The sequence below is a fragment of the Synechococcus sp. TAK9802 genome (assembly GCF_014279535.1).
Taxonomy (GTDB): domain Bacteria; phylum Cyanobacteriota; class Cyanobacteriia; order PCC-6307; family Cyanobiaceae; genus Parasynechococcus.
Window position 1 is genome coordinate 1,391,815 of record NZ_CP047937.1, and the last position, 798,580, is coordinate 2,190,394.

Below are 798,580 nucleotides of genomic sequence, written 5' to 3' on the forward strand. Positions count from 1 at the left end.
CACCTGAACGAGGGCCTCAGCGACGCCTGGAGCCTCAGGTGCAAGCAACCACTGCACCGACCCGTTGGCCGAAATCAGTGCCGTGGGGCCCGTGTTGCCGACGCTGAGCAGATCCCGTCCTGTCTCGATCGCCCGTAACTGCGCCAGGGCCAGGAACTGCTTCTGCAGCTGCAGCGGATAGGGGTCGAGATTGGCGATGGCCAGAAGCCAGGTGGCGCCATCGGCAGCAGCGCGCGCCAAAGCCAAACCATCGGCGATCTCGTAGCAGATCGCAACGGCCGCAGGGGGTTCAACGACCTCCATCGTTCTCGGGGCCGGACCGGGGGTCAACCCACCCACCGCAGACAGTCCTGCCGTCAGCCCGGCGGGCAGGGGCGGGATCCATTCCCCGATCGGCACCAGACGGTGCTTGTCAGCCAAAGGAACGGGAAACCAGTCGGGCGGCTCGTACAGCAACAGAGAACTGCGTTGCTGACCCCGCACCCAACGAAATCCGCCACTGATCAGAGGAATGGCTGGAGCCTCGACCGGCAGCTGAAAACGCGCCGGCAGCGCTCCTTCCGGAGCCACCACAGCAGCCGGACTGGTGGGCTCCAGCTGACGCATCGCCTCCACCAGAGCTTGGGGAAGCGCCCGTTGACGCTCCAGATCGAACTTTTCTCGCGTGGGAACAGCGGGTTGCCAAACCCCCAGAGCAACGGAGCCGCCCGGCGGCGGCGGCGCCAACAACAACCAGCTGCCCAAGGCATGGGCCAGCAGCACACTGGCCAATCCGAGCAGACCCCAGCGACTCCAGGCTGCGGGTTGCTCGAACAACGCCAGCAGGCAGCAGCCCCAACACAACTGCAGCCACGTCAGCCCTCCGGAACCGAACCAGCGGGCCAATCCCGCCAGGGGGCGGTCCCAGGGAAGGGTGGTGCCGCCGACGCCGATCCAAAACAACGGCGACCCCGACAGCACCAGTTCAGCCAGGGCCCAGAGCCCGGCCAGCAGCATCAGCCGCACTGGACGCGGCCAACTGCGAGGCAGCCGCCGCGACAGAACAGACCATCCGGCCAGGAGCAGAGCGGCAAGGCTCCCGCAGGCCAACCAGAGGGCCAGCGCCACAGGCAGGCTGAGCCAGGCGGGAACGCCCATCCAGGTGAGTGGATGCAGGGCCAGCAACCAACGGTGGCTGAACAAAACGGCCAACAGTCCCCAGGCCGCCGACCAGCGGGGACGCTCAACCACGGACCAGAGCAGGGCCAGGGCGGGAACCATCAGCAGGGGGCCGCCGAGGGATGGAGCCACGCCAGCCAGGACGCCGCCCAAAAGGGCCCGCGATCCGGCCTGCAGTTGGTGATTGCCCATGGTCAGCAGTCCCGGCCAAAGGCATCCTGGATCGGACCCGCCCACCTGTCGCCATGGATGCCGCGAATCCTCTTCAGCAACTGCTGCTCCGCGGCCTGGGCACCACCACCCTCGTTGCTGAGCGTCTGCGCGGCGTCACCCAGAACTGGGTGAGCAGTGGCCGGCTGGATCCGAACGAAGCGTCCGCATTGGTGGACGACGTGCTCAAGGCCCTGCGCGGGGAAACCCCCGAACTGGAACAGCAGATGGGGCGCAACCTGGAACGCAACCGCGACAACCTTCTCCAGGACTTCGGCGTTCCAAGCCAGAAGGAAGTGGATGAGCTGCGCGGCCGCATTGATCGCCTCGAGCAACAGCTGCGGCAGATGAACCGGCCTGAATGAACGCCGACGCCGCGGACCGGAGGTCAGAATCAACGCAATAGAAGCCTTTCCGTGCGCGACATCATTATCAGCACAACGGTCTGTGTGGCCTGCCTGCTCCTGGCCCTGGTCAGCCAGATCGTGGCCCCCTCCACCGTTTCCGCGGCCCCGGCGCAGCCTGCTGCCGTTCGCAGCGAGGCTTCGAAACCACAGAAGGCGTTGAGCTTCGAACTCGACCCTGACGACCCCAACCCGACTCTTTTCGCCATGGCCAACGATTCCGCTCCCGCCGACGCCTCAGCCCTCGGCGGCCCCCTTGATGCACCAGACACCACCATCACCGCCAGTGGTCTGAAGATCATCGAGCTGGAGGTGGGCAGCGGCGACGAGGCCACCCCCGGCCAAACGGTGGTGGTGCACTACCGCGGCACCCTGGAAGATGGACTGCAGTTCGATGCCAGCTACGACCGGGGCACCCCTTTCAGCTTCCCCCTCGGGGCTGGCCGGGTGATCAAGGGTTGGGATGAAGGCGTCGCCGGCATGAAAGTGGGCGGCAAGCGCAAGCTGGTGATCCCTTCCGACCTCGCCTACGGAAGCCGTGGCGCCGGTGGTGTGATTCCCCCCAACGCAACCTTGATCTTCGAGGTGGAACTGCTCGACGTGAAGAAGTAAGCGGAATCTAGGCTCATCTCAAGCCAATTCCGCTCTGAACCGATGCTGCGCTCGGCCCTTTCTGCCCTTGCATGTGCCCTCCCTGCCCCTGTGGCAGAAGCCCACTGCGACGGTCCTTGTGGCGTGTACGACCCGGCTTCCGCTCGCGTGGCAGCCGAAGCCGTGCTGTCGATGACCAAAAAACTGAAGGCGATGGAAGCTCCCGCAGCTGGTGACGCCGCTGCCCTGGCCGCTTACAACAACACCTTCGGCCGCTACGTGGCCATCAAGGAAGAGGAAGCACAGAAGACCAAGAAAGAGCTGTTGATCCTCTGGACCGACTACTTCAAGCCCGATCACCTGGCCACCTTCCCCGACCTGCACGACACCTTCTGGAAAGCAGCCAAGCTCTGCAGCGCCTGCAAGGTGAACATCGATCAGGCCAAGGCTGAGGAACTGATGGCAGCCGTTGAAAAAATCCACGGCATGTTCTGGCAGTCCAAGGGCCGTTCCGACGCCTGGGTCACCGCATCCTGAGCTCAAACAGAACCAATCCCTCCCTCGCAGCAGCAGGTCTTCGCGACCTGTTGCTGCTTTTTTGTGGTCGACGTCTGCTGCTGCGCATCGAAGGACGATCGATGCAACCCAGCCTTGAACCGGGAGACCGGGTTCTGGTCAGACGGCTGGGACTGACGACCGCACCCAGCCTGGGATCCGTGGTCGTGGCCTGGCATCCCCAGCGAAGCGGGCTGCGCCTGATCAAGCGCCTCAGCCGAGTGGACAGCACAGGGCTTTGGTTGTTGGGAGACAACCCCGCTGAAAGCACCGACAGCCGCCAACTCGGAGCGGTGCCAGCCAACCTGTTGATTGGTGAGGTGGTGGGCAGGCTCCCGCTCGGGGAATCAGAACAGAGCCGGTGAAGTCTTCTGCAACCAGATGGCCCCGGTGATGATTGAGAGAGCACCCGTACCGCCCACGAGGAAGGGCATCAGCCGGGCACCGCTGCGGAGGGTGAGAAACGAGACAACCGACACAACGGCCACCATGGCGCCGATGGATCCAAGCAAGTAAGCCACGAGGTAGCCCACAGCGGCATGGGGCGGCAGGGCCAAAGCAGGGATCACGGCCAACAGGTGACTGGCCCCCGCCAGTCCATGCAGCAAGCCCAGGCCCGAGGAGGCATGGACGTGGCGACGGTGGTTGCTGGCGCCGCGCACATGCAGATGGAGATGACGATGCTCGGCGGCACCATCGTGGCGGTGCTCATGGGTGTGCAGTTCCAGCCCGAACGCCGTGCGCACGGCCAGAGCACCCACCACAAGCAGGGCCACACCCACGAGGAATTCCGCCCAAGACGACATGGCCTCCACATGGGCCAGGTCTTTCAGACCAATGGCGATCAACGCCAGAACCACAACTCCGGTGGAATGCCCAGCACCCCAAGCCAGGGCATGACGAAAGGCGGCCCATGGCTTGCTCAGGGAGAAGGGCGCCATTGCCACAAGGTGATCAGCACCACCCACCACATGAACGGCCCCGGCTGCAACACCGGTCAAAACGCTAATCAGCACAAAGAACCGCCTGAATGTCGCAATTCTGCATCAGCAGTGAAAGAGGAACGGCCTTAACCGGGCTGGATCAACTGCACCAGACCAGCTTCAACATCCGGCTGGCGCATCAGGGCTTCCCCCACCAGCACAGCCCCGGCACCGGCGGCCTGCACACGGTCGAGATCGGCCCGACTGAACAGACCCGATTCACTCACCAGCAGCACCCCCTGTTGCTTCAACCGGTCGTTGAAGTCGACCAGCAGCCGCTCGGTCGTGGCCAGATCCGTCTCGAAGCTGGTGAGATCACGGTTGTTGATTCCGATCAGAGGGAAGCCACCAATATTCAGCACACGGTCCATTTCGGTGGCGTCGTGAACCTCCACCAACACGGTGAGGCCCAGAGCCGGGGCAGCCTTGTTGAGATAACGAAGATCCTGATCCGAAAGGATGGCAGCAATCAGCAGCACCGCGTCAGCCCCGGCCGCCCTGGCCTGGAACAGCTGATAAGGGCTCAGCACAAACTCCTTGCAGAGCAGAGGCAGGTCAACGGCCTGACGCACCTGCACCAGGACATCAAAGCCACCCTGAAAGAAGGTTTTGTCGGTGAGCACCGAGAGGCAGCTTGCACCGCCAGCGGCATAGGCCTTGGCGATCGCCACCGGGTCGAAATCCTCACGGATCACCCCTTTGCTGGGGCTCGCTTTTTTCACCTCAGCAATCACCGCAGGTTTCGTGGCGGCCGCTTGAAGCGCCCCCAGGAAATCCTTGGTGGGGGGAAGTTTGGCAATCTGCTGCTTCAGGTTGTCGAGGGGAACCTTGTCGCGGGCGGCATCGATCTCACGATCTTTTTCCCAGACAATCTTCTCGAGGATGTGACGCGGTTCCTCTTCGTCGTGGGGCACCGCATATTCGAGATGGGCCACCCGCACCTTGGGGTTGGGGGGACGACGGCGGATCTCCATGGAAGAGGGAAAGACTGGAACGAAAAAAGTGGGACGGGATCAGGCGGCCAGCTGGGCGGCAGCTTGCTTGTAAGCGACCTCCACCACCTCGCTGAGGGTCGGGTGGGTGTGCACTTCGGTGGCGAGCTGACGCACGCTCTGGCGCCGGGCAACGGCATTGGCCACCTCCTGGATCAGGTCGGCGGCGTGAAGTCCGTAGATGTGGGCTCCAAGCACTTCACCACTGGTTTTGTTGAACAGCAGCTTCATCAGGCCATCGCTGTCCAGCTCAGCCAGAGCTTTGGAATTGGCCTTGAAGTAGCTGCGAACGGAACCAAGCTGGAAGCCATCCTTCTCCGCCAAAGCTTTGGCATCCGCCTCAGTCAGGCCAACAGAGCTGATCTCGGGATGGGTGAAGGTGGCTGCCGGAATGCTGCGGTAATCAATCTCGCGCGCATGGCCAAGGATGTTGTCCACCGCAACGGTGCCTTGGGCAGCAGCCGTGTGGGCCAGCATCAGCTTGCCGGTCACGTCGCCGACGGCCCAGAGATGGGGAACAGGTTGGCCGTTCACCAGAACGCGCATGGCGTCGTCGATCGGAACGAAGCCACGATTCGTCTCCACATTGAGCGACTCCAGATTGAGGCCCTTGCTGCTGGGGACACGCCCTGTGGCCACCAGAACGGCATCCACCTCCAGGGTCTCCACCAGTTCACGGCTGTTGAAATCAGCCAGTTCGATCTGCACGGGACAGCCCGGGGTGACCTTGCGGGCCAGCAGACCGGAACGCGCATCGACATCGCGACCATCAATCAGATGACGCCCAGCGATCTTGGCGATGTCGGGATCAAAGGTGGGCATCACCTTGTCCATGGCCTCGATCATCGTCACCTCGCAACCGAGGGCGGTGTACACATCAGCGAATTCAAGGCCGATGTAACCGCTGCCGATGATGGCGATCCAACGGGGCAGCCATTCCAGGTTGATGGCTTCGTCGCTGGTGAACACCGTGCGGCCATCGGTTTCGATGCCTGGCGGCACGAAGGGGTCAGACCCCGTGGCGATGATCACGTCCTTGGCGGTCAGCACCCTGTCCACCCCGCTGGGCTCCCGCAGCCCCACCTTCTGGCTGCCCTCCAGACGGCCGTGGCCTCGGAGGATCGTCACCCCTGCCCGCTCAAGGGTTTTGGTGAGGTTGGTGCGAATGGTCTGAACCAGCTGATTGGCGTGATCAGCGATCTTCTGCCGCTCGAACCGCACAGGAGCAGCATGAATTCCGAAGCTCGCGAGGTGCTTGTCGTCCGCCAGTTCCCGCACTTTTCCACTGGCAGCCAGCAGCGCCTTGGAAGGAACACAGCCCCTGTTCACACAGGTGCCACCCATATCGCGGGATTCAACGATCGCCGTCTTCAGGCCGTGTTCGGCGGCATGTTTGGCAGCGTCGAAGCCGCCGTAGCCGGCTCCAATAACAATGACGTCGAAGTCGAAGCTGGCGTCGCTCACCCGAACTGCTGCGATGTGGCGGTCATTGTCGCTCTTCGCCGCTCCAGAAGGAGAGGAACAGCGGCAGACGCCACATTCAGGGATTCCACCCGTGCGCTGTGGGGGAGCGTGACGGCATGGGTGCAGTAGACCTGCAGGTCCGGATGCAGACCTGCACCCTCGGTTCCCAGCACCAGCGCCGTCGGCAGCGTCCAGTCGAGATCCCAGTAGGGAACAGGTGGGTCAGCCTTGGTCGCATCGGGCACAAGTGTGGCCACCACCTGCACACCCAAGGCCACCAGCTGCTTCAGTTCCTGCTGAAGCTGTGAAATCGCCATCGCTTCGCTCGGGCCAAAGCGTTGATGCGGCAGCTGAAGCAGAGCACCGGCAGAGGCCCGCAACACCTTCGTGCCGAGGGGATCAACACCAGCTCCCATCCAGACCGCATTGACGTCAGCCGCCAGGGCTGTGCGCAGCAATGTGCCCAGATTTCCAGGATCCTGAATCCGATCCAGGACAAGGAGAAAATCCAGCTCTGGAGGGACAGTGGGCAGTCGATCCAGGGGGCTCAGGCAGGCAACACCATCGGGTGTGACCGTTGTGAGCGCAGCCCGCAACACCTCATCGGTGACGATCCGCCACCGCGTCTGGGAACAACGTGCAGCCAGGGCCGAATGACCTTGCAACCAGGCTTCGGTCGCGATGATTTCCGCGGGCGCGTTGCCCCCCCTGAGAACTTCCTGCAAGAGATGGGTGCCCTCAAGAAGCAACAGCCCCTCGGCCTCTCGCCCCGCACGGGTGGCCAGGGTTCGCAGCCGTTTGACCAGGGGATTGCGTCGGCTGCTGATCAGGGGAGAGGGGGAATCCAGAGAACGACTCAGAACGCTGCGTGTTTGCGCACGTTCAGGCCTTTGTGAACGCTCAGATTTTCGCCATCCAACTCAAGGCCGTTGATGGCTGCGATCTCCCCCTTGATTCCCTCCGCCGCAAGGTTTTCGATCATCTTTTTGATCACTTGATCCTCAACGGTGGTGTGATCGATGGAATCAGGAGTGAGCAGCTCAAGGAACTTGCCAACCTTGGAAGCAACAACTTCCGAAGCGTTGGAGATCTTGAGAACGATCATGGTTGTCGAGAACTGCTACCCGACAAAGTTAGTGCGGATGGGGAGACTTGAACTCCCACGATGTTGCCACCACTAGTACCTGAAACTAGCGCGTCTACCAATTCCGCCACATCCGCTGGCGTGTCGTGTTCGACGGGATGAACATAGGGCATCGCCGATCCGTGGCTGCCCCGGCCCCGTAACAAACTGTCCAGTTTGGACGCCGGCCGTCTAGACGGTCTCAAAGACTATTGCCAAAATCCGGACATAGGGGATCAGCTCATCGATGATGGCCGTTGCAGAAGCGTCTCAGGAGAGTCTCAAGCAACGCCTCAACGTCAGCGGCGGACACGCCTTGAAGGGAACGCTTCGTGTCAGCGGTGCGAAGAACTCCGCCCTGGTGCTAATGACAGCCAGCCTCCTGAGTGAGGAGACCATTGAGCTGACCAACATTCCCTCTCTCACAGACATCGATGGCATGAGCGCCATCCTTGAAGCTTTGGGGGTTCAGGTCGACAGGCAGTCGGACTGCATTCGCCTCACCGCCGCCGAGCTCAATGGCTCGGCACCTCCCTACGAGCTGGTCAACAGCCTTCGCGCCAGTTTTTTCAGTATTGGCCCCCTGCTTGGACGCCTTGGACACGCGCGGGTCCCCCTTCCAGGGGGATGCCGCATCGGGGCTCGTCCCGTTGTCGAACACATCCGCGGCCTGAAAGCCCTCGGCGCCGTCGTCAACGTGGAGCACGGAATTGTTACGGCCTCAGTGCCCGGCAGCAAAAAACGCCTGACAGGCGCTCAGATCGTGCTCGACTGCCCCAGCGTTGGCGCCACCGAAACCATTCTGATGGCAGCGGTGCTGGCCGATGGAGTCTCCACCATCGAAAACGCTGCTCAGGAACCTGAAGTGCAGGACCTGGCCAACCTGCTCAACAGCATGGGCGCCCAGGTGAGCGGCGCTGGCGGCCCGGTGATCACCGTTCAAGGGGTGGAGCGGCTCCGTGGGTACACCAACTATCCGGTGATCCCGGATCGCATCGAAGCCGGAACGTTCCTGATGGCAGCCGCCATCACCCGCTCACCACTGCTGGTGGAGCCCGTGATTCCCGAGCATCTCAGCGCTGTGATCCAAAAGCTTCGCGATTGCGGCTGCTCCATCGAGATCAAGGGGAGAGCCGTGACGATCATCCCCGGCGAGATCACGGCCGTGGACATCACCACCCAACCGTTTCCCGGGTTTCCAACCGATCTTCAGGCACCGTTCATGGCCCTGATGTGCACCGCGAAGGGCACCAGCGTGATCAGCGAGAAGATCTACGAAAACCGGCTGCAACATGTGGCCGAGCTGCAGCGCATGGGGGCATCGATTCGGCTCAAGGGCAGCACAGCCATCGTTGAAGGCGTGGCTCAGCTGAGCGCGGCGCCCGTCACAGGCACCGACCTCCGTGCAGCCGCTGCCATGGTGCTGGCTGGCCTCTCCGCCAAAGGAATCACCGAAGTGGCTGGTCTGAAGCACCTTGATCGGGGCTACGACGACCTCGAAGCCAAGCTCAGCGCTGCCGGCGCTGAGGTGAAGCGCAACATCCTCTGAATAGGGGCCCTTCAATCAATACAATCCCTGTGCGGGAGCCTGGCGGAATTGGTAGACGCAGCTGACTCAAAATCAGCCGGCCACTGGTCTTGGGGGTTCAAGTCCCCCGGCTCCCATACCTCCGCCGTCATGAACACCTACGGCCGTTTCCCTTTGGCTCTGGCCAAGGGAAACGGCTGCTGGGTCAAGGACACCCAAGGGCGGCGCTACCTGGATGCTGTTGCTGGCATTGCCACCTGCACCCTGGGCCACAGCGATAGGGCCATGCAGCGGGCTCTGCGCAAGCAGCTGGGACGGCTCCAGCATGTGTCCAACCTCTATCGGATTCCGGAACAGGAAGAGCTGGCCAGCTGGCTGGTGCGCAACAGCTGTGCCGACAGCGTCTTCTTCTGCAATTCCGGCGCCGAAGCCAATGAGGCCGCGATCAAGCTGGCGCGCAAACACGGCCATCAACGGCGCGGCATCGAACAGCCGGTGATCCTCACGGCAGCAGCCAGCTTCCATGGCCGCACGCTCGCGGCGGTCACCGCCACCGGTCAACCCAAGTACCACAAGGGTTTTGAGCCCATGGTGACCGGGTTTGATTATTTCCTCTACAACGATCTGAAGGCCCTCGAAGCCCTGATCAACCGCTATGAACAGTCCGGTCCCTCGATCGCGGCCGTTCTGGTTGAACCCCTGCAAGGAGAGGGTGGCGTCAACCCTGGAGACCGCACTTTCTTCTCACGCCTGCGCGAGATCTGCACGGAGCGAAACATCCTGCTGATCCTTGATGAGGTGCAGGTGGGCATGGGGCGGAGTGGCCGCCTCTGGGGTTATGAGCAACTGGGCATCACCCCTGACGCCTTCACCCTGGCCAAGGGCCTAGGCGGTGGTCATGCCATTGGTGCCCTGCTGGTGAACGCGTCAGCTGATGTTTTTGAACCCGGCGACCATGCCAGCACCTTCGGCGGCAATCCCTTTGCCTGCCGGGCGGGGTTGACGGTGGCTACCGAAATCGAACGACGAGATCTGCTGACCAACGTCACAGCCCGAGGCAAACAACTGCGCGACGGGCTCCAGGAGCTTGTGAACTGTTTCCCCGAGCACCTGCAAGGCGTGCGGGGCTGGGGCCTGCTGCAGGGCATCGTGATCCGGGAGGGCAGCAGTTGGACGGCCCCCGCGCTGGCGAAAGCCGCCATCGACCACGGTCTGCTGCTGGTAGCGGCCGGACCCTCGGTGCTGCGCATGGTGCCCCCACTGACCATCAACAAGCGCGAGGTGCGCGAGCTGCTGCGCCGTCTTGCGGCGACCCTCTCCAGCCTCAGCTGAGTGGACGATCTGTCTGATCTGATCCCACGCTTCGACCTGCGTGGCATGGATCTGCAGTTGGATCGCATGGATGCGGCCCTGCACGAGCTCAACCATCCCTGTCGGACGATTCCCGCGATTCAGGTGCTGGGCACCAACGGGAAGGGATCCATCGTCAGCTTTCTGGAATCAGCCCTCTGTGCCGCCGGCCTCCGCTGCGGGGTCACCACCTCCCCTCACCTGGTGAGCTGGTGTGAACGCATCCGGATCCAGGGGAGCCCCATTGCGATTAAAACCCTGCGCAGCCGGTTGCAGGCGCTCCAGCCCCTGAACGAACGGCATCGGCTCACCCCGTTTGAACTGCTGGTGACCGCCGCCCTGCTGGAGTTCCACCGGCACGCCTGCGACCTGCTGGTGCTGGAAGTGGGGCTGGGGGGACGGCTTGATGCCACCACGGCCCATCCCTGCCGTCCTGTGGTGGCCGTCGCGAGCATTGGGATGGACCACTGCGAGCACCTGGGCCACAGCCTCACCGCCATCGCAACCGAAAAAGCGGCAGCGATCCCGCCTCAGGCCACCGTGATCAGTGGCGCCCAAGCCCCTGAAGTGCAGGAGGTCCTGGAAACAACCTGCCGCACTCAGCAGGCCACGCTCCACTGGGTGAAGCAGCTGAATTCAAGCTGGCAACTGGGCTTGCCCGGCGCCATTCAGCGCAGCAACGCCGCTGTGGCCCTCGGTGCCTTGCAAGCCCTCTCGGGCCTGGGCTGGTCGTTGCCTGAGGCGGTGATTCAGGAGGGCTTCGCCAAAGCCCACTGGCCCGGTCGCCTGCAAACCGTGCATTGGGGCGTCCACACGCTTCGCCTCGATGGAGCCCACAATCCACCAGCCGCAGTGCAGCTGGCCGAAGAACGCAGCCAGTGGAGTGGTGCCTGCAACGGTGTTGTTTGGATCCTGGCGATTCAAGCCCATAAGGACGCTGTCGCCATGCTCCAGACGCTGCTGCAGCCCCAGGACCAGGCCTGGATCATTCCGGTGCCGAGCCACAGGAGCTGGAGCCGGTCGGCCCTCCTACAGGCACTGCCCCAGTTCGAGCACCAGCTGCAGGAGGCCGACGGCCTCGAAAGCGTGCTGCACCAGCTCAGCAGCAATGGATGGCCGACACCGATGCCGATTGTTGCCGGATCGCTGTATCTGATCGGTGACCTGTTCGCTCGCGGCGTTGTAACGGCAGAGTGAGCACAGCTTGGGCGTGAACTGTGCTGCGAATCTCCCGGTTGCTGGGCCTTCTCCTGCCCCTCCTGCTCATGGCAACGCCGGCCCCGGCCCTAGACACCTCAGCTGGGGTGGGACTGCAGGACCGGGCCCTGTTCCAGGAAAAGGTGGACTACACGCTCACCAACCAGAGCAACGGCGACTTCGAGGGGCAGAACCTGGCCAACACATCCTTCGCCGGAGCCGTGGGCCGCGGAGCGAACTTCCGAGGAGCCAACCTGCATGGCGCGATCCTCACCCAAGGGGCCTTCGCCGAAGCTGATTTCCAGGGAGCTGACCTCTCCGACGCCCTGATGGATCGCGCCGACTTCGTCGCCACCGATCTACGCAATGCCGTGCTGACGGGGATCATTGCGTCGGGCAGCAGCTTCAGCAACGCTCAGATCGAGGGGGCCGATTTCACGGATGCCCTGCTCGATCGTGATGATCAACGCCGGCTGTGCAGCGAGGCCGATGGCATCAACCCCAGCACCGGAGTTTCCACCTTCGACAGCTTGGGCTGCTGATCCTCAGGAGCGCTCCTCCCAACCTCGAAGCTTGCCGGGATTCAGCAGGCCCTCGGGATCAAAGCGCTGCTTGGCCGCCACCTGATCGGCATCGATGACGCCAAGACCGCCGTCTTCCACCGTGATCACGTGGGGATTGAACAACACGGCACCCGCGGCCCTGCAGTCGTCCATCAACCGATTCAGCTGATCTGCCCCCTGCCAACGCACCAGCGGCAGAGCCGCTAGCCGAGGACAGCCCTGCTGACGCACAAGCTCGAGATGCCAGAGCAGGGCATCACCCCAGCGCTGCTTCAAGGCCGCCATCACTGGGGCCTCCGGTTGCGGCAACAGCATCTGCAGGTAGGTCCATCCCGGCTCTGAAGCCCGAACATGCAGGGTGGTGTGGTTCCAGCTCAGCTCGCGGAACCCATTGCCCCCGGAGAGATTCTCAGGGCCGAGATCCCGCAGGTTGGCGCCGGCTGACTGCGCCATCCGTTGCAGGCTGTTGAGCCCATCGGGGGCAACGAGCAACAGCAGCCGGTGCGCCGAGACGGCAGGACCACCCCAGCTGGGCATCCGGGGCAACAGCGGCTGTTCAAGCAGGCTCGCCAAATGGAGATCCAAGGCCGAGGCAGCGATCCGTTGCATCAGCTCAATCGCCTGCTCCCAGTGCTCGCAGTCCACGCTCACCTGGTGCCAGTTGACCGCTGGAGCTGTGGCCAGGCTGAGGGCCGTGATGATGCCGTTGGTGCCGTAGGCGTGATTCAAAGCCTCCGCATCCATCTCGCCGAGTTGATGGCGCCGGGCATCGGGGCGTAGCGGCACGATCTCTAACCCGAGCAGATGACCTGGATCCCGCAGGAAGCCCCAGCGCAGGGAACCGATGCCCCCAGAGCCCCCTGCCACAAAGCCGCCAATGGTGGCGCTGCGCCAGGTGCTGGGCATCAAGCGCAGCTGGCGTCCATGGCGGCGCAACTCCTGATCCAGATCGCGCATCACACAGCCCGGTTCCACGGTCACCACCCCGGTGATCGGATCAATCGAGCGGATCTGCCGCAGGGCCGTGGTGAGCATCACCACGCCGCCCTGCAGAGGCACACACTGGCCGTAGTTCCCTGTCCCAGAGCCGCGCAGGGTTAAGGGAACCTGGTGCTCGGCGCAGGCCGAAGCCAGCCGTTCAACGGCATCCACCGTGCGGGGACGCACCACCAACTCAGCACGGCAGGCCTCCAGCCGCGGCGTCAGCACGGGGGAGTACTCAAAGGCGTCCCGGGAATGGCGCTGCAGCTCCCCCGGTTCCTCCAACAATTCCAGTTCCGGATCAACGCTGAGGGCTTGCCGCAGGGCAATCAAGGCTTCGGCGCGACCCATGGCGTGGCGGAACACTGGTCAGGGTCTAGCGCCTGGCGACGACTGCCAGTGGCCGTCCACGAGAACCTGACGCTGCGGAGCAGAACGGATCAGGTCCGACCATCCCTGGCCCTCCATGCTGATCAGATCGGCAGGAGCGCCGGCCCGCAGCACCCCATCCCATTCCAGTTGAAGAATGGCCGGCGGTGCTGTGGTGAAAGGGGCCAGGCCCAGACGCTGCCAGGGCAACAACTGAGTCAACGGAATCGATGCAGCCAGCAGGGCCAAGGGGTCGAAGTCGCCTCCCGGGAACCAGGGGTCGGCCACGTTGTCACCCGCCACCGCCACCGGAACACCGGAACGTTGCAACTGACGGATCGGGGCCTGCGGACGCTGAAGGGGGGTGGCATCGTCCGCCCGTGCGAGCAACCAGGCATTGGTCAGGGGCAGGGCAATCACACTGAGCTGCGCTGCTGCCATGCGCTCTGCCAACCGCGCCAGAGATGACGCCGACAGAAGGGAAAGACTGCTGGCATGGCTGCAGGTGACGGGAACCTGCACCGGCACGCGCTGCAGGGCCTTCAACAGCTGAAGCATGCCCTGCGCCGCACCGTGATCCGCCTCATCGATGTGGAGATCGACGCCGCAGTTGTGGCGATCAGCCAGGCGCAACAACACCTCCAACTGCTCCGTGACCACGGCCGATCCACAAGGAGGTGTCAGAACACCACCAAGGCAGCCGCCACTGGCGGCCACACGACGCGCCAGAGCATCCGCTTCAGCTGAACACCAGAATTCCAAGGGCACCAGCGCCACCAGCTGCAAGTCGATGCGGCGGCGCCAGCGCTGCTGCAGGGTGAGCAAGCCATCCCAGCTGGGCTCAGCGCCAGGGCCACCACTGTCCACATGGCTGCGCATGGCCCGCAGCCCATGGGCGAATGCTCTCTCCATGGCGCGTTCTCCGCGTTGAAGCACGCAGGCCACGGTTCGGGAGCTGTGCTCCCGCAGGTTGGCCTCCAGGGCACCCCCGTAGCTGCCGCTGAGGTTGGGATGCTCCCGCCAGGTGTAGGCCTTGTCCAGATGGACATGGCAGTCGACCAAGCGCGGCAACACCATTCGAGACGGTGGCACGCGTTCGGCAGACAGGGGCTGGGGCTCCCGCAGACGCCCCTGCTCCCAGGCCAGGCGCACGGGCGTCAGCCCTTGCTTCTCAACCTCCGGCAAGGGCGTTGAAGGGGCGAAATCCAGCAGTCCCAGGGGCGCCCAGGCCTCAAGGACGCCACTCCCCGGCTTGGACTCAAGCGACGGGACGTCCATCACCGCTCAGCACCGTTGCTGGCATCGGTGCTGAGGACCACGAAACGACCGGCCACACCAAGGCTGAGCACTTCAAAACCAGGCAGGCGCAGACCGGGCAGCATCTCCTTCCTTTCCATCCGGGTGGAATACAGACTGGCCACCAATAAGTTTCGACGGGTGGTGAACTGACCTGCTAATGCCCCCAGTGCATCCCGCTGGGAGGCAATCAGCTCAGGGCAATTGCGAATCCAGAGACGGAGCACCATCGGCAGGGTCGGCTCGTCGCACAGTTCCTTAGTGCCCAACCGGACCAGCTGATCACCGGCGTGAGTTTGATAGTCCTCCAATGACGGGTTGGACACCACCAGCGAGAGCACCCCGACCGCTGCAATCCCCCCCGCCAACATCGCCAGAGCAGACCGACCTTGCGGACGCGATGAAGGAGACACCAGGCAGGCTGCAGCTCGTGTTGGTAGATTCTCACGGACGCGGCGGGCGTCGCCAAGTGGTTAAGGCAGCGGCTTGTGGCGCCGCTATTCGGGGGTTCGAATCCCCTCGCTCGCCCTCTCAACAACTCAACAAAGCCCTGAGAAGCGGTTCTGCTCCCCAGCGGATCGGATCCGTGCAGGGCAGACCCAGCGTCTGGAGGATGCGCTCCACCTCGTCTCGAGCCTGAGCCTCATCAAGGCGGGCGGTGTTGAGGGCGACAGCGGCCACCTTGGCTGGCTCAGCAGCCCCATCAGGCCGCGCCCAGCTCGCCAAGGATTCTGTGGTGGCCACCAAGGCCTCAAGGCTTGGAAGCGGGATCTGAGGCAGTCGATCGATGGTCTGCTGTGCTGCCCGATGCACGAGCAACAGGGCAGTCGGCTGCGTGCCCCGCAACAGGGGCAACGTAGCCGTGGAGGCCGGATGGCAGAGCGATCCCTGACCCTCCACCAGCACAAGACCCTGCTCCGGCAGAGCCGCCGCCGCGCGAAGCACCGCCGCCTCCACCGCACCGGCGGCGTAATCGACGCGCACAGCATCCAGGGCGACCCCTTCTCCGCTGATCAGAATTCCGGCCTGCCCTGTGCCCACAAAGCACGCGGGGATCCCGGAGCGCTGGGCTGCCTCCAGGAGAGACAGGCATGCGCTCATCTTGCCGACAGCCATATCGGTGCCAATCGCCAGAAGGCGCCGGCAGGGAAGCTCTGCGGCGCGTGCCTGGCCAACGTTGAGGCCTTCCGGCTCCCGGCGCAGATCCCAGATCCAACGGTCGCGCCAGCAGGCGTCTGCCAGTTCGGGATCATCGGCCAGGCGGGTGTGGAGCCCGCTGGCGAGATGAAGGCCTGCGCGCAACGCCGCCAAGGCGTCGTGGCGAACAGGATCAGGCAGCCGCCCCCCCGAAGGAGCCAGGCCCACCACAGCAACCTCAGGCTCGTAGGGCAGAGCAGCAGACAAGTCCGCCACCACCGGCACATCACGCTCGATGCCGGTGACGCGTTGCAGAGACTGGCCCGCATGGTCGGGATCGATCACCGCGACGATCGGTCCAGCACGGTGTCGGAGCATGGCCAGACCGGTCTTGCCGGTGAGGCTGGCCAAACCACCGTGCTGGAGCAGCACCAACCGCATCTCCCGAAATCCCGACGGCGCTTGAGTCCCGCTCATCACGCTGCAGTGCCTCCTGCCTGGCGGATCCCCAATCCAGCCATCGCCGAAGGCCGCAGACGATCGTCCTGCAACGCAAGGCCAACAAAGGGGTCATCCACCAAGTTGAGATGGCTGTCAAGATCCGGCCAACGAATCAGAGGCAAGATCTGGGCCGCTGCACCGTTCAACAACGAACTGTCGGAGTAGCAACCCACCATCAGGTCCAGCCCCTTCTTCTGCGCCACTTGGGCCATTAACAAGGCCTGACTGAGCCCCCCGGTCTTGAGCAGCTTGAGATTCACGCCATCCACCACTGGGGCCAGGCGCAGCAGATCCTCCAGATTCCAGCAACTTTCATCAGCCACCAAGGCCATTGGACAGTGCGGGTGCAGCGCCGCGAATCCCGCTGTGTCCTGCGTGGGATCCAGGTCTGGAGCCAGAGGCTGCTCCAGCAGCACCACCTGGTGTGCGGCCAGGGGCTCCAGCATTTGCCTGGCCTGATTCACGGTCCATCCGCCATTGGCATCCACCTGCAGTTCGATGGCCACACCCTGCCGCTGGGATCGATCCGTGATGGCCTGAGCCACCGCCCCCAACAGGCTGAGGTCGTGGTCCAAGCCATCGGGGCTGCCCAGCTTGAGCTTCACCCGCGTCGCCGGCAGCTGCGTCCACCAGCGTTCGAGACGATCCAACACGGCATCCACTGAAGCCAGTCCCAGGGTGACGCTGGTGGCCACACCCTCGGCTGGGTCCAATCCCCAGAGCCGCCACAGCGGATGGCCGAGCCGTTGCCCATGCCAGTCCCACAAGGCCAGGTCGATGGCACAACGGGCCGGGGGACTCAGGGATGCAAGCAGGGGCTCAAACCGTTGCGGACGGTGGGGATCCAGAGCTTCCAGTTGCGGCAAAAGCCCCAGCAGTTCCTGTTCCACAGCCTCAAGGGCAAAGGCTCGGTGGCCGGTCTCAAATCCCCCGGTCTCGCCGCGGCCCACCAGCCCATCACGTTCCAACCTGAGCTCCAACCGCATCACGGCAGCTGTGGTGCCCCTGCTGATCGTGAGGGGCACGGCCTTGGTGAGCGAAAACCGTGTGAGGGCCCAGCCCATCGATATCCGGCTGTCAATCTCCAAACTGACACAACACCGCTGTGACTCACACTGAGAAGGCTTGAGCCAGAGATTTGGTCGCCTCCGCCCCCCTCGCCACTGACGCCACCGCCAACCCCCAGCGCGGCAGCTACTGGATCACCACGTTCGGCTGCCAGATGAACAAGGCGGACTCCGAACGGATGGCGGGAATCCTGGAGGCCATGGGCTATCGGGAGGCGTCAGCCGAACTGGATGCCGATCTGGTGCTCTACAACACCTGCACCATCCGGGACAACGCCGAGCAGAAGGTTTACAGCTACCTCGGCAGACAGGCCCAGAGGAAACGCAGCAACCCCAACCTCACCCTGGTGGTGGCGGGCTGCGTTGCTCAGCAGGAGGGCGAATCCCTGCTCCGGCGGGTGCCGGAACTTGATCTGGTGATGGGACCGCAACACGCCAATCGGCTTGAAACCCTTCTGCTGCAGGTGGACAGCGGTCAGCAGGTGGTCGCCACCGAAGACCACCGCATCCTTGAAGACATCACCACGGCCCGCCGGGACAGCAGCATCTGTGGCTGGGTGAACGTGATCTACGGCTGCAACGAACGTTGCACTTACTGCGTGGTTCCCTCCGTGCGCGGCAAGGAACAATCACGGCTGCCCCAGGCGATCAAGCTGGAAATGGAGGGTCTTGCCGCCCAGGGCTACAAGGAAATCACCCTGCTCGGCCAGAACATTGATGCCTACGGCCGCGATCTGCCGGGCATCACGCCGGAGGGTCGCCGCCAACACACCCTCACGGATCTGCTCCATCACGTCCACGACGTGGAGGGCATTGAACGGATCCGTTTTGCCACCAGCCATCCGCGCTACTTCACCGAGCGGCTGATCGATGCCTGTGCCGACCTGCCCAAGCTCTGCGAACACTTCCACATTCCGTTTCAGAGCGGGGACAACGACGTGTTGCAGGCCATGGCCCGGGGCTACACCGTTGAGCGCTACCGGCGGATCATCGACCGCATCCGTGAGCGCATGCCCGATGCCTCCCTCAGTGCCGATGTGATCGTTGCCTTCCCTGGCGAAACCGATGCGCAGTACCGCCGCACCCTCGATCTGATCGAAGAGATCGGTTTCGATCAGGTGAACACAGCGGCCTATTCACCCCGGCCCAATACCCCTGCAGCCCATTGGGACAACCAGCTGCCGGAGGAGGTGAAGGTGGAACGCCTGCGCGAAATCAATGCCCTCGTGGAACGCTGCGCCCGCAAGGCCAATGCTCGCTACGAGGGGCGCACGGAAGAAGTGCTGGCGGAGGGCATCAACCCCAAGGATCCATCGCAGCTGATGGGGCGAACCCGCACCAATCGCCTGACCTTCTTCAGCTCCACCGGAGCGGATGGTCGTGCCTACAAAGCGGGCGATCTCATGCCGGTGCGCATCGATGCGGTGCGCTCCTTTTCACTCAGCGGCAGCCCCCTGCCCCACTGAGCACAACGCTGATACCTTTGGCGCTCCCACCGCTCAGGGGTCGCCGCATTCATGCCGTCCAGTCCCATCACGGTCGGGCTCGTCTTTGGAGGCCGCTCTGGAGAGCACGACGTGTCGATCCGATCTGCGGCGACCGTCGTCCGAGGCCTGCGCAGCGGGCAGAACCGAGAGCGATACACGGTGCAGCCGATCTACATCGACCGTGATGGTCGCTGGTGGGGAACAGATCTGTCCGAGGCAACCCTGGCCTCCGAAACCGCACCGGAGCTCAACCCACCTCTGCCCCCATCAGGATTCCAGGGGTTCCCGGAGGGATGTGATGCGGTCGACCTCTGGTACCCGGTGCTGCATGGTCCCAATGGAGAAGACGGCACCATTCAGGGGTTGTTCCAGCTGACCGGCAAACCGTTCGTTGGTGCCGGCGTGCTCGGCTCAGCCGTCAGCATGGACAAGCAGGCGATGAAATCTGCTTTCGCCAGCGCCGGACTGTCCCAGGTGCCCTATGTGGCCCTGCACGCATACGAACTCGAGAACGCGATCAGCCGATCGGCCCTCATAGATCGGATTGAACGCGAACTGAACTACCCCTGCTTTGTGAAGCCCGCCAATCTCGGCTCCTCGGTGGGCATCAGCAAGGTGCGTTCCCGCCAAGAACTGGAAGCAGGCCTCAATCAGGCTGCAGAGCTCGATCCAATGCTGGTAGTAGAGCAGGGCGTCAACGCCCGAGAGGTGGAATGCGCCGTCCTGGGGGGACGCAAGCTCGAAGCGTCGGTGATCGGCGAGGTTCGTTTTGATGCCGACTGGTACGACTACGAGACGAAATACACCGCAGGGCGCAGCACCACGTTGATTCCCGCTCCATTACCCGATGAAGTGGCTGACCGCATCCGCGCCCAGGCCCTGCAGGCTTGCGCTGCCGTGGGCGTCAACGGCATGGGTCGGGTGGATTTCTTCTACGACGACGCCAACGATCAGCTCTGGATCAACGAAATCAACACCCTGCCTGGTTTCACGGCCCAGAGCATGTTCCCGATGCTCTGGGCGGCCAGCGGCGTAACACTCGAACAGTTGGTGCACAAACTGATCCAAACCGCAGGAGAATGAACGCAGCGTCCTTCGCCTAACCCATGAGCCACGGACTGCTCTGGTTTCCTCTGCTGCTGGCCTTTGTGCTGCTGGCTTCGCTCGGATGGCTGGAACGGCGGCGCCAAAACCTGTTTCGCACCTGGGCCGAAGGCTCCGAACTCGCCAAGCTCGATGGTTGTGGTGGTGCCCGTCTGAAAGACGGTGAACTGCACTGGAGCAGCTTCGAGGCAGGAAGTTTTCAGGATCAGGGCTCGTTTGACGTCTGCAAACTCGAGCTTGTGGAACTGATGTCGCTGGCGTCCGGTGATGCGCCCCTCACCGACGAATCCCAGGGGCGTTGTCGGCTGCGCCTGATCGGGAAAGATCTGCAGATGGATGTGCCCTTCTCTGATGCCGACCGCGCGCGCAGCTGGGGTGAGCAGCTGGTGGCACGGGCCCGATGCGACCTGTGATCCGGGTCTCGACCAACAACAAATCCTCCCAACGACCGGTTTCCGCACAGGTCGCCCGGCGGCGGGACTTACGCCGGCGGCGCCGCCAGACCCTTTTGCTTCAGCTCTGGCGCTTTGTGGCCTTGCTGCTGCTCAGTGGCGGATTCAGCTGGATCCTGCTGCGCCATGGCTGGACGCTGCGGAGCCCTGAGGCAGTCATCCTGACCGGCGGTGCTGCCCTTGAGACCAATCAGGTGATCGAGGCGGCCAAGCTGCGCTTTCCCTCACCTCTGCTGGAGGTCAGTCCGAGGGAGCTGGAACAACAGCTGGTCGGGGCATTACCGGTTCACAGCGCTCACGTGCAGCGCCGGATGTTCCCCGCTCGCCTCGTCATCAGCCTGAAGCCGGAGATTCCCATCGCACGGGCTGAGCGTCGGGGACCCGCTGGACGGGAACGGGGTCTGCTCAACGCCGCAGGTGAATGGATTCCCCTAAGCAACGCCGTAGCAGATCCGCTCACGGAGATCATGGTGCGCGGCTGGAATGGCCCGCAACGCGGTCAGGTAGCTGCGCTGCTGCAACAACGGAATCGCTTCGCCGGGATGCTGAAAGCCATCGTGCTTGATCCCGACGGCAACATCAGTCTGATCACCACCGAGCTGGGCCGGATTGATCTCGGTGGCGAACCGGCCCTCTTAAACACCCAGATCGAAACGATCCTCCATCTGAACCGGACGTTGCCAAAGCACCTGCGCGGGGCCCATCACAGCAGCCTTGATCTCAGCAACCCGGACCGCCCGGAACTGCAACTGCCGGCGCCACCCGCCCCCAAGCAGCCCAAAACTGAACCCTGAAACCTTCGGGTGGAAAATCTGGAGACCACAACCTCAGCCCCTGGTTTGTGATCTGTTGAAGCCGAGACAAGGCTTCAGGGACATAATGCATCGCAACCACACGGTTCTGCCTCGACGATGGAGATGGTGAGCGGCTCAGGGTCTTTCACGGCAGCTGGTATCCAGCCCAGCCAGTCCGCCCGCATCGAGGTCATCGGCGTTGGGGGTGGCGGCAGCAATGCCGTCAACCGCATGATCCTCAGCGACCTTGAGGGGGTTGGATACCGCGTTCTCAACACCGATGCCCAGGCCCTGATCCAGTCGCAGGCCCAGCAACGGCTGCAGTTGGGGCAGACCCTGACCCGCGGACTGGGTGCCGGCGGCAACCCCACCATCGGCCAGAAGGCAGCTGAGGAATCCCGCACGGATCTGCACGATGCACTGCAGGGCTCAGATCTGGTGTTCATTGCCGCTGGCATGGGCGGTGGAACGGGGACTGGTGCAGCACCAGTGGTGGCCGAAGTCGCCCGTGAAGTCGGTGCTCTCACCGTGGGCATCGTGACCAAGCCGTTCAGCTTCGAGGGCCGTCGTCGCATGCGTCAGGCCGACGAAGGCATCGCTCGGTTGGCAGAACACGTTGACACCCTGATCGTGATCCCCAACGACCGCCTGCGTGATGCCATCGGCGGAGCTCCCCTTCAGGAAGCCTTCCGGAGTGCGGACGACGTCCTGCGCATGGGCGTCAAAGGCATCAGCGACATCATCACCTGCCCGGGCCTGGTGAACGTTGACTTTGCTGACGTTCGCTCCGTGATGACCGAAGCAGGCACAGCACTGCTGGGCATTGGCATCGGTTCCGGTCGCTCAAGAGCCGTGGAAGCAGCCCAAGCCGCGATTGCAAGCCCGCTGCTGGAAACCGAGCGCATCGATGGCGCCAAGGGCTGTGTGATCAACATCAGCGGTGGTAAGGACATGACCCTGGAGGACATGACCACTGCTTCCGAGGTGATTTACGACGTTGTTGATCCCGAAGCCAACATCATCGTGGGCGCTGTGGTGGATGAGGCCCTCGAAGGGGAGATCCACGTGACGGTGATCGCTACAGGCTTCGAGAACAAGCAGCCGTACCGCAGCGAGCGCAGCCGCTCGGTGCCCGGAATGCTGAATCGTGGGGAGCCCGAAGAGAACGGCGCCCGCATTCCTGAATTCCTGCGTCGCCGTCAGCAACAGGACAACGGCAGCTTGTGAGACCGCTGTCAGACCCCACGGTCTGACAGCTCATCTGAATGTGGTGACCCGGAACCCACGCCTGCCCTGAGCATCCCGTGTGGCTGCTCCCTTCCGGTCCTGACCAGATTTGGGCGTCAGAGCCGCATGGGCCCGAATCGGCCGAATGCTAGCAATGAGCCCCCGAGGGGTTCTGAAGCTGCATGCGTCCTTCTGATCTGACCCGCTTCAAGCAGAAGGGCCAACCCATCGCCGTGCTCACCGCTTGGGACAGCCTCTCTGCAGCTCTGGCCGAGGCCGCCGGTGCAGACGTGCTGCTGATCGGTGATTCACTGGCGATGGTGGCGCTGGGCCATGCCACAACACTCCCGGTGAGCCTGGACCAGATGCTTCATCACACCCAGGCGGTGGCCCGGGGATTGACGGCCATGCCGGCCGACCAGCCCCTGCTGGTCTGTGATCTGCCCTTTCTCAGCTACCAGTGCGGAGAAGACCGCGCCGTAGCGGCTGCAGGGCGTTTGTTGAAGGAGTCCAGCGCAGCGGCGGTGAAATTGGAGGGGGCGGAACCCGAGGTTGTCGCCGTAATCGACCGTCTGGTGCGCATGGGCATTCCCGTGATGGGGCATCTGGGCCTCACCCCCCAGGCCGTGCATCGCCTGGGGTACAGGCGCCAGGCCACGGACGCCATCAGCCAGGAACGCCTGGTTGATCAGGCGCGCACCCTCGAGCAGAAGGGCTGCTTCTCCCTGGTGTTGGAACATGTTCCTGCCGAGCTGGCGTGCCGGGTGCAGCAGGCCCTGACCATCCCGGTGATCGGCATCGGGGCAGGTGACGGCTGCGACGGCCAGGTGCGCGTCACCGCAGACCTGCTGGGACTCACCGCCAAACAACCTCCCTTCAGCCCAGCGCTGGTGGATGGCCGCCGCCTGTTCATCGACGCGTTGAAGGGTTGGGTCCAGCAGACCCGGAACAACACTCTTCCCACCACAGAATCACCTCAATCAGCACCTGATTGCTGAGGGCCATGCCCTCGGGGTCGGTGAGGCACCAACGGCCTGCCCGCTGCTGCAGCCATCCACGCTCAACGAACGGTTGCCAGCGGTGCTCAAGGGCGTCTGCATCAAGACCTTGAAGGGTCACCCCTTCCCGGCGCCGCAGACCCACCAGCAATTGATCATCCAGAGGGAGCCCAGCCTCGGCGACTGATTCCTCAGGAGGATGATCCAGCCATTCCGCGTAGGCGGCGCGGGTGCGGGGTCGCGCCAAACGCACCCCCCAGGGTGCTGATGTCGCTCCCATGCCAAAACCCCACCAGCCGGCACCGCTCCAGTACACCCGGTTGTGACGGGAGGCATGGCCCGGACGGGCATGGTTGGAAATCTCGTAGCGGCTGAGTCCAGCAGCCGACAGCCGTTGTGTGGTCCGCTCCATCAAGGCAACGGCCAGGTCGTCCTCCGGCAGCTGCAACAGGCCAAGCGTTCGTTGGCGATCAAACACCGTGCCCGGCTCCACCGAGAGGTCGTAAATCGAGAGATGGGGAGCCTGACTGGCAATGGCCTGATCCAACTGCGCATCCCACCCGGCCAGGGTCTGGCCCGGGAGGTTCTGGATGAGATCGAGACTCCAGGACCGAAGCGCGCCATCGCGCCAGGCCAGAACCAGCCAGTCGATCGCCGCATGGAGGTCGCTCTGGCGATGCCGACGCCCCAGCTGTTCGAGCACAGCATCATCAAAGCTCTGCCCCCCCAGGCTGATGCGGTTCACGCCATGGGCCAGAACGGAGGCCAACTGCGCGGCATCAAAGGTGGCCGGATCCATCTCCAGGGTGATTTCCGCACCCGGTTGAAGACCGAATTTGTTGGCCAAGGCATCGATCAGTGCTCCGATCTGATCGGGGCACAACAGCGATGGCGTTCCCCCGCCGATATACACGGTGGATAAGGGAGGACCCCCTGGGGCAGAGGCGATTTCCCGATGCAGCAGGCTCAGGTACTCACGGATCGAGCGACTGCCAGGCCCATCGTCGGCGCGGGCCTGGTCCCCCAAGGGAACCACTGCGAAATCGCAGTAGTAACAGCGCCGGTGGCAGAAGGGAATGTGGAGGTAGGCGCTGCGGGGCGGGATGGGATAAGGCATGCTTCTGGCATCCGGATCGAGCTGCCACGACCTGAACCCATGGTGGATCCGCTCATCCTGCTTCTGTTTGTGGTTTCCGGTGCAGCTGCCGGGTGGATGGGGATTCACTTGCTGCCCGACGGCCTGGTGAGTGCAACCACCAATGCTGAACAGTTGCGTCTCCAGCTCTGCGGAGCTGGCGGTGGCATTGGCTTGATCGCCGGCCTGGTGTTCAAAAAGCTGCGGGTGCGCCTGATGCAACAGGTGCGCACCATGCCCACCGATCTGCTGGTGAGCCGGGCTGTCGGCCTGATCCTGGGGTTGCTGGTGGCCAACCTGCTGCTGCTGCCTGTTCTGCTGCTTCCGTTCTCCGGAGGAATTGTTCTGCTCAAACCCCTTCTGGCGGTGGTGAGCAATGTCTTTTTTGGAATTCTCGGAAGCAACCTGGCGGAAGTTCACGGCCGCACGCTGCTGCGCCTGTTCAATCCCGCGAGCACGGAGGCGCTGCTGGTGGCTGATGGGGTGCTGACCCCCGCCACGGCCAAGATCCTGGACACCAGCGTGATCATCGATGGCCGGATCCGCGGCATGCTCGCCTGCGGATTGCTGGAAGGGCAGGTGATCGTTGCCGAATCGGTGATCGATGAGATGCAGCAGCTGTCGGATTCCACCAACATCGAAAAGCGGGCCAAGGGCCGACGTGGCCTGAAGCTTCTGAAGGATCTGCGGGAAACCTACGGGCGGCGGTTGGTGATCAACAGCACCCGTTACGACGGCAAGGGAACGGACGACCGATTGCTGCAGTTGGCATCCGACACCGGCGGCACGCTGGTGACCGCAGACTTCAACCTGGCGCAGGTGGCCCAGGTCAAAGACCTGAAGGTGATGAATCTGAGTGAGCTGGTGATCGCGTTGCGGCCTGAAGTGCAACCAGGCGATGAGCTCAAACTCAAGATCGTGCGAGAGGGCAAGGAGGACAGCCAGGGTGTCGGCTACCTCGATGACGGAACGATGGTGGTGGTCAACGAGGCGAAATCGCTGATCGGCCAACGCAAACCGGTGGTGGTGACCGGTGCCCTGCAAACGCCAACCGGGCGCATGGTGTTTGCACGGTTGGACGAGAACGATGCATCAACGGACACCAAGCCCTCATCCAAATCGAAAAGTCAGGGAAAACCGGCCAAAACCAGCAACCGCAAGCCCGCTGACCCCGGCTAGGCTCGCCCCACCGCGATGGTGGAGATGACAACTTCGGCCCCGTACTACGGCGACAGCGCCGTGATGCGCACACCACCTCCTGACCTTCCTTCACTCCTGCTCAAGGAGCGAATCGTCTACCTGGGCTTGCCCCTTTTCTCTGACGACGACGCCAAGCGTCAGATGGGCATCGATGTGACTGAGCTGATCATTGCTCAGCTGCTTTATCTGGAGTTCGACAACCCAGAGAAGCCGATCTACTTCTATATCAACTCCACAGGCACCAGCTGGTACTCGGGTGATGCCATCGGATTCGAAACCGAAGCCTTCGCCATCTGCGACACCCTTCGCTACGTGAAGCCTCCGGTGCACACCATCTGCATCGGCCAGGCCATGGGCACCGCGGCAGTGATTCTTTCGGCAGGGACCAAAGGTCAACGGGCCGCGTTGCCTCACTCCTCCATAGTTCTGCACCAGCCCCGCAGCGGCGCCCGCGGCCAGGCGACGGACATCCAGATCCGGGCCAAAGAAGTGCTGCACAACAAGCAGGCGATGCTCGAGATCCTCTCCACCAACACAGGTCGTTCTGTGGAGGAGCTGAGCAAGGACTCCGACCGGATGAGCTACCTCACCCCTCAACAAGCCGTTGAGTACGGACTGATCGACCGCGTGCTCAGCAGCCGCAAGGACCTGCCTGGCAATCCCCCCGTCTGACCGACGGCATCAGACCCAACCCTCCTGCCCTTCCTTCATCAACGTTCTGAACCATGCCGATCGGTACCCCCAGCGTTCCCTACCGCCTGCCCGGCAGCCAGATGGAGCGCTGGGTCGACATCTACACCCGTCTCGGGGTGGAGAGGATCCTCTTCCTTGGCTCTGAGGTCAATGACGGCATAGCCAACAGCCTGGTTGCCCAGATGCTCTATCTGGACTCGGAAGACAGCAGCAAGCCGATCTACCTGTACATCAACTCCCCCGGCGGCTCCGTCACGGCTGGACTGGCGATCTACGACACGATCCAGTACGTCAAGAGCGAGGTGGTGACCATCTGCGTTGGCCTTGCTGCCTCCATGGGCGCCTTCCTCCTCGCCGCTGGCACCAAGGGCAAGCGGGTCGCCCTACCCCACAGCCGGATCATGATTCACCAGCCCCTGGGCGGCACCAGCCGTCGCCAGGCCAGTGACATCGAAATCGAAGCACGGGAGATCCTGCGGATGAAGGAGATGCTCAACCGCTCCCTGGCCGACATGAGTGGCCAGAGCTTCGAGAAGATCGAGAAGGACACCGACCGGGACTACTTCCTCAGCGCCGAAGAAGCCAAGGAATACGGCCTGATCGACCGTGTCATCTCCCATCCGAACGAGGCCTGAACCGAACGGGGCAGGCCGCTGCGTAAGCTCGTCCACTGCAGTGTTCCGCAAGCCCGCCCCGGATGGCCCAGCTCTTTTACGACTCCGACGCCGATCTCGGTCTGCTGAACGGCAAGACCGTGGCCATCATTGGTTATGGCTCCCAGGGTCATGCCCACGCTCTGAACCTGAAGGATTCAGGCGTGAACGTGGTGGTGGGCCTCTATGACGGCAGCCGCTCCGCCGAGAAAGCCAAGGCGGACGGCCTTGAGGTGCTGAGCGTGGCCGATGCCTCAGCCAAGGCCGACTGGATCATGGTCTTGCTGCCCGACGAATTCCAGAAGGACGTCTACGAGAAGGAAATCGCACCCCATCTGAGTGCAGGCAAGGTGCTCAGCTTCGCCCACGGCTTCAACATCCGTTTCGAGCTGATCAAGCCCCCCGCCGATGTGGATGTGGTGATGATCGCCCCGAAGGGCCCTGGCCACACCGTGCGTTGGGAGTACCAGAACGGCCAGGGCGTGCCCGCCTTGTTCGCCATCGAACAGGACGCCTCCGGCAACGCCCGCGGCATGGCAATGGCCTATGCCAAGGGAATCGGTGGCACCCGTGCCGGCATTCTGGAGACCAACTTCAAGGAAGAGACCGAAACCGACCTGTTCGGTGAGCAGGCTGTGCTGTGTGGCGGTCTGTCTGAACTCGTGAAGGCCGGTTTCGAGACCCTGGTGGAAGCGGGCTACCAGCCCGAATTGGCTTACTTCGAGTGCCTGCACGAAGTGAAGCTGATTGTGGATCTGATGGTGAAGGGAGGACTGACCTCCATGCGCGATTCGATCTCCAACACCGCGGAGTACGGCGACTACGTCAGCGGCCCCCGTCTGATCACCGCCGACACCAAGGCCGAGATGAAGCGCGTTCTGGCCGACATCCAGGACGGCACCTTCGCCAGGAACTTCGTGGCCGAATGCGAAGCCGGCAAGCCAGAGATGAAAAAGGTGCGCGACCGTGATTCCCAGCATCCGATCGAGAAAGTGGGCAAAGGCCTGCGCTCGATGTTCAGCTGGCTGAAGGACGCCTGATCCAGCGCAAGTGCCGAACAGCCGGTGGCATCAGACACCATCACTCAGCTCACCCCCCGCTCTGTTGCCCTAACGGTGCAGAGCGGGGATTTTTGTTGGTTTCTGGCCACGCCCCTCCCATGACTTCAGAAGCGCTAGGAGGCCTGCTGGTGATCGGGGCAGCCGTGCTTGATCGACTGATCGGTGATCCGCGCCGGTGGCTCCACCCCGTGGTGGTGATGGGATGGAGCATTCAGCAGTTGCGCCATTGGGTCGAGCGATGGGCGGGGGACCATCCGGTCAAGCTTCGCATCGGGGGAGGATTGATCAGCCTGATCCTTGTGCTTGGCAGCGTTCTGACGGGCTGGTGTCTGGAGCGGCTGCTGTGGCTTCCATCCCCATGGGGATGGCTCAGCATTCCGGTACTGACCCTGAGCCTCGCCAGCGCCCTGGCGGCTCGCAGCCTCAAGGACAGTGTGCTCGCCGTGGTGGATGCACTGCCCTCAGCAGAGGAGGGGGATCTCGAGCCAGCCCGCCGGAACTTGAGCTGGATCGTTGGACGCGACGTTCAGAGTCTGGATCGCACAGGACTGCTCAGAGCCGCAGCTGAAACAGCCTCAGAGAATGCCGTGGATGGCTTGTTCGCACCGCTGTTCTGGATGGGGATCGGTGCCCTGCTGTGGATGGTCCTGCCCTCTGGCCCTGGTCCGCTGGCGCTGGCCTGGGGCTTCAAGGCCAGCAGCACGCTGGATTCCATGCTGGGGTACCGCAGCGGCCGGCTGCGCTGGTTGGGGACAGCCGGCGCTCGCCTCGATGATCTGCTCACCTGGCTGCCCTGCCGTCTGGTCATGCTGACGCTGCCCCTGGTTTGCCCACCCTGGACGCATTGGGTGCAAAGGGTGCAGGCAGCAGAGCGGGATGGCTCTGCGGATCCATCCCCCAATGCAGGTCGTTCAGAAGCGATCTACGCCCACTGCATTGGGATCCAACTTGGCGGCGAGAACAGGTATGGAAAGCGCTTGGTGCAGAAACCTGTGCTTGGGGCCGGCCGACCAACGGCGAACGGGCCTCTGGTTAGAGCGATTCTGAAGGCATCAAGCCGACTGGAGATCGTCTGGATCAGTGGTCTTGGGATCATCCAGTGGGCAATGAACCACTGAACACAAGTCAGTAAGCACCGCGATCCATCGGCAGGAGCAACACACCAAATGTGCGCAGGATGATGGCAAAGTCCAGGCCGAACGAACGTCCACGGGCATAGGCCAGATCAAGCTTGACCCGTTTCTTGTAACTCAAGTTGTTTCGGCCACTCACTTGCCAAAGGCCGGTCAACCCAGGGCGGACTGAGGCAACTTCATCCATGTAGGGGCCATAACGAACCAGTTCTTTCTCAACGATTGGGCGTGGACCGACCACGCTCATCTCCCCACGAAGAACATTCAAGAACTGTGGAAGCTCATCAAGACTCGAGCGGCGCAGGAAACGGCCCAGGGGAGTGATCCGCGGATCACGTTTCAATTTGAAGTCACGCTCGAACTCAGCACGGAGCGAGGAATCTGCCTCCAAAACACGCGTAAGAACGGCATCCGCATCGGCCCGCATGGTGCGGAACTTGATGCAGCCAAAACGCTGGTAACTACGGCCCACCCGACGCTGCACGTAAAACACAGGCCCCGGTGAACTGAGCTTCACCAACCCCGCCAGAAGTAGCAACACCGGTGAACCGATGCTGAGTACGGCGAGAGAAAAAACAATGTCTCCGGTGCGCTTGAAGACTCGGCCCCAACGGTTCTGATGGCGAATCAGCGTGCCTGTCGACAGATCCGATGGCGGAGCTGAGATAAGCGCAAGGGGCGGCTTGTACTTGCCACGGCGAGCTGCACGCCCTGCGGACTGAATCAAGGATGGCCGGGAGGCCGAGGTCAAAGGCTCAATCTGGGACTCACCACACTCAACGTCACAGGTGCAGCCCTGACATCTCCGCAGGGTCACTCGCTGCAACGGCACAGCCCCGCTGATGGTCGCTCCAGGCTGTGCGCAGAGCCGATTCAAAGCGCGCCGCAAAGGCTTCCGGCCTGAAGCGCTCGGCCCACGCACGAATAGCCTCTGCATCCAAAGAACGCCAAATGCGTTCTTGTTCAAACCACTCCACGGCCTGCACCAACGACTCGACGCTTTGTTCCGGGAACAGCACCCCAGTGGGATCAGGAATCCCGGCAGCCGCACAACGCACCGTGTCCAACAAACCACCCCGCCCCAACCCAATCACCGGAGCTCCGGACGCCATTGCTTCCACCGGAGCAATGCCGAAGTCCTCCAGGCCGGCGTACACAAATGCCCGACAACGGGCCATGAGCTCTTCCACCTGCTGCTGGGATTGACGGCCAAGCAAGGTGACCGTGGGACCAGCCAGAGCCTCCAATCGCGCCTTCTCCGGACCATCCCCCACAACAAGCAGTGGTAGACCCAAACGATTGAAGACTTCCACCACAAGATCCACCCGCTTGTACGGGACCAAACGACACAGACAGAGGTAGACGTCGTCTCGATCGGCATTCCAGCGAAAGCGCTGCACCTCCACGGGGGGATGGATCACGCTGGCCTCCCGCCCCCAGTACTTGCGGATTCGACGCGCCGTGAAACGGGAGTTGGCAATGAGGTGGTCCACCCGCTGGGCACTGAGTTGGTCCCATTGCCGCAGAGCATGCAACTGCCAGCGAATCAAAGGGCCCAGACCACGCCGAGCAAGCGCCGAACGCTGCAGATAAGCGTGCATCTGGTCCCAGGCGTAACGCACGGGTGTGTGCACATAACTGATGTGCAGCTGGTCTGGAGACGTCAACACACCCTTGGCGACCAGGTGGCTGCTGCTGATCACCAGCTCAGCAGCAGCAAGATCAATCTGTTCGATGGCAAAAGGCAGCAGCGGCAGGTACTGCTGCACATGGCTGCGCCCCCACGGCAGGCACTGAATCGGGCTGGTGAGGACAGATCGTCCGTGCAACCAACTGCCCGGCCGTCGTGATTCGGCGTCGATCAGGGCCGCCATCTGCGGCTTGCAACCGAGGCTGCGCAGAAGGGAATCAACCTCTTGAACAACCTGTTCTGCACCGCCGACAGAACGAGGCGAGAACCACTCATGAACCAGAGCGATGCGCTGCGGGAGATGATCCAACGCCGAGGCCATCGCTATGGAGTGAAGCGAACGCTACGAAGTCTCTCAGCTCATTGCAGGACCAGGGCAAGATCACGATGCTGGTGCACATGTCCAGCACGAACCTCACCATCAACATTCTCCTGGAGGAGGCGTTGAACGAACCGGACATCGGCACAACGAGCCGGTTCCGTTGGCATGCCACAGCGGTGGGCATCGCGGCACTTTGGATTGACAGCGCTCCGCCATCAACACCCCCCTTTGAGGACGCACTCAAAGAAGGGCTCAATGTGGGGCTCGACCTCAGCCGAGAGGAACGAGAATTTCATCAAGTGGAGCAGGGGCTGGTTCTGTTATTTCATTCATAAAAAACAGCACCGACACACCCTCTAACAACCCCAATCAATAAGTTCAAAAGTTCGAAATTCAAGCATTTGCAATAAGCATCTAGAGGCCTTGATTCATGAACTCTGAAACAAGCAATCTCTCTATTCGACGATCAACTAAAACGGAGAGGGTGTTTGTTGATTGAAGGTCTCAAACCTTCTCCATAACTGATTTTGGGACCTCAAAGCAGACTCATCAGACCATTCCTCACAACACCCCTCACAACACAAGTTCGGGACTGCCTGGAACCTTGTGGGACGACCAGACCTAGGAGGTCACCAGGTCGATGAGGTTGCCGTTGCCATCAACGATGCGAAACCTCTTGCCCGTTGCCTTCGCTCTCGCCTTGGCAGTCCTGTAGGCATCGCCCTCGTTGTGCTTCTCACCCCAGCGTTGCCAACGGTTGTGCTGGTCTTGGTATTGCAGGACGAACTTCATCTGAGCGAGTGCTGGAGCGGTAAGGGAAAGAAGCAATAGGGGTAGGAGCAGGAACCTCATTTTTCGTCCATAACGGTCTCCACCACAGCATCTTTCACTCGGTCCTGCAGTGTTTTGCCCTGCTCTGCAGGAGCAAGCGCATCACCAGCGGCACGAAGCAGGTCTGCGGTTACCTGCCTTGCTTCTTGATTGGTGAAAAGCACGAACCCGATGGCGATGCCGAATAGGACTTTCAGCATTTGACCGCCTCCTGTTCCGAAATGATGCGGCGAATGGTTGAGAGCGCCAGTCCCGTCTGCTCTCGGATGGAGCGATAGGAGCAACCTTCTTCCCTCAACCGCAGCACCAGGCGCTCCTTTGCTTGGTTCGTCTTCGGGCGACCACCAACACTCCCGCCAGTCGCTTTGCGGTGCTGGATGCTCTCCAGAACACGGTCTCTCGTCATTTCACGCTCCACCTCGTTCAATCCAGTCAGGAGACCGATAAGGACTGGCGCCATCCTCCCCATCGCCTTGGTGTTGACCAGTCCATCCAGGGTGCGGACGTGGATCCCTTTCTCCTGAAGGTCATGGAGACGGTTGATCACCTCACGCTGGGTTCTGCCAAGGCGTGACAGTGCGGTGATGACGAGTTCATCGCCTTCCACCAACGCATTGAGTGCCGCCTGAAGTTGGTGGCGGTCTTTCTCTGCGGTGCGAGTGCTGACGATCTCCTGGAACACCACAGCGCACCCTGCATCCTTCAGCGCCTTGACCTGAACCTCCAGACCCGCCGCTTGCTTCGTATCGCCACCGCCGCTGGTTCTTGCGTAACCAATGCTTCGGGAGGTCACTGTTCCAAAAAGGGTTGTTACAGAAACGGTAGCAACAAAACACCGTTATTGGAACACCTGGATCCCAGTTGCAGCGATTTGGGTTTGGTGTTCTCGTTTCCGATCGGTTGTTGGAACATCTGCAAGTCCATGCGTCTTTGGCAATGACTGCCGAAGTCCCTCAACTGAGGGAGGCGTAATCGCCCTGATGGATCCAAAATCGAGGTAGGTAGAAGACCTGCGTGACGGACTCGGCAAGTAACCCTCTCTCCCAAGCAGCAGACCAGGCACCTGCTGGTCTGGATGACTTGCTGGCATCTGTCCGTTCAGGAGATGAGGACAAACCCAAGAAGCGAGGACGGAAGAAGAAGGAAGCACCCGCCAAGGACTTCAAGGCAGTGCTCTGGGCATCAGCGGACAAACTCCGTGCCCAGATGGATGCCGCCGAATACAAGCATCTGGTTCTGGGACTGATCTTTCTCAAATACATCTCCGACACCTTCGAGGAGCGAAAGCAGAAGGTGCTGGAGACGGTGAGCAACCCAGAGTCCGACTACTACTTGGGAGATGACCCAGTAATTCACCAGGAAGCACTGGAAAATCGGGACTTTTACACCCAGGAGAACGTGTTCTGGGTGCCTGCTGATGCCCGCTGGGAATCGCTGAGGAACCAGGCAAAGCAACCCGACATCGGGCAACTGATCGACCGAGCACTGGTTGCTATCGAGAACGAGAACCCGACGCTTCAGGGGAAGTTGGACAAGCGGTTCGGTGCTGCCCAACTGGAACCAGGGCGGATGGGTGAACTGGTGGACCTCATCTCTCAAATCGGTTTCAAGTCAGAACACAAGGCAAATGATGTCCTTGGCGAGGTCTATGAATACTTTCTTGGCAAGTTCGCTGCCGCCGAGGGGAAGAACGCTGGTTCCTTTTACACGCCTTCTCATGTCGTTAAAACCCTGGTTGCTGTTCTGGCACCCAAAAAGGGACGTGTTTATGACCCCTGCTGTGGATCAGGGGGAATGTTTGTCCAGAGTGAAGACTTCATCGAAAGTCACGGTGGACGTCGAGACGACGTTTCTATTTACGGTCAGGAAAGCAATCCGACCACATGGCGCTTGGCAGCAATGAACCTGGCGATTCGGGGAATCGCCGCTGATCTTGGACAACAACCAAGGGACACCTTCGCTGAAGATCAGCACCCCGACCAGAAGTTCGACTACATCCTTGCCAACCCACCGTTCAACATCTCGGACTGGGGCGGTGAGAAATACGACAGCGACCCCCGCTGGACCTTTGGGCGTCCTCCTGTTGGGAATGCCAACTACGCCTGGTTACAGCACATGCTCTGGAAACTTCGCCCTGGTGGTGAAGCAGGTGTGGTGCTTGCCAATGGATCGATGAGTTCTAACCAAAGCGGTGAAGGACAGATCCGTGAGGCGATGGTTCGTGGAGATGTGGTGGAGGTGATGGTGGCGCTGCCTGGTCAGTTGTTCCTCAACACCCAGATCCCTGTCTGCCTTTGGTTCCTGACCAACGACAAGACCCAGCGTGGTCGGGACAGGCGTGGAGAGACCTTATTCATCGATGCTCGTCAAATGGGTTCGATGGTCAGTCGTGTGGAGCGAGTGCTGACCGATGAGGACATCGCCAAGGTTGCTGGCAAGGTTCATGCCTGGCGTGGTGATGGAGAGGTCGAGATTCCTTATGAAGATGTTTCTGGGTTCTGCTACTCCGCCAAATTCGACGAGATCGAGAAAAACGGTTTTGTTCTGACACCTGGGCGCTATGTGGGAGCAGCAGATCAGGAAGAGGACGACGAACCCTTTGATCAGAAAATCAAGCGCCTCACTGCCCTGCTCAAGCAGCAACAGGAAGAAGGGGCGAAATTAGATCATCAAATTGGCGAGAATTTAAGGAGGGTTGGATATGACATTTGAGAATACAGTTACCTTTGAAGAACTATTTGAAATTCCCCTAAGAAATGGACTGACAAAACCAAAAGCAGTTCGTGGGAGCGGCATAAGGATGGTGAACATGGGCGAACTGTTCGCCAATGGTCGACTAATCAACACCCCAATGGAGAGAGTTCCGACAACCAGTGCTGAATTCGAGAAAAGCAAGTTAATGCCTGGTGACTTGCTTTTCGCCAGGCAGTCACTTGTCTTGTCGGGAGCAGGAAAATGCTCAATTTTCCTGAAGGACGAGGAGGATGTCGTTTTTGAATCACACCTAATAAGATGCCGACTAAATAAGCAAAAGGCAGATCCCTATTTCTACTATTCTTATTTTTCCTCCTGGCAGGGCAGGTCGGTCATTGAATCAATAACCGAGCAAGTCGCTGTCGCCGGAATTAGAGGCAGTGACTTGGCGAAGGTCGAAGTTGCCTGCCCCCCTATCAAGGATCAAAAAGCAATCGCCCATATTCTCGGCACTCTTGACGACAAAATTGAACTCAACAGAAAAACCAACGAAACCCTTGAAGGCATAGCGAAGGCACTGTTCAAATCCTGGTTTGTGGACTTTGATCCTGTAAGAGCAAAGGCAGAAGGACGACCGACTGGACTTCCTGATGACATCAGTGAGTTGTTCCCAGATTCATTTGATGAGTCGGAACTGGGTGAGATTCCACGTGGGTGGAAGTTTGAAACACTTGGAGCATTGACCAGTTGGTCCTCAGGGTCCACTCCATCCAAGAAGAATCCTGATTATTGGGGAGGATCTGTTCCCTGGATTAGTGCCAATTCCATGAAAGATATTTTCGCCATGAATTCAGAACTGAAACTTACGGTCGAAGGAGTGAAAAGTGGAGCGAAATTGGCACGATCAGGATCAATCTTGCTTCTTGTGAGAGGGAGCGGTCTTCATTCAAGGATTTCTATGTGCTTGGCGGCATCAGAAGTATCTTTCAACCAAGACGTCAAGGCGATAGAAGCAAGCAATGAATTTGGCATCTCTGCTTTCCAGATATTTGCCTACTTAAGCGCCATTTCGGATCAACTCTTGGGAATGGTTGAGTTCACGGGCATTGGTGCCGGAAAATTAGATACGGACACCTTGCTTGCTCTTCCGTTTGCTATTCCAGGAGAGTGCTTGAGAGGAATAATTGAGGAAGTGCTTTCTCCTATCTACGAAAAAATTAAGGCGAATTTGTGGATGGAAAATTCTTTAGAGCACTTGAGAGATGCCCTCCTTCCACGCCTCATCTCAGGCGAAATACGAGTGCCTGATGCCGAGAAGATGCTTGAGGAGATCGGCATCTGATGGCACCCTTCATGACCGAAGACGATCTGGAGCAGATGTCCCTGGAATGGTTCCAGGAGATCGGATACACCTTCATCCACGGACCACTCCTTGCTCCTGATGGGGAGACGCCTGAGCGGGATGACTTCCGCCAAGTTGTCCTTACGGGTCGTCTCCGTTCGGCACTGACGAAACTCAACCCAGAGGTTCCAGCGGCAACGATTGAGTCAGCAGTGCTTCAACTGGCGAACCCCAATACCCCTGGTCTGCTGCCATCCAATCGTCAGTTCCACCGCTGGATGACGACGGGTCTACCCATCACCTACATGGATGGGAACCAAGAGAAGGGCGTCCGCCTCAAGGTGATCGGGTTTGACGACCCCAAATCCAACGACTGGTTGGTGGTGAATCAGTTGGCGATTCAGGGTCCAAAGCACAACCGCCGCCCTGATGTCGTCGTCTACCTGAATGGTCTGCCGATAGCAGTCCTGGAACTCAAGAACCCTGCTGATGAGAAGGCAGATATCTGGGCAGCGTTCAACCAACTCCAGACCTACAAGGACAACATCCCCGACCTGTTCACCTCCAACGTGCTGATGGTGATCAGTGATGGCACCTATGCCCGTGTGGGGTCGCTATCCGCCTCTAAGGAACGCTTCCAGCAGTGGCGAGTGATCGACGCCGAGCAGGACCTGGATCCTCTGGGCAAGTTCCGTGAACTGGAGACGTTGATCCGTGGTCTCTTCGATCAGAAGCGACTACTCGATTTCATTCGCTACTTCTGCCTGTTTGAGGATGACGGCAAGATCATCAAGAAGATTGCTGCTTATCACCAGTTCCATGCCGTAAGGGCAGCAGTCGAGCGGGTGGCAGAAGCAAGCAAACCAGGCGGTGATCGAAAGGGGGGAGTGGTCTGGCACACCCAAGGCGCTGGCAAGAGCATCGAAATGGCATGCCTGGCGGGCAAGTTGCTCACCGACCAGCGTCTCCAGAACCCAACACTGGTCATGGTCACCGACCGCCAGGACCTCGATGGGCAGTTATTTGGGGTCTTCGCTGGAGCGGGGGATCTCTTAGGTGAGAACCCTCAACAAGCAGACAGCAGACAAGAACTAAGGGATCTGCTCGCCAACCGACCCAGCGGCGGAATCATCTTCACCACGATCCAGAAGTTCGGCACCGAAGAGGGTGAGGACAAGTTCCCAACCCTGAGCGACCGCCACAACGTCGTGGTGATCTGTGATGAGGCACACAGGACCCAATACGGATTTAAAGGTCGCCTCGACACCAAAACAGGCGAGATCAAATACGGACTGGCGAAGGCACTACGAGATGCTCTGCCCGAGGCAACCTTCCTTGCCTTCACGGGGACACCCATCTCCCAAGACGACCGTGACACCCAAGCGGTCTTTGGTCATTACGTCTCCGTCTACGACATCCAGCAGGCAGTGGAAGACGGTGCCACGGTGCCGATCTACTACGAATCCCGATTGGCGAAGTTGGGGTTGAGGAAGAGCGTCCTCGCTGGCGTCGACGATCAAGTGGATGAACTCTTCAGCGATGAGGACGACATCCCTGCTGCTGAGCGAGCAAAGAGTCGTTGGGCAGCACTGGAGGCACTGGTGGGTGCTGAACCACGCCTAAAGCAGGTGGCAGCGGATCTGGTCTCTCATTACGAGCAGAGATCCAAGACCCAACCAGGTAAGGCAATGGTTGTGGCGATGAGTAGGGATATTTGCGCCCGCCTTTATGACGTCATCACGGCACTCCGTCCTGATTGGCACGACCCCGACATCAGCAAAGGTGCCATCAAGGTCGTGATGACGGCATCGGCATCAGACGAACCCCATCTCCAACCTCACCACACCAGTAAGCAGCAAAAGAAGGACCTGGAAAAGCGGTTCAAGGACCCTGCCGATCCCTTGAAGATCGTGATCGTCAGGGACATGTGGTTAACAGGATTCGATGCCCCGTGTATGGCGACCATGTATGTCGATAAACCGATGAAGGGGGCGAACCTTGCTCAAGCAATCGCCCGTGTGAACAGGGTCTTCAAGGACAAACCTGGTGGTTTGATCGTCGATTACATCGGCATCGCTCCTCAACTGAAGGAAGCACTAGCGGACTACACCCAAGCAAAGGGCAAGGGCAAACCAACACTCGACACCAGTGAGGCGGTTCGGATCCTCAAGGAGCAACTCCAGATCGCCAAGGACATCCTTCACCCCGTGGACTGGAGCGGATTCACGGATAAGAACAATGCTCTGGAAATCATCTCTAACTGTCTGGATCACATCCTTGGCATTGCTGATGGCAAGCAGCGGTTTTGCGACACCGTTCTGAAGGTGACCAAGGCATTTGCCCTATGCGGAACCACAGATGAAGCAATGGCATTCAGGGATGAAGTGGCGTTCTTTCATGCGGTGCGAGCACCCCTGATCAAGGGTGATGGAAGCGGGTCGGGTGACCCCATCGATGTGAACTACAAACTCCAGCAACTGCTGTCTGAGTCGCTTGTGGCAGAGGGCGTCATGGATGTCTTCAAGGTTGCTGGTCTGAAGAACCCCGACATCAGCATCATGTCGGACCAGTTCTTGGCAGAGGTCGCCAAGATCCCCCAGAAGAACCTGGCAGTGGAACTGCTCCAGCGTCTGATCAAGGACGAACTGAAGACCAAGTTCAAGACCAACCTTGTCCAGCAGAGGCGGTTCAGTGAACTGCTGACGGCATCGCTGAACAAATACTCCAACCGTGCTGTCGAGGCGGCACAGGTGATCGCTGAACTGATCGAGATGGCGAAGAAGTTCCGTGAGGAACTGGAGCGTGGCGTTGCTCTCGGTCTGACTGATGCTGAAGTTGCCTTCTATGACGCCCTTGCGAAAAACCCATCAGCGCAGGAACTGATGAAAGATGAGGTCTTGGCAGAAATGTCCAAGAAATTGGCAGAACTAATTCGGAGGGACGCCACCATCGACTGGCAGTTCAAGGAGAACGTCAGAGCATCTCTCCGAAATAAAATCAGGTCGCTTCTCATGCGATACAAATACCCGCCTGATCAGCAGGTCACTGCCATTGATCTGGTGCTCCAGCAGGCAGAGACCTTGGGCGAGGACCTTGTGGAGGCGGCATGAGGAACTACTACCGAGTGATGCTGGGCAGAGGGAGCATGTATGCGGATGTCTGTCGACAGCAGGGGTTTATCGGCGCTGGGTTCGACATCACGCAGGACCTGAAGGACTCCCTCCCAGAAAATTGGCGTGAGTTCAACCAGGAATTCATTCCGATCTTTCTGGAGGTGAATCCCAGTAAGAGCAAGATCGCTGCGGGTCTGAGTTGTGGTGCTCTCTGGACGATCTCAAAGGGGATACAGATAGGCGACATCGTGTTGTCTCCAAACGGTCAGGGGCGTTATTTCGTTGGCGAAGTAATGGGTGAATACCGCTTTGTCGCTGGTAGCGACCAACCGCATCAACGGTCTGTGTCCTGGCATGAGGAACTCGTTGATCGATCCGACATGAGCGAATCGCTGAGGAACTCGGCAGGGTCGATCGGAACCGTCAGCAACATCACCAAATACCGAGAGGAGTTAGAGCAACTGATCAAGGGTGAAGCGAAGACCCAGGCACTCGTTAGTCAGGACCCAACGGTTGAGGACGCCACCGTCTTTGCCCTGGAGAAGCACCTTGAGGACTTTCTGGTCGCCAACTGGTCCAGCACTCCTCTTGGAAGAACGCATGACCTCTATGAAACGGAGGAATCGAGCGGGCAGCAGTTCCCTACGGATACAGGTCCGATCGATCTACTCGCCATCAGCAAGGACAAGCAGGAGTTGCTTGTCGTCGAACTGAAGAGGGGACGTGCCAGCGATGCGGTGGTCGGACAGATCCAGCGATATATGGGTTACGTCAAAGAAGACGTTGCCGAAGACCACCAGAGGGTTCGGGGCGTGATCATTGCTTTAGACGATGACAAGCGGATCAGAAGAGCACTTCAGATCGCCCAGGGCATTGACTTCTACCGATATGAGGTCAAGTTTTCGCTAATTCCAGCGTCATGACGGACAACTAAGCACTGATCAAGAGGTGACTGCTTTGCGCTTCCTTGGTTTGCTCTTCGTTAGTGGCACTCCAGCGAGCGTGAGCAGTTCGTTCTCCTGGTCCTCACGCCACCAAGAGAGTTGGTCGTCCCATTCCTGAGGGTCAGAGAGATACACCTGCTTATCAAGGAAGTCGGTGCGTTCAATCACCTGCTCTTCTCTCCAGAACTTCAGGCACAAAGCGTCTCCCATCACATATGCCTTGAAGTCAGGAGGAATCAAATCGTTCTGACTATTCCCGAGAATCGCCATCTCCTGGAACTGTTCATAGAAGTGCTTCAGCGCCGTTGCTGGAACTTCCTGATGGTCGTGCTTGAAGATGAGTTCCCTCATATGGGACAGCGTTTTGCCATTCCTGTCGCTGTCATCCAGGACCATTTCAAAGGTTGCTTTGTATTTACCGATTTGAGAATGAACTTTATATCGTCTAATCATTTTAAAATCATCTAAATCTACGTTTCTTTTCTTGTTGATAGAACAGTTCAACTGCTTCATTCACAAGTGACTCCATAGTTCCATATCTGGAGTTCTTCTGAATCATCTCTCTGATATATCTCTGATTGAGCGAGTTTATTTTGATATTCATCATCGTTGTCCAATAGTTTCGTCGTAAATGATGTAGAGACGCTGGGCAACCTCAAGTGGTGTCATCTCTGTATTAGTGCTGAGCAAGTCCCGTAAGCGGTTTAGGAACTGCTCTGTATAAGTCTCCCTTGCTTTCCAGTTCAGGTCTGCTGGATTGCTGTGTTCCTTTTGTTCAAGACCAGACCAGAGTTCATCAGACCCGCCAGTTCTGCTCTGGAGTTTGCTGATTTTCTTCCTTCGCTTTTCTTGCTTAGTCTTGGACGCCTTTGCTTCTGCTGCAAAGGTTGAAAACGAAATCGGGTGTCTCTTCATCGGTCACCTCATAGGTTGTATTGATATCAGGATTGACTTGAGATGCATCTCTACTTATCGGTTCAAGCAAGAACAGAGCATCAAGTGACCTCAAGGTCTCTTTCTCATCCTGCGAAAACAAAATCATATTGATTTCATTAATACGCTGATGGATATATCTTCTAACAGTTGAGTGACCAGAAGAACCTTTTAATAGTTCCAACTGGTCTTCATACCATTTACGAATAGCGAATAATGCATCTTGGTCCATATCACATCTGATGAGTAAAATGCTTGCCGTGATACTCCCTTAATGCCTGCTTATAGACAGCGGATTTAGTCATCCTTGTCTTACGCACCAGGTCTTGCTCTAAAGCACGAAAATAAGGGACCTCTCTAGAGTTAAAAGAAACGTTTGAAGAAGGAGTCTTTGTTTGGTTCATAATCCTATCTAGTGGAAACACATATAAGAAAAAGGGGGTTCTGGAAAAATCAATCAAGTGACAAGTTGCACGCTAAGGAGGTTACGCAAATAGTTTTATCTCGACAATAAAATCCATTTGATGAACTTCTATTCAGAAAGAGATTAAAAAGGGAACAGAAGGTATCCAGAAAACTTCTTATGCGGAAAGAGCACGGAAGTCAAACCCCTTGAAACTATTTAGTCTTTAAGTTTTCAGGTCCTCTTCAAGAATGAACTTGAAGATGAATCATCATGGTCTTCACCTCTATGTATAAGAGTTATCTGCCAGAAAACACTATTGATAAACGATTGTTATCAAACAAAGACAAATGATTCAAGCAAGGATAATAAAAAAGACAGAGACTCTTCAGTCCCTGTCTTCGTTGTTGCTCTTAATGGTTCTCGGATTGCCCCTGTAAAGGTGCCTGGGCATATGCCTGGACCACCAGAGGTTGTCCGAGACGCTGTGTTCCCTTGGCAACTTGGTCACCTTCTGACCGCTACTGCTGCTCTCAGAGGGTTCAGAGACCTGCTCTGAGGGTGCTGCAGGTGGCAGAAGCAAGTCAGGTGCTTGCTCCTTCACGAAGTCCAGTAGTGACTTGTGTTCGCCACAGTTGTGGCACTTGAAGCGAAACCTTCCTGGTCGTCCCTGGTCTGGATGTATGTATCCCTTGTGCTCATAAGCAGGCGTATCGGTGCTGTGCTGGCAGTAGGGACACCTGAACCGATAGGCAGTATCTGCCTGGGTCTTTCTCCATCCCAGATGCTGCAAGCGCCACGAGAGACGCTGCAGCAGTTGTTCTGGTGACTGCATCAGTCGTTATCGCCCTCTTGCCGCTTGGGAAGCAGTTCCCCGTGCTCATCGACATTCACAGGTTCTGTGCCCATCTCCTCAGCAGAACCTGTATTTACTTCTGCTTCTCTGAATGCATTCAAAGTATCTTGATGAAGTCGTGAAGCAAACTGAATCTCCTCTACTGCTGCCTCTGCTTCCTCAACCTTATGAATATCAAAGGTAAGAGAAGTAGAGTCGTCATAGAAGTAACCATCATCTTTAACCATCCATTCTTCTCCTGGTGACTTGTAGGTTATGACAACAGTCGCAGTTGTATGCAGGTTTAGTCTTCGTCGTATTTCGTGTTCAGTCATAGCATCTAAATAGTTGTGGTAGTTAAATCACTAATAGAGGCACTCTTAGAGTCAGGAGTGCCTCTTTTTTTATTAGGAGTTCAGGTCAATCCTGCTTATCAATGGTGATTTGCTCTTCCCACCCTTGAATCATTTCCTTGCGAATGGTCTCCTTTTGATAAGGTAACTTTGTAAGAGTGGGACCGCCAAGGGACTTACCCTCATAGTCCTCAATCTCATTCATATCGCACCAACACTCCCAGAAGGAGATAAGCGAACCAACCACTTCATTTTCATTAAGCATTTCCCTGAACTCATACGACTCGTCAGTCATATCAATCAGTTCTTCATTTGTTGCTTCACAGACCACTTCGCTCTCCAACCAATCAGGGTTCGAGAAAGTGATTGTCCATTTTTGATAGTCCATAGTTAAAAGTTGAATGTAGGTTTGTTTTCAATAGGTAGAGAGCGGATGAAGCGATTTAACGAAGCACGAATATGCCTCTGATAGTTCTTTCCAGGAGAAGCGGAGAGGGTAAAAGACCTCTCCACACCTCCATAAGAAGCAATACAGATGGGGTGACCTGTGTTCTTCCTCATTCGGAAAGTTCCTTCATCCGCAAGTGACCGCAGGAACTTACATATCCTGCGGTTTGCGTTGGAGGGAGTCATTGGTCATTTCTGACCGTATTAAGACTCTTTCAGGCGAAGGTGTGAGACATTCACACGGACTTCGGCATAGTCCCGATAGTTGCGTGTAGGAGTGTTTGCCTGAAAGTGGTCATACCACTCACTATCGCTTTCATCAAACTCTGGAGCATCTTCCATACTCTTTGCTTTCGCTTCATCCTTGGATGAAACTTTTTCATCCTTGTAAGGGTCGCATACATTCACACCATAGTTAAAGCGGACATACCATTTTTCATCCCACTCACAGTCTTCTTTGAAGTCTTCAAGCGTGAGGTGGTCATACTCCGACCAAACAGATGCAGTCGGTTGCATGAATCGCCAGGGCGAATCAGGAGCAAGAAGTTGCTCCAAAACGAGATTTAGCACTCCTGGTTTGTCTCCATTCATAAGTTCTTTAATCGTTTTTGTTGCTGTTTTTTCAGTCATTTGTTTATGAGTGTAGTGTTTATAAGATGTTTTTTCTCGCAGTTTCTCTGCGATAGGGTTTAAAGTCAGTTTATTGACTATCTAGTGCTCAACTAATGAGCGCAGCAGCAACCTTTTGGTTGCACCATGCTTCGACCTCGTGACGCCGCCATACGACAGAACGAGCACCGATAGCAATCTGCTGAGGGAAGTCTCCATCGCTCATCAAGCGATAGATGCTGGACTTCGACAACGTTGTGAGTTCTTTCACCTGAGGAAGGCGAATGAACTGAGAGTTGATGTTAATCATCGAATCAAAAAGCGGAGGAACGAAAATGTTTCTTGCTTTTTGACTTGTTAGTCAGTAAAACCAGGGTGGGAATGTCTGGTTAAGTAGAAAAGAACCCGTATCGGGTAAGTGTTATTTGATTTGTATCGCAGCGGAAGGTGTGTCCCCTTCGTTTCGATGAACTTAGTATAGCATCAGAATAGGCGACCCGAGCGTTCTATGGGGACACTCTGACAATCAACTTCCCAGTGATGCCAGTTAGTCCCAGGAAGTCCTATGAACAAGAATCGGGAACAGATTTCAAATCTTGAGACCCGCTTCGACCAAGGCATCACACCAGGCAGTCATGAACTTAGTGCGCTCAATCATGAACTCGCTTCGGTCGTATGCCTGCTGAACTTTGTCCCCAACGACATGTGCCATCTGCCTACGCACGACCTCAGTTGGAAATCCGAGAATCTCAATCCCTGCTGTTAAAGCAGTTGCTCGGAATCCATGCGCTGTTGTGACGCCCTTGTATCCGATATGGATGAGGTGCTGGTTCAGTGACTGCGGGTTCAGGTGTGGCGTCTTCCTGCCTCTCGGGGAGAAGAAAACGAACTCCTGATGACCGTTGAACTTCCTGAGTTCCTCAAAGGCATCAATGAGTTGGCAGGTCAGAGGCACCTTGTGCTCCTTCCCGCTCTTCATTCGCTCAGCAGGGATGGTCCAAACCTTGCTCTCGTAGTTCAACTCTTCCCAGCGAGCAGGAACCAAGGACCCGACCCGCAAGAAGGTCATGGCGAGAACCTTCAGCGCCAGTTGCAGGACCAACTCACCGCTCTTGCAGTCGAGGTCCTCAAAGAACTGAGGCAACTGCTCCCATTTGAGTGCGGGGTTCTTCTCGCTCTTGTGCCCCGAATCAATCGTGGCGGTCTTGAGAGCAGGGTTCGGCGTCTCCATCCATGCTCTGTCGATGGCATAGGAGAACACACCCCTAAGCACCATCAGGACCTTCTCTGACTGGTAAGCAGCACCCCGATTGGCGATGCCCTCTTTGAGAGCAACAACTGCTTGCCTTCCACCTGTGCTCCAGTTCAAGTCCTTCAGCGGAGTGCTGGGACCTAGTGCAGGAAGGACCTGATTCCAAAGCATGTTCTTGTAGTCCTTGATGGTTCCTGCCTTTCGTCCCTGCTGTTTCAGGAACTGGAGGTAACCCTCCGCTGCGTCCTCAAGGGTGTGCTGACCATCAGGGTTCAGCAGTTGCAGACGCTTCTTCTTCTCTCGGTCGTTGGGGTCCTCGCCTGGGTGCTCCAGCATCCAGACACGCTCTTTTTCCCAGCGGTCCTTTGCTTGTTTGAGAGTGAGGTTCCGAGCACCTTTGCCATAGGTGCCAAGCGCAAGTTCTCGCTGTTTTCCTTCCCTGCCTGGTGGGAAGCGATAACGACCAACGAATCGCTTGCTTCCTCCATTTTTGACGCTCTCAACGACTAAAAGCAGAGAGTTCCCAAGCGAATGATTAACCCTGCGGGGACCAGGGGTGAGTGCTCTAACTTCGCTGTCTGTCAGGGACTTTTTGCCGCTCCTCACAACACGCAGTTTTCCTCACAACACGACCTTTTTAACTCACAACACTCCTCACAACACAAAATCAGCATTTAGTGAGATTTTCTGGGACGACTGAAGACTCCAAAAACGCTGAAAGCGCCACTGCCGCAGGGGAAGTGACGCTTTTGAAGACCTTTCAGGACTTACTCAGAACGGAGAGGGTGGGATTCGAACCCACGAGGGTGTTACCCCTACACGATTTCGAGTCGTGCGCGATCAACCGGACTCTGCCACCTCTCCACACGCCCTCAGGCGTCCCCGCAGTTTAAAGGCCGACGAACCGAGCACCTGCTCCATGCTTCAGAAGCCAACGGCGCTGGGGTGCGGAAGGCTTAAACCCCAGCCAGGTTTCGGTGATCAGCGGCCGGGGTTCTGATCGCTGCCGCTGCTGCAGTGCCCACAAGGCCTGAGGGCTCGGGACCAGCTGCCAGCGCTGATGCCCCACCCGCATCACCAGTGCTCCGGAGCGAGACTGCAGGCGCTGCACCGATAGGCCGTCGCTCCGAAGCACCTGGCCGATGGCGATGGGAGCTTGGCCTTGCTGGGGAGCCTCAACGCGGTGGGCCAGCGCTTGCCAGCAGGCCAGCACGTCTGTGGCCACAGGATCCAAAAGCAGCACCCAGTCCAGACGGCCGTGGCCATGCACAGCGGCGAGCTTCTTGGCCATCCGGCAACTGCGCGCATCGCCATGGGTGCTAACCAGAGCGGCACGCCCACGATGGCGACTAAGCAACCAGTGACGATCAAACCGCTCCACCGTCACCAAACCATCGCTCAACTGCACGAGGCCTTGGACGAGCAGGGCGGTTGCCAGGGAGATCAACGACCAGCAGCGGCGACAGGGCCCTGCCCCCAGCAACCAAAGCAGCAAGCCCAGTACCAGCAGGGCAACCACCCACATCTGGGGACGTCCGGTGAGCAGTTGAGCCCCAGGCCAGTGGCTGATCCAGCTGGCCATGGTGATCACCAGGCCCGCCAACTGATGAACAGGCCACAACATCAGGGGCAGCACAGCGGTAGGCCCCACGAGAACCAACAGTGCCGAGAGCATGGCCAGCAGCGGGGCAACAAGCAGATTCGCAACCAGCGCGTACAACGGCATGGCACCGAAATGGAGTAACTGCAGCGGCAGCGTCCAGAGCAAGGCCGCCACAGGGATGGACAACGCTGCTGCCAGGCCCTGGCAGCGATCCGGCAACCACGCCTGAACAGCCTTCTCGAGACGAGGAGCCGTCAGGATCAGCCCAGCGGTGGCCGCCGCACTGAGTTGAAAACCAATCGATAGGGCCCAGGCCGGGCGCAACAGCAACATGCCGCTGAGAGTCAACAACAACACACCGACTGGACGGCTGTGATGACCTGCCTCACGAATCAGCAAGGCCATCGCAGCCATCAGCACCGCCCGCACCACCGATGGCTCGGCTCCGGCAAGGCAGAGAAACAGCAGCAGCGCCGTGGCCGCCAGGGGAAGCCGCAGGCCAGGAGGCCAGCGGCGGGCCAGCATCAGCACACTGCCGAGCAGTACGGAGAGGTGAAAACCCGATGCCGCCAAGGCATGGGACAAGCCGGCCAAGCGGAACGCCGCTCGGTTGTCTTCCGGGAGCTGCACCTGGGCGCTGCCCAGCACCAGAGCGGCCAGGAAACCGCCCCGCCGCGGCCCCACGGCCTGTTGCAGCCGTTGAGCAACATCGCGCCGCAGATCAGCCAACGGCGTCCATGGACGCTGCAGCACTTCGATGCTCTCAGCCCGCAGCTGACTCCAACTGCCTTGGCGGGCCAGGCGTTCTGCCGATCCCGGCAACAGCGGGTGTACCGCTGGCAGTGGACGCCTCAACACCCCCGTGGCCTGGACACGCCAGCCCTGCAGCAGGGGTGCAGGGCACTCAGGAAACTGCAGCTCGGTTCGCCCGTCGACCCGACGAGCATCGATCCGATCCAGCTCCAATAGACCGGAACACCCCGAGGGAAAACGGCGCACATCGGCAAGCAAGCGCCCGCTGATCGCCACGGCCGCCGGTGGCGTCTGGATCAGGCGAGATGAATCGGAGCGGCTCGGCGTCGGCGCCCCCCACAGCACCCCTCGAAGCACAAGGAGCGCCAGGAGACAGAGGGCAATGGCATCAGCAGAACGACGTCGACGCAGAAACCATCAGGCCGCTGTCTCGAGAGTTCCCCCTTTCAAGAGCGGGAAACCAAGGGCCTCCCGTTCCGCCAGCCAGGCCTCGGCCACCTTGCGGGCCAGGTTGCGGATCCGACCGATGGTGGCGGTGCGCTCCGTCACGGAAATCACACCACGGGCCTCCAAGAGGTTGAAGGTGTGGCTGCACTTCAGAACGAAATCCAAGGCCGGTGCCGGCAGCTGCTTCTCGATCAGATCGGCAGCTTCCGCTTCATAGATGGCGAACAACTGCTTGAGCCGCTCGGGATTGGAGGCCTCAAAGTTGAAGTGGCACTGCCCCTTTTCAAACGGCAGCCAGATCTCTCCATAACTGCGCTCACTGTTCCAGCTGAGGTCCCAGATGCTTTCCACGTCTTGGAGATACATCGCCAGCCGCTCGAGCCCGTAGGTGATCTCAATCGAAACGGGCTTGCAATCGATGCCGCCGCATTGCTGGAAATAGGTGAACTGGGTCACCTCCATGCCGTCGAGCCACACTTCCCAGCCCACGCCCCAGGCGCCGAGGGTTGGGGACTCCCAGTTGTCTTCGACGAAACGGATGTCGTGGTCAGCGGCCTTGATGCCCAACGCCTCCAATGACGCCAGGTAGGTCTCCTGGATGCCGTCAGGGGATGGCTTGATCAGCACCTGATACTGGAAATAGTGCTGGGCCCGGTTGGGGTTGTCGCCATAACGGCCGTCGGTGGGGCGACGGCAGGGTTCGGGATAGGCCACGGCCCAGGGCTCCGGGCCAATCGCACGGAGCACCGTGTGGGGGCTCATGGTGCCGGCACCCTTTTCGGTGTCGTAGGGCTGCAGCAACAGACATCCCTGGTCTGCCCAGAACCGGTTGAGCGTGCTGATGATGTCCTGAAAATGCACTGGGCCGGGGCGTCCTGGGTTCCGATTCTGCCCAGTTGCCGTTCAGCCCTCCAAAGCCAGGCAACGGTGCAAGTGCGCGATGGCGTGCTGGCGATGCGGATTATTGCCGCTGGGACCAATCATTCCGAGCCAGAAACTGCCATCCCCCTGAAAGACCAGGACGGGCTTTGCACCGCCCTTGCCATGGCAATCCAGCAAGGACATGCACAGCTTTTCAGCGACCTCAGGGCCCTTGGGGCGCTGGCGCAGGCGACGCAGCAAAGGATCCACCTGCGAGAAGGAGACGAAACAGGCGCGGTCGGAGTCGGTGATCAGGATCAGGCCATCCAGCCACTGCACTTCCTGAAGCAGCTCTTCGATGCGGGGCAGCAGCTTCGGCAGCGGAAACGCCAAACCGGAACCTCCCCTTAACGTTCTCTTCAGCTTTCCTACGTCAGCAGCGGGGTGTGTCGCAAGCGACGCAGGCGAAGATTCATGTCCTAAGGATCAAAACGCCCATCTGCCCGGCCACGAGCGAGCGGTGGTTCGCTTCGGCAAATCCCGCCTGCCTTGCCAGCCGCTCCTGTTCAGGCCCCGCAGGAAAGCGCTCCAGGCTTTTCTCCAGGTAGGCGTATTCCTCCCGTAAGCCCACAGAGGCGGCAGCGGGCACCACGAGGCGACGCAGATAGAAGCGCTGAAAGGCAGCCGCCGCGCCGCTTTGGGGCAGACGGTTGAAGTCCAGAACCCCAGCACGCCGGCCGGGCTTCAACAGCCGGCGCAGTTCTTTCAGCCCCTGCAGGGGGTCAGCAAGATTGCGCAATCCGTAGGCCATCACCGCACCATCCACGCAGGCACTGGGCAGTCCGGTGTCGAGGGCATCCCCTTGCTGGAAGGTCACCGGTAACCAGGGCTGCTGGCGCTGGCGCTGGCGGGCGCGCTCAAGCGGAGCAGCGGCGGCATCGAGACCAGTGACAGCACCAGCGGGGCGAACACATCGCCCAAGTTCCAAGGCCAGGTCCCCCGTTCCGCAGCACAGATCCAGCCAATACTCTCCAGCCACCGGCTTGAGGGCGCGCACCAACTGACGTTTCCACTGGCGATGCAACCCGAAACTGAGCACATCGTTGAGGCGGTCGTAGCGGGGAGCGACAGCGTCAAACAGCTGTTCCACCGCCGCGGGATCACCAGGCTTCATGGACGGATCGTCAGGCCACGGGAAAGCAGATCTTGCTTGATCTGTTCCACGGTGAGAACACCGTCGTGCAGCAACGAGGCCAGCAAGGCTGCGGAAGCATGGCCTCCCTCGGGGCCCACGTCCAACGCCTCAGCGATGTGATCCAGGCAACCCGCACCACCGGAGGCGATTACCGGGATGGGGACCGCATCGGCCACAGCCCGGGTTAGGGCGAGGTCGTAACCAGCCTGGGTGCCATCACCATCCATGGAGGTGAGCAGGATCTCTCCAGCCCCGAGGCCAGCCACCCGTTGGGCCCACTCCACAACATCGAAGCCAGTGTTCTCGCGGCCTCCCTTCACGTACACATCCCAGCCGCCAGCATCGCGACGACGTGCATCAATGGCCACGACGATGCACTGGCAGCCGAACTGATCGGCCCCCTCTCGCACCAGCTCAGGCCGCCGCACCGCCGAGGAGTTGAGGCTCACCTTGTCGGCACCGGCCCGCAACAACTCGGTGATTCCCTCAACGGTGCTGATGCCGCCGCCAACCGTGAAAGGAATCGTGACCGATTCAGCTGTGCGACGCACCATGTCGATCAGGGTGCCGCGCCCCTCATGGCTGGCTGCGATGTCGAGGAAAACAAGTTCATCCGCCCCTGCCCGGCTGTAACGGCAAGCCAGCTCCACTGGATCGCCGGCATCGCGCAGGCCAACAAAATTGACACCTTTCACCACCCGTCCCCGAGCGACATCCAGGCAAGGAATCAGACGCAGAGCAACCATCGATTCGGCGCAAAAGCGACTGTTAGGGTTGCGCCACTCTCCAAGCCTCGCAGGCCATGTCCCAGGCTGACGCCATTTCGATCGGCTCCAAGGTTCGCGTGACCCGAGTGCGTGATCGCATTCCCCAGGCCATGGTTGACCTTCTCAAGAAGGACGCCAACGGCACGGTGAAGGATTTCCGCACCGTCGACGGCAAAGGAATCGGTGTGGTTGTTGAGCTCAGCGATGGCTCCACCAGCTGGTTCTTCGAAGACGAAATCGCCGCCGCCTGAGGACTGTCTCTGTGAGCGACGCGCGTCAGCTGCTTGGGATGAAGGGTGCCTCAGGCACCACCAACATCTGGAAGCTGCGGCTGCAGCTGATGAAACCGGTCACCTGGATCCCCTTGATCTGGGGGGTCGTTTGTGGTGCTGCAGCCAGCGGCAACTACGCGTGGCGTGTGGATCACGTGCTCGCAGCCTTCGCCTGCATGTTGATGAGCGGCCCCTTGTTGGCGGGCTTCACCCAGACCATCAACGACTACTACGACCGCGAGATCGACGCGATTAACGAGCCATATCGGCCAATCCCGTCGGGAGCGATTCCCCTGGGCCAGGTGAAGCTGCAGATCTGGGTGCTGCTGCTCGCCGGTTTGGGCGTGTCCTACGGACTCGACCGATGGGCCGGCCACACCACGCCTGTGGTGTTTCTGCTCGCGTTGGGTGGCTCGTTTGTGAGCTACATCTATTCAGCACCTCCGCTGAAGCTGAAGCAGAACGGTTGGCTGGGGAACTACGCCCTAGGCGCCAGCTACATCGCCCTGCCCTGGTGGGCCGGCCAGGCCCTGTTTGGGCAGCTGACCTGGGGCACTGCACTGCTCACCCTGGCCTACAGCCTTGCGGGCCTTGGCATCGCTGTCGTTAACGACTTCAAAAGCGTTGAGGGCGACCGTGAACTCGGGCTTCAGTCGTTGCCGGTGGTGTTCGGCATCAAACGCGCCAGTTGGATCAGCGCCGCGATGATCGATGTTTTTCAGCTGGCGATGGTTGCCGTCTTGATCGGGATCGGCCAGCATTTTGCAGCGGTTCTACTGGTTCTCTTGATCGTTCCCCAGATCACCTTCCAGGACATCTGGCTGCTGAGAGACCCCGTGGCCTTTGACGTGAAATATCAGGCCAGTGCCCAGCCCTTCCTGGTGCTCGGCATGTTGGTGACCGCTCTGGCCGTGGGCCATAGCCCCTTGACCCAGCTGATGTGAACCGTTCCCGCCTGCACTGGGCACTGATCGCTGGAACAGCAGCTGCAGTGGGCGTGGGCGCTGCTCTAAGCATGCGCGCCCTGACGGAACTGGTGGATGCCACGCTGCCGGATGCCCGAGGGATTGCCAGTTTCAATCGGCCGGGAACGATCACCCTGCTCTCCACCAACGGCAAGGTGATCCAGAAGCTGGGGCCAGCCACGCGGGAGAAGGTGAAGCCCGGTGCGATGCCGCCAACGGTGGCTGAGGCTTTCATCGCCGCCGAAGACCGTCGCTTCTACCAGCACGACGGTGTGGATGGCTGGGGCATCGCCAGGGCCATCGTCACCAATGTCCGCCAAGGCGCGGTTCGGGAAGGAGCAAGCACCATCACCCAGCAGCTGGCTCGAACCGTCTTTTTGAGCCAAGACCGCACCATCACCCGCAAACTCAAGGAAGCGGCTCTGGCCATGAAGCTGGAGCGCCAGCTGAGCAAGCAGCAGATCCTCGAGCAGTACCTCAACTACGTTTACCTGGGGTCTGGCGCCTATGGCGTTGCCGATGCGGCATGGATCTACTTCTCCAAAACCCCGGAGCAGCTCACGGTTCCTGAGGCAGCCATGATCGCTGGGCTGCCGCCAGCTCCATCGATTTATTCACCCCTGGTGAACCCGGATCTGGCCAAGGAACAGCGCTCGATCGTTCTGGACCGCATGGCCCAGGCCGGATTCATCTCCGCCAGCGAGGCAGAGCGCGGTCGCAACAGCCCCCTCGGCCTGAAGCCCGCAACACCCAAGTACTTCAACAGTTCAGCGCCTTACTTCACCACCTGGATTGCCCAGGAGCTGCCCAAATTCTTAACGCCCGAACAACTGGAGGTGGGTGGGGTCAAGGTGCGCACCAGCCTGAATCTCGACTGGCAGAAGAAAGCTCAGCAAGTGATTCGAGCCAATGCCCCCTTCGACACGGAAGGTGCGATGGTTTCGATCGATCCCGGCAACGGACTGGTGCGGGTGATGGTGGGCGGCAAGGATTTCTCCAAGAGCCAGTTCAACCGCACCATCCTGGCGCTGCGCTCTCCGGGCTCAACCTTCAAGCTGTTTCCCTACGCCGCAGCCATTGATCGGGGCATGAAGCCCGAAACCAAAGTGTTTGATGCCAAGCGGTGCTGGAACGGCTACTGCCCCAAAAACTTTGGCAACAAGTACTACGGCAACATCTCCCTGGCCGATGCCCTCAAGAACTCACTCAACACGGTGGCGGTTCAACTGCAGGACATCGTTGGATTTGATGCCGTCATTGAAGTTGCCAACAACTTCAACATCGGCACCGATCGGCCTCTCGGCAAGTACTACCCCATGGCCATCGGGGCCTACGAGCAAACCATCCTCGACATGACCGCCGCCTATGCCGGCATGGCCAACCGCGGCGTGTTCTTCTCACCCAGCCCCTTTGAGGAAATCCGAGGACCGAAGAATGAGCTGCTTTGGAGCCGGCGCCTGAGCGACAACCGAGGCAAGCGAGCGATTGATCGTGATGTGGCGGACACCGTGAACTGGATGCTGCAGCGGGTGGTGACCGGCGGCACCGGCATTGCCGCCAAACTCGATGATCGCCAGGTGGCAGGCAAAACGGGAACGTCAGAGAACACCCGTGATCTCTGGTTCATCGGCTCGATTCCTCAGCTCACAACAGGCGTCTGGTTCGGATACGACGACGACCGCGCCACCAAGAGCACCAGCGGCGAGGCGGCATGGGCTTGGAAGCAGTTCATGCTCCAGATCAAGGACGAGATCCCCGTCCGCAAATTCCCCGACAAACCCAAGCTGAAACGCAAAGTGCGTTTGGCTGTTGACCCGAAAACGATCGCCAAGCCACCGAAGACCAAACCAAAGCAGAAGAAGGGGAACGGCAGCGGCGAGCCTGATGGAGCTCAACCGACGGTTCAGACCGACCTGCCCGATCTCACGCCCTTGGCGCCTCCGCCTCGCCAGACCCCCTATCTCTGGAGAGATAGGGGGTCTGGCAGGAACGTTGATCGCCAGGGACGTCGCTGGACCCGGGATTGATCCAAGGCCTTAAGCCCGCTTCAGCACAGCCGAATAGAAGCCATCTCCTCCGCTGGCTTGATCCGGCCAGAGCTGGCTTTCCTGCTCCAGGCAGAGCGATGGATGCCGCTTCAACAACGCCTGGATCTGCTTCTGATTTTCATCGAGATGAATGGTGCAGGTGGCGTACACCAACACGCCTTGGGGAGCCAACAACGGCAAAAGCCCATCCAGGAGAGCTTGTTGTTGGGGCAAAAGACCACGAATGGATTGGGGCGTCACCCGCCAGCGGGCATCGGGGTGACGGGCCAGGGTCCCCAGCCCCGAGCAGGGGGCATCGATCAGGATCCGCTGGAAGGATTCTCGCCATTGGGGGCGCTGCTCCAAAAGATTGGCAGCATCCGCAGCCAGGGCATTGATGGAGGCGAGGCCAAGCCGGGCGGCATTGGCGGCAACGCGCTTCAGCCGTCCGGCTGAACGGTCCACAGCCCAGATCTCCGCCTGATCTCCCACCAACTCCGCCAGATGGGTGGATTTGCCCCCCGGAGCCGCGCAGGCATCCAGGATGCGATCTCCCGGCTGGGGATCGAGCAGAGGTGCAATCGATTGCGCCGAACAATCCTGCACACACCAATGGCCCTCGGCATAACCAGGCCAGTGGCGCAGATCGCCGCTGTGGCCTGAGATGCGCAGGCCATCGGGACAACCAACGATGGGCTCGCTGTTGATGCCAGCCGCGGCGAGATCCTTCTGCACCTGCGCAGGGCTCGATCGCAACCGGTTCACCCGCAAATCCAGATCCGGTACGCGGTTGCAGGCGCTGGCCACCGCCGCGCCCCCCTCCGCCCCGCGCCACTCGACCAACAACTGGGTGAACCAATCCGGCAGGGAATGGGCCTGGGCGAGCTGAGCCGGCAAATCGTTGGGCAATAGCAGGGTTTCGCCGGCCTCACGCGTCCGCAGCGCCGCCCGCAGAACCCCGTTCACCACAGGGGCCAGCCGAGCCAATCCCTTACTGGTTTTGGCCAATTCCACGGCGGTGTTCACCGCTGCTGAATCTGGAATCCGCTCCATCAACAGCAGTTGATAGAGCCCCACATGCAACAGCCAGCGCAGCTTGGGCGGTTGCTTCTCGGCCGGCACCTTGCCCAACCGATCCAGCCAGGCATCGAGAGTGCGGCGTTGGCGGATCGCGCCATAGGCCAGCTCGGTCACCAATCCCCGATCCGAAGGCTTGAGGTCCCGCTCCCGCAACACCCGCTCCAGCGCCACATCGGCATAGGCCCCAGCCGCAACCGCCTGCAACACATCCCAGGCGAGACGGCGCGGCAGCAGTCCAATCGGAGCCGAATCAGACAAGAGCGACACGCATCAGTCCCCAGCATGGGCGTCCGGGTGCCAAAGGAACTGACGCAGCGGCAAGCGTCCTTCCTCATCCACCGGAATGCCCTCAGCCAGCAGAAGATCCCGCTGGATCCAGTCACTGCCCTCACGGCTGAGGCTCATCGAAATCCGACCCTGAGCGTTCACCACGCGGTGCCAGGGAACGCTGGACGGGAACTTGAGACGCCGCAAGGCCCATCCCACCTGACGCGCACAACCAAAGGCACCGATCAAATCAGCAATCTGGCCGTAGGTCGCCAAGCGACCGTGGGGGATGCGGGCCACCTGGCTCCAGACACGCTGATCAAACGTGCCGCCGGAGACGTACGGTTCAACGGAGGGATCCTTGGGAGGGATCTGAATGGCGACGGAAGCGCTGACTTCTCAATTGTCGTTCCAGACCCCAAAGCATTGAAAGCCCCCAACCTGTTGCTCACCCGACTGACCGCCCATGCCCCTGCTGCCGCGACGGTTTGAGCGGCTGAAATCCGTGCTCAACCACCGCATGGCGGATCTCACGGTGCTGCTCGAACACGTGGAGAAACCGCACAACCTCTCCGCCATCCTGCGCAGCTGTGATGCCGTTGGAGCCCTGGAGGCCCACGCGGTGAGTTTTGACGGGCGACCACGCACGTTCAACAGCACGGCCCAAGGCAGCCAGAAATGGGTGCCTCTGCACGACCATCCCGACACCGAAACAGCCATCCGCCATCTGAAAGAGAAAGGGTTCCGGCTCTACGGAACCCATCTCGGGGTGAATGCCAAGGACTACCGGGAGTGCGACTTCACCGGGCCCACCGCCTTCGTGCTCGGGGCGGAGAAATGGGGGCTGACCGATCAGGCCCGGGACCTGATGGATGAAGCCCTGTTCATCCCGATGCGCGGCATGGTGCAGTCCCTGAACGTTTCGGTCGCCACCGCCACCCTGCTGTTTGAAGCGCTGCGCCAACGCCAGGTGGCCGGACTGGCTCCTACCCAGGGAGAAGGGCTGAAGCCAGAGCAGTACCAGCAGTTGCTGTTTGAGTGGTCCTACCCCGAGGTGGCCCGCTGGTGCCGGAAACAGGAACGGCCTTACCCCGCCTTGAGTGAGGAGGGAGAGCTTATGGAGGAGTTGCCGCGAACTGTGAAGCTGCGCTGCTGATCCAACGGAAGACTTGTATCTCCGTGAACCCTGGGCCATAACCAAAGCAGCGGATTGTCAGCAATGGACAACAAACAGCTGCACCAGTACGCAGTCACTTACCACTGCGGCAACGAATGGGGCGAAGAAATGCTCCAGTCCGACGATCTCAGCCATGCCGTGGAAGCGGCCCACGCCATCTTCCCCAGCTCCTGCCGGATTTCGATCCGTGAGGTGAAGGCACCGAAACCAGCCTGAAATCAGCGCTGTCGCCGCGGCACTCCAGGCAACTGAACCGCGGCGATCAACACCGCCGTTTCCAGCAGCAGATTTCGGCTGACCAGCACCACCACCAACATCAAGGTGGTGGCCAGGATCCGCTCGAGCAAGGCGATCACGTCATCGGTGCTGTCGCAGCTCTTTTTACAGAGCAACGCGGCCATACTCAGCAACAGCAAGCTGATCCACCAGGCCATCACACCAGTACCGATGAGGTCAGTCTGACGCGGGCCGGGCTTCTGCGCCGCTCACCCAGGCCTCAATGCCTTCACCAAGGAAGGACAGCCCCAGCACCAGCACAAACATCGCAAGGCCGGGGAACAGTGCGGTCCACCAAACCCCTGTGGGCACTGCTGCAAGGGCCAGGTTGAGATCACCACCCCATTCAGGCACGGTCTCCGGCAGACCCAGGCCGAGAAATCCCAATCCGCCCAGCACCAGCACTGCATCAGCGGCATTGAGGGTGAGCAACACCGGCACGGAGGTGATCACGCTGCGGAACAGGTAGCGCCGCAGGATCCAGAGCGGCCCCGCCCCGAGGCTCTGGGCTGCCTCCACAAACAGCTCGCTCTTCACCTGGGCGGTTTGATTGCGCACCACGCGGAAATACTGCGGCACGTACACCACACAGAGGGCGGCGGCGGCATTGGGGACGCCCTTGCCCAGCAGAAAGGCCAACACCACCGAAAGCAACAACACCGGCAGCGTGTAGAGCGTGTCCATCAGCAGCACCATCAGGCGATCGACAGCGCCGCCGAAATAGCCACTCACCATGCCCAAAGGCACACCCACCAGCAGAGCCACACCCACCGCCAGGAACACCACCTGAAGCGCCACTCCACTGCCTGCCATGGTGCGCACACACACATCCCGGCCAAGCCGGTCGGTGCCGCACCAATGGGTCCAGCTGGGAGCGGAGTAGATCGGGTTCTCCAGGCCGGCATTGGCGTCCGGAAGGACGCCAGCACTCACCAACAACGGCGTGATCAAGGCCACCAGCAGGTAGATCCCCACAATCACCAGGCCCCAACGGGCCATGCGGGTGGAGAGGCTGCGGATCACGGGCAGGTTGGCCTCAGGCAGATGCATTGTCTCCCGAACCGCGGAAGAATGAGGCCATAGCGTCCAGCTACCGCTAAAGATCTATCTTCTTGGTCTTGCTATTAGGGCTGGTATTAACGCTGCCAAATTCCCCAAAATTGAGCTGTGGCGGAGACGAATTAGACGAGCGGGTACAGGCTCTCGACGAATCAGCAGCAACTGACCTTGTTCACTTGGGTGATGCAGTTGGCGAATAAAGACCCCATAGCTAGGAAATGAATACTCATTGGCTCGCCCCCTGGACCAAGCCAACGTTCCTCAAAAAGGCTTCAGCAGTCAACAGCTTGAGAGCTGGGGGATGCTGCACCAAGCCCGGCGTGAGGCCGTCATTGATAAATGCATACAAAGCCTTCCACCACCGACAACCAATCAACTCAAGGGCATGCTGGAGGAGTGGTGCCAGCAACAACGGCTCGACTCTCCGCAAAAGCTAGAACGCTGGCAACAACAACAAGGATTGAGTTCAGAACAATGGGAGCAGTTTGCCACCCGCCGCGGCCGCTGGCTGCTGTGGTGCCAACGAAACCTTGAAGACAAACTGAATAGCCACTATCTCAAACGCAAGAATCAACTGGATCAAGTGAGTTATTCGCTCTTGCGTGTCAAAGAAAAACACCTGGCCAATGAATTGCACCTGCGCATCAAAGAAGGCGAGGCCAGCTTTGAAGAGGTTGCCGAGGAATACTCCGAGGGGCGTGAGCGACTACAAAGAGGCCGGCTCGGACCAGTGCCGTTAAGCCAACCTCATCCAATGCTCGCAAAGTTGTTGCGTGTCAGCACGCCCAAGCAACTGTGGCCGCCTAAACAACTCGAAAACTGGTGGGTTGTGGTGCGGCTTGAGGAATTGCATTGCGCAGAGCTCACCGATTCACTCAAGCAGCGACTGCTCTTCGAGCTCGGCGATCAGCACTTGGAAGAACAACTTTTAGCTGCCGAAACCAAGAGCGGGGCCTAGTTTTTTATGCCTAGCCAGCAGCCTGAGCCCAACCTTAATCCTTGGCAGACACTCCTCGGCGTCAGCCAGCAGATGTTGCAGCCACTGAGCCTTAATACTGGCCAAAGGCTGCACGATCTCGACAAATTACCGCCCGGAGTGTTGTTGATCGAACAAGGCGATATGCGCCTTCTGGGCTTAGATCAACGCAAGGAAGCATTCACGCTGCAACGCTTCAGAAGCGGCGAAATCGTTGGTGGAGAGTTGCTCTTAAGGGGCATCAGTGGCTTGACCCTGGCAGCCGCCACCCCCTTGGAGGGCTCATTGCTTCCCGCTGAACAATTTTTTGAACTCCTCGAACGAAATCCAGAGCATCTCAATCACTTCTGCACTCTGCGCCCTTGGGAGCTATGGGCAGCTGCAGCTAGCCGTCAGGATCCTCACTACCCCACTGCTAAAGAACTGCTGCGATGGGCCCAAGATGCTTGCGAGTTGTGTGATCAACCCGTTCGGCTACTGGCTCCAGGCACCCATGAACTCGAACTGAGCGAAGGCTCCTGGTTGGTCAGCAGCGACAACATCGAAGGAGAAAGCATCGGCACGGTGCTGCAAAGCCCGTGCCAGCTCAAAGTCCTCGGACGTCTCCCAGCGCGACTGCTCTCACTGCCAAGCCACTGGCCACCACAACGTGAACTCCAACCGCTCGATAAACAACTAAAAAAGCCTCCTGAGAAGAGCATCACCACCACCGAAGAGCTACCCACTCCACAGGTTCAGCGTGAAGCTCTCGCGGATTGGTACGGACGACTTCACAACGACGGCAGTTATCCACAGCACAACGGGGAAGGGCCTGTTGAAGAGCCCTTGGCCTGCCTACGAATGCTTGCCCGCCACTTCGATCTGCCGTTTCGGCGCGATGTGCTCAGCCGCATCCTCAATGACCAGCTCGAACGCAGTGGCCGTAGTGCGTTGCCCCTGCAAGCGATTGCCGCTATTTGCGATCTCCTGGGTCTACGTACAACAGGCCTGCAACCCAACAGTGCTGATCTACTTACGCGATTGCCATTCCCAGCATTCACGTTGATCAACGGACATCCCGCGGTGTTGTGGCAAGCACGCGAGCAGCAGTTGTTGATTGGCGACCCATTGACTGGTCAGTACTGGGTGGATGCCACTGAGCTGCTCGATCAAAGCTCAAGCGAACAACTACCGGTGTTATGCCTTGAGCGCAGTGCGACAACCCCAAAAGCACGTTTTGGCCTGAGCTGGTTCCTACCAGCGATCAAAAAGCACCGCAATGCGCTTTTGCAGGTATTGATCACCAGCTTTTTTGTGCAGCTGCTGGGGTTATTCAACCCACTTCTGATTCAACAGATCATCGATGCAGTGATCAGCCAGGGCAATTTTTCCAGCCTCAACGTGCTCGGGACATTGCTGGTAGTGATGGCCTTCGCCCAGGCGCTTCTGGGAGCACTGCGTACTTACCTCTTTTCCGACACCACAAACCGAATTGATATCTCCCTAGGGGCCTCAATCATTCACCACCTTCTCCGCTTACCACTCAGCTATTTCGCCAAACGACCAGTCGGGGAAGTGAGCAGCCGTATCAGCGAACTAGAGAAAATCCGCAGCTTCCTCACGGGCACCGCCCTCACCGTGCTGCTTGATGCGGTGTTTTCGGTGGTCTATATCGCTGTGATGCTGATCTATTCAGTACCACTCACATTTGCAGCTCTCGGCGTCTTGCCGTTGTTTGTAGGGCTAACCATTGGAGTGGCACCCATCATCCGCCGGCAGTTACGCCAGCAAGCCGAAGCCAGTGCAAAGGTCCAGAGCCATCTAGTGGAAACCCTTTCAGGCATGGAGACAGTGAAAGGCCAAGGGATGGAACTTCCAAGTGAATGGCGATGGGAGAAGCTCTACGGCGGCAAGATTGAAGCAGGTTTCCGTAACACGATCACGAGCACAGCAGCCGGATCTGCCAACCAATTCATGGGACAAGTCTCGGGACTTCTCGTCATTTGGCTTGGAGCAATGCTGGTGCTCGAGGGCGAGATGACTCTGGGCCAACTAATCGCATTCCGCATCCTTTCTGGCTACGTCACCAGCCCCCTGCTGCGCCTAGCCAGTCTCTGGCAAAACTTCCAAGAAACAGCGCTTTCGCTCGAACGACTCTCCGACATCGTCGATCACCGCAAAGAAATCGAAATTGCTGGAGAAAACCTGCCGCCGGTCCCTCCCCTGCAAGGTGCCGTTAGTTATGAGGGTGTGAATTTCCGCTTTTCCAGCAGCGGACCCTTGCAACTTCTAAATGTCAACTTTGAGATTCCAGCTGGCAGTTTCGTCGGGATTGTGGGGAGCAGCGGTTCAGGCAAAAGCACGATGCTGAAGATGCTGACTCGCCTCTTTGATCCACTAGAAGGCACCATCCGCATCGACGGCTACGACATCTCAAAAGTGGATCTTTATTCCCTGCGCAACCAGGTTGGAGTAGTGCCTCAGGACAGCCTTTTGTTTGATGGCACGGTGCAGGCAAACATCGCCCTGAGCAGGCCGGATGCCAGCTTCGAAGAGATCACCGGTGCAGCACAAGTGGCATGCGCCCACGATTTCATCCAGGGTTTACCCGAAGGCTATGCAAGCTCGGTTGGTGAACGTGGTTCGGCCCTTTCCGGAGGCCAGAGACAACGCATGGCGATCGCACGAATGGTGTTGAAGCGGCCCAGACTGCTCGTGCTTGATGAAGCCACAAGTGCTCTTGATGTAGACACCGAACAACAAGTAACCCGCAATCTCGCTGAGGTTTATCGCGGTAGCACGGTGCTGTTCATAACCCATCGTCTCAGCAGCTTGCGCAATGCAGATCACATCTTGGTCATGCATGAAGGCAGCTTGGTGGAACAGGGGACTCACAATGAATTACTTGAGTTGCGCGGTCGGTACGCCACCTTGTATCGGCAACAAGAAGCGGGGCAAACATGAACAGCTCCAACCTCGAACAGAACAATGGCGACAAAGATTCATTGGAGTCTTCGGCACAGTATGAAGTGCGCTACCGCCAAGCTCCCACCTGGACCAGAGCTTTGCAATGGGCGATTGTCGGCTGCATTGGCTTCGGATTCATTTACGCCGCCGTCGCTCGGATTGATGAGGTCGTCATCGCCCGAGGCGAATTGAAAGGAATGGGCTCTGAGCGCCCGATCAAAGCGCATCTCTCTGGGGTTGTTAGCGACATTCCAGTCAGCGAGGGAGAACTCGTCAGCTCAGGTCAGGTGCTGATTCAATTCGACTCAGAAGTGAGCAATGAGCGTTTGCTCTCCTTAGAGCGACAGAAAAAATTGGAGAGCAGTCGCCTCGCAAAAGAAATCGAAGCTTTTCAAGCACGCGTTGACAGCCTCGAGGCTCAGCTCGAAAGCTTGCGGCTGAGCTTGAGAGTCGAGGCCTCAATCGTCGATCGCATGACTAGCCTTGTGAGCCAAGGCGCAATTGCTGAGGTGCAATATTTACAGCAAAGGAATCGACTCCAGGAGCTGCAATCAGAGATTGCACAAACCGAAGCCACCCTGCGGGAAGTACAGGCCGAATCGATCAAAAGCGAGCAGCAGATACAACGCGAACTAGCTGATCTCGAGCGTCAGCTGGTAGAAACCAAAAAATCACTGGAGTACGAATCCCTGCGAGCTCCGGTGAGGGGCTATGTCTTTGATCTGGTCGTTGCCAGCCCAGGATATGCCGCCAACAAAGGAGAAACCCTGCTCAAGATTGTCCCTGAAGGGACACTGGAAGCCAGCGTGTTTGTCACAAACGCCGATGTGGGGTTCTTAAAGGCCGGGATGGAAGCCCAAGTACGCGTTGATGCCTACCCCTTCACCCAATACGGAGAGATTCCCGGCGAACTGAAACGAGTTGGCAAGCAATCTCTCGAGCCCACTCAACAAAATCCAGAACCTGTGTTCCCCGCTCAAGTGGTACTGAAACGTCAATACCTGGAAAAGCGCAGCAAACGACTCCCGGTTGCCGCGGGGCAAAGCGTGTCGGTGAATTTCGTCGTACGCAACAAACCGATAATCAGCTTGCTCACTGATTCAGTCGAGAAAGCCTTTGATTCCCTGCGAGGAATTAAGACGGATCCACCTTAAGCCTTTCACCTGTGGTAGCCCAGACACCGGACGGAATTAACCCACCCAGCCCCAAAGGAACCCGTCGGAGGCCGCAGACCATTCATAACGAGACGAGGCACAAGATATGAAAAGACGCAGCAGCCTTCAGGAATACATGTTGCGGCAGCCCTAATGGGCCCGATTCAACCAGCTGAACCGTACAGCGGGGGGACGCGTCGCTGAAGAGCCAAAACCAAGCCAAACCGGATAGACTTGACTTAAGTCTCACGTGTCTTATCCTTGAAGGATAGTCGGTTTTTCAAAGACCATGACGAACCCAGCCAGCCAGCAGCAAGCCCTGCGGTTGATCAAGCGGCTGAAGAACGGGAAGGCCGCACCCCCCAATGCATTCACCTTAGTGGAGTTAATGGTGGTAGTAGCCATCGTGGGCATCCTGTCTGCGATAGCTCTACCGAACTTCCTAACCGCAACAGGCAAAGCGAAAGCAACGGAAGCCAAAAGCAATATCGCAGCAACCCTTAAGCAAGCCCACGCCCTATTTCTAGAAAACGGAGAGGACCCACAAAATACCAACACAACAATGAATGCAACATACGGGACACCAATAAACGGAGACACAAATTTTGATTATACCGAAGATAATTTTGACAGCACAAACAATATCTGGACTATCACCGCGACAGGCAATTCAAATGATTCAGGACTAACAGGCGATACCCTCGATGGTTGTGTCAACTTCGACACAGGAGTTGTCGATATACAAACTCAACTGAACTCCACCACAGCAGTGAGCTGCTAATTAGCTCAAGACGTGGGCAGAAATGAAATACATTTTCTGCAAACCTAATTTTTTAAAACCAAAGAATAAAAGATTTGGCAATGCCAATGAACATGGATTAGCACTGGCAATTGTTTTAATGGTTTCAGCAATTGCTGCCACAACAATCACTGCAGTACTAATCCGTTCTTATAATAGCTACGTAAATGGTACCAGGCAAAGCCTGGCAGACCGAGCAAAAGAAGCTGCAGAATCAGGCCTCAACATTCTGATTGAAAGCCTTAATGAAGATCACCCGGAATGGTTAATCGAGTCATACGATGGCGATGGGAATTGGTCAATTAGCAGAGCAGCCACTGGAGGATGTCGTAAAAATGCAGGAAGTAATCCAATAGTTCAAGGAATAAGTAACACCTATAGCGATGGTACTGAAGGGATATACAGACTCACCAGTTACACGTTTAATGGGAACAACTTCTACGGAGGGATTGGCAGCTTTGAAATGGAAGGCGAGATTAGATCAAGTAACAACAGGCTACTGGCTTCTGCCAAGATCTACCAAGATATGAGTATCATCGCGAAAGGATGCGACGCGCTACCTGGTGATAATAATAATCAAGACACAATTTGGCCTGGCATCTTTGTACAGAGTCAAATTAAAAATTACCGTAACTCAGTGGCAATCATGAATAACACTGATCCTCGAGAAGCTGCTGAGATTATTTGTGCCAATGCCGACTGCCAATCAGGAATATGGGATAGCGACTACCCGGAAGAGCCAACCATAGGCGATATTGAAATGCCAACAACGCAAGAACCACCAGAGCAAGTCAGAGGTATAAGTGCAAAAGACTTCGAAGATGTAGTCAATAATGTAACCACTAACGGTAATTCATGCGAGAACTTTATGATCCCGGAGGATCTGCCTGACAATGCAAAGTGGCAGGATAGTGATGGCACATGGCATGTCTACATCAGCGGAAACGGCAGTGCATCTATCAGAGGAACCAGTAGGTGCAGGGACCCCAAAAACTCAGTCGTAATTTCGGATTCAGATCCAGTGCGCCTTTACCTTGATGGCAGCCTAAAATTTGGAGCTGACATCTGGATTGACACAACCGGTGTCAATCACGCCGCAGATTTTATGATATTAGGAACACCAACATCAACAACCAGAAGTAGACAAAATACATTACAGATTAGAGGAGAATCACCAAATGGAGAAGCGCTCAAGGCTTTTATATGGCTTCCAAATGGAAGAGTTAGATTCGAAATTACAAGACACAAAGACCACTTAGTTGAGGGTGCCATTTGGTCCAAATCATTTTGGATAGATGGAAACTCCAGACTAGGCGAGTTTGAGCTAAGGCTTCCGGAGAATATGCCCCAAATGATATACCAACGCCTGGGCAAAGAATTTGGGATTGGACAACGCGACTATGTCGCGCAAGGGGTCACCAGCTGGTACAGCTATGGAAGACGGTCTGACTAAATAGCCTCAAAATAGCTTTCGGCAGAAATTTAAGGTAGTCCTATATGCATTTGCATTTTTCTATTACCAGAGATATTAAGATCTAACTTTAGACAGCACAAAATGGGTACTAAAAAGAGCAGCGACCAATGAGTATTTTCACTCAAGAGAGATGAAAAAAGGCCTAATTATGGACATAACTCCCCCTCACGTGGTAAGCTTTCTCTCTAATCTCACTTAGGACCCATGCCGATCTAGTCGGAACTTGCTTCCTAAAGCAAATGCTTCGACTCAACAGCAAGAACATTTAGAGGCGGGTATCGAGCCTTACTCATAGACACCTAGAGCTCATTTCGTAGCTTGGAATGAGTCTGGTTTTCATGGAAAGGCTTATGTCTAATTTCAGCAAATGTTTCCATGTCGACAACCACATTCAACTCAAGTGATCCTATTTGGTGGGGGAAGTATTACTCTTCCGATGTGAAGGCTGTTGACAATAAAAGCCTATCTATTACCAGTGACAGGCTCAATATCTTCTCAAACTCATGGAGCCGGAATGACTCAAGCTCGGCGACTGCACTCAATAATTCATCGGTAACCTTCGCTGGGCAATACGCAAATATCCAAAGCCACGCAAGGGGCCCCCGGGCATCTAGCACAGCCCTAAGGGATACATCCTTTATTGCAACCAGTGATTTTGGAACACGCATCGACATCTCTGCATCCACAAGCAGTACCGATTGGGGATCGAACAACAACAACACCACCGGCATCAGCAATACCAATATCCAAACGGGAGCTGGAAACGATGTAATAACCATCAATTCCAATGCCACCAGCAATGGCTGGTGGTGGGGTGGCGGCAATGCTGATTCCGTTGGTATCGACAACAACTCCTCCATCAACACTGGCGCCGGCAATGACTCCGTTGTCGTCAACTCCTTTGCTTCAGGAGCTGCCACTAATGCCTGGGCTATTCGCGATAGCTCCATTGATGTGGGCTCTGGCGATGACTACGTCAGCCTCAATGCCACCACCTTCCAAACCCAACGGCGCTACGACCCTGCCTATGGCTCAGAAAACAGCTCCATTGATTTAGGCAGCGGTAACGACCACCTCTTCATCAACGCCAGCGCTTCTGGACAAGGTGAGATGCGTGCATTTGGTGCCCTCGACTCCACCATTGATGCTGGCTCCGGCGACGATGTCATCAACATCAATGCTTCCGCCAACAGCAACAACGGCTGGTGGTGGTGGGGTGGCGGTAATGACCCTGCAACAGCAAAAGGTATCGACAACTCAGATGTTGATCTCGGTTCTGGCAACGACTTCCTCTCCGTTAGCGCATCTACCAACGGCGGCATCTCAAATGCAACAGCGGTAGAAGACTCCAACATTGATGCAGGCTCCGGCGACGATGTCATCAACATCAATGCCAACGCTCGTGCTAATGGCGGCGGCTGGTGGTGGTGGAACCGCGGAGGAAATCCAGCTACTGCAAAAGGTCTCGATAACTCAAACCTCGATACAGGCTCTGGAGACGATTCCATCTCCATTAACACCAATGCCTCCAGCAATGGTGGTTGGTGGTGGTGGGGTGGTGGTGGTAATGCCGATTCCGTTGGTATTGACAACAACTCCTCCATCAACACTGGGGCTGGTAATGACTCCGTTGTCGTCAACTCCTTTGCTTCTGGAGCTGCCACTAATGCCTGGGCTATTCGTGATAGCTCCATTGATGTGGGCTCTGGCGATGACTACGTCAGCCTCAATGCCACCACCTTCCAAACCCAACGGCGCTACGACCCTGCCTATGGCTCAGAAAACAGCTCCATTGATTTAGGCAGCGGTAACGACCGCCTCTTCATCAACGCCAGCGCTTCTGGACAAGGCGATATCCGCGCTTTCGGTGCCCTCGATTCCACCATTGATGCTGGCTCCGGCGACGATGTCGTCTCCATCAATGCTTCCGCCAACAACAACAACTGGGGATGGGGTAACGCCGCAACGGCAACTGGTATTGGCACCACAGAAATCAGCACTGGGAGTGGTGATGACAGCCTAAGTATCAATGTCACAGCTCATGGCAGACACAATGAATGGACAAGCCAATCAGCCTGGGGATACAACTACAGCTATAGCGGCTCAAATCAATGGAGTGGTGAATACAACCACTCAAGCAGCTGGGGCTACAGAGGCTGGTACGGGAGCTATAGCTCAAGCTATGGATACAGATCGAAAAATGATTACAACTTTGAGTACTCAAATCAAGGGCAGAACAAGGGGAGTCACAACAGCCGCAGCGTTGACATCTCAGGCGGCGAATCCTATGGAGCCATCAATTCCAGTATTGACCTTGGGAGTGGCGACAACACTGCAACCATCAATGTATTAGCGGGAAACCAAGCGGTTGGCTTCAGAGCTACAAGCCTCAACAGCGGCAATGGCGATGATCGCTTCAGCCTAAGCGTTAATGCTAATGGCGAGCGGGGCTATAGCTACACAAGTGATTACGACTACGCATCGTCTGGCTACAACATTAGTCATTCGAGTGGCGAATCGAGCTCATGGCACTCCTATCAGAACAACTATCGCTACTGGTGGTGGGGCAACCATCAAAGCCAGGGTGAGTATGAAAGCCAATGGGATAACTCCTGGAATCGCGTCCACGACTACAGCCACAAGAACACAAGTAGTTACTCCAATACTCAGCGATTTGGCAGTGCTGTAGGTACTGAAAACAGCAGTATTGACCTGGGCAACGGCGATAACACCGCAGAAATCTCTGTCAAAGGAGGGGAACGCGCACTCGGCCTGGTGAGCAGTGACTTGCTGATGGGTTCTGGCTCAGACACGATCTCCATCAGCACCAATGCCGATGGAGTGATCGGATACAGCAATACCAACGCAGGAAGCCACCTCAACAGCTACAGCGATATCTATCGCTACAGCCACAGTAATTACCACAATAATCAGTATTCATCACGCAACTGGTATGGATATAGCCAATCAAGCAGCGAAGGCAACTATGACTACAAGTCTGAAGGCGAATACACAAATCAAGGCCAATCAAATTGGGACAATGAATACTCAAGGACCTATCGCTTTGGCGTATCGATTGGTGCTGACAATAGCTCCATTGATGCTGGCAATGGAGACAACAACATTAACCTCCTGGCAGTTGGTGGAGAGCTAGCGATTGCCCTAGCTGGCTCATCCATTAGCACTGGTCGCGGCGATGATTCACTAAGCATCATTGGCCTTGCAGAGGGAGAAGAAAGCTATATCAATCGCAATAAGAGCGACTCGACGTGGAGTCATGATTCTTGGTATTCCAATAGAAGATCAGAAGAGTACAGCCGCAGTTACACCAGCGCATACTACTGGTACAACAGAATTGAGGAATACTCAAGAAATCACGAAAGCGAGAGCGATGGTTTCTCATCGTCCTGGAGCACTTACAACCGGGACTATGAATACTCACGAATTAATCGCTTTGGCACAGCCTACGGAGCCAAGAACAGCACAATCAACCTAGGCAATGGCGACAACGAAGCGTCCATTAGTGCCAATGGCGGCGAGAGAGCCGAAGCGCTGAGCAATAGCAGCCTCGAAACTGGCAAAGGCGATGATGTGATCTCGCTCAGCGCCACTGCGCTTGGCCAAAAGAGCTTGATTGATCAAAACAAATACCTCAGTGAATACAGCTCTGAATACAGCCATAAAAGTGACTATTTATCCCAAGGCGAAGGCAACTACCAAACACGCTATGGCTGGGGCTGGTGGAGCCCAATCAGGGAACACACTTATTCTTATAACTACTCAGGTTCCAACCAAAGCGAAGGCAAGCACCAAAGCCTATGGGTTCAGGACTACGAAAATTCCTTTATCCAAAAGCTCGGATCAGCCATTGGCGCCAATGGCTCAACCATTATCACTGGCAGCGGAGACGATCTTCTAACCGTTGACTCCCAGGGTTACACCGAATCAGTCGGCATCAAAGACAGCTCGATTGATCTTGGCAAAGGTGATGATGTCTTCACCATCAACAGCAGCGCTTTCGGTTACACCAGCTACCTGCGTCGCAACCTCGGGAGTTACGACTACAGCTACAATCACCAATCGGCTGGAAACCAATACGGCAAGTATTCCAATTCCTATCGCTACAGCTACCCCTGGTGGTCCTACGGGTGGGAGTACAGCGGGAGCTACGACTATGAGTGGAATTACGGGTATCAGCATTCAGGATCAGGCTCTTGGACTTACAACGAATACTCCTGGCTTCTCAACACCGGAGTGGCCAAGGGAGCCGTTAATTCAACGATCGAGACTGGCAACGGTGATGACTCGGTTTCCATAACGGCGACAGCATCATCGAGCGCCACTGCTCTTGAAAGCTCTGAGCTCTCAACCGGCGATGGCGACGACTCGGTTGAAGTCACTGCTGAAGCGGAAGAAGACGCCACTGCCATCGAAGACTCCGAGGTTTCCACCGGCGATGGCGACGACTCGGTTGAAGTCACCGCTGAAGCGGAAGAAGACGCCACTGCTATCGAAGACTCCGAGGTTTCCACCGGCGATGGAGATGACCTGATTGAGGTTGAAAGCACATCTGAAAGTAGTGATGAGACAAGCGATGAAGGAGTCGCCAAGGGGCTGGTCGATACAACGGTTGATGCGGGCGCTGATGACGATGCCCTTTTCATAGAGGTAGCCGGTGAAACACTCGCTGTTGGCATAGAGAACTCAACACTCAATGTGGGCGATTCTGATGACATCATCGATGTGATTGTGGAAGCCACCAGTGAGGACAATGGAGAAGCCATTGGACTCAACAACAGCACTATCTCCAGTGGTGGTGGAGACGACTCAATTTATATAGAGGTTTGGGGAGAAAGCTCATCCAAAGCCATGGTGGACAGCTTGATTGAAGCTGGTGAAGGGGATGACTACATCACAGTTGATGGCGAGATTGAGAACAGCACGATTGATGCTGGGGATGGACACGACGTAGTTGATCTCTTTGGAACAGGCAACGTAACCATCAAAGGTGGGGCTGGCGAAGATGAGCTCAACGGTGATGAAGGTGATGACACTCTGCTAGGCGGTGACGACGACGACATCCTCACTGGGTACATCGGCAACGACACTCTGAAAGGAGGAAACGGAAACGATATTCTTGATGCAGGTATTGGCCTAGACAAACTTTATGGAGGAGAAGGAGAAGACACCTTCATCCTGAGCCTGGGAGATGGCTACGCCACAATATTTGACTTTGCTGTTGGAGAAGACATACTGGAATTTGCCAACATTGGCGAGGTCACTATGGAATACAAAAATGAGAATAGCTTCTTCTACAGCGGCACGGATTATCTAGGTGTTGCAAACGGAGTTCAGCTTACAAGGCAAGAAGACGACACCTTCGCATGAGAAAAATGACACTAAAATCAACCACCAAGCAAACAAGACTAATAAGGGGAAAAATCTGGCAAGAGTCGGGGCAAACTCTCCATGAAGTGCTAATTGCCTCATCGATTCTTGCGATCAGCATTAGCGGATTCGCAAGCGGTATCATCCGGTCTAACCGGATCACAGATCAAGCCAGCTTACGCAAAGTGGCTGAAAGCGTGATGGCCAATGACTTGGAATTAATCGTGAAACGGCGCTTTTATACCTTTCGCTGCAGGCAAGGACCATGCCGTGATGCAACAACAGAAAACGACGAGAGTCTGATGTATTACGACAAGGATGATTCCGATGACAAACAAGACTTTATTGGCCTCTGCAATTCAAGGAGTCTTGCCAGCGAGCTCTTATCGGATAATGAAGACGATGTCACCACTGGCGAGCACATCATCAATGACAGCTCATTAACCAATCAAGACATCACCATCACCAGAACTATCTCTTTAGACGAGTCCAATAATAACCAGGCAGTTATTGAATACGAAGCAGAAAAAAATAACGAGGTTATTGCTACTATCAAAACGACTGTTGTTCCAAATGCTGTTCATTGGTGTAGCTAGTCGCCAAGCCAAACCAAACCCAAGCGGCTTCACCATCTTTGAACTGATGGTTGTATTGGTGATCTTGGCGATCCTCAGTACCGTAGCTCTCCCTAACCTGCTCTCAGGTATGCGGCGTGAGCAACTGACAGCCACAAGCCTAGAAATTGTCAACTGGCTTGAACGCGCCCGGAATCAAGCGGTCAAAGACATGGAGACATGCAAGCTCAGCATTACAGCTGATGATGCCAGCGATGCATCAATTGCCATCACACCTGACAGCCCTGGATGCAGTAATCTGACAAGATTTAGTATCTCCGAATACATCAACATATCATCTGATGTCACTCTGGTGTTATCGGATGATTCAGACATTGAGTTCAGCTTCTCACCCCGAGGCAGCGTGAACCGCAATCAGGAAATGGAACTCACAATTGAGGAGAGTCCAACCACACGTTGCATCAAGGTAGTTGCTCCGGTTGGTCTTATACGCAGCGGCATAAAGCGCAATGGGGAATGCAGCTATGAGAAGGAGTTGAGGAGTTAGTTCTCGTGAACATACTGCTTCGGCGACTCAAAAATCAGAGAGCCCATCGACATGACGGCTTAACCCTGGTCGAGCTGCTCATAGCCATGTGTGTGAGCACTGTGGTCGTGATGACGGCAGCAAATTTGGTGATCCAGTCGATGCAGTCAAGAGCCAAAGCAGAAGAGCTTCGCCGCAAGCGGACTGAATGGAACCTTGCTCGCCGCTTTGTGGAAGCAGAGGTCACCTCGGCAACAAGAGTCATCACAGATGTTTCAGCTATAGAGATTCCTGAGGAATGCGGAATTGAAGCCGACGAATTCACCCACGCGATTGTGTTTCCGCTGGAGCGACCGATGTCGGTGCGGGCTGATGCAACCCTCAGGGAAAACTTCCAGGTTTTACCAATTGCGATCTATGGAGTGCAGCCCATTGACGACGGCAGCGTGATCAACGGGAATGCCCTAGTTCGGTGCGGCCCTCGCATCAACCACGACAACGACTATGGAGGCTTTTATGAGGCGGAATTGTGCACGGATGGCCAAGACAGCAACTGCCAAGAAGTAATCCTCGATAATCTGGGCAGTAACGATGATTGCGAAGATGGCTTTTGCGTCAATGCCATAGGTTGCGAAAGCAATGGACTCGACCGGCAGGGTCTGCGGTTTTACTTACTAGCTAATGGACTGAGCAACAACTCCACGAACCCCTATGGGCAATGCCTAGGCACCAAGTCCCGCGTGGCACCGGTCTATTACTTCCCAGATACCCGAAATGTATGCGCAGGGGAAGGCAACTTCAACAAACGCGACTTGCTTTACGTCTCCGTTGACCGCTCCCTGGATCCCGTCAGCTATGGCAGCGCCGGCAACCGAACTTTGCAACTGCCGCAAGGCGCTATAGGAAGCGATCAGCAGGTAGTGATGTGCGGGGCCAACTTCTTTGATGTAATCGAAGGCTCTGATCAGAATGACATAATTGAAGCCAGTGATGTAACGATTGCAGAAAACGATAGGGCCGTTGAGCTGTATGGAGGCGATGGTGATGACCGATTGCTTGGCGGCGATGGCAACGACACCATCGAAGGTGGTGCCGGCGATGATGTACTAATTGGTGGTGCTGGAGACGACACCCTCATAGGAGGAAGTGGCAAGAACACTTACCTCATCCAAGGCGATGACACGGTTGAGGGTGGCGATGGTGTCGACATCATCTACATCAAGAGGCCGATAGCCAACGTGAATCTGGGCAGCTGCAGTCAAGCAAATTGTGCTGTCTCAGACGACAACAGCTACGACGGAGATGATCCCTTCGATGCCAACATAACTGATGGGGATATGTTGGTTTTTTTAGACGGAAGCAAGAGACTACAATAATTCATCCATAGGGCAAGATTGCCCTCCCTCGCTAACGCCTATCGGGCAAAATAGGAGAAATCGAAACTGCTTAACTTCCACGCATTCCCCGATATTGTAGGAGCAGACCCCAATAGTCTTGAAAGCCCATCAAATAGCTATTCTTTGCACAAGCCAAACACTCCCACAGATAATCAGGCAAATACCTTGCACCCAAGAAAAGCGCTCAGACACTTCAATTCGATCACCCTAAACACCAGCCCACAGACAGAACTCCCATGAAGAACAGCCTCGCTCCGCCTACCAAACAAGGCACACATAAAACACGAGATCCAGCATTAAATACTAAAGGCAATGCCCTAAGATATTCCAAACCCAAAACCATAAAAACAAAAGAATGAATATCAACTCAACTTAATCCACTAGACCCAAAATACCTACATATTGCAACTAAAGCCACTAAACGGCCGACAGAGAAGGCCAGCTTTGACCACAAAATATAAAATTAATTGGGAGAAAAATTAAGAAACTAAATTCAAAAAGACGTCAGTATTCAACGATCAATGCGGCAGGAAGCTCAGACGTTAGTCCACTTCAATCATTAAGCTTGAGCACCGCCATAAAGGCTTCTTGCGGCACATCCACCTTGCCCATAGCCTTCATCCGCTTCTTGCCCTTGGCCTGCTTCTTCAGGAGTTTCTTCTTCCTGGAAATATCACCGCCGTAGCACTTAGCCAAAACGTCCTTGCGGATAGCGCTGATGCTGGTGGAGGCAATAATCCGGCTGCCGATCGACGCCTGAATCGGAATCTTGAACTGCTGGCGTGGAATGAGTTCCTTGAGTTTCTCCACCAACGCCTTGCCCACGTTGTAGGCCTTGTCTTGATGGACGATCGTGGTGAGGGCATCAGCCCGCTCACCGTTGATCAATACATCAAGCCGCACCAGTTGGTTCTTGCGGTAGCCGATCAGGCTGTATTCCATCGATGCGTAGCCCTGGGTGCGCGTCTTCATCTGATCGAAGAAGTCGGTCACCACCTCCGCCAGCGGTAATTCATAGATCAACGTCACCCGGTCGGTGGTGATGTATTTCATGTCGATGTAATCGCCGCGCCGTTCCTGGCACAGGCCCATCAAGGCGCCGTTGTAATCGTTCGGCGCGTAGATCTCCATGCGCACGTAGGGCTCTTCGATCGATTCGCGCTTCTGCGGATCAGGAAGTGTGGCGGGGTTATCCACCATCACTTCTGAGCCATCGATCATGTTCACCTTGTAGATCACCGATGGCGCGGTGACGATCAGATCAAGGTCGTACTCACGCTCGAGCCGCTCCTGCACGATCTCCATGTGCAGCAGGCCAAGGAAGCCGCAGCGGAAGCCAAAGCCCATGGCGCTGCTGGTTTCCGGCTCGTACTTCAGCGCCGCATCCGAGAGCTGCAGCTTGTCGAGGGCATCGCGCAGATCCGGATACTGGTCAGCCTCGGTGGGGAACAGGCCGCAGAACACCATCGGCTTGGCCTCGGTGTAACCGGGCAAGGGCTCATCTGCCGGTGCATTCACCAGGGTGATCGTGTCGCCCACACGGGCATCAGCCACAGCCTTGATCGACGCCGCCAGGTAGCCCACCTCACCGGCATGGAGCTCATCCACTTTCTTCTGATCCGGCGCCATGATCCCGATCTCATCGAGCTCATAGGTCTTCTTGCTGGCCATCAACAGCACCTTGTCTTTGCAGTTGATCCGGCCACTCATCACCCGGAAGTAGACGATCACGCCCCGGTAGGGGTCGTAATAGGAGTCGAAAATCAGGGCCTTGGTGGGTTCCTCCACCGCATCCTTCGGCGGGGGCACCCGGTCCACCACCGCCTGCAGGATCTCGGGCACACCCATGCCGGTCTTAGCCGAGCAGGGGATGGCGTTGCTGCAATCGAGGCCGATGATCGCCTCGACTTCCTCCTTGATCCGATCGGGATCCGCACCGGGCAGGTCGATCTTGTTGAGCACCGGGATGATCTCGAGATCGTTGTCCAGCGCCAGGTACACGTTGGCGAGGGTCTGAGCTTCCACGCCCTGGCTGGCATCCACCACCAACAAGGCCCCTTCACAGGCCTGAAGGCTGCGGCTCACCTCATAGGAGAAGTCGACGTGCCCAGGGGTGTCGATCAGGTTGAGGACGTACTCCTCCCCATCGGCCGCCGTGTAGTTCATCCGGGCGGCCTGGAGCTTGATCGTGATCCCCCGCTCCCGTTCCAGATCCATGTTGTCCAGGAACTGATCCTGCATGTCCCGGTTGGCCACGGTGCCCGTGTCCTGCAGCAAGCGGTCGGCCAGGGTCGACTTGCCGTGGTCGATGTGGGCAATGATGCAGAAGTTGCGGATCCGTGAGACGGGGGCGTCGGTCATGCAGCGGCGGAATCCCGTCTCGGGTCCAGAAAGCGTCATTGCCACAATCCTAAGGAGCGGCACCAGTGCTCATGAGCAATCCCTGGACCCTGCTGCTGCTGGCGATCAGCGCTGAGGTGATCGGCACCTCCTGCCTGCGCTTGTCGGAAGGCATGACCCGACCACTGCCCACGCTGCTGGTGTTCAGCGCCTATGCCCTTGCGATGGCCCTGCTCTCCAAGGTGGTGCTGAGCATCCCTCTGGGGATTACGTATGCCCTCTGGAGCGGCATCGGCACCGTGGTGATCGTGCTGGTGGGCCGGTTTGCCTACAACCAGATGCTGCAGCCAGCCCAGTTGATCGGCATCGGCCTGATCACCGCCGGAGTGGTGTTGGTGAACCTGGGGGAATGACGCTCAGGCACTGAGTCCCAGCAGGGCATCACTGCGTTCCCGCATCCGGTTAAGCACCTGCGGATCCTGCTGCGGGTCTTCATGGATGCTGGGCAACAGCGCTTGCAGCCGTTGCTGCCAGGCGGCGCTGTCGAGCCGTTGCTTGAAGCAGCGCTGCAGCACCTCCAACATGATCGTCACCGCTGTGCTCGCACCCGGAGAGGCCCCCAGCAGCGCCGCCAGGGAGCCATCGCCGGAGGCCACCACCTCGGTTCCCAACTGCAGCCGTCCGCCCTGCTTGCTGCGTTTGATGATCTGCACCCGCTGGCCCGCCACCGAGAGGGTCCAGTCATCAGCACGGGCGGTGGGCATGAACTGCTGCAGCGCCTCATGCCGCTCTGCTGGGCTCTGGCGCAGCTGATTGATCAGGTACTGCACCAATTCGAAATTGGTTGCCCCCACCTGCAGCATCGGCAGCAAATTGGTGGCCCGCACGGACGCGGGGAGATCCAACAGGGAACCCTGCTTGAGGAACTTGCTGCTGAAGCCGGCAAAGGGGCCGAACAGCAGCGACCGCTTGCCATCGATCCAACGGGTGTCGAGGTGGGGCACCGACATCGGCGGAGCTCCCACCGCCGCCTTGCCGTAGACCTTGGCCCGCTGACGGTCGGCCAGCTGAGCATCACCGCAAACCAACCAGAGGCCGCTCACCGGGAAGCCCGCGAAATCAGCCGCCTCCGGAATCCCGGAGCGTTGCAGCAGCGGCAGAGCACCACCCCCGGCACCGAGGAAAACGAAAGGAGCACGCACTTCTTTTTTGCCCGAGGGGCCTTTAAGCACAACGCGCCAGTCGGCCTCGGTCATGTCGCTGCGACGCAGGCGTTTGAGGTCGTGCACCTGGGTGCCGTACTCCACGCTGAGCGCTCCGCTCTCCTGCAACGGCATCAGATAGGCCCGGGTGAGGGTGCCGAAATCCACGTCGGTTCCCCGGTCAATCCGGGTGGCCGCCACCGGCTGCTTGAGATCGCGGCCTGCCATCACCAGGGGCATCCATTCGGTGAGCTCGCTCTGGTCTTCGCTCCAGCGCATCCGCGCAAAGGCCGGCAGGTCTTTCAGTTGGCTGAAGCGTTGACGCAAAAAGGCGATGTTCTCCGGCGTCCACACGGCGCTGATGTGGGCCGCCTGGTGGAGGAAGCTGCTGGTGTCGAGATCGCCCCGCTCCTGGAGTGAGCTCCAGAACTCCAGGCTGCGTTCAAACGAGGCATTGATGGCCACCGCTTTGGCCGTCGCGACGGTGCCATCCGCCTGCATCGGGGTGTAGTTCAGCTCACAGTTGGCGGCATGACCGGTGCCGGCATTGTTCACCGCTGCGCTGCTCTCCAGGGCAGGCGCTTCCAGGCGCTCCACCAGAAGAATCCGCAGCTGCGGGTCCAGTTCATGCAGCAGCGCCGCCAGAGTGGCACTCATGATTCCGGCGCCCACCAGCACGGCGTCGTAGCGGGCCTCGGGGTTGAACGAACCGTCGTGCTGCACCGGAGCTGGAGGGTTAACCGCTCTCGTCACCCTATGGGGCCGCTCCGTAACCTTGAAACCTTGATGTCTGGTTCATCCCGATGAGCACTGAAACCATGGCCCTCACGCTGGAGAACGTGGAGAAGGTGCTGGATGAACTGCGCCCCTTCCTGATGGCCGACGGCGGCAACGTTGAAGTGGTGGAACTGGACGGTCCGATCGTGAAGGTGCGCCTGCAGGGAGCCTGCGGCAGCTGCCCCAGCAGCACGATGACCTTGAAGATGGGCATCGAACGCAAGATGCGCGAGTCGATCCCCGAAGTGAGTGAAGTGGTGCAGGTGCTCTGAAGCGCCTTTTCGTCTACGGATCACTCAAAAGCAATGGCAGCGCCCATCACTTGCTGAAGGGCGCCAAACGAGACAGCGACGGCATCGTTGACGGGTTCATCAAGATCCAGCACCGGGGTTACCCGATGCTGCAGCGAGGCAATGGGGCCATTTCAGGAGAGGTGTACTGGGTGCCCGAGCCTTGTTGGCGCGCCTTGGATGATTGGGAGGAGGTGCCTGAGGTGTATCAGCGCAGCAGCGTGACCCTCAGGGATGGCCGCAGCGTGTGGCTCTATGAAGCAGCCCCAAAAATTAATTAATCGAAGAAAGTAAAATCCACAAAGCTAAATTTTTCGCACCGCACATTTACAGAAAATAAAAAATTCCTGCTCTAGACCAATGGCATGCCTAGCGAGGCAAGCCCATGCAGGCAGCACCCAAGCCGATCAACGAAGCAGCCAGGCTGAGATCCCTCAGCGAATACCGGATTCTGGGAACAAAGCCCGAACAGGCCTTTGACAACATCACCAAGATGGCCTCAGAGATCTGCCAATCTCCGATTGCCCTGATCTCCTTGGTGGATGAGAAGCGTCAGTGGTTCAAATCGAAGGTGGGCCTTGAAGCCAGCGAAACCGACCGGGATATCTCCTTCTGCGCCCATACGATCCTCGATTCAAAACCTCTGGTGGTGGAGGACGCGCTGTTTGATGAGAAATTCCGCGACAACCCCCTCGTTCAGGAAGAACCACACATTCGGCTGTACGCAGGCTTCCCACTGAAAACAGACATCAACCACCGCATTGGAACGCTTTGCGTGATTGATCGCATTCCCAAATCGCTCACCAATTCGCAATACAAGGTGATGGAAGGCCTGGCGGAACAGGCCACCACTCTGTTGGAACTCAGACGCCGGTCCCTGGCCCTGATGGATGAGTTCTGTCAGATGCACCACGCTCAAGGCTTAATCACCACCTGTAGCTACTGCAAATCGATCCGCGACAGCGAAGGATTCTGGCAGCCAATCGAACGATTCCTGATGCAGCACAGCACGCTGAATTTCAGCCATGGCATCTGCCCAGACTGCATGAACGAGCACTTTCCCGACGTGCAAATCAGTCGAGCAGAGTCGTCGAACAATCAGCGGTAAGGAAATTGGAACCGGGCGCTTGGATCAGCGCCATCACAGACTTGACATCGCCGGAAAATAAAAGGTAGTTCCAGTAATGCGTCATGCGAATTGCAGATTTTCTGTATCGCAAGCTCGGGCTGAATATCTTCAAGGCAGCACCACACCTGAGGACACAAACACCTGAGGTTCCAGCCCCCGCCGAGGATGAGCCGGAACTTATGGAGCCACCAACCCCGATCAATACATCAAGCACCGATGTCATTCACATCGGGCCACGGGGTGGTCGCTACAAGGTGGATGCCAAAGGCCGCAAGGTCTACCTCAAGGCCAGCTGATGTCGTCCAAACCGACAGATTGGACAACAAGCTGAGTTGAAATACTGATCAATTTGGTTCGGCAGCAAACACAACCACCATCCATTCAGCCTGCACGACAGAGTTGAATCAGATCAGGAGCTCAAGTTGAACGCTGGTCCTGCTTGCCCCATCCGCTTTGGCACAGCGAACAATCAAAACGAATCGCTTGCAGATCAATGTCTGACGGCCGCACAAATCGAATGGCGACGTTGGTCGGGCTGGCAGATGGAACGAACCGCTGAAAAACAGTTCAGAAAAAGGTGGGTATGAGTCTTTGAGCAAGAAGCGAAGACCCTGAAGAGCGACGACGCCACTGCCAACGTGGTGACACCGATCCTTTGGCTCACGCCATTGCCGTGACCATGCGCGACCTCTGTCCTGCCCTGCAGAACAAGACCTACTTCAATTACGGCGGCCAAGGGCCTTTGCCCAATCCATCCCTGGAGGCGATCACCGCAAGCTGGGCGCGCATTCAGAAGTTGGGGCCGTTCACTGCAGATGTTTGGCCCTACATCGCCAAGGAGGTGAACAGCACCCGCCGCCTTCTGGCCCAGTGCTGCGGTGTTCCGCCCCACCGGCTTGCCCTCACCGAAAACGTCACCAGCGGCTGCGTGCTGCCGCTCTGGGGGTTGCCCTTTGCCGAAGGGGACCGGCTGCTGATCAGCGACTGCGAGCACCCCGGTGTTGTGAGTGCCTGCGTGGAACTGGCCCGGCGCCAGAACCTCGCCATCGATGTGCTGCCGGTGAAGCACTTGCGGGGTGATCAAACCCAATGCGATGCCGCCGTGGTCGAGGCGATTGAGCGAACCCTCACCCCCCGCACCCGTCTGGTGGTGCTGAGCCATCTGCTCTGGAACACCGGCCAGGTGATGCCGATAGCCGCCGTCGCCAAGCAACTCCATCAGCACCCCCAACAACCTTTTCTGTTGGTGGATGCAGCCCAAAGCTTCGGACAGAGCCCCGTCGAAGATGCCGCTGCAGCAGCGGACATCTATGCCTTTACCGGGCACAAGTGGGCCTGCGGGCCCGAAGGCCTAGGGGGCGTGGCGCTTTCAGAGCGTGTGGTGGCCGAAGCGTCTCCGACCGTGATCGGTTGGCGCAGCCTGCGTGATGAAAGCAAGGCTGATTTGAGCAGCACTGATCTGTTTCATCACGACAGCCGCCGCTTCGAAGTGGCCACCAGCTGTGTTCCCCTGATGGCCGGCCTGCGCTGTTCACTGCAACTGCTGGAGAACGCGGGATCAGCACAACAACGCTGGGACCACATCCGAAGCCTCAGCGGCAAGTTCTGGCGGGCACTCCAGGGGCTGGAGGCCGTCAAGCCCCTGCTGGAAGTGCCGCCCGCCAGCGGACTGGTGAGCTTTCAGATCATTGGCGACGTGCCCCCCACAGAGCATGTGAAGCAGCTGGGGGCCCAAGGGCTGTGGATTCGCGACCTGGCAGACCCCAGTTGCTTGCGGGCTTGCACCCACATCACCACCACAGACGACGACATCAACGCTTTGGTGGCCGCTATCAGCGCCCTTTGATCGGCTCAGATCAACCGCATCAGAGCACCTTGCTTCAAGACAACCGCAAACGCAGGGCGCGTTCCGCCTCCTCGCGATCGTCGAAGTGCACCTTTTCAGTTCCCAGAATCTGGTAGTCCTCGTGCCCCTTACCGGCCACCAACACAAGATCGTTCGGCTCTGCTTCGGCAATGGCTGAGGCAATCGCCTTGGCTCGATCAGCCTCCACAAGCAAATCGCTATCGGCCGGGATCCCCGCCACCACGTCATCCAGGATCTCCTGAGGATCCTCGGTTCGGGGGTTGTCTGAGGTGACCACCACGCGGTCAGCCAGGCGTGCCGCAATCGCCGCCATCTGCGGACGCTTCCCCCGATCCCGATCACCACCGCAACCGAACACGCAGATCAGCCGCCCGGTGCAGAACGGACGCGCTGCAGAAAGCGCATTGTCCAGACCATCGGGAGTGTGGGCGTAATCCACCAGCACCGGCGGCAAATTCGCTGCATCCACCCCGTTCAGGATCACCCGCTCCATGCGGCCGGGCACGCCACCGAAACGGCCGATGGCCTCCAGCAGCACCGGCAAAGGCAGCTGCTGCTGAAGCAGCACCCCCACCGCCTGCAGCAGGTTCATCAAGTTGAAGCGACCCAACAGGGGCGAACGGAAACGACCCTCGCCCACAGGGCTGATCAAGCGACCCTCCACCCCAGCAGCCGTCATCTGCAGGTCGCCCATGTGCAACTCGGCAGAGGGATCCTCAAGAGAGCTGCGCCAACAGGCAGCCCCAAGCCGCTCGGCCAGGCGCGCCCCCCAGGGGTCATCGCTGTTGACCACCGATCGCACGCCGTCGGCAAGCAACAAAGGATCTGAAAACAGCGACGCCTTGGCCTCGAAGTAGTCCTCCATCGAGGCGTGGTAGTCGAGGTGGTCCTGGGTCAGGTTGGTGAACACGGCGCCCGCGAAGCGGCAGCCCGCCACCCGCTGTTGCGCCAGGGCATGGGAACTCACCTCCATCGCCGCCAGGCCGCAACCGGCGGAGGCAGCCTCGGCGAGTTGCCCCTGCAGAAGATCGGCAAAGGCCGTGGTGTGGGTGGCCGTGATGCTGTGGCCCGGCCAGCGGTTCACCAACGTGCCGAACAAACCCACCGATTGACCGGCCGAAGCAGCCAGGTGCTCGATCAAATGGGTGGTGGTGGTTTTGCCATTGGTGCCGGTCACACCAATCAGGGCCATGCGCCTGCAGGGGTGATCCCAGTACGCCGCAGCGATCTCACCGATTCGACGCGCCACCGGCTCTTGAATCACCACCACGGGGGCATCTGCAGCTGGCGGGTGCGCAGCAGCGGCTTCAGCTCCAATCACGGCAGCAGCAGCCCCGGCCTCAAGGGCTTGGGCCCAGAAACTGCCTCCATCCACCCGTTCGCCCGGGAGACCGAGAAACAAAGTTCCAGGGCCGACGCGACGGGAATCGGTGGTGATCGCCTCCAACCCAGGGTTCACCAGCCCCGGCGGCACTGCGATGCCTGCATCACTCAACAGGGCATGCAACACCTGCGTCATCCCATCTCCCCTGTGCTTGGTGGAGTTCTAAGCCGTTCAGAGCGCCGCGGACAGACAGCGTTGCAACCAATTCAACAGTCCTTCACCCGTGAGCCGCGGGGAAACCCGGGGAAGCTCAGACCCATCGAGCGCGAGCACAGGCACCTCAAGGTCGTAGCGGGCCTTGAGCTCCTGGGGGGTGCCGGGCGCATCGATATCGATCACGGTCAGCTCGATCGAGAGCCCCAGGAGATCGAGGTCGCGCAAGCGGGATTCAAGGCCTTCGCAGAGACAGCAACCGGTGCGGCTGTAGAGGGTGAGCTGCTTCATCAATCGGGCACCGGGTCACAGCCGCAGGGGGTGAAGGGATGGCAGCGCAGCAGCCGTTTCACGGTGAGCCAGCCCCCCTTCCACGGTCCATGCTTCTGGATGGCCTCCAGGCCATAGGCGCTGCAGGTGGGCGTGAAGCGGCAGCGAGGCCCGATCATCGGGGAGATGAAGCGCCGATAAAACCCAATCCCTGCCAGGAGAACAGCCGCCAGAGCTTGGTTCAACGCCTGTCGCAGCTTGGCCATCGGGCCGCCAGATACAGTGGCAGATTCGTGCATCGCGGCAGATGCCTGGAGCTGTTTCGGTTCCAGCATGCCCAACAACCGCACGAACTCAACACACACCTTCCCACCTATGTCTCGTTACCGCGGCCCTCGCCTGAGGATCACGCGGCGCTTGGGAGACCTCCCCGGTCTCACCCGGAAGGCCGCCAAACGGTCCTATCCCCCCGGTCAGCACGGCCAAGCCCGTCGCAAGCGCTCTGAATACGCGATCCGTCTCGAAGAGAAGCAGAAGCTTCGCTTCAACTACGGCGTCTCCGAGCGTCAGCTCGTGCGCTACGTGAAGAAAGCGCGCGCCCAGGAAGGTTCCACCGGAACCAACCTGCTCAAGCTGCTCGAGAACCGTCTCGACAATGTTTGTTTCCGCCTCGGCTTCGGTCCCACCGTGCCCGGCGCCCGTCAACTGGTGAACCACGGCCACGTGACCGTGAACGGTCGTGTGACCGACATCGCCAGCTACCAGTGCAAGCCCGGCGATGTGATCGCCATCCGCGAGCGCAAGTGCAGCAAGAAGCTGGCTGAAGCCAACCTCGAGTTCCCCGGTCTGGCCAACGTGCCCAGCCACCTCGAGCTGGACAAGTCCAAGCTGAGCGCCAAGGTCACCGCCCGTTGCGAACGCGAGTGGGTTGCCCTGGAGATCAACGAACTGCTGGTGGTGGAGTACTACTCCCGCAAGGTCTGATCCAGATCCGCAATTCACAACCCCACGATGCGCAACCCTGGGTTCAGGGTTGCATTTTTTTTGGCTGATCCCCAGGCACTGCAGTCACTCACCGGCCACGACTGGCTGGGATTGATCCACCCCGTGCTGATGATCCTGTTCGTCTACCCGGTGGTGGGCGCCACGATCCGGCTGGGAATCCTGGCGCGGGAAAAGCGGCTCAAGATCAACCCAATCGCCGACACGGTGCCGGTGGAGCATGCGCAGCATGGGGCCTGGGTGACCGGCGGAGTGCTGGTGGCGGTGCTGATCGGCCTGGGCCACAGCCTCTGGAGCAGCCACCCCCTGGGTCTGATCGTCACCGGCAGCGCCGTGTTGTTCAGCTTTGGGCGCCTGCTAACGACCCGGCTGGTCTGGCAGCGCTTTCTCTGGGCTATCGCCAGTGCCTGCGGCCTGCTTCTGCTGGGGCTGCATCCGGCCGTGGAGCGGTTCAGCGATGTTCCCTGGAGCCCCCTGTTCTGGCAGTCCCATTTCTGGATGGGAATGTTGCTCACCGTCCTGTTGGTGAGCTCAACGGCGCTGCAGCCCTTGATTGGTCATTCCGTGCAGGCCAGGCGCATTCACATCAGCAGCAATCTGCTGGTGGCTTTGCTGCTGGCCATGCAAGCGATCTCGGGAACGCGAAATCTGCTGCTGCACTAAGCCAACGCTGAAAGCTGCTGACGCAACCAGGGAAGGCTCAGGCCGATCACGTTGGAATAACAGCCATCCAAGCCATCGATGCAAAGGCCGCCGCGGCCCTCGAGGGCAAAACCACCAGCGCATTGCAACGGCTCACCACTGGCCACATAGGCCTCGATCTCGGCCTGGCTGAGCGCGGCAAAGCGCACCACCGTTTCCACGCAAGCCAACAGCTCAGGTTGTCCGCGACGGATCAGGCAATGGCCCGTCAGCAGAGATCCGCAGCCGCCAGCCATCCGCTGCCAACGCTCGATCGCTTCGGCTGGCCCTGAGGGCTTGCCGAACACCTGCCCTTCAAAACTGAGCACCGAATCACAGCCCAGCACAGCCGTGATCTCGGCATCGCCCACCGGGTCAAGCGTCTGGGCAACAGCTGTGGCCTTGGCCTGAGCCAGCAGTTTCACCAGCTCTGCGGGCTCCGCATGCTGGGTCTGGTCTTCATCCACACCGCTGACGCGCACCTGATGCGGGATTCCCGCTTGCTCCAGCAAACGGCGACGCGCCGGCGAGGCGGAAGCAAGCATGAGCACGGGAACACACCGCAGAACAACGCTCCGTAGGCTGCCAGGGACGGAAGGCTTCGCCATCGCTCACCCCACCGACCTGCTGGATCGACGCAGCCGTGACCGGGCCTGCCGGGCCATGGGATGCCTGCCCTTCTCTGAAGCCCTCTACCGGGATCTTCAGCAGCAAGGCTTGGATGCCGGCGACCTCTGGAGCGAACCCAGCCGCTACGGCCGCAAAACACGCTGGTTCCGTAACAGCGAAGCCCTCGAAGACGACCTGCGTTGGCTGATCAGCGTGGGCGTGCTGCGCCGGGAAGTGGATGGGCAAGGGCTGACCAGCCGCTTCAGGCTCACGCCCCTGGGTCGCCAACTCCTCGATGACGACCCTGCACTCCTGCAGCGTTCGATTCCGGTGTTGGAGCGTCTGCGTCACAGCCTGCGTCGGCACTGGCCGCTGTGACCGGCACCACGCCGCGCCCCCTGATGGTACTGGGCACCTCCAGCGGTGCCGGCAAATCGCTGATGACGGCGGCGCTGTGCCGGGTGCTCCAACGCCGTGGGGAACAGGCGCTGCCCTTCAAGGGGCAGAACATGAGCAACAACGCCTGGGTGGATGCTGATGGCGGGGAAATGGCCTACTCCCAGGCCGTGCAGGCCTGGGCGGCGGGCCTTGAGCCCTGCTGCGCCATGAATCCCGTGCTGCTGAAACCCCGGGGAGACAGCACCAGTGAGGTGATCCATGGGGGCCAGAGCGTGGGGATCGCCCGCGCCGAGCACTACTACCGCGACTGGTTCCGCCCCGGTTGGCAGGCGATCCGCAGCGGGCTGATGCAGCTCCAACAGAAATGGCCTCAAGGCCGGCTGGTGCTGGAGGGGGCGGGAAGCCCGGTGGAAGTGAACCTGCAGCGCCGCGACCTCACCAACCTGCGCCTGGCCCAGTACCTGCGGGCCAACTGCCTGCTGGTGGCCGACATTGAGCGCGGCGGTGTCTTCGCCCAGATCGTTGGGACGCTCGCTTTGCTGCGCCCGGTGGAGCGCCCGCTGATCAAAGGCATCCTGATCAACCGCTTCCGCGGCCGTCGGGAGCTGTTTGATGAGGGTCGCCAATGGCTGGAAGCCAACACCGGGGTACCGGTGCTGGGGGTGATGCCCTGGCTCAACGAGCTGTTTCCACCCGAAGATTCCCTCGATCTGCTGGAACGCAAACCCACCCGCGGGGCCACCGATCTGGAGATCGCTGTGCTGCGGTTGCCCTCTCTGAGCAACTTCTCCGATCTCGATCCACTCGAGGCCGAATCCAGCCTGAAGCTGCGCTGGATTCAACCCGGGGAACCCCTGGGGCAGCCGGATGCCGTGATTCTTCCGGGAAGCAAGCAAACGCTGCGGGATCTCGAAGCGTTGAACAGCTCTGGACTGGCCGAGCAACTCCGGGGCTACGCCCAGGCTGGGGGGTCCGTCCTGGGCATCTGCGGCGGCATGCAGATGCTGGGCAAAACGTTGAACGATCCAGAGGGACTGGAGGGCACGGATCAGAGGGGACCCCAGAGCGGCTTGGGCCTCCTTCCCCTAGACACCACCTTCAGAGGCACGAAACGGCTGAGCCAGCGCAGCATCGATGGCCTCTGGCCCATGGAAACACCGCTGAGCGGATTTGAACTGCACTACGGAACCACCACCCCGGATCCCGGTCTTCAGCCGCTAAGCAGCGACCCTGGTTTGGGGTGGTGGGCTACCGGCCCGAAGGGTTCCAGCGTGGTGGGCACTTACCTGCACGGCTTGCTCGACAACGGCCCCTGGCGACGGGCCTGGCTCAACCGGCTTCGCGAGCAGCGGGGATTGCAACCGCTGGCCAACGATCCCAAGAACCACAGCGCCCACCGTGATCTATTGCTCGATCGCCTCGCCGATGCCTTCGAGCAACATGTGAACCTTGCTCCATTGCTCCAGCCATGACGTCGATTCCTGTGCGCTGGCCTGATGGGCGCATCACCCACGAAACCATCGGCGAGGACTGGTTGGTGGCCGCCAGTGGGGCGGGCATCAGCATTCCCACCGGTTGCCTGGGGGGCAGCTGCGGGGCCTGCGAGATCGACGTCAATGGCAAGACGGTGCGCGCCTGCATCAGCACCGTTCCGGCGTCGAAATCAGCGAAACTCAGCGTTGAATTCGCCACCGATCCGCACTGGTGACTCGCCTTCGCCTCAGCCTGATGGCCCTGCTCACCGGCACCCTCAGCGGCGCCGGTGTGGCGGTTGTGATGGGCTGGATCGGCGGCTTAAGCCAGCGACTCTGGGGCGATCCGGTGCTCGAGGGCTTGGATCGCAGCCTTCCCCTGGGCTGGTCGCTGCTGATCTGCGGCGGCAGCGGCTTGATCCTCTCGCTGCTGCATCGCCCCGGCCCCACCACATTGCTACCGGAGCTGCGGGACACCCTGAGTGATCTGCGTGATCCCGACCAGGCGCCGAAACGCGATGAAGCTCGCGGCCTTCTCGGAGCGGCGCTGGCCCAGGTTGGGGGAGGTTGCATCGGACCTGAGGCCCTGATGAGCCGCATGGCCGCCCTGGTCAGTCAACGGATCTGGCGTGGTCGTGACCAGAAACTTCAGGAAGCAACAGTGGCAGGCAGCCTCGCCTTTTTCGGAGCTCCACTGCTGGGGGGTGCTGTGGTGGGCGAGGTCACTCACCCCAAAAACCGCAAGCAGGCCTTCCTCGACCGCTGGTTGCCGGGCAGCCTCGGCGGTGTTGCCGGTTTTGCCGCCTTCAATGGCATAGGAACCGCCAGCGGTGGATCGCTGCAACGGCTTCCCTACATCTGGCCCAGCAACCTGGGGGAAGATCTCGGCAGCCTCAGCGCAGGCCTGTTGGGGGGACTCATCGGTTGCGGCCTGGGTTTGTTGTTTCTGCAGTGGCGAGGCTGGCTGGAGCAGCGCCAACTCCTGGCCCAATGGCCCTGGTGGCCGCTGCTGACCGGCCTGCTGTTGGGGGCCTGCATGCACTGGTTGCCCTTGGTTCCCTTCGCCGGGGAAGAGCAGCTGCGGCCCCTGCTGGAAGGCCAGAACTCAAGTGAGGCCTGGGTTCTGCTCCTCTCCTCGATCGTGAAACTGCTGATGCTCGGCCTTTGCCTGGAAACAGGCTGGCGCGGAGGGGTGTTCTTCCCCTTGTTCCTGGTGGCCTGCGCACTGGGGATGGGACTACACCTGCTGCTGCCCGATCTGGGCAGCCTGGGCAGCTGGTGCGGCGCCCTCACAGGTGCGTTGTACCGCTGCCTGCTTCCTGCACCCTTGGCGGTTCTGGTGCTCGGGGTTGCCCTCCTGCAGGGTCACGGCACAGCCGGCCTGCTGGTGGGCCTCGGCATGGCGCAGCTGATCAGGCGCCGTGCTGAGCGGGATGGTGGCCCTCCACTTCGCCCTTGAACACACGGCTGGCCCGGATGTCGGCCTCCTCAATCGTGGTGAGATCCTGCTTGGTGAGGGCTTCTCCCATCCGCGAAAACAACCGGTTGGCCTGGCGCAGACGGGCCCGGTCCAACGCATTGCGAACCGAGCGCGCGTTGGCGAAGAAAGGCAGCTGACGCCGGCGCGAGACGTAGTCGGAAAATGCCGTCTCGGCCTCGGCACTGAACTGGTAGTGCTGGGCCTCGAGGAGCAGGCCTGCGATCGCCATCAGCTCATCGTCGCTGTAGTCGGGGAAATCGAGATGGTGCGCCACCCTTGAGGACAGACCTGGATTGGAGCTGTAGAAGGTCTCCATCCGATCTCTGTAACCCGCAAAGATCACCACAACGTCGCTGCGCCGGCTCTCCATCTCCTGCAGAAGAATCTCAATCGCTTCGGCGCCGTAATCGCGTTCGTTGTCTGGCTTGTAGAGGTAATAGGCCTCATCGATGAACAGCACGCCACCCTGGGCACGCTTGAGCATCTCCTTGGTTTTCGGGGCGGTGTGACCCACGTACTGACCCACGAGATCGTCGCGGGTGGCCGTCACCACATGGCCTTTGCGGAGGTAACCCAGGCGATGCAGGATTTGCGACATCCGCTGCGCCACGGTGGTCTTGCCCGTGCCGGGATGGCCGGTGAACGACATGTGCAAACTGGGCGCCGTGCTGGGCAGCTCCAGTTGCTGCCGCGCCTGATCCACCAGCAACAGTGCAGCAATCTCTCGGATCCGCGTCTTCACCGGCGCTAGGCCGATCAGTTCACGGTCCAGTTGGTCCAACACCTCAGCCACACCGGAATAGGCGTAGGCCGAAGCCAGATCAACTGAGGAGGGCATCGATCTCTGCGGCAAAGGCACGATCGGCGTCGCTCAGCTGGGCCTCGGGGCCGTCATCCTCCGGCCGGATCGTGATGTTCACGTAGGTGCGCCCAAAGCTGATGTCGGGAAAGCGCTGGGTGGCCTCGCTGTGGTCGCCGAGCTTGTCGAGAAAATCCCTGGTGGCGTCGTAGCTCTCAAACTCAAAACGACACTCGAGGCATACGGGTCGTTTCCGCTCCTGCCACTGATTCATCAGAGTCCCCGTTCAGCCTGAACCTGCTGGAAACCTAGAGGAGCGCCACCCGCTGGCAGCCCATCAAGCGCCCAGACCAGGCCTCGGCGTAGGCCCGATTGGCGGCCTGCTGCTCGGGGTCATCGGTGTCCAGCGGATGCGGCATCGTGCCGGCGATGGCGGCATTGGTGACGCAGAACATCGACTTCTGGAAGCTGACGCAGATCTGCACATGCACGTCCGTTTGGCCTCGACCGTTGTCGTCGTACCAGAGACTCAGTTCCTCGGGCAGGTGGCGATACATGTCCTGCATGCAGAGGCTGGGGGGAATGCCCGCACCCATGCTCGGAATCGGGTCGGCGTAAAGGGCGCCGTACTTGAAATCACTGATGTCCGGTGAAATCTGCCGGGCCTGGGCGTTGTAAGACACCGTTCCAAGGAAGGGCATGCCGCGGAAGAAAACGGCCTCCACGTAGGGCACCGCAACATCCACCAGAAAGGTGAGACCCGCCTCAGGGGGAAGCACCCAGATCTCCTCACCACCGATCGTCACCTTGTATTCAATCGGGCTTCCTGCCGCCGCCACCAGGCCATCGCGGATGTGATGCACCACATCGTTGACGCAGGTGACTTCCTTGATCGCGTAGCGACGGGCCAGGTCGACAAAGATGTCGCTCATCACCCGCCAGAACAGACCGAGGCAATAAATCGTGGTGAGCGAACGGATAGCCTCGGGGGCGAAATCGGGATAGAGGCGGTTGTTGAGGGCCAGCAGAGGGTCCCGCGCCGACTTGCGCTTGATGATCCGCTGGCAGGCCTCGGCGAACTCAGGCGTGTCGAGGTAGGCATCCAACCCGCCGGTGCCATGCCAGAACATCGCCTTCTGGCAGTACTCGGCGTACTCAAAGTTGATGCGATCCCCCATCAGATGGGTCCAGAGGCGCTTGAGGTTGAACCCCTCATGGAAGAAGCGGAACACCGGGAAGGGATTGAGCATCTGCTGCTCGCCCTGATCCACCAGGTTCTTGCTGTAGGCATCGAGAACAAGCCCATAGCTCTCGAGCACATTCACCACCTGCAGCAGATGGTCGGGGGTGTCCTTGAGCAGCGGCGTGTCGCTGAGCAAACGAAGGATCAACTCCTCCTGATCAGGAAGCACCGGAGGTTGAACAGGGGATGCGGATGTCGGGGTCATGACAGATCTCCAGTGATCAGGCTGAGGCCCGTGGTGGCCGCCTCACTGAGGTTCGACAGCAACTCCGGAGCAAGGCCAAGCACCAGCACACCGAGGCTGAGGGCGATGGCCGGGGCCTGCTCCCGCAGCGCCACGCGGTTGAGGATACGGGGATTCACCACCTCGCCGGGGGCGATCGCCAGGCGACCGAAGAAGGCGCGATTCACCAACAGCAGGAAATACACCGCCGTCAGTCCCGATCCCACCATGGAAAGCAGCGTGGCCAGGGGGAAGGGCTGAAGGCTGCCGCGGAAGATCAGGAATTCAGAAATGAAGCCGGCCATGCCGGGGATTCCGGCACTGGCCATCACCCCGACGATCATCAGAGATCCAGTGAGCGGCAGTCCGCGCTGGGGGTTGAGCAGGCCACGCAAGACGTTGAGGTCGCGGGTGCCGGTCTGGGCGTAAACGACACCCACCACCAGGAACAGCACGCCAGAGATCAGGCCGTGGCTCACCATCTGGAACAGGGCCCCCATCAACCCGAGCGGCGTGGCGGCAGCGGCGGCCAGCAGCACGTAGCCCATGTGGCCCACCGAGCTGTAGGCCACCATGCGCTTCATGTCGGTCTGGGCAATCGCCGCAAGGGATCCGTAGAGCACTGAGATCGCAGCCCAGCCGGCCAGCCAGGGAGCAGCCACCTGCCAGGCGTCGGGGAACAAACCAAGGCAGAAACGCAGCAGGCCGTAGGTGCCCAGCTTGAGCAGCACACCTGCCAGAAGAACCGACACCGGTGTGGAGGCCTCGGTGTGGGCATCCGGCAGCCAGGTGTGGAAGGGGAAGAGGGGGATCTTGATGCCGAAGCCGATCAACAGAGCACCCATCAGCAGCAGCTGGGCCGTCATGCCCAGTTCACCGGAAAGGATCGGCCTCAGGCTGAAGTCCATGGTTCCGGTGACCAGAGCAATGCCGAGGAAGGCACCCAGGATCAGCACGCCTGAGACGGCGGTGACGATCAGAAACTTCGTGGCGGCGTAGGCCCGGTTGGCACCACCCCATACAGCGATCAGCATCCAGAGAGGGATGAGCTCCAGTTCGTAGAACAGGAAGAAGAGCAGCAGGTTCTGGGCCAGAAAGGCACCATTCACCGCTCCAGAAATCACCAGCAACAGGGCGAAGTAGACCCGGGGGCGGTTTTCGATCGTGCGCGACGCGATGGCCGCCACCAGGCAGAGCACCCCATTCATCAACAGCAGCGGCAACGACAAACCGTCCAGCGCCAAGGCGTAATCCAAGCCGATGGCATGCACCCAGCGGGCCTGTTCCACCAACTGCAAACCTGCGTCGGCGGCATCGAAGGGCAGCAGCAGGGCGAAGCTCGCCAAGCACTGCACCACTAGAAGCACGATGGACACATCGCGCAGGCGTGCACTGGCCGGGGATCCCGGCCAGAGGATCAGAGCCAAAGCCCCGAGGAAGGGAATCAGAAGCAGGAGGGAAAGAAGCATCTCGGGGCGATCAGGTGAGGAACCAGCTCACCGCGGTGAGGAAAAGAACGATGGCCAGGAGCACCGTCAGCACGTATGACTGGCTCTGGCCGCTGACGCTGAGCTTGAGGCTGTCGGCACTGGCGAGGGAGAAGCGCGCCACTCCATTGAGAAGACCATCCACCACATTTCGGTCGAACCAGGAGGCCAGGCGAGAGAAGCCAGCCACCACGTTGACGATGGTGAGGCGATAGAAGCGCTCGGTGTAGAAGTCGTAGGCCAGCAGGTCCTGCCACCAGCGCAGAACAGGATTCAGAGAGCGGGACCAGGCCTTGCTCAGGGGGAGAACGGCACCAACCAGCAGGCCCAGCAGTCCGCTTCCAACCACCAGAGCTGCTGCCCAGAGGGGAAAGGCCAACAAACCATCGAGCGATTCAAGCCGCACCAGCAACAGCGGGGTGATCAGCACGATCACGGTGAGCGCCACCATTGGGAACGCCATCTGCCAGTTCACCTCGGCAGCCCGGCGGGACTTGATCAGGGAATCCCCCATGAACACATGGCGGAACACCCGCACCAGACCCATGGCGGTGAGTGCGTTGGTGAGCAGGAACACCGCCATGAACGGCACCGAGCGCACGCTCAGCAGCTCAATCGACTGGGCCAGGGCCAGGAAGCCACCCAGGGGCAGGAATCCCACGAGACCAGCACCACCCACCAGAAACGCCGTGGTAGTAGCCGGCATGCGGCTGCCCAATCCCCCCAGCTCGGTGATGTCCTGACAGTTGGTGGAGGCAATCACGCCGCCAATGCTCATCGACAGCAGCGCCTTGGACACGGCATGGGTGAAAAGCAGCAACAAGGCCAGAACAGGGATCTGCAGCGCAATGGCGATGAAGACAAGGCCCATGTGGGCCGTTGTGGAATACGACAGCGTGCGTTTGATGTCCACCTGAGCCAGGGCCACCAAAGAGCCACCGATCGCACTGATGCTGCCGATAACGAGCATCACGCCGATGGCGATGGGCGAGAGCTGAAGGATCGGCATCACCTTCAGCAGCACGATGGCGCCGCAGGTCACCACCACCGAGTTCCGCAGAATCGAAGCGGGGTTCGGGCCCTCCATGGCTTCGTCCAGCCAGAGGTGCATGGGGAACTGGGCGCATTTGCCCGTTGGGCCAGCAACCAGGCCCAAACCCAACAGCGTTGCCGCCAATGGGGAGAGGGTATCTTGAGCGGCCCAGGCGTAAAGGTCGTTGAACCCCATCACGCCGGAATAGCTGCAGAGCGCCACCACACCCATCAGCAGCAGCACATCACCAACGCGCTTGGTGAGGAAGGCATCCCGGGCTGCTGTGACCACCAGGGGTTGGGCGTACCAGAAACCCACCAATAAATAAGTGGAGAGCGTCAGCATCTCCAGCAGGAAATAGCTCTGGAACAGGGAGTCGCTGAGCACGACACCACTCATCGCACCCTCGAAAAAACCAAGCAGGGCAAAGAAGCGGGCCAACGCCCATTCCTTGTCCATGTAGCCCAAGGAATACACCTGCGACAGCAAGCTGAGGCCCGTGATCAGTTCCAGGGCCACCAGGTTGGTGAGCGACAGGCTGAAGCTGATGTTCAGCTCCAGGTCAGCCACGCTGAGCCAGGGGAAGGCCAGATCCACCGGCCCTGATTGGTACACCTCCTGCAGGATCAGGCTTCCGTGGGCGAAGGCCAGCAGGGTGAGAAGAATGTTGAGGTAGGCCGCCGGTCGATGGGCATCTCGGCGGAACAAGCCACAGGCCCAAGGGAGGGAAACCAGCATCCCGATGAACCCATAGAGCGGGATCAACCAGGCGGTCTGGATGGGAAGCGAAAGCTCCGGGGTCAAAACGGCGAGCGGGATGGTGATCGAGCTGGTCGCTGGTTGGCCGGCGAATCTAGGAGCCGGTCAGGGGCTAAAGGGCTCTTTGTGAACGGCTGTGAGGAGGCTTTTATGCCTTCAGCTGCGGCGAGCGGCACCACTACCGGCCAACACCGGCTCCACCTCTTTATGGGGACGGGCAATGATGTGAGCAGCGACGAGGCCGTCGCCCACGCGCTCGCAGGCATCGGCACCGGCACGAACAGCGGCATTCACTGCACCAGTTTCGCCACGCACCATCACCGTGACGTAGCCACCACCCACGTACTCACGGCAGATCAGGCTCACCTCAGCAGCCTTGGTCATCGCATCGGCTGCCTCAATGGCAGGAACCATGCCGCGGGTTTCGATCATGCCCAGCGCCACACCGGGAACGATGGGGGAAGGGGTGGCAGCGGGCTTGGTCACGGCCGAGCCACCGCCGGATCCGGTGTTGGAAGCGCTGCTGCGACGGGTTGTGGTGGACGCACGACGGGTGGTTGAAGCAGGAGCTGCCTTGGCGGGAGTCGACGCGGGAGCAGGAGTGCTAGCCACAGGCTTCACGTCCACAGTCTTGTTCGCCGCGGCGGTGCTGCGGGTGGTGCGACGACGGGGGGTGGGGGAAGGAGTGGCCATGGATTGGTAGGTGTGGAAGCGGAACGGAAACGGCGGAGGGAAATGAAGGATCCCTATCCGTCCGGATTCCAGAAATCGATGATGCCACCGATGGTGAGATCGGTGAGAACGGTGTTGTCAGGGCAGGCATGCCGGGCAGCCGAACCGCTGGCGGTGAACACCCAGTTGCCCTCACGGGCACCCACGGGGTCAACAGCCACCAGCTTCTTGCCCTTGTTGTTCTTGAGAATGCGCAGGTGCATGTGATCCAGACCGGCAACCCGGTAGGAGCAGACCAGCGTTCCCATCACCTGCATGATCTCCATCAGCTGGCCTTGCCTCCCGCGGGTTTGCTGGGGCTGGGAGATGGAGAGGGAGCGGAGGTCTTCGGGGGGTCGGGTTCCCAGTGGTCAATGATCCCCACGATCGTGAGGTCACTGGGATACGACTTGCTGCCGGCAGCTTCACGGGCGGCCGAGCTGCTGACGCAGATCACCCAGTCCCCAGGTTTCGCACCCACCGCATCGACGGCCACCTTTTTGGTGCTGCCATCCAGAACCACCTGGAGGTGTTTGTGCTCGAAATCGGGAATCCGGTTGGTGGAAACGAGCGGCTTGACGACCTTGACGATGAGCATGATCAGTGAGCCTCCGGAAGTTGCGGGTCGAGCGTGGAACCGACGACCTCGGCCGGAGCCGTCTGGTTGCGGTCGCGAATGGTGAGACAAGTGTGGAGCAGACCCTCATCAACGAGAGCTGCGTAGCGATCGGCGATGGCCTGGTTCACCCGTTGGCAATCAGCGATGGCCCGTTCCCGAGCACCCGGCACACTGCCGGAATAGTCGAAACGCACCACAACCGGAATCGGCAGATCCCGGGACACATTCAGACCCTTGAAAATTTTCACGCCCACATCGAGATCAGGGGCGCCCTCTTCGACGGTGTCGAGGTGAGCGAAATACGTGAGGTTGCGCAGATGCACCTCTTTGAAACCGATGCCAACGCCAATGAAACGCTCTGCGTGCCCGGCATCCGGGTACGTGCCCCCGTGAAGATCCTGCACGTAGTCGATCTGGGAGAAGTTATTGGCGAGCAAACGGGTCAGGAACGACACCATCCCGGCATCCATCGGTCCAGGAGCAGAGCTCTCAACGGCTTCAGCAATCTGTGCCATCGCTTGATCGGCACTCATCGATGCCGTGGCGGCATGCAGTTCCCTGGCGCAGAGCCAACGATCGAGCACCATTTCGCTGTCACGGCTTGGGGGATGCACCCGGATCGCATCGGTGTCGGTGTCGAGGCCGATCAGCAGAAGATCAACGGAGGCACCGCAACAGAAGCTGTTTTCAACCGACTCACGGAAATCGAGCAGGCGTTGATGACCCGCCACTACCGCCAGTTCGTCATTGCTGCCATGGGCAGCGCAGCCCTGATGGGAGGGATCGAGAGAACTGAAGTGGTAAGTCACCACCTTCAGGTAACGGGTTGGTTCCGTGGAGGGATTGGGTGAACCTTCGCGGTAGCGACGGTGCTCGGTTTTGACCCAGCGGTTCACCGTGTTCTCCACGTCGAACATGGCGCCAGCGTGGGAACGGCGACGCACAGCGCTGAAAGGAATGCGTAGGGCGTAGGCCACGGTGTGAGCCAACCGACCATCAGCACAGGGCGTAAGGTCGAGCAGATGGATCCCACAGTCGAGCAGGAACTGTTCGAACTTCTGGGAGGCAGCACTGCCAGTACCAGCATCCAGGGGGTCGTCCTGGAAGAAGCGGTCACTGAACAGCCGGTGGCTTTCGAACACGCACCAGGCGAACAGGGCGCGCATGTCGAGGGGGCGAACCCAGGCCCGCTGCAGGATGTGATCCGGCAGATCAAAGCCGAGTTCGGCCCGGCACAACCGCTGGGCCTGGGGAATGAAATCGGTTTCGTGCTGAAGCGCTGAAACCTGCTGCAGCAGGGGAACGATCCGATCAAAGCGGCCCTTGATCTCCTGCTCGTAGGCCTGGAGACGGGAATTGGCCGCTGCATCCGTCAACGGATGACGCCGATGGGTGATCGGCAGAGAGCTGCGGCTCAGATTGAAAGGAACCGCCCGGGTGGCAGCCTTCTCACGGCGGACCCAGCCTGGCTGAGAGGGTGCGGGACGCTGAACGTCCTTGCTGGAGCGAATCCGACCACCACTGACCGGGGCGCCGCCCAGTTGAGCAGCCTTGCCCGCGGTGGTGAGGGCACGGCGCCGATCCAGAGCGGCCTTGCGGGTGGAGGACTCCACGTCAGACGAGGTCTGAACGGAATCAGAGGTTGTTGCCAGCTGTTGAAGCTGACGTCGGGTGGGTGCCGAGGGGGCCTGAGGTCGCCCGCCACGGAGAGGCTTGGAGCGAACCATCAATGAATCAGCCCCGTGCGCCGCCGGAGACGGTGATCAGGGAACCCTTTTCGGTGTTGCCGCTGGAGCCGGTCACGCGGCTCACAGGCCATTCGTTCTCCTCGTTGCGCTTGCGCTCGAAGGGGGACATGGCACTCATCGGGCCGGGACGGCTGGGGTTACGACGGCGGGCCGAGGCACCCTCAGTACCGGTCACGTGCTCACCACGATCCCAGTCATCACCAGTGATCTTGGTGGAGGAACCCTCGCCGGTCACCCGGGATGCAGGCTTCTCGGAAGGCTCGCTGACCACAGCCACGGTGGGCTGGAACTGGCGCTGCTGACGGTTCTGAAACTCGCGGTTGTCGAAGCGGAACTGCTCGGTACCGGTCACCTTGCCGCCAGCCATGTCAAAAGGGCCGGTGATGCGATTCCCCTGCTCATAGGAGGTACCCGTCACACCGGACGCAGCCTCACGTTGCTGCTGGGCAGCACGGGCGGGAGACACCACGCTGAAGCGGGTCCAGGCAGCACCCTCAGGAGCTTGGCCGTGGGTGTTGGTGCCAGCGGGAGCGTCAGCGCCGCAGGCAGCGGCCAGCTGATCAGCACCCACGTAAGGGGTGCCGGTGACTGCTTCGCATGCACCACGCTTGTCGCCGGTCATCACACCACCCACACCGGGTTGGATGCCGGTCATGGCAGCGGAAGGGGTGCCGACACGCACAGGCGTGCGCTCACGGATGGCCTGAACTGCAGGGGTGCCGCAGTGCTGGCCGGCCTGCTCAAGACCCGCATAGGGGGTTCCGGTGACAGCCTGGCAGCTGCCGGGCTCGTCGCCAGTGACGTTCTCCGAACGGCCGGTACGGGTGCCGCTAACCACCTGGTTGCGGTTGGTGATGCTGAAGCCAACCTTGGCGGCCTCGGGCTCGGGCTTGCCGCCACAGAACGCATTCACCTGCTCAGCACTCACGTACTGATCACCCGTCACGCGGTGGCAGGAGCCGAACTCATCGCCGGTCACCTGAGCGGAACGGCCCACCATGGTGCCGGTCACGCCAGTGCCGGAGAGGGTTCCGGAGAGACCCACCTTGGCGGCAGGGCGACCTTCGGGAAGAGGATCTGAACCGAGGTACTGATCGCCGGTGAGGCTGCGGTTGGCACCTGCTTCATCACCGGTGACGCTGGCGGAGCGACCCACCATCACGCCACTCACGGGGCGCCCCTGTTCGGTGAGGCTGTGGCCCACCTTGCGCGGTGAGGTCACTCCACCACCGCAGTAGGCAGCGGACTGATTCGCGGAGATGTACTCGGTACCGGTCACGCTCTTGCAGGTGCCGGGCTCATCGCCGGTGACCTTTTCGGAACGGCCGACCTCATTGCCGGTGACGCGGTTGCCGTGGCTGGTGGCCGTGACGCGCACCTTGGCCGGGGTGGTGGCAGCGGGAGCGGTCTGACAGAAGGTCTGGAAGACCTCGGCGCCCAGGTACTCGGTACCGGTGATCGAACGGCAGGTGCTGGCCTCGTTACCGGTGGTTTTCACCGAGCGGTTGGCCTGGGTGCCGGTCACGGTTTGACCACCGGTGGTGGTGCTTTCACCAACCTTCCAGTGGGCATCAGCGGCAGCGGCTTGCTTGGCGCCGTGGCGGTTGGGACCGGTGGGACGGGTCACACCAGCGCTTTGCTTGTTGCGGGCACCGGCCTTGGTGCGCAGCTCACGCACCTGTTGTGCGAGCTCACGGCTGGTGAGGTCAGGGTTGGCCTGACGGGCAACAGCTGCTGCACTGGTGGGTTGCTTGCCAGCGGTTTTGCCGTGCTTCGACATGGCTTCACGACGGGCCAGCACCAGCGCGCGGCTGGGGTTCTCGATAGCACGACGCTTGGGAGTGGCCGAACGGCGCTCTGTGCGGGCAGAAAACTTGGGAGCCGGTGCACTGAGGGAAGCCTTTTCAGCGGCACGCTTGCCACCGCAACCACAGCTCTTGGTGGTTTCAGCAGGTGCAGCAGCAGGAGCGGCTGCCTTGGTTTGACGGGCAACATCAGCGCGGTTGCGATCGCGGCTGGTGTCGGCGGTCTTACCGCGGCGGGACAGGGCATCACGACGGGCGAGCACCAGCTCGCGGCTGGGATCGCGATGGGGCTTGACCTGGGAGCTGCGGTTTGCGGGAGCAGCTGTGAAGGAGGTGGTCCGCTGCGGAGCTGCAGCAGCGGGGGTGGCAGGTGCAGAGGCAGGCTCTGCAGCTGCGGCCGCGTTGGTGCGGGTGGGACGGGCATCAACAACGGTGCGAACACGGTTGGCGCCATCACCAGCCGCTACCGAGGACTTCTTACCGGAAGTGGTCAGCGCCTTGCGGCGTTCAAGTGCGAGTTCGCGACTGGAGAGTCTTGCCATGTCCGCCCGAGGATGTCGTCGTGAAGTGGAAGGGCACTTGCCCCTCCGGAAAAAGCTGGAGCCCTGATCAGGTCAGGGCTCGGAACCAAGGGTTTGAAGGATCAGCGTCCTTCGAAGACCACGAAGCAGGCACCCTGGCTCTGGGTGTAGGCGTCGTAACCGACGATGCGCACGTGGTGGTCGGGGTATGCGCGGTGGCAAGCCTCGAGCTCACTGACAACGACGTTCAGATCCTTCTCACCGAAGAAGGGGAGCTTCCAATACGACCAGTAGGTGGCCATGGAGTTGCTGGGGTGGACGTGCTCGACGAGCGGGCTCCAACCCTGGGCAATGATGTAGGCGATCTGGTCGTAGATCTCGTCCTGGGTCATCGGCGGGAGGAAGCCGAAGGTCTCCAGGGTGGCGACTGTTTGATAGTCACCCACGGTGCTCTGGAAAGGCATGGGGATCCTGGGTGTAAGAAAAAGGGGTGGCCGATTGAATCAACCGGCCGTTGAGACGATCAGTTCTGGACGTCGAGCTTGTCGACGGTGTCGAACTCGAACTTGATCTCCTTCCAGGTCTCGAGGGCGATGGCCAGCTCGGGGCTGTGCTTCGCGGCTTCCGTGAGGATGTCGCGGCTCTCTTTCTCGAGATGACGGCCGGCGTTGCGTGCCTTGACGCAGGCCTCGAGGGCCACACGGTTGGCAGCAGCACCTGCAGCGGAGCCCCAGGGGTGACCGTGGGTACCACCACCGAACTGAAGAACGGAGTCGTCGCCGAAGATGGTGACCAGGGCGGGCATGTGCCACACGTGGATACCGCCGGAAGCAACGGCGAACACGCCAGGCATGGAACCCCAGTCCTGATCGAAGAAGTTGCCGCGGCTGCGGTCTTCGGGCACGAAAGATTCGCGCAGCTGGTCGATGTAGCCGAGGGTGGTCTGACGATCACCTTCCAGCTTGCCGACCACGGTGCCGGTGTGGAGCTGGTCACCACCGGACAGACGCAGACACTTGGCGAGAACGCGGAAGTGGATGCCGTGCTTGGGGTGACGGTCAATCACCGCGTGCATGGCGCGGTGGATGTGCAGCAACATGCCGTTCTTGCGGCACCACTTCGACAGACCGGTGTTGGCCGTGAAGCCACCAGTGATGAAGTCGTGCATGATGATCGGCATGCCGAGTTCCTTGGCGAACTCAGCGCGCTCGTACATCTCCTCGGGAGTGTTGGCGGTCACGTTGAGGTAGTGACCCTTGCGCTCGCCGGTCTCCTGCTCGGACAGCTTGATGGCTTCCGCAACGAATTCGAAGCGGTTCTGCCAACGCTGGAAGGGCTGGGAGTTGATGTTCTCGTCGTCCTTGGTGAAGTCCAGACCGCCACGCAGGCACTCATAGACAACACGGCCGTAGTTCTTACCGCTCAGGCCGAGCTTCGGCTTGATGGTGCAACCCAGCAGAGGACGGCCGTACTTGTTCATCCGGTCGCGCTCGACCTGGATGCCGTTCGGCGGGCCGTAGCAGCTCTTGATGAACGCCATCGGGAAGCGGATGTCTTCCAGACGGAGGTGGCGCAGAGCCTTGAAACCAAAGACGTTGCCGACCAGAGAGGTCAGAACGTTGGTGATCGAACCCTCTTCGAACAGGTCGAGGGGGTAGGCGATGAAGGCATAGAAAGACTCCTTGTCACCAGGGACGTCTTCGATGCGGTAGCAACGGCCCTTGTAGAAGTCGAGATCGGTGAGGAGCTCGGACCACACAGTGGACCAGGTGCCGGTGGAGGATTCAGCAGCCACAGCAGCGGCAACTTCTTCCTTGGGCACACCTTCTTGGCCGGTGCACTTGAAGCAGGCCAGCAGGTCGGTGTCGAGGGGGACGTAATCCGGAGTCCAGTAGGTATCCCTGTACTCCTTGACCCCAGCGTCGTACTTCTTGCTCATGGGAAAACTCCGTTAGGTCGGTGAAGAGGTTGAGACGTTCGCGTGCCTCGTCAGAGGCTCAGCGGAAGATCTCAGTCCTTCTGACCAAGGAAGTTGCCGTTGCCCAGAGCAGGCTCCACTTCGCGGTGGGGGCGGGCAATGATGTGAGCGGCGACCAGGCCGTCACCGACGCGCTCGCAAGCGTCAGCGCCAGCGCGCACAGCAGCGTTGACAGCGCCAGTTTCGCCGCGAACCAGAACGGTGACGTAGCCGCCGCCGACGAACTCACGACCGATCAGGCGCACTTCGGCAGCCTTGGTCATGGCATCAGCCGCCTCGATGGCGGGGACCAGACCGCGGGTCTCGATCATGCCGAGGGCGATGCCCATGGTTTCGTTAGCCATTGCCTACCGGGAGAAGGGGTGGAATGTTCGCTGGGGACATTGCTTCGCCAGAACCCTTCCCGTCAAGCGATTTGGACGACTTTCCCGATCACTGTCCATAGTGAACCAAATAAGCCGGGCTTATCACCCTGTGCCTCACTGTTCCGGTCTGCTGTGGTGGTTCATGTGATCACATCCCCACAAGTTGTTGTCGGCGGTGGTGAAGCTCCATAGGTTCACGTTGCGTCACCTTCCCAAAGCCTTGCTGCGGGGTGGAATGTTCAACCCAAATGGGTGTCGCTGGGTCGAATCCAGAGATTGTTAGTACCTAGCCCCAACCAGCCCGCACAATGGAGGCCCTCTTTTGATGGCCCTCCTTGGCGCTTCAGCTCACCATCGCCACGGGCAACCCGATCAAGGTTGCCGAAATCGAGGCCATGCTGGGACCTCTTCCTCTGGACGTGCAGCTTCAACCTGCCGATCTGGACGTTGAAGAGACGGGGAGCACCTACCGCGAAAACGCTGAGCTAAAAGCCAGCGCTGCCGCCCTTCGCACCGGCTGCTGGGCCCTGGCTGACGATTCAGGGCTTGAGGTGGATGCGCTTCAAGGGGCACCGGGTCTGTATTCCGCCCGCTACGCCGAGGGGAACGACGCCAAGGTGCAGCGGATCCTGGAGGAACTGATGGGATCGCCTTATCGGAGTGCCTGTTTTCGCAGCACGATGGTGTTGTGTGATCCCTCCGGCAACTGTCGTGCCGCGGCGGAGGGAATCTGCTGGGGCGAACTCCTGAGTGCCCCGGCCTACGCCGGCGGCGGATTCGAATCCTTGCTTTGGGTGCGGGAAGCTCGTTGCAGCTACGGCGAACTGAATGCAGCTCAGCTCAGCCGCCTGGGCAGCCGCGGCAAGGCCGCGCGCGCTCTTGCTCCACAGCTGCGTGAGCTGCTGGACCTGAGCTGATCCGAGCTGGTCTGAGCGCTCAGCGCAGCCTTGCGTTGCTGTTGATGTGGTCGATGGCGCGCATCGCCGCCGCGGCCGCTTCCTCCACATCACCTTCCCGTCCCGCCAGGGTGAGACGTCCGAAGGCACCCACCGCTTTCACGTCCACCAAGGTGATGTTGGAGGCTTTTTCCGCTTCGTTGGCAGCGATCAACACGTATCCAGCCGGCTCCGTCTCCAGGATGAACATGCTCATCCCGGCTTCGATCATTGAGCCGCGTCGGTTCTGCCGGTTGATCAGCACGGCATGGTCGGGGGTGATCGCCCGGATCACTTCCGTCCAGCTCACATCGGCTGGAGAACGCTGATCGATGGTGCTCCCGATCGCTTCCAGCACCACATCTCCGGAATGGAGCACCGTGCTCTGGTCGCGGTGATAAAGGGCCATCGAGCCGAACGCCCGCTCCACCACCATCTGGCCGAGACGGACGTTGCTGGCCTTCAGGGCGATGTCCGTCACCCGGTGCACCGCCATGCCCGGTGACACCTCCATCCAGAGGCAGGCATCTCCGGGGATGGGCAGAAATCCCTGGCTCACAGAACCCATGTAGGCCGCCAGTTGCGGCTGGAGCGAGTCGATGAAGACGTGGGTGCGCAGTTCGATCGACTGCACATGGCTGTTCTGCCGCAACAGCCGAGGCGACTCCGAATCCGTTGTCACAACACAGCTCGCCCCCCCCTGCTGGGGGGTCACCTCAGTGCCGGTGACGAGAGCACTACCGCCGCGTCGCCGCTCCCGAGCATCGAAGCCGGCAAAACGGGTCATGGCGGGGAGTGTACCGGACGAATTCAGCTCAAACGGGCCAATAAAGAGTTAGAGCCTGCGGTCTTGCGCCTTGAAAAACAGCCGATACCGTCCGGAGAACCCCTTTAGAGATCTTGCAATGACTGAGCAATCTTCTTTGAAGCCAGTGGATCTCAACGCTGATCAAGCCCTTGGGATGGTGAGCTTCGGCCTGATGCAACGGCTTGCGCAAGACGGCCAGGTGGATCTGCCCTGGCTGGAGGCATCAGGAAATGCAGACAGTGAGCGTCTGCGCCAGCTGCGTCAACGGCTGGAACTGACGTCGTTGGCCATCGAAACCGGTGCTCCACTCACCACCGCGGAGGTGAGCATGCTGATGGGGGCCCGCCCCGGAACGGAACGGGTGGAACGCGGTGGCCTCGTTGCCCGCCGGGTCAGCCGCAACGTCTGGCGCTTGAGCAAAGCAGAGGAGAGCGATCGCTCCGATCGTTACGACGGATTCCGTCGCCGCCTTTGAGCTGCGGCAGGGCCTGCCTGGCTTGGGCGATCCCAAAGAGTTTGAGCGACCTTTCCACTCCTCAGCGGATTTATTCGCAACTTGGAAGGGTTGATCATCAAGGGGGGGGGCGATGGCCGGGCCAACGCTGTTGAAGGAGTCGGGGCCGCGCGAAGTGTTCTGCGGCCTCACCTCGATTGTGTGGCTGCATCGGCGCATGCCCGATGCCTTTTTTCTTGTGGTGGGATCACGCACCTGCGCCCATCTGATCCAGAGCGCCGCAGGGGTGATGATTTTTGCCGAACCCCGTTTCGGCACAGCCATTCTCAGCGAGCGGGATCTGGCTGGCCTCGCCGATGCCCACGACGAACTCGACCGGGTCTGCAAGGAACTGCTGCAACGCCGCCCCGAAATCCGCACGCTGTTTCTGGTGGGGTCCTGCCCCAGCGAAGTGATCAAGCTGGATTTGGCCCGGGCCGCCGAACGGCTCAACGAAGAACTGACAGGCCGGGTGCGGGTAGTGAACTACTCCGGCAGCGGCATTGAAACCACGTTCACCCAGGGAGAAGACGGGGCGCTGGCGGCCTTGGTGCCCCTGCTGCCCGCCAGCGATGAACGGCAGTTGCTGCTGGTGGGAACCCTCGCTGATGCCGTGGAAGACCGGCAGATGCACCTGTTCCAGCGGATGGGCATCGAGACGATTCGCAGCCTGCCGCCCCGGCAATCGACTGAGCTTCCGACCGTGGGAGCTGGAACCACGGTGCTGCTAACCCAACCCTTTCTCACGGAAACTGCGCGCCTGCTCAGCGACCGCGGCGCCACAGTGCTCACGGCCCCCTTCCCGTTGGGGGCCGAGGGGAGTCGCCGCTGGATGGAGGCTGCTGCTGCTGCCTTTCATCTGCCTGATGAACGGGTTGCTGCTGTGCTGGACCCGTTGATGGAGCGCGCCCAGAGCGCCTTGGCCCGCCATCGCGCCGTGCTGGAGGGCAAGCGGATCTTCCTGCTTCCCGAATCCCAGCTGGAACTGCCCCTGGCCCGGTTTCTTAAATGGGAATGCGGCATGGAACTGGTGGAGGTGGGCACGCCTTATCTGAACCGCGAACAGATGGCTGCCGAGCTGGCCTTGCTCCCCGATGACGTCCCTGTGATGGAGGGGCAACACGTGGAGCAGCAGCTGGACCGGGTTCGCGCCAGCCAGCCCGACCTGGTGGTGTGCGGGATGGGCCTGGCCAATCCGCTGGAGGCCGAAGGCATCGCCGCCAAATGGTCGATCGAACTGGTGTTCAGCCCGATCCACGGCATCGACCAGGCCGGCGACCTAGCGGAACTGTTTTCGCGGCCGTTGCGTCGCCGGCAACTGATTCGACCTGGCCTCCACCCCAGCAGCCCCGACCCAACCGTGCACGCCTGATCCCATGCAACTCACGCTCTGGACCTACGAAGGGCCACCCCATGTTGGGGCCATGCGCATTGCCGCCTCCATGCGCGGCGTTCATTACGTGCTCCATGCCCCCCAGGGGGACACCTATGCCGATCTGCTGTTCACGATGATTGAGCGGCGCGGACAGCGTCCGCCCGTCACCTACACCACCTTTCAGGCCCGGGATCTCGGCGGGGACACCGCCGAACTGGTGAAACGGCATGTGCGTGAAGCGGTGGATCGCTTCCAACCCGATGCCCTGCTGGTGGGGGAAAGCTGCACCGCGGAGTTGATCCAGGATCAGCCCGGTGCCCTGGCCCAGGGCATGGAGCTCACCATGCCGGTGGTGAGTCTGGAGCTGCCGGCCTACAGCAAAAAAGAGAACTGGGGAGCCGCGGAAACCTTCTACCAACTGGTGCGCAACCTTCTGAAGGAGCAGGCGCCAGCCAACAACCAGCACGACCCCAGGGCATGGCAACACCAGGGCCGCCGGCCCCGGGTGAACCTGTTGGGCCCATCCCTGCTGGGCTTCCGCTGCCGCGACGACGTACTGGAGGTGCAGAAACTGCTCACCCTGCACGGCATCGATGTAGGTGTGGTGGCGCCCCTCGGGGCAGGCGTGGAGGATCTGCAGCGGATCCCCGATGCCGATCTCAACGTCTGCCTTTATCCAGAGGTGGCGGAATCCAGCTGCAGCTGGCTGGAGCGCAATTTCGGCATGCCCTTCAGCCGAACGGTGCCGATTGGCGTGGGCGCCACCCACGATTTCCTCGTCGAAGTACACGAAATGCTGGGGATGGAGCCCCCCGCCCCCGACGAGGGCTACCGGCGCTCACGCCTGCCCTGGTATTCGGAATCCGTGGACTCCACGTACCTCACGGGCAAGCGGGTGTTCATCTTTGGCGACGGCAGTCACGCCCTCGCCGCAGCCCGGATCTGCAGCGAGGAACTGGGTTTCACGGTGGTGGGGCTGGGCACCTACAGCCGGGAGATGGCCCGGCCCTTGCGGGCCGCCGCCAAAGCCCTGGGCCTGGAGGCCCTGATCAGTGACGACTACCTGGCGGTGGAAGCGGCCATGGCCGAAGCGGCACCGGAACTGGTGCTGGGAACCCAGATGGAGCGCCACAGCGCCAAGCGACTGGGGATTCCCTGCGCGGTGATCAGCACACCCATGCATGTGCAGGACGTTCCCGCCCGAATGAGCCCCCAGATGGGCTGGGAAGGAGCAAACGTGATCTTCGACGACTGGGTGCACCCGCTGATGATGGGCCTGGAGGAACACCTGATCGGCATGTTCCGCCACGACTTCGAATTCGTGGATGGCCACCAGAGCCACCTGGGCCATGCCGGTGGTGCCGGCGCCGCCGACAGTTCCGGCTTGAGTGAAATCCCAGGGGAGGGCGATGGCGCTCTGCAGTGGACGGCCGATGGGGAAGCCGAGCTGAAGAAGATCCCCTTCTTCGTACGGGGAAAGGTGCGACGCAACACGGAGGCTTACGCGCGCGACGTGGGCTGCAGAGAGATCAGCAGCGAAACGCTGTATGACGCAAAAGCCCACTTCAAGGCATGAGCATTTGCACTCATTTCTTTTTATTTAATTGAAAGAAATTCTGCTCTTGCAACTCAACCAAGAACCAGATCTTTCATTTCTTGGTGAAAACCAACCACTGCACATCTGCTGCTGTTGAATGAAATCGACTTCTCTTGCACAGGTCGCTGCATGACCACAACCCTGACGCGACCGGCAGACGGTGAAGGCAGCGTGCAGGTCCACCAGGACCCGGCACTGAACATCCAGGAAGAAACCCTGGTGATCGCGGTTTATGGCAAAGGCGGGATCGGCAAATCCACCACCTCCTCGAACCTGTCAGCCGCCTTCTCGAAGCTGGGCAAGCGGGTGCTTCAGATCGGCTGCGACCCCAAGCACGACAGCACCTTCACCCTTACCCACAAGATGGTGCCGACGGTGATCGACATCCTTGAAGAGGTGGACTTCCACAGCGAAGAGCTGAGGCCTGAGGATTTCGTCTTCACCGGCTTCAACGGGGTGCAGTGCGTCGAGAGCGGCGGCCCACCGGCGGGCACGGGCTGCGGCGGATACGTGACCGGGCAGACCGTGAAGCTGCTCAAGGAGCACCATCTACTGGAAGACACCGATGTGGTGATCTTCGATGTGCTCGGCGATGTGGTGTGTGGTGGTTTCGCCGCCCCGCTGCAGCACGCCAACTATTGCCTGATTGTGACCGCCAACGATTTCGATTCGATCTTCGCGATGAATCGCATCGTTCAGGCGATTCAAGCCAAAGCCAAGAACTACAAGGTGCGGCTTGGCGGCGTTGTTGCGAACCGCTCGGCAGACACCGATCAGATCGACAAATTCAACGATCGCACCGGCCTGCGCACCATGGCCCACTTCAGGGATGTGGATGCCATCCGGCGATCCCGACTCAAGAAATGCACCATCTTTGAAATGGATGATGCCGATGAGGCTGTGCAAGCGGTGCAGAACGAATATCTGCGGCTGGCCCAGAACATGCTCGACAAGGTGGAGCCGCTCGAGGCCACATCCCTCAAAGACCGCGAAATCTTCGACCTGCTGGGATTCGATTGATCCTCACTTGATCAACAAAGCCATCAACAAAGTCCTGGCCGCTGCAACCGGGGCCTTGTTGTGATGAGTTCAGCTCAAAGGCCAACGAGTTTCATCGACAGCTCCCACACCCGGCGGGCTGTTTCTGGATCAGTGGCCTTGTCGGAGAGTTCCTGGCTGAACTGCTGTCCATCCTTCTTCTGTCGGTTGCCCCAGCTCCAGTGCACCCCGGATTCGGCGAAGTCGGGATTGGCCACCACATCAGCCACCCGTTCCCCCGCCAGGGCCTGGGAGACGTAGCCGCCGGTGATGTTTTTCTGAAACCAGGGGAAGATCGTCTGGAAGGCCTTGGGGGTGTTGCGGAACAACGGTGTGTCCGCCACACAGCCCGGGTAGAGCGACGTGAAGGTGATCCCCGTGTCCCCGTGAAGACGGCGATGCAGCTCCTGGGTGGTGATCATGTTGCAGAGCTTGCTGTCTTTGTAGGCCTTGCCGGGCTTGAAAGCCTTACCGCTGGCCATGGCAACGGGGTCTTTGAACCCGGCTTCAAAACCAGAGAGGTCCCCCAGATCAGCCGGCGCAGGGATCGGAATCTTGCCCCCCAGCTCCTTGGAGTTCGCCGTCACGGTGCCCAGGATCACCACCCGCTTGGAGGGATGAGTGGAGGCCTTGAGCCGACCCAAGAGCAGCTGCACCAGCAGAAAATGGCCGAAATGGTTGGTGGCCATCGAGATTTCATAGCCCTGGGGCGAAAGCTCCGGCTGCTTCAGCTTCGGCTTGTACACGGCTGCATTGCAGACCACGGCATCCAATCGCTCGGGCAAGGCATCCACCGCCCGACGCACACTGTCGAGATCACCCAGATCCATCAGCACGTGCTTGAGCCGGTCTTTCGGGAGATCCAGCTCATCCGCCGCCGCCGCAGCACGCTGCGGGCTGCGGTTCGCCGTGATCACCGTCCAACCCCGCTTCACCAAGGCGCAGGTGGCATTCAGGCCCACACCGGAGGTGGTGCCGGTGATCAGAACGGTGCCGGGCGTGGACATCAAGACAGGGCCAGGAAGGCTGCCAGTCTGCCGGTCAGCACTCAATCCCAACGCCGCTGGTCACGAATCTCAGCGCCAGATCACGCGCAGACGGTTGGGGGCGATCCACTGATCCTGCTCGCTGATCAGACGCTTCTCTCCACCGATGCTGAACAGACGATCAAAACGATGTTGCAGTGTTTCCAATTTGGCCGACTCAATCGACACGACCGCCGCGATTTCACTGTGGCGATCCATGCGTTCCTGATAGGCCACGGACAGACGGATCAAGCTCACAGCGGCCAACAGAACAAGCCCAGCCTTGGCCGCCAAGGCGAGAAGGCTGCACTGCAGTTCCTGTTGGTCGGTCTGCCGCTGTATCGCCGCAGCCATGCTGGCTGCATCCGTGCGGGGAGCTGATCTTTGAACCTGACTGGCGGTCACCGCATCAGCACGAACATCCGCTTGTAACGCAATCCGTTCGCAGTGCCAAGACCAGCTCTACGCCCGTTGATCTGGGCTGCCTTTGAAATCAGGCCTCGTAAAGGCTGATGGAGAGACGCAGGGCCAGAACAGCGGCATGGGCAGCCACCACGAGGGCAATGAACACCTCAGGTGCAGACAGAACGGTTTCCATGGGAGCCATGCATCAAACGGACCCATTCTTCTCTGAGGGAAGGGCTGCAGGCCATCATTCGCAAAGGCCTGTCACACCAGCCCATGGATCCGGTTCTGATCGATGCCCCTGCTATCCGCGCCTTGGATCTACGGCCGCTGGAGATCTGGAGCACTCAGCCGCTGGATGCACTGCTGAGTCAGGGACCAGTGCTCGAGCTTCGTTTCGATTGGCCCCGGGCGCAGGATGACCCACGCGAACTGCCGGAATGCCCCGAGCCTCGGCTCTGGGCCCTGCGGGCCGATGCGCGCTACCCCTGGCTGCCGCTCTTGCTTGAACGCGACCAGGGCAGCCTGATTCGCCATGTGGCCCTGGTGGTGCCCCACCGTTTCAGCCGCAGCGAAGGGCTGCGTTTTGACCCGGAAGCCTTGGAGCTCTGGGTGACGCATCGATTGATGCTGTTGGACGACCTCTGCCAGCGAGAGCTAGGACGCCCGATGCGGGGCAACCTCTCCCAGATGGCCGCAGCCCTGGGCTACGAGCTGGATGCTGGATTTTGGAACCTGTTGGGCTGACCAGTCAGCTCAGCCAAAGCTGCAGGGCCCGCCTGGAGCTGTCGATCGCCAGGATGATGGCGAGCCCCCGCAGACAGCGCACCAGTAGGGCCGCATCAAACTGATCGAGCCGGCTGGCCGTCCACTGCGCAGCGATCGCCGCCACCGCCCCCAGCAGCAGGCCCATCAGAGGAACGCCGCGTCCTTCATGCAGGAACTGGAGGGATGCTGCGCTGGCCGAGCAGAGCACCGCCACCGTGCTCAGCCGCACGGCCTGATGAATCGGCACAGACATCGGACCGCTCATCAGGGGCACCATCACAAGCCCCCCGCCCAGGCCCAACATCCCAGCGGTCCAGCCGGCGATGCAGCCCACACCTGCCAACTGCGGTCCGCTGCTGTCATCAACGTCATCATTGGAATCCGCCTCGGGCCGTTCGCGAACGCAGAACGCCAGCACGATGTACATCAGCGTCTGCATCGCCAGCAGAATCCAGCCCGCTGCCAAACCGGCCAAACCACCGAACAGCAGTGCCGAGCCAAAGGCTGCCAAGCCGATGGCGAGTCCAGGCCGGGTCGGCAGCCGGCCCTGGCGCAGATGGGTGATGGTGCCCGCCAAAGCCGTGGGCACAATGGCGAAACTGCTGGTGGCCAGGGCCTGATGGGGTGGGAGATCAAGCCAGAGCAGGAGCGGGGCAAAGATCAAGCCACCGCCGATCCCCAACAGCCCGGCCAAGCCCCCGGCCAGCAGGCCCAGGGCGATCAGGATCGGCACATCCCACCAGGGCACCATGGCGTGCGATCGATGCTTTCCTCCAGCATGCCCGCAACCGGGCGTTTGCTCCCCACCCAGCAAGCGGATGGACACACCCAGATGGCTTTGGATGCCTGGCTTCTGAAGCGCAGCAACGGCCCGGTTCTGCGTTTTTACCGCTGGGATGGGCCCTGGCTCTCGCTGGGACGCCATCAACGCCACTGGCCTGAACACTGGAATGAGCTGGTCCGCCGCGGCCGCATCAGCCTGGTGCGACGCCCGAGCGGAGGTCGGGCCGTGCTTCATGCCGGCGGTCTCACCTATGCCTTGATCTGGCCGGATGCACCCCGGCGACGCCAGGAGGCTTACCGCCAGGCCTGCCAGTGGTTGATCGATGGCTTCCGGGATCTCGGGCTACCGCTGCACTTCGGCTCGGACCCTGCTGGTGGCGAGGCCAACAACTGTTTCGCCTCGGCAACGGTGGCCGACCTGGTGGATCCGTGCGGCGTCAAACGGGTCGGTAGCGCCCAGCGCTGGCAGAACGGTCGCCTGCTTCAACACGGTGAAATCCTGCTGGATCCCCCTGCTGCGCTCTGGGAAGAGGTGTTTGAGGAAGCGGCTCCAGCGGCAGCTCCAGCCCGGATCAACCGGCTGGAGCTGGATCAGCGACTGCGCCAGAGCCTGGTTCAATCCTGGAGCCATTGCCCGTGGCAGATGCAGCCTCTGAAGGCTGACGAAGTTCAGGAGTTGGAGGTTGAGCTGGCGTCCGGCTCTGCGCTCTGAGCCTGCATCGACTGCACCATCTGGGGAAGCATCGCCAAACCCAGGGGGTATCCATTGCGCTTGCGCGCCTCGTCGAGGATTGCGGGGGGCAGGGTCACCCCGAGCCTCTTCAACACCGCATCGCCCACATCCATGCGATCAAGGGTGCCGGAGGGAAGGCCCGCAGCACTCACCACCAACAGGCGCCCCTGGGAGGCCGCCTCCAGGGCAGGCACCGCATCCACCAGTGAGGCCGAACTGGCGATGGACGGCAGTTCGGTGAGGGGCAGTAGATGATCCTCGAGACGCTGTTGGTCCCATTGCTGCACCGGCAGGAGTTTCAGGGGCTGATCGTCAATCCAACCCACCCAACGGCCGCTCTTGCAAACGAGCACCCAATCAGCAGGCTCCTCCGCCTCGCTGGCCGTCAGCCGCAGCTTGCTGAGGCGCCGCAAGGTCTGATCCGCCTCCAGCACGCGGAAACGTTTGCCGGCCGCAGCCTCCACCTTCAACTCCCGCAGCACCGTCTGCAACTGCAGCATCTGGGTCTGACTGCGGTTGGCACTCAAGCCGAACCAACCGATCAACATCAGCAGGAGGCCGTTGAGCCCCCAGCCCTGCCAGAGCAGGACACCGCCCAACAGGATCATCAGCATCGACAAAGCCCGCCCGGACGCCGATGCCACCTGAACGCCTTTCTGCTGACTGCCACTCAGCTGCCAGACCAAGGCCTTGAGGATCAGCCCGCCATCGAGGGGCAGTCCTGGCAAGAGATTGAACAAGCCGAGCATCAAGTTCAGCAAACCCACCTGGCTCAACAACTGTGTGGCCAAGGGCTGGGTGTCCGACAGCGCTGCAGCCCCCGCCAACATCCCGAAGGCGAGCACCAAACTCACGATCGGGCCAGCCGCCGCAATGCGCAGATTGCCCATGGCGGTGGGGCATTCCTTCTCCACCCGCGCGATGCCGCCCAGATGAAACAGGGTGATGCTCAACACTTTTACCCCTTCCCGTAGGGCCATCAGGGCATGGCCCAATTCATGCAGCAGCACGGAGCTGAACAGCAACAAGGTGGTCAGCAATCCCAGCCCCCAACTCACCGTTACCGGGGCCGTGGTCGCGTAGCGGGATTGAAACAACGTGGTGAAGATCGCCACGGCAAACAACCAGCTGGGCTGAAGCCGCAGGGGGATTCCGCCAATCTTGAGCACCTGCCAGCCCTCTCCCACCGCCAATCCCGTCGTGTGCCGCTGCTGCGGACTGTCATCCACGATCCTAGGGAGAGCAATCCATGCAGCCCTTGCGTGATCCCCGCCCCACTCCAGACCTCAAGATCTGTGGGATCACCGACCCCGAGCAGGCTCAAGCCATCGCGCAGATGGGGGTGCAGGCGATTGGCGTGATCGGCGTACCCGCCACCCCACGCTTTGTTGAACCAGCCCAGCGCCGGGCCTTGTTCCAGATGCTGGAAGAGCAGCACCCCCTACTGCATCGCGTTTGGGTGGTGGCCAATCCGGACGATGCCGCCCTCGAGGAGGCACTGAACGGAGCAGGGCAGCCCTCCGTGGTGCAGCTGCACGGCGGCGAGTCCGTCGAATGCTGCCAACACTTAAAACAGCGCTACCCCCGGCAGCAGTGGTGGAAAGCGTTGCGTGTGCGTGAACCCGACGATCTCAAGCAGCTCGAGCACTACGCGCCCCATGTGGATGCTTTGCTGATCGATGCTTGGAGCGCCGATCAACTGGGCGGCACCGGGCACCGGATCCCCCTTGATTGGCTGGCCGAAACCGAGCTTTCGGTGCCGTGGTGGCTGGCAGGAGGAGTAAGTGCGGAGTGGGTTCCGGAACTGCTCAGTCGCGTCAATCCTCAAGGGCTCGATGCCTCAAGTCGGCTGGAGGTACGGCCCGGATGGAAAAACCTCGACAAGGTTCAAGCCCTTGTCCAGGCTGTGAGGTCTCGAGTGTGAAGTCGAGAATTTGAAAGAGCGTTGAATCGCGGCTGATCAGGTGCTGAGCAACGCTTCCTGCTGACGCACCAGCTCAAAGAACTCCTGCTTGAGGCTGGGATCGTGGCGGAAATCGCCGCGCACCACGGAGTTCACCATGCTGGTTTGGGGCTCCTTCACCCCACGCCACTTCATGCAGTAGTGCTGCGCCTTGATGATGATGCCGAGACCCTGGGGCTCACAGAGCTTCTCGATTTCATCGGCAAGGATCATCACGGCCTCTTCCTGAATGTGAGGGCGGGAGAAGACCCAGTCAGCCACACGGGTGAATTTGGAGAGACCGATCACCCGGGCACCAGGTTTGATCCCGATCCAGCAGTTGCCCATGATCGGCACCAGGTGGTGTGAACAGGCGGAACGAACCGTGATCGGGCCAACGGTGTAGATCTCATCCAGCTGTTTCACATTGGGGAAGCTGGCCACCTTGGGCTGCTGGTGGTAGCGCCCTTTGAACACCTCCTGGAGGTACATCTTGGCGACGCGCTCCGCCGTCTCATGGGTGTTGTGGTCGTTATCGATATCGATTACCAGGCTGCGCAGCAGGTCGCGAACCTTGTCTGCAACTTCAACCTGAAGCTGATCCAGCTCACCCGGCTGGAGGTGATCAGCGATGTTGTCGTTCGCCAGGAAGGAAGCACCCGCTTCCCTCAGGCGCTCACGGATGCGCGCAGAAATCTGGGGATTCAAGCTGCCATTGCCGTTGCCGTTGGCGACGCCGTTGGAAACGAAAGGGACTGTGGAGGTCATGGTGTTCGTTCAGAAGGCGCCGGCGGCCGGCATAAGGGTGAGGTCTTCGATCAACTGGTTGCTGGGTTGCAACGCCAGATTCGCCAGTGTTTCTGCCGCCTGATCGACAGAGAGCATGGCACGACGATCGAAATCGCTTTGTACGGTTTCCGCGTCCCACAGTGGTGTGTTCACGGCCCCAAGAGTGAGGGTGCAGGCACGAATGCCATTGCTCCGTTCCTCTTCCGCCAGGCAGCGGGTGAAGCTGGCCAAGGCAGCTTTACTGACGCAATACGCCCCCCATTGAGGGAAGGCATTGCGGGAGGCGTGGCTGCTGATGTTGATCACCAGTCCGCCGTTCTCACGCATGGCGGGAACAACAGCAGAACAAACCTGCATCACGCTGGTGACATTCAGCTGTAGCAGCCATTGCCAACGCTCAATCGGCATGGCCAATAGATCGCCGGTGTAGGCCGCACCCGCGTTGTTGATCAACACGGAAGGGGTCTCACCCTGCTGCAACAAGCCAGCCATCGCAGCTGCGATGCCATCGGGTTGCGTCAGGTCGATGGCGGCAGAGGCCACAGAAACACCTTTGGTGCTGAGCTGAGCACTCAGCTGCTCCAGTTGATCAGCGCTGCGGGCGGTGAGCAGCAAATCCCATCCTTGATGAGCCAGAAGCTCAGCAGTTCGGCGACCTATGCCTCGGCTCGCACCTGTGATTAGAGCCGTTGGCAAAAACCGTTAGCAAACCGCGACACTTTAAGCGGCTTTGTCGACATCCTGTGACGTTTTTTCGAGGAACCGTCCCATGGCTCTGAATTTGGAGTAACGGGCCTCGCGCAGTTGCTGTTCCGAAAGGCTCAGCAGTTGGTCGAGGTGACGCTCGATTGCAGCCCGCAGGTTTTCTCCGGCCTCCAATGGTGCCCAGTTGTTGCCGCCGGAGGGCTCCTCAAGCACCTCATCCACCACCCCAAGCTCCAGCAAGTCGCGGCCGGTGATCCTCAAGGCTGCCGCCGCATCAGGCGCTTTAGCCGCATCACGCCAGAGAATGGAGGCGCAGGCCTCAGGGCTGGCCACCGTGTAGACGCTGTGCTCGAACATCAGCAAGCGATCGGCCACCCCGATGCCCAAGGCACCGCCGGATCCACCTTCACCGATCACGGTGGCGATCACCGGAACACGCAAGCGGAACATCTCACGCAGGTTGACGGCGATCGCTTCACCCTGGCCCTGCTCTTCAGCCTCGAGGCCGGCATAGGCCCCGGGGGTATCGATGAACGTGAGAATCGGCAGGCGGAAGCGATCGGCATGATCCATCAACCGCATGGCTTTGCGGTATCCACCCGGAGCGGCCATCCCGAAATTGCGGGCGACGTTCTCTTTGGTGTCGCGGCCTTTTTGATGGCCGATCAACATCACGGGTCGATCGCCCACCCGGCCGACACCGCCGATCAAGGCCTGATCGTCATTACCGCGACGATCGCCGTGCAGTTCAACCCAGTCGTCGCAGAACATCTGGATGAAATCCAGCGTGCTTGGACGCTGCGGATGACGGGCGACCTGAATTTTCTGAGCGGGAGTCAGCCCCTGAAAGATCTCCTGACGCCGACGGGCCGCGAGGCTTTCCAGTTGCTGCAGTTGCTGCGAGACGTCGACTTCCGAATCTCTGGCCAGCTGACGGATCTGCTCAATCTGCTGCTCCAGCTCGACGAGCGGTTTTTCGAACTCAAGCAGGGGGCGACGGGGCATGGCTCTGGCTCTTCGAAGGTCAGGCAGCAGTGGCCTGCAGGTTGGGTTGAAGGTTCAAGGTGCTGAACCCATGGCGCACCGATGCCGCGCCGATGAAATCCATCTTCTCGAGGGTGATGTTGTTGCGCCCCCAGCTGAAGTTGGTGTGGCAGCGCTCAAACTCGAGCAGCATGGCTTCGGCAAAGCAGGCAAACATCTGGCGCTGCGGCCGCTCCATCTCGGCGATGGCCATCATCGACCAGCCGATGTCACGGCAGAACTCCACGATTCCACCCTTGAGAACGTGGATGCCACCACCGGCAACCTTCGTATCAAGGTTCTTGGGGTAGCCCCCATCAATCATCAGACAGGGCTTCTTGAGACTGTCTTGATCGATCTCAAGGGTGCGGGGCATGCTCGCCACCCAGACGACCACATCGGCTTCAGGCAGGGCCTCATCGAGCGACAAAATCCGGCCACCGCCCAGTTCCTGCTGAAGATCGAGCAGCGGTTGCTGCTGACGTGCCACCAGCAGCAGTTCACCAACTCCGGTGCGTGCCTGCAGCCAACGGCAGACGGCGGAGCCGATATCACCAGTGGCACCAACGACGGCCACCTTGGCTTTGCTGAGATCGATCCCGAGACTTGGAGCGTTGTTCTCCACCTGGCGGCAGATCACCCAGGCCGTGTGGGTATTACCGGTGGTGAACCGCTGCCAATCCAGGGTGGTGCTCCGCACCGTCTGGTTCTGGAGCAGGTTGAAATTCTCGAAAATGATCGAGGTGAAGCCACCCAGGGCAGTGATGTTGATGCCCTTCTTCTGGGCGAGTTCCATGGCATTGAGCACCTTGCGCCGGGCCGTCTTGAAGCGGCTCAGCATCTCGGGAACGAAGCAGGAGTCGATGTAGGCACCCTCGATGGTCGTGCCCACGGGACTGGTGACTTCCACGTGCTCAACGAGCTGCGGAGGTGCACTGCACCAAACATCCAGATCACCTTCGGCGATGTGATCGAACCCGAGTTCCATCGCCTTGCGGCGAGCAGCCTCAAAACTCGTTGAATGTCCGATCAGACCAAACATGTCTTACCGCTGACGTCTCAAAGAACACCTCGAACAACCATGCTCCCATGGCAACCGGTATCGACGGCAACGTGCCTGTCGATAAACCGGCGTTGGATCAAGACCTGAAACGGGTCAAACAGCAAGCGCTGCTGCGGCCATGCGGGCGATATCGCGGGAGGTGAAGCCGATCTCTCCCAGAGCTTCCTGGTAAGCGATCAGGAAGTCCTCGATCAGGTCTTCCTTCTCCATATGGAGGACGGCCGCATCAGCAGCCACGTCTTCCAGCATCGAGCGGATGAGGGGAAGGTTGGCTTTGTTGGCCTCGAACAGCTCATCCTTGCTGGCCTCGAAGTTGGCCTTCAGCCACTCCTGGCCGTAGTTGAGGTGGGTGTATTCGTCCTTCACCACACCCTCAGTGATTTTGCGGGCGAAGGGATCGGCCACAGGGATATAGATGTGATAAGCCGAAATGGCGAATGCCTCGATCAGCAGAGCCTGAATCAGCAGGCAAGTGACCACCTTGCCCTCCTTGAGAGCAGCCTGAAAATTGCCGTGAAGGGGTTCGAAGAACTTCTTGGCGAAGGGAAGATCGGCTTCAACCCCGAGGTTGCGACCGCAGGAGGTGAAGCCCTTCATGTGCTTCATCTCCATCCGTGCCAGCCGCTTGAGCTCATCGGCCTGCTCGGGGATCAGAGTTCCAAGGGAGATGTAGTTGTCGTGGGCTTCCTGCTCGCCCTCGATCACGATGGCGTTGATCCGGCTGTAGGCGTCTTTGTAGGCCTCGGTTGTGAAATCGGGCAGTGCGTCCTGGCCCTCCAGCACGGATGCTTCAGGTGCATTGAGGGTCGTCATAGGACGCTGTCCACCACGTTGATTGGGACCGACAATAACCAGTGCCCCAAAAGTTGGTGACACATGCGTCCAAGGTTCAGGACTTGGGCGTGATGTTGGACGGTTGGGAGAGAAGACTTTGCGTGGGTGGCCAGTCACTGGCCAGAAGGGCTTGAAAGCGCTCCTGCCAGTGGTTGATCAAGCGATCTTGCAGGCAACGTCCCAGATCAGCGGAGGCCTGGCGCGCATCACCGATCACTCCCGTCGCGCTGAGGTCGTCGGTGAGCCAAGCGCAGGGCGCCGCCCCTTCAAGACTCCAGCCCGCTGGAGGATCCTGCGCGGATCCCGGTGATGGACGTCCATCCACCGGGCGGGCAGATCCAACCAGCTCTGGGGCCATTTCAAGCATCAAGCTGGTTTCGGCCTGACCGGCATGAAGTCCATGGGCCAACTCCTGCTCGGGCAACAGATCCGCCAGCCCCTCCACGCCACTCCAGAGGAAGCAGGGCAGAACAGCCAACGATGGGCAGCGAGCACGCAGCTGTCGGGCTGCCACCTGCAGCAAACCGATCTGGCCGCCATGGGCGTTGAACAGAACCAGGCGCTGCACCCCCATCGCCGCCAGCTGCGTGCCAACCTGGTCGACCAGATCCAGAAGCAGGGGAGCTGAAAGGCTGAGGGTGCCGGGAAAGTTCTGGTGCTCAGGCGAAAAGCCGATGGCCTGACACGGCAGTCGCCAAATCGGCAGAGATGGCTCAAGCCCGCGCAACACGGAATCGAGGATGCCCTCAGCAAAAACAGCGTCCGTCGAAAGCGGCAGTTGGGGGCCGTGTTGCTCACAGGCTCCAAACGGCCAGATCACCGTGGCACCCGGCTGGCTGGCAGCACAGCTGGCCTCGGGCCAGGTCAGCTGATCAAATCGCTTGCGGAGCTGGTCCATGGCGTTGCACAGGCACGGGGGTGCTGATCCCAACCCAGCCTGTCAAAATGAGCGATCGACAAGCCCAATGGTCCATGCCCGCAGCCGGCAGTCCGCAGCCCAACCGCCCCAAGGCACCCAAGCCGGCAGCGACGAAACCGCTGCAGGTGATGCAGATCAACCGCCGCGAAGAGCAGGAAAAGCTGGCTCGTGAAGCGGCTGAAGCACGGGCAGCAGCAGAAGCTGCGGCGGAAAAGGCACGCATCCTCGAGGAACGGGCGGGTCTCGCCACCCCGCCGCGACCGGTCCAGCAGGCCCCCACCTCGTCTCAAGGCACGGATGACGACGCTCTGTTCGACATGGGCGGCATGGAAGGCATGACCATGGCCGACCTGATGGGCGCGCCGGATCAACAACCCAAGAAGGAGCAGCGCAATCAGCCGCGCAGCGTGGACGACTTCGATTTCGATGAAGAAGCCTTCCTCGCCGCCCTGGACGAGAACGCTCCGGTGGGCACCACCGGTGAGGTAATCAAGGGCACGGTGATCGGCATCGAAAGCGATGGCGTGTACGTGGATATCGGCGGCAAAGCCCCCGGCTACATGCCCAAGAGCGAGGCGGGCCTTGGCGTGGTGACCAACTTCCGGGAGCGCTTCCCCAAGGGCCTGGAGGTTGAAGTTCTGGTGACCCGTGAGCAGAACGCTGACGGGATGGTCACGATCAGCTGTCGCGCCCTGGAGCTGCGCAAGAGCTGGGACCGGGTGAAGGAACTGGAGAAACAGGGAAAAGTGGTTCAAGTCATCGTCAATGGCTTCAACCGCGGCGGTGTCACCTGCGATCTCGAAGGGCTGCGCGGCTTCATTCCCCGCTCCCAACTCCAAAACGGTGAAAACCACCAGGAGCTCGTGGGCAAGACCCTGGGGGTGGCCTTCATCGAGGTGAATTCGGAGACGCGCAAGCTGGTGCTGTCCGAAAAACGAGCCGCCGTGGCCGAACGCTTCCAAGATCTGGAAGTCGGCCAATTGGTGGAAGGTCAGGTTACTGCGGTGAAGCCCTACGGCCTGTTCATCGACCTTGGTGGCATCAGCGGACTGCTGCACCAATCAGCCATCACCAATGGCAGCCTGCGCTCGATCCGTGAGGTGTTCGACCAGGGCGACCGCGTTTCGGCCCTGATCACGGAACTGGATCCGGGCCGCGGACGGATCGGCCTGAACACAGCCCTGCTGGAGGGGCCTCCTGGAGAGCTGCTGATCGAAAAAGACAAAGTGATGGCTGAAGCCGCCGATCGCGCCAGCCGCGCCCAGAACACCCTGAAACAGCAGGAGCAATCGGCCGGATGAGCACTGCTGCCCTGACAGCCGCCGAAGACTGGGAACTCGACTTCTACTCCCGACCCATCCTTGAGGCCGATGGCCGCAAGCGTTGGGAACTGCTGATCACCTCCACCCCCGCCGCAACCGGCGATGCAGAGCCATTTCGCTTCGCCAAGGTGTGCCCCTCGGGTGAGGTGAACTCGCTCTGGTTGAGCCAAGCCCTTGCTGAAGCCAAGCAGGCATCCGCAAGCGGGGGCTGGGGTTCACCCGTGCGCCTGCGCTGCTGGCGCAGTTCGATGCGCACCATGGTGCAGCGCGCCGCAGCCGAACAAGACCTCGAGGTGATTCCAAGTCGCCGCACCTTCGCCCTGCTCGACTGGCTTCAACAGCGCGAAAGGGAGGTATATCCCGAGGAGGAGGGCTTCATGGCCGGCCCACTGGCACCACCGCCGGCGCCTGTTCCCACCCCTCCAGTGCCCCTGCCGGAGGAAGTTCAAGGAGACGCCTGGAGCTGGGCCGCCCTGCCGGCGAGCCTGCTGCTGGAGGCATCGGAATGGCCGATGAGTTTCAGCGGGCTGCTGCCGGTGCCCGATGGCATCGACCCCGAGGCCTCTGTGCCGGGTCTGCGCCTGTTCAGCCAGAGCCGCTCCCTCGCCATGGCGGGCTGGTTGGGGGGACTCGAACCCGTGCGGATGATCGTTGAAGACCGCCAGCTGGTGCTGGAGGCTGGTCAGGATGACCGCTGGTTGGTGAGCGACCTGGAGCCAGGCGTCGCCGCTGAAATCTCCGAGGCCCTGGCCACTTCGCAGCAGCAGGTGCGCGGCCTCCAGTTCATCGCCATCCAGTCCAGCCCCGAAGAACAAACCTTCGGCGGCTTCTGGATGCTGCGGGACATCCCCATGGCCTGATTGCAGGGCTGATGAAAGACGGGCCGTTTGATCGACCAGACAGCCGCTTCAACACGTTGAAGGGCTGGACCTGGATCGGTTGTTACGGGGGCTATTACCTCCAGAGCGATCTTCTGCATGGGCAGGGGTTCGAACACGGCTTCTTCACCCGGCTCTGGCACGGCCGTGGTCCTGACGAACTGGCCGGGTATGTCAGCGCCGGCATCAGCGTCCACCGGCCCCAGCAGATCCACAGTGGGATCGTGCTGAACGCCAGCGACGCCCGTCAGGATCCCTGGCCTGAAGCCGATGGCCTGGTGAGTGATCGCGGGGGCCAGAGCCTCTGGGTGTGCGGTGCCGACTGCACACCGGTTCTGATCGCGGATCCCGGCACCGGGCATGCCGCGGCCTGTCATGCAGGTTGGCGGGGGGTGGCGGCTGGAATCCTGATCACGGCCCTGGATCGGTTGGTGGAGCGGGGGGCCCGGCGGGAGGATCTGGTGGTTGCCCTGGGCCCGGCCGTCAGCGGGCCGCGCTACCAGGTGGGCGAGGAGGTGGTGAAGGCCATCGCCGCGGCAATCCCAGGCGATGCTTCGTTATCCGAGGCCGGGGCCCTGCTGACGGATGAGCAACCGGAGCGGCATCGCCTGGACATTCGAACCGCCGCCAGAGTGCAGCTCCAGGGCGCAGGAATCCCCAGCGAACGGATCGCCCACTGCCCGCTGTGCACCGTCAGTGAACCCGAGCTGTTCCATTCCTGGCGACGGGATCAGGTGAAAGCCGTTCAGTGGAGCGGAATCGTGGCGCAAGCCCCCGTCTGCAGCTGAAACTTAAACAGGCTTGCTCCCAAGGATCTGAATGGCCAAGGCTTCAGCAGCTCGAATGCCATCGATTCCGGCCGAAAGGATGCCGCCGGCATAGCCCGCCCCTTCACCCGCGGGCACCAGCCCCTTCACATTTAGCGATTCCAACGCTTCATCCCTGGGAATCCGCACGGGCGATGACGTGCGGGTTTCCACGCCGGTGAGCACTGCATCGGGGTGGTCATACCCCTTCAGCTTGCGGGCAAAGGCCGGCAACGCCTCCCGCAAGGCCTTAACGATGGCAGCAGGGAGCAGGTCATCCAGATCGGCGGGATGCACACCCGGCTGGTACGACGCGGCGATGCCACCCAGACGGGTGGAGGGACGGCCCGCCAGGAAATCCTCCAACCGCTGCGCCGGTGCGGCGTAACTGCTCCCTCCAAGCCTGAAGGCGCGCTCCTCCAGCTCCCGTTGCAGAGCAATCCCCGCCAGCGGATCCCCGGGGAAGCGTTCAAACGGTGCCAGGTCATCGGCGTCCAGAGCCACAACCAAACCGCTGTTGGCGTTGCGCTCGTTGCGGGAGTGCTGGCTCATGCCATTGGTCACCACCCGGCCTTCCTCCGAGGTGGCACCCACCACAAATCCTCCGGGACACATGCAGAAGCTGTAGACGCAGCGGCCGTTTTCAGCATGGTGAACCAGCTTGTACTCGGCGGCCCCGAGACGCGGATGGCCCGCCGCCTCTCCCCAGCGGGCTGCGTCAATCAGATGCTGCGGATGCTCAATACGCACGCCCACGGAAAACGGTTTGCGCTGCAGCTGCACACCGATCTGCTCCAGCATTTCGAAGCAGTCGCGCGCGGAATGACCGGGAGCCAGCACCAGATGGCGGCAGGGAATCTCCGTTCCATCGGCCAGCACCAAGCCATCGAGTTGATGCGGCTTCCCAGCGCTGCTGTCGCTGAGCTGAAGGCGTGTCACGCGACTGTTGAAACGCACCTCACCGCCCAGAGCTTCAATCCGTGCCCGCAGGCCACGCACCACGGTGGCGAGCTTGAAGGTGCCGATGTGGGGGCGGTGCAACGTGAGGATCTCCTCGCTGGCACCACAGGCCACCAGCTCCTCCAGCACCTTGCGGCCGTAGTGCTCGGGATCGCTCACCTGGCTGTAGAGCTTGCCGTCGGAGAAGGTGCCGGCTCCGCCCTCACCGAATTGGGCATTGGATTCCGGATTGAAGGGGCTGGTGCCCCGCCAGAAGCCAAATGTGTCAGCGGTGCGTTGCTTCACGGCCTGACCCCGTTCCAGCAACAGCGGTCGGAACCCCATCTGTGCCAACAGCAGAGCAGCGAAATAACCGCAGGGACCTGCCCCCACCACCACAGGCCGATCGGCCGCATCCAAGGGGAAGCCATCGGGGGCATGACCCACAGACCGGTAGCGGGTGTCTGGAGCCAGACGCACCCGGCTTTTGTTGCCGATGCGCCGTAACAGGGCGGCTTCACCCTTCACCTGCACATCCACGCTGTAAATCAGCTGAATCCGGTCGCGACGCCGCGCATCAACACTGCGCTTCACCAGGGTCTGACCCAGAAGACGATCCGGCGGAATCCTCAAACGCTTGAGCACCGCCTCCTGCAACGCTTCCTCCCCATGGTCGAGGGGCAGCTTCAGTTCACTCAGGCGCAGCATCTCGAGGTCGTGTCCCCAGACCTCATTCGATCAGACCGGCCATGGCCTGGCCCGATGAGGCCAGGCCAGCACGAAAGCGGGAATCACTGGCCACCGCCTTCAGACGCAGACGCTCCCCGCGGCGACGCTGATCAATGGCCTGGCAAATCGGAACGACCTCCTTCTGATCGGGGTCCAACCAACCCATCGCATCGATGCCCCCGTCAGCGGACAACGGCAAGGGTTCTGCATCGGCAAAGGCCAACGTCGCCACTCAGGCTTCGACATGGGATCGGAGGGAAGCAACCCGATCCCCGCAAATTAGGGAGAGGGGTCGGACTCGTCTGGTGTTGTCACAGAGGTCTCGGGCTCACCCTCTGAGCCGCCACCCAACTGGGAGAGCAAACCCGCCAAAAGCAAGCCAACACCGATGCCGATGGCCAGGGTGCGGTTCTCAGCTGCGGCGCCCTGCCCCCAGGCCGCTGTGGCCAGAAAGGCACCCCCCAGCAGCAGACAGGGCACCAAGACAATGCCCCGGGCAATGCGGTTATCAGCCATCGACCCCACAGCTGTTGCTGGCCAAACCCGCTGCAATCAAGCCGGTGCTGAGGTCACGCTCAGCACCGATCGGGGTCACCCTGGCCATCAGCTGCCCCACGCTGGAGCCGACCGGCCGCAGATTGACCTTGCGACGACGCGGCAGCTCCTGACGCAGCCATGCGGTGGCCTCGGCTTCCTGGTTCGGATCAACGGAAGCACAGGCCAGGGCAACGGTGTAGGTGCGGTTGCGATCTCCCACCTGCAGCAGTGAGCTGCTGCGCACCTGAAGCACCTCAGCGGCCTGTACCGGCACGGCCCAAAGCAGCAGCAGAACGCCGATTAAGACGAGACGAATCAAGAGGTCGGAGCGTTGAGAACCGGTATGGGAGCCGGGAGGCCCACCATTTCAGCATTGCTTTTGCCCGGGGGAACCATCGGATAGCAGTTCTCACCACGGCGCACGTGGATGTCGATCAACATCGGACCGGGGGCCTTGAGCGCTGCCTCGAGATCACGCTTCAACGACTCCCGCTCGCGGATGTGCACGCCGTCGACCCCGAAGGAGCGGGCGAGAGCCACGAAGTCCGGCATGCCATTGAGCATATCGGAGGCCGAATAGCGCTCCTCGTAGAAGCTCTCCTGCCACTGGCGCACCATGCCTTGCCAGTGGTTGTTGACGATCACCACCTTCACCGGGAGGCCATAGGCCGCCAGGGTTCCCAGCTCCTGAATGTTCATCAGAATGCTGGCGTCACCTGCGATGCAAACCACCTGACGATCGGGGCACGCCACCTGGGCTCCCATTGCGGCCGGCATGCCGAAGCCCATGGTGCCGAGACCGGCACTGCTGATCCAGCCCCGGGGCCCGTTGCGCAGGTACTGGGCCGCCCACATCTGGTGCTGGCCCACATCCGTGGTGACGATGGCATTCGGTGCCAGCTCGCGAACGGCCAGCAGCACCTCCTGAGGGAAGAGGGGGCCTTCGGTGGGAGGCACCGTGAGGGGATAGGTCTGTTTCCACTCAGCGATGCGTGCCAACCAAGGGGACGTACGGGGTTGCACCTGCTGCTGCAGGCTCAGCTCCACCAACCGCGCCACGCTCAGGCCCAGATCACCGAGCACCGCCACATCGGGGCGGCGGGTCTTGCCGATTTCGGCCGGGTCAATCTCAAAGTGGATCACCTGCGCCCGGGGAGCAAAGGTGTCCAGCTTTCCGGTCACGCGGTCGTCAAAACGGGCGCCAACAGCAATCAACAGATCGCATTCGGTGACGGCGAAATTGGCATAGGCCGTGCCATGCATGCCGAGCATGCCCACCGAGAGAGGATCGTTTTCATCGAAGGCACCCTTCCCCATCAAGGTGGTGGTGACGGGGATCTGATAGCGCTCAGCAATCGCCCGCAGGCTGTCGTGAGCACCTGCTGAGATCGCACCACCGCCCAGATAAAGCAGGGGACGCTCCGCCTCGGCGATCAGCTCAAGCGCCGACAGGATCGGTTCATCCCGGGGGGGCTGAGGCTTGCGGAAGCCTTTGGGAACAATCGATCCGGGCTCAACAGGCACGTAGTCGAACATCTCCTGGCCGACATCCTTCGGAATGTCAATCAGCACGGGGCCTGGACGACCACTGGCTGCAATCAGAAAGGCCTGGGCAACGATGGAGGCGAGATCGGCCGGATCGCGCACCACCCAGGAATGTTTCACGATCGGCAGGGTGATGCCGAAGATGTCGGTCTCCTGAAAGGCATCGGTGCCAATCGCCGGACGCGGCACCTGACCGGTGATCACCACCATGGGCACCGAATCCATCTGGGCGGTGGCGATGCCGGTCACCAGGTTGGTGGCACCAGGCCCCGACGTGCCGAAGCAAACGCCCACCTTGCCGGTGGCGCGCGCATAGGCATCGGCAGCGTGGGTGCCGGCCTGCTCATGCCGCACCAGGATGTGCTTGACCCAGCCCTCGCTCTCGGCGATGTGAAGTGCGTCGTAAATCGGGAGAATCGCGCCGCCGGGGTAGCCGAAAATCGTGTCGACGTCATGGCGCCGCAACGCATCCATCAGGGCTGTCGCCCCAGACATTCTCTGACCACCGTGACCGGCCTGCTGCCCAGTGACGGCCGAAGACGCTGAGGTGAGAGTCACAGAGGCGACGGGTCAATGACCCTCAAGGTTAAGGGCCCGCAGCTCCCCTGGCTTGGTCAGAGCAGGCCGAGGGCGTGCAGCGGCCCTTGACCACTAATCAACTCGAGCAAAAAGGCTGAAAAACCAACCATGGCCAGACGGCCGTTCCAAACCTCTGAACTGTTGTTCCAACCCCATTCCCACTTCTCCTGGGGATAGAGCTTCACCTTGTTGGGCAGCTCCGCCGCCGCATCCAGACTGACCTCTGGGCCCTGCAGGCTGGTGGCCACGAGATCCGCCAATCCCTCGATGAAGGGGGCATAGGTGTCGAGAGCGCGCACCCGACGGAAATTCACCACACCGGCTTCGGTGGCCAACTCCCGGTATTCGATGTCGATTTCCTCAAGCGTTTCGATGTGTTCGCTGACGAAGCTGATCGGCACCACCACCAGATCGTTGGTCTTGGCTTGCCCCAATTCCTCAAGGGCCTCCTCGGTGTAGGGCTTAAGCCACTCCACCGGACCCACACGGCTTTGGTAGGCCAGGGTGAAGGGGTTCTCATGGCCCATCTGAACGGCCAACTCCTTCATGATCAAACCGGAGCAGGTTTCGATCTCCTTTTGATAGGGGTCACCCGCCTCTTCGACGTAGCTCTTCGGCACACCGTGGGCACTGAAGAAGACGTGGGCCTTCGTGGGGTCGTCGCTGTTGCGGACCTCGGCCGCGATCAGCTCGGCCATGGCCTTCACATAGCCCGGGTGGTCAAACCAGCTGCGGATGCAGCGAATCGGCAACTTCTCAAACGCCGGATCCGCCTGACGCAGGCGCTGCAGCTCACGGAAACTGGATCCACTGGTGCTAATCGAGAAATGGGGGTAGAGGGGGAGCACCACCACCTCATCCATGCCATCGGCCTTGATGTCCGCCACAGCGGATTCGGTGAACGGATGCCAGTAGCGCATGGCCACATAGCTGGTGGCATCAATGCCGCGCTGACGCAGCAAGCTCTGAAGTTCACGGGCCTGCTGCTCGGTGATGCGCCGCAGCGGTGATCCGCCACCGATGGAGCGATAAGCCTCCTGTGACTTGCCACTGCGCAGGGTGCTGATCAACCAAGCCAGCGGCTTCTGCAGCGCCGGACTGGGAAGCCGAATGATCTCCGGATCGGCGAACAGGTTGTAAAGAAACGGGCCAACGTCCTGGATACGCTCCGGGCCACCCAGGTTCAGCAGGACGACACCGACGCGAGACATACCGATCAGAACGGTTTTCGGGGGTTGAGCGTAGCCGCCACGGACGCGATCCTTGGTTCCAACGACACATTTATGGAGCTCAAAAGTGCGCTGGAGACCGCCAATGCGCAGCTGGCGGCACAGGGATCACGCCTGCGCATAGAGCAGCGGGGTCGGCGGCTGAACCTGCGCGGGTCTCTCCCGTTGCGTGGGGATCCGAGCCGGAACGGCCTGCAACGGATCAGCCTGGGGCTAATGGCCGATGCAGCCGGACTGAATCAGGCCCTCAGCACCGCTGCCCTGGTGCAATTGCAACTGGAGCAGCGCAGTTTTGATTGGACGCCCTGGTCGGCCTCCACCTCTGCAGCAACGGCCAGAGGACGTTCGATCGGGATCCAGGCCGCCATCAAAAGCTTTGAAGCAGCCTTTTTTGCCGACCCGCGCCGACGCCGTTCCCCGGCCAGCAGTCGCACCACCTGGACCAGTGCCTACTTGCCCTACCTCCGGCGACTAGCGCGTCAGTGCGGTGATCAGCCGCTGGAGCCAGCGCTGCTGATGCAGACGCTGACCAGTTACGAGGACGGCAGCCGCAGCCGGCAGCAATGCGCCACAGCCCTGGCCGCTCTGGCCAGGCACCTGGAGCTGCCCTTACCCGAGGACTGGCGCCAGGAAGCCGGCGGCTATGGCCTGCACCGGGCCCGGTTCCGCCAGCTGCCCACCGATCCACAGATCCTCGAGGCCGCAGGCCGCATCCCCAATTCACAGTGGCGCCTGGCCTTTGCCCTGATGGCCACCTACGGCCTGCGCAACCACGAGGTGTTCTTCTGCGATTGCTCCTCCCTGGCACCGGGCGGAGATCAGGTGCTGCGGGTGCTGCCCACCACCAAAACCGGTGAGCACCAGAGCTGGCCGTTCCACCCCGACTGGGTCGAGCACTTCGGGTTGCAGGAGCTGGCGGAGAACCCGGCCGCGCTGCCAGCCATTCAGACCGATCTGCGGCGCACCACCCTGCAGCAGGTGGGACGACGGGTGAGTGAGCAGTTCCGCCGCTACGACCTGCCGATCACCCCCTACGACCTGCGCCACGCCTGGGCGGTGCGCACCATCCATGTCGGCCTGCCGGACACCGTCGCCGCCAGGATGATGGGCCACTCGGTGACGATCCACACCCGCACTTATCACCACTGGATCACCCGGCGTGATCAGCAGCAGGCGGTGGATGCAGCCCTGGCCCGGCAACCGGCCTGACAACACCCTGTCTGCTTTTTTCACTTCAACGATGACCTCATTTCTGAGGCCGCTGGCCTACCGCTACCGCTGGATTTACGACACGGTCACGGCGGTGTCGTCGCTGAGTGTTGGCGGGGTGGAGCGCCTGCGGGGCCTCGGGCTCGAGGCGGTGCAGCACCATCTCAAGCCCGGCGCGGCGGTGCTGGATCTCTGCTGCGGCAGTGGCGAAGCAGCGGCCCCCTGGTTGGCGGCGGGCTATGCCGTGACGGGGCTCGATATCTCCCCCCGGGCCCTGGATTTGGCCGCCCAACGTCACCCCAACCTGAAACGGGTGGAAGGGCTGGCCGAAGATCCGCCCCTGGCCGATGCCAGCTTCAGCGCCATCCAGCTGAGCGTCGCCCTGCACGAATTCCCCCGCAGCGATCGGGAACGGGTGCTGCGCAGTGCCCTGCGGCTGCTGGAACCGGGCGGCTGGTTGGTGCTTGTGGATCTGCATCCGGCCGGACCTTGGCTGAAGCTTCCCCAGCAACTGTTTTGTGCTCTGTTTGAAACCGACACCGCCACCGCCATGCTGGAGGACAACCTCCCCACCGAGCTGGAGCAACTCGGGTTCAGCAGCGTGAGCCAGGAGCTGCTGGCGGGTCGGGCCCTGCAACGCATCACCGCCACTCGGCCTCGATAGAACCAACACCCCCTCTCCCCATGAGCACGAACGACCTCGATCAATCCGCCGCGGAACTGGGCATGGGGGGCAAGCTCGCCCCAGAAACCGACGATGCCGGTTACCGCAAACGGATGGAGCGGCGCCAGCAGGTGCAGAAGCAAAGGGTGGAGGAACGCAACAAGGAAAAGGGCCTGGTGCTGGTGTTCACCGGCCAGGGCAAGGGGAAAACCACCGCCGGGCTTGGGCTGGTGCTGCGCACGCTTGGCCATGGCGAGCGGGTGGCGATTGTTCAATTCATCAAGGGGGGCTGGGAGCCCGGCGAAGCACGGGCACTGCAGGCCTTCGGTGAGCAGGTGAGCTGGCATGCCCTGGGAGAAGGCTTCACCTGGGAAACCCAGAACCGAGAGCGGGATCAGCAACTGGTGGAGGCGGCCTGGCAGAAGGCCCTGGGCTATCTGCGCGATGCCAGCGTGAAATTGGTGCTGCTCGACGAGCTGAACGTGGCCTTGAAGCTGGGCTACATCGAGGCCGGTGCAGTGATCGCCGGATTGAACGAGCGACCGGAGCTCACCCACGTGGCGGTGACCGGCAGGGGTGCACCAGCCGAGCTTGTGGAGCGGGCCGATCTAGTAACGGAGATGACCCTGGTGCACCACCCTTTCCGCGAACAGGGGGTGAAGGCCCAGCCAGGCATCGAGTTTTAAGGGTTGAACCAGCCGGCCTCAGGCCGCTTCAGCCGCCTCGAGATCATCCTGAAGATGACGGGTGGCCGCGGTAAGCACCGAAAGCCCACTCACCAACAGAGCGCGATGCACCACCGGTTCACGCCAGCAGTCGGGATCCTGACTAGCCCGTTCCAGGGCTGAAAGCGTGAGACGGGCCATCACACCGCTTTGGGTGGCATCGGTCTCTGGCATCAAACAGCCGCGGTTTCCCCATCCAAGCGGCGATCAGAGGCTTGTGCCAGTGCTTGCTACTGTCGAAAGGATATGGACCGTAGATGACCTACACACGCGTCCTGCTGAAACTCAGCGGCGAAGCTCTGATGGGATCTCAGGGCTATGGCATCGATCCCGCCATTGTTCAGTCGATTGCCTCCGATGTGGCCAAGGTGGTGGCCAATGGCACCCAGCTGGCGATCGTCGTGGGCGGCGGCAACATCTTCCGCGGGCTGAAGGGGTCTGCAGCGGGCATGGAGAGAGCCACAGCTGACTACGTCGGCATGTTGGCCACGGTGATGAACGCCATCACCCTCCAGGACGGGCTCGAGAGAGCTGGTGTTCCCACCCGGGTGCAGACCGCCATCGCCATGCAGGAAGTGGCGGAGCCGTATATCCGTCGCAAGGCGATCCGGCATCTGGAGAAAAACCGGGTGGTGGTGTTCGGCGCCGGTTGCGGCAACCCGTTCTTCACCACCGACACCACCGCTGCCCTGCGGGCCGCCGAAATCAATGCCGATGTGGTGTTCAAAGCCACCAAGGTGGATGGGGTCTACGACAAAGACCCGGCCAAGCACGCCGACGCGGTGAAGCAAGCGCAGCTCAGCTATCAAGACGTGCTCAGCGGCGAGCTGGGCGTGATGGACAGCACCGCCATCGCCCTTTGCAAAGACAACAACATCCCGATTGTTGTCTTCAACCTGTTTGAACCTGGCAACATCGGCAGAGCCGTGGCCGGGGAACCGATCGGGTCCCGCATCGGCGACCCCTCCTAAACAACGCCAACCCAGTTCGCACGCCTCTTCCCTCAGCAACCATGTCGACCCAGGACCTCGAAGCCAGCATGCGCAAGTCGGTGGAGGCCACCCAGCGCAACTTCAACACGATCCGTACCGGCCGGGCCAATTCCTCCCTGCTGGATCGCATCAGCGTGGAGTACTACGGCGCTGACACACCGCTGAAGTCGCTGGCCACCCTTTCGACCCCGGACTCCCAGACCATCCAGATCCAACCGTTCGACATCAGCGCCCTGGCCTCGATCGAGAAGGCCATCGCGATGAGTGAGCTGGGCTTCACACCCAACAACGACGGCAAGATCATCCGCATCAACGTGCCGCCCCTCACCGAGGAGCGCCGCAAGGAGTTCTGCAAGCTGGCTTCGAAGTACGCCGAAGAAGGCAAGGTGGCCCTGCGCAACCTGCGCCGCGATGCGATCGACAAGATCAAGAAGCAGGAAAAAGAAGGGGAGTTCTCCGAAGACCAGAGCCGCGACGAACAAGACAGCATTCAGAAAACGCTCGACAAATTCATCGCCGAACTGGAACAACACCTGGCCACCAAGGAAGCCGACATCCTCAAGGTGTGAGCAACGAATCAGATCGGACCCACGACGTTCTGATCATCGGGTCCGGGGCCGCTGGCGGTGCAGCGGCCGTGCATCTTGCATCGGCGGGCCACGACGTTCTGATGCTTGAGCGCGACGCCGAGCCGCGAATCAAGCCCTGCGGTGGTGGCATGGCTGCCTCAGTTCAGCAGTGGTTCCCCTTTTCTTTGGAGCCCGCTGTGGAACAGGTGATCCGCCGCGTGGATTTCAGTTGGTGCCTGGAGGATCCGGTGGTGGCCGAATTGCCAGGGGATGCACCGTTCTGGATCGTGCGCCGCGAAACGCTCGATCAACTGCTCTCAGATCAGGCCATTCAGGCGGGGGCTGAACGCCTTACAGGCGTTGAAGCCAATGACATCCGGCGCCATAGAGACGTATGGCACGTCACGGCAACCGATGGACGCCATTGGCAGGGGCGGGCCGTGGTGATCGCCGACGGTTCGGGGTCCCCTTGGCCCCAACTGCTCGGCCTGGGAGCCAAACAGCCCCAGATGGCCACCACCATGTCGGTGCGACTCGAGGGTCAAGGCAAGCTCAGCGATGGCACCACCCGTTTTGAATTCGGCCTGGTGAAACAGGGCTTCGCCTGGGCCTTTCCACTCGCCGGTGGTGTGAACATCGGTGTGGGCAGCTTCATCGGCAAGCAGGACGCCGACCCGGAGCAGGTGCTGGCCCAGCTGTTGCCGGATCTGGGTTTCGCCGCCGATGCAGGCATCCGTCAGCGCGGCCAACTGCGGGTTTGGAACGGCCATCACCGTCTTGATGGCGACGGCATTGTGGTGGTGGGCGATGCGGCATCGCTGTGCGACCCCTTTCTGGCGGAAGGGCTGCGCCCCGCCCTGATGAGTGGCTGCGAAGCGGCCCGACATCTAAGCCCATGGCTCAAGGGCGACAGCAAGGATCTACGGGGCTACAGCCGCAGCATGCGGGAGCGCTGGGGTGAGTCGATGGCCTGGGGCCGGCGCATTGCCCAGGTGTTTTACCGCTTCCCCGGTGTGGGGTATCAGCTGGGGATCAAGCGGCCCACCGCACCACGGCGAATTGCTCAGATTCTCTCCGGGGAGATGGGCTATGGCGACATCGCCCAACGGGTGATCAAGCGGCTGCTGCTGCAGCGCAACTAAAGACCGAGGCTGAGCTGCTGGCTGCCGTTGTCGGGCTGCTGTGGTTTGCGCCGGCGGCGGCGAGCCGTTGTTGGCTTCAACCCCGCCTTGCGGGAGCCATGCTTGCGCTGAATCGCATCGGCATGGCGATCAAAACCGGCCGATCGGCGAATCTCCCAGATGCGATCTTTGGCATCCTGCATCGATACGGTGACATCAACGATCGGTGCTGGCATGCCACCACCCAGCATCCAGGGCGCATGGATGTGAATGGTGGGTACATCCTTGAGTTCAGGGCACCACTGACGGATGAACAGCCCCTGGGGGTCGTGGTCCATGCCCTGCTTGATCGGGTTGTAAATCCGAATCGTGTTGATCGAGGTGCTGCCCGATTGCATCTGGCACTGGCTCCAGTGAATCCCCGGTTCGTAATCCACAAACTGACGGGCCAGATGCAGGCCACTGTCTCTCCAGGGAAGCCAGAGGTTGTAGCTGGCGAAGGACATCAACATCGCCCGCATGCGGAAGTTGATCCAGCCATGGGCCCGCAAGGCGCGCATGCAGGCATCCACAAAGGGGACGCCAGTGCGACCTTCGCTCCAGGCCGTCAAGCGCTCGACGTCGGCTGCGCGAATGCCGCGCATGAACGGGTGGAAATCGCTGAATTCAATCGCCGGCTGATCCTCCAGCTTCTGAATGAAATGGCAGTGCCAGTGCAGCCGTGATTCAAAGCTGCTGACGCCGCGGCCGCTGTGGGTGCGGCTGGTCTGCAGCACTTCTCGCATCGAGAGACAACCCCAGGTGAGATAAGCCGAAAGGCGCGAACAACCGGTGAACGCCGTGTTGGGGCTCGACATCGACCGTTGATAGCGCGGGGCGCGGTGCTGCAAAAAGTCGTTCAGCTCCTGCACGCCGATCGAACGCCCTCCGATCTGACGCTGCGGACATGCATCCGAGAGAAGGTCTGAACAGGGGCGCTCCGGGATCACGCCGGGATCAATGCCCTCCAGCGATTGCAGTGCGGCCGGCTCGGGTGTGATGGGCTCCGTCATCTGAACCTCCCAGCGTTTGGCCCAGCCATTGCGGCTGCGCATCCGGCGCATTACCCCGAACTGCGGGAATTCCGTCCAGGCGATGCCGTGCTGACGAGCCCAGGCCCCAACGCGTTTATCGCGCTGGTACGTCCAGCCATTGCCGGTTTCCTCATGGCTCCACAGCCCATCGATGCCGAACTGACGCCGGGCCCGTTCCAGCACCTGCACCACATCCCCAGCGCGCACGACCAAAGGTTGGCCCCGATCCGCTAAGGCCTGGCGCAACTCCAACAGCGACTCCCGGCAAAACATCCACTGCCGCTGGGAGGCATCGGGCTGCCGCCACAACTCCGGCTCCACCACGTAGAGCGGCAGCACCAAACCCCGCTCCACAGCAGCCGCCAAGGGCCGGTGATCAACGATGCGCAGATCACGCTTGAACCAGACGATCTGCAGCGCTGCCATTCACTGCAATGGAAGGAACTCGGTTCTAGTGGATCCGGAGCTCCAGCCAAGCTTCAATCCACTGCCATTTCCACGACATCGGCAAAGCGAGTTTTCACCGTGTTGCGGAAACCCACCACATCCAAACGGCGCGTCATCAATGCGGCCCCCAGGAAACAAACCATCTGCAGGCCGAACACGCCGCCATAGGCAGCAAACAAATCACCACCGTTCCCGGCTTTGAGCAAGGTGAGCAGCCCGCCTCCACTGATGGTGGCCAGGCCGCAGGAATAGGCATAGCCCGCCCCCCCAAACACCAAGCAGAAAGCCGGTGCGTCCGGGCTGCACAAAGCTGAACATCAAGGTGAGGCAGGCATTCATGCACACCCCCAGTGAAAGGCCAAACAAACCAACGGCTGTCCGCAACAGGGGGATGGACTGGCCAGAACCGGCCCAAAGCATCAACAGCAAAGCCAAAGCAGCCAGCACCGCCGGGACCTGAATGTCTTGAATCAACAGACGATTCAGCAGTCCCAGGATCAGGACTCCGAGAATCCCCAGGCTGAGCTGGAACAGCCCCAAACGCAGACCAAGAGTCAGCGTGCCCAAGGCAGAATTTCAAATATCCGAGTCAATTATCACTGGATATCAAAAAAATCGATCGTGATTTGTTCGCGCAGGTTGCCGCTGAGGCCCGGCAGCATCCCCGCCTGCGCCTGAACCACAATTTCCATAGGGAGCAGGATTCGGTTCAGCGCTTCCTCAACGTGCTGCAGCCCGGCACCTATGTGCGACCCCACCGCCACCGGCGCAACGGTTCCGGCGCAGGTTTCGAATGTTTCCTGGTGCTGCAAGGCGCCATCGCTCTGCTGCTGTTCAACAGTGAAGGTGAGATGCAGCAGCAGCTCCATCTCAGCGCCAAGGTGCCCACTCACGGCATTGAGGTTGCAGAAGATCAGTTCCACACCATGGTGGCCCTGGAGGCCGACAGCATGATTTTCGAACTGAAACAGGGGCCCTACCAACCCTCTCAAGACAAGGACTTCCTCAACGGCTTCCCTCAGGAGGGCACAACGGAGGCGGCTAGGCAGGAGTCGCAGTGGCGCAACCTTCTTTGAGGATCAGGCCTGACGTGAGGCTTCACGGGAGCGCTGCTTCTCATCCAGCAGTTCCCCTTCCAGTTGCTCGATCAAACGACTCACCAACGCCTGAAATTCCGGCTGGCAACCACGAAACGCCGCTTTGTGACGGATTGGCTCGTTGCGCATGCGCAGATCCGTGAGCATCAGCTGCAGCGAATCGATCCGGGCGTTGGAAGTCATGAACTGCGTCGGCGTTCCAAAAGGAGGTTATGACGCAGCTGCTTCAAAGCTCCAACTCCCGCAGCAGACTGTTTTGCGTCTCCCGGCCGAGGACGCCATGGGCCGCCATGGCACCACTCGCCGCAACGGGTGGAATGCCGATCCCGGGAAAGGTGCTGGCACCACAAAGCCAGAAATTGGCCAGGGGCGTCGTCACGCCCGGGAAGAGACCTTCCGCTGCTGAAAGGGCAGGGCCATAGCTGCCCTGATGAACATTGAGGAAATGGCTGTGGGTCAGCGGCGTTCCCTCCATGATCAGCTCACAGCGGTCGCGGATGTCGGGAATACGGTGTTCCAGCACCCGCCAGAACACAGCACATCGCTCCTGTTTCCTCTGCTGATAGGCCGCACTATCGCGCTCCAGATCAGCCCAGAGCTCCCAGGGTTCGCTGGCCGGTGTGTAGGCATGCAGCACATGGCGACCGGCCGGCGCCATCGAGGAATCCAACACCGACGGAATCGACAACACCACGGCATTGCGCTCGGCGTCGATCCCACGCTCCCAGTCATCCACCCAGACGGTGTGGATCGGCAGATTCTCCAGCCCCGTGGCATCAAAGCCCAGATGCAGATGCAGGAAGCCGTTGCAAGCCGGCGTGGCCTGGCGCTGACGCTGCCACTTCGGCGCCACGGACTCCGGCAGCAGAGCAAGGGTGGACCAGATGTCGGCATTGCAGATCACTTGCCGTGCCGCAATCTGCGTTCCATCGGCCAACGTCACACCCACCACACGATCCCCCTCCACCCGCAGCTGCTGCACCGCCTTGCCGGTGTGCAGGCTGCCGCCGTGAGCTTTCAAGCCACGCACCAGGGCCTCAACCACCGCTGCACTGCCGCCAACGGGATAGTCGAGATGGGCATCCGGCTCAAACCACTCGCCGAACAGCGTGGCCATGGCTGCGGCGTTGGTGTCTCCCATCGGCATGCCGCTGATCAGGAAGGAGAGCAGATCCACCCAATGGCGCAGGAAAGGATCGCTGAGGTGACGATCCACCAGGGGCCCAAAAGAACCGGAGAGGTGACGCATCGCCGCAAGATGCGGCAACAGACGTCCACCGCGCTTCAGCAGTTGCGCCATGCCATCCACCCCAGGCCGCAGGGCCAGCAAGGGCAAAGCATCAGCAGCGGCGGCAATCGGCTGAAGCGCCTCCACAAAACGCCGCCATTCGGCGGCCACTTCGGGGCCGCGCAGGCTGCGCACCACAGCCTCAAAGTCGTCGTGCCCAACGGCGATGCGCAGATCCCCTTCCGGCAACAGGACATCCCAGCTGCGATATGGAATCACCTCCACGGTCTGGCCCAGCGCGCGCAACACCTGGGCCAGGGGATTGCTGCTGGGCCAACGCCCAAGACCACTCCAGAGGGATGGACCGGATTCGAAGTGATACCCCTGGCGTTGAAAGCCATGGGCGGCTCCACCGGGTTGGTGGTGGGCTTCCAGCACCAACACCTCCCGGCCGGCGCGGGCACACAAACCTGCGGAACAGAGCCCACCGATGCCGCTGCCGATCACCAGAACGTCGACGTCGCTTCTGATCATCCGCTCAGCATCCGCGTCATCATTGTGGTCATTGGCGCAAGACGATGCGCACTCGACTGCTGCTTCCCCTGCTGCTCCTGGCCTTGGCCTGGGGGCAGGAGCTGATCGACCAACTGCTGTTTGCGGGGCAGTGGAACCTGCCGATGGGGCCGGATCAACCGTGGTGGGGGGTGATCACAGCGCCATTCAGCCATGCCGGCGTCGGCCACCTGATCTCCAACAGCCTGGCGTTTCTGCCCCTGAGCTGGCTGGTGCTCAGCCGGGGGATGCGCGATTACCTGAGCGTCTGGCTGTCGGTGCTGCTGATCAACATTCCGGTGGCCCTGTTCTGGCCCGCCCGCAGCCATGGACTCTCGGGCGTGGTGTATGGGCTGCTGGGCTATCTGCTGCTGATCGGCTGGCTGGAACGCCGCATCCTCTCCATCGCTCTGGGCCTGGTGGCGTTCTGGCTCTACGGATCAGCCCTGATCGCCTTGATCCCTGGTGTCTCACCCGCCGGCGTCAGCTGGATCGGCCACAGCGCAGGGTTCATTGGCGGCTTGGTGGCGGCTCTTGCGGTGTATCGCGAGCCCACCGCCAATTGAAGACAGCCAGTTGAAGACAGCTGATTGAACACCTCCAGCTGAGCTCAGCCCTGGGCCAAAACCTCATCGAGAAACGCCAAGGGGCGCTCCATGGTTGCGGAGTAACCGAGCAGGCTTTGATCGCGGTGGCAATAGATCACGCTGTCATCGGCGTCGAGCAGCACGGTGGCGCCGCGCTGGGTGATGTAGTCGTCACAGGGCACGTAGGTGCGCCAGTTGCGGAGCACTTCATTCATGTTGCGCAAACGCTTGGTGGCGAGCTCAAACGGTCGCTGGAACCCAGCACCACCGGCCTGGCGGAACAGAGCCCCCCGGAAGCGCGGCAGAGGAAAGGCTTCAACCCACTCTTCATCGTCGAAGATCTGGGCCGCCGAGCGATCTCCGGTGTAACCGCGCAGCACCTCGCGCAGGGTGCCCGGCGAGCCCACGCCGGCGCACATCAGCAGAAAACCAGGCCAGGGCCCACCGGGGAGCTTGAGGCCGGCCTCCAACCCCAGGGCCTGATGCAACTGGGGTGATGGATCAGCGATCAGCTGCTGGAGGGGAAAGCCGGTGAAGGCCGCGAAGCGTTCGGCACTGGCGGCGTTGCCGATGCCGAACAGCTGAACCTTGACCCCAAGCGCCGCCAACTGGGGAAGCCTTGGCACCAGCGCCTGGGCGTATTCGATCGAATCGAAATCCCCCAGCTGGCCCTGCACAACAACGAGACGCTTGCAGCCGCTCTCCATGCCGGCAACTCCGGCCAGCCGTTGCAGCAGTGGGTCGAGTGGGATCATCCCGACAGGCTGACATTTCGCCTCCAAGAACGTGGATGGTGCTTTTGCGCACCGCCTGAGAGACTCAAATCAAAGGTAGGAAGCAGGTGGGCAAGAAATCTGGCTTCACAAGTGCTGAGATCGAAGAGATCAAGCGTCTGTATCTGCAGGAAGGGCGATCGATCCTCCAGATCCCCAAGATCCTGGGCAAAGGCAGCGAAAACTCCGTGCGCAATGCCCTGCACAAGGCACGGGTCAAGCATGCGCCGGAGGAACGCACCAAGCTGGAGCGATTCAAACCCGATCAAGTTTTTGGCAACGTCACCCTTTTAAAGCGACTCAAAAAAGCGAAAAAACTGAAGTTCCATGCCCGCTGCTCCTGTGGCTACGAATTTGACGTGGACCCATTCCGGCTAACGCTGCCGGAACACCACAAAGACAGAATTGCTGCATGCCAACGCTGCAGCAAAGCGCAAACAGAGGAGCGCTCCAAGCCTGAAGCCTGAGAGATTCAATCAAAACAAGTTCAACAGCGCACACAAAACCAACAAATATTTCAACGGCTTCACATTAATAAACACAAAATCCCACAAGTCGAATCAACCCTTTCTCCTGCCAGGACAGGGGTTAAGAGCAGAACTTGTATCAAGCTGACGCAGCCTTAACAATGGCTAAAGAGCAAGGTATCAAGCGGAACCTTGCTGCATTCGGGCAAGAACGTAGAACTCAAAAAGTTTTTACTCATCCCTATTCACGCCATGGAACTCACTTTCTTGGGCAACAAATATGCAAAGACAGAAGCAGTATCCACGAGGCCAACAATCCAACTGAAATACATGGGCAAAAGCTATCGGGCTGAGCAAATCAAATCCGTTCGCAATTGCGTTGCTCTGACCTACCGCGGCGTCTCCTACTCCAAAGTCTGAAGAGGCCTTGGGGCAGGGCACTAAGAACGCAGCCGACGTGACGGCATAACGCTGCGGGATCGGCACAATGGCGCGATGAGACTTCTGATCACAGTCCTGATCGCGTCCAGTGCTTTGGCCTGGCCGGCAAAGAGTGCGGAACCGATCCCCCTCGTGGTGGTTCCCTTCGATGCCGCATGGGGGTCGCGACGTCTTCCCGTTCAGCCCGCAGGGTTGTTGCCGCCACCTCCAATCCCTGGTCCGACTCCAGCCAGCGAAGCCAACGCTGCACCAAGGCCGCAACGCCAACGCTGGTGCCGGGGTGGCTGTTGAACGGGACTAGCTGCTGAGCGCGGCGGCTGTTGAACACAGGACGGCTTTCACCTGGAAGCGTTCTGTGTAAACCGAAAGGAGAACCCCCTTCGGGCCCTAACGATGCGAAACGCGGCGCTGTTGATGGCCAGCCTCCTTCTGGGATCCATGGCTCTTGCCGGTGGCAAGCGGGCCACAGCCCAAGGGCCGTCCGAGCAGTTCGCCACCGCTGAGGCGATGCGGGTGATCCCGAAGGGGGCAACGATCACCAACACCACTTGCAAGAGCATTGATGTGGGAGCCAGCAGCCGCTATCAGTGCAGCATCACCTACAGCCCCTGAGCTGATCGATGAAAGGCTGGCGTGCTGCGTGTTGGAGCCTGATCCTGTTGGGTATCCCGGCTGCGGGGCGCGCCGAATTTGATCAGTGTCGCTTGATCGATCAGGTGCTGAATCGCCTGGGCAACGCCATGGCCATCAACCGTTTGATCATTGCGGAAGGCAAGGACAGCACGGCTGTCGCTGCGGCGAGTGATGCTCTTGCCGAACAGAACGAGAGCTACCGGCGCACCAAACGCCAACGCGCCAAAGCCGGCTGCGATGGCTGGCAACGGGACTGACTGGCTGACGGGCTGTTGTCTGACTGACTCACTGACTCACTGACTCACTGACTCACGCCAGGCAAGCTGGTGAAGCGCTGATCGAGAGACCTTGGCCGTCACCGTCTGCCAGAACTGCGGAAGCCGCCGGTTTCGTGCCGACCGATCCATGGCCGGGCGGCTGGTCTGTCAGAACTGCGGCCTTGCGGCCGGCAGCCGAGCTGCGCGGTCCACACCGCACAGCAGGCGGCGCAGCAACGCAAAACGCTGGCTGGTGGTCCTGCTGATCGCGGTGATCGTGCTGGTGGTGGTCACGTCGTGAGCAACTGCACCACCTCAGCGGTGTTCGCCGACAAAGGCTTGGCGGCCAGCTGGTCGATGGCCTGACGCATGACTGTTTGACGCTCGGGGCCGTAACTGCCGCAGCGACTGAACACCTTGGCCATCCGTGATGCGGTGATCGGATTGCGGGAGTCGACCGCTGCGATCTGCTCCGCCATGAACCGGTAGCCACTGCCATCGATGGCATGAAACGCCTGAACATTGGCGGTGAATCCACCGAGAACAGCGCGAAGGGAATTGGGCGCCAGGGGATCGAAGCGCGGGTGCTCCAGCAGCTGCTGAACCCGCTCCAACGCGTTGGTCCTGGGGGCCGATGCCTCCATCGCGAACCAGGCATCCAGGATCACGGGCTTGTCTTGCCAACGCTCGTAGAACAGCGCCATCGCCTGCTCACGCGCAGCGCTGTCCTGCGGCAGCAAGGCCCGCAGGGCTCCCCGCGCCAGGGTCATCGAGGGGCCGGAAACAGCAGCCAATGCCTCCGCTTGAACCGTGGCATCACCAGCCGCGGCAAGCCAGCGCCAGGCCAAGGCGGTCAGGGCCCGGCCGCCCTGGCCCGCCGGCCAAGCCAGGCTCCAGTCAGCCCGGGCCAGCTCCAGAAGGCGACGCAGGGACGACTGCAATTGAACGCCCATCTCCTGGGTCCACGCCCGGAAGGCTTGATCCAGCGCCAGCGGATCCACCGGGGATTGCAACGCCTCCAATTCCGCCATGCCCGGCAGCGCCAGCAGCGCCGCCAGATCCATGCCATCACCACCGTCGTAGGCACAGATCCGCTGATCGAGGGCCTGAATCAGCGCCGCTTCCACGGCAGGCTTCGGCTGGTTTTCAGCCCGCGCCAACAGCACCTGGCGTGCCAGGCGCTGGGCCGCATCCCAGCGGCAGAACGGGTCATCATCGGAAGCCAACAGCTGCAAGCACTCCTCCAGCGGCTGCTCCAAACGCACCTGCACCGGGGCCGAGAAGCGGCGCAGCACCGAAAGGGCAGGGGGGGTGTCGCCAGGCTGGCCCTGCAGGGTGATGCTGGCGCGCTCAGCCTCCATCACCAGGAGCTGCTCCTCACCAACACGGCCTTGCTCCCCCACCAGGGCCATGGCAACCGGCAGCACCAGGGGCTGTTTGTCCGGCTGCCCCGGCGTCGGAGTCGTCGCCTGGTGCAAGTCCACCGTGAGCTCACCCGATTCGGGATTCCACTGCCGATCAATGCTGAGTTCCGGAGTTCCTGCCTGGTGGTACCAGCGCTTGAAGCGTTCCAAATCAAAGCCCAGCGGCTCGCCCTGGCTGGTGGCGCCATCGGCGATCGCCTGAACGAAGTCTTCCGTCGTGGCGGCTGTGCCGTCGAAGCGTTGCACGTACACCTCCATACCCCTCATGAACCGCTCGGATCCCAGCAGGGTGCGCAGCATGCGGATCAATTCCGCACCTTTTTCGTAGATGGTTGTTGTGTAGAAGTTATCGATCGCCTGGTATTCCGCTGGCTTCACTGGGTGGGCCGTTGGACCAGCATCCTCACGGAATTGGGTGTTGCGCAACATCGCCACATCCTCAATGCGCTTCACCGCCTCTGAGTGCAGATCCGCGGTGAAGCACTGATCACGGAACACCGTCAGGCCTTCTTTGAGCGACAGCTGGAACCAATCCCGGCAGGTGATTCGATTTCCACTCCAGTTGTGAAAGTATTCATGGGCAATCACACTTTCGATGCGCTCAAGTTCTGCATCGGTGGCCGTTTCCGCATCAGCCAGAACAAGCTTTGAGTTGAAAATATTCAGACTCTTGTTTTCCATCGCGCCCATGTTGAAGTGACGGACGGCAACGATGTTGTATTCATCCAGGTCGTATTCAAGGTTGTAAACCGATTCATCCCATTGCATGGATCGTTTCAACGAAGCCATGGCATGGGCCGTGAAGGGTTCATCCCCCTCCTCCACATGCAAGCGCAGGGTGACCTGCCGGCCCGACGCCGTTGTGTAGTGATCACGAATCTCCCTGAGGTCTCCGGCCACCAGGGCGAACAGATAGGAGGGCTTGGGGAAGGGGTCATCCCACGTAACCGCATGACGATCAGCGCCGACGGATTCCTCCTGAACCGCATTGCCATTGCTCAACAGCACAGGGCAGCTGCTGCGGCTGGCCTCAATCCGCACCTGCCAGCGGCTCAGCACATCCGGACGATCGGGGTGCAGGCTGATGCGCCGGAATCCCTCGGCCTCGCACTGGGTGCTCAGCAGACCACCACTGGCGTACAGGCCTTCGAGCGAACTGTTGGAGTAGGGATCCAGACGGCAACGGGTTTCCAGCACAAACGGCTGGCCCGGGACGTTGGGGATGGTGAGTCGTCCGTCGGCAAAGCTGTATTCCTCTGGCGACAACGGCGCCTGGTCGATCACCAGGGATTCGATCGCCAGATCAACGCCGCGCAGCACCAAGGGCTCTCCAGGCCGACGCGGTTCAAGGCTGAGCCTGGAGGCAACGACGACATAATCGTCCTGGATGTTCACGTCCAGGGCGATGGAAGGGAGTTCAAAGGCCCACGGCGTGTAGTCCGCCAGACGAATCGAAGCAGCTGCAGTCATGGCCGAACCACGCGAGGACCGAACGATCCTGACGGACGACGCTCAAAACCGGGACGTTTCAGCCAAGCTTCCGACCATCAAGCAAGCAACGGCCTCAGAGCAGAGGAACAGACACAAAAAAAACGCCTGACCTCAGCAGGCCAGACGTTTTCAATCGTTAGAGCCTGGGAAGATCTTATTTTTTCGAAGGCTTCAACGAAGCAGCAGCTTTTTCAAAGCGTGCTTTTTCTGCAGCGGGAACTGATTTAGGGCAGAACTTCAGCGCACCACCAACGATCATGAATCCTGCATTGTTGAGAAATTGCTTCTCAGGCAAGGGATCTTTGGTGCCGGGAAGCAAACCACCGTGCTTGCCATAAATGACATGCAACTGACCAGCGAGGGCCACGGCCAGAGACTTGTTGAAATCGATCTTCTGCGCCCTCGCCTCGCAGAAGGTGGCAATCGACATCACGCCGTAGGTGTTGACCTCCATGGCCGTGGCAGGAGTGGGCTTGTCCTTGGAGGCCTGAGCCAGAGCCGTTGCCGGTGACAGCAAAGGGGCAGCCAGCACGAGAGCTGCGGCAGCAAATGAACGACGAATCACCTTGGGTCCCGGCAGCGTCAAATTTTTCGCAACTTACCGCCCATGCCAAAGCTGGCCGGAGCTCAGGCGCGGTTGTTGAACTGGGCCATCAGCACAACGGCGCCGTTGAGTCGTCCTGGATCAATCGTTTTCGATCAGTCGTCCTCGATCAGTGGCAGGGGATCGGACATTCGAATCTCATGGTGGTGCTCAACGATCGAGAGATCACCGTTCTCCCAGCTGTAGATAGCGCGGTAGCGGTAGCGGTCCTGATCGACAAGGCGAATGTGCTCGAGGATGTCCCACTGCTGGTAGTGAGATTCGAGGATGGTTTCGTGCTCATCCACCTGACGCAGCCGAGTGCGCACCGGGTCTCCCGTCAAATAACCGCGACTTCTCTGGAGTTGATGGCCCCACAACGTGGCTTCCATCACGCCACTGCGTTCAAACCAGGGTTTGCGGGCAAAGAATTCGTCGGAATGCTGGCCCTCCTGGTCAGACCACCAGCTGAAGCGGTAGCGGCTCTCACCCACCTGGGGGTGCGCAAACGCCTCCATTTTCAGGTTCATGTCCAAGTGGAGAACCTGGTCGTCACTGAAGGTGTATTGCCGCCGGGAACGCCACAACCCCAGATTGCGGCTGAACCAGCGGCGCAGGTTGCTATCCACCTGAATCGAAGGCTGGGCAGCCACTCCGCCGGGAACGGTCAGAGGAACACGGTTTTGCGCAGAAAAAAGCGACATGGACCGCGTCAATGACGCAACGGAGTGTTCCTGTTCGTCTTAGCGCTGCTGGCGGTGCAGTCAAAAACCCATAAGGTGAGCATCGGTTTTGCTGTCTTGCAGTCCGCGTGGTCAAGGACGCTCCCAAGACACGTCAAACCCTGAAGCTGTTGCTGGTGGCAGCTCGCCATCACCTGTCGGGTCAGGACCTCCGTTCCCTTGTGCAGTTCCTGGAACGGGAGGACCTGGGCTTCGAAGTCACCCTGCAAGTAGCCGATCCCGCCCAGCAACCCGAACTGCTTGAGCTGCATCGCCTCGTGGTGACGCCAGCGCTGATCAAATTGGCGCCCAACCCCAAGCAGGTGTTCGCGGGAAGCAACATCCTTCAGCAACTCAAAGGATGGGTGCCCCGCTGGAAACAGGATGGGGTGGTGAGCGGCCTTGGCCTCAGCCTCAGGCCCACCGAACTCGACGGCAGTCGCACCCAGAAGGAACTCCAGCTGGAGGATCAGCTGCTGGTGCTGCGCCAGGAGAACGAGACGCTGATCGATCGCGTCAGCGCCCAGGAACGCCTTTTGCGCATGGTGGCCCACGAACTGCGTACCCCACTTACGGCAGCGGCCTTGGCCCTGCAAAGCCAGAAGCTGGGCCAGATCGACATGGATCGCTTTCAGGATGTGATCACCCGCCGCCTGCAGGAGATGGAGGCGCTATCGAAGGATTTGCTGGAGGTGGGCACCACCCGGTGGGAAACCCTGTTCAACCCACAACGGCTTGACCTTGCCAGCGTTTCAGCCGAAGTGATCCTCGAGCTCGAAAAATTGTGGCTGGGGCGCAACGTCGAAATCAAAACCGACATTCCCTCTGACCTGCCCAAGGTTTTCGCCGATCAGCGCCGCATGCGCCAGGTGCTGCTGAATCTGCTCGAAAACGCCCTGAAATACACCGACGACGGCGGGCACATTTCGCTCACGATGTTTCACCGCACCAGCCAGCGGGTGGAGGTGAGCGTTTGTGACAGCGGTCCGGGAATTCCGGAAACAGAACAGCAGCGAATTTTTCTGGACCGGGTGCGGCTGCCGCAAACCTCCGACCAAACCACCGGTTATGGCGTGGGGCTGGCGGTCTGCCGCCGCATCGTTGAAGTGCACGGCGGCAAGATCTGGGTTGTGTCGGACCCTGGCGAAGGTGCCTGCTTCACCTTCACCGTGCCGATCTGGCAAGGACAAGGTGTCGAATGGGGTCAAGCTGTCTTGACGGAGGGTCCGACCAAGCCCTAGTGTTCACAAGTGATCAGGAGCACAGACCGCTCGTTGATTACGGCCTCGCCCCCATCGTCTAGAGGCCTAGGACACCTCCCTTTCACGGAGGCGACAGGGGTTCGAATCCCCTTGGGGGTATGACGTCATCATCAGACCCGTTCTGATGATGAGTTGAGTACCAATTCAAGTGTTTTGGCGTTTTTAAAGCTTCAAAACACCCAACCATTTGGTTTGCACTGAATCTGCTGCGCCCTCGCGGCTCTTTCAGCTGTTTCTGCGGTGTGCTTCCTGCACTACGGCGTTGAGATTGCTGGAGAGATCGTCACGCAGCCGCTCCTCGATCAAACCGATCGGCATGCCAAGGCAGCCTTGAACCGTCAGCTCATAGAGCAGTGAGCTGCCATCGGGACGCTGACGGATCTGCCAGGACCCTTCAAAACGTCGGAAATCCCCTTTCACCATGCGGAACTGCAGCAATCCGTCCTGGCGGTATTCCGTCAGCTCCAACTGAACCTGAGCCGAGAAACGCAGCCCCAGCAGCTGCTGACTGCCCACCTGTTGGAGGCGCACCGTCTGACCCTGGCGCTGAATCAGCTCACTGGTGCTGAGGTTGGGAATGAAACGAGACAGGTTCTCGTAGTCCGTCAGCACATCCCAGAGCAGCTGAACAGGCAGTGGAGATTTGAGTTCAGCGGCCAGACGCCGGGTCCCCTGAGGCAGCCGCTCCATGGTCTGCTCGATCGCAGTCCCCGAATCTGTGGAGGTTTGAAGCCCTCGTCCAAACATTGTCTGGGGGAAAACCAAAAGAGTGGCCGAGATGAGGAGCCGAATCCGAAGATCTTAATGAGGTCGCCTGGATCACATCAGATTCTGTTCCGAACAGCAACCTTTTTGTGTGAAATCAAAGGCCACGCCTATAGTCGCGCCACCAAAGGCAGGTGATTTCTATGCGGGTGTCCAATGCAGCGACAGAGCACTGCAATGAAGCTCTGTTCACTGTTGTGGCTCGTGGTCCCCAGGTCGGCGCCAAACCGTCCGTGGTTCAGACCTACACCGTTGCAATGAACCAGTTTTCCGCACTTTTCAAACGATTGGGGGCCACGGGCGCCAAGATCGTCTCTGTGAATGGTGCGGGCGAAGAGCGTTCCGCCGCTCCCGCTGTCGCCACCCCGGCACCTGCCAAACAACCCGCCAAAAAAACCGCCAAGAAAGCTGTGACGTCAAGCGCCCCGAAGAAGAAGCCCCACGCCGACGTTCCGGTCAACACCTACAAGCCCAAAACACCGTTTATGGGGACGGTGACGGAGAACTACTCCCTGCTGAAGGACGGCGCGATCGGCCGTGTGCAGCACATCACCTTTGATCTGGCTGGCGGCGACCCGCAGCTGAAGTACATCGAAGGACAGAGCATCGGCATCATTCCCGAAGGGGAAGACGCCAACGGCAAGCCCCACAAGCTGCGCCTGTACTCCATCGCCAGCACCCGCCATGGCGACAACTTGGAGGGCAACACCGTCTCCCTCTGCGTTCGCCAGCTCGAGTACAAGAACGACGCAGGTGAGCAGATCTATGGCGTCTGCTCCACCTACCTGTGCGACATCGAACCCGGTACCAAGGTGAAGATCACCGGTCCTGTCGGCAAGGAGATGCTCCTGCCTGACGACGAGGACGCCAACATCATCATGCTGGCGACGGGCACTGGCATCGCTCCGATGCGCACCTACCTGCGTCGCATGTTCGAGCCCCGTGAAAAGGAGGCCAACGGCTGGAAATTCCGCGGCAAAGCCTGGCTGTTCATGGGCGCACCCAAAACCGCCAACCTGCTCTATGACGAGGACTTCCTCCACTACGAGAAGGAGTATCCCGACAACTTCCGCTACACCAAGGCGATCAGCCGGGAACAGCAGAACGCCAAGGGCGGCCGGATGTACATCCAGGACCGCGTTCTGGAGCACGCTGAAGAGATCTTCGCGATGATCGAAGACCCCAAGACCCACGTGTACATGTGTGGTCTGCGCGGTATGGAGCCGGGCATCGACGAAGCCATGACCGCCGCCGCGGCCGCCAAGGGTCTCGACTGGGCCGAACTGCGTCCCCAGCTCAAGAAGGCCGACCGCTGGCACGTTGAAACATATTGATCGATCAAGCGCTGATCCATCAGCCAACGATCGTTTTCAGTCCACCCCTCGGGGTGGACTTCTTTTTGGGTTGGCAACAAAGGCTGACGCCAACACGGAAACAAAGCGGCGAGTCCATGTCTGTTGCCAGTTCCGTGCCTAAACCATCGTCAGAAGCCTGGACACTCCATGGTTGCCACGATGACGAACCCACTCAGGGTTGGACTGCGTCAGGAGCGCGTGATCGCGCCGCAGTGTCTGGTGATCTTCGGCGCCAGTGGTGATCTGACCCACCGCAAGCTGGTGCCAGCCCTGTTTGAACTGTTCAAGCAACGGCGTCTGCCCAGTGAGTTCGCCCTGCTGGGCTGTGCGCGACGGCCGTGGAGTGACGAGGAGTTCCGCGGAAAGATGGCGGAGGCACTGGCCAGCACGATCGAGGACGATCCCCAGGCCTGGGAGCAGTTCGTGGGCAAGTTGTTCTACGAGCCCGTCGACCTCCAACAACCAGACGATGTAGTGCGGCTGGGCGGTCGGCTGGAGCAGATCGATCAACAGTGCGCCACCCGCGGCAACCGCACCTTTTATCTTTCCGTCTCCCCCAAGTTCTATGGCAGTGGCTGCCGTTCACTGGCCGACGCTGGCCTGTTGAAGGACCCCAAACGCAGCCGGGTGGTGATCGAAAAGCCCTTCGGACGCGACTACGGCAGTGCCCAGGCCCTCAATCGCGTGGTGCAGGCCTGCGGTCAGGAGAACCAGATCTTTCGCATCGACCATTACCTGGGCAAGGAAACCGTCCAGAACATCATGGTTCTGCGGTTTGCCAACACGATCTTCGAGCCGATCTGGAACCGCAATTACATCTCCAGTGTTCAGATCACCGCCGCTGAAACGGTTGGAGTGGAGGAACGGGCCGGGTACTACGAATCGGCCGGTGCCCTTCGGGACATGGTGCAGAACCACCTGACCCAGATGCTGGCGATCACCGCCATGGAACCTCCCGGGCGCTTTGACCCGGAGGCCATCCGCAATGAAAAGGCCAAGGTGCTCCAGGCTGCCCGCCTGGCCGATGAGCTCGAACCCTGGAACTGTTGCATCCGTGGCCAGTACGGACCCGGTGGTTCGGCGGAATCGCCCCTGGCCGGATACCGCCATGAACCCGGCGTGGATCCCAACAGCACCACCGAGACCTACGTGGCGATGAAGCTGTTCATCGACAACTGGCGCTGGCAGGGGGTTCCGTTCTATGTGCGCACCGGCAAACGGCTGGCCAAGCGCACCAGTGAGGTGGTGCTCACTTTCCGTGAAGCACCGGTGCATCTGTTTGATGCAGCCACCGGAGGCCCCACGGCCAATCAGCTGATCCTGCGCATCCAACCGGATGAAGGGGCCGAATTCCGCTTCGAGGTGAAGTCACCCGGATCTGGCATGCGCAGCCGCCCGATCGACATGGAGTTCTCCTACGACGAATCCTTCGGGGAACCCTCCGATGAGGGCTATGTGCGGCTCCTGGCTGACGCCATGCTCAGCGACCCCACCCTGTTCACCCGCAGTGATGAGGTGGAAGCGGCATGGCGGCTCTACACCCCGCTGTTGGAACTGATTGAAGACAGTCCCTGGCAGCTGCCGGTTCATCCCTACGAATCCCGCACCTGGGGACCGGCCGCCGCGGATGCCCTGCTGGCGAAGGACGGACTGCTCTGGCGACGCCCCTGACCGCGCACGTTCACAGCCCTGTTGTTCAGCTCTCCACGTCTCGTTCATCCGTCACCATGTCCCCTCAGCTCACCCTGCAAACCCCGCTCGAACTGGCACCGGCGGAGGTGCCCCACTACCTCGAACAGCTCTGGTCCCCCGAGCAGCAGGGCAGCACGGGCACCGGGGCCAATACTTTCTGCCTGCTGATCTGGCAACCCGCCTGGGCCGAGCAGCAATTGATCCGCAGTGGTCGTTTATCAGGCCCCATCACGGGCCAGCAGTCCGCCCCCTTGATCGCTGCGGGACGTCAGGCGGTGCTGGATGCAGACCTCCCACTAAGCACGCCGCCCCTGGATGGGGCTGTGGTGAAGGCAGTGGCTGATTTGGAAGGGCAAGCCAACGCCGAAGACCTGCGTGGGCAGTACATCGACCCAGCCCTGAGTGCACTGATGCCCCGGCGCCTGATCACCCTGGCACCCACCATCGATGCGGCCCAGCCCCTGGCAACACTCGTAGCCGCCTACTGCCCGCTGCCTGAAGAAGGCGGTGGTACCGCCGCCTGCGGCGATGTGGTGGTGCTGCGGGGCGGCCATGGCGCCCTGCATGAGGGCCTTTCGATTCTCGACCCCCTGCTGCCGGAATCGATGCCGGCCTGGGTCTGGTGGAACGGCTGCATCGATGAACCACCGGAGCTGATGCAACGGCTCACCAGCGCACCACGGCGCCTGATCATCGACACCGCTTTAGGGGATCCGCGTCAGTGCCTTGAGCTTCTGCGTCACCGCGTGGAGAGCGGCCAGGCGGTGAACGATCTTAACTGGCTGCGCCTGCGCAGTTGGCGCGAGACCCTGGCCATAGTGTTCGATCCGCCGCAACGGCGTGATGCCCTGAGCCACATCACCCGTCTCGACATCGACGTTGAGGGCCATCACCCTGCCCAAGGGCTGCTGCTGGCCGCCTGGATCACCGATCGACTGGGCTGGACGCTGCTCTCGACCGCTGCGGTCGAAAACGGCACCACCGCCCAGTTCAAGCGCTCCGATGGCACCGAGGTGCGCTTCCAACTGATGGCCGTGCCAACAGCTCAGCCCAACGTGCACGCCGGCCAGATGGTGGGGCTGCGGCTGATCGCTGAACCGGAGAACGGCCAGGGCGTGTGCGTGATTCTCTGCGCTGAATCCGGGGGCTGCATGCGTTTGGAGGGGGGAGGCATGGCCAACCTCGAGCTGCATGAGGAAGTGGTTCCCGTGCAGCACGACACCCCTGAAATGGATGTGGCCCGCCTGCTGGGCGGCGGTCACGACAGCACCAATCCCCTGCTGGCCGCTGCGGCTCCGCTGGCTGCCAGGCTGCTGGGCTGATCCGCATCTGAGCCATGGCCGCTGTCATCGCTGCACCAGCCAGTGGCAGCGGCAAAACCCTGTTGAGCCTGGCGCTGCTGAGCTGGGCCCAGCAGAACGGACGCCGGATCCAGGCCTTCAAGGTGGGACCGGACTATCTCGATGCCCAGCTGCTCAGCCAGGCCTCGGGGCAGGCCTGTCGCAACCTCGATCTCAATCTCTGCGGAGAAGCCTGGTTGCGCCAGGCCTTTCACGGTTACGGCGGTGCCTCTGAGCTGACCCTCGTGGAAGGGGTGATGGGGCTCTTCGATGGCATCGGCAGCAGTACAACCGGAAGCACGGCCGACGTGGCCCGCCTGCTGGACCTGCCGGTGGTGCTGGTGCTGGATGCCGGTGGTCAGGCCGCCTCCCTCGGCGCCATCGTGCGCGGATTCCGCGATCACGATCCCCAGCTGCGCATCGCCGGTGTGGTGCTCAACAAAGTCAGCAGCCCCAGGCACCGGGAGCTGCTGGCCGAAGTGCTGGAGCGCATGGAGGTGCCATTGCTGGGCTGCTTGCCGCGCAGCGAAGCCCTGGCCCTGCCGGGCCGGCATCTCGGCTTGGCCCCGGCCCATGAATTGGAGGCCCCCGAGCAGCGACGCCAGGCCTGGGCCGCTCTGGCCAGCCAGCACCTGAACCTGGAACGCCTGGTCCCCCTGCTCCAGGCGCCCCGCCCCGGGCCGCATCCCCTGGCCAACATCCCCGTGGAGCAGGGCCAGCCCCTGCCGGTGGCTTTGGCCAGTGATGCCGCCTTTCACTTCCGCTACCAGGAAACCAGTGAACTGCTGGAGCACATGGGCATGCCCGTGCTCCGCTGGAGCCCCCTGGCCGATGAGGCCATCCCTGCAGACGCCAAGGGGCTGATCCTGCCGGGCGGTTTTCCCGAACAGCACGCTGCCCAGCTCAGCGGCTGCACGCGAAGCCTGAGCTCGCTGCGGGCGTTCGTGCAGCAGCGACCGCTCTACGCCGAATGCGGCGGGATGCTTGTTCTCGGAGAGCAGCTGACCGACCTCGATGGCACCAGCCACCCCATGGCGAGCCTGCTTCCCTTCACAGCCCAGCGCGGCCCGCTGCAGGTGGGCTATCGCCGCCTGCAGGCGCGGCGGGACAGCCCTGTGGTGGAAAGCGGTCAGCAGCTGGTGGGCCATGAATTTCACCGCTGGGAACTGCACACCAACCGGCCGTCCTCCGACAGGTCAGTGCTGTGGGACATTGAGGGATGGAAAGTCCATCGACATTCGGAAGGATGGGTCGATCAGACGGTTCACGCGAGCTGGGTTCACCTGCACTGGGCAAGCTCTACGACGATCTGCTCCCGATGGCGCGCCGCGCTCGAAGCCGGGGAGAAAAGATCGCCAAGCGCTTCGTCAACCGTCAGCCGCCCCAACGGATCCAAGCCTTCGTCGAACGCTGGCGCTGGGTGATCGAAGGCCGGGTTCAGCGGGTGGGATTCCGCGCCAGCTGCAATCGGCGCGCCCTGGATCTCGGCATCAGCGGCTGGGTGCGCAACCTGAGTGATGGCCGTGTGGAAGTGCAGGCCGAAGGGCCACCGCTGGCCTTGTCTGAGCTGCGGGCCTGGTGTGAGGTCGGGCCGCCGGGCGCCCGGGTGGTTCGGGTGACCCCCAGCCAGCTCCCGGTCACGGGCGACGACTGGTTCGAAGTGCGCTACTGAGACGAAGTGCGCTGAGACATCGAGGCGAAAAAATTGGGAAGGTGCTCTCCACGCTCCGCCCATCTCGCTACGGCTGAAGCAGGACCTTCGCGCCTGCCGCATGCTCCGCTTCGGATTTGTCCTGTTGATCACTGCGCTGCCCCTGCTCGGCATGGAGGCCATGAGCACGCGACGGGAAACCTCCAAGCAGGTGTTCGATTCAGCGGCAGAAGCCCTTAACGCCTGTCAGAGCTGGCGGCTCAGGGGAGGACAGTTTTCGGCCCTGATTCCCGCCGCTGCACCGGTATCAACGCAGGCGCGGCCTGTGCAAACCGACATCCGCAGCTGCGAGGCCGATCTGGACCATGCACTGGTGCTGGGGCGCCGCTACAGCGTTGTGCCCGGCGTGCACCACAACAAAACGCTGCGGTCGCTGCACCGCCCGATCCATCGCACCTTTCCTTACCTGCTGCCAGATGGCACAACTGGCGAATAAAGCCCCTGGCATGTCTTGAGCAACTTCCTCGACACCAAAGACAAAGCCTTCTGGAGAGCCCTGCTCGGCGTTGTGAGTTTGGGGGTGAGCATCAGCCTGGCGGCCCTGATCCTGCGACTCTGAGCGCTGATCCTCGGATTCACTCGGAATCCCGCGTGGTGTCGAATTGGCGCTGCCAGGTGGCACGCAGATCAGGCGACGTCTCGCCGCCGAGCAACCAAACCCCCGTGCGGGCACGGGACACGGCCACATAACAGAGCTGCTGGCGGATGACTGGATCGGCCCGGAACACATCCGGCGCCACGAAGACATCCCCGAAACTGCTGCCCTGACTGCGATGCACCGTGAGCACCGCCGCCGGCCCCAGCGAGGCGAAGGCATCGCGAATCAGGAAGTACTGCCGCCAGATCGCGCGACCATTTTTCTTGCCGGCATCACGGGCCTGCTTGCGCAGCCGCTGCATCACCGCATCGAGCTCCTGACGACCTGGGCTGCCAATCGGCGGCTGCAGGCGCAGGGTGAGCTCCAGATCCCCCGCATTCACCGATGCGGAGAGGGTCTCGATCACCGGCACGGGCCCATCGGCTGAGGAGAGGCCGAAATCCGCCAGGTCACAGGCCTCCGGCTTCACGTCCCGCACCGTGACTTCGCGGTTGGAGCCGAGCACCATGTCGGGTTCTTCACCCGCCTCGTCTCCGTCCCTTGAGGCCGGGGCCATCACGGCGGTGCGACTGATCAACACCTCACCGGGCAGCACCGGCATCTGATCGGCCATCTCCCCATGGATGGCCCGGCGCGCATGAGGCACCAGACGATCCAGGGTGCGGTTCGTGTAGCAGAGGATGCGTGCTGCATCGGGGTTGTCTTGCACCGAGGCGTCGCGCAATGCACGCCGGGCCTGATCCAGCCACTCCCGTTGCACCAGGCTGCGCACCTGCCCCTGCGGGGAACGAATCGGCGGCAGCAGCGGCGGCATCTGGCAGGGCAGGCGCCCCTCCCGCAGCCCCGCCGCCAACTGCAGCACCGGACCTTGATGCCGCACCACTTGGGTCAAGCTGGCGGAACAGGAGCGTTGCATCGCAAACACGGGGCTGTTCGGCTCACCCACCGGAGGCAACTGGGCGGGGTCGCCGACGAACACCAGACGGGTCTTGAACGGATGGGCGCACTGGAGGGCAATGCCCAACAGGGTGCTGTCGACCATCGAGGCTTCATCAATCAGCACCAGACCCAGGTTCTCCAGGGCCATGGCCGTCTGCTCGGTGGGTTCACAGAGTTCAGCGTCGGCGGAGCGCTTGAGCTTCAGCCGCAGCAAACGATGAATGGTGGAGGGGTACCAGGTGGGTTGGAGACCCTCCAACTCCAACGCCTGGCGCAGAACGCCCACCGCTTTATGGGTCGGTGCCACGACGGTCCAGCACAAACCGCTGGCCTCCACCTGGCGCAGCAGGCGCATGGAGAGGAAGGTTTTGCCGCTGCCGGCAAAACCACTGAGCACGAAAGGCGTGCCATCAACGGGCTGCTTGAGCCAGGCCGCAAAGGCATCCGCCGCTTCCTGCTGATCAGCGGTGAGGTCCGCGGCAGCGGTCACCCCAGCCCAGCTCCAAGACCCGACAGCAGATGCAGCGGTGATCCCACAAATTCCAAACCGGGCAGAGCAATGGCGGGACCCATCAGGCTGCCCACCAGCACCTGCAGCCGGCTGTGGCCCAGGCTTTCCTTGAGAGGTTTCTCCGGAGCGTCTGGCCAGAGCGAATCAGGCAGACCATTGACCCGTTCTGCCGTCAGCCCGGCGGCGCGACGAATGCCACTGGCGTCGTACATGACGACGAATGCCACCATCGCCGCAAGGGCGAAGAGGGGGTGATCAAAGCCCAGGGTCCAGCCCACACAGGCCGCCGTGCCGGTGACCAGGGCGGAGTGGCTTGACGGCATGCCGCCGGTTTCGATCAGCACCGCCGGACGCCAACGGCGATGCAGAAGCAACTCAAGGAACAATTTCGAGAGCTGGGCGACGCCACAGGCCATCAGGCCCCAGGTGAGCGAACTGTTGTCGAAGAACTCCCGCAGCACCGCATGGGAGGGCGTGGCGTCGATCATCGGTCGCGGCTGGTGATGAAGTCAGCCAAGGCCAGCAGGGGAATCGCCTTCTCAGCCCAGGGTTGAAGCGCCTCTTTCGCTTCATTGACCAACGCATCGGCCCGACGGCGGGACTCGTCGAGCCCGAGAAGCTTGGGATAGGTGGTCTTGTCGGCGATGAGGTCCTTGCCGGCGGTTTTGCCGAGCACCTCGCTGCTGGCGGTGATATCGAGGATGTCGTCGATGATCTGGAAGGCGAGGCCGATCCCCCTGGCGTAGGTGCGCAGGGACTTGATCAGCGCCTCATCGGCGCCGCCGATCATCGCTCCGGTGATCACACAGGCACTCAACAGGGCTCCGGTTTTGTGGAGGTGGATGTATTCGAGGGTTTCAAGATCCACCTCCTTGCCTTCGCTTTCCAGATCCACCACCTGGCCGCCCACTAGGCCAGGGGCGCCGGCCACCAACGACAGTTCTCCCACCACCTTGAGCAGACGCTCAGCCGGCACATCCGGACTGCGCAGCGCCACCATTTCGAAGGCGCGGGTCAGCAGGGCATCACCGGCAAGGATGGCCACGGCTTCGCCGTACACCTTGTGGTTGGTGGGTCGACCACGGCGCAGGTCGTCGTCATCCATGGCCGGCAGGTCGTCATGGATCAACGACATGGTGTGGATCATTTCCAGCGCCACCGCCGTGGGCAGGGCCTGCGTCGCTTCCCCGCCTGCCAGCTCGCAGGCGGCAAGGCAGAGAATCGGGCGCAGGCGCTTGCCACCGGCAAGCAGCGAATAGCGCATCGCTTCCCGGAGGGACTCCGGCCGCTCCGGACCGAGCGATCCATCGAGGGCCGATTCCACCCGCTCTTTGGCCTTGCCGAGATAGGCCTTGAAATCGAACTCGGCGCTCATGGGTGGACCCTGGCTGGCGGGATTCTCTCAGGCCGAGCCCTTAGCTGCCGAGGGGAACCCAATCCATCGGATGGGGTGTTCGCATCTCGCGTCCCTTGCCCGGCGCCGTGGTGATGGCCAGGTCGTAGGACACCGAATAGCGGGGGCTGCTTCCCTCATAGGGGAGCACCCGATGGCGCAGGTCCGAAGGGAACAGCAGAAGACGGTGGGATAACGGCGCAAACACCCCACCGGAAACCGCCGCATCGCGGTAGGGAATCGCCATCACATGGCTGAAGTAATCGTCGGGCGCCTCAAATTCCAGCTCCCCGCTCTCGTTCGCAGGATCCGTCAACACGTAGAACACCTCGCTCAACTGGGCGTTGCGGTGTCTGTGCAGATCCACCGTTCCGCCATTCCTCGCACACACCACAGGCCAGACCTTCTGGATGTGGGCCACAAGACCGTGCTACGGGCCCAACAGCGCACGGAGATAGGCCGAAACGTGCTCAGCCAACTGCCCGTTCAGCCACTGGAACGCATCCATGCGATGCAACTGATCCAGGCCGGCATGGCCCAGCAGATCTCCGGTGAGGTTATTGCGATCGCTGAACTCAGGGTGCTGATACACCTGGGCATCGAACTGCTCCAGCTGCTGCTGCATGGCTGCGGCTGTGGCGTTATCCGGCTCAAGGTCCACCTGCAGAACGGGGGTGGGGAACAGCCAGTGCAGCGCCATGGAACCGATCAGTGCACGAGATCGTCCAAATCATGGTCAAGGTTGTGGCGTCTGCTCCAAGCCACAACGGTGTTCACCAGAAGCATCGTCACCGTCATCGGTCCCACACCTCCGGGCACGGGCGAGAGCGCAGCAGCGATCGACTCGACTTCAGCCGCACGAACATCCCCGCACAGTCCGCCTTCCGGCTTGCGGTGGATGCCCACATCCACCACCGCAGCTCCCGGCCGCACGTGCTCGGCCCCGATGAACTCAGGACGGCCTGCTGCCACCACGAGGATGTCGGCTTCGCGGGTGTGAGCCGCCAGATCGGCCGTGCGGGAGTGGGCGATGGTGACGGTGGCGTTGGCGGCCTGAAGCATCAAGGCCATCGGCTGCCCCACGAGAATGCTGCGGCCGATCACCACGGCGCGCTTGCCCGCAGGATCGATGCCATTGCTGCGCAGCATCGCCATCACCCCGGCGGGGGTGCAGCTGCGCGGGCCCGGCTTCCCTTTGAGCAGCCGTCCGAGATTGAGGGTGTGCAGACCATCGGCATCCTTTTCAGGATCAATGGCCATCAGCAGCGGCCCCTCATCGAGGCCAGCAGGAAGAGGCAGCTGCAGGAGGATCCCGTCCACTGCAGGGTTGGCATTCAGCCGTTCAATCGTCTGAAGCACCTGCGCTGGAGGCGTGTCGCCGGGGAGGTGATCACCAAAGCTGGCCACCCCGATCCGAGCACAGGCTTTTTCCTTGTTGGCGACGTAGACGGCGCTGGCGGGATCATCACCAACCCGCAGCACCGCCAAGCCCGGCGGTCGCCCCGCCTCGGCCAGACGCCGTTCGATCAGGGTTTGAAGACGATGCTCCACATCCCTTGCCAGCACCTTGCCGTCCAAACGCAGGGCCATGGCATTCCCATGCACTCCCTCCAGCATGCCCTCTGAGGAGAGCTAGCGTTAAGCCGCTACAGGGTCCTTTTTGGTTCGTGTTCCACGGCTGAGCAGCCTTTGGCGGAACTGGGTGCGGCTCGAAGGCCCAGGGCGACGCCTGCTGCGCTGGACGCGACTGCAAACCTTTGTTGTGCTGCTGCTGTGCCTTTCCGTGGCCGCAGCCTCAAGCCTGCCCTGGCTGATCAAGCCAAAACTTCAACCCGGATCAGTGGCCCCGTTTGAAGCCATCGCTCCAAAGGATGCACTGGTGCAGGACAGCACCGCCCTCGAGCAGCAGCGGGCCTCGCTGGTGGCGCGATCGGTGGTGCAGGTGATCGATCAGGAGCAGACCCAAGCACTCAAACAACGGCTCGAGCAACAACTGCTGCAACTGCAGGAGGTCACCAACACCGGATCTGGAGACCGGATCGGGCCGGTGAACCTGTCTGATCAAGAGAAAAGGTGGCTGGAACGACGCAGCGAATGGGAGCATCTGGCCTGGGATAAAGCGGTGCGCAGCACCGCTGATCGCATGCTCAGCCAAGGGCTTGTGAGCAACCTGGCCATTGAGCAATTGCGCAAGGCCGCCGACCAGCAACTCAAGGCGGTTGCCCTGCAGCCAGAGGCGGCGCGCACCCTGGCCGGCAAGGTGCTCACCAGCGCCATGCGCGGCAGCACCAACCTGCGCACGGACCCGAACCTGAGCAAGCAGCTGATCGAGGAACAGCTGACCAAACAGGCCATTCCCACGATCGAGGTGCGCAAGGGGGATCTGATCACCCGCAAGGGCGAGCTGATCAGTCCCCAGGCCTACGACGTGCTGGATTATTTCGGCCGCGTGCGCCGCGAACCCCAACCGTTGATCTGGTTCCAAAGGTTTGTTGAAGCCGCTGCAGCCTGCGCCGTGATGCTTCTGGTGATGCGGCGTGAACGGCCTGGCCTGGAGGTGCGCCATGCGCTGCTGGCGGTGGGCCTGCTGCTTTTGGTGCAGGGAGCCAAGCTCTGGTTCAAAAGCTCCGTGAGCCCTCTGGCTGTGCTGGTGGCGCCCACCCTGGTGCTGGCGGAAGGCCTCGGCACCGGCTGCGGCTTGGTCTGGATGGGGGTGGCCGCTCTGCTCTGGCCAGAACCCGTCCAGGGGTTGGGGGACGGTCGCCTGATTGTGGCGGCAACGGTGGCCGCCGCTGGGGCCTTGATCGCAGGTCGTCAGCGCAGCCGCGGCCAGTTGCTTCAACTCACGGTGCTGCTGCCGATCGGCGCCTTTATGGGGCAGTGGCTGCTGCTGCAGATGCAACCGATCACCGGCCTGCGGCTCTGGGGAAATCTGAATCCAAGCCTGGATGAACTGGCCACCGATTCCTTTGTGCTCGGCGTTCTACAGATGTTCAGCCTGCTGCTGATCCCGATGCTCGAGGGCTCCTTTGGCCTGCTCACCCGGGCGCGGCTGCTGGAACTGGCCGACCAGGAGCGCCCTCTACTGCGCCGCCTCTCCTGCGAAGCCCCGGGAACTTTCGAACACACCCTGATGATCTGCGGCCTGGCGGAGGAAGGGGCGCGGGCGATAGGTGCGGATGTGGATCTGATCCGGACCGGTTCGCTGTACCACGACGTGGGCAAACTGCATGCGCCGGACTGGTTCATCGAGAACCAGAAGGATGGCCCCAATCCCCACGACGCGCTGGATGACCCCCAGGCGAGTGCGGCGGTGCTTCAAGCCCATGTGGATGAGGGGCTGAAGCTGGCGCGGCGCCACCGCCTGCCCCGGCCCATCGCCGATTTCATCCCTGAGCACCAGGGCACCTTGAAAATGGGCTACTTCCTGCACAAGGCCCAGGAGCGCGGCGGAGCCGTTGAGGAGCGCCGCTTCCGTTACCGGGGCCCGGTACCCCGCTCCAAAGAAACGGCGATCCTGATGCTGGCCGACGGCTGTGAAGCGGCGCTTCGATCACTCCCCCCCGACACCTCCGATGCCCAGGCGGTGGACACGGTGCGGCGGATTGTGGAAGCGCGGCAGCGGGATGGACAACTGCGCAAAAGCAGCCTCAACCGCAGCGAAGTGGAACTGGTGATTCGTGCCTTCGTGCAGGTGTGGCGGCGGATGCGCCACCGCCGCATCCCCTATCCAATCCCCGCCCGACGCTGACTGCAGCGTCTGCGTTCAGCACTCACGAGTTCAGCACTCAGTGGCAAAGGGAGCCTCCTGCGCGATCAAACGGACGCGTTGCTGGGTGAAGGGATGGCGAAAGCTCAGAGCCTGGGCATGCAGATGCAAGCGGCAGGAACGGCCGGCATCCCCATAGATGGGATCGCCCACGATGGGATGGCCCCGTTCGGCCAGATGGGCCCGCAGCTGATGGGAGCGCCCCGTGAGGGGACGCAGCCAGAGCCGCGTGCTGTGAGCACCAGCGGCGCGGGCTCTCCAGATCGTCAGCGCCAGACGTCCCTCGGGGTGGCTGCCGTAGCGCGGCGGTTGGCGCGACAGGCGCGCCAAAGGGCTGGCGATGCAACCGCGGCCATGGAGTTCCCCCTCCACATCCGCCTGATACAGCTTGTTGATCCGCCGTTCAGCAAACAGGGCACTCAAGCGGCGCAGGGCGTCAGCGCTTCGGGCCAAGAGCAGCACCCCCGAGGTGTCGCGGTCCAGGCGGTGAACCAGGCGCAGGCTTTGGTCCTGCTGCTGCAGGCGGGTGATCACGGAATCGCTTTGCTCGGGCCCCAGGCCCGGTTGGCTCAGCAGGCCGGCGGGCTTGTCGACCGCCATCAGCCACGGGTCCTGGATCAGCAGCTTCAAGGGGAGAGCCGCTGGGCGCAGTGTTTTTCAAACAAGGCCACCACCTGCTCCGCGGGCAGGGCCTGAATCAGCCGGGCTTCCGCCTCAACGTGATGCTGGCTGGAGTGATACAACTGCAACTCGTGAAAAGGATTGGGCTCCTGCTGGCGGGCCAGCTCCACCTCACGGCTGAGCAAGGCCGCCGGCATCAGGTTGCCGCCATGGCACGACTGCATCACATGGGCTGATTCATGGGCCAGCACCACCCAAACCACGGCGGGATCGTCAGGCAGGTTGTTGCCGCACATCAACAGGGCCTGCTTACCCTCATGGAAGGCCCCAAGCAAGCCCAAAGGGCAGTCGGGCGCTACCAGGGCCTTCACGCCCGCCCGCTGCAGCAGCCGCAGGTAACTGGCGATGCGATCCCAGGTTGAGGCTTGAACAGCACTGCCCGTGAGCTGCAACACCAGCAGAACCAACAGCGCAGCCCTGAAACGGCGACCCATCAAGCCAGGGACCACAGAACAATCTCATTGGTCTCAAGATCGGCTCAAGCTGGCTTGATTCCCACCGAAGTTCTACAGATTTTCAGTCGTCAAGCAGCTGCTCCACGGACGTGACCTTCTCAGCAAACGACTGCTGCCGATCGGTGCGGGTGTTGAGCTTGAGCGTTGTGTAAAGACGCAGGGCTCCCATGCCGTGCAACTCGGCATGACACGCGCGCACACAGTCCATCACCTCGTCCCACGGGCCTTCGATCGCTGTGCCATTGGGACCCAGCTGGTGGGTTAGGCCCGTGGCGGCGATCACCCGCTCACAGGCGGCGATGGAGGGCGAAAGACTGACGCCCACACCGATCGGCACCACGCAGAGGTCAACGCTGACCCACATCAGCCCGCCATCGAACTGGATCGGCTCAAGCAACTGACGGGGTAGTCGATGGTGCGCCAACTGCCGCTGTCGGTTCGCACTTCAACCGCAATGCCCTGCTGACCCATGGAACAGCGGGACCCTTGTCCCGTGCACCAATCGCTGGCATCAGCTATGGCCAGTTCCAACGTGTCGTAAGGGGCGTCGAGCACCGGATGCGGCTGACCGTCGAGGCCAACCAACCGGTAGCGGGAGCGATGCTTGGCCATCGCAGTCCAATCCCGGAAGTGTCACCATCTTCCCATGGTCCCGACCCAGCGGCATTCCCACACTGGAGCCAGCAACGGGACGCAAAGGGCATGAGTGAACAGCTGCAGCAGGCCTACAACGCCTTGATGGTGAAGGCTCCGGGGGCAGCGTTTCAAAAAGCACGGGCCCTGTATCTCAACAAATATCCACTTCCCCAGGCCGATGGCAGTGCTCCGCTGCGGCTCTACGTCTGCGATGAGCGGCTGGAGGAATCGATTCAGCCCGCCAACGATGGTGATCCGAATCACCGCCTGGCGATTCTCCGCTCACGGCCTGGGCAGTTGGCCGTGGTGCACTGGCAACTGCCCGGGCCGCCCGAGCCGGAGCAGCTGCGCCGCTACCTGCAGGACACCTGGTCGCTCAACCCGGACGAACTGGAGATCGAGGCCCTCAGCACCCCCTGGTTCCGGGAGGGCGGGCATCAAAGCCGCTTTGCCGCACCGATGGGGTTGGGCTGGCAACAACAAACCCTCTTAACCCTCAAGGAAGAAAACTAAAAGCAATTCCGCAGAACGACCAAAGCCGCGCAACCGCATCGCTAGCGAGAAGAAATAGCCCGCTCAGCCGATGCTCAGCAAGTACGCCGAACGCTATGTGCTGCGGTCCTGCTCGGAGGGCGGCTACCTCGGCATCAATGCCGTGGACCAACGCATCGAGAGCCAAGCCGACCTCGACAGGGCATGGATTTTTCACAGCCACGATGGCGCTGTGAAACACGCCCTTTGGATCCGCGAGGTGTTCGGAGAAGCACCAGACGTGGTGAAGCTGGATCAGTGACTGGATCTGTGGACTGATCTGTGAACTGAAACGTGGTGGTGATCAGCCGTGGATGAAATTGCGCAGGCGGCGTGATTCGGCAGCTTGATCCTTCTGAAGCTCAGCTGCCGTTCGCGCGTGGTGTTCACGCTGCTGGGCAGCGAAGACATCCGCCTCACTCAGGGCAGAGCCGTGCTCGGCAGCGAGCCCGAGAAACCGCTCAAGATCCATGGGCTGCGCGAGGGCCTTGGCCAGATCAGGGTCGCTGTCGCGAAGCGTGAGAAACCGATCCAGATCCTCGAGAGACATCCCTGCACCACTTGTTGCGTGCTCCCATTCAAGTCAGCATCGACCCAAGTAGGGAGGTTGCATGCTGTTGAAACTGATCAGCTGCGGCAGCCTGGCGCTGGTGAGTGTTCTGGTGGTGGCCCTGCTGCAGGGTTTGCGGCAGCACAACCAACGCATCCATGCGCTGCAGGAGCGGATCGATCAGCTGGAGGAGCGCACACCGAACCGCGCCCACAGTGAGCTGCTCAGCCAACAGATGGGTGTGATGCAGGAACGCATGGACGCCTTCTCGGCCATGCGCACCTCGGCCGCTTCACCCCTTCACCGCATCCCCGCTGGCATTGGGCAGGATGAAGCGCTGCAAGAGCACGAACAAGACCAACACCGGCAGGATTGAGACCACCGAGCCGGCGGCAACGATCCGCCAATCCAGCGAAAAGCTGCTGGAGAGCTGCTGCAACCCCAGAGGCAAGGTGTAGAGGGACGGGTCGTCGAGGATCACCAGCGGCCAGAGGAAATCACTCCAGGTGCCGATGAACACGAACATCGCCAGGGTGATGAGATCGGCTTTTGCGGCGGGAATCATCACGTTCCACCATTCCCCCAGGCGGCTGCAGCCATCGATGCGTGCCGCCTCCTCCAGCTCCTTGGGGACACCCAGGAAGCTCTGGCGCAGCAGATAAAGGCCAAAGGCTGTGGCCGCCTGGGGAATCACCAGGGCCAGCAGGGTGTTGCGCAGCCCCAGCTGCACCATCAGCAGATACAGCGGAATCATCACCACCTGAAACGGGATCAGGATCGTGGCCACCACCAACCCCAGCACCAGGCCCCGGCCGGCGAAGCGCAGCCGGGCCAGGGGGTAGGCGGCCAGGGAGCAGAACAGCAGGTTGGCCAGCACCGCCAGGCCACTCACCACGGTGCTGTTGAACAGATAGTTGGTGAGGGGATTGTCCTGAAACAGCCTCACGTAGGCATCGAGGCTCGGCTGGGCGGGCAGCAACGCCGGTGGACTGCTGAAGATGTCTTCCGCCGGGCCCTTGAGCGAGGTGCTCACCAACCAGAGCAAGGGCGTGAGCACCAGCAGCGCCAGAAGAATCAGCAGCACCAGCTGAACGGCCTTGGCGGTGGAGGTGCGCATGGCGTCGGCTCTAGAGCGTCGGTCGGGTCTCCAGAACAACAGGATCCTTCTGCGGATGCAATGACTGGCGCTCCTCTCCGGCCACCAGGCGATTGAGGGCGTTCACGAAGGCCATGGCCGCCGCCACCACCACATCGGTGTCGGCAGCGTGACCGGAATAGAGCGCACCGTTGCGGCGCAGGCGAATGGTCACATCGCCCATGGCATCGATGCCCTCGGTGACCGACTTCACCGAAAACTCGATCAATTCATTGGGCACACCCGCCAGATCATTCAGGGCACGGCAGACGGCATCCACCGGACCGGTGCCCACTGCCGAGCCCGTGGTTTCACTGCCCTCTTCATCCGAAAGGGTGACGGTGGCGGTGGGGCGCAGGCTGCTGCCGCAGCTGACCTGCACCAACTTGAGCTGGAAGCGGGCTTCCGGCTGCTGCACCTGTTCGCTGACGATCGCCTCCAGATCACGGTCGGTGATCTCGCGCTTGCGATCCGCGAGTTCCTTGAAGCGGGCAAAGGCCTCATCGAGATCCTCACGGGTGAGGTCGTAGCCCAGCTCCTCCAGTCGAGCGCGAACGGCACTGCGGCCGCTCAGCTTGCCGAGGGAGATGCGGTTGTCGGACAAGCCCACCGTCTGGGCGTCGATGATTTCGTAGGTGAGCCGATTCTTGAGAACGCCGTCCTGGTGGATGCCGGATTCATGGGCGAAGGCATTGGCACCAACGATGGCCTTGTTCGGCTGCACCACCATGCCGGTGAGATTGGAGACCAGCCGTGAGGTCTTGGTGATCTCTTCGGTGCGCACGGCCGTTAGTGGCGTGGGGCTGTCCTCCTCCCGGCCAAAGAAGGGGTTGTAGTAACGACGCCTCACGTGCAGCGCCATCACCAACTCCTCGAGGGAGGCATTGCCGGCCCGTTCGCCGATGCCGTTGATCGTGCATTCGAGCTGACGGGCGCCGTTCTTGACGGCCTCAAGGAAATTGGCCACGGCCAGACCGAGATCGTTGTGGCCGTGCACCGAGATCACGGCATCGCCGATGTTGGGAACATGCTGATTGATGCCAGCGATCAGCGCACCGAACTCCGAGGGGGTGGTGTAGCCGACGGTGTCGGGAATGTTGATCGTGGTGGCACCCGCAGCAATCGCCGCCTCAATCACCTCGTAAAGGAACTCCGGATCGCTGCGGCCGGCGTCTTCACAGGAGAACTCAACATCCTCCACAAGAGAGCGGGCGTAGCTCACCATCTCGGGGACGATGCCGAGCACATCGGCACGGCTCTTGCGCAGCTTGTGCTCGAGGTGGATGTCGCTGGTGGCGATGAAGGTGTGAATGCGGCGACGCGGGGCTGGCGCCACGGCATCGGCGCAGGCCTTGATGTCGGCCCTTGAGGCACGGGCCAGACCACAGATGATCGGGCCGTTGTCGCCACCCACCTGCTGGGCGATCCGCTGCACGGCAGCGAAATCCCCGGGGCTGGCGAAGGGGAACCCCGCCTCGATCACATCCACACCGAGCCGCGCCAGCTGCTGGGCAATGGCCAGCTTTTCCTCCAGGTTGAGGCTCGCCCCGGGCGACTGCTCACCATCCCGAAGGGTGGTGTCAAAAATCAGGACGCGACCGGGGTCCTTGGCCATGGAAGGGGCTCCAGCGGAGGTCTTAGTCGGAATGACTATGAGTTAACCCATCTTAGTTCAGCCCCCGAGGGAGAATCGGATTAAATTCAGCCACCGTTTGGGCTTGTTCGTGACCAAAGGCGCTGTCGCCCTGGTGTTGCATGCCCATCTGCCCTACGTGCGATCGGCACAACCTGGCTCCTTGGAGGAGGACTGGTTTTTCCAGGCCCTGATCGAGTGTTATCTGCCGCTGCTGGAAACGCTGGAGCTGGCCAGCGCCGACCCCCACCAGCAGCCCAAGCTCACCATCGGCCTATCGCCGACGCTGCTGTCACTGCTCAGCGATCAAGACCTCAAGCAGCGCTTTCCCCAGTGGCTGAACGAACGGCTGGATCTGCTGCCGAAGGCCGACCCATCCCTGCGCGCAGGCGCCGAGCACCTGGCGGCCACGATCGAGCGGCACCGGCGGGCCTGGCAGAGCTGCGACGGCGACCTGATCCAGCGCTTCGCTGCTCTGCAGAGATTGGGGGTGGTGGACCTGCTCACTTGCGGCGCTACCCACGGCTATTTGCCCCTGCTGCGCCATCACCCGGAAGCGGTGCGCGGGCAACTGCGCACGGCGGTACGGGAACACCAACGCCTCGTGGGCGAACGCCCCTTGGGGATCTGGTTGCCAGAATGCGCCTATTACGAGGGCCTGGATCGCTGGATGCGCGATGCGGGGCTGCGCTACGCCGTGCTGGATGGGCATGGGTTGCTGCACGGCCGGCCCAGGCCCCGCTATGGGGTGTACGCCCCGATCTGCAGCCGCAATGGGGTGGCCTTCTTCGGACGCGACAGTGACGGCACGCTGCCGGTGTGGTCGGCCAAGGACGGCTACCCCGGCGATCCCCACTACCGCGAGTTCCACCGGGATCTGGGCTGGGACCTGCCGATCGAGGAGCTCAAACCCCTGGGGCTCGACCAGCCGCGACCGCTCGGCCTGAAGCTGCATCGGGTGACCGACCACAGCGCGCCGTTGGACCGCAAACGCCCCTACGAACCAGGGGTGGCAGCTGAACGGGTGAAAGAGCATGCAGCCGATTACCTGCAGGGCCGCCGGCGGCAACTGGATCAGCTCGGCGCTGCCATGGACGTTTCCCCCCTGCTGGTGGCCCCCTTCGATGCCGAACTGTTTGGCCACTGGTGGTTTGAAGGCCCGGCTTTTCTGAGCCAGCTGTTTCAGCAGGCACCTCAGGAAGGGGTGAGCTTCACCCGGCTGCGCGATGTGCTGAACAACGTTGGCCAGCTTCAGCTCTGCGATCCCTGCCCCTCGAGCTGGGGGCAAGGGGGCTATCACGACTACTGGCTGAACGACAGCAACGCCTGGATCATTCCTGAGTGGGAAAAAGCCAGCGCCGCGATGGTGCAGCGCTGCAGCCGCGGCGTGGGCAGCGAGCAGGCGATGCAGTGGCTGCAGCAGGCGGCGCGGGAACTATTGCTGGCGCAGTCGTCGGATTGGAGCTTCATCCTGCGGGCCGGCACCACAACCGAACTGGCCAAAGAACGGGTGCAACGCCACCTGGGCCGCTTCTGGCAGTTGATGCAGGCGATCGACGGAACCAGCGAACTACCGGAGGGCTGGCTTGAGGAGGTGCAGGCGGACGACCGCCTGTTCCCGCTGATTCAGCCGTTGGACTGGGCTCCGCTGGAGCCCGCTGCTCAGCCTTCTGCGCCGCGCGCATAGACAAACGCCTCCCTCAGTTGAGGGAGGCGTGGATGTTCATCGCTCCCTCAACTGAGGGATCGGGTCTTTCCCGAAACGATCTCAAAAACGCGGCGCCTGATCCTTCGCCGCCCCCAGCACCAATCCCCGCCGCAATTCCCAGGGGGATAAGGCAAACAAACGCAGCATCACCCCCATCAAGCGCGGCAACGGCAGGGTGTTGGTGAGGAAGCCAAACCACTCCTCTTGGGGCAATGAAAAGAAGGTGGCGAAGTGGGTGCGCAGCAACGCTTCGTTGAAGCCCATCAAACGGCCCAAACCGAACTGATAAAGCTGATGGCGCAGCAGCAATTCGATCGGCCAAAGCGCTTGCCAGCCCCGTTGCGCCAAAGCCGCTGAACCAAGGCTTGGATTAGCGAGAGCTTCGGCTAAAGCCTGGGCTAGATCAGGCCCCCGCCGAAGCAGCGATCCCACCATGTAGCCCGAGGCCGGATGCACCATGCTCGCCGCACCACCAAAGGCCAGCACCGGCTGGCTGCGATCCGGCAGCGGCAGGTTCATCGGGAAGAGGCAGAACTCTTCGTGGATCACCTCGGTGATCTCCACGCCGCGAAGATCCAGGCGCTGCTGCAGCCGTTGTTCGAGCACGTCGTAGGGAACACCTGGTGCCAAGGCGAGTGAGGTTTCCTCTACGAAGAACACCCCATCGCCCAGATCCATCGCATACAAAAACGTAGGCGGTTCGCTGCGCTGCTCCTCGCTGAGGTGATCGCAGCGGTAGTCCATCAACACAAACCGACCTTTCTCGATTGGTGGTTTGGAGAAACGCCCCACCACGCCATAGGCCGCCTGGCCTGCCACCGGTCCCTGATCGGGGCGGCGAATGTGGGGCGTGCGCGAACCGGAAGCATCAATCACCAACCGCGCCTGCAGGGTGGTTTCTGATGCGCAACACACGTTGGTGGTTGCACCATTCACCTCCACCCGCTCAACGGTGTCTTGATGAAAGACCACACCCTCAGCCCGCTCCAGCCAATAGCGCTGCAGAGCCGCCCGATCGAACAGGCCGTAGTCGATCCCGTGGGCATGGCTCTGATCCTGAGCCGTTGATCCACCTTCACCGAAATAACTGACGGTGTCGCTCCAGCGGTGCTCCAGCAGCTGCTCAAGCCCCACCACTTTGAGCTCATCGGCCCAGATGCCGTAGGTGTTCGGCCAGGGATCGTCGACCGGATCCGGGGCGATGCCAGCAACAGCCACACCCCGTTTGTTCAGTTCCGAAGCGATGCAGAGGGCAGCAGGACCGCCCCCCAGCACCAGCACATCAACCGGCTCAGGCAAGGTCAGCTGTCCTGAGCGTTGTTTTCAGTGTTAGCCGCTTCGGTGTCACTCGAGTCGCTGTCGTTCGACGTGTCGTCAGCGGAATCGTCCTCGGCTTCCGGCGGCACCAGCACCACCTTCAGAAGCCGGTCGCCCTTGTCGAGCTTCTGCAGACGCACCCCCGTAGCAGCACGGGACTGCTGTGGAATGGCATCGGCGCTGGTGCGCACGATCACCCCTTTCTCACTCACCAGCAGCAGCTCTTCGCCGGCACCGAGCACGCTCAGCCCCACCAGCTCGTCAGAGTCGGTGCGGAACTTCATTGCGCGAAGACCCATGCCGGCCCGCTTTTGCAAACGGAATTGCGTCACCGGAACTCGCTTGCCCAGACCGGAGGCCGACGCCACGAGCACCCAGGGGCCCTCGCTGGCGGCATCCTCTTCATCGTCGGCACTGGCGGCCACCTGATCGGCAAGTTCCACCGGAAGCACATCCATGCTCACGAGGGCATCGCCCTCGCGCAGGTTCATCGACCGCACGCCGCGGGCCGTGCGCCCCAGTGGCCGCAATTCCTCATCGCTGAGGCGGAAGTGGATGGTCATCCCGGCTTTGGAGCCGATCAAAACGCTGTCACCGGGGACGGCCAGGCGCACCCAAGTGAGGGCGTCGCCTTCCTCCAGGTTGATGGCGATCAGGCCATTGGAGCGGATGTTGCTGAAAGCCGAAAGGCGGGTGCGCTTGATGAAGCCACCTCGGGTGAGCATCACCAGGTCGGTGTCGTCGCTGAATTCCGACACGGGAATCAACGTGGTGATCGCTTCTTCCCGGGGGATCGGCAGCAGCTGCACCACCGGCATTCCCTTGGCCGCACGGCTGCACTGGGGCACGCGGTAGGCGGGCAGGGCGTACGACACACCACGGTCGCTGAACAGCACCAGGGTGTCGTGGTCGTTGCAGCTGATGAACAGCTTCACCGCATCTTCACCCTGGCTGCGGGTGCCCGCCTTGCCACGGGTGCCGCGGCTGGTGGCTTCAAATTCACTCACCGGCATCCGCTTGAGGTAGCCGGTCTCGGTGAGCAGCACCACCGACCGCTCGTTGGCGATCAGGTCAATGTCAGACAGGCCACCGCCGAGATCGAGGATTTCGGTGCGGCGCGGCGTCGGGTAGCGCTCCCGCAGCTGGCCGAGCTCGTCCTGGATGATCCCGAACACCCGCTCACGCCGGCCAAGGATGTCCTTGTAGTCGGCGATCTTGGTGACCAAATCCTCGTGCTCGAGCCGGATCTTGTCGGCCTCAAGAGCGGTGAGACGACGCAGCTGCATCTGCAGGATGGCGTCGGCCTGGATGTCGGACAGGCCATGGCGATCCTGCAGCTGTTGCCGGGCCGTGGCCGTGTCGGGTGCAGCCCGGATCAGGGCAATGATCGGATCGAGCTGATCGAGGGCCAGCAGCAGGCCCAGCAGGATGTGGTCGCGCTCTTCGGCCTTGCGCAGCAGATAGCGGGTGCGGCGCTCGATCGTCTCGACGCGGAAGTCGAGGAACACCTCGAGCATCTTGCGCAGAGTGAGCAGGATCGGCTCACCGTTCACCAGCGCCAGCATGTAGGCACTGAAGTTGCTCTGCAGCGGAGTGAGCTTGAACAGGTTGTTCAGCACCACCTGCGGGTAGGCGTCGCGGCGCAGCTCCACAACGATCCGCATGCCGTCGCGGTCGCTCTCGTCGCGGATGTCGGAGATGCCCTCGAGCTTCTTGTCGTTGACCAGCTCTGCGATGCGCTCGATCAGCGCCGCTTTGTTGGTCTGGTACGGCAACTCGGTGATGATCACCGCATCGCGATCGGGACGCCCCGGGGCCTCGATCGTTTCGATGTTGGCCACGCCGCGCATCGTCACCGAGCCGCGGCCACCCAGGTAAGTCTCACGGATGCCTTCACGGCCCAGGATCTGACCGCCGGTGGGGAAGTCCGGTCCAGGGATCAGCTGGATCAGCTCCTGATCGCTGATCTCCGGGTTCGCGATCAACGCGAGCAAGCCATCAATCAGTTCGTTGAGGTTGTGGGGCGGGATGTTGGTCGCCATCCCCACGGCGATGCCCGCCGAACCATTCAGCAGCAGCTGCGGAATCCGCGCCGGCAGCACCGTGGGCTCCTGCTGGGAGCCATCGAAGTTGTCGGCGAAATCAACGGTCTCGGCCTCAATGTCCTCCAGGAGGCTGTCGGTGGTGAGCGCCTGCAACCGCGATTCGGTGTATCGCATGGCCGCCGGCGGGTCGTTGTCCACCGAACCGAAGTTGCCGTGCCCATCGATCAGGGGCATCGACATGGAGAAGTCCTGGGCCATGCGCACCAGGGCGTCGTACACAGCGGTGTCGCCGTGGGGGTGATATTTACCGAGCACTTCGCCCACCACACGGGCGCACTTGCGGTAGGGCCTGTCGCTGGTGAGGCCCAGCTCGTACATCGCGTACAGGATCCGGCGATGCACCGGCTTGAGGCCATCGCGGGCATCGGGCAGGGCCCGACCAACGATCACGCTCATCGCGTACTCCAAGTAGGAGCGCGACATCTCGTTGCGCAGGTCCGTCTGAATGATCCGATCGTCGGAATCGCCGGGACCGCCGCCGCCAGGCCCCACAGAATCCGTCATACGTGCATCAGACGTCCTTTGTCAGTCTATCTCGGACGGTGGTGAGAGCAGAAAAATCCGGATAAACTGTCGAACGCTTTCAACTGACGTGATGGGTCCTGTCGACGAGCCGCGCCCTGAAGCCGAAACCCCAGGCAGCGACCCCACCCCCACACCGGAGCCCACGCCCGCCGCAACGCCGGAACCTGAGCCAACTCCGGCACCCACGCCAGCACCAACACCGGCTCCGACTCCGGCACCAACCCCCGCTCCAACAGCAGACCCGGTAATCGCCTCCACCGTGTCGATCCCTGCTCAGGAGAGCGCCGATGAAGACGGCGGCGAATGGGAGCTGCTGGTGGGCAAGGTGAAGGACTGGCTCGAGCAGAACGATCTGGCGGAGCTCTGGACCAAAGCCCAGCTGCCGCTGCGGGTGATAGGCGGCCTGATCGTCTTCAGCCTGGTGGCGACGGTTTACTCCGGCGTGCTCAGCACCATCAACAGCATCCCTCTGGTGCCAGGCCTGCTTGAGCTGGCCGGCGTGATCTGGCTGGTGAACTTCGCCCTGCGCAACCTGATCCGCAACAGCGATCGGGACAACTTCATCAAGGGTGCCCGCTCCACCTGGACCCGCGTGACGGGCCGATCGAGCTGACCCGATCAAGCTGAGCCGATCATCCCGATTGGTAGCTTGATCTGACTTTATTGAAGTCGCGCGGTGGACATTCAGCTCGGACGCTCCAAGACCGTTCGCCGGGCCTACGGAATCGATGAAATCGCCCTGGTGCCTGGGGGTCGCACGGTGGACCCCGAGGTCACCGATACCCGTTGGACCCTGGGCGGCATCGAGCGCGAGATCCCGATCATCGCCAGCGCCATGGACGGCGTGGTGGACGTGGGCATGGCCGTTCGCCTGTCCCAACTGGGCGCCCTCGGCGTGTTGAACCTTGAGGGTGTTCAGACCCGCTACGAAGACCCCAACCAGGTGTTGGATCGCATCGCCGCCGTCGGCAAGGACGAGTTCGTCCCGCTGATGCAGGAGATCTACAGCCAGCCGGTTCAGGAGGCGCTGATCCGCAAACGCATCCAGGACATCAAGGCCCAGGGAGGCATCGCCGCCGTTAGCGGCACTCCGGTGGCCGCCATGCGTTTCGGCAAGGCCATCGCCGAAGCCGGAGCCGACCTGTTCTTCGTGCAGGCCACTGTGGTCTCCACGGATCACACCGGCCCTGCAGGCCAGGAGACCCTGGATCTGGAAGCCCTGTGCCGCGACATGGGCGTTCCCGTGGTGATCGGCAACTGCGTCACCTACGACGTGGCCCTGCAGCTGATGCGGGCTGGTGCAGCGGGCGTAATGGTGGGCATCGGCCCCGGTGCCGCCTGCACCTCCCGTGGCGTTCTCGGTGTGGGCATTCCCCAAGCCACCGCAGTGGCCGACTGCGCTGCCGCCCGGGCCGACTACGAAAAGGAAAGCGGTCGCTACGTGCCGATCGTTGCCGACGGTGGCATCGTCACCGGTGGTGACATCTGCAAGTGCATCGCCTGCGGCGCCGACGCCGTGATGATCGGCTCCCCCATTGCCCGTGCCGAGGAAGCTCCCGGTCGGGGCTTCCACTGGGGCATGGCCACCCCAAGCCCGGTGCTGCCCCGAGGCACCCGCATCAATGTGGGCAACACCGGCAGCATCGAACGCATCCTGCGCGGCCCGGCCAAGTTGGACGACGGCACCCACAACCTGCTGGGCTGCCTGAAGACATCCATGGGCACCCTGGGCGCCCAAACCATCAAAGAGATGCAGCAAGTGGAGGTGGTCGTGGCACCCTCCCTGCTGACGGAAGGCAAGGTCTACCAAAAGGCCCAGCACCTCGGAATGGGCAAGTAAGGCAGGGCTAAATTGGAGCTGTGCGGGCTTCGGCCCACACACTCCTCACACCTCCCGGCCCGGCGCGATCGGGCTTTCACTCTTTGTGGAGAGCGACTGTCACAGTTCCCTTCTCAGCAGGGAAGAGCTGTGTTTTCGCTCGAAACCGTTGCTAAATTCTCCCTAAATTCCCCTGCTCATATGTCCAGCGCTGCTGCTGTCACCGACGCATCCTTCGAGCAGGACGTGCTCCAGAGCGAAGTGCCGGTTCTCGTGGACTTCTGGGCACCCTGGTGCGGACCCTGCCGCATGGTGGCTCCTATCGTCGAAGAGATCGCCAAGGAATTCGACGGCCAGATCAAGGTGTTCAAGCTCAACACCGACGAGAATCCCAACGTCGCCAGCCAGTACGGCATCCGCAGCATCCCGACACTGATGGTGTTCAAGGGCGGCCAGAAGGTTGACACCGTCGTGGGGGCAGTTCCCAAGGCAACCCTGTCAGGAACCATTTCCAAGTACCTCTGAATCCGTCTCCAGAACAGATCAACCGGTTGAGTCTGAACCTCGGGTTAATCGATTACGGCATGGGCAATCTCCACTCGGTGGAGAAATGCCTCGAGCGGCTTGATCAGGGCTGCTCGCTTATCCATAACGCCGATGATCTGGAGGGCGTCGATGCGCTGATCCTGCCCGGGGTCGGCTCCTTCGATCCGGCCATGGCCAACCTCAGAGCCACAGGACTGGTGCCCCACCTGCTGCGCTGGGGCCAGGAGGATCGCCCCTTGCTCGGCATCTGCCTCGGCCTGCAATTGCTGTTCGAGCAAAGCGATGAAGGCAGCGATCCAGGCCTCGGGCTCCTGGGCGGACGGGTGAACCGCCTGCCCAGCAACAGCGGCGAACGCATCCCCCATATGGGCTGGGCTCCGTTGAAGCATCACGGCAGCTGCCCGCTGCTCAGCAGCGTTGCCCCGTCGGAGTGGGTCTATTTCGTGCACAGCTACGCCGCTGTTCCCACCGATCGGAATGACCTCAAGGCCTCGGCCCCCTTCGGCGATCAGGAGGTGACCGCTGTGGTCTGGCGGGGCCGCGTCGGCGCTTGCCAGTTCCATCCGGAGAAGTCGTCCGATGCTGGAGAACAGATGCTAAAGCGCTGGTTGACCTGGCTGCGCAACGGGGCTGCACCCTGCCCATGAGCGGTGGCGGGCAACTGCGCCTCAGCGGGGGGCGACGGCTGCTGAGCCCCGGGGGTCGCACGGCTCGGCCCACCACCTCCAGGGTGCGCGAAGCGGTGATGAACATCCTTGCCCCGCACCTGCAGGACTGTCGCTGGCTCGACCTCTGCAGCGGCAGCGGCGTGATGGGGTGTGAGGCCCTGCAGCGGGGGGCGCGCTGTGTGGTGGCCGTTGATCAAGACCCGCAGTGCATCCGCGTCAGCCGCAGCAACCTCAGTGTCGTGGCGGCAAGCCGTTCACCGGCTCCGGAGATCCGCACCGAACGACGGGAACTGATCTCGTGGCTGCGCAAGGGCTGGAGCCAGGAGCCCTTCGACATCGTCTATTTCGACCCTCCCTACGACCAGGGCCTCTACGAACCCTGCCTGATCGCCCTTGCCGAGGGGAATTGGCTTCACCAGGATTCTCTGGTGGTGTGTGAACACCGCTCAAACCTGAACCCAGAACCGGGCTCAGATTGGACAGTGGTGGATAAACGCCGCTACGGCATCAGCAGCGTGATGCTGCTCAGCCCCCCAGAGCGCTACCACCACGGCGGTACTGGTTCCATGCCGCCACGAATAGACCCATCAGCGTGACGGGGATCAGACCCAGAACGATGCCGCAGAGCAAAGGTTCGATCATCGCGTCGCGTCAGCAATCAGAATTAGGGAGAATTCTCTCATTGGAACTCCGGGTCTGTGGTCCAGCCGTCACGAATTGCGGCCGAATCGGCATCAGCTGATGCAAATGATTCGAGCGATCGGGGTCGCGGCCTGATCGCCGCGCTCGTGGTGTCGGCTGCCACGGCCTGCGTGGTGCTGGTGCTCTGGGTACTGGGCAGCGCCCAACAGGACCCCTACATCAAGGCCAGCCTTGAGCTGCAGGGAGCCGTTGACCACGGCGGCCAGCTGTTCCGAATCAATTGCGCCGGCTGCCATGGCCTGGCCGGCCAGGGGTTGGTGGGCCCTCAACTTCAGGGCGTCAGCAACCAACTCAAAGACCCCGTTCTGGTGCACCAGATCATCAGTGGTGAAACTCCCCCCATGCCGAGCTTTGAGATGGAACCGCAATCGATGGCCGACCTGCTGGCCTACCTGCACACCCTCAGCTGAGCCGCTGCCTTGAATGCCGTTGTCGTGCTGGTGGAGCCGGCCGGCCCCCTGAACATCGGAAGCGTGGCAAGGCTCTGCGCCAATTTCGGGGTGAGCGAGCTGCGGCTGGTGGCCCCCCGCTGTGACCACCTCAGCGAGGAGGCCATGCTGATGGCCGTGCACGGCCAGGCGCTGCTTCAGGGCGCCGTGGTGGTTCCCGACCTGCTGACGGCCATCCATGACTGCCGCCGCACCGTGGGCAGTTGCGGACGCCTGGACCATGGCGAGATCCCCCTTCAAACACCCGAGCAGGCCCTGGGTTGGTTGCTGGCCAGCGATGGCAGCAGCTCCAACTCAGACGCCCCCGTGGCCTTGGTGTTTGGACGGGAAGACCGCGGCCTCAGCAACAGTGAGCTGCGGCTCTGCCAGAGGGTTCTCTGCCTGCAGAGCGGGGAGGCCTATCCCTCGCTGAATCTCTCCCACGCCGTGGCGGTGGTTCTGCATGAGTTGGCCCGCCTCAACAGCGGGACCACGGAAACCCGCTGCATCGAGCCGCCATCGCCGGACCCGGCAGCCGCCAAGGCGCTTTCAGCCTGTCTTGACGACGCCACTGACCTGCTGCTGGAGGCCGGTTTCCTGCTGGAGCACACCGCCGCCGCCCGCATGGCCAAGGTGCGGGATCTGCTGCAACGCGCCACGGTGCGCGCTGAGGAGGTGGCTCTGCTGCGGGGAATGGTGCGCCAACTGCGCTGGGCCATCCGCGCCAAGCGCCCCTAATCTCTGCCGAACAGTCACGGCTGAAAGGTTGAGCAGCAGTCGTTCGTCACGTCGCTCCGCCGGCTGGAAAGGTCCGGCCCAGCTCATTCTGCGGCTGGTGTTGATGGGGGTGGGTCTTGGACTGCTCACCGGAAGCGGCCTGCGGCTGCTGGCGCCCCGCGTTCAGCAACAGGAGATCGCCCTGCCCAGCTGGCTGGCCGATCAAGCGTTGATCACCACACTGCTCGGTGACGCCGTGGAGCCGCCCAGCACTGAAAACGCCGCAGGAAAGAAACCTGCTTCTGTCGTGGCGAAGGGCCTGAAGCAGGCACGCTTCGCTCCCAGGCAGGAAATCAGAGCGCTGAGTGAGCGCTGGCTGGAGCTGGCCGCACAACAGAGCGATCTGCAGGCCAGCGCCTACATGCTGATCCTCGACGACGGACGCTTTGCGGCAATGCAGGCCGAACGGCCGATGGCTGCCGCCAGCTCGATCAAGACGCCGATCCTGCTCGCAGTGCTGGAACTGCTGGATCAGGGAACACTGCAGTGGAACGAACCACTCACGCTTACCGAGGAGCTGGTGGGAGGCGGCGCCGGTTGGATGGCCTCCCGGCCCCTGGGCAGTCGCTTCCCCACCCATGAGGTGGCCACGGAAATGATCCGGGTGAGCGACAACTCCGCCACCAACCTGATGATTGCCCGGGCGGGGGGAATGGATGCGATCAACGCCCGCTTTCAGGAGCTGGACCTGCCCTCCACCGTGGTGAACAACTGGCTGCCGGATCTCGACGGAACCAACACCACCAGTGCCAGAGATCTCAGCCGGGCCATCGCCTTGGTTGACAGCGGTGAGCTGCTGGCTCCCCGCAGCCGGGATCTGTTTCGCGAGGTGATGGGCACGTCGATCACCAATACGCTGCTGCCCAGGGGCTTGATGCGCGGCCTCGGTGGCGCCCAGGGCGAACCGGACGCAAGCCTGGCCCGCAAGGGATACCGCGTTTACAACAAAACAGGTGACATCGGCATCGCCTACGCCGATGCCGGGCTGATCGAACTCCCCGACGGACGACGCGCTGTGGCGGGATTTCTGGTGGAGGGCCCCTTCAATGACCCCCGATCCACCGAACTGATCCGTCAGCTCGCCGCTGCCATGGCAAAGCACCTCAAATCCATCCCTGTTCCGCCCAAGCCATGAAGCTCGCTCCGCTGTTGTCTGCTGCCTGGCTGGCTGTTTCAACCATGCCCGGCGCTGCGGAGGTGATTGAGCGTCAGCAGAGCGTTCGCCCCCTGCCGGGAGGCCTCGACAGCGTGTTGATGGTGAACGACAACAACCCCGAACTGATCGATGACGACGGCATCCTGATCTCAACCTTCCCCGATGGGAAGGCGGCGTCGGTTCCGGTGGTGCTGAACGGTCGCTTCGACCTGTTCAGCCACCACGTGTATGCCGGTGATGCGGAGGGCAGCCCCAGCTCAACCCTGTGGCTGGCGGTGCTTGCAGCTCCGCTGGGGAATGCTCCCGTGACCCTGCAGCTGCTCTCGGGCAGCACTTCGCTCTCGCAGGCCACAGGGCCCGGCCAGACCCAGGCCCCCTTTCTTCCTTTGCCGAGCCTGATGCCGGAAACCACCGACGTGGTGGCGTCTGGCCCCGGCAGCCGTGTGGCCGGAGATCTGTTGGCCGGCCGCCGCGCAGCGGAACTCACCAACCGCCGCTGGACCCTGGCTCCCGGGGCAGCCACACAGCTGTTGCTGCTGCCCATTCCCGTGGCCGGTCTCGATCCCCTGCTCAACGGCCGCAACCTGCAACTGCGCTTCCACAGCTCCGGCCCTGTGGCCATGGCCACCCTGGCCGCCCATGGCAAGGACGGGAAGGCTCCAAGGGAACAGCACTGGCTGCAGCTGCTCAAGGACCAGCGCATGAGCCGCAAGGAGCATCAACCCACCCCACGGGGCAGCAAGGGCAAGATCATTTACTCCCGGGTGAGCGGTGTTCAGATCGGCAGCAGCTGGCGGGCCCGCATCACCGACCCGGGCAGTCCGGTGCTGGCCGCACCCAAGGCCCCCATCTCCTGGCCGATCAGCAGCCTGGAGCGCGGCACCCTCGCCACCAACCAGGTGCAAACCGCGGAACTCAAACGCTTTTATCCCGGCACCGCCTGGGCGGCCCATGGCAACTACGGGGTGGAATACGACCTCACCCTGCCGCTGAAAAACACCGGTTCATCTGCGGTCACGCTTCAGCTGTCGCTGGATTCGCCCCTCAAAGGCAACAGCACCACCTCTCTGCTGCGCTTCCGCGATGACCTCAACGGTCCAGTGATGTTCCGCGGGCCTGTGCAGACCACGGGTCTGGAGGATCCCGAGGGTGGTTCCAAGGGGCGCCAGACCCAGCACCTGGTGCTGCGCCAGGGGCAGCAGGGGCCGTCCTTGGGACAGCTGATGCTCAAGCCAGGGGAGGCCAAGCAGGTGCGCGTTCGCCTGATCTATCCCGCTGATGCCACGCCACCGCAGGTCATCACCGTGCAGCCTGTGAAACAATCCTGAGCACGCCTAGAGAATTGCTCGTGACTGCACCCCGGAAGCGCAGGGTCTTCCCCTTCACTGCGGTGATCGGTCAAGAGGAGATGAAGCTGGCCCTGCTTCTCAACGTGATCGATCCGCGCATCGGCGGCGTGATGATCATGGGAGACCGTGGCACCGGCAAATCCACCACGATCCGTGCCCTGGCTGATCTGCTGCCGGACATCGACGTTGTCGCTGGAGATCCATACAACAGCTCGGCCAGCGATCCCGACCTGCAGAGCAGTGAGGTGCGCGAGCGGATGCAGCAGGGGGAAACCCTGAGTACCGAACAGCGGCAGGTGCCGATGGTGGACCTGCCCCTCGGTGCAACGGAAGACCGCCTCTGCGGCACCATCGACATCGAGAAAGCCCTGAGCGAAGGCGTGCGCGCCTTTGAGCCCGGCCTGCTGGCGAAGGCCAACCGCGGCCTGCTCTACGTGGATGAGGTGAACCTGCTCGACGACCACCTCGTCGACGTGCTGCTCGACTCCGCCGCCTCCGGCTGGAACACCGTGGAACGAGAAGGCGTCTCCGTGCGTCACCCCGCGCGTTTCGTGTTGATCGGCTCCGGCAACCCCGAGGAAGGCGAACTCCGCCCCCAGCTGCTCGACCGTTTCGGCATGAGCGTGGAAGTGCGCACCGTGCGTGATCCGGAACTGCGGGTGCAGGTGGTGGACCAGCGCACCTCCTTCGACAGCGACCCCGATGGCTTCAGCACCGCCGTGGAGGGCAACCAAAACGCCCTGCAACAGCGGGTGGTGGAGGCACAGCAACGCCTCGGTCAGGTGACCATCGATGAGGACCTGCGCCTGCGCATCTCCGCCGTCTGCGGCGAGCTGGATGTGGATGGTCTGCGGGGTGACATCGTCACCAACCGTGCCGCGCGGGCCCTGGCCGCCTTCGAGGGACGCACGGAAGTGAGCGAGGAAGACGTGGCCCGCGTGGCCTCCTGCTGCCTGCGTCACCGGCTGCGTAAGGACCCCCTGGAGCAGGTGGATTCGGGCGACCGCGTGGTGAAAGTGTTCTGCAAGGTGTTTGAGCGCAGCGAGAGCAGCGACCGCGCTGATTTCGAACTGGCCCTCGCCGCCTGATCCCCCCACAATCAGCCCATGCGGATCCTCGGCATCGACCCGGGCCTCGCCCGGGTGGGCTATGGGGTGATCGACATTCAGGACGGATGCCAGCGCATGCTCGATTGCGGCATCATCCAGACCGATTCCGGTCGCTCTGACGGTGATCGCATGGTGGAGATTGCTGGCGACCTGCGCCAGCTGATCCGGATCTGGCGCCCGGAACTGGCGGCCGTGGAGAAGTTTTTCTTCTACCGATCCAGCAACACCATCAACGTGGTGCAGGCGCGTGGCGTGGTGGTGATGACCCTGGCCCGCTTCAAGATACCGATGGTGGAGTTCCCACCCATGCAGATCAAACTCGCCGTGGCGGGGTTCGGCCATGCCGAGAAGGATGAAGTGCTGGAGGCGGTGATGCGGGAGTTGAACCTGGAGGAACCGCCCCGCCCGGACGATGCGGCCGATGCCCTGGCGGTAGCACTGACGGCCTGGTTGCAGCGATGAGCAACAAGCCAACCCTGCGCCGTCACTTCAAAGCCCAGCGTCATCTGGGGGAAGCCGCCACGCGATCCATCCAGAACGCCGTGGCGGCGCTGATCGACCAGTCCAACTGCAGTAACCGCCATGTGGGGGTCTACTGGCCCCTTCCGGGGGAAGCGGATTTACGGCAGCTGCGGGAGGGTCCCCATCCGCCCTTGGCCTTGCCGGTGGCCGATGGCAACGGCAGGCTCATCTACCGAAGCTGGTGTGAGGAACCGCTTCGGCCCGATGGCTGCGGCATTCCCGCTCCTGCCACAGGAGATGCTCTGAAACCCGATCAACTGGCGCTGCTGCTGGTGCCGGCGCTTGCGGTGGACGGCGCGGGAATCCGCCTGGGCTACGGCGGTGGGTATTACGACCGGCTCAGGGCTGATCCCGCCTGGGCTGCCGTGCCGGCCTGGGTGGTTCTCCCCTCAGCCTGCCTTGCGGCCGAGGCGTTGCCCCGCGAGCCCTGGGATGTTCCGTTCACCGGCTGGATCACGGAACAGGGTGCTGGTCGGCCCGCCTGAGGGGCCGCATCATGGGAACCATTGATCGCCCTTCCATGCTGCGTCTGCTGGCTCCACTGCTTCTGCTCGGCTCAGTGCTGCAGGGCGCGCTGCTGGCCCCTGCCAAAGCCCATCAGATCGAAAGTGCTCTGCAGTATCTCGATGGCGATCTGCAATTGAGCAGCAGCTTTTCCAACGGTGAGCCCACCCAGGGGGCCGTTGTTCGCCTGCTCAATGCCGATGGCACGCCAGGGCAGGAACTGGGCCGCACCGATGCCGAGGGACGCCTGAGCCTCGATCTCAGCAGCGTGGGCAACGGCACCGTTGATCTCCAGGTGGACGGTGGTCCAGGCCACCGCGACTACCTCGAACTTCCCGTTCAAGACGGCGAAGTGGATCTGAACGAGGTGGTCATGTTCCCCTTCAGCCTGGTGATGGTGGGGCTGCTGGTTAGCGTGCGACGTCGAAACGACTGAGCCCCGCATGGCCACCAGCACCGGCAGTGATGCCCTCGACCGGATGGTGGAGCGCCTGGGCGGCACCGCCGATCCAAAGCGCCGCTATGAGTACGTGCTCTGGTTGGCCAAGAAGCTCGCACCCATGCCGGCCGAGGAGCAGACCGACGACATCAAGGTGAAGGGATGTGTGTCGCAGGTGTTTGTGCGGGGTGCCCTCGATGAAGGAGTGATGCGCTGGCAGGGGGACTCCGATGCGCTGATCACCAAGGGACTGCTGGCGTTGTTGATCCAAGGGCTGGATGGATTGACGCCGGCCCAGGTACAGGCGGTGGACCCGGCCTTCATTGCGGCAACAGGCCTGCAGGCCAGCCTGACGCCCTCACGCGCCAATGGCTTCCTCAACATCCTCCTGGCCATGCAGGAGCAAGCCCGTCAACTGGACAGCTGACCCAAGCGCTGATCAGGACAGGGACAGGAACAGAAGCCGAATCACGTCAATACATAGAGTCACTCGCAAACGTTCCAACACAGATCACAGGGGATGGCAGCAAAGGTCGGCGTGGGTCTGCTGGGACTGGGCACGGTTGGCGGTGGAGTGGCATCGATCCTCCAGAACCCCAGCGAACGTCACCCGCTGGTGGGTGAACTGGAGCTGATCCGCGTTGCCGTCCGCGATCTGAACCGCCCCCGGCCCGTGGCCCTGGACGAAAGCCTGCTGACCACCGACCCATCGGCGGTGATTCAGGACCCAGCCGTGGACGTGGTGGTGGAGGTGATCGGTGGTCTGGAGCCGGCCCGCAGCCTGATTCTCCAGGCGATTGCAGCCGGCAAATCCGTGGTGACCGCCAACAAGGCCGTGATCGCACGCCACGGTCAGGAAATCGCTGAAGCCGCGGCCGCCGCCGGGGTGTACGTGCTGATCGAGGCCGCCGTTGGTGGCGGCATTCCCATCATTGAGCCACTGAAGCAGTCCCTGGGGGGCAACCGCATCAACCGCGTCAGCGGCATCATCAACGGCACCACCAACTACATCCTCACCCGCATGGCTGAGGAGGGGGCCGCCTATGACGCGGTGCTCAAGGATGCCCAGGAGCTGGGCTACGCCGAAGCCGATCCGGCAGCGGATGTGGACGGTCTTGATGCGGCCGACAAGATCGCGATCCTTGCGACTCTGGCCTTCGGCGGCAACGTGGATCGCGCTGCCGTTCCCACCGACGGCATCAGTGGCCTGCAGGGCGTGGATGTGGATTACGCCAATCAATTGGGCTACGGCGTGAAGCTGCTGGCGGTGGCCGAGCGCATGGCGGAAAGCGGCGATCCCCTGCCCCTCTCCCTGCGGGTGCAGCCCACGCTGGTTCCCAAGGACCACCCCCTGGCCGGCGTGAACGGCGTCAACAACGCCATCCTTGTGGAAGGTGACCCCATCGGCCGGGTGATGTTCTACGGCCCCGGTGCGGGAGCCGGCCCGACCGCCTCTGCGGTGGTGGCCGACATCCTCAACATCGCTGGCATCCGCCAGGCCAGTGAAGGTCCCGGGAACGTGGATCCCCTGCTGGCCGCCAGCAGCTGGCGCCCATGCGCTCTGGTCGACTCAGGCGACATTCGCCAACGCCACTATGTGCGTTTCAAGACAAAAGACGCCCCCGGCGTGATCGGCAAGGTGGGTGGCTGCTTCGGTGAACGCAACGTGTCGATCCAGTCGATCGTGCAGTTCAATGCCAGCGACGCCGGCGCCGAGATCGTTGTCATCACCCATGAAGTGAGCCAACGCCAGATGAATGAAGCCCTGGACGCCATCCAGGCTTTGCCGGAGGTGTCTGGCCTCGCTGCTCACCTCGGCTGCCTCTAAGGAGAGCTTCCGCCCTGGCGAATGCCCCCTGGCGTGCGTCAGAGTGTCAAGAACTTTCACGGCACAGACCTGAATCCTCAGATCTGTGCTCGAAACGGTTCATGCAGAACCTCGCTTGTTCAAGTCCCGCTCAAGGCTGCCCCCTAGAGGAGGGGGTCAATCCGATGACGGTGCACCAGGGAGATTGCGTCAATCTCGACAGTGACGACGACACCTATCAAGTGATCGGCGTGGATGGTGACCACGACCGCTGCTGGGTGCGCCGCTGGCCCTTACAGAGCAACGAGGGCTCACCGGTGTTCGAAATCTCGTTGGAAAGGATTCGCCAGGTCGGTTAAGTCCCTGTTGAATGGGCCGACCCGTGTTGATTGAGGCCCGTTGAAGCGCACCGATCGCCCCACGAGATGGACGTGCGGTGGCGCGCTGATGGCCCTGGCCCTCACCATCACCCAGATGGGGTGTCAGGCCCCGCCCCCCACCAGCCGCATCACGGTGGCCTCAGCGGGCCGAATCAGCTCCCTGGATCCAGCCCAGGCCAGCACCCTCGGCGCCACGCAGCTGATCAGCGCCCTGGGGGATCCGCTCTATCGCCTGAAGCGGAATGGCTCCCTGGAACCCCGCCTGGCGGCCTCGGCCCCGGTTCTGAGTGATGGCGGTCGCACCGTCACAGTTCCCCTGCGCACCGATGTGCGATTCCACGATGGAACGCCGTTCGATGCCGCAGCCATGGCCTTCAGCCTGCGGCGCTTCCTCGAAATCGGAACCCTCAGCTATGTGGTGGGCGACCGGATTGCGGCGGTGGAGGAAGCCGACAGCCACACCCTGCGGCTGCGCCTCAGTCGCCCCTCCACATCCCTGCAGGGCCTGCTGACGTCGATCAACCTCACCCCGATTTCACCAACGGCCTACAGCAACCATCAGGACCGTTTTCTGCACGACCGCTTTGTGGGGACAGGCCCCTACAAACTGACCCGCTTCAGCGAACATCAGCAACGCTTGGAGCCCTTTGCCCAGTACTGGGGTGAGGCGCCGCGCAACAACGGCGTCGATCTGATCACGCTGAGCAACTCCACGGCGCTCTACGGGGCATTGCGCAGTGGCGAGGTGGATCTGCTGCTCTCCGCCTCGATCGACGAGGACCAGCGCCACACACTGCATGAACGGGCCAGCGCGGGGGAGCTGCACGAGTCGGTGGGTCCGGCGATGGAGATCGGCTACATCACCCTGCTGAGCAACCGGGAGCCATTCCAGGACCCCAAGCTCAGGCGGGCCCTGGCCGTCAGCCTGAACCGAAGCGAGATCAGTGAACGGGTGAGCTACGGGCTGCGCCGTCCACTGCGGGCACTGGTTCCCCCCAGCCTGGCCGGCAGCGCCATGGCCCCTTGGCCCGAACACAACCCCGAGCAGGCCCGCGAGCTGCTGCAGGCAGCGGGCTACTGCAACGGCAGCACCCTGCGCTTTCCGCTCACCTTCCGCTCCAATGTGCCCGCCGACAAATTGCTGGCCCTCACCTGGCAGGCCCAGGTGCAACGGGACCTCTCGGACTGCCTGGTGTTGGATCTCGATGGCGTCGAATCCACCACCATCTACCGCCAGCTGGGGGAAGGTGCCTTCAAAGCCGTGATGCTGGATTGGCGCGGCAGCTACCCCGATCCGGAGGCCTATCTGACGCCGCTGTTGAGCTGCACCTCGGTGGGGGGCAACATCTGCATAGAAGGAGAAGCAGCCATCAGCGGCAGCTTCTGGAGTGCCCCCGGATTGCAGACCGCCCTGCTGAAATCCGACACGCTGACGGGTGATGCCCGCCGCATCGCCCTGGACCGTGTGGACCATCTCTCCGCCGACGGTGCCGCCTACATCCCCGTCTGGCTGGATTCACCTCGGGCCTGGGCCCAGCTGAACCTCAACCCTCCACGATTTGATGGCAGTGGTCAGCTGATGCTCGCTGAGCTGGAGCGCCGCCAGTACGGAGCGTCAAAGAAAGGAGCGACGAACAACTAATGGGACGCGCCCGAGACCTCGCCCGCTACAGCGCCACCCGCCTCGCCCTGGCGCCATTGATGTTGTGGCTGATCGCCAGCCTGGTGTTCCTGTTGCTGCGCGTCGCCCCAGGGGATCCCGTGGATGCGGTGCTCGGCAGCCGTGCCCCCGCCGCCGCCAAAGCCGCGATGCGGGCTCGGCTGGGCCTGGATCAATCGTTGCTGGATCAGTACCTCAGCTATCTCAATGGATTGATCCACGGCGATCTGGGGCAGGCCCTGATCAACCAGGAGCCGGTGCGAGCCATCATCGGCAAAACCCTGCCCGCCAGCCTGGAGCTGAGCGTGATCGCCTTGGTGTTGGCTGCCGTGGTGGGGCTGAGCATTGGCTTCAGTGGCATTGCCCGGCCCGAGGGGAAGATCGACTTAGGCGGACGCCTCTACGGATTGGGCACCTATGCCCTGCCGCCCTTCTGGGTGGCCATGCTGGTGCAGCTGGTGTTCGCCGTCAGCCTGGGCTGGTTGCCGGTGGGCGGGCGCTTCCCCCCCAGCCTTCTTCCCCCCGAGGGCAGCGGATTTTTCCTGCTGGACAGCGCTCTGCAGAACAACTGGAACGCGTTTCGAGGCACCGTGCGTCACCTGATCCTGCCCGCGGGGACCCTGGCCCTACTGCTCAGCGGCACCTTCACGACCGCCCTGCGACTGAACCTGCGACGCACCCTGCGCGGCGACTACGTGGAAGCGGCGCGCAGCCGCGGCCTCAGTGAGCGCCAGGTGATCCTGCGCCACGGGTTGCCCAATGCCTTGCTGCCGGTGCTCACCATTGCTGGCATCACCGTGGCCTCCTTGATTGGTGGAGCCCTGCTGATTGAAGTGACCTTCTCCTGGCCAGGCATTGCCTTGCGGCTGCAGGAAGCCATCAACCAGAGGGACTACCCCGTCGTTCAGGGGATCGTGGTGGTGATCGCCGCCCTGGTGGTGCTGGTGAGTGTTGCCGTTGACCTGCTGGTGGCCAGCCTCGATCCACGGGTGCGCTACTGATCCAGCAGCTGCTGGGCCCTGCGACGGCCCAAGCGATGCCAGCGCGTCTTGGAACTGGCATCCATCAGGTGAACCGCATCGTTGCGGGGTGACGTGGAGCTCAGGGAATCGAGGAAACGGATGACCTCATGGGCAATCACCCGTTGAACGCTGAGGGGATTGACGCCCACCAACTCTTCGCCGAGCCGGAAAAGGTCATCCCCCTCTGACGCCATTCCCTGGCCATCCACACGAATCGGCGAAAAGTGACTGGCCCCCTCAACCACCACCACCCGGCTGTCGGGATGTTCCGCCAATCCAGCCAAAAGAGCCAGCTGCTCATCCAGAGGAGGGGTGATCAGATCAAGGGTCCCACCGACCATCAACAGTGGAATCGGCAACGCCCGACTGGCGCGGTGCGGCCAGATCAACCCGCCAAAGCTGTTGAGCCCCACCACCGCCCGGGGCGGCGGGTCCATCGCTTTGCTCTCGAGCACACGGCCTGCCGCCAGTTCACACTGAAGCAATTCCGACAGGTTGGTGAGGGGCAAGCCCGCCAGGGCCGCTTCACAGCGCTGGGCTATCCCTGGCACCAGCTGCGCCCCACTGGCCAGGAGAGCCGTTAGGGCACCCAGGGAATGCCCCATCAACACCACCTCGTTTCCGGGGATGTTCAGATCGCCCCGTTGCTGCGCCTCCAGCACCGCCGCCAGGTCAGCCAAGCGATCACGAAGGGCTGCGGCACCATCGAACGACTGCCGCCCCTCGAGCAAACCCTGAACAGCGGCGGCATCGCTGCCGGGATGCTCAAGCACCAGCACGGGCCAGCCCGCCTGCATCAGCGAACGCGCCAGCCAGTGGAAGTGGTTGGGGTCCCCGCCCAGCCCCGGCATCATCAAAACCCAGGTCCGGTCCGCACGAGGCGACTGGGGAATCCAACGTTCCAGCCGCAATGGCCGCGAACGATGGCTCACCGCAAGCGTTGCGTGACGGGGCGCATCAGCCGAGGCAGAACGCTCCCTGCCCTGCAGGGGCTGCAACCGAGCCTCCTCCTGAGCCAAAGCCCGCATTAGGGACTGGTGACGCTTCAATTCCAACCGCCAGCGGTTTGCAGCAGCCATCAACGCATCCAGATCAAGACGCAACTGCGGGGTGGGCAACGCCTCCAACACATCCAGCGTTGAAACGGTTTCCTGCCGTTCGAGCAGCTGCTCCAGCGTGGAGAGCACCAGCGAACGGTTGATGCGCTGTCCGTCCTCCACGCGGATCAATTCCCCCAGGGCATCCAGTAGCGGCCCCGCTCCCCAGCTGCTGAGCAGCTGACGCCCGAGGCTGCGGCGGGAGAGCACCGGAGCCTGGAGCAGACGGATCAGCCCCTCGCGACTCTCGGGCGCGAGAAGCCCCATCCAGGTGGACAACTCCGATCGCGAGAGCTGCGCTCGATCGGCCGTCGGCGAGCGAACAAAGGCTCCGAGTTCCTCCACCGAAACCGGAAGAACCACGCCGTCGATCTTGACCTCCACACGTTCTGTGGAGCCAACAGGCCACGATCCGCACGTGCTGAGCAGCAGACTGCCCATCAAGCCCATCGAGATGCATCGTCCTGTTAAGCGTCCGCGCAGCAACGCCTGACCCTCTGCGGTGGTGGAACCAGTTTCCATCACCCCTGAGAAATGTCACCCGACTGCGGTTCCTGGCGTCCATCGGTGCCGGCGGGGTGATGTTCATGACGCCGCTGATCTTTCATGCCATCGACTTCTCAGCGCGTGAAGTGGGAAGCGGCCTGGCCGTCTCTGCCCTGATCGGCACGGTGGTGCGCCTGCTGAGCGGTGCACTGCTTGATCGAGGCATCCGCTGCTCCTGGCCGGTGAGGGGCACAACCCTGTTGGCCATTGCAGCTGATCTGATCCTGCTGCAGGCTGACAACTACAACAGCTACCTGCTCGGACAGCTGCTGCTTGGCTGTGCGGCGGGTCTGTACTGGCCTGCCATCGAATTGGCCGTTCCCCTCAGTTGCGGCAACCTTCCCTCCGGGCGGGGCTACGCCCTGGTGCGCAGTGCCGATGCCCTCGGCATCGGCATCGGGACGCTGATCGGAACCGCTGCCGCCGCCCTTGGAATCCTGCGGACGGTTTACATCGTTGAAGCGGTGTGCATGGGCGCTGTGTTGGTGCTGATCAGCCTTGTTCCGCTCCAGGACGGTCCGCCCTACCGCAACCTCAGCAGCAACAGCCCAGCGCCTGTTGGTCAACGGCCACGGCCAACAACCCGACTGCCCTGGTTGCTTCCCCTGCTGCCGGTGCTGCTGATCAGTGTGGTGGCCACCGGGATCCTGGCCCTTCAACAAAGTGCGCTTCCCCTCGATCTGGTGCGCGGCGGGCTGGTGCGACCGGCCCTGAGCGAAAGCCACAGCAGTGCCCTGATCGCCCTTCAGTTGACCTTGCTGGTGAGCCTGCAGTGGCCGGTGGGCCGATGGCTAGCGGAGCGCAGCGTTGCCTTCGGCCTCTGCTTGAGCCTGGCGGGATTCAGCCTTGGCTGCAGCCTGATTGCCCTGTCCTCCTTGTTCGAGAACGGAACGATCCTGGTGCTTGCAGCCCTGCTGCCAATGGCCTTCGCCCAGGCCGCTTTCCTGCCCACGGCCACAGAAGCCGTCATTGAAGAAACACCACCAGAACACCGTGGTTTGGCGATGGCGCTGTTTTCCCAGTGCTTCGCCATCAGCGCCATTGTGGCCCCCCTCGCTGGTGGAGCCCTGCTGGACCTTCAAAACAACGGCCTGCTGCTCTGGCTGCTGATGGGTGGGGCCTGCCTGGTCGTGCTCCTTACCCTGCGCAGCCTCAAGCCGCGCTACGGGGTGACAGAAACAGGCCAGGACATCGCCCCGCCAGAACAACAACGCTTTGATGCTCTGGCAGGCAGTTCAGGTCAAGAACATCGTTGAGAGCTGACGGCAGAGGATGAAGATCATCCGAGGACCAAGAGAAAGCCATCTCTCAGTTAGATGCTGACGATAAATACTGAAGAAGACCTGACTCCTCTTTTTGCTCCACCAATTGATCTCAACCAGAGAACAGATGTTCATGCTCTATGGACGTACAAAGAATTGATCAGCAGTCAAACCGTGTTGACCACAACACCGCAAAAGCAAGATCAGATCGCTCAATGAAATGGTTCACTGCAATACTGCTCACCGTCATATTTTCTCCGCCTGCCAGTGCCACTTAGCACGATGGACGGGCACTGGTGGCTCACAGAGAGCGCAAGAAAGCGGCTTACCTGGTTCTAAGCACAATCACCCAGGAGATCGAACTCATTCCAGTTGAATCCCTGAATCAATGCGAGAAAATTGGAAGTGAGATCATGAAGGGTGGAAAGTTGAGCAAGTTCCTCAAGGAATACAAGTGCATTACGGGATTGCTCTAGGCGAACCAACTAGAGATCACAAATATTTCCCCAATCAAGCACTCTTGAAAAGTCAAAGAGCGCTAGAGGGAATATCTAGGTAATCAAATGCTTTGACTAAACGTTGAACAGAAATTCCATCACATCGCCTTCATCCACCACATAATCCTTTCCTTCACTGCGCAGCCAGCCTTTATTGCGGGCTTCTGCCAGTGAGCCGGCCTCCAGCAGCTTCTCCCAACCGATGGTCTGAGCGCGGATGAAGCCCCGCTCGAAATCGGTGTGAATCACACCTGCAGCCTGCGGAGCTGTCATCCCGGCTTTGAACGTCCAGGCCCTTGTTTCCTTTTCACCGGTGGTGAAGTAGGTGCGCAGCCCGAGCAATCGATAGGTGGCCCGAATCAGGCTTTGCAGTCCACCTTCCGTTACCCCGAGACCTTCCAGATAGTCCGCGGTTTCCTCATCTCCCAGTTCCACCAGCTCCGCTTCCACCTGGGCAGAGATCCGCACCGTTTCGGCACCTTCCTTGGCGGCCAGTTCAACCACCTCGCTGCAGAAGGCATTGCCCTCAGCCAGGTCGTCTTCACTCACATTGGTGGCGTAGATGATCGGCTTGGCGGTCAACAACCCCAAGGGCTTGATCATCGCCGCTTCTTCCTCGTTCAGCTCGACGCTGCGAGCCGCACCACCGTTCTCGAGCACCGCCTGAATCCGTTCAAGAGCAGAGTCTTCCACCTGCGCTTCTTTGCTGGTGCGCATCTGCTTCTTGAGACGCTCCCGGCGCTTCTCAATCTGAGCCAGATCCGCCAGACCCAGCTCAAGATTGATCACCTCCGCATCCCGGGAGGGACCAACTGACCCTGAAACGTGAATGACGTCATCGTCCTCGAAGCAGCGGATCACGTGAACAATCGCGTCCACCTCACGGATGTTGGCCAGAAACTTGTTGCCCAGACCTTCGCCCTGGCTGGCGCCTTTCACCAGACCAGCAATGTCGACAAACTCCATCCGGGTCGGAATGGTGTCCTGGCTTTTGCTCAGTTCTGTGAGCCGGTCCAGTCGCTCATCGGGCACCGCCACGGTGCCGACGTTGGGCTCGATCGTGCAGAACGGAAAATTGGCAGCCTGCGCCTGAGCGTTGGCGACCAACGCATTGAACAAGGTGGACTTGCCCACGTTGGGCAATCCGACAATTCCGGCTTTGAGCATCGGCGGAATCTACCGGCCAGCGGCGAGACTGTTGTGAAGTTTTGTGGGCCCATGCTGCAGTCCTTGCGCTCCCCTGCGTCCCCATCGCCTGAAACAGAGCTGGCCTCAGTGGCAAAAGCACGATCCAGACGGCGCAAAACCGCAATGGTGGGAGTGCTGCTGCTGGCCTTGGGCGGGGGTGGGCTGCTGCTGCGTTTCGTTCCTTGGAGCAACCGTCAACGGGATCTGACGCCCTTCACCACCACAGCTGAACGCGGCGTGCTCTCTGGAGTGATCAGCGCCAGCGGGGAACTGCAGGCCCAGCAGAAGGTGAACGTGAGTCCGCGCCAGCCGGGTCTGCTGGCGGAGCTGATGGTGGATGAAGGGGATGTGGTGGAGAACGAGCAGGTGCTGGCGGTGATGGATCGCGGCGATCTCGATGATCGGCTTCAGGAGAAGCAGGCTCTGCTGCGTCAGGCCGACGCCAACTATCAGAACAAGAGGGAGGACTTCGAACGTCGCAGCCAGCTGTATGCCAGCGGCGCGCTCAGCGCTAACGACTTCAGCGATGCGCGCTTCGAGATGCTGGCCAGGCAGGCGGGTCTGGTGGCAGCCAGGGAACGGGTGGAGCAGTTGGAACAGGAGAGTCGAGAAAAGACGATCCGCGCCCCCTTCTCAGGAACGATCACAGCGCGCTACGCCGAACCGGGGTCGTTTGTGACCCCCACCACAGCCGCCTCGGCCACAGCCGGTGCCACCAGCGCCTCGATCGTTGAGCTCTCGCAAGGCTTGGAGGTGAGGGCCCGGGTTCCGGAAAGCGACATCGGCCGCATCCAGCCCGGCCAAACCGCCGAGATCCGGGTGGATGCCTATCCCGATGAGCGCTTCCAGGCAACGGTGAGTGAGGTTGCCCCCCGCGCCGCGAAAGAAAACAGCGTCACCTCCTTTGAAGTGAAGCTGAACTTCGTTAACCCGCAGAAGAAACTGAAGATCGGCATGACCGCCGACATCAATTTCCAAACCGGGCGCAGTGCGCCCGAAATCCTGGTACCCACCGTGGCGATCACCCTTGAAGACGGCCAACAGGGTGTGTTGCTGGTGGATGAAAGCCAGCAACCACGTTTTCAGCCGGTGGAACTGGGCAACAGCAGCGGCGACAAGACTGCGATCCTGAACGGTCTCGAATCAGGAACCCGCGTGTTCATCGATCTGCCCCCATGGGCCGATCGCCGCGATTGATCCACACACCCTTTCAACACCGTCATGCCCGAGGCCACCGCCAAGCCCCTTCTGCTGCTTGTGGATGGCCATTCCCTGGCATTCCGCAGCTTCTACGCCTTCAGCAAGGGGGGGGAAGGCGGTCTGGCCACCAAAGACGGCCGGCCCACCAGCGTGACCTATGGCTTTCTCAAAGCCCTGCTGGACAACAGCAAAACCCTGAAGCCAGAGGGCGTTGCCATCGCCTTCGACACAGCCGAGCCCACCTTCCGCCACAAGGCGGACGCCAACTACAAGGCCCACCGGGATGTGGCCCCTGAGGTGTTCTTCCAGGACCTCGAACAGCTGCAGCAGATCCTCGAAACGCACCTGCAGCTCCCCCTCTGCATGGCACCGGGCTACGAAGCCGACGATGTGCTGGGAACCCTGGCGAACCGAGCGGCCGACTCCGGATGGGGCGTGCGGATCCTCTCGGGAGACCGCGACCTGTTCCAGCTGGTGGATGACAGCCGGGACATCGCGGTGCTCTACATGGGTGGCGGCCCCTACGCCAAAAGCAGTGGCCCAACACTGATCCGCGAAGAAGGGGTGCTCGGCAAGCTCGGCGTGATGCCCGACAAGGTGGTGGAGCTCAAGGCCCTCACCGGGGACAGCTCCGACAACATCCCCGGCGTGCGTGGTGTTGGCCCGAAAACAGCCATCAACCTGCTGAAGGACAACAGCGACCTCGATGCGGTGTACGCCACCCTCGAGCAAGTGGAAGCCGAAGGGCCGAAAGCAAGCCGGGGCGCCATCAAAGGAGCTCTGAAAGGAAAGCTGCGCGCCGACCGCGACAACGCCTACCTGTCGCGCAAGCTGGCCGAGATTCTCGTGGATGTTCCCCTGCCCAAGGAACCCAGCCTGCCGTTGTCGTCAGTGGATGCCGACGGCCTGAGCAGCTGCCTGGAAGACCTCGAGCTCCACAGCCTGCTGCGCCAGGTGGGCGGCTTCGTGGCGGCCTTCTCCGAAGGGGGCTACGGGGCCAATGCGGAGGCCGCTGCAGCCAAGACCCCCCGCCGCTCAGCCACCACAGAACCAGCAGCTGCAGAGGACGCAACCGAACCGACAACCCAAGACGACGTGGGGCTGCCGGCCCTGAAGCCGCAGCTGATCCAGACAGAAACGGCCCTGGATGCCCTGGTGCAAAGGCTGATGGCCTGCACCGACAGCAGCCTGCCTGTGGCCTTCGACACCGAGACCACCGACCTCAACCCGTTCCGCGCCGAACTCGTGGGCATCGGTATCTGCTGGGGAGAGGCCCTGGACGCACTCGCCTACATCCCGCTGGGCCACAAAGGCAGCGAAGACAGCAGCCCGGAGCAGCTGCCCTTGGAAACCGTGCTCACCGCCCTCGCCCCCTGGCTGGCCAGCAGCAACCACCCCAAGGCTCTGCAGAACGCCAAATACGACCGCTTGATCCTGTTGCGGCATGGCGTTGCCCTGGAGGGCGTCGTGATCGACACACTGCTGGCCGATTACCTGCGGGATGCCGCGGCCAAACATGGTCTGGAGCTGATGGCCGAACGGGAGTTCGGCTTCCAGCCCACCGCCTTCACCGATCTGGTGGGCAAGAAGCAAACCTTCGCCGATGTGCCGCTGGAGCCCGCCAGCCTGTACTGCGGCATGGACGTGCACGTCACCCACCGCCTCGCCCTGCTGCTACGACGTCAGCTGGAAGCCATGGGGCCGCAGTTGTTGCCATTGCTGGAGCAGGTGGAGCAACCGCTGGAACCGGTGCTGGCCCGGATGGAATCCACCGGAATCCGCATTGATGTTCCCTATCTCCAGGGCCTTTCCAAGGAGATGGGCTCCACCCTGCAGCAGCTGGAATCCGACGCCAAAGCAGCCGCTGGAGTGGACTTCAACCTGGCCTCACCCAAGCAGCTGGGGGAGCTGCTGTTCGACACCCTTGGCCTGGATCGCAAGAAATCCCGGCGTACCAAAACCGGCTTCAGCACCGACGCCACCGTGCTGGAGAAACTCGGCAACGACCACGCGGTGGTGCCTCTGGTGCTGGAGCACCGGGTGCTCAGCAAGCTCAAGAGCACATACATCGACGCCTTGCCGCAGCTGGTGGAAGCGGAAACCGGGCGGGTCCACACCGATTTCAACCAGGCGGTGACGGCAACGGGGCGGCTGAGCAGCAGCAACCCCAACCTGCAGAACATTCCGGTGCGCACCGAGTACAGCCGGCGGATCCGCAAGGCCTTCCTGCCGCAGGAGGGCTGGACCCTGCTCAGCGCTGATTACTCCCAGATCGAGCTGCGCATCCTCGCCCACCTCTCGGGAGAAGAGGTGCTGCAGGAGGCCTACCGCAGCGGCGACGACGTGCACGCGCTGACCGCCAGGCTGCTGCTGGACAAGGACGAGGTCAGCCCGGACGAGCGTCGGCTCGGCAAAACGATCAACTTCGGTGTGATCTACGGCATGGGAGCCCAGCGCTTCGCCCGGGAAACCGGCGTGAGCCAGAGCGAAGCCAAGGAGTTCCTGGCCAAGTACAAGCAGCGCTACCCGAAGGTGTTCGCCTTCCTCGAGCTGCAGGAGCGGCTCGCCCTCAGCCGCGGTTACGTGGAAACGATTCTCGGCCGCCGGCGGCCGTTCCACTTCGATCGCAACGGCCTGGGGCGGCTGCTGGGCAAGGACCCTCTGGAGATCGACCTGGATGTGGCCCGCCGCGGTGGCATGGAGGCGCAGCAACTGCGGGCGGCGGCCAACGCCCCGATTCAGGGTTCGAGTGCCGACATCATCAAAGTGGCGATGGTTCAGCTGCAAGACGCCCTGCAGCGTCAGGGCCTACCGGCCCAGCTGCTGCTGCAGGTGCACGACGAACTGGTGCTCGAGGTGGCACCGGACGCCCTGGACGCCATCCGAGAGCTGGTGGTGCGGACCATGGAACAGGCCGTTGAACTGAGTATTCCCTTGGTGGTGGAGACCGGCGTCGGCGCGAACTGGATGGAGGCGAAATAAGCGCAGCCGAACAGGCCGTAGCCTCATCCTGAGCTCCTGATCAGCTGTGTCCCTGCGCTTCACCAACAGCCTCACCAGCCGCACCGAAGCGTTCGAGCCCCTCACCGCGGGCAAAGCCAGCATTTATTGCTGCGGCGTGACGGTCTACGACCTCTGCCACCTGGGCCATGCCCGCAGCTACATCAACTGGGATGTTCTGCGCCGTTATCTGATCTGGCGCGGGTACGACGTCACCTACGTCCAGAACTACACCGACATCGACGACAAGATCCTCAACCGCGCCAATGAGGAGGGCGTCACGATGCAGGCGGTGAGCGAACGCAATATCGAAGCGTTCGAGGTCGACATGGGGCGTCTAAATATTCTGCCGGCCGACCGAATGCCTCGGGCCACCGGCTGCATCGAAGGCATCCAGACACTGATCAGCGAACTGGAATCCAAAGGAGCCGCCTACAGCTCAGACGGTGATGTCTACTTCGACATTTCGAAGGCCAAGAACTACGGCAAGCTCAGCGGCCGCGACCCCAACGACCAGCAGCAAGGAGCCAGCGGTCGAACCGCTGATGGAGAGGAAAGCCGCAAGCGTCATCCCTTTGATTTCGCCCTGTGGAAGGGGGCCAAAGCCGGAGAACCCAGCTGGGAATCCCCCTGGGGGCCAGGCCGCCCGGGCTGGCACATCGAATGCTCAGCGATGGTGCGCCAGGAACTGGGGCAAACCATTGACATTCACCTCGGTGGCGGAGATCTGGTGTTCCCGCACCACGAAAACGAGATTGCTCAATCGGAAACCGCCAACGGCACAACCCTGGCGAAGCTATGGATGCACAACGGCATGGTCAATGTCGGTGGCACCAAGATGTCCAAGTCGCTCGGCAACTTCACCACCATCCGCGCCTTGCTGGACAGTGGAATCTCGCCGATGACCCTTCGCCTGTTTGTGCTGCAGGCGCACTACCGCAAACCGCTTGATTTCACCGCCGAGTCCCTTGAGGCCGCAGCCACCGGCTGGAAGGGTCTGAATGCGGCCCTGAGCCTTGGCGATCGCCACGGCGAGAGCCTTGGCTGGAGCATCGCCGCACCGCTGACAGAGGGCGCCATGACCGCCAACGGAGGTCCAGCCGACACCGCTCTGGTGGAGTTCGAACAACGCTTCATCAAAGCCATGGACGATGACCTGAACAGCTCGGGCGGACTGGCCGTGCTGTTCGATCTGGCCAAGCCCCTGCGGGCCCTCGCCAACCGGCTGGAACGGGGGGAAGACGCCGCCCTGCCTGAGCCGGAGTTGAAGGATCTGGAGGGGCGTTGGCAGCTGCTGCGACACCTGGCGGCGGTACTGGGACTGCGCTCGGAAGCGGAAGCCGCCACCAGTCTCGACGACGGCGCCATTGATGCAGCCATTGCGGCGCGCAAGGCAGCGAAAGCAGCCAAGGATTACGCGGAGGCCGACCGGATCCGGGATGAGCTCGCTGCCCAAGGGGTGGAGCTGATCGACAAACCCGGCGGAGTGACGGAGTGGATCCGCGCCTGATCCCGGCAAACTGAACCCCGATCCTGTTGCTCCCCATGCTCTGGCTGAAGAAGCTGAACTTCATGGAAACCGCCAAGCTCGAGATGGAGCTGATGAAGGCCCTCGATGCCGGCGAGGATCTTGAGGCGAAGCTCGCGGCTCAGAAGCAATTGGCCGCGTCCACTGGCGACGCGGAGCAAGCCTGGAAAGCAGAGGTGTGGGACAAGATGCTGCAGAGGATCCGCAAGATGGAATCCATGCTCAATTCCTCGGATCAGCCGTAGGCACCCGCCAGGTGAATCCCCTCAGCTGGGGATCAGATCAACCACGCTGATCACCAGACCAACGGCGATCACCGGCGGCGAAATCCAGCGCAGCATCACCAGGAGAAAGCGCTGCAGCCAGATCGGGCTCCCCGAATGGCTTAGCTCCTCTTGAAAACGGGCGGGAAGCACCCAACCCAGCAACAGGGCCAGGAGCAAGCCCCCCAGAATCAGCAGCAGGCCTCCGAACACCGAATCCATCCAGCCGAGAACCTCCATGGAGGTGGCCGCTGGAAGACCGGCCACAAAGATCAACGCCGCGGACACCCAGACGGCCCGGGAACGGCTCCACCCCAGGCGATCGATCAAACAGGCCACCGGCACCTCCAACAGCGACACCGCTGAGGTGATCGCTGCAATCAGGGCCAGAGCAAAAAAGAGCACCGCCACCAGCTGACCTGTGGCGCCCAGCGAGCCCAGGCCCGTGGGCAGCGCGATGAAGATCGTGCCCAGGGTGGAGCCACTGATCACATCCTGGAGGCCAAAGCTCATCACCACGGGGAAGGTGACCATGCCGGCCAGCAAGCCCACAGCGGTGTCCATCCCCACCACCGCCACGGCTTCCCGCGGCAGGTGGGCGCGCCGGCTCAGATAAGCCGAGTAGGCCAGGATGCAGCCGATGCCCGTGCCAATCGAGAAGAAGGCCTGTGTGAAGGCATTGCGAATCGTGGTGGGGTCCTGCAGCTGGCTGTTGTCCCAGCGGAGCAGGAAGGTGCGATAGCCCTCCGAGGCCCCATCAAGACCAGCGGCCCATACCGCAAGGCCAATCAGCAGCACAAACAACAGCGGCAGCCCCCATCGGGACAACCGCTCAATGCCTCCGCGCACCCCGGCCGCCACCACAGCAGCAGTCGCCACCAGGCTGAGCAGCTGGCCGATCAAGGCGGAGCGGCCGCCACTGAGGCCGGCGAAAAAGGCTTCCGCTGAAGCGATATCCGCCGGGAGCCCCTGGGTGAGGGTCTGCACCAGGGTGGCCCCGGTCCAGCCCATCAACACGGCATAGAAGGCCAGGATTCCACTGGCCGCCAGCACGAACAGCCAACCCATCGGCTGCCAACGGCGACCGGCGGCCGCCACTGGCGCGAGCAGGGGGCTTTGGCCGGTGCTGCGCCCCAGCACCATTTCGGCCACCAGCACCGGCAGGCAGACCAACAGCACAATCACCACGTAGAGCAGCAGGAAGGCGCCGCCACCTCCCTGGGAGGCGCGGTAGGCAAAGCCCCAGAGATTGCCCAGACCCACGGCACTGCCCGCAGCCGCCAGGACAAACCCCAGGCCCGATCGCCACTGTTCCTTGGCCATGCGCTCTCCACAAGCTGTCCGCCAGCTTGCCAGCGTTCAACGGTCCTGGTGGGAGACTTGTTGCAACTGCCGGAACAGCATGAAAGCCATCAGCGTGCTGGGATCCACCGGTTCGATCGGCACCCAGACCCTCCAGATCGCTGAGGAGTTTCCAGAGCAGTTCCGCGTTGTGGCCCTAACGGCCGGCCGCAACCTGAAGCTTTTGGTTGACCAAGTTCAGCGGCATCGCCCTGAGGTGGTGGCCCTGGCCGATGCCGATCTCCTGCCCGAACTGCAGGAGCGTCTGCAGGACGCCGGCGTCACAGGCGCTGATGCACCCCAGCTGGTGGGAGGTGCTGATGGTCTCAACGTTGCTGCCGCGTGGGACAGCGCCGACCTGGTGGTGACGGGCATTGTTGGTTGCGCCGGTCTGTTGCCGACCCTGGCGGCGATCCGCGCCGGCAAAGACCTGGCTCTGGCGAACAAGGAAACGCTGATTGCAGCCGGCCCCGTGGTGTTGCCGGAGCTGAAGAAGAGCGGCAGCCGTCTGCTGCCGGCGGATTCGGAGCACTCAGCAATTTTCCAGTGCCTGCAGGGAACCCCCTGGGCTGAAAACGCACGCCTCTCCACCGGCGTGCCCACACCGGGGCTGCGCCGGATTCAGCTCACAGCCTCCGGCGGCGCCTTCCGCGACTGGACGGCCGCCGACCTTGAAAAGGCCACCGTGGCCGATGCCACCAGTCACCCCAACTGGAGCATGGGCCGCAAGATCACTGTGGATTCCGCCTCCTTGATGAACAAGGGGCTGGAGGTGATCGAAGCCCATTACCTGTTCGGCCTGGATTACGACCACATCGAGATCGTGATCCATCCGCAGAGCATCATCCATTCGATGATCGAACTGGCGGATTCCTCCGTGCTGGCCCAACTGGGCTGGCCCGACATGAAGCTGCCGATCCTCTACTGCCTCAGCTGGCCCTCTCGCCTGGAGACGCCATGGCGGCGACTGGATCTCACGGAAGTGGGTCAGCTCAGTTTCCGAGCCCCCGATCCCGCCAAGTACCCCTGCATGGAGCTGGCCTACGCCGCCGGACGCGCCGGCGGCACCATGCCTGCGGTGATGAATGCTGCCAACGAGGAAGCCGTGGCGCAGTTCCTCGAGGAGAAGATTCACTTCCTCGACATCCCAGCCGTGATCGAGGCCGCCTGCGAGCGTCATAAACCCGATCTGATGGCCCAGCCCCAGTTGGACGACGTGCTGCGGGTGGATCAGTGGGCGCGAACCGCCGTGCGGGAACAGGTGAATCGCGGGGTGACCCGTTTGCCCATGGGAGCGCTCGCCGCTTAGGCATGCAACGGGTCAGCCATCACCTCCTGCTCTGTGCAACCGCCACCAAAGCCAAATGCTGCGATTCAGCGCTTGGAGCACAAACCTGGAATGAACTGAAGAGCGTTGTTCGCGAACTGAATCTCGAAAACACGGAACGCCCGGAGGGAATTGTTCTGCGCAGCAAAGCCGATTGCCTCAGGGTGTGTGAACGAGGGCCGATTCTTCTGGTCTGGCCAGACGGAATTTGGTACGCCGACGTTTCGCCTGATCGCGTCAGAAGAATCATCGAACAACACATCATCGGCCAACAACCCGTTGAAGAATGGATTCTCAAAAGAACGCCATTCGAGGCCACCACTGGCGCCAATTCCGGCGAAATTTGATTCCAGATAAACTCAGCAAAGCATGAGCGAAAGGCTCAATTTGCACCCAAGAGAAGGAACTCTGAGCAAAAGGAACTTGAAATCCAGCCGGAATTCCAAACAACGAAATCCGAACAATTGCTATTGAGCTCTTGAGCACCATGCGCCCACAGGTCGCAGCCCAGGCAATTATGATGAAAACCTTAAGCGCCAACAGATGAGCGCTTGTCTTGAGGCTTCCATTTGGCATTTGCAACTGCGACCCGACCCGCAAATCCAGCCCCTGAAGACAGCGCTGAATCAATCCTCTACCCGAGCAAAGCTGAGCTACTCAGCGCCTTGCCAGCAGAGCTCTCCAAGCTGAGCCCAGCGAAGTCCTGGGCGAGCCTGGCCATGTCTGCTGGGCTTTCGCTTCTGGCCGTCGGCCTGGGAACCCTTCTCCCGCTCTCGGCAGCCGCCACCCCCCTCTGGCTCCTCTACGGCGTGATCACCGGCACCATCGCGATGGGCTGCTGGGTGATCGCCCATGAATGCGGCCATCACGCCTTCCACCCCAACCGCCGGATTGAAGCCGTTGTGGGCTTTGTTCTGCACAGCATTTTGCTGGTGCCGTATTACAGCTGGGCCCACAGCCATGCGGTGCACCACGCCCACTGCAATCACCTGGAACAGGGAGAAACCCATGTTCCGCCGCGGGCAACGTCACCGATGGGACGAACCACCGAACAGCTCAAGCAGAGGTTGAATCCCACCGTCTTCGGGATCATTTCTCTGTTCAATCACCTCGTGATTGGCTGGCAGCTTTATCTCTTCCTGGGCGCCACCGGCGGCGAGGACTACGACTCCCCCACCTCTCATTTCTGGAATCGCAAGCACAATTTCAACGGCAAACGCCGTCTTTTCCCTCAGTCCTTCGGCAAGTGGATGCTGCGATCCAACCTGGGATTGCTCGCCATGGTTGCCCTGTTGCTCATCGCCTCCGTGCAGTTTTCCCTGCTCCGTGTGCTGTGCGTCTACGGCCTGCCCTACCTGGTGATCAACATGTGGCTGACCACCTACACCTGGCTGCAGCACACCAACACCGATATCCCTCACTTCTCCATCGAAACCTGGACGTGGTCGAAGGGAGCCCTGCAAACGGTTGATCGTCCCTACGGGCCCATCCTCAACCTGCTGCACCATGGAATCGGCTCAACCCACGTGTGCCATCACGTGAATTCATCGATTCCGCACTACAACGCCTGGCGTGGAACTCAACTGCTGAGGCAGAGGTTTCCTGAGCTGGTGCGCTACGACTCAACACCAATCCACAAAGCGCTGTGGAGGATTGCCACCCGCTGTGGTGGCGCTGTGTACCAGAACCAAAGCGATCGGGCCTTCTACTACTGAAGCGATAGGGCCCCACAACATGTGGGGATCACGGCTTAACCAGCAACAACGTCCCTGAGCCAGGACGCCGCCAGCTGGTCGCCCCAACATCCGTCGCGGCCATGGAAGCCGTTGTGCCCTCCCCGTGGCGTGAACAAGGTGCGAATCGCAGCCTCCGGAGGCAGCGCCTCTGCGAGATCCATTGCAGAGGAAGCAGGAACCCAAGGATCATCCAGGGCCTGCAGCAGCAAGGTGGGCGGCATCGCTCTACAGGCGGGCACCAGATGCTGCAGGGGTGAAGCCTCGCGGTAGTAGGCCTCCACATCAGCAAACCCCCAGCGGGGAGCCGTCACGGCACTGTCGAACTCACGAATCGAACGTGGGGGCGTCGCCTGCAGCTTGGCTTCCTCGTCGGCGCTCACCCCAAAGGGATCTGCCAGGGTCTGACGCACCAACCGATTGAGCAGCCAGCGTTGGTAGACCCGATTGCGCGGTCGCTCGATCGAGGCGCTGCAGGCCGCCAGATCCAGTGGACTGCTGGCACAGAAGAGGCCATCAAGCACACCGGGGGAAGCCAGAGCGGCATTGAGCAGCATCGTGCCGCCCAGGGAGATGCCTGCCCCCAGCAGTGGGCGACCCCCCGCCAAGCTTCGGGCCCGAGCAATCACCGGCAGCAGATCGCTGTTGCAGCGTGCTGCATAGGTGCCACCCGCAAGGTGGCGGCCTGGATCAGCACCTCGCAGGTTGAGGCGCAGCACTGCAAAACCGGCGGCCTGGAGCGCCACACCCATCCGCCTCAGGCCTTCCCGGGAACTGGATCCACCCAGCCCATGGAGCAGCAAAACCAAGCCCTTGGGGTCCCCTTCCGGCAGATCGAGCAGGGCCAGCAACGACCCGGCAGCCGCCGCTCCACTGGGGAGGGCTGGCACGGGAATTTCAATCGGAACCCCTTGATCGTGGGGGAGATCCACCTCGCGCAGGGTGTCGCGCAGGGTTTGCAGGTCACCGCCAATCCAGGGCCAGCGCTGCTCAAACGACGGAACCCCCAGCCGCTCCCGCAGCTGGGGGTTGTCCACGCCGCAGGCCATCACTTCTTGCCCAGTCCCAGATCCTTGAGTTCCACCAGGAGATCGCCGAGCACCTTCTTGGCATCGCCGAACAGCATCGAGGTGTTGGCCAGCTCGAACAGATCGTTCTTGATGCCGGAGTAGCCAGCGCTCATGCCCCGTTTCACCACGAACACCGTGCGGGCGTCCTGCACATCCAGAACGGGCATGCCGTAGAGCGGCGAATTGGGGTCGTTCTTGGCCTGGGGATTGACCACATCATTGGCACCCAGCACCAACACCACGTCGGTGGCGGGGAACTCGGGATTGATCTGATCCATCTCCTGGAGCTGCTCGTAGGGCACATCGGCCTCAGCCAGGAGCACGTTCATGTGACCCGGCATACGACCGGCCACCGGGTGAATGGCATAGGCCACATCGATACCAGCGCTCTCCAGCACCCGCGTCACTTCCCTGAGCGTGTGTTGCGCCTGAGCCACGGCCAAGCCATAGCCCGGAACAATCACCACCCGTTCAGCGGCCTCAAGGGTGAGAGCGCACTCCTCAACACTGCAGCTGGTGATGTTGGTGTATTGACCACCGCCACCGCCTGCAGCGGTCGTTGCACCCAGGGCGCCACCGAACAACACAGACACCAGGGAACGGTTCATGCCGTTGCACATCACCTGGGTGAGGATCAGGCCAGCAGCACCAACCATGGCGCCGGCCACGATCAGCAACTGGCTGCCCACCACGAAACCGGCAGCAGCGGCAGCCACACCGGAATAGCTGTTCAGCAGGGAGATCACCACGGGCATGTCGGCGCCGCCGATCGGCAGCGTCACCCCGATTCCCAGCAGGCCGGAGGCCACCACCAGCAGCCAGAGGCCCGTGATCGAATCAGCGTTGCGCAGCATCTCAACGGCACCCACAAGGGATGCCACCGCCAGCGCAATGTTCACGGCGTGGCGCGCCTTGCTCTGCATCCAAGCCGGCGTGGACAGCCAACCCTGCAGCTTGGCCATGGCCACGATCGAGCCGGTGAAGGTGATCGCACCCACGAACACGGAGACAACGATCGACACCACGGCCACAGGGCCTGCCGCATCGAGGGCCGCCGGGTAAAGCGCAGCAGCCAGAGCCACCAGCAGTGACGACATGCCACCGCAGCCGTTGAAGAGGGCGACCGTCTCCGGCATCGAGGTCATCGGCACCCGCTGGGCGGTGATGGCGCCGAGCACACCACCCACCAACGTTCCGGCGATGATCCAGGTCCAAGCGGCGATGCTGATGCCGCTGGTGCCGAGGTAGTTGATCAGCAGACCCAGCACCGCAAGGCCCATGGCCACAGCGGCCAGCTGGTTGGCGCCCCTGGCGGAACGCACCTTGGAGAGACCTTTGATGCCGAGGGCCAGCAGCAGAACTGCAACTAGCTCGATCGCGTATTTGAGAAAGTCAGACATCAGCGGTTCTCCTTGCGAGCAGGCTTGCGGCTAAACATGGCCAGCATGCGATCGGTCACGAGGAAGCCCCCGATCACGTTGAACAGGGCAAAGCCCAGCGAGACGGAACCGAGCAGCAACAGCACGGTGTTGTCGCCGGCTTTGATGATGGCGGTGAGTGCTGCCAACACGGTGATGCCCGAGATGGCATTGGCACCACTCATCAAGGGAGTGTGCAGGGTGGGGGGAACCTTGCCGATCAGCTCCAGCCCAAGCAGGCTGCCAAGCAGGAGAACCCAGAGGAATAACATCAGTTGGCACCTGGGGTAAGGACATCGCCACGACGGATGGTGCCGTCCTGGGCGATCAGACAGCCGGCGATCAGTTCATCCTCGGGATCAAGGCTGAGGACGCCGTCCTTCAAGGTGGGCTCCAGCAGAGCCACGAGGTTGCGGGCGTAGAGCGCACTGGCGTGGTTGGGAACGCTGCAGGGCAGGTCGTTACCACCGATCAGCTTCACACCCTTGCGATCCACGGTCTTGCCAGGAACGGTGTCGGCACAGTTGCCGCCCTGGGCCACGGCCAGATCCACCACCACCGCTCCGGGGCGCATCCGATCGAGCATGTCTTCGCTGATCAAACGCGGAGCGCGGCGGCCGGGCACCTGGGCTGTGCAGATGGCCACGTCGGCCTCCGCCAGCTGATCCGACAGCTGCTGACGCTGGGCCGCCAGGAAGGCATCGGAGGCCTGTTTGGCATAGCCACCGGATTCCGAAGGCTTGTCCTCCATCTCGGGGGGCTCAATGAAGCGGGCGCCAAGGGATTCCACCTGCTCCTTCACCGCAGGTCTGATGTCACTGACGTACACCACAGCACCCAGACGGCGCGCCGTGGCCACGGCCTGAAGGCCGGCCACACCGGCTCCAAGAATCACCACCTTGGCCGGCTGAACGGTGCCCGCCGCCGTCATCAGCATCGGGAAATAACGGTCCAGCGCGGCGGAGGCCAGCAGCACCGACTTGTAGCCCGCGATGTTGGCCTGGGAAGACAGCGCATCGGCGGACTGCGCCCGGCTGATCCGGGGCAACAGCTCGAGCGCCATGGCTGAAAGGCCGCTGCGCTTCAGGGCGGCGGTCAGCTCTTCGTTGGCGTAGGGGGACAGCAGACCCACCACCAGCGCTCCCTGGCGCAGGCGGGCCAGGGTGGCTGCGCTCGGCGATTGAACGCAAAGAAGAACGTCGGCCTGACTCCAGGCTGATGTGTCTCCCGTCTCGATGAGATCTGCGCCCTGCTCGGCGTAGGCCTCATCGAGGTAACCGGAAGGGGTACCGGCTCCGCATTCAACTGCGACGCTGCAGCCCAATGAGATGAATTTTTTGACCGTGTCCGGCGTTGCCGCGACCCGGGTTTCTCCCGGTGTCGACTCCACCGGTATCAGAAGTCTGGGCAAGGCGAACACAACCACCGACCCAAGCGAGGTTACGAGGTCGCCCTCTCGCGATCGGGAACCATCCTGAAGAAAGGCCCTCAGTTCTGTCGCTCTTGCTACGTGAAGTGCATCCTCTGTGCTCCCCATGGGTCTCAGCGCAATCGAGTGTCCCGATGGCCTCTGCCACAGCCACCACGGTGGCCATGCCGTTGAACGGGAAACCATGCAGTCCACCCTCCAGTTGCACGGCAAAGACTGGTGTGAACGACTGGCGGAGCGGATTTATGAAATCTCCGTCGACACCTTTTCGCAAAGCGTGATGCCGAGCCTGCACACGGCCGGCTGGCAGCGACGCCATCTCGACTGGGAGTTCAAGCTCAACGACGGCGAGAGTGAACCCGATCGCACCCTGGTGGACGGGATGATCAACGCCACCGAAAGCTTCCTGCGCAGCAGCGAAGTGCACCGCCTGTTCATCCAGGAACTCGTGCAGGGCACCTTCGCGGAGGCCGAAAACGACGACCTGCGCATTCAGGCGGTGCGCACCTTGGTGGAGACCGAGATCGTGGCGATGCTTGAGGAGCACAAAGAGGAGCTGCTGGATCGGCTCGCTCAGCAGCTGCTGGACACCGCCAAGGGGGATTTCACGGCAGCTCGCTCCGCCTCGGAGGAGGCCTTGAAGGAGGTGGAGCACCTGGTGGTTAACCACGCCGAAGCGCTCTGAAGCAGGCGATCTACAGCAAGCGCTGATGATCCAAGACGTGCTGCCGGATCAGACGATCGGCAGCACTTCCTGTTCGAGGCCGGCGGCCCCGTTCACCTCTCCGCGGCGGTGCAGGACGCGGGCCCGAAGAATCAACGGATCGATGTCGCATTCGAGTTGCCAGCAGCCATCGAGCTGGTCGCGCTGCTGATCGAGGGGGCTGCTGAAGAAACGACGTTGGGCCATGGCGATGGGCGGGACCCGATCCCGATGGAGCTGATGGCCGGACGGTAGAGATGCCACGGCGCAAAGGAATGGTTAAAAAGACTCATCTTCCCGGGAGGTGATATCTCTGCCGTCAGCTTCAACCTCCCGGCCAGGCAGACCACGAACGAGGCCCAAGCCGGCCAGGGGCAACCAAGACCAGTTCGACCAAGGCACGTTCAACCAAGGCAGTGGCAGCAACAGCTGATCCAGCTGCTGCGGCGCAGGCTCGAGCTCGAGGGCAGCAGCCGCGACCTGCTGGTGTTTGCCGGCCCCGGGGCAGGCAAAACCCTCGGAGCGTTGCTGGGATTCCGCGCCATGCGCGATCAGGGCCGGCTGGACCATTTCCTGGTCTTCTGCCACCGGAGCTCAATCCTCAATCAGTGGAAGTCCGCCGCGGCGCGTCTTGGCTTGCGGCTGGAGGAGTGGCCCTGCCCGCTGGAGAAAAGCCAGGACGCTGATGGATTGTTGGTGACCTATCAGGGGGCCGGTCGCCAGCGCGAGGCTTTGGGGGCACGGCTCGAGCAATGGGGCCTGAGCTCCTGCATGGCGATCGCCGATGAGGCCCACCATCTCGGCGTTGATCCCGACGAACCGGATGCCACCGCCTGGGGGCAGACCTTTCTGGAGCTGACCGGCAGCGTGCGGCTGCGCCTGGGGCTCACGGGCACCCCCTTTCGTGCCGACAACCTGGCGTTCTGCGCCGCCCGGCGCATGCGGGTGCGGCTCGATGACGGCGGTTGGGTTGAGCAGATCCGACCGGATCTCTGCGTTGAACCCAGGGACTTGATCGCCGCAGGGGATGTGCGCCCCCTGGAGTTCCGTTTTCAGGACGGCTGGGTGGAACACAGCCGCGAAGGCCAACCCGACCGCGACGTTTCCCCCCTCTCGGCGGAGCAACGGGAAAGCTGGCGCGCGCGAAACCTGCGTCGCGCCATTCGCCTGGCCGACAGCAGCAGCATTGGCCAGCAGGTGCTGCTGCGTGCCCAGCAGAAGCTGAACCAGTTGCGTGAGCGACAACCGCAGGCTGCTGGTCTTGTCATCGCCCGCGACATCAGCCACGCCGAAGCCATCAGCCGGGTGTTGATGGACGACGGCAACCGGGTGGAGTTGATCCATTCCCAGAGCCCCCAAGCAACGGAGCGCTTGAACGCCTTCCAAAGCGGTGACGCCGATTGGCTGGTGAGCATCGACATGTGCGCGGAAGGCTTTGATGCGCCACGTCTGCGGGTGGTGGCCTACCTGACCACCGTGGTGACCCGGAGCCGTTTTGTGCAGGGCATCACCCGGGCTGTGCGGATGACGCCGGAACTGGCCGCCCGTGAAGCCATTCCCAGGGAAGCCTCCTACGTGTTTGCTCCAGCAGACCCACTGCTGATGGACTACGCCCGCTCATGGTCGGTGGCTGAGCCCTACGTGCTGCGGCCTCAGGAGCAGGTGGCCGAAGACGAGCAGCCGGGGGTTGGCGCCTGGCGCGGACCGAGCCTTCCCCTGGAAGCGGTGGAGGACGGAGCCGGCGCTGTGATCCGGCTGAAAACGCCCGAATTGCCCGCTTTTTTGCAGCGCTGAGCACAGCATTGGCCAGAGGAAAATGCGAATTTGTGCGAACGGACGGCCGAAAGGGACCTCCGATCCGCCAACCTGATCAACATCGAGGAGACAGTCATGGACGCCGCAATGGAACGCCGGATCGTCGTTGCAACGGGCTGGGCATCCACGCGCATCGCAGTCCTGGACAAGGAAGAGCGCTATGAAGACAGTTATGCGATAACTCAAGAATTCTGCGAATGGATCACATGCATCGGCGAAAACGTGGAGATGCTTGAGGCCAATGTTTTGGCGGTTCCGCGCAACCCGAGCAAACGGCGTCCGATTCACGACCCCAGCTCCAACGACTCACAAGTTGAAATCTGAAGATTTTCTTAAATTCTTCTAAGCCTCACTCATTCATTCCCAAGTCTTTACTCGCGTCGGCTTCCAACAGGGCTTTAGATTTTACTCATAGTCAGTTCGCTTAAGCGGTGGGTCAACCCGGTACGGATCACATCGAAAACCTGGTCATCGTTGGATCGGGGCCAGCCGGGTACACAGCCGCCATCTACGCAGCACGGGCCAACCTTCAACCGCTGCTGATCACTGGGTTCCAACGCGGTGGAATCCCCGGTGGCCAGCTGATGACCACCACCCATGTGGAGAATTTTCCGGGCTTCCCTGATGGTGTGCTCGGGCCCGACCTGATGGACCTTATGAAGTCCCAGGCGGTGCGTTGGGGCACCCACCTGCTGGAAGCAGATGCCGACAGCATTGATCTGAGCTCCAAGCCCTACCGCATTGAGGTCGAGGGACAGACCATCCGCACCCACGCCCTGGTGATCGCCACCGGCGCCAGTGCCAACCGCCTCCAACTTCCCTTAGAGCAAACCTTCTGGAGCAAAGGCATCAGCGCCTGTGCGATCTGTGACGGCGCCACACCGCAGTTCCGCAATGAGGAACTCGCCGTGGTGGGCGGCGGCGACTCCGCCTGCGAGGAGGCGGTGTACCTCACCAAGTACGGAAGCCATGTGCATCTGGTGGTGCGCTCCGACAAGCTCCGCGCCAGTGCCGCGATGGCTGATCGGGTGTTGGCCAACGACGCGATCACGGTGCACTGGAACAGCGAAATCGAGGACGTAAGCGGAGACGACTGGATGCAGTCGATGACCCTGCGCAATCGCATCGAGGCCAGTTCATCCACCATCGCCGTTAAGGGGCTCTTCTATGCCATCGGCCACACCCCCAACACCGATCTACTTCGGGGGCAAATCGATCTGGACGACAAGGGTTACCTGACAACGCAACCCGGACGACCGGAAACGTCCATGGAAGGCGTTTTCGCGGCCGGCGATGTGGCCGATGCCGAATGGCGACAGGGCATCACCGCAGCTGGCAGCGGCTGCAAGGCGGCCTTGGCAGCGGAGCGCTGGCTGAGTCACCACAACCTGGCCACCCGGGTGCAGCGTGAGCAGGTGGAGCCGGCGGTGGCGGAACGCCCGGTGAATGTGGATGTCACCACGGAAGCCACCTACAACCCCCAAGGGCTTTGGCAAAAAGGAAGCTTTGCCCTGCGCAAGCTCTATCACGACAGCGCCAATCCTTTGCTGGTGATCTACACCTCACCCAGCTGCGGCCCCTGCCACGTGCTCAAGCCTCAGCTCAAGCGGGTGATCGAACAACTGGATGGATCCGCCCAAGCCGTTGTGATCGACATCGAAGCCGATCAGGAGATTGCTGAACAGGCCGGAGTGAACGGCACACCCACGGTGCAGCTGTTCCACAACAAGGCCATGGTGAAGCAGTGGCGCGGCGTGAAGCAGCGCAGCGAATTCAAAGCTGCGATTGAAGCTTGCCTTCAGGCTGCTGCCTGAGGGCGACAGCCCTCAACGACGGCGCGGTCCGCCGGGGCGGTTGCCGCCGGGACGACCGCCGGGAGCACCGGCATTGCGCTCGCGGTAGGTGATGCGGCCGCGGGTGAGGTCGTAGGGGCTGATCTCCACCAGCACCTTGTCACCAGCGAGCAATTTGATCCGGAACTTGGTGAGCTTTCCAGCGGCTCTGCAGAGGCATTGGTGGCCAGCAGGCTGCTCGAGGGTGACCAGATAGAACCCGTTGCCCTGTTCCTTCTCGATCACGCCCGAGGTTTCGATCATGCGCTGGTGGCCAGTTCTGTCTTGCTGCAGCCAGTTTAGAAGGCCACTTGCACCCCGCAGAGACAACACAGCCCTTAGGCTCCAACGCTGACACACATCCCCCTGCCGTGATTCTCCCCCCGTTGAGCCTGGATCTCGGCCTGCTATTGATCTCCATTGGCGTGGTCAACCTGTGGAGGATGCGCGAAAACGCAAGCTGACTTGACGACGCTGCTGCTGAACAAGCCCTACGGGGTTTTGAGTCAATTCACGCCGGAGGAGGGAAGCCGCTGGCGTTGCCTGAGCGACTTTGTTGATGTGCCCCATGTGTATGCCGCGGGCCGACTCGATGCCGACAGCGAAGGGTTGCTGATCCTCACCAGCAACGGCCGTTTGCAACAGCACCTCACTGACCCTCGCTTTGGCCATTGGCGCAGCTACTGGGCGCAGGTGGAAGGCACTCCCAACGCCACTCAACTGCAACAGCTCTGCGATGGCGTTGTCGTTCAGGGGCGCCGCACCTTGCCGGCGAAGGCGCGCTGGCTTCAGGACCAAGACCAACCGCAGTTGGCCGAACGAACACCTCCGATTCGTTATCGCGCTGCGATTCCCACCAGTTGGTTGCTGCTGTCCCTCACCGAGGGGCGCAACCGACAGGTGCGCCGGATGACGGCGGCCGTTGGCCTGCCGACGTTGCGTCTGGTGCGCTGCTGCATCGATCTGATGGACAACGGTCCCCCGCTGGACCTCACGGACCTTCAACCCGGCAGTTGGCGAGTGGTGACTGCGGCTGAACAGGAACGGCTCAACCGGCTGATCAGCAGCAGCTCAAGGACTGGTGCTCAGCGGGGAGGACATCGGCGGGGAGGGCACCGACGAGGGTGACCGCCCGGAATTCAATGCCCTCCACCACACGCCAGGGCTGCTCACTGAGATCGGCGTAGCGAACCTGCTCAAAGCCAAGAGCTTCGAAGGCCTCCAGGAAGGCCTGCTCCTGCCAAGCACCGCTGATGCAGCCACTCCAGAGATCAGGGTCCTGCTGCAAATGCAGGGGCACCACCTGATCGCAAACAATGTCGCTGATGGCAACGCGACCACCGGGGGCCAGGACCCGGCGAATGTTGGCCAGGAGCCTGTCGCGTGCTGATGGGTTCACCAGGTTGAGCACACAGTTGCTCAGCACCACATCGATCGAACCGTCTGCGATCAGGGGTTCACCTGTGGCCGTGGGGGCATCCAGGGCTTCGATGGCCCCATCAACAAAACGGACGTTGTCGAAACCCACGGCTGAAGCAACAACCGGGATCGCTTGACGCGACAAGGCCAGCATGTCGGCGTTGCGGTCCACACCGGTCACACGGCCGGATGCACCGACAATTTGGCTGCAGATGAAGGCGTTTTTTCCGCTACCGCTGCCCAGGTCCAGCACGCGGTCCCCTTGCTTCACCCAGCGGGTGGGGTCACCACAGCCGTAATCCCGTTCAACGACTGCATCAGGAATCACCTTCAGCAGGGCAGGGTCGAAGCCGACCGGAGTGCAAAGGCAGGCTTCCTGCTCTTGGGCCGCAGCCCCGTAGCGGGCTTCCACCGCCTGAGTTTGATCCAGCGACTGGGGCACTGGGGACGAACAACACGGTTCCGCCATCAACCGATCGACTCCTGCAGCTCACGCACCACATTCCACTGGCCGTACCAGTAGTTGGCCTCAGCCCGTCGATCGGGGTCCTCCACACCATCCACCGCATCAGGGCCCACCGACTTCCACAACTCATGGCCACAGACGCGATTGAGGCCTTGTTCCGCCTCATCTGACAACAACTGCAGACGCCGCTGCAGATTTTTGAGCTGAGCGACAGCCATCAGAACAAGAGCAATTGAGGCGATAGTACAAAAGAACCAAGAGGGATCAAGGTTCAGAAAGGCAGCTTTTTCTTCGCGTCCTTGTCGAGATCGGCTTCCATCTCGCGCAGGCGCTTCAGGATCGTGTCGTAGTACTCACCGATGTAGGCCTCCATGTCCGTGGTCTCCGAGGCCTCAAGACCGAAGGCGGCGTAGCTGTTCTGCATGGGGGCATCCAGGGTCTGACCGCTGCCGGTGACCTCAGCAAAAGCCAAGCGCTCCGCCACGTTGACGGCGGGTTCAAAGAAGGAGGCCACCCCCTGCATCAGGTTCATCAGGACGGGCTGCACACGAAACACGCGGGCTGTCTTGCCACTGCAGCGCTCACAGAGCTGCACCAGTTCGCCGGTGTTCCAGGCCTTGGGGCCAACAACGGGGTAGGTGCCACGCACGGTTTCCTCCCGCTCGAGCGCCGCAACGGCGAAGCGGGCCATGTCCTGGGTGTTCATGTAGGCAATGGCCGTGGGGCTGCCACTGACCCACACCGTCTGGCTCTCCAGAACAGGAATGGCGAACTGACTGATCACCCCCTGCATGAAGGCGGCACCCTGCAGGATCGTGTAGTCGAAATCAGACGACTCCAGCAGCTTCTCCGTGCAGGCTTTGATGTCCATCAAGGGAACTTCGCGGTGCTGATGGGCGCCCAGAAGCGAGAGAAAGACAAAACGCTTCACCTCTGCCCGCTCACAGGCACGAAGCAGGTTGAGCTTTCCGTCCCAATCCGTTTCGTAGATGCTGCGGGGGTCGTTGGGGCGACTGGTGGATGCATCGATCACGGCATCCATGCCCTCGAGGGCGTAATCGAGGCTGTCGGGCTCCAACAGGTCACCCCGGGTCAGCTCACAACCCCATTCCTGCAGAAAGGCAGCCTTGCGGGGGGTCCGCACCATGCAGCGCACCTGGTGGCCGGCGTCAAGGGCACGACGGGCGATCTGTCGTCCCAGGGTGCCGGTGCCACCCACCACAAGCACTTGCATCGGCGCCTTCCTCACGAAGGGTGGAGCCTAATGGCCCCAGTTCCAAAGCGACTGCTTCAGTCGTCGCCTTGCAGTTTCAGCAGCAGAGCACCACCAGCGAGGCCGACGGGAATCAAGACCCAGAAGATCGCAGCAGTTCCAAAAATCTCAGCAGCCATGGTCTGGGCAAAACGATCACCCGCCCATTTAAATCCCTTCCCCCCGCAGGCTGGCGCAGATCTGTAACAGCTGCGGTAATTCCGCATCTGTTCGCACCTGGCCAGGCATGACGCCACTGGCACTGGCGCGATAACCCGCCGCCTGGAGCGCCTGCACCAATGGCCCCAGAGCTGGTGGTCCACCGATGCCCAGCCGCCGAGCCAGCTCATCGGTGGGCCAGACCGTGGGGCGATCGCCGGGATCCGCCTGCAGGCGCTGCATTAATCGAAGCGTGGCAGGGCTGATCTGCTGACGCCCCAGCTGTTGAGCCTCGGCAATCAGCTGCTGCAACAACTTCGGCTCCTGCAAGGGACCGATCCACAGCGGGCCGCTGATGCTCCAGCGCCCCCGCCCAGCCACGCAATCACAGGCGGGCCAGCCGCTGAGCTTGAGCAGGGGCTGCACCCGCTGGGCTCCGCAGCGTTCACAACGGGCCACCAGCCCCAGCTTCTGTTCATCGCCCGCGGGGATCTGACGCCGCAGGCGCAGGGCGAGGCGAAAGGTGCGGCCTTCACTGAAGCTGAACAGCGGCTGCAGTCCACGGCCGAGCATCCAGGCCTGCCGCGCCACCAGCCCGATCTGCTGCCGCAGGGCCATTTCCCAGCTGGAGGGATGGGCGCGAGCGGCAGCCCCGAGGCTGCGGATGGCGCCTGGCCGGTCATGGCCGGTGGGGGAGCGACCATCCGTGGAGGCCAGAAACAACAGGCCGTCGAAACGCAGAGCCTGAAGGGCCAGCTGAATCAGAGGCCCAGGAGCACCAAAGGCATCAAGGTCGATGAAATCGAACCAGTGGCGCTCAACAATCGAGCGATGCAGCAGCAGGTCTGCAGCCTCAGCCGTGAGCCGGGTTGAACACCCCAGCCCCGCCGCATTGGCCTGGATCAGCGGCAGCCGGTCGGGATCCCCATCGTTGATCCAGAGCTCCGTTTCAACGGCCGGGTTGGCCAGCGCCTCCAACCCCCAGCGCAGGGCCCTGATCCCGCAACCCGCCATTAGATCCAGCCAGCGCAGGGGACGCGTGGCGTGGAGGCTCTGGTGACGGGCCAGTAACACCGAAAGGTCCCGGGCCGGACGCGACTCAGGCCTGAAAAAGCCTGGGCCAAGGCTGAGTTCAGCCAAACCTTCGCGATAGTGATGATCGGTTGAGGTCAGAAGGGTGCCGCCTGCTGCTGTCCAGACTGCCGAGTGGGGTGTCCAGAGCACCTGGCAGTGGAGGGGCTGGCCCTGCCACTGGCGGGTCCGCGGCCCTGAAGCGGGCCCTGCCCTGCTGCTGTTGCACGGTTTCGGCGCCGCCAGCGGACACTGGCGCCACTGCGCGCCGCGCCTGGCTGACCAGGGCTGGAGGGTCTACAGCCTGGACCTGCTGGGTTTCGGTCAATCCGCCCAGCCGGCGCGGCCGATGGACAACCGGCTCTGGGCCCTGCAGGTGTGCGCCTTCCTCGATCAGGTGGTGCAAGGGCCAGCGGTGGTGATCGGCAATTCGCTGGGGGGCCTGACCGCACTCACCGCGGCGGTGCTGGCGCCGAACCGGGTGCGGGCGGTGGTCGCCGCGCCCCTGCCGGACCCTGCCCTGATTCAACCGTTGCCGAAACGGCGGGCGCCCTGGCGGCGGCGTTGGCAGCGGCGCCTGCTCGCCCTGGTCCTGCACGTGCTCCCGCTTGAACTTGTGGTGCCCTTGATCGCGCGCACGGGCCTGCTCAAAGCCGGGCTTCAGGGTGCTTACTGGCAGTCAATCCAATCCGACCCGGAGCTGCTGCAGTTGATCGCCCGTCCGGCCCGGCGCTCTACAGCAGCCCGGGCCCTGCGGGGCATGAGCCTGGGCATGGCCAACCGTCCCCGAGGCGCCACCGCCCCAGCCCTGCTCGAGCAACTGCGGGTGCCCATGCTGCTGATCTGGGGCCGTCAGGATCGGTTTGTGCCCCTGGCCATCGGGGAATCCGTGGCCGCCAGCCACCCAGAACTCGAGCTGAGGGTTCTGGATCGCTGCGGCCACTGCCCCCATGACGAAGCGCCTGATCGCTTCCTGGCTGTGTTGTTGCCCTGGCTGGACCGTAACTTGGGAGGACCAGACCGGCAGGGGACGACCAGCGGCGATGAAACACACCCTTTCGGTGGTGGTTGAAGACGAATCCGGCGCACTCAGCCGGATCGCAGGACTCTTCGCCCGACGCGGCTTCAACATCGACAGCCTGGCTGTCGGCCCAGCAGAGGCCGAAGGGCAATCGCGCCTGACCATGGTGGTGGAGGGCGATGACCAGACGCTCCAGCAGATGACCAAACAGTTGGACAAGCTGGTGAATGTTCTTCAGGTCCTCGACCTGACCCAGCGCCCAGCCGTGGAACGGGAGCTGATGCTGCTCAAAGTTTCAGCACCGGCGGCATCCCGGGGCGCCGTGATCGAACTCGTTCAGGTGTTCAGGGCCAAGGTTGTGGACGTGGCCGATGAAGCCCTGACCCTGGAAGTGGTGGGGGATCCCGGAAAGCTGGTGGCCCTTGAACGGTTGATGGCCCCCTTCGGCATTCTCGAAATCGCACGCACCGGCAAGGTGGCCCTGGAGCGGGCCTCAGGCGTGAACACCGAAATGCTCAAGGTGTCTCCCAGCCAAAGCCGGGTGCCGGCCTGAGTTACTGCGTGATCGCAGCCTTGGTGATGCGGTCTCCTTGCTGGATCGCATCCACCACCTCCATGCCGTCCACCACACTGCCGAAGACGGCATAACGTCCGTCGAGTTCCGGCAAGGGACGCAAGGCCACATAGAACTGGGCGCTGGCGGAATCAGGAGCCTGGGAGCGGGCCATGGCCACCGCTCCACGCTCATGGGTCAACTCCAGGCCATCAAGTTCTGCCGGATTGGTGCTCACCCTGCTGTAGCGGGGCTGCGGCTCGGATCGGAACTTGATCTCAAGCGGGATCATCCGCGCCTGGCCGTTGTCGGGATCCACAAAACTGCCGGTACCGAGCTGTCCCAGGGGGATCGATCGATCACTGGATTGCGGATCACCCCCTTGCACCACAAAGGGAACGGGCTCGCGAACAACGCGGTGGAACATGGTTCCGTCGTAGGTGCCGCGCCGCACCAGATCGATGAAATTGCCGGAGGTGAGGGGAGCGGCATCGCCGTTCACTTCAATCGTGAACTCGCCCTGGCTCGTCTGCATGGTGACGGTGGCCAGGCCCTGCAGGCAGGCCGCCTGAGCATCAGCACAACCAGTCACCACCGAAGCGCGCGGGGAAGGGCTGCAACTCACCAACAACGGGATGAGCAGAAACAGCGCCCAAGAACGAAGACGACGCATCGGATCAAAGACCCTCAAGGTTGACGCCAAGGAAGCGGGCCAGTTCAGCACCGTCCTTCTCCAACTGCGCCAGAGGAAGCGGTTCACCAACGCGGGTGAGCGGCATGTCACGGCGTCCCTGGATTCTCAGGGCGACGCGGCGGCGCGCATTGAAGCCATCGCGCACCTCCACCTTCACCGCCTTGACATCTTTGAGCGGAATTTCCACCAGAACGGGTTTGCGGAAACCACGGCGGCTGATGGTCACTACGCCGGCATCTTTATCGAAGCGATTGCTGCCGCCACCAACGTTCACAGCGATCACATACCAGAGGTAGGTGGCCAGCAACGCCGCAGCCAGGCTGTACAAGCCCATCACCAGTCCCTGGGGCACGAACACCAGAGCTGCAGGGTGCCCGATGGGAACCAGATCGCGACCGAGGTAGCTCGAGAGCGAAGCCAGAAGGAAGCCCACGCCCCCAATCGTGACGGCCGAAGCCACTAGAAAATTCGAGAGACGACGGGAGCCGAGCACGGGTTGCTCGAGCACTGCTGCGGACATGACCCAGCCAGAACGAAGCGCCATTGTGACCGCAGAAAGGCCCCGACGACGAAATAGGAAAAAATCCCTAAGAAACAGAGCGATACAGGGCGTTTCAGCTCACGCAAATCAGCCCCGCAGGTCGCGTGAAGATTGTTAAGGTCGCGGCGTATCCCACAGCCTGCGGCTTTCCGCACCGTTCACCTCTCATGACGATCGCTGTAGGACGCGCGCCACAGCGGGGATGGTTTGACGTCCTCGATGACTGGCTCAAGCGCGACCGCTTCGTTTTTGTCGGCTGGTCCGGCATCCTTCTTCTCCCAACGGCCTACCTGGCCATCGGTGGCTGGCTGACAGGCACCACCTTTGTCACCTCCTGGTACACCCACGGCATTGCCTCCTCGTACCTGGAAGGTTGCAACTTCCTTACCGCTGCTGTGTCCACCCCCGCTGATGCGATGGGTCACAGCCTGCTGCTGCTCTGGGGCCCTGAAGCCCAGGGCGACTTCGTTCGCTGGTGTCAGCTCGGCGGCCTTTGGGCCTTCGTGGCCCTGCACGGCGCCTTCGCACTGATCGGCTTCATGCTCCGTCAGTTCGAAATCGCTCGTCTGGTCGGCATCCGCCCCTACAACGCCATCGCCTTCTCCGGTCCGATCGCGGTGTTCGTCAGCGTCTTCCTGATGTACCCCCTCGGCCAGAGCAGCTGGTTCTTCGCGCCCTCCTTCGGGGTGGCTGCGATCTTCCGCTTCCTTCTCTTCCTCCAGGGCTTCCACAACTGGACCCTGAACCCCTTCCACATGATGGGCGTCGCCGGCATCCTCGGCGGTGCACTCCTCTGCGCCATTCACGGCGCCACCGTGGAAAACACCCTGTTTGAGGACGGTGAGCAGGCCAACACCTTCAAGGCGTTCGAGCCCACCCAGGAAGAAGAGACCTATTCCATGGTCACTGCCAACCGCTTCTGGAGTCAGATCTTCGGTATCGCCTTCTCCAACAAGCGCTGGCTGCACTTCTTCATGCTGTTCGTGCCTGTGATGGGCCTGTGGACCAGCTCCATCGGCATCATCGGCTTGGCCCTCAACCTGCGCGCCTATGACTTCGTGTCCCAGGAAATCCGTGCTGCAGAAGATCCCGAATTCGAGACCTTCTACACCAAGAACATCCTTCTGAATGAAGGTCTGCGTGCCTGGATGGCACCGGCTGACCAGCCGCACGAAAACTTCGTCTTCCCTGAAGAGGTTCTGCCCCGTGGTAACGCTCTCTAATCCCGGTCTTGGCGCCACTGGCGGCAAAGACCTTCCCTCCACCGGGTATGCCTGGTGGTCCGGCAACGCCCGCCTGATCAACCTGTCCGGCCGTCTGCTTGGTGCCCACGTGGCCCACGCTGGTCTGATGGTCTTCTGGGCCGGCGCCATGATGCTGTTCGAGGTGAGCCACTTCACCTACGACAAGCCCATGTACGAGCAGGGCTTCATCTGTATGCCCCACGTCGCCACCCTTGGCTACGGCGTGGGGCCCGGCGGTGAGGTCACTGATCTTTTCCCCTTCTTCGTGGTCGGTGTCCTGCACCTGATCAGCTCCGCCGTGCTCGGCCTCGGCGGCCTTTATCACGCCCTGCGTGGTCCTGAGATCCTGGAGAACTATTCCTCCTTCTTCTCCCAGGACTGGCGTGACAAGAACCAGATGACCAACATCATTGGTTATCACCTCATCCTTCTGGGCGTCGGCTGCCTGCTGCTGGTCTTCAAGGCCATGTTCTTCGGCGGCGTCTACGACACCTGGGCCCCCGGCGGCGGTGACGTCCGCATGATCACCAACCCGACCCTCGATCCTGGCGTGATCTTCGGTTACCTGTTCCGCGCTCCCTTCGGTGGCGAGGGCTGGATCATCGGTGTGAACTCCATGGAGGACATCATCGGTGGCCACATCTGGCTGGGTCTGACCCTGATCTTCGGTGGCATCTGGCACGCCATCACCAAGCCCTTCGGCTGGGTGCGTCGCGCCTTCATCTGGAACGGTGAGGCCTACCTGAGCTACAGCCTTGGCGCTCTGAGCTTCATGAGCTTCATCGCTTCGGCCTACATCTGGTTCAACAACACCGCTTATCCCTCCGAGTTCTGGGGCCCCACCAACGCTGAGGCATCCCAGGCTCAGAGCTTCACCTTCCTGGTGCGTGACCAGCGCCTCGGCGCCAACATCGGTTCCGCCATGGGCCCCACCGGCCTTGGTAAGTACCTGATGCGCTCACCCACCGGTGAAATCATCTTCGGCGGTGAAACCATGCGCTTCTGGGACTTCCGTGGTCCCTGGCTGGAGCCCCTGCGTGGCCCCAACGGTCTCAGCCTCGACAAGCTGCAGAACGACATTCAGCCCTGGCAAGTTCGCCGTGCGGCTGAGTACATGACCCACGCTCCCAACGCCTCGATCAACTCCGTGGGCGGCATCATCACCGAACCCAACTCGGTGAACTACGTGAACCTCCGCCAGTGGCTGGGTGCAACGCAGTTCGTGCTCGCCTTCTTCTTCCTGGTTGGTCACCTCTGGCACGCCGGCCGCGCTCGCGCTGCTGCTGCTGGATTCGAGAAAGGCATCGACCGCAAGGCTGAGCCTGTGCTCGGCATGCCCGACCTCGACTGATCTACCGGTTCAACCCAAACGATCGTCATCAACCCTCGCCACACGGTGGGGGTTTTTTATTGGGATGGGAGAGGCGATTTCTTAGCCTGTCCGAATCGATGGATCGTCCGTGAACACAGGCCTGAACACCCGGGTGATCCACCACGGCGACAGCTTTGCGGGAGACACCGGCACGGTGATGCCGCCGATCTTCCCCACCAGCACCTTTGCCCATGGCAACGCTGGCGGATTTGATTACACCCGTTCCGGCAACCCCAACTTCCGCATCCTTGATGGGGTGCTCGCTTCGGTTGAAGGCTGCGCCCACGCCACCGTCTTCGCCTCCGGCGTCAGCGCCATCACCGCCGTGGTCTCCCAGCTGAAGCAGGGCGATCTAGTGCTCTGCGAAGAGAACCTCTACGGCTGCACCGTGCGGCTGTTCGAGCAGGTGTTTGCCAAGTTCGGCCTGAAAACCGCGTGGGTGGACTTCACCCAGCCGGCCGCACTGGAGCGGATCCAAGCCCAGAAGCCGGCGATGGTGTGGCTGGAGAGCCCGACCAACCCTCTGCTCAAGGTGATCGACCTGCAGGCGGTCTGCGCCATCACCCAACCCCTCGGCATCCCCGTGGTGGTGGACAACACCTTCGCCACCGCCCTGGTGCAGCGGCCCCTGGAGCTGGGCGCCACCCTCTCGCTCACCAGCACGACCAAATACATCAACGGCCACTCCGATGCCCTCGGTGGAGCCGTATGCACCAACGATCCCGAGTGGCACCAGAAGATGGTGTTCTCCCAGAAGGCCCTCGGCCTGCAGCCCTCCCCCTTTGATTGCTGGCTGATCACGCGGGGCATCAAGACCCTGCCGCTGCGGCTCAAGCAGCAGATGGCCAATGCCGCAGCCCTGGCCGATCAGCTGGCGGGGCACGCCAAGGTGAACTGGGTGCGTTACCCCCACCGCCGTGATCACCCGCAGCATCAGGTGGCAACCCGTCAGATGCGTGCCGGTGGCGCCATCGTGACGGTGAGCTTCAACGCCAGCCAGGAGCAGACCTATGCCCTCTGCAAACAACTGCGCTGGTTCACCATGGCCGAAAGCCTGGGCGGCATCGAAAGCCTGATCTGCCACCCCGCCACCATGACCCACGCGGCGGTATCCGCCGAGGTGAAGGCCAAGCTGGGCATCGACGATGGCCTGGTGCGCTTCTCGGTGGGCTGCGAAGACCTCGCCGATCTGCAGGCCGATCTGGACCAGGCCCTGGAGCTGCTGGCGTGAGTCCTCGCAATTTGCTCAGCGATCCGGCCTGGCAGGGCTCTGATCTCGGCCATCCCCTGCCCGACTCCCCCCATGCCGTGTCTGTGGCGCTGCCGCGCTGGCGCGATGTGGTCGCCTACGAGGAGAAGGATCCGGCCTGCCGCGATGCCCTGCAGACGATCTATCCCCGCTTCGGCCTGCATCCGCTGATCCGACAACTGGTTCAGCCTTCGGAGCTTGCAGGCAACACGGTCTGGCCCTACCCCACCGAAGCGGCAGCCAAGGCAGCCCTGGCCCACTGCCAACGCAAGGTACCGAAGAGCCGCTCGGAGCTGATCGCCATTGCTGGGCTGACCTGCCTGCGCAGTGATGCAGCGGCGAGCCCCCATGCCAAAGCGTTCTGGCAGCACACCGGCCTGGGCCTCTCCTCCCGCCAGGCCGCCATCGCCCTGGAGAAAGAGACATCCCCCAGCAGGACATCCGGCGACGCGGCCCGCGAGCTGATTCGACAGCGCCTGGCATCCATCCATGGCGTCGACGCCCAGCAGATCAGCCTGCATCCAGCGGGAATGGCCGGCCTGTATGCGGCCCTCAGCGCCATCCAGACGCTGCGACCTGAGAAGCCCACGCTGCAGCTGGGCTTCCCCTATGTGGATGTGCTGAAGCAGCCGCAGGTGGTGTTTCACGGCGGTGAGCTCCTGCAACCGCAGAGCCTCGCCGAGGTGGAAGCGGCCCTGGATCAGCTCAAGCCGGCGGCCGTGATTGTGGAGCTGCCTAGCAATCCGCTGCTGCGCTGCATGGATCTGCCGGGCGTGTCGGCCCTGGCCCGCAGCCGCGGCATTCCAGTGATTGCCGATGACACGATCGGCACCGGCATCAACCTCAATGCCCTGCCCTACGCCGATCTGATCTTCACCTCACTCACCAAGAGCTTCGCCGGCCGCGGTGATGTGATGGCTGGCAGTGTGCTGGTGAGCCCGCAGTCGCCCTGGGCAGCCTCCCTGCTGGCGGCGGTTGCAGCCATCGCCCCTCTCAGCGATGCCGATGCCATCGCCCTGGAGATCGCCAGCCGGGATGTGCTCCAGCGGGTGCCGCAACTCGATGCGAACGCCCTGCTTCTGGCGGAACGGCTCGAAGCCCATCCAGCCGTGCAGCGGGTGCTGCATCCAAAGAGCTGCCCCAACTTCCGCGCCTTGATGCGCAGCGGAGCTGGCCACGGCTGCCTGCTCTCCTTTGAACTGAAGGGAGGCCAAGAGCACTCCAAGCGGGTTTACGACGCGCTTCGGATCAGCAAAGGCCCCAGCCTTGGCACCGATTTCAGCCTGGTGTGCCCCTACACCCAGCTGGCCCACTACGACGAACTGAGCTGGGCGGAGCAATGCGGTGTGCCGGCTGATCTGCTCCGGGTGTCCGTCGGTCTTGAAGAACCCGAGGCACTGTGGATGCGATTTGAGCAGGCATTTGCTGACGAAGAGTCCGGTGAGACTCTGAAAAAGCCCTTAACAACCGGGTGAGGAGAGGCTTTTGATCATTAGTTTGTTTTCTTCGGGCCCCTCTACAGCAGCTCCATGTCCCGCATTTACGACGACAACAGCCAGGCCATCGGCAACACCCCGCTGGTCAAGCTGAACAACGTCACCAAAAACTGCAAGGCCACTGTGCTGGCCAAGGTTGAGGGGCGCAACCCCGCCTACAGCGTCAAGTGCCGGATCGGCGCCAACATGATCTGGGACGCAGAAAAGAGCGGAAAGCTCACCAAGGGCAAGGTGATTGTTGAGCCCACCTCCGGCAACACCGGCATCGCTCTGGCCTTCACCGCCGCGGCCCGCGGTTACAAGCTGATCCTGACGATGCCCGAGTCGATGTCGATCGAGCGGCGTCGGGTCATGGCCGTGCTCGGGGCTGAACTGATCCTCACCGAGGCCGCCAAAGGCATGCCCGGTGCGATCGCCAAGGCCAAGGAAATCGCTGAGAGCGATCCGGCCAAGTACTTCATGCCTGGCCAGTTCGACAATCCCGCCAACCCCGAAATCCACTTCAAGACCACCGGTCCTGAAATCTGGAACGACTGCGATGGCGCCATTGACGTGCTCGTGGCCGGCGTCGGCACAGGTGGCACCATCACCGGCGTCTCCCGTTACATCAAGAATGAAGCGGGCAAGGCGATCGAATCCGTGGCCGTTGAACCGACCAACAGCCCGGTGATCACCCAGACCATGAACGGTGAAGCCGTCAAACCCGGTCCCCACAAAATCCAGGGCATCGGCGCCGGCTTCATCCCCCAGAACCTCGACCTCTCCGTGGTCGACAAGGTGGAGCAGGTGACCAACGAGGAGTCCGTTGCCATGGCCCTGCGCCTGGCCCAAGAGGAAGGCCTGCTGGTGGGCATCTCCTGCGGTGCCGCCGCTGCAGCCGCCATTCGTCTGGCCGAGAAAGATGAGTACGCCGGCAAAACCATCGTGGTGGTGCTGCCCGACCTGGCCGAGCGTTACCTCTCCTCGGTGATGTTCGCTGAAGTGCCGACCGGCATCATCGAGCAACCGGTGGCTGTCTGAGCTGGCTCCACCAGACGCCTTGGCCCCGTCGTTGACGGGGCTTTTTTTATGGCCTCACCGTGAACCGTTGATGCCTCAGCGTGCCGGTGGGCGGGCCTGGGGCTGCACCGCCGCTGCATCAATCCACATGGCATCGCCGTAGGAGAAGAAGCGATAGCTCCTTTCAATCGCTTCGGCGTAGAGCTTCAACAGGGTTTCCCGGCCGATCAGGGCACTCACCAACAGCAGCAGAGAGCTTTTGGGCAGATGGAAGTTGGTGAGCAGAGCTTGAATCACCTTGAACTGATAGCCCGGCTGAATCACCAGATCCACCGGCCCGGTGTAGGGCTTGAGAACACCACCATGGACTTGAGCGGCCCCCTCCAGGGCACGAACACTCGTGGTGCCCACCGCTATCACCCGGCCTCGACAAGCCTGCACCGCCTCCACCACAGCAGGGCTGACATCCACCCATTCACTGTGCAACTCCAAGGCGGTGAGGTCTTCCGTTTCAACGGGGCGAAATGTGCCGAGGCCCACATGCAGGGTGATCCGGGCCAGATCCACCCCTTTCTGCTGCAAACCTGCCAACAGTTCATCACTGAAGTGCAATCCCGCCGTCGGGGCGGCCACCGCACCGGGGCGATCGGCGTAACGGGTCTGATAACGCTGGCTGTCGCTGGGGTCGTGCCGTTCGATGTAGGGCGGTAGAGGCACCTCGCCCACGTCATTGAGCAAACCCTCAATGGTTTCGGCATCCCTGCAACCACTGGGGAACTGCACCACCCGTCCACCACTGGCGGGGTCTTCCGCAAGCACCGTCAGGCTGATCGAGGTGCCATCAATCGTGAGGCTGTCCCCAGGCCGCATGCGCTTGGCAGGACGGGCCAAGCAAAGCCAGCGGCCCTCCCCCTGCGGCTCCAGCACCAGCAATTCGGACAGTCCGCCCCCGGACCGCCGCACCGCCAGGCGGGCCTTCAGCACCCGAGTGTCGTTCACCACCAGCAGATCACCAGGCTGCAGCTGCTCGAGCAGATCCCACACCTGGCCGTGAGCAGCATCCGTTGATGGCTCCCCCTGGGGGGGGACCATCAACAAGCGAGCGCTGTGGCGGGGCTCAACCGGTGCCTGAGCGATGCGCTCAGGCGGCAGCGGGTAGTCGTAGCTGCTGAGTTGCAGGTCCCTGGGGTCAGGCACGCGGGCGACCGATCAGAGCGCCAGGCTTTCTGGACGGTTCTCGATCAGATCGGCGAGATCCTTGAGGAATGCGGCACCGTCGGCGCCATAAATCACGCGGTGATCCGCCGTCAGGTTGACCTGCATCTGACGCTTGACGGCGATGGAGCCGTCCTTGTTCGCGACCACCGTGGGGCGTGATGCAGCGACGGCGAGAATGGCCCCGGTGCCTGGGGGAAGGATCGCGTCGAAGCGATCAACACCGAACATGCCGAGGTTGGAGAGGGTGAAGGTGCCCGTGGAATACTCCTCCGGCTGCAGCTGCTTGCTGCGGGAGCGCTTGACCAGATCACCCCACTGACGCGACATCTCATAGAGATCGGTGCGATCGGCATTGCGCAGCACCGGCGTGATCAAGCCACCGTCTTCCATCGCCACTGCGACAGCCACGTTCACGTCGGCTGGATAGGTCATGCCGGCAGCGGTGGTAGCGGCATTCACCTGGGGGTGACGCGCCAGGGTGACGGCCACAGCCTTGGCCAGCAGCGCCGTCATCGTGACGCCCTTGGGCTTCACCTGTTTGTAGAAGGCATCCAGCTTGTCGGTGGTGATTGTGTAACCAACGCGGAAGCAGGGAACCGCCAGGCTCGCCTCCATGTTTTTGTTCACAGCACCCTGAAGGGTGTTGAAGGCCACGGTTTCGCCGGGCCGACCAAAGCTGTTGCCCGCAGGCGCTGCTGGGGCCGCTGCTGCTGCAGCGCCAGCCGAGGCAGCAGCGGGGGCCGTTCCTTCCGCCACCCGGGGCACGGAGATGGGCTGGCCGGAGGCTTGCTCCACGTCTTCGGCCTGAATCCGGCCGTGGGGGCCGCTTCCGCGCACGGTGGCCAGGTCCACACCCATCTGGGAGGCCAGCTTTTTGGCCCGGGGGCTGGCCACGATGCGGCCGTCGTTCACCACCGGTGCCGATGGTGCAGGGGCAGCAACAGGTGCCGGTGCCGGTGCCGGGGCAGGAGTCGGAGCTGGGGTCTGAACCGCAGCTGGCGTGGGCGCCGGAGCCGGTGCAGGGGCGGGCGCCGCAGCAGGAGCGCTGGGGGCCTTGGCCTGCGCGTCGGCGATCTCAGCCTCGGTTTCGACAATCAGACCGATGGTTTCGCCCACCGGTGCCGTGCTGCCAGCAGGCATCAGGACCGCTGCGAGGTAGCCGTCCTGGAACGACTCGACGTCCATGTCCGCTTTGTCGGACTCAACGACAAGAACCGACTCGCCCCGAGCCACCTTGTCTCCGGGCTGTTTCAGCCACTCCACGATCTTCCCCTCCGTCATGGTGGAGCTGAGGGCAGGCATGAAGATGTCTGTGGTCGCCAAAACCGTCTCCGGGAGGGCAGATCAGGGGAGTTTACGAGTCAGCAGAGGCAATCCGATCAGGCTTCCTCAATCGACTGCACAACGCCATCCTTCACAACGATGGCCACCTGCATCTTCTGCACCAGGTTGTCGCCGACCTTCAGCTCACAGCTGCTCTCCAGCTGACCCTGCTCAACGATCTGGTCCATCTGCAGCTCACGCACCTGGGCCTGCTGCTGAAGCAGGTTGCGCTTCTGCTCCTCCAGCTCGGCGCGCTTGGCCGCCACCTGCTGTTGAATCTGCGCCACCTGATCCTGCACGCGGGGATCAAGGGGGTTGGCGCTCTGACGACGCACCTGGTCCACCACGTCCTGACCTTCCTGTTCCAGCTGAGCCAGCTGTTGGTCAGCGGTGGCGATGCCATTGCTGAGCTCGCGCTCTGCTTCTTCTTTCCAGGTGGGCGTCACGACGGCGCGGACGATGATCGGACGCTTGATCGTCAGGGAGGTGCCGTCGGACATGGGTTCTTGGGAGACGGCCAAAGCGTGTCAGCCCTTTCACGTGGGGTCAATCACCGGACAACCGTCCACCCCCCAAGCCTCGTCAGCCGCGGTCAACGTCCGTAAAGGCCATCGATCAACTGCTGATCGCGGCTGGTGATGCGATCACGGCGCTGCTTCAGGGTCTGGGTCAGGAGTCCGTTCTCAATGCTGAAGGGATCCACAAGCACCACCCCGGCCAGCCGTTCATCACCCCGGGAACCCGACCGCTGCTTGAGCAAGCGGTTGCATTCGCGCATCAACAAACGCAGCAGAGCCGGATCACCGGGTTGGCCGCCCAGATCCTGCGCCACGCTCACGCCGGCTTCAGCCGCCCAGGCCACGATCGCCTCAGCACGGGGAACGATCAGGCCACCGAGCTGGCGTTCGTCCTGACCCACCAGCATCACCTGCTCGATCAGGGGGCTGGCCACCAGCGCCTCTTCCAGGGGGCCGGGCTCGATGTTCTCGCCACTGCTCAACACAATCGTGTCCTTGGCCCGTCCGGTAAGGGCCACCGAACCATCCGGCAGGAGCATGCCGAGATCGCCGGTGTCAAACCATCCCGCGGCATCGAGAACCTTGGCGCTGGCCTCGGGTTTGCCGAGGTAGCCCGCCATCACCTGGGGGCCCCGCACCATCACCCGCCCCCGTTGCCGGAAGCCCAGGGGCTGGCCGTTGTCGGGATCGACGATCCGGAATTCGGTCTGGGGCATCGGCAGCCCGGAGCTGCCGCGGATGTTGCGCCAGGGCCTGCGGCAACTCACCACAGGGCTGGTTTCGGTGAGGCCATAGCCCACCAGCAGCTCAATCCCCACGGCTTCAAAAAAGGCATCGATGTGGGGCGCGATGGCACCGCCACCACTGATCGGATAGGCGAGCTGACCGCCACTGAGCTGGCGACGCAGCTTCGGCCAGATCAAGGTCGAGGCCAGGGCATGCAGGGGCCAGCGCAGGGCCGCGGAGCCGCAGGCACGCAGCCGGCCGGCCGCTGATACCGGTTCCAGCAGGAGGTTGCGCGCCGTGCGCACGGCTTTGCGCTGGGCAGCGCTGTTGGCCAACGCCGCCCGCAGCAGGCGCTGCCGGGAGGGGGGGAAGGTCTTGAGCACATCCTCAAATCCAGCCTGAACCGCCTCCCACAGCCGCGGCACGGTGGCCATCGCGATCGGCCGGACCCGCGGCAGATCCTTCTTCAGTTGCTTGATGGTTGTGTAGGTCTGCGTGCAGGCGCAGGAGAGGAAGAAGTAGCTGGCACTGCGCTCGTAGGCATGCCAAATGGGCAACACACTCAGCACGGGAGCACCGGGCTCGGGATAGGCCACACAGGCCAGTGAGCTCATCTGATGCAGCAGGTTGGCGTGGGTCAACGGGACCCCTTTGGGTTGGCCGGTCGTGCCCGAGGTGTACAGAACAGTGGCCACGGCGTCTCGCCCCCCCGCCGGGCCAACTGGATCGAGGCCGGCCCCTGACGCCAGAAACGCCTCCCATCCCATGGCGCCCTCGGCAGGCTCCCCTTCCAGCTGAAGCACGAAACGCAGCTGAGCCCTTTGGTCTGGGGGAAGGGCCAGACGACGCCACACATCAGCGTTCTGCACCACCAGGGCCGTCGCCCGGCAATCCGAAAGGATGTAGCGCAGCTCCTCCACCGGGGCCGAGGCACCGCGCACGGCATCAGCGGCACCGGCACGCATCAGGCCCTGATCCGCCACCAGCCAGCGGGGGCTGTTCTCAGCAAACAGAGCCACCACATCGCCATCGTTCACGCCATGGCGCCGAAAGGCGGCGGCAGCGGTGGCGATGCGCTCCGCCAGTTCGCCGAAATTGAAGCGTTCGGGATGCGCCGCATGGGGCGCATCGACGGCGGCAATCAGCCCATGGCGGTCAGCGAGCCAGGGCCACACCGCATCGACCCTCTGCAACTTCTGAACATGGGCATGACGCCGCAAAGCGTCCGTTTCACGGGTTGTCGGGCTCCAGCTGGCCGTCATCCGAGGCAGGGGTTCAAACAGCTCAGGTTTATCTCGCTTCCTCCTCCCAGACCAGACCGAAACGATGGGCCAGGGCTTGCCGCAGCAACGGCTGCACCTCAGCCGACGTCAGCCCTGGCAACCAGTCCGCAAGCCGCCCGACGGCACGACCGGTGAGCCCACAGGGGGTGACCCGCTCAAACCCCTGCATCGAGCAATCAACGTTGAGGGCCAGGCCGTGCTGGGTGATCCAGCGGCGACAGCCCACACCGATGGCGGCGACCTTGCGGTTGTCCAACCAGAGGCCGGTCAACCCCGGCAGACGCTGACCCTCCAGGCCCAACTCCGCCAGAACATCCAGAACGACTTGTTCCAACTGGCGCAGATACCAGTGCAAATCGGGCGTGCGGCGCTGAAGGTCCAACACCGGGTAGGCCACCAGTTGGCCGGGCAGGTGATGGGTCACCTCCCCGCCCCGATCGATCCGATACAGGGGTGCCGGTGGCTCAGCGGGATCGAAATGCAGGTGCTCCTCGCTGGCACCACGGCCGAGGGTGTAACAGGTCTGGTGCTGCAGGATCCAGACCGCCTCCGGAGCCGCTGGATCAGCCAGAAGGCTGCTTTGCCAACGCTGTTGCGCCGACCAGGCGGCATCGAATCGAACCGGATCACCGGGCTCGAAAAGAAATGCACGCTGGGGGTGGGCCGAATCGTGCGCCGTATCTAATTTGCCGATAACAACCGGCACAGGAGTGAGGCATGAAGTTGCTGATCCATGGTCGCAACCTCGAGATCACGCCGGCGTTGCGGGATTACACCCAAACCAAGTTGGAGCGGGCCACATCGCACTTCGGTGATGCTGTGCGCGAGGCCGACGTCCATCTCTCCGTGGCCCGCAATCCCCGGGTGCCGCAGCAGACCGCCGAGGTGACGGTCTTTGCCAACGGCACGGTGATCCGCGCCCAGGAACGCAGTGAAAACCTGTACGCCAGCATCGATCTGGCCGCCGGAAAACTGGCCCGCCAACTGCGCCGCTGGAAGGAACGCCACAGCGATCACCATCACAGCCACGGCCACAGCGCCAGCCACACCCCCAGCACGGATGTGGTCAACGATGCATCCCCCGTTGAAGCCTCCCTTCTGCAAGGGCGTGAGGCGGAACTGCCGGATCCAGGGGTGCGGCGCAAATATTTCGCCATGCCGCCCATGGGCCTGGAGGAGGCACGCCGCCAACTGGATCTGATCGACCACGACTTTTATCTATTTCGGGAGAAGGAGAGCGATCAGCTGCAGGTGATCTACCGCCGCAACCACGGGGGGTATGGGGTGATTCAGGCTCGTGAGTGACCTCCCGGCCCGCCATGGCTGATCCAGCCCAAGAGCTGCCCGACCTTCCCCCCCGGCTTGATCAGGCGATCCTCGATCCCCTGCTGACCCGGGACCAGCTTCAAGCCCTCTGTGATTTCGGGATGCAGGAGGGCGTGCGGGCCATCTGCACCACACCCCGTCTACTGCCGCTGTTGCGGGAACGCATCGGGACCACCGACGCAGGCCCTCGCCTGGTGGCGGCCATCGGCTTTCCCTTCGGAGCCATTCCCGCTGAACTCAAGCTGGCGGAAGCGGAGTGGTGTGCCGCCCATGGCGCCCAGGAGCTCGATGTCGTGCCCGATTTCAGCGCCTTGGCGAACGGTGATTCAGGCGCGTTTGCCGAGGAACTTGCCGCCCTCTGCGAGCTGGGGCTTCCCGTGCGGGCCATCCTGGACATGGCCCGTCTGGAGAGCGAACAGCTGGAACTGGCCGTGGAGGCCGCCATTGATGCTGGCGCTGCGGGACTGCAGACCAGCAACGGCTTTGGCCCGGCCTGCCATGCCGATCAGATCCTTGCGTTGAAACAGCTGATCCGTAAACGCTGCGCCATCAAGGCAGCCGGGGGGATCCATAGCCTCAGCCACGCAGGAGACCTGCTGTTGGCGGGGGCCGATCTGTTGGGCACCAGCAGCGCCCCGGCTCTTCTGCAGGCCCAGCGTCGCCCCGCGGCCTGAATGGCAGAACGACGCCTCACCGGACTCGCCCTCAAGGTAGGCCCCCTCGGCGAACACGACCGCCTGCTGAGCCTGCTCAGTGATGCGGAGGGCGTCAGTCGCTTTGCCGTTCCCGGAGCACGCCGACCGAAGAGCAGTCTGGCCGCCGCGGCCCCCCTCACCCTGCTGGAACTGCAGGTGGGAGGACGAAGCGGCCTGGCCCGGGTTCGACAACTGCGGGTGCTGCGCAGTTTTTCCGGCCTCGGGCAACAGCTGGAAACCCTGGCTGCGGCGCAGGCACTGTGTGATCTATGCCTTCAACTGGCGGCCCAGGACCCTGTGGACGGGCTGCTGGACACGATGCAGCTGCACCTCGAACGCCTGGAGGAGCACCGAGCCGACCCGGAGCTGGTGCTGGCCGGCACGGTCCAGGCCTGCATCCATCTGCTCACCCTGGGTGGTTATGGACTGCCGTTGCAGACCTGCTGCATCACAGGCGATCCCCTGGAGCCACCGCTGGGGCAGTGGGACTGGCGCTGCAGCCTGCTGCCGCAGGATGGCTTTGCGATTGATGAGCAGCCCGGGGCGGCGATTCAGCTGAATCCCTCCGAACTGGCCCTGCTCCAGCGACTGACGCGGGCCGACTTGCCCCGTCGCCGGGACGGTGCGCTGATGGGCCCCCCAGCCGTGTGGCGCCGGCTGCTGCGGGTGGTTGAGATCTGGAGCAGGACGCATCTGAACCGACCCAGCAAAGCCCTGGCCATGCTGCGAGAGACGCTCCTGGCAGGCGCGTGAGCCATCATGGCCGCGATGCAATTGCCCCTTGAGCGGACCAAGCCTCACCACCCCTGAACCCGCTCTGCCCACCGGCAGCAATCCGGAGGGAAAGCGTGGCTTGGAAGCCGTGCTGCGCCTCAAGGACTTCCGCAAACTCTGGCTGGGCCAGATCTTCTCGCAGCTGGCGGACAAGTTCTACATCGTGCTGATGGTCTTCCTGATCGATCAGCACCTGCTGCTGAAGGGGCAGGGAAGTGGCGTACTGGCGGAGATGGCCTCGGATTACGGCCTCGACATCAGCACACGCACCCAGGTGATCACCCTGCTGGCCACAGGCATTTTTGTGGCCAACACCATCCCGGCCATGCTGCTGGGAACGGTGGCTGGCGTCTGGGCGGACCGCTGGCCCAAGCGTCGGGTGATGGTGGCCAGCAATGCCATCCGAGCCCTGTTGGTAGTGTTCGCGCCGCTCTGTCTGCTGCCGGGGCCCGTCTGGCTTGGTCTGCCCTGGGGCTACTGGGGGCTGGTGGGAATGACCTTCCTGGAGTCGATCCTTACCCAGTTTTTCGCCCCCTCGGAACAGGCCACGATTCCAGTGGTGGTGCCGGGAGATCACCTGTTGGCGGCCAACTCCCTCTACCAAGCCACCAGCATGGGGGCAACGATCCTGGGCTTCGCTCTGGGGGAACCGATTCTTCGTGCTCTGCACAGCAGCCTGGCGATCATCGGCATCGATGGCGGCGAGTTTCTGCTGCTCCCGCTCTGTTACGGCCTCGCGGCCCTCAGCTTGTCGCGCCTGAAGCTGCAGGAAGCCCCCAAACCCCCCTCCAATACATCGGTGTGGACGGAGATCGGCGAAGGATTGCAGGTGCTGCGCCGGGTGCCTTCAGTGCGTGGCGCCATGATTCATCTGGTGCTGCTATACAGCCTGTTGGCAGCGCTTTATGTGTTGGCGCTCCAGCTAGCTGCCCTGATCGAGAACCTGGGGCCCTCAGGCTTTGGTGCCCTGCTGGCCATGAGTGGACTGGGCATGGCGATCGGAGCTGTGGTGATCGCCCAGCTGGGCCATCGGTTCAGCCGCCGCCGGCTCACGGCAGCAGGCCTGGGAACCATCACCTGGACCCTGGTGCTGCTCAGCCAGCTGCGGGGATCCCTGGCTTTCACCCTGAGCCTCTGCGGAATCCTGGGCATTGGCGCAGCTCTTGTGGCGATCCCCGCGCAGACCACGATTCAGGAAGAAACCCCCGAAACCGAGCGCGGCAGGGTGTTCGGACTGCAGAACAACCTGATCAACATCGCCCTCAGCCTGCCGCTGGTGCTGGCGGGCACCTTGGTGAGCAGCATTGGTCTTCAACCGGTGCTGTGGCTGCTGGCGGGGTTGGCCCTGGTGGCGGCGTTGATCGAACGACCGTGGCAGCGCTGCTAACTTGCGTTTTCGCCTGAGGAGGCCCAACCCGCTTGGCGCAGATTGCGTGGCTCGGCAAGAAGTCTCCCTTCTGCGGGAATGTGTCCTACGGGATCAGCACCACGGAGGCCCTGCGCAAACGCGGGCACCAGGTGCACTTCATCCATTTCGATAACCCGCGCAGCCCGGAGCGCGACGACACATCGCTGCTGGCCAACGACCCGGACGTCAGCCTGCCTTATCTGGTCAAATCGCAGGTCTACACGATCCCTTCCCCCGGGGCGCAGCGGGAGCTGAGGGAATCTCTGGAGCGGCTACAGCCCGATCTCGTGCACGCCAGCCTCACCCTTTCGCCCCTGGATTTCCGCCTGCCGGAGCTGTGTCAGCAGCTGGGCGTGCCCCTGGTGGCCACCTTTCACCCCCCCTTCGATGCAGGCCTGCGCAACCTGACGGCAGGCACCCAACAGCTCACGTACCAGCTGTATGCACCGGCCCTGGCCCGCTACGACCGGGTGATCGTGTTTTCACAGCTTCAGGCGGACTTTCTCGAGCGCCTGGGCGTTCCCGCCGATCGACTGACGGTGATTCCCAATGGTGTGGACCCCGACCGCTGGTGCCCCACCAGCCCCGGCACCCTTTCGCTGATGCATCAGCAGGTGCGGCAACGGCTGGGGCGAGAACGGATTTTCCTCTACATGGGACGCCTTGCAACGGAGAAGAACGTTGAAGCCCTGCTGCGGGCCTGGCGGCTGGTTTCACCGGAGGGCTGCCGATTGGTGATCGTCGGCGACGGGCCACTGCGCAACAGCCTGATGAACCAGTTCAACGATGATCGGATCCTCTGGTGGGGCCACGAGCCGGACCTGGACACCCGGGTTGCTCTGCTCCAGTGCGCTGAGGTCTTCATCCTGCCGAGCCTTGTGGAGGGCCTGTCGCTGGCCTTGCTGGAGGCGATGGCCAGCGGAACAGCCTGCGTGGCCACCGATGCCGGTGCCGATGGCGAGGTGCTGGAGCAAGGGGCGGGAATCGTGCTGAGCACCCAGGGCGTCACCACCCAGTTGCGCACACTGCTACCGGTGCTCAGGGACCAGCCGGTGCTGACCGCGGAACTGGGCCGCAAAGCCCGCCTCCGCGCCTTGGAGCGCTACACGATTTCCAGCAACATCGACGCCCTGGAACAGCTCTATGCCGACCTGATGCAAGCCAGCACGGTCGCCGCCTGAGCCAGGCCATCATCGCCAGTCCAAGCCAGGAACCCAGCCCACAATCGCTGGGGTGACTGCGGCGTATTGGCTGTAATCCGGATGCAGCACCCGCAACCCCTGCTCCTCGAAGCGGGCTTTGCCCCGCAGCACAGCCGCCAGGCTGACCAACAGCAACAGATGCAGCGGACTGCCTGTGGCCAGCACCACTCCTGCGGAACACAGCAACACCGCCCGGTACAAGGGATGCCGGCAGATGGCGTAGGAACCTGTGGCGATCAACTGATTCGCCGGCTTGGGCGCCGGCAGCGGCGAAAGGCTGGCCCCGAGACAGCGAAACGCCTCAAGGGCCCGAAACAGGCCAAAAGCCAACAGCAGCAGGCCCAGCCCGAACAGGGGTTTGGGCCAAATCGCCACACCGAAGCTGGCGGGAGCTGGCCAGACCGGCAGCAGATGGGCCGTGATCAGCAGCAGCTGGGCCAGCAGCCACCACTCACCCCGGCGGTTGTCCAACCAGCCGCCCCAACTGAAGCCCCAATCGGAGAACATTCACTCGCTGACCACCAATGTTCGGACGTTACGGCGCTGCACCAAACCCGCCAGGGTCTGCATGTCGTCCCAGCGAATCAAGCCCACACAGCCGAGCGTGCCGCTGTTGGCGTTGCGGTTGGCACTGGGGTCGAGATGAATGCCCAGATGGCCTCGCCCCGTGGGGAACTGCGGTTCAATCCCAATCCAGATCGGCCCGAGCTCGCGTGGATCAGCGGGACCCAGGGGCTCCACCGGCCCAAGGACGTAGCGACCGGCGGGGAGCGGCGCGCGGGTGCCGGAGCGATGGCGATCGGCGTTCTGACGGTGGGCCCGACCGCTGACGGCATCGAAGTGCTGCACGGGCTGACCTGGGGTTTCCAAACGCAGACTCCAGATGGGATCGCCCGTGCGCGGGAGCGATCGCGTGGTGCGGTTCAGCACCAAGACCGACTCGTTGGCGGAGGTGGTGATGGATGGCGACGTGGTGGGGAGCCTGGAGGCAGAGGCCAGGTCCATCTCAGCGGCAGAACAGGGCACGACCAACAGCGCCAGCAGCTTCAACGCGAGACACGACCGAACGACCACAGCAGCCAGGAAAACAGGCCGGAACCCTATGGGCGGTTTTTATTCGCTGAGGAAATAAAAGCCAGCGCTCTCACTGTCCCCTTCTGAGACCCAGATCGAGAAAAGGTTCAGAGCTCGTTTTCGGCCAGCCGCAGCGCTTCAGCCTCCTTGGTTCGATCCAAGGCGCAGCTGTCATCCAGCAGGCGCTGCAGGCGTGGGCTGATGGCGACCACCAGGGGATTGGTCAGCACGCGCCGGCTGATGCCCAACTCCTCGAGCGAAATCGCCAGGGCTTGGCTGGCCTGGCGGCGCGGCAGACGCCCCTTCTCCACCTGACAGTCGCTGCTGGCCTTGGCCATGGCGGCATAGCCGCGAATGCGGCGGGCCAGCACCACCACGGCAACCCGGCGCTGAACCTCGGGTGCCAAAGGAGCATCCTCGGCAGCAACAGGGATGGGTGTTGCCATGGGCAGACCCAGCAACAGCGCAGCAAGGAAGCGTTGGAGACGCATCAAGGTGTCTGGAACGCCCCCTCAGTCAAGCCTGGGAAATCGCTGGGCGATGCTGCTGCCGGTGTACTGCGCCACCCATCCCTCGGGGTTGTTGAACCAACGCACAGCACAGAACTGAGGCTGAGAGCCCATGTCAAACCAATGACGGGTCCCGGCAGGGACCCGCATCAGGTCGCCCCGTTCGCACAGCACGCTGAGCACCTCGGAACCGATGTGCAGCACAAACAAGCCGCACCCTTCCACAAAAAAGCGCACTTCGTCTTCGGCATGGGTGTGCTCCTCAAGGAACTTGCGGCGCAAGGGCTCGCGATCGGGGTGATCCGGCGTCATCCGAATCGCGTCGACCGTGGCGTAACCGCCATCGCGTTGAACCCGGGCAATCGCATCGGCATAGGCCTGGAGGATGGTGGCCTGGTAGGCCCCCTTCGGCAGACCCTGCTCCGCCGGCCATTGCTCAAAGCCGATACCCCGGCGGCTGAGCTCCGACTGAATCACGGCCGGATCGTTGCTCTCCAGCGCAGGCATGAGCCCATTCACAGCATGGGCCGAGCTTTCGTCTGGAAAGATGCTGAGACGACTCATCGTCTGGACCCCGGGCGCATCGACTGCTGACCATCATCGATCCCGCCACGACTGGGGGTCTCACACTGGTGGGGGTCGGCCCCGGCGATCCTTCCCTGCTCACCCTGGCCGCCGTTGAAGCCATCCGCCAAGCGGATGTGGTGGCCTACCCGGTCGGACGACCGGGGGCCGACAGCATGGCCGCCAAAATCGCCGCGGCCTGGATCCGCAGCGACCATCAGCATCTGCCCTTGTTGTTCCCGATGGTGGAAGCCGCCGAACCGCGGCGCACCGCCTGGGGAGCGGCGGCGCAGGAGCTGCAGCAAGCCATCCGTTCCGGCCAGCAGGTGGCACTGCTGTGTGAGGGAGATGCATCGCTGTTTGCGAGTTGCAGCTACGTGCTGCTGGCCTTGCGTCAGGCGTGGCCCGACTGTCCCATCAGCGTGATTCCCGGCATCACCTCCAGCTCGGCCGCCGCGGCTGCGGGCCTCTGGCCCCTCGCTCTGCAGCAGGACCAACTGCTGTTGCGCCCTTGCCCCGACACACCCGAGGAGCTGGAGCGGGTGCTGGACACCGCCGCAGCAACGGGGCAAGTTCTGGCCCTGCTGAAGCTGGGTCAGCGCTGGAGTTGGGTGCAACCTCTGCTGAAGCAGCGAGGCCTGCTGCAACAAGCCTTGTTTGCCGAGCGGGTCGGCTGGCCCGACCAGCAGATCTGTTGCGCGGATGCCGTTGCGGCCGAACCTCGCCCCTACTTCTCGCTGCTGCTGATCCGGCAGGGATGGCCGGAGGTGCTGCCCTAGGCCAGCTCTCGGCTGCGTTCCGCAGCGGCAACCACCGCTTCGATCAGAGCGGAGCGCAGGCCGATGCGTTCCAGCGCGCGGACGCCGGCGATGGTGGTGCCCCCCGGGGAGGTGACCATGTCCTTGAGCTGGGCAGGGTGCAGATCGCGACGGTCCAGCAGCTCAGCCGTTCCAGCCAGGGTGCGGTGGCTCAGCCGCAGGGCCAGGTCTCTGGGAAGACCGGCTGCAACGGCCCCATCGGCCATGGCTTCCGCCACCAGGGCCACAAAGGCAGGGCCCGATGAGGTGAGGGCCAGGAACGCATCGAGCTTGGCTTCCGCCAACTCCAGAACTTCGCCCACATCGGCAAACAGCTGCCGCACCTGATCCCGTTGCCCTTGGTCGATCCCCTCCCCCCAGGCCAGAGCTGTCAAACCAGCTCCCACCAGCGCAGGGGTGTTGGGCACCGCCCGCACACAGCGATGACCGGGAAACAAATGCTGCAACCGCGCCAGAGACACCCCCGCCAACACAGAGATCAGCAGCGGTTGACCCACGACGGGTCCTGCAGCTGCCACAACGGCATCGAGTTGCTGCGGCTTTACCGCAAGCAGCTGGATCGGAGCCGTCCAGACCTGCTGAGCGGAAGGATCATCAGCCGCAACCAAACCGATGCCAGCCGGAAGGCCCCCACGTCGTTGCTCGAGGGAGCCAGATCCTCCGACCACCGCCAACAGCTGGTCGGCCGGAATCCGTCCACGCTCCAGGAGAGGAACCACAAGGGCCTGAGCCATGCGACCCAGGCCGATCACACCGAAAGCGGGCTGCACTGCGGGCTTCAGAGAGCGGCTGCTCCCCAGGCGGGTGAGGGTGCGCTGGCGGATTCGTCGACATCCGCCACATCGGCCTCACGGCTCACCACCGTTGGAGCCGAGGCTTCGTCTTGACCGGTGTTGGTCACGGTGACACAGCTGGGGGCGAACAGGAAGATGCTCTCGCCGACGCGCTCCTGGTGTCCATCGATCGCGAAGGTGCCACCAGCGACGAAATCAACGGCACGCTGGGCCTGGTCGGGCTCCATCATCGTGAGGTTGAGGATCACCGTCTTGCGCTCCCGCAGCGCCTGAATGGCCCGAGGCATTTCATCGAAGCTGCGGGGTTCCATCACATTCACCTCGGACACAGCATTGCTGATGCCGGGCATGCCGATCACGTTGGATCCAGGCAGATCACCACCCAGGTCAAACGGGTTGGAGTCTCCAATGGTGGCCAGTGCACCACCGTCAGCCTGCAGGGCGCGCTGGTCCTGGTCATCTTGCTCGTCGTCGTAGGCGAAATCATCCAATTCGCCATCGAGATAGTCATCGCCAGCGACGACGGCACGGAGACGGGAGATCAGCGACACCTTGGGATTCCTCTCGGTCTGAACGTGGTTCGAAAACCATGTCCCTGGATACCGTTTTCGCTGCGGCGGGGCAAGTCAATTCGCAGCGTCTGTTGACACCAATCTCGGACCGAACAGGGCCGAACCGATCCTCAGCCAGGTGCTGCCCGCTTCAGCAGCCTCTTTCCAGTCCGTGCTCATCCCCATCGAGCACTCCGCCAAAGCCAGCCGATCCGCCAGGGCACGGCAGTCGGCAAACAACGCCTTGCGCTGATCTGCAGCCATCTCGAGAGGCGCCATGGTCATCAGACCCGAGATCCGCAACCCCGGCAGAGCCTGCAGGTCAGACCAAATGGCACCGAGTTCATCGGCCGACAAGCCCCCTTTGCTGGGATCGGGCCGCAGTTTCACCTGCACCAGCACTTCAGGCTGACGGCCCTCCTCCAAGGCGATGCGCGACACCCGTTCGGCCAGCGCCAGAGAATCCACCGAGTGAATGACGTCGAAGGCCTTCACCACCGGCCGCACCTTGTTGCTTTGCAGGCGTCCGATGAAATGCCAGCGCAAGTTCAGATCGATCAGCTCCTCCTGCTTCGGCAGAGCCTCCTGAACGCGGCTTTCCCCAAAATCACACTGACCAAGCTCCGCCACGCAACGCACGGACGCGGCTGGATGCCCTTTGCTGACGGCCAGAAGCCTGGATGAAGAGGGGAGGTCTGTCTGGAGCGCCTGCCAACGCGCCGCGAAGGAATCGGTCAAGGGTTCAGATGAACGTTTGATCGAACAGCTGACTCCAGGACTCCAGGTCGTCCGAGCCAGCACGACGGCAACGGCCCAGATGCACCTCAGCGTGGTGACGCGCATCCCCGTAGGGAATCACTTCGAACTGCGCACCACGGGGCTGCAGGGTGACCAGGAAGAACATGCGCTGGGCGTACAACGTGGCGTAGACGTCACGGCCCTCACCTGCCGGAGCCACCCGATAGAGCATCCCGAAGGTGGGGTGATTCAGATATCGCTCGGACGCCATGCCGTTATCGGAGCTCATAGAGCACCGTACTGACCACGGAGCCCAATCACTAAGACAAGAACGACCGTCGCCAGGCCATTCAGCAGGGGAGCAGCCCGATCAGGTGGCATTCGGAAGTACGACGGACCGAGAATTCGCCCCCCACGGGCGACCAGAGCATCGGCCCCCTGCTCAGCCCTGAGAAGGATGTTTGCCAGCAGCCGCTCTCCGACCGCCAGCACCAGGCCGAAACCCGCCTTGAAGCCAAGCTGGCGCAGGTTGACGGCACGGCTAGCGAGAGAACGCAGCAGATTCTGGAGCTCCTCCTGCACCAGAGGCAGAAAGCGAAGTGCCAGCAACAGTTGAAACCCCAGTCGCTCCACTGGACACCCCAGCCACTTCAATGGCGCCAGGCACCAGCTGAGGGCCCAGACCAGATCCTCAGGCGTGGTCGTGATCAGCATCAGGTTGACGCTGTGAATCACAGTGAAGGTCAAGGTGGACGTGCGCAGCCCCAGCAGCGCCGAGGCCCGATCCACCACCAGCGGCCCCAGTTGGAGACCCCCCAACTGCAGGGGGCCGAGGCGCAAAAGATCCCAGGAGGGGCCTTCCGTCTCGAGCCCCGGAAGCTCGGCCGGATTGCGCAGCGGGAAGGCCGCAGGGGGATCCACAGCCGGCAAGAACATCGACAGGAGACCCACCACAACGGCCAAGGCCGTCAGCAGCAGGACAGACCTCAACCACAGCGAGCGAGCCAGTCCACTCCCAAGGGTGATCAGCACCAGGGCCACCACCAGGCCAACGCGCCAGAGGGGCCCCGCCAGAACAGGTGTGAGCAGGAAGACAAGAGACCAGGCCAGCTTCAGGCGAGGGTCCAAGCGCCGGAGCCAACCCGTGGACCCATCGACGTATTGACCCATCGGGACCTGGCGCAACCAGTCCATGGCTCAGCCTTTACGACTCTGCTGACGGGCCAAGTCGCGTTCGGCATCACGCTGTTGCTTGCCGCGCCAGAACAGACGCAGCGGGCTGCCATCGAAACCGAGGCCCTCACGGATCTGACGCTCCACATAGCGCCGGTAGGTCTCTCCGAACAATTTGGGGTCGTTGACGAACAGGGTGAAGCTGGGCGGCCGGCTGGCCACCTGGGTGCCGTAATACAGCTTTCCTTGACGTCCACCGCGGGTGGTGGGGGGACTGCGCCAGCTCAGCGCCTCCTTGAGCACCTCGTTCACAACGGAGGTGCTGACGCGGCGACGGTGCTGCTCAACCGCCAGGGCGGCCAAGGCAAAGATGCTCTCTACACGCTGGCCGGTGAGCGCCGAGGTGAACAGCATCGGAGCCCAGTCGAGGAAATAGAGCTTGGAGCGCAGCTCCTTTTCCATCGCCGTCATGGTGTGACTGTCTTTTTCCACCGCGTCCCACTTGTTGACGACCACCACGCAGGCACGGCCGTCCTCTTCGATGCGACCCGCCAGGCGCTGATCCTGCTCGGTCACCCCATCGAGGGCATCGATCACCAGAACACACACATCACTGCGTTCAATGGCCTTGAAACTCCTGTTGATGCCGAAGAATTCCGGGCCGTAGTTGACGCTGCGACGCCGGCGGATGCCCGCCGTGTCCACCAGGCGCCAGGGACGATTCTCACGAATGATGCTGGTGTCAATCGTGTCGCGGGTGGTGCCGCGGATCGGGCTGACAATCGCCCTCTGCTCTCCACAGATGGCATTCAGCAGACTGGATTTCCCGACATTCGGCCGGCCGATGATGGCCATCTGAATCGGCTCTTCCTCGTCACCCTCCTGATCCTTCGGAGGGAAAAAGGTGAGCACCTGATCCAGCAGTTCTCCGGTTCCGGCGCCGTGAATGGCCGAGATCGGATGGGGTTCACCCAGGCCAAGGCCCCAGAATTCGCCGGCCATCGCCAGTCCCTGTTCCGGCGACTCGCACTTGTTCACCGCCAGAAGCGTGGGACAGCGGTGACTGCGTAGAAATTCCGCGATGGACTCGTCAGCAGCCGTGAGCCCCTGCTGACCGTCCACGATCACCAGAGCCACACTGGCTTCCTCGAGAGCAAGAGCCGCCTGCTCCCGGATCTCCGGCAGGAACTCACTGTCATCGTCGAACACCAGTCCGCCGGTGTCGACGACCTTGAACTCGCGATCGCCCCAGTAGCCGTCCTGGTAGGTGCGATCACGAGTCACGCCAGGCTGATCGTGAACGATGGCTTCCCGGCTGCGGCACAGCCGATTCACCAAGGTCGACTTACCGACATTGGGGCGTCCGATAATTGCGACGACAGGACGCGCCAAGGGTCTGCTCAGGCCAATCTTTCACCCTACAGAGACGCCATAGAGCCCCTGGAGAACCGTAATTCTTTCGGAGCGAGACTAATGAGTCTCAGCTGAGGCGGCTAGGGCGAGTTCAGTTGTTCCCTCGCCATGCTCGAGCTCGTCGCCAACCTTGTGGTCGACCTCTCCGACCAACGCCTGACCGTCTACAACAGCGATCAGGAGGTGGTTCGGGTGATTCCGGTCAGCACCGGCAAAGCCTCAACGCCAACACCGATCTTCAACAGCAAGGTTTATACGAAGTACCGATCCACCACGATGTATGGACGCACATACACCGTTCCCGGGGTGCCGTTCACGATGTGTGTGAGCCCGAACGAGGCCATCTGCCTCCACGCCGCCCCCTGGCAGGAGAACGCCGGGAAACCCTTCGGCGTGCCCCGCAGCCATGGCTGTGTGCGCATGCCGCTGAACCACGCCCGTTGGCTGTTCCACAACACCCCGAAAGGCACACCCATCACGATTCAGGCCTGAGTTAGCCCACCGGATCACTTCACCGGCAGATCGCCGGGGTGCCCCTGCACCGGATCGGCAGGAGGGGGAAGCTCAGGGCCCAGGGGCCCCTGCTCCGGCAGGGGCTCGCTCCGCTGGGCCAGCCAGGCCAACAGCCAGTTCACGGCGGTGGCCCGTCGGGTGCGGCGGGGGAACAACTCACCGATGCGGTACCCCGCGAAATTGAGCTGTTGTTTGAGCAGCTGTTTGTGTTCCTTGGGAACCGAGCGGGTCAAACGAACCGACGCCGGACGCTCCGCGATCAGCTCGGGAGCCTCAGGGAAGGCGTCGGCCCATTCGGAGGGTGTGTCGGGACCGGCGCACCACTGCGGTTCAGCAGGTTGATAGCCCAGACGTTCCCAGATCCTTTCGCAGACAAAGCGATCGCTGCAGCGGTCCTCGAGGATCTGCACCAGCAACGAACGACTGAGCGGCCAGGGCATGTCGGTTGCGTTGTGCAGCATGGACCCATGATTGCTTCCTCCCCGCTGCGACTTCCCGGCAATGGAACCGCGCGTCGGCTGCGCTGCCGCGTGCTGCAATCGCCGCTGGCAGGGGTGAGCGATCGGATGTTCCGCGGCCTAGTGCGGCGCTGGGCGCCCGACGCGCTGCTGTTCACCGAAATGGTGAATGCCACCAGCCTCGAGATGGGGCATGGGCTCTGCAAGGTGGAGTCACTCGCCCAGGAATCCGGCCCCATCGGCGTGCAACTGTTCGACCATCGTCCCCAGGCCATGGCTGATGCGGCACGACGGGCTGAAGCCAGTGGGGCCTTCCTGATCGACATCAACATGGGTTGCCCTGTGCGCAAAATTGCCCGCAAAGGCGGTGGTTCCGGGTTGATCCGTGATCCAGAGCTCGCCATCAAGATCGTGGAAGCGGTGGCAGATGCCGTAGCGGTGCCCGTCACGGTGAAGACACGCCTGGGTTGGTGTGGCAGTGATGCCGATCCCGTGCACTGGTGCCAACAGCTGGAACAAGCCGGTGCACAACTGCTCACACTGCATGGACGCACCCGCGAACAGGGCTTCAAGGGCGCTGCGGACTGGAGCGCGATTACCCAGGTAAGAGAAGCCCTCACGATCCCCCTGATCGCGAACGGCGACATCAACAGCCCCGACGATGCCCTGCGCTGCCTGAAGCAAACCGGCGCTGCGGGAGTGATGGTGGGCCGAGGCACGATGGGAGCCCCATGGCTGGTGGGACAGATCGACGCCGCCCTGGCCGGTCGTGCGATCCCCGCCACACCCAACCCGTCAGCACGGCTTGCACTGGCCCGCGATCAACTGGACGGTCTGGTGAAGGATCGCGGCGACCATGGTCTGCTGATCGCTCGCAAACACATGGGCTGGACCTGCACGGGCTTCCCCGGTGCCTCGCGACTGCGCCATGCCCTCATGCGAGCCCCCACGCCCGCCCAGGCCAGGGAGCTGCTGACGCAGCAGATCGACGCCCTTACCGCGTCCGCCGCATGACACCGGCAGACAACCCCACAGAGGAGGGATCTGTTGCAACGGCTTTGCCATCGCCTCAAATAGAGTGATCGCAAGGCTTCTAGTGCTGAAGTAGCGCCGACTTCACGCCGGTTAGCCAGCCGATCAGCACCGCATCCAAGCGACGGGCATTCATTCCAGCACTTGCTCGACGACGGCCGCCGCTGGGGAATGACGATCGAGTACGCCGTGCAACCGAGCCCGGACGGTTTGGCCCAAGCATTTCTGATTGGTGCCGACTTCCTGGCGGGCCACCCCGCCGCGCTGGTGCTGGGAGACAACCTCTTCCATGGGCACGATCTGGTGCCCCAGCTGGTACGACGTGGCGGCAGCCGTTCAACCGATCACCACAGCGGACTACCCGACGCCTGCGGAACGGCCGGCCTACTCCCTTCTTGACTGCACCGCCACCCGAGCCGCCCTGGATCAGCTCCCCACGCCGACTTGATCACACCGGTGACCGACCGTCCTGGCCACGATCGCCGCTACGCGATTGACCCAGGCCGCATCAGTTCCGAGCTGGGCTGGAGGCCTCGCCACAATGTGGAAGAGGGCTTGGCGGAGACTGTGCACTGGTACCTGACTCATCAGGAATGGTGCAGCAAGGTGCGAGAGCGGGCGGGATATGACGGCAGCAGATTTGGCATTGAAACGGTGAAGCATCAAGGCACAACACTGGACCGTTGATGCGGACCGACGCCACGACCACCGGACAGTGATCACGGATGATCGATGGAACGCTCGATCGTGCCGTGGATCCGATGACGCAGCCGTTCAGGATTGAAACCGACAGCCTGGGGGGCATTGAGGTGATGTCCGAGGCGCTCTGGGGAGCACAGACCCAGCGGTCGCTTCAGAACTTCGCCATCAGCGACGAACGGATCCCGCTCGAAATCATCCAGGCCCTGGCCTGGATCAAGCGGTCCTGCGCCACGGTGAACGGCCTGCATGCGCTTCTGAGCCCACAACAGGTGGAGCTGATCTGCACGGCGGCCGATGCCATTGCCGCTGGCCAGCACAACGATCAGTTCCCACTGCGGGTCTGGCAGACCGGAAGCGGGACCCAGACCAACATGAACATCAACGAGGTGATCAGCAATCTGGCGTCTCAGGCTTCAGGCACCGCCCTCGGCAGCCACAGCCCAGTGCACCCGAATGACCACGTCAATCGGTCGCAATCCACCAATGATGTGTTTCCCGCAGCGATCCACGTCGCCGCGGCCAAGCACCTGAAGGACGGGCTGCTGCCGGCGCTCGATGCCCTAGTGCAGGCCTTGGATGCCAAAGCCCAGGCCTGGATGCCCATCGTCAAGATTGGCCGCACCCATCTGCAGGATGCGGTGCCCCTGCGGTTGGGCGATGAAGTGGGCGCCTGGCGGGATCAACTCAAACAAGCCCAGGCATGGCTGGAGGACTGTCTGGTCAGCCTTGGCGATCTTCCCCTGGGAGGCACCGCCGTGGGCACGGGGTTGAACACGCCGCCGGGCTTCCGCCATGCCGTTGCAGAAGAGCTGAGCCGGGTCGCCGGCGTCAAGGTTCGTCCCGCTGACAACCTCTTCGCGGTGATGGCCGGCCATGACGCCCTCGTTCAAGCGATGGGCCAACTTCGCCTGCTGGCGGTGGCCCTGCTCCGGATCGCCAACGACGTGCGGCTGCTGGGGTGTGGCCCCCGGGCGGGTCTGGGCGAGTTGCGGCTGCCCGCCAACGAACCCGGCAGCTCGATCATGCCGGGAAAAATCAATCCCACCCAGTGCGAAGCCATGGCCATGGTCTGCACCCAGGTGATCGGTCTCGATGGCGCCGTGGCAGCCGCTGGCGCAGGCGGCCATCTGCAGATGAATGTCTACAAGCCCTTGATCGGCTTCAACCTGCTGCAGTCGATCCGCATGCTCAAGGACGCCATGACCAGCTTCAGCCAGAACCTGGTGGAGGGTTTGGAGCCGGATCGGGAGCAGATTCAGCGGTTCGTGGATCGCTCCTTGATGCTGGTCACCGCCTTGACCCCCAGCATTGGTTACGAGAAGGCCAGTGCCATCGCTCAACATGCCCACCATCAGGGGTTGACGCTGAAGCAGGCGGCCCTGGAGCTCGGCCACATCAGCGAAGCCGATTTTGATCAGCAGGTGAATCCAGGCGCCATGGCCGCTCCGGAGGCCTGAACTCAGGCGGCCCGCTCCGTTGCCGGGTTGAGCGCAGCGGAAGCCGGCACCAGATCCTCGGCTTCAGCCACGGGGAAGCGGTTGATCGCTTTCAGAGCCTGACGGGCATGGCTGCGCAGTTGCTCGCTGATCGCTTCGCAGTAAGGGACCTGGGCCAGAAGGTCCACGGTGCGGCGCATGATGCGCACCACATCGCCCTCATCGAGCGAGGTATTGGCGATCAGATCGCTCCAGGACGTTCCCCGCGCCCAGGCATCCACAAGGCCCATGAGCTCGGGTTCCCACCAGGCCGGCACCACCACACCGGCGCGTTCCTGGGCTCGCAGCAGCTCGCGACGCAGCCCCGAAAGATCCTGAAGGGCTTCCTCAGCTGCAGCAGGTGGCGGGAAGCCACTCCACAGGTCGGGGCGGTTGACCTCGGTGCTGATCGCCTCGAACACCGCGGCCAGGTCTGGGGGGGAAAGGTCATCGAGATGGCCACTCATCAGCGCCAGCCCCAGCCAGAGTTCGTTGTCACCCCGCAAGGCAGCAACGGTGCGGCCGATCTCCGTGGGATCCAGCTCATCGAGGCATCCGAAGTGCTGCAGGATCTCCATCAAGGCCAGGAAGGTCTCCCAGTGACGGTTGGCCCGCTGATGCAGCAGCTGCTGCCGTTCAGCGATCTCCAGCTCCAGATCTTCCATGCGCCGGCGGTGCTTCTTGAGCTGTTTGCGATCTCCCCAGCGATGGGCCGGATGCTGCTCCTGCTCCTGCTCGAGATCCCGCACCAACCGGGCCTGGGTCAACACCTCCCCAGCCAGGTCGTATTGCGGGGTGGTCATGTCGTGGCGCCGGGCCATGTGGGCCACGGCTAACGCCAAACCACCACTGGCCTGATCGCCATGGCGCAACTCACCGGAGCGGGACAGCTCCGGGACATCAAGCCCATCCACCTGCAGGCAACTGAGCTCCGCATGGATGCTCACCACGGCCTGACAGGGCAGCAGGATCCAGACGTTTTCATCGGTCAGGCAGAGCAGCAGCGGGAACTGACCAGGCCCCTTCACCTTCTCAACGATCACCGCGGGCGCGACGCGCCCCCGCAGCTGCGGCGATTTGAGGCTGACCAGGGTGCCGGTGCTGGCGAACTGCAGGGCCATCGTCAGCTCATTGGCCAGCGTCTCCTCGGCCTGCTGCTGAAGGATGCGGAGCAAGCGCCGCTCTTCGCGGAGCCGCCCACGCATTTTTTCGTAGTCCTCAAAATCTTCCCAGGGGATGTCGCCGGCGACGCCCTCCAGCTGGCTGAGTTGCAACCGCAGCTGGGAGAGGTTCTCCTCGTCCTCCACGAGGTCTAGCCCCGCCAGGTAGCGGCCAAAACTACGCTCCACCAGCTCTCTGGCCTTGGCCAGATCGTGGCGCTGCAGCAGGTTGAGAACCATGCCGTAGCTGGGGGTGAACTGGCTCACCAGGGGGTCGGCAGGACTTGTCGCCAGCTGACCTGCCTCACGCACACCTTCGAACCGGCTTTGCACCGTCACGACGTAGCCCTGGGAGTCGAGGCCCCGCCGGCCGGCCCGGCCGGCCATCTGGAGGAACTCACTGCCCATCAGCGGGCGATGCCCCCGCTCGGTGCGCTTGGAGAGGGCCGCAATCACCGTGCTGCGGGCCGGCATGTTGATGCCCGCCGCCAGGGTCTCCGTGGCGAAGACCACCTTCACCAACCCCTGCTGGAAGAGCTCTTCGATCAACTCCTTCCAGGCGGGCAGAACACCGGCGTGGTGGGCAGCGATACCCCGCAGCAGCGCATCAGCGTGAATTCCATCCCGAACGGCCTCGGGGTTGTCGTGGCTGTAGGCGGTGAGGCGTTCCTTAATCCGCGCCTGCTCCTCCTGGGTCACCAGGCACTGCACCCCCAGATCACGCACCGCCTTGTCACAACCGCGCCGGCTGAAGATGAAATAGATGGCCGGGAGCATCTGCCGCTCCGCCATCTGAGCCACAACAAAGCTGATCGGTGGTGGCTCGGGTTGCGGCGGCCTCTGGGAACGCCCTTTGCGTTTGTGCCCCTTGGGCGCGCGCCAGACCTTGCAGTTGGGATGAAGACCCGTACCGGCTTCGTTGAGCAGTGGATGCAACCCCTTGGCACTGCAGAAGCTGAACTGCAGCGGCACCGGCCGGTGATCACTCATCACCAACGTGGTCGGACCATGCACCTTCTCGATCCAGTCGGTCAGCTGCCCGGCATTGGCAACGGTGGCGGAGAGCGCCACCAGCTGCACCGTGGGTGGGCAGTGAATGATCGACTCCTCCCAGACCGTGCCGCGCTGGGAGTCGTTCATGTAGTGGCACTCATCGAGCACCACCGCCTCCACATCAGCCAGGGGATCGTCGTGCTCATCCGCCTCGGCGTAGAGCATGTTGCGGAAGATCTCCGTGGTCATCACCACGATGGAGGCCTCACGATTCACGCTGAGGTCACCGGTCATCAAACCCACGTTCTCCGCACCGAACTGATCGCGGAAATCGCGCAGTTTCTGATTGGAGAGAGCCTTCAGCGGTGTGGTGTAGAAGACCTTCTGGCCGTGGGCCAGGGCGCGATGGATGGCGTATTCACCGATCAGGGTTTTGCCGGATCCTGTGGGGGCACTGACCACAACCGAATGTCCCTGATTGAGGGCATCCATGGCCTCCAGCTGGAAATCATCCAGCGGGAAGGGAAAGATTTCTGAAGGATTCAGTGGGGCACTGCGATCGACATCGGGCTCGGATCGGGGCGTGGCCGGTGTCGATTGGTTCATCAAATGATCTTAAGGAGCCTGGCTGAGCACTCTTTTCAAACAAGCGATAAGCCACGCCAATGCCATCAATCAGATGTGCCGACCTCCTTTGACGGAACCAAGCCAGATCATGAAAAATAATGAATAGAATGCTTCGAGCTCTGGTAAAACCACCAGAGCTTTTTTGTGGCTGCCTCCGCTGCACCGAAGGGTGACAGGGGCACTGCGCCAGTGCCATGACGGAGGGGATTAAGCCCCACCGCCTGTGACCAGCACTCAGCTCACCAAGCCGCGGCCGGCTGAAGACACCCTGATCGATGCCCTGAGGGGCTGCCGCGACGTGAAGGAGCTGAAGGCCCTCGAACAACGCCTGGCATCCACCACCGATGCGCCGCCGCTGTTCACCTGGATCTGCGATCTGCTCGTGGCACGACGCATCTCCCGTGGCCTCGCCGCCCGGCTGCTGTTTGAACTCCACAACGGGGACTCGACCTAGGGCAAGCGGCGCCTCCACGCGGCAGCAAGGGCGCTGCCGATCAGGCAGTGAATCACTGCAGAGATGGCACCCGGCAACGCCGTGAGGGGACTGGCGAACCCGCCACTGCGGGCGAGCACCACGGCCAGTCCCGAGTTCTGCATGCCCACCTCGATACTGATGGTGCGCTGAGCCTGCACGCTCTGCCCCGCCATCCGGGGAATCAGCCAGCCGAGCAGGAAGCCGCCGCCATGCAGCAGCAGGCAAGCCAGGATCAGCACGGGCCCCTGCTGACGCAGCACAGCCGTCTGGCTGCCCACGATGCTGGAGACGATCATCACGATGGCCATCACCGCCAGGGGAGGCATCACCGGCTCAATCCGCTGGGCCACACCGGGCAGACCACGCTTGAGCACCACCCCAACGGTGACCGGCAGCAACACCACCTGAAGCACGGCCAGGAACAGGGCCCAACCGTCCACCGGCACGTACTGGCTGGCCAACACCTGCGTGAGACGCGGGGTCAACACCACCGCCGCCAGGGTGCTGATCGTGGTCATGACCACCGACAGCGCCACATCGCCACGGCCGATCAGAGCCACCACATTGCTGGCGGTCCCCCCCGGGCAGCAGCCGACCAGAATCAAGCCCACCGCAAGCGGGGCAGGCAGATGAAGCGCCGCCGCGATCCCAGCGGCAAGGGCCGGCATCACCAGGAACTGCGCCAGCACCCCCAGCAGCATGGCGCGAGGGCGTCGACCCACCCGGACGAAATCAGCGGGTGTCAACCCGACGCCCATGCCGAGCATGATCACGCCGAGTCCAAGGGCGATCAGTGGCCCCTTAAACCAGATGAACAGCGGGGGATGCAGCAAGGCCAGCAGAGCTCCCAGCAACGTCCAAAGCGGAAAGAGCAGAGTGAAACGCTCCCAGGTCATGACGATCAGAGGACTGCAGCCATCCTTGTTCAGGGCGGATTCCAGACTGTTGTGATGCGGGACCACGCTTCTCCCATCCCCCCAGCCCGCCGCCGACGCCTGCGGAGCTTGAACTCCGGCCAGGAGCCCTGGCAGCTGCAAGATCCCGCCGGAGCCGGTCAGCTGGTTGATCTAGCGAGCAACGACTACCTCGGGCTCAGCCGTCATCCCGATGTGCTCGCAGCGGCATCGGAGGCCATGGCCTCCGATGGCGTTGGTGCCGGTGGATCTCGCCTGATCACCGGAACCCGACCACGCCATCTGGAGTTGGAAGCAGCCCTCGCCACCTGGCTGAACCGTGACCGGGTCCTGCTGTTCCCCAGCGGATTTCAAGCCAACATCGCCGCCCTAACGGCCCTGAGTGACAGGCACACCATCGTGTTGGTGGACCGGCTGATCCACCACTCGCTGCTGGCCGGCGTCCGCACCAGTGGGGCGCGGCTGCAACGCTTTGCCCACAACGATCTTGAAGATCTCGACCAGCGGCTGGAGCGGCTCAAGCCGACTACACGGCCACCACTGGTGGTGACGGAAAGCCTGTTCAGCATGGAAGGCACCAGCCCTGATCTGGAGGGCATCGCCGACCTTTGTGCCCACCACGGTGCACAGCTGCTGGTGGACGAAGCCCATGGCCTGGGGGTGCTGGGGCCGGGCGGCCGCGGGCTTTGCCATGGACTCCAACGGCCTGTGGCATTGGTGTGCGGCACCTTCGGCAAGGCCTTCGGCAGCGGAGGTGCATTTTTGGCTGGGGACCACACCACGATGGAGCTGCTGCTGCAAACCAGTGGGGCCTTCCGCTACACCACGGCCCTGGCCCCACCGCTGGTGGCGGGAGCCCAGGCTGCCCTGCGCCTGATCCAAGCCCATCCCAACTGGGGAAGCGAGCTGAGCCAGCGCTCGGAACGCTGGAGGACAGCCCTGGCGCGCCAGGGCTGGGCGAAACCAGCAGGACACGGCCCCGTTCTCCCGCTGTTGGTCGGGGACGACCAGGACGCGCTCGACCTCCAGCAACAGCTGGAGCAGGCGGGGCTGCTGTCGGTGGCGATCAGGCCGCCCACGGTGCCGGAGGGGACCGCCCGTTTGCGCCTGGTGCTGCGGCGGGACCTGCCGGAGGGCACATTGGAGCAACTGCTCGCAGCCCTCGGCTCTCGATGATGCAGGTCCTGGCGATGCATGGTTGGGCTGGCCAGGCCGGCACCTGGTCCCACTGGCGTCAACGCTTTGAAGACGGGGGAGCGAAATGGTCCAGCGCGGACCGGGGCTACAGCGGCGGTGAGACCGTTGCTCCGGCATGGCCCCCCGGCCCAGGACGCAACCTGTTGATCGCCCACTCCCTGGGGCTGCACTTGCTGCCGGCAGCTGTGCTGGCGCAGGCCAATGCGGTGGTGCTCCTGGGGAGCTTCAGCGCCTTCGTGCCCCATGGGCGCGCAGGGCGCGCGGTGGCGGCGGCTCTGAAGGGGATGCAGGCGACCCTGGGCACCGACGAGGAACTGACGATGCTGGAGCGCTTCCTCGACAAAGCCGCTTCACCCCATGCCCGCAGCGCCCTGCCCCCAGCCCCCCTGCTGCAGGGTTTGACGAGCCTGGGGCGCCAGCGGCTGCAGCAGGATCTGGAGCTTCTGGCGCGCTGCCAGAGCCTGCCAACGGGCTGGCCTGAAGCGGTGCCTGTGCTGGTGGTGCAGGGCGAACAGGACGCTGTGGTACACGCCGCATCAGCACAGCAGCTGATCGATGACCTCGGAGCGCAATCGCTGACCCTACAGCGGGATCCGAATTGGGGCCACGCACTGATCACACCAACGGTGCTCTCGGTGGTGCAGCAATGGCTGGGGGCCCTGTGATTCGCCCCGACCAGGTGCTGGAGCGCTTCAGTCGCGCAGCACCGACCTATGCAGGCGAGGCGTTGCTGCAACGGGCCATGGCCTGGCGCCTGGCCCAACTGAGCCGTCGCTGCTCCATTCGGCGCGGCCTGTGGGCTGACCTCGGCAGCGGCACCGGTCATCTGGCCGCAGCCCTGGAAGTCGCTCATCCAGGCCAGCAGGTGATCCGTCTTGACGGCAGTGCCGCCATGTTGAACAGCCACCCCCATGGAACACACACCCTGCGGCATGACCTGAGCCGCGGGTTACCGAACTGGAGTGAGCCTCCGCAACTGCTGGCCTCCAGCTTTGTTTTGCATTGGTTACCGGATCCAGCCCAGCAGCTTCGGCGTTGGGTGGATGCCCTGCCAAAGGGGGGCTGGCTTGCCCTGGCGGTGCCGGTGGCTGGAAGTTTTCCGCAATGGCAGCACGCCGCCCGGGCAGCGAATCAAACCTGCACGGCCTTGTCCATGCCGGTGCGGGAGCAACTGATGGCAGCCCTACCGGATGGGGTAGTGCAACGGGACGAGTGCCTGAGCTTCACCCAACACGCCGCCAATCCACTGCGGCTGCTGCGACCGATGAGCAACATCGGCGCCTCCGTCACCAACGGGGGCCAGCTCTCCCCAGGCCAATGGAAGGCCGTCTTCCGGGCTTGGCCCCAAGCCGATGCATCAGCCGGGTTCGCCCTGACCTGGAGGATGTGGGTCCTGATGGTGAAGCGATGAACGGCAGCGTCAGTCGCCTGGTGGTGTGCGGAACCGACACGGACGTTGGCAAAACCGTGGTGAGCGCGTGGCTCGTGCAGGGGCTTCAGGCCAGCTACTGGAAACCGGTGCAGAGCGGACTGGAGGGCGGCGGTGACCGCGAACGGGTGCGGCAGCTGTTGAACCTCCCGCTGGAACGGATGCTGCCCGAGGCCTATGCCTTCCGAGAGCCGGTCTCCCCCCACTGGGCCGCCGAACTGGACGACACGCCACTCGACCCTGCCCAACTCGCCATTCCCCAGCATCAGGGATCCCTGGTGGTGGAGACGGCTGGAGGGTTGATGGTGCCCCTCACCCGCAACTGGCTCCAGATCGATCAACTGGTGGAGTGGCAGTTGCCCATCGTTCTGGTGGCCCGCAGTGGACTGGGCACCCTCAACCACACCCTGCTCAGCTTGGAAGCGTTGAGACGGCGGAATCTCACAGTCTTGGGACTGATCCTCAATGGCCCCCTCCATGCCGACAACCCGGGGACCCTCAAGCAATTCGGTGACGTCCCCGTTCTGGCGCAGCTCCCGCCCCAGGCCTCGCTCTCAGCAACGGTTCTGGAGCGGCTTTGGCACGAGCAAAATCTCACCACTACATTCCGAGAAGTGTTGAAGCGCTCGTCCCCGTGACGTCACGTCAAACCCTCGCGACCCTGGCTGTTTCAGCACTCTGCGTTGGGATTCTGGTGCTGTTCACCGACATCGAGGTGCAGCTGGTGCGCTGGGTGAACTGCAGCGCCATCGCCACAGAGGCGGAAAAGAACAGTGACGTCTGCCGCTGACCCCTCAGCCCAGGGCCTTTGAACCGGTAGGGCAGGTGCCCAGACGCATCGCGGCATGGCGCACGGCGACCCGCAGCGGCCATCCGTGACTGAGTTCAGCCTGGATCACCTCCAGCTGGGAGGACGACCAACCCCGCAGCTCGAGATCACTGCGAATCGCTTGCCAGTCGCCCTCAGGGACAACGAGACGTCGCTTGGCCGACGGCTCAGGCCGCGTGTTGGGAACAAAACGCTTGGATTGACGACTGGTACGTGGGGCAGCCATCCGGGGCATCTCCAACAGCTCCAGATTCAATATGGCAAAAGCTGCCGCTGCTGCCATGGGGTCGATCCGCCATCCGAATCTGTGGCCCCCCTTCACCCAGATAGCCAGCGCAGCCAACTCCCAACGGGTGGTGTCTGGAGACGGTGCCCTGCTGATCCGTGAGCAAGGCGAGCCCCTGATCGATGCCATCAGCAGCTGGTGGGTCACCCTGCACGGCCATGCCCATCCGGTGTTGGCCAAGGCCATCGCCGATCAGGCCGCCCGCCTCGAGCAGGTGATTTTTGCCGACTTCACCCATAAGCCTGCTGAACAGCTGGCCGTACGTCTGAGCGGCCTCTGCGGCCTGCAACGGCTGTTCTTCTCCGACAACGGCTCCACTGCGGTGGAAGTGGCGCTCAAGATCGCCTGCCAGTGGTGGGCCAACCGGGGCCAACCGCGCTATCAGATCGTCGCCTTCGACGGGGCGTACCACGGCGACACCTTCGGAGCGATGGCCGTCGGCGAACGCAACCTGTTCAGCGCCCCCTTCGAAGACAAGCTCTTTCCCGTCGCCCGGGTTCCCTGGCCGGCCACCTGGTGGGACGACGATGCCGTGGAGGCCAAGGAATCGGCGGCACTCGAGGTGCTCGAGCGCGTGCTGGAGACACCGACAGCGGCGGTGATCCTCGAACCGCTGCTGCAGGGGGCCGGCGGCATGGCCATGGTGCGGCCCGAGTTTCTGAGGCAAGTGGAGGCACGCACCCGCCAGGCGGGAGCCCTGCTGATCGCCGATGAAGTGCTTACCGGCTTCGGACGCTGCGGCGACTGGTTCGCCAGCCGGCGAGCGGGCATCCGGCCGGATCTGATGGCACTGTCCAAAGGCTTGACGGGGGGATGTCTGCCGATGGGCGTGACCATGGCCAGCGAAGCGGTGTTCGAAGCCTTCGTCGGTGACGACCCCTGCCTGACCCTCTGGCACGGCCACAGCTTCACGGCCAATCCGCTGGGCTGCGCCGCGGCCAACGCCAGCCTCGACCTGCTGGAGCGCAACCCCGCTGCCTTTCAACAGTTCGAACAACGGCATCGTCCTCATCTGGAGCGGTTGGCGCGCCATCGGAAGGTGCAACATCCCCGGCTGACGGGGACGGTGGCCGGCTTCGACCTCGTTGTGGAGGGGAGCTCGGGCTACCTCAACCCGGCAGGGCCGAAGCTGAAACGGCTGGCGATGGAGAACGGCGTCTTCCTCCGCCCCCTGGGCCGAGTGGTCTATCTGCTGCCACCGCTCTGCATCAGCGATGCCCAGCTGGAACGCTGCTATTCGGTGCTGGAACAGGCCCTCGATCAGCTCTGAAGCTGCTGGCCTCAGGGCCCCGCCTGAATCGCCGCCTCGACATCGGCCCTGGAGAGGCCATAGGGCAGCGAACACTGCACCATGGCCTCCAGGGAACCCGGGTGCCAGATCACTTTGAGGTCCTCCCGTTCCAGCAGCAACAACGCTCGCCATTCAGAACGCTCGAGCATCCACTGGCAGGGGTTGTCGTCCATGCGGACGGCACCCAGCTGCTGGAGCCAAGCCTCAAGCGCCGGGAGAGAGTGCTGATTCAGCGGGATGCTCTCCGGGGGCAGGGCGGCCATCAGGTTGCGAACGCACGGATGTGTTCTGAGTCTGCTCATCCGCCAGCCAACTCGGCGACACCTGCCAATCGCGGCCCTGGGCAAGCGCCACCCCCAACCCCAGCACCAGGCTGAGCAACAGCGCGATGCTCAACAGCACCAGCGAGAACCATTCCCCACCGGAGAGGGGCCTGCGTTGACCAATGCCCTGCCAGGCATCCGGGCGGGATTCACGCTGCAGTGGCGGGGGCGATGACGGCGACTGGGCGCCAAGACTGAGGGTTGCCTGGCTCTGGCGCAGCAGAACGTCGTAGGACTCCTTGAGCTGCTGAAACGCAATGCTGGCCTGCTCGGGCGGCAGTTGCGTAGTGTCGGGATGCAGGGCCTTGGACTGGCGTCGAAAGGCCTGGCGCAAGGTTTCTGCGTCAACCCCGGGACGCACGCCAAGCCGTTCGTGATGGCTGGGGCGGGCTTCGGACACAGGGGACGGCCGGTCCTTCATCCTAAGAAGAGTTGTTGCTGCAGCCATGTCCGCCACCGCGCCTGAACCGGCGTTCTGGGACGCCCTGGGATGGCAGCCATCGCAGGCGCAGCGCGACCAGCTGGTGGAGCTTCAGGGCCTGCTGCAGAGCTGGAATGAACGGGTCAACCTGACGCGCCTGGTGAACGGCGACGATTTCTGGATTGGTCAGGTCTTCGATAGCCTCTGGCCGCTGATGGCAGAACTCCAGTCCGCAGACGAGCCGCAGCACTGGATTGATGTGGGAACTGGAGGAGGCTTCCCCGGCCTCGCCATCGCCATTGCCCTTCCCCAGGCACAGGTGACCCTGCTGGATTCCGTCGGACGCAAGACCGCCGCCGTGGAGGCCATGGCCGGAAGCCTGGGCCTTGCCGATCGGGTGCGGGTCCGCACCGAGCGGATCGAAACCACCGGGCGCGATCGCCACTTCCGCGGCAGCTTCGATCGCGCCGTTGCCCGGGCTGTGGCAGCAGCTCCAGTGGTGGCCGAATACCTGGTGCCCTTGCTGAAGAGTGACGGCCAGGCCCTGCTATATCGGGGCCAGTGGACGGACAGCGATGCCGTGCCGTTCAACAGGGCCCTGCGCCTGCTGAACGGCCATCTGATCGAGGTGCAGCACCAGCAACTGCCCGGTGATCGCGGCACGCGGCACCTGCTGCGCCTGCAACCGAACGGCCCCTGCCCCCGCAGCTACCCAAGGGCCGTGGGAACACCCAGCCGGGACCCGCTTGGCAACTAAGACGAACGCTCAGACGCTCGACAAACGCATCTGGGATTCGCCCTTGAGCCGCTGCTTAAGGCTGCGCAGAATCTCTGGGATGCGCTCACGCCATGGGCTCTCCTGCAGGACGCTCTGCAGTTCCTCCACGCTGACCTCATCCTCAAAGCCATCAGCATTGGCCCCGGCAAACCAGTGGCCACCGGAGCCCAGCAACCCGTAGCGGGCCTTGGCATAACTCTCGAGATCCCAGGCCTCCAGCAGGTTGTACAGCCAAAGCAACACCGGCAGGTTGATCTCACCAGGCGTCGCATGCCAAGGCGGCAGCCCGACGGACCAGGTGGCCATCCAGTCACGACCCAATGCTTCATCGGCCGCTTGCCGAAGCCGCTGATCCACCGGGGCAATCAAGGACGCTGCCTCCGGCAGCAGGCGCAACGCCTCCAGGTGAAGCTCGAGATCCTCCGGCCGGGCCGCTCCCACGCTGATGGTGTGCACCCGCGGGTCCTGGAGACAGAACAGGTCGTTGAAGACGATGGGATGCAGCGGTGCACACAGCTCCAACAGCCGTTGGGATGGCGTGTGCAGATGGCCGCCCTTGTCCGTGGGACTGATGATGAACACCCCCATGTCCTGACGGCGGGCCGCATCCAAGGCAGGGCCGTTGTCCTGGCGGATGTAATACCAGTGCAGATTCACGTAATCGAAGGCACCGGAGTCGCAGGCCTGTGCGATCAAAGCGGTGGGGCCATGGGTGGAGAAACCCACGTGACCAATACGGCCCTCCGCCTGCCAGCGGCGCACTACCTCCATGCAGCCCCCGGGTTGAAGGGTCTGCTCAAGATGCTCCGGCAGGTTGATGCCGTGGATGGCCAGTAAATCAAGGCGATCACAGCCCAACCGCTCAAAACTGAGCTCCAGTTCCACCTCGAAGGTGTCGGCATCGGGCCGGGGAGGCACCTTGCTCTGCAGCAGACGGGAGGGATCGGGTGTGCGCGGCAGGGCCCAGCCCAGCTGACGTTCGGAGCTGCCGTAGTGCCGCGCCGTTTCCACATGGTGAAAGCCCAGATCCACCGCGCGCTTCAGGGTCGCCTCGAGCTGGGTCTGCGATGCAGACGTGATCTCATCAGCAGGAAGGTCGGTCCAGCTCTGCTGAAAGCGCATTCCCCCGAGAGACAACAGGGGGATCTCAAGCTCCGTGCGGCCGAATCGGCGGGTGGGAAGCGCCATCAACCCTGGGGACGGGGTTGCAGATTCTGGCGAATCAGGTTTTGCCGCAACGTTTCCAACGATTCAAAGGGAACCCAGTGAATGCAATCCACAGGACAGGTGTCGATAGCCTCCTGAATGCATTCGGTGGAGTCACCGTCCTGTCGGATAGCCCTTGAGCGTCCCAGATGCGGCTCCACAACAAAGGTGTTCGCAGCCACGTGAGCGCAGTAGCGACAGCCGATACAGACGGCTTCATCCACCCAGACAGCCTGATCGCGCATGTCTCCCCCGAGCAGGGGTTCCCTCCCGGTTGCCTGCTCCTGCGGGCGAGCGGGGGCGGAAAAGGCGTGAGATGAAGGATCAGCCAGGATTCAGGCGTCCCAGCGGGTCACCACGAGTTCGATCGAACCATCCTCGGTTTGGGTCTGCTCGGCGACCTGAAATCCTTCCTTGGTGGTGGCAGCCAGAACCGTATTCAGGGCGTAGCGCTGGGTGAGCTTAGAGAGAAAACGTTCCACAGGAATCTGCTGCTTCCACAGATCAAGGTCGGTGACCAGCTCATAGGACTCCGATGCGCTGTTCCAGCGGAAACCGATGTCACCACCGTCCTGTACGGCGATGGCCAGATCAGCGGTGACGGTCTGGCCGCGGTAGCCGCGCACGGGACGTTCACCCTGATCAGGGGCATAGCCCATGTCTTCCAGGGCTTTCACCAGAGGCTCCAGCTGACGCAGTTCGGTTTTGACGGTGCTGAAATGCGACATCAGTTCAAATGAGCGGGAAGAGACAGGGACTGGACCTCAGGCTGCAGAAACGCTTCGGATGTGGACTCCTGACGTTCAACCGTTCCTAGAGCAGCTTCCACTTCTTCAGTGAGCTGCTGGCACGCTTCACCAGCAACACCCTCGACCCGTTCTTCCACACGGCCGTCAGGCCGAATGGTGAAACGAATGGTCTTCTGGGGCATCGAAGAAGCGTGATTTGCGCAGCAATCTAGTGGGGGTCACCCCTGAATGTTGCGTTTGCCGTTACAAGAGCGGCGCTACAGGATGAAACCGTCGTTGATCAGAGCCTGGAGGCGTTCCAGCACCAGCGGATCCTCCAGCTGTTCGAGGGCAGTTCTGGCCTCATCGCGCACGGAGATCTCCCCGTCATGGAGCAGGGCACTCACCAGAGCTTCAACGATCTCGGCTTGCCGCGGCTGCACCAGCTGATCCATCAAACGGCCCAAAGCCCAGATGCAGTTGCTGCGCACCACCGCTTCACTGTCGATGCGCAGACTCACCAGCAATTGCCCCGCTGCGGGGTCGGCCTTGACCGGAGAACGGCTGCCGGCTTCCGCCAGGGATCCCGGACACCAGAGGCGCACCGCTGCGACATCCGTCTGCAGCGCCCGGATCAACGGATTGAGCACCGGAGCATCGGGAAAATTGCCCAGGCTCCAGGCCGCAGCCTTGCGGACGTAGGCATTGGCATCGAGCTGCAGCAGCTGCAACAGCGGCTCAACAGCCGGCGGTGATGGATTGCGGCCCAAGGCGTAGACGGCACTCATCCGCTCCACCGGACAGGAGTTCTGGAGCAAGGGCAGCAGCAGGGCAATCGAACGGGGATCACGGTGTTCACAGAACACCTGCAGGCCCTGCAGCCGTTCTCCGTGGTTGCCACGCAACCAGACCAGGCCCTGGTCACAGGCCCGGGCAATCTCCAGGGAGGAATCCTGCTCGGCGTCATCGAGCTGGATCGCATCAAGCGGATCAACGTCGTCTTCCGCCGCCAGCTCACGCGCCAGCAGATCAGGATCCACAGAAAGGCTGGACAGCCCCTGGTCCTTCTGTTGGCTGCGGTCGTCAGTCATGCGGGAATGCTACGGGAGCCATTCCAGGACTCAACCCAGCGGGGCTGGAGCCAGCATGTCACCGGGAAGCCAGATGCGGGCACTCACAGCGAACAACGCCAGGGCAAACAGAAGAACAATCAGAGCCGGCAGAAGCGTGGAACGAAAAAACGACACCGGAACAGGCCAATCAAGGCGTCATTCTGCTCAAGAGGGCACGGCATCGACTCGCCGCCGCAGCTGCCAGATCGAGAGGATCAGCACCGACAGACCGATCCAGCCACTCCACTGTTGATGCAACAGGAAGCCTCCGGTGCCGAGCAGGCCGCCAAACAACACGCCACAGGCCAGCACGAAGCGCCGCAGCATGGCGGGCAACGACTCCATCGGCATGACGCCGAAGCGCAGGCGCAGGCGTGACCACCCGGGCCCCGGAGGACGCACCGTCCGCACAAACCGCTCCAAAACAGCATCCGATTCCGGCGGTGTGCTCAGCATCACCGTCAACCAAACGACAGCGGAGAGGCCGGTGATCACCGCAATACGAACCCCGTAATCCTCGATCCGAACCAGGGGCACCACCGAAGTGAACACCCCAACGAAAAAGCCGCAAAGCATCGCCGACAGCTCCGCGGCTGCATTCACGCGCCACCAGAACCAGCGCAGCACCAGAACCACACCGGGGCCGGACCCGATCGCGATCACCAGCCGAAACACCGTGCCGATGCTGTCGCTGATCAAAGCGGTGATAACCCCAAGAACGAGCAGCAGAACCGTGGTGAGTTGTCCCACCAGCAACAGCTCCCGCGAACCGGCAGAGGGGCGAATAAAGCGCTGATAGAGGTCGTGGGTGAGGTAGCTGGCTCCCCAGTTCACCGAGGTGCTCACGGTGCTCATGAACGCCGCCACCAGAGAGATCACCACCAGGCCGAGCGCCACCGGGGGCAGCAGTTGCACGGCCAGGGCGGGATAGCCGAGCTCAAGATCAGCACCAGCCGGCAACAGCACCAGGGCTGCCAGCGCGACCACGATCCAGAGCCAGCTGCGCACGAGGTAATTCACCACCAGAAACACCCAACCCGCCAGCCGCGCCTGCTGCTCATCGCGGGTGGCCAGCATGCGCTGGATGAACTCGCCACCCCCATCGCTGCGGCGGAAACTCCACCACTGCACAGCGATGTAGGCCGTGAACATCGGGATGCTGATGCCACTGCCCTGCAACCAGTGGAAGCCCGCGTCATCCCAGGTCCAGGGCACCAGAGACAGCAGCTCCGGCCGCTGCAGCGCCTGCAGTTGCTCCAACAGCGCTGTCATCCCTCCTGCGGCATGGAGGGCAGCCGCAGCCACGGCCAGGGCACCCGCCAACGCCAGCACAAGCTGGACCAGATCGGTGACCACGACGGCCCAGAGCCCTCCGGCCACGGTGTAACTCATCACAAGCAGAGCCACGACCATCAGGAGCCAGATCGTGTCCGTCAGTCCCAGTGCTGCGGGTTGACCCGACACCAGCCCCAGCGCTTCCACCACCTTGCGGAGGGCGAGAAAGGCATAGCCAATGCCGATGCAGTTCACCGGCACGGCCAGCAGGAAAGCCTTGATGCCGCGCAACCAAGCCGCCGCCGCTCCGCCATAGCGCAGCTCGGTGAAGGCGGCGTCGGTGAGCACACCGCTGCGGCGCCAAAGGGGTGCGAAGACAACAGCCATGGCCACGTGGGCCAAACCAAAGCTCCACCACTCCCAGTTGCCCGCCAGGCCGCGGGCACCCACCAACCCGGCGACGTAAAGCGGCGTATCGATGGAGAAGGTGGTGGCCGCCATCGAGGCGCCGGCCAACCAACCGTTCAGACGACGGCCAGCCACGAAATAATCCGCCTCGCCGCTGTTGCGGCGGGCCAGCCACACCCCCAACACCAGGGTGAGAACGAGGTAAGCAGCGAGAAGCAGCCAATCGATCGCTGTCATGCGCAGACCCTGTTCCTCAGCAGTCTGCTGAGGAACAGGGCATCAGCCCACCCGTCAGCTGCCGGATGAATTGGGGGCCATCTGCTGACGCCGGAGCTGACCGCAGGCCGCATTTTGATCGAGCCCCCGGCTGGCCCTGAGGCTCACGGCAACACCGCGCCGCTCCAACACACGACGAAACGCCTCGATCCGCTGCGGCGTTGGTCGTTTGAACTCCTCCTCCTCAATCGGGTTGTAAGCGATCAGGTTCACGTGGCTCTGGAAACCACCAACGCGATCCGCCAGCTCTGCGGCGTGCTCGGGCTGATCGTTGAGTTCACCGAGCAGGATGTACTCAAAACTCACCCGCCGACCGGTCACATCCAGATAGTGACGGCAATCCTCGAGCAAAGCCTCATAGGGGTAGGCATGGGCTGTGGGAATGAGCTCCTCGCGCAGCCGCTGGTTGGGGGCATGGAGGCTCACCGCCAGGGTGAACTGGGCGCGGCCCAGCCGCTGCATGGCCAGTTCCGCGAGTTGCGGCAAGGTTTTCGGAACACCCACCGTGCTGACGGTGATGCGCCGTTGGCCGATGCCGAGATCATCATTGAGGCAGCGGATCGCCTCCAGCACAGCGCTGCTGTTGAGCAGGGGCTCGCCCATGCCCATGAACACGATGTGGGAAGGACGACGGTCCATCGCCTCACGCACACTCAGCACCTGATCCACGATTTCGTGGGTCTGAAGGGAACGCTGCAGCCCCCCTTTGCCGGTGGCACAGAAGCGGCAGGCCATGGGACAACCCACCTGGCTGGACACACAGACGGTGAGACGTTGGTCGGTGGGAATCCCGACCGTTTCGATGGTTTCGCCGTCCTCGGTAGAGAGCAGCAATTTGGTGGTGGCATCCGTGGCCACCGAACGATGCACTTCCTTCAGCCGGCCCACATCAATGCCGCTCTCCAACAAGGCGGCACGCCAGGTCTTAGGGAAGACCGTGATGTCGGCCAGGGATCGAGCCCCCTTGGCATAGATCCAGTCATGCAGCTGACGGCCGCGGAACGGCTTCTGTCCCTGGGCGACGGCCCAGTCCTGCAGCTCGGCCGCGCTGCGACCCAGCAGAGCCTGGGTCACCAGATCAGCAGACCATGACCAAGCTTGATCTCCACCGCCATCAGGGCGATGAAGCCAAGCATGGCCAGACGTCCATTCAGCCGCTCGGTATGGGTGTGGAACCCATATTTGGGAAGGCGTCTCTTGGGAATCTCAGTGGGCTCAAGCATGGAAGGGGCTTCAATGGTGAACGATTGAGCGGAGCTCATTCGTCAGAGAGCAGGCCCTCTTCCTGAAGACCCTCAACGGCTTCAGCATCGACCACCTGCTCTTCCTTCAGCTCATTGTCGGCGTCCGGACGGGTGAACGCGGCGAAATTGCTCGCCGAGGGGTCGATGTTGTGGCGGGTGCGGGTGGCCTCGAGATCGGCGTCACTGGGGTCATCCAGCACCGCACTGGCGCTAGCCGCAGGGGGCATGTCGACGGTGTAGTCGGGACGAAGGTTCTGCATGCGGCGGTAGCCGGCCGGGTCCTCCGAAAGGATGTCGGGGTGAGGGCCAGCCTCCTTCTGCAGCTCTTCTTCGAAGCCGCTGAAGCCGGTACCTGCAGGAATCAGGCGACCGATGATCACGTTCTCCTTGAGACCACGCAGCCAGTCGCTCTTGCCCTCGATGGCGGCTTCTGTGAGCACCCGGGTCGTCTCCTGGAAGGAGGCGGCGGAGATGAAGCTGTCGGTGTTGAGCGACGCCTTGGTGATACCCAGCAGCACCGGGGTGAACTCGGCGGGAGCGCCACCGGTGATCGCCATGGCCTGGTTGGTGTCTTCCACCTGACGCAGTTCGATGAGCTCACCCGGCAACAGGGTGGTGTCGCCGGCATCTTCGACCCGCACCTTGCTGGTCATCTGACGGACGATCACCTCGATGTGCTTGTCGTCAATCGAGACGCCCTGGGACTTGTAGACGTTCTGAACCTCAGTCACCAGACGGTGCTGCAGGTTGGCGATCGCCTCCTGGGCGGCCTCCATCAGAGGCTTGCGGCTACGCAGATCTTCGAAGTAGCACTCGAGCAACTCGTGGGGGTTGATCGGGCCATCGGTCAGCAGTTCACCAGCGGTGACCTGTTGGCCATCGCTCACCATGATGTTGCGGCCGAGCAGGATCGGATATTCACCGATGGCGTCATCAGATTCGATCACGTTGACGGCGAGGGACTCGTCGTCTTCACCCTGCTTGATCTCAACGGTGCCAGGCTTCTTGCAGAGAATCGCGGATTCACGGGGGCGACGGGCCTCCAGCAATTCCTCGATTCGGGGCAGACCCTGAACGATGTCACCGGTCTTCTGGCGTTCGAACACCAGCAGGGCCAGGCCATCACCGCGCTGCACCAGATCTCCATCACGCACGTGCAGGACGGAGTCGGGCGACACCATGTAGGGACGTTCCAGACGCAGGGTGACGCTGTTACCGCTGACGGCCTCGATCTCACCACAGCAGGTGGCGGTTTCGCCGTCGGCAAGGGCATCGCCATCGACAATCCTCTGACCGACGCTCACCACCGGCTTGCCGGAGGTGCTCAGGGTGGTGGTGTCTTCGGGGCGTTCCACGATCATCCGACGCACCGGGTCGGCTTCCGTGGCTTCAGGCAACTGCGCCAGACCGGCCTGCTTGCAGAGGATCTGCGTGGTGGCGACGACATCGCCAGCCTTCACAGACACGCCATCTTCGACCTGCAGCTCGGTGTGGGTTGAGCCGTGGCTGGAGTCGGACATGGTGTCGCGACGCACCAGGATCGACTCGAGGATCACAAGGCGCAGACGGGAAATGGTCTTGGCCCGCTTGTCGGGAGCCTTCTCCACATCCACCGTCATCTGCGGGGTGGTGTCGAAGGTTTCGAGCAGCAGCTGGGTCTTGAGCAGCTCCACACCTTCAACGGACTTGATCAGTTCGTTGTCCTTGAACGCCAGACGCTGGGTGGCCTTGATGCCGAGGTGAGGGCCATTGGCCTGCTTCACATGGGACAGCTCAGGCAGCTGGGCCTCGTTGGGAATGGTGTACTCCTCAACCGGACGTAGCAGCAGACCCTTGCCTTCGGGGGTCTCCACCGTCTGCACATACTTCATCGTGTCAACGGACAGCCCCTTGGCGATGTCTTCGCCGGGGTTGACCATCTGGCCATCACCCTCGAAACGCTCCAGCGCCTTGGCATCGGTGCAGAGGTGGAACTCACCACTGCGGACGATGATTTCGCGCAGGATGTCGTTCTTCTGGGTGACGGTGACGATGCCCGCGGTCTGGCTGAAGATGTCTTTGACAACCTCGGTGCCGGCCTCGATCCACTGACCGTCGGTGATCATCAACAGGGAGATGTCCTTGTTGATTTCGTGGGTCTCCTGGGGGATCCACAGCAGGGTGCCGCCCTTGTTGACCTCGTAACCGTTCTTGGCGGAACGGGCCTTCTTGATCGCCAGACCAGGGGCGAACTTCACCAAACCACCGGTGCCGGTGCGGAAGCGGTCATCCGCCAATTCAGCGATGACCTCACCGGAACCGATCTTGCTGCCGGGGATGGTGTTGAGGCGGTAACGGGTGCCGTCTTTGGCCTCGAGGTTCCAAATCTCACCAGAGTGGGTGGACTCCTCCAGCAGTTTGAAGTCCTTTAGGGTCATCGCCGTGGTGACGATCTGCACCTCACGGGAATCACCGATGGAGTCGCGCAGGCGCACTTCACCGCCGTACTCACTGCGCTGGCTGGCTTCGGCCAGCACCTGACCCTCAGTGACCTGGGTCTCACTGGTGACCACGGGCTGAGCGTTGGGCGGCAGGTTGTAGACGTCGCCGGAAAGCACCCACATCCGGCCGAGACGCTGGGCCTTCAGGGTGATGTTGCCCTGGCGGTCGGTGACCTCACGGGGCTGGATCGCCTCCTCGTAACGCACCTGGCCAGCCAGGTCGCAGATCACGTCCTTGGTGGCCTTCTCCACACTCTTCTTGACCGCACCAGCGGCGATCTGCGCCACCGTGACGTCGGCATCGATGTCAGCACCGTTGTCGACGAACAGCAGGGAGCCGTTGGTGATCTCGATCTTCTGGGCCTTGCCCTTGCCGGACGGCTTGATCGTGAGGTTGAAATCAACCTCAGCCTGTTGGGCGTTCACACCGTGGGGGGTGCGGTAGGGACGCACCCGCGCCTTGCTGCCGAACTCGACGGTGCCCGCCAGCTTGGAGCGGACCACACCGGTCTCAGCGGTGGACACACCACCGGTGTGGAAGGTCCGCATGGTGAGCTGGGTTCCGGGCTCACCGATCGACTGGGCCGCGATGATGCCGACGGCTTCACCCAGGTCGACCAGTTCGTTGTGGGCCAGTGCCCAGCCGTAGCACTTACGGCAGACGGAACGGTTGGCTTCACAGGTGAGCGGCGAACGCACACTCACGGCCTTGACGCCAGCAGCCTCGAAGGACTTGGACAGAGGCGGATCAATTTCGGTGTCGCGCTCAGCCAGCACTTCGCCATCAGCATTCACCACTTGGGCGGCGGTCAGGCGACCCACAAGCCGACTGCCGAATTTGCCGTCCTCAGCGTCGACCACGATGTGGCGGGTCGTGCCGCAGTCGTCCTCACGGACGATCACATCCTGGGCAACGTCCACCAGACGACGGGTGAGGTAACCGGAGTCGGCGGTGCGCAGCGCCGTATCCACCAGACCCTTCCGGGCGCCGTAGGAGGAGATGACGTACTCGGTGACCGTCAGACCCTCACGGAAGTTGGTGCGGATCGGAAGGTCAATGATTTCACCCTGCGGGTTGGCCATCAGGCCGCGCATGCCCACCAGCTGACGCACCTGTGACATGTTTCCCCGGGCGCCGGAGTTGGCCATCATCCACACCGAGTTCAGCGGTGCGTTCTCGTCAAAGTTCTTTTTGACGGCATCAACCAGACGCTCGTTGGTCTCGGTCCAGGTGTCGATCACCTTGGTGTGACGCTCCACCTCAGTGATTTCACCCAGGCGATAGCGCTCTTCGGTGGCCGTGATCTGTTCCTCGGCCTGGCCCAGCAGATCCTTCTTCGCCTCAGGCACCTTGAGGTCATCAACGGAGATCGACACAGCCGCCTGGGTGGCGTACTTGAAGCCAAGATCCTTGAGGTTGTCGGCCATGGCCGACGTCACCGCCGTGCCGTGGTTCTTGTAGGACCAGGCGACGAGCTGCTTGAGGGCCCGCTTGTCGATGACCTGGTTGCGGAACGGAGGTGGGGTCTTCGAGAGCGGACGCGATGCGCTCACTGGAGCCTCTTTGGCGGCCTTAGAGGCCTTGCTGGATTTGGACTTGCGGGATTTCGAGGACGAGGTCATGGCTGCGCGCGGATCAGGAGTTAAGGAGGAAGGACGTCTGGCTTGATTCAGGCGGCGGCCACCGCGTCGATGATCGTGTGATTCATCACCACGCGGCCCACAGTGGTGAGGATGTAGCGGCTGATCAGGGCACCGTCTTCATCGAAACGGTCGCGGCGATAGCTCCACTCTTCGATGCGCGTGCCATCGCTGAGGGATTCGCTCTTGCTGGGGGCATCCAGCTCTTCATCGTCCTGAACTTCACCGTTGAAGCGGACCCACACCCAGTCGTGCAGACCGATCCGGTTGTCTTCAAAGGCGTGGATGACATCCTCCAGACCCGCGAACGTGCAGCTGCGATCGCCGAAGTCGGGCTTGGAGACACCGGGTTGCAGCGCCGTCAGGTAGTAGGAGCCCAGCACCATGTCCTGAGACGGGGTGATGATCGGCTCACCGGTCGCAGGCGACAGGATGTTGTTGCTGGCCAGCATCAGCATGCGGGCCTCGGTCTGCGCCTCGATGGCCAGGGGCACGTGAACGGCCATCTGGTCACCGTCAAAGTCAGCGTTGAAGGCTGGGCAGACGAGGGGGTGCAGCTGAATGGCACGGCCATCCACCAGCTTGGGTTCGAAGGCCTGAATGCCGAGACGGTGCAGGGTTGGAGCACGGTTCAGCAGGATCGGGTGACCGTCGATCACCTCTTGCAGCACCTGCATCACTTCATCGTCAGCCCGCTGAATCAGCTTCTTGGCCGCCTTGATGTTGTTGACGATGTTCTGGCGGATCAGGCGGTGAATCACGAAGGGCTGGAACAGCTCGATCGCCATCTCCTTGGGCAGACCGCACTGGTGCATCTTCAGCTTCGGACCCACCACGATCACGGAACGACCGGAGTAGTCGACCCGCTTACCCAGGAGGTTCTGACGGAAGCGGCCCTGCTTGCCTTCAATGATGTCGCTCAGTGACTTGAGCGGACGGTTGTTGGCACCCACGACGGTGCGACCGCGACGGCCGTTGTCGATCAGGGCATCGACGGCCTCCTGCAGCATCCGCTTCTCGTTGCGGACGATGATTTCAGGGGCCAGGATTTCCTGGAGCCTCGCCAGACGGTTGTTGCGGTTGATCACCCGCCTGTAGAGATCGTTGAGATCGCTGGTGGCGAAGCGACCACCATCGAGCTGCACCATCGGGCGCAGGTCGGGCGGAATCACAGGGATCACATCCAGCACCATCCACTCGGGACGAGCGTTGGTGGCGATGAAGTTGTCGATCACGCGCAGACGCTTGATCAACTTGGCGCGCTTCTGACCCTTGCTGCCGTTGATCTCCTCACGCAGCTGCTCAGCCACTTCATCGAGGGTGAGGTCTTCCAGCAATTGCTTGAGGGCCTCGGCACCGATGCCCACCACGGGCTCGTTCTCGATCTCGGAATCTTCGGCGTAGATCTCGTCTTCAATTTCCAGCCACTCGTCTTCAGTGAGCAGCTGCTTGTACTTCAGGTCCTTGTGGTCGCCGGGATCCAGCACCACATAGCAGTTGAAGTAAACGATCTGCTCCACATCCCGCAGGGGCATGTCCAGCAGGATGGCCACGTAGCTGGGGATCCCCTTCAGGTACCAGACGTGGGAGACGGGGGCCGCCAGCTTGATGAAGCCCATGCGGTGACGACGCACGCGGCTCTCGGTGACCTCCACACCGCAGCGTTCACAAACGATGCCCCGGTGACGAACCCGCTTGTACTTGCCGCAGTGGCATTCCCAGTCTTTGGACGGGCCAAAGATCTTTTCGCAGAACAGCCCGTCCATCTCGGGCTTGAGGGTGCGGTAGTTGATGGTCTCCGGCTTGGTGACCTCACCGACCACCTGGCCGTTGGGCAGGGTGCGCTGTCCCCACTCCATCACCCGATCGGGTGAGGCGAGGGTGATCTTGACGTAATCGAAGTGGTTCTCGGTGCGGAGGTTGCTGTTGGTCATTGACGGTTAAGGAAGAAGGAGCGGGGAATCGGTTCGTTCGTTGATCCGTCAGTCCTCGTCGTAATCCGCGACGCCGAGGGATTCGTAGGTGGGCCTGCTGGGGGTGCTGCGACGTGGGTTCACGTCCTGCATCAGATCCACTTCCTTGCCTTCGTCGGTGTAGACGGCGATGTCCAGACCCAGGGACTGAAGCTCGCGCATCAGCACCTTGAAGGATTCCGGTGTACCCGGGCGGGGAATCGGCTTGCCCTTGACGATGGCGTTGAGGGCCTCGTTGCGGCCCTGCATGTCGTCGGACTTGACCGTGAGCAGTTCCTGCAGGGTGTATGCGGCGCCATAGGCCTCGAGGGCCCACACCTCCATCTCACCCAGACGCTGACCACCTTGCTGCGCTTTACCGCCCAGGGGCTGCTGGGTGACCAGGGAGTAGGGGCCGGTGGAACGGGCGTGAATCTTGTCGTCCACCAGGTGAACCAGCTTGAGGAAGTGGGAGTAACCCACGGCCACGGGCTGATCGAAGGGCAGACCGGTGCGGCCATCCCTCAGCTGCAGCTTGCCGGGATCCTCAGGGTCGTACACCCAACCCTTGCCGGGCTGCTTGGCGGCTTCCTTGAGGAAGGTCTCGACGGTCTGCTGGGACTTCTCAGCACCGTGCATCTCATCGAAGGGAACGATGCGCACGCGGCAATCCAGGTTGGACGCTGCCCAACCCATCAGCAGCTCGAACACCTGACCCACATTCATCCGGCTCGGCACACCCAGAGGGTTGAGCACGATGTCGACCGGGGTGCCGTCGGGCAGATAGGGCATGTCCTCCCGAGGAAGGATGCGGCTGATGATGCCCTTGTTGCCGTGGCGGCCAGCCATCTTGTCGCCGACCTGGATCTTGCGGCGCTGGGCCACATACACCCGCACCACCATGTTGGCGCCGGGGGGCAGCTCATCACCCTGTTCACGGGTGTAGATGCGCACATCCACAACGCGGCCACGCTCGGTGCCGGGCACCCGCAGGGAGTTGTCGCGCACATCGCGGGCCTTCTCACCGAAGATCGCGCGCAGCAGCTTCTCTTCCGGCGGCTGATCGGATTCACCCTTGGGCGTCACCTTGCCCACGAGGATGTCGCCGCTTTCAACGAAAGCGCCCACGCGGATGATGCCCATCTCGTCGAGGTTGCCCAGGCTTTCCTCAGCAACGTTGGGAATTTCGCGGGTGATCTCCTCAGGTCCGAGCTTGGTCTGACGAGCTTCGATCTCGTACTTCTCGATGTGAACCGAGGTGTAGAGGTCGTCGGTGACCAGACGCTCGCTGACCAGCAGCGCGTCCTCGTAGTTGTAACCCTCCCAGGGCATGTAAGCGATCAGAACGTTCTGACCCAGGGCGATCTCACCGCCTTCACAGGCGGAACCATCCGCCATCACCTGGCCGACGATCACCGGATCGCCGCAGCGGACGATCGGGCGCTGGTTCAGGCAGGTGTCCTGGTTGGAGCGCTGATACTTCTGCAGGAAGTGGGTGTGGTCGTTGCCGTCCTCGTCCTGAACAACGATGGCGTTGGCATCCACATAGGTCACGGTGCCATTCACCCGGGAAATCGGCACCATGCCGGAGTCGCGGGCCACCTGGGTTTCCAGGCCGGTTCCCACCAGGGCACGCTCGGGACGCAGCAACGGCACAGCCTGACGCTGCATATTGGAGCCCATCAGGGCGCGGTTGGCGTCGTCGTGCTCCAGGAAGGGAATCAGGGACGTTGCCACGGAGATCACCTGCACAGGTGACAGGGCGACGTAGTCGACCTGCTCAGGGGGGACCTTCTCGAAGTCCTGGCGGTAACGCACAGGAATCAGATCCGCCGAGATCCGGCCGTCGTCCTCGGTGGCCACATCACCAGGGGCGACGCGCACTTCGTCTTCCCGGTCGGCAGACAGGTAGATCGGATCGCCATCCTTAAGAACGACACCGTTCTCCACCTTCCAGAACGGCGTTTCGATGAAGCCGTATTCGTTGACCCGGGCGTGGGTGGCCAGGGAGTTGATCAGACCGGCGTTGGGGCCTTCCGGCGTCTCAATCGGGCAGAGACGACCGTAGTGGGAGGGGTGAATGTCGCGGACGGCGAAGCCGGCACGCTCACGGGTGAGACCGCCGGGTCCAAGGGCCGAGATGCGGCGCTTGTGGGTGAGCTCAGCCAGAGGGTTGGTCTGGTCCATGAACTGGCTCAGCTGGCTGGAGCCGAAGAACTCCTTGATCGCCGCCACCAGGGGCTTGGGGTTCACCAACTGAGCCGGGGTCAGCGAATCGGTTTCGCCGACGGTCATCCGTTCCTTGATTATCCGCTCCAGACGGTTCAGACCCACCCGAACCTGGTTCTGCAGGAGTTCGCCCACGGAACGCACGCGGCGGTTACCGAGGTGATCGATGTCGTCGAGGCTGGCGCCGCCGACATCCAGTTCCAGGTTGATCAGGTAATCGAGCGTGGAGAGCACGTCCTCATGGGTGAGGGTGCGCACCGTGTCGGGGATGGTGAGGCGCAGCTTCTTGTTGATCTTGTAGCGGCCGACCCGACCGAGGTCGTAGCGCTTGGGATCGAAGAAACGGGTCTGCAGCAGCTGCTGACCGCCACTCACTGAGGGGGGTTCACCCGGACGGAGTTTCTTGTAGAGCTCAAGCAGCGCTTGGTCTTCCGAACTGATGCCCTCGTCGTTGGCTGCATCAATCGACTTCTTGTAGAACTCGGGGTGACGAAGCTTGTCGAGCACGTCGTTGTCAGACAGACCCATGGCACGCATGAGCACGTGCGCGTTGATCTTGCGGGTCTTGTCCACACGAACGTGGAGCAAGTCGTTCTTATCTGTCTCAAACTTCAGCCAGGCACCCCGGTTGGGGATGACGCTGGCGTTGTAAGTGCGCCGACCGTTCTTGTCCATTTCATCCTTGAAATAGACACCAGGGCTGCGCACGATCTGGTTCACGATCACGCGCTCAGCGCCGTTGATGATGAACGTGCCGCGCTCGGTCATCAGCGGCAGCTCGCCGATGAAGACCTCCTGCTCCTTGATCTCACCGGTCTCCTTGTTGACCAGGCGGCAGGTCACATACATCTGTGACGCGAAGGTCGCATCACGGCGCTTGGCCTCTTCCACATCGTGGCGGGGGCGCTTCAGGCGGTACTCGCTACCGATGAAGTGCAGCTCCAGCTTGCCGGTGTAATCCGTGATCGGTGAGAAGCTTTCCAGCTCCTCGATCAGACCTTGATCCAAAAACCACTTAAAGCTGGCCCGCTGCACCTCGACCAGATCAGGGAGGTAGGTGGCGGTCTTGGCGACCTGAATCGCGCTGCTGCTCATGCGGGGACCGGCAGAGAGGACGAAGGGACTGGGGAGGACTGGATTGGCGGCAGAAGCTCACCTGACAGGACGATTCGACACAACAGCAGCACCGACGGTTTCCAGGACGGAACCGACAGCGCCGCTGCTGCTGTTCAGAAATCGCGGGTCAGATCAGCTGACGACGACAAGTGCACCGGAAGGAAATGGACGCTTCAGGCACCACACACAAGACGGAATCCTGCGCATGGCCAGGCCAATACAACATCTTACATATGGACTCGACACCGTTGGAACTCCGGTTAAGGGAGTCCGAACAAACGCCGGGCGTTGGCGGTGCTGCTGCAGGCCACGCTATCGAGATCCACGCCGCGCAGCTCAGCCATCCGCGTGGCAACGGAAGCCACGAAGGCGGGCTCGTTGCGCTTGCCGCGGCGAGGCACAGGGGCCAGGAAGGGGCAATCGGTTTCCACCAGAAAACGATCCTCAGGCACCTGACGGGCACAGTCGTGGGTGGGCTCCGCCTTAGGGAAGGTGACGGTGCCGCTGAAGCTGATGTAGAAGCCGAGCTCCAGGAACTGGTGCATTTCATCGGGGGTACCGCCCCAGCAATGCATCACCCCTCCGGGGCAACGGCCCTGCGCCTTGCGGGTTCGCAGTTCCTCCAGCATTGGCTCGGCGGCATCCCGGCAGTGAATGATCACCGGCAGGTTCAACTCCACCGCCAGGTCCAATTGAGGGCGCAGCACAGCAAGCTGCTCCTCGAGATTCTTGTCTCGGAAGAGATCGAGGCCGAGTTCGCCGATGGCGACCACCCGATCGTCCTCCAGAGCTGCCCGGCGCAGCACCGCCACCGTGTCATTCCGCCAATGCTCGGTGTCCAGTGGATGGACACCGACGGAATAACGCATCTCCGGGAATCGATCCGCCAGGGCACGGATCGCCGGGATTTCGGAGGGTTCGACGCAGGCGTGCAGCAGTGCACCAACCCCAGCCTCACGCCAGCGTGAAGCGACCTCATCGAGGTCGTCGTCAAAGTTGCGGAAGACGATGTGACAGTGGCTGTCAATCAACGTCGGGGTGGGGGACACAGCTGGGCCGAATCGCGCTTTCGACCCATTCTGCCGGTTGAAACCGAATCAGCTGGCGGGCTCGAGCACCTTGCGCACGGCCGCACTGAGGCGGGACTTCTGGTTGGCACCGTTGTTGCGGTGCAGCACACCCACCTTCACGGCCTTGTCGATCTTGCTGAAGGCGGCACGCATGGAGGTCTGCACGCTGGCCTTGGCTTCATCACCAGGGGTGGCGCTGTAGGCGTCACAGGCGGCGAAGCAGCGCTTCATCAGGGTGCGCATCGACGACTTGTAGGTGCGGTTGCGCAGACGGTTGCGCTCAGCAATCTCAATCCGCTTCTTGGCTGACTTGTTATTGGCCACTGAGGCTTCAACGTTGCGAACAATCCAGCACCTTACTCCTTGACAGGCCCCCTTCCCTGGGTTGTGGAGTCCTAACTTGACCGAACTCTCCCACTGTTCCTTTGTCTGTTAGCCAGCCGGCCGTTGCTCCCCTTCGCATCGTGCGGGATCTGGACCGGGCCCAGACGGAGCTGAAACGGTTGTCGAGCCGCACCACACAAACCCAGCAGGGTGAAGCCCGTGAGCGGGTTGAAGCCATTCTCACAGCGGTGCGCGACCGCGGTGATGCCGCCATTGCCGACTTCACCGAACGGTTCGATGGCTTCCGGCCCGAACCGATGGCGGTGTCCCCCGAGGCCCTCGAACAGGCCTGGACGTCGCTGCCGACCAACCTGCGGGATGCCCTGGAGCTGGCCCATCGCCGCATCACCGACTTCCACCAACGCCAACGTCCCGCCGATCTGGCGGTGACGGGCCCCCACGGCGAACAGCTTGGGCGGCGCTGGCGGCCGGTGGAGCGGGCGGGTCTCTACGTGCCCGGAGGACGGGCGGCTTACCCGAGCACCGTGCTGATGAATGCGGTGCCAGCCAGGGTCGCCGGCGTCAAAGACGTGGTGATCTGTTCTCCCGCCGGACGTGATGGTGCGGTGAACCCCGTGGTGCTGGCAGCGGCCCACCTGGCCGGCGTGAAAACGGTGTTCCGCCTCGGAGGTGCCCAGGCTGTCGCCGCCATGGCCTACGGCAGCGAGAGCGTGCCCAAGGTGGACGTGATCAGTGGCCCCGGAAACCTCTACGTCACCCTGGCGAAACAGGCGGTGTACGGCCAGGTGGCCATCGATTCCCTAGCAGGACCAAGCGAAGTGCTGGTGATCGCAGACCACTCCGCCAATTCCGATCAGGTGGCAGCGGATCTGTTGGCGCAGGCAGAGCACGACCCCCTGGCGGCGGCGGTGCTGATCACCACCGACCCTGCACTGGCCGACGGGATCAACGCCGCAGTGGCCGAACAGCTGGCCGATCACCCCCGCCAGGAGATCTGCGAAGCCGCTCTGCGGGACTGGGGGCTGGTGGTGGTCTGCGACGACCTCGAGAGCTGTGCCCACCTCAGCGACAGCTTCGCCCCCGAACACCTGGAGCTGCTGGTGGAGCGGCCCGAACCCCTGGCGGATCGCATTCAGAACGCTGGAGCAATTTTCCTTGGCCCCTGGTCCCCAGAAGCGGTGGGGGATTACCTGGCAGGCCCGAACCACACGCTGCCCACCTGTGGAGCCGCGCGTTTCAGCGGGGCCCTCAGTGTTGAGACCTTCATGCGCCACACCTCGCTGATCGGTTTCAACCGGGCTGCCCTGGAAGCAACGGGTTCAGCTGTGCAGGAGCTGGCCACCAGTGAAGGCCTGCACAGCCACGCTGAATCGGTGCGACGGCGCCTCAGCTGAGGCGCTTCTCCAGGCTGCGGACACCCGCCACACCATCGGTGATCTCACCGACCAACACCTCATCGGTGATGTTGACGAACAGGCCGTTCTCCAGCACACCGGGAATGTTGTTGATCGTCTGCTCCAGGGCCACTGGATCGCTGATGCCGCCGTCGAGCTTGGCGTCCAGCACCAGGTTGCCCTGATCGGTAACCACAGGGCCGGCCTTGCGCTGGGCCATGCGCAGCTCAGCGCTGCCCCCGAGTGCTTCCAGCTGCTGCTTCACCTGGCGCCAGGCCCCTGGGAGCACTTCCACCGGCAGCAGAAAACCGAGGTTGAGACGGTCCACCAGTTTGGTGGAGTCCACCACCACCACAAACCGATCCGCCCGTGCCGCCACGAGTTTCTCCTGCACGTGGCATGCGCCACCACCCTTGATCAATTGGAAGCCAGGGTCGACTTCGTCGGCACCATCGATGGCCAGATCAATCCGGCTGACGGCGTTGAGACTGAGCAGGGGAATGTTGAGCTCAGCGGCCAGCACCTCTCCTTGGAAGGACGTGGTGACACCGACGATGTCTTTGAGTTCTCCGCTGGCGAGCTTGGCCCCCAGGCCCTGAATCATCAGAGCGGCGGTGGAGCCTGATCCCAGGCCCAGCACCATGCCGTCCTTGATCTGTTCCACGGCGGCATCAGCCACCGCCTGCTTCATCTGGGTCTGTAGATCAGCCATCGGGTCACGTCCTTTGGGCGCGACCGTAGCAAGGGGTTTCAGGCCATCCCAGGCAGGGGCTCCGGTTTGACGGACAGGGTGAGCTCGCGGCCGGCCCGCAGCACTTTCAGAGGCAGAGGAACATCAATGGCGGCGGCATCCACCACCTCGAGCAGCGCCTGAGGGTCAGCAATGTCGCGCTCATCCACCGTGATCAACAGATCGCCGCGGCGCAGTCCTGCTTTTTCGGCCGGGCCATCGGGCAGCACGGCTTGCACCAGGGCACCGCTGCGTTCTGGCAGCTGCACAAGGGCATTGGGGTCCTTGTTGTGCTCCCGGGCGATGCGCGGTGTGAGCGCCACCAGTTGTAGACCGATGTAGGGGTGCACCACTTCACCCTGCTGCTGGAGCTGATCAGCCACCCGGCGGGCCAGGTTGATCGGGATGGCAAAACCGAGGCCGGCCCCAGGGCCCGACCGCACCAGGGTGTTGATGCCAATCACCTTGCCATCGCCGTTCACCAACGGCCCACCGGAATTGCCCGGGTTAATGGCGGCGTCGGTCTGAATCAGTTCCAACCGTTTGTCGGCGAAGCCAAGGCTGTTGATGTTGCGGTGGAGGCTGCTGACGATGCCCAGGGTCACCGTGCGTTCCAATCCGAACGGGGTGCCGAGGGCGATCGCCCAATCTCCCACCTGCATGGCTTCCGAATCACCGAGGGGAGCCCGTGGCGGCAGTTGATCGCCCTCGAGACGCACCAGGGCCAGGTCTGTCACCGCATCGGTACCCACCACCCGTCCATCCCGCTGTTCCCCGTCGGCCAGGGTGACGCTGACGGACTCCACCCGATCCACCACATGGGCATTGGTGAGCACAAGGCCCTTGGCATCGATCACCACACCAGAGCCTTGGCCCCGCTCCCGCTCCGGACCTGCCGGAGGGTCCCCCAGCAGGTCCCGCAACAGGGGGTCAAGCAGCGTGGGGTCAAACGGCTGACGTTCCACGGTGCGCTCGGTGTCGATCCGAACCACCGCCGGCGCCACCCGCTGAACGGCATCGGCCACAAAGCTGTGCTCCAGGGCCTGCGCTGAGTCACCTTTACCGACCAGAACCGCTACTGCCATCAGAACGGCCAGGAGTTGACGCAGGGCGTACCGCAACACAAGACCTCTAATTGCCTTCTTTTTATCGGATCCAGCCGGAGAAATGGGCCCTGGTCCAAATCGATCGCAATCTCAGCACCTCCATTGCGATGCGCGGTCGAGCTTGAACATTCCAGGTAACAAATCAGCAAACGCAGTTTTCGCATGCGTGCACTTCTGGCTCCAGCGGCAGCTCTGCTTGCCCTGGCCGGCCCGGTTGCCCTCAGCCCTCAAGCCTCCGCGGAGAGCACAACGTTTAAGGCGGTGATCTTTGAGGAGGTCAAGCCGCTCTATCACAAAACAGATGCCGGCTAGGAAGGCCTCGGGGTTGACGTTCTTAAACAGATCCGGATCCAGGCCAAACGCCGCAAGGTGGGCTACCGGGTGGCCAAGTCGGTGAACGACGGCATCGGCGCCAACAAGGATCCAGAGGCCACTGGATTCAGTTACCGAATTTCCGTTCAGGGCTGCCACTGATCGCACAGCGGCTCTTGCGTCCACTGCTTAGGGTCGGGCCGTTTTGTGAGCTTCACCCTTGAGCGAATCCGCCGCTTCACAACACTGTGAGCTCTGCCAGGTCGTGATCGAAGACCGCCCTGGCCTTCCCGATGTGGTGACGTTCAGCAATGGCCCCCAGGGCAGCCGCAGCAAACTCTGGAGCCGCGTCTGCCAGTACGTGATAGATCCGGAGCGTCGACGCCTCTGCATCAATCAGGATTCCGAAGGGCGCGGCGCCGAACAGCCGGGCGACGCCTTTCCCGATGCACCGGCCATCGATCTGGGCAACAGCTGACGGCGGGCAGACGGTCCCGTAAATTAAAGGTGTGTCCGACGGGCATCTCCCTGCGGGAGATCGGTCACAACTGAAATGCACGTCGGGCCGATGTCCGCCCTCAGTTCGCGTTGCCTCATCCTCTGCTTCCGGATCTCGAAACGCTGGTCACCGATGTGGCCGCCAGCAAAGGCTTTGCCCTTTGCGGCATTCAGCTGCTCACCCACATGAGCCCGATGACCCTGGAAGTGCAGATCCGCCACAGCAGTGGAGCGGATGTGAGCCTTGATGACTGCGCCGGTTTCAGTGGCGTGCTGGGGGATGCCCTTGAGGCCTCCACCCTGCTCACTGACGCGTATGTTCTGGAGATCAGCAGTCCCGGCATCGGCGACCAGCTGTCCAGCGATCGCGACTTTGAAACCTTCCGTGGGTTCCCCGTGGAGGTTCATCACCGCGACAAGGACGACAGCGAGCAACGCCTAGAGGGCCTCTTGCTCGAACGCGACGCCGACACGCTGCAGATCAACATTCGCGGGCGAATCAAACGGATTCCCCGGGATTGCGTGATCGGTGTCCGCCTCACGAGTCCAGGCAGCTGAACCCAGCGTTCACACCCCTGCAACCGCTCCTTTCTTTTCCCCTAACCCAACGCGATGGCTCTCGTCCTGCTTCCCGGTCTCAGCAACCTGATCGACGACATCAGCGAAGAGAAGAAGCTGCCGCCCCAGGTGGTAGAGGCAGCCCTGCGGGAGGCCCTGCTGAAGGGCTATGAGCGCTACCGGCGCACCCTGTACATCGGCATCAGCGAAGACCCCTTTGATGAGGAGTACTTCAGCAACTTCGATGTTGGCCTCGACCTTGAGGAGGAGGGCTACCGAGTTCTCGCCAGCAAGATCATTGTTGATGAGGTGGAGAGCGAAGACCACCAGATCGCGATCGCCGAGGTGATGCAGGTGGCCGATGACGCCCAGGTGGGCGACACGGTGGTGCTGGATGTCACCCCAGAGAAAGAGGACTTCGGCCGGATGGCCGCCGCCACCACCAAGCAGGTGCTGGCCCAGAAGCTGCGTGATCAGCAGCGCCGCATGATCCAGGAGGAATTCGCTGATCTGGAGGATCCGGTGCTGACGGCCCGGGTGATCCGCTTCGAGCGCCAATCGGTAATCATGGCGGTCAGCTCAGGCCTGGGCCGTCCGGAAGTGGAGGCTGAACTCCCCCGGCGCGATCAACTACCCAACGACAACTACCGCGCCAACGCCACCTTCAAGGTCTTCCTGAAAGAGGTGAGCGAAGTGCCCCGCCGGGGACCGCAGCTGTTCGTCAGCCGCTCCAATGCCGGTTTGGTGGTCTACCTGTTCGAGAACGAAGTTCCCGAAATTCAGGAAGGATCCGTTCGGATCGTGGCCGTAGCCCGTGAGGCCAATCCCCCCTCCCGTTCCGTGGGCCCCCGCACCAAGGTGGCCGTCGACAGCATCGAACGCGAGGTGGATCCCGTCGGCGCCTGCATCGGCGCCCGCGGCTCCCGCATTCAGCAGGTGGTGAACGAACTGCGTGGAGAAAAAATCGACGTGATCCGCTGGTCGCAGGATCCAGGCCAGTACATCGCCAACTCCCTCAGCCCAGCTCGGGTGGAAATGGTGCGCCTGGTGGATCCCGTGGGCCAGCACGCCCATGTGCTGGTGCCCCCCGATCAGCTGAGCCTGGCCATCGGCCGCGAAGGCCAAAACGTTCGTTTGGCAGCCCGACTCACCGGCTGGAAGATCGACATCAAGAACTCCACCGAATACGACCAAGAGGCAGAGGATGCCGTTGTGGCAGAGCTGATCTCCCAGCGGGAGGAGGAGGAAGCCCTCCAGCAGCAAGCCGAAGAACGGCTGGCCGCCGAACAGGCCGCTCGGGCGGAAGAGGATGCACGCCTGCGGGAGCTGTATCCGCTGCCCGAAGACGAAGAGGAGTACGGCGAGGAGCAGGCCGAGCAGGAGTTCTCTGAGGAGGAGCCCGCTGAGGTGGAAGCCGGCAGCGAAACCGAGTTCGAGGCCGAGGCTGAAACCACGGACGCAGCGGCTGAGGCCGATGCCGAACCCGATCAGGAGCAGGTCCGGTGAGTGACCGCCCCGTCCTGCGTCGCTGCGTGGCCTGCCGCCAGCTCTTGGATCGCCGCCAACTCTGGAGGGTGATCCGCGACCATCAGGACGGAGTTCTCCTCGATAAGGGGATGGGCCGTTCGGCCTATCTCTGCCGCGAGGAGAACTGCCTTGAGGAGGCGACCCGTCGCAAGCGTCTGCAGAAAGCCCTGCGTTGTCAGGTGCCCGAAAAAGTGCTTGCGGTGTTGAAACAGCGGCTTAACCAAAGCGTTGGTGAATCCGCTGAGGCAGACTGAACATTGGCCCCACCTTGTGCGAGGCCACCGCGGCATTCCATGCCCGGACCGATCGGAGACCCGAACTGAATGACCAGCAGCGGCAAAGTCAGAATTTACGAGCTGTCCAAGGACCTCGGCCTTGAGAACAAGGACGTGCTGGATGCGGCTGAAAAGCTGTCGATCGCTGCGAAGAGCCACAGCAGCTCGATCAGTGACGCTGAAGCCGGAAAGATCCGTTCGCTCCTCGGCAAGGGCGGGAATGGTGCGAAACCCGCTGCCGCGGCGCCTGCAAAGCCCGCAGCTGGCAAGGCCATCCTCTCGGTGAAGAAAGCTGCTCCCGCCGCGCCAACCAAGCCCGCCCCAACGGCGAGCAAACCGGTCGCCAAGCCTGTGGCAGCCAAGCCCGTGGTCGCCAAACCTGTAGTCGCCAAACCCGTGGCGGCGGCCAAACCGCAGGCGGCCCCGAAGCCTCCCGCAGCGGCCACGCCCAAACCGGTGGTCAGCAAGCCAGCGGCTGCACCGGTGAAGGCCTCAGCAGCACCGGCGCGGCCCGCCGCTCCTCAGAAACCCCCCGCAGCCCCAGCGCGACCAACGGCGGCAAAACCCGTTCCACGAACTGCCGCGGCCAACCCGCAGGTTGTCAGCAAGCCGGCTGCAGGCAAACCGGAACTGGTGAGCAAGCCCAAGGCTGCTGCCAAACCCACGGCACCCACACCGCGGCCCACACCGGCTCGCCCGACGCCACGCCCCGCAGGTGCTGGAAGTCCAGCGCGGCCCACCCCTGGCCAGGGGCAGTCCAAGCCACAGATCATCCGCGCAGGCGCTCCATCTCGGCCCGGCGCGTCAACCCGTGCCGGTGCCCCAACAAAGCCTGGTGCACCTTCACGGCCCACGCCGAGGCCTGAACTGGTGGGCAAACCTGTGCCCCGCCGTCCGGCAGGCACTGGCGTGCCTCAACGCCAAGGCGGTCCAAGCCGTCCAGGGGCCCCCACCCGACAGGGTCGCCCCGGGATGCCCCCCCGCAGCGGCAACACCCTGGAACTGGTCGGCAAGCCGATTCGTCGCGACGGCAGCAGCACAGGTAGCGGCCGTCCTGGTGCACCCACCCGTCAGGGTGCGCCTGGACGTCCCGGCATGCCCGCTGGAATGCGCAAACCGGTGGCTCCCGGTGAGCTCATGCAGCTGCAGAAGCCTGTCGGCAGGCCAGCAGCACCGGCACCCCGCCGTCCCGATGCGCCCACCAAAGCCGGTGCAGGTGCTGGAACAGCCACCCCGCCCGTGGCGCGTCCGAATGCCCCCTCGGCACCCCGCCGTCCCAGCTTCCGTCCGGGTGGCCCTGGTGGCCAGCGGCGGCCAGGCCGTCCCGACTGGGATGACAGCGCACGGCTCGATGCACTGCGAAGCCGCTCGCCGCAGAAGCAGCGCCAGAAGGTGCACATCATCGGTGAAAACGATGATTCCCTGGCGGCACAGACCGGCGGCTTCGCCGGCGAACAGGAGAACATGGTTCTCTCGGCGAGCCTGGCTCGTCCCGCCAAGCCCAAGTCGCAGCAGCGCACCGCACCCAAGCCGGTGGCGGCGATGCGCAAGCGCAAGAAGGAAACCGCCCGTCAGCGTCAGCGCCGGCGTGCCATGGAGCTGCGGGCAGCTCGGGAAGCCAAGCAGGTGCGTCCTGAAATGATCGTGGTGCCGGAGGACAACCTCACGGTGCAGGAACTGGCGGACATGCTGAGCGTCGAAAGCTCAGAGATCATCAAATCCCTGTTCTTCAAAGGGATCATCGCCACGGTCACCCAGACCCTGGACATGCCCACGATCGAGGCCGTTGCCGACGAATTCGGTGTGCCGGTGCTGCAGGACGACGTGGAGGAGGCGGCCAAGAAGACCGTCGAAATGATCGAAGAGGCCGACAAGGCTCACCTGATCCGACGTCCGCCCGTGGTCACCGTCATGGGCCACGTCGACCATGGCAAAACCAGCCTGCTGGATGCCATCCGTCAGGCCCGCGTCGCTGCTGGTGAGGCCGGCGGCATCACCCAGCACATCGGTGCGTATCAGGTTGAGATCGAGCACAACAACGAGCAGCGCAAGCTCACCTTCCTGGACACTCCGGGCCACGAAGCCTTCACGGCCATGCGAGCCCGCGGCACCAAGGTGACCGACGTGGCTGTGCTGGTGGTGGCTGCTGATGACGGCGTCCGCCCCCAGACCCTGGAAGCCATCAGCCACGCCCGGGCCGCTGAAGTGCCGATCGTGGTGGCGATCAACAAGATCGACAAGGAAGGTTCATCGCCCGAGCGGGTGAAGCAGGAGCTGTCTGAGCAAAACCTGCTGGCGGAAGACTGGGGCGGCGATGTGGTGATGGTGCCGGTGAGCGCCATCAAAGGCGAAAACATCGACAAGCTGCTGGAGATGCTGCTGCTGGTCACCGAAGTGGAAGACCTTCAGGCCAACCCGGATCGTCTGGCCCGCGGCACCGTGATCGAGGCCCACCTCGACAAGGCCAAAGGTCCCGTGGCCACACTGCTGGTGCAGAACGGCACCCTCAAGACCGGCGACGTCGTCGCCGCTGGCCCGGTGCTGGGCAAGGTGCGCGCCATGGTGGACGACAACCGCCAACGCCTCAAGGAAGCGGGCCCCTCCTTTGCTGTGGAGGCCCTGGGCTTCAGCGAGGTGCCCACCGCCGGTGACGAGTTCGAGGTGTACCCCGACGAGAAATCAGCCCGGGCCGTGGTGGGCGATCGCGCCTCCGATGCCCGCGCCACCCGTCTTGCTCAGCAGATGGCGTCACGACGCGTCTCGCTTACGGCCATGTCCGGCCAGGCCAATGACGGTGAGCTGAAGGAACTCAACCTGATTCTCAAGGCCGACGTTCAGGGCTCCGTGGAAGCCATCCTCGGATCGCTCGAGCAGCTGCCCAAGGATGAGGTTCAGGTGCGGGTGCTGCTGTCGGCACCTGGCGAGATCACCGAAACCGACGTCGACCTGGCCGCCGCCTCCGGCGCGGTGATCGTGGGCTTCAACACCTCCATGGCCTCCGGCGCCAAGAAAGCGGCGGATGCCACCGGGGTGGATGTACGCGACTACGACGTGATCTACAAACTGCTGGAAGACATCCAGTTGGCGATGGAAGGTTTGCTGGAGCCGGAACTGGTGGAGGAAGCCCTGGGCGAAGCCGAGGTGCGCGCCGTCTTCACCATCGGCAAGAGCGCCGTGGCCGGCTGTTATGTCACCACCGGCAAGCTGCATCGCAACTGCCGGGTGCGGGTGCACCGCGGAAAACAGGTGGTCTACGAGGGCGACCTCGACTCCCTGCGTCGCAACAAGGACGACGTCAAGGAAGTGGCCACGGGCTTCGAATGCGGTGTCGGCACCGATCGGTTCGCCAACTGGGAAGAAGGCGATCGCATTGAAGCCTTCAAGATGGTCACCCAACGCCGCAAACTCACCACCTGACCCCGCAAGCGATCGTGCAGCCCCGCAGCGAGCCCCTGCTCTGGCTTCAGTGCCTGGCCCTTGGAGCCATTCCCCTGGAGCTGCTGCTGATCCGCCTGGTTCTGGCCGGCGCGGATCCGGGTCCTGTTCCCGGTGTAGAGCGATTTCTGATCTGGGGGGTGGGGGTTCTGGCCCCAGCCGTCGCGTTGTGGCGACGGCCCGCCGACTGGGGCTCACTTTTGTTCGTGCGTCAGCCGCTGGCCAGCCGCAACAGCGATCAACTCCGCATCAGTGCATCCCAAGGCGGCTTGAGCAGCCGCGCCGCTGTGGTGATCGCCGCAGTGGTCCTGTTGCCCGTGCTCTGGTGGATGGACGATTCAGCGGTGCTGGCGAGTGAATTTTCCCCGGTGTCGGGACAATCCCGTCTGGTCACCCTGTTGCTGGTCAGCCCATTGCTGGCCTTGATGGTGTGGCAGGTGCAGCAGCTGATTCAAGCCGCAGCACTGTTGCTTGGATCACCAGCAACCGTCGCCCCTGCCGATTCGGCTTTTCGTGCTGATGCACTGGCAACGCAACGCACCAGCCTGGGCCTCCAACTTCTCAACCTCCCTGGCCTGGAGTGGCCGGAGCCTGTGGTGGAGCCGATCAAGCAAGAGCCCGACAAGGCCATCGGGGTGGAAGACACTGCGTCGGAGACGGACGACAGCACTGGTCAAGCCACTGCTGATCAAGCCAGCACTGACAACGAAGCGCCCGACGGGGAAATTCCAGCCGACAATCCGGTAACAGCTGCAGTGTCTGACGAAGCTGATCCCGAAACCGTTCCTGAGCCCGTCGTTGCCGAAGCTCAAGCTGAAGAGGCTGCTCCAACAAGCGATCAGGACGCCGATGAGGCCATGGACGTGGAAGACACCACGCCGGAACAGGGCGGCAGCACTGAAGACGTCAGCACCGCCGACATCAGCCCTGACAACGAAGAACCAGACGTCGAAGCACCAGACAACCAAGAGCCAGACGGCGAAAGTTCAGCCATCAATACAGCGACGGCTGAAGAGTCTGATGTCGTCGAGCCCGAAGCGCTGGAACCCGTCGATTCAGAGGATCAAGACGACATGTCTAAAAACGACGACGCTAAAGACATCAATGCGGTTGACGCCGACGAATCAATCGTCGCTGCTGCTGCCCCTGTTGCGGTCGAACCAGAGCAATCCGGAGAAGAGCAGGAGAGCACCCCCCTGGATGCCGAAGTCAGCCAGATCAACGCTGTCGCCGGCGGAAGCACGGAACACCATCGTGAACAGGCCGAGTCCAGCGGAAGCAAAGAGAGCAAACCAGACGAGCCGTCTGAGCCCACGCCAGGGGGTCTGTGATTCCTTGAGCAACCGTTCCCGCAGGGCGGGATCCAGGCCAGATTTGGGGCGGGGATTATCGGGCAAACGTCCAAGTTGGATTCAGAGCAAATGTTAAATTGCTAGTGACGCCGATGTAGCTCAGCCGGTAGAGCAACGCTTTCGTAAAGCGTGGGTCGCCTGTTCAAGTCAGGTCATCGGCTTTTTAAGCAGTGGTGTGTTAAACCAGCCGGATTCTATGCGCGTCTAATTAACACATAGCTGCTTCAATCCAGAAGACGAGCAGAGATCATTCCCGCTGGTGATCCTTCCACTGAGAAGATCATTCCAGGGATTAATCCAGTGATCTGGATTCACATCAGCCAACACGTCAGCCGCCTCAGGATTCTGAAGCACAAGAATCCTTCGCGACCGAAGTTTGAGCTGACGCCTTAACCAGGGCGTCATGATCGTTTCTTCAACAAGACGCTGGTACGAGCCATCGGCGATCACCCGTTCAAACCGCTGAATGTCGCCGTCGTAGATCCCGTTGAGGATCATCAGCTGATCACTGGGATCGGCCTGCGGATCACCAGCCCAGATGGTCCAGAGCAACATCTCCACAGAGAACTGGTCCTACAGGAGATCGATATCGCTGATGTTGGTGACGTAGGCACCGATCCGAAGCGGCGGCCCTGCTGGTTCCACCCGCTCCACCGGGGCCGACCCCCAGTCGATCGGAGCGGGCCTCGGGTCGACATCGGCCTTGGCGCTCCATCCCAACTGCGCCATCGACAGGCTGAGCGCACAGGCCAGAGCAACCCAGACAAGCCGCCATGTCTAACGACGGGACCTCATCCTCACGCCAGCCAGCGTTCCCAACCTCCCCACGATGACAAGGTTGAACGACGGCGACCAGCACGGAACAAGCCTTTTCCACGATCTGAATACGATTGGACTGGGAATCAATGACGATCCTGATGTCGAAACAACGCGTCGATCGCAGGTATCGTCCCAGCCGAAATCCTGTGGCCTGGGGTTCATGCAGGATCCAACCTTGATGCGCATTGGCTCGGCCATCAGCGGGTTGCTGCTGGTGCTGTTTCTGGTGGTTCATCTGGCCGGTTTGTTGCCCGCGCTGATGGCACCGGTGCAGTTCGAGCACTACGCAACGGCCCTGCATCACCAGCCATGGCTGCCGGTGTTGGAGGTCGGCCTGGCCGCCACCGCAGTCGTGCATCTGAGCTGCACCATTGCCAAAACGCTGCGGAATCAAGGTGTTGGGAACACGGCGGCGCTGCGTAGCCGTCGAGGTCGTCCGCTGGACGCTCTGGCCAGTCGTAGAAAGATGGCGGCCGGCGTGATCACCCTTGGATTTCTGGCCCTGCATCTGCAACAACTGCGCTGGCCACGCCCGAGCGATGGGCTGGAGCGGGAGCTGCTGCAGCAGGTGCTGCATCAGCCGATCAGCTTGGTGGTTTATGCCGCCGGCAGCCTGGCCATTGGCCTGCACCTGCTCCACGGCGCGGAAGCAGCCCACCGCAACCTGGGTCTGCTCAACCCGGCCAACAGCCCCAGCATCCGCGCGGGAGGTCGCCTCTTGGCGTCGGCGATCGGGGGAGGCTTCCTGCTGATCAGCCTGGGACTGGCCCTCGGAGGGTTGGCATGACGGCTGGGCTACCTGATCCCAGAATTCCCGCCGGGCCGCTCGCCGATGCCTGGCGACGGACCCGCGAAGGACTGCCTCTGATCAGCCCTCTGCGCAAAGGGCAAATGGATGTGCTCGTGGTGGGCACCGGCTTGGCGGGAGCTTCCGCCGCTGCGACTCTGGCGCAACAGGGCTACCGGGTCACGGTGCTCAGCTTTCACGACAGCCCGCGCCGTGCCCACTCGGTAGCGGCCCAGGGGGGCATCAATGCCGCACGTTCTGTGGCGGTGGATGGCGACAGCGTCAGCCGCCTGTTCGCCGACACCCTCAAAGGAGGCGACTTCCGCGCCCGGGAAGCGGGCTGTCAGCGGCTGGCGGAAATCAGCAGCGGCATCATCGATCAATGCGTGGCCCAGGGGGTGCCGTTCGCACGCGAATACGGCGGCAGCCTGGCCACCCGCAGTTTTGGCGGGGCCCTGGTGAGCCGCACCTTTTATGCCCGGGGGCAGACAGGACAGCAATTGCTTTATGGCGCCTACCAGGCCTTGATGCGCCAGGTGGAGCTGGGCCGCGTTCAACTGCTCACCCGCTGGGACGTGCTCGAGCTGATCACCGTGGATGGGGTGGCCCGTGGTGTGGTGGCGCGCCATCTGCTGAGTGGTGAGCTGGAGGTGCACACCGCCCGCACCGTTCTGCTCTGCACCGGCGGTTACAGCAACGTCTACTTCCTCTCCACCAACGCACTGAAGTCGAACACCAGCGCGATCTGGAGGGCCCACCGCAAAGGGGCGCTGTTCGCCAATCCCTGCTTCACCCAGATCCATCCCACCTGCATTCCCAGTGGCGATGTCTTCCAGAGCAAGCTGACGCTGATGAGCGAAAGCCTGCGCAACGACGGGCGGGTCTGGCTGCCCAAGAACCCCGGCGAAACACGCCAACCCGATGCGATACCGGAAGAGGAACGCGACTACTTCCTCGAGAGGCTTTATCCCACCTACGGCAACATGACGCCGCGGGACGTCGCCTCCAGGCGGGCCAGAGAACTCTGCAACGCGGGGCGGGGCGTCGGCCCAGGGGGACGCTCGGTTTACCTCGACCTCACCAATGCCATCAGAGCTGAAGGCAAAGACGCCATTGCCGCCCGCTACGGCAACTTGATGACGATGTACGAGCGCATCAGCGGCGATGACCCCTACAAGAAGCCGATGCGGATTTATCCCGCACCGCACTACACAATGGGCGGCCTCTGGGTGGACTACCACCTGATGAGTTCCATCCCCGGCCTGTTTGTTCTGGGGGAAGCGAACTACTCCGAACATGGCGCCAACCGCCTGGGCGCCAGCGCCCTGATGCAAGGGCTCGCCGATGGCTACTTCATCGCGCCGTCCACGGTCACGGCCTGGCTGGCGGGCAACCCGGCGCAGGATTTAGCCGCCGATCACCCGGCCTGCCGCGAGGCCTTGGAGAGCACCCGCCGCCGCATCAGCCAATTGATCAACAGCGCAGGCAGCACCCCGGTGGACAGCTTCCATCGCGAGCTGGGCAGCGTGATGATCGACCGCTGCGGCATCAGCCGCCATGCCGATGGTCTGCGGGAGGGGCTGGAACAGGTGAAGGCGCTGGAGGAGCGGTTCGAAGCCGAAGTGCGGGTGCCCGGCGAAGCCAGCGGCCCCAATGCCGAGCTGGAGAAGGCGCTGCGGGTGAAGGACTTCTTCGGGCTGGCCCAGCTGATGCTGCGGGATGCCCTGGCCCGGGAGGAGTCGTGCGGGGCCCACTTCCGCGAGGAACACCAAAGTGACGATGGCGAAGCCAGACGGGATGACGTGAACTTCGCCCACATCGCCGCCTGGGAGCACAACACCAACGGTGAGCCGATCCGCCACAGCGAACCGCTGCAGTTCACCGCGCTGCAACCCAGCACCCGGAGCTACAAATGAAACTCACCCTGCGCATCTGGCGCCAGAGCAGCGCCGATCAACCCGGTGGTTACCAGAGCCATCAGCTGGAGAACGTCTCCCCCAACCTCTCCCTGTTGGAGGCCCTCGATCAGCTCAACGAACAACTGATCAGCGCCGGGGAACGGCCGGTGAGCTTCGAGCACGACTGCCGCGAAGGCATCTGCGGCAGCTGCGGCTTCCTGGTGAACGGCCAGGCCCATGGCCCTCGGGCCGCCACCTCCGTATGCCAGCTCTACCTGCGGGTGTTCAACGATGGTGCGGTGCTGACCCTGGATCCATGGCGCGCCAAGGCCTTTCCTCCGATCCAGGATCTGATGGTGGACCGCTCCGCCTTTGACCGGCTGATCGCCGCCGGCGGCTACTGCTCAACGGGCACCGGCCAGGCCCCCGATGGCAACGCCCTGCCCGTGGGCCGGGAGCAGGCCACCAGCGCCTTCAGCACGGCAACCTGCATCGGTTGTGGCGCCTGCGTCGCCAGTTGCCGCAATGCCTCGGCAAGCCTGTTCGTGGCCGCCAAGCTGGCGCACTTGGGTCAACTGCCGCAGGGGCAACCGGAACGGGCCAGCCGCGCCGACGCGATGCAACGCCAGATGGAGGCCGAGGGCTTCGGCAGCTGCAGCAGCAACCTCGAATGCGAGGCGGTCTGTCCCCAGGAGATTTCCGCCGACTGGATCAGCTGGATGCATCGGGAACGCAGAAGCTGACTGAGCCAAAACACCACAATCGCTGCTGCGCCAGCCCAGAGATCATCAGAAACTTTTTGCCAATAACCCACAACAAATCACTACTGTTTTAAGGATCGACGCAAGCCAAAAGCATGCAATCCAACCCCCAGCCGGAGCAGATCACCAAAACCGTGGTGGGCGTGACCACGGTTTTCATTGGAGGCATTGCTGTGCTCTCCAGCGTGTTTGTTGTTCCCGCTGGTGAAGTTGGCGTGGTCACCACCCTTGGCAAAGTCTCCAACACGCCAAGAGAGCCGGGGTTGAACCTCAAACTTCCGTTCATTCAGTCGACCCATAATTTCAGCGTCAGAACGCAGGTCATCCCCGAAAAATTTTCAACACTCACCAAAGACCTGCAGGTGATCGAGGCCACAGCAACGGTGAAATATGCGGTCAAGCCCGGAGAAGCCCCCAGGATCTACAGCACGATTGCCACCGATGACTCTGCGATTTACGCCAGGGTGATCCAGCCATCACTGCTGAAATCACTGAAATCGGTGTTCTCGAAGTATGAACTCGACACCATCGCCACCGACTGGAACAACATTTCCACCCTTGTGCAAGAAAGCGTCTCCAATGAGCTGAGCAAATTCGACTATGTGGCCGTTAAAGGCCTGGACATCACGGGCCTCAAGATTGCTGAGGAATACCGAGCGGCCATTGAGCAGAAGCAGATTGCGCAACAGCAGCTTCTGCGCGCCAAAACAGAGGTTCAGATCGCCGAGCAGGAGGCCCTGAAGTTTCAGACCTTGACCCGCTCGCTCAATGACAGCGTTCTCTACAAGCTGTTCCTCGACAAGTGGGACGGGAAAACAAAGGTGGTTCCGCCCATTCGTGGTGGCAGCACGCCACCGGTGATTGTTGGCCGATAACGGGATGCAGCTGACTGCATCAGAGCCCAGCGCAGCCGCAGGTCGCCGCCTGCAGATCAGCAATGGCCTCGGCGCCACGGCCCGCCCGGAGCTGCTGCATCACCAGATCCGCCTGAACCCCCAACAGCAGGGTCTGGCAGGGATAGGCACTGCGGGCTGACGCCTGTTGCTGCAGGGCCTCCGCCTCGACCAAGGCCTGTTCACAGAGCTGAGGCTGACGGCCCTCCAAGCAGCGCCTGGCTCGGGCCTGAAAGGCTGCCAAGGGCGACGCACGCACCACAGGGGCCGCCATAGCGAGGAGCAGCAGGACTGTGACGGAGCGCGCGAGCAGGGCTCAGGGGGGCGATTTGCTGAGATGATGCCTCAACTTCGACCCATCGCCCCGCCGTGTACACCGACTGGACCGCCATTGCCCTGCTGCTGTTCACCGCGGTGCCGCTGTTGATCGTTGTGGCGACGGCCACCTACTTCGTGATCCAGAACGATCAGAAGACTCCCCTGGGCTGAAGATCAAGCCAGGGGCCGGGTCGGACAGCTGAGTTTGGCCAGACCTGGGGTGTTGATGGGCTGGTGGTTCAACGGTGCCGACTGCACCGCTGAACTGATCTGACCGGTCCCCAGACAGACGATGCAGGTGCGGAAACGGTCCCCCGACACCCGCTGCATCCCACTGCCTCCACAGACGGTGCACGTGCACATGATCCCAAGGATCAGACGATGGATTCAGTGTGGGGGGAAAACCCGCCGCTGATCCCGAAGTGTTCCTTAAGAAATCACTGCATTGATCTCTTGCTGCGTCAAGTGTTCGAGCAACTCTGTTGCACTCAGGCGCGCACCAGGATCCAGCAGCTGAAGCCCTGAGGCCAAGCGACCAATCACCGCAGCCGCATCGAGCCCCGCGGCACGGAGCGGTTCCAGACCGGAACTGGCCTCACGCTTGGACAGTTTCTGGCCGCTGGCATCACAAAGCAGCGGCCCATGCCGGAACTGGGGTGGTGATTCACCCAGGGCCGCAAAAAAACTTCGCTGGGCTGGCAGGGCCTCGCGCAGATCAGCACCACGCACCACATCGGTGATGCCGAAGCTGAGTTCGTCGATCACGGTGGCGAGCTGGTAGGCGATGAAGCCATCGGCTCGCCGCAACACCACATCGCCACTGCTGTGGGGATCGTCATCAGCCACCCGCAGGCGCCAACTGGGGAGCCGCTGCTGCTGCCAGCCCCAGTGGTGCCCAGCCCTCCGGCAGACGCCGGGATAGATCGGCTGACCGGCAAGCTGCCTTCGGGAGCAGCGACAGGCGAACAACCATCCGGATCGGCGTAACCACGACAACCAGGAGTGGTAGATGCCACGCCGTTCGCTCTGGAGCAGCACCGGCCCATCCCATTCGAGGCCCAGCCAGCGCAAATCGCTTTGGATCGCCTCGATGGCACCGGCGCGGTTGCGCGGCGTATCGAGGTCATCGATGCGCAGCAACCAGGCCCCACCGGCCTGACGGGCCGCCAACCACGAGAGCAGAGCCGTTTGCAGGTTGCCGAGGTGGAGCACCCCCGTGGGAGATGGGGCGAAACGGCCGCGGTAGCCACCGGCGGCTGCCAAGGCTCGCCCCCGCTCCAGATGCTGTTGCAGATGCTCCGGAAGTTCCTTCATCTGAACAGCCATCAAAAAAGGCGACCCACTGGGCCGCCCGGAGAACGAGGTTGAGGCGCTGATCAGCCCTGAACGCGGTCCTTGAACATCTTGCCGGCGGTGAAGGCGGGAACGCGCTTGGCGGGAATCGCGATCTTCTCGCCGGTCTTGGGGTTCAGACCCTGACGGGCGGAACGCTCACGGGGCTCAAAGGAACCGAAACCGAGGATGGACACTTTTTTGCCTTCCACCACGGAGTCGATGATTGTGTCGATGGCGGCGTCGACAACCATGGAAACGTCGGTCTTGGTGAGCTCGGTGCGAGCAGCCACCAGATTCACCAGATCAGCTTTGTTCATTGGTTAGAGAGAGTCGGGGGGCGGGAGACGGCTCAGATACGGCGTCGTGGGCTCGCCGCTGCCTTCCCCAAGCGGCCCAATCGTATGGAGAGCAACCGGTTGCTGCAAGCGAGACGTGTTGTGCCGCAACGCTTTAGCTGTTGTCCGCCGCATCGCTCCAACCGCTGAAGGGCACTAGCCGCTCCCCACGCAAGGCACCAAGCGCAGCCCCAGAAAGCAGTTGGGGACTGGCATCTGAAGGAATCCAATCCCTGAGCCTGGCCAAGCTGTTCAGCTGTCTGGGCCAGTGGAATGTGCGGGCATGGCGCATCGGCGCGAGCTGACCCGGAGCCCATGGCGTCAGCAAACGCCCGCAGAACAACAGTTCATTTGGTGCCGGGGCGAACACCACACAGCTCCCCGGCGTCGGCCCCGGCGTCCACAACAGCCGCAAACCACTCACCGTGGTGTGTTCCTCGGCAAAGGTGTCCAACGGCTCCACATTGGGCAGGAGATAGGCCTCCTGTTCCTGCACCAGCACCGGCCATCCCAGGCGCTCCTGAACGCGACGCAAGCGCCCATGGCCTTCTCGGCTGGTGAGCAGGATCCTCGGGCTGCGGGTTCCCGCCAGCTGGCGCAGAGCCGTGAGGCTGGCCTCCGTCAACGGCGGGCAGTCCACCAGCACGGGCTCGGGATCCAGATCCAGCCACCAGGAACTGCCCCCCTGGCTGTCGCGGTTGGGCGGAAACAACCAGAGGTAGTCACGCAGCTGCTGCGGCGGCCGGCCGGCCTCAAGTGTGGTGGTCATCGCCATTGGTTCAAAACAACGGACCAAACCACTAGTTTGAAGTCGAGATGCCCCAACGGGCCTTGAGTGGCATTCACCCTGGTTCTCCCTGGCCCCTGGGCAGCAGCCTCACCAGTCGAGGTGTGAACTTTGTGCTGGCGGCTCCCGGGGCCGACCGCATTGAATTGCTGCTCTACAGCAACGGCAACGATCGCAGCCCGGAGCGGGTGATCGAACTGGACGGTCGACGCCACCGCTCGGGCGACTACTGGCACGTGGAAGTGGAGGGGGTCGGCGAAGGCTGCTGTTACGGCTACCGGGTCTTCGGGCCGCTGGCGCCGGGGGGCCATGGCTTCCAGCCCTCCAAGGTGCTGCTGGACCCCGCCGCCCGTGCCATCAGTGGCTGGGACGTCTACGACCGGGTGCTGGCCACCGGACCCTCACCCAACGCCCATGCCTGCCTCAAGGCGGTGGTGTGCGAACGGGATCTGTTCGATTTTCAGGCCCATCCGCGCCCGCGCCACAGCTGGCAACGCACGGTGATCTACGAGCTGCACGTGGGGGGCTTCACCCGCCGTGAGGATGCCGGGGTCGCCGTGGAACACCGCGGCACCTACCTGGGCTTGATCGAGAAGTTGCCCTACCTCAAGGAGCTGGGCATCACGGCAGTGGAGCTGCTGCCGGTGTTCTGCTTCGACCCGGCCGATGCCCCCCCGGGCCGCGACAACGTGTGGGGGTACAGCCCCCTGAGCTGGTTCACACCCCACCACGGCTACTGCAGCAGTAGCGATCCATTGCAGGCCCGCCATGAGGTGCGCCAACTGGTGGCCGCCTGCCATGACGCCGGCATCGAAGTGCTGCTGGATGTGGTCTACAACCACACCACCGAGGGCAACCGCCATGGCCCCACCCTGAGCTGGCGGGGTTGCGCCGACAACGTCTACTACCACCAAAACGAGGACGGCGACTATCAGGATGTGAGCGGCTGCGGCAACTCGATCGCCCCCAATGCGCCGATCAGCACCCAGCTGATCCTCGAGTCGATGCGCTGCTGGGCCCTGGAACTAGGGGTGGATGGCTTCCGCTTCGATCTGGGCATCGCCCTGAGCCGCGGCGACCAGCTCAAACCCCTGAATGAGCCGCCCCTGTTCGCGGCAATGGAGGCCGACCCGCAGCTGAGTGATCTCAAATTGGTGAGCGAACCGTGGGACTGCGGCGGTCTTTATCGGCTGGACGACTTCCCCGCCAAGCGGATCGGCACCTGGAACGGCCATTTCCGCGACGGGGTGCGGCGCTTCTGGAAAGGAGACGACCACAGCACCTGGAGCCTGGCCCAGCGGTTCAAGGGCAGTCCCGATCTCTATGACGGCAAGCCCGTGGCCTTGGGGCGTTCGGTGAACTTCATCACCGCCCACGACGGCTTCACCCTGGCGGATCTGGTGAGCTACAACCGCAAGCACAACCTGGCCAACGGCGAAGACAACCGCGACGGCGAGAACCACAACAACAGCTGGAACCACGGTATCGAAGGCCCCAGCAGCAACCCCCTTGTGCAAAGCCTGCGGCGGCGTCAGCAACGCAACCTGCTCAGCTCGCTGCTGCTGGCCCGTGGCGTGCCGATGCTGCTGATGGGCGATGAAGTGGGCCGCAGCCAAGGGGGTAACAACAACAGTTGGTGCCAGAACAGCCCCCTGGGCTGGATGGTCTGGAATGAAGACCAGTGCGACCTGGAGCTGAAGCAATTTCTGCAGCGGCTGCTGCGGCTGCGCCAGTCCTTGCCGCAACTGTTTAATCCCTTGGTGCCGCCGCGGGAAAGCAACCGCAAATCAGCGGAACAACCATCGGAGCAGCGCAGCGATCTCTGGCGTCAATGGCACGGGGTGAACCTGGCCAAACCCGACTGGGCCGCCTGGAGCCGCACGACGGCCACCAGCCTCCACCGCGGCAGCCGCGGGGCGCTGCTGTGGATGGGCTTCAACGCCTACAAGGAAAGCCTCAGCTTTGAGTTGCCGGTTCCGGCCTCCCCCTGGAAACGGGTGATTGACACCTCATTACCCAGCCCCAAGGATTTCCCAGCCGAGCCAGCCAGCTTCAGCGGCGTTGAGATCCCCTTGCAGAGCCGGAGCTTCGTGCTGCTGCTCGCCGAGGAGGAAACCTCAGGCCTGCGGTTGTGATCAGAGCGGGTGACGGGAATCGAACCCGTGTCATCAGCTTGGAAGGCTGAGGTCTTACCATTACACAACACCCGCATAGTACAAACGAACCACTGCCCCTGGGGCTGGTGGTGTCGTGAGCACGCATTCATTATGGCAATCCGCCTGCCCGAAGCCTCCGCGTGACACCGACCGACGCATCCCTGCAGGGATCCCGCCGCAGGCTGATGCTGGCTTATGGCCTGGGCGACGCCGGCACCGGACTTGCCGCCACTCAGCTGGGCTTCTACCTCTTTCCGTTTTTCATCTGCGCTGCTGGCCTGCCGGCCTTCATCGCTGGTTCCCTGCTCACGGTGAGCAAGGTGTGGGATGCGCTGAATGATCCGTTGATCGGCTGGCTCAGCGATCACACCCGCAGCCGCTGGGGCCCGCGCCTGCCCTGGATGCTCACCGCAGCCCTGCCGCTGGGTATCAGCCTGACGGCGATGTGGTGGGTGCCCCCGGGCGACACGCTGCAGCGCACCACGTATTACGCGGTGATGGCGGTGTTGCTGATGACCGCCTACACCAGCGTCAACTTGCCCTACGCGGCCCTCAGCACCGAACTGACGCCGGACACCGCCATTCGCACCCGCCTGAATGCGGCGCGGTTCACCGGATCAATCCTGGCGGGCCTGAGCGGACTGACCGTGGCCTCGGTGGTGCTCACCGACGGAGGTGGGGGCTACCTGGCCATGGGCCGAATCACCGGCAGCATCGCCGCCACCACCACGCTGCTCTGCTGCTGGGGCCTGGCCCCCTACGCCAAGCGGGCCCAACGGCCGGTGCCCAACAACGAGCCGCCGATGCAGCAGCTGAAGCGGGTGATGGCCAACCCCCGTTTCCGCCAGGTGCTGGGGCTGTATCTGCTGCTCTGGTTCGGCCTGCAACTGATGCAGGTGGTGGCCCTGATCTGGCTGGTGCAGGTGGTGCATGTGCCCGCCAACCTCTCCACCTGGATCCTGCTGCCCTTCCAGATCGCCGCCCTGCTGGGGCTCCAGCTCTGGAGCAACCTCAGCAACCGCATCGGCCGCGTCGCCACCCTGCGCTGGGGCGCGGGGCTGTGGATCAGCGCCTGCCTGATCTCAATGCTGTTCCCGCCCCTGGCGGCGGATCCCGGCCCGCTGCAACTGCTGCCGCTGGTGGGGCTGATCGCCCTGGTGGGGGTGGGAGCGGCGACGGCCTATCTGATCCCCTGGTCGCTGCTGCCCGATGCGATCGACGCTGATCCGAGCAAACCCGCCGGGCTTTACACCGCCTGGATGGTGTTCGGCCAGAAGCTGATCATCGGCCTGACCATGTCGGTGTTTGGCAGCCTGCTCTCGCTCACCGGCTACATCTCCGCCAAGGGGGGCAACTGCAGCGGGGCACTGAGTTTCATCGAACAACCGAATTCAGCCCTGCTGGCGATCCGCCTCTGCATGGGTCTGATTCCCGCCATCCTTGTGCTGCTTGGCCTTGTGGTGATGCGAGGCTGGCCCGACCGTGGAGCCCACCTGCAGAAGGCCGCCGGATGAACATGCCACGTTCCATCAAACGCCTGGGCACCAGCCTGCTGATCGGAGGCCAGGCCGTGGCCGCCACCCTGCGCGGTCGCATCAATCGGGGTGAGCTGTTTGAGCAAATGCTGGAGGCCGGCCCCGGCAGCCTGCTGATCGTGCTGATCATCTCGGTGGCCGCCGGCTCGGTGTTCAACATTCAGGTGGCCGCGGAACTCACCCGCCAGGGGGCGGGATCAACGGTGGGCGGCATCCTGGCGATCGGCCTGGCACGGGAGATCGCGCCCCTGCTCACCTCCTGCCTGCTGGCCGGCAAGGTGGCCACCGCCTACGCCGCCCAGCTAGGGACGATGAAGGTGACCGAACAGATCGATGCGATCACCATGCTGCGCACCGACCCGGTGGAGTACCTGGTGGTGCCCCGGATGATCGCCATGGTGGTGATGGCACCGGTGCAGTGCTTCTTCTTCTTCTTCGTGGCGGTGTGGTCAGGCCAGCTCACCAGCACGGCCCTCTACAAAATCCCTCCGGCGGTGTTCTGGACCTCGGTGCAGACCTGGATGAACCCGCTGGACCTGCCGTTCATGCTGGTGAAAGCCCTGGTGTTCGGGCTGATCATCGCCACGGTGGCCTGTGGCTGGGGCCTGACCACCCGCGGCGGTCCCAAGGAAGTGGGCACCAGCACCACCGGTGCGGTGGTGCTGATCCTGATCCTGGTGGCCCTGATGGATGTCGTTCTCACCCAGGTGCTGTTCGGAGCATGAGTTCAACCCCCGCCCCCGTCACCCTCAAGCCAGACGTGCGGCTGCCGTTGCTGGTGGTGGCCCTTGGCCTGGCACTGCTGCCGCTGCCGCTTTCGCCCTGGCCCACCTTGGTGGCGGTGCTGTTCGGCCTGTTTCTGCTGATCCAGAGCGCCAGCCTGCGACTCGAATTCAAGGAAGACGCTCTGATCGTGTGGCAAAACAGCCGCGAGCTGCGGCGTTTCGCCTACGACCAATGGCTGAGCTGGCGACTGTTCGCACCCTGGTTGCCGGGCCTATTTTATCTCCGCGAAACCCAGAGCATTCACTTCCTGCCGATCCTGTTCAGCCCCAAGGAGCTGCGGGAACAGCTGGAACTGCGGGTAGGAGCCCTGGAAGTACCGAACGACGACACGGAAGACAACACGAGCAATAGCGAGCAGTAGTACGATTTCGAGACGGTTTCGTGCCGATATCCATACAATTTTGTGCATACCTGTCGCAGTTGTGATGCCACCTGTTTTTCTGCGGCCTGGTCGGCTGGAATGGAGGGATGGAGAGCACGGCAGCTGACGCAATGCCCGACGACACCGACCTGACCCCCCAGGCGCCTGAACCGGAGCAACCCCCGGCGGAAACCAGCGGCGACACCAGCGCAGAACCCGCCAACACCACCAGCACCGAGCCCGCCGCCACAGAAGCCAATCCCGTGATGGAGCTGGCCCTCAAGGATCTGCAGGACCGCCGCGATGCCCTGGAAGCGGAGATCAACGCCCTCAGCTCCCGCAAGCAGCAACTCGAGACCGAACTGAAGGCCAACTTCGCCGGCCAATCGGACGCCATTGCCCGCCGCGTGAAGGGCTTCCAGGAGTACCTAGGCGGCGCCCTTCAGGACCTGGTGCAGAGCGTGGAAAACCTGGAGCTGGTGGTGCAGCCGATGGTGGTGCAGCCCTCGCCCCTCGATCAGGCGGCAGACAACGCAGCGGTGCCGGACAAGCCCGGTGACAGCACTCCGCCGCCCGCGGTGGCCGACACCTTCCGCCCGGATGAAGAGCTGATCCGCCAGACCCTGGAGCGCTTCCTCAAACAGCCGGACGTCTACGCCGACCCCTGGAACCTGCGGCGCAGCATCGATGCCCGCGACACGGCTCTGCTGGAGGACTGGTTCTTCAATCAAGGCGGACGGGGCGCCCAGCCCAGCCGCGGCACCCGACCGCGCAACATCCTGGTGAGCGCGGCCCTGATCGCGGTGATCGGCGAGCTGTATGGCGATCAGTTCCAGTGCCTGGTGCTGGCCGGCGGCCCCGAACGGCTCGGCGAATGGCGGCGCGGCCTCCAGGACGCCCTCGGCCTGGGCCGGGAAGACTTCGGCCCCAGCAGCGGCATCGTGCTGTTCGAACGGCCCGAAGCCCTGGTGGAGCGAGCCGACCGGCTGGAGGAGCGAGGCGAAGTGCCCTTGATCCTGATCGATGCCGCCGAGCGCAGCGTCGACATCCCTGTGCTTCAGTTCCCCCTGTGGCTGGCCTTCGCGGCCGGACCAGGTGAACGCCTCGACGACGACGATCTGCTGTGACTCAAACAGCCCTCACCGCCCTGCTGCTCCTGGCCATCGGCTACCTGCTGGGAGCCATCCCCAGCGGTTACCTCGCGGGCCGCTGGCTCAAGGGCATCGATCTGCGCGAGTGCGGCTCCGGCAGCACCGGCGCCACCAACGTGCTGCGCAACGTGGGCAAAGGGCCGGCTCTAGCGGTGTTCCTGATTGATGTGGGCAAAGGCGCCCTGGCGGTGCTGCTGGCGAAGAGCTTTGGCCTCAGCGACTGGCTACAGGTGCTGGCGGGCCTGGCGGCCTTGGCCGGTCACATCTGGCCGGTGTGGCTGGGCTGGAAGGGCGGCAAGGCAGTGGCCACCGGCCTGGGCATGTTTCTGGGGCTGGCCTGGCCGGTGGGGCTGGCCTGCTTTGGCCTGTTCATGGCCGTGATCTCGATCTTCCGGATCGTTTCGCTCTCCAGCGTGGTGGCCGCCATCGGACTGCCGCTGCTGATGCTGATCTCCGGCGGCAGCAGCGCCTACGTGGTGGTGTCGTTGGTGGCCAGCCTGATGGTGCTCTGGCGCCATCGCAGCAACATCGAGCGACTCTTGGCGGGCACCGAACCCAAGATCGGGCAGAAGTCTTGAGCACTGCCGCCGGCAGCGATCAGCCCAGGAGCTCTCCGCAACAAGCAGCAAATGCCGCACTGGGATCCTCAGCCTTGCTGATCGGCCGGCCGATCACCAGCTGGCTGGCACCTGCGGCGATTGCCTCAGCCGGCCCCATCACCCGGGCTTGATCACCAACAGCCGCACCTTTGGGGCGGATGCCTGGGGTGACCAAGGCAAACGGCTCAGGATGCTGCGCACGCAACGCCGCAGCCTCCAGGGGTGAGCACACACATCCACCGATTCCTGATGTAGCCGACAGCTGCGCCAACGCCGGTACCCGTTCGGCGATGCCCTGGGCAATGGCGAGCTCCCGTTGCAGTCGTTGCTCTTCCCAGCTGGTGAGCACCGTCACCGCCAGCAAGGTGGGGGCGGGTTGGCCAGCCCCTTGGGCCCCTTCCTCTGCCGCGGCCTGAGCTGCCTTGAGCGCTTCGCTGCCGGCGCAGGCATGCACTGTGATCAGTTCGGCCCCCAGCGCCGCCGCCCGCCGGCAGGCACCGGCCATCGTGGCCGGGATGTCGTGAAATTTGAGATCAAGAAACACCCGCAGCCCCTGCTCGCGCAGCTGGGCCACTACCTCCGGGCCGGCCTGCACAAACAGCTCCAGGCCCACCTTCACCCAGCGCAGCCCCTCCACCTGGGCGGCAAAGCGCAGCGCCTGCTCAGGCGCCATGCCATCGAGGGCAACGATGATCCGATCGGCGGGGTCAGCGGGATGCAAGGTCATCAGCGCACCAAACGACGGAAGGTTTTCTTGCCCAGCTGCAGCACCTTGCCCTCCAGCTCCGCCGCTGAAGCGAACTCCTGGTTGGGGTCGGTGATCTTCTCCCCCTCCAGCCGCGCCGCACCGCCCTTGATCTGACGGCGGGCTTCACTGCTGCTGGCGCAGATCCCCACCGCACTGAACAGATAAAAGGCCTTGGCCGGGAAGTTCACCTCCGCCAGCGACACCTCGGGCACATCAGCACCGGCATCGCCACTGCCGCCCACCAGGGTGGCGGCATCGCTCTGGGCCTTCTGGGCGGCATCGATGCCATGGCGGCTGGCAGTCACCGCCAATGCCATCGCCTTCTGCTTCTCGCGCGGGTTCTCCGGCAACGAGTCCAGATCCAGATCGGTCAGCAAGGTGACGTAGTCGTCGATCGCCGCATCGCCGACCTTCTCCAACTTGGAGTACATCGAGAGCGGATCCTCCTCCAGCCCCACCACGTTGCCGAGGCTCTTGCTCATCTTCTGCACCCCGTCCAGACCCACCAGGATCGGCAGCAAGAGCCCGAACTGGGTGCCCTTATCGAAGTGGCGCTGCAGGTCGCGGCCCATGGCCACGTTGAACTTCTGATCGGTGCCGCCCAGCTCCACATCCGCATTCACCGCCACCGAGTCGTAGCCCTGCAGCAACGGGTAGAGGAATTCATGCAGCGCGATCGGAGTGCCGCTGCCGTAGCGCTTGGAGAAGTCGTCCTTGGCCAGCATCTGGCCCACGGTGACTGTGCCGAGGAGGCCGATCACCGCCGGCAGGTCCATGCCCTCCAGCCACTCGGAGTTGTATCGCACCTCCAGGCGGCCAGGGGTCTCGAAATCGAGCAGCGCCGTTTCCTTCGGCTGGTCTTGCCCCAACTGGAGCAAATAAGTGGAGGCGTTGGCGGCCACCTGCTCCTTGGTGAGCTGCACCCGCGTGGCGCTCTTGCCGGTGGGATCACCAATCCGCGCCGTGAAATCGCCGATGATCAGTACCGCCGTGTGGCCCGCGTCCTGGAAGGCCCGCAATTTGCGGAAGAGGATGCTGTGGCCCAGATGGATGTTGCTGCCGGTGGGGTCGATGCCCAGCTTCACCCGCAGCGGCCGGCCTTCTTTTTCGGCCTGGGCCAACCGGGCCGCCAGGGCCTGATCCGCATCACTGGGATCCCCGGCCGGGAACAGGTCGGCCATGCCCCGCGACAGCCAATCCGGCAACGACGGGATGGAGTCCGGCATGGGAAGGCGCAATGAGCGAGCGCTCGCGATCGTACGAGTCTTGGCTCAGCTAGAAGGCGGCTGCTCGATCTGCGCCTTCATCCGCTCAAGGGTGGAGTTCATCTGATCGAACATCTGCTCGGGGGTGATGCCGAACTGGCTGAGCTGGGTGCGCAGCTGCTCCACCGTGAGCTTGGCCTGGAAATCCTCCGAGAGTTCAAAGCGCTTCATGAACACGCGGTAGCGGCCCATCAGCTCTTCCATCGTCTCGATGAACTTCTTCTTGCCCTCCCGGTCGAACTTGCCGTACTCACTGCCCAGCTGCATCAGCTGCTGGTAATCGCCGAACAGGCGCTTGGCTTCGTCCTGAACGATGTCGGAATCGAAGAAGGCCATCGTCGGCGTTGCGCACTGCTTCGGCAAAGTCTGCCAAGGATTCGCCAGGGGCAACGGGGGTGATCGCCGCACCTTTGATGGCCGTTCACAGAAAGGTTTTGTACGGTCTTGCTCACCCGCACCACCCTTTGGTGGCATCCGAATTCATGGTGAGTTTCGGGCCGCCTCCAGGATGTGGACTTCACCGCTCAGCTCGGCGCGATGCGTGAGCTTCCCCAGCGCCATCGGCACCTGTTGGAGGGCCGCCGCATCGTGGTGGCCTCCGCCGATCGCGTCTTAATCAGCGGCCTTGTGCACAGCCTTGATGGCATCGGCTCGCTGGTGGGGGCCGCCAGCACCGAAACAGAAGTCCTCGCCTGCCTTCGCAACACAGCCGCTGATCTGCTGATCTGCAGCGACCAACTCGAGCGCGGCACCGGCCCCTCCCTGGTGGCGGCCGCCAAGGTCCAGCAGCCCTCCCTGCGCTGCCTGATGTTGATTCAGCGCCCGTTGCTCAGCACGATTCACGCCGCGGCCAAGGCGCAATGCGAAGGGCTCTGTAGCCATGAGCGCATCGGCAACGGCGGCCTGATCAGCGTGCTGCGCGCCATGGAGAGCGATGGCAGCCACATGGATCCGGTGATTGCCGGCGTGGCCAACCACGACCGTGGCCCCAAAGGCGCCGCCCATCCCCTCAGCGACGTGCTGAGCCTGCGGGAGGAAGACGTGCTGCGCGGGCTCTGCAAGGGCCTCAGCAATCAGGAGATTGCCGATCAGCTGCACCTCTCGATCGAAACCACCAAGCACTGCGTCACCGGGCTGCTGCGCAAACTCGATGCCAAAAGCCGCACCCAGGCGGTGCTGATCGCCTTTCAGCGCAACCTGGTGGATCCACCGCTGCCGATTCCCCGCTGGACCCCCTCGACTTGAAGGAACCCGCTCGGTGCCAGAACAACCAGATGCGCCAGTTGCGCTGACGCAGCCCCTGCACCCTCGTTAAGGTCAGCCTATCTCTGCTGAGCAGCATGCCCCGCAGCCACTGGTTGGATCCCCTGGCCAGGCGGGTGCTGCAGGCCACCGGACAGCTGCCAGCACCACCCCGGCCGGCCCCAGCGCAACCTTTACCAACCGTGCCCGAGCCGTCGGCTTGGGTGATGGATGTGAACCGGGCCAGCCGCGATCAGTGGCTGCAACTGCCAGGCTGCAGCCAGGACACAGCCGATCTGCTGGTGCGGCTGCAGCGGGGTGGGGTGCAATTCGCCAGTGCCGATGATCTGTTCCGGCTGCTGGAGCTGCCGAGCGATCTGGCAAGGCTCTGGACACCCCATCTCCTCTTCCAGTGGCACGGCGATGCCCCACCGCAGCCACAAGCCGCTCCCCTCGACCTCAACAACGCCAGCGCCGATCAGCTGGCGCTGCTGGGCTGGCCGGAACAACGGATAGCCAACCTGATGCGGGAACGCCGCCGCGCCGGTTTCAAGGATCTGGCCGATCTGCAGGAGCGGCTCTGCCTTCCCGCTAGCAGCGTGGAAGTCCTGATCGGCCGGGTGAGTTTCGGCAGCCGCCGCGCCGGGCCCAGCCTGCCGCTGCCCTGATGCAGTGGGATCTGTTCTCCACCGGTGCGCTGGCCTTCAACAACGGGCCCGACCTGCCCCTGCAACGGGAGCAGCTGCTCGCCTGGCAACAGCGGCTGCATGCCCATCAAGCGCCGCTGTTCCGCGGCGAACGTGCCAGCACGGCCCAGGGAGATCTGTTCGGCGCCAGCCCTGACGACGCTGCGGCGGCCATCGATCCACTGGCCCTGACCCCCCTGGCGATGAGTTTCTGGCGCTGGCCGGAACCGTCCCACCGCGGAGCAGCGATTTATCTGGTGATGGACAGGCCAGCCCAGCTGGAGCAGCCGCTTCTGCTCTATGTGGGCGAGACCCTGGCCGCCGAGCGCCGCTGGAAAGGTGATCACGACTGCAAGGCCTACCTCGCCGCCTACGGCGAAGCCCTGCAGCGCTGTGAGCTGAGCGCCCAGCTGAGCATCCGCTTCAGCTGTGATGTGCCCCGGGCCACCCGCGCCCGGCGGGCCCTGGAACAACAGCTGATCCAACGCTGGTGGCCGCCGTTCAACAAGGAAACCCGCCAGCGCTGGGCCACCCCCTTCACCGCAGAGCTCTGAGGGCCGAGGGAGTCGCACAGGATCGCTACGCTCATCCTTTGTTGACGCGTCCACCCATGCGCTTCTCCCTGTCCTCCGCCGGTTTGCAGGAGTGGAACAGCGATGTGCTGGCGGTGGGCCTGCCCCAGGGCGATGTCGATGCCACGGCAACGGCCCTGGAACAACGCTTTGCCGGCATCACCGAGGCCCTCAAGCAGCAGGAGTTCAAAGGAAAGCCTGGAGAGCAACTGGTGATCACGCCCCTGGGCGGGGGCCCGCAGCGCCTGGTGGTGCTCGGCCTGGGCGAGAGCGATGGAATCGACGCCGACCGCTTGCGCGGCGCCGCCGCCCGGGCCGCCAAGGCCGCCATCGGTTGTGAGGGCAGCCTCGGCCTGCACCTGCCCTGGGCGGGAACCGAGGCCACAGAAGCCGCCCGCATCTGTGCAGAAGCCGTCCGGCTCTGCCTCTACAAAGACCAACGCTTCCGCAAGGAGCCGGACCCGCGCCGGATCCCCGAGGCCCTGGAGCTGATCGACCTAAGCCCCGCCGCCGAAAGCGGCTTTGCGGCAGTGAATGCCACCTGCGCCGGTGTGGAACTGGCCCGAGAGCTGGTGGCGGCCCCTCCGAACGTGGTCACCCCGGCGGCCCTCGCCGACACGGCCGCAGGCATCGCCAAGGACCATGGCCTTGAACTCAAGGTGCTCGAGCGCAGCGACTGCGAAGCCAAGGGCATGGGGGCCTTCCTGGCGGTGAGCCAGGGCTCCGACCTACCCCCCAAGTTCATTCACCTGATCTATCGCCCCGAGGGCGAGGTGAAACGCCGCGTTGCCCTAGTGGGCAAAGGCCTCACCTTCGATTCCGGCGGGTACAACCTCAAGGTGGGGGCCGCCCAGATCGACATGATGAAGTTCGACATGGGCGGCAGTGCCGCTGTGATCGGTGCCATGCGCAGCATCGCCGAACTCAAGCCGGCTGGCGTTGAGGTGCACATGGTGGTGGCCTCCTGCGAAAACATGGTGAACGGCTCCGCCGTCCACCCCGGCGACATCGTCACGGCCGCCAATGGCATGACGATTGAGATCAACAACACCGACGCCGAAGGCCGCCTCACCCTGGCCGATGCCCTGCTCTACGCCTGTGAGCAGAAGCCCGATGCCGTGGTGGATCTGGCCACCCTCACCGGAGCCTGCGTGATTGCCCTGGGGGATGAGATGGCCGGGCTCTGGTCCAACAATGACGATCTGGCGGAGGCCCTCGATGCCGCTGCTCAGACGGGCGGTGAAGGGCTCTGGCGCATGCCACTGCGGCAGTCCTACAGGGATGGATTGAAGTCGTTGCTGGCCGACATGAAGAACACCGGCCCGCGGCCCGGTGGTTCGATCACAGCAGCCCTTTTCCTCAAGGAGTTCGTGGCCAAAGACACCGCCTGGGCCCACATCGACATCGCCGGCCCGGTCTGGAGTGACAAGGGCAAAGGCGTCAATCCCGCTGGTGCCACCGGCTACGGCGTGCGCACCCTGGTGAACTGGGTGCTGGCCCAGTCATGAGCCGCTCGCCGGTGCGCTGGTACATCAAGGCCCAGCTGGGGGTGCTGCTGCTCCCGGTGGGCCTCTGCCTGTTCGGCGAGGCGGTGAGCCGCAAGGTGGTTCAGATGCTGGGCAAGGACGCAGGCCCCTGGTTCTGGTACGGAACCCTCAGCCTGATCTGCATCAACGCTGGCATCGGCCTGATGATCGACAGCGGACTGACCCGAGGCTTTCCAGGACGACGTCAGAACTGATCAGGGCGCCCAGGTTCAGGACGAAAAATCCTCAGGAAGCAACAGCCTGCAATTCGAGGGAGCGGTCTGGGGTTTCCAATGCATGAATCTGCCACCGTGCTCGCTCGGAGCAGGTTTCCAACACCCGATCAAGATCATCCGATGCGTGCTTCGGCGACGCGTATGGACCGATATGACGGGTGCCAAGACCATCCTTAATGGTCAGCAGATACATACAACCCTCCTCTCACCGCCTGATCGTAAGCATGGGCTGAAGCATCGTCGATGACCGGAAACCCGTCTGTTCACTGAGAACTTGCTGAATCAATCAAGTTGCCGCGCTTAATCTTTTCAACAGGTTGGATGTTGGTTTCTTAAGGAATTCGACCAGATTTGATCAAGTAACGGCCGGCGAAATCCCCTGGAGCGATAAGGGGTATCGCTCCATTTCATCGGGCTCAGTCGGCTTCAGTGACAGCCGCTGGAGCCGCAGACCTGCCAGACATCTCACGCAAAGAGCCAGCAGCACAGAGGGTTGAAAGCGCGATCGCAACCAGGGCGGCGCTGTTGATCAGCTTGAGCGCGACGGGCAGATGGGTGTTGACCATCTCGCGAACGTTTGCCATGAAAAAAAGTTCATAGTGAACATCTTCATAGTGCGGCCCCTGTCAACGCAGCGAGGGCGCCCGCAGAGCCCGGCCTTTTTGTCGTATGGCGACGACCAGCCACGGGAGCCCAGGCCATCCTGCGGGGGCTTCTTTCGGTGAAGGGGCAATGCGTCGAGTGGGGGTGCTTAGGGAACACCCCCTCTTTTTTTGGGCATCAGCCCACAAGAACAAGGGCGACGTTGAGAATCGCCAACCCCACCAGGAACACCGCCGCCAGCAACGCGGCTTCGGGGAAGAACTTGGCAATCACAAAACCCACCCCAAGAAACACCGAGGAGATCACGATGGCGGTGAGATCCGATCCCATCGGCGAATGCTGACTGGCTCGCCCACAGGATGTCGGGATCTCCCTTGGACCGTGGCTTGCCTCCATCCGACTGCCCAACAAAAAGCCCCTGCCCTTGAAAGGGGGCAGGGGCAGGAACCAACGGGTGCTTCGGGCTACTTGGTGTAGGTGACGCCCCGGTAGGTGAGGGTGTGGCGGCTTTCGCCAATCAGTTCCTTGCGACAGGTGTTGTAGTGCTCGCGGCGGTAGGTCAATTCAACGCAGGCCTTGGGAGTGGCTGGAGCTGCTGCGTAGGTGTGGCCTCGATAGAGAAGTGCAGTCATTGGATGTTCCTCGAAGAAATCCAAGTCCCCGTTCCATGGCTTGGAGCATCTGCGCCCCCTCAAGAGGGGGTGAACGTTTTGTAGCAACCGCTACAAACCACTTATGAGACAGCCGTCAAGCCCGCGTCGTTCGCGCGAATACACACCGCCCCTTGATCAAGGCCCCACTCGATCAACAGCCCTTCTTGATCAACGGCCCTGCTCGATCAACAGCCCGAAGAGACAGGCGCACTGGCGGGCCATCCATCCATCGACCAGATCACATCCGAGACCGCGTCGGCGTTGATCCATTTGATGACGCCCGTATCCACGTCAGCCACCTGAAACAGCGACGGAAGCCTGGGGTGGCGAGCACTTCCCTCGCAGAAGAGCACCTGCCCCATCCACCAATCCCCTTGATCGAGCTGGTCTCCAGCGACGACCACAAAGTGCCCTGGGCGGACGTGGAGAAAGGGAGCCTCCGCCTTCACCGCGAGATCACCGTGATCAACCGACATGAGCAACCCAGGAATCAGTACACCTGTACTCATAGCCATGGCGATATGGGTTTGGCAAGCCTTCAATCGCGCTGGCGTTGAAGCGCAGACGTGTTGCCAGACACTGACGTAAGCACTTTTACTCCCTGGACGTTGACCCGTGGGCGTCTAGGTTTCGACAGTCTTCAGACCCGTAGGCCCCCTTTCGATCGCACAAGGCCCTGAGCCTGCCGCTGTCGAGAACGCCAATCGATGACTGACCGCACTCTCAGCATTTCCGATGCCCTGCGCGAAGCGCAGCTGCAGCGCCTGGAAGCCTCCCTGGCCTGCAAGGCGGCATCCAAGCCTCAGGCCACGACACAGCCAGCAAAAGAGAAGGACAAGGACGCCAAGGCAAGCGACTGATCGCACCAGTCCCCACGCATTCCTTGATCAGATCAGCATTTTGAGGAGCATCCGGCGACTTCCGATGTCCTCAAGTGCTGTGCTGTGGAGTCGCTGCTCTCGATCCTGTTGGGCGTCGCCCTCGCTTGGGCGATCACGCGGGTGATCATCTGGCTGAGCGACCGTGCTCGCATCCGGGGGCGCTCTACCGAGGAATGAGGCTGCGGCAGCCCTACTTCCCCCAGGCGTTACCGGAGCGAGCGTTGTCGCCCCAGACGCTGTCGAGTCTGCGGTCACGACCGCAGCTGAACCGGTAGAAGTTGTATTTGACGGCGTTGTACTCCGCGTAGTTCTGGTGGTATCCCTCGGCGGGCCAGAAGCGAGCCGCCTGCCGGAGCTCCACCTTCAAGGCAGACCGGGATTGTCCGAGCTCACGGGCCGCCGCCACAGCACTGGCCTCAGCCGCCTGCGCCTGGGCGTCATCAGCCGTGAAGATCACCGGCCGGTAGGAATCACCGCGGTCGCAGAACTGGCCGCCGCCATCGAGGGGGTCCACATTGCGCCAGTAGCTCCGCAGCAGCTCCGCGTAGCTGATCTGATCCGAGTCAAAGCGCACCTGCACCGCTTCCTGATGCCCTGTCGTCTCACTGCTCACCTGCCGGTAGGTGGGGCGCTCCAACTGCCCGCCGCTGTAGCCGCTCACGGCATCACGCACCCCGGGCAGATGTTCCAGGTCGTGCTCCATGCACCAGAAACAGCCACCGGCAAAGACCGCCGTCTGCAGCTCAGCCATGGCGCGCTGGGGCCAGCTGAGCAGCATCAAGCAGGTGAATAGCAGAAGCAGGGTTCGTTTCATCCGATCACCTGATCAAAGATGGCCTTGGCCGCCCGCTCGGTGACCCCAGGAGCACCCAGGGTGGTCCGCAGCCGTGCATACCCCTCCAGCATGGCCTGGCGCTCTGGGGTGTCAGTCAGCAGAGGAAGCGCCCTATCCACCAAAGCTTCGGCCGTGAGTTCGTCCTGGAGCAGCTCCGGCACCAACCGCTGCTTGAGCAACAGGTTCACCGGCGAGATGTGATCCACCTGGAAGCGCAGCACGTGGCGGGCAACCCAGGCCGTCAGTCGGCTCACGCGATATCCCACCACCTGGGGAACCCCCTGCAGGGCCAGCTCCAGGTTCACCGTGCCGGATTTGCCGAGGGCAAGATCCGCCGCCGCACAGAAGGTGGTTTTCAACCCATCCGCTTCAGAAGCGGGAATCACCCGGGCGTGGCGCACACCGGCCTCCTGAAGTGCTGCAGCCAGGGGGGCTTCGAACTCCGCAAGCCCAGCGGGCAGCAGCACCTGAAGATCAGGATGACTTTGCTGCAGCAGGGCCGCCGCCTGAGCCAGCGGTGGCATCAAGTAGCGCAACTCTTGGGTCCGTGAGGCCGGCAGCAGCAACAGCACCGGCGCCTCGGGATCTAAGCCAAGTTCACGGCGGGCGCTAGCGCGTTCAGGCAAGTTCTGGAAGCTGTCCAACAACGGATGGCCCACCCAGCTCACATCCGCACCGCGAGCGGCATAGAACTCGGCCTCCGCAGGGAAGACCGCCAGTACCTTGTCGGTGAATTCGATCAATCGCGTGCTGCTGCCATCACCGAATCGCCATGCCCATTCCTGGGGAGCTATGTAATAGGTGATCGGCAGCTCGGGGCACTGCCTCCGCAACCGTGTGCCCAACCGCACATTGGCCCCGACATAATCGATCAACACCACCCCATCGAGGGGCCGGTCTTCCAACAGCGCGTCCACCCGGGCCTGTAGCCGCAGGGTGGGAAGAATCAACGGGAGAGCCTCCCACAGGCCGATAGCCCCCATCGGCGCAGTATCGGCGATCAACACCGCACCTGCCGCCTCCATTCGCGGGCCTCCCAAAGCCAGCAGCTCCAGCTCAAGCCCCCGTCGATCCGCCTCCAACCGCAAGGCGCGAATCAACAGGCTGCCCTGCAGATCACCGGAGACCTCCCCGGTGCTGATCAGCAGCCGAACCATCAGCGGCCCTGCACCGGCATCGGGCCCCGTCGGCCCTGACCCGTGGAGGCTTCAAGGAACCAGCAGAAGTGCTCAGCAGCCGGCAGCAAGGGCTGGCTGCGGGCCTGCTGAAGCGCATCGGCAATCACCAGGTCAGAGCGATACATCAGGGTCCAGATCTCCTGAAGCTGCCTGAGTTCAGCGCCGTCATGGTTGGCAGCCAGGCCACTGCGCCGCAAGCCCACGCGGTTCAAACCCCGCACCCGGCCCGGATGGCCTTCCACCAGACAATAAGGAGGAACATCCCGGTCGACGCGGGTCATGCCTCCCACCATCGCCATCTCACCGATGTGAACGAACTGGTGAATGCCGAGACAGCCACCGACCACTGCACGGTCTTCGATCACTACGTGGCCCGCCACCTGAATGGCATTGGACATCACGATGTTGTTGCCCAGGTCGCAGTTGTGACCCAGATGGCAATAGGCCATCAGCAGGTTGCCGTTACCGATGCGGGTCACCTCACCTTCTTCGGTGGCACGGTTGATCGTCACGCATTCCCGCAGCGTGTTTCCATCACCAATCAACACCTCGGTATTGGCACCGCGGTACTTGAGATCCTGGGGCGGAAGACCAAGGCAGGCGCCTGGATAAACCTTGTTGTCACGCCCCAGAGTTAGACGACCGTCCAAGACAGCATGGGGACCGATCCAGGTGTTCTCTCCAATCACCACCTCGGGACCGACAACTGCACCAGGGCCAATCACCACGCCGGCAGCGAGCTCGGCTTTCGGGTCCACCGCCGCCGTGGGGTGAATCTGCTGCGACGCCGTTTTCTGCGACATCTCGCTCAGTCCACCAAGGAAAACATCAATTCTCCGGAGCAGACCAGATCACCATCCACCGTGGCCTCCGCCTTGACCTTGCCGAAGCGTTTGCGCTTGAGGCTGACTAATTCACAGCGGATCACCAGCTGATCTCCAGGAACCACAGGGCGCCGGAAGCGTACCCCGTCAATGCCTGCGAAAACGAATAGTCCCTTCGGTAGATCAGGCATCTGGGTCACGATCAGACCTCCCACCTGCGCCATCGCCTCCACGATCAGCACCCCTGGCATCAGAGGACGCTCAGGGAAATGCCCCTGGAACTGGGGCTCGTTCACGGTCACGTTCTTGATCGCCGTGGCCGAAACCCCGGGCTCATGAGCGATGACCCGATCCACCAGCGCGAAGGGGTAACGGTGCGGGAGCAAACCGGCGATCTGCTCGCTGGTGAGCACTACGTCTGGAGTGGATTCAGTCACAAAGCGGCTGCGAGATCAGTGTGAAGACCATGGGATCCCTTGTACACAAGAACCTGTGCCTGGGGAAAACCGACGAGTGCCAGGTCGCCGATTAAGTCCAAGAGCTTATGGCGCACTGGTTCATCCTCGAACCGCAGCGGTGGATTCATCCACTGATCACCGTCACAGACCAGGGCATTGTCCAGGGCTCCGCCCTGGATCAATCCGGCAGCACGCAGCTGCTCGATCTGCTCCCGGAAACCAAAGGTGCGTGCTGGAGCTATCTCATCAACGAAGCGTTGTGGCGTGAGCTCCAAGGCGAATTGCTGTCGGCCGATGGCCGCCTGCGGGAAATCGATGATGCCTACAACGCCAAAGCGATCAGACGGGGTGGCAGTGATCACACTGTTGCCGCGGGTGCGCAGCAGGGATTGCTCCAGCCGCGGTGCAGCCAGCCGCGGGGTGGCCGCGGGCATCAACCCAGCGCTGGCGATCGCCTCCACCCACCCCAGTGCTGAACCATCCAGCAGCGGAACTTCATGGCCGTTCAGGTCAATCTCCACATGGCTGAGCCCACAACCAGCCAGGGCAGCCAGCAGATGTTCGACGGTGGCCACCTTGCTGGAACCCAAATCCAAGGTTGTGCATAGCTGGCTGTCGCGCACCTGATCCGGTCGCAGCTGGATCGGCTGCTCCATCCCCGGCAGAAGCATGTGGAAACCCGGCTGATCCGTCGGCCGAAGCTCCACCGTGGTCTCAGCCCCACTGTGGAGGCCGACACCAGATCGTGATGTCTCCGCCGCCAGTGTCCAGGATGCGGAGTAGTCCTGAGGCCAGCTAGTCACTAGAACTTCCAGCCCACACCCAGATTGAAGCGATAGTCGGATGAGAAGTCCTTGGTGGCCACCTCCAAACGGATCGGACCAACTGGTGTTGTCACAATCATGCCGGTACCAACAGAGACACCAGAACCGTCTTTATCCAGAAGCAAACCAGGTTTGCCGGGAACATCACCTTGAGTGCCGAAATCAGTACCGGCATCCATGAAAACCTCCCCTGAGAAGATGCTGATCAAGGGGAAGCGATACTCGATCGTCACCTCGCTGAAGGCCTTGGAAACGGCAAGATCGCAGTTGTACCAACCGCGAATCGAGTTGGACCCACCCATACAGAATGCTTCGTAGGGGGGCACTTCACCCATGATCGCGCCACCTTTGATCTGAACACCGATGGCCTGAGGGCAATCGGCCTGTTCACCGGGCTTTGGACGACAACCCTTGTGGAGCTTGAGCCAATCCACGGGGAAAAACTCTGTGTAGCTAGCCCGCAACCGATTAAAGGTGGGCGAATCGCTATTGATCCCTACGAATTGCTCTGTTCCCGCAGAAAAGAAATTACCGCTGGTGGGATTGCGGGGGTTGTTGAGGGTGTTGTAGGTCGTTGCGAAACGCGCCGCGATCAAAGTATTGCTATCAGCGCACTTATAGGACACGCAAATAATTTCATCTTTGCCGACCTCACCATTCCCTGCACTGCGCTTTTTAGTGGCGACGCCGTAGGGCCTTGAACTACCGGCAAAGTTGATCGGCCGCACTTCAGAAAAAGACATACCGGACACCAAAGTCCACTTGGCGTCTTTGTATGGATCCCCACCGTTCATGGGACGGGCGAAGGAAAAACTTCCGCCGGTCTTCCGCAGCACTACGGTGTCACCTTCGTAATCAAACCAACTTCGTGTTGGAAACTCTGTACTTGCAAGGTTTACGTCATCAGGTGCGTTATCAGTGCCGCCATTGCCCGTGAAGCTGTAGGCACGGCCTGTTTCAAACGCAGAACCTGAGCCGTTATTGATGTAATCCTCAACCGTTCGGATATTTCCTTTTTCTTCGCTCTGGAAAACCTGAGGAACCTCCTGGCTCAAAAACAACGATGTACGGAAACTTGTGCGGTGCTTGTCGCCGTATATCCAAGGATCAGAGAAGTTGAAATTGGCAAGTCCGCCGTATTGGCCATAGGTGATGTTGGTGCCCACAGTCCAGGCCCGGCCCATGAAATTGGTTTCCTGCAACTGCACCTGGCCAAACATGCCCTGGCTTTGGCTGAAGCCAAGACCGCCAGAAAGCTGACCTGTGGACTGCTCGACAATGCCGAGCACGATCACCACATCCCCAGGCTGCCCAGGCATAGGCAGTAGAGACACCTTTACATCACTAAAAAGCTGGGTGCCATAAAGGCGTTTGATGTCTTTTTCAAGCTGGTTGCGATTGAACGGATCACCAGGCTGGATCGAAATTTCCCTGGTGACCACCCACTCCTTGGACTTGCCTCGGATGGGATTGCCGTTCTCATCGGTGTCATCACCATCTTGGGTGAGGAATTTGACCTCGACTCCCGCCACACTCCCTTGGAGCAATTTCAGCGTGACGACACCCGCAGGGCTGACCCGTTCGGGACCGGAAACCCGAGCCAGCGAGTAGCCCTGATCGGCCACTGAGGCCTGCAGGGCCTTCATCCGCTGCTGGAGATAGTTGAGGTTCAGCGTACGGCCGTAATCGGAAGCAAACGTCTCCTCAATCACCTCATCAGCAAGGAGATTCCCATTGTCGCCGCTGATCTCCACAGCACTCAAAGGAGGGAAGGGCTCCACCTGAACAACCACTTGAACCCCAAGCGGTCCATTCTTGGGAACGATCCGCACATCTGAGAACCAGCCTGTGGCCTGGATGCCATTCAGATCGTTCTGAAGCTCCTCACGGGTCACACGCATCCCCGGACGCACCTGCATGGCGTCGTAGGTGGAAATCTGAAGACGCTCCTCCTCCGGGTGGCCCTCGAGGCCTTCAATCAGCACTTCAGAGATCAGCACCCGGGGCTGTTCCACCACAGCCGCCTCCCCCTCAATGGGTTGGCTCCCCGGCATCGCATCCTGCGCCATCACAGATGGGGCAAGCAAGGGGATCCCCAGCATCAGACCCAGAACAGTGCGACGAACGGCAACCGTGGAGCGGCGGGTCGAACAGCGGGTCATCGAGACGCAGGCTGGGCCGAAGCCACAAAAGTTGCGCTGACCTTACAGGCAGTTGTGGGGGTTGGGGCAGCTGCTTTGGACCCGTTTAAGGACCTCCCCGTAGGCCTCCATCACCCCACCGAGATCCTTGCGGAAGCGGTCCTTGTCCAAAATCCGATCCTCGGCGTTGCTTTTGCGGCGATCCCAAAGCCTGCAGGTGTCAGGACTGATCTCGTCGGCGAGCAGGAGTGTTCCATCCGATGCCAGCCCCAACTCCAGCTTGAAATCCACCAGTTGCAGATCAAGCCCCTCAAAAAATGGCAGGAGCACGGCATTAACCCGGCGGGCCAATTGTTCAATCTCTAACAGTCGCGCCGAATCTGCCACCCCCAACAGCTGCACGCGCGCCTCTGTGAGCAGCGGATCGCCCAGAGAATCATCTTTGTAATAGAGATCCAGCAGGGCGGGTTCGATGGCTGTGCCCTCCGCGATCGGCGTCTGACGGCAAAGCGATCCGGTGGCGATATTCCGCAGAACCACCTCCAGGGGAATGATCTCCACCCGACGCACCAGCATCCAGGTCTCCCCGGCCGTACCGCAGTAATGGGTCGGCACCCCCTCACGCTCCAGCAGCTCGAACAGGCGTGCTGAGATCTGGCAGTTCAGCCGACCTTTGTCGTCCAGCTGGGCTTTCTTCTGAGCATTGAAGGCGGTGGCGTCGTTCTTGAACTCCACCAGCACCCGGTCGGGATCCGTGCTGGCGAACACCCGCTTGGCCTTGCCTTCGTAAAGCAGCTCTCCGTGATTGGGCGTCATGGCGACGGTGCAACGGCTGATGGTCTTACATCAGCATGGCCTCCGGGATCCCGCGGTGAACGCAGCAGGGGATCGGGTTCAGCCTCCGGCTGCAGTTTCTGGAGCGCATAACGGTCATTGAGAACAGTGGCCAGCCGTTGGATGCGCTGCCGCGGCCGCGCGCCATCGCCCCCAGCCGCCAACTGCAGGTGCAGCTGTTGATGCAGCAGGTCCATGGCCAGTCCCCAGGCCTCCGCTGCCGCGGCTTGGTCCAAGGCGGTTTCCAGCAGCTGATCGGCCTGCTCGAACTGATCGGCATCGAGCCATTGCGCCGCCCGCGCCAGTCGTTTCGCCCCCTGAACGCCCGTCAGATCGCCCAACAGCTGCAGCTCCACAGCCACAGCGCTGTGGCCCAGAGCCGCTTCATGCAAAGCCAACTGATCGAGCCCATTGCCCTGATCCGACAACGGCTTTCCAGGGAACAGAGGCGCATCCAGGGCTTTCATATTGCCATCCACCAAACGGCGCAGCGCCAAAGCCGCCTGGCGGTGATCCAGGGCCGCTGCAGCAGCACGCCAGCGCAACAACAACCACTGACGCCGTTCATCGCCAACGCGGGGGATGTAGCGGTTGAGCACCACGGCTGCAGCTTCGGGGGCACCGCAGCTCATCAGGGCTTCGGCATTCGCCAGCACCAGCTCCAAGGAATCGATCACCGGATGCAGCTCCAGCAACCGATCACGCAAGGCCTGGCGACGGCCGTCGGAGTTGGCGATGCGGGGGTTGAGACAAGCCTGCTCCGCCGCGGCCAGATCCATCTCAGCGAGAACGCTCTGAAAGCGTTCCTCGCGCATCACCTGCGGATCCGGGGCTGCCGTGACAGCAGCCAGAAGGGTGAGGGCGAAGGGGAAAAGGGGAGTCCCCATGGCGGGCTGCGGTCTACAAAGGAAAACCTACGAGGCCCAAACCGTTCCTCCCGCAACCATGGCCATGTCGTCCACCCGTCCCACCACGCTGCCCGCCCTCCAACGTGCCCTCGTCGTCGGTGGCGGCGGCAGGGAACAGGCCCTGGCCTGGGCCCTGGGCCGTTGTCCGGGCCTGGACACGGTCTGGATCACCCCTGGCAACGGCGGCACGGAAGGCAGCGCCATGGCGGTGGGCGAAACCGACAGCGCTGGGTTGATCGCGCTGTGCCAGCAGAACGGCGTCGACCTGGTGGTGGTGGGTCCGGAAGCGCCGCTGGCCGCTGGTGTTGCCGATGCCCTGCGCGATGCGGGCTTTGCCGTGTTCGGCCCGGGAGCGGAGGGGGCCCAACTGGAGGCGAGCAAAGCCTGGGCCAAGCAGCTGATGCAGGAGGCGGGGGTCCCCACCGCTGGCCACTGGGCGGTGACCAGTGAAGCCGAGGCCCTGGCGGTGTTGCAGGAGGTGCAACGGCCTCTGGTGGTCAAAGCCGATGGCTTGGCCGCCGGCAAGGGCGTCACGGTGGCGGACAGCGTGGAGGAATCGGAAACCGCCATCCGCGAAGCCTTTGAAGGGCGTTTCGGTGCCGCCGGCTCCCAGCTGGTGCTGGAGGAGCGGATGGAGGGCCCTGAAGTGTCGGTGTTCGCCCTCTGCGATGGGGAGCGGATGGTGCTGTTGCCCCCGGCGCAGGACCACAAACGGCTCAAGGACGGTGATCGCGGACCCAACACCGGCGGCATGGGCGCCTATGCCCCCGCCCCGCTTCTGGATGCCGAGGGCCTCGAGGAGGTGCGCCGCATCGTGCTCGAGCCCACCTTGAAGGCCCTGCGCCAACGGGGCATCGATTACCGCGGCGTGATCTATGCCGGCCTGATGATCACGGCCGATGGGCCCCAGGTGATCGAGTTCAACTGTCGCTTCGGCGATCCCGAATGCCAGACATTGATGCCCCTGCTCGGCCCTGAGCTCGGCGCCGTGCTGCAGGCCTGTGCCCTGGGACGCCTCGATCTGGCCCCGCAGCTGAGCATCGCCGAACGCTGCAGTGCCTGCGTTGTGGCGGCCGCCGAGGGCTACCCGGAGGCTCCCCGCAAAGGCGATGCGATTCGCATCGACCTCGCCCCCAGCCCCAACCATCAGCTGTTCCATGCCGGCACCCGCCGCGACAGCTCGGGCGAACTGCTCACCGCAGGGGGCCGGGTGCTGGCCGTCGTCGCCCAGGGCGATGACTTCGATGCCGCCTTTGCCGGGGCCTACAACGGCCTCAATCAGCTGGATTACGCCGGAATCACCTACCGTCAAGACATCGGCCATCAGGTGCGCTCGGGCGGATGAGCAGCGGCAGCGGAGCAGCAATAGCTGATTGGGCGCTTCCCCCCAATGGCAAGCCGCCGGGGGACGACCAGAACCTCTGGGACCGCATCACCGCCTGGTGGGCGGAATTCACCCTCCAGACCAAGCTGCTGGCGATTGCCACCCTGGTGGTGAGCCTGATGATGACGGGCATCACCTTCTTCGCGCTGAACGGAATTCAGCGCGATGCCGTGATGAACGACACGCGCTATGCCCGGGATCTGGGCCTGCTGCTGGCCGGCAATGTCACTGAGCTGGTGGCGCAGGGCCAGGACCGTGAGCTGGCCAACGTGGCCGAAAAGTTCTGGCGTTCCAGCCGCAGCGTCCGCTACATCTTCTTCGCCGATCCCGAAGGCGTCGTCTACCTGGGAATCCCGATCAGCGGAACCCCCAGCAGTGGCGATGGAGAGCTTCGTCTCAACCGACGACTGGAGCTGCCCGAGGAGCTGCGTCGACGCCCCCAGAACCCCCTGGTACGACAACACCTCACGCCCCAGGGTGCCGTCACCGATGTGTTCGTCCCCCTGATCCGCGGGGGTCAGTACTACGGCGTTCTCGGCCTTGGGGTGAACCCGAATGAGACGGCCCTGGCCAGCGCAGCCCTCACCCGGGAGGTGACCGTGGCCGTGTTCATCTCGATCTTGGTGCTGGTGATCCTGGGCGCGGTGTTCAACGCCCTCACCATCACCCGCCCGGTGAAGGAACTGCTGCGGGGGGTGCGCTCGGTCGCCTCCGGTAACTTCGGTGCCCGGGTTGACCTGCCAGTGGGCGGGGAATTGGGGGAACTGCTCACCGGCTTCAACGCCATGGCCTCCCAGCTCGAGGCCTACGACGAGGCCAACATCGAGGAGCTCACCGCCGCCCAGGTGAAGCAGCAGTCGTTGATCGCCACCATGGCCGACGGCGCCATGCTGCTGGATGCCGACGGCCGCATCGTGCTGGCCAATCCCACGGCACGGCGTCTGTTCCGCTGGGAAGGGCGCAGCCTGGAAGGCCAGGAGCTGGTGGGGGAACTGCCGGAACTGCTAGCCATCGAACTACACAGTCCCCTCGATTCCCTGCTCGGTGGCGCGGCAGACAGTGAAGACCTGCGCTGCAGCGTGGGGGAACCGGCCCGCACCCTGCGGATCGTTCTGCAAGCGGTGCGTGATGCCAGCGGTGAAACCCTCAAGGGCATCGCCGTCACCATCCAAGACCTCACCCGCGAGGTGGAACTGAATGCGGCCCAGAGCCGCTTCATCAGCAACGTCTCCCATGAACTGCGCACGCCGCTGTTCAACATCAAGAGCTACGTCGAAACCCTGCACGACCTCGGCGATCAGCTCAGCCCCGATGAACAGAAGGAGTTTCTCGGGGTCGCCAACGACGAAACCGATCGACTCACCCGGCTGGTGAACGATGTGCTGGACCTCTCCCGGCTGGAGTCGGGCCGGACGCTGCAGTTCGAACCGATCAGCATGCGCCCGGCCATGGAGCAGACCCTGCGCACCTACCGGCTGAATGCCGAGGATCGCCAGGTGGAACTGGTGCTGGATGTTCCCGAAGAACTGCCCGAGGTGCTGGGCAACTGGGACCTGCTGCTCCAGGTGCTCGACAACCTGGTGGGCAATGCTCTGAAGTTCAGCCGTCCCGGCGGCCCCCTGGCGCTCCGGGCCTATCCCTGGCCCGACGCCTGTTCGGTGGAGGGAACGGCGATCACCAACAGTGATGGACCCACCTGTGCCCTCACCTCACCGCTGCCCAAGCTGAGGGTGGAGATTGCCGGCACGGGCTGCGGCATCAGCAGCGCTGATCAGGAGCGCATCTTCGATCGCTTCTTCCGGGTCGAGAACGCTGTTCACACAGAAGTGGGCACCGGACTGGGTCTTTCGATCGTGCGGGGCATCCTCGAGAAACACGGCGCCCAGGTTCAGATGGCGAGTGAGCCCGAGGTGGGCACCACCTTCTGGTTCGACCTGCTCCTTGCGGAGGCCGACAAGGATGAGCTGCAACTGCAGGCGGAACGGCGCAGCCGCAACGCCATCGCCGAGGCCGTCGAGCCTTAGATCAGTCCTCGGTGGAGACGCCGCGGGCGATTCGCGACAACTCGCTGCGCTCATCGGTGGTGACCCGATGGGGCACACCGGAAATGATCCGCTCAAAGTTGGAGAAGGAATCCTTGATCTGAGGGCCATTGCCCGTGATCACAAATTCGCGGATGCCCTTGTCGTGCCATGAACCGCGCATCTTGAACACGTTCAGGGCGCGGGCCATCTCCCCGCGGATCTCCACGTACTGCAGCAACAGGATCGTGTCGGTGATCGTGGAGATGTGGGAGTCGGTGATCGAATGGCTGCCCATGAACTCCTCGGAGGTGTTCGTGAAGAAGCCGGCGATCTCCTCCTGCTTGGCGTAGCCGGTCACCCCGATCACGAACTGACGGAAGGCGTTGTGGCTCACACCGCGCGCCAGGGCCGAGAGGGAATCGATCGCCATCCGCGACGGTTTGAACTGGCTGATCTCCGTCTTGATGATCTGCAGGTGATCCTCAAGGCCCGTTGATTCGGGATAGGCGCAAATGATCTTGAGCAGCCCGTCCTGCTCCATCTGCTCGAAGTCGATGCCCCAGCTGGTGCCGTTGCGCAGCAGCTGAGCCCTCGATTCCTCATAGGCAAACAGGATCGCGCGTTCCTTGTTGCGGCAGGCGTCTTCGATGAATTTGGAGACGAGCATCGTCTTGCCCGTTCCGGTGGCGCCGGTGGCCAGGATGATCGAGTCCTTGAAGAAACCTCCGCCGCACATGTCATCCAGGCGCGGCACGCCGGAGCTGACCCGAACGTTGGATGAGCGCTGGGTGAGGCGCATGGCCCCGAGCGGGAAGATGCTGATGCCGTGGGTTCCCATGGTGAAGGGGAACTCGCCCTTCATGTGGGTGGTGCCCCGCAGCTTGAGAATCTCCAGGGTGCGCCGACGCCGCTCTCCCTCGAGCACGTTGCGCAGAATCACCACGTTGTCGGAGACGAATTCCTCAACGCCGTAGCGGGCAATCGGGCCGTACTCGTCGATCCGTTCGGTGGTCATCACCGTGGTGACGCCGATTTCCTTGAGCCTCGCAATCAGCCTAAAGATCTCACGGCGCACCACAAACACAGCGTCGTACTGCTGGAACACCGCCGTGATTGAGTCGATGGCGACGCGCTTGGCCTTGTATTTGCGGATGGCGTAGTTGATCCGCTCGATCAAACCGGAGAGATCAAAACTGCCGGCCACGTCCTGGCCGTCCGGATCCGGTGAGGCGTCGAGGATGAAGAGCTTGTCCTGCTCGACCATCTCCTGCAGGTTCCAGCCGAAGCTGGCGGCGTTGCGCAGGATGTCGAGGGGTGATTCCTCAAAAGTGACGAAGATGCCGGGTTCGTCGAACTGCTTGATGCCGTTATGGAGGAAGTGCAGCGAAAACACCGTCTTGCCGGTGCCGGACGTGCCGCTGATCAGCGTGCTGCGGCCGATCGGCAGGCCGCCCTGGCACACATCATCAAAGCCCTCGATCCCTGTCGGGAGCTTTTGAACCTGCATCTGAGGCTGACCGCTGGTCGGAGGGAACTGCATGGCAACCACCTATGACTTGACCGTAGTGAGCAGGAGATGAACCGTGCTGGAGCGCACCATGTCGCTTAAGGATCTGAAGAAATCGTCGTGTCGGTCTCCTCATCGACCGCATCGATCAAGCTCGAACTGAGCGACGTATCAGACAGCTCGTCGTAAAGCAGATCCAGACCGATCAGCACCCGCTCGCGATCGGAGAGGTCACCGATGATGCGGCGCACCGGCGGGGGAAGAATCTTGGACAACGTCGGCGTTGCCAGGATCTTGTCTTCCTCGGCCAGTTGCGGATTTTTGAGCACATCAATCACCTTGAGGGCATACACCCCCCGGAATTCGGTCTCAAGGATGTTGCGCAGCGTTTTCAACGCCCGCATCGAATTGGGCGTGTTGCCCGCCACGTAGAGCTTGAGGATGTAGGTCTTGCGGGGACTCATGACGACTCCTCCGAGGCATCGAGCTGATCCGTCGGGCGACGTACACGGCTGGAAGCCGTGCCCGACAGAGGAAGGTCCGGCGGAATGGAGCGCCGGTACATCTCACACAGATGCGCCATCACATCAAGAAGCGCAAGGCGGTAATCCTGAAGAAAGTCATGTTTGTGGCCCTCCAAACTCAGTTGTTTCCAGAATTCATCGATGAGATCCACGTGGATCTCAACGGTGCGGGTGATCGGCAGATCACTGAAGAAAGCGGTGTTGACGAAGCTTTCCAAGGCCTGATTGGCCGCGGCCGGATCGCTGAAATAACTCGCCAGCAGGTCTCGATAGGTGCGTTGAAGCGACAGCAGCAGATCCCGGCGCTCCTCGGGGGGCAGGCTGCCCAGGAAGCGCGATGGATCTCGCTTGTAGAAGACCCCTAGGTAGCCGAGTCGCTCCTGCAGGCGATCGGAAAGGTTGCTGACGGCGCGGGAGGAGGAGCTGCTGTCGTCCGTGCGTCCGTCAGCACGACCCTGGCGCAGAAAACGCGAAATGGCCGCATCAACGATGTATCCCAGCTGGGCCAGCTGGTCGTCGGGCAGATGCAACTCCTCGGGGTGGTAATCCACCTGCCCCTTCACCTCTCCAACGATCACGGCAGGGAAGAGCAGACCCGCCGCCAGCAGTTGCTCCTTGGAAAGCATCGAGCAGGCTCTGCTCGAGCACCACAGCGTCGAAGTCGTCCTGCCGGGGTCCGAGAACAGCCGCAAGGGTCTCCCCAGGATCAACCGTCAGAACAACAGACTCGTAACGGTTGGCCGGCAGCCAGGGGCGGCAGGCTTCCACCAGGGCTGGGCTGGCCAGCACGAGAGCAACAGTGAGGGCCGGCCTGGCCATCCGGGCATCCGCAGCGTCGAGATATTTGAATCTTGACGATCGGGCGCGTCAGAGACGAAGATCTTTGTTTGTCTTTCGATTGCGGCTCAGGCCTGAATCGGTTCGCCGAGCCTGAACGCGTCTTTTCACCTTATGGCCGACACCAAACCAGCCGCGGAACAGAGCGGGACCTACGCCATCGTTGAGGCGTCTGGCACCCAGATCTGGCTGCAGCCCAACCGCTACTACGACATCGATCGGCTTCAAGCTGAGGTGGATGACACCATCAAGCTTGAGAACGTTCTCCTGGTGAAGGACGGCAAGGGCACCACCCTCGGCCAGCCCTACGTCAAGGACGCCAACGTGTCCCTGAAGGTGATGGCCCATCGCCGTGGACCCAAGGTGATCGTTTACAAGATGCGCCCCAAAAAGAAAACCCGCCGCAAGAATGGTCACCGGCAGGAACTCACCCGGGTGATGGTTGAGTCCATCTCCGTGGGCGGCAAGTCCATCAGCTGACCTCTCCCCCTCGCTCCATCAACCGCCCCACCAGCATCTCTTCTCATGGCACATAAAAAAGGCACAGGCTCAACCCGTAACGGCCGCGACTCGAACGCCAAACGCCTTGGTGTGAAGGCCTACGGCGGCGAAACCGTCACCGCCGGTTCCATCCTGATCCGCCAGCGCGGCACCTCCGTTCTGCCCGGCGTCAATGTCGGCAAAGGCAAGGACGACACCCTGTTTGCCCTTACCGACGGCATCGTGAAGTTCGAATCGATCCGCCGCGGCCTGCGCAACCGCAAGCGCATCAACATCACTGCAGCGGTCTGAGTTTCAAGGCCAACGTCAATCCAAAGCCCCGATGCCAGCTGGCACCGGGGCTTTTTTGTTGGCAACTTGTGTTGCCGCAGCCTCAGGAACGCCGGTAGAGCCGGGCCGTGATCAACAGGGGGTGAAACACCTCCAGGAACTGAGCCTGCAGAGTGCGGAAGAACCCATCCACCAGGGCCGGATCATCGAAATGGAAGGGGTACTCGCCCTGATGCCCTTTGAAGAAGTACCAGTTCAGAAGCGCGATGGCCCCGGGGGACATGCGCTGGTGAAACTCCAGCAACTGCGCCGAGGGATCCGGCAGGTGTTCCAGCACATCGAGGCAGACCACCGCATCGAAACGAACATCGCCTGTGCTGCTGAGGTCGCGATGCACCGAGAGCCTGTCAGCCAGCCCCAGGCTTTGCGCCCGTTGCTGAACAAAAGCCTGGTTGTGGGGATTGAGGTCGACAAACCAGACGTGATCGACCTCCGGCAGCGCCGCCGCTGATAGGGCGTGGGTGCCGATGCCACCGCCGAAATCCAGCACCTGGCCCTGCACCGCCATGCCCTGCAGCCGCAGCGTGTCGGCGATGTAGTCCGCACTGGAGAGGTGCCAGGCCGCCAGCTCCAGCAGGTGTCCCGTGCCCACCGTGTCCTCATAGAAGGCGGTGGCGTCCTCCGGCCGGAACGCACCGGGATGGAGATCCGCCAGGTCGTCGGTGCTGCTGGGCAGACGCTGCTCAAGCTGATCCAGCGTCAAGTCGAGGTAGCGACTGAGGTGTTGCTTGATGCCCAAACCATCCGCCAGGAAAGCGGAGACGTCCACGTCCGTGCTGCTGCGGAGCTGGGGCATGGATGGGCATCAGGAAGCGGCCAACCTACGCAGCCGGCGGAATGCAACAGTCAGGGCACCCCGCTCCAGCCCCGGTGAACGGCCCCTTCGGCTTCGTGGTGATCGACAAGCCCGCAGGCCTCACCTCCCATGCCTGCGTCAGCCGCCTGCGCCGCAGCTACGGCCTCAAGCGCGTGGGCCATGGGGGCACCCTTGATCCTGCCGTCACCGGGGTTCTCCCCATTGCCCTAGGGCCGGCGACCCGATTGCTGCCGTACCTCCCCGGAGAGAAGACCTACACCGGGGTGATTCAGCTGGGCCGGCGCACCAGCAGCGACGATCTGGAAGGAGAGCTGCTGGAGCAGCAGGCCTGGCCATCCCTTGGCGAAGCCGAGCTCAACCGCAGCCTGGAGGCGTTCCGGGGCGCGATTGAACAGCGTCCTCCGCAAGTCTCCGCCGTCCATGTGGATGGCGAACGGGCCCACGCCAGGGCACGGCGCGGTGAAGCCATGGATCTGCCGCCACGGGCCGTCACCGTGCACCGGCTGGAGCTGTTGGATTGGAATGCGGCCCTGGGGGAGCTCAGCATCGAGGTGCACTGTTCCGCCGGCACCTACATCCGCTCGATCGCCAGGGATCTGGGGGACCGCATCGGCTGCGGAGGTTGTCTGGCCTCCCTGCGCCGGACCCAAGCCCTGGGGTTCCATGCGCATCAGGCCCATCCCCTGCCGGAGCGAGACGCTGTGCCGCCCGATCCCCTCTCGCCGCTGCTGGCCCTGGGGGCCCTGCCCCGGCGTGATCTCAGCGAAGCCGAGCAGATCGACTGGCGCTGCGGCCGACGCATCGCGATGGATCCAGGGCCTGGAGAGGCGGTGGTGGTGTGCAATGCGGATGGAAGCATGGCCGGCATCGGCCACCGCGAGAGCGAAGGTCTGCTGCGACCCAAGGTGGTCTTCGATGCAGCAGGCTGAAACCAACCGGTCGCTCAGTACTCTCCGAGCGCATCCCGCCCTGCCCTGACGCGATGGCTGGCCACAGCAAATGGTCCCAGATCAAACGCACCAAGGCCGTCGTCGACGCCAAACGTGGTGCGGTGTTCACCCGGCTGGGGAGGGAAATCATGGTGGCGGCCCGTGCTGGGGCCGATCCCGCCGGGAATTTTCAGTTGCGGACGGCCATCAGCAAAGCCCGTGCCGCTGGGGTGCCCGCCTCCAACATCGAGCGGGCCATCGCCAAGGGGTCAGGTCAGGCCGGTGATGGAGCCCAACTCGAGGAGGTGCGCTACGAGGGCTACGGCCCCGGCGGCATGGCGGTGCTGGTGGAAGCGCTCACGGACAACCGCAACCGCACCGCGGCGGATCTGCGGCTGGCCTTCAGCAAGAACGGCGGAAATCTGGGGGAAAACGGCTGCGTGGCCTACCTGTTTGAACACCGCAGCGAAGTGATCCTCAACGCTGGCCCCGACGACGAGGAACGGTTACTGGAAAGCCTCCTGGAGCTGGAGGCCGATGGCTATGAGCTGTTGGATGAATCAGTGATGGTGCACGGCCCCTTTGAGGCCTTGGAGAGCCTTCAGGACGGCTTGCGACGGGCTGACTGGAATGTGCGGGAATGGGGCCATCACTGGTCCGCCCAGACCAGCGTCTCTGTGAACGATCCCGACACCGCCCGCAGCTGCCTCAAGCTGCTGGATGCCCTCGACGGGCTCGACGATGTGCGCAGCGTCAGCGCCAACCTCGATCTCGCCGACGGACTGGAGCTCGACTGACGCCTCCTTGAAGTTTGTCGTCAGCAAATCCGCACCAAAGCTTGAGGCCCTGAGCCCCGATCGACCCCAGCGCTAGGCCGAAGACATCCCTTCTGGAGGATCGCCATGTCCATGAAACAGCTGGAGACGTTCATGTCGCGGGTGCAGAGCAACGACTCGATCCGCGATGAGGTGCAGCGCTGCGGCAAGGACAACTCCTGCGTGGTCAAGGTCGGGGCCAAACACGGCCACAAGTTCTCGCCAGCACACCTGAGCCGCTGGCAAAAGGAACACTGACATCCGACCAAGCCGGCGGCTGGGGCCCCCTCAGGGGGACTCAGTCGCCTTCTCCTCCTCGCCATCGGGTTGCTGACGGATCATCCGCGCCAGCATCTCCAACTTGGCGTTTTCCAATTCCGAGGCCCGGGTGGCCATCCAGGCACTGGCCGCCTTCTGCTGGGCCAGCTGCTGCACCAACGCCAGGGCCGTCTCGCGCAACTGCTCAAGGTCCTGACAGTCCTGAATGAAGCGCGTCCAGCGTTCCGCCTCAAAGCTCTGCTCAAGGCGCCGTTCCACGGGGTCGATGCTCATCGCCGCTGCTCTCGGATGTTCAAACTAAAGCCGCTGCATCGCACCAGAGCCAGACATTGGGATGGGTCAGCAGCCAGCTGGCGGGCAGCGCAGGATCCGGCGCCGTTAAGTCCAACAACCGCTTGAGGATGCCGGCCTTGGCGGCGCCGGTCACCACCAGATGAATCTCAGCAGCCTCGAGGATCTCCCACAGGCCCAGGGTGATGGCCCGCTGCGGCACAGCCTCAACGCAACCATCGAAGAGCACCGCGTTCTGCTGCCGGGTTGCAGGGGTCAGCTCCACCTCATGGCAGTGCTGATCAGGGGGACAAGGCGGCTCGTTGAAACCCACATGACCATTGCTGCCGAGCCCCAGAAGCTGCAGGCCGATGCCCCCGCAGCCGCTGAGCTGCTCGCCATAGCGGCGCGCGGCAACCGCTCCGTCAGCGGCCGTGCTGTCGGGCAGATGCACCGCTGAGGCGGGCAAGCCCAGGGGTGCAGCGAGGTGGTGGGTCATGTAGGCCCTGTAGCCCCGGGGATCGTCCGCCGAAAGTCCGAGGTATTCGTCCAGATTGAAGCTGCACCATCGGGCCCGCAGGGCCTCCAGCTCATCGGCAGACCACGACAGCAGCCGTTCCACCAGGGTGCGATAGAGCGGCTCCATCGTGCGTCCCGTGGCGAGGCCCAAGGGCTTCAGGGGATCAGGCCCCTGCCAACTGCGCAGATGACGCTCCAGATGGGCCGCTAGCACAGCGCAGAGATCCGTGTCACTGGAATGGCGTTGCAGACGACAGGGAAACCGTGCCAAAGGGCGAAACCGGCATGTCTCTCCAGAGTGGCTTCGTTGGGGGCTTCAGCGCCAGCGATGGGTCGTGGTGCGGCTGGTAGGGAACAACCTCAGCCCCGCGGTAGTAGTGCCGAAGAATCGAGCGGAAGTGAGCCCCCTGCTCCGCCAGACCATGGGCTCCCCACTGACTCATGCCAACGCCATGGCCATAGCCCTGGCCCTTCACCAGCAGCTGGAGTCCGCCAGCGGACCAATGACGCACCGATGTCTTGCTGACCAGCACCGGCGGAGGGGCCACCAACAGGGGCAGCCGTGCTCCCCGCTGGCGGGCCACCGATGCGGTGATCCGCTCAATGCGGGAGCCCGGGCGGGAGGTTGCAGTCACCCGCCGCACCGGAAGCTCCACGGGAGAACGCTGCCCCCCCGCCACCATCTCAAAGTTCACCAGCGTGCTTTTGAGTCCCAACCGCTTGCGCAGCTCGCCGCCGCTGAGCACGAGCGATCCGCGGGGCCCGCGCAAGCGGGCCTCACGCACCCGTCCGCTGGCGGAACGACTCAGCACCTCAACGTCCTGGAGCCCACCCGTTTCGGGCAGCCGCTGACGCAGCCCAGCCGAATCAAACCATTGTTCCCAGCGGTGCACCGGGCTGTGCTGATCGTGATCGGGGACGCTGACCAGATAGGGATGCTGGCGGCGCCAGACCATTCCACTCGCCTCGGTCACCCCGCCAGAACTGCTGTGGAAGACGGCATCGATCAGGCGACCGCCGTGCACGAGCACCAGCGAACGGGTGCTCGCCACCGCCTTGCGTGTGCTCGGCGTTTCCGACTCCACACCGCGGTACACCTGACTCGCCACCGTGGCCTTCACATCCCAGGCACCACCGCGACTGCGCTGTTTCAACGCATAGGTGCGCGCGGCCACGGCCTGGGCCTGCAGGGCAGCCAGGGGCCAGCGGTGGGGCATTTCGCTGCCGACAACACTGGCGAGGTAGGTCTCAACGCCCAGGCTGTTGACCACCCGCAAGCTGCCGCCGCGGCCGCTGACGCGGAGCACACCCCGGTAGCGACGCCCTCCCAACCAGATGCCCCGTGGATCGTCGTTCTGCACCGTCACCAGGGTGCTGAGGGCCAGCCGCATCGATCGGCCATCTACAGTGGCGTTCAGGCGGGCCCCTCGAAGGCTGAGCTGCAGCCGCTGTGGCCTTCGCTCGCCGCCGGGGAGTCCCTGCACCCGCAGCGGCAGTGCACCATCGGAGCGCAGGCTGACCCGGTTGTTCTCAAGCAACAGCACGCGCATCTGCGGCTCGCGGCCGCGGGCCAGCGCCACCGGTGATGGAGCGATCACACCGACGAGCACCAGACCGACGGCAACGGAGGCGCGGCGCACGCTGGAGATCAACAGGCGCCCCAGTGTGCCGCCTGTTCCTGGGTTCAGCCAGATGGCAGCATGAGTCCTGAGGAGCATCGGCCTTGCAGGTCACATTTCTCGGTACGAGTTCTGGGGTACCCACCCGGGCCCGCAACGTTTCAGCCGTGGCTCTGCGCTTGCCGCAGCGCTCGGAGATGTGGCTGTTCGACTGCGGCGAGGGAACCCAACATCAGTTTTTACGCAGTGATCTGCGGCTCTCGCAGCTGCGCCGGGTGTTCATCACCCACATGCATGGCGACCACGTGTTCGGCCTACCTGGTCTGCTCGCCAGCCTCGGGCTCGCCGGCAGCAGCGCCGCAGGGGTGGATCTCTACGGGCCGGACCCGCTGGAGAGTTATCTCAATGGTGTGTTGCGCACCAGCTCCACCCGGATCGGCTATCCCCTCGCTGTCCACAGGGTCCGGGATGCAGCAGAGCAGGGCACGCTGCTGTTCGAGGACGACGACTTCACGGTGCGCTGCAGCCCGCTCACCCACCGAGTGCCGGCCTACGCCTATCGCATCGAACAGAAGCCCCTGGCCGGTCGCTTCGATATTGAGAAAGCACGGGAACTGAACATCCCGCCCGGCCCCGTGTACGCCCAGTTGAAGCGGGGTGAAACAGTGACCCTGAAGGACGGTCGCAGCATCGACGGCACCAGCCTCTGCGGTGAGGAACGGCCCGGAGTGAGCGTCGTTTATTGCACCGACACCGTGTTCTGCGAGGCGGCCGTCGAGCTTGCCCGCGGCGCGGATCTGCTGATCCATGAATCCACCTTTGCCCATGGCGAGGCGGAGATGGCGTTCCAGAAACAGCACTCCACCAGCACCATGGCTGCCCAGACGGCCGCCGAAGCGGGTGTGGGGCAGCTGGTGCTCACCCACCTCAGCCCGCGCTACGTGCCGGGCAACCCGGTCACGCCCCAAGACCTGTTAAACGAGGCCAAGGCGATCTTCCCCAACACGCTGCTGGCCAAGGACTTCCTCAGCATTGACGTCAAACCACGCTGCAACAGTTCGTGATCCGGCCACAGAGGGTCACTTCCCCGTGATACAAGAGCTTGGTGCGGTGAATGCGTCACACCCCCTTACCTTCATGGCCTCTGTGTTCTCTTCCTTGCGACGGTCCCTGAAAGGCCTTCTGGTCCTCATCCCGGTGCTGATCGGTTTGGCCGTTATCTCTCCGGCTCAGGCGGCCCAGTGGGACGCTGAGACCCTGACGGTTCCGGCAGATCCCTCCGGCACAGAGGTGACCTTCAGCGATCGTGAAATCGATGCTGGCCGCAAGGTGTTCAACACCAGCTGCGGCACCTGCCACGCCGGCGGTATCACCAAGACCAATCACAACGTGGGCTTGGATCCTGAGACCCTGGCCCTGGCCACCCCGGCCCGCGACAACGTTGAGGCCCTGGTCGACTACATGAAGGACCCAACCTCCTACGACGGTGAGTACAGCATTGCTGACCTGCATCCGAGCATGCGCGACGCTGAGCTCTACCCCGCTATGCGCGATCTCGATGATGAGGATCTGCGCCTGATGGCTGGCTACATCCTGGTGTCGCCTAAAGTCCAGGGCAGTGCCTGGGGTGGCGGCAAGATCTACTTCTGATCAGCTTCTGCCGATCAACTCCAATCAAAATAGTTTGTCCCCGGCGGCCTCAGGTCGTCGGGGCTTTTTGTTGGGGACTGACCTGCTCAGGGGCCATGGAGCTGGGATGGCGGCTGTACCACCACTCCTGCAGATCCCGGCTGAAACGGACGGAGAACAGGGTCAGCACGGTGGGTGTGGGTCGTCCTCCAGGCTGCAGCAGTTCCACGGCGTAGGAGGGGCAACGCCGGGCCGCCAGGTCGGGCACAAACCGCCGTCCGATCCGTCGCCAGCTCGGCTCCTTGCTGCGCCAGGCCAGACGACAGCAGGGCCAAGGCAGTTCTTCGCGATCAAACAACCGGCAACAGGGCCCGATGACGCGGAAGCTGTACTGACCGCCGGGGCTGGTGTGAACGCTGCCGGGCTCCAGAAGATCGTCGACTTCGGGGCGGCTCACGGCAGGAGAAGACAAGGGACACGCATGGAAGACGACCAGACCAAAAAAAACCACCCCCGAAGGGGTGGTTGAGGACACGTCCAGTTGAAGGACAGAGGCTCAATAGAGCTCTTCTTCGGCGTGGGTCTTGATGGTGCAGTCGCTGGTGGGGTAGGCGACGCAGGTCAGCACGAAACCAGCTTCGATCTGGTCGTCGTCCAGGAAGCTCTGGTCGGACTGGTCGACGGTGCCAGCGGTGATCTTGCCGGCGCAGGTGGAGCAAGCGCCAGCGCGACAGGAGTAGGGGAGGTCGATGCCCTGCTCTTCAGCAGCGTCGAGGATGTACTGGTCGTCGGGCACTTCGATGGTCTTGTTCAGACCTTCGCTCTCGGAGACCAGGGTGACCTTGTAGGAAGCCATGATTGATGAATGCGTACAGGGTTCCGGAAAACCCGGTCCTGCAGAACGCCACATTTTTACTTCAAATAGGTGCTCAACCTGACGATTCCGGGGCCACTGGGGAGGAGGACCAATCGGAGACCCCACTCTGATAAGCCTGGCTTATAGGGCCAGGTCTAGCGGCGGCGGATCTCCAGCAGCCCCCAGCGGCCCTGTGCCGCCTCGGCGGTGACCGACCAGCCCAAGCCCCCGAGAACCTCCTTCAGGCGCGGTGCCTGATCCACCAGGAGCCCACTGAGCAGAGCGCGCCCATCGGGCTGAAGCAGCCCCTCGAAACCCGGGGAGAGGGCTTCAATCACCGGAGCCAGGATGTTGCAGAGCAGCAGATCAGCGCGGCGGGGCGCGAGCAGATCGCTCAGGGTCTCCACAGAACCGAGAGCCACCTGAAGCTCAGCCTCCGATCGGTCGTTGAGGCAGCGGTTGTCTGTTGTGGCACGCACCGCCAGGGAATCGGTATCAGCGGCCACCACCGACTCCGCCCCCAGACCCAGCGCAGCGAGGCCCAGCACTCCGCTGCCGCAGCCCAGATCGGCCACAAGCGCCCCAAGCGGAGGCGACTGTTCCAACGCCTCCAGGCAGAGCCTGGTGGTGGGGTGACTTCCGGTGCCGAAGGCACTGCCGGGGTCCATCTTGATCACCAGCCGATCGGCATGCTCCGGCGGCACCTCCAGCCAGGCCGGCAGGATCAACAGCCCCGTACCGACAGGATCGGCCTGCCAATGCTGTTTCCAGCTGAGGCTCCAATCCTCGTCGGCCACATCGTCCCAGTGCCCATCGGGCAGGCGGAGCCCAAAGGGCTCCGCCAGCGGCTGCAGGCTGGCGACCAGCTCCCGCCGCTGAGGCTCCGGCCACTCCGGCTTCGGGAGCCAGACCAACAGCGTCTTGCGATCAGGCGTTTCCGGCGCATGCTGCACCGCATGGCGATGCAGTCCCAGATCCGTCAGTTTCCACACCAGCGATTCCTCCAGCTCTGGAGGACACGGGAGTGTGAGGCGCCACCACATCAGAGCGTGACCGGGTGTGCTTCCTGGATGCCATCGATGGCCGTGATCGTCTGCAGCAGATCTGCTGGGATCGGATCATCGATGCTGAGCACCATCACCGCATCGCCGCGAACGATTTTGCGGCCCACCTGCATGGAGGCGATGTTGACGTTGTGTTCGCCCAGCAGAGAGCCCAGGTGACCAATGATTCCGGGCATGTCCCGGTGCCGGGTGAACAGCATGTGGCTGCTGGGGGTCACATTCACCGGGAAGGCATCGATGCTGGTGATGCGCAGATCGCCATCGGCAAAGACGGCACCGGTGACGCTGCGGCTGCCCTGATCACCACGGGTGGTGATTTGCAGTGAGCCTCCGGCAAAGTCGCGGCTGCTCTCATCCTTCACCTCCAGCACCTGAATGCCGCGGGCCTTGGCCTCGAGCGAGGCATTCACGAAGTTGATGCTGTCACCCAGGCCAGCGCTGAGCAGACCCTTCAGGGCAGCAATCACCAGAGGCTGGGAGGGATGGCTGGCGAATTCACCTTGCAGGCGCAGTTCCATCTCCTTCACATGACCGCCAGCCAGCTGACTGACGAGCAGACCGACCGTCTCGGCAAGCTGGAGATGGGGCTTGAGCCGCTCCATGATCTCGGCGCTGAGGCCGGGAATATTGACCGCACTGCGGGCCGGCAGACCCAGCAGCACATCTCGGATCTGCTCCGCCACATCAATCGCTACGTTCTCCTGGGCCTCTTCCGTCGATGCACCGAGGTGGGGCGTCAGCACCAGACCACGCTCCACCGCCCGCAGGGGGGAGTCTTCCGCCAGGGGCTCACTGGCGTAAACATCCAGGCCCGCACCGGCGATCACACCGTTGTTGATGGCTTCAGCGATCGCTGCCTCATCCACCACGCCGCCGCGGGCACAGTTCACGATCCGCGCCGTGGGCTTCATCGTGCGCAGCAGCTCCGCATTCACCAGGTTCTCGGTGTCCTTGGTGCGCGGGATGTGCAGGGTGACGTAGTCGGCGGTGCGGAACAGCTCATCCAGCTCCAGCAGCTTCACCTGCATCCGTTGAGCCCGGTCAGCAGCAATGAAGGGGTCGTAGGCGATCACATCCATGCCCATGGCCTGGGCAACCCGGGCGACGTGGGATCCGATCTTGCCGAGACCGACCACCCCAAGAGTCTTCTTGTAGAGCTCGTTGCCGACGTATTTCTTGCGGTCCCACTTGCCGGCCCGCATGCCGCCATGGGCCTGAGGGATGTGCCGCGAGAGGGTCAGCATCATCGCCAGAGCGTGCTCCGCTGCAGCGATGGTGTTGCCCTCCGGCGAGTTCACCACGAGCACACCCCGCTGGGTGGCCGCAGGCACATCAACGTTGTCGACGCCGACGCCGGCACGGCCGATGATCTTGAGACGACTCGCCGCCGCGATCACCGCTGCGGTCACCTGGGTGCCGGAACGGATCATCAATCCGTCGTACTCACCGATGATCCCGATCAGCTCCTCCTCCGAGAGGCCGGTGCGCTGATCCACCTGCGCCACTTGGCCAAGGATGTCGATCCCGGCCTGGTCGATCGGATCGGAGACAAGAACTTTCGTCATCGAAAGGCGCAGAACTGCCGCGGTGAACTGTAGAGATCGACATCCTCCACCCCCTCCAGTTCGAAGCACAGGGTTCAGAATTCAGCGCATTGGATCTGAATGCCCCATGCCCGTCTGTGTGATGGTGATGGCCGATGCCCCTGCGGCAGAAGGCCTGACCCAGCGGCTCCGGGACACCGATCTGCCGCTGCTGAAGTGTCTGACCATCCCCCCTGATGGGGATGCCATCGACAAGGTTGCCCTGCTGAACCCCAACCTCACGCGCCAACAGCGGCAGCGAGGCATGGCCCGCTGGCTGATGCCCTTCGGTTTCCTGGCAGGGGTCACCTTCACCAAGATCACCACCCTCACCACCTTCGCCAGCTTTGGCCCCTGGGGCGAAACCCTGATCGGCGGCCTGCTGGGCATGGGCTCCGGCCTGATGGGGAGCTACGCCGCAGCTGCCAGCGTGGATTCAGACAACGATGCAGGCGTGCGGATCCTGCGCAACCGCCGCGACGAAGGACGCTGGCTGGTGCTGCTGGAAACACCTAATGGCATCGAAGCCCCCTGGCAGGTGATTCAAAAGTCGCGGCCGCAGCAGGTGGTTCGCCTCGACGACCTGTGATGCTGCCCCGGGAGAAGCTGCTGGCAGGGGCCCAGAACCCGGAAGGGCTGACGGTGCTGGTCGATCTCGCGGAGCAGGTGTTGCGCACCTGGCAACCGGCCTGGAGTCCCTTTCTCAGCGCACCGCTGCGGGAGGAAGCCTTGGCACACCTGGGCAGCCTCAGTGAATTGACCTGGATCAGTGATGGCGGCTATCCAGGCGCCGAACGCCAACGGCTGCTCTGCCACCGTCGCGACGACAGCCCTGATCCAGCAGCCCCGGTTCAAGGCCTGCTGATTGAAGGCAATTTCCTCTTCGACCCCCTTTCCCCCGAGGATCTGCGCGAAGCGTTGAAGGCCATGGGCGTCGACGCAGACAACATCGGCGATCTCTGGGTGCGCGGCGATCGCGGCGGGCAAGGGATCTGCACCCCCAGTGCTGCCGAAGCCCTGCATGGCCGCCTGGGAGCCGTGCGCGAGGTGGAGATTCGCTGCGAATCTCGTCCTGTGGAGCAGTTGCAGCAGCCTGTGCAACGCAGCGTCCGCACCCTGCAGACGGTGGAAGCCTCCTGTCGCCTGGATGCGATTGCATCGGCTGGATTCGGGCTGTCCCGAGCCAAGATCGTGACCCACGTCAAAGCTGGGCGCCTACGGCTCAACTGGGGCAACGTGCGTCAAGCGAGCCGTGAACTGGTGGTGGGCGACCGACTGCAGCTGCAGGATCGCGGCTCGGTGGAGGTGCTCTCGCTCACGCGCACCAAACGGGAGCGCTGGCGCGTTGAACTGCGCCGCAGTTGAGTTGAGCTGCCCACCAGCTGCTACTGTTCAGTCTCGGTCAATGAAATCACAAGATTTCAAACTGATCGATGTCGGGCGATTAGCTCAGGGGTAGAGCACTACATTGACATTGTAGGAGTCACTGGTTCAAATCCAGTATCGCCCACTCTCCCTGTAGGGACTGCGTTTTCGAACTTCAGACCTCGCGATGACACGCACGATTGTCGTTGGCTTGGGTCGCTCAGGTTTGGGAGCTGCGCGTCTGCTCAAGCAGCAGAATCGCGATGTTGTTGTGTTCGAACGGGGCGATAACGAAGTCCTCCAACACACCTCGAAAACCCTCGCCAAAGAGTGCATTGAGGTGGTGCTGGGGCAGCCCCTGACCCTGGAGAGCTTTGACGCCTGGCGCGACAACCTGGACGCAGTGGTGATCGGCCCTGGCATCCCCTGGGATCATCCAACACTGGTTGAGCTGCGATCCGAGGGCATCCAGGTGCGCGGCGAGATGGATCTGGCCTGGGATGCCCTTCAACAAATCCCCTGGATCGGCATCACAGGAACCAACGGCAAAACCACGGTCACCCATCTGCTCAACCATGTGCTGGAAGCCTCAGGCCTTACGGCACCGATGGGGGGGAACATGGGCCTCTCCGCCGCTGAACTGGCCTGCCAGATCAGCTCAGGGGCCACACCGCGGCCAGATTGGCTCGTGATGGAACTGAGCAGCTACCAGATTGAGGCGGCGCCCGCCGTGGCCCCCAAGATCGGCATCTGGACCACGCTGACCCCAGACCATCTCGAACGCCACGGCAGCCTAGAGGCCTACCGGGCCATCAAACGCGGGCTGCTTGAACGCTCGGCGTGCGCCCTGTTCAATGCCGATGATCCAGACCTGCGCCAGCAGCGCAGCAGCTGGAACCGCGGCACCTGGGTGAGCAGTGAAGGCGCGCGTCCGGACAACCAGCCCGCCGACCTCTGGATTGATAACGAGGGCATGGTGCGCAACACCACCACCCGCTTGTTTGCGGCTGATGCCCTGGCGATGCCTGGCTGCCACAACCGCCAAAACCTGTTGCTGGTGACCGCTGCCGCCCTCGAGGTCGGCCTCTCCCCCCAGCAAATCGCCGACGCCTTGCGCACATTTCCGGGCGTACCGCACCGGCTTGAGCAACTGGGCACGTTGGCAGGAGCCAGCGTGTTCAACGACAGCAAAGCCACCAATTACGACGCAGCCGAGGTTGGCTTGCGGGCCGTGCAGGGGCCCGTCGTGGTGCTGGCCGGGGGGCAGACCAAACAGGGCGACGCCAGTGGCTGGCTGAAGCAGCTGCAAAGCAAGGCCTGCAGCCTGATCCTGTTCGGTGCGGGGGCCGATGAGCTGGCCAGCCTGGCCAAAGCGGCTGGATACCCCGGCGAACTGCTGCAGTGCCCGGAGCTCGAGAGCGCTGTAAACCTGGCTGAAACGGCCGTACAGCGGCATCAAGCCTCATCGCTGCTGCTGTCACCGGCCTGCGCCAGCTTTGATCAATACAGGGATTTCGAGGCCAGAGGAGACCACTTCCGCACCCTGATCACCCCCCTGCTGGACGTCGCCTGAGACCAAACGAACGCAATGGGATGCATCTGGGCCTAACGGTCCGATGATGGTGTGAAACAAGCCTTGCGACGTGGCCTTCTGGTTGATGAAAAGCGAACCCGACGCCTACGGGATCGATGATCTGCGGCGCGAGGGCACCACGCTGTGGGACGGCATTCGCAACTACCAGGCCCGCAATTTCATGCGCAGCATGGAGGTGGGCGACCAAGCATTTTTTTATCACTCCAATTGCAAGCCCCCCGGGATCATCGGGCTGATGAAAGTGATGGAGACCGGCCTAGTAGACCCCACGCAATTTGATCCCACGGCCAAGTACTACGACCCCAAATCCAGCCCCGAGAAACCACGCTGGGACTGCGCACGGCTGCGATTCCTCGGCGAATTCGACGCTCTGCTCAGCCTCGACCAGCTACGGGAGCTCTACAGCGAAGAGCAGCTGCCCGTGATCAAACGCGGCAACAGGCTCTCAATCCTGCCGGTCCCCACCGACACCGCCAACGACCTCCTTTCACGGCTTGGCCAGCTCCACTGAAATCCCACTGGTCACGCTGCTGCCACGGGCCTGGATCGGCTTCAGCCGGGCGCCCTGGCGCTGTGTTGGCTTGGCGGCGTTGGTGTTGATCAGTGCCAGCGGCCCTGCGGTGATCGGCCATGACCTGCGCCTGGCGGGATCCCCATGGCTGAATCGGCTGGGGGACCTCTCAGTGTTGATCAGCCTGGTGCTTCCGCTGCTGCCTCTCCTGGGCCTGCTGCAACTGACGGATGGCCTGCTCCCTGACCGACGCGACGACCGCCCCCAACAGAGCTGGAGACAGCTGCTGCGCCAGGCCTTCACCCTGGTGCTGCTTGAGCTGGTGCTGGTGCTGGGGGGCGTCGGATTGATTCAGTCGTTGAGTTGGGCGCTCGGACGCTGGAGCACGGCCTTGGCAGGTCTGAGCGTGCTACTCGGGGGAATGGTGCTGTTGAGCTGGCTGTTCAGCCAAGTCCTGGCACTGCCCCTGCTCGTGCACGAGCGCTGCCGAGCGCTTCAGGCGATGGACCACAGCCGACAGCTGGTGCACCGCAATGGGCTCAAGGTGCTGGCACTGCTGGGGATGCTGCTCGGCCTCAATCTTCTAGGGCTGATCGGGGCCACCCTGGGGCTGCTGCTCAGCCTCCCCTTCAGCGCCCTGGTGCTAATGGCCTGCTGCCGGCCTCAGACCCCATTGATCAGCGATTCCCGGCGGAACATGTTTCCGACATAAACCCTGGTGATCTCCCGCGATGCCTGGCCGTTCTGAACCAAGAAGCCGGCAAGCGCCGCCTGAACCAAACGGTATTGATCCCAGTTCGGATGTCCTTCGATGAACTGGGTCATGGCCTGCTGGAGGGGCTGCGGCACTTCCGATTGGAAACTCACAACACTGGTCTCAGCCGCGGCTTGCTCAAGGCCTTCCGGCATCTTTTCTCTTCGAAACGAACACTAGTTCTCCACACCACGGCGCCGCCGTCAAGAACCCCCAACACGGGGCCATTCTCACGAATCTCCAAACGAGATTCCTGCCAGAAAGCCACTCCTGCACTGATCGAAGCGCCGGCCTAGACGGAACTGAGCAGCCCGCCGCCATCGTCAAGCAAAAAAAACGACAAACGGGGGATTTCCACAGAAACCCGCGAGGGCGGCTTTAAAGGCCCATGGCCTGTGGAAAAACTGTGCAGAGCAGCAGGAAAAGGGCGGGGGAAATCAATGACTCGAAAATGATTAGCTGGATTAATCAGTGCTGCGAGTCCCACAACGTTCTCAAGGCCGCAACGGCCGCCGCCGCCGCTGGGGCAGGCCACTCTCCCTGCGCCGCACGTCCCTCAAGCGGGGTGATCAGGATGCGCAACTCCCATTGGTTGCGATCACCGCTCAAGCATCCCCACCAGACGCCTCGATCCAGCTCCAGCTCGATCGACTCCTCTGGCATCAGTTGGTCAACCAGACCCCTGTGCTGCTGTTCAAGGGTCGCCACGAGATCCACCAGATCTCGCCACTCCGGCTCGGTCAACTCAAACGCCCAGCGTTCTCCCCCTATGAGAACGCAAAATTCGCCGCGGGAGGGGTCGTGCGACACCCGCCATCCAACCCCCTCCTGTTGAATCACAGCCGATGGATCAACCAGGCAGCAGATCGGGCTGGTCTTGCTCGTCGCTCAATTCCACAATGGCCCGTTGCACCGGCTTGACGCTGGACTCCTCCAGCAGACCGTCAAAGTCGTCGAAGCGGCGCTGCTTGGCCCGGAAGGCGATCCGCACCGTCGTCAGATAACGGTTGCTTGATTGACGAATCAAGCTTTCGCCACGCTTGGCGAGATCCTTGGAATCCACTCCGGCCGAAAGCACAGGCTTCTTTATCAAACAAGTTCACATTAATTGGTGACCGTCTCAGGCCAGCTGGTCGGTGTGAAAAGGCACGTGCATGGGGTAAGCCCGCTGACGGGAGCCTGGAACCCGCAACACGATCTGGCGCCCCATTCCCAAGGCCGCCAGGGGCAAGCGCAGATCAGCGACCAAACCACTCAATTCCTCAAGATGTGCATCGTCGATGCACTCGATGCGGATGCTGCCCCAGCTGCGACGCATGCGACAGCTCCGCAGCGGCTCCAGCCTCTCCTGCAGTTCAGGATCTTCACGGTAGAAGGAGAAAATCAGCTGTTGCAATCGATCCATCGCCGCCAGTCCCCCTAGTCTCATCCTGACTTCACCGTGCCCTGAGCACGGTCAGAGATCGCGTGGGCGAAGAAAAGCTTCAGCATTCAGACCAACGGGGCGGAACACTCGCCATCGATTTGGGCAGCACCACCACGGTGGTGGCCTATCAGGGAGCGACATCCACAACAGCCGATCTGCTGAACCTGCCGGCCATTTGCAGCCGGGCTGGTGAAGTTCCCAGCCTGGTGTGGGAGGCATCCCAACGCCCCCTGATTGGTCGGCAGGTGCTCGAGTCAGGCCTCAATGACTCCGTTGACAGCCGTCTGCATCGCGACTTCAAAGGCCGCATCGGTCAAGCGGATGCACCAGAGCAGGACGCAGCCCGCTGGGCTGGAGAACAGCTGCTTCAACAGATCTGGAGCCGGCTCCCCAGCGATCTCCCGGTGGAGCGGCTGGTGCTGACCGCCCCGGTGGAGTGCTACCGGTCGTATCGCAGCTGGTTGCTGCAGGCCTGCACCACGCTGCCGGTGGCCGAGATCGCCCTGGTGGATGAACCCACAGCAGCCGCCATGGGTGCAGGGCTTCCCGCTGGTTCCACTCTGCTGGTGGTGGACCTGGGCGGAAGCACGCTGGATCTGGCCCTGGTGGCTCTGGAAGGAGGGGAAGGCCGTGCCGCACCGATCGCCCAACTGCTGCGGCTGGGGGGGCGCAGCCTCGGTGACAACAGCCGCCAGATGCTGCGCACAGCAAAGGTTCTGGGCAAAGCGGGGCTGCGCCTCGGGGGCCGTGACATCGATCGCTGGATTGTGGACCGCTGTTGCCCGGGTCAACCCGCCAGCACCCCCCTGCTCAATGCTGCCGAACGGCTCAAATGCCGGCTGAGCGACACCGCCTTGGCCGAACGCGAGCCCCTGATGGAATTGGCGGTGGATGAGCAGGAGCATGTGCTCCGCCTGTCGCGCAGCGAACTCAACGCGCTTCTACTGGAGCGCGGCTTCGGAGACGCCCTCGAACAACTGCTGGAGACCTGTCTCGCCGGCGGTCGCCGCAACAACTGCAGCCTTGAAGATCTGGAGGGCGTGGTGGCCGTCGGCGGCGGTGCCCAGCTACCCCTCCTGCGCCAGTGGCTCTCCGAGCACACGGCGCCAGCGCCCTTGCTCACCCCGCCACCGGTGGAGGCGGTGGCCCTGGGTGCGCTTCAACTCACGCCAGGGGTTGCCATTCGGGATGTGCTGCAACACGGTGTTTCCCTGCGTTTCTGGGATCAGCGCAGCAACAGCCACCGCTGGCACCCCCTCTTCGTGGCCGGTCAACCCTGGCCGAGCCCCGCCCCCCTGGAGCTGGTGCTGGCCGCCAGCCGGACCGGTCAACGCAGCTTGGAGCTGGTGCTGGGGGAGCCCATCCCCCAGGGGAGCCACAGCGTGGTCTTCATCAATGGTTTGCCGACTCTGCAGGAGCAGACCGCCGGGGAGGTCTCCCACCAGCCTTGGCCAGGCATCGAGCTGGTGCTGCCTCTGGATCCCGCCGGAGAGCAGGGCGAAGACTGCCTGCGGCTGCGCTGGAGCATTGATCAAGAAGCGCAGCTTCAGCTGGAGATCAACGATCTGCGTTCAGGTCGGACGTGGTCCCAGCCAACGCTGGGGGCTGTCCGATAAGACGTCCGTCCACAGGCCCTTGGAACGGGAGCCGTCACTCCATAAAACAGAACCAACGTTCAGCTCCACCCTTCGTGGCGGCACCGCGTCAACTGCTGCTTCGGCTCTGGGGTATTGGAACCCTGGGATTGGTGCTGGCGATTGCGACAGGTGCCTATTGGTGGGAACAACAACTGCCGAAGCGGCTGCAGAGCGCCCTCGCTGCCAACGACTACGAGGCCTGCATCCACACCAGTGAGCAACTCGCCTCCCTGCGCTGGTTGGGGGAGGGCGCACCGCAGGAGCAGGCCCTCTGCCGCCAGAAGCACGCCGAACATCTCTGGGACCAAGGCGATTCGATCGCTGCCCTCACGCTGCAGCAGCAACTGGTCGCCTCGGGCCATGGCGACCTTGCCCTCCATCGCAAGACCCTCGAACGCTGGCGCCAGGCTCTGATGGATCAGGCGATTGCTCTGTTTCGTGAGGGAGACCTGCAGCAGGCACTCGCGTTGCTGGATCCCCTCAAAGGCAGCGCGCGCAGCTCCATCAGCCAACTCAGTGCAACGCTGATGGAGATCTGGAACCGCAACCAATTGGAACAGCGTCGGCTGGCTCAACTGGTGGAGCAAGAACGCTGGTGGGAGGCCTTGGACAGCCTCAACAAACTCGACCATCCCTGGTGGCAGCAGCAGGCAAGTGCCACCCGTCAAGAGGTGGAGAGTGCCATTCAGGCCCTCGATGAGGCCCAGCAACACCAACAGCACCCAGCACTGCGTGCCGACGTCATCAGCGGTGACCGGCTGGATGCCGCCGTCGAGGATCAGTTGCTCCAAGGTCTGGACCCCTGGACGGCCTTTTCGATGGGCTGCAGCGACCTTGGCGGTCGCGTCGAAGAGGACGGACCGGAAAGTTTCTGTCGACGCTCCTCCCCGAGCCCGTGACAAGATGAGCCAGTGGATGACTCAGGTGCAATGCAGGCGGGCGACAGGGTGACGGTGGAGGCATCCGTCGTTGTGTTCAACCATCCCGAACACCGGGGCCAGGCCTTTGACATGAAAGGGCAGACCGGAGAGGTGGCGAACGTTCTCAATGATTGGAAAGGTCGGGTGATCAGCCCAACGCTTCCTGTGATCGTTGCCTTCGGCCGCTACAAGGCCCATTTCCGCTCCGACGAACTCAAGCCTGCCGGCTGAGTCGGCTCAGGAACACCCCCTCCTCACCATCAACATCCCTGAGGCGGAGCTCGATGGTTTCGCTGCGTCGGGTCGGCACAACGCGACCACAGAAATCAGGCTGAATTGGAAGCTCCCGATGGCCTCGATCCACCATGGCCAGCAACATCACTCGCTGCGGCCGCCCCCAGCTCTGCATAGCCTCCAGAGCGGCGCGCACCGTCCGCCCCGTGAAGATCACATCGTCCACCAGAATCACCTGGCGGTCCTCAATGCTGGTGGGGAGAGTCGTGAGCTGGGGCAGACGGGTGCCGATGCGCTCCAGATCATCGCGATGGAACGTGGGATCAATGGCCCCCTGGGAGATGGCATGACCTGTCAACCGCTCCAATTCCCGCGCCAAAACCCTGGACAACTGAACGCCGCGGGTGGGGATCCCCAATAGCATCAAGCGACGGCTGTCTTCGGCGCTCTCCAACACCTGCGACGCCAAACGCGACAGCGTTAGACCAAGCTCACGCTCCGAGAGAATTTCGATCCGTTCAGGGTCGGCCATGGAGGATTGAGCGCTGCGGGGTGTGGGAATTGGCTGAAACTGCAGCTTGAGGGCTGGCGTGGCGTTAAGTTGATTCTGCAAGAGTCCTTAAGAACCGTCGGTCGCGGGTGAACGTGGGGAAAAGCACTACCAACGGTTCAGGACGCTCCGGAACAGTGGCACCGGTCGTTCTAGCCATTCTTGATGGCTGGGGTTACAGGAACGCAAGCGAGCACAACGCGATTCAGCAAGGCGGCACTCCTGTGATGGATGCCCTGTGGCATGCCTATCCACACACCTTGATTGAGGCCAGTGGCTCCCATGTGGGCCTCCCCGATCAACAGATGGGTAACTCTGAGGTGGGCCACCTCACCATCGGAGCCGGCCGCATCATTCGCCAGGAGTTGGTGCGAATCAGCGACACGGTGCGCAGCAACCAACTGGGCGACACGAAGGCACTCAAGGAATTGGCAGAGCGCACCCAAGGTCGAGGCGGCACCTTGCACCTGCTCGGCCTCTGCTCCGATGGGGGCGTCCACAGCCACGTGGACCATCTCTGTGGACTGATCCAGTGGGCAGCGGACAGCGGCATCTCTGATGTCGCCGTGCATGCCATCACCGATGGTCGCGACACACCGACCCAGAGCGCACCGGGATACATCAGCCAGGTGGAAGCGGCCCTCAGCAGAAGCGGCGTTGGCCAGCTCGCCAGCCTCTGTGGCCGGTACTGGGCCATGGACCGGGACCAGCGCTGGGAGCGGATCGAAAAGGCTTACAACCTCTACACCGATCCCAACATCGCCGTCGACAGCCGGACGGCCGAGCAGGTGCTGGCGGAGAGTTATGCCGAGGACATCACCGATGAATTCCTCGAACCGGTGCGGCTTAAGAACAGCGTCATCAAAGACGGTGACAGCGTTCTGGTGTTCAACTTCCGACCCGATCGCGCCCGCCAGATCGTGCAAGCGCTCTGCCTCTCCGATTTCGAGGGCTTCGAGCGCAGCCACACGCCCGAGTTGGATGTGGTCACCTTCACCCAGGTGGAACAAGACCTTCCCGTTCAAGTGGCCTTCCCCCCCGAGCCGCTCGACCAACTGTTGGGGCAGGTGGTGGCAGACGCTGGGCTGAAGCAGTACCGCACCGCTGAAACAGAAAAGTACCCGCACGTCACGTACTTCATGAACGGTGGCATCGAACAGCCACTGGCGGGAGAAGACCGTCACTTGGTGCCCTCGCCGAGGGTCGCCACCTACGACCTCTCACCGGCGATGTCGGCGGAGCAACTCACCGACAGCTGTATTTCAGCCATTGAGAAGGCGGACTATTCGTTGATTGTGATCAACTACGCCAACCCCGACATGGTGGGGCACACCGGTGTCATGGAGGCCGCCAAGGAAGCCATCCAAACCGTGGATGCCTGCATTGGCCGGTTGTTGGATGCGGTGGGACGCCAAGGCGGAACCATGCTGATCACGGCTGATCACGGCAATGCCGAATTGATGAAGGGTCCGGATGGCCAAGCCTGGACAGCCCACACCACCAACCCTGTGCCTGCGATCCTGATCGAAGGAGAACGGCGCAAACTGCCTGGCCATGGCAACGCCATCACGTTGCGCGATAACGGTGGGCTGGCCGATATCGCTCCGACGTTGCTGCAAATTCTTGGCCTTCCGCAACCGGCGGCCATGACTGGCCAAAGCCTGATTGCCCCCATGTCCAACATGGACCCCACCCCCAAGACCGCTCGCCTTCCTCTTTCCGTTTGATGCTCACCTCAATTTTGTCCTGGAGCTGGATCGGCACCGGCCTTCTGTTGATCGTCTTGGTGCTGCTGCATAGCCCCAAAGGTGATGGCATGGGTGGCTTGGCGGCAAGCGGCAGCTCCATGTTCAGCAGCGCCAGCAGCGCAGAAGCAACGTTGAACCGTCTGACATGGACATGCCTGGCGTTGTTTTTGTCCTTGGCCGTGATCCTGAGCGCTGGCTGGTTGAACTAAACCAACCCGCTCACAAACTCAATTTTCAGCACGCATTCTTTGAAAGCAGCTTCGACCTAATGGTTGAGTTACTATTCATCAAATTGCCGCTCTTTTCCGATCAATTTCGCGGACCAGAAGTCACTTAACAAGGTAAATAGAGCACGAATCCAGAAAACCAAGGCAAAACTGAGGCGGCATTGCAATATCAATAGAGCAAGAGCTCTTCAAGCAGCCCGAATCGCTAAGAGCCGTAGCGGCCTTGAACTTAAGCCGTCAGACTTCCGACTCCAGAAACATTACTCAGGGCTTTGCAAGCCTGATTTCAGAAAAGCAATTTCCTTGTAGACCCGATCAAGCTCGTACAACGTTTTTGCTTCCTTCTTTTCAAGGATTTCAACCCGCTTCAATAGATCCTCTAACAGCTTGTTTTGCAAAGATTCAACCTGAACTTGCCTTTTTTGCACGCCTTTTGAGGGAGCAGAAGCCGTGCTGGCCGGGGAAAGAATGCCTCCATCCGTTTCGACGTACAACAAGGCAAGACGCTCCAACACCTTGGAGTAGGCCTTGTCTTGCTGTCGGCAAAGGGCCTTGAAACGCTGCAGCGTCTCTGGAGCGAACTGGGCGGCGAAAGCTCCGGGGCGCTGGGGCATTTGTCCCGACACATCGATACACAGCAAGACACTAGCCGGCGCCTCTCCGCACCTCACATCCTTCATGGGCGGCAACCAACGCCGACCCCCAGGCACCACATGTCTTGTAAAAGCTAGTTCTTACAAGACAGCATCCGAACACAAAAAAGAGGCCCCTCAGGACCTCTTGGCATGACTTGAGTTCGGGTGATCTCCCGACCACCCGAAGGTCGATCAGTAGTCGAAGTCGCCGCCGCCCATGCCGCCGCCGGCAGGAGCTGCTTCCTTCTTCTCAGGCAGATCAGCCACGATGCACTCGGTGGTGAGCACCATGCCAGCGATGGACGCGGCATTTTGCAGACCGGAGCGGGTCACCTTGGCGGGATCGACGATGCCGGCAGCCAGCATGTCGACGTACTCACCGGAGGCAGCGTTGAAACCTTCGGCACCAGCGCGAGCCTTGACGTTCTCAGCCACAACAGCGCCGTTAGCACCTGCGTTTTCAGCGATGCGCATCAGCGGAGCAGTAAGAGCAGCAGCCACGATGTTGGCGCCGATCAGTTCCTCGCCGGACAGGCTGGAGGCTGCCCACTGCTCCAGGGCCGGAGCCAGGTGAGCCAGGGTGGTGCCGCCGCCAGGAACGATGCCTTCCTCAACAGCCGCCTTGGTGGCGTTGATGGCGTCCTCGAGACGGAGTTTCTTGTCCTTCATCTCGGTTTCGGTGGCTGCACCCACCTTCACCACAGCCACGCCACCGGCCAGCTTGGCCAGGCGCTCCTGCAGCTTCTCCTTGTCGTAGGTGGAGTCGGTCTCGTCCATCTGCTTCTTGATCTGTTCGCAGCGGGCGCCGACAGCCGCCTCGTTGCCCTCGGCAACGATGGTGGTGGTGTCCTTATTGATGGTGATGCGACGGGCGGTGCCCAGCATCTCGAGCTTGGCGTTCTCCAGCTTGAGACCGGCATCTTCGGTGATCAGCTGACCGTTGGTCAGCACAGCCATGTCTTCCAACATGGCCTTGCGGCGATCACCAAAACCAGGAGCCTTCACAGCGGCCACGTTCAGCACACCGCGCAGACGGTTCACCACCAGAGTGGCGAGGGCTTCCTTCTCGATGTCCTCAGCAATGATCAGCAGAGGCTTGCCGGTGCGGGCGATTTGCTCCAGCACGGGCACCAGATCCTGCACCAGACCGATCTTCTTGTCGGTGAGAAGGATGTAAGGCTCGTCGAGGACGGCTTCCATCCGCTCGGTGTCGGTGGCGAAATAAGGGGAGATGTAGCCCTTATCGAAGCGCATGCCCTCGGTGACCTCGAGTTCGGTCTCCATGGACTTGCCCTCTTCGAGGGAAATAACACCTTCCTTGCCAACCTTGTCCATGGCATCGGCAATCATCTTGCCGACTTCTTCGTCGTTGCCAGCGGAGATGGTGCCGACCTGAGCGATGGCATTGCTGTCAGCGATGGGCTTGGCCATTTCCTTGATCTTGCTGACCAGGAAATCGGAAGCCTTGTCGATGCCCTTCTTCAGGGTGATGGCGTTGGCACCGGCAGCCACGTTGCGCAGACCCGCCTTGACCATGGCGTGGGCCAGAACGGTGGCGGTGGTGGTGCCGTCACCGGCAGCGTCGTTGGTTTTGGAGGCGGCTTGACGGATCAGAGCAACACCGGTGTTCTCGATGTGGTCTTCGAGCTCGATCTCCTTGGCGATGGTGACGCCGTCATTGATGATCTGGGGTGCACCGAACTTCTTCTCGAGCACCACGTTGCGGCCCTTGGGACCCAGGGTCACGGCAACGGCTTCGCAAAGGATGTCGATGCCTTTTTCGAGAGCGCGACGGGCGTTCTCGTTGTAGATGATGCGCTTTGCCATGGAAGGCGATTCCTAATGAAGAGGATGGTTAAGGGAGGCTGAGTTGAGACTCAAGCCGCAATGCAGCGGGGCTGATCTCAGTTGACGACAGCCAGGATGTCCTTCTCGGACAGCAGCACGTATTCATCGCTGCCGAGCTTGATGTCGGTGCCGGCGTACTTGCTGTAGAGGACCTTGTCGCCCAGACCAACTTCGGGAGCCTGACGGCTGCCGTCGTCGTTGCGCTTGCCGGGGCCCACCTGAACCACTTCACCCACCTGGGGCTTTTCTTTAGCGGTGTCAGGCAGAAGGATGCCGCCGGCAGTCTTCTCTTCGGATTCAGAGACCTTGACGAACACGCGGTCGCCGAGGGGTTTAACGGTCGAGACGCTGAGAGAAACAGCAGCCATGGGTACTTGCAGGAGCAGGGACAGGGCGCATTGCGCCACGCATCGACGCGAGTTGGCACTCGATGCCGATGAGTGCCAACGTATGCAAGCGACCACCCCCCGGGCCATACCCCAAGCTGTGCGGGTGACCGAACCGGAGGGGGTGCAACCACAGCGGTGGTATGGTTGCGCCGCTCTGAATGGGTCCGAGCGCGCAGCGCCTGTTCCCGCAACTCTCCTTCCTATGGTCGCTTCTGCTCCTGCATCTGCTGGCACCAAGGGTGTGATCCGTCAGGTGATCGGCCCGGTTCTGGACGTGGAATTTCCCGCCGGGAAACTGCCCAAGATCTATAACGCCCTGCGCATCGAGGGGAAAAACCCCGCAGGTGACGACGTCGCCCTGACCGCTGAGGTTCAACAGCTTCTGGGTGATCACCGGGTTCGTGCCGTTGCCATGAGTGGCACCGACGGTCTGGTGCGCGGCATGGAAGCCGTTGACACCGGTGCTCCGATCTCCGTGCCCGTTGGTGAAGGCACCCTCGGCCGCATCTTCAACGTGCTGGGCGAGCCCGTCGACGAGCAGGGCCCCGTCAACACCACGGCCACCGCTCCCATCCACCGGGATGCCCCCAACATCACCGAGCTTGAGACCAAGCCCAAGGTGTTCGAGACCGGCATCAAGGTGATCGACCTCCTGGCTGCCTATCGCCAGGGCGGCAAGGTCGGCCTGTTCGGCGGCGCCGGCGTGGGCAAGACCGTGCTGATTCAGGAGCTGATCAACAACATCGCCAAGGAGCACGGCGGTGTGTCTGTGTTCGGTGGTGTGGGTGAGCGCACCCGTGAGGGCAACGACCTCTACGAGGAATTCAAGGAATCCGGCGTGATCAACGCCGACGACCTGTCCAAGTCGAAGGTGGCCCTCTGCTACGGCCAGATGAACGAGCCCCCCGGCGCCCGGATGCGCGTGGGCCTCTCCGCTCTGACCATGGCTGAGCACTTCCGCGACGTGAACAAGCAGGACGTGCTGCTGTTCGTGGACAACATCTTCCGCTTCGTGCAGGCCGGCTCCGAGGTATCCGCACTGCTGGGCCGCATGCCTTCCGCTGTGGGTTACCAGCCGACCCTGGGCACCGACGTGGGTGCCCTGCAAGAGCGTGTTGCGTCCACCGTTGAAGGTTCGATCACCTCGATCCAGGCCGTTTACGTGCCTGCTGACGACCTGACCGACCCCGCACCAGCCACCACCTTTGCTCACCTCGACGCCACCACGGTGCTGAACCGTGCCCTGGCTTCCAAGGGCATCTACCCCGCTGTGGATCCTCTGGATTCCACCAGCACCATGCTCCAGCCAGCTGTGGTGGGTGACGAGCACTACCGCACCGCCCGCGCCGTGCAGTCCACCCTGCAGCGCTACAAGGAACTGCAGGACATCATCGCGATTCTGGGTCTCGACGAACTGTCGGAAGACGACCGTCGCACCGTGGACCGTGCCCGCAAGGTGGAGAAGTTCCTCTCCCAGCCTTTCTTCGTGGCTGAAATCTTCACCGGCATGCCTGGCAAGTACGTGAAGCTGGAGGAGACCATCGCTGGTTTCAACCAGATCCTTTCCGGTGAGCTGGACAGCCTCCCCGAAGCCGCCTTCTACCTGGTGGGCAACATCGAGGAAGTGAAAGCCAAGGCCGAGAAGATCGCCGCCGAAACCAAGTGATCCCTGCGGGGGTGTGATTCACACCCCCGATCACGTGTTTCTCGACAGTCCGTTCTCTTTTCGAACCAAGGTTCATGTCCCTCACCCTCCGCGTGCTGGCAACAGACCAGAACGTCTTTGATGGCAGCGCCGACGAGGTGATCCTGCCCAGTACCACCGGTCAACTCGGCATCTTGCCCGGCCACATCTCCCTGCTCACCGCCATCGACATCGGTGTGCTGCGGGTGCGTGCCAACGGTGCCTGGAACTCCATCGCTCTGATGGGTGGTTTTGCCGAAGTGGATGCTGATGAAGTCACCGTTCTGGTGAACAAGGCCGAACTGGGCAGCTCCATCGATGCCGCTGCCGCCGAAGCCGCTTTCCAGAAGGCCTCCACCGTGGTGGCTGGCATGGAAGGCCAACCTGCTTCGCCGGAGAAACTCAAGGCGCAGCAACAGCTGAATGAAGCCCGCGCTCGCCTTCAGGCCAGCAAAACCTCCGACTGATTCATCCCCCTGTTTCAAGGATGACGTCACAAAAGGCCAGGGGTTAGCGCTCCTGGCCTTTTTTGTGGTGTGGTTTGTCCTTTCGTTTTCCCAACACCAAACAAACCAGCCAAGCCAAGGGAAGGCATAAAAAAAACCTGCCCGAAGGCAGGTTTGCATCATCAAATTGAAAAGCGGAATCAGGCGGTACCGCAGAAGGTGACGTCAGGGAACTTGGCCTTGGCCTCGTCGAGGCTCTTGCCTTTGCCCTCTTCCTGCCAGTAGTTGATCACCTCAGTGGCCTGGTTGAGCACTTCAACCCGCTCGTTGTCGGTGATCCAGCTCTTGCCTTCCAGCTCGGTCTTGAGGCTTTCCCAAGCATCCTCACGGGGCCAGAAGAAGTAGGAGGTGAGGGGGCTGGGGCCACCGCCAACGATCTGATCAACCGCAAGGGCCACGTTGTCGGGAAGCCAGAGGATTTTCAGCAGGAAGCGGCCCTCATCGGCCTTGGGGGTGTAACCAGAAGGAACACCATCAGCATCGATGGTGGCCGTGGCCAGAGCCGCGGCGGCGCCCTTCAGCACAGGACGGCCTTCAGCTTCGCTGGCTGCAGGCTTTTCAGTGGTTTCAGCTGCCTGGGTGGCGCCTTCAGCCGCGTCGGCGGACGGAGTCGCGACCTCCTGGTCGGTAGGGGCAGCGCCTTCGGTGACCGTCATGGTGTCAGCGCTCAAGACAGAAATACAAACAACTAACCTACCAGCCGCTCCACATTGGACGTTCTGGGATCCCCAACCATCCTGCTGTTCGACATCGATGGTGTGATCCGCGATGTCGCGGGCAGCTATCGACGGGCCCTTCAATGCACTGTGCAGCACTACTGCGGTTGGCAGCCCAGCGCTGATGTCATCGATGCGTTAAAGGCTGAAGGAGCCTGGAACAACGACTGGGACGCCAGCCTTGAACTGCTGCGGCGCCATGGTGCTGAGCTGCCGGATCGCGCCGCGCTGATCGATGTGTTCAGCGGCTTCTACTTCGGCGGAGATCCGGACGGAGACCCCAGCCAATGGACGGGCTTCATCGGTGATGAGCCTCTTCTGGTGGACGCCAGCTTTTTCGCAACGCTGTCGAAGCGCAAGTTGCGCTGGGGATTTGTGAGTGGAGCTGAACCACCCTCAGCCCGCTTCGTACTTCAGCAGCGCCTGGGGCTCCAGGACCCGCCCCTGATCGCGATGGGGGATGCCCCCGACAAACCGGACCCCACAGGCTTAATCCGCCTGGCCAAAGCACTGGGGGCCAGTGCCGAGGGAGTTCAGGTGGCCTATCTCGGCGACACCGTGGCCGATGTGAACACCGTGATCCAGGCCCGGGAACGCTGGCCGGAACAACCATTCGTAAGCCTGGCGGTGGCACCGCCTCACCTACAAACCCCAGAGCAGGCTGCGGCGCGCGACATCTATGAGCAACGGCTGCGGGAAGCGGGCGCCGATCAAGTGCTGACGACCACTGAAGCGCTCTTGCACTGGGAAGGAGCTGCGGGATAAGGGCAACTGCGGTCCGCGAAACTCCCCGCTGATCGAGGCGATCAGCGCTCCATCGCAGCAACGCTCTTGAGGGCGCCGGCAGTGAGCACCTCATGGCCGGTCTCGGTGACGGCAACGTCGTCTTCGATGCGGATGCCGATGCCTTTCCAGCGATCGTCAATCTCTGGCTGTCCTTCCGGCACACTGAGGCGATCGCTGACGTAAAGACCGGGCTCAACGGTGAGCACCATGCCTGGCTCCAGCGGCGCAGGTTGCTCACCGAGCCTGTAGGCCCCCACGTCATGCACATCCAGACCAAGCCAATGGCCGGTGCGGTGCATGTACAGGTGGCGGTAGTCGCCTCGCTCGATGATGCCGTCCACATCCCCGATCAGCAGGCCCAGGTCCACCAGGCCCTCCACCAGAATTCGCAGAGCGGTGTCGTGCACCGCCTCCGCCGTGCCACCTGGAGCCACAACGGCAACCGCAGCTTCCTGAGCCTCCAGCACCAGGCTGTAGAGCTCCCGCTGTTCCGCCGTGAAGCGGCCATTCACCGGGAAGGTACGGGTGATGTCGCCGTTGTAGTAATCCTCCAGCGAACAACCGGCATCGATCAGCAGCAGGTCACCGTCCTGCAGCGGGGCCGTGTTGGCGGTGTAGTGCAGCACGCAGGCGTTATCACCGCCAGCGACGATGGATCCGTAGGCCGGACCGCGGGCCCCGTTGCTGCGGAAGTGGGCCTCCATCGCCGCCTGCACCTCGGCTTCGTTCATGCCCGGGCGGGTGATCGATCGGGCCAGCTCGTGGGCTTCTGAGGAGATGCGGCAGGCCTCCCGCAAACGCTCCAACTCATGGGGCTCCTTGCGCAGCCGCAGGCGATGCAGGATCGGTGTTGGTGCCACCAGGCCCAGGGCCGCCATCCCCGTGCGGGCATAGGTGTCCAGTTGCCGCACCCAGGCCGAAAGCACCATCGATTCCACCGATGCATGGCGGCCCACCCGGAAGGCGATGGCTTCGGCACCGGCGAGGTACTCGGGCAGTTTTTCGCTCAGCTGATCCAGCGGATGGGCCAGGTCCGCCCCATAGCGCTCCACCGCGCCTTCGGTGCCCCAGCGGAAGCCGGTCCACACCTCAGCCGCCGGGTCCTTGGGCTGCACAAACAGCACGTAGCGCTCGCCCTCAGGTCGATGCGGCAGCAGCAAAGCCACCGCATCCGGTTCATCAAAACCGGTGAGATAAAAGAAATCGCTGTCCTGCCGGAAGGGCCATTCGCAGTCGGCGTGATGGGTCGCCAATGCCGCGGCCGGAATCACCGCGGCGGCAGCGCCGAGTTGCTCCATGAACAGGGCGCGACGACGCGCGTGGATGCCGGAGTCGAAACCGTTCACAGCAGCAGAGCGTTCAGGGAACAGGATGGCAGTTAGCAAGGCCGAACTGGCCAGGGCCTCTACGATGCAAGGAGTTTCAGACGGCAATGAGCTCCGATCTCCTGGTGCTGTTGCTGCTGGTTTTGGTGGTGCTGCTGGGTTCGGCCCTCTGTTCCGGAGTGGAAGCCGCCCTGTTGACCGTGAGTCCAATCCGAGTGCACGAGCTGGCGGCCCGGGAACGTCCCGTGGCCGGGGCCCGGCGGCTGGCGCAGTTACGTCAACGGCTGGGGCGCACCCTGTCGGCTCTGGTGATCGCCAACAACGGCTTCAACATTTTCGGCAGCCTGATGCTGGGCGGTTATGCCGCCTGGGTGTTCGAGCAGCGCAACATCAGCGGTGTGGCACTGCCGGTGTTCTCAGTGGGTCTGACTGTCCTGGTGATCCTGCTGGGTGAAATCCTGCCCAAAGCCCTCGGAAGCCGTCTGGCCCTGCCGGTGGCCCTGGCCAGCGCACCCCTGTTGCATTGGCTCGGCCTGGTGCTCAGGCCGCTGGTGCTGCTGCTGGAACGGATGCTGCCGGCCATCACCGCCGAAGCGGAACTCAGCACCAATGAAGAGGAGATCCGTCTGCTGGCTCGCCTGGGCTCCCAGAAGGGAGAGATCGAAGCCGATGAAGCCGCAATGATCGGCAAGGTGTTTCAGCTCAACGACCTCACCGCCCGCGATCTGATGACGCCGCGGGTAGCGGCGCCCACCCTGGATGGGAGCCTCAGCATCGAAGCCCAGCGGGCCAAGCTGATGAGCACGAACGACCCCTGGTGGGTGGTGCTGGGCGATCAAGTGGACAAGGTGCTTGGCGTGGCCAGCCGCGAGCGGGTGCTCACCGCCCTGTTGGAGAACCGCGGCCTGCTCACACCCGTTGACCTCTGCGAACCAGTGGAATACGTGCCCGAGATGATCCGGGCTGACCGGCTGCTGACGGGCTTCCGGCGCGACAGCGGTGGTGTGCGCGTGGTGGTGGATGAATTCGGTGGCTTTGTCGGCGTGATCGGTGCCGAATCGGTGCTGGCCGTGCTGGCCGGCTGGTGGCGCAAGCCGGCAGCATGAGCGGGATGCAACCCACCCCGCCCCATACCGTTGAGCGCTGCCAGCTGCTGCTGGAGCACTGGCGCAGTCAGCTTCAGCTGAGCCCACGAGACCAGGGACTGCTGGGGGGTGAATTGCGGCTGCTGGATCGTCAGCTGCAACGGCTGCAGCAACGACGCCTGCGCATTGCTCTGTTTGGTCGGGTGGGGGTCGGCAAATCCAGCCTGATCAATGCCTTGATCCGCCGGCCACTTCTGGCAACGGATGTCGCCCACGGCAGCACCCGCCATCAGCAGGCGGTGGACTGGCCCGTGGAGATTGCCGGGCTGACCAGGGTGGAACTGGTGGACACCCCCGGCATTGATGAAATCGATGCCGCCGGGCGGGCTCGCTTGGCCTCCCGCGTAGCCATGGGGGCTGATCTGGTGCTGCTGGTGGTAGACAGCGACCTGACCCGGGCCGACCTGGAGGCCTTACAAACGCTGCTGGAGAGCGGCAAGCCCGTGCAGCTGGTGCTCAACCGGAGCGACCGCTGGCCAGAGCAGGAACGTGCCGAACTGCTGCGCAGCATCCGCGCCCGGCTGCCGGTGGATCTACCGATCACCGCGGCAGCGGCAGCGCCCCGCACCCCCCAAATCCAGGCCGATGGGCGGGTGCGCAGCACGATCACGACGCCGCAGGTGCAGGATCTGCAGAAGCAGCTCTGCCGGCAGCTGGAGAACGAAGGCACCCTGCTGTTGGCGATTCAGTCGCTGCGCCAGGCCGACCGCTTCCAGAGGGCCTGCCAAGCACTGCGGCTGCAACAGCACCGCCGCACGGCCCAGAGCCTGATCGGTCGTTATGCAGCAGCTAAAGCCACCGGCGTGGCCGTCAACCCTGTAATGGCATTGGACATGGCCGGAGGCATGGCCTGCGACACCGCCCTGGTGCTGCAGCTCAGCCGTCTCTACAACCTGCCGATGACGCCAGCGGCGGCACGGCTGCTGCTCACCCGACTCTCTAGCCACAACGCCTTGTTGGGCGGGGTGCAGCTGGGGCTGGCGGCCCTCAAGCAGGCCCTGCTGCTGCTGGTGCCGGTGAGCGGCGGCGCCAGCATGGCCCCTGCAGCCCCGGTGGCCCTGGCCCAGGCCGCCCTGGCGGTGCATGCCAGCCGCCGAACGGGGCGTCTGGTGGCGCAGCAGTTGCTGCGACGGCGCGGTGGACAACCCGGTGCGCTGTTACGCCGCCTGGCCGAACGAGATCCCGTGGTGCACCACTGGCTGTTGCGCTGGCCCAAAGCCCTGGAGCAGGATCTGCAACCACTGCTGCCCTGAGATGACCGCTGCTGCCATCGCTTTGCTGGGCACCAGCGCCGATCCACCCACCCGCGGCCACCAGGTGCTGCTGGAGGGGCTGTTGAACCGCTACGGCCAGGTGGCGACTTGGGCCAGCGACAATCCCCTGAAACAGCACGATGCCCCCCTGGAGATGCGAGCGATGCTGCTCGGCCAGCTGGTGCAGCAACTGCAGGATGAACGTCTCGAGCTGGCTCAGCATCTGAGCAGCCCTTACACATTGATCACCTTGCAACGGGCCGCCCAGCATTGGCCTGATCGCAACCTTGTGTTTGTGGTGGGCAGCGATCTCGCTGGCCAGATTCCCCGCTGGAAACAGAGCGATTGCTGGCTGCCGCAGTGCCGCCTGGCCATCGCCCCCCGCAAGGGTTGGCCCCTCGAGGAGGCGACGCTGCAGGCCCTGCGCGATCTGGGCGGACAGGTGGAGCTGCTGGATCTGGAGGTTCCCGCCACCGCCAGTTCGCAACTGCGCCAGCAACCGAATCAAGCTCAGATCCCTGAAGCGGTGTGGCCGCTGTTGCTCCAGCACAATCTGTACGGCCTTTCGGGGAGCCTCTGCTGATGCGCATTGCCCTGGCGCAACTCAACCCCGTGGTCGGCGACTTCGAGGGCAACGCGAAGCGGATTCTGGAGGCCGTGCGCAGGGCGGAAGAGCAGGCTGTTGATCTGGTGCTCACCCCTGAACTCTCCCTCTGGGGGTATCCCCCTCGGGACCAGTTGCTCGAGCCCAGCCGCATCCAGAAACAGAACACGGTGCTGCAGTGGCTGGTGAACCAACTGAACAGCAGCGTCACCCTGTTGGTGGGAGCTGCGCTTCCCGCATCAGATGCCCGCAGTCCACGGCTGCACAACGGTGTGGTGCTGGTGAATCGCCTGGGCTGGCGGCCGATTGCCCAGAAACAGCTGCTGCCCAGTTACGACGTCTTTGATGAGCGGCGCTACTTCCGCCCCGGTGATGGCCCCTGCCTGCTCAGCCTGCCGAATGGGAAGCGACTGGGCCTCACCATCTGCGAAGACCTCTGGGTAGATGACGGCCTGCAGCGCGAGCGCCTGGACGGACCGGATCCCATCGATCAACTGATCCCCGAACAGCCGGATCTGGTGATCAATCTGGCGGCTTCCCCCTTCGATGCCTCCAAGCCAGCCTTGCGCCAACAGCTGGCGGCGGCGGCGGCGCAACGCCTCAATTGCCCACTGATTTACCTCAATCAAGTGGGGGGCAACGACGAGCTGGTGTTCGACGGGGCCAGTTTTGTGGTGGGAGCCGATGGCGCCGTGCAGCTGGAGCTCCCCGTCTGTGAGGCATACCTGGCGATCTGGGACAGCGGTCATCCCACCCCTGTGCAGTCCCACGGCCAGATTCAACCCATGGATCCCCTGGAGCGGCTGTTCCGCGCCCTGGTGCTTGGGGTGCGTGACTACGCCCGGAAATGCGGGTTCAACAAGGCATTGCTGGGGTTGAGCGGCGGTATCGACTCAGCGCTGGTGGCCGTGATCGCCAGCGCAGCCCTTGGGAACAAGGCGGTCTCAGCGCTGTTGATGCCCTCCCCCTGGAGCTCGGCTGGATCCATCGACGACGCCTTGGCCTTGGCCGAACGGTTGGGACTGCAGACCAACACCGTGCCGATCGCCGGCCTGATGGAGGGCTACGACCAGGCTCTCACCGCACCGCTGGGGGAAACGCCCCAGGGCGTGACGGCGGAAAATCTGCAATCACGCATTCGCGGCACCCTGCTGATGGCCGTGGCCAACCAGCAGGGCCAACTGCTGCTCACCACCGGCAACAAATCCGAGCTGGCCGTGGGGTACTGCACCCTCTACGGCGACATGAACGGCGGGCTTGCGGTGATTGGCGATCTCTACAAAACCAGCGTGTTTGCCCTGTGCGACTGGCTCGACAGCGAGGCAGCCCGGGGCTGCCGCCAGGCGCTGGGACTGCCGACCCACGGGGAGCTGGTGGGGGAGGCGATTCGACGCAAACCACCGAGCGCCGAGCTAAGGCCCAACCAGAAAGACAGCGACTCCCTGCCCGACTACGACGCTCTGGACGCCCTGCTCAAAGCCCTGATCCAGGAGCGCCAGTCTGGACCCACCCTGGTGGCGGCCGGCCATGATCCCGCCCTGGTGGAGCGGGTGGAACGGCTGCTGAAACGGGCCGAGTTCAAGCGACGCCAGGCGGCACCATTGCTCAAAGTGAGTCCCCAGGCCTTCGGCAGCGGCTGGCGGTTGCCCATTGCAGCGGCCTAAAGCAATCCCACCCTTGAGATGTGGCGGGTTGCGCGCAGCGGAGCCAGATTGAAGGGATCTCCTTGAAGCCGCCATGGCAGCCTCCGTTCTCTCGGCCCCGATGGCCAGCATCGGTGTGCCGAAGGAGATCAAGCTCGATGAGCAGCGCGTGGCGCTGACTCCCGATGCGGTGCGGGAACTGGTGAGCCAAGGCTTGGAGGTGCGCATCGAAACCGGAGCCGGGGCTGGAGCGGGAATCGGTGACGACGCCTTCGCCGCCGCCGGTGCCCAAATGGTGAGCCGCGACGAGGCCTGGGGCGCCCATTTGGTGGTGAAGGTGAAGGAACCGCAGGCGGAGGAATTTGTCTATCTGCGGAAAGACATGGTGCTGTTCACCTACCTGCACCTGGCCGCCTATCCCAGCGTTGGCGAGGCTCTGCTGGAGGCAGGCACCGCTGCCATCGCCTACGAAACCGTGCAGCTGGAGAACGGCAGCCTGCCGTTGCTGGCACCGATGAGCGAAATCGCGGGGCGCTTGGCGGCCCAGGTTGGAGCTCACCTGCTGGAGAAACCCCACGGCGGCCGCGGCGTGCTGATGGGGGGCTGCACCGGCGTGCAACCGGCCCGGGTGGTGGTGCTTGGCGCCGGCACCGTGGGATGGAATGCCGCACGAACGGCCGCCGCCATGGATGCCGAGGTGTTGCTGCTCGACCGCTCACCCCAGCGGTTGCGCAGCCTGGAGGCCGACCGGCGCGGTCGCTTGATGAGTGTGGTGAGCAGCCGCGGGCTTCTGGAACGGTTGGTGCCAACGGCGGATCTGGTGATCGGAGCCGTGCTTACCCCCGGTGGGCGGGCCCCCACCCTGGTGGACGAGCAGATGGTGAAGCAGATGCGGCCCGGTTCGGTGATCGTGGATGTGGCCATCGACCAAGGCGGCTGCATCGCCACCAGCCAGGAGACAACCCACCGCGATCCCACCGTGACCATCCACGGCGTGCAGCACTACGCCGTGGGCAACATGCCTGGTGCGGTGCCGTTCACCTCCACCGAAGCCCTGGTAAGCGTGACCCTCCCGTACATCCTGGGCATCGCCGGACGAGGTCTGGAGGAGGCGGTAACGGAACGACCGGAACTCATCTCCGGCCTGAACACGGTGCAGGGATCGGTCTGCCACCCCGGCGTGGCCAAAGCACTTGGGGTGCCGCCGCGGCATCCGATGGCCTGCCTGCGTTAGCCCTCCAAGTGGAGTGCACCCACATAAAGCCAAGGACCATCCTTCGCGCCGTCGCGCCGCTGAAACAGGGAGGTTTCCTTCAGCACCCCACCGCGGTAACGGGCTTCAAACCGCACCGTTCCCTCCAGATCCCGCGGGCCGCCGGCGCTGACCTCAAGCACCTTCAGGCCGAGCCAACGGGTCTGCCGACAACTCCGCTCCAGGGAACGCCGCCGCTGCTGTGCTGGAACATCAGGCTCGGGATGGGTGGCCAGCAGATAGTCGATCTCGCCGCGCGCAAACGCTGAATATCTGGATCGCATCAACTGTTCAGCCGTTTCGGCACGCTGATCGCCGCGATGCAAGGGCCCGCAGCAGCTGCGATAAACACCACCCCCACAGGGGCAAGAGCTCTGATTGGAGACTCCGCCGAAACCGCCAGGCATCAATCCAACCGTTGCAGTGCTGGCAGTGGCCGGCCCAGGGACGCCGGACTCAAGCCCTCCCGCAGCGCCAGCACCAACCCTGCTGCCTCGCTGTAACTGCTTGCATGGAGAACGCCCTGGCTCAAGCCAAGGGCATCGGCCGTGACCGAGAGCACCGCGGGGTTCTCCACTGTGATCAGCGGAACATTCCGTTCCAGACAAGCGAGCACCGCTTCACCCCCCAGGGCGCCTGCGGGCACCACAACAGCCCCCAATTGCGTCGCATCAAGATCGCCAGGCTGCCGGGGGGCGCTCACCAGATCCGGTGCCCGGCACAGCCCCACCAGCACGCAGGCCAGGAAGGTGTAGCCGAGCTCCTCACCCGCCGCCCTTGGATCCAGCTGCGGATCCAGGGGCAAAGGGTCCAAAGCGGGCGCGTGGGCACAGGGGATCTGCAGGTGCTGCACCAGCAGGTGGCTGATCACCGCTTCAGCACCGGCCAGAGCATCCACGCCACTGCCCTGTCGATACGCCGCCAACGCGTCACTCTCCGAATCCTCCGGGAAGCGGGCCACCACTGCAATCGCCGTCGCCCCGGCCTGCTTCAAGCGTTCACCGGCCCGCAACAAGGCATCAGGACGCCCCAATCGCCCCCAGCTGGCGCCACTGGCACCACACTCAAGCGTCACCTCAAGCGGCGCATCCGTGGAAACCACCGGGCCGATCTCCAAACCCAGGCTGGCTCGGCAGCCCTCAGCCACCTGAATCTGGCGCTGGGCCAGCTCGGGCTCGATACCGGCATCCAGCAGCAAGCCGATCCGTTGCCTTCGCACCGGCCGCAGGGCCCAGTCACCCACGGCAAACCGATCGAGGCCATAACCCTCCACATAGAGCACGCGGGAATCGCTCCAATACAGCGAAGCCCCGTTCATCACATTGGGATGGGTGATCAGGCAGCCGCTCGCTGCAGCCAGCAACCGTGCAGACGGCAGGGCGTCACCGGCGTAGCCACCGATGTCACAGCCGATGCCCGTGGGCACCAGCATCAGCGTTGGCATCGGTGCCGAGCTCACGCGCTGATCACTGCCTCCACTTGAAGGGTGCGAGCACCATCGGCACTGGAGTGCACTGCGGTAAGAGCCCACCGCAGCAGATCACCCTCCTGAGCCAACTGCTGACGGATCCAGCTGCGCAGCTCAACCAATGGCACATCAGCGGGCCAAGGAAACTGCCGTTGCAGGCTGTGGAGCCTCACTTCTGGTATTGACCGAACTGGGCTTCGTAGAGCGCATCCTCTTGCCCCGCCTTGAGGGTGAGATCAGCCCGCGGGAAGGCCACACAGAGCAGGCTGTAGCCCTGCTGCTGAAGCTCACCCTTCACGCCCATGGCATCGGGCTGCTCAACACTGCCCTCGCTGATCACCGCAGCACAAGTGGTGCACACCCCGGAGCAGCAGGAGCTGGGGAGGGTGATGCCAGCAGCCTCAGCAGCATTCAGCACCGTCTGGTCTGCGCGGCAGGGAAAGCTGTGGGTTTCGCCTTCGAACTCGGCGCGGACGGTGTAAGTGGCCACGTCGGACATGCCGGGCTCAACAAGGAAGACGCCGCATTCTCTCAGGCAATGGGCTCGTCCAGCGAGTCCCAATGGCGAGGGTGGGGCGCCAGATATTCCGGCGAACCACCCTGCACGGGTGCTGTCAGCACGAAATCAAAACTGATGGAACAGCGCAGCTCGTCCGGGGCGTCGTTGGGCAGAACGCTGTGGTGCAGGCTCGACGGAAACAGCACCAGTAAACCGGGGCGTGGGGCCAGATCCCAGTGGGCCTGATTGAACGGGTGGCCTTCAACAATCGGGCCGCCGTAACCCACCGCCAAACCCGCCACCAACTCATTTGGTTGATCGGACGCATGCAGCCGCAACATGCCTTCTTCTCCCGAGCCGTTACCCGAGAGGTAAAGAACAGCGCTGAGATGGGCATTGGGGTGATGGTGGCGGCCAACCGCTTGATCCCAATCACTGATCACCGGCCAGCAACGCTGCAGATGCAGGGCCACTTGGCTTCGCGCAAACCCAAGCGAATCGAGATAACTCCAGGCCTGCTCAACCACCAACTGAGCCAAGGCCTGAAAGGGCTGCTGTTGATGCAGCTGCCACACCCCATGCAGGTCCCCCGTCCAGGCGCAGCCTTCATGCGGGTTGCCCTCGGCCTCGCCGCGAAGCTCCAGCAGAGCCTGCATGCAGGACGCCTGCTGCAGAGTGTCGAGAGGAAGTTGCGTCGTTGCCACGACGGTGGGGAAGAGCTGATGAAGCTGAAGCACGCCCACGCCCTCAAACCGCTCCGCTTCACCGTAAACACAGCACAAAAAAGCCGGCCCCTAAGGACCGGCTGTCTATGAATCGATCGACCGAAAAGATCAACCGAAATGGTTAGCCAACAGCGGCCGCACCGCCTGCAACTTCCAGGATCTCCTGGGTAATCGCAGCCTGACGGGCCTTGTTGTAGTCAAGGGTGAGGCTCTTGGCCAATTCCTTGGCGTTGTCGCTGGCGTTGTTCATGGCCGTCATCCGGCTGGCCAGCTCGGAGGCTGCCGATTCCTGCAGGGAACGCAGCATCTGGTTCTGCAGATACAGCGGAAGCAGTGCATTCAGCAACTGTTCAGGGGTCTGCTCAAACACGATGTCCGAAGGAATCTTCGGCTCGGTGTTGGCAGGGCCTGCACCAGGCTCCACCGTCAGAAGGCCGTCCTTGGTGGTGAGACGGAAGATCTCATCCTCGGGATCAGCGATGTCCTGAGGATCCAAAGGCAGAAGGGTCTGAACCACGGGCTTGCAGCTCACCAGGTTGATGAACTTGGTGAAGATCAGTTCGACGCGGTCGGTGCTTTCGGCCAGGAACTCAGCCAGCAGATCCGTGGAGATCGTGTTGGCCTCATCGGCGGTGGGCACCTGTTCCAGACCGGAGAAGGTGGCCTGGATCGGGTAGTCCCGACGGGTGAAGTAGCCGATGGCTTTGGTGCCGATCAGCAGCAGCTTCACGTCGAAGCCATTTCCCTTCAGCTCAGCAAAACGCTGTTCCGTGCGCTTGATGATGTTGGCGTTGTAGCCACCACAGAGGCCGCGATCGCCGGTGACCGCCACCAGGGTGATGGTCTCCACATTGCGCTGCTGCATCAGGGGAGATGCCGCATCTTCGAAACCCATGCGGGACTGGAGGTTTTCCAGGATCCGGGCCAGCCGATCCGCGAAGGGACGGCTGCGGAGCACTTGCTCCTGGGCGCGGCGCACCTTGGCCGCAGCCACCAGGCGCATGGCCTCGGTGATCTTGCGGGTGTTTTTGACCGACTTAATTCGGTCTCGGATTTCCTTGAGATTCGCCATGTCGGCAGCTCCTTCAGGCCGCGGAGGCGACCATGGTGGACACGACTTCGGTGATGGCGTCCTTGAGGATCGCCTCAGCCTCAGGGCTCATCACTTTCTTCTCCTGGATTTCGGTGATGAACTCAGCCTTGTTGGACTTGAGGTACTCACGCAGTTCGCGGGAGAAATCAACAACCTTGTCGACGGGGACGTCGTCAATCAGGCCCTTCACACCGGCGTAAACGATGGCGACCTGCTCAGCCAGGATCAGGGGGCTGAACTGAGGCTGCTTGAGCAGTTCACGCAGACGCTTGCCGCGCTCCAGCTGCTGCTGGGTGGAGGCATCCAAGTCAGAAGCGAACTGGGAGAAGGCGGCCAGCTCGTCGAACTGGGCCAGCTCCAGCTTGAGGGTGCCGGCAATCTTCTTGATGGCCTTGGTCTGGGCAGCACCGCCCACCCGGCTCACGGAGATACCCACGTTGATCGCAGGACGCAGACCGGAGTTGAACAGGTCGGAGCTGAGGAAGATCTGACCATCCGTGATCGAAATCACGTTGGTGGGGATATAGGCCGAAACGTCACCGGCCTGGGTCTCAATGATCGGCAGGGCGGTCATGGAACCCTTGCCCATGGCGTCAGACAACTTGGCTGCACGCTCGAGCAGACGGCTGTGGCAGTAGAAGACGTCGCCGGGGTAGGCCTCACGACCGGGCGGACGACGCAGCAGGAGCGACATCTGGCGGTAGGCAGCAGCCTGCTTGGAGAGATCGTCGTAGATCACCAGGGTGGCCTTGCCCTTGTACATGAAGTACTCGGCAATGGAGGCGCCGGTGTAAGGAGCCAGGTACTGCAGCGCAGCGGGCTCGGAGGCGTTGGCCGCCACGATCACGGTGTAGTCGAGGGCGCCACGCTCACGCAGCACTTCAACAACGTTGGCCACGGAAGCAGCCTTCTGACCCACGGCGACGTAGACACAGATCATGTCCTGATCCGCCTGGTTCAGGATCGTGTCGATCGCGATGGCGGTCTTGCCGGTCTGGCGGTCACCAATGATCAGCTCGCGCTGGCCACGGCCGACGGGGATCATCGCGTCGATGGCGGTGATGCCGGTCTGCATCGGCTCATGCACCGACTTGCGCTGAATGATGCCGGGCGCCATGGATTCGATCAGGCGCGTCTCGCTGGTGGCGATTTCACCCTTGCCGTCGATGGCACGGCCCAGGGAGTTCACCACCCGGCCCAGCATGGCTTCACCCACGGGAACAGCGGCGATCTTGCCGGTGGCCTTCACCGTGCTGCCTTCCTGGATGCCATATCCCTCACCCATGAGCACCGCGCCGACGTTGTCGTCTTCGAGGTTCAGAGCGATGCCTTCGGTGCCGTCCTCGAATTCGAGGAGCTCACCGGCCATGGCTTGCTGCAGGCCGTAAACGCGGGCGATGCCGTCGCCCACGGTGAGAACGGTTCCGACATTGCTGACGGAAACCGACTTGTCGTAGTCCTCAATTTGCTGCTTGAGGATGGCGCTGATCTCGTCGGGACGGATGGAAACCATGGCGTGTGATCCCAGCTGGGAGTGGGGGGGGAAGAAGCGGTGGAGGAAGAAGTGAGGTCAGCTCGCCTTGGCGAGTGCCAGACCGAGGCGACGAACCTGGCCAGACAGGCTGGCGTCGATCACCTGAGATCCGAGACTCACGACGAAACCGCCGATTAGGGACGGATCCACACTGAGGTCGATGTCGACCTTATTGGTGCCGGCCATGGCCTGCACCTTCTTGGAGAGGGCCGCTTGCTGCTCTTCGCTGAGAGCCTGGGCTGAGCGGACCTGAGCCAGAGTGATGCCCTGCTGCTCGCGATAGAGCTCGAGGTAGCGAAGCATCACCGCATCGAAGGCAAGGAGTCGCTGCCGATCCGCCAAGACCTTGAGAAGGTTGAGAACGGACGGGGTGACCTGCTCACCCACGAGGGCCTTGAGGGCCTGCTTCTTGGCATCCGGCTCAAGCACCGGAGACACCATGGCGTCGCGGAAGTCTTCGGAATCGTTCCAGATCGCAAGCAGTTGCTTGCATTGATCGGCAACGGTTTCAGACTCACCTCGGGCTTCGGTGACCTGAAGCAATGCTTCGGCGTAGGGGGTGGCCAGAGAGTTGAGGAGAGGCATCAGGCGTTCTCCAGATTTTTGATGGTGGAATCGATCAACTTGGCCTGAGCACTGGCGTCGAGACGACCCGGAAGCTGGGCAAGAACATTGTCGATTGCCGCCAGAGCAGCTTCACGACGGAGGCTGTCCTTGATCCGGGCAGCATCGGCCTCTGCATCAGCATCGGCACCGGCCTTGACGGCAGCCATCGCAGAGATGGTGCGGTTCTCGCCTTCGGCACGAATGCCTGCGGCGCGGGCCTGACCATCAGCACGAATCTTCTCGGCTTTCTGCTGGGCAGCAGCCAACTCGGACTGAGCCTGGCTCAGGTTTTCAGTAGCGGTCTTCAGGCGGGACTCTGCGTCCTGCAGGTCCTGAAGAATGGCGGCGCGGCGGCGTTCCAGGATTCCTCCCAGGAAACCGCGCAGGAACCAAACCAGGAGACTGATCACAATGACCAGGTTGACCAGATTGGTTTCGAGCGGATTGAAATTGAGAGACATCACGCGGCCAGCAAACGGTTGATGATCGTGGTGCTCAGCTGATCCACCTGGCCCTTGAGTTGGGTTCGGGCGGACTCACGCTCGGCCTCGATGGCACGACGGCTTTCCTCTTTGCTGCGGTTGGCTTCGGCTTCCGCCTGGGCCAGTGCTTCGCGGTAAAGCCGGTCAACTTCTTGTTCCGCCTCGATAATCACGGCCTGAGCGGCCTGGCGGGCACCTTTCAGCTGTTCAGCCAGATCAGCCTCCAGGCGTTCGACCTGGGCGAGCTTCTGCTTGGCATCAGCACGACTAGTGGAGATGTAGCCCTCGCGATCTTCCACGACCTTGCCGACCGGACGGAAGAAGAGGACATTGAGCAGGAAGGTGAGGAGAACCACCTGAACCGCCATCAGCGGAAGGGTGGCATCGAGGTCAAAAAGACCTCCCTCCGGAACACCTGCTTCAGCGAGCAGAAGCCAGGTCATGGAAAGGTGCGCTGGGAAGGAATCGAAACAAGAAGTTCAGGAGGGAGATCAGCGATCCCCCTGCACTGATCAGCCGGCGAAGGGGTTGGCGAACAGAAGCACCAGAGCCACCACCAGGCCGTAGATGGTCAGCGATTCCATGAATGCCAGGGACAGCAGCAGGGTGCCGCGGATCTTGCCTTCGGCTTCGGGCTGACGGGCGATGCCCTCAACAGCGCCGCCGGACGCGGTGCCCTGACCGATACCAGGACCGATGGCGGCGAGGCCGACTGCCAGGCCAGCAGCCACAACGGAAGCGGCGGAGGTGATGGAATCCATGTTGGGTGGTGTAAGGGGAAGCGCTGGGAAGCGCTGTACGGAATGGACTTGGGGATCGGTTCCCCCCGCGCAGGGACATTCCCGAAGGAACGGGCCCGGGTGCAATGCCGGACCTGCGCGCGGATGTGTTTAGCAGATCGCCGTTCTCAGGCGATAGAGGAGGTCGGCTTTTAGTGGGCCTCGTGGAGGCCTTCACCGATGTAGAAGGACGCCAGGGTCGCGAAGATCAGAGCCTGAATGGCACTGGTGAACAGACCCAGAAGCATCACAGGCAGGGGCACGATCAGCGGAACCAGGTACACCAGCACGCCCACAGCCAATTCGTCGGCAAGGATGTTTCCGAACAGACGGAAGGAGAGGGAGAGAGGCTTGGTGAATTCCTCGATGATCTTGAACGGGAGCATGATCGGGGTCGGCTCCACGTACAGCTCGAAGAAGCGCAGACCCTTGCGGCTCAGGCCGGCATAGAAGTACGCCAGTGACACCAGCAGAGCCATCGCCACGGTGGTGTTGATGTCTGCTGTGGGAGCGCCGAGCTCACCCTCAGGGAGTTCGAAGATCTTCCAGGGGATCAGTGCTCCGCCCCAGTTGCTCACGAAGATGAACAGGAACAGGGTGCCGATGAACGGCAGCCAGTCGCGGTAGTACTTCTCGCCGATGTTGTCGCGGGCGATGTCGCGGATGAAATTCCAGAGGAATTCGAGCAGGTTCTGCAGACCGATCGGATCACGCTTCATCCCGCGCGTGCCGACAAGCACCACAGCCAGGAGGATGCCGATCAGGATCCAGGAGCTCAGGAACACCTGACCGTGCAGATACAGATCGCCGATCTGCCAGTACAGGTGGTGACCCACTTCCAGTTCAGCGAACGGGAGTGGTAAGGGCAACAAAGCCATGAGTGCAGAGAAAAGTGCTCAGACTCAGCGGTCGTCGAAGACGTGCTGAAGAATCAGGGCGGGCTTGTAGAGAAGGAATCCCAGGAAGGCCGGCAGCAGATCGAGCTGGGGCAGCTTGGCCGAACCAACCACAAGCAGGGTTGGAACGATGAGCTGAAAACGCCCCAGTCCACGGGACTGGTCACTGAGCCGGGCCACACTGCGAGCCAACAAGCGCACGTACAGAAGTCCGGCGCAGGAGCCCACAAGAACACTGCCGGCCACCGAGAGATTCATGGTGAGAGCCACGATCGGAACCGTGACGAGTGACACCAGAACGGTGGCCAACAGCAGGCGACGTTGAAGACGGTAAAAATCTTCCAAGCGCTGCCTGAAATGGCGCGCGGAATCTATCACGCGTTCGCTGCTGTTATTCCTGCAACAGAAGCAGCTGGCGATCCACAAGACCGCGGATCTGATCCGGAGACGCAAGGGCCCCCAGCCTCTCTTCCGGCTGCTCAGCGACAGTCCGCAGCAGGGAGCGGTCGGCATCCGTGAGCTGAATGGGCTCCATGTTGCGACCAAGAATCGGATCGGGTTCCCCCCAGAGGCAGGGCTGAACCAAACCGCTGGCAAGGCCCAGGGCCTCATCACTCCAGCGGGCTCGCTCCACTGGTGCCGCAGAGAGAAAGAACTCGAAGTGGCTGATGTCGGGATCCAGCTGCTCCACAAGCTCCCACTGCTGACGCGGTGGCAAGGCCTGGGCTCGCTCCAGCAGTTCTCCCTGGAGAAGGCGGGATGGATCCCAAACCTCCGGATTGGAGAAGCCGGCGAAATGCAGACCCGCCGTTTCGATGAACGCGAAAAGACGCTCGAGGTTGTAGCTGGTTTCCTGCGGGTGCAAGTACATGTCCGCGAAATTCGCGTCAGGTGCGCAGTCCACGGCCCAGCGTTCCCGGTGATGACGGGCAAGGCGGTTGCCCTCAGGCAGGGTCTCGAACAGCTCCCGCCCCAGATGCAGACCCTCCGAGCCTGTGCCGGCATTCAGAAGACTCAGCGCTTTCTGGATGCGGTGTATCTCCCAGCGACCGGCATCGGCGTAAAGAAAGAGATGCAGCAGACCCGACGGAGCCAGGCGATCCGCCAGGGAGCGCAGCCCCGCTTCCGGCTGGTCCAGGTGATGCAACACCCCCACCGAATTGATGTAGTCAAACGACCCTTCGTCGGCCAGATCAAGAAGACTGCGCCGCTCCTGACGCAGGGAGGTGACTTGCTCGGCCGCCCCGGAGCGCTGGCAGCGTTCCCGCGCCACCGCCAGAGCCCCATCACTGATGTCCACCCCGAGCACGTCAGCACCCGGATTGAGATGGCAGAGGTAATCGGTGCTCACCCCGGTTCCGCAACCGGCATCGAGGATCCGCGGCGCCTCCATCCCTGCAGGGATCGAGCCGTGCACAGCGGCCAGAACGCTGCGATGACACCAACGCCAGTTGTATCCAGGTGGGGGGCCGTCCTGCAGTGGATCCCCCGGGAAGGGGAAGCGGTCATAAAACGCACTCACCACGGGAGTCGCAGCATCACTGGGCTTGGGGTGGGTCATGCAGCGCTGATTTCGCGCCTGCGAGCTTTTCACGTCAGACCCGTGGATTCCCTGCAGCACCGCAAGGCCTGCAAACATTTGTTCATGGGGCCACGGAGGGCCATCCCAGCAGCCGTAACGTGGCGCGATCCGGCTTGCTTTCGTCGATGACAGTGACCGCCAGCAGCGGCAGCCCGCGCGTGTCTCCCCAACTGTTCGACACGCTGCCGCTCTCCAGCGTCCGTCAGGCAGAGCAGCAGGACCGTTTCCCGGACAACGGGGAACTGGACAGTCTTGTGACCTTCTTCCGAACCGGTCAGGACCGGATCGAAGCGTCCCGGATCATTGCGGCCAACGCCGAGGCCATCGTGGCCCGCGCCGCCAACAGAATTTTTGTGGGAGGTACGCCTCTCTCCTTCCTTGAAGCACCCCTGACAACGGGCGAAACCGCACGTTCAACTGGTCAGGAAGGCACTCCCCTGGCTGCTGACCAAGCCGCGTTTGAACAGTCGGTGCGCACCTTCACCGGCGACAGCAACAGCACCAAGCGGGGCAACTTCCTCACCCGCCTGCTGGAAGGAGCTGGCGGCGATGCCGACGTGCGGGTTGTGCTCCCCACCGGTTTCAACGCCATTAGCGTGGCCAAGTACGGCCCGGCCTTCATGCGCAAGTCGGTCCGCGACATGGGTTGGTTCCTGCGCTATGTGGGCTATGCCCTGGTGGCAGGAGACCCCAGCATCCTTGCGGTGAACACCCGGGGGCTGCGGGACATCCTTCTGGAGAACTGCTCTCTGGCGGCCACCAACGTGGCTCTTCAGGAGATGCGGGCTGCTTCAGCGGAACTGCTGCGGGATCGTCCTGAAGCCCGTCAGATGACCATCGACTGCTTCAACGTGCTGTTGCAGGAGCTGGCCATCCCCACCCCCAGCACGAAGCAGCGCCAGGGGAGTGCAGTGCAGCAGGGCCTGCAGCTGCCGGCGATCTATGCCCTGGCCTCAGAGGGACGCCAGCTGTTTGAAATGCGTCCCGGTCTGTCCGGAGCCGAGAAAGCTGAAATCATTCGCGCCGCCTACCGCCAGGTGTTTGAGCGCGACATCGCCAAGGGCTACTCCCAGACCCCCTGTGCGGACAAAGCCAGTGCCGTCGCCCAGGGACAGATCTCAATGCGTGAATTCGTTCGCGCCCTCGGCCGCAGCAAGGAATATCGCCAGCAGTTCCACGACGGTTTCGTCAACAGCCGCGTGGTGGAACTGGCGTACCGCCACTTCCTCGGCCGGGGCATCAGCTCCCTTGAGGAATTCCGCAAGTCGTTCGCGATCCTCAGCGACCAGGGCCTGAACGGTCTGGTGGATGTGCTGGTGAATTCCTCGGAATACGCCCAGGCCTTTGGTGAGGAAACCGTTCCCTACCTGCGGGATCTCGGCACTGAAGCTCAGGAGAGCGCCGGTTGGGGCTCCAATCGCAAGCTCTTCAAATTCAGCGCCCCCTTCGATGGCGCGCCGCAATACGTCACCCTCTACGCCTCCTACCGCCAACCCTTTGCCGATCAGCACGTCTACGGCGGCGGCAATGATCCGGTGGCCAACCAGTACGGCGCCATCTTCCCCAGCGGAACCGCTTCGGTGGCCACACGGCCGGCGCCTTACGGCTACGACAGCCGCCGCCTGCTGGTGAGCAACGGTCTCAACAGCCCCGGACAGCTGGACAGCGCCAGCTTCCGCGGCAGCCGCCCCCGCAAGGTGGGGCCACGTGTGGTTCGGCTTCAGCAGATTGCAACCGGAGGAACCGTCAATCCCCGTCGCGGCGGAAACCCCAGTGTTCGCACCACTGAAGCCAGCACCCAAGCCGTAATCAAGGCGGTGTATGTGCAGGTGCTGGGCAACGGTGGCTATGCAGGAGAGCGCATGGGCTCAGCCGAAGCTCGGCTCGAGAACGGTGACATCTGTCTGAAGGATTTCGTGCGCGCTGTCGCCCGCTCTGATGCCTTCCGTCGCCGCTACTGGAGTGGCCTTTACATCGTGAAGGCGATCGAAGTGATGCACCGCCGTCTGTTGGGACGTCCCACCTTCGGCCGCTGGGAAATCGATGCCCTGTTTGACACCGCTGCCCGCCACGGCTTCTACGGGGTGGTGGACGCCCTGATCGACAGCCGTGAATACGGCGAAGCATTCGGATCCGACACGGTCCCCTTCGAGAGATTCATCACCCCAGGCGATGTGAACGCCCGTCGTGCCCCCGGCTGGGCCCGCCCGCTCAACCTCGCTGCCGTGGCTGATCTCACCCTGAGCAGCCGCCCGGAAGCGCAGCCATCGGAAGGCTTCCGCAGCAGTGGCACGATCACACCCCGCAACCTGGTCGACACCAAGTCGGCATCGCAAGGAACCTGGACGCCCACCAGTGGCGCCAGCGGTGCCGACTCCCGTTGGCTGTCGGTGGTGCGCCAGCAAAGCCTGGCCTCGAAGCAAACCGGCTTCCCGATGCGTCGGGCCAGCGGATCCGAGCCCAGCAAGCTTGATGGCCCCTCATGGACGGTCAAGAGCCGCTCCGTGGCGACTGGCAAGACCCAGGCCCTCTCGACCATGGGGCAGGCACTGGCCAACGCCGATGCCTCTGGATTCCAGCTGCGGGAAGGGCTCCCGGCCATGCTGGAGCTGAAACAGCCCTGCAGCGAGTCTGAACTTCGCACCGTGCTCGATGCGACGTATCGGCAACTGCTGAACCGTGTCCCAACGGAAAGCGAGCGCCTGGTCTCCGCCGAGTCCCGACTGCGCAATCAGGACATCGACCTGCCTGATTTCATCGCTGAAGTGGCCATGAGCGAAGCGTTCCAGAACCGCATCGCCTCCATGGCTCCGCTTCGGGCCGCATCCGCCGCAGGCCTGGCGCTGTTGGGACGGGCCACCACCCCAGCAGAGACCAGCCGCTTCTTGATCACCCGCGCTCAAGCAGGTCAGGGTGCAGCTGTCACCGAACTGTTGGCGGAACGGATCAGCACAACCGTGCCCTGCATCGACGGCATGTCGACAGCCTCAGGGGTCAGCCAGGCCACCATCCAGCGCACGGCTTCGCTCTACCGCGGCAATGCCGGCCTGAATCCCCCCACAGGCGACGCGATCTGAGCCAAACGGCGATTTTCCTGACAAACAACCGCCCCAATTGCCAGCGGTTGTTCTCATTGGATCCCGGTGAAGTGCCGCTTCATCGGGATCATTTTGTGCGTCTTGGGAGCCTCTCGAACCATGACGCAAACCGCAGTGATGGCAACGGCTTTCGAGCCACGGTCGATGCCGTGAAGAACTGTTACCCGGGCAAAAATCCCAGGCCGTCGCCAGCGCAGAATGCCTCAGCCGATCCCAACGGAGCGGGGCCACAACGATCAGTGTTGACCGTTGTGAACAAGTCTCACTCCCGACGCTTCGACCCCCTGTCTCAGCCCTTAGTCTGAGACGCGATCCCTCGGGATCACCCCTTATTCACCGGATACCGGTCTCCTACGGGCGGCCGCTTGTTTCGAGGCAGAACTGCATGAGCATCGTCTCCAACTCGATCATCAACGCGGACGCCGAAGCCCGCTACCTCAGCCCTGGCGAACTCGACCAGATCAAAGCCTTCGTCACCGGCGGTCAACGCCGTCTGCGCGTGGCCCAGGTCCTGTGCGAGAGCCGCGAGCGCATCGTCAAGCAGGCTGGTGGTCAGCTGTTCCAGAAGCGTCCCGACGTCATCTCCCCCGGCGGAAACGCCTACGGAGAAGAGATGACCGCCACATGTCTGCGTGACATGGACTACTACCTCCGTCTTGTCACCTACGGCATCGTCGCCGGTGACGTCACTCCGATCGAAGAGATCGGCGTGATCGGCGCGAAAGAGCTCTACCGCTCCTTGGGCACTCCCCTGGAAGCCATGGCAGAAGCCGTGCGCGAGATGAAGATCGTCGCCATGGGCCTTCTCACCGGAGCCGACGCAGAGGAAGCCGGCACCTACTTCGATTACGTGGTTGGCGCCCTCGCCTGAACCGCTCGCTGATTTTCCCTCTCGTCTCCTCACGGATCCATGCAAGACGCCATCACCAACGTCATCAACAAGTCGGACGTCCAGGGCCTCTACCTGGACACGGCTTCGATGAGCAGCCTCGAGTCGTATTTCGCCAGTGGTGAACTGCGCGTGCGCGCTGCCGCCACTATCAGCGCCAATGCTTCGGCCATCATCCGCGATGCCGTCGCCAAGGCCCTGCTGTACTCGGACATCACCCGTCCCGGCGGCAACATGTACACCACCCGCCGCTACGCAGCCTGCATCCGCGACCTGGATTACTACCTGCGTTATTCCACCTACGCCATGCTGGCTGGCGACACCTCGATCCTCGACGAGCGTGTTCTGAACGGCCTCAAGGAGACCTACAACTCCCTGGGTGTGCCCATTGGCGCCACCGTTCAGGCCATCCAGGCCATGAAGGAAGTCACCGCAGGCCTGGTCGGCCCTGATGCTGGCAAGGAAATGGGTGTCTACTTCGACTACATCTGCTCCGGCCTCGGCAACTGAGCCCCATGCGGTTGTTCAAAGTCACCGCCTGCATTCCCAGCCCTGAAAAGGTTCGGACGCAGCGCGAATTGCAGAACACCTTCTTCACCAAGTGGGTGCCCTACGACAGCTGGTTCGCTGAACAGCAGCGCATCCAAAAGCAGGGTGGCCGCATCATCAAGGTGGAGCTCTGCACCGGGGGTCAGCAGGTCAACGTCGGCAACTGAACTCCGCTCCAAAGCGAATTCCGAGCCCGGTTCAATACCGGGCTTTTTTATTGGCCATCAATTCTGGAGGGTCTGCGCCACCAAAGCATCGAGATCCGGAAGAACAGCGGCATCTCCCTCCCCCAACCAAAGCACATACTCGTGGTTGCCGGCCGGCCCGGTGATCGGCGAAGCCACCAAGCCCTGGGGCTGCCACTCCGCTTCTGCTGCCGCTGCAATCACGGATTCAATGGCATCCCGGTGGGCCGCAGGGTCACGGACCACGCCCCCCTTGCCGACGCGACTCTTGCCCACCTCAAACTGCGGCTTCACCAGCACCAGAGCATCGGTGTCTGGACCCCGCAACAACCGGCGCAACGCCGGAAGAATCAACCGCAGGGAAATGAACGACACATCGGTGACCGCCAAACTGGGCCAGGGGTCGTCGGCCCCATAGAGATCGTCGGGCTGCAGATGGCGCAGGTTGGTGCGTTCCCGCAGCACAACTCGTTCGTCGGTTCGCAGGCTCCAGGCCGTTTGGCCATAGCCCACATCAACGCCATAAACACGGGTAGCGCCGTGCTGCAGCAGGCAATCGGTGAAGCCGCCGGTGGAGATGCCCCCATCCAGGCAAACGCGCCCCTCCACCAGTACAGGGAAAGCCTTCAAGCCCGCCAAAAGTTTTTCACCCCCTCGAGAGACAAAGCGGGGGGGCTGCTCCACCCGCAGTTCTCGCTCCGGCGTCACCTCCGTTCCAGGCTTGTCCAACAGGGTGCCGGCGCCATCCCGCACCTTTCCAGCACGAATCAATTGCTGCGCCTGTTGGCGTGAACTGACCAATCCACGGGTCAGGAGTTCCAGATCAAGACGCTGTTTGGACGCCATTGCGACATAAAAGCAGACCGATCCCGAAGAAAACCGGCGATCCAGCGGCTGGAGCCTGTTCTGCCAAGAGGATTGCCTCAATTCGCGTCGATGGACGTGTCCAACCACCGCCCCCAACCCGCCAAGGTGGTGCCGCTGTTGCAGCCGGGCAGCTTTGTGCGAATCGACAACCAGCCCTGCGACCTGCCGCCCTTCCAGGTTCTTCACTGCCGCGGTGGACGCTGCTGGGTGCGCCAGCAATCCTGGGGATCCCACGTGCAATGGGAAGTTGAGCATGAGCGGTTGAACGTTGCATAAGCGAAACCGCTGCTCATCAAGCCCTGCAAAGACTCCCAGCCAACAATTCTCTTCAATCAGTGCCTTGGCAAGGCAAGCATTTCACGGCTCAATGGTGCATTGATGCTGGTTGAGCAAACGTTTGGGTCAGGCGACAGCCCTACAAAGAGCTTCGAGACGACGGGGTAAGCAAGAAACTCAGACGTTGGCATTGATTCAGCGGCTACTGCCCTTGCCGTGGCAGCTCTGGCCAGCAGAAGCTCGCCTGCTGATGGGGCTGGCGGGATTCTGGAGTGTGGCAGGGCTGGTGGTGTTGGCGTCCGCCAGTTGGTGGGTGGCCCTTCGGGAAATGGGCGATGGCGGTTTCTATCTGAAACGGCAGGCGATCTGGCTCCTGGCCAGCTGGAGTTTGCTGGGCATCACGATCTCCACCAACCTGCGGCGATGGCTGCGCTGGTCAGGCCCAGGGCTGTGGATGGGCTGCCTGCTGATCGCCGCCACCCTGGTGATGGGCACCACTGTGAACGGCGCCAGCCGCTGGCTGGTGCTCGGTCCGCTGCCGATGCAGCCCTCGGAGCTGGTGAAACCCTTCGTGGTGCTGCAGGCCGCGAACCTGTTCGCCCCCTGGAACCGCATGAGCCTCGACCAGAAGCTGCTTTGGCTGGGGAGCTTCGGCGGGCTGCTGCTGCTGATCCTCAAGCAACCCAATCTCTCCACAGCGGCCCTAATGGGACTCACCCTCTGGATGGTGGCCCTGGGGGCCGGCCTGCGCTGGCGCAGCCTGTTGGGCACCGCCCTGGCGGGATCGCTGCTGGGCACCGCCAGCATCTTGATCAATGAATACCAACGGATCCGGGTGGTGTCGTTTCTGGATCCCTGGAACGACCCGATGGGGGATGGCTACCAGCTGGTGCAGAGCCTGCTGGCGATCGGATCCGGCGGTTGGATGGGACAGGGCTATGGCCTTTCCACCCAGAAGCTCCAATACCTGCCGATCCAGAGCACCGACTTCATCTACGCGGTGTTCGCCGAGGAATTTGGATTCGTGGGTTCAGTGCTGCTGCTGCTGTTCCTGATGCTGGTGGCCTGGGTGGGGCTGCGGGTGGCCCTGCGCTGCCGAAGCAACCAGGCCCGGCTCGTGGCCATCGGCTGCACCACGATCCTGGTGGGCCAATCGATCCTGAACATCGCGGTGGCTTCTGGGGCGATGCCCACCACCGGTCTGCCACTGCCTTTGATCAGCTACGGCGGCAACTCGCTGATGTCGAGCCTGGTGATCCTGGGCCTGCTGATCCGCTGTTCCCTGGAATCCACCGGTTTGATCGGGGGACGATCCAACGGACGCCAACGGTCGTTGCGTCAAGGCTGAGCCTGGTCTGGTGACCGGCGTGCCTGGATAGGCTTTGCACACTCAAGGGCACCTATGGACCTGCTGCTGCTCTCCGATTTGGCCCAGAGCAGCGAGCAGCTGCTGCAGCGCGCCCTGGCGGATCCAGGCCCACTGACGCTGGCACTGGTGTTTGGTGGCGGCGCCCTCACCAGTCTTGGGCCGTGTTCCCTGTCCTTGCTGCCGGTAACGCTGGCCTACCTGGCGGGCTTTGACGATGGCCAACCGGCCTGGCAGCGCAGCCTCGCCTTCTGCGGCGGCATCGTCGGTGCCCTGGTGGTGCTGGGGAGCATCAGCGGACTGCTGGGCCGGATCTACGGCCAGGTGCCGGCACTGATCCCCACATTGGTGGCGATCCTGGCGGTAGCGATGGGGCTCAACCTGCTGGGGGTGCTTCGGATTCCACTGCCCAGCGGTCCAGACCCGGAGCAATGGCGTCAGAAGGTGCCGGCCCCGCTGGCGCCGGTTGCAGCAGGACTGGCCTTCGGGCTGGCGGCCTCACCCTGCACCACCCCCGTGTTGGCGGTGCTGCTGGGCTGGATTGCCCAGAGCGGACGTCCCCTGGCAGGGGTGGCCCTGCTCAGCAGCTTCGGCTTCGGCCAGGTGCTGCCCCTGCTGCTGGCGGGCACCTTTGCAGCAGCCATCCCCAAACTGCTCGCCCTGCGGGGCATCAGTCGCTGGGTGCCGCCAGCCAGTGGAGTGGTGCTGCTCACCAGCGGCCTACTCACCCTGCTGGCCCGCTGGAGCTGATGGGAATGACGAACGGGATGGGCCCACTGAAACGCCTGGCCGCCTGGCTCAGCGATCTGCGGCTGGCGATCGTGCTGCTGCTGCTGATTGCCCTAGCCAGTGCCGTGGGCACCGGCATCCCCCAGGGGGATCCGCCCTCCAGCTACATCGATGCCTACGCCGATACCCCCTGGCTGGGGCTGCTCCACGGCGAACAGGTGCTGCAGTTGCAGCTCGATCATGTGTATTCCAGCGGCTGGTTTCTGGCCCTATTGGCCTGGCTGGGTCTCGCCCTGATCCTCTGCAGTTGGCGCCGTCAGTGGCCAGCGCTGATGGCGGCCCGGCGCTGGATCGACTACCGCACCACACGCCAGCTGAGCAAATTGGCCATCGCCGAAAGCCAGCCCTGCGCTGACCCCAGCCGGGCTCTGATGCAGCTGGAGACGGTGCTGCGGGCCGGTGGATGGGAGGTGCAACGCAAGCCACAACGGCTGGCGGCCCGACGCGGCGCCATTGGCCGGGTGGGGCCCTTGCTCGTGCACACCGGCCTGGTGCTGCTGATGCTTGGCGCAGCCTGGGGGGCACTGGCGGGGAACCGCTTGGAGCGCTTCCTGGCCCCCGGCCGCAGCCTCGATCTCCTGGATCGCGATGGCACAACCCAACTGACCATCACCCTGGACCGCTTCGCCATTGATCGAGATCCGGCGGGCCGCACGGAACAATTTCGCTCCGCTCTTCAGCTGCAGGGCCCCAACCAAAGCTTGGATGCCGAGATCAGCGTCAATCACCCGCTGCGGCACCGGGGCATCACCATTTACCAGGCCGATTGGTCACTGGCGACGATCAGCTTGCAGATCGGGCGTAGCCCCGTGCTGGAGCTGCCGCTACAGACCTATCCGGAGCTGGGTGATCAGATCTGGGGCCTTGTGCTACCGACACGCCCCGATGGAACCGAACCGGTGTTTCTGAGCCTGGAGAGCGAACAGGGACCTGCCACGGTGTTCGATGCGGACGGTCAACAGCTCGCCCGACTGCAACCGGGTGGTCCCGCGGCTGAGGTGAAGGGCTTGCCGATGCGGGTGGACGCGGTGCTGCCGGCCAGCGGACTTTTGCTCAAGCGTGATCCAGGAGTACCGCTGGTGTATCTGGGCTTCGCAGTGCTGCTGGTGGGCGGTGGGTTGAGCCTCGTGGCCACCCGGCAGCTGTGGGCCATCGCAGCCGATGGAACCCTCAGCGTGGGTGGCCTCTGCAACCGCAACCTCGCCGCCTTCGCCACTGAATTGCCTCAGCTGGTGCAGCAGGGGGGGGTCGATCAGCAGGGCTGACGGGTGCCGTGACTCACACGCACAACGGTGTGCACGTTGCCGCGGGGGTTGAAATCGGCTTCCAGCTGCATCCACACCGGATCCGTGGCCGCCACCAGATCATCAAGGATGCGGTTGGTGACCTCCTCATGGGAGATCGCCTGGTCGCGGTAGCTGTTCACATACAGCTTGATCGCCTTCAGCTCCACCACCCGCGGCCCGGGTTGATAGATCAGGCGCAACACCGCGAAATCGGGATAGCCGGAGAAGGGGCATTTGCAGGTGAATTCCGGCAGCTCGATCGACACCTCGTAGGGGCGCCCAGGCCGGGGGTTGTCGAAGCAGATCAGCTCGGCTTCGGCGATGGCGCGTTCGCCATAGAGGGGGGTCTGGGTCAAAGGGCTGTAGGGGCCAGTTCTGATCAGCGACCCTAGGAAGTCAAGCTTCGGCAGCGTTCTGTAACAGCGGCCACGCACGGCTCTGAGAACCGCGGCATCCTTGAAACCAGATCCGTATTCCCACCATGAAAAAGGTCGAAGCAATCATTCGTCCTTTCAAGCTGGAAGACGTCAAGGTGGCGCTGGTTGAGGCCGGCATCATCGGCATGACTGTGAGCGAGGTGCGGGGCTTCGGCCGCCAGAAAGGTCAGGTGGAGCGCTACCGCGGCTCGGAATTCACCGTTGAATTTCTGCAAAAACTGAAGATTGAAGTGGTGGTCGAGGACGACCGCGTCGAAGAGGTGGTTAAGTCGATCGCCGATGCCGCCCGCACCGGTGAAATCGGTGACGGCAAGATCTTCATCAGCCCTGTGGAATCAGTGGTTCGCATCCGCACCGGCGACCGCGACAGCACGGCTCTCTGAGCTCAGAACGCCAGATCACTGTTCAGGATTGGCCCGGTCCCCATCGGTTCCGGGCCAGTGAATTCTTAGGAGCAATTTTGAGAGCTAAACACTGAACATCCAGGGGTGGGTTCCAAGACAAGTCAGATCCCAAAAGCAACGCGACGCATTGAGGCCCAGCGCTGAGGGCAAGTCGCGCGGAGGCGGCCCCATAGATTCATTGGGTTGTTCAACCGAGCGCGCCGGTGATTGAGCGTTACACCCTTCCTGAGATGGGAGCCGTCTGGAGTGAGCAGGCAAAATTCCAGAGCTGGCTTGATGTGGAGATCGCTGCCACCGAAGCCAACTACAGGCTTGGCCGCGTGCCCCAAGAGGCCCTCGACACCATCAAGGCGAAGGCCAGCTTCGAGGTGGAGCGCATCCTCGAAATCGAAGCCGAGGTGCGCCACGACGTGATCGCCTTCCTCACCAACGTGAATGAGCACGTTGGTGATGCCGGACGTCACATCCATGTGGGCATGACCAGCAGCGACGTGCTGGACACGGGCGTAGCCCTGCAGCTGAAACGTTCCGTGGCCCTGCTGCGCACCGAACTCGATGCCCTGGCCGATGCCCTGCGCGAACTGGCCCGGGCCCATAAGGGCACCGAAATGATCGGCCGCTCCCATGCCATCCACGGCGAACCGATCACCTTCGGGTTCAAGGTGGCCGGCTGGCTGGCGGAAACCGAGCGCAACAGCATCCGGCTGGAACGGCTTGAGCAGGATGTTGCCGTGGGCCAGGTGAGCGGCGCCATGGGCACCTATGCCAACACCGATCCCCAGGTGGAAGCCATCGCCTGCGAGATCCTCGGGCTGACTCCCGACACCGCCAGCACCCAGGTGATCTCCCGGGATCGCCATGCCGACTACGTGCAGACCCTCGCCCTAGTGGGCGCCTCCCTGGAGCGCTTCTCCACCGAGATTCGCAACCTCCAGCGCACCGACGTGCTGGAAGTGGAGGAGAACTTCGCCAAGGGGCAGAAGGGCAGCTCCGCCATGCCCCACAAGCGCAACCCGATCCGCAGTGAGCGGATCAGCGGTCTGGCCCGGGTGCTGCGCAGTTACACCATTGCTGCCCTTGAGAACGTGGCCCTCTGGCACGAGCGCGACATCAGCCACAGCTCCGCGGAGCGCATGATGCTTCCCGATTGCTCGGTGACCCTGCACTTCATGCTGCGGGAGATGACCAGCGTGGTGAAGGGTCTTGGGATCTACCCCGAGAACATGCGCCGCAACATGAATGTGTACGGCGGTGTGGTGTTCAGCCAACGGGTGCTACTCGCTCTGGTGGGCACTGGCATGAGCCGAGAGGAGGCTTACCGGGTCGTTCAACGCAACGCCCACACGGCCTGGAACACCGCCGGCGGCGACTTCCGCGCCAACCTTGAAGCGGATGGTGATGTGACCAGCAGACTCAGCGCGGCGGAGCTGGCCGACTGCTTTAGCACCGCATTGCATCAGGAGAATCTGGGCGTGATCTGGGAGCGGCTGGGAATCTGATCCAGGCACTGGCTCAGCGTCTGCTGGGGCTGGGCCGGGGAGCTGGTGATTTCGAGGATGCGACCACAGGCCTGAGGCTGCTCCAAAGCATCCAGGCAGACCTGTGCCACAAGACGGCGAGGAATGCTGTTGCTCTGCTGTTGATCGGCGTCGGTCACCAGCACTCCCTCCTTGGTGCTGCGGGTGTCGTCCTCACTCAGGCCTCCAGGCCGGATCACGGTCCAATCAAGACCGCTGCGCTCCAGGCAGCGCTCCCCAACCCGCTTCCAAACCAGGATCAGGCCGAACAGATTGAGGGGATGCAGCCAACGGCCAGCACAGAGGGAGCTCACCAGCACCACGCGCTTCAGCCCCAGAGAGCGGCAGGCCTGCACCTGAGCCTGCACGCCCCAGGCGTCCACCTGCAAGGGACCAGCCAGATTGATCGAAGGGCGAGCACCCGTGGCGATCACCAGTTCCGTGCAGCCCTGCAGCGCATGGAGCAACGCTTCCGCCGAGTCCAGCTCCAGACGACGCACCTCCAAGCGCCCCTCCTGCTCGGCCTGGGCCAGGGCAGAGGGCAGCACGGAAGCAGGCCGAACAATGGCTCGGACCGATCGACCACGCTTGAGCGCCTCCTCCACCACGCGCCATCCGGTTTTGCCGGAGGCGCCAGACACCGCTAGTTGCGTCATCCCATCAGACCTGATCTGCGCACCAGTCAACAGGCAAAAGGAAACACCAGACCGGGCAGAATCGGCACGACACCCCCAACCGCATGAGCACGGACCAACTCCGGCAATTTTTTGCTCACATCTCCAGAGATCCTTCGCTCAGGGAGCAAGTGCTGCAAGCCGTGAGCGCCGATGCTGCGGCCCTGATTGCCCAAGAACTGGGTTATGAAGTCTCCGGCGATGAACTGCTGCGGTTCTCCGGCAAGAGTTCCTCCGGCGTCAGCGTCACCAAGATTCAGCACCCCGGGGAATATCACTAAAGGGACTGGAGCACTGCGTTCGGACCTGTCGAGCCCCCCGAAACGTATGAGGACTCGCATACAAGACTGGAATTTGCCCTCCAGCTGAGCCAGAACCGAAGGGCTTGCATTCCTTCTGATGGCACGCCTTCTTCAGCTTTTGCAAGGGTCCAGCAACAACGCCGATCTGGCGGCATGGACGGCCGTGATCTTTGCCTCGATCACAGCGCTGGTGATCTGGGGACTCCTCAATGCCTACCCAAACTTGCTCTAGGAATCAAGAACTAACGGTACGGATCCTGCTGATAAACATTCAGATGCAAGGTGGGTCCGAGATAACGGACGGGGTCCTCACCATCCACCATGAGTTCTGTTGACCATTGATAAATACTGGACTGAGGATTAAAGCCACGGAACACAACATTCACGGTGTGCTCCGGCTCAATCGCCGGATTGAATTGGATATTCAAATCCTCTTCAGAACCTGAAGCAAAGGCGGTGGCCAAGCCCCGTTCTCCTTTGCCACGAAGGGAATAGTCGCCGAAATAAACCCAAGGCTCCAGGCGGCCCCAATCCCACTGATCCAGATTGGGCAACTGCCGCAAAACAATCGCGCCCAAGGCGTTATCAGCATCCTCAGGAACCACAACTGTAATCGTGGTGCGATTGCGCAAGCCTTCGGTTGCTTCAGGGTTGTGAATCATCACCCGAGTTGGGGGCCAATCAAACAACGCTTGTGCGACTGATGAGGGAGCCTGCAGCAACACCACTGGAGCCCACAAAAGCACCGCAATCCACTGGTGCTTCACCCAATTGTTCCAACGAATCAATCTAGACAAGCGATGCCAAACAGAACAACATCTCAGGATCAAGCTCCATCCTTCGATGGGGATCAGCAATGCCTAGCCAGCAAGGATTCGACCATGCCGGTCTGGCCCTGGAGCGCATAGGCCTCCACTTCCCGCTGGCGCTGCAGCGGCCCGAGCGACTGGGTCACCGTCAGCACGTGGGCAGCCGTAGAACGGTCGAGATGATGTGTCAAAAACCGATCGACCTGCGCGGGGCTGAAACCACCCTGCGCCTGCAGCATCAAGCTGATCGTGGAAGACGACGGCGTTTCCAAACCATCCAGACAATCTTGAACGACATGGATCGCCTCATGGGTCAGAACATCCAACTGAAGCCCTGGCTGATCGCGCAGCCCCTGCGATAAACAGAGACGGTTCACGCCCATGTTGTAAGCGGCGCGTTCGGCCCCGGGGCCACACCGCTCGAGCCGATCGATCACAACACCCAGCTGCTCAAGCCGATCAATCAACCGATCCGTGCGCGCTGAAAGCGAAATCGCTCGAGCAGGGGCTGCCCAGGAAGCCAGCAAGGCAGAAGCGAGAAGCAGACGAATCAGCAAAGACGAGACGCATCAGACGCAGCCTGAGCCTACGCTTGTGCGTGGTTCCGCCATCAGACTTTCAGCAGTTTCAAGAGTGCTGTGCCGTTCAAGCTGCGTCTGAGCGCATCGGAATGGCGGTTTGCCCTAACGTCATTTGCAGCAAAGGTGGGTTTGTTCTGGTTATCCGAATTGGTGATCTGCCAATGGGATCAGGAACGCTGGGTTTGCAATGTTGTGGCAAAAGGTTTTATCCCCTGCCTGATCACATTCGCACTAATGGATCTTCTGGTGATCCCACAGATCAGGCGCTTAAGAAACCGCTGAAATTCAAAATCTTGGCCTGAAGAAAGGGCTAATCACCTTCATGAGCAGGGTTTTACAGGACCAAGCCAAGCAGTGATCAAAACCTCAGACCATGAGCTTGACGGAGTTGCTCATTGCTCACCAAGCAAGTGCCCAGATCAGGATTGGTTGCACCTGGCCGGTACTCAGCTTTCTTCAGAAACTCAGTTGACTTACCCCGCAGCCAGAGCAACTACCCTGTGGAAGCATCACGCTTGCAACTCACCCACGCATAAGAACGAGCAGCCGGAGCACAAGTCAGCAGCACCCCAACAGCAATCAACCCAAAAGAGCAGCGTGAGGACAACATCTGGTTTCAGGAATCCTTGTCAATAGGCCAGCAACTCAAGCCAGAACAATGCAATGAGCGCAATGGCTCCCAACGCCAAAGCGAACCATTGGTCTTTGAGGGTGCGGACCACGTTGCAATAGCTGTTGCCCCAATAAAACGAGCTTTCAGCCAGTAGCCAACCTCAGCTGATCCTCTGTCGACCGACTGATGTCACCATCAAGATGCTTCTCTTTCCGGAGCGCATCTGGCGAGACGCGGTTCCATGTCAGCGCCAAACTGATCACATGGCTCAAAAACCCTGGTTCCAAGCCAACATCCACGCCCCTGGCACAGGCTTTGCCTTGCTGGTCATTGCGTTTTGCTTGCTGCTTCAGACCATCCCTTCAGCGATCTGCGTGTTGACCCCCAGGGATGGCTGGGACCCACCGTTGTCTCCGGAGAGGGTGAGGTACTGCAAGGGCGGCTAGGGATTTCACCAAGCGCCTGGTCACATCAAGCCGGACTCAGAGATCCACTGTCCCGAAATGTTTGAGGGGGCCTTCCAGCCCGTCTTCTGCATCGTCTGCCAAGCCTCAATGGCGTTATGCCGCAGCATCCGCCGCCGAGTCATCGGCTCAGGCGGGCGGGGCGGAACGTAGCGGTAGGTCCTGATGGCGACCCATTACGCGTGGACCGTCGCCATATCGGGCTTGAAGTGACAGAGCTTCTGCTGCTGCTCGAAATACAGCCACCCCTCACGACCAGCCTTTTCTGGCGACTCGTGAAAGCTGCGGTCCTTATTGGGCATACCCCAGTTCTTAGCCAGACTGGGTGGCATACCGAGCCTTGTGCAATGAAACGGCTACTGCTGCTGCTCACCCCTCTGCTGGTCTCGGCAAACCCTGTTAGCGCTTGGGAGAGATTTGATCCACATGAAGGTTACAAAAACTGTGTCGATACAGCTCTTAGAGAGTGGTTGGACCAAGAGAAGTGGAGATCCTTGAACAGAGTTGAGAAGAGCGCCTACAAGTCCTTGGCTCACCAACGCTGCAATTCGTCAGTGCCGGAGCAATTCCAAACTGACATGGGGAAATAGGGCAAGGTTGCTTGCATTGCAGGCGAGCCCTCAAGGCCAGGAAGGAACTTTTGAGATTGCGGTGTCCAGTTATCTTCTTCACGTTCTATGACTTCAGCACTACATATCCGACAAATGAACTGGGTTCGACCCATGAAGGGGGATAGCGTTCATGAAATAGAACGAACTTGATGCCTGCTCTTAAGCCTGTCCTTGCGTCCCTGCTGATTGGCACCGCAACGCTGCCATACGTTGACCTTGCAGTAGCCAAGGCTCAAACAGTCTCACAGCCTGGTTATTCGCGCACCACTCAGTGCTTTCGCGACGAATACAGAGAGGAATACGTGCCTGGCACAAAAGACAAGCCTGGATACGTCCGCAGCTGGACCGAAAAGGTAGAGATAGCTTGCGCTAACAAGCCAAATCAGATTCCTGCACAAGAACCCCAAACGGTGGATGTTGATAACAACAGCTGTGTCGAAGGGAGTGTGATCGGTGGACTTCTTGGAGCCGGACTAGGAGCGGCACTATCCAGGAAGCAAGGCCGTTGGGTAGGTGTCCCTGTTGGTGCTGCGGCAGGAGCGATGGTCGGCTGTCAGGTAGATGGTGGTTGATGCTCTCTGAATACACATGAGCCCACTACTCCTGCTGGTTGGCTTAGGGCTCGGGGGTTATCTCGCCGTATGACGCAACAAGCGAGCCTTAAAAGTCAAAGCAAGGCGCAAGCGTTAGCTGTCCTCTGCCAGCCCAATCACATTACGCAGCGTCGCCGATTCCAGGTTCAAGCACAGCACTTGGCAAGCGAAACCACCGCCTGCATAGAGGTGACTTCGCCGCTCTCAGAGGTGCAAATCAACCGGAGCACCGAAATCATAACCCTGAAGGACAAGCACCTTGTGTATCACTTACAACTTAAATTGAGCTCCACTCTTCTCAGTGACCACTTGAATGAATCGGTAAGGGGTAGCACTGCGTAAAGGCCCTTAATTCCACTCAAGCAGTTTTGGTACGACGCCGTTTCGCCCGACGTGGCTTTCCTTGCTTGGGCTGCTCGGAAGCCTTGAGATAAACCTTTCTCCCCTTGGCATCGATTCGATACAAGCCACCCTTTGGGCCTCTGTGAATCTCGGACTCTTGATCAGCACGAACTGTCTGATGAGCACGCTCTTTGAGCATTGGTCCCTTTGACTGATCAGGCTTTTTGAGGAATAGCCACTTCAACAACAACCCAAGAGCCTTGAGCATCGGAAGAAGATTGAAATAACAGCCCTAATAAAGCGTCACTGTCAAGAGATCAATTCACTAACCAAGACGCAGAGAACTGCTGTCCCGAGGGTTAGCAGCCACGTAATGACCAGTGGTCGCGCTCGATGAATGCCCGAGGGTGGCTTGAAGTGTGAATACGTCCACGCCCCTCTGCACAGGGTTTGTGGCATGACTTTGCCTCAGCTAGTGCGGGTGGACGTGGAATCCAGCAGCACGTCCCTATTTGCGGCAAACATCTCCAATCGCTTGTCGAGTGAGATGTCCCTTGCCACGGGGGCTCGGAAATACATAGCTGTCAGCTTCGCCGCGGCCAAGCGCGTGAAAAAGCTTGAGCGTGTCGCTGGACACTCGAACAGTCCTTGCTTTGGATCCTTTTCCAAAGAGGTGAATTTGACCGCCATCGGAGAGAACTTCGATGTCCTTCCATTTCATAACTGGGATCTCAGAAACTCTGCAACCCAGGAGATAAGAACCCCTGACAAGGGCGCAATCACGAATGGCGTTGCGATCCTGATGAACAGCCTTGGCGATCGACGCCATCAACAGCCCCATCTGTTCATCGGTCAGTGGCCTGGTGCTCTTGTCACCGTGGAGAAGTGCACGAGGTGGCATTGGATTACACGGCCCTGTGACCGCTGGGCGGCTTGGCTCTGCCGCCCCATCTATCGGTTGGGCTAATACTGAGAGGCATCAACGAAAGCCAGTGTCGTGCTGAAGATCCTTGTCGGAGTCGGACTGGGTTTCCTGCTGTTCACCAACCCAGAAGCAAGACAGATCACCGCAGACCTACTAAGAGCAACTGCCAGTGCGATTGCTCCTGAGCAAGACAACAAGACTTTTCAGGACAGGGTGAAGGAGGCCGTAGTGGAGAAAGTCATGGATGGCAACTGAGGAGATGGCAGGAGAGCAGTTCCGAGTCGAAGAACTGAACCCTTTCTTGGAGTGACACCTCCACACGACAGCAACATCTTTGGAGTTCGCCTCGGCAGAAGCGACAAGGATCGCCAGGATGATCGGCAGGGAAAACAGGGTGCTTAGCGAGGGCGGATCAGTGCTGTTTGAGATGGATCCAATGCAGGTTCGTCGTACGGGTTAATCGCCAACTGCAGCATGGTCAGCACCTGAAGAAGAAGTGCCAGTTCTGGGAACCGACGTGCGGAAGGAAGTGGGCTGGTCTCCCGAAGCGACTGACGCCAGACTGAGAAAAGAAATCAGCTCTGTATGGACGACCGCTTAAAGGTCGCTATCAGCGCGGTGCTCATTGCGGCAATGTTTGTAACCGCAGCTGGCGGGAACTGGTTGACGCTCCTGTTCTTCGCCGCCATGGCGGTCATTGTGACTTGGGAAACCAGCTAATCAGGTGCCATCCACGGGGTTAATGCTGACCTTGTAATGCATAAAGCTTCTAAGATCTGAATCGCTACTTTCGTAGAAAACAAAGTTGATCCGATCAAAAGATCCCTAGTGTTTTCTTCTTGCAATAGCCAGCGCCAATATTCATCCAGCCCGACTTGCAAGCTTTGCCGTTCGTAGGTGCTACCTCGTAATAAATGGGAGAGACGCAAGTCGTGCCGAGGGTGTTCAGGTAACCCAGAGGACACTGGTCATGACCTGAAGCCTTAGGGATCTCCTTTTGAGCCAACGCTGAAGGGGTTGCTGATGCGATGACAAGCAGTGCGAAGAGAGCTTCTTTCATGTCCAGATCATCTGAGCAACCTTTGTATAGCCATGCCTGCCGAGGGAGCTCCAAGTGGTCAGTGGCTGAATCAGAGAGCTGCTCAAGGGGGCTACCCCCTGACCCAACGCCACAGTCGAGACGACGTGGCACAAGGTAATGGGCTGGGCTCCCGAAGCTGGCTAATTGCGTGACGTCAGCCCCCTCTATCGGTGGGGCTGACTTCCAACAGCCGTTACCGAATCAAAGATGCGGGACTACGGAACCGCGAGGAGAAACATGTTCGCCCCGAGCGATGCGGTCCGCTCTTTAACGCTGACGAGGCGTTGTGCAATCAAGTGCAATGCACTGAATCTTTCCCGTTATTGGAAGACGGGGTTAAGCGCAGAAAGCCAGCCCCCATCCACAGTTGCCGTGGGATGGGGACTGGATTGTCTGCCAGCTAACGGGTCGCTCTCCCGTGCTGCCGCGATGCCTCACTCAGCCGTAGAGGAGATGTCGCAGGAACCATTGATAGGGAATCTCCAGTGGTGCTGCACACCATTTTTCGGAGAGCTTTGGTATCAAGGATTTCTTCCGTGAAGGTCCGATAAGCAGGTCGCGATGGCTACAGAAAGTTGTTGTATGTGCTCCTAACGCCTACTGGCCCAACTCCACAGGCGAGACATCACGCTGACGTGGCAGAAGGAGATGGGTTGGGCCCACGAAGCCAGCTAAGGAGACTTTGAGTGCCTTTACTTCTGAGCCTCAACCCTTTGGTGATTAGTCCGACCTATTTGCCTTCAGAAGTACTTCTGCAAGACAGCAGGAATCTCCATGTCCTCTGGTGAGTCGCACTGGCTGGCTTGTTCAGCAAGCTGCGCGAGAGCAACTGATTCCTCTGGAAGGGGAATGCTGCATTCGCAGACATTCTCTTTTTTGCGAGGGAAGCGATTACCCAGAAAAAACGGTGGCAACTCCCAATCGCGAGAAATCAGCTCCTCACCGTCCGCATTTGGCCGAACATTTTGGTGCTCCAGCTTGAGATCAATAGCTTCCCCCCAACTGTTCCAAGGACGTTGATCATCCATGAAACGCTGGTCAGGGCAGGGGATCTTGAGGATGTCGGCAGCTCTGCACATATGGCGGAACCACCAACCAGACCAGTTCATCTCCATCACATGGTCAACGACTTCATCCGCAGTACAAACGCCAGTGGTGATGTGCCATGGCGCTGGCTTGGGATGAGCATGACGAGCGGATCTTTCTAGGAATGTCAAAAGACGTGGCAAGGCTGATTTGAAAAAAGCCCGCTTTCGCTTTGAGCAAGTCCCGTCAAGAGCGACGTCCTCTGTGACGGACCATGGGGTCCAATCCAGTTGACTCTCGTCTGTACCAAAGCCATCAGAGAGAGGATTGCCTCCCATCAGAATGAAAATGGCAGGTCAGTAGGCAAAGGCGAAAGACCTAAACGCTGACGCTCGGTATTGACGACTTGGCGACCTTCTTTAAGTAGCTGTCGCCCAGCTTGACGTCGCTTTGACCTGCACTCCTTACCGTCTTGAAAAGTCTGAGCATCCTTTAGGCATGCCTGTGTTGACTGGAGCAAAGCAAGCCTTTGTTCATAGCTGCTGAGCAACCATTCGCGCCTCACTTGGAAGAGCTGCTGCTTTTGATTTGCAGTCAGTTTCGTTTCTTCTTGCAATCGTCGTTCTTGCATTCGCTCTTGAATGCGACGCTGCAGGAAGGATTGAGCTTGACCCTCGCTCTGGTTCAGCGTGATCGCTGACAGAGCAAGACAAGGGACAAGCAGCATGCCGCTCAACCGAGCAGGCGAAAACGGGCGAGGCGAATGGCTATCGGTTGCACCAAGGCCATCGGAACCAAGATGTTTGCGCATTAGAAATCAACCCGCCTACGAGGCGGTACGAGGTGTTCGGGTTAGTGCGAATGTCCTCAGACCCGCCTTAGCGGGGATGTCTCCTTAGACATACGAAAGCTAACAGTATTTGCTCTCACCATCTGACCCAACGCCACAGGCGAGACATCACACCCTTTGGATTGCGCTGATTTTCCGATCCTGCCAATCCTCGTAAGCAGGCAGATCAATCTCTTCAGGTAGCGGAGCCCAACCACCCATCCAGGTGTTGATCGGCTGCCGCTTGCGGCTGCAGGGCAGCGTCTCCAGCCAGTCGATGTAGTCGCGATTCATGATCCGTGGCTAGGGGTTGAGATGAGACGAGGGGCCAGAGCGTGGCTTACTTGGCTCGGGTGATCTGCCTTTACGGCTAGCGGATCACCCTGTCTGCGATTCGGTGACACTTCAAACACTTCGGGCGTGATCAGGACGGTTACGACTGGATTGCACCGCAGGTAGATGAGCTGCGTGTGCGGCGGAGCCACCATCGCTCGGGGCTCCGCTTGTCTGGGATGGTGTGAGGCCCCGTTCTCAGCCGAGGCCCCCTGGTGACTGGAAAGCCTAAAAACCAGTCACCGAGGAGGAGTCATAGAGAGATGGGCTGAGCTCAAGAAGCGGCTGAGGACAAGCGACAAGCCGTCCACCCACGACTGTCACAGTGCCAGTTGAGTAGGGATGGTTGTCATGTGAGGAAAAACGCCTCACGGGGTGGAAACAAGGTCACACTCCCGAGAGACGTTTTGGAGCCTCTGCCTTCGGCGGGGGTTTCTTTTTGGCTCGCGTTATCCACAGACCAAGTGGCGCTGCCTGCAGCTTCAAGCTTCAAAATGCCTCAAAAGCACTACCACTAGTGCTTCAAGGCATAAAAAAACCCGGTGTGACGCGCACATCGGGCCAGGTGATGGGGGAACTGACAATATGGCCCAGCCCTTAGCCACTGCCTAGCCCCACATTTGGTGTCTTAAGAGTCGGTACAGAACTTCACCGCACTATGTCCGGAATATGGATTTGTTGGCACTTCTGAGTCCAACGAGGCTAGCTTTGTCCAGTCCGGTCGGGTGATGGGGATCAACCGAAAGGACTAGCGACCTCGGAGACACCTCCGGGGTTTCTTTTTGGGAAATGGCCTCCAACCAAAGATCTGGCTAAGGGTTGAGTTCAACCATCCCGATCTAAATGACCTCTGGTTATCCAGAAACAACGGAGCAGGATCCCTCGGTGCCAATGCAGCCTGGGAATCACCGCGAACGACTCGCAAAGTTCGTTGGCGAATTGTGGGCACAACGCCGACACGTTGTTGAGACTCGGCGCCGCATCGATAAGAGATTCGCGGATGAGAGCGACTGGTTTGTCCGCAAAGACACTGAACTCGTCGACTGAACTCTTATCTGGCCAACTCAGCGCTCAAACGGAGAGCAGCTCCCAGCACCCACGCACTTAGAAGCACGACAAGCAAGACGTAGAGAGAACGAATAGACAGCAGAGGCTTCGCCAGCTCAGTACCTCATAGAGGATTTCGACGTCCTTGTAGAGGTGACCCAGACATTGGTCACACCCATCTGCGTCACTGATGCTCATTGCTGCTATTGCGTCCGTTGTGATCGCCTCCTGCTACGACGGCGACACGTGCACCACCACAACAGGCGAACGGGTTCAACTGGCCTGCATCGACACCCCTGAACTAGTTGGAATGAGAGCTGAGCCAGTGCCAGCCAGAGCTGCTCGAGACCATCTGAGAAATCTTGTGGTGGGCAAGAAGGTTGGAATCCTTCGGATCACCAAGGACCGCTACGGACGAACGGTGGTGGAGTTGTTCCTAGGGACGACATACGTTCAGCAAGAGATGGTCGTCAGTGGCCACGCAGAGATCTACTGGAGGTATCAAGATCAATGTCCTTGGACAGAGGGTCGATAAGGGACCGGCGTCATCAGCAAAATCACGACATGAAACGACTACTACTGCTCTTGGTCCCACTGGTCTTGGCAGATCCAGCCATTGCCTTTGATGGGGGTTGGTATGAAAAAGAGGAAAAACCAAAACTTTCTACTGATCAATCAGAGACACTCGCAACGTATTCAGAGTTTCACCAATCCTGCATGGACATCCAAATGACCATGTGGGGAGAGGTTGCAGAACTAATGGAAGATCTGGCTACAGCACACTGCTACTGCGAATACACCAAGCTTGAGGGCTTGGAAACTATTACTTGGGCAGACAAGAATGCTGCTGACATTGAATGTGCCAACCAAGGCACAATTAGCAAAAAAGAAGATTTCATCTGGTGGGCTCTTCCACTGCATCGTCAACGCTTAAAAGACGAGCCTTAATAGTCCCAAATTCCTACAGCTCAACCGCTAACGCCTAAGAAAAACGCTGTCTCCTCGCCACTGGCATAAGCCCTGAAGCGTCTTCTGCACGCCATCGACGTCCAGCAACCGCTGCCCACTTGGCATCTGAACATGCACATGAGCGTCCAGCCAGCCGTCATTCATCAGCTTGTACAGCTGCGTTGGATAAGGCTTATTTGGACATCATACGAGGCAACGCAGTCAGAGACTGACTCTCCAGAGGGGCTCGGCCAGGCAATTGGGAAGTGGAAGGAAAATCTTTCAAAGAAAATATCGAATATTTCGAATGACCCTCAACAATCCCCAGTAGAAAACGAATCAGGCAGGCGCAAGCTCAAGCCCTACGAGTATCCACCCGCTGCACACAACAAGGAGAAATTCCAGGCAGAAAAAACAATTAGCCCCGCCACATAAGGAGGGGATAATACCATAAAAAATCTTGAAAAGCACAAGGAAATGTTCGAAAAAGGATTGATTTCAAATGACGAATATGAACGCCTAAAAGCAAAGAGCTTGGGATTTAAATTGCAATGCCAACAAAGCAAACAGAGCGCTTTCCATAAGGCTTCTTAAGACGGCCAGTCCGAACTACCGGACTGAGCGCATGCCAGGAAAGCAACCACAAACTTTCCTACCTAACAGAACCCGGAACAGACCTTTGGGGCAATCGATCTGAGGAAGAGTTGCTCATGACATTTCCAAGAAAAATCACAACCATCAGCCCCAGACCAATAAGTACCAGCGGGTTGCCGAATGGGGAGCTTGGTACTGCCTCTGCTGGCCTTGCATTCAGCAGCTCCGACCGACGCATTGCAAGTTCAGCTTGAAGCCGGTCATCGAGCATCCCGTAATCATCCTCAGCAAAAGCAAGATTGATCTGCTGTTCGTTCATGCCGCGGATTTTCAACGTGGCGTCTGTGAGGCTCAAGCGGCTCAACGATCCACAGATGGAAGTAATAGGCAGCTGCCTTTCCCGAGATCTCCCTGATGAAGGTGATGGAGGGACATAAACCGTTGACCTGCGCGAGGTACGACGGTTACTAGACACAACACCAGTCGCACTCCATCTCCAGTTGTTGTCCTGCAAGCCGAATCGCCACCTGCCCTCTGAATAAAGAAAGCTATTAACCCGACTTTTATCCAGTCCAAGCGCCGAAGCGATCTCACCACCCGTACGGCCTGGATTTCTCAGCACGTAATGAACAATCCGCTGCTTGGTGCTTTCTGCGTAGGGGGGGTAACTGGGCATTGAGATAAAGCAGTGAGGCAGCTGCAGAAAAAGGACCGCAAGCATTGCGGCATCTGCGGTGCCTTGAAGCCAGTTGCTGCTGGAGAGGAGGGGCGACACCACTGACCAGAGCAGGGTGATCGCGCGGAGGCCACCGGATAACGGCCCTGACAGAGCTGTCCGAACCATCGGGCAACAACCCATTCTCGGGCATACGGGAGCGACGAACGACTTGGACGGAGCCTTGAACTGCGACAAGAAACAGCTCAATCACCGTTGTGGTGACAGCTTTCCCCTTCTTCGCCGTCTTCCACCAAGGGAAGTGAGGGCTCACTGCCCCATTGATCCACAACTGACCGCCGTCCTCAGCATGTGAACTCGGACGTATCAGCTCCCCCACCAGGGGGCTTTTTTTTGGGATTTGTCGATGAAGTGGATGCTGCTTCTGGTGCTCGTAGTAATTGGCGTTGGGACCCTTATGGGGACCACGGCGCTGCCAGTGCTCTGAACTGACCAGCTCCACCCGGTCAGTTCAGAGCCACCAGGGAGTGCTTAAGGATCAGCTGGGGAGGCTGATTCAGGAACATTCCGGCTCAGATAAAGAGCATTGGAAAGGCCCATCACAACGGTGCAGCCCGCAGGGCCACAAACCCGATAAAAGTGATTGCCAATGGACTCAACGGTTCCGCGCCCTTGAACCGAATAAGGGAGTTTCAGCGCTTCAGTCATAACGACAGCTTGAAGGCGCAAATGATTCTCATTTCGCAGGGGGTGACCTGGTCTGCGACGGTCGCTACCGATTTTACCTTTCTTTGCGCTTCGACACTCAGCGCAACAGCCTCCGCAGAGTTTTGGCGACGCAATCTGAGTTTTGATTGTTACGAGAGTCCTGCCCCGGCCTGGCCCCGATTTACCGGCACGTGCCGGTAGACCGCCGGATCAAAAAGGCCCGTTAACCCAGCCGGAGAGATGAACTCTCACCAGGCTCAGCAAGAACGTAATTAGACGTGGTTCCCGTCGAGCTGTGGCCGAGCGTCGCCGAGAGCGTGAAAACATCCACCCCCCGCCGAATTGCATGAGTCGCATGGGTGTGGCGGCAACGGTGCGGGTAGAGGTGCACGTCGGCAGCCTTTCCCCATCTGGCCATGCGAGCGGCCACCCCCTGCCGGGTCAATGGCCCATTCCTTTTATTACTTGGAAAGAGCCAGCCCTCAGGACCGCCGCGGCCCAACGACTCGAACAGCGCCATCCATTCGGCATGAACGGTGGATGCGTCTGGCTTGAACTGCACCACCTTCTGCTGCTGAGCGTTCATAAGCCACCTCTCGCCGCCAGCCTTGGCGGGATTGTCTCCGTAGCGGGGCCCTTCCTTAAACATGGCTACAACTAAGGACTGACACCCCTCCACCATGGACGAGGCCACGTTCTGGGAACCGACCGACGAATTTCTGAACCAAGCCGACTACGACCTGAAGCTCTTGGTGAAGACCTGGAAAGAGGAATACGGCGCAGATGACTACGCCTGCTCAATGGTGTTGCGGACCATCGCCGACAGCGTTTATCTGCCTGAGGGCCAACCGCTCGTCTAGCCATGTTCTTGGACGTAATCGGCGTTCTTCTGCTCGTTGCCCTTCTGGTCTTTGGTGCCGGGGCTTTGTGGAAACCCCTTAGAGGACTGTGGGGATTTATTTCCCAGAGTCAGGCACTGGATTGGTGGACAAGAAAGCCCATCCTCCCAATCGTTCATGGCAAGAGCGGTGGCCGCTACAAGCGCATCTACCGCAAGAGAACACGCCGCTCCTCCTATGGACGCTTCTAAATAGCCGTAACTCCTATTGCGCACGAAAAAGCCGGGTGCAGTTTCCCCACGCAACCCGGCTCAACGCATTTGATTCACCGTTATGAAGCTGGACCTAGCCCATCCCGTAGAAACTATGTTCTGGCTCAACTGTTCAGCTGAATACATGCGCTGACTGGCGCATTGACTCAGGGGGGCAGCGTCACCCCCACATCTGTCGAAGGGCTTGAGCAGTCAGGGCTTGCTGACCCTAGGTATTAATGCTCGCTAGTCAGCTGCCTGTAGTTCCTTATGGTTCGTCAGTCTTCTGATCCGTAGGCCCCCTTTCAACAGCATTAGGCAATGCGCCTCCGCTTTTGGAAACGCCAATCGATGACTGACCACACCCTCAGCATCTCCGCCGCACTGCGTGAAGCGCAGCTGCAGCGTCTTGAGGCTTCTCTAGCTTCAAAGTCAGCAGCCAAGCCTGAGCCTCAAGTCGAGGCCCCAAAAGACAAGGACGAATCAGTTCGCGACTGACCGTTAACGGTCGCCCTTCAGCCCTTGATAAGCACGGCATATTGAGGACATCCAGCTCCGGCTGATGTTCTCTGAATACTTGTTGTGGAGGCGCTTGTCTCGACAGTTCTGGGCGTCTTGCTCGCCTGGTTCACCACCCGGCTGATCATTTGGTTTTTCAGCCCTGATCGGTATCGGCGAGATCGCAGGTCAGAGGATGGATGAGCGCCTAAAGGTCGCTCTTGGTGCGACGGTCATCGCGGCGATCTGCGCTTTCGGGGCCGGTGGGAACTGGTTGTTTTTCCTTGTCCTCACCTCTATGGCAATCCTCGTGATCTGGGAGTTCGGCTAAGAAGCAGATGAAAAACCTTCTCCTGCTTTTGGTCATTGCGGCATCCATCTGGGCTGGGATTGCTCTGGACCGAGCTGGTTGGAAGTACCGCAAGCAGCTTTGGCAATTTCAAGGGGCCGCTACTGGCCTCATTGCTGGATACCTACTGGGACGTTCCAGGCTGATCTGAGTTCTCAGCGCCGTCTTTGGGAACGCAAATTAATCACCGTGTTGATGGCAGCCAAGGTGACCAGACAGGTGAGGCAAAAATCCTTGTAATCCATACGGGCAATGCGAGAGCCCCGCAGATTGCCACGTCGCCTTTGAGTCACTTCGTCCCCAGGGCGTGAGTTGAACCGATAGGGTCCGCTGACTCTTAGGCCTGCCACTCGTGAACCGTCATCCGAACATTGCCTTCTTCGGTGGCACCGTGATCATCGCGATAATGGTCATGGCAGCTTTCGCCAACGTCGCCAACGCTTGCCATCACAACGCCGAGACAGCTGAGCAAACTTCAACAGAGGCTCCTCGGAAGGCTGACGAGAAGGCTGAAGTCGAAGCCTGAGCCACGAAAGGCATGAAAAAGCCGGGTGCAGATCCCCGCAACCCGGCCTCGACGCAAATCAAGTCGTTCTGAAGCTGGACTTAGCCCGTCCCGTAGTGACTCAGTTCTGGCTCAACTGTTCAGCTGAATACATGAGCTGACTGACTCATTGACTCAGGGGACGCAGACGGCACCGACGCCGCGTAACTTCAACCTTGAGTATTAATTCTCATCGTGGGCGCTGAATCCACAGTCGCAACAACGGGTTTTCTACATTTCTGTTACGCAGATTTTGCGACTTCTCCGGACAGCTCGACTGGAGATTCAGATCAGGCGGGTAATGCACGACCCGCCTTTTTTATGCCCGTTTTTCGACACCGCGTGGCTCTTCTGTGGAGGCTTAGCGGTCATCCGTACCTCCGCACCCAGGCCTCACTTCATAGCTTCAACGGGTCTGAATGCAGAGCTGCATCAGGCAGTTGGACGGTCTCCAGTTCTGAGGGGTTCTGGAGATTTTTTTATTTGCTTCCCATGGATCAAGCCGAAATCGACAACTGGAAGACCATCGCCGAAAGCATGGAGACCAAGGGGGACACGGAGAGTTGGTTTTACCGTCGCGCTCGAGCAATTGCTGATGGCCAGCCTGATCCCATGCCCAACGTGTCAGAACTCATTGGAGGCACTGCTGCCTGATCGCATGAGTGGGAGACGCGGGCGAGGGAACCCGCGAACATTCCGTCTCCCAGAGCGTTTGCTGTGGTGCTCACGCCAGATGGATCATCACCTGGATTCGCATGGTCCCCACCAAGGCCTACTAAGGCTTAATGCCTAATTTGTGTTCAGAGGGTTACATATGGGCACCCGCCAAACCAATGTCTTAGGGAAGGCTGTGGTGCCTTCATAGCGTCGCGCATGAGGGGGTATGGCTGAGGGGCCTACCCCTTTTTTTTTGCCCGCCTCGTGCGGAACCCACCACCCGTCAAATAAGGCTGAACTGACTCCCCGACCGGAAAGAAAGGGAGTCAGCTTTTTTGGACAGCGCCCCAATGACTGTGGATAGGCCATTGGATGGAGATGCCCAGCACAGGAACCTCCAAAGACACCATCGCCCCTGTCGTGGGCTGCGCTTTTTCAGATGAGGCGATGGCAACGACCAAATGAATCGCTGAAACGTTGTGGCAATTGAAAACGCTGAACTGACCCCTCAGAGGAAGTAAGGAGCCAGCTTCTGATCAGCGCCCAATGGCATTGCCTGACCATTGGATGGAAGGCCCATGCGATTGAAACTTCCACAGAGAACATCACCCCAGCTGGAGGTGCAGTGCCGTTCATATGACTCGATGGCAGCGGTCAGATGATCCGCGCCAACGTTGCAGGACACCGGTGAGGTTCAATCCTCTCGGTTGAGGGATGCGCTGGTTGTTCTTTCGACTTAAGACAAGAGGAGTTGATCGTCGAATCCATGCCAATCGCAAACCAGCAATGCGCATGTGAGCCATGTAGCTGCAGCGTTTCCCCTGAAAAAGCCGTCGAGAAAGACGGAAAGTTTTATTGCTCTCAGCCCTGTGCTGATGGTCACGCCGGAGAAGAGCAATGTTGCTCAAGTTGTGACTGCTGTTGATCAGTCGCAGCAACCGCCTTGTTTCAGGGGGACCACTGTTACCCCGCTGACGACATTTGCATCCATAAGTACCCGTACTTGAACGCCGCCGCTGGGGTCTTCAGCCAATACCACAGCGAGCCCAATTAGCTCCTCTCCGTTTGCTTTCGTGTAGTTCAGCAGCTCAACGCGTTGGAGTTCTTTGGGAGTGGACACAGGCAATAAAAAGATCTTGAGAGCTTTCTAACGCTGAACTGACTCCCCCCGTTAAGAAGAGGAGTCAGGCCGTTGCTTGCTGTGTCGGCGTGAAACGAACGCTGACACTCAGCGCCCAATGGTTCCTACAAAAACCATGGAATGGAGGTCTTGGGGACTCCGCAGACACCATCACCCCGGCTGGGGGTGCACTGCCATTCAGATGACGCGATGGCAGTGGCCAAATGACTCGTCGAGATGTTTTGGCCAAACGAAACGCTGATCTGACTCCTCGCATCGCTCATGACAGAGGAGTCAGTGGTGTTATCAGCGCCCAATGGTTTCGCTCCATTGAATGGAAGGCTCATGCGACTGAACTTCCGTTGACACCATCGCGGAGGCGATGGATGCAGTGACGTTCCAAATGACGCAATGGCAGCGACCAAAAGAGACGTCGGACCACCGGTAAGGACGGTTGTGCTGGTCCTTTCTTAGCGCCGGTAGTGGTGGTTTGAGTGACCACGGAAACCCTTCTGGTCAGCACCTAGAGCCATCATCTTGTTGAGCTGAGTGACGCAGCCGACAACAACTGCGAATTGGCCGCTTTCTTCTGCTTTCCGCGCCGTGCGCTCTAGGCGGGCGACTTGCTGGAACAGCAGATCACGCTGGTCGATCTCTTCAGCATCAAAGGCAATCTCCATCCACTCTTTGTGGGCCAAAGACACGACGTGACGGGCGTTCCGACGTGTGCACCCCCATGTTTCGGAAATAAGGGAAGCAAGTTCGCTGAAGCCGACGCCTCTGTCGATCTGCTTCATCGCCCATTCATGGCGCTGCTGCTTCTCTTTCTTCGTCACCCGCTTGGTGGTCACAACAGGCCAGCTCCTATGAACGCCTTCTCGACTTCAGGCAGAGCAGCAAGCTCTAAGTCCATGTCAGCGATGGTCTGGTGGATCAACTGACGAGTGATGGCGAACCACTCCTTGCGAGTTGTCGATGGTGGCCACTCAGCGAGGCCATCAAGAACAGACCCTTCAAGGCCCAGACCATCAAGGATCGAAGCCATCAGTCCGTCTCAACTGGATTTGGGGAAAGCGATGTGAGCGCACCCGAGCAGAAACAGCACCCATCAATATTTATTGATGGGTCTAACGAGGTCGCCTGGGGTGACACACCCAAAGCCGTGAAGACGGGCTGGTGGCAAATAGGATTTGAAGACGCAAGTAGGCCAGGAAGCCTGGATTTTTCTGGGCATTGAGGCATTTGGCACAACAGAAGCAGAAGAACACCTATAGGATTGTTACGTTTTTTAACGACACTATGGACGGCAAGTTCGGCTTCTCATCTTTCGCTGAAACCTGGAACGGCCGCCTGGCAATGATGGGTTTCATCATTGGTCTTGGCACTGAGCTACTCACCGGTCAAGGGATCCTTTCTCAGATCGGGATGGGGTGATGCCCAAAGAGGAAATTGATGTTTGGGTACCCGAGACACGTCTTGGGTACTTCAAGCTCCTTTACTTCGGAATGCTTGTGGCAGCGATTTGCGTCGGTGGGAACACAGCACTTGGCTCCCTTTGGCCAACCATGGCTATTGGGCAATGATCCGGGACCAGCCATAGGTTGTTCTCCGGATGCCTTCACTCCAATGACGGCGCTAGGGGTTGGAGAGCAACCATTGAGGGCCATGGCAACACGCGCTCCCACCCTTCATGAGACCACTCAACACAGCATTGGATTGATGCTTATTTGGTCTTTCATCGCAATTACTGTTTTGGTCACAGCTTTCCCCTTCTTCGCGGTCTTCCACTAAGGGAGGCATGGGCTCATTGAACCATTGATGTACAAGCGCCTGTCGTTCTCACCATGAGGACACGGAAATCCCCCCCTGAGAGGGGGGGATTTTTTTGAGGTTTTTCAATGAAGTGGATACTGCTTCTGGCACTCGCTGTGATTGGCGCAGGGACCCTGATGGAGACGACGGCGACGTCGCTGATTTGGCCTGAACAAATAGGACAAGAGTTATTGATCAATTGAACTCTCTTTTTAGCCATGTAGATCGATACACATAGAGCAATTGATACGACAGTGGACTAGCCAAGTATCAGGATAAGCAGGAGGCTCGCAACCATGTCTAACACTGAAACACCATCTTTCAATCGTCGCATTGGGGGAGTGTTGATCACTCAGCTTTCTTCAAAGCTTCGTCTCAATCTTATTTTTCTTCTCACATGGGGCTGGGGCGTGTATTGGATCATCAACACTAGGCAATCAGATCCCAGTATTTTCATTGCAGGCCTGCCAGCAATGCTTACTATTGCTGGCGTTTGGCTGGTGCTTTTAAACAGAGGTCTTAACGTAAAATGAATAGTTCAAAGGAAGCCTCATTTGAGCTACCTCGACACTTTCGCTTCTATGGATTTTTATTCTTCATGGCAGGCAGTTTCTTTCACACCATAGATTTCCTAGGTGTCGAAAATACCGTCATCTGGGGAATGGAGCTGACCTTTTTTGGTTCCCTTGCACTGTCATTATTATTGTGGACCCGCTATGCAGTTCACAGAAGACTCTGGAAATTTCTGGTCTAGCAAAATTACATGCTTGACCAAATCAAGCTATTCAAGTGTCTTATTTTTTTGTTGATCAATCATGACTGAAATCCAAAAGGGTTCAAAGGTCCGTGTAAAGCGAAAGGAATCTTATTGGTATAATGAAATAGGAATTGTAGCTTCTCGAGAGAAAGAGCCCACGAAATCAAGGTATCCAATTACCGTCAGGTTCGAGAAAGGCAATTACTATGGACTGCAAGGGACAGATGGCGGCAACAATACCAATAATTTTCATGCAAGTGAATTAGATTTGATCACCGAATAAAAAGGAAATAATCACAGAAATATTGCAACATTTTTTCCATTCTTGTCAAAATTAGAGCCAGGAAATCCCCTAGGAAAACCTCTAATTGAATTGGCAGGTGTTCGAAGCGCCTCTTGCAATAGAAATGCCGTTGAACTTGGAAAGCTCGATAGCCTGAAAATTATTGAACCACCTCTCGATAACCTCACGCTCCTCTTTGGTGCATTTTTCAAGAATTGTCTGCAATTCGATTTCCATCACAATTTGTATTTCGTCAAATTATGGCAACACTACCCAAAGAAGACGGTGAATTTACTGACAAAGACCTGTGAAATATGTATCACGAGTGCTTTTGATAAGTAAAAACACTCATCAGTGAAATGTAGTCCCTAAAACGGAACAGTTGATACACCCCCCACTACTGAACTAATTCTCTGGTGCAACCTCCTAGCTGCAATCAGCAATAGCTATCGGAAGGTGATTTCAATAAAAGCTCCAAGAGGCGAAGGATTTTTAGCCTTTCTGCCACGTGCACTTTCTTCTCTGCTTCTTCCCGAACTTTTTTGAATGAGAACACCTGGACGTATCCGATCACCTGGCCTCAGTAGCAATAGACGCTCAGGCCGTGGATCACCAGAGCTAAGACAAGGGTGCTCCTTGAACATGAAGGCGGGGAGCACGCGAGGTCATCCACGCAGGGCTGCGGTGGTGGCTTCGCTTGTCTCAGTCCATGCCCATGTGCTCACGAGTCATCTGCTCCAGCACGGACAGGAACTCCGATTCCTCAGGTGTGTCATCAAACCTCGTAGCGCACTTAACGCAGAAGGTGATCCACGTCGCTGCCTCAACACCACTGGCCTCGATCACCAGTTGATAAGCACGGTCGAAGTCAGCCCCATCTTTGAGGAACCAGCCGATGGCTTTGTAAAGGGCATCCATGCCAATCACTTGTGGGTCAGCAAAGACCGCACGGATCTCGTCACTAGATGCCATCTCTTATCACCTAGCCGAGCTCAGGCCAACAATCCAGGCATTTGCCGAAGTCAATGTCCCAGCGTTCATCCTCGATGTTCTGATCACCAGCCAGAAAGTCGTTGCAGGCTTCGAAGTCTGAGTAGTTGTCATAGATGCCGCCATCATTCAGCTGAGCCGTAATGCCCGTTGGATCAAGTCCCAAACCCAAGACGATGAGCAGAGCGGTGAAGTTCAAAGAAGCCACCAACCCAACAACAGGCCGATGACGAGGCCCTTCACCCAGACCAAGGCAGCCATCTGGTATTCAGTCCAGCCAAGCTTGGCCTTGAGCCAGAAGAATGCCTTCTTGTCTGCGAAAAAGAGAGCCTTAAGAGGTCGGACGATCCACTTCTTGATCTCCAAATTCAGGCTGGTATGGCTCAACAGGTTCTAGGGGCAACGCTTCTACCTGCCCATATCTCTCATCACGTCGCCTAGTGATCTGTTTGACCTTTGCTCGACCTTATTCAGATGATCGGCGTACCAACCAGCTTTGAAGACACCGGCGAATTTTTTGCCAAATGAGTTGGCACCGTTTTCCGCGCAACGGCCGCAGATACCACAAAAGAAACCCAATGATAGAGCCGCCATTGCTCAACGGACTCATCATCCTGCCAATCCAGTGCTCAAATGGAGGGCAGCCCCCAGCACCCAGGCACTGAGGAGTACGACAAGCAAGACGTAGAGAGACCGTATAGACAACAGATACTCAGGCTCCTAATCCGGAGGTGAATGTCTTCACTGCATAGGAGCGTTGTTTTTAGTCGGCACCTGTATCGTCATCATGCTGGTCTCCCAAGAAGCAAAAACCCCGGCATAGCCGGGGTTCTCACCGACCTTGGACGGTTCATTATTTATAGAACGCAGCGAGGCATTGATGCGGAATTTTCGCACAAAAGTTACATGTCAATAGATCAAAGGGGCCATCTCCTCTTTCGCTGATTCAACGAAAGAGAAGAATGCATTGGCCCGTCGATCCCGTCCAAGGACGACCTAGCAATCATGCCCCAAAAGGGCTCTTATTGATAGTGATAAGCATTCTCAATCAATGCAAATCCGTCACTAAGCGTAAATACCCAATAAAGTTCAAGCGCTTGGCCTAAGGGATTAGCTCAACTTCCCACTGCAGAGTCGCGATCAGGTGAACCAGAAGAGCCACAAGGCGAGTCCAAATCAGTTGCTCAGCATTCCGACGGTTTCCAAGTCATCTTCACGCCAGCAGGCGTCCTGTTTTCAGTACCTCAGGCCCGAGGAGAAACCACTCGTCCAATAGAGCAGACGACCGCAAGTCCATTAAATTAGAGTTCGATTCTCTCTGGGAATACTCAGCTGTCTAATTAAAAGTTAACTACGGCAATGATTCTCTGACCCCATGGTTAAGTGATACCAAGTCCATTAAATAGCTCTTTATGAACAACAAAGGTATGGTACAGAACTGTTCCTCTTTCGGGTTCGAGGCGTTCACCATCTGCATTGAAGCCAATGCTACATACGAGATTACCCATCCAGCTAATTTGATCTGGGCTTTGGCTTATAGACCATTGCAACATTTGCTCAGTATGCTCAGGTAGCGAGGCCGCTATCTTCTCGCAAGCTTTGTTGAGACGGTAAAGCGCCGGGGGTTTTCCTGGGAGGTTGAGCGCTTTTCTCAAAGAAAGCTCATCGAATATTCCGATATATCGAATATGCTCAATGATATCTAATTCTTCATTGTCCAAACCTGCATTTTCAAGTGCAATTTCAAAAGCTTCTATATTCAGCTTAGGTCGGTTAATCATGCTAGGTGTTCCTCGTAAATGCTTTGCTGAGGTGCTGTGGCTACGTTAGCGCCAAAAGAGAAAAGAAAAGTTTTAGTTTTGAGCTGGTGCGTATAAACACCGAAATCTGACCCAGCAAATTGACCGCCCACACCATAAGTCGTATGGAAAGGAGAACGCCTCAGGGCCAAGGAAGCCGCTTAATTCTCCATAAATATAGATACACTAGTTAAACTAAAAAGGTCAGTTTTACGGGGACTGGCGACTTTATAGTCAGCAAAGATTGCCCTCATTTATTAACATCTTTTCTTCGCCATCTAAAGCTTTCTTGGCAAATACCGAGAATTAATTTCGGGCAGATATGCCTAGGCACTTTATTTTCGTTCACAAGCAGCTTGCCTCTTAAGGCACTTCCGACATATTTTTTCTCTCAAATGAATTGGAGGTGGGTATGTCTCTTGCCCCTTCTCTTGTTTGGAGATCAAAAGTAGGCGGGACAATTCGTTTGATGGTGGGTGACACCAACATCCGCTACTTAGCCGAGTTGAACGGCAGCCGTGTCTACTGCGACGACTATGCAACCGCCGCGGCTCATCTCGACTACTGGAGTAAACAGCAATTGCACTGCTGGGGCAGGCGGTAACAACGTTTATGCCGGTTGTTCCCTAGCCCAACGATCCCTGCGTGACTTGCGGCAGCTGTCGCACATGCAGGTGAAATCCTCATCAGCACCGATGCCATTAACCGGCGCACCTGAGAGGCCCCACCTTGTGTGGAGCGTCCAGCGATAGAGCCTCCCCAGCTCTTCGTCAGTGGGCAGAAATGACCGCATCAACCAAGACGCAGAGAACTGCTGTCCAGAGGATTTGCAGCCACGTAATGCCCAGTAGTCGCACTCGAGGAGTGACCGAGCGTGGCTTGAAGCGTGAATACGTCCACGCCCCTCTGCACAGCGTGTGTGGCATGGCTGTGCCTCAGTTGGCGTGGGTGAACGTGGAACCCTGCGGCTCTGCCCCACTTCCGGCAAACATCTCCAATTGCTTGGCGTGAGAGATGCCCAGTCCGCCTGGGACTAGGGAAGACGAACTCTTCATCAGAGCCGCGGCCAAGTCCTTGAAAGAGGCCAAGCGTTGCTGGCGATATGCGAACAGTGCGTCGCTTGGATCCTTTGCCAAGAAGGTGAATTTGCCCTCCAGCATCGAGAACCTCGATGTCTTTCCAACGGATAACCGCGATCTCAGAGACCCTGCCTCCGAGCAAGTACGCACCTTTGATGAGCACGTAATCCCGCTGGGCCTTGGGGTCCAGGTGAGCAGCCCTTGTGATGGCTGCCATCAACAGCCCGAACTGCTCAGGAGTCAGCGGCCTGGTGCTCTTCTCGGCGTGGAGAAGCGATCGAGGTGGCATCGGATTGCGAGGCACGCCGGTCACTGCTGACTGACTGGGCTCAGACGCCCAGCGGTAGAGCGAACTGATTGCAGCGATGCGTCTGTTGAAGGTTCGGGGCTTCATGTGCCCTTCCTCGACTTGTTCCCGCAGTTGGGACACCCAGTCCTGGCAGAACGCTGCGTTGATCTCGCGTAAATGCAGATGCGGGTGATTGCGATCCCGCCAGCGCGTGAACTCACGGATCTCACGCTTGTAGCCACGAACGGTCTCAGCACTGACAGAGCGACTGCACTGACTCAGAAACCGCTTCCGCAGCAGCGCGTCGCCCCAAAGGACGGCTCCGGCTGCTGCTGTTTCGAACATTCGACTGACAAAGGCCAGCGCCTCTGCCTTGTCCATGCCGACAAGAACAGGCGGCAGAGACTTGTTCGCAGAAATGTTCGCACCGTGTTTTGGTGCCTCCGTCGTAACTAAACCTGCTCCGCTGAGATCACTTCCAGCGGAGTCGTTTTGGTGATTGTTGAAGGCCCCTTCCAGGGCCCATGAGTCATTTGGGTGATAAGGCTGACTTCACCCCATCTCCCTTAATGGGTCAGGCAGCAACAGGGGCTGCTTGACGGGAGAAACGAACGATGTTGTTCGCAGTTACGGGTTTGCTCTCACCGAGCAGGCTTCAGTCACCCTCCTCATGCCCCGTCGAAACCATTGCAGCCCCGTGAGGGGGAATGGAGCTGAGCGGAATCGAACCGCTGTCCGAAACACTGGTGTGGATCACCTAGTCCGACGAAGCCGGACCCTGTCATTCTGACAGGAGTGGTGGCCTGGAGCACAACGCCCTTGGGTCGAATCAACCGGCTATCCGCCGTGGCCGTTGTGCCACAAGGCCTGGAAGCAGCCGCTGGCGACGAACTCAGCACCCTTGGAGCCCATGCCGTGAGACCCGGCAGGCGTGCCGTCAGCTTCCAGGCAGACATGGCCTGCCTATACCGGCTGCACCTGCAGGCTCGACTGCCCTTCCGGCTGCTGCGCCAGGTGGCGCGCTTCCCCTGCCAAGGCCGGGACGACCTCTATGACGGCATCCGCGAAGCGCTCGACTGGGAGCGCTGGCTGCATCCCTCGATGACCTTCCGGGTGGATGTGACTGGAACGGCACCAGGACTGAACCACAGCCATTTCACGGCGTTGCAGGTCAAAAACGCCCTTGTGGACGCACAACGGGATCTCTGGGGCGAGCGATCCTCGATTGATCTCGACGACCCCGATCTCTCCCTGCACCTGCACCTCGGCCGCGGGGAAGCTCAGCTGAGCCTCGATGGCAGTGGCGGCAGCCTGCACCGTCGTGGCTACAGGGCCGCCATGGGTGCGGCACCGTTGAAGGAAAATCTGGCGGCCGGGCTGATCCGCCTGACGGGCTGGGATGGAAACCAACCCCTCGTGGACCCCTGCTGCGGTTCAGGAGTGCTCCTGGTCGAAGCGGCCCTGGCCGCCTTGCAGCAGGCCCCGGGGTTGGAGCGCCACTTTGCCCTCGAGGGTTGGGCTGATTTCCAGCCGGAGCTCTGGGACAGAGAAGCTGATCGCGCCCGGCAACGGCGCAGGGGGGACCTCACCCTTCCGCCGCTCCTGGGGATTGAAGCGGATCCCGTCATTGCCGATCAAGCCCGGGCCAATGTGGAAGCCGCTGGGCTGAGTGGAGTCATCCGCATCTGCACGGGCACTTTCAGCGATCAACCCCTCCCGGAGGGCCCGGGGGTGTTGGTGTGCAATCCCCCTTACGGCCAACGCATCGGCGATGAGGCGGAGCTGGAGGCGTTGTATCGAGAGCTTGGCAACTACGCCAAAGGCCAGGCCAAGGGTTGGAAGCTCTGGTTGCTCAGTGGAAATCGCAACCTGACGGGAGCCCTGCGTCTGAAGGCCGAGCAACGGATTCCCGTGAGCAACGGCGGCATTGACTGCCGCTGGCTGCACTACGACATCCGCTGATCACACCCGTCCCATCACCGCCCGCACCGTTTTCATCACCCCTTCCAAGGTCTGAGGCAGGAACGGACCCTTCAGCACCTGGCCGCCAATGCGCAAACTGATGCCCGCCAGCACCAGATTGGCCACGGCGAGGCTCAACAGTGCGCGCATCCAATCCAGATCCCACTGGGCCTGAATCCAAAGCAGCAACGACGCTTCGCCCGCCAGCAAGGCCAGGAACATGGCCGTGCCGCCGATGGCGAGGAACAGACCACCGCTGATCAGTCGGCGCTTCTCCCGATCCACTTCCTGCAGGGCAATCCGCACGTGCAGATCCATCACTGACGCTGCCAGTGCGGTCACTCGAGCTGCCGCTCCAAATCCGCGGGGAGAGTTCTGATCGGCCATCAGGAACGCCGCCCCCCGCGAAGCATGCTGCCCAACAGCAACCCAACACCAAGGGCAACACCCACAGCCAGCAGCGGTCGCTGGCGCACAGGCGCCTCGATCTTCGGCCGCAGGGTGCTGTTCAACTCATCCAGCAACTGTTCCAGTTGCTCTTCGAGGGGATCCAGGCTGTCGGCCCAGTCGCGGCTGCGATCACCGGCGCTGTGGAGAAGCTCCTCCAGTTGCTCCCGAACCCCTTGGGGCGTCAGGCCTGTGTTCTGTTCAATCAAACGAACCAACTCATCCACACTCCCCCGTGTGGCTTCAAGGGTGTGCTCAGCAAGATCCGGCCAGCGCTCCTGGATCGTCGGCAGCAGGCTTTCAAAGCGCTCACGGAAGTGGTGCCCGAATCTGCCGTTGGACTGCGGCGATGGCGAGGCCATGAAGACCGTTGGCAGGACGCTTTAGAAGGGTAGGGAGACTGAAGGCTGAGGGAAAGTCTTTGCCGAGATACGCCCTCCTGCGTCACACCGGAGCACCGGACGACCCCAGCGGATGCCACATCGATCTGCTGCTGGAGGACGGGGACAGCTGCCGAACGTGGCGACTGGCCACAGTGCCGCAGCTCAACGCAGCAGCCCAACCAGCAGTTCCCCTGCCTGCCCATCGAAAGGTCTGGCTGGAGCCCCGCAGTGCTGCCGTTTCGGGCAATCGGGGCTGGGCCGAACGCATTCATGCCGGCAGCTACAGCGGAGTGCTCCCCAACGCCACGGATGCAGACGTCACCCTGCAGCTCGAGGGCGACCTCCAGGGCTGCCTGCGCATCAATTCCGGGCACTGCTCCTTATCGAACCCTTGAGCTTTTCGTGGGTTCCGCTAATTTCGACTCGCTGACAGCCCTAGATCCTGTTGGTTCATATCAATCAGGTTGGGCTGACGCACTTCAAGTCGTTCGGCGGAGCGATGACGATCCCTCTTGAAGAGGGATTCACCGTCGTGACCGGACCCAATGGCTCCGGCAAAAGCAACATCCTCGATGGCGTTCTGTTCTGCCTGGGCTTGGCCACCAGTCGTGGCATGCGGGCTGACCGCCTGCCGGACCTGGTCAACAGCGGCATGCTCAAGGCCGGCAAGGCCGCTGAAACAACCGTCAGCGTCCGCTTTGACCTGAGCGACTGGACACCCGATGCCGCCGAGGAAGGCCTGGAGGCACCAGCGGAGGGGCCCTGGATTCAACCGGGACAAACGGAATGGACGGTGACCCGAAAACTGCGGGTGATGCCAGGGGGCTCCTACAGCTCCAGCTACAGCGCCGACGGAGTGCCCTGCAACCTGCAGCAGCTGCAGACCCAGCTGCGCCGGCTTCGGATTGATCCCGAGGGCAGCAACGTGGTGATGCAGGGGGACGTCACCCGCATCGTCTCGATGAGCAACCGCGACCGCCGCGGCCTGATCGATGAACTGGCCGGTGTTGCCCTGTTCGACACCCGGATCGAACAGACCCGCCGCAAGCTCGATGACGTGCAAGAGCGCCAGGAGCGCTGCGGAATCATTGAGCAGGAACTGCTGGCCAGCCGCCAACGGTTGGAGAAGGACTGCGCCAAGGCCCGGCAATACCAGGACTTGCGGGAACGGCTGCAACTGGGACGCCGCCAGGAGATGGTGCTGGCCTACGAAGCCGCCCAGCAGGCCCTCAAGGATCTGGCCACGCGGCAACAGGCGCTGGAAGCCCAGGAACAGAGGGACGCCGCGACCATTGCCAGCGGCCGAGAGCAGCTGAACAAGGCCGTGGCCGAACTGGACTTGCTCCAGGAGCAGGTGAAGGCCCTGGGGGAAGACCAGCTGCTGGCGGTTCAGGCGGAACTGGCTGGCCTCGACACCAGCAGCCGTGAACTGGAGCGCCAGGCCAGCCTCCACCAGGACGAAGGCCAGAAACTGCAGGCGCAGCGCCAGGACCTCGCCACCCGTCGCCAGCAGTGGCAGCTGCAATCACGGGAACTGGAACGCGATCCCCATCAGGACGCCCTCAGCGCCGCCGAAGACAACTGCAGGGCCGCTGAAGCCGCGGTGGAAATGTCCCGCCGCCGGCTGGCGGATGTGGCGGGCCGCTCCGGCGCCTGGGTGGAGGAACAGAAGCGCCGCAGCGGTCGCCGGCAGGAGTTGCAAAGCAGCGTCGCTCCCTTGTTGGAGGAGCAGCAGCAGTTGCAGGAACGGCTGCGCCAGGAACGAGAACGGCTGGAAGAGCTCACCCAGGAACAGCACCAGGACGGCGCCGACGGCGACGCCGTGCAGCAACAGCTCGCAACCCTGGAGGAGACCTGGCAAACCCTGCTGCAAGCCATTGCCGACGGCAAACAGGATCTCCAGCAGACCGCCGAATCGCTGGCCATCCAACAGCGCACCCGCAGCCGGCTGGAGCAGGAGCAGACCCGCTTGGAACGGGAAATCGCTCGGCTGGAGAGCCGGCGGGATGCCCTTCAGGAAAGCCGCGGCACCGGAGCCCTGCGCCTGCTGCTGGAGGCCGGCCTCGATGGCATCCACGGCCCTGTGGCCCAGCTGGGAGAGGTGGAGGATCGCCATCGCCTCGCTCTAGAAGTGGCCGCGGGGGCCCGTCTCGGCCAGGTGGTGGTCGACGACGATCGCATCGCCGCCCGCGCCATCGAACTGCTCAAGAGCCGCCGTGCTGGCCGGCTCACCTTCCTGCCTCTGAACAAGATCCGCGCGCCAGGGGGCGGCGGCTCTTCAGCCGCCTTTGCCCGAGGTGCACGCCCCGGTGAGGACAGCGGTGCCGGCCTGATCGGCCGGGCCGTGGAACTGGTGCGCTTCGAACCGGTCTATGACCAGGTGTTTGCCTACGTCTTCGGCGACACCCTGGTGTTCTCCGACCTGGCCAGCGCCCGTCAACAACTGGGCCGCTCCCGGGCGGTGACCCTGGATGGGGAGCTTCTGGAGAAGAGCGGCGCCATGACCGGCGGCAGTTTCTCCCAGCGCAGCAGCAGCCTCAGCTTCGGCCGCAGCAGCGATCAGGACGAAGCTGAACCCCTGCGGCGGCGCCTGCTGGAACTGGGGGAATCCCTGGCGGCCTGCCGGCGGGAGGAGTCGAAGCTGGCCCAACTGATCGAGCAGCAGAAACCCCAGCTGCGCGAACTGGAAAAGCAACAGGCGGCCTTGATCGCCGAGCGCAATGCCGCCCGGCGCAACCACGGCCCCCTGCTCGAGCGCAGCCGCCAGCGGGCCGAACGGCTCAGCAAATTGCAGCAGGACCAGACCGAGCAACAGCAGCGGCTCGAAGCCATCAGCACTGCACTCACCCCACTTACCGCGGAACTGCAGGCCTTGGATGAGGCGGAGCGCAACAGCGGCAACAACGACGATGCCGCCGCCTGGGCCCAACTTCAGACGGAACAGGAAGCCGCCGACCAAGGGCTGGAGGCGGCCCGCCGCGAGCGCGACCAGCTGCTGAATGCCCGCCGCGAGCGGCAGCTGGCGATCGAACGCCTGGGGGATCAAGAAAAGGCTCTAGCCGCCGAAGAAACGCGTTTGCAGGAGGCGGTGAAGGCCCTCGCCAGTGCCCATGGGGCCTGGCGCCAGCAGCAGAGCGACCTCCAGGAGAAGCGCAAAGAGCTCGAGCAGCAGCAGACCGACCTGCAGGAGCGCTTCGGCAGCCAGCGCCGGGCCCGGGACGCCGCGGAAGCCGAGGTAGGCCGCCAGCGTCAGGCCCTGCAGCAGGCCGAATGGAATCTGGAGCGGCTCAAGGAAGACCACGAAGGATTGATCGAAGAACAGCGCAGCGGTGCGGTGCGCCTGCAGGAGATGGAACAGGCCCTGCCGGACCCGAGGCCGGAGATCCCGGAAGCCCTGCGGCTGGCGGGCTTGGAAGCCTTGCAGACCGATCTGCAGGCCATCCAGCAACGCATGGAAGCGCTGGAGCCCGTGAACATGCTGGCGCTGGAGGAACTCGAGGCCCTCGAAGAGCGGCTCAACGAACTCAACGAACGGCTCGACGTGCTCAACAGCGAGCGGGAGGAACTGCTGCTGCGGATCGAAACCGTGGCCACCCTGCGCCAGGACGCCTTCATGGAAGCCTTCACCGCCGTGGATGGCCATTTCCGCGAGATCTTTGCCTCGCTCTCCGATGGTGATGGCCACCTGCAACTGGAGAACCCGGAGGAGCCGTTGGAAGGTGGCCTCACCCTGGTGGCCCATCCCAAGGGCAAAACCGTGCGGCGCCTGGCCTCGATGTCGGGGGGAGAGAAATCACTCACCGCCTTGAGCTTCCTGTTCGCCCTGCAGCGCTTCCGGCCGTCGCCGTTCTATGCCCTCGACGAGGTGGACAGCTTCCTCGACGGCGTCAATGTGGAGCGCCTGGCGGCTCTGATCGCCCGTCAGGCCGAGGCAGCCCAGTTCATGGTGGTCAGCCACCGCCGCCCGATGATCGGCGCAGCCCAGCGCACGATCGGGGTGACCCAGGCCCGCGGCGCCCACACCCAGGTGGTGGGTTTACCGGATGCCGCCTGAACGATCGAAGTTTTCGCTGTGCAATCTGAACGTGACAGGCGGAACCCCTGCGCCACAATGGTCTGAATGTCCATGGCCGAGGGCCCGCGCTTGACCCCGACCCCTACCCCAAACGACGCCATCACCACTGGCGTACCCAGCGATCGCCTCTGGTTGCGCTCCGAACTGATGGGCACCCAGGTGATCACCCGTGACACCGGCCGCCGTCTTGGGGTGGTGGGTGAAGTGATCGTCGATATCGACCGCCGTGAAGTGGTGGCTGTGGGGCTGCGGGACAACCCCCTGACCCGTTTCCTGCCCGGCCTGCCGCGCTGGATGCCGCTGGACCGGATCCGTCAGGTGGGCGACGTGATCCTGGTGGATTCGGCCGACTCCCTCAGCGAAAACTTCAACCCTGAGCGCTACAGCCGGGTGATCAACTGCCAGGTGATCACCGAGTCCGGTGAACAGCTGGGGCGGGTGCTCGGCTTTGCCTTCGACATCGAGACCGGGGAGCTCACCACCCTGGTGATGGGCGCCCTTGGCGTGCCCCTGCTGGGGGAAGGGGTGCTGAGCACCTGGGAAATGCCGGTGGAGGAGATCGTCAGCAGCGGGCCGGACCGGATCATTGTTTACGAGGGAGCCGAAGACAAGCTCAAACAGCTGAACAGCGGCGTTCTGGAAAAACTGGGCGTCGGTGGCCCCAGCTGGGAAGAGCAGGAGCGGGAGCGCTACCGGGTCAACCTGGTGCCTGTGGAAAATCAGCTCACTTCCGGACAACCCCAGGAGCAGGAGCAACGGCGTCTCCAGGCTTCAGAAGCCGAGCGGTTTGAGGCTGATGCAGAACTGGAATATGTGGAGCTGGAGGACCGGCGGCAGGAGTCCATGCAGCAACGCCGTTACCTCGACGAGCCCCAGAGGTACGACGAGCAGCGCTACGCCGAACCTGCCCGCTACGACGAGCGGCCGGCTGAGCGAGCACAGACCTACAACGAGCCCGCACCCTTCGATCAGCAGCCTGCCTACGAGGGACAGCCTGCTTATGAGGAACAGCCCGCCTACGAGGAACAGCCTCCGCGGCGTGCCATGCCTGCTTCCCGTCGCGCGGTTCAGCAGTCGGGTGAACCCCTGGATGTGGAACCGATGGAGGATGCAGCGCCCCAGCGCCGGAGCCAGGATCTCGACGATCCCTGGTGATCGGGCCTGAGGCGCTGAACGGTGTTCAGGACGCCTTGAAGTTCAACGATGCGCTGTTGACGCAGTAACGCTGGCCCGTGGGGGCGGGACCATCCGGGAAGACGTGCCCGAGGTGGGCATCACATTGAGCGCAGTTGATTTCGGTGCGCACCATCCCGTGGGTCAGATCCTCTTTGGTGGTGATCGCCTCGGCACTCATACCGTCCCAGAAGCTGGGCCAACCCGTGCCTGAATCGAACTTGGTTTCAGAGCTGAACAGCGGCGCACCACAGCAGACGCAGTGGTACATCCCCGTGGCCTTATTGTTCCAGTAAGCCCCGGTGAACGCCCGCTCGGTACCGCCGCAGCGAGCCACCTGGAACTGCTCCGGTGTGAGGGATTGCTTCCACTCCTCGGCGCTGCGTTCGACCGGATTGGACGGGGTCATGGTCGTCGGAACCAGAGTGGGGCGCAGCCTAGGAAGCGTTGAGCTCTCGGGGAAGCAAACCCCTCACCTCGGCGGCCAATGCGGCCACCGCCCCGGGTTCTCCCCGCAACGCCTGGAGGTCCTGGCGCTGGCCCTCAAGCCGCTCGGGGGCGTTCAGCCAATCGCAGGCCTCCTTCGCAATTTCCTCCGGGGTGATCGCCCCCACCCGCTCCGGCACCACAGCACGGCCTGCACTGATGTTGGGCCAGGCCATCAACACGTTGTTGCGCAATCGCCAGAGGGTCAATAGAACCCCGATCAGACGCCTCAGACCCGGCAGACGCGCCAGCAGCCCCAGCCCGCCGTCCCATGCCTGCATCACCTCCAGGTGCTGGGTGGGAACAATCACGATCATCGGCACCGCAAGGGCGCCGAGTTCGGCCGTGTTGGCACCGACCGTGGTCAGGGCCAGGGCGCACTGGCTCAGGGGGCCATGGGCCGGATGCTGCTCCAGCAGACGAATCCGTGTGCCCGCACCCGTCACCAACTCCGTCACCGACTCCCCCTGCTCCACCGAAGCAACGGTGGCGCTGTAGCGGGCAGCAATCGGGTTGGATGCGCCGGCGAAACGCAGCAGTTCATCAACGCTGGTGGTGGGAGCCAGCGGCAGCAAAAAACGGCATCCGGGTTGCAATCGGGCCAAACGATCGGCGGTATCGAGCAGAAACGGCATGCCGACGCTCAACTTGGCCGGCTTCGATCCCGGCAACAGGGCCACCCACTGACCCTCGGGGAGAGGTTCCTCGCGACGAGCGAAGGACGACAGATCCGCCATCAGATCACCGACCACGCGGCACCGGGGCTGGTAACGGACCGGCAGCTGACGCCGCACCGCGTCCGACATCGCCGCAATCCGATCGTTCCAGCCCGGCCAACGCGCCACCCACTCGGCATAGGTGATGTGGCGGTAGCCGAGACGAGCCGAAAGCAGAACAGTCCAGAACTGATCACCGCCAAGAAACACCACCACACCCTTCTGCGGCCATGGGCCGTAGCGCTGGGGACGCAGCAGCAACGACCAGAAGCGTCCTGCCGGCACGATGCGCTCGAACAAGTCCCAGGGCTCCGCGGCCGCACGCTCCTGGCCCGTGGCATTGGGGCAGGGCACCAACACCAGCTGCAGGGACGCTGACGCACTCTGAGACCGGGGACGCAGGCGAAGGCTGGCGTGCAGCCGTTCGGCCAGGGGTCGAACCCAGGTGGTCAGTTCACCGGGACCGTTCGAAACGAGAACAACGGCAGGGCCTGGTTCTGCTGCGCGGGGACGGGCCAAAGAAAAAAAAATGCGGATGGCGAGACTTGAACTCGCAAGGCCGAAGCCACACGCCCCTCAAACGTGCGTGTCTACCAATTCCACCACATCCGCGTGGTCGACTTCACCGCTCGGGTGCTGTCGAGATCAGATCATACCGGGCGGGGTCTTCGCTCCTCGGCAACTTCGGTCGGCGCTGATACGATCCGGCGTCAGGCCTGAACATGCTGCGGGATGCCCATCGGCAAAGTGCTGATCGCCAACCGCGGCGAGATTGCGCTCCGGATCATTCGAAGCTGCCGCGAGCTCGGCATCGCCACCGTGGCGGTGTACAGCTCCGTTGATAAGGACGCTCTGCACGTGCAGCTCGCCGATGAAGCGGTCTGCGTGGGCGAAGCCCTGAGCAGCAAGAGCTACCTCAACATTCCCAACATCCTGGCGGCCGCCACCTCCCGCGGTGCTGACGCCATCCACCCCGGCTACGGCTTCCTGGCGGAGAACGACAAGTTCGCCGAGATGTGCCGTGATCACGGCCTCACCTTCGTTGGGCCGTCCCCCCACGCGATTCGCTCGATGGGGGACAAGTCGACCGCCAAATCGACCATGCAATCGGTGGGTGTTCCCACGGTGCCCGGCAGCGAGGGTCTGCTCAGCAGCACCAGCCAGGCGGCCGCACTGGCCGAGGAAATGGGCTATCCCGTGATGATCAAAGCCACCGCTGGCGGTGGTGGTCGCGGAATGCGCCTCGTACCGGACGCCAGCCAGCTGGAGAGCCTGTACAAAGCAGCCCAGGGGGAGGCGGAAGCCGCCTTCGGCAACCCCGGCCTCTACATGGAGAAATTCATCGATCGGCCCCGCCACGTGGAAGTGCAGGTGTTGGCCGACCGCCACGGCAACGTGGTTCACCTGGGTGAACGGGACTGCTCGATTCAGCGCCGTCACCAGAAACTGCTGGAAGAAGCCCCCAGCCCGGCCCTGGATCCCGACCTTCGCCGCCGCATGGGCGAAGCCGCCGTTGCTGCCGCCCGAAGCATCAATTACGAGGGCGCCGGAACGGTGGAATTCCTGCTGGATCGCAGCGGCGGCTTCTACTTCATGGAGATGAACACCCGGATCCAGGTTGAGCATCCGGTGACTGAGATGGTGACGGGTGTGGATCTGATCGCTGAGCAGTTGCGCATCGCCGGTGGCGAACCCATCAGCGTGCGCCAGGAGGACATCCAGCTCACCGGCCATGCGATCGAATGCCGAATCAACGCTGAGGATGCCCGGCACAACTTCCGTCCCGCACCCGGACGCATCACAGGATGGCTGCCCCCCGGCGGACCGGGTGTGCGCGTCGACAGCCACGTCTACACGGGCTACGACATCCCGCCCTTCTACGACTCCCTGATCGGCAAGCTGATCGTTTGGGGTAAGGACCGCGACCACGCCATGACCCGGATGAAGCGGGCCCTGAATGAATGTGCCGTCACCGGGATTCCAACCACGGTGGAATTCCATCTGGAGATGCTGGATCGGCCGGAATTCATCAACGGCGACGTGCACACCAAATTCGTGGAGCAGGAGATGCTCCCCTGAGCTCAGGCCACTGCCTGGGCGTGCATCAGGATTTGAGAAAGCAGCCCCTGCTGGCCAACCAGCAACTCACGCACAAGGCTGATCAAGCCCACCCAGATCACTGGAGTGACGTCGACTCCACCGATCGGTGCGATCACGCGGCGGCTCAGCGAGAGCACAGGTTCCGTTGGCCATGCCACCAGGGGCCAGGCGCCCTTGCTCAGATCTACCTGGGGGTACCAGGTGAGCACGATGCGCAGCAGAAACGCCAGGGTCCAGGCCGCTAGCAGCAAGCCCAGAAGCAAATGGAGGACTGGCAGGGCCTGCAGCAGCAGCGGCGTCACAAAGCTCAAAGCAAATCGTCCCGTCATCGTAGAAAGACGGCATCGCTTCTTAAGATCGGCGCGGCTTTGAAGCAGACGGCAGCAATCCCATGACCCCCTCCCTCTCCAACTTCCTGAGCAGCCTCCTTTGGGGAGGTGTGATCGTCGTGATTCCTGCCTCCATCGCCCTGTTCCTGCTAAGCCAGACCGACCAGGTCGACCGCAAGCTCTGATCCGCCCCTGGCGCCCCTCGTAGACTGACTCCCAAGCGGGAGCAGAGCTTTGGTTAACGCCAGTCTCAATTGGGCCAGCATCGTCGGCATCGTTTTGGCCGTGGGCGGCGCTCTGCTCTATTTCATGCGGTCGTTCAAGCCCGCCCTGGCGCGGGACTACGACGTGTTCTTTGCAGCCATCGGGCTGCTATGCGGCGGCATCCTGTTCTTCCAGGGATGGCGCCTCGACCCGATTCTTCAGTTCGGCCAGTTCCTGCTGGCGGGAACCACCGTTTTCTTCGCCTACGAAAGCGTGCGGCTGCGCGGCGTGGCCACGGAGCAGGCCCGGCGTTCCGCCTATTTCGATGACGAACCAGCACCGGCCCGGGGCGGAAGCTCGGGGGGCCTACGGGGCGGCTGGGATGACGGCGGTTACGACCGTTTTGATGAGCCCCAGCCGGTGCGACGGCGCTTCTCAGGCCGTGACGATGACGCCGAAGAACGGCCTGAGGAAGAGTTCTACCGGCCGCGCCGCGCCAGCCGTGCCGCCATTCCTGAGGAAGCCGCCAGCCGTCGCTCCGCAGACCGTGATCAAGGCGATTCCGGCTGGGACCAAAACGACGAACGCTCCCGCCGCATGGCTCGTTTCCGTGCCGGCGAAGCCAGGGATGAGCGACGCCCCGACTTTGGCTCCAGACGGACGGATCGAGAGGAACAACGCCGTGGCAGCCGTCCCATGGGGCGGCCTGAGCGTCCTTCCGGCGAACGCGCTCCTTCAGGAGCCGAGGATGCCGCCTTTGCCCCCAGCCGCAGTTCAACGCCGAGCAGTTCGGCCCCGAACCGGGGACGCCCCAGCGCCAACCCGAACGCCGCGAGCGACTCCAGGCGATCCCCTGAGCCGCCCCTGGCGTCGAACCGGCCCAGCAGCAACCGCCAACCCCCCCGCAGCTCACGGCCTTCGTCCGGCAGACCACGGGACAACAGCTCCCGCTTCGACGACTGAGCCAGTTGCCTCGTCCGCTGCTGATCCTGCTCGTCAGCCTTGCGCTGGTGGGCTGCAACGGTCGTAGTGAACGGGCCGGTGGTGGCTTGCTCGCCACCAGTCAGCAGGCCCCAGCCCTGAGTGGCAGTGGTGAGTGGCTGGCGGTCGTCAGTGATCGCGGCGGCCGACCCACGGTGCAGCTGCGCCGCCTGAGCGACGGATCGATTGTCTCCGTTCCCCAGCTGAGCCGACATCAGCCCCACAGCTCGCCCTCCCTGAGCTGGAACGGCCGTTACCTGGCAGCGATCACCCAGCGGGGGCGCCGCCGACTCGCAGTGGTGACCGACCGCCTGAACGGACGCATGCACCCCCTGCCGCTGCCGGGGGGGAGGGACCCGGTGCAGCTCAGCCTGGCGCCGGATGCCCAGCAGATCGCCCTGCAGGTGACGGATCAGGGGAGGTGGCGCGTGGAACTGCTGGATCTGAGTGATCTGCTCGAGCCGGACCGTCCTCCGGGACAGAGCCTCTCCACACCGGCGCTGTCGTCAGAGCCATGATTCGCGTCGCTCTGCTTTTCAGCCTGGTGTTGGTGAGCGGGTGCAGCAGCCCCAGGCCCACTCCCCGGCCCGACCTCAACGGCCTGCTGCGTCAATCCGTGAACAGCCGGCGGGATCCATCCCTGGGGGGACGCTGGCTGGCCAGCCTGGGCCAACGCAATGGGCGGGAGCGGGTCGAACTGATCGACCTGCGCAGCCGTAGCCCCGTTCCGTTGCCGGGCCTCAACCGTGCTGATGCCCAACCGATCAGCGTCAGCGTCAGTGCCGATGGACAACGCCTGGCCGTGGTCCAGCAACGGGAGGACCGCACGGAACTGGTGCTCTACCGGCGCAACGTCGGGGCGACGCAACGGCTGCCCCTGGACCCACCGGGCGTGCCCCGCAGCGTCAGCCTGGATGGCTCGGGCCGGCGGCTGGCGGTGCAGGTGAGCCGCAACGGACACTGGGATGTGGATCTGATCCGCCTGCCCTGATCAGGGCAGCAGCCCCGCCCAGTGCAGAAAGGTGTCGCCGCTGAGCACCTCGATCAGCAGCACCGCCACAAAACCCACCATGGCGAAGCGGCCATTCACCCGCTCGGCATAGCCACTCCAGCCGAAGGCAGGCACATCGTTGGTGGTGGCGGACGTCTCCGGAACGGACGTGGTGTCAGGGGTCTCGCTGGTGGAGGTCATCCGGCCGGTTCAAGAACGCCCGAAGTCATAGCTAGTCGCCGGGATCAGCCGCCAGTCGTGATCACCGCTGAGCTCCAAAACTGTGTCATGGAAGTCCTTCAGGGTTGGCCGGTGACCCACGCTGATGAACGCCACCTCCCGATCCCGCAACAGGGAATAAAGGCGGGATTCGGTCTCGACATCCAGGGCACTGGTGGCTTCATCCAGGACCACGACCTTGGGCGAATTGAGCAGCAGCCGCGCAAAGGCCAGTCGCTGCTGTTCACCCAGAGAGAGCAGCCGCGGCCAGTCCTGCTTGATGTCGAGGTCGGGATAGCGCTGCAGAAGTTTGCCCAACATCACCTGATCCAAAACAGCCCGTAGCTGTTCATCGCTGAAACGGGCCTGATCGAGGGGATAACAAAGCTGTTCGCGCAGAGATCCCAGTGCCATGTAGGGCTTCTGGGGGATGAAAAGAAGATCGCCCTGCCCCGGGGAATAAACGGTGCCCGTCGGCGAGCCCCACAGGCCACTCACCACCCGCAGCAGAGACGTCTTGCCACAGCCGGAGGGTCCCACCACCAACAGCCCCTCAGCGTTGCCCAGGGAAAAACTGAGGTCGCGCACCAGCACGTTGTCGGTCCGCGGTGTTTTGACCGTCACCCCCTGCAGCGCCAGGCGCTCAGAGGGCACGATCCGCGGCACGTAATCACTCCACTCCTCTGGATCGAGGTTGGAGATATTGGATTGAAAGCCTTCAAGCCGGTTGATCGATGCCGAGAACCGGGCTAGGGCTTCGATGTTGTAGATGATGAAAAACAACGATCCCTCAACCAGGTTGTAGGCGACGTTCGCCTGGGCGAAGCCGCCGTAATCCATCTCACCGGCGAGAATCGGTGCCGCAAGGATCAGATAGGGGATGAAATTGCTGGCGTAAATGCTGGAGCGCTGCAGCACCCGCAGCAGCACTTCCCAGACAATCAGCAGATTGAAGTTTTCAACGACGGTGGCCAGGCGACGCGTCACCTCCTTGGCTTCCTGCTGCTCACCGGCGTAGAAGGCAATCGACTCGGCGTTGTCACGCACCCGTACGAGGCCATAGCGGTAATCCGCTTCAAAACGCAGTTGGAAATTGTTCAACCGCACCAACTTGCGGCCAGCCACAATCATCAGGGCAGACACCCCGGATGCATAGGCCAGAAGGGCAAAGGTGAGCCCCTCACTCACCGAATAAAGGATGAGGATGTTGAGGGAAAAGGTGAGGATCGAATCAAAAATATTCAGCGCAAAACCAAGGGCCTGTGCCGTGAAATCACGCACATCCTCGGAAATACGTTGATCGGGGTTATCAACATTGGTGGCCGCTTCATCATTGGGATTGAGCACGTAATAGGCCCGATCCCGCAGGTAATCGTCCACCAGGCTCAACGACAACCATTCGCGCCAGAACAGCCCAAGTTTCTGGGTGAAATAAAACTGCAGGCTGCGAATTGGCAGTGCCACAGCAAAACAGGCGCCGTAGATCCAGAGGTTGCGATACGACGCATCGCCATCCCTGGCGATCAACGCATTGGTCAGATCCCTGGCGAGGAATGTGATGCCGGCGTTGATGCCGTTCACGCTCAACAGCATCAGGATGATCAGGCCGAGAAACAGCCAAGGCAACCAGCGGCGATGCCTGAGTTGGCCCCGCACGGAGGCAAACACCACAGCCCCCAGCACGAATAGGGCACTGATGCCCGCCCCCCATCCACGGGACCAGAGCATGCCCAGGGACGACTGGACGCCACCGAGGTACTGGCCGGACAACTCCGGAAACAGCCACGACAGGCCGTTCATCAAGCCGGTAACCAGGAACAGCACGATCCCGGCCACACAGAAGAGCAGGCTCACCAGCAGTCCAAGGAACTGCCAGCCGTTGTCTTCGGTGTAGGGGAAGAAGTAGGGCTGCGAAAGCCGACGCAGCTTGGCGGCCTGATTGCGCAGGTTCTGAAGCTGGTGGGTCATGCCACTGCTGAACTGTGCTCAGTCTGGCTGTCGCCGCGCCGCTTCGCCGCTGACCTCAACCGGGAGGCCACGCCAGAGGACGTCCACCGATCACATGCACATGGAGGTGAAACACCGTCTGGCCAGCACCGGCGCCACTGTTGATCACCGTGCGGAAATCGTCCAGACCCTCCTGTTTGGCAACGCGGGCAGCCACCAGCAAGAGGTGGCCCAGCAGGGCCGCATCCTCAGCAGCACCGGAGCGCAAGCTCTCGATCGGCTTGCGCGGAATCACCAGCACATGAACGGGTGCCTGGGGCGCGACATCGCGAAAGGCCAGACACTGCTCATCGCTGTAGACCTCATCGCACGGGATCTCGCCACGAAGGATCTTCCCGAAGATCGTGTCGTCTGCCATGGGCCTTGAAAAGAGGGAACAGCCGGACCGGTGTGACAGCAGGGGCATGAATCTCCTGCGTCACCCTCCACAGAATGCTGGCACGTTGTCTCAGTGCATCCCTGCAAGGTCTGGAGGCCAGACCAGTGGTGGTGGAAGTGGATCTCCGGCCCGCTCTTGGATCGGCTCGATCTGCAACTGCGGCTGGAACGGCGCTCCGCCAAGGAGGCGGCAGCGGTGCTGAAGCAGCCCAGCCCAACGCAAGCTGCAGCGTCTTGGTGCACCCCCGCACAAATTGAACGAGCCCGGCAGCGGATGCAGAGGCGCAATCCGGGTGGAGACAGCAACGGGCGGCTGTCGGCAGCAGCGCTGCGGCAGACCGGAGCCATCGAGGCTGCGGCACTCGAGCTCTTGGAACAGCTGATCAACCAGCGTGGGCTGAGCACGCGCAGCGGCCTTAACTGTTGCGCGTGGCGCGCACCATTGCCGATCTCAACGACCGGGCCAGCGTCGATCGAAACGCCGTGGCGGAAGCGAGTTGCTTCCGCTGCACTGATCTGCTCAAGCAGCCTGGTGCTCAGTAGTCGCGGGCTCGCTTGTCGGGCGTGTCCCGGTAAGGCTGGGTGCCGATCGGCGGGGGCTGGAGATGGCGGTCGTTGAACGAACCCAGGGCATGGGTCATCGCTTCACCGAACCACTGGAACCACTGAACAACCGTTGTTTTCATCACGTCCTCCGGGGTCTGTCTTCAGTGTGAAATCACTGACAGAGGACGACAACAGGTGTTTTCACCGGTTCTGGGCCAGCTCAGTAGGACGGAGCCACGGAACTCTCACTCTGTTCAGTCTCAACCGGCTCGCTTACTGGGCTGGATCCGGCCACTGGCGCACTGTCCCGATAGACATAGAGATGGCCGAGGCTCTTCTTGCCGTAGGCCCGTCGCTTCAAGGTCCAGCCCGGCTCAAGCTTGAGCTGAACGAATCCGCTGGCGGCACCACCGGCCCGGGCCACGAGCATGGTCGGTTGGGAGGGATTCTTGGTGGGCGTGGCCAGCAATTCAATATCCCGACCGGTGTTCACCACGCTGAGCCGGTAGCGGGTGCCGAGGTCGTCACCACCGATCCGCAGGGAATAGCCGTTGCCGTCGATGTAGCGGTTGCAGACCCCGCTGAAATCAAACGTGGACAACAAAGGATCGACCATGGCCGGTGATCCCGCAGCCACAGCGAAACAGGGGCGTTTTGTGGTGCGCTGCTCGTAGATGTTCAACTGAGAACGCTCGCCCTGGCCAATCGGGGCCGACACCAAAACGAAATTGCTCAACTCCACGGGCACCGCCGTGAACAGCGAACCCTGGGCCAGGGCCACCGGTGCAGAGGTCGCTGCGAGAGCGAGGCCGGCAGCGACCACGGTTCGAAAGCGTGCCATCACGTCCATGGAGGAACTGAGCGGATCGTAAAAGTGATGCCTGAATCGGTCGCCCCCGATCAGGCCGGTTTGTTCAGACGAATGGCGAACAGAAGGGTCCCCACGGTTCCAGGGGCCGCCAGGGCCAGGATCCAGCTGGTGGTTTTGACCCCGAGATCAGGATCGCCATAGGCCAGTTCAAACACACATCCGGTGCTGGCGATACCCAGAACACAGGCGAGGGCCAGGAAGACGCCGGCCAGGGGTTTCATCGGCATAACTCAGGCGACGCTCCGCACATCTTGGCGCTCGAAGCCCTTCTCCTTCAGCTCCTTCTGCAGACCGTCTTCATCAGTGACGCGATCGACAAACAACACGCCATTGAGATGATCCATCTCGTGCTGAATGCAACGGGCCATCAGGCCATCGGCCTTCATCTTCCTGGGCCGACCCATCTCATCGCGGAAGCTCAGTTCAATCGCGGTGGGGCGCACGACATCGAGATACACCCCAGGGATACTGAGACAGCCCTCTTCATAGGTGTCGAGCCCGGCGCTGGCCGCCGTGATCTCCGGATTGATCAGCACCAAGGGCGGCGTAGCGGCATTCTCCAAATCCAGATCAATCACCAGGAGCTGCTGGTGAATCCCCACCTGAGGAGCCGCCAGGCCAATGCCCTTGGCGGTGTACATGCTGCGCAGCATGTCGCGGGCCAGCTCCCGCACCTGCTCATTCACCTTGCCGATGCGGCGCGCAGGCTGCCGCAACACCTCATCGCCCAGGGTGTGAATCTCCAGCGGCGGGGTTTCCAGGGCCGTCTTGGGCACCAGCATCGTGTCCCGCGACTTATCGGCCTGACGGGCCAACTCTGCAAAGCTTCCTGCCAAGACCAACGCCGCGTTGATTCAGCATGGTAAGCGGCCTGAATCAGCCGCTATGGGAGCCGCTCCGTTATCCGCGCAACATGCCGTCGGCCGTTTGCCGGGTCTCAAGGAACCGGCCCTGGTCAGTGGCCCCGATGCAACGCTGTGGCTGATCTGGCTGGAACAGCGCCCCCAGGAGCGCGGCCGCACCACTGCCTTGATCCGGCGTTTTGGTGATTCCGAAGCAGAACCACAGGAGCTGACGCCGGCCCCCAGCAATCTGCGCAGCCGCGTGCATGACTACGGCGGCGGCGTACTCGCCACCTCGATGGAGCAGGACAGGCTGATCCTGGCCTGGATCGAGTGCGGCTGCCTCTGGCGTCAGGACTGGCGCCTGCCGCAGACAGGCCCCCAGCAACCCACCCCCCTGGCTGCACCCCAACGGCTCAGCCGGGAAGGGGACTGGGAGCTGGCGGATGGCGTGCTCGATCTGCCCAGGCAGCGCTGGATCGGCATCCGTGAAATCGAGGGCCGTGACGAGCTGGTGAGCCTGGCACTGAACGCTACGGATCAGACCCCGCTGCTGCTGCACCAGCCGACGGACTTTGCCGGCTATGGCTGCCTAAGCCCCGATGGCCAGCGTTTCGCCTGGGTAGAGTGGCAACAACCTGCCATGCCCTGGGACAGCAGCCGTCTCTGGTGCGCGGAGTTCAACGACACGGGCGGGCTGGTCGAGACCCGTCAGCTGGCCGGAGGCGGTGGCATCTCGGTGTTTCAACCCCAATGGCTGCCCGACGGGCAGTTGCTTGTGGCGGAGGACAGCTCCGGTTGGTGGAACCTGATGCTCCAGCCCAGTGCCGACGCCGCCTGGAGGAGGCCCTGGCCGATGGCTGCCGAAACGGCCATGCCCCAGTGGATCTATGGGATGAGCACCACGGCCTGGGATGGCGAGCAGCTGATCGCCGCCGTCTGCAGCCGCGGGGCCTGGTCGTTGCAACGGCTCAGCCTGGATGGAACGGTGCAGCCGTTGCCGCAACCGTTTGATGATCTTGCGGGATTGAGCGCATGCAACGGCCGCGCCGTGGCCGTTGCCAGCAACAGCACCAGCGTGGCCGGGCTGCTGGAAATCGATTTGCGGCCGGCCACCCCGATCTGGAGCCACAGCCCCGCCATCACGTCACCGTTGTCGGTTGAGGCGATCAGCGTGGCCGAACCGTTGTGGTTCAACGGGCACCAGGGTGAACGCACCCATGCCTGGTACTACCCCCCGAGCGGCAAACCACCAGGGCCTGCGCCGCTGCTAGTGAAAAGCCACAGCGGGCCAACGGCCATGGCTCGCCGCGGCCTCAGCCTGGCGATTCAGTACTGGACCTCCCGGGGTTGGGGCGTGGTGGATGTGAATTACGGCGGCTCAACGGGGTTTGGCCGGGACTACCGGGAGCGCCTCAATGGAGGCTGGGGCCTGGTGGATGTGGCCGACTGCGCCGCCGCAGCGCAGGCCCTGATCGAGGCCGGTCGCGCCGATCCCGGCCAGATCGCCATCGAAGGCGGCAGCGCCGGCGGCTTCACCACCCTGGCGGCGCTGTGCTTCACCGAGGTGTTCAGGGCCGGCGCCTGCCGCTATGCGGTGTGTGATCTCACAGCCATGGCTAAAGACACGCACAGATTTGAAGCGCGCTACGTGGATGGCCTGGTGGGGGAATGGCCCGCAGCGCGGGCTTTGTATGAGCAACGGTCGCCACTGCTGCATGTCGACCAAATCCGCTGTCCTGTGCTGTTTTTCCAGGGTTTGCAAGACAAAGTGGTGCCGCCGGAACAAACCGAACGCATGGCCGAGGCGCTGCGCAGCAACGGCATCCCGGTGGAGGTGCGGCTGTTCGAGGAGGAAGGCCACGGCTTCCGCAGCCAAGCCACCCAGATCGAGGTGCTCGAGCAAACCGAGGCCTTTTTCAGGAGGGAATTGGGGCTAACTGACGGTTACAAAGCACACAACCCCGTTCAGCAGATGTGATGGGTTGAGCGAGCAACCAGCAGGAAGCATCAACCTGTGCTCCACGGAACCCATCAAGAAGCGGTAAGCCTGAAAAGCTGACGGCCGTTTCAACATCACCGATGCGGATCCTGCGTTATCGCGGCAACAGCTATGCCAGCCCTAAACCGATCAACGCGGCTCCCCGTCCCGGCGCACGCTCCTACCGCTGGGTGAAGTACGCCATCGAGACCAACAAGGTTTTTCCCCTGCGGCAACGCGAGGCCGCAGCAAGCAACGATCAGCTGGCGGCCTGAGCCAGGTCAGCTGTGCTCGCGCAGGAAAGCGACCGTGGAAGCGAGCTCTTCGCTGAAGCGGTCGATCTCTTCAAAGGTGCTGGTGAAGCTCAGGCTGGCCCGCGCTGAAGCCGTCACGTCATACTTGCGGTGCAAGGGCTGACAGCAGTGGTGACCACTGCGGATGCAGATCCCGGAAGCATCGATCAGAGCGGCAATGTCGTTGGCATGCACGCCATCCACAAGGAATGTGGCGAGAGCACCTCGCTCGGGCTGCTGATCCGGCGTCGGCCCCAGAACCCTCACACCATCAATGGCCTGCAACCGGGTGAACAGATGCCGGGTGAGCTGAGCCTCCCAGGCCTGAATCGCCTCCAGACCCACCGCCTGCAGGTAGCGAATCGCGGCTCCCATGCCCACAGCCTCGCCAATGGCAGGGGTGCCCGCTTCGAACTTGTGGGGCAACACCGCCCAGGTGCTGTGGTCCAGGAAAACGTCCTGAATCATCTCCCCGCCGCCCAAAAAGGGAGGCATCGCCTCCAGCAGCGACTCCCGCGCCCAGAGGAAACCCATGCCAGTAGGGCCACAGAGCTTGTGGGAGGAGCCGACGAGGAAGTCGGCGTCTATGGCCGCCACGTCAATCGGCTTGTGGGCCAGGCTCTGGCAGGCATCCACGAGCACGCAGGCGCCAACGGCATGGGCTGCGGGGATCACCTGATCCAGGGGATTGCAGCAACCGAGGGAATTGCTGATGTGCACCAGGCTCACCAGTCGGGTGCGCTCATTGAGCTGGGCCCGGAAATCCTCCAGATCCAGCTCACCGGATTCGGTGATGCCCACATGGCGCAACACACAGCCGGTGCGCTGGGCCAACAGCTGCCAGGGCACCAGGTTGCTGTGGTGCTCCATCACCGTGAGGAGAATTTCGTCCCCCTGCTTGAGGTTGGCGTCACCCCAGGTGCGCGCCACCAAATTGATGGCTTCGCTGGCATTGCGGGTGAAGACAATCTCGCGGGAACTGGCCGCACCCACGAAAGCCGCCGTCGTGCTGCGGGCCGCCTCAAAGGCATCGGTGGCACGGGCACTGAGCTGGTGCGCACCGCGATGCACGTTGGCGTTGTCGCAGCTGTAGTACTGCTGCAGCGCTTCGAGCACCTGACGGGGCTTCTGGCTGGTGGCAGCGTGATCGAGATAGATCAGCGGGAGGCCATCCGGAGCCAGCTGCTCAAGAATCGGGAAATCGGCACGATATCGAGACGGTAAATCCACGAAATCCGCACTGGATCGTGCTTCGGCGGCGATCGTCATGGGGCGAGGCTCTCCATCACACGCTCCAGGGGGCGCCACGCCTGCGCGGCAGCAGGAAGCTGGGCGATCACCTCCTGGCAGGCCCCGCGCAGCAGCAGCGCCGTTGCATCCGCCGCAGAGATGCCCCGGCTCTGGAGATAGAACAGCTCATCATCCTGAAGCTGCGACACGGTGGCGCCGTGGGCGCAGCGCACATCGTCTGCCACGATCTCCAGCTCGGGCTTGGTGTCCACCCGGGCCCGATCAGACAGCAGCAGGTTGCGGCTCAATTGGGCGGCGTTGGTGCGCTGAGCATCGCGGGGAACACTGATGGCGCCGTTAAAAATTGCGTGGGACTGGCCGCCGGCCAGGCATTTCTGCAACTGATCCAGCTCCCCCTCCGGCCCGTCGAAGCGCACCGCGGTATGGGTAGCCAGCTGCTGCTCGGCGCCGGTGACGGCCAGACCTTTAAGCACGGTCTCTGCCTGGCCATCCACCTGCACCACCCGGGGCTCCACCCGTCCCAGATTCCAGCCCTGAACCACTGAAGTGAGGGCATAGGAGCTGCGGGGCTCCTGCTCCACAGCCAAATGGGCCATCAGCGATGACGCGCCATCCGCCGTCGCCAGCACGCCATGGCGCAGCTGGGCCTCCTGTCCCAGATGCACTTCCAGCACATGGCTGTGGGCCGAAGCCCCCTCAGCCAGCAGCACCTGCATCAGCTCCAGCTCAGCTTTTTCCTCCAACAGCAGCAACACCCGCGTGGCGTTCAACCCGGCACCGGACGCCAGCACGAGTTCCAACGGACCAACCCGTCCCCGCACCCTAAGGGCCAGGATCTGTTGGGCTTTGGCGTGGTTGAACTCCACGGGCCAGACCTGGGCACAACCGCAGCGATCCAGGGTGTGGCCGAGGGCCTGCTCCAGCTCTTCAGCATTCAGCGCCGTGATTCCTTCCGGAAGCACCTGGCCGGCCAGGGGATCATCAAAACCATTGAGCACCAGACGGGTCACCCGATCCAGGCTGGCCGGCAGAGACGTCGACAGTGGCGAGGCACTGGCCGGCAATTCCGAGACAGCCGCAAGCCGTTTGAGGTCGGTGAGGCGCCAGGACTCCTGGCGGCGGTTGGGCAGACCAAGCTGTTCAAGCGCGGCTCGACCGCGCTCCTGCACTGGCGCCAGAACACTGCTCGCCATGGTCAAGCGGCTCCTTGAGCGGCCAGCTCCTGATCCACCCAGTCGTATCCGGTCTGCTCCAGCTCAAGGGCCAGCTCCCGTCCGCCGGTGCGCAGGATCCGGCCTGCCGCCATCACATGCACATAGTCCGGGGTGATCTCGTCGAGAAGACGTTGGTAGTGGGTGATCAGCAGCGTGGCGTTGTCTTCCGTCGCCAGCTGGTTCACACCACCGGCCACGATGCGCAGGGCATCGATATCCAGGCCGGAATCGGTTTCATCCAAAATCGACACCACGGGCTCCAGCAGCGCCATCTGCAGAATCTCGTTGCGCTTTTTCTCGCCCCCGGAGAAGCCTTCATTCACGCTGCGCTCAAGGAAGGCAGGGTCCATCTGCACCACCTTGAGCTTGTCGTGCACGTGATCCTCAAAGGCAAAGGTGTCGAGCTCCTCTTCCCCCTGTTCTTCCCGCCGGGCATTGGTGGACACCCGCAGGAATTCCAGGTTGCTGACGCCAGGGATTTCAACGGGGTACTGGAATCCGAGGAACACCCCCAGACGGGCCCGCTCTTCAGGCTCCAGCTCAAACAGATCCTGGCCGCGATAACGAACGCTGCCGCCGGTGACCCGGTAGGCCGGATGCCCGGCCAACACCTTGGAGAGCGTGCTCTTGCCACTGCCGTTGCGACCCATCACGGCATGGACTTCACCAGCCCTCACCTGCAGATTCACCCCCTTGAGGATGGGCTTGTCCTCGACGGAGGCATGCAGGTCTTGGATGTCGAGCAGAAGCTCAGCGTCAGGGCGAATCACGGAAGGCGTCGTTAAAAAACAGAGACAAGGTGGGGGAGGGGATCAGCCCACGGACCCCTCAAGTTTGAGGGCCAGCAATTTGTCGGCCTCAGCGGCAAACTCCATCGGCAGCTGATTGAACACGTCGCGGCAGAAACCGCTGACCATCATCGAGACGGCCTCTTCAAACCCGATGCCACGGCTCTGCAGGTAGAAGAGCTGATCTTCGGAGATGCGACAGGTGCTGGCCTCGTGCTCGATGGCCGCCTGCGGCTGCTGGGAACGGATGTAGGGGTAGGTGTTCGCAGCGGCTTGATCGCCGATGAGCATCGAATCGCACTGGCTGTAGTTGCGGGCGCCCTTGGCATTGGGCCCCATCTGCACAAGACCGCGGTAGCTGTTGCTGGAGCGGCCTGCACTGATGCCCTTGCTCACAATCGTGGAGCGGGTGCGCGGTCCGACATGGACCATCTTGGTGCCGGTGTCGGCCTGCTGGCAGTTGTTGGTAAGAGCCACGGAATAGAACTCACCCACCGAATCAGCACCCTGCAGCACGCAACTGGGGTATTTCCAGGTGATGGCTGAACCGGTCTCCACCTGGGTCCAGCTGATACGGCTGCGATCACCGCGGCACTGGCCGCGTTTGGTCACAAAGTTGTAGATCCCGCCGACGCCGTTTTCATCACCGGCATACCAGTTCTGAACCGTGGAATATTTGATTGAGGCGTCGTCGAGGGCCACCAGTTCCACCACCGCCGCATGCAGCTGATTGGTGTCGAACATCGGTGCCGTACATCCCTCGAGATAACTCACCGAGGCACCCTCTTCGGCCACGATCAAGGTGCGCTCGAACTGTCCGGTGTCGCCGGAATTGATCCGGAAGTAGGTGGAGAGCTCCATCGGGCACTCAACGCCCTTCGGAATGAAGACGAAGGATCCGTCGCTGAACACAGCTGAGTTCAGGGCGGCGAAATAGTTGTCGTTGCTGGAGACAACCGTGCCGAGGTAACGCTCGATCAGCTCGGGATGCTCCTTGACTGCCTCACTGAAGGAGCAAAACACCACCCCGTGTTCGGCCAGCTTCTCCTTGTAGGTAGTGGCAATCGAAACGCTGTCGAAAACAGCGTCCACCGCCACGTTGCTGAGGCGCTTCTGCTCGCTCAGCGGGATACCGAGCTTGTCGAAGGTTTCCAGCAGCTTCGGATCCACCTCATCGAGGCTGGCCTTCTTCTCCTGCTGCTTGGGAGCCGCGTAATAAACGATGTCTTGGTAATCGATCTCGGGATAACCCAAGGCAGCCCAATCGGGCTCTTCGAGGGTGAGCCAGTGGCGAAACGCCTTGAGCCGGAACTGCAACAGGAAATCCGGCTCTTCCTTCTTGGCTGAGATCAGGCGAACGACCTCTTCACTGAGACCCTTGGCGATCTTGTCGGTCTCGATCTCGGTGACGAAGCCGTACTTGTACGGCTGGCTGACGAGATCCCGTGTGGAGGTACTGGTCATTCAGCTCAGCCGGCGGTGGCGTTGATCGTTTCGGTGGTGATGGTCTGCGTCTTCTCAGGGCAAGCGAAGGGGTTGTCCTCGGTGAGGAAGAGCATGCAGTGGCATTCCTTGCGCTCGCGCATCGGAACGCAGGGGCAGTTCCAGAAGGCCTGCGAGACCTCGGCCTCCTTGTCTTCGTAATGGCGGCAAGGGCACAGCGCTCCCCCCAGATCGTCCTTGTGACGTGCCAGACCCTTCAGAACAACAGCGGTGACACTGGGGTCAGCACAGAAATAAGTACCAGTGCGCTGGGCGTAGGTTTCAGCGAACTTGCGGATGACCTCCAGGCTTTCTGCTGTCGGCTCTTGAGGGGCGTCGGACATGGAAGTGGAGGGAGCGGCGAATTACGAAACCCCGCGGTTTCCTTACTGGAAGCCTAGGCCAACAGGCCTCCGGTCAGCGGGCTCCCCATTGTGACCCTCAACACGGCCAACATGGCGTGGCAATTCGATGGCATCGTGTGGGGAGGTTTCGCCTCCTCATGAGCGCCTCGGCCCCCGCCAGCACCCGCGACGCCGTGCTCTCCCTGCTATTGGAGCGCGGGGAGGAGGACGCTGGCACCCTTGCCGATGCCATCGGCATTTCCGTTCAGGCCATGCGGCGGCACCTGCGCTCCCTCGCCGACAGCGGCCTGGTTTGCGCCAGCAGCAATGCCAGCGGCCCGGGGCGTCCCAGCAACCGCTGGTGCCTCACCGACGAAGGACGAGCCCAGTTCCCCGATGGCAGCGGCCGCTTCGCCCTCGGCCTGCTGGATTCGATGCGCAGCCATCTCCCCGAAGCGACGGTGCGCCAGCTGCTCAATCAGCAGGCGGAGTCGAAGGCCAGCCAGTACCGGCAAAGCCTTGGCGAAGCCTCCTTGGAAGCTCGCCTTGAACACCTGGCACAGCTGCGGCGCGACGAGGGCTATGTGACCGTCTGCAGCCGGGACGACGACGGCGTGAGCTGGCGGCTCGAGGAGGCCCACTGTTCCGTGCAGCGCATTGCTGAGGAATTTCCCGCGGTCTGCGACCAGGAATTGCTGCTGATTCGGCGCACCGTGCCGGACTGCCGGGTGGAACGGGTGCATTGGCGGCTCGAGGGCGGCCACGCCTGCGGCTTCCGGATCACTCCGTTGGCGCAGGGCTGATGGTCATCGACCGCGCCGCGATTGAACGCATCGACTCCACCCTGCTGCCCCAGCTGGATCGCCATCACCTGCGGGTGCTGAGCCACTGCCTGGACAGTTTTCAAACCATGGCTGCTCCAGGGAGCACTGGCGCCATCCCCGACGAAAACCAACGGCGACGCTGGTGCCAGCAGCAACCCGTGGTCGCTGACGATCAAGCTTTCCTCGACACCTTGCTGCTGCAGCTCAACGCTGCCGCCGATCAACTGGATCAACTGGCGCTTGAACTGGGCAAGCCTCCATTGGCGCTGACCCTCGACGATCTGATCAACGCCGCCGAAGCCCGCTGCCGTGGGTGACTGGGTCGGGCTGCCATCATCACTTCACTTCCTCAACGCTGACGATGCTTGAGATCTCGGACGCCCTCAGCTTCTTTCGTCTGAGCTGTGGCCGCTGGACCTCACAGCGCAGCCAGCACCACCTGCTGCATCGCCGCGCCGAAGCCGGCGCCTCCTTCATCGTTGTGGAGGAACTGCTGAAGGGCGACGAACGCCTTGCGGAGATCGCCGAACGCAACAACGCCAGCGTTGAGCAGATCGTGGGGGGCTGCTGGGTGCGCTGGAGCGGATCGATGGCCTGGGATCGGGCCGGCGAATCCCATGAAGACCAGACCATGTTCGGACTGATCCCCGAAGACGAAACGGGGCGACGGGGACTGCTGCTGCGGGATCGCGGTTACGCCGAGAAAGCGCCGGTGGCGGGTCAGTTCCGCATGGATGACGAAAACGGCCTGATCCTCACGACCGACTACGAAATGATGAGTTCCCTGGAGCGCTTCTGGTTCGCCAGCGAGAACGTGCGGCTGCGCACCAGCACAGTGCAGGGGCTCTCCAACAACGCCTCCTTCTGCATCGAGACCCGGCAGCTGGACGATGTTGATCAGCCCAGCCCAGCCATAGCCACAAGCGGGGCCGCCCTCGCCCCCTTCGGCTGGTAAGCAGAAGTACTTAGAGAAAGTATTACGGCATGTAATCGCTGCAACAGCAGCTGAAGGGGGCAAGACCCAGCACTTCTACGATCGCCAGCAGTGGATGCTGTAGCTCGCGTGGCCATTCCTCTTCTGGAGTACGCACCGATCACCCAGAACTCCTTGAGAGCGGGTGTTCCGAACCTCCGTGTCGGCTCCGACGAGGGATCACGGGCTTACTCCCTGGAAATTGCAGACGACCGGGACAACCTCGACACCGTTGTGGAAGCCGCCTACCGGCAGATCTTCTTCCACGCCTTCAAAACAGACCGGGACGTCAACCTGGAGTCCCAGCTGAAGGATGGTCAGATAACGGTTCGCGACTTCATTCGCGGCCTGGTGCTCTCTGACACCTTTAAGCGCACCTTCTACGGCTTCAACAGCAACTACAAGGTTGTTCGCCACCTCTGCGAACGGATCCTTGGCCGCAAGGTGAACGGAAAGGGCGAAGAGCTCTCCTGGTCGATCGTGATTGCGACCAAAGGCCTGGAAGGGCTTGTCGATGTGTTGCTCGACAGCGCCGATTACCTGGACGCCTTCGGCTACGACACGGTTCCTTACCAACGCAACCGTGTGCTTCCCGGCCGGGAGCTGGGCGATACGCCGTTCAACATCACAACCCCCCGCTACGACGAGTACTACCGGGGAATCCTGGGCTTCCCCCAGATCGTCTTCACCGGCGGCCCCGCCAAGAAAGTTCCTGCCCGCGCCAAGATCCGCAAGGGTGGCTCACCTCAGGACTACATGGCTTGGGTGGCAGAAATGGGCGGCCCCCGTGGAGTTGCCCCCAGCGGTGGCGCCGACATGGACTACATGTCGAAGGTTCCCTACCGCAGCATCGGCCGCTGATCCCGGCCTCGACCATGTTCAAAAAGCGGGGCTTCGGCTCCGCTTTTTTTGTGTCTCTGACTGTGATCCCCCGGGATCGACGTTCACCGAGTAGTCAGCATCCACTGACCCTTGGCCGCTTCACGCTTCGAAAAGGAATTTTTCAGATCACAATGATCCCAAACGAAACCTGGAGTTTTTGGACGTGTCCCAAACCCTTTCATCCCTGGCACGTCTCACCCTTCGTCAACTGCGTCAGATCGCCAGCGACCTAGGGGTGCCGCTCTACAGCCGCAAAAGCAAGGAGACCCTGGTCGACGAGGTTGCCCAGCGTCAGCAAAAGCGTGGTGGAGATCTGAAGGCCATCGAGGCAGAACTCAACGCACCGGCCATGGGCAGCAGCGACACCCGCGTGGTGTTCCTGCCTCGCGACCCACAGTGGGCCTACGTGTTCTGGGAAATTTCCGACGCCGATCGCAAGGTGGCCCAGAAGGACGGCGCCAGCCGACTTTGCTTGCGCCTGGCTGACGTAACCGGCATGCAAGACGGCAATGCCCATCCCCACACCCTCCAGGAAGTCCCCGTCGACAGTCACAGCACCGAGTGGTACCTGCCAGTGCCTCTCTGCGACCGGGATTACCGGGTTGAGTTGGGCTATCGCATCGGCGCCAGCTGGATGTCTCTGGCCTTTTCATCCGTGGCACGCGTGCCCGCTCTTCACCCAAGCGAGCAGATCCTTGATCAGTTCGTCCCCTTCAGCCTTGAAGCAGCACCGGCTGAATCAGCTCCAGCTCCCCTCGCGCCGATCGAGTCGAGCAACAGTGGCCTGCACGAGCGGCTCTACCAAAGCGCCACGGTTCAGTTCCGCCGCCGTCGGGTTGGCTCGGAAGAATTCCAGGAAGGCTTTGACGTTTCCGGTGATAGCAGTGGCTTGAATGACTCGGGGGCTGGCCTCTGGGCCAGCGGGCGCAACGAGTCTGGCCTTGGTGGCGTGGCTCCCCGCCAACGCTCCTTCTGGCTGGTGGCTGACGCCGAACTGATCGTCTACGGCGCCACCGACCCTTCCGCTCGCCTCACCATCGGTGGCGAAGAAGTGCCTCTCTCCACCGACGGGACCTTCCGGATTCAAGTGCCCTTCCGTGATGGCGAGCAGATGTACGCGATCGAAGCCACGGCTTCCGATGGAGAACAGAAGCGCAACATCACGCTCAACTTCAAGCGTGAGACCCCTGAAGACAACAGCAACCCTGCCAGCGAAGCCCGCGCCGAGTGGTTCTGAACCCTTCCGATTCCAAAGCACCAGCATCCATGCGCTGGTTTGTGGCCATCACCCCCCTCGCGGGGGCGATGGTCTTTCCATTGGTGGTGCCTTTGGTGATGGCCCGGGTGGGCATCGGAGCCGGTGTGGGCGTCGCCCTTGTTCTGAGTGGACTTTGGTTTGTGGCGATGCTGAAGACATCGGAGATGCCCCACTGAAAATCGGGGAACTCTGATCAAGGCAAGGTCTTGGTCTCGATGTTGAAGAACACGCTGGGTTGGATGGCAGCGGCTCTTGTCTGCGGAGGTTGCAGCCAGCCGGGATCGATCGTGGGCATGGCTCCGGCAGAACTGCCGATGCCCAAGCAGATCGAAGTGGTCTTCAATCACAACGCCAGATCGCGCTACCGCTCACCCCTGACAGGGGAGTGGCGCAATGGTGACGACATGGAGGCATGGCTGATTGAAGCCATTGATGGTGCCACCGAGGAGGTGCTGGTGGCCGTTCAGGAGCTGAGCCTGCCAAAGGTTGCCCAGGCCCTGATCGCGGCAAAACACCGCGGTGTTCTTGTTCAGGTGATCCTCGAGAACAACTATCGGCAGGCCTGGAGTGAGCAACGACCCAGCCGGTTGAACCAACGGGAACGACAGCGCTGGCATCAGTTAAACCGCCTGGCCGACAGCGATCGGAACGGCACAACCACTGCCGACGAAGTCTTCCAAGGTGATGCCGTGGCGCTACTCCAAGCAGCGAACATTCCACTGATTGACGACACCGAAGACGGCAGCAGCGGCAGCGGCCTGATGCACCACAAGTTTCTGGTGATCGACCAAACAACAGTGATTACAGGCAGCGCCAATCTCACCAGTTCTGGCCTTCACGGTGATGCGGGCCGGCCGTCCAGTCGCGGCAATGTGAATCACCTGCTGCGGGTCAACAGCCCTGAGCTGGCCTTGCTGTTCCGTCAGGAATTCACCCAGATGTGGGGCGATGGCCCTAGCAGCAAGCAGGACAGTCGCTTTGGCCTGCAGAAGGCAAAAGGGAGCGTGCAAACCGTGAAGGTGGGCGACATCCGTATGGATGTGCTGTTTTCACCCCATCCCAGGAGGGACAGCAATCACGGGCTCAACTTGTTGGCAGAGCAGCTGAAACCCGCAAAAAAGAGCCTTGATATGGCCCTGTTTGTGTTTTCCGCGCAGCAACTCACCAACGTGCTGCGGGAGAAGATCGAACAAGGCGTGGAGATCCGGCTGGTCGCCGATCCTGGGTTTGCGAGCCGCCCCTTCTCTGAGGTGCTCGATCTCCTGGGGGTCAGCCTTCCTGATCACAACTGCAAGGTGGAGGCTGGCAATCAGCCGTTGGATCAAGCCCTCAAAGGCGTCGGCACTCCCCGCCTTGCCCGTGGCGACAAGCTGCACCACAAGTTCGCTGTGATCGATAACAAGACCGTGATCACGGGATCATTCAATTGGTCGCCTTCAGCAGCACACACCAACGATGAAACCCTACTGGTGATCCACTCACCGCAACTCGCCAAACACTTCACCCGCGAAATGGATCGCCTCTGGGAGAGCGCTGAACTGGGGATCACACCGCACATCCAACGCAAACTTGAGCGTCAAAAGATTCGATGCGGAGACGGAGCAATGAGACGGCAAGGAGAACTGACTTAGCCTTAAACTCAAGCAAGTCTTTGGCGATGATCAGCACGAACTAAAGGATCTATCTGAACTTGCGAGTGACTTTTATTCACTCTCCGAGTGCCGCGACCTTTGCTTTCACGTTCAGGAACATCAATTCACCACCGAGACCCTGGAAGAACTTTTAGAAGCCGAGAAGTTGATGTTTTGCGGATTCATGCTCCCGAAATCCATCAAGACGGCTTACCAGCACCACTTCCCCGAGGACACCGATGGCACCTCACTCAGTAACTGGGGAAAATTCGAGGAGGACAACCCATCAACATTTCAAAGCATGTATCAATTCTGGGCCTACAAACCGTTGTAGAAATATTCACCGAGGCAATCAACGACAAACGCCCCAATGCCATCAACAAACGGAAACGATTCATCTTGTTTCACCCGAAACAAGCAAGGCATACGGAAGCTTTCGTCATCCAGACGGTCCAATACTTCTCTGATTGATCTTTCAAACAATTAATTGGCTCAACTGCGCAAAAGAACGCCAGACTGGTTTCATGACATCCAAGATCACACGCGTCCTGCTTCTGCTCGCCTTCGCCAGTCCCGTGATCGCGGCTGAGCCCTACGAGCCATGGCCCAGCAAGGATCAACTCCGCAGCATTGAACAGGCCGCATATGCCTGCTCCCGCGACAACTCAACGCGAGCCTGCAGGCTGGTGCGTCAGCTCGCTGACCCTTTGATGGATCACTCCAGGTTGCCGGGGCTCTGCAAAGACGTGCTTTGGTCCCTGATGGATGAAGCCAAGGTTGCCAACAGCAACGACTTTCGTCGTAAGGACGCCATCACCAACACCGCTCGGCGAATCCCAAGGGTCTGCGCCGAGCCGGTGATGAAAAAGGGAAAGCCCAAATCACGTCAGGCCTGAGCCTGAATGGGCATCAATCAAAGTCGAAGCTGAACCGCTGGCCCTGCATCAGGGTGGCCACCTCTCCGCGTACGGCATCCAGGAGCGCCACGCTGACGTCGGGGTGCTTCTTGATTTCGTCCACAAACATCTGCACGTCGGCAGCGGTCAGTCCGTGGTTTGTGATCCTGGAATCCACCTTGCCGCGAAACGTCTCCAAGAGACTGAGCTGATCAGCGTCAAGTGGCTTGGAACCGGGATGGGTGACGTCCATCGAAGAAACAGAGGCAATCAGTGGGATGTCTCCGAATCGCCAAGCAGGTCGAGCAGGGTCTCGGAAGTGTCGAGCATGTCGCCCATGCTGAGTTCGCTTTCCTGACCAGCAATTTCGGAGGACAACTCACAAGCGGTGGAGAAGTGGCCCGAGACATCACAACTGTTGGACAATCTCAAGATGGCATTGGCAAACTTGCCGCGCAGGCAATCTTCCGAACCTGACTGATTGATTACAGCATTGGCAGCAGTCACAGCCTCCTGAGAGGCTTCCGGCAGGGGAAGGGCCCGTTTCCAGCTCTGCGATGCATCCACTGAAGAGGTCGTGCAGGCCATTCCAACGAACAACAGCAGCAGACAGCGATGCATGGTCGTCGGAATTGACGCGGGCCAACGGGTAGCGGCGTCAACTGGTCGCGACCGACGCCATGCAAATGGATTTCCATGTTTAGGTTCCGCATACAAACCCCTCCGTCGTGATGACCACCTCGGCCCCTGCGGAATCGACCCAACGCCAGGTGACCTTGGCCACCCCTTTCACCGACCAGAAGCCAGGGACCTCCGGCCTACGCAAGAGCAGTCGCCAATTCGAGGCGCCCCATTACCTGGAGAGCTTCATTGAGGCGTCGCTTCGCACGCTGCCGGGCGTACAGGGCGGCACCTTGGTGGTGGGGGGAGACGGCCGTTACGGCAACCGCCGTGCCATCGACGTGATCCTGCGGATGGGCGCGGCCCACGGCCTCAGCAAGGTGATCATCACCACCGGCGGAATCCTCTCCACTCCCGCCGCCTCCAATCTGATCCGGCAGCGTCAGGCCATTGGCGGCATCATCCTGTCCGCCAGCCACAACCCGGGTGGTGAGAACGGTGACTTCGGCGTCAAGGTCAACGGCGCCAACGGAGGTCCCACCCCAGCCTCCTTCACCGATGCGGTCTTCGAGTGCACCAAGACCCTGGAGCAATACACGATTGTTGAGGCTCCAGAAATCCCACTGGATGCCCCTGGTCTGCACAGCATCGGCGCGATGCAGGTGGAGTTGATCGACGGCGTCGACGATTTCGTTGCCTTGATGCAGGAGCTGTTCAACTTCGATCAGATCCGCGATCTGCTTCGCAGCGACTTCCCACTAGCCTTCGACGCCATGCATGCCGTCACCGGGCCCTACGCCGCCCGGTTGTTCGAGGGGCTGCTGGGTGCACCGGCGGGAAGCGTGCGCAACGGCACACCGCTGGAAGACTTCGGCAACGGTCATCCCGATCCCAACCTCACCTACGCCCACGACCTGGCTGAACTGCTGCTCGAGGGAGATGAATACCGCTTCGGCGCCGCCTGCGACGGCGATGGCGATCGCAACATGATTCTGGGCCAGCGCTGCTTTGTGAACCCCAGCGACAGCCTCGCGGTGCTCACTGCGAACGCCACGGTGGCTCCGGCCTACGCCGATGGCCTGGCCGGGGTGGCGCGTTCGATGCCCACCAGCGCTGCGGTGGATGTGGTGGCCAAAGAGCTGGGGATTGACTGCTTCGAAACCCCCACTGGCTGGAAATTCTTCGGCAACCTGCTGGATGCCGGCAAGATCACCCTCTGCGGTGAGGAAAGCTTCGGCACCGGCAGCAACCACGTGCGCGAGAAAGACGGCCTTTGGGCCGTGCTGTTCTGGCTGCAGATCCTGGCCGTGCGCCGGTGCAGCGTCGCCGAGATCATGGCCGAACACTGGAAGCGCTTCGGACGGCACTACTACTCGCGTCACGACTACGAGGCCGTCGCCAGCGACGCCGCCCATGGCCTTTACGACCGCCTCGAATCCATGCTGCCGAATCTGGTGGGCCAGGTCTTTGCTGGGCGCAAGATCAGCACAGCCGACAACTTCAGCTACACCGATCCGGTTGATGGTTCTGTGACAACGGGCCAGGGTCTGCGCATCCTTTTGGACGATGGCAGCCGTGTGGTGGTACGCCTCTCCGGCACAGGCACCAAAGGCGCCACGATTCGCGTCTATCTGGAGAGCTACGTGCCCAGCAGCGGCGACCTCAACCAGGATCCCCAGGTCGCCCTGGCGGACATGATCAGTGCGATCAACGACCTGGCGGAAATCAAGCAACGCACGGGCATGGATCAACCCACCGTGATCACCTGAACCCGGACCATCACTTCTGACATGCCAAAGCCACCCCGAGGGGTGGTTTTTTTGATGGCTCTTGTGGATCCCTCAGGGACGACGGCCGCGGTGGGACTTGCTGTGCCGATAGGCAGGATCGGTGGCCTCCTCCTGCAGCTGTCGCATCGTCTCAATCGCAAAGCCCCCAAGACCACCTGAGCTGATCACCATCAGATAAAAGAGGCGCAAACGGCCCAGCGCAATCTCGGCCGGGCTGTTGTCGATCAGCACCTTGAGGAAATAGGCCACCGCCAGACCAAGACCGGCACCAATGGCCACTGCAATCAACACACGCATGCCACTGAAGGGCTTGCGCTGATTCACCTCGGAGTTCAACTCAACCATCAGCTCGGTTGCGGGGTGGGGGTAGGACCGTCCTCAGGAGGCTTGGCATCGGCCTGGCCCAGCAACGTCTTCATCACCACGTAGAAGACAGGCACCACAAGGGTGGAGAGGAAGGTGGCCACCAACAGACCACCGAACACCACCAGGCCCAGGGACGACTGACTCTGAGCCCCAGCACCGCTGGCGAGCATCAAGGGCAAGAATCCCGTAAGGGAGGAGATCGCCGTCATCAGAATCGGCCGCAGACGCGACTTGGCGGAGAACTTGGCAGCCTCAAGCGCCGACTCGCCCTCACCCATCTTCTGGTTGGCCAGGTCGACGATCAGAATCGCGTTGCCGCCCGCCAGACCGATCAGCATCACCAGACCCACCTGGGCATATATGTTGAGCACCTGACCCGCAGACCCAAGAAAGACCAGGGCCCCCAGCAACGCCGTCGGTACGGTTAGCAATATGATGATGGGATCTGTATAGCTCTCGTACTGAGCCGAAAGCACCAGGAACACCGCAAGGATGCCCAGGGCGAAAATCACCACCGCAAGTGAACCTGCTTTGACCTCCTCGCGAGAAATGCCTGTCCAGTCGTAACCAAGTCCGGGGAAGCTCCCCTGGCTGAACACTTGCTTCATCGCTGAAATGGCCTGGCCGGAACTGCTGCCCTCCTTAGGAGTGCCCTCAATCTTGATCGAGCGGTAGAGGTTGAAGTGGGGAATGACGCTGGGGCCAACGGTTTGTTTGACCGTGAAGAACTCCGAGAGGGGAATCTGCTCGCCCTTGGCATTGGCGACGTAGATCGCAGAAAGTTTCTGCGGTGTGGCACGACTGACGTCGTCAGCCTGCACGTACACCCGACGCACCTTGCCTTCCTGGAAGGTGTCGTTCACGTAGGCCCCACCGAAGTTGATGCTGAAAACCGACATGGCCGAACCGAAGTCGACCCCAAGTGAAGCCATCTGCTCACGGTCTACATCGATCTTGTACTGCGGAGCCTGGGGAGAGAAAAGCGAATAAACGCGGCTCAAGATCGGGTTGGCATTTCCACCCTGCATGATTTGCCGCGCGGTACCAAAGAACTCGTTCAACGCGTACACACCACTGCTTTTATCCAGCAGCTGGAACTCAAAGCCACCACCGTTGCCATAGCCGGGGATCGACGGAGGCTCAACCACGAACACCCGAGCATCATCGATCAGGCCATACATCTTTGCGTTGAGTCTCTTCACGACGGCACCAACGGTGTGTTCTGGGCCGGGCCGCTCATCCCAGTGCTTCGTACCAAAAAAGAAAAAGCCTTTATTGGGTGCGTTTCCATCAAGGCTGGCGCCACTGAAAAGGGCTGCTGAGGAGATGTCCTCTTCCGAGCGCAATACAGCTGCTACCTGACGGCTAATCGCCTGGGTTTTCGCATTGGAAGCACCATCGGGCGCTTGGATGAAACCAATCGCATAGCCCTGATCTTCAATTGGAACAAAGCCTCCGGGAATTCGGGTGAAGGCAAAGCCCGTCAGCAAAATTCCCGCTGCCAAAGCCGCCATCACAATCGGACGGGCTTTCAGCACTGCATCCAGGATCAATGCATAACGCTGCTCGAAAGCGCTGTAAAAACGGTTGAAGTTGGCAAAGATCACTGGGATGAAATAGCCGACTCCAAGACCGATCGAGGTGAAAAGAAGAACCGGCAGCGGATTGGAGAAGAGGACACCAGTGATCACCAAACCCACAGCCGCTCCACCGACTGCAAAGGGAAGACGCAAGGGCATACCGATGATCTTGGAAGCGATGAAGCCGATCAGGCCACCAGACACCGTGGGGACGATGACGGCTGCGGAGCCATTGCCAGCACTCAGAAGGCCATATACGAAACCCAGCGCCACACCAGCCGTGGCGTACTGCTGACTGCTGAGTTCTTTTGTCTCCTTAGACAACAACAGCGCCGACAGCATCGGCGAGAACGTCAGTGCGTTGAAGGTGGAGATGCCGATCGAGAAAAGAATCGTGGCGGCGAACTGTTTGTAGATCGTGCCGGTGGCACCGGGGAAGAACAGAACGGGCAGGAACACGGCCATCTTCACCAGGGAGGTGGCGATCACAGCCCCGAACAGCTCATCCATGGTTTCCATGGCGGCCTGCACCGACGTCATCCCTTCCGCCTTTTTTGCGGAGGTGTCTTCCACCACGGTGATGGCGTCATCCACAACAAGCCCGGTGGCCAGCACAAGACCAAACAGGGTGAGCTGGTTGAGCGAAAACCCGAATGCGAGCACCAAAGCAAAAGTGCCGATGAGCGCCACGGGAATCGCGATAGCCGGCACGAGAGTGGCCTTCCAGTTCTGCAAGAAGAGGAACAGGATCAGCACCACCAAAATCACTGCGTCCCGCAGGGAGTTGGTCACACCCTTGATCGACTGGTTGATGAAGTCGGTGGTGTCATAGATCTTCTGCACCCCGAGACCAACCGGAAGGGTCTGTTCAAACTCAGCCAGTACATCCTTAACGCCATTGGATACGTCAATGGCATTGCTGCCAGAAAGCTGATAAATCGCGAGACCGACAGAAGAAGCACCTTGCAGATCGATGGCATCGATTCCATAGGTCTCACCACCCAGCTCAACGCGACCAACATCCTTGAGCCGCACCAAACCACCTGCTTCAGTACTGCGCAGGATGATGTTTTCGAATTCCTCGGTGCTGGTCAGACGTCCTTGAAGCTGCACCGTGAAGGTGTACTCCTGACCTTCCGGGGCGGGAGATCCGCCAATCTTTCCGGCAGGAACGAGGCGGTTCTGACTACGTAATTGGTTGACGACGTCGGTGGCCGTGAGGTTGTTGGCAGTCAGCTTCTCGGGATCAAGCCAGAGGCGGAAGGCGATTTTGCGGTTACCGAAATAGGTAATGTCGCCGACACCCTTCACCCGTTTAATGTTGTTGGTGAGGTTCTTATCGAGATACCCACTAATCGTCTCCACCGAATACTCAGTTTTGGAGGGGTCTTCGTTGACGAAGTTATAAACAAGCAGAATTGAGTTAGAAGCCTTGTTGACCGTCACACCCGACTTACGCACTTCCTCTGGAAGCTGCGGCTCCGCCAAGGAGACGCGGTTCTGAACGTTCACCTGGTTGATATTGCCGTCTGTACCGTTGTCGAACGACACCGAAATCGAACTCACACCATCCGATGAGCTGTTGGAGGTGATGAAGTCCATGTTCTCCACCCCATTGATCTGCTGCTCAAGCACGGAGGTAACCCCCTGCTCAACGGCAACCGCATCGGCACCTACATAGGTGGCCTGCACCTTCACCGTTGGAGGAGCAATGTCGGGAAGGTTTTCAATCGGAAGGATCGGAATCGCGATCAAGCCAACAATCACGATCAAGAGACTGCAAACCGTGCTGAGAACCGGTTTGGTGATGAAGTTATTGGAAGCAGACATCGATCAACCTCAGTTCGCCTTGGCGGGTTGCAACTGCACAGGCATCCCGTGTCTGAGGTTCAGCAAGTTGGTGGTAGCCACCTTCTGATTCAGTTTCAGGCCCTTAGTGATTGGATACAGATTGTTCTCCAGTTCGCCCACCATGACGGGCGTCTGTAAAGCGAACTGCGCGTTCGCGGGAAGCTTTCCGGCCTTAATTCCCAGCTCCAGCCTTTTTAAATCCGCCTTGCCAGGATTCTCCCTCAGCTCATCGAAACTTCCGAGCCGGAAGACAAAGCTCTGACCCGAGGTCTGGGTGACAGCGGCAAAGGGAACAGCCAACTGTTCCTCAGCCTTGATCTGCACACGCGTATGCAGCCGCAAACCATCCCGCAGTGTTCCGTCGCTATTGGGGAACACCGCCGTCACCAACAGTCCTTGGGTTTTGGGGTTGATGCGTGGATCAATTGATTCAACTTCTCCTGTGGCAATTATTTCTTCACTGCCAGGAGCCATCAGCACAACAGGCTGGCCCTCCTGCAGCCGGGCCGTAAAAATCGCAGGCACTTCCACCTTTGCTTCCAGTTCATTGTTCTGAACCAAGCTGGTGAACACCTGGCCCTGCTGGATCACATCACCAACTTTCACCTTCACATCAGCCACAGTGCCGGCAGAGGGAGAGCGCAGATTGGTGTAATCGAGCTTGGCCTTTGCTTCGATGTACTGAGTCCGGTAGCGATCCAAATCCTTCTGCGACGTTGCTCCCACTTCAGCCAGGTAGGCGTAACGCTCGTAATTGGCTTTAGCCGTGTCGGCGTTGGCCTTTTCCTCGTCTTGATCAAGGACCAGCAAAAGCTGACCGGCCTCCACCTCATCACCTTGGCGAATCTTCAGCTGCTCAATTCGTCCACCCGATTGAGCGGCCAACTCCACAAGGTTGCTGGCCTCGAGCGTGCTGACGGTGTCGATCCCCTCGGTGAATTCCACCAGCCGAGCAGCAGCAGCCTGAACCTTCGGCGGCGGTGGCAGCTTCGGTGTTTCGCTTCTACAGGAACTAAGCGCGATTAGAGCCGCGACGGTAAGCAGGAGGCGCTTCAGATCAGGCATGGCGAAAGGACTATCGAGCGAATTATGCAGTGTTCATAAAGACCAGGCCGCGAAGGTTTGCAAGCCTGGAAAGAGACAGACCCAATAAGCATCCGATTTGGACCAGCTCAAGCACTGATTGAGAACTTCAGGGACACTGAGGTGTCGCCGATGGTGTGTTGGCTCAAGACCTCTTCTCTTTTCAAGGTGAGCAACATCGGCGGCGGCTGGCCCCACTGGCCGATCGCATGCGTCCGCGCACACTGGAGGAATTTGAAGGCCAAAGCGGAATCTTGGCCGACGGACGGCTCCTCCGCCGCGCTATCAAGGCCGATCGGGTCGGCAACCTGATCCTGCATGGCCCGCCCGGGGTCGGCAAAACCACCCTGGCGCGGATCATTGCCAACCACACCCGCGCTCACTTCAGCAGCCTGAACGCCGTGCTGGCCGGCGTCAAAGATCTCCGGATCGAGGTGGATGCTGCACGCCAACGCCTTGAACGGCATGGCTTGCGCACAATCCTGTTCATCGACGAAGTGCACCGCTTCAACAGCGCTCAGCAGGATGCGCTGTTGCCATGGGTGGAGAACGGCACCGTCACCCTGATCGGCGCCACCACAGAAAACCCCTATTTCGAAGTCAACAAGGCGCTGGTCAGCCGCTCGCGGCTGTTTCGTTTACTTCATCTGGAACCAGAGGATTTGCAGCGGCTGTTGCAACGCGCCCTTGCAGACGACGAGCGGGGCTACGGCAACCGCGCCATCGCCATCAGCAGCGATGCCTCCAACCATCTCGTTGATGTGGCAGGCGGAGACGCCCGCAGCCTGCTCAACGCCCTTGAACTGGCGGTGGAGAGTTCCGAGCCGGATGGCGACGGTGTGATTCAGATCAACCTGGCCATCGCCGAGGAATCCATCCAGCAGCGTGCCGTGCTCTACGACAAGCACGGCGATGCCCACTACGACACCATCAGCGCCTTCATCAAATCGCTGCGGGGCTCCGATGCCGATGCAGCGCTGTTCTGGCTGGCACGCATGGTAGAAGCCGGTGAAAACCCCCGCTTCATTTTTCGGCGGATGCTGATTGCAGCGGGGGAAGACATCGGCCTGGCCGACCCGCAGGCCATGGTTGTGGTGGAGGCCTGTGCCGCGGCCTTCGAACGGGTGGGACTGCCCGAAGGCCTGTATCCCTTGGCCCAGGCTGCGTTGTACCTGGCGGGCACCGAAAAGAGCAACAGCGTTCTGGGCTTCTTTGATGCCCTCAAAACCGTGCGTGACGCGCAAAAACAGGACGTGCCCGGACATTTGCGCGATGCCAATCGGGATGGAGCCGCCTTCGGCGATGGTATTGGCTACCGCTACCCCCATGCCTACGCCGAACACTGGGTGGAGCAGCAATACCTCCCCACAGCCCTGCAAGGCGAGGTGTTCTGGCAGCCCGGACAACTCGGTTGGGAGGGGGAACGGCGCGAACGGATGGCCGAACGCCGAGCCGCCCAACTCGCCGCAGCCGCAGAACTGGCGGCCGACCAGCCCTTGCTGCTGAGCAGTGGGCCCGACCGTCCGGGCGTGGACCGCTGGGTGCAGCGTCAACTCGGGCAGGAGGGAGAGCGACTGCAGCGCCTGCGCGAGCGGCTTTGGCGGGACATCCCCTGGACCCGTCGAGATCGGGTGCTGTTGTTGGGGATGCGCTCGCTGATCTGGGCCCTCGATCCATTGAGGGCCGCCCCGGAAGGTGGCGTCACAGTGCTTTGCGACAACGAAGCAGACCGGAGCCGGCTGGCAGCACAGATGGATCTGCTCGAGCCGGAGCATCGGCCAGAGCTGCTGACGGGCAACCTCGACGCTCTGCCCGCACTCCAGGCCTTCGATTGGATCGCAGGACGCCTGGCCGCTGTCGACCTGCAAGGGCAGAACTGGACAGCACTGCTGGAGGCCATCAACCAACATGCCGAGCCGACAACAGGCTTACGGCTGCTGATCAGCCGCGCCGAACTGGGGCCCGCTGGTGCATTGCTCCAAGACGGCGATCCAAAAGAGCTGTTCAGCGATCTTGTGGCTCAGGAACAGCAGTGGCTTGAGCAGCAGCAGCGGCCGGACGAGTCCTTGAAGAACGCCGGCTGGCAGCTCCGTTGTGAGGAGTGGCTGGAACATCTCACGCTTCCAGGGGGCACGGAACTTGCTGAGCGATGGCTGACCGAAGGGTCGCCCTACCGGCAGGCCATGGGGGAGATCAGCAAGGACGTGATGAAGGAATTGCGCCGGTCACTGAACAGCCTTGGAGAGGGTGGTTTACGACTGCCAATGCGCCATCAATTGATCACTGGCGAGCGAAGCGTGCCATAAAAAACCCGGCCGAAGCAGAGCTGAAATCAAGGGATCAGCGCTCGGAGTTGGCTTTGATGCAAGCCGGCAGGAATACGTACCAGGACAGCAACGAGGTTGCTTGGTCTCCACTCACTTTGTCAGGCGCACAAACGTTCTGCCTGCCGTCAGTCGGTCCGTTGTCGGATAAACGAAAGGAAACGGGCAGCTGTTTCATGATTCCGATAGAGCTAATGAGACCATCCGTGGCATCCGCGATGATGGCGGCCCGCAGAGCCATCGCCGCCGTCGTCTTTTGGCGCCAATAAGGGACATAAGACTTTGTCTGATCCTGCAAAAAGGCTTCACCAGCGTCGGAATCAAGGAACTGGGACACACCGACGAGGTCAACTGCGTAGACCTTTTTCAAACCAAAACGAAGCTCTTCGGTGGTCCAGCCGGACATCCAAATGGCGTCCTGAAGAGCACGGTCTGTGACCACGCCATCAACAAGAAAAGATTCGAGCTCGCTGAATGTAGTGGTGTTAACTGAACCCCCCGTGTTCCAGCGCACCGGTGGCTGGGTGTTGGCTTTTGAAAAAGGGTCAGCAATGACCGCAAGGGAAACACCAAGGAGCAGGGCAGCCGCTACACGGTTGATCAAAAGCTTCGGGGCAGCAATTCAGTGAAAATAGCCCCTGAAGAAAAACAGCTCACAAGGGCCTTGCACGAGTTGAATCACGGACTCTCCCCTCACTTACATCAAAAGAATTCTATTTGGAGAATATTTTGACTGAATGGGTCTTTGTCGACAAATAAAGAAACAGCCAATCAATCCAACTGAATCCTCTGCCAGCCCGCTGGACAATGCCCCGCCGCGGCCTGACCTGCTGCTTTCCGATCACCACGGCATTGGTGCATCCGCAGCCGACCACGGGAGCGCTCCACCTCCGCCAGATAGGCCTCCGTGCCGTGATGGGGCTCAAGCCACAACCAGGTCCGAACAGCATCGCGATTCACCATTGTCTGGAACTGCGACCCGGAAGACAGTCCCAAATCCTGAAGCGAGCCTGCGAATTCACCCCAGTAATGGCGCGTCAACTGCGCAAGGGCGAACTCTTTCAGCAGGGTTTCGGCCTCGCTGCGTCGATGCAGGGTGACCTCGCGCTGCATCAGCCGCCGGCTGAGATTCGCCTGCGATGACTGAGGAACAGCGTGATCCAACGAGAAACCATCTCGCGGAGCAACAAGTGCGCTCAAGCCCATGGCCAAAAGGCCGAGAGCCGCCAGGGAGCGTGCGATTTGCTCGACCCGGATCCGCGACGCCATGCCCCAACAGCTTCAGGTTGGTTGCAACGCAAGCAGCACAGACAGTCTTGTCCTGAGGGCCGTACGCTGCCGCCACTGACCAAGCCCTTTCCGTGAGTCTGCAAATCGGCGACGCCGCCCCCGACTTCACCCTTCCCGATCAAAACGGTGATCCCATCAGCCTCGCTTCACTGCGCGGAAAGAAGGTTGTTCTGTACTTCTATCCCAAGGACGACACCCCGGGCTGCACCAAAGAAGCCTGCAACTTCCGCGATCGCTGGGAGCAACTGAAAGCCAACAACATCACCGTTCTGGGTGTCAGCAAGGACGGAGCCACCTCCCACAACAAATTCATCAACAAGCACGAACTTCCCTTCACTCTGCTCACCGATGAGGAGCCCTGTGCCGTGGCCAGCCTCTATGAGAGCTATGGGCTGAAGAAGTTCATGGGGCGCGAATACATGGGCATGATGCGCCACACCTTCCTGATCGATGAAGAAGGAAAACTCGAGCGGATTTATCTCAAGGTGAAAGCGGCCACCATGGCCGACACGCTGATCAGCGATCTCGGGCTGAGCTGAGCCCAGCCCCCAGGCTCAGCAGTGCTTGCAACTGAAGATCACCCTCCAGCTGCAACAACTCCGTTGCACCGGACCAATGACGCTTCAACAGGGCAGCGTCCCCACCGCAGATCCACAACAAGCCTTGGGAATGCTGCTGAGCCGCCGCAATGGAGGCCAACATCGCCTCCAGAACACCGCGCTGCATGGCAGCAACTGTTTGCTGTGGGAAGACCTCTTGCAGAGCGTCGTTGTCGAGATCCTCAGGGGTTGATGGCAAGCCGAGGGTTCCATCGGCCATGGCCTGGAGCTGGAGCCGATAGCCCGGGATCAGCTGTCCGCCTCCAAAACAACCGTCGGCCGTCACCCGGGTGAGGCTCAACACGGTGCCGGCATCCACCAGAAGCAACCCCCTGGAACAGTCGAGCTGTTGCTCCTGACTGCAACGCCAGGCCATCCAAGCCCCGAGAGCGCGATCCACCCCCAACCAAGGAGGAGCCTTGGGCAAGGGCACATCCTCCAAACCAATGCGCAGATCCTGGTGGGCCATGAGCGGCTCGGGCACAGGTCCCACCGCGGCCCAAACCGGAGGGTTGGTCCCGATGCGACCAGGCTCAGGAGGACCGTGGTCAATGCGGACAGTGTTGCCTTGCCGTTGGGCCCAATGCCAACGGCTGTTACCAATCAGCAGGGCGCGGCCAACGTCCCGTACAGACTCCGTCACTCAGATGCCTTCACCCATCAGCCCTTCATTCACCTCCTGGGGCAGATGAATTCCACACTCCTGCTTCAATCCACCGAAGCGGGTGTCACGGCCACTCTGATCGCCGACATCAGGACCACTGGAATGCCAGTCGCCGACCGTGGAATAACCCTGTTCAAACAATGGGTGCTGGGGAAGACCGTTGTCCTGCATGTAGTAGTACACATCGCGCTTGGTCCACTCGAGCAGTGGGCGCAATGACCAACGCTCCCGAATCGGATCCAAAGCGGTCATTGAGCGGCGGTGATCGGTCTGGCCACGCCGCACGCCACTGGCCCAGCAGCGTGTGTTCAGGTCGTTAAGCGCTCGCTCCAGAGGTTCAACCTTGCGGATCCGGTGATAGGTCTCCAGGTCTTCCACGCGACCGGACTCCCAAAGCCGCCCGTGCAGGGCCTCCATCCGAGCCGGGGACATCTCGCTCTGACACACCACCAGACGAATCCTGAGCTGCTGGGTGAGTTGAGATGCATACGTGTAGGTCTCTGGAGGCAGATAACCGGTATCGATCCAGATCACCGGCACAGCATCGCCCCCGGGGAGGGTGCTCAGCATGTGCAGCAGCACAGCCGATTGGATCCCGAAACTCGTGGTGAGAGCAAAAGTCTCACCGAACTGCTCCAACCCCCAGGCCAGACGCTGCTGCGGCTCCATCGACTCCAGCAGCTTGCGCCCTTCGAGCAACTCGTTTTGCACCGCCATGGGCACCATGGCCTCAGGAGCCTCCGTCATCACGCCATCTTCCCTTGTCGCGGGACCGGGTGTGGTTCCTATCGTTTGAGAACCGGCAGATCCCTTCATGCGTTCACCCTCGTCCACGTCGGATGCCGTGGTGATCGTTGGCGGTGGATTCGGCGGTTTGTTCACAGCACTTGCTCTTCAGCGACGGCAGCCCAACTGCCCCATCGTTCTGATCGAGCCGCGGGATCGCTTCCTGTTTCAACCGCTGCTGTACGAACTGCTCAGCGATGAACTTCAAGGATGGGAGGTGGCCCCCCGCTACAACCAACTGCTGAACAACGGCATCTGCTGGATTCAAGACAGCGTTGTTGGCATCGATCAAACCAGCCAAAGTATCGAAGTGGCCTCCGGAGACCGCTTGAGCTGGTCACAACTGGTGCTGGCGACGGGATCGAAAGCCAATGATTTCGGCATTACAGGCGTCAAAGAACACAGTTCCGGCTTCCGTGACCTCAGCGATGTAAGCCGCCTCAAGCAATGGCTCAACAACCTGCACCAGCAACGGGATGAAGAGGCCGGACTGATCATTGTCGGCGCGGGACCCACCGGCGTGGAACTGGCCTGCAAGCTGGCGGACCTGATCGATGGTGCTGTCAGCGTTCGGCTGGTGGAGATGGGCGATGAAATCCTTCCCGGCAGCACAGCGTTCAATCGCGAGCGGGCCCAGGCCGCGCTGGAACGCAAAGGGGTGGTGGTCCAGCTCAACACCAGCGTGAGCGAAGTGAAATCCAGCACTGCTGTTCTTGCCGATGGTGCTGTTCTGCGTCACTCAGGCCTGATCTGGACCGCAGGAAGCAGCCCCTCCATCCCCGCCATCTCACCTGCACCTGTGCTGGAACGGGGGCGCCTGGCCGTCGACGATGACCTGCGCCTTATCGGCAGCGCCAACACATTCGCCCTCGGGGATCTCTCAGCCCGGCCTGGCAGCCCATGGCCCGCCAGCGCCCAGGTGGCGATGCAACAGGGCGATGCCACTGCCGAAGCCATCGCGCAGCTGCGGATGGAGGAGGAGCCACAACCCTTCCAGTTCGAGGACCGCGGCGAAATGCTCAGCCTCGGTGTCGGTGAGGCCACCCTCACCGGCATGGGGCTCACCCTGGCCGGCCCCCTGGCCTTCCAGTTACGACGGGCCACCTATCTCACGCGGCTGCCAGGACTCTCACTGGGTCTGCGCTCGGCAGGCGCCTGGTTGTTGAACCGTTGAAGCAATCCCACCTCGGCGGGCGTTGCCGTGGTCTGCGCCCCAGCCAGCAACGCCAGCTGGAGCGGTTGAGCCATCGCCGTCATCCTGAAGACTGCGGCGCCGATCTGCTGAGCCTCGAACGCTTGGCCGACCTGGTGCTGGATCTGGAGATGGCATTGCATCTGGTGCTGGACGGCCGTGGCCTCTGCCGCCTGCTCTGGCTGGGGCCTCTCACCGGCAGCGATTCGCTGTTGCAGCACCTACCGGCGACGCCGCGACGGAGCAGCGGGGGATGGCGACTGATCAGCTGCCCTTTTGCCCGCAAAGGGCTGCACTCAGATCCCCGCGACGCCGTGGTCGCCCTCGACATCGCCCCTCGGCACTGGCTGCGCTTTGCACCATGCCCGGCGGCCGATGGAGCTCGCCCGGCCGAACTCTTGATTCCAGACCCGTCTCAAGCCGATGGCTGGAGACCGTTTGAACAAGGCGACCTGAGGGATCTTTGCGTCCTCACACCGGACGAACCCCATCAGCAAAGCATCAACGCCGCGGCCGGAAACGAGCGAGTGCTTCTGCTCACGCTCACCAGTGGCGATGAACAGCGCGACCAGCGGGATCTGGCTGAGCTGGAAGGCTTGGTGCGCAGTGCCGGTGCCGAGCCAGTGGCCCGGACCAGCCAGCGCCAGGGCCAAACCAATCCCCAGACGCTCTGGGGCTCCGGAAAACTTCAGGAAGCCGCCCTCGAGATCCGCCGCTGCCAGGCCTCCCTGGTGATCACTGACCGAGAGCTCACCCCCGTGCAGGCCCGCAATCTGGAACGGCTGCTCAGCTGCCCGGTCTCCGACCGCAGCGAATTGATCCTCGACATCTTTGCCCAGCGGGCCGGCAGCGCGGCAGGGCGGCTTCAGGTGGAACTGGCTCAGCTGCGCTACCGGTTGCCGCGCCTGTTGGGACGGGGCAGCAGCCTGTCGCGTCAGGGCGGCGGCATCGGCACGCGCGGCCCAGGCGAAACACAGCTGGAAAAGGACCGTCGGGCCATCAGCCGACGCATCGAACGGCTGCTTCGGGATCAACGCCAACTTCAATCCCACCGCAGCCGCTTACGGGATCAGCGGCGTGATCTGCCGCGGGTGGCGCTTGTGGGCTACACCAATGCGGGCAAATCCAGCCTGCTCAATGCCTTGTGCGGCAAACGGGCCAGTGATCGCGTTCTGGCGGAAAACAAATTGTTCGCGACCCTTGACCCCACCACCCGCAAACTCGACCTTCCCTGCCCTGGGGCACGCCCCGAACGGTTACTGCTCACCGACACGGTGGGCTTCATCCGCGATCTCCCCGCCCCACTAGTAGAGGCCTTCCGCGCCACGCTGGAGGAGGCGCTGGATGCCGATGTGCTCCTGCTGGTGGTCGACCTTGCTGACCCCGACTGGCAGGGCCACCTGGACACGGTGCATCGGCTGCTCGATGACCTTGGCAGCACCGCCCTGCGACGGGTGATCGCCAATCAGATCGACCGCTGTGAAGCGACTGAGATCGAGATGATTCATCAGCGGGAACCCGACGCCCTGTTCCTGTCGGCGGTGCGGGGTGATGGGCTGCAGGGCCTGAAACAGTGGCTACGGGAGCAATTTTTTGATCCCGGGGCAGAATCGCCACAATTGATGACTGGCGACTCGCCGCCATGGCCGAGCTGAGCAGCGCTCTTCAAAACCCTCAGGCCTTGATCACCCTGGGCGTGTTGGCTCTGGCAGTGGTGCTGTTCATCACCGGGTTGATTGCACCGGAGCTCACCGGCTTGCTGAGTTTGAGCCTGCTGATCACTACCGGGGTGCTCAATCCCCAGGAGGCTCTGGCGGGGTTCGGCAGTCCTGCACTGATCACCCTGTTGGGCCTGTTCCCGGTCTCCGCGGCACTGTTCAAGAGCGGTGCCCTGGATCGACTCAGAGATCTGATCGCCTCGGAGCGGATCCGGTCTTCGCGGCGTCTGATCGCACTAATGGCCTTCGTGATCGCCCCGGTGTCAGGGATTGTTCCCAACACCCCCGTGGTGGCCTCGCTTCTGCCCGTGGTGGAGGGCTGGTGCCAACGGCGCGGCATTTCGCCATCCCGGGTGCTCTTGCCCTTGTCGTTTTCCACCGTGCTCGGGGGCACCCTCACCTTGCTGGGCAGCTCGGTGAACCTGTTGGTGAGCGACATCAGCGAGCAACTGGGCTACGGCTCCCTCGATCTGTTCAGCTTCACGCTGATCAGCCTGCCGGTCTGGCTGGCCGGGGCCATTTACCTGGTGATGGCTCCGAGAGTGCTGCTACCGGAGCGTGGTGCCACGACCGATGACCTGGGCAACACCGGCAAAACAAGCAGCTACTGCACAGAAGTGCGCATCCCCCCCGACTCGGAGCTGGTGGGTCGCTCACTGCTGAACAGTCGGCTGCAGCGCCGTTTCGATGTGGATGTGTTGGAACTGCAACGCGGTGGGGAGAGGTTGCTGCCCCCCCTGGCAGACCGACGGCTGGAGGCCGGCGATCGCCTGCTGCTGCGGATCACCCGCCCGGATCTGCTGCGTCTACAGCAGGATCACACCGTTCAGCTCACAACCCAGGGGCAGAACTCCGGGTTCAGCTTCAACAACGAAGAGTCAAGCGGTCAGAAAACCGTGGAGGTGTTGCTACCGGCTGGTTCCACCCTGGCAGGCGCCAGCCTGCGGGAATTGCGGTTCCGTCAACGCCATAACGCCACGGTGCTCGCCCTTCGCCGCGGCCAGGAGACCGTTCAGGAACGTCTCGGCCAGGTGATCCTGCGGGAGGGCGACGTGCTTCTGCTGCAGGCACCGATCGACTCCATCCGCGGCCTGCAGGCCAGCAACGACCTGTTGGTGCTGGATCGACTGGAGGATGACCTGCCCACCGTGCGGCGCAAGCCCGTGGCCGTCAGCATTGCCCTGGCGATGCTGCTGCTGCCGACGCTCACCCCCATCCCTCTGGTGGCGGCTGTGCTGTTGGCCATGGTGAGCGTGGTGGCCACTGGCTGCCTTCGCCTCGGCGAACTGCAGCGCTCGATCCGGCTGGACGTGATCCTGTTGCTGGGATCCCTCACCAGTTTCAGCGTTGCCATGCAGAGCACAGGCCTCGCCGATGCCCTTGCCCTGGTGCTCCAGCAGGGGCTGGCGGGCTGGCCGAGCTATGCCGCTTTGATGGTGGTCTTCATCGGCACCACGCTGCTCACCCAGGTGATGAGCAATGCGGCCTCAGTGGCCCTGCTGGCACCTGTCGCCGTGCAACTGGCCCCATCCCTGCAGCTGTCTCCCACCGCCTTGCTGATCACAGTGCTGTTCGGCGCCAGTCAGTCCTTTCTCACCCCCGTCGGATACCAGACCAATTTGATGGTGTTCGGTCCAGGCCGTTATCGCTTTCTCGACGTCACTCGCTACGGAATTGGCCTGACACTGATCATGACCATCATCGTGCCGGCCTTGATCCTCTGGCATTACGGCGGATCCTGAACAACACTGGTCAGATCTCGCGCGCTCCTGTGCCGATCGGAAGGGCCATCGAACGCAGCCAGGGCTGGCATCGTCGGCTCACGGTTCCCCAGTTCACCGTGGTGACTGGACTGCTGGTGGTGCTGAGCGGCACGTTGCTGTTGGCCACTCCGCTGTGCTCCTCTAGCCATGTGGGGCTTTGGGAAGCTCTGTTCACGGCCACATCAGCCATCACCGTGACGGGCCTGTCGATCATCGACATCGGCACCGATCTCACGACCTTCGGTCAGGTGGTGCTGGCCCTGATGATCCTGGCGGGGGGCCTTGGCTTGATGGCCATCACGACGTTTCTCCAGGGCTTTGTGGTGCAGGGAACAGCCCTACGTCGCAGGCTGGATCGGGGGCAGGCCCTGGATGAATTCGGCGTCGGGGGCGTTGGGCGCACGTTTCGTGGCATTGCCCTGACGGCGACGCTGGTGATCCTTGTGGGGGCTGTGATCCTGTATCACTTCGGCTTCGATGACATCCCCAACAAGGGCGAACGCCTCTGGGCTGCGGTGTTCCACAGCATCTCGGCCTACAACAACGCGGGATTCGGACTCTGGAGCGACAGCCTCGAGCGCTACCGCAGCAACGGGGTTGTGAATGCCGTGGTGATGCTGTTGATCGTGGCCGGCGGCCTGGGGTGGCGGGTCACCAGCGATCTGACCACACAGCTGCTGCGCAGACGGCGAAGCCGGCGGAGGCTGAGCCTGCACTCCCGCCTGGTGCTGCGCACCACCCTGCTGTTGATCGTCTTCGGGGCAGGGGGGCTGGCCCTGACGGAATGGTTGAACCAGGGGGAGATCTTCGCGGGCATGCCCTGGTCTGAGCGGTGGCTCACAGCCCTGTTCAAATCCATCACGGCACGCACAGCCGGCTTCAGCACCCTTCCGCTCTCGCTCGACACCGTCACCGAATCAAGCCTGCTGTTGCTGATGGTGCTGATGTTCATCGGGGCCAGCCCGGGCGGCACCGGTGGCGGGATCAAAACCACCACCGTGGCCGCCTTAATGGCGGCCACCCGCTCCACCCTGCGGGGCCGGGAGGTGGTGGTGATCCGCAACAGAAGCATCAGCGACAAGGTGGTGCTGAGGGCCGTCGGCATCACAGTGGGCTCACTGCTGTTCGTGATGGCCATGGCGATGCTGATCAGCATCGCCAGCAATTTGAACGGGAAGGATTCATTCACCTTTATGGAGATGCTGTTCACTTGCATCTCCGCTTTTGCCACGGTGGGGCTTGATCTGGGAGTCACCGTCGAACTCCCCCGTTTCGGCCAGGCGGTGCTGATGGTGGGAATGTTTGTGGGACGGCTGGGGATCCTGTTGCTGCTGAGTGCGATCTGGGAAGCGATGACGCAGGAACAAATTCAGATGAATCGCCAGAATCGAGTCGGTTACCCCAGCGAGGATCTGTATGTCTGAGCGTGATCAGCGGGGGAGGCAACAATGAAGGAGTGGTGGCAGTGGAGCCCGGCCCAGGGCAGCGAAAGACTCGGCTTCGCGATCATTGGCGTGGGACGTTTCGGCATCGCCGTTTGCCGGGAACTGCTTCAAAACGGAGCTGATGTGCTGGCCGTGGACCGATCAGAGCGTGCGGTGGATGAACTGCGTCAGGTGGAGCCCAGCGTGGAGGCCCGCGTCGTGGACTGCACCGACGAAGAGGCCCTGCGGGAAGCCGGCGTGCTCGACATGGGCACCGTGGTGGTGGCGATCAGTGAACCGATCGAGGCCAGCATCACTGCAACCTTGATCGCCAAAGACAGCGAAGGCAGCCGCGTGCGACAGGTGATCGCAAGGGCAACGAGCGATCTCCACGAAAAAATGCTGAAGCGGGTTGGGGCCGACCGGGTGATCTTTCCCTCGCGCATGCAGGGGGAGCGCCTGGGGCTTGAGCTGGTGCGCCCCAACCTGATGGAACGGCTGGCCCTGGATGAACAGCACTGCATCGAGGAAATCAAGGTTCCGGAACCGTTTGTGGGGCGCTCGCTGCGGGATCTGAATCTGCGCAAGAACTTCAGGGTGAACGTGCTGGCGGCAGGACCGCAAAGCAGCCTGATGGTGAATCCACCGGCATCCCACGTGCTGGAGGAGGGGCACCTGCTGGTGGTGATGGGACTGGTGGACGACCTGCAACGGCTCCCCAAAAACTGAGCCGATGCACTGCCTTGGGCTGATGAGCGGAACCAGCGCTGACGGTGTGGATGCCGTGCTGGTGCACTTCGACGGCCCACCTCAACATCCGAAGTGGTCCCTGCTTAGCCACCACCATCAGCCCTACCCGCTCGAACTGCAGCAGCAGGTGGTGGCAGCCGGCCAGGGTGCAGCGATGCCGGCATCCAGCTGGCTGGAGCTGGCGGAAGCCATCACAGAGGTTCAAGCCCAAGCAGTGCAGGCCTGCGACCCCACTGCAACAGCTGAGCTGATCGGTTGTCATGGCCAGACCGTCTGGCACCGCCCGCCGGCCCAAGGGGCACGGGGGGCCAGTTGGCAGATTCTTCAGGCCCCGCTGCTGGCCCATCTGCTGCAAAGACCGGTGGTGCATGACTTCCGCGCCGCTGATCTGGCGTTAGGAGGACAGGGAGCACCGGTCGTGCCTCGGGCCGATGCGGCACTGCTGGGGCACACGCAGGGCTGGCGTGCACTGCTGAACCTGGGCGGCATTGCCAACCTCACCCTCATCCCCCCATGCGGTGGAGTGGATCGGCATGCCGCGCTTTTGGGATGGGACTGCGGCCCCGCCAACAGCCTGATCGACCTGGGCATGCACCACTTCACCGACGGCACCCAACGCTTCGACAAGGATGGAGCAATGGCAGCACAGGGCTGCGCCGATGAGGGCTGGATCCAGCGGTGGCTCCAGGAGGAGTATTTCCAGTTGGCACCGCCGAAATCCACCGGACGGGAGTGCTTTGGGCAGGACGATCTGAATCGACGGCTGGAACAGCTCGATGGAGCCTCACCGGCGGATGCCATCGCAACCCTGACGGCCTTTTCCGCCGCTGTGGTTGCCCAGGATCTGGCACGTCTTCGCCAGAGCGTTGGGATCGCACCGATCGAACTGATCACAGCCGGAGGTGGCAGCCAAAACCCTGTGTTGATCGATGAGCTGCGGCGGCGCTGCAGAGGCGCACAAATCGATGCGAGCAGCAGTCTTGGGGTGCCGACGGAAGCCCGAGAAGCGCTGGTCTTCGCGTTGCTGGCCTGGTGGCACCACAGGGGGCATCCCGGCAATGTGCCAGCTGTCACCGGAGCCTGTCGGGAGACCGTGCTCGGCACGCGGGTGGAGCCGGCCTAACCGGGCCGGTGCAGGCGGAGGCGCCGGGGGGCGCCCCTCAGACGGCGGGGCGGCTGTGATTCCAGTGCGGACCTCAGGCGCTCCTCGCGGGACGGCGCCGGTATGGATGCCTCCAACTCCTGCTCATGGCGTTGCACACCTTGCTGGATCAGCACCCGCGCCATGTTGCTCACCGTGCGGGATTCCAGCTCCGCCATCGCCGTGAGACGCGCACAGAGATCCTCAGGCAGAACCACCTGAATTCTCGGGGACTTGGGCTTCCCACTGGATGAGGTCTGACGGGTGGGCACGACCGGGTCCCCTGGAAGAGGCTCTGCTACTAAAAAGTGTACAGAGATGGTCAAGGGTAGTATCCATGACTATGGTGGGGGCACTGGTCCTCCTCGGAGAACCCCATGACCCAAGCCACACCTCGCTCCCGTCGAAGCCCAGCCGGCACCCGCGCTAGGTCCCGACGCCCCCGTCGCAGCGCTGAAAATAGTGACGTGCTGGTGTCAGCCGTCATCAGCACCTACCTGCTGACCCACCTGCACCACGTGTTGCAACGGGCCGAATACGGCGCTTCCCAGGAAGGGCGAAGCACCCAGGCCGCCAACTACGCCCAACTGCGCAAGGTGCTCTGCATGGACGCTCGCAGCATGAAGGACGCCTCGGCCCTAGGGCAGCACGATGACGGCATCGAACAAGCCGCCTGACAAGACTCTCCGTGCTGAATAGCGTTTGAGCAGTTGCTCAGATCGCGATGGCTTCCAACGCCGCATCGCTGTACGCCCGAATCAGCGGCAATCCGGAACAGACCCAGGCCCTGTTCCGTCAGGCGCTCCAGGATCCCAACGGCGCCATGGCCAGCATCTGCAGCCTGGGCGACCAGCTGGGGCTTCCCGTCACGACCCAGGAGGTGCGCGACCATCTGGCCAGCCTTGACGACGACGACAGCAAGCGCTGGCTGATCAAAGCGAGAGGCGGTCTTTGAGCGCGGGGGAATCGGGCGTCAGAAACGCCTTGGGCGCAGCGCGCTCACGGCGTTCGTAGCCGCCACCTCCGGCCCAACTGAAGAAGAGCAAATAACTCACAATCGCCAATCCTGCGGCCACCACGAGAGCGGCCAGCTGTTCCAGTTTCAGCATGGCGACCAGCCTCCAGGAACCTTCACCAGTTTGCCGACAGGGATGATGGGGGGCATCACGCCTTCCGCCGGTGCTGCGACTCGAAAACGTCAGCAAGATCTACCCCACCGGGGAAGTGCTCCGGGCCGTGACCTGGGAGGTGAAACCCGGAGACAGGATCGGTCTGGTGGGGGTGAACGGCGCCGGCAAGTCCACCCAGATGCGTCTGATCGCCGGACACGAAGAGCCCACCAGCGGCCAGGTGGTTCGGCAGGGGGAGCCCCGCATCGCCTATCTCCAGCAGGAATTCGACGTGGACCTGGAGCGCACCGTACGCCAGGAACTGTTTCAAGCCTTCGGCGAAGCGGCCGAGGTCATGAACCAGCAGCAGCAGGTGGAAGAGGCGATGGGCTCCGAACGGGCTGCGGAGGATCCCGACCATCTGGACCAGCTGATCCAAGAACTGGGAAAGCTGCAAAGCCGTTTCGAAGCACTGCATGGCTACGAACTCGATGCCCGCATCGACAAGCTCTTGCCCACGATCGGCTTCACCCCGGAGGGCGCTGAACTGCAGGTGAAGGACTATTCCGGGGGCTGGCAGATGCGGATCGCCCTCGGAAAAATCCTGCTGCAGGAACCGGATCTTCTGCTGCTCGACGAACCCACCAACCACCTGGATGTCGAAACCATCCAGTGGCTGGAGAACTACCTGCTGGAGCAGAGCGCAGCCCTGGTGGTGATCAGCCACGACCGCACCTTCCTCGACCGGGTCTGCAATCAGATCGTTTCAACCGAACGGGGGGTGTCCCGCAGCTACCTCGGCAACTACACCGCTCACCTGGAGCAGAAACAACTGGAGCGGGAGGCCACACAGGCGGCCTTCGAACGGCAGCAGAAGGAGATCGCCACGCAACAGGCCTACATCGATCGCTTCCGCGCCAGTGCCACCCGCAGCACCCAGGCCAAAAGTCGTGAGAAGCAGCTGGACAAAGTGGAACGGGTGGAAGCACCGATCGAATCCGTAGCCGGGCCGAGTTTTCAGTTCCCGCCTGCCCCGCGCTCAGGAGCCCAGGTTGCCCTGATCGACAACGTCACCCACAGCTATGGAGACAAAATCCTGTTCCTGGGGGCTGAACTGGAGGTGGAGCGGGGTGACCGCATTGCCTTCGTCGGCCCCAATGGTGCGGGCAAGTCCACCCTGCTGCGTCTGGTGATGGGGGTTGAAACCCCCGATGAAGGCAGTGCCCGGCTTGGGGAGCACAACGTGATTGCGGGGTACTTCGAACAGAACCAGGCGGAAGCCCTGGATCTGTCCAAGACCGTGATCGACACGATGTACGAAGCGGTTCCCGACTGGACCCAGACCCAGGTTCGTTCGCTGCTGGGCAGTTTCTGCTTCAGCAACGACACGGTGTTCAAGGAAGTCGGGAAGCTCAGCGGCGGGGAGAAAGCCCGACTGGCTCTGGCCCTGATGCTGCTCACCCCCTGCAATCTGCTGGTTCTGGATGAGCCCACCAATCACCTCGACATCCCCGCCAAGCAGATGCTCGAGGACGCCTTGATGGCCTACGAGGGAGCCGCGCTGCTGGTCTCCCACGACCGCTATTTCATCTCCCGCGTTGCCAACCGCATCGTGGAACTGCGGGACGGCGAGCTGTTGATGTATCGCGGAGATTACAACTACTACCTCGAGAAGAAAGAGGAGGAAAGGGCAGCCGCCAAGGAGAAAGAACTGGCTGCAGAACGGGAAGCCAAGCGGAAGGCCAACAAGGAGAAGCAGAAGGCGCGCGACGCCCGCCGTAATAAGGCGGTCTGACTGGCATCAGGCGACGGCAACGAAAACTTCACACAGGTTTAGGCAGGAAGACTTATTTCTCTTTACCTGCTGTTTTCATCTGCATAGGCTGACAAAACTGACCTTCCAGCCCCGATGAGCATGGTTCCCGGCACCGGCAACAGCGAACCCGTTGGCGGTTCAACAGCCTCCGGTCCGGCCCCCCATGAGCAGACCTGGGACGCCGTGGAAACCTATTTCCAGTGCATCACCACCTGTTCGCTCGACGATGGCGAGTGCATCACTCAATGCGTCGAACAATTGAGGGACGCCGACGACGCCTGAGCCAAAAGCTTCAGACAGGGGCCAAGGCCGATAAATCGACGGGCTTGACGTTGATCAAGACCCGCTCCTGAGCTCGCTGCACCTCGAGCACAACCATGGCACCGACACCGCGGCGTTCAATGGCACTGACCACCGCAGCTGGGCCATCAACCACCTGGCCATCGAAGCGAAGGATCACATCATCCACCTTGAGCCCGGCGCGGTCCGCCGGCCCCCCAGGTTGAACAGCGCGAATCACCGCACCTGGCGGCACCGGGGAGGTGGGGGTGGGCCGGGGCACCGGCGACAGACGGATGCCGATGACCGGATGACGGGCCTTGCCGCTGGCCACCAGCTGCTGGGCAATGGTTCGAGCCCGATTGATCGGAATGGCAAAACCCAGACCCGCCCCAGGCCCTGATCGCACCAAAGTGTTGATGCCGATCACCTCACCGTCGGCATTGAGCAGTGGCCCACCCGAATTACCAGGATTGATCGCCGCGTCGGTCTGAATCAGGTCAAGACGTTTGCCGGAAATTCCCAACTGGGCAACGTTGCGGTTGAGGTTGCTGATGATTCCCAGAGTCACCGTGCTCTCCAGGCCAAAGGGATTGCCCACGGCAATCGCCCAGTCGCCCACGCTGAGCCGGTCGGAATCCCCCAGATCCGCTACCGGCCAGGGCCCGGAGCCCTCCAGGCGCACCACCGCGAGATCGGTGAGGCTGTCTTTGCCCACCACTCGGGCAGGCACCCTCCTGCCATCGGAGAGGTCCACGGTGAGTTGATCCGCCCCCTCCACCACATGGGCATTGGTGAGCAGAAGACCCTTGGCATCGAAGATCACTCCACTGCCTTGGCCGCGCTGCACCCTGGAACGCGGAGCTGTGGCGCGTGGGATGCCGAAGAAGTGGCGAAACAAAGGGTCCTGCATCAGGGCCGGCGGCACACCCGCAACACTGGACTGATTGACGGTCCGCGCCGTCTCCAAGCTGACCACTGCCGGACCACTGCGCTTCACAGCGGCAGCCACAAACGAGCCGCGACGCATCTCCGGGCGCGCCTCGGCTTGCTGAGAGCCAACGATCAAGGGAAGCGACGACACGCCGGCCACCAGCAATCCCCCCACCAGAGCAGAGGCGACCAGCGAGCGGGACGGGGAGTTCACCACAGCTTCAGGGCGATCGGCTGCCTCGACGCTACGCAGAGTAGATCCGAAAACAGCCACGTTCCGTGTCAAAGCTGTGACCACATGCGACCGGGGTCCCGATAGCGTGAGAATGCAAATATTCAGCTGGGTCGGAGGGTCATGCTCGGTTCGCTGTTCCCCCTCATCTACGGAGCACTGTTCGTGGCCCTGTTGTGGCAGGCCTTCCGCGTGATGAGCAAGGGTTTCCGCGCTGCCAGCGGTCCGATAAACAGCGCTCCCAGCAACGCTCCGAACGACCGCACAGGCCAGGTCACCGTCCACCCAGAACTTCTGGACAGCGAGGGACGGATCACGGAAGAGGCCCTGCTGACGGTGCGCTTCGGCGGTGACGATGACGAAGCCTCGACGGCCGCGGGACCCGGCACTGAATAAATTAGGCGCTTGAAGTCGACAGGGGTCGCCTGAGTGGATCAAAGAACACGCATCGTTGCCGCGGTCATCAAAGGCCTCAAGCTGCCCCCACGGTTTCGGCTTCGGCTGATGAAGGAAGACCCCGTCCGCCTGGAATTGAGCCTAACCCCGGCCTATGGCAAGGACCCCATCACCGTGGGACTTGTGGAATCTCTTGATCTGGTGGCCCGTCGTGACCGGGAAGGCCGGATCCCCCGCGACCTTCAGGGCACCTGGGACTGGACTGTCCGCCACGGCCAGGTGAGCACCGGAGGCTGGAATCCTTATCTCAAGGAAGCCCTGCAGACCATGTTCGAAACCGGTCTCCCGGCCATCGTGTTTGAAGAACTCACCGGCGAGGAGTACCACCCCGTGGATGGGACCCGCCACGTGCGCTGATCCGGCACGGGTTTTCTGTAAAGGCGTGCGAATGAATGCAGCAATGCCACTGACAAGGGGGCTAGACCGGAATTAATCCGGCCTTTAAGAAAGTCTTCATGGCCTCCCTTGTCGTTTCCATCGGCCCGCTGGTGCGGCTGTTGGCGGCCGTCGGCGCCATCAGCAGCCTGGTGCTGTTCGGCCTGATGAATCTCATCCCGTAATTCGAGCGGCAACACCGCGTTGAGCCAATTTCCGATTGACGCCCTGTTGGAGCAGATCTGTTCTGCGGTCCGCCCAGGGGAAACGGTTCTGCTCCAGGCACCGCCCGGGGCGGGCAAGACCACACGGGTCCCCCTGGCGCTGATCGGAGCCCTGACGGAAGGCCAGGGCGTTCTTGAAGATCCTCAGAAAATCTGGATGATCGAGCCGCGGCGGCTGGCCACCAAAGCTGCCGCCGCTCGCCTTGCTGCAAGCCTTGGCGAAGACATCGGTGCACGCATCGGTTATGCCGTGCGCGGGGAACAGAAGCGATCGGGCCGCACCCAAGTTGAGGTGATCACCGATGGCCTCTTCCTGCGGCGCTTGCAGAGCGACCCCTCGCTGGCTGGGGTGGGGTGCGTGATCTTCGATGAATTTCATGAGCGAGGGCGTGATGCGGACCTGTCCCTCGCCTTGCTGCGCGAGGCGAGGCCTCTGCTGAATCCAGATCTCGCCGTGATCTTGATGTCGGCCACGCTGGATCTATCCGATCTGAGGGAACGGCTGCCCGAAGCGACGGTGCTGGAAAGCCCGGGCCGCTGTTACCCGGTGGAGACCCACCACCAACCACCACGGCCGGACGAACCCCTGCCAAAACAGGTGCTGCGCGCCATCGAACAACACGCCCTCGACCAACCGCAGGGCAGCGGTGTGCTGGTCTTCCTGCCGGGGCTGGCGGAGATTAAACGCTGCAGACAGATCCTGACGGCCGCCCCTTCCCTGCAGAACTGGAAGATTCAGGCGCTGCACGGTCAACTGCTCTTGCAGCAGCAGAGTTCAGCCCTGCAGCGCTGCGAGCCCAACCAAGACGGCAGCATCATCCTGGCCAGCGCCATTGCCGAGAGCTCCCTCACGATTGATGGGGTGCGCCTGGTGATTGACAGCGGCCTCAGCCGTCAACTGCGCTACGACCCCAACACCCGCATGGAGGGCCTGGAGACGGTCGTCTCCAGCCTGGCCAGTGCGGAACAGCGCCGGGGCCGGGCAGGCCGGCAATGCCCGGGCCGCTGCATCCGCCTCTGGTCACCGGCAGAGCAACAGCGGCGCCCCTCCTTTCACCCCCCTGAACTGCTGCTGGCCGATCCCCAGCCCGTGCTGATGGAACTGGCCCAATGGGGGGCTGGACTGGGGGAAGAGCTGCCGTGGCTGGACCCTCCCCCCGCAGCAGCCATGCAAGAGGGACAGCACAGCCTGCAACAGCTCGGCCTGCTGGAGCACGACGGCCGGATCAGCGAGCGGGGGCGACTGATCGGCGGCCTCGGCGTTCACCCTCGTCTCGGCATGCTGCTATTGGAGGCCCATGAACAGGGGGCCCCCCAGCTGGGCTGTGACCTGGCGGCCATTCTCAGCGAACGGGATCCCTTCGATCGCCGCCAGATCGGCAGCGATCTCGAGGCCCGGCTCAACAGCATCCAGCGCCATCCATCCCTACGAACGCTCAGCCAGCAGCTTCGCCGCCAACTGAAACGACTGGGGGCCTCACCCCAGAAACGCGACGCCTCCGTCAATGCTGGCGATCTGATCCTGGCGGCCTTTCCGGAATGGCTGGCGCAACAGCGTCCAGGCCAGGTCGGTCGCTATCAGCTGCGTCAGGGCCGCGGAGCCACGCTGCTGCCCTTGGATCCGCTCCAGGGCAGTCCAGCCCTGGCCGTCGCCAGGGTCGACATGGGCGGCCGGGACACTCAGATTCAGATGGCCGTGGCCCTGAGCCAGAGCACCCTGGAGAGCATCGCTGAGCGGGACGGCCACTGGCAGGACGAGGCCAGCTGGGATCACGAACGCCAGCGAGTCCGTGCCGAACGCCAGCTCAAACTGGGGGCATTGGTGGTGCGCCGAACGCCACAACCTTCGCCAGCTTCAGCGCTGTGCCGCACCCTGCTGATCGAGCAGCTGAAGAAGAATGCCAGCCTTGATGCCCTGCCCTGGACGGACAACAGCGATCAGCTGCGCCAACGGCTGGCATGGATGCACCAACAAGTGGGCGTCCCCTGGCCTGATCGCGATCTAACAACCCTGCTGGAGCAAGCCGACACCTGGCTTGGTCCAAGCCTGGAGGGCTGCCTGGGCTGGAGCGACATCAGCGCGACAGCCTTGGAAGAAGCACTCTGGGGCGATCTGGATTGGAGCTTCAGGCAACAGCTGGATGACCTGCTACCGCGCCGCATCCCGATTCCCTCCGGCCGGCAAGCCACGCTGCTTTACAGCGCCGACGAGGTGATCCTCGCAGTGAAATTGCAGGAGATGTTCGGATCTGACGACGGCCCCCACGTGCTCAATGGGCGTATCCCCGTCACGCTGGAGCTGCTCTCACCAGCCGGACGACCCCTGCAACGCACCCGCGCCCTCAAAGGCTTCTGGGAAGGCAGCTACCAGGAGGTGCGCCGGGAAATGCGAGGCCGCTACCCCAAGCACCCCTGGCCCGAAGACCCCCGCCAGGCGCTGCCGACGGCCCGGACCAAGCGCAAATCAAATGGTCAGCAATCCTGACCAGAAAAAGCCCGGCGGGTAGCCGTTAACACACTCAACAAAACTCCAACCTTTGTTACATTGGCTTACAACCAACCGGTTCAACCCATGTCTGACAACGCACGCTTCGGTTTCGTCAACTTCGCTGAGACCTGGAACGGTCGTCTGGCCATGCTGGGCATCGTGATCGGCCTCGGCACCGAGCTCCTGACCGGCCAAGGCATCCTGTCCCAGATCGGCCTCGGCTGATTTCCGCTCCGCGGATTCACAAAACCCCTCGGTTCGCCGGGGGGTTTTTTGCTGCCTCTCCACCAGCCACCGCTGATGCAGCACAGTGGGGAGGATTCCACTGAGGCAGTCGTTGGCACCGCTTTACGTTCAGAACAGACGTGATGGATCAAGGCTGCTCAGCAGCGCCTTGGTGATCTGCACGATTGGTGCCACCCAGATCCACCAGGACTGGGGCGTTCTGCTGACCAGCATCTCCGCCGTTGTCTGCATCTACTGGGGTTACGCCTACAGCCGCCTTGAGCGTTGATCGTCTTCCGACCTATTCCGTTGCTGAGCTGAACACAGCCATCGGAAGCCTGCTGGAACGCGGCTTTGCGCCGCGTTTTTTACTGGAAGCCACGGTCTCCAGACCACAACTCAAAAAGGGCCACCTCTGGCTCACCCTCACCGACGGCTCCGCCAGCATTTCCGGTGTGGTGTGGGCTTCGAAGCTGGCCCAATTGAGCTATCAACCCAAAGATGGTGACGGCGTCACCGTGGTGGGCAAGCTCAATTTCTGGGCAGCACGAGCCAGCCTCACCGTTCAGGCACTGGACATCCGGCCCAGCCTCAGCACGGTGCTGCGCGACTTTGAACGGGTGCGGCAACTGCTGGAACAGGAGGGGGTGATCGACCCAAGCCATCAGAAGCCGCTTCCGAGACAACCCGCCTCGATCGCGGTGCTCACCAGCGTGCCCAGTTCCGCCCTGGCCGACATGCTCCGCACCGCGGCGGAACGCTGGCCCATGACGCAGCTGATCGTGGTGCCAATTCCAGTACAGGGTTCCGTGGCACCGACGATCATCAGCACCCTGGAAGCCTTGGCCGAGCGCACAGACGAGTTGGGACTGGACGCTTTGGTGCTCGCCCGCGGCGGTGGCAGCCGGGAAGACCTGGCGGTGTTCGACGACGAGGCGCTTTGCCGCCTGCTGGCGAACTACCCCATTCCGGTGGTGACAGGCCTGGGACATGAAGATGATCTCACCGTCGCCGATCTGGTGGCAGACCATCGTGCAGCCACGCCCACGGCAGCGATCGTGGCCTTGCTGCCCGACCGCGAGGCGGAACGCCAGGGACTGGCGCAACGGCAAAGCCGATTGAAAGACGCGCTGCTGGGGAGAATCCTGCGCGAACGTCAGCGCCTTCAGGATCGAGACGCAGCCCTTCAGCAACAGTCTCCACTGGAAAAGATCAAACGCCAACGCCAGGCACTGGCTCAAAGGCACCAATTGCTCAAGGCACTATCACCGGAACGCTGGCTGCAACGCGGCTTGGCTCTGATCAGCAACACCGCCGGCGACCCCATTTCAGACCTTGAATCCGTCAAAATCGGTGATCAGCTCAACATTCGAATGAGCAACGGAAGCCTTGAAGCGCGGGTCGATCAGATCCAGCCCAGTGCACCCACCACCTCCTCCTGATGAGCAAGCGCCAAGCCAAGAAAGAGCAACGCGATCGCATCGAAACGTGGCGAAAGGATGCCGAGACGCTGAGCTACGAGGAAGCCATGCAGGCTTTGGATCTGCTGCTTGCTGAACTACAGAACGACAGTGTTCCGTTGGCGGACCTGCAGCAAAAAGTGCTCCATGGCGAGGTGTATCTGAACCGGTGTCAGAGCCTGCTCGACAGCGTGGAGCAGTCGATTGTCGAGTTTGATCCCATAACTCTCAAAGCCACAACCGATGCGTAAAGCCCTGCCTTGGATCTATCTGCTTCTTGCTGTGTTGGGAGCGATCCTCCCGTGGAAGGCCAACCTGGAATTCATCGCCGAAAGCGGTGGGCAGGCCTTTGATCTGGCGCGGTTCATCGCTGATGCCAGCAGCACTGCCGCGTCACGCTCCTTAAGCGCTGATCTGCTGGTGGGGGCCAGTGCCGTCACGCTATGGATCTGTGTGGAAGGACCACGTCAGCAGATCAAAGGTTGGTGGCTGGCCATCCCCCTGAGCTTTGGCGTGGCCTTTGCCTGCGCTGCTCCGTTTTTCTTGTTCCTGCGGGAACGACAGCTTCAGGCTCAGGAATCGGAATCCACATCCTGAGCCACCACGTCAATGGTGAGATCACTGGCAGGCGCTGACGGGGCTGCCGCACTGGCCGGACTGCCTCCCCCAGTGGCGTAGGGAGTGCCGCAAACGGCACAAACTGCAGCCCCCTTCAGACCCGTGGCACCGCAGGCAGTACAGCTGATCATGCGGGACTGCAAAAGCTTCCAACCAAACCAACCAAGACCGGAAAGGATCAAAGGAAGCGCCAAAAGAGCCAGCAACACGCCACCGGCGAGATCAAGCAAGAGACGACCGGCAGCGGTTGGCAGCAGCAGGAGCAACACAACTCCAATCCACAACACTGCTGGTGGTCGATTCATGGGATTCAACGGAAGAGGTCCGTTGAATCAGCTTCGCAAAGTTGAATCAAAGTTCAAGGCGCCGCGCTGTTCGGTTCCCCGAGCCGAGGTTTCGCAAAACGAACTGCAGCCAATTCCACACTCAAACACTGGCCAAAATAAAGAATCACACCCACCAACCAAACCCAAAGCGTCAACACCAAAACACCACCAATCACGCCATAGGCCTGATAGCGATTACCCAGAGAAACAATACTCAAACTCAGAATTTTATTGAGAAAGGCGAGACCAAATCCAATCAACAACGCGCCAGGAATGAGAGGAACTGAAGGAACACGACGGCTGGGCAACACCACCTGAAGCAACCAAGCCATCAAAGACAAGATCAACGCGGAAACAAGGATCCGCCCTAGAGGAAGAATGGGGCTGGAGCGCACAATTCCCATCAAACCAGGAACAAAGCCATCCAATAAGCCAAGAATGTCCTCAGGGAGCTGCCCAATGCTGAGCACCAACTGTTGAAAAACAATCAAAACAGATATGGCAAAAACCGTCAGGAACGCTTCAACCCGCGTTCTACAAAACTGTCCAACCTGTTGCCACCAAGACAAACCGATTGATGGCTCGGGCAAAATCTCAGACCACAAGCGATCAGCTCCACGCTGGAGCGTCAAATAAGCATTACTCGCCGTAAGAAGCAAAACAACAACACCGAGGATTCCAGCGCCAAAACCTTGATCCACCAACCCACGCAAGGTGGAATCAACAAGGCTGGTTGCTGACGGCGGCAAGACCTGCGTCACCGAGGCCAACACATTATCCACACTGTCCGTTTTGCCAAACACCCTTGCGGCAACAGACAACGCAATAAGAAGCAGCGGAAAGAACGACTGAAGAACGAAATACGCAAAAGCAGCACTTAAATCAACACACTCAGCATTATTCCACCGCTGACAAGCCTGCCAAATTTGCCCACTCAAGCGTCGAACAATTGAACGTCTCGGCACAGATGAGCGCAAAAGACTACTAAAACCTTACAACAAAAAAGCCACCTCATGATGAGGTGGCTTCTTCGCGGGTGGTGATGGTGATCGCTTCAGCAATCAGCACATCATCAACCTATTTGGAGAATGTTTTACCTGGCATCGAGCTATTTTCTCAGGGGGCTACCCCCCAAATATCGTCGCCGCTGATGCGTTTCACAACCGAGTTCGGGATGGATCGGAGTGGGACCACACCGCCATGGACACCAGGATAGATCAACATTCTCAAGGGATGAACCCTGAGAACTGCATAGGATCTGCAACTAACGCTGCACGTCTGAATCAAACAATGAAATGAGTCTTCAGGCAAGAACCAAAATGTTGGTCAAGCCCTCGGTCTATTAGTACTCCTCCGCTGCATCCATTACTGGACTTCCACGTAGAGCCTATCAACGGGTGTTCTTCCCGTGACCTTACTGGGTTACCCCATGGGAACACTCATCTTGAGGTGGGCTTCCCACTTAGATGCTTTCAGCGGTTATCCACTCCGCACATGGCTACCCAGCGTTTACCGTTGGCACGATAACTGGTACACCAGAGGTGCGTTCCTCCCGGTCCTCTCGTACTAGGGAGAAATCCTCTCAATGTTCCTGCGCGTACACCGGATATGGACCGAACTGTCTCACGACGTTCTGAACCCAGCTCGCGTACCGCTTTAATGGGCGAACAGCCCAACCCTTGGGACCGACTTCAGCCCCAGGTTGCGATGAGCCGACATCGAGGTGCCAAACCTCCCCGTCGATGTGAACTCTTGGGGGAGATCAGCCTGTTATCCCTAGAGTAACTTTTATCCGTTGAGCGACGGCCCTTCCACTCAGAACCGTCGGATCACTAAAACCGACTTTCGTCCCTGTTCGACTTGTAGGTCTCACAGTCAAGCTTCCTTCTGCTTTTGCACTCGTCAGCTGATTTCCAACCAGCCTGAGGAAACCTTTGTGCGCCTCCGTTACCTTTTAGGAGGCGACCGCCCCAGTCAAACTGCCCACCTGATACTGTCCGCTCCCCGGATAACGGGTGAACGTTAGAACCCTAGCTCTGAAAGAGTGGTATCTCACCAGTGACTAACTCATAGCCGCAACCATGAGATCAACGTCTCCCACCTATCCTGCGCATTCAGAGCCCGGGCACAATACCAAGCTACAGTAAAGCTTCATAGGGTCTTTCTGTCCAGGTGTACGTAGTCCGCATCTTCACAGACAATTCTATTTCGCCGAGCCTCTCTCCGAGACAGCGCCCTGATCGTTACGCCTTTCGTGCGGGTCGGAACTTACCCGACAAGGAATTTCGCTACCTTAGGACCGTTATAGTTACGGCCGCCGTTCACCGGGGCTTCAGTCGCCAGCTTCGCTTACGCTGACCGGCTTCCTTAACCTTCCGGCACTGGGCAGGCGTCAGCCCCCATACATCGTCTTGCGACTTAGCGGAGACCTGTGTTTTTGGTAAACAGTCGCCAGGGCCTCTTCACTGCGACCACCTTGCGGTGGCACCCCTTCTCCCGAAGTTACGGGGCCATTTTGCCGAGTTCCTTAGAGAGAGTTACCTCGCGCACCTCGGTATTCTCTACCACCCCACCTGTGTCGGTTTCGGGTACTGGCAGTCATGCCTTAACGGGTATAGAGCTTTTCTTGGAAGCTTGACGTCACCAACTTCGCTGCCGTAGCAGCTCGTACTCACGCCTCAGCTCGGAACGTTTTCACCGCTCCTCAACGCCTCGAACGCTTGAACCAGTAACCAACATCTGGCTTGGCTAGCCTTCTCCGTCCCTCTTCCCAAAACATGACCGGTACAGGAATGTTGACCTGTTATCCATCGACTACGCCTTTCGGCCTCGCCTTAGGTCCAGACTAACCCTCCGCGGACGAGCCTGCCGGAGGAACCCTTAGGGTTTCGGTGCATGGGATTCTCACCCATGTTTTCGCTACTCAAGCCGACATTCTCACTTCTATGCAGTCCACGCCCGCTCACGCTAACGCTTCGCCCCACATAGAACGCTCCCCTACCATAAAAATCCGCAGCTTCGGTACAACACTTAGCCCCGTTCATTTTCGGCGCAGGATCGCTCGACCAGTGAGCTATTACGCACTCCTTTGAGGATGGCTGCTTCTAGGCAAACCTCCTGGTTGTCTATGCAATCCCACCTCCTTTATCACTTAGTGTTGATTTGGGGACCTTAGCTGGCGGTCTGGGCTGTTTCCCTCTCGACCATGGAGCTTATCCCCCACAGTCTGACTGCCTCGCTACACACAGGGTATTCAGAGTTCATCTCGATTTGGTACCGCTCTCGCAGCCCGCACCGAAATGGTGGCTTTACCCCCCTGCTGGAGCACGAGACGCTACGCCTCAACGTATTTCGGGGAGAACCAGCTAGCTCCGGGTTCGATTGGCATTTCACCCCTAACCACAGCTCATCCGCTGACTTTTCAACGTCAGTCGGTTCGGACCTCCACTTGGTATCACCCAAGCTTCATCCTGGCCATGGTTAGATCACCCGGGTTCGGGTCTATAAACACTGACAAACGCCCTATTCAGACTCGCTTTCGCTATGGCTCCACCATTTCCGGTTTAACCCGCCAGTGCCTATAAGTCGCCGGCTCATTCTTCAACAGGCACACGGTCACCCTATAAGTAGGGCTCCCATTGCTTGTAGGCTCACGGTTTCATGTTCTATTTCACTCCCCTCCCGGGGTTCTTTTCACCTTTCCCTCGCGGTACTGTTTCGCTATCGGTCACACAGTAGTACTTAGCCTTACGAGGTGGTCCTCGCGGATTCACACGGAATTTCACGTGCTCCGTGCTACTCGGGATACAGCTAGCTCAGTTCAGTTTTCGGTTACGGGGCTTTCACCCTCTGTGGCGTGCCATTCAAGCACTTCTCCTAACTTCCCTGATACACGTTGCTGTCCCACAACCCCGATACTCGAAAGTATCGGTTTAGGCTCTTCCCCGTTCGCTCGCCGCTACTTAGGGAGTCGTTTTTACTTTCCTTTCCTCCAGCTACTAAGATGTTTCAGTTCGCTGGGTTGGCTCGTGCCAGCCTATGGATTCAGCTGGCCGTATTAAGGGTTGCCCCATTCGGAAATTCCCGGATCAAAGCGTGCTTCCAGCTCCCCGAGACTTATCGCAGGTAACCACGTCCTTCATCGCCTCTGTGTGCCAAGGTATCCGCCGTGAGCCCTTTGTAGCTTGACCAATTAACCTCCTGAACGCTTACCGCCGTTGAAAGCAGATTCTCAAGTTTTTATTGCTAAAAACAAAATCAAACTCTGATTGGCTCGACACCAATCAAAGAACGCTCAAGAGTCTCGGCTCTTGCTCAAAAGAATTTTCATTGTTCTAGATCCAATCTCCCTCTCAGAAGATCAGATTCAAAACAATGCATCTGTAAGATGCTTTGTTTTTTCCAGACTCACCTATGCAGTTGTCAAGGTTCTGCTAGAACTTCAAATCAAATCATCAATTGCTTGATCATTTGATCCGAGCCCAGCATCTTATCAACCAAATTCAAGGCATCAACCTAAAACTTGGAATGACAGGAAGCTGGGGTCATCCAGCGGACACATCTAAATCACACTCCAATCGAGCTCAACTCCAAAAGAATTGGAGATGGGAATCAAGTTCGGTCAGTGGAGGTTAGGAGACTCGAACTCCTGACATCCTGCTTGCAAAGCAGGCGCTCTACCAACTGAGCTAAACCCCCAACACCGAATGGGCCATCCTGGACTTGAACCAGGGACCTCACCCTTATCAGGGGTGCGCTCTAACCACCTGAGCTAATGGCCCAGGAGTCTCATCCCTTTTGGGGTGTGACCTAGACAAAGTTTAGGAACTGAAAATCTCCATCAAGCAATCAACATTGCTGCTGATCCTTGACTTCAAAGCTGAGGTACCGATCGACCTAAGGTGACAGGATTTCGGCCTAAGAATAAAAGCACTCAGGCATCAAAATCATTGTGTTGTCTCCCTGTTAGGAGGTGATCCATCCGCACCTTCCGGTACGGATACCTTGTTACGACTTCACCCCAGTCATCAGCCCCACCTTCGACGTCCTCCTCCACAAGGGTTGGAGTAACGGCTTCGGGCGTGGCCAACTTCCATGGTGTGACGGGCGGTGTGTACAAGGCCCGGGAACGTATTCACCGCAGTATGCTGACCTGCGATTACTAGCGATTCCGCCTTCACGTAGGCGAGTTGCAGCCTACGATCTGAACTGAGCCACGGTTTATGGGATTTGCTTGTCCTCGCGAACTTGCTGCCCTTTGTCCGTAGCATTGTAGTACGTGTGTAGCCCAGGATGTAAGGGGCATGATGACTTGACGTCATCCACACCTTCCTCCGGTTTATCACCGGCAGTCTCTCTAGAGTGCCCAACTAAATGCTGGCAACTAAAGACGTGGGTTGCGCTCGTTGCGGGACTTAACCCAACATCTCACGACACGAGCTGACGACAGCCATGCACCACCTGTCACTGCGTTCCCGAAGGCACTCTCCTGTTTCCAAGAGATTCGCAGGATGTCAAACCCTGGTAAGGTTCTTCGCGTTGCATCGAATTAAACCACATACTCCACCGCTTGTGCGGGCCCCCGTCAATTCCTTTGAGTTTCACACTTGCGTGCGTACTCCCCAGGCGGAACACTTAACGCGTTGGCTACGACACCGAGGGGGTCGATTCCCCCGACACCTAGTGTTCATCGTTTACGGCCAGGACTACAGGGGTATCTAATCCCTTTCGCTCCCCTGGCTTTCGTCCATGAGCGTCAGTGATGGCCCAGCAGAGCGCCTTCGCCACTGGTGTTCTTCCCGATATCTACGCATTTCACCGCTACACCGGGAATTCCCTCTGCCCCTACCACACTCAAGCCCAACAGTTTCCACTGCCATGATGGAGTTAAGCTCCACTTTTTAACAGCAGACTTGAAGGGCCGCCTGCGGACGCTTTACGCCCAATAATTCCGGATAACGCTTGCCACTCCCGTATTACCGCGGCTGCTGGCACGGAATTAGCCGTGGCTTATTCATCAAGTACCGTCAGATCTTCTTCCTTGATAAAAGAGGTTTACAGCCCAGAGGCCTTCATCCCTCACGCGGCGTTGCTCCGTCAGGCTTTCGCCCATTGCGGAAAATTCCCCACTGCTGCCTCCCGTAGGAGTCTGGGCCGTGTCTCAGTCCCAGTGTGGCTGATCATCCTCTCAGACCAGCTACTGATCGATGCCTTGGTGAGCCATTACCTACACCAACTAGCTAATCAGACGCGAGCTCATCCTCAGGCGAAATTCATTTCACCTCGCGGCATATGGGGTATTAGCAGCCGTTTCCAGCTGTTGTCCCCCTCCTGAGGGCAGATTCTCACGCGTTACTCACCCGTCCGCCACTAACCCGAAGGTTCGTTCGACTTGCATGTGTTAAGCACGCCGCCAGCGTTCATCCTGAGCCAGGATCAAACTCTCCGTTGTAGATCATTTCCTCTTAGACGTTTTCACGCCCTCAAAATGATTTGCGTCACCCATTACTCAGTTAAAACTAGCAACAGTTGATGCCTCCTTTCGCTGACACAAAAGGGTTCTTAAGAGTGCATCTCTAGATTTCTCTGTCAATGACTTTCCGGGATCTCAGATCCGGTTGTTGCTCCACAATTCGCACACCGGCAACAAGAGAGCTCGTGAAAACCCTCTCGTTGCAGCGAATTGCTTCAGCGCAACGAAATTTTTTGACGGGACCTCACACCTTCATCGCTCTTTCATTCGGCTCCTCACCTCACCTCTCGGTTCGGCTCAGAACCAAACGCGATGAAAGCGTCAGTTCCTAAACTTTTCAATTGTCCAGGTGCGACCGGACTGTTCCTCACTCCCTCTCAGGAGATCGGTTGGTTGGTCATCGCGGCCTCTCGCGACCGCTTGAAGAACTTACAACACCGTGGGATCGCTCCCTCTTGGTCCCGTAAGCCGCCTCAGACACATCAAGACTTTCGCCTCAAGCGCTTCGGCTTGCGCGCTCGCCTCTCGGCTCCCGCGCAAGACAAAAACATAACACCACATCCCCCGAGGTCGCAATGGCGACCCTTCATGGCTGCACTAGGGCCTCTCCCCAGGGGAGAAAACGCGCCAGATGAGCCCATGAACCGGCCGCCAACACAGGGAAGCCAAGGTCGGCAACGTCCTCTCCTGGAGAGAGCTGCGCTGGATCAGCATCCAACCAACGAATCGGACAACCCAACTCATCGAGCACCAACCAAGCCGCCGCCAGATCCCAGATCTTGGGCGTGGCCTCCAAAGAAGCGATGGTCTGCCCCATAGCAACACTCACCAAATTGAGGCTGGCGACACCAAGCAGACGAATCTTTCCGGGGAAGCGCTGATCAGGTTGGCGCTGTAACACCCGAATCGAGCGGCTGCACAAGGAGACGCAGGCACTGGTGGCCAGAGATCGGGTCTCCGAAGTAAGCGGCTGATTGTTTCGAGTGGCACCCCGACCACGCAAAGCGACAAAGCGTTGATTCAGTGCTGGCACATCCAGAAAAACCTCACTGGGACGGCCATCGACAAAGCGAGCCACGGAAATCGCCCAATAAGGAATACCCGCCGCGAAGTTGGTGGTCCCATCCAGGGGATCAACCACCCAATAGGCCCGCGTGTTCGGGACTGTTTTCGATCCTTCCTCACTGAGGACACCTTCACCGGGGGCGATGCTGACCAGCCCCTCCACCAGAGCGGCATCGCTCCATCGATCGCAATCGGTGATTAAGGAACCATCGGGCTTCACATCGGAGCCGATCTGACCAAAGTCTTTGAGCTGACGAGCACGGATACGATCCAGCAACTGATGAACAGCGCCCAGTTGATCTTCACTGAGCACAGATGTCACCACAGAGACTGCACAACACTGGTTTCAGTTTGATTGACCGACGAGCCTGGTGGCCACCGACGGGCAAGCGCTCTTCAGCGGCGTGGGCTCAATCGGAATCAGTGGTTGATCAAGTTCCAGCTTCGTGGATGGCAGTGATACCGAATTGCAGGCGACCAAGGCATCCAGACCTGTACGGCGCTGAAGCAGCGCCAAATTGGAGTTGTAGCTGTTGATCGCACGTGCATATTTCAGCTCTGCCTGGGTGACATCACGCTGGTTGTTCACCACTTCCCTCTGCACGCCAACGCCCGCCTGAACCCTCAGCCGGGAGAGACGCAAGGATTCTTTTGATGAAAGGACTTCGATCGCTGTGGTTTCGATCCTCTGAATGGCAGCTCGTAGACCGAAAAAGCTTTGCTCCACCTCAAAGCGAATCTGGTCTCGCAGATCAGCGAGATCGAAGCGGCTCTGCTCAGCGGCCTGCTTTGATCGCCGGTACTCAGCACGAGCACGACCACCGTCAAACATGCGCCAGCTCGCTGTCAGCGCCGTGCTGTTTTGCACCCCATAAGTGAAGTCACTCATATCGACGGTATTAAGCGACGACTGAAGGGTCTGCCCTTCCGTGCGCGATGCCGAGGTGGTATTGACAAAGCTCAGGACGGGTTGCACTGCTGCCAAAGATGCATTCGCCTGGCTGTTGTTGATCGAGATATCGAGAAGAAGTTGGTCAAGTTCTTCTCGATAGTTGTAAGCAGCGGTAATGCTTTCTTGCAATGAACGCTTCCAAAGGCCCGAGGGGCGTGCGGGCGTCGCGGCCGTAGGAGTGACGTCTTGTGGGAGGTCCAGAACCCTGGCCAGGTTCCGACGCTGTTCATCCTGATCGCGAAGATTGGTTGTAAGAGTGTCGCGGTCACGAGCCAGTTGAGTCTCCGCTTCCAGGACATCCAGCTTGGTGTTCACTCCTGCGTTGAAACGCGCCCGCGCATCGCGATAACTCACCAATGATGCTTTGACGGAGTCCTGGCCGATGCGCACGCCCGCATCGGCGCGTTGTAAATCGAAGTAAGCCGTCTGCGCTCCCAAACGGAGGTCACGAAGCGCAATCGAGTAGGCGTGACCAGCGCGCTCATAACGATCCCTAGCCGCAGCGATCTGAGGCACTCTGGCGGGATTAATCAGATCCCAGCTCACCTTCACAACACCATTGACTTTCCACTGACGGGCGAATTGATCGGATCCGAAATCAGGATTGCGGTAAGAGTTGGAAGCGAAATACTCGGGCAACCCGGAGGAAGAGAGATCAACGGTGGGGTACCAAGCTGAGATCACTGCACGGAGTGCAGACTTAGCCTGATCCACCTTACTGGCCGCTGCTTTGAGCTTCGGGCTGTTGAACTCCGCAAGCTGAATTGCCTCCTCCAGCGTTAGGGGACGCAGCTCATGGATACGCACCTGTGATGAGGCATCAGGAAGAGCCAAGCTGGCGGGAGCCGCCAATGGAGCGAGGGGGAGCGGCAAAACATCAAGCGCCGGAGCCAACAGTGATGAATCAGCCTTCGGGCGAGCACCCTTCAGATCAATCGCATCCGGGAGGGTGGCCTGGTCAATCAAGGCCGAATCAGCCTGAAATGCGTCATCGCTGAGCGCGGGGAGAATACCAGTGGAAGTAACGCCCGCAACGAGGCACAGAACCGCGGTGATCCGGCGCACGACAACCTGGAAATTTTACGGAGCTTAGGAACTTTTTCCTACGGCACCCAAAACTGAGTCCACGACGTCAGCCGCCCCATGCACGATCTGAATGGGGACAGGCAACTGCGCGGCCAGGGATTCCAGGGTCATGTCATCCAGGAAAACGGGCTCCCCTTGCCGCAACATCACCGATGGCAGCAGCAGCTCATCGCCCAGCTCTCGGCCCTGCAGGCCAGACAGCAGATCCTGTCCCGTCAGCAATCCAGTCACCACTTGGTCCTGCCCCCAATAAGGACTCGGCAATCCGATCAGGTGAAACTCGACGCCATCAACAGCATTCAGCCGTTCAGCCACAGGCTGCAACGCCTGCGCCACGATCTGACCGACCACCCAGCTGCAACGACGGGGCTGAGGAACCGCGCTGGGCAAATCCTCAGTTGCGGCATCCAACGCTTCAAGGAAGGCACGGATGCTGCCCACGCCGTTTTCCTGCTGCGGGAGATCCTCGTAGTTGTCCCGGGGCGGCAAAGGCAACCCCGCCACCAGGTACCACTCATCGGAGAGCCAGGCGAAACGGGTGCCCAACACCTCCTGAAAGTGCTGCTGCATGGGTTCCACCTGAGCAATCACGCTGCGGGCGCAGTCGGGATCCACAGGAACCAGGCCATCGTCAGCCGGCCTGAAGCGGGTGAGCCCCACCGGCACCACCGCCGCAGACAGCACCGCCGGCCAGGGGCCAGCCGCGAAGGAGGCGAGGTCGTTCAGCGTTCTCTCCAAGGCAGGACCGTCATTCAGTCCCGGACAAACCACCACCTGGGCATGGATTTGCAGATCGCGCTGGTTAAACCAGGCGAGCTGGTCCATGACCTGGGCAGCACGCGGATTCACCAGCAGGCGTGAGCGCAACTCGGGATCCGTGGCATGCACCGACACAAACAACGGCGATAAACGCTGCTCTTCAATTCGCTGCCAGTCGGCCTCGCCCAGGTTGGTGAGCGTCAGATACGAGCCATAGAGAAAACTCAGGCGGTAATCGTCGTCTTTGAGATAGAGACTGTCGCGCCGCCCCGGGGGCTGCTGATCGATGAAACAGAACGGACAGTTGTTATTGCACTGGCGCAAACCATCGAACAGAGCCTCGGTGAAAGCCAGCCCAAGGCCGTCATCGGCATCTTTTTCCAACTCCACCCGATGCAGCGCACCATTTGCATCACGCACCTCAAGGCAAAGCTCCTCCTCCACGCAGAGGTAGCGATAATCGATCAGATCGCGCGGGCGAATGCCATTGATGCTGAGCAACTGATCACCGGGCTCAAAACCCAGCTCCTTCCCGATCGAGCCAGGCTCGACGGAGGCCACCACCGCGGGCTGCGGTTGACGACCACTGCTACTTGGATCCAGAGCTGCAACGGCAACCCCGGCGGATGGCTCATTCCACACAAGCCGGCTTCATCTGAACTCAGTGTGCGCCGTGAACACCCCACCAGACCAGCAACAGCAGCCCGAACAGCAGCCGGTAAGCGACGAACACCCGGGTGCTGTTGCGCTGCAGGAACTTCAGCAACCAATCAATCGCCAGCCACGACACCACTGCAGCTGAACCAATGCCCACAAGCAACGGCAGGGGGCCGTTGCCAGGGCTGGCAGCCAAAGCATCCTTGAGCTCCACCAGACCCGCGATGGTGATGGCAGGAATGCCCAAAAGAAAGGAAAAGCGGGCTGCATCAGCACGCTTCCAACCGTCGAACAAGGCCGCCGTGAGGGTGCTGCCGGAACGCGAGACCCCCGGGATCAATGCGAGGGCCTGAGCCAGCCCCACCAGCAGGCCATCGCGGCCTGAAACCCCTGGAAGCTGCTTGCACCGTGCGCCGACCCGTTCAGCCAAGGCCAGCAGCAACGCCATCACAATCGAGACGATGGCAATCGAAGGAACACTGCGCAGGGGTGACTGTTCGTAGCCCTGAGCCCAGGCGAATTTGATCCCTAAGCCGATCAGCAAGATCGGCAGGGTTCCCACCACCATGGCGAACCCGAGGCGCGCCTCGGGTTCGCGCCACTGGCCATTGCGAAAGGCGCGGCTGATGCCCCGCAGCACCTGGTTTAAATCAGTCCGGAAATAGGCAATAACGGCAACGATGCTGCCCAGCTGAATGGCAGCCGTCACGGAGACACCCGGATCGCCCCAACCCAGGAGCTCAGGCACCACCTTCAGATGGGCGGTGCTGCTGATCGGCAGAAACTCAGTGAGTCCTTGAACCACTCCCAACACCAGATCACGCCAGCAGGCCTCCAGCAGGCTGAGGGATGCAGAGGGGTCTGCCATCAACGTATGAGTGTTGCTCTGACGGTATCCCCGGCAGGCGAAGCGGGCATGTCAGCCGCGTCACTTGATGATGTCTTCTAAGGTTCCGTGAGTTTCTTCACAAAGGTCATTTGATCGGCGGCACCTGGCAAACATCAGCCCCCGCTCGGTCTTGGTCCTTTCCCGTGGCCCGCATCGCCGCAGCCATGGTGGTGCTGCCGGTGTTCCTGCAAGCCCCCTGGGTAAGGCTGGATCCGTTCTCAGCCACCTTGTTCACCGGAGTTCTGGTTGCAGCTGGACTGGTGATGCACCAGAGCCGCTCCCAGACAACATCCGACCTGGGTTCCCTGCTGGTGGGTTTCAGCGGTAGCTGGCTGGCAGGTTGCATTTTCTGGGGTTGGCTGCGGGCCCATCCCGTTCTGCACCTGCCGGTGGAAGCCTTCGCCGTACCCGTGGCCTTGGGCGGCCTGCAGGGGCGCTGGCGTCTGGCGGCAACGTTTTATTTGTCGTCCCTGGTGGGCACAGCTAGCACCGACCTAGCCATGGCGGCCACCGGCGTGATGCAGTTTTGGCCCGCAGTGGTGACAGCCTCCCTCGATCAAGCGCCGCTACTACTGCATCAAGCGGGGACACATCTGCTTCAGCCCCTGCCCCTGGTCACTCTGGTGATCTCAGCAATTCTCGTTCTGTTGGCTGGACGTCGCCTGAGCAGGAACAGCGGCGGTTTCACCGGTGAAGCGGGATCCATGGCCGCTGCCGTCTTAATCACCACCCTTTGGGTGGATGGCTTGTTCTTGCTCTCAGCCTTGCTGCAGCCCGGGCTCAGTGGCCTGATCGAGTGAAACGAACTGCAAAAGCTGCCCCGATTCAAAGGCTAGAACGGCGCAACGACTTGTAGTCTTCCGGAGCCGGCACTGCCGGTCGACCCGTTCCGACCCCTGATCGAGAGTTGAGATGAAGCGGCTTCTGAGCTGGCTGACCGGCGCACTGGTGATGGCGAGCCTGATGGCAGGTCTCGTGCTTCCGAGCAGCGTCTACGCCGACGACGACCTTCGCAGCAAGTATTCCGGCAATGAGATCCGCAACATTGCGGACGACAAAATTGCTGCAAGGGAGGGCAAGGTGGATTTGAACAATTCCTCCGTGCGCCGTTTCCAGCAGTTCCCCGGGATGTACCCGACCATGGCCGGCAAGATCGTGCTGGGTGGCCCTTACGACAGCGTTGACGACGTGCTGTCGCTGGATCTGACCGAGCGTCAGCAAGAGCTGTTCGCGAAGTACCGCGACAACTTCACCGTCACCCCTCCCTCCATTGCTCTGAACGAGGGCGACGACCGCATCAACGACGGCCAATACCGCTAATTCCTGACCCCGTCACACTGGTTGTGACTGCTTGAACCGCCGGACCACCGGCGGTTTTTTTGTCCCCGTGATGGCCCAGCCCCGCAGCTCTGATCCCATCCCCTCAGGTCCCTGGGACGTGGTGGTGATCGGTGCCGGGGCTGCTGGCTTGATGACCTGCCTTGATCTGCCGCCGGAGTTCAAGGTGTTGCTGCTCAATCGCAACACAGGGCGGCGTTCTTCCAGCCGCTGGGCCCAGGGGGGCATCGCCGCGGTGACCCGTAAGGAAGACAGCGCCAACAGCCATGCGGAGGACACCGTTCTGGCTGGAGCAGGCCTTTGCGATGGCGATGCGGTGCGGCTGTTGGTGCAGGAAGCACCCCATTGCGTGGAGCGCCTGGAGCAGCTGGGCATGGCCTTCGACCGGGATCAGGACGGTCTGGCCACCACCCTGGAAGCAGCCCACAGCCACAGGCGGGTGCTGCATGTGCAGGACCGCACAGGGCGAGCCCTGGTGGATGTGCTGCGGGATCGTGTTGAGCAACGGCCAGGATTGCTGCATCGCCGCGGCGTGCGCGTGACGCAACTGCTGGTGCGCGATGGGCGCTGTTGCGGTGTACAGGTGCTGGATGGGGCGCATCTTCACGGGATCGAAGCCCGCGCCGTGGTATTGGCCAGCGGCGGTGGTGGTCATCTGTACGCCAACACCACCAACCCAGCCCAGGCCTGTGGCGAAGGCATCGCCCTCGCCTGGCAAGCGGGCGCAGCCGTGGAAGATCTGGAATTCGTTCAGTTCCATCCAACGGCTATCCGCCTGGATGACGCCCCCTGCTTTCTGATCTCCGAAGCCGTTCGCGGAGAGGGCGGCGTGCTGGTGGATGCCCTGGGGGCAGCCCTGTGGCCCACCTACCCCAACGCGACCTCTCACCGCGGGACCAGGTGAGCCGAGCCTTGATGCAGGCCATGCAGCGGCAGCAGGTGAAGCAGATGTGGCTCGACTTCGCCGCCATCCCTCGGGAGCAAGCGGAACGACGCTTCCCAACGATCCTCGACCGCTGCGACGAACTCGGACTGAATCCATTGGAACGGCCCATCCCCGTGGCCCCAGCCGCCCACTACTGGATGGGAGGGGTGGCCACGGACCTGAAGGCCGCCACCACACTGCCGGGGCTCTACGCCGTGGGAGAAGTGGCCTGCACAGGCCTGCACGGCGCCAACCGACTGGCCAGCAACTCCCTGATGGAGTGCCTGGTGTTCGCCCATCGCCTCAAAGAGATCGAGCTCGGCCCCGTCCCAGCGGCCCTCGCCAGCGACAAAACGCAGCCGCTTGCCTTAGACCTCGACGGCTGCAGCAGTTCGCATTTGATCGACGCCATCGAGCAGCTGCGGCAGCTCTGCTGGCGACGGGCAGGGGTGGAACGATCCGCCGCTGGACTGCGCCAGGCCATCGGCAAAGTGAAAGCCGACGAACAACATCTGGAGCAGCAGGCACTGCTCCAGGCCCTGCTACGGGAAGACCCCTGTGCCCCCAGGCTGTTAGCTGAAAACAGCCGGCGCAATCTGAACCTGTTGCTGGATCTCCACCACAGGTTGCTGACCAGCCGGCTGATGCTGGAGGCCTGCCTGTTTCGCGGAGAAAGCCGGGGAGGCCACTACCGCAGCGATGCTCCTGCGCCGCTACCGCAATGGAGGCAGCATTCCCGGCAACAACGGCAACGGGGCATCGTCACCCGTGCCGTCCGGGACTGAAGGCAGTCCTGATTCAGAAGCCGGTGTCGCCCTTGTAGCCACTGAGTTCCGCAAGGGTGTCGAGCCCCTTCACTCCGGAATCGATGCTGCCGTTGATATCCCAGCTGGGGAAACCCTCCAATCCCTTGCTGCGGCAGAGATCGGCCTGGTTGTTCTCACCGTCCGGCGCACACTCCACCACGTTCAGCTGGTCCGAGGCCTGCTTGCCGAACAGCTCCTTCTGTTCGTGGCAGTGGGGGCACCAGTAAGCGGAATACATCACGGCGCCGCTGCTGGTGAGGTGCTCAGCCAAGGCGATCGAAGCGGACGTACTCTCACTCGTGACAACGGGTGCAACGCCGGATCCGCTGGCCACCGCGTCAGGCCGGTTTGGATCCACCACCGACGCCCAGATCAAGCCCCCCAATAGCACCGCCAGGGTCAGAAGCACGCCGCGGAACAGCAGCTGACCGAAGTCGTCCCAACCACCACCAACGATGGACAGCACAAACAGGGCGAGGGAGAGCGCAGCCGAAAGAACGCAAAAGAAGCAGAAGGCCTGGATCTTGAGCAGCATCACCCCCAACAGCACACCGCTGAAGACGGCCATACCGAGGGACACGGTGAACAGCCCCCACCAGGTGCGACGGGACAAGTCACCCTTGTTCTCTTGCAGCCCTGGCAACAGGGGCAGCAGCGCCATCAGCAGCACAGCGCCATAGGCCAGCACCCCCACCAACGAGAGCGGAATCCCGGCGAACACCGTGCCCCAGGCGCTGTTGAGCACCTTGTCGCAACCGTCAGCCCCCATCGGACAGGTGAGGTTGCCGAGCAGACCCCAGCGCTTCAGGGTGATCGAACCAGTGTCGATCAGCCCAGCGGTGGCAAGCACCGCCATGGCGATGCGGGCCCACTTAGCGCCGGAATCCTGACGGCGACGGCTGACGAGACGGGTGGTGCCCATCCTTGAACTTCAAGTAATCGGATTCTGTCAGTTCCGGCGTGATCAGGCCGCTTCGTAGGCTGATCTTTGGCCTGCCGGCGAAGTGATGACCAGCACCCCGACGAAACCGACGGTCGCCTTCGCCCACCTGGGCTGCGAGAAGAATCGGGTGGACTCCGAACACATGGTGGGGCTGCTGGCGGAAGCGGGCTACGGCGTCAGCACCGATGAACGAGATGCCGCCGTTGTGGTGGTGAACACCTGCAGCTTCATCCAGGACGCCCGCGAGGAATCGGTGCGCACCCTGGTGGGACTGGCGGAACAGGGCAAGGAATTGATCATCGCGGGATGCTTGGCCCAACATTTCCAGGAGGAGTTGCTGGAGTCGATCCCCGAGGCCAAAGCCATCGTGGGAACCGGCGACTACCAGCACATCGTGGATGTGTTGCAGCGGGTGGAAGCGGGGGAGCGGGTGAACCAGGTGAGCGCCGTTCCCACCTTTGTGGGTGACGAACACCTGCCACGCCAACGCACCACCGACCAGGCAGTGGCCTTCCTCAAGGTGGCCGAGGGCTGCGACTACCGCTGCGCCTTCTGCATCATTCCCAAGCTGCGAGGGGATCAGCGCAGTCGGCCGATCGAATCAATCGTGGCTGAAGCCCACCAACTGGCGGAACAGGGGGTGCAGGAGCTGATCCTGATCAGCCAGATCACCACCAACTACGGCCTTGACCTCTACGGCAAACCCAAGCTGGCGGAACTGCTGCGAGCCCTTGGCGACGTGGAGATCCCCTGGATCCGGGTCCACTACGCCTATCCCACCGGGCTGACCCCAGACGTGCTGGCGGCCTACCGGGAGGTGCCCAATGTGGTGCCTTATCTGGATCTGCCGTTGCAGCACAGCCATCCGGAGGTGCTGCGGGCGATGAACCGCCCCTGGCAGGCGGATGTGAACGACCGCCTGCTGGATCAGATCCGCGACCAACTCCCCGATGCGGTGCTGCGCACCACGTTGATCGTGGGGTTTCCCGGCGAAACCGAGGAGCACTTCCAGCACCTGATGGGCTTCCTCGAGCGCCAACGCTTCGATCATGTGGGGGTGTTCACCTTCTCTCCGGAGGACGGCACAGCAGCGGCGGACCTGCCCGATCGCGTCGATCCCGAGGTGGCCCAAGCCCGCAAGGATGCCCTGATGGCTCTGCAACAACCCATTTCTGAGGAACGCAACAGCCGCTGGGTGGGGCGCACTGTTGACGTGCTGATCGAACAGCACAACCCGCAAACCGGCGAGATGATCGGGCGCTGCGCCCGCTTTGCGCCCGAAGTGGATGGTGAAGTGCGGGTGCAACCCGGCGCCGATGGTCAACAGGCCGCGCCGGGAAGCCTGGTGCCGGTGGAGATCACCGGGGCTGACATCTACGACCTCAGCGGGAGGATTGTTGGTGCCCGCGCCATGGTGGCCGCAGCGAAACGCCAGCGTTGACCCTTCTCAAACTGCGGGCCGAGCAGCAACGCCAGCTTTTTCTGATCGCCTCCGGCGTGAGCACGGCTGGGTCCTTCGCCGGCATCACCGCCAAGGGCTGGATTCTGATGAAAGGGGGCGTGGACCCCTTCGTGCTGGCGTTGAACTTCGCCGCTCTTTCACTTCCAAGCTTGCTGGTGAGTGGTCCAGCGGGGGTGCGCACCGACAGAGTGGGCTGTGAACGGGTGCTGGTGCAGGCGCAATGGGCTCTGCTGACTGCCTCTGGACTGGGGGCCCTGGCGATTCCCCTGTTGGAGGGCACAGCCCAGGTGCTGCTGCTGCTCTGCAGCACCCTTTTGGTGGGCATCGCCGGCGCCTATGAGTTAACGGCGCGCAACAAGTACTGCTCGATCCTGGTGGAGCAGCCGGAACAGCTGGCGGGCTACCTCACCAGCTTTTCGGTGGTCTTCAACGTGGGCAAGTTGGTCGGCCCCCCGATCGGCGGGTTGTTGCTGGCGGCTACTGGCCCGGCCTGGGCCCTGGGCATTGATGCGGCCAGCTACCTGCTGCCAATCGCCAGTGTGCTCTTCTTGCTCAACCCGAATCGGGATCAGGAAGTGCGCAGCAGCAGCGGACAAGACGCCAGCCTGCTCAACGCCTGGCAGCACTGCGGTGGCACCCTTCAAGGGGTGCTCAGCTTCACCGCTGTGCTGTGTCTGATCGGGTTCTATCACCCGGGGCTGGCCCCGTTGATCGCCTTCGATCAACTGGGACCCAATCCCACGGATCTGGGGCTGTTCACCAGCGTGCTGGCGGGCGGGAGCATCGTGGGCGGGCTGGTGCTGCAACGCAATAGCCAACGTTTCTGCCGGCGCCCTTTCCTCACTCTCGGGGGGTTTGGCTTGATTACCGCAGTGGCCCAGCTGGGACTGGCCCGTACTCCAGGGCCTGTGTTCAGTCTGGCCATGGCCTTTCTGATCGGAGCCGGCACAGCCGGGCTGCTGAGCAGCTGCAACTTAATCAGTCAGATCGGCTCACCGCAGGTGATGCGAGGCCGGATGGCTGGGCTCAGCCAGATCGCCTTCCTCGGCGGTGGCGGGCTCAGTGGATTGATCGTTGCCCTGATGGTGATGTTCACCAATCTCTCCACGGCTTTCGCAGTCACCGGTGGCCTCAGCGCTGCTGTGGCTGTGCTCTGGATACGAAAGCGAGGAGGGAAGACGTTGGAACCGCTCAGATGAGCTTGATTCCCTTCAGCAGCTTGGTGAGCACAAAAGCCGTGACAAGGCCGGAACCAACCAGCCCTAAATAGATGCCAACGCCCATTTGGAAGTAAGGAGGTGTCCACCATTAGATCAGACACCGGCATGGGTTTAGGCCATTGCTCTTAGGGTTTGTGAACAGCTGAAACTGCAGCCGGCCTGATCCTCAGTCCTGCACATAGACCGTGCCGTCACGCAGGCACTGTTCAGCCTTCTGCAACTCCCGTCCCAAATAAAGGGCATGGTCGAGGCGACTGACCGGGTGTGGGGCTTCCCCTTCCGTGAGCTGGATGCCCAGCTGTTTGGCCGTACTGCCGCGGTAAACCGCTGAAGGGCGCCGAGGAGCATTGCCCCCGTCGCAGCGCAACACCTCACCCGTCTCGGAATCGCGGGCCAACCCCTTGTCATCGATGGTGTTGCCGTAGTGCTCAAGCACCAATTCGGCCGCATCAAGATCCAGTTTGATCAAGAAATAGCCACTGGGATCCAGAGCGATGAACCGCTGGGACAGGCGCTGATCAATAGCATCCATCGCCGCAGCGGTGGATGCCGGTGCTTCCGGGGTTGTGGTCATGACTTCAACCTACAAAGCCAAGGCCGGAGGTTCTGCTTTGAAGGGCAGCTCCGCATTGATCGCCTCGATCTCCTCCAGCATCAAGCCATTCACCTTGGGCAACCAGGCACGGATCAACTGATCCATCTGGGGCTGATACCAGCGGTGCAGGCTGGCGTGGGGACGGGCCACAAAGCCTCGCCGGCGTTTATGGCTGCCACCAGCTCCAGGGTCAAAGCTGACGATGCCGTTGGCCAAGGCCCATTCGATCGGAGAGTAATAACAGACTTCGAAGTGAAGACAATCGATCTCCTCGTGGCTGCCCCAGTAGCGGCCCCAGAGCTGTCGGCCGTCCTGCACGCACATCGACATCGCCACCGGATCGCGCGGGTCACCTCGATGGGCAGAAAAAAGCACCAGCTGATCGCTGTGCAGCCGCGCCAACGCTTCAAAGAAGCCCTCTTCCAGATACTTGCTGCCCCATGGTCCCCAGCGAGCACAGTGCTGCTCGTAGAAGCGATGCATGGATTGCAACAGCGGCAGATCCAGCTGGTCGCCGCTGAGGGGTGTCACGGTGATCCCGGCCTTGGCCACAGCCTTGCGCTCCCGCTTGATGTTGCGGCGCTGGTTGGCATTGAAACCCTTGAGGTAATCCTCAAACGATTGGTCGTCGCCGCGGCTCCACAGGCTCTGCTGGTTCAGCCAGGCGGCACAGCCGGCGGCCTCCGCCAGGGTCCGCCACTGCGGATCCACGTAGAGGAAATTGCAGCTGAGGATGCCGTTCTGTTCGCAGAAGCGATCGATCGCCCGCAGCAACTCCCGGGTGAGCAGAGCTTCATCTTCTCCAGATCGCACATGGAAGCGGTAACCCAGCACTGGGCTGACCGGACTCATGCCCAGGAGCTTGGGGTAGTAGCGGAGCCCCAGATCCGCCGCCAGCCGGGCAAAGGTCTGGTCGAACACAAACTCGCCATAGCTGTGGCCCTTGAGAAACAGCGGAGCCACCGCAATCGGGATGTCATCACGCCAGAGGGCCAGATGCAGGGGCTGCCAGCCCTGCTCGGGGATGATGCTTCCGGAGCTTTCCAAGGCCTCCAGCCAACTCCAGCGGTAGAAGGGGATCGCGGCGTCTCCAACCAGGCTGTTCCACTGCTGCTCCGGTATTTCGTTGATGGAGCGATGCCAGCGAGCCGTGAGTGACGTCATGGCGACGGTGCCTTAGGCCCTTGTGCGACGACCTTAACCAGATCGGATCCGTCGGTAGCGAACCAGCCACTCACCGTCTCCGAGGTCCTCAGCACCTTCGGACTGCCAAGCACCCGGTTGCGCCAAGGCAGCTGGCAACGGCGCATTGGTGCAAGGCAACCAACTGAAGCGGCCACTCAAGAGCTGGGGCACCAAGGTGAGCTGGAGGGCATCGACGCAATCGGCTTGCAACAGATTGGCGCTGAGCTGGGCGCCACCCAGAAGCACCAGACGCTGAATCCCAGCCGCTCCAAGTGCCTGGAGCCGCTCCGGCCAGGTTGGAGCCAAAGGGAACCAACGATCAAAACCTTGATCCACTGGTTCAGGAGCCAGCAGCCAACGTTGCAGCGGCTGATTAAAAAACCGCCAGGCGCTTGAGAAGTCAGGGGATCGGCTCACCACCACAGCGGCCGGCTGCTCGGTTCGCCCCTCGCTTCGGCGTTGCTCAAGCAGCTGAGGGCTGCGGATCAAGCAGGTGCACTGATGGGCCCGCAGGGTTCCAGCACCGATCAGGCAGGCATCCCCCCAGGCAAGCGCATGCTCCAGGGCGCGACGGTCACCCTCACCCCCCAGCTGGGCAGCACCCCCTGCCGGCGGTGCCAAGCGGCCATCAAGGCTGATGGCCAGCACCAACCGCACAAAGGGGCGTGATGGGGTGGGGCGGTGGGGCATCAAGCCGTCGATCAGACAGCAGCCACTGCATCAAGAGCAGTTGGGGACATCTCCAGTTGCGGTGCTTCGGCGTAAACCTCGGCCGCATTGTTCGGGCTCTCCTGCAGGCGCACCTTGTGCAAGCTGGCGCCGATGGCCTTGATCGGACTGGAAAGACGATCAGCGATGTGCAGGGCGATGTTCTCAGCCGTGGGCACGCACTCCTCGAAAAAGGGCACGTCCTTGTTGAGGAAAGTGTGGTCGAAGGGCTCCACCACCAAATCATCCACGAGGCGCTGCAAGGCAGACAGGTCACAGACCATGCCGGTGCGGGGATCGATCTGACCGCGCACGGTCACGTCCACCAAGTAGTTGTGGCCATGACCATGGGGACGGGCGCACTTGCCGTAGATCGCTTCGTTCTCTTCCTGAGTGAGCTCCGGGCGGGCCAGTCGGTGAGCGGCGGCGAAGTGGGTGCGGATGGTGAGGAAGGCGTCCATGGGATGTCCGAGATAGTCGGCCCAAAGGCCCGGTTGTTCGTAGAGGCGCAGCGCCGTGATCGGCAGATGAGGGCTGAGGCGCTGCCAGATCACCCGCACCAAGGCCTCGGTGGTGGGGAGACAACCTTCAGGGGTGGCAACGTCAAATTCCGGCCAGGCCTCATTGAGGAAGCGGAAATCGAGCTGGCCCGTCACCTCGTTGCGGATGGCGTGCTTCACCTCCGAGAGGTTGAGCACCATGCCGTCGGCGTCCAGACCACCAGCCATGGAGACAATCAACTCGTAGTTGTGCCCATGGCCAGGAGGCAAAGCGCAGGGCCCGAAACGGGCGGCATTGTCATCGGCAGACAGTTCTGGCAGCCAATAGCGATGGCTGGCACTGAAACAGGCCCTCCGGGTGATGACACAACCACGACCTTGGCCGTGCCGTGCTTGTGACTTCGTTTCAGTCATGTGACGTTCCGGCCGCGAGGCATCCTAATGAGCTATTGCCGTTTCCGAGTCATGGCGGATTCCAGCCCCACCCTCAAGCAGCGTCTTGCCGGGCGCAGCCTCTATCTGGTGGGAATGATGGGCAGCGGCAAGACGAGCACGGGCCGCCCCCTGGCCGAACGCCTGGGCTACGGCTTTGTGGATGCCGATGCCGTGATCGAACAGGCGGCGGGCTGCAGCATCCCGGACATCTTCGATCGGGATGGCGAAGCGGGCTTCCGCAGCCTGGAAAGCCAGGTGCTCAGTGCGATCAGTCAGCGCCACTCGCTGGTGGTGGCCACAGGTGGCGGTGTGGTGACCCAGCCGGAGAACTGGGGAATGCTCCACAGCGGCATCGTGATCTGGCTCGATGTGATGCCCGATCAGTTGCTGCAGCGGCTGAACGCTGACAGCACCGTGCGCCCGCTGCTGCAGACCGCCGATCCAGAGGCGGCTCTGAACGCGCTGTTGAACGAGCGTCGTTCCCTCTATGCCGAGGCCGATCTGACGGTGGTGATCAACGACGAAACCCCAGAGGCCGTGGCCGACGGAATCCTGCAACTGGTGCCAAGCCTGCTGAAGGATCCGACCCAACGCCGAACCGACTGAATCTCAAGCGGTGGGCGGCTCCAACCGCACCGCAAACCACTGCAAGGTCACCCCAGGGCTGATCTCCAGATCACAGGCCGTATCGATCAACCGCTGCGCCGCTGCATCGACATCCGGTTGATCTGCCAGATCGGCCGGCAGCTGATCCAGGCTGCGCAACCAACCGCTCAGCCATGTCAACGTGTCGGCAGCGCTGAGCAGCTGCTCCGGCTTGCCGGGCTCCAGCACCACATAGTCATCAAGGGCACGGATCAGGGGATCAGACATGGAACGGCGGTTGTGGATGCTGCTGATCAGCCTCACCATCCTGCTCAGTGGCGGCCCCGCCTGGGCCCAGACAGGTCTTGAGCAGCGGTTAAACAGTTGGCCCGACTGGAGCCTGCCGGCACCGTTGCCGCGGCCCTCAAATCGGGACGACCTGATTTACCCCGACTGGTTTGCCGGGCTTTGGCAGGTGGAGAGCATTGATCTCGATGCCCCAGACGATCCACCGCTGCTGCATGAAGCACGGTTTCAAGCCGACCTGCGCGGTCGACTGGTCGGCGATCGCAGCTTCAACGCCACGGCCATCGGTCGTGCCCTGCTTGGCGAGCAACTGCTGAAGGTGGAAGAAGACCCCGACTCCGCCAACCGCCAGATTGCCCGACTAAAGGGAGATCTCTATCTCGAGACCACGGTGACGGGCCGCCGCCAGGAGAGCCCGAGCACCGACACCTTCCTGGCCGATGAATTGGTGCTGCAGATCCTGCATGCGCCCGGACCGCCGCGGCTGAGCCGGATCGAAACCCTGAGCCGCTACACCCGCTGCGACAAGGACATCTGCGCCGAGCAATGGCAAGGGCGCTACGCCTCGCCGGGGGAGAGCCTGCGAGATCAGGCCATCGCCCAGCACCACTACCGATTGCGCTTCACACCTCTTCCAGGGTCCGCTCCATCAATTTGAGTTCGATCTGGTCGCGCCACTGGAACAGGGGCTGCAGTTTGGGGTGATCGCTCAGCCCAGGCACGCCCTTGCCGGCCAAGGCCGAACCCGCAGAAGAGGGGAAGCGAAGGAGCGACAACTGAGCGGCAACGGCAATATCGGCCAGGGTCATGCTGTCGCCCACCAACCAAGGGCTGGTCTGCACGGATGAGGCCAACTGCTCCAGGCTGGCCAGCAGCTCGGTGCGCTCCTTCTGGTTGACCAGTTCAGTGATATTGCTGACCCAACCGCCAGGGATCACGCCCATCACCGAACGCACGGGGTCGGGCAGATCGTCGGGCAGCAGAGCAACCCGAAGCTCGGGGTCCAGTGCCGCGGCCTGCACCAAAGAGGAGCGACCCGCCATGGCCAGGGTGGTATCGGCCCAATCCTCCAGCAGATGCACCTGGGCAGCCTGGCGCGGATCGGTGGGAATCAGGGCAGGATCCGGCTCCCGCTGATCCAGATGCAGTGCAATGGCGCTGGAGTCGGCAATGACCTGATCCCCATCCACCAGCACGGGGACCTGCCGTTGGCCGGACAGCCGGAACACAGCCACCTGGCCGACACCGGGGGTCACCTCCACGGTGCGGAAACTCAGCCCCTTGGCCTGCAACACCATCCGCACCTTGAGACAAAACGCGGAATGGCGGAATTGATGCAGCTCCAACATGTCCAAAACAGCCATGGGCCCGGCAGAGTAGCCAGCAGATTTGCAAGCACGCCAGAACCATGCGGGAGTTTTTCCTCAACGTCTCCCGTTACCCCCGTTACTTGATCGCCTTCACCCTCGGGGTGATGAACTCCGTCGCCGAACCCCTGGCCGCACGCCGGAGCAATCCCGTCACGGCTGTGGCCTTGATCGGCGCCTTGATCAGCGGTGGAATCAGCCTCACCTTGGTGCTGCGTGCCATGGTGAATTCAGCACCGATGGCGTGATGGCACAGGGGCGTCGAGTGGAGAGGGTGGCCGCCCTGATCCGCAAAGAAGTCAGCGAACTGATGATCAACGGCATCCGTGATGAACGGGTGCACCAAGGCATGGTGAGCATCACCGAAGTGGAAGTGTCCGGCGATCTGCAGCACTGCAAGATCTTCGTGAGCGTGTTTGGGGAAGCTCAAGAACGCGACCAGGTGCTCGAGGGGCTTCAAGCTGCCAGCGGCTTCCTGCGGGGAGAACTGGGGCGACGGCTGCAGATGCGACGCGCCCCCGAAGTGGTGTTCCAGCTGGATCGGGGTCTGGAACGCGGCACCTCAGTGCTGGGACTGCTGAATCGCCTCGAAGACGAACGGCAGCAGCGGGGCGAGATTCCACCCGGGAGTGATCAACAGCCAGGCGGCGATGAACAGCCCGCCGGCTAACAGCCTGCGGCGCCGCGTAGCGGAACTGCTGGTGGTGCGGGCCAGTGGTCATCTGAGCGACCAGCAGCGTCGCTACCCGCAGTGGGAGCTTCCAAACAGCGAACTGCAGCGCCTGCTGCGGGACGGTGTTGGTGGCGTGATCCTGCTGGGGGGGAGCGCTGTTGAGCTGCAACAACGCACCAAGCAACTGCAGGGCTGGAGTGAGCAGCGGTTGCTGGTCTGCGCGGACGTTGAAGAAGGCGTTGGCCAGCGCTTCGAAGGGGCCAGCTGGCTGGTGCCGCCCCTGGCCCTCGGGCGACTCCACCAGCGGGAGCCCGAGCTGGCCTTGGAGTTGAGTGAGCGTTATGGCCGCTGCACCGGCGAACAGGCCCGCCGCTGTGGCCTGAACTGGGTGTTAGGGCCGGTGTGCGACGTCAACAACAACCCCGCCAACCCTGTGATCAACGTGCGGGCCTGGGGCGAAGATCCCAACACTGCCAGTGCCCTGGCGGTGGCGTTCCAGCGGGGGCTCAAGCAAGCGGGGGTGCTCGGATGCGCCAAGCACTTTCCCGGCCACGGCGACACCAGCAGCGACTCCCATCTGGACCTGCCGGTGCTGCCCCACAGCCGCGAACGGCTGGAGCAGATCGAACTTCCGCCCTTTCAGGCCGCCATTACCGCCGGTGTGGAGAGCGTGATGACGGCCCATCTGGTGCTGCCGGAATTGGATCCGAAGCAGCCCGCCACCCTCTCCAAAGCCGTGCTCACCGATTTGCTGCGGCGCCAGATGAGGTTCAACGGGCTGGTGGTGACCGATGCCCTTGTGATGGAAGCGATCAGCGCACGGCACGGCGCCGCCGAAGCAGCTGTGCTGGCCTTTGAAGCCGGGACCGACCTGATCCTGATGCCGGCGGATGCGGATGCCGCCATCGATGGTCTCTGCGACGGTTTCAGCAGTGGAAGGCTGTGCCTCGAGCGGTTGGACGAGAGCCTGCAGCGCCGGGCCCATGCGCTGGCATCGATCCCCACCAGCACAGCTTCAGGTCCGATCGTCAGCGCAGACGAGCAAGCCCTTGAGGCTGAGCTGGTGCGCCACAGCATCACGGTCAGCGAAGCAAAGGTTCTTCCACAAGCAGGCATCAACCTGGTGCGCGTGGATGCCATGGTGCCCAGCGCAGCCGCCCTCAGCGGCTGGTCCCCGGCCCTGCGCACTCCTGAAGCACAAGGATTTCGCTCAATCGTGATTCATGGCGAAGGGCTATCGCCCTGGAGCGGCCAAGCGGACGCGCCCCTGGCGATGGACCGCCTCAGCGATGGAGCGGTGCTGCTGCAGCTGTTCCTGCGGGGCAACCCCTTCCGCGCCGGACGGGATGCCCAAGAACCCTGGGCCGCAGCGATCCAGCAACTGATCGCCCTCAACCGGCTGGCTGGGGTCGTGGTCTACGGCAGCCCTTACCTCTGGGACAGCCTGAAGCCGCTGCTGCCCAGCAGCTGCCCTGCCGCCTATTCCGCCGGCCAAATGCAGGAAGCCCAACGCCAGGTGCTCACCGAACTGTTCCCCAGCGCGACGCCGACCGGCAACAGCGGTGCATTCACCGACTGACCACCACCAACCAACCGCACTGGCCAACCGCACTTAACCTCGCGCCAACCCCAAGCCGGCCGGCCATGCTCAGCCTCTCGATGATCGTGCGCGATGAAGAGGCGCGTCTCGGGGAGTGCCTGCGCTCCGTGCAGGGCTTCGCCGACGAGATGGTGGTGGTGGACACCGGCTCCACCGATGCGACGGTGGCCATCGCCGAAGCGGCCGGAGCCCGGGTTGAGCAGATTCCCTGGCCGGGGGACTTCGCCCCAGCCCGCAACCAGGCGCTGGAGTTTCTCAACGGCGACTGGGTGCTGGTGCTGGACGCCGATGAACAACTGCGCCCCGAGGCCATCCCAGCCCTGAAGGCGTTGATGGCCCAGCCCGATGTGCTGGTGATCAACCTGCTGCGTTACGAGGTGGGGGCTGCCATGGCTCCCTATTCCAGCGTCAGCCGTCTCTTCCGCCGCCACCCCTCGATCCGATGGAGCCGGCCGTACCACTCGATGATCGACGACAGCGTTCGCAGCCTGCTGGACGCCGAACCCCAATGGCGCATCGCCGATTGCAGTGAGCCGGCAATCCTCCATGACGGCTACCGACCGGAACTGCTGGCGGGCAGCGACAAGGCCGATCGGCTACGGCAGGCCATGGAGGCTGATCTGCAGGAGCGTCCCGGTGATCCCTACGCCAGCGCCAAGCTCGGGGGGCTGTTGATCAGTGAGGGCAAGAACGAAGATGCCATTCCCTTGCTGGAAAACGGCCTAAAGCAGTGCAGTTCAGCCGGTGCCGAACGGTATGAACTCCTGCTGCACCTGGGATTAGCCCTGACCCCCAGTGATCCCGACAAGGCGGTGAACTGCTACCGACAAGCCCTGGAGATTCCCCTGGACACTCGGGTGAGTCTTGGAGCCCGCCTCAACCTGGCGGCTCGACTGATGGACCAGGGCAACCTGGAGGAAGCGATCAGCCTCACCCAAACCGCCGCCCAGCGGGCACCGGAAGTGGCCCTCGCCTGGTACAACCTGGGGCTGATGCAACGGCGGCGCGGCGACCTCGCCGCGGCCCTTGAGGCGTACGGGCGCGCCCTCAGCCTGGATCCCAACAACGCTGAGTGTCATCAAAACAATGCCGTGGCCCAGTTGTTGGGCGGCAACATCGACGCCGCTCGCAGCAGCTTCATCCGCGCCATCAACCTGCTTCAGGCTCAGGGAAACGCTGACGCTGCTCAGCAGCTGCGCGAAAGGGTGGAGGGGGTGGTGAAACTGGACGGGGAGGCTGTCGCTTGAGCCAGCCGTTGCAAAGCCGAACGGTGGTCGTCACCCGCGCGGCCGACCAACTGGGAGCTGCGCGCCAGCTGCTGGAGCAGCGGGGGGCGACGGTGCTGGATCTCCCTGCCCTGGTGATCGGACCACCCGACCACTGGGGTCCTCTGGATGACGCCCTCGAGGACTTGGAGAGCTTTCACTGGCTGGTGTTCTCCAGTGCCAATGGCGTGCAGGCCGTGGAACAGCGGCTGCAACGCCTTGGCCGTTGCCTGGCCAGACGCCCCGCCAGTCTCAAGATTGCCGCGGTGGGCCGCAAAACGGCGCAGGTGCTGGACGACCTTGGGGCGGCCGCTGATTTCGTGCCACCGAGCTTCGTGGCCGACAGCTTGATCGATCACTTCCCGGTGTCGGGCTGGGGTCTCAAGATGCTCCTTCCACGGGTGCAGAGCGGTGGTCGCACTCTGCTGGCGGACGCTTTCGGTGAAGCCGGGGTGCGGGTGGTGGAAGTGGCGGCCTATGAGTCCGGCTGCCCCGCCACGATGCCGGAGCCCACAGCGACCGCCCTGGAGGGAGGTGACGTTGATGCCATCGCCTTCAGCAGCGGGAAGACAGCGGAGCACACCGCGCAGCTGCTGGAACAGCGCTTCGGCCCAGACTGGGCTGAACGTTTGGAGGGGGTGAAGCTGGTTTCAATCGGCCCCCAGACCAGCCGCAGCTGCCGCCAATACTTCGGCCGGGTGGATGCTGAGGCCGACCCCCACGATCTCGAAGGGTTAGCCGAAGCCTGCGCTCAAGCGATGCAGAAGAGATCCTGAGGCTCATCGTTCAGCGCGAAGCGAATGCAACCGCTCGCCACATCGATGCTGAGCACCGACCATCCAGTCGGCAACAACAGCGGAGCATCCGCACCGCAGCGGCCATCTGCGCCCACACAGATCACACCACTGCCGTTAGGGGTGGTCACGATGGCTCGTTTCTGATCTCCCACCAACAAAACGCCAGTCAGGGCAAGGCCAGTCGTGGGATCCTGAGCATCCGTAGCCTCCACACCAACAAGAGGAGCAAAGGGATCCGCCCGGCCGCCGGGGGCAGCCTGCTGCACCTCTTCAGCCGAAGGCAGAGGGGTCAGGCCTATCGGCGGGGCCTGAACCGCTGAGGTTTCCGGAAGCGGCTCAGGTTTCACTGGAACCGATGGCAGCGCAGTGGTCGTTGGCGTTTCGCCACCACAGCCCCCCACGACCACCAACACGGCAACGGGGGCAAGCCAATGCTTAGCCGCCTGCTTCCACCAGGTCACGGAAACGGTCAAGATTCGCCTGAAGCTCCTTGGTCACGATGCCCCCCAGGATGCTGGGTTCCATAAGCGGTGCCAAGACCCGCGGCAATTCGTAGGTCACGCTCAACTTGACCACAGTGCGGTCTTCGGCTTCGGGGTAAAAGCGAACGGCACCCTTGGTGGGCAGACCACCCACTGATTCCCAGTGCAGTTGCTGGGCTTCAACCCGCTGGGTGATCCGGGCCTTCCAGCTGAAGCGAAAGCCCTGTGCCGCCAAAGTCCAATCGGTGAGATCAGGGTCGTCGAGTGGTTTGACCGACTCAATCCAGCGCATCCAACGGGGCATCGCTTCGAGATCACTCCAGACCTCCCAGACCTTGGCGGCAGGGGCCTGCACCTCGGAGGTGACTGTGTGTTCGAGCCAGCGTCCCATCAGGCCACCGCCGCGTTGGTGGCCAGCTTCACCGGCTGATCGAGGATGGCCGCCGCCGCCAGATGACCGCTCATCGTGGCCCCCTCCATCGAATCGATGTAGTCCTGGCGGGTATAGCTGCCGGCCAGGAAGAAATTACGGATCGGCGTGCGCTGCTCCGGGCGGTAGGGCTCCATACCAGGGGCTTCGCGGTACAACGACTGCGCCAGTTTCACAACGTTGCTCCAGGTGAGCTTGAGATTGCGGGCCGAGGGGAACAGCTCGCGCACTTGACGGTCGGTGTGGGCCACGATCTCATCCACCGACTTGGGAATCCAGGGATCACCAGGGGTGAGCACGCATTGGAGCAAAGAGCCCTCTCCCTGCTTGCGGTAATCCTCCGGACTAGCCAGGGCCAGATCGGCAAAACAGCTGAAATCGGCATCAGCCGTGTACAGCAGGTTGTTGAGCCCCGTGGGTGTCGCCACATCCCTGCGCTGGGCTTCCTGGGCATCTCCCAGCTCGGTCACCCAGCCGTCGTAGCGGAGCTGAACCGTGGCCACGGGTACAGCCTCCAGCTGATGAATCGCCTTGAACTGGGGGTAACGGTTCCAGGCCTCGGGCAGCAGTTTCTGAATCCCGGGCACATCACAGGCGGCCAGGTAAGCGTCAGCCTCAACACGAATGTCTCCTTCGGGCGTTCCCAGCTGCAGGCCAGTGATCTCAGGGGATTCACCCTCGCTGTAGTCCACCTGCTTCACCCGATGACGCAGATGCAACTTGCCTCCACGCTGCTGGATGTAGTCGAGGATCGGACCCGTGAGCCAGCGATGGGGTGATCCCTTCAGCAGATTGAGCTTGGAGGCTTCCGTCTTGGCCGCAAACATCATGAAGATGGTGAGCATGCAGCGGGCGGAGATGGCCTCGCAGTCGATGAAGCCCAGGGCATAAGCAATGGGATTCCACATCCGCCGGATGCTTTCGGGGCTGCCGCCATGGCCGACAAACCAGTCCTGGAAACTGACGGAGTCGAGGGCTCGGATGGTGCGCATCGCCCCCTCGTAGTCCACCAGACCCCGCACGATCGGACTCGTGCCCAGGGCCAGGGCATTGCGCAGCTTGTCGATCCAGCTGAGCTGCGGTGTGGTGAAGAAGGCCTTGAGGCCGTTGAAGGGTGCGCCGATGGGGAAGCGGAAATCCAGCTCCCGCAGATCGCCCCCCTTGTTCACGAACAGGTGTGTGTGCTGCTTCGGCAGAAGGTTCTCGAACGCTCCCACCTTGCGCATCAGAGCAAAGAGGTTGGCGTAATTGAAGAAGAAGACGTGCAACCCCATCTCGATGTGGTTACCGCCCTCATCCACCCAGCTGCCCACCTTGCCGCCCATGAAGGGACGGGCTTCGTAGAGATTCACCTCATGGCCCGCATCCACAAGGTCCACTGCAGCGGAGAGGCCGGCGAGGCCGGAACCAACGATCGCGACCCGCACATGATCTGGTCAACTAAGGCGACTCTATGTATGAGCGTTCATAGAGTGAGAGCACGAGCCTGCGTTGAACATGACTTCCACCCCCGATACCACGCCGGCCCATACCGCCAAAGACGGCAAGGGCATCCTGATCACCGAACCGGCGATGCAGCAGCTGGCCAAGCTGTGTGGCGAACAGGGTGAGAACCAGGTGCTGCGCGTCGGGGTGAGGTCCGGGGGTTGCAGCGGCATGAGCTACACGATGGATTTCGTGCCCGCCTCAGACACCCTCGACGACGACGAGACCTACGAATACATGGCGGCTGACGGTCAGAGCTTCAGGGTGATCTGTGATCCCAAAAGCCTGCTCTACATCTACGGAATGCAGCTGGACTTCAGCACGGCCCTGATCGGTGGTGGCTTCAACTTCACCAACCCCAACGCCAGCCAGACCTGTGGCTGCGGCAGTTCCTTCGCCGTGTGAGCGAAGCCACGTGGGAATCTGAAGGGAGATCACTGCCCTCTCCCTATTGATGGAGACTTCCCAGGACAGCCTGTTTGAGCAGGCCATGGCCCGATATCAGGCTGGCGCCGCGGCCGAAGAGGTTCTCCCTGATTTCGCCCGCATCGTTGAAGCCGCTCCTCGCCAATCGGCGGGCTGGACCTGCCTCGCCTGGCTGCAGCTGCTTTGCAACCAGCCGGATGAGGCGCTGCGCTCGGCACGTTTCGCGGTGAGACTCAACGGCCAGGACCCCCAGGCCAGGATCAACCTGAGCCTGGCGTTGCTGGAAACCCAATCCAAGGGCGTGCGTGACCACATCCAGGTGGTCCAGCAGGTGATGACCCTGGCCCCAGAGGTGTCTGGCGAACTCAAGGCCTCGATCGCCGACGGGCTTGAACGCAAACCCGGCTGGAAGGCCCTCGAGAAAGTGAAAGCCTGGCTTGAGCTCTGATCACAACGGACGTTCTGCCTGACAGCCACTGCCTGACAAACCCTGCATGACAGCCACCTGGACCATCACCCGTCTGCCGTCCCAGGTTCGCGTGCGACCTCCAGCGGATCGTTCGGCTCAATTGCGGCAGGAACGCCTGGCCAGCGAAGCGCGGCGGTTGCAACTGGCCAGGCGCGCCAACGGCATACCGGATCCGAACACCTGGATGTGGTGATGGGCAGCCCGGCAATGGCACGCATCCTGCTGCTGAGCAATGGCCACGGTGAAGACCTCTCCGGCGCCCTCCTGGCCCAGGAGCTTCAGCAGCAGGGCCACAACGTGCAGGCTCTTCCGCTGGTGGGCCTTGGCAGCGCCTACCAAAAAGCCGGCGTGCCGCTGCTGGGACGCAGCCATGAATTCAGCACCGGCGGCATCGGCTACACCAGCCTTCGCGGCCGCCTCACTGAGATCGCCCAAGGGCAAGTGCTGTATCTGCTCCGACGCCTCGTGCGTCTGATGCGGTACCGGCGTCGCTTTGATCTGATCCTGGTGGTGGGAGATGTGATCCCTGTGATCGCGGCATGGCTCAGCCAACGGCCTGTGGCGACCTACCTGGTGGCCTACTCCAGCCACTACGAAGGGACGCTGCGGCTCCCCTGGCCCTGCGCAAACCTGCTGAAAAGCCGCCGCTTCAAAGCGGTGTACAGCCGCGATCAGCGCACCGCCGAGGACCTCAGCAGACAACTGCAACGGCCGGTGACCTTCCTGGGCAATCCGTTCATGGATTCGGTGTTAACAGCGGCCACCCCGCCTCCCAGCAGCACGCCACGCATCGGTCTGCTGCCCGGCAGCCGCCGACCGGAACTGGAACAGAACCTGCAGCTGTTGCTGCGGCTGATCGAGCTGCTGCCCAACACAGTTCGCTGCAACGTGGATCTGGCCTTGGTGCCCACCCTCGATGACGACAGCTTGCGGCGGCTGAGCGAACGATGCGGTTGGCACTTGAAAAACGGCGTGCTGGAGCGTGAGGGGGCCTGGGGGATCAACGTTCGCCGCGGGGCCTTCCGTGCCGTGCTGCAGCACAGCGATCTGGTGATCGGCATGGCAGGTACCGCCATCGAGCAAGCCGTTGGCCTGGCCAAACCGGTGCTGCAGGTGCCGGGCCAGGGGCCTCAATTCACAGCGGCATTCGCAGAAGCCCAACGGCGCCTGCTGGGCCCCACTGTGTTCTGTGCCGACGGAGAGAGTGGCAGCCATGAGGCCTTGGAGGGAACAGCGGCGCTGGCCATGGCTCTACTTGAACGTGCGCGACGGGATCCTGACTTGCAACAGCAATGCCAAGAGGAGGCCAAATGGCGCCTCGGAGACGCTGCTGGTGGAGGCCCGAGAATGGCGGCAGCCATTTGCTCACTGCTTGCATGAGTGCCACGCCTGAACCGGCCTGGAAACGCTGGCTCGACCGCCTGCTGATGATGAACGTGCTGCTGGTGTTCATCGGCGCAGGGGTCTTCGCCGTTGCCGTGGTGCAACAGGGCCAAGGCCATGACTGGCTGATGGACCAGGTTCAGCTGCTGTGGCAACCCCTGTTCGCCCCAGCCATCAGCCTGCTGATCATGGCGGCCCTGGTGAGCGGCATCTTCAGCTGGTGGCAGCGGCGAGTGCTGAAGCCAGATCGGGGTAGCGGAAGCTGAATTTCAGGCCGTCAAGCCGCTCCGAAGCAACCTGCTGGCCCTCCAACACCACCTTGGCGCCGTCCCCAAGAAGCACCTGAAGCACTGGAGCAGGCACTGGCAACAAACTCGGACGGCCCAGGCTGCGCCCCAGCTGCTTGCAGAAGGCCGTCATCGAGACGGGCTCAGGAGCCACGGCATTGATCACGCCACTCCAGCTCTCGTCGATGAGGGATTGAAGGATCAGGGCGCAGAGGTCACTGCGGTGGATCCAGCTCATCCACTGCCGGCCACTGCCGATCGGACCGCCAAACCCTGTGCGGAAAACCGGCAGCATTTTTCCGAGTGCGCCGCCGTCGGCTGCCAGCACAATGCCGATCCGCAGGGTGACCTGCCGTACAGCGGAAGGCACCGCCTCAGCCGCCGCTTCCCAGCGCTCACACAAGCTCGCAAGGAAGTCGTCACCAGGAGTGCTCGATTCAAGAAAACGCTTGTCCAGGCTGGAGCCGTAGAAGCCGATGGCGGAGGCATTCACCAGCACCTTCGGTGGCGTTGCACAGGCCTCGATCGCCTTCACCAACTGAGAGGTCGTTTCCAGACGGCTGGTTTCAAGCAGCTGCCGGTGGGTCGGGGTCCAACGCTTCTCGGCAATCGGTTCCCCCGCCAGGTTGACCACCGCATCGGCCTGGTTCAGGGCATCCAACAGGCCGGCATCGGCCCAGGTGCTGCTGCTGGCGGGGTCGAACTGCATCCAGATCAGTCGCCCATCCGCCCGTTCAGTGTCGTAGCCGCGGGCCAAGCGGCGGCTGACCACCGTGAGCTGGTGCCCAGCCTGAAGCAGGAGCGGCAGGAGCTCACGGCCAACAAAACCTGTGCAGCCAAACAGCAACAGACGCATGAAAGCGGGGGTGGTGCGGCTGGGAGGCTAAGGGGGTTCGTGGGCGATTGGTTTTAGCCTGGTGCCATCACCTTCCCCTGTCATGGCCGAATCCGACGCCGCTGCCCCCACCAAGGCCAAGCCTGCTTCGCTGCGCAAAGGTGCCTTGGTCAAGGTGAACAGAGCCGCCTACAGCTCCAGCCTTGAGGCTGGCGCCAGCGATCCCACAGCACCCGACTACATCTTTGAAGGTCCCGGCGAGCTGCTGGTGGTGAAGGGGGACTACGGCCAGGTGCGCTGGAACCGCCCGGTTCCCGATGTATGGCTGCGAATGGATCAGCTGGAAGCCTGCTCTTAATCCAGATCATTTTTGGAGGCAGGCTCCAGGGCCTCCTCCACGGCTGTGACGGCCGCTGGAACTGACGTCATGGCGGCGGGGATGCGCCAAACAGCACCGGAGAGCACGCCGCTGAGATCCCCCAGCGCCGCCAGCACAGGATTCGAAACGCCGGCCCCATCCGCAGCGGCGGCGGCCTGCCAGGGGTCCCACCCCGCCAGAATGACCACACTGCGGTAGGCCGCTGGCCAAGGGTTATCGGGCAACAGCCGTTGAAGGACCTCGAACTGCTCCGCTGCCTGCGCCGGGCGGTTTTCCAGCACCGCCAGCAGCGCAAGGGTCCAACGCGGTTGCACAGCATCGGGATCCTGCGCCAAGGCCTCCAAGGCCTCAGAACGCACCGGCTCCCGATAGCTGAAATGGCCATCGAGCATGTGTTCCTGCCCCACCACAGCGAACACCGGATCCAGCCCCACCGGCCCTGCCGCGAGGCCAGCGGCGAGGCCGGGGAAACTCTCCGCAAAGGATGGGCTCTCAGTCGGATGCGTCGCGCGGCGGCGCCAAAGGGAATAACTCCCGCCATTGGGACGCTCGAACTGCTGCACCATCTCGAATACACCACTGTTTCGCACCGCTTGATCAAGCAGAAGCGCCGCTTTGCGCACCGATCCCTGGTTTCCTTCAGCCAATACAACCCACTCTGCTCGGGCTAACACAGGCTCAGTGTCCTGAGGGCTGACTCCAAGCTGACGTCCAACGGTCTGTCCCCCCCCGCGACGGCCATAAAAGCTGATGTTGTGCTGGTTGAGATCAGGGGTACTGGGCACCACGATCAGGGTGGAGGGAGGCGTGCTCGGATCAGCACCGCCGGCAGCCTGCACAACAGCCTTGACGGGCCCTCTGGAGCGATTTTCAAAACGATGCAGCTGATGAGTCCAGCCCGCCGGAACACAAGCAAGCAGCCCGACACCGAACATGGGCCAAATCAACCAAGGCCACTTGGCCTTCAACCAGTGGCCCCACTGCCACCAACCCCGCGCCAACAACAAAACAAGCGACGGGAGCAACGGCGTGATGTAGCGAGCATCTTTATTTGGACTCAGGGAGGTAAGCACCCAGGCCGCCACCAGATTGATTACGAGCCAGCGCCAGGACCAGGCGTGATCGATGGAGGGCTGCTGGCGCTGCCAACACCAGAGCAGCAGCCCTGACACCCCCAGCACCAGAACCACCGGCCCCATCTGTTCGGGCAAGTGATTTGGGTACCACAGCCAACTGGCCAGACTGAGCCCACCGGGATCCCCTTCCCGGGCCGCAGACTCGAACACGGCCCGGTTTGTGCCGCCGATGCTTGTAATCCAGTTGTGATGCAACCAGGGGCCAATCAGTACCGCCATGAGCAGGGGCAGCAGCAGGGCCTGCCGCAACCAGGAACCACCCCGCCGCAGCGCGATTCCTGCGGACCAAAGTCCCGCAGGAATAAGCACCAGCAAGGCGCTCTGCTTCACCAACACCGCAGCGATAGCAGCCAGAGTGCAACCCCAGGCTTGCCCCCAGTGGCCTCCACTCTTGGGATCGCCCCAGACCCCGAGACGCCAGATCGCCAAGCTGCAAGTAGCCACCAGCGCCATCTCCAGCACGTAATCCGTACGCAACTCAAGAAAAGCCGGCGTCAGCGCCGCCAACAGGCAGGCGGTCAGGGCCAGTCCATCGCCCTGCAGCCGCCGTCCCCAGCCCGCCATCGTCACCAGGAGCAAGCCATGCCAGAGGCTCAAGCTCCAGGCCGCTTGCTCCGGGGCATCACCACTCAGAGCCATCACGCTGCCGTTCACCAGCGATGCCAAGGGCGGAATCTTCGGTGACAAGTCCAGCAAGGCTTGCCACCCCTGCCAACTGCCACCGGGCAGCAATCCCAAGGCGCGGCCGTGATCCATGGCGCTATTGAGGTAGTCGGCCTGATCCCAGGCGGGGACGCCGGTCTGCAGCGTCCACCACAGCCGATCAACCACAGTTGAGAGCACCCAGATCAGGCCAACCGAAGCCCAGAAACGCCAACGCTGTTTCACACGATCTCCAAGCGACGCCGTTCATCTTGGAGCCGCTTGCGTCGCTGCTTGGCCTCCCGAAGCATCTCGCGACCATCGTGGAGGTAGCTGTCCACGTAGCCCATGGTGTACCGCTCCAGTTCGGCCAGAGCGTCCTCCACTTCGGAAAGACAGTGATACAGGCTCAGGCCAAAACCACGGGCCGAAGCCGGCGTGGACAACGACTGAAAGAGTTGCTTGACCTTGTCCATCCGGCGTCCGCTCACCTCGAGATAACGGCAGAACGCTTCCATCAGCTCATCGTCGTAGGGATCTGCCGACAATGCCTTGAGTTGCTTAGGGAAGGGATTGATCACCTCACCGAGCATGCGGTCGATCGGGGCGTAGACCCTCCGCAGCCACTCCACCAGGGCATCATCCGCGGCAACGGCTCGATCGTGGGCACGGCTGGCACGGCGCAACTCTGTCGGGGATGCCGCCCGGCCCGAATGGGGCCGCGTGCGATCAAAGGCCTTCCGGCGCTCGGCATCTCCGAGAACTTCCCAGGCGGCATTGAGGGCCAGCATCTGCTGGTCGTCGCCACCTGCATCGGGATGGTGCTGCTTCACCAGCTGCCGGTAAGCCGCCTTGATCTCAGCGTTGCTGGCGCTGTTGCTGACACCGAGCACCGTGTAGGGATCGCTCACAGTTGACCATCCCTCCGGGCGGGAAGCTGCGACGCAGCACTGAACATCGGGGTGGAGAGGTAGCGCTCGCCATAACTAGCCAGCATGACCACAAGGCGTTTACCCGCCATGGCGGGGTCTTGACCCACCCTAAGGGCCGCTGCCATGGCTGCTCCACTGCTGATGCCGCAAAGCAGACCTTCCTCACGGGCTAAGCGACGGCCCACTTGCATCGCCTCCTCATCGCTCACAGTGAGGATCGAATCGATCCGGTCCACCTCCAGCACCGCAGGGACAAAACCAGCCCCGATCCCCTGGATGCGATGGGCCCCAGAGGGCTTTCCGGAAAGCACAGCACTAGCTTCGGGCTCAACGGCAATCACCTGAAGCTGCGGCTGGCGAGCTTTCAACAAACGGGCACAACCGGTGATGGTGCCGCCAGTGCCTACCCCCGCAACAAAAGCATCGATCTGACCCTCGGTATCGCGCCAGATCTCCTCAGCCGTGGTGCGTTCATGCACGGCTGGATTGGCGGGGTTATCAAACTGCTGAAGCAAATAGGTGTTGGGAGTCTCATCCACCAAGTCCTTCGCCAGCGATATCGCCCCATTCATGCCCTGAGCACCGTCGGTGAGCTGCAACTCGGCTCCATAAGCCCGCAACATCGCGCGACGCTCTGTGCTCATCGTGTCCGGCATAGTGAGAATCAGCCGGTACCCACGGGCCGCCGCCACCATCGCCAAGGCGATCCCAGTGTTGCCGCTGGTGGGCTCCACCAGGACTGTTCGGCCAGGGACAATCGTGCCGGCTTGTTCGGCCTCAAGCACCATTGCGCTGGCTATGCGGTCCTTCACCGAGGCGGATGGATTGAAGCTCTCCAACTTGGCCAGGATCTCGGCCTGGCAGCCGCAGGCCTGGGGCAATCGATTCAGCCGCACGAGGGGCGTGCCACCGATCAAGGCTGTGATGTCAGGAGCAATGCTCATAGCTGCAGCTTGCCCGCAGAACGACCATAAAAAAAGCCCTCCGCAGAGGGAGGGCTCGGACGTGTGTATGAGGAAGGTTGTTCTGAAGGCCCAACCGAGGTTGGGCCTTCAGAACTTGAAGACAGTTTGAACGACGCCACCAAAGACTTCGTCGTTACTTGCGCCTTGAACTTGCTCGGGGATGTAGAAGATCGCGGGGACAACAGTGATGTTGTTGGCAACCTTCATCTTCAGAGAAGCTTCCCAGGAAAGATCGGGAGCATCCGTCCCACCGTCGGTGTCGTACTGAGGCACACCAAAGCCAAAGTTAAAGGTGTGGCGAGTGTTAGCGACCTTGGCCCATGTCAGGCCAACCATCCAGTTAGCAGTGTCGAGGTCGGCAGATCCATTCTCGATGGAGCTCCAGCCATAACCTGCACTAATAGCAGGAATGAAACCTGTCTCAGAAGGCTTCCAGAACCCGTTCACAGCATAGTTTTGGCTGTAGACGTCGTTGGTGCTGGAGCAGCTGTAAGAACTGCTGACGTAACCACCGCCTTGACCAGCAGAACACTGGCCATAGCGATAGGCCAAAGCACCACCCCACTTCTTGTTGCCGTAACCAACTTGAACAGTGGTGTTAGCCCCTTGATCGCCAAAAACTCCACCAGATGCGCCATCAGACTGGTTGGCGTGCTCTTCCTCTACCAAATAGTTGGCAGCAACGGTGAAACGAGGCTCACCCTTAGCAACCTTCTGCTTCCAGATAACACCGGCCAGAGCACCAGTCTCTTTGTTGTGAACGTTCTGCGTGCCCCACTGACCACCAAAGAAGTTCAGGGTCTTGGTCGTGTAAGCCGTTGGCTTTATTCCAAGTGACTCAGTGTTACGAGCCATAGGACCAGCTACGACGGTGAATTCATCACCGACAGGGAACTTGTAGTACAAGCGATCGAGCTCGAGGGTGCTGCCATCAGGGCCAGCGGTATCAAGCTTGGTCAGCCCTTCAGCAAAGACCTCGTTATCCATGTTTCCAACACGGAGACGGGTAAATAGAAGATCCTTACCAGTGAAGGAAGTCTTCAGGCCAATACGAGTGTCGTACTGGGCAACGAGCCCTTCGCCGGTTCCAGCTTTGGGACGATTAGTCCCTTCGAAATCAACACCACCCACAATGAAGGTGCTCTTACCCTTCAGCTTGGTGGTGGTGGAGAACTGGGTTGCTTCCAGTTCGCCAACCTTGGCTTCGAGGCCGTCAACGCGACCCTTGAGGATGGCCAGCTCGGTTTCGAACTCAGCCATCAGGCGACGCAGCTCGTCGGTCACTTCAGTGACGCGGTCGAGGCAAGCGTTCAGCAGGGCAGCCGCTTCGTAGCGGGTCATGGCACGGTTGCCACGGAAGGTGCCGTTGGGGTAGCCGGCAACGCAGCCGTAGGTCTCAACCAGACCAGCCAGAGCCTGATAAGCCCAGTCGGTGGGATAGACGTCAGAGAATTGGGTGACGCTGGTGACCTGATCAGCGGAAGCCGCGTAATCAGAAACACCGTTGATGTTCAGCTCGGCGGCATTGACGCCTGTGGCCAGAAGGCCGAGGGCGGCGGGAGCCACCAGCAGTTGCTGGAAAAGCTTCATTGAATTCCTCACACAGGAAAAGTGGCGACAAAACGCCACATGAAATTGTGTAGGGCAGTCAATCGATGTCAAACCCTGAATGTGCCGGTCGGTACATCGACATGTATCGATGGCGACAGTTTTCGCGCCTACAAGGATTCCCAAAAACGATGCCCCCATCCGGAAACCCGGATGGGGGCTCTCGCCGGGCCCGCTTTTGCCGCGGAACCGGATGATCAGTCAGAAGGCACCGTTCAGCCGGCGTTCTCCGCGATCAGCGGACCCTGCGTCAGACAACTGGAAATCATGGAAACCTCCTCCAAAAGGATTGTGAACGCCGGCAACGCCTTCGGAATGACGAATACCTCCCGAAGGAAGCAATCACCCTTCCACGCTGCTGCATCCTGAACAAACGGACCATACTCAGTTTTTGTTGTGATGAGGGGCACCCATGCGCTCCGACTCAGCTCCTGACGCAGCCCCCTGGATCCCATTGGCTGGTCTCGGATTAGCGGCCGCCGTCCTGGCCCTAATCGGCCTGGGCGATCTACCTCTGCGGGACTTCGATGAAGCCACCGTCGCCAGGGTGGCCCTCGAACTACGTCACGGGCTCGGGGAAGCACCGTTAATGCCGACCCTTTGGGAACAGCCTTACCTCAACAAGGCTCCCGGTCTGCACAGCCTGATCGCCCTCGTGATCAGCACAACAACAAGACCCGACCAGCTCCCCTCGGAGTGGACGGTCCGCCTGGCGCCGGCATTGCTGTCGAGCCTGGTGGTGCCGCTTGGAGGCTGGCTGCAATGGATGCTGCGCCCGGGGGATCGTTCCAGCGCCCTCGCCACAAGCTTGATCCTGCTCACGCTGCTGCCGGTGGCCCGGCACGGACGTCTGGCCATGCTGGATGGCACCCAACTGACGGCCATGGCTTTGCTTTGGCTGGCCCTGCTACAGCTCAATCGCAGCCGATGCAGCGCACTCTGGGGAGCCATTGCTGGTCTGATGGCCAGCGCCATGCTGCTGCTCAAGGCTCCGCTGCTGGTGCCCGTGGTGGTGGCTGGCGGCTTGGCACTGGTCTGGGGTCGGGAATGGAAAACCTGGAACAACCACGCAGCAGCCTTTGGAGGGATGCTGCTGGGCCTGGCACCGGGGGTCGGCTGGCATCTCTGGCATGCCCATATCCGCGGGAGCCAGGCGCTCTGGCTGTGGGGCGGAGATGGCGCCGGTCGGGTTCTTCTGGATGCTGGCGAAGGCAGTGATCTGGGCTGGCGGGTCCCGGTGATCGAAGTTCTGGAGGGGGGCTGGCCCTGGCTGCCGCTAGCGCCCTTCGCATTGATCTGGGCCTGGCGATGCCGTAACAGCCGGTGGGGGCGATGGTCCTTGGCCTGCCTGCTCACCATGGCCGGGGCCATTCTTCCGCTGCGTACCCAGCTGCCTTGGTACAGCCACCCGCTCTGGTTGCCACTCGCCATGCTTTCCGCTCCGCTGCTGGCCTGGCTGGTAGGGCAACCCACTCTTTGGAAGAGTGCACCTGAAAACCCAGCCCCCTACAACCGCTGGCTGCTGTTTCAGCTTCCCTTGTTCTGGTGCGGACTCGGACTAATGCTCTTGCTGCTGAGTCTGACTAGCTTCAGCAAGATCGGAAGCAGCTTGGCGCCTTATCGCGACCTAACTGCTGTGCTTGGTCTCGGCTGGTGTGTCGGCGGATGGTGGCTGCGCTCAACTGATCCACAACGACGCCGCATCGGAGTGATCAGCCTCAGCTGCGGCAATGTGGCGGCGCTGGCCCTGCTATTCCACTCCCCTATGTGGTTGTGGGAACTCAACGAAACCTGGCCAGTTCAACCAGTAGCAGCTTTAGCCAGAGCGAACCCCGGGAAGGGGATCAGTCTCAAGGGTTACGACGAACGTCCCAGCCTTAACTGGTATGCAGAACAACGCATTCCGCGCTTCAAAGACGGCCCAGGTCGGCATCTAAGCGACAAAGTCCAGGAAGACTGCAGCATCGAAGGCCGAGCGGGGCGATGGACCCTTGCCATCTGTCGGTAATCTGAGCCTGACTGGAGCACACTGTGTCGTCCATAAATGAACGTGAAGGGCCGACAAGCCAAAGCGGCCTGTCCATCGTGCTGCCCACATTCAATGAGGGTGGTTCCATCCGCCAGGTAATCGAATCCCTGCTGCAGCTGGGGACAGATCTTCCGCTTGAAATCCTTGTCGTTGATGACGATTCCCGCGATGGCACCCCTGATCTGGTTCGAGCCCTGGCCCGCCAGAACCCCAGGATCAGGATCATCCAACGGGTGGGACGCTCTGGACTAGCAAGCGCCATCAAAGAAGGCCTGATCGCAGCCCTCTATTCCACCGCAGTGGTGATGGACAGCGATGGCCAGCATGAACCTGCCTCAGTTGGCGAGGCCGTACAGCTGCTAGATCGAGAGGGACTGGACCTGGTGGCGGGAAGCCGCTTCCTCGACCACTCCGAAATCCGAGGCCTCAGCAATCGACGCACCGATGGCTCCACCCTCGCCAACCGTCTTGCCCGTTGGAGTCTTCCAAGTTCCTACCGGCACCTGTCCGATTGCATGAGCGGCTTCATCGTGCTGCGCCTCAACCGCTGCCTTCCGCTGGTGCGTCAAGTGGACGTGAACGGCTTCAAATTTTTTTATGAGCTCCTGGCCATCAGCGGCGGCCGCCTGCAAGTGGGAGAAATTCCGCTTCGCTTTCAGCCGCGGCTGCATGGCAGCTCCAAACTCGATATGGCCGTTCTTTGGGACTTCGTCGTATCTCTAATTCACACTGCAACCCTGAGACTGTTGCCCCGGCGGGCCATCAGCTTCGGGCTAGTTGGCGCTTCTGGCGTAGCGGTTCAGCTGCTATCGACAGCACTGCTAATGGGCCTGCTCAAGCTGGGATTTCAGCAAGCACTTCCAGTGGCCGTCATCACAGCCGCAAGCTCGAACTATCTAATTAACAATGCCCTCACCTTTCGCGACCGACGTCAACGGGGAATGAGACTGGTCCGGGGCTTGCTGAAGTTCTTGCTGGTGACTTCGCTTCCAGCACTTGCAAACATCGGACTTGCAACCAGTTTTTACAAGCTTGTCCAAGCGAATACCCTATGGGCCCAGTTGGCAGGCATTGTCGTTGTGTACATCTGGAACTATGCGGCCTCATCCCGATTTGTCTGGAACAGCCCCTAAGCAGGCATAGTTGTCCATCAGCCGGGGAAGCCTGCTTTGGTTAGTGAACATCTGGATTGCAGGTGCTCGATGTTTACCGCTCAAGGCAGACCAGTACTGCAGCAGTCACAAGACATTGTTTCAACTCCTGGAGCAAACAATGATCGAGGAGTTGGCCTTATTGCAATGCATGCCGTTAGCTTCTGCATCGCTGGTCACATGTTTGATAAGCCGTCCCACCCGGCTGCGACTGACGTGAATAAGCTTTCCGCCGGCTTCTATTGGAACGTTCGGTGCAGGCAACACGATTCACTCGTACTGATCGATTGGCCCATAGTCCCTCTCGATTTGACGAATCGTTAAACGACCAGCCATATGAGGGACATAGTTGCGCATAGCTAGAACCGATACTACATCTAGGATCATATGTTTTGCCTGCTGGAAGTGAATCGCCTCCTGCATGCGGGGCAGGTAGCGAGTGCTGTAGTAGCCGATTCGGCCGTAGGCAAGAAATGCGGTTGTACCGAGCAGTGCCGTAATGGCCACAATGCGTTTGCCGTTTAGCCGCATTGATGTTGGAGCTGCACCGATGAAATCGATACAACCGGCGATCAGAAAAGCCAGGATTCCAACGGAGTAGTGGTGACTTAGCTCACGCTGGATACCTGAGGCTAAGATCAAATTGGTAAAACAGGTCGGGCTAGCTCCTAGCAATGCTGGCTAAGAATTCAGCCGCAACAAGGCAAGGAAAGGGAGCGATAATCCGATCGTATATAGCAAGATCGATTCCGGGGACGCTTCACAAAAGACCGTCCATGGCTTGGAGAGCAAAGTGGTGATGATCTCCAGCTTGATGCCACCGAGATAGCCCAAACGAAGATTTATGTAATTACCCCTGCAGAGGCCATCTCCGTGGCGATTAGCCACCATGCCAAGGAGACGCCTGCGGTAATACCGGCTCGAGTCCATTGACCACGTGCCAGTGTATAAAGGGCCAAGCCAAAGCGGCCCGTCAACCACGCATCCCACATTCAATGAGGGTGGTTCCATACGCCAGGCAATCGAATCCCTGCTGCACCTGGAGACAGATCTTCCGCTTAAAATTCTTGTCGTTAATGACGATTCCCACAATGGCACCCCTGATCTGATTCGATCCCTGGCCCAAGCAGATAAGGGGTACTGGCCTTAAATATCAAGACCTCAAAACCGTAGAATAAATTCAGGAAAATCACTCAGGCTAGATGCAGCTATTGGAGTAGGCACTATATTTGCATTGCTGCTTGCATTCTGAAGTCGGACATGCCCGAAAAACGTTGGTTATCAATCTATTTTGTATGTTGCTCTGCAAGCCTAAGCCTATTCTCGTCATTAAGGCATGCATGGTTTCAAAGCAACGCATGGGACTTGGGAATTTTCGACCAAGCCATTTATTTAATATCACAAGGCCAGACTCCAATAAGCACTTTTCTGAACTTTCACATTTTAGGCGACCATGCAGCCTTTGCGCTTTATCCGATTGGCTTGATTTACCGTGCGATTCCTTCTACTTACCTTTTACTAGTAATCCAGTCAATAGCCATAGCATCATGCATCTTTCCTCTACATAAATTCGCCAATTCAAAGCGCCTGAACCCGAGGAGCAAGAAAATAACCATATTATTTTTTATGCTATTTCCTATAATATTTAATCTATCTATTTTTGATTTCCATCCTGAGGCGATCGCCATGCCAATTCTAACATCATTGGCGTGCGAGCTTGAACAAAAAGATATACGGCCGGGAAAGGTAATTTTACTCGCTTTCCTTTCATTAACCTGCAAAATAACAATATCGATATTAATAGCAGGCTTTGGCGCACGAGAATGGTTTAAAAATCGCAAGACAATCGGATCACTTTTAATGATATTGGGCACAGCATGGTTTGCACTTGCCTCAAAACTAATTATTCCTTTTTATGGTGGGCCAAGTGCTTCATTAGCAAGGCATGCCAAGAAATTCGGACTTGACTACGATTCAATATTTGACTTGAGTTCAATCCCTGAAAATATAAAAGCATTGTCCACACAATTGCTGACAACATCAAATCTAGAATATCTAGTGCTATTAATAGCTCCTGCATTTTTTATATTCCTTGTAAAAAAACCGAAGCGTACCGCGATAAGATTGATTCCATTTTTTCCTTTACTGACAATTAACTTACTATCTACCAGCCTAAGCATGAAAAGCCTTGTATTCCAGTACTCAGTATTTCTGGTGCCATTATTGGCAATAGAAACGACCTATTTCCTTCAAGAGAATGGCAGCAGACTGAGCTTCATCTCTAAAGCAAGTGCGCACAGGATGGTGATCATAACCTCATTAGTCGGATTCGTAGCCTTGAGCAGAATCACTTTTTTCTTCAATCAATATCAAACAAACTTCCCCACAATAAACGAACTAAATGTGGCAATTAGATTAGTAAACGAAGAATCATCTGTTCTCACCTCTTCTATAATAGCCCCTCACTTATCGAAAAGAAAAGATATCAGAGTTTCGGACGTTGAAAATTCACTAGACATAAGTAATTACGACGAAATACTCCTCGACACCGCGCGTCCTGGATGGAAATCGAACTCAGATATAGTTGACTCAATTTATTCAAGAGCGCATGAAAGTGACAAATGGGAAATGGCGTACCACAAGAAATCCATATTCCTTTGGAGAAAACTCGAGAATCAACAATAAAATGTCAATATCGATCAGTTATTATCAGCTGACTGTAATTAATTTTACCTACCTCTGGAACCATGCGGCCTACTGATCCCGTTTTATCTGGAACAGGCTCTAGGCCGGCCTGGCAGCCCATTGGCGTGGGGACCCTGTTGCGAATGGTACAGATATGGATGCCGGTGGTCGGGGTTCACAGCTGGCGGCAAGCAGACACCGCCGCAATGGCTCGACATTTCGTTGAACAAGGCACTCCTATTTGGCTTCCACAAATCGACTGGGCTGGCGCAAGTGCCGGATATGTGGAGTGTGAGTTTCCTATTTACCCATTCCTAGTCAGCCGCCTATACGGCCTTATTGGCATCCAGGAATGGATGGGTCGTAGTGTATCGGTGCTTTGCAGCGCGATAACCATCTGGCTGGTGATGCGCTTGGGAAGGCGTTGGTTCAACCCCGAAGCCGGTTGGTGGGGAGGCATGGCCTTCGCCCTTGCACCGTTGGGAGTGTATTACGGAAGAGCCTTTCAGGCAGAAGCCTTATTGGTGTTGTGTGCCGCGGGAGCACTAGAAGCCCACAGCATCTGGGTTGAACGACGAACAAAATGGGCTCTGGCTATCAGCTGGATTTGCTTCGCCGGAGCAGCATTAATCAAAGTAATTCCCATGCTCTGGCTGGGCCTGCCTCTACTGCTCGTAGAGCTCATACCTTCACCTCATGCAGAGGCTGAATCTTGTCGGCAAATTATGCGACGGCTCTGGCACTTGTTGCTGAATCCATGGTTCTGGGTCTATTCAACAACAGCTCTGGCAGTTACATCTGCCTGGTACATGCACGCTTATGGGTTAGGCGACACAAGCGGTTTGACTTTCGGTTTTTGGGGAGACGACAGCGATCGCAGCAACATCGGGTTAGCACTAAGTCTCTCTAGTTGGATGAACCTTGCGATCCGAATCGGTCTGCGCGCGCTTGTTCTAATAGGTATTCCCTTGATCATCATCGGCATCATGCGGTGCTGGAGGCTTGGCGGAGGACGCATCGCACTTGGAGGAGTGGTGGGGATGCTGATTTGCACAATTGCCACGATGAGATCAAGCACCGTACATGAGTATTACCAGTTTCCCTTATTGCTGTTTAGCTCCCCTTTGGTAGGCCTGGGATGGCAAACCTGGAATTGCAAACAGCAACGTTGGGTGGTTCAAATCGTGCTAAGTGTCACAATAATCGTCAGCCTTGTAGTACTCACAGTTGATTACTGGGCGGTGGAGACGCGACAGCGCAGCATTTGGATGCCACTTGCAGAGTCCATTCGTAGAGAACTACCAACTAATGCTCGCATTGTGAGTGTCACAGGTTCAGATCCCACCCTTCTAAACCTTGCACGTAGACAGGGTTGGATTATTCCAAGCAATGAATTGACACGAAAGCATCTCCAAATACTTAGAAGTCATGGGGCCAGCCATCTAACTGGAAGCATCAAATGGCATAATACTTACACGCCAACGAAAGAAACCGAAGCACAAAGAATCAACCAACTAATACAAACAAAAGACATGCATTTTGTTGACAAAAGCAAGAAAACATATTTGATTCCAATCAGCGATATAATACCTTAGGTGATCACAACACTCAAATCACCTGAAATAGATTTTTGAGAAATTTCTATCCCGCAAATTCGGTAAACCTTGTTTACTAGACATATTGGCGTAAACCAAGCAACGGCGAGGCGAAGCGGATAAAGAATTCAAGGACTCCAAAACCAAAGAATCATCGAGATAAAACTGAAGAATTGTCATATCTTTACTTGAAAGTCCATACAGATATGTACCAGAACTACACTCACGATTAACAGTACTGGCCAATACCTTGAGCTCTTTATTAGTGTTCCAAATGATGCCGCTTGCAGAGAATGCAAAAATAGTTAAGTATTGCGCCATGAGAACCGCAAAGATGACTGCAAAAGGGGAAATCCTTCGCCACGAAAATGCTTTTGCATAAAAAGCGTAAAAACAAAAACTGGAAGAAAGGATTAGAGCAAAAAATCCAATATAGAATGATAACTCTAGAAAGCCTTCACGCTTAAAGCAAAGAATACATGCGCTTAGCAAATAAAAGGCGCTCATAACAACAGCAAAGTTTGAGTCAAAATTAAATTTACTTCGTTCAAATGTTAAATCTATACGGGCAATATTTAGTGCAAGCGGTGGCACAAGTGGCAAAAGATAATGATAATGCCTGGTCCCCATAAAAGACAATACAATTATATAAACCAGCGGGAAAAACACTGTCAGCGCATTGAGCTCCATTTGCAATGGATTAGCCCTAAGAAAACAGGGAATTTTCCGAAAAGATTGAACGCGGGGCAGCAAAAGAAATACAAATGCCGGAAAGGTGAATAATAAAAGCCTTGTGAAATAGAAAGGAACGCTAGATAAAAGATTAAATTCAGACACATCAGCCTTTTTAGATGCAAACGCAATAAGTGAAGCTAACCCTGCATATCCATGATCTCCAAAGACAGATAAGAGGCTAATTGCAAGTGGTATTGATCCTACCAAAAGACCACCTAACACACAGACCCAAAATGCTTTCTTGCGCATATATTGCAGCACAAAAATTAAAGGCAATAACGACACAAGCGGGATTAGTGCAACAATACTGCGCACGAAAAAAGTAAATGAAACGCATACGCCAAAGCAGAATATTTTCCAATAGGATGTAGAACTAGATAGAGGCTTGGCAGAGGTCAGAAAATATATTTGTGCCATCATTAGGGCGATAAAAACCATATCAGGGCTGACTGTACGTAACGATTGGAAGTAAATAGGCATGACAATTAACGATAACGTAGCAACCAAAGAATTCAAGGGTTTGAAGTATCTTAGTGATATCAAATAAAACAGCAATGTTGCTATTAAGCCTGCCAAAGTGCTCGGAAATCTAGAGGCCCAATCACTGATTCCAAAAAGCTTCAGACTTGCCGCTATTGCCCAATACGAACCAACAGTTTTATGATGAGGTGATGCAAATGGAGATTGCCAATCCCCTGAATCTAATATTAATTTTGCTCGCCTTGCGTACAGACCTTCATCATGAGCAATTAGGCTCTGCGAATCAGACCAAAATAGCGAAACACAGATTATAGATATTAATATAACTATGAGAAAAATGTGACCGGTTATTTCATTCTTTTTTAGATGAAAAGGCATTAGAAGTTTGTTTAGAGCATGTATTCGGGAAGACACAAATAAGCCTCAGGAAGATGCGATGAATCTAATTAGCATATTGCACATCACTGGCTTGAATCTTTCCAGTCCGTCTAATGGTATAAACATAGTATCTTTCTGGCTTGTTATATGAACGGAGGAAGCTCCTGACAAACTTAATCGTTATATTGCCGGGAAGGACTAAATCTCCTTGCTCAAAATTATGCTTTAAGTTAGAGCCGTTGCTTAAGATTGCAAGTATCGAAGCAACATCTTGGTGTGAATCCATGTATTCTTGAATATAAACTAATGAGTCCTCTCTTTTTAATGATGAGTCCCGATTAATCCACTCAGTAAAAGTGCCTGACCGAGCTATTTCAGGATAATAAATTGATTTCCCAAGATAACCTGAGACCGACGTAAGCTCAACATCTCTGGTCCCAAACAAAGGCCAATCAGCATATTCTGAATTCCTTATAAAAGTGGCAACTTCTTTGCTCGCAGAATATGGATAAACAATATCAAGGAAAACTCTATGAATCCCTGCACAGAAATGAATCACTAGAATAATAGATAAAAATAGTGAGAATTTAGACTTTGCCTTAGTTGAATATATCTGCTCAACATTAGCCAGCGAGCCGCTAAATGATGCCGAAGGATCTGATCTACAAAGCCAAATAGATGTGATTATAACAATAAAATAAATTCCAAAATGCCTTGAACCTGCTCCACTGTATACAGCAGCATTAAAGCCAAGCAAAGAAAATGTAGACGAACAATAAAACAATAATGCTCTTCGTGAAAATCGTATATATAATACAGTGGCTACAATTAATACAATGGAGATGGCAGCTGACAATGAGAGGTCAAGCCATTGAGAGGAATTAGGTACAATTAAAATATTGCCGCCCAAATACCTTCCAAAAGCAACCAGAACTGATTTTAAACTTATATTAATTGATTCACTATCAATGCTTCTCGAGGTCTGAAAAAGACTACTTAATGACAGCCATGCAGCAACAGACAAAACAATAGTGGATACGAAAAATCTGAAACAAATAGAGGAGGAAAACGCAGGCTTGCTTAACAGTAATTTTTTACAGACCAAATCATCGGCTATCGTAATAAAAAATCCAAACGCGATGCTCCAAGCGAGAGCATGCGTGTTCATCAGCAAAGCTATGAGAAATGACATACCAACTAAGCTATATTTTTTCTTACTTACAAAAATCACACCAAGGAAGGTCAAAAGCTGGATTACAACATAATGCCTAGAAATAAGGCAATACTCCCAAAACGGGAAGTAGCCAAATGCGAATAATAACTTCTGAAACTTTGAGAAAGGAGCTCTACTCAAAAATATAAACACGCAAATCGCGGCAAGTGACCACTGCATTAGCTGCAAAGACAATGGTTTGTCATATATAAATGAAGAAATAAATGTGAGAAATGGATAAACTATAGGATGACCAGAAGGCGCATTATTGGCCCAAAGATCAAAAATATTTGAGCTACTTACTGCTACTAACCAACCCTGCATCTCATCACGCCAGAGCACATGAGAAGAGACACCAACTAGTGAACTAAGTATATAAATTGCAAATACTACTTTGAGTGAGATTTTTGAATCTAACCCGCGCGCAGAAATCAACTCTTAGGGCAAGCAAGTTCCTTCAATCGTAAGCGCATGCGGCACAAAAAGATTGTTTGTAACCAAATTTAATCACTTTTATAGATCAAAAAAACTTAGATGGTCAACAATGTGAGGTGTTGTTTGGAATTTGCGAACTCAAAGAGAGGCAAAGGAAATTCTTCAGTATTAATCCGAAAATCGCCTTACTAAGAGGAAGTGAATTAGGTCAAATAGATTCACTACACATGCTCGCTCGCAAGCTATCGGCAAGAGCTAATAGAGCGTTAATGCAAATGAAAATAACTAAAATAATAGTTTTAGCAAATCAATCAATGCAAGCCTGCATTCAGAAGGATGTTCTTGGTGTAGAAGGTCTCGAATTCGGGATCTTCTGCAGCACGGATTTCCTGGGACACGAAGTCATAGGCGCGCAGGTTGAGGGCCAAGCCGATGATGCCGATGGAGCTGGTCCACAGGCCCATCACAGGCACGAACAGCATGAAGAAGTGCAGCCAGCGCTTGTTGGAGAAGGCGATACCGAAGATCTGACTCCAGAAGCGGTTGGCAGTGACCATGGAATAGGTCTCTTCTTCCTGGGTGGGCTCGAACGCCTTGAAGGTGTTGGCCTGCTCACCGTCCTCAAACAGGGTGTTTTCCACGGTGGCGCCGTGAATGGCGCAGAGGAGTGCACCGCCGAGGATGCCGGCGACGCCCATCATGTGGAAGGGGTTCAGGGTCCAGTTGTGGAAGCCCTGAAGGAAGAGAAGGAAGCGGAAGATCGCAGCCACACCGAAGGAGGTGCAACCACCGTGCAGATCACAGCGAAAAGCAGCACGTTGCTCGGAGCATAGGTTAAGCAAAGGTTTAGAAACGAAGTATGAGGCCGAAGTTCATCCACCCCACAAGCCAACCGTGATTAAGGAATCCACCACAACAAATCCCAACCAGATGGGGATCATTCCCCTAACACCGAGATCAATCCGCAACTTACTGATAGCCGTCACCGGAGGGCTATTAGTAGCCCACAGTGTCGTGCAGATGGGGATTTATGGCTTCGGGGCAAAGAAATATTGGCTCGACAGCCTCAACATGGACCGGGAGCTCAACCTGCCCACCCTGTTCAGCAGCGCGCTGTTGCTGATAGCGGCACTGTTGATGCGACGACTGGGGCAGAGCAGCGATCGCATCGCTTCCCACGACTGGCGTTTGCTCTCGAAGATCTTCATCTTTCTGGCACTCGACGAAGCCCTTCAGATCCACGAGATCCTGATCATTCCAGGGCTCAGGCACCAGGTGCACCCAGCTCTGGCATCCACCTGGGTGGTGCCCTACGCCGTCCTCGCCCTCATCCTGCTGTGGCGCTTTCGCCGCTTCCTCGGCTCAATCTCCCGAGCAACGGCATCACGGTTGCTGCGAGCAGGGGCCGTCTACATCGGCGGTGCCATCGGCATGGAGATGATCGGCAGCTTTGCCGTTCGATCGAATCTGATCCGACTGCATAGCCCCTGGTACGGCGCCATCACAGGCCTGGAGGAAGCGCTGGAGCTGGTTGGCATCATTCTTCTCATCGATGCACTGCTGAGAGCGCTGCTCGATCAACGCAACAGCCTCGATCTCACCTTGCGTCTGGGACCTGATTCAGACAGCAACTGAACCAAAAAAAAACCGCCCGGATGGGCGGTTGAAGGAACAATCGGCCTTGAGATCAGAGGGCGTTACCACGGGGCAGAACCTCTTCAGGGAAGACGAAGTTTTCGTGCGGCTGGTCAGCCGGTGCCATCCAGGCACGCAGACCTTCATTCAGAAGGATGTTCTTGGTGTAGAAGGTCTCGAATTCGGGATCTTCTGCAGCACGGATTTCCTGGGACACGAAGTCATAGGCGCGCAGGTTGAGGGCCAAGCCGATGATGCCGATGGAGCTGGTCCACAGGCCCATCACAGGCACGAACAGCATGAAGAAGTGCAGCCAGCGCTTGTTGGAGAAGGCGATACCGAAGATCTGACTCCAGAAGCGGTTGGCAGTGACCATGGAATAGGTCTCTTCTTCCTGGGTGGGCTCGAACGCCTTGAAGGTGTTGGCCTGCTCACCGTCCTCAAACAGGGTGTTTTCCACGGTGGCGCCGTGAATGGCGCAGAGGAGTGCACCGCCGAGGATGCCGGCGACGCCCATCATGTGGAAGGGGTTCAGGGTCCAGTTGTGGAAGCCCTGGAGGAAGAGAAGGAAGCGGAAGATCGCAGCCACCCCGAAGGAGGGCGCGAAGAACCAGCTGCTCTGGCCGAGGGGGTACATCAGGAAGACGCTGACGAACACCGCGATCGGACCGGAGAAGGCGATGGCGTTGTAGGGGCGGATGCCGACCAGACGAGCGATTTCGAACTGACGGAGCATGAAGCCGATCAGTGCGAAGGCGCCGTGCAGGGCCACGAAGGCCCAAAGGCCGCCGAGCTGACACCAGCGAACGAAGTCGCCCTGGGCTTCAGGGCCCCAGAGCAGCAGCAGGCTGTGACCCATCGCATCAGCGGGGGTGGACACAGCAGCGGTAAGGAAGTTGCAACCTTCCAGGTACGAGGAGGCAATGCCGTGGGTGTACCAGGAGGTGACAAAGGTGGTGCCTGTCAGCCAGCCACCGATGGCCAGGTAGGCCGTTGGGAGAAGAAGGATGCCGGACCAGCCGACAAAAACGAAGCGGTCGCGCTTGAGCCAGTCATCGAGGACGTCAAACCATCCCCGCTGTGGCGCGCGTCCTACAGCGATCGTCATGAGAGGTGCTTCATGATCCGTTACACGGCTGAGCCTAGGGGGTGATCACCGAAATGGGGCGGCTCCCCGCACCCTTTTCGAGGGGATGAGTAGAAATGCGCATTTTTGGACCGACGGGATGCCGGTCCCTCCGCGAAGATGACGCATCGCTTCTTTCCAACGCTGTGTACGTCATCGAACTTGCCCTGCGCATGAGTCCTGTCCCGGTGTCGGTTCAGCGCAAGGAGCATGCAGACGCCGATGCGCTGTATCAGCAGATCCGCCTGGCCCTTGAGAACGGCCAACCGCGGCTGCTGGAGCTCACCTGCGAGAAAGTGGAAGGCAAGAAAGTAACGCTGCTCGTCAGTGAGGTTCTCGCCGTTCAGCTTTATGAGAAAGCTTCGGCAGCGGGTGGCAGCAAGCGTCCCGGCTTTTCCTTTGATTCCTGACACCTCAACCGCCGAACTGAGCGTTGAGGCCGTTAACCACCGCTGGCCGAACGGCCAGCAGGCCCTCAACCGTTGCAACCTGGTCATTCCGGGCCCAGGCCTCTGGATGCTGGTGGGCAGCAACGGCAGCGGTAAAAGCACCCTGTTCCGCCTGATTGCAGGACTACTCGAACCCCAGAGCGGACGCATCGCCTGCCGCACCAAAACGGCCCTGGTGTTTCAAAACCCAGACCATCAGCTGCTGCTCCCCAGTTGCGGCAGCGATCTGCTGCTGGGCATGGACCCGGAAGGGCCCCAGCAGCACCGCCTGAGCTCCGTGCGCGACCTGCTGGGCCAGCTTGGCCTCGCCCAACTGGAGAAGCGGCCAATTCACAGCCTCAGCGGCGGCCAGAAACAACGCCTGGCCATTGCCGGAGCCCTGGCGAGTGACGCCGGGCTCCTGCTGCTCGATGAGCCGACCGCGCTGCTGGACCCTGAGAGCCAAACAACGGTGCTGACCACCGTGCAACGGCTTTGCAAGGACCCCATTAAGCCGATCACGGCGCTGTGGATCACCCACAGGCTTGGGGAATTGGCCTTCGCCGATGGCGCCGCTCGCATGCAAGACGGTCAGATTGGACCATGGACCCGAGGGCCAGAACTGCAACGGCGCTTGCAGGGGGGCACATTCGAGGGGTAAATTCTTCGGGTCTCATTCCTCGGTAGCTCAGCGGTAGAGCGGTCGACTGTTAATCGATTGGTCGCAGGTTCGAATCCCGCCCGGGGAGCTATAAAGCCACAGCTCACGCTGTGGCTTTTTTATTGACGAACAGAGGAATTTCGTGACGGGTGATTGCCCGAAGCGGAAGACTTCCTAAACAGACACGAGCTGACGACAAGCAAAAAAAACTCCAGATCGCTGTTCCTGCAAACGATCTGCGACAACCAAGCCCCTAACGGTCTCTTTGCTGAAAATCTGCAGACAGTTGAAAAGCTTGAGAGAATCCGTTCAGCGTTAATCCCTACAGACAAGCGCTCGTTATTTCTCCAGCCGAATTGCCGCCGAACCGATGAAGCCCTGCATCCTGCTAATCGAAGATGACCAGGACATGCGCGACCTGGTGAGTGGCCATTTGGAGCACAGCGGCTTCGATGTGCAGCGCGCCGACGATGGCATCAAAGGTCAGGCCCTCGCACTGCAATACACCCCGGATCTGATCCTGCTGGATCTGATGCTGCCCAAAGTGGATGGCCTCACCCTGTGTCAGCGCCTACGGCGCGACGACCGCACCGCTGGGATTCCGATCCTGATGCTTACGGCTCTCGGCGGCACCAAAGACAAGGTGAGCGGTTTCAATTCCGGAGCCGACGATTACCTGACCAAACCCTTCGATCTGGAGGAACTTCAGGTGAGGGTCAAAGCCCTGCTGCGTCGCAGTGACCGAGCTCCGGTTGGAACAAGCAACCACAACGAGATCCTCAGCTACGGGCCTCTCACCCTGGTGCCCGAGCGCTTTGAAGCGATCTGGTTTGATCAACCCGTGCGGCTCACGCACCTGGAGTTCGAACTGCTTCATTGCCTGCTGCAGCGTCACGGTCAGACCGTGGCCCCCTCGTTGATCCTCAAGGAAGTGTGGGGCTACGAGCCCGATGACGACATCGAGACCATTCGCGTGCACGTCAGACACCTGCGCACCAAGCTGGAACCCGATCCCCGCAAACCACGCTTTATCAAAACGGTGTACGGAGAGGGCTATTGCCTGGAACTGCCCACCAGCGCCCAGATGGATGGCCTGGAGGACGTGGTGGCCATGGCACGCGAAGAACGCAAACAGCAAGGTGATCGAGCCTCGGCTTGATCGCCGACGTGCACCTAAGAGACTGATGGTGTGAGATCGAGCAGCGCCACCTCCCAGGCCAATCGCGGCTGAACGAACGAAAGCAGCTGGCCGCGCAGCGTGTCCAAGCGCTTGAGGCTTGAGGCAGAACTGCCGGAGCGCCAAAGCCGGTGTTGCCACCAGCCAATCAACCACAGCTGCTGCTCGCCATCGAGGGCTTCGCAGAGATCGCGTGCCAACGAAAGTGCCTCCATGGGAGTGGCGGGAAGCGAATCGAGGCGCTGAACCAACTCCTCGGGCAGACCAGCCAGGCTGCGGCGATGGTCGATCAGGGCGCCTGGAGACCCGGCAGCCAAGGCCAGAAGTTCCGGAGCATCTTGAGAGGTTGCACCGGTGCGCTCGAGCACCTGAGCCATGGCCTCGGGGTTGAGCCGAAGGAAACGGATCAACTGACAGCGGGAGCGAATTGTGCTGAGCAACCGCTCGGGGGCTGAGGTCAACAGAATCAGAACCCCATGGCCGGGTTCCTCCAGCGTTTTCAACAGGGCATTGGCCGCAGCTTCTGCCATCGCCTCAGCAGCCTCAATTACAACCATCCCGCGCTTCGCCTCCACCGGCTGCCGGGCAAGACAGCGTCCGATGTCGCGGATCTGCTCCAAGCGCAACTGGGGCGGAGTGCGGCGGCTGAGCCCCGCCTCCTCGGCTTCAGCGCGGGTCAGCAAACGGCCCTGATGCTGATAGGTGGGTGCCACCCAGAGCAGGTCGGGGTGATTGCGTTCCAGCAGGCGTCGACGTTCCCGGGCCGAGGGCTGACCATCGGCCAGCAGTCCCTCCAGAAAACGCACCGCCGCCAACTGACGTCCCACCCCTTCAGGGCCTGCAAAGAGATAGGCCGGGGCCACACGGCCCTGGGCCAGGGCCGCCGAAAGCAGATCAACGGCGAGGGGCTGGCCGATCAGATCCCCAAACAGCGCGCTCAAGCCAGATGCTCCTGAAGCTGACGTTCCAGAGCAGCACGAACGGCGCTGGCTGACTGATCTGCAGCGACGGCGCACCAGGAGCGCTGCTGGGCCAACGCGGCAAAACCCTGTGCAACCCGCTCCAGAAATGCGGCGCCCTCGGCTTCGATGCGGTCCTCTTTGTCCCCGAGACGGCGCTGCAGGCTCTCTTGAACGGAAAGGCGCAGCCAGAGGGTGAGATCGGGCTGCAGCCCCGTGGTGGCGATCCCTTCGAGCCGCTGAATCAAGTCCTGATCCAACCCACGGCCATAGCCTTGATAGGCAAGGGTTGATCCCGAGAAACGATCGCTGATCACCCAATCACCACGTTCCAGCGCAGGACGGATCAGCGTTTCAACATGCTGAGCCCGATCGGCGGCATACAGCAACAATTCAGCGGTGGGAGCTGGTGCCTCCTGGTCTGCCGTGTGCAGCAGGAGTTCACGGATCGAGCGCCCCAGAGGAGTGCCTCCGGGCTCACAGGTGCAGACCACAGCAGCACCCTTCGGCATCAGACCGCTGTTGGGCAACCACTCGACCAGATGCTGGATCTGCGTGGACTTGCCGCAGCCATCGATGCCCTCCAGAACAATGAAGCGACCTGTCATGGCAAGCGAAGAGCCAGGGCATTGAGCACCACCGTGATCGAACTCAGGGCCATCAACAGCGCCGCCAATGGGGGCGACAGCAGCACCCCATGGCTGGGGAGCAAGGCACCGGCGGCCACCGGAAGAACAATCAGGTTGTAACCGAAGGCCCAGAACAGGTTCTGCCGCACCTTCACCAGGGTGCGGCGCGCCAGGCTGAGGGCTTCGGGCAGGTTGTCGAGCCGATCGCCGAGCAACACCAGACCAGCGGAGTCCTGCGCGATCTGAGTTCCAGTGCCAATGGCAATCCCAAGATCAGCCGCGGCCAGGGCCGGCGCATCGTTGATGCCATCGCCCACCATGGCCACCCGCTCGGCCTGCCGCAGCTGCTCGAGGCGCTGCAGCTTCTGCTCCGGCAGCATCTGCCAGCCCAGATCCTTGGCGGCAAAGCCAAGCTGCTGACCAAGGCGCTGCACAGCCGCCTGCCGATCACCACTGAACACCGAAAGCGCCAGACCGTGAGAACGCAGGCGTTGCAATGCCGGGGCAACATCCGGGCGCAGCTGATCCTCGATCTGCACCAGGCCCACCAGGACAGCTCCCACAGCAACAGCCACCACCGAGCCTTCAGCGGTAGAGAGCCAGTCCTGGGCGGCGGGGGCGATGGCAACACCCTGCTCCTCCAACCAGTCGGGCTTGCCAGCACGCACCTGAGCCGATGCACCGTCTACGTGGCCCTCCAGGCCCTGGCCGGAGACGGTGCGAACGTCCTCGCAGTCCAGAAGCGCGAGCTCCCGGCGCTGGGCCTCCTGCAGCAGGGCGTAGGCCAAGGGATGGCGGCTGCTTTGCTCCAGGCTGGCCGCGAGCTGCAACAAATGATCCGGGTCATTCCCGTACACATCGGTCACGAGGGGACGACCCAAGGTGAGTGTGCCGGTCTTGTCGAAGACCACATGGTCCAAACCGGCGGCTGTTTCGATCACATCACCACCGCGGAACAGCCAGCCGCGCCGTGCTGCCAAGCCGGTGGCCACCGTGATCACAGTGGGGGTCGCCAGACCCAGGGCACAGGGACAGGCGACCACCAGCACAGCGATTGACAGTTGCAGGGCCAGACCCATCGGGGTGCTGGCTCCACTGCCCAAGCCGCCGTGATGCATCCCATGGCCATGGTCCATCCCATGGGACATCGCATGGGTCATGGGCATCCCAGGGGCTGACGCCTGCAGAACCTCAGGCCAGTGTTCAGCGCCGAACAACCACCAGAACAGAAAGGTCGCGAGGGCCAGGCCGATCACGCCATAGCAAAAACGGCCTGCCACACGATCGGCCAGGCCCTGGATGGGGGCCCGACGGGCCTGGGCCTGCTCCACCAGACGAATGATCCGGGCCAGGGCGGTTTCGGCACCGACACGGGTGACCTTCAACGCCAGGGTTGACTCCAGATTGAGGCTGCCGGAGGACAACTCCGTGCCGGGCTCCGCCTGCAGTGGCAAGGGCTCACCGGTGAGGCTGGACACATCAACGGCTGAGGCCCCCTCAAGCACCACCCCATCCACCGGAATGCGGTCACCGGCCAGCAACTGCACGGTTTCACCGGGCCTGAGAGCACCAACGCGCACCTCACGAATCGCCCCGTCGCTCAACAGCAGGCGCGCCGTGTCCGGCTGGAGCTCAGCCAGTTGCTGCAGGGCCTGACCGGTCCGGAAACGGGCCCGTTCCTCGAGGAAACGTCCCAGCAGGACGAATCCCAGCAACATCACCGGTTCATTGAAAAAGCAGGGCCAACCCACCTGGGGCCAAACCAAGGCCACCAGGCTGGCCACATAGGCACTGCTCACCCCCAGGCCCACGAGGGAATCCATGCTGGGGGCCCCTGCGCGAGCAGCCGCAACACCACCCACCAGGATCGGACGGCCCGGCCCCAGCAGAGCCACCGTGGCCAACGTGGCGTGGAAAGGCAGGCTGCCGATCAAGGGAAGCGACAGGTGACCGGCCTCGCTGAGATGCCCCAGCACCGACAGCAACAGCAGCACCAGGGCCACCATCAGCTGTCGCCATTGCTGCCACCAGCCCGGCAGCGCCTGCCCGGCAGCCGCCGCTCCGATCGGGGCATCCAGGGAACGCTCCTTGGCCGGAAAGCCTCTGTCTGCAAGGGCTTTCAAGACACCATCCACATCACTCTCACCGGCAGTGAGATCGAGCCAGGCCGAGCGGCTGACCAGATTCACATCGGCGCGCTGAACACCGGGCTGATCCAGCAGGGTGGTTTCCACAGCGCGGACGCAACCGCCGCATTTCATCCCTTCCACATCCAGGACGACGGTCTGAACCGAAGGGCTCACAGGTGTTTACGCAACAGGGATCTTTACGAGCAGGCTAGGTCGGGCTCCGGTCCCGTCAGGATGGGGGTCCGTCCGCCGGAGCGCCGTGCCCCGCAGCAACCGCAACGACAACTTCATTGACAAGAGCTTCACGGTGATGGCGGACCTGATCGTCAAGTTGTTGCCGATCAATGCCCGCTCCAAGGAGGCCTACGTCTATTACAGGGATGGCCTCTCCGCCCAGAACGATGGCGACTACGCCGAAGCGCTGGAGAACTACGAGGAGGCCCTGAAGCTCGAGGAGAACTCCACCGACCGGAGCGAAACCCTCAAGAACATGGCCATCATCTACATGTCCAACGGCGAGGAGGAGCGGGCGATCGAGACCTACCGCAAGGCGCTCGAGGAAAACCCGAACCAGCCCTCCTGCCTGAAGAACATGGGGCTGATTTACGAGAAGTGGGGCCGCATCGCCGAGGAAGGCGGTGAGCAGGACGCAGCGGATCGCTGGTTCGACCAGGCCGCTGACGTCTGGACCCAGGCCGTGCGCCTCAATCCCGGCGGTTATCTGGACATCGAGAACTGGCTGAAGTCCACGGGCCGCAGCAACGTGGACGTTTACTTCTGAATCAGTCCTGGTCGGGCTGCACGGCATCACCGAGCGCCAGCACCAGGGCTTCGGTGACGCTGTCGGCCTCCAGAAGAGCGAGATCCAAACCCGAAGCCAGATCGCCCAGGCCACTGCCCCGGGGGACGACGGCCCGCTGGAAGCCCAGCCGGGCCGCTTCCTGCAGCCGAAGCTCCAGCTGACCTACAGGGCGCAACTGCCCCCCCAAACCAAGCTCGCCGATCAACACCGTGCCCGCAGGCAGGGTGAGATCTCTGAAGCTGGCAACTACCGCTGCAGCGACCCCCAGATCCGCCGCAGGCTCCTCCACCTCCAGGCCACCGGCCACGGCCAGATAGCAGTCGAAGCGGGAGAGCGGCAGTCCCATGTGCTTCTCCAGCACCGCGAGGATCTGGTGCAGACGGTTGGTGCCGATCCCTGTCGCCGTGCGTCGCGGACTGGCATAGCTGGTGACGTTCACCAAGGCCTGCAGATCCACCACCAACGAGCGCGTGCCCTCACAGGCCACGATCGTGGCGACACCGGAGGCGCGGGCATCGCTGAGGAACAGCTCACTGGGGTTGCCCACCTCGGCCAGGCCACCGCTTTGCATCTCAAACAAACCCAACTCATGGGTGGCACCGAAGCGGTTCTTGACGGCCCGCAGCAGGCGATGACTGGCGAAGCGGTCTCCCTCGAAGGTGAGCACCGCGTCCACGAGGTGTTCCAACACCTTCGGGCCGGCCAACATGCCTTCTTTGGTGACGTGGCCCACCAACAACAACGAGATGTTCTGGCGTTTCGCCAGCCGTTGCAGGGCAGCCGCACATTCACGCACCTGACCGACGGACCCCGGCGCACTGGTGAGGTTGGCGTCATGCAACGCCTGAATGCTGTCGATGATCGCCACAGCGGGGCGAAGGGCCTCCAGCTCCTCCAGCACCAGTTCCAGATCGGTTTCGGCCAGCAACTGCAGCTCCGATGCCCCCCCGGCAAGCCGCTGCCAGCGCAGCTTCACCTGCTGCGCTGATTCCTCAGCACTCACATAGAGCACGGATGCACCGGCCGCCATGGCCGAGGCGCTCTGCAGCAGCAATGTGCTCTTGCCGATGCCCGGATCACCTCCCACCAGCACCAGCGAACCGGGAACCAGGCCCCCACCCAGAACGCGGTCAAATTCCGCCGACCCTGTCGCCAGCCGCTGCAGCGGCTGATCCTCCAGCGAGGCCATGGCCGTGGAGCGCCGCGGGGCAGCGGCCTGCTCCGGATCCGGAGCACTGCGGCGGCGACGGCCATCGTCGGCGGGCTGGGATTGCTCCACCAGCGAATTCCAGCTTCCGCACTCCGGGCAACGGCCGAAAAACTGTCGGGCACGGGCTCCACAGACCTGACAGATGAAAACAGCGGTGGATTTGGGCACTGCGAACTGTGAAGAAAGTTGCCGTTGAATGAACAGACCGGGGGGCTGCCCTTTTATTTGTGGCGAGAAGTGACTAACGCCTCGGTGCCCATGACGGCCACGGCTCCCACCAAGGAAACGATCCTCGTGGTCGACGACGAGGCATCAATCCGACGGATCCTGGAAACCCGTCTATCCATGATCGGATACAACGTCGTAACCGCCTGCGACGGCACCGAAGCCCTGGAATTGTTCCCCACCTGCACCCCCGACCTGGTGGTGCTGGACGTGAGGATGCCAAAGCTGGACGGCTATGGCGTCTGCCAGGAGCTGCGCAAGGAATCCGACGTTCCCATCGTGATGCTGACGGCCCTCGGCGACGTGGCTGACCGCATCACCGGGCTTGAGCTCGGTGCCGATGACTATGTGGTGAAGCCCTTCAGCCCGAAGGAGCTGGAAGCCCGCATCCGCTGCGTGCTGCGCCGGGTCGACAAGGAGCAGGTGGCGGGCATTCCCAACTCCGGCGTCATCCAGGTCAGCGACCTGCGCATCGACACCAACAAACGCCAGGTGTTCCGCGGCGATGAACGCATCCGCCTAACGGGGATGGAATTCAGCCTGTTGGAACTGCTGGTGAGCCGTTCCGGCGAGCCGTTCAACCGCGGCGAAATCCTCAAAGAGGTGTGGGGCTACACCCCGGAGCGCCATGTGGACACCCGGGTGGTTGATGTTCATATCTCCCGTCTGCGCTCCAAATTGGAGGATGATCCTGCCAATCCCGAGTTGATCCTCACAGCTCGGGGCACCGGCTACCTGTTCCAGCGCATCGTCGATTCCGTTGCCTCCGAAGGACCCTGATCCCACCCCGGCCCCTCAGCCGCGGCATAAAACAAACCGTCCTCGGGCGATCCGTCGCCTGGTGATTTGGTATCGGCGCAATGCCGCCGTCACAACCATCGTTGATGGAGCTGCAAGCTCAGCAACGGCCGCGGGTTCGATGGCCGGCAACGTGGCCGAAACCGTTGTCTCCGGAGCAGGCACGGTGGCCAGCAGCGTGCTCCAACCGCTGGGGTTTGATCCCCTGCGCTGGCTGCAGGGGGGCACCGATGCCGATGAGATCGACGATGCAGAGCGCCTCTGGGTGGCCGTCGATGGCATGGGCGGTGACCATGCGCCGGGGCCGATCCTGGAGGGATGCCTGGACGCCATTGACCGGCTGCCGCTGAAGATCCGCTTCGTGGGGGAGATCGACAGGGTGATGGCTGCCGCCACCAGCCTCGGGCTACGCGAAGCCTTGGAGAGTGCGCGTGCGGCAGGACATCTGGACCTGGTGGCCAGCGGGCCCTCCATCGGCATGGATGACGAAGCCACGGCGGTGCGGCGCAAACGGGACGCCAGCATCAATGTGGCCATGGACCTCGTGAAGAAAGGCGAGGCCGAGGCGGTGTACTCCGCCGGCAATTCCGGGGCGGTGATGGCCTCGGCGATTTTTCGGCTGGGACGGCTGAAGGGCATCGACCGCCCCGCCATCGGTGCTCTGTTCCCCACCAAGGATCCAGGCAAGCCGGTGTTGGTGCTCGATGTGGGCGCCAACATGGACTGCAAGCCCACCTACTTGCACCAGTTCGCCCTGCTGGGGAACATCTACAGCCGGGATGTGCTGCAGGTGAAACGGCCACGCATCGGCCTGCTGAACATTGGCGAGGAGGAGTGCAAGGGGAACGATCTCTCCTTGAGGACCCACGAATTGCTGCGGGACGAATCCAGGCTCCACTTCGCCGGCAACTGCGAAGGCCGGGATGTGCTTTCGGGCGACTTCGATGTGGTGGTCTGCGATGGATTCACCGGCAATGTGCTGCTGAAGTTCCTGGAGTCCGTCGGCAGTGTTCTGCTGGGGGTGCTGCGGGCGGAGCTGCCCCGAGGGCGTCGCGGCAAGGTGGGATCAGCGTTTCTGCGCAGCAACCTGAAGCGCATCAAGAAGCGGCTCGACCATGCCGAACACGGTGGTGCCCTGCTTCTGGGCGTGAACGGCATTTCCGTGATCGGCCACGGCAGCAGCAAGGCCCTCTCAGTGGTCAGTGCCCTGCGAATTGCCCACTCCGCAGCCAGCCATGGGGTGATGGAGGATCTCGCCACGCTGCAACAGGGTTGTGATTGACTGACGCGACGTCAATCAACCTCCGTCTTGGTCGAGCCGCTCAGCACAACCAGGGGGGTGTTGTTCCGAGGGTCTGGCAGCGCGACGCCCAGCCGCTCGATCAGCAACGCAGAGCTGGGCCAGCGGGTTGAGACGAGTGACGAATGGATCCGCAGTCGCACAGGCATTGCCGCGCGACGGGTGGTCAACAGCGACGAATCCCTGGCGGAACTGAGCGGGTTGGCGGCGGAACGCGCCTTGGAGATGGCCGGTTGGTCGGCCGACAGCCTCGATCTCATCCTGTTGGCCACCTCCACCCCAGACGACCTGTTCGGTTCGGCCCCAAGGCTGCAGGCGCGCCTCGGCGCCACCCATGCCGCGGCCTTTGATCTCACCGCTGCCTGCAGCGGCTTTCTCTTCGCGGTTGTGACCGCCGCCCAGTATCTGCGCAGCGGGGCGATGCGCCGCATCCTCGTGGTGGGAGCCGATCAACTCAGCCGCTGGGTGAACTGGGACGATCGCCGCTCCTGCGTTCTCTTCGGTGACGCGGCCGGTGCCGTGGTGCTGGAGGCCTCAGAGAACGGCCAGGACGATCTCGACGGATTCCTGTTGCGCTCCGATGGCAGCCGCGGCGAAGTGCTCCAGCTGCCCCAGGTGAACCAGCGCCAGCCCCTGGTGGGGGACGCCAGCCATCAATGCGGCGGCTTCGACCCCATCCAGATGAACGGTCAGGAGGTCTACAAATTCGCGGTGCGCGAGGTGCCGGCGATTCTCGAGAAGCTGCTTGCACAGGGTGGTGTTGCCGCAGATTGCCTGGATTGGCTGCTGCTGCATCAAGCCAACCAGCGCATCCTTGATGCCGTGGCGGATCGCTTCTCGGTGCCCTCCGAAAAAGTGCTCAGCAACCTGGCCCACTACGGCAACACCTCGGCGGCCACCATTCCCCTGATGCTGGATGAAGCCGTGCGGGATGGCCGCATCCAACCCGGCCACCGCATCGCCAGCAGTGGATTCGGAGCGGGATTGAGCTGGGGTGCAGCCCTCTTCCGCTGGAGCGGGCCCGCCTAATCTCCGGCACGGTCTGCAGAACACAGCAATGACGATCGCCTGGGTCTTTCCCGGTCAGGGCTCTCAAAAAGTGGGCATGGCAGAAGCGCTGCTCAGCATCGAAGGCAGCCGCGAGCGTTTCGCCATGGCCTCCGAGCTGCTGGGGCGTGATCTGCTGGCGATCTGCCAAGGGGAAAGCGGCGGTGGTGATGGCCTGGATGACCTCAACGACACCCGCAACACCCAGCCCGCCCTGTTTGTGATCGAATCGGTGCTGGCCGACAACCTTCAGCAGCAGGGCCGCGAGCCTGCGCTGGTGGCCGGCCACAGCCTGGGCGAGCTGGTTGCTCTGTACAGCGCAGGGGTATTTGGGCTGGAGACCGGTCTGCAGCTGATGAAAACCCGCTCAGAACTGATGGCGAACGCCGGGGGCGGCGCCATGACGGCCGTGATCGGCTTCGATCGCGCTCAGCTGGACGATCTGGTGGCCGCCACGGACGGCGTCAGCATCGCCAACGACAACAGCGATGCGCAGGTGGTGATCTCTGGCTCTCCAGAGGCCGTGGAACGCGTGAGTGGAGCCCTGAAATGCAAACGCGCCATCCCCCTGGCCGTCTCCGGAGCCTTCCACTCCCCGTTCATGGCGGAGGCGGCTGAACGCTTCGCCGCCGAGCTGGACAACGTGCCCTTCCTGGATGCCCGCGTTCCAGTACTCAGCAACAGCGCCGCCAGCGCCAGCACCAGTGCGGACGAGCTCAAACAGCGCCTGAAGCAGCAGATGACCACCGGTGTGCGCTGGCGCGAAACCATGGCAGCGATGACCGACAGCGGTGTGAACACCCTGGTGGAAATCGGTCCGGGCAACGTGCTCAGCGGCCTGGCCAAACGCAGCATGAGCGGGGTCACCACCGCCCAGATCTCCGGGGCTGGAGACCTCGGACAGTGAGTCAATCCAGCCTCGTCCGCACCCCCAAGCCGAGCCTCACCTACCGGCTGGTCAGCAGCCTGCTGGTGTTCCCGGTCTTCCGCTTGCTGTTCCGCGGATCGACCTCCGGGAACAACCGAGTGCCCATGCAAGGCCCCCTTGTGGTGGTGGCCAACCATGGTTCGCACCTGGACCCGCCCTTGCTGGGCCATGCCCTGGGACGCCCCGTGGCCTTCATGGCTAAGGCAGAACTGTTCAGCATCCCGTTGCTGGGGCGCTTGATCCGGGCCTGTGGTGCTTATCCCGTGCGGCGAGGTGCCAGCGATCGTGAAGCGATCCGCACCGCAACGGCTCGACTCGAAGAAGGCTGGGCAACGGGGGTGTTCCTGGACGGCACCCGACAGAACGACGGCCGGATCAACAACCCACTCCCCGGAGCGGCCCTGCTTGCGGCTCGCACGGGAGCCCCGCTGCTGCCGGTGGCCATCTGCAACAGCCACCGCGCCTTGGGCAGCGGGCGCAGCTGGCCGCGCCTTGTGCCGATTCAGCTGCGCATCGGCGACCCCATTCCAGCCCCGGCCAGTCGCCGCAGGCCTGATCTGGATGCCACCACCGCTCTGCTGCAGGAACGCATCAACGCTCTGCTGGATCAGGGTCCGCAGCATCCCTGAGGTCGCGACCGGTCATCACCCACGCCACCGCACGAAGCCAATCACTCCATTGCTTGAGGCGTCCCTCCTGGGTGCAGTCCTCGCGGCAGGCCACGGGAACGCCGGTGAGCTGAATTCCGCGACTGCCGGCCACCACCTGGCCCACCGCCATAGAGCGGGGCAGGTGGTCTTCGCTGGTCACCAGCAGCACGTGGCGAACACCATCCGCCTGCAGCTCATCCACCACAGACGTGAAATTGCTGAGGGTGTCACGGGCCCGGTAATCCAGGGTGACGCGGTCGGGATTGAAGCGCTCCTCACTGAGCATCCATTCGGCGTACTCACGGTTGCTGCCGCCGCTCACCAGCAGGGGTAGATCGAGCTGACGTGCCAACCGGGCACCCATTCGTTCCCTGTCCACATCACCCCCGAGCACCAGCACCAGCTGGGGCGGGCTGCGATCCAACAGAGCCCGCCGATAGGGCGACAGCGGGCCGGGCCCCAACAGCCAGGCCATCAAACCAGCTCCCAGCAGTAGCCCTGTACGCACGCCCGCCATCAAACCTGTCCAACAGGTGACGTGGGGTAGATCGGCAGCACCTCAGCCCAGGGCATTGCAGCCCTGGCGGCATGGCTGCGCTGCAACAGCTGCAGGAGCCGCGCCACATCCGCTTCCACATCCAGCTGCACCTCAACAGCAGGCTTGGGTGATGCCCCCTGAGGCAGCAAGGTCGGCAGGCTGAGTTCGTGAACCTGCCCGGCCGTGATCCGGTACTGACCACCCACCACCCCGCGCCGGGGCAACTCCTGGGTGATCCAGAACGGTTCCCCCTGCATGGCTTGGGGCAGTTGCCGCTCCAGGCGTGGGGCCATCAGGGCATAGCTGCTCACCCCCAGCAGGGGGCAATCCAGCTGTTGCGCCAGGGTGCGGGCCATCACCACCGTGAGGCGGGTGCCGGTGAAGCCGCCGGGTCCCGTCGCGACGGCAAGGCCCTGCAACTGGGGCCAACGCTCAGGAGGGAGGAGCGCCTGAACCCGCGAAATCAAGCTGTTGGAGAGGCCCCGGCCATCCGGATGAGCCTGCACCAGGGGCTCTGCCCCAGGCTGCTGAGGATCCAGCAGCGCCATGCCAAAGCAGTCGGAACAGCTGTGCAGGGCAAGCAGCAGCGGTGGAGCCGTCATCGGGGCAGCTCCTGTCCAGGACGGCAACGCTGCCACCGGCCTGGATCCGCCTTGAAGCTGGAGCAGGAACGCACATCCCACTCAATCCCGGCCTGGCCATCGGGGAGATCCATCACCGACACGTGGATGCGGGGCGCGTCTGGCTCAAAATCCGGGGCCTGGGCTAGATGCGGAACACCATGCTGACGCTCAACTGCGTGATAGGCCTGACAACGGTCGACCCAGCTGCAATCCACGCAGATGCACATGCCTCCCGAGGCCGTTCACTCCCCCCATTCTGATGGCCCAAGGCTCCGGCAACGTATTGCTTGACCAGCTGCGAGAGCGACTGGCTCCAGCCCAATGGCCTCTCCCCCTGGCACGGCTTCCGGAGGGCACGGCGCTGGTGGGTGGCGCCGTGCGGGATGGCTTGCTGGACCGTCTCCAGGAACAGCCGGATCTTGACCTGGTGGTCCCATCCGATGCCATCGCTCTGACCAAGGCCCTGGCCCAGGAGCTCCATGGCACGTGTGTGGTGCTGGACGCGGAACGGAGCATTGCTCGGCTGGTGCTTGGGGGCTGGACGGTCGACATCGCCCGACAGGACGGAGACCGCATCGAAGACGACCTCTGGCGGCGCGACTACCGGCTCAATGCCATCGCCGTGTCGCTCCAGCCCTGGGGAGAGCTGTGGGACCCCACAGGGGGACTGAGCGACCTTCAGCAGGGCTGCCTGACCGCCGTCTCGGAAGCCAACCTCATCGACGACCCTCTGCGGTTGCTGCGGGGATTGCGGCTGATGGCGGAAATCCCTCTCACCATGTCTAGCCAGACCATGGCGTGGATTGAGCGCCACGCCGCACGGCTTCCGGAAGCGGCACCGGAGCGAATCCTGGCGGAGCTGCAGCGCCTGGTGCGGGGCGAACACGCTGACGCCGCGATGGCAGCCCTCACAAGCCTGCCGTTGCTGCATCCCTGGGCGGCCGGAGGGCAACCTCCCACGCCCGGCAACATCGATGGCCTGACCAGCGAGGAAGCCGCAGAAGCAGTGCCCCTGGCGCGGCTGACGGCCCTGGTGAGCGATGAGGGCCTCAGCCAACTTCGCGCCAGTCGCGCCCTGCGCCAGCGCTGCAAACGGCTGCGGAGCTGGCAGCAACGCACCGGCCAGGCACCGGACGCGCTACCCGAGAGCGATCGACTGCAATTGCATGAGGAGCTCGAGGGGGATCTCCCCGCCCTGGCCCTGCAACTGCCCATGCCCGAAAAAGAAATCTGGCTGCGTCGATGGCGCAACGCCGAGGACCCTCTTTTCCACCCCAGAACCCCGGTCGACGGCAATGGCCTGCTGACGGCCCTGGAGGTCGAACCCGGCCCCCGTCTCGGACGCCTGCTGCATCATCTGAAGCTTGAACATGCCTTTGGACGCATCCAGACCCCAAGCGAGGCACTGAAGGAGGCCCAACATTTCTTGACCCGTGAAAGCGAGGCTCTGTGATTAACTTTCCTGGTGTCAATGATGACGGTCAGACACCGACAGATCGCATTTCCTTTCCTTCATGAGCATCCGCCTGTACATCGGCAACCTGCCGCAGACCTTTGAAGAACAGGAGCTGGTGGCTCTGCTCAAGTCGGTGGGAGAAGGGATTCGGTTCAAGTCTGTTCTCGACCGCGAAACCGGTGCATGCCGCGGTTTCGGCTTCGCCAACGTGGACGATCCGAAACTGGCCGACGCCGTGATCGAAACTCTCAACGGCAAGGAGTTCGGTGGCAGTGCCCTGCGGGTCGAGCGCTCCGAGCGTCGCGACAACAATGCTGGCGGCAACCGTCGTGGAGCTCCCAATGCAGCCGGCCAACCTCAAGTCGCCCGCAAGGCTGTGAACAAGGTGGTCCACAGCGATGCGAAGAGCGAAGGCGCTCCAGACCCCCGCTGGGCCGGCGAATTGTCCAAGCTCAAGGATCTGCTGGCCAACCAGAAGACGGCGGTTTAATCCGTCGCTGATCTCATCAAGGGAAAAAGAAGATCAACTCCACCCCTGCCGGTCATCCCGGCAGGGGTTTTTAGCGTGACTGCGCCAACAGGAATGAACGGGGCAGATCAAGCAGCTTGTTGACCTTGGCCACATAGGCACGGTGATTGAACACGTCGTAATCGACCCGTTCAATTTCATCCAGGATGCCGCGGTACAAGCGCAACGACGTCCACACCGGCCAGCGCGCATCGGCGGACAGCCAACGGACTCCGGCTTCGGAGCGGGCATACCAATCGCGAGCCCGCTCCAGCTGGAAGCGCATCAACGCACGCCAGGCGTTATTGAGGATTCCGGCCATCAGCTCCTCCTCTGAATAACCGAACCGCTCGAGATCTTCCTGGGGCAGATAGATACGACCACGGCCCCGGTCTTCCCCCACATCCCGAAGGATGTTGGTGAGTTGGTTGGCGATCCCCAGGGCGACGGCAGCATCGGAGGTGTCCGGACAGTCGCTCCAGGGGGCTGAGGTGTAGGCCTGGTCGACGCCCATCACCCCCTGGGTCATCAGGCCAACGGTGCCTGCTACGCGATAGCAGTAGAGCTTGAGGTCTTCAAAGCGAGGGTAGCGGGTCCAGGTGAGGTCCATCCGCTGGCCCTCGATCATGTCGAGGTAAGGCTGAATGCCCTGGGGAAAGCGCTCCAGGGTGTCGACCATCACCGCATCCAGGTCGTCCTCCACCCGACCCTCAAAAACAGCACGGGTCTTCTCTTCCCAACGGTCGAGCCGCTCTGCAAGCTCCTCCACCGGACGCGCCTGGGCCTCCGGACTGTCCATCAACTCATCCGTGCGCCGGCACCACACATAGATCGCCCAGATGGCACGCCGCTTCTCCGGAGGGAGAAGCAAGGTGCCTATATAGAACGTCTTGGCCCACTCGGCGGTTTCCCGACGGCAGGCCTCAAAGGCTGCGTCGAGATCCGGGGAGGCGAGGGGCATGGCTCAGGCCGTCACAGGCTCACTGGAAGAGGTCGATGATGCCAGCTGACCTGTCTTGCGGTCCACCGCACTGGCGCAGAGCTTGCCGCTGAGAACAGCACCCTCCATCGAGGCGAGATAGCGCTGCATGGTGTAATCGCCCGCGAGGAAGAAGTTCTTTATCGGGGTGGTCTGATCCGGGCGAAGCTCCTGGCAGCCGGGAGTCGTCTTGTAAACGGACAACGGCGTCTTCACGACCTTGTATTTGCGCAGGGTGGCGGGGTTGTCGCCACTGAAGTGCATCGGGAACAGCTTCTTGAGCTCGCCCATGGTGGCCTCGATGATCTCCTCATCGGGGCGGCCGATCCAGTCTTTAGCAGGAGCAAAAACCAGCTCAAGCATCGACTTGTCGGGATCTTCGTACTCCCTGCAGGTGATGCTCATGTCGGCATACACGCTGAGCAGAGGGGAGCGGCTGAACAACAGATGGTCGATGTCGGTGAGCTTGCGATCGAACCAGAGGTGCAGGTTGATCACAGGGACACCCCGGAGGCCATCCAACTTCTGGAACACTTCCATCTGCTTCCAGGGCTCGGGCAGCAGCAGCTTGAAGGGATCCACCGGCAAGGCACTGACGTAGGCATCAGCGGTGAGGTCGAAGCTTTCCTTGCCCTTCACGCCACCGATGTGGAAGGCCGCCACAGAACCATCGGGATTGAGCTTGATCTCACGCAGGGGGCTGTCGAGATGCACCTCACCACCCAGTGATTCGATGTGCTCGACCACCGGCTGGCAGAGGCGCTCCGGCGGTGCGCCATCCAGGAACGCCATCTGGGAGCCGTTCTTCTCCTGCAGGAAGCGGTTCAGGGCCGTGAGCACCACGGTGGCGGAGATCTCATCGGGATCGATGAAATTCAGCGCCTTGCTCATGGCGATGAACACCTCATCATTCACCCGCTCTGGGATGTTGTGGATCCGCAGCCACTCCGTCCAGGAATACTTGTCGCACTCCTCGACATACCCCTGACCCCGGAGCATGGCGGGGACCAGTCCCAGGCCGAAGCTGATCTTCTCCGGCCAGGTGAGCATGTCGTTGTTGCCCAGGATCGCCGCCACACCATTCACAGGTGCCGGCAGATCAGGGAAATCAAAGCGGCTGTAGGTGCCGGGCTCCTCGGGTTGGTTGAAGATCATCGAATGGCTCTTCCACTGCAGCCGGTCTTCGATGTTCAGCTCCTTGAACAGCTGCAGCATGTTCGGGTAGGCCCCGAAGAAGATGTGCAGGCCGGTTTCGTACCAGTCGCCGTCTTCGTCTTTCCAGGCCGCCACCTTGCCGCCGAGAACATCCCTGGCTTCCACAATGATGGGGGTGTGGCCGGCATCCGCCAGGTATTTGGCACAGGAGAGTCCAGCAAGACCAGCTCCGGCAATAGCGACGCGCATGCGGCCGTCTCGAAAGTGAAACCAACCTTAAAAGGGCTTGACCCCCGTTCGCTTCTTAAAGTCGTGTCAGCTTTCCCGTGGGCGCGTCTTGGCTGACACCCTTCTCAAGTGCACCACCCGCCACGTGCGCCTGTTCACAGCAGCACTTCAAGAGGAGGATCTGGTTCCTTCGGATGACCGACTGACCTTGGATCTGGATCCCGACAACGAATTTCTCTGGGATGCAGCCAGCCTCGCCAAGGTGCAGGGACGCTTCAAGGAACTGGTGGATGCCGCAGCCGGTGGCGAACTGAGTGACTACACCCTGCGCCGCATTGGTACAGACCTGGAGGGATTCATCCGGCAACTGCTCCAGGCCGGAGAACTCAGCTACAACCCGGATGGCCGCGTGCAGAACTTCTCCATGGGCCTGCCCCGCACCCCAGAACTGTTGTGACCGGCTCGCGCTACGACCGCGGCGGCCGCCGACCGCGTGATGGCCGCTACAACCGCGGTGAGCGGGACCGCTATGACGCTCCAGCCCGGGGCGGATACGGCCGTCCTCCCGGCCCGCCACCAGGTGGTGGAGGCGGCCAGGGCGGCTTTCAATTCAGCACCCTCACCGTGGCCGTCTTGGCAGGAGTTCTCGTGGTGGGAATCGGTATCGGCAGCGCTGTCACCAGCACCACGACGGGAGACCAGGGAAACATCGCCAGCTCCCAGCAACTGGACATGGCCGTTCCCGACCCGGAGTTCTGCCGCCAGTGGGGGGCGAGCGCCTTCGTCATGGACATCGAGATGTACACGACGCTCAACCCCTCCAGCAGCTTTGTGACCCAGCCAACCCTGCAACCGGGTTGTGTGATCCGTCGGGAGAACTGGTCGGTGCTGCGCAAGGAGGGGGCCATCACCGCCGAGCAGGAGCGTGAGTGCAAACAACGGATGAACACCTTTGCCTACATCGGCTCTGTTCGGGACAAGCCCGTGGTGCGCTGCGTCTACCAAACCGACATCAGTGAGAACAAATTCCTCACCCGAGGCGTGGCAGATGACGCTGTGGGCGTGACACCCGAGGCCGATCAGTTCTGAACCAGTTGCTCCCCGATCGCTTCAGGCACGAGCTTCGCTGCCTGACGAATCGGGCTGTCAGCGCTGGCAAAAACGGGCAGAACGTCATTGCGGAAGGCCACCGAGGCGCGTGAGCAGTAGCGGGCGGGATGGGTGATCAACTTGAGCTGGCGCCGCACCTGCAGATCAGCCACCTGGGGCCGGTGAATCGTGCCCGCCGATAACTCCCGCTCGATCGACACCACAGGGACAAAGGCGGCGCCCAGGCCCGCCTGAACGGCGTTCTTGATGGCTTCCAGCGAATTCAGCTCCATATCGATGCGCAGGCGCTGCACATCCAGGCCGGAGCGTGCCAGAAGCTGGTCAACCATCTTCCGGGTGGTGGATTGCGCATCGAGGCAGACGAAGCCCAGTCGATACAAGTCTTCCTTGGTGAGTTCAGCCAGTCGGGCCAAGGGGTGCTTCACCGGCAGCACCAGCGCCAGCTCATCACTGGCGTAGGGCACCACCTGCAGCAGTTCATTGAGTTCCGCCGGCAATTCACCACCGATGATCGCCAAGTCGATCTGACCGTTGGCCACACTCCAGCCCGTGCGTCTGGTGCTGTGAACCTGGAGCTGCACGGACACGTCCGGATATTTCTGGCGGAACAGGCCGATCATCCGGGGCATCAGATAGGTGCCGGTGGTCTGGCTTGCCCCCACGATCAGGGACCCACCTTTGAGGTTGTGGAGATCATCCAGGGCCCGACAGGCTTCGTGGCACTGGCTGAGGATCCGGTCGCAATAACTCAGCAGCAGATGGCCAGCTTCAGTGAGCTGCGCCTTGCGCCCGCCGCGATCAAACAGCGAAACCTCCAGCTGCTTCTCCAGGTTCTGGATCTGAAGGCTGACGGCGGGCTGGGTGACGTAAAGACTATCGGCTGCCTTCTTGAAGCTGCCCTCACTGACAATCGCGCGAAGGATCCGCAGCTGGTCGAGGGTGAACGGCAGATCGGCCACCGCGGAACACCCGGAGGAACACCAGAAATTTAGGACCGCCACGTCCGACAGCCAGAATCACGCCCTTCCAACGCAGCCGCCATGGCCTCCACCCACCACAGCAGCGTCGTGATGCTGGTGCTGCTGATCCTGTTTGCCGTGATTCACAGCGGTGGTGCTGCCCTGCGCAGCCGGGCTGAGGCCGTGATCGGAGCACGGGCCTGGCGCCTGATCTTCGCGGCAGCCAGCATTCCCTCGGCCGTGGTGGTGATCGGATGGTTCCTGGCCCATCGCTACGACGGGGTGCGGCTTTGGAATCTCCAGGGCGTGCCTGGGGTGATTCCGCTCGTGTGGATCGGAACCGCCATCAGTTTTCTCTTCCTCTATCCAGCCACCTACAACCTGCTGGAGATCCCGGCGGTGCTGAAACCGCAGGTGCGTCTTTACGCCACGGGGATCATCCGCATCAGCCGCCATCCCCAGGCCATCGGGCAAATCCTCTGGTGCCTCACCCACGCCCTCTGGATCGGCAGCAGCTTCATGCTGGTGACCTGCGTGGGCTTGATCGGCCATCACCTCTTCGCCGTCTGGCATGGCGACCGGCGCCTGAAGGCCCGCTTCGGCGAAGCCTTTGACGAGCTCAAGGCCAGCACCTCAATCGTGCCCTTCGCAGCGGTGCTGGATGGACGCCAGAAGTTGCAGTGGCAGGAATTCGTTCGACCGGCGCAACTGGGCATCGCCATCGCCGTCGGCGTGTTCTGGTGGGCCCATCGCTTCATTCCGACGGCTGCCGAGTTGATGCGCAATTCAGCACTCCAGAACCTGATGGGCTGAGCTGCCTACACTCGCTCCAACCTCCTTTATGCGGATGCCCTCGGCCGAGGAACTCGCCTGGCTCATTCCGGTTCTGCCCCTGTTCGGCGCAGTGCTGACCGGGTTGGGATTGATCAGCTTCAACCGCACGATCAATCGGTTGCGCAAACCCGTTGCGCTGCTGTTGATCTCCTGTGTTGGCGCAGCTGCGAGCCTCAGCTACAGCATCCTGTTCAACCAGCTCAATGGGGCTCCGCCCGTTGAGCATCTGTTCGTCTGGGCCAGTGCTGGCAGCTTCGTTCTGCCGATGGGCTACGTGGTGGATCCGCTTGGGGCGGTGATGCTGGCGCTGGTCACCACCATCGCCCTGCTGGTGCTGGTGTACTCCCACGGCTACATGGCCCATGACAAGGGCTATGTGCGCTTTTTCACCTACCTGGCGCTGTTCAGCAGCTCCATGCTGGGTCTGATCATCAGCCCCAATCTTCTGGAGATCTACGTCTTCTGGGAACTGGTGGGTATGTGCTCCTACCTGCTGGTGGGCTTCTGGTACGACCGCGATGGTGCCGCCCACGCCGCTCAGAAGGCTTTCGTGGTGAACCGGGTTGGTGACTTCGGCCTGCTGCTGGGCATCCTTGGCCTGTTCTGGGCCACTGGGAGCTTCGATTTCCAGGGAATCGCCGATGGTCTGCAGAACGGCCTGGCCGCCGGAACGGTGGCCCCATGGGCAGCGCTGCTGCTCTGCCTGCTGGTGTTCATGGGTCCGATGGCCAAGTCGGCCCAGTTCCCCCTCCACGTTTGGCTGCCCGATGCCATGGAGGGCCCGACGCCGATTTCAGCGCTGATTCACGCCGCAACGATGGTGGCCGCAGGGGTGTTCCTGGTGGCCCGCCTTGATCCCCTCTACGCCCAGTTCCCCATCGTTCAAACCGTGATCGCCGTCGTTGGCACGATCACCTGCTTCCTGGGGGCTTCCATCGCCCTCACCCAGATGGACCTCAAGAAAGGTCTGGCGTACAGCACCGTCTCCCAGCTCGGCTACATGATGCTGGCGATGGGTTGCGGTGCCCCTGTCGCCGGCATCTTCCACCTGGTGACTCATGCCTTCTTCAAGGCGATGTTGTTCCTGGGATCAGGCTCCGTCATCCATGCCATGGAGGAGGTGGTGGGCCACGAGCCCGTTCTTGCCCAGGACATGCGCCTGATGGGCGGCCTGCGCAAAAAAATGCCCGTCACCTCGATCACCTTCTTCATCGGCTGTATCGCCATCAGCGGCATTCCGCCCCTGGCCGGCTTCTGGAGCAAGGACGAAATTCTTGGTCAGGCCTTCAACAGCTACCCACTGCTCTGGGTGGTGGGCTTCCTGACCGCGGGGATGACGGCCTTCTACATGTTCCGGCTCTACTTCCTCACCTTTGAAGGGGAGTTCCGCGGCAATGACACCGCCATGCAGGCCCAGCTGCTGACCGCGGCTGGCAAGGATCCTTCCGAGCACCACGCCCATGGCGGCAGCGTGCACGAGTCGGCCTGGCCGATGGCGGCCCCCTTGGCGGTGCTGGCGGTGCCTTCCGTCCTAATTGGCCTCTTGGGCACCCCATGGAACAGCCGCTTTGCGGGCCTTCTCAATCCGGAAGAAGCCCTCGAGATGGCCGAACAGTTCAGCTGGGGCGAGTTTCTCCCCCTGGCAGGCGCCTCCGTGGCCATCTCCGTTGCCGGCATCAGCCTTGCTGTTCTGGCCTATGCCCTGCGTCGGATTGATCTGGGGCAGCTGGTGGCCGGCCGCTTCCCGGCGGTGAATGCCTTCCTCGCCAACAAGTGGTATCTCGATGTGTTGAACGAAAAGCTGTTCGTTCGCGGCAGCCGCAAACTGGCGCGGGAGGTGCTCGAGGTGGACGCCAAAGTGGTGGATGGCGTGGTGAACCTCACCGGACTGCTCACCCTCGGCAGCGGCGAAGGTCTCAAATATCTCGAGACCGGACGGGCCCAGTTCTATGCCCTGATTGTGTTTGCCGGTGTGATCGGCCTGGTGGTGCTGTTTGGCGTGATCGGCGGACCAATCGCTTAAGGCCCATCGTCCATGTGTGTCATCGCCTATCGAGGTGATGACACAGCGGCCATGATTTCTACGATCCATCCAGTGAGGATCGGATCAGCGTGTTCGAATTCGCAGTCGCCGGACTCAGCGATCCGGTGCAGGCAACCGTTCCATGGCTGAGCCTGTCGATCCTGGTGCCGATTGTGGGTGCCCTGCTGGTTCCGCTGGTTCCAGACAAAGGCGAGGGCAAACAGGTGCGCTGGTACGCCCTGATCGTGACGCTGATCACCTTCCTGATCACCGTTGCGGCCTACCTCACCGGCTATGACCCCAGCCTGAGTGGTCTGCAGCTGTCCGAACGGGTGAGCTGGCTGCCGGATCTTGGCCTCACCTGGGCGGTGGGAGCCGACGGGCTCTCGATGCCGTTGATCCTGCTCACCAGCTTCATCACCAGCCTGGCCTGCCTGGCGGCATGGCCGGTGAGTTTCAAACCGCGGCTGTTTTATTTCCTGCTGCTGGCCATGGACGGCGGCCAGATCGCTGTGTTCGCCGTGCAGGACATGCTGCTGTTCTTCCTGGCCTGGGAGCTGGAACTAATTCCTGTGTATCTGCTGCTGGCCATCTGGGGCGGCAAGAAACGCCAATACGCCGCAACCAAATTCATCCTCTACACCGCCGGCAGCTCCCTGTTCATCCTGTTGGCCGCCCTGGCCATGGGCTTCTTCGGCGGCGGTACCCCCAGTTTTGAGTACACCGCTCTCGCAGCCAAAGACTTCGGCACGGGCTTTCAACTGCTCTGCTACGCCGGTCTGCTGATCGCCTTCGGCGTGAAGCTGCCGATCGTGCCGTTGCACACCTGGCTGCCGGATGCCCATGGCGAAGCAACGGCACCGGTGCACATGCTGTTGGCCGGCATCCTGCTGAAGATGGGCGGCTATGCCCTGCTGCGCTTCAACTGTGAACTGCTGCCAGCGGCCCACTCTCAGTTCGCCCCACTGCTGATCGTGCTGGGGGTGGTGAACATCATTTACGCCGCCCTCACCTCCTTCGCCCAGCGCAACCTCAAGCGAAAGATCGCCTACAGCTCGATCAGCCACATGGGCTTCGTGCTGATCGGCGTGGGCAGCTTCAGTGCCCTGGGCACCAGTGGCGCCATGCTGCAGATGATCAGCCACGGCTTGATTGGCGCCAGCCTGTTCTTCCTCGTGGGTGCCACCTACGACCGCACCCACACGCTTCAGCTGGATGAGATGGGAGGCATTGGCCAGAAGATGCGCATCATGTTCGCGCTCTGGACGGTGTGTGCCCTCGCCTCCCTGGCCCTGCCCGGCATGAGCGGGTTCGTGAGCGAACTGATGGTGTTCGCTGGTTTCGCCACGGATGAGGCCTACACCCTGCCCTTCCGCGTGGTGATCTGCGGGCTGGCCGCCGTCGGGGTGATCCTCACACCGATCTATCTGCTCTCGATGCTTCGCGAGATCTTCTTCGGCAAGGAAAAAGAGGAGCTGGTCTCCCACACCAACCTGGTGGATGCGGAGCCGCGCGAGGTGTACATCATCGGCTGCCTACTGGTGCCGATCATCGGAATCGGGCTGTACCCCAAGCTGATGACCGACAGCTACCGCAGCTCGATTGAAGCCCTGGTGAACCGAAACCTGGGTGCGATGGAACAGGTGATCTCACCAACGGCCCCCCTGATTCGAGGTCAGGCGCCCGTTCCAGCAGTCATCCAGGCCCCCGGCCTGGGCGCGTCATAAAAGGCGCGTCATAAATCACGTATCGATTCCGATTCATTCCCAGCCAACCGTCCGTAAGTTCCAGGGGAACGCTCCCCTGCCATGCGTCAGATCAACTTCGGCCTGATCTTCAGCTTCGGCCTGATCACGGTGTTCTTCACCCTGGCGAACACCAGCCCCACGACGGTTCACGTGTTGCCCGGTGTGGAGTACACCCTGCCTTTGGCGGGTCTGCTGCTGCTGGCAGCAGGGTTGGGAGCCGTGTCGGCCTGGTTCTTCGCCGCCTGGACCGGGATGCTCAACAACGTTGAACAGTTCAGCAAGGCGAACGAATACGAAGCACAGCAGGTGCGGATCCAGGAACTGGAGACCGACCTCAGCCGCTACCGCTCCACCGTTGAAACCCAGCTGGGCCTCCTCCCCGCAACCACCGTCAGCGCGACCAGTGCCGAGAGCGACGAAAACAACCAGGCGGAGGTCTCCGACGCCAGCAGCGCGGCCTGAGGCAGCACTGGCGACACCGGTTGAGGACCGATACCTTGCCGGGAAAGGGTGAATTGACTTGCTCCAGGTGGCCCCCAACGACGGCGCTGATGCTGGAGCCCGCCTTGCGATTCGGCTGCTGCAGGACGCAGCGGAGCGGGGCGATCTCGATCCCTGGGATGTGGATGTGATTGCCGTCATCGACGGCTTTCTAGATCAACTCCGGCAACGCATCGAAGTTCCCGGGCAGGTGGCGGCCGCCCTGGCCGGACGGGGCGGCAGCTACGAACGGGACCTGGCTGATAGCAGCGAAGCCTTCCTGGCCGCCTCCGTGCTTGTGGGACTCAAGGCGGAGATGCTTGAAACCAGCATGTTGCCGCCGCCGCCTGAAGTCGAAGATCACTTCGATGCCGACTTCGATGAGCAAGGCTGGCTGGATCCGGCCTTTGATCTGCCCCGACGGCCGGAACGTCATCTGCAGCGGCGACCCGTGGCACCCCCGCCATTGCGTCGGCCCGTCACCCTCGGGGAGCTGATCGAACAGCTGGAAACAATTGCCGAGCAGCTGGAATCAGACGAACTCGAGGCACGCCGCCGCAAACGGCAGAAGCGCTACAGCAACCGTGAAGCCATCGCCCAGGTGGCCGGACTGGCCCACCGCGAAAAGCTGCCGGAAACAACCGCAGCACTGGGGGTGTTTCTGAACGGTTGGGAGACCGCCCTGGACTGGGTGGGCTTCGATCAACTGGTGGACCAGTGGGAGGTGGCCGCCGCGGCGGACCTGGACCGTGACCGGGTCGGGGTGTTCTGGGCCCTGCTGTTTCTCTCCTCCCAGGGACGGGTTGAGCTGAAGCAGGAGGGTTGGCTCCACGGACCGCTGCGACTGAAATTCATCCCCGCGAGTGGCACTGCAAGGCAACTGCCGATCCGCAGCCTTCAGGTGCCAGATCCGTCGCCGACCCGGACGGTCGTGGCGGCCTAAGACCGGGTCTATGGTCACTACCTTGTATTGACCCGACCAAACGCCAATGAAGGCTATGATTCTGGCGGCTGGTAAGGGGACGCGCGTCCAACCGATCACCCATGTGATCCCCAAGCCAATGATTCCTATCCTGCAGAAGCCGGTGATGGAATTTCTGCTGGAACTGCTCAAGGAGCACGGTTTCACCGAGGTGATGGTGAACGTCTCCCACCTGGCCGAAGAGATTGAAAATTACTTCCGGGATGGCCAGCGTTTCGGGGTTGAAATTGCCTACAGCTTTGAGGGACGGATTGAAGACGGCGAACTGATCGGCAGTGCCCTGGGGTCTGCTGGCGGGCTCAAAAAAATCCAGGATTTCCAGCACTTCTTTGACGACACCTTCGTAGTGCTCTGCGGCGATGCGCTGATCGACCTTGATCTCAGCGAAGCGGTACGCCTGCACAAAGAGAAGGGTGCGATCGCCAGCCTCGTCACCAAAAGGGTCCCCAAGGATCAGGTGAGCAGCTACGGCGTTGTGGTCACCGATGACCAGAACAGAATTTCAAGCTTCCAGGAAAAGCCCAGCGTCGACGAAGCCCTCAGCGACACGATCAACACCGGCATCTACATCTTTGAACCGGAAATCTTTGAACACATCCCTTCGGGTCAGTCCTTCGACATCGGCTCGGATCTGTTCCCGAAACTGGCCGAGCTCGGTGCCCCCTTCTATGCCATCCCGATGGATTTCGAATGGGTTGATATCGGCAAGGTTCCCGACTACTGGCAAGCCATCCGCAGCGTGTTGATGGGTGACGTCCGTCAGGTGGGCATCCCCGGCAAGGAGGTGCGTCCCGGGGTTTACACCGGTCTGAATGTGGCCGCCAACTGGGACAAGATCAACGTCACCGGACCCGTCTACGTGGGCGGCATGACCAAAATCGAAGATGGCGCAACGATCGTTGGGCCCACCATGATCGGCCCCAGCTGCCACATCTGTGAGGGCGCCACGGTCGACAACTCGATCATCTTCGACTACTCGCGCATCGGCCCCGGCGTGCAGCTGCTCGAGAAGCTGGTGTTCGGCCGCTACTGCGTGGGCAAGGACGGTGATCACTTCGACCTGCAGGAGGCCTCGCTCGACTGGCTGATCACCGACGCCCGTCGTCAGGACCTTGTGGAGCCTTCCCCGCAGCAGAAAGCCATGGCGGAGCTGCTCGGCACCGACCTCACCCAGGCAGCGAGCTGAGTCCGGCGCGATCCAGGATCAACGGGATGCGCTCTTCCGCCTTGATCGCCATCAGGTGAACGCCACGAACGATGCCGAGATAACGCTTCACCTGTTCAGCGGCGATGGCCACACCCTCCATGGCGGGATTCTCGGCGCACTCCAGCCGATGGATCAACGCATCGGGGATGCAGGCTCCCGGCACAACGCGGTTGATGAATCGGGCATTCTTGGCTGACTTCAGCAGAAACACGCCAGCGAGCACGGGCAGACCCAGGGGGCCGGCCAGTTCGTGCTGGAAGCGCTCGAGCGCTTCAGGGTCCATCACCATCTGGGTTTGAACGAAGCGGGCTCCTGCCGCCTGCTTGCGTTGCAACCGGCGCTGGAGACCGCTCCAGCTCCTCGATTGTGGGTCGGCGGCACACCCGGCAAACAGCGTGGTCGCCCCATCCGGCAGGGTGCCCTGCACGGGATCCACACCCCGATTGAGGGAATCCACCTGCTGCAGAAGCTTCACCGACTCGAACTCATTCACCGGCCGAGCATCCGCCTGATCGCCCGCCCGCACCGGATCGCCAGTGAGACACAACAGGTTGCGGATCCCCAAGGCATGGGCCCCGAGCAGATCGGCCTGAAGGGCGATGCGGTTGCGGTCCCGGCAGGCCATCTGCAACACCGGCTCCAGACCGGCCTCAAGCAGCAACTTGCAGGAGGCCAGGCTGCTCATCCGCATCACGGCCCGACTGCCATCGGTCACATTCACGGCATGGACACGGCCTTGCAGCGATGCGGCCATGGCCAACATGTGGGAGGGGTCGGCTCCACGGGGAGGCATCACCTCGGCCGTGAGCACCTGATCCCCGGCCTCAATTGCGCGCTGCAGCGCCGTGCTCAAATCTCGTTCCATTTCACCGGCCCACTATGCAGGATCAGACCGGTCGTCCGGACTAGCATGATCCCAACGGTGGTCGCCCATGTCCTCCCTCGACGGTACCGATCCTCTGGAGATCTCCCTCTCTGCCAGGGAGATCGAGATCATCGAACTCGTGGCCGAAGGACTGACCAATCAGGAAATCGCTGACCGTCTCACCATCAGCAAACGAACGGTGGACAACCATGTGAGCAACGTGTTCACCAAGACCGGTTCGAAGAACCGGGTGGCACTGCTCAATTGGGCCATGGACAACGGCAAGATCTGCCGGGACGGCTTCAACTGTTGCGTCCTTCCAGAACACGATCCCCCCTCAGCCTGATCGTGGAGCTGACAGGCTCCGGCAAGCTTTGAAGGGAGGTGGGGCCCACAGGGATCTGAAACAGCGTGGCGTATTCCAGACAGGCCTCCACGCTGGAGCCAGCGAAGCGAAGCATTCCAGTTGTGTCGTACAGACCCACCACTGGAAGGAGCCACCAATCAGAACTCCTCAAAGCTAAAGGAAATCTGAAGGCAAATCCAGTCCGGCCTTAGGGCCAGCCAAAACGTCGACGCTGCGCCTCAGGCCAGGACTGAACAGGATGCTGGGCCAGCACCGCATTGCTCCAGCGGGATTCCCCGGTGATCTCCTCGCCACACCAGGGCGGAATCAGCAGATCCGCCTGGGCCGATGCCAGCTCCACCTCCGCCAGCACCAAGGGGGCGTTCTCGCCTTGGAAACAATCCACCACCCAGTCACCACCAGGGCAATCCAAGGCGTAGCGGACTTTGTCCAGGCGGTGCGGCGCCAGATCCCAGAGGGCTTCGGCATCCGCCACGGGAATCGGATATTCGAACTCGTGGCGCACCAGGCCAACGGCATCAGCCGCCGCCTTCAGGGTGAGCCAGGCCTGATCCGATCCGCGCAGACGCATCCGCACCGTCACACCGTCGGCACTGGCGGCCAGGTAGCCCTGACGCAGCGGCTGTGCGGGGCCGGCACTGCTGCGCCAGGCGTCCGACCGCACCAGAAAGCGCCTTTCAATCTCAAGGGCCATGGCTCAATTCTGCGAGGGCTGAGACGCGTGCAGGCTTCCCGCCCAATGCAGCTTGTGGGAGAGGGTTCGGTAATACGACGGGCTTTGATTGAGCAACACCATCAGGGCATGGTGGCGGGCCTGCTGAACAACACAGCACTCACCAGGCTCCAGCACCGTGCAGCCCACACCGTCCTTCCACAGCTTGATGCGGTGATCCCCAGCCCCGAGGGGCCAGATCACCAACCTGGCCCGGGGCGGCACCACCAGCGTTCGGCTGGAGAGGCTCATCGGGCAGATCGGGGCAACAATGATGGCATCGATGCCGGGGTGAAGAATCGGTCCCCCTGCCGCCAGGGCGTACCCGGTGGACCCCGTAGGGGTGGAGAGGATCAGGCCATCACCACGCACCTGGTCGATCACTTCCCCATCGATCTCGAGCTCCAGGGTGCAGGTGGGCGAAATCTCATCGCGGTAGGCCCGCAGGTAGAAATCGTTGAAAGCCCAGTGATGCTCTTCATCGTCTTCAAGATCCGGCTGTTGCAACGGGCCCGGCGAAGCCGCTCGATCTTCAGCGGAGCGTCGATCCACCATCGCCTGAAGCATCATGCGCCGTTCGATCGCAAACTGATCGTCCTGAAGGCGTTGCCAGATCTGATCGCCACGCAACACACGCCGATCATGGGTAAGAAAGCCCAGATGGCCTCCCACATTGATGCTGAGGATCGGGATGTCATGCACCGCCAGGTGGCGGGCAGCCCCCAGCACCGTGCCATCTCCCCCCAGCACCAGCGCCAGGTCGGGCAACAACTCCTCAACAGCCAGCAGACCGGGGAAAGGATTCACCCGCGGCCCCGACATCGCCGTGACCACGTGGGAGCCGAGAGCTTTCAGCTCCTTGGCACATTGGCGGGCTTCACGCTGGGCAGGCTGGCTATCGGCCCGATAGATCACCCAGACCCGATCGAGACGCATGACCCAGGTATGCGGGGGTTACCAGCGCAGCAGGTTGAACTGCTCCATGTCGACGGTAACGCGATTGCGATAAAGCGACAGCAGGATCGCGAGACCGACAGCGGCCTCAGCAGCGGCCACCGTGATCACGAACACAGCGAAGACCTGGCCGCGAATCAGATCACCATCCACGAAGGAGGAGAAGGCCATCAGGTTGATGTTCACAGCATTGAGCATCAGCTCAATGCTCATCAGCACGCGCACCGCATTACGGCTGTTGATCAGACCCCAGACGCCGATGCAGAAGAGCATCGCGGCCACCAGGAGGTAGGCCTGCAGGGAGGGAAGCGTGGCAAGGAAATCGCTCATCAGTCCGCTCGATTCATCAGCAAGGGAGTACGGGCCTTCTCAATCAGGCCTTGATCGGCCACCTCACCGGTGACCACATCGGTGGCCAGCACATCACGACGGGCCAAGACGATGGCGCCGATCATGGCCATCAGCAGCAGCACCGATGCCACCTCGAAGGGCAAGAGGTAATCGGTGAACAAGTGTTCACCAATGCGGGCCGTGGCTTCCTCACCCACGGCGGCAGGACCGGGCAGCGACCAGGGGGTGGTAACCACAACACGAACCAGCAACGCCAGCAGACCGGCGCAAACGCCGGCTGACACCACACGGCGCGTGGTGAGATTGGCGATGGCCTTGAGATCTTCCCGCTTGTTGACGAGCATGATCGCGAACAGGATCAACACGTTGATCGCGCCCACGTACACCAGGATCTGGGCCATGGCCACGAAACTGGCGTTCAGCAGCAGGTAAAGCCCTGCAACGGCGGTGAACACCCCGCCCAGCAGGAAGGCGGAATAGACGATGTTGCTGAGCAGCACCACACCCAGAGCGCCGATCACCACAACGGCAGACAGCACCAGAAAACAGATCAGCTCGGTGGTTGTCGCGATGGTCATGCGTCGCCCTCCTTGGCCTCATTGGAGGATTGTCCCTCATTCTTGGCAGAGGACTTGGCAGGAGAGGTGAGGGTCTCCAACACCTGAGACGGCAGCTGACCAGCCCGGGGGCGATCGGCAGCAACACCGTGAGGATCCATCTCGCCCGCCGGGAGATAGGCGAGTTCCCGGAGGGGAACAACGGAGGGGTCGGTGGTGACGCTGGTGGGAAGGCGTCCGAGGGCCACGTTGTCGTAGTTGAGGCTGTGGCGATCAAAAGCCGCCAGCTCGTACTCCTCCGTCATCGAGAGGCAGTTGGTGGGGCAGTACTCCACGCAGTTGCCGCAGAAAATGCAGACGCCGAAGTCGATGGAGTAGTTGCGCAGCTCCTTCTTCTTCGTGGCCTTATTCATCACCCAATCGACCACCGGAAGATTGATCGGGCAGACCCGCACGCAGACCTCACAGGCGATGCACTTGTCGAACTCGTAGTGAATCCGGCCCCGATAACGCTCGGAAGGAATGAGCTTCTCGTAGGGGTACTGCACCGTGACCGGACGGCGCTGCATGTGGTCGAACGTGACCGAAAAGCCTTGGGCCAGATTCCGGGCTGCATCGACTGCATCCCGGGTGTAATCACCGACCTGTTTGAGGAAGCCGAACATGGTCTGAAGGGGAGAGAACGAAGCGGAGCCGGGAGCGAAGAAATCCTAGGTAGGAAAACCTAGCCGCCGAATGCAACGGGGAATGCGAGCTTGAGGGCTGCTGTCACCAGAAGGTTCACTAGGGACAGGGGCAGCAGGAACTTCCAGCCGAGATCGAGCAGCTGGTCAATGCGCACGCGGGGGGTGGTCCAGCGCAGCAGGATCGCCACGAACACCAGCAGATAGGCCTTGAGCACCGTCATCACGATGCCAACGGTGCCCGTGATCACCTGCACCACGGGGGCATCGATGGGCTGGTTCAACCAGCCGGCCAGCCACTCCACAGGAATAGGGAAGCCCCAACCACCGAGATACAGAACGCTGACCAGGACGGCCGAGAGAACCAGGTTGATGTAACCCGCCAGGTAGAAGAGAGCGAACTTCATGCCCGCGTACTCGGTCTGATAGCCGGCGACCAGCTCTTCCTCTGCTTCGGGAAGGTCGAAGGGCAGCCGCTCACACTCGGCCAGGGCACAGATCCAAAAAATCAGGAAGCCCACCGGCTGGCGCCAGATGTTCCAGCTCAAGATTCCGGCACCGGTCTGCTGACCCACGATGTCGACCGTGCTCAGCGAGTTGGTCATCATCACGATGGCCAGCACCGCCAGAGCCAGGGGAATCTCGTAGCTGATCGATTGAGCCGCGGCCCGCAGCCCACCGAGCAGCGAGTACTTGTTGTTGGAGGCATAGCCGCTCATCAGCAAGCCGATCGGCTGGATGCTGCTGAAGGCGATCCAGAGGAAGATCCCCACGCCCACATTGCTGATCAGCAGGTTCTGGCCGAAAGGAATGATCAGCCAAGAGATGATCACCGGCACCACCACCAGCACCGGGCCAAGGGTGAACAGCAGGCTGTCGGCCCGCGCCGGGATGATGTCTTCCTTTACGAGCAGCTTGAGGCCGTCGGCCAGGGGCTGAAGCACGCCCAGGGCACCGGCGTACTCCGGACCGATTCGCTGCTGGACAGCGGCGGAAATCTTGCGTTCCAGCCACACCGAAACCAGCACACCCACCACTGCAGCCACCAGAACCAGCAGCATCGGCAGCGGCAGCCAAAGCAGCCTCGCCACCTCCGGGGAGAAGCCAAACCCTTGCAGGGCCTGGCTAAAGCTCAATTCCAGGTCCAGTCCCGGACTCACCATGGTGTCGACGGAAGTGGGTGCAACTTAGGCGGCCGGAGCCGAGACGCGCTCCTCAATGGGCATCCAGGAGCGTGGCTGGGATCCGGAGTAGATCTGCGAAGGCCGGAAAATCCGGTTCGCCCCGAGCTGCTCCCGCCAATGGGCCAGCCAGCCGGCAACCCTGGCGATGGCGAAGACCGGCGTGAACAGATCCCTGGGGATGCCGAGCTTGCGGTACACCAGGCCCGAATAGAAATCGACGTTGGGATAGATGCCTTTGGGGCCGAGACGGGACGCTGCTTCTGCTTCGATCGCCCGGGCCACGTCGTAAAGGTCGTCATGGCCGAAGCTGGCGAACATCTCCTCCACCAGGGCCTGCAGGATCACGGCACGGGGATCCTTCACCTTGTATTCCCGGTGGCCGAAGCCCATGATTTTGCGCTTGGCCGCGATGGCTTCATTCAGGAAAGCGCCAGCGTTCTCGGGACTGCCCACCTGCTCGAGCATGGCGAGGACATCTTCATTGGCGCCGCCGTGGAGTGGGCCCGCCAGGGTACCCACGGCTGAAGCCACCACGGCGTAGGGGTCGGTGAGGGTGCTGGCGGTGACCCGGGCACTGAAGGTGCTGGCGTTGAGGCTGTGCTCGGCATGGAGCATCAGGCAACGATCAAAGATCCGCGCCGCCAGGGGATCCGGCTCACGTTCGGTGAGCATGTAGAGGAAATTGGCGGAGTAGGCCAGATCATCCCGGGGCTGGATTGGGTCCTGGCCTTTGCGGATCAGCTGAAAAGCGGCCACCATCGTGGGGATCTTGGCGATCAGCCGCACCACCGCGTCATAGATGTACTGCGGGTCGTCGATCGCCCGGCGCGAATAGAACAGTCCCAGGGAAGCGGCACTGGACTGCAGCGCGTCCATCGGGTGGCCGCTGGCCGGGAAGCACTTCATCATGTCCCGCACCCGGAAGCTGACCCGCCGGTGCATCTGCACCGCGTGCTCAAACTCCGCCAGCTGGTCGCGGCTGGGCAGCTCTCCCCAGATCAGCAGGTGAGCCGTTTCCAGAAAACTGCTGTTGGCCGCCAGATCCTGCATCGGATAGCCGCGATAGGTGAGCAGCCCCTTCTCTCCATCGATGTCGCAGATCGCCGACTGGGTGGCCGGCACGCCATCCAGGCCTGGACGCAGTTCGATCCCGGTCCGCGCATGGCGCAGGTCGCCTGTCTGCTGCTGGGCCACCACCTGATTGCCTCTAACAGCAACCTAAATCGTCAATCAACAGTGCTGGCCGAAGCAAGGCCTTCAACTGCCACTGGCCCGTGGAACGACGCAGCTGAATCACGCCGGCTTTCTTCAGCACCAGGGATCCCGGCGCACACCCCAGAAGACCGCAGGCCAGATCTCCTAGATCCGGCTCATGGCCGACCAAGCCAAGCCGTTGATCGAAGGCGGTCACCAGCATGTTGAGGGCCCCTCCCGGCTGCAGCCGTTCATCCACCGCGAGTTCAGAAGCGAGCCCCGCCTCCAACGCCAGCTCCGCCGTTTGCAGAGCCCGGCGATAGGGGCTGGACAGCAAGCGATCCACGCGCAGACCCCGTTGCACGAGGGCCGCCATCACCCGCTGGGTTCGCTGACGGCCAGCGGCGGTCAGGGGTCGATCGGGATGGTCCTGGCCCGCCTGGCGGGGTTCGGCGATGCCATGCCGCAACAGAACCAGATCAGCCGAGTTCGAGCCGGGCATGCAAGGGAATCTCGGTACCAGCCTGCTCCTGACGATCAACGTCGACGGCCACCGCAAGGCCGCGGACCTGATCCTGAAGCGGTCGCCCCGCCATCACCTGAAGCAGGGACCAGGGCCGCCATTGCCCCAACAGCGCACGGGCCGGCTCATCCGCCAGCAGGAGGGCCTGCGCCGGTTGGGCGGAGGCTGTGAGCTCCTGCCACTGGTTCAAGCGGGGCTGGAGGGCACGCCCGTTCTGACGCTGCGCCAGGGCCATCAAGGACTCCCCCCACCAGTTCAGCGCAGACGAGCGAACCTGAGCCACGGCCAATTGAGCGTCCACCCCAGGCTGGCGTCCCCGCTGGCGCACCAGCCGCGTCCACACGTTCAACACCTCGCCATCGCCCTCCAGCTCGGAACGGGTCAGGCCCTGCTCCTGCAGACGCGCATCCACCGCATCCCTGGCGGGGCTTTGCGGGCGTGTGGCCAGCAGCCAGCCCTCGGGTTGGTCCTGCCAGAGGAGAGGGCCATCATCGGCCCCCACAACAGCATCAGCCGCCGGCTGGTCCGCCAGGCGCTGCTCCAGCACCGGAGCGAACCATTGGGCCAGCGGATGGCTTTCGCTGGGATCCAACAAACGGGCCGGACTCTCCAGCTGAGCCAGCCAGCGGGCATGGCCGCCCGCCGACGCCGTCAGATCCGTGAGCCCAGGCCAGGGGTCGGCGCCAAGGGCTTGACGGAACCCGAGGCGCCCATCCACCGCCAGGGTTGAACCCTCCGGTCGCAGTGATGCCACGAGTCCGCTCAGATCGTCCCGTTGGGCCACCAGCTCAGGCAGCTGCAGCCAATGCTCAAGGGCATGGGGAGATGCCGTGAGCAGAGCCACGCCCTCGCCGAGCTCAGCCACCTGACGTTGCAGGCGTTGATCCCCCAGCTGATGCTGGTCAGGAAGCTGGGAGACATCGAGGGCCTGCTCCAGCACACCCCGGCCTGAGGCCACCAGCAGCAGATCGTCATCAATCAAGGCCGTGGCCAGGGGTTGGGGGTCATGCCCCACCAACGCCCCCTGGCCGCTGATCACACCGATGCCGCGGTAACTGCTGATCTGCAGATCGGTGCCCGCCAGGCTGCGGGTCTGCCAGAACCGTTGCAGAAAGCGCCGGGCGCCGTCGTCATCCCGACTGGTCAAAGCCAACACCCAACCGGTGCTGGAATCCCCATCGGTAAGGGTGAGACTGACCTCCTCACCAAGCCAGGGCTCCAACTCAAGACCGAACTGGAGGCCCGCCAAAGCAAAGACCCCTTCGCGCCACTGCCGGGCGCCATCACGGGCATCGCGGCGTTGGGAGGCAGGTGCAACGGCCTGGACATAGGCCGGCAACCGTCCTGGATCGGCCAACCAATGGAGGGACAGGTCAGCATCCCGGGGCACAAACCGGGCCGCCCGAGGCAGATGCAACGGCTGCTCCGCCAGCTGCAGGGGGCTCTGGCGGTTCATGGTCCAGAGCAGGCCAGCGGCCAGCAAAATCAGCGACAACAGCACAGCGCCGACAGCGCTGAGGAAGGGGCGGGCCTTCATGGGCCGGCGGTCTCGGGTCGCCTCATCTTTGTCCATCACCGCAGAATGGCGCCATGGGCCAATCCCAACAACCACAACCAATCCAAGCCTCTGAACTGCAGCAATGGCTGCAAAGCGAGCGACCTTCACCGCAACTGGTGGATGTGCGCGAGGAGGCTGAGCTCGCGATCGCGGCCTTCCCAGGTGCGGTACTGCACCGCCCCCTGAGCCAATCCAATGCATGGCTTGGAACACTGCAGGCCGACCTCAACCCTGATCAACCCGTCGTGGTGGTCTGCCATGCGGGCGTGCGCAGCTACCACTTCGGCCTGTGGCTGCTGGACCAACCCTGGGGCCTTGAGGTGTGGAACCTTGAGGGAGGCATTGATGCCTGGAGCCTTCAGGTGGATCCCAGCGTTCCCCGCTACTGATGAGCAAGCCCCTGTCCCTTCGGCAAGAACAGGTGCTTCAGGCGACGGTGCACCACTACGTCGACACGATGGAGCCGGTGGGCAGCCGGACCCTGGTGCAACGCTTCGGCATCCCCGCCAGCTCCGCCACCGTTCGCTCCGCCATGGGGGCGCTTGAGCGCCGAGGACTGCTGCATCAACCGCACACCTCCGCCGGACGCGTTCCCAGTCCGATGGGATACCGGCACTACGTGGACGCGTTGCTGACGGAACCCGGCATCGCTGTTCAACACCTGGAACGGGAGCTCACCGGCCTCAGTCTTCGTTGGGCCGGTTTGGACGACCTGCTGATGCATCTGGCCCGGCGGCTGACGGATTTCACCGGTCTGATGAGCCTGATCACCCAACCGCAGCAGGAGAACCAGCAACTGGAGACGATCCGTCTGGTGCCCAGCGGTGATCGACTGCTGGTGATGCTGGTGGAAGCCAATGGCCACGCCAGCCACCTCAACCTGCGTCTGCCCCACGGAGCTGAAGCCGAACTCACCGCGATGGAACGCTGGGCGTCGGCCCAGCTCGAGCAGGGCGACCTGAACTGGGACGCACTGCCCAGGCAGCTGCAACACAGCGGCGCTGTGCTGCGCAACGCCCTTGAGCAGCCCACCCCCGCCAACTCCACACAGGTGGTGGTGCATGGCCTTTCCAGGCTGATGAGCGAACCAGAATTTGAAAGCACCTCCAGCCTTCGGCCGCTGCTGGAACTGATCGATGACCAACCCGCCACCTTGATCAGCCGCGGTGAATCCGCACGGGTGTGGATCGGCGAGGAACATCCGCAGCCAGCCCTGGAGGCCTGTGCCGTGGTTCAGGCGCCCTACCGCTGCAACGAGGGGCTCGGCCATGTGGCCCTGGTGGGGCCGATGCGGATGGCCTACGCCACGGCACGAGCTGCCGTGCAGCGGGTGGCCCGCCACCTGGAATTGCTGCTGGCCTGAGGATCGATCCTTAGAGCTGATCCCCCAGCTTCTCCGCCACGGTGTTGACGTCCTTGTCGCCGCGGCCGGAGCAGTTGATCACCACTTCGGTGCCATCGGCCAGGGTGGGGCAAAGCTGCTCAAGCCAGGCGAAGGCGTGGGCGGTTTCCAGGGCCGGAATGATGCCCTCAAGCTCACTCACCAGGCGCAGGGCATCGAGGGCCTGTTGGTCGGTGACTGCGGCGTACTCGGCACGTCCGATCTCCCGGAGATAGCTGTGCTCCGGCCCCACTCCGGGGTAATCGAGACCTGCACTGATGGAGTGAGCCTCCATCACCTGACCGTCGCCGTCCTGCAGCAGCAGGCTCATGGCGCCGTGCAGCACACCGGCACGACCCTCGGTGATCGTGGCGGCGTGGCGACCGCTGGCCACACCATCACCGGCGGCCTCAACACCGATCAGCCGCACAGACGTGTCCTGCACAAAGGGATGGAACAAGCCCATGGCATTGGAGCCACCGCCAACGCAGGCCATCAGCACGTCGGGCAGCCGGCCGAAAGCGTCCTGGCACTGCTGCTTGGACTCCTCACCGATCACGGCATGGAAATCCCGCACCAACATCGGATAGGGGTGCGGACCAGCGACGGATCCAAGGATGTAGTGGGTGGTCTCGACGTTGGTCACCCAATCGCGAATCGCCTCACTGGTGGCGTCCTTGAGGGTGGCGGTGCCGGCCGTCACCGGTTGCACCGTGGCGCCCAGCAGGCGCATGCGGAACACATTGAGGGCCTGACGGCGCATGTCTTCCGCACCCATGTAGATCACGCACTCCAGACCGAAGCGGGCACAAACCGTGGCCGTGGCGACGCCGTGCTGGCCCGCACCGGTCTCGGCAATGATCCGCTTCTTGCCCATGCGCAGGGCCAGCAGGGCCTGCCCCAGGGCGTTGTTGATCTTGTGGGCACCGGTGTGATTCAGGTCTTCCCGCTTGAGCCAGATGCGGGGGCCACCGTCGGCGCGGCGGTAGTGGGCGGTGAGACGCTCGGCCTCATACAACGGTGTCGCCCGCCCGACGTAGTTCTTAAGCAGGCGGTTGAGCTCGGCGGTGAAAGCGGGATCGTTCCAGGCCTGGGCAGCAGCTTGCTCCAGTTCCGCCAGGGCCGGCATCAGGGTCTCGGGCACGTACTGGCCACCGAATCGTCCAAAGCGACCATGCGCTCCGGGGCGCACCGCTGGCTGGAGGCTGGAGGGATCCGGAGTGCTGGCGTTGGGCAGGGTGCTGGTCACGGATCCACGGCGGAGCGTCGGCTCAGCGTAAGCAGGCGGTCACGCCATGGGGCGCCGCATTGGCGCTCATCGACAATGCAATCCGGTTGCGACAGGTGGATGCCGAAGGGAGGCTGGCAGGAATTCAGCAGTGCCGAGAGCCTGCAGCGACCGAGCGGCCCTGCGGCGGAGCCCACGGCCAAGGCGCAACAAATGGTGCGGGTGCAGCCCACCCGTGGTGGCAAAGGTGGCAAAACCGTGACGGTGATCCGGGGCCTGGAGCTGGATGCTGCGGGCTTCAAGGTGCTGGTGAAGAAGCTCAAAACACGCATCGGCAGTGGCGGGACCGCCAAGGACGGCGTGATCGAACTGCAAGGAGATCAGGTGGATCTGGCGCTCGAGCTGCTCAGCAAGGAGGGATACCGGCCGAAACGGGCTGGGGGCTAAGGGAGAATGGCCGCCACTTCATGCCGTGGCCATGACCGCCAGCCCCACCTACGGAGAACTCACCAACAAGGGTGCGTCCACCAACATCGCCTGGCATGAGGCCTCCGTGGGCCGCGACGAGCGCTCGAAGCAGCGTGGGCACCGCAGCGCCATTCTTTGGTTCACCGGGCTCTCCGGCTCTGGCAAGAGCACCCTGGCCAACGCCGTCAATGCAGCCCTGTTCGAGCGGGGACTCGCCACCTATGTGCTGGATGGCGACAACATCCGCCACGGCCTCTGCAAAGACCTGGGCTTCTCCGATGCCGACCGTGAGGAGAACATCCGCCGCATCGGTGAGGTGGCCAAGCTGTTCCTGGATGCGGGCGTGATCGTGCTGACCGCCTTTGTGTCGCCCTTCCGTGCAGACCGGGACAAGGCCCGTGAGCTGGTGGAGGACGGTGACTTCCTCGAGGTGTTCTGCGCCGCTGATCTCGAGGTCTGCGAATCCCGCGACCCCAAAGGTCTCTACGCCAAGGCACGGGCGGGGCAGATCAAGGAATTCACCGGCATCTCCAGCCCTTACGAAGCACCGGAAACGCCCGAACTGAAGATCGACACAGGCAAGCAGGATCTGGCCGACTCCGTGGAGCTGGTGATCAAAGCGCTCCAGGAGCGTGGGGTGATTCCGGCCGCCTGAGGTCGCCGTCGCCAGCCCTGGCAGCATCCGCCAGGGTTTTGATGCAACTAGCCACCGGCACCGCCAACAGCAGGCCCAGAAGATCCCCCACGCCATATAGGGCTCCCACCCGGGCCCCAATGGGCAAGGCGATCAGCAACCAGGCCGGTTGCAAGCCAACGATGCTGCCCATCAGCCGCGGTTGGATCACCTGATCCACGATCTGACCGACCACAATCGCCGCGGCAAGCAACTCAAGGCCTGTGCGGGGTTCCTGAACCGCCAGCACCGCACTCACCGAGACGATCGACACGGCACTGGCATAGGGCACCAGGGTGGTGAAGCCGATCAGCACGGCGAACAAGACGCCGTAGGGAATGTTCAGGGCGGTGAACACCAGGAGCTGACCACCACTGAGGATCAGCGCCAACACCACCTGGCCGGCGAAATAGCCCCGAAAGGTGCGCTCGAGGGTCGTCTGCACCAGATCCCGCCAACGGTCGGGCAGCCAGCGGGCCAGACCATCGACGATCGGATCCGCCCCAAACAGCAGGAAGACCGCCAGCACCAGCACGATCACCACATTGATCGTGGTCCCCACCGTGGCCCCCAGCAGGCCCAACAGACGCTGGCTCAACTGCGTCGCCAGACGGCTGAACTGGGCCACCAGATCACTGCTGAGGTCAGCGAAATCAGCCGGCAGGCCATGGTCCAGCGCCCAGAGCTGACCCCGATCGATCCACTGCTCCGCCGCCGTGAGCAGAGACGGCGAGGCACTGAGCAATTGGCTGAGCTGTTCGATCAAGAGCGGCACCAAGGCCACAGCGGCCCAGACCAGAAGCCCCAGGGTCACCAGGACCACGCTGACGATGGCCCAGGCGCGGGGAAGACCCCGTTGCACGAGCCAGCGGCAGGGCAGGTCCAACAAAAAGGCGATCAAAGCTGCGGTGAGGAACAGCCCGGGGAATGGGGCGAACTGCACCAGCAAACGCTTCAGCACAAAGGCGTTCAAGCCCAGCACTGGCAGAAGAAGACCAAGCCGCAACCAGGCCGGCCAGGGCGTCATCGAGGCGATGACGCGAATCGATCAGTGCTGCTCAAGGGCGGCCGGCTTGGAGGCGGAACTGACGTAATGGCACCAAAAACTGAGCCAGGCGGCAATCCCAAGGAACTTGAATCCCTCCTCAAAGATCTGCACTGTTTCATAGGAATTCGGCCACAGCCCCTGGAGGGCATCGGTCAGAACCGACAGGCCCAACAACACCACGGACACCAGAAAGGTGTCGCCACCGAAGCGCCGCAGAGGGCCACGGAAGCGGAACAACAGCAACCCGGTGAAGAAGGCGTAGGTGATGTAGAGGAACGCCTCACCGAGGTAGCGGTCATGCACCAGGAACATGTCGTCGAGGCAGAGCCAGAGCGAGAAACCACCCCCACAGAAGGTGAATTAACGGTTCAGAACGGAGCCCTGGATCTGCCGGGTGGACGCCGCAAACAAGGCAATGGCCGCCGCCGCCATCCAGAGCAGATAGCCCACGCTGGAAAGGAAACCTTCTCCCAAAGGCGCCTTGCAGGACTGGGCCAAGTCCTTCAGCACCAGCTTGGCGCTGATGCCCTCAGCACCACTCCAGACCAGGGCAACCGCATAGACGATGGCCGCCGGCACCACCGCCCAAAGCAGCGTGGATCGCAGGGTGGAACGAACGGGAACACTTATGAAGTCATCTGGGAGAGGTAATCCGTGCTGCCCAGATCAACCAGGCGCGCATCCTTGGCGACCACAGCATCGTGGAGGCTGCTGCGGTAATCCTCAAGTTTCCGGGCCAAGTCAGCGTCGGCCACCGAAAGGATCTGCGCCGCCAGCAAACCGGCATTGAGGCCCCCACCAATGGCGACGGTGGCCACCGGAATCCCCCCCGGCATCTGCACGATCGAGTGGAGGGAATCGACCCCGGACAGCGCCCGGCTTTTCACCGGCACGCCGATCACGGGCAGGGTGGTGAGGGCGGCCACCATGCCGGGGAGATGGGCGGCCCCGCCAGCGCCGGCGACGATCACCCCAAACCCCTGACCCCGGGCCGCTTGAGCGAAGTTCACCATCTCCAAGGGGGTGCGATGGGCCGAGAGCACCCGAACCTCCACCTCCACCCCCAACTCGCGCAGGATGGCGGCGGCGGGTTCCATGGTGGGCAGGTCAGAGTCACTGCCCATCACAACGGCAACACGGGGGAGCACTGGCGGCACAACGCAGAGGGGCAAGACTGCCATCGTCTCCCCCCATGGCTGCAGAAGCCAGTGTTGCGTTGATGCACCGGATCACCAACGTTCGACTTCCGGGTCCCCTGCCTGGGTACGGAGACCAGCGCTATGCCATCGAGCTGGACGAGCAGGGTCTGATCTGCCGCATCGAGGCGATGGGCGGCAAGGCGCAACAAGAGGAGCAACAAGAGACTCAAGAAACCGATGCGGACTGGAACGGCAACTGGCTCAGCCCCCGAGGTGTTGACCTGCAGATCAACGGCGGTTTGGGGCTGGCCTTCCCGGAACTGACCAGTGCGGATCTGCCCCGTTTGGAGGAGCTCCTCGATCTGTTGTGGCGCGATGGGGTCGAAGCGATCGCCCCGACCCTGGTGACCTGCGGCATCGCGCCGCTGCGCCAGGCCCTGGCCGTGCTGCGGCAGGCGCGGGACCTACACCGACCCGGCCGTTGCCGGCTGCTAGGGGCCCATCTGGAGGGTCCCTTTCTGGCCGAAGCCCGCCGCGGTGCCCATCCCCGTGAACACCTGGCCAGCCCCAGCCTGGAGGCTCTCGAGGAACGGATTGGTGGGTTCGAAACGGAGATTGCCCTGGTCACCCTGGCCCCCGAACTGGAGGGAGCCGCTGCGGTGATCGGGCGACTGCGGGAGCTGGGCATCAGCGTGGCCCTGGGCCACAGCGCCGCCACGGCCGAACAGGCCAGCACCGGGTTCGATCAGGGGGTGGCGATGCTCACCCACACCTTCAATGCCATGCCGGGCTTGCACCACCGGGCACCGGGCCCTCTTGGGGAAGCCTGCAGGCGCGGAGGGGTAGCCCTGGGGCTGATCGCCGATGGCGTGCACGTGCACCCCACGATGGCGGTGCTGTTGCAACGGCTGGCAGCGGAGCAGACGGTGCTGGTGAGCGATGCGCTGGCCCCCTACGGCCTGGCCGACGGAGAGCACCGCTGGGACGAGCGGGTGCTGCTGGTGGAGAACGGCACCTGCCGCCTCGATGACGGCACCCTGGCGGGGGTGACCCTGCCGCAACTGGAGGGGGTGAAACGGCTGGCCCGCTGGAGTGACGCCCCCAGTGCTGCGATCTGGAGCGCCACGGTGGCGCCGCGGCGGGTGATTGGCGATGCAACGGGGTGCATGGATGCCTTGATGGGACGGCCACTGACGCAACTGCTGCGCTGGCACCAAAAGGAGGGTGAGCTGCACTGGGCCTGCGCTGCTTAGGATCCCGCCGACGCAAACCCTTCCGCCATGGCCCCCGATCAGCTGCTGGAGCAGAAACAGGCCGAGAAAAAGGAGGTGAAGGGCTACTTCGAAACCACGGGTTTCGACCGCTGGAACCGCATCTACAGCGACAGCGATGACGTGAACAAGGTGCAGCGCAACATCCGCATCGGTCACCAGAAAACAGTGGATGAAGTACTGGCCTGGATCAAGGAGAGCGGTGAACTCAGCCAGGCGAGCTTCTGCGACGCGGGCTGCGGTGTTGGCAGCCTGAGCCTGCCGCTGGCGGCGATGGGAGCCAGTTCCATCAGCGCCAGCGACATCTCCGAAGCCATGGCCCAGGAAGCCGAGCGCCGGGCCCGCGAGGCCGGCCTCGACATGACCAAGCTGAACTTCTTCGCCAGCGACCTGGAAAGCCTGAGCGGCTCGTTCCACACGGTGTGCTGCCTGGATGTGTTCATTCACTACCCCCAGCAACCTGCCGAGGAGATGGTGAAGCACCTCTGCAGCCTCACCGAAGAGCGGCTGATCGTGAGCTTTGCTCCCTATACCCCGCTGCTGGCGCTGTTGAAGGGCATCGGCCAGCTGTTCCCCGGCCCCAGCAAAACCACCCGGGCCTACACCCTCAAGGAAGACGGCATCGTGAAAGCAGCGGAAGCCTGCGGCTTCAAGCTGGTGCGCCGAAGCCTGAACAAGGCCCCCTTCTACTTCTCGCGCCTGATCGAATTCCGCAAGGCCTGATCTCCCTCACTTGGGGGATCCACCTGGAGGTTGATCTCCCTCAAGTGAGGGAGACCCGAAAGCCGCCAGGCATGCAGCCGATAGCCCCCATCACCGGGCGTTGCGGTGGCTGAAATCTCGCGATTCATCAGATAGAGCGGATCCCCCAGCAGCGGACTGCCCAGCTGCGCCAGATGAATGCGGATCTGATGGGGTCGTCCGGTGGTGATCGTCACCTGCAGTCGATCGCCCTCGGCCGTGCGCTCCAACAGCTCCAGCTCGGAGTGGGCTGAGAGGCGTTTGCGGATCGGCGCATCGTCGAACGGTTCCGGCCCCCAGATCCAGCCCAAGAGCGGATGCGGCCGTTCCACCACATCACTGCTCACCGTCAGGCACTGCCCCAACTCCAACCCCGGCACCCACTGGCTCCAGGCCTGATACACCTTGCGGCAACCGCCGTCGGGCCGGAACTGCTTCGACCAAAGGGCACGGGTCTGCGGCGTGCGGGCACACACCTGCAAACCGGAGGTGAACCGCCCCAGGCGGTGCACCGGCCGGGCACCGGTGGGTTCAAGCAAGGCCGTGAGCGTGTGGCGCAGGAAGCCACCACCGGGCATCACCGGCAAACCGGAAGGCTTGTTGATCACCAACAGGTCGCCGTCGTCGTGGATCGTCTCCCATTGATCGGGGATCGTCTGCTCCAACCAGGGCGGACGCCGCCAACAGAGGGTCTCACCGCCCTGCAAGGCTCGATCAGCGGCCAGCAGCGCTCCGTTCCAATCCAGCTCACCGGCGGCGATCCGCTGCTGCCACAACACAGCATCAGAGTGGCGGTAGCGATCCGCCAGCCATTCGCTCACCAAGATGCCGGCAGCGGACCGCGGCACCCGGTCGCGGTAGGTCCAACCGTTGTTGAACGCCGCCTCGCGCCAACCAGCCTTCAAGTCACCAGACGGTGCTCCAGGGCATAGCGCACCAATTCCGTGCGGCTGGAGGTGCCCGTCTTGTTGAACAACCGGCTCACGTACTTCTCCACGTTGCGGATCGACGTCTCCAGCTGCCGGGCAATCTCCTTGTTCATCAATCCTTCCGCCACCAGCTGCAGCACACTCGCCTCCCGCGGAGTGAAGCTGTGCACCACCGGCTCGGTGGAGGGCAACGCTTCGGCCTGGGCCAGCAGCGAACGGATCTCGGTGATCTGCTTGGCCATCTGGCCCATATCGGTATCCGCAAAGCGCGCTGCCTCCTGCAGCAGCCGTTGCTGGCGCTGGGCCACGTTGCGCACCCGCGCCACCAGCTCATCGGGATCGAACGGCTTGGGGATGTAGTCATCCACCCCGGCCAGATAGCCCTGGGTGCGGTCCGCCGTCATGCCCTTGGCGGTGAGAAAAATCACCGGGGTGCCACCAAGCCGTTCATCGGCGCGCAACTTCTGCAGCAGGCCATAGCCATCAAGCCGCGGCATCATCACGTCGCTGATCACCACATCCGGCAGCATCTGCTGCGCCTTGGCGAAGCCTTCCTCCCCGTCCACCGCGGTGGTCACCTCAAAGCCTTCGTCTTCCAGATAGGCCTGCACCGCCGTGCGCAGACCGGGCTCGTCGTCCACCAGCAACAGACGCGGGGCGGGCGCCGCGGCCTCTACGGATTCAGCGGTGGGGGTGGGCGCGTCGCTCATGGCTGGAATCGCTCTGGCCGCAATGTATGGAGAGCACGCTCAACGGGCCAGTGCGGGTAACTGCTCCTGCTGTTCGGGAATCAGGGTGGAAAAGCCCAGATCCAGAGCCTTCTGACGCAACGTGGCAGGGTCAGTTCCCGCCACCTCCGGCACACAGGCTGCCCACCACACCAGGTGATCCTCCCGATTCACGTCCGTGATCGGACCGCCAGGGTTGAGGGTGCGCACGTAAACCGTCGACGGCGTGCGTTTCACCCGCAAGGGCTTCTCTGGGGAGCAATTGACGCTCTCCACATAGACGTTGAGATCCGAAGCCGACTCCTCCCACAGGGTGTAGCTACGGGTGTCGGGATTGGACGAGGCTGGTTTCACCGCGTAAATCCCGATCGACAGGGTACCGACGGGAGCAGGGCGTTCGATCAGCACCTTGAGATCGGCTGGCCGCGATTGCCGCATCTGCTCCAGCACCTGCTCACGGTCGAAGCCACTGGCGGGTTGCAGGCACACCAGCCCGCCCAGGCCCAGCAGAGCCATTGGCAATCGCAGACCCATGCCAGTGCCGTTCGCAATGCAGCACCATGATCGCAACATCTGCCTGCATCGTCCTGAGCGGCTCGGCTCTCGCCTTTGATTTCCAGGCCACCACCCCCTGTGCGGCTGAGGTGGTGGAGGCGATGGCGCCGTTCTGGAGTGCGGACTGGGGCAATCCCTCCAGCCGCCAGCATCGGCTCGGCCTCAGCGCCTCTGCCGCGGTGAACGTGGCGCGGCGCCAGCTTTCGGAAGCGGTGGGAGTGAGCCCGGAACGACTGGTGTTCACCAGCGGTGCCACGGAAGCCAACAACCTGGCGCTGCTGGGCCATGCCCGCGCCCTGGGGAGCGGCCATCTGATCAGCGTGGCCACCGAACACCACGCCGTGCTGGATCCACTCCAGCAACTGCAACGGGAAGGCTTCAGCGTCACCCTGCTGACCCCAGGCCCCGATGGACTGATCAGCCCTGAGCAGCTGGAGGCGGCGATCACCCCCGAAACGCGGCTGGTGAGCGTGATGGCGGCCAACAACGAAATCGGCGTGCTCCAGCCGCTCGAGCAACTGGGAACGATTTGCCGCCGCCATTGCATCACCCTGCACAGCGATGGAGCCCAGGCCTTCGGGACGCTGCCGCTGAACCCTGATGCCCTGGGGGTTGACCTGCTCAGCCTTAGTGCCCACAAGCTCTACGGGCCCAAGGGCATTGGCGCCCTGGTGCTGCGGGAGGACATCGCCATCGAACCGCTGCAGTGGGGGGGCGGCCAGGAAGCCGGGCTCCGGGCCGGCACCCTGCCCACCGCCTTGATCGTGGGCTTTGCCGCCGCCGCCCGCCTTGCGCTGCAGGAACAGGAGCAGGGCAACAGCCATCTTCAGCACCTGCGCGATCAGCTGTGGGAGGGCCTGCAGCAGCGCCTCCCCGGCGTGCTGCTCAATGGGGCCCTGCAGCCGCGCCTGCCCCACAACCTCAACATCAGCCTTCCCGGGGTGAACGGCAGCCGCCTGCACCGGGCCCTGCGCCCGCACCTGGCCTGCAGCAGTGGCTCCGCCTGCAGCAACGGCGCGCCGTCCCACGTGCTCCAGGCGATCGGTCGCTCGCGGGCTGAAGCCGAAGCCTCCCTGCGACTCAGCCTGGGGCGTGAGACCACAGCCGACGACGTGGATCAGGCCATCACAGCGATCACCGACGCCGCAACTGCCACCGGGTTCTTCAGCAGTCGCTAAACAGTGGCCAAACGCTGGGCCACACGCCATTTGGCACTGCGGCTGCGGGGGTTGGCCTCCTCCTCCTGCTCGGTGGCCACCACCGGCTTGCGGGTGATCCGTTGCAAGCGCTCATCGCGCAGGAAGGCGGTCTTGACGCGGCGGTCTTCCAGGGAATGGAAGCTGATGATTCCCAGAAGCCCCTCAGGCTCGAGCCAGTCGGGAGCTTGCTGCAGCAGGCGATCGAGCACCCCCAGCTCATCGTTCACCGCAATCCGCAGGGCCTGGAAGGTACGGGTGGCGGGGTGAATCCGCCCCCGCCGCGCCTTGGGGGGATAACAACCGGCCACGGCGTAGGCCAAGGCTGCGGTGCCCTCATAGGAGCCCTTGTCCTTGAGGTCCGCTTTGATCCGCCGGGCGATGCGGCGGGAGAGGCGCTCCTCCCCGTAGCCATAGATCAGATCCGCAAGCTCGTTCTCCTCCAGGCGATCGATCAGCTCAGCCGCAGTCTCCCCCTCACCGCCGGCATTCATCCGCATGTCCAAGGGACCGTCCAGGCGAAAACTGAAGCCCCGCTCCGCCACATCCAGCTGCGGGCTGCTCACCCCCAGATCCGCCAGCACCATCACGGCGGGCTCGGGCGGCACATAGTCGGCAAAGTTGGTGGCCACGATCGAGACGCGATCACCGAAGGGGGCCAGACGCTCCGCCGCCGCGGCCCGGGCCGTGGCGTCCTGGTCCAGTCCGATCAGGCGCAGGCCGGGATGCTGTTCCAGCAACAGGGCGCTGTGGCCGCCGCCCCCAAGGGTGGCGTCGATCAACAGGCCATCCAGACGGGGGATCTGCCGGGCCGCATCCAGCACCGCATCGGCCAGCACGGGCACATGGCTGAAGGGGGGCACAAGCCACAGGCGAAGACTCCTTAAGATCTACTCATCGATCGGACCACCGCTCCCATGACGCAGCTGGAAACGCGCACGGAGCCCATGGTGGTGAACTTCGGGCCCCACCACCCCTCCATGCACGGGGTGCTGCGGCTCGTGGTCACCCTCGATGGTGAGGACGTGGTCGACTGCGAACCGGTGATCGGTTACCTCCATCGCGGCATGGAGAAGATCGCCGAGAACCGCACGAATGTGATGTTCGTGCCCTACGTGAGCCGCATGGACTATGCGGCGGGGATGTTCTACGAGGCGATCGTGGTGAACGCCCCGGAAAAACTGGCGAACATCCCGGTGCCCAAGCGGGCGAGCTACATCCGTGTGCTGATGCTGGAACTCAACCGCATCGCCAACCACCTGCTCTGGCTTGGACCCTTCCTGGCAGACGTGGGGGCCCAGACCCCGTTCTTCTACATCTTCCGCGAGCGGGAGATGATCTACGACCTCTGGGAAGCCGCCACCGGCCAGAGGCTGATCAACAACAACTATTTCCGCATCGGCGGCGTCGCCGCTGATCTGCCCTGGGGATGGCTGGAGAAATGCCGTGATTTCTGTGACTGGTTCGGCCCCAAGATCGACGAATACGAAAAGCTGATCACCAACAACCCGATTTTCCGGCGCCGGATTGAAGGGTTGGGAACGATCGAGAAGGAGGACGCCATCAACTGGAGCCTCTCCGGACCGATGCTGCGCGCTTCCGGCGTGCCCTGGGATCTCCGCAAGGTGGATCACTACGAGTGCTACGACGACTTCGACTGGCAGGTGGCCTGGGAAAAAGAAGGCGACTGCTACGCCCGCTATCGCGTGCGCATCGAAGAGATGCGCCAGTCGCTCAAGATCCTGCGCCAGGCCTGCGACATGATCCCCGGCGGACCCACCGAAAACCTCGAGGCCAAGCGCCTCAACGAAGGCAAGGGCAGCGACGCTGCAGGTTTCGACTTCCAGTACGTGGCCAAGAAGGTGGCGCCCACCTTCAAAATCCCCAACGGCGAGCTCTACACCCGGCTGGAATCAGGCAAGGGAGAGATCGGGGTGTTCATCCAGGGCAACAACGACGTCACCCCCTGGCGCTTCAAGATCCGCGCTGCCGACAGCAACAACCTGCAGATTCTTCCCCACATCCTCAAGGGACACAAGGTGGCCGACATCATGGCCATCCTCGGTTCCATCGACGTGATCATGGGATCGGTGGATCGCTGATCTCTGAACCGGTTTCTGCGGCGGTTGCAACGCGCGGGCTATCTGCTGCCCGCAACCGTGACCGGTGCGTTATGGCTGAAGGGCTTGCATCCAGGGATACCCGGCCTCGGCTGCCCGCTTCGCGCCCTCACCGGCGTGCCCTGCCCCACCTGCTTTCTGACCCGAGCAACAAGCGCAGCCCTCACCGGTGATCTGGGCGGATCGCTGCAATGGCATCTGTTTGGTCCCATTGCCGCCCTGGGGCTGGTGTTCTGGAGTGTGCTGGCGCTCCAGCAACGGCGTCTCATCCCCAGAGGTCTTCCCCTCTGGCCCCTGCCGGTGGTGGCTGGAGGGTTGATCAGCTACTGGCTGCTGCGCCTGAGCACCAATAGCTGGCCCAGCGGCTGAGCGATCAGCGCAACAGTCCGCGCTGATAGGCGACGTTCTGAAGGAAGAAGCTGGCCATGGGAATCACCACAAAGCCCCCCAGACCGCAGGTCGCCAGGGCCAGCAGCCCGACGACGATGGCCGTCAACACCTCAAGCCCCACGAAGCTCAAGCCGTTTTCCGAGCGATACACCACCTGAAACGACTGGGAGAAGGCTTCACCGATGCCCATGTCGGTGACGAAGATGCGATTGATGAACACCGGCGTGACCAACGCCACGGCAATCCCGGGAAGGATGCAAAGCAGAAAGCCGATGGTGGTGACCAGCGAAAAGAACAGCCCCGCCAGCACATAACGCCACCAACGGCCGGTGAGCAGCTGAGCGGCCGTTGAAATCGTCACCACCTCACCGCGCTCGTAGTAGAGGGCAGGAACGGCCACCAACAGCACCGACAACAGGCTGGCGAGGATGGAGAAAGGCAACTGAACCAATTGGGCGAGCACCGCCCCGAGCCCCAATGCCGCATCGCTGCTGCCGATGATCGCCGACACGGCAACGATGATCAGACCGTACGCCAGAACAGCCAGCAGCGACAGCACGATTGAGCCCACCCAGCTCACCAGCACCACTGGGATGTGCTGCAGGAAGGCCTGCCAGGCCTTCTGAATGGACGGAGGCTCGAAGGCGATCGGCGCGGCCATGATTCGGGCGGGATTTCTGTCAGGGTGACAGTCGGCACCGGCTTGAACAACACATCGCCATGACCTCTGCCCCCTGGCTGGAGCTGAGCCGAACCGTGCGCTTCAGCGACACCGACGCCGCCGGCGTGATGCACTTTCAGCAGCTGCTGGGCTGGTGCCACCAGGCCTGGGAGGAAAGCCTGGAACGCTTCGGCCTGCCGGCGGGTTCAGTCTTTCCTGGCGGCCGCGGAGAGCAACCGAGCGTGGCCTTGCCGATCGTGCACTGCCATGCCGATTTCCGCGCCCCGGTGCAGGTGGGCGACAAGCTGCTGATCCGTCTGGAACCGGAACGGATCGATCCCAGCAGTTTTGCGGTGAACAGCCAGGTGCTGCTGGAGGAGCAGCTAGTAGCCAAAGGCTGCCTGCGTCATGTGGCCATCGACGAGCAAACCCGGCGCCGCTGTGCCCTGCCCGATGGCGTGGACCGTTGGCTGGAAGCATCAAGCCTCGGCAGCATCCAACCGCTTTAACCACTCCCGCCAGCGCTGGCGCTGCCATTTCCCCAACGCCGAGGGGGCCAGCTCAGGACACAACAACCAACGCTGCGGCGTTTCCGCCGCCGGCCAAGGCCGAGTGAGGGCCTCAAGCCGCTTCAGCACGGCAGCGTCAGAGCTGCCCACCAGCGCCACCAACCGCTGCCCCCACTCCGGATCGTCCACACCAAGCAGCAGAACGGCGCTCACCGGCAGCGATGCCGCCTGCAGCGCCGCCATCAAGCGCTGCTCCAGCTGCTCGGGGAACACGGTTTCGCCACCGGAGTGAATGGCGCCATCGATTCGGCCCACAATCTGGAGACCAGGGGCCAACGCGGCCTGATCCCCCGAGCGCCACCAGCCATCGCCATCCCTGAGCTGTTCCCAACGCTCGGGCTGATCCGCCCACCAACGACCCAGGGCCAAGCGATCAGTGCGCACCTCAAGCGCCCCATCAGCGGCCAGCCGCAGCTCCACATCCACCAGCGGGTCCCCACACCCAGGCTCGCCGGCCAGGAAGCGGTCCGGCGGGAGGGCCGCCACCATCGCCGCCGTCTCCGTCGACCCGTAACAGGGCGACAGCGGCAGCTGCAAGGCCCGTGCCTGATCCGCCAGCGGAGACGGGAGAGCCGCACCACCGATCCAGATCAGCTGCAGCTGCTGCAGGAAGGCCACCCCATCGGGATGGGCCAGCAGACGTGCCAGCTGCGTGGGCACCAACGACAGCACGGCAGGATTCGTCTCCCAAGCGGGCAGGCCCTGACAGAACGCGAGCAATTCGGTGGGGGTTTTCATCAACCCCGGCTCCAGTTGCTGATGCCCCGCGCCCCAGCAGCGGGCGCGCCACCAAGGCATCAGACCACTCACATGGGCCAGCGGCAGTGGATTGAGCAGGAGGGTGGAGGCCGGGTCCAAACCGATCCCCGTCAACCATTGAGCGGTGGAGGCGGCCGAACGGTCCAGATGAAGCGAAGGCTGGGCGCAGCAACGGCTGCCGCCAACGCTGCCACCACTGCGCACCAGCACCCCCGGTCCCGGCGGCAGCTGATCAATGGGCGCCGCTTCCGCCTCAGGTGACAGGGCCACCCACTGCCCCGCCGCCAACCCGTGCTCCAGCCGCTCGATCTCGCTCATGCCGCCGCGGCCCAGACCTGCTCTGGATCGTTGGAGAACAACGGCCCCGCTGGCGTCCAGCCAGGAGCCAGGCCCGGGGCCGCCGGCGTGGGGCCCTGGGCCTGAAGACCCGCCAGATGCTCCAGCCAGCGCCGACCAATGCCGGTTTCAAACGCGGTGCTCAGCATCCGTTGGGGCACCCCTGACTGCAGCTCCCGCAACAGCAGGCGGGGATCCCCCTCCAGCACAGGCCGACGCACCTGCCATCCCCTCCAATTTGAGCGCAGCTCCGGGTGCTGATGGAGGGATTCATCGAGGGCCACCGGCCCCAGCGCCGCCAACTGATCCAAGCCGGCTTGATCCTCCACCGCCAGCGGCTGCTCCAACCAGTCCAGGCGTGGGTCATCGCGCAACCGCTGCATCCAGGCCTCAGCCGTGCTGCGGTCCCAGCCGCCATTGGCATCCAGACGCAACCGGGCCGTGGGCGTCAGCCGCTTGAGCAGCTGCTCAAGCAGCTGACGCTCCAGGCCATCTGGCGCCGTGGCCACCTTCCACTTGAAGGTGCAGTTCTCCAGGCCACCCATCGACGCCGAAGCAACCTCCAGGGCCGAAAGCATCGCCTCGCCAGCCGGAAGCAACAGCGCTGGGGCAGGAGCCTTCAGCCAGCCCTGGGGCGAAGCAGCGCCCACCACACCCTGCAGCTCCGCCGAGGCCGCCCCAAGGCCAAAACCCACCGGCCCTGGGGCCTCCCGCAACACAGCCTCCAGCTCAGCCTGAGGAAGCGCATCCGGCAGCGCAGCGAGAGCGTGCTCACAGGCCGTGAACTGATGCGGCTGAAGCGGAGCCACTTCGCCCCAGCCCACAGCTCCCTGATGGTCATCCAGCCGCAGCAACCAGCCACTGCGCTCCCGCAGCTCGCCGGCTGCCGTGCGCAGCGGCTGCATCAGGGCAAAGCGGAAGCGGCGACGCTGCAGCCAGAGCGTCATCCGCCCGTCCAGACGCGCGCCAGAGCCAGGCCCGCACTCAGCCCCAGACCATTCCAGCCCTGGAAGCGCAAGGCCAGAAACTTGCTGCCGCTGATCAGCTCCGGCCGGTCGTGGTGGCGCTGGAGCAGACGCATCAGCTGCACACCGGCAGGACAACCAAGAGCGCTCAACAATACCGTCGGAGGCCAGTCCCCATGCAGCACAGGCACCCACTCCAACGCCAGCGTCAAGGCCACAAACCAGGGCACCAAGGCTGCCGCCCGGGCCGTGCCCAGACGCACCACCGGCGAGCGTTTGCCATGGGCGGCGTCCTCCTCCACCTGATGGAAGTGGGAGCAGAACAACACCAGGGTGGTCGCCAGGGCAGGACCTGCCCCCAAAATCCAGGCCGTGCCCCAAGGGATCGATGCTGCCCCCCGGGGCTGCAGCACCACCAGGGCCGCTGCGGTGGCAAAGGGCCCAAAGGCCAGCCAGCACAGGGGCTCGCCCAGGCCGCGGTAGCCCAGACGGAATGGGGGGCCCTGGTACACGTAACCCAGACCGCAGCAGACCAGCACCAGGGCCAGCACCGCACCGCTGCTGTTCCAGGCCAACCCGGCCATCAGCAGCAACCCCAGCACCAGCGCAGCGGTCGACCCCTGGGCGACACGGTCCCGGCGGCCGGTGAGGTTCACCACGGAATGGGGTTTACCGGTGGCATCCACACCCGTGGCCGCGTCAAAAACATCGTTGCTGAGGTTTTCCCAAAGCAACAGCAGGATGGCCGCCAGCACAAAGCCCCCCAACTGCAGCCAGCGCAGGGAGCCCACCACCCCGAACTGCCATCCAGCCGCCAGCAGCACAGGCATCACGGCAACGGAATACATCGGCCACTTGATCGCTGCCTTCCACAAAAGGCGCCGATCGGCGTAACGGGATGCGACAGCCTGCGGCTCAGACATGGACAGGACCCGTTCCCGCAGGGCGAAGACCCATACATTTGAGCAGTAACCCTGGCCAGAAACGCCGCGGATGTCGGCTGATTGTTGTTTCAGCACCCTCCTCTCCGCTGCCCAGCGGGGATGGTTGGCCTGTGACGGCGATGGAGCGCTGCTCAGCCTGGCCCTGCCGATCGAAGGGATCGACCCGCTTCTAGCCTTGCCGCAGCTGGCGGAGCACGAAAGCCTGCAGGTGCTGTGGGACAGCGCGCCGGGCCTCTGCCTGGCTGCCGCCGGGCCCTGCCAGGAACTGGAGCTGGCCGGCAGCCGTCGCTTTGAGCAGGCCCAGCGCTTCGTCGACCTCTGCCTGAGCCGGCTGCACGACACGGCAGCGGACAGCCCAGCCCATGCGCGGCCTCGGGTGCTGCTGCGCTTCCGCTTCTTTGATCAGGTGAGCGAGCGCCGCCGCAGTGAAGCGGTGGTGCCATCGGTGCAGGCCGTGCTGCCCCGCTGGCAACTCAGCCGTCAGGGACGCCGCGGCTGGCTACGGCTGAATGGGGTCGTGAGCAGTGCAGCGGACTGTCGCGAGCTGGCGGAACAGCTCTGGCTCAAGCACGAACAGCTGCTCCAGACGCCAGCGACGCCAACCCCCCTCAAGCCCCAGGCGCTGGTGGCGGCAACGGAACCGGAAACCTGGCGGCAGCGCTACGCCGCAGCCCTCACCCGCGGCATTGATCTGGTCAACAGCGGCGACCTGCACAAACTGGTGCTGGCCGTACAGCACCGCATCGTTCTGGCCGACACCTTCGACCCCTTGCCGCTGTTGAAGCGGCTGCGGCGGCAGCAAGCCGGCAGCTGCCGCTTCCTCTGGCAGCGTCACACCGGTGATGCCTTCTTCGGTGCATCGCCGGAACGGCTGCTCAGCCTGCGCGCTGGTTGGCTGCGCAGCGATGCCCTGGCCGGCACGGCGGGGCAAGGGGATTCTGGGGCGCAGCTGCTGCGCTCCGATAAAGATCGCCGCGAACATGAATTGGTGGTGGAAACCATCACTGACCAACTGCGCCGCAACGGCTTGACACCCCGGCGTCGCCGCCAACCCCAACTGGCCCGCCACGGCAACCTCACCCATCTGCACACCCCGATCACGGCCGAAACCCAGGGTCAGCCCGTCCTAGCGCTGGCCGAACAACTGCACCCCACCCCCGCCGTTGCCGGGTTGCCGCGACGCGACGCGATGGCCTGGTTGCGCACCCTGGAACCGTTTGAACGGGGCAGCTACGCAGCGCCGATCGGTTGGATCGACAGCGCCGGTGATGCGGAACTGCGGGTGGCAATCCGCTGCGGTCATGCCCGCGGTTGCGAGCTTGACCTCACCGCCGGAGCAGGCCTGGTGCGGGGATCCGTTGCCGAACGCGAGCTGCAGGAGGTGGGGCTTAAGCTGGCCGTGCTGGCGGACCAGCTGGAACTTCAGACCAGCGCGCGCAATCGCTCGATCGTCTGATCCGCCAGGGGCTGGTTCATCAGCCGCTCCACTTCCCGCACCCCCGTGGGACTGGTGACGTTGATTTCGCTGAGCATGCCGCCGATCACATCGATGCCCACGAAGAACAACCCCTCCGCCCGCAGCGCCGGGGCCAGGGCCGCGCAGATCTGACGTTCCCGCTCGGTGAGTTCCGTGGCCTCCGCCTGACCACCCACGGCCAAGTTGCTGCGGAACTCCCCAGCTGACGGGCGACGGTTGATCGCCCCCAGGGGATCGCCGTCCACCAGCAGGATGCGCTTGTCACCTTCACTCACGGACGGCAAAAAGGCCTGGGCCATCACCGGCAGGCTTTCCTGCTCCGTCACCAGCTCCAGCAGGGCCTTCAAGCCCGGCGACTGGCCGTTGACCCGAATTACCCCAAGGCCGGCGCGGCCCCCCAGAGGTTTGAGCACGATCTCCTGCTGCTCTTCGGCAAACAACAGCAGTTCAGACACCCGCCCCGCCACCAGCGTGGGGGCCATCCAACGGCTGAAGCGCAAGGCCCCTAGCTTTTCGTTCCAGCTGCGCAGCGCACTGGGGCGATTGAGCACCCGCACCCCAGCCCGCTCCGCCACCTCCAGCAGATGGGTGGCGTAGAGATACGCCTCATCAACCGGCGGGTCCTTGCGCATCCAGATCACGTCAAACCCAGCCAACGCTTGACGTTCAGCCACCCCAACCGTGATCCAGGGCTCCGGCGTCACCGGCAGGGCGATCGCGAGGGGTTCATCGCCCCGTGCAATCAGATCGGAGGGCGTGCAGGCCCACACCTCATCGCCGGCGCGATGGGCGGCCTGCATCAGCGCAGCAGAGGAATCCTTGGCTGGATTGATCTGCCCTAGCGGATCCAGAACGAACAGCTGGCGCATCGATCAGGCCTTCAGCAGCGCATCGAGCTCACCGGCGCGATCCAGGGCATGGAGGTCGTCACAACCACCGATATGGCGATCGTCGATGTACACCTGCGGAACGCTGCGGCGACCATCACCTCGGGCCGCCATGGCATCCCGGGCGGGCTCATCCCCATCCACGCTGTGTTCGGTGTAGCTCACCCCTTTGCGATCCAGGAGCCCCTTGGCGCGGACGCAAAACGGGCAGGTTTGCCAGGTGTAGATCTCAACCTTGGCCATTGCGTTGGTGATGCCAGTGGTCGGATCCTATGCAGCTACTGCGCTGATAGCGTCAGAGGCTGATCAGGACCGAGTCCTTGCTGGATCTCACCGACTTCAAACGCGATCTCTCCGAGCTCACTGACCGCCTGGGCAATGCCCAGGACTGTCTTTGACGTCCCTGCACTGAACGCCAGGCAACAGGATCTCGAACAACTCGCGGCCCAGCCCGATTTCTGGGATGACCAGCAGAACGCCCAGAAGCAGATGCGGCGTCTGGATGAGGTGAAAGCCCAGCTGTCTCAGCTGGCCGGATGGCGCGGTGCAGTCGATGACGCCCAGGCCACCCTTGAGCTTTATGAGCTGGAGCCCGATGAGGACCTGCTGCAAGAAGCTCAGAACGGGCTGAACCAGTTGCGCCAGGGGCTTGACCGCTGGGAACTGGAGCGCCTGCTCAGCGGCGAATACGACAAGGAGGGTGCCGTGCTCAGCATCAATGCGGGGGCTGGCGGAACAGACGCCCAGGACTGGGCCCAGATGCTGCTGCGCATGTACACCCGCTGGGCGGAAGACCACGGCATGAAGGTGACCGTGGATGAACTCTCCGAAGGGGAGGAGGCGGGGATCAAGAGCTGCACGATCGAGATCGAAGGGCGCTACGCCTACGGCTACCTGCGCAACGAAAAGGGCACCCATCGCCTGGTGCGCATCTCACCGTTCAACGCCAATGACAAGCGCCAGACCAGCTTTGCCGGCATCGAAGTGATGCCGAAGCTGGAGGAGGAAGTCGACATCGACATCCCCGAAAAGGACCTCGAAGTCACCACCTCACGCTCCGGTGGCGCCGGCGGCCAGAACGTGAACAAGGTGGAAACCGCCGTGCGGATTCTCCACATCCCCACCGGCCTGGCCGTGCGTTGCACCCAGGAACGCTCCCAGCTTCAGAACAAGGAAAAAGCGATGGCCCTGCTCAAGGCCAAGCTGCTGGTGATCGCCCAGGAACAACGGGCCGCCGAAATCGCCGACATCCGCGGCGACATCGTTGAAGCGGCCTGGGGCAACCAGATCCGCAACTACGTGTTTCACCCGTACCAAATGGTGAAAGACCTGCGCACCAATGAAGAAACCAACGATGTGCAAGCGGTGATGGATGGGGCCCTCGACCCGTTCATCGACGCCTCTTTGCGCCAGGGTGTCGACAGCCCCGGCGCCGACGCCGATTCCTGATCCCATGGCCAGCGAGAGCACCCCACCGCCGAGTTTCGTCAAACAGGCCATGCGCAACATGGTGCGCAAGGGCAGCAAGAGCCTGTTCCATTTCGGCCTCACGGCCATGGGATTCCTTGGCTTCATCACTCTCGTGGCTTGGCTGGGGCGGCCGACCCTGCCGGGGTAGGCATGGAGCTCGACCTCGCACTGGATCGGGAGGGAGTGACGCTGCAACCCTCCGACAGCAGCGATCTGCTCGATCAAACGGCCTGGCTCCAGCAGCTGGAGCACTGGCTCATCGGCATCTGCGGGGATGCAAGCCTCGACTGCCCAACCCTGGTGCGTGCAGCGAAAGAGCTGAGCCTGGGGCTGCGCTTCACCGATGACGCCACCATCGCGGATTTGAACAGCGCCTGGCGCCAGAAAACAGGCCCCACGGATGTGTTGTCCTTTGCCGCCCTCGACGACGCCGGCGACTGGATGGAAGGCCCCAGCATCGAACTGGGGGACATCGTCGTCTCCCTGGAGACGGCCCGGCGTCAGGCCCAGGAACAGGGGCACAGCCTGCAGCGGGAATTGCGCTGGCTGGTGAGCCATGGCCTGCTGCACCTGCTGGGCTGGGACCATCCCGATGACGAGAGCCTTGCCGCAATGCTGGCCCTGCAGGAGAGGCTTCTTGGGGATGAGTGACCTGGACAACCCGGGTAATCTTCGAAAAGCGGGCGTGTGCCTTGCGGAGTCTGAGTTGCGTTCCGATGACCACTGAATCGCCCCGGACACTCTCCGCAGACGCAGCTTCAGAGGAAGTGGCAATGGTGCCCAATGCCATGCGACGACGGGGCAGCTGGCGCATCGCCGGTGATCTGCCCTCGAGTTTTCGCTACGCCGCCCAAGGCCTGGGTTACGCCTTCCTCACCCAGCGCAACTTCCGCATCCATGTGGTGACGGGGCTGGTGGTGTTTGGTCTGGCCACCTGGCTGCAACTGGATCTGATCCGCCTGGCCGTGCTGGTGCTTACGGTGGCTGCCGTTCTGGTGTTGGAGCTGCTGAACACAGCGATGGAAGCGGTGGTGGATCTGGCCATTGGCCGGCGCTATCACCCCTTGGCCCGCATCGCCAAAGACTGTGCTGCCGCCGCCGTGCTGACAGCCGCCATCAGCTCCTTGCTGATCGCTCTGTTTCTCCTGCTTCCGCCGCTCCTGCTCCGCCTGGGGCTCTGACTCCCGATTCGCAGATGCTGCTGGTCATCGACAATTACGACAGCTTCACCTTCAACCTGGTGCAGTACTTCGGTGAGCTCGCCGCCCAGCATCCGGTGGCAGCTGATCTGCAGGTGCATCGCAACGACGCCATCAGCCTCGAGCAGATCCGTGCCCTGAAGCCCGACGCGATCCTGCTCTCTCCAGGCCCTGGCGACCCGGATCAATCGGGCGTCTGCCTCGACATCCTCAAAGAGCTTTCAGCAACGGTGCCCACCCTGGGGGTGTGCCTGGGCCATCAGGCCATCGCCCAGGTGTACGGCGGCCGCGTGGTGCGCGCCCAGCAGCAGATGCACGGCAAAACCTCACCGGTGCTGCACAAGGGCGACGGCGTGTTCGCAGGACTGCCCCAACCGCTGACGGCCACCCGCTACCACTCCCTGATCGCCGAGCGCGACACCCTGCCGGACTGCCTCGAGGTGACCGCTTGGCTCGAGGACGGCACGATCATGGGCCTGCGGCACCGCGACCATCACCACCTGCAGGGGGTGCAGTTCCACCCGGAGAGCGTGCTCACCGATCAAGGCCACCAACTGCTGGCCAATTTCCTGCGGGAAGCTGAGGGATAACGCTGTTAGCGTCCGAAACACGTTCAGCTCCGCCCATGTCCGTCCTGCGTTCCGCCGTGACCGCCGCTGCAGGCCTGGCACTCAGCCTCACGTCTCCGGCCCTGGCGGGCGGTGGCGTGTCGATCAGCAGCTACGGGCAACGGGCATTGCTGATTCAGGGGGGCGGCCAGTCGGTGCTGCTCAACCCTTACAAGGCCGTGGGTTGCGCTGCGGGGCTGCCTGAACCCCGGCTGACGCCCGGCGTAGTTCTGGCCAATTCCGAACTCGCCGATGAAGGGGCCCGCGACGTGGCCGGCGGCCGCTTTCTTGCCCAGCCCGGGTCTTATCGCATCGGCGGCCTGAGCCTTGAGGGCTTTGCCAATCCCCACGACCGCGTGGGAGGACGCCGCTTTGGCAACGCCACCCTCTGGCGCTGGCAGCAGGGAGACCTCAGCTTTGCCCACCTCGGTGCCACCGCTGGAGAGCTCACAGCTGCGGACCGGGTGCTGCTCGGCAACCCCGATGTGCTGATCATCGGCGTGGGTGGCGGCAGCAAGATCTACACCGCCGAAGAAGCTGCGGCGGTGGTGAATCAGTTGAATCCCAAGCGCGTCATCCCAGTGCAGTACGTGACCGGCGACGCGCCCGAAGGCTGTGATCAAGAGGGTGTGCAGCCCTTCCTCGATGCCATGGGCGGCACCGCCGTGCGCCGGGTGGGCCGGACCCAAACCCTGCCGGGCAAGCTCGACGACACCACCGTGATCACGGTGATGCAGTGATCAGCGCCTGCAGCTGATTTCTGTCCCAACCCGCCAGCACAGCCAACAACAACAACACCCGGGCTTTCTGGGGATTGAGGCTGCCTGCAGGCAGCAGCCCGAGCCGATTATCCTCTGGATGGTGGTGAACAGGCCCCGAACCGCAACGGTTGGCCCGCAGCATCAACGACCGCTTCCCTGGCCAAGCCTCAAGCGCCGAACGCTCAGCCGCCGACAACTGGCCGGCGCCCGTGCCGGTGAACACCAGACCCTCAACGCCGGCGTTGAGGCAAGCGGTGAGCAAGAGCGGTTCGGGCTCCACACACCCGTAGACGATCGGCACCTGAGGCCATTGCTCCGGCAAATCGAGCCCAGCGAAGGGCACCTGCCGGGGTCCACTCGCCATGGGCAGATGAACGCCAACGTCATCCACCCAGCCCAAGGGCCCGCGACCGGGACTGGCAAAGGCCCCCACCCCCTGGGTGGCCAGCTTGGTGACCCGCTGGGCGGCGTGGATCTGGCCATCCATCACCACCAGCACGCCGTGGCTGCGCGCTTCTTGGCTTAAGGCCACCTGCACCGCCTGCAACAGATTCAACGGCCCATCGGCACTAAGGGCCGTGGCCGGCCTCATCGCTCCCACCAGCACCACCGGTCGGGGATCGTCGATCAACAGCTGCAGCAACCAGGCGGTTTCCTCCAACGTGTTGGTGCCATGGGTGATCACCACCCCCGCCAGCTCGGGGTCTGCCGCAAAGGCAGCACGAATGTGAACCACCAGCGCGCGCCAATGGGCAAACAGCAGATCGGCGCTGTCGACATTGGCCACCTGCTCCACATCGATCGTCGCCAGCTCCTGCAGCTGCGGCACCGCCGCCAGCAGGGCATCACCCCCCAGTACGCCTGCGGTGTAATCGTTCAGGGTTGCACTGTCATCCGCACAGCCGGCAATGGTGCCGCCGGTGGCCAGCAGCAGCAGGCGGTTCATCGCTCCAGGGGGAGGAACGCCTCCATGAAGCGCTGCATCTGGCTGGTGGTGCCGATGCTCACCCGGAAGCAACCATCGATCAGGGGCTTGCCTGCCATCGAACGCACCAGGATTCCCGCCTCACGCAGCACCACATCCACCTCCGCCACCGGACGCTGGGGCCAGATCAGCAGATAGTTGCCGCCATCGCAGTGATGACGTACGCCCGCGTCCTGCAGCGCCTGCAGGGTCCAGTCGCGAGCCCGCAGCACCTCGGCCACATAGGCATCCACATAGGACTGATCCGCCAAGGCGGCAAAGGCCGCGGCCACGGCCACGCTGTTGACGTCATAGGGCCCCGTGACGCGGCTCACTCGATCGACCACATCGGCATGGCCGATGGCAAAGCCAATCCGCAAACCCGCCAAACCAGCTGTTTTGGCCAGGGAGCGGAACACCAGCAGGTTCGGTGTGGCCGTGAAATCTGCGCTCGGCAGCACGCTGTCTCCGGTGAAAGCCTCGTAGAGCTCATCCACCACCACCAAGGTGCCCGGGGCTGAGGCCGCCAAGGCGATCACCTGATCTGCTGGCAAGCGCGTGCCAGTGGGGTTGTTGGGGTTGCAGATCAACAGCAACCGCGGCGCTCGAGCCGCCAATGCCTCCTGAATGGCCGCCAAGGGGAAGTCGAACGCCTCCCCTTCGTAGGGAATCGCCTCAATCGTCATGCCCTGCATGCCGGCGCAGGGGCTGTAGTACCCGAAGGTGGGCGCTGTGGTCAGCAACGTCTCATCAGCATCGCCATAGGCCTGGAACACCGCATGGATGGCGGCATCCACACCGTTGAACAGGCCCACCTGATCAGGCTTCAATCCCGGCCGGCAGCCGGTTTCCTCCAGGTTCTGCAGCAACGCGTCCCGCAGGCCGTCGTACTCCGGATAAACGGCAATTTCTTCGGTGCTGAAGTTGCGCAGGACCTGGGCCACCAAGGGGCTGGGGCCAATCGTGTTCTCGTTGAAATCCAGCCGCAGCATCGGGCGGCGGCCCTCCAACGGCGCGCTGTAGGCCTTGAGCTGCTCAACGGCGGCGCGAGCCGCCGGAGCACCACCAGGTGTGAACGGTTGAGTGTTGTCGCTCACATGCGGTCCAGGGTGGCGATGCCCAGCAGTCCGAGCCCCAGTCTGAGGGTGTCAGCCGTCAAACGGCAGAGGGCGAGGCGGGATGCCAGCGCTTCAGGATCGGCCTTGAGCACCGGCACCTGGTCGTAGAAGCGGTTGAACACCTGGCTGAGCTCGAACAGATAGCTGCACAAGCGGTTGGGCAGCAGCTCCTCCTCCACCTCTGCGATCACGGCATCGAACTTGAGCAGCTCCCGCACCAGGGCCCACTCCTGGGGCTCGCTGAACTGCAGTTGGGCCTTGGTGGCCGCAAGGTCGCCCCCCTTGCGGGCGATACCGGCAATGCGCACCACGGCGTAGAGCAGATAGGGCGCCGTGTTGCCCTGCAGCGCCAGCATCCGATCAAAGGAGAACTGGTAATTGGTGATCCGGTTCTGGCTGAGGTCGGCGTATTTCACCGCTGCCAAACCCACGGTGCCCGCCACATGCTGGATGAACTCCTCCGACTCGCTGCGCTCTTCTTCTTTCAAGCGTGAACGAAGATCGGTCTCGGCGCGCTCGACGGCTTCATCGAGGAGATCCCGCAGACGCACGGTGTCGCCGGCGCGGGTCTTTAGCTTCTTGCCGTCCTCTCCTTGCACCAGGCCAAAAGGCACGTGCTCGAGGCGCGCACCGTCCGGGATCCAGCCAGCCCGTTCGGCCACCTGGAACACCCCGGCGAAATGGTTCGCCTGGCCGGCATCGGTGACGTACACCACCCTGCGGGCACCATCCCCTTCAGGAGCCGCTCCAAAGCGGTAGCGGATCGCCGCCAGATCGGTGGTGGCGTAGTTGAAGCCGCCGTCGCTCTTCTGCACGATCACCGGCAGGGGCTTGCCGTCCTTGCCCTGCACGCCCTCAAGGAACACGCACTGGGCACCGTCATCGGTGACCAGCAGCTCAGCGGCCTTCAGGCCATCAAGTACCTCCGGCAGGAAGGGGTTGTAGAACGACTCGCCGCGTTCGCTCAGGCGGATGTCGAGCCGGTCGTAGATCTTCTGGAACTCGCGCCGCGACTGGTCGCAGAGCAGGCCCCAGGCCTTGAGCGACACCGGATCGCCCCCCTGCAGCTTCACCACCTCATCGCGGGAGGTGGACTGGAAGGCTTCATCGTCATCGAAGCGCTTCTTGGCTTCGCGGTAGAAAGCCACCAGGTCTCCCAGATCCACCGCATCGGCGGTGTCCAGGGCTTCCGGCGCCACCTGCTTGAGGTGGGTGATGAGCATGCCGAACTGGGTGCCCCAGTCGCCCACGTGATTGAGGCGCAGCACCGTATGACCGCGGAATTCGAGCACCCGCGCCAGCGAGTCGCCAATGATCGTGGAGCGCAGATGCCCCACATGCATCTCCTTGGCGATGTTGGGGCTGGAAAAATCCACCACCACCGGCGCCGGGTTCTCCACCGCCGGCACGCCGAGACGCTCGTCCCCCAGCCGTGCCGCCACCTCCGCCGCCAGCCGCTCCGGGCGGATCGTGAGGTTGATGAAGCCCGGCCCGGCGATCTGCGGCTCCAGGCAGAGGTCGGTGAAGGCGGGATCGGCCTGCAGCTGCTCCACGATCGCCGTGGCGATCTGCCGAGGAGCCTGCTTCAAGGGCTTGGCCAGGGGCAGCGCGCCGTTGGCCTGGAAGTCGCCGAATTCCGGCTTGCTGGCAGGAGCCAGCTGGGGGTCCAGCCCCGCATCGGCCTCCGGGAAAGCCCGTTGCATCGCCGCCCGCAACTGGGCATCCAGGGACTGGGACAGGCTGAGCATGGGCAGTGCGTGGCCGGGGGAATCCGGCTCTGATCATCCCTCTTCAGGTGAAACGCATGCTCAAGTCGAGCCAGCGGCTGCGGGTGACCGGCGCGCTGGTGGAGATCAGATCAATGCCGGTGGCGGCGTAGGCCTGCAACTGCTCGGGCTGAATGCCGGAGGCCTCCAGCACCACCACACCGGTGCTGCAGTCCCGCAGGCGCGGCACCAGCTGGGTGAGCTGCTCAGGGCTGAATTCATCCAGCAGCACCCCATTGGCGCCCGCCTGCACCGCCTCCAATGCCTGGGCCTCCGTCTCCGCTTCCACAATCACGGCCGTGGGCCAGGGGGCCTGCTCACGGACGGCCGCGATGGCCGCTGTGATGCCCCCTGCCCAGGCGATGTGGTTCTCCTTGAGCATGGCCGCGTCATCCAGCCCCATGCGGTGGTTGATGCCGCCGCCGCAACGCACCGCGTATTTCTCCAGCAGACGAAGTCCAGGCGTAGTCTTGCGGGTATCAGCCAGCCGCACACCGGTGCCCTCAAGCTGGGCCACCAATGCAGCGGTGGCGGTGGCAATGCCTGAGAGGCGCATGGCCAAGTTCAAGGCGGTGCGTTCCCCAGCCACCAAAGCCTTGGCCGGCCCCTGCAGCTCCAGCAGGCAGTCCCCGACCTCAACGGCGTCGCCGTCCTGCCGCAGCAGGCGAAGGCTCACCCCGGGATCCAGGCGCTGGAACAGGCGCTGCACCAACGGACCACCACAGAACCGGCCCGGCTGTTTGGCGACCCAATGGGCCTGACCCTCCTGGCCCTGCAAGGCAGCCGCCGTCAGATCACCGCGGCCGATGTCTTCCGCCAGCCAGGCCTCCAATGCGGCGGTGAGTGCAGGGGATTGCCAGTCCAAACCGTTTCAGACGTCCGCTGAACCTATTTTCCGATGCAGAAGCGCGAAAACACCCGATCCAGCACCGCTTCGGTGAGCTCTTCTCCAGTGATCTCCCCCAGCGCGCGGATCGCCTCCCGAAGGTCGATCGTCCAGAAGTCCCACGGGAGCTGCTGGGCCGCCACCTCCTGGCTGCGGGCCAGGGCTTCGGCGGCTTGGGCGGCCAGATCGCGTTGACGTTGGTTCAGCGCCAGCAGCACCCCTTCGGTTCCAGCAGCACCACAACGCTCCAGCAGGGCCTGCACCAGGTCGGCCTCCCCCGTGCCCTCCAAGGCCGACAACTGAACATCCACCGGCTGTGGGAAGGTCCCCGCAGGGAGATCCGCCTTGTTGGCCACCAGGATCCTGGGGATCTGCTCGGGGATGCGCGCCAGCAAGGCCGCATCCTCAGCGGTCCAGCCCGCATGGCCGTCGAGCACCAACAGCACCACATCCGCCGTGGCCAGTGCTTCCTCGCTGCGGGCAATCCCCAGCTGCTCTACCGCGTCATCGGTGCTGCGGATGCCGGCGGTGTCGAGCAGGGTGATCGGCACCCCCTCCAGCACAATCTCGCTCTCCAGCAGATCTCTGGTGGTGCCCGGCAGATCGGTCACGATCGCCCGCTCGCGGCGGCTGAGTCGATTGAGCAGGGAACTTTTTCCCACGTTGGGGCGACCCACCAAGGCGACCCGCAGGCCCTGGCGCAGGGCATCGCCCCGCTCGCCATCGCGCACCAATTGCTGAAGCTCCAGACGCACGGCTTGCAGCTGCTGCAGCAGGGCCTCGCCATCGAGGGGCGGCAGGTCCTCCTCGAAATCCACCCGGGCCTCCAGCTCAGTGAGCTGGTCCAGCAGCCGTTCCCGCAGCCCCGTGATCTGGGCCTGAATGCCGCCATCAAGGCCCGCCATGGCCAACTCGGCCGCCCGGCGGCTGCGGGCCGCCACCAGCTCACTCACCGCCTCGGCGCGGGTGAGATCGAGCCGGCCATTGAGTACGGCCCGCTGACTGAACTCGCCCGGCTGGGCCCGGCGCACTCCCGGCTGCCGCAGCACCTGTTCGAGCACCCGCTGCACGGCGATCACCCCGCCATGGCAGTGGATCTCCACCACGTCCTCACCGGTGAAGCTGCGGGGGCCGCGCATCAGCAGCAGCAGCACCTCATCGAGACGGCGGCCCTCGCCATCGATCACATGGCCATACACCACCCGGTGCGATCCCCACTCCTGTTGGCCCGGGCAGTGCACCACGCTGCGCCCCGTCGCTTCCGCAGCCGGCCCGGAGAGACGGATCACGGCGATGCCGCCCTGCCCTGGGGCCACGGCGGTGGCCACGGCCGCAATCGTGTCGGTGCTGGGCACAGCAGTCACCTCTGGTGATCCATACCTAGGATCCGGCCGATTTCTGCTGGGTTCATGCGCCGGTTGCTGCGCCTCAGTCGCATCCGGATGCGCCGCGGGGTCCTCTGGTTGTGGAGACAGGAAGGCACACCTGCCCAACGGGCCCGTGGCCTGGCCGCTGGCGTGTTCTGCGGCTGCTACCCCTTCTTCGGGCTGCAGATCTTCCTCAGCGTGGGTGTGGCCAGCATGGTGCGTGGCAATCACCTGCTCGCCGCCGCAGGAACCCTTGTGAGCAATCCCCTCACCTATCTGCCCCTCTACTGGTTCAACTATCTGGTGGGCTGTCGGCTGCTGGGTCCCGGCCAAGGCGAGATCAACCTAGCGGAGCTGAATCGCAGCAGCCTGTGGGCCCAGGGATGGGAGTTCAGCCAGCGCATCCTGCTGGGCTCCAGCGTTGTGGGGTTGGTGCTGGCCATAGCCAGCGGCTGGATGGCCTACCGCCTGTTTCTGCAGCGTGAAGCCCGTGCCGTCGTGAGCCGAGGCAGCTAGCTCGTGCCCACCCGGGCGATCCCGATCACATCCGCCATCGAGCGGATCTGGTCCATGGTGCGGCTGAGCTGATCTGCACCCTCCAGCTCAACCCGCAGATCAATGCGGGCCGGCTTGCCAGCGGCGGTGGTCACCCGGGCATCACTGACATTGATGGCCCCATCGGAGAGACGCAGCAGGATGTCTTTGAGGATGCCGACGCGATCGATCACTTCGATCCGCAACTGCACCGGGAAGCGCTGTTTCTCCTGATCGGCATGGGCGGTGTTCCAGCGCACGGGGAGCCGCCGTTCCCTGGGGATTGTCTCCACGTTGGAGCAGTCCTGCCGGTGAATGGTGATGCCGTGGTTGCCGAGGGCCACCGTGCCCACGATCAACTCACCCGGCAGCGGACTGCAGCAGCCACCAAGGCGGTAGTCCAGGCCCTCCAGTCCAAGGATCGCCCCTTCGCCTCCGGAACGGTCCGGCGCCGGATCCCGCGATGGCAGCAGCGCCGCGGCCACGTCTTCGTTGCTGGGTGGGGCCTGCTGCTGTTCCGCCAGCAGACGCATCTCCTCCCGCAAACGGTTGAGCGCCTGCTGCAGCGTGACGTCTCCAAATCCCAGTGATGCCAGGAGGTCTTCAGTGGTGGGCACATTGCAGCGCTGCGCCACCCGCTGCATCGCCTCGCTGTTGAGCAGGGCATCGAAGCCATCACGCCCCAGCTCCCGCTCCAGCAGATCCTTGCCCCGTTCAATCGTTTCGTCACGGTGGCTGCGCTTGTACCACTGGCGGATGCGGTTGCGCGCCGTCGGCGTGGCAACGAAATTCAGCCAATCGAGGCTGGGATGGGCCGTTTTGCTGGTGAGCACTTGCACGAAATCACCGTTCTGCAGCGGCGTCGCCAGCGGACACAGCCGATCGTTGATGCGAACGCCATGGCAGTGGTTGCCCACCTCGGAGTGGATGCGATAGGCGAAGTCGACGGCGGTTGCCCCCTTGCGCAACCCGAGCACATCACCCTTCGGGGTAAACACAAACACCTCTTCGTCGAAGAGGTCTTCCTTGATCGAGGAGAGGTAGTCGTTGTGATCGTCGTTGCCGCCTTCCTGTTGCCAATCCACCAGCTGACGCAACCAGTTGAACCGCTCCGCATCACTGCTGCTGCTGGCCGGTGATCCGCCTTCCTTGTATTTCCAGTGGGCCGCAATCCCGAATTCGGCCACATGGTGCATCTCAAGCGTGCGGATCTGCACTTCGATCGGGCGATGCCGACCGATCACAGCCGTGTGCAGGGATTGGTAGCCGTTGGGTTTCGGCAACCCGATGTAGTCCTTGAAGCGACCGGGAATCGGGCGGAAGGTGTCGTGAACCACCGCGAGGGCGCGGTAGCAGCTCTCGACATTGGGAGTGAGGATCCGCAACGCCGCCACGTCGTAGATCTCGTGAAACTCCTTCTGCTGGCGCTGCATCTTGCTCCAGATGCCGAACAGATGTTTGGGGCGACCACTCACCTCGCAGTGCTCTAGGCCGGCCCGTTCCAACCGCTCATTCAGCAGCCCCACCGTGACGCCGAGCCGTTGCTCCCGTTCACTGCGTTTGGTGGCCACCTCCTCCTGAATCTCCCGGAAGGCCTCCGGCTCCAGCAATTTGAAGGCCAGATCCTCCAGCTCCCACTTGAAGCGACCGATGCCGAGGCGGTTGGCCAGGGGGGCATAGATCTCACGGGTTTCGCGGGCGATCCGCTGACGCTTCTCCTCCTTCAACGCAACGAGGGTGCGCATGTTGTGCAAGCGATCCGCCAGTTTCACCAAAACCACACGGATGTCACTGGCCATCGCCAGGAACATCCGGCGCAGATTCTCCGCCTGAGCTTCCGTGCGGTCGTTGAAGTGGATACCGCCGAGCTTGGTGACCCCTTCCACCAATTCACGCACCTCGGAACCGAAGTGCAGCTCGATCTGATCGGGGGTGACGTCGGTGTCTTCGACCACATCGTGGAGGAAACCTGCTGCAATCACCGGGGCGCTGGCGCCGATGTCCCGCAACAGGTCAGCCACCGCCACCGGATGGACGATGTAGGGGTCTCCACTGGCGCGGAACTGGCCTTCGTGGAGCTGAAAGCCGAAATCAAAGGCCGACACCAGCAGCGCCTCGGCATCGGTGGGGCAGCTCTGGCCAATGCCGGGCGGCACGTTGGCGATGCACTCCCTCAACCAGTCCGGGAGAGCGATGCCGTAATCGTCAGGATGGCGGACGGGATGGCGCCTCACTTCTGGCAACGCGCAGCCCACCGTGGCCGAACCCGTGCTGGTTCGGGGCTCTTTGGGTGTGGAGGCAGCGTTGAGCATCCGACCCATCGGGTCAATCCATGGTATTCAGTGCAGGACCCCCTGTCGCTCCCGCAGCACTGTTCATGGGCCGGCCTGTTCTGGAACTCGAACAGCTGCGATTGCGCTACCCCGGCAGCAACTCCTGGACGCTGGATGGGCTGAATCTGAGCCTCGAGCCGGGAGAGACCCTGGCCTTGGTGGGATCTTCCGGCTGCGGGAAGAGCACGGTGGCGCGGGCCGTGATGCAGCTGCTGCCCCAGGGAACGATCTGTGAAGGACGGCTGGCGTTGTCCGGCCAGGATCCACGCCAGCTCAGGCGACCGCAGTTGCGGCAGCTGCGGGGTGAGGCCGTGGGTCTGGTGTTCCAGGACCCGATGACGCGGATGAATCCGCTCATGAGCGTGGGCTGCCATCTGATCGACACCCTCAGGGCCCACCGACCTCAAACCAGTGCCGCGGCCCACCAGGAACGGGCCCGAGAACTGCTGGAGCGGGTGGGAATTGGCGCCAACCGGTTCCGCGCCTACCCCCATGAGCTCAGTGGTGGGATGCGACAGCGCCTCGCCATTGCCTTGGCGATTGCCCTGGAACCACCGCTGCTGATCGCCGACGAGCCCACCACCAGCCTGGATGTGGCGGTGGCCGGGCAGGTGATGGCGGAACTCAGCGGCCTCTGCCAGGAACTGGGCAGCGCCCTGCTGCTGATCAGCCACGACCTGGCCATGGCCGCCCGCTGGTGCGAGCGCATGGCCATGCTCGACGGCGGACGCAAGGTGGAGGACGGCCCCAGCCATCAATTGCTCACCCGGCCGCAGTCGCCGGTGGGGCAACGGCTGGTGGCCTCCGCCCAGGCCCGGGAAGGGGGACGCTCACCGGCACGTCCGGACAACGGCAGCGTGCTGCGGGTGGAGGAGATGCGCTGCTGGCATGCCGTGGGTGGCGCACCATGGGCACCCCTCTGGCTGAAGGCGGTGGATGGCGTGAGTTTCGAGCTCAGGGCCGGTGAAAGCCTTGGGGTCGTAGGAGCCTCCGGCTGCGGCAAAAGCACCCTCTGCCGAGCCCTGATGGGGCTCAATCCAATCCGTGGCGGCCGGGTGGACCTGCTGGGGCAGGACCTGCTTAGCCTGCGCGGAGAGGCGCTGCGGACGGCCCGCCGGGCCCTTCAGATGGTGTTTCAGGACCCTCTGGCTTGCCTGAATCCCGCCCTGCAGGTGGCCGATGCCATCGCCGATCCCTTGCTGATCCATGGCCTCTGCTCCAAAGCAGCAGCCCGTGAAGAAGCCCGCCGCCTGCTGGAGCGGGTCGGCCTCAGCCCGGCCGAGCAGTTTCAGGATCGCTTGCCCAAGCAGCTCTCCGGCGGCCAGCAGCAGCGGGTGGCGATCGCCCGGGCCCTGGCCTTGAAGCCTCAGGTGCTGATCTGCGATGAAAGCGTCAGCATGCTCGATGCTGAAGTGCAGGCGGATGTGCTGACGCTGCTGCGGGAGCTGCAGCAGGAGCTCGGTCTGGCGATCGTGTTCATCACCCACGACCTTTCGGTGGCCAGTGGTTTCTGTCACCGGGTGATGGTGCTGGACCAAGGGAAAGTGGTGGAAGAAGGTCCAGGCGACCGGATCTTCAGTGCGCCTCAGGCACCGATCAGCCAAACCCTCGTGGAGGCCTGCCCAAGGCTGCCCCGTTAAGCCCTCAGCCCGAGGCGGCGCGGCGCCTCAGCACCCCCAGCAACTTCTCCATCACGGGAGGAAGAGGGGCTTCGAACAGCATCCGCTCGCGGGTGATCGGATGATCCAGCCCCAGCTGCACAGCGTGCAGGGCCTGGCCAGGCAACTCGATCGGCAACTTGCGGCAACGGCTGTAGGTGGGGTCACCGACCACGGGATGGTTCATGTGGGCGCAGTGGACGCGGATCTGATGGGTCCGCCCGGTGTCGAGTTTGAAGCGCAGCAGGGAGTAGTCGCCGAGACGCTCCACCAGAGTCCAGTGGGTGCAGGCGTAACGGCCGTTTTCGCTGCTCACCACCGCGTACTTCTTGCGATCCGCCGGATGGCGGCCAATCGCCCCGACGATCGTGCCCGAGTCGCCGGCCGGCACCCCATGGACGACGGCGAAGTACTCGCGGGAAGCGATCCGTTTCTGGATCTGCAACTGCAGCCGCACCAGGGCCTCCTGGCTCTTGGCGATCACGATGCAGCCGGTGGTGTCTTTATCAAGGCGGTGCACGATCCCTGGCCGCAACTTGCCGCTGATGCCGGGTAGGTCCGGGCAGTGATGCAGCAGGCCGTTCACCAAGGTGCCGTCCTTGTTGCCCGGTGCCGGATGCACCGTCAGCCCGGCTGGCTTGTTGAGCACGATCAGATGGTCGTCCTCAAACAGCACCTCCAGATCCATCGGCTCCGGCTTGAGGTAAGGCAGCGGTTCCGGTGGCGGCATCCACAGCTGCACCTCATCGCCCTGGCGCAGGGGGGTTTTGGCCTTGCCGGTCTTGCCGTTGACGCGCACGTAGCCCGCGTCGATGAACTTCTGAATCCGAGCCCGGCTCTGCTCCGTGCGCTGGCTCACCAACCAACGGTCCAGCCGCATCGGCAACGGCTTGGGATAGGCCAGCGTCAGCAGCTCTCCCTCCCCTTCACCAAAGCGATCTGTAAAGGTCTCCTCCGGCAACGGAGGACGTTTCCACTGCTGCGGACTCATGCCGGCAGCTCCAGGGCAATGCTGCCGAGGGCCGATTTGCGGAAATCATCCAGCAACCGCTGGGCCATGCGCGCTGTCTCACCGGAGGTGTGGCGGGCCGCTGCGGCATCCAGCCAGAGAGCCGGGTCGGCCGTTTCACCGCTCAGGGGAATGCCATAACGCTCCTGCAGCAGTGGAATCGTCACCCCAGCGGCAGCCTGCGATTCCGCATCCAGCAGCAACTGCAGGAAGGCCTGAGCCACCAGTTCACCGTCGTAGGCGGCCTGGCCGATGTCGTCGCAAAGGGCCAGCCGCAGGGCCGCCTGCTGGTCATCGAGCCGAGGCGGCAGCACGCCAGGGGCATCCAGGAGATCGAGGTCTTGCCCCAAACGCACCCAGCGCAGGGTGCGTGTCACCCCGGCCCGCCGGGCGCTGGCCACCACCTTCTGCCGCACCAGACGATTAATCAGGGCCGACTTGCCCACGTTGGGGAAGCCCAGGGTGAGGGCCCGCACCGGCCTGGGCCGCATGCCCTGGTTGCGGCGGCGTTCGTTGAGCTGGTCGCCGGCACGGATCGCCGCCTGCTGCACCTGCTTCACACCAGTCCCTGCCTTGGCATCACACCAAACCGTTCGCTGCCCCTGGGCCTTGAACCAGGCCTCCCAGGCCTCCTTGGCCGCCGCGGTGACCATGTCGCGCCGGTTGATCACCAACAGATGCTGCTTGCCCTTCAACCAACGGTTGAGATGGGGGTGGCCCGTGGCCAGAGGGATACGGGCATCGCGCACCTCAATCACCAGATCCACCTTGTCGAGATGGCGCTTGAGCTGCTGCTCCGCCTTGGCGATGTGGCCGGGATACCACTGGATCGTTGGGGTGCTCACGAACGCAAACGCACAGAACAGACAGCCAGCCGGAACAGATTCACTTTGAACGCGCTGGCACCATCGCCATTCACACGGGTTAATCTCACCCCGTTTTCTTACCGCACGACACAACCCTATGGCGAAGCGTTCCCTGGCCAGCCTCAACGCCGGCGACCTGAGCGGCAAACGCGTTCTCGTGCGGGTTGACTTCAACGTGCCCCTGAACGATGCCGGTGCGATCACCGACGACACCCGCATCCGTGCTGCCCTGCCCACGATCAACGACCTGATCGGCAAGGGCGCCAAAGTGATCCTTTCTGCCCACTTCGGCCGGCCCAAGGGCCAGGTAAATGACGCCATGCGTCTCACACCAGTGGCCGCTCGCCTCAGCGAACTGCTGGGCAAACCCGTGGCCAAGACCGACAGCTGCATCGGCCCCGACGCCGAAGCCAAGGTGGGCGCCATGGCCAACGGCGATGTGGTTCTGCTGGAGAACGTCCGTTTCTTCGCCGAAGAAGAGAAGAACGAAGCCGGTTTCGCTGAGAAGCTCGCTGGCCTGGCTGAGGTGTACGTGAACGACGCCTTTGGCGCCGCCCACCGCGCCCACGCCTCCACCGAGGGCGTGACCAAGTTCCTCAAGCCCTCCGTCGCCGGCTTCCTGATGGAGAAGGAACTTCAGTACCTGCAGGGTGCTGTGGATGAGCCCAAGCGTCCTCTGGCTGCCATCGTCGGCGGCTCCAAGGTGAGCTCCAAGATCGGTGTGCTCGAAGCCCTGATCGACAAGTGCGACAAGGTGCTGATCGGCGGCGGCATGATCTTCACCTTCTACAAGGCCCGCGGCCTGTCCGTCGGCAAGAGCCTGGTGGAAGAGGACAAGCTGGAACTGGCCAAGGAGCTCGAAGCCAAGGCCAAGGCCAAAGGCGTGCAGCTGCTGCTGCCCACCGACGTGGTGCTGGCGGACAACTTCGCCCCCGACGCCAACAGCCAGACCGCTGACATCAACGCCATCCCCGACGGCTGGATGGGCCTCGACATCGGTCCCGACTCGATCAAGGTGTTCCAGGACGCCCTGGCTGATTGTCAGACCGTGATCTGGAACGGCCCCATGGGCGTGTTCGAGTTCGACAAGTTCGCTGCCGGCACCAACGCCATCGCCACCACCCTGGCCGACCTGAGCGGCAAGGGCTGCTGCACGATCATCGGCGGCGGTGACTCCGTGGCAGCTGTTGAGAAGGCTGGCCTGGCCGAAAAGATGTCGCACATCTCCACCGGCGGTGGCGCCAGCCTCGAACTGCTGGAAGGCAAGGTGCTGCCCGGCGTGGCTGCCCTCGACGCCGCCTGATCAGCGGCTCAGACCTGCAGCTGCAGGTCTTGATCGATCTCATCCCGGTCGTCCCTCAAACGGGACTTCCGGGATTTTTTTGTCCTGAAGGCACAACTGCAGCGCATCCGTCGACCAGGATCCGGATGCTTCGCCATGCGTCATGACCGGATGTGACTTGAGCCTTGGCTTCGTGGGGCTGGGGGCACTCGGCTTGCCTATGGCGATCAACCTGCGCCGCGCTGGCTTCCCACTGCGGGTGCACTCCCGCAGCCGCACAGCCGAAACGGACCCAAACCTCGAGGGTGCAGCGCGATGTTCCAGCCCAGCCGATGCCAGCAGCGGCGTGGATGTGCTGCTGCTGTGCGTCAGCGACGATGCAGCCGTTGAACAGGTGCTGTTCGGAGCCAACGGGGCCGCATCACAACTTGGCATCGGAAGCGTGGTGCTGGATTGCTCCACCATTGCTCCCGCTACAGCCCAACACTGTGCGGAACGCCTGGCACGCCAGAACGTCCATTACATGGATGCCCCGGTAACTGGCGGCACGGAAGGGGCCAAACGCGGCAGCCTCACGGTGCTGATGGGTGGAGCCAGCGAGCCATTGGAGCGGGTACGGCCCATCCTCGAGGTGATTGGAGGCTCCATTCATCACTTCGGTGACGTGGGGCGGGGACAGCAGGTGAAAGCGGTGAACCAAGTGCTGGTGGCCGGCAGCTATGCCGCCGTGGCCGAAGCGGTGGCCCTAGGCCAGCGTTTGGAGCTGCCCATGCCCCAGGTGATCGATGCCCTCAAAAATGGTGCAGCCGGCTCATGGGCCCTGGAGCATCGCAGCAACTCCATGCTGGAGGGCAGCTATCCCCTCGGCTTCCGGCTGAGCCTGCATCGCAAGGATCTCGGGATTGCCCTTGATGCAGCCAAGGCCGTCCAACTGGATCTGCCCGTCACAACGCTGGTGGAACAGCTGGAACTCGATCTGATCAACAACGGCCATGGTGATGAGGACGTGTCCGCCCTGCACCGCTGGAATCAAACAAGACAACGGAGCTAGTAGCTGCTGACCACACGCACCCGTTTGGTGGCCGTCACCACGCCATCGGGATGCACCAGCATCACGGCCCAGGTCTGCGAACCGGGTTGCTGCGGCGCCTGGACGCTTTTGAACAATCCACCCCCTCCTTGGGGAGCCAGCGGCAGGTTGGGACGGATCTGAGCCGACAGCTGCGCATCGGAAAGGTCGATTAAACCGCCCGCGACCAGGGCCTGGCCCAGCGGCTCTTCAACAATCAAGTCGACGTCATAACGGCTTCCGGTGAGCACCACATCGGGGATGGCGACGTCGACCGCCAAAGGACGCTCACCGCTGCGCAGCAAGGACTGCTGGGCCAGCAGTTCCTGGTCCACCAACTCGCCGCCTTCCAGACGAATCGCGATCTGTTCACTGGCCTCGAGGGAATAGCTGAGCCCCTCGGATTCAGCGGCACCCCGCACCCGCAGGCTGAGGGTCGGACGCCCATCTGGTGTGGGCGCTGCGGGCTCCACCTGCCAGGTGACCTCGGGGAAATCCTGCCGGAAACGCTCCAGGCGCTGTGCCAAAACAGGCTGCAGCTCAACGCTGGCAAGCGTGTCGAGCGCAGAAGAGCTGCCGCTGTTCAACGCCGTTTGCAGACGATCGCCGAAACGTTCAACCGCACTGCCTCCACGTCCGGGCTGCTCAAGGGCTTGGACCGGTGACAACACCAATGCCATGGCCGACACGAGCGTGACTCCCAGGAAACGACGCACGGGCCGGACCACAACAACCCAATTAAATTAGGACCGGTATGCGGTGACGGCCGACGCAATGACCCGGCTTCTGATCGCCGCCAGCGGCACCGGCGGCCATCTCTTCCCCGCTCTGGCTGTTGCGGAAGCTGTGGAACAGCAGTGGTCCGTGCGCTGGCTGGGGGTGCCTGATCGGCTCGAAACACAGCTGGTGCCGGAGCGTTTTGGTTTGGTGTGCGTCAAAGCCGGTGGGCTGCAGGGGCGCGGGCTCACCAAGCTCCTGCAGCTTCTGCGACTCTTGCTGGCCAGCGTGAGCGTGCGGCGAGTGATCCGCCGGAATGCGATCGATGTGGTGTTCACCACCGGCGGCTACATCGCCGCCCCCGCGATCCTGGCGGCGCGATGGTGTGGCATTCCCGTGGTGCTGCATGAATCCAATGCGATCCCGGGGCGGGTCACCCGCTTGCTGGGTCGCTTCTGCAGCGCCATGGCCATCGGCCTCCCCGCTGCCGCCAAACGCATCCCCGGCAGCCAGCCGGTGCTGACGGGCACGCCGGTGCGTTCCAGCTTTCTGGCCCCACAACCCCTGCCGAGCTGGGTCCCCTCCGGCGAAGGGCCGCTTCTGGTGGTGATGGGCGGCAGTCAAGGCGCCGTGGGCCTCAACCGAATGGTGCGTGCCGCAGTGCCGGCTCTGTTGGAGCAAGGCTGCCGCGTGGTGCACCTCACTGGCGACAACGACCCCGACATCGAGCAACTGCAGCACCCACACCTGGTAGAACGCCGTTTCAGCGATGAAATTCCCGGGCTGCTGCAACACGCCGATCTGGCCATCAGCCGGGCAGGAGCAGGCAGCCTCAGTGAACTGGCGGTCTGCGGGACTCCCAGCGTTTTGGTCCCCTTCCCGCAGGCAGCAGACCAGCACCAGGAGGCCAATGCCGCCTGCGCCGCATCCCTCGGTGCAGCGGTGATCGTGCATCAGCACGAGCCGGATCAGCCCACATTGCTGAACACCGTGCAACGGCTCCTGACTGTGAGGCTGGAGCATCCCAATTCAGAATCCGATCCCCTTACCCGGATGCGAGAAGGAATGGAGGCCCTGGCAGAACGGGGTGCCGAAAGGCAGCTGGCGACTCTGCTTCAGACGCTGGCGGCCTAGATCAAGCCAGAGGACTGCGCTTCAACTCCTCACGCAACGCCCGGATGATGCGGCGGTTATCGCGCCGTGATTGCAAGCCGATCCGCAGCCAGTTGTCCCCCAACCCCTCAAAGGAGCGGCAATCACGCAGCAGGATGCGATACCGCTGCTCCAATGCTTCCCGCAGCGGCAGTAATGAACTATTTGCTCGAACCAGTAGGTAATTCACAGCTGTTGGCATGGGGGTGATGCCCGGCAAAGCCGCAAGCTGCCGCTTCATCCAGGCTCCCTCTATTGCCGTCCAGCGCTGCACCCGCGCACACCAACGGCGATAACGCCGTGGCGATGCCAACAAACGTTCGCCAACAGCTAAAGCAAGACCGTTGACGGGCCAGGGATCACGCCAATCCACCCAACGCTGCAACCTCTGAGGCTTTGCAACGGCGTAGCCCAGACGCAATCCGGCGATTCCATAAAGCTTGGTGAGGCTGCGGATCACCACCAAATTGGAATGCTCGGCCACCAAGGGAATCAGCGACTGCTGCTCGCCGTTGGGCACCAAAGGGAGGAAGGCTTCATCGCAGATCACGAGCGCATGGTTTGCCACAAGCTGCTCCAAGGACGCGCGACTCCAAAGCTGTCCCGTGGGGTTGTGGGGATTACAGATCCAGGCCACCGGCGCCTGCAAAGGAGGATGCGCCGTAGGGCCTGCATGGCTCCAATTCGAGAGTAAGGGGGTATCAATCCAGGAGGCACCCCAGCACTGCAAAGCCCGCCGATAGTCCGAGAACCCAGGTACGAGAAAGGCACTGCCCCCCGCAGCAGCAGCATCGCGGGCCGCCCAGGTGAACAACTCGGCCGCCCCGTTTCCGGGCAGCACAGCGTAAGGATCAAGGCCATGGAGCCCAGCGATGGCCTGGCGCAGCGATGCCTGCCCCCTATCGGGATAGTCGCGGAGTGCGGTCAGGGGAATGCGTGAGCAGCGCGGGCTCCAGGGAGCCAAGGAGGCACTGGCATCCAGCAACTGGGAAGGCCTGCAGTTCAACCTTGCGGCGACCGCTTCTCGGTTGCCTCCATGGCGCAGGTCGACGCCCATCCCGACTCCCGATACAACGCATACACATCTCCAGCGTGGCCCACTGCCGGATGCAAGCACGAGTGCTTCTGTTAACACTGCTGATCACAACGCCACTTACGGCACAAGCGGACGATCTGGTTGTGTTACTGCAGCAACGGAATTGCCCGGACTGTCGTCTGGCGGATGTGGATCTGGCGCACGCCGACCTGCGGTATGCGGATCTTCAGCGAGCCCAACTGCAAGGAGCAAATCTCGGACAGGCGCGCCTCGATGGAGCCAATTTCAAAGGAGCTGATCTCAGCTTCACCAGCTTGAGGGGGGCCTCATTACGCGGAGCGGACTTCACAGGTAGCCGTCTTTATGGAACTGATCTGAGAGAGGCTGATCTCAGCGGAGCCCTCTTCAACCCCAAAGCCCTTGAAGAGGCCCACTGGCAAGGAGTGACAGGAGTTGCAGTCGGCTCGCGGAGCAATGCGAGGCTTCATAACGCCGGGGTGAAAGCCTTCCAAGCCTCTCGTTGGGCGGAAGCGGAACGACTGTTCACAGATGCCATCCGGAGCGATCCGAATGAACCGCTCAGTTGGGTAGCAAGAGGCATCAGCCGAAGCGAACAGGCCAAAGACGACCTTGCCGCGGCTGATTTCAGTTATGCGGCGGCCTTATACCAATCACTAGGGGCTGAAGGATGGGCAACTCAACTAACGGCTGCAGCAGAGTTGCTTCGCAATCGCCGGTTTAAAGCCTACACAGTTAGGGAAGGCAAAGGTATTGGTGGTCAACTGCTTCAAGGCGGAATGAGTACATTGAGAATGCTAATTCTTATCGGAGCGAAGGCCCTAACTCCTGTAGGGATGGGGCTATAGACACTGCCTATCAGGAACCGCCCATGACCTGTCGCGCAGCAGGAATGCTTGGGCTGTAGCCATAACCATAGTTATCACCTAAAGCGTCATCAATGATGCGTGGAGTGACCAAAATGACGAGTTCACGCTTCTCTTTGCTATTGGAAGATTGCCTAAAAAACTGCCCAATCAAAGGAATATCCCCAAGAATTGGCCACTTCCGAACAGCCTCAGTATCAACATCGGAAATAACACCAGTCAGGACAAGTGTCTGCCCATCCCTGACGCGCAAGCTTCCAGTATCAAGCCTACGAACGCTTAAAACACTTCTAGTTCCACAGCCTTGGATCAATTCAGTACCAGTAACAGCGGAAATTGAAGGCGACAAAGAGAAAGTCACGAATCCATTATCATCAATTTTTGAAACCCTCGCACCGAACGTCAGACCTGCTGTCGACTCTTCAGGCTGACAACTATTAGGAGCTCCATTTTGCCCAGGGGTGACTTCGTAATTGGTAGTCACTTGCGTCCCGACGGCAATAAAGCCTTCATTAGCGTAGGGCCTGCCAATTGAGGACTTACTAAATGCATCCACTGAATTCATCACAGCCACTTCTAGACCACGCAGCTTTCCAGGGTTTTCGCCAAGAATCAATGTCGGAGAAGCAAGCGTTTTAGTATTGCTAGACACGATTAAAGCACGAAAAATATCATAAAATGTATTAGCTTCGTAGAGCGTCCCGGGATTGATTGGGACTGGATCAAGTGGCGGACTAGCAGTTAAATTGTCACTACTATATTGATTTTTACCGCTGGATGCACCTCCAGCGATAGTATCAAAAGAGCCGTTATTTGGAGGCAGTAATGCACCAAACGCGCCCACAAGCTCTCCGCGATCACTCACAATGAAATTATTGCCATAGCGAAAAGCAAAGCTATTATCGACTACACCACCATTAGCCAAGTTCACATCCAATATTTTTACAGATAATGCAACCTGCCTTTGCCTTAAATCTAGCTGACGCAAATATTTCTCGGCTATAGCGATAAGACTAGAATCACCTATCAAAGTCACTGTTTGCAGTCTTGAGTCGGTTGTCACAAAAAGGCCTTTGAGCGGGCCAACTGATGCGCCATAAGCTTCAACCTTTACAGAATCACCTTTTGTTTCAGTGGTAGTTTTAGAGGAAGCCCCGTCGAAACCCGTCTCACTACTAGAAGTAACACTACTCGTTGCAATCCTATTTACCTCAGCTCCCAACCCTCCTAAATAATTGGCCGCAGAAAAAGCAGACGACTGATTCAATCTATATACCTTCGAAACTTTGGGGCCAAACGTCTTATCAAGTATATTTGGCCCAACCATCAAGGTCTGTCCATCAAGTTTTGCCTGCAAACCTGATGCAAGCAAAATTGCATTTAAAACTCTGTCATAAGACTCATTTTTGAATGACATCGTTATCAGACGGCTAGGTCCCGGAGACTCCTTTTTTTCTCCCAATGTAATTTTGGTTAGCGCATTGGCATCTCCGCCATCCCCCATGTACACCAACCCATATCCCCCCAAACGAGTCAGAGACATCAAGGCAGATTTAGCGGGACTGTCGTTCAAAACGAGCGTCACGGGCGGTCCGCTCAAGTTCACATAACTACGGTTCTGAAGAATCATTGTTCCAACAGCCATGTCGCCAAGGGGCGGTGCAACTGCACGTGGACGCATGGGTGGAACCACTTTTGGTTGAGCAAGGCGGCCTGGCCGCCTCAAGTCAAGCTTGCCGCTCGGCAAAGCCGTCGTTTGCACCGACAAACCCTCGAGAGACACGATCAGGCTGGTGCCGTCCATTCGAATCTGTGGCTCTGGCAGCGCCATCCCCTGCGTCGCCTTCACGACCAGCTCCAATCCGCCTTTGGCACTGGCGCTCAGGCGAATTGATTCGAGTCCAACTGCCGGAAGCTCGACTTGTTGAGATCTACGGAGCGAAAGCGGACCTGCTGCTCGCAATTGACCAATCCACTGGGATGGTGAACTGCGCTGACTCACCACCCGGGCGTCAGTCGACAAACCTTCAATGACAACATCCACACGCTCGCCCGAACGGCGCAATTTCAACTGAAGAAGCGATTGCGCTACAACTTGCGGTGACGCGACAATGCTTAAAAGCCCGTCGGTGGGGGTAGTCAAACCAAGAGCCATAGCAAATGGCAGCAAGCGTCGAATCAACAAACTCTTCACGCTCCCCGTCAACTTCTCAAGTTCCTAAGCGGATGGTATCGACCGTTATCGGCATGCACCAGACTCGTTAATCTGATGACTTGGAGCCATGAACGCGAGAGTTCGTCGCAGGGGCCAAGTCATAGAAACTCAGCTTTGAGTTGAGCTGCGTTCGAGCTGACGCTGAATGAGCAAAATCAGCGTCCTTGTCCTCAAACACAGCCTTGAGCTCAAGTTCGCTGCTTTCAACCAGTAATTCCAGAGCTTCCATACGTTGCAAAAAGGCTTGCAAACCGCCAAACGGACCGCTCACCTCAAGGGCAACAGATGACTTGCGATAGCCAAGTTGTTGCAATGGATCTTCCAGCGCTTCAGCCTTCTGCTGCGACTTGGATCGGTTGGTTTTCCGCCTCGATTGACTCTGGGTGGGTGGTGGGCTTTGGAGCGGTTCATAGCGCCGCAGCTGCACACCCGAAGCCACAGCCTGCTGATTCAACAACGCCAGAAAGGTCTGAACCTTGTCACGCCCTGCCAGCAAGTTCAGCAATAAAGCCTGCTTCTCTTCAGCCATCCGCAGCTCCGTCTCCGCCTGGTTGAGCTGGCGTTCCAAAGCAGGAGCGCTGCGCTGAAGACTGAGCAAGGTGTCCCGCCTCTCTTCCAAACCCTGCACCGTTTGAAGGAGTGGCCTCACCCCCACAGTCATCAAGCCAAAACTCACCAGAGCACCAAGCCCCAGAGGCAAACCCACCAACAAGCGTCCCCGTGTGAGCCATGGCTGTCGTGATGTCGTCGACAGGTTGGTCATGGCAACACCCCCTTGACTTGCAGCAACTCCAGGCGCCGAACCAAGCCCTCCGCACCAAGGCCACGCAAGTAGTCCGGGGTGGGTTTCGTGGCTGAATCGAGCTTGGCCTCGAGAGTGAAGGCAATCAGACCCTGCTGCTCGGCAACCGCTTTCACCACAGTTGTTCCATCAAGTTGCAGGTCTGGCAGTGCTTCCAGGTTGAGATCCAAGGCGTTGATCCGCTCGAAGGCATTTGTTCCTTGGGATTCCCCCTTGATCAGCAGCTTGGAGGGGTTGGCGTCAACTGACACAAGGCGCACACCCTGAGGCGTGACCCGTCGTAATTGCTCCAACAACGCCGACCCCGAGCGCACCGCCACCAACTGTTCGGCGATGGATTGCGTCTGCTGATCCAAGGTGGAGCGGCGCGACCTCATGGCACGCACCCGAGCTTTGGCATCACCAACACGCTTCTCCACAGGATCGAGTGCATCGATCTCGGCCTGCACCAGCTGCTGGCGATGCTGAAGCCCCAACAGAGTGAGCAAGGTCAACATCACCAACGCCACCCCAGCGATCCCGCCCTTCAAGACGAGAGAGAACAACGGCGGAACCGGTGCCGGCTCCAGCGGCAAGCCAAGTTCGAGCCGGCGTTGCTGCAACAAATCCGGCTTGGGCCAGTCCTGACGCGACGTCATCGCTCCTCCTGGTGCAACGCCAACAACGCCAACTGCTGCAGAGGGGACAGCACACCGGTCACATCTCGGGCGGCGGCCTGATCCGAAGGTTCAGCCCAAACGGGCAAGGGTTGATTCAGGCAGCACTCCCCTGCCGCCCCATCCACCACCGGCATCCAATCGTCAACCTGTTCGCTCGGCACCGACAACCACCATCCCAGTGCCGATGGCGAGTCGACCAAAGCCTGCAAGGCAGCAACACAGGCCCGAATCTCCCGCTGGCAGGCCAGAGGGTCGAGGGCGTCAAGTGCATGGTCAACCTCAGGAACCCCCTTGCGGAACAACAGCAAACGCAGGCTCTTCTCCTCCACCACCAGCCAGGCCAGATCGCCATCCCACGTCTGCGTGAGCTGATGCAAGGCCCGCTGGGCAGCAGTCAGCAGCCAATCAACGCGCCGCAGCGGCAGATCGGCCAGTTCAGCAACCTCGCTCCAGGCCTGAATCAACGACCGGGGCACACCCACCACCGCCAAGGCCTCCTGCACCGGCGACGACGTGACGCAGCTCTCGGCAAGATCAAAGGGCAGGTCGAGAGACTGCAACGCATGGGGCAAAAGACCAGGCAAACCATCAGCCCCATAGCCGTCAACCACGCACCATGAAGCAACTTGTAGAGGCAGGCAAAGAACAAGTTCAGCTCCCGGACAATCGCAGTCAAAGATCAAATCAGCGATCAACTCACCAACGACTTCCCGTTGCAGCGGCACACCATCACTGCACACGCCTTCGGGCCAACCAACAACGCGTTGCTGCCAACGACCCCTCTGTTCCCAACAACACACCAAGCTCGTGTTGTTCACCAGCATCAACACCGGCTTGAGATCAACCAGCCGCCGCCAAGCCAAACTCAATGCTGTGAGTTGAGGCAGCTCACCAAGAGCAGGCAGTGGCACACAACGCTTCCCACTGCCTTCATGCTATCGACGATGACTGGTTTGAATCACTCCCTCTCAGAGACATTTAAGGGCGCAACATCGAGCAGTTGAGCTGTCTTTAAGCAACAGGTTCAGTCCTGCCAGGGCAAACCGCTGCCGGATGCTTCCGCGATGGTGCGCAGACCATGGCGGTCCAACTGCAGCAGAAGACCATCCAAAATCCGCGGCACCAGATCCGGCCCCTGAAAAATCCAGCCGGTGTAGAGCTGCACCAAAGAAGCCCCTGCGGTGATGCGCTCCCAAGCCACTTGGGCCGAATCAATCCCGCCCACACCGATCAACGGCAGCGCCGGGCCAGCACTGGCCCGCAAGCGGCGGATCACCTCCTGGGCCCGCTGACGCAGGGGGGCACCGCTGAGACCACCGGCCTCCTCCGCCAGAGTGCGCCCGGTCTGCGGCAACCGCCGTTGCTCCAGGCCCAGCCGATTGAGACTGGTGTTGACCGCGATCACCCCAGCCAGACCCTCCTCAAAGGCCAATCGGGCCACCGCATCAATCGATTCATCGTCCAGATCCGGCGCGATCTTCACCAACAAAGGGGGGCAGGCCGGCAGCCGGCGCAGCCGCTCCACCAACCGCCGCAACTGGGCTGTGTCCTGCAGATCCCGCAATCCGGGGGTGTTGGGGGAGCTGACGTTGATCACCGCGTAGTCCGCCAAAGGCGACAACAACTCCAGGGACGCCGCGTAGTCGTCCGGTGCCTGCTCCAAGGCAGTGATCTTGGATTTGCCCACATTGATCCCCAGCACCGCCGGCCGCCGGCCGGGCGGATCCAGACGTTGACGCTCCAGCGTTTTCAACAGTGCCTTGGCGCCATCGTTGTTGAATCCCATCCGGTTCAACGCGGCCTGCTCCTCCGCTAACCGGAACAGGCGTGGTTTGGGGTTGCCCGGCTGGCCATGCCAGGTGACCGTGCCCACTTCGGCGAAGCCAAAGCCAAAGCAATCCCAGATCCCAGCCGCCACACCGTTCTTGTCAAACCCCGCCGCCAAACCCACCGGGTTGGGGAAGCGGCAGCCAAACAGCACTTGTTCCAGGCGCAGATCACGCCGTTGCAGATCCGCCGCAACGCCATCCAGCACCGTGGACACCCCGGGCCAGCGGCGCCGCAGGCTGGCTTGACCCAGCGCCGTAAGCGCAGTGCGCGACAGCTGTTCAGCATCCAGACCGTCGTCCCGCGCCAACACCGGGCCAAGCCAACGCTGATAAAAGGCACCGCTGCTGAGCGGTCCGGCCGAAGAGGACGGCGACATGCTCTGGCTCAGGACTGTTCTGATCCTGCCTCGCGACGTTGCAGGGTCCAACGCCCTTCCGCCTGGGGCTCGACCATCCAATCCCTCCAGATCCATCTCTCAGACTTGGTTTCCAGCTGTTTGAGCGGCTTTTCCACCAGCTGCGCCAGCTCCAGCAACGAGAGGCTGAAGCCACCCTGCGCCAGACGGTCCGCCAGCTCCAACCGGGACAACAGCTGCAGCAGAGGCTTGGGGGCAACCTCAGATGGTGCTTCTGGCGCGGACTCGGCGGAAGACAGCTCCGATGATCCCTGCTTCAGAACCAGGGCCGGCTGGGCGTTATGGGAAAACGCCACGGCGATGCGATCGACCCGTTCATTGTCTGGATCACCGCTGTGGCCTTTGACGTAGCGCAGGGGGACATCGTCCAGACGAGCGGCATCCAAGGCCTTCCAGAGGTCCTGGTTGAGCACGGGCTTGCCCGCAGCCGTTTTCCAGCCTTTGCGCTTCCAGCCTTTGATCCAGGAGCCCAGCCCATCAATCAGATATTTGCTGTCGGTGCGCAGGGTGAGATCCGGATGACGGGGCAGCTGCTCAAGCCGTTGCAGCACCTTTAACGCCGCCTGCAATTCCATGCGGTTGTTGGTGGTGTCGGGTGCATGGCCACCGAATTCCTCAACGCTGCCGTCTTCGAAACGCAACAACGCGCCCCAACCTCCCGGACCTGGATTACCGCTGCAGGCACCATCCGTCGCTGCAGCCACGACCCGTCCCCGTCCTTCCGCCATTGATCGGTCCCAACACTGTTCGGTACAACACGGTTTCTGGCGTCACCGTGGATGAGCCGAACCTACCTGCGGGCGGCTGGTCTGACTGCCGTGGGGTTCCTGGCCGCCGGTCTGTCGCAGGAGAGCAAAGCACGGGCCTTGTTTGACAGCGCTCCTGTACCGCAGGAGCGCTTCGCTGTGCTGGCCCAACCCATCGGCAGAACCCAGTGGAAACTGATGGTGCTGGAACAGATCAAGGCCCAACCGCGTTGCTGGAGGGCACGCCAGGACGGACTGGTGGAGCCCAGCCTGAATCGCTTCAACTTCAGCGGCATCTGCAAGCGCTACCTGGACAGCAATGGCTACTCGCTGCGCAGCGGTGGCCAAGACTTCGGAACGCGCTTTCGCTTCCGGCTCAAGCCATCCGGCACATCGCTGAGGCTCGAAGCCCTCGACCCCCAGCAACGGGCACCACTTCTGGTGGGTCAGACCGCGATACCAGCTCGCCGCGATCCCAACGGGTTTGTAGCTCTGCAGCTGGAGCCGGGCTGGGCCTTGGAACGCCGGGTTTATCAGGGTCGGCAGCTGAACCACCTGTACTTCGCGCATCAAGCCCCGGTGAACCGGCTGCTTGCGCTGGCCAGCAGCCGCGGCCAGCGTTCAGGCTTTCAGCGGTTTGGGGCGCCGATGCCGCCGATCGCACCACCGCCGTTGCCAACAGCACGAGCAACACGGCGGCGAACCACACAACGACGCACCACACGCCTGGCCAGCAATGCCCCGATCCGACTGCAGGTGATTCCCTATCGCCGCTGAGGAGCAATCGTCACAGTGCCAGTTGAAAGGGCGGCCAGACAGGGGCTGACAATAGATTCCCCACCCTTAATTTAAATTTGTGTGAGGAGTGCAGAACGCCTCTTCAGGGTCGAAACAAGGACAGACTCCTGAACGTGTTCCTCTCAATAAAGGCCCCGCCTTTGGCGGGGCTTTTTTGTTGACCAAAGAAAACCACAAAAAAAAGGCCCTCGAAAGGACCGGTTACTGAACAACACAGGGGGAGAGGGGCAAGCCCTCTCCCAAGGCGATCACTTGAGGGTGACCTTGCCGCCTGCTTCTTCGATGGCCTTCTTGGCAGCCTCGGCGTCTTCCTTGGAGACACCTTCCTTGACGGCCTTAGGAGCAGCCTCGACCAGAGCCTTGGCGTCGCCCAGACCCAGACCGGTGGCCTCACGGACGGCCTTGAGGACCTTGATCTTGGCGGAGGCGTCGAAGCCTTCGAGGATCACGTCGAATTCGGTCTTCTCTTCAGCGGCATCGCCACCGCCACCAGCAGCGCCAGGGGCAGCCATCACAACACCAGCAGATGCTGCGGCGGACACACCGAAGGCCTCTTCGATCTGCTTGACCAGCTCGGAAGCTTCAAGCAGGGAGAGGGATTTCAGCGATTCGAGAATTTCGTCGGTTTTTGCAGACATGGTTTTGAAAGGGGAAGCAACAGATCAATGAACAGTGGTATCGGCAGGGCCGAATCAGCCTTCGCCGCCTTCGGCGTGCTGCTTGAGTGCCCTGGCCATACCAGAGGGAACCTCGTTGATGCCCACAGCGACCTTCGTGGCCACGGCGTTGATGGCACCGGCGATCTGAGCCATGAGCTGCTCCTTGGAGGGGAGATCGGCAATGGCTTTGATCTCGTCCTGAGACAGGAGCTTGCCTTCGAAAAGGCCGCCCTTGGTCTCGGACTTCTTGAGTTCCTTCTGGAAGGTCTGAACGGCCTTCACACCGGCACCAACATCGCCCTTCACCAGGACAAAGGCGTTGGTTCCGGTCAGCAGGGAATCGAGGCTGGCCCAGTTGCTGTCACCATCAATGGCACGGCGCATCAAGGTGTTTTTGGTCACCTTGCAAACGCTGTCGCTGGCCCGCAGACGATCCCGCAGGTCAGACATTTCCTTGATGGACAGGCCCTTGAAATCAAGGACAAGTGCCAGTTCGGCGTCGGCGAGAAGCTCTTTGAGCTCTCCGACGATCTGCTGCTTGTTCTCCAGCGTGCGGCCCATAGGGATTGGATCGGATCAAAGGAACAAGCTGGGCACACGGCCGATCGAGTCTTCGAAAGGAAGACGAGGCCGCGTGCCGATCCAATCCCGAATGGGACAAAACCGTGTCGCGTCTGCCTCGGCAGGGATTACATCAACGGGAATGACTGACGTCATGCCCAGGGACTTCCTGCTGTCTCTGGCCGGGCGCGTGCCCGATTTGGCTTTCGCCAATCGCTAAGTGTAGAGGAGAGCCTGATCAGCTCCCCTGCTCGATGTCCTGCAACGCAGAGAAATCGACTTCAACGGAAGGGCCCATGGTGGAGGTCACATACAGGGACTTCCAGTAGCGGCCTTTGGCACCGCTGGGCTTGTTGCGGTCGATGGTTTCCTGCAGGGTCTTGAGATTCTGCAGCAGCGCATCGGCACTGAAGCTGGCCTTGCCGAAACGGACGTGGACGATGCCGGTGCGGTCGGCACGGAATTCCAGTTTGCCGGCCTTGAATTCCTTGATCGCGGCCTCGAGGTCCGTGGTGACGGTGCCGGCCTTGGGGTTGGGCATCAGGCCACGGGGGCCGAGAACCCGACCCAACTTGGCCACCTTGGGCATCATGTCGGGGGTGGCAATCAACAGGTCGAAATCCATTTCGCCCTTGCTGATGCTTTCCACCAGGTCTTCTTCACCGGCGAGTTCGGCACCGGCGGCTTTGGCTTCAGCCACCTTCTCACCGCGGGTCACCACGGCGATGCGCACGGTCTGACCGGTGCCGTTGGGCAGAGCCACGGTGGTGCGCAGCTGCTGGTCGGTGTACTTCGGATCGATGCCGAGGCGCACATGGGCCTCCATCGTCTCGTCGAATTTCGCATTGGCGTTGTCCTTGACCAGGGCAATCGCCTCGAGGGGTGCGTAGGCACGGTCCTCGATCTTGCCGGCCAGGCTGGCCAGGCGCTTGGAGATTTTGGGCATGTTCAGAGTTGGGGTTCAGACGACATCAGGGATGCCTCCCCCGTATGGGTTGGAGAAGCGATGCAGCGACGTCAGTCGCTGATGGAAACGCCCATGTTGCGGGCGGTGCCTTCGATGATCCGCATGGCGGACTCAACGCTGGTGCAGTTGAGGTCGGGGAGCTTGGTCTTGGCGATCTCCTCGAGCTGAGCTCGACTGATCGATCCAACACTGCCCTTGGCGGACTCACCGGATCCCTTTTGGATCTTTGCGGCCTTGGTGATCAGCACCGACGCCGGAGGCGTCTTGGTGATGAAGGTGAAGCTGCGGTCTTCGAAGACCGAGATCTCCACCGGAATCACATAACCGGCTTTGTCCTGCGTCCGAGCGTTGTACTCCTTGCAGAACATCATGATGTTCACACCGTGCTGACCGAGGGCAGGGCCCACCGGCGGCGCGGGGTTGGCTTTGCCGGCGTCTAGGGCCAGCTTGATCACAGCTACGACTTTCTTGGCCATCGGCTGGGGGGTTTGGACAGCTGCGGATCACCAGACCCTCAGGTCGGGTGCGGCGGAATGGTTGCCCACTCCCAAGGCCGCCCTCCGCAGGGAGACGGCCGCCGCCAGGTCAGTTCTGTTTGCTTATCTGAGAGAACTCCAGTTCCACCGGGGTCTCGCGACCGAAGATGGAGAGCAGGGCCTTGAGCTTGTTGCGCTCGCCGGAGACCTCGATCACCTCGCCCTGGAAGTCCTTGAACGGACCAGCGGTCACCAGGATCTGATCGCCTTCGGTGAGATCCACCTTAACGACGGTCTTCTTCTCGGCAGCGCGCTTGAAGATGCGATCCACCTCAGAGCGGCTGAGGGGACGGGGCTTGATGTGACCGCGGGCCTTACCGGTGGCGCGCCGGTCTTCAGCACCGACGAAATTGATCACGTTCGGGGTGCTCCGCACCGCCATCATCGTGTCCTCGTCCAGCACCATCCGCACCAGCACATAACCGGGGAACACCTTCTCCTCTGTGGACTGACGGGTGCCGTCCTTCTTCAGCTTGACGGCAGGGGTCTGGGGAATCTCGATTTCGAGAATTCGGTTGCTCACCCCGAGGGTGACGGCCCGCTGCTCCAGAGTGGCCTTGACCTTCTTCTCGCAGCTTGAAGCCACCTGAACGGCGTACCAACGGGCGATGGCCGTGTTGGCGACAGCCGCCGCAGGCAAGGTGCCGTCTTCCCCCTCATTCGGGGCCGGCAGATCAAGCACCTCAGGGGCGTCCGGTGTGGTCAGGTCGTCGGGCACGGCGAGAAAGGTGATATCGAGTCAGCGGAACACCTGGGACGAAGCCCACCCAAAGAAGCGACTGACAGCCGCGATGGTGGCGGCCGAAAGGCTGACCATCAGGATCACAGCGATGGATTCGCTGAACAGTTGCTGGCGGCTGGGCCAGACCACGAGTTTCAGCTCATCAACCGTGTCCGCCAGAAAACCACCGGATTTGGTGGAATCGGCAGCGGCTTTTGAGCCGTCGGAAGTGGTGGTGTCCTCAGAGATGGGGCTGGTCACGGGGATGGGACCGGAGGTTGACAACGGTGCCGTTAGGCACTTCGCCAAACAAACACCTTACCGGATGCCCTCAAACCCCCACCGGATCGAACACCAGGGCATCTGTGCCGGCCTCCCCCAGCCGTACCGTCACGCCACTGGCTCCGGCAAAGCGCTCCTCAAGCAGCAGCGTGGAGAGCGGATTTTCCAGCTGGCGGCGCAGCACCCGACGCAGCGGCCGCGCCCCGTACTCCGGTTCATGGCCCTGACGGGCCATGGCCTCAGCGACAGCGTCATCCACGACCAGAGCAAGGCCCTGCTCAGCCAACAGAGCAGCGAGATCATTCAGTTGCAACTGAACAATCCGCACCAGATCGGAGACCTCCAACGGACGGAAACGAATCACCTCATCAATGCGGTTGAGGAATTCAGGCCGGAATTGGCTGGAGAGCGCTGCATCCAACTGCTGTTGCAGGGCTGACTCATCCGTGGATCCCGAGCGGGCGTGTTCAAGGATCGCCGAGCTGGCCAGATTGCTGGTCATCACGACCACGGTGTGGCGGAAATCAACGGTGCGGCCCTGGGAATCGGTGAGCCGGCCGTCATCCAGCACCTGCAGCAGCAGGTTGAACACATCGGGATGGGCCTTCTCCACTTCATCGAGAAGCAGCACCGCATAGGGCCGGCGGCGCACGGCCTCCGTGAGTTGCCCCCCTTCCTCATAACCGACGTAGCCCGGAGGAGCACCGATCAGCCGGGCCACGGCGTTCCGCTCCATGAACTCGCTCATGTCGAGGCGAACCAGCGCCTCCTCTTCATCGAATAACGACCCCGCCAGCGCCTTCGCCAGCTCGGTCTTACCGACGCCGGTCGGCCCCAGGAACAGGAAGGAACCCACCGGTCGACGGGGATCCTTCATGCCAGCCCTGGCCCGGCGGATGGCAGCAGCAACGGCGGACACCGCCTCTCCCTGACCAATCACCCGTTCGGCGAGATGGGCGTCGAGATCCAGGAGTTTGCGCCGCTCGCCCGCCAACAGCCGCTGCACGGGAATCCCGGTCCAACGGGCCACCAGATCAGCGATGTCACCAGCCTCCACCTGCTCGCGCAGCAGAGCCGTTCCAGCGGACTGGGCCTCCGCCTGGGACGCCTCCAATTCATCCCGGCGCTGCTGCACCCGATGCAGCTGGTCGTACTGGAGGCGAGCCGCTTCCTCCAGATCACCATCCCGCTCGGCCTCAGCGATGGCATGGCGCAGGTCTTCGTCCTGCTGGAGCAGCTGGCCGAGTTCCTCGAGCTGACCGCGCTCCTCCTGCCAGCGCCGCCGCAGATCATCAAGCCGCGTGGACACTTCAAGCCGGTTGCGTTGGAGCTGAATCCGCTCCGCTTCAGGCGCCTGCTCGGCGGCGAGCAGGGCCAGTTCAACGCGGCGTAGATCCGCTTCGGCCTCCTCCACCACCTGCGGCTTAGAGGTGACCTCCATTTTCAGTTGTGCCGCTGCCTCATCGATCAGATCAATGGCTTTGTCCGGAAGGCAGCGATCGCTGATGTAGCGGTCGGCAAGACGGTTGGCGGTCTGAATGGCCTCATCGGTGATGGTGACGCCGTGGTGCAGCTCATAGCGCTCCTTCAAGCCGCGCAGAATTTCGAGGCTCAACTCCAGATCCGGCTCGCGGATCACCACCTGCTGGAAGCGGCGGTTCAGTGCCGGATCCTTTTCCACCGTGAGCCGGTAATCCTCCGGCGTGGTGGCACCGATGCAGCGCAGATCGCCACGAGCAAGGGCTGGTTTCAGCAGGCTGCCGGCATCGGTGCTGCTGCGATCGCTGCCAACAACGGTGTGCAGCTCATCGATGAACAACACCACACCGGAATCGGAACCACTCACCTCCTCGAGCACCGAGCGCAGGCGTTCCTCGAACTGACCACGGAACTTGGCACCGGCGATCAAAGCCCCGAGGTCCAGCGCCACCAGCCGCAAACCCTGCAGCGACTCCGGCACTTCACCCGCCACGATCCGCTGCGCCAGCAGCTCCGCAATCGCTGTTTTGCCAACACCGGGTTCACCGATGAGCACCGGATTGTTCTTGCTCCGGCGCGACAGCACCTTGATCAGGTTACGAATTTCAGAATCACGACCGATCACCGGATCCAGGCTGCCTGCTTCCGCCTCTTCGGTGAGATCCCGTCCATAGGACTCCAGGGCCGTGGGGGGCTCCTGCAGAGGGGCCTCAGGGGCGGGCGACTGGGGGGTAACAGGGGCGGCGACAGGCTCCGGCCCGCGCACCGCGCGGGAGGAGGAGGGAACGCGCGCCACCCGTTCATGGCGTGGCGCTTCCTGCTGCACCTCCGGCTGAGCCCGCGGCATCGAGCGCTCCTGGGGTGGAACGGTCATGCCAGGAACCCGGTCTTCCATCCCCCGTTGGATCAGCTGCTCCAGGGCATCGGCCGACAAACCAAAGCCGGCAAACAGATCAGCGCCAATCCGCGGATCGGCACCAATGGCCATCAACACTTCCGGCAGATCGATGACGTCGCCATTCCAGCGCCGACGGATGGCATCAGCCGAATCGAGCAGCTGTTCCAGGTCATCACCGATGAAGAGCTCATCGCTCCGCCCAGAGGGCTGATCAGCCAGCACATCCTCCAAGCGATCCAAGAGCGCATCGATGGGGAGAGGCAAGCGCTCCACCAGGCGGCGGCAGGTGGGATCGGTGAACAGCACCTGAATCAGATGCTCCACATCCAACTGCCCATGGCGCCAGCGACGGGCAACGTCCTGACCACTGAGCAGCAGATCCCAGGCCGCGTCGCTGAAGCGATCCGGCTCATGGGTGAGGCTGCCGTTCAACGCTGGCGATGAAGTCATCCGGTTCTTCAGGCGTGGGCTTTGGAGGACATCTCGATCAATTCCACCTTGTAGCCATCCGGATCCTCAACAAAGGCGATGACGGTGGTGCCGTGCTTCATCGGACCAGGTTCCCGCACCACACGACCACCCTTGTCGGCAATGCCGGCGCAGGTGCTGTGAATGTCTTCCACCCCCAGCGCGATGTGGCCGTAGCCATCACCCAGGGTGTAGCTGTCGGTGTCCCAGTTGTGGGTGAGTTCCAAGACCGTGTGATCGCTCTCCGACCCATAGCCAACAAAGGCCAAGGTGAAGCGGCCGCTGGGGTAATCCTTTCGACGCAGAAGCTGCATGCCCAGGACCTCGGTGTAGAAGCCCAGAGACCGCTCCAGATCAGCGACCCGGAGCATGGTGTGAAGCATCCGCATGGGTGAGCGTCGTGCAGCGTGAACCTGCCGTCATTCTGGCCAGGTATGACCCGTCACAACACGAGAGAGAGGGGCGACCCATAAGATCCCCGGGTTAAGCGTCCGTCCCAACGTGATCGATTCCCTCGACCTCGTCATCGACACCATCGTGGCCCGAGAGGTGCTCGATTCCCGCGGCAACCCCACGGTTGAAGCCGAGGTTCTGCTCGAAGGAGGTGCCATGGGACGGGCCATCGTTCCCAGTGGTGCCAGCACCGGTGCCCACGAAGCCCACGAACTGCGTGACGGCGGCGACCGCTACATGGGCAAGGGCGTTGGCCAGGCCGTGAACCACATCGAAGAGCGGATCGCACCAGCCCTCTGCGGCCTTTCCGCCCTGGATCAGGCGGCTGTGGATGCCGCGATGCTGGAGCTGGACGGAAGCGACAACAAATCCAACCTGGGAGCCAACGCAATCCTGGCGGTGAGCATGGCCACCGCCCGCGCTGCTGCCAATGGGCTGGGGATTCCCCTCTACCGCTACCTCGGCGGCCCGATGGCCAACCTGCTGCCGGTGCCGTTGATGAACGTGATCAACGGTGGCGCCCATGCCGCCAACAGCCTGGACTTCCAGGAATTCATGCTGGTGCCCCACGGCGCTCCGAGCTTCCGCGAAGCCCTGCGGATGGGCACCGAGGTGTTCCACACGCTCAAGAAACTGCTCAGCGACAAGGGCATGAGCACCGCCGTGGGCGACGAAGGCGGCTTCGCGCCGGATCTGGGCAATGTGGAAGCCGGCGAAATCCTGGTGGAAGCGATCAGCAAGGCCGGCTACAAGCCCGGCGAACAGATCTCCCTGGCCCTGGACGTGGCCAGCACCGAATTCTTCGAGAACGGTCGTTATGCCTTCGATGGCGGCAGCTACACCAGCGCCGAGATGGTGGGCCAACTCGAGCAACTGGTGGAGAAATTCCCGATCGTTTCGATCGAAGACGGCCTGGCCGAAGACGACTGGGATGGCTGGAAACTGCTGACCGAGCGCCTCGGCGGCAAGGTGCAGCTGGTGGGTGACGACCTGTTCGTGACCAACACCAAGCGGCTTCAACAGGGCATCGACAGCGCCACGGCCAACTCAATCCTGATCAAGGTGAACCAGATCGGTTCGCTCACCGAAACCCTCCAGGCCATCGACCTGGCAGGCCGATCCGGTTACACCAGCGTGATCAGCCACCGCAGTGGCGAAACCGAAGACACCACCATCGCCGACCTCTCCGTCGCCACCCGCGCCGGACAGATCAAGACCGGCTCCCTCAGCCGCAGCGAGCGGGTCGCTAAGTACAACCAGCTGCTTCGCATCGAAGACGAGCTGGGCAACCAGGCCGTCTACGCCGGTGCTGTTGGCCAGGGCCCCCGCGGCAAGGCCTGATCTCAGGCCTCCGACGAACGTTCAACGGTTGGAACCGGGCAACTGCTCCAACCGTTGATCACGACGGATCTTGACCTGCATTCGGAACCAGCCCAAGCCCACCGGCACGGCAGCAGCAGCGGGAAGAAGTGACCAGAGCGGGCGGGCACTGGCACCCACAATGGCGGTGGCCAAAGCCAGGCATCCGAGCAACACAGATTGGCCGATTGATTGCTGGGCCAGGGCCATCCGGCGGAACTGACGGTCCGATTCGCCCAGCCGCACCTGGAGCTGAAGATCCCCCTGCTCCAGACGTTCCAGACTTTCATCCAAGCGCCGCGGGAAGGCCGCAGCGCGGCTGCTGAGGGCCCCGACCTGACGGCCGAGTTCGTTGAACAGATCGTTGCTGCCGGAGCCGCTGGAGGTCATGAGTGGAAGGAGATAAGGCTTGGCGATCGCCACCAAGCTAAAAGCGGGATCAAGGCTGCGGCCAACACCCTCGAAGGTGGACAACGCCCGCATCACGAAGATCAGCTCAACTGGCAGACGAAAGGGCTGGCCATAGACCAGGTCGTAGAGATCGCCGGAGAGTTTGTCGATCACGTTGGCCGTGAAGGGTGGGGTGAGGGCCTCCTGCAGCATCAGCCGCACGAGTCGGCGCACCGGACCCACATCAATGCCGCCAGAGATCACACCGGCCGCCTGCATCTCCTCCACCAATGCCGCTGAATCCCTCGCAGCAGCAGCGCGAACCATGGCTCCCAGACGTCGACGCAGGCCGTCCGACAACAACCCCATCATCCCGAAGTCGTAGTAGATGAGCGCTCCATCACTCGCCACGGCGAGGTTGCCGGGATGGGGGTCGGCATGGAAGAAACCAAACCTCACCAACTGCTTGAGATAACTGGCTGCACCCACCTCAGCCACCGCGGCCGGATCAACGCCGGCTTCGAGCAACGCCTCACGGTCGTTGACCTTGATACCGGGCAGGTAGTCGAGGCACAGCACACGGCGCGTGCTCAACTCCCAGACCACACCGGGGATTCTGATGCGTTCGTCATCCAGAAATTGCTGACGAAAACGAGCGGCGTACTGCGCCTCAACGCGGAAATCGAGCTCACGCAGCAGCACACGTCGACATTCCCGTGCCATCGCCGGCCAATCCCGACCACGCCCCCAACTGGGATTGCGTTGCAGCACAGCTGCCACCTGCTGCATCACCTCCAGATCAAGGCGAAACAGGCGATCGAGCCCAGGGCGCTGCACCTTGAGCACCACCTGCCGGCCACTGCGCAGGCTGGCGCGATGCACCTGGGCCAGCGAGGCTGCACCCAAGGGTTCGGGATCCAGATCGATCACCTCGGCACAGCGCGGCCCCAGCTCTCGCTCGAGCACGGTCTGCACCTGATCAAAACTGAAGGCCGGAACGCTGTCTTGCAGCGCTGCCAGCTCGGCCACCCAGCCCGCGGGGAGGATGTCTGGGCGGGCGGAGAGCAGTTGCCCCAGCTTGATGAAGGCGGAGCCCAGAGACAGCAACTCAGACGTCAACCAACGGGCTCGCTGTTGCTGACGGCGGCCACGACGCTCGACGGTGACACCGCCGCGGTAGGTCCAGGACTGGCCATCCCACCAAAGCAGCAGCAGCAGCGTCAGGACAGCGCGCCAGATGCGGAGCGCTCGCAGCAGGCCGAGCATCAGGGGCGTGCCTCGATCGCTTGGCTCAGATCAGCCACCGTGGCCCGAAGACGATCGATCACCGCCTGTGGGTTGTCCGACGGTTCCGAGGCCGACGCCCCATCTGTGCTCACCGTGACCTGATCACCCCGTTCAATCCGTTCCGCTTCGGCACGCACCTCGTCCTGAAACAGATCCCATTCCTGGCGCAGCCGTTGCGGGGCGTCTTGCGCTAGCACCGCCAACTCCGCTGCAGCGTCCGCAAAGCCGTGACCAAGGCGCGCACTGATGCGGTTCACCGTGGCGCGAATCAAGGCCTCCGACGAGCCCATGGACCGATTGCAGACAGCTTCAACTGTGGCAGATCCAACCGGAGATCAGGGCTGAGGCGGGGTCATGGGCTCAATGACTTCGAAAAAGGCTTCCGCGCCGGGGGGCAGCACCAAAGGTTCCGGCTCAGCCACCAACACCGGTGAATCACCGTCTGGAACAACAACAGCCGGCATCACCTCAATGGACTCCTCAGGAAGCACCAGGGAATCGGCGTTGCTGTCGTCAAGCTCGGGGACGATGGTTTGGGGGTCCGACCAGGCGGGGGCTGTCCAGACCGGAGGTTCGGGCGTCTGCAGGGCCACAGCGGGTTTGGGAGTCTCCTTGACCGCTGGCTTGACCGGGCGGCTTGCAGCCTCGGCAGCTTCTAGGGCTGTGACATCCACTTGCAGGGACGAATCATCGTCACTGAACCGAGCCCGAATCTCCTGCAGGGAATCCCCTGGAAACGCAAGCGGTGTGAAGGCCTCAGGAACAGGGTCCTCAGCATTGGTCTGCAGTGTCAGCACCCGCTCGGTGATGCCGTAACCAAGGGCGAAACAACAACCAGCCACCAGGGGCCCCAACCAGAAACGTGCCTTCGCCTCAACAGGAGCGTCAGGGGAGCTGGTCTTGTCCACGGATGGGTCTGACGAAGACTCGGATTGTGACAGGGATTCAAAACAGAAACTTCAGGTGGTGTAGTCGGCGTTAATGGATACGTATCTAGGTATTTGATTCGTCAACAGGGTTTTCTCCAGATAAAGTGGCCGTGATCAAAGTGTGAGCAGATCTTGGTTTTCCCACCATCACTGGGATCTGCCTCCTCAGGCGTAAGCAAGGCGTGAGCAAAAGCACCGCTGCCAACACGAAGGTTTTGGATCGGTGCGATCTCCAATACGGGCGTGCTCACAACGCTTATGTCTTCAGAGATGGGCAGCGTCACGGCAAGTGGTGTCTCTACTTCCTGAATAAGGAGAGAGGGAAGCGGCATCGCTTTTTACTAAAGAAACCCAATGGGTCCATCCCTAATCCGACGCCAGCAGGTAGGGAAGACGCCCTGGAGTTGGCATTCGAGAAATACGTTGAGCTCAGATCCAAGACGGATCGTGGTGAAGAGGTCAACGTCCTGACCCTTCGCGAGATGGTCGTTTCCTTTCTGGAGAAGGAAGAGCGTCGGATCTCATCTCGTCCCCACGAGGGCATCACTGCAGCGAGGTATCGACTGATCAGGACTCAGTGTCAGCACTACCTGGACTACTGCTGCCGTCCAGGTGGAGGTGGGTCGGGGAAACAGGTCCATACCCTTCGCCGAGGTCACCTGGAAACGTATGAGTTGTGGCGTCAGGAGCAGACCGATGCCCTGGATAAGCAAGGCAGGAAACTTCCCAGACCAGGGACCATCAACAACGAGTTATCGACCATCGGTCGGATGTGGAGGGAAATCGCCCTGAGCGAGGGTTTCATCGATCGTGGGCAACTCCCTGATCTCCCTTCAGCAAGAGCAAAGGCGTCCAAAGGGGAGTCGTATCGACGCTCTGCCTTCACTGCTCAGGAGTGGGTGCAACTCGAGAAGTCAGCGCGGCTTTATTGGAGCAAGGGTGTAAGCAGATACGACCAGGACGGCAAACCCTTGGGCTTTCACCCGATCACGAAAGGTCCCAACCAGGGCAAAGACAGCAAGCGACCGATCCTTCGGGACACCCTCTTCAGCGTCAATAAGGGAAAAGGCACCAAGCAGTCGCCTCGAGCGAGGCAACAGCTTGAGCACAGGCAAATGCTCTACCTCGCGATGCGGATCTCAATGGAATCAGGCATCCGAATCGGATCTCTACGTCAGATGAGGTGGTCACACGTAAGTGCAAACCCGACCCTCAGTGCTGAAGACCAGAAGGTTTGGTGCTTGATCGAGGTGCCTGCCGAAAACACCAAGACAGGTCGTTGGTATGAGTTTTCAGCACCAGTGGTGGCGCACCTGGATCAAATGAAGAAGATCGCGCAACCCAAGTCCAAGAGCGATCTGCTCTTCACCAACAGGAAGACGGGGAAACCCTTTAGCGATCGCCTTTGGAGAGATGGTCTCTTCGAAGCGATGGTCGAAGCAGGTCTTGCTCAGTGGGCTGAAGACGACTCCAACAACCTCAGGAAGATCGACATCCACTCAGGGAAAACCCTCTCCTGGTATTCCTTCCGCCACACCTTCATCACGCTGTCATTGGAGCGTGGGGTGCCACTGGCAACTCTCTGTGCCAACTGCGATACGTCAATGCAATACGTCGAGCAGCACTACTTCCACTACGACGCCAAGCGAGCGACAGACAAACTCTCCACAGGTCGCTTACGCCTGAAGACAGCGATCGGCAATGACTGGATGAAGGACACCTGGATAGGAGACGCCTAATCAGCACAAAAAAGATCACTCGCCACGATCTTTGCTTGCTGAAAGTGTGGTGCAGAAGAGGGTGAGAAGTAGCGAGCACCAGTGGTGGGCACAACGATTTGACGCTCCCAGGTGAAGTGCCCCGTCCTACACAGCACGTCAAATTCCATTGCCCCGACATCCTTGCCCTGAAGGTTGATCTAAAAGATCAAACGCTTGCTCTCAGCAAGTGAATCCCATTCGGAGTTGATCAGACGTGCCTCAAGAGCAGTGCTGTAGACGCCGTAGTTGTGATAGTCACCGACCCTGACCCATTCGCCCTGAGCAAACGCAGCATTAGTCAAAAACAGAGCCAGGAAAATCCCAGAAAACAAAAACCTTACGAAGTAATCATTTCTGCGACCAAGGAATTTGCACGCTTGGCAGCGCGGACGAGGCACAACCATAGACCAAAGTCTTTACTCAAACAACTCAGAAATTTTGGGTGCCTTTTGAAAGAAGTTTTGACTTCATTTCGTTAAACTCGACATCACTTATCACGCCTTGATCCATAAGATTTTTGAGTTTCACAAGCTCGTCAGCAACAGATACAGACAAAGAATCCGAAGCCTGGCTCGCCTGGGGAGCAGAAGGAGCCATACCTCCTCCAGCAAACATCACACCGCCTGCAGCAGCGCGCGTTTCTTCCATTTCCCTAATCCTTCTCTTCTCCTCCCAAGCCTGCTCTTCTTTCTGAGCAATCTTATACATCTCAGTCGCAACCTCGACCGACGGATGGACGACTACGCCCATAAACTGAGCCTTAAAGGAAAGCTTAGAGCCACAGACAGAAGGCAATACATATTCAGAAACCTGCGCATCCTTAAGGTCTTTCCACTGAAAATCTTTCATCTTGAATCCTCCCAGCAGACCTCTCTCTAGGCGAATAACCCTTGACGTAGTGATTCCAAATACTTGACGACGTGAGAAAAGAGCAAAAGGACGACAGTCAACTCCTTTCGAAAGCAAACCCTCTCCCTCCATCAATGTGTCCTGGAGTTTGGCGTAAGCCTTTTCAACCCTTTTACTACCGCCAACGAAAGCGAAATAACCCCAAAAACCTATTATCGCAAAAGCCAGGAAATACCCCAAAACTCCTAAATCTGCAACCCAAAAAGACGGGCCCAGAATTATTACAAGCAAAAACCACCCTACAAAACACCAGAAAAGGTTGACTACTCCCGCCATTGTTGCAGTAAAGGCTTCCAAGCTTCACTATACCTGGCTGGCTTTTAACAGGCAACGATTGATGAAGGAAATATCACTGCTCAGACTCGCAAAGAATTCTACGAATTGTTGCCAAACCCATTCCAGTTTTTAATCGAAAAGTCCTGCAAGAGTCACCAGCAGCGCGCAGAGACAACACCAAATCAGCTCTCACCTGACTGGTCTTGGGGCGTCCACTAAGGGAGCCACCAGTGCGCTTGCGATGAGCAATGGACTCCAGGGTCCTTTCCCTGATGAGCTCCCTTTCCACCTCAGCAAGACCCGTAAGGAGTCCCACAACAAGCGGTGTCATCTCTGCTCTGGTACTCAGCAAGTCCCTTAAGCGGTCCAGGAACTGCTCTGTATAAGTCTCCTTTGCCTTCCAGTTCAGATCTGCTGGATTGCTGTATTCCTTGCCCTCAAGACCAGACCAGAGTTCATCAGACCCTCCAGTCCTGTCTTTGAGTTTGGCGATTTTCTTTCTTCGCTTATCTTGCTTATTCTTGGACGCCTTTGCTTCTACTGCAAAGGTCGGAAAGGAAATCAGGTCTCTCTTCATCGGTCACCTCATAGGTTTTGTTGATCTCGGGATTGACTTGGGCTGCACCATCATCAATCGGATCAAGCAAGAACAAAGCATCAAGCGATCGCAAGGTCTCTTGCTCATCTAGCGAAAACAAAATCATATTGATCTCATTAATACGCTGATGAATGTATCGCCTAACCTTTGAGTGACCAGGAGACCCTTTTATAGATCTAAATGATCCTCATACCATTTACAAGTAGCGAGTAGTGCATCCTGGTCCATATCACATCTGATGAGTAAAATGCTTACCGTGATATTCTCTCAATGCCTGCTTATAGACAGCGGATTTTGTCATCCATGTCTTACGCACCAGGTCTTGCTCTAGAGCACGAAAATAGGGAACCTCTCTAGAATTAAAAGATACACTTGAAGAAGGTGTCTTTGCCTGGTTCATAATTCTATCTAGTGGAAACACATAAAACAAAAAGAGGTCCTGGACAAAACAATCTGCTGATAGATAACACGCTAAGGACACAAGGTAAGTCCTTTTATTTCAACAATAAAATCCATTTAAAACTTCTGGCCAAAAAAGAGCAGAAGACATCCAGAAAACAACCCATGCGGATAAAACGCGGATGCAAAACCCCATTCTTATTTAGCAATCATCCTTGCCAATAGCATCTTAAAGAGTAACTAGAAGACAACCTTGAAGGCGGATGTATATTGATTTATAAGGGTAAACCGCTAGAAACAGTTAATGATAAAAGATTGCAATACTTTTGCAACATTAAACGGTCTTAGATTGTGTCAATAAAGGAAAATCAGTATCACCATTGCTAACAACACTGAGATATTCATTCCTCTCGTATTTTGACAAGAATTGTAGATAGGTTATTTTCTCGTTGCAGCATCTAGACAAAAAGGTTCCATTGAACCTATTTACATAGAGAAAAGCATTCCGATTCTGCTTTTTGCCACCACCACAGATAGGGCAACGAATCCTCCAACACTCTGTCCCTTCGGGGTTTGTATGAGTGTGTTTGCCAACTAGATACTGCAAGCATCTGATGCTCTTAATGCAGTCCACATGTCCTCCATTCTTAGGGTCGGCAAATCGCAGCAGGATTGCCAACTTTTCAGAGTTGGACCAAGCGGTTCTGCATCGGTGTTGCTATCAACGAGAAGCGTTAATCTATCGCCTCAACAAATACCAATGCCCTTGATGAACAGGTTCATAATTACTTTACGCTTTCGGGTTTCGCTAGAATAAGATTCGTAGCTAAAAACTTCCGTAAAGCGGACCGGGAGACCTTAATTCGTAAATGCCCTTCTTCCTGAGAACATATACTTTGTAACCAATCGATTTGCAAATATCAAATATTTTTGAGGGATCACTTCCTGTGAATCTCCAGAACCTGCTGCATTCAATTTGGACAACGGGGCTGTACTTTTGAAGGGTCGCCAAAGATCCCTCAAGGACTTTCAGATCATACCCATCCGTATCGATTTTTATGAAATCTGGCTTTATATCTTTTTTTGATGACACTTCATCGATTGTTACGGTCGCGATATTGTGCTGCTTAAATAATTTAGAGCTATTGCCACGGCTTGGGTCCGCATTAGCTCCGCCACCTTTTTGAAATATAGCAATCTCTTCACCGCATATATTTGATGCTGCAGATTGTATTAATTCTGCTTCTGGATGAAGGCTTTTGATTTTTTGAGCAAATTCTGGCACCGCCTCTATTGCAACAATTCTTGCGTTGGGATTGTATTTTTTAATCAGGCTGAGATAATCGCCGTAATTTGCGCCAACGTCGATGGCTTGATTTATTCTCCCGCGTAAATTTGAATGTAGCCACTGCTCGCCTGTTTCATTAAAAGCTGCACCTGCTCTTCTGAAAAGTGGCGAGCCCTGCGCGTTGAGGCACCATGTTGTCAATAAATAAGACAATTTGCTTGCCATTTCAAATATCAATGGATTCAGTTGCCTCATGTTTCGAGTAAAAGCTCTTATAGGGAGAGAGCCTTACTATAATTCAAGTTGTTGTCATAGAGAAGTGTTAATTCTTCGCCTCAACAAATACATTACGCCCTGAGTTGCGTTGCGTGTCTAGCGTGAGCAAAACGTGAGCACCATGCCTGCATCGCTGACTTTGACTGCTCTCACTACGTTTTTTGCTTAAGTTGTGTAGTCGGCGTTGATGCGCACGTACTGATCCGAAAGGTCACATCCCCAGGCCTGACCACAGCCGGAACCATGCCCCAGGCCGAGGCGAATCGGAACATGCTCCTGCCTCAGAACGTCGCTGGCTGCAGCGCGATCAAAGGCCACAGGTTGGCCATCCGCCATCAATTGATGGGGCCCAATCCAAAGAGCAACCGCATCCGGATCGAAGGACACGCCAGAGCGGCCTGCTGCCGCCACGATCCGTCCCCAGTTCGGATCCCGGCCATGGACTGCGGTCTTAACCAGGGACGAGCCACAGACCGTGCGGGCCACCTGCAACGCCGCGGCCTCATCAACCGCACCCTCCACCTTCACGTCGATCAGACAGGTCGCCCCTTCGCCATCCCGGGCAATGGCCTGAGCCAGCTGCTGCATGGCCTGGGTGAGGCCCTGTTCCAGGACGGCATGGTGCTGTTGGGCCAGCACTGGGCCTGCCGCGAAGGCCAGCACGGTGTCGTTGGTGCTGGTGTCTCCATCAACGGTGATGGCGTTGAAGGAACGCTGCACCGCACGCTGCACCATGCCCTGCCAAACACCGGCGTCGACGCCGGCATCGCAACTGAAAAAGCCGAGCATCGTGGCCATGTCGGGGTGAATCATTCCCGAGCCTTTGGCCATCCCTCCGATGCGAACCCGACGCCCCTCCAGTTCCAGTTCAAGCGCCACCTGCTTGTCCACCAGATCGGTGGTGAGGATGGCGTTGGCTGCGGCATCACCACCCGCGTCATCCAAGGCTTCCACCAAAGGAGCCAATCCGGCCAGAAGGGTGGGCATCGGAATCGGCACACCGATCACACCAGTGGAGCAAATCAACACCGACTCCGCATCAACGCCGAGTTGATCGGCCAGCACCTGGGTGGCGCGCTGACTGTCGACCAAACCGCGATCGCCGGTGCAGGCATTGGCCTGACCAGAGTTGATCAACACGGCACGGGCCTGGCCGGCAGTACTGATGAGGCGATCACGGCAGAGATCAACACAGGCCGCCCGCACCACGGACGTGGTGAAGGTGCCCGCACAAACCGCCACCTCCGGTGCCAGAACCAGCGCCAGATCAGGCTTACCCGAGGGCTTCAGACCGGCAACGATGCCGGCCGCCTGGAACCCATGCGGTGCCGTCACACCACCCGGGATCGGTTGCCAAGAAGAAGCCATCGCCACCGCTGATCCGCCGCGAGACACTGGGTGCATCCTGCTCCGACACCATGGCGCCTGGCGAGCCGTTCTCGCAACGACGCATCGGACTCACGGGCGGGATTGCCAGCGGCAAGAGCAGCGTGGGCCGTTGGTTGGCGCAGCAAGGTCTACCGGTGTTGGATGCGGATCAATTCGCCCGAGAGGCCCTCGCACCCGGTCGCCCGGCCACGACCCGCGTGATGCAGCGGTATGGCGCTGGAGTCCAGGCTGAAGGGGGCGCAGCCGTCGACCGCGCTGCCCTGGGTCGGATCGTGTTCCAGGACCCCGCGGAACGGCGGTGGCTCGAGCAACTGATTCACCCGATCGTGCGGGAGCGCTTCGACCAAGAACTCGACCTCCATGCCAAGACACCAGCCGTTGTGCTGATGATTCCGCTGTTGTTCGAAGCGGGGCTGGAGTCGCTCTGCAGCGAAATCTGGCTGGTCGACTGTGATGCATCCCAGCAGCTCGAACGCCTGATCGCGCGGGACGGGCTGAGTCCTGAGGCTGCTCAAGCCCGCATCGCCGCCCAATGGCCCCTGATCCGGAAACGGGGCTTGGCGGATCACGTGATTGCCAATCGAGGCCAACCCGGTGTCTGGAAAACCCAGGCCTTGGGTCTGCTCAACGCAACGGGGGCAGCAGATCCCGGTTAGCCGTTCCTCCCGAAGTCGGCACGGAACCACTTGGTGATCACCCATTTGTGGCCCGCCTGCACCGGTAAGGCCTCATGCAGCGTGAAGGGGTTGGGAGTGCCATCGGCCTGGAGGTTGTTCCAGGCCAACGCCATTCCAGGCACAGGCGTGAACGAGCGCCCCAGGCGGCGGAACAACGTCTCTCCACCCCGCTCCACAGGGTTGAGATAAACCATCACCGTCCACGTGCGTTGCCCACCACTGTCGGTGTGGGTGGCGTATTCCTCCGTGCCCGGCGTAAACCAATCCGTGTGTTCCTTGAAGTATTCGCCGGGGTCGTAGCGCTGCCCCTGAATCGGTTCCGAGAGGCGCGGATCCACGCCGAACAAGGCCGCAAAGCGCTGATCAAGGCTCGCCGCCAGCTGGGGATGGTTTTGGCGCAAATGACAGGTGCGACTGGTGCGGTAATCGCTGCTGCCGCGGGTCACCGTTGACGGCTGCAGTGACGCGTTGATGGCGTCGATCACCTGCTCGCATTCCTCGTGGCTGAACAGCCCTGGCAGCTCATAGACCTGGGCCAGCGACGTATCCAACCGCCAGGCGCGAGGCCGGTGCTCTGGCCGGGTGAGGGGGGCCTCGAACCAGGCGAGCCAATCGGGCGATGGTGGGTTCGTGGCTGTAAGCCCAAGGGACGACGAAACGAGAACTGCCGCAATCGCCTCTTGCGCAAACCCCTGGTCGAGGGCCCGCTGCATCAAGCCTTCAGGATCACAGCCGCGATCCCGGTTCTGCAGCAGCCATTCCTTCCAGGCATCGGGAATGGCTACCGCTCCGCTCATCAACCCTTGAGCTTCTTGCTCAGAATCTGGTTGGCGAGCTTGGGATCCGCCTTACCGCCGGTCTTCTTCATCAACTGTCCAACGAAGAAGCCCTGCAGCTTGGTCTTGCCGCCGCGGAAGGCCTCCACCTCATCGGGGTGGGCCCCCAACAGCTCATCAACGATGGCTTCGATCGCCGCCGGATCGCTGATCATGCCGAGACAGCGCTCGTCGACGATCGCCTTGGGTGAGCCGCCTTTCTCAAGCAGCTCCGGAAGGATCTCCTTGGCGATCTTGCCGCTGATCTTGCCGCCATCGATCAGTTGGACCATCTCGGCCAACTGCTCCGGCCGGAAGGGCAGTGCGGCATAGCTGAGTCGATTGCTATTCACATGGGCGGCGATGTCGCCGGTAATCCAGTTCGCCGCAAGCTTGGCGTCAGCGCCGGCACCCACCACGGCCTCGAAATAGTCGGCCATCGGTCGCTCATCAGTGAGCACCCGCGCGTCGTACTGGGAGAGACCCAGCTCATCGGCGTAGCGATGCCGCTTGGCCGACGGAAGCTCAGGCAATTCAGCGCGCCAGGACTCCCGCTGATCCGCGCTCACCTCAATCGGGCCGAGGTCGGGATCCGGGAAGTAGCGGTAATCGCTGGCGCCTTCCTTGCTGCGCATGCTCTTGGTGAGCTGCTTGCCCTCATCCCAGAGGCGGGTCTCCTGAACGATCGGCTCACCGGTTTCGTAGGCCTTGATCTGACGCTTGATCTCGTACTCGCAGGCCTTTTGGATGGCCGAGAACGAGTTCATGTTCTTGATCTCCACCTTCGTGCCGAAGGGCGCATCCGGCCCCCGTCGCACGGAGATGTTGACGTCGCAACGCAGAGATCCCTCCTGCATGTTGCCGTCACTCACCCCCAAATACCGCATGATCCGGCGGATCTCCGAGGCGTACTCCGCCGCTTCACGGCCGGTGCGCAGGTCCGGCTTGCTGACGATTTCCGCCAAGGCCACACCGGCCCGGTTGTAGTCCACGAGCGAATGGGTGGAACCCGCCAGGCGGTCGCTGCCGGCATGCACCAACTTGCCGGCGTCCTCCTCCATGTGCAGTCGTTCGATGCCGATTTTCTTGAGATAGGTGTCCTTTCCCTTCTCCGCCACTTCCACCTCGATCCAGCCCTCCTCGGCGATCGGCTGGTCGTACTGGGAGATCTGGTAGTTCTTCGGCAGATCTGGATAGAAGTACTGCTTGCGGTCGAACTTGCTGTGTTCGGCGATGTTGAGGTTCAGCGCCATCGCTGCCTTCACGGCGTACTCGAGCACCTTCTGGTTCAGCACCGGCAATGTGCCAGGCAGACCGCACACCACCGGGTCGATGTGGGTGTTGGGGTCATCACCAAAGGTGGTGGACGCCGCCGTGAAAATTTTGCTGTCCGTTCCCAGCTGCACGTGGGTCTCGAGACCGATCACGGCCTCCCAGGCCGGTTGGGTTGCTGCGTCGGCCATGCGCCCGTGATGTGAAGCAGATTCCGGGATCCTATGGAATCAGGATGAAGCCCTCTCCTGACACCATGACCAGCAAGGGCCTTTCTTGCGCATGACTGCCGCCTCTGCCTCAGCCGTCTGTGTTTTGGGCGGGGGACTGATGGGCTTAGCCGTTGCCCATCAGCTGGCCCGTCGCGATCAGAGCGTGACCGTGATCAGCCGCCGCCGCAGCGAAGCAGCAGGCTTTGTGGCTGCAGGGATGCTGGCGCCCCATGCCGAAGGCTTGAGCGGCAACCTGTTGGAGCTGGGTCAAGCCAGCCTCGCGCTGATCCCCCGCTGGGTGGCGCAGATCGAGGCGGACAGCGGCCTGAGCTGCGGCCTGCGCACCAGCGGCATCGTGGTGCCGTTCCGAACAGCGACCGAGCGGGACGCTTACCCCACCGCCAGCCTTGGGCAAACCCTGGACCGCACCGGCCTTGAGCGGGAAGTCCCAGGTTTGGGGCCGGAGTGGAGCACCGGGCTGCTGTTCGAGCAGGACGGCCAGATCGACAACCGCAGGCAGTTGATGCGGGCCCTAGAGCGGGCCTGCGTGTCCCTGGGCGTGCAGTTCATGGAAGGAGCCGAAGTGCTTGATCTGGAGCGGGAGTCCGCCGGACAGCTCTGCGGCATCCATCTGCGCAGCGCCGAAGGAGAACAGCAGCAACTGCGCTGCCAGCAAGCGGTGCTCTGCAGTGGCGCCTGGAGCCAACAACTGGTGCCGCAACTGCCCGTGTTCCCAGTGAAAGGGCAGATGCTGTCGCTGCAGGGTCCGCGGGAGGCACTGAAGCGGGTGATCTTCGGCCCCGGCACCTATCTGGTTCCACGCGAAGACGGATTGATCGTGGTGGGGGCCACCAGCGAACGGGAGGCCGGATTTGCCGAAGGCCTCACCCCCGATGGCCAGAAACAACTGCAGGCGGGCATCGCCAGCCTGCTGCCAACAGCGGCCACATGGCCCCCGATGGAGCGTTGGTGGGGGTTCCGGCCCTGCACGCCCGATGAAGGCCCCTTGCTCGGCCCTGGTCCGCTACCTGGTTTATGGCTGGCCTGTGGGCATCACCGCAATGGCGTTCTGCTTGCCGCCATCACGGCTGAGCTCACGGCCGGCGGCGTCATGAAAAAAGCCCCCAACGCCGCCGAAGAGGCGTTGTTGGAGGCTTTCCGCTGGAACCGGTTCGAAAACTGAGCGATCAGCCTTCGACGCGCCACTCCTGATCGGAAGGAGACCAGTCGTTCAGCTCAGAGGCTTCAAACCAGAGGCCGATCTCGAAGGCAGCGGTTTCCGCAGCATCGGAACCGTGGATGACGTTGCGGCCGATGTTGACGGCCAGATCGCCACGAATGGTGCCGGGCTCAGCCTCGAGGGGCTTGGTGGCACCGATCAGCTTGCGGGCACTGGCGATCACACCATCGCCTTCCCAGACCATGGCCACCACGGGGCCGGAGGTGATGAAGTCGACCAGACCAGCAAAGAAGGGACGCTCCTTGTGGACGCCGTAGTGCTGCTCAGCCAGGGCGCGGCTGGGGGTGATCTGCTTCAGACCCACCAGCTTGAAGCCCTTGCGCTCAAAGCGGCCGAGGATCTCGCCCACCAGGCCGCGCTGGACGCCGTCGGGCTTGATGGCGATGAACGTGCGTTCGGCCATGGATTGGTGTGAATAAAAAGCGCCGCCATCGTCAGTGCTGGCCACCCCGCTTGGCAAGCACAGGCCTTGGGCAGCGCAGGGAATGTCCCTAGATTCCGGCCATTCACTTCAAGCAGACGCAGGTGTCAGACAGCGAACACTGGTCGATTCAGGACAGTGCTGCGCTGTACGGCCTCGACCGCTGGGGCGATCCGTATTTCTCCATCAATGGGCGCGGCCACATCAGCGTTCAACCCCAAGGGGATCGCGGCGGCAGCCTGGACCTGGTGGATCTGGTGTCAGAGCTGAAAAGCCGCAACCTGGCGCTGCCGTTGCTGATTCGCTTCGACGACATCCTCGAAGACCGTTTGGAGCGGCTCCACGCCGCCTTTGAACGCGCCATCGCGCAGTACAGCTACCCCGGCCGGTATCAAGGCGTCTTCCCGGTGAAGTGCAACCAGCAACACCACGTGGTGGAGGAGTTGGTGAGCTGCGGCAAGCGCTGGAACTTCGGTCTGGAAGCAGGAAGCAAAGCGGAACTGCTGATCGCCCTCTCGCTGCTGGACGACCCCGAGGCGTTGTTGATCTGCAACGGCTACAAGGATCGGCTCTACATCGAGACAGCGATCCTGGCGCGACGTCTTGGACGGCAACCGGTGGTGGTGATTGAACAGCCGGATGAAGTCGACCGGATCATTGAAGCCAGCAAAAGCCTGGGGGCAGCGCCCTACATCGGTGTGCGGGCCAAGCTCTCCAGCCGCAGCACAGGGCGATGGGGCAGTTCCGTCGGCGACAAGGCCAAATTCGGCCTTTCGATTCCCGAGTTGCTGGCCACAGTGGAGCGGCTGCGGGAGAACAACCTGCTCCCCGATCTGCGACTGCTGCACTTCCACATCGGCAGCCAGATCAACGACATCGCCGTGCTCAAGGACGCCCTCCAGGAGGCGGGGCAGATCTATGTGGAGCTCACCCGACTGGGGGCTCCGATGGGGTTCCTGGATGTGGGTGGTGGACTCGGCATCGACTACGACGGCAGCCGCACCGCATCAGCGGCATCCACCAACTACTCGCTGCAGAACTACGCCAACGACGTTGTGGCAACAGTGCGGGAATGCTGCGAACCCAATGGTGTGGCCGTGCCCACGCTAGTGAGCGAGAGCGGCCGCGCCATTGCCAGTCATTTCTCCCTGCTGGTGTTCGACGTGCTGGGAAGTAGCGCGTTACCGGCATCGGTTCCCAAGGCCAGCGGAGATGAACCACTCACCGTTCGCAACCTGCGGGACACCCTCGCCACCATTGAGGAGTTATCGGTGGCAGCGGATGCGCAATTGGTGCGTCTGCAGGAAGCCTGGAACGACGCCTTGAAGTTCAAGCAGGATGCGCTCGCCGCATTCCGGCTCGGGTACATGGGGCTGCCCGACCGCGCCACCGCTGAACAACTGACGTGGGCCTGTGCTGATGCGATTGCGCAGCGACTGCCCAAGGATCAAGCCATCCCGGAAGAGCTCGCAGCCCTCAACAAGGCATTGGCGGGAACGTATTACGCCAACCTGTCGATCTTCCGCTCAGCACCCGACACCTGGGCCATCGACCAGCTGTTTCCAGTGGTGCCCATTCAACAGCTGGATCAACGGCCGACCCGACTGGCCAACCTCGCCGACCTCACCTGTGATTCCGATGGTCGTCTGGATCGCTTCATCGGAGAAGGACAACCGAAACACCTACTGGAGCTGCACGAACTCGACGACAACAACCCCTATCTGATCGGCCTGTTCCTGAGCGGTGCCTATCAGGAGGTGATGGGCAATCTGCACAACCTGTTCGGCACCACCAACGCCGTGCACATTCGCCTCAGCCCCGGCGGTAGCTATCGCATTGACCACGTCGTGCGGGGTGACACCAATGCCGATGTGCTGGAGGCCATGGAGCACGACCCCCGTGCCTTGCTGGAGCGGCTGCGGGTGGCGGCGGAAGCGGCCATCAACAACGGCCAGCTGCGCATCGACGAGTCACGCAGGCTGCTGGATCACCTCGAAAGCAGCCTGCGACAGACAACCTACCTTCAGGACTGAGCCAACGCTGCCGCCAGCTCGGAGCGAGCGGACTCAAGCGCAGCAGGGAGGGCAGCACCATCGCGTCCCCCGGCCTGGGCCAGGTTCGGGCGTCCACCGCCGCCACCGCCGCACTGTTTGGCAATGCCGCCGATGAACTTGCCGGCCTGGAGCTTGGCAGCGATCACCTGCTTGCCGAAGGCCGCCACCAGGATCACCTTGCCCATGTCGCCAGGATCCGGCAGACCGCCGATCACCACGGCCGCACCATCCCCCAGCTGATCCGCCAGGCTCTGGGCTGCACCCTGCAAGCCAGCACCATCCACGCCGTCGAGGCGTTCCACCAGCAGTTGGAAGTCGCCCACGGCCTCGGCCTTAGCGGCCAGAGCGCCGGCTTTCGCCACCGCCAGTTCCGCCTGAGCAGCAGCCAGCGCCTTGCCGGTGGCCTTGAGCTCCTCCTGAAGGGCCGCCACACGATCCACGATCTCGGCCGGCTGGGCCTTGAAGCGATCCCCCAGCTGCTTCACCACTGCATCGCGCTCGTTCAGATACGCGAGCACAGCGGGACCAGCGACGGCTTCAATCCGGCGGATACCGGCCGCAACGCCACTTTCCGCCACGATCTTGAACAGGCCGATCTCAGCGGTGTTGGCCACGTGGGTGCCGCCGCAGAGCTCCATCGACACACCGGGCACGTCGACCACCCGCACCACATCGGCGTACTTCTCACCGAACATCGCCACGGCACCGGCCGCCTTAGCCTGATCGATCGCCATCTCCTGCACCTGCAGCGCGTAGGCCTCATTGATCCAACCGTTGATCAGGGTTTCAACCTGCTGCAACTGATCCGCCGTCACCGCCGTAGGGCAGTGGAAGTCGAAGCGCAGGCGATCGAAATCCACCAGTGATCCAGCCTGGCCGATGCCTGGATCCACCACCTGCTTGAGCGCTGCTTGCAGCAGGTGGGTGGCCGTGTGATTCGCCTGGGCCCGACGCCGGCAGGCACGGTCCACCTGGGCCTTCACGGTGTCGCCCAAGGCGAGCTCGCCGCGTTCCACCCGCCCGGCATGGACGAAAACATCGCGGCTGCGGCTCACCGATTCGATCCGAACAATCAGATCGCTGCCCGCAAGCACGCCGCGATCGCCCACCTGACCGCCGCCTTCTCCATAGAACGGCGTGGTGTCGAGCACCACCTGAACCGCATCACCCGCCTTGGCGGTGCTGGCTGGTTCACCGTTCACCACCAACGCCTGCACACAGGAGGTGTGATCGAGGGCTTCATAGCCCTCGAAACAGGTGGCCGCCTGATCCGCCACCACCTGGTCGATCGCATCCTGCAGGGTGAGGTCGATGCTCACCGCGGCCGCCTTGGCCCGCTGGCGCTGTTCCTCCATCGCCGCCTCGAAGCCATCGAGGTCAACGGCCAGGCCCTGCTCCTCGGCGATCTCCTGGGTGAGCTCCAGCGGAAAGCCATAGGTGTCGTACAGCTCAAAGGCTTGGGCACCGCTGATCTGGGTGGGCTTGGAGGCCAGCACCTCCGCCAGCAACTTCTCACCGCGCTCGAGGGTCTCGAGGAAGCGGGCTTCCTCCCGCTGGAGCTCGGCCAGGATCACCTCCTGGCGCTCGATCACGCTGGGGTGGGCCCCCTTCAGCAGGGCAATCGCCGCCTCGCCCATGGTGACGAGGAAAGGTTTGTCGATGCCCAACAGGCGGCCATGGCGCACCACCCGGCGCAGCAGACGCCGCAGGATGTAGCCGCGGCCCAGGTTGCTGGCGGTGACGCCATCGCAGATCAGCTGCGTCACCGCACGGCTGTGGTCGCCGATCACCTTCAACGACGTCTTGCCCTTGTCGTTGAGCTGGTGGTAGTCGACCCCCGCCAGATCCGCAGCCGCTTGGATCAGCGGAAAGATCAGATCGGTTTCGTAGTTGTTGGGAACCTTCTGCAGGATCTGGGCCATCCGCTCAAGGCCCATGCCGGTGTCGATGTTGCGGTTGGCCAGCGGCGTGAGAGTGCCCCCCGCGTCGCGGTTGTACTGCATGAACACCAAGTTGTAGAACTCGATGAAACGGTCGTCGTCCTCGAGGTCGATGCCCTCATCACCGAGCTCGGGTTTGAAGTCGAAATAGATCTCCGAGCAGGGGCCACAGGGACCGGTAGGGCCGGAGGCCCAGAAGTTGTCGGCCTCATCCATGCGGATGATCCGCTTGGGGTTCACCCCCACCACATCGCGCCAGATCTGCTCGGCTTCGTCGTCTTCCCGGAAGACGCTCACCACCAGGTTCTTGGGGTCGATGCCGTAAACGCCGGTGCTTAGCTCCCAGGCCCACTCAATCGCCTGCTGCTTGAAGTAATCCCCAAACGAGAAGTTGCCGAGCATCTCGAAAAAGGTGTGATGCCTGGCCGTGCGCCCCACGTTCTCGATGTCGTTGGTGCGGATGCACTTCTGCGAACTGGTAGCCCGGGGGCCGGGTCGCTCCTGCTGGCCCAGAAAAACCGGCTTGAACGGCAGCATTCCCGCAATGGTGAGCAGCACCGTTGGGTCTTCGGGAATCAACGAGGCGCTGGCCATCCGCTTGTGGCCGCGCTCGGCGTAGAAGTTGAGGAAAGCCTCACGGATCTCCTCCCCACTGCGCGGTGCAGACGCTGCAGAAGACGACGATGCGGCGGCAACCATGACAGGAAAGGGGGATCCTGCCGTCATGATCGCCTTTGAACCGCCGGCGCCCATGGCCGTTCCACCCAGTGATCCCGAGATTCGCCAGCGACTGCGGCTGCAGTCGATCGGTTGGGCGCTGGCTGCCGGGATCAGCGCCGGGCTGCTGAGCTTGCCCTGGGGTCTGGAAGCTGCAGTGCGTTCGGGCGGTTGTGGCCTCTTTTACGGCCTGCTGGCCTTCCACCTGCAACGGGTGGACCCTGATGACGGGCATTTGCAGGCGGGTCTGGTGGGGGCGGTCTGCGGGTTGCGCAGCCTCGGCATGCCCCTACCCCTTGACAACTGGCAGGTCGATGGCCTGGCATCATTGATACTGGAGCTACTTCAGGCCTGGCTGCCGTTGATCGGCAGTGCTCTCCTGCTCCACGGCACCCTCCGCTTCCTGCCCGCGTCGCGGCCATGAGCCTGCTGCACGCCACCTGGCTTCCCGCCATCCGCACCTCCAGCAGTTCCGGTCAACCGGCACTGCTCGTTTGGGCTGACACCTGGCGGGTGGCCACACCGGAAGGCCCCGGCCTCACCCCCGCGCTACACCCCTTCACCCTCAGCCATGACGACCTCAGAGCCTGGCTGAGCGAACGCGACCTTTTGCCGGGCGGCTGCATTGATGCCACGGCCTGTCTCACCCTGCCGAGCCGCACAGTGAAGCCGCGCAAAAGCCGCAGCAAAAAAGAGGAGCCAACGCCGGAACCACCGGGCTGGACCGGGCTACCAATGCAGGCCGACGAACCGATCCCCAAGCAAACCGAATGGTGGCCCTGGCAGGTGCAAGGGCTCGCGGTGGAACCATCAGCGGCCACGGAGTGGCTGTCCCGATTGCCCCTCTCCGGCACCAATCCAGACCTGGCTGACGAACTGCGCTGGTGGAGCCATCTGCAGCGCTGGGCCCTGAGCCTGGTGGCCCGGGGCCGCTGGATTCCCCAGATGGAGCTCAGCAAAGGCGAGGGATATCCGCATCGGGCCCGCTGGGTGCCGCTGCTCAACCGGGAAGAAGACCGACGCCGACTGGAGGATCTAGCGGCCAGCCTGCCCCTGGTGGCCACCTGCGCCTTGCCCTGGCGTGAACCCCTGGGGCGCCGCAGCAACCGCACCACCCGGTTGCGACCGGAGGCCATGCGTGCCGCCAACCCTGTGGCCAGCTGCCGGCCCCGCAGCGGACGCCTGCGGGTGGCGACGCTGCTGGAAGACCTGGTGGACGCGCAGCTGCGCAAGGACTTTGAACCATCCACCGATGGACTCGATCCCCTGCTGACCCTCTGGCAGGAGGCCCTGGGGTCGGAGACCGGGGTGATCGAGATCGGTGATGAAGAGGCTGAACGCCTGGCCACCGCCAGCCATCACTGGAGGGAAGGGATCGCCGGCGGTTTTGCTGCGGCCCGCACCTGCCTTGAACTGCACACCCCACCGGATGGGGAGGATCTCTGGGAGCTGCGCTTCGGGCTGCAGGCGGAAGCCGACCCCAGCCTGAAGCTCCCGGCCGCCGCAGCCTGGGCGGCTGGTGCGGAACCACTACAGCTTGGAGAGATCCGTGTGGACCAACCGGGTGAAGTGCTGCTGGAAGGTATGGGTCGCGCCCTGAGCGTGTTTCCGGCCATTGAGCGGGGTCTGGAGAGCGCCACACCTGAAACGATGCAACTCACCCCTGCCGAGGCCTTCGTGCTGGTGCGCACGGCCGCCCGGCAGCTACGGGATGCCGGCGTGGGGGTGGAGCTGCCGCCCAGCCTCTCCGGTGGCCTGGCCAGCCGACTGGGCCTCTCGATCAAAGCGGAACTACCCGAACGCTCGAGCGGTTTCACGTTGGGTGAGTGTCTGGACTGGGAGTGGGATCTGATGATCGGCGGGGTGACGCTCACCCTGCGAGAACTGGAGCGCCTGAGCGGCAAGCGCAGCCCCCTGGTGCGCCACAAGGGGGCCTGGATCGAACTGCGGCCCAACGACCTCAAAAATGCCGAACGCTTCTGCGGGGCAAAACCTGAACTGAGCCTCGACGACGCGTTGCGGCTGACGGGGACGGAAGGGGAACTGTTAATGCGGATGCCGGTGCACCGCTTCGACGCCGGCCCACGTCTGCAATCGGTGCTGGAGCAATACCACCAGCAGAAGGCCCCCGACCCCTTGCCGGCCCCGGAAGGATTCAGCGGTCAGCTGCGGCCGTATCAGGAGCGGGGCCTCGGCTGGCTCGCCTTCCTGCACCGCTTCGATCAAGGGGCCTGCCTGGCTGACGACATGGGCCTGGGCAAAACCATCCAGCTGCTGGCGTTTCTGCAGCACCTCAAAGCGGAGCAGGAACTGAAACGCCCGGTGCTGCTGGTGGCCCCCACATCGGTGCTCACCAACTGGCGACGGGAGGCGGAATCGTTCACCCCGGAGTTGAAGGTCACCGAGCATTACGGCCCCCGCCGCCCCTCCACACCCGCCGAACTCAAGAAAGCGTTGAAGGAGGTGGATCTGGTGCTCACCAGCTACGGGCTGCTGCAGCGGGACAGCGAACTGCTGGAAACCCAGGACTGGCAGGGGGTGGTGATTGACGAAGCCCAGGCGATCAAGAACCCCGGCGCCAAGCAGAGCCAGGCCGCCCGTGATCTGGCCCGCACCGGCCGCAGCAAGAGCAACCGCTTCCGCATCGCCCTCACCGGCACCCCTGTGGAGAACCGGGTGAGCGAACTGTGGGCCTTGATGGACTTCCTCAACCCCAAGGTGCTGGGGGAAGAAGACTTCTTCCGCCAGCGCTATCGGATGCCGATCGAACGGTATGGCGACATGTCATCCCTGCGGGACCTCAAAGGCCGCGTGGGTCCGTTCATCCTGCGCCGGCTGAAAACCGACAAGACGATCATTTCCGACCTGCCGGAGAAGGTGGAGCTGAGCGAATGGGTGGGGCTGAGCAAGGAGCAGAAATCTCTGTACAGCAAGACCGTGGAAGACACCCTCGATGCCATTGCCCGGGCGCCGCGCGGGCAGCGCCACGGGCAGGTGCTGGCCCTGCTCACCCGGTTGAAACAGATCTGCAACCATCCCGCCCTGGCCCTGAGCGAAGGGGCCGTGGACGATGGCTTCCTGAGCCGTTCGGCCAAGCTGCAGCGGCTGGAGGAGATCCTCGATGAGGTAATCGAAGCGGGCGATCGGGCCCTGCTGTTCACCCAGTTCGCCGAATGGGGGCATTTACTACAGGCCTGGATGCAGCAGCGCTGGAAATCAGAGGTGCCCTTCCTGCACGGCGGCACCCGCAAGAACGAACGCCAGGCGATGGTGGATCGCTTCCAGGAGGATCCCCGCGGTCCACAGCTGTTCCTGCTCTCGCTCAAGGCCGGTGGTGTGGGCCTCAACCTCACCCGGGCCAGCCATGTGTTCCACATCGACCGCTGGTGGAACCCGGCTGTGGAGAACCAGGCCACCGACCGGGCCTATCGGATCGGCCAGACCAACCGGGTGATGGTGCACAAATTCATCACCAGCGGCTCGGTGGAGGAAAAAATCGATCGCATGATCCGCGAGAAATCACGCCTGGCCGAAGATGTGATCGGCTCCGGCGAAGATTGGCTGGGAAGCCTCGGTGGCGATCAATTGCGCGATCTCGTTTCTTTGGAGGACACCTGACCATGACCCTCACCAATGTCAGCTCCAACGGCAGCACCGCCATCGGCGACGACGGCCTCGGCCAACAGCCCTGGTGGGTTGAGCAATGGATGGAGCTGATCAACGGCTACCGCTTCAAGAAACGGCTGGAGCGGGCCTGGGGCTACGCCCGCGAGGGCCATGTGACCTCGATCCGCTTCGAAGGCCGCCGTGTGCATGCACGCGTCCAAGGCACTGATGAAGCGCCTTACAAGGTGAAGCTCTGGCTGGACGTGCTCAACGATGAGGACTGGGGCTATGTGCTGGAAGCCCTAGCCCAGAAAGCACGCTGGTCGGCCCAATTGCTGGCGGGGATCATGCCCTCCGACATCGAGCGGGCCTTCGCCGCCAGCGGCAAGCGCCTGTTCCCGTTCAAGCTGCAGGAGGTGCGCAGCGAATGCACCTGCCCCGACAAAGCCAACCCCTGCAAACACATCAGCGCGGTGTATTTCCTGATGGGGGATCGCTTCAGTGAAGATCCCTTCGTGCTGTTCCAACTGCGGGGCCGCAACCGGGCCCGACTGCTGGAAGACCTGGCGGAATACCGACGCAAAGCCCTCGCGGACTTAGCCCAACAAGCGAAGGAAAAAACAAACAGCAACTCCGCCAGTAAAGCCACTCTTTTACCCCCCCATGCAGCCGTTCAAGACCCGGCTCTGTGGTGGCGCTACAACCGCAGCCTCGATGGCGACCTGGTGGTGATCACCCCAGCCATGGATGGCGACACGGGCCTCGATGCTGCCGGAGAACTGCCGCTGGCCGAAGACCCACGCTTCGCCGATGCGCGCAACACCTTCCTCGGCAACCTCAAGGCCCACGGCCAGGCCAGTGCCCAGAAGGCGATGCTGCAGGCCATGGCAGCCGGCGGCTGAAGCGGAGTGGCGCCATGGCCAGCGAAGCCGACTGGCTCACCACCGACAAACAAGAGCTCGCCGGAGTGCTGCTGCAATCGCATCAACGGGCCTTCAGCTGGCCGCTGATCGCCACCCACCAACCGGGGCACTCAAAGCGGCTGATCTGCCAGAACCTATTCGCCTGCGGCTTTCCGGTGCTAGCCCACGGAACGGAGCAGGATCCCGAGCTCAGTTACGCCAACGCTGCAGCCCTGCAGCTGTGGGACAGCCACTGGGATGAGCTGATCGGCATGCCCTCACGGCTTACCGCCCCGGACAGCGAACGGGCGGAACGCAGCAGCGCCCTGGGCCAGGCCAAACGCCTCGATGCCGTGCAGAACTATCGCGGCATTCGCATCAGCCGCAAAGGACGGCGATTCATGATCAACAAGGCCCGGATCTGGACCCTCTGGGATGCGGAAGAGCGGGTCTGCGGCCAGGCGGCCTGCTTCAGCGACTGGTGGTGGCTTTAAGGAGATTCGGTTTCAACACCATCCCTGTGGTGCCAGCCGAACCTGGTGGTACAGACCGAATCAAAACGGACGGTTCTCACGCTTCTGGTTCTCATCCGAGCGGCGCAGATTGTGATGGCGGGCGATCAACCCAGTCCGCAGATGTTCATTCTTCGGAGCCACCATCATGCTGACCCTGCGCCAATCCCCCTTTGATCTGTTCGAGCGTCTCGAACAACAACTGGCCACCGCTGAGCGCGTTCCCAACGCCGAAATCCGCGAAACCGAGACCAGCTACACCGTGCAACTGGAACTGCCCGGGGTGGACCGCGACTCCATCGACGTCAAGGCCACCGATCGCAACCTGGTGATCAGCGCTGAACGCCCAGCCACAGGCAGCGATGACAGCAAAGCACCGCTGCTGAGCGAATTCCGCAGCGGCACCTGGAGCCGCAGCTTCCGTTTCCCGCAGAGCCTCGATCGCGACCAGCTCAAGGCCAGTTATCGGGACGGCATTCTTGAAATCAACGCCGGCAAAGCAGTGGAACACACCAGCGTTTCGGTGAAGGTGGAGAGCTGATCAGGTCCTGAATCAGAACCTGAGCACTGAAAGCCTTGGGCTGGACAAGCCCAACACACCAAGACAAGAAGAACGGAAGCCCAACCCCTGCCCACGGCAGGGGTTTTTTGTTGAAGCAAGGGCGAAATCAGCCGCCGAGGCCGAGGAAGAAACGGCCGATGAACAGCAGGCTGAAGCCACTGAAAAACACCAGACCGAACCAGCAGAAGGCCTGGGTGAGCCGCCCATAACGGTGCTCCACTGGAACCAAGGGGCTGTTGATCGTGTCCATGGCCATCCAGGCGAACAGAGGAGCAGTGAGGAAGCTGCCGGTCATCGCCCCGAAGACGAAATCCTTCACGCCGATTCCGCCGCCCTTGGCCACCACCAGCGCCAGCACAGCGGCCAGGAAATGCACGATCACCCAGATGTCGAAGCGACGCTGCATGGGCCCCGGCGCTGAATCCCCACTGTCGTGATGACGCAGCAGCCCCTGAATCGCCGCAATGCTGCGGGGATAGGCATCCAGGCAGGTGAGGGTGGTGCTGAACATGGCGAAAAAAGCCGCGGGGATGATCACCCAGGCCGCCCAACCACCCATGGCGGCGGTATAGAGCTTGATCAGCTTCTGGGCGAAGGACACGCCACTGCCGGCCAGCATTCCGTCACCGCTGCCGTACATCGTGTAGGCGCCCAGGATCACAAAAAACATGGCCGTCACCACGGTGACGCCATAGCCGAGGTTGAAATCAAATTCAGCCTCCTTCGGCGTCGCGGTGTGCTCGGTGTCGCGCGCACGGGAGAACATCCACAACGATGGCCAAACGCACATCTCCACCGGTCCAGGCATCCAGCCCATCAGGGGAATCAGGAAGGCCAGGTTGGCCAGGGTCCAGGGGCTGGGATCCGTGCTAACCCAACTGGCCGCCACATCGCCGACGGGGCCGCGGATCAGCAGTGATGCAGCCGCCACCCCCGTGAGCAGGGTGAGCAGCACCACCAACAGCTTGGAGAGACGGTCGAGCGCCCGGTAATGCCCCAGGAGCAGCACCAGGCCACTCACCGCCAGCACGGCGATGGACAGTCCGTAGGGGTCCAACCCCGCCAGGAGAGGGATGTTGGTGAGCAGCAGCCCCGCCACAAAACTCACCGCCGCGATGGTGAAGGTGCCGGTGACCAGGCTCACCACCAGGTACAGCGGCAGGTAGAGGGGATTGCGTTTCTGGAACCCCTACAGCAGCGACAGTCCGGTGGCCGCTGTGAAGCGGGTGCCCACGCGCAGGAACGGGTACTTGATCAGATTGGTGAGCAAGATCAGGCCCACCAGCGCAAAGCCGAATCGGGCTCCCGCCGTGGTGGACGACATCAAGTGGGATCCACCAATGCAGGCACCGGCCAAGAGGATCCCGGGTCCGATGCTGCGTCGCAGCGTCGATGACGCCATCACAAGATTGCAGTTGATACCAGTCTCCGCCGCTTTGCCCCGCTGAATCTCCGTAGAGTCGACTTCCGTCACGGTCGGTTTCATGGTCGTTGCTCCCGCTGCTCCGAAGCTGTCGCTGCAGTGCGAGGCCATCGCCGCCGACACCACCACGATCCGCTCCCTCGACTGGGACCGCAGCCGCTTCGACATTGAATTCGGCCTGCGCAACGGCACCACCTACAACGCCTTCCTGGTGCGGGGGGAACGCACCGCCCTGATCGACACCAGCCACGCCAAGTTCCGCGACATCTGGATCCCCCTGCTCAAGCAGCAGATCGATCCAACTGCGATCGATGTGTTGATCGTGAGCCACACCGAACCCGACCACTCCGGATTGATCGGTGACCTGATCGATCTCAATCCTGAGATCGAAATCGTGGGATCGAAGGTGGCCCTGCAGTTCCTCAAGGACCAGGTGCACAGGCCGTTCAAATCCCGTGCGGTGAAGTCGGGCGAGGAATTGGATCTCGGCACCAACCCCGAGAGCGGCATCCAGCACCGCTTCGAATTCCTCAGTGCTCCGAACCTGCACTGGCCGGACACGATCTTTTCCTTCGATCACGGCACCGGCATCCTCTACACCTGCGATGCCTTCGGTCTGCATTACTGCTCTGACGACGTCTTCGACGCCGATCCCGGCACCATCGCCCCTGATTTCCGCTTCTATTACGACTGCCTAATGGGCCCCAATGCCCGCAGCGTGCTGCAGGCCCTCAAGCGCATGGATGGCCTGCCGGAGATCAACACCATCGCGGTGGGCCACGGACCGCTGTTGCGGCATCACCTCAGCCACTGGATCAGCGACTACCGCGAGTGGAGCGGCCAGCGCAGCAAAGGCGAGAGCTATGCCGCCGTTTGTTATCTGAGCCAGTACGGCTTCTCCGATCGGATCAGCCAGGCCATTGCCCACGGCATCGGCAAGGCCGATGCCCAGGTGCAGTTGGTGGACCTGCGGGCCACCGACCCCCAGGAACTCACTGCCCTGCTCGGCGATGCCAAGGCTGTTGTGGTGCCGACCTGGCCCGCGGAACCGGAACCGGATCTCCAGGCCTCGATCGGAACCCTGCTGGCGGCCCTGCATCCCAAACAACTGGTGGGGGTGTACGACGCCTTCGGCGGCAACGATGAACCGATCGACGCCGTCGCCGATCAACTGCGCAGCCAGGGGCAGAAGCAAGCCTTCAGCCCATTGCGGATCAAACAGCTGCCCCAGGGCAGCGACTACCAACGCTGTGAGGAGTCGGGCACCGACCTCGGCCAGCTGCTGACCAAAGAAAAGACAATCGCGGCGATGAAAAGCCTCGATGGCGACCTCGACAAGGCCCTGGGTCGCATCAGCGGTGGCCTTTATGTGGTGACCGCCAGCCAGGGGGAGGGCGAATCGCAACGCCGCAGCGCCATGGTGGCCAGCTGGGTGAGCCAGGCCAGCTTCACCCCACCGGGCCTCACCATCGCCGTCGCCAAAGACCGTGCGATCGAAGCCCTGATGCAGGTGGGCGACCGCTTCGTGCTGAACGTTCTACGGCAGGACAATCATCAACAACTGATGCGCCATTTCCTCAAGCGCTTCCCCCCCGGTGCCGATCGTTTCGCTGGGGTGGACGTGCTGGAGGGAACCGCCGATGGCGGCCCGGTGCTCGCTGATGCCCTGGCTTTTCTGGGCTGCCGGGTAGAGCAACGGATGGAGGGCCCCGATCACTGGATCATCTATGCCGTGGTGGAGCAGGGCAATGTGGCCGATGCAGAGGCCAGCACGGCGGTGCACCACCGCAAAGTGGGGAACCACTACTGATGAGCGTGACCAGCACCGCAACCTCGCGTCGCACGATCCAGCTGCCGATCGACGATGGGGTCGTTGGTCTGCGCGGTCTGAGCCCTCAACGGCACCGCTTTGAACTGGAATACGCCCTGGAGCGGGGCAGCACCGCCAACAGTGTGTTGTTTGAGGCTGGTGACGGCGCCCCTGCCGTGCTGGTCCACCCCCCGGGGGTGGCCTACAGCACGGCCTTTCTGCCGGTGCTGGCCGAAGCCCTGCCCAGCAGCGACGCACCGCTGCTGGTGGTGGTGGGCCACGTCAACCCCAACCGCGTTGCCCTGCTGCGGGATCTAGCGGAGGCCTACGCCAGCCTGGAACTGATCGTCTCCAACCCCGGCGCCAAGCTGATCGAGGAGCTGTGGAGCCAGCGCAAGCCGGCCCCTCCCGGTGAGACAAGCGAGCAACCACCACTGCCCGATCTGCCGCCCCTGCGGGTGATCCGCCAGGAGCAGACGCTTCCGCTCAGCCATCAGCGCAGCTTGATGCTGCTGCCGGCCCCAACCCCCCGCTGGCCCGGCGGATTGCTGGCCTTCGAGGAAAGCCTGGGACTGCTGATGAGCGACAAGTTCTTCAGTGCCCACCTCTGCACGGACAGCTGGGCCGAAAGCAACCGCAGCAGCACTGAAGAAGAACGCCGGCACTTCTACGACTGCCTGATGGCCCCCATGGCCCGTCAGGTGGATGCCCTGGTGGAACGGCTCGAAGAACTCGACATCCGCACCATTGCGCCGGGCCATGGCCCGGCCATCGAAGCCAGTTGGCGCAGCCTGCTGAATGACTACCGCCGCTGGGGCGAAGGCCAGCAGAACGCCAGCCTGACGGTGGCGTTGCTGTTTGCCAGCGCCTACGGCAATACCGCAGCCATTGCCGATGCCCTGGCCCGCGGGGTCAGCCGCACCGGCATCCGGGTGAACAGCTTGAACTGCGAATTCACCCCTGCCGATGAACTGGTGAGCACGATCCAGCAGGCCGACGCGGTGTTGATCGGCTCACCCACCCTGGGGGGCCATGCCCCCACACCGATCGTGTCGGCCCTTGGAACCCTGTTGGCGGAGGGGGATCGCAGCAAGCCCGTGGGGGTGTTCGGCAGCTTCGGCTGGAGCGGTGAGGCGGTGGACCTGCTGGAAACGAAGCTACGGGATGGCGGCTTCAGCTTTGGCTTCGAGCCGATCCGGGTGAAGTTCAGTCCGGATGCCGCCCGGGTGAAGGAGCTGGAGGAAACCGGCACCCGTTTCGCCCGCCAGCTGCTGCAGAGCCAGAAACGGGCGCAACGGCGCAGTGCGGGGGGCTTGAGCGAAAGCCGCAGCGATCCAGCGGTGCTGGCCCTGGGCCGTGTGATTGGCTCCCTCTGCGTGCTCACCACCCGCAAAGCGGAGCTGAGCGGCGCCATGGTGGCCAGCTGGGTGAGCCAGGCCAGCTTCAATCCCCCCGGCATCACCGTGGCCGTGGCCAAGGACCGTGCCGTGGAAGCGCTGCTGCACAAGGGCGATCGCTTCGCCTTGAACGTGCTGGCCGAAGGCCGCGAAACCGCCCTGATGAAGCAGTTCCTGCAACCGTTCGAACCCGGTGCCGATCGCTTTGCAGGCCTCGAGCTGGACACCAGCCCCGCCGAACAGCCCTTGCTGCCGGATGCTCTGGCCTGGCTGGACGGCAAGGTGAGCCAGCGGATGGAATGCGGGGACCACTGGCTGATCTATGCCGAAGTGGATCACGGCGGAGTGCTGGATGCGGAGGGCAGCACCGCCGTGCACCAACGCCGCAGCGGCGCCAACTACTGAGCCGGCAGCCTGAGCCGGCAAACCGAACTTCCTACTAACTCATACTCACTATGAGTTAGGGCTAGGCTGATGGAACGATCCCCGGCGCCATCGATGGACCTTTCCAAGCCTTCCACCCACGCCAATCTCGAGGCCGCTTTCGGTGGCGAGAGCATGGCCAACCGCAAATACCTGTTCTTTTCAGAGGTGGCCAAACAGCTGGGCCACAAGGACCTGGCCACGTTGTTTCGAGACACCGCAGCGCAGGAAACGGAACACGCCTTCGCCCACTTCCGCCTGCTGCACCCCGAATTGGTGGTGAACGATCCCGAGCAGCTCAGCGACGAGTAGAAGCAGGCCATCCTGAGCCGCTGCCTGGAGCTGGCGATTGAAGGCGAAACCTACGAGTACACAACGATGTATCCGGAGTTCGCCGCCCAGGCCCGGCAGGACCGGGACAGCAGAGCAGCAGCGGAATTCGCCGAGCAAAGCAGCGAATCCAAGGAGCATGCGGGCCTGTTCCGCACCGCCGCCAAGAACTTCGGCCTGCTGACCCCGATCGAGCAGCATTACGCCGAAACCTATGGCGTTGCCCTTGAGGCCCTGCAAGGCAAGGGCACCGCAGGCCAGTCCGATCAACCGATCCCGGGCAAGTGGATCTGCAAGGTGTGCTCGATGATCTACGACCCCGCCGAGGGGGATCCTGATTCCGGCATCGCCCCAGGCACGCCGTTTGAGGCGATTACCGACGATTGGCACTGCCCGATCTGCGGCGCCCGCAAAGCCAGCTTTATTCCTCACCGCGAAGCCGAATTGAAAACGGCCTGACGCCCTTGCACGATTCCATCAAGAGCCTTCGTCTCCATGTCCTCCGACCTCATCGTTCTGACGGCGAGCAATGGCGAAAACCGCAAGCTGGCGGAACGCTTCGTGCAGGCCGCCGCAGCTCAGAATGCCAGCGCCGAACTGATCGATCTCACTCAGCTCGACCTGCCCCTGTTCACGCCACAGGTCCAAGCAGCAGGGGCGGGCCCTGACCTTGTCGCCCTGCACGACCAGCTGCACGCAACCCCACGCTGGGTGATCTGCGCCCCGGAATACAACGGCTCGATTCCTCCGTCGCTCACCAATACCATTGCCTGGCTCTCGGTGACCGACGACGACTTCCGATCCCTGTTCAACGGGCGGCCAATCGCCATGGCCACCTTCTCCGGCGGTGGCGGCATGGAACTGCTGGTGTCGCTGCGCATCCAGCTCACCCACCTCGGGGCCCAGGTGGTGGGGCGTCAGCTGCTGAGCAACCACACCAAACCAGCCCAGGACGACAGCATCAACGACCTGGTGCAGCGGCTTCTGCAGATGCAACCCCTCCAACTCTGAACACCTCGATGTGCCGGATGGCCCCGCCAACAGGTCAACACGACACCACGTCAACCGTGATCCTGCGACCTGCAGACGAGCGCTTCCACAGCCAGCTGGACTGGCTCGATTCCTGGCACAGCTTCAGCTTCGGCAGCCATCAGGATCCGAACTGGATGGGCTTCGGCCCCTTGCGGGTGATCAACGACGACACCATTGCTGCAGGCCAGGGGTTCGGCATGCACCCCCACCGGGACATGGAAATCATCACGGTGATGGTGGAGGGGGCCCTGAGCCATGCCGACTCGATGGGCAACAGCGCGGTGCTGCATGCCGGCGAGGTGCAACGGATGAGTGCCGGCAGCGGCATCGTTCACAGCGAAATCAACCAGACCAGCGCGCCCTGCAGGCTCCTGCAGATCTGGATTGAGCCAGCACAGCTGGGCATCCAGCCCGCCTACGAGCAGAAACCCTTCGCCATCGGCGAGGGCTGGACGCCCCTGATTGAGCCCGACGCCACCGGCGATGCGATGGCCATCGAACGTCCCGTGCGCCTCTGGCGTGCCCAACCGCAACGCCAACAGAAGTTGCCATTGCCCGCCGCCGAGGAGCGATGGCTCTGGCTTCAGGTGATTGATGGGGAGCTGACGCTCAACAGTGAAGGCTCCCAGAAGCAGTCGCTTCGGCGGGGCGATGGGGTGGGCCTGATCCAGGACGCAGCAACACAAAGCGAGCTGATCGGCCTCGGTGAACGCACCGACGTGCTGCTGTTTGCCCTGGCGTGAAGCAATCCGGAAAAGATCTGGTGCAAGTGGGAGACACCAGATCTTGTGCCCTGAAATGACGGGGTCACCTCCAAACAATCCCTAGAGCGATGGGATTCATGAACGGTCAGGAGGCCTCGGTTCGGTACCGCGGCTTTCTTTTGATGCCTCAAACCAACCGGAGCTGGCTGGTGAGGCCGGAACGCAGCCCGATGCGTTTGCTGCCCTTCCGCACACCAACCTGCTCATTGGCCGACGTCAAAGCCCTGCTGGACTGGCGTCTGGCCCAGGAAGAATCAGAGATCGGCGTGGCCTGAACTCAGGCCGCTGCCGGCGGTGGAGTGGGATCGCCCACCGGTTGAAAAGGAATCACCAGGGTGGCCCAGTGATCGGGCCGCTCGGGGCGGCTGCGACGGGAACGGCGCGTGCCAAAGGGAACCCGAATCACATTGGTTCCTTCAATTGACAAGGTATGGCCACGATTGAAGGCCGATTCCAGACCCTCAGGAAGTTGAGGAAGGGCAGGCCCTTCAACGCTGCTGAGCGCAGATTTCTTGTTGTTGTCCCGATCCATGGTGTCCCCCGACAGACGAATCAGTTGTCGAACAGTTTGACCGAACTCGCAAGGGCGATGAACGGAATCAAACCAATTTTTCCACTTTCAGTGAAAATTTACACGCTCTGAACCCCTTGCACCAGGGCTTCAAGCCGCCACAGCCACCGCTTCCACCGAAGGACAGGTGCAAACCAGGTTGCGATCACCAAAGGCGTTATCAATCCGTGCCACAGCGGGCCAAATCTTGCTCTCCTGTTGCCCCTCCATCGGGAAGGCGGCCTGCTGACGGCTGTAGGGACGATCCCAGTCATCCGCTATGACGGCAGCGAGGGTGTGAGGAGCACGCTTGAGCGGGTTGTTCTGAGGGTCGTTGGTGCCGGCTTCAATGGCGCGAATCTCCTCGCGGATCGCCACCAGGGCATCGGCGAAACGATTCAACTCCGCCAGGCTTTCGCTTTCGGTGGGCTCCACCATCACCGTGCCGGCCACCGGCCAGCTGACGGTGGGTGCATGGAAGCCGTAGTCCATCAAACGCTTGGCGATGTCATCCACATCGATCCCCGCATCCCGTTTGAGCGGGCGGAGGTCGAGGATGCATTCGTGGGCCACCCGCCCGGTGCTGCCGCGAAACAGCACGGGGTACGAGGCGTCGAGCCGATGGGCGAGGTAGTTGGCCGACAACAGCGCTACTGCACTGGCCTGCCGCAGGGCTTCCGCCCCCATCATCCGCAGGTACATCCAGCTGATCGGCAGGATGCTGGCGCTGCCGAGCGCTGCTGCGGACACCGGACCGATGGCCGATGCGACACCGGCCTGCAAGGGATGGCCCGGCAGGAAGGGGGCCAGATGCGCCGCCACACCAATGGGCCCCACGCCAGGGCCACCGCCCCCATGGGGGATGCAGAAGGTCTTGTGCAAGTTCAGGTGGCAGACATCGGCACCGAAGGCACCAGGACGGCACAGCCCCACCTGGGCATTGAGGTTGGCCCCATCGAGGTACACCTGGCCCCCGTGCCGATGCACCACCGCGCAGATCTCACGGATGCCGGTTTCAAACACGCCGTGGGTGGAGGGGTAGGTGACCATCAGCGCCGCCAGCCGGTCGGCGTGCTCGGCCGCCTTCGCCGCCAGATCCTGCTGATCGATGTTGCCCTCGTCATCACAGGCGACAGCCACCACCTTGAGGCCGGCCATCACGGCACTGGCGGGGTTGGTGCCGTGGGCGCTGGTGGGGATCAGACAGATGTCGCGATGGGCTTCACCGCGGGAGCGGTGCCAGGCGCGAATCACCAGCAGCCCTGCGTATTCCCCCTGGGAACCGGCATTGGGCTGCAACGACACGGCAGCAAAACCGGTCAGGGCAGCCAGCCATTGCTCCAGATCGTCGGCCAGACGTCGATAGCCCTTGGCCTGATCGGCTGGGGCAAAGGGATGCAAGGCCGCAAACGCAGGCCAGCTCACCGGCTGCAGCTCGGCGGCGGCGTTGAGCTTCATGGTGCAACTGCCCAACGGAATCATCCCGTGCACCAGCGAGAGATCACGGCTCACCAACCGCTGGATATAGCGCAACAGCTCTGATTCGCTGCGGTACTGATGAAAAACCGGCTGGCTCAGCCAGGGCTGGCTGCGCTGCGGCAGGGAAAGGGACGGGGGCTGCTCAGCCTCGAACTGCGGGGTGGCCTGACCGCAGGCCTCCGCCAGCAGTGCGAGCAGGGCTTGCAGCTCCTGTTGATCCGAGAGCTCATCGAGGCTGATGCCGAATCCGGTGGCGTCCGCCGGCGCTGCACCATCGGGCAGCACCCGCAGATTGAAACCAGCCGTTGCGGCAGCGCGGTGCACAGCCGGTGCCGACGCACAGTGCACAGTGACGGTGTCGAATCGGTCGGCCAGCTCCAGCGGATAACCCAGGGCCCGCAGGCCCTGTTCCAACTGGCTGCGCAGGCCAGTGATGCGCTGGGCGATGGCCTGCAGACCATCAGGGCCATGGTGCACCGCATAAAACGAGGCCATCACGGCCAGCAGCACCTGGGCCGTGCAGATGTTGCTGGTGGCCTTGTCGCGACGGATGTGCTGCTCACGGGTTTGCAGCGCTAAGCGCAGGGCCGAACGGCCTTCCGCATCCTTGGATTGCCCCACAAGACGACCAGGGATCTGGCGCTTATAGGCCTCAACGGTGGCGAAGAAAGCCGCATGAGGGCCACCAAATCCCATCGGCACCCCCAGGCGTTGGGCGCTGCCCACAGCAATGTCGGCCCCGAGGGATCCCACGGGCGCCATCAGGGTCTGCGCCAGGGGGTCGATCGCCACGGTGACCAAGGCACCGGCGGCATGGGCCGCTTCGATCACGGCGGATGGATCCCAGAGGCATCCATCGGCACCTGGCAACTGCAGCAGTACACCAAACACCGACGCATCGATCGGCGCCGTGGCCGGGTTGACCCGCTCAAGGCTGATGCCGAGGGGTTCGGCGCGGGTCTGCAGCACTGCCCAGGTCTGAGGCAGAACATTGGCGTCCACCAGGAACCGTGTCGCCTCAGGGCGACGGCACACCCCGAAGCTGAGGCTCATCGCCTCCGCAGCGGCGGTGGCTTCATCAAGCAGCGAGGCGTTGGCGATCGGCAAGCCCGTGAGCTCACTGATAAGGGTTTGAAAGTTGAGCAGGGCCTCCAGACGACCCTGGGCGATTTCCGCCTGGTAGGGGGTATAGGCGGTGTACCAGGCCGGATTCTCAAAAACGTGGCGCTGGATCAGAGCCGGGGTTGCCGTGCCGTAGTAACCCAGCCCGATCAGGGAACGACGCAGCGTGTTGGTTTCGCTCAACTGCTTCAGCTGCTGGAGCGCCTCCGCCTCCCCGCAACCCTCGGGCAAGGCCTCAACAGGCGGCTTGTGATCAAGGATGTCGGCGGGCACGACATCAGCGATGAACTCCTGCAGATCGCTGTAGCCCAGGGCATTGAGCATGAGGAGCTGTTCCGCCTCACTCGGGCCGATGTGCCGCTGCGCAAAAGGAGAAGTCAACGTCGAATGCACATCCCGCCGGTCGATCGTAAGAGCGAAGCCCCGGCGCTGATGCGAGCCAGCGTTGATGTCAGCCGGCGTTGACCTTGGCGCCGTAGGCCTCGGCGGTCATCAGGCTGTCGAGCTCGGAGGGATCCGACGGACGCAGCACCAGCAGCCAGCCCTCACCGTGGGGGTCGTTCTGCAGTTCCTCCGGACTGGCAAGCACCGCTTCATTGCGTTGCACCACCTCACCGGCAATCGGTGCATACATGTCTTCCACGGCCTTCACCGACTCCACCGAGCCAAAGCTGGTGCCCTTCGCCAGGCTGGCGCCCACATCCGGCAGATCCACGAACACGATGTCGCCCAGCTGATCAACGGCGAAGGCACTGATGCCCACCCGAACCAGCTCGCCATCGGCATTGGCGTACTCGTGGCTGTCGGCGAAGCGAAAGGAGTCGGGGAACGCGAACGCCATCGAGGCAGTTTCAGGTGGACCCAGTCTGCGGGAGATTGATCAGTCCTGCCGCATTGAGGTCACACAACGCACGGGAGAGGGCCAGGCGGATGTGGGCGCGATGGGTGCCGCCCTGCACATAGAGGTTGAACGGTTCCCGCAGCGGCGCATCGGCCGAAAATTCACTGGTGGAACCATCGATGAAGGTCCCCCCGGCCATCACCAGATCCGAGGCATAGCCCGGCATCGAGGCCGGCACTGGATCGAGATAGGCCCCGATCGGCGACATCGCTTGGAAGGCACGGCACACCACCTTGAGGGCATCGGGACTGCCCAGCCGCACCGCCTGAATCAAATCGCTTCGCACGGCACCGGGCGCTGGATTCACGGGAAATCCCAGCCGCTCAAACACCCCCGCCACCAGATCGGCGCCAATCAAGGCCTCCGACACCATCTGCGGTGCCAGGAAAAGCCCCTGCAGCACCAGCCGCTGCAGGTCAAATCCCGTGCCGCCCTCACTGCCGATGCCCGGCGCCGTGAGCCGGCAGCAGGCCTGCTCCACCAGATCGGCCCGTCCCGCGATGTAGCCGCCGGTGGGGGCGATGGTGCCGCCAAGATTCTTGATCAACGATCCAGCGATCAGATCCGCCCCAACCGCCGTCGGTTCCTGCTCCTGCACCAACTCGCCGTAACAGTTGTCGACAAACACAACGCAGTCGGGCTGGCGGGCATGGATGCGCTCACACAGCCCGGCGATCTGCTCAACCGTGACCGACGGACGCCAGCTGTAGCCGCAACTGCGCTGGATCAGCACCATCCGGCAGGGCTGCTCCAGGGCCTGGTTCAAGGCCGCCTCATCCACCGCCCCATTCGGCTGCAGATCGATTTCGTCGTAGGCAACCCCGAATTCCGCCAGGGAACCCTGGCCCTTGCCGCGCAGACCGATCACCTCCTCAAGGGTGTCGTAGGGACGACCCGTGATCGAAAGCAGACGATCCCCGGGCCGCAGCACGCCGAACAGTGCAGCGGCGATGGCGTGGGTGCCGCTGACGAATTGCAGGCGCACCGCGGCGGCTTCGGCCCCCAGCACCTGGGCAAAAACCCGATCCACCACCTCGCGCCCCTGATCCCCGTGGCCGTAACCGGTGAGCGACGCAAAGTGCTGGGTGCCAACGCGCTCCGCCGCCAGGGCCTCCAACACACGCTGCAGGCGTTGCTCCACCGCCGCCGTCCTCGCTGCAGCCAGGTCGGCCTGCTCCCGCGCCACCGCGTTGATCAGGTCCTCTGCAAACGCACTGATCACCACTTGCCTGACGGATGTCATGCCTTCCTAAACCCTGGCTAACACCAGAATTCACAACGCGGGGAGCCGCTGCGATGCGGCAACTCCTTTAGATTTCTGTCACTAACGGCACCATCCGCTCCCTGGTTTTCCTGTCTGAGCGGCTTTGTCAATCCAAGGAGAATCCGCTTGGTTTCCTCGCAAACAGCTGACACCCGCGAGCTTCGGCAGCGGGCCGCGGTGATGGCACCGCGTGACCGACTGCCCGCGCGTCAGCGCAAATTCAAGATGGGAACCACCAGCTTCATGCTGGTGATGCACGTGCTCGCCACCGTGGCGCTGCTGCCGCGCTTCTGGAGCTGGCAGGGCGTTGTGGCCTTTGGCGTTCTCTATTGGATGACGGTCCTGGGCGTCACCCTGGGCCTGCACCGTCTGGTGGCGCACCGCAGCCTGGTGGTGCCGGTGTGGGTTGAGCGCATCCTGGTGCTGATGGGCACCCTGGCCTGCCAGAGCGGCCCGATCGAATGGGTGGGTCTGCACCGCCATCACCACCGTTTTTCGGATCAGCCCACGGATCACCACGACGCTGGCCGTGGCCTGTGGTGGGCCCACAGCGAATGGATGCTGCACGACATCCCGGCCCTGAAGGAACTCGACCGCTACGCCGGCGACCTGCAGTGCGACCCCTTCTACCGCTGGCTCGACCGCTGGTTCCTGCTGCTGCAGATCCCCCTGGGCCTTGGGCTCTACTGGTTCGGTGAAGTCTCCCAGGTTCACGGCGGTGGCCTTGGCCTGGTGCTGTGGGCCATTCCTCTGCGCCTCGTGGTCGTGTACCACGTGACTTGGCTGGTGAACTCCGCCACCCACGCCTTCGGGTACCGCAATTTCGATTGCCCTGACCTCTCCCGCAACTGCTGGTGGGTGGCACTGCTCTCATTCGGTGAGGGTTGGCACAACAACCACCACGCCCATCCGGCGAGTGCACGCCACGGTTTGCGCTGGTTCGAGTTCGATCTCACCTGGCAGCACGTGCGCCTGCTCAAGCTCCTCGGACTGGCCAGCCGGATCCGCACGGCCCGCTACGTCCCCGGAGCCTCCTGAGGCTCAAAGCAACTTTCAACAACCGGCCACGTCGTAACGTGGTCGATCGCACCCGTCTCCATCCTTCATACCGGTCCCATGCCTAAGCGTGTACAAGTCGTTCTGAATGAGGACGTCCTCAGCCTCGGCAAGGACGGAGACCTGGTGGAAGTGGCTCCGGGTTATGCCCGCAACTTCCTGCTGCCCTTCGGCAAAGCTGTGCCCCTCACCCCTGCGGTGATGAAGCAGGTGGAGCACCGCCGGGCCAAGGAAGCTGAGCGTCAGGCCGCTCTGAAGCAGGAAGCCCTCGACTTCAAGACCGCCCTCTCCACCATTGGTCGCTTCACCGTGAAGAAGCAGACCGGTGAAGACAACGTGCTGTTCGGCACCGTCACCAACGGTGACGTGGCAGAAGCCATCCAAACCGCCACCAAGAAGGAGATCGACCGCCGCGACATCGTGGTGCCTGAGATCCACCGCACCGGCAAGTACACCGTGACGGTGAAGCTGCACAGCGAAGTCACCGCTGAGATCAACCTGGAAGTGGTCGGCTACTGATCGCTGTCAATTGACACTCAAACGGCTCATTCGAGCCAGAGTGTGATCCCTTCGCTTCACGCCCTGCCGCCATGGTGAGCGTCCCCCTACCAGAGAACAACGATGGGGGACGCCGTGGTTTTGGCAAAGGCCGCGACGATGAGCCCAATTTCGAGGCTCTGCCCGATTCGCTTCCGCCCCAGAACCTGGAGGCGGAGGAAGCGGTGCTGGGCGGCATCCTGCTGGATCCCGATGCAATCGGGCGTGTGGCCGATGTGCTGCAGCCGGAAGCGTTTTATCTGAACGCCCACCGGGAGATCTTCCGCACCGCCCTGATGCTGCACGGCCAGGGCAAGCCGACGGATCTCACCGCCATGAGCGCCTGGCTGGCCGACACCGGCGCCCTCGAGAAGGTGGGCGGCAACAACCGACTGGTGGAGCTAGTGGAGCGGGTGCCGTCCACCGCCTCGATCGAGCAGGTGGCCCGGCTGGTGATGGACAAGTTCCTGCGCCGCCAGCTGATCCGCTCCGGCAACGAAGTGATCCAGCTGGGCTTTGATCAGAGCCTGCCGATGGAGCAGGTGCTGGACCAGGCAGAACAAAAGATCTTCGCCATCAGCCAGGAGAAACCCTCCAAGGGGCTCACCCCCACCGCCGAAATCCTCACCCAAACCTTTGAGGAGATCGAAAGCCGCTCGCTGGGCACCTCGGTGGCCGGCATCCCGGTGAACTTCTACGACCTGGATGCGATGACCCAGGGCCTGCAGCGCAGCGACCTGATCATCGTGGCGGGCCGGCCGGCCATGGGCAAAACCTCGATCGTGCTGAACCTGGCCAAGAACGTGGCCCAGCTGCACGACCTGCCGGTGTGCCTGTTCTCCCTGGAGATGAGCAAGGAGCAGCTCACCTACCGCCTGCTCTCGATGGAGGTGGGCATCGAAGCGGGCCGCCTGCGCACCGGCCGCCTGCAGCAGGAGGAATGGCCGCTGCTGGGCCAGGGCATCAACAGCCTGGGGCAACTGCCGATCTTCATCGATGACAAACCCAACTCCGGCGTGCTGGAGATGCGCTCGCTCTGCCGGCGGCTGATGGCCGAACAGGGCAAGGAGCTGGGGCTGGTGATGATCGACTACCTGCAGCTGATGGAAGGCTCAGGGTCCGACAACCGGGTGCAGGAGCTGTCGCGCATCACCCGGGGCCTGAAGCAAATGGCCCGGGAACTGAATGTGCCGGTGATTGCCCTCTCCCAGCTGAGCCGGGGTGTGGAGGCACGCACCAACAAGCGACCGATGCTGAGCGACCTGCGGGAATCGGGCTCGATTGAGCAGGACGCCGACCTGGTGCTGATGATCTACCGCGACGAGTACTACAACCCGGAAACACCGGACCGCGGCATCACCGAAGTGATCGTGACCAAGCACCGCAACGGTCCGGTGGGCACGGTGAAGCTGCTGTTCGAGCCGCAGTTCACCCGCTTCCGCAACCTGGCGGCCTGAGCCAACTCAGATAATGGAGGCATGAGCTTCAGCGCCTCCCCCACCGAATCCTTCGACGTGATCGTGGTCGGCGGCGGCCATGCAGGCTGTGAAGCGGCGATTACGGCCGCCCGCCTGGGCCTGAACACCGCCCTGTTCAGCCTCAATCTCGACCGCATCGCTTGGCAGCCCTGCAACCCGGCCGTCGGCGGCCCCGCCAAAAGCCAGCTCGTCCATGAAGTTGATGCCCTCGGTGGGGTGATCGGTCGCCTGGCCGATGCCACCGCCATCCAGAAGCGCATCCTCAACGCCAGCCGCGGCCCCGCGGTTTGGGCCCTGCGCGCCCAGACCGACAAACGTCTCTATTCCCGCCAGATGCTGCAACTGCTGCAGCACACCCCCAACCTCGCCCTGCGCGAAGCGATGGTGACCGGCCTGGAAACCACCGGGGAGGGCGAGCAGCAACGCATCAGCGGCATCCGTACCTATTTCGGCAGCGTCTATGGCGCTGAAGCGGTGATCCTCACCGCCGGCACCTTCCTCGGCGGCCGCATCTGGGTGGGGCATCAATCGATGGCTGCCGGCCGCGCCGGTGAACAGGCTGCCGAAGGCCTCACCGAAGCGCTGCAGCAACTCGGCTTTCAGACCGACCGGCTCAAAACCGGCACCCCTGCCCGGGTGGACCGGCGCAGCATCGCCCTCGATCAACTGGAGGAGCAGCCGAGCGATGCGGCCGATCGCTTCTTCTCCTTTGACCCGGCCGCCTGGGTGAGCGGTGAGCAGATGAGCTGCCACATCACCCGCACCACCGCCGAAACCCATCAGCTGATCCGCGACAACCTGCACCTCACCGCCATCTACGGCGGTGTGATCGACAGCAAAGGTCCGCGCTATTGCCCCTCAATCGAAGACAAGATCGTTCGCTTTGCGGACAAGGACAGCCACCAGATCTTCCTCGAGCCGGAGGGGCGCGACACCCCGGAGATCTATGTGCAGGGCTTCTCCACCGGCCTGCCCGAACCGATCCAACTGCAACTGCTGCGCAGCCTGCCGGGCCTGGAGCAAGCGGTGATGCTGCGACCGGCTTACTCGGTGGATTACGACTATCTGCCCGCCACCCAGCTCAAGCCCTCCCTGGAAACCAAGCGGGTGCGCGGGCTGTTCAGCGCCGGCCAGCTCAATGGCACCACGGGCTATGAGGAAGCCGCCGCCCAGGGCCTGGTGGCTGGCGTCAACGCCGCCCGGCTGATCGGCGGCCAGGAGCCGGTGCACTTCCCCCGCGAAGGCAGCTACATCGGCACGATGATCGACGATCTGGTGAGCAAAGACCTGCGCGAGCCCTACCGGGTGCTCACCAGCCGCAGCGAATACCGGTTGATCCTGCGGGGCGACAACGCCGACCGCCGTCTCACACCGTTGGGCCGTGAGCTGGGCCTGATCGACGACCGGCGCTGGCAGCTGTTCGAAGACAAACTCCAGGCGATGGAGGGCGAAAAGCAGCGGCTGGAAACCGTGCGGCTCAAGGTGAGCGATCCAGTGGCCCCGGCAGTGGAAGAGGAAACCGGTGCAGCGATCAAAGGCTCGATCACCCTGGCCGACCTGCTGCGCCGGCCCGGCATGCACGCCGCCGATCTGGTGCGCCATGGCCTGGCTGATGCCGATCTGCCCCTGCCCGTGCGCGAGGGGGCGGAGATCGACATCAAATACAGCGGCTACCTGCAACGGCAGCAGCAGCAGATCGATCAGGTGAAACGCCAGAGCCAGCGCAAACTGCCGGCCGATCTCAACTACGCCGGCATCGGCACTCTTTCCAACGAAGCCCGGGAAAAGCTCACGGCGATTCAACCCAGCACCCTGGGGCAGGCCAGCCGCATCCCTGGCGTCAGCAAAGCCGACATCACCGCCCTGCTGATGTGGCTGGAACTGCAGCAAAGGGAACGCCAACCCCTCGCCCCCACCGCAGAAGCTCGATAGCGTTGGACTCCTGAAACCTCTGCAGTGTCAGCCCGGGTTCCCACCTCACGTGCCTATTGGAACCTGCGGGCTGAGCAGGTGATGGACAACGTGTTCGACCGCGAGACGGTCACTGCCCCAAGCCAGCCGCACCTGGTGCCGGTGGATGTGGATGTGCACGAACCAACAACCAAGCCAACCGAATCCAGCGAACGCCGCTCCCCCTCCACCTGGCTGCTGCCGCTGATCAGTGGCATCGCCGTTGCCGGGGTGATCTGCAGCGCCTGGCTGGTGAGCAGCCTGCAACGCTCCCGCCTGGAGCTGGAACGGAAGCAAAACGCCACCCTGATCGAGAAGCTGCGCGAGCAAGTGACGGCCCAAGAAAACCGCGCCGAAAAGATGGCAACGCCCGAGGAGGCCTCCCTTGCCATCCAAAGCCTCGAACCGCTGACCGTGCCGATCCAACAACCACCGATCCAACAGCCGTTGACGGTTGAGCCCCTGGGCAGCGATCAGGCATTGGCACCGATGGGACCGATCCCGCAACTCACCGGTGTGGTGAAGGGCCCCGGTGGCAGCAGTTCCGCCATTTTTCAACTGGGGCAGGGATCGGTGTCCGCCGGCATCGGTGAAGCGATCGGCAGCAGCGGCTGGGTGCTCAGCGAGGTCACCGACAGCGGTGCCGTGATCAGCCGCAACGGCCAACGCCAAACCCTCTCGGTGGGAGGGCTGTTCTGAACCCAACCCCCCGTCTTCACCCATCCCCGCACCAGCTCTGGCAAGCCCCCACCGATGCTGTGCTCTCAGCGGAGGGGCCGCGTCAACTGCCCGGCCCCTGGCGGCTGATGCTGCTGGGCGATGGCAGCCCAACCCGCCACCTGCGCCTGCTCACCGGTTCGCCCGTTGCCGTGGATCTGATCGCCATGGAGGCCGACCAGACCGACCACCCCGGGGCACCGGAGGAGGTGAAGGAATTGATGGCACCACTGCTGCGCCGCCAGGTGTGGCTCACCTGCGGCGGCACCCCGCTGGCCTGGGCCGAAAGCTGGTGGAACCAGGCCGAGGCGGATTGGCACCTGCGGGACCGCAACCAGCCGATCTGGAAAAGCCTCACCGAAGGGCGCTCCGAGCTGTTCCGTGAGGTGGATGGCTTGGCACTGGTGGAGGGTGACTGGCTCGACCAGACCTTTGGCCATCGCGGCCCCTACTGGAGTCGCCATTACCGCTTCTTCCGCCAGGGCAAGGCCCTCACCGTGATTCGCGAAGTGTTCAGCCCGCAACTCGAAACCTGGCTCGGACCCACGCTGCGCCAGGAGTTTCAACAAAATTCATGAACAAACCTGCGGGTTTGTTGGGATTTGCACTTGACAACTTGCCATTGGTTGTGCTCACAGGAAGATGTACCCAATTCGGTGCACCGTGTCATGGCTGCCACCACCTCCTGGCTCAGCCTTACCGACCTCGGTCGGATCTACGGCATTTCGGCGATTCACTGCGGCAAGACCCTCGAAAATCAAGGCTGGCGTGACAGGCGGGGTCGCCCCACCCAAAGCGCCCTTGACGCCAATGCCGCCATGCAGACCGGCCCCCATGGCCAGGGACGCACCGTGCTCTGGAACCGCACGGTCTGCAGCGAGCTGCTGGAACAGAAGGGCTATGAGCCGATGAGCCGAAGCCTGCAAGTGGAGCAGTGGACCCAACTACTGGAAGCCCTGCAGGTGGGATCCCCATCGATCACGGCCACAGCCGACCAGATGGCGGAAGAGATGCCCGGAGAACTGCTCGAGGATGTGAACCATCAGCTCGCTGCACGGGGTTGCCGCTACCGGGTCAGCCCACGCTCATTGCACGCGAGGCATTAGTCGATCCGGCGGCGGCTGGAGCGCGGCAAGGCCCGGCGGGAGCCGGTGGGATTGGGCGCGGCTTCGGGTTCCGGACGAGCTGCCGGCTGGGCAGAGCGCGACCAGCGCTGCACCCGGAAGCTGTCGTCCTCCGGCCACTCGCCCTGGTCTGCTGCGTTGAACTCCTGAGCCACAGGTGGCGTTGATGGGGGCGCTGGAGTCTGCGCTGCTGCTCCGCGGCGGCTGCGGCGGGAGATCGCATCAAGGGGGCGACGGGCGGAACGCATCGAACGTGCAGGCTCTGGCCGACCACGGCCAGCCTCTTGCCAGGGCTCCTGCCAGTCGTCGTCCTCCTCCAACAGCCACTCGACCTTTTCGCCGACCCAGCGGCCCACCGAATCGAGATCCAAACCGGAGCGCCGCCCTCCAGGCCGTTGTCCTGGTCGACGACCGGACACCCCATCGACGAGCTGACGGCCGGTTTCCAAGAACTGGTCAAGACGGCGATCCCGCTGATCACGGAACCGGTCCAACCGATCGAAACGCTCCTCCATCCCCTGACGTTACCGACGGCGGCGGCGCAACCACTGTTCCCGCTGCAATCCCAGCAACACAATCACCACACCACCGCACTCCAGGGTGAGCCAGAACACCTCCATCTAGCCCTCCGCCTCCACATAACTGAGCACGCAGCTGGCATCCCAGCGTCCATGGAAATGCTCGACGCAACAGGCCCGGCACGCGGCATTACGTGTGCGCCTTCGGCATGGAGTGCGACGGCCGCAACGGGGACAGACCGCCAGCCAACGGGGCGGCCGGGGCGGCACGGGATAGCTGTGGCGAATGCTCACCTGAAACCGGCTCTGGGCCGCATTGATGGCGGCCATCCGGGCCCGGAACAGCGGCCCGTGGCTTTCGCGGCGACGCTGCACCAGATCAACCCAGGCGTGGATCATCTCGTGGCAGAGCGTGCTTTCCGTAGCGATCTGCGGTAAGGGCTCAAGCACCGGCCGCGACAGAACGATCTCGCTGCCGCGGCCCTCACCCACACCGGGGCCACGGCGATAGAACCCCGCCGTGCGGCTCATCCGGCCATCGCTCCAGCGCACCGCCGTCAGCGGCTGACCCCCATCCACCAAAGCACCGCCGAAATGCTCCCGGTTGAGGCGGTGAAACAGTGGCAGCAGGGGCTGCAAAGGCACAGAACGGGGGGGAGGAGATCCGAATCAGCGCCATCCTGCCGTGGTCAGTCAGACTCGGCCCTGCTTTGACAGCTGGTGATGGAACTGGGACTGGTGCGGGAGATCGGCAGCAAAGCTCTGCTGGCCGGGGGTCTCACCCTGCTGGGGTACTGGATCTACAACGCCGTGAAGCTGGTGCTCGACGCCCGCGGCATCAATCCCCTGATCAAGCAGTTCTTCACCCAGGTGGCTGCCGGCCGCATTGATGCCGCCTACCTGCTCACCACCAAGGCCTACCGCCAGCACGTGAGCCGCCAGCAGTTCATCCGCTTCCTGGCGGGCCTGAAGCTGAACAAGTTCCGCAATCTCAAGTCCGGCCGCCCCCGCGTACAGGAAGGCAACTTGATCCTCACCGTGAAGCTGAAGTCCGAAGGCGACGAAGAGCTCCCCCTCGACTTCACCTTCACCAAGGTGGACGACAACTGGCGCATTGCCCGCATCAACCAGGTCAATGGCTGATCCGCACGAGCGGGCCGCGGAACTGCGGCAGCTGCTCAACCGTGCCGGCCACGCCTATTACGTTCTCGATGCGCCAGTGATGGAGGACGCGGTCTACGACCGCCTCTACCGCGAGCTGCTCGAACTAGAACAGAACGATCCGGGCCTGCAGCGGTCCGACAGCCCCACCCAGCGGGTGGGCGGAGCTTCGGCGGAGGGGTTCACCAGCGTTGAGCACCGCGTGGGCATGCTCAGCCTCGACAACGCCTTCAACCGCGACGACTTGCAGGCCTGGCACGAGCGGCTGCTCAAGGTGCTGGACCGTCCCAGCGACACCCGCCTGCCCCTGGTGGGGGAACTGAAAATTGACGGCAACGCCCTGGCCCTGAGCTACCGCAATGGGGTGCTGGAGCGGGCCGCCACCCGGGGCGATGGCAGCCGCGGTGAAGAGATCACCGCCAACGTGCGCACGATCAGTTCCATTCCGCTGCGGCTGCAGATCGAGAACCCACCGGAATGGGTGGAAGTGCGAGGGGAGGCCTTCATCCCTGATGCCACCTTCGCGGCGATCAATGCCGAACGGGAGCAACGGGGTGAAGCGCTGTTCGCCAATCCCCGCAACGCCTGCGCCGGAACCCTGCGCCAACTGGATCCGAAGGTGGTGGCCGCCCGCCGGCTCGACTTCTTCGCTTACACCTTGCACCTGCCGGGTGACGCCCAACCCCCCGGCCAATGGGCGGCTCTGGAGTGGCTGAAGACGGCCGGTTTCCGCGTGAACCCGAACCGGGAACGCTGCGAAGACCTGGCCGCCATCCAGCGCTTCTGCGACCACTGGGAGCAGGGACGTCATGACCTCCCCTATGCCACCGACGGCGTGGTGGTGAAGCTGGACGACCTGCAGCTGCAGGACGAAGCCGGCTTCACCCAGAAGGCCCCGCGCTGGGCCATCGCCCTCAAATACCCAGCCGAAGAAGCCCCCACCCGTCTGCTCCGCGTTGGTGCTCAGGTGGGCCGCACCGGTGCCATCACCCCCGTGGCTGAATTCGAAGCAGTCGCCCTGGCCGGCACCAGCGTCAGCCGCGCCACCCTCCACAACGCCGATCGAATCGCAGAACTGGATCTGCATCTGGGCGACACCATCGTGGTGCGCAAAGCCGGGGAGATCATTCCCGAAGTGGTGCGGGTGCTGCCGGAGCTCAGGCCCAGTGACGCCACCCCGGTGCAACTGCCGCAGCACTGCCCCGAATGTGGCTCCAACCTGGTGCGGGAGGGAGATGAAGCCGCCACCCGCTGCGTGAACAGCAGCTGCCCGGCGATCCTGCGGGGTGGCCTGCGGCACTGGGTGAGCAAGGGTGCCCTGGATGTGGATGGGCTCGGCAGCAAGTTGATCGAACAACTGGTGGACCGCGGCCTGGTGGGCTCGCTGGCCGATCTCTACCGCTTGGATGCGGCCCTGCTCGCCAGCCTGGATCGGATGGGCGACAAGTCGGCCACCAACCTGGTGGAGGCCCTGGAGGCCTCCAAACAGCAGCCCTGGCATCGCCAGCTCTATGGCCTGGGCATCCGCCACATCGGCGAGGTCAACGCCAAAGCCCTCGCGGCCGCTTTCTTCAGCATCGACAGCCTGGCAGCAGCAGCGCTGGAGTCCCCGGAGCAGATCGCCGAACTACATGGCATCGGCCCGGAAATCAGCGCCAGCCTCGGCCAATGGCTGCGCACCCCTGCCAACCAGCAGCTGCTGCAGGACTTGCGCAGCGTTGAGCTCTCCCTGGAGGCGAGTGCCTCCGAACAGGAGGCCGCCAGCCAAGCCGGAGCTGACGCCGACGGCGTGCTGCGGGGCAAAACCCTGGTGCTCACGGGCACACTCCCCAACCTCAGCCGCAGCGAAGCCAAAGCGCTGATCGAAGTGGCCGGTGGCAAGGTGAGCGGCAGCGTCAGCAAGAAAACCGACTACCTGGTGGCGGGCGAAGCCGCCGGCAGCAAACTGACCAAAGCCGAGAGCCTCGGGGTGACGGTGCTCAGCGAAGCCGACCTCACCGCCCTGCTGCAGCCATGAGCCCATCCACACCTGCCCTGCACCGCTGGATCAAGACCGACTGCGGACGGGCCAAGTTGGCTGAGCTGCAGCAGCGCACCGGCCCAGCCAAGCGCGCACGCCTGGCCTGGTTCATCCTGATCGCTGCCCTGCGGGACTGGCGTCTGCCCAATCCCGATCAGAGCGACGTCTCCACATCCTGAAGCGCCCGCCGGGCCGCTCGGCTCACCAGCCAGACCACGGCCAGCGTGGCGAGCACCCCCACCAGCCGCAGCGCCCAGGTGCCGGCATCCGCCTCACCCCCCAGCACCTCACCGAAACGGGCCACATCGCCGGCCAGTGCCCCCAAACCGCAGAACAGCACCGTGCCAGGGAGGATGCCGATCAAACCGATGCTGTAATCCCGCAGGCTCACCTCACTGAGGCCGTAAGCCAGGTTGAGCAGCGAGAAGGGGAAGGCGGGCGAGAGGCGCGTCAGCAACACCAACTTCAGGCCCTCCTTGCTCACGGCCCGCTCCACCGCCTGCAACTTGGGGAGCTGCTCCAACCGGCGCCGGGCCCAGTCGCGCAGCACCGACCGCCCCAGCAGAAACACCACCACCGCCCCGAGACAGGCCCCAACAAACACCAGGCCACTGCCAAGCCAGGTGCCGTAGAGCACCCCGGCCAGCATCGACGCCCAAACCCCCGGCAGCAGCAGCGTCACCCAGAGGGCATAGAGCGGCATGAACAGCAGAGCCCCAGCGGGGGAGCGCAGCAGCTCCAACACATCCGGCAGCCAGTGCTGAACCAAGGAGATCAAGCGAAATCACCCACACATGGCGTGGAGCATTGCACTAACTCGATGCTGAGGTGTAGAAGCGCAGGGCAAAGAGCCAGAAGGCCCGCGCCGCCGCAAAGAACAGCACCGCAAGAGCCAAGCCCGCCAGAAGCATCGGTGCGGCGGCCTCACCCAGCAGCACCTGGGCCGGAACCGTGGTGAGAAAGGCCACCGGCAGCACCAGGGTGAACAACAGGCGCAGGGCAGGCGGATAGGCGTTGAGGGGATAACGGCCGGAGGCCAGCAGGGCCCGCAACACCTCAGTGGCATTCCAGGTTTTGACGAACCAGATGCTGGTGGCGGCGATCAGAAACCAAAGCGAATAGAGGATCAAGCCACCGGCCAGCAGCATCACCAGCACGGTGAAGAGAGACGACAGGCTGAACACCACATCGGCCTGATGGCTGCCCCAGGCCAGAAGCCCAAGCCCCAGGCCGATCTCCGGCAGCCCCGCTGGCGAAAGCGTGCGCAGCGACAACCAGAACTGGCTGTCGATCGGTTTGAGCAGCACGAAATCCAGGGTGCCCTCACGCACATGGGTAACGATCGCCCCGAGGTTGGGGCGCAACCAGGTGGTGGCCATGCCATCGAACACCGTGTAAAGCCCCTGCACCATCAGGGCCTGGGCCCAGCTCCAGCCCCCCAACGTTTGATCAGGGCCATAGAACAGCGAGAGCAGGAACAGGCTGCCGCTCAGGCTCATCGCCACCGCCAACAGCTCGATCAGCACGTTGGCCTGATACTCCAGCTGCACGGCCACGGCCGTACCCCAGAAGCGACGCAGGGTTCGCCAGTAGCGCCCCATCAGGCCCCCATGGCGCTGTAGCGCCGCACGCCGGCCCGCCAGAGCAGCAGCACCAGCGGCAACAGCAGAGCGATCCAGGCCAGTTGCGCCCCGAAGCCCGCCAACAGATCCACCGGCTGGCCCGCCAGCACCCGGGCCGGGAAGTCGATCAAATACGGGAAGGGCGTCCACTGGGCCAGGGCCCGCACCGCCGGCGGAAAGGCCGTGAGCGGTGCCAGCAGACCGGACAGGAACAGGAAGGGAATGAACTGCAGACGCTCCAAGGCACTGGCCTTCTCACTCCAGAAGCAGAGGGCCGCAATCAGGCTCTGAAACAGAAAGGCGATGGCGAAGGCCAGCCAGGTGGCCAGCCAGGCCAGTAGGAAGCCCCCCAACGACGGCAACCAGAAGGCCTGGGGCCGCACCGCAAAAAACACCGCTGCGATCAGAGCCGCGAAGGGCAGACGGGTGAGCTGCTCGCCGAGGTGAGCCGCCACATAACGCCAGAGCGGATGCAGCGGTTGCAGCAGGTAAGGAGAGAGCCGGCCCAGCAGGGCGTCTTCCTCGAAGGCGTAGACCACCCACACCACCGAGAACTGGCGCACCAGAAAAGCGCTGAGGAAATAGCGATCCAGGGCTACACCATCCAGCCCCAGCCCTGAGCGCGCGTCGCTGCCGCTCCAGACGCTGAGCATGATGAACGGCAGCACCCCGGACAAAGCCCAAAGGGCGATCTCGGCGCGGTACTCGAGCATGTGGGCGTACTGGGAGCCCAGCAGCACCCGGATGATCCGCCGGTTCAGCCCGAAGATCCGCATCAGACGCGCCCCTGCCGGAACAGACCACCGATCAGCTCCTCGATCGGTGGATCGGTCACATCCAGATCACGAACGGGGAAGCGATCCAGCAGTTGCGCCACCACGGCGGTGAGCTGATCGCGGGGCACCAGCAGCCGCACATCACAGCCCTCCAGCTGCTCCAGACGCCCCAACCCCGCCAAGTCATCGGCGGAAACGGGCGACTCCAACTCGAGCCGCACCTCCCGCTCCGGTGCCAATTGATCAGCCAGCGCTTCCAGGGGACCGTCGTGGAACAACCGCCCCTGATGGATCAGCAGCACCCGCGGGCACAACGCCGTGATGTCAGCCATGTAGTGGCTGGTGAGCAGCACCGTTGCCCCCGTGCGGCGGTTGTACTCCGCCAGGAACTGCCGCACCCGGGCCTGGGCATTCACATCCAACCCCAGGGTCGGTTCATCAAGGAACAACACCTCCGGCTCATGCAGCAGCGCCGCCAAAAGTTCGGCCTTCATCCGCTGGCCCAGGGAAAGCTTGCGCACCGGCCGGGTGAGTTCCTCCCCCAGCTCCAGCAGATCGGCCAGCTCCTTGATCCGCCGCCGGGCCACAGCATCGGGAATGCCGTAGACCGCCGCATTCACCCGAAGCGAATCCATCGGCGGCAGGTCCCAGAGCAGTTGCTGCTTCTGCCCCATCACCAGGGTGATCCGGCGCAGAAACTCCGCCTGGCGCCGCTGGGGCCGGTGCCCCGCCACCTGCACCTCGCCAGCGCTGGGGTGGATCAAGCCGCAGAGCATCTTCAAGGTGGTGGTTTTGCCGGCGCCGTTGGCACCGAGAAAACCCACCATCTCTCCGGGCTCAATCCGGAAGGAAACATCCTGCACCGCGGTGACGTCCCGAGTGCGGCGGCGGATGAAATGGCGCAGGGTGCCAGCCAAGCCGGGCTGCTTCTCGGCAACCCGATAAATCTTGCTCAGCCCCTCAACCCGAATCACCGACTCAGCTCAGATCCGCCAGGCGCTTGCGGGCCAGATCGGCCTGGGCCTGCTTCTCATCGAGGTTGGCCTGGCATTCCGCCACCACCTCCGGCGGGGCCTTGTCGGCGAAGTTGGGGTTGCCCAGCCGGCCCGCCAGGCCCTTGATCTCCTTCTCCGCCTTGGCGATGTCTTTCTCCAGGCGCCCTTTCAGCGCATCGAGATCCACGAGGCCTTCGATCGGCAGCAGCACCTGCAGCTCACCGCTCACCCCCGCCAGGGCCTTGGCCACCGGAGCCGCATCGGCCTCTGCCGGCGCCATCACCACCACCGACTCCGCTCGCGTCAAGGCTGTGATGTCGGCCGTGCCCTGAGTGAGCACAGCCGCCAGCTCGCCGCGGCCGGTGACGAAGCGCACCGGCACCGATTGCGAGGGCTTGAGGCCCGCCACCGCGCGCAGGTTGCGCACCACACGGATGGCACCGATCAGCTCAGCGAACGAGGCTTCCAACGCATCATCCAGAGCGCTCTCATCCAGCTCCGGCCAGTGCTGGAGGGCCAGGAAGGTGGTCTCCGGCTCGCCGGTGACGCTGTGCCAGAGCTCCTCAGTGAGGTGGGGCATCAGCGGATGCAGCATCAAGTGCATCTGACTGATCACCTTGGCCAGCACCTGCTTGGCCACCTGCTGATCGGCGAGGGCCTCAGTCGAGGGGTTCTCACCGGGGTTGAGCCGGCGCTTGCTCAGCTCCAGATACCAATCGCAGACGTCGTTCCAGGCGAACTCGTAAAGCCCCTTGGCGGCTTCACCCAGGCCATAGCTGCTGTAGCGCTCGGCCGTCTCCCGGTTCACCCGGGCCAGGCGGGAGAGGATCCAGCGATCGGCCAGCTGCAGGGCCGCGGGGTCGGGTTCACCGAGTTGGGCCGGTGTTTCGCCGCCCAGGTTCATCAGGGCGAAGCGGGTGGCGTTCCAGAGCTTGTTGGCGAAGTTGCGCGAGGCCTCCACCGTGGCGGAGGTGTCCTTCTTGCGGTCATAGTCCAGGCGGATGTCCTGACCTGCACCGGCCACCTCCCGCACCAGGGCGAAGCGCAGAGCATCGGTGCCGTAGCGGTCAATCAGCAGCAGCGGATCGATGCCGTTGCCAGCGCTCTTGCTCATCTTGCGGTTCTGCTCATCCCGCACCAGGCCGTGGATGTAGACGTCCTGAAACGGCATCTCGCCGGTGAAGGCGCCGGCCATCATCGTCATCCGGGCCACCCAGAAAAAGATGATGTCGAAGCCCGTCACCAGGGTGCTGGTGGGGTACCAACGCTGCAAGTCAGCACTGTCTTCATCGGGCCAACCGAGGGTGGAAAAGGGCCAGAGGCCACTGGAGAACCAGGTGTCGAGCACGTCTTCGTCTTGCTCGATCTCCGCCGCCGCGCCGTACTCCGCCTTGGCCTTCTCCAGGGCTTCGGCTTCGTTGCGGGCCACCACGTAGGGCGTGGTGTCGGTGTACTTGCCGCCGGTCTCGCTGATCACGAACCAGGCGGGGATGCGATGGCCCCACCAGAGCTGGCGGCTGATGCACCAGTCGCGGATATCGGTGAGCCAGTCGCGATACACCTTCTGCCAGCGCTCGGGGATGAAACGGGGGTCCTGCTTCTCGAGGGCCTCACGACAGCGAGCCGCCAGGGGGTCGGTTTTGACAAACCACTGGGTGGAGAGCAGCGGCTCCACCGGCACCTTGCCGCGATCGGAATAAGGAACGCTGTGGCGGTAGTCCTCCACCTTCACCAGCAGCCCCAGCTCCTCCAGGCCAGCCACCACGGCCTTGCGAGCCTCGAAGCGATCAAGCCCCTCGAACTGGCAGGCCTCCTTGTTCATCGTGCCGTTCTTGCGCATCACCGTGATCTGGGGCAGACCGTGGCGCTGGCCGATGGCGAAATCGTTGGGGTCATGGGCCGGCGTCACCTTGACGCAGCCGGTGCCGAACTCCTTCTCCACGTGGTCGTCGGCCACGATCGGAATCTCCCGCCCCACGAACGGCAGGGTGAGGGTCTGGCCCACCAGATGGGCGTAGCGCTCGTCGGTGGGGTTCACCGCCACCGCCGTGTCGCCCAGCATCGTTTCGGGCCGGGTGGTGGCCACTTCAAGGTGGCCGTCGCCGCTGCTGAGCGGATAGCGGAAATGCCAGAGGTGGCCGTCCACCTCCTTCATCTCCACCTCCAGATCACTCACCGCCGAACCGGAGGCGGGGCACCAGTTCACCAGGTATTCACCGCGGTAAATCAGCCCCTGCTCGTGCAGCCGCACGAAGGCCTCCTTCACCGCCTCATTCAGACCTTCATCAAGGGTGAAGCGCTGGCGCTTCCAATCCACGGAATACCCCAACCGCCGCAGCTGGCCCACGATGCGGCCACCGCTTTCGGCCTTCCACTGCCAGGCCCGCTCCAGAAACGCCTCACGGCCGAGGTCGTGGCGGGTCTTGCCCTCCTCTTTGAGCTGCTTCTCGAGGATCGTTTGCACCGCGATCGAGGCGTGATCGGTGCCGGGCAAGCAAAGAACGTTCTTTCCCGCCAGGCGCTGATAGCGCACGATCGTGTCGATCAGGGCCGTGTTGAAGGCATGGCCCATGTGCAGGCTGCCGGTGACGTTCGGCGGCGGGATCACCACAGAGAACGGTTCACCGGGGGCCTTCGGGTCGGGATGGAACGCTCCCTGGTCCTCCCAGGCCTGCTGCCAGCGGGCCTCCGTGCCAGCCGGGTCGTAGGTCTTGGCCAGTTCGGGCACAGGAGGCAGGGAGTTCAGTCAAGCCATGGTCGCAAAAGGTGCTGCAGTACCCACCACCACAGGCGTTCACGGTGGATTTCGCAGACTCCTCGATCAACTAAAAACTGCTGTTCTGGGTGCGCAATCCCCTGGAAGCTTTTGCGGTCGGCAGCGACCTCCGCCAGGCGATCTGGACGGCGTTCGACAAGAACGGCATCGGCATTCCCTTCCCCCAGCGCCAGGTGTATCCGATGGAATGGCCCCCCTCCAAGGAACAAACCCACCGGATCGGCAGCCCCACCAATCAGCTCCAGGCCGAAGCAGACAGCGATCCTGCCAACGACTCAGCTGGCGAGACGCCGTAGGTAGTCCTCCTGGCGTCCGGCGTTGATCCAACCGGTGGCGATCAACTTGCTGGCGCTCTCATTCACCCGTCCGCGGTGAATGTGGGACGGACCGGCCGGAAAGATCACCAACTTGCCCCGCTCCGCCGGTTCGTGGTGGTCCTGCCAATGGAACTCGGTGCCAGCCTCATCCACGTCGTTGCAATAAAGAATCCAGGCCAGCACCCGGTGCTCCGGTTCGGTGGCCTCATCGCTGATGGTCCAATCGCAGTGCCATCGCTTGAACCCTTCCCCCGGGGCGTAGTGCTGGAGGTTGAAGATCGGATTCACAAACAGGCTCTGCTGCGGGCAGCACTGCCGGAACAACGGCCGCTCCTGCAGATAGCGCTCCAAGCCGGCCGTCACCCCCCGCAGGATCAGTTGCGAGAGGGCAAAGGATTCGGGTTCCGAGCGATCAATCGCCACCAGGCTGATGTCGGTGCTCTGTTTCGCCGGTTCCCCCTCAGCCTTGGGCCCGAAGGCCACGCCAGGCCGCTGTAAGTCGACCCGGCGCTCGAAGAACTCACACACCGCATCGGCCACCGAGGCGTAACCGGGATTGCTGTAGCGCCCGATCAGGTTCATGCCGCGGCCTCCAAGCGAGGAATCGCCACCACAGCATCGAGCTGCTGCCAACGCGACCGGTCAGCCACCACATGGTCCTGCAACTGCACCTGTTCGATCACCGTGGCAGCCCGCTCAAGATCCAGGGGAACACCCGGGCCCATCGGCAGCACCAGCACCTGCTGCTCAGCCGGATCGGCCATCACCTGCAGATCGAGGGCCTCCAGCTCCCGCTCAAAGAACACCCGCCGCATCCGGGTGGTGAGGCTTGGCCCAAGCGCCTCGACGAACCGGGCCATGCCGGCTTCATCCCCGGAGCTGCCGCAATTCAGCGACAACCAGATCAGCAGCTTCACCCAACTTTCCGCCGTCCACAGGGGTTGGAAGCTTTCCCGGTGCTGCCGCACCAGCTCAGCAATTGAAAAATCAAACAGCGTGGCCTGCAGGCCAGTGGCATCAGCGGAATCCATGCTGTTCATCCTCTCCTGCGAAAGGTCAGACTGGGGCGACTGGCTATTCGCACCATGGCCCTGGACCTGAACGATCCCGAACTCGAGTTCTCCGATCTGGTCTACGCCTACCAGAGCTGGGTGATGGCGGTGATCAATGACGAAAAGCTGGACAGCGACGACAAGCTGCTCACCGACGACATCGCCGAGGACGCCCTCAACTCAATGCGCTTCCTGCCGGGTGAGGTGACCAACGCCATCGAAACGAGCCTGGCCCGCGTCTACGACGTGGACGCCGACGAACTGGCCGAGCTGCTCTTCCCTGAGGACTGAGCCCAGGCTCAGATGACGCGATGGGTTGGTCCACGGCTGACATCCCGAACCAGCAGGGCCGTATCGCCCTGATCACTGGAGCCAACAGCGGCCTGGGCCTGGAAACAGCGCGCGCCTTGAAACGCTGCGGTGCCACCGTGGTGTTGGCGTGCCGCAGCCCCCGCAAAGCCGAGAGGGCCAAGCAGGAGTTGCTGCAGGAGCGCGATGGGGGAGCGGTGGATCTGGTGGACCTGGATCTGGCGGACCTGACCAGCGTGCAACAGGCGGTGGCCACCGTCGGGGAGCGCTACGGCTGCCTTGATCTGCTGATCAACAACGCTGGCGTGATGGCACCGCCGCGCCGCACCACCGCCCAGGGGCATGAATTGCAGTTCGGGGTGAATCACCTGGGGCACATGGCCCTGACCCAGGCTTTGCTGCCGCTGCTACAGAACCGGCCCGATCCCCGCGTGGTGACGGTGACCTCCGGAGCGCAGTACTTCGGCAAGATCCGCTGGGACGATCCCAGCTGGAGCAAGAGCTACGACCGCTATGGCGCCTATGGCCAAAGCAAACTCGCCAACGTGATGTTTGCCCTTGAGCTGGATGCACGCCTGCGCGAGCAGGGCAGCCCCATCCGCTCCCTGGCTGCCCATCCCGGCATCGCGCGCACAGACCTACAACCCACCGCAATCGCCAGCGTCGGCAACCGTTTCGAGGCTCTGGTCTACCGGCTGATGGATCCCTTGTTCCAAAGCGCCGGCATGGGTTCCCTGCCCCAACTGCATGCCGCCACCGCGGCGACTGCTCAGGGTGGCGAGCACTACGGCCCTGAGCAGTTCGGCGGCTTGCGGGGTGCACCGGCGCTCTGCCGTGTGGCTCCAGCAGCGAACCAACCTGCCGAACGGCAGCGGCTCTGGAGCTTGAGCGAGCAGCTGATTGGTGGCTGAATCCCACGCTGTGATGTTGAGTGGCTGCTGGTTGGTCGCCCTTTGAAACCATGGCCACTCGCCGCCCTGCCACCCAGATCAATGCCCGCCAGAAGGTCTTGCTGGCGAACCTGCAGGCCTGTGGTGATGAGATGAGCGGTCAGCAGCTGCACCGCAGCCTGGAGCCCGAACAGGCCATGGGCCTTGCCACGGTCTACCGGAATCTGCGCCAGCTGCAGCAACGGGGCCTGGTGCGCTGCCGCCACCTGCCCAATGGCGAGGCGCTCTATGCGCCGCTGGAGCGGGATCGCCACCACCTCACCTGCGTCGATTGCGGCAAGACCCAGGCGCTCGACCACTGCCCGATTCACGACCTGGAGGTGCCCGAAGACGGTCGCAAAGGCTTCGATCTCCTGTTTCACACGCTTGAATTCTTTGGTCTCTGCAGCGACTGCCGCGAGCGGCAGCAAAGCCCGTCATGACCCTGGCCGCCACGTACTACGGAGCCAATGGCTGGTTGCTCGAATTCGATGATCTCCGCGTTCTGGTGGATCCCTGGTTGCGCGGCAGCCTGAGCTTCCCCCCCGGGGAATGGCTGCTCAAAGGGGAACTGCCCTGCGAGCGCAAGGCGCCCGAGAAGCTGAACCTGCTGTTGCTCACCCAGGGGCTCGCGGACCACGCCCATCCGGAAACCCTGGCGCTTCTCCCCAAGGACCTGCCCGTCATTGGATCAGCGGCGGCTGCACGGGTGGTGGAACGCCTGGGCTTCACCAGCGTGAAAACCCTCTCCCCCGGAGAGAGCATTAACCACCAGGGCCTGCAGGTGCGCGCCAGCGCCGGTGCACCGGTGCCAATGGTGGAAAACGGTTATCTGCTCGAGCATCCGGCCGGATCGCTCTATCTCGAACCCCACGGCTTTCTGGATCCAGCCCTGGAGCCACAGCCACTGGATGCCGTGATCACGCCGATGGTGGATCTGGGGCTGCCGGCGCTTGGAGCCTTTGTTAAGGGCTGCTCCGTGGTGCCGCAACTGGTGGAACGCTTCCAACCCACCACGGTGCTCGCCAGCACCTCCGGCGGTGACGTGCGCTTTGGCGGCGCCTTGAGTCGGGCCCTGCAAATGAAAGGATCCGTGGCCAGCACTGGTGCCCAGCTGCCGGCCAGCAGCTCCTGGACCGATCCAAGACCAGGGGAACGACTGCTGCTGAAAAACTGATTTTTCGGATTAAGCTTTGTAACAACATCTTGAATTCGATGAAATCCACGCAAGCCAGCGATTCCTGGTTCCATGGCGTCGCTGCCCGCGACATCCACATGGAGCAGCTCAAAAAGGCCGAACGCTTCAACGGCCGTGCCGCCATGGTCGGCATCGTGATCGGAATCATCACCGAAGGGCTCACCGGTGCCGGCATCGTTCACCAGATCGGGCTGGGTCCCCTGGTGGATGGCTATGCCGCCTGCCGCACCCAATTCCTGCCCTTCTGCTTCTGATTCGGAAGGGGGACCACCCCCCCGATGACGAGAATGGTGCGATTCACGTTCGAATCGAATGGCTGCTGACAAGGAACTGCTGAAGGAAGTGGCCCTGGAGCTGTGGAACACCACCAAAAAGCTTCGTCCCGGCCTGCCCAAAGCGCCTCGCGCCCAGCTGGTCTTAAAAGCCCTGCTCACCATCGGTGACATGAGCGATCAGCTGGAAGCCGCCATGGTGCTTGGAGTGATTGAGGCGCAGGAGCCCGACGATGAGCCCGGGCAGGGAGAAGCGGCCGGCGAAGACAAGACGGTGTCTGAAACCGATGCCAAGACCGAGCGAGAGACCCCCAGGGTTGTGCGCAAGCGCTCCAGCAGCCGCTGATCAAGACTTCCAAATGACAAGCCACCCATCCCGCTCCCTCCCTGGGGATGGGTCAAGCTTTTGAAGGCGCTTCGGCAAGACGGCTTAACGCTGCAGAGCAACCACAGCCGCAGCGGCAGCAAGAGCCACGATTCCAGCCATCCAGATGCTGCCTTGGCGTTCCAACAACCACGCAGCGTTGCGAGAGATCGACAACCTGCCAGTTGCCAACAGCGCAGTGAACCCCACCAGCAGAACCACGGGAACCACAAGCGCCAAGACCAACTGCATCACAAAGTGCCTTTGAGGCCTACCTTCCAATGATGATGTGGTGGCAAATCGAGCTACGTGTCTACGTCCGCACCACAGCCTGAATCTTGACTCTGTTGATCGTCACGGCCGGTTTCATTGGTCTGCTTTGGCTCACGCAAAGCCTGATCAGACGTGGCATGGATGACGGCTGCAACAGCTGAGGCGCCTTCATTCCGCTGACGGGACGAACCTCGTCAGCGATGCCTGGGCTCCCCTGGGGCCTGCTCGGCTTCCGCCTTCAGGAAACGGCGATGCTGAGATGAGGCATAGCCGCTGAGGTCAATTCTGCTGGCATTGCTGCCAGCCTTTCGCCACTCCCTCGGGGGAGTGCTGGATCTTCGGTTCATGGGATCGAGTTATCGGTTCTCGCGCAGTGGGCCTTCAATCAGGCTCTTTGGCGTCGCCCCACCTTTGCACACCTACCCATCCGACGCACCGAACGGATGAGTAATTGCAGCTACGGCGAGCCATTTGAATCGGACCGATACTCCGCCCAACAGCAAACGGCTTGTGACTCCTGAAGAGCAGTACGTGCAATGCATGGACGCTGCCTACGCCGCTGCTGACAAGGAGACCTGCCTGAAAATGATGCGAAGGGCAGAAGGCGTCCTGCGCGGTGAATTCAGCGCCCAGCCAACAGGCGATGGCCCTGGAGAGCGAGCGTTGGCGAGCTGAAGCAAAAAACCAACGAAACCCAGGGCAGCACTGCGTTTTGAGATGGGCGATACTGGGATCGAACCAGTGACAATCTCCTTGTAAGGGAGACCGTCAAACTGAAAGCCGAAATCGATAAAACCTTCAAATCACTGGCCAGACCGTTGAGCACGACTGGTTTCTAAGCCAGAGAGCTTAAGCCGTGCTCCGTCCTGTCGTTGCGTGTCACGACCAGTTGGAGCACACTTTGGAGCACGCCCACCGATTTGGAGCACGCCCCTCAAATGAACCGCAGCGCACAGCCCTGGGAAGCAGAGATGCGGGCCAGCAACAAACGTGCGAACGGTTGCGGATGGACGATCCGCCAGTTGAAGGGGAGATGCCAAATCACCATGAAGCTGGAGTCAGGCAGGAAGCCTTCGGTGCTGACCGAGATCCCCTGGCAGCCCGACAAAAGCCTCAGCATCCTCAACGCGGTCCAGGAGATCCGTGCCTTCATCGAGAAGGGCAACAGCATCCAGGAGGCCAACGAGATGCGCCTCAAGGCCCTGGGGAAGGCAAGCGGCAAGGCTCCGGCGCTCCGGGAGTTCGATTGGGTCGCCGCGGCCGATGACTTCCTCAAGTCGATGGAGAGCCGCCGGGAAGGAACCCTCGACGACCTTCGGATCAGAGTCCGCCGGTTCAAGCTCACGCTGAAGTCCCGGCCAACCCCAAACGACGGCCCATCGCTGATACGGGCCTTCGCTCGGCTGTACTTCGACGAGGTTTATCCCCCGGATCACCGAAAGGCCGGAAAATTAAGACTGCCGCCCGGCAAAGATGGCCGCCGCCGGAACCTCCGGGACGTGGCCCGGATACTGCGGCACGGCGTCGAAGAAATGGGAGCACCTGAACGATGGCTGCCACTTCCACCGAAGAAGATGAGCGGCCTGATTGGCTCAGCAGTTACTGAAACAATCACTAAGGCAAAAACTATTCCTGTCTTGCCTGAAGATTTCGAAGCATTGTTAGACAATCTCGAAGCAGACGGAAAGCTGGAACTAAGGCTTGCCGTGGGCCTAGTTGGACTTTATGGGCTCAGGCCATCCGAGCTTGCGGTGATGCGGCTCGAGGATGACGGGAAGCTGTACGTCGGCGGTCAGGTCAAGCGCGACGCCAAAGCCATCGAGCAAGGAACGGAGAAGCCCGAGCGCCTGGTCAAACCCCTAGACCTCAATAGCAGAGAGGGCTTAGGGAAGGAGCTGGCAATGCTCTGGTACAACGGCAGGGGAAAGAGGAAGCTCCCGCTGGCGATCAGAAACGAGATCGCCAAAGTCGAAGAGAAGAACACCTTCAAGGAAGTCGGCGCAGCCTTCAGCCAGCTACTGACTCGATACAGATATTGGAAGATTCTTGTTAAAAAGACGCCAGGATTGAAGCCGTACGGACTCAGGCACGGCTGGGCATGGCGCGCCCACAAAAACTCAGAAAAGCAATTACATTATTCCCAGGCAAGCGCGTTGCTAGGACACACAACCCGCGTTCATTTGGATTATTACAGCTCCTGGGTGAGCGAAGACGAGCTGGAAAAAGCCGTCGAGGAATACAACCAGAACCTCAAAAGTGTTGCGTCCTGAGATGACATGTGTCATCGTCTCGATGTGAATCACTCCGGTGATCCACTGCCGCGGGACGCATCTTCGCCGACCCCCGCGAAAGGCCCACTCTCTGAGTGAGCGTGACGGTGCAACTGGTCTCTGACCTCGTCCCCTACGTCAAGGACGGCCGTTGCTTTCGCGAGAAAGCATGTTGCCCAGACCCAATACATCAATGGTCTGGCGGTACCGCCGAAAGAACAAAGGGCCTGGGAAGGTCTTCGTTAGCCCCGTAGAAAAGAGAGGGGGGCTGACACACAACACCACCGTGTGTCTTCCCATGCCTGAGCAATGGCTCCGAACGCCTGCCGCAGCAATAGCGGTCGGCTGCTCCGAACGAACACTCAAACGCCAACAAGACTTCCGCGGCGGCTGCCTCAATGAGGGCCAACACTGGCGGCGAGGCATCTCAACCAACTCCAGTTACATCTGGTGCGTTGAACGTGTCATCGATGCCCTGTCCCACCGTGGCCTCGTATCCGCGAAGGGCCGGGAGCTGCTCCTCGAACTGCAGACGGCGGAGCAAAAAAATTGACCAACGCCACAATCTGCGACGCCGGTCGAGGTCCGTGCAATGACCCGACTTTAGGCGAGTTCCTCCTACCAAAGGAGATTGTCAACTGCCCCAGATACCAGGCTGCGACTGACTTGGGCATGGCCGCTTGGGGCTTTTGTGCTCCAAACCGTGCGCGAGAACGGAGGTGGCCATGATTCCGTTCGAGGAATTGGCGGCCAGCGGCATCGATCGCGCCACCGCCGAGCGGTTGAACTATCGCTGCACTCCCGATGGTGGTTGGGAGATCCCCTATCTCGACCCCCAGGGCCAGCCGTACACCTACGGCGATGGGGTTCCGTTCGTGCGACGGAAACTCAAGCCGGGGTCAGATCCGAAATACCTCACGCCAAAAGGCGCGGGCAATCGACCGTACTTTTCGCCTTTGCTCCCGAAGGGTTACCTCGAGGGGACTAAACCTCTTCTCATCACCGAAGGAGAGAAGAAGGCCGACGCTTTGACCGCACACGGTTTTCCATGCGTTGGGCTTACGGGCGTTTGGGGCTGGAAAGACAGTCGCGGCGGAGACGCCATTCCTGAGCTGAGAGAGATCAACAGGAATCGACCGATCAACATCGTTTTCGACAGCGATGTCGTCATCAAGCCCCCGGTCCTCGACGCTTTGTGGGCTCTGGCTAAGTGGATCCGTGCCCCAAAAGAAGACGGGGTTTTCTACAGCCCCGGGGATGTTCCCAACGTGGTGTTCATCCCGTCAGAGCTGAACGGGGAGAAAAACGGTGCTGACGATTTCATCCTTCGGCACGGGGCCGATGCCTTCGCTCGGCTGCTGCGCTTGGCTCGGCCAGCCTGGACTTGGAAGGGCATCGCGGATCCGAAGCAGATCTTTTGGACAGCTGAAGCCGACAACGCCCATTTCATCGCTCAAGCGTTCATCGCCGTGCTTCAAGAGCGTTACGCCATTCATCCAACACGCGGGACACTCACGTTCAACGGCAGGCACTGGGAAGAGGTGCCGGGGAAACATCCACTGCTCGGACCCCTCCACCAGCTGATGGATGAACACAACTTTCACCGTCGTGGGCGGCGAATGACGGAGATCCTGTCCGAGGTGGAGACCTACCTCCAGCACAACGATTGGGACGGCACCCACCTGGCGGCGTTCAGCAACGGCACGCTCGACCTAAACACCAACACCCTTCGCCCAAGCCACGATCCAAGCGACCGCCTGACCTTCGCGTTCCCTTACCGGTGGGACCCCAAAGCAACGTGCCCACGCTGGCTGGAGTTCATCCAGCAAACCTTCGACGCCGACACCGCGAAAGTATTCCGGGCGGCTCTCGGCTGGACGATCAGACCGAAGGAACCGGATGCACCGTTTCCCTTCGAAAAATCGTTCGACGTTGAGGGGCCGAAAGGCTCTGGCAAAGGAGTGATTGCTGAAACGATCACTGCTCTCTGTGGCGGCACGCATGGTGTTGCGACCCTGCGGCCAAAGATGATCGGCGACCCAGATTCAATGCTGGGGCTCCAAGGGAAGAAGGCTGCGATCGATTTCGACAGCAGCGGAGTCGTTAGGGATCCAGGCCAGTTCAACAGCATCGTTTCCAACGAACCGGTGCAGGTTTGGCGCAAGTTTCAAAACAGAGCTGACGCCAGGCTCGGCGTGGTGATCTGGAGATTCTTCAACGATCTACCTGGGGTCTCCGATGCGGGAGGCGTCGAGGGGATGCAGCGGCGCATCCTTACTCTCTCGATCGCGCAGTCGGTCCAGCGAAAGGATCCAAGCCTTAAGGCAAAGCTCCGCGCTGAGCTGCCTGGAATCCTGCAATGGGTTTGGTCGTTATCGCTCGATGAAATCAGGGAGGCGTTCGACGCTGCCGGTCGCATCGCCAGCATCAGTGCGGCATCCATCGAGGCGCAGCTGGATGCGAACCCGTGGCTGAAGTTCCTGATCGAGGTTTACCCCGACGGCATCGTTGACATCGCCGCCAAGAAACTATTTGCGCGGTATCGGGAGTGGTGCGCCGATGAAGGTCGCAGCGGAGTCCTGAACCAAACCAAATTTGGTCGAAAGTTGCGGAAGCTGACGGCTCCGAAAGGGGTGGAGGGTTCACGCCTACCGATCGTGAAACGCCTCACCAAAGCCGGAAATCGATACGACATCAGTCCGATGCGCGACTTCGATTTGGCGTTGTTCTTCGGCCTGACTGGCTCCGATGAAGGGTTTGACCCTCCACCGGTGGATAGTTCAACGCCAAACCCTCCACCGCCGGATCCAACGCCACCAGCGGGATCTCCGGCAGGGGTGAACAGTGTGAATAGTTTTTCTCCACCGCTTCACGCGGAGAGAAATGGAGTGAGTTCAGAGAAGAGGGAGAAACCGAAGCGGAAAAACCCTTCAAACCCTCCACACCCTTCACTCCAAGGCCTGAGCAATGCACCGATCGGGTCGCCGTACGATGTCGAGTTCGACGAAGACGTCCTGTATTGAGGTCCCCAATCAGTCTCGCCAACTGCGCTAAATGCAAGTAATTAACGAGCAGGATCCGAACAAGAATGCAAGGACTATGCGAGTCACTACAAAGCAAAAGCAACCCAAGGAATACAATTAATCGCAAGTCCAAAACATTTTCTTTGTTAAACTAAGCCCGAATAATTGCTTTTCTAAAAACTTGAATTTCGTGTTTGACCGCACGAAATATTGTCAATTCTCTTAATAAGGCTTTCATTCAGGCCGCATATCTCCGCTTTTTCAGGAAAGCCCATCTATAAGCTTCTAAGTATTCTTCCGTTGTTTTGTTGGAGCAGTGACCAGGGAAGCAGTGGTTCAAAAGCTGCGGCGCACCATTGGTGCGGAGGGGCAAGACCTGCTTGATCAGTTCAACCTGCTGACACCATTGATAAAGCAGATGGTGGCAAATGAAGCGATTGCTGACATCGTGGTCACTCCAGAACAGTTGGAAGAGGCGAGGCGTGGCTTGCTCCAACAACGTGGGTTTGATGGCATAGACCAGTGGACAGAGCTTTTGGAAGCATTGGGATGCAGTGAAGACGAGGTTTTAAAGCGCCTTCGCAATGGCATCCGTCGTCGCAGCTTGATGAAGGAACGTTTCGAAGCCAGGGCAATGACCCGCTTCCTAGAACGTAAGAACGAATTGGATCAGGTGGTGTACAGCCTGCTTCGCCTCAAGAACAGTTTTCTGGCAAAAGAGCTTTATCTACAGATTGAATCCGGAGAATCGAATTTCGCTGACCTAGCCAAACGCTATGCCGAGGGACCGGAACGCAACACCAACGGAATCGTGGGTCCAGTGTCTCTAACCCAGGCCCACCCAATTCTGGTTGAGAAGTTACGGGTTAGTCAGCCAGGAATCCTGCTTGAACCATTCCGCATCGAGGAATGGTGGCTCGTGGTGCGGCTAGAGCGCTACACACCTGCCACGTTCACCGATGAGGTCTCCGAACAGATGTGCCAAGAAATGTTCGAGGCCTGGATTGATGCTGAAACTGCCGCCAGTTTCAGCCAACTGGCTTCCGAAAGGTCAGAGCCGACTTCCTCCAACGGCTTCATGGACTTCAGCATCTCCCGATGAACCAGACACCATCTTTCCCTTTGGCAGAGCATCCGGCCTTCCGCGACATTTCGGAAGCCTCGCTAACCAAGTTGGAGAGAACTTGCCGTGTGCTCCGGTTTGATCTCGGGGGTCAGTTGTGTGATCCCAATGCCATCCCTGCCCGAATCCTGGTCCTCCTCCAAGGCCAAGCGAGGCTTGTCGGTCGCCATAACGGACGTCTCACAACGGTGAGCAAGTTCGGCCCAGAAAGCGTTGTCGGTGCTGCGAGCCTGCTTTGTGGTGCCCCCTGCGAGAACGTGATTGCTGCCGAAGAGGTGATTGCCTGTGCTATCTCGGATGAACTATGGCGAGAGCTTTATTCCAGGGAAACCTCATTTCGCCACTGGTGTGACCAGCAGCTCTGGCCTCAAGAGCTGCTCAAGCTGCTGCAAGTTCTTGAGAAGAACACTCCTAAATCCGACAGGTCTGCCCTTGAAAAGCTCAAGGATGCCCTGCAAAGTGCACAGCGTTGTTCTCCTGATCCGGCGGAGATAAGTGCGGCCCTGGCTGCCGGCAAGCTCATCTTTGTTACCTGTGCCTGGGGTGACCTGACGTTTGGTCAGCAGATCCATTCATCTGTGGATGTACCAGTTAGCGGACCATTTTCGCTGCGGTTGGCTTCTCTTCCCCCCTCTAGTTTCTCCGACCAAGTCTCAGCCACAGCGGACAACAGTTCTGACTCGCTGGTCTTCGCTTCATCTATCGAGGACGCAGAGGTGCATCCTCCCGTGAGCAGCTTTAGTCCTGAGCGCAATGTTGTCGACAGGCTGCGCTTGATCCGTGCCGACGGTCCACTCAAGGAAACCCTGGCCTGTTTCCAGATGTTGGCGCAGCTGCTGAAACTGCCATTCCGCCAGGATTCGATTGAAAAAGTCCTTCAGGACAATCTCCGCCGCGGTCTTACCCCCACTCTCCAGCTCTGTGGTCAGCTTGCCGCAAGCCTTGGACTTCATGTAATGGCATCACACGTGCCGGCACGTGCCGGTACCCGGTTGCAGGTGCCATCCATGGTGCCCTGGCAAGGTGGATTTGCTCTAGTGATTGCGAGCAACGAGAGAGGTTTAAAGCTGGCATCGCCCAAACAAGGCATGGTGACCTTGGCGCCGGATGATCTAGCCGAGAAGTTCCCCGCAGGAATCGAACTGCTGCTGATGGAGCGGTCCAACTCCAGCCCCGAGCAGAAGTTCGGTCCCGGTTGGTTTTGGCCCGCACTGAAGCGCTACCGCAGTGTGCTGATTCAGGTACTGGTTGCCAGTTTTGTGGTTCAGCTGTTCACCCTCGCCAACCCATTGCTGATCCAGGTGATCATCGACAAGGTGATCACCCAGCGCAGCCTCGACACCCTGCAGGTACTAGGCATAGCGCTTGTCGTGGTGACAATCCTTGAAGGGGTGCTCAGCAGCCTGAAGACCTTCCTCTTCGCCGAAACCACAAACCGCATCGATCAGCGCCTCGGAGCAGAGGTAATCGATCACCTCCTGCATCTCCCCCTCAACTACTTCGACCATCGCCCAGTGGGCGAACTAGGAACCCGAGTCGCTGAACTAGAGAAAATCCGCAGCTTCCTGACCGGTCAAGCCCTATCCACCATCTTGGATGCCGCCTTTTCCGTGATCTATATCGCGGTGATGCTGATTTACAGCTGGCTGCTCACTTTGATTGCCCTATCTGTTCTTCCAATTCAAATTGGTTTAACAGTTGTTGGTGCCCCCCTCTTCCGCCGTCAGTTCCGTGCTGCAGCGGAAGAAAACGCCAAGACCCAGAGCCATCTGGTGGAAGTGCTCACTGGCATACAGACGGTCAAGGCCCAGAACGTAGAAATGATCAGCCGCTGGCGATGGCAGGAGTTCTACTCCCAGTACATCGCGCGCACGTTTGCAAAAACAATTACGGGCACGGCCCTCAACCAGACCAGCCAGGTACTGCAGAAGATTTCTCAGCTGATGGTCCTTTGGATCGGTGCATCCATGGTCTTAAGTGGAGATCTGACTCTTGGTCAACTGATCGCGTTCAGAATCATTTCGGGCTACGTCACACAGCCCCTGCTTCGTCTGTCCACGATCTGGCAGAGCATCCAAGAACTGCGCGTCAGCTTTGAACGGCTTGCGGATGTGATCGACACTCCGGAGGAATCTGATGAGGTGGATAAATCAAAAGTAATGCTTCCGCCTATGCAGGGAAATGTGCGGTTTGAGAACTTGTCGTTCCGCTTCCGTCAGGGACAGCCGCAGGTGTTGAAGGACGTCAATCTGGAAATTCCCGCCGGAACTTTTGTAGGCATCGTGGGCCAAAGCGGCAGCGGCAAGAGCACGCTGATGAAACTCCTACCTCGGCTTTATGAACCTGAGTGCGGCCGGATTTCAATTGATGAATACGACATCGCGAAGGTTGAGCTTTATTCTCTACGCCGTCAGATCGGCATCGTTCCACAAGACCCTCTGTTGTTCAGTGGAACTGTGAGCGACAACATTGCACTCACTAACCCGGAAGCCTCCAGTGAAGAGATCGTGCGGGCTGCGCGTCTCGCCAATGCCCACGATTTCATCATGGATCTTCCAAGTGGCTACAGCACACCTGTGGGGGAACGGGGTGCATCGCTCAGTGGAGGGCAACGACAACGGGTTGCAATTGCCCGCACGTTGCTTAGTAACCCCAAGCTGCTGGTCATGGATGAAGCCACCAGCGCCCTCGACTACGAAACCGAACGGCAGGTATGCGACAACCTGTTTAGCAACCTCAATGACCGCACAGTCTTTTTCATCACCCACCGACTGTCGTCCATACGTCAAGCCGACATGATCGTGATGCTTCACCAAGGAGCGGTTGTTGAAGTCGGTACACATGACGAGCTCATGAGCCAACGCGGTCGTTACTACGCCCTTTTCCGTCAGCAAGAGGCTTGCTGATGAGAAAAAATCTGCACAAGGTAACGGCTGGCTTGAAGCAAAGCTATTGCAATCTGGTTGCTTTATTACGCGACCTGAAATGCCATCTCGATCCAGGCAGCCCTGAAGAGCAAACTGATCTCAACACCTACGACGAGTCAATCCTCCAACAGAGTCGCTTGTGGATGAGCACAGTCAACTGGGCGCTGATCGGAAGCACAGTTTTCGGCGTGACCTGGTTGGCCCTGGCACGTACCGAAGAAATTGTGATTGCTACTGGTCAGCTAGAGCCCGTCGACTCCGTTCAGGACATTCAGATGCCTTTGGGTGGCGTAGTTGATCAGATCCTGGTGAAGGAAGGGGATCAGGTGGAGTCAGGCCAAGTGTTGATGAAGCTGGACACCGAAGCCAGCGAGGAACAGCGCAACAGCCTGGAGAAGACGATCAAACTAAAACAGGAGCAATTGATGCTGAAGAAGGAGGAGAAACTCAACACCATGCAGATGAACCAGGAAGAGGTGCTGATGCTGGAGAACAATCTTGCGCTTCAGAACGAAATTCTTCAGCGTTATGAGCAATTACAGGCCGCTGGTGCCTTTTCGGAGCTGCAATATCTCAATCAGCAAAACATCGTTGCTGAAACCCGCGGCAAACTGATGCAGAGCAATGCGGAACGTTTGCGTCAAATCGCTCTCCTGGATCAACAGACGGCCCAGTTGAAGTCGGAGCTAGCCGATCTCAATGGACGCTTTGTGGAGAGCAGGGTCACCCTGCGTTACCAGCAGCTGAGATCGCCCGTGGATGGTTTGGTTTTTGATCTGAAGCCCACCTCCCGTGGCTTTACGACCCAATCCACCCAGACGGTGATGAAGGTAGTGCCGATGGGTTCGCTCGAAGCGAAAGTGGAGGTGCCGAGCAACAAGATCGGCTTCGTACAGGTGCCCAAGGGTTGCCCTCAAGATCGCGATGCATGCATGTCTGCCGACATAAGCATCGACTCCTTCCCCTCCAGTGACTTCGGAGTTCTAAAGGGCAAAGTAACTCGCATCGGTTCTGATGCATTGGAGCCTGATCCTCAAGAACAGCGTCAAGAACTCAGCTTCCCGGTAACGATTCAGCTGGACGATCAACAGCTGAATCTGAAGAGCGGATCATCTTTGCCCCTGCAAGTAGGCATGAGCCTAACGGCTAACATCAAGCTGAGAAAAGTCTCTTATTTACAGCTGCTACTAGGAGAATTCAAGGACAAAACAGAATCTCTACAGCGTCTCTGAGGCTTATAGAAATTAACCATCGAAGCGATAGTACAAATACCAACCAACCTCATACAAGTTATTTTCGTAGCACTTAAGTATAGAGTTCAAGCATTATCTTTTAAATTGGTCTTAGTCAGTGCTAGCAATAGACATTTATAAGATATTAGAAAGGATTCGATAATATTTTTTGCGAGAAATAAGCTTTAAATTAAACAGTTAATTTAAGATCAAATCCAAAGATAAAATCATCAAAATCATTATCGCCACCACCATGTAAATCTTCTAAACCTATAACTCCATTCCCAAATTCTCTAAAATGAGAAATACCATCAGCATTGGCTTCAGCAAAAGAGAAATAAGTTTGATCAGTGTCATGAACAGAAGCATAAGGAGCAATCATCTCTGAGTCTGAGAATGATGTGATTGAACTTGTTATAGTATTTCCATCGCTAGTAGATAGAGTGCCAAGAGAGGAAAATAAATTAGTTGAATGTAATGCAGCCTCTTTATAACCAGTTTCATCGGGAGTAATTAAATCTCCTGTTATTGGGTCAGATACAGCTCCATTACTATTTTGTATTTTATAAAAACCGACAGTACTATTATATTGTGCTTCTCTAGCAACAGAAACAGATCCCTCGAGACTTAATCCGGCAAATCCTGAGAAATCTAATATTGGGTTAAATCCTAAATCACTTGCAATTAAATCGTTCACCCCGGAGAAACCTTGTTGTAAAGCTATGGCAATTGTGTTCCCTCCATTAGAAGCAATAGCTGAATTTGTTGAAGTATCGCTAAGGTTGAGGATATTAAAACTAGAACCAAACCCATCCAAATTAGTATTATTTGCAAGCAGAGATTCAAGTGTTGTATCTACGACTTCAAAGAAAATCAACTTTTGAGTATTTATTAGACTTATATCTGCAGTTAAATCCATTGAAGAGAGATTAGGTGCACCAGAATTTTCTACATTTGAAAGTAATATTGAACCTCTATTCTTGATCAAATCATAAGTTAAAGTATCGCTTTCATTCGCATTAAGAGCTACATAACCTATCTGATTCACAGTACTCGCCATACTACTAATACTTATAGTTAAATTAAAAGCAGCAGGTGATGTTGTATCACTTGCATCAGCAACAGTTAATGCCGTAGTACTTGCAGTAAAAACTGGAGTTAGATCAACAACTCCTGCAGTAGATGGATCAAGAATTGTTCCATTTTTAATACCATCTTTATCACCATAACCCCCATCAACTAACTCTAAATTAACGGTATCGGCATTTCCATCTCCACTTAAATCATAAAATCTTGCTCCTGCTTTTTTAGTAGGATCATAAGTAAGTGTTGTTGCTGTAGGAGAAGATCCATCTCCTGTCTCTGTATAAGAAAAATATGCAATATTTTTACCTGTTGTAGTTAAGCCATCTACAAGTGGAGCTAAATCTATTGTGGTTTTACCTTTGCCATTTAGTGCAGTATTCCCTAATAATAATTCAAAATCAATACCAGTTTGACCTATTGAAAGACCAGAAGGTTTATTTGATATTGTAGGTGCGCTAGATAAACGATTAAGTGTTAAAGCGCCGTTGATAGTTCCAAAAGTAGGACTAAATAATGGAGTTATTGTTGAATTATCTGTTTTCTTATAAGACAGTTTGTAGAAAGTATCATCAGAGTTGGTTTTCTCTCCAATATCAGCGATGGTAACGGTATGAGTTTGATCAGATGTATTATTTTGAGCATCTGTAGCTCTTACCACTACAACATATTCATTATTTTTATCATTATCAGTTGGATTTTCATAATCAGGAGCAGTTTTAAATGAAAGTGTTCCTGACGAGGAATTGATATCAAATAGTGATGCATCAGCTCCTCCACTTAATGACCAAGTAACAGTTTCATTAGCAGTAAATCTATGCACACCTGTAATATTTTCTTGTATAGATTTTGCACTTGTTGCAGCCCCTGCGCTACCAGAAGAACCTGTTATCAATACTGCTGTTTCATCAACATCCGTGACGGTGGTGGTGACGGTTTGATCGGCCGTGTTTCCAGCGGTGTCAGTGGCACGGACGGTGACGACGTAGGTGTTGTTGTTAGCAGTGTTACCAAGGTCGTTTGGATTTTCGAAATCTGGGGCTGCCTGAAAGCTCAGATTGCCATTGGCATCAACTTGAAATTTGGCTGCATCAGCACCGCCACTGAGAGACCATGTGACGGCTTCATTGGCCGTGAGTTGAGAAACAGCGGTTGTATTTTCAGGGATTGATTTGCTGGAGGTTGCATCACCTGCTGAACCAGAGGGTCCGGTAATTACCGGAGGAGTGCCAGCAACGTTGGAGTTGTTGGTGACCGAGGTGCTGCTTAGCGATGCAGCGTCATTGCCTTGGCTGTCTTGAACGGCATTGCTGTCGTTGGAGCCGGATGGATCGGTGTAGGCAACGGTGAGCGTCTGATCGTTTTTGACGGCGTTGGTGAGTGTGAGCTCAACGGTGGAGCCGTTGATGTCAACAGCGGTGACGGCATTGGCAGCGCCATCGGTTGTGACTGTGAAGGCGTTAGCCGCTGCAGTGGTTGCCGAGAGGGCCTCGTTGTAAGTGAGGACAACTTTGCTGCCGTCAGTGGATGTGGCAGCTGAGGAGAAGGTGGGTGTTGTTGTATCGAAGGTTTGTGAGGCTTGTGTTGCAGCGTCGTTGCCGTTGCCCGCTGCGTCGGTGGCAACATCTGCGTCGACATCGACGGTGATGGTGCCTGTGGAGTTGGAGTCTGGAGTGACGGAAAGTGTGTAGGACGAATCGCCGTCTGAGCCTGAGAAGGATCCTTTGGAAGCATTGGAGCTGATGGTGATGTCATCAGCGGTGAAACCAGAAACAGCCTCTGAGAATTGAAAGGAGAAGACGATCTCACCGTTGGCTGAACCGGTGATGTTGTCGGTGATGGTGAGCGTGGGTGTTGTGGTGTCGGGTGTTGTGCCGTTGACCCAATCGTTCACGGTGGATGGCAGAAAGGTTGCCATCTCGACTGCGTCGACAAAGTAATGTCGATCATCTTCAATATTGGTATACATCCCAAGCTTCATGAAGCTGTCGTTGGTGTTGTCTACATCATTTAGATTGGTGCCAGTCTCATTGAATATTGTTTGACCATCCAGCCAGACCGTAATTTTTCCTTTCGTGCTGTCTTGAGATGGTGTTAGGTGAATCTTGAGGTCATGCCAGGTATCAGGTGAAAAAGTGGCGATGGGATATTGATCGTGTCGATACCTGCCATCTACTTCTTCCAGTCCATAGTGCCCATAAGGACTTCGTGCAAATAATTTATAATCTCCTTCATTGCTCAGTCTAAGCTCGAAATTGGGATCGGCTCCCGGGTATTGTTTATGCTGAAAGATTAGAGTCGAATATTGTGTAACTGGATCCCACTCTGCGCTTGGCAGATAAATTTTTTCGGATATATAAATATCTTGATTTTCCTGAACACGTGTATTGTAATTACGGGCACCAAGTTCTGCTCTCTTGCTGCCTGATGTGGCTCCAATCTTGATAACATTACTGCCCTCTTGGGCGGTTAATCCAATATTGATTGCCTCCAAGCTTTTGATGTAGTGAATGTCGTCATCAGCTCGATATCCGTCATCGAACCAGCCACCGCCAGCATGGTTTCTGCTGCTAGAAGACAGCGAGTAGGTCTCCATGAAGGGAGCCGGATTGTCACCAACAATATTGCTCTCCATTTTCCCCTCGTAGGGGTTATCACCCGTAACAGTGCGCGCCTCTCCGCCGCTGAAAATGCGCCAATCGCCGGAGGTAATTGTTGGTGAACTGGTGGTTATTTGCTGCCCAGAAGATGAAGTGTATGTTGCATCAACGCGAATAGCTCCAGGACTTATATTGTTGCCAATTAAAAAGTCACGCGTTGTAGCGCCCGCAATCGAAGCTTCGTCCAGATACCATTGGTATGAAATTGCTTGATTTGTATCTCGGTCGCTCAGCTGAGATATGTCTGCTCTGAGAAGCTTCCCGCCAACGTTTTCCTTCGAATCTTTATCGTTAATTGTTGTGCCAAGAATCTGCAACACGCCTCGCCAAGCCTCGTTAAACTTTTTAATATTGTAGTCGTGTTTAAGCTTGGCGCAATATTGCCAGCTGCATCTTGGATGGCATCGCTGTCGTCGTCTGATGTTGGGTCGGTGTAGGCGACGGTGACGGTTTGGCCGTAGGCAACACCAGAGTTGAGGTTGTGAGTAAGTTTCTCAAGGTTTAACGCCGATAAATGCGCCTTAAGGTAAAAAGGGTAAAAATGATATAAGGCTATTACAATGATTTGGGGCCATAGCTCACCTGGTAGAGCACCTGCATATGCAGCAGCTGCCTGAAGTCCAGGCGAGACCGATGGTGCAGAGAGCACACGGAATGACCCCAATCTGTGCATGAAATGCAGCCGATTGCTGCCCTTCTGTACCCCTTATGCAGGGGATTGTGCCAGTTAAAAAAGATTTTGACACCAGGGGTGGTGGTAAATCCTGTTGAACAATCTTGCAAGTTCTGCTCTAATTAGATCGTCGAAGGAGGTTGACACCCGATTGCTGAAATAGCCAATAAAATCAATAGATGCTGTCTGCCAGTGATGTTCTGAAGGCGATTTCGCGATGAAGGGTAAATTTATATTTATTTATGGGATGTATTCACATTGCAGGATTCGTGCGTGGCTTAGGTCGGCTGATCGGTCATGGCAAGTGAAGCCAACACTTTCGACCTGATCTTGGTATGACTGTAGAGCGGTTAGTTGACGATTTGCCGATGTGGAACTGTTGGCAAGCCATAGCTCTTTAGGTAGCGGTGAACTCTCGAGAAGACTTTTTAAATCAGAATAGTTGCCCCACGGCTCCGGATCCAAAGGGATGCGGCCCATTGATAGTTCCATGTGATCACTTAGATTAAACATCCGTGCACGAGGACTGAACCGATTCACCAGGCCACTTGTGCGTTGGCTAACCGAACGAAACTGATCAGACTCGCGAATGCCGCTAACTCCAGTATCTAAATCAGCAAATCCGGGTCCCCACCAACTGGCTAATAAAAGCCCTAGGACGAAAAGACAGCAAGAACGACCAAAGCGATTGAGATCCCAACTACCTAACTGATTAGCCAAAAAAGGAATTGCAGCAGGTGTAAGCACAACAAAATATCTGCTAAAGGCAATCGGCTTGATAAAAGAAATGGTTACAACACCAAAAACCATCAATAAAGATGGCATCACGCCGCATCGGTCAAGCAAAGGTAATTTAGACCTTCGACAAATATTCAAGCCTCCACAGCGTCTCAAAATCACAATTAAAAGTGCAAAGATTGCTAGCTTTGGAAGCGGCCAAATGCCAATCCCACGAGCCAAGATTTCTTCAAATAGACCATAGCTTGGACGGGGAATCCACGATGCTTGCCCAGATGTACTGAGATGATCGAACGCGTAGAAAATATATGCCAATCCAGGAATAACACCTAGCAAAGCAGGAGAAACGAAATCCCATCGACGCTTTAGGCCATCCCAGGTGGCAACTGCAAGAACAATAGCCATTCCATAGAAGTGCGTAAGTCCGGCTAGACCAGCAGCAACTCCGTAAAACACTCGATTTTCTGCATTTCGCCACCACCAGAGAAGTGCAACCAAAAAAACAAGAAGTGAATAACTCCTGCCTTCGATTGCAAAACGAATCGGATATGGACTGCAGAAAGAAAAAAGCATTGCGATAGCGACCACCCTGGGGCTTGCTCCACTAAGAACTGACGCTTGGCGAACCATAATGAAGCCCGCTGCCAAGTAAGTCAGCCATGAAAATAAACGAAGCGTCACTGGGCTTTGGCCTAACAAACGCCCCCAAACCCAGAGCGAGATGTCATAAAGGGGAGGATGCATATCCCCCTTTAAATTACCCAGCATTCCTCTAAAGCTTGGAAGAAAGCTTTTGCCTACGGTATAAAGCTCATCACCCCAAAGAGTTGAAGCATCGATCAAAAGTAATGTCCGTAAGCTAAAGGCAACGCAAATTGCTATTACCAAGAACATCCAAAGAGGTTTGGCGTTAAATCCAAGCTTGCCCAATTCCTTGATGTTAAGTATTTCGCCTTTCATGATTAATGTGACTTGCCGGGTAGCGAGAGAGTGGTTGCTACTAAATTTTGAGTGGATTAAACATGCTGAATCCATTGCATGAACTACTGTTTAAGCTGTTAATCAGTCCAATGCGGCCATAGCTTGCTGATGCACCGCTGAGGTTTGGGTTGCTTGCGCGTTGTTCTGCTTCGGGTTAGATGCTCACTGCCACGCCTTAGTTGGCTGCGCCCTTCAGCAAGCTCAGCTCCAGCAAGGCCAGCACCTCCCCATGGCTGCCGCCACAACTGTTGGGAAAACACCTGAGAGATCTTAGAGGCGCCGCCGTCGTCAGCTCCCGCTGGTGAACCGCAAAACCCCGTTCTGAGCCCTGACCAACTGCGCTGTGTGTAGATGGTCGATGCCAGCAAATCCATTGCCATCACAGAACTCAATCGCCACGGCACCTGTTGTTGTGGCCCAGGCTGTGGCCTAAACCACCGAAACGACTCTGTCTGCACCAACCGCAGCAGGCTTCCCAGGCCGATTGGCAGCCAGGCCGGCCTAGGGGTTGTTCCAGACGAAGCGGGATGAGGCCGCATAGTTCCAGACGTAGACGACAACAATGCCTGCCAATTGGGCCCAGAGCGTATGGGCCTGGATCAGGGTGTAGAAACTGGTGGCAAGACCAACGTTGGCAAGGGCCGGCAGGGAGGCCACCAGCAGAAACTTCAGCAACCCCCCGATCAATTGCCGTCCGCTCTGGCGTCGGTCGCGGAAGGTGAGGGCGTTGTTCACCAGATAGTTCGAGCTTGCGGCGGTGATCACGGCCACAGGAAGCGCCTGCTGAAACGCCAGGTTGAACAGGCCCATCAGCAGTGCTGTGGACAGCAGCTGCACCACCACACCTGAGGCGCCCACAAGCCCGAAGCTGATGGCCCGCCGCGGCAGCAGCCGCAGGGTTGCGGTGTGAATCAGGGACACGACGAAGTCCCAGAGAACAGCGAGATCGAGCTTGGAACTGCCATGCAGCCTTGGCTGAAAACGCAGCGGAATTTCTCCCACCTGCAGGCGGCCGCGGCTGATGGCCAGGAGTTCGTAGAAAAATTTGAAGCCGTTCACGTCCACTTGACGCACCAGCGGCAGGCAGCGGTCGAGGCGCAGCACGATGAAGCCGCTCATGTAATCGCTCAGGTGCCGGTAGGATCTGTGCAGGCTCCACCGGGCCAGACGGTTGGCGAGGGTGGAGCCATCGGTTCGTCGATCACTGAGGCCTCGGATTTCGGAGCGGTCGAGGAAGCGGCTCCCGGCCACAAGGTCCAGTCCCTCTCGATCCAGGAGCTGCACGGCTTCGCCCACGGAGGTCGGTTCGTGCTGTCCATCGCTGTCCATCACTACTGCAGTGGGATAGAGGGCTGCGATCAGGCCTTCCTTGATGGCGCTGGCCAGCCCGGAGCGTCCCACCCGTTGGATGATCCGGATCCTGGGGTCCTGGCGGGCCAGGGCGCGAACCAGATCTGGGGTGCCATCGCGGGAATCGTCATCGACGATCAGGATTTCGAGCGGATGATCCGTCCCCAGGTGAAGCAGGGATTCGATCACCTGGCGGATGGAACCACCTTCATTGAAGGTGGGCAGCACGATGGACAGGCCGCTATGGCTTGTCGGTCCTTCACGTTCCGCGGTGGACGACACAGTGCGCTCCAGTCGGGCTCAGGCTACCGACAGTTGGCCAAGGTCCATCTCCCGGCACGGCCTTCGGTGATGCAGTCCTTCTGCGGCTTGTCGGTGAGATGGTGGCCTGGGCCACCTTTGAAGCGCTCAATGCGTTGTTCGGCATACCAGTTGAGGCTGGGGCGTTCGTCGTAACCCTTGAGTCGGATTTCGCGTCCAGGGTTGGCTCTGGCCAGGGCTGCCACATTGTCTGGATCAGATCATGCTTACTTCAAACTTGCAATAAGTTGCTGAAGCACAGCTTGGAAATTCACTCCCAACTGCCTGTTACTCGGCGCCCTTTTCTGATCCTTACGATCATCTACACAACTGTGCTTTTCGGCAGCACCGCAATTCAGCACTTTCTGCTGGGAACACAGGGTTGGGATTTGGGCATCTTCGAGCAGTTCAACTGGCTGATCGCAAACGGACATATCAAAACCATCAGCAGCCTGCGTGACATCACGCCACTGCAAGACCACTTTGCGCTGCTTCTGCTGCCGATCTCGCTCATTTATAAACTGCTGCCAAATGCTTACACGCTTCTTGCGCTGCAGTGACTAGCACTGGGATCGCTGACGGCCTTAAGCGCAGAATTGTGTCGTCGCAGGAATATCGCGCCTCAGCTCATCTGGGCCCTGATGATCGCCATCATTTTTAACCCTTGTAGCTTTCTTGTGAATCGGGGTGAGTTTCACGTAGAGGTGCTCACCCTGCCGCTGATGCTGCTCGCAATCACAGAAACAACGCAGAAGCGCCGCTGGCTCTATTACGCCTCCTTGCTGTTGAGCCTTTTTGCCAAGAGTGCTCAAGCTCTCTTCGGGTTTGGCTTGGCTCTTTATGCATTGGCACGGGGTCAACGGACCCGAGCCGGAATTACCGCAGGCATCTCCTTGGCATGGTGGCTGATCGCCTCAAAGATGGCCTCTGCAGGCGGCGATTACATAAATCTTCGTTTGGGCTATCTCGGCGGCAGCAAGCTGGAGATCATCATCACTTTGCTTTCCAAACCATGGACGGTCTTTAGTGAAGCGTCCCCCGAATCAATCTTGCTTTACACGGTCGGCCTTTCGCTTCCGTTCCTTGCATTGTTCCGGCTGCGTTCTTGGCCGGCATGACTGGGTGCCAGCCCGATCTATCTCACGAATCTGATCTCAGCCTCCGGCATTCAGCGAGAGCTAAATCACCACTACTCCGTTGGAATTCTTGCTTTTCTGATCGCAGGTTGTATCGATTCCATAGGTACAGCGCCAACCTCGATGCGGCTACATGCAAAACGCATTGTGGCGATCACAGCACTGCTCGCCACAACTGCGTTATTTGCCTACGGCCGAATCGGTTACTACAGCACTCGCTATCTACCTCGCATGCAGGAGGCGATGCACTTCCAGCAGGCAAAGCGGGTGATTCCCGATGGAGCTTCAGTTCTAGCTATGCGCAACTATGTCTCCCATATGGCTGGTCGTTTAACCATTCGTCAGATCGAGTACGACTACGGTCCAATAGACCAGTATGAGTGGATCGTGTTGCCCGCACCGAACGTACCCATAGAAGTCGGTGGAAAGCTCATTGCCGCGGGCGGCAGCAGGGTGGGAGCGCGTATCGACAAAGTCACCAAGGAAGCTGAAGCTAACGGCATGCAATGCAATAAGGCCAACTCTTCGATCGTTGTTTGCTCCAGGAGTTGAAACACATCCAGCAGATTTCAGGATCGACGGCGTACGCCTTGGCCGCGGTGGGAGTTGTACCCAGTGCCAGTCATGTGATCGAGCTGGCGGATGGCGCTCACCACGGCACCAGGGTTCTTCTGCTGCATCGCCTGCCCAGCCGCGGCCATCAGCGTTTGGATTGACCACGACAGCAGCTCCTGCCGGTCGATGCCGCTCTCATTGATGTCGTCCTTGATCTGGGCCCACGCCTTCTTCAGCAACCGGTAGCCCTGCGACCGTGAGATCCCCCACGTTTGTCGCGCAAAAGTGAGACAAACCGTGTTGGACTGCCCGGCCAGGATCATTCCTTGGAGGTGTTCAACACGCTCCGCTATCTCCGTTGCTGTGGCTCGTGGCATAACCGATCCACTCATGAAAGCCACTTGTGGAGCGAGCTTTTAGGCCCTCAATGATAGGACGATTTGGAGCACGATTTGGAGCACACCTAGATAACAATCAAGAAAAACGGCCTCCCCGCTCAAAGCGGGAAGACCAGTTGAGAAGCGGGATTTGAAGGATGGGCGATACGGGGATCGAACCTGTGACAATCTCCTTGTAAGGGAGGTGCTCTACCGCTGAGCTAATCGCCCCACCGGGCAGATTCTGCCCTAACGCGTCAGCTTGGGGACGCACAGCAGCTCCGAAGGCTTGGCAACGGGTCACCGCCACGACCAGAGCATCTGGGTTCTGAGCCTCCCGCTCGGGATCGCTGTGGGCTTGGTGCTGGGATGGGCTGCAGCCTTAACCGCCGCCGCCAGCTGCCTGGCTGGCGGTTTATGGCTGTCCCCAGACCTCGATACCCGCTCCAATGCGCTGCGGCGCTGGGGAGCCCTCGGCTTTCTCTGGTGGCCCTACCGCCTGCTGATTCCCCATCGCTCGCTCTGGTCCCATGGTCCTCTGCTGGGAACAACCGCGCGCCTGGCGGTGCTGCTCACCTGGTGCCTGATCGTGAGCATGGCGGTTCCAACACTCTCACCAGCGGTGCTGCTGACGACGCTCCAGCAACTGATGCATCAGCACCCACGGGAGTTCATCTCTCTGCTTGTGGGTTTGGAGGGCAGTGCCTGGATCCACCTGATCCTCGATGGCGACCCCTGGCCCCAGGAATGGTCGAAGAAACGACAGCGATGAGAAGGTGGGCGTTGCCCCAGTTGTTGCCCCGGCATGGCCAACGCTCCTTCTGACGCCATCCAGCGACTGATCGATGTTGTGGCCCAACTCAGGGATCCAACAACGGGCTGTCCCTGGGATCTGGAGCAGACCCATGCCTCGCTGGTGCCCTACGTGCTGGAAGAGGCCCATGAAGTGGCCGATGCGATCCGCCAGGGCAGCGATGCCGAGATGAAGGAGGAGCTGGGGGATCTGCTGCTGCAGGTGGTGCTGCATGCCCAGATCGCTCGGGAGCAGAAGCGCTTTGATCTGGATGCGATTGCCGATGGCATCAGCGACAAACTGATCCGCCGTCACCCCCATGTGTTCGGCGATGCCGTCGCCAGCACCAGTGACGAGGTGCGACGCAGCTGGGAGGCCATCAAGCTCGAGGAGCAGGCCGAGGCCCTGGCGGGCTCCTCCAGCCCCCTCAGCGACCGGCTCAGAGCCAAGGTGCGGGGCCTGCCGGCCCTGGCTGGAGCCATGACCATCTCCAAGAAAGCGGCCAAAGCCGGCTTCGAGTGGGATGACATGGCCGGCGTCTGGGAGAAGGTCCATGAGGAGCTGGAAGAACTCAAGGAGGCGGTGGCCAACGGCGACAAAGGCCATGCCCAGGAGGAACTGGGCGATCTGCTGTTCACCCTGGTGAATGTGGCCCGTTGGTGCCAAATCGAACCCGAAGAAGGCCTCGCCGGCACGAATCAACGCTTCCTCGACCGCTTCTCCCGCGTTGAAGCTGCCCTGGAAGGGAATCTGCAGGGCCGCAGCATCAACGAATTGGAAGCCCTCTGGAAACAGGCCAAAGCGGCGATCCGAGCGGAACACTCGCCCTCCTCTGGATCCGATTAATCGTCCAGGGAGGGCCGACTGCGCCGTTGACGCTTGAGGTCACCACGCTTTTTCTTGGTGTCCAACCGCCGCTTCACGGCACCACGACCCGGCCGGGTGGCCTTTCGGGCACGCGGTGCTGGCTGCAAGCCCTCCCGCAGCAGCTCCCCCATGCGATGCAGAGCCTTCTGTCGGTTCTGCCATTGGGAGCGTTCTTCTGCGACCACAACCCGTAGGCAGCCCTCCACCAAACGGGTCTGGAAATGCTCCAGCAATCGGGCGCGGCGAAATGGACCCAGACAGGAACAGTTCGCTAGATCCAGAAGCAATTCCACACGGGAATCGGTGGTGTTGACCCCCTGCCCGCCGGGGCCGGATGAGCGGCTGAACCGCCAGCGCAGCTCCCTGGACGGAATGGTCAACCGCTCGTTCACCACCAGGTCTTGCACCAGCCATCTCCTGGCTCAAGAACAACAGGATGCTCCCACCAGGTTGATGCTTCGAAGAGAGAGCACCTGCACCAACCCTGATCCCTATCGATAAAACAAAAGCCTTGATCTGACGAAAAAGGCTTTGGAGCTGCCCTCTTCCACAGCAACTCCCCAACCAAGCACATTCGACCTCCACATCTTGCGTTCGTCAATCCCAAGAGCACCACATCTGGTGTTTGGGAACAGCCCCACCGGGTCCTTAGCTGGAGAGATGCCCACCGCAGCCCATGAGCAGCTGGATTGACGAAGAACACCGCGGCGTCCGCTATGGATTGAAGGGAGAGGTGCTGGTCGAGGAGACCAGTCCGTTCCAGCGGATCAGCGTGATTCGCAGTGAGCGCTACGGGCGGGGGCTGCTCCTGGATGGCTGTTGGATGACAGCGGAACAGCAGGAACGCCACTACCACGAGGCCTTGGTGCACCCAGCCCTATGCAGCGCCAGCTCAATCGAGCGGATTCTGGTGATCGGAGGCGGGGACGGCGGCACCGCACGGGAATGCCTGCGCCACCCAGGCGTCCAGCGGCTGGACATGGTGGAGATTGACGGGCGTGTGGTGGAACTCAGCCGGGAACACCTTCCCGACATCGGCGGATCCGCCTGGTCTGATCCGCGGTTCCAGCTCACGGTGGGCGATGGCATCGCCTGGGCCGCTGAGGCTGAGGACCAGAGCTATGACGTTGTCTTGGTGGATGGCTCTGATCCCGCCGGACCCGCCGAAGGCCTGTTCAATCGCGCCTTCTTTGAAAACTGCCGACGGCTGCTGAAGCCCGGGGGCGTGTTCGGCACGCAGAGCGAATCTCCGGAAGCCTTCCGCGATGTCCACATCGCCATGGTGCGCCTGTTACGCGAGGTGTTTGACCATGCCGACCCGCTCTATGGCTGGGTGCCGATGTACCCCAGCGGCTGGTGGAGCTGGACCTTCGCTGCGATGACAACACCCCGTTACCGCACTCCAGACCCAGAGCGCAGCGAGGCCATCGCCGCAGGCTGCGAGATCTGGTCCCCGCGTTGGCAGCGGGGGGCCATGGACGCCATCCCCGCCTTCGTCGAACGGGAGCTGCAGCCATGACCGCACAACCGCCGAGTGGGCTTTTCGACAGTTTGTTTGACAGCAACGGAACCATTTTCATGGGATCCCGTCGCAACCCTGCCGACTGCCGCGTTGGTCTGTTTGGTGTGCCGTATGACGGCACCACCTCCTTTCGCCCTGGCACCCGCTTCGGCCCCGCCGCCATCCGAGAGGTGAGCGCTGGCCTGGAGACCTATTGCCCGCAACTCAACCTGGATCTGGAGGATCTCGACTTTGCGGATCTTGGTGCCGTTGAGATTCCCTTCGGCAACCCTGAGCCCGTTCTCACCAAGGTGAAGCAGGCGACCGAAGCCGTGCTCAGCCTGGGGCTCAGGCCCCTGATGCTGGGCGGGGAGCATTCGATCAGCTCAGGTGCCGTGGAGGCTGTGGCACAACGCCACCCCGACCTGGTGCTGGTGCAGCTGGATGCCCATGCCGACCTCAGGGACAGCTGGCTGGGGGCCCGCCACAGCCATGCCTGCGCCATGCGCCGCTGTTTGGAGGTTCTTCCCAGCCAGACGCTGTTTCAACTCGCGATCCGCAGTGGCACGCGGGAGGAATTCAGCGAACTGCACGAGAGCGGCCGGCTGATGCCCAGCGTCGACGCCCTTCAACAGGCCCTCGCTCCCTTGCAGGGGAAACCCATCTATCTCACCATCGATCTGGACTGGTTTGACCCCGCCGTTCTGCCTGGAACCGGCACACCGGAACCCGGTGGTTACAACTGGTCTGACTTCGCCAGCCTGATCGGGATGCTTCGAGAGCATCACCTGGTGGCGGCCGATGTGGTGGAACTGGCCCCACAACTCGACACCAGTGGCATCAGCTCCGTGCTGGCCGCCAAGGTGACCCGCAGCCTGCTGCTGCTCCTGGGTGGCGATCAATAGAAGTGACGGGCATCAGCCCGCTGCTGCCGCAAACGGCTGTGCTGCTTGCTGAGCAATTGCAGCACCAGCGTTGGGTGCCGATGGATGAGCGCCAGAAAATTGGAGCGGCTCAGGCGGAACAACGAAACAGGCGTCACCGCTGTGGCATCACGGCTGTGACACTCGGCGCCATCCACCAGATCCTCATAGAAAAACAATTCACCGGCACCAAAGCGAATGCGGTTCAACGGACCACTGCTCAGTTCCATCCATCCCCGTTCAATCACATGGATGAACTGCACAGGCTCACCGGCACTGAAAACAGTTGCGCCGGTGGGAAGGGTCAGGCGATCCACCTCAGGCTGTTCCTGGATCAGTTCCAAAGGAGTCAGCGGAGCTGAGGCGGACAAGGCAACAACGGGGGTTGGCTGCAGTATCCCGCGTTCATCCGGTGGAGGCCATCAGCAATGGCGGAGACGTGGATGGATCCAGGCTCACGTCAAGCTGCGATCCAGCTCCAGCTGACGCTCTCCAACACCGCTGCTCTGCAGAGCCAGAAGATTGGGGGAACGGGGGGTCCAGTGGTGACAGACCATCAGATCTGCAATCTCGGCATGCACCTCCAACCGGCGCAGACGGCACCACCCCTTCGCACCTGCCGGCAGGGTGCAGTACTGACAACTGCGACAGCAGGAGCTCGCAGCCAAACAAGCGCTCCGGAAACGCGCTCAAGCTAGTGACGGTCTGCGAAACGGACCATGGACAGGGGCAAATTTCCGGGTTCCCTTCCGGATCGTGAAGCCCTCCATAAGAATGCGCTTCTCATCGGCCGCCCCCATGTCCCTGCAGCGCACTCCCCTGTTCGAGTCCTGCCGTAGCGCCGGGGGCCGCATGGTGCCGTTTGCAGGCTGGGAGATGCCGGTTCAGTTCAGCGGCCTGATCCAGGAGCACAAGGCCGTTCGCGAACGGGTCGGCATGTTCGATATTTCCCACATGGGAGTGCTGCGCCTCGAAGGTGCCAATCCCAAGGATGCGCTGCAAAAGCTGATCCCCAGCGACCTGCACCGCATCGGTCCCGGCGAAGCCTGCTACTCGGTTCTGCTGAACGAGCGCGGCGGCATTCGCGACGACCTCATCGTTTACGACTGCGGTGCCATTGATGCCGAACGGGGTGCGCTGGTGCTGGTGATCAATGCCGCCTGCGCCGACAGCGACACCGCCTGGATCCGTGAACAGATGGAGCCCGCTGGCCTGAGGGTGACCGACATCAAAAAGGACGGAGTGCTGCTCGCTCTGCAGGGCCCTAAGGCCATGGGTTTGCTGCAGGAGCTGAGCGGCGAAGACCTCAGCGGCTTGCCCCGCTTCGGCCACCGGATGCTCAACCTCGAGGGCCTGAGCCAACCGGTCTTCAGTGCTCGCACGGGCTATACCGGCGAAGACGGTGCCGAGCTCCTGCTCAACGCCGACGACGGACGGAAGCTCTGGCAGCTTTTGCTCGATCGCGGTGTCACCCCCTGCGGCCTGGGGGCACGGGACACCTTGCGGCTGGAGGCCGCCATGCACCTTTACGGCCAGGACATGAACGACAAAACCAATCCCTTCGAGGCCGGGTTGGGTTGGCTCGTGCACCTGGAAATGCCCGTGGATTTTGTGGGCCGACAGGCGCTGGAGCAGGCGGTGGAATCCGGCCCGGCCAAACGCCTGGTGGGGCTCAAGCTGCAGGGTCGTGCCATCGCTCGCCACGACTACCCCGTGATGCACAACGGAGAGACGGTGGGCATTGTCACCAGCGGCACCTGGTCACCCACCTTGGAAGAAGCGATCGCCCTGGCCTACGTGCCGCCGTCCCTCGGCAAGCTCGGCACCAAACTGAGCGTTGAGATCCGCGGCAAGGCCCAGCCGGCAACGGTCGTTCGCAAGCCCTTCTACAAACGCGCCTGAAGCTCACCGCTGCTGTGGGAAACTCGCTCTTCTCTAGTTGAGACATCCCATGCGCAGCAACGGTTGCGGCGACCTGCGCGAACAGAACATTGATCAGCAGGTGCAACTGTGCGGCTGGGTGGATCGACGCCGTGATCACGGCGGGGTGATTTTCATCGACCTGCGGGACCGCAGCGGCACGGTGCAGATCACGGTGGACCCGGATCTGGGCGCCGACGCCTTCGCCGTCGCCGAGCATCTGCGCAGCGAAACCGTGCTGCAGGTTGAAGGGAAAGTCCGAGCCCGACCCGGCGACTCCCTGAACGACAAGCTGGCGACGGGGGCCGTGGAAGTGCTCGCCAGCGGCATCACCGTGCTGAACAGCGTGAAAGGCAATCTGCCCTTCCCCGTGTCGGTGCACGACGAGGAGAACACCCGCGAAGAACTGCGGCTGCGCCACCGCTATCTGGATCTGCGCCGCAAGCGCATGAACGACAACCTGCGGCTGCGGGCCCAGACCATCCAGGCCGCCCGTCGCTTCCTGGAGGACGCAGGCTTCATCGAGGTGGAGACCCCGGTGCTGACCCGCTCCACGCCGGAAGGCGCCCGCGATTACGTGCTGCCCAGCCGGGTCTGCGGCGGCGAATGGTTCGCTTTGCCCCAGTCCCCCCAGTTGTTCAAGCAGCTGCTGATGGTGGGCGGCATCGAGCGGTACTACCAGGTGGCCCGCTGTTTCCGCGACGAAGACCTGCGGGCCGATCGCCAGCCGGAATTCACCCAGCTGGACATCGAGATGAGCTTCATGGATCAGGAGCAGATCCTCGAGCTGAACGAATCACTGATTTGCGCCATCTGGAAGGCCGTGAAGGGCATCGAACTGCCGCGGCCCTTCCCACGCATGACCTGGCATGACGCCATGGAGCGCTACGGCACCGACCGACCCGACACCCGCTACGGCATGGAGCTCACCAACGTGAGCGACATCGTCAAGGACATGGGCTTCAAGGTGTTCAGTGGCGCCGTGAAGTCCGGCGGCGCGGTGAAGTGCATCGCGGTGCCCGGCGGCAACGATGCGGTGAGCAACGTGCGGATCAAGCCCGGCGGCGATGTGTTCAGCGAGGCACAGAAAGCTGGTGCCGGTGGCCTGGCCTTCATCCGGGTGCGCGACGGCGGTGAGATCGACACGATCGGCGCCATCAAGGACAACCTCAGCGATGAGCAGAAGCAGGAGCTGCTCAGCCGCACCGGTGCGGAACCCGGCACCCTGCTGCTGTTCGGTGCCGGCGACACCGCCACGGTGAACAAGGCCCTCGACCGGGTGCGCCAGTACCTGGCCAAGGAGCTGGGCATGGTGAAGGCCGACCGGGACAACGACCAGTGGAACTTCCTCTGGGTGGTGGACTTCCCGATGTTCGAGTTCAACAGCGACGAGAACCGTTACGAGGCTCTGCACCACCCCTTCTGCGCCCCCAATGCGGAGGATCTCGGCAGCGACGCATCGAAGTGGGCCGACACCCTGCCCGGAGCCCGGGCCCAGGCTTACGACCTTGTGCTCAATGGCCTTGAGCTCGGCGGCGGCTCCCTGCGCATCCATGACTCCGCCCTGCAGCGCCAGGTGTTGCAGACGGTTGGATTGCCTCTCGAGGAGGCCCAGGAGCAGTTCGGCTTCCTGATGGACGCTCTTGATGTGGGCGCACCGCCCCACGGCGGCCTGGCCTTCGGTGTGGACCGGATGGTGATGCTGCTGGCCGGAGAGGAGTCGATCCGCGACACCATTGCCTTCCCCAAGACCCAGCAGGCCCGCTGCCTGATGACCAGTGCCCCAGGGGGCGTTGCCGACAAGCAGCTGGAGGAACTGCACGTGGCCAGCACCTGGGTTGAGCCCGACCAGGAAGACTGAAGGCGGCTACTGGGCTGAGCAGATCCCGAAGGGAATCAGCGCATTTGTCGCACCGCGGCCAACGGCGAGGAACCCTGAAGTTGGACTTCACAAGGCCAGCTTTTGCCCAGCAAGCCCCGACGGACCGGGGGGACCCGTGAGCGCCGCAGCAGCGGCACAACGGATCTGCTGCGGCTTTATCTCCAGGACATCGGCCGGGTCGACCTGCTCACCAATGAGGAGGAGGTCACCCTGGCCCGCTTGGTGCAGCGCCGTGAAGCACTGCTGCTCCAGCAACGGGAGCTGGCTGAGAGCGATGCCGCCATCGGTGAACTGCACCGTCTCGAAGAACTGCAACGCCGGGAAGCCAACCAGCACAGCCACTGGCCAACCAAGCAGGAATGGGCCCGGGCGGCAGGACTGCCCTTGCCCGAGTTGCAGCAGCGGATTGACCTGGGCTATCAGGCCTGGGCCGAGCAGGCCCAGCTGGAGGCTAAGGATCTGAAGCTGGCCCTCCGCAACGGGCGGCGAGCCAAAGACCACATGATTCAGGCCAACCTGCGCCTGGTGGTGGCGGTGGCCAAGAAGTACCAGCAGCGGGGCATGGAAATCCTGGATCTGGTCCAGGAGGGAACGCTCGGGCTGGAGCGGGCCGTGGAAAAGTTCGATCCCACCCGTGGTTTCCGGTTCAGCACCTACGCCTACTGGTGGATCCGCCAGGGCATCACCCGGGCCATCGCCACCCAGAGCCGCACGATCCGTTTGCCCGTTCACGTCACCGAAAAACTGAACCGGATCAAACGGGTCCAGCAGGAGATTGCAAGCAACGAAGGACGCATTGCCTCGATCGCGGATCTGGCGCGCGAATTGGGCATCAGTGAAGACACCGTGCGCCAGACCCTGGCCCGGGTGCCCCGCTCAGTGTCTCTGGACACCCGTGTCGGCCGCGAACAGGACACCCAGCTTGGGGATCTGATCGAGGACGGCCATGCCACCCCGGAGCAGACCCTCACCCACGACGAACTCCACAACGATCTGGAGGATCTCCTGGATGAACTCACCAGTCGGGAGGCCGCTGTCCTGCGCCGGCGCTTCGGATTGGAGGACGACACGCCCCAGACCCTGGCCCAGATCGGGGAGGAGCTGAAACTCTCAAGGGAGCGCGTTCGTCAGATCGAAACCCGCGCCCTGCTCAAACTGCGGCAACCCCAACGACGCAGCAAAGTCCGGGATTACATCCAGGGCCTGGATTCCTAAAACACCGGTTCCCCCTGGAGCCCATGACCGACGCCAGCTAATTTGAAGAGTCGCCCGGCAGGTCATGGCCAAATTCGTCTTCATCACCGGTGGTGTGGTGTCCAGCATTGGCAAGGGAATCGTGGCGGCGAGCCTCGGCCGGTTGCTGAAGTCACGGGGCTACAACGTTTCGATTCTCAAGCTGGATCCCTACCTGAATGTGGATCCCGGGACGATGAGCCCGTTCCAGCATGGTGAGGTCTTCGTCACGGAAGACGGCGCCGAAACCGATCTCGACCTGGGCCATTACGAGCGCTTCACCGACACGGCGATGTCACGCCTGAACAGCGTGACCACCGGCTCGATCTACCAATCGGTGATCAACAAGGAGCGCCGCGGCGACTACGATGGCGGCACCGTTCAGGTGATTCCCCACATCACCGGCGAGATCCGCGAGCGCATCCACCGGGTTGCCTCCAACAGCAATGCCGATGTGGTGATCACGGAAATCGGCGGCACCGTGGGTGATATCGAATCACTGCCCTTCCTCGAAGCCATCCGTGAATTCCGGGAGGACGTGGGTCGCAACGACCTGGCCTACATCCACGTCACCCTGCTGCCCTTCATCGGCACCTCCGGCGAACTCAAAACCAAGCCCACACAACACTCGGTCAAGGAACTGCGTTCGATCGGCATCCAGCCGGATGTGCTCGTCTGCCGCAGTGATCGCGACATCAGCGACGATCTCAAGCGGAAAATCGGCGGCTTCTGCGGGGTACCCACCCGCGCCGTGATTCCCTCTCTGGATGCCGACAGCATCTATGCCGTGCCGCTGATCCTTGAGCAGGAGGGTCTGTGCCGTGAAGTGCTGGACGTGCTGAACCTGACTGACCATGACAGCGACATGGCGGCATGGGAACAACTGGTCAACAAGCTGCGCAATCCCGGCCCATCGGTGAAGGTTGCCCTGGTGGGCAAGTACGTGCAGCTGAACGACGCCTATCTCTCCGTCGTGGAAGCGCTGCAGCATGCCTGCATTGCCCAGGATGCCTCCCTCGACCTGCACTGGGTCTGCGCCGAACAGATTGAAGCGGACGGCGCCGATGCACTCCTGCGCGGAATGGACGCCGTCGTCGTGCCCGGTGGCTTCGGCAACCGTGGCGTCGATGGAAAGATTGCAGCGATTCGCTGGGCCCGGGAACAACGGGTGCCCTTCCTTGGGCTCTGTCTTGGGATGCAAACCGCAGTGATCGAGTGGGCTCGCAACCAGGCCGGCCTCACCGAGGCCACCAGTGCTGAATTAAACGAAAACACGCCCCATCCCGTGATTCACCTGCTGCCGGAACAGCAGGACGTGGTCGACCTGGGCGGCACGATGCGCCTGGGGGTCTACCCTTGCAGGATTGCGCCGGGAACCCTCGCCCAGAGGCTCTACGGAGACGAGGTGGTCTACGAGCGCCACCGCCACCGCTACGAATTCAACAACTCCTATCGGAATCTTTTCCTGGAATCCGGATATGTGGTGAGCGGCACGTCCCCGGATGGACGCCTGGTGGAGTTGATCGAACTAAAAGGGCATCCGTTCTTCACCGCCTGCCAGTACCACCCCGAATTCCTATCCCGGCCTGGACAACCCCATCCGTTGTTCCGGGGATTGATCGAAGCGGCCCAACAACGCCTTCCGGATTCACCGGCTCAAGCCCTGCGTCAACAGGGGGACATTGCGATCCCATGAACCGCGTCGATGGCTGACTCCCAGCGTCTCCCGGTGGTGGAGACATTCCATTCCCTGCAGGGAGAGGGCCACCATGCCGGACGCAGTGCATTTTTCATTCGGCTCGCCGGCTGCACCGTGGGCTGTCCCTGGTGCGACACCAAGCACTCATGGCCAGCCCAAGGGCACCCTGAGCAGCCCATCGATGCCTTGGCTGATGCCGCCCAGATGGCTGCTGAAGCGGGAGCCAGCTTCGTTGTGATCACCGGTGGAGAACCGCTGCATCACGATCTGCAGCCCCTCACCCAGAGCCTCGATGCGCGATGCGGTCTCCCCCTGCATCTGGAAACCAGCGGGGTGGATCCGCTGAGCGGACGCTTCGATTGGATCACCCTCTCGCCAAAACGCCACCGCCCCCCACGGCAAGAGCTTTTGCAGGCCTGCCATGAGCTGAAAGTTGTGGTGCATGGCCCGGAAGACATCAGCTTCGCTGCAGCCATGGCATCCAAGTGCGAGGACGACACAGAGCGGCTGCTGCAGCCGGGCTGGGAGAGCAGCATCGGAGAAGCCCTGGCTGTGGAGCATGTGCGTCAACACGCCCAATGGCGCCTCAGCCTGCAAAGCCACAAATGGCTTGGAATCCGCTGAAGGAGGCCGTTGAGGGCAGGGTCTGCTCCACTACGTTGAGGTTGAACAGAATTTGATCACCTGAGCCCATGACCTCAGTGGCCGTTCTGGGCACAGGCCTCCTCGGAACGGCGATCGCAACGCGATTGCTGGAGCAGGGTCTCAAGGTCCACGTCTGGAATCGCGACCGCTCCCGCATCGTCTCCCTCGTGGAGAAGGGTGCAACAGCGATCGACGATCTGGGGCAAGCCGCGAAAAACAACAGCATCTTGGTCACCGTCTTGCGTGACGGGGCTGCCACCGCATCCGTGATCAGCACGGTTGGGGCGTTGTCAGGCTCAACGGTGATCCCGATGGGGACCATGGGGGTGGACGAAAGCCGCAAGCTCGCCACACAGGTTGCGGACCAGGGAGGGCGGTATCTGGAAGCCCCGGTGCTCGGCAGCAAACCACAGGCACTGAACGGATCGCTGCTGGTGATGGCCGGCGGCGAAGAGCATGTCTTCGAAGCACAACGGCCACTCCTCTCTCATCTCTGCCAGGAGCCCCAGCTCGTGGGCCCCGTTGGCACCGGCGCTGCCACCAAGCTGGCCCTGAATCAGTTGATCGCCAGCCTCACCCACAGCTTCTCCCTCTCCCTGCAACTGATTCAGCGGGCCGGCGTTCCTGTGGAAACGTTCATGGCCATCCTGCGGCCGTCTGCGCTCTACGCCCCCACCTTCGACAAGAAGCTGCAACGGATGCTGGATCACAGCTACGCCGATCCCAACTTCAGCACCGCCCTGCTGCGCAAAGACCTGCGCCTGTTCCTGGAGGAGGCGACAACGGCTGGGCTCCAGGATCAGGGGTTGCGCGGTTTGCTGTCCCTGCTTGAACAAGCCAAGGGCACCGAGCTGGATGAGCAGGACTACTGCGCGCTGCACGAACTCACGGTTCTGAGATGAGTCAACGCACTGCCATCGCACTTCTATCGGGAGGTTTGGATTCCGCCACCGCTGCGGCCCTTGCCCTTGAGCAGGGCGACCGCGTCATCGGCCTGTCCTTTGACTACGGCCAGCGCCATCGCCGCGAATTGGACGCCGCCGCTGCCGTTGCTGAGCAGCTTGGCTTGGCAGAGCATCACTGCATCAGCGTGAATCTGGCCAGCTGGGGGGGCTCAGCCCTCACCGACGCCAGCATCTCGATCCCCACCGATGGCGTGGAAGAAGGCAGCATTCCGCCCACCTACGTGCCCGGGCGCAACACCGTGTTCATCTCCATTGGCCTCAGCCTGGCGGAGGCTCGCGGAGCCGAGAGGTTGGTGCTGGGCGTGAATGCTGTCGATTACTCGGGGTATCCCGACTGCCGGCCCGACTACCTCAACGCTTTTCAGACCCTGGCCGACCTGGCCAGCAAAGCCGGTCGGGAAGGCCATGGCGCCCAACTCTGGGCACCGCTTGTGCACTGGAGCAAGGTGCGCATCGTTGAGGAAGCCCTTCGCCTGGGTGTTCCGATCAATACAACCTGGAGTTGCTACAGCGGCGGCACGCACCCCTGCGGCGTCTGCGACAGCTGCCGCATCCGTGATGCAGCACTCCGCGAGGCAGGCCGGCCTGACCTCTGCAGTTCCACAGCGGCATGATCCGCCCCCAACGGCTTGAACTGCCCTGGCAGGAGCCCCACGCGCTCGCGAACCAACTGGCCCATGCTTACGGCGAAGAAGGCCTGGTCTGGCTGGATGGCGACGGCAGCAACCTGGGCCGATGGGCCACCCTGGCGGTGGCACCCCAGGAGATCATCTGCTGCCGCGGTCTCCCTGGAGAGTCAGGAGCCGGCAATCCCTTCGAGGCACTGCGGGGGCTTGCCCCAGGGCATTGGTGCGGCTGGCTGAGCTATGAAGCCGCCGCCTGGGTGGAACCGGGAAACCCCTGGGCCAGCGATGGCATGGCCACGCTTTGGATCGCCCGCCACGATCCGGTGCTTCGCTTTGATCTGCAAAAGCGCAGGCTGTGGATCGAAGCCAGCAGCACGGCTGCTTTGGAACGCCTCACCCAACAGCTGGCCTCCAGCCCTGAGCAGCCCAACGACGAGCCCCCATCAATCCCCCTAACGGCCTGGAGTCACCACACCACACCCAAGCAGTACGCCGAAGGAGTGCAGCGCATCCGTGATCTGATCGCTGCAGGTGATCTCTTCCAAGCCAATCTCACGGCCTGTTGCAGCACAGCCTGGCCCCAGGGAGGCAGTGCCCTTGAGCTGTTTCTCACCCTGAGGCAGGCCTGTCCTGCCCCCTTTGCAGGGCTGATCATCAGCGACCAGAACGAGGCGTTGCTGTCATCGTCCCCGGAGCGGTTTCTGCAGGTGAGTGCTGATGGAGCCGTACAAACCCGGCCGATCAAAGGCACCAGGCCGCGCCATGGCGACCCCGAACAGGATGCAAATCTCGCCGCGGAACTCGTGTGCAGCGACAAGGACCGGGCCGAGAACGTGATGATCGTCGACCTGCTGCGTAACGACCTCGGTCGGGCCTGCCAGCCGGGTTCGATTCAGGTTCCCCAACTGGTAGGTCTCGAAAGTTATGCCTCCGTGCATCACCTCACCTCAGTCGTGGAGGGACAACTTCAGACCGGATTGAGCTGGGTCGATCTTCTGGAAGCCAGTTGGCCTGGGGGGTCGATCAGCGGGGCGCCGAAACTGCGGGCCTGCCAACGTCTGCAAGAGCTCGAGCCCACCAGCCGAGGGCCTTACTGCGGATCACTGCTGCGGGTCGACTGGGATGGCAGCTTCGACAGCAACATCTTGATCCGATCCTTACTGCGCCAAGGCGACACCCTGCGGGCCCATGCCGGCTGCGGAATCGTCGCCGACTCGGATCCCCTTGGCGAAGCAGAGGAGTTGATGTGGAAACTGCAGCCCTTGCTGGAGGCGCTGGCATGAGCACCGCTATCGCCTGGATCGACGGCCAGTGGGGGACAGCTGCAAGCCTGCAGCTTCCCCTCGACGACCGCGCCCTGCTACTGGCCGATGGCCTCTTTGAAACGGTGCTGATCCGCAACGGTGCACCGCAACTCCTGGAGGAGCACCTGCAGCGCTGGAGCGACAGTGCAGCTCTGCTGAGCATGGACCCGCCACCGCAGCGTAACGCGCTGGAGCCTCTGCTTGGAGATGCGATTCAACGCAGCCAACTGAGCGAAGCCGATGGAGCCCTGCGCCTCAACTGGAGCCGGGGCAGCTCACCTCAGCGCGGAATCGGACTGCCGGCCCTAGGGCACCACCGCTTTTGGCTCACGCTCCAGACCTGCACACCAACATTTTCAGCCGTCACCACCATCACCAGTCGCCATGAGCGCCGCAACGCCTCCAGCCGCCTGAGCCGTTGCAAGACCTTTGCCTACGGGCAATCGATCCAGGCCCGCAGGGAAGCCCAGGAGCAAGGGGCCGACGACGCTCTGCTCTTGAACACGGCTGGAGCCCTGTGCTGCGGAACGGCGGCCAATCTGCTGGTCCGGCGTCGCGGACAGTGGCTGACACCGCCCCTCAGCAGCGGCTGCCTCCCAGGGGTGATGCGGGGCCGTGCACTGGCCCAGGGCATCGCGGTGGAAACCGAGCTGGCGGCCACGTTCGATATCGACGATCAGGCCGTTCTGATCAACAGCCTCAGCTGTCGACCGATCGCATTCCACAACGGTCAGCCCATGGCGGCAACCACTGCTGCAGTGGAGCTATGGCAATCCTTGCTGGATTGAGCCAGGGTCCAGCGATGGCCTAGATCCGAAGAATCCGGCGCACAGCCTCATCCCAACCGTTGGCATGGGGGGCTGCCGCCAGCTGGAAACGCCCGGCAGCGATCCCGGAACGCAACGCGGGATGGGGGCCATGGGCCCCGGGCACCACAACAGCGATGTCGGCCGCATCGAGCAACGGCAGATCGTTGGGGGAATCCCCCAAGGCCAAGACCTTCACCTGCTCAGCACCCAGATGTCGCTTCAGGGTGGCCAACGCCTTGCCTTTGCTGATGTCTGGGCCCAGCAGGTGACCCATACGGTTGCCCTGCACCACCGTCAGGCCCATCCGCTGAACCAGAACCTCAAGCCGGCGACGCCCCTCTGCCGAGGGCGGCACAAAAGGCACGCTGCAGCACCGCCGCTGCGCCTGGCGTAAGGCTTCACCGCCAAGCCCCAACAACCGCTGCCCTTCCGCCTCACTGAGTTCATCCAACGGACGCAGGGGCTCACCCAACTCGGCCTGAAGTCGCTGCAACTGAGGTTTCAGCGCCGTCCAATCCGGACCCAACGGCAGCTCCCAGGGCTCCCCTTCCGGAGTTTCCCCGTGCACGGCGCCACCGTTTTCAACGATGTAGGGGTCATGCAGCCCCGCCTCGGCGCGAAAGCCGCGCACTTCCTCGGCCGTTTTGCTAGTGCAGGGAATCACCGGAATCCGGTGCTGTTGCAGCTGAGGGATCAGATCCTTGGCCGGCGACCAGTCGTAGCTGTGATCCAGCAACGTGCCGTCGAGATCAGTCACCACCCACCACGCCGGCTCGACACTCGCGGTCATGGCTGAACCAACCAATGCACCTCATAAGGCTCTAGCGAATGCGACTGATGTGGTTCGAACACATGACCGCTCAGACAATCGGCCCAGGGCTGGTTCAGATCACCACCTAGGCCACTAAGGCGAAAGCTGAGGCGCGCTGCCGTGATGTTGTGAACAGCCACCAGCGTTTCCCCCCCACGGGAGCGCCGCAGGATGACGCAATCGCTCCGGTCCCCGCTCAGCACCGTCATCGGAGCATCCGGGTGCAGGGCCGAGTGAACAGCCCGTTCGGCCAGAGCCCGCCGCAGCGCCGGCAACAGCGCAGAGACATCTGAATCGGGATCGGCCAGGCGGCGCTCCAGGGCCTGGGCCGTGAACTGGGGCCGATTCAGATCCCGGCGATGGCCCGTGCGACGAAAGCGGGTCAGATCATTGGGAGCCGCCAACAACGCCGGCAGATAGAAAGCGGGGACCCCTGGCAAGGCCAGGATCAACAGTTGGGTGAGCAGGAAGCGCTCCCGTTGGAGATACGTGGGATCAATCCCCCCATCCGCCATGGCACTCCACCAACTGATGTTGATTTCGTAGGGAACTTCGTCGCCGGAACTCAGCATCCTGTGGCTGACCAATCCACCCCGTTGCTCGCAGCCGATCAACAACTGCAGCAAGCGCTTCTGGGGCATCAGGCCCTCCAGGGGTCTTAAGCCGACTCCGTCATGACAGGCGGTGAAATTGAGCAGCCCTGTCTGCGGCGGCAAGGCGGGCCAACGACTCAGCCAGGCATTGAGCAGATCGGCCCGACCACTGACGCTGGCCTCCAGCAGCAAGGGCGGCAGGGGAAAGTTGTAAGCGAGATGCGCTTCATCACCGCTTCTCAGATACGAGAGATTTTCCTGCTCCGGAACGTTGGTCTCGGTGACCACAACGCCATCGGGTCCCACCTGATCGAGCAGCAGACGCAGCACCCGCACCAGTTGATGGGCCTGCGGCAGATGGATGCATGAGGTGTGGGGTTCCTTCCAAACAAAACCCACGGCATCCAGACGGATCCAGCGCACCCCATGCCGGGCCATGCGTTGCATCAGCCGGGCAAAGCCCAGCAGCACCTCCGCACTGCGCCAGTTGAGATCCACCTGATCGGGGCCAAAGGTGGTCCAGACCTGACGGGCACCAACGGGGCCCCTCAATTGCGTGAACAGATTGGAACTGCGCGGACGAACCACATCCGCCCAGCAGGGATCCGGGGCTGCCTCGAGCACGCAGGAGCGGCCGGGCTGCTCATCGCGCATGAACTGCTGCACCCAGGGGTGAGAGGCCGACACGTGATTGAGAACGAGATCCGCCATCAGCCGTCGGCCCTGGGCCAGGGCGGCGAGATCACGCCAATCACCGAAACGCTGCTCAAGCGTCGTGTGGCTGGCCACCGCAAAACCGCCATCACTGGTGGATTGCAGAAACGGCAGCACATGAATCACCGCTGCGAAGGGCTGCAGATGGCGATTCACAAACGTCTTCAAGGCCTGAAGCCCAGGAAAACCCTGCTCACCAATGGTGTCGGCGTAGGTGATCAAGACCACATCGCCACCGTCCCAGCGATCGATGTGTTCTGCCATATCGCCATCTCCTGACGATTGGCTCAAGATCTGCAGCAATTGCGACGACAACTCCTTGCCATCCCCGGAAGAATTGCTCGGGTACAGATCTCCAAGCAGGGTCCGCAGCGTCTCGTCGCGCGGGGGCTGCATCACCTTCCTCCTCCAGACCTTTCAGGTATGGGGCAGGACTCTGACCTCTGTTGTTGCATCGAACACCACATGGATTTTCAGCAGGGCCTGATCAGCACCGTCCATGACTACAGCTTGGGCAATCTCGATGCGGTTGCCTTCAACCAGGAACTGAGTCAGCGACCCACAACCCTGCTGATCCCCTGCCTAATGGAGGAATTCAGCCGCCCGGCCCTCGCCCTGATTCGCGACACACTTTCGGGCCTGAAGGGACTCAACGAACTGGTGGTGGCATTGGCGGCCACGAGCGCGGAAGACGTCAAAGCGGCGGAAAAATTTTTCGAAGGGATGCCCTTCCCCGTTCGGGTGCACTGGACCAACGGCCCCGCCGTCCGCGAGTTGCTCGAATCTGTCGGTGAACTGGGGCTCGACGTGACCGGACCACCAGGCAAGGGCTGGGCGGTCTGGCAGGGGCTCGGAGTGGCGTGCCAGAACGCTGAGGTGGTTGGCCTGTTCGATGCCGACATCAGAACCTTTGGATCGGCGTATCCAGAGCGCATGCTCCGTCCCCTTCTGGATCGATCCCACGGCATTGCCTACGTGAAGGCGTTCTACAGCCGCCTTTCCCTCGAAACCCAAGCGCTTCAGGGCCGAGCCACCCGTCTGTTTGTTGGCCCACTGCTGGCCAGCCTGGAGCAAATTTTCGGACCTCTGCCCTACCTGTCGTACCTGCAGTCATTCCGATACCCACTAGCTGGTGAATTCGCCTTCACCACCGATCTGGCGATGAATCTGCGCATCCCGTCGGACTGGGGACTGGAGGTGGGCCTGCTGTCTGAGGTGTATCGCCATGTGGCCTCCAGCCGAATCGCTCAAGTGGATCTGGGGTTGTTCGACCACAAACACAAGGAGCTGGGCCAACAACCCAGCGAAGGCCTGCAGCGCATGGCGGGCGAAATTTTCGGCACGGTGTTGCGCGGCCTGATGGAACACGAAGGTTGTGTGATGTCGATGGATCAACTGCCGACCCTTGAGGTGCTGTATCGGCGAGTTGGCGAGGATCGCGTGAGGCAATTCGGCCTTGATTCAGCCATCAATCGGTTGCCTTACGACCGCCATGGCGAAGAACTGGCGGTTCAAAACTTCGCCGGCCTGCTGCGACCCGGCCTGGCCAAACTGATGCAGGCGCCGATTGCCCATCAGCTGCCCAGCTGGTCGCGACTGCGCAGTTGCAATTCAGCCCTTCAAGCTGATCTGGCCGCAGCAGGACAGGCAGATCGCACATCCCTGAAACGGCCGAATCACAATCCGCAACGCATCACCTCTGAGCTCGCTGCTTGAAGCCAACGCATTGAACCTCAGCCCAGCTGCTCCCGCTCTCGCGTGATCCAAACTGTGGCAGCGCGCTGGGAATGCCACGCCTGAAGCAATTGCTTGGCCAAAACCTGCAGCTGCTGTGGATCAATTGTTGATTCGATCGCGCGATTCATCCGCTCAACATCGAATTGCTGAGAAACACTCAAACCGATTGCTTTCTCCATTCTGCAATCCCCACGATCGACAAAGCAATCATGCAAAAAGCAGCGAAAAAGAATTGTTTCAGCTGAAACGAAAGAGCCACTCTGTGCGATCTTCAAAACGCTATTGGGCACTCACTTCTCAAAGCCCAGAGCAAAATCGTGACGGTCGATACACAATCGACCGACTCTGTATCAACTCATCTGTATCAAATCTAAAGGCGTGCTGATTCGGTGACCAATCAAACACTCCTCTTGTCTTAAGACCACGAGATTGGCATCATTCCAAATGCTCAGGATGATTGAGTGTGTTTACAAAAACGACACCAGCCGAATGGTGATCGTGAAATGCATTGGTGCCGACCACTTCTACCGAGAAAAGGTGGTGATGCCCACAGAGGTCTTTTGGTTCGAAGCCCCCGAGGATGCGCGCCTGGAAATCTGGAAAATGTCGATGACAGGGCAGATGCTGCACGTGCGTGCCGACGTGAGCGATTACGCCATGAATGAAGAGCCTGCAACAGAATCCATCTGGGCCAGCTGAGCTGACCCGGAAGAAGCCATCAGAAGCGAAGCTCTAAACGCTCAGGAACTGATCAACAACCGTCTGGCTGAGTTCACTGGTTGAGCCACTGGCAACAATGCCGCCCCGTTGCATCGCGTAATAGCGATCAGCCTGGCGAACGAAGTGGAGATGTTGCTCCACCAGCAACACCCCGATCCCGGTGTCGGCGATGATCCGCCGAACAGCAGCTTCAATATCCTGAACAATGTTGGGCTGAATGCCCTCCGTGGGCTCATCCAACAGCAGCAACTTTGGCTTGCCGAGCAACGCACGGGCGATGGCCAATTGTTGTTGCTGACCCCCACTCAAATCACCGCCCTTACGCGGTAGAAACTCCTGAAGGATCGGAAACAGCTCATACACGAATGGATCAATGTGGCGATGCCGGGCCAATCCACCCGGCAACGCCTCCATCCCCAAAAGCAAATTTTCTTCCACCGTGAGCTGGGGGATGATCTCGCGACCTTGCGGCACATAACCAATCCCGGCCCGAGCCCGCTGATGCGGAGCCTGACGATCCAACTGAGAACCATCAAACGCCATGGTTCCGGAGCGGGGGCGCAACAGACCGATCAGCGACTTCAACAGGGTGGTCTTACCCACACCATTACGGCCGATCAGACAAACCATCTCCCCCGATTTCACGCTGAGATCAACATCCCGAAGAATGTGACTTTCACCGTAAAAGGTGTTGAAGCCTTGAATCTCCAGCAGGTTCGTCATTGGTTTTCCTCCTCAGTGGTGCCGAGATAAACCTCAATCACCCGGGGATCGGCCTGCACCTGATCCATCGTGCCCTCACAGAGGACATGGCCTTGATGCAGCACCGTCACCGGACTTTCAAGTCGCCGTATGAATTCCATGTCGTGCTCAATCACCAACACGGTGTGATCCCCGGCCAGCGACTTGAGCAGATCCGCCGTCAGATCGGTCTCCTCATCCGTGAGCCCAGCCACCGGCTCATCCACCAGCAACAGGTCGGGATCCTGACCCACAAGCATGGCGATCTCAAGCCACTGTTTCTGACCGTGGGACAACGACCCAGCTGCCCAATCGGCACGGTTCTGCAGATTGACGATGCTCATCAGGTGATGAACACGATCGCGCTGCTCCCCATTCAGGCCCCCCACCAGCAATGACCAGGGCTGCTTCGGCTGGCTGACCGCTAAAGCCAAGTTCTCCTTAACGCTGAGCTTCTCGAAAACACGAGGGCTCTGAAACTTGCGGCCAATGCCAAAGCGCGCGATGCGGTGCTCGCGCGTTCCCACCAAAGAGCGTCCTTTGAACACCACATCCCCTTCCGTGGGAGCGGTCTTGCCGGTGATCACATCCAGGAACGTGGTCTTGCCTGCACCATTCGGCCCGATCACGGCGCGCAGCTCCCCAGGCTGAAGGCTGAGGTTGAGATCGCGCAGCGCCAAAAAGCCATCAAAACTGACGGTGATTTGGCGCAACTCCAACAAAGCCGTACTCATGACTGAACCTCTTCCTGACCTTCAAGTTCGAGACGTGGATAGGTCTCACTCCGACGGGCAATGCCGAATCGGTTGAGCCAGTTGCGAGGGCCATCGCCTCGGAACCAGCCAATGACGCCCTCCGGCAAGGCCGTCACCACGAGGATGAACAGGCCCCCTTGGATGAACAGCCAACTTTGGGGGAGAGCTTCGCTCACCAAACTCTTGGCGTAGTTGATGGCCACAGCGCCGAGGATGGCTCCCACGAGCGTGCCTCGACCACCCACCGCAACCCAGATCACCATCTCAATCGAAAAGGGAACGGTCATGTACTGCGGCGAAACGATGCCGGACTGAACGGTGTAGAGCGCACCACCGATGCCTGCCAAACCACCAGCGATGGCGAAGACGATCGTCTTGAACAGGGTGGGGTTGTAACCGGCAAAGCGCAGCCGGGGTTCGTCATCGCGAATGGCGATCAACACGTCTCCAAACCGGCCCCGCACCACCCAGCGCAGAAACAGCCAGGCCAGGATCACCACCACTGAGGTCAACCAGAAGAATCCCCGCTGCATCTCCGGGGAACCCACCATCTGGCCGAACAGCTGGGTCACATCGGTTTTAAGGCCGTTGGTGCCGTTGATCAGCTTCTGCTGGCCGTTGAAGAAATTGAAGAAAACAAGCAGAGCCGCCTGGGTGAGGATCGAGAAATAGACCCCCTTGATCCGGTTACGGAACACCAGGTTGCCGAGCACGGCAGCCAGCACGGCCGGAACCAGCCAAATCGCCACCAAGGTGAACAGCGGGGAATGGAACGGCTCCCAGAAGGCGGGCAACCGATCCACGCCATACAGGCTGAAGAACTCGGGAATGCCATTGGGCAGATCACCCGAGCTGTTGAGCTGCAGGTACATCGCCACGGCGTAACCGCCGAGGGCAAAAAAGATGCCCTGGCCAAGGCTGAGCAACCCGGTGAAGCCCCAGATCAAATCGATACCCAGGGCAACGATCGCCAATGAAAGGAAGCGACCCAACAGATTCAGCCGAAACACCGGCAAAACAGCGGGCGCGGCAACGATGGCCGCAACGATCACCACCCAAAGGATGATCAAAGGCCAACGGCGTTGTTGAAAGGCTTGGAACATCAGATCAGGCCTCCACCATGCGTCCTTTTTGCGGGAACAGACCCGCGGGACGGAATTGAAGGAACACCACGATCAGAGCGAACACCATCACCTGGGCCATGCTCGTGGTGGCGAAGAAATTCACCGCGCCGGCCAGGGGAGCTGGCATGTCAGGCCAGATCGTCAGCAGACGTCCAGCACCGATCAAGTCGGTGAGCAGGCCAATGGCAAAGGACGCGAGCACTGTGCCCAAGAGGTTTCCGACGCCACCGAGCACCACCACCATGAAGCAGCCCACGATGTAGGAGCCGCCCACGTTGGGGCCCACCGAACCCAGCAGGGAAACAGCAACCCCCGCCACACCGGCCAAACCGGAGCCGATGCCAAAGGTGAGCACATCAACGGTGTCGGTGGGGATGCCAAGGCAATCACTCATCGAACGGTTCTGGGTCACAGCACGAATGCGCATGCCCCACACGCTTTTGTTGAGGAACCACGTCACCCCAACCACCGCAACGATGGTGATCACGATGATCACCAGGCGCGGCACGGGAAAGGTGATGTCCATGAATTCGATCCCGCCGCGCATCCATTTGGGTGCCGTCACATCCACATTGCGGGAGGTGGCCCTGGCGATGCGGCTGATTTGTGAGGCCAGGCCACCGGCCAGCAGCACACCACCCAGGGCTGAAACAGCCCAACTCCCCGCACGCACCAAACGAGCCCGAGGCCCCGAAAGAAGCGAGGAGGGAAGCAGCAGCGGCAGGCCAAAGCCCAGCACCAGCGCAAGGATCAGGCCGGCGGCGTGGGCCAGGGCAACACTCCGCACGAACTGCTGAAGAATCAAGCTGACGCCCCAGGTCGCGAGCAGGGTCTCCAGCGGGTTGCCGTAGAGCCGGCGAATCACGGTACGTTCCAGCAGGATGCCGACCACACCGCTGACGATGAAAGCCAGGGGAAGCGCCACCAGCACGTAGGCGTTGTAAACCGGCTGCAGCGCAGGCAGCTTGAAGATCAGCTGCACCACGTAGGTGGTGTAGGCCCCAAGCATGATCAGCTCACCATGGGCGAGGTTGATCACGCCCATGAGGCCGAAGACAATGGCCAGTCCGAGGGCGGCCATCAGCAGCACCGAGCCGATGGCAACACCGTTGAACAGGCTTTCGAGAAGCAGTTGCACGGACGTGTGAAACGAAGCGTTCAATGAAACGACGAAAGGAGGAGCCCGTGACCGGGCTCCTCCCTGAAGAGCAATCAGGCTGTGATCAGAAGATCAGAGCTTGTACTTCTCACCCTTGGCGGCGTCGGTCCAGTCGCAAGCGAAGCCCTTGGAGCTGGGCTCGAACTGGTTCCAGGCCTGAGGAGCCACGGGGCCATCGGTGGATTCGAGGATCTCGAACTGACCGTCAGCAGTGATCTGGCCGATGCGCACGGTCTGAGAGAGGTGGTGGTTGGGCATCACCTTCACAGGTCCCTGAGGAGCGTCAAACTCGATGCCGACCAGGGCCTCACGCACCTTGTCGTCGTCGAAGCTGTTGGCCTTCTCGACAGCCTTCTTCCACAGGTAGACCATGTTGTAGGCCGACTCCTGAGGGTCAGCGACCTGGCGGTCGGCGCCGTACTTGGCCTTGAAGTCAGCAGCGAACTTCTTGGATGCCGGGGTGTCGATCGACATCATGTAGTTCCAAGCGCCGTAGTGGCCCTCAAGGAACTCAGAACCGATGGTGCTGATCTCCTCTTCCGCGATGGAGTAGCTCATCACGTAGTAGCCGTTATCGGGGGTGATGCCGGCGTCCTGGATCTGCTTGAAGAAGGCGACGTTCTGGTCACCATTCAGGGTGTTGATGATCACACCACCGTCAGGCAGGGCCTTCTTGATCTTGGCGATGATCGGAGCAACCTCGGTGTTGCCCAGGGGCAGGTAGTCCTCACCGACCACTTCGCCACCCAGGGACTTGAGCTGTTCCTTGGTGATGGTGTTGGAGGTGCGGGGGAAGACGTAGTCCGAACCCACGAGGAAGAAGGGCTTGCCAGCGGCAGGCGACTTCTCATACATGAACTTGGTGGCAGGCTCCGACTGCTGGTTCGGAGTGGCACCGGTGTAGAAGATGTTGTTGGAACACTCCTGACCCTCGTACTGAATCGGGTAGTAGAGGAAAGCGTTCTTCGACTCGTACACAGGCAGCATCGCCTTGCGGCTGGCGGAGGTCCAGCCACCGAAGACCACGGGCACCTGGTCCTGGTCGATCAGCTTCTTGGACTTCTCAGCGAAGGTGGGCCAATCGGAGGCACCGTCCTCGACGATGTACTCGATCTTGTACTTCTTGCCATCAACTTCAACGCCACCGGAGGCATTGATCTCATCGATCGCCATTTTCTCGGTGTCCACCAGAGTGGACTCGGAGATGGCCATGGTGCCGGTCAGCGAGTGCAGGATGCCGACGGTGACGCTGTCGTCGTAGTCAACGTTGGCAGCCTTGTCACCGCCACCGCATGCGGTCACGGCAAGGCCCAGCGATGCCGCGGCCATGCCGGCGAACAGACGCTTAGAGAGAGAAGAGCTCATGGTGTTCCAAAACAGGAATGTGCCTGACGGCAGCTGATGGAACGTACGGATCAGCGCGTCCTGGCTTTGGTATCAAGAAGAACTAAATGACGAGCCCAGCAGCAGCGGATCAACGATTCGGTAGCTGTTGCAACAGGAACCCCACCACCTGCTCCAGGCCTTCGCCGCTGTGGAGATTGGTGAAACACCAAGGCCGGTCTCCCCGCATCCGCCGGGTGTCCTGTTCCATCACTGAAAGATCGGCACCAACCTGGGGAGCCAGATCAATCTTGTTGATCACCAGTAGGTCAGAGCGGGTGATGCCAGGCCCTCCTTTACGGGGGATCTTGTCGCCGGCCGCCACATCAATCACGTAGATGCATAGATCCACCAGTTCCGGACTGAAGCTCGCCGCCAGGTTGTCGCCGCCGCTCTCAACCAGAACAAGATCGAGATTCGGAAACTGCGTCTCCAGCTCCGCCACGGCAGCTCGGTTGATCGAGCAGTCTTCACGGATCGCTGTGTGAGGGCAACCACCGGTCTCCACGCCACGGATCCGCTCTGGATCCAGGGCACCCGCACGGGTGAGGAACTGGGCATCCTCCTGGGTGTAGATGTCATTGGTGACCACCGCGAGCTGGAGCTCGTCGCGCAAGCGGCGACAGAGGGCCTCCACCAGTGCGGTCTTGCCGGATCCCACAGGGCCCGCCACCCCCAGGCGCAGTTTGCTGCTCATCAGCTTCGAAACAGGCGTGAATACAGCTCAGCATGGGCAAGCTGCGCCATGCCCGCACCCACACCGCTGCTCCAGAGCTGCTGGGGATCGGCCGCCTGGAGCTGCTGCGCTTGGGAGGCAATAAGCGGCAGCAGCCGCTGTTGCAGCACCTGCGCTCGGGAGGGACCCAACGGCAGCAGCCGCACCGAGGCACTGAGCTGATTGGCAACCCAGCCGTAGAGGTACCCCTCCACCATGTCTCCCCCTGAAACCGACAAGCGCACAGCGGCCCAGGCCCAGGCCGCTGGCCAGCTCAGGGCCACGGGTTCAGGCAGGTCGTGCCCCATGTCCGTCATCAACTGCAGCAGCGACATCCCCATCTGACGCTGCTGGGCTCGCAACTCCGCGGCCTCGCGGGTGGCCAACAGCCAACCATCAAGATCGATCAGGCGCCCCTTGGCCGCCGCATCGGCCTGGGTGGACCACCCCACCAAAGCCTCCGCCAGAGGCCTTAATGCCGCGGCTTCCAGCCGCACCGCGCCCCGTTGCAGTTCAGCCTCCAACCAACCCTGGATGCCCTGCTCATCGGCGATGGAGCCCGCCTGAATCAACACCTCCAGCCCCTCTGAATAGCTGAAGGCACCCACGGGCAGGGCAGGGCTGACCAGTTGCAGCAACGCAAGGGACGTCATCCGTGCTGATGGCCTCCATAGGCACCGCCTTCGGGGGCAAACGGCTGCAGACAGCGGCTGACCGTCAATCCACGGCCTTCCAGCATCGTGGCGAGAACGGAATCCTCCGGCAGCAACAGCTCCTGCTCATGCAGCTCCAGGGCGACATGGCGATTGCCCAGGTGATAAGCCGCCTGCAACAGCTCCAGGGGATGCAATCCCTGCACCCGCAGCAACGCCTCCGGCGCTGCCGTCACCTCCACAACGGTCGAACCGGACTGATCCCCCAACAAGTCACCGGGCTGGAGAGAACCCTCACGGGGCAACTGCAAAAGCACCGGACGACCGCAGGAGGTGGTGCGACGGCCCCGCAGCACCGTGCGCTCTTCGGCCGTTAACGGCAACTGCAGAGTGGCCGTGGCACTGCTGTTCTGCAGACGCTGCTCCAACACGACCACCGCATCCGTCACCAGCAGCTCCTCTCCAGTTCAAAAACAAAAGCGTGCCGATCAATCAGCAGCGCTTTGGTGTGCATTGCTACAAAGTTGAAGCCGGTGGCGGCGGAGCGTGAGGCCATGCAACGTCTCGATCCCTGGCACGGCCGCTGCGACCTGCAGTTTCATGCCACCAACGGCAGCACCAAACACCAGGGGGGCTGCACGGCTCCGTTCAAGCTGCTTCGCAGTGAACGCGGTGAAGACGGACGCTGCGAGCTGCCGGTGCTGCACACCGCCGGAGGCCTGGTGGGCGGCGATCAACTCAGCCTGGACTTCAAGCTTGAGGCCAACAGCCGCGGCCTGATCACCAGCGTGGCGGCGCAGAAGGTTTACGGATCGATCGGCCGCAGCCGCCTGCAACCCGAGGGCTGCTTTGCCCATCAACAGGTGCGCTGCTCACTGGCCAGCGGCAGTGACTTCGAATGGCTGCCGCAGGAACTGGTGCTGTACGCCGATGCCCTGTTCGAGCAGCAGCTGACGGTGACCCTGCCCCAGGACGCCTCCTTTCTCAGCGCAGAGATCGTGCGCTTGGGCCGAACCGCCGCCGGCGAAACCCTGCAGCAGGGACGGTGGCGCTCGAGCCTCACCATTCAGCGCCTCGCAGGCAACCGCTCAACCTGGGAGCTGGCGGATCGGGTGGAGCTCGGCGGCGCCAGCCTGGACAGCCCGCATGGGTTGGGAGGCGCGCCGGTGTTCGGAACACTGGTTTGGGCCGCACCGATGGCGATGGGTGCCGAAACAACAGCATCACTGCTGGAGGGAGCGCGGGCCGACCGCGAAGGCCTGACGGGCACGATGCGCTGCGGCGCTCTGAATCAGGGCTTGATCGCCCGCTATTCCGGCGAGTCCAGCCGTGATGCCCGCTTCTGGTTCAGCCGGATCTGGGAGCGAACGCGAACGATCCGGGGGCTGACACGGCCTCGCATTCCCAGGGTCTGGCCCCTGCAGGAACAGCCTCTGCGCCGACAAACGTCCATTGTGAACGCTTTCGAGGCTGCAGCGGAGACACACTGAAGAAGACCGAGCTTCGCCATGCATCTCAGTCCCCAGGAAAAGGACAAGCTCCTGATCGTGACCGCAGCACTGCTTGCTGAGCGGCGCTTGAACCGTGGCCTGAAGCTCAACCACCCCGAAGCGGTGGCCTGGCTCAGTTTTCTGGTGCTGGAAGGCGCCCGTGACGGCAAGAGCGTGGCGGAGCTGATGCAGGAAGGCACCACCTGGCTGCGTCAGGACCAGGTGATGGAGGGCGTGCCCGAGCTCGTCCATGAGGTGCAGATCGAGGCCGTCTTTCCCGATGGCACCAAACTCGTCACCCTGCACGACCCGATTCGCTGAGGCAGAACCCATGGCACCTCTCATCCCAGGCGAACTGCTCCCCGAACCGGGTGAACTGGAGCTGAATGCAGGCCGGCCCGTCACCACACTGAGCGTCTCCAACAGCGGCGACCGGCCGGTGCAGGTGGGCTCCCATTTCCATTTCGCCGAAGCCAACGCCGCCCTGCAGTTCGACCGGGCCGCAGCCCGCGGTCAACGGCTCGACATCCCCGCCGGCACCGCCATCCGCTTTGAACCCGGCGACAGCCGCGACGTGAACCTGATTCCTCTCGCCGGTGCGCGACGCGTCATCGGCTTCAACGGCCAGATCAACGGACCCCTCGACGCCTGACCCATGCCCTACCGCATCTCCCGCCAGGCCTACGCCGAGACCTACGGACCCACCACCGGCGACAGAGTTCGCCTGGCCGACACCGATCTGATTCTGGAAGTCGAAAAGGATTACACCGTCTACGGCGATGAGGTGAAGTTCGGCGGCGGCAAGGTGATCCGCGACGGCATGGGCCAATCCCAGACCCCTCGAGCCGAGGGCGCCGTCGACACGGTGATCACCAATGCCCTGATCCTCGACTGGTGGGGCATCGTCAAAGCCGATGTCGGCCTCAAGGATGGCCGCATCGTTGGCATCGGCAAAGCCGGCAACCCCGACACCCAGGAAGGGGTGACGATCGTGGTGGGCCCAGGCACCGAAGCCATCGCTGGGGAGGGCCACATCCTCACGGCCGGTGGCATCGACACCCACATCCACTTCATCTGCCCCCAGCAGATCGAAACGGCCCTGGCCAGCGGCGTTACCACCCTGATGGGCGGCGGCACCGGACCGGCAACAGGCACCAATGCCACCACCTGCACCCCCGGCGCCTTCCACATCGGACGGATGCTCCAAGCCGCCGAAGGTTTGCCGGTGAACCTGGGCTTCTTCGGCAAAGGCAACGCCAGCACCCCGGAAGCGCTGGAAGAACAGGTGCGCGCCGGTGCCTGCGGCCTGAAGCTGCACGAAGACTGGGGCACCACGCCCGCCACCATCGATGCCTGCCTGTCTGTGGCCGATCGGATGGATGTGCAGGTGTGCATCCACACCGACACCTTGAACGAAGCCGGCTTCGTGGAAGACACGATCGCCGCCATCAAGGGACGCACCATCCACACCTTCCACACCGAAGGCGCCGGCGGTGGACACGCGCCGGACATCATCAAGATCTGCGGCGAGGCCAACGTGCTGCCCAGCAGCACCAACCCCACCCGGCCCTACACCCGCAACACGCTCGAGGAGCACCTCGACATGCTGATGGTGTGCCACCACCTCGATCCGAAGATCCCCGAGGACGTGGCCTTTGCCGAATCACGGATCCGGCGCGAAACGATCGCCGCCGAAGACATCCTTCACGACCTGGGCGCCTTCTCGATCATCGCCAGCGACTCCCAGGCCATGGGCCGAGTGGGCGAGGTGATCACCCGCACCTTCCAGACCGCCCACAAGATGAAGGTGCAGCGCGGTGCGCTGCCGGAAGACTCCGCTCGCAACGACAACCACCGGCTCAAGCGCTACATCGCCAAGGTGACGATCAACCCGGCGTTGGCCCACGGCATCAGCAGCGAAGTGGGGTCGATCGAAACCGGCAAACTCGCCGATTTGGTGCTGTGGAAGCCAGGCTTCTTCGGCATTCGCCCGGAACTGGTGGTAAAGGGCGGTTCGATCGTCTGGGCCCAGATGGGCGATGCCAACGCCTCGATTCCCACCCCAGGCCCGGTGCACGGCCGGCCGATGTTCGGCGCCTTCGGCAAAGCCCTCGCCCCCAGTTGTCTCACCTTCGTGAGCGAAGCGGCGATGGATGCCGACATCCAACGCCAGCTGGGGCTCGAGCGCACCTGCATGGCGGTGAAGGACACCCGGAGCGTGGGCAAGAGCGCCCTCAAGCTGAATTCAGCGCTGCCCAAGGTGAGCGTGGACCCACAGACCTATGAGGTGTTCGCCGATGGTGAACTGCTCACCTGTGAGCCCGCCGAGGTGCTGCCCCTGGCCCAGCGCTACCTGCTGCTTTGAGCCCCACGCTGCTGGTGGTCCAACACGTGGACCACGAAGACGCCGCACTGGTGGGAGAGCTGGCGCGGCAGCGGGGCCTGACACTCGAAATCCTGAGGCCCGACCGGGGCGACCCACTGCCGGACCCCAGGGCGTGTGCCAACAGCATCGCCCTTGTGCTCGGTGGCCCGATGAGCGTGAACGATCGCGACCAACCGGGCATGGACTGGTTGCTGCAGGAACTGGACTGGTTAAGGGCCTGGCACCAGCAACGCCGACCGGTGCTGGGCATCTGCCTCGGGGCGCAGCTCTTGGCTGTGGCTGCAGGGGGCAGCATTCAACCGCTGCAGGTGGGAGCACCACCGCAGCAACTGAAGGAACTGGGGCTCGGCGCGATCCACTGGGTCGTGAATCCCAGTGATGAGGCCCTGCTCAAGGGGCAACCAAGCAGCAGCCTGGTGCTGCATTGGCATGGTGATCGCATCCACCTCCCGGCTGATGCAACCCTGCTGGGTTCTTCACTGCACTGCGCCGAACAGGTGTTTCGAATCGGGGCCCACGCCATTGGCCTGCAATGCCACCTCGAGATCGACGGCGACGCGCTGGAACGCTGGATCGCCAACGACCACGACTACGTGGTGAACGCCCTTGGAGCTGAAGGGCCCGATCGCCTGACCCAGGACTGGCGCAGGCTGGGCACCACGCTCCAGGAACAAGGCCGAAACTTCTTCGATGCTGTGCTCAATCAACTGATTGAGATCAGCCAGACCCACTAATTCCTACGCACAAAAATAAACAAAACCAAAAACTTTTCTGAAGAGGTATCAACCTGAACACCACTTCGGCATTTGCAAGAGCTTCAATATTTCTGTAGCAACAGCTACCGATCGTTCACTTCGCATCGCGCGAAGCGCAGTTCGCCTCAGGCCATGGAACGGGGACCTGAGCTTGCTTCGAGGACCATCCAATGACCACCCTTCTCTATCGCGGGCATCAGTACCAGCAAAACAACGCCACTCAGGGCAAGCCCGGGGTGCAGCTGGTTTACCGCCGCAACGTGTACCAAGCCCGCCAGATCAACAACCACCGCACTCCGGTGCAGCTCGTGTACCGCGGCGTGGGCTACACGCGCTAGGCCAACTTCTTAATCCGTAGCAACTCGAACATTCCAGTTCCGAGGATTGAGGCGTAATAGATCCAGCTTCAGCAAAGACGTTGGATCTCATCACCTCTCGCCTCGACCAAGGCCTCGTGCAAGTGAGTCCCTCCAGCGTGCATGGCGTGTTCTGGCTGCAGACCCACTTTCCGTCTCAGGAATGGGATGCCCTGCTGTCTGGACAAGCCGCCTTTGGCATGGATTGCATCGATGACCTGATCACCGACGCACGTCAGGCCGGCCTGAACGTGGAGTGGGAAGCATCCGTCCCTAGCTGAACAAGCCTGAGTTGAATTCCTGAAAAGGCCCTGCACACGACTGTGTTGCAGGGCTTTTTTAATGGCGTCAACGACGCAGCAGGTTCAAGCCACCAAGCGGTTGAGCATCGGCAATTCCGACAGTTCATCCCGCCACTCCTGGGCCCAGAGAGCCTGACTGCGCTCATACACCTCCATCAATTGCTCCACGGAGCGCTCGTGGAAATCAACGCGCAGATCCAACAGCGGAAAAGCCGCTTCACCGCTCACCTGCACCGCCGCTGACGTGCAGAAGGGAGAACGATGGTCACCACCAGCCGCTTCCCCGGCCTGGAGAGCCATCATCAAGCGGCGGCCCAGTTTCAAGCTGGGGTCGCTGGTGAGAAAGGCCTGCTCCATGGCTACCAACACGCCCTCATCCACCAAGCAATTGCCGGCAACAGACAGATCACGCTGATGGCGATGCCCTGCCCAAGGGCCGCAATCCTGCCCCGTCCAACAAGCCGTACGACCGTCCAGATCGATCAGGTGAAACTGACGCCGTTCACGGTCTTGATCATCCGCAAGAAGGCTGGCCAGAACGCTCTCGGCATCCGAACTCTGCTCCAGGCGCTCAAGACCACAAATCCCCAGATACGGATTTGTGTGGGCCTGGGTGGCGACAGCACCAACCCCGGAGCGGATGTGAGGCACGGTGGATCCAACGGCCAGATGACAGGTGGCCACAGCCACACCAAAGCGACCGTTGCTGGGATCACGGGCCAGGATCGAAAAAGTCACAGCAGCTGACGGTCGAGCCGCAGCAACGTTTCCAGCAGCACAGCGGTGCCCGCCCAGCACTGCTCGTCACTGGTGAACTCTGCAGCGGAATGACTCAGGCCGCCCCGGCTGGGCACAAAAATCATGCCCATCGGCCAACGGCGGCCAACCTCCTGGGCATCGTGGCTGGCACGGCTGGGGAGATGGCTGTGGGACAAGCCGATATCGGCTGCGGCCTCAGCGATCGTGGCCATCACCACAGCGTCAGCAGGGGTGGGATCAACGCTGAACTGGGGGTCAACCGCAATCGGGCAGCCGGTTTCAACACCGATGCGTTCCACCTGCTGCATCAACTCCTCCACCAACTGATCGAGAACGGTGGGATCCACATCCCTGAGGTCAACCGTCAGGGCGACGGCGCCAGGGACAACATTGGCGGCATTGGGCCAAACCTCCAGTCGACCCACCGTCGCCACCGGATCTCCGGGATGACGGGAGGCCATGGCCTCGATGGCAAGAACAAGACGCGAGGCCGCCACGAGGGCGTCCTGTCGCAACCCCATCGGTGTGGTGCCGGCGTGATTGGCCTGGCCCCTCACATTGATGCTGAAGCGACGCTGGCCAACAACGCCCTCCACAACACCGATGGCATCGCCGCGTTGCTCAAGCACGCCACCCTGCTCAACATGCAACTCCAGGAAAGCGGCATAGGCCTCATCGGAGCGGCGAGCCGAGGCCAGGGAGGGCCAATGGCCGCCGATGCGCGCCAGGTTGTCCTGAATCGGCTGACCATTGCTGGTGGCAAAACTCTCCGGGTCATCGGAGGCCGTGCCCGCCAAGCCCTTGCAGCCCACCATGGTCGACTCCTCGTCGGCAAAGACGATCAACTCGATGCCGTGCCGCAGGCGCAGGCCCTGGTCTTGAAGAGCGCGGCAGGCTTCCAGACCGGCCAACACCCCCAGGGCCCCATCAAAACGTCCACCGGTGGGAACCGTGTCGAGGTGCGACCCGGTCACCAGGGCAGGGCGGTGGGGATCGAGGCCTTCCAGACGTCCGATCAAGTTGCCAGCGGCATCAACACGCACCTGCATGCCGAGCTGCTTCATCCAGTGGGCCAGCAACTCACGACCCTGCACATCCTCCGGCGAGAACCCGCGTCGACACACGCTGCCGTCCGGCTTGGCGCCAATGCTGGCCAGCTGCTCAATCGTTGCAACCAAGCGATCACGGTTTGGTCGCGCCGCAATCTTGGCTGGCTCGACCCGCGAAGCAGGGGTGGTCGGAGAAGCCGAGATGAGCGCTGGCAATGCCGTGACCTTCAGTTCAAAGGGACCAACACCTTCACCTGAACGGACCAATCGGCCTGTAGCTAGCGCAACGATTTAATCCTGATCAAAGAATTCAAACGGGCATCAGCACCCGCCAGCCCAGGCGGTCCGCCTCCCGGCGGGCCAGGGCTGGCACGTCTTCCGCCACAAACATGCGGTGCAGCATCTGCACGCCCAGCAGGTGATTGATCACCGCATCCATCTGCACACGCTCCGCGTCGGTGGTGGCCGGGTCCTCGTGACGGGCAAACAAGGCGCGCACACCGGCTTTGCTCAACAAACCAGCGTCATCGATCGCCTCATCACTGAGGTAGTCGTCGGCGAGCTGCTTCATCTGCTCCCATTTCTCAGGCTCGGTGTGGGCTGGCGGGGCCATGAAGGCGAACTTCTCACGCCGGTACAGCACCTCCGGCAACAGGCCAGCCATGGCTTCCCGCAGCACGTATTTCTCGGTTTTCCCCTTGATCCGCAATTCGGGCGGCACCTGCACGGCCACCGCAGCCAGATGGTGATCGAGGAAGGCGGGTCGCGCCTCCATGGAATTGGCCATGTCGACCCGATCGCCACCCCAGGTGAGGATCTGGCCCTCCAGCATGGTCTTGATCCAGACGTACTGGGCCTTGTCCAGGGCATGGCGCCCGTCCAGTTGATCCGCATCCAGCTGCGCGGCAATCGCCTTGCCCGGGGAGTAATCCTTGAGGGCTTCGGCATGGGACTGCGCCAGAAGCTCCGGCACCAAGGGCGCGCAGGCCAGCCAGGGCTGAAGGCAACTGGGGGTGAAGCCGACCACCGCATCAAGATCGGGGTCATCAACCTGGTTTTCAGCCAGCATCGCCCCCTTCACCAGAGCATTGGACTGCTGCAGCAGGCTTTCCCAGCTGGCGCGCTCCTCCTGCGGCAGGTCATCCAGACCATGGAGGAACATGTCGCGGCGAAAGGCGGGATAGCCGCCAAACAGCTCATCTGAGCCTTCGCCAGTCATCACCACCTTGTAATCCACGTCGTTGACGTGACGGCTCATCAAGAACTTGGCCACCGCCAAGGTGTTGTAGATCGTTCGCTCCGCATGCCAGATGGTGCGCTCCATGTGGCCATAGAGCTCCTGACCCGAGAGACGCATCAGATCCTGCTCAGCGCCGGTGGCTTCGGCCATCTCACGAGCAATCGGCGACTCGTCGTAACGGGCGTCGTCAAAGCCGATCGTGAACGCCTTCACCGGTGCCTGGCTCACGGCTGAGGCCAAGCCAAGGATCGAACAGCTGTCGATGCCGCCAGAGAGGTAACAACCCACGGGCACATCGGCCACCATGCGCAGTTCAACGGCCTCCAGCAGTGCCGCACGAACGGCAGCGATGTGGTCGGCTTCGGTTCGCTTGGGGTCCCGCTCGTCCTTGCGCGGAAAGTCGACGTCCCAGTAGGTGGACTCCGACACCTCCAGATGGCCATTCACCCGTTGCACCTTGAGCACATGGCCGGGCTTCACCTGATGCACCCCGGCGAAGGCTGTGGTGCCGGGAACCATGGTCTGCATCAACTGGTGGAACAGACCCTCCGAGGTGAAGCGTCGCTCCACCGCCGGATGGGCGAACAGCACCTTCAATTCGGAACCGAACACCAGACCCTCAGGCGTCATCGCCCAGTACTGCGGTTTGATGCCGAAGCGATCCCGCACCAGGTAGAGGCAGTCTTCGGAGCGATCAAACAAGGCGAAGGCAAACTCACCCCGCAAGAGGGGCAAGGTCGCCTCCAAGCCCTGGCGTTGGTACAGCCGCAGCAGAATCTCGGAATCGCTCTTGCTGCTGAAGCGCACACCCTGGGCGGTGAGGTCAGCCCTGATCCGCTGGAAGTCGTAGAACTCACCGTTGTGGGCCATCAGCACCTCGCCGTCATCGGTGAGGAAGGGCTGCCGAGCCCGTGACTCATTCAGGTCAATGATCGAAAGGCGGGCATGGCAGAAGCCGACGCCGGCCTGATCGAGCACCTCAACCCCGAAGCCATCGGGCCCGCGATGGGCCTGAATCGCCGCCATGTTGACCAGCAGCTGGCGATCCACCGTCTGTTGACGGTCGGCATTGAAAACACCGCCAATTCCACACATCAGCCCACCTCAGATCACATCCATCACGCGTTCCGCCCGATCCACCATGCAGGTGAGCAGGGCCATCCGCAGGAACACAGCTCCCCTGGCCTGGCTGAAATACCAGTTGTGTGGCGTGTCATCCAGGCAGGTGCTGAGTTCCGCTCCCCGCGCCAAGGGATGGAGCACGATCGCTTCCGGTTTGAACGGCATGTCGCGGGTGAGGCGGAATCCTCCGCCGTGTACTTCATAGGAGTCGCCGACCCAGGCAATGGCATTGATGTAAACGACATCCAAGTCGGGCACTTCAGCCTGAAGATCGGTGCTGGAGCGCACCTTCATCCCACAAGCTTCAAGCTCCTCCAACTGTCCTGGGTCGAACAGCGGCTGATCCGGCTCCAACTCGGGGGCGTGAATCACCACCACCTCGTCCACGGTCTGCGGGAATTTGGCCAGGATCCTCAACAGGGAGCGAACCGTTCGCATCCGCGAAGGGATTCCGACGATCCCAATGCGAATCCGGTCAGCGGGTGCCACTTCAGCTTCAGCAAGCTTGGGGCGCCACTTGAAGATCGTGTACAGATCGGCCATCGCCTGGGTGGGATGCTCATCGATCCCATTTCCAGCGTTGATGATCGGGATCCGAAGGGTGGACGTCATCGCGTAAACGGCACCGGGATCGCTGTCCCGAAGCACCACACAATCGCCGTAGTTGTTGAACATATGGGCGACATCTTCGAGAGACTCGCCCTTGGCGATCCCTGTGGTGGCCCTATCGGTGATGTTGATGGAGGTACCGCCGAGTCGGTGCCAGGCACTGTCAAAGGACAGCCGGGTTCGCGTGCTTGGTTCGTAAAACGCGTTGATCAGAATCTTGCCGGTGAGCGGCGTGTTGTGACGGCAATAGCGATCTGGATTGCTCTCAAACTTCGCCGCCAGGCGAAACACCTGCAACAAAACCTCGGAGCGAAACGGTTGGATCGACACCACGTGCTGATCCACCAAATCCTTCAAAGGTTCAACATCTTCAGCAATGGCAGCCAGCAACTCCTGGGGTTGGTTCTGCCCGTAGACATCGGGCCCCATCGGCTCAAACCGAATCTGAACCGAAGACGCGTCTACAACTGCTGTTTTGGCCTGTGCCATAGCGGGATCGGATCAACACTCTGTTTGCCAAAACGAGTGCTGAAGCCAGGAACTACATCTTTTACCGGTAACAACAACCACACTGCTGCGTCCACGAAGAAGCAGCTTCTTAAGCAAAGATCCGGAAAGGATTGTGCTGGGGTGGACGGCTAAAGGAGACATCACCAAACCCGGCCATTGCGCCACTCCACCCACCAGATCAGCAGCAGCACGAGCACCGACAGCACCAGGGCGAACTGACTGGCCACAAGCAGAGCCTGAAAGCCAGACAGACCAACGAGGCCGGCCATTAAAGGAAGCGTTTGGATCATCCCTCCTCCTGCAACAAGGTGAAGTCGAAGCGTTCCGGCCAGAACCGACTGCCCATAAGCATCACAACCGCCGACACGGCCGCCGAAAACACCGCAGCGCAGTAGGGCGCGATCAGCACATAGGCGAGCAGGCCCACAACGCTGCCGGAAAGCATGGCCGCAATGGCAGCCGTGCGGTTGGCCGTGCGCCAGTAGAGGCCACACGCCACAGGCCAGACCGTGGAGGCCACCAGGGCACCGGTGAAGAAGAGCACCGACGCCAGCGAATCCAGCCGCGGCCAGGACAGCGCCAGGGTGATGACGGCCAATCCCACCACCATCAACCGCGCCGCCTGCTTGAGCTGCAGGTCGCTGGCCTGGGGCCTCAACAGGCGGAAGTACACATCCTCCGCCAACAGATCGGCGGTGGATGCCAGCAGGGAATCGAGGGTGGAGGTGAGCGAGGCAAACACCACCACAAACACCAAGGCTGCGCCACCCGCCCCGAGCAGATCAGCTGCCATCACAGGGAACACCATGTTCACCTGCTCGAGAGGCAACTCACGGGCCAGGGCCACCAGTCCGATGGAGCCCGTCACCATCGGCACGCTCATCCAGGCGATTCCCCCCAACACGAAGGAGGTCATCACCACCGAGCGCCGGCTGGCGAACACCCGGGACCACCAGATGTTGTTGTGAAACACCTCGCCCATCGAAAAGAGGGCGGAATTCCAGGCGATCAACAAGCCCGCCGGCAGCAGCAGATCAAGCCGATCGGGATGCCGGGCCAGCAAGGAGGCATGCACCTCAGGCATCGGGAATTGACGGAAGGCAAGCACCGCCACCACCGCCAGCAACACCATGATCAATAGCGACTGAATGAAATCGGTGCCGATCACAGCCCGCATTCCGCCGAACAGGGTGTAGACGGTGGCAACACCAATCACCACCACCATTCCCACGTGGTAATCGAAGCCTGAAAGGGCCTGCAGCAGCAGGCCAGCACCCATCGCCTGGGTCATCAGAAAGCCCAGGGTGTAGATCGCGGTGATCAACATGAACACCCACCAGGCCAGACGCCCGTAGCGCAGGCGAATGAAGTCGCCGCTGGTGCGCCCGTTGGGCATCAACTGCTTGATCCGCGAGGCCAGGGGGGGCGAACAGAATCAGGCCAAGCCCGGCCAGGGCATAGCTGAACATGCCCCAAAGGCCGGTTTTGTAGCCGAATTCAGGGGCGAGCAGGGTGGTGTTGCCGGTGACCCAAGAGGCCATCAACGTGGCCGTACTCAGGGCCAGCCCGATGTTGCGCCCCGCCAGCATGTAGTCGTCGGCATTGCCTTGACCGCGCCGGCCCCAGGCAATCCCCAGCGCCACCCACAGAACAGAGAACAGCACCACCAACGCCCAGGCGATCCCGGGCTGAAGGAAGGGAACCGAGTCAGCGGACATCCGTCGACCCCCTGCGATTCCAGTACAGGTGTCCGCGCAGAATCATCACCACCGTCGCCGCAGTCACAACGGCACCAAGGGCAAAGATCAGACGCGCCCAGAGCAATTCATCCAAGGCGAAGGGCGTTTGAACTCCAGAAACAGGTAAGCAAAAGAGGCTTCCCAGCTCCGGCTGTCGCCTTCGATTTAGGTGCCTTCGGATACCCAAACATCAGGCGATCAGCGCTCGGTCGCCTGAAATTGCGGAATGTGTAGCAACAACAACCCGAGGGGGGTTGGGGCGACGCGTTGGATGCCAAACCCCATTCCATCGGGATGTTTACCGACTACAAACCCACGGTCGGCTTCGACGAATATTTCTGCGGTGAAACAGCAAGGCCGCGTGACGACCTAGCCACGTTGCTCACATCACTGGGGCAGATGGGATTGCCCGAGCTCAACCGCAGCCATGCCTCAGCCAGCCAGCTGCTGCGTCGCCTCGGCGCCACCTTCCGCCTCAACGATTCCGGGCTCAAAGGCAGCGAACGAATTCTCCCCTTCGATCCCTTGCCTCGGCTGATCGGCCGCAGCGACTGGATCACCCTGGAGCGGGGATTGCTGCAACGCCTGGAAGCCATCGACTGCTTCCTCGCCGACATCTATGGCCCCCAGCAGATCCTCAACGACGGTGTGATCCCACGGGAAGACGTTGAGAGCTCCTCCGGTTGGCGACCTCAGATGCAGGGCATCAGCCTGCCCCTCAACCACTGGTGCCACATCTCCGGGCTCGACCTGATCCGCGACGGCCATGGCACCTGGCGGGTGCTGGAAGACAACCTGCGCTGCCCATCCGGTGTGGCCTACTTCCTCGAGAACCGTCGGGTGATGAAACGGTTATTCCCTGGCCTGTTCGAAGGCCGTGCCGTTCAACCGATCGACGACTATCCATCCCATCTGCTGCGCACCCTTCAGGACCTGGCGCCCTGGAGCGACACCCCCCGCGTGGCGATCCTGACGCCCGGGGTGTTCAACAGCGCCTATTTCGAACACAGCTACCTGGCCCAAGAAATGGGCATTCACTTGGTGGAGGGGCGCGATCTGGTGTGCGAAGACGGCCGGGTGTGGATGCGCAGCACCAACGGCCTCAAGCCCGTGGATGTGATCTACCGCCGCATCGACGATGATTTTCTTGATCCCACCGTGTTCCGCAAAGACTCGATGCTGGGGGTGCCGGGCCTGATCGATGTGCTGCGGCAAGGACGGGTCGCCATCGCCAACGCCCCTGGCACCGGCGTCGCCGACGACAAGCTGATCTACTCCCACGTGCCGGCGATGATCCGCTACTACCTCGATGAGGAGCCGATCATCGAGAACGTTCCCACCTATCTCTGTGCCCGACCGGACGACCAGCGCTACGTGCTCGAACACCTCGAGCAGCTGGTAGTGAAGTCGGTGGCGGAAGCTGGGGGCTACGGAATGCTGATCGGCCCCCAGGCCAGCCGATCGGAGCTGGCGGACTTCGACACGAAGATCCGTGCGAATCCCCGCAACTTCATCGCGCAGCCCACGCTGCAACTCTCCACCGTGCCGTCCCTCAGTGACGGTGAGCTCTACCCCTGCCACGTTGATCTGCGCCCTTACGTGCTGCGCGGCGCAAGCAGCTGGGTGAGTCCAGGTGGGCTGACGCGCGTGGCCCTCAAGCGGGGCTCGCTGGTGGTGAATTCGTCCCAGGGCGGCGGCTGCAAGGACACCTGGATCGTCGACGACCAACGGATGGCGACACCGCAACCCCAGGAGGCGGTGCCGTGCTGAGCCGCGTTGCCGATTCGCTCTACTGGATCAACCGCTATCTGGAACGCGCCGAAAACATCTCGCGCTTTCTGGAAGTGAGTGAGGCGATGGCGCTGGACTGTCCTCCGGGCAGCGCCGAACCGTGGCTGCCGCTGGTGGAGGTGACGGGGGATCGCCAGCGCTTCGATACGGCCTACCCCGATGCCACGCCCAAACAGGTGGTGCACTTCCTGCTGCGGGACCGCAGCAACCCCAACAGCATCGTGAGCTGCATTGCGGTGGCCCGGGAGAACGCACGACAGATCCGGGATGTAATCACCACGGAGATGTGGGAGCAGATCAATGATCTGCACTGGAGCCTGCAGGACGACGAAGACATCTGGCGCGAACCGGTGCAGGAACAACTGCGGATCATCCGCCGCGGCTGCCAGCTCGTGTACGGGATCACCGACACCACCCTGAGCCGCGATCTGAGCTGGCTGTTCAGCCAGCTGGGTCGTCTGATCGAACGCGCCGACAAAACCTCCCGCATCCTCGACGTCAAATACTTCCTGCTGCTGCCCTCCCCTGAGGAGGTGGGTGGCGTGCTGGACGAACTGCAGTGGATCACCCTGCTGCGCACAGCGGGCGCTTATCAGATGTACCGCCAAAGCATGCAGCAAGCGATCAGTCCTGCATCTGTGGCCCGCTTTTTGCTGCTGGATCCCAGCTTTCCTCGATCGGTGCGGTACTGCCTGCAGGGCATCAGCGACACCTTGCAACAGATCCAGCAGCTCCCGACCCAAGACACGCCGAATGACCTCGACTGTTTGCGCGGACAGCTCCTAGCCCGCTGGAGCTATGTGCGGATCGACAACCTGATCGAAGCCGGTCTGCATGAAGCCATTGACCAGCTTCAGCAGGACCTCAACCAACTCCACAACCTGATCCAGACCCGCTACTTCACCAGCGCGGACCTCCATTCCATCCCCACCGATCCCGCATGCGCGCTCTCATCGTTCACCGCCTGACGTATCGGTATGACGCCCCGGTGTTCCTCGGGGAACATCGCCTTTGCCTGAGGCCTCGAGGGCAGGGGTTTCAGACCCTGCTGGAGCACCAACTCAACGTGCTGCCGGAACCGGAGCAACGTCGGGAACTGGTGGCCGCCAGCGGCGATGAAATCCAACGGCTCCGCTTTCTCGGCAGCACTGAGGAACTGATCTTTGAGGCCCGCAGCCTGGTGGAGACCCGACCGGCAACCCCGCTGGAGAGCTGCTTCAACGGACTAGAACCACCCCTGCCCTACCCACGCGGCCAGCTCAACAGCGATCTGCAGGGCGCCCTGGAGGGCTGGTTGCCCAACGGCCAGCACGAACCCTCGGCCATCGACCTCACCCAGGAAGCCCTGATGGGCAGCAACCAGCAGACCCTGGCCTTTCTGAAGCAACTGATTGAACTGATTCAAGAGCGGGTGAAATACACCCAACGCCATGTGGGACCCGCCTGGCCGGCGGGCCGAACCCTGCGCGAACGGATCGGCTCCTGCCGTGATCTGGCCATGCTGATGGTGGCCTGCTGCCGCGTGGTGGGTCTTCCGGCCCGCTTCGTGAGCGGCTATCAACTGCAGGAACCTCCCCCAAAGGAGTACGACCTGCATGCCTGGACGGAGGTTTACCTGCCGGGGGCGGGCTGGCGGGGCTTTGACCCCAGTGCCGGGATGGAAGTCAACGAGCGCTATGTGGTGCTGGCCACCTCCTCCAAGCCAGAACTCACCGCAGCCGTGAGCGGCAGCTTCAGCGGTCCCTCGGGAACAAACAGTGAACTGAACTGGCAGATTCAGATCAGCGAGGAGGCCTCCGCAACGGAAACCCCCTCACGCAACCTGGTTCAGGCCGCCTGAAGCAACGGTTCCACTCCGTGCAACTGGGGCTTCGGCGCCGAGCTGTGGGTGGCTGCCATCAAGGCCGGGATCTCGGCGCTGTTGTAGACGCGGAATTCCCGCACAAGAGAAGCACCCTCCTCACGAACCGCCTGGTTCAGAACGACGGAACCATCGGGATCGGAGATCGAGCGGTGGAAAGTGCCAGGAGGGATGCGAAGGATGTCACCACCGCTCTCGAGCCGAACAATGTGGAACGGCTGTTCCCAGGCCAGATTCACCAGGAAGAAGGTTCTGCCGCCACTGGCCGCAAGCAGATTATCTTCCTGATGAGGATGCAGATAGAACTGCCAGGCTCCACTCTCCGGATCGTTGGGGGGGGACACGGCGGGGCCGCTGTGAATCACCAGGTCGCGCGCGTTCGAGGTGTTCACGGTGACGTCGAAAAAACGAACCGACGGAGTGTCGCGGAAGCGCTCGTAGGCCAGCAGTTCAAACATGTCGATGGATCCTGCGGGATCCTTCAGCTGCCCCGTTGTACCGAGGGCATCTCGTAAAAACGGTGACGACCACGACGGTTCAGCCCCCCAGATACGCCATTTCCGCATGGGTTGACGCAACGGCGGCTGGATCACGCTCCTCGCTGTAGCGGTCTTGACGCCGCTGCCAGAGCTGGCGCATGGCCTGCTCAAGCTGACGCTCCGAGGCGAGCGCGGGCTTGAGATCGGTGCCTTCAGCAGAAAACAAGCAGGTGAACGCCTGCCCATCGGCGGTGACACGCAAGCGGTTGCAATCCCCGCAGAACGGCTCACTGATGGAGGCGATCACACCGATGGAACCGGCGCCATCGCCATAACGCCAACGCCGGGCCGTCCCACCCCGCGGGCGACCCAAAGGCTGTAGGGGCCAACGGGCATGAATGTGCTCCACCATCTGCGCCGCCGGCAGCACCTGATCCAGCGTCCACTGGTTGCGGTTGCCCACATCCATGTATTCGATCAAACGCAGCTCCATCCCCTGCTGCCGAGCCAGACCGGCCAAGGGCAACAGCTGATCGTCATTGATCCCCCGTTGGATCACCGCATTGAGCTTGAGCTCGCCGCATGAGGGATCAAAGCCAGCGGCGCAGGCCGCCGCGATGCCGTCCTGCACCTGGCGCACCAGGCGGTCTCCAGCCACGGCACCACCCTGAAGACCAGCCATGCGCGCCGCTGCCTCCCCTTCCGCCGCATCCAGGCTGATGGTGATGCGATCCAGCCCTGCGGCACGCAACGCCCGCGCCATCGGTTCCGACAACAGCACCCCGTTGCTGGTGAGCGCCACGGCCTGCAAACCAGCGATCGGATCCGAACGATCCCGCCGGGCCTGGGCCACCGCCTCCAACAACGGCAACAAGCGCCGGCTCAACAACGGCTCTCCACCGGTGAGCCGCAACGTTCGTACCCCCAGGCGCGTGGCCACACGAATCACGCGAATCTGCTGCTCAAGGGTGAGCAGGCCAGAGGGCTCCTCCACATCCGGACAGCAGTACGGACAGGCGAGATTGCAACGGGCCGTGAGCGACAACCGCAGCACCCCGATGGGCCGGTTGAGGCGGTCTGCAAGCGGCAGCGACGTGCTCATCCCTCCAACGCTGCCAGATCTGCAGGGCAGTTGGCATTCACCAACGCCTCTGCAGGCAAGCGCACCGCCTGATGGGGAACGCAGGTCAACCAATCCATCCAGCGCAACTCTCCGCGTTGCAGTTGCTGATCAAGGCAGGAGCGGAAGGGAGAACCGGAGGGGATCACCGCCAGCAACGGCTGCAGCCGTTGCCCGTCATGGGCCACCGCTGCCTGCTCCGGGGCACGATTCCAGGCTGCGATCAGCTGCTGGACAACGGCAGTGCGCAAACGGGGCATGTCCACCGGCAGCACCAACAAGGCCTCCCCAGACTGAGACGGCATCAGCCTGGCCAGCGCCTGCAGGGGGCCATTCCAGGGAGGGGGCTCCAGAACCACGGAACATCCGGGCCGGTGGGCCAGCAACTCTGCGTGCACGGGATGACGACTCAACACCTGCACCGGATGACCGAGCGGCAACAGCTGGTCAACCAGGGCCGTGAGCCAGACACCACCGGAGGGATGCGGCAAGAGGGCCTTGTCACGCCCCATGCGACGGCTGCTTCCACCACTGAGCACACAAACCCGCAAGCCTTGATTCACATCGTCGACCAACAATCTGCACCAGCGAAGTCCAACAACCCACAAAAGTTGCAACCGCTACCAAACCGCTGCGGCACAAGATCATCTGATCCGATCAATCAGCCTCATTGATGTTTGCTCGGAAACACAAAAACAAAAATCGGTAACCAATCTGACCAAACAAGGGGCCGGCGAATTGATTAACTGCGCGGGTCAAACGGATTCTCTTTTCGACCGTTTTGCCATCCCCGGGCACCTTTCCTTATTGAAGCCCGAGGTTCCTTCTCTTCTCCTCAATGCTTGGCGACCTTTGGTCATTCCAGGGCAGGTACCGAACCCTTCACCTGACCTGGATCGCCTTCTTCCTGACCTTCGTGGTCTGGTTCAACCTGGCCCCTCTGGCCACCACCGTGAAAGCGGACCTGGGTCTGACCGTTGGTCAGATCCGCACAGTGGCCATCTGCAACGTGGCCCTCACCATTCCGGCGCGCGTGCTGATCGGCATGCTCCTGGACAAATTCGGACCCCGGATCACCTACTCCTCGATCCTGGTGTTCTCGGCGATTCCCTGCCTGCTGTTTGCGTCCGCTCAGGACTTCAACCAGCTGGTGGTGGCCCGTCTGCTGCTCTCCATCGTTGGCGCCGGCTTCGTGATCGGCATCCGCATGGTGGCCGAGTGGTTCCCGCCCAAGGAAATCGGCCTGGCTGAAGGCATCTATGGCGGCTGGGGCAACTTCGGCTCCGCCTTCTCCGCCCTCACCATGGTGGCCCTCGCTGGCTTCCTCTCCTTCTCCGGCGGCTTCGAACTGCCCACCGGCGCTGTTCTGAACTGGCGCGGTGCCATCGCCCTGACAGGCATCGTCTCCGCCGCTTACGGCCTCTTCTACTTCTTCAACGTCACCGACACCCCCCCTGGCAAGACGTATCAGCGCCCTGAGAAAACTGCAGGTCTGGAAGTCACCTCCATGCGCGACTTCTGGGGTCTGCTGGGCATGAACGTGCCGTTCGCAGCCATCCTCTGCGTGCTCTGCTGGCGTCTTGGCAAGGTGGGCTTCCTCACTCCAAGCACCTACCCGCTGGCCCTCGGTGCCGTTGCCGTCTGGTTTGCCTTCCAGACCTGGGGAATCATTCGCACCAACCGCGACCTGATCCTCGGCAACAAGGTTTATCCCAAGGAAGACCGCTACGAGTTCCGCCAGGTGGCGATCCTCGAGCTCACCTACATCGTGAACTTCGGCTCTGAACTGGCCGTGGTTTCGATGCTGCCCACCTTCTTTGAAACCACCTTCGATCTGCCGAAGGCCACCGCCGGAATCCTGGCGTCCTGCTTCGCTTTCGTGAACCTGGTCGCCCGCCCTGCTGGCGGTCTGATCTCCGACCGCGTCGGCAGCCGCAAGAACACCATGGGCTTCCTCACTGCCGGTCTCGGCGTGGGCTACCTGGTGATGAGCATGATCAAGCCCGGCACCTTCACCGGCACCACCGGCATCGCCGTTGCCGTGGTAATCACCATGCTCGCTTCGTTCTTCGTGCAGTCCGGTGAAGGCGCCACCTTCGCGCTGGTGCCCCTGGTCAAGCGTCGCGTCACCGGCCAGGTGGCCGGCCTGGTGGGTGCCTACGGCAACGTTGGTGCTGTGACCTACCTGACCATCTTCAGCCTCCTGCCGATGTGGATGGGCGGCGGCGGCGAACCCACCCCCGAGGTAATCGCGGCTTCCAACAGCGCCTTCTTCCAGATCCTGGGTGTGGCCGGTCTGATCGTGGCCTTCTTCTGCTTCTTCTTCCTGAAGGAGCCCAAGGGGTCCTTCGCAGACCTGCACGAAGGCGAAACCGCCTGATCCATCTCCCTCCGCAGCACCCTGTCGCTGCACAACGACCCGGAGCTTCGGCTCCGGGTTTTGTTCTTTTTTTGGTTCCTGCATGACCAACTCTCCCCGCAGCGTGCGCAGCCAGTGCCCCTACTGCGGCGTGGGTTGTGGCCTGGAGCTCTTGCCTCCTGCCGTGAAGGGTGAGGCCGTGAAACGGGATGCTGAGGGCAACCCGATGTGGACCGCCCGCGGCGACCGCGAACACCCCTCAAGCCTTGGCCAGGTCTGCATCAAGGGCGCCACCGTCGGCGAAACCCTGGCCCCAGGCCGCCTGCGCCAACCCCTGTTCCGCCAGACCCTTGAGGACGACTTCGCGCCGATCAGCTGGGACGACGCTCTCAACAAAATCACGTGCCAAATCCAGGCGAGCGTGGCCCGGCGCGGCAACGCCGATGGCATCGCCATGTACGGCTCCGGTCAATTCCACACCGAGGATTACTACCTCGCCCAGAAGCTGCTCAAAGGCGCCCTGGGCACCAACAATTTCGACGCCAATTCACGGCTGTGCATGAGCTCAGCGGTGGCGGGCTACACCCGCAGCCTGGGCTCCGATGGTCCGCCCTGCAGCTATGAGGACCTCGACCACTGCACAGTGGCGTTTCTAATCGGCACCAACACGGCCGAATGCCACCCGGTGCTGTTCCAGCGGCTGCTGAAGCGAAAACGCAAAAACCCCGGCAGCGTCAAGATCGTGGTGGTGGATCCACGCCGCACCGACACCGCCAAAGCCGCCGATATCCACTTACCGATTGCACCGGGCAGCGACCTGGCCCTGCTGCACGGCATTGCCCACCTGGTGCTGCGCGAAAACGGCCAGGATCCGGCCTTCATCGACGACCACACCGAGAATTACGACGCCTTTTTTGACGTCGCCGCCCGATGGACCCCAAGGCGGGTGGCCCTGTTCTGCAACATCCCCGAAAAACGCCTGCGGGAGGTGGCGGCTCTGTTCCACCGGCGCGAGAAGGTGCTCAGCCTCTGGTCGATGGGGGTGAACCAACGCCGTGAAGGAACGGCCGTGGTGCAGGGGTTGATCAATCTGCATCTGCTCACCGGCCAGATCGGCAAGCAAGGAGCGGGCCCGTTTTCCCTCACCGGCCAACCCAACGCCATGGGCGGACGTGAAGCCGGAGGCCTGGCCCACCTACTGCCGGGCTACCGCCTGGTGGCCAACGCCGAACACCGCGCCGAAGTGGAGCAGGCCTGGCAGCTGCCGGCAGGACGAATCAACGCCAAGCCCGGATTGGCAGCCTGGCAGCAGATCGAAGCCATGGAACAGGAGGCGCTGGATCTGTGGTGGGTGGCCGCCACCAACCCCCTGGTGAGCCTCCCGGATCTCGACCGGGTGAAGTCAGCCATGCAGAAGTGCCCGTTGGTGGTGGTGAGCGAGGCCTACGCCGACTCGGAAACGTCCCACTACGCCCATCTGCTGTTGCCCGCAGCCCAGTGGAGCGAGAAGGCCGGCGCTATGACCAATTCCGAACGGCGGGTCACCTACTGCCCGGCCTACCGGCGTCGTTTCGGCGAGAGCCGTCCCGACTGGGAGGTGTTTGCCGAGGTGGGCCGGCGCCTGGGTTACAGCGAACAGTTCAACTTCGAATCAGCAGCTGAGGTGTACGCCGAATTCACGGCTCTCACCCAGGGCAGGCTTTGCGATGTGAGCGGCCTCAGCCATGAACTGCTGGAAGGCGAAGGACCGCAGCAATGGCCCTATCCCAGCGGCAGCACCCCCACCACAGAAGCCAAACGCCTCTACGAAGACCATCAATTCGCCACCCCCAACAAACGCGCCCGCTTCAGCACCGATCAACCGCTGGGACTGGCGGAACCCCCCTGCGACACCTATCCGCTGGTGCTGACGGTGGGTCGCTACCTGGGCCAGTGGCACACGATGACCCGAACCGGCAAGGTGGAACGGCTGATGAAACAGCATCCCGAGCCGCTGCTGGAGATTCACTCCGGTGACGCGCAGGAGTTGAAACTGCGCAACGGTGAACTGGCGGCGATCAGCTCACGCCGCGGCCACCTCACCGCCACGGTGAAAGTCACCGATCGCATCCGGCGTGGGTCGGTCTTCCTGCCAATGCACTGGGGATTCACCCAGGAGAAGGCCTGCGAAGCCAACACCCTCATGCACGACGAGGCCTGCCCTGTGTCGAAGCAGCCTGAACTCAAGGCCTGCGCGGTGATCGTGGCTCCCGCCGTCTCGGTGGTGAAGCCCGTTGAACAGCAGAAAGGACGATTGGAGGCCCTGCGCCGGCTGCTCACACCAGCACTTCGCTGAAGGCTGCCTCAAGGTTGTGGTGGTCGTGCCCAGGCCGAACCAACTTGCACAAGGCAAAGCGATCCAGCTCACTGAGCTGGGTCCACTGCTCCAGGGTCAGCGCCACACCCCGCACTGTGGCCGCCTCCTGCACCACAGCGGGCAGCTCCCCCTGCTGTTGCCAGGGGGCACCACTCACCGGTGGCAGATCCTTGGCCATGCCATCGGCCATGGAACGCGTGCAATCGCGCAGGTGTTGGCGAAGCTGCTCGAGAGCATCGGCCCCATCCGGCCAATCCACCAGAGCTTGACGTTGCTCCTGGGAAAGTTCAAGCCAGTGGTTGAGCTTCAACTTCACCCCACACAGATCCAATTTGCGTCGCACACACAGAGGAATGCAGCGCCAGTTGCCGATGAAGTCCTGTTCAAAGGCAAAGCAATGGCTGGCGGAATTACGGCAGCTGGACATCAACCAAAGCCTTGATCGGTGTCAATGATGACAACGGAAGCCCACGGAAACAGAGATGTTTAATCCGATACAAATGTTGGTCTGTGCGCTTCGCCCTCTCCCTCGGAATGCTGCTGGGAATGTCCCATGGATGGGTCACGGCTGATGCACTCCAACAGCAGCCCATGCAGGGCTTTGATCCCATAGAAACTGTTAATTCCGCTACACAATTCAACCCGTTTAGTAGTCGTTCACACCAATTTTTTCCATACTGAAGCTCTGTTCAAAGAGTTTCTGCCGTGACCAGCAGCATCTCGTCCGCTTCCGGCCGCAGCCCCATCACCCTGGCCGCCGGTTTCCTGGGTGCCTTCATCGTTGGCTCCCTCGCCGTGCAACTGGTGCACAGCCAGTCAGCTTCCGTTCAGGCCGGTGCCGCTGGCGTGGAGCCGGTGATCGCCGGTCCTGCCGCTCTCTGGGCTCCCTTGGCCGAGCGCGACATCGCCAGTGCCACTACAGGCGCAACAACCCAACCCACTGCTGCCATCCAGCCCGCCGTTGAGCCTGTTGTGGGCTCCGAAGCCACCCTCTGGGCTCCCTTCGGCGAGCGCTGATCGCACTGCCCACGTGGCACAGCCCACCAGCCGGCCCGCATAAGGTGCCGGCATGGGGATTCAGCGCCGTCACTTCCTCCAGCAAACGGGCGGTCTGGCCTTGGCCGCCCTGATCCAAGCGCGCCCCGTTGAGGCAGCAGAGGAGGGTTTCTGCAGCCCGAATGATCCACTCGAGGCCCTGATGGAGGGGAACCGCCGATTTGCCGAGGCCTGGCACCAGGGCAAACAAGACAACGGAACGACACCCCGAACGGCGGGCGCTAACCCGCGCTGCTTTAACTCCCCCAGGGCGTTGGCCACCAGCCAACATCCCTGGGCCACCGTGCTCACCTGCTCTGATTCACGGGTGTCGCCGAACTGGGTGTTCGACACCACGCCTGGCGAGCTGTTCGTGATCCGCAACGCCGGCAACACCGCATTCACCGAAGCCATTGCCTCGGTTGAATACAGCGTCAGCGTTCTCAAGACGCCACTGTTGATGGTGATGGGACACAGTGGCTGCGGAGCCGTGACGGCGGCGATGGACACCAACCCGCTGACCCCCTCCCTGGAGCGACTGATCCAACCCATCCGGGAGAACATCAACGGCAGCAGCGATCTCGAGGACGCCGTGAAGCGCAACGCCCTCGCCAGCGCCTCCACGTTGATTCAACGCAGCGCCGTTCTGGCTGAGGCCAAAGCCAGTGGTGCGCTGAAACTGGTGGTGGGTTGTTTCCAACTCAGCAGCGGTGTTGTGAGCTTGATCGAATGACGCAAGACCTGAGTCATCTGAACCAGCAAGGCGAGGTTCACATGGTGGACGTGGGGGACCGTCCGGCCACCCACCGAGAAGCCCATGCCCGTGGCGCCATTCGCATGGACGCCTCAACCCTCGGCCTGATCCAGCGGGGCGAGACACCGAAAGGAGATCTTCTGGCGGTCGCCCGGGTGGCAGCAATCCAAGCCGCCAAACGCACCTGGGAGCTGATTCCCCTGTGCCATCCGCTGCCACTCAGTGGCATGGATGTGTCGATCGACGCCGACGCCTCCCTGCCTGGCCTGGTGGTCCACTGCCGTTGCCGCACCACAGGTCAGACCGGGGTGGAAATGGAAGCGATGACGGCCGTATCCGTGGGGCTGCTGACCCTTTACGACATGCTCAAGGCGGTTGATCCAGCCATGACGATCGAGGCGATCCAGCTGGAGTTCAAGGAAGGAGGGCGGAACGGTGTCTGGAAACGCTGAGCCCTACGGACGCGAAGGGCTACCCCTCGAAGAGGCACGTCGACGGGTTCTGGCGGCGCTTCAGCCGATCACAGCCAGCAACACAGTGCCGCTGCAGCAGGCCCTCGGCAGGGTGAGCGCTGCGGATGTGCTGACCAGCGCGGCCGTTCCGGGGTTCCGAGCTTCGATCATGGACGGCTACGCCCTGGGGCAGAGCCACCAGCCCAAACCTGGGGACACCTGGCAGCTGAAGGGACGCTCCGCCGCCGGCCAGCCCTTCAACAGAACCCTGGCCAGCGGCGATGCGATCCGGATCCTCACCGGCGCTCCACTCCCGGACGGTGCCGGCTGGGTGCTGCCCCAGGAGCTGATCAGCGTGGACGGCACCAGCGTCCAGCTGGTGAAAGAGGCGTCGGATCGTCCCTGGATTCGCCCCGAGGATGAGGAATGCCGACCGGGAGACCTGCTGCTGGCCGCTGGAGAGCGCCTTGGTGCCGCCGATCTCGCACGCCTCGCCGGCTGCGGCATCGCCGACCTAACCGTTGCGCAGCAACCCCGCATCGGGCTGCTGATCAGCGGGGACGAGCTGGTGCCACCCGGAACAGCGCGGCAACCCGGTGCCATCTGGGAGAGCAACGGCACGCTTCTGGAGACGATGCTCCGGGCCCTCGGGCAATCGATGACCCAGCGACGGGTGGTGGCCGATCAACCCGACGCCCTGCGCCAGGCCCTGCTGGATCTGGCCCATGACTGCGACGTGGTGGTGAGCACCGGCGGCGTCTCCGCTGGCGACACCGATTGGATCCGACCACTGGTGGCGGAGCTGGGTGCCGTGGACTTCTGGAAACTGTTCCTACGCCCGGGGCGTCCCTTCGCCTTCGGCAGCATCGGCGAAGGCGTGCCATTTTTCGGTCTGCCGGGCAATCCCGTGGCGGCGGCGGTCACCGCCCTGCAACTGCTCTGGCCCGCCCTGCAGGTTCTGGAGGGCCAGAGCGAACCGGAACTATTCCCCCGGGTGATGGTGGAACTCGCCGACCCGTTGTCCCGCCGACCGGGACGGCCGGAATTGGCTCGGGCCCGCCTCGACACCAACGCCGCAGGAACGCTGCTGGCACGGGTGGATGGCTCGCAGACCTCGTCCCGGATCGGTTCCCTGCAACAGGCCGATCTGCTGCTGGAACTGCCAGCGGAAGCCGGCCCGCTCGAAAGCGGCACCCGTCTCTGGGCCCAGCTGATTCGTCAGCGGATTTTCTGAGCCGTATCAGGCTGAAAGCAGCGGCGCTCCCAGGCCATGAGCTGGCCCGATGAATCGAAATGGATGCTGATCTGCTGAAACAGGTCAGCGCCGAGACGGCCACCGATCTCGAGGCTGAAGGGCGCACTGGGGAACTCACTGGGCACCGAGAACACCAGGCCGTCGGGCATCACCGCTGAGCAGTCGTTGTGCAACAGCTGGCTTGGATCGAACACCAGCGAAGCGGCGTCCTCCGCCTGGCCGTTCACCCCCGCCTGCGGCTTGAGCATCTGCCGCTCGCCACTCCATCCCTGCACCGGCGCCAGCAGGGCCTCGGGTGTCCCGCATGCGGGACGGTCGGGTTCGGGATCGGTGCCGTTCAAGCAACGGAAACCAACCGCCCCAACACGCTGCAAACGCCAGCCGCCGTCAAGTGGTTCCCAGAGCAGCACCAGCATCGAGCGGGAACGACCGCAGAACAGGTTGATCTCATGGCCAAAGCGGGGACGCTCGGCATCCAACCCCCGGCTGGACTGACCGCCCGCCCCGGGGAACTGCCAGCAGCCTCCGCCGGCGTTGTAGGTGGCCCGGCTGATGGGATAGGTGGCCTTACCCCCGGGGGCAAAGGCCAGACCCGATCCATCCCACAACCCGTGGTCGTCATCGGAAAAGGAAATCGCGTAGGTGGTGGGGTCGATCCGACGGGTCGGATGCTGCAGATCCAGCCGACCGCTGCCGTCCCGCTCAAACCAAGAACCACAGCCCTGCCAATGGCCCGCGAAATTGCGGCGGTTGAGGGTCCATTGATCAGTCATGTCCGTGACGGCATGGAACGGTCGATCTCCTTAGGGTCGCCCGAGCAGCCATCCCCGCCATGGACCTGACGATCGTTGGCTGCGGCTACGTGGGACTCGCTCTGGCGGAGCGGCTGCAACCAAGACGCCCCCAGCTGAAGCTGACGCTGACCACCACCACCAGCGAACGGCTGGAGCAACTCAGCCCCCTGGCCGATCGGGTGGAGCTGTGCGACGCCACAGACCCCGTGCAATTGCGGAACGCCCTGCGGCAGAGCAGCAGCGCCGTGTTCTGCCTCGGGCCTAAGGGAGATCGCCAAGTAGAGGCCAACGGCTACCGCCGCACCTTCGTCGACAGCTTCCATTGCCTGACGTCGCTGTTGCCACAACTGCCGACACTGCGGCAGATCGTCTACACGGGCAGTTGCTCGGTGTACGGCGATGCCGCGGGGGACTGGGTGGATGAGCAAACGCCTCCCGCGCCAGGCCGCGACCATGGCGATGTTCTGCTGGAAAGCGAACGACTGCTCAGCAGCATCAGCGGCCGGCGGGTGTGCATCCTGCGCCTCGGGGCGCTCTATGGCCCTGGCCGCGATCTCGACCGACGCCTGCGCGGGCTCGCCGGACTGGAACGCCCTGGCAGCGGGTCGACCTACAGCAACTGGCTGCATGTGGCGGATGCTGCCGGTGCCCTGGAAGCAGCTCTCGATGCTGAATGGGCCGGCCTGGTGAATGTGGTCAACGACGAGCCGATTCGGCTGCGGGACCTGGTGGGGCGCAGCCTGCAGCGCCAGGGCCTGGCGCCCGTGCGCTGGCTTGGGCAGGACGAACCGGGCTCAGGGGGCCGGCGGATCCGCAACACCCGGCTCAAACAGCTGGGCTACCAGCTGCAGCACCCACGCCTTGATCAGAGTGGCGTGTTGGCCTCCAGCCAGGTGCCCTGACCAGCGCACCACTCCCGCTTCCAGAACGGGGCCTGGTGCTTGAGTTGCTCCAACAAGGCGGCCGAGCAACGCTGCGCCGCCCCACGACGATCGGCCTGCACCGCCACCAGCACGATCGGCTCACCGGGGGCGAGCTTGCCCACCCGATGCAGCACCAGAATCGGCCCCGTCCGGTGCTCCTGCTGCAGGCGCTGCGCCATGGCCGTGATCTGACGTTCGCAAAGGCCGGGGAAGTGCTCCAGCTCAAGTGCCTCCAGAGGCCGGCCATCCATCGTGGAGGGACGCACCCGACCCATAAAGATCGCCGCGGCCGCGGCATCCCCGCTCCAAAGCGCAAGTTGCTGCCAAGGATCAAAGGGATCCGGGCACACCTCCACACGGCAATCGGTCACGCTTCACCCCCCCGTGAACGGTGGAAGAAAGGCCAACTCATCACCGGCCTGCAACGGCTGATCGGCACCGACCAACTCCTGGTTCACCGCAATGCTGATGCCCTCCAGCGGACCAAGATCCAACTGATTCCAGACCTCACGAGCCGTCGAGACGCCTGGTGTGAAGGGAAGGGAACGATCGGCCCAACCGGCGCGTTCTCGCAGGGAAGCGAACAGCAGCACCTTCAGCACCACGTCCATGGCAGCTGGAGTGGTTCTAGCGTCCGAGGGCTCCGCCGCTGTGCCATGGGCCTCTCCATCGCCCTGCTCACCATCTCCGACACACGCACCCTGGCGGACGACAGCAGCGGAGATCAGCTGCAGCGCAGCCTTGAAGACGCGGGGCATCACCTTCATGAGCGACAACTCTGCGCGGATGATCGCTATCAAATCCGCCGTGAACTGAGCCGCTGGATCGCCGCTCCTGCGGTTGATGTGGTGATCACCAGCGGCGGAACCGGGCTCACCGGCCGCGATGGCACCCCCGAGGCGGTGGCACCGCTGCTGGACAAAACCATCGAAGGATTCGGTGAACTGTTCCGTGTGCTCTCCTTCGAGAGCATCGGCACCAGCACCCTGCAAAGCCGCTGCCTGGCCGGCGTGGCCAACGGCACATTCGTGTTTGTGCTGCCAGGATCTCTGGATGCGGTGACCACCGCTTGGAACCGGCTCATCCGGGCTCAACTCGATGCCGACACCCGACCGTGCAACCTGGCCCAGCTCCGGGCTCGCTTGAAGGAATAGAGCGGAATCGAGCGGAGCTGTTCAGAACGGAATCGGCATCGTGACCGCTGCCGGTGTGGGCCTGCAGGCTTCAACCTGCTGATCAATCACCTCACCCACCACAACGATCGAGGGTGACTTGAAGGCTTCAGCTCGGCATTGGTCGGCAACGTCAACCAAGGTGGCTTTGAGGCAGCGTTGCCCCGCCACCGTGCCCTGCTGGATCACCGCCACGGGGGTAGTCGCAGCCAAACCACCCGCCATCAGCTCCTCTGCGATCCGAGGCAGGTTGTGCAGCCCCATGTAGATCACCAATCCGTCACTGGCCGCAGCCAGGGCACGCCAATCCACGGAAGGACGGCGCTTGTCAATTTCCTCATGACCGGTGACGAAGGTCACCGATGACCCCGCCCGCCGGTGGGTGACGGGAATTCCGGCGTAGGCAGGGGCAGCAATGCCAGCGGTGACACCAGGCACCACCTGAACAGGAATGTTGCGCTCCGCCAGGTAAGCGGCTTCTTCCCCTCCACGACCAAACAGGAAGGGATCACCCCCCTTCAAGCGCACCACGGTGCTGTGTTTCTGGGCCATTTCCACGAGCACGGCATTGGTGCTGGGTTGGGGCACCGAATGATGTCCGCGACGCTTGCCGACAAAACGGCGTTCGCAGGTTGCCGGCACAAGATCCAGCACTTCCTCGGGCACCAGCGAGTCGTACACCAGGGCATCGCACTGGCTCAGCAGCCGATGCGCCTTCAGCGTGAGCAACTCGGGATCGCCGGGACCGGCCCCCACCAGATAAACGGTTCCGGTTTGTTCAGCGGTGGTCACGGCAAGGAAACAAGCAGATCGATCAGGGCCTGACGGGTGGGGGGATGCTCCAGCAGAGGAGGCAATCCACCAGCTTCGCTCAACGCATCCGTCATGCGGTTTGGCGCGAGGGTTAGTGGAAGTGGCCGAGCCCTGGGGTGGCGCTGCTGGAACTCGGGCCAGGCATCAAAGGGAACCAACGGCAAAGCCAGGCGAGACGCCAGCATCGCGAGGAAGCGATCCGCCACCCCCGGGCGCAAGGGGTGGTGCACCAGCACGGCATCAGCGCGCTCAGACGACGGAAGTGCTGAGAGCACAGCGTTCCACCACGTGGTCCAAGAGCCCAGAAAGGGCAGCAACCGCACACTGGCTCCGGCACCACGAAGCCTGTTGCGAATCGCCGGCACATCCGTGCGGGCGTGCGCCCCAGGCAGTAGCAGCAACGGAACGATCCAAGAGGATTGGGAAAGCGCCGATACGGGTTGTTCAGCCGTCAGCACCTCCAACTGCACGGGCGCTGAGCGCCGCTGAGCCAGAAGGTCCGGCAGAGAGGCCAAACACTCAGGAACAACACCGCCACTGCGGCCATGCACCACCAGATGCAACCCTTGCCGCCCCCCATCGGAAGCGTCATTCCGTAGCAATGGCCACGGATTGATGACCATGCCGGCTGATGTCATCGGGTTGTTGTGAACGTTGGATGAGTCATGGCGCCCCGCCGTCGTTTTGATCGTGCCCCATTGGACAGCCGCTCCTACCGGGAACCGCTGGACGGATGCATTGAGCGATACGACTTCCGAGACGACCGGGACGAGAGGTACAGCCGGGGGTACGACCCCAGGGAGGCTCGTTACGACCGGCATGACCGGTACGACCGAAGCTTCGACCGCCCCACCGGACCCTCCGAACTCGACCAAGACTTCGCTGCGATGAAGCGGGTTTGGCAGATGCTCCGGGCCGGAGCGGTGCGCATGGTTGGCGAAATTGGACGCCAATACTGAAGCCAAAGCAGGCTGCCTTTTACGGCCTCACGGGAACCACCAGATGTAGCCGGCATTACAAATCAGGCAGAACAAAGCCCTGGGATTGATCAACACCAAAAGTGTTCTCTTTGTTACGGACCAGGGTCGCCGTCGCAGTGTTTATTCAGTCAACCCAACGCTCCCCTTCGTTTTGAAGCGTTGCCGGTCTTCGGGCCATCTCGATTGATTCGCGCCTCGTCTTTGAGCAATCAATCCGCCCAATCGTTATTCGACTTATGACCATTAGCTCTCCCTCCAGGGCTTACCTGGATGGCAAGAAGCTCAACAAGATCGAGCAGAACAAGGCGGCCAAAGATGGCCTGTTGGTCGGCAGCGAAATTGAAAAATTCGCCGAGCTCGGCTGGGAGCAGGTGGATGAAACCGACCTCCAGTTGCGTTTGAAGTGGTACGGCATGTTCTGGCGTCCGAAAACGCCAGGCAAATTCATGCTGCGCTTGCGGGTGCCCAATGGTGTGCTGACGGCCGATCAGCTGCGGGTGGTTGGCTCCATCGTCGAGCGCTACGGCGAAAACGGCAGCTGCGACATCACCACCCGTCAGAACCTGCAATTGCGCGGTGTGCTGCTGGGCGACCTGCCGGAAATTCTCAAGCGGCTGAAGGAAGCCGGCCTCAGCACGATCCAATCCGGCTTCGACAACCCCCGCAACGTCACCGGCAACCCCATCGCCGGTATTGATCCCAACGAAATCGTCGACACGCGGCCTTACACCACCGAGCTGCAGAACTTCCTCACCAACAACTGTCAGGGCAACCCGGAGTATTCCAACCTGCCCCGCAAGTGGAACACCGCCGTTGCCGGTGCAAAGGACAATTTCCTGCTCCACAACGACATCGTTTTCCACCCCGTGGAACGGGATGGAGTGATGGGATTTGGCGTCTGGATCGGCGGTGTTCTGTCATCGCAGATGAACGCCTATGCCGTTCCCCTGAACGCCTGGGTGAAGCCTGAGGAAATCTGCAAGATGACCGATGCCGTGATCCGGCTCTGGCGTGACAACGGTGAGCGCGACAAGCGCCCCAAAGGCCGCTTCCGGCTCTACCTAGATCAAGTGGGCCACGACGTGTTCCGCAGCCAGGTGGAAGAACTCTTCGGTCCATTGACCCCAGACCCGGGCTCTGTGTTCAACACCACGCCCCGCTCCCACTACGGCTTCCATCCTCAGAAACAGGAAGGGCTTTCCTATGCCGGACTACACGTTCCGGTGGGTCGCCTGACCGCCCAAGATCTGCAGGATCTGGCAACCGCAAGCCTCAACTACGGCAGTGGTGAGGTGCGTCTCACCGAAGATCAGAACGTCATCCTCGTTGGCCTTCCCAACGACAAGCAGGACGCCCTGAAGGCAGACGCCCTTGTGCAACGCTTCCCGCTGGAGCCCGGTCATATCTCCGCAGGAACGGTGTCCTGCACCGGCAACACCTACTGCGGCTTCGCGCTAACCAACACCAAAGATCAAGCCCTGGAAGCAGCCAAGGAACTCGACCAAGAGCTCAATCTTCCTGAAGAGCTGAAGATCCACTGGACCGGCTGCCCCAACACCTGCGGCCAGGCCTACATGGGTGCTATTGGCCTCACCGGCACCAAGGCCAAAAACAGTGAAGGCGTGATGGGAGAGGGCTACACGATGACCATCGGTGGTTCCCAGGGTGCCAATCCGACGGTCGGCGAAATCCACCGCAAGGCGATCCCGGCCGATGAGATCAAGACCGCTCTCAAAGAGGTGTTGATCGAGAAGTTCGGGGCCACCTCGAAGGCCTGGTCGCTGCGGTTGCCGTGACGCTTCCTTTTGAAGTCACGGCTCCCCGCATCGACCACTTCCCCTCACCGTCATGGCCAACCGCAACGACGTGTTCTCTCGTTTCGTCAACTGGCTCAGCGCCAGTGGTCGCGACGGAGCCGCCATCAACCGTCAGGGCGGCAGCCCTGATCTGTTCTCCCGCCTGATGAACCGCATCAGCGGCTGACATCAAAACCTTCGTACAACTCTCAATCTCATCTGATGGACTACGTCCTACCCAATGAGCTTGTCGACGGCATGATTGCCGCCGGCGGCAAAAAATCAACGGTCAGCGTGAAGAACCTGCTGATCCGTGGCTTTTACTCCGGAGCCATCCTTGGACTGGCAGTGATCCTGGCCCTCACCGTGGGCATCACCGTCAAAGCCCCCTTCGTGGGCTCGCTGCTGTTCCCCTTCGGATTCGCCAGCATCGTGCTGTTCGGCATGGAGCTGGTGACCGGCAACTTCGCCCTGCTGCCGATGGCCACCTGGGCCGGCAAGAGCACCTGGGGTGCCACGTTCCGCAACTGGGTTTGGGTGTGGATCGGCAACTGGATCGGCACCGCCGTTGTGGCCGTGATCATGGCCATCAGCCTCACCAGCGGCACCATGGATGGCGCTGCTGACAACGTCGGCCCGCCGATCTGGGATGCCGTGGCCCAGAAGATCATGGCCCTCAATCAAATCAACGTTGAGAAGAAGTACGAGGCCCTGGGAAGCATGGGCTTCTTCCTCGCCTTCCTGCGCGGACTGGTGGCCAACTGGTTGGTTTGCCTGGGCGTGACCATGGCTCTGGTGAGCAAGAGCGTTCCCGGCAAAATCCTGGCCTGCTGGCTTCCGATCACCGCCTTCCAATCGATGGGCATGGAGCACATCGTGGTGAACCAGTTCCTCCACACTGCTGGACCGATCCTCGGTTCAGGCGTCCCCTTCACCAAGGTGATCTTCTGGAACTTCCTGCCTGTCACCCTCGGCAACATCGTGGGCGGCATGGTGTTTATCGGCATGCTCTTCTACAGCACCCATCGCACTCCGATGGATAACGTGCTGCCCACCGAGCACGATGAAAAGCTGGAGCGTGAGCTCGCTGCTGAACTGGGTGCCCGCTGATCCATCCATGAACGACGAAGCCGTTCTCTGGGAACGGCTCGCCCGATCTCGACGCGCTCCTTTGGAGCCCGCTTGGCTGGGGGAGGTCTACTCCCCCAGCCTTTCTGTTGATCTGCGGCGAGCCCTCTGCGAAAAACTGGGGATGCAGGCCGAGCGCGGCTGGCCCGTGATCCAAGACCTCCTTGCCAGCCACGGGGTTCTGCCCGATTTGGTGATGGCGGCAGGACTCTGCCACCAGAGCGAAGCCCGCGATTGGTTGTTGGCTCAACTCGAGCAAACCTCAGACGATGAGGACGCCAACCTGATGGTGGTTCAGGCTCTCGCCTGCTGGGGTGCCGAAGTTCCCGAATCGGTGGTGGTGAATTGCCTGCATCACCCGGGCCAACTGCACCGACTTGCCGGTCTTCAACTGCTCAGCTTCCGATCCCATTGCCTAGACGACGGTGAACTGCTGCAGTTCTGCCAAGAGGTTTTGAATGATTTTCGCGATCCAGTCGTTGTGGCCGCCATTCGGGTTCTGCAACGCCGCGATGGCGTGTTGATCAGCGAAAAGCTGGCAGAGCTGTGTGGAAATGGTTCCCTGCCTGTTGCCGAGGCCGCCTTCCGCGCGCTCGGTTGCATCGCCACACCTTCCAGTCAGCGCTGCCTGCTGGAGTTAAGCCAGAAGCTGAATGACGACGTTCGACGGAAAATGGCCAGCACCCAACTGAGCCAACAATTCCGCCAATAAAAAAACCCCGCGATGGCGGGGCTTGATGTCTTCAATCAAGACGCTTGAATGTTCACCACTTTTTGTAAGGCAGGAACTTGCCGCACATGGTGATTTTGACGCGATCACCTTTGGGATCCTCCACTTTGTCGACATCGAGTGTGAAGTCGATTGCGCTCATGATGCCGTCACCAAAATGCTCCTGGATCACATCCTTCAGGGGCATGCCATAGACCTGCATGATCTCGTAGAAGCGATAGATCAAGGGATCAGTGGGGATCACTGGATCGAGGCTTCCCTTGGTGGGGAACTCCTGCAAAGCGGCGGTGATGGCTGAGTCAAGGGAGAGCAGCTCAGCCAGCTTTTCAGCCTCTTCTTTTGAAGCTGTGGCTTGTCCATAGAACAAGGAAGCAATCCAGACCTCATCGAGGCCCAGGGCTGCTTCCAGATCAGCAAAGCTCATGCCCTTGGCCTTCTTGGCAGCCATCAAGGTGGCTGTGACGGTCTCCTGGGAAGGAGCTGCCAACGACGGGGTCGAGGGAACAGCTGAAACAGTCATGATTGAACGAAAAATTGTTATAGCCGCCTCAAAAACAGCATTCCAAGCAGGAACGTCTCAGCAGCAGAGAAACTGTTGCGCAAACGCTGACTGAACAATGAAGCATCAACTACAAAACAACAGCCTGTTTTGAAGCAACAAGCACAGCCGACAGGCTCTTGATCGGGGAAATTTGTTTTACAGAAGAAAATTGCAATGAGCCAATTCTTCCAATCGATGGCAACCCTGCTGCAGGCGCAATTCCTTCCGCCAACCACTGCTCCCCAACTGATGCTGGAGCGGCTCTATTACGCCGAAGGACGCCACCACCCGCAGCACCCACGCCATGGCAGTTTCGAGGGGCTTTCCCGGCTGAGCAGGCCCTGAGCTTTCGTAGCAATTGCTACCCCTGCCGGGTCAGTCACTCCTGAAGACTGATCACAGCTAGAGGCCGGACCTTTGACGAGCGCAGTTCTCTCCGGCCGCGACCGCTTCAAGCAGCACCTGCGCAAGGTGGGAAGCGGTGAACACACCAGCAAAGGCATGAGTCGCGAGGAAGCGGCTGATGCCATGGAGCTGATGCTGCAGGGCGAAGCGACGCCCGCACAGATCGGCGCCTTCCTGATTGCCCATCGCATCCGACGGCCCGAACCCCAGGAACTCACGGGGATGCTCGACACCTACCGAGCCCATGGCCCGGTGTTGCAATCCACTGCTGGCAGTCGAGCACCGTTGTGTTTCGGCATGCCCTACGACGGGCGCACGCGCACGGCACCGATTTACCCGCTCACCGCGCTGGTGCTGCTGGCCTGTGGTCAGCCGGTGGTTCTGCAGGGCGGTGACCGGATGCCGATCAAATACGGCGTCACCGCTGTTGATCTGTTCCGCCTTCTCGATCTCGACCTCACAGGTCTGCCGATCAGCGCCGTTGCAGACGGGTTCCATCAGAACGGCTTCGCCCTGATTCACCAGCCGGATCATTTCCCCATCGCGGAAACCCTGATCGGCTACCGCGAGGAACTGGGCAAGCGACCCCCGGTTGCCAGCCTGGAACTGCTCTGGACACCCCACCAAGGCGACCACCTCCTTGTGAGTGGCTTTGTCCACCCACCAACAGAAGCCCGCGCCTGGGAAGCCCTCAAGCAAGCCGGCGAAACCGATGTTCTCACCGTGAAGGGGTTAGAAGGAGGCACCGACCTGCCCATCGGCCGAGCCTGCATCACGGCCCGGGTGCGGAATGGCAAAGCGGAGCGATTGATCCTGCACCCCCGTGACCATGGCTGTCACGACGCCGACGTGGAATGGGCTGACGACACCACCTGGGCTGAGCAGGCACGAAACGCCCTTCAGAACAAAGGCCCTCTCTGCGACGCCCTGCGCTGGAACGCCGGCGCCTATCTGTGGTTCGCCGGCTGCAGTGATTCCCTGGAACAGGGCATTCAACGGGCAGCATCCGTTCTTGAGACGGGCCAGGCCCAAGCCCAGCTTGATCAACTCTGCGCTTGGCAAAACAGCTTGACCATCCGATAGCGCTCGAACGGAACGCCTCCAATCAGGATCGTCTCTGGCGCTTCCACACACCAGCCCCGTCGCTCCAGCAACGGTCGGCTGAACTGGCTGGCCTCCGTTCGTAATTGTTGAACGCCGGACGCCAGCGCATCCGCCTCAATCCTTTTCAGGAGGGCACTGCCATGCCCCCGCCTCGAGGCACAACCACGGCAGTAGAGCAGCGAGAGACGATCTTCCGGATAGCGGATCGCAAAGGCCGAACCATCAGTGGTGAGCCATCCCGAGCCCTCCCGAAAACTCGCATCGAGCACACCAGGCAACCAGGCCAGAGCCGCCCAGGCCCTGACTTGTTCATCTGAATAAAGGAGGGGAGCCTGAGATTCGATCGCGTCGGCATAGATCTCCCGCAACAGCGGGTGATCCTCCGGAGCGATCGGACGCAAAGCCATGGAGCCGCTTGTGGGAATGTGAGTCTCTCCTGCGTGGCAGCAAGCTTGCAGCGTCCTCGGATTCCCACACTGCTCAGCGCGTTTCTCACGCTGCTCAACGACCGGCTCAGCGAAAGCATTGTTTTTCCGCTGTTGCCCTTTCTCCTGGCCCAGTTCGCCCCAGACGGACGAACCCTGGGACTGTTGGCGGGAAGCTATGCCCTGGCGCAGTTCCTCGTCACTCCCTTGATCGGAGCACTCAGTGATCGCTACGGCCGCCGCCCCGTGATCAGCATCTGCGTCGCAGGATCCGTGGTGGGGCTCGGCCTGTTTGCCGTGACGGTTTCACTGCCATGGCCCAGCCAAAGCCTGCTGCCCCTGCTGCTGTTGTTCGCAGCACGGATCATTGACGGCATTAGTGGCGGTACGGCAGCAACAGCCAGCGCCGTGCTCGCCGACATCACGCCTCCCGACAAGCGAGCCCGTGCCTTCGGCTTGATCGGCGTGGCCTTTGGTTTGGGGTTCATCCTTGGCCCCTTCGTTGGCGGACAACTGGCCCGGGTGGCCGTGTCCCTTCCCGTTTGGGTGGCCACAGGCTTCGCTGCACTCAACCTCTTGGTGGTGCTCAATCTGCTGCCGGAAACCCACCCCCAGGAATCCCGCAAAAACCTGCCCAGAAAACGCGACCTCAATCCGTTTGCACGGCTGAGCCAGGTGCTGATGAACCCCAGCGTGGGGCGACTGTGCGGAGCTTTTTTCCTCTTCTTCCTGGCCTTCAACGGCTTCACCGCCATCCTGGTGCTCTATTTCAAGCAGCGCTTCGGCTGGGGCCCTGAGCTCGCCACCACCGCCTTCCTGGTGGTGGGGGTGGTCGCCACTGTGGTGCAAGGAGGGCTGATCGGACCGCTGGTGAAACGGTTTGGCGAATGGCGTCTGACCTTGCTGGGCCTCGGCCTGGTGATCATTGGGTGCCTGCTGATCCCCAGCGTCGGTGCATCCGATCGGGCGGGCGCCATCTTCACTGCCGTCGGCATCCTGGCCCTGGGCACCGGATTGGTCACACCAAGCCTGCGTAGCCTGGTGTCACGGCGCCTGGGTCGGGAAGGGCAAGGCAGTGCCCTCGGCAGCCTGCAAGCCCTGCAAAGTTTGGGCAGTTTCCTCGGCCCTCCCCTGGCGGGATTCAGCTACGACCTGCTGGGTCCAGTGAGCCCGTTTGCAGCTGCGGCAACCGTGCTGGTGATCGTGATCGGCCTGGTGGCCGGCAGCCCTCTGCCGGACATCTCCGACACACAACCAAGCCAGTCCTGATTGCTACGTTTCGGCTAACGACACCAGCGCCGAGCCGTTCAGCCCATGTGCGCAGCAGCCTTAGCCCCGGAGCACTACATCAACCGGGAGCTGAGCTGGATCGCCTTCAACGAAAGGGTGCTGGCCCAGGCCCTGGATCCGCGCACACCTCTGCTCGATCAAGCCAAGTTCAGCGCCATCTTCAGCAACAACCTCGACGAATTCTTCATGGTTCGCGTGGCGTCACTGAAGTCTCAGGTGGAGGCGGGCGTCAGCAAGCCAAGTGAGGATGGCAAATCGCCGTTGGAGCAGCTGCTGGCGATCCGGGAACGGCTGATTCCCCTGCTGCGAGAGCAACAGGTGCATTACCGCCAGCACCTGAGGCCGAAGCTGCTGGAACACAAGGTTGAGCTGCTCGATTACAAACAGCTGAACGACGACCAACGCCAATGGGTTGACGACACCTTCCAGACCTCGGTGTTTCCGGTGCTCACACCGCTGGCTGTGGACCCGGCCCATCCGTTCCCCTTCGTCAGCAACCTGAGCCTCAACGTTGCGGCCGTGGTTGTTGATCCGGAAACAGGACAACGGCAATTTGCCCGGGTCAAAGTTCCCCAGAAAAATCTGCCTCGCTTCATCGCCATCCCCTCGAATCTGAGCGGCCAGGAGCACAAACCCGTTCACACCGCCATCGCCCTCGAGCAGGTGATCGCCTTCAACCTGAAGGAGCTGTTCCCTGGCATGACGATCGAGGGGCACTACTTCTTCCGCGTGACGCGGGATGCGGATCTGGAACTGAGGGATCTGGAAGCCGATGACCTGATGCTGGCCCTGGAACAGGGACTGCGAAAGCGACGCATGGGCGGTGAAGTGGTGCGCCTCGAGGTGCCCAACGAAATGCCTCAGGACGTGGTGGAGATGCTGATGACAGGACTCAGCGTTGAAGAGGAAGACTTCTATGTGATTGATGGTCCTCTGGGCCTGGACGACCTGCTCAGCCTCACTGCCCTACCGCTGCCGAAACTCAAGAGCCAAAGCCACGGAGGTCAGACACCGACGGCGCTAGCCCGCAGTCAGCAACACCTGCTGGACGAGGGAGCAATCAAACCGGATGAGTTCAGATCGATCTTCTCGGTGATTCGCCGTCAGGACATCCTTCTGCACCATCCCTATGACCTCTTCTCGACAACCGTCGAAGAGTTCATCAACCAGGCAGCGGACGATCCCCAGGTGATGGGCATCAAGATGACGCTCTACCGCACCTCCAAAGACTCGCCGATCATCGCTGCACTGATCCGTGCCGCCGAAAACGGCAAGCAGGTGATGGCACTGGTGGAATTGAAAGCACGATTTGACGAAGACAACAACATTCAATGGGCCCGGCACCTGGAGCAATCCGGAGTGCATGTGGTCTACGGGGTGCTGGGGCTGAAAACCCACACCAAGACTGTTCTGGTGGTGCGCAAGGAGAAAGACAAGCTGCAGAGCTATGTGCACATCGGCACGGGCAACTACAACTCCAAAACCTCCAAGCTCTACACCGACCTGGGCCTGCTCACCGCCAACCAGGAACTGGGTCAAGACCTGGTGGAACTGTTCAATTACCTCACCGGTTTTTCCAAGCAGCAAAGTTTTCGTCGCCTGCTCGTGGCCCCCGTCACCCTGCGGAAAGGCATGGAGCTGTTAATTCGCCGCGAAATTGAACATGCTCAGCAGGGCCGAGAAGCCGTGATCCGAGCCAAGATGAATTCCCTGGTGGACCCAACGATCATTGCACTTCTTTATGAAGCCTCCCAAGCCGGAGTGACGATCGAATTGATCATTCGCGGCATGTGCAGCCTCTATCCCGGATGTGAAGGACTGAGTGAAAACATTCGCGTGATCAGCATCATCGGCCCGTTCCTGGAACACTCGAGAATCTTTTCCTTCGCCAACGGCGGCTCACCGGAGGTGTACATCGGCAGTGCCGACTGGATGAGCCGCAACCTCGACCGCCGCATTGAAGCAGTCACACCGATCGAAGACCCCGAGCATCGCCAGAAACTGGAACGCCTGCTGCAGCTTTACTTGAATGACAACCAGGCCGCCTGGGACATGCAGAGCGACGGCACATTTGTGCAGCGCAAACCCGAAAACGACACCTCGGAACGCAATTCCCAGATTCAATTGATCAAGGAATGGAGCAGCGGCATCCAATCCTTGTGATTCTTTTGGTTTTCAAAGGGATTGCGTCTGTGACATCCGATACAACATTCCTTCAAAAACAAAGTTAAAGCCACCACGATCACGACCGAATCAGTTGTTTTGAAAGCCCAAAGATTCAGCTCCTGAAATTCTTTCGATTCGAAACAGTCAGCACTGTTGCTTGGTGCTAAGTTCAGCCCAAATTCATTCAGGAGACCAGGGTGATGGGGATCCCTCTGGAATCTTCCGGCACGACAAAACAGTCGTCCCGGCAGGAACCTGCGTTGCCGTCCACCGGACGTCGACCATCGACTCGACAAGGAGGGCGGCTTGCCACCGACTCCATCGGTTTTTATCTGAGCAGCATCGGACGCATCCCCTTGCTGACAGCAGCTGAAGAGATCGAACTTGCACACCATGTGCAAGCGATGAAGCAACTTCAGGAGCTACCGGAAGAGGAGCTGACCTCCCGGCATCGCCACAAGATCCGCATGGGCAAACGGGCCCGCGACAGGATGATGGCCGCCAACCTCCGCCTCGTGGTGAGCGTGGCGAAGAAATACCAGAACCAGGGCCTGGAGCTGCTCGATCTGGTTCAGGAAGGTGCCATCGGCCTGGAGCGAGCGGTCGACAAGTTCGACCCCGCCATGGGCTACAAATTTTCCACCTATGCCTACTGGTGGATTCGCCAAGGCATGACGCGGGCCATCGACAACAGTGCCCGCACCATTCGCCTGCCGATCCACATCAGCGAAAAGCTCTCCAAGATGCGTCGCATCTCCCGGGAGCTGTCCCACCGCTTCGGTCGTCAACCGAATCGGCTGGAGTTGGCGAGTGCCATGGGCATCGAGCCCCGGGAACTGGAGGATCTGATCTCCCAGAGCGCACCCTGTGCATCCCTGGATGCCCATGCTCGTGGCGAGGAAGATCGCAGCACCCTGGGTGAACTGATCCCGGATCCCAACGGTGAAGAACCGATGGAGGGGATGGATCGCAGCATCCAGAAGGAACATCTGGGGGGCTGGCTCTCGCAGTTGAACGAGCGCGAGCAGAAGATTCTGAAGTTGCGGTTCGGCCTTGGTGGTGAAGAACCTCTGACCCTTGCCGAGATCGGTCGTCAGATCAATGTGTCGCGTGAGCGCGTCCGACAGCTGGAGGCCAAAGCGATTCTCAAGCTGCGCGCCATGACCAACCACCAACAAGCCGCCTAAGCCACTTGCTTTCCATCACCGGACCCATCGCCATCCTGACCTGGATGGCGATGGTGATAGCAGGCGCGGTGTTGTGCCGCCGGCTTCGGCCGAACCAACGGGAACTAAGCCGAAAAATTGTGCACATCGGAACCGGAGCCGTGGTTCCTTTGGCCTGGTCCTTTGGAATTCCCTCCGTTGTTGCCCTGCCTGTTGCGGCGGTGATCACCGTTTTGACGACGATTAACCACCAATGGCGCTTCATCCCCGCCGTTGAGGATGTTGATCGCAACAGCTACGGCACCATCGCCTACGGCATCGCAATCACAACGCTGCTTCTGCTGTTCTGGCCAACCCGAGCCGATGCGGTGTCCGCCGGGGTTCTCGTGATGGCCTTAGGGGATGGCCTTGCAGGGTTGGTCGGCCGCAACGTCGCGTCCCCGAAGTGGGTTCTGTTTGGTCAGACCAAATCAAGCGTCGGCACGATGACCATGGCCGTTGTCTCAGGTCTGGTGCTGATCGGCCTGGCGCGATGGTCGGGGGCGGACCTGTCCCTGCCAGCAGCCCTTGGCATGGTGGCCATGGCAACCGGTTTGGAGCAGCTCAGCTGGCGCGGTCTCGACAACCTCAGCGTTCCCCTCAGTGTGGGGGTGCTGTGGAGTCAACTGGTGGTTTGAACCAAGGCGTTGATGCTCAGGCGGTAACCGTCTGTTTGCGACTGGCCACAGCCGCGGCCAGATCCTCCAACAGGGTTTCGGTGGTCTCGAGGCTGATGCAGGCATCCGTGACGCTCTGGCCATAGGTGAGCTGCGTCAGGTCGGCGTTGAGCTTCTGGTTGCCTTCCACCAGATGGCTCTCGATCATCACGCCCATCACGTGGTTGGAGCCCCCCCGCAACTGCTCGGCAACGCTGACCAGCACCTCCGCCTGTCGGCGGAAGTCTTTGTTGCTGTTGGCATGGCTGCAATCCACCATCAGACGATCCTGCAGACCGGCCTTGCTCAACTCGGCTGCAGACTCCTGCACAGCCTCCAAGTGGTAATTGCTGCCCTGGCTGCCGCCGCGCAGCACGAGGTGACCGTAGGGATTGCCCGTGGTGCTGACGATCGAGGCATGACCATCGCGATTGATGCCGAGGAAGTGATGCGGCTTGGCTGCCGCCTGCATGGCATTGATCGCGATGGTGGCGCTGCCGTTGGTGCTGTTCTTGTAGCCGATCGGCATCGACAGCCCTGAGGCCATTTCACGGTGGGTCTGACTTTCCGTCGTCCTGGCGCCGATCGCGGTCCAGCTGATCAAATCAGCGATGTACTGCGGAACAACGGGATCGAGCAGTTCCGTTGCAGCAGGCATCCCCTCCCGGGCGAGATCCAACAGCAGTCCCCGGGCCCGCCGCAGACCGGTGTTGATGTCATAGGAGTTATCGAGGTGGGGGTCGTTGATCAGTCCCTTCCAACCAACCGTGGTGCGCGGCTTCTCGAAATACACCCGCATCACCACCTCGAGCTGATCCTTCAAGCGCTCGCGGATCGGAGCCAGGCGCTGGGCATACTCCCGGGCAGCCTTGACGTCATGAACAGAGCAGGGGCCCACCACCACCAGCAGACGCTGATCACGGCCACTGAGGATCGCTTGAATACGACGGCGGGCTGACGCCACGGTTTCAAGCGCCGCCGCGTCCATGGGCAGCTCCTGATGCAACACAGCAGGGGCCACCAAGGGACGTGTCTCCACCACATGCAAATCGGAGGTGGTGGCCATGACTGGACGCGAGACTCCGACCAAGGCTACGCACCCCGCTCACTGGCAACAGACACGGTCCGGAAGAATGGTGGTCATCCCTGAACAGAGATCTCCATGCTGAGCGCTTACCGCGAGCTGGCCGCCGCCCGGGAAGCCCAGGGCGTTCCCGCTCTTCCGCTCAACGCCGAGCTGACCCAGGGACTGACCGAATTGCTGCAGAACCCTCCCGCCGGCGAGGAGAAGTTCCTGCTGCACCTGCTCAGCGAGCGGATCCCACCTGGTGTGGATGAAGCGGCTTACGTGAAGGCCACCTGGCTCAGTGCCGTGGCTCAGGGAGACTCCAAAAGCCCCCTGGTGTCATCACTGGAAGCCACCCGGCTGCTGGGAACGATGGTGGGGGGATACAACGTCGCCGCCCTGATCGAGCTGCTGAAGCACTCCGACGCTGCACTGGCTGGCTGTGCTGCTGAGGGACTCAGCCGAACGCTGCTCGTCTACGACGCCTTCAACGAAGTGATGGATCTGGCGGCGGACAACCGCTTCGCCAAGCAAGTTGTGGACAGCTGGGCCGCAGCCGAGTGGTTCACCGCCAAGCCCGAACTGGCCGAGAGCATCACCGTGACGGTCTTCAAGGTTGAAGGCGAAACCAACACGGACGATCTGTCGCCGGCCACCCACGCCACCACCCGGCCGGACATCCCCGTCCATGCCCTGGCGATGCTCGAGACCCGCGATCCGGAAGGCCTGAAGACCATCGCGAGCCTGAAAGAAAAAGGTCATCCCGTGGCCTATGTCGGTGATGTGGTGGGAACCGGCAGCTCCCGCAAGAGCGCCATCAATTCGGTGCTCTGGCACACCGGCAATGACATCCCCCATGTGCCCAACAAGCGGGCAGGCGGCGTGATCCTTGGCGGCAAGATCGCCCCGATCTTCTTCAACACCGCTGAAGACTCCGGTGCCCTGCCGATCGAATGCGATGTCACCGACCTGAACACCGGTGATGTGATCACCATTCGCCCCCACGCCGGCACGATCGAACGGGACGGCAAGGTGGTGAGTCGGTTCGAGCTGAAGCCCACCACGATCAGCGACGAGGTGCGGGCCGGCGGCCGCATCCCCCTGATGATCGGTCGTGCCCTCACCGACAAGGTGCGGGCCAAGCTTGGCCTCACCCCTTCGGATCTGTTCATCCGCCCCTCAGCCCCGGCAGACACCGGCAAGGGTTTCACCCTGGCCCAGAAGATGGTGGGCAAGGCCTGCGGTCTTGCAGGCGTCCGACCCGGCACCAGCTGCGAACCGCTGATGACCACCGTCGGCTCCCAGGACACCACCGGCCCGATGACGCGGGACGAAATGAAGGAACTGGCCTGCCTGGGCTTCTCCTCCGACCTGGTGATGCAGAGCTTCTGCCACACCGCCGCCTATCCGAAGCCGGTGGATCTGCAGACCCAGAACGAACTGCCCGACTTCTTCGCCCAGCGCGGTGGCGTGGCCCTTCGGCCCGGTGACGGCATCATCCACAGCTGGCTGAACCGGATGCTTCTGCCCGACACCGTCGGCACCGGCGGCGACAGCCACACCCGCTTCCCCCTCGGCATTTCCTTCCCAGGCGGCTCTGGGGTGGTGGCCTTTGCAGCAGCCATCGGCGCCATGCCACTGGACATGCCTGAATCGGTGCTGGTGCGCTTCAGCGGATCCCTGCAACCGGGTGTCACGCTCCGGGACGTGGTGAATGCCATCCCCTGGGTGGCCATTCAGCGGGGACTGCTGACCGTTGAAAAGGCCAACAAGAAGAACCTGTTCAACGGCCGGATCATGGAGATCGAAGGTCTGCCCGACCTGAAGCTGGAACAGGCCTTCGAACTCACCGATGCCAGCGCCGAACGCTCCTGCGCCGGCTGCACGATCAAGCTCTCCGAAGACACGGTGAGCGAATACCTGCGCAGCAACGTGGCACTGCTCAAAAACATGATCGCCCGCGGCTACAGCGACGCCCGCACCCTGGCCCGCCGGATCAAGGAGATGGAGGCCTGGCTGGCGAATCCCCAGCTGATGAGTGCTGATGGAGACGCGGAGTACGCGGAAGTGCTGGAAATCAACCTCGACGAGCTCACCGAACCGGTGGTGGCCTGCCCCAACGATCCCGACAACGTGAAGCTGCTCAGCGAGGTGGCTGGTGACCCTGTGCAGGAGGTGTTCATCGGCTCCTGCATGACCAACATCGGCCACTACCGCGCCGCGGCCAAGGTGCTGGAAGGCGCCGGCCAGAACACCGCGCGCCTGTGGGTCTGTCCCCCAACGCGGATGGACGAAGAGACCCTGAAAGAGGAGGGCTACTACGCCACCTTCGAGGCCGCCGGGTCCCGCATGGAGATGCCGGGTTGCTCCCTCTGCATGGGCAACCAGGCCCGCGTGGAGGACAACACCACCGTGTTCTCCACCAGCACCCGCAACTTCAACAACCGCCTGGGCAAAGGTGCTCAGGTGTACTTGGGCAGTGCCGAACTGGCCGCCGTCTGCGCCCAGCTGGGACGCATCCCCACCCCGGAGGAATACCGCAGCATTGCGGCCGAGAAGATCGATCCCCTCTCCGACGAGCTCTACCGCTACCTGAACTTCGATCAGATCAGCGGCTTTGAAGACCAGGGGCGCGTGGTCAGTGCTGACGACGAAGCAACCGTTCTGGCTCAGGCCTGATTCCGGATCACCTCATCTGTGCCATCCCTGAGCGAACCCAAGCAACGACGCCACCTCCTGGGCTCCAGCCGGAGCATCAGGAGGTTGTTGGAACGCCGCTGGCTGGTGGTGGTTTTGGCTCTGGCGCTCACGGGCCTTGGGGCTGCTATCACCGGCCTGCTGTTCACCAGCGGCATCAACCTGCTGCGGGATTGGCGGCTCGACCTGCTCGATGAATTTCCAGCCTGGGTGGTCCTCCCCACCCTCGGCGCCATCGGCGGCATGGTCTCGGCCTGGTTGATCACCAACCTGTCTCCGGCCGCTGGCGGAGCCGGGATCACCCACATCATGGGCTTCCTGCGCCACCGGTCAGTTCCGATGGGGCTTCGGGTGGGCCTGGTGAAACTGGTGGCCGGCATCATTGCCATCGGCTCGGGTTTCCCCCTGGGCCCGGAAGGCCCCGCCGTTCAGATGGGCGGCTCCGTGGCCTGGCAGATGTCCCGCTGGCTGCGGGCACCGGTGGCCTTTCGCCGGGTGATTGTGGCCGCCGGTGGTGGTGCCGGTATTGCCGCCGTGTTCAATGCTCCCATCGGTGGATTCATCTACGCGATCGAGGAGCTGCTCCACTCCGCCAGGCCCGTGGTGCTGCTGCTGGTGATCATCACCACCTTCTCGGCCGACACCCTGGCGGATGTGCTCGGCTTTCTCGGCCTCAAACCCGGGGGCGGCGGGCTCAACAGCACCATCGGGTTTCAACTGGAACGGGAGTACACCCCCCTAGTGCGCTTCCTACCAGTGGATCTGCTGTATCTGGTGGCTCTCGGTGTGGTGATCGGTGTGCTGGCGGAGCTTTACACCCGCTACGTGCTCACCATGCAGCGGCAGGGCAACCGTTGGTTCGGAGACCGACTGATCCTGCGCATGACGGTGAGCGGGCTCGTGCTGGGCTGCGTTTATGCAGCCCTGCCGGATGCCTTCCATAACCCCAGCGAACTGAAGCACCTGATTGGAGCCGGCAAGGCCGATATCAGCCTGGCCCTCGCCAGCTTTGTGGTGCTCTTCTTCAGCACCGGACTGGCGGCGGGATCAGGAGCGCCAGGGGGACTGTTCATGCCGATGCTGACGCTGGGAGGGGCCATTGGCTTAGCCGGTGGATTTGGCGTTGAGGCCCTCACCGGCCATGTGCCCACCACCTATGTGTTCGCGGGCATGGGCGCCTTCGTTGCAGGCTGTTCCCGCACGCCGATCTCGGCGATGTTCCTGGCCTTTGCCCTCACCAAGGATCTGCTGATCCTCAAACCGATCCTGGTGGCCTGTCTCACCAGCTTCGTGATCGCCCGACTGTTCCATCCCCACTCGATCTACGAGCGTCAGATGGGCATGGAACTCAACGCTGAAGATCGGATGGCCATGAAGCTCAACCGCTACAGACGTCCGTTCACACCGCCAACCCCGCCATCAGGCCCAACAGGAGGCCCCAGCTGAACCAGGAAACGCTGCTGTTCGATCCGGCCAGGCCGGAACCCGGAGCCCTGCGCACGGTGCTGGCCTTTCCCAGCACCTACACCGTGGGCATCACCAGCCTCGGTTATCAGATCGTCTGGTCCACCCTGGCGATGCGGACCGACGTCGACGTGCGCCGGCTGTTCACTGATCAAGGAGATCCACCCCACCGGCACTGCGACCTGTTTGGGCTTTCTCTCAGCTGGGAACTCGACGGACCAGTCCTGCTCGATCTGCTGGAACAGCAGCGCATCCCGATCTGGAGCCACGCGCGCACCGACGAGCATCCAATCGTGTTTGGTGGCGGACCTGTGCTCACCGCCAATCCCGAGCCCCTTGCACCATTTTTTGATGTCGTGCTGCTGGGCGATGGCGAGGATCTGCTGCCCGCCTTTATCGATGCCCTGCAGAGCGTGAAGGGCCAACCCCGAGCTGAACAACTGCAGCATCTAGCCCGGGTGCCGGGGATATACGTGCCGGAGCTCCATGCACCCCGCTATACAGCGGACGGCACCCTTTTGGGGGTGGCACCGGTGGATGCAACTCTTCCAGAACGGGTGGCCAAACAGACCTGGCGGGGCAACAGCCTCAGCCACTCCACGGTGATCACCCCAGAAGCGGCATGGCCCGACATTCACATGGTGGAAGTGGTGCGCAGCTGCCCGGAGCTCTGCCGCTTCTGTCTGGCCAGTTATCTGACCCTGCCGTTCCGAACACCATCTTTGGATGACGGGTTGATCCCGGCGGTGGAAAAAGGCCTTAAAGCCACCAAACGCCTCGGCCTGCTGGGAGCGTCCGTAACCCAGCACCCCCAATTCGGCGATCTGCTCCAGTGGCTGGCCCAAGACCGCTTCGATGACCTACGCGTCAGCGTCAGTTCCGTACGGGCCGCTACGGTCACTCCCCAGCTGGCGGCAGTGTTGGCAGGTCGAGGCAGCAAATCCCTCACCATCGCAATCGAGAGCGGCAGCGAGCGCATACGCCGCGTAGTGAACAAAAAGCTCAGCTGCGAAGAAATCGAAGCTGCGGCCCGCAATGCCAAGCAAGGAGGTCTCAAGGCCTTAAAGCTCTATGGAATGGTGGGACTCCCCTGCGAAGACAACGACGATGTGGAGAGCACCGCGGCGTTGCTACTGAGCCTCAAGAAAGCCACCCCTGGACTGCGTTTCACCCTGGGGGTAAGCACTTTCGTTCCCAAGGCCCATACTCCCTTCCAATGGCAGGGGGTACGCCCCGAAGCGGAAAAACGCCTGAAACTGCTGGCCAAACGCCTCAAACCCAAAGGCATTGATCTACGTCCGGAAAGCTATGGCTGGAGCGTGATTCAGGCCCTGCTGTCTCGAAGCGACCGGCGCCTGGCCCCTGTGATTGCAGCGGTGCGCGGCTCCCAGGAAAGCCTGGGGGGTTGGAAGAAGGCCTACCGAGCGGCTCTGGCCGGTGAACTCCCTGAAGCCCGCAGTGCAGGCGTTGTCTTGCCGCTACCCCCCAGTTGGCAAAGCGTGGTGCACGACGACTGGGCCTCTGACACGGTCCTGCCCTGGGGCCATCTCGATGGCCCCTTGAGTCAAGAGAAGCTGCAAGAGCACCGCCAACAGGCGCTCAGCCTTGGCTGACCGCTGCCGTCTCGGTCTGCCGAATCCGACTGCGCAGTCCGGCCAACAGAATCCAACCGGCAATGTTCAGGCGGCTGTCAAAGAACGGCATATCAGTGCCGTGAAGCACCACCAGCACCAGCACCGCAGCCCACCAGGCGCGATCAAACAACCCCATGCGGCTGCAGCGCAACGAGACGATCAACAACACCAGCACCAGACCTACCAGAGCAAGCGCAACCGGCACCCCACTGCTGACCGCCAGCTCCAATGGCAGGTTGTGGGAATGGCCATGCCATGTGCCCGTGCGCAAGGGGTACAGCACGGAAAAAGCCGCGGCTCCCCAGCCCAGCCATGGGCGTTCAGCGATGAACTGCAGAGCCAAACCCCACTGACTGAGACGGGTGGAGGCCAAGACACGCTCCCCCGCATAGCGGCTGTCGCTGAGCCGTGACCACACCGACTCAGGCACCAAAGCCCGGGCAGGGTCCTGGAGAAGCTCCGGGACACCGGGCCACACCGCCAGCAGAACAGGGATCAATCCAAGGGCCAGCAGGGGCAACAACCAAGGCCAAGTCACCGGCCCAAGCACCAGGGGCACCGCCAGCACCAACGAGCCCCAGCCGTTGCGGGAATCCGTGAGCACGAGAGCCGTCACCAAAGCGACAGCCAGGATCAGCACCACACTCCGACGACGGCGATCGAGTCCGGGTTGCACCAGGGCCGCCAGCATCAACGGCCACACCAGCGCCAACCAGGCCGCGGCGATGTTGGCGTAATCAAACAAACCCGACAGCCGGCCCACTGGCTCACCTCCAGGAGCCATGAACCAGATCACCAGGCCCCCCAGAGACTGCCAGGGACCCTGCCAACCCAACCACAACTGACCCAAGCCAGTCACCACAACAGGCACCGTCCCCGCCACCAACCAGAGCGCCGCACGGCGACGCGCCCCCGCCTCCGCCACATAGGGCTGGAACCCCCAGAACCCCCAGAAGAAAGGCAGCCAATTGGCCAGACCGGCCCAAGCCAGATCAGCACGCAAGGCGCTAAAACACCCGAGCAGCATGAGCCCGCCAGCCACCATGAGCGGCCAGTTCCAGCGATCACGCCAGTAGGCGGATTCACGACGGAGGCTGCCCAGGACCAAGGCCGGCAGCAACAGCAGGCTGGCCAGCAACACTGAAGAAGGAAGCAGCAGCAGTCCGAGCTGAAACAGGCACCAACCCCAGAGGGAAGCAGCGGCCGGGGAGTCGCCCCTCAGCCATGCGTACAAACGGACCGTCATGCAAACACCGCCGTACGCCCGCGATAGACCATCACCTGACGGCGCAGATGAAGGCGAAGGGCCCGCGCCAAGGCAAGACGTTCCGTGTCTCGGCCTTTGCGGATCAGATCCTCAACCTCGTCCCGGTGGCTGACGGGAACGGTGGTTTGCTCAATGATCGGGCCGTCATCCAGATCTTCGGTGACGTAATGGGCTGTAGCACCGATGAGCTTGACCCCACGGTCCCAGGCCCGGTGATACGGCTGAGCGCCCTTGAACGCAGGCAGAAACGAGTGGTGAATGTTGATCACCTCGGGAAAACGCTCGAGGAAATCACTACTCAGCACCTGCATGTATTTGGCCAGCACCGCAAGTTCAATCTTGTTCTCTTCAAGCAGCTGCAGAATCCGCTGCTCCGCTTCCGCCTTGGTGTCCCGACTGACCGGGACACAAACAAAAGGAACCTCAAACGACGCACATAGGGGTTCCAAATCCGGATGGTTGGCAATGACCAAGGGAACCTGCATCGGCAGCTCCCCGCTTTGAACCCGCCAGAGCAAGTCCTGCAGGCAGTGGCTCTGCTTGCTGGCAAAAATCGCCACACGGGGATGGTCGTCTGAGAAGTGGAGCTGCGCTTCACCACCAAGCCGCTGTCCCAGGGCCTGAGCTGCTTCAGGAAGCACATCCCTGGGTATACCGAATCCCTGGAGCTGCCACTCAATCCGGCTGAGAAACAACTCTGCTCCCGAGTCCGTGTGGTGATCGGCATGACGAATGCTGCCTCCATTGGCTGCCACCCAACCCGCCAGTTCGCTGACCAGACCCGGACGATCAGGGCAGATCATCTGGAGGATGACCGTGGCGTCACTCACAACAACGCTTTGAAAAACAAAATTCTCCCGCGCAGGAGGGGCTGGTTAAAGTCACATGAATATTTTCGATCACCATGCTGAAGGCTCTGAGCCGCCTTGCCGCGTTCTGCCTCTGCGTCGCTTTGAGCCTGGGTCTGACAGCTCCGGCTTCTGTAAACGCTGCCGGCATCAGTCCTGACGATCTGGGCGTGATCCGCCGCCAGGCCGCAGCCTTTGAAGACGCAAAGTCCCGTCTGCCTGATCTGGCACGGCTGGTGAGTGAAAAGGATTGGGTGTTTACCCGCAACCTCCTTCATGGCCCCATGCAGGAAGTGAGCCGAGAAATGCTTTACATCAATCAGCGCCTCGACAAGAGCGAGCGCAAGGAAGCCACCAAGGTGGCCCGCTCCTTGAAAGAAGCTCTGGCTGATCTCGATGAAGCGGCGCGCCTGCAGGACTTCAGCCGCCTGCAGAAGTCCTACAGCGCCGTGGCTGCAGGATTTGATGCCTACAGCGATCTCATCCCCGCTGAGGCCTTCAACTGACCCGCTCCGTTGGAGTAATTGGTGCTGGGGCCATAGGCCTCGGCACTGCCTGGCATCTCGCCCAGCAAGGGCACGATGTTTCCGTTTCCGACCCTCGACTGAACCAGTCTGTTGATCGCGAGAGATCAGCAAACGAATTGAGTGGAACATCGGCATCCCTCGGGGTGCTGATGGGCCACGTGTTTCGGCGCAGCAGCGGGCGGGGCTGGAGGCTGCGCCTCCGAAGCATGGAGCTCTGGCCGCAATGGATCGAAACGCTGCAAGCTCACCAACCTGATCTGGAACTCCATCCGGGCCTGCTGCAAATCGCCAAGGACGAACGAACGGCTGAGCGAATGGAGTCGATAGCCGCCCAACGCGTTGACCTAGGCCTGCAAATGGTCGCCAACACCGACCTGGTAGCGGTCTGGCCAACGGCCAAGCACGGTGGCCTGCACTCGCGCCACGATGGTCGAGTAGATCCAATACTGCTGCAACTGGCCCTGCGTCAGGCGTTGGCAAAGCAAAGCGTGGAGCTAAACGCTGCGCAAGTGATCCGACTGGAGCGCGATCACAAGCACTGGCGTTTGCATCGAGCCAACGGAGACAGCTCCATTCATGACGTTGTGGTGCTCTGCACAGCCCTGAGCTCGGACGTCTTGCTGGAACCCCTGGGCCATGCCCGCCCGATGACGCCGGTGTTGGGGCAAGCACTATTACTCCAGCTGACCACGGGTCCAACATCGTGGCGCAACTGGCCCGCAGTGCTGGTGGATCAGGGCTTCAACCTGATTCCCACCGCACCCGGGCGGTTGCTGCTCGGGGCAACCGTGGAAGCAGGCGATCGCGCTTCGGACGAGCCTCTGGCCCTAATGCGCAACCTGAACAAACGGGCACCTGACTGGCTGCGCTTGGCCACCGTGATTGAGCAATGGAATGGACTACGAGCCCGGCCCGTGAACCGCCCGGCCCCCCTTCTGGAACAACTAGAACCTGGATTAATCGTTGCTACTGGGCACTACCGCAACGGCGTTCTCCTGACGCCTGGCACCGCGGAGTGGGTAGCGACTGCGATTGAACAATCATAAAAAAGCCATGAGCCAACATCACGTTGACGAATCAACTGATTATTTGTACCAGAAATTTCAAAAAGCAAAGGACAGCAAAACTTTTGCTATTTTCGTACCAATAGTTTTAGCTAACCAATCTAAAACCGAAGGATAATTCTCACAGTGGGGCACGGCCCACTGTGAACGCGCAACTCTCATGCAGGCACCCCTCGCTCTCTTTAACGGCAGCTATGTAGGACAGCGGCCCACAGGAATTGGTGTTGTGGCCAGAGATTTGGCCGCTGCCCTAGGCCCTGATCAGGTGCCAGCCCTGTGGCCCCAAGGCATGGCGCCGGATCAAGGCAGCGCGGGCCATGCCCGGCGGTTGTGGTGGACCCAAACGCAACTGCCGGCGTTGTGGCGCGCCAGTGGTGCGCCGCTGTTGTTGTCGCCGTTACCGGAAGCCCCGTTATTGGCAGGGGTTCCTTCAGTGGTGTTGGCCCATGACCTGTTGCCACTGCGCTACCCCCAGCTGACGCCGCTGCTGGCTTATCACCTGGCCTATGTGCCGTTGGTGCTGCGCCGCGCCCGCCACGTCTTATGTAATTCCGAGGCCACGGCCCGTGAGGTTCATGGCCGAATTGGCGTGCCAACACGCCGCTTGTCCGTGTTGAAGCTGGGCTTTAACCCAGGACAGCTGCGCCCCTTGGGCTTGGCGCGCGAACCAGAATTGCTGGTGCTGGGACGCCATGACCCCCACAAAAACCTGCGCCGTTTGTTGCAGGCGGTGGCAGCGCTGCGCGATCGCGAGCACCGCATCCATTTTGTGGGCCCCCACGATCGCCGCTACACCCCCAAGCTTCAGGCGCTAGCCCAGGAGTTGGGTGTTGCCTCCCGTTGCCGTTGGACCGCCTGGGTGAGCAACGAAGAACGCTTGGAGTTTCTCAATCGGGCACGCGCTTTGGTGATTCCCAGCCTGTGGGAAGGATTTGGTTTGCCGGCGCTTGAGGCCATGGCCTGCGGCACACCAGTTTTGGCGTCCACGGCCGGGGCGTCACCAGAAGTGGTAGGGGAAACGGCTGTTCCCCTGAATCCCCTGAAGCCAGAGCAAATGGCAGCAGCAATCGACAACTTTTTGCGATCGAATGGGTTGCAACAGCAGCTCGCCCAGAAGGGCCCCCAACGGGCGGCTGAATTCAGCTGGACACTAACCAGTGCTGAGCTGAAGCAGCGTTTGCGGGCGTTGAGCCCTTAAGGCGTTAACAAACGTTGGGATGGGTTGCATCCCCCAAACTCGGCAAGTTTGCATAAAGCCCATTCAAATAAGAAATTTAAAAAGAGGTCCAGTGATATATATCTAGAGTCAACTCTTAACTATAAATTAGCACAGATAATTAATAAAAAAGCTCCCGCTGAATAGATTCAACGAGAGCTATAAATAAGCTTTTAATTTTTCTCTGAATCTTTATAAAAAATTCAGAGAAAACTAGAGTCACTTGGTCTCGGTGAACTCCGCGTCGATGACGTCGTCACTCGCATCGCCACCACCGGCGTTGGCTCCGGCACCGGCGTCAGCACCAGGCGCACCAGCACCAGCTGCAGCCCCTTCCTGCTGATAGACGGATGCGCCCACGGTGTAGAGCTCCTGCTGCAGTTCCTCCAGCAGGGTCTTCATCGCGTCGTAGTCGTCCTTCTCGGTGGCTTCCTTGAGCTTGAGGCGCTTCTCCTCCAGCTTCGCCTTAGCATCAGCATCAACCTTGTCGCCCAGTTCTCCCATCTGCTTTTCAGCCTGATAGACGAGGGTTTCGGCCTGGTTCTTGAGGTCGATCTTTTCGCGCTTCTCCTTGTCAGCGCTGGCGTTGGCCTCGGCGTCCTTGACCATCTTGTCGACCTCGGAATCCGAGAGGGTCGACGCACCGGTGATCGAGATGGACTGCTCCTTGCCGCTGCCCTTGTCCTTGGCGGTGACGCTGAGGATGCCGTTGGCGTCGATGTCGAAGGTCACTTCGATCTGAGGCACGCCCCGGGGAGCCGGGGGGATGCCATCGAGACGGAAGGTTCCAAGCGACTTGTTGTCGGATGCCATCTCGCGCTCACCCTGGAGCACGTGGATTTCCACGTTGGTCTGACCATCCACAGCCGTGGAGTAGGTCTCGGTCTTCTTGGTGGGAACCGTGGTGTTGCGGGTGATCATCTTGGTCATCACACCGCCGAGAGTCTCCACACCCAGGGAAAGGGGCGTGACGTCTAGCAGAAGGATGTCCTTCACCTCCCCGGCCAGCACACCGCCCTGAATGGCAGCACCAACAGCCACCACCTCATCAGGGTTCACCGTCTGGTTGGGGTCTTTGCCGGTGATGCGCTTCACCAGTTCGAGCACGGCCGGAATGCGGGTGGAACCACCCACCATCACGATTTCATCCAGCTCGCCGGAGGACAGCTTGGCGTCCTTGAGCGCCTGCTCCACAGGCATGGCGCAGCGGTCGATCAGCTTGGAGGCCAGTTCCTCGAACTTGGCGCGGGTGAGGGTGAGATCCAGGTGCTTGGGACCCTCAGGCGTGGCCGTGATGAACGGCAGGTTGATCTCGCTCTGGGTGGCGTTGGACAGCTCAACCTTGGCTTTTTCAGCGGCTTCGGTGAGGCGTTGCAGGGCTTGCTTGTCCTGACGCAGATCGATGCCTTCGTTGGATTTGAAGGTCTCGGCCAGGTGATCAACGATCACCTTGTCGAAATCGTCGCCACCGAGGTGCGTGTCACCAGCGGTGGACAACACCTCAAACACGCCGTCGCCAACTTCCAGAACGGACACGTCGAAGGTGCCGCCACCCAGGTCGAAGACCAGGATGCGTTCGTTGCTCTTCTTGTCGAGGCCGTAGGCCAGAGCCGCAGCGGTGGGCTCGTTGATGATGCGAAGCACCTCAAGGCCAGCGATCTTGCCGGCGTCCTTGGTGGCCTGGCGCTGGGAGTCGTTGAAGTAGGCGGGAACGGTGATCACCGCTTGGCTGACGGTTTCACCGAGATACTTACCGGCGTCCTCGGCCAGCTTGCGCAGCACCTGGGCGGAAACCTCTTCAGGCGCGAATTGCTTGTCGAGAACCGGGCACTTCACCTTGACGTTGGAGCCGGCCTTTTCAACGCCGTAGCTCACCTCTTTCGATTCCTCGTTCACCTCATCAACCCGACGGCCGATGAAACGCTTGACGGAATAGAAGGTGTTATCCGGGTTCATCACCGCCTGACGTTTGGCGATCTGACCCACCAACTGATCCTGGTTCTTGGTGTAAGCAACCACGGAGGGCGTGGTGCGGAAGCCCTCGGCGTTCGCGATCACGGTGGGCTTTCCGCCCTCCATCACGGAAACACAGCTGTTCGTGGTGCCAAGGTCAATGCCGACAACCTTGCCCATCGGTGCCCACCTCCAGAAATGGTGATTTGAATGGGCTCATCCTCCACAGCAGACCCGGTGACAGGCGAGGTGTGGTTCCCGAACAGGCAGGCTGGTGGAGCAATCCGGCCCTGGAAATGATCAACGGCGACACCAGCCTTGTGGGCCTGCTTGGCAATCCAGTGCGCCACTCGCTTTCGCCGGTGATGCAGAACGCCGCCATCGGAAGCATGGGGCTCAACTGGCGCTACCTGGCCATGCCCTGCACAAGCGAAAACCTTGATGAAGTGCTGAAGGGTCTCAGGGCCGTTGACTGCCAGGGCCTCAACGTCACCATCCCCCACAAACAAGCCATCGCCGAGCTCTGCGAGGAGCTGAGCCCGCTGGCAAAACGGCTCGGTGCCGTCAACACCCTGATTCCAGGAGCGGGCGGTGGCTGGTTCGGCACCAACACCGATGTGGAAGGCTTTCTGGCGCCCCTCGGTGCCAACGACGCCTGGGCAGGACGCCATGCCGTGGTGATCGGCTGCGGCGGATCAGCTCGAGCCGTGGTCGCCGGTCTGCAGACCCTGAACCTCAGCAGCATCACCGTTGTGGGACGGCGCAGCGAGGCACTGCAAGCCTTCATCACTGATCTGCAGCAGAGCCACGCCCCCCTGACAGCCTGTCTCAACAACGCCGTTCAGCTCAACGAGAGCCTGGCTCAAGCGGCTCTCGTGGTGAACACCACCCCGGTGGGCATGGCCCAGCACGGTGACCCCGAGGCGATGCCACTGGGGGCCGAGCTCTGGACAAACCTGAACGGAGAATCGGTGCTGTACGACCTGATCTACACACCAAGGCCCACCAGCTGGATCGCCGCTGGGCAACAACGAGGCCACCGCTGCATTGATGGTCTCGAGATGCTGGTGCAGCAGGGCGCTGCCTCGCTGCGGCTCTGGAGTGGACGCGACGACGTTCCTGTCGCGGCGATGCGCAGCGCCGCCGCCACTGCTCTTGCGACCTAAGGTCCCAACAATCCCTAGCTCCACCGTGCAGATTCCCCTCTGGCAGCGGCTTCTTGCACCGCTGGTGTACCTGCTCCCCTGGAGTGACGCCATTCCCTTTGGCCTCGGGGCTGACGGTGTGTTCAACCAGATCCCGTTGCTGAGGCTGCTGATCGTTCCTGCAGTGCCGCTAATCCAATTGGATCGGGGGGTTCCCTTCGGTGGCCTGCTGCTGTTCTTCGTGCTGTTTCTTGCGGTGGTGCGGAATCCGGCCGTTCCCTACTTCCTGCGCTTCAACACCCTGCAGGCCCTGCTCACCGACATCGTCATCGTTGTGCTGAGCTTCGCGTTTGGGATCCTTCTCCAACCGATTGCCGGAGGCAGCCTGCTGCTGAGCACCCTGTCCAGCACGGTTGTGGTGGCGGTGCTGGCGATCCTTCTGTTCGCCCTGGTGGAGTGCTGGCGCGGTCGCGAACCGGATCTGCCCGGCATCAGCCAGGCCGTACGCATGCAGCTCTACTGAAGCTTCGGGGGCACGCCAGGGGATATGGTGTTGGATCCGTCGCCCACTTCGGTGAGCCTGATGCCCCTTCGGTGCTGCCCATGACGCACGATCCGTATTACGAAACCATGTACATCCTTCGTCCGGACATTCCGGAGGAGGAAGTTGAAAGCCATCTCACCAAGTACCGCGACATGCTCGTGGAAGCTGGTGCCGATGTGCTGGACAACCAAATGCGTGGCAAGCGCCGTCTGGCCTATCCGATTGCAAAGCACAAGGAAGGCATTTACGTGCAACTGAGCCACAACGGAGATGGCCAGCACGTTGCTGTTCTCGAGAAGGCAATGCGCCTGAGTGAGGACGTGATCCGCTACCTGACCGTGAAGCAGGAAGGTCCTCTTCCCGCACCCCGGGTGATGCCGGGCAGCGAAGCAGCTCAACAGCAACAAGCCGAAGCCGCTGCATCAGCTGACTGATCAGCATTGTTGGATTCGTGGGTGGGCGATACCGTCCACCCATGGATTCGAAACACGACCAACCTCAGCCACCCGAACCTGTTTGTAACGAGCGTCATGGCGACGCTGAATTGATTCGGTTGCTGAAACAACGAATTTCCGAGCTCGAGGGCGAGATCGACTCCTACAACGAGCTTCTGGCCGAACTGCCGGACGTCTTTGAACGACGTTTCCAACAGCGGCTTGAGCCGTTGATGGAGCGTTATCAACTACTGGCTGAACAGGTTGATCAAGACCAGATCGAACGGCCTCAGCCAGCCCTGCCTGGAAGCTCAGACCCGGACAACGTTGTGCGTTTTCCGGGTCTGAGGCTTCTCAACTTCCTGCAGAAGCGGCAGCGCTCAGCTTGAACGGCGCTGGGATGCTGACCAGAGGCGGGTCGGCAGACCCCAGACGTAAATGAAGCCCTCTGCAGCGCGGTGATCGAACTGATCCTCACTGCCGTAGGACGCCATTTCGGGGACGTACAGGCTGCTGTCGGCTGAACCGCGGCCGGTGACCGTGGCCGTTCCTTTGTGCAGCCGGAGACGAACGACACCATTGACGGTGGTCTGGGTGCGGTCCATGAAGCCGTCCAGAGCATCCTTGAGAGGGCCATACCAAAGGCCCTGGTAGACGAGATCGGCCCACTGCATTTCCAACTGCCGCTTGCTGCGCAGCACATCAGCGGCCAGGGTCAGGCTTTCCAGTTCCTGGTGGGCCTGAATCAACAGCAAAAGGCCGGGCGTTTCGTAAATCTCCCGGGATTTGATCCCCACCACACGGTTCTCGATCATGTCGAGACGACCGATGCCATGGGTGCCCGCCAAGCGGTTGGCTTCACGAATCAAGGCCACCGGGTCCAGCTGCTGACCGTTGATCGCCACAGGATTGCCTGCTTCAAAGGCAATCTCGATCTCTTCAGAGGCATCCGGAGCCGCCTCCACCGATCGCGTCATCGCAAACACCTCCTCCGGCGGAGCCACCATCGGGTCTTCGAGAGGTCCGGCCTCAATGCTGCGGCCCAGCAGATTGAGATCGATCGAGTAAGGCGACTTCTTGCTCACCGGTGCGGGCAGACCAAAGCGTTCGCCATAGGCGATGGTCTCCTCACGGCTCATGCCCCACTCACGAGCTGGGGTGAGCACCTTGAGGTCCGGTGCCAACGCAGCGATGGCCACATCGAAACGTACCTGATCATTGCCCTTTCCTGTGCATCCATGGGCGACAGCATCGGCACCCACCTCCCGGGCCACCTCCACCAGGCGCTTCGCGATCAAAGGCCTCGCCAGGGCTGTGGAGAGGGGGTAACGGCCTTCGTAGAGGGCGTTGGCACGAATCGCCGGAAAAGCGAAATCCTTGATGAAGGGCTCGATCAGATCTCCCACCAGCGACTGACTAGCACCGGCATCCAGCGCTTTCTGACGAATCGGCTCCAGCTCATCGCCCTGGCCGAGATCAGCGGCAAAGGTGATCACATCCTCAACACCCCATTCCTGCTTGAGGTATGGGATGCAGACACTGGTATCAACCCCCCCGGAATAGGCGAGTACCACCTTCTTGGCGCGGCCCATCAATGGGTCTCCTGATCACAATCGTCTGATTCTCTCGTCTCGCCGGCCGCCACCTGTGGAGAAGCCGCAAGCAACCATGCAGCCAACGCCGCAGCGGGGACAAACACCAGCAGCAGCGCCAGGGTCCAGGAGGTCTGCAACGGTTCAGGCCGCTGCAAACCCCACCAATGCAGACCAGAGCTGATGATCAGGGCCAGACCCCACAGAAGAATGAGCAGCGCAGATTTGTTCAGTGGAGCGTCAAAAACAGCACATGGTCTATCTTGGTTGATTGGCCCGCGTCCCTCCCTGCATGAGCGCTCTGGTTGATTCAAACGCCCTGGACAGCGTCAACCCGTCCCTCACCCGCTACGGGCGCCGCGACCCTGCACCCGTGCTGCCCCTGCGTGAGGAGCCTGACCTTCTGTCTTGGCTGGAAACCAGCGGCCGTCTCGTTGCCGACGAAGAATCCGGTTCACCTGAGGTGAGCACCGTCGAAGAGGAAGAACTCTCCGCGCTCATGGGTGAGAAAGAGGATTACAACAAGGATGACGAGCAAAACGAGGAGCAGTGGGAGGACTGACGTCCCCCAAGCACTGACTGGTCGCCACTGAGTGACTCACCTAGGGTCCCAGCGATCAGTCCAGTGCAACTTTGCAATCCACGGATTCGAACCACCGTCCTTGGTGGGAGAACGGCTCATTAAGTGCCAGCTTGCTGATGCTGGTGGTCTTGATGACCAGCTTTGCAGCCGACAAGTGGATCACCAATGCGCAACTGAGCCTGCCGCTCTTGATTTCAGCGGTCTGCGCAACAGCGACTGCAGCCTTGGGCATTCCCCTTCTGCGGCGCTTGAAGATGGGGCAATTCATCCGTGAGGAAGGCCCCAAAGCCCATCAGAGCAAGGCGGGAACGCCAACGATGGGGGGCCTTCTGGTGGTTCCCGTCGGGGTCATTCTCGGGAGCCTGATCACACGGGACGCCGTGGCGTCACAACAACTGCTCAGCCTGGCAGCCCTGACCCTGGCGTTCATGCTGATCGGCGGCATCGATGACTGGAGCAGCCTCACCAAACACACCAATGCTGGCCTGACGGCGCGAGGAAAATTGCTGCTGCAAGCCATGGCAGCCGCAACCTTTCTGGCCATCGCTGCCTGGCAGGGCTGGATCAGCAGCAGCATTGCCCTGCCCTTTGGCCTTGAACTGCCCCTAGGTCTTCTGATCTGGCCGCTGGGGCTGTTTGTCGTTCTGGCGGAGAGCAACGCCACCAACCTCACCGATGGCCTGGATGGCTTGGCCAGCGGCTGCGGAGCACTGGTGTTTACCGGTCTGGCACTTCAACTGATGCTCAGGGGAGACAACGGAGATCCCGCCTTGGCTGGCTTCTGCATGACCATGGCCGGGGCATGGCTTGGGTTTCTGGTACATAACCGAAACCCAGCTCGGGCCTTCATGGGCGACACAGGGTCCCTGGCGATGGGAGCCGCCCTCAGCGGTGTGGCTCTGTTGTCCAACAGCCTCTGGCCCCTGCTGGTGATGGGAGGCGTCTTCGTCGCCGAATCCCTCTCCGTGATCATCCAGGTTTGGGTGTTCAAGGCCACGAAAGGACCTGATGGTCAGGGGCGACGCGTGTTCCGCATGGCGCCGCTGCATCACCACTTTGAGCTGGGCGGCACCAATGAACGAAGCGTGGTGCCCGCGTTCTGGCTGGTCACAGCAGGGCTTGTCCTCCTCGGACTGATGCTGCGTCCCTGAGCGTCGATCATTTGATCCAATCCTGAGGACCATCATTTTGAAGTGAGCTGAAGGATGCAGTTGCTTGAGATCGACAACGAAATTGAACTTGGTTGCGTAGCGCAGAAAGTCAATACCTTCTTAAAAATGGCTCTCATACAGAAAAGAATGACCGACATTTTCAAGCTTTTTGATTGACCACATCACTGTGTCTCTTTGAATGGAGGCCTAAACGGCATAGCCGGTGGCCAGGGGATTGTTGATATCCCCTAAAGTCCTGTTTTCAGGTGGCAAGGCAGGATGACCTACTTCACCTGGCGTGAATCCGGTCTCACAGCTGACTGCTCAAGCCTCGAGGCGATGGCTGCCCGCTTTGAGGAGTCGGCCAGTTTGATGCGACGCATGTCGAGTGAAGGGTTCCAACTGGAGCGCCACGGAACGGAACAGCGCATCACGCATCCCGATCCCACCGTGTTTGAAGCCTGGGGTTTCGTCAGCGAAGAATCACCGGTCCGCCAACTCACGCTGATCCCCGATCTTGAAAACTGATGGACAACCTGCTTGCCAAAACCGCTGAGCTGCTCGCCAACGCCGCTGCGGATCCTGACCGGGTTCTGCGGTGGGTGCTGATCTATTTCGGTGTGTCGTCGCTTGGATTCATGGGCGTGTGGCTGATCGGCGAAGTGCGCCGTCAGAGCAGCACCGATTCGAACTGAGCCCTCAGCGGCTCGCTTCCACCGAGCGCTGACGCCATTGAGGCGATTGCTCCATCGATTTCAGCTGCTCTGCGCTGGGGCTCTCAAGCACGTCCAGGAGATGCAGGGGTTCTGCTTCGAAGTGGAGATGAGGACCGGTCGACCACCGGCCCGTGTTGCCGCAAAGACCAATGATCTAGCCGCGGTCATAGGAGCCTGGTGGAGCACCAGTGTTGAGATGGCTGTAACGCGTCTTGACGCCTGCCCCAGCCAGATGAAACGTCCATCCGTGGGTGGCTGTCCAGCGACTCCGACCAACCCCGTCATGGGCGGCACGCACAGGGCGACCCACACGACAGGAAATGTCCAAGGCTGGATGGTCCTGTTCGACACCTTGGGTCACCACACCCGACATCGGCACAAGCAACGCGGCAAACAGACCCAGCAAATAATCAAAACGAGAATCGGAAGAGAACCTTAAGACACGGTCCCTTCCGCGAGAGGAAAGACAGCATTACCGTTTTTCTTTAACGCTCTCTTAAAAGGAAAAAAACCCTGTGGTTCTGGGCCACTGCCGCGATGGCCTGGCGACGGTTCGAAGGCAAATCAACTGCAGCTCATGCGCAGAGCACTTCTGTTCACCGGTGCCGGCCTGATGGTCGCCGCCGCTGGCCTCCCCAGCTTCGCCGCCCCCAAACAAACCGCCCGCACCGTCACCAACGGTTTCGTTCGGTCCAACGTGCTATTGCCCATCGGTGGCAAGAAGGAGGTTTCCAATCCCGTTCCTCAGGATCTGAGTGACCTGTCCGGTTGGACCCGCGAAGAACTCGAGGTGGGTCTGGAGAAGCAGTACGAGGTCGACGTTGCTGACGTCACTCGCTTCCTCTATTCCACCGAAGGTGAGGCTTTCCTCAAGGAAAGCATCAATGGCAACTATCACCCGTATTACAGCCAGCAGAACGATCTGCAGGCCGTTCGCAGCGCCATCATTCTCGATGCTGAAGATGGCAAGCTCTCCAGCTACGGCATGATGGCCAAGCTGCCGACCGATCAGCGCCTGCAGGGTGCCATGAAGGTCTGCAATGCCGAAGTGCAAGGTGATTTCCAAAAGGACACCTCGCTGCTCAGCTGGTACATGAACACCCCAGCCTGCATCCAGGCCTACACCGCCAAGGCACCCGAGCCGGCTCCCGCTGCTCCCGTTCAGGGACTCTGGTGATCTAACGACAAAACACGTCCACCACGCCCTGGGTCCACCCAGGGCTTTTTTCATGACTCTTTTTTGTGCCTCGGTCTGTCACGACACAACCATCAGGGCAGGACCACTACCGGAGTCCCCACATCCACAAGATCAAACACCCTGCGGATGTGTTCGTCATACAGGCGAACGCAACCATGCGAAACGGCCCGTCCGACCGTCCAACGGTGGGGCGTGCCGTGCAAGCCGACGTGGGAGCAGCCCTGGACCTGCACCACCTTCTCGCCATCCCAACCACCGGGATTGGAGCAGTCCTGATAGAAAGCAATCCAGCGCGATCCCAGGGGGTTGCGGCCTCCGGGGGGCACAAGAGCACCGGTGCCGGGATGCCGCCAGACGGGATCCACCGCTTTGAACAGCACCCGATGCTCGCCGAGAGGCGTTTCCCAGCCTTCCGTGCCGACAGCAGCAGGCACACGCAAACGAAGCTGCCCCTGCTCCAGCAGGATCAGCTGACGGCTGGAACGATGAAGCACCAGCTGCTTCGTGGAACGGGAACGAACAGCAGCAGGCAGCAAGGCCAGTGCCTCCGCATCACTGAGCCAGGGGGCAACCGGTGGAATGGGATCCGCAGGCCTGGACTGAACCGGCCCGAGCTGGAGACAGGCTCCAGCGAGAACCGCCAACAACGTCGCCCGAAGCACTGGACTCAATCAAGAACTCATCCTTGACCTAGCGAGACATCGGGAGCTGCACCCCAGGCTGCGGAAAGTCTCAGGACTTGCGTTGATTGATGATGCAGGCAGGCCGTTCAAGGATCACCATGCCTTCGTTTCCACGCACCGTGATGCTGCTGGGCAGCGGGGAGCTGGGCAAGGAGGTGGCCATTGCTGCCCAACGGCTGGGCTGCCGGGTGATCGCCTGTGATCGCTACGCCGGTGCCCCGGCCATGCAGGTGGCTGACGTGGCCGAAGTGCTGCCGATGACCGATGCCGATGCCTTGCTGGAGGTGGTCAGGCGCCACCAACCCGATGTGGTGATCCCGGAGATCGAAGCACTCGCCGTTCATGCCCTGGCGGAACTCGAACAAGAAGGAATCACCGTGATTCCAACGGCCCGCGCGACGGCCGTCACGATGAACCGAGACCGCATCCGCGACCTGGCGGCCGGCGAACTCGGTCTCCGCACCGCCCGGTTCGCCTATGCCTCCAGTGCTGAAGAACTCACAGCCGTGGCGGAACCACTGGGCTGGCCCGTCGTGGTGAAACCGGTGATGAGTTCCTCCGGCAAAGGCCAGAGCGTGGTGACCTGTGCAGACGATCTGGCCAAGGCCTGGGAGGCCGCCATGGCCGGTGCACGGGGCACCTCAACCCAGGTGATCGTGGAGGAATTTCTCCATTTCGATCTGGAGATCACCCTGCTCACCATCCGTCAGCGCAATGGCGAAACCCTGTTCTGTGCGCCGATCGGCCACGAACAGGAAGGAGGGGACTATCAATGCAGCTGGCAGCCGGCTCAACTCACCGACCAACAACTGCGTCAGGCCCAGGCCATGGCCAAAACCGTCACCGACAACCTGGGCGGTGCCGGCCTCTTCGGGGTGGAATTTTTCCTCTGTGGCGATGAGGTGATTTTTTCTGAACTGTCGCCCCGGCCGCACGACACAGGCCTGGTCACCCTGATCAGCCAGAACCTGAGCGAGTTCGAACTGCACCTGCGCGCTGTTCTCGGTCTGCCGATCCCCACCATCACGACAGCTGATGCGGCCGCGAGCCGCGTGATCCTGGCCCAAACGAACATGGACTCCGTCGCTTTTGAAGGAGTCGAACAAGCACTCACGGAAGCTGACACTCAATTGCTGCTGTTCGGCAAGCCCACAGCCCGCCCCGGTCGACGGATGGGTGTGGCCCTGGCAAGGGGAGGAGATCGGAAGGAAGCACAAGCCAAGGCCGACAGGGCAGCCGCCTGTGTGACCGTGATTCCAGGATCAACGGCTGCCTGAAAACCGGTAGTGGGTTAAGCCATCCAGCACGGCTCCAACACTGGGGCGTTTCGAGACGTACACCCGCTGCTGGGTCCGTTGGCCCAACAGGCAGGGATCGTGATCCGCAGGAACCACCGTGGCGGGCAAACCATCCAGCAACTCTCCATCCCCCTGCTGACTGGCCACCACCAGAACCTGCTGCAGGGGGAGCTGCCAGAACTGGGCCAGAAAACGGATGGCCTCACTGCGGGACGCGCGCTGGGGAAGAACATCCAGGAACCAATGGCAACGGAGCTGGGGTTCCGCCTGCAGACCATGGCGGCGTAGGCACTGACGGGCCAAACCAATCAGGCCGCGGTTGGAAGCGCGCAACAGGTAGCTGACCTTGAAGGGACTCTGATGATCCGGGTCCTGAAGTTGAAGGTGTTCCTGGAGTTGCCCCATCGCTGCAAGAACAGCCTCGCGATCCCAGGCTTGGCTGATGCGCTTCGCCCACACGGGATCTTCCGCGCGATCCGAGCTGTGGTGAATCTCGGTTCCAGCCCTGCAGATCCAGGCCTTGGGGTCGGGAAGGTGCAACTCCTGGTAGCGCTGACGCGCCTGATCCAGCGACCGCCCCGTGAGAATCACCAAGCCTGTCGACGCAGCGAAGGGTTCGGCCTGAAGCCGATCGCGCAGATGCGCTAGGGAGCGTTCCTCCGGCAGCTCCAAGCAGCTGTCGAGATCGAGCGCCAACAGCCTGGAGACGGGGCTGGGCCGCCGCACCACCGACATTCCGCGCACAGGTGACACGCGAACTTTCTGCTGCATCAGGGCGAGGTACTGACACACATGGGCATCCCAGCTGAAGTGCCGACTGATGGCCTCAACCCCGTTGTCACTCCAACGGCGCCAACGGGAGCGATCACTGCCGGCCAATTCCAGGGCCTCCTGAAGTGCCCCGGGATCGGTGACGTCCGCCAGAAGACCGTTGTCGCAACGGTGTTGGATGTCCCGTGGACCGCCATCGTCGGTGGCCACCATCGGCAAACCACAGGCCGCGGCCTCCAGAAGGGTGAGCCCGAAGGGTTCGGTCAACGCCGGGTTCACAAACAGCCCCCCACGGCGCGCCGCCCAGCGGTAGAGGGCAGGAATCTGGGCACGGCTGTGTTGTTTTGGATAGGCCACCTGGCCATAGAGATCAAAGCGATCCACCAGATCGAACACCTGCTGGAGCACATCGCGCTGCTGCTTCTCGAGCTCACGCGGGTCATCCCGACAGCCCAGCACAAGCACCAGGTTGTGACGCTGCCGCAGCACCGGCGACTGACCAAAGGCTTCCACCAGAGCGGGAATGTTCTTGCGCCGCACCGCGCGGGAAATCGCCAGCAGGGGCGGACGATCCGGCTCCCTGAGGAAAGGCTGCAACAGGCTTTGCAACGCAGAGCATTCCTGCGATGAACCGTGGGGATGGAACCGGGAAGCATCAACGCCAGGGGGCACCACCGCCGCCTGATCCGCCTGAAAGTGGCCGTAGCGGCAGTACTGCTGATCCGCCTCCTGACGGGTGCTGGTGATCACCAGATCCGCCTGGGCCAGAGCACGCTCTTCGGCGTCAATGCGCCGGCTGATGGCATAGGTCTGCTCAAGTTGAGAGCGATCCAAGCCACCAGCCAGGAGTCGACGCTGTTTCTCCCGGCCGAGGGAATGACCCGTAAAAACAAGCGGAATCCCCAACCGCTGACTGACCAAAGCACCCACCAAACCGGCATCGGCGTAATGGGCATGAATCCAATCCACCCTCTGACCGGGCTGGCTCAGATGTTCCACCAGCTGATCAGCCAGCTCCTCGAGATGGGGCCAAAGCAACTCCTTGCGCAGATACCGCTTCGGACCAAAGGGGAAGCGCAGAATGCGGGCGCCTGGAGCAATGGCTTCGACCCGTTGGCTGTAATCGAGATCGACACGACGGTCCTGAATCAGCCGGGTGACCACATCCACCTGCTCCACCTCCGCCCGCTGCGCCAGGCTGCGCACGAGCTCCAGCACATACAACGTCTGGCCACCGGTATCAGCGTCCCGCCCCAGTTCGAGCTCATGGGAACGAAACAGACCGTGAAGGTGCAGATGCAACAACCGGATCCCCATTCGCTCCACTCACAAACAACAACGGGACGCAGATTCGGTGCCGTTGTTTTTTCTTTAGAGGCGGAAGAAGGGGTAAAAAATGAAAAAAACCTTAGAAGACCTGCAAATCAAACCGAGCAAGAAAGCTGAGTTGTGTTGTCGTGCAATGGATCTGAGCCGTGGGGACAACAGTCAAAGGCTTGGCTTGTTGTAACAAGCCAGCAACGTCAGAGGCGGGCGCTGACATCAACAAGGCTGCCCTGCTCGTCACCCCAACCACCCTCAGAGAAGGTGGAGCCATCCACCTCAAGCTGCTCGTTGATCCAGCCAAGGATGACCGGCCCAAGCCGTGCCGGGGACGGCTCACCGCGAAAACTGCGAAGGCTGAAGTGGTCTGCCCCCTGCACCAACACCAAGCGGTGACCCAAGCGCGCGGCCTTGGTCTCACGCATCGGAGCGATCGCTTCGGGACCCGAAGGCACCACCCAATCGCGGGTACCGCTGATCAGCAGCAACTTGGCTGGAAGGCTCTCCAGGCGACTGCCGTCGAACAACAGACGCAAGGGCGGGCTGACGGCCACAACAGCCTTGACCCTTGGGTCAGCAACAGCGGCTTGGTTCACCCCCGAGAGCCAACTGCATTGGAGCACCCAGCTGATGTTGCGCTCCGGATCCTTGAGGTCACTGCAACGGGCTTTGAGTTGTCGATCGGTGGGGAGCCCACCAGCCAGCTGAAGCGTCGTGGTGGCTCCCCAGGAGTGACCCACCAACGCAACGGCCTCGGTGTTCAACCTGGCCCCAGGCAGAAGACGCCCTGAACTGGTGGCATCCAACAAAGCGGACACATCCAGGGGCCGAAGCCGCAACTCTTCAGGCCCCGGCGGCGGCGCATCACCAGCGAGCATCGCCTTCTGCTGATTGAAATCACTGCCGGGGTGGTCTGGCAGCAGCACGGTGTAGCCATGGGCAGCCAGCACCTCACCCCAACCTTCAAACGACTCCGGATCGTCCCAGAGCCCATGGGAGATCACCACCAAACGACCATTCCCAGGGACTACAGGCTGAAGCTTGAGAACCCGCAGGGGTTTGGGCCGATGGGGCACGGGAACCTGAACAACCTCACGGGACCAAGTGGGCCGCAGAGGCTCCCGCAGAGCAGCCGTCTCGGATGCGGCCTCGACGGAACGGGCCAAGGCAACCCCCTCCTCAAGGTTGTTTTTCAGCCGGTTGGCCACCTCAGCGAGGCGGGATAAATCGATCGACGCCTGCTCTCCCGGCAGCTCCCTCAAAAAGCCAAGAATGTTGGGTTGCCCCCGGCGTTCAGCGCGAATCAGGGCCTCGGTCAGCATCCGCCCGCTGTCGTCGAGCTCCACCCCCTCAAGATCCACCACCTGCGTCGCCGCATGGAGGGCCTGCTCCAGCAGCGGCTGACCGGTCGATCCCGCCAGCAGGGCCTTGGTCTCCAGGGGCAGCGGCGTCAGGAACACCTGGCGCAGCAGCGGCAACAATTTGCCACCACTGACCAGTTCCAGATCCTGCAGATCCGGACTGGCCTGAATCAATTGTTCAGCCGACTCACCGTCAGCGAAGTTGATCGTGATCTCCGTCTCCAGAAACGACAGACGCAACACGAACCGCTCCAAGGCTGAAGCTGGGCCCCCACCAAGGGCCAGTGACATGCCAAACGCCAGAGCCGCCAGGTGGGTGCGAAGTCGGGCCATCAAGCCGCGAGGGAAACGGGAAGTTCTGGTGGATGCTGCTCCAAAACCCGAGCCAGGTAGCGGCCGGTGTGACTGGTGGGGTGCTGGGCGACCTCTTCTGGAGTGCCGGTGACCAGGATCTCGCCACCCTTGTCACCGCCTTCGGGGCCGAGATCAATGATCCAGTCGCTGCAACGGATCACATCAAGGTTGTGCTCGATGCAGATGATCGAATTGCCCTTGTCCACCAACCGCTGCATCACATCCATCAGCTTGTGCACGTCGTAGAAGCTGAGGCCAGTGGTGGGCTCATCAATCAAATAAAGGGTCTTGCCAGTGGCCCGCCGTGACAGCTCCGTTGCGAGCTTCACCCGCTGGGCCTCACCCCCCGAGAGGGTTGGCGCCGGCTGCCCGAGCTTCACGTATCCCAGGCCCACATCCACCAAGGTGCGCAAGCGATCGGCCGCCTGAGGAATCGCATCAAACACCTCAGCGGCCTGCTCCACCGTCATTTGCAGCACATCCGCGATGGTGTGGCCCTTGTATTTCACCTGCAGGGTTTCGCGGTTGAAGCGGGCGCCCTTGCAAACGTCGCACTGGACGTACACATCCGGCAGGAAGTTCATCTCAATCACGTTCACGCCCTGACCACGGCAAGCCTCACAGCGGCCACCCTTCACGTTGAAGCTGAACTGACCCACCTGGTAACCGCGGGCTTTGGCCTCCACCGTGGCGGCAAACACCTGACGGATCGGATCAAAGGCACCGGTGTAGGTGGCTGGATTGGAGCGGGGCGTGCGTCCAATCGGGCTCTGGTCGATCACGATCACCTTGTCGATCGACTTCAACCCCCGCAGCTCCCCCAGACCCTGCGGAAAAGGCACCTTCAGACCCAGGCCGTTCTCCAGGGCGGGATGCAGGAGCTCATTCACCAGGGTGCTCTTGCCGCTGCCGCTCACCCCTGTGACGGACACCAACCGACCCAAGGGGAACTCAACCGAAACGTTCTTGAGGTTGTTGCGGTTGCAATCGATCAACTTGAGTGAGCGCGAACCGCTCTGGCGGCGTTCAGCCGGCGTTGGAATCGAGCGACGACCACTCAGGTAAGCGCCGGTGAGCGATTCGCTGCTCGCCACCAGGTCATCGAAACTGCCCTCCGCAACGATGTGGCCCCCATGGACGCCGGCACCAGGGCCGATGTCCACCACGTGATCAGCAGCACGGATGGTGTCTTCATCATGTTCCACCACCACCAGGGTGTTTCCGAGATCCCTGAGCCGCACCAGAGTGTTCAGGAGACGGTCGTTGTCCCGCTGATGCAGGCCGATGCTCGGCTCATCCAGCACATAGAGCACGCCGGTAAGACCAGCACCGATCTGAGTGGCCAGACGGATGCGCTGGGCTTCACCGCCGGAAAGCGTCATCGCCGGTCGATCCAGGCTCAGGTAGTCGAGACCAACATCAAGCAGGAATTTCAAACGCAGGCGGATTTCCCTGAGCACCAGATCACCGATCTGGATCTGACGGGCATTCAGCAGGGGCTCTGAACCCTCATGGGCGCCCACACCCATCAATTTTTCGATCCGTTCCAGGGTCTGACCGACGCTGACGGCCGTAAGTTCTGGAATCCGGTACGGCCCCACTTTCACCGCCAAGGCTTCGGGACGAAGCCGCTGTCCGCCACAGGCTTCACAGGGAACCAGCTCGAGATACTTCTCTAACTTCTGGCGCTGGGCTTCACCACTGGCATCGCGGAGCTGCCGCTCGAGGATCGGAAGAATGCCTTCAAAGGGCCGGGTGTATCCGCCTTGGCCCTTGCGATAACGGCTGTCGGCCTGGATCAGAATCGGTTCGCGACTTCCGTTGAGCAGCACATCCCGCTGTTCATCCGTGAGTTCATTCCATGGGGTCTTGATCTCAAAGCCGAAGGCCTCACCCACTGAATACAGCAGGGAGAAGTAGTAACTGTTGTCCTTCTCTGCCCAAGGCGCCACCGCGGAATACACCGGCTGCGTTGGGTCCGGAATGACCCGATCCACGGTGAACTTGCGCAGATGGCCAATGCCATGGCATGCCTCACAGGCGCCGTAAGGGCTGTTGAACGAAAACAGTCGCGGTGACAGCTCTTCCATCACAGCGCCGTGCACGGGGCAGGCGAAGTTCTCGGAGTAGAGACGCTCCCGCTCAACGCCTTCGGGAAGCTCCTCCCCCTTCTTGGGCACCACCTCCACCAAGGCCAGACCATCACCGCGTTTGAGGGCCGTGCGCAACGAATCAGTCAGCCGTTCCTGGATCCCCTCACGGGCCACAAGACGATCCACCACCACCTCAATGTTGTGGCTGTGGTTCTTGTCGAGCTCAATGTTGTCGGCCAGCTCGCGCACCTCACCGTTGATGCGCACCCGGGCGAAACCTTCCGCCGCCAAACCACTGATCAACTTGGTGTGGGTGCCCTTCTTGCCGCGCACCACCGGCGCCAACAGCTGATAACGGGTTCCCTCCGACAACAGCAGAATCTGATCGACCATTTCGTCGATGCTCTGCGGCTTGATCGAACGGCCACACTTGGGGCAGTGGGGCTCGCCGGCACGGCCGAACAGCAGACGGAGATAGTCCTGAATTTCCGTGACCGTGCCCACCGTGGAACGGGGATTGTGACTGGTGGATTTCTGATCAATCGAAATCGCCGGAGACAGGCCCTCGATGGCATCGACATCGGGCTTGTCCACCTGCCCCAGAAACTGGCGGGCATAGGCCGAAAGACTTTCGACGTAGCGGCGCTGTCCCTCGGCAAAGATCGTGTCGAAGGCAAGTGAACTCTTGCCACTGCCACTCACCCCGGTGAACACCACCAGCTTGTTGCGGGGAATTGTGACGTCGACGTTCTTGAGGTTGTGCTGCCGCGCACCCCTCACTCGAATCACATCGTCCTGAGTCGCCAGCGGGCCAGCTGAGTCAGCGATCTTGGCAGCAGCTCGCGCCATCAGGACCCGTTGGAAAGCTCAAGAGCTTAGGAAGAACCGAAGCCTTCAAGCTGTTCGCTGGTCCAGCAGGCTCGCTGCATAGGCATCAGCCTGATCGCCACCAGCGAGGTCTGCCAGCTCCTGGCGGCGTTCCAGAGTGTCCCGCAGTCGGGACACTCGCGAATGGGTGATGCCGTCTTCCACATGCTTGCTCACTCGGAAATGGTGATCGGCCACTGCCGCCACGAGCGGTTGGTGGGTGACGCAGAACACCTGACGCTGACAGGCCAGGGTCTGAAGCAGATCGGCCATCGCTCCACTGACGCGTCCACTGACGCCAGCGTCAATCTCATCGAACAGCAGCGTGCTGGAGCCATCCACAGCGGCAAGGGTGGTCTTGAGCGCGAGCAGAAAACGAGACATCTCACCGCCGGACGCAACCTCCGTTAGTGGTGCCATCGGTTGGCCGGGATTGGCGGAGAACAGGAATTGAACAGCGTCCGCCCCATGCTCAGCCGGATCACAGGGGGTGAGATCCACCTTGAAGCGCACGTTGGCCAGGCCCATGGGTGGCAACAGCTTCAGCAACGAGGCTCCTAAGGCCTCCGCCGCCTTAAACCGCTCGCGACGCAGAGCCGCATTGGCCTGATCACGCGTCTGGCGACGGACGGTCTCGGCCTGTTGCAGGCGGGCGAGATCCGCCGCGAAGCCTTCCGATCCCAAACGATGCAGCAGCTCGTCGCGCCGCTGAATCAAACCGGCCAGATCAAGGCCATAACGCCGCTGCAGCCGTTTTAAAACCGACAGACGCTCCTGAATCCGCTCCAGCTGGTCTGGATCGCTCTCCAGCGCCAGGCCGTATTGATCCAGGGAGCGCAACAAACCGTCCACACCTGCTTCGAGATCCAGCGCCTGATCACGCAGGGGCTCAAGCGAACCATCCAGCTGCGCCATGGCCTGCAGCTCCTGGATGCACGCCGCGAAATGATCTTGCAGGGAAGGCGCCTGATCCACACCGTCGCGGAGACGCCCAAACAGCAAGGCCAAACCCTCCAGCAGCCTCACGCCATGGACGAGGCGGTCTTGATCCTGTTCCAGCCGCTGCTGCTCGTCGGGGTCCTCGAGATCGGCAGCTTGCAGCTGCTCCAGCTGCTCTTCCTGTTCAGCCTGCTCCTGTTCGGAGCGCTGCTGCTCCTGCTCAAGTGCCGTCAGGGCATCTGCAGCCTGGCGCCATTCGGTCCAGGCATCAGCCACCTGAACTTTGAGCTCAGCCAATGCAGATCCACCGAGACGGTCAAGCCAGAGCCGTTGCTGCCCCGCCCGCGACAACAGCTGGGTCTGTCCCTGAACCGTGAGATCAATCAACAGCGGCCTGAGCTCAAGCAACTGCTGACGATTCACCGTGCTGCCATTCAGCCGACAGCGACTGGAATAACGATCACCCTCCTGCCGCTTCCATTCCCGGCTGATCAGAAGCTCTTCTTCGGGATCAAACTCCGCCGCAATCAACCACTGCTCCAGGGCTGGGTTGAGTTGAAACGCAGCCTCGATCCTGGCGCGATCAGAACCCGTCCGCAGCAGACGAACGCCGCTGGAACCCTGCGCTCCACCCAGCACCGCATCGAGAGCATCAAGAAGGATCGATTTACCGGCGCCGGTCTCACCGGTGAGCACCGTGAAACCTGAGCTGAACTCCAGTTCAAGACTCTCAATCAGAGCGATGTTCTGCAGCAGCAGACCGGTGAGCACGTCCAGCCCTGTGATGATGCCGACCGTAGCGGCAGCTCGGTTCGTTTAGAAGGGGTGTCGGACATCCCGATGAATTGATGGCTCAGGAGCTCGGGGATTTCATCGAAGCCGCTGGGTTGCTCGAGTACGACCCCGCCGCCATCACACGTATTTATGCCGGCCATCCCCAGCGGCTGATCCGCCGGCTCTGGCAAACCCTCGTACCCATCGGCCTGTTGCTGCTGGGCGTCGCCTTCGACTGGATCTTCCAGTTGTTGAAGGATGAGGAACGGGCCCGGGCTCGAGCTCGCGAATGCGCTGAACTTCTTGTAGATCTTGGTCCCGCCTTCATCAAGGCCGGCCAGGCGCTCTCCACCCGACCGGACATCGTCCCCCCGCTTCTGCTGGAAGAACTGGCCCAGCTCCAGGACCAACTGCCCGGCTTCGACAGCGGCCTGGCCATGGCCTGCATCGAAGAGGACCTGGGCGCACCGGTGGATGACATTTTCGAGCAGCTGGACCGGGAACCGATCTCAGCCGCCTCCTTGGGTCAGGTGCACAAGGGAACCCTCAAGGGTGGCGCAAGGGTGGCGGTGAAAGTGCAGCGCCCGGGGCTACGCGAACAGATCACCCTGGATCTATACATCGTGCGCAACATCGCCGCCTGGTTGAACAGCAACATCGGATTGATCCGCAGCGACCTCGTCGCCCTGATCGATGAACTGGGGCGACGGGTGTTCGAGGAGATGGATTACCTCAACGAGGCCTCGAACGCTGAGACCTTCGCTGAGCTGCATCAACACAACCCTCGCATCGCTGTTCCGACGATCTATCGCAACGCCACCAGCCGCCGGGTGCTGACGATGGAGTGGATCGACGGCGTCAAGCTCACCAACCTTGATGCGGTTCGCGAGCTCGGTGTGGACCCGGACGACATGGTGGAAGTGGGCGTGAACTGCAGCCTTCAACAGTTGCTGGAGCATGGCTTCTTCCATGCCGACCCCCACCCCGGCAATCTCCTGGCTCTGGAGGACGGTCGCCTCTGTTATCTCGACTTCGGGATGATGAGCGAAGTGAGCCGCGAGTCACGCACCGGCTTGATTCAGGCGGTTGTCCATCTGGTGAACCGGAACTTCGGGAAACTCTCCAAAGACTTCGTCACCCTGGGTTTCCTGGCGGAAGACGTGAACCTGGAACCGATTGTTCCCGCCTTTGAAAAGGTCTTCAGCCAGGCCTTGGAAGCCGGCGTCAACCGCATGGATTTCAAAGCGGTCACCGACGACATGTCCGGTGTGATGTACAAATTCCCCTTCCGGGTGCCGCCTTATTACGCCCTGATCATTCGATCACTGGTCACCCTGGAGGGCATCGCACTGAGTGTCGATCCGAACTTCAAGATCCTCGGTGCTGCCTACCCCTACTTCGCCAGGCGGCTGATGGAGGATCCCGATCCCCAGTTGCGTCAGAGCCTTAAGGAGATGCTGTTCGACGGGGACGCGTTCCGTTGGACCCGTCTGGAAAATCTGGTGTCCAGCGCTGCAAGCCAGGCACAGCTGGATCTGGAGGCCTTGCTCGATCAACTACTCGACTTCCTCTTTTCACCCAAGGCAGGACTGCTACGGGATCAACTGGTGACCGCCACAGTTGATCGGCTGGATGCTCTGGGTTGGTCGACGATGCAACGGCTGGGTCGACGCCTCCCCAAACGACTGCAACCCTCCGCCCTTGCCCAGACACCTCCCGGGCTCTCCGATCCACTGATGCAACTGGAGCCGGTGCGGGAGTTGATCCAAGTGTTGCAATCCTTGCCGGGATTCACGCCCGAGCTTCTCCTGCGTCGCATGCCAAGGGTGCTCAATGAACCAGACACCCGGCGCATGGGCTTCAAGGTGGCTCAGGGGCTGGCCGAACGGGGAGTTGTCCGCCTGGTGCGGGTCGCTGCTGGAGTTCCGGCCTAACTTCCGGCCAACACCTTCAGCGTGATGCTCCCCAAGCCCTTCACCCGTTCCTCACTGCTGGCCATGGCGGCAGGGCTTGGGCTGAGTTGGAGCTGCGTCATGCAACCTCTGCATGCCGCCACGGAGGTCGCCCTGGTGAGTGGTGCCTTCCGCCGCTCCATTCCAGTGAAAGAAATCGAACACCTCGCCGAAACCAGAGATGCCACTGGTCTGCTGGAGGATCTGCTTGAGCTCTCGGGGCAGGACCCCAACGAGGTGGCGCAGATGCTCAACCAGAGCCTTGAGCTTCCCCTGGTGCTCACAAGCCGTCTGATCAACACACGGATCGGTGAGGCCATCCTGCGTCGTGTTGCACGCATCATTCATCCGATCTACACACCGGAACCTGAGGTGAGTGTTCCGGCGATCCGCGCCGGAGTGATCAGTGGATTGCAGAGCGAAGATGGCCTCACGGCAGTGAGCTTTTTGAAGGGCTACCCCAATGCCGTCATGGCGGTGAATCTTCCGGCTCTGTTTGGAGTGATCGAAAAAGCGGAATCCATCGCCGGTCTGGTGCAGTTTTTCTCCGACTCCCCCTTGGACGGATTGAAGGAAGCGCAACCCTGACCAAGCCCTGAACGGACGCCGCCTAGATTCCGGCAATCCCCCCATCCCAGCCGGTGTCCCTGTTTCAGAACCTCCGTCGGCGTTTCACTGCCACCCCTGTGATGCAGGACTGGCCTGGACTGATTGAGGCCTATCGCAGCTGGCTGCCCGTCAGCGATGCAACACCCGTGATCAGCCTGCGTGAAGGCGCGACCCCTCTGATCCCCATGCCATCGGTTGCGGAACAGATCGGCAAGGGCGTGAAAGTGTTCGTGAAATACGACGGCCTGAACCCCACGGGGTCCTTCAAGGACCGGGGCATGACCATGGCCATCAGCAAAGCCAAGGAAGCCGGTTGTGAAGCGGTGATTTGTGCCAGCACGGGCAACACCAGTGCTGCGGCTGCGGCCTATGCCAGACGGGGTGGGATGCGTGCCTTCGTCTTGATCCCGGATGGCTATGTCGCCCAGGGAAAACTGGCTCAGGCGTTGGTGTACGGCGCTGAGGTGTTGGCGATCCGCGGCAACTTCGACCGCGCCCTCGACATCGTTCGCGAAGCGGCAGAAAAGTATCCCGTCACCCTCGTGAACTCGGTGAATCCCTACCGGCTGCAGGGTCAGAAAACGGCGGCCTTCGAAATCGTGGATGCCCTCGGTGATGCACCCGACTGGCTGTGCATTCCCATGGGCAACGCCGGAAACATCACCGCCTATTGGATGGGTTTCCAGGAATATCAACAGGCCGGCAGAAGCCGCAGCCTGCCCCGAATGATGGGATTCCAGGCCAGCGGATCCGCCCCTCTGGTGAACAACACAACGGTGACGGACCCCGAAACCATCGCCACCGCCATCCGCATTGGCAACCCGGTCAACCGAGCCAAAGCCCTGGCAGCACGCGAAGCCAGCAATGGTGCGTTCCTGGATGTGACCGACGCGGAAATCATCGCGGCCTACAAGCTTCTAGGCGGCCAGGAGGGAATCTTCTGTGAACCCGCCAGCGCTGCCTCTGTGGCAGGCCTGCTCAAGCGCAAAGATGAAGTGCCAGCCGGCGCCACGGTGGTCTGCGTTCTGACCGGCAACGGCCTCAAGGATCCCGACTGCGCCATCAGCAACAACGATGCCGCCTTCCACACCGACCTCAATCCCGATCTGGGCACCGTCGCCAGTGTGATGGGCTTCTGACACACCGCCTTGCATCAACGCACTTCTGCCCCCGTCAGGGGGCTTTTTTATGGCCGTAAGACAAAACCAACCGACAAAGCGGCTGCGGAAGACGCCCGAAAACCATCCCAACACGCTGTGGAAAACAAGCGCGAACTATCCGCCCGCTTATCGCGCTTGTTTTCCACCCGCTGTGAAGAGGTGGAAAAGGAAGCCTCACTCCCCATCCTGTGAAAAATTCTCCTCAGCCCTGGCTCGTCGAGAACTCTGATGAGCGCTGGTT

837 protein-coding genes, 13 tRNA genes, 3 rRNA genes, 1 other RNA gene and 16 pseudogenes (1 of these 870 cut by a window edge) are annotated in these 798,580 nt (G+C 61.6%); 441 read left to right on the forward strand and 429 right to left on the reverse strand.

Annotation, left to right across the window (positions count from 1 at the left end; all coding sequences use genetic code 11):
- Positions 1-1,350: the 5' portion of an apolipoprotein N-acyltransferase gene (locus tag SynTAK9802_RS08145; RefSeq protein WP_186495705.1), read on the reverse strand. The gene continues 66 nt to the left of window position 1, outside the view; the window shows 1,350 of its 1,416 coding nt (coding positions 1-1,350); the start codon lies at positions 1,348-1,350; its stop codon lies beyond the left edge, outside the window.
- A 53-nt stretch (positions 1,351-1,403) separates the two neighbouring features.
- On the opposite strand from SynTAK9802_RS08145, the gene SynTAK9802_RS08150 reads away from it, so the two are divergent.
- The 4 genes from SynTAK9802_RS08150 to sodX are packed head-to-tail and all read left to right on the forward strand — an operon-like array spanning position 1,404 to position 3,283.
- Entirely contained in the window at positions 1,404-1,733 is a 330-nt protein-coding gene (locus SynTAK9802_RS08150) for a phasin family protein (protein WP_006850663.1), read from the forward strand.
- 51 nt (positions 1,734-1,784) lie between these two features.
- A complete protein-coding gene (locus SynTAK9802_RS08155; protein WP_115008753.1) occupies positions 1,785-2,384 on the forward strand; it encodes an FKBP-type peptidyl-prolyl cis-trans isomerase in 600 nt (199 codons plus the stop codon).
- A 42-nt stretch (positions 2,385-2,426) separates the two neighbouring features.
- Positions 2,427-2,900 (forward strand): superoxide dismutase, Ni, encoded by a 474-nt coding sequence (gene sodN, locus SynTAK9802_RS08160; RefSeq protein ID WP_114988428.1) that lies wholly within the window; start codon positions 2,427-2,429, stop codon positions 2,898-2,900.
- Positions 2,901-2,950: 50 nt separating this feature from the next.
- On the forward strand, positions 2,951-3,283 hold the full coding sequence (gene sodX / locus SynTAK9802_RS08165) for a nickel-type superoxide dismutase maturation protease (protein ID WP_186495706.1): 333 nt from the start codon (positions 2,951-2,953) through the stop codon (positions 3,281-3,283).
- Here the strand turns inward: sodX and SynTAK9802_RS08170 are convergent.
- From SynTAK9802_RS08170 to SynTAK9802_RS08195, 6 genes are all read right to left on the reverse strand, one after another.
- The gene (locus tag SynTAK9802_RS08170; protein WP_186495707.1) at positions 3,266-3,934 is read right to left on the reverse strand and encodes a hydantoin utilization protein A; all 669 of its coding nucleotides are present in this window, start codon (positions 3,932-3,934) and stop codon (positions 3,266-3,268) included. The genes sodX and SynTAK9802_RS08170 overlap by 18 nt on opposite strands.
- A gap of 53 nt (positions 3,935-3,987) precedes the next feature.
- Positions 3,988-4,875 carry an indole-3-glycerol phosphate synthase TrpC gene (gene trpC, locus SynTAK9802_RS08175; protein WP_186495708.1) on the reverse strand — a complete coding sequence of 296 codons (888 nt, stop codon included), beginning with the start codon at positions 4,873-4,875 and terminating at the stop codon, positions 3,988-3,990.
- A 39-nt stretch (positions 4,876-4,914) separates the two neighbouring features.
- Positions 4,915-6,357, reverse strand: a complete 1,443-nt coding sequence (gene lpdA / locus SynTAK9802_RS08180; RefSeq protein WP_186495709.1) for a dihydrolipoyl dehydrogenase — start codon at positions 6,355-6,357, stop codon at positions 4,915-4,917.
- Positions 6,354-7,187, reverse strand: a complete 834-nt coding sequence (locus SynTAK9802_RS08185; protein WP_186498125.1) for an RNA methyltransferase — start codon at positions 7,185-7,187, stop codon at positions 6,354-6,356. Before SynTAK9802_RS08185 ends, lpdA begins: the two co-directional genes overlap by 4 nt.
- 26 nt (positions 7,188-7,213) lie before the next feature.
- Positions 7,214-7,462 (reverse strand): hypothetical protein, encoded by a 249-nt coding sequence (locus tag SynTAK9802_RS08190; RefSeq protein ID WP_114988434.1) that lies wholly within the window; start codon positions 7,460-7,462, stop codon positions 7,214-7,216.
- A gap of 32 nt (positions 7,463-7,494) precedes the next feature.
- Positions 7,495-7,578 (reverse strand) — tRNA-Leu (locus SynTAK9802_RS08195).
- A 149-nt stretch (positions 7,579-7,727) separates the two neighbouring features.
- On the opposite strand from SynTAK9802_RS08195, the gene murA reads away from it, so the two are divergent.
- The 5 genes from murA (at position 7,728) to SynTAK9802_RS08220 (ending at position 12,097) form a co-directional block, all read left to right on the forward strand.
- Positions 7,728-9,029 carry a UDP-N-acetylglucosamine 1-carboxyvinyltransferase gene (gene murA / locus SynTAK9802_RS08200; RefSeq protein WP_186495710.1) on the forward strand — a complete coding sequence of 434 codons (1,302 nt, stop codon included), beginning with the start codon at positions 7,728-7,730 and terminating at the stop codon, positions 9,027-9,029.
- A 33-nt stretch (positions 9,030-9,062) separates the two neighbouring features.
- Positions 9,063-9,145: transfer RNA gene (locus SynTAK9802_RS08205), tRNA-Leu, on the forward strand.
- Positions 9,146-9,158: 13 nt separating this feature from the next.
- The gene (locus SynTAK9802_RS08210; protein WP_186495711.1) at positions 9,159-10,340 is read left to right on the forward strand and encodes an aspartate aminotransferase family protein; all 1,182 of its coding nucleotides are present in this window, start codon (positions 9,159-9,161) and stop codon (positions 10,338-10,340) included.
- The gene (locus SynTAK9802_RS08215) at positions 10,341-11,555 is read left to right on the forward strand and encodes a folylpolyglutamate synthase/dihydrofolate synthase family protein (RefSeq protein WP_186495712.1); all 1,215 of its coding nucleotides are present in this window, start codon (positions 10,341-10,343) and stop codon (positions 11,553-11,555) included.
- A 68-nt stretch (positions 11,556-11,623) separates the two neighbouring features.
- Entirely contained in the window at positions 11,624-12,097 is a 474-nt protein-coding gene (locus SynTAK9802_RS08220; protein WP_244278601.1) for a pentapeptide repeat-containing protein, read from the forward strand.
- Positions 12,098-12,100: 3 nt separating this feature from the next.
- Here the strand turns inward: SynTAK9802_RS08220 and SynTAK9802_RS08225 are convergent, their stop codons facing one another.
- The 3 genes from SynTAK9802_RS08225 to SynTAK9802_RS08235 are packed head-to-tail and all read right to left on the reverse strand — an operon-like array spanning position 12,101 to position 15,135.
- Positions 12,101-13,450 (reverse strand): FAD-binding oxidoreductase, encoded by a 1,350-nt coding sequence (locus tag SynTAK9802_RS08225; RefSeq protein ID WP_186495714.1) that lies wholly within the window; start codon positions 13,448-13,450, stop codon positions 12,101-12,103.
- An 18-nt stretch (positions 13,451-13,468) separates the two neighbouring features.
- Positions 13,469-14,746: an amidohydrolase family protein gene (locus SynTAK9802_RS08230; protein ID WP_186495715.1), complete on the reverse strand. Its 1,278-nt coding sequence runs from the start codon at positions 14,744-14,746 to the stop codon at positions 13,469-13,471.
- Entirely contained in the window at positions 14,746-15,135 is a 390-nt protein-coding gene (locus SynTAK9802_RS08235; RefSeq protein WP_186498127.1) for a DUF4359 domain-containing protein, read from the reverse strand. The genes SynTAK9802_RS08230 and SynTAK9802_RS08235 overlap by 1 nt, the downstream gene beginning before the upstream one ends.
- A gap of 84 nt (positions 15,136-15,219) precedes the next feature.
- Between SynTAK9802_RS08235 and SynTAK9802_RS08240 the strand changes: the two genes are divergently transcribed.
- Positions 15,220-15,292, forward strand: a tRNA-His gene (locus tag SynTAK9802_RS08240).
- A 3-nt stretch (positions 15,293-15,295) separates the two neighbouring features.
- Here the strand turns inward: SynTAK9802_RS08240 and SynTAK9802_RS08245 are convergent.
- Positions 15,296-16,378, reverse strand: a complete 1,083-nt coding sequence (locus SynTAK9802_RS08245; RefSeq protein ID WP_186495716.1) for a DUF1611 domain-containing protein — start codon at positions 16,376-16,378, stop codon at positions 15,296-15,298.
- Positions 16,378-17,466: a dipeptide epimerase gene (locus tag SynTAK9802_RS08250; RefSeq protein ID WP_186495717.1), complete on the reverse strand. Its 1,089-nt coding sequence runs from the start codon at positions 17,464-17,466 to the stop codon at positions 16,378-16,380. The genes SynTAK9802_RS08245 and SynTAK9802_RS08250 overlap by 1 nt, the downstream gene beginning before the upstream one ends.
- 74 nt (positions 17,467-17,540) lie before the next feature.
- Between SynTAK9802_RS08250 and miaB the strand changes: the two genes are divergently transcribed.
- The 5 genes from miaB (at position 17,541) to ftsZ (ending at position 22,533) form a co-directional block, all read left to right on the forward strand.
- Positions 17,541-18,935 (forward strand): tRNA (N6-isopentenyl adenosine(37)-C2)-methylthiotransferase MiaB, encoded by a 1,395-nt coding sequence (miaB, locus tag SynTAK9802_RS08255; RefSeq protein WP_186495718.1) that lies wholly within the window; start codon positions 17,541-17,543, stop codon positions 18,933-18,935.
- Between the two features lie 51 nt (positions 18,936-18,986).
- The gene (locus tag SynTAK9802_RS08260) at positions 18,987-20,039 is read left to right on the forward strand and encodes a D-alanine--D-alanine ligase family protein (protein WP_186495719.1); all 1,053 of its coding nucleotides are present in this window, start codon (positions 18,987-18,989) and stop codon (positions 20,037-20,039) included.
- Between the two features lie 23 nt (positions 20,040-20,062).
- A complete protein-coding gene (locus tag SynTAK9802_RS08265) occupies positions 20,063-20,473 on the forward strand; it encodes a hypothetical protein (RefSeq protein WP_186495720.1) in 411 nt (136 codons plus the stop codon).
- Positions 20,461-21,306: a cell division protein FtsQ/DivIB gene (locus tag SynTAK9802_RS08270; RefSeq protein ID WP_255487729.1), complete on the forward strand. Its 846-nt coding sequence runs from the start codon at positions 20,461-20,463 to the stop codon at positions 21,304-21,306. The genes SynTAK9802_RS08265 and SynTAK9802_RS08270 overlap by 13 nt, the downstream gene beginning before the upstream one ends.
- A gap of 117 nt (positions 21,307-21,423) precedes the next feature.
- On the forward strand, positions 21,424-22,533 hold the full coding sequence (gene ftsZ / locus SynTAK9802_RS08275) for a cell division protein FtsZ (RefSeq protein WP_115008739.1): 1,110 nt from the start codon (positions 21,424-21,426) through the stop codon (positions 22,531-22,533).
- Positions 22,534-22,574: 41 nt separating this feature from the next.
- On the opposite strand, the gene ffs is transcribed toward ftsZ, so the two are convergent.
- An RNA gene (gene ffs / locus SynTAK9802_RS08280) (signal recognition particle sRNA small type) lies at positions 22,575-22,672 on the reverse strand.
- Between the two features lie 43 nt (positions 22,673-22,715).
- Here ffs and panB point away from each other — a divergent pair.
- Positions 22,716-23,531, forward strand: coding sequence for a 3-methyl-2-oxobutanoate hydroxymethyltransferase (gene panB / locus SynTAK9802_RS08285; protein ID WP_115008738.1), 816 nt, complete (start codon positions 22,716-22,718; stop codon positions 23,529-23,531).
- Here the strand turns inward: panB and hemW are convergent.
- Positions 23,443-24,648, reverse strand: a complete 1,206-nt coding sequence (gene hemW / locus SynTAK9802_RS08290) for a radical SAM family heme chaperone HemW (RefSeq protein WP_186495721.1) — start codon at positions 24,646-24,648, stop codon at positions 23,443-23,445. The genes panB and hemW overlap by 89 nt on opposite strands.
- 39 nt (positions 24,649-24,687) lie before the next feature.
- Between hemW and SynTAK9802_RS08295 the strand changes: the two genes are divergently transcribed.
- From SynTAK9802_RS08295 to cbiB, 5 genes are all read left to right on the forward strand, one after another.
- Positions 24,688-25,845, forward strand: coding sequence for a PIN/TRAM domain-containing protein (locus tag SynTAK9802_RS08295; protein WP_186495722.1), 1,158 nt, complete (start codon positions 24,688-24,690; stop codon positions 25,843-25,845).
- 24 nt (positions 25,846-25,869) lie between these two features.
- A complete protein-coding gene (locus tag SynTAK9802_RS08300) occupies positions 25,870-26,538 on the forward strand; it encodes an ATP-dependent Clp protease proteolytic subunit (protein WP_114988632.1) in 669 nt (222 codons plus the stop codon).
- A 53-nt stretch (positions 26,539-26,591) separates the two neighbouring features.
- Positions 26,592-27,194, forward strand: coding sequence for an ATP-dependent Clp protease proteolytic subunit (locus SynTAK9802_RS08305; RefSeq protein WP_006851781.1), 603 nt, complete (start codon positions 26,592-26,594; stop codon positions 27,192-27,194).
- 62 nt (positions 27,195-27,256) lie between these two features.
- Positions 27,257-28,252 carry a ketol-acid reductoisomerase gene (ilvC, locus tag SynTAK9802_RS08310; RefSeq protein WP_114988451.1) on the forward strand — a complete coding sequence of 332 codons (996 nt, stop codon included), beginning with the start codon at positions 27,257-27,259 and terminating at the stop codon, positions 28,250-28,252.
- Positions 28,253-28,371: 119 nt separating this feature from the next.
- The gene (gene cbiB / locus SynTAK9802_RS08315; protein WP_186495723.1) at positions 28,372-29,391 is read left to right on the forward strand and encodes an adenosylcobinamide-phosphate synthase CbiB; all 1,020 of its coding nucleotides are present in this window, start codon (positions 28,372-28,374) and stop codon (positions 29,389-29,391) included.
- Positions 29,392-29,398: 7 nt separating this feature from the next.
- On the opposite strand, the gene SynTAK9802_RS08320 is transcribed toward cbiB, so the two are convergent.
- Positions 29,399-30,157, reverse strand: a complete 759-nt coding sequence (locus SynTAK9802_RS08320) for a sugar transferase (protein ID WP_186495724.1) — start codon at positions 30,155-30,157, stop codon at positions 29,399-29,401.
- A gap of 31 nt (positions 30,158-30,188) precedes the next feature.
- Positions 30,189-31,418 (reverse strand): glycosyltransferase, encoded by a 1,230-nt coding sequence (locus tag SynTAK9802_RS08325; RefSeq protein WP_186495725.1) that lies wholly within the window; start codon positions 31,416-31,418, stop codon positions 30,189-30,191.
- A gap of 65 nt (positions 31,419-31,483) precedes the next feature.
- On the opposite strand from SynTAK9802_RS08325, the gene SynTAK9802_RS08330 reads away from it, so the two are divergent.
- Entirely contained in the window at positions 31,484-31,753 is a 270-nt protein-coding gene (locus tag SynTAK9802_RS08330; RefSeq protein WP_045172942.1) for a hypothetical protein, read from the forward strand.
- A 286-nt stretch (positions 31,754-32,039) separates the two neighbouring features.
- Here the strand turns inward: SynTAK9802_RS08330 and SynTAK9802_RS08335 are convergent, their stop codons facing one another.
- The 3 genes from SynTAK9802_RS08335 to SynTAK9802_RS08345 are packed head-to-tail and all read right to left on the reverse strand — an operon-like array spanning position 32,040 to position 33,042.
- A complete protein-coding gene (locus SynTAK9802_RS08335) occupies positions 32,040-32,210 on the reverse strand; it encodes a hypothetical protein (RefSeq protein WP_186495726.1) in 171 nt (56 codons plus the stop codon).
- A gap of 56 nt (positions 32,211-32,266) precedes the next feature.
- Positions 32,267-32,449, reverse strand: coding sequence for a hypothetical protein (locus SynTAK9802_RS08340; RefSeq protein ID WP_186495727.1), 183 nt, complete (start codon positions 32,447-32,449; stop codon positions 32,267-32,269).
- The gene (locus tag SynTAK9802_RS08345) at positions 32,443-33,042 is read right to left on the reverse strand and encodes a recombinase family protein (protein ID WP_186495728.1); all 600 of its coding nucleotides are present in this window, start codon (positions 33,040-33,042) and stop codon (positions 32,443-32,445) included. The genes SynTAK9802_RS08340 and SynTAK9802_RS08345 overlap by 7 nt, the downstream gene beginning before the upstream one ends.
- A gap of 287 nt (positions 33,043-33,329) precedes the next feature.
- On the opposite strand from SynTAK9802_RS08345, the gene SynTAK9802_RS08350 reads away from it, so the two are divergent.
- From SynTAK9802_RS08350 to SynTAK9802_RS08365, 4 genes are read left to right on the forward strand one after another with little or no spacing between them, the layout of a single operon-like run.
- Positions 33,330-34,961: a class I SAM-dependent DNA methyltransferase gene (locus tag SynTAK9802_RS08350; protein ID WP_255487731.1), complete on the forward strand. Its 1,632-nt coding sequence runs from the start codon at positions 33,330-33,332 to the stop codon at positions 34,959-34,961.
- Entirely contained in the window at positions 34,951-36,285 is a 1,335-nt protein-coding gene (locus SynTAK9802_RS08355; RefSeq protein ID WP_186495730.1) for a restriction endonuclease subunit S, read from the forward strand. Before SynTAK9802_RS08350 ends, SynTAK9802_RS08355 begins: the two co-directional genes overlap by 11 nt.
- Entirely contained in the window at positions 36,285-39,395 is a 3,111-nt protein-coding gene (locus SynTAK9802_RS08360) for a type I restriction endonuclease subunit R (protein WP_255487732.1), read from the forward strand. The genes SynTAK9802_RS08355 and SynTAK9802_RS08360 overlap by 1 nt, the downstream gene beginning before the upstream one ends.
- Positions 39,396-39,430: 35 nt before the next feature.
- Positions 39,431-40,321 carry an endonuclease NucS domain-containing protein gene (locus SynTAK9802_RS08365; RefSeq protein ID WP_222929012.1) on the forward strand — a complete coding sequence of 297 codons (891 nt, stop codon included), beginning with the start codon at positions 39,431-39,433 and terminating at the stop codon, positions 40,319-40,321.
- Positions 40,322-40,339: 18 nt separating this feature from the next.
- Here the strand turns inward: SynTAK9802_RS08365 and SynTAK9802_RS08370 are convergent, their stop codons facing one another.
- The 13 genes from SynTAK9802_RS08370 to hisF all read right to left on the reverse strand — a co-directional run bounded on the left by SynTAK9802_RS08370 (position 40,340) and on the right by hisF (position 50,779).
- Positions 40,340-40,855 (reverse strand): hypothetical protein, encoded by a 516-nt coding sequence (locus tag SynTAK9802_RS08370; RefSeq protein WP_186495732.1) that lies wholly within the window; start codon positions 40,853-40,855, stop codon positions 40,340-40,342.
- 340 nt (positions 40,856-41,195) lie between these two features.
- Complete coding sequence (locus tag SynTAK9802_RS08375) at positions 41,196-41,507, reverse strand: hypothetical protein (protein ID WP_186495733.1); 312 nt, start codon at positions 41,505-41,507, stop codon at positions 41,196-41,198.
- Between the two features lie 1,005 nt (positions 41,508-42,512).
- The gene (locus SynTAK9802_RS08380) at positions 42,513-42,848 is read right to left on the reverse strand and encodes a hypothetical protein (protein ID WP_186495734.1); all 336 of its coding nucleotides are present in this window, start codon (positions 42,846-42,848) and stop codon (positions 42,513-42,515) included.
- 85 nt (positions 42,849-42,933) lie between these two features.
- On the reverse strand, positions 42,934-43,209 hold the full coding sequence (locus SynTAK9802_RS08385; protein ID WP_186495735.1) for a hypothetical protein: 276 nt from the start codon (positions 43,207-43,209) through the stop codon (positions 42,934-42,936).
- Positions 43,210-43,517: 308 nt separating this feature from the next.
- Positions 43,518-43,943 (reverse strand): hypothetical protein, encoded by a 426-nt coding sequence (locus SynTAK9802_RS08390; RefSeq protein WP_186495736.1) that lies wholly within the window; start codon positions 43,941-43,943, stop codon positions 43,518-43,520.
- Between the two features lie 88 nt (positions 43,944-44,031).
- The gene (locus SynTAK9802_RS08395) at positions 44,032-44,232 is read right to left on the reverse strand and encodes an AlpA family transcriptional regulator (protein ID WP_186495737.1); all 201 of its coding nucleotides are present in this window, start codon (positions 44,230-44,232) and stop codon (positions 44,032-44,034) included.
- A 279-nt stretch (positions 44,233-44,511) separates the two neighbouring features.
- A complete protein-coding gene (locus tag SynTAK9802_RS08400; RefSeq protein ID WP_186495738.1) occupies positions 44,512-45,780 on the reverse strand; it encodes a site-specific integrase in 1,269 nt (422 codons plus the stop codon).
- A gap of 171 nt (positions 45,781-45,951) precedes the next feature.
- Positions 45,952-46,038, reverse strand: a tRNA-Ser gene (locus tag SynTAK9802_RS08405).
- 25 nt (positions 46,039-46,063) lie between these two features.
- The gene (locus tag SynTAK9802_RS08410) at positions 46,064-47,941 is read right to left on the reverse strand and encodes a ComEC/Rec2 family competence protein (RefSeq protein WP_186498134.1); all 1,878 of its coding nucleotides are present in this window, start codon (positions 47,939-47,941) and stop codon (positions 46,064-46,066) included.
- A gap of 6 nt (positions 47,942-47,947) precedes the next feature.
- The gene (gene glyQ / locus SynTAK9802_RS08415) at positions 47,948-48,838 is read right to left on the reverse strand and encodes a glycine--tRNA ligase subunit alpha (protein WP_115008732.1); all 891 of its coding nucleotides are present in this window, start codon (positions 48,836-48,838) and stop codon (positions 47,948-47,950) included.
- A gap of 42 nt (positions 48,839-48,880) precedes the next feature.
- Positions 48,881-49,231: a hypothetical protein gene (locus tag SynTAK9802_RS08420; protein ID WP_186495739.1), complete on the reverse strand. Its 351-nt coding sequence runs from the start codon at positions 49,229-49,231 to the stop codon at positions 48,881-48,883.
- Positions 49,232-49,310: 79 nt separating this feature from the next.
- Positions 49,311-50,012, reverse strand: a complete 702-nt coding sequence (ubiE, locus tag SynTAK9802_RS08425) for a bifunctional demethylmenaquinone methyltransferase/2-methoxy-6-polyprenyl-1,4-benzoquinol methylase UbiE (protein ID WP_186495740.1) — start codon at positions 50,010-50,012, stop codon at positions 49,311-49,313.
- Complete coding sequence (gene hisF, locus SynTAK9802_RS08430; protein WP_186495741.1) at positions 50,009-50,779, reverse strand: imidazole glycerol phosphate synthase subunit HisF; 771 nt, start codon at positions 50,777-50,779, stop codon at positions 50,009-50,011. The genes ubiE and hisF overlap by 4 nt, the downstream gene beginning before the upstream one ends.
- A 56-nt stretch (positions 50,780-50,835) precedes the next feature.
- Between hisF and SynTAK9802_RS08435 the strand changes: the two genes are divergently transcribed.
- The 3 genes from SynTAK9802_RS08435 to SynTAK9802_RS08445 are packed head-to-tail and all read left to right on the forward strand — an operon-like array spanning position 50,836 to position 54,064.
- Entirely contained in the window at positions 50,836-51,051 is a 216-nt protein-coding gene (locus tag SynTAK9802_RS08435; RefSeq protein WP_114988478.1) for a DUF2862 domain-containing protein, read from the forward strand.
- Positions 51,052-51,062: 11 nt separating this feature from the next.
- Positions 51,063-52,016 carry a chlorophyll synthase ChlG gene (gene chlG / locus SynTAK9802_RS08440; RefSeq protein ID WP_186495742.1) on the forward strand — a complete coding sequence of 318 codons (954 nt, stop codon included), beginning with the start codon at positions 51,063-51,065 and terminating at the stop codon, positions 52,014-52,016.
- A complete protein-coding gene (locus SynTAK9802_RS08445) occupies positions 52,013-54,064 on the forward strand; it encodes a transglycosylase domain-containing protein (protein ID WP_186495743.1) in 2,052 nt (683 codons plus the stop codon). Before chlG ends, SynTAK9802_RS08445 begins: the two co-directional genes overlap by 4 nt.
- Before the next feature lie 9 nt (positions 54,065-54,073).
- Here SynTAK9802_RS08445 and SynTAK9802_RS08450 read toward each other — a convergent pair whose 3' ends face one another.
- On the reverse strand, positions 54,074-55,411 hold the full coding sequence (locus SynTAK9802_RS08450; protein ID WP_186495744.1) for a 16S rRNA (cytosine(967)-C(5))-methyltransferase: 1,338 nt from the start codon (positions 55,409-55,411) through the stop codon (positions 54,074-54,076).
- A gap of 3 nt (positions 55,412-55,414) precedes the next feature.
- Complete coding sequence (locus tag SynTAK9802_RS08455; protein ID WP_186498136.1) at positions 55,415-55,783, reverse strand: MGMT family protein; 369 nt, start codon at positions 55,781-55,783, stop codon at positions 55,415-55,417.
- A gap of 94 nt (positions 55,784-55,877) precedes the next feature.
- On the opposite strand from SynTAK9802_RS08455, the gene trmH reads away from it, so the two are divergent.
- Complete coding sequence (gene trmH / locus SynTAK9802_RS08460; protein WP_186495745.1) at positions 55,878-56,567, forward strand: tRNA (guanosine(18)-2'-O)-methyltransferase TrmH; 690 nt, start codon at positions 55,878-55,880, stop codon at positions 56,565-56,567.
- Between the two features lie 63 nt (positions 56,568-56,630).
- On the forward strand, positions 56,631-56,804 hold the full coding sequence (locus SynTAK9802_RS08465) for a hypothetical protein (protein ID WP_170950570.1): 174 nt from the start codon (positions 56,631-56,633) through the stop codon (positions 56,802-56,804).
- Positions 56,805-56,806: 2 nt separating this feature from the next.
- On the opposite strand, the gene SynTAK9802_RS08470 is transcribed toward SynTAK9802_RS08465, so the two are convergent.
- Together SynTAK9802_RS08470 and SynTAK9802_RS08475 are read right to left on the reverse strand one after the other, a co-directional pair.
- Positions 56,807-57,022, reverse strand: coding sequence for a hypothetical protein (locus SynTAK9802_RS08470; RefSeq protein WP_186495746.1), 216 nt, complete (start codon positions 57,020-57,022; stop codon positions 56,807-56,809).
- Between the two features lie 19 nt (positions 57,023-57,041).
- Complete coding sequence (locus tag SynTAK9802_RS08475) at positions 57,042-57,914, reverse strand: ABC transporter permease (protein ID WP_186495747.1); 873 nt, start codon at positions 57,912-57,914, stop codon at positions 57,042-57,044.
- Positions 57,915-58,152: 238 nt separating this feature from the next.
- On the opposite strand from SynTAK9802_RS08475, the gene SynTAK9802_RS08480 reads away from it, so the two are divergent.
- The 9 genes from SynTAK9802_RS08480 (at position 58,153) to SynTAK9802_RS08520 (ending at position 73,137) form a co-directional block, all read left to right on the forward strand.
- Positions 58,153-58,881 carry a peptidylprolyl isomerase gene (locus tag SynTAK9802_RS08480; RefSeq protein WP_186495748.1) on the forward strand — a complete coding sequence of 243 codons (729 nt, stop codon included), beginning with the start codon at positions 58,153-58,155 and terminating at the stop codon, positions 58,879-58,881.
- Positions 58,882-59,421: 540 nt separating this feature from the next.
- Positions 59,422-61,842 carry a peptidase domain-containing ABC transporter gene (locus SynTAK9802_RS08485; RefSeq protein WP_255487733.1) on the forward strand — a complete coding sequence of 807 codons (2,421 nt, stop codon included), beginning with the start codon at positions 59,422-59,424 and terminating at the stop codon, positions 61,840-61,842.
- Positions 61,839-62,999, forward strand: coding sequence for an HlyD family efflux transporter periplasmic adaptor subunit (locus tag SynTAK9802_RS08490; protein WP_186495750.1), 1,161 nt, complete (start codon positions 61,839-61,841; stop codon positions 62,997-62,999). Before SynTAK9802_RS08485 ends, SynTAK9802_RS08490 begins: the two co-directional genes overlap by 4 nt.
- Before the next feature lie 289 nt (positions 63,000-63,288).
- Positions 63,289-63,780, forward strand: coding sequence for a type IV pilin protein (locus SynTAK9802_RS12715; RefSeq protein ID WP_186495751.1), 492 nt, complete (start codon positions 63,289-63,291; stop codon positions 63,778-63,780).
- Between the two features lie 22 nt (positions 63,781-63,802).
- Positions 63,803-65,251, forward strand: a complete 1,449-nt coding sequence (locus tag SynTAK9802_RS08500; RefSeq protein WP_186495752.1) for a hypothetical protein — start codon at positions 63,803-63,805, stop codon at positions 65,249-65,251.
- 396 nt (positions 65,252-65,647) lie between these two features.
- A complete protein-coding gene (locus tag SynTAK9802_RS08505) occupies positions 65,648-70,660 on the forward strand; it encodes a calcium-binding protein (protein ID WP_186495753.1) in 5,013 nt (1,670 codons plus the stop codon).
- Complete coding sequence (locus SynTAK9802_RS08510) at positions 70,657-71,256, forward strand: hypothetical protein (RefSeq protein ID WP_186495754.1); 600 nt, start codon at positions 70,657-70,659, stop codon at positions 71,254-71,256. The genes SynTAK9802_RS08505 and SynTAK9802_RS08510 overlap by 4 nt, the downstream gene beginning before the upstream one ends.
- Complete coding sequence (locus SynTAK9802_RS08515) at positions 71,234-71,782, forward strand: prepilin-type N-terminal cleavage/methylation domain-containing protein (RefSeq protein ID WP_186495755.1); 549 nt, start codon at positions 71,234-71,236, stop codon at positions 71,780-71,782. The genes SynTAK9802_RS08510 and SynTAK9802_RS08515 overlap by 23 nt, the downstream gene beginning before the upstream one ends.
- Positions 71,783-71,892: 110 nt before the next feature.
- Positions 71,893-73,137: a hypothetical protein gene (locus SynTAK9802_RS08520; RefSeq protein WP_255487734.1), complete on the forward strand. Its 1,245-nt coding sequence runs from the start codon at positions 71,893-71,895 to the stop codon at positions 73,135-73,137.
- A 573-nt stretch (positions 73,138-73,710) separates the two neighbouring features.
- Here the strand turns inward: SynTAK9802_RS08520 and lepA are convergent.
- Positions 73,711-75,519 carry a translation elongation factor 4 gene (lepA, locus tag SynTAK9802_RS08525; RefSeq protein ID WP_186495756.1) on the reverse strand — a complete coding sequence of 603 codons (1,809 nt, stop codon included), beginning with the start codon at positions 75,517-75,519 and terminating at the stop codon, positions 73,711-73,713.
- Positions 75,520-75,590: 71 nt separating this feature from the next.
- Between lepA and SynTAK9802_RS08530 the strand changes: the two genes are divergently transcribed.
- On the forward strand, positions 75,591-75,911 hold the full coding sequence (locus SynTAK9802_RS08530) for a multidrug efflux SMR transporter (protein ID WP_186495757.1): 321 nt from the start codon (positions 75,591-75,593) through the stop codon (positions 75,909-75,911).
- A 3-nt stretch (positions 75,912-75,914) separates the two neighbouring features.
- Here SynTAK9802_RS08530 and SynTAK9802_RS08535 read toward each other — a convergent pair whose 3' ends face one another.
- The gene (locus SynTAK9802_RS08535) at positions 75,915-77,423 is read right to left on the reverse strand and encodes a malate:quinone oxidoreductase (protein WP_186498140.1); all 1,509 of its coding nucleotides are present in this window, start codon (positions 77,421-77,423) and stop codon (positions 75,915-75,917) included.
- Between the two features lie 80 nt (positions 77,424-77,503).
- On the opposite strand from SynTAK9802_RS08535, the gene SynTAK9802_RS08540 reads away from it, so the two are divergent.
- The 4 genes from SynTAK9802_RS08540 (at position 77,504) to SynTAK9802_RS08555 (ending at position 80,742) form a co-directional block, all read left to right on the forward strand.
- Positions 77,504-77,749, forward strand: a complete 246-nt coding sequence (locus SynTAK9802_RS08540; protein WP_011128549.1) for a NifU family protein — start codon at positions 77,504-77,506, stop codon at positions 77,747-77,749.
- Positions 77,746-78,048: a gamma-glutamylcyclotransferase gene (locus SynTAK9802_RS08545; RefSeq protein ID WP_186498142.1), complete on the forward strand. Its 303-nt coding sequence runs from the start codon at positions 77,746-77,748 to the stop codon at positions 78,046-78,048. Before SynTAK9802_RS08540 ends, SynTAK9802_RS08545 begins: the two co-directional genes overlap by 4 nt.
- Before the next feature lie 104 nt (positions 78,049-78,152).
- Complete coding sequence (locus tag SynTAK9802_RS08550; protein ID WP_186495758.1) at positions 78,153-78,875, forward strand: GAF domain-containing protein; 723 nt, start codon at positions 78,153-78,155, stop codon at positions 78,873-78,875.
- 700 nt (positions 78,876-79,575) lie between these two features.
- On the forward strand, positions 79,576-80,742 hold the full coding sequence (locus SynTAK9802_RS08555) for an aminotransferase class V-fold PLP-dependent enzyme (protein WP_186498144.1): 1,167 nt from the start codon (positions 79,576-79,578) through the stop codon (positions 80,740-80,742).
- Positions 80,743-80,776: 34 nt separating this feature from the next.
- Here the strand turns inward: SynTAK9802_RS08555 and SynTAK9802_RS08560 are convergent, their stop codons facing one another.
- From SynTAK9802_RS08560 to yidD, 3 genes are read right to left on the reverse strand one after another with little or no spacing between them, the layout of a single operon-like run.
- Positions 80,777-82,282 carry a UDP-N-acetylmuramoyl-L-alanyl-D-glutamate--2,6-diaminopimelate ligase gene (locus SynTAK9802_RS08560; RefSeq protein ID WP_186495759.1) on the reverse strand — a complete coding sequence of 502 codons (1,506 nt, stop codon included), beginning with the start codon at positions 82,280-82,282 and terminating at the stop codon, positions 80,777-80,779.
- A gap of 36 nt (positions 82,283-82,318) precedes the next feature.
- Positions 82,319-82,591 (reverse strand): glutaredoxin family protein, encoded by a 273-nt coding sequence (locus SynTAK9802_RS08565; protein WP_186495760.1) that lies wholly within the window; start codon positions 82,589-82,591, stop codon positions 82,319-82,321.
- Positions 82,591-82,869 (reverse strand): membrane protein insertion efficiency factor YidD, encoded by a 279-nt coding sequence (yidD, locus tag SynTAK9802_RS08570; RefSeq protein ID WP_025362425.1) that lies wholly within the window; start codon positions 82,867-82,869, stop codon positions 82,591-82,593. The genes SynTAK9802_RS08565 and yidD overlap by 1 nt, the downstream gene beginning before the upstream one ends.
- 76 nt (positions 82,870-82,945) lie before the next feature.
- Between yidD and rpsD the strand changes: the two genes are divergently transcribed.
- Entirely contained in the window at positions 82,946-83,554 is a 609-nt protein-coding gene (rpsD, locus tag SynTAK9802_RS08575) for a 30S ribosomal protein S4 (RefSeq protein ID WP_011363781.1), read from the forward strand.
- Positions 83,555-83,581: 27 nt separating this feature from the next.
- Positions 83,582-84,235 (forward strand): DUF4079 domain-containing protein, encoded by a 654-nt coding sequence (locus SynTAK9802_RS08580; RefSeq protein ID WP_186495761.1) that lies wholly within the window; start codon positions 83,582-83,584, stop codon positions 84,233-84,235.
- Here SynTAK9802_RS08580 and SynTAK9802_RS08585 read toward each other — a convergent pair.
- Positions 84,232-84,798: a nucleoside triphosphate pyrophosphatase gene (locus tag SynTAK9802_RS08585; RefSeq protein WP_186498146.1), complete on the reverse strand. Its 567-nt coding sequence runs from the start codon at positions 84,796-84,798 to the stop codon at positions 84,232-84,234. The genes SynTAK9802_RS08580 and SynTAK9802_RS08585 overlap by 4 nt on opposite strands.
- Between SynTAK9802_RS08585 and SynTAK9802_RS08590 the strand changes: the two genes are divergently transcribed.
- The 4 genes from SynTAK9802_RS08590 to SynTAK9802_RS08605 are packed head-to-tail and all read left to right on the forward strand — an operon-like array spanning position 84,797 to position 88,192.
- Positions 84,797-85,240, forward strand: a complete 444-nt coding sequence (locus tag SynTAK9802_RS08590; RefSeq protein ID WP_115132843.1) for an Npun_F0494 family protein — start codon at positions 84,797-84,799, stop codon at positions 85,238-85,240. The genes SynTAK9802_RS08585 and SynTAK9802_RS08590 overlap by 2 nt on opposite strands.
- A gap of 23 nt (positions 85,241-85,263) precedes the next feature.
- Positions 85,264-86,733: a cobyric acid synthase gene (locus SynTAK9802_RS08595; RefSeq protein WP_186498148.1), complete on the forward strand. Its 1,470-nt coding sequence runs from the start codon at positions 85,264-85,266 to the stop codon at positions 86,731-86,733.
- Positions 86,730-86,969 carry a 2Fe-2S iron-sulfur cluster binding domain-containing protein gene (locus tag SynTAK9802_RS08600; protein ID WP_115008710.1) on the forward strand — a complete coding sequence of 80 codons (240 nt, stop codon included), beginning with the start codon at positions 86,730-86,732 and terminating at the stop codon, positions 86,967-86,969. Before SynTAK9802_RS08595 ends, SynTAK9802_RS08600 begins: the two co-directional genes overlap by 4 nt.
- The gene (locus tag SynTAK9802_RS08605) at positions 86,966-88,192 is read left to right on the forward strand and encodes a chloride channel protein (RefSeq protein WP_186495762.1); all 1,227 of its coding nucleotides are present in this window, start codon (positions 86,966-86,968) and stop codon (positions 88,190-88,192) included. Before SynTAK9802_RS08600 ends, SynTAK9802_RS08605 begins: the two co-directional genes overlap by 4 nt.
- On the opposite strand, the gene cbbX is transcribed toward SynTAK9802_RS08605, so the two are convergent.
- The 13 genes from cbbX to SynTAK9802_RS08670 form a co-directional block, all read right to left on the reverse strand.
- Positions 88,146-89,051, reverse strand: a complete 906-nt coding sequence (gene cbbX, locus SynTAK9802_RS08610) for a CbbX protein (protein ID WP_186495763.1) — start codon at positions 89,049-89,051, stop codon at positions 88,146-88,148. The genes SynTAK9802_RS08605 and cbbX overlap by 47 nt on opposite strands.
- Positions 89,035-89,286, reverse strand: a complete 252-nt coding sequence (locus SynTAK9802_RS08615; RefSeq protein ID WP_186495764.1) for a 4a-hydroxytetrahydrobiopterin dehydratase — start codon at positions 89,284-89,286, stop codon at positions 89,035-89,037. Before SynTAK9802_RS08615 ends, cbbX begins: the two co-directional genes overlap by 17 nt.
- 34 nt (positions 89,287-89,320) lie before the next feature.
- Positions 89,321-90,460, reverse strand: a complete 1,140-nt coding sequence (locus SynTAK9802_RS08620; RefSeq protein WP_186495765.1) for a CO2 hydration protein — start codon at positions 90,458-90,460, stop codon at positions 89,321-89,323.
- The gene (locus SynTAK9802_RS08625) at positions 90,457-91,947 is read right to left on the reverse strand and encodes an NADH-quinone oxidoreductase subunit M (protein ID WP_186495766.1); all 1,491 of its coding nucleotides are present in this window, start codon (positions 91,945-91,947) and stop codon (positions 90,457-90,459) included. Before SynTAK9802_RS08625 ends, SynTAK9802_RS08620 begins: the two co-directional genes overlap by 4 nt.
- 10 nt (positions 91,948-91,957) lie before the next feature.
- Positions 91,958-93,802: an NAD(P)H-quinone oxidoreductase subunit F gene (locus tag SynTAK9802_RS08630; protein ID WP_186495767.1), complete on the reverse strand. Its 1,845-nt coding sequence runs from the start codon at positions 93,800-93,802 to the stop codon at positions 91,958-91,960.
- A 111-nt stretch (positions 93,803-93,913) separates the two neighbouring features.
- Positions 93,914-94,450, reverse strand: a complete 537-nt coding sequence (locus tag SynTAK9802_RS12720) for a BMC domain-containing protein (protein ID WP_114988511.1) — start codon at positions 94,448-94,450, stop codon at positions 93,914-93,916.
- 53 nt (positions 94,451-94,503) lie between these two features.
- On the reverse strand, positions 94,504-94,755 hold the full coding sequence (locus SynTAK9802_RS08640; RefSeq protein WP_011363752.1) for a carboxysome peptide B: 252 nt from the start codon (positions 94,753-94,755) through the stop codon (positions 94,504-94,506).
- The gene (locus SynTAK9802_RS08645) at positions 94,755-95,066 is read right to left on the reverse strand and encodes a carboxysome peptide A (protein WP_006850911.1); all 312 of its coding nucleotides are present in this window, start codon (positions 95,064-95,066) and stop codon (positions 94,755-94,757) included. Before SynTAK9802_RS08645 ends, SynTAK9802_RS08640 begins: the two co-directional genes overlap by 1 nt.
- A 2-nt stretch (positions 95,067-95,068) precedes the next feature.
- Positions 95,069-96,814, reverse strand: coding sequence for a carboxysome shell carbonic anhydrase (locus SynTAK9802_RS08650; RefSeq protein WP_186495768.1), 1,746 nt, complete (start codon positions 96,812-96,814; stop codon positions 95,069-95,071).
- Between the two features lie 7 nt (positions 96,815-96,821).
- On the reverse strand, positions 96,822-99,182 hold the full coding sequence (locus tag SynTAK9802_RS08655) for a CsoS2 family carboxysome shell protein (RefSeq protein WP_186495769.1): 2,361 nt from the start codon (positions 99,180-99,182) through the stop codon (positions 96,822-96,824).
- A gap of 101 nt (positions 99,183-99,283) precedes the next feature.
- Complete coding sequence (locus SynTAK9802_RS08660) at positions 99,284-99,625, reverse strand: ribulose bisphosphate carboxylase small subunit (RefSeq protein WP_006043651.1); 342 nt, start codon at positions 99,623-99,625, stop codon at positions 99,284-99,286.
- Between the two features lie 59 nt (positions 99,626-99,684).
- Entirely contained in the window at positions 99,685-101,100 is a 1,416-nt protein-coding gene (locus SynTAK9802_RS08665; RefSeq protein ID WP_011363747.1) for a form I ribulose bisphosphate carboxylase large subunit, read from the reverse strand.
- Positions 101,101-101,171: 71 nt separating this feature from the next.
- Positions 101,172-101,483, reverse strand: coding sequence for a BMC domain-containing protein (locus SynTAK9802_RS08670; RefSeq protein ID WP_006169870.1), 312 nt, complete (start codon positions 101,481-101,483; stop codon positions 101,172-101,174).
- Between the two features lie 356 nt (positions 101,484-101,839).
- On the opposite strand from SynTAK9802_RS08670, the gene SynTAK9802_RS08675 reads away from it, so the two are divergent.
- Positions 101,840-102,421, forward strand: a complete 582-nt coding sequence (locus tag SynTAK9802_RS08675) for a non-canonical purine NTP pyrophosphatase (RefSeq protein WP_186495770.1) — start codon at positions 101,840-101,842, stop codon at positions 102,419-102,421.
- A gap of 19 nt (positions 102,422-102,440) precedes the next feature.
- Here the strand turns inward: SynTAK9802_RS08675 and SynTAK9802_RS08680 are convergent, their stop codons facing one another.
- Positions 102,441-103,226, reverse strand: a complete 786-nt coding sequence (locus SynTAK9802_RS08680; RefSeq protein ID WP_186495771.1) for a BMC domain-containing protein — start codon at positions 103,224-103,226, stop codon at positions 102,441-102,443.
- 118 nt (positions 103,227-103,344) lie between these two features.
- Between SynTAK9802_RS08680 and SynTAK9802_RS08685 the strand changes: the two genes are divergently transcribed.
- The 4 genes from SynTAK9802_RS08685 (at position 103,345) to bchL (ending at position 107,732) form a co-directional block, all read left to right on the forward strand.
- Positions 103,345-103,722 (forward strand): hypothetical protein, encoded by a 378-nt coding sequence (locus tag SynTAK9802_RS08685; RefSeq protein WP_186495772.1) that lies wholly within the window; start codon positions 103,345-103,347, stop codon positions 103,720-103,722.
- A gap of 112 nt (positions 103,723-103,834) precedes the next feature.
- Positions 103,835-105,112: a ferredoxin:protochlorophyllide reductase (ATP-dependent) subunit N gene (locus tag SynTAK9802_RS08690; RefSeq protein WP_186495773.1), complete on the forward strand. Its 1,278-nt coding sequence runs from the start codon at positions 103,835-103,837 to the stop codon at positions 105,110-105,112.
- Between the two features lie 4 nt (positions 105,113-105,116).
- Complete coding sequence (locus SynTAK9802_RS08695; RefSeq protein ID WP_186495774.1) at positions 105,117-106,691, forward strand: ferredoxin:protochlorophyllide reductase (ATP-dependent) subunit B; 1,575 nt, start codon at positions 105,117-105,119, stop codon at positions 106,689-106,691.
- A 150-nt stretch (positions 106,692-106,841) separates the two neighbouring features.
- Positions 106,842-107,732, forward strand: a complete 891-nt coding sequence (gene bchL / locus SynTAK9802_RS08700; protein ID WP_114988518.1) for a ferredoxin:protochlorophyllide reductase (ATP-dependent) iron-sulfur ATP-binding protein — start codon at positions 106,842-106,844, stop codon at positions 107,730-107,732.
- 74 nt (positions 107,733-107,806) lie between these two features.
- On the opposite strand, the gene SynTAK9802_RS08705 is transcribed toward bchL, so the two are convergent.
- From SynTAK9802_RS08705 to psaM, 3 genes are all read right to left on the reverse strand, one after another.
- Positions 107,807-108,757 (reverse strand): protochlorophyllide reductase, encoded by a 951-nt coding sequence (locus SynTAK9802_RS08705; protein WP_186495775.1) that lies wholly within the window; start codon positions 108,755-108,757, stop codon positions 107,807-107,809.
- A gap of 69 nt (positions 108,758-108,826) precedes the next feature.
- Positions 108,827-109,129, reverse strand: coding sequence for a hypothetical protein (locus tag SynTAK9802_RS08710; protein WP_186498149.1), 303 nt, complete (start codon positions 109,127-109,129; stop codon positions 108,827-108,829).
- Positions 109,130-109,268: 139 nt separating this feature from the next.
- Entirely contained in the window at positions 109,269-109,373 is a 105-nt protein-coding gene (gene psaM, locus SynTAK9802_RS08715) for a photosystem I reaction center subunit XII (RefSeq protein ID WP_025362433.1), read from the reverse strand.
- 83 nt (positions 109,374-109,456) lie between these two features.
- On the opposite strand from psaM, the gene SynTAK9802_RS08720 reads away from it, so the two are divergent.
- Complete coding sequence (locus SynTAK9802_RS08720; RefSeq protein ID WP_186495776.1) at positions 109,457-109,927, forward strand: CRR6 family NdhI maturation factor; 471 nt, start codon at positions 109,457-109,459, stop codon at positions 109,925-109,927.
- A 4-nt stretch (positions 109,928-109,931) separates the two neighbouring features.
- Here SynTAK9802_RS08720 and SynTAK9802_RS08725 read toward each other — a convergent pair whose 3' ends face one another.
- Positions 109,932-110,699 (reverse strand): sulfite exporter TauE/SafE family protein, encoded by a 768-nt coding sequence (locus SynTAK9802_RS08725; protein WP_186495777.1) that lies wholly within the window; start codon positions 110,697-110,699, stop codon positions 109,932-109,934.
- A 27-nt stretch (positions 110,700-110,726) separates the two neighbouring features.
- On the opposite strand from SynTAK9802_RS08725, the gene SynTAK9802_RS08730 reads away from it, so the two are divergent.
- Positions 110,727-111,443: a lipoate--protein ligase family protein gene (locus tag SynTAK9802_RS08730; protein ID WP_186495778.1), complete on the forward strand. Its 717-nt coding sequence runs from the start codon at positions 110,727-110,729 to the stop codon at positions 111,441-111,443.
- Here the strand turns inward: SynTAK9802_RS08730 and SynTAK9802_RS08735 are convergent.
- A complete protein-coding gene (locus SynTAK9802_RS08735) occupies positions 111,401-112,651 on the reverse strand; it encodes a site-2 protease family protein (RefSeq protein ID WP_186498150.1) in 1,251 nt (416 codons plus the stop codon). The two genes, SynTAK9802_RS08730 and SynTAK9802_RS08735, sit on opposite strands and share 43 nt — an antisense overlap.
- Positions 112,652-112,713: 62 nt before the next feature.
- On the opposite strand from SynTAK9802_RS08735, the gene SynTAK9802_RS08740 reads away from it, so the two are divergent.
- Positions 112,714-113,388, forward strand: a complete 675-nt coding sequence (locus SynTAK9802_RS08740; RefSeq protein ID WP_186495779.1) for a phosphoribosylanthranilate isomerase — start codon at positions 112,714-112,716, stop codon at positions 113,386-113,388.
- A 36-nt stretch (positions 113,389-113,424) separates the two neighbouring features.
- Here the strand turns inward: SynTAK9802_RS08740 and folE are convergent, their stop codons facing one another.
- The 6 genes from folE to SynTAK9802_RS08770 form a co-directional block, all read right to left on the reverse strand.
- Positions 113,425-114,174 carry a GTP cyclohydrolase I gene (gene folE / locus SynTAK9802_RS08745; RefSeq protein ID WP_011363732.1) on the reverse strand — a complete coding sequence of 250 codons (750 nt, stop codon included), beginning with the start codon at positions 114,172-114,174 and terminating at the stop codon, positions 113,425-113,427.
- Between the two features lie 9 nt (positions 114,175-114,183).
- Positions 114,184-114,891: an SDR family oxidoreductase gene (locus tag SynTAK9802_RS08750; RefSeq protein WP_186495780.1), complete on the reverse strand. Its 708-nt coding sequence runs from the start codon at positions 114,889-114,891 to the stop codon at positions 114,184-114,186.
- Between the two features lie 24 nt (positions 114,892-114,915).
- Complete coding sequence (locus SynTAK9802_RS08755) at positions 114,916-115,905, reverse strand: acetyl-CoA carboxylase carboxyltransferase subunit alpha (RefSeq protein ID WP_114988525.1); 990 nt, start codon at positions 115,903-115,905, stop codon at positions 114,916-114,918.
- Between the two features lie 19 nt (positions 115,906-115,924).
- Positions 115,925-116,965: a long-chain acyl-[acyl-carrier-protein] reductase gene (locus tag SynTAK9802_RS08760; protein ID WP_186495781.1), complete on the reverse strand. Its 1,041-nt coding sequence runs from the start codon at positions 116,963-116,965 to the stop codon at positions 115,925-115,927.
- A 114-nt stretch (positions 116,966-117,079) separates the two neighbouring features.
- Positions 117,080-117,799: an aldehyde oxygenase (deformylating) gene (locus SynTAK9802_RS08765; protein ID WP_186495782.1), complete on the reverse strand. Its 720-nt coding sequence runs from the start codon at positions 117,797-117,799 to the stop codon at positions 117,080-117,082.
- A 76-nt stretch (positions 117,800-117,875) separates the two neighbouring features.
- On the reverse strand, positions 117,876-118,718 hold the full coding sequence (locus SynTAK9802_RS08770) for a creatininase family protein (protein ID WP_186495783.1): 843 nt from the start codon (positions 118,716-118,718) through the stop codon (positions 117,876-117,878).
- Between the two features lie 74 nt (positions 118,719-118,792).
- On the opposite strand from SynTAK9802_RS08770, the gene SynTAK9802_RS08775 reads away from it, so the two are divergent.
- From SynTAK9802_RS08775 to pgeF, 3 genes are read left to right on the forward strand one after another with little or no spacing between them, the layout of a single operon-like run.
- Positions 118,793-120,040: a S1 RNA-binding domain-containing protein gene (locus SynTAK9802_RS08775; protein WP_186498151.1), complete on the forward strand. Its 1,248-nt coding sequence runs from the start codon at positions 118,793-118,795 to the stop codon at positions 120,038-120,040.
- Positions 120,037-120,921: a Tab2/Atab2 family RNA-binding protein gene (locus SynTAK9802_RS08780; RefSeq protein WP_115080706.1), complete on the forward strand. Its 885-nt coding sequence runs from the start codon at positions 120,037-120,039 to the stop codon at positions 120,919-120,921. The genes SynTAK9802_RS08775 and SynTAK9802_RS08780 overlap by 4 nt, the downstream gene beginning before the upstream one ends.
- 11 nt (positions 120,922-120,932) lie before the next feature.
- A complete protein-coding gene (gene pgeF / locus SynTAK9802_RS08785) occupies positions 120,933-121,727 on the forward strand; it encodes a peptidoglycan editing factor PgeF (protein ID WP_186495784.1) in 795 nt (264 codons plus the stop codon).
- Between the two features lie 3 nt (positions 121,728-121,730).
- Here the strand turns inward: pgeF and SynTAK9802_RS08790 are convergent, their stop codons facing one another.
- From SynTAK9802_RS08790 to hemH, 6 genes are read right to left on the reverse strand one after another with little or no spacing between them, the layout of a single operon-like run.
- Positions 121,731-123,392: an NAD(P)/FAD-dependent oxidoreductase gene (locus SynTAK9802_RS08790; protein ID WP_186495785.1), complete on the reverse strand. Its 1,662-nt coding sequence runs from the start codon at positions 123,390-123,392 to the stop codon at positions 121,731-121,733.
- A gap of 22 nt (positions 123,393-123,414) precedes the next feature.
- Positions 123,415-123,645, reverse strand: coding sequence for a hypothetical protein (locus SynTAK9802_RS08795; RefSeq protein WP_186495786.1), 231 nt, complete (start codon positions 123,643-123,645; stop codon positions 123,415-123,417).
- A gap of 47 nt (positions 123,646-123,692) precedes the next feature.
- On the reverse strand, positions 123,693-123,929 hold the full coding sequence (locus SynTAK9802_RS08800; RefSeq protein ID WP_186495787.1) for a GIVxVP protein: 237 nt from the start codon (positions 123,927-123,929) through the stop codon (positions 123,693-123,695).
- Positions 123,922-124,269 carry a nuclease gene (locus SynTAK9802_RS08805; protein WP_186495788.1) on the reverse strand — a complete coding sequence of 116 codons (348 nt, stop codon included), beginning with the start codon at positions 124,267-124,269 and terminating at the stop codon, positions 123,922-123,924. The genes SynTAK9802_RS08800 and SynTAK9802_RS08805 overlap by 8 nt, the downstream gene beginning before the upstream one ends.
- A complete protein-coding gene (ilvB, locus tag SynTAK9802_RS08810) occupies positions 124,266-126,053 on the reverse strand; it encodes a biosynthetic-type acetolactate synthase large subunit (protein WP_186495789.1) in 1,788 nt (595 codons plus the stop codon). The genes SynTAK9802_RS08805 and ilvB overlap by 4 nt, the downstream gene beginning before the upstream one ends.
- Before the next feature lie 56 nt (positions 126,054-126,109).
- Positions 126,110-127,285, reverse strand: coding sequence for a ferrochelatase (gene hemH, locus SynTAK9802_RS08815; protein ID WP_186495790.1), 1,176 nt, complete (start codon positions 127,283-127,285; stop codon positions 126,110-126,112).
- Positions 127,286-127,357: 72 nt separating this feature from the next.
- On the opposite strand from hemH, the gene SynTAK9802_RS08820 reads away from it, so the two are divergent.
- The 3 genes from SynTAK9802_RS08820 to cobO are packed head-to-tail and all read left to right on the forward strand — an operon-like array spanning position 127,358 to position 129,862.
- Positions 127,358-128,512 (forward strand): site-specific integrase, encoded by a 1,155-nt coding sequence (locus SynTAK9802_RS08820; protein WP_186498152.1) that lies wholly within the window; start codon positions 127,358-127,360, stop codon positions 128,510-128,512.
- 31 nt (positions 128,513-128,543) lie between these two features.
- A complete protein-coding gene (locus tag SynTAK9802_RS08825) occupies positions 128,544-129,176 on the forward strand; it encodes a class I SAM-dependent methyltransferase (RefSeq protein ID WP_186495791.1) in 633 nt (210 codons plus the stop codon).
- Between the two features lie 20 nt (positions 129,177-129,196).
- Complete coding sequence (gene cobO, locus SynTAK9802_RS08830; protein ID WP_186495792.1) at positions 129,197-129,862, forward strand: cob(I)yrinic acid a,c-diamide adenosyltransferase; 666 nt, start codon at positions 129,197-129,199, stop codon at positions 129,860-129,862.
- A gap of 18 nt (positions 129,863-129,880) precedes the next feature.
- Here the strand turns inward: cobO and SynTAK9802_RS08835 are convergent, their stop codons facing one another.
- A complete protein-coding gene (locus SynTAK9802_RS08835) occupies positions 129,881-130,075 on the reverse strand; it encodes a hypothetical protein (protein WP_114988539.1) in 195 nt (64 codons plus the stop codon).
- Between the two features lie 83 nt (positions 130,076-130,158).
- On the opposite strand from SynTAK9802_RS08835, the gene pyrH reads away from it, so the two are divergent.
- From pyrH to SynTAK9802_RS08850, 3 genes are read left to right on the forward strand one after another with little or no spacing between them, the layout of a single operon-like run.
- Positions 130,159-130,872 (forward strand): UMP kinase, encoded by a 714-nt coding sequence (gene pyrH, locus SynTAK9802_RS08840; RefSeq protein ID WP_186495793.1) that lies wholly within the window; start codon positions 130,159-130,161, stop codon positions 130,870-130,872.
- Between the two features lie 41 nt (positions 130,873-130,913).
- Positions 130,914-131,462 (forward strand): ribosome recycling factor, encoded by a 549-nt coding sequence (gene frr, locus SynTAK9802_RS08845; RefSeq protein WP_115132871.1) that lies wholly within the window; start codon positions 130,914-130,916, stop codon positions 131,460-131,462.
- Positions 131,459-132,604: an NAD(P)/FAD-dependent oxidoreductase gene (locus SynTAK9802_RS08850; protein ID WP_186495794.1), complete on the forward strand. Its 1,146-nt coding sequence runs from the start codon at positions 131,459-131,461 to the stop codon at positions 132,602-132,604. Before frr ends, SynTAK9802_RS08850 begins: the two co-directional genes overlap by 4 nt.
- Here the strand turns inward: SynTAK9802_RS08850 and SynTAK9802_RS08855 are convergent.
- Genes SynTAK9802_RS08855 through SynTAK9802_RS08865 form a run of 3 tightly spaced genes read right to left on the reverse strand, consistent with a single transcriptional unit; the run spans position 132,601 to position 134,670 of the window.
- Positions 132,601-134,082 carry a deoxyribodipyrimidine photo-lyase gene (locus SynTAK9802_RS08855; RefSeq protein WP_186495795.1) on the reverse strand — a complete coding sequence of 494 codons (1,482 nt, stop codon included), beginning with the start codon at positions 134,080-134,082 and terminating at the stop codon, positions 132,601-132,603. The genes SynTAK9802_RS08850 and SynTAK9802_RS08855 overlap by 4 nt on opposite strands.
- Positions 134,083-134,135: 53 nt before the next feature.
- The gene (locus tag SynTAK9802_RS08860) at positions 134,136-134,309 is read right to left on the reverse strand and encodes a hypothetical protein (RefSeq protein ID WP_186495796.1); all 174 of its coding nucleotides are present in this window, start codon (positions 134,307-134,309) and stop codon (positions 134,136-134,138) included.
- Positions 134,284-134,670, reverse strand: a complete 387-nt coding sequence (locus SynTAK9802_RS08865; protein WP_186495797.1) for a PucC family protein — start codon at positions 134,668-134,670, stop codon at positions 134,284-134,286. The genes SynTAK9802_RS08860 and SynTAK9802_RS08865 overlap by 26 nt, the downstream gene beginning before the upstream one ends.
- 59 nt (positions 134,671-134,729) lie before the next feature.
- Between SynTAK9802_RS08865 and SynTAK9802_RS08870 the strand changes: the two genes are divergently transcribed.
- Complete coding sequence (locus tag SynTAK9802_RS08870; protein ID WP_370586353.1) at positions 134,730-135,179, forward strand: WbuC family cupin fold metalloprotein; 450 nt, start codon at positions 134,730-134,732, stop codon at positions 135,177-135,179.
- 3 nt (positions 135,180-135,182) lie between these two features.
- Here the strand turns inward: SynTAK9802_RS08870 and SynTAK9802_RS08875 are convergent, their stop codons facing one another.
- Together SynTAK9802_RS08875 and SynTAK9802_RS08880 are read right to left on the reverse strand one after the other, a co-directional pair.
- Positions 135,183-135,383 (reverse strand): hypothetical protein, encoded by a 201-nt coding sequence (locus tag SynTAK9802_RS08875; protein WP_114988545.1) that lies wholly within the window; start codon positions 135,381-135,383, stop codon positions 135,183-135,185.
- A gap of 43 nt (positions 135,384-135,426) precedes the next feature.
- A complete protein-coding gene (locus tag SynTAK9802_RS08880; protein ID WP_186495798.1) occupies positions 135,427-136,962 on the reverse strand; it encodes an NAD(P)/FAD-dependent oxidoreductase in 1,536 nt (511 codons plus the stop codon).
- A 44-nt stretch (positions 136,963-137,006) separates the two neighbouring features.
- Here SynTAK9802_RS08880 and SynTAK9802_RS08885 point away from each other — a divergent pair, with 44 nt between their 5' ends.
- Positions 137,007-137,546: a rhomboid family intramembrane serine protease gene (locus tag SynTAK9802_RS08885; RefSeq protein WP_186495799.1), complete on the forward strand. Its 540-nt coding sequence runs from the start codon at positions 137,007-137,009 to the stop codon at positions 137,544-137,546.
- Positions 137,547-137,590: 44 nt separating this feature from the next.
- Here the strand turns inward: SynTAK9802_RS08885 and SynTAK9802_RS08890 are convergent, their stop codons facing one another.
- Positions 137,591-138,322 carry a peroxiredoxin-like family protein gene (locus tag SynTAK9802_RS08890; RefSeq protein WP_186495800.1) on the reverse strand — a complete coding sequence of 244 codons (732 nt, stop codon included), beginning with the start codon at positions 138,320-138,322 and terminating at the stop codon, positions 137,591-137,593.
- Between the two features lie 86 nt (positions 138,323-138,408).
- Here SynTAK9802_RS08890 and SynTAK9802_RS08895 point away from each other — a divergent pair, with 86 nt between their 5' ends.
- The 6 genes from SynTAK9802_RS08895 (at position 138,409) to SynTAK9802_RS08920 (ending at position 140,439) form a co-directional block, all read left to right on the forward strand.
- The gene (locus SynTAK9802_RS08895) at positions 138,409-138,807 is read left to right on the forward strand and encodes a hypothetical protein (protein ID WP_115132878.1); all 399 of its coding nucleotides are present in this window, start codon (positions 138,409-138,411) and stop codon (positions 138,805-138,807) included.
- Positions 138,808-139,059: 252 nt separating this feature from the next.
- Positions 139,060-139,227, forward strand: coding sequence for a DUF4278 domain-containing protein (locus tag SynTAK9802_RS12795; protein ID WP_370586393.1), 168 nt, complete (start codon positions 139,060-139,062; stop codon positions 139,225-139,227).
- A 75-nt stretch (positions 139,228-139,302) separates the two neighbouring features.
- Positions 139,303-139,539 carry a hypothetical protein gene (locus tag SynTAK9802_RS08905; protein ID WP_186495802.1) on the forward strand — a complete coding sequence of 79 codons (237 nt, stop codon included), beginning with the start codon at positions 139,303-139,305 and terminating at the stop codon, positions 139,537-139,539.
- A 123-nt stretch (positions 139,540-139,662) separates the two neighbouring features.
- Positions 139,663-139,860 carry a hypothetical protein gene (locus SynTAK9802_RS08910; protein WP_255487737.1) on the forward strand — a complete coding sequence of 66 codons (198 nt, stop codon included), beginning with the start codon at positions 139,663-139,665 and terminating at the stop codon, positions 139,858-139,860.
- A gap of 8 nt (positions 139,861-139,868) precedes the next feature.
- Positions 139,869-140,138 (forward strand): hypothetical protein, encoded by a 270-nt coding sequence (locus tag SynTAK9802_RS08915; protein WP_186495804.1) that lies wholly within the window; start codon positions 139,869-139,871, stop codon positions 140,136-140,138.
- A gap of 91 nt (positions 140,139-140,229) precedes the next feature.
- Positions 140,230-140,439: a transcriptional regulator gene (locus SynTAK9802_RS08920; protein WP_186495805.1), complete on the forward strand. Its 210-nt coding sequence runs from the start codon at positions 140,230-140,232 to the stop codon at positions 140,437-140,439.
- Here SynTAK9802_RS08920 and pepN read toward each other — a convergent pair.
- From pepN to SynTAK9802_RS08935, 3 genes are all read right to left on the reverse strand, one after another.
- Positions 140,429-143,032 (reverse strand): aminopeptidase N, encoded by a 2,604-nt coding sequence (gene pepN / locus SynTAK9802_RS08925; protein WP_186495806.1) that lies wholly within the window; start codon positions 143,030-143,032, stop codon positions 140,429-140,431. The two genes, SynTAK9802_RS08920 and pepN, sit on opposite strands and share 11 nt — an antisense overlap.
- 175 nt (positions 143,033-143,207) lie before the next feature.
- Positions 143,208-143,585: a cAMP phosphodiesterase gene (locus SynTAK9802_RS08930; protein WP_255487738.1), complete on the reverse strand. Its 378-nt coding sequence runs from the start codon at positions 143,583-143,585 to the stop codon at positions 143,208-143,210.
- A 167-nt stretch (positions 143,586-143,752) separates the two neighbouring features.
- A complete protein-coding gene (locus SynTAK9802_RS08935; protein ID WP_186495808.1) occupies positions 143,753-144,340 on the reverse strand; it encodes a hypothetical protein in 588 nt (195 codons plus the stop codon).
- 107 nt (positions 144,341-144,447) lie between these two features.
- On the opposite strand from SynTAK9802_RS08935, the gene SynTAK9802_RS08940 reads away from it, so the two are divergent.
- Positions 144,448-145,599: a histidine kinase gene (locus SynTAK9802_RS08940; protein ID WP_186495809.1), complete on the forward strand. Its 1,152-nt coding sequence runs from the start codon at positions 144,448-144,450 to the stop codon at positions 145,597-145,599.
- A gap of 47 nt (positions 145,600-145,646) precedes the next feature.
- Positions 145,647-145,719: transfer RNA gene (locus SynTAK9802_RS08945), tRNA-Glu, on the forward strand.
- Positions 145,720-145,845: 126 nt separating this feature from the next.
- Here the strand turns inward: SynTAK9802_RS08945 and SynTAK9802_RS08950 are convergent.
- Positions 145,846-146,367 carry an SRPBCC family protein gene (locus SynTAK9802_RS08950; protein WP_186495810.1) on the reverse strand — a complete coding sequence of 174 codons (522 nt, stop codon included), beginning with the start codon at positions 146,365-146,367 and terminating at the stop codon, positions 145,846-145,848.
- Between the two features lie 161 nt (positions 146,368-146,528).
- Here SynTAK9802_RS08950 and SynTAK9802_RS08955 point away from each other — a divergent pair, with 161 nt between their 5' ends.
- The 6 genes from SynTAK9802_RS08955 to SynTAK9802_RS08980 all read left to right on the forward strand — a co-directional run bounded on the left by SynTAK9802_RS08955 (position 146,529) and on the right by SynTAK9802_RS08980 (position 152,919).
- Positions 146,529-147,719: an FAD-binding oxidoreductase gene (locus SynTAK9802_RS08955; protein WP_186495811.1), complete on the forward strand. Its 1,191-nt coding sequence runs from the start codon at positions 146,529-146,531 to the stop codon at positions 147,717-147,719.
- A 168-nt stretch (positions 147,720-147,887) separates the two neighbouring features.
- Entirely contained in the window at positions 147,888-149,411 is a 1,524-nt protein-coding gene (zwf, locus tag SynTAK9802_RS08960; protein WP_186495812.1) for a glucose-6-phosphate dehydrogenase, read from the forward strand.
- A 56-nt stretch (positions 149,412-149,467) separates the two neighbouring features.
- On the forward strand, positions 149,468-150,754 hold the full coding sequence (locus SynTAK9802_RS08965; protein ID WP_186495813.1) for a glucose-6-phosphate dehydrogenase assembly protein OpcA: 1,287 nt from the start codon (positions 149,468-149,470) through the stop codon (positions 150,752-150,754).
- A 14-nt stretch (positions 150,755-150,768) separates the two neighbouring features.
- Entirely contained in the window at positions 150,769-152,196 is a 1,428-nt protein-coding gene (locus SynTAK9802_RS08970; RefSeq protein WP_186495814.1) for a cobyrinate a,c-diamide synthase, read from the forward strand.
- Positions 152,163-152,444, forward strand: a complete 282-nt coding sequence (locus SynTAK9802_RS08975; RefSeq protein WP_255446263.1) for an acylphosphatase — start codon at positions 152,163-152,165, stop codon at positions 152,442-152,444. The genes SynTAK9802_RS08970 and SynTAK9802_RS08975 overlap by 34 nt, the downstream gene beginning before the upstream one ends.
- Positions 152,445-152,544: 100 nt before the next feature.
- Positions 152,545-152,919 (forward strand): hypothetical protein, encoded by a 375-nt coding sequence (locus SynTAK9802_RS08980; protein WP_186495816.1) that lies wholly within the window; start codon positions 152,545-152,547, stop codon positions 152,917-152,919.
- 139 nt (positions 152,920-153,058) lie between these two features.
- Here the strand turns inward: SynTAK9802_RS08980 and SynTAK9802_RS08985 are convergent, their stop codons facing one another.
- The 5 genes and pseudogenes from SynTAK9802_RS08985 to folD all read right to left on the reverse strand — a co-directional run bounded on the left by SynTAK9802_RS08985 (position 153,059) and on the right by folD (position 157,514).
- Positions 153,059-154,510, reverse strand: a complete 1,452-nt coding sequence (locus tag SynTAK9802_RS08985) for an ATP-dependent RecD-like DNA helicase (protein WP_186495817.1) — start codon at positions 154,508-154,510, stop codon at positions 153,059-153,061.
- On the reverse strand, positions 154,507-155,019 hold the full coding sequence (locus SynTAK9802_RS08990) for a divergent PAP2 family protein (RefSeq protein ID WP_011364875.1): 513 nt from the start codon (positions 155,017-155,019) through the stop codon (positions 154,507-154,509). The genes SynTAK9802_RS08985 and SynTAK9802_RS08990 overlap by 4 nt, the downstream gene beginning before the upstream one ends.
- Complete coding sequence (gene crtE, locus SynTAK9802_RS08995) at positions 155,016-155,906, reverse strand: geranylgeranyl diphosphate synthase CrtE (protein ID WP_186495818.1); 891 nt, start codon at positions 155,904-155,906, stop codon at positions 155,016-155,018. Before crtE ends, SynTAK9802_RS08990 begins: the two co-directional genes overlap by 4 nt.
- Before the next feature lie 40 nt (positions 155,907-155,946).
- Positions 155,947-156,624: pseudogene (locus SynTAK9802_RS09000) on the reverse strand (TIGR02466 family protein).
- Between the two features lie 8 nt (positions 156,625-156,632).
- Entirely contained in the window at positions 156,633-157,514 is an 882-nt protein-coding gene (gene folD / locus SynTAK9802_RS09005; RefSeq protein WP_186495819.1) for a bifunctional methylenetetrahydrofolate dehydrogenase/methenyltetrahydrofolate cyclohydrolase FolD, read from the reverse strand.
- A 70-nt stretch (positions 157,515-157,584) separates the two neighbouring features.
- Here folD and SynTAK9802_RS09010 point away from each other — a divergent pair, with 70 nt between their 5' ends.
- A complete protein-coding gene (locus SynTAK9802_RS09010; RefSeq protein ID WP_186495820.1) occupies positions 157,585-159,675 on the forward strand; it encodes an HDIG domain-containing metalloprotein in 2,091 nt (696 codons plus the stop codon).
- Between the two features lie 30 nt (positions 159,676-159,705).
- Here the strand turns inward: SynTAK9802_RS09010 and SynTAK9802_RS09015 are convergent, their stop codons facing one another.
- From SynTAK9802_RS09015 to SynTAK9802_RS09030, 4 genes are all read right to left on the reverse strand, one after another.
- The gene (locus SynTAK9802_RS09015; protein WP_186498155.1) at positions 159,706-160,293 is read right to left on the reverse strand and encodes an RluA family pseudouridine synthase; all 588 of its coding nucleotides are present in this window, start codon (positions 160,291-160,293) and stop codon (positions 159,706-159,708) included.
- Positions 160,294-160,319: 26 nt separating this feature from the next.
- A complete protein-coding gene (locus SynTAK9802_RS09020; protein WP_186495821.1) occupies positions 160,320-160,808 on the reverse strand; it encodes a hypothetical protein in 489 nt (162 codons plus the stop codon).
- A gap of 82 nt (positions 160,809-160,890) precedes the next feature.
- Positions 160,891-161,193, reverse strand: coding sequence for an MTH1187 family thiamine-binding protein (locus SynTAK9802_RS09025; protein WP_186495822.1), 303 nt, complete (start codon positions 161,191-161,193; stop codon positions 160,891-160,893).
- The gene (locus tag SynTAK9802_RS09030) at positions 161,193-161,441 is read right to left on the reverse strand and encodes a hypothetical protein (protein WP_186495823.1); all 249 of its coding nucleotides are present in this window, start codon (positions 161,439-161,441) and stop codon (positions 161,193-161,195) included. The genes SynTAK9802_RS09025 and SynTAK9802_RS09030 overlap by 1 nt, the downstream gene beginning before the upstream one ends.
- A gap of 90 nt (positions 161,442-161,531) precedes the next feature.
- On the opposite strand from SynTAK9802_RS09030, the gene SynTAK9802_RS09035 reads away from it, so the two are divergent.
- Both SynTAK9802_RS09035 and SynTAK9802_RS09040 read left to right on the forward strand, forming a co-directional pair.
- A complete protein-coding gene (locus tag SynTAK9802_RS09035) occupies positions 161,532-161,978 on the forward strand; it encodes a hypothetical protein (protein WP_186495824.1) in 447 nt (148 codons plus the stop codon).
- Between the two features lie 70 nt (positions 161,979-162,048).
- Complete coding sequence (locus SynTAK9802_RS09040; protein ID WP_186495825.1) at positions 162,049-162,258, forward strand: hypothetical protein; 210 nt, start codon at positions 162,049-162,051, stop codon at positions 162,256-162,258.
- Between the two features lie 42 nt (positions 162,259-162,300).
- Here SynTAK9802_RS09040 and SynTAK9802_RS09045 read toward each other — a convergent pair whose 3' ends face one another.
- Complete coding sequence (locus tag SynTAK9802_RS09045) at positions 162,301-162,546, reverse strand: Nif11-like leader peptide family natural product precursor (RefSeq protein ID WP_186495826.1); 246 nt, start codon at positions 162,544-162,546, stop codon at positions 162,301-162,303.
- Between the two features lie 61 nt (positions 162,547-162,607).
- On the opposite strand from SynTAK9802_RS09045, the gene SynTAK9802_RS09050 reads away from it, so the two are divergent.
- A complete protein-coding gene (locus SynTAK9802_RS09050; protein WP_186495827.1) occupies positions 162,608-162,922 on the forward strand; it encodes a hypothetical protein in 315 nt (104 codons plus the stop codon).
- Here SynTAK9802_RS09050 and SynTAK9802_RS09055 read toward each other — a convergent pair.
- Positions 162,839-163,663 carry a carbohydrate ABC transporter permease gene (locus tag SynTAK9802_RS09055; protein WP_186495828.1) on the reverse strand — a complete coding sequence of 275 codons (825 nt, stop codon included), beginning with the start codon at positions 163,661-163,663 and terminating at the stop codon, positions 162,839-162,841. The two genes, SynTAK9802_RS09050 and SynTAK9802_RS09055, sit on opposite strands and share 84 nt — an antisense overlap.
- Positions 163,664-163,673: 10 nt before the next feature.
- Entirely contained in the window at positions 163,674-165,296 is a 1,623-nt protein-coding gene (locus tag SynTAK9802_RS09060; RefSeq protein WP_115081872.1) for a 2-isopropylmalate synthase, read from the reverse strand.
- Positions 165,297-165,405: 109 nt separating this feature from the next.
- Here SynTAK9802_RS09060 and SynTAK9802_RS09065 point away from each other — a divergent pair, with 109 nt between their 5' ends.
- Entirely contained in the window at positions 165,406-167,001 is a 1,596-nt protein-coding gene (locus SynTAK9802_RS09065; RefSeq protein ID WP_186498157.1) for a glycoside hydrolase family 57 protein, read from the forward strand.
- Positions 167,002-167,082: 81 nt separating this feature from the next.
- Here SynTAK9802_RS09065 and crtL read toward each other — a convergent pair whose 3' ends face one another.
- Entirely contained in the window at positions 167,083-168,321 is a 1,239-nt protein-coding gene (gene crtL / locus SynTAK9802_RS09070) for a lycopene beta cyclase (protein ID WP_186495829.1), read from the reverse strand.
- 2 nt (positions 168,322-168,323) lie between these two features.
- Positions 168,324-170,948: a DNA gyrase subunit A gene (gyrA, locus tag SynTAK9802_RS09075; protein WP_186495830.1), complete on the reverse strand. Its 2,625-nt coding sequence runs from the start codon at positions 170,946-170,948 to the stop codon at positions 168,324-168,326.
- A 91-nt stretch (positions 170,949-171,039) separates the two neighbouring features.
- On the opposite strand from gyrA, the gene SynTAK9802_RS09080 reads away from it, so the two are divergent.
- From SynTAK9802_RS09080 to rsmD, 5 genes and pseudogenes are all read left to right on the forward strand, one after another.
- Positions 171,040-171,582: a CAAD domain-containing protein gene (locus SynTAK9802_RS09080; RefSeq protein ID WP_186495831.1), complete on the forward strand. Its 543-nt coding sequence runs from the start codon at positions 171,040-171,042 to the stop codon at positions 171,580-171,582.
- 63 nt (positions 171,583-171,645) lie between these two features.
- Positions 171,646-172,809 carry a GuaB3 family IMP dehydrogenase-related protein gene (locus tag SynTAK9802_RS09085; RefSeq protein ID WP_115081876.1) on the forward strand — a complete coding sequence of 388 codons (1,164 nt, stop codon included), beginning with the start codon at positions 171,646-171,648 and terminating at the stop codon, positions 172,807-172,809.
- A 180-nt stretch (positions 172,810-172,989) separates the two neighbouring features.
- Entirely contained in the window at positions 172,990-173,313 is a 324-nt protein-coding gene (gene trxA / locus SynTAK9802_RS09090; RefSeq protein ID WP_186495832.1) for a thioredoxin, read from the forward strand.
- 26 nt (positions 173,314-173,339) lie between these two features.
- A complete protein-coding gene (gene hisH / locus SynTAK9802_RS09095; RefSeq protein WP_186495833.1) occupies positions 173,340-173,981 on the forward strand; it encodes an imidazole glycerol phosphate synthase subunit HisH in 642 nt (213 codons plus the stop codon).
- Positions 173,978-174,517 (forward strand): annotated as a pseudogene (rsmD, locus tag SynTAK9802_RS09100) (16S rRNA (guanine(966)-N(2))-methyltransferase RsmD); the annotation flags it as partial. The gene hisH and the pseudogene rsmD, both read left to right, overlap by 4 nt.
- 10 nt (positions 174,518-174,527) lie before the next feature.
- Here rsmD and petG read toward each other — a convergent pair.
- Positions 174,528-174,644: a cytochrome b6-f complex subunit V gene (gene petG / locus SynTAK9802_RS12645; protein ID WP_071823076.1), complete on the reverse strand. Its 117-nt coding sequence runs from the start codon at positions 174,642-174,644 to the stop codon at positions 174,528-174,530.
- Positions 174,645-174,700: 56 nt separating this feature from the next.
- Between petG and SynTAK9802_RS09105 the strand changes: the two genes are divergently transcribed.
- From SynTAK9802_RS09105 to SynTAK9802_RS09165, 13 genes are all read left to right on the forward strand, one after another.
- Entirely contained in the window at positions 174,701-175,114 is a 414-nt protein-coding gene (locus tag SynTAK9802_RS09105; RefSeq protein WP_025362444.1) for a c-type cytochrome, read from the forward strand.
- Positions 175,115-175,123: 9 nt separating this feature from the next.
- The gene (locus SynTAK9802_RS09110; protein ID WP_186495835.1) at positions 175,124-175,870 is read left to right on the forward strand and encodes an RNA methyltransferase; all 747 of its coding nucleotides are present in this window, start codon (positions 175,124-175,126) and stop codon (positions 175,868-175,870) included.
- Between the two features lie 28 nt (positions 175,871-175,898).
- Complete coding sequence (locus SynTAK9802_RS09115; RefSeq protein WP_186495836.1) at positions 175,899-177,044, forward strand: serine hydrolase; 1,146 nt, start codon at positions 175,899-175,901, stop codon at positions 177,042-177,044.
- Positions 177,041-178,393 (forward strand): DUF3370 domain-containing protein, encoded by a 1,353-nt coding sequence (locus tag SynTAK9802_RS09120; protein ID WP_186495837.1) that lies wholly within the window; start codon positions 177,041-177,043, stop codon positions 178,391-178,393. Before SynTAK9802_RS09115 ends, SynTAK9802_RS09120 begins: the two co-directional genes overlap by 4 nt.
- Positions 178,394-178,413: 20 nt before the next feature.
- A complete protein-coding gene (gene bchI / locus SynTAK9802_RS09125) occupies positions 178,414-179,502 on the forward strand; it encodes a magnesium chelatase ATPase subunit I (RefSeq protein ID WP_186495838.1) in 1,089 nt (362 codons plus the stop codon).
- Positions 179,503-179,520: 18 nt separating this feature from the next.
- On the forward strand, positions 179,521-179,985 hold the full coding sequence (gene ruvC / locus SynTAK9802_RS09130) for a crossover junction endodeoxyribonuclease RuvC (RefSeq protein ID WP_115161318.1): 465 nt from the start codon (positions 179,521-179,523) through the stop codon (positions 179,983-179,985).
- Positions 179,982-180,530, forward strand: a complete 549-nt coding sequence (locus SynTAK9802_RS09135; protein ID WP_186495839.1) for a 5-formyltetrahydrofolate cyclo-ligase — start codon at positions 179,982-179,984, stop codon at positions 180,528-180,530. The genes ruvC and SynTAK9802_RS09135 overlap by 4 nt, the downstream gene beginning before the upstream one ends.
- Positions 180,531-180,565: 35 nt before the next feature.
- Positions 180,566-180,985 carry a hypothetical protein gene (locus SynTAK9802_RS09140; RefSeq protein ID WP_255487739.1) on the forward strand — a complete coding sequence of 140 codons (420 nt, stop codon included), beginning with the start codon at positions 180,566-180,568 and terminating at the stop codon, positions 180,983-180,985.
- A 7-nt stretch (positions 180,986-180,992) separates the two neighbouring features.
- Complete coding sequence (locus tag SynTAK9802_RS09145) at positions 180,993-181,415, forward strand: SufE family protein (protein ID WP_114988587.1); 423 nt, start codon at positions 180,993-180,995, stop codon at positions 181,413-181,415.
- Between the two features lie 93 nt (positions 181,416-181,508).
- The gene (locus SynTAK9802_RS09150) at positions 181,509-182,816 is read left to right on the forward strand and encodes a homoserine dehydrogenase (protein WP_186495841.1); all 1,308 of its coding nucleotides are present in this window, start codon (positions 181,509-181,511) and stop codon (positions 182,814-182,816) included.
- A 101-nt stretch (positions 182,817-182,917) separates the two neighbouring features.
- Positions 182,918-183,154: a hypothetical protein gene (locus SynTAK9802_RS09155; protein WP_186495842.1), complete on the forward strand. Its 237-nt coding sequence runs from the start codon at positions 182,918-182,920 to the stop codon at positions 183,152-183,154.
- Positions 183,155-183,242: 88 nt separating this feature from the next.
- Positions 183,243-184,817 (forward strand): ABC transporter substrate-binding protein, encoded by a 1,575-nt coding sequence (locus SynTAK9802_RS09160; protein ID WP_186498159.1) that lies wholly within the window; start codon positions 183,243-183,245, stop codon positions 184,815-184,817.
- Positions 184,817-185,836, forward strand: a complete 1,020-nt coding sequence (locus SynTAK9802_RS09165) for an ABC transporter permease (RefSeq protein WP_186495843.1) — start codon at positions 184,817-184,819, stop codon at positions 185,834-185,836. The genes SynTAK9802_RS09160 and SynTAK9802_RS09165 overlap by 1 nt, the downstream gene beginning before the upstream one ends.
- On the opposite strand, the gene SynTAK9802_RS09170 is transcribed toward SynTAK9802_RS09165, so the two are convergent.
- Positions 185,830-187,404, reverse strand: a complete 1,575-nt coding sequence (locus SynTAK9802_RS09170) for an alpha/beta hydrolase (RefSeq protein WP_186498161.1) — start codon at positions 187,402-187,404, stop codon at positions 185,830-185,832. The two genes, SynTAK9802_RS09165 and SynTAK9802_RS09170, sit on opposite strands and share 7 nt — an antisense overlap.
- 77 nt (positions 187,405-187,481) lie before the next feature.
- Here SynTAK9802_RS09170 and SynTAK9802_RS09175 point away from each other — a divergent pair, with 77 nt between their 5' ends.
- Complete coding sequence (locus tag SynTAK9802_RS09175; RefSeq protein WP_255487909.1) at positions 187,482-188,756, forward strand: MFS transporter; 1,275 nt, start codon at positions 187,482-187,484, stop codon at positions 188,754-188,756.
- A gap of 578 nt (positions 188,757-189,334) precedes the next feature.
- Here SynTAK9802_RS09175 and ychF read toward each other — a convergent pair.
- A complete protein-coding gene (gene ychF, locus SynTAK9802_RS09180; protein WP_186495845.1) occupies positions 189,335-190,426 on the reverse strand; it encodes a redox-regulated ATPase YchF in 1,092 nt (363 codons plus the stop codon).
- Positions 190,427-190,477: 51 nt separating this feature from the next.
- Between ychF and SynTAK9802_RS09185 the strand changes: the two genes are divergently transcribed.
- The 4 genes from SynTAK9802_RS09185 to SynTAK9802_RS09200 are packed head-to-tail and all read left to right on the forward strand — an operon-like array spanning position 190,478 to position 196,420.
- On the forward strand, positions 190,478-191,644 hold the full coding sequence (locus tag SynTAK9802_RS09185; RefSeq protein WP_255487740.1) for an efflux RND transporter periplasmic adaptor subunit: 1,167 nt from the start codon (positions 190,478-190,480) through the stop codon (positions 191,642-191,644).
- A 24-nt stretch (positions 191,645-191,668) separates the two neighbouring features.
- Positions 191,669-194,629, forward strand: coding sequence for a DNA polymerase I (gene polA / locus SynTAK9802_RS09190; RefSeq protein ID WP_186495846.1), 2,961 nt, complete (start codon positions 191,669-191,671; stop codon positions 194,627-194,629).
- Between the two features lie 46 nt (positions 194,630-194,675).
- A complete protein-coding gene (cysS, locus tag SynTAK9802_RS09195; protein ID WP_186495847.1) occupies positions 194,676-196,157 on the forward strand; it encodes a cysteine--tRNA ligase in 1,482 nt (493 codons plus the stop codon).
- 35 nt (positions 196,158-196,192) lie between these two features.
- On the forward strand, positions 196,193-196,420 hold the full coding sequence (locus SynTAK9802_RS09200) for a hypothetical protein (protein WP_114988648.1): 228 nt from the start codon (positions 196,193-196,195) through the stop codon (positions 196,418-196,420).
- A gap of 21 nt (positions 196,421-196,441) precedes the next feature.
- On the opposite strand, the gene SynTAK9802_RS09205 is transcribed toward SynTAK9802_RS09200, so the two are convergent.
- On the reverse strand, positions 196,442-197,761 hold the full coding sequence (locus SynTAK9802_RS09205) for a sodium-dependent transporter (RefSeq protein WP_186495848.1): 1,320 nt from the start codon (positions 197,759-197,761) through the stop codon (positions 196,442-196,444).
- Between the two features lie 79 nt (positions 197,762-197,840).
- On the opposite strand from SynTAK9802_RS09205, the gene SynTAK9802_RS09210 reads away from it, so the two are divergent.
- From SynTAK9802_RS09210 to SynTAK9802_RS09220, 3 genes are all read left to right on the forward strand, one after another.
- Complete coding sequence (locus tag SynTAK9802_RS09210) at positions 197,841-199,088, forward strand: 1-deoxy-D-xylulose-5-phosphate reductoisomerase (RefSeq protein WP_115081898.1); 1,248 nt, start codon at positions 197,841-197,843, stop codon at positions 199,086-199,088.
- 2 nt (positions 199,089-199,090) lie between these two features.
- Positions 199,091-199,453, forward strand: coding sequence for a ferredoxin (locus SynTAK9802_RS09215; RefSeq protein ID WP_186495849.1), 363 nt, complete (start codon positions 199,091-199,093; stop codon positions 199,451-199,453).
- A 222-nt stretch (positions 199,454-199,675) separates the two neighbouring features.
- Positions 199,676-200,821, forward strand: a complete 1,146-nt coding sequence (locus SynTAK9802_RS09220) for a fatty acid desaturase (protein WP_186495850.1) — start codon at positions 199,676-199,678, stop codon at positions 200,819-200,821.
- A 35-nt stretch (positions 200,822-200,856) separates the two neighbouring features.
- Here SynTAK9802_RS09220 and SynTAK9802_RS09225 read toward each other — a convergent pair whose 3' ends face one another.
- Genes SynTAK9802_RS09225 through SynTAK9802_RS09240 form a run of 4 tightly spaced genes read right to left on the reverse strand, consistent with a single transcriptional unit; the run spans position 200,857 to position 204,717 of the window.
- On the reverse strand, positions 200,857-201,888 hold the full coding sequence (locus SynTAK9802_RS09225) for an alpha/beta fold hydrolase (protein ID WP_186495851.1): 1,032 nt from the start codon (positions 201,886-201,888) through the stop codon (positions 200,857-200,859).
- Entirely contained in the window at positions 201,888-203,309 is a 1,422-nt protein-coding gene (locus SynTAK9802_RS09230; RefSeq protein ID WP_186495852.1) for an NAD(P)(+) transhydrogenase (Re/Si-specific) subunit beta, read from the reverse strand. The genes SynTAK9802_RS09225 and SynTAK9802_RS09230 overlap by 1 nt, the downstream gene beginning before the upstream one ends.
- Positions 203,309-203,599 (reverse strand): NAD(P) transhydrogenase subunit alpha, encoded by a 291-nt coding sequence (locus tag SynTAK9802_RS09235; protein ID WP_186495853.1) that lies wholly within the window; start codon positions 203,597-203,599, stop codon positions 203,309-203,311. Before SynTAK9802_RS09235 ends, SynTAK9802_RS09230 begins: the two co-directional genes overlap by 1 nt.
- Positions 203,599-204,717, reverse strand: a complete 1,119-nt coding sequence (locus SynTAK9802_RS09240; protein WP_255487742.1) for a Re/Si-specific NAD(P)(+) transhydrogenase subunit alpha — start codon at positions 204,715-204,717, stop codon at positions 203,599-203,601. The genes SynTAK9802_RS09235 and SynTAK9802_RS09240 overlap by 1 nt, the downstream gene beginning before the upstream one ends.
- Before the next feature lie 145 nt (positions 204,718-204,862).
- On the opposite strand from SynTAK9802_RS09240, the gene SynTAK9802_RS09245 reads away from it, so the two are divergent.
- Positions 204,863-205,441 carry an EF-1 guanine nucleotide exchange domain-containing protein gene (locus SynTAK9802_RS09245; protein ID WP_115008613.1) on the forward strand — a complete coding sequence of 193 codons (579 nt, stop codon included), beginning with the start codon at positions 204,863-204,865 and terminating at the stop codon, positions 205,439-205,441.
- 48 nt (positions 205,442-205,489) lie between these two features.
- Here the strand turns inward: SynTAK9802_RS09245 and SynTAK9802_RS09250 are convergent, their stop codons facing one another.
- On the reverse strand, positions 205,490-205,666 hold the full coding sequence (locus SynTAK9802_RS09250) for a hypothetical protein (RefSeq protein WP_186495854.1): 177 nt from the start codon (positions 205,664-205,666) through the stop codon (positions 205,490-205,492).
- Between the two features lie 102 nt (positions 205,667-205,768).
- Here SynTAK9802_RS09250 and SynTAK9802_RS09255 point away from each other — a divergent pair, with 102 nt between their 5' ends.
- The 3 genes from SynTAK9802_RS09255 to trxB all read left to right on the forward strand — a co-directional run bounded on the left by SynTAK9802_RS09255 (position 205,769) and on the right by trxB (position 209,088).
- Entirely contained in the window at positions 205,769-207,253 is a 1,485-nt protein-coding gene (locus tag SynTAK9802_RS09255) for a DEAD/DEAH box helicase (protein WP_370586394.1), read from the forward strand.
- Positions 207,254-207,349: 96 nt separating this feature from the next.
- Complete coding sequence (locus SynTAK9802_RS09260; RefSeq protein ID WP_186493679.1) at positions 207,350-207,598, forward strand: hypothetical protein; 249 nt, start codon at positions 207,350-207,352, stop codon at positions 207,596-207,598.
- 107 nt (positions 207,599-207,705) lie between these two features.
- Positions 207,706-209,088 carry a thioredoxin-disulfide reductase gene (gene trxB / locus SynTAK9802_RS09265; RefSeq protein WP_186495855.1) on the forward strand — a complete coding sequence of 461 codons (1,383 nt, stop codon included), beginning with the start codon at positions 207,706-207,708 and terminating at the stop codon, positions 209,086-209,088.
- A gap of 12 nt (positions 209,089-209,100) precedes the next feature.
- Here the strand turns inward: trxB and infA are convergent, their stop codons facing one another.
- Complete coding sequence (gene infA, locus SynTAK9802_RS09270) at positions 209,101-209,370, reverse strand: translation initiation factor IF-1 (RefSeq protein WP_006041809.1); 270 nt, start codon at positions 209,368-209,370, stop codon at positions 209,101-209,103.
- 201 nt (positions 209,371-209,571) lie between these two features.
- Here infA and SynTAK9802_RS09275 point away from each other — a divergent pair, with 201 nt between their 5' ends.
- Complete coding sequence (locus SynTAK9802_RS09275; RefSeq protein WP_255487743.1) at positions 209,572-210,234, forward strand: pseudouridine synthase; 663 nt, start codon at positions 209,572-209,574, stop codon at positions 210,232-210,234.
- Here SynTAK9802_RS09275 and SynTAK9802_RS09280 read toward each other — a convergent pair.
- Genes SynTAK9802_RS09280 through SynTAK9802_RS09300 form a run of 5 tightly spaced genes read right to left on the reverse strand, consistent with a single transcriptional unit; the run spans position 210,167 to position 213,542 of the window.
- Complete coding sequence (locus SynTAK9802_RS09280) at positions 210,167-210,994, reverse strand: methyltransferase domain-containing protein (protein WP_186495857.1); 828 nt, start codon at positions 210,992-210,994, stop codon at positions 210,167-210,169. The two genes, SynTAK9802_RS09275 and SynTAK9802_RS09280, sit on opposite strands and share 68 nt — an antisense overlap.
- On the reverse strand, positions 210,994-211,209 hold the full coding sequence (locus SynTAK9802_RS09285) for a hypothetical protein (protein WP_186495858.1): 216 nt from the start codon (positions 211,207-211,209) through the stop codon (positions 210,994-210,996). The genes SynTAK9802_RS09280 and SynTAK9802_RS09285 overlap by 1 nt, the downstream gene beginning before the upstream one ends.
- Before the next feature lie 53 nt (positions 211,210-211,262).
- Entirely contained in the window at positions 211,263-212,225 is a 963-nt protein-coding gene (locus tag SynTAK9802_RS09290) for an NAD(P)H-binding protein (RefSeq protein WP_186495859.1), read from the reverse strand.
- A 56-nt stretch (positions 212,226-212,281) separates the two neighbouring features.
- Complete coding sequence (gene petM / locus SynTAK9802_RS09295; RefSeq protein ID WP_011364936.1) at positions 212,282-212,383, reverse strand: cytochrome b6-f complex subunit PetM; 102 nt, start codon at positions 212,381-212,383, stop codon at positions 212,282-212,284.
- Between the two features lie 28 nt (positions 212,384-212,411).
- The gene (locus SynTAK9802_RS09300; RefSeq protein WP_186495860.1) at positions 212,412-213,542 is read right to left on the reverse strand and encodes a N2,N2-dimethylguanosine tRNA methyltransferase; all 1,131 of its coding nucleotides are present in this window, start codon (positions 213,540-213,542) and stop codon (positions 212,412-212,414) included.
- A gap of 37 nt (positions 213,543-213,579) precedes the next feature.
- On the opposite strand from SynTAK9802_RS09300, the gene SynTAK9802_RS09305 reads away from it, so the two are divergent.
- Positions 213,580-214,545: an alpha/beta fold hydrolase gene (locus SynTAK9802_RS09305; protein WP_186495861.1), complete on the forward strand. Its 966-nt coding sequence runs from the start codon at positions 213,580-213,582 to the stop codon at positions 214,543-214,545.
- A complete protein-coding gene (ilvN, locus tag SynTAK9802_RS09310; RefSeq protein ID WP_011364939.1) occupies positions 214,517-215,047 on the forward strand; it encodes an acetolactate synthase small subunit in 531 nt (176 codons plus the stop codon). Before SynTAK9802_RS09305 ends, ilvN begins: the two co-directional genes overlap by 29 nt.
- A gap of 1 nt (position 215,048) precedes the next feature.
- On the opposite strand, the gene SynTAK9802_RS09315 is transcribed toward ilvN, so the two are convergent.
- Together SynTAK9802_RS09315 and SynTAK9802_RS09320 are read right to left on the reverse strand one after the other, a co-directional pair.
- Positions 215,049-215,720 (reverse strand): peptidylprolyl isomerase, encoded by a 672-nt coding sequence (locus tag SynTAK9802_RS09315; RefSeq protein WP_186495862.1) that lies wholly within the window; start codon positions 215,718-215,720, stop codon positions 215,049-215,051.
- A 4-nt stretch (positions 215,721-215,724) separates the two neighbouring features.
- A complete protein-coding gene (locus tag SynTAK9802_RS09320; protein WP_025362460.1) occupies positions 215,725-216,261 on the reverse strand; it encodes a photosystem I assembly protein Ycf4 in 537 nt (178 codons plus the stop codon).
- Between the two features lie 188 nt (positions 216,262-216,449).
- Here SynTAK9802_RS09320 and psbD (SynTAK9802_RS09325) point away from each other — a divergent pair, with 188 nt between their 5' ends.
- The 5 genes from psbD (SynTAK9802_RS09325) (at position 216,450) to cysK (SynTAK9802_RS09345) (ending at position 222,663) form a co-directional block, all read left to right on the forward strand.
- Positions 216,450-217,505, forward strand: a complete 1,056-nt coding sequence (gene psbD / locus SynTAK9802_RS09325; protein ID WP_006851499.1) for a photosystem II D2 protein (photosystem q(a) protein) — start codon at positions 216,450-216,452, stop codon at positions 217,503-217,505.
- Positions 217,489-218,877 (forward strand): photosystem II reaction center protein CP43, encoded by a 1,389-nt coding sequence (gene psbC, locus SynTAK9802_RS09330; RefSeq protein ID WP_186495863.1) that lies wholly within the window; start codon positions 217,489-217,491, stop codon positions 218,875-218,877. Before psbD (SynTAK9802_RS09325) ends, psbC begins: the two co-directional genes overlap by 17 nt.
- A 109-nt stretch (positions 218,878-218,986) precedes the next feature.
- Positions 218,987-220,129: a PLP-dependent aspartate aminotransferase family protein gene (locus SynTAK9802_RS09335; RefSeq protein WP_186495864.1), complete on the forward strand. Its 1,143-nt coding sequence runs from the start codon at positions 218,987-218,989 to the stop codon at positions 220,127-220,129.
- Entirely contained in the window at positions 220,126-221,622 is a 1,497-nt protein-coding gene (locus SynTAK9802_RS09340; protein WP_186495865.1) for a PLP-dependent transferase, read from the forward strand. Before SynTAK9802_RS09335 ends, SynTAK9802_RS09340 begins: the two co-directional genes overlap by 4 nt.
- Before the next feature lie 54 nt (positions 221,623-221,676).
- Positions 221,677-222,663, forward strand: coding sequence for a cysteine synthase A (gene cysK, locus SynTAK9802_RS09345; RefSeq protein WP_006850945.1), 987 nt, complete (start codon positions 221,677-221,679; stop codon positions 222,661-222,663).
- Positions 222,664-222,738: 75 nt separating this feature from the next.
- On the opposite strand, the gene queA is transcribed toward cysK (SynTAK9802_RS09345), so the two are convergent.
- The 5 genes from queA to lipB form a co-directional block, all read right to left on the reverse strand.
- A complete protein-coding gene (queA, locus tag SynTAK9802_RS09350) occupies positions 222,739-223,839 on the reverse strand; it encodes a tRNA preQ1(34) S-adenosylmethionine ribosyltransferase-isomerase QueA (RefSeq protein WP_186495866.1) in 1,101 nt (366 codons plus the stop codon).
- A 12-nt stretch (positions 223,840-223,851) separates the two neighbouring features.
- A complete protein-coding gene (locus SynTAK9802_RS09355) occupies positions 223,852-225,183 on the reverse strand; it encodes a dihydrolipoamide acetyltransferase family protein (protein WP_186495867.1) in 1,332 nt (443 codons plus the stop codon).
- 56 nt (positions 225,184-225,239) lie between these two features.
- Complete coding sequence (locus SynTAK9802_RS09360; protein ID WP_186495868.1) at positions 225,240-225,683, reverse strand: YlqD family protein; 444 nt, start codon at positions 225,681-225,683, stop codon at positions 225,240-225,242.
- Positions 225,684-225,775: 92 nt separating this feature from the next.
- Positions 225,776-227,689, reverse strand: a complete 1,914-nt coding sequence (locus SynTAK9802_RS09365) for an AMP-binding protein (RefSeq protein ID WP_186495869.1) — start codon at positions 227,687-227,689, stop codon at positions 225,776-225,778.
- A gap of 28 nt (positions 227,690-227,717) precedes the next feature.
- Entirely contained in the window at positions 227,718-228,416 is a 699-nt protein-coding gene (lipB, locus tag SynTAK9802_RS09370; RefSeq protein WP_186495870.1) for a lipoyl(octanoyl) transferase LipB, read from the reverse strand.
- A gap of 11 nt (positions 228,417-228,427) precedes the next feature.
- Between lipB and hpf the strand changes: the two genes are divergently transcribed.
- Genes hpf through SynTAK9802_RS09395 form a run of 5 tightly spaced genes read left to right on the forward strand, consistent with a single transcriptional unit; the run spans position 228,428 to position 233,094 of the window.
- Positions 228,428-229,015, forward strand: coding sequence for a ribosome hibernation-promoting factor, HPF/YfiA family (gene hpf / locus SynTAK9802_RS09375; protein ID WP_011364962.1), 588 nt, complete (start codon positions 228,428-228,430; stop codon positions 229,013-229,015).
- 14 nt (positions 229,016-229,029) lie between these two features.
- Positions 229,030-229,710 (forward strand): deoxyribose-phosphate aldolase, encoded by a 681-nt coding sequence (deoC, locus tag SynTAK9802_RS09380; protein ID WP_186498170.1) that lies wholly within the window; start codon positions 229,030-229,032, stop codon positions 229,708-229,710.
- Positions 229,711-230,484 (forward strand): DNA repair protein RecO, encoded by a 774-nt coding sequence (recO, locus tag SynTAK9802_RS09385; protein ID WP_186495871.1) that lies wholly within the window; start codon positions 229,711-229,713, stop codon positions 230,482-230,484.
- A 28-nt stretch (positions 230,485-230,512) separates the two neighbouring features.
- The gene (locus SynTAK9802_RS09390) at positions 230,513-231,892 is read left to right on the forward strand and encodes an MFS transporter (RefSeq protein ID WP_115080824.1); all 1,380 of its coding nucleotides are present in this window, start codon (positions 230,513-230,515) and stop codon (positions 231,890-231,892) included.
- Positions 231,893-231,924: 32 nt separating this feature from the next.
- Positions 231,925-233,094, forward strand: a complete 1,170-nt coding sequence (locus SynTAK9802_RS09395; protein WP_115080826.1) for a glycosyltransferase family 4 protein — start codon at positions 231,925-231,927, stop codon at positions 233,092-233,094.
- A 9-nt stretch (positions 233,095-233,103) separates the two neighbouring features.
- Here the strand turns inward: SynTAK9802_RS09395 and SynTAK9802_RS09400 are convergent, their stop codons facing one another.
- From SynTAK9802_RS09400 to SynTAK9802_RS09415, 4 genes are all read right to left on the reverse strand, one after another.
- Entirely contained in the window at positions 233,104-233,622 is a 519-nt protein-coding gene (locus tag SynTAK9802_RS09400) for an isoprenylcysteine carboxylmethyltransferase family protein (RefSeq protein WP_115080828.1), read from the reverse strand.
- Complete coding sequence (locus tag SynTAK9802_RS09405; protein ID WP_244272871.1) at positions 233,623-234,120, reverse strand: L,D-transpeptidase; 498 nt, start codon at positions 234,118-234,120, stop codon at positions 233,623-233,625. It abuts the gene before it with no gap.
- Between the two features lie 176 nt (positions 234,121-234,296).
- Positions 234,297-234,680: a hypothetical protein gene (locus tag SynTAK9802_RS09410; RefSeq protein WP_186495872.1), complete on the reverse strand. Its 384-nt coding sequence runs from the start codon at positions 234,678-234,680 to the stop codon at positions 234,297-234,299.
- 21 nt (positions 234,681-234,701) lie between these two features.
- A complete protein-coding gene (locus SynTAK9802_RS09415) occupies positions 234,702-235,262 on the reverse strand; it encodes an acireductone dioxygenase (RefSeq protein WP_186495873.1) in 561 nt (186 codons plus the stop codon).
- Positions 235,263-235,330: 68 nt separating this feature from the next.
- On the opposite strand from SynTAK9802_RS09415, the gene cobI reads away from it, so the two are divergent.
- Complete coding sequence (gene cobI, locus SynTAK9802_RS09420; RefSeq protein ID WP_186495874.1) at positions 235,331-236,041, forward strand: precorrin-2 C(20)-methyltransferase; 711 nt, start codon at positions 235,331-235,333, stop codon at positions 236,039-236,041.
- On the opposite strand, the gene proC is transcribed toward cobI, so the two are convergent.
- The 6 genes from proC to der form a co-directional block, all read right to left on the reverse strand.
- Positions 236,038-236,814, reverse strand: a complete 777-nt coding sequence (proC, locus tag SynTAK9802_RS09425) for a pyrroline-5-carboxylate reductase (protein ID WP_370586395.1) — start codon at positions 236,812-236,814, stop codon at positions 236,038-236,040. The two genes, cobI and proC, sit on opposite strands and share 4 nt — an antisense overlap.
- A 44-nt stretch (positions 236,815-236,858) precedes the next feature.
- Positions 236,859-237,425, reverse strand: coding sequence for a cell division protein SepF (locus tag SynTAK9802_RS09430; RefSeq protein ID WP_114989400.1), 567 nt, complete (start codon positions 237,423-237,425; stop codon positions 236,859-236,861).
- A gap of 75 nt (positions 237,426-237,500) precedes the next feature.
- Positions 237,501-238,163 carry a YggS family pyridoxal phosphate-dependent enzyme gene (locus SynTAK9802_RS09435; RefSeq protein WP_186495876.1) on the reverse strand — a complete coding sequence of 221 codons (663 nt, stop codon included), beginning with the start codon at positions 238,161-238,163 and terminating at the stop codon, positions 237,501-237,503.
- A gap of 4 nt (positions 238,164-238,167) precedes the next feature.
- A complete protein-coding gene (locus SynTAK9802_RS09440) occupies positions 238,168-238,434 on the reverse strand; it encodes a PipX family protein (protein WP_186495877.1) in 267 nt (88 codons plus the stop codon).
- 14 nt (positions 238,435-238,448) lie between these two features.
- On the reverse strand, positions 238,449-239,357 hold the full coding sequence (locus SynTAK9802_RS09445; protein WP_186495878.1) for an energy-coupling factor transporter transmembrane protein EcfT: 909 nt from the start codon (positions 239,355-239,357) through the stop codon (positions 238,449-238,451).
- 3 nt (positions 239,358-239,360) lie between these two features.
- Positions 239,361-240,728: a ribosome biogenesis GTPase Der gene (gene der / locus SynTAK9802_RS09450; RefSeq protein WP_186495879.1), complete on the reverse strand. Its 1,368-nt coding sequence runs from the start codon at positions 240,726-240,728 to the stop codon at positions 239,361-239,363.
- 129 nt (positions 240,729-240,857) lie between these two features.
- Here der and SynTAK9802_RS09455 point away from each other — a divergent pair, with 129 nt between their 5' ends.
- Positions 240,858-241,241, forward strand: coding sequence for a L,D-transpeptidase (locus SynTAK9802_RS09455; protein WP_186495880.1), 384 nt, complete (start codon positions 240,858-240,860; stop codon positions 241,239-241,241).
- A 14-nt stretch (positions 241,242-241,255) separates the two neighbouring features.
- On the opposite strand, the gene SynTAK9802_RS09460 is transcribed toward SynTAK9802_RS09455, so the two are convergent.
- The gene (locus SynTAK9802_RS09460; RefSeq protein WP_186495881.1) at positions 241,256-241,723 is read right to left on the reverse strand and encodes a DUF1823 family protein; all 468 of its coding nucleotides are present in this window, start codon (positions 241,721-241,723) and stop codon (positions 241,256-241,258) included.
- A 6-nt stretch (positions 241,724-241,729) separates the two neighbouring features.
- Between SynTAK9802_RS09460 and dusB the strand changes: the two genes are divergently transcribed.
- The 5 genes and pseudogenes from dusB to SynTAK9802_RS09485 all read left to right on the forward strand — a co-directional run bounded on the left by dusB (position 241,730) and on the right by SynTAK9802_RS09485 (position 244,911).
- The gene (gene dusB, locus SynTAK9802_RS09465) at positions 241,730-242,734 is read left to right on the forward strand and encodes a tRNA dihydrouridine synthase DusB (RefSeq protein WP_186495882.1); all 1,005 of its coding nucleotides are present in this window, start codon (positions 241,730-241,732) and stop codon (positions 242,732-242,734) included.
- A gap of 135 nt (positions 242,735-242,869) precedes the next feature.
- Positions 242,870-243,070, forward strand: a pseudogene (locus tag SynTAK9802_RS09470) (sugar phosphate nucleotidyltransferase); the annotation flags it as partial.
- Positions 243,063-243,200, forward strand: a pseudogene (locus SynTAK9802_RS09475) (sugar nucleotide-binding protein); the annotation flags it as partial. The pseudogenes SynTAK9802_RS09470 and SynTAK9802_RS09475, both read left to right, overlap by 8 nt.
- Positions 243,170-243,439 (forward strand): annotated as a pseudogene (locus tag SynTAK9802_RS09480) (GDP-mannose 4,6-dehydratase); the annotation flags it as partial. The pseudogenes SynTAK9802_RS09475 and SynTAK9802_RS09480, both read left to right, overlap by 31 nt.
- Positions 243,440-243,477: 38 nt before the next feature.
- A complete protein-coding gene (locus SynTAK9802_RS09485) occupies positions 243,478-244,911 on the forward strand; it encodes a class II fumarate hydratase (protein ID WP_255487744.1) in 1,434 nt (477 codons plus the stop codon).
- A 2-nt stretch (positions 244,912-244,913) separates the two neighbouring features.
- Here the strand turns inward: SynTAK9802_RS09485 and SynTAK9802_RS09490 are convergent, their stop codons facing one another.
- Positions 244,914-247,688, reverse strand: coding sequence for an RNA helicase (locus tag SynTAK9802_RS09490; RefSeq protein ID WP_186495883.1), 2,775 nt, complete (start codon positions 247,686-247,688; stop codon positions 244,914-244,916).
- A 244-nt stretch (positions 247,689-247,932) separates the two neighbouring features.
- Here SynTAK9802_RS09490 and SynTAK9802_RS09495 point away from each other — a divergent pair, with 244 nt between their 5' ends.
- Positions 247,933-248,163 carry a hypothetical protein gene (locus SynTAK9802_RS09495; protein ID WP_114989413.1) on the forward strand — a complete coding sequence of 77 codons (231 nt, stop codon included), beginning with the start codon at positions 247,933-247,935 and terminating at the stop codon, positions 248,161-248,163.
- Here SynTAK9802_RS09495 and SynTAK9802_RS09500 read toward each other — a convergent pair.
- A complete protein-coding gene (locus tag SynTAK9802_RS09500) occupies positions 248,160-249,080 on the reverse strand; it encodes a bile acid:sodium symporter family protein (protein WP_186495884.1) in 921 nt (306 codons plus the stop codon). The two genes, SynTAK9802_RS09495 and SynTAK9802_RS09500, sit on opposite strands and share 4 nt — an antisense overlap.
- Positions 249,081-249,134: 54 nt before the next feature.
- Between SynTAK9802_RS09500 and SynTAK9802_RS09505 the strand changes: the two genes are divergently transcribed.
- The 5 genes from SynTAK9802_RS09505 to SynTAK9802_RS09525 are packed head-to-tail and all read left to right on the forward strand — an operon-like array spanning position 249,135 to position 252,514.
- The gene (locus SynTAK9802_RS09505; RefSeq protein ID WP_186495885.1) at positions 249,135-250,274 is read left to right on the forward strand and encodes an 8-amino-7-oxononanoate synthase; all 1,140 of its coding nucleotides are present in this window, start codon (positions 249,135-249,137) and stop codon (positions 250,272-250,274) included.
- The gene (locus SynTAK9802_RS09510) at positions 250,271-250,960 is read left to right on the forward strand and encodes a serine aminopeptidase domain-containing protein (protein ID WP_186495886.1); all 690 of its coding nucleotides are present in this window, start codon (positions 250,271-250,273) and stop codon (positions 250,958-250,960) included. Before SynTAK9802_RS09505 ends, SynTAK9802_RS09510 begins: the two co-directional genes overlap by 4 nt.
- On the forward strand, positions 250,894-251,706 hold the full coding sequence (locus tag SynTAK9802_RS09515) for a methyltransferase (RefSeq protein ID WP_255487745.1): 813 nt from the start codon (positions 250,894-250,896) through the stop codon (positions 251,704-251,706). Before SynTAK9802_RS09510 ends, SynTAK9802_RS09515 begins: the two co-directional genes overlap by 67 nt.
- On the forward strand, positions 251,703-252,362 hold the full coding sequence (gene bioD, locus SynTAK9802_RS09520; RefSeq protein ID WP_115010130.1) for a dethiobiotin synthase: 660 nt from the start codon (positions 251,703-251,705) through the stop codon (positions 252,360-252,362). Before SynTAK9802_RS09515 ends, bioD begins: the two co-directional genes overlap by 4 nt.
- Entirely contained in the window at positions 252,359-252,514 is a 156-nt protein-coding gene (locus tag SynTAK9802_RS09525) for a hypothetical protein (RefSeq protein WP_170951106.1), read from the forward strand. The genes bioD and SynTAK9802_RS09525 overlap by 4 nt, the downstream gene beginning before the upstream one ends.
- 4 nt (positions 252,515-252,518) lie before the next feature.
- On the opposite strand, the gene SynTAK9802_RS09530 is transcribed toward SynTAK9802_RS09525, so the two are convergent.
- On the reverse strand, positions 252,519-252,779 hold the full coding sequence (locus tag SynTAK9802_RS09530) for a hypothetical protein (RefSeq protein ID WP_255487746.1): 261 nt from the start codon (positions 252,777-252,779) through the stop codon (positions 252,519-252,521).
- Between the two features lie 31 nt (positions 252,780-252,810).
- Here SynTAK9802_RS09530 and bioA point away from each other — a divergent pair, with 31 nt between their 5' ends.
- Positions 252,811-254,109 carry an adenosylmethionine--8-amino-7-oxononanoate transaminase gene (bioA, locus tag SynTAK9802_RS09535; protein ID WP_186495887.1) on the forward strand — a complete coding sequence of 433 codons (1,299 nt, stop codon included), beginning with the start codon at positions 252,811-252,813 and terminating at the stop codon, positions 254,107-254,109.
- Between the two features lie 11 nt (positions 254,110-254,120).
- Here the strand turns inward: bioA and SynTAK9802_RS09540 are convergent, their stop codons facing one another.
- Together SynTAK9802_RS09540 and SynTAK9802_RS09545 are read right to left on the reverse strand one after the other, a co-directional pair.
- Positions 254,121-254,393, reverse strand: a complete 273-nt coding sequence (locus SynTAK9802_RS09540; RefSeq protein ID WP_244275852.1) for a DUF3143 domain-containing protein — start codon at positions 254,391-254,393, stop codon at positions 254,121-254,123.
- On the reverse strand, positions 254,335-254,874 hold the full coding sequence (locus SynTAK9802_RS09545) for a J domain-containing protein (RefSeq protein WP_115131872.1): 540 nt from the start codon (positions 254,872-254,874) through the stop codon (positions 254,335-254,337). The genes SynTAK9802_RS09540 and SynTAK9802_RS09545 overlap by 59 nt, the downstream gene beginning before the upstream one ends.
- A gap of 25 nt (positions 254,875-254,899) precedes the next feature.
- On the opposite strand from SynTAK9802_RS09545, the gene rsmG reads away from it, so the two are divergent.
- Positions 254,900-255,631, forward strand: a complete 732-nt coding sequence (gene rsmG / locus SynTAK9802_RS09550) for a 16S rRNA (guanine(527)-N(7))-methyltransferase RsmG (RefSeq protein ID WP_186495888.1) — start codon at positions 254,900-254,902, stop codon at positions 255,629-255,631.
- Positions 255,632-255,640: 9 nt separating this feature from the next.
- On the opposite strand, the gene SynTAK9802_RS09555 is transcribed toward rsmG, so the two are convergent.
- From SynTAK9802_RS09555 to rpsT, 14 genes are all read right to left on the reverse strand, one after another.
- Positions 255,641-256,840: an aldo/keto reductase gene (locus SynTAK9802_RS09555; RefSeq protein ID WP_186495889.1), complete on the reverse strand. Its 1,200-nt coding sequence runs from the start codon at positions 256,838-256,840 to the stop codon at positions 255,641-255,643.
- Complete coding sequence (locus SynTAK9802_RS09560; protein WP_244272378.1) at positions 256,840-257,190, reverse strand: ferredoxin; 351 nt, start codon at positions 257,188-257,190, stop codon at positions 256,840-256,842. The genes SynTAK9802_RS09555 and SynTAK9802_RS09560 overlap by 1 nt, the downstream gene beginning before the upstream one ends.
- Before the next feature lie 3 nt (positions 257,191-257,193).
- Positions 257,194-257,586: a DUF1257 domain-containing protein gene (locus SynTAK9802_RS09565; protein ID WP_011365007.1), complete on the reverse strand. Its 393-nt coding sequence runs from the start codon at positions 257,584-257,586 to the stop codon at positions 257,194-257,196.
- A complete protein-coding gene (locus tag SynTAK9802_RS09570; protein WP_186495890.1) occupies positions 257,586-257,789 on the reverse strand; it encodes a DUF2997 domain-containing protein in 204 nt (67 codons plus the stop codon). Before SynTAK9802_RS09570 ends, SynTAK9802_RS09565 begins: the two co-directional genes overlap by 1 nt.
- Positions 257,790-257,864: 75 nt before the next feature.
- Complete coding sequence (locus tag SynTAK9802_RS09575; protein ID WP_115010031.1) at positions 257,865-258,677, reverse strand: HEAT repeat domain-containing protein; 813 nt, start codon at positions 258,675-258,677, stop codon at positions 257,865-257,867.
- A gap of 30 nt (positions 258,678-258,707) precedes the next feature.
- A complete protein-coding gene (locus tag SynTAK9802_RS12650; RefSeq protein WP_255487747.1) occupies positions 258,708-258,833 on the reverse strand; it encodes a hypothetical protein in 126 nt (41 codons plus the stop codon).
- Between the two features lie 30 nt (positions 258,834-258,863).
- Positions 258,864-260,618 carry a sodium:solute symporter family protein gene (locus tag SynTAK9802_RS09580; RefSeq protein WP_186495891.1) on the reverse strand — a complete coding sequence of 585 codons (1,755 nt, stop codon included), beginning with the start codon at positions 260,616-260,618 and terminating at the stop codon, positions 258,864-258,866.
- Positions 260,619-260,672: 54 nt separating this feature from the next.
- Complete coding sequence (gene rlmN / locus SynTAK9802_RS09585) at positions 260,673-261,731, reverse strand: 23S rRNA (adenine(2503)-C(2))-methyltransferase RlmN (protein WP_186495892.1); 1,059 nt, start codon at positions 261,729-261,731, stop codon at positions 260,673-260,675.
- The gene (locus SynTAK9802_RS09590) at positions 261,728-261,880 is read right to left on the reverse strand and encodes a hypothetical protein (protein ID WP_006850847.1); all 153 of its coding nucleotides are present in this window, start codon (positions 261,878-261,880) and stop codon (positions 261,728-261,730) included. The genes rlmN and SynTAK9802_RS09590 overlap by 4 nt, the downstream gene beginning before the upstream one ends.
- 35 nt (positions 261,881-261,915) lie before the next feature.
- On the reverse strand, positions 261,916-266,004 hold the full coding sequence (locus SynTAK9802_RS09595) for a DNA-directed RNA polymerase subunit beta' (RefSeq protein WP_186495893.1): 4,089 nt from the start codon (positions 266,002-266,004) through the stop codon (positions 261,916-261,918).
- Between the two features lie 47 nt (positions 266,005-266,051).
- Positions 266,052-267,956, reverse strand: a complete 1,905-nt coding sequence (locus SynTAK9802_RS09600) for a DNA-directed RNA polymerase subunit gamma (RefSeq protein ID WP_115080893.1) — start codon at positions 267,954-267,956, stop codon at positions 266,052-266,054.
- A 48-nt stretch (positions 267,957-268,004) separates the two neighbouring features.
- Positions 268,005-271,298, reverse strand: coding sequence for a DNA-directed RNA polymerase subunit beta (gene rpoB / locus SynTAK9802_RS09605; protein ID WP_038553495.1), 3,294 nt, complete (start codon positions 271,296-271,298; stop codon positions 268,005-268,007).
- Between the two features lie 281 nt (positions 271,299-271,579).
- Positions 271,580-272,368 carry a TatD family hydrolase gene (locus SynTAK9802_RS09610; protein ID WP_186495894.1) on the reverse strand — a complete coding sequence of 263 codons (789 nt, stop codon included), beginning with the start codon at positions 272,366-272,368 and terminating at the stop codon, positions 271,580-271,582.
- A gap of 48 nt (positions 272,369-272,416) precedes the next feature.
- Entirely contained in the window at positions 272,417-272,713 is a 297-nt protein-coding gene (gene rpsT / locus SynTAK9802_RS09615) for a 30S ribosomal protein S20 (RefSeq protein ID WP_011365018.1), read from the reverse strand.
- A 101-nt stretch (positions 272,714-272,814) separates the two neighbouring features.
- Here rpsT and hisD point away from each other — a divergent pair, with 101 nt between their 5' ends.
- The gene (hisD, locus tag SynTAK9802_RS09620; protein ID WP_186495895.1) at positions 272,815-274,128 is read left to right on the forward strand and encodes a histidinol dehydrogenase; all 1,314 of its coding nucleotides are present in this window, start codon (positions 272,815-272,817) and stop codon (positions 274,126-274,128) included.
- Here the strand turns inward: hisD and rpiA are convergent.
- Together rpiA and SynTAK9802_RS09630 are read right to left on the reverse strand one after the other, a co-directional pair.
- Positions 274,121-274,840 carry a ribose-5-phosphate isomerase RpiA gene (gene rpiA / locus SynTAK9802_RS09625; RefSeq protein WP_115010040.1) on the reverse strand — a complete coding sequence of 240 codons (720 nt, stop codon included), beginning with the start codon at positions 274,838-274,840 and terminating at the stop codon, positions 274,121-274,123. The genes hisD and rpiA overlap by 8 nt on opposite strands.
- Before the next feature lie 38 nt (positions 274,841-274,878).
- A complete protein-coding gene (locus SynTAK9802_RS09630; RefSeq protein WP_255487910.1) occupies positions 274,879-275,943 on the reverse strand; it encodes a trypsin-like peptidase domain-containing protein in 1,065 nt (354 codons plus the stop codon).
- Between the two features lie 183 nt (positions 275,944-276,126).
- Between SynTAK9802_RS09630 and SynTAK9802_RS09635 the strand changes: the two genes are divergently transcribed.
- From SynTAK9802_RS09635 to SynTAK9802_RS12655, 7 genes and pseudogenes are all read left to right on the forward strand, one after another.
- Positions 276,127-276,276, forward strand: coding sequence for a hypothetical protein (locus SynTAK9802_RS09635; protein WP_186495897.1), 150 nt, complete (start codon positions 276,127-276,129; stop codon positions 276,274-276,276).
- Between the two features lie 220 nt (positions 276,277-276,496).
- On the forward strand, positions 276,497-276,754 hold the full coding sequence (locus tag SynTAK9802_RS09640) for a hypothetical protein (protein ID WP_186495898.1): 258 nt from the start codon (positions 276,497-276,499) through the stop codon (positions 276,752-276,754).
- A 110-nt stretch (positions 276,755-276,864) separates the two neighbouring features.
- Positions 276,865-277,332: a ribosome maturation factor RimP gene (gene rimP, locus SynTAK9802_RS09645; RefSeq protein ID WP_115080911.1), complete on the forward strand. Its 468-nt coding sequence runs from the start codon at positions 276,865-276,867 to the stop codon at positions 277,330-277,332.
- Positions 277,333-277,386: 54 nt separating this feature from the next.
- Positions 277,387-278,838, forward strand: coding sequence for a transcription termination factor NusA (gene nusA, locus SynTAK9802_RS09650; protein ID WP_186495899.1), 1,452 nt, complete (start codon positions 277,387-277,389; stop codon positions 278,836-278,838).
- Positions 278,835-279,113: a YlxR family protein gene (locus tag SynTAK9802_RS09655; protein ID WP_186495900.1), complete on the forward strand. Its 279-nt coding sequence runs from the start codon at positions 278,835-278,837 to the stop codon at positions 279,111-279,113. The genes nusA and SynTAK9802_RS09655 overlap by 4 nt, the downstream gene beginning before the upstream one ends.
- 69 nt (positions 279,114-279,182) lie before the next feature.
- The gene (gene infB / locus SynTAK9802_RS09660) at positions 279,183-282,551 is read left to right on the forward strand and encodes a translation initiation factor IF-2 (protein ID WP_186495901.1); all 3,369 of its coding nucleotides are present in this window, start codon (positions 279,183-279,185) and stop codon (positions 282,549-282,551) included.
- Between the two features lie 14 nt (positions 282,552-282,565).
- Positions 282,566-283,126 (forward strand): annotated as a pseudogene (locus tag SynTAK9802_RS12655) (low-complexity tail membrane protein); the annotation flags it as partial.
- A gap of 567 nt (positions 283,127-283,693) precedes the next feature.
- Here SynTAK9802_RS12655 and SynTAK9802_RS09665 read toward each other — a convergent pair.
- Complete coding sequence (locus tag SynTAK9802_RS09665) at positions 283,694-283,966, reverse strand: DUF3493 domain-containing protein (protein ID WP_370586354.1); 273 nt, start codon at positions 283,964-283,966, stop codon at positions 283,694-283,696.
- A 43-nt stretch (positions 283,967-284,009) separates the two neighbouring features.
- Between SynTAK9802_RS09665 and SynTAK9802_RS09670 the strand changes: the two genes are divergently transcribed.
- Positions 284,010-284,082 (forward strand) — tRNA-Thr (locus tag SynTAK9802_RS09670).
- 43 nt (positions 284,083-284,125) lie between these two features.
- On the opposite strand, the gene SynTAK9802_RS12660 is transcribed toward SynTAK9802_RS09670, so the two are convergent.
- Together SynTAK9802_RS12660 and SynTAK9802_RS12665 are read right to left on the reverse strand one after the other, a co-directional pair.
- On the reverse strand, positions 284,126-284,482 hold the full coding sequence (locus tag SynTAK9802_RS12660) for a hypothetical protein (protein ID WP_255487748.1): 357 nt from the start codon (positions 284,480-284,482) through the stop codon (positions 284,126-284,128).
- A 12-nt stretch (positions 284,483-284,494) separates the two neighbouring features.
- Positions 284,495-284,650: a hypothetical protein gene (locus tag SynTAK9802_RS12665; protein WP_255487749.1), complete on the reverse strand. Its 156-nt coding sequence runs from the start codon at positions 284,648-284,650 to the stop codon at positions 284,495-284,497.
- Between the two features lie 250 nt (positions 284,651-284,900).
- Here SynTAK9802_RS12665 and SynTAK9802_RS09680 point away from each other — a divergent pair, with 250 nt between their 5' ends.
- The 4 genes from SynTAK9802_RS09680 (at position 284,901) to SynTAK9802_RS09695 (ending at position 289,061) form a co-directional block, all read left to right on the forward strand.
- Positions 284,901-285,527, forward strand: coding sequence for a succinate dehydrogenase cytochrome b subunit (locus SynTAK9802_RS09680; RefSeq protein WP_186495902.1), 627 nt, complete (start codon positions 284,901-284,903; stop codon positions 285,525-285,527).
- On the forward strand, positions 285,524-287,443 hold the full coding sequence (locus tag SynTAK9802_RS09685) for a fumarate reductase/succinate dehydrogenase flavoprotein subunit (protein ID WP_186495903.1): 1,920 nt from the start codon (positions 285,524-285,526) through the stop codon (positions 287,441-287,443). Before SynTAK9802_RS09680 ends, SynTAK9802_RS09685 begins: the two co-directional genes overlap by 4 nt.
- Positions 287,440-288,168: a succinate dehydrogenase/fumarate reductase iron-sulfur subunit gene (locus tag SynTAK9802_RS09690; protein WP_186495904.1), complete on the forward strand. Its 729-nt coding sequence runs from the start codon at positions 287,440-287,442 to the stop codon at positions 288,166-288,168. The genes SynTAK9802_RS09685 and SynTAK9802_RS09690 overlap by 4 nt, the downstream gene beginning before the upstream one ends.
- A gap of 113 nt (positions 288,169-288,281) precedes the next feature.
- A complete protein-coding gene (locus SynTAK9802_RS09695; protein ID WP_115010047.1) occupies positions 288,282-289,061 on the forward strand; it encodes a prohibitin family protein in 780 nt (259 codons plus the stop codon).
- A 19-nt stretch (positions 289,062-289,080) separates the two neighbouring features.
- Here SynTAK9802_RS09695 and SynTAK9802_RS09700 read toward each other — a convergent pair whose 3' ends face one another.
- From SynTAK9802_RS09700 to SynTAK9802_RS09720, 5 genes are all read right to left on the reverse strand, one after another.
- Positions 289,081-289,353 carry a hypothetical protein gene (locus SynTAK9802_RS09700; RefSeq protein WP_244272371.1) on the reverse strand — a complete coding sequence of 91 codons (273 nt, stop codon included), beginning with the start codon at positions 289,351-289,353 and terminating at the stop codon, positions 289,081-289,083.
- Positions 289,354-289,571: 218 nt separating this feature from the next.
- Complete coding sequence (locus SynTAK9802_RS09705; protein WP_115080922.1) at positions 289,572-289,760, reverse strand: hypothetical protein; 189 nt, start codon at positions 289,758-289,760, stop codon at positions 289,572-289,574.
- 66 nt (positions 289,761-289,826) lie between these two features.
- Entirely contained in the window at positions 289,827-290,711 is an 885-nt protein-coding gene (gluQRS, locus tag SynTAK9802_RS09710; RefSeq protein WP_186495905.1) for a tRNA glutamyl-Q(34) synthetase GluQRS, read from the reverse strand.
- A 62-nt stretch (positions 290,712-290,773) separates the two neighbouring features.
- Complete coding sequence (locus SynTAK9802_RS09715; protein ID WP_006850925.1) at positions 290,774-291,049, reverse strand: HU family DNA-binding protein; 276 nt, start codon at positions 291,047-291,049, stop codon at positions 290,774-290,776.
- A gap of 133 nt (positions 291,050-291,182) precedes the next feature.
- Positions 291,183-291,842 (reverse strand): MBL fold metallo-hydrolase, encoded by a 660-nt coding sequence (locus tag SynTAK9802_RS09720; protein ID WP_186495906.1) that lies wholly within the window; start codon positions 291,840-291,842, stop codon positions 291,183-291,185.
- A 41-nt stretch (positions 291,843-291,883) separates the two neighbouring features.
- Between SynTAK9802_RS09720 and SynTAK9802_RS09725 the strand changes: the two genes are divergently transcribed.
- Positions 291,884-293,989: a glycogen-debranching protein gene (locus SynTAK9802_RS09725; protein ID WP_186495907.1), complete on the forward strand. Its 2,106-nt coding sequence runs from the start codon at positions 291,884-291,886 to the stop codon at positions 293,987-293,989.
- A gap of 4 nt (positions 293,990-293,993) precedes the next feature.
- Here the strand turns inward: SynTAK9802_RS09725 and SynTAK9802_RS09730 are convergent.
- Positions 293,994-294,064: transfer RNA gene (locus tag SynTAK9802_RS09730), tRNA-Gly, on the reverse strand.
- 131 nt (positions 294,065-294,195) lie between these two features.
- Between SynTAK9802_RS09730 and SynTAK9802_RS09735 the strand changes: the two genes are divergently transcribed.
- The 5 genes from SynTAK9802_RS09735 to plsY all read left to right on the forward strand — a co-directional run bounded on the left by SynTAK9802_RS09735 (position 294,196) and on the right by plsY (position 298,421).
- Complete coding sequence (locus tag SynTAK9802_RS09735; protein ID WP_115010135.1) at positions 294,196-295,524, forward strand: MFS transporter; 1,329 nt, start codon at positions 294,196-294,198, stop codon at positions 295,522-295,524.
- Positions 295,521-296,270, forward strand: a complete 750-nt coding sequence (locus SynTAK9802_RS09740; RefSeq protein ID WP_186495908.1) for an ABC transporter permease — start codon at positions 295,521-295,523, stop codon at positions 296,268-296,270. Before SynTAK9802_RS09735 ends, SynTAK9802_RS09740 begins: the two co-directional genes overlap by 4 nt.
- The gene (locus SynTAK9802_RS09745) at positions 296,267-296,692 is read left to right on the forward strand and encodes a DUF3119 family protein (RefSeq protein ID WP_186495909.1); all 426 of its coding nucleotides are present in this window, start codon (positions 296,267-296,269) and stop codon (positions 296,690-296,692) included. The genes SynTAK9802_RS09740 and SynTAK9802_RS09745 overlap by 4 nt, the downstream gene beginning before the upstream one ends.
- Before the next feature lie 107 nt (positions 296,693-296,799).
- Positions 296,800-297,819 carry a DUF3086 domain-containing protein gene (locus SynTAK9802_RS09750; protein ID WP_186495910.1) on the forward strand — a complete coding sequence of 340 codons (1,020 nt, stop codon included), beginning with the start codon at positions 296,800-296,802 and terminating at the stop codon, positions 297,817-297,819.
- The gene (plsY, locus tag SynTAK9802_RS09755) at positions 297,816-298,421 is read left to right on the forward strand and encodes a glycerol-3-phosphate 1-O-acyltransferase PlsY (protein WP_186495911.1); all 606 of its coding nucleotides are present in this window, start codon (positions 297,816-297,818) and stop codon (positions 298,419-298,421) included. The genes SynTAK9802_RS09750 and plsY overlap by 4 nt, the downstream gene beginning before the upstream one ends.
- A gap of 19 nt (positions 298,422-298,440) precedes the next feature.
- Here plsY and pyrF read toward each other — a convergent pair whose 3' ends face one another.
- Genes pyrF through SynTAK9802_RS09770 form a run of 3 tightly spaced genes read right to left on the reverse strand, consistent with a single transcriptional unit; the run spans position 298,441 to position 300,791 of the window.
- Positions 298,441-299,169, reverse strand: a complete 729-nt coding sequence (gene pyrF / locus SynTAK9802_RS09760; protein WP_186495912.1) for an orotidine-5'-phosphate decarboxylase — start codon at positions 299,167-299,169, stop codon at positions 298,441-298,443.
- Positions 299,169-300,416, reverse strand: a complete 1,248-nt coding sequence (gene tyrS, locus SynTAK9802_RS09765; protein WP_186495913.1) for a tyrosine--tRNA ligase — start codon at positions 300,414-300,416, stop codon at positions 299,169-299,171. Before tyrS ends, pyrF begins: the two co-directional genes overlap by 1 nt.
- A 45-nt stretch (positions 300,417-300,461) precedes the next feature.
- A complete protein-coding gene (locus SynTAK9802_RS09770) occupies positions 300,462-300,791 on the reverse strand; it encodes a DUF1825 family protein (protein WP_115010055.1) in 330 nt (109 codons plus the stop codon).
- A gap of 201 nt (positions 300,792-300,992) precedes the next feature.
- Between SynTAK9802_RS09770 and SynTAK9802_RS09775 the strand changes: the two genes are divergently transcribed.
- The 5 genes from SynTAK9802_RS09775 to SynTAK9802_RS09795 all read left to right on the forward strand — a co-directional run bounded on the left by SynTAK9802_RS09775 (position 300,993) and on the right by SynTAK9802_RS09795 (position 304,696).
- Positions 300,993-301,700, forward strand: a complete 708-nt coding sequence (locus SynTAK9802_RS09775; protein ID WP_186495914.1) for a response regulator transcription factor — start codon at positions 300,993-300,995, stop codon at positions 301,698-301,700.
- A 95-nt stretch (positions 301,701-301,795) separates the two neighbouring features.
- Complete coding sequence (locus SynTAK9802_RS09780; RefSeq protein ID WP_186495915.1) at positions 301,796-302,365, forward strand: hypothetical protein; 570 nt, start codon at positions 301,796-301,798, stop codon at positions 302,363-302,365.
- Positions 302,365-302,937 carry a GIY-YIG nuclease family protein gene (locus SynTAK9802_RS09785; RefSeq protein ID WP_186495916.1) on the forward strand — a complete coding sequence of 191 codons (573 nt, stop codon included), beginning with the start codon at positions 302,365-302,367 and terminating at the stop codon, positions 302,935-302,937. The genes SynTAK9802_RS09780 and SynTAK9802_RS09785 overlap by 1 nt, the downstream gene beginning before the upstream one ends.
- A gap of 56 nt (positions 302,938-302,993) precedes the next feature.
- Positions 302,994-304,463, forward strand: a complete 1,470-nt coding sequence (locus tag SynTAK9802_RS09790; protein WP_186498178.1) for a leucyl aminopeptidase — start codon at positions 302,994-302,996, stop codon at positions 304,461-304,463.
- On the forward strand, positions 304,460-304,696 hold the full coding sequence (locus SynTAK9802_RS09795) for a hypothetical protein (RefSeq protein WP_114989453.1): 237 nt from the start codon (positions 304,460-304,462) through the stop codon (positions 304,694-304,696). Before SynTAK9802_RS09790 ends, SynTAK9802_RS09795 begins: the two co-directional genes overlap by 4 nt.
- Positions 304,697-304,727: 31 nt before the next feature.
- Here the strand turns inward: SynTAK9802_RS09795 and SynTAK9802_RS12670 are convergent, their stop codons facing one another.
- From SynTAK9802_RS12670 to SynTAK9802_RS09815, 5 genes are all read right to left on the reverse strand, one after another.
- Positions 304,728-304,910 (reverse strand): hypothetical protein, encoded by a 183-nt coding sequence (locus SynTAK9802_RS12670; RefSeq protein ID WP_115010059.1) that lies wholly within the window; start codon positions 304,908-304,910, stop codon positions 304,728-304,730.
- A gap of 223 nt (positions 304,911-305,133) precedes the next feature.
- Positions 305,134-305,301 carry a hypothetical protein gene (locus SynTAK9802_RS09800; protein WP_186495917.1) on the reverse strand — a complete coding sequence of 56 codons (168 nt, stop codon included), beginning with the start codon at positions 305,299-305,301 and terminating at the stop codon, positions 305,134-305,136.
- Positions 305,302-305,497: 196 nt separating this feature from the next.
- A complete protein-coding gene (locus SynTAK9802_RS09805) occupies positions 305,498-305,650 on the reverse strand; it encodes a hypothetical protein (protein WP_186495918.1) in 153 nt (50 codons plus the stop codon).
- Between the two features lie 134 nt (positions 305,651-305,784).
- Positions 305,785-305,952: a DUF4278 domain-containing protein gene (locus SynTAK9802_RS09810; RefSeq protein ID WP_186495919.1), complete on the reverse strand. Its 168-nt coding sequence runs from the start codon at positions 305,950-305,952 to the stop codon at positions 305,785-305,787.
- A gap of 206 nt (positions 305,953-306,158) precedes the next feature.
- On the reverse strand, positions 306,159-306,449 hold the full coding sequence (locus tag SynTAK9802_RS09815) for a DUF3104 domain-containing protein (RefSeq protein WP_186495920.1): 291 nt from the start codon (positions 306,447-306,449) through the stop codon (positions 306,159-306,161).
- 231 nt (positions 306,450-306,680) lie between these two features.
- Between SynTAK9802_RS09815 and SynTAK9802_RS09820 the strand changes: the two genes are divergently transcribed.
- Positions 306,681-306,833 carry a hypothetical protein gene (locus SynTAK9802_RS09820; protein WP_170950491.1) on the forward strand — a complete coding sequence of 51 codons (153 nt, stop codon included), beginning with the start codon at positions 306,681-306,683 and terminating at the stop codon, positions 306,831-306,833.
- A 211-nt stretch (positions 306,834-307,044) separates the two neighbouring features.
- On the opposite strand, the gene msrA is transcribed toward SynTAK9802_RS09820, so the two are convergent.
- From msrA to SynTAK9802_RS09860, 8 genes are read right to left on the reverse strand one after another with little or no spacing between them, the layout of a single operon-like run.
- Positions 307,045-307,668 carry a peptide-methionine (S)-S-oxide reductase MsrA gene (gene msrA / locus SynTAK9802_RS09825; RefSeq protein ID WP_186495921.1) on the reverse strand — a complete coding sequence of 208 codons (624 nt, stop codon included), beginning with the start codon at positions 307,666-307,668 and terminating at the stop codon, positions 307,045-307,047.
- Positions 307,665-308,846, reverse strand: coding sequence for a lipid-A-disaccharide synthase (gene lpxB, locus SynTAK9802_RS09830; protein ID WP_186495922.1), 1,182 nt, complete (start codon positions 308,844-308,846; stop codon positions 307,665-307,667). The genes msrA and lpxB overlap by 4 nt, the downstream gene beginning before the upstream one ends.
- Positions 308,846-309,670 carry an acyl-ACP--UDP-N-acetylglucosamine O-acyltransferase gene (lpxA, locus tag SynTAK9802_RS09835; RefSeq protein ID WP_186495923.1) on the reverse strand — a complete coding sequence of 275 codons (825 nt, stop codon included), beginning with the start codon at positions 309,668-309,670 and terminating at the stop codon, positions 308,846-308,848. The genes lpxB and lpxA overlap by 1 nt, the downstream gene beginning before the upstream one ends.
- 5 nt (positions 309,671-309,675) lie before the next feature.
- Entirely contained in the window at positions 309,676-310,128 is a 453-nt protein-coding gene (gene fabZ, locus SynTAK9802_RS09840; RefSeq protein WP_186495924.1) for a 3-hydroxyacyl-ACP dehydratase FabZ, read from the reverse strand.
- Positions 310,125-310,952 (reverse strand): UDP-3-O-acyl-N-acetylglucosamine deacetylase, encoded by an 828-nt coding sequence (gene lpxC, locus SynTAK9802_RS09845; protein WP_186495925.1) that lies wholly within the window; start codon positions 310,950-310,952, stop codon positions 310,125-310,127. The genes fabZ and lpxC overlap by 4 nt, the downstream gene beginning before the upstream one ends.
- Positions 310,952-313,135: a BamA/TamA family outer membrane protein gene (locus tag SynTAK9802_RS09850; protein WP_186495926.1), complete on the reverse strand. Its 2,184-nt coding sequence runs from the start codon at positions 313,133-313,135 to the stop codon at positions 310,952-310,954. The genes lpxC and SynTAK9802_RS09850 overlap by 1 nt, the downstream gene beginning before the upstream one ends.
- 42 nt (positions 313,136-313,177) lie before the next feature.
- Positions 313,178-313,930: a phosphoribosylaminoimidazolesuccinocarboxamide synthase gene (gene purC / locus SynTAK9802_RS09855; protein ID WP_186495927.1), complete on the reverse strand. Its 753-nt coding sequence runs from the start codon at positions 313,928-313,930 to the stop codon at positions 313,178-313,180.
- Positions 313,927-314,835: a hypothetical protein gene (locus tag SynTAK9802_RS09860; RefSeq protein WP_186495928.1), complete on the reverse strand. Its 909-nt coding sequence runs from the start codon at positions 314,833-314,835 to the stop codon at positions 313,927-313,929. Before SynTAK9802_RS09860 ends, purC begins: the two co-directional genes overlap by 4 nt.
- 58 nt (positions 314,836-314,893) lie before the next feature.
- Here SynTAK9802_RS09860 and purD point away from each other — a divergent pair, with 58 nt between their 5' ends.
- Positions 314,894-316,201 (forward strand): phosphoribosylamine--glycine ligase, encoded by a 1,308-nt coding sequence (gene purD / locus SynTAK9802_RS09865; RefSeq protein WP_115010070.1) that lies wholly within the window; start codon positions 314,894-314,896, stop codon positions 316,199-316,201.
- On the forward strand, positions 316,198-318,264 hold the full coding sequence (locus SynTAK9802_RS09870) for a histidine kinase dimerization/phospho-acceptor domain-containing protein (RefSeq protein WP_186495929.1): 2,067 nt from the start codon (positions 316,198-316,200) through the stop codon (positions 318,262-318,264). The genes purD and SynTAK9802_RS09870 overlap by 4 nt, the downstream gene beginning before the upstream one ends.
- A 1-nt stretch (position 318,265) precedes the next feature.
- Here the strand turns inward: SynTAK9802_RS09870 and kaiC are convergent, their stop codons facing one another.
- The 3 genes and pseudogenes from kaiC to SynTAK9802_RS09885 all read right to left on the reverse strand — a co-directional run bounded on the left by kaiC (position 318,266) and on the right by SynTAK9802_RS09885 (position 321,114).
- Positions 318,266-319,804 carry a circadian clock protein KaiC gene (gene kaiC / locus SynTAK9802_RS09875; RefSeq protein ID WP_011365071.1) on the reverse strand — a complete coding sequence of 513 codons (1,539 nt, stop codon included), beginning with the start codon at positions 319,802-319,804 and terminating at the stop codon, positions 318,266-318,268.
- 65 nt (positions 319,805-319,869) lie between these two features.
- Positions 319,870-320,235, reverse strand: coding sequence for a circadian clock protein KaiB (gene kaiB, locus SynTAK9802_RS09880; protein ID WP_114989467.1), 366 nt, complete (start codon positions 320,233-320,235; stop codon positions 319,870-319,872).
- A pseudogene (locus SynTAK9802_RS09885) lies at positions 320,232-321,114 on the reverse strand (circadian clock protein KaiA). Before SynTAK9802_RS09885 ends, kaiB begins: the two are co-directional and overlap by 4 nt.
- 132 nt (positions 321,115-321,246) lie before the next feature.
- On the opposite strand from SynTAK9802_RS09885, the gene rplU reads away from it, so the two are divergent.
- Positions 321,247-321,612: a 50S ribosomal protein L21 gene (gene rplU / locus SynTAK9802_RS09890; protein WP_186495930.1), complete on the forward strand. Its 366-nt coding sequence runs from the start codon at positions 321,247-321,249 to the stop codon at positions 321,610-321,612.
- A gap of 45 nt (positions 321,613-321,657) precedes the next feature.
- A complete protein-coding gene (gene rpmA, locus SynTAK9802_RS09895) occupies positions 321,658-321,924 on the forward strand; it encodes a 50S ribosomal protein L27 (RefSeq protein ID WP_114989469.1) in 267 nt (88 codons plus the stop codon).
- Between the two features lie 82 nt (positions 321,925-322,006).
- Here the strand turns inward: rpmA and SynTAK9802_RS09900 are convergent, their stop codons facing one another.
- Positions 322,007-322,759 carry a bifunctional 2-polyprenyl-6-hydroxyphenol methylase/3-demethylubiquinol 3-O-methyltransferase UbiG gene (locus tag SynTAK9802_RS09900; RefSeq protein WP_186495931.1) on the reverse strand — a complete coding sequence of 251 codons (753 nt, stop codon included), beginning with the start codon at positions 322,757-322,759 and terminating at the stop codon, positions 322,007-322,009.
- A gap of 41 nt (positions 322,760-322,800) precedes the next feature.
- On the opposite strand from SynTAK9802_RS09900, the gene truB reads away from it, so the two are divergent.
- The 3 genes from truB (at position 322,801) to SynTAK9802_RS09915 (ending at position 324,782) form a co-directional block, all read left to right on the forward strand.
- A complete protein-coding gene (truB, locus tag SynTAK9802_RS09905) occupies positions 322,801-323,709 on the forward strand; it encodes a tRNA pseudouridine(55) synthase TruB (RefSeq protein ID WP_186495932.1) in 909 nt (302 codons plus the stop codon).
- Between the two features lie 53 nt (positions 323,710-323,762).
- On the forward strand, positions 323,763-324,506 hold the full coding sequence (locus SynTAK9802_RS09910) for a YebC/PmpR family DNA-binding transcriptional regulator (protein ID WP_186495933.1): 744 nt from the start codon (positions 323,763-323,765) through the stop codon (positions 324,504-324,506).
- 105 nt (positions 324,507-324,611) lie between these two features.
- Complete coding sequence (locus tag SynTAK9802_RS09915; protein ID WP_071823080.1) at positions 324,612-324,782, forward strand: Nif11 family protein; 171 nt, start codon at positions 324,612-324,614, stop codon at positions 324,780-324,782.
- 30 nt (positions 324,783-324,812) lie between these two features.
- On the opposite strand, the gene SynTAK9802_RS09920 is transcribed toward SynTAK9802_RS09915, so the two are convergent.
- Genes SynTAK9802_RS09920 through SynTAK9802_RS09930 form a run of 3 tightly spaced genes read right to left on the reverse strand, consistent with a single transcriptional unit; the run spans position 324,813 to position 327,310 of the window.
- Complete coding sequence (locus SynTAK9802_RS09920) at positions 324,813-325,076, reverse strand: hypothetical protein (protein ID WP_186495934.1); 264 nt, start codon at positions 325,074-325,076, stop codon at positions 324,813-324,815.
- A gap of 19 nt (positions 325,077-325,095) precedes the next feature.
- On the reverse strand, positions 325,096-325,863 hold the full coding sequence (locus SynTAK9802_RS09925) for a glucosamine-6-phosphate deaminase (protein WP_222929013.1): 768 nt from the start codon (positions 325,861-325,863) through the stop codon (positions 325,096-325,098).
- A complete protein-coding gene (locus tag SynTAK9802_RS09930) occupies positions 325,823-327,310 on the reverse strand; it encodes a SpoIID/LytB domain-containing protein (protein ID WP_186495935.1) in 1,488 nt (495 codons plus the stop codon). Before SynTAK9802_RS09930 ends, SynTAK9802_RS09925 begins: the two co-directional genes overlap by 41 nt.
- 5 nt (positions 327,311-327,315) lie before the next feature.
- Here SynTAK9802_RS09930 and rnz point away from each other — a divergent pair, with 5 nt between their 5' ends.
- Together rnz and psbV are read left to right on the forward strand one after the other, a co-directional pair.
- Positions 327,316-328,275, forward strand: a complete 960-nt coding sequence (gene rnz, locus SynTAK9802_RS09935; protein ID WP_186495936.1) for a ribonuclease Z — start codon at positions 327,316-327,318, stop codon at positions 328,273-328,275.
- A gap of 73 nt (positions 328,276-328,348) precedes the next feature.
- Complete coding sequence (gene psbV / locus SynTAK9802_RS09940) at positions 328,349-328,861, forward strand: photosystem II cytochrome c-550 (RefSeq protein WP_222929014.1); 513 nt, start codon at positions 328,349-328,351, stop codon at positions 328,859-328,861.
- A gap of 49 nt (positions 328,862-328,910) precedes the next feature.
- On the opposite strand, the gene SynTAK9802_RS09945 is transcribed toward psbV, so the two are convergent.
- From SynTAK9802_RS09945 to serA, 4 genes are all read right to left on the reverse strand, one after another.
- Positions 328,911-329,297, reverse strand: a complete 387-nt coding sequence (locus tag SynTAK9802_RS09945) for a hypothetical protein (RefSeq protein ID WP_115010139.1) — start codon at positions 329,295-329,297, stop codon at positions 328,911-328,913.
- A gap of 99 nt (positions 329,298-329,396) precedes the next feature.
- On the reverse strand, positions 329,397-329,696 hold the full coding sequence (locus SynTAK9802_RS09950) for a ferredoxin (protein WP_006043345.1): 300 nt from the start codon (positions 329,694-329,696) through the stop codon (positions 329,397-329,399).
- Between the two features lie 155 nt (positions 329,697-329,851).
- Positions 329,852-330,739, reverse strand: a complete 888-nt coding sequence (gene prmA, locus SynTAK9802_RS09955) for a 50S ribosomal protein L11 methyltransferase (RefSeq protein ID WP_186495937.1) — start codon at positions 330,737-330,739, stop codon at positions 329,852-329,854.
- A complete protein-coding gene (serA, locus tag SynTAK9802_RS09960) occupies positions 330,739-332,325 on the reverse strand; it encodes a phosphoglycerate dehydrogenase (RefSeq protein WP_114989479.1) in 1,587 nt (528 codons plus the stop codon). Before serA ends, prmA begins: the two co-directional genes overlap by 1 nt.
- A 106-nt stretch (positions 332,326-332,431) precedes the next feature.
- Here serA and SynTAK9802_RS09965 point away from each other — a divergent pair, with 106 nt between their 5' ends.
- The 6 genes from SynTAK9802_RS09965 (at position 332,432) to SynTAK9802_RS09990 (ending at position 336,525) form a co-directional block, all read left to right on the forward strand.
- Positions 332,432-332,932: a hypothetical protein gene (locus tag SynTAK9802_RS09965; RefSeq protein WP_114989480.1), complete on the forward strand. Its 501-nt coding sequence runs from the start codon at positions 332,432-332,434 to the stop codon at positions 332,930-332,932.
- Entirely contained in the window at positions 332,932-333,708 is a 777-nt protein-coding gene (locus SynTAK9802_RS09970) for a photosystem II S4 domain protein (protein WP_186495938.1), read from the forward strand. The genes SynTAK9802_RS09965 and SynTAK9802_RS09970 overlap by 1 nt, the downstream gene beginning before the upstream one ends.
- A gap of 73 nt (positions 333,709-333,781) precedes the next feature.
- Positions 333,782-333,853: transfer RNA gene (locus tag SynTAK9802_RS09975), tRNA-Val, on the forward strand.
- Positions 333,854-333,895: 42 nt separating this feature from the next.
- Positions 333,896-335,281 (forward strand): UDP-N-acetylmuramoyl-L-alanine--D-glutamate ligase, encoded by a 1,386-nt coding sequence (gene murD / locus SynTAK9802_RS09980; RefSeq protein WP_186495939.1) that lies wholly within the window; start codon positions 333,896-333,898, stop codon positions 335,279-335,281.
- Positions 335,282-335,366: 85 nt separating this feature from the next.
- Entirely contained in the window at positions 335,367-335,813 is a 447-nt protein-coding gene (locus tag SynTAK9802_RS09985; RefSeq protein ID WP_186495942.1) for an EVE domain-containing protein, read from the forward strand.
- Entirely contained in the window at positions 335,797-336,525 is a 729-nt protein-coding gene (locus tag SynTAK9802_RS09990; RefSeq protein WP_186495944.1) for a hypothetical protein, read from the forward strand. The genes SynTAK9802_RS09985 and SynTAK9802_RS09990 overlap by 17 nt, the downstream gene beginning before the upstream one ends.
- Here SynTAK9802_RS09990 and SynTAK9802_RS09995 read toward each other — a convergent pair.
- The 4 genes from SynTAK9802_RS09995 to SynTAK9802_RS10010 form a co-directional block, all read right to left on the reverse strand.
- Entirely contained in the window at positions 336,477-336,722 is a 246-nt protein-coding gene (locus tag SynTAK9802_RS09995) for a DUF2811 domain-containing protein (RefSeq protein ID WP_006851681.1), read from the reverse strand. The genes SynTAK9802_RS09990 and SynTAK9802_RS09995 overlap by 49 nt on opposite strands.
- 313 nt (positions 336,723-337,035) lie before the next feature.
- Entirely contained in the window at positions 337,036-337,407 is a 372-nt protein-coding gene (locus SynTAK9802_RS10000) for a DUF1818 family protein (RefSeq protein ID WP_186495946.1), read from the reverse strand.
- Between the two features lie 10 nt (positions 337,408-337,417).
- The gene (locus tag SynTAK9802_RS10005) at positions 337,418-337,645 is read right to left on the reverse strand and encodes a DNA-directed RNA polymerase subunit omega (RefSeq protein WP_025362489.1); all 228 of its coding nucleotides are present in this window, start codon (positions 337,643-337,645) and stop codon (positions 337,418-337,420) included.
- A 42-nt stretch (positions 337,646-337,687) separates the two neighbouring features.
- The gene (locus tag SynTAK9802_RS10010) at positions 337,688-337,972 is read right to left on the reverse strand and encodes a hypothetical protein (protein WP_114989486.1); all 285 of its coding nucleotides are present in this window, start codon (positions 337,970-337,972) and stop codon (positions 337,688-337,690) included.
- Between the two features lie 62 nt (positions 337,973-338,034).
- Between SynTAK9802_RS10010 and SynTAK9802_RS10015 the strand changes: the two genes are divergently transcribed.
- From SynTAK9802_RS10015 to SynTAK9802_RS10025, 3 genes are all read left to right on the forward strand, one after another.
- Positions 338,035-339,609 (forward strand): Hsp70 family protein, encoded by a 1,575-nt coding sequence (locus SynTAK9802_RS10015; RefSeq protein WP_186495947.1) that lies wholly within the window; start codon positions 338,035-338,037, stop codon positions 339,607-339,609.
- Positions 339,610-339,683: 74 nt separating this feature from the next.
- Positions 339,684-340,529, forward strand: coding sequence for a hypothetical protein (locus SynTAK9802_RS10020; protein WP_186495949.1), 846 nt, complete (start codon positions 339,684-339,686; stop codon positions 340,527-340,529).
- Positions 340,530-340,559: 30 nt separating this feature from the next.
- Complete coding sequence (locus tag SynTAK9802_RS10025) at positions 340,560-340,781, forward strand: ferredoxin-thioredoxin reductase variable chain (RefSeq protein ID WP_186498180.1); 222 nt, start codon at positions 340,560-340,562, stop codon at positions 340,779-340,781.
- On the opposite strand, the gene pyrR is transcribed toward SynTAK9802_RS10025, so the two are convergent.
- The gene (gene pyrR, locus SynTAK9802_RS10030; protein ID WP_114989567.1) at positions 340,765-341,316 is read right to left on the reverse strand and encodes a bifunctional pyr operon transcriptional regulator/uracil phosphoribosyltransferase PyrR; all 552 of its coding nucleotides are present in this window, start codon (positions 341,314-341,316) and stop codon (positions 340,765-340,767) included. The genes SynTAK9802_RS10025 and pyrR overlap by 17 nt on opposite strands.
- A gap of 107 nt (positions 341,317-341,423) precedes the next feature.
- Here pyrR and gpmI point away from each other — a divergent pair, with 107 nt between their 5' ends.
- On the forward strand, positions 341,424-343,061 hold the full coding sequence (gene gpmI / locus SynTAK9802_RS10035; protein WP_186495951.1) for a 2,3-bisphosphoglycerate-independent phosphoglycerate mutase: 1,638 nt from the start codon (positions 341,424-341,426) through the stop codon (positions 343,059-343,061).
- The gene (secG, locus tag SynTAK9802_RS10040) at positions 343,061-343,291 is read left to right on the forward strand and encodes a preprotein translocase subunit SecG (protein ID WP_006849683.1); all 231 of its coding nucleotides are present in this window, start codon (positions 343,061-343,063) and stop codon (positions 343,289-343,291) included. Before gpmI ends, secG begins: the two co-directional genes overlap by 1 nt.
- Positions 343,292-343,569: 278 nt before the next feature.
- On the opposite strand, the gene SynTAK9802_RS10045 is transcribed toward secG, so the two are convergent.
- The 3 genes from SynTAK9802_RS10045 to groES form a co-directional block, all read right to left on the reverse strand.
- Complete coding sequence (locus tag SynTAK9802_RS10045) at positions 343,570-343,923, reverse strand: hypothetical protein (RefSeq protein WP_186495952.1); 354 nt, start codon at positions 343,921-343,923, stop codon at positions 343,570-343,572.
- A 213-nt stretch (positions 343,924-344,136) separates the two neighbouring features.
- Positions 344,137-345,771 carry a chaperonin GroEL gene (groL, locus tag SynTAK9802_RS10050; RefSeq protein ID WP_006851861.1) on the reverse strand — a complete coding sequence of 545 codons (1,635 nt, stop codon included), beginning with the start codon at positions 345,769-345,771 and terminating at the stop codon, positions 344,137-344,139.
- 77 nt (positions 345,772-345,848) lie between these two features.
- On the reverse strand, positions 345,849-346,160 hold the full coding sequence (gene groES / locus SynTAK9802_RS10055) for a co-chaperone GroES (protein ID WP_186495954.1): 312 nt from the start codon (positions 346,158-346,160) through the stop codon (positions 345,849-345,851).
- Positions 346,161-346,383: 223 nt separating this feature from the next.
- Here groES and atpD point away from each other — a divergent pair, with 223 nt between their 5' ends.
- A complete protein-coding gene (gene atpD / locus SynTAK9802_RS10060) occupies positions 346,384-347,847 on the forward strand; it encodes a F0F1 ATP synthase subunit beta (RefSeq protein ID WP_186495956.1) in 1,464 nt (487 codons plus the stop codon).
- A 74-nt stretch (positions 347,848-347,921) separates the two neighbouring features.
- On the forward strand, positions 347,922-348,332 hold the full coding sequence (gene atpC, locus SynTAK9802_RS10065; protein WP_186495957.1) for an ATP synthase F1 subunit epsilon: 411 nt from the start codon (positions 347,922-347,924) through the stop codon (positions 348,330-348,332).
- Positions 348,333-348,511: 179 nt separating this feature from the next.
- On the opposite strand, the gene SynTAK9802_RS10070 is transcribed toward atpC, so the two are convergent.
- The gene (locus tag SynTAK9802_RS10070) at positions 348,512-349,027 is read right to left on the reverse strand and encodes a 30S ribosomal protein PSRP-3 (RefSeq protein ID WP_114989493.1); all 516 of its coding nucleotides are present in this window, start codon (positions 349,025-349,027) and stop codon (positions 348,512-348,514) included.
- A gap of 54 nt (positions 349,028-349,081) precedes the next feature.
- Here SynTAK9802_RS10070 and SynTAK9802_RS10075 point away from each other — a divergent pair, with 54 nt between their 5' ends.
- Entirely contained in the window at positions 349,082-349,852 is a 771-nt protein-coding gene (locus SynTAK9802_RS10075) for a TIGR01548 family HAD-type hydrolase (RefSeq protein ID WP_186495959.1), read from the forward strand.
- 41 nt (positions 349,853-349,893) lie between these two features.
- On the opposite strand, the gene SynTAK9802_RS10080 is transcribed toward SynTAK9802_RS10075, so the two are convergent.
- Entirely contained in the window at positions 349,894-351,219 is a 1,326-nt protein-coding gene (locus SynTAK9802_RS10080) for an aminopeptidase P N-terminal domain-containing protein (protein ID WP_186498182.1), read from the reverse strand.
- Positions 351,220-351,305: 86 nt separating this feature from the next.
- Between SynTAK9802_RS10080 and SynTAK9802_RS10085 the strand changes: the two genes are divergently transcribed.
- The 5 genes from SynTAK9802_RS10085 to ald all read left to right on the forward strand — a co-directional run bounded on the left by SynTAK9802_RS10085 (position 351,306) and on the right by ald (position 357,077).
- The gene (locus SynTAK9802_RS10085; RefSeq protein ID WP_114989496.1) at positions 351,306-352,304 is read left to right on the forward strand and encodes a CNNM domain-containing protein; all 999 of its coding nucleotides are present in this window, start codon (positions 351,306-351,308) and stop codon (positions 352,302-352,304) included.
- Entirely contained in the window at positions 352,301-353,596 is a 1,296-nt protein-coding gene (locus SynTAK9802_RS10090; protein ID WP_186498184.1) for a GTP-binding protein, read from the forward strand. Before SynTAK9802_RS10085 ends, SynTAK9802_RS10090 begins: the two co-directional genes overlap by 4 nt.
- A gap of 1 nt (position 353,597) precedes the next feature.
- The gene (locus SynTAK9802_RS10095; RefSeq protein ID WP_186495961.1) at positions 353,598-354,179 is read left to right on the forward strand and encodes a nicotinate-nucleotide adenylyltransferase; all 582 of its coding nucleotides are present in this window, start codon (positions 353,598-353,600) and stop codon (positions 354,177-354,179) included.
- Positions 354,179-355,864: an NAD+ synthase gene (locus SynTAK9802_RS10100; RefSeq protein WP_186495962.1), complete on the forward strand. Its 1,686-nt coding sequence runs from the start codon at positions 354,179-354,181 to the stop codon at positions 355,862-355,864. Before SynTAK9802_RS10095 ends, SynTAK9802_RS10100 begins: the two co-directional genes overlap by 1 nt.
- Before the next feature lie 73 nt (positions 355,865-355,937).
- Positions 355,938-357,077 carry an alanine dehydrogenase gene (gene ald / locus SynTAK9802_RS10105; protein WP_114989499.1) on the forward strand — a complete coding sequence of 380 codons (1,140 nt, stop codon included), beginning with the start codon at positions 355,938-355,940 and terminating at the stop codon, positions 357,075-357,077.
- Here ald and SynTAK9802_RS10110 read toward each other — a convergent pair.
- The 14 genes from SynTAK9802_RS10110 to SynTAK9802_RS10175 form a co-directional block, all read right to left on the reverse strand.
- Complete coding sequence (locus tag SynTAK9802_RS10110; RefSeq protein ID WP_186495963.1) at positions 357,074-357,502, reverse strand: YchJ family protein; 429 nt, start codon at positions 357,500-357,502, stop codon at positions 357,074-357,076. The two genes, ald and SynTAK9802_RS10110, sit on opposite strands and share 4 nt — an antisense overlap.
- Positions 357,502-358,539: a DUF3326 domain-containing protein gene (locus SynTAK9802_RS10115; protein WP_255487750.1), complete on the reverse strand. Its 1,038-nt coding sequence runs from the start codon at positions 358,537-358,539 to the stop codon at positions 357,502-357,504. The genes SynTAK9802_RS10110 and SynTAK9802_RS10115 overlap by 1 nt, the downstream gene beginning before the upstream one ends.
- Positions 358,540-358,550: 11 nt before the next feature.
- Positions 358,551-358,691 carry a hypothetical protein gene (locus tag SynTAK9802_RS10120; protein ID WP_255441771.1) on the reverse strand — a complete coding sequence of 47 codons (141 nt, stop codon included), beginning with the start codon at positions 358,689-358,691 and terminating at the stop codon, positions 358,551-358,553.
- Positions 358,692-358,732: 41 nt separating this feature from the next.
- Positions 358,733-359,062: a 2Fe-2S iron-sulfur cluster-binding protein gene (locus tag SynTAK9802_RS10125; protein WP_114989502.1), complete on the reverse strand. Its 330-nt coding sequence runs from the start codon at positions 359,060-359,062 to the stop codon at positions 358,733-358,735.
- A gap of 32 nt (positions 359,063-359,094) precedes the next feature.
- Positions 359,095-359,805, reverse strand: coding sequence for a putative 2OG-Fe(II) oxygenase (locus SynTAK9802_RS10130; protein WP_186495968.1), 711 nt, complete (start codon positions 359,803-359,805; stop codon positions 359,095-359,097).
- A 103-nt stretch (positions 359,806-359,908) separates the two neighbouring features.
- Entirely contained in the window at positions 359,909-360,859 is a 951-nt protein-coding gene (locus tag SynTAK9802_RS10135) for a F0F1 ATP synthase subunit gamma (RefSeq protein ID WP_186495970.1), read from the reverse strand.
- A gap of 13 nt (positions 360,860-360,872) precedes the next feature.
- Positions 360,873-362,393, reverse strand: coding sequence for a F0F1 ATP synthase subunit alpha (gene atpA, locus SynTAK9802_RS10140; RefSeq protein WP_114989504.1), 1,521 nt, complete (start codon positions 362,391-362,393; stop codon positions 360,873-360,875).
- 57 nt (positions 362,394-362,450) lie between these two features.
- Complete coding sequence (atpH, locus tag SynTAK9802_RS10145) at positions 362,451-362,999, reverse strand: ATP synthase F1 subunit delta (protein WP_115010103.1); 549 nt, start codon at positions 362,997-362,999, stop codon at positions 362,451-362,453.
- A complete protein-coding gene (locus tag SynTAK9802_RS10150; RefSeq protein WP_186495971.1) occupies positions 362,999-363,481 on the reverse strand; it encodes a F0F1 ATP synthase subunit B in 483 nt (160 codons plus the stop codon). Before SynTAK9802_RS10150 ends, atpH begins: the two co-directional genes overlap by 1 nt.
- The gene (locus tag SynTAK9802_RS10155) at positions 363,481-363,945 is read right to left on the reverse strand and encodes a F0F1 ATP synthase subunit B' (protein ID WP_186495974.1); all 465 of its coding nucleotides are present in this window, start codon (positions 363,943-363,945) and stop codon (positions 363,481-363,483) included. The genes SynTAK9802_RS10150 and SynTAK9802_RS10155 overlap by 1 nt, the downstream gene beginning before the upstream one ends.
- Positions 363,946-364,014: 69 nt before the next feature.
- Positions 364,015-364,263 carry an ATP synthase F0 subunit C gene (atpE, locus tag SynTAK9802_RS10160; RefSeq protein WP_006851467.1) on the reverse strand — a complete coding sequence of 83 codons (249 nt, stop codon included), beginning with the start codon at positions 364,261-364,263 and terminating at the stop codon, positions 364,015-364,017.
- 170 nt (positions 364,264-364,433) lie between these two features.
- Entirely contained in the window at positions 364,434-365,159 is a 726-nt protein-coding gene (atpB, locus tag SynTAK9802_RS10165) for a F0F1 ATP synthase subunit A (RefSeq protein WP_006852023.1), read from the reverse strand.
- Positions 365,160-365,183: 24 nt separating this feature from the next.
- The gene (locus tag SynTAK9802_RS10170) at positions 365,184-365,522 is read right to left on the reverse strand and encodes a hypothetical protein (RefSeq protein ID WP_114989508.1); all 339 of its coding nucleotides are present in this window, start codon (positions 365,520-365,522) and stop codon (positions 365,184-365,186) included.
- A 46-nt stretch (positions 365,523-365,568) separates the two neighbouring features.
- On the reverse strand, positions 365,569-366,738 hold the full coding sequence (locus SynTAK9802_RS10175; protein WP_186498186.1) for a class I SAM-dependent methyltransferase: 1,170 nt from the start codon (positions 366,736-366,738) through the stop codon (positions 365,569-365,571).
- A 146-nt stretch (positions 366,739-366,884) separates the two neighbouring features.
- Between SynTAK9802_RS10175 and SynTAK9802_RS10180 the strand changes: the two genes are divergently transcribed.
- The 4 genes from SynTAK9802_RS10180 (at position 366,885) to SynTAK9802_RS10195 (ending at position 371,462) form a co-directional block, all read left to right on the forward strand.
- Positions 366,885-369,836, forward strand: a complete 2,952-nt coding sequence (locus SynTAK9802_RS10180; protein ID WP_186495977.1) for a phycobilisome rod-core linker polypeptide — start codon at positions 366,885-366,887, stop codon at positions 369,834-369,836.
- Positions 369,837-370,242: 406 nt separating this feature from the next.
- Positions 370,243-370,728: an allophycocyanin gene (locus SynTAK9802_RS10185; protein WP_114989510.1), complete on the forward strand. Its 486-nt coding sequence runs from the start codon at positions 370,243-370,245 to the stop codon at positions 370,726-370,728.
- A 39-nt stretch (positions 370,729-370,767) separates the two neighbouring features.
- Entirely contained in the window at positions 370,768-371,256 is a 489-nt protein-coding gene (gene apcB / locus SynTAK9802_RS10190) for an allophycocyanin subunit beta (RefSeq protein ID WP_114989511.1), read from the forward strand.
- 5 nt (positions 371,257-371,261) lie between these two features.
- Positions 371,262-371,462 (forward strand): phycobilisome linker polypeptide, encoded by a 201-nt coding sequence (locus SynTAK9802_RS10195; RefSeq protein WP_006851140.1) that lies wholly within the window; start codon positions 371,262-371,264, stop codon positions 371,460-371,462.
- A gap of 57 nt (positions 371,463-371,519) precedes the next feature.
- Here the strand turns inward: SynTAK9802_RS10195 and SynTAK9802_RS10200 are convergent, their stop codons facing one another.
- Positions 371,520-372,326: a TlyA family RNA methyltransferase gene (locus tag SynTAK9802_RS10200; protein WP_186495979.1), complete on the reverse strand. Its 807-nt coding sequence runs from the start codon at positions 372,324-372,326 to the stop codon at positions 371,520-371,522.
- A 90-nt stretch (positions 372,327-372,416) separates the two neighbouring features.
- On the opposite strand from SynTAK9802_RS10200, the gene SynTAK9802_RS10205 reads away from it, so the two are divergent.
- The 4 genes from SynTAK9802_RS10205 (at position 372,417) to SynTAK9802_RS10220 (ending at position 376,043) form a co-directional block, all read left to right on the forward strand.
- Positions 372,417-372,623, forward strand: coding sequence for a hypothetical protein (locus SynTAK9802_RS10205; RefSeq protein WP_186495982.1), 207 nt, complete (start codon positions 372,417-372,419; stop codon positions 372,621-372,623).
- Positions 372,624-372,807: 184 nt separating this feature from the next.
- Positions 372,808-373,971: an FtsW/RodA/SpoVE family cell cycle protein gene (locus SynTAK9802_RS10210; RefSeq protein WP_370586355.1), complete on the forward strand. Its 1,164-nt coding sequence runs from the start codon at positions 372,808-372,810 to the stop codon at positions 373,969-373,971.
- A 54-nt stretch (positions 373,972-374,025) separates the two neighbouring features.
- A complete protein-coding gene (locus SynTAK9802_RS10215; protein ID WP_115081008.1) occupies positions 374,026-374,739 on the forward strand; it encodes a cytochrome c biogenesis CcdA family protein in 714 nt (237 codons plus the stop codon).
- 5 nt (positions 374,740-374,744) lie between these two features.
- Positions 374,745-376,043: a cytochrome c biogenesis protein ResB gene (locus SynTAK9802_RS10220; protein ID WP_255487751.1), complete on the forward strand. Its 1,299-nt coding sequence runs from the start codon at positions 374,745-374,747 to the stop codon at positions 376,041-376,043.
- On the opposite strand, the gene queF is transcribed toward SynTAK9802_RS10220, so the two are convergent.
- Complete coding sequence (queF, locus tag SynTAK9802_RS10225) at positions 376,031-376,420, reverse strand: preQ(1) synthase (RefSeq protein ID WP_186495984.1); 390 nt, start codon at positions 376,418-376,420, stop codon at positions 376,031-376,033. The two genes, SynTAK9802_RS10220 and queF, sit on opposite strands and share 13 nt — an antisense overlap.
- 125 nt (positions 376,421-376,545) lie before the next feature.
- Between queF and SynTAK9802_RS10230 the strand changes: the two genes are divergently transcribed.
- Together SynTAK9802_RS10230 and purB are read left to right on the forward strand one after the other, a co-directional pair.
- Positions 376,546-376,884 (forward strand): P-II family nitrogen regulator, encoded by a 339-nt coding sequence (locus SynTAK9802_RS10230; protein WP_006851285.1) that lies wholly within the window; start codon positions 376,546-376,548, stop codon positions 376,882-376,884.
- Positions 376,885-377,108: 224 nt separating this feature from the next.
- Complete coding sequence (gene purB, locus SynTAK9802_RS10235) at positions 377,109-378,404, forward strand: adenylosuccinate lyase (protein WP_186495987.1); 1,296 nt, start codon at positions 377,109-377,111, stop codon at positions 378,402-378,404.
- Here purB and SynTAK9802_RS10240 read toward each other — a convergent pair.
- A complete protein-coding gene (locus tag SynTAK9802_RS10240; RefSeq protein WP_186495990.1) occupies positions 378,362-379,078 on the reverse strand; it encodes an SDR family oxidoreductase in 717 nt (238 codons plus the stop codon). The genes purB and SynTAK9802_RS10240 overlap by 43 nt on opposite strands.
- A gap of 83 nt (positions 379,079-379,161) precedes the next feature.
- Here SynTAK9802_RS10240 and SynTAK9802_RS10245 point away from each other — a divergent pair, with 83 nt between their 5' ends.
- Both SynTAK9802_RS10245 and SynTAK9802_RS12675 read left to right on the forward strand, forming a co-directional pair.
- Positions 379,162-379,377, forward strand: coding sequence for a Nif11-like leader peptide family natural product precursor (locus SynTAK9802_RS10245; protein WP_115081034.1), 216 nt, complete (start codon positions 379,162-379,164; stop codon positions 379,375-379,377).
- 118 nt (positions 379,378-379,495) lie between these two features.
- A complete protein-coding gene (locus SynTAK9802_RS12675; RefSeq protein ID WP_255441776.1) occupies positions 379,496-379,630 on the forward strand; it encodes a hypothetical protein in 135 nt (44 codons plus the stop codon).
- 10 nt (positions 379,631-379,640) lie between these two features.
- Here SynTAK9802_RS12675 and SynTAK9802_RS10250 read toward each other — a convergent pair whose 3' ends face one another.
- Positions 379,641-380,255, reverse strand: a complete 615-nt coding sequence (locus SynTAK9802_RS10250; RefSeq protein ID WP_255487752.1) for a DUF2808 domain-containing protein — start codon at positions 380,253-380,255, stop codon at positions 379,641-379,643.
- Complete coding sequence (locus SynTAK9802_RS10255) at positions 380,249-380,734, reverse strand: hypothetical protein (protein ID WP_136987670.1); 486 nt, start codon at positions 380,732-380,734, stop codon at positions 380,249-380,251. The genes SynTAK9802_RS10250 and SynTAK9802_RS10255 overlap by 7 nt, the downstream gene beginning before the upstream one ends.
- Before the next feature lie 111 nt (positions 380,735-380,845).
- Here SynTAK9802_RS10255 and SynTAK9802_RS10260 point away from each other — a divergent pair, with 111 nt between their 5' ends.
- Positions 380,846-381,070, forward strand: a complete 225-nt coding sequence (locus tag SynTAK9802_RS10260; RefSeq protein WP_186495993.1) for a hypothetical protein — start codon at positions 380,846-380,848, stop codon at positions 381,068-381,070.
- 797 nt (positions 381,071-381,867) lie between these two features.
- Here SynTAK9802_RS10260 and SynTAK9802_RS12800 read toward each other — a convergent pair.
- Complete coding sequence (locus SynTAK9802_RS12800) at positions 381,868-382,032, reverse strand: DUF1651 domain-containing protein (RefSeq protein ID WP_370586396.1); 165 nt, start codon at positions 382,030-382,032, stop codon at positions 381,868-381,870.
- Between the two features lie 593 nt (positions 382,033-382,625).
- Between SynTAK9802_RS12800 and SynTAK9802_RS10270 the strand changes: the two genes are divergently transcribed.
- Complete coding sequence (locus SynTAK9802_RS10270; protein WP_186495996.1) at positions 382,626-383,048, forward strand: glycine zipper 2TM domain-containing protein; 423 nt, start codon at positions 382,626-382,628, stop codon at positions 383,046-383,048.
- Between the two features lie 379 nt (positions 383,049-383,427).
- Here the strand turns inward: SynTAK9802_RS10270 and SynTAK9802_RS10275 are convergent, their stop codons facing one another.
- Positions 383,428-383,679 carry a hypothetical protein gene (locus SynTAK9802_RS10275; RefSeq protein ID WP_370586356.1) on the reverse strand — a complete coding sequence of 84 codons (252 nt, stop codon included), beginning with the start codon at positions 383,677-383,679 and terminating at the stop codon, positions 383,428-383,430.
- Positions 383,680-383,736: 57 nt separating this feature from the next.
- Positions 383,737-384,312: pseudogene (locus tag SynTAK9802_RS10280) on the reverse strand (tyrosine-type recombinase/integrase).
- A gap of 96 nt (positions 384,313-384,408) precedes the next feature.
- Here SynTAK9802_RS10280 and SynTAK9802_RS10285 point away from each other — a divergent pair.
- Together SynTAK9802_RS10285 and SynTAK9802_RS12680 are read left to right on the forward strand one after the other, a co-directional pair.
- Positions 384,409-384,591 carry a hypothetical protein gene (locus SynTAK9802_RS10285; protein ID WP_186495999.1) on the forward strand — a complete coding sequence of 61 codons (183 nt, stop codon included), beginning with the start codon at positions 384,409-384,411 and terminating at the stop codon, positions 384,589-384,591.
- A gap of 330 nt (positions 384,592-384,921) precedes the next feature.
- Positions 384,922-385,056: a hypothetical protein gene (locus SynTAK9802_RS12680; protein ID WP_255487753.1), complete on the forward strand. Its 135-nt coding sequence runs from the start codon at positions 384,922-384,924 to the stop codon at positions 385,054-385,056.
- A gap of 94 nt (positions 385,057-385,150) precedes the next feature.
- Here the strand turns inward: SynTAK9802_RS12680 and SynTAK9802_RS10290 are convergent, their stop codons facing one another.
- The 4 genes from SynTAK9802_RS10290 to SynTAK9802_RS10305 form a co-directional block, all read right to left on the reverse strand.
- Complete coding sequence (locus SynTAK9802_RS10290) at positions 385,151-385,396, reverse strand: hypothetical protein (RefSeq protein WP_186496001.1); 246 nt, start codon at positions 385,394-385,396, stop codon at positions 385,151-385,153.
- A gap of 761 nt (positions 385,397-386,157) precedes the next feature.
- Positions 386,158-386,532 (reverse strand): hypothetical protein, encoded by a 375-nt coding sequence (locus tag SynTAK9802_RS10295; protein ID WP_186496004.1) that lies wholly within the window; start codon positions 386,530-386,532, stop codon positions 386,158-386,160.
- Positions 386,533-386,780: 248 nt separating this feature from the next.
- Complete coding sequence (locus tag SynTAK9802_RS10300; RefSeq protein WP_186496007.1) at positions 386,781-387,179, reverse strand: hypothetical protein; 399 nt, start codon at positions 387,177-387,179, stop codon at positions 386,781-386,783.
- Between the two features lie 222 nt (positions 387,180-387,401).
- Positions 387,402-387,566: a hypothetical protein gene (locus SynTAK9802_RS10305; RefSeq protein ID WP_186496010.1), complete on the reverse strand. Its 165-nt coding sequence runs from the start codon at positions 387,564-387,566 to the stop codon at positions 387,402-387,404.
- 1,276 nt (positions 387,567-388,842) lie between these two features.
- Here SynTAK9802_RS10305 and SynTAK9802_RS10310 point away from each other — a divergent pair.
- From SynTAK9802_RS10310 to SynTAK9802_RS10320, 3 genes are all read left to right on the forward strand, one after another.
- Complete coding sequence (locus SynTAK9802_RS10310) at positions 388,843-389,187, forward strand: thermonuclease family protein (protein WP_186496013.1); 345 nt, start codon at positions 388,843-388,845, stop codon at positions 389,185-389,187.
- 65 nt (positions 389,188-389,252) lie between these two features.
- The gene (locus SynTAK9802_RS10315) at positions 389,253-389,600 is read left to right on the forward strand and encodes a hypothetical protein (RefSeq protein WP_255487754.1); all 348 of its coding nucleotides are present in this window, start codon (positions 389,253-389,255) and stop codon (positions 389,598-389,600) included.
- Between the two features lie 138 nt (positions 389,601-389,738).
- A complete protein-coding gene (locus SynTAK9802_RS10320) occupies positions 389,739-390,035 on the forward strand; it encodes a hypothetical protein (RefSeq protein ID WP_186496015.1) in 297 nt (98 codons plus the stop codon).
- A 217-nt stretch (positions 390,036-390,252) separates the two neighbouring features.
- On the opposite strand, the gene SynTAK9802_RS10325 is transcribed toward SynTAK9802_RS10320, so the two are convergent.
- Together SynTAK9802_RS10325 and SynTAK9802_RS12805 are read right to left on the reverse strand one after the other, a co-directional pair.
- Complete coding sequence (locus SynTAK9802_RS10325) at positions 390,253-390,549, reverse strand: hypothetical protein (protein WP_186496017.1); 297 nt, start codon at positions 390,547-390,549, stop codon at positions 390,253-390,255.
- Positions 390,550-391,801: 1,252 nt separating this feature from the next.
- Positions 391,802-392,260 (reverse strand): tyrosine-type recombinase/integrase, encoded by a 459-nt coding sequence (locus tag SynTAK9802_RS12805; RefSeq protein WP_370586397.1) that lies wholly within the window; start codon positions 392,258-392,260, stop codon positions 391,802-391,804.
- On the opposite strand from SynTAK9802_RS12805, the gene SynTAK9802_RS10335 reads away from it, so the two are divergent.
- From SynTAK9802_RS10335 to SynTAK9802_RS10345, 3 genes are all read left to right on the forward strand, one after another.
- Positions 392,259-392,438 carry a hypothetical protein gene (locus SynTAK9802_RS10335; protein WP_186496020.1) on the forward strand — a complete coding sequence of 60 codons (180 nt, stop codon included), beginning with the start codon at positions 392,259-392,261 and terminating at the stop codon, positions 392,436-392,438. The genes SynTAK9802_RS12805 and SynTAK9802_RS10335 overlap by 2 nt on opposite strands.
- Positions 392,439-393,867: 1,429 nt before the next feature.
- On the forward strand, positions 393,868-394,041 hold the full coding sequence (locus SynTAK9802_RS10340; RefSeq protein ID WP_186496022.1) for a hypothetical protein: 174 nt from the start codon (positions 393,868-393,870) through the stop codon (positions 394,039-394,041).
- Positions 394,042-395,482: 1,441 nt separating this feature from the next.
- Positions 395,483-395,641: a metallothionein gene (locus SynTAK9802_RS10345; RefSeq protein WP_186498199.1), complete on the forward strand. Its 159-nt coding sequence runs from the start codon at positions 395,483-395,485 to the stop codon at positions 395,639-395,641.
- 665 nt (positions 395,642-396,306) lie between these two features.
- Here SynTAK9802_RS10345 and SynTAK9802_RS10350 read toward each other — a convergent pair.
- Together SynTAK9802_RS10350 and SynTAK9802_RS10355 are read right to left on the reverse strand one after the other, a co-directional pair.
- Positions 396,307-396,687: a hypothetical protein gene (locus SynTAK9802_RS10350; RefSeq protein WP_186496025.1), complete on the reverse strand. Its 381-nt coding sequence runs from the start codon at positions 396,685-396,687 to the stop codon at positions 396,307-396,309.
- A complete protein-coding gene (locus SynTAK9802_RS10355; protein WP_186496027.1) occupies positions 396,684-396,881 on the reverse strand; it encodes a hypothetical protein in 198 nt (65 codons plus the stop codon). The genes SynTAK9802_RS10350 and SynTAK9802_RS10355 overlap by 4 nt, the downstream gene beginning before the upstream one ends.
- A 254-nt stretch (positions 396,882-397,135) precedes the next feature.
- On the opposite strand from SynTAK9802_RS10355, the gene SynTAK9802_RS10360 reads away from it, so the two are divergent.
- The 3 genes from SynTAK9802_RS10360 (at position 397,136) to SynTAK9802_RS10370 (ending at position 398,688) form a co-directional block, all read left to right on the forward strand.
- A complete protein-coding gene (locus tag SynTAK9802_RS10360; protein WP_186498201.1) occupies positions 397,136-397,270 on the forward strand; it encodes a high light inducible protein in 135 nt (44 codons plus the stop codon).
- A 674-nt stretch (positions 397,271-397,944) separates the two neighbouring features.
- A complete protein-coding gene (locus tag SynTAK9802_RS10365) occupies positions 397,945-398,181 on the forward strand; it encodes a hypothetical protein (protein ID WP_186496029.1) in 237 nt (78 codons plus the stop codon).
- Positions 398,182-398,463: 282 nt separating this feature from the next.
- Positions 398,464-398,688: a photosystem I reaction center subunit IV gene (locus SynTAK9802_RS10370; RefSeq protein ID WP_115009828.1), complete on the forward strand. Its 225-nt coding sequence runs from the start codon at positions 398,464-398,466 to the stop codon at positions 398,686-398,688.
- Positions 398,689-399,390: 702 nt separating this feature from the next.
- Here the strand turns inward: SynTAK9802_RS10370 and SynTAK9802_RS10375 are convergent.
- The 5 genes from SynTAK9802_RS10375 to SynTAK9802_RS10395 all read right to left on the reverse strand — a co-directional run bounded on the left by SynTAK9802_RS10375 (position 399,391) and on the right by SynTAK9802_RS10395 (position 403,226).
- A complete protein-coding gene (locus SynTAK9802_RS10375) occupies positions 399,391-399,660 on the reverse strand; it encodes a hypothetical protein (RefSeq protein WP_186496030.1) in 270 nt (89 codons plus the stop codon).
- Between the two features lie 10 nt (positions 399,661-399,670).
- A complete protein-coding gene (locus SynTAK9802_RS10380; protein ID WP_186496031.1) occupies positions 399,671-399,886 on the reverse strand; it encodes a hypothetical protein in 216 nt (71 codons plus the stop codon).
- Positions 399,874-400,044 carry a hypothetical protein gene (locus SynTAK9802_RS10385; protein WP_186498251.1) on the reverse strand — a complete coding sequence of 57 codons (171 nt, stop codon included), beginning with the start codon at positions 400,042-400,044 and terminating at the stop codon, positions 399,874-399,876. Before SynTAK9802_RS10385 ends, SynTAK9802_RS10380 begins: the two co-directional genes overlap by 13 nt.
- Positions 400,045-401,057: 1,013 nt before the next feature.
- Positions 401,058-401,459: a hypothetical protein gene (locus SynTAK9802_RS10390; RefSeq protein WP_186496032.1), complete on the reverse strand. Its 402-nt coding sequence runs from the start codon at positions 401,457-401,459 to the stop codon at positions 401,058-401,060.
- Between the two features lie 810 nt (positions 401,460-402,269).
- Positions 402,270-403,226 (reverse strand): tyrosine-type recombinase/integrase, encoded by a 957-nt coding sequence (locus SynTAK9802_RS10395; RefSeq protein WP_186496033.1) that lies wholly within the window; start codon positions 403,224-403,226, stop codon positions 402,270-402,272.
- A gap of 438 nt (positions 403,227-403,664) precedes the next feature.
- Between SynTAK9802_RS10395 and SynTAK9802_RS10405 the strand changes: the two genes are divergently transcribed.
- Positions 403,665-404,807: a class I SAM-dependent RNA methyltransferase gene (locus SynTAK9802_RS10405; protein WP_186496034.1), complete on the forward strand. Its 1,143-nt coding sequence runs from the start codon at positions 403,665-403,667 to the stop codon at positions 404,805-404,807.
- Here SynTAK9802_RS10405 and SynTAK9802_RS10410 read toward each other — a convergent pair whose 3' ends face one another.
- Together SynTAK9802_RS10410 and SynTAK9802_RS10415 are read right to left on the reverse strand one after the other, a co-directional pair.
- Positions 404,808-405,194 (reverse strand): phage holin family protein, encoded by a 387-nt coding sequence (locus SynTAK9802_RS10410; protein WP_186496035.1) that lies wholly within the window; start codon positions 405,192-405,194, stop codon positions 404,808-404,810.
- Positions 405,194-405,616 (reverse strand): YqjD family protein, encoded by a 423-nt coding sequence (locus SynTAK9802_RS10415; protein ID WP_186496037.1) that lies wholly within the window; start codon positions 405,614-405,616, stop codon positions 405,194-405,196. Before SynTAK9802_RS10415 ends, SynTAK9802_RS10410 begins: the two co-directional genes overlap by 1 nt.
- Positions 405,617-405,675: 59 nt before the next feature.
- Between SynTAK9802_RS10415 and SynTAK9802_RS10420 the strand changes: the two genes are divergently transcribed.
- The 3 genes from SynTAK9802_RS10420 to SynTAK9802_RS10430 all read left to right on the forward strand — a co-directional run bounded on the left by SynTAK9802_RS10420 (position 405,676) and on the right by SynTAK9802_RS10430 (position 410,867).
- Positions 405,676-406,032, forward strand: coding sequence for a hypothetical protein (locus SynTAK9802_RS10420; RefSeq protein ID WP_186496040.1), 357 nt, complete (start codon positions 405,676-405,678; stop codon positions 406,030-406,032).
- Between the two features lie 50 nt (positions 406,033-406,082).
- Positions 406,083-409,691, forward strand: a complete 3,609-nt coding sequence (smc, locus tag SynTAK9802_RS10425) for a chromosome segregation protein SMC (RefSeq protein ID WP_186496043.1) — start codon at positions 406,083-406,085, stop codon at positions 409,689-409,691.
- Between the two features lie 90 nt (positions 409,692-409,781).
- Positions 409,782-410,867: a PRC-barrel domain-containing protein gene (locus tag SynTAK9802_RS10430; RefSeq protein ID WP_370586357.1), complete on the forward strand. Its 1,086-nt coding sequence runs from the start codon at positions 409,782-409,784 to the stop codon at positions 410,865-410,867.
- Positions 410,868-410,892: 25 nt separating this feature from the next.
- On the opposite strand, the gene msrB is transcribed toward SynTAK9802_RS10430, so the two are convergent.
- The 3 genes from msrB to SynTAK9802_RS10445 form a co-directional block, all read right to left on the reverse strand.
- Positions 410,893-411,294: a peptide-methionine (R)-S-oxide reductase MsrB gene (gene msrB, locus SynTAK9802_RS10435; protein ID WP_186496048.1), complete on the reverse strand. Its 402-nt coding sequence runs from the start codon at positions 411,292-411,294 to the stop codon at positions 410,893-410,895.
- A gap of 28 nt (positions 411,295-411,322) precedes the next feature.
- Positions 411,323-412,606, reverse strand: coding sequence for a glycosyl transferase (locus SynTAK9802_RS10440; RefSeq protein WP_186496051.1), 1,284 nt, complete (start codon positions 412,604-412,606; stop codon positions 411,323-411,325).
- An 11-nt stretch (positions 412,607-412,617) separates the two neighbouring features.
- Positions 412,618-412,699 (reverse strand) — tRNA-Leu (locus SynTAK9802_RS10445).
- Positions 412,700-412,819: 120 nt separating this feature from the next.
- On the opposite strand from SynTAK9802_RS10445, the gene accC reads away from it, so the two are divergent.
- Positions 412,820-414,166, forward strand: coding sequence for an acetyl-CoA carboxylase biotin carboxylase subunit (gene accC, locus SynTAK9802_RS10450; RefSeq protein WP_115131776.1), 1,347 nt, complete (start codon positions 412,820-412,822; stop codon positions 414,164-414,166).
- Positions 414,167-414,168: 2 nt separating this feature from the next.
- On the opposite strand, the gene SynTAK9802_RS10455 is transcribed toward accC, so the two are convergent.
- A complete protein-coding gene (locus SynTAK9802_RS10455) occupies positions 414,169-414,489 on the reverse strand; it encodes a YggT family protein (protein WP_244272311.1) in 321 nt (106 codons plus the stop codon).
- A gap of 89 nt (positions 414,490-414,578) precedes the next feature.
- Here SynTAK9802_RS10455 and psbX point away from each other — a divergent pair, with 89 nt between their 5' ends.
- Genes psbX through SynTAK9802_RS10475 form a run of 4 tightly spaced genes read left to right on the forward strand, consistent with a single transcriptional unit; the run spans position 414,579 to position 416,692 of the window.
- On the forward strand, positions 414,579-414,701 hold the full coding sequence (gene psbX / locus SynTAK9802_RS10460) for a photosystem II reaction center X protein (protein ID WP_006851281.1): 123 nt from the start codon (positions 414,579-414,581) through the stop codon (positions 414,699-414,701).
- Positions 414,702-414,750: 49 nt separating this feature from the next.
- Positions 414,751-415,683 carry a Ycf66 family protein gene (locus SynTAK9802_RS10465; RefSeq protein WP_186496055.1) on the forward strand — a complete coding sequence of 311 codons (933 nt, stop codon included), beginning with the start codon at positions 414,751-414,753 and terminating at the stop codon, positions 415,681-415,683.
- Positions 415,684-415,688: 5 nt separating this feature from the next.
- Positions 415,689-416,219 carry a hypothetical protein gene (locus SynTAK9802_RS10470; protein WP_115080591.1) on the forward strand — a complete coding sequence of 177 codons (531 nt, stop codon included), beginning with the start codon at positions 415,689-415,691 and terminating at the stop codon, positions 416,217-416,219.
- Positions 416,216-416,692: a hypothetical protein gene (locus SynTAK9802_RS10475; RefSeq protein ID WP_186496058.1), complete on the forward strand. Its 477-nt coding sequence runs from the start codon at positions 416,216-416,218 to the stop codon at positions 416,690-416,692. The genes SynTAK9802_RS10470 and SynTAK9802_RS10475 overlap by 4 nt, the downstream gene beginning before the upstream one ends.
- On the opposite strand, the gene SynTAK9802_RS10480 is transcribed toward SynTAK9802_RS10475, so the two are convergent.
- Genes SynTAK9802_RS10480 through SynTAK9802_RS10490 form a run of 3 tightly spaced genes read right to left on the reverse strand, consistent with a single transcriptional unit; the run spans position 416,693 to position 419,276 of the window.
- Positions 416,693-416,893: a chlorophyll a/b-binding protein gene (locus tag SynTAK9802_RS10480; RefSeq protein ID WP_114988677.1), complete on the reverse strand. Its 201-nt coding sequence runs from the start codon at positions 416,891-416,893 to the stop codon at positions 416,693-416,695. It abuts the gene before it with no gap.
- A gap of 9 nt (positions 416,894-416,902) precedes the next feature.
- Entirely contained in the window at positions 416,903-418,879 is a 1,977-nt protein-coding gene (locus SynTAK9802_RS10485) for an ABC transporter ATP-binding protein/permease (protein WP_186496061.1), read from the reverse strand.
- A 55-nt stretch (positions 418,880-418,934) separates the two neighbouring features.
- Positions 418,935-419,276, reverse strand: a complete 342-nt coding sequence (locus SynTAK9802_RS10490) for a histidine triad nucleotide-binding protein (RefSeq protein WP_115131770.1) — start codon at positions 419,274-419,276, stop codon at positions 418,935-418,937.
- 74 nt (positions 419,277-419,350) lie between these two features.
- Here SynTAK9802_RS10490 and SynTAK9802_RS10495 point away from each other — a divergent pair, with 74 nt between their 5' ends.
- From SynTAK9802_RS10495 to SynTAK9802_RS10505, 3 genes and pseudogenes are all read left to right on the forward strand, one after another.
- Entirely contained in the window at positions 419,351-419,554 is a 204-nt protein-coding gene (locus SynTAK9802_RS10495; RefSeq protein WP_186496064.1) for a hypothetical protein, read from the forward strand.
- Positions 419,555-419,570: 16 nt separating this feature from the next.
- Positions 419,571-419,648: pseudogene (locus SynTAK9802_RS12810) on the forward strand (hypothetical protein); the annotation flags it as partial.
- Positions 419,649-419,725: 77 nt separating this feature from the next.
- The gene (locus SynTAK9802_RS10505; protein ID WP_186496068.1) at positions 419,726-419,839 is read left to right on the forward strand and encodes a hypothetical protein; all 114 of its coding nucleotides are present in this window, start codon (positions 419,726-419,728) and stop codon (positions 419,837-419,839) included.
- Here the strand turns inward: SynTAK9802_RS10505 and SynTAK9802_RS10510 are convergent.
- The 4 genes from SynTAK9802_RS10510 to def all read right to left on the reverse strand — a co-directional run bounded on the left by SynTAK9802_RS10510 (position 419,833) and on the right by def (position 421,549).
- On the reverse strand, positions 419,833-419,982 hold the full coding sequence (locus SynTAK9802_RS10510; RefSeq protein WP_006851286.1) for a hypothetical protein: 150 nt from the start codon (positions 419,980-419,982) through the stop codon (positions 419,833-419,835). The genes SynTAK9802_RS10505 and SynTAK9802_RS10510 overlap by 7 nt on opposite strands.
- Positions 419,983-420,062: 80 nt before the next feature.
- On the reverse strand, positions 420,063-420,692 hold the full coding sequence (locus SynTAK9802_RS10515) for a DUF3747 domain-containing protein (protein ID WP_186496071.1): 630 nt from the start codon (positions 420,690-420,692) through the stop codon (positions 420,063-420,065).
- A 50-nt stretch (positions 420,693-420,742) separates the two neighbouring features.
- Positions 420,743-420,940 carry a hypothetical protein gene (locus SynTAK9802_RS10520; protein WP_006850702.1) on the reverse strand — a complete coding sequence of 66 codons (198 nt, stop codon included), beginning with the start codon at positions 420,938-420,940 and terminating at the stop codon, positions 420,743-420,745.
- A 3-nt stretch (positions 420,941-420,943) separates the two neighbouring features.
- The gene (def, locus tag SynTAK9802_RS10525; protein ID WP_115009393.1) at positions 420,944-421,549 is read right to left on the reverse strand and encodes a peptide deformylase; all 606 of its coding nucleotides are present in this window, start codon (positions 421,547-421,549) and stop codon (positions 420,944-420,946) included.
- 49 nt (positions 421,550-421,598) lie between these two features.
- On the opposite strand from def, the gene SynTAK9802_RS10530 reads away from it, so the two are divergent.
- Together SynTAK9802_RS10530 and SynTAK9802_RS10535 are read left to right on the forward strand one after the other, a co-directional pair.
- Positions 421,599-423,536: a prolyl oligopeptidase family serine peptidase gene (locus tag SynTAK9802_RS10530; protein WP_186496074.1), complete on the forward strand. Its 1,938-nt coding sequence runs from the start codon at positions 421,599-421,601 to the stop codon at positions 423,534-423,536.
- A 101-nt stretch (positions 423,537-423,637) separates the two neighbouring features.
- The gene (locus tag SynTAK9802_RS10535) at positions 423,638-423,811 is read left to right on the forward strand and encodes a hypothetical protein (RefSeq protein WP_186496077.1); all 174 of its coding nucleotides are present in this window, start codon (positions 423,638-423,640) and stop codon (positions 423,809-423,811) included.
- 6 nt (positions 423,812-423,817) lie between these two features.
- Here SynTAK9802_RS10535 and SynTAK9802_RS10540 read toward each other — a convergent pair whose 3' ends face one another.
- The 5 genes from SynTAK9802_RS10540 to SynTAK9802_RS10560 are packed head-to-tail and all read right to left on the reverse strand — an operon-like array spanning position 423,818 to position 428,908.
- Complete coding sequence (locus tag SynTAK9802_RS10540) at positions 423,818-425,098, reverse strand: SufS family cysteine desulfurase (RefSeq protein ID WP_186496080.1); 1,281 nt, start codon at positions 425,096-425,098, stop codon at positions 423,818-423,820.
- Positions 425,095-426,273, reverse strand: a complete 1,179-nt coding sequence (gene sufD, locus SynTAK9802_RS10545; protein WP_186496083.1) for a Fe-S cluster assembly protein SufD — start codon at positions 426,271-426,273, stop codon at positions 425,095-425,097. The genes SynTAK9802_RS10540 and sufD overlap by 4 nt, the downstream gene beginning before the upstream one ends.
- A gap of 2 nt (positions 426,274-426,275) precedes the next feature.
- Positions 426,276-427,064, reverse strand: coding sequence for a Fe-S cluster assembly ATPase SufC (sufC, locus tag SynTAK9802_RS10550; protein ID WP_186496086.1), 789 nt, complete (start codon positions 427,062-427,064; stop codon positions 426,276-426,278).
- 42 nt (positions 427,065-427,106) lie between these two features.
- Positions 427,107-428,546 carry a Fe-S cluster assembly protein SufB gene (gene sufB, locus SynTAK9802_RS10555; RefSeq protein ID WP_114988686.1) on the reverse strand — a complete coding sequence of 480 codons (1,440 nt, stop codon included), beginning with the start codon at positions 428,544-428,546 and terminating at the stop codon, positions 427,107-427,109.
- Positions 428,547-428,551: 5 nt separating this feature from the next.
- Positions 428,552-428,908: a ferredoxin-thioredoxin reductase catalytic domain-containing protein gene (locus tag SynTAK9802_RS10560; RefSeq protein ID WP_038553034.1), complete on the reverse strand. Its 357-nt coding sequence runs from the start codon at positions 428,906-428,908 to the stop codon at positions 428,552-428,554.
- A 158-nt stretch (positions 428,909-429,066) separates the two neighbouring features.
- Here SynTAK9802_RS10560 and SynTAK9802_RS10565 point away from each other — a divergent pair, with 158 nt between their 5' ends.
- From SynTAK9802_RS10565 to SynTAK9802_RS10600, 8 genes are all read left to right on the forward strand, one after another.
- Positions 429,067-429,711, forward strand: a complete 645-nt coding sequence (locus tag SynTAK9802_RS10565; protein ID WP_186496089.1) for a metalloregulator ArsR/SmtB family transcription factor — start codon at positions 429,067-429,069, stop codon at positions 429,709-429,711.
- Entirely contained in the window at positions 429,711-430,049 is a 339-nt protein-coding gene (locus SynTAK9802_RS10570; protein WP_186496092.1) for a hypothetical protein, read from the forward strand. Before SynTAK9802_RS10565 ends, SynTAK9802_RS10570 begins: the two co-directional genes overlap by 1 nt.
- A gap of 44 nt (positions 430,050-430,093) precedes the next feature.
- The gene (locus SynTAK9802_RS10575) at positions 430,094-430,687 is read left to right on the forward strand and encodes a phycobiliprotein lyase (RefSeq protein WP_186496094.1); all 594 of its coding nucleotides are present in this window, start codon (positions 430,094-430,096) and stop codon (positions 430,685-430,687) included.
- Positions 430,688-430,795: 108 nt separating this feature from the next.
- Positions 430,796-431,566, forward strand: a complete 771-nt coding sequence (locus SynTAK9802_RS10580; protein ID WP_370586358.1) for a phycobilisome rod-core linker polypeptide — start codon at positions 430,796-430,798, stop codon at positions 431,564-431,566.
- A gap of 184 nt (positions 431,567-431,750) precedes the next feature.
- Entirely contained in the window at positions 431,751-432,824 is a 1,074-nt protein-coding gene (locus tag SynTAK9802_RS10585; protein ID WP_186496100.1) for a DUF4912 domain-containing protein, read from the forward strand.
- A gap of 29 nt (positions 432,825-432,853) precedes the next feature.
- Positions 432,854-433,021, forward strand: a complete 168-nt coding sequence (locus tag SynTAK9802_RS10590; protein ID WP_186496104.1) for a hypothetical protein — start codon at positions 432,854-432,856, stop codon at positions 433,019-433,021.
- Positions 433,022-433,060: 39 nt separating this feature from the next.
- The gene (locus SynTAK9802_RS10595) at positions 433,061-434,476 is read left to right on the forward strand and encodes a phosphatidylserine/phosphatidylglycerophosphate/cardiolipin synthase family protein (RefSeq protein WP_186496107.1); all 1,416 of its coding nucleotides are present in this window, start codon (positions 433,061-433,063) and stop codon (positions 434,474-434,476) included.
- Between the two features lie 524 nt (positions 434,477-435,000).
- Positions 435,001-435,372, forward strand: coding sequence for a hypothetical protein (locus SynTAK9802_RS10600; RefSeq protein WP_186496109.1), 372 nt, complete (start codon positions 435,001-435,003; stop codon positions 435,370-435,372).
- Positions 435,373-435,385: 13 nt separating this feature from the next.
- Here SynTAK9802_RS10600 and SynTAK9802_RS10605 read toward each other — a convergent pair whose 3' ends face one another.
- Together SynTAK9802_RS10605 and SynTAK9802_RS10610 are read right to left on the reverse strand one after the other, a co-directional pair.
- A complete protein-coding gene (locus SynTAK9802_RS10605; protein WP_186496112.1) occupies positions 435,386-435,625 on the reverse strand; it encodes a hypothetical protein in 240 nt (79 codons plus the stop codon).
- Positions 435,626-435,642: 17 nt separating this feature from the next.
- Positions 435,643-435,939 (reverse strand): hypothetical protein, encoded by a 297-nt coding sequence (locus SynTAK9802_RS10610; protein ID WP_255487755.1) that lies wholly within the window; start codon positions 435,937-435,939, stop codon positions 435,643-435,645.
- Positions 435,940-436,103: 164 nt separating this feature from the next.
- On the opposite strand from SynTAK9802_RS10610, the gene SynTAK9802_RS10615 reads away from it, so the two are divergent.
- The gene (locus tag SynTAK9802_RS10615; RefSeq protein WP_186496115.1) at positions 436,104-437,762 is read left to right on the forward strand and encodes an alpha-D-glucose phosphate-specific phosphoglucomutase; all 1,659 of its coding nucleotides are present in this window, start codon (positions 436,104-436,106) and stop codon (positions 437,760-437,762) included.
- A 72-nt stretch (positions 437,763-437,834) separates the two neighbouring features.
- Here the strand turns inward: SynTAK9802_RS10615 and SynTAK9802_RS10620 are convergent, their stop codons facing one another.
- The 3 genes from SynTAK9802_RS10620 to SynTAK9802_RS10630 are packed head-to-tail and all read right to left on the reverse strand — an operon-like array spanning position 437,835 to position 442,645.
- Positions 437,835-438,128 carry a hypothetical protein gene (locus SynTAK9802_RS10620; RefSeq protein ID WP_186496118.1) on the reverse strand — a complete coding sequence of 98 codons (294 nt, stop codon included), beginning with the start codon at positions 438,126-438,128 and terminating at the stop codon, positions 437,835-437,837.
- Positions 438,128-441,559: an efflux RND transporter permease subunit gene (locus SynTAK9802_RS10625; protein ID WP_186496121.1), complete on the reverse strand. Its 3,432-nt coding sequence runs from the start codon at positions 441,557-441,559 to the stop codon at positions 438,128-438,130. Before SynTAK9802_RS10625 ends, SynTAK9802_RS10620 begins: the two co-directional genes overlap by 1 nt.
- A gap of 9 nt (positions 441,560-441,568) precedes the next feature.
- On the reverse strand, positions 441,569-442,645 hold the full coding sequence (locus tag SynTAK9802_RS10630) for an efflux RND transporter periplasmic adaptor subunit (protein ID WP_186496124.1): 1,077 nt from the start codon (positions 442,643-442,645) through the stop codon (positions 441,569-441,571).
- A 158-nt stretch (positions 442,646-442,803) separates the two neighbouring features.
- On the opposite strand from SynTAK9802_RS10630, the gene SynTAK9802_RS10635 reads away from it, so the two are divergent.
- A complete protein-coding gene (locus tag SynTAK9802_RS10635; protein WP_186496127.1) occupies positions 442,804-444,969 on the forward strand; it encodes an AAA family ATPase in 2,166 nt (721 codons plus the stop codon).
- Between the two features lie 34 nt (positions 444,970-445,003).
- Here SynTAK9802_RS10635 and SynTAK9802_RS10640 read toward each other — a convergent pair whose 3' ends face one another.
- Positions 445,004-445,591, reverse strand: coding sequence for an alpha/beta hydrolase (locus SynTAK9802_RS10640; protein WP_186496130.1), 588 nt, complete (start codon positions 445,589-445,591; stop codon positions 445,004-445,006).
- A 167-nt stretch (positions 445,592-445,758) separates the two neighbouring features.
- Positions 445,759-446,256: a thymidylate synthase gene (locus SynTAK9802_RS10645; protein WP_186496134.1), complete on the reverse strand. Its 498-nt coding sequence runs from the start codon at positions 446,254-446,256 to the stop codon at positions 445,759-445,761.
- A gap of 92 nt (positions 446,257-446,348) precedes the next feature.
- Between SynTAK9802_RS10645 and bcp the strand changes: the two genes are divergently transcribed.
- Positions 446,349-446,816, forward strand: coding sequence for a thioredoxin-dependent thiol peroxidase (gene bcp / locus SynTAK9802_RS10650; protein WP_186496137.1), 468 nt, complete (start codon positions 446,349-446,351; stop codon positions 446,814-446,816).
- On the opposite strand, the gene SynTAK9802_RS10655 is transcribed toward bcp, so the two are convergent.
- On the reverse strand, positions 446,794-447,519 hold the full coding sequence (locus SynTAK9802_RS10655) for a type III pantothenate kinase (RefSeq protein WP_186496140.1): 726 nt from the start codon (positions 447,517-447,519) through the stop codon (positions 446,794-446,796). The two genes, bcp and SynTAK9802_RS10655, sit on opposite strands and share 23 nt — an antisense overlap.
- Positions 447,520-448,287, reverse strand: coding sequence for a phosphoadenylyl-sulfate reductase (locus SynTAK9802_RS10660; RefSeq protein WP_186496143.1), 768 nt, complete (start codon positions 448,285-448,287; stop codon positions 447,520-447,522).
- A gap of 67 nt (positions 448,288-448,354) precedes the next feature.
- Here SynTAK9802_RS10660 and SynTAK9802_RS10665 point away from each other — a divergent pair, with 67 nt between their 5' ends.
- Genes SynTAK9802_RS10665 through SynTAK9802_RS10690 form a run of 6 tightly spaced genes read left to right on the forward strand, consistent with a single transcriptional unit; the run spans position 448,355 to position 456,296 of the window.
- Complete coding sequence (locus tag SynTAK9802_RS10665; protein WP_186496146.1) at positions 448,355-449,500, forward strand: NAD(P)/FAD-dependent oxidoreductase; 1,146 nt, start codon at positions 448,355-448,357, stop codon at positions 449,498-449,500.
- Positions 449,497-451,173, forward strand: coding sequence for a GTPase HflX (hflX, locus tag SynTAK9802_RS10670; RefSeq protein ID WP_186496148.1), 1,677 nt, complete (start codon positions 449,497-449,499; stop codon positions 451,171-451,173). The genes SynTAK9802_RS10665 and hflX overlap by 4 nt, the downstream gene beginning before the upstream one ends.
- The gene (locus SynTAK9802_RS10675; RefSeq protein WP_186496151.1) at positions 451,161-452,978 is read left to right on the forward strand and encodes an SLC13 family permease; all 1,818 of its coding nucleotides are present in this window, start codon (positions 451,161-451,163) and stop codon (positions 452,976-452,978) included. Before hflX ends, SynTAK9802_RS10675 begins: the two co-directional genes overlap by 13 nt.
- Before the next feature lie 29 nt (positions 452,979-453,007).
- Positions 453,008-454,423, forward strand: coding sequence for a TrkH family potassium uptake protein (locus tag SynTAK9802_RS10680; RefSeq protein WP_186496153.1), 1,416 nt, complete (start codon positions 453,008-453,010; stop codon positions 454,421-454,423).
- 24 nt (positions 454,424-454,447) lie between these two features.
- Positions 454,448-455,152: a TrkA family potassium uptake protein gene (locus tag SynTAK9802_RS10685; protein ID WP_115160742.1), complete on the forward strand. Its 705-nt coding sequence runs from the start codon at positions 454,448-454,450 to the stop codon at positions 455,150-455,152.
- A 4-nt stretch (positions 455,153-455,156) separates the two neighbouring features.
- Positions 455,157-456,296 (forward strand): anhydro-N-acetylmuramic acid kinase, encoded by a 1,140-nt coding sequence (locus tag SynTAK9802_RS10690; protein ID WP_186496155.1) that lies wholly within the window; start codon positions 455,157-455,159, stop codon positions 456,294-456,296.
- Here the strand turns inward: SynTAK9802_RS10690 and SynTAK9802_RS10695 are convergent.
- Positions 456,293-456,586, reverse strand: a complete 294-nt coding sequence (locus SynTAK9802_RS10695) for a hypothetical protein (RefSeq protein ID WP_186496157.1) — start codon at positions 456,584-456,586, stop codon at positions 456,293-456,295. The genes SynTAK9802_RS10690 and SynTAK9802_RS10695 overlap by 4 nt on opposite strands.
- A 105-nt stretch (positions 456,587-456,691) precedes the next feature.
- On the opposite strand from SynTAK9802_RS10695, the gene SynTAK9802_RS10700 reads away from it, so the two are divergent.
- On the forward strand, positions 456,692-456,991 hold the full coding sequence (locus SynTAK9802_RS10700; protein WP_114988706.1) for a hypothetical protein: 300 nt from the start codon (positions 456,692-456,694) through the stop codon (positions 456,989-456,991).
- A 47-nt stretch (positions 456,992-457,038) separates the two neighbouring features.
- Positions 457,039-457,269: a hypothetical protein gene (locus SynTAK9802_RS10705; RefSeq protein ID WP_186496159.1), complete on the forward strand. Its 231-nt coding sequence runs from the start codon at positions 457,039-457,041 to the stop codon at positions 457,267-457,269.
- Here the strand turns inward: SynTAK9802_RS10705 and SynTAK9802_RS10710 are convergent.
- Positions 457,247-457,423, reverse strand: a complete 177-nt coding sequence (locus tag SynTAK9802_RS10710; RefSeq protein ID WP_186496161.1) for a hypothetical protein — start codon at positions 457,421-457,423, stop codon at positions 457,247-457,249. The genes SynTAK9802_RS10705 and SynTAK9802_RS10710 overlap by 23 nt on opposite strands.
- Positions 457,424-457,493: 70 nt before the next feature.
- Here SynTAK9802_RS10710 and SynTAK9802_RS10715 point away from each other — a divergent pair, with 70 nt between their 5' ends.
- Complete coding sequence (locus tag SynTAK9802_RS10715) at positions 457,494-459,218, forward strand: ATP-binding cassette domain-containing protein (protein WP_186496163.1); 1,725 nt, start codon at positions 457,494-457,496, stop codon at positions 459,216-459,218.
- A 114-nt stretch (positions 459,219-459,332) separates the two neighbouring features.
- Complete coding sequence (locus tag SynTAK9802_RS10720; protein ID WP_186496165.1) at positions 459,333-459,521, forward strand: hypothetical protein; 189 nt, start codon at positions 459,333-459,335, stop codon at positions 459,519-459,521.
- Positions 459,522-459,531: 10 nt separating this feature from the next.
- Here the strand turns inward: SynTAK9802_RS10720 and SynTAK9802_RS10725 are convergent, their stop codons facing one another.
- Positions 459,532-460,665 (reverse strand): trypsin-like peptidase domain-containing protein, encoded by a 1,134-nt coding sequence (locus tag SynTAK9802_RS10725; protein ID WP_186498204.1) that lies wholly within the window; start codon positions 460,663-460,665, stop codon positions 459,532-459,534.
- Between the two features lie 141 nt (positions 460,666-460,806).
- Between SynTAK9802_RS10725 and SynTAK9802_RS10730 the strand changes: the two genes are divergently transcribed.
- From SynTAK9802_RS10730 to SynTAK9802_RS10765, 8 genes are all read left to right on the forward strand, one after another.
- Positions 460,807-461,079 carry a DUF2973 domain-containing protein gene (locus tag SynTAK9802_RS10730; protein ID WP_114988711.1) on the forward strand — a complete coding sequence of 91 codons (273 nt, stop codon included), beginning with the start codon at positions 460,807-460,809 and terminating at the stop codon, positions 461,077-461,079.
- Positions 461,080-461,112: 33 nt separating this feature from the next.
- Entirely contained in the window at positions 461,113-461,496 is a 384-nt protein-coding gene (locus SynTAK9802_RS10735) for a hypothetical protein (protein ID WP_006851931.1), read from the forward strand.
- A 222-nt stretch (positions 461,497-461,718) separates the two neighbouring features.
- Entirely contained in the window at positions 461,719-464,223 is a 2,505-nt protein-coding gene (gene hrpB, locus SynTAK9802_RS10740) for an ATP-dependent helicase HrpB (protein WP_186496167.1), read from the forward strand.
- An 87-nt stretch (positions 464,224-464,310) separates the two neighbouring features.
- Positions 464,311-464,451 (forward strand): chlorophyll a/b-binding protein, encoded by a 141-nt coding sequence (locus SynTAK9802_RS10745; RefSeq protein ID WP_011365253.1) that lies wholly within the window; start codon positions 464,311-464,313, stop codon positions 464,449-464,451.
- Positions 464,452-464,563: 112 nt separating this feature from the next.
- The gene (locus SynTAK9802_RS10750; protein WP_186496169.1) at positions 464,564-464,740 is read left to right on the forward strand and encodes a hypothetical protein; all 177 of its coding nucleotides are present in this window, start codon (positions 464,564-464,566) and stop codon (positions 464,738-464,740) included.
- Complete coding sequence (gene xseA / locus SynTAK9802_RS10755) at positions 464,730-465,893, forward strand: exodeoxyribonuclease VII large subunit (RefSeq protein WP_186496172.1); 1,164 nt, start codon at positions 464,730-464,732, stop codon at positions 465,891-465,893. Before SynTAK9802_RS10750 ends, xseA begins: the two co-directional genes overlap by 11 nt.
- Positions 465,893-466,162, forward strand: a complete 270-nt coding sequence (gene xseB / locus SynTAK9802_RS10760; protein ID WP_186496174.1) for an exodeoxyribonuclease VII small subunit — start codon at positions 465,893-465,895, stop codon at positions 466,160-466,162. The genes xseA and xseB overlap by 1 nt, the downstream gene beginning before the upstream one ends.
- On the forward strand, positions 466,155-466,508 hold the full coding sequence (locus tag SynTAK9802_RS10765; RefSeq protein ID WP_186496177.1) for a DUF2834 domain-containing protein: 354 nt from the start codon (positions 466,155-466,157) through the stop codon (positions 466,506-466,508). Before xseB ends, SynTAK9802_RS10765 begins: the two co-directional genes overlap by 8 nt.
- Here SynTAK9802_RS10765 and SynTAK9802_RS10770 read toward each other — a convergent pair.
- The 11 genes from SynTAK9802_RS10770 to SynTAK9802_RS10820 form a co-directional block, all read right to left on the reverse strand.
- Positions 466,484-466,834 carry a hypothetical protein gene (locus SynTAK9802_RS10770; RefSeq protein ID WP_186496180.1) on the reverse strand — a complete coding sequence of 117 codons (351 nt, stop codon included), beginning with the start codon at positions 466,832-466,834 and terminating at the stop codon, positions 466,484-466,486. The genes SynTAK9802_RS10765 and SynTAK9802_RS10770 overlap by 25 nt on opposite strands.
- 53 nt (positions 466,835-466,887) lie before the next feature.
- Positions 466,888-467,793 carry a YihY/virulence factor BrkB family protein gene (locus SynTAK9802_RS10775; RefSeq protein ID WP_255487756.1) on the reverse strand — a complete coding sequence of 302 codons (906 nt, stop codon included), beginning with the start codon at positions 467,791-467,793 and terminating at the stop codon, positions 466,888-466,890.
- A 157-nt stretch (positions 467,794-467,950) separates the two neighbouring features.
- Positions 467,951-468,067, reverse strand: a 5S ribosomal RNA gene (rrf, locus tag SynTAK9802_RS10780).
- A 110-nt stretch (positions 468,068-468,177) separates the two neighbouring features.
- Positions 468,178-471,045: ribosomal RNA gene (locus SynTAK9802_RS10785) — 23S ribosomal RNA — on the reverse strand.
- A gap of 435 nt (positions 471,046-471,480) precedes the next feature.
- Positions 471,481-471,553, reverse strand: a tRNA-Ala gene (locus SynTAK9802_RS10790).
- A 9-nt stretch (positions 471,554-471,562) separates the two neighbouring features.
- A tRNA-Ile gene (locus SynTAK9802_RS10795) sits at positions 471,563-471,636 on the reverse strand.
- 184 nt (positions 471,637-471,820) lie between these two features.
- Positions 471,821-473,306, reverse strand: a 16S ribosomal RNA gene (locus tag SynTAK9802_RS10800).
- The 16S, 23S and 5S rRNA genes sit together here with 2 tRNA genes alongside, the layout of an rRNA operon.
- Before the next feature lie 607 nt (positions 473,307-473,913).
- Positions 473,914-474,717: an inositol monophosphatase family protein gene (locus SynTAK9802_RS10805; RefSeq protein ID WP_186496185.1), complete on the reverse strand. Its 804-nt coding sequence runs from the start codon at positions 474,715-474,717 to the stop codon at positions 473,914-473,916.
- A 21-nt stretch (positions 474,718-474,738) separates the two neighbouring features.
- Positions 474,739-476,178: a TolC family protein gene (locus SynTAK9802_RS10810; RefSeq protein ID WP_370586359.1), complete on the reverse strand. Its 1,440-nt coding sequence runs from the start codon at positions 476,176-476,178 to the stop codon at positions 474,739-474,741.
- Positions 476,179-476,433: 255 nt separating this feature from the next.
- Positions 476,434-477,831 (reverse strand): TIGR03279 family radical SAM protein, encoded by a 1,398-nt coding sequence (locus SynTAK9802_RS10815; protein ID WP_186496190.1) that lies wholly within the window; start codon positions 477,829-477,831, stop codon positions 476,434-476,436.
- Between the two features lie 19 nt (positions 477,832-477,850).
- Complete coding sequence (locus SynTAK9802_RS10820) at positions 477,851-478,714, reverse strand: undecaprenyl-diphosphate phosphatase (protein WP_186496192.1); 864 nt, start codon at positions 478,712-478,714, stop codon at positions 477,851-477,853.
- 110 nt (positions 478,715-478,824) lie between these two features.
- On the opposite strand from SynTAK9802_RS10820, the gene SynTAK9802_RS10825 reads away from it, so the two are divergent.
- The 3 genes and pseudogenes from SynTAK9802_RS10825 to nadB all read left to right on the forward strand — a co-directional run bounded on the left by SynTAK9802_RS10825 (position 478,825) and on the right by nadB (position 481,783).
- The gene (locus SynTAK9802_RS10825; protein WP_186496194.1) at positions 478,825-479,535 is read left to right on the forward strand and encodes a DUF3120 domain-containing protein; all 711 of its coding nucleotides are present in this window, start codon (positions 478,825-478,827) and stop codon (positions 479,533-479,535) included.
- Positions 479,536-479,647: 112 nt separating this feature from the next.
- Complete coding sequence (gene psbU, locus SynTAK9802_RS10830) at positions 479,648-480,055, forward strand: photosystem II complex extrinsic protein PsbU (protein ID WP_114987501.1); 408 nt, start codon at positions 479,648-479,650, stop codon at positions 480,053-480,055.
- A gap of 70 nt (positions 480,056-480,125) precedes the next feature.
- Positions 480,126-481,783, forward strand: a pseudogene (gene nadB, locus SynTAK9802_RS10835) (L-aspartate oxidase).
- A gap of 13 nt (positions 481,784-481,796) precedes the next feature.
- Here nadB and SynTAK9802_RS10840 read toward each other — a convergent pair.
- Positions 481,797-482,726 carry a vitamin K epoxide reductase family protein gene (locus SynTAK9802_RS10840; RefSeq protein WP_186496196.1) on the reverse strand — a complete coding sequence of 310 codons (930 nt, stop codon included), beginning with the start codon at positions 482,724-482,726 and terminating at the stop codon, positions 481,797-481,799.
- A gap of 85 nt (positions 482,727-482,811) precedes the next feature.
- Between SynTAK9802_RS10840 and rimO the strand changes: the two genes are divergently transcribed.
- Together rimO and SynTAK9802_RS10850 are read left to right on the forward strand one after the other, a co-directional pair.
- A complete protein-coding gene (rimO, locus tag SynTAK9802_RS10845) occupies positions 482,812-484,188 on the forward strand; it encodes a 30S ribosomal protein S12 methylthiotransferase RimO (protein WP_186496198.1) in 1,377 nt (458 codons plus the stop codon).
- Positions 484,185-485,408, forward strand: a complete 1,224-nt coding sequence (locus SynTAK9802_RS10850) for an MFS transporter (RefSeq protein ID WP_186496200.1) — start codon at positions 484,185-484,187, stop codon at positions 485,406-485,408. The genes rimO and SynTAK9802_RS10850 overlap by 4 nt, the downstream gene beginning before the upstream one ends.
- Before the next feature lie 187 nt (positions 485,409-485,595).
- Here the strand turns inward: SynTAK9802_RS10850 and SynTAK9802_RS10855 are convergent, their stop codons facing one another.
- From SynTAK9802_RS10855 to SynTAK9802_RS10870, 4 genes are read right to left on the reverse strand one after another with little or no spacing between them, the layout of a single operon-like run.
- Entirely contained in the window at positions 485,596-486,003 is a 408-nt protein-coding gene (locus SynTAK9802_RS10855) for a DUF4346 domain-containing protein (RefSeq protein WP_186496202.1), read from the reverse strand.
- A gap of 9 nt (positions 486,004-486,012) precedes the next feature.
- Positions 486,013-487,188 carry a GNAT family N-acetyltransferase gene (locus tag SynTAK9802_RS10860; protein ID WP_186496204.1) on the reverse strand — a complete coding sequence of 392 codons (1,176 nt, stop codon included), beginning with the start codon at positions 487,186-487,188 and terminating at the stop codon, positions 486,013-486,015.
- Positions 487,189-487,221: 33 nt separating this feature from the next.
- Positions 487,222-487,899 (reverse strand): dihydrofolate reductase family protein, encoded by a 678-nt coding sequence (locus SynTAK9802_RS10865; RefSeq protein WP_186496206.1) that lies wholly within the window; start codon positions 487,897-487,899, stop codon positions 487,222-487,224.
- 11 nt (positions 487,900-487,910) lie between these two features.
- Positions 487,911-488,831, reverse strand: coding sequence for a 6-carboxytetrahydropterin synthase (locus tag SynTAK9802_RS10870; protein WP_186496208.1), 921 nt, complete (start codon positions 488,829-488,831; stop codon positions 487,911-487,913).
- Positions 488,832-488,882: 51 nt separating this feature from the next.
- Between SynTAK9802_RS10870 and SynTAK9802_RS10875 the strand changes: the two genes are divergently transcribed.
- A complete protein-coding gene (locus tag SynTAK9802_RS10875; RefSeq protein WP_186496210.1) occupies positions 488,883-489,458 on the forward strand; it encodes a shikimate kinase in 576 nt (191 codons plus the stop codon).
- A gap of 3 nt (positions 489,459-489,461) precedes the next feature.
- Here SynTAK9802_RS10875 and SynTAK9802_RS10880 read toward each other — a convergent pair whose 3' ends face one another.
- The gene (locus SynTAK9802_RS10880; protein ID WP_115009308.1) at positions 489,462-489,725 is read right to left on the reverse strand and encodes a chlororespiratory reduction protein 7; all 264 of its coding nucleotides are present in this window, start codon (positions 489,723-489,725) and stop codon (positions 489,462-489,464) included.
- Between SynTAK9802_RS10880 and SynTAK9802_RS10885 the strand changes: the two genes are divergently transcribed.
- Entirely contained in the window at positions 489,724-490,401 is a 678-nt protein-coding gene (locus SynTAK9802_RS10885; protein WP_186496212.1) for a DUF6816 family protein, read from the forward strand. The two genes, SynTAK9802_RS10880 and SynTAK9802_RS10885, sit on opposite strands and share 2 nt — an antisense overlap.
- Here SynTAK9802_RS10885 and SynTAK9802_RS10890 read toward each other — a convergent pair.
- Positions 490,367-491,092, reverse strand: coding sequence for a glutathione S-transferase family protein (locus SynTAK9802_RS10890; protein WP_186498206.1), 726 nt, complete (start codon positions 491,090-491,092; stop codon positions 490,367-490,369). The genes SynTAK9802_RS10885 and SynTAK9802_RS10890 overlap by 35 nt on opposite strands.
- A 59-nt stretch (positions 491,093-491,151) precedes the next feature.
- Here SynTAK9802_RS10890 and SynTAK9802_RS10895 point away from each other — a divergent pair, with 59 nt between their 5' ends.
- The 5 genes from SynTAK9802_RS10895 to SynTAK9802_RS10915 all read left to right on the forward strand — a co-directional run bounded on the left by SynTAK9802_RS10895 (position 491,152) and on the right by SynTAK9802_RS10915 (position 495,424).
- Positions 491,152-491,358 (forward strand): DUF751 family protein, encoded by a 207-nt coding sequence (locus SynTAK9802_RS10895; protein WP_006850467.1) that lies wholly within the window; start codon positions 491,152-491,154, stop codon positions 491,356-491,358.
- Entirely contained in the window at positions 491,358-491,780 is a 423-nt protein-coding gene (rbfA, locus tag SynTAK9802_RS10900; RefSeq protein WP_186496214.1) for a 30S ribosome-binding factor RbfA, read from the forward strand. The genes SynTAK9802_RS10895 and rbfA overlap by 1 nt, the downstream gene beginning before the upstream one ends.
- Positions 491,761-493,362: a glycoside hydrolase family 3 N-terminal domain-containing protein gene (locus tag SynTAK9802_RS10905; RefSeq protein WP_186496216.1), complete on the forward strand. Its 1,602-nt coding sequence runs from the start codon at positions 491,761-491,763 to the stop codon at positions 493,360-493,362. The genes rbfA and SynTAK9802_RS10905 overlap by 20 nt, the downstream gene beginning before the upstream one ends.
- A 65-nt stretch (positions 493,363-493,427) precedes the next feature.
- Positions 493,428-494,630 (forward strand): glycosyltransferase family 2 protein, encoded by a 1,203-nt coding sequence (locus SynTAK9802_RS10910; protein ID WP_186496218.1) that lies wholly within the window; start codon positions 493,428-493,430, stop codon positions 494,628-494,630.
- The gene (locus SynTAK9802_RS10915; RefSeq protein WP_186496220.1) at positions 494,627-495,424 is read left to right on the forward strand and encodes a uroporphyrinogen-III synthase; all 798 of its coding nucleotides are present in this window, start codon (positions 494,627-494,629) and stop codon (positions 495,422-495,424) included. Before SynTAK9802_RS10910 ends, SynTAK9802_RS10915 begins: the two co-directional genes overlap by 4 nt.
- On the opposite strand, the gene SynTAK9802_RS10920 is transcribed toward SynTAK9802_RS10915, so the two are convergent.
- The 3 genes from SynTAK9802_RS10920 to zds are packed head-to-tail and all read right to left on the reverse strand — an operon-like array spanning position 495,400 to position 497,784.
- Entirely contained in the window at positions 495,400-495,918 is a 519-nt protein-coding gene (locus SynTAK9802_RS10920) for a hypothetical protein (RefSeq protein ID WP_186496222.1), read from the reverse strand. The two genes, SynTAK9802_RS10915 and SynTAK9802_RS10920, sit on opposite strands and share 25 nt — an antisense overlap.
- Positions 495,881-496,318, reverse strand: coding sequence for an SRPBCC family protein (locus SynTAK9802_RS10925; protein ID WP_186496224.1), 438 nt, complete (start codon positions 496,316-496,318; stop codon positions 495,881-495,883). Before SynTAK9802_RS10925 ends, SynTAK9802_RS10920 begins: the two co-directional genes overlap by 38 nt.
- Positions 496,318-497,784 (reverse strand): 9,9'-di-cis-zeta-carotene desaturase, encoded by a 1,467-nt coding sequence (gene zds, locus SynTAK9802_RS10930; protein ID WP_114987467.1) that lies wholly within the window; start codon positions 497,782-497,784, stop codon positions 496,318-496,320. The genes SynTAK9802_RS10925 and zds overlap by 1 nt, the downstream gene beginning before the upstream one ends.
- A gap of 70 nt (positions 497,785-497,854) precedes the next feature.
- Here zds and SynTAK9802_RS10935 point away from each other — a divergent pair, with 70 nt between their 5' ends.
- From SynTAK9802_RS10935 to SynTAK9802_RS10955, 5 genes are read left to right on the forward strand one after another with little or no spacing between them, the layout of a single operon-like run.
- Positions 497,855-498,247 (forward strand): iron-sulfur cluster assembly accessory protein, encoded by a 393-nt coding sequence (locus SynTAK9802_RS10935; protein WP_186496226.1) that lies wholly within the window; start codon positions 497,855-497,857, stop codon positions 498,245-498,247.
- A 49-nt stretch (positions 498,248-498,296) separates the two neighbouring features.
- Positions 498,297-498,716 (forward strand): hypothetical protein, encoded by a 420-nt coding sequence (locus tag SynTAK9802_RS10940; protein WP_186496228.1) that lies wholly within the window; start codon positions 498,297-498,299, stop codon positions 498,714-498,716.
- Between the two features lie 46 nt (positions 498,717-498,762).
- Positions 498,763-498,930, forward strand: coding sequence for a hypothetical protein (locus SynTAK9802_RS10945; protein ID WP_170951429.1), 168 nt, complete (start codon positions 498,763-498,765; stop codon positions 498,928-498,930).
- Between the two features lie 14 nt (positions 498,931-498,944).
- A complete protein-coding gene (locus SynTAK9802_RS10950) occupies positions 498,945-500,117 on the forward strand; it encodes a lipid-A-disaccharide synthase-related protein (RefSeq protein WP_186498208.1) in 1,173 nt (390 codons plus the stop codon).
- Positions 500,114-500,386: a hypothetical protein gene (locus SynTAK9802_RS10955; protein WP_186496230.1), complete on the forward strand. Its 273-nt coding sequence runs from the start codon at positions 500,114-500,116 to the stop codon at positions 500,384-500,386. The genes SynTAK9802_RS10950 and SynTAK9802_RS10955 overlap by 4 nt, the downstream gene beginning before the upstream one ends.
- On the opposite strand, the gene SynTAK9802_RS10960 is transcribed toward SynTAK9802_RS10955, so the two are convergent.
- Positions 500,334-501,263 (reverse strand): TIGR01777 family oxidoreductase, encoded by a 930-nt coding sequence (locus SynTAK9802_RS10960; protein ID WP_186496232.1) that lies wholly within the window; start codon positions 501,261-501,263, stop codon positions 500,334-500,336. The genes SynTAK9802_RS10955 and SynTAK9802_RS10960 overlap by 53 nt on opposite strands.
- 82 nt (positions 501,264-501,345) lie before the next feature.
- Between SynTAK9802_RS10960 and SynTAK9802_RS10965 the strand changes: the two genes are divergently transcribed.
- Positions 501,346-501,600: an NAD(P)H-quinone oxidoreductase subunit O gene (locus SynTAK9802_RS10965; RefSeq protein ID WP_186496234.1), complete on the forward strand. Its 255-nt coding sequence runs from the start codon at positions 501,346-501,348 to the stop codon at positions 501,598-501,600.
- On the opposite strand, the gene SynTAK9802_RS10970 is transcribed toward SynTAK9802_RS10965, so the two are convergent.
- From SynTAK9802_RS10970 to SynTAK9802_RS10985, 4 genes are all read right to left on the reverse strand, one after another.
- Complete coding sequence (locus tag SynTAK9802_RS10970) at positions 501,597-503,645, reverse strand: 4-amino-4-deoxy-L-arabinose transferase (protein WP_186496236.1); 2,049 nt, start codon at positions 503,643-503,645, stop codon at positions 501,597-501,599. The genes SynTAK9802_RS10965 and SynTAK9802_RS10970 overlap by 4 nt on opposite strands.
- The gene (locus SynTAK9802_RS10975; RefSeq protein ID WP_186496238.1) at positions 503,642-504,310 is read right to left on the reverse strand and encodes a J domain-containing protein; all 669 of its coding nucleotides are present in this window, start codon (positions 504,308-504,310) and stop codon (positions 503,642-503,644) included. Before SynTAK9802_RS10975 ends, SynTAK9802_RS10970 begins: the two co-directional genes overlap by 4 nt.
- Positions 504,307-505,275 (reverse strand): cysteine synthase A, encoded by a 969-nt coding sequence (gene cysK, locus SynTAK9802_RS10980; RefSeq protein WP_186496240.1) that lies wholly within the window; start codon positions 505,273-505,275, stop codon positions 504,307-504,309. Before cysK (SynTAK9802_RS10980) ends, SynTAK9802_RS10975 begins: the two co-directional genes overlap by 4 nt.
- Before the next feature lie 108 nt (positions 505,276-505,383).
- Positions 505,384-506,886, reverse strand: coding sequence for an iron uptake porin (locus tag SynTAK9802_RS10985; RefSeq protein ID WP_186496242.1), 1,503 nt, complete (start codon positions 506,884-506,886; stop codon positions 505,384-505,386).
- Positions 506,887-507,057: 171 nt separating this feature from the next.
- Between SynTAK9802_RS10985 and SynTAK9802_RS10990 the strand changes: the two genes are divergently transcribed.
- From SynTAK9802_RS10990 to SynTAK9802_RS11000, 3 genes are read left to right on the forward strand one after another with little or no spacing between them, the layout of a single operon-like run.
- Positions 507,058-507,273, forward strand: coding sequence for a hypothetical protein (locus SynTAK9802_RS10990; RefSeq protein ID WP_186496244.1), 216 nt, complete (start codon positions 507,058-507,060; stop codon positions 507,271-507,273).
- Positions 507,274-507,316: 43 nt separating this feature from the next.
- Positions 507,317-508,912, forward strand: a complete 1,596-nt coding sequence (locus tag SynTAK9802_RS10995) for a glycosyltransferase family 39 protein (RefSeq protein WP_186496246.1) — start codon at positions 507,317-507,319, stop codon at positions 508,910-508,912.
- Between the two features lie 23 nt (positions 508,913-508,935).
- A complete protein-coding gene (locus SynTAK9802_RS11000) occupies positions 508,936-510,066 on the forward strand; it encodes a glycosyltransferase family 2 protein (RefSeq protein ID WP_186496248.1) in 1,131 nt (376 codons plus the stop codon).
- Positions 510,067-510,354: 288 nt separating this feature from the next.
- Here the strand turns inward: SynTAK9802_RS11000 and SynTAK9802_RS11005 are convergent, their stop codons facing one another.
- Entirely contained in the window at positions 510,355-510,759 is a 405-nt protein-coding gene (locus SynTAK9802_RS11005; RefSeq protein WP_186496250.1) for a DUF2079 domain-containing protein, read from the reverse strand.
- Positions 510,760-511,027: 268 nt separating this feature from the next.
- Here SynTAK9802_RS11005 and SynTAK9802_RS11010 point away from each other — a divergent pair, with 268 nt between their 5' ends.
- The 3 genes from SynTAK9802_RS11010 (at position 511,028) to SynTAK9802_RS11020 (ending at position 514,364) form a co-directional block, all read left to right on the forward strand.
- Positions 511,028-511,234, forward strand: coding sequence for a glycosyltransferase (locus tag SynTAK9802_RS11010; RefSeq protein ID WP_255487757.1), 207 nt, complete (start codon positions 511,028-511,030; stop codon positions 511,232-511,234).
- A gap of 110 nt (positions 511,235-511,344) precedes the next feature.
- Positions 511,345-512,769, forward strand: a complete 1,425-nt coding sequence (locus SynTAK9802_RS11015; RefSeq protein ID WP_186496252.1) for a DUF2079 domain-containing protein — start codon at positions 511,345-511,347, stop codon at positions 512,767-512,769.
- A 158-nt stretch (positions 512,770-512,927) separates the two neighbouring features.
- On the forward strand, positions 512,928-514,364 hold the full coding sequence (locus SynTAK9802_RS11020) for a glycosyltransferase family 39 protein (RefSeq protein WP_255487758.1): 1,437 nt from the start codon (positions 512,928-512,930) through the stop codon (positions 514,362-514,364).
- 18 nt (positions 514,365-514,382) lie between these two features.
- Here SynTAK9802_RS11020 and SynTAK9802_RS11025 read toward each other — a convergent pair whose 3' ends face one another.
- From SynTAK9802_RS11025 to SynTAK9802_RS11035, 3 genes and pseudogenes are all read right to left on the reverse strand, one after another.
- Positions 514,383-515,993, reverse strand: coding sequence for a glycosyltransferase family 39 protein (locus tag SynTAK9802_RS11025; RefSeq protein ID WP_186496254.1), 1,611 nt, complete (start codon positions 515,991-515,993; stop codon positions 514,383-514,385).
- 28 nt (positions 515,994-516,021) lie between these two features.
- The gene (locus SynTAK9802_RS11030; protein ID WP_186496256.1) at positions 516,022-517,605 is read right to left on the reverse strand and encodes a hypothetical protein; all 1,584 of its coding nucleotides are present in this window, start codon (positions 517,603-517,605) and stop codon (positions 516,022-516,024) included.
- A gap of 317 nt (positions 517,606-517,922) precedes the next feature.
- Positions 517,923-518,384 (reverse strand): annotated as a pseudogene (locus SynTAK9802_RS11035) (photosystem II D2 protein (photosystem q(a) protein)); the annotation flags it as partial.
- Between the two features lie 241 nt (positions 518,385-518,625).
- On the opposite strand from SynTAK9802_RS11035, the gene SynTAK9802_RS11040 reads away from it, so the two are divergent.
- Positions 518,626-519,240, forward strand: a complete 615-nt coding sequence (locus tag SynTAK9802_RS11040) for a hypothetical protein (RefSeq protein WP_255487915.1) — start codon at positions 518,626-518,628, stop codon at positions 519,238-519,240.
- A gap of 52 nt (positions 519,241-519,292) precedes the next feature.
- On the opposite strand, the gene psbD (SynTAK9802_RS11045) is transcribed toward SynTAK9802_RS11040, so the two are convergent.
- A complete protein-coding gene (psbD, locus tag SynTAK9802_RS11045) occupies positions 519,293-520,348 on the reverse strand; it encodes a photosystem II D2 protein (photosystem q(a) protein) (protein WP_006851499.1) in 1,056 nt (351 codons plus the stop codon).
- Positions 520,349-520,512: 164 nt separating this feature from the next.
- On the opposite strand from psbD (SynTAK9802_RS11045), the gene SynTAK9802_RS11050 reads away from it, so the two are divergent.
- The 4 genes from SynTAK9802_RS11050 to SynTAK9802_RS11065 all read left to right on the forward strand — a co-directional run bounded on the left by SynTAK9802_RS11050 (position 520,513) and on the right by SynTAK9802_RS11065 (position 522,614).
- Positions 520,513-520,776, forward strand: coding sequence for a hypothetical protein (locus SynTAK9802_RS11050; protein WP_186496260.1), 264 nt, complete (start codon positions 520,513-520,515; stop codon positions 520,774-520,776).
- A complete protein-coding gene (locus SynTAK9802_RS11055; RefSeq protein WP_370586360.1) occupies positions 520,718-521,455 on the forward strand; it encodes an ABC transporter ATP-binding protein in 738 nt (245 codons plus the stop codon). Before SynTAK9802_RS11050 ends, SynTAK9802_RS11055 begins: the two co-directional genes overlap by 59 nt.
- A gap of 16 nt (positions 521,456-521,471) precedes the next feature.
- A tRNA-Asn gene (locus SynTAK9802_RS11060) sits at positions 521,472-521,543 on the forward strand.
- Between the two features lie 282 nt (positions 521,544-521,825).
- Complete coding sequence (locus SynTAK9802_RS11065) at positions 521,826-522,614, forward strand: response regulator transcription factor (RefSeq protein WP_186496262.1); 789 nt, start codon at positions 521,826-521,828, stop codon at positions 522,612-522,614.
- A 14-nt stretch (positions 522,615-522,628) separates the two neighbouring features.
- On the opposite strand, the gene SynTAK9802_RS11070 is transcribed toward SynTAK9802_RS11065, so the two are convergent.
- The 3 genes from SynTAK9802_RS11070 to SynTAK9802_RS11080 are packed head-to-tail and all read right to left on the reverse strand — an operon-like array spanning position 522,629 to position 526,523.
- Entirely contained in the window at positions 522,629-523,573 is a 945-nt protein-coding gene (locus tag SynTAK9802_RS11070; RefSeq protein ID WP_186496263.1) for a DNA polymerase III subunit delta', read from the reverse strand.
- A complete protein-coding gene (gene tmk, locus SynTAK9802_RS11075; RefSeq protein ID WP_186496264.1) occupies positions 523,570-524,199 on the reverse strand; it encodes a dTMP kinase in 630 nt (209 codons plus the stop codon). Before tmk ends, SynTAK9802_RS11070 begins: the two co-directional genes overlap by 4 nt.
- Positions 524,196-526,523 (reverse strand): cation-translocating P-type ATPase, encoded by a 2,328-nt coding sequence (locus SynTAK9802_RS11080; protein ID WP_186496265.1) that lies wholly within the window; start codon positions 526,521-526,523, stop codon positions 524,196-524,198. Before SynTAK9802_RS11080 ends, tmk begins: the two co-directional genes overlap by 4 nt.
- Positions 526,524-526,608: 85 nt before the next feature.
- Between SynTAK9802_RS11080 and SynTAK9802_RS11085 the strand changes: the two genes are divergently transcribed.
- Positions 526,609-527,130 (forward strand): photosystem I assembly protein Ycf3, encoded by a 522-nt coding sequence (locus SynTAK9802_RS11085; RefSeq protein ID WP_006849793.1) that lies wholly within the window; start codon positions 526,609-526,611, stop codon positions 527,128-527,130.
- A gap of 1 nt (position 527,131) precedes the next feature.
- On the opposite strand, the gene radA is transcribed toward SynTAK9802_RS11085, so the two are convergent.
- Positions 527,132-528,529: a DNA repair protein RadA gene (gene radA, locus SynTAK9802_RS11090; RefSeq protein WP_006851231.1), complete on the reverse strand. Its 1,398-nt coding sequence runs from the start codon at positions 528,527-528,529 to the stop codon at positions 527,132-527,134.
- A 90-nt stretch (positions 528,530-528,619) separates the two neighbouring features.
- On the opposite strand from radA, the gene rpaB reads away from it, so the two are divergent.
- Genes rpaB through SynTAK9802_RS11115 form a run of 5 tightly spaced genes read left to right on the forward strand, consistent with a single transcriptional unit; the run spans position 528,620 to position 533,288 of the window.
- Complete coding sequence (gene rpaB, locus SynTAK9802_RS11095) at positions 528,620-529,366, forward strand: response regulator transcription factor RpaB (RefSeq protein WP_186496266.1); 747 nt, start codon at positions 528,620-528,622, stop codon at positions 529,364-529,366.
- Positions 529,347-530,666 carry a phosphate acyltransferase PlsX gene (gene plsX, locus SynTAK9802_RS11100; RefSeq protein ID WP_186496267.1) on the forward strand — a complete coding sequence of 440 codons (1,320 nt, stop codon included), beginning with the start codon at positions 529,347-529,349 and terminating at the stop codon, positions 530,664-530,666. The genes rpaB and plsX overlap by 20 nt, the downstream gene beginning before the upstream one ends.
- Positions 530,667-530,693: 27 nt before the next feature.
- Positions 530,694-531,713 carry a beta-ketoacyl-ACP synthase III gene (locus tag SynTAK9802_RS11105; RefSeq protein ID WP_186496268.1) on the forward strand — a complete coding sequence of 340 codons (1,020 nt, stop codon included), beginning with the start codon at positions 530,694-530,696 and terminating at the stop codon, positions 531,711-531,713.
- A 28-nt stretch (positions 531,714-531,741) separates the two neighbouring features.
- Complete coding sequence (gene fabD, locus SynTAK9802_RS11110) at positions 531,742-532,638, forward strand: ACP S-malonyltransferase (RefSeq protein ID WP_186496270.1); 897 nt, start codon at positions 531,742-531,744, stop codon at positions 532,636-532,638.
- Positions 532,635-533,288 (forward strand): 1-acyl-sn-glycerol-3-phosphate acyltransferase, encoded by a 654-nt coding sequence (locus SynTAK9802_RS11115; RefSeq protein ID WP_115081170.1) that lies wholly within the window; start codon positions 532,635-532,637, stop codon positions 533,286-533,288. The genes fabD and SynTAK9802_RS11115 overlap by 4 nt, the downstream gene beginning before the upstream one ends.
- On the opposite strand, the gene SynTAK9802_RS11120 is transcribed toward SynTAK9802_RS11115, so the two are convergent.
- The 3 genes from SynTAK9802_RS11120 to SynTAK9802_RS11130 are packed head-to-tail and all read right to left on the reverse strand — an operon-like array spanning position 533,251 to position 534,697.
- Positions 533,251-533,826 (reverse strand): YdcF family protein, encoded by a 576-nt coding sequence (locus SynTAK9802_RS11120; protein ID WP_115081171.1) that lies wholly within the window; start codon positions 533,824-533,826, stop codon positions 533,251-533,253. The two genes, SynTAK9802_RS11115 and SynTAK9802_RS11120, sit on opposite strands and share 38 nt — an antisense overlap.
- Positions 533,826-534,449 carry a tRNA (adenosine(37)-N6)-threonylcarbamoyltransferase complex dimerization subunit type 1 TsaB gene (gene tsaB, locus SynTAK9802_RS11125; RefSeq protein ID WP_186496272.1) on the reverse strand — a complete coding sequence of 208 codons (624 nt, stop codon included), beginning with the start codon at positions 534,447-534,449 and terminating at the stop codon, positions 533,826-533,828. The genes SynTAK9802_RS11120 and tsaB overlap by 1 nt, the downstream gene beginning before the upstream one ends.
- Complete coding sequence (locus tag SynTAK9802_RS11130) at positions 534,446-534,697, reverse strand: Ycf34 family protein (protein WP_115131232.1); 252 nt, start codon at positions 534,695-534,697, stop codon at positions 534,446-534,448. The genes tsaB and SynTAK9802_RS11130 overlap by 4 nt, the downstream gene beginning before the upstream one ends.
- A gap of 32 nt (positions 534,698-534,729) precedes the next feature.
- On the opposite strand from SynTAK9802_RS11130, the gene SynTAK9802_RS11135 reads away from it, so the two are divergent.
- Positions 534,730-535,923 (forward strand): CCA tRNA nucleotidyltransferase, encoded by a 1,194-nt coding sequence (locus SynTAK9802_RS11135; protein ID WP_186496274.1) that lies wholly within the window; start codon positions 534,730-534,732, stop codon positions 535,921-535,923.
- Positions 535,924-535,984: 61 nt separating this feature from the next.
- Complete coding sequence (locus SynTAK9802_RS11140; RefSeq protein WP_186496276.1) at positions 535,985-536,416, forward strand: RNA-binding protein; 432 nt, start codon at positions 535,985-535,987, stop codon at positions 536,414-536,416.
- A gap of 70 nt (positions 536,417-536,486) precedes the next feature.
- On the opposite strand, the gene SynTAK9802_RS11145 is transcribed toward SynTAK9802_RS11140, so the two are convergent.
- Both SynTAK9802_RS11145 and pds read right to left on the reverse strand, forming a co-directional pair.
- Complete coding sequence (locus SynTAK9802_RS11145; protein WP_186496278.1) at positions 536,487-537,395, reverse strand: phytoene synthase; 909 nt, start codon at positions 537,393-537,395, stop codon at positions 536,487-536,489.
- Between the two features lie 3 nt (positions 537,396-537,398).
- Positions 537,399-538,817 (reverse strand): 15-cis-phytoene desaturase, encoded by a 1,419-nt coding sequence (gene pds / locus SynTAK9802_RS11150; RefSeq protein ID WP_186496280.1) that lies wholly within the window; start codon positions 538,815-538,817, stop codon positions 537,399-537,401.
- A gap of 88 nt (positions 538,818-538,905) precedes the next feature.
- On the opposite strand from pds, the gene SynTAK9802_RS11155 reads away from it, so the two are divergent.
- On the forward strand, positions 538,906-539,253 hold the full coding sequence (locus SynTAK9802_RS11155; protein WP_186496282.1) for an NAD(P)H-quinone oxidoreductase subunit M: 348 nt from the start codon (positions 538,906-538,908) through the stop codon (positions 539,251-539,253).
- Positions 539,250-539,885 carry a DUF3172 domain-containing protein gene (locus tag SynTAK9802_RS11160; protein ID WP_186496284.1) on the forward strand — a complete coding sequence of 212 codons (636 nt, stop codon included), beginning with the start codon at positions 539,250-539,252 and terminating at the stop codon, positions 539,883-539,885. The genes SynTAK9802_RS11155 and SynTAK9802_RS11160 overlap by 4 nt, the downstream gene beginning before the upstream one ends.
- Here the strand turns inward: SynTAK9802_RS11160 and SynTAK9802_RS11165 are convergent.
- Positions 539,876-540,865, reverse strand: a complete 990-nt coding sequence (locus SynTAK9802_RS11165) for a LysR family transcriptional regulator (RefSeq protein ID WP_186496286.1) — start codon at positions 540,863-540,865, stop codon at positions 539,876-539,878. The two genes, SynTAK9802_RS11160 and SynTAK9802_RS11165, sit on opposite strands and share 10 nt — an antisense overlap.
- A gap of 81 nt (positions 540,866-540,946) precedes the next feature.
- On the opposite strand from SynTAK9802_RS11165, the gene SynTAK9802_RS11170 reads away from it, so the two are divergent.
- From SynTAK9802_RS11170 to SynTAK9802_RS11195, 6 genes are all read left to right on the forward strand, one after another.
- Positions 540,947-541,678, forward strand: a complete 732-nt coding sequence (locus SynTAK9802_RS11170) for an NnrU family protein (RefSeq protein WP_186496288.1) — start codon at positions 540,947-540,949, stop codon at positions 541,676-541,678.
- Between the two features lie 34 nt (positions 541,679-541,712).
- On the forward strand, positions 541,713-543,722 hold the full coding sequence (locus SynTAK9802_RS11175) for an NAD(P)H-quinone oxidoreductase subunit 5 (RefSeq protein WP_186498214.1): 2,010 nt from the start codon (positions 541,713-541,715) through the stop codon (positions 543,720-543,722).
- A gap of 89 nt (positions 543,723-543,811) precedes the next feature.
- On the forward strand, positions 543,812-545,449 hold the full coding sequence (locus tag SynTAK9802_RS11180; RefSeq protein WP_186496290.1) for an NAD(P)H-quinone oxidoreductase subunit 4: 1,638 nt from the start codon (positions 543,812-543,814) through the stop codon (positions 545,447-545,449).
- A gap of 81 nt (positions 545,450-545,530) precedes the next feature.
- Positions 545,531-545,932 carry a lipopolysaccharide assembly protein LapA domain-containing protein gene (locus SynTAK9802_RS11185; protein WP_186496292.1) on the forward strand — a complete coding sequence of 134 codons (402 nt, stop codon included), beginning with the start codon at positions 545,531-545,533 and terminating at the stop codon, positions 545,930-545,932.
- A gap of 58 nt (positions 545,933-545,990) precedes the next feature.
- Positions 545,991-546,893 (forward strand): segregation/condensation protein A, encoded by a 903-nt coding sequence (locus tag SynTAK9802_RS11190; protein ID WP_186496294.1) that lies wholly within the window; start codon positions 545,991-545,993, stop codon positions 546,891-546,893.
- Between the two features lie 46 nt (positions 546,894-546,939).
- Positions 546,940-548,118: an NDP-sugar synthase gene (locus tag SynTAK9802_RS11195; RefSeq protein ID WP_115009929.1), complete on the forward strand. Its 1,179-nt coding sequence runs from the start codon at positions 546,940-546,942 to the stop codon at positions 548,116-548,118.
- On the opposite strand, the gene SynTAK9802_RS11200 is transcribed toward SynTAK9802_RS11195, so the two are convergent.
- Positions 548,099-549,004, reverse strand: coding sequence for a methylenetetrahydrofolate reductase (locus SynTAK9802_RS11200; protein WP_115131243.1), 906 nt, complete (start codon positions 549,002-549,004; stop codon positions 548,099-548,101). The genes SynTAK9802_RS11195 and SynTAK9802_RS11200 overlap by 20 nt on opposite strands.
- A gap of 67 nt (positions 549,005-549,071) precedes the next feature.
- Here SynTAK9802_RS11200 and SynTAK9802_RS11205 point away from each other — a divergent pair, with 67 nt between their 5' ends.
- The gene (locus tag SynTAK9802_RS11205) at positions 549,072-549,350 is read left to right on the forward strand and encodes a helix-turn-helix transcriptional regulator (RefSeq protein ID WP_011365335.1); all 279 of its coding nucleotides are present in this window, start codon (positions 549,072-549,074) and stop codon (positions 549,348-549,350) included.
- A gap of 208 nt (positions 549,351-549,558) precedes the next feature.
- Here the strand turns inward: SynTAK9802_RS11205 and SynTAK9802_RS11210 are convergent, their stop codons facing one another.
- Genes SynTAK9802_RS11210 through SynTAK9802_RS11250 form a run of 9 tightly spaced genes read right to left on the reverse strand, consistent with a single transcriptional unit; the run spans position 549,559 to position 557,066 of the window.
- A complete protein-coding gene (locus tag SynTAK9802_RS11210; RefSeq protein ID WP_115009926.1) occupies positions 549,559-550,065 on the reverse strand; it encodes a CYTH domain-containing protein in 507 nt (168 codons plus the stop codon).
- A 3-nt stretch (positions 550,066-550,068) separates the two neighbouring features.
- The gene (locus SynTAK9802_RS11215) at positions 550,069-551,019 is read right to left on the reverse strand and encodes an NAD(+) kinase (protein ID WP_186496296.1); all 951 of its coding nucleotides are present in this window, start codon (positions 551,017-551,019) and stop codon (positions 550,069-550,071) included.
- A gap of 18 nt (positions 551,020-551,037) precedes the next feature.
- Complete coding sequence (gene nuoK / locus SynTAK9802_RS11220) at positions 551,038-551,367, reverse strand: NADH-quinone oxidoreductase subunit NuoK (protein WP_038552705.1); 330 nt, start codon at positions 551,365-551,367, stop codon at positions 551,038-551,040.
- Entirely contained in the window at positions 551,367-551,966 is a 600-nt protein-coding gene (locus tag SynTAK9802_RS11225; RefSeq protein ID WP_038552703.1) for an NADH-quinone oxidoreductase subunit J, read from the reverse strand. The genes nuoK and SynTAK9802_RS11225 overlap by 1 nt, the downstream gene beginning before the upstream one ends.
- Positions 551,963-552,610 (reverse strand): NAD(P)H-quinone oxidoreductase subunit I, encoded by a 648-nt coding sequence (gene ndhI / locus SynTAK9802_RS11230; RefSeq protein ID WP_186496298.1) that lies wholly within the window; start codon positions 552,608-552,610, stop codon positions 551,963-551,965. The genes SynTAK9802_RS11225 and ndhI overlap by 4 nt, the downstream gene beginning before the upstream one ends.
- A gap of 59 nt (positions 552,611-552,669) precedes the next feature.
- On the reverse strand, positions 552,670-553,788 hold the full coding sequence (gene nuoH, locus SynTAK9802_RS11235; RefSeq protein ID WP_170950528.1) for an NADH-quinone oxidoreductase subunit NuoH: 1,119 nt from the start codon (positions 553,786-553,788) through the stop codon (positions 552,670-552,672).
- A gap of 27 nt (positions 553,789-553,815) precedes the next feature.
- Entirely contained in the window at positions 553,816-555,006 is a 1,191-nt protein-coding gene (locus tag SynTAK9802_RS11240; RefSeq protein ID WP_186496300.1) for a citrate synthase, read from the reverse strand.
- 13 nt (positions 555,007-555,019) lie between these two features.
- Positions 555,020-555,508, reverse strand: coding sequence for a phosphohistidine phosphatase SixA (gene sixA / locus SynTAK9802_RS11245; RefSeq protein ID WP_186496301.1), 489 nt, complete (start codon positions 555,506-555,508; stop codon positions 555,020-555,022).
- Positions 555,486-557,066: a DUF3352 domain-containing protein gene (locus tag SynTAK9802_RS11250; RefSeq protein ID WP_255487759.1), complete on the reverse strand. Its 1,581-nt coding sequence runs from the start codon at positions 557,064-557,066 to the stop codon at positions 555,486-555,488. The genes sixA and SynTAK9802_RS11250 overlap by 23 nt, the downstream gene beginning before the upstream one ends.
- A gap of 53 nt (positions 557,067-557,119) precedes the next feature.
- On the opposite strand from SynTAK9802_RS11250, the gene SynTAK9802_RS11255 reads away from it, so the two are divergent.
- Positions 557,120-557,476: a rhodanese-like domain-containing protein gene (locus tag SynTAK9802_RS11255; RefSeq protein WP_114987584.1), complete on the forward strand. Its 357-nt coding sequence runs from the start codon at positions 557,120-557,122 to the stop codon at positions 557,474-557,476.
- Positions 557,476-558,450 (forward strand): heat-inducible transcriptional repressor HrcA, encoded by a 975-nt coding sequence (gene hrcA / locus SynTAK9802_RS11260; protein ID WP_186496304.1) that lies wholly within the window; start codon positions 557,476-557,478, stop codon positions 558,448-558,450. The genes SynTAK9802_RS11255 and hrcA overlap by 1 nt, the downstream gene beginning before the upstream one ends.
- A 10-nt stretch (positions 558,451-558,460) precedes the next feature.
- On the opposite strand, the gene trpB is transcribed toward hrcA, so the two are convergent.
- Positions 558,461-559,717, reverse strand: coding sequence for a tryptophan synthase subunit beta (gene trpB, locus SynTAK9802_RS11265; protein WP_186496307.1), 1,257 nt, complete (start codon positions 559,715-559,717; stop codon positions 558,461-558,463).
- A 99-nt stretch (positions 559,718-559,816) separates the two neighbouring features.
- Here trpB and SynTAK9802_RS11270 point away from each other — a divergent pair, with 99 nt between their 5' ends.
- Entirely contained in the window at positions 559,817-560,143 is a 327-nt protein-coding gene (locus SynTAK9802_RS11270) for a translation initiation factor (RefSeq protein ID WP_186496310.1), read from the forward strand.
- A 31-nt stretch (positions 560,144-560,174) separates the two neighbouring features.
- Positions 560,175-560,819 carry an adenylyl-sulfate kinase gene (gene cysC / locus SynTAK9802_RS11275; RefSeq protein WP_115009917.1) on the forward strand — a complete coding sequence of 215 codons (645 nt, stop codon included), beginning with the start codon at positions 560,175-560,177 and terminating at the stop codon, positions 560,817-560,819.
- On the opposite strand, the gene SynTAK9802_RS11280 is transcribed toward cysC, so the two are convergent.
- From SynTAK9802_RS11280 to purE, 4 genes are read right to left on the reverse strand one after another with little or no spacing between them, the layout of a single operon-like run.
- On the reverse strand, positions 560,779-561,864 hold the full coding sequence (locus SynTAK9802_RS11280; RefSeq protein ID WP_186496312.1) for an AI-2E family transporter: 1,086 nt from the start codon (positions 561,862-561,864) through the stop codon (positions 560,779-560,781). The two genes, cysC and SynTAK9802_RS11280, sit on opposite strands and share 41 nt — an antisense overlap.
- Before the next feature lie 21 nt (positions 561,865-561,885).
- Positions 561,886-562,197, reverse strand: a complete 312-nt coding sequence (locus tag SynTAK9802_RS12685) for a hypothetical protein (RefSeq protein ID WP_244275784.1) — start codon at positions 562,195-562,197, stop codon at positions 561,886-561,888.
- A 48-nt stretch (positions 562,198-562,245) separates the two neighbouring features.
- On the reverse strand, positions 562,246-562,467 hold the full coding sequence (locus tag SynTAK9802_RS12690) for a hypothetical protein (RefSeq protein ID WP_255487760.1): 222 nt from the start codon (positions 562,465-562,467) through the stop codon (positions 562,246-562,248).
- Between the two features lie 44 nt (positions 562,468-562,511).
- Complete coding sequence (gene purE / locus SynTAK9802_RS11290; protein WP_114987595.1) at positions 562,512-563,066, reverse strand: 5-(carboxyamino)imidazole ribonucleotide mutase; 555 nt, start codon at positions 563,064-563,066, stop codon at positions 562,512-562,514.
- Positions 563,067-563,077: 11 nt separating this feature from the next.
- Between purE and SynTAK9802_RS11295 the strand changes: the two genes are divergently transcribed.
- Both SynTAK9802_RS11295 and bchM read left to right on the forward strand, forming a co-directional pair.
- Entirely contained in the window at positions 563,078-564,277 is a 1,200-nt protein-coding gene (locus SynTAK9802_RS11295) for an N-acetylglucosamine-6-phosphate deacetylase (protein WP_255487761.1), read from the forward strand.
- A gap of 27 nt (positions 564,278-564,304) precedes the next feature.
- Positions 564,305-565,018: a magnesium protoporphyrin IX methyltransferase gene (bchM, locus tag SynTAK9802_RS11300; RefSeq protein WP_115009913.1), complete on the forward strand. Its 714-nt coding sequence runs from the start codon at positions 564,305-564,307 to the stop codon at positions 565,016-565,018.
- On the opposite strand, the gene SynTAK9802_RS11305 is transcribed toward bchM, so the two are convergent.
- From SynTAK9802_RS11305 to SynTAK9802_RS11315, 3 genes are read right to left on the reverse strand one after another with little or no spacing between them, the layout of a single operon-like run.
- Entirely contained in the window at positions 564,982-565,941 is a 960-nt protein-coding gene (locus tag SynTAK9802_RS11305) for an RNA pseudouridine synthase (protein ID WP_186496314.1), read from the reverse strand. The two genes, bchM and SynTAK9802_RS11305, sit on opposite strands and share 37 nt — an antisense overlap.
- Positions 565,938-566,675 (reverse strand): response regulator transcription factor, encoded by a 738-nt coding sequence (locus tag SynTAK9802_RS11310; RefSeq protein ID WP_115009911.1) that lies wholly within the window; start codon positions 566,673-566,675, stop codon positions 565,938-565,940. Before SynTAK9802_RS11310 ends, SynTAK9802_RS11305 begins: the two co-directional genes overlap by 4 nt.
- 39 nt (positions 566,676-566,714) lie before the next feature.
- Positions 566,715-567,227, reverse strand: a complete 513-nt coding sequence (locus SynTAK9802_RS11315; protein WP_186496316.1) for a hypothetical protein — start codon at positions 567,225-567,227, stop codon at positions 566,715-566,717.
- 26 nt (positions 567,228-567,253) lie between these two features.
- Between SynTAK9802_RS11315 and SynTAK9802_RS11320 the strand changes: the two genes are divergently transcribed.
- On the forward strand, positions 567,254-568,426 hold the full coding sequence (locus tag SynTAK9802_RS11320; protein ID WP_186496317.1) for a cysteine desulfurase family protein: 1,173 nt from the start codon (positions 567,254-567,256) through the stop codon (positions 568,424-568,426).
- Here the strand turns inward: SynTAK9802_RS11320 and rsmH are convergent.
- Positions 568,423-569,307 (reverse strand): 16S rRNA (cytosine(1402)-N(4))-methyltransferase RsmH, encoded by an 885-nt coding sequence (rsmH, locus tag SynTAK9802_RS11325; protein ID WP_186496318.1) that lies wholly within the window; start codon positions 569,305-569,307, stop codon positions 568,423-568,425. The two genes, SynTAK9802_RS11320 and rsmH, sit on opposite strands and share 4 nt — an antisense overlap.
- A gap of 54 nt (positions 569,308-569,361) precedes the next feature.
- Between rsmH and SynTAK9802_RS11330 the strand changes: the two genes are divergently transcribed.
- Together SynTAK9802_RS11330 and SynTAK9802_RS11335 are read left to right on the forward strand one after the other, a co-directional pair.
- Positions 569,362-570,546 carry an NAD(P)H-quinone oxidoreductase subunit H gene (locus SynTAK9802_RS11330; RefSeq protein ID WP_115009907.1) on the forward strand — a complete coding sequence of 395 codons (1,185 nt, stop codon included), beginning with the start codon at positions 569,362-569,364 and terminating at the stop codon, positions 570,544-570,546.
- 24 nt (positions 570,547-570,570) lie between these two features.
- Positions 570,571-570,933, forward strand: a complete 363-nt coding sequence (locus SynTAK9802_RS11335; protein ID WP_186496319.1) for a DUF2752 domain-containing protein — start codon at positions 570,571-570,573, stop codon at positions 570,931-570,933.
- A 4-nt stretch (positions 570,934-570,937) separates the two neighbouring features.
- Here SynTAK9802_RS11335 and SynTAK9802_RS11340 read toward each other — a convergent pair whose 3' ends face one another.
- On the reverse strand, positions 570,938-571,615 hold the full coding sequence (locus tag SynTAK9802_RS11340; protein WP_186496320.1) for a hypothetical protein: 678 nt from the start codon (positions 571,613-571,615) through the stop codon (positions 570,938-570,940).
- Between the two features lie 59 nt (positions 571,616-571,674).
- On the opposite strand from SynTAK9802_RS11340, the gene SynTAK9802_RS11345 reads away from it, so the two are divergent.
- A complete protein-coding gene (locus tag SynTAK9802_RS11345) occupies positions 571,675-572,124 on the forward strand; it encodes a thioesterase family protein (protein ID WP_186496321.1) in 450 nt (149 codons plus the stop codon).
- On the opposite strand, the gene SynTAK9802_RS11350 is transcribed toward SynTAK9802_RS11345, so the two are convergent.
- The 3 genes from SynTAK9802_RS11350 to menA are packed head-to-tail and all read right to left on the reverse strand — an operon-like array spanning position 572,095 to position 575,167.
- On the reverse strand, positions 572,095-573,261 hold the full coding sequence (locus SynTAK9802_RS11350; RefSeq protein WP_186496322.1) for an AMP-binding protein: 1,167 nt from the start codon (positions 573,259-573,261) through the stop codon (positions 572,095-572,097). The genes SynTAK9802_RS11345 and SynTAK9802_RS11350 overlap by 30 nt on opposite strands.
- Positions 573,258-574,226, reverse strand: a complete 969-nt coding sequence (menC, locus tag SynTAK9802_RS11355; protein ID WP_186496323.1) for an o-succinylbenzoate synthase — start codon at positions 574,224-574,226, stop codon at positions 573,258-573,260. Before menC ends, SynTAK9802_RS11350 begins: the two co-directional genes overlap by 4 nt.
- A complete protein-coding gene (gene menA / locus SynTAK9802_RS11360; RefSeq protein ID WP_186496324.1) occupies positions 574,223-575,167 on the reverse strand; it encodes a 2-carboxy-1,4-naphthoquinone phytyltransferase in 945 nt (314 codons plus the stop codon). Before menA ends, menC begins: the two co-directional genes overlap by 4 nt.
- A 70-nt stretch (positions 575,168-575,237) precedes the next feature.
- Between menA and SynTAK9802_RS11365 the strand changes: the two genes are divergently transcribed.
- A complete protein-coding gene (locus SynTAK9802_RS11365) occupies positions 575,238-576,644 on the forward strand; it encodes an isochorismate synthase MenF (RefSeq protein WP_186496326.1) in 1,407 nt (468 codons plus the stop codon).
- On the opposite strand, the gene gshB is transcribed toward SynTAK9802_RS11365, so the two are convergent.
- Positions 576,611-577,534, reverse strand: a complete 924-nt coding sequence (gene gshB, locus SynTAK9802_RS11370) for a glutathione synthase (RefSeq protein ID WP_114987627.1) — start codon at positions 577,532-577,534, stop codon at positions 576,611-576,613. The genes SynTAK9802_RS11365 and gshB overlap by 34 nt on opposite strands.
- Positions 577,535-577,537: 3 nt before the next feature.
- A complete protein-coding gene (gene grxC, locus SynTAK9802_RS11375) occupies positions 577,538-577,795 on the reverse strand; it encodes a glutaredoxin 3 (protein ID WP_115009898.1) in 258 nt (85 codons plus the stop codon).
- A 77-nt stretch (positions 577,796-577,872) separates the two neighbouring features.
- Here grxC and prfB point away from each other — a divergent pair.
- From prfB to SynTAK9802_RS11405, 6 genes are all read left to right on the forward strand, one after another.
- A protein-coding gene (prfB, locus tag SynTAK9802_RS11380) for a peptide chain release factor 2 (protein WP_222929015.1) occupies positions 577,873-579,001 on the forward strand; the annotation gives its coding sequence in 2 pieces (ribosomal slippage) (positions 577,873-577,947 and positions 577,949-579,001; 1,128 coding nt in all).
- Between the two features lie 4 nt (positions 579,002-579,005).
- The gene (locus SynTAK9802_RS11385; RefSeq protein WP_071840165.1) at positions 579,006-579,170 is read left to right on the forward strand and encodes a DUF3285 domain-containing protein; all 165 of its coding nucleotides are present in this window, start codon (positions 579,006-579,008) and stop codon (positions 579,168-579,170) included.
- Between the two features lie 2 nt (positions 579,171-579,172).
- Positions 579,173-579,673: an rRNA maturation RNase YbeY gene (gene ybeY / locus SynTAK9802_RS11390; RefSeq protein ID WP_186496328.1), complete on the forward strand. Its 501-nt coding sequence runs from the start codon at positions 579,173-579,175 to the stop codon at positions 579,671-579,673.
- A gap of 122 nt (positions 579,674-579,795) precedes the next feature.
- The gene (locus tag SynTAK9802_RS11395) at positions 579,796-580,203 is read left to right on the forward strand and encodes a diacylglycerol kinase family protein (RefSeq protein ID WP_244272960.1); all 408 of its coding nucleotides are present in this window, start codon (positions 579,796-579,798) and stop codon (positions 580,201-580,203) included.
- Positions 580,204-580,217: 14 nt separating this feature from the next.
- The gene (locus tag SynTAK9802_RS11400; RefSeq protein ID WP_186496332.1) at positions 580,218-580,811 is read left to right on the forward strand and encodes an aminodeoxychorismate/anthranilate synthase component II; all 594 of its coding nucleotides are present in this window, start codon (positions 580,218-580,220) and stop codon (positions 580,809-580,811) included.
- Between the two features lie 35 nt (positions 580,812-580,846).
- A complete protein-coding gene (locus SynTAK9802_RS11405; protein WP_186496334.1) occupies positions 580,847-581,569 on the forward strand; it encodes an MBL fold metallo-hydrolase in 723 nt (240 codons plus the stop codon).
- Here the strand turns inward: SynTAK9802_RS11405 and SynTAK9802_RS11410 are convergent.
- Genes SynTAK9802_RS11410 through mnmE form a run of 5 tightly spaced genes read right to left on the reverse strand, consistent with a single transcriptional unit; the run spans position 581,553 to position 587,679 of the window.
- The gene (locus SynTAK9802_RS11410) at positions 581,553-582,536 is read right to left on the reverse strand and encodes an asparaginase (RefSeq protein ID WP_186496336.1); all 984 of its coding nucleotides are present in this window, start codon (positions 582,534-582,536) and stop codon (positions 581,553-581,555) included. The two genes, SynTAK9802_RS11405 and SynTAK9802_RS11410, sit on opposite strands and share 17 nt — an antisense overlap.
- Complete coding sequence (locus SynTAK9802_RS11415) at positions 582,533-583,651, reverse strand: histidinol-phosphate transaminase (RefSeq protein WP_186496338.1); 1,119 nt, start codon at positions 583,649-583,651, stop codon at positions 582,533-582,535. Before SynTAK9802_RS11415 ends, SynTAK9802_RS11410 begins: the two co-directional genes overlap by 4 nt.
- Positions 583,648-585,420: an arginine--tRNA ligase gene (argS, locus tag SynTAK9802_RS11420; RefSeq protein ID WP_186496340.1), complete on the reverse strand. Its 1,773-nt coding sequence runs from the start codon at positions 585,418-585,420 to the stop codon at positions 583,648-583,650. The genes SynTAK9802_RS11415 and argS overlap by 4 nt, the downstream gene beginning before the upstream one ends.
- Before the next feature lie 43 nt (positions 585,421-585,463).
- A complete protein-coding gene (gene nadC / locus SynTAK9802_RS11425; protein ID WP_186496342.1) occupies positions 585,464-586,303 on the reverse strand; it encodes a carboxylating nicotinate-nucleotide diphosphorylase in 840 nt (279 codons plus the stop codon).
- 23 nt (positions 586,304-586,326) lie between these two features.
- Positions 586,327-587,679: a tRNA uridine-5-carboxymethylaminomethyl(34) synthesis GTPase MnmE gene (gene mnmE, locus SynTAK9802_RS11430; protein WP_186498218.1), complete on the reverse strand. Its 1,353-nt coding sequence runs from the start codon at positions 587,677-587,679 to the stop codon at positions 586,327-586,329.
- Between the two features lie 54 nt (positions 587,680-587,733).
- Between mnmE and SynTAK9802_RS11435 the strand changes: the two genes are divergently transcribed.
- Positions 587,734-588,207 carry a DUF2062 domain-containing protein gene (locus tag SynTAK9802_RS11435; RefSeq protein WP_186496343.1) on the forward strand — a complete coding sequence of 158 codons (474 nt, stop codon included), beginning with the start codon at positions 587,734-587,736 and terminating at the stop codon, positions 588,205-588,207.
- Here SynTAK9802_RS11435 and SynTAK9802_RS11440 read toward each other — a convergent pair.
- Complete coding sequence (locus tag SynTAK9802_RS11440; RefSeq protein WP_186498219.1) at positions 588,204-590,537, reverse strand: bifunctional (p)ppGpp synthetase/guanosine-3',5'-bis(diphosphate) 3'-pyrophosphohydrolase; 2,334 nt, start codon at positions 590,535-590,537, stop codon at positions 588,204-588,206. The two genes, SynTAK9802_RS11435 and SynTAK9802_RS11440, sit on opposite strands and share 4 nt — an antisense overlap.
- A 20-nt stretch (positions 590,538-590,557) precedes the next feature.
- Here SynTAK9802_RS11440 and SynTAK9802_RS11445 point away from each other — a divergent pair, with 20 nt between their 5' ends.
- Positions 590,558-592,198 (forward strand): ABC transporter ATP-binding protein, encoded by a 1,641-nt coding sequence (locus tag SynTAK9802_RS11445; protein WP_186496345.1) that lies wholly within the window; start codon positions 590,558-590,560, stop codon positions 592,196-592,198.
- A gap of 4 nt (positions 592,199-592,202) precedes the next feature.
- Here SynTAK9802_RS11445 and SynTAK9802_RS11450 read toward each other — a convergent pair whose 3' ends face one another.
- Both SynTAK9802_RS11450 and ylqF read right to left on the reverse strand, forming a co-directional pair.
- Positions 592,203-593,207: an RluA family pseudouridine synthase gene (locus SynTAK9802_RS11450; RefSeq protein ID WP_186496347.1), complete on the reverse strand. Its 1,005-nt coding sequence runs from the start codon at positions 593,205-593,207 to the stop codon at positions 592,203-592,205.
- Positions 593,204-594,070, reverse strand: a complete 867-nt coding sequence (ylqF, locus tag SynTAK9802_RS11455; protein WP_186496349.1) for a ribosome biogenesis GTPase YlqF — start codon at positions 594,068-594,070, stop codon at positions 593,204-593,206. Before ylqF ends, SynTAK9802_RS11450 begins: the two co-directional genes overlap by 4 nt.
- A 118-nt stretch (positions 594,071-594,188) precedes the next feature.
- Here ylqF and pgk point away from each other — a divergent pair, with 118 nt between their 5' ends.
- Together pgk and SynTAK9802_RS11465 are read left to right on the forward strand one after the other, a co-directional pair.
- Entirely contained in the window at positions 594,189-595,394 is a 1,206-nt protein-coding gene (gene pgk / locus SynTAK9802_RS11460) for a phosphoglycerate kinase (RefSeq protein ID WP_115081229.1), read from the forward strand.
- A 142-nt stretch (positions 595,395-595,536) separates the two neighbouring features.
- Positions 595,537-596,424, forward strand: coding sequence for an NAD(P)-dependent oxidoreductase (locus tag SynTAK9802_RS11465; protein ID WP_186496350.1), 888 nt, complete (start codon positions 595,537-595,539; stop codon positions 596,422-596,424).
- Here SynTAK9802_RS11465 and SynTAK9802_RS11470 read toward each other — a convergent pair.
- Positions 596,421-597,122, reverse strand: coding sequence for a hypothetical protein (locus SynTAK9802_RS11470; protein ID WP_186498220.1), 702 nt, complete (start codon positions 597,120-597,122; stop codon positions 596,421-596,423). The two genes, SynTAK9802_RS11465 and SynTAK9802_RS11470, sit on opposite strands and share 4 nt — an antisense overlap.
- 94 nt (positions 597,123-597,216) lie before the next feature.
- Here SynTAK9802_RS11470 and murG point away from each other — a divergent pair, with 94 nt between their 5' ends.
- Complete coding sequence (gene murG / locus SynTAK9802_RS11475; RefSeq protein ID WP_186496351.1) at positions 597,217-598,293, forward strand: undecaprenyldiphospho-muramoylpentapeptide beta-N-acetylglucosaminyltransferase; 1,077 nt, start codon at positions 597,217-597,219, stop codon at positions 598,291-598,293.
- A gap of 1 nt (position 598,294) precedes the next feature.
- On the opposite strand, the gene SynTAK9802_RS11480 is transcribed toward murG, so the two are convergent.
- Positions 598,295-599,368 (reverse strand): aminotransferase class I/II-fold pyridoxal phosphate-dependent enzyme, encoded by a 1,074-nt coding sequence (locus SynTAK9802_RS11480; protein ID WP_186496352.1) that lies wholly within the window; start codon positions 599,366-599,368, stop codon positions 598,295-598,297.
- A 50-nt stretch (positions 599,369-599,418) separates the two neighbouring features.
- Here SynTAK9802_RS11480 and SynTAK9802_RS11485 point away from each other — a divergent pair, with 50 nt between their 5' ends.
- The gene (locus SynTAK9802_RS11485; protein ID WP_186496353.1) at positions 599,419-600,213 is read left to right on the forward strand and encodes a pentapeptide repeat-containing protein; all 795 of its coding nucleotides are present in this window, start codon (positions 599,419-599,421) and stop codon (positions 600,211-600,213) included.
- A 10-nt stretch (positions 600,214-600,223) separates the two neighbouring features.
- On the opposite strand, the gene SynTAK9802_RS11490 is transcribed toward SynTAK9802_RS11485, so the two are convergent.
- The 6 genes from SynTAK9802_RS11490 to rnhA all read right to left on the reverse strand — a co-directional run bounded on the left by SynTAK9802_RS11490 (position 600,224) and on the right by rnhA (position 606,880).
- Positions 600,224-602,401 (reverse strand): type II secretion system protein GspD, encoded by a 2,178-nt coding sequence (locus SynTAK9802_RS11490; protein WP_255487763.1) that lies wholly within the window; start codon positions 602,399-602,401, stop codon positions 600,224-600,226.
- 91 nt (positions 602,402-602,492) lie between these two features.
- Complete coding sequence (locus SynTAK9802_RS11495; RefSeq protein WP_186496354.1) at positions 602,493-602,975, reverse strand: hypothetical protein; 483 nt, start codon at positions 602,973-602,975, stop codon at positions 602,493-602,495.
- 230 nt (positions 602,976-603,205) lie between these two features.
- A complete protein-coding gene (locus SynTAK9802_RS12725; RefSeq protein WP_186496355.1) occupies positions 603,206-603,886 on the reverse strand; it encodes a PilN domain-containing protein in 681 nt (226 codons plus the stop codon).
- On the reverse strand, positions 603,883-604,776 hold the full coding sequence (locus tag SynTAK9802_RS11505) for a hypothetical protein (RefSeq protein ID WP_186496357.1): 894 nt from the start codon (positions 604,774-604,776) through the stop codon (positions 603,883-603,885). Before SynTAK9802_RS11505 ends, SynTAK9802_RS12725 begins: the two co-directional genes overlap by 4 nt.
- Positions 604,777-604,931: 155 nt before the next feature.
- The gene (locus SynTAK9802_RS11510) at positions 604,932-606,113 is read right to left on the reverse strand and encodes a quinone-dependent dihydroorotate dehydrogenase (RefSeq protein WP_114987666.1); all 1,182 of its coding nucleotides are present in this window, start codon (positions 606,111-606,113) and stop codon (positions 604,932-604,934) included.
- 8 nt (positions 606,114-606,121) lie between these two features.
- The gene (gene rnhA / locus SynTAK9802_RS11515) at positions 606,122-606,880 is read right to left on the reverse strand and encodes a ribonuclease HI (RefSeq protein ID WP_186496359.1); all 759 of its coding nucleotides are present in this window, start codon (positions 606,878-606,880) and stop codon (positions 606,122-606,124) included.
- A gap of 51 nt (positions 606,881-606,931) precedes the next feature.
- Between rnhA and SynTAK9802_RS11520 the strand changes: the two genes are divergently transcribed.
- Complete coding sequence (locus SynTAK9802_RS11520; RefSeq protein ID WP_186496361.1) at positions 606,932-607,675, forward strand: DUF3747 domain-containing protein; 744 nt, start codon at positions 606,932-606,934, stop codon at positions 607,673-607,675.
- 269 nt (positions 607,676-607,944) lie between these two features.
- Here SynTAK9802_RS11520 and rplL read toward each other — a convergent pair whose 3' ends face one another.
- The 8 genes from rplL to gloA form a co-directional block, all read right to left on the reverse strand.
- The gene (rplL, locus tag SynTAK9802_RS11525) at positions 607,945-608,334 is read right to left on the reverse strand and encodes a 50S ribosomal protein L7/L12 (RefSeq protein WP_114987674.1); all 390 of its coding nucleotides are present in this window, start codon (positions 608,332-608,334) and stop codon (positions 607,945-607,947) included.
- A 54-nt stretch (positions 608,335-608,388) separates the two neighbouring features.
- The gene (gene rplJ, locus SynTAK9802_RS11530) at positions 608,389-608,916 is read right to left on the reverse strand and encodes a 50S ribosomal protein L10 (protein ID WP_006851480.1); all 528 of its coding nucleotides are present in this window, start codon (positions 608,914-608,916) and stop codon (positions 608,389-608,391) included.
- 238 nt (positions 608,917-609,154) lie between these two features.
- On the reverse strand, positions 609,155-609,862 hold the full coding sequence (gene rplA, locus SynTAK9802_RS11535) for a 50S ribosomal protein L1 (RefSeq protein ID WP_038552494.1): 708 nt from the start codon (positions 609,860-609,862) through the stop codon (positions 609,155-609,157).
- Between the two features lie 71 nt (positions 609,863-609,933).
- Positions 609,934-610,359 carry a 50S ribosomal protein L11 gene (rplK, locus tag SynTAK9802_RS11540; RefSeq protein ID WP_006851160.1) on the reverse strand — a complete coding sequence of 142 codons (426 nt, stop codon included), beginning with the start codon at positions 610,357-610,359 and terminating at the stop codon, positions 609,934-609,936.
- Positions 610,360-610,468: 109 nt separating this feature from the next.
- Positions 610,469-611,137 (reverse strand): transcription termination/antitermination protein NusG, encoded by a 669-nt coding sequence (nusG, locus tag SynTAK9802_RS11545; RefSeq protein ID WP_114987676.1) that lies wholly within the window; start codon positions 611,135-611,137, stop codon positions 610,469-610,471.
- A 21-nt stretch (positions 611,138-611,158) separates the two neighbouring features.
- Complete coding sequence (gene secE / locus SynTAK9802_RS11550; protein WP_006850159.1) at positions 611,159-611,401, reverse strand: preprotein translocase subunit SecE; 243 nt, start codon at positions 611,399-611,401, stop codon at positions 611,159-611,161.
- Positions 611,402-611,471: 70 nt separating this feature from the next.
- The gene (locus tag SynTAK9802_RS11555; protein WP_186496363.1) at positions 611,472-614,249 is read right to left on the reverse strand and encodes an AAA family ATPase; all 2,778 of its coding nucleotides are present in this window, start codon (positions 614,247-614,249) and stop codon (positions 611,472-611,474) included.
- Positions 614,250-614,257: 8 nt separating this feature from the next.
- Positions 614,258-614,656, reverse strand: a complete 399-nt coding sequence (gene gloA / locus SynTAK9802_RS11560; protein ID WP_006851276.1) for a lactoylglutathione lyase — start codon at positions 614,654-614,656, stop codon at positions 614,258-614,260.
- 112 nt (positions 614,657-614,768) lie between these two features.
- On the opposite strand from gloA, the gene eno reads away from it, so the two are divergent.
- Positions 614,769-616,061, forward strand: a complete 1,293-nt coding sequence (eno, locus tag SynTAK9802_RS11565) for a phosphopyruvate hydratase (protein ID WP_186496365.1) — start codon at positions 614,769-614,771, stop codon at positions 616,059-616,061.
- Between the two features lie 21 nt (positions 616,062-616,082).
- Here the strand turns inward: eno and SynTAK9802_RS11570 are convergent, their stop codons facing one another.
- From SynTAK9802_RS11570 to SynTAK9802_RS11580, 3 genes are read right to left on the reverse strand one after another with little or no spacing between them, the layout of a single operon-like run.
- Complete coding sequence (locus SynTAK9802_RS11570) at positions 616,083-617,735, reverse strand: AarF/ABC1/UbiB kinase family protein (protein WP_186496367.1); 1,653 nt, start codon at positions 617,733-617,735, stop codon at positions 616,083-616,085.
- The gene (locus SynTAK9802_RS11575; RefSeq protein WP_186496370.1) at positions 617,735-618,046 is read right to left on the reverse strand and encodes a hypothetical protein; all 312 of its coding nucleotides are present in this window, start codon (positions 618,044-618,046) and stop codon (positions 617,735-617,737) included. Before SynTAK9802_RS11575 ends, SynTAK9802_RS11570 begins: the two co-directional genes overlap by 1 nt.
- Positions 618,047-618,091: 45 nt before the next feature.
- On the reverse strand, positions 618,092-618,664 hold the full coding sequence (locus SynTAK9802_RS11580; protein ID WP_186496372.1) for a hypothetical protein: 573 nt from the start codon (positions 618,662-618,664) through the stop codon (positions 618,092-618,094).
- Positions 618,665-618,867: 203 nt separating this feature from the next.
- On the opposite strand from SynTAK9802_RS11580, the gene SynTAK9802_RS11585 reads away from it, so the two are divergent.
- Entirely contained in the window at positions 618,868-620,424 is a 1,557-nt protein-coding gene (locus SynTAK9802_RS11585) for a site-specific integrase (protein WP_186496374.1), read from the forward strand.
- 450 nt (positions 620,425-620,874) lie between these two features.
- Here the strand turns inward: SynTAK9802_RS11585 and SynTAK9802_RS11590 are convergent, their stop codons facing one another.
- The 4 genes from SynTAK9802_RS11590 to argJ form a co-directional block, all read right to left on the reverse strand.
- The gene (locus SynTAK9802_RS11590; RefSeq protein ID WP_186496376.1) at positions 620,875-621,651 is read right to left on the reverse strand and encodes an SHOCT domain-containing protein; all 777 of its coding nucleotides are present in this window, start codon (positions 621,649-621,651) and stop codon (positions 620,875-620,877) included.
- A gap of 52 nt (positions 621,652-621,703) precedes the next feature.
- Positions 621,704-622,207 (reverse strand): recombinase family protein, encoded by a 504-nt coding sequence (locus SynTAK9802_RS11595; RefSeq protein ID WP_186496378.1) that lies wholly within the window; start codon positions 622,205-622,207, stop codon positions 621,704-621,706.
- Positions 622,208-623,453: 1,246 nt separating this feature from the next.
- Entirely contained in the window at positions 623,454-624,170 is a 717-nt protein-coding gene (locus SynTAK9802_RS11600) for an FkbM family methyltransferase (protein ID WP_186496380.1), read from the reverse strand.
- 186 nt (positions 624,171-624,356) lie between these two features.
- The gene (argJ, locus tag SynTAK9802_RS11605; RefSeq protein WP_255487764.1) at positions 624,357-625,559 is read right to left on the reverse strand and encodes a bifunctional glutamate N-acetyltransferase/amino-acid acetyltransferase ArgJ; all 1,203 of its coding nucleotides are present in this window, start codon (positions 625,557-625,559) and stop codon (positions 624,357-624,359) included.
- Positions 625,560-625,609: 50 nt separating this feature from the next.
- Between argJ and coaE the strand changes: the two genes are divergently transcribed.
- Complete coding sequence (gene coaE / locus SynTAK9802_RS11610) at positions 625,610-626,236, forward strand: dephospho-CoA kinase (RefSeq protein ID WP_186496384.1); 627 nt, start codon at positions 625,610-625,612, stop codon at positions 626,234-626,236.
- On the opposite strand, the gene SynTAK9802_RS11615 is transcribed toward coaE, so the two are convergent.
- Both SynTAK9802_RS11615 and gatB read right to left on the reverse strand, forming a co-directional pair.
- The gene (locus SynTAK9802_RS11615; protein ID WP_186496386.1) at positions 626,233-627,054 is read right to left on the reverse strand and encodes a 2OG-Fe(II) oxygenase; all 822 of its coding nucleotides are present in this window, start codon (positions 627,052-627,054) and stop codon (positions 626,233-626,235) included. The two genes, coaE and SynTAK9802_RS11615, sit on opposite strands and share 4 nt — an antisense overlap.
- Complete coding sequence (gene gatB / locus SynTAK9802_RS11620; RefSeq protein ID WP_186496388.1) at positions 627,054-628,535, reverse strand: Asp-tRNA(Asn)/Glu-tRNA(Gln) amidotransferase subunit GatB; 1,482 nt, start codon at positions 628,533-628,535, stop codon at positions 627,054-627,056. Before gatB ends, SynTAK9802_RS11615 begins: the two co-directional genes overlap by 1 nt.
- A 91-nt stretch (positions 628,536-628,626) precedes the next feature.
- Between gatB and thiO the strand changes: the two genes are divergently transcribed.
- The gene (gene thiO, locus SynTAK9802_RS11625) at positions 628,627-629,739 is read left to right on the forward strand and encodes a glycine oxidase ThiO (RefSeq protein WP_186496390.1); all 1,113 of its coding nucleotides are present in this window, start codon (positions 628,627-628,629) and stop codon (positions 629,737-629,739) included.
- A 4-nt stretch (positions 629,740-629,743) separates the two neighbouring features.
- Here the strand turns inward: thiO and ndk are convergent, their stop codons facing one another.
- Positions 629,744-630,199 carry a nucleoside-diphosphate kinase gene (gene ndk / locus SynTAK9802_RS11630; protein ID WP_025362563.1) on the reverse strand — a complete coding sequence of 152 codons (456 nt, stop codon included), beginning with the start codon at positions 630,197-630,199 and terminating at the stop codon, positions 629,744-629,746.
- 122 nt (positions 630,200-630,321) lie between these two features.
- Here ndk and speA point away from each other — a divergent pair, with 122 nt between their 5' ends.
- Positions 630,322-632,250, forward strand: coding sequence for a biosynthetic arginine decarboxylase (gene speA / locus SynTAK9802_RS11635; RefSeq protein WP_186496392.1), 1,929 nt, complete (start codon positions 630,322-630,324; stop codon positions 632,248-632,250).
- Here the strand turns inward: speA and alaS are convergent.
- On the reverse strand, positions 632,241-634,910 hold the full coding sequence (gene alaS / locus SynTAK9802_RS11640; RefSeq protein WP_186496394.1) for an alanine--tRNA ligase: 2,670 nt from the start codon (positions 634,908-634,910) through the stop codon (positions 632,241-632,243). The genes speA and alaS overlap by 10 nt on opposite strands.
- Positions 634,911-634,935: 25 nt before the next feature.
- On the opposite strand from alaS, the gene SynTAK9802_RS11645 reads away from it, so the two are divergent.
- From SynTAK9802_RS11645 to SynTAK9802_RS11665, 5 genes are all read left to right on the forward strand, one after another.
- Complete coding sequence (locus tag SynTAK9802_RS11645; protein WP_186496396.1) at positions 634,936-635,352, forward strand: hypothetical protein; 417 nt, start codon at positions 634,936-634,938, stop codon at positions 635,350-635,352.
- Positions 635,349-638,546 carry a DEAD/DEAH box helicase gene (locus SynTAK9802_RS11650; protein ID WP_186496398.1) on the forward strand — a complete coding sequence of 1,066 codons (3,198 nt, stop codon included), beginning with the start codon at positions 635,349-635,351 and terminating at the stop codon, positions 638,544-638,546. Before SynTAK9802_RS11645 ends, SynTAK9802_RS11650 begins: the two co-directional genes overlap by 4 nt.
- A 2-nt stretch (positions 638,547-638,548) precedes the next feature.
- Positions 638,549-639,436, forward strand: a complete 888-nt coding sequence (locus SynTAK9802_RS11655) for an SWIM zinc finger family protein (protein ID WP_186496400.1) — start codon at positions 638,549-638,551, stop codon at positions 639,434-639,436.
- A gap of 14 nt (positions 639,437-639,450) precedes the next feature.
- Positions 639,451-639,930, forward strand: a complete 480-nt coding sequence (locus tag SynTAK9802_RS11660; protein ID WP_186496402.1) for an MEKHLA domain-containing protein — start codon at positions 639,451-639,453, stop codon at positions 639,928-639,930.
- A 166-nt stretch (positions 639,931-640,096) separates the two neighbouring features.
- Complete coding sequence (locus tag SynTAK9802_RS11665; protein ID WP_186496404.1) at positions 640,097-640,489, forward strand: Hsp20/alpha crystallin family protein; 393 nt, start codon at positions 640,097-640,099, stop codon at positions 640,487-640,489.
- 127 nt (positions 640,490-640,616) lie between these two features.
- On the opposite strand, the pseudogene SynTAK9802_RS11670 reads toward SynTAK9802_RS11665, so the two are convergent.
- Positions 640,617-641,912, reverse strand: a pseudogene (locus tag SynTAK9802_RS11670) (NRAMP family divalent metal transporter).
- Between the two features lie 82 nt (positions 641,913-641,994).
- Between SynTAK9802_RS11670 and SynTAK9802_RS11675 the strand changes: the two are divergent.
- The 6 genes and pseudogenes from SynTAK9802_RS11675 to SynTAK9802_RS11705 all read left to right on the forward strand — a co-directional run bounded on the left by SynTAK9802_RS11675 (position 641,995) and on the right by SynTAK9802_RS11705 (position 647,964).
- Complete coding sequence (locus SynTAK9802_RS11675) at positions 641,995-643,743, forward strand: diflavin flavoprotein (RefSeq protein ID WP_186496406.1); 1,749 nt, start codon at positions 641,995-641,997, stop codon at positions 643,741-643,743.
- On the forward strand, positions 643,743-645,545 hold the full coding sequence (locus SynTAK9802_RS11680) for a diflavin flavoprotein (protein WP_186496408.1): 1,803 nt from the start codon (positions 643,743-643,745) through the stop codon (positions 645,543-645,545). Before SynTAK9802_RS11675 ends, SynTAK9802_RS11680 begins: the two co-directional genes overlap by 1 nt.
- 93 nt (positions 645,546-645,638) lie before the next feature.
- Positions 645,639-646,352: pseudogene (locus SynTAK9802_RS12730) on the forward strand (rubrerythrin family protein).
- 36 nt (positions 646,353-646,388) lie between these two features.
- The gene (locus SynTAK9802_RS11695) at positions 646,389-646,904 is read left to right on the forward strand and encodes an NADPH-dependent FMN reductase (protein WP_186496412.1); all 516 of its coding nucleotides are present in this window, start codon (positions 646,389-646,391) and stop codon (positions 646,902-646,904) included.
- Positions 646,905-646,912: 8 nt separating this feature from the next.
- Complete coding sequence (locus tag SynTAK9802_RS11700) at positions 646,913-647,668, forward strand: pirin-like bicupin family protein (protein WP_186496414.1); 756 nt, start codon at positions 646,913-646,915, stop codon at positions 647,666-647,668.
- Between the two features lie 89 nt (positions 647,669-647,757).
- Positions 647,758-647,964 carry a hypothetical protein gene (locus tag SynTAK9802_RS11705; protein WP_011365459.1) on the forward strand — a complete coding sequence of 69 codons (207 nt, stop codon included), beginning with the start codon at positions 647,758-647,760 and terminating at the stop codon, positions 647,962-647,964.
- 2 nt (positions 647,965-647,966) lie between these two features.
- On the opposite strand, the gene SynTAK9802_RS11710 is transcribed toward SynTAK9802_RS11705, so the two are convergent.
- From SynTAK9802_RS11710 to SynTAK9802_RS11725, 4 genes are all read right to left on the reverse strand, one after another.
- Positions 647,967-648,221 carry a hypothetical protein gene (locus SynTAK9802_RS11710; protein WP_011365460.1) on the reverse strand — a complete coding sequence of 85 codons (255 nt, stop codon included), beginning with the start codon at positions 648,219-648,221 and terminating at the stop codon, positions 647,967-647,969.
- A 129-nt stretch (positions 648,222-648,350) separates the two neighbouring features.
- Positions 648,351-651,221, reverse strand: a complete 2,871-nt coding sequence (gene gcvP, locus SynTAK9802_RS11715; protein WP_186496416.1) for an aminomethyl-transferring glycine dehydrogenase — start codon at positions 651,219-651,221, stop codon at positions 648,351-648,353.
- 70 nt (positions 651,222-651,291) lie between these two features.
- Positions 651,292-651,681: a glycine cleavage system protein GcvH gene (gene gcvH / locus SynTAK9802_RS11720; RefSeq protein ID WP_115081278.1), complete on the reverse strand. Its 390-nt coding sequence runs from the start codon at positions 651,679-651,681 to the stop codon at positions 651,292-651,294.
- 10 nt (positions 651,682-651,691) lie between these two features.
- Positions 651,692-652,984, reverse strand: a complete 1,293-nt coding sequence (locus tag SynTAK9802_RS11725) for a methionine gamma-lyase family protein (protein WP_186496418.1) — start codon at positions 652,982-652,984, stop codon at positions 651,692-651,694.
- A 201-nt stretch (positions 652,985-653,185) separates the two neighbouring features.
- Here SynTAK9802_RS11725 and SynTAK9802_RS11730 point away from each other — a divergent pair, with 201 nt between their 5' ends.
- The 7 genes from SynTAK9802_RS11730 to SynTAK9802_RS11760 all read left to right on the forward strand — a co-directional run bounded on the left by SynTAK9802_RS11730 (position 653,186) and on the right by SynTAK9802_RS11760 (position 659,849).
- Positions 653,186-654,043, forward strand: coding sequence for an acyl-CoA desaturase (locus SynTAK9802_RS11730; RefSeq protein WP_370586398.1), 858 nt, complete (start codon positions 653,186-653,188; stop codon positions 654,041-654,043).
- A 78-nt stretch (positions 654,044-654,121) separates the two neighbouring features.
- The gene (gene rplI, locus SynTAK9802_RS11735) at positions 654,122-654,580 is read left to right on the forward strand and encodes a 50S ribosomal protein L9 (protein WP_186496423.1); all 459 of its coding nucleotides are present in this window, start codon (positions 654,122-654,124) and stop codon (positions 654,578-654,580) included.
- Positions 654,581-654,651: 71 nt separating this feature from the next.
- Positions 654,652-656,055 carry a replicative DNA helicase gene (dnaB, locus tag SynTAK9802_RS11740; RefSeq protein ID WP_115081281.1) on the forward strand — a complete coding sequence of 468 codons (1,404 nt, stop codon included), beginning with the start codon at positions 654,652-654,654 and terminating at the stop codon, positions 656,053-656,055.
- A 21-nt stretch (positions 656,056-656,076) separates the two neighbouring features.
- Positions 656,077-658,008, forward strand: a complete 1,932-nt coding sequence (gene mnmG / locus SynTAK9802_RS11745; protein ID WP_186496425.1) for a tRNA uridine-5-carboxymethylaminomethyl(34) synthesis enzyme MnmG — start codon at positions 656,077-656,079, stop codon at positions 658,006-658,008.
- Positions 658,009-658,032: 24 nt separating this feature from the next.
- Positions 658,033-658,725, forward strand: coding sequence for a pilus assembly protein PilZ (locus tag SynTAK9802_RS11750; RefSeq protein ID WP_255487765.1), 693 nt, complete (start codon positions 658,033-658,035; stop codon positions 658,723-658,725).
- Entirely contained in the window at positions 658,722-659,321 is a 600-nt protein-coding gene (locus SynTAK9802_RS11755; RefSeq protein ID WP_170950531.1) for a chorismate lyase, read from the forward strand. The genes SynTAK9802_RS11750 and SynTAK9802_RS11755 overlap by 4 nt, the downstream gene beginning before the upstream one ends.
- Before the next feature lie 90 nt (positions 659,322-659,411).
- The gene (locus tag SynTAK9802_RS11760) at positions 659,412-659,849 is read left to right on the forward strand and encodes a hypothetical protein (RefSeq protein ID WP_186496427.1); all 438 of its coding nucleotides are present in this window, start codon (positions 659,412-659,414) and stop codon (positions 659,847-659,849) included.
- Here SynTAK9802_RS11760 and SynTAK9802_RS11765 read toward each other — a convergent pair.
- Entirely contained in the window at positions 659,846-660,382 is a 537-nt protein-coding gene (locus SynTAK9802_RS11765) for a hypothetical protein (protein WP_186496429.1), read from the reverse strand. The two genes, SynTAK9802_RS11760 and SynTAK9802_RS11765, sit on opposite strands and share 4 nt — an antisense overlap.
- Before the next feature lie 105 nt (positions 660,383-660,487).
- Positions 660,488-661,030, reverse strand: a complete 543-nt coding sequence (locus tag SynTAK9802_RS11770; RefSeq protein ID WP_115009846.1) for a SprT family zinc-dependent metalloprotease — start codon at positions 661,028-661,030, stop codon at positions 660,488-660,490.
- 78 nt (positions 661,031-661,108) lie between these two features.
- On the opposite strand from SynTAK9802_RS11770, the gene SynTAK9802_RS11775 reads away from it, so the two are divergent.
- From SynTAK9802_RS11775 to SynTAK9802_RS11785, 3 genes are read left to right on the forward strand one after another with little or no spacing between them, the layout of a single operon-like run.
- A complete protein-coding gene (locus SynTAK9802_RS11775) occupies positions 661,109-661,528 on the forward strand; it encodes a hypothetical protein (RefSeq protein ID WP_114987734.1) in 420 nt (139 codons plus the stop codon).
- Positions 661,521-663,563: an NAD-dependent DNA ligase LigA gene (gene ligA / locus SynTAK9802_RS11780; RefSeq protein ID WP_186496431.1), complete on the forward strand. Its 2,043-nt coding sequence runs from the start codon at positions 661,521-661,523 to the stop codon at positions 663,561-663,563. The genes SynTAK9802_RS11775 and ligA overlap by 8 nt, the downstream gene beginning before the upstream one ends.
- Positions 663,560-663,745 (forward strand): hypothetical protein, encoded by a 186-nt coding sequence (locus SynTAK9802_RS11785; protein WP_115009844.1) that lies wholly within the window; start codon positions 663,560-663,562, stop codon positions 663,743-663,745. Before ligA ends, SynTAK9802_RS11785 begins: the two co-directional genes overlap by 4 nt.
- Here SynTAK9802_RS11785 and SynTAK9802_RS11790 read toward each other — a convergent pair.
- From SynTAK9802_RS11790 to SynTAK9802_RS11810, 5 genes are read right to left on the reverse strand one after another with little or no spacing between them, the layout of a single operon-like run.
- On the reverse strand, positions 663,721-664,344 hold the full coding sequence (locus SynTAK9802_RS11790) for a TVP38/TMEM64 family protein (RefSeq protein WP_115009843.1): 624 nt from the start codon (positions 664,342-664,344) through the stop codon (positions 663,721-663,723). The two genes, SynTAK9802_RS11785 and SynTAK9802_RS11790, sit on opposite strands and share 25 nt — an antisense overlap.
- Positions 664,345-664,378: 34 nt before the next feature.
- Positions 664,379-665,167: an ABC transporter permease gene (locus SynTAK9802_RS11795; protein WP_186496433.1), complete on the reverse strand. Its 789-nt coding sequence runs from the start codon at positions 665,165-665,167 to the stop codon at positions 664,379-664,381.
- Positions 665,167-665,964 (reverse strand): ABC-2 family transporter protein, encoded by a 798-nt coding sequence (locus SynTAK9802_RS11800; RefSeq protein ID WP_114987738.1) that lies wholly within the window; start codon positions 665,962-665,964, stop codon positions 665,167-665,169. Before SynTAK9802_RS11800 ends, SynTAK9802_RS11795 begins: the two co-directional genes overlap by 1 nt.
- A complete protein-coding gene (locus SynTAK9802_RS11805; protein WP_186496435.1) occupies positions 665,964-666,938 on the reverse strand; it encodes an ATP-binding cassette domain-containing protein in 975 nt (324 codons plus the stop codon). The genes SynTAK9802_RS11800 and SynTAK9802_RS11805 overlap by 1 nt, the downstream gene beginning before the upstream one ends.
- A gap of 4 nt (positions 666,939-666,942) precedes the next feature.
- Positions 666,943-669,687 carry a valine--tRNA ligase gene (locus tag SynTAK9802_RS11810; protein ID WP_186496437.1) on the reverse strand — a complete coding sequence of 915 codons (2,745 nt, stop codon included), beginning with the start codon at positions 669,685-669,687 and terminating at the stop codon, positions 666,943-666,945.
- Between the two features lie 35 nt (positions 669,688-669,722).
- Here SynTAK9802_RS11810 and SynTAK9802_RS11815 point away from each other — a divergent pair.
- A pseudogene (locus SynTAK9802_RS11815) lies at positions 669,723-670,031 on the forward strand (mechanosensitive ion channel protein); the annotation flags it as partial.
- Here SynTAK9802_RS11815 and SynTAK9802_RS11820 read toward each other — a convergent pair.
- Positions 670,011-670,634, reverse strand: coding sequence for a 2OG-Fe(II) oxygenase (locus SynTAK9802_RS11820; RefSeq protein WP_186496439.1), 624 nt, complete (start codon positions 670,632-670,634; stop codon positions 670,011-670,013). The pseudogene SynTAK9802_RS11815 and the gene SynTAK9802_RS11820 sit on opposite strands and share 21 nt — an antisense overlap.
- Positions 670,631-671,083 (reverse strand): protein phosphatase, encoded by a 453-nt coding sequence (locus SynTAK9802_RS11825; RefSeq protein WP_186496441.1) that lies wholly within the window; start codon positions 671,081-671,083, stop codon positions 670,631-670,633. The genes SynTAK9802_RS11820 and SynTAK9802_RS11825 overlap by 4 nt, the downstream gene beginning before the upstream one ends.
- 54 nt (positions 671,084-671,137) lie before the next feature.
- Between SynTAK9802_RS11825 and SynTAK9802_RS11830 the strand changes: the two genes are divergently transcribed.
- From SynTAK9802_RS11830 to SynTAK9802_RS11855, 6 genes are read left to right on the forward strand one after another with little or no spacing between them, the layout of a single operon-like run.
- On the forward strand, positions 671,138-671,395 hold the full coding sequence (locus SynTAK9802_RS11830; RefSeq protein ID WP_006852028.1) for a hypothetical protein: 258 nt from the start codon (positions 671,138-671,140) through the stop codon (positions 671,393-671,395).
- A 20-nt stretch (positions 671,396-671,415) separates the two neighbouring features.
- The gene (locus tag SynTAK9802_RS11835) at positions 671,416-672,324 is read left to right on the forward strand and encodes an oxidoreductase (RefSeq protein WP_186496443.1); all 909 of its coding nucleotides are present in this window, start codon (positions 671,416-671,418) and stop codon (positions 672,322-672,324) included.
- Positions 672,325-672,374: 50 nt separating this feature from the next.
- Positions 672,375-672,785, forward strand: a complete 411-nt coding sequence (locus SynTAK9802_RS11840; RefSeq protein WP_114987764.1) for a transcriptional repressor — start codon at positions 672,375-672,377, stop codon at positions 672,783-672,785.
- Positions 672,782-673,519, forward strand: a complete 738-nt coding sequence (locus SynTAK9802_RS11845; protein WP_186496445.1) for an MBL fold metallo-hydrolase — start codon at positions 672,782-672,784, stop codon at positions 673,517-673,519. Before SynTAK9802_RS11840 ends, SynTAK9802_RS11845 begins: the two co-directional genes overlap by 4 nt.
- Before the next feature lie 38 nt (positions 673,520-673,557).
- Complete coding sequence (locus SynTAK9802_RS11850) at positions 673,558-673,794, forward strand: high light inducible protein (RefSeq protein ID WP_186496447.1); 237 nt, start codon at positions 673,558-673,560, stop codon at positions 673,792-673,794.
- Between the two features lie 58 nt (positions 673,795-673,852).
- On the forward strand, positions 673,853-674,158 hold the full coding sequence (locus tag SynTAK9802_RS11855; protein WP_115009834.1) for a TIGR03894 family protein: 306 nt from the start codon (positions 673,853-673,855) through the stop codon (positions 674,156-674,158).
- 84 nt (positions 674,159-674,242) lie between these two features.
- Here the strand turns inward: SynTAK9802_RS11855 and SynTAK9802_RS11860 are convergent, their stop codons facing one another.
- Positions 674,243-674,428 carry a hypothetical protein gene (locus tag SynTAK9802_RS11860; RefSeq protein WP_115081295.1) on the reverse strand — a complete coding sequence of 62 codons (186 nt, stop codon included), beginning with the start codon at positions 674,426-674,428 and terminating at the stop codon, positions 674,243-674,245.
- 215 nt (positions 674,429-674,643) lie between these two features.
- Complete coding sequence (locus tag SynTAK9802_RS11865; protein ID WP_170951434.1) at positions 674,644-674,796, reverse strand: hypothetical protein; 153 nt, start codon at positions 674,794-674,796, stop codon at positions 674,644-674,646.
- A 124-nt stretch (positions 674,797-674,920) separates the two neighbouring features.
- On the opposite strand from SynTAK9802_RS11865, the gene SynTAK9802_RS11870 reads away from it, so the two are divergent.
- From SynTAK9802_RS11870 to SynTAK9802_RS11895, 6 genes are all read left to right on the forward strand, one after another.
- Positions 674,921-675,124, forward strand: a complete 204-nt coding sequence (locus tag SynTAK9802_RS11870) for a hypothetical protein (protein ID WP_186496449.1) — start codon at positions 674,921-674,923, stop codon at positions 675,122-675,124.
- Positions 675,125-675,387: 263 nt separating this feature from the next.
- The gene (locus tag SynTAK9802_RS11875) at positions 675,388-676,719 is read left to right on the forward strand and encodes a site-specific integrase (protein ID WP_186496450.1); all 1,332 of its coding nucleotides are present in this window, start codon (positions 675,388-675,390) and stop codon (positions 676,717-676,719) included.
- A gap of 725 nt (positions 676,720-677,444) precedes the next feature.
- On the forward strand, positions 677,445-679,742 hold the full coding sequence (locus SynTAK9802_RS11880; RefSeq protein ID WP_255487917.1) for a DUF3854 domain-containing protein: 2,298 nt from the start codon (positions 677,445-677,447) through the stop codon (positions 679,740-679,742).
- Between the two features lie 331 nt (positions 679,743-680,073).
- Entirely contained in the window at positions 680,074-680,844 is a 771-nt protein-coding gene (locus SynTAK9802_RS11885; RefSeq protein WP_255487766.1) for a peptidylprolyl isomerase, read from the forward strand.
- A complete protein-coding gene (locus SynTAK9802_RS11890; RefSeq protein WP_186496456.1) occupies positions 680,841-683,771 on the forward strand; it encodes a type I secretion system permease/ATPase in 2,931 nt (976 codons plus the stop codon). The genes SynTAK9802_RS11885 and SynTAK9802_RS11890 overlap by 4 nt, the downstream gene beginning before the upstream one ends.
- The gene (locus tag SynTAK9802_RS11895; RefSeq protein ID WP_186496458.1) at positions 683,771-685,024 is read left to right on the forward strand and encodes an HlyD family secretion protein; all 1,254 of its coding nucleotides are present in this window, start codon (positions 683,771-683,773) and stop codon (positions 685,022-685,024) included. The genes SynTAK9802_RS11890 and SynTAK9802_RS11895 overlap by 1 nt, the downstream gene beginning before the upstream one ends.
- 190 nt (positions 685,025-685,214) lie before the next feature.
- Here SynTAK9802_RS11895 and SynTAK9802_RS11900 read toward each other — a convergent pair whose 3' ends face one another.
- The 4 genes from SynTAK9802_RS11900 to SynTAK9802_RS11915 form a co-directional block, all read right to left on the reverse strand.
- Entirely contained in the window at positions 685,215-689,084 is a 3,870-nt protein-coding gene (locus SynTAK9802_RS11900; RefSeq protein ID WP_186496460.1) for a heparin lyase I family protein, read from the reverse strand.
- A 596-nt stretch (positions 689,085-689,680) separates the two neighbouring features.
- Positions 689,681-691,138, reverse strand: a complete 1,458-nt coding sequence (locus SynTAK9802_RS11905; RefSeq protein ID WP_255487767.1) for a hypothetical protein — start codon at positions 691,136-691,138, stop codon at positions 689,681-689,683.
- Positions 691,139-691,660: 522 nt separating this feature from the next.
- The gene (locus tag SynTAK9802_RS11910; protein WP_186496461.1) at positions 691,661-692,791 is read right to left on the reverse strand and encodes a glycosyltransferase family 2 protein; all 1,131 of its coding nucleotides are present in this window, start codon (positions 692,789-692,791) and stop codon (positions 691,661-691,663) included.
- 23 nt (positions 692,792-692,814) lie between these two features.
- A complete protein-coding gene (locus SynTAK9802_RS11915; protein WP_255487768.1) occupies positions 692,815-693,015 on the reverse strand; it encodes a hypothetical protein in 201 nt (66 codons plus the stop codon).
- Between the two features lie 126 nt (positions 693,016-693,141).
- Between SynTAK9802_RS11915 and SynTAK9802_RS11920 the strand changes: the two are divergent.
- A pseudogene (locus tag SynTAK9802_RS11920) lies at positions 693,142-694,497 on the forward strand (DUF2079 domain-containing protein).
- Positions 694,498-694,514: 17 nt separating this feature from the next.
- Here the strand turns inward: SynTAK9802_RS11920 and SynTAK9802_RS11925 are convergent.
- Positions 694,515-694,877, reverse strand: coding sequence for a hypothetical protein (locus tag SynTAK9802_RS11925; RefSeq protein ID WP_186496462.1), 363 nt, complete (start codon positions 694,875-694,877; stop codon positions 694,515-694,517).
- Between the two features lie 159 nt (positions 694,878-695,036).
- Positions 695,037-695,108: transfer RNA gene (locus SynTAK9802_RS11930), tRNA-Val, on the reverse strand.
- A gap of 58 nt (positions 695,109-695,166) precedes the next feature.
- Between SynTAK9802_RS11930 and SynTAK9802_RS11935 the strand changes: the two genes are divergently transcribed.
- Both SynTAK9802_RS11935 and mazG read left to right on the forward strand, forming a co-directional pair.
- On the forward strand, positions 695,167-695,649 hold the full coding sequence (locus SynTAK9802_RS11935) for a metal-binding protein (RefSeq protein ID WP_186496463.1): 483 nt from the start codon (positions 695,167-695,169) through the stop codon (positions 695,647-695,649).
- 33 nt (positions 695,650-695,682) lie between these two features.
- A complete protein-coding gene (mazG, locus tag SynTAK9802_RS11940; RefSeq protein WP_186496464.1) occupies positions 695,683-696,516 on the forward strand; it encodes a nucleoside triphosphate pyrophosphohydrolase in 834 nt (277 codons plus the stop codon).
- Here mazG and arfB read toward each other — a convergent pair.
- Positions 696,513-696,944 carry an alternative ribosome rescue aminoacyl-tRNA hydrolase ArfB gene (gene arfB, locus SynTAK9802_RS11945; RefSeq protein ID WP_115009815.1) on the reverse strand — a complete coding sequence of 144 codons (432 nt, stop codon included), beginning with the start codon at positions 696,942-696,944 and terminating at the stop codon, positions 696,513-696,515. The genes mazG and arfB overlap by 4 nt on opposite strands.
- Positions 696,945-697,213: 269 nt before the next feature.
- Here arfB and speE point away from each other — a divergent pair, with 269 nt between their 5' ends.
- Both speE and speB read left to right on the forward strand, forming a co-directional pair.
- The gene (gene speE, locus SynTAK9802_RS11950) at positions 697,214-698,056 is read left to right on the forward strand and encodes a polyamine aminopropyltransferase (RefSeq protein WP_186496465.1); all 843 of its coding nucleotides are present in this window, start codon (positions 697,214-697,216) and stop codon (positions 698,054-698,056) included.
- Entirely contained in the window at positions 698,053-698,943 is an 891-nt protein-coding gene (speB, locus tag SynTAK9802_RS11955) for an agmatinase (protein ID WP_186496466.1), read from the forward strand. Before speE ends, speB begins: the two co-directional genes overlap by 4 nt.
- On the opposite strand, the gene SynTAK9802_RS11960 is transcribed toward speB, so the two are convergent.
- Both SynTAK9802_RS11960 and SynTAK9802_RS11965 read right to left on the reverse strand, forming a co-directional pair.
- Positions 698,937-699,332, reverse strand: a complete 396-nt coding sequence (locus SynTAK9802_RS11960) for a cyclic nucleotide-binding domain-containing protein (RefSeq protein WP_186496468.1) — start codon at positions 699,330-699,332, stop codon at positions 698,937-698,939. The genes speB and SynTAK9802_RS11960 overlap by 7 nt on opposite strands.
- 84 nt (positions 699,333-699,416) lie before the next feature.
- Positions 699,417-699,629 (reverse strand): hypothetical protein, encoded by a 213-nt coding sequence (locus SynTAK9802_RS11965; RefSeq protein WP_186496470.1) that lies wholly within the window; start codon positions 699,627-699,629, stop codon positions 699,417-699,419.
- Positions 699,630-699,759: 130 nt separating this feature from the next.
- On the opposite strand from SynTAK9802_RS11965, the gene gcvT reads away from it, so the two are divergent.
- The 9 genes from gcvT (at position 699,760) to SynTAK9802_RS12010 (ending at position 710,023) form a co-directional block, all read left to right on the forward strand.
- The gene (gcvT, locus tag SynTAK9802_RS11970) at positions 699,760-700,863 is read left to right on the forward strand and encodes a glycine cleavage system aminomethyltransferase GcvT (RefSeq protein WP_186496472.1); all 1,104 of its coding nucleotides are present in this window, start codon (positions 699,760-699,762) and stop codon (positions 700,861-700,863) included.
- A 49-nt stretch (positions 700,864-700,912) separates the two neighbouring features.
- Positions 700,913-702,742, forward strand: coding sequence for an aspartate--tRNA ligase (gene aspS / locus SynTAK9802_RS11975; protein ID WP_186496474.1), 1,830 nt, complete (start codon positions 700,913-700,915; stop codon positions 702,740-702,742).
- 102 nt (positions 702,743-702,844) lie between these two features.
- Positions 702,845-703,978, forward strand: coding sequence for an RpoD/SigA family RNA polymerase sigma factor (locus SynTAK9802_RS11980; protein WP_114988733.1), 1,134 nt, complete (start codon positions 702,845-702,847; stop codon positions 703,976-703,978).
- A gap of 64 nt (positions 703,979-704,042) precedes the next feature.
- Positions 704,043-705,692, forward strand: coding sequence for a CTP synthase (locus SynTAK9802_RS11985; protein WP_186496476.1), 1,650 nt, complete (start codon positions 704,043-704,045; stop codon positions 705,690-705,692).
- 9 nt (positions 705,693-705,701) lie between these two features.
- On the forward strand, positions 705,702-706,319 hold the full coding sequence (locus SynTAK9802_RS11990) for a 7-carboxy-7-deazaguanine synthase QueE (RefSeq protein ID WP_186496478.1): 618 nt from the start codon (positions 705,702-705,704) through the stop codon (positions 706,317-706,319).
- A gap of 68 nt (positions 706,320-706,387) precedes the next feature.
- On the forward strand, positions 706,388-707,242 hold the full coding sequence (locus SynTAK9802_RS11995) for an NAD(P)-dependent oxidoreductase (protein WP_186496480.1): 855 nt from the start codon (positions 706,388-706,390) through the stop codon (positions 707,240-707,242).
- Positions 707,239-707,919, forward strand: a complete 681-nt coding sequence (gene queC / locus SynTAK9802_RS12000; RefSeq protein WP_186496482.1) for a 7-cyano-7-deazaguanine synthase QueC — start codon at positions 707,239-707,241, stop codon at positions 707,917-707,919. The genes SynTAK9802_RS11995 and queC overlap by 4 nt, the downstream gene beginning before the upstream one ends.
- Positions 707,916-709,214, forward strand: a complete 1,299-nt coding sequence (locus tag SynTAK9802_RS12005) for an anthranilate synthase component I family protein (protein WP_186496484.1) — start codon at positions 707,916-707,918, stop codon at positions 709,212-709,214. The genes queC and SynTAK9802_RS12005 overlap by 4 nt, the downstream gene beginning before the upstream one ends.
- Positions 709,211-710,023 carry an aminotransferase class IV gene (locus tag SynTAK9802_RS12010; RefSeq protein ID WP_186496485.1) on the forward strand — a complete coding sequence of 271 codons (813 nt, stop codon included), beginning with the start codon at positions 709,211-709,213 and terminating at the stop codon, positions 710,021-710,023. The genes SynTAK9802_RS12005 and SynTAK9802_RS12010 overlap by 4 nt, the downstream gene beginning before the upstream one ends.
- Positions 710,024-710,042: 19 nt before the next feature.
- On the opposite strand, the gene SynTAK9802_RS12015 is transcribed toward SynTAK9802_RS12010, so the two are convergent.
- Positions 710,043-710,834 carry an HAD-IIB family hydrolase gene (locus SynTAK9802_RS12015; RefSeq protein WP_186496487.1) on the reverse strand — a complete coding sequence of 264 codons (792 nt, stop codon included), beginning with the start codon at positions 710,832-710,834 and terminating at the stop codon, positions 710,043-710,045.
- On the reverse strand, positions 710,831-712,558 hold the full coding sequence (locus tag SynTAK9802_RS12020) for an alpha-amylase family glycosyl hydrolase (RefSeq protein ID WP_186496488.1): 1,728 nt from the start codon (positions 712,556-712,558) through the stop codon (positions 710,831-710,833). The genes SynTAK9802_RS12015 and SynTAK9802_RS12020 overlap by 4 nt, the downstream gene beginning before the upstream one ends.
- A gap of 69 nt (positions 712,559-712,627) precedes the next feature.
- Between SynTAK9802_RS12020 and SynTAK9802_RS12025 the strand changes: the two genes are divergently transcribed.
- Positions 712,628-713,878 (forward strand): glycosyl transferase, encoded by a 1,251-nt coding sequence (locus SynTAK9802_RS12025; protein ID WP_186498228.1) that lies wholly within the window; start codon positions 712,628-712,630, stop codon positions 713,876-713,878.
- Positions 713,879-713,895: 17 nt separating this feature from the next.
- On the opposite strand, the gene SynTAK9802_RS12030 is transcribed toward SynTAK9802_RS12025, so the two are convergent.
- Positions 713,896-714,174 (reverse strand): hypothetical protein, encoded by a 279-nt coding sequence (locus SynTAK9802_RS12030; RefSeq protein WP_370586362.1) that lies wholly within the window; start codon positions 714,172-714,174, stop codon positions 713,896-713,898.
- 169 nt (positions 714,175-714,343) lie between these two features.
- Between SynTAK9802_RS12030 and SynTAK9802_RS12035 the strand changes: the two genes are divergently transcribed.
- Positions 714,344-714,598: a DUF1830 domain-containing protein gene (locus SynTAK9802_RS12035; protein ID WP_370586363.1), complete on the forward strand. Its 255-nt coding sequence runs from the start codon at positions 714,344-714,346 to the stop codon at positions 714,596-714,598.
- A gap of 33 nt (positions 714,599-714,631) precedes the next feature.
- On the opposite strand, the gene urtE is transcribed toward SynTAK9802_RS12035, so the two are convergent.
- The 8 genes from urtE to ureE form a co-directional block, all read right to left on the reverse strand.
- Entirely contained in the window at positions 714,632-715,342 is a 711-nt protein-coding gene (gene urtE / locus SynTAK9802_RS12040; RefSeq protein WP_186496490.1) for an urea ABC transporter ATP-binding subunit UrtE, read from the reverse strand.
- Complete coding sequence (gene urtD / locus SynTAK9802_RS12045; RefSeq protein ID WP_186496491.1) at positions 715,339-716,094, reverse strand: urea ABC transporter ATP-binding protein UrtD; 756 nt, start codon at positions 716,092-716,094, stop codon at positions 715,339-715,341. Before urtD ends, urtE begins: the two co-directional genes overlap by 4 nt.
- Positions 716,091-717,218: an urea ABC transporter permease subunit UrtC gene (urtC, locus tag SynTAK9802_RS12050; RefSeq protein WP_114988744.1), complete on the reverse strand. Its 1,128-nt coding sequence runs from the start codon at positions 717,216-717,218 to the stop codon at positions 716,091-716,093. The genes urtD and urtC overlap by 4 nt, the downstream gene beginning before the upstream one ends.
- Before the next feature lie 4 nt (positions 717,219-717,222).
- Positions 717,223-718,377: a branched-chain amino acid ABC transporter permease gene (locus SynTAK9802_RS12055; protein ID WP_115131366.1), complete on the reverse strand. Its 1,155-nt coding sequence runs from the start codon at positions 718,375-718,377 to the stop codon at positions 717,223-717,225.
- A gap of 93 nt (positions 718,378-718,470) precedes the next feature.
- The gene (gene urtA, locus SynTAK9802_RS12060) at positions 718,471-719,763 is read right to left on the reverse strand and encodes an urea ABC transporter substrate-binding protein (RefSeq protein WP_186496492.1); all 1,293 of its coding nucleotides are present in this window, start codon (positions 719,761-719,763) and stop codon (positions 718,471-718,473) included.
- 109 nt (positions 719,764-719,872) lie between these two features.
- Entirely contained in the window at positions 719,873-720,478 is a 606-nt protein-coding gene (gene ureG / locus SynTAK9802_RS12065; RefSeq protein WP_115009792.1) for an urease accessory protein UreG, read from the reverse strand.
- Positions 720,478-721,149, reverse strand: a complete 672-nt coding sequence (locus SynTAK9802_RS12070) for an urease accessory protein UreF (protein ID WP_186496493.1) — start codon at positions 721,147-721,149, stop codon at positions 720,478-720,480. Before SynTAK9802_RS12070 ends, ureG begins: the two co-directional genes overlap by 1 nt.
- Positions 721,146-721,598: an urease accessory protein UreE gene (ureE, locus tag SynTAK9802_RS12075; protein ID WP_186496494.1), complete on the reverse strand. Its 453-nt coding sequence runs from the start codon at positions 721,596-721,598 to the stop codon at positions 721,146-721,148. The genes SynTAK9802_RS12070 and ureE overlap by 4 nt, the downstream gene beginning before the upstream one ends.
- A 105-nt stretch (positions 721,599-721,703) precedes the next feature.
- Between ureE and SynTAK9802_RS12080 the strand changes: the two genes are divergently transcribed.
- The 7 genes from SynTAK9802_RS12080 (at position 721,704) to SynTAK9802_RS12110 (ending at position 726,417) form a co-directional block, all read left to right on the forward strand.
- Positions 721,704-722,639 (forward strand): urease accessory protein UreD, encoded by a 936-nt coding sequence (locus tag SynTAK9802_RS12080; protein WP_186498230.1) that lies wholly within the window; start codon positions 721,704-721,706, stop codon positions 722,637-722,639.
- A gap of 18 nt (positions 722,640-722,657) precedes the next feature.
- Complete coding sequence (locus SynTAK9802_RS12085; protein WP_006851427.1) at positions 722,658-722,960, forward strand: urease subunit gamma; 303 nt, start codon at positions 722,658-722,660, stop codon at positions 722,958-722,960.
- A 10-nt stretch (positions 722,961-722,970) separates the two neighbouring features.
- Positions 722,971-723,291, forward strand: coding sequence for an urease subunit beta (locus tag SynTAK9802_RS12090; RefSeq protein WP_186496496.1), 321 nt, complete (start codon positions 722,971-722,973; stop codon positions 723,289-723,291).
- 3 nt (positions 723,292-723,294) lie between these two features.
- Positions 723,295-725,004: an urease subunit alpha gene (gene ureC / locus SynTAK9802_RS12095; protein ID WP_186496498.1), complete on the forward strand. Its 1,710-nt coding sequence runs from the start codon at positions 723,295-723,297 to the stop codon at positions 725,002-725,004.
- Positions 725,001-725,759, forward strand: coding sequence for a type 1 glutamine amidotransferase (locus tag SynTAK9802_RS12100; protein WP_186496500.1), 759 nt, complete (start codon positions 725,001-725,003; stop codon positions 725,757-725,759). The genes ureC and SynTAK9802_RS12100 overlap by 4 nt, the downstream gene beginning before the upstream one ends.
- Before the next feature lie 191 nt (positions 725,760-725,950).
- Positions 725,951-726,118: a DUF4278 domain-containing protein gene (locus SynTAK9802_RS12105; RefSeq protein ID WP_114988753.1), complete on the forward strand. Its 168-nt coding sequence runs from the start codon at positions 725,951-725,953 to the stop codon at positions 726,116-726,118.
- A gap of 80 nt (positions 726,119-726,198) precedes the next feature.
- Entirely contained in the window at positions 726,199-726,417 is a 219-nt protein-coding gene (locus SynTAK9802_RS12110; RefSeq protein WP_115009785.1) for a hypothetical protein, read from the forward strand.
- 84 nt (positions 726,418-726,501) lie between these two features.
- On the opposite strand, the gene SynTAK9802_RS12115 is transcribed toward SynTAK9802_RS12110, so the two are convergent.
- From SynTAK9802_RS12115 to SynTAK9802_RS12135, 6 genes and pseudogenes are all read right to left on the reverse strand, one after another.
- Complete coding sequence (locus SynTAK9802_RS12115) at positions 726,502-727,176, reverse strand: DUF1028 domain-containing protein (protein ID WP_186496502.1); 675 nt, start codon at positions 727,174-727,176, stop codon at positions 726,502-726,504.
- A complete protein-coding gene (locus tag SynTAK9802_RS12120) occupies positions 727,173-728,462 on the reverse strand; it encodes a Zn-dependent hydrolase (protein ID WP_186496504.1) in 1,290 nt (429 codons plus the stop codon). Before SynTAK9802_RS12120 ends, SynTAK9802_RS12115 begins: the two co-directional genes overlap by 4 nt.
- A 94-nt stretch (positions 728,463-728,556) precedes the next feature.
- Positions 728,557-730,581, reverse strand: a complete 2,025-nt coding sequence (gene asnB, locus SynTAK9802_RS12125) for an asparagine synthase (glutamine-hydrolyzing) (protein WP_186496506.1) — start codon at positions 730,579-730,581, stop codon at positions 728,557-728,559.
- A 9-nt stretch (positions 730,582-730,590) separates the two neighbouring features.
- Positions 730,591-731,706 (reverse strand): aspartate carbamoyltransferase, encoded by a 1,116-nt coding sequence (locus tag SynTAK9802_RS12130; protein WP_186496508.1) that lies wholly within the window; start codon positions 731,704-731,706, stop codon positions 730,591-730,593.
- A gap of 161 nt (positions 731,707-731,867) precedes the next feature.
- Positions 731,868-731,996, reverse strand: coding sequence for a hypothetical protein (locus tag SynTAK9802_RS12700; RefSeq protein WP_255477651.1), 129 nt, complete (start codon positions 731,994-731,996; stop codon positions 731,868-731,870).
- Positions 731,997-732,013: 17 nt separating this feature from the next.
- Positions 732,014-733,445 (reverse strand): annotated as a pseudogene (locus SynTAK9802_RS12135) (sodium:solute symporter family protein).
- 315 nt (positions 733,446-733,760) lie between these two features.
- Between SynTAK9802_RS12135 and SynTAK9802_RS12140 the strand changes: the two are divergent.
- From SynTAK9802_RS12140 to SynTAK9802_RS12150, 3 genes are read left to right on the forward strand one after another with little or no spacing between them, the layout of a single operon-like run.
- Positions 733,761-735,236 (forward strand): circularly permuted type 2 ATP-grasp protein, encoded by a 1,476-nt coding sequence (locus tag SynTAK9802_RS12140; protein ID WP_186498231.1) that lies wholly within the window; start codon positions 733,761-733,763, stop codon positions 735,234-735,236.
- Entirely contained in the window at positions 735,230-736,225 is a 996-nt protein-coding gene (locus tag SynTAK9802_RS12145) for an alpha-E domain-containing protein (protein ID WP_186496510.1), read from the forward strand. Before SynTAK9802_RS12140 ends, SynTAK9802_RS12145 begins: the two co-directional genes overlap by 7 nt.
- Positions 736,198-737,097 (forward strand): transglutaminase family protein, encoded by a 900-nt coding sequence (locus SynTAK9802_RS12150; RefSeq protein ID WP_186496513.1) that lies wholly within the window; start codon positions 736,198-736,200, stop codon positions 737,095-737,097. The genes SynTAK9802_RS12145 and SynTAK9802_RS12150 overlap by 28 nt, the downstream gene beginning before the upstream one ends.
- Here the strand turns inward: SynTAK9802_RS12150 and SynTAK9802_RS12155 are convergent.
- The 3 genes from SynTAK9802_RS12155 to SynTAK9802_RS12165 form a co-directional block, all read right to left on the reverse strand.
- The gene (locus SynTAK9802_RS12155; RefSeq protein ID WP_114988886.1) at positions 737,085-737,576 is read right to left on the reverse strand and encodes a redox protein; all 492 of its coding nucleotides are present in this window, start codon (positions 737,574-737,576) and stop codon (positions 737,085-737,087) included. The genes SynTAK9802_RS12150 and SynTAK9802_RS12155 overlap by 13 nt on opposite strands.
- Before the next feature lie 79 nt (positions 737,577-737,655).
- Positions 737,656-738,699 carry a GTP 3',8-cyclase MoaA gene (gene moaA / locus SynTAK9802_RS12160; RefSeq protein ID WP_186496515.1) on the reverse strand — a complete coding sequence of 348 codons (1,044 nt, stop codon included), beginning with the start codon at positions 738,697-738,699 and terminating at the stop codon, positions 737,656-737,658.
- A complete protein-coding gene (locus SynTAK9802_RS12165; RefSeq protein ID WP_255487771.1) occupies positions 738,696-739,292 on the reverse strand; it encodes a molybdenum cofactor guanylyltransferase in 597 nt (198 codons plus the stop codon). The genes moaA and SynTAK9802_RS12165 overlap by 4 nt, the downstream gene beginning before the upstream one ends.
- Before the next feature lie 263 nt (positions 739,293-739,555).
- Between SynTAK9802_RS12165 and SynTAK9802_RS12170 the strand changes: the two genes are divergently transcribed.
- Together SynTAK9802_RS12170 and SynTAK9802_RS12175 are read left to right on the forward strand one after the other, a co-directional pair.
- Positions 739,556-741,097, forward strand: coding sequence for a NarK family nitrate/nitrite MFS transporter (locus SynTAK9802_RS12170; RefSeq protein ID WP_186496518.1), 1,542 nt, complete (start codon positions 739,556-739,558; stop codon positions 741,095-741,097).
- Positions 741,098-741,179: 82 nt separating this feature from the next.
- Complete coding sequence (locus SynTAK9802_RS12175; protein WP_186496520.1) at positions 741,180-743,411, forward strand: nitrate reductase; 2,232 nt, start codon at positions 741,180-741,182, stop codon at positions 743,409-743,411.
- On the opposite strand, the gene SynTAK9802_RS12180 is transcribed toward SynTAK9802_RS12175, so the two are convergent.
- Positions 743,392-743,859 carry a nitrate reductase associated protein gene (locus SynTAK9802_RS12180; RefSeq protein ID WP_186496522.1) on the reverse strand — a complete coding sequence of 156 codons (468 nt, stop codon included), beginning with the start codon at positions 743,857-743,859 and terminating at the stop codon, positions 743,392-743,394. The genes SynTAK9802_RS12175 and SynTAK9802_RS12180 overlap by 20 nt on opposite strands.
- A 278-nt stretch (positions 743,860-744,137) precedes the next feature.
- On the opposite strand from SynTAK9802_RS12180, the gene SynTAK9802_RS12185 reads away from it, so the two are divergent.
- The 4 genes from SynTAK9802_RS12185 to glp are packed head-to-tail and all read left to right on the forward strand — an operon-like array spanning position 744,138 to position 746,907.
- The gene (locus tag SynTAK9802_RS12185; protein WP_186496524.1) at positions 744,138-744,449 is read left to right on the forward strand and encodes a hypothetical protein; all 312 of its coding nucleotides are present in this window, start codon (positions 744,138-744,140) and stop codon (positions 744,447-744,449) included.
- Between the two features lie 52 nt (positions 744,450-744,501).
- Positions 744,502-745,200: a carbonic anhydrase gene (locus tag SynTAK9802_RS12190; protein WP_186496526.1), complete on the forward strand. Its 699-nt coding sequence runs from the start codon at positions 744,502-744,504 to the stop codon at positions 745,198-745,200.
- Positions 745,197-745,673 carry a cyclic pyranopterin monophosphate synthase MoaC gene (gene moaC / locus SynTAK9802_RS12195; protein ID WP_114988770.1) on the forward strand — a complete coding sequence of 159 codons (477 nt, stop codon included), beginning with the start codon at positions 745,197-745,199 and terminating at the stop codon, positions 745,671-745,673. Before SynTAK9802_RS12190 ends, moaC begins: the two co-directional genes overlap by 4 nt.
- Positions 745,657-746,907: a gephyrin-like molybdotransferase Glp gene (gene glp / locus SynTAK9802_RS12200; RefSeq protein WP_186496528.1), complete on the forward strand. Its 1,251-nt coding sequence runs from the start codon at positions 745,657-745,659 to the stop codon at positions 746,905-746,907. The genes moaC and glp overlap by 17 nt, the downstream gene beginning before the upstream one ends.
- Here glp and SynTAK9802_RS12205 read toward each other — a convergent pair.
- On the reverse strand, positions 746,892-747,701 hold the full coding sequence (locus SynTAK9802_RS12205; protein WP_186496530.1) for a hypothetical protein: 810 nt from the start codon (positions 747,699-747,701) through the stop codon (positions 746,892-746,894). The two genes, glp and SynTAK9802_RS12205, sit on opposite strands and share 16 nt — an antisense overlap.
- Before the next feature lie 59 nt (positions 747,702-747,760).
- Between SynTAK9802_RS12205 and SynTAK9802_RS12210 the strand changes: the two genes are divergently transcribed.
- Positions 747,761-748,624, forward strand: a complete 864-nt coding sequence (locus SynTAK9802_RS12210; RefSeq protein WP_186496532.1) for an NAD-dependent epimerase/dehydratase family protein — start codon at positions 747,761-747,763, stop codon at positions 748,622-748,624.
- Here SynTAK9802_RS12210 and SynTAK9802_RS12215 read toward each other — a convergent pair.
- On the reverse strand, positions 748,588-749,016 hold the full coding sequence (locus SynTAK9802_RS12215) for a molybdenum cofactor biosynthesis protein MoaE (protein WP_186496534.1): 429 nt from the start codon (positions 749,014-749,016) through the stop codon (positions 748,588-748,590). The two genes, SynTAK9802_RS12210 and SynTAK9802_RS12215, sit on opposite strands and share 37 nt — an antisense overlap.
- A gap of 3 nt (positions 749,017-749,019) precedes the next feature.
- The gene (locus tag SynTAK9802_RS12220; RefSeq protein ID WP_114988775.1) at positions 749,020-749,256 is read right to left on the reverse strand and encodes a MoaD/ThiS family protein; all 237 of its coding nucleotides are present in this window, start codon (positions 749,254-749,256) and stop codon (positions 749,020-749,022) included.
- A 45-nt stretch (positions 749,257-749,301) separates the two neighbouring features.
- Between SynTAK9802_RS12220 and moaB the strand changes: the two genes are divergently transcribed.
- Complete coding sequence (gene moaB, locus SynTAK9802_RS12225) at positions 749,302-749,799, forward strand: molybdenum cofactor biosynthesis protein B (RefSeq protein WP_186496536.1); 498 nt, start codon at positions 749,302-749,304, stop codon at positions 749,797-749,799.
- A gap of 21 nt (positions 749,800-749,820) precedes the next feature.
- Here the strand turns inward: moaB and cobA are convergent, their stop codons facing one another.
- Complete coding sequence (cobA, locus tag SynTAK9802_RS12230) at positions 749,821-750,609, reverse strand: uroporphyrinogen-III C-methyltransferase (RefSeq protein ID WP_115131395.1); 789 nt, start codon at positions 750,607-750,609, stop codon at positions 749,821-749,823.
- Complete coding sequence (locus tag SynTAK9802_RS12235; protein ID WP_255487773.1) at positions 750,606-751,253, reverse strand: DNA mismatch repair protein MutS; 648 nt, start codon at positions 751,251-751,253, stop codon at positions 750,606-750,608. Before SynTAK9802_RS12235 ends, cobA begins: the two co-directional genes overlap by 4 nt.
- Before the next feature lie 42 nt (positions 751,254-751,295).
- Between SynTAK9802_RS12235 and SynTAK9802_RS12240 the strand changes: the two genes are divergently transcribed.
- From SynTAK9802_RS12240 to SynTAK9802_RS12260, 5 genes are all read left to right on the forward strand, one after another.
- On the forward strand, positions 751,296-751,589 hold the full coding sequence (locus SynTAK9802_RS12240) for a hypothetical protein (RefSeq protein ID WP_186498253.1): 294 nt from the start codon (positions 751,296-751,298) through the stop codon (positions 751,587-751,589).
- A gap of 257 nt (positions 751,590-751,846) precedes the next feature.
- Entirely contained in the window at positions 751,847-753,406 is a 1,560-nt protein-coding gene (locus SynTAK9802_RS12245; protein WP_186496540.1) for a ferredoxin--nitrite reductase, read from the forward strand.
- A gap of 52 nt (positions 753,407-753,458) precedes the next feature.
- Positions 753,459-753,593 (forward strand): hypothetical protein, encoded by a 135-nt coding sequence (locus tag SynTAK9802_RS12250; protein ID WP_006851080.1) that lies wholly within the window; start codon positions 753,459-753,461, stop codon positions 753,591-753,593.
- A gap of 35 nt (positions 753,594-753,628) precedes the next feature.
- Positions 753,629-754,516 (forward strand): formate/nitrite transporter family protein, encoded by an 888-nt coding sequence (locus SynTAK9802_RS12255; RefSeq protein ID WP_115131399.1) that lies wholly within the window; start codon positions 753,629-753,631, stop codon positions 754,514-754,516.
- A complete protein-coding gene (locus tag SynTAK9802_RS12260; protein ID WP_255487774.1) occupies positions 754,470-755,246 on the forward strand; it encodes a HEAT repeat domain-containing protein in 777 nt (258 codons plus the stop codon). The genes SynTAK9802_RS12255 and SynTAK9802_RS12260 overlap by 47 nt, the downstream gene beginning before the upstream one ends.
- Before the next feature lie 52 nt (positions 755,247-755,298).
- Here SynTAK9802_RS12260 and cynS read toward each other — a convergent pair whose 3' ends face one another.
- Positions 755,299-755,751: a cyanase gene (gene cynS / locus SynTAK9802_RS12265; RefSeq protein WP_114988782.1), complete on the reverse strand. Its 453-nt coding sequence runs from the start codon at positions 755,749-755,751 to the stop codon at positions 755,299-755,301.
- Positions 755,752-755,979: 228 nt separating this feature from the next.
- On the opposite strand from cynS, the gene SynTAK9802_RS12270 reads away from it, so the two are divergent.
- Both SynTAK9802_RS12270 and SynTAK9802_RS12275 read left to right on the forward strand, forming a co-directional pair.
- Positions 755,980-756,150 (forward strand): cyanate hydratase, encoded by a 171-nt coding sequence (locus SynTAK9802_RS12270; RefSeq protein ID WP_115161001.1) that lies wholly within the window; start codon positions 755,980-755,982, stop codon positions 756,148-756,150.
- Between the two features lie 72 nt (positions 756,151-756,222).
- Positions 756,223-757,293, forward strand: coding sequence for an anthranilate phosphoribosyltransferase family protein (locus SynTAK9802_RS12275; RefSeq protein WP_186496542.1), 1,071 nt, complete (start codon positions 756,223-756,225; stop codon positions 757,291-757,293).
- Here SynTAK9802_RS12275 and SynTAK9802_RS12280 read toward each other — a convergent pair.
- Positions 757,254-757,721, reverse strand: a complete 468-nt coding sequence (locus SynTAK9802_RS12280; RefSeq protein ID WP_186496543.1) for a GNAT family N-acetyltransferase — start codon at positions 757,719-757,721, stop codon at positions 757,254-757,256. The two genes, SynTAK9802_RS12275 and SynTAK9802_RS12280, sit on opposite strands and share 40 nt — an antisense overlap.
- A gap of 33 nt (positions 757,722-757,754) precedes the next feature.
- On the opposite strand from SynTAK9802_RS12280, the gene SynTAK9802_RS12285 reads away from it, so the two are divergent.
- From SynTAK9802_RS12285 to SynTAK9802_RS12300, 4 genes are all read left to right on the forward strand, one after another.
- Positions 757,755-759,008, forward strand: coding sequence for an MFS transporter (locus tag SynTAK9802_RS12285; RefSeq protein WP_244272346.1), 1,254 nt, complete (start codon positions 757,755-757,757; stop codon positions 759,006-759,008).
- Positions 759,009-759,053: 45 nt separating this feature from the next.
- Complete coding sequence (gene ppk1, locus SynTAK9802_RS12290) at positions 759,054-761,192, forward strand: polyphosphate kinase 1 (RefSeq protein ID WP_186496544.1); 2,139 nt, start codon at positions 759,054-759,056, stop codon at positions 761,190-761,192.
- A 203-nt stretch (positions 761,193-761,395) separates the two neighbouring features.
- The gene (locus SynTAK9802_RS12295; protein WP_186496545.1) at positions 761,396-762,382 is read left to right on the forward strand and encodes an RpoD/SigA family RNA polymerase sigma factor; all 987 of its coding nucleotides are present in this window, start codon (positions 761,396-761,398) and stop codon (positions 762,380-762,382) included.
- A 5-nt stretch (positions 762,383-762,387) separates the two neighbouring features.
- Positions 762,388-763,038 (forward strand): diacylglycerol/polyprenol kinase family protein, encoded by a 651-nt coding sequence (locus SynTAK9802_RS12300; protein WP_255487775.1) that lies wholly within the window; start codon positions 762,388-762,390, stop codon positions 763,036-763,038.
- Positions 763,039-763,054: 16 nt separating this feature from the next.
- Here SynTAK9802_RS12300 and SynTAK9802_RS12305 read toward each other — a convergent pair whose 3' ends face one another.
- Positions 763,055-764,122 (reverse strand): 3-deoxy-7-phosphoheptulonate synthase, encoded by a 1,068-nt coding sequence (locus tag SynTAK9802_RS12305; protein WP_186496546.1) that lies wholly within the window; start codon positions 764,120-764,122, stop codon positions 763,055-763,057.
- Positions 764,123-764,218: 96 nt separating this feature from the next.
- Between SynTAK9802_RS12305 and acnB the strand changes: the two genes are divergently transcribed.
- Genes acnB through SynTAK9802_RS12320 form a run of 3 tightly spaced genes read left to right on the forward strand, consistent with a single transcriptional unit; the run spans position 764,219 to position 769,896 of the window.
- Entirely contained in the window at positions 764,219-766,801 is a 2,583-nt protein-coding gene (gene acnB, locus SynTAK9802_RS12310; protein WP_186496547.1) for a bifunctional aconitate hydratase 2/2-methylisocitrate dehydratase, read from the forward strand.
- Between the two features lie 18 nt (positions 766,802-766,819).
- On the forward strand, positions 766,820-768,265 hold the full coding sequence (locus tag SynTAK9802_RS12315) for a ClC family H(+)/Cl(-) exchange transporter (protein ID WP_186496548.1): 1,446 nt from the start codon (positions 766,820-766,822) through the stop codon (positions 768,263-768,265).
- 56 nt (positions 768,266-768,321) lie between these two features.
- A complete protein-coding gene (locus SynTAK9802_RS12320) occupies positions 768,322-769,896 on the forward strand; it encodes a radical SAM protein (RefSeq protein ID WP_255487776.1) in 1,575 nt (524 codons plus the stop codon).
- Here the strand turns inward: SynTAK9802_RS12320 and SynTAK9802_RS12325 are convergent.
- A complete protein-coding gene (locus SynTAK9802_RS12325; protein WP_186496549.1) occupies positions 769,883-771,163 on the reverse strand; it encodes an O-antigen ligase in 1,281 nt (426 codons plus the stop codon). The two genes, SynTAK9802_RS12320 and SynTAK9802_RS12325, sit on opposite strands and share 14 nt — an antisense overlap.
- Positions 771,160-772,014, reverse strand: a complete 855-nt coding sequence (gene purU, locus SynTAK9802_RS12330) for a formyltetrahydrofolate deformylase (protein ID WP_186496551.1) — start codon at positions 772,012-772,014, stop codon at positions 771,160-771,162. The genes SynTAK9802_RS12325 and purU overlap by 4 nt, the downstream gene beginning before the upstream one ends.
- A gap of 74 nt (positions 772,015-772,088) precedes the next feature.
- Between purU and psbQ the strand changes: the two genes are divergently transcribed.
- The 3 genes from psbQ to SynTAK9802_RS12345 all read left to right on the forward strand — a co-directional run bounded on the left by psbQ (position 772,089) and on the right by SynTAK9802_RS12345 (position 774,821).
- A complete protein-coding gene (gene psbQ / locus SynTAK9802_RS12335; protein WP_186496553.1) occupies positions 772,089-772,538 on the forward strand; it encodes a photosystem II protein PsbQ in 450 nt (149 codons plus the stop codon).
- Entirely contained in the window at positions 772,535-773,605 is a 1,071-nt protein-coding gene (locus SynTAK9802_RS12340; RefSeq protein WP_186498243.1) for an FAD-dependent oxidoreductase, read from the forward strand. The genes psbQ and SynTAK9802_RS12340 overlap by 4 nt, the downstream gene beginning before the upstream one ends.
- Positions 773,606-773,783: 178 nt before the next feature.
- Positions 773,784-774,821 (forward strand): glycosyltransferase family 1 protein, encoded by a 1,038-nt coding sequence (locus SynTAK9802_RS12345; protein ID WP_186496555.1) that lies wholly within the window; start codon positions 773,784-773,786, stop codon positions 774,819-774,821.
- Between the two features lie 237 nt (positions 774,822-775,058).
- Here SynTAK9802_RS12345 and dnaK read toward each other — a convergent pair whose 3' ends face one another.
- Complete coding sequence (gene dnaK, locus SynTAK9802_RS12350) at positions 775,059-776,972, reverse strand: molecular chaperone DnaK (protein WP_114988798.1); 1,914 nt, start codon at positions 776,970-776,972, stop codon at positions 775,059-775,061.
- A 116-nt stretch (positions 776,973-777,088) separates the two neighbouring features.
- Here dnaK and SynTAK9802_RS12355 point away from each other — a divergent pair, with 116 nt between their 5' ends.
- From SynTAK9802_RS12355 to SynTAK9802_RS12370, 4 genes are all read left to right on the forward strand, one after another.
- Positions 777,089-777,958, forward strand: coding sequence for a shikimate dehydrogenase (locus tag SynTAK9802_RS12355; RefSeq protein WP_186498244.1), 870 nt, complete (start codon positions 777,089-777,091; stop codon positions 777,956-777,958).
- Entirely contained in the window at positions 777,948-778,460 is a 513-nt protein-coding gene (locus SynTAK9802_RS12360) for a Tic20 family protein (RefSeq protein ID WP_255446152.1), read from the forward strand. The genes SynTAK9802_RS12355 and SynTAK9802_RS12360 overlap by 11 nt, the downstream gene beginning before the upstream one ends.
- Positions 778,461-778,540: 80 nt before the next feature.
- Positions 778,541-778,915 (forward strand): 30S ribosomal protein S6, encoded by a 375-nt coding sequence (gene rpsF / locus SynTAK9802_RS12365; protein WP_114988800.1) that lies wholly within the window; start codon positions 778,541-778,543, stop codon positions 778,913-778,915.
- Positions 778,916-779,025: 110 nt separating this feature from the next.
- Positions 779,026-779,304, forward strand: coding sequence for a hypothetical protein (locus tag SynTAK9802_RS12370; RefSeq protein WP_255487777.1), 279 nt, complete (start codon positions 779,026-779,028; stop codon positions 779,302-779,304).
- On the opposite strand, the gene SynTAK9802_RS12375 is transcribed toward SynTAK9802_RS12370, so the two are convergent.
- Both SynTAK9802_RS12375 and SynTAK9802_RS12380 read right to left on the reverse strand, forming a co-directional pair.
- The gene (locus SynTAK9802_RS12375; RefSeq protein ID WP_186496557.1) at positions 779,296-780,507 is read right to left on the reverse strand and encodes an argininosuccinate synthase; all 1,212 of its coding nucleotides are present in this window, start codon (positions 780,505-780,507) and stop codon (positions 779,296-779,298) included. The two genes, SynTAK9802_RS12370 and SynTAK9802_RS12375, sit on opposite strands and share 9 nt — an antisense overlap.
- The gene (locus SynTAK9802_RS12380; RefSeq protein ID WP_170950881.1) at positions 780,507-780,647 is read right to left on the reverse strand and encodes a hypothetical protein; all 141 of its coding nucleotides are present in this window, start codon (positions 780,645-780,647) and stop codon (positions 780,507-780,509) included. The genes SynTAK9802_RS12375 and SynTAK9802_RS12380 overlap by 1 nt, the downstream gene beginning before the upstream one ends.
- A gap of 152 nt (positions 780,648-780,799) precedes the next feature.
- On the opposite strand from SynTAK9802_RS12380, the gene SynTAK9802_RS12385 reads away from it, so the two are divergent.
- From SynTAK9802_RS12385 to SynTAK9802_RS12400, 4 genes are all read left to right on the forward strand, one after another.
- Positions 780,800-781,069: a DUF3134 domain-containing protein gene (locus SynTAK9802_RS12385; RefSeq protein WP_114988803.1), complete on the forward strand. Its 270-nt coding sequence runs from the start codon at positions 780,800-780,802 to the stop codon at positions 781,067-781,069.
- Positions 781,070-781,206: 137 nt separating this feature from the next.
- Positions 781,207-782,241: a phospho-N-acetylmuramoyl-pentapeptide-transferase gene (gene mraY, locus SynTAK9802_RS12390; RefSeq protein ID WP_255487778.1), complete on the forward strand. Its 1,035-nt coding sequence runs from the start codon at positions 781,207-781,209 to the stop codon at positions 782,239-782,241.
- Between the two features lie 279 nt (positions 782,242-782,520).
- Entirely contained in the window at positions 782,521-782,769 is a 249-nt protein-coding gene (locus SynTAK9802_RS12395) for a hypothetical protein (RefSeq protein ID WP_186496559.1), read from the forward strand.
- Positions 782,769-782,936, forward strand: coding sequence for a hypothetical protein (locus SynTAK9802_RS12400; protein ID WP_006851462.1), 168 nt, complete (start codon positions 782,769-782,771; stop codon positions 782,934-782,936). Before SynTAK9802_RS12395 ends, SynTAK9802_RS12400 begins: the two co-directional genes overlap by 1 nt.
- A 175-nt stretch (positions 782,937-783,111) precedes the next feature.
- On the opposite strand, the gene SynTAK9802_RS12705 is transcribed toward SynTAK9802_RS12400, so the two are convergent.
- Positions 783,112-783,363 carry a M23 family metallopeptidase gene (locus tag SynTAK9802_RS12705; RefSeq protein ID WP_255487779.1) on the reverse strand — a complete coding sequence of 84 codons (252 nt, stop codon included), beginning with the start codon at positions 783,361-783,363 and terminating at the stop codon, positions 783,112-783,114.
- Between the two features lie 171 nt (positions 783,364-783,534).
- Here SynTAK9802_RS12705 and SynTAK9802_RS12410 point away from each other — a divergent pair, with 171 nt between their 5' ends.
- Complete coding sequence (locus tag SynTAK9802_RS12410; RefSeq protein WP_186496560.1) at positions 783,535-784,134, forward strand: alpha/beta hydrolase; 600 nt, start codon at positions 783,535-783,537, stop codon at positions 784,132-784,134.
- Positions 784,135-784,226: 92 nt separating this feature from the next.
- Here the strand turns inward: SynTAK9802_RS12410 and SynTAK9802_RS12415 are convergent, their stop codons facing one another.
- A complete protein-coding gene (locus tag SynTAK9802_RS12415) occupies positions 784,227-784,817 on the reverse strand; it encodes a L,D-transpeptidase (RefSeq protein ID WP_370586399.1) in 591 nt (196 codons plus the stop codon).
- A 119-nt stretch (positions 784,818-784,936) separates the two neighbouring features.
- On the opposite strand from SynTAK9802_RS12415, the gene purT reads away from it, so the two are divergent.
- The gene (gene purT / locus SynTAK9802_RS12420) at positions 784,937-786,115 is read left to right on the forward strand and encodes a formate-dependent phosphoribosylglycinamide formyltransferase (protein ID WP_186496564.1); all 1,179 of its coding nucleotides are present in this window, start codon (positions 784,937-784,939) and stop codon (positions 786,113-786,115) included.
- On the opposite strand, the gene SynTAK9802_RS12425 is transcribed toward purT, so the two are convergent.
- The 4 genes from SynTAK9802_RS12425 to recN form a co-directional block, all read right to left on the reverse strand.
- Positions 786,101-788,224: an HAD family hydrolase gene (locus SynTAK9802_RS12425; RefSeq protein WP_186496566.1), complete on the reverse strand. Its 2,124-nt coding sequence runs from the start codon at positions 788,222-788,224 to the stop codon at positions 786,101-786,103. The genes purT and SynTAK9802_RS12425 overlap by 15 nt on opposite strands.
- A 206-nt stretch (positions 788,225-788,430) precedes the next feature.
- Complete coding sequence (locus SynTAK9802_RS12430) at positions 788,431-789,924, reverse strand: alpha/beta fold hydrolase (RefSeq protein WP_186496568.1); 1,494 nt, start codon at positions 789,922-789,924, stop codon at positions 788,431-788,433.
- Positions 789,924-792,887 carry an excinuclease ABC subunit UvrA gene (gene uvrA, locus SynTAK9802_RS12435; RefSeq protein ID WP_186496570.1) on the reverse strand — a complete coding sequence of 988 codons (2,964 nt, stop codon included), beginning with the start codon at positions 792,885-792,887 and terminating at the stop codon, positions 789,924-789,926. Before uvrA ends, SynTAK9802_RS12430 begins: the two co-directional genes overlap by 1 nt.
- Before the next feature lie 45 nt (positions 792,888-792,932).
- The gene (gene recN / locus SynTAK9802_RS12440; protein WP_186496572.1) at positions 792,933-794,615 is read right to left on the reverse strand and encodes a DNA repair protein RecN; all 1,683 of its coding nucleotides are present in this window, start codon (positions 794,613-794,615) and stop codon (positions 792,933-792,935) included.
- Positions 794,616-794,692: 77 nt separating this feature from the next.
- Between recN and SynTAK9802_RS12445 the strand changes: the two genes are divergently transcribed.
- From SynTAK9802_RS12445 to thrC, 3 genes are all read left to right on the forward strand, one after another.
- Positions 794,693-796,552 (forward strand): AarF/ABC1/UbiB kinase family protein, encoded by a 1,860-nt coding sequence (locus tag SynTAK9802_RS12445; protein WP_186496574.1) that lies wholly within the window; start codon positions 794,693-794,695, stop codon positions 796,550-796,552.
- Positions 796,553-796,651: 99 nt separating this feature from the next.
- Entirely contained in the window at positions 796,652-797,158 is a 507-nt protein-coding gene (locus SynTAK9802_RS12450; RefSeq protein WP_255487781.1) for an alpha/beta hydrolase, read from the forward strand.
- Between the two features lie 101 nt (positions 797,159-797,259).
- Positions 797,260-798,318: a threonine synthase gene (gene thrC / locus SynTAK9802_RS12455; protein WP_186498245.1), complete on the forward strand. Its 1,059-nt coding sequence runs from the start codon at positions 797,260-797,262 to the stop codon at positions 798,316-798,318.
- The last annotated feature ends 262 nt before the right edge of the window (positions 798,319-798,580 follow it).

Coding starts and splice junctions, on each gene's coding strand:
- SynTAK9802_RS08150 (WP_006850663.1), top strand. CDS start 1,404: ATGGATGCCGCGAATCCTCTTCAGCAACTGCTGCTCCGCGGCCTGGGC.
- sodN (WP_114988428.1), top strand. CDS start 2,427: ATGCTGCGCTCGGCCCTTTCTGCCCTTGCATGTGCCCTCCCTGCCCCT.
- trpC (WP_186495708.1), bottom strand. CDS start 4,875: ATGGAGATCCGCCGTCGTCCCCCCAACCCCAAGGTGCGGGTGGCCCAT.
- SynTAK9802_RS08190 (WP_114988434.1), bottom strand. CDS start 7,462: ATGATCGTTCTCAAGATCTCCAACGCTTCGGAAGTTGTTGCTTCCAAG.
- murA (WP_186495710.1), top strand. CDS start 7,728: ATGATGGCCGTTGCAGAAGCGTCTCAGGAGAGTCTCAAGCAACGCCTC.
- SynTAK9802_RS08210 (WP_186495711.1), top strand. CDS start 9,159: ATGAACACCTACGGCCGTTTCCCTTTGGCTCTGGCCAAGGGAAACGGC.
- SynTAK9802_RS08220 (WP_244278601.1), top strand. CDS start 11,624: ATGGCAACGCCGGCCCCGGCCCTAGACACCTCAGCTGGGGTGGGACTG.
- SynTAK9802_RS08225 (WP_186495714.1), bottom strand. CDS start 13,450: ATGGGTCGCGCCGAAGCCTTGATTGCCCTGCGGCAAGCCCTCAGCGTT.
- SynTAK9802_RS08230 (WP_186495715.1), bottom strand. CDS start 14,746: ATGGACGTCCCGTCGCTTGAGTCCAAGCCGGGGAGTGGCGTCCTTGAG.
- SynTAK9802_RS08235 (WP_186498127.1), bottom strand. CDS start 15,135: ATGTTGGCGGGGGGGATTGCAGCGGTCGGGGTGCTCTCGCTGGTGGTG.
- SynTAK9802_RS08245 (WP_186495716.1), bottom strand. CDS start 16,378: ATGAGCGGGACTCAAGCGCCGTCGGGATTTCGGGAGATGCGGTTGGTG.
- SynTAK9802_RS08250 (WP_186495717.1), bottom strand. CDS start 17,466: ATGGGCTGGGCCCTCACACGGTTTTCGCTCACCAAGGCCGTGCCCCTC.
- SynTAK9802_RS08260 (WP_186495719.1), top strand. CDS start 18,987: ATGCCGTCCAGTCCCATCACGGTCGGGCTCGTCTTTGGAGGCCGCTCT.
- SynTAK9802_RS08265 (WP_186495720.1), top strand. CDS start 20,063: ATGAGCCACGGACTGCTCTGGTTTCCTCTGCTGCTGGCCTTTGTGCTG.
- SynTAK9802_RS08270 (WP_255487729.1), top strand. CDS start 20,461: ATGCGACCTGTGATCCGGGTCTCGACCAACAACAAATCCTCCCAACGA.
- ftsZ (WP_115008739.1), top strand. CDS start 21,424: ATGGAGATGGTGAGCGGCTCAGGGTCTTTCACGGCAGCTGGTATCCAG.
- panB (WP_115008738.1), top strand. CDS start 22,716: ATGCGTCCTTCTGATCTGACCCGCTTCAAGCAGAAGGGCCAACCCATC.
- hemW (WP_186495721.1), bottom strand. CDS start 24,648: ATGCCTTATCCCATCCCGCCCCGCAGCGCCTACCTCCACATTCCCTTC.
- SynTAK9802_RS08295 (WP_186495722.1), top strand. CDS start 24,688: ATGGTGGATCCGCTCATCCTGCTTCTGTTTGTGGTTTCCGGTGCAGCT.
- SynTAK9802_RS08300 (WP_114988632.1), top strand. CDS start 25,870: ATGACAACTTCGGCCCCGTACTACGGCGACAGCGCCGTGATGCGCACA.
- SynTAK9802_RS08305 (WP_006851781.1), top strand. CDS start 26,592: ATGCCGATCGGTACCCCCAGCGTTCCCTACCGCCTGCCCGGCAGCCAG.
- ilvC (WP_114988451.1), top strand. CDS start 27,257: ATGGCCCAGCTCTTTTACGACTCCGACGCCGATCTCGGTCTGCTGAAC.
- cbiB (WP_186495723.1), top strand. CDS start 28,372: ATGACTTCAGAAGCGCTAGGAGGCCTGCTGGTGATCGGGGCAGCCGTG.
- SynTAK9802_RS08325 (WP_186495725.1), bottom strand. CDS start 31,418: ATGGCCTCGGCGTTGGATCATCTCCCGCAGCGCATCGCTCTGGTTCAT.
- SynTAK9802_RS08330 (WP_045172942.1), top strand. CDS start 31,484: ATGCTGGTGCACATGTCCAGCACGAACCTCACCATCAACATTCTCCTG.
- SynTAK9802_RS08335 (WP_186495726.1), bottom strand. CDS start 32,210: ATGAAGTTCGTCCTGCAATACCAAGACCAGCACAACCGTTGGCAACGC.
- SynTAK9802_RS08340 (WP_186495727.1), bottom strand. CDS start 32,449: ATGCTGAAAGTCCTATTCGGCATCGCCATCGGGTTCGTGCTTTTCACC.
- SynTAK9802_RS08355 (WP_186495730.1), top strand. CDS start 34,951: ATGACATTTGAGAATACAGTTACCTTTGAAGAACTATTTGAAATTCCC.
- SynTAK9802_RS08360 (WP_255487732.1), top strand. CDS start 36,285: ATGGCACCCTTCATGACCGAAGACGATCTGGAGCAGATGTCCCTGGAA.
- SynTAK9802_RS08365 (WP_222929012.1), top strand. CDS start 39,431: ATGTATGCGGATGTCTGTCGACAGCAGGGGTTTATCGGCGCTGGGTTC.
- SynTAK9802_RS08370 (WP_186495732.1), bottom strand. CDS start 40,855: ATGAAGCAGTTGAACTGTTCTATCAACAAGAAAAGAAACGTAGATTTA.
- SynTAK9802_RS08375 (WP_186495733.1), bottom strand. CDS start 41,507: ATGGACCAAGATGCATTATTCGCTATTCGTAAATGGTATGAAGACCAG.
- SynTAK9802_RS08380 (WP_186495734.1), bottom strand. CDS start 42,848: ATGACTGAACACGAAATACGACGAAGACTAAACCTGCATACAACTGCG.
- SynTAK9802_RS08390 (WP_186495736.1), bottom strand. CDS start 43,943: ATGACTGAAAAAACAGCAACAAAAACGATTAAAGAACTTATGAATGGA.
- SynTAK9802_RS08395 (WP_186495737.1), bottom strand. CDS start 44,232: ATGATTAACATCAACTCTCAGTTCATTCGCCTTCCTCAGGTGAAAGAA.
- ubiE (WP_186495740.1), bottom strand. CDS start 50,012: ATGAAGCCTGGTGATCCCGCGGCGGTGGAACAGCTGTTTGACGCTGTC.
- hisF (WP_186495741.1), bottom strand. CDS start 50,779: ATGGTTGCTCTGCGTCTGATTCCTTGCCTGGATGTCGCTCGGGGACGG.
- SynTAK9802_RS08435 (WP_114988478.1), top strand. CDS start 50,836: ATGTCCCAGGCTGACGCCATTTCGATCGGCTCCAAGGTTCGCGTGACC.
- trmH (WP_186495745.1), top strand. CDS start 55,878: ATGCCCCTGCTGCCGCGACGGTTTGAGCGGCTGAAATCCGTGCTCAAC.
- SynTAK9802_RS08465 (WP_170950570.1), top strand. CDS start 56,631: ATGGACAACAAACAGCTGCACCAGTACGCAGTCACTTACCACTGCGGC.
- SynTAK9802_RS08470 (WP_186495746.1), bottom strand. CDS start 57,022: ATGGCCTGGTGGATCAGCTTGCTGTTGCTGAGTATGGCCGCGTTGCTC.
- SynTAK9802_RS08475 (WP_186495747.1), bottom strand. CDS start 57,914: ATGCATCTGCCTGAGGCCAACCTGCCCGTGATCCGCAGCCTCTCCACC.
- SynTAK9802_RS08490 (WP_186495750.1), top strand. CDS start 61,839: ATGAACAGCTCCAACCTCGAACAGAACAATGGCGACAAAGATTCATTG.
- SynTAK9802_RS12715 (WP_186495751.1), top strand. CDS start 63,289: ATGACGAACCCAGCCAGCCAGCAGCAAGCCCTGCGGTTGATCAAGCGG.
- SynTAK9802_RS08500 (WP_186495752.1), top strand. CDS start 63,803: ATGAAATACATTTTCTGCAAACCTAATTTTTTAAAACCAAAGAATAAA.
- SynTAK9802_RS08505 (WP_186495753.1), top strand. CDS start 65,648: ATGTCGACAACCACATTCAACTCAAGTGATCCTATTTGGTGGGGGAAG.
- SynTAK9802_RS08510 (WP_186495754.1), top strand. CDS start 70,657: ATGAGAAAAATGACACTAAAATCAACCACCAAGCAAACAAGACTAATA.
- SynTAK9802_RS08515 (WP_186495755.1), top strand. CDS start 71,234: ATGCTGTTCATTGGTGTAGCTAGTCGCCAAGCCAAACCAAACCCAAGC.
- SynTAK9802_RS08520 (WP_255487734.1), top strand. CDS start 71,893: ATGACGGCAGCAAATTTGGTGATCCAGTCGATGCAGTCAAGAGCCAAA.
- lepA (WP_186495756.1), bottom strand. CDS start 75,519: ATGACCGACGCCCCCGTCTCACGGATCCGCAACTTCTGCATCATTGCC.
- SynTAK9802_RS08530 (WP_186495757.1), top strand. CDS start 75,591: ATGAGCAATCCCTGGACCCTGCTGCTGCTGGCGATCAGCGCTGAGGTG.
- SynTAK9802_RS08540 (WP_011128549.1), top strand. CDS start 77,504: ATGAGCACTGAAACCATGGCCCTCACGCTGGAGAACGTGGAGAAGGTG.
- SynTAK9802_RS08550 (WP_186495758.1), top strand. CDS start 78,153: ATGCAGGCAGCACCCAAGCCGATCAACGAAGCAGCCAGGCTGAGATCC.
- SynTAK9802_RS08555 (WP_186498144.1), top strand. CDS start 79,576: ATGCGCGACCTCTGTCCTGCCCTGCAGAACAAGACCTACTTCAATTAC.
- SynTAK9802_RS08560 (WP_186495759.1), bottom strand. CDS start 82,282: ATGACGCAGGTGTTGCATGCCCTGTTGAGTGATGCAGGCATCGCAGTG.
- SynTAK9802_RS08565 (WP_186495760.1), bottom strand. CDS start 82,591: ATGAAGCAGCTCACCCTCTACAGCCGCACCGGTTGCTGTCTCTGCGAA.
- yidD (WP_025362425.1), bottom strand. CDS start 82,869: ATGCACGAATCTGCCACTGTATCTGGCGGCCCGATGGCCAAGCTGCGA.
- rpsD (WP_011363781.1), top strand. CDS start 82,946: ATGTCTCGTTACCGCGGCCCTCGCCTGAGGATCACGCGGCGCTTGGGA.
- SynTAK9802_RS08580 (WP_186495761.1), top strand. CDS start 83,582: ATGCGCAACCCTGGGTTCAGGGTTGCATTTTTTTTGGCTGATCCCCAG.
- SynTAK9802_RS08590 (WP_115132843.1), top strand. CDS start 84,797: ATGAGCACGGGAACACACCGCAGAACAACGCTCCGTAGGCTGCCAGGG.
- SynTAK9802_RS08585 (WP_186498146.1), bottom strand. CDS start 84,798: ATGCTTGCTTCCGCCTCGCCGGCGCGTCGCCGTTTGCTGGAGCAAGCG.
- SynTAK9802_RS08595 (WP_186498148.1), top strand. CDS start 85,264: ATGGTACTGGGCACCTCCAGCGGTGCCGGCAAATCGCTGATGACGGCG.
- SynTAK9802_RS08600 (WP_115008710.1), top strand. CDS start 86,730: ATGACGTCGATTCCTGTGCGCTGGCCTGATGGGCGCATCACCCACGAA.
- cbbX (WP_186495763.1), bottom strand. CDS start 89,051: ATGCCCTCCTCAGTTGATCTGGCTTCGGCCTACGCCTATTCCGGTGTG.
- SynTAK9802_RS08615 (WP_186495764.1), bottom strand. CDS start 89,286: ATGAATCAGTGGCAGGAGCGGAAACGACCCGTATGCCTCGAGTGTCGT.
- SynTAK9802_RS08620 (WP_186495765.1), bottom strand. CDS start 90,460: ATGACCCCGACATCCGCATCCCCTGTTCAACCTCCGGTGCTTCCTGAT.
- SynTAK9802_RS08625 (WP_186495766.1), bottom strand. CDS start 91,947: ATGCTTCTTTCCCTCCTGCTTCTGATTCCCTTCCTCGGGGCTTTGGCT.
- SynTAK9802_RS12720 (WP_114988511.1), bottom strand. CDS start 94,450: ATGGCCACTCCTTCCCCCACCCCCCGTCGTCGCACCACCCGCAGCACC.
- SynTAK9802_RS08640 (WP_011363752.1), bottom strand. CDS start 94,755: ATGGAGATCATGCAGGTGATGGGAACGCTGGTCTGCTCCTACCGGGTT.
- SynTAK9802_RS08645 (WP_006850911.1), bottom strand. CDS start 95,066: ATGCTCATCGTCAAGGTCGTCAAGCCGCTCGTTTCCACCAACCGGATT.
- SynTAK9802_RS08650 (WP_186495768.1), bottom strand. CDS start 96,814: ATGGTTCGCTCCAAGCCTCTCCGTGGCGGGCGACCTCAGGCCCCCTCG.
- SynTAK9802_RS08655 (WP_186495769.1), bottom strand. CDS start 99,182: ATGGCAAGACTCTCCAGTCGCGAACTCGCACTTGAACGCCGCAAGGCG.
- SynTAK9802_RS08660 (WP_006043651.1), bottom strand. CDS start 99,625: ATGCCTTTCCAGAGCACCGTGGGTGACTATCAAACAGTCGCCACCCTG.
- SynTAK9802_RS08665 (WP_011363747.1), bottom strand. CDS start 101,100: ATGAGCAAGAAGTACGACGCTGGGGTCAAGGAGTACAGGGATACCTAC.
- SynTAK9802_RS08670 (WP_006169870.1), bottom strand. CDS start 101,483: ATGGCTAACGAAACCATGGGCATCGCCCTCGGCATGATCGAGACCCGC.
- SynTAK9802_RS08680 (WP_186495771.1), bottom strand. CDS start 103,226: ATGACCCGTTTTGCCGGCTTCGATGCTCGGGAGCGGCGACGCGGCGGT.
- SynTAK9802_RS08685 (WP_186495772.1), top strand. CDS start 103,345: ATGACTGAGCAATCTTCTTTGAAGCCAGTGGATCTCAACGCTGATCAA.
- SynTAK9802_RS08690 (WP_186495773.1), top strand. CDS start 103,835: ATGGCCGGGCCAACGCTGTTGAAGGAGTCGGGGCCGCGCGAAGTGTTC.
- SynTAK9802_RS08695 (WP_186495774.1), top strand. CDS start 105,117: ATGCAACTCACGCTCTGGACCTACGAAGGGCCACCCCATGTTGGGGCC.
- bchL (WP_114988518.1), top strand. CDS start 106,842: ATGACCACAACCCTGACGCGACCGGCAGACGGTGAAGGCAGCGTGCAG.
- SynTAK9802_RS08705 (WP_186495775.1), bottom strand. CDS start 108,757: ATGTCCACGCCCGGCACCGTTCTGATCACCGGCACCACCTCCGGTGTG.
- SynTAK9802_RS08710 (WP_186498149.1), bottom strand. CDS start 109,129: ATGGCTGCGGCGATACAGCGGCAGACCGACCAACAGGAACTGCAGTGC.
- psaM (WP_025362433.1), bottom strand. CDS start 109,373: ATGGAAACCGTTCTGTCTGCACCTGAGGTGTTCATTGCCCTCGTGGTG.
- SynTAK9802_RS08720 (WP_186495776.1), top strand. CDS start 109,457: ATGGATCCGGTTCTGATCGATGCCCCTGCTATCCGCGCCTTGGATCTA.
- SynTAK9802_RS08725 (WP_186495777.1), bottom strand. CDS start 110,699: ATGGTGCCCTGGTGGGATGTGCCGATCCTGATCGCCCTGGGCCTGCTG.
- SynTAK9802_RS08730 (WP_186495778.1), top strand. CDS start 110,727: ATGCCCGCAACCGGGCGTTTGCTCCCCACCCAGCAAGCGGATGGACAC.
- SynTAK9802_RS08740 (WP_186495779.1), top strand. CDS start 112,714: ATGCAGCCCTTGCGTGATCCCCGCCCCACTCCAGACCTCAAGATCTGT.
- folE (WP_011363732.1), bottom strand. CDS start 114,174: ATGACCTCCACAGTCCCTTTCGTTTCCAACGGCGTCGCCAACGGCAAC.
- SynTAK9802_RS08755 (WP_114988525.1), bottom strand. CDS start 115,905: ATGCCCCGTCGCCCCCTGCTTGAGTTCGAAAAACCGCTCGTCGAGCTG.
- SynTAK9802_RS08760 (WP_186495781.1), bottom strand. CDS start 116,965: ATGTTTGGTCTGATCGGACATTCAACGAGTTTTGAGGCTGCTCGCCGC.
- SynTAK9802_RS08765 (WP_186495782.1), bottom strand. CDS start 117,799: ATGACGACCCTCAATGCACCTGAAGCATCCGTGCTGGAGGGCCAGGAC.
- SynTAK9802_RS08770 (WP_186495783.1), bottom strand. CDS start 118,718: ATGGACCAGCTCCGCAAGCGATTTGATCAGCTGACCTGGCCCGAGGCC.
- SynTAK9802_RS08775 (WP_186498151.1), top strand. CDS start 118,793: ATGCCCGCAGCCGGCAGTCCGCAGCCCAACCGCCCCAAGGCACCCAAG.
- SynTAK9802_RS08780 (WP_115080706.1), top strand. CDS start 120,037: ATGAGCACTGCTGCCCTGACAGCCGCCGAAGACTGGGAACTCGACTTC.
- pgeF (WP_186495784.1), top strand. CDS start 120,933: ATGAAAGACGGGCCGTTTGATCGACCAGACAGCCGCTTCAACACGTTG.
- SynTAK9802_RS08790 (WP_186495785.1), bottom strand. CDS start 123,392: ATGCTGCGCCTGAGTGAACTGAAGCTGCCCCTCGACCATGGGGAGGAA.
- SynTAK9802_RS08800 (WP_186495787.1), bottom strand. CDS start 123,929: ATGGCTGATAACCGCATTGCCCGGGGCATTGTCTTGGTGCCCTGTCTG.
- hemH (WP_186495790.1), bottom strand. CDS start 127,285: ATGTCTCGCGTCGGTGTCGTCCTGCTGAACCTGGGTGGCCCGGAGCGT.
- SynTAK9802_RS08820 (WP_186498152.1), top strand. CDS start 127,358: ATGGAGCTCAAAAGTGCGCTGGAGACCGCCAATGCGCAGCTGGCGGCA.
- SynTAK9802_RS08825 (WP_186495791.1), top strand. CDS start 128,544: ATGACCTCATTTCTGAGGCCGCTGGCCTACCGCTACCGCTGGATTTAC.
- cobO (WP_186495792.1), top strand. CDS start 129,197: ATGAGCACGAACGACCTCGATCAATCCGCCGCGGAACTGGGCATGGGG.
- SynTAK9802_RS08835 (WP_114988539.1), bottom strand. CDS start 130,075: ATGCCAGAGACCGATGCCACCCAAAGCGGTGTGATGGCCCGTCTCACG.
- pyrH (WP_186495793.1), top strand. CDS start 130,159: ATGACCTACACACGCGTCCTGCTGAAACTCAGCGGCGAAGCTCTGATG.
- frr (WP_115132871.1), top strand. CDS start 130,914: ATGTCGACCCAGGACCTCGAAGCCAGCATGCGCAAGTCGGTGGAGGCC.
- SynTAK9802_RS08855 (WP_186495795.1), bottom strand. CDS start 134,082: ATGGCAGCGCTGCAGATCGTCTGGTTCAAGCGTGATCTGCGCATCGTT.
- SynTAK9802_RS08875 (WP_114988545.1), bottom strand. CDS start 135,383: ATGACTTCCAACGCCCGGATCGATTCGCTGCAGCTGATGCTCACGGAT.
- SynTAK9802_RS08880 (WP_186495798.1), bottom strand. CDS start 136,962: ATGATCAGAAGCGACGTCGACGTTCTGGTGATCGGCAGCGGCATCGGT.
- SynTAK9802_RS08885 (WP_186495799.1), top strand. CDS start 137,007: ATGCGCACTCGACTGCTGCTTCCCCTGCTGCTCCTGGCCTTGGCCTGG.
- SynTAK9802_RS08890 (WP_186495800.1), bottom strand. CDS start 138,322: ATGATCCCACTCGACCCACTGCTGCAACGGCTGGCCGGAGTTGCCGGC.
- SynTAK9802_RS12795 (WP_370586393.1), top strand. CDS start 139,060: ATGGAACTCACTTTCTTGGGCAACAAATATGCAAAGACAGAAGCAGTA.
- SynTAK9802_RS08905 (WP_186495802.1), top strand. CDS start 139,303: ATGAGACTTCTGATCACAGTCCTGATCGCGTCCAGTGCTTTGGCCTGG.
- SynTAK9802_RS08910 (WP_255487737.1), top strand. CDS start 139,663: ATGGCCAGCCTCCTTCTGGGATCCATGGCTCTTGCCGGTGGCAAGCGG.
- SynTAK9802_RS08915 (WP_186495804.1), top strand. CDS start 139,869: ATGAAAGGCTGGCGTGCTGCGTGTTGGAGCCTGATCCTGTTGGGTATC.
- pepN (WP_186495806.1), bottom strand. CDS start 143,032: ATGACTGCAGCTGCTTCGATTCGTCTGGCGGACTACACGCCGTGGGCC.
- SynTAK9802_RS08935 (WP_186495808.1), bottom strand. CDS start 144,340: ATGTCGCTTTTTTCTGCGCAAAACCGTGTTCCTCTGACCGTTCCCGGC.
- SynTAK9802_RS08950 (WP_186495810.1), bottom strand. CDS start 146,367: ATGTTTGGACGAGGGCTTCAAACCTCCACAGATTCGGGGACTGCGATC.
- SynTAK9802_RS08955 (WP_186495811.1), top strand. CDS start 146,529: ATGCGGGTGTCCAATGCAGCGACAGAGCACTGCAATGAAGCTCTGTTC.
- zwf (WP_186495812.1), top strand. CDS start 147,888: ATGGTTGCCACGATGACGAACCCACTCAGGGTTGGACTGCGTCAGGAG.
- SynTAK9802_RS08965 (WP_186495813.1), top strand. CDS start 149,468: ATGTCCCCTCAGCTCACCCTGCAAACCCCGCTCGAACTGGCACCGGCG.
- SynTAK9802_RS08970 (WP_186495814.1), top strand. CDS start 150,769: ATGGCCGCTGTCATCGCTGCACCAGCCAGTGGCAGCGGCAAAACCCTG.
- SynTAK9802_RS08980 (WP_186495816.1), top strand. CDS start 152,545: ATGCTCCGCTTCGGATTTGTCCTGTTGATCACTGCGCTGCCCCTGCTC.
- SynTAK9802_RS08990 (WP_011364875.1), bottom strand. CDS start 155,019: ATGATCGACGCCACGCCCTCCCATGCGGTGCTGCGGGAGTTCTTCGAC.
- crtE (WP_186495818.1), bottom strand. CDS start 155,906: ATGAGCGCCGAGTTCGATTTCAAGGCCTATCTCGGCAAGGCCAAAGAG.
- folD (WP_186495819.1), bottom strand. CDS start 157,514: ATGGCCCTGCGTTTGGACGGCAAGGTGCTGGCAAGGGATGTGGAGCAT.
- SynTAK9802_RS09015 (WP_186498155.1), bottom strand. CDS start 160,293: ATGGCGGTCGACAAGCCCGCCGGCCTGCTGAGCCAACCGGGCCTGGGG.
- SynTAK9802_RS09020 (WP_186495821.1), bottom strand. CDS start 160,808: ATGGGTCGCCGTTTCAGGGCTGCGCTGTTGGTTCTGCTGGTGTTGCAG.
- SynTAK9802_RS09025 (WP_186495822.1), bottom strand. CDS start 161,193: ATGTGGGTCAGCGTTGACCTCTGCGTGGTGCCGATCGGTGTGGGCGTC.
- SynTAK9802_RS09030 (WP_186495823.1), bottom strand. CDS start 161,441: ATGGCCAAGCATCGCTCCCGCTACCGGTTGGTTGGCCTCGACGGTCAG.
- SynTAK9802_RS09035 (WP_186495824.1), top strand. CDS start 161,532: ATGAGTGAACAGCTGCAGCAGGCCTACAACGCCTTGATGGTGAAGGCT.
- SynTAK9802_RS09040 (WP_186495825.1), top strand. CDS start 162,049: ATGCTCAGCAAGTACGCCGAACGCTATGTGCTGCGGTCCTGCTCGGAG.
- SynTAK9802_RS09045 (WP_186495826.1), bottom strand. CDS start 162,546: ATGTCTCTCGAGGATCTGGATCGGTTTCTCACGCTTCGCGACAGCGAC.
- SynTAK9802_RS09050 (WP_186495827.1), top strand. CDS start 162,608: ATGCTGTTGAAACTGATCAGCTGCGGCAGCCTGGCGCTGGTGAGTGTT.
- SynTAK9802_RS09055 (WP_186495828.1), bottom strand. CDS start 163,663: ATGCGCACCTCCACCGCCAAGGCCGTTCAGCTGGTGCTGCTGATTCTT.
- SynTAK9802_RS09060 (WP_115081872.1), bottom strand. CDS start 165,296: ATGGCCAAGGACCCCGGTCGCGTCCTGATTTTTGACACCACCCTTCGG.
- gyrA (WP_186495830.1), bottom strand. CDS start 170,948: ATGACGGATTCTGTGGGGCCTGGCGGCGGCGGTCCCGGCGATTCCGAC.
- SynTAK9802_RS09080 (WP_186495831.1), top strand. CDS start 171,040: ATGGGTCCTGTCGACGAGCCGCGCCCTGAAGCCGAAACCCCAGGCAGC.
- trxA (WP_186495832.1), top strand. CDS start 172,990: ATGTCCAGCGCTGCTGCTGTCACCGACGCATCCTTCGAGCAGGACGTG.
- petG (WP_071823076.1), bottom strand. CDS start 174,644: ATGATCGAACCTTTGCTCTGCGGCATCGTTCTGGGTCTGATCCCCGTC.
- SynTAK9802_RS09120 (WP_186495837.1), top strand. CDS start 177,041: ATGAAGCTCGCTCCGCTGTTGTCTGCTGCCTGGCTGGCTGTTTCAACC.
- ruvC (WP_115161318.1), top strand. CDS start 179,521: ATGCGGATCCTCGGCATCGACCCGGGCCTCGCCCGGGTGGGCTATGGG.
- SynTAK9802_RS09135 (WP_186495839.1), top strand. CDS start 179,982: ATGAGCAACAAGCCAACCCTGCGCCGTCACTTCAAAGCCCAGCGTCAT.
- SynTAK9802_RS09140 (WP_255487739.1), top strand. CDS start 180,566: ATGCTGCGTCTGCTGGCTCCACTGCTTCTGCTCGGCTCAGTGCTGCAG.
- SynTAK9802_RS09145 (WP_114988587.1), top strand. CDS start 180,993: ATGGCCACCAGCACCGGCAGTGATGCCCTCGACCGGATGGTGGAGCGC.
- SynTAK9802_RS09150 (WP_186495841.1), top strand. CDS start 181,509: ATGGCAGCAAAGGTCGGCGTGGGTCTGCTGGGACTGGGCACGGTTGGC.
- SynTAK9802_RS09155 (WP_186495842.1), top strand. CDS start 182,918: ATGCAGAACCTCGCTTGTTCAAGTCCCGCTCAAGGCTGCCCCCTAGAG.
- SynTAK9802_RS09160 (WP_186498159.1), top strand. CDS start 183,243: ATGGCCCTGGCCCTCACCATCACCCAGATGGGGTGTCAGGCCCCGCCC.
- SynTAK9802_RS09165 (WP_186495843.1), top strand. CDS start 184,817: ATGGGACGCGCCCGAGACCTCGCCCGCTACAGCGCCACCCGCCTCGCC.
- SynTAK9802_RS09170 (WP_186498161.1), bottom strand. CDS start 187,404: ATGGGCTTGATGGGCAGTCTGCTGCTCAGCACGTGCGGATCGTGGCCT.
- ychF (WP_186495845.1), bottom strand. CDS start 190,426: ATGCTCAAAGCCGGAATTGTCGGATTGCCCAACGTGGGCAAGTCCACC.
- SynTAK9802_RS09185 (WP_255487740.1), top strand. CDS start 190,478: ATGCTGCAGTCCTTGCGCTCCCCTGCGTCCCCATCGCCTGAAACAGAG.
- polA (WP_186495846.1), top strand. CDS start 191,669: ATGCCCGAGGCCACCGCCAAGCCCCTTCTGCTGCTTGTGGATGGCCAT.
- SynTAK9802_RS09200 (WP_114988648.1), top strand. CDS start 196,193: ATGCTCTGGCTGAAGAAGCTGAACTTCATGGAAACCGCCAAGCTCGAG.
- SynTAK9802_RS09205 (WP_186495848.1), bottom strand. CDS start 197,761: ATGGCCAAGGAACAGTGGCGATCGGGCCTGGGGTTTGTCCTGGCGGCT.
- SynTAK9802_RS09210 (WP_115081898.1), top strand. CDS start 197,841: ATGAAAGCCATCAGCGTGCTGGGATCCACCGGTTCGATCGGCACCCAG.
- SynTAK9802_RS09215 (WP_186495849.1), top strand. CDS start 199,091: ATGCAACGGGTCAGCCATCACCTCCTGCTCTGTGCAACCGCCACCAAA.
- SynTAK9802_RS09225 (WP_186495851.1), bottom strand. CDS start 201,888: ATGGCCTGCGGCGTGGACAACCCCCAGCTGCGGGAGCGGCTGGGGGTT.
- SynTAK9802_RS09230 (WP_186495852.1), bottom strand. CDS start 203,309: ATGTCTGACTTTCTCAAATACGCGATCGAGCTAGTTGCAGTTCTGCTG.
- SynTAK9802_RS09235 (WP_186495853.1), bottom strand. CDS start 203,599: ATGTTATTCCTCTGGGTTCTCCTGCTTGGCAGCCTGCTTGGGCTGGAG.
- SynTAK9802_RS09245 (WP_115008613.1), top strand. CDS start 204,863: ATGGGTCTCAGCGCAATCGAGTGTCCCGATGGCCTCTGCCACAGCCAC.
- SynTAK9802_RS09250 (WP_186495854.1), bottom strand. CDS start 205,666: ATGGCCCAACGTCGTTTCTTCAGCAGCCCCCTCGATCAGCAGCGCGAC.
- SynTAK9802_RS09260 (WP_186493679.1), top strand. CDS start 207,350: ATGGACGCCGCAATGGAACGCCGGATCGTCGTTGCAACGGGCTGGGCA.
- infA (WP_006041809.1), bottom strand. CDS start 209,370: ATGATCGAAACCTCGGGCGTGATCGAGAAGGAACAGGGCAACGGGTTC.
- SynTAK9802_RS09280 (WP_186495857.1), bottom strand. CDS start 210,994: ATGGCGGAACCGTGTTGTTCGTCCCCAGTGCCCCAGTCGCTGGATCAA.
- SynTAK9802_RS09285 (WP_186495858.1), bottom strand. CDS start 211,209: ATGGCTGTCGCTCAGCTCAAAAATCTGCAGCGGCGTCTGCAGTTGTTG.
- SynTAK9802_RS09290 (WP_186495859.1), bottom strand. CDS start 212,225: ATGCAAGTGCTTGTGGTGGGTGGCACCGGCACCCTGGGACGACAGATC.
- petM (WP_011364936.1), bottom strand. CDS start 212,383: ATGGCTGCTGAGATTTTTGGAACTGCTGCGATCTTCTGGGTCTTGATT.
- ilvN (WP_011364939.1), top strand. CDS start 214,517: ATGAAACACACCCTTTCGGTGGTGGTTGAAGACGAATCCGGCGCACTC.
- SynTAK9802_RS09315 (WP_186495862.1), bottom strand. CDS start 215,720: ATGCGTCGTCTTCGTTCTTGGGCGCTGTTTCTGCTCATCCCGTTGTTG.
- SynTAK9802_RS09320 (WP_025362460.1), bottom strand. CDS start 216,261: ATGTCCGCAGCAGTGCTCGAGCAACCCGTGCTCGGCTCCCGTCGTCTC.
- psbD (WP_006851499.1), top strand. CDS start 216,450: ATGACGATCGCTGTAGGACGCGCGCCACAGCGGGGATGGTTTGACGTC.
- cysK (WP_006850945.1), top strand. CDS start 221,677: ATGTCCCGCATTTACGACGACAACAGCCAGGCCATCGGCAACACCCCG.
- SynTAK9802_RS09360 (WP_186495868.1), bottom strand. CDS start 225,683: ATGTCCGACGGCACCTCCCTGACGATCAAGCGTCCGATCATCGTCCGC.
- SynTAK9802_RS09365 (WP_186495869.1), bottom strand. CDS start 227,689: ATGACGGCCAGCTGGAGCCCGACAACCCGTGAAACGGACGCTTTGCGG.
- hpf (WP_011364962.1), top strand. CDS start 228,428: ATGAAGTTGCTGATCCATGGTCGCAACCTCGAGATCACGCCGGCGTTG.
- deoC (WP_186498170.1), top strand. CDS start 229,030: ATGGCTGATCCAGCCCAAGAGCTGCCCGACCTTCCCCCCCGGCTTGAT.
- recO (WP_186495871.1), top strand. CDS start 229,711: ATGGCAGAACGACGCCTCACCGGACTCGCCCTCAAGGTAGGCCCCCTC.
- SynTAK9802_RS09400 (WP_115080828.1), bottom strand. CDS start 233,622: ATGTTCTCCGATTGGGGCTTCAGTTGGGGCGGCTGGTTGGACAACCGC.
- SynTAK9802_RS09405 (WP_244272871.1), bottom strand. CDS start 234,120: ATGGACCTGGCCTCTGCCTCCAGGCTCCCCACCACGTCGCCATCCATC.
- SynTAK9802_RS09410 (WP_186495872.1), bottom strand. CDS start 234,680: ATGCGTCTCCAACGCTTCCTTGCTGCGCTGTTGCTGGGTCTGCCCATG.
- SynTAK9802_RS09415 (WP_186495873.1), bottom strand. CDS start 235,262: ATGAGTCGTCTCAGCATCTTTCCAGACGAAAGCTCGGCCCATGCTGTG.
- proC (WP_370586395.1), bottom strand. CDS start 236,814: ATGGCTCAGGCCCTTGTGGTTCCTCTCCTGGAGCGTGGACGGATTCCG.
- SynTAK9802_RS09440 (WP_186495877.1), bottom strand. CDS start 238,434: ATGGCGTCCGAGCGATATCTGAATCACCCCACCTTCGGGATGCTCTAT.
- SynTAK9802_RS09445 (WP_186495878.1), bottom strand. CDS start 239,357: ATGGACTGGTTGCGCCAGGTCCCGATGGGTCAATACGTCGATGGGTCC.
- SynTAK9802_RS09455 (WP_186495880.1), top strand. CDS start 240,858: ATGCTCGAGCTCGTCGCCAACCTTGTGGTCGACCTCTCCGACCAACGC.
- SynTAK9802_RS09460 (WP_186495881.1), bottom strand. CDS start 241,723: ATGCTGCACAACGCAACCGACATGCCCTGGCCGCTCAGTCGTTCGTTG.
- dusB (WP_186495882.1), top strand. CDS start 241,730: ATGATTGCTTCCTCCCCGCTGCGACTTCCCGGCAATGGAACCGCGCGT.
- SynTAK9802_RS09485 (WP_255487744.1), top strand. CDS start 243,478: ATGATCGATGGAACGCTCGATCGTGCCGTGGATCCGATGACGCAGCCG.
- SynTAK9802_RS09490 (WP_186495883.1), bottom strand. CDS start 247,688: ATGAACCAATCGACACCGGCCACGCCCCGATCCGAGCCCGATGTCGAT.
- SynTAK9802_RS09500 (WP_186495884.1), bottom strand. CDS start 249,080: ATGACCTGGGAGCGTTTCACTCTGCTCTTTCCGCTTTGGACGTTGCTG.
- SynTAK9802_RS09505 (WP_186495885.1), top strand. CDS start 249,135: ATGCGGGACCACGCTTCTCCCATCCCCCCAGCCCGCCGCCGACGCCTG.
- SynTAK9802_RS09510 (WP_186495886.1), top strand. CDS start 250,271: ATGATGCAGGTCCTGGCGATGCATGGTTGGGCTGGCCAGGCCGGCACC.
- bioD (WP_115010130.1), top strand. CDS start 251,703: ATGAACGGCAGCGTCAGTCGCCTGGTGGTGTGCGGAACCGACACGGAC.
- SynTAK9802_RS09530 (WP_255487746.1), bottom strand. CDS start 252,779: ATGGCTGCCCCACGTACCAGTCGTCAATCCAAGCGTTTTGTTCCCAAC.
- bioA (WP_186495887.1), top strand. CDS start 252,811: ATGGCAAAAGCTGCCGCTGCTGCCATGGGGTCGATCCGCCATCCGAAT.
- SynTAK9802_RS09540 (WP_244275852.1), bottom strand. CDS start 254,393: ATGGCCGCCCTGCCCCCGGAGAGCATCCCGCTGAATCAGCACTCTCTC.
- SynTAK9802_RS09545 (WP_115131872.1), bottom strand. CDS start 254,874: ATGAAGGACCGGCCGTCCCCTGTGTCCGAAGCCCGCCCCAGCCATCAC.
- rsmG (WP_186495888.1), top strand. CDS start 254,900: ATGTCCGCCACCGCGCCTGAACCGGCGTTCTGGGACGCCCTGGGATGG.
- SynTAK9802_RS09555 (WP_186495889.1), bottom strand. CDS start 256,840: ATGGCGCTTCCCACCCGCCGATTCGGCCGCACGGAGCTTGAGATCCCC.
- SynTAK9802_RS09565 (WP_011365007.1), bottom strand. CDS start 257,586: ATGTCGCATTTCAGCACCGTCAAAACCGAACTGCGTCAGCTGGAGCCT.
- SynTAK9802_RS09570 (WP_186495890.1), bottom strand. CDS start 257,789: ATGCCCCAGAAGACCATTCGTTTCACCATTCGGCCTGACGGCCGTGTG.
- SynTAK9802_RS09575 (WP_115010031.1), bottom strand. CDS start 258,677: ATGACTGACGACCGCAGCCAACAGAAGGACCAGGGGCTGTCCAGCCTT.
- SynTAK9802_RS09580 (WP_186495891.1), bottom strand. CDS start 260,618: ATGACAGCGATCGATTGGCTGCTTCTCGCTGCTTACCTCGTTCTCACC.
- SynTAK9802_RS09590 (WP_006850847.1), bottom strand. CDS start 261,880: ATGCTTGAGCCCACTGAGATTCCCAAGAGACGCCTTCCCAAATATGGG.
- SynTAK9802_RS09595 (WP_186495893.1), bottom strand. CDS start 266,004: ATGACCTCGTCCTCGAAATCCCGCAAGTCCAAATCCAGCAAGGCCTCT.
- SynTAK9802_RS09600 (WP_115080893.1), bottom strand. CDS start 267,956: ATGACCAACAGCAACCTCCGCACCGAGAACCACTTCGATTACGTCAAG.
- rpoB (WP_038553495.1), bottom strand. CDS start 271,298: ATGAGCAGCAGCGCGATTCAGGTCGCCAAGACCGCCACCTACCTCCCT.
- rpiA (WP_115010040.1), bottom strand. CDS start 274,840: ATGGCTGATCTACAGACCCAGATGAAGCAGGCGGTGGCTGATGCCGCC.
- SynTAK9802_RS09630 (WP_255487910.1), bottom strand. CDS start 275,943: ATGGCAGTAGCGGTTCTGGTCGGTAAAGGTGACTCAGCGCAGGCCCTG.
- SynTAK9802_RS09635 (WP_186495897.1), top strand. CDS start 276,127: ATGCGTGCACTTCTGGCTCCAGCGGCAGCTCTGCTTGCCCTGGCCGGC.
- nusA (WP_186495899.1), top strand. CDS start 277,387: ATGGCTCTCGTCCTGCTTCCCGGTCTCAGCAACCTGATCGACGACATC.
- infB (WP_186495901.1), top strand. CDS start 279,183: ATGACCAGCAGCGGCAAAGTCAGAATTTACGAGCTGTCCAAGGACCTC.
- SynTAK9802_RS12665 (WP_255487749.1), bottom strand. CDS start 284,650: ATGGCGCAGTTGGGATGGAGCGCCAAGGCCGATGTCGACCCGAGGCCC.
- SynTAK9802_RS09680 (WP_186495902.1), top strand. CDS start 284,901: ATGCAGGATCCAACCTTGATGCGCATTGGCTCGGCCATCAGCGGGTTG.
- SynTAK9802_RS09685 (WP_186495903.1), top strand. CDS start 285,524: ATGACGGCTGGGCTACCTGATCCCAGAATTCCCGCCGGGCCGCTCGCC.
- SynTAK9802_RS09690 (WP_186495904.1), top strand. CDS start 287,440: ATGAAACTCACCCTGCGCATCTGGCGCCAGAGCAGCGCCGATCAACCC.
- SynTAK9802_RS09695 (WP_115010047.1), top strand. CDS start 288,282: ATGCAATCCAACCCCCAGCCGGAGCAGATCACCAAAACCGTGGTGGGC.
- SynTAK9802_RS09700 (WP_244272371.1), bottom strand. CDS start 289,353: ATGGCGGCCCCTGTGGTGCGTGCGTCGCCCTTGGCAGCCTTTCAGGCC.
- SynTAK9802_RS09705 (WP_115080922.1), bottom strand. CDS start 289,760: ATGTGCACGTGCACCGTCTGTGGAGGCAGTGGGATGCAGCGGGTGTCG.
- gluQRS (WP_186495905.1), bottom strand. CDS start 290,711: ATGAAGGAACTTCCGGAGCATCTGCAACAGCATCTGGAGCGGGGGCGA.
- SynTAK9802_RS09715 (WP_006850925.1), bottom strand. CDS start 291,049: ATGAACAAAGCTGATCTGGTGAATCTGGTGGCTGCTCGCACCGAGCTC.
- SynTAK9802_RS09720 (WP_186495906.1), bottom strand. CDS start 291,842: ATGGCGATGACCACCACACTTGAGGCCGGCCGGCCGCCGCAGCAGCTG.
- SynTAK9802_RS09725 (WP_186495907.1), top strand. CDS start 291,884: ATGCCCCAACGGGCCTTGAGTGGCATTCACCCTGGTTCTCCCTGGCCC.
- SynTAK9802_RS09735 (WP_115010135.1), top strand. CDS start 294,196: ATGCTGGCTTATGGCCTGGGCGACGCCGGCACCGGACTTGCCGCCACT.
- SynTAK9802_RS09740 (WP_186495908.1), top strand. CDS start 295,521: ATGAACATGCCACGTTCCATCAAACGCCTGGGCACCAGCCTGCTGATC.
- SynTAK9802_RS09745 (WP_186495909.1), top strand. CDS start 296,267: ATGAGTTCAACCCCCGCCCCCGTCACCCTCAAGCCAGACGTGCGGCTG.
- SynTAK9802_RS09750 (WP_186495910.1), top strand. CDS start 296,800: ATGGAGAGCACGGCAGCTGACGCAATGCCCGACGACACCGACCTGACC.
- pyrF (WP_186495912.1), bottom strand. CDS start 299,169: ATGACCTTGCATCCCGCTGACCCCGCCGATCGGATCATCGTTGCCCTC.
- tyrS (WP_186495913.1), bottom strand. CDS start 300,416: ATGCCGGACTCCATCCCGTCGTTGCCGGATTGGCTGTCGCGGGGCATG.
- SynTAK9802_RS09770 (WP_115010055.1), bottom strand. CDS start 300,791: ATGGCCTTCTTCGATTCCGACATCGTTCAGGACGAAGCCAAGCGCCTG.
- SynTAK9802_RS09775 (WP_186495914.1), top strand. CDS start 300,993: ATGCGTGAGCTTCCCCAGCGCCATCGGCACCTGTTGGAGGGCCGCCGC.
- SynTAK9802_RS09780 (WP_186495915.1), top strand. CDS start 301,796: ATGCCCCGCAGCCACTGGTTGGATCCCCTGGCCAGGCGGGTGCTGCAG.
- SynTAK9802_RS09785 (WP_186495916.1), top strand. CDS start 302,365: ATGCAGTGGGATCTGTTCTCCACCGGTGCGCTGGCCTTCAACAACGGG.
- SynTAK9802_RS09790 (WP_186498178.1), top strand. CDS start 302,994: ATGCGCTTCTCCCTGTCCTCCGCCGGTTTGCAGGAGTGGAACAGCGAT.
- SynTAK9802_RS09795 (WP_114989453.1), top strand. CDS start 304,460: ATGAGCCGCTCGCCGGTGCGCTGGTACATCAAGGCCCAGCTGGGGGTG.
- SynTAK9802_RS12670 (WP_115010059.1), bottom strand. CDS start 304,910: ATGTATCTGCTGACCATTAAGGATGGTCTTGGCACCCGTCATATCGGT.
- SynTAK9802_RS09800 (WP_186495917.1), bottom strand. CDS start 305,301: ATGGCAAACGTTCGCGAGATGGTCAACACCCATCTGCCCGTCGCGCTC.
- SynTAK9802_RS09805 (WP_186495918.1), bottom strand. CDS start 305,650: ATGGGATCGGATCTCACCGCCATCGTGATCTCCTCGGTGTTTCTTGGG.
- SynTAK9802_RS09810 (WP_186495919.1), bottom strand. CDS start 305,952: ATGACTGCACTTCTCTATCGAGGCCACACCTACGCAGCAGCTCCAGCC.
- SynTAK9802_RS09815 (WP_186495920.1), bottom strand. CDS start 306,449: ATGTCGGTTGATCACGGTGATCTCGCGGTGAAGGCGGAGGCTCCCTTT.
- SynTAK9802_RS09820 (WP_170950491.1), top strand. CDS start 306,681: ATGACTGACCGCACTCTCAGCATTTCCGATGCCCTGCGCGAAGCGCAG.
- msrA (WP_186495921.1), bottom strand. CDS start 307,668: ATGAAACGAACCCTGCTTCTGCTATTCACCTGCTTGATGCTGCTCAGC.
- lpxB (WP_186495922.1), bottom strand. CDS start 308,846: ATGGTTCGGCTGCTGATCAGCACCGGGGAGGTCTCCGGTGATCTGCAG.
- lpxA (WP_186495923.1), bottom strand. CDS start 309,670: ATGTCGCAGAAAACGGCGTCGCAGCAGATTCACCCCACGGCGGCGGTG.
- SynTAK9802_RS09850 (WP_186495926.1), bottom strand. CDS start 313,135: ATGACCCGCTGTTCGACCCGCCGCTCCACGGTTGCCGTTCGTCGCACT.
- purC (WP_186495927.1), bottom strand. CDS start 313,930: ATGACGCCCAATCACGGAGAGCTGCTTTACGAAGGCAAGGCCAAGCGG.
- SynTAK9802_RS09860 (WP_186495928.1), bottom strand. CDS start 314,835: ATGGGGACTCCCCTTTTCCCCTTCGCCCTCACCCTTCTGGCTGCTGTC.
- purD (WP_115010070.1), top strand. CDS start 314,894: ATGGCCATGTCGTCCACCCGTCCCACCACGCTGCCCGCCCTCCAACGT.
- SynTAK9802_RS09870 (WP_186495929.1), top strand. CDS start 316,198: ATGAGCAGCGGCAGCGGAGCAGCAATAGCTGATTGGGCGCTTCCCCCC.
- kaiC (WP_011365071.1), bottom strand. CDS start 319,804: ATGCAGTTCCCTCCGACCAGCGGTCAGCCTCAGATGCAGGTTCAAAAG.
- kaiB (WP_114989467.1), bottom strand. CDS start 320,235: ATGAGTCCCCGCAAGACCTACATCCTCAAGCTCTACGTGGCGGGCAAC.
- rplU (WP_186495930.1), top strand. CDS start 321,247: ATGGCCGACACCAAACCAGCCGCGGAACAGAGCGGGACCTACGCCATC.
- rpmA (WP_114989469.1), top strand. CDS start 321,658: ATGGCACATAAAAAAGGCACAGGCTCAACCCGTAACGGCCGCGACTCG.
- SynTAK9802_RS09900 (WP_186495931.1), bottom strand. CDS start 322,759: ATGCCCCAGCTCCGCAGCAGCACGGACGTGGACGTCTCCGCTTTCCTG.
- truB (WP_186495932.1), top strand. CDS start 322,801: ATGCAACAGTCAGGGCACCCCGCTCCAGCCCCGGTGAACGGCCCCTTC.
- SynTAK9802_RS09910 (WP_186495933.1), top strand. CDS start 323,763: ATGGCTGGCCACAGCAAATGGTCCCAGATCAAACGCACCAAGGCCGTC.
- SynTAK9802_RS09915 (WP_071823080.1), top strand. CDS start 324,612: ATGTCCATGAAACAGCTGGAGACGTTCATGTCGCGGGTGCAGAGCAAC.
- SynTAK9802_RS09920 (WP_186495934.1), bottom strand. CDS start 325,076: ATGAGCATCGACCCCGTGGAACGGCGCCTTGAGCAGAGCTTTGAGGCG.
- SynTAK9802_RS09930 (WP_186495935.1), bottom strand. CDS start 327,310: ATGCTCCTCAGGACTCATGCTGCCATCTGGCTGAACCCAGGAACAGGC.
- psbV (WP_222929014.1), top strand. CDS start 328,349: ATGGCCTCTGTGTTCTCTTCCTTGCGACGGTCCCTGAAAGGCCTTCTG.
- SynTAK9802_RS09950 (WP_006043345.1), bottom strand. CDS start 329,696: ATGGCTTCCTACAAGGTCACCCTGGTCTCCGAGAGCGAAGGTCTGAAC.
- prmA (WP_186495937.1), bottom strand. CDS start 330,739: ATGTGGTGGCGCCTCACACTCCCGTGTCCTCCAGAGCTGGAGGAATCG.
- serA (WP_114989479.1), bottom strand. CDS start 332,325: ATGACGAAAGTTCTTGTCTCCGATCCGATCGACCAGGCCGGGATCGAC.
- SynTAK9802_RS09965 (WP_114989480.1), top strand. CDS start 332,432: ATGCCCGTCTGTGTGATGGTGATGGCCGATGCCCCTGCGGCAGAAGGC.
- SynTAK9802_RS09970 (WP_186495938.1), top strand. CDS start 332,932: ATGCTGCCCCGGGAGAAGCTGCTGGCAGGGGCCCAGAACCCGGAAGGG.
- murD (WP_186495939.1), top strand. CDS start 333,896: ATGACACGCACGATTGTCGTTGGCTTGGGTCGCTCAGGTTTGGGAGCT.
- SynTAK9802_RS09985 (WP_186495942.1), top strand. CDS start 335,367: ATGAAAAGCGAACCCGACGCCTACGGGATCGATGATCTGCGGCGCGAG.
- SynTAK9802_RS09995 (WP_006851681.1), bottom strand. CDS start 336,722: ATGCCGGAAGGCCTTGAGCAAGCCGCGGCTGAGACCAGTGTTGTGAGT.
- SynTAK9802_RS10010 (WP_114989486.1), bottom strand. CDS start 337,972: ATGGATCGATTGCAACAGCTGATTTTCTCCTTCTACCGTGAAGATCCT.
- SynTAK9802_RS10025 (WP_186498180.1), top strand. CDS start 340,560: ATGCAGGCGGGCGACAGGGTGACGGTGGAGGCATCCGTCGTTGTGTTC.
- pyrR (WP_114989567.1), bottom strand. CDS start 341,316: ATGGCCGACCCTGAACGGATCGAAATTCTCTCGGAGCGTGAGCTTGGT.
- secG (WP_006849683.1), top strand. CDS start 343,061: ATGCTCACCTCAATTTTGTCCTGGAGCTGGATCGGCACCGGCCTTCTG.
- SynTAK9802_RS10045 (WP_186495952.1), bottom strand. CDS start 343,923: ATGCCCCAGCGCCCCGGAGCTTTCGCCGCCCAGTTCGCTCCAGAGACG.
- groL (WP_006851861.1), bottom strand. CDS start 345,771: ATGGCAAAGCGCATCATCTACAACGAGAACGCCCGTCGCGCTCTCGAA.
- groES (WP_186495954.1), bottom strand. CDS start 346,160: ATGGCTGCTGTTTCTCTCAGCGTCTCGACCGTTAAACCCCTCGGCGAC.
- atpD (WP_186495956.1), top strand. CDS start 346,384: ATGGTCGCTTCTGCTCCTGCATCTGCTGGCACCAAGGGTGTGATCCGT.
- atpC (WP_186495957.1), top strand. CDS start 347,922: ATGTCCCTCACCCTCCGCGTGCTGGCAACAGACCAGAACGTCTTTGAT.
- SynTAK9802_RS10070 (WP_114989493.1), bottom strand. CDS start 349,027: ATGACGGTCACCGAAGGCGCTGCCCCTACCGACCAGGAGGTCGCGACT.
- SynTAK9802_RS10085 (WP_114989496.1), top strand. CDS start 351,306: ATGAGCTCCGATCTCCTGGTGCTGTTGCTGCTGGTTTTGGTGGTGCTG.
- SynTAK9802_RS10090 (WP_186498184.1), top strand. CDS start 352,301: ATGAGCGGGATGCAACCCACCCCGCCCCATACCGTTGAGCGCTGCCAG.
- SynTAK9802_RS10095 (WP_186495961.1), top strand. CDS start 353,598: ATGACCGCTGCTGCCATCGCTTTGCTGGGCACCAGCGCCGATCCACCC.
- SynTAK9802_RS10100 (WP_186495962.1), top strand. CDS start 354,179: ATGCGCATTGCCCTGGCGCAACTCAACCCCGTGGTCGGCGACTTCGAG.
- ald (WP_114989499.1), top strand. CDS start 355,938: ATGGCAGCCTCCGTTCTCTCGGCCCCGATGGCCAGCATCGGTGTGCCG.
- SynTAK9802_RS10110 (WP_186495963.1), bottom strand. CDS start 357,502: ATGCCTGGCGGTTTCGGCGGAGTCTCCAATCAGAGCTCTTGCCCCTGT.
- SynTAK9802_RS10115 (WP_255487750.1), bottom strand. CDS start 358,539: ATGCCAACGCTGATGCTGGTGCCCACGGGCATCGGCTGTGACATCGGT.
- SynTAK9802_RS10125 (WP_114989502.1), bottom strand. CDS start 359,062: ATGTCCGACGTGGCCACTTACACCGTCCGCGCCGAGTTCGAAGGCGAA.
- SynTAK9802_RS10135 (WP_186495970.1), bottom strand. CDS start 360,859: ATGGCGAATCTCAAGGAAATCCGAGACCGAATTAAGTCGGTCAAAAAC.
- atpA (WP_114989504.1), bottom strand. CDS start 362,393: ATGGTTTCCATCCGTCCCGACGAGATCAGCGCCATCCTCAAGCAGCAA.
- atpH (WP_115010103.1), bottom strand. CDS start 362,999: ATGCCTCTCCTCAACTCTCTGGCCACCCCCTACGCCGAAGCATTGCTT.
- SynTAK9802_RS10150 (WP_186495971.1), bottom strand. CDS start 363,481: ATGTCTCTCAATTTCAATCCGCTCGAAACCAATCTGGTCAACCTGGTC.
- SynTAK9802_RS10155 (WP_186495974.1), bottom strand. CDS start 363,945: ATGACCTGGCTTCTGCTCGCTGAAGCAGGTGTTCCGGAGGGAGGTCTT.
- atpE (WP_006851467.1), bottom strand. CDS start 364,263: ATGGATTCCATCACCTCCGCCGCTTCCGTTGTGGCTGCTGGCCTGGCA.
- atpB (WP_006852023.1), bottom strand. CDS start 365,159: ATGGCTTTGTTGCCCTTACCACTCCCGTTCGCTGAACTGGAAGTGGGT.
- SynTAK9802_RS10175 (WP_186498186.1), bottom strand. CDS start 366,738: ATGACCCACCCCAAGCCCAGTGATGCTGCGACTCCCGTGGTGAGTGCG.
- SynTAK9802_RS10180 (WP_186495977.1), top strand. CDS start 366,885: ATGACAGTGACCGCCAGCAGCGGCAGCCCGCGCGTGTCTCCCCAACTG.
- SynTAK9802_RS10185 (WP_114989510.1), top strand. CDS start 370,243: ATGAGCATCGTCTCCAACTCGATCATCAACGCGGACGCCGAAGCCCGC.
- apcB (WP_114989511.1), top strand. CDS start 370,768: ATGCAAGACGCCATCACCAACGTCATCAACAAGTCGGACGTCCAGGGC.
- SynTAK9802_RS10195 (WP_006851140.1), top strand. CDS start 371,262: ATGCGGTTGTTCAAAGTCACCGCCTGCATTCCCAGCCCTGAAAAGGTT.
- SynTAK9802_RS10200 (WP_186495979.1), bottom strand. CDS start 372,326: ATGGCGTCCAAACAGCGTCTTGATCTGGAACTCCTGACCCGTGGATTG.
- SynTAK9802_RS10205 (WP_186495982.1), top strand. CDS start 372,417: ATGGACGTGTCCAACCACCGCCCCCAACCCGCCAAGGTGGTGCCGCTG.
- SynTAK9802_RS10215 (WP_115081008.1), top strand. CDS start 374,026: ATGGACCTGCTGCTGCTCTCCGATTTGGCCCAGAGCAGCGAGCAGCTG.
- SynTAK9802_RS10220 (WP_255487751.1), top strand. CDS start 374,745: ATGACGAACGGGATGGGCCCACTGAAACGCCTGGCCGCCTGGCTCAGC.
- SynTAK9802_RS10230 (WP_006851285.1), top strand. CDS start 376,546: ATGAAAAAGGTCGAAGCAATCATTCGTCCTTTCAAGCTGGAAGACGTC.
- SynTAK9802_RS10240 (WP_186495990.1), bottom strand. CDS start 379,078: ATGACGCAACTAGCGGTGTCTGGCGCCTCCGGCAAAACCGGATGGCGC.
- SynTAK9802_RS10245 (WP_115081034.1), top strand. CDS start 379,162: ATGAGCACGGACCAACTCCGGCAATTTTTTGCTCACATCTCCAGAGAT.
- SynTAK9802_RS12675 (WP_255441776.1), top strand. CDS start 379,496: ATGGCACGCCTTCTTCAGCTTTTGCAAGGGTCCAGCAACAACGCCGAT.
- SynTAK9802_RS10270 (WP_186495996.1), top strand. CDS start 382,626: ATGCCTGCTCTTAAGCCTGTCCTTGCGTCCCTGCTGATTGGCACCGCA.
- SynTAK9802_RS10275 (WP_370586356.1), bottom strand. CDS start 383,679: ATGCTCAAGGCTCTTGGGTTGTTGTTGAAGTGGCTATTCCTCAAAAAG.
- SynTAK9802_RS12680 (WP_255487753.1), top strand. CDS start 384,922: ATGGACGACCGCTTAAAGGTCGCTATCAGCGCGGTGCTCATTGCGGCA.
- SynTAK9802_RS10290 (WP_186496001.1), bottom strand. CDS start 385,396: ATGAAAGAAGCTCTCTTCGCACTGCTTGTCATCGCATCAGCAACCCCT.
- SynTAK9802_RS10295 (WP_186496004.1), bottom strand. CDS start 386,532: ATGGAGATGAACTGGTCTGGTTGGTGGTTCCGCCATATGTGCAGAGCT.
- SynTAK9802_RS10305 (WP_186496010.1), bottom strand. CDS start 387,566: ATGAATCGCGACTACATCGACTGGCTGGAGACGCTGCCCTGCAGCCGC.
- SynTAK9802_RS10310 (WP_186496013.1), top strand. CDS start 388,843: ATGCTCATTGCTGCTATTGCGTCCGTTGTGATCGCCTCCTGCTACGAC.
- SynTAK9802_RS10320 (WP_186496015.1), top strand. CDS start 389,739: ATGAGCGTCCAGCCAGCCGTCATTCATCAGCTTGTACAGCTGCGTTGG.
- SynTAK9802_RS10335 (WP_186496020.1), top strand. CDS start 392,259: ATGGACGAGGCCACGTTCTGGGAACCGACCGACGAATTTCTGAACCAA.
- SynTAK9802_RS12805 (WP_370586397.1), bottom strand. CDS start 392,260: ATGGTGGAGGGGTGTCAGTCCTTAGTTGTAGCCATGTTTAAGGAAGGG.
- SynTAK9802_RS10345 (WP_186498199.1), top strand. CDS start 395,483: ATGCCAATCGCAAACCAGCAATGCGCATGTGAGCCATGTAGCTGCAGC.
- SynTAK9802_RS10355 (WP_186496027.1), bottom strand. CDS start 396,881: ATGGCTTCGATCCTTGATGGTCTGGGCCTTGAAGGGTCTGTTCTTGAT.
- SynTAK9802_RS10360 (WP_186498201.1), top strand. CDS start 397,136: ATGGACGGCAAGTTCGGCTTCTCATCTTTCGCTGAAACCTGGAACGGC.
- SynTAK9802_RS10365 (WP_186496029.1), top strand. CDS start 397,945: ATGTCTAACACTGAAACACCATCTTTCAATCGTCGCATTGGGGGAGTG.
- SynTAK9802_RS10370 (WP_115009828.1), top strand. CDS start 398,464: ATGACTGAAATCCAAAAGGGTTCAAAGGTCCGTGTAAAGCGAAAGGAA.
- SynTAK9802_RS10375 (WP_186496030.1), bottom strand. CDS start 399,660: ATGGCATCTAGTGACGAGATCCGTGCGGTCTTTGCTGACCCACAAGTG.
- SynTAK9802_RS10390 (WP_186496032.1), bottom strand. CDS start 401,459: ATGATTAACCGACCTAAGCTGAATATAGAAGCTTTTGAAATTGCACTT.
- SynTAK9802_RS10395 (WP_186496033.1), bottom strand. CDS start 403,226: ATGGACAAGGCAGAGGCGCTGGCCTTTGTCAGTCGAATGTTCGAAACA.
- SynTAK9802_RS10410 (WP_186496035.1), bottom strand. CDS start 405,194: ATGGCCGATCAGAACTCTCCCCGCGGATTTGGAGCGGCAGCTCGAGTG.
- SynTAK9802_RS10415 (WP_186496037.1), bottom strand. CDS start 405,616: ATGGCCTCGCCATCGCCGCAGTCCAACGGCAGATTCGGGCACCACTTC.
- msrB (WP_186496048.1), bottom strand. CDS start 411,294: ATGACCCCGTCCAATCCGGTCGAACGCAGCGCCGAGGAGTGGAAGCAA.
- accC (WP_115131776.1), top strand. CDS start 412,820: ATGCCCATCGGCAAAGTGCTGATCGCCAACCGCGGCGAGATTGCGCTC.
- psbX (WP_006851281.1), top strand. CDS start 414,579: ATGACCCCCTCCCTCTCCAACTTCCTGAGCAGCCTCCTTTGGGGAGGT.
- SynTAK9802_RS10475 (WP_186496058.1), top strand. CDS start 416,216: ATGATTCGCGTCGCTCTGCTTTTCAGCCTGGTGTTGGTGAGCGGGTGC.
- SynTAK9802_RS10480 (WP_114988677.1), bottom strand. CDS start 416,893: ATGACCTCCACCAGCGAGACCCCTGACACCACGTCCGTTCCGGAGACG.
- SynTAK9802_RS10485 (WP_186496061.1), bottom strand. CDS start 418,879: ATGACCCACCAGCTTCAGAACCTGCGCAATCAGGCCGCCAAGCTGCGT.
- SynTAK9802_RS10490 (WP_115131770.1), bottom strand. CDS start 419,276: ATGGCAGACGACACGATCTTCGGGAAGATCCTTCGTGGCGAGATCCCG.
- SynTAK9802_RS10495 (WP_186496064.1), top strand. CDS start 419,351: ATGCTGGCACGTTGTCTCAGTGCATCCCTGCAAGGTCTGGAGGCCAGA.
- SynTAK9802_RS10510 (WP_006851286.1), bottom strand. CDS start 419,982: ATGAAAACAACGGTTGTTCAGTGGTTCCAGTGGTTCGGTGAAGCGATG.
- SynTAK9802_RS10515 (WP_186496071.1), bottom strand. CDS start 420,692: ATGGACGTGATGGCACGCTTTCGAACCGTGGTCGCTGCCGGCCTCGCT.
- SynTAK9802_RS10520 (WP_006850702.1), bottom strand. CDS start 420,940: ATGCCGATGAAACCCCTGGCCGGCGTCTTCCTGGCCCTCGCCTGTGTT.
- SynTAK9802_RS10530 (WP_186496074.1), top strand. CDS start 421,599: ATGGGAGCCGCTCCGTTATCCGCGCAACATGCCGTCGGCCGTTTGCCG.
- SynTAK9802_RS10535 (WP_186496077.1), top strand. CDS start 423,638: ATGCGGATCCTGCGTTATCGCGGCAACAGCTATGCCAGCCCTAAACCG.
- SynTAK9802_RS10540 (WP_186496080.1), bottom strand. CDS start 425,098: ATGACGATCGCCGCCGAAGCACGATCCAGTGCGGATTTCGTGGATTTA.
- sufD (WP_186496083.1), bottom strand. CDS start 426,273: ATGGCGAGCAGTGTTCTGGCGCCAGTGCAGGAGCGCGGTCGAGCCGCG.
- sufB (WP_114988686.1), bottom strand. CDS start 428,546: ATGACCAGTACCTCCACACGGGATCTCGTCAGCCAGCCGTACAAGTAC.
- SynTAK9802_RS10560 (WP_038553034.1), bottom strand. CDS start 428,908: ATGTCCGACGCCCCTCAAGAGCCGACAGCAGAAAGCCTGGAGGTCATC.
- SynTAK9802_RS10565 (WP_186496089.1), top strand. CDS start 429,067: ATGAGCGCCTCGGCCCCCGCCAGCACCCGCGACGCCGTGCTCTCCCTG.
- SynTAK9802_RS10570 (WP_186496092.1), top strand. CDS start 429,711: ATGGTCATCGACCGCGCCGCGATTGAACGCATCGACTCCACCCTGCTG.
- SynTAK9802_RS10575 (WP_186496094.1), top strand. CDS start 430,094: ATGCTTGAGATCTCGGACGCCCTCAGCTTCTTTCGTCTGAGCTGTGGC.
- SynTAK9802_RS10590 (WP_186496104.1), top strand. CDS start 432,854: ATGCGCTGGTTTGTGGCCATCACCCCCCTCGCGGGGGCGATGGTCTTT.
- SynTAK9802_RS10595 (WP_186496107.1), top strand. CDS start 433,061: ATGTTGAAGAACACGCTGGGTTGGATGGCAGCGGCTCTTGTCTGCGGA.
- SynTAK9802_RS10600 (WP_186496109.1), top strand. CDS start 435,001: ATGACATCCAAGATCACACGCGTCCTGCTTCTGCTCGCCTTCGCCAGT.
- SynTAK9802_RS10605 (WP_186496112.1), bottom strand. CDS start 435,625: ATGGACGTCACCCATCCCGGTTCCAAGCCACTTGACGCTGATCAGCTC.
- SynTAK9802_RS10615 (WP_186496115.1), top strand. CDS start 436,104: ATGACCACCTCGGCCCCTGCGGAATCGACCCAACGCCAGGTGACCTTG.
- SynTAK9802_RS10620 (WP_186496118.1), bottom strand. CDS start 438,128: ATGGTTGAGTTGAACTCCGAGGTGAATCAGCGCAAGCCCTTCAGTGGC.
- SynTAK9802_RS10625 (WP_186496121.1), bottom strand. CDS start 441,559: ATGTCTGCTTCCAATAACTTCATCACCAAACCGGTTCTCAGCACGGTT.
- SynTAK9802_RS10630 (WP_186496124.1), bottom strand. CDS start 442,645: ATGCCTGATCTGAAGCGCCTCCTGCTTACCGTCGCGGCTCTAATCGCG.
- SynTAK9802_RS10645 (WP_186496134.1), bottom strand. CDS start 446,256: ATGGCGTCGCGGATCCGGGTCGAGCAAATCGCACGCTCCCTGGCGGCT.
- SynTAK9802_RS10660 (WP_186496143.1), bottom strand. CDS start 448,287: ATGACGGAGGCTCCTGAGGCCATGGTGCCCATGGCGGTGCAAAACGAG.
- SynTAK9802_RS10665 (WP_186496146.1), top strand. CDS start 448,355: ATGCGTTCACCCTCGTCCACGTCGGATGCCGTGGTGATCGTTGGCGGT.
- SynTAK9802_RS10675 (WP_186496151.1), top strand. CDS start 451,161: ATGGCCGAGCTGAGCAGCGCTCTTCAAAACCCTCAGGCCTTGATCACC.
- SynTAK9802_RS10685 (WP_115160742.1), top strand. CDS start 454,448: ATGAAGGAGTGGTGGCAGTGGAGCCCGGCCCAGGGCAGCGAAAGACTC.
- SynTAK9802_RS10690 (WP_186496155.1), top strand. CDS start 455,157: ATGCACTGCCTTGGGCTGATGAGCGGAACCAGCGCTGACGGTGTGGAT.
- SynTAK9802_RS10700 (WP_114988706.1), top strand. CDS start 456,692: ATGACCCAAGCCACACCTCGCTCCCGTCGAAGCCCAGCCGGCACCCGC.
- SynTAK9802_RS10705 (WP_186496159.1), top strand. CDS start 457,039: ATGGCTTCCAACGCCGCATCGCTGTACGCCCGAATCAGCGGCAATCCG.
- SynTAK9802_RS10710 (WP_186496161.1), bottom strand. CDS start 457,423: ATGCTGAAACTGGAACAGCTGGCCGCTCTCGTGGTGGCCGCAGGATTG.
- SynTAK9802_RS10720 (WP_186496165.1), top strand. CDS start 459,333: ATGAGCATGGTTCCCGGCACCGGCAACAGCGAACCCGTTGGCGGTTCA.
- SynTAK9802_RS10730 (WP_114988711.1), top strand. CDS start 460,807: ATGCTCGGTTCGCTGTTCCCCCTCATCTACGGAGCACTGTTCGTGGCC.
- SynTAK9802_RS10745 (WP_011365253.1), top strand. CDS start 464,311: ATGTCTGACAACGCACGCTTCGGTTTCGTCAACTTCGCTGAGACCTGG.
- xseB (WP_186496174.1), top strand. CDS start 465,893: ATGAGCAAGCGCCAAGCCAAGAAAGAGCAACGCGATCGCATCGAAACG.
- SynTAK9802_RS10765 (WP_186496177.1), top strand. CDS start 466,155: ATGCGTAAAGCCCTGCCTTGGATCTATCTGCTTCTTGCTGTGTTGGGA.
- SynTAK9802_RS10770 (WP_186496180.1), bottom strand. CDS start 466,834: ATGAATCGACCACCAGCAGTGTTGTGGATTGGAGTTGTGTTGCTCCTG.
- SynTAK9802_RS10820 (WP_186496192.1), bottom strand. CDS start 478,714: ATGGCAGACCCCTCTGCATCCCTCAGCCTGCTGGAGGCCTGCTGGCGT.
- psbU (WP_114987501.1), top strand. CDS start 479,648: ATGAAGCGGCTTCTGAGCTGGCTGACCGGCGCACTGGTGATGGCGAGC.
- SynTAK9802_RS10840 (WP_186496196.1), bottom strand. CDS start 482,726: ATGGGCACCACCCGTCTCGTCAGCCGTCGCCGTCAGGATTCCGGCGCT.
- rimO (WP_186496198.1), top strand. CDS start 482,812: ATGACCAGCACCCCGACGAAACCGACGGTCGCCTTCGCCCACCTGGGC.
- SynTAK9802_RS10855 (WP_186496202.1), bottom strand. CDS start 486,003: ATGACCACAACCCCGGAAGCACCGGCATCCACCGCTGCGGCGATGGAT.
- SynTAK9802_RS10860 (WP_186496204.1), bottom strand. CDS start 487,188: ATGACGTCACTCACGGCTCGCTGGCATCGCTCCATCAACGAAATACCG.
- SynTAK9802_RS10865 (WP_186496206.1), bottom strand. CDS start 487,899: ATGCCCCACCGCCCCACCCCATCACGCCCCTTTGTGCGGTTGGTGCTG.
- SynTAK9802_RS10870 (WP_186496208.1), bottom strand. CDS start 488,831: ATGACTGAAACGAAGTCACAAGCACGGCACGGCCAAGGTCGTGGTTGT.
- SynTAK9802_RS10875 (WP_186496210.1), top strand. CDS start 488,883: ATGGCGGATTCCAGCCCCACCCTCAAGCAGCGTCTTGCCGGGCGCAGC.
- SynTAK9802_RS10885 (WP_186496212.1), top strand. CDS start 489,724: ATGGAACGGCGGTTGTGGATGCTGCTGATCAGCCTCACCATCCTGCTC.
- SynTAK9802_RS10880 (WP_115009308.1), bottom strand. CDS start 489,725: ATGTCTGATCCCCTGATCCGTGCCCTTGATGACTATGTGGTGCTGGAG.
- SynTAK9802_RS10890 (WP_186498206.1), bottom strand. CDS start 491,092: ATGTTGGAGCTGCATCAATTCCGCCATTCCGCGTTTTGTCTCAAGGTG.
- SynTAK9802_RS10895 (WP_006850467.1), top strand. CDS start 491,152: ATGCGGGAGTTTTTCCTCAACGTCTCCCGTTACCCCCGTTACTTGATC.
- rbfA (WP_186496214.1), top strand. CDS start 491,358: ATGGCACAGGGGCGTCGAGTGGAGAGGGTGGCCGCCCTGATCCGCAAA.
- SynTAK9802_RS10905 (WP_186496216.1), top strand. CDS start 491,761: ATGAACAGCCCGCCGGCTAACAGCCTGCGGCGCCGCGTAGCGGAACTG.
- SynTAK9802_RS10910 (WP_186496218.1), top strand. CDS start 493,428: ATGCTCAGCCTCTCGATGATCGTGCGCGATGAAGAGGCGCGTCTCGGG.
- SynTAK9802_RS10925 (WP_186496224.1), bottom strand. CDS start 496,318: ATGGGACGCTGGCTCGAACACACAGTCACCTCCGAGGTGCAGGCCCCT.
- SynTAK9802_RS10935 (WP_186496226.1), top strand. CDS start 497,855: ATGACTTCCACCCCCGATACCACGCCGGCCCATACCGCCAAAGACGGC.
- SynTAK9802_RS10940 (WP_186496228.1), top strand. CDS start 498,297: ATGGAGACTTCCCAGGACAGCCTGTTTGAGCAGGCCATGGCCCGATAT.
- SynTAK9802_RS10945 (WP_170951429.1), top strand. CDS start 498,763: ATGACAGCCACCTGGACCATCACCCGTCTGCCGTCCCAGGTTCGCGTG.
- SynTAK9802_RS10950 (WP_186498208.1), top strand. CDS start 498,945: ATGGCACGCATCCTGCTGCTGAGCAATGGCCACGGTGAAGACCTCTCC.
- SynTAK9802_RS10955 (WP_186496230.1), top strand. CDS start 500,114: ATGAGTGCCACGCCTGAACCGGCCTGGAAACGCTGGCTCGACCGCCTG.
- SynTAK9802_RS10960 (WP_186496232.1), bottom strand. CDS start 501,263: ATGCGTCTGTTGCTGTTTGGCTGCACAGGTTTTGTTGGCCGTGAGCTC.
- SynTAK9802_RS10965 (WP_186496234.1), top strand. CDS start 501,346: ATGGCCGAATCCGACGCCGCTGCCCCCACCAAGGCCAAGCCTGCTTCG.
- cysK (WP_186496240.1), bottom strand. CDS start 505,275: ATGAGCATTGCTCCTGACATCACAGCCTTGATCGGTGGCACGCCCCTC.
- SynTAK9802_RS10985 (WP_186496242.1), bottom strand. CDS start 506,886: ATGAAGCTTTTCCAGCAACTGCTGGTGGCTCCCGCCGCCCTCGGCCTT.
- SynTAK9802_RS10990 (WP_186496244.1), top strand. CDS start 507,058: ATGGGGGCTCTCGCCGGGCCCGCTTTTGCCGCGGAACCGGATGATCAG.
- SynTAK9802_RS10995 (WP_186496246.1), top strand. CDS start 507,317: ATGCGCTCCGACTCAGCTCCTGACGCAGCCCCCTGGATCCCATTGGCT.
- SynTAK9802_RS11015 (WP_186496252.1), top strand. CDS start 511,345: ATGCCCGAAAAACGTTGGTTATCAATCTATTTTGTATGTTGCTCTGCA.
- SynTAK9802_RS11020 (WP_255487758.1), top strand. CDS start 512,928: ATGCCGGTGGTCGGGGTTCACAGCTGGCGGCAAGCAGACACCGCCGCA.
- SynTAK9802_RS11040 (WP_255487915.1), top strand. CDS start 518,626: ATGGGGATTTATGGCTTCGGGGCAAAGAAATATTGGCTCGACAGCCTC.
- psbD (WP_006851499.1), bottom strand. CDS start 520,348: ATGACGATCGCTGTAGGACGCGCGCCACAGCGGGGATGGTTTGACGTC.
- SynTAK9802_RS11055 (WP_370586360.1), top strand. CDS start 520,718: ATGAGAAAGCTTCGGCAGCGGGTGGCAGCAAGCGTCCCGGCTTTTCCT.
- SynTAK9802_RS11065 (WP_186496262.1), top strand. CDS start 521,826: ATGAAGCCCTGCATCCTGCTAATCGAAGATGACCAGGACATGCGCGAC.
- tmk (WP_186496264.1), bottom strand. CDS start 524,199: ATGACAGGTCGCTTCATTGTTCTGGAGGGCATCGATGGCTGCGGCAAG.
- rpaB (WP_186496266.1), top strand. CDS start 528,620: ATGACGGCCACGGCTCCCACCAAGGAAACGATCCTCGTGGTCGACGAC.
- fabD (WP_186496270.1), top strand. CDS start 531,742: ATGACGATCGCCTGGGTCTTTCCCGGTCAGGGCTCTCAAAAAGTGGGC.
- SynTAK9802_RS11120 (WP_115081171.1), bottom strand. CDS start 533,826: ATGGCGGGCGTGCGTACAGGGCTACTGCTGGGAGCTGGTTTGATGGCC.
- tsaB (WP_186496272.1), bottom strand. CDS start 534,449: ATGACGGCTCCACCGCTGCTGCTTGCCCTGCACAGCTGTTCCGACTGC.
- SynTAK9802_RS11130 (WP_115131232.1), bottom strand. CDS start 534,697: ATGTGCATCTGCGTGGATTGCAGCTGGGTCGACCGTTGTCAGGCCTAT.
- SynTAK9802_RS11135 (WP_186496274.1), top strand. CDS start 534,730: ATGGCCCAAGGCTCCGGCAACGTATTGCTTGACCAGCTGCGAGAGCGA.
- SynTAK9802_RS11140 (WP_186496276.1), top strand. CDS start 535,985: ATGAGCATCCGCCTGTACATCGGCAACCTGCCGCAGACCTTTGAAGAA.
- SynTAK9802_RS11145 (WP_186496278.1), bottom strand. CDS start 537,395: ATGCCCCTCGCCTCCCCGGATCTCGACGCAGCCTTTGAGGCCTGCCGT.
- pds (WP_186496280.1), bottom strand. CDS start 538,817: ATGCGCGTCGCTATTGCCGGAGCTGGTCTTGCTGGACTCTCCTGTGCC.
- SynTAK9802_RS11170 (WP_186496288.1), top strand. CDS start 540,947: ATGGCCTCCACCCACCACAGCAGCGTCGTGATGCTGGTGCTGCTGATC.
- SynTAK9802_RS11175 (WP_186498214.1), top strand. CDS start 541,713: ATGCCCTCGGCCGAGGAACTCGCCTGGCTCATTCCGGTTCTGCCCCTG.
- SynTAK9802_RS11185 (WP_186496292.1), top strand. CDS start 545,531: ATGCGTCAGATCAACTTCGGCCTGATCTTCAGCTTCGGCCTGATCACG.
- SynTAK9802_RS11195 (WP_115009929.1), top strand. CDS start 546,940: ATGAAGGCTATGATTCTGGCGGCTGGTAAGGGGACGCGCGTCCAACCG.
- SynTAK9802_RS11200 (WP_115131243.1), bottom strand. CDS start 549,004: ATGGAACGAGATTTGAGCACGGCGCTGCAGCGCGCAATTGAGGCCGGG.
- SynTAK9802_RS11205 (WP_011365335.1), top strand. CDS start 549,072: ATGTCCTCCCTCGACGGTACCGATCCTCTGGAGATCTCCCTCTCTGCC.
- SynTAK9802_RS11210 (WP_115009926.1), bottom strand. CDS start 550,065: ATGGCCCTTGAGATTGAAAGGCGCTTTCTGGTGCGGTCGGACGCCTGG.
- SynTAK9802_RS11215 (WP_186496296.1), bottom strand. CDS start 551,019: ATGCGTCTCGATCGGGTCTGGGTGATCTATCGGGCCGATAGCCAGCCT.
- nuoK (WP_038552705.1), bottom strand. CDS start 551,367: ATGAGCGATTTCCTTGCCACGCTTCCCTCCCTGCAGGCCTACCTCCTG.
- SynTAK9802_RS11225 (WP_038552703.1), bottom strand. CDS start 551,966: ATGACCATCGCGACAACCACCGAGCTGATCTGTTTTCTGGTGCTGTCT.
- ndhI (WP_186496298.1), bottom strand. CDS start 552,610: ATGTTCGGCTTCCTCAAACAGGTCGGTGATTACACCCGGGATGCAGTC.
- sixA (WP_186496301.1), bottom strand. CDS start 555,508: ATGCCCGGCTCGAACTCGGCTGATCTGGTTCTGTTGCGGCATGGCATC.
- SynTAK9802_RS11250 (WP_255487759.1), bottom strand. CDS start 557,066: ATGAAGGCCCGCCCCTTCCTCAGCGCTGTCGGCGCTGTGCTGTTGTCG.
- SynTAK9802_RS11255 (WP_114987584.1), top strand. CDS start 557,120: ATGGGCCAATCCCAACAACCACAACCAATCCAAGCCTCTGAACTGCAG.
- hrcA (WP_186496304.1), top strand. CDS start 557,476: ATGAGCAAGCCCCTGTCCCTTCGGCAAGAACAGGTGCTTCAGGCGACG.
- SynTAK9802_RS11270 (WP_186496310.1), top strand. CDS start 559,817: ATGCCGAAGGGAGGCTGGCAGGAATTCAGCAGTGCCGAGAGCCTGCAG.
- cysC (WP_115009917.1), top strand. CDS start 560,175: ATGACCGCCAGCCCCACCTACGGAGAACTCACCAACAAGGGTGCGTCC.
- SynTAK9802_RS11280 (WP_186496312.1), bottom strand. CDS start 561,864: ATGACGCCCTGGCCGGCCTGGTTGCGGCTTGGTCTTCTTCTGCCAGTG.
- SynTAK9802_RS12685 (WP_244275784.1), bottom strand. CDS start 562,197: ATGTTCCTGGTGCATGACCGCTACCTCGGTGAGGCGTTCCTCTACATC.
- purE (WP_114987595.1), bottom strand. CDS start 563,066: ATGGCAGTCTTGCCCCTCTGCGTTGTGCCGCCAGTGCTCCCCCGTGTT.
- SynTAK9802_RS11295 (WP_255487761.1), top strand. CDS start 563,078: ATGGCTGCAGAAGCCAGTGTTGCGTTGATGCACCGGATCACCAACGTT.
- bchM (WP_115009913.1), top strand. CDS start 564,305: ATGGCCCCCGATCAGCTGCTGGAGCAGAAACAGGCCGAGAAAAAGGAG.
- SynTAK9802_RS11310 (WP_115009911.1), bottom strand. CDS start 566,675: ATGAGCGACGCGCCCACCCCCACCGCTGAATCCGTAGAGGCCGCGGCG.
- SynTAK9802_RS11315 (WP_186496316.1), bottom strand. CDS start 567,227: ATGGGTCTGCGATTGCCAATGGCTCTGCTGGGCCTGGGCGGGCTGGTG.
- SynTAK9802_RS11320 (WP_186496317.1), top strand. CDS start 567,254: ATGATCGCAACATCTGCCTGCATCGTCCTGAGCGGCTCGGCTCTCGCC.
- SynTAK9802_RS11330 (WP_115009907.1), top strand. CDS start 569,362: ATGACGCAGCTGGAAACGCGCACGGAGCCCATGGTGGTGAACTTCGGG.
- SynTAK9802_RS11340 (WP_186496320.1), bottom strand. CDS start 571,615: ATGGCCGCGCCGATCGCCTTCGAGCCTCCGTCCATTCAGAAGGCCTGG.
- SynTAK9802_RS11345 (WP_186496321.1), top strand. CDS start 571,675: ATGACCTCTGCCCCCTGGCTGGAGCTGAGCCGAACCGTGCGCTTCAGC.
- SynTAK9802_RS11350 (WP_186496322.1), bottom strand. CDS start 573,261: ATGAGCGAGATCGAGCGGCTGGAGCACGGGTTGGCGGCGGGGCAGTGG.
- menC (WP_186496323.1), bottom strand. CDS start 574,226: ATGACGCTCTGGCTGCAGCGTCGCCGCTTCCGCTTTGCCCTGATGCAG.
- menA (WP_186496324.1), bottom strand. CDS start 575,167: ATGTCTGAGCCGCAGGCTGTCGCATCCCGTTACGCCGATCGGCGCCTT.
- SynTAK9802_RS11365 (WP_186496326.1), top strand. CDS start 575,238: ATGTCGGCTGATTGTTGTTTCAGCACCCTCCTCTCCGCTGCCCAGCGG.
- gshB (WP_114987627.1), bottom strand. CDS start 577,534: ATGCGCCAGCTGTTCGTTCTGGATCCGCTAGGGCAGATCAATCCAGCC.
- grxC (WP_115009898.1), bottom strand. CDS start 577,795: ATGGCCAAGGTTGAGATCTACACCTGGCAAACCTGCCCGTTTTGCGTC.
- SynTAK9802_RS11385 (WP_071840165.1), top strand. CDS start 579,006: ATGGCCAGCGAGAGCACCCCACCGCCGAGTTTCGTCAAACAGGCCATG.
- ybeY (WP_186496328.1), top strand. CDS start 579,173: ATGGAGCTCGACCTCGCACTGGATCGGGAGGGAGTGACGCTGCAACCC.
- SynTAK9802_RS11395 (WP_244272960.1), top strand. CDS start 579,796: ATGGTGCCCAATGCCATGCGACGACGGGGCAGCTGGCGCATCGCCGGT.
- SynTAK9802_RS11400 (WP_186496332.1), top strand. CDS start 580,218: ATGCTGCTGGTCATCGACAATTACGACAGCTTCACCTTCAACCTGGTG.
- SynTAK9802_RS11405 (WP_186496334.1), top strand. CDS start 580,847: ATGTCCGTCCTGCGTTCCGCCGTGACCGCCGCTGCAGGCCTGGCACTC.
- SynTAK9802_RS11410 (WP_186496336.1), bottom strand. CDS start 582,536: ATGAACCGCCTGCTGCTGCTGGCCACCGGCGGCACCATTGCCGGCTGT.
- argS (WP_186496340.1), bottom strand. CDS start 585,420: ATGCTCAGCCTGTCCCAGTCCCTGGATGCCCAGTTGCGGGCGGCGATG.
- SynTAK9802_RS11435 (WP_186496343.1), top strand. CDS start 587,734: ATGCGCCGGTTGCTGCGCCTCAGTCGCATCCGGATGCGCCGCGGGGTC.
- SynTAK9802_RS11440 (WP_186498219.1), bottom strand. CDS start 590,537: ATGCTCAACGCTGCCTCCACACCCAAAGAGCCCCGAACCAGCACGGGT.
- SynTAK9802_RS11445 (WP_186496345.1), top strand. CDS start 590,558: ATGGTATTCAGTGCAGGACCCCCTGTCGCTCCCGCAGCACTGTTCATG.
- SynTAK9802_RS11450 (WP_186496347.1), bottom strand. CDS start 593,207: ATGAGTCCGCAGCAGTGGAAACGTCCTCCGTTGCCGGAGGAGACCTTT.
- pgk (WP_115081229.1), top strand. CDS start 594,189: ATGGCGAAGCGTTCCCTGGCCAGCCTCAACGCCGGCGACCTGAGCGGC.
- SynTAK9802_RS11465 (WP_186496350.1), top strand. CDS start 595,537: ATGACCGGATGTGACTTGAGCCTTGGCTTCGTGGGGCTGGGGGCACTC.
- SynTAK9802_RS11470 (WP_186498220.1), bottom strand. CDS start 597,122: ATGGCATTGGTGTTGTCACCGGTCCAAGCCCTTGAGCAGCCCGGACGT.
- murG (WP_186496351.1), top strand. CDS start 597,217: ATGACCCGGCTTCTGATCGCCGCCAGCGGCACCGGCGGCCATCTCTTC.
- SynTAK9802_RS11480 (WP_186496352.1), bottom strand. CDS start 599,368: ATGGGCGTCGACCTGCGCCATGGAGGCAACCGAGAAGCGGTCGCCGCA.
- SynTAK9802_RS11485 (WP_186496353.1), top strand. CDS start 599,419: ATGCAAGCACGAGTGCTTCTGTTAACACTGCTGATCACAACGCCACTT.
- SynTAK9802_RS11495 (WP_186496354.1), bottom strand. CDS start 602,975: ATGGCTGAAGAGAAGCAGGCTTTATTGCTGAACTTGCTGGCAGGGCGT.
- SynTAK9802_RS12725 (WP_186496355.1), bottom strand. CDS start 603,886: ATGACGTCGCGTCAGGACTGGCCCAAGCCGGATTTGTTGCAGCAACGC.
- SynTAK9802_RS11510 (WP_114987666.1), bottom strand. CDS start 606,113: ATGTCGCCGTCCTCTTCGGCCGGACCGCTCAGCAGCGGTGCCTTTTAT.
- rnhA (WP_186496359.1), bottom strand. CDS start 606,880: ATGGCGGAAGGACGGGGACGGGTCGTGGCTGCAGCGACGGATGGTGCC.
- SynTAK9802_RS11520 (WP_186496361.1), top strand. CDS start 606,932: ATGAGCCGAACCTACCTGCGGGCGGCTGGTCTGACTGCCGTGGGGTTC.
- rplL (WP_114987674.1), bottom strand. CDS start 608,334: ATGTCTGCAAAAACCGACGAAATTCTCGAATCGCTGAAATCCCTCTCC.
- rplJ (WP_006851480.1), bottom strand. CDS start 608,916: ATGGGCCGCACGCTGGAGAACAAGCAGCAGATCGTCGGAGAGCTCAAA.
- rplA (WP_038552494.1), bottom strand. CDS start 609,862: ATGCCCAAAATCTCCAAGCGCCTGGCCAGCCTGGCCGGCAAGATCGAG.
- rplK (WP_006851160.1), bottom strand. CDS start 610,359: ATGGCCAAGAAAGTCGTAGCTGTGATCAAGCTGGCCCTAGACGCCGGC.
- SynTAK9802_RS11555 (WP_186496363.1), bottom strand. CDS start 614,249: ATGACTTCATCGCCAGCGTTGAACGGCAGCCTCACCCATGAGCCGGAT.
- gloA (WP_006851276.1), bottom strand. CDS start 614,656: ATGCGGATGCTTCACACCATGCTCCGGGTCGCTGATCTGGAGCGGTCT.
- SynTAK9802_RS11570 (WP_186496367.1), bottom strand. CDS start 617,735: ATGCTCGGCCTGCTGCGAGCGCTCCGCATCTGGCGCGCTGTCCTGACG.
- SynTAK9802_RS11575 (WP_186496370.1), bottom strand. CDS start 618,046: ATGGGCTCGTCGGAGGCCTTGATTCGCGCCACGGTGAACCGCATCAGT.
- SynTAK9802_RS11595 (WP_186496378.1), bottom strand. CDS start 622,207: ATGAAGAGAGACCTGATTTCCTTTCCGACCTTTGCAGTAGAAGCAAAG.
- SynTAK9802_RS11600 (WP_186496380.1), bottom strand. CDS start 624,170: ATGAGGCAACTGAATCCATTGATATTTGAAATGGCAAGCAAATTGTCT.
- argJ (WP_255487764.1), bottom strand. CDS start 625,559: ATGGCTTCTTCTTGGCAACCGATCCCGGGTGGTGTGACGGCACCGCAT.
- coaE (WP_186496384.1), top strand. CDS start 625,610: ATGGCGCCTGGCGAGCCGTTCTCGCAACGACGCATCGGACTCACGGGC.
- SynTAK9802_RS11615 (WP_186496386.1), bottom strand. CDS start 627,054: ATGAGCGGAGCGGTAGCCATTCCCGATGCCTGGAAGGAATGGCTGCTG.
- gatB (WP_186496388.1), bottom strand. CDS start 628,535: ATGGCCGACGCAGCAACCCAACCGGCCTGGGAGGCCGTGATCGGTCTC.
- thiO (WP_186496390.1), top strand. CDS start 628,627: ATGACTGCCGCCTCTGCCTCAGCCGTCTGTGTTTTGGGCGGGGGACTG.
- ndk (WP_025362563.1), bottom strand. CDS start 630,199: ATGGCCGAACGCACGTTCATCGCCATCAAGCCCGACGGCGTCCAGCGC.
- alaS (WP_186496394.1), bottom strand. CDS start 634,910: ATGGTTGCCGCCGCATCGTCGTCTTCTGCAGCGTCTGCACCGCGCAGT.
- SynTAK9802_RS11645 (WP_186496396.1), top strand. CDS start 634,936: ATGATCGCCTTTGAACCGCCGGCGCCCATGGCCGTTCCACCCAGTGAT.
- SynTAK9802_RS11650 (WP_186496398.1), top strand. CDS start 635,349: ATGAGCCTGCTGCACGCCACCTGGCTTCCCGCCATCCGCACCTCCAGC.
- SynTAK9802_RS11655 (WP_186496400.1), top strand. CDS start 638,549: ATGACCCTCACCAATGTCAGCTCCAACGGCAGCACCGCCATCGGCGAC.
- SynTAK9802_RS11660 (WP_186496402.1), top strand. CDS start 639,451: ATGGCCAGCGAAGCCGACTGGCTCACCACCGACAAACAAGAGCTCGCC.
- SynTAK9802_RS11665 (WP_186496404.1), top strand. CDS start 640,097: ATGCTGACCCTGCGCCAATCCCCCTTTGATCTGTTCGAGCGTCTCGAA.
- SynTAK9802_RS11675 (WP_186496406.1), top strand. CDS start 641,995: ATGGTCGTTGCTCCCGCTGCTCCGAAGCTGTCGCTGCAGTGCGAGGCC.
- SynTAK9802_RS11680 (WP_186496408.1), top strand. CDS start 643,743: ATGAGCGTGACCAGCACCGCAACCTCGCGTCGCACGATCCAGCTGCCG.
- SynTAK9802_RS11695 (WP_186496412.1), top strand. CDS start 646,389: ATGTCCTCCGACCTCATCGTTCTGACGGCGAGCAATGGCGAAAACCGC.
- SynTAK9802_RS11700 (WP_186496414.1), top strand. CDS start 646,913: ATGTGCCGGATGGCCCCGCCAACAGGTCAACACGACACCACGTCAACC.
- SynTAK9802_RS11705 (WP_011365459.1), top strand. CDS start 647,758: ATGGGATTCATGAACGGTCAGGAGGCCTCGGTTCGGTACCGCGGCTTT.
- SynTAK9802_RS11710 (WP_011365460.1), bottom strand. CDS start 648,221: ATGGATCGGGACAACAACAAGAAATCTGCGCTCAGCAGCGTTGAAGGG.
- gcvH (WP_115081278.1), bottom strand. CDS start 651,681: ATGGCGTTCGCGTTCCCCGACTCCTTTCGCTTCGCCGACAGCCACGAG.
- SynTAK9802_RS11725 (WP_186496418.1), bottom strand. CDS start 652,984: ATGACATCCGTCAGGCAAGTGGTGATCAGTGCGTTTGCAGAGGACCTG.
- SynTAK9802_RS11730 (WP_370586398.1), top strand. CDS start 653,186: ATGGCACCGCGTGACCGACTGCCCGCGCGTCAGCGCAAATTCAAGATG.
- rplI (WP_186496423.1), top strand. CDS start 654,122: ATGCCTAAGCGTGTACAAGTCGTTCTGAATGAGGACGTCCTCAGCCTC.
- dnaB (WP_115081281.1), top strand. CDS start 654,652: ATGGTGAGCGTCCCCCTACCAGAGAACAACGATGGGGGACGCCGTGGT.
- mnmG (WP_186496425.1), top strand. CDS start 656,077: ATGAGCTTCAGCGCCTCCCCCACCGAATCCTTCGACGTGATCGTGGTC.
- SynTAK9802_RS11760 (WP_186496427.1), top strand. CDS start 659,412: ATGGCTGCCACCACCTCCTGGCTCAGCCTTACCGACCTCGGTCGGATC.
- SynTAK9802_RS11765 (WP_186496429.1), bottom strand. CDS start 660,382: ATGGAGGAGCGTTTCGATCGGTTGGACCGGTTCCGTGATCAGCGGGAT.
- SynTAK9802_RS11775 (WP_114987734.1), top strand. CDS start 661,109: ATGGAACTGGGACTGGTGCGGGAGATCGGCAGCAAAGCTCTGCTGGCC.
- ligA (WP_186496431.1), top strand. CDS start 661,521: ATGGCTGATCCGCACGAGCGGGCCGCGGAACTGCGGCAGCTGCTCAAC.
- SynTAK9802_RS11785 (WP_115009844.1), top strand. CDS start 663,560: ATGAGCCCATCCACACCTGCCCTGCACCGCTGGATCAAGACCGACTGC.
- SynTAK9802_RS11795 (WP_186496433.1), bottom strand. CDS start 665,167: ATGGGGCGCTACTGGCGAACCCTGCGTCGCTTCTGGGGTACGGCCGTG.
- SynTAK9802_RS11800 (WP_114987738.1), bottom strand. CDS start 665,964: ATGCGGATCTTCGGGCTGAACCGGCGGATCATCCGGGTGCTGCTGGGC.
- SynTAK9802_RS11820 (WP_186496439.1), bottom strand. CDS start 670,634: ATGAACCTGATCGGGCGCTACAGCAATCCCGGTTACGCCTCGGTGGCC.
- SynTAK9802_RS11825 (WP_186496441.1), bottom strand. CDS start 671,083: ATGGATTCCGCTGATGCCACTGGCCTGCAGGCCACGCTGTTTGATTTT.
- SynTAK9802_RS11830 (WP_006852028.1), top strand. CDS start 671,138: ATGGCCCTGGACCTGAACGATCCCGAACTCGAGTTCTCCGATCTGGTC.
- SynTAK9802_RS11835 (WP_186496443.1), top strand. CDS start 671,416: ATGGGTTGGTCCACGGCTGACATCCCGAACCAGCAGGGCCGTATCGCC.
- SynTAK9802_RS11840 (WP_114987764.1), top strand. CDS start 672,375: ATGGCCACTCGCCGCCCTGCCACCCAGATCAATGCCCGCCAGAAGGTC.
- SynTAK9802_RS11845 (WP_186496445.1), top strand. CDS start 672,782: ATGACCCTGGCCGCCACGTACTACGGAGCCAATGGCTGGTTGCTCGAA.
- SynTAK9802_RS11850 (WP_186496447.1), top strand. CDS start 673,558: ATGAAATCCACGCAAGCCAGCGATTCCTGGTTCCATGGCGTCGCTGCC.
- SynTAK9802_RS11855 (WP_115009834.1), top strand. CDS start 673,853: ATGGCTGCTGACAAGGAACTGCTGAAGGAAGTGGCCCTGGAGCTGTGG.
- SynTAK9802_RS11860 (WP_115081295.1), bottom strand. CDS start 674,428: ATGCAGTTGGTCTTGGCGCTTGTGGTTCCCGTGGTTCTGCTGGTGGGG.
- SynTAK9802_RS11865 (WP_170951434.1), bottom strand. CDS start 674,796: ATGAACCGAAGATCCAGCACTCCCCCGAGGGAGTGGCGAAAGGCTGGC.
- SynTAK9802_RS11875 (WP_186496450.1), top strand. CDS start 675,388: ATGAACCGCAGCGCACAGCCCTGGGAAGCAGAGATGCGGGCCAGCAAC.
- SynTAK9802_RS11880 (WP_255487917.1), top strand. CDS start 677,445: ATGATTCCGTTCGAGGAATTGGCGGCCAGCGGCATCGATCGCGCCACC.
- SynTAK9802_RS11890 (WP_186496456.1), top strand. CDS start 680,841: ATGAACCAGACACCATCTTTCCCTTTGGCAGAGCATCCGGCCTTCCGC.
- SynTAK9802_RS11895 (WP_186496458.1), top strand. CDS start 683,771: ATGAGAAAAAATCTGCACAAGGTAACGGCTGGCTTGAAGCAAAGCTAT.
- SynTAK9802_RS11905 (WP_255487767.1), bottom strand. CDS start 691,138: ATGAAAGGCGAAATACTTAACATCAAGGAATTGGGCAAGCTTGGATTT.
- SynTAK9802_RS11925 (WP_186496462.1), bottom strand. CDS start 694,877: ATGCCACGAGCCACAGCAACGGAGATAGCGGAGCGTGTTGAACACCTC.
- mazG (WP_186496464.1), top strand. CDS start 695,683: ATGGCCAACGCTCCTTCTGACGCCATCCAGCGACTGATCGATGTTGTG.
- speE (WP_186496465.1), top strand. CDS start 697,214: ATGAGCAGCTGGATTGACGAAGAACACCGCGGCGTCCGCTATGGATTG.
- speB (WP_186496466.1), top strand. CDS start 698,053: ATGACCGCACAACCGCCGAGTGGGCTTTTCGACAGTTTGTTTGACAGC.
- gcvT (WP_186496472.1), top strand. CDS start 699,760: ATGTCCCTGCAGCGCACTCCCCTGTTCGAGTCCTGCCGTAGCGCCGGG.
- aspS (WP_186496474.1), top strand. CDS start 700,913: ATGCGCAGCAACGGTTGCGGCGACCTGCGCGAACAGAACATTGATCAG.
- SynTAK9802_RS11985 (WP_186496476.1), top strand. CDS start 704,043: ATGGCCAAATTCGTCTTCATCACCGGTGGTGTGGTGTCCAGCATTGGC.
- SynTAK9802_RS11990 (WP_186496478.1), top strand. CDS start 705,702: ATGGCTGACTCCCAGCGTCTCCCGGTGGTGGAGACATTCCATTCCCTG.
- SynTAK9802_RS11995 (WP_186496480.1), top strand. CDS start 706,388: ATGACCTCAGTGGCCGTTCTGGGCACAGGCCTCCTCGGAACGGCGATC.
- queC (WP_186496482.1), top strand. CDS start 707,239: ATGAGTCAACGCACTGCCATCGCACTTCTATCGGGAGGTTTGGATTCC.
- SynTAK9802_RS12005 (WP_186496484.1), top strand. CDS start 707,916: ATGATCCGCCCCCAACGGCTTGAACTGCCCTGGCAGGAGCCCCACGCG.
- SynTAK9802_RS12010 (WP_186496485.1), top strand. CDS start 709,211: ATGAGCACCGCTATCGCCTGGATCGACGGCCAGTGGGGGACAGCTGCA.
- SynTAK9802_RS12015 (WP_186496487.1), bottom strand. CDS start 710,834: ATGACCGCGAGTGTCGAGCCGGCGTGGTGGGTGGTGACTGATCTCGAC.
- SynTAK9802_RS12020 (WP_186496488.1), bottom strand. CDS start 712,558: ATGCAGCCCCCGCGCGACGAGACGCTGCGGACCCTGCTTGGAGATCTG.
- SynTAK9802_RS12025 (WP_186498228.1), top strand. CDS start 712,628: ATGGATTTTCAGCAGGGCCTGATCAGCACCGTCCATGACTACAGCTTG.
- SynTAK9802_RS12035 (WP_370586363.1), top strand. CDS start 714,344: ATGCTCAGGATGATTGAGTGTGTTTACAAAAACGACACCAGCCGAATG.
- urtE (WP_186496490.1), bottom strand. CDS start 715,342: ATGACGAACCTGCTGGAGATTCAAGGCTTCAACACCTTTTACGGTGAA.
- urtD (WP_186496491.1), bottom strand. CDS start 716,094: ATGAGTACGGCTTTGTTGGAGTTGCGCCAAATCACCGTCAGTTTTGAT.
- urtC (WP_114988744.1), bottom strand. CDS start 717,218: ATGTTCCAAGCCTTTCAACAACGCCGTTGGCCTTTGATCATCCTTTGG.
- urtA (WP_186496492.1), bottom strand. CDS start 719,763: ATGAGCTCTTCTCTCTCTAAGCGTCTGTTCGCCGGCATGGCCGCGGCA.
- ureG (WP_115009792.1), bottom strand. CDS start 720,478: ATGAGCAGCAAACTGCGCCTGGGGGTGGCGGGCCCTGTGGGATCCGGC.
- SynTAK9802_RS12070 (WP_186496493.1), bottom strand. CDS start 721,149: ATGACGTCCCTTGCGTTGCTGCAACTGGTCAGCCCTGCCCTGCCCGTG.
- SynTAK9802_RS12080 (WP_186498230.1), top strand. CDS start 721,704: ATGCAACGTCTCGATCCCTGGCACGGCCGCTGCGACCTGCAGTTTCAT.
- SynTAK9802_RS12085 (WP_006851427.1), top strand. CDS start 722,658: ATGCATCTCAGTCCCCAGGAAAAGGACAAGCTCCTGATCGTGACCGCA.
- SynTAK9802_RS12090 (WP_186496496.1), top strand. CDS start 722,971: ATGGCACCTCTCATCCCAGGCGAACTGCTCCCCGAACCGGGTGAACTG.
- ureC (WP_186496498.1), top strand. CDS start 723,295: ATGCCCTACCGCATCTCCCGCCAGGCCTACGCCGAGACCTACGGACCC.
- SynTAK9802_RS12105 (WP_114988753.1), top strand. CDS start 725,951: ATGACCACCCTTCTCTATCGCGGGCATCAGTACCAGCAAAACAACGCC.
- asnB (WP_186496506.1), bottom strand. CDS start 730,581: ATGTGTGGAATTGGCGGTGTTTTCAATGCCGACCGTCAACAGACGGTG.
- SynTAK9802_RS12130 (WP_186496508.1), bottom strand. CDS start 731,706: ATGGCACAGGCCAAAACAGCAGTTGTAGACGCGTCTTCGGTTCAGATT.
- SynTAK9802_RS12700 (WP_255477651.1), bottom strand. CDS start 731,996: ATGGCCGGCCTCGTTGGTCTGTCTGGCTTTCAGGCTCTGCTTGTGGCC.
- SynTAK9802_RS12140 (WP_186498231.1), top strand. CDS start 733,761: ATGTTTACCGACTACAAACCCACGGTCGGCTTCGACGAATATTTCTGC.
- SynTAK9802_RS12150 (WP_186496513.1), top strand. CDS start 736,198: ATGCGCGCTCTCATCGTTCACCGCCTGACGTATCGGTATGACGCCCCG.
- SynTAK9802_RS12155 (WP_114988886.1), bottom strand. CDS start 737,576: ATGTTTGAACTGCTGGCCTACGAGCGCTTCCGCGACACTCCGTCGGTT.
- moaA (WP_186496515.1), bottom strand. CDS start 738,699: ATGAGCACGTCGCTGCCGCTTGCAGACCGCCTCAACCGGCCCATCGGG.
- SynTAK9802_RS12170 (WP_186496518.1), top strand. CDS start 739,556: ATGCTTGGCGACCTTTGGTCATTCCAGGGCAGGTACCGAACCCTTCAC.
- SynTAK9802_RS12175 (WP_186496520.1), top strand. CDS start 741,180: ATGACCAACTCTCCCCGCAGCGTGCGCAGCCAGTGCCCCTACTGCGGC.
- SynTAK9802_RS12180 (WP_186496522.1), bottom strand. CDS start 743,859: ATGTCCAGCTGCCGTAATTCCGCCAGCCATTGCTTTGCCTTTGAACAG.
- SynTAK9802_RS12190 (WP_186496526.1), top strand. CDS start 744,502: ATGGGGATTCAGCGCCGTCACTTCCTCCAGCAAACGGGCGGTCTGGCC.
- moaC (WP_114988770.1), top strand. CDS start 745,197: ATGACGCAAGACCTGAGTCATCTGAACCAGCAAGGCGAGGTTCACATG.
- SynTAK9802_RS12205 (WP_186496530.1), bottom strand. CDS start 747,701: ATGACTGATCAATGGACCCTCAACCGCCGCAATTTCGCGGGCCATTGG.
- SynTAK9802_RS12210 (WP_186496532.1), top strand. CDS start 747,761: ATGGACCTGACGATCGTTGGCTGCGGCTACGTGGGACTCGCTCTGGCG.
- SynTAK9802_RS12220 (WP_114988775.1), bottom strand. CDS start 749,256: ATGGACGTGGTGCTGAAGGTGCTGCTGTTCGCTTCCCTGCGAGAACGC.
- moaB (WP_186496536.1), top strand. CDS start 749,302: ATGGGCCTCTCCATCGCCCTGCTCACCATCTCCGACACACGCACCCTG.
- SynTAK9802_RS12235 (WP_255487773.1), bottom strand. CDS start 751,253: ATGGTCATCAATCCGTGGCCATTGCTACGGAATGACGCTTCCGATGGG.
- SynTAK9802_RS12240 (WP_186498253.1), top strand. CDS start 751,296: ATGGCGCCCCGCCGTCGTTTTGATCGTGCCCCATTGGACAGCCGCTCC.
- SynTAK9802_RS12245 (WP_186496540.1), top strand. CDS start 751,847: ATGACCATTAGCTCTCCCTCCAGGGCTTACCTGGATGGCAAGAAGCTC.
- SynTAK9802_RS12250 (WP_006851080.1), top strand. CDS start 753,459: ATGGCCAACCGCAACGACGTGTTCTCTCGTTTCGTCAACTGGCTCAGC.
- SynTAK9802_RS12255 (WP_115131399.1), top strand. CDS start 753,629: ATGGACTACGTCCTACCCAATGAGCTTGTCGACGGCATGATTGCCGCC.
- SynTAK9802_RS12260 (WP_255487774.1), top strand. CDS start 754,470: ATGAAAAGCTGGAGCGTGAGCTCGCTGCTGAACTGGGTGCCCGCTGAT.
- SynTAK9802_RS12270 (WP_115161001.1), top strand. CDS start 755,980: ATGAGCCAATTCTTCCAATCGATGGCAACCCTGCTGCAGGCGCAATTC.
- SynTAK9802_RS12280 (WP_186496543.1), bottom strand. CDS start 757,721: ATGGCTTTGCGTCCGATCGCTCCGGAGGATCACCCGCTGTTGCGGGAG.
- ppk1 (WP_186496544.1), top strand. CDS start 759,054: ATGTGCGCAGCAGCCTTAGCCCCGGAGCACTACATCAACCGGGAGCTG.
- SynTAK9802_RS12295 (WP_186496545.1), top strand. CDS start 761,396: ATGGGGATCCCTCTGGAATCTTCCGGCACGACAAAACAGTCGTCCCGG.
- SynTAK9802_RS12305 (WP_186496546.1), bottom strand. CDS start 764,122: ATGGCCACCACCTCCGATTTGCATGTGGTGGAGACACGTCCCTTGGTG.
- acnB (WP_186496547.1), top strand. CDS start 764,219: ATGCTGAGCGCTTACCGCGAGCTGGCCGCCGCCCGGGAAGCCCAGGGC.
- SynTAK9802_RS12325 (WP_186496549.1), bottom strand. CDS start 771,163: ATGACGGTCCGTTTGTACGCATGGCTGAGGGGCGACTCCCCGGCCGCT.
- psbQ (WP_186496553.1), top strand. CDS start 772,089: ATGCTGAAGGCTCTGAGCCGCCTTGCCGCGTTCTGCCTCTGCGTCGCT.
- SynTAK9802_RS12345 (WP_186496555.1), top strand. CDS start 773,784: ATGCAGGCACCCCTCGCTCTCTTTAACGGCAGCTATGTAGGACAGCGG.
- dnaK (WP_114988798.1), bottom strand. CDS start 776,972: ATGGGCAAGGTTGTCGGCATTGACCTTGGCACCACGAACAGCTGTGTT.
- SynTAK9802_RS12355 (WP_186498244.1), top strand. CDS start 777,089: ATGATCAACGGCGACACCAGCCTTGTGGGCCTGCTTGGCAATCCAGTG.
- rpsF (WP_114988800.1), top strand. CDS start 778,541: ATGACGCACGATCCGTATTACGAAACCATGTACATCCTTCGTCCGGAC.
- SynTAK9802_RS12375 (WP_186496557.1), bottom strand. CDS start 780,507: ATGGGCCGCGCCAAGAAGGTGGTACTCGCCTATTCCGGGGGGGTTGAT.
- SynTAK9802_RS12385 (WP_114988803.1), top strand. CDS start 780,800: ATGAGCGCTCTGGTTGATTCAAACGCCCTGGACAGCGTCAACCCGTCC.
- mraY (WP_255487778.1), top strand. CDS start 781,207: ATGCTGGTGGTCTTGATGACCAGCTTTGCAGCCGACAAGTGGATCACC.
- SynTAK9802_RS12395 (WP_186496559.1), top strand. CDS start 782,521: ATGACCTACTTCACCTGGCGTGAATCCGGTCTCACAGCTGACTGCTCA.
- SynTAK9802_RS12400 (WP_006851462.1), top strand. CDS start 782,769: ATGGACAACCTGCTTGCCAAAACCGCTGAGCTGCTCGCCAACGCCGCT.
- SynTAK9802_RS12410 (WP_186496560.1), top strand. CDS start 783,535: ATGCGCAGAGCACTTCTGTTCACCGGTGCCGGCCTGATGGTCGCCGCC.
- purT (WP_186496564.1), top strand. CDS start 784,937: ATGCCTTCGTTTCCACGCACCGTGATGCTGCTGGGCAGCGGGGAGCTG.
- SynTAK9802_RS12425 (WP_186496566.1), bottom strand. CDS start 788,224: ATGGGGATCCGGTTGTTGCATCTGCACCTTCACGGTCTGTTTCGTTCC.
- SynTAK9802_RS12430 (WP_186496568.1), bottom strand. CDS start 789,924: ATGGCCCGACTTCGCACCCACCTGGCGGCTCTGGCGTTTGGCATGTCA.
- uvrA (WP_186496570.1), bottom strand. CDS start 792,887: ATGGCGCGAGCTGCTGCCAAGATCGCTGACTCAGCTGGCCCGCTGGCG.
- SynTAK9802_RS12445 (WP_186496574.1), top strand. CDS start 794,693: ATGGCTCAGGAGCTCGGGGATTTCATCGAAGCCGCTGGGTTGCTCGAG.
- SynTAK9802_RS12450 (WP_255487781.1), top strand. CDS start 796,652: ATGCAACCTCTGCATGCCGCCACGGAGGTCGCCCTGGTGAGTGGTGCC.
- thrC (WP_186498245.1), top strand. CDS start 797,260: ATGCAGGACTGGCCTGGACTGATTGAGGCCTATCGCAGCTGGCTGCCC.